General features: G+C 28.0%; 873 protein-coding genes, 2 tRNA genes, 8 pseudogenes, 8 riboswitches and 8 other annotated features (1 of these 899 running past the window's edge). Of the genes and pseudogenes, 534 read left to right on the forward strand and 349 right to left on the reverse strand.

The window, feature by feature from the left end:
* Positions 1-26: 26 nt before the first annotated feature.
* From E5347_RS02195 to E5347_RS02205, 3 genes are all read left to right on the forward strand, one after another.
* The gene (locus tag E5347_RS02195) at positions 27-389 is read left to right on the forward strand and encodes a YccF domain-containing protein (protein WP_136004161.1); all 363 of its coding nucleotides are present in this window, start codon (positions 27-29) and stop codon (positions 387-389) included.
* 121 nt (positions 390-510) lie between these two features.
* Positions 511-1,893: an MATE family efflux transporter gene (locus E5347_RS02200; protein ID WP_136004164.1), complete on the forward strand. Its 1,383-nt coding sequence runs from the start codon at positions 511-513 to the stop codon at positions 1,891-1,893.
* A 23-nt stretch (positions 1,894-1,916) separates the two neighbouring features.
* Positions 1,917-2,132, forward strand: coding sequence for a hypothetical protein (locus E5347_RS02205; protein ID WP_136004166.1), 216 nt, complete (start codon positions 1,917-1,919; stop codon positions 2,130-2,132).
* Between the two features lie 188 nt (positions 2,133-2,320).
* Here E5347_RS02205 and E5347_RS02210 read toward each other — a convergent pair whose 3' ends face one another.
* Positions 2,321-2,782 (reverse strand): GNAT family N-acetyltransferase, encoded by a 462-nt coding sequence (locus E5347_RS02210; RefSeq protein WP_136004168.1) that lies wholly within the window; start codon positions 2,780-2,782, stop codon positions 2,321-2,323.
* Positions 2,783-2,949: 167 nt separating this feature from the next.
* Here E5347_RS02210 and E5347_RS16760 point away from each other — a divergent pair, with 167 nt between their 5' ends.
* The gene (locus E5347_RS16760; RefSeq protein ID WP_168354883.1) at positions 2,950-3,117 is read left to right on the forward strand and encodes a hypothetical protein; all 168 of its coding nucleotides are present in this window, start codon (positions 2,950-2,952) and stop codon (positions 3,115-3,117) included.
* Between the two features lie 99 nt (positions 3,118-3,216).
* Here the strand turns inward: E5347_RS16760 and E5347_RS02215 are convergent, their stop codons facing one another.
* Genes E5347_RS02215 through E5347_RS02225 form a run of 3 tightly spaced genes read right to left on the reverse strand, consistent with a single transcriptional unit; the run spans position 3,217 to position 5,250 of the window.
* Positions 3,217-3,711 (reverse strand): hypothetical protein, encoded by a 495-nt coding sequence (locus E5347_RS02215; RefSeq protein ID WP_136004170.1) that lies wholly within the window; start codon positions 3,709-3,711, stop codon positions 3,217-3,219.
* 28 nt (positions 3,712-3,739) lie between these two features.
* Complete coding sequence (locus E5347_RS02220; protein WP_136004171.1) at positions 3,740-4,354, reverse strand: J domain-containing protein; 615 nt, start codon at positions 4,352-4,354, stop codon at positions 3,740-3,742.
* A 5-nt stretch (positions 4,355-4,359) separates the two neighbouring features.
* Positions 4,360-5,250: a DUF5685 family protein gene (locus tag E5347_RS02225; RefSeq protein ID WP_136004174.1), complete on the reverse strand. Its 891-nt coding sequence runs from the start codon at positions 5,248-5,250 to the stop codon at positions 4,360-4,362.
* Between the two features lie 166 nt (positions 5,251-5,416).
* On the opposite strand from E5347_RS02225, the gene E5347_RS02230 reads away from it, so the two are divergent.
* The 10 genes from E5347_RS02230 to rplT (E5347_RS02275) all read left to right on the forward strand — a co-directional run bounded on the left by E5347_RS02230 (position 5,417) and on the right by rplT (E5347_RS02275) (position 15,485).
* The gene (locus E5347_RS02230) at positions 5,417-6,292 is read left to right on the forward strand and encodes a polysaccharide deacetylase family protein (RefSeq protein WP_136004176.1); all 876 of its coding nucleotides are present in this window, start codon (positions 5,417-5,419) and stop codon (positions 6,290-6,292) included.
* A gap of 708 nt (positions 6,293-7,000) precedes the next feature.
* Positions 7,001-8,089 carry a BMP family lipoprotein gene (locus E5347_RS02235; RefSeq protein ID WP_136004179.1) on the forward strand — a complete coding sequence of 363 codons (1,089 nt, stop codon included), beginning with the start codon at positions 7,001-7,003 and terminating at the stop codon, positions 8,087-8,089.
* A 138-nt stretch (positions 8,090-8,227) separates the two neighbouring features.
* Entirely contained in the window at positions 8,228-9,748 is a 1,521-nt protein-coding gene (locus tag E5347_RS02240; protein WP_136004181.1) for an ABC transporter ATP-binding protein, read from the forward strand.
* Positions 9,748-10,836, forward strand: a complete 1,089-nt coding sequence (locus E5347_RS02245; protein ID WP_136004182.1) for an ABC transporter permease — start codon at positions 9,748-9,750, stop codon at positions 10,834-10,836. Before E5347_RS02240 ends, E5347_RS02245 begins: the two co-directional genes overlap by 1 nt.
* Positions 10,836-11,780 (forward strand): ABC transporter permease, encoded by a 945-nt coding sequence (locus E5347_RS02250; protein ID WP_136004186.1) that lies wholly within the window; start codon positions 10,836-10,838, stop codon positions 11,778-11,780. The genes E5347_RS02245 and E5347_RS02250 overlap by 1 nt, the downstream gene beginning before the upstream one ends.
* Before the next feature lie 326 nt (positions 11,781-12,106).
* Complete coding sequence (locus E5347_RS02255; protein ID WP_136004189.1) at positions 12,107-13,408, forward strand: homoserine dehydrogenase; 1,302 nt, start codon at positions 12,107-12,109, stop codon at positions 13,406-13,408.
* A 188-nt stretch (positions 13,409-13,596) separates the two neighbouring features.
* Positions 13,597-13,908, forward strand: a complete 312-nt coding sequence (locus E5347_RS02260) for a rhodanese-like domain-containing protein (protein ID WP_243109703.1) — start codon at positions 13,597-13,599, stop codon at positions 13,906-13,908.
* A gap of 475 nt (positions 13,909-14,383) precedes the next feature.
* Positions 14,384-14,896: a translation initiation factor IF-3 gene (infC, locus tag E5347_RS02265; RefSeq protein ID WP_136004195.1), complete on the forward strand. Its 513-nt coding sequence runs from the start codon at positions 14,384-14,386 to the stop codon at positions 14,894-14,896.
* 22 nt (positions 14,897-14,918) lie between these two features.
* Positions 14,919-15,116: a 50S ribosomal protein L35 gene (gene rpmI, locus E5347_RS02270; RefSeq protein WP_008679235.1), complete on the forward strand. Its 198-nt coding sequence runs from the start codon at positions 14,919-14,921 to the stop codon at positions 15,114-15,116.
* A gap of 12 nt (positions 15,117-15,128) precedes the next feature.
* The gene (gene rplT, locus E5347_RS02275) at positions 15,129-15,485 is read left to right on the forward strand and encodes a 50S ribosomal protein L20 (RefSeq protein WP_136004198.1); all 357 of its coding nucleotides are present in this window, start codon (positions 15,129-15,131) and stop codon (positions 15,483-15,485) included.
* A 311-nt stretch (positions 15,486-15,796) separates the two neighbouring features.
* Here rplT (E5347_RS02275) and E5347_RS02280 read toward each other — a convergent pair whose 3' ends face one another.
* Entirely contained in the window at positions 15,797-16,042 is a 246-nt protein-coding gene (locus tag E5347_RS02280) for a hypothetical protein (protein WP_136004200.1), read from the reverse strand.
* Positions 16,035-17,918, reverse strand: coding sequence for an LTA synthase family protein (locus E5347_RS02285; RefSeq protein ID WP_136004203.1), 1,884 nt, complete (start codon positions 17,916-17,918; stop codon positions 16,035-16,037). The genes E5347_RS02280 and E5347_RS02285 overlap by 8 nt, the downstream gene beginning before the upstream one ends.
* Before the next feature lie 247 nt (positions 17,919-18,165).
* Between E5347_RS02285 and E5347_RS02290 the strand changes: the two genes are divergently transcribed.
* Positions 18,166-19,068, forward strand: coding sequence for a patatin-like phospholipase family protein (locus E5347_RS02290; RefSeq protein ID WP_136004207.1), 903 nt, complete (start codon positions 18,166-18,168; stop codon positions 19,066-19,068).
* 225 nt (positions 19,069-19,293) lie between these two features.
* On the opposite strand, the gene E5347_RS02295 is transcribed toward E5347_RS02290, so the two are convergent.
* A complete protein-coding gene (locus E5347_RS02295; RefSeq protein WP_136004210.1) occupies positions 19,294-19,848 on the reverse strand; it encodes a hypothetical protein in 555 nt (184 codons plus the stop codon).
* A gap of 183 nt (positions 19,849-20,031) precedes the next feature.
* Between E5347_RS02295 and E5347_RS02300 the strand changes: the two genes are divergently transcribed.
* The 14 genes from E5347_RS02300 (at position 20,032) to E5347_RS02355 (ending at position 32,679) form a co-directional block, all read left to right on the forward strand.
* Positions 20,032-21,789 carry an SUV3 family DEAD/DEAH box RNA helicase gene (locus tag E5347_RS02300; RefSeq protein ID WP_136005827.1) on the forward strand — a complete coding sequence of 586 codons (1,758 nt, stop codon included), beginning with the start codon at positions 20,032-20,034 and terminating at the stop codon, positions 21,787-21,789.
* A gap of 131 nt (positions 21,790-21,920) precedes the next feature.
* Complete coding sequence (locus tag E5347_RS02305) at positions 21,921-22,337, forward strand: DUF3785 family protein (RefSeq protein ID WP_136004212.1); 417 nt, start codon at positions 21,921-21,923, stop codon at positions 22,335-22,337.
* A gap of 62 nt (positions 22,338-22,399) precedes the next feature.
* Complete coding sequence (locus E5347_RS17160; RefSeq protein ID WP_279230079.1) at positions 22,400-22,528, forward strand: clostri-philic family protein; 129 nt, start codon at positions 22,400-22,402, stop codon at positions 22,526-22,528.
* 135 nt (positions 22,529-22,663) lie between these two features.
* A complete protein-coding gene (locus tag E5347_RS16765; protein WP_168354884.1) occupies positions 22,664-22,822 on the forward strand; it encodes a hypothetical protein in 159 nt (52 codons plus the stop codon).
* 268 nt (positions 22,823-23,090) lie between these two features.
* Positions 23,091-23,471 (forward strand): hypothetical protein, encoded by a 381-nt coding sequence (locus E5347_RS02310; RefSeq protein WP_136004214.1) that lies wholly within the window; start codon positions 23,091-23,093, stop codon positions 23,469-23,471.
* A 470-nt stretch (positions 23,472-23,941) separates the two neighbouring features.
* Complete coding sequence (locus E5347_RS02315) at positions 23,942-24,190, forward strand: TM1266 family iron-only hydrogenase system putative regulator (protein ID WP_136004216.1); 249 nt, start codon at positions 23,942-23,944, stop codon at positions 24,188-24,190.
* 40 nt (positions 24,191-24,230) lie between these two features.
* On the forward strand, positions 24,231-25,340 hold the full coding sequence (gene hydE / locus E5347_RS02320) for a [FeFe] hydrogenase H-cluster radical SAM maturase HydE (protein ID WP_136004218.1): 1,110 nt from the start codon (positions 24,231-24,233) through the stop codon (positions 25,338-25,340).
* Between the two features lie 23 nt (positions 25,341-25,363).
* Positions 25,364-26,740 carry a [FeFe] hydrogenase H-cluster radical SAM maturase HydG gene (hydG, locus tag E5347_RS02325; protein WP_136004220.1) on the forward strand — a complete coding sequence of 459 codons (1,377 nt, stop codon included), beginning with the start codon at positions 25,364-25,366 and terminating at the stop codon, positions 26,738-26,740.
* Positions 26,741-26,751: 11 nt separating this feature from the next.
* The gene (gene hydF, locus E5347_RS02330) at positions 26,752-27,960 is read left to right on the forward strand and encodes a [FeFe] hydrogenase H-cluster maturation GTPase HydF (protein ID WP_136004223.1); all 1,209 of its coding nucleotides are present in this window, start codon (positions 26,752-26,754) and stop codon (positions 27,958-27,960) included.
* A gap of 32 nt (positions 27,961-27,992) precedes the next feature.
* The gene (locus tag E5347_RS02335; RefSeq protein ID WP_136004225.1) at positions 27,993-29,231 is read left to right on the forward strand and encodes an NAD(P)-dependent oxidoreductase; all 1,239 of its coding nucleotides are present in this window, start codon (positions 27,993-27,995) and stop codon (positions 29,229-29,231) included.
* A gap of 337 nt (positions 29,232-29,568) precedes the next feature.
* A complete protein-coding gene (locus E5347_RS02340; protein ID WP_136004227.1) occupies positions 29,569-30,279 on the forward strand; it encodes a hypothetical protein in 711 nt (236 codons plus the stop codon).
* Positions 30,280-30,294: 15 nt separating this feature from the next.
* Entirely contained in the window at positions 30,295-31,095 is an 801-nt protein-coding gene (locus E5347_RS02345; protein WP_136004229.1) for a hypothetical protein, read from the forward strand.
* Positions 31,080-31,691 (forward strand): DUF4004 family protein, encoded by a 612-nt coding sequence (locus E5347_RS02350; protein WP_136004231.1) that lies wholly within the window; start codon positions 31,080-31,082, stop codon positions 31,689-31,691. Before E5347_RS02345 ends, E5347_RS02350 begins: the two co-directional genes overlap by 16 nt.
* A gap of 79 nt (positions 31,692-31,770) precedes the next feature.
* Positions 31,771-32,679 (forward strand): PucR family transcriptional regulator, encoded by a 909-nt coding sequence (locus E5347_RS02355; protein WP_136004234.1) that lies wholly within the window; start codon positions 31,771-31,773, stop codon positions 32,677-32,679.
* A 73-nt stretch (positions 32,680-32,752) separates the two neighbouring features.
* Here the strand turns inward: E5347_RS02355 and E5347_RS02360 are convergent, their stop codons facing one another.
* Together E5347_RS02360 and E5347_RS02365 are read right to left on the reverse strand one after the other, a co-directional pair.
* Positions 32,753-33,313: a chromate transporter gene (locus tag E5347_RS02360; RefSeq protein WP_136004236.1), complete on the reverse strand. Its 561-nt coding sequence runs from the start codon at positions 33,311-33,313 to the stop codon at positions 32,753-32,755.
* Entirely contained in the window at positions 33,310-33,882 is a 573-nt protein-coding gene (locus E5347_RS02365; protein WP_136004238.1) for a chromate transporter, read from the reverse strand. Before E5347_RS02365 ends, E5347_RS02360 begins: the two co-directional genes overlap by 4 nt.
* A gap of 129 nt (positions 33,883-34,011) precedes the next feature.
* Here E5347_RS02365 and metA point away from each other — a divergent pair, with 129 nt between their 5' ends.
* Both metA and E5347_RS02375 read left to right on the forward strand, forming a co-directional pair.
* Positions 34,012-34,938: a homoserine O-acetyltransferase MetA gene (gene metA / locus E5347_RS02370; protein WP_136004240.1), complete on the forward strand. Its 927-nt coding sequence runs from the start codon at positions 34,012-34,014 to the stop codon at positions 34,936-34,938.
* 55 nt (positions 34,939-34,993) lie between these two features.
* Positions 34,994-35,257, forward strand: coding sequence for a hypothetical protein (locus E5347_RS02375; protein ID WP_136004242.1), 264 nt, complete (start codon positions 34,994-34,996; stop codon positions 35,255-35,257).
* Here E5347_RS02375 and E5347_RS02380 read toward each other — a convergent pair.
* From E5347_RS02380 to E5347_RS02390, 3 genes are all read right to left on the reverse strand, one after another.
* Positions 35,234-35,479 carry a hypothetical protein gene (locus tag E5347_RS02380; protein WP_136004244.1) on the reverse strand — a complete coding sequence of 82 codons (246 nt, stop codon included), beginning with the start codon at positions 35,477-35,479 and terminating at the stop codon, positions 35,234-35,236. The two genes, E5347_RS02375 and E5347_RS02380, sit on opposite strands and share 24 nt — an antisense overlap.
* A 341-nt stretch (positions 35,480-35,820) precedes the next feature.
* The gene (locus tag E5347_RS02385) at positions 35,821-36,024 is read right to left on the reverse strand and encodes a hypothetical protein (protein ID WP_136004246.1); all 204 of its coding nucleotides are present in this window, start codon (positions 36,022-36,024) and stop codon (positions 35,821-35,823) included.
* A gap of 104 nt (positions 36,025-36,128) precedes the next feature.
* Positions 36,129-36,851 (reverse strand): EcsC family protein, encoded by a 723-nt coding sequence (locus E5347_RS02390; RefSeq protein WP_136004248.1) that lies wholly within the window; start codon positions 36,849-36,851, stop codon positions 36,129-36,131.
* 376 nt (positions 36,852-37,227) lie between these two features.
* Between E5347_RS02390 and E5347_RS02395 the strand changes: the two genes are divergently transcribed.
* The 14 genes from E5347_RS02395 (at position 37,228) to E5347_RS02460 (ending at position 51,049) form a co-directional block, all read left to right on the forward strand.
* Positions 37,228-37,638: a DUF2871 domain-containing protein gene (locus E5347_RS02395; protein WP_136004250.1), complete on the forward strand. Its 411-nt coding sequence runs from the start codon at positions 37,228-37,230 to the stop codon at positions 37,636-37,638.
* 265 nt (positions 37,639-37,903) lie between these two features.
* The gene (locus E5347_RS02400) at positions 37,904-38,593 is read left to right on the forward strand and encodes a Crp/Fnr family transcriptional regulator (protein WP_136004252.1); all 690 of its coding nucleotides are present in this window, start codon (positions 37,904-37,906) and stop codon (positions 38,591-38,593) included.
* A 123-nt stretch (positions 38,594-38,716) separates the two neighbouring features.
* Positions 38,717-39,493: a formate/nitrite transporter family protein gene (locus E5347_RS02405; RefSeq protein ID WP_136004254.1), complete on the forward strand. Its 777-nt coding sequence runs from the start codon at positions 38,717-38,719 to the stop codon at positions 39,491-39,493.
* Between the two features lie 12 nt (positions 39,494-39,505).
* Positions 39,506-40,513 (forward strand): anaerobic sulfite reductase subunit AsrA, encoded by a 1,008-nt coding sequence (asrA, locus tag E5347_RS02410; RefSeq protein ID WP_136004256.1) that lies wholly within the window; start codon positions 39,506-39,508, stop codon positions 40,511-40,513.
* 1 nt (position 40,514) lies between these two features.
* Positions 40,515-41,309, forward strand: coding sequence for an anaerobic sulfite reductase subunit AsrB (gene asrB / locus E5347_RS02415; RefSeq protein ID WP_136004258.1), 795 nt, complete (start codon positions 40,515-40,517; stop codon positions 41,307-41,309).
* A gap of 12 nt (positions 41,310-41,321) precedes the next feature.
* The gene (asrC, locus tag E5347_RS02420; protein ID WP_136004261.1) at positions 41,322-42,284 is read left to right on the forward strand and encodes a sulfite reductase subunit C; all 963 of its coding nucleotides are present in this window, start codon (positions 41,322-41,324) and stop codon (positions 42,282-42,284) included.
* 420 nt (positions 42,285-42,704) lie between these two features.
* Positions 42,705-43,910 carry a glutamyl-tRNA reductase gene (gene hemA, locus E5347_RS02425; protein WP_136004264.1) on the forward strand — a complete coding sequence of 402 codons (1,206 nt, stop codon included), beginning with the start codon at positions 42,705-42,707 and terminating at the stop codon, positions 43,908-43,910.
* Positions 43,868-44,536, forward strand: coding sequence for an NAD(P)-dependent oxidoreductase (locus E5347_RS02430; RefSeq protein ID WP_136004266.1), 669 nt, complete (start codon positions 43,868-43,870; stop codon positions 44,534-44,536). The genes hemA and E5347_RS02430 overlap by 43 nt, the downstream gene beginning before the upstream one ends.
* A 10-nt stretch (positions 44,537-44,546) precedes the next feature.
* A complete protein-coding gene (gene hemC / locus E5347_RS02435) occupies positions 44,547-45,425 on the forward strand; it encodes a hydroxymethylbilane synthase (protein WP_136004268.1) in 879 nt (292 codons plus the stop codon).
* A 2-nt stretch (positions 45,426-45,427) separates the two neighbouring features.
* Positions 45,428-46,924, forward strand: coding sequence for a uroporphyrinogen-III C-methyltransferase (cobA, locus tag E5347_RS02440; RefSeq protein WP_136004270.1), 1,497 nt, complete (start codon positions 45,428-45,430; stop codon positions 46,922-46,924).
* Positions 46,917-47,885: a porphobilinogen synthase gene (gene hemB, locus E5347_RS02445; RefSeq protein WP_136004272.1), complete on the forward strand. Its 969-nt coding sequence runs from the start codon at positions 46,917-46,919 to the stop codon at positions 47,883-47,885. Before cobA ends, hemB begins: the two co-directional genes overlap by 8 nt.
* A 2-nt stretch (positions 47,886-47,887) precedes the next feature.
* A complete protein-coding gene (hemL, locus tag E5347_RS02450) occupies positions 47,888-49,165 on the forward strand; it encodes a glutamate-1-semialdehyde 2,1-aminomutase (RefSeq protein ID WP_136004274.1) in 1,278 nt (425 codons plus the stop codon).
* A gap of 201 nt (positions 49,166-49,366) precedes the next feature.
* Complete coding sequence (locus E5347_RS02455) at positions 49,367-50,152, forward strand: sirohydrochlorin cobaltochelatase (RefSeq protein WP_136004276.1); 786 nt, start codon at positions 49,367-49,369, stop codon at positions 50,150-50,152.
* A gap of 120 nt (positions 50,153-50,272) precedes the next feature.
* Positions 50,273-51,049: a formate/nitrite transporter family protein gene (locus E5347_RS02460; protein WP_136004278.1), complete on the forward strand. Its 777-nt coding sequence runs from the start codon at positions 50,273-50,275 to the stop codon at positions 51,047-51,049.
* 126 nt (positions 51,050-51,175) lie between these two features.
* Here the strand turns inward: E5347_RS02460 and E5347_RS02465 are convergent, their stop codons facing one another.
* Entirely contained in the window at positions 51,176-52,198 is a 1,023-nt protein-coding gene (locus E5347_RS02465) for a branched-chain amino acid aminotransferase (RefSeq protein WP_136004280.1), read from the reverse strand.
* Positions 52,199-52,363: 165 nt separating this feature from the next.
* On the opposite strand from E5347_RS02465, the gene E5347_RS02470 reads away from it, so the two are divergent.
* Positions 52,364-52,741, forward strand: a complete 378-nt coding sequence (locus tag E5347_RS02470; RefSeq protein ID WP_136004282.1) for a RidA family protein — start codon at positions 52,364-52,366, stop codon at positions 52,739-52,741.
* 565 nt (positions 52,742-53,306) lie between these two features.
* Here E5347_RS02470 and E5347_RS02475 read toward each other — a convergent pair.
* Together E5347_RS02475 and E5347_RS02480 are read right to left on the reverse strand one after the other, a co-directional pair.
* Positions 53,307-54,044, reverse strand: coding sequence for a TIGR03915 family putative DNA repair protein (locus E5347_RS02475; RefSeq protein WP_136004284.1), 738 nt, complete (start codon positions 54,042-54,044; stop codon positions 53,307-53,309).
* Between the two features lie 13 nt (positions 54,045-54,057).
* Positions 54,058-55,434 carry a putative DNA modification/repair radical SAM protein gene (locus tag E5347_RS02480; RefSeq protein WP_136004286.1) on the reverse strand — a complete coding sequence of 459 codons (1,377 nt, stop codon included), beginning with the start codon at positions 55,432-55,434 and terminating at the stop codon, positions 54,058-54,060.
* Between the two features lie 137 nt (positions 55,435-55,571).
* Here E5347_RS02480 and E5347_RS02485 point away from each other — a divergent pair, with 137 nt between their 5' ends.
* The 4 genes from E5347_RS02485 (at position 55,572) to E5347_RS02500 (ending at position 59,467) form a co-directional block, all read left to right on the forward strand.
* The gene (locus E5347_RS02485) at positions 55,572-55,820 is read left to right on the forward strand and encodes a hypothetical protein (RefSeq protein ID WP_136004288.1); all 249 of its coding nucleotides are present in this window, start codon (positions 55,572-55,574) and stop codon (positions 55,818-55,820) included.
* 226 nt (positions 55,821-56,046) lie between these two features.
* Positions 56,047-57,096 (forward strand): ABC transporter substrate-binding protein, encoded by a 1,050-nt coding sequence (locus E5347_RS02490; protein ID WP_136004290.1) that lies wholly within the window; start codon positions 56,047-56,049, stop codon positions 57,094-57,096.
* Between the two features lie 108 nt (positions 57,097-57,204).
* Positions 57,205-57,765 (forward strand): DUF3867 domain-containing protein, encoded by a 561-nt coding sequence (locus E5347_RS02495; RefSeq protein ID WP_136004292.1) that lies wholly within the window; start codon positions 57,205-57,207, stop codon positions 57,763-57,765.
* A gap of 145 nt (positions 57,766-57,910) precedes the next feature.
* Positions 57,911-59,467: an ABC-F family ATP-binding cassette domain-containing protein gene (locus E5347_RS02500; protein WP_136004294.1), complete on the forward strand. Its 1,557-nt coding sequence runs from the start codon at positions 57,911-57,913 to the stop codon at positions 59,465-59,467.
* 169 nt (positions 59,468-59,636) lie between these two features.
* Here the strand turns inward: E5347_RS02500 and E5347_RS02505 are convergent, their stop codons facing one another.
* The 4 genes from E5347_RS02505 to nhaA (E5347_RS02520) all read right to left on the reverse strand — a co-directional run bounded on the left by E5347_RS02505 (position 59,637) and on the right by nhaA (E5347_RS02520) (position 62,756).
* Positions 59,637-60,272, reverse strand: coding sequence for a hypothetical protein (locus E5347_RS02505; protein WP_136004296.1), 636 nt, complete (start codon positions 60,270-60,272; stop codon positions 59,637-59,639).
* A 174-nt stretch (positions 60,273-60,446) separates the two neighbouring features.
* Positions 60,447-60,522 (reverse strand) — tRNA-Met (locus tag E5347_RS02510).
* 291 nt (positions 60,523-60,813) lie between these two features.
* Entirely contained in the window at positions 60,814-61,344 is a 531-nt protein-coding gene (locus E5347_RS02515) for a hypothetical protein (RefSeq protein ID WP_136004298.1), read from the reverse strand.
* Positions 61,345-61,544: 200 nt separating this feature from the next.
* A complete protein-coding gene (nhaA, locus tag E5347_RS02520; protein WP_136004301.1) occupies positions 61,545-62,756 on the reverse strand; it encodes a Na+/H+ antiporter NhaA in 1,212 nt (403 codons plus the stop codon).
* A 183-nt stretch (positions 62,757-62,939) separates the two neighbouring features.
* Between nhaA (E5347_RS02520) and E5347_RS02525 the strand changes: the two genes are divergently transcribed.
* The 9 genes from E5347_RS02525 to E5347_RS02565 all read left to right on the forward strand — a co-directional run bounded on the left by E5347_RS02525 (position 62,940) and on the right by E5347_RS02565 (position 69,148).
* On the forward strand, positions 62,940-63,320 hold the full coding sequence (locus E5347_RS02525; protein ID WP_136004303.1) for a DUF2809 domain-containing protein: 381 nt from the start codon (positions 62,940-62,942) through the stop codon (positions 63,318-63,320).
* The gene (locus tag E5347_RS02530; RefSeq protein ID WP_136004305.1) at positions 63,317-63,691 is read left to right on the forward strand and encodes a VOC family protein; all 375 of its coding nucleotides are present in this window, start codon (positions 63,317-63,319) and stop codon (positions 63,689-63,691) included. The genes E5347_RS02525 and E5347_RS02530 overlap by 4 nt, the downstream gene beginning before the upstream one ends.
* A gap of 71 nt (positions 63,692-63,762) precedes the next feature.
* On the forward strand, positions 63,763-64,752 hold the full coding sequence (locus E5347_RS02535; protein WP_136004307.1) for a questin oxidase family protein: 990 nt from the start codon (positions 63,763-63,765) through the stop codon (positions 64,750-64,752).
* A 358-nt stretch (positions 64,753-65,110) separates the two neighbouring features.
* Positions 65,111-65,725 (forward strand): TraR/DksA C4-type zinc finger protein, encoded by a 615-nt coding sequence (locus tag E5347_RS02540; RefSeq protein ID WP_136004309.1) that lies wholly within the window; start codon positions 65,111-65,113, stop codon positions 65,723-65,725.
* A 407-nt stretch (positions 65,726-66,132) separates the two neighbouring features.
* Entirely contained in the window at positions 66,133-66,897 is a 765-nt protein-coding gene (locus tag E5347_RS02545) for a GNAT family N-acetyltransferase (protein WP_136004311.1), read from the forward strand.
* Positions 66,898-67,046: 149 nt separating this feature from the next.
* The gene (locus tag E5347_RS17040) at positions 67,047-67,241 is read left to right on the forward strand and encodes a hypothetical protein (protein ID WP_243109706.1); all 195 of its coding nucleotides are present in this window, start codon (positions 67,047-67,049) and stop codon (positions 67,239-67,241) included.
* Between the two features lie 66 nt (positions 67,242-67,307).
* A complete protein-coding gene (locus tag E5347_RS02555; RefSeq protein ID WP_136004313.1) occupies positions 67,308-67,700 on the forward strand; it encodes an ACT domain-containing protein in 393 nt (130 codons plus the stop codon).
* A gap of 187 nt (positions 67,701-67,887) precedes the next feature.
* Positions 67,888-68,877 carry a hypothetical protein gene (locus E5347_RS02560; RefSeq protein ID WP_136004315.1) on the forward strand — a complete coding sequence of 330 codons (990 nt, stop codon included), beginning with the start codon at positions 67,888-67,890 and terminating at the stop codon, positions 68,875-68,877.
* Positions 68,878-68,890: 13 nt separating this feature from the next.
* Entirely contained in the window at positions 68,891-69,148 is a 258-nt protein-coding gene (locus tag E5347_RS02565) for a MerR family transcriptional regulator (RefSeq protein ID WP_136004317.1), read from the forward strand.
* A 77-nt stretch (positions 69,149-69,225) separates the two neighbouring features.
* On the opposite strand, the gene E5347_RS02570 is transcribed toward E5347_RS02565, so the two are convergent.
* Entirely contained in the window at positions 69,226-69,714 is a 489-nt protein-coding gene (locus E5347_RS02570; protein WP_168354885.1) for a DUF6241 domain-containing protein, read from the reverse strand.
* 197 nt (positions 69,715-69,911) lie between these two features.
* Here E5347_RS02570 and E5347_RS02575 point away from each other — a divergent pair, with 197 nt between their 5' ends.
* The 6 genes from E5347_RS02575 (at position 69,912) to E5347_RS02595 (ending at position 74,736) form a co-directional block, all read left to right on the forward strand.
* Positions 69,912-70,859, forward strand: coding sequence for an FMN-binding protein (locus E5347_RS02575; RefSeq protein ID WP_207670445.1), 948 nt, complete (start codon positions 69,912-69,914; stop codon positions 70,857-70,859).
* 361 nt (positions 70,860-71,220) lie between these two features.
* Positions 71,221-72,111 carry an ABC transporter ATP-binding protein gene (locus tag E5347_RS02580; protein ID WP_136004321.1) on the forward strand — a complete coding sequence of 297 codons (891 nt, stop codon included), beginning with the start codon at positions 71,221-71,223 and terminating at the stop codon, positions 72,109-72,111.
* Complete coding sequence (locus E5347_RS02585; protein WP_136004324.1) at positions 72,104-72,904, forward strand: ABC transporter permease subunit; 801 nt, start codon at positions 72,104-72,106, stop codon at positions 72,902-72,904. Before E5347_RS02580 ends, E5347_RS02585 begins: the two co-directional genes overlap by 8 nt.
* A gap of 14 nt (positions 72,905-72,918) precedes the next feature.
* Entirely contained in the window at positions 72,919-74,205 is a 1,287-nt protein-coding gene (locus tag E5347_RS02590; protein WP_136004326.1) for a DUF2812 domain-containing protein, read from the forward strand.
* Positions 74,206-74,222: 17 nt separating this feature from the next.
* Positions 74,223-74,354, forward strand: coding sequence for a hypothetical protein (locus tag E5347_RS17165; RefSeq protein WP_279230081.1), 132 nt, complete (start codon positions 74,223-74,225; stop codon positions 74,352-74,354).
* A gap of 19 nt (positions 74,355-74,373) precedes the next feature.
* A complete protein-coding gene (locus tag E5347_RS02595) occupies positions 74,374-74,736 on the forward strand; it encodes a DUF2500 domain-containing protein (protein ID WP_136004328.1) in 363 nt (120 codons plus the stop codon).
* A 136-nt stretch (positions 74,737-74,872) separates the two neighbouring features.
* On the opposite strand, the gene E5347_RS02600 is transcribed toward E5347_RS02595, so the two are convergent.
* Positions 74,873-75,118 (reverse strand): spore coat protein, encoded by a 246-nt coding sequence (locus tag E5347_RS02600; RefSeq protein ID WP_136004330.1) that lies wholly within the window; start codon positions 75,116-75,118, stop codon positions 74,873-74,875.
* A 14-nt stretch (positions 75,119-75,132) separates the two neighbouring features.
* A complete protein-coding gene (locus E5347_RS16770; RefSeq protein ID WP_168354886.1) occupies positions 75,133-75,306 on the reverse strand; it encodes a hypothetical protein in 174 nt (57 codons plus the stop codon).
* 505 nt (positions 75,307-75,811) lie between these two features.
* Between E5347_RS16770 and E5347_RS02605 the strand changes: the two genes are divergently transcribed.
* Complete coding sequence (locus tag E5347_RS02605) at positions 75,812-81,592, forward strand: glycosyl hydrolase family 95 catalytic domain-containing protein (protein ID WP_136004332.1); 5,781 nt, start codon at positions 75,812-75,814, stop codon at positions 81,590-81,592.
* Between the two features lie 278 nt (positions 81,593-81,870).
* Here E5347_RS02605 and E5347_RS02610 read toward each other — a convergent pair whose 3' ends face one another.
* The 3 genes from E5347_RS02610 to E5347_RS02620 are packed head-to-tail and all read right to left on the reverse strand — an operon-like array spanning position 81,871 to position 82,980.
* On the reverse strand, positions 81,871-82,446 hold the full coding sequence (locus tag E5347_RS02610) for a manganese catalase family protein (protein ID WP_136004334.1): 576 nt from the start codon (positions 82,444-82,446) through the stop codon (positions 81,871-81,873).
* 5 nt (positions 82,447-82,451) lie between these two features.
* On the reverse strand, positions 82,452-82,706 hold the full coding sequence (locus E5347_RS02615) for a spore coat protein CotJB (protein WP_136004336.1): 255 nt from the start codon (positions 82,704-82,706) through the stop codon (positions 82,452-82,454).
* Positions 82,699-82,980, reverse strand: a complete 282-nt coding sequence (locus tag E5347_RS02620; protein WP_136004338.1) for a spore coat associated protein CotJA — start codon at positions 82,978-82,980, stop codon at positions 82,699-82,701. Before E5347_RS02620 ends, E5347_RS02615 begins: the two co-directional genes overlap by 8 nt.
* A 385-nt stretch (positions 82,981-83,365) precedes the next feature.
* Here E5347_RS02620 and E5347_RS02625 point away from each other — a divergent pair, with 385 nt between their 5' ends.
* From E5347_RS02625 to E5347_RS02650, 7 genes are all read left to right on the forward strand, one after another.
* Positions 83,366-84,730, forward strand: coding sequence for an FAD-binding oxidoreductase (locus E5347_RS02625; protein ID WP_136004340.1), 1,365 nt, complete (start codon positions 83,366-83,368; stop codon positions 84,728-84,730).
* Positions 84,731-84,792: 62 nt separating this feature from the next.
* Entirely contained in the window at positions 84,793-85,659 is an 867-nt protein-coding gene (locus tag E5347_RS02630; protein WP_136004342.1) for a tRNA 2-thiocytidine biosynthesis TtcA family protein, read from the forward strand.
* A 414-nt stretch (positions 85,660-86,073) separates the two neighbouring features.
* Positions 86,074-86,262, forward strand: a complete 189-nt coding sequence (locus E5347_RS02635) for a DUF4250 domain-containing protein (RefSeq protein WP_136004344.1) — start codon at positions 86,074-86,076, stop codon at positions 86,260-86,262.
* 17 nt (positions 86,263-86,279) lie between these two features.
* On the forward strand, positions 86,280-86,405 hold the full coding sequence (locus tag E5347_RS17170) for a hypothetical protein (RefSeq protein WP_279230082.1): 126 nt from the start codon (positions 86,280-86,282) through the stop codon (positions 86,403-86,405).
* 57 nt (positions 86,406-86,462) lie between these two features.
* Positions 86,463-88,181: a putative bifunctional diguanylate cyclase/phosphodiesterase gene (locus E5347_RS02640; RefSeq protein WP_136004347.1), complete on the forward strand. Its 1,719-nt coding sequence runs from the start codon at positions 86,463-86,465 to the stop codon at positions 88,179-88,181.
* 133 nt (positions 88,182-88,314) lie between these two features.
* Positions 88,315-89,697, forward strand: coding sequence for an MATE family efflux transporter (locus E5347_RS02645; protein ID WP_136004349.1), 1,383 nt, complete (start codon positions 88,315-88,317; stop codon positions 89,695-89,697).
* Between the two features lie 22 nt (positions 89,698-89,719).
* Positions 89,720-89,950 (forward strand) — a binding site (T-box leader).
* A 115-nt stretch (positions 89,951-90,065) separates the two neighbouring features.
* On the forward strand, positions 90,066-90,593 hold the full coding sequence (locus E5347_RS02650; protein ID WP_136004351.1) for a tryptophan transporter: 528 nt from the start codon (positions 90,066-90,068) through the stop codon (positions 90,591-90,593).
* Positions 90,594-90,773: 180 nt separating this feature from the next.
* Here the strand turns inward: E5347_RS02650 and E5347_RS02655 are convergent, their stop codons facing one another.
* Positions 90,774-91,526 carry a polysaccharide deacetylase family protein gene (locus E5347_RS02655; RefSeq protein ID WP_136004353.1) on the reverse strand — a complete coding sequence of 251 codons (753 nt, stop codon included), beginning with the start codon at positions 91,524-91,526 and terminating at the stop codon, positions 90,774-90,776.
* A 131-nt stretch (positions 91,527-91,657) separates the two neighbouring features.
* Here E5347_RS02655 and E5347_RS02660 point away from each other — a divergent pair, with 131 nt between their 5' ends.
* The 3 genes from E5347_RS02660 to E5347_RS02670 all read left to right on the forward strand — a co-directional run bounded on the left by E5347_RS02660 (position 91,658) and on the right by E5347_RS02670 (position 95,248).
* Positions 91,658-93,889: a sensor domain-containing protein gene (locus E5347_RS02660; RefSeq protein ID WP_136004355.1), complete on the forward strand. Its 2,232-nt coding sequence runs from the start codon at positions 91,658-91,660 to the stop codon at positions 93,887-93,889.
* An 87-nt stretch (positions 93,890-93,976) separates the two neighbouring features.
* A complete protein-coding gene (locus tag E5347_RS02665; RefSeq protein ID WP_136004357.1) occupies positions 93,977-94,702 on the forward strand; it encodes a calcium-binding protein in 726 nt (241 codons plus the stop codon).
* 93 nt (positions 94,703-94,795) lie between these two features.
* The gene (locus E5347_RS02670; protein ID WP_136004359.1) at positions 94,796-95,248 is read left to right on the forward strand and encodes a dUTP diphosphatase; all 453 of its coding nucleotides are present in this window, start codon (positions 94,796-94,798) and stop codon (positions 95,246-95,248) included.
* A gap of 138 nt (positions 95,249-95,386) precedes the next feature.
* Here E5347_RS02670 and abc-f read toward each other — a convergent pair whose 3' ends face one another.
* Positions 95,387-97,324 (reverse strand): ribosomal protection-like ABC-F family protein, encoded by a 1,938-nt coding sequence (gene abc-f, locus E5347_RS02675; RefSeq protein ID WP_136004361.1) that lies wholly within the window; start codon positions 97,322-97,324, stop codon positions 95,387-95,389.
* Positions 97,325-97,692: 368 nt separating this feature from the next.
* Positions 97,693-98,913 carry a 6-phosphofructokinase gene (locus E5347_RS02680; protein ID WP_136004363.1) on the reverse strand — a complete coding sequence of 407 codons (1,221 nt, stop codon included), beginning with the start codon at positions 98,911-98,913 and terminating at the stop codon, positions 97,693-97,695.
* Positions 98,914-99,102: 189 nt separating this feature from the next.
* On the opposite strand from E5347_RS02680, the gene E5347_RS02685 reads away from it, so the two are divergent.
* The gene (locus tag E5347_RS02685; protein WP_136004365.1) at positions 99,103-99,663 is read left to right on the forward strand and encodes a manganese efflux pump; all 561 of its coding nucleotides are present in this window, start codon (positions 99,103-99,105) and stop codon (positions 99,661-99,663) included.
* Between the two features lie 64 nt (positions 99,664-99,727).
* Positions 99,728-100,138, forward strand: a complete 411-nt coding sequence (locus tag E5347_RS02690; protein ID WP_136004367.1) for a Fur family transcriptional regulator — start codon at positions 99,728-99,730, stop codon at positions 100,136-100,138.
* Positions 100,139-100,216: 78 nt separating this feature from the next.
* On the opposite strand, the gene E5347_RS02695 is transcribed toward E5347_RS02690, so the two are convergent.
* Both E5347_RS02695 and E5347_RS02700 read right to left on the reverse strand, forming a co-directional pair.
* Entirely contained in the window at positions 100,217-101,011 is a 795-nt protein-coding gene (locus E5347_RS02695) for a metal ABC transporter permease (protein WP_136004370.1), read from the reverse strand.
* A gap of 28 nt (positions 101,012-101,039) precedes the next feature.
* A complete protein-coding gene (locus E5347_RS02700) occupies positions 101,040-101,681 on the reverse strand; it encodes a metal ABC transporter ATP-binding protein (protein WP_136004372.1) in 642 nt (213 codons plus the stop codon).
* Between the two features lie 390 nt (positions 101,682-102,071).
* On the opposite strand from E5347_RS02700, the gene E5347_RS02705 reads away from it, so the two are divergent.
* The 10 genes from E5347_RS02705 (at position 102,072) to recJ (ending at position 116,934) form a co-directional block, all read left to right on the forward strand.
* Entirely contained in the window at positions 102,072-102,470 is a 399-nt protein-coding gene (locus tag E5347_RS02705) for a DUF6762 family protein (protein ID WP_136004375.1), read from the forward strand.
* 29 nt (positions 102,471-102,499) lie between these two features.
* A complete protein-coding gene (gene pepF / locus E5347_RS02710; RefSeq protein WP_136004377.1) occupies positions 102,500-104,299 on the forward strand; it encodes an oligoendopeptidase F in 1,800 nt (599 codons plus the stop codon).
* 167 nt (positions 104,300-104,466) lie between these two features.
* Complete coding sequence (locus E5347_RS02715) at positions 104,467-105,444, forward strand: rhomboid family intramembrane serine protease (RefSeq protein WP_168354887.1); 978 nt, start codon at positions 104,467-104,469, stop codon at positions 105,442-105,444.
* A 21-nt stretch (positions 105,445-105,465) separates the two neighbouring features.
* The gene (locus tag E5347_RS02720) at positions 105,466-106,086 is read left to right on the forward strand and encodes a hypothetical protein (RefSeq protein WP_136004381.1); all 621 of its coding nucleotides are present in this window, start codon (positions 105,466-105,468) and stop codon (positions 106,084-106,086) included.
* Between the two features lie 220 nt (positions 106,087-106,306).
* A complete protein-coding gene (gdhA, locus tag E5347_RS02725) occupies positions 106,307-107,653 on the forward strand; it encodes an NADP-specific glutamate dehydrogenase (protein WP_136004383.1) in 1,347 nt (448 codons plus the stop codon).
* 337 nt (positions 107,654-107,990) lie between these two features.
* A complete protein-coding gene (locus tag E5347_RS02730; RefSeq protein ID WP_136004386.1) occupies positions 107,991-109,382 on the forward strand; it encodes a glycosyltransferase family 2 protein in 1,392 nt (463 codons plus the stop codon).
* A gap of 282 nt (positions 109,383-109,664) precedes the next feature.
* A complete protein-coding gene (locus E5347_RS02735; RefSeq protein ID WP_136004388.1) occupies positions 109,665-111,614 on the forward strand; it encodes a DNA gyrase/topoisomerase IV subunit B in 1,950 nt (649 codons plus the stop codon).
* Between the two features lie 21 nt (positions 111,615-111,635).
* Positions 111,636-114,545 (forward strand): DNA topoisomerase IV subunit A, encoded by a 2,910-nt coding sequence (locus E5347_RS02740; protein WP_136004390.1) that lies wholly within the window; start codon positions 111,636-111,638, stop codon positions 114,543-114,545.
* 45 nt (positions 114,546-114,590) lie between these two features.
* On the forward strand, positions 114,591-115,130 hold the full coding sequence (locus E5347_RS02745) for a DJ-1 family glyoxalase III (protein ID WP_136004392.1): 540 nt from the start codon (positions 114,591-114,593) through the stop codon (positions 115,128-115,130).
* A 16-nt stretch (positions 115,131-115,146) separates the two neighbouring features.
* Positions 115,147-116,934: a single-stranded-DNA-specific exonuclease RecJ gene (gene recJ / locus E5347_RS02750; protein WP_136004395.1), complete on the forward strand. Its 1,788-nt coding sequence runs from the start codon at positions 115,147-115,149 to the stop codon at positions 116,932-116,934.
* 295 nt (positions 116,935-117,229) lie between these two features.
* On the opposite strand, the gene E5347_RS02755 is transcribed toward recJ, so the two are convergent.
* Positions 117,230-117,412 carry an alpha/beta-type small acid-soluble spore protein gene (locus E5347_RS02755; RefSeq protein ID WP_136004397.1) on the reverse strand — a complete coding sequence of 61 codons (183 nt, stop codon included), beginning with the start codon at positions 117,410-117,412 and terminating at the stop codon, positions 117,230-117,232.
* 210 nt (positions 117,413-117,622) lie between these two features.
* Between E5347_RS02755 and E5347_RS02760 the strand changes: the two genes are divergently transcribed.
* From E5347_RS02760 to E5347_RS03060, 62 genes and pseudogenes are all read left to right on the forward strand, one after another.
* On the forward strand, positions 117,623-118,708 hold the full coding sequence (locus E5347_RS02760) for an undecaprenyldiphospho-muramoylpentapeptide beta-N-acetylglucosaminyltransferase (protein ID WP_136004399.1): 1,086 nt from the start codon (positions 117,623-117,625) through the stop codon (positions 118,706-118,708).
* A gap of 163 nt (positions 118,709-118,871) precedes the next feature.
* The gene (locus E5347_RS02765) at positions 118,872-119,297 is read left to right on the forward strand and encodes a flavodoxin (protein ID WP_136004401.1); all 426 of its coding nucleotides are present in this window, start codon (positions 118,872-118,874) and stop codon (positions 119,295-119,297) included.
* 174 nt (positions 119,298-119,471) lie between these two features.
* On the forward strand, positions 119,472-122,984 hold the full coding sequence (gene nifJ, locus E5347_RS02770) for a pyruvate:ferredoxin (flavodoxin) oxidoreductase (protein ID WP_136004404.1): 3,513 nt from the start codon (positions 119,472-119,474) through the stop codon (positions 122,982-122,984).
* Between the two features lie 258 nt (positions 122,985-123,242).
* A complete protein-coding gene (locus E5347_RS02775) occupies positions 123,243-123,578 on the forward strand; it encodes a DUF1292 domain-containing protein (protein ID WP_136004406.1) in 336 nt (111 codons plus the stop codon).
* 95 nt (positions 123,579-123,673) lie between these two features.
* Complete coding sequence (locus E5347_RS02780; RefSeq protein ID WP_136004408.1) at positions 123,674-124,495, forward strand: PHP domain-containing protein; 822 nt, start codon at positions 123,674-123,676, stop codon at positions 124,493-124,495.
* A gap of 14 nt (positions 124,496-124,509) precedes the next feature.
* Positions 124,510-125,703 (forward strand): pyridoxal phosphate-dependent aminotransferase, encoded by a 1,194-nt coding sequence (locus E5347_RS02785; RefSeq protein WP_136004410.1) that lies wholly within the window; start codon positions 124,510-124,512, stop codon positions 125,701-125,703.
* A 200-nt stretch (positions 125,704-125,903) separates the two neighbouring features.
* Positions 125,904-126,542, forward strand: coding sequence for an HAD-IB family hydrolase (locus tag E5347_RS02790; RefSeq protein WP_136004412.1), 639 nt, complete (start codon positions 125,904-125,906; stop codon positions 126,540-126,542).
* A gap of 14 nt (positions 126,543-126,556) precedes the next feature.
* Positions 126,557-127,372 carry an aminotransferase class IV gene (locus E5347_RS02795; protein ID WP_136004414.1) on the forward strand — a complete coding sequence of 272 codons (816 nt, stop codon included), beginning with the start codon at positions 126,557-126,559 and terminating at the stop codon, positions 127,370-127,372.
* A gap of 94 nt (positions 127,373-127,466) precedes the next feature.
* A complete protein-coding gene (locus E5347_RS02800; protein ID WP_136004416.1) occupies positions 127,467-129,236 on the forward strand; it encodes a DUF342 domain-containing protein in 1,770 nt (589 codons plus the stop codon).
* 13 nt (positions 129,237-129,249) lie between these two features.
* Positions 129,250-129,696, forward strand: coding sequence for a chemotaxis protein CheW (locus E5347_RS02805; protein ID WP_136004418.1), 447 nt, complete (start codon positions 129,250-129,252; stop codon positions 129,694-129,696).
* Between the two features lie 5 nt (positions 129,697-129,701).
* Positions 129,702-130,193 (forward strand): chemotaxis protein CheD, encoded by a 492-nt coding sequence (locus E5347_RS02810; protein ID WP_168354888.1) that lies wholly within the window; start codon positions 129,702-129,704, stop codon positions 130,191-130,193.
* Positions 130,194-130,208: 15 nt separating this feature from the next.
* A complete protein-coding gene (locus E5347_RS02815; protein ID WP_243109707.1) occupies positions 130,209-130,793 on the forward strand; it encodes a CheB methylesterase domain-containing protein in 585 nt (194 codons plus the stop codon).
* An 8-nt stretch (positions 130,794-130,801) separates the two neighbouring features.
* Positions 130,802-131,566, forward strand: a complete 765-nt coding sequence (locus tag E5347_RS02820; RefSeq protein ID WP_136004424.1) for a CheR family methyltransferase — start codon at positions 130,802-130,804, stop codon at positions 131,564-131,566.
* Positions 131,567-131,579: 13 nt separating this feature from the next.
* Positions 131,580-133,613: a chemotaxis protein CheA gene (locus E5347_RS02825; RefSeq protein WP_136004426.1), complete on the forward strand. Its 2,034-nt coding sequence runs from the start codon at positions 131,580-131,582 to the stop codon at positions 133,611-133,613.
* 15 nt (positions 133,614-133,628) lie between these two features.
* Positions 133,629-134,228, forward strand: a complete 600-nt coding sequence (locus E5347_RS02830; protein WP_136004428.1) for a chemotaxis protein CheC — start codon at positions 133,629-133,631, stop codon at positions 134,226-134,228.
* A gap of 14 nt (positions 134,229-134,242) precedes the next feature.
* On the forward strand, positions 134,243-134,602 hold the full coding sequence (locus tag E5347_RS02835; protein WP_136004430.1) for a response regulator: 360 nt from the start codon (positions 134,243-134,245) through the stop codon (positions 134,600-134,602).
* A 22-nt stretch (positions 134,603-134,624) separates the two neighbouring features.
* Complete coding sequence (locus E5347_RS02840) at positions 134,625-135,023, forward strand: chemotaxis protein CheW (protein WP_136004433.1); 399 nt, start codon at positions 134,625-134,627, stop codon at positions 135,021-135,023.
* A gap of 15 nt (positions 135,024-135,038) precedes the next feature.
* On the forward strand, positions 135,039-136,034 hold the full coding sequence (gene fliM, locus E5347_RS02845) for a flagellar motor switch protein FliM (RefSeq protein ID WP_136004435.1): 996 nt from the start codon (positions 135,039-135,041) through the stop codon (positions 136,032-136,034).
* The gene (fliY, locus tag E5347_RS02850) at positions 136,027-137,223 is read left to right on the forward strand and encodes a flagellar motor switch phosphatase FliY (protein ID WP_136004436.1); all 1,197 of its coding nucleotides are present in this window, start codon (positions 136,027-136,029) and stop codon (positions 137,221-137,223) included. The genes fliM and fliY overlap by 8 nt, the downstream gene beginning before the upstream one ends.
* A gap of 292 nt (positions 137,224-137,515) precedes the next feature.
* Entirely contained in the window at positions 137,516-137,788 is a 273-nt protein-coding gene (locus E5347_RS02855) for a flagellar biosynthesis anti-sigma factor FlgM (protein WP_136004438.1), read from the forward strand.
* 2 nt (positions 137,789-137,790) lie between these two features.
* Positions 137,791-138,198, forward strand: a complete 408-nt coding sequence (locus tag E5347_RS02860; protein WP_243109708.1) for a flagellar protein FlgN — start codon at positions 137,791-137,793, stop codon at positions 138,196-138,198.
* An 11-nt stretch (positions 138,199-138,209) separates the two neighbouring features.
* Positions 138,210-140,045: a flagellar hook-associated protein FlgK gene (flgK, locus tag E5347_RS02865; RefSeq protein WP_136004442.1), complete on the forward strand. Its 1,836-nt coding sequence runs from the start codon at positions 138,210-138,212 to the stop codon at positions 140,043-140,045.
* An 11-nt stretch (positions 140,046-140,056) separates the two neighbouring features.
* The gene (flgL, locus tag E5347_RS02870) at positions 140,057-141,052 is read left to right on the forward strand and encodes a flagellar hook-associated protein FlgL (protein ID WP_136004444.1); all 996 of its coding nucleotides are present in this window, start codon (positions 140,057-140,059) and stop codon (positions 141,050-141,052) included.
* Positions 141,053-141,062: 10 nt separating this feature from the next.
* Positions 141,063-141,491 carry a flagellar assembly protein FliW gene (fliW, locus tag E5347_RS02875; RefSeq protein ID WP_136004446.1) on the forward strand — a complete coding sequence of 143 codons (429 nt, stop codon included), beginning with the start codon at positions 141,063-141,065 and terminating at the stop codon, positions 141,489-141,491.
* 221 nt (positions 141,492-141,712) lie between these two features.
* The gene (csrA, locus tag E5347_RS02880; protein WP_136004448.1) at positions 141,713-141,937 is read left to right on the forward strand and encodes a carbon storage regulator CsrA; all 225 of its coding nucleotides are present in this window, start codon (positions 141,713-141,715) and stop codon (positions 141,935-141,937) included.
* A 221-nt stretch (positions 141,938-142,158) separates the two neighbouring features.
* Positions 142,159-142,521 carry a flagellar protein FlaG gene (locus tag E5347_RS02885; RefSeq protein ID WP_136004451.1) on the forward strand — a complete coding sequence of 121 codons (363 nt, stop codon included), beginning with the start codon at positions 142,159-142,161 and terminating at the stop codon, positions 142,519-142,521.
* A gap of 14 nt (positions 142,522-142,535) precedes the next feature.
* Positions 142,536-142,826, forward strand: coding sequence for a hypothetical protein (locus E5347_RS02890; RefSeq protein WP_136004453.1), 291 nt, complete (start codon positions 142,536-142,538; stop codon positions 142,824-142,826).
* A 13-nt stretch (positions 142,827-142,839) separates the two neighbouring features.
* Complete coding sequence (fliS, locus tag E5347_RS02895) at positions 142,840-143,223, forward strand: flagellar export chaperone FliS (protein ID WP_136004455.1); 384 nt, start codon at positions 142,840-142,842, stop codon at positions 143,221-143,223.
* A gap of 117 nt (positions 143,224-143,340) precedes the next feature.
* Positions 143,341-145,413 (forward strand): flagellar filament capping protein FliD, encoded by a 2,073-nt coding sequence (gene fliD, locus E5347_RS02900; protein WP_136004457.1) that lies wholly within the window; start codon positions 143,341-143,343, stop codon positions 145,411-145,413.
* Positions 145,414-145,416: 3 nt separating this feature from the next.
* Positions 145,417-145,743, forward strand: coding sequence for a flagellar protein FliT (locus E5347_RS02905; protein WP_136004459.1), 327 nt, complete (start codon positions 145,417-145,419; stop codon positions 145,741-145,743).
* A 189-nt stretch (positions 145,744-145,932) separates the two neighbouring features.
* On the forward strand, positions 145,933-147,027 hold the full coding sequence (locus E5347_RS02910; protein WP_136004461.1) for a flagellin: 1,095 nt from the start codon (positions 145,933-145,935) through the stop codon (positions 147,025-147,027).
* Between the two features lie 190 nt (positions 147,028-147,217).
* Positions 147,218-147,598, forward strand: a pseudogene (gene tnpA / locus E5347_RS02915) (IS200/IS605 family transposase).
* Between the two features lie 307 nt (positions 147,599-147,905).
* A complete protein-coding gene (locus E5347_RS02920; protein WP_136004463.1) occupies positions 147,906-148,763 on the forward strand; it encodes a flagellin in 858 nt (285 codons plus the stop codon).
* A gap of 321 nt (positions 148,764-149,084) precedes the next feature.
* Entirely contained in the window at positions 149,085-149,477 is a 393-nt protein-coding gene (gene flgB, locus E5347_RS02925; protein ID WP_136004465.1) for a flagellar basal body rod protein FlgB, read from the forward strand.
* A 5-nt stretch (positions 149,478-149,482) separates the two neighbouring features.
* Complete coding sequence (gene flgC, locus E5347_RS02930) at positions 149,483-149,887, forward strand: flagellar basal body rod protein FlgC (protein WP_136005830.1); 405 nt, start codon at positions 149,483-149,485, stop codon at positions 149,885-149,887.
* A 9-nt stretch (positions 149,888-149,896) separates the two neighbouring features.
* Positions 149,897-150,208: a flagellar hook-basal body complex protein FliE gene (fliE, locus tag E5347_RS02935; RefSeq protein WP_136004467.1), complete on the forward strand. Its 312-nt coding sequence runs from the start codon at positions 149,897-149,899 to the stop codon at positions 150,206-150,208.
* A 21-nt stretch (positions 150,209-150,229) separates the two neighbouring features.
* Complete coding sequence (gene fliF, locus E5347_RS02940; RefSeq protein WP_136004469.1) at positions 150,230-151,786, forward strand: flagellar basal-body MS-ring/collar protein FliF; 1,557 nt, start codon at positions 150,230-150,232, stop codon at positions 151,784-151,786.
* 4 nt (positions 151,787-151,790) lie between these two features.
* A complete protein-coding gene (gene fliG, locus E5347_RS02945; protein ID WP_136004471.1) occupies positions 151,791-152,807 on the forward strand; it encodes a flagellar motor switch protein FliG in 1,017 nt (338 codons plus the stop codon).
* On the forward strand, positions 152,791-153,555 hold the full coding sequence (locus tag E5347_RS02950; RefSeq protein ID WP_136004473.1) for a FliH/SctL family protein: 765 nt from the start codon (positions 152,791-152,793) through the stop codon (positions 153,553-153,555). Before fliG ends, E5347_RS02950 begins: the two co-directional genes overlap by 17 nt.
* A gap of 4 nt (positions 153,556-153,559) precedes the next feature.
* A complete protein-coding gene (fliI, locus tag E5347_RS02955; protein ID WP_136004475.1) occupies positions 153,560-154,870 on the forward strand; it encodes a flagellar protein export ATPase FliI in 1,311 nt (436 codons plus the stop codon).
* Between the two features lie 12 nt (positions 154,871-154,882).
* Entirely contained in the window at positions 154,883-155,314 is a 432-nt protein-coding gene (fliJ, locus tag E5347_RS02960; protein ID WP_136004478.1) for a flagellar export protein FliJ, read from the forward strand.
* Between the two features lie 32 nt (positions 155,315-155,346).
* Positions 155,347-156,900, forward strand: a complete 1,554-nt coding sequence (locus E5347_RS02965) for a flagellar hook-length control protein FliK (RefSeq protein WP_136004480.1) — start codon at positions 155,347-155,349, stop codon at positions 156,898-156,900.
* An 11-nt stretch (positions 156,901-156,911) separates the two neighbouring features.
* Positions 156,912-157,640 (forward strand): flagellar hook capping FlgD N-terminal domain-containing protein, encoded by a 729-nt coding sequence (locus E5347_RS02970; RefSeq protein WP_136004482.1) that lies wholly within the window; start codon positions 156,912-156,914, stop codon positions 157,638-157,640.
* A gap of 18 nt (positions 157,641-157,658) precedes the next feature.
* Positions 157,659-158,042, forward strand: a complete 384-nt coding sequence (locus E5347_RS02975; RefSeq protein ID WP_136004484.1) for a TIGR02530 family flagellar biosynthesis protein — start codon at positions 157,659-157,661, stop codon at positions 158,040-158,042.
* A gap of 77 nt (positions 158,043-158,119) precedes the next feature.
* Positions 158,120-160,765 (forward strand): flagellar hook-basal body complex protein, encoded by a 2,646-nt coding sequence (locus E5347_RS17220; RefSeq protein WP_136004486.1) that lies wholly within the window; start codon positions 158,120-158,122, stop codon positions 160,763-160,765.
* A gap of 317 nt (positions 160,766-161,082) precedes the next feature.
* Positions 161,083-161,274 (forward strand): flagellar FlbD family protein, encoded by a 192-nt coding sequence (locus E5347_RS02985; RefSeq protein ID WP_136004488.1) that lies wholly within the window; start codon positions 161,083-161,085, stop codon positions 161,272-161,274.
* Between the two features lie 14 nt (positions 161,275-161,288).
* The gene (locus E5347_RS02990; RefSeq protein WP_136004490.1) at positions 161,289-162,095 is read left to right on the forward strand and encodes a motility protein A; all 807 of its coding nucleotides are present in this window, start codon (positions 161,289-161,291) and stop codon (positions 162,093-162,095) included.
* Positions 162,095-162,835, forward strand: a complete 741-nt coding sequence (locus tag E5347_RS02995; RefSeq protein ID WP_136004492.1) for an OmpA family protein — start codon at positions 162,095-162,097, stop codon at positions 162,833-162,835. Before E5347_RS02990 ends, E5347_RS02995 begins: the two co-directional genes overlap by 1 nt.
* Positions 162,836-163,288 (forward strand): flagellar basal body-associated FliL family protein, encoded by a 453-nt coding sequence (locus E5347_RS03000; RefSeq protein WP_136004494.1) that lies wholly within the window; start codon positions 162,836-162,838, stop codon positions 163,286-163,288. It abuts the gene before it with no gap.
* 16 nt (positions 163,289-163,304) lie between these two features.
* A complete protein-coding gene (locus E5347_RS03005; RefSeq protein WP_136004496.1) occupies positions 163,305-163,673 on the forward strand; it encodes a flagellar biosynthetic protein FliO in 369 nt (122 codons plus the stop codon).
* 13 nt (positions 163,674-163,686) lie between these two features.
* Positions 163,687-164,457: a flagellar type III secretion system pore protein FliP gene (gene fliP, locus E5347_RS03010; RefSeq protein ID WP_136004498.1), complete on the forward strand. Its 771-nt coding sequence runs from the start codon at positions 163,687-163,689 to the stop codon at positions 164,455-164,457.
* Positions 164,458-164,467: 10 nt separating this feature from the next.
* Positions 164,468-164,737, forward strand: a complete 270-nt coding sequence (gene fliQ, locus E5347_RS03015; RefSeq protein ID WP_136004500.1) for a flagellar biosynthesis protein FliQ — start codon at positions 164,468-164,470, stop codon at positions 164,735-164,737.
* Between the two features lie 11 nt (positions 164,738-164,748).
* Entirely contained in the window at positions 164,749-166,590 is a 1,842-nt protein-coding gene (locus E5347_RS03020; protein WP_136004503.1) for a fused FliR family export protein/FlhB family type III secretion system protein, read from the forward strand.
* A gap of 21 nt (positions 166,591-166,611) precedes the next feature.
* The gene (flhA, locus tag E5347_RS03025) at positions 166,612-168,672 is read left to right on the forward strand and encodes a flagellar biosynthesis protein FlhA (RefSeq protein ID WP_207670446.1); all 2,061 of its coding nucleotides are present in this window, start codon (positions 166,612-166,614) and stop codon (positions 168,670-168,672) included.
* The gene (gene flhF, locus E5347_RS03030; protein ID WP_136004507.1) at positions 168,672-169,835 is read left to right on the forward strand and encodes a flagellar biosynthesis protein FlhF; all 1,164 of its coding nucleotides are present in this window, start codon (positions 168,672-168,674) and stop codon (positions 169,833-169,835) included. Before flhA ends, flhF begins: the two co-directional genes overlap by 1 nt.
* Complete coding sequence (locus E5347_RS03035) at positions 169,829-170,692, forward strand: MinD/ParA family protein (RefSeq protein ID WP_136004509.1); 864 nt, start codon at positions 169,829-169,831, stop codon at positions 170,690-170,692. The genes flhF and E5347_RS03035 overlap by 7 nt, the downstream gene beginning before the upstream one ends.
* A gap of 9 nt (positions 170,693-170,701) precedes the next feature.
* A complete protein-coding gene (locus E5347_RS03040; RefSeq protein WP_136004511.1) occupies positions 170,702-171,370 on the forward strand; it encodes a flagellar brake protein in 669 nt (222 codons plus the stop codon).
* Positions 171,371-171,394: 24 nt separating this feature from the next.
* A complete protein-coding gene (locus tag E5347_RS03045; RefSeq protein WP_136004513.1) occupies positions 171,395-172,120 on the forward strand; it encodes a FliA/WhiG family RNA polymerase sigma factor in 726 nt (241 codons plus the stop codon).
* Positions 172,121-172,127: 7 nt separating this feature from the next.
* A complete protein-coding gene (locus tag E5347_RS03050; protein WP_243109709.1) occupies positions 172,128-172,658 on the forward strand; it encodes a hypothetical protein in 531 nt (176 codons plus the stop codon).
* A gap of 38 nt (positions 172,659-172,696) precedes the next feature.
* Positions 172,697-172,861 (forward strand): hypothetical protein, encoded by a 165-nt coding sequence (locus tag E5347_RS16775; protein ID WP_168354875.1) that lies wholly within the window; start codon positions 172,697-172,699, stop codon positions 172,859-172,861.
* Complete coding sequence (locus E5347_RS03055; protein ID WP_136004517.1) at positions 172,854-173,636, forward strand: flagellar hook-basal body complex protein; 783 nt, start codon at positions 172,854-172,856, stop codon at positions 173,634-173,636. The genes E5347_RS16775 and E5347_RS03055 overlap by 8 nt, the downstream gene beginning before the upstream one ends.
* A 13-nt stretch (positions 173,637-173,649) precedes the next feature.
* Positions 173,650-174,420, forward strand: a complete 771-nt coding sequence (locus tag E5347_RS03060; RefSeq protein ID WP_136004519.1) for a flagellar hook-basal body complex protein — start codon at positions 173,650-173,652, stop codon at positions 174,418-174,420.
* A 365-nt stretch (positions 174,421-174,785) separates the two neighbouring features.
* Here E5347_RS03060 and E5347_RS03065 read toward each other — a convergent pair whose 3' ends face one another.
* Positions 174,786-176,423: a putative manganese-dependent inorganic diphosphatase gene (locus E5347_RS03065; RefSeq protein ID WP_136004521.1), complete on the reverse strand. Its 1,638-nt coding sequence runs from the start codon at positions 176,421-176,423 to the stop codon at positions 174,786-174,788.
* Positions 176,424-176,561: 138 nt separating this feature from the next.
* On the opposite strand from E5347_RS03065, the gene E5347_RS03070 reads away from it, so the two are divergent.
* From E5347_RS03070 to thiI, 6 genes are all read left to right on the forward strand, one after another.
* On the forward strand, positions 176,562-179,114 hold the full coding sequence (locus E5347_RS03070; RefSeq protein WP_136004523.1) for a calcium-translocating P-type ATPase, SERCA-type: 2,553 nt from the start codon (positions 176,562-176,564) through the stop codon (positions 179,112-179,114).
* Between the two features lie 371 nt (positions 179,115-179,485).
* The gene (thrC, locus tag E5347_RS03075; protein WP_136004525.1) at positions 179,486-180,955 is read left to right on the forward strand and encodes a threonine synthase; all 1,470 of its coding nucleotides are present in this window, start codon (positions 179,486-179,488) and stop codon (positions 180,953-180,955) included.
* A complete protein-coding gene (thrB, locus tag E5347_RS03080) occupies positions 180,948-181,856 on the forward strand; it encodes a homoserine kinase (RefSeq protein ID WP_136004527.1) in 909 nt (302 codons plus the stop codon). Before thrC ends, thrB begins: the two co-directional genes overlap by 8 nt.
* Entirely contained in the window at positions 181,846-182,283 is a 438-nt protein-coding gene (locus tag E5347_RS03085) for an ACT domain-containing protein (protein ID WP_136004529.1), read from the forward strand. The genes thrB and E5347_RS03085 overlap by 11 nt, the downstream gene beginning before the upstream one ends.
* A 312-nt stretch (positions 182,284-182,595) precedes the next feature.
* Positions 182,596-183,741 carry a cysteine desulfurase family protein gene (locus E5347_RS03090; protein WP_136004532.1) on the forward strand — a complete coding sequence of 382 codons (1,146 nt, stop codon included), beginning with the start codon at positions 182,596-182,598 and terminating at the stop codon, positions 183,739-183,741.
* Positions 183,738-184,892 (forward strand): tRNA uracil 4-sulfurtransferase ThiI, encoded by a 1,155-nt coding sequence (thiI, locus tag E5347_RS03095; protein ID WP_136004534.1) that lies wholly within the window; start codon positions 183,738-183,740, stop codon positions 184,890-184,892. The genes E5347_RS03090 and thiI overlap by 4 nt, the downstream gene beginning before the upstream one ends.
* A 240-nt stretch (positions 184,893-185,132) precedes the next feature.
* Here thiI and E5347_RS03100 read toward each other — a convergent pair whose 3' ends face one another.
* Positions 185,133-185,549 (reverse strand): hypothetical protein, encoded by a 417-nt coding sequence (locus E5347_RS03100; RefSeq protein ID WP_136004536.1) that lies wholly within the window; start codon positions 185,547-185,549, stop codon positions 185,133-185,135.
* A 285-nt stretch (positions 185,550-185,834) separates the two neighbouring features.
* Here E5347_RS03100 and E5347_RS03105 point away from each other — a divergent pair, with 285 nt between their 5' ends.
* From E5347_RS03105 to E5347_RS03125, 5 genes are all read left to right on the forward strand, one after another.
* Complete coding sequence (locus E5347_RS03105) at positions 185,835-186,530, forward strand: hypothetical protein (protein ID WP_136004542.1); 696 nt, start codon at positions 185,835-185,837, stop codon at positions 186,528-186,530.
* A 168-nt stretch (positions 186,531-186,698) separates the two neighbouring features.
* Positions 186,699-187,646: a DUF4003 family protein gene (locus E5347_RS03110; protein ID WP_136004544.1), complete on the forward strand. Its 948-nt coding sequence runs from the start codon at positions 186,699-186,701 to the stop codon at positions 187,644-187,646.
* Between the two features lie 11 nt (positions 187,647-187,657).
* A complete protein-coding gene (locus E5347_RS03115) occupies positions 187,658-188,704 on the forward strand; it encodes a DNA polymerase IV (RefSeq protein ID WP_136004546.1) in 1,047 nt (348 codons plus the stop codon).
* 79 nt (positions 188,705-188,783) lie between these two features.
* Entirely contained in the window at positions 188,784-189,458 is a 675-nt protein-coding gene (gene deoC, locus E5347_RS03120; protein WP_136004548.1) for a deoxyribose-phosphate aldolase, read from the forward strand.
* Between the two features lie 67 nt (positions 189,459-189,525).
* Positions 189,526-190,485 carry a calcium/sodium antiporter gene (locus E5347_RS03125; RefSeq protein WP_136004550.1) on the forward strand — a complete coding sequence of 320 codons (960 nt, stop codon included), beginning with the start codon at positions 189,526-189,528 and terminating at the stop codon, positions 190,483-190,485.
* Positions 190,486-190,943: 458 nt separating this feature from the next.
* Here E5347_RS03125 and E5347_RS03130 read toward each other — a convergent pair whose 3' ends face one another.
* Positions 190,944-191,555: a DUF975 family protein gene (locus E5347_RS03130; protein WP_136004551.1), complete on the reverse strand. Its 612-nt coding sequence runs from the start codon at positions 191,553-191,555 to the stop codon at positions 190,944-190,946.
* Positions 191,556-191,762: 207 nt separating this feature from the next.
* Here E5347_RS03130 and E5347_RS03135 point away from each other — a divergent pair, with 207 nt between their 5' ends.
* From E5347_RS03135 to E5347_RS03150, 4 genes are read left to right on the forward strand one after another with little or no spacing between them, the layout of a single operon-like run.
* Positions 191,763-192,701: a CobW family GTP-binding protein gene (locus E5347_RS03135; protein ID WP_136004554.1), complete on the forward strand. Its 939-nt coding sequence runs from the start codon at positions 191,763-191,765 to the stop codon at positions 192,699-192,701.
* A gap of 5 nt (positions 192,702-192,706) precedes the next feature.
* Positions 192,707-193,339, forward strand: a complete 633-nt coding sequence (locus tag E5347_RS03140) for a GTP-binding protein (protein WP_136004556.1) — start codon at positions 192,707-192,709, stop codon at positions 193,337-193,339.
* Positions 193,323-194,225: a permease gene (locus tag E5347_RS03145; protein WP_136004558.1), complete on the forward strand. Its 903-nt coding sequence runs from the start codon at positions 193,323-193,325 to the stop codon at positions 194,223-194,225. The genes E5347_RS03140 and E5347_RS03145 overlap by 17 nt, the downstream gene beginning before the upstream one ends.
* Positions 194,222-194,866: a membrane-spanning protein gene (locus tag E5347_RS03150; RefSeq protein ID WP_136004560.1), complete on the forward strand. Its 645-nt coding sequence runs from the start codon at positions 194,222-194,224 to the stop codon at positions 194,864-194,866. Before E5347_RS03145 ends, E5347_RS03150 begins: the two co-directional genes overlap by 4 nt.
* Positions 194,867-194,883: 17 nt before the next feature.
* Here E5347_RS03150 and E5347_RS03155 read toward each other — a convergent pair whose 3' ends face one another.
* Positions 194,884-195,783: a cation diffusion facilitator family transporter gene (locus E5347_RS03155; protein ID WP_341472508.1), complete on the reverse strand. Its 900-nt coding sequence runs from the start codon at positions 195,781-195,783 to the stop codon at positions 194,884-194,886.
* 128 nt (positions 195,784-195,911) lie between these two features.
* Between E5347_RS03155 and E5347_RS03160 the strand changes: the two genes are divergently transcribed.
* Together E5347_RS03160 and E5347_RS03165 are read left to right on the forward strand one after the other, a co-directional pair.
* A complete protein-coding gene (locus E5347_RS03160) occupies positions 195,912-196,442 on the forward strand; it encodes a putative ABC transporter permease (RefSeq protein ID WP_136004564.1) in 531 nt (176 codons plus the stop codon).
* A 52-nt stretch (positions 196,443-196,494) separates the two neighbouring features.
* Positions 196,495-196,923: a DUF3783 domain-containing protein gene (locus tag E5347_RS03165; protein WP_136004566.1), complete on the forward strand. Its 429-nt coding sequence runs from the start codon at positions 196,495-196,497 to the stop codon at positions 196,921-196,923.
* A 186-nt stretch (positions 196,924-197,109) separates the two neighbouring features.
* Here E5347_RS03165 and E5347_RS03170 read toward each other — a convergent pair whose 3' ends face one another.
* Entirely contained in the window at positions 197,110-197,955 is an 846-nt protein-coding gene (locus tag E5347_RS03170; RefSeq protein WP_136004568.1) for a DegV family protein, read from the reverse strand.
* A 170-nt stretch (positions 197,956-198,125) separates the two neighbouring features.
* Between E5347_RS03170 and E5347_RS03175 the strand changes: the two genes are divergently transcribed.
* The 5 genes from E5347_RS03175 to E5347_RS03195 all read left to right on the forward strand — a co-directional run bounded on the left by E5347_RS03175 (position 198,126) and on the right by E5347_RS03195 (position 202,681).
* Positions 198,126-198,677 carry a TlpA family protein disulfide reductase gene (locus E5347_RS03175; RefSeq protein ID WP_136004570.1) on the forward strand — a complete coding sequence of 184 codons (552 nt, stop codon included), beginning with the start codon at positions 198,126-198,128 and terminating at the stop codon, positions 198,675-198,677.
* Between the two features lie 158 nt (positions 198,678-198,835).
* The gene (locus tag E5347_RS03180; RefSeq protein WP_207670447.1) at positions 198,836-199,246 is read left to right on the forward strand and encodes a rhodanese-like domain-containing protein; all 411 of its coding nucleotides are present in this window, start codon (positions 198,836-198,838) and stop codon (positions 199,244-199,246) included.
* A 79-nt stretch (positions 199,247-199,325) separates the two neighbouring features.
* Complete coding sequence (locus E5347_RS03185) at positions 199,326-199,898, forward strand: hypothetical protein (protein WP_136004573.1); 573 nt, start codon at positions 199,326-199,328, stop codon at positions 199,896-199,898.
* 245 nt (positions 199,899-200,143) lie between these two features.
* The gene (locus tag E5347_RS03190) at positions 200,144-200,827 is read left to right on the forward strand and encodes a helix-turn-helix domain-containing protein (RefSeq protein WP_136004575.1); all 684 of its coding nucleotides are present in this window, start codon (positions 200,144-200,146) and stop codon (positions 200,825-200,827) included.
* A 75-nt stretch (positions 200,828-200,902) separates the two neighbouring features.
* Entirely contained in the window at positions 200,903-202,681 is a 1,779-nt protein-coding gene (locus E5347_RS03195) for a M3 family oligoendopeptidase (RefSeq protein WP_136004577.1), read from the forward strand.
* A gap of 171 nt (positions 202,682-202,852) precedes the next feature.
* Here the strand turns inward: E5347_RS03195 and E5347_RS03200 are convergent, their stop codons facing one another.
* Entirely contained in the window at positions 202,853-203,983 is a 1,131-nt protein-coding gene (locus E5347_RS03200) for a metallophosphoesterase (protein ID WP_136004579.1), read from the reverse strand.
* A 309-nt stretch (positions 203,984-204,292) separates the two neighbouring features.
* Between E5347_RS03200 and E5347_RS03205 the strand changes: the two genes are divergently transcribed.
* The 6 genes from E5347_RS03205 to E5347_RS03230 all read left to right on the forward strand — a co-directional run bounded on the left by E5347_RS03205 (position 204,293) and on the right by E5347_RS03230 (position 210,814).
* Positions 204,293-206,905, forward strand: a complete 2,613-nt coding sequence (locus E5347_RS03205; RefSeq protein ID WP_136004581.1) for a 3'-5' exonuclease — start codon at positions 204,293-204,295, stop codon at positions 206,903-206,905.
* 50 nt (positions 206,906-206,955) lie between these two features.
* Positions 206,956-207,369 carry a UDP-N-acetylglucosamine pyrophosphorylase gene (locus E5347_RS03210; protein WP_136004583.1) on the forward strand — a complete coding sequence of 138 codons (414 nt, stop codon included), beginning with the start codon at positions 206,956-206,958 and terminating at the stop codon, positions 207,367-207,369.
* Positions 207,370-207,377: 8 nt separating this feature from the next.
* Positions 207,378-208,142 carry a threonine/serine exporter family protein gene (locus tag E5347_RS03215; protein ID WP_136004585.1) on the forward strand — a complete coding sequence of 255 codons (765 nt, stop codon included), beginning with the start codon at positions 207,378-207,380 and terminating at the stop codon, positions 208,140-208,142.
* A gap of 1 nt (position 208,143) precedes the next feature.
* On the forward strand, positions 208,144-208,617 hold the full coding sequence (locus E5347_RS03220; protein WP_136004587.1) for a threonine/serine exporter family protein: 474 nt from the start codon (positions 208,144-208,146) through the stop codon (positions 208,615-208,617).
* Positions 208,618-208,816: 199 nt separating this feature from the next.
* Positions 208,817-209,701 carry a ComEC/Rec2 family competence protein gene (locus E5347_RS03225; protein WP_207670455.1) on the forward strand — a complete coding sequence of 295 codons (885 nt, stop codon included), beginning with the start codon at positions 208,817-208,819 and terminating at the stop codon, positions 209,699-209,701.
* A 210-nt stretch (positions 209,702-209,911) separates the two neighbouring features.
* The gene (locus E5347_RS03230) at positions 209,912-210,814 is read left to right on the forward strand and encodes an aldo/keto reductase (RefSeq protein ID WP_136004592.1); all 903 of its coding nucleotides are present in this window, start codon (positions 209,912-209,914) and stop codon (positions 210,812-210,814) included.
* A 160-nt stretch (positions 210,815-210,974) separates the two neighbouring features.
* Here E5347_RS03230 and E5347_RS03235 read toward each other — a convergent pair whose 3' ends face one another.
* Positions 210,975-211,397: a hypothetical protein gene (locus E5347_RS03235; protein WP_136004594.1), complete on the reverse strand. Its 423-nt coding sequence runs from the start codon at positions 211,395-211,397 to the stop codon at positions 210,975-210,977.
* Positions 211,398-211,508: 111 nt separating this feature from the next.
* On the opposite strand from E5347_RS03235, the gene E5347_RS03240 reads away from it, so the two are divergent.
* From E5347_RS03240 to E5347_RS03255, 4 genes are all read left to right on the forward strand, one after another.
* The gene (locus E5347_RS03240; protein ID WP_136004596.1) at positions 211,509-211,841 is read left to right on the forward strand and encodes a hypothetical protein; all 333 of its coding nucleotides are present in this window, start codon (positions 211,509-211,511) and stop codon (positions 211,839-211,841) included.
* A 53-nt stretch (positions 211,842-211,894) separates the two neighbouring features.
* Positions 211,895-212,569 (forward strand): putative ABC transporter permease, encoded by a 675-nt coding sequence (locus tag E5347_RS03245; RefSeq protein WP_136004598.1) that lies wholly within the window; start codon positions 211,895-211,897, stop codon positions 212,567-212,569.
* A 16-nt stretch (positions 212,570-212,585) separates the two neighbouring features.
* Positions 212,586-212,999, forward strand: coding sequence for a hypothetical protein (locus tag E5347_RS03250; RefSeq protein WP_136004600.1), 414 nt, complete (start codon positions 212,586-212,588; stop codon positions 212,997-212,999).
* Positions 213,000-213,300: 301 nt separating this feature from the next.
* Positions 213,301-215,292: a methyl-accepting chemotaxis protein gene (locus tag E5347_RS03255; protein ID WP_168354890.1), complete on the forward strand. Its 1,992-nt coding sequence runs from the start codon at positions 213,301-213,303 to the stop codon at positions 215,290-215,292.
* Positions 215,293-215,522: 230 nt separating this feature from the next.
* Here E5347_RS03255 and E5347_RS03260 read toward each other — a convergent pair whose 3' ends face one another.
* The gene (locus tag E5347_RS03260) at positions 215,523-216,050 is read right to left on the reverse strand and encodes a DnaJ domain-containing protein (protein ID WP_136004604.1); all 528 of its coding nucleotides are present in this window, start codon (positions 216,048-216,050) and stop codon (positions 215,523-215,525) included.
* Between the two features lie 257 nt (positions 216,051-216,307).
* Between E5347_RS03260 and E5347_RS03265 the strand changes: the two genes are divergently transcribed.
* The 5 genes from E5347_RS03265 (at position 216,308) to E5347_RS03285 (ending at position 221,969) form a co-directional block, all read left to right on the forward strand.
* On the forward strand, positions 216,308-217,183 hold the full coding sequence (locus E5347_RS03265; RefSeq protein WP_136004606.1) for a radical SAM/SPASM domain-containing protein: 876 nt from the start codon (positions 216,308-216,310) through the stop codon (positions 217,181-217,183).
* 14 nt (positions 217,184-217,197) lie between these two features.
* Positions 217,198-218,190, forward strand: a complete 993-nt coding sequence (locus tag E5347_RS03270) for an aromatic acid exporter family protein (RefSeq protein WP_136004608.1) — start codon at positions 217,198-217,200, stop codon at positions 218,188-218,190.
* 29 nt (positions 218,191-218,219) lie between these two features.
* A complete protein-coding gene (locus tag E5347_RS03275; RefSeq protein ID WP_136004610.1) occupies positions 218,220-219,002 on the forward strand; it encodes an ABC transporter ATP-binding protein in 783 nt (260 codons plus the stop codon).
* A 2-nt stretch (positions 219,003-219,004) separates the two neighbouring features.
* Positions 219,005-220,666, forward strand: coding sequence for a hypothetical protein (locus E5347_RS03280; RefSeq protein WP_136004613.1), 1,662 nt, complete (start codon positions 219,005-219,007; stop codon positions 220,664-220,666).
* A gap of 100 nt (positions 220,667-220,766) precedes the next feature.
* The gene (locus E5347_RS03285) at positions 220,767-221,969 is read left to right on the forward strand and encodes an NAD(P)/FAD-dependent oxidoreductase (RefSeq protein WP_136004615.1); all 1,203 of its coding nucleotides are present in this window, start codon (positions 220,767-220,769) and stop codon (positions 221,967-221,969) included.
* A 117-nt stretch (positions 221,970-222,086) separates the two neighbouring features.
* Here E5347_RS03285 and E5347_RS03290 read toward each other — a convergent pair whose 3' ends face one another.
* Complete coding sequence (locus E5347_RS03290) at positions 222,087-223,400, reverse strand: VanW family protein (protein WP_136004618.1); 1,314 nt, start codon at positions 223,398-223,400, stop codon at positions 222,087-222,089.
* 219 nt (positions 223,401-223,619) lie between these two features.
* Between E5347_RS03290 and E5347_RS03295 the strand changes: the two genes are divergently transcribed.
* The 10 genes from E5347_RS03295 to E5347_RS16780 all read left to right on the forward strand — a co-directional run bounded on the left by E5347_RS03295 (position 223,620) and on the right by E5347_RS16780 (position 235,451).
* Positions 223,620-225,338, forward strand: a complete 1,719-nt coding sequence (locus E5347_RS03295) for a methyl-accepting chemotaxis protein (RefSeq protein ID WP_243109712.1) — start codon at positions 223,620-223,622, stop codon at positions 225,336-225,338.
* A gap of 271 nt (positions 225,339-225,609) precedes the next feature.
* On the forward strand, positions 225,610-226,416 hold the full coding sequence (locus tag E5347_RS03300; protein WP_136004620.1) for a cation diffusion facilitator family transporter: 807 nt from the start codon (positions 225,610-225,612) through the stop codon (positions 226,414-226,416).
* Positions 226,417-226,533: 117 nt separating this feature from the next.
* A complete protein-coding gene (locus tag E5347_RS03305) occupies positions 226,534-227,709 on the forward strand; it encodes a sensor histidine kinase (protein ID WP_243109713.1) in 1,176 nt (391 codons plus the stop codon).
* Positions 227,693-228,370: a response regulator gene (locus tag E5347_RS03310; RefSeq protein ID WP_136004622.1), complete on the forward strand. Its 678-nt coding sequence runs from the start codon at positions 227,693-227,695 to the stop codon at positions 228,368-228,370. Before E5347_RS03305 ends, E5347_RS03310 begins: the two co-directional genes overlap by 17 nt.
* Before the next feature lie 198 nt (positions 228,371-228,568).
* Positions 228,569-231,295, forward strand: coding sequence for a sigma 54-interacting transcriptional regulator (locus tag E5347_RS03315; protein WP_136004624.1), 2,727 nt, complete (start codon positions 228,569-228,571; stop codon positions 231,293-231,295).
* Positions 231,296-231,494: 199 nt separating this feature from the next.
* The gene (locus tag E5347_RS03320; protein WP_136004626.1) at positions 231,495-231,800 is read left to right on the forward strand and encodes a PTS sugar transporter subunit IIB; all 306 of its coding nucleotides are present in this window, start codon (positions 231,495-231,497) and stop codon (positions 231,798-231,800) included.
* A gap of 39 nt (positions 231,801-231,839) precedes the next feature.
* Entirely contained in the window at positions 231,840-232,160 is a 321-nt protein-coding gene (locus E5347_RS03325; RefSeq protein WP_136004628.1) for a PTS lactose/cellobiose transporter subunit IIA, read from the forward strand.
* On the forward strand, positions 232,153-233,244 hold the full coding sequence (locus tag E5347_RS03330; protein ID WP_136004630.1) for a DUF871 domain-containing protein: 1,092 nt from the start codon (positions 232,153-232,155) through the stop codon (positions 233,242-233,244). Before E5347_RS03325 ends, E5347_RS03330 begins: the two co-directional genes overlap by 8 nt.
* A 631-nt stretch (positions 233,245-233,875) precedes the next feature.
* Positions 233,876-235,204 carry a PTS sugar transporter subunit IIC gene (locus E5347_RS03335; RefSeq protein WP_136004632.1) on the forward strand — a complete coding sequence of 443 codons (1,329 nt, stop codon included), beginning with the start codon at positions 233,876-233,878 and terminating at the stop codon, positions 235,202-235,204.
* Between the two features lie 88 nt (positions 235,205-235,292).
* Complete coding sequence (locus E5347_RS16780; protein WP_168354891.1) at positions 235,293-235,451, forward strand: hypothetical protein; 159 nt, start codon at positions 235,293-235,295, stop codon at positions 235,449-235,451.
* 43 nt (positions 235,452-235,494) lie between these two features.
* Here the strand turns inward: E5347_RS16780 and E5347_RS03340 are convergent, their stop codons facing one another.
* Positions 235,495-235,908 (reverse strand): hypothetical protein, encoded by a 414-nt coding sequence (locus E5347_RS03340; protein ID WP_425350410.1) that lies wholly within the window; start codon positions 235,906-235,908, stop codon positions 235,495-235,497.
* Positions 235,909-236,260: 352 nt separating this feature from the next.
* On the opposite strand from E5347_RS03340, the gene E5347_RS03345 reads away from it, so the two are divergent.
* From E5347_RS03345 to E5347_RS03390, 10 genes are all read left to right on the forward strand, one after another.
* Complete coding sequence (locus E5347_RS03345) at positions 236,261-236,560, forward strand: ATP-dependent Clp protease adaptor ClpS (protein WP_136004634.1); 300 nt, start codon at positions 236,261-236,263, stop codon at positions 236,558-236,560.
* Position 236,561: 1 nt separating this feature from the next.
* Positions 236,562-238,790, forward strand: a complete 2,229-nt coding sequence (locus E5347_RS03350) for an AAA family ATPase (RefSeq protein WP_136004637.1) — start codon at positions 236,562-236,564, stop codon at positions 238,788-238,790.
* 124 nt (positions 238,791-238,914) lie between these two features.
* Complete coding sequence (locus E5347_RS03355) at positions 238,915-239,256, forward strand: hypothetical protein (protein WP_136004639.1); 342 nt, start codon at positions 238,915-238,917, stop codon at positions 239,254-239,256.
* Positions 239,257-239,264: 8 nt separating this feature from the next.
* Positions 239,265-240,191 carry a tetratricopeptide repeat protein gene (locus E5347_RS03360; RefSeq protein ID WP_136004641.1) on the forward strand — a complete coding sequence of 309 codons (927 nt, stop codon included), beginning with the start codon at positions 239,265-239,267 and terminating at the stop codon, positions 240,189-240,191.
* A 286-nt stretch (positions 240,192-240,477) separates the two neighbouring features.
* Positions 240,478-241,410, forward strand: a complete 933-nt coding sequence (locus E5347_RS03365; RefSeq protein WP_136004644.1) for a 4Fe-4S dicluster domain-containing protein — start codon at positions 240,478-240,480, stop codon at positions 241,408-241,410.
* A gap of 30 nt (positions 241,411-241,440) precedes the next feature.
* Entirely contained in the window at positions 241,441-242,328 is an 888-nt protein-coding gene (locus E5347_RS03370; RefSeq protein ID WP_136004646.1) for an RnfABCDGE type electron transport complex subunit D, read from the forward strand.
* Positions 242,329-242,332: 4 nt separating this feature from the next.
* On the forward strand, positions 242,333-242,947 hold the full coding sequence (locus E5347_RS03375) for an RnfABCDGE type electron transport complex subunit G (RefSeq protein ID WP_136004648.1): 615 nt from the start codon (positions 242,333-242,335) through the stop codon (positions 242,945-242,947).
* A 21-nt stretch (positions 242,948-242,968) separates the two neighbouring features.
* Positions 242,969-243,682 carry an electron transport complex subunit RsxE gene (gene rsxE, locus E5347_RS03380; RefSeq protein WP_136004650.1) on the forward strand — a complete coding sequence of 238 codons (714 nt, stop codon included), beginning with the start codon at positions 242,969-242,971 and terminating at the stop codon, positions 243,680-243,682.
* A gap of 13 nt (positions 243,683-243,695) precedes the next feature.
* The gene (locus E5347_RS03385) at positions 243,696-244,274 is read left to right on the forward strand and encodes an electron transport complex protein RnfA (RefSeq protein WP_136004652.1); all 579 of its coding nucleotides are present in this window, start codon (positions 243,696-243,698) and stop codon (positions 244,272-244,274) included.
* 12 nt (positions 244,275-244,286) lie between these two features.
* Entirely contained in the window at positions 244,287-245,084 is a 798-nt protein-coding gene (locus E5347_RS03390) for an RnfABCDGE type electron transport complex subunit B (RefSeq protein ID WP_136004654.1), read from the forward strand.
* A gap of 108 nt (positions 245,085-245,192) precedes the next feature.
* On the opposite strand, the gene E5347_RS03395 is transcribed toward E5347_RS03390, so the two are convergent.
* Entirely contained in the window at positions 245,193-246,464 is a 1,272-nt protein-coding gene (locus E5347_RS03395; RefSeq protein WP_136004656.1) for an FAD-dependent oxidoreductase, read from the reverse strand.
* A gap of 270 nt (positions 246,465-246,734) precedes the next feature.
* Positions 246,735-247,055 carry a cytochrome C biogenesis protein gene (locus tag E5347_RS03400; RefSeq protein ID WP_136004658.1) on the reverse strand — a complete coding sequence of 107 codons (321 nt, stop codon included), beginning with the start codon at positions 247,053-247,055 and terminating at the stop codon, positions 246,735-246,737.
* A 258-nt stretch (positions 247,056-247,313) separates the two neighbouring features.
* Between E5347_RS03400 and E5347_RS03405 the strand changes: the two genes are divergently transcribed.
* From E5347_RS03405 to E5347_RS03720, 64 genes are all read left to right on the forward strand, one after another.
* Positions 247,314-247,766, forward strand: coding sequence for a MarR family winged helix-turn-helix transcriptional regulator (locus E5347_RS03405; protein WP_136004661.1), 453 nt, complete (start codon positions 247,314-247,316; stop codon positions 247,764-247,766).
* A gap of 226 nt (positions 247,767-247,992) precedes the next feature.
* On the forward strand, positions 247,993-248,412 hold the full coding sequence (locus E5347_RS03410) for a HutP family protein (RefSeq protein ID WP_136004663.1): 420 nt from the start codon (positions 247,993-247,995) through the stop codon (positions 248,410-248,412).
* A 424-nt stretch (positions 248,413-248,836) separates the two neighbouring features.
* The gene (locus E5347_RS03415; protein ID WP_136004665.1) at positions 248,837-249,841 is read left to right on the forward strand and encodes an ABC transporter substrate-binding protein; all 1,005 of its coding nucleotides are present in this window, start codon (positions 248,837-248,839) and stop codon (positions 249,839-249,841) included.
* Positions 249,841-250,758, forward strand: coding sequence for an ABC transporter permease (locus E5347_RS03420; RefSeq protein ID WP_136004668.1), 918 nt, complete (start codon positions 249,841-249,843; stop codon positions 250,756-250,758). Before E5347_RS03415 ends, E5347_RS03420 begins: the two co-directional genes overlap by 1 nt.
* A complete protein-coding gene (locus E5347_RS03425) occupies positions 250,724-251,518 on the forward strand; it encodes an ABC transporter ATP-binding protein (protein WP_136004670.1) in 795 nt (264 codons plus the stop codon). The genes E5347_RS03420 and E5347_RS03425 overlap by 35 nt, the downstream gene beginning before the upstream one ends.
* A gap of 489 nt (positions 251,519-252,007) precedes the next feature.
* Positions 252,008-254,632, forward strand: a complete 2,625-nt coding sequence (gene adhE, locus E5347_RS03430; protein ID WP_136004672.1) for a bifunctional acetaldehyde-CoA/alcohol dehydrogenase — start codon at positions 252,008-252,010, stop codon at positions 254,630-254,632.
* A gap of 148 nt (positions 254,633-254,780) precedes the next feature.
* On the forward strand, positions 254,781-255,284 hold the full coding sequence (locus E5347_RS03435) for a hypothetical protein (protein ID WP_136004674.1): 504 nt from the start codon (positions 254,781-254,783) through the stop codon (positions 255,282-255,284).
* A gap of 216 nt (positions 255,285-255,500) precedes the next feature.
* On the forward strand, positions 255,501-256,754 hold the full coding sequence (locus E5347_RS03440) for a replication-associated recombination protein A (protein ID WP_136005840.1): 1,254 nt from the start codon (positions 255,501-255,503) through the stop codon (positions 256,752-256,754).
* A 351-nt stretch (positions 256,755-257,105) separates the two neighbouring features.
* Complete coding sequence (locus E5347_RS03445; protein WP_136004675.1) at positions 257,106-257,558, forward strand: RrF2 family transcriptional regulator; 453 nt, start codon at positions 257,106-257,108, stop codon at positions 257,556-257,558.
* A gap of 2 nt (positions 257,559-257,560) precedes the next feature.
* On the forward strand, positions 257,561-258,760 hold the full coding sequence (nifS, locus tag E5347_RS03450; RefSeq protein WP_136004677.1) for a cysteine desulfurase NifS: 1,200 nt from the start codon (positions 257,561-257,563) through the stop codon (positions 258,758-258,760).
* Entirely contained in the window at positions 258,744-259,175 is a 432-nt protein-coding gene (gene nifU, locus E5347_RS03455; RefSeq protein WP_136004679.1) for a Fe-S cluster assembly scaffold protein NifU, read from the forward strand. Before nifS ends, nifU begins: the two co-directional genes overlap by 17 nt.
* 8 nt (positions 259,176-259,183) lie before the next feature.
* Positions 259,184-260,266, forward strand: a complete 1,083-nt coding sequence (mnmA, locus tag E5347_RS03460; RefSeq protein WP_136004682.1) for a tRNA 2-thiouridine(34) synthase MnmA — start codon at positions 259,184-259,186, stop codon at positions 260,264-260,266.
* An 86-nt stretch (positions 260,267-260,352) separates the two neighbouring features.
* On the forward strand, positions 260,353-260,835 hold the full coding sequence (locus E5347_RS03465; protein ID WP_136004684.1) for a PRC-barrel domain-containing protein: 483 nt from the start codon (positions 260,353-260,355) through the stop codon (positions 260,833-260,835).
* Positions 260,828-261,859, forward strand: a complete 1,032-nt coding sequence (locus tag E5347_RS03470) for an AI-2E family transporter (RefSeq protein WP_136004686.1) — start codon at positions 260,828-260,830, stop codon at positions 261,857-261,859. The genes E5347_RS03465 and E5347_RS03470 overlap by 8 nt, the downstream gene beginning before the upstream one ends.
* Positions 261,860-261,922: 63 nt before the next feature.
* Positions 261,923-262,100 (forward strand) — a binding site (T-box leader).
* A gap of 83 nt (positions 262,101-262,183) precedes the next feature.
* Positions 262,184-264,823, forward strand: coding sequence for an alanine--tRNA ligase (gene alaS / locus E5347_RS03475; RefSeq protein ID WP_136004688.1), 2,640 nt, complete (start codon positions 262,184-262,186; stop codon positions 264,821-264,823).
* Positions 264,824-265,161: 338 nt separating this feature from the next.
* On the forward strand, positions 265,162-265,419 hold the full coding sequence (locus E5347_RS03480; RefSeq protein ID WP_136004690.1) for an IreB family regulatory phosphoprotein: 258 nt from the start codon (positions 265,162-265,164) through the stop codon (positions 265,417-265,419).
* A 45-nt stretch (positions 265,420-265,464) separates the two neighbouring features.
* Positions 265,465-265,881, forward strand: coding sequence for a Holliday junction resolvase RuvX (ruvX, locus tag E5347_RS03485; protein WP_136004692.1), 417 nt, complete (start codon positions 265,465-265,467; stop codon positions 265,879-265,881).
* Positions 265,882-265,958: 77 nt separating this feature from the next.
* On the forward strand, positions 265,959-266,231 hold the full coding sequence (locus tag E5347_RS03490; protein WP_136004694.1) for a DUF1292 domain-containing protein: 273 nt from the start codon (positions 265,959-265,961) through the stop codon (positions 266,229-266,231).
* Between the two features lie 32 nt (positions 266,232-266,263).
* Positions 266,264-266,734, forward strand: coding sequence for a Fur family transcriptional regulator (locus E5347_RS03495; protein ID WP_136004695.1), 471 nt, complete (start codon positions 266,264-266,266; stop codon positions 266,732-266,734).
* 72 nt (positions 266,735-266,806) lie between these two features.
* Positions 266,807-268,474, forward strand: coding sequence for a ribonuclease J (locus tag E5347_RS03500; protein WP_136004697.1), 1,668 nt, complete (start codon positions 266,807-266,809; stop codon positions 268,472-268,474).
* Between the two features lie 152 nt (positions 268,475-268,626).
* Positions 268,627-270,453 carry a translational GTPase TypA gene (gene typA / locus E5347_RS03505; protein ID WP_136004700.1) on the forward strand — a complete coding sequence of 609 codons (1,827 nt, stop codon included), beginning with the start codon at positions 268,627-268,629 and terminating at the stop codon, positions 270,451-270,453.
* 87 nt (positions 270,454-270,540) lie between these two features.
* A complete protein-coding gene (gene mltG, locus E5347_RS03510; protein ID WP_136004702.1) occupies positions 270,541-271,548 on the forward strand; it encodes an endolytic transglycosylase MltG in 1,008 nt (335 codons plus the stop codon).
* A 30-nt stretch (positions 271,549-271,578) separates the two neighbouring features.
* The gene (locus tag E5347_RS03515) at positions 271,579-272,223 is read left to right on the forward strand and encodes an O-methyltransferase (RefSeq protein ID WP_136004705.1); all 645 of its coding nucleotides are present in this window, start codon (positions 271,579-271,581) and stop codon (positions 272,221-272,223) included.
* A gap of 5 nt (positions 272,224-272,228) precedes the next feature.
* A complete protein-coding gene (locus E5347_RS03520; protein ID WP_136004707.1) occupies positions 272,229-273,464 on the forward strand; it encodes a peptidase U32 family protein in 1,236 nt (411 codons plus the stop codon).
* Between the two features lie 21 nt (positions 273,465-273,485).
* A complete protein-coding gene (gene udk, locus E5347_RS03525; RefSeq protein WP_136004709.1) occupies positions 273,486-274,103 on the forward strand; it encodes a uridine kinase in 618 nt (205 codons plus the stop codon).
* Between the two features lie 114 nt (positions 274,104-274,217).
* Positions 274,218-275,771 carry a penicillin-binding transpeptidase domain-containing protein gene (locus tag E5347_RS03530; protein WP_136005842.1) on the forward strand — a complete coding sequence of 518 codons (1,554 nt, stop codon included), beginning with the start codon at positions 274,218-274,220 and terminating at the stop codon, positions 275,769-275,771.
* A 327-nt stretch (positions 275,772-276,098) separates the two neighbouring features.
* Complete coding sequence (gene sigK / locus E5347_RS03535; RefSeq protein WP_136004711.1) at positions 276,099-276,794, forward strand: RNA polymerase sporulation sigma factor SigK; 696 nt, start codon at positions 276,099-276,101, stop codon at positions 276,792-276,794.
* Positions 276,795-276,906: 112 nt separating this feature from the next.
* Positions 276,907-277,962, forward strand: coding sequence for a type IV pilus twitching motility protein PilT (locus tag E5347_RS03540; RefSeq protein WP_136004713.1), 1,056 nt, complete (start codon positions 276,907-276,909; stop codon positions 277,960-277,962).
* A gap of 468 nt (positions 277,963-278,430) precedes the next feature.
* Positions 278,431-279,552 carry a cell division protein FtsZ gene (gene ftsZ, locus E5347_RS03545; RefSeq protein ID WP_136004715.1) on the forward strand — a complete coding sequence of 374 codons (1,122 nt, stop codon included), beginning with the start codon at positions 278,431-278,433 and terminating at the stop codon, positions 279,550-279,552.
* A gap of 381 nt (positions 279,553-279,933) precedes the next feature.
* Positions 279,934-280,731 (forward strand): sigma-E processing peptidase SpoIIGA, encoded by a 798-nt coding sequence (locus E5347_RS03550; RefSeq protein WP_136004717.1) that lies wholly within the window; start codon positions 279,934-279,936, stop codon positions 280,729-280,731.
* Between the two features lie 4 nt (positions 280,732-280,735).
* Positions 280,736-281,443 (forward strand): RNA polymerase sporulation sigma factor SigE, encoded by a 708-nt coding sequence (gene sigE / locus E5347_RS03555; protein ID WP_136004719.1) that lies wholly within the window; start codon positions 280,736-280,738, stop codon positions 281,441-281,443.
* Between the two features lie 82 nt (positions 281,444-281,525).
* Entirely contained in the window at positions 281,526-282,302 is a 777-nt protein-coding gene (sigG, locus tag E5347_RS03560; RefSeq protein WP_136004721.1) for an RNA polymerase sporulation sigma factor SigG, read from the forward strand.
* Positions 282,303-282,368: 66 nt separating this feature from the next.
* On the forward strand, positions 282,369-282,680 hold the full coding sequence (locus E5347_RS03565; RefSeq protein WP_136004724.1) for a YlmC/YmxH family sporulation protein: 312 nt from the start codon (positions 282,369-282,371) through the stop codon (positions 282,678-282,680).
* A 75-nt stretch (positions 282,681-282,755) separates the two neighbouring features.
* Positions 282,756-283,211 (forward strand): transcriptional regulator NrdR, encoded by a 456-nt coding sequence (nrdR, locus tag E5347_RS03570; protein ID WP_136004726.1) that lies wholly within the window; start codon positions 282,756-282,758, stop codon positions 283,209-283,211.
* A 198-nt stretch (positions 283,212-283,409) separates the two neighbouring features.
* A complete protein-coding gene (gene pgeF / locus E5347_RS03575) occupies positions 283,410-284,147 on the forward strand; it encodes a peptidoglycan editing factor PgeF (RefSeq protein WP_136004728.1) in 738 nt (245 codons plus the stop codon).
* Positions 284,148-284,156: 9 nt separating this feature from the next.
* A complete protein-coding gene (locus E5347_RS03580; protein ID WP_136004730.1) occupies positions 284,157-284,858 on the forward strand; it encodes a winged helix-turn-helix domain-containing protein in 702 nt (233 codons plus the stop codon).
* A gap of 3 nt (positions 284,859-284,861) precedes the next feature.
* On the forward strand, positions 284,862-286,568 hold the full coding sequence (locus tag E5347_RS03585; protein ID WP_136004732.1) for a sensor histidine kinase: 1,707 nt from the start codon (positions 284,862-284,864) through the stop codon (positions 286,566-286,568).
* A 261-nt stretch (positions 286,569-286,829) separates the two neighbouring features.
* Entirely contained in the window at positions 286,830-287,678 is an 849-nt protein-coding gene (locus tag E5347_RS03590) for a phosphate ABC transporter substrate-binding protein (protein ID WP_136004734.1), read from the forward strand.
* Positions 287,679-287,742: 64 nt separating this feature from the next.
* A complete protein-coding gene (gene pstC / locus E5347_RS03595) occupies positions 287,743-288,630 on the forward strand; it encodes a phosphate ABC transporter permease subunit PstC (RefSeq protein WP_136004736.1) in 888 nt (295 codons plus the stop codon).
* Between the two features lie 2 nt (positions 288,631-288,632).
* Positions 288,633-289,457 carry a phosphate ABC transporter permease PstA gene (gene pstA / locus E5347_RS03600; RefSeq protein ID WP_136004739.1) on the forward strand — a complete coding sequence of 275 codons (825 nt, stop codon included), beginning with the start codon at positions 288,633-288,635 and terminating at the stop codon, positions 289,455-289,457.
* 23 nt (positions 289,458-289,480) lie between these two features.
* On the forward strand, positions 289,481-290,245 hold the full coding sequence (gene pstB / locus E5347_RS03605; RefSeq protein WP_136004741.1) for a phosphate ABC transporter ATP-binding protein PstB: 765 nt from the start codon (positions 289,481-289,483) through the stop codon (positions 290,243-290,245).
* A gap of 23 nt (positions 290,246-290,268) precedes the next feature.
* Positions 290,269-290,925, forward strand: a complete 657-nt coding sequence (gene phoU / locus E5347_RS03610) for a phosphate signaling complex protein PhoU (RefSeq protein ID WP_136004743.1) — start codon at positions 290,269-290,271, stop codon at positions 290,923-290,925.
* A 542-nt stretch (positions 290,926-291,467) separates the two neighbouring features.
* Complete coding sequence (der, locus tag E5347_RS03615; RefSeq protein WP_136004746.1) at positions 291,468-292,784, forward strand: ribosome biogenesis GTPase Der; 1,317 nt, start codon at positions 291,468-291,470, stop codon at positions 292,782-292,784.
* 2 nt (positions 292,785-292,786) lie between these two features.
* Positions 292,787-293,785, forward strand: coding sequence for an NAD(P)H-dependent glycerol-3-phosphate dehydrogenase (locus E5347_RS03620; protein WP_136004748.1), 999 nt, complete (start codon positions 292,787-292,789; stop codon positions 293,783-293,785).
* Between the two features lie 210 nt (positions 293,786-293,995).
* Positions 293,996-295,474 carry a stage IV sporulation protein A gene (gene spoIVA, locus E5347_RS03625; RefSeq protein ID WP_136004750.1) on the forward strand — a complete coding sequence of 493 codons (1,479 nt, stop codon included), beginning with the start codon at positions 293,996-293,998 and terminating at the stop codon, positions 295,472-295,474.
* Between the two features lie 123 nt (positions 295,475-295,597).
* Positions 295,598-295,996: a hypothetical protein gene (locus E5347_RS03630; protein ID WP_136004752.1), complete on the forward strand. Its 399-nt coding sequence runs from the start codon at positions 295,598-295,600 to the stop codon at positions 295,994-295,996.
* Positions 295,997-296,228: 232 nt separating this feature from the next.
* Positions 296,229-297,215 carry an asparaginase gene (locus E5347_RS03635; RefSeq protein WP_136004754.1) on the forward strand — a complete coding sequence of 329 codons (987 nt, stop codon included), beginning with the start codon at positions 296,229-296,231 and terminating at the stop codon, positions 297,213-297,215.
* A 56-nt stretch (positions 297,216-297,271) separates the two neighbouring features.
* Positions 297,272-297,373, forward strand: a riboswitch (purine riboswitch).
* Positions 297,374-297,453: 80 nt separating this feature from the next.
* Positions 297,454-298,821 carry an NCS2 family permease gene (locus E5347_RS03640; RefSeq protein ID WP_136004756.1) on the forward strand — a complete coding sequence of 456 codons (1,368 nt, stop codon included), beginning with the start codon at positions 297,454-297,456 and terminating at the stop codon, positions 298,819-298,821.
* A gap of 222 nt (positions 298,822-299,043) precedes the next feature.
* On the forward strand, positions 299,044-299,925 hold the full coding sequence (locus E5347_RS03645; RefSeq protein WP_136004758.1) for a YicC/YloC family endoribonuclease: 882 nt from the start codon (positions 299,044-299,046) through the stop codon (positions 299,923-299,925).
* Positions 299,926-299,939: 14 nt separating this feature from the next.
* Positions 299,940-300,209, forward strand: a complete 270-nt coding sequence (remA, locus tag E5347_RS03650) for an extracellular matrix/biofilm regulator RemA (protein ID WP_066893902.1) — start codon at positions 299,940-299,942, stop codon at positions 300,207-300,209.
* Entirely contained in the window at positions 300,209-300,847 is a 639-nt protein-coding gene (gmk, locus tag E5347_RS03655; RefSeq protein ID WP_136004760.1) for a guanylate kinase, read from the forward strand. The genes remA and gmk overlap by 1 nt, the downstream gene beginning before the upstream one ends.
* A complete protein-coding gene (rpoZ, locus tag E5347_RS03660; protein ID WP_136004762.1) occupies positions 300,828-301,052 on the forward strand; it encodes a DNA-directed RNA polymerase subunit omega in 225 nt (74 codons plus the stop codon). The genes gmk and rpoZ overlap by 20 nt, the downstream gene beginning before the upstream one ends.
* A gap of 1 nt (position 301,053) precedes the next feature.
* Positions 301,054-302,253 carry a bifunctional phosphopantothenoylcysteine decarboxylase/phosphopantothenate--cysteine ligase CoaBC gene (gene coaBC, locus E5347_RS03665; protein ID WP_136004764.1) on the forward strand — a complete coding sequence of 400 codons (1,200 nt, stop codon included), beginning with the start codon at positions 301,054-301,056 and terminating at the stop codon, positions 302,251-302,253.
* A 55-nt stretch (positions 302,254-302,308) separates the two neighbouring features.
* Positions 302,309-304,504 (forward strand): primosomal protein N', encoded by a 2,196-nt coding sequence (gene priA / locus E5347_RS03670; protein ID WP_136004766.1) that lies wholly within the window; start codon positions 302,309-302,311, stop codon positions 304,502-304,504.
* Positions 304,505-304,518: 14 nt separating this feature from the next.
* Positions 304,519-304,962, forward strand: coding sequence for a peptide deformylase (gene def / locus E5347_RS03675; RefSeq protein ID WP_136004768.1), 444 nt, complete (start codon positions 304,519-304,521; stop codon positions 304,960-304,962).
* Positions 304,963-304,978: 16 nt separating this feature from the next.
* Positions 304,979-305,905 carry a methionyl-tRNA formyltransferase gene (fmt, locus tag E5347_RS03680; protein ID WP_136004770.1) on the forward strand — a complete coding sequence of 309 codons (927 nt, stop codon included), beginning with the start codon at positions 304,979-304,981 and terminating at the stop codon, positions 305,903-305,905.
* A 29-nt stretch (positions 305,906-305,934) separates the two neighbouring features.
* A complete protein-coding gene (locus E5347_RS03685) occupies positions 305,935-306,633 on the forward strand; it encodes a zinc metallopeptidase (RefSeq protein WP_136004772.1) in 699 nt (232 codons plus the stop codon).
* 11 nt (positions 306,634-306,644) lie between these two features.
* A complete protein-coding gene (rsmB, locus tag E5347_RS03690; RefSeq protein WP_136004774.1) occupies positions 306,645-307,964 on the forward strand; it encodes a 16S rRNA (cytosine(967)-C(5))-methyltransferase RsmB in 1,320 nt (439 codons plus the stop codon).
* Between the two features lie 8 nt (positions 307,965-307,972).
* Positions 307,973-309,004 carry a 23S rRNA (adenine(2503)-C(2))-methyltransferase RlmN gene (gene rlmN, locus E5347_RS03695; protein ID WP_136004776.1) on the forward strand — a complete coding sequence of 344 codons (1,032 nt, stop codon included), beginning with the start codon at positions 307,973-307,975 and terminating at the stop codon, positions 309,002-309,004.
* Positions 309,005-309,020: 16 nt separating this feature from the next.
* A complete protein-coding gene (locus E5347_RS03700; protein WP_136004778.1) occupies positions 309,021-309,746 on the forward strand; it encodes a Stp1/IreP family PP2C-type Ser/Thr phosphatase in 726 nt (241 codons plus the stop codon).
* Entirely contained in the window at positions 309,743-311,710 is a 1,968-nt protein-coding gene (pknB, locus tag E5347_RS03705) for a Stk1 family PASTA domain-containing Ser/Thr kinase (protein ID WP_136004780.1), read from the forward strand. The genes E5347_RS03700 and pknB overlap by 4 nt, the downstream gene beginning before the upstream one ends.
* A gap of 103 nt (positions 311,711-311,813) precedes the next feature.
* A complete protein-coding gene (gene rsgA / locus E5347_RS03710; RefSeq protein WP_136005843.1) occupies positions 311,814-312,683 on the forward strand; it encodes a ribosome small subunit-dependent GTPase A in 870 nt (289 codons plus the stop codon).
* The gene (gene rpe, locus E5347_RS03715) at positions 312,677-313,321 is read left to right on the forward strand and encodes a ribulose-phosphate 3-epimerase (RefSeq protein WP_136004783.1); all 645 of its coding nucleotides are present in this window, start codon (positions 312,677-312,679) and stop codon (positions 313,319-313,321) included. The genes rsgA and rpe overlap by 7 nt, the downstream gene beginning before the upstream one ends.
* A gap of 4 nt (positions 313,322-313,325) precedes the next feature.
* A complete protein-coding gene (locus E5347_RS03720; RefSeq protein ID WP_136004785.1) occupies positions 313,326-313,961 on the forward strand; it encodes a thiamine diphosphokinase in 636 nt (211 codons plus the stop codon).
* Positions 313,962-314,170: 209 nt separating this feature from the next.
* Here the strand turns inward: E5347_RS03720 and rpmB are convergent, their stop codons facing one another.
* Positions 314,171-314,362, reverse strand: a complete 192-nt coding sequence (gene rpmB, locus E5347_RS03725) for a 50S ribosomal protein L28 (protein ID WP_008678335.1) — start codon at positions 314,360-314,362, stop codon at positions 314,171-314,173.
* 239 nt (positions 314,363-314,601) lie between these two features.
* On the opposite strand from rpmB, the gene E5347_RS03730 reads away from it, so the two are divergent.
* The 6 genes from E5347_RS03730 to E5347_RS03755 all read left to right on the forward strand — a co-directional run bounded on the left by E5347_RS03730 (position 314,602) and on the right by E5347_RS03755 (position 320,396).
* Positions 314,602-314,949 (forward strand): Asp23/Gls24 family envelope stress response protein, encoded by a 348-nt coding sequence (locus tag E5347_RS03730; RefSeq protein WP_136004787.1) that lies wholly within the window; start codon positions 314,602-314,604, stop codon positions 314,947-314,949.
* An 11-nt stretch (positions 314,950-314,960) separates the two neighbouring features.
* Entirely contained in the window at positions 314,961-316,607 is a 1,647-nt protein-coding gene (locus tag E5347_RS03735; protein ID WP_136004789.1) for a DAK2 domain-containing protein, read from the forward strand.
* Between the two features lie 89 nt (positions 316,608-316,696).
* Positions 316,697-318,727, forward strand: coding sequence for an ATP-dependent DNA helicase RecG (gene recG, locus E5347_RS03740; protein WP_136004792.1), 2,031 nt, complete (start codon positions 316,697-316,699; stop codon positions 318,725-318,727).
* Positions 318,728-318,791: 64 nt separating this feature from the next.
* On the forward strand, positions 318,792-319,346 hold the full coding sequence (gene rsmD, locus E5347_RS03745) for a 16S rRNA (guanine(966)-N(2))-methyltransferase RsmD (protein ID WP_136004794.1): 555 nt from the start codon (positions 318,792-318,794) through the stop codon (positions 319,344-319,346).
* Positions 319,347-319,361: 15 nt separating this feature from the next.
* Positions 319,362-319,838, forward strand: coding sequence for a pantetheine-phosphate adenylyltransferase (gene coaD / locus E5347_RS03750; RefSeq protein WP_136005845.1), 477 nt, complete (start codon positions 319,362-319,364; stop codon positions 319,836-319,838).
* Between the two features lie 21 nt (positions 319,839-319,859).
* Entirely contained in the window at positions 319,860-320,396 is a 537-nt protein-coding gene (locus E5347_RS03755) for an ATPase (protein ID WP_136004797.1), read from the forward strand.
* Here the strand turns inward: E5347_RS03755 and ylbJ are convergent.
* Both ylbJ and E5347_RS03765 read right to left on the reverse strand, forming a co-directional pair.
* Positions 320,382-321,566, reverse strand: a complete 1,185-nt coding sequence (gene ylbJ / locus E5347_RS03760; protein WP_136004802.1) for a sporulation integral membrane protein YlbJ — start codon at positions 321,564-321,566, stop codon at positions 320,382-320,384. The two genes, E5347_RS03755 and ylbJ, sit on opposite strands and share 15 nt — an antisense overlap.
* Positions 321,567-321,808: 242 nt before the next feature.
* Positions 321,809-323,011, reverse strand: coding sequence for a nucleotidyltransferase (locus E5347_RS03765; protein WP_136004805.1), 1,203 nt, complete (start codon positions 323,009-323,011; stop codon positions 321,809-321,811).
* Positions 323,012-323,232: 221 nt separating this feature from the next.
* Here E5347_RS03765 and pta point away from each other — a divergent pair, with 221 nt between their 5' ends.
* The 19 genes from pta (at position 323,233) to E5347_RS03860 (ending at position 340,432) form a co-directional block, all read left to right on the forward strand.
* The gene (pta, locus tag E5347_RS03770; protein ID WP_136004808.1) at positions 323,233-324,228 is read left to right on the forward strand and encodes a phosphate acetyltransferase; all 996 of its coding nucleotides are present in this window, start codon (positions 323,233-323,235) and stop codon (positions 324,226-324,228) included.
* Between the two features lie 26 nt (positions 324,229-324,254).
* Complete coding sequence (locus E5347_RS03775; protein WP_136004812.1) at positions 324,255-325,451, forward strand: acetate kinase; 1,197 nt, start codon at positions 324,255-324,257, stop codon at positions 325,449-325,451.
* 196 nt (positions 325,452-325,647) lie between these two features.
* Positions 325,648-326,157, forward strand: coding sequence for a YceD family protein (locus E5347_RS03780; protein WP_136004816.1), 510 nt, complete (start codon positions 325,648-325,650; stop codon positions 326,155-326,157).
* Between the two features lie 2 nt (positions 326,158-326,159).
* Positions 326,160-326,345, forward strand: a complete 186-nt coding sequence (gene rpmF / locus E5347_RS03785; RefSeq protein ID WP_136004818.1) for a 50S ribosomal protein L32 — start codon at positions 326,160-326,162, stop codon at positions 326,343-326,345.
* 54 nt (positions 326,346-326,399) lie between these two features.
* Positions 326,400-327,401, forward strand: a complete 1,002-nt coding sequence (plsX, locus tag E5347_RS03790; RefSeq protein WP_136004820.1) for a phosphate acyltransferase PlsX — start codon at positions 326,400-326,402, stop codon at positions 327,399-327,401.
* Positions 327,402-327,477: 76 nt separating this feature from the next.
* On the forward strand, positions 327,478-327,708 hold the full coding sequence (gene acpP / locus E5347_RS03795) for an acyl carrier protein (RefSeq protein ID WP_136004822.1): 231 nt from the start codon (positions 327,478-327,480) through the stop codon (positions 327,706-327,708).
* A 130-nt stretch (positions 327,709-327,838) separates the two neighbouring features.
* Positions 327,839-328,540: a ribonuclease III gene (gene rnc / locus E5347_RS03800; RefSeq protein ID WP_136004824.1), complete on the forward strand. Its 702-nt coding sequence runs from the start codon at positions 327,839-327,841 to the stop codon at positions 328,538-328,540.
* Entirely contained in the window at positions 328,530-329,564 is a 1,035-nt protein-coding gene (locus E5347_RS03805) for an elongator complex protein 3 (protein WP_136004826.1), read from the forward strand. The genes rnc and E5347_RS03805 overlap by 11 nt, the downstream gene beginning before the upstream one ends.
* A 187-nt stretch (positions 329,565-329,751) precedes the next feature.
* On the forward strand, positions 329,752-333,315 hold the full coding sequence (gene smc / locus E5347_RS03810) for a chromosome segregation protein SMC (protein ID WP_136004828.1): 3,564 nt from the start codon (positions 329,752-329,754) through the stop codon (positions 333,313-333,315).
* Between the two features lie 16 nt (positions 333,316-333,331).
* Positions 333,332-334,246, forward strand: coding sequence for a signal recognition particle-docking protein FtsY (gene ftsY, locus E5347_RS03815; protein ID WP_168354921.1), 915 nt, complete (start codon positions 333,332-333,334; stop codon positions 334,244-334,246).
* Positions 334,247-334,508: 262 nt separating this feature from the next.
* A complete protein-coding gene (locus E5347_RS03820) occupies positions 334,509-334,838 on the forward strand; it encodes a putative DNA-binding protein (protein ID WP_136004833.1) in 330 nt (109 codons plus the stop codon).
* Between the two features lie 19 nt (positions 334,839-334,857).
* Positions 334,858-336,210 (forward strand): signal recognition particle protein, encoded by a 1,353-nt coding sequence (ffh, locus tag E5347_RS03825; protein WP_136004836.1) that lies wholly within the window; start codon positions 334,858-334,860, stop codon positions 336,208-336,210.
* 34 nt (positions 336,211-336,244) lie between these two features.
* Positions 336,245-336,490 carry a 30S ribosomal protein S16 gene (gene rpsP / locus E5347_RS03830; protein WP_136004839.1) on the forward strand — a complete coding sequence of 82 codons (246 nt, stop codon included), beginning with the start codon at positions 336,245-336,247 and terminating at the stop codon, positions 336,488-336,490.
* Positions 336,491-336,536: 46 nt separating this feature from the next.
* Positions 336,537-336,776: a KH domain-containing protein gene (locus E5347_RS03835; RefSeq protein WP_136004842.1), complete on the forward strand. Its 240-nt coding sequence runs from the start codon at positions 336,537-336,539 to the stop codon at positions 336,774-336,776.
* Between the two features lie 179 nt (positions 336,777-336,955).
* A complete protein-coding gene (rimM, locus tag E5347_RS03840) occupies positions 336,956-337,453 on the forward strand; it encodes a ribosome maturation factor RimM (protein ID WP_136004844.1) in 498 nt (165 codons plus the stop codon).
* On the forward strand, positions 337,443-338,156 hold the full coding sequence (gene trmD, locus E5347_RS03845; RefSeq protein WP_136004846.1) for a tRNA (guanosine(37)-N1)-methyltransferase TrmD: 714 nt from the start codon (positions 337,443-337,445) through the stop codon (positions 338,154-338,156). Before rimM ends, trmD begins: the two co-directional genes overlap by 11 nt.
* Before the next feature lie 113 nt (positions 338,157-338,269).
* Positions 338,270-338,620, forward strand: coding sequence for a 50S ribosomal protein L19 (gene rplS, locus E5347_RS03850; RefSeq protein ID WP_136004848.1), 351 nt, complete (start codon positions 338,270-338,272; stop codon positions 338,618-338,620).
* 119 nt (positions 338,621-338,739) lie between these two features.
* On the forward strand, positions 338,740-339,618 hold the full coding sequence (gene ylqF / locus E5347_RS03855) for a ribosome biogenesis GTPase YlqF (RefSeq protein WP_136004850.1): 879 nt from the start codon (positions 338,740-338,742) through the stop codon (positions 339,616-339,618).
* 1 nt (position 339,619) lies between these two features.
* Complete coding sequence (locus E5347_RS03860; protein WP_136005847.1) at positions 339,620-340,432, forward strand: ribonuclease HII; 813 nt, start codon at positions 339,620-339,622, stop codon at positions 340,430-340,432.
* 6 nt (positions 340,433-340,438) lie between these two features.
* Here the strand turns inward: E5347_RS03860 and E5347_RS03865 are convergent, their stop codons facing one another.
* Entirely contained in the window at positions 340,439-340,810 is a 372-nt protein-coding gene (locus E5347_RS03865) for a YraN family protein (RefSeq protein WP_136004852.1), read from the reverse strand.
* A gap of 115 nt (positions 340,811-340,925) precedes the next feature.
* Between E5347_RS03865 and E5347_RS03870 the strand changes: the two genes are divergently transcribed.
* The 37 genes from E5347_RS03870 (at position 340,926) to E5347_RS04050 (ending at position 383,215) form a co-directional block, all read left to right on the forward strand.
* Entirely contained in the window at positions 340,926-342,449 is a 1,524-nt protein-coding gene (locus E5347_RS03870) for a YifB family Mg chelatase-like AAA ATPase (RefSeq protein WP_136004854.1), read from the forward strand.
* Positions 342,446-343,486, forward strand: a complete 1,041-nt coding sequence (gene dprA, locus E5347_RS03875; protein ID WP_136004856.1) for a DNA-processing protein DprA — start codon at positions 342,446-342,448, stop codon at positions 343,484-343,486. The genes E5347_RS03870 and dprA overlap by 4 nt, the downstream gene beginning before the upstream one ends.
* Positions 343,487-343,533: 47 nt before the next feature.
* Positions 343,534-345,624 (forward strand): type I DNA topoisomerase, encoded by a 2,091-nt coding sequence (topA, locus tag E5347_RS03880; RefSeq protein WP_136004858.1) that lies wholly within the window; start codon positions 343,534-343,536, stop codon positions 345,622-345,624.
* A 198-nt stretch (positions 345,625-345,822) separates the two neighbouring features.
* Entirely contained in the window at positions 345,823-346,599 is a 777-nt protein-coding gene (codY, locus tag E5347_RS03885; RefSeq protein ID WP_136004861.1) for a GTP-sensing pleiotropic transcriptional regulator CodY, read from the forward strand.
* Between the two features lie 221 nt (positions 346,600-346,820).
* Positions 346,821-347,522: a 30S ribosomal protein S2 gene (gene rpsB / locus E5347_RS03890; protein ID WP_136004863.1), complete on the forward strand. Its 702-nt coding sequence runs from the start codon at positions 346,821-346,823 to the stop codon at positions 347,520-347,522.
* A gap of 85 nt (positions 347,523-347,607) precedes the next feature.
* Complete coding sequence (gene tsf, locus E5347_RS03895) at positions 347,608-348,519, forward strand: translation elongation factor Ts (protein ID WP_136004865.1); 912 nt, start codon at positions 347,608-347,610, stop codon at positions 348,517-348,519.
* Between the two features lie 70 nt (positions 348,520-348,589).
* Positions 348,590-349,306: a UMP kinase gene (pyrH, locus tag E5347_RS03900; protein ID WP_136004867.1), complete on the forward strand. Its 717-nt coding sequence runs from the start codon at positions 348,590-348,592 to the stop codon at positions 349,304-349,306.
* Between the two features lie 9 nt (positions 349,307-349,315).
* Positions 349,316-349,873, forward strand: a complete 558-nt coding sequence (gene frr / locus E5347_RS03905; protein WP_136004869.1) for a ribosome recycling factor — start codon at positions 349,316-349,318, stop codon at positions 349,871-349,873.
* 53 nt (positions 349,874-349,926) lie between these two features.
* A complete protein-coding gene (locus E5347_RS03910) occupies positions 349,927-350,688 on the forward strand; it encodes an isoprenyl transferase (protein ID WP_136004871.1) in 762 nt (253 codons plus the stop codon).
* A gap of 13 nt (positions 350,689-350,701) precedes the next feature.
* Complete coding sequence (locus E5347_RS03915) at positions 350,702-351,496, forward strand: phosphatidate cytidylyltransferase (RefSeq protein WP_136004874.1); 795 nt, start codon at positions 350,702-350,704, stop codon at positions 351,494-351,496.
* Positions 351,497-351,614: 118 nt separating this feature from the next.
* Complete coding sequence (locus E5347_RS03920) at positions 351,615-352,571, forward strand: AI-2E family transporter (protein WP_136004876.1); 957 nt, start codon at positions 351,615-351,617, stop codon at positions 352,569-352,571.
* A gap of 14 nt (positions 352,572-352,585) precedes the next feature.
* Positions 352,586-353,746, forward strand: a complete 1,161-nt coding sequence (gene dxr, locus E5347_RS03925; RefSeq protein ID WP_136004877.1) for a 1-deoxy-D-xylulose-5-phosphate reductoisomerase — start codon at positions 352,586-352,588, stop codon at positions 353,744-353,746.
* Positions 353,747-353,758: 12 nt separating this feature from the next.
* Positions 353,759-354,778 (forward strand): RIP metalloprotease RseP, encoded by a 1,020-nt coding sequence (gene rseP, locus E5347_RS03930; RefSeq protein WP_136004879.1) that lies wholly within the window; start codon positions 353,759-353,761, stop codon positions 354,776-354,778.
* Between the two features lie 14 nt (positions 354,779-354,792).
* Positions 354,793-355,842: a flavodoxin-dependent (E)-4-hydroxy-3-methylbut-2-enyl-diphosphate synthase gene (ispG, locus tag E5347_RS03935; RefSeq protein ID WP_136004881.1), complete on the forward strand. Its 1,050-nt coding sequence runs from the start codon at positions 354,793-354,795 to the stop codon at positions 355,840-355,842.
* A gap of 121 nt (positions 355,843-355,963) precedes the next feature.
* Positions 355,964-360,307 (forward strand): PolC-type DNA polymerase III, encoded by a 4,344-nt coding sequence (locus E5347_RS03940; RefSeq protein WP_136004883.1) that lies wholly within the window; start codon positions 355,964-355,966, stop codon positions 360,305-360,307.
* A gap of 429 nt (positions 360,308-360,736) precedes the next feature.
* On the forward strand, positions 360,737-361,195 hold the full coding sequence (gene rimP, locus E5347_RS03945; RefSeq protein WP_136004885.1) for a ribosome maturation factor RimP: 459 nt from the start codon (positions 360,737-360,739) through the stop codon (positions 361,193-361,195).
* A 16-nt stretch (positions 361,196-361,211) separates the two neighbouring features.
* On the forward strand, positions 361,212-362,306 hold the full coding sequence (gene nusA, locus E5347_RS03950) for a transcription termination factor NusA (RefSeq protein WP_136004887.1): 1,095 nt from the start codon (positions 361,212-361,214) through the stop codon (positions 362,304-362,306).
* 12 nt (positions 362,307-362,318) lie between these two features.
* Positions 362,319-362,585 (forward strand): RNase P modulator RnpM, encoded by a 267-nt coding sequence (gene rnpM, locus E5347_RS03955; protein WP_136004888.1) that lies wholly within the window; start codon positions 362,319-362,321, stop codon positions 362,583-362,585.
* The gene (locus E5347_RS03960; RefSeq protein ID WP_136004891.1) at positions 362,578-362,883 is read left to right on the forward strand and encodes a ribosomal L7Ae/L30e/S12e/Gadd45 family protein; all 306 of its coding nucleotides are present in this window, start codon (positions 362,578-362,580) and stop codon (positions 362,881-362,883) included. The genes rnpM and E5347_RS03960 overlap by 8 nt, the downstream gene beginning before the upstream one ends.
* 23 nt (positions 362,884-362,906) lie before the next feature.
* A complete protein-coding gene (gene infB / locus E5347_RS03965) occupies positions 362,907-364,952 on the forward strand; it encodes a translation initiation factor IF-2 (protein ID WP_136004892.1) in 2,046 nt (681 codons plus the stop codon).
* Between the two features lie 16 nt (positions 364,953-364,968).
* Positions 364,969-365,319, forward strand: coding sequence for a 30S ribosome-binding factor RbfA (gene rbfA, locus E5347_RS03970; protein ID WP_136004894.1), 351 nt, complete (start codon positions 364,969-364,971; stop codon positions 365,317-365,319).
* Positions 365,319-366,296, forward strand: coding sequence for a DHH family phosphoesterase (locus E5347_RS03975; RefSeq protein ID WP_136004896.1), 978 nt, complete (start codon positions 365,319-365,321; stop codon positions 366,294-366,296). The genes rbfA and E5347_RS03975 overlap by 1 nt, the downstream gene beginning before the upstream one ends.
* Positions 366,296-367,174 (forward strand): tRNA pseudouridine(55) synthase TruB, encoded by an 879-nt coding sequence (truB, locus tag E5347_RS03980; protein WP_136004898.1) that lies wholly within the window; start codon positions 366,296-366,298, stop codon positions 367,172-367,174. Before E5347_RS03975 ends, truB begins: the two co-directional genes overlap by 1 nt.
* Positions 367,175-367,185: 11 nt before the next feature.
* A complete protein-coding gene (locus E5347_RS03985; protein WP_136004900.1) occupies positions 367,186-368,109 on the forward strand; it encodes a bifunctional riboflavin kinase/FAD synthetase in 924 nt (307 codons plus the stop codon).
* Positions 368,110-368,244: 135 nt separating this feature from the next.
* Positions 368,245-368,508, forward strand: a complete 264-nt coding sequence (gene rpsO, locus E5347_RS03990; protein ID WP_136004902.1) for a 30S ribosomal protein S15 — start codon at positions 368,245-368,247, stop codon at positions 368,506-368,508.
* An 82-nt stretch (positions 368,509-368,590) separates the two neighbouring features.
* Complete coding sequence (locus E5347_RS03995; protein WP_136004904.1) at positions 368,591-370,699, forward strand: polyribonucleotide nucleotidyltransferase; 2,109 nt, start codon at positions 368,591-368,593, stop codon at positions 370,697-370,699.
* 203 nt (positions 370,700-370,902) lie between these two features.
* Positions 370,903-372,210 carry a M16 family metallopeptidase gene (locus tag E5347_RS04000; protein ID WP_136004906.1) on the forward strand — a complete coding sequence of 436 codons (1,308 nt, stop codon included), beginning with the start codon at positions 370,903-370,905 and terminating at the stop codon, positions 372,208-372,210.
* A 72-nt stretch (positions 372,211-372,282) separates the two neighbouring features.
* Complete coding sequence (locus E5347_RS04005; RefSeq protein WP_136004907.1) at positions 372,283-372,609, forward strand: YlmC/YmxH family sporulation protein; 327 nt, start codon at positions 372,283-372,285, stop codon at positions 372,607-372,609.
* Positions 372,610-372,630: 21 nt separating this feature from the next.
* The gene (gene dapG, locus E5347_RS04010; RefSeq protein WP_136004909.1) at positions 372,631-373,833 is read left to right on the forward strand and encodes an aspartate kinase; all 1,203 of its coding nucleotides are present in this window, start codon (positions 372,631-372,633) and stop codon (positions 373,831-373,833) included.
* Between the two features lie 46 nt (positions 373,834-373,879).
* Positions 373,880-374,605, forward strand: a complete 726-nt coding sequence (locus E5347_RS04015; RefSeq protein WP_136004910.1) for a ClpP family protease — start codon at positions 373,880-373,882, stop codon at positions 374,603-374,605.
* A gap of 119 nt (positions 374,606-374,724) precedes the next feature.
* Positions 374,725-377,091 (forward strand): FtsK/SpoIIIE family DNA translocase, encoded by a 2,367-nt coding sequence (locus E5347_RS04020; protein ID WP_136004912.1) that lies wholly within the window; start codon positions 374,725-374,727, stop codon positions 377,089-377,091.
* 85 nt (positions 377,092-377,176) lie between these two features.
* On the forward strand, positions 377,177-378,514 hold the full coding sequence (gene rimO / locus E5347_RS04025) for a 30S ribosomal protein S12 methylthiotransferase RimO (protein WP_136004913.1): 1,338 nt from the start codon (positions 377,177-377,179) through the stop codon (positions 378,512-378,514).
* The gene (pgsA, locus tag E5347_RS04030) at positions 378,498-379,088 is read left to right on the forward strand and encodes a CDP-diacylglycerol--glycerol-3-phosphate 3-phosphatidyltransferase (RefSeq protein WP_136004914.1); all 591 of its coding nucleotides are present in this window, start codon (positions 378,498-378,500) and stop codon (positions 379,086-379,088) included. The genes rimO and pgsA overlap by 17 nt, the downstream gene beginning before the upstream one ends.
* Positions 379,089-379,260: 172 nt before the next feature.
* Entirely contained in the window at positions 379,261-380,307 is a 1,047-nt protein-coding gene (gene recA / locus E5347_RS04035) for a recombinase RecA (protein ID WP_136004916.1), read from the forward strand.
* 472 nt (positions 380,308-380,779) lie between these two features.
* Positions 380,780-382,324, forward strand: a complete 1,545-nt coding sequence (gene rny / locus E5347_RS04040) for a ribonuclease Y (RefSeq protein WP_136004917.1) — start codon at positions 380,780-380,782, stop codon at positions 382,322-382,324.
* Between the two features lie 191 nt (positions 382,325-382,515).
* Positions 382,516-382,776 carry a stage V sporulation protein S gene (locus tag E5347_RS04045; RefSeq protein WP_016206312.1) on the forward strand — a complete coding sequence of 87 codons (261 nt, stop codon included), beginning with the start codon at positions 382,516-382,518 and terminating at the stop codon, positions 382,774-382,776.
* A 178-nt stretch (positions 382,777-382,954) separates the two neighbouring features.
* A complete protein-coding gene (locus E5347_RS04050) occupies positions 382,955-383,215 on the forward strand; it encodes an HPr family phosphocarrier protein (protein ID WP_136004919.1) in 261 nt (86 codons plus the stop codon).
* Between the two features lie 54 nt (positions 383,216-383,269).
* On the opposite strand, the gene E5347_RS04055 is transcribed toward E5347_RS04050, so the two are convergent.
* A complete protein-coding gene (locus E5347_RS04055; RefSeq protein WP_136004920.1) occupies positions 383,270-383,482 on the reverse strand; it encodes a DUF378 domain-containing protein in 213 nt (70 codons plus the stop codon).
* A 152-nt stretch (positions 383,483-383,634) separates the two neighbouring features.
* Between E5347_RS04055 and purB the strand changes: the two genes are divergently transcribed.
* The 3 genes from purB (at position 383,635) to E5347_RS04065 (ending at position 386,788) form a co-directional block, all read left to right on the forward strand.
* Positions 383,635-385,065: an adenylosuccinate lyase gene (gene purB, locus E5347_RS04060; RefSeq protein ID WP_136004921.1), complete on the forward strand. Its 1,431-nt coding sequence runs from the start codon at positions 383,635-383,637 to the stop codon at positions 385,063-385,065.
* A 223-nt stretch (positions 385,066-385,288) separates the two neighbouring features.
* Positions 385,289-385,456 carry a hypothetical protein gene (locus E5347_RS16785; protein ID WP_168354892.1) on the forward strand — a complete coding sequence of 56 codons (168 nt, stop codon included), beginning with the start codon at positions 385,289-385,291 and terminating at the stop codon, positions 385,454-385,456.
* Between the two features lie 87 nt (positions 385,457-385,543).
* A complete protein-coding gene (locus tag E5347_RS04065; RefSeq protein WP_136004922.1) occupies positions 385,544-386,788 on the forward strand; it encodes a hypothetical protein in 1,245 nt (414 codons plus the stop codon).
* Between the two features lie 91 nt (positions 386,789-386,879).
* Here E5347_RS04065 and E5347_RS04070 read toward each other — a convergent pair whose 3' ends face one another.
* Both E5347_RS04070 and E5347_RS04075 read right to left on the reverse strand, forming a co-directional pair.
* Positions 386,880-387,059, reverse strand: coding sequence for a hypothetical protein (locus E5347_RS04070; RefSeq protein WP_136004924.1), 180 nt, complete (start codon positions 387,057-387,059; stop codon positions 386,880-386,882).
* Positions 387,060-387,071: 12 nt separating this feature from the next.
* Positions 387,072-387,686, reverse strand: coding sequence for a GerMN domain-containing protein (locus E5347_RS04075; RefSeq protein ID WP_136004925.1), 615 nt, complete (start codon positions 387,684-387,686; stop codon positions 387,072-387,074).
* A 197-nt stretch (positions 387,687-387,883) separates the two neighbouring features.
* Here E5347_RS04075 and E5347_RS04080 point away from each other — a divergent pair, with 197 nt between their 5' ends.
* Positions 387,884-389,134 (forward strand): DUF6398 domain-containing protein, encoded by a 1,251-nt coding sequence (locus E5347_RS04080; protein ID WP_136004927.1) that lies wholly within the window; start codon positions 387,884-387,886, stop codon positions 389,132-389,134.
* A gap of 175 nt (positions 389,135-389,309) precedes the next feature.
* Here E5347_RS04080 and E5347_RS04085 read toward each other — a convergent pair whose 3' ends face one another.
* The gene (locus E5347_RS04085; protein WP_136004928.1) at positions 389,310-390,308 is read right to left on the reverse strand and encodes a hypothetical protein; all 999 of its coding nucleotides are present in this window, start codon (positions 390,306-390,308) and stop codon (positions 389,310-389,312) included.
* Between the two features lie 104 nt (positions 390,309-390,412).
* Here E5347_RS04085 and E5347_RS04090 point away from each other — a divergent pair, with 104 nt between their 5' ends.
* Positions 390,413-390,817: a hypothetical protein gene (locus E5347_RS04090; protein WP_136004930.1), complete on the forward strand. Its 405-nt coding sequence runs from the start codon at positions 390,413-390,415 to the stop codon at positions 390,815-390,817.
* A gap of 464 nt (positions 390,818-391,281) precedes the next feature.
* On the forward strand, positions 391,282-392,289 hold the full coding sequence (locus E5347_RS04095) for a lysylphosphatidylglycerol synthase domain-containing protein (RefSeq protein WP_136004931.1): 1,008 nt from the start codon (positions 391,282-391,284) through the stop codon (positions 392,287-392,289).
* A 24-nt stretch (positions 392,290-392,313) separates the two neighbouring features.
* On the opposite strand, the gene E5347_RS04100 is transcribed toward E5347_RS04095, so the two are convergent.
* Positions 392,314-393,489 carry a cation:proton antiporter gene (locus E5347_RS04100; RefSeq protein ID WP_136004933.1) on the reverse strand — a complete coding sequence of 392 codons (1,176 nt, stop codon included), beginning with the start codon at positions 393,487-393,489 and terminating at the stop codon, positions 392,314-392,316.
* A gap of 43 nt (positions 393,490-393,532) precedes the next feature.
* Positions 393,533-393,606, reverse strand: a riboswitch (Fluoride riboswitch).
* 124 nt (positions 393,607-393,730) lie between these two features.
* On the opposite strand from E5347_RS04100, the gene pulA reads away from it, so the two are divergent.
* Entirely contained in the window at positions 393,731-396,571 is a 2,841-nt protein-coding gene (gene pulA / locus E5347_RS04105; RefSeq protein ID WP_136004934.1) for a type I pullulanase, read from the forward strand.
* A 51-nt stretch (positions 396,572-396,622) separates the two neighbouring features.
* Here pulA and thiT read toward each other — a convergent pair whose 3' ends face one another.
* Complete coding sequence (gene thiT, locus E5347_RS04110) at positions 396,623-397,267, reverse strand: energy-coupled thiamine transporter ThiT (RefSeq protein WP_136004936.1); 645 nt, start codon at positions 397,265-397,267, stop codon at positions 396,623-396,625.
* A gap of 59 nt (positions 397,268-397,326) precedes the next feature.
* A riboswitch (TPP riboswitch) is annotated at positions 397,327-397,426 on the reverse strand.
* Positions 397,427-397,606: 180 nt separating this feature from the next.
* Here thiT and E5347_RS04115 point away from each other — a divergent pair.
* The gene (locus E5347_RS04115; RefSeq protein ID WP_168354893.1) at positions 397,607-398,170 is read left to right on the forward strand and encodes a class I SAM-dependent methyltransferase; all 564 of its coding nucleotides are present in this window, start codon (positions 397,607-397,609) and stop codon (positions 398,168-398,170) included.
* 181 nt (positions 398,171-398,351) lie between these two features.
* On the opposite strand, the gene E5347_RS04120 is transcribed toward E5347_RS04115, so the two are convergent.
* Complete coding sequence (locus E5347_RS04120; protein ID WP_136004939.1) at positions 398,352-399,677, reverse strand: MATE family efflux transporter; 1,326 nt, start codon at positions 399,675-399,677, stop codon at positions 398,352-398,354.
* Positions 399,678-399,860: 183 nt separating this feature from the next.
* Between E5347_RS04120 and E5347_RS04125 the strand changes: the two genes are divergently transcribed.
* The 3 genes from E5347_RS04125 to E5347_RS04135 are packed head-to-tail and all read left to right on the forward strand — an operon-like array spanning position 399,861 to position 403,115.
* A complete protein-coding gene (locus E5347_RS04125; protein WP_136004940.1) occupies positions 399,861-401,054 on the forward strand; it encodes a hypothetical protein in 1,194 nt (397 codons plus the stop codon).
* An 11-nt stretch (positions 401,055-401,065) separates the two neighbouring features.
* A complete protein-coding gene (locus E5347_RS04130; protein ID WP_136004941.1) occupies positions 401,066-401,740 on the forward strand; it encodes a response regulator transcription factor in 675 nt (224 codons plus the stop codon).
* 4 nt (positions 401,741-401,744) lie between these two features.
* Positions 401,745-403,115 (forward strand): HAMP domain-containing sensor histidine kinase, encoded by a 1,371-nt coding sequence (locus E5347_RS04135; protein WP_136004943.1) that lies wholly within the window; start codon positions 401,745-401,747, stop codon positions 403,113-403,115.
* Positions 403,116-403,282: 167 nt separating this feature from the next.
* On the opposite strand, the gene E5347_RS04140 is transcribed toward E5347_RS04135, so the two are convergent.
* Both E5347_RS04140 and E5347_RS04145 read right to left on the reverse strand, forming a co-directional pair.
* Positions 403,283-405,016 carry an ABC transporter ATP-binding protein gene (locus tag E5347_RS04140; RefSeq protein ID WP_136004944.1) on the reverse strand — a complete coding sequence of 578 codons (1,734 nt, stop codon included), beginning with the start codon at positions 405,014-405,016 and terminating at the stop codon, positions 403,283-403,285.
* 11 nt (positions 405,017-405,027) lie between these two features.
* The gene (locus E5347_RS04145; protein ID WP_136004946.1) at positions 405,028-406,749 is read right to left on the reverse strand and encodes an ABC transporter ATP-binding protein; all 1,722 of its coding nucleotides are present in this window, start codon (positions 406,747-406,749) and stop codon (positions 405,028-405,030) included.
* 340 nt (positions 406,750-407,089) lie between these two features.
* On the opposite strand from E5347_RS04145, the gene E5347_RS04150 reads away from it, so the two are divergent.
* From E5347_RS04150 to E5347_RS04190, 9 genes are all read left to right on the forward strand, one after another.
* Positions 407,090-407,887, forward strand: a complete 798-nt coding sequence (locus E5347_RS04150) for a DUF368 domain-containing protein (protein WP_136004948.1) — start codon at positions 407,090-407,092, stop codon at positions 407,885-407,887.
* 683 nt (positions 407,888-408,570) lie between these two features.
* A complete protein-coding gene (locus tag E5347_RS04155) occupies positions 408,571-408,786 on the forward strand; it encodes a hypothetical protein (RefSeq protein WP_136004950.1) in 216 nt (71 codons plus the stop codon).
* 204 nt (positions 408,787-408,990) lie between these two features.
* Positions 408,991-409,422: a MarR family winged helix-turn-helix transcriptional regulator gene (locus E5347_RS04160; RefSeq protein ID WP_136004952.1), complete on the forward strand. Its 432-nt coding sequence runs from the start codon at positions 408,991-408,993 to the stop codon at positions 409,420-409,422.
* Positions 409,423-409,500: 78 nt separating this feature from the next.
* Complete coding sequence (locus E5347_RS04165; protein WP_136004953.1) at positions 409,501-411,237, forward strand: ABC transporter ATP-binding protein; 1,737 nt, start codon at positions 409,501-409,503, stop codon at positions 411,235-411,237.
* Positions 411,227-413,146: an ABC transporter ATP-binding protein gene (locus E5347_RS04170; RefSeq protein WP_168354894.1), complete on the forward strand. Its 1,920-nt coding sequence runs from the start codon at positions 411,227-411,229 to the stop codon at positions 413,144-413,146. The genes E5347_RS04165 and E5347_RS04170 overlap by 11 nt, the downstream gene beginning before the upstream one ends.
* Positions 413,147-413,349: 203 nt before the next feature.
* The gene (locus tag E5347_RS04175; RefSeq protein WP_136004955.1) at positions 413,350-413,946 is read left to right on the forward strand and encodes a GNAT family N-acetyltransferase; all 597 of its coding nucleotides are present in this window, start codon (positions 413,350-413,352) and stop codon (positions 413,944-413,946) included.
* 186 nt (positions 413,947-414,132) lie between these two features.
* Positions 414,133-414,657: a biotin transporter BioY gene (locus E5347_RS04180; RefSeq protein ID WP_136004956.1), complete on the forward strand. Its 525-nt coding sequence runs from the start codon at positions 414,133-414,135 to the stop codon at positions 414,655-414,657.
* A gap of 357 nt (positions 414,658-415,014) precedes the next feature.
* Positions 415,015-415,590 carry a hypothetical protein gene (locus E5347_RS04185; RefSeq protein ID WP_136004958.1) on the forward strand — a complete coding sequence of 192 codons (576 nt, stop codon included), beginning with the start codon at positions 415,015-415,017 and terminating at the stop codon, positions 415,588-415,590.
* A gap of 3 nt (positions 415,591-415,593) precedes the next feature.
* Positions 415,594-415,875: a hypothetical protein gene (locus tag E5347_RS04190; protein WP_136004959.1), complete on the forward strand. Its 282-nt coding sequence runs from the start codon at positions 415,594-415,596 to the stop codon at positions 415,873-415,875.
* A gap of 92 nt (positions 415,876-415,967) precedes the next feature.
* Here E5347_RS04190 and E5347_RS04195 read toward each other — a convergent pair whose 3' ends face one another.
* Genes E5347_RS04195 through E5347_RS04215 form a run of 5 tightly spaced genes read right to left on the reverse strand, consistent with a single transcriptional unit; the run spans position 415,968 to position 419,218 of the window.
* Positions 415,968-416,486 (reverse strand): hypothetical protein, encoded by a 519-nt coding sequence (locus E5347_RS04195; RefSeq protein WP_136004961.1) that lies wholly within the window; start codon positions 416,484-416,486, stop codon positions 415,968-415,970.
* Positions 416,487-416,498: 12 nt separating this feature from the next.
* Complete coding sequence (locus E5347_RS04200) at positions 416,499-417,218, reverse strand: ABC transporter ATP-binding protein (protein ID WP_136004962.1); 720 nt, start codon at positions 417,216-417,218, stop codon at positions 416,499-416,501.
* 5 nt (positions 417,219-417,223) lie between these two features.
* Complete coding sequence (locus E5347_RS04205; protein WP_136004964.1) at positions 417,224-417,598, reverse strand: GntR family transcriptional regulator; 375 nt, start codon at positions 417,596-417,598, stop codon at positions 417,224-417,226.
* On the reverse strand, positions 417,598-418,365 hold the full coding sequence (locus tag E5347_RS04210) for a hypothetical protein (protein ID WP_136004965.1): 768 nt from the start codon (positions 418,363-418,365) through the stop codon (positions 417,598-417,600). The genes E5347_RS04205 and E5347_RS04210 overlap by 1 nt, the downstream gene beginning before the upstream one ends.
* Positions 418,358-419,218, reverse strand: coding sequence for an ABC transporter ATP-binding protein (locus E5347_RS04215; protein ID WP_136004967.1), 861 nt, complete (start codon positions 419,216-419,218; stop codon positions 418,358-418,360). Before E5347_RS04215 ends, E5347_RS04210 begins: the two co-directional genes overlap by 8 nt.
* A 159-nt stretch (positions 419,219-419,377) precedes the next feature.
* Here E5347_RS04215 and E5347_RS04220 point away from each other — a divergent pair, with 159 nt between their 5' ends.
* From E5347_RS04220 to E5347_RS04245, 6 genes are all read left to right on the forward strand, one after another.
* Complete coding sequence (locus E5347_RS04220) at positions 419,378-420,274, forward strand: GNAT family N-acetyltransferase (RefSeq protein ID WP_136004968.1); 897 nt, start codon at positions 419,378-419,380, stop codon at positions 420,272-420,274.
* Between the two features lie 260 nt (positions 420,275-420,534).
* A complete protein-coding gene (locus E5347_RS04225; protein WP_136004970.1) occupies positions 420,535-421,455 on the forward strand; it encodes an ABC transporter ATP-binding protein in 921 nt (306 codons plus the stop codon).
* The gene (locus tag E5347_RS04230; protein WP_136004971.1) at positions 421,449-422,195 is read left to right on the forward strand and encodes an ABC transporter permease; all 747 of its coding nucleotides are present in this window, start codon (positions 421,449-421,451) and stop codon (positions 422,193-422,195) included. Before E5347_RS04225 ends, E5347_RS04230 begins: the two co-directional genes overlap by 7 nt.
* Before the next feature lie 12 nt (positions 422,196-422,207).
* Entirely contained in the window at positions 422,208-422,915 is a 708-nt protein-coding gene (locus E5347_RS04235; protein WP_136004973.1) for an ABC transporter permease, read from the forward strand.
* Positions 422,916-422,963: 48 nt separating this feature from the next.
* Entirely contained in the window at positions 422,964-423,668 is a 705-nt protein-coding gene (locus E5347_RS04240) for a response regulator transcription factor (protein ID WP_136004975.1), read from the forward strand.
* A 1-nt stretch (position 423,669) separates the two neighbouring features.
* Complete coding sequence (locus E5347_RS04245) at positions 423,670-425,064, forward strand: sensor histidine kinase (protein ID WP_136004976.1); 1,395 nt, start codon at positions 423,670-423,672, stop codon at positions 425,062-425,064.
* Between the two features lie 78 nt (positions 425,065-425,142).
* Here E5347_RS04245 and E5347_RS04250 read toward each other — a convergent pair whose 3' ends face one another.
* The 3 genes from E5347_RS04250 to E5347_RS04260 all read right to left on the reverse strand — a co-directional run bounded on the left by E5347_RS04250 (position 425,143) and on the right by E5347_RS04260 (position 427,821).
* On the reverse strand, positions 425,143-425,892 hold the full coding sequence (locus E5347_RS04250; RefSeq protein WP_136004978.1) for a hypothetical protein: 750 nt from the start codon (positions 425,890-425,892) through the stop codon (positions 425,143-425,145).
* A 96-nt stretch (positions 425,893-425,988) separates the two neighbouring features.
* A complete protein-coding gene (locus E5347_RS04255; protein WP_136004980.1) occupies positions 425,989-426,168 on the reverse strand; it encodes a hypothetical protein in 180 nt (59 codons plus the stop codon).
* 627 nt (positions 426,169-426,795) lie between these two features.
* Entirely contained in the window at positions 426,796-427,821 is a 1,026-nt protein-coding gene (locus E5347_RS04260; protein ID WP_136004981.1) for an IS1595 family transposase, read from the reverse strand.
* Between the two features lie 363 nt (positions 427,822-428,184).
* On the opposite strand from E5347_RS04260, the gene E5347_RS04265 reads away from it, so the two are divergent.
* Positions 428,185-428,784: a nuclease-related domain-containing protein gene (locus E5347_RS04265; protein ID WP_136004983.1), complete on the forward strand. Its 600-nt coding sequence runs from the start codon at positions 428,185-428,187 to the stop codon at positions 428,782-428,784.
* A 108-nt stretch (positions 428,785-428,892) separates the two neighbouring features.
* Here E5347_RS04265 and E5347_RS04270 read toward each other — a convergent pair whose 3' ends face one another.
* Positions 428,893-430,374: an aldehyde dehydrogenase family protein gene (locus tag E5347_RS04270; RefSeq protein ID WP_136004985.1), complete on the reverse strand. Its 1,482-nt coding sequence runs from the start codon at positions 430,372-430,374 to the stop codon at positions 428,893-428,895.
* 236 nt (positions 430,375-430,610) lie between these two features.
* On the opposite strand from E5347_RS04270, the gene E5347_RS04275 reads away from it, so the two are divergent.
* The 25 genes from E5347_RS04275 (at position 430,611) to E5347_RS04395 (ending at position 453,468) form a co-directional block, all read left to right on the forward strand.
* Positions 430,611-430,808: a CDGSH iron-sulfur domain-containing protein gene (locus E5347_RS04275; protein ID WP_136004986.1), complete on the forward strand. Its 198-nt coding sequence runs from the start codon at positions 430,611-430,613 to the stop codon at positions 430,806-430,808.
* A gap of 234 nt (positions 430,809-431,042) precedes the next feature.
* Positions 431,043-432,980, forward strand: coding sequence for a KUP/HAK/KT family potassium transporter (locus E5347_RS04280; RefSeq protein ID WP_136004987.1), 1,938 nt, complete (start codon positions 431,043-431,045; stop codon positions 432,978-432,980).
* Between the two features lie 468 nt (positions 432,981-433,448).
* Positions 433,449-434,912, forward strand: a complete 1,464-nt coding sequence (locus E5347_RS04285; protein ID WP_136004988.1) for a protein adenylyltransferase SelO — start codon at positions 433,449-433,451, stop codon at positions 434,910-434,912.
* A 308-nt stretch (positions 434,913-435,220) separates the two neighbouring features.
* The gene (locus E5347_RS04290; RefSeq protein ID WP_136004990.1) at positions 435,221-436,273 is read left to right on the forward strand and encodes a solute carrier family 23 protein; all 1,053 of its coding nucleotides are present in this window, start codon (positions 435,221-435,223) and stop codon (positions 436,271-436,273) included.
* A 13-nt stretch (positions 436,274-436,286) separates the two neighbouring features.
* Positions 436,287-436,853: a phosphoribosyltransferase family protein gene (locus E5347_RS04295; RefSeq protein ID WP_136004992.1), complete on the forward strand. Its 567-nt coding sequence runs from the start codon at positions 436,287-436,289 to the stop codon at positions 436,851-436,853.
* Positions 436,854-437,081: 228 nt separating this feature from the next.
* A complete protein-coding gene (locus tag E5347_RS04300; protein ID WP_136004993.1) occupies positions 437,082-437,228 on the forward strand; it encodes a zinc-ribbon domain-containing protein in 147 nt (48 codons plus the stop codon).
* Positions 437,229-437,393: 165 nt separating this feature from the next.
* Positions 437,394-437,639, forward strand: coding sequence for a hypothetical protein (locus E5347_RS04305; RefSeq protein ID WP_136004995.1), 246 nt, complete (start codon positions 437,394-437,396; stop codon positions 437,637-437,639).
* Between the two features lie 22 nt (positions 437,640-437,661).
* Entirely contained in the window at positions 437,662-437,973 is a 312-nt protein-coding gene (locus E5347_RS04310; RefSeq protein ID WP_243109715.1) for a hypothetical protein, read from the forward strand.
* A gap of 259 nt (positions 437,974-438,232) precedes the next feature.
* Positions 438,233-439,012, forward strand: a complete 780-nt coding sequence (locus E5347_RS04315) for a ZIP family metal transporter (protein ID WP_136004996.1) — start codon at positions 438,233-438,235, stop codon at positions 439,010-439,012.
* A gap of 253 nt (positions 439,013-439,265) precedes the next feature.
* Positions 439,266-439,868, forward strand: coding sequence for a glycerol-3-phosphate responsive antiterminator (locus E5347_RS04320; RefSeq protein WP_136004998.1), 603 nt, complete (start codon positions 439,266-439,268; stop codon positions 439,866-439,868).
* A gap of 231 nt (positions 439,869-440,099) precedes the next feature.
* A complete protein-coding gene (locus E5347_RS04325) occupies positions 440,100-440,930 on the forward strand; it encodes a metallophosphoesterase family protein (RefSeq protein ID WP_168354895.1) in 831 nt (276 codons plus the stop codon).
* Between the two features lie 16 nt (positions 440,931-440,946).
* Positions 440,947-442,029 (forward strand): ABC transporter ATP-binding protein, encoded by a 1,083-nt coding sequence (locus tag E5347_RS04330; RefSeq protein WP_136005000.1) that lies wholly within the window; start codon positions 440,947-440,949, stop codon positions 442,027-442,029.
* Positions 442,026-442,898, forward strand: coding sequence for a carbohydrate ABC transporter permease (locus tag E5347_RS04335; protein ID WP_243109716.1), 873 nt, complete (start codon positions 442,026-442,028; stop codon positions 442,896-442,898). Before E5347_RS04330 ends, E5347_RS04335 begins: the two co-directional genes overlap by 4 nt.
* A 13-nt stretch (positions 442,899-442,911) precedes the next feature.
* Complete coding sequence (locus E5347_RS04340; protein WP_136005002.1) at positions 442,912-443,739, forward strand: carbohydrate ABC transporter permease; 828 nt, start codon at positions 442,912-442,914, stop codon at positions 443,737-443,739.
* Between the two features lie 39 nt (positions 443,740-443,778).
* Positions 443,779-445,068: an ABC transporter substrate-binding protein gene (locus E5347_RS04345; protein WP_168354896.1), complete on the forward strand. Its 1,290-nt coding sequence runs from the start codon at positions 443,779-443,781 to the stop codon at positions 445,066-445,068.
* A gap of 171 nt (positions 445,069-445,239) precedes the next feature.
* Positions 445,240-446,037, forward strand: a complete 798-nt coding sequence (locus tag E5347_RS04350; protein WP_136005005.1) for an HAD family hydrolase — start codon at positions 445,240-445,242, stop codon at positions 446,035-446,037.
* Positions 446,038-446,050: 13 nt separating this feature from the next.
* Entirely contained in the window at positions 446,051-446,776 is a 726-nt protein-coding gene (locus E5347_RS04355; RefSeq protein WP_136005006.1) for a glycerophosphodiester phosphodiesterase, read from the forward strand.
* A gap of 492 nt (positions 446,777-447,268) precedes the next feature.
* The gene (locus tag E5347_RS04360; protein ID WP_136005008.1) at positions 447,269-447,748 is read left to right on the forward strand and encodes a helix-turn-helix domain-containing protein; all 480 of its coding nucleotides are present in this window, start codon (positions 447,269-447,271) and stop codon (positions 447,746-447,748) included.
* A 15-nt stretch (positions 447,749-447,763) separates the two neighbouring features.
* Positions 447,764-448,123 (forward strand): DUF4180 domain-containing protein, encoded by a 360-nt coding sequence (locus tag E5347_RS04365; protein ID WP_168354897.1) that lies wholly within the window; start codon positions 447,764-447,766, stop codon positions 448,121-448,123.
* A gap of 192 nt (positions 448,124-448,315) precedes the next feature.
* Positions 448,316-448,678: an ArsR/SmtB family transcription factor gene (locus tag E5347_RS04370; RefSeq protein ID WP_136005011.1), complete on the forward strand. Its 363-nt coding sequence runs from the start codon at positions 448,316-448,318 to the stop codon at positions 448,676-448,678.
* 45 nt (positions 448,679-448,723) lie between these two features.
* A complete protein-coding gene (locus E5347_RS04375) occupies positions 448,724-449,470 on the forward strand; it encodes an EFR1 family ferrodoxin (protein ID WP_136005012.1) in 747 nt (248 codons plus the stop codon).
* Between the two features lie 99 nt (positions 449,471-449,569).
* Positions 449,570-450,328 (forward strand): MurR/RpiR family transcriptional regulator, encoded by a 759-nt coding sequence (locus tag E5347_RS04380; RefSeq protein WP_168354898.1) that lies wholly within the window; start codon positions 449,570-449,572, stop codon positions 450,326-450,328.
* Positions 450,329-450,520: 192 nt separating this feature from the next.
* Positions 450,521-451,969: a glycoside hydrolase family 1 protein gene (locus E5347_RS04385; RefSeq protein ID WP_136005016.1), complete on the forward strand. Its 1,449-nt coding sequence runs from the start codon at positions 450,521-450,523 to the stop codon at positions 451,967-451,969.
* Positions 451,970-452,037: 68 nt separating this feature from the next.
* Positions 452,038-452,598, forward strand: a complete 561-nt coding sequence (locus E5347_RS04390) for a FlxA-like family protein (RefSeq protein ID WP_136005018.1) — start codon at positions 452,038-452,040, stop codon at positions 452,596-452,598.
* A 24-nt stretch (positions 452,599-452,622) separates the two neighbouring features.
* The gene (locus E5347_RS04395; protein ID WP_136005020.1) at positions 452,623-453,468 is read left to right on the forward strand and encodes a Cof-type HAD-IIB family hydrolase; all 846 of its coding nucleotides are present in this window, start codon (positions 452,623-452,625) and stop codon (positions 453,466-453,468) included.
* A gap of 236 nt (positions 453,469-453,704) precedes the next feature.
* Here the strand turns inward: E5347_RS04395 and E5347_RS04400 are convergent, their stop codons facing one another.
* Positions 453,705-454,556 (reverse strand): Cof-type HAD-IIB family hydrolase, encoded by an 852-nt coding sequence (locus tag E5347_RS04400; protein WP_136005021.1) that lies wholly within the window; start codon positions 454,554-454,556, stop codon positions 453,705-453,707.
* Positions 454,557-454,801: 245 nt separating this feature from the next.
* Between E5347_RS04400 and E5347_RS04405 the strand changes: the two genes are divergently transcribed.
* From E5347_RS04405 to E5347_RS16790, 43 genes and pseudogenes are all read left to right on the forward strand, one after another.
* A complete protein-coding gene (locus E5347_RS04405) occupies positions 454,802-455,536 on the forward strand; it encodes a M15 family metallopeptidase (RefSeq protein ID WP_136005022.1) in 735 nt (244 codons plus the stop codon).
* Positions 455,537-455,656: 120 nt separating this feature from the next.
* The gene (locus tag E5347_RS04410; protein WP_136005024.1) at positions 455,657-456,475 is read left to right on the forward strand and encodes an aldo/keto reductase; all 819 of its coding nucleotides are present in this window, start codon (positions 455,657-455,659) and stop codon (positions 456,473-456,475) included.
* Between the two features lie 126 nt (positions 456,476-456,601).
* Positions 456,602-456,701: riboswitch (purine riboswitch) on the forward strand.
* Positions 456,702-456,795: 94 nt separating this feature from the next.
* Entirely contained in the window at positions 456,796-457,791 is a 996-nt protein-coding gene (gene add / locus E5347_RS04415; RefSeq protein WP_136005025.1) for an adenosine deaminase, read from the forward strand.
* A gap of 73 nt (positions 457,792-457,864) precedes the next feature.
* Positions 457,865-458,422: a DUF6512 family protein gene (locus E5347_RS04420; protein ID WP_136005027.1), complete on the forward strand. Its 558-nt coding sequence runs from the start codon at positions 457,865-457,867 to the stop codon at positions 458,420-458,422.
* A 94-nt stretch (positions 458,423-458,516) separates the two neighbouring features.
* Positions 458,517-459,494: a UV DNA damage repair endonuclease UvsE gene (uvsE, locus tag E5347_RS04425; protein ID WP_136005028.1), complete on the forward strand. Its 978-nt coding sequence runs from the start codon at positions 458,517-458,519 to the stop codon at positions 459,492-459,494.
* A 231-nt stretch (positions 459,495-459,725) separates the two neighbouring features.
* On the forward strand, positions 459,726-461,264 hold the full coding sequence (locus E5347_RS04430) for a GHKL domain-containing protein (protein WP_136005030.1): 1,539 nt from the start codon (positions 459,726-459,728) through the stop codon (positions 461,262-461,264).
* A 2-nt stretch (positions 461,265-461,266) separates the two neighbouring features.
* A complete protein-coding gene (locus E5347_RS04435) occupies positions 461,267-461,965 on the forward strand; it encodes a response regulator (RefSeq protein ID WP_136005031.1) in 699 nt (232 codons plus the stop codon).
* Between the two features lie 105 nt (positions 461,966-462,070).
* Positions 462,071-463,492 (forward strand): flavocytochrome c, encoded by a 1,422-nt coding sequence (locus E5347_RS04440; RefSeq protein WP_243109717.1) that lies wholly within the window; start codon positions 462,071-462,073, stop codon positions 463,490-463,492.
* 25 nt (positions 463,493-463,517) lie between these two features.
* Positions 463,518-463,862: an FMN-binding protein gene (locus E5347_RS04445; protein WP_136005032.1), complete on the forward strand. Its 345-nt coding sequence runs from the start codon at positions 463,518-463,520 to the stop codon at positions 463,860-463,862.
* 200 nt (positions 463,863-464,062) lie between these two features.
* Complete coding sequence (locus E5347_RS04450) at positions 464,063-465,700, forward strand: SulP family inorganic anion transporter (protein ID WP_136005034.1); 1,638 nt, start codon at positions 464,063-464,065, stop codon at positions 465,698-465,700.
* Between the two features lie 235 nt (positions 465,701-465,935).
* Entirely contained in the window at positions 465,936-466,514 is a 579-nt protein-coding gene (locus E5347_RS04455) for a carbohydrate-binding protein (RefSeq protein ID WP_243109718.1), read from the forward strand.
* A 280-nt stretch (positions 466,515-466,794) separates the two neighbouring features.
* The gene (locus tag E5347_RS04460; RefSeq protein ID WP_136005035.1) at positions 466,795-467,052 is read left to right on the forward strand and encodes a hypothetical protein; all 258 of its coding nucleotides are present in this window, start codon (positions 466,795-466,797) and stop codon (positions 467,050-467,052) included.
* Between the two features lie 231 nt (positions 467,053-467,283).
* Positions 467,284-468,531 carry a DNA polymerase Y family protein gene (locus E5347_RS04465; protein WP_136005037.1) on the forward strand — a complete coding sequence of 416 codons (1,248 nt, stop codon included), beginning with the start codon at positions 467,284-467,286 and terminating at the stop codon, positions 468,529-468,531.
* 343 nt (positions 468,532-468,874) lie between these two features.
* Positions 468,875-470,182, forward strand: a complete 1,308-nt coding sequence (locus E5347_RS04470; protein ID WP_136005038.1) for an ABC transporter substrate-binding protein — start codon at positions 468,875-468,877, stop codon at positions 470,180-470,182.
* A gap of 73 nt (positions 470,183-470,255) precedes the next feature.
* Positions 470,256-471,152: a carbohydrate ABC transporter permease gene (locus tag E5347_RS04475; protein WP_136005040.1), complete on the forward strand. Its 897-nt coding sequence runs from the start codon at positions 470,256-470,258 to the stop codon at positions 471,150-471,152.
* Positions 471,145-471,990 carry a carbohydrate ABC transporter permease gene (locus E5347_RS04480; RefSeq protein WP_136005041.1) on the forward strand — a complete coding sequence of 282 codons (846 nt, stop codon included), beginning with the start codon at positions 471,145-471,147 and terminating at the stop codon, positions 471,988-471,990. Before E5347_RS04475 ends, E5347_RS04480 begins: the two co-directional genes overlap by 8 nt.
* A gap of 34 nt (positions 471,991-472,024) precedes the next feature.
* Positions 472,025-475,057: a glycoside hydrolase family 2 TIM barrel-domain containing protein gene (locus tag E5347_RS04485; RefSeq protein WP_136005043.1), complete on the forward strand. Its 3,033-nt coding sequence runs from the start codon at positions 472,025-472,027 to the stop codon at positions 475,055-475,057.
* Between the two features lie 95 nt (positions 475,058-475,152).
* Positions 475,153-476,694, forward strand: coding sequence for a response regulator transcription factor (locus tag E5347_RS04490; protein WP_136005044.1), 1,542 nt, complete (start codon positions 475,153-475,155; stop codon positions 476,692-476,694).
* Complete coding sequence (locus tag E5347_RS04495; RefSeq protein WP_136005046.1) at positions 476,684-478,450, forward strand: cache domain-containing sensor histidine kinase; 1,767 nt, start codon at positions 476,684-476,686, stop codon at positions 478,448-478,450. The genes E5347_RS04490 and E5347_RS04495 overlap by 11 nt, the downstream gene beginning before the upstream one ends.
* A 21-nt stretch (positions 478,451-478,471) precedes the next feature.
* Positions 478,472-480,544, forward strand: coding sequence for an alpha-galactosidase (locus E5347_RS04500; RefSeq protein WP_136005047.1), 2,073 nt, complete (start codon positions 478,472-478,474; stop codon positions 480,542-480,544).
* 71 nt (positions 480,545-480,615) lie between these two features.
* Positions 480,616-480,765, forward strand: a pseudogene (locus E5347_RS04505) (arsenical-resistance protein); the annotation flags it as partial.
* 249 nt (positions 480,766-481,014) lie between these two features.
* Positions 481,015-481,938 carry a DMT family transporter gene (locus E5347_RS04510; protein WP_136005049.1) on the forward strand — a complete coding sequence of 308 codons (924 nt, stop codon included), beginning with the start codon at positions 481,015-481,017 and terminating at the stop codon, positions 481,936-481,938.
* Positions 481,939-481,953: 15 nt separating this feature from the next.
* A complete protein-coding gene (locus E5347_RS04515) occupies positions 481,954-483,105 on the forward strand; it encodes a sensor histidine kinase (RefSeq protein ID WP_136005051.1) in 1,152 nt (383 codons plus the stop codon).
* Entirely contained in the window at positions 483,106-483,750 is a 645-nt protein-coding gene (locus tag E5347_RS04520; protein ID WP_136005053.1) for a response regulator transcription factor, read from the forward strand.
* Between the two features lie 89 nt (positions 483,751-483,839).
* Positions 483,840-484,775: an ABC transporter ATP-binding protein gene (locus tag E5347_RS04525; protein WP_136005055.1), complete on the forward strand. Its 936-nt coding sequence runs from the start codon at positions 483,840-483,842 to the stop codon at positions 484,773-484,775.
* Positions 484,776-484,786: 11 nt separating this feature from the next.
* Positions 484,787-485,899 carry an ABC transporter permease gene (locus E5347_RS04530; protein WP_136005056.1) on the forward strand — a complete coding sequence of 371 codons (1,113 nt, stop codon included), beginning with the start codon at positions 484,787-484,789 and terminating at the stop codon, positions 485,897-485,899.
* The gene (locus E5347_RS04535; RefSeq protein WP_136005057.1) at positions 485,890-486,960 is read left to right on the forward strand and encodes an ABC transporter permease; all 1,071 of its coding nucleotides are present in this window, start codon (positions 485,890-485,892) and stop codon (positions 486,958-486,960) included. The genes E5347_RS04530 and E5347_RS04535 overlap by 10 nt, the downstream gene beginning before the upstream one ends.
* Positions 486,961-487,203: 243 nt before the next feature.
* Positions 487,204-487,398: a DUF4177 domain-containing protein gene (locus tag E5347_RS04540; RefSeq protein ID WP_136005059.1), complete on the forward strand. Its 195-nt coding sequence runs from the start codon at positions 487,204-487,206 to the stop codon at positions 487,396-487,398.
* Positions 487,398-487,709 carry a hypothetical protein gene (locus E5347_RS04545; protein ID WP_136005060.1) on the forward strand — a complete coding sequence of 104 codons (312 nt, stop codon included), beginning with the start codon at positions 487,398-487,400 and terminating at the stop codon, positions 487,707-487,709. The genes E5347_RS04540 and E5347_RS04545 overlap by 1 nt, the downstream gene beginning before the upstream one ends.
* A 152-nt stretch (positions 487,710-487,861) precedes the next feature.
* Positions 487,862-488,056 (forward strand): hypothetical protein, encoded by a 195-nt coding sequence (locus tag E5347_RS04550; protein WP_136005062.1) that lies wholly within the window; start codon positions 487,862-487,864, stop codon positions 488,054-488,056.
* A 117-nt stretch (positions 488,057-488,173) separates the two neighbouring features.
* A complete protein-coding gene (locus tag E5347_RS04555; RefSeq protein ID WP_136005063.1) occupies positions 488,174-488,755 on the forward strand; it encodes a hypothetical protein in 582 nt (193 codons plus the stop codon).
* A gap of 342 nt (positions 488,756-489,097) precedes the next feature.
* The gene (locus E5347_RS04560) at positions 489,098-489,592 is read left to right on the forward strand and encodes a CarD family transcriptional regulator (RefSeq protein ID WP_136005065.1); all 495 of its coding nucleotides are present in this window, start codon (positions 489,098-489,100) and stop codon (positions 489,590-489,592) included.
* A 17-nt stretch (positions 489,593-489,609) separates the two neighbouring features.
* On the forward strand, positions 489,610-490,737 hold the full coding sequence (gene recA, locus E5347_RS04565; protein ID WP_136005854.1) for a recombinase RecA: 1,128 nt from the start codon (positions 489,610-489,612) through the stop codon (positions 490,735-490,737).
* Between the two features lie 967 nt (positions 490,738-491,704).
* Entirely contained in the window at positions 491,705-492,832 is a 1,128-nt protein-coding gene (locus tag E5347_RS04570) for a DEAD/DEAH box helicase (RefSeq protein WP_136005066.1), read from the forward strand.
* A 218-nt stretch (positions 492,833-493,050) separates the two neighbouring features.
* Positions 493,051-493,788 (forward strand): MurR/RpiR family transcriptional regulator, encoded by a 738-nt coding sequence (locus tag E5347_RS04575; RefSeq protein ID WP_136005067.1) that lies wholly within the window; start codon positions 493,051-493,053, stop codon positions 493,786-493,788.
* Positions 493,789-493,961: 173 nt separating this feature from the next.
* Positions 493,962-494,819: a tagatose bisphosphate family class II aldolase gene (locus E5347_RS04580; RefSeq protein ID WP_136005069.1), complete on the forward strand. Its 858-nt coding sequence runs from the start codon at positions 493,962-493,964 to the stop codon at positions 494,817-494,819.
* A 21-nt stretch (positions 494,820-494,840) separates the two neighbouring features.
* Entirely contained in the window at positions 494,841-495,761 is a 921-nt protein-coding gene (gene pfkB, locus E5347_RS04585; RefSeq protein ID WP_136005071.1) for a 1-phosphofructokinase, read from the forward strand.
* Entirely contained in the window at positions 495,762-497,171 is a 1,410-nt protein-coding gene (locus E5347_RS04590) for a PTS fructose transporter subunit IIC (RefSeq protein ID WP_136005072.1), read from the forward strand. It abuts the gene before it with no gap.
* Positions 497,172-497,198: 27 nt separating this feature from the next.
* The gene (locus E5347_RS04595; RefSeq protein ID WP_136005074.1) at positions 497,199-497,639 is read left to right on the forward strand and encodes a PTS sugar transporter subunit IIA; all 441 of its coding nucleotides are present in this window, start codon (positions 497,199-497,201) and stop codon (positions 497,637-497,639) included.
* Between the two features lie 176 nt (positions 497,640-497,815).
* Positions 497,816-498,016: a hypothetical protein gene (locus E5347_RS04600; RefSeq protein ID WP_136005075.1), complete on the forward strand. Its 201-nt coding sequence runs from the start codon at positions 497,816-497,818 to the stop codon at positions 498,014-498,016.
* Between the two features lie 152 nt (positions 498,017-498,168).
* A complete protein-coding gene (locus E5347_RS04605; protein WP_136005077.1) occupies positions 498,169-498,477 on the forward strand; it encodes a nucleoside triphosphate pyrophosphohydrolase in 309 nt (102 codons plus the stop codon).
* A gap of 35 nt (positions 498,478-498,512) precedes the next feature.
* Positions 498,513-499,166 carry an NAD(P)H-dependent oxidoreductase gene (locus E5347_RS04610; protein WP_136005079.1) on the forward strand — a complete coding sequence of 218 codons (654 nt, stop codon included), beginning with the start codon at positions 498,513-498,515 and terminating at the stop codon, positions 499,164-499,166.
* A gap of 594 nt (positions 499,167-499,760) precedes the next feature.
* Positions 499,761-499,922 carry a hypothetical protein gene (locus tag E5347_RS16790; RefSeq protein WP_168354900.1) on the forward strand — a complete coding sequence of 54 codons (162 nt, stop codon included), beginning with the start codon at positions 499,761-499,763 and terminating at the stop codon, positions 499,920-499,922.
* A gap of 228 nt (positions 499,923-500,150) precedes the next feature.
* Here E5347_RS16790 and E5347_RS04615 read toward each other — a convergent pair whose 3' ends face one another.
* Positions 500,151-502,448 carry a DGQHR domain-containing protein gene (locus tag E5347_RS04615; protein WP_136005080.1) on the reverse strand — a complete coding sequence of 766 codons (2,298 nt, stop codon included), beginning with the start codon at positions 502,446-502,448 and terminating at the stop codon, positions 500,151-500,153.
* Positions 502,445-503,275, reverse strand: coding sequence for a DNA adenine methylase (locus E5347_RS04620; protein WP_136005082.1), 831 nt, complete (start codon positions 503,273-503,275; stop codon positions 502,445-502,447). The genes E5347_RS04615 and E5347_RS04620 overlap by 4 nt, the downstream gene beginning before the upstream one ends.
* Before the next feature lie 171 nt (positions 503,276-503,446).
* Here E5347_RS04620 and E5347_RS16795 point away from each other — a divergent pair, with 171 nt between their 5' ends.
* The 14 genes and pseudogenes from E5347_RS16795 to E5347_RS04685 all read left to right on the forward strand — a co-directional run bounded on the left by E5347_RS16795 (position 503,447) and on the right by E5347_RS04685 (position 522,489).
* Positions 503,447-503,611 carry a hypothetical protein gene (locus tag E5347_RS16795; protein ID WP_168354901.1) on the forward strand — a complete coding sequence of 55 codons (165 nt, stop codon included), beginning with the start codon at positions 503,447-503,449 and terminating at the stop codon, positions 503,609-503,611.
* A gap of 35 nt (positions 503,612-503,646) precedes the next feature.
* A complete protein-coding gene (locus E5347_RS04625; RefSeq protein WP_136005084.1) occupies positions 503,647-504,843 on the forward strand; it encodes an HNH endonuclease domain-containing protein in 1,197 nt (398 codons plus the stop codon).
* A gap of 168 nt (positions 504,844-505,011) precedes the next feature.
* Entirely contained in the window at positions 505,012-505,521 is a 510-nt protein-coding gene (locus tag E5347_RS04630; RefSeq protein WP_136005086.1) for a ferritin, read from the forward strand.
* 248 nt (positions 505,522-505,769) lie between these two features.
* Entirely contained in the window at positions 505,770-506,201 is a 432-nt protein-coding gene (locus E5347_RS04635; RefSeq protein ID WP_243109719.1) for a hypothetical protein, read from the forward strand.
* Between the two features lie 229 nt (positions 506,202-506,430).
* Positions 506,431-507,213, forward strand: a complete 783-nt coding sequence (locus E5347_RS04640; protein ID WP_136005088.1) for an AzlC family ABC transporter permease — start codon at positions 506,431-506,433, stop codon at positions 507,211-507,213.
* Entirely contained in the window at positions 507,203-507,508 is a 306-nt protein-coding gene (locus E5347_RS04645) for an AzlD domain-containing protein (RefSeq protein WP_136005089.1), read from the forward strand. Before E5347_RS04640 ends, E5347_RS04645 begins: the two co-directional genes overlap by 11 nt.
* A 141-nt stretch (positions 507,509-507,649) precedes the next feature.
* Positions 507,650-508,369, forward strand: a pseudogene (locus E5347_RS04650) (DUF434 domain-containing protein).
* A gap of 191 nt (positions 508,370-508,560) precedes the next feature.
* On the forward strand, positions 508,561-509,676 hold the full coding sequence (locus E5347_RS04655) for a S41 family peptidase (protein WP_136005090.1): 1,116 nt from the start codon (positions 508,561-508,563) through the stop codon (positions 509,674-509,676).
* A gap of 78 nt (positions 509,677-509,754) precedes the next feature.
* Positions 509,755-511,044, forward strand: a complete 1,290-nt coding sequence (gene uraA, locus E5347_RS04660; RefSeq protein ID WP_136005092.1) for a uracil permease — start codon at positions 509,755-509,757, stop codon at positions 511,042-511,044.
* 252 nt (positions 511,045-511,296) lie between these two features.
* Positions 511,297-512,454 carry a flagellin lysine-N-methylase gene (gene fliB, locus E5347_RS04665; protein ID WP_136005094.1) on the forward strand — a complete coding sequence of 386 codons (1,158 nt, stop codon included), beginning with the start codon at positions 511,297-511,299 and terminating at the stop codon, positions 512,452-512,454.
* A 239-nt stretch (positions 512,455-512,693) separates the two neighbouring features.
* The gene (locus tag E5347_RS04670; RefSeq protein ID WP_168354902.1) at positions 512,694-518,726 is read left to right on the forward strand and encodes a beta-N-acetylglucosaminidase domain-containing protein; all 6,033 of its coding nucleotides are present in this window, start codon (positions 512,694-512,696) and stop codon (positions 518,724-518,726) included.
* A 717-nt stretch (positions 518,727-519,443) separates the two neighbouring features.
* Positions 519,444-520,640, forward strand: a complete 1,197-nt coding sequence (gene nhaA, locus E5347_RS04675) for a Na+/H+ antiporter NhaA (protein WP_136005097.1) — start codon at positions 519,444-519,446, stop codon at positions 520,638-520,640.
* A 214-nt stretch (positions 520,641-520,854) separates the two neighbouring features.
* Positions 520,855-521,229, forward strand: coding sequence for a hypothetical protein (locus E5347_RS04680; protein WP_136005098.1), 375 nt, complete (start codon positions 520,855-520,857; stop codon positions 521,227-521,229).
* A gap of 363 nt (positions 521,230-521,592) precedes the next feature.
* Complete coding sequence (locus tag E5347_RS04685) at positions 521,593-522,489, forward strand: DMT family transporter (RefSeq protein ID WP_136005100.1); 897 nt, start codon at positions 521,593-521,595, stop codon at positions 522,487-522,489.
* A gap of 89 nt (positions 522,490-522,578) precedes the next feature.
* On the opposite strand, the gene spoVAE is transcribed toward E5347_RS04685, so the two are convergent.
* From spoVAE to E5347_RS04710, 5 genes are read right to left on the reverse strand one after another with little or no spacing between them, the layout of a single operon-like run.
* Positions 522,579-522,932 carry a stage V sporulation protein AE gene (gene spoVAE / locus E5347_RS04690; RefSeq protein ID WP_136005101.1) on the reverse strand — a complete coding sequence of 118 codons (354 nt, stop codon included), beginning with the start codon at positions 522,930-522,932 and terminating at the stop codon, positions 522,579-522,581.
* A gap of 14 nt (positions 522,933-522,946) precedes the next feature.
* Positions 522,947-523,948, reverse strand: coding sequence for a stage V sporulation protein AD (gene spoVAD / locus E5347_RS04695; RefSeq protein ID WP_136005103.1), 1,002 nt, complete (start codon positions 523,946-523,948; stop codon positions 522,947-522,949).
* Entirely contained in the window at positions 523,949-524,428 is a 480-nt protein-coding gene (spoVAC, locus tag E5347_RS04700) for a stage V sporulation protein AC (RefSeq protein WP_136005104.1), read from the reverse strand.
* Between the two features lie 13 nt (positions 524,429-524,441).
* The gene (locus E5347_RS04705) at positions 524,442-525,302 is read right to left on the reverse strand and encodes a DUF421 domain-containing protein (protein WP_136005106.1); all 861 of its coding nucleotides are present in this window, start codon (positions 525,300-525,302) and stop codon (positions 524,442-524,444) included.
* A gap of 12 nt (positions 525,303-525,314) precedes the next feature.
* On the reverse strand, positions 525,315-525,521 hold the full coding sequence (locus E5347_RS04710) for a DUF1657 domain-containing protein (protein ID WP_136005107.1): 207 nt from the start codon (positions 525,519-525,521) through the stop codon (positions 525,315-525,317).
* A 235-nt stretch (positions 525,522-525,756) separates the two neighbouring features.
* Here E5347_RS04710 and E5347_RS04715 point away from each other — a divergent pair, with 235 nt between their 5' ends.
* Positions 525,757-525,960 carry a DUF1657 domain-containing protein gene (locus E5347_RS04715; protein WP_136005109.1) on the forward strand — a complete coding sequence of 68 codons (204 nt, stop codon included), beginning with the start codon at positions 525,757-525,759 and terminating at the stop codon, positions 525,958-525,960.
* Between the two features lie 108 nt (positions 525,961-526,068).
* Here the strand turns inward: E5347_RS04715 and hisS are convergent, their stop codons facing one another.
* The gene (hisS, locus tag E5347_RS04720) at positions 526,069-527,373 is read right to left on the reverse strand and encodes a histidine--tRNA ligase (protein WP_136005111.1); all 1,305 of its coding nucleotides are present in this window, start codon (positions 527,371-527,373) and stop codon (positions 526,069-526,071) included.
* A gap of 477 nt (positions 527,374-527,850) precedes the next feature.
* On the opposite strand from hisS, the gene E5347_RS04725 reads away from it, so the two are divergent.
* The 3 genes from E5347_RS04725 (at position 527,851) to E5347_RS04735 (ending at position 530,646) form a co-directional block, all read left to right on the forward strand.
* On the forward strand, positions 527,851-528,474 hold the full coding sequence (locus tag E5347_RS04725; protein WP_136005112.1) for a hypothetical protein: 624 nt from the start codon (positions 527,851-527,853) through the stop codon (positions 528,472-528,474).
* A gap of 170 nt (positions 528,475-528,644) precedes the next feature.
* On the forward strand, positions 528,645-530,150 hold the full coding sequence (locus E5347_RS04730; RefSeq protein ID WP_136005114.1) for a carboxypeptidase M32: 1,506 nt from the start codon (positions 528,645-528,647) through the stop codon (positions 530,148-530,150).
* A 148-nt stretch (positions 530,151-530,298) separates the two neighbouring features.
* On the forward strand, positions 530,299-530,646 hold the full coding sequence (locus E5347_RS04735) for a hypothetical protein (RefSeq protein WP_136005116.1): 348 nt from the start codon (positions 530,299-530,301) through the stop codon (positions 530,644-530,646).
* A 403-nt stretch (positions 530,647-531,049) separates the two neighbouring features.
* Here E5347_RS04735 and E5347_RS04740 read toward each other — a convergent pair whose 3' ends face one another.
* Complete coding sequence (locus tag E5347_RS04740) at positions 531,050-531,433, reverse strand: PTS sugar transporter subunit IIB (RefSeq protein ID WP_136005118.1); 384 nt, start codon at positions 531,431-531,433, stop codon at positions 531,050-531,052.
* 187 nt (positions 531,434-531,620) lie between these two features.
* Between E5347_RS04740 and E5347_RS04745 the strand changes: the two genes are divergently transcribed.
* Positions 531,621-532,346: a hypothetical protein gene (locus tag E5347_RS04745; RefSeq protein WP_136005119.1), complete on the forward strand. Its 726-nt coding sequence runs from the start codon at positions 531,621-531,623 to the stop codon at positions 532,344-532,346.
* A 169-nt stretch (positions 532,347-532,515) separates the two neighbouring features.
* Here the strand turns inward: E5347_RS04745 and E5347_RS04750 are convergent, their stop codons facing one another.
* Positions 532,516-534,336, reverse strand: coding sequence for an LTA synthase family protein (locus tag E5347_RS04750; protein WP_136005121.1), 1,821 nt, complete (start codon positions 534,334-534,336; stop codon positions 532,516-532,518).
* 160 nt (positions 534,337-534,496) lie between these two features.
* A riboswitch (SAM riboswitch) is annotated at positions 534,497-534,603 on the forward strand.
* 86 nt (positions 534,604-534,689) lie between these two features.
* Here E5347_RS04750 and E5347_RS04755 point away from each other — a divergent pair.
* The 19 genes and pseudogenes from E5347_RS04755 to pyrE all read left to right on the forward strand — a co-directional run bounded on the left by E5347_RS04755 (position 534,690) and on the right by pyrE (position 558,521).
* Positions 534,690-535,841 carry a trans-sulfuration enzyme family protein gene (locus E5347_RS04755; protein ID WP_136005122.1) on the forward strand — a complete coding sequence of 384 codons (1,152 nt, stop codon included), beginning with the start codon at positions 534,690-534,692 and terminating at the stop codon, positions 535,839-535,841.
* A 1-nt stretch (position 535,842) separates the two neighbouring features.
* Complete coding sequence (locus E5347_RS04760) at positions 535,843-536,979, forward strand: trans-sulfuration enzyme family protein (RefSeq protein WP_136005124.1); 1,137 nt, start codon at positions 535,843-535,845, stop codon at positions 536,977-536,979.
* Between the two features lie 103 nt (positions 536,980-537,082).
* Complete coding sequence (locus E5347_RS04765) at positions 537,083-537,517, forward strand: MarR family winged helix-turn-helix transcriptional regulator (RefSeq protein WP_136005125.1); 435 nt, start codon at positions 537,083-537,085, stop codon at positions 537,515-537,517.
* Positions 537,518-537,847: 330 nt separating this feature from the next.
* On the forward strand, positions 537,848-538,570 hold the full coding sequence (locus E5347_RS04770) for a pseudouridine synthase (protein ID WP_136005126.1): 723 nt from the start codon (positions 537,848-537,850) through the stop codon (positions 538,568-538,570).
* Between the two features lie 17 nt (positions 538,571-538,587).
* The gene (locus E5347_RS04775) at positions 538,588-539,130 is read left to right on the forward strand and encodes a tRNA (mnm(5)s(2)U34)-methyltransferase (protein WP_136005128.1); all 543 of its coding nucleotides are present in this window, start codon (positions 538,588-538,590) and stop codon (positions 539,128-539,130) included.
* Positions 539,131-539,265: 135 nt separating this feature from the next.
* Complete coding sequence (locus E5347_RS04780) at positions 539,266-540,162, forward strand: MurR/RpiR family transcriptional regulator (RefSeq protein WP_136005129.1); 897 nt, start codon at positions 539,266-539,268, stop codon at positions 540,160-540,162.
* Between the two features lie 182 nt (positions 540,163-540,344).
* Positions 540,345-541,568: an NAD(P)/FAD-dependent oxidoreductase gene (locus E5347_RS04785; RefSeq protein ID WP_136005130.1), complete on the forward strand. Its 1,224-nt coding sequence runs from the start codon at positions 540,345-540,347 to the stop codon at positions 541,566-541,568.
* Between the two features lie 270 nt (positions 541,569-541,838).
* The gene (gene cmk / locus E5347_RS04790; protein WP_136005132.1) at positions 541,839-542,501 is read left to right on the forward strand and encodes a (d)CMP kinase; all 663 of its coding nucleotides are present in this window, start codon (positions 541,839-541,841) and stop codon (positions 542,499-542,501) included.
* Between the two features lie 66 nt (positions 542,502-542,567).
* Positions 542,568-544,476, forward strand: a pseudogene (locus E5347_RS04795) (bifunctional 4-hydroxy-3-methylbut-2-enyl diphosphate reductase/30S ribosomal protein S1).
* Positions 544,477-544,595: 119 nt separating this feature from the next.
* The gene (locus E5347_RS04800; protein ID WP_136005133.1) at positions 544,596-545,486 is read left to right on the forward strand and encodes a GNAT family N-acetyltransferase; all 891 of its coding nucleotides are present in this window, start codon (positions 544,596-544,598) and stop codon (positions 545,484-545,486) included.
* Positions 545,487-545,560: 74 nt separating this feature from the next.
* On the forward strand, positions 545,561-546,895 hold the full coding sequence (gene miaB / locus E5347_RS04805) for a tRNA (N6-isopentenyl adenosine(37)-C2)-methylthiotransferase MiaB (protein ID WP_136005135.1): 1,335 nt from the start codon (positions 545,561-545,563) through the stop codon (positions 546,893-546,895).
* A gap of 272 nt (positions 546,896-547,167) precedes the next feature.
* Positions 547,168-547,415: a binding site (T-box leader), on the forward strand.
* 43 nt (positions 547,416-547,458) lie between these two features.
* A complete protein-coding gene (locus E5347_RS04810) occupies positions 547,459-547,941 on the forward strand; it encodes an Lrp/AsnC family transcriptional regulator (protein WP_136005136.1) in 483 nt (160 codons plus the stop codon).
* Positions 547,938-549,107: an aminotransferase class I/II-fold pyridoxal phosphate-dependent enzyme gene (locus E5347_RS04815; RefSeq protein ID WP_136005138.1), complete on the forward strand. Its 1,170-nt coding sequence runs from the start codon at positions 547,938-547,940 to the stop codon at positions 549,105-549,107. The genes E5347_RS04810 and E5347_RS04815 overlap by 4 nt, the downstream gene beginning before the upstream one ends.
* 159 nt (positions 549,108-549,266) lie before the next feature.
* Positions 549,267-550,598: a type I glutamate--ammonia ligase gene (gene glnA, locus E5347_RS04820; RefSeq protein WP_136005139.1), complete on the forward strand. Its 1,332-nt coding sequence runs from the start codon at positions 549,267-549,269 to the stop codon at positions 550,596-550,598.
* Positions 550,599-550,622: 24 nt separating this feature from the next.
* Positions 550,623-551,180, forward strand: a complete 558-nt coding sequence (locus E5347_RS04825; RefSeq protein ID WP_136005141.1) for an ANTAR domain-containing response regulator — start codon at positions 550,623-550,625, stop codon at positions 551,178-551,180.
* 14 nt (positions 551,181-551,194) lie between these two features.
* Positions 551,195-555,727, forward strand: coding sequence for a glutamate synthase large subunit (gltB, locus tag E5347_RS04830; RefSeq protein ID WP_243109721.1), 4,533 nt, complete (start codon positions 551,195-551,197; stop codon positions 555,725-555,727).
* Positions 555,727-557,199: a glutamate synthase subunit beta gene (locus E5347_RS04835; RefSeq protein WP_136005143.1), complete on the forward strand. Its 1,473-nt coding sequence runs from the start codon at positions 555,727-555,729 to the stop codon at positions 557,197-557,199. Before gltB ends, E5347_RS04835 begins: the two co-directional genes overlap by 1 nt.
* Before the next feature lie 75 nt (positions 557,200-557,274).
* The gene (locus tag E5347_RS04840; protein ID WP_136005144.1) at positions 557,275-557,700 is read left to right on the forward strand and encodes a hypothetical protein; all 426 of its coding nucleotides are present in this window, start codon (positions 557,275-557,277) and stop codon (positions 557,698-557,700) included.
* Positions 557,701-557,840: 140 nt separating this feature from the next.
* Positions 557,841-558,521 (forward strand): orotate phosphoribosyltransferase, encoded by a 681-nt coding sequence (gene pyrE / locus E5347_RS04845; RefSeq protein WP_136005146.1) that lies wholly within the window; start codon positions 557,841-557,843, stop codon positions 558,519-558,521.
* 228 nt (positions 558,522-558,749) lie between these two features.
* Here the strand turns inward: pyrE and E5347_RS04850 are convergent, their stop codons facing one another.
* Entirely contained in the window at positions 558,750-559,730 is a 981-nt protein-coding gene (locus E5347_RS04850) for an alpha/beta hydrolase (RefSeq protein WP_136005148.1), read from the reverse strand.
* 153 nt (positions 559,731-559,883) lie between these two features.
* Here E5347_RS04850 and E5347_RS04855 point away from each other — a divergent pair, with 153 nt between their 5' ends.
* The 9 genes from E5347_RS04855 to E5347_RS04895 all read left to right on the forward strand — a co-directional run bounded on the left by E5347_RS04855 (position 559,884) and on the right by E5347_RS04895 (position 571,814).
* Positions 559,884-561,875, forward strand: coding sequence for a hypothetical protein (locus E5347_RS04855; protein WP_136005150.1), 1,992 nt, complete (start codon positions 559,884-559,886; stop codon positions 561,873-561,875).
* A gap of 298 nt (positions 561,876-562,173) precedes the next feature.
* Positions 562,174-562,674, forward strand: coding sequence for a QueT transporter family protein (locus E5347_RS04860; RefSeq protein WP_136005152.1), 501 nt, complete (start codon positions 562,174-562,176; stop codon positions 562,672-562,674).
* A gap of 298 nt (positions 562,675-562,972) precedes the next feature.
* Positions 562,973-564,892 carry an ABC-F family ATP-binding cassette domain-containing protein gene (locus tag E5347_RS04865; RefSeq protein WP_136005153.1) on the forward strand — a complete coding sequence of 640 codons (1,920 nt, stop codon included), beginning with the start codon at positions 562,973-562,975 and terminating at the stop codon, positions 564,890-564,892.
* A 75-nt stretch (positions 564,893-564,967) separates the two neighbouring features.
* A complete protein-coding gene (locus tag E5347_RS04870) occupies positions 564,968-565,441 on the forward strand; it encodes a DUF4358 domain-containing protein (RefSeq protein WP_136005155.1) in 474 nt (157 codons plus the stop codon).
* A gap of 49 nt (positions 565,442-565,490) precedes the next feature.
* A complete protein-coding gene (locus E5347_RS04875; protein WP_136005156.1) occupies positions 565,491-566,861 on the forward strand; it encodes an MBOAT family O-acyltransferase in 1,371 nt (456 codons plus the stop codon).
* Between the two features lie 15 nt (positions 566,862-566,876).
* Entirely contained in the window at positions 566,877-567,989 is a 1,113-nt protein-coding gene (locus E5347_RS04880; RefSeq protein ID WP_136005158.1) for a DHHW family protein, read from the forward strand.
* An 81-nt stretch (positions 567,990-568,070) separates the two neighbouring features.
* Entirely contained in the window at positions 568,071-568,688 is a 618-nt protein-coding gene (locus E5347_RS04885) for an acetate uptake transporter (RefSeq protein WP_136005159.1), read from the forward strand.
* 277 nt (positions 568,689-568,965) lie between these two features.
* Positions 568,966-570,258 (forward strand): DUF2828 family protein, encoded by a 1,293-nt coding sequence (locus E5347_RS04890; RefSeq protein WP_136005161.1) that lies wholly within the window; start codon positions 568,966-568,968, stop codon positions 570,256-570,258.
* Between the two features lie 563 nt (positions 570,259-570,821).
* Positions 570,822-571,814 (forward strand): tyrosine recombinase XerC, encoded by a 993-nt coding sequence (locus E5347_RS04895; protein ID WP_243109747.1) that lies wholly within the window; start codon positions 570,822-570,824, stop codon positions 571,812-571,814.
* Positions 571,815-571,841: 27 nt separating this feature from the next.
* On the opposite strand, the gene E5347_RS04900 is transcribed toward E5347_RS04895, so the two are convergent.
* The gene (locus E5347_RS04900) at positions 571,842-572,225 is read right to left on the reverse strand and encodes a hypothetical protein (RefSeq protein WP_136005164.1); all 384 of its coding nucleotides are present in this window, start codon (positions 572,223-572,225) and stop codon (positions 571,842-571,844) included.
* Between the two features lie 147 nt (positions 572,226-572,372).
* On the opposite strand from E5347_RS04900, the gene lexA reads away from it, so the two are divergent.
* Both lexA and E5347_RS04910 read left to right on the forward strand, forming a co-directional pair.
* Complete coding sequence (gene lexA / locus E5347_RS04905; protein ID WP_136005165.1) at positions 572,373-572,978, forward strand: transcriptional repressor LexA; 606 nt, start codon at positions 572,373-572,375, stop codon at positions 572,976-572,978.
* A 62-nt stretch (positions 572,979-573,040) separates the two neighbouring features.
* Positions 573,041-573,637: a DUF3267 domain-containing protein gene (locus E5347_RS04910; RefSeq protein ID WP_168354903.1), complete on the forward strand. Its 597-nt coding sequence runs from the start codon at positions 573,041-573,043 to the stop codon at positions 573,635-573,637.
* A 30-nt stretch (positions 573,638-573,667) separates the two neighbouring features.
* Here E5347_RS04910 and E5347_RS04915 read toward each other — a convergent pair whose 3' ends face one another.
* The 17 genes from E5347_RS04915 to E5347_RS04995 all read right to left on the reverse strand — a co-directional run bounded on the left by E5347_RS04915 (position 573,668) and on the right by E5347_RS04995 (position 602,716).
* Positions 573,668-574,948, reverse strand: a complete 1,281-nt coding sequence (locus E5347_RS04915) for an aminotransferase class I/II-fold pyridoxal phosphate-dependent enzyme (RefSeq protein WP_136005168.1) — start codon at positions 574,946-574,948, stop codon at positions 573,668-573,670.
* Between the two features lie 201 nt (positions 574,949-575,149).
* Positions 575,150-575,383, reverse strand: coding sequence for an RNA chaperone Hfq (gene hfq, locus E5347_RS04920; protein WP_136005170.1), 234 nt, complete (start codon positions 575,381-575,383; stop codon positions 575,150-575,152).
* Positions 575,384-575,407: 24 nt separating this feature from the next.
* Entirely contained in the window at positions 575,408-576,334 is a 927-nt protein-coding gene (gene miaA / locus E5347_RS04925) for a tRNA (adenosine(37)-N6)-dimethylallyltransferase MiaA (RefSeq protein ID WP_136005171.1), read from the reverse strand.
* Between the two features lie 10 nt (positions 576,335-576,344).
* Positions 576,345-578,243, reverse strand: a complete 1,899-nt coding sequence (gene mutL / locus E5347_RS04930; protein ID WP_136005173.1) for a DNA mismatch repair endonuclease MutL — start codon at positions 578,241-578,243, stop codon at positions 576,345-576,347.
* A gap of 16 nt (positions 578,244-578,259) precedes the next feature.
* Positions 578,260-580,941, reverse strand: a complete 2,682-nt coding sequence (gene mutS / locus E5347_RS04935) for a DNA mismatch repair protein MutS (protein ID WP_136005174.1) — start codon at positions 580,939-580,941, stop codon at positions 578,260-578,262.
* A gap of 162 nt (positions 580,942-581,103) precedes the next feature.
* Entirely contained in the window at positions 581,104-584,370 is a 3,267-nt protein-coding gene (locus tag E5347_RS04940; protein ID WP_136005176.1) for a DEAD/DEAH box helicase, read from the reverse strand.
* A gap of 83 nt (positions 584,371-584,453) precedes the next feature.
* Complete coding sequence (locus E5347_RS04945) at positions 584,454-585,230, reverse strand: class I SAM-dependent methyltransferase (protein WP_136005177.1); 777 nt, start codon at positions 585,228-585,230, stop codon at positions 584,454-584,456.
* 238 nt (positions 585,231-585,468) lie between these two features.
* Positions 585,469-588,693, reverse strand: coding sequence for an FtsX-like permease family protein (locus E5347_RS04950; protein ID WP_136005179.1), 3,225 nt, complete (start codon positions 588,691-588,693; stop codon positions 585,469-585,471).
* Position 588,694: 1 nt separating this feature from the next.
* Positions 588,695-589,399, reverse strand: a complete 705-nt coding sequence (locus tag E5347_RS04955; protein WP_136005181.1) for an ABC transporter ATP-binding protein — start codon at positions 589,397-589,399, stop codon at positions 588,695-588,697.
* Between the two features lie 19 nt (positions 589,400-589,418).
* A complete protein-coding gene (locus tag E5347_RS04960; RefSeq protein WP_136005183.1) occupies positions 589,419-590,342 on the reverse strand; it encodes a diacylglycerol/lipid kinase family protein in 924 nt (307 codons plus the stop codon).
* 143 nt (positions 590,343-590,485) lie between these two features.
* A complete protein-coding gene (locus E5347_RS04965) occupies positions 590,486-591,727 on the reverse strand; it encodes a 2-hydroxyacyl-CoA dehydratase (protein ID WP_136005184.1) in 1,242 nt (413 codons plus the stop codon).
* A 1-nt stretch (position 591,728) separates the two neighbouring features.
* Positions 591,729-594,641, reverse strand: coding sequence for an acyl-CoA dehydratase activase (locus E5347_RS04970; RefSeq protein ID WP_136005185.1), 2,913 nt, complete (start codon positions 594,639-594,641; stop codon positions 591,729-591,731).
* Positions 594,642-594,697: 56 nt separating this feature from the next.
* Positions 594,698-595,708: a LacI family DNA-binding transcriptional regulator gene (locus E5347_RS04975; RefSeq protein WP_136005187.1), complete on the reverse strand. Its 1,011-nt coding sequence runs from the start codon at positions 595,706-595,708 to the stop codon at positions 594,698-594,700.
* A gap of 94 nt (positions 595,709-595,802) precedes the next feature.
* Positions 595,803-597,320, reverse strand: coding sequence for a UDP-glucose--hexose-1-phosphate uridylyltransferase (gene galT / locus E5347_RS04980; RefSeq protein WP_136005188.1), 1,518 nt, complete (start codon positions 597,318-597,320; stop codon positions 595,803-595,805).
* 8 nt (positions 597,321-597,328) lie between these two features.
* Positions 597,329-598,315 (reverse strand): UDP-glucose 4-epimerase GalE, encoded by a 987-nt coding sequence (gene galE / locus E5347_RS04985; RefSeq protein ID WP_136005189.1) that lies wholly within the window; start codon positions 598,313-598,315, stop codon positions 597,329-597,331.
* 295 nt (positions 598,316-598,610) lie between these two features.
* The gene (locus E5347_RS04990) at positions 598,611-600,467 is read right to left on the reverse strand and encodes an ABC transporter ATP-binding protein (protein WP_136005191.1); all 1,857 of its coding nucleotides are present in this window, start codon (positions 600,465-600,467) and stop codon (positions 598,611-598,613) included.
* Positions 600,464-602,716: an ABC transporter ATP-binding protein gene (locus E5347_RS04995; RefSeq protein WP_136005192.1), complete on the reverse strand. Its 2,253-nt coding sequence runs from the start codon at positions 602,714-602,716 to the stop codon at positions 600,464-600,466. The genes E5347_RS04990 and E5347_RS04995 overlap by 4 nt, the downstream gene beginning before the upstream one ends.
* 148 nt (positions 602,717-602,864) lie before the next feature.
* Between E5347_RS04995 and E5347_RS05000 the strand changes: the two genes are divergently transcribed.
* On the forward strand, positions 602,865-603,308 hold the full coding sequence (locus E5347_RS05000; RefSeq protein WP_136005193.1) for a MarR family winged helix-turn-helix transcriptional regulator: 444 nt from the start codon (positions 602,865-602,867) through the stop codon (positions 603,306-603,308).
* A 169-nt stretch (positions 603,309-603,477) separates the two neighbouring features.
* Here the strand turns inward: E5347_RS05000 and E5347_RS05005 are convergent, their stop codons facing one another.
* Complete coding sequence (locus E5347_RS05005) at positions 603,478-603,681, reverse strand: heavy-metal-associated domain-containing protein (RefSeq protein ID WP_136005195.1); 204 nt, start codon at positions 603,679-603,681, stop codon at positions 603,478-603,480.
* A 16-nt stretch (positions 603,682-603,697) separates the two neighbouring features.
* Positions 603,698-603,964, reverse strand: coding sequence for a metal-sensing transcriptional repressor (locus E5347_RS05010; protein WP_136005196.1), 267 nt, complete (start codon positions 603,962-603,964; stop codon positions 603,698-603,700).
* A 194-nt stretch (positions 603,965-604,158) separates the two neighbouring features.
* Between E5347_RS05010 and E5347_RS05015 the strand changes: the two genes are divergently transcribed.
* On the forward strand, positions 604,159-605,445 hold the full coding sequence (locus E5347_RS05015) for an NCS2 family permease (protein ID WP_136005198.1): 1,287 nt from the start codon (positions 604,159-604,161) through the stop codon (positions 605,443-605,445).
* 92 nt (positions 605,446-605,537) lie between these two features.
* Here E5347_RS05015 and E5347_RS05020 read toward each other — a convergent pair whose 3' ends face one another.
* The 8 genes from E5347_RS05020 to E5347_RS05055 form a co-directional block, all read right to left on the reverse strand.
* Positions 605,538-606,164, reverse strand: a complete 627-nt coding sequence (locus E5347_RS05020; protein ID WP_136005199.1) for an NUDIX hydrolase — start codon at positions 606,162-606,164, stop codon at positions 605,538-605,540.
* A 144-nt stretch (positions 606,165-606,308) separates the two neighbouring features.
* On the reverse strand, positions 606,309-606,536 hold the full coding sequence (locus tag E5347_RS05025) for a TIGR04540 family protein (RefSeq protein ID WP_136005201.1): 228 nt from the start codon (positions 606,534-606,536) through the stop codon (positions 606,309-606,311).
* Between the two features lie 71 nt (positions 606,537-606,607).
* Positions 606,608-608,383 carry an ABC transporter ATP-binding protein gene (locus E5347_RS05030; protein ID WP_136005202.1) on the reverse strand — a complete coding sequence of 592 codons (1,776 nt, stop codon included), beginning with the start codon at positions 608,381-608,383 and terminating at the stop codon, positions 606,608-606,610.
* Position 608,384: 1 nt separating this feature from the next.
* The gene (locus E5347_RS05035; protein ID WP_136005204.1) at positions 608,385-610,112 is read right to left on the reverse strand and encodes an ABC transporter ATP-binding protein; all 1,728 of its coding nucleotides are present in this window, start codon (positions 610,110-610,112) and stop codon (positions 608,385-608,387) included.
* A gap of 162 nt (positions 610,113-610,274) precedes the next feature.
* Positions 610,275-610,967, reverse strand: a complete 693-nt coding sequence (locus tag E5347_RS05040; RefSeq protein ID WP_136005206.1) for a M48 family metallopeptidase — start codon at positions 610,965-610,967, stop codon at positions 610,275-610,277.
* A gap of 3 nt (positions 610,968-610,970) precedes the next feature.
* Positions 610,971-612,122 (reverse strand): MFS transporter, encoded by a 1,152-nt coding sequence (locus E5347_RS05045; protein ID WP_136005207.1) that lies wholly within the window; start codon positions 612,120-612,122, stop codon positions 610,971-610,973.
* 90 nt (positions 612,123-612,212) lie between these two features.
* Positions 612,213-612,593: a desulfoferrodoxin gene (locus E5347_RS05050; RefSeq protein WP_136005209.1), complete on the reverse strand. Its 381-nt coding sequence runs from the start codon at positions 612,591-612,593 to the stop codon at positions 612,213-612,215.
* Positions 612,594-612,671: 78 nt separating this feature from the next.
* Positions 612,672-613,079: a reverse transcriptase-like protein gene (locus tag E5347_RS05055; RefSeq protein WP_136005212.1), complete on the reverse strand. Its 408-nt coding sequence runs from the start codon at positions 613,077-613,079 to the stop codon at positions 612,672-612,674.
* Between the two features lie 142 nt (positions 613,080-613,221).
* Between E5347_RS05055 and E5347_RS05060 the strand changes: the two genes are divergently transcribed.
* Complete coding sequence (locus E5347_RS05060; protein WP_136005214.1) at positions 613,222-614,088, forward strand: LD-carboxypeptidase; 867 nt, start codon at positions 613,222-613,224, stop codon at positions 614,086-614,088.
* A gap of 95 nt (positions 614,089-614,183) precedes the next feature.
* Positions 614,184-614,618 carry a GatB/YqeY domain-containing protein gene (locus E5347_RS05065; protein WP_136005216.1) on the forward strand — a complete coding sequence of 145 codons (435 nt, stop codon included), beginning with the start codon at positions 614,184-614,186 and terminating at the stop codon, positions 614,616-614,618.
* Between the two features lie 119 nt (positions 614,619-614,737).
* On the opposite strand, the gene E5347_RS05070 is transcribed toward E5347_RS05065, so the two are convergent.
* The 4 genes from E5347_RS05070 to metH all read right to left on the reverse strand — a co-directional run bounded on the left by E5347_RS05070 (position 614,738) and on the right by metH (position 621,305).
* A complete protein-coding gene (locus E5347_RS05070; protein WP_136005218.1) occupies positions 614,738-615,619 on the reverse strand; it encodes a DMT family transporter in 882 nt (293 codons plus the stop codon).
* 104 nt (positions 615,620-615,723) lie between these two features.
* On the reverse strand, positions 615,724-615,915 hold the full coding sequence (locus tag E5347_RS05075) for a DUF1450 domain-containing protein (RefSeq protein ID WP_136005220.1): 192 nt from the start codon (positions 615,913-615,915) through the stop codon (positions 615,724-615,726).
* 285 nt (positions 615,916-616,200) lie between these two features.
* On the reverse strand, positions 616,201-617,400 hold the full coding sequence (locus E5347_RS05080; RefSeq protein ID WP_136005222.1) for an acetate/propionate family kinase: 1,200 nt from the start codon (positions 617,398-617,400) through the stop codon (positions 616,201-616,203).
* 254 nt (positions 617,401-617,654) lie between these two features.
* The gene (gene metH / locus E5347_RS05085) at positions 617,655-621,305 is read right to left on the reverse strand and encodes a methionine synthase (protein ID WP_136005224.1); all 3,651 of its coding nucleotides are present in this window, start codon (positions 621,303-621,305) and stop codon (positions 617,655-617,657) included.
* A gap of 77 nt (positions 621,306-621,382) precedes the next feature.
* Positions 621,383-621,488: riboswitch (SAM riboswitch) on the reverse strand.
* A gap of 162 nt (positions 621,489-621,650) precedes the next feature.
* Between metH and E5347_RS05090 the strand changes: the two genes are divergently transcribed.
* Positions 621,651-622,541, forward strand: coding sequence for a DUF6385 domain-containing protein (locus E5347_RS05090; protein ID WP_136005226.1), 891 nt, complete (start codon positions 621,651-621,653; stop codon positions 622,539-622,541).
* An 80-nt stretch (positions 622,542-622,621) separates the two neighbouring features.
* Here E5347_RS05090 and E5347_RS17050 read toward each other — a convergent pair whose 3' ends face one another.
* Complete coding sequence (locus tag E5347_RS17050; protein WP_243109723.1) at positions 622,622-623,986, reverse strand: hypothetical protein; 1,365 nt, start codon at positions 623,984-623,986, stop codon at positions 622,622-622,624.
* 40 nt (positions 623,987-624,026) lie between these two features.
* On the opposite strand from E5347_RS17050, the gene E5347_RS17055 reads away from it, so the two are divergent.
* The 4 genes from E5347_RS17055 to E5347_RS05110 all read left to right on the forward strand — a co-directional run bounded on the left by E5347_RS17055 (position 624,027) and on the right by E5347_RS05110 (position 628,503).
* The gene (locus E5347_RS17055; protein ID WP_243109724.1) at positions 624,027-624,296 is read left to right on the forward strand and encodes a DUF6385 domain-containing protein; all 270 of its coding nucleotides are present in this window, start codon (positions 624,027-624,029) and stop codon (positions 624,294-624,296) included.
* A gap of 84 nt (positions 624,297-624,380) precedes the next feature.
* Positions 624,381-626,195, forward strand: coding sequence for a tetratricopeptide repeat-containing glycosyltransferase family 2 protein (locus E5347_RS05100; protein WP_136005230.1), 1,815 nt, complete (start codon positions 624,381-624,383; stop codon positions 626,193-626,195).
* A gap of 79 nt (positions 626,196-626,274) precedes the next feature.
* Positions 626,275-626,799 (forward strand): hypothetical protein, encoded by a 525-nt coding sequence (locus tag E5347_RS05105; RefSeq protein ID WP_136005232.1) that lies wholly within the window; start codon positions 626,275-626,277, stop codon positions 626,797-626,799.
* Positions 626,800-626,898: 99 nt separating this feature from the next.
* The gene (locus E5347_RS05110) at positions 626,899-628,503 is read left to right on the forward strand and encodes a DUF2207 domain-containing protein (protein WP_136005234.1); all 1,605 of its coding nucleotides are present in this window, start codon (positions 626,899-626,901) and stop codon (positions 628,501-628,503) included.
* 135 nt (positions 628,504-628,638) lie between these two features.
* Here the strand turns inward: E5347_RS05110 and ybaK are convergent, their stop codons facing one another.
* Positions 628,639-629,124 (reverse strand): Cys-tRNA(Pro) deacylase, encoded by a 486-nt coding sequence (ybaK, locus tag E5347_RS05115; protein WP_136005236.1) that lies wholly within the window; start codon positions 629,122-629,124, stop codon positions 628,639-628,641.
* Positions 629,125-629,809: 685 nt separating this feature from the next.
* On the opposite strand from ybaK, the gene E5347_RS05120 reads away from it, so the two are divergent.
* Positions 629,810-630,328, forward strand: a complete 519-nt coding sequence (locus tag E5347_RS05120) for a hypothetical protein (RefSeq protein ID WP_136005239.1) — start codon at positions 629,810-629,812, stop codon at positions 630,326-630,328.
* Between the two features lie 31 nt (positions 630,329-630,359).
* On the opposite strand, the gene E5347_RS05125 is transcribed toward E5347_RS05120, so the two are convergent.
* The 3 genes from E5347_RS05125 to E5347_RS05130 form a co-directional block, all read right to left on the reverse strand.
* Complete coding sequence (locus E5347_RS05125; protein ID WP_168354904.1) at positions 630,360-632,513, reverse strand: YhgE/Pip domain-containing protein; 2,154 nt, start codon at positions 632,511-632,513, stop codon at positions 630,360-630,362.
* Between the two features lie 133 nt (positions 632,514-632,646).
* Positions 632,647-632,778, reverse strand: coding sequence for a hypothetical protein (locus E5347_RS17175; protein WP_279230087.1), 132 nt, complete (start codon positions 632,776-632,778; stop codon positions 632,647-632,649).
* Complete coding sequence (locus E5347_RS05130) at positions 632,775-633,269, reverse strand: hypothetical protein (RefSeq protein ID WP_136005242.1); 495 nt, start codon at positions 633,267-633,269, stop codon at positions 632,775-632,777. Before E5347_RS05130 ends, E5347_RS17175 begins: the two co-directional genes overlap by 4 nt.
* A 263-nt stretch (positions 633,270-633,532) precedes the next feature.
* Between E5347_RS05130 and ilvA the strand changes: the two genes are divergently transcribed.
* The gene (gene ilvA / locus E5347_RS05135; protein ID WP_136005243.1) at positions 633,533-634,732 is read left to right on the forward strand and encodes a threonine ammonia-lyase; all 1,200 of its coding nucleotides are present in this window, start codon (positions 633,533-633,535) and stop codon (positions 634,730-634,732) included.
* 121 nt (positions 634,733-634,853) lie between these two features.
* Here the strand turns inward: ilvA and E5347_RS16800 are convergent, their stop codons facing one another.
* From E5347_RS16800 to E5347_RS16805, 8 genes are all read right to left on the reverse strand, one after another.
* Positions 634,854-634,997 carry a hypothetical protein gene (locus E5347_RS16800; protein ID WP_168354905.1) on the reverse strand — a complete coding sequence of 48 codons (144 nt, stop codon included), beginning with the start codon at positions 634,995-634,997 and terminating at the stop codon, positions 634,854-634,856.
* 62 nt (positions 634,998-635,059) lie between these two features.
* On the reverse strand, positions 635,060-635,569 hold the full coding sequence (locus tag E5347_RS05140; RefSeq protein ID WP_136005245.1) for a hypothetical protein: 510 nt from the start codon (positions 635,567-635,569) through the stop codon (positions 635,060-635,062).
* A 112-nt stretch (positions 635,570-635,681) separates the two neighbouring features.
* The gene (locus E5347_RS05145) at positions 635,682-636,410 is read right to left on the reverse strand and encodes an HAD family hydrolase (RefSeq protein ID WP_136005247.1); all 729 of its coding nucleotides are present in this window, start codon (positions 636,408-636,410) and stop codon (positions 635,682-635,684) included.
* Between the two features lie 133 nt (positions 636,411-636,543).
* Positions 636,544-638,205 carry a ribonuclease J gene (locus tag E5347_RS05150; protein WP_136005249.1) on the reverse strand — a complete coding sequence of 554 codons (1,662 nt, stop codon included), beginning with the start codon at positions 638,203-638,205 and terminating at the stop codon, positions 636,544-636,546.
* Positions 638,206-638,426: 221 nt separating this feature from the next.
* Positions 638,427-639,932, reverse strand: a complete 1,506-nt coding sequence (locus E5347_RS05155) for a DUF1846 domain-containing protein (protein ID WP_136005251.1) — start codon at positions 639,930-639,932, stop codon at positions 638,427-638,429.
* 115 nt (positions 639,933-640,047) lie between these two features.
* Positions 640,048-640,980, reverse strand: a complete 933-nt coding sequence (locus E5347_RS05160) for a DUF6414 family protein (RefSeq protein WP_136005254.1) — start codon at positions 640,978-640,980, stop codon at positions 640,048-640,050.
* 63 nt (positions 640,981-641,043) lie between these two features.
* On the reverse strand, positions 641,044-641,382 hold the full coding sequence (locus E5347_RS05165; RefSeq protein WP_136005255.1) for a hypothetical protein: 339 nt from the start codon (positions 641,380-641,382) through the stop codon (positions 641,044-641,046).
* A gap of 229 nt (positions 641,383-641,611) precedes the next feature.
* Entirely contained in the window at positions 641,612-641,764 is a 153-nt protein-coding gene (locus E5347_RS16805; protein WP_168354906.1) for a hypothetical protein, read from the reverse strand.
* Between the two features lie 146 nt (positions 641,765-641,910).
* On the opposite strand from E5347_RS16805, the gene E5347_RS05170 reads away from it, so the two are divergent.
* Both E5347_RS05170 and E5347_RS05175 read left to right on the forward strand, forming a co-directional pair.
* Positions 641,911-642,300, forward strand: coding sequence for a PadR family transcriptional regulator (locus tag E5347_RS05170; RefSeq protein ID WP_136005256.1), 390 nt, complete (start codon positions 641,911-641,913; stop codon positions 642,298-642,300).
* Between the two features lie 78 nt (positions 642,301-642,378).
* The gene (locus E5347_RS05175; protein ID WP_136005258.1) at positions 642,379-642,828 is read left to right on the forward strand and encodes a hypothetical protein; all 450 of its coding nucleotides are present in this window, start codon (positions 642,379-642,381) and stop codon (positions 642,826-642,828) included.
* 26 nt (positions 642,829-642,854) lie between these two features.
* On the opposite strand, the gene E5347_RS05180 is transcribed toward E5347_RS05175, so the two are convergent.
* From E5347_RS05180 to E5347_RS17060, 4 genes and pseudogenes are all read right to left on the reverse strand, one after another.
* Entirely contained in the window at positions 642,855-643,367 is a 513-nt protein-coding gene (locus E5347_RS05180) for a hypothetical protein (protein WP_136005259.1), read from the reverse strand.
* 12 nt (positions 643,368-643,379) lie between these two features.
* Positions 643,380-643,940: a hypothetical protein gene (locus E5347_RS05185; RefSeq protein WP_136005261.1), complete on the reverse strand. Its 561-nt coding sequence runs from the start codon at positions 643,938-643,940 to the stop codon at positions 643,380-643,382.
* Between the two features lie 305 nt (positions 643,941-644,245).
* Positions 644,246-645,523 carry an FAD-dependent oxidoreductase gene (locus E5347_RS05190; protein WP_136005860.1) on the reverse strand — a complete coding sequence of 426 codons (1,278 nt, stop codon included), beginning with the start codon at positions 645,521-645,523 and terminating at the stop codon, positions 644,246-644,248.
* Positions 645,523-645,624 (reverse strand): annotated as a pseudogene (locus E5347_RS17060) (sulfide/dihydroorotate dehydrogenase-like FAD/NAD-binding protein); the annotation flags it as partial. The gene E5347_RS05190 and the pseudogene E5347_RS17060, both read right to left, overlap by 1 nt.
* A 165-nt stretch (positions 645,625-645,789) precedes the next feature.
* On the opposite strand from E5347_RS17060, the gene E5347_RS16810 reads away from it, so the two are divergent.
* On the forward strand, positions 645,790-645,963 hold the full coding sequence (locus E5347_RS16810) for a hypothetical protein (protein WP_168354907.1): 174 nt from the start codon (positions 645,790-645,792) through the stop codon (positions 645,961-645,963).
* A 93-nt stretch (positions 645,964-646,056) separates the two neighbouring features.
* Here the strand turns inward: E5347_RS16810 and E5347_RS05200 are convergent, their stop codons facing one another.
* The 13 genes from E5347_RS05200 to E5347_RS05265 form a co-directional block, all read right to left on the reverse strand.
* Positions 646,057-647,397, reverse strand: coding sequence for an MATE family efflux transporter (locus tag E5347_RS05200; protein ID WP_136005262.1), 1,341 nt, complete (start codon positions 647,395-647,397; stop codon positions 646,057-646,059).
* A gap of 633 nt (positions 647,398-648,030) precedes the next feature.
* Complete coding sequence (locus tag E5347_RS05210; protein WP_136005263.1) at positions 648,031-650,268, reverse strand: ATP-binding cassette domain-containing protein; 2,238 nt, start codon at positions 650,266-650,268, stop codon at positions 648,031-648,033.
* A gap of 437 nt (positions 650,269-650,705) precedes the next feature.
* Positions 650,706-651,605: an NUDIX hydrolase gene (locus E5347_RS05215; RefSeq protein WP_136005265.1), complete on the reverse strand. Its 900-nt coding sequence runs from the start codon at positions 651,603-651,605 to the stop codon at positions 650,706-650,708.
* On the reverse strand, positions 651,586-652,350 hold the full coding sequence (gene nadE, locus E5347_RS05220) for an NAD(+) synthase (RefSeq protein ID WP_136005266.1): 765 nt from the start codon (positions 652,348-652,350) through the stop codon (positions 651,586-651,588). Before nadE ends, E5347_RS05215 begins: the two co-directional genes overlap by 20 nt.
* 11 nt (positions 652,351-652,361) lie before the next feature.
* A complete protein-coding gene (locus E5347_RS05225; protein WP_136005268.1) occupies positions 652,362-653,831 on the reverse strand; it encodes a nicotinate phosphoribosyltransferase in 1,470 nt (489 codons plus the stop codon).
* Between the two features lie 2 nt (positions 653,832-653,833).
* Positions 653,834-654,382 (reverse strand): cysteine hydrolase family protein, encoded by a 549-nt coding sequence (locus E5347_RS05230; RefSeq protein ID WP_136005269.1) that lies wholly within the window; start codon positions 654,380-654,382, stop codon positions 653,834-653,836.
* 12 nt (positions 654,383-654,394) lie between these two features.
* On the reverse strand, positions 654,395-655,189 hold the full coding sequence (locus E5347_RS05235; RefSeq protein ID WP_136005271.1) for a ribose-phosphate pyrophosphokinase: 795 nt from the start codon (positions 655,187-655,189) through the stop codon (positions 654,395-654,397).
* 316 nt (positions 655,190-655,505) lie between these two features.
* The gene (locus E5347_RS05240; protein WP_136005272.1) at positions 655,506-663,515 is read right to left on the reverse strand and encodes an NPCBM/NEW2 domain-containing protein; all 8,010 of its coding nucleotides are present in this window, start codon (positions 663,513-663,515) and stop codon (positions 655,506-655,508) included.
* A gap of 153 nt (positions 663,516-663,668) precedes the next feature.
* A riboswitch (cyclic di-GMP riboswitch) is annotated at positions 663,669-663,751 on the reverse strand.
* Positions 663,752-664,074: 323 nt separating this feature from the next.
* Positions 664,075-665,523, reverse strand: coding sequence for a TrkH family potassium uptake protein (locus E5347_RS05245; RefSeq protein ID WP_136005274.1), 1,449 nt, complete (start codon positions 665,521-665,523; stop codon positions 664,075-664,077).
* 5 nt (positions 665,524-665,528) lie between these two features.
* Positions 665,529-666,884, reverse strand: a complete 1,356-nt coding sequence (gene trkA / locus E5347_RS05250) for a Trk system potassium transporter TrkA (RefSeq protein WP_136005276.1) — start codon at positions 666,882-666,884, stop codon at positions 665,529-665,531.
* 210 nt (positions 666,885-667,094) lie between these two features.
* Positions 667,095-669,062: a class I tRNA ligase family protein gene (locus E5347_RS05255; RefSeq protein WP_136005862.1), complete on the reverse strand. Its 1,968-nt coding sequence runs from the start codon at positions 669,060-669,062 to the stop codon at positions 667,095-667,097.
* Positions 669,063-669,120: 58 nt separating this feature from the next.
* Positions 669,121-669,389, reverse strand: a binding site (T-box leader).
* A gap of 128 nt (positions 669,390-669,517) precedes the next feature.
* On the reverse strand, positions 669,518-670,654 hold the full coding sequence (locus E5347_RS05260; protein ID WP_136005277.1) for a deaminase domain-containing protein: 1,137 nt from the start codon (positions 670,652-670,654) through the stop codon (positions 669,518-669,520).
* A 64-nt stretch (positions 670,655-670,718) separates the two neighbouring features.
* The gene (locus E5347_RS05265; protein WP_136005279.1) at positions 670,719-671,597 is read right to left on the reverse strand and encodes a LysR substrate-binding domain-containing protein; all 879 of its coding nucleotides are present in this window, start codon (positions 671,595-671,597) and stop codon (positions 670,719-670,721) included.
* 194 nt (positions 671,598-671,791) lie between these two features.
* On the opposite strand from E5347_RS05265, the gene E5347_RS05270 reads away from it, so the two are divergent.
* The 3 genes and pseudogenes from E5347_RS05270 to E5347_RS05280 form a co-directional block, all read left to right on the forward strand.
* Positions 671,792-672,616: a nitroreductase family protein gene (locus tag E5347_RS05270; RefSeq protein WP_243109725.1), complete on the forward strand. Its 825-nt coding sequence runs from the start codon at positions 671,792-671,794 to the stop codon at positions 672,614-672,616.
* Between the two features lie 25 nt (positions 672,617-672,641).
* Positions 672,642-672,749, forward strand: a complete 108-nt coding sequence (locus E5347_RS05275; protein WP_136005280.1) for a 4Fe-4S binding protein — start codon at positions 672,642-672,644, stop codon at positions 672,747-672,749.
* 7 nt (positions 672,750-672,756) lie between these two features.
* Positions 672,757-673,065 (forward strand): annotated as a pseudogene (locus tag E5347_RS05280) (nitroreductase family protein); the annotation flags it as partial.
* A 56-nt stretch (positions 673,066-673,121) separates the two neighbouring features.
* Here the strand turns inward: E5347_RS05280 and E5347_RS05285 are convergent.
* The 10 genes from E5347_RS05285 to E5347_RS05330 all read right to left on the reverse strand — a co-directional run bounded on the left by E5347_RS05285 (position 673,122) and on the right by E5347_RS05330 (position 687,227).
* Positions 673,122-673,937, reverse strand: a complete 816-nt coding sequence (locus E5347_RS05285; protein WP_136005282.1) for a hypothetical protein — start codon at positions 673,935-673,937, stop codon at positions 673,122-673,124.
* A gap of 294 nt (positions 673,938-674,231) precedes the next feature.
* Entirely contained in the window at positions 674,232-675,659 is a 1,428-nt protein-coding gene (locus tag E5347_RS05290) for a 6-phospho-beta-glucosidase (RefSeq protein WP_136005283.1), read from the reverse strand.
* 22 nt (positions 675,660-675,681) lie between these two features.
* Positions 675,682-677,535, reverse strand: a complete 1,854-nt coding sequence (locus tag E5347_RS05295) for a beta-glucoside-specific PTS transporter subunit IIABC (protein WP_136005285.1) — start codon at positions 677,533-677,535, stop codon at positions 675,682-675,684.
* Positions 677,536-677,673: 138 nt separating this feature from the next.
* Entirely contained in the window at positions 677,674-678,546 is an 873-nt protein-coding gene (licT, locus tag E5347_RS05300; RefSeq protein WP_341472503.1) for a BglG family transcription antiterminator LicT, read from the reverse strand.
* A gap of 378 nt (positions 678,547-678,924) precedes the next feature.
* Positions 678,925-679,260 (reverse strand): rubredoxin-like domain-containing protein, encoded by a 336-nt coding sequence (locus tag E5347_RS05305; RefSeq protein WP_136005287.1) that lies wholly within the window; start codon positions 679,258-679,260, stop codon positions 678,925-678,927.
* A gap of 369 nt (positions 679,261-679,629) precedes the next feature.
* Complete coding sequence (gene thrS, locus E5347_RS05310; protein ID WP_136005289.1) at positions 679,630-681,537, reverse strand: threonine--tRNA ligase; 1,908 nt, start codon at positions 681,535-681,537, stop codon at positions 679,630-679,632.
* A gap of 57 nt (positions 681,538-681,594) precedes the next feature.
* Positions 681,595-681,821: a binding site (T-box leader), on the reverse strand.
* A 190-nt stretch (positions 681,822-682,011) separates the two neighbouring features.
* Positions 682,012-682,755, reverse strand: coding sequence for a DUF5694 domain-containing protein (locus E5347_RS05315; RefSeq protein ID WP_136005291.1), 744 nt, complete (start codon positions 682,753-682,755; stop codon positions 682,012-682,014).
* A gap of 110 nt (positions 682,756-682,865) precedes the next feature.
* A complete protein-coding gene (locus E5347_RS05320) occupies positions 682,866-683,294 on the reverse strand; it encodes an N-acetyltransferase (protein ID WP_136005293.1) in 429 nt (142 codons plus the stop codon).
* 364 nt (positions 683,295-683,658) lie between these two features.
* Positions 683,659-685,494: an ABC transporter ATP-binding protein gene (locus E5347_RS05325; protein ID WP_136005295.1), complete on the reverse strand. Its 1,836-nt coding sequence runs from the start codon at positions 685,492-685,494 to the stop codon at positions 683,659-683,661.
* A 5-nt stretch (positions 685,495-685,499) separates the two neighbouring features.
* A complete protein-coding gene (locus E5347_RS05330) occupies positions 685,500-687,227 on the reverse strand; it encodes an ABC transporter ATP-binding protein (RefSeq protein ID WP_136005297.1) in 1,728 nt (575 codons plus the stop codon).
* Positions 687,228-687,337: 110 nt separating this feature from the next.
* Here E5347_RS05330 and E5347_RS05335 point away from each other — a divergent pair, with 110 nt between their 5' ends.
* Positions 687,338-688,150, forward strand: coding sequence for a MerR family transcriptional regulator (locus E5347_RS05335; protein ID WP_136005298.1), 813 nt, complete (start codon positions 687,338-687,340; stop codon positions 688,148-688,150).
* 47 nt (positions 688,151-688,197) lie between these two features.
* Here the strand turns inward: E5347_RS05335 and E5347_RS05340 are convergent, their stop codons facing one another.
* From E5347_RS05340 to E5347_RS05360, 5 genes are all read right to left on the reverse strand, one after another.
* Entirely contained in the window at positions 688,198-689,010 is an 813-nt protein-coding gene (locus tag E5347_RS05340; protein WP_136005299.1) for an alpha/beta fold hydrolase, read from the reverse strand.
* Between the two features lie 243 nt (positions 689,011-689,253).
* Positions 689,254-689,628 carry a hypothetical protein gene (locus E5347_RS05345; protein WP_136005301.1) on the reverse strand — a complete coding sequence of 125 codons (375 nt, stop codon included), beginning with the start codon at positions 689,626-689,628 and terminating at the stop codon, positions 689,254-689,256.
* A gap of 322 nt (positions 689,629-689,950) precedes the next feature.
* The gene (locus tag E5347_RS05350) at positions 689,951-690,808 is read right to left on the reverse strand and encodes an AraC family transcriptional regulator (protein WP_136005302.1); all 858 of its coding nucleotides are present in this window, start codon (positions 690,806-690,808) and stop codon (positions 689,951-689,953) included.
* A gap of 202 nt (positions 690,809-691,010) precedes the next feature.
* On the reverse strand, positions 691,011-692,441 hold the full coding sequence (locus E5347_RS05355; protein WP_136005304.1) for a YfcC family protein: 1,431 nt from the start codon (positions 692,439-692,441) through the stop codon (positions 691,011-691,013).
* Positions 692,442-692,573: 132 nt separating this feature from the next.
* Positions 692,574-692,753, reverse strand: a riboswitch (Lysine riboswitch).
* A 280-nt stretch (positions 692,754-693,033) separates the two neighbouring features.
* The gene (locus E5347_RS05360) at positions 693,034-693,240 is read right to left on the reverse strand and encodes a hypothetical protein (protein ID WP_136005305.1); all 207 of its coding nucleotides are present in this window, start codon (positions 693,238-693,240) and stop codon (positions 693,034-693,036) included.
* 357 nt (positions 693,241-693,597) lie between these two features.
* Between E5347_RS05360 and E5347_RS05365 the strand changes: the two genes are divergently transcribed.
* On the forward strand, positions 693,598-694,035 hold the full coding sequence (locus tag E5347_RS05365; RefSeq protein ID WP_136005307.1) for a VOC family protein: 438 nt from the start codon (positions 693,598-693,600) through the stop codon (positions 694,033-694,035).
* A 77-nt stretch (positions 694,036-694,112) separates the two neighbouring features.
* Here the strand turns inward: E5347_RS05365 and E5347_RS05370 are convergent, their stop codons facing one another.
* The 6 genes from E5347_RS05370 to mnmH form a co-directional block, all read right to left on the reverse strand.
* Positions 694,113-695,000, reverse strand: a complete 888-nt coding sequence (locus E5347_RS05370) for a carbon-nitrogen hydrolase family protein (RefSeq protein ID WP_136005308.1) — start codon at positions 694,998-695,000, stop codon at positions 694,113-694,115.
* A 71-nt stretch (positions 695,001-695,071) separates the two neighbouring features.
* Positions 695,072-695,479, reverse strand: a complete 408-nt coding sequence (locus E5347_RS05375; RefSeq protein WP_136005309.1) for a VOC family protein — start codon at positions 695,477-695,479, stop codon at positions 695,072-695,074.
* A gap of 381 nt (positions 695,480-695,860) precedes the next feature.
* Positions 695,861-696,241: a VOC family protein gene (locus E5347_RS05385; RefSeq protein ID WP_136005311.1), complete on the reverse strand. Its 381-nt coding sequence runs from the start codon at positions 696,239-696,241 to the stop codon at positions 695,861-695,863.
* Positions 696,242-696,346: 105 nt separating this feature from the next.
* Positions 696,347-697,636, reverse strand: a complete 1,290-nt coding sequence (aspS, locus tag E5347_RS05390; RefSeq protein ID WP_136005312.1) for an aspartate--tRNA(Asn) ligase — start codon at positions 697,634-697,636, stop codon at positions 696,347-696,349.
* A 150-nt stretch (positions 697,637-697,786) separates the two neighbouring features.
* Positions 697,787-698,007: a binding site (T-box leader), on the reverse strand.
* Positions 698,008-698,164: 157 nt separating this feature from the next.
* A complete protein-coding gene (locus E5347_RS05395) occupies positions 698,165-700,306 on the reverse strand; it encodes a GGDEF domain-containing protein (RefSeq protein ID WP_136005313.1) in 2,142 nt (713 codons plus the stop codon).
* Between the two features lie 581 nt (positions 700,307-700,887).
* A complete protein-coding gene (mnmH, locus tag E5347_RS05400; protein WP_136005315.1) occupies positions 700,888-701,991 on the reverse strand; it encodes a tRNA 2-selenouridine(34) synthase MnmH in 1,104 nt (367 codons plus the stop codon).
* Positions 701,992-702,273: 282 nt separating this feature from the next.
* On the opposite strand from mnmH, the gene selD reads away from it, so the two are divergent.
* The 4 genes from selD (at position 702,274) to E5347_RS17070 (ending at position 704,540) form a co-directional block, all read left to right on the forward strand.
* Positions 702,274-703,314: a selenide, water dikinase SelD gene (gene selD / locus E5347_RS05405; protein ID WP_136005317.1), complete on the forward strand. Its 1,041-nt coding sequence runs from the start codon at positions 702,274-702,276 to the stop codon at positions 703,312-703,314.
* A gap of 145 nt (positions 703,315-703,459) precedes the next feature.
* Entirely contained in the window at positions 703,460-703,711 is a 252-nt protein-coding gene (locus tag E5347_RS05410; RefSeq protein WP_136005318.1) for a hypothetical protein, read from the forward strand.
* Positions 703,712-703,778: 67 nt separating this feature from the next.
* Positions 703,779-704,192 (forward strand): nucleotidyltransferase domain-containing protein, encoded by a 414-nt coding sequence (locus tag E5347_RS17065; RefSeq protein WP_243109726.1) that lies wholly within the window; start codon positions 703,779-703,781, stop codon positions 704,190-704,192.
* 30 nt (positions 704,193-704,222) lie between these two features.
* Positions 704,223-704,540 carry a DUF4111 domain-containing protein gene (locus E5347_RS17070; protein ID WP_243109727.1) on the forward strand — a complete coding sequence of 106 codons (318 nt, stop codon included), beginning with the start codon at positions 704,223-704,225 and terminating at the stop codon, positions 704,538-704,540.
* On the opposite strand, the gene E5347_RS05420 is transcribed toward E5347_RS17070, so the two are convergent.
* From E5347_RS05420 to E5347_RS16815, 8 genes and pseudogenes are all read right to left on the reverse strand, one after another.
* Positions 704,537-705,085: a GNAT family N-acetyltransferase gene (locus tag E5347_RS05420; RefSeq protein WP_136005320.1), complete on the reverse strand. Its 549-nt coding sequence runs from the start codon at positions 705,083-705,085 to the stop codon at positions 704,537-704,539. The genes E5347_RS17070 and E5347_RS05420 overlap by 4 nt on opposite strands.
* Before the next feature lie 237 nt (positions 705,086-705,322).
* Positions 705,323-705,919, reverse strand: a complete 597-nt coding sequence (gene yedF / locus E5347_RS05425; protein ID WP_136005321.1) for a sulfurtransferase-like selenium metabolism protein YedF — start codon at positions 705,917-705,919, stop codon at positions 705,323-705,325.
* A 317-nt stretch (positions 705,920-706,236) separates the two neighbouring features.
* The gene (locus E5347_RS05430; protein ID WP_207670449.1) at positions 706,237-706,815 is read right to left on the reverse strand and encodes a GNAT family N-acetyltransferase; all 579 of its coding nucleotides are present in this window, start codon (positions 706,813-706,815) and stop codon (positions 706,237-706,239) included.
* A gap of 170 nt (positions 706,816-706,985) precedes the next feature.
* A complete protein-coding gene (locus E5347_RS05435) occupies positions 706,986-707,729 on the reverse strand; it encodes a hypothetical protein (RefSeq protein ID WP_136005323.1) in 744 nt (247 codons plus the stop codon).
* 77 nt (positions 707,730-707,806) lie between these two features.
* Positions 707,807-708,318 (reverse strand): annotated as a pseudogene (locus E5347_RS05440) (LD-carboxypeptidase).
* An 85-nt stretch (positions 708,319-708,403) separates the two neighbouring features.
* A complete protein-coding gene (locus tag E5347_RS17075) occupies positions 708,404-708,640 on the reverse strand; it encodes a hypothetical protein (RefSeq protein WP_243109728.1) in 237 nt (78 codons plus the stop codon).
* Positions 708,641-708,697: 57 nt separating this feature from the next.
* A pseudogene (locus E5347_RS17225) lies at positions 708,698-708,910 on the reverse strand (HD domain-containing protein); the annotation flags it as partial.
* A 6-nt stretch (positions 708,911-708,916) separates the two neighbouring features.
* On the reverse strand, positions 708,917-709,084 hold the full coding sequence (locus E5347_RS16815; RefSeq protein WP_168354908.1) for a hypothetical protein: 168 nt from the start codon (positions 709,082-709,084) through the stop codon (positions 708,917-708,919).
* A 217-nt stretch (positions 709,085-709,301) separates the two neighbouring features.
* On the opposite strand from E5347_RS16815, the gene E5347_RS17230 reads away from it, so the two are divergent.
* On the forward strand, positions 709,302-709,469 hold the full coding sequence (locus E5347_RS17230; protein ID WP_136005324.1) for a DUF3955 domain-containing protein: 168 nt from the start codon (positions 709,302-709,304) through the stop codon (positions 709,467-709,469).
* Between the two features lie 58 nt (positions 709,470-709,527).
* Here E5347_RS17230 and E5347_RS05455 read toward each other — a convergent pair whose 3' ends face one another.
* From E5347_RS05455 to E5347_RS05465, 3 genes are all read right to left on the reverse strand, one after another.
* The gene (locus E5347_RS05455; protein WP_136005326.1) at positions 709,528-709,818 is read right to left on the reverse strand and encodes a CD3324 family protein; all 291 of its coding nucleotides are present in this window, start codon (positions 709,816-709,818) and stop codon (positions 709,528-709,530) included.
* A gap of 191 nt (positions 709,819-710,009) precedes the next feature.
* A complete protein-coding gene (locus tag E5347_RS05460) occupies positions 710,010-710,627 on the reverse strand; it encodes a DUF1062 domain-containing protein (protein ID WP_136005328.1) in 618 nt (205 codons plus the stop codon).
* Between the two features lie 274 nt (positions 710,628-710,901).
* On the reverse strand, positions 710,902-712,311 hold the full coding sequence (locus E5347_RS05465) for an amino acid permease (RefSeq protein WP_136005330.1): 1,410 nt from the start codon (positions 712,309-712,311) through the stop codon (positions 710,902-710,904).
* Between the two features lie 269 nt (positions 712,312-712,580).
* Between E5347_RS05465 and E5347_RS05470 the strand changes: the two genes are divergently transcribed.
* On the forward strand, positions 712,581-713,285 hold the full coding sequence (locus E5347_RS05470) for a DUF421 domain-containing protein (protein ID WP_136005332.1): 705 nt from the start codon (positions 712,581-712,583) through the stop codon (positions 713,283-713,285).
* A gap of 133 nt (positions 713,286-713,418) precedes the next feature.
* On the opposite strand, the gene E5347_RS05475 is transcribed toward E5347_RS05470, so the two are convergent.
* The 5 genes from E5347_RS05475 to E5347_RS05495 all read right to left on the reverse strand — a co-directional run bounded on the left by E5347_RS05475 (position 713,419) and on the right by E5347_RS05495 (position 720,114).
* Complete coding sequence (locus tag E5347_RS05475; RefSeq protein ID WP_136005334.1) at positions 713,419-713,895, reverse strand: pyridoxamine 5'-phosphate oxidase family protein; 477 nt, start codon at positions 713,893-713,895, stop codon at positions 713,419-713,421.
* Positions 713,896-714,627: 732 nt separating this feature from the next.
* Positions 714,628-715,515, reverse strand: coding sequence for an AraC family transcriptional regulator (locus E5347_RS05480; protein WP_136005335.1), 888 nt, complete (start codon positions 715,513-715,515; stop codon positions 714,628-714,630).
* A 370-nt stretch (positions 715,516-715,885) separates the two neighbouring features.
* A complete protein-coding gene (locus E5347_RS05485) occupies positions 715,886-717,796 on the reverse strand; it encodes a right-handed parallel beta-helix repeat-containing protein (protein WP_136005336.1) in 1,911 nt (636 codons plus the stop codon).
* Between the two features lie 27 nt (positions 717,797-717,823).
* Positions 717,824-719,164: a carbohydrate ABC transporter permease gene (locus tag E5347_RS05490; protein WP_136005337.1), complete on the reverse strand. Its 1,341-nt coding sequence runs from the start codon at positions 719,162-719,164 to the stop codon at positions 717,824-717,826.
* Between the two features lie 14 nt (positions 719,165-719,178).
* Entirely contained in the window at positions 719,179-720,114 is a 936-nt protein-coding gene (locus E5347_RS05495) for a sugar ABC transporter permease (protein WP_341472504.1), read from the reverse strand.
* A 325-nt stretch (positions 720,115-720,439) separates the two neighbouring features.
* Between E5347_RS05495 and E5347_RS05500 the strand changes: the two genes are divergently transcribed.
* The 3 genes from E5347_RS05500 to E5347_RS05510 all read left to right on the forward strand — a co-directional run bounded on the left by E5347_RS05500 (position 720,440) and on the right by E5347_RS05510 (position 725,368).
* On the forward strand, positions 720,440-721,780 hold the full coding sequence (locus tag E5347_RS05500; protein WP_136005339.1) for an extracellular solute-binding protein: 1,341 nt from the start codon (positions 720,440-720,442) through the stop codon (positions 721,778-721,780).
* Positions 721,781-721,887: 107 nt separating this feature from the next.
* Positions 721,888-723,822: a cache domain-containing sensor histidine kinase gene (locus tag E5347_RS05505; RefSeq protein ID WP_136005340.1), complete on the forward strand. Its 1,935-nt coding sequence runs from the start codon at positions 721,888-721,890 to the stop codon at positions 723,820-723,822.
* A complete protein-coding gene (locus E5347_RS05510; protein WP_136005342.1) occupies positions 723,815-725,368 on the forward strand; it encodes a response regulator transcription factor in 1,554 nt (517 codons plus the stop codon). Before E5347_RS05505 ends, E5347_RS05510 begins: the two co-directional genes overlap by 8 nt.
* A gap of 93 nt (positions 725,369-725,461) precedes the next feature.
* Here the strand turns inward: E5347_RS05510 and E5347_RS05515 are convergent, their stop codons facing one another.
* From E5347_RS05515 to E5347_RS05585, 15 genes are all read right to left on the reverse strand, one after another.
* On the reverse strand, positions 725,462-727,351 hold the full coding sequence (locus tag E5347_RS05515) for a beta-N-acetylhexosaminidase (protein WP_136005343.1): 1,890 nt from the start codon (positions 727,349-727,351) through the stop codon (positions 725,462-725,464).
* 42 nt (positions 727,352-727,393) lie between these two features.
* Complete coding sequence (locus E5347_RS05520) at positions 727,394-728,653, reverse strand: Gfo/Idh/MocA family protein (RefSeq protein ID WP_136005345.1); 1,260 nt, start codon at positions 728,651-728,653, stop codon at positions 727,394-727,396.
* 491 nt (positions 728,654-729,144) lie between these two features.
* Positions 729,145-730,779, reverse strand: coding sequence for an ABC transporter ATP-binding protein (locus E5347_RS05525; protein ID WP_136005347.1), 1,635 nt, complete (start codon positions 730,777-730,779; stop codon positions 729,145-729,147).
* A gap of 220 nt (positions 730,780-730,999) precedes the next feature.
* Positions 731,000-731,791 (reverse strand): CPBP family intramembrane glutamic endopeptidase, encoded by a 792-nt coding sequence (locus tag E5347_RS05530; protein WP_136005348.1) that lies wholly within the window; start codon positions 731,789-731,791, stop codon positions 731,000-731,002.
* Between the two features lie 165 nt (positions 731,792-731,956).
* Complete coding sequence (locus tag E5347_RS05535; RefSeq protein ID WP_136005349.1) at positions 731,957-732,862, reverse strand: hypothetical protein; 906 nt, start codon at positions 732,860-732,862, stop codon at positions 731,957-731,959.
* 170 nt (positions 732,863-733,032) lie between these two features.
* The gene (locus tag E5347_RS05540; RefSeq protein WP_136005351.1) at positions 733,033-733,479 is read right to left on the reverse strand and encodes a GNAT family N-acetyltransferase; all 447 of its coding nucleotides are present in this window, start codon (positions 733,477-733,479) and stop codon (positions 733,033-733,035) included.
* A gap of 113 nt (positions 733,480-733,592) precedes the next feature.
* Positions 733,593-733,994, reverse strand: coding sequence for a 2'-5' RNA ligase family protein (locus E5347_RS05545; protein WP_168354909.1), 402 nt, complete (start codon positions 733,992-733,994; stop codon positions 733,593-733,595).
* A gap of 160 nt (positions 733,995-734,154) precedes the next feature.
* On the reverse strand, positions 734,155-734,466 hold the full coding sequence (locus E5347_RS05550; protein WP_136005354.1) for a hypothetical protein: 312 nt from the start codon (positions 734,464-734,466) through the stop codon (positions 734,155-734,157).
* A 112-nt stretch (positions 734,467-734,578) separates the two neighbouring features.
* Complete coding sequence (locus tag E5347_RS05555; RefSeq protein WP_136005355.1) at positions 734,579-735,535, reverse strand: GNAT family N-acetyltransferase; 957 nt, start codon at positions 735,533-735,535, stop codon at positions 734,579-734,581.
* Between the two features lie 133 nt (positions 735,536-735,668).
* Entirely contained in the window at positions 735,669-736,277 is a 609-nt protein-coding gene (locus E5347_RS05560; protein WP_136005357.1) for a DUF6273 domain-containing protein, read from the reverse strand.
* A gap of 402 nt (positions 736,278-736,679) precedes the next feature.
* On the reverse strand, positions 736,680-737,141 hold the full coding sequence (locus E5347_RS05565; protein ID WP_136005358.1) for an RrF2 family transcriptional regulator: 462 nt from the start codon (positions 737,139-737,141) through the stop codon (positions 736,680-736,682).
* A 15-nt stretch (positions 737,142-737,156) separates the two neighbouring features.
* The gene (locus E5347_RS05570; RefSeq protein WP_136005360.1) at positions 737,157-737,726 is read right to left on the reverse strand and encodes an NAD-dependent epimerase/dehydratase family protein; all 570 of its coding nucleotides are present in this window, start codon (positions 737,724-737,726) and stop codon (positions 737,157-737,159) included.
* A gap of 254 nt (positions 737,727-737,980) precedes the next feature.
* Positions 737,981-739,294: a HAMP domain-containing sensor histidine kinase gene (locus tag E5347_RS05575; RefSeq protein WP_136005361.1), complete on the reverse strand. Its 1,314-nt coding sequence runs from the start codon at positions 739,292-739,294 to the stop codon at positions 737,981-737,983.
* Positions 739,287-739,964, reverse strand: coding sequence for a response regulator transcription factor (locus E5347_RS05580; RefSeq protein ID WP_136005363.1), 678 nt, complete (start codon positions 739,962-739,964; stop codon positions 739,287-739,289). Before E5347_RS05580 ends, E5347_RS05575 begins: the two co-directional genes overlap by 8 nt.
* Before the next feature lie 301 nt (positions 739,965-740,265).
* Positions 740,266-742,611, reverse strand: a complete 2,346-nt coding sequence (locus E5347_RS05585) for an ATP-binding cassette domain-containing protein (RefSeq protein ID WP_136005365.1) — start codon at positions 742,609-742,611, stop codon at positions 740,266-740,268.
* Between the two features lie 553 nt (positions 742,612-743,164).
* Here E5347_RS05585 and E5347_RS05590 point away from each other — a divergent pair.
* Positions 743,165-744,487, forward strand: coding sequence for a sodium-dependent transporter (locus tag E5347_RS05590; RefSeq protein ID WP_136005367.1), 1,323 nt, complete (start codon positions 743,165-743,167; stop codon positions 744,485-744,487).
* Positions 744,488-744,539: 52 nt separating this feature from the next.
* Here E5347_RS05590 and E5347_RS16820 read toward each other — a convergent pair whose 3' ends face one another.
* From E5347_RS16820 to E5347_RS05625, 9 genes are all read right to left on the reverse strand, one after another.
* Positions 744,540-744,704: a hypothetical protein gene (locus tag E5347_RS16820; RefSeq protein WP_168354910.1), complete on the reverse strand. Its 165-nt coding sequence runs from the start codon at positions 744,702-744,704 to the stop codon at positions 744,540-744,542.
* Complete coding sequence (locus E5347_RS05595) at positions 744,673-745,866, reverse strand: serine hydrolase domain-containing protein (protein ID WP_136005369.1); 1,194 nt, start codon at positions 745,864-745,866, stop codon at positions 744,673-744,675. Before E5347_RS05595 ends, E5347_RS16820 begins: the two co-directional genes overlap by 32 nt.
* A 204-nt stretch (positions 745,867-746,070) precedes the next feature.
* Entirely contained in the window at positions 746,071-747,183 is a 1,113-nt protein-coding gene (locus E5347_RS05600; protein ID WP_136005370.1) for a 5-methyltetrahydropteroyltriglutamate--homocysteine S-methyltransferase, read from the reverse strand.
* A 162-nt stretch (positions 747,184-747,345) separates the two neighbouring features.
* Complete coding sequence (locus E5347_RS05605; protein WP_136005371.1) at positions 747,346-748,257, reverse strand: LysR family transcriptional regulator; 912 nt, start codon at positions 748,255-748,257, stop codon at positions 747,346-747,348.
* A gap of 255 nt (positions 748,258-748,512) precedes the next feature.
* Positions 748,513-749,562: a helix-turn-helix domain-containing protein gene (locus E5347_RS05610; RefSeq protein ID WP_136005373.1), complete on the reverse strand. Its 1,050-nt coding sequence runs from the start codon at positions 749,560-749,562 to the stop codon at positions 748,513-748,515.
* Between the two features lie 147 nt (positions 749,563-749,709).
* Positions 749,710-749,865, reverse strand: coding sequence for a hypothetical protein (locus E5347_RS16825; protein ID WP_168354911.1), 156 nt, complete (start codon positions 749,863-749,865; stop codon positions 749,710-749,712).
* A 276-nt stretch (positions 749,866-750,141) separates the two neighbouring features.
* Positions 750,142-750,480, reverse strand: a complete 339-nt coding sequence (locus E5347_RS05615) for a DNA-binding protein (RefSeq protein WP_136005374.1) — start codon at positions 750,478-750,480, stop codon at positions 750,142-750,144.
* A gap of 209 nt (positions 750,481-750,689) precedes the next feature.
* Positions 750,690-751,019: a hypothetical protein gene (locus E5347_RS05620; RefSeq protein WP_136005375.1), complete on the reverse strand. Its 330-nt coding sequence runs from the start codon at positions 751,017-751,019 to the stop codon at positions 750,690-750,692.
* A 150-nt stretch (positions 751,020-751,169) separates the two neighbouring features.
* The gene (locus E5347_RS05625; RefSeq protein ID WP_136005377.1) at positions 751,170-751,511 is read right to left on the reverse strand and encodes a hypothetical protein; all 342 of its coding nucleotides are present in this window, start codon (positions 751,509-751,511) and stop codon (positions 751,170-751,172) included.
* A 428-nt stretch (positions 751,512-751,939) separates the two neighbouring features.
* Here E5347_RS05625 and E5347_RS05630 point away from each other — a divergent pair, with 428 nt between their 5' ends.
* Complete coding sequence (locus E5347_RS05630) at positions 751,940-753,517, forward strand: recombinase family protein (protein WP_136005379.1); 1,578 nt, start codon at positions 751,940-751,942, stop codon at positions 753,515-753,517.
* Between the two features lie 20 nt (positions 753,518-753,537).
* Here E5347_RS05630 and E5347_RS05635 read toward each other — a convergent pair whose 3' ends face one another.
* The 19 genes from E5347_RS05635 to E5347_RS05720 all read right to left on the reverse strand — a co-directional run bounded on the left by E5347_RS05635 (position 753,538) and on the right by E5347_RS05720 (position 771,973).
* Entirely contained in the window at positions 753,538-754,473 is a 936-nt protein-coding gene (locus tag E5347_RS05635; RefSeq protein ID WP_243109730.1) for a sulfide/dihydroorotate dehydrogenase-like FAD/NAD-binding protein, read from the reverse strand.
* Positions 754,474-754,726: 253 nt separating this feature from the next.
* A complete protein-coding gene (locus tag E5347_RS05640; protein ID WP_136005382.1) occupies positions 754,727-756,232 on the reverse strand; it encodes a glycoside hydrolase family 1 protein in 1,506 nt (501 codons plus the stop codon).
* 29 nt (positions 756,233-756,261) lie between these two features.
* Positions 756,262-757,551: a PTS sugar transporter subunit IIC gene (locus E5347_RS05645; RefSeq protein WP_136005383.1), complete on the reverse strand. Its 1,290-nt coding sequence runs from the start codon at positions 757,549-757,551 to the stop codon at positions 756,262-756,264.
* Positions 757,552-757,553: 2 nt separating this feature from the next.
* Entirely contained in the window at positions 757,554-757,859 is a 306-nt protein-coding gene (locus E5347_RS05650) for a PTS sugar transporter subunit IIB (RefSeq protein WP_136005385.1), read from the reverse strand.
* 4 nt (positions 757,860-757,863) lie between these two features.
* Positions 757,864-758,190: a PTS lactose/cellobiose transporter subunit IIA gene (locus tag E5347_RS05655; RefSeq protein ID WP_136005387.1), complete on the reverse strand. Its 327-nt coding sequence runs from the start codon at positions 758,188-758,190 to the stop codon at positions 757,864-757,866.
* Between the two features lie 245 nt (positions 758,191-758,435).
* Positions 758,436-758,756 (reverse strand): PTS sugar transporter subunit IIB, encoded by a 321-nt coding sequence (locus tag E5347_RS05660; protein ID WP_136005388.1) that lies wholly within the window; start codon positions 758,754-758,756, stop codon positions 758,436-758,438.
* A gap of 10 nt (positions 758,757-758,766) precedes the next feature.
* Positions 758,767-760,686, reverse strand: a complete 1,920-nt coding sequence (locus E5347_RS05665) for a BglG family transcription antiterminator (RefSeq protein WP_168354912.1) — start codon at positions 760,684-760,686, stop codon at positions 758,767-758,769.
* Positions 760,687-760,947: 261 nt separating this feature from the next.
* Entirely contained in the window at positions 760,948-761,388 is a 441-nt protein-coding gene (locus E5347_RS05670) for a GNAT family N-acetyltransferase (RefSeq protein WP_136005391.1), read from the reverse strand.
* A 483-nt stretch (positions 761,389-761,871) separates the two neighbouring features.
* Positions 761,872-762,033 (reverse strand): hypothetical protein, encoded by a 162-nt coding sequence (locus E5347_RS16830; protein ID WP_168354913.1) that lies wholly within the window; start codon positions 762,031-762,033, stop codon positions 761,872-761,874.
* Positions 762,034-762,047: 14 nt separating this feature from the next.
* Positions 762,048-762,632, reverse strand: coding sequence for a lysozyme inhibitor LprI family protein (locus tag E5347_RS05675; protein WP_136005393.1), 585 nt, complete (start codon positions 762,630-762,632; stop codon positions 762,048-762,050).
* A 508-nt stretch (positions 762,633-763,140) separates the two neighbouring features.
* Complete coding sequence (locus tag E5347_RS05680) at positions 763,141-763,329, reverse strand: hypothetical protein (RefSeq protein ID WP_136005394.1); 189 nt, start codon at positions 763,327-763,329, stop codon at positions 763,141-763,143.
* A gap of 112 nt (positions 763,330-763,441) precedes the next feature.
* Entirely contained in the window at positions 763,442-764,788 is a 1,347-nt protein-coding gene (locus tag E5347_RS05685; RefSeq protein WP_136005395.1) for a F390 synthetase-related protein, read from the reverse strand.
* A 6-nt stretch (positions 764,789-764,794) separates the two neighbouring features.
* On the reverse strand, positions 764,795-765,574 hold the full coding sequence (locus E5347_RS05690) for an SDR family NAD(P)-dependent oxidoreductase (RefSeq protein ID WP_136005398.1): 780 nt from the start codon (positions 765,572-765,574) through the stop codon (positions 764,795-764,797).
* A 27-nt stretch (positions 765,575-765,601) separates the two neighbouring features.
* Positions 765,602-766,363, reverse strand: a complete 762-nt coding sequence (locus E5347_RS05695) for an MBL fold metallo-hydrolase (protein WP_136005400.1) — start codon at positions 766,361-766,363, stop codon at positions 765,602-765,604.
* Positions 766,364-767,332 (reverse strand): NAD-dependent epimerase/dehydratase family protein, encoded by a 969-nt coding sequence (locus tag E5347_RS05700; RefSeq protein ID WP_136005402.1) that lies wholly within the window; start codon positions 767,330-767,332, stop codon positions 766,364-766,366.
* 9 nt (positions 767,333-767,341) lie between these two features.
* Complete coding sequence (locus E5347_RS05705; RefSeq protein WP_136005403.1) at positions 767,342-768,469, reverse strand: hypothetical protein; 1,128 nt, start codon at positions 768,467-768,469, stop codon at positions 767,342-767,344.
* Position 768,470: 1 nt separating this feature from the next.
* On the reverse strand, positions 768,471-769,568 hold the full coding sequence (locus E5347_RS05710) for an ATP-grasp domain-containing protein (protein ID WP_136005405.1): 1,098 nt from the start codon (positions 769,566-769,568) through the stop codon (positions 768,471-768,473).
* Positions 769,569-769,588: 20 nt separating this feature from the next.
* Positions 769,589-770,587, reverse strand: a complete 999-nt coding sequence (locus E5347_RS05715) for a beta-ketoacyl-ACP synthase III (RefSeq protein ID WP_136005406.1) — start codon at positions 770,585-770,587, stop codon at positions 769,589-769,591.
* A 345-nt stretch (positions 770,588-770,932) separates the two neighbouring features.
* Positions 770,933-771,973 carry a D-alanyl-D-alanine carboxypeptidase family protein gene (locus E5347_RS05720; RefSeq protein ID WP_425350432.1) on the reverse strand — a complete coding sequence of 347 codons (1,041 nt, stop codon included), beginning with the start codon at positions 771,971-771,973 and terminating at the stop codon, positions 770,933-770,935.
* 240 nt (positions 771,974-772,213) lie between these two features.
* On the opposite strand from E5347_RS05720, the gene E5347_RS05725 reads away from it, so the two are divergent.
* Positions 772,214-772,804 (forward strand): DUF2953 domain-containing protein, encoded by a 591-nt coding sequence (locus E5347_RS05725; protein ID WP_136005410.1) that lies wholly within the window; start codon positions 772,214-772,216, stop codon positions 772,802-772,804.
* Positions 772,805-772,819: 15 nt separating this feature from the next.
* Positions 772,820-773,281 carry a GerW family sporulation protein gene (ytfJ, locus tag E5347_RS05730; protein ID WP_136005411.1) on the forward strand — a complete coding sequence of 154 codons (462 nt, stop codon included), beginning with the start codon at positions 772,820-772,822 and terminating at the stop codon, positions 773,279-773,281.
* Positions 773,282-773,305: 24 nt separating this feature from the next.
* Here the strand turns inward: ytfJ and scpB are convergent, their stop codons facing one another.
* The 14 genes from scpB to E5347_RS05800 all read right to left on the reverse strand — a co-directional run bounded on the left by scpB (position 773,306) and on the right by E5347_RS05800 (position 784,915).
* On the reverse strand, positions 773,306-773,920 hold the full coding sequence (gene scpB / locus E5347_RS05735) for an SMC-Scp complex subunit ScpB (RefSeq protein ID WP_136005412.1): 615 nt from the start codon (positions 773,918-773,920) through the stop codon (positions 773,306-773,308).
* Positions 773,913-774,659, reverse strand: coding sequence for a segregation/condensation protein A (locus E5347_RS05740; protein ID WP_136005414.1), 747 nt, complete (start codon positions 774,657-774,659; stop codon positions 773,913-773,915). The genes scpB and E5347_RS05740 overlap by 8 nt, the downstream gene beginning before the upstream one ends.
* Before the next feature lie 261 nt (positions 774,660-774,920).
* Positions 774,921-775,325: an arsenate reductase ArsC gene (locus E5347_RS05745; protein ID WP_136005416.1), complete on the reverse strand. Its 405-nt coding sequence runs from the start codon at positions 775,323-775,325 to the stop codon at positions 774,921-774,923.
* A gap of 13 nt (positions 775,326-775,338) precedes the next feature.
* Complete coding sequence (locus E5347_RS05750) at positions 775,339-775,785, reverse strand: GNAT family N-acetyltransferase (RefSeq protein ID WP_136005418.1); 447 nt, start codon at positions 775,783-775,785, stop codon at positions 775,339-775,341.
* 166 nt (positions 775,786-775,951) lie between these two features.
* Positions 775,952-776,917: an arsenic resistance protein gene (locus E5347_RS05755; RefSeq protein ID WP_136005420.1), complete on the reverse strand. Its 966-nt coding sequence runs from the start codon at positions 776,915-776,917 to the stop codon at positions 775,952-775,954.
* A gap of 282 nt (positions 776,918-777,199) precedes the next feature.
* The gene (locus E5347_RS05760) at positions 777,200-777,736 is read right to left on the reverse strand and encodes a flavin reductase family protein (RefSeq protein ID WP_136005422.1); all 537 of its coding nucleotides are present in this window, start codon (positions 777,734-777,736) and stop codon (positions 777,200-777,202) included.
* A 280-nt stretch (positions 777,737-778,016) separates the two neighbouring features.
* Positions 778,017-778,232: a hypothetical protein gene (locus tag E5347_RS05765; protein ID WP_136005423.1), complete on the reverse strand. Its 216-nt coding sequence runs from the start codon at positions 778,230-778,232 to the stop codon at positions 778,017-778,019.
* 19 nt (positions 778,233-778,251) lie between these two features.
* Positions 778,252-778,407 (reverse strand): sporulation protein Cse60, encoded by a 156-nt coding sequence (locus E5347_RS05770; protein ID WP_168354914.1) that lies wholly within the window; start codon positions 778,405-778,407, stop codon positions 778,252-778,254.
* Positions 778,408-778,720: 313 nt separating this feature from the next.
* A complete protein-coding gene (locus tag E5347_RS05775) occupies positions 778,721-779,977 on the reverse strand; it encodes a D-alanyl-D-alanine carboxypeptidase family protein (protein ID WP_425350429.1) in 1,257 nt (418 codons plus the stop codon).
* Between the two features lie 84 nt (positions 779,978-780,061).
* Positions 780,062-781,366, reverse strand: a complete 1,305-nt coding sequence (locus tag E5347_RS05780) for a pyrimidine-nucleoside phosphorylase (protein WP_136005426.1) — start codon at positions 781,364-781,366, stop codon at positions 780,062-780,064.
* An 18-nt stretch (positions 781,367-781,384) separates the two neighbouring features.
* A complete protein-coding gene (locus E5347_RS05785) occupies positions 781,385-782,554 on the reverse strand; it encodes a phosphopentomutase (RefSeq protein ID WP_136005428.1) in 1,170 nt (389 codons plus the stop codon).
* A 48-nt stretch (positions 782,555-782,602) separates the two neighbouring features.
* The gene (locus E5347_RS05790) at positions 782,603-783,481 is read right to left on the reverse strand and encodes a tyrosine-type recombinase/integrase (protein ID WP_136005430.1); all 879 of its coding nucleotides are present in this window, start codon (positions 783,479-783,481) and stop codon (positions 782,603-782,605) included.
* A gap of 70 nt (positions 783,482-783,551) precedes the next feature.
* On the reverse strand, positions 783,552-784,187 hold the full coding sequence (gene spoIIM / locus E5347_RS05795) for a stage II sporulation protein M (protein WP_136005432.1): 636 nt from the start codon (positions 784,185-784,187) through the stop codon (positions 783,552-783,554).
* Positions 784,188-784,396: 209 nt separating this feature from the next.
* The gene (locus E5347_RS05800) at positions 784,397-784,915 is read right to left on the reverse strand and encodes an NUDIX hydrolase (RefSeq protein ID WP_136005434.1); all 519 of its coding nucleotides are present in this window, start codon (positions 784,913-784,915) and stop codon (positions 784,397-784,399) included.
* Positions 784,916-785,517: 602 nt separating this feature from the next.
* Here E5347_RS05800 and E5347_RS05805 point away from each other — a divergent pair.
* The 3 genes from E5347_RS05805 (at position 785,518) to E5347_RS05815 (ending at position 787,153) form a co-directional block, all read left to right on the forward strand.
* Positions 785,518-785,745: a hypothetical protein gene (locus E5347_RS05805; protein ID WP_136005435.1), complete on the forward strand. Its 228-nt coding sequence runs from the start codon at positions 785,518-785,520 to the stop codon at positions 785,743-785,745.
* A complete protein-coding gene (locus E5347_RS05810; protein WP_207670450.1) occupies positions 785,738-786,085 on the forward strand; it encodes a DUF2085 domain-containing protein in 348 nt (115 codons plus the stop codon). The genes E5347_RS05805 and E5347_RS05810 overlap by 8 nt, the downstream gene beginning before the upstream one ends.
* Before the next feature lie 312 nt (positions 786,086-786,397).
* The gene (locus tag E5347_RS05815) at positions 786,398-787,153 is read left to right on the forward strand and encodes a class I SAM-dependent methyltransferase (RefSeq protein ID WP_136005437.1); all 756 of its coding nucleotides are present in this window, start codon (positions 786,398-786,400) and stop codon (positions 787,151-787,153) included.
* Positions 787,154-787,469: 316 nt separating this feature from the next.
* Here the strand turns inward: E5347_RS05815 and E5347_RS05820 are convergent, their stop codons facing one another.
* The 37 genes from E5347_RS05820 to dapF all read right to left on the reverse strand — a co-directional run bounded on the left by E5347_RS05820 (position 787,470) and on the right by dapF (position 817,241).
* Positions 787,470-788,726 carry an HD domain-containing phosphohydrolase gene (locus E5347_RS05820; protein ID WP_136005438.1) on the reverse strand — a complete coding sequence of 419 codons (1,257 nt, stop codon included), beginning with the start codon at positions 788,724-788,726 and terminating at the stop codon, positions 787,470-787,472.
* Positions 788,727-789,146: 420 nt separating this feature from the next.
* Positions 789,147-790,010, reverse strand: coding sequence for an SDR family oxidoreductase (locus E5347_RS05825; protein WP_136005440.1), 864 nt, complete (start codon positions 790,008-790,010; stop codon positions 789,147-789,149).
* A complete protein-coding gene (locus tag E5347_RS16835) occupies positions 790,003-790,164 on the reverse strand; it encodes a hypothetical protein (RefSeq protein WP_168354915.1) in 162 nt (53 codons plus the stop codon). The genes E5347_RS05825 and E5347_RS16835 overlap by 8 nt, the downstream gene beginning before the upstream one ends.
* A 281-nt stretch (positions 790,165-790,445) precedes the next feature.
* Positions 790,446-791,255 (reverse strand): sporulation transcription factor Spo0A, encoded by an 810-nt coding sequence (gene spo0A / locus E5347_RS05830; RefSeq protein ID WP_136005441.1) that lies wholly within the window; start codon positions 791,253-791,255, stop codon positions 790,446-790,448.
* A 224-nt stretch (positions 791,256-791,479) separates the two neighbouring features.
* The gene (gene spoIVB / locus E5347_RS05835; RefSeq protein ID WP_136005443.1) at positions 791,480-792,670 is read right to left on the reverse strand and encodes a SpoIVB peptidase; all 1,191 of its coding nucleotides are present in this window, start codon (positions 792,668-792,670) and stop codon (positions 791,480-791,482) included.
* Positions 792,671-792,839: 169 nt separating this feature from the next.
* Positions 792,840-794,546 (reverse strand): DNA repair protein RecN, encoded by a 1,707-nt coding sequence (recN, locus tag E5347_RS05840; protein ID WP_136005444.1) that lies wholly within the window; start codon positions 794,544-794,546, stop codon positions 792,840-792,842.
* A gap of 15 nt (positions 794,547-794,561) precedes the next feature.
* Positions 794,562-795,011 carry an arginine repressor gene (locus E5347_RS05845; RefSeq protein ID WP_136005446.1) on the reverse strand — a complete coding sequence of 150 codons (450 nt, stop codon included), beginning with the start codon at positions 795,009-795,011 and terminating at the stop codon, positions 794,562-794,564.
* Between the two features lies 1 nt (position 795,012).
* Positions 795,013-795,864: an NAD(+)/NADH kinase gene (locus E5347_RS05850; RefSeq protein ID WP_136005448.1), complete on the reverse strand. Its 852-nt coding sequence runs from the start codon at positions 795,862-795,864 to the stop codon at positions 795,013-795,015.
* 156 nt (positions 795,865-796,020) lie between these two features.
* A complete protein-coding gene (locus E5347_RS05855) occupies positions 796,021-796,830 on the reverse strand; it encodes a TlyA family RNA methyltransferase (protein WP_136005449.1) in 810 nt (269 codons plus the stop codon).
* Positions 796,831-796,841: 11 nt separating this feature from the next.
* Positions 796,842-798,701, reverse strand: a complete 1,860-nt coding sequence (dxs, locus tag E5347_RS05860) for a 1-deoxy-D-xylulose-5-phosphate synthase (RefSeq protein ID WP_136005451.1) — start codon at positions 798,699-798,701, stop codon at positions 796,842-796,844.
* A gap of 19 nt (positions 798,702-798,720) precedes the next feature.
* Positions 798,721-799,596: a polyprenyl synthetase family protein gene (locus E5347_RS05865; RefSeq protein ID WP_136005452.1), complete on the reverse strand. Its 876-nt coding sequence runs from the start codon at positions 799,594-799,596 to the stop codon at positions 798,721-798,723.
* Positions 799,589-799,801: an exodeoxyribonuclease VII small subunit gene (gene xseB, locus E5347_RS05870; RefSeq protein WP_136005454.1), complete on the reverse strand. Its 213-nt coding sequence runs from the start codon at positions 799,799-799,801 to the stop codon at positions 799,589-799,591. The genes E5347_RS05865 and xseB overlap by 8 nt, the downstream gene beginning before the upstream one ends.
* A 23-nt stretch (positions 799,802-799,824) precedes the next feature.
* The gene (xseA, locus tag E5347_RS05875) at positions 799,825-801,024 is read right to left on the reverse strand and encodes an exodeoxyribonuclease VII large subunit (protein WP_136005456.1); all 1,200 of its coding nucleotides are present in this window, start codon (positions 801,022-801,024) and stop codon (positions 799,825-799,827) included.
* Entirely contained in the window at positions 801,014-801,862 is an 849-nt protein-coding gene (locus tag E5347_RS05880) for a tetrahydrofolate dehydrogenase/cyclohydrolase catalytic domain-containing protein (protein WP_136005457.1), read from the reverse strand. Before E5347_RS05880 ends, xseA begins: the two co-directional genes overlap by 11 nt.
* Positions 801,863-801,884: 22 nt before the next feature.
* On the reverse strand, positions 801,885-802,289 hold the full coding sequence (gene nusB / locus E5347_RS05885) for a transcription antitermination factor NusB (RefSeq protein ID WP_136005459.1): 405 nt from the start codon (positions 802,287-802,289) through the stop codon (positions 801,885-801,887).
* A 132-nt stretch (positions 802,290-802,421) separates the two neighbouring features.
* On the reverse strand, positions 802,422-802,808 hold the full coding sequence (locus E5347_RS05890; RefSeq protein WP_136005460.1) for an Asp23/Gls24 family envelope stress response protein: 387 nt from the start codon (positions 802,806-802,808) through the stop codon (positions 802,422-802,424).
* 81 nt (positions 802,809-802,889) lie between these two features.
* A complete protein-coding gene (locus E5347_RS05895) occupies positions 802,890-803,417 on the reverse strand; it encodes a SpoIIIAH-like family protein (RefSeq protein WP_136005462.1) in 528 nt (175 codons plus the stop codon).
* 37 nt (positions 803,418-803,454) lie between these two features.
* Positions 803,455-804,066 (reverse strand): stage III sporulation protein AG, encoded by a 612-nt coding sequence (gene spoIIIAG / locus E5347_RS05900; RefSeq protein ID WP_136005463.1) that lies wholly within the window; start codon positions 804,064-804,066, stop codon positions 803,455-803,457.
* 14 nt (positions 804,067-804,080) lie between these two features.
* Entirely contained in the window at positions 804,081-804,662 is a 582-nt protein-coding gene (gene spoIIIAF, locus E5347_RS05905) for a stage III sporulation protein AF (RefSeq protein ID WP_136005465.1), read from the reverse strand.
* 9 nt (positions 804,663-804,671) lie between these two features.
* Positions 804,672-805,895, reverse strand: a complete 1,224-nt coding sequence (gene spoIIIAE, locus E5347_RS05910) for a stage III sporulation protein AE (RefSeq protein ID WP_136005467.1) — start codon at positions 805,893-805,895, stop codon at positions 804,672-804,674.
* 8 nt (positions 805,896-805,903) lie between these two features.
* Complete coding sequence (spoIIIAD, locus tag E5347_RS05915; RefSeq protein WP_136005469.1) at positions 805,904-806,287, reverse strand: stage III sporulation protein AD; 384 nt, start codon at positions 806,285-806,287, stop codon at positions 805,904-805,906.
* 9 nt (positions 806,288-806,296) lie between these two features.
* Positions 806,297-806,494, reverse strand: a complete 198-nt coding sequence (gene spoIIIAC, locus E5347_RS05920) for a stage III sporulation protein AC (protein WP_136005471.1) — start codon at positions 806,492-806,494, stop codon at positions 806,297-806,299.
* A gap of 15 nt (positions 806,495-806,509) precedes the next feature.
* The gene (gene spoIIIAB / locus E5347_RS05925) at positions 806,510-807,028 is read right to left on the reverse strand and encodes a stage III sporulation protein SpoIIIAB (RefSeq protein WP_136005472.1); all 519 of its coding nucleotides are present in this window, start codon (positions 807,026-807,028) and stop codon (positions 806,510-806,512) included.
* Positions 807,016-807,942 (reverse strand): stage III sporulation protein AA, encoded by a 927-nt coding sequence (gene spoIIIAA, locus E5347_RS05930; RefSeq protein WP_136005473.1) that lies wholly within the window; start codon positions 807,940-807,942, stop codon positions 807,016-807,018. Before spoIIIAA ends, spoIIIAB begins: the two co-directional genes overlap by 13 nt.
* 272 nt (positions 807,943-808,214) lie before the next feature.
* The gene (locus E5347_RS05935; protein WP_136005475.1) at positions 808,215-808,583 is read right to left on the reverse strand and encodes a CD1247 N-terminal domain-containing protein; all 369 of its coding nucleotides are present in this window, start codon (positions 808,581-808,583) and stop codon (positions 808,215-808,217) included.
* Between the two features lie 308 nt (positions 808,584-808,891).
* A complete protein-coding gene (efp, locus tag E5347_RS05940) occupies positions 808,892-809,449 on the reverse strand; it encodes an elongation factor P (protein WP_136005476.1) in 558 nt (185 codons plus the stop codon).
* A 162-nt stretch (positions 809,450-809,611) separates the two neighbouring features.
* Complete coding sequence (locus E5347_RS05945) at positions 809,612-809,977, reverse strand: hypothetical protein (RefSeq protein ID WP_136005478.1); 366 nt, start codon at positions 809,975-809,977, stop codon at positions 809,612-809,614.
* A complete protein-coding gene (locus tag E5347_RS05950; RefSeq protein ID WP_136005479.1) occupies positions 809,970-810,380 on the reverse strand; it encodes a hypothetical protein in 411 nt (136 codons plus the stop codon). The genes E5347_RS05945 and E5347_RS05950 overlap by 8 nt, the downstream gene beginning before the upstream one ends.
* The gene (locus tag E5347_RS05955) at positions 810,358-810,999 is read right to left on the reverse strand and encodes a hypothetical protein (RefSeq protein WP_136005480.1); all 642 of its coding nucleotides are present in this window, start codon (positions 810,997-810,999) and stop codon (positions 810,358-810,360) included. The genes E5347_RS05950 and E5347_RS05955 overlap by 23 nt, the downstream gene beginning before the upstream one ends.
* A 3-nt stretch (positions 811,000-811,002) precedes the next feature.
* Positions 811,003-811,434, reverse strand: coding sequence for a hypothetical protein (locus E5347_RS05960; RefSeq protein WP_136005482.1), 432 nt, complete (start codon positions 811,432-811,434; stop codon positions 811,003-811,005).
* A complete protein-coding gene (locus tag E5347_RS05965; protein WP_243109732.1) occupies positions 811,425-811,865 on the reverse strand; it encodes a prepilin-type cleavage/methylation domain-containing protein in 441 nt (146 codons plus the stop codon). Before E5347_RS05965 ends, E5347_RS05960 begins: the two co-directional genes overlap by 10 nt.
* A gap of 7 nt (positions 811,866-811,872) precedes the next feature.
* The gene (locus tag E5347_RS05970; protein WP_136005485.1) at positions 811,873-812,283 is read right to left on the reverse strand and encodes a type II secretion system protein; all 411 of its coding nucleotides are present in this window, start codon (positions 812,281-812,283) and stop codon (positions 811,873-811,875) included.
* Positions 812,280-812,747 (reverse strand): pilus assembly FimT family protein, encoded by a 468-nt coding sequence (locus E5347_RS05975; RefSeq protein ID WP_136005486.1) that lies wholly within the window; start codon positions 812,745-812,747, stop codon positions 812,280-812,282. The genes E5347_RS05970 and E5347_RS05975 overlap by 4 nt, the downstream gene beginning before the upstream one ends.
* Positions 812,744-813,799 carry a type II secretion system F family protein gene (locus E5347_RS05980; protein ID WP_136005488.1) on the reverse strand — a complete coding sequence of 352 codons (1,056 nt, stop codon included), beginning with the start codon at positions 813,797-813,799 and terminating at the stop codon, positions 812,744-812,746. Before E5347_RS05980 ends, E5347_RS05975 begins: the two co-directional genes overlap by 4 nt.
* On the reverse strand, positions 813,774-815,159 hold the full coding sequence (locus E5347_RS05985; protein WP_136005490.1) for a GspE/PulE family protein: 1,386 nt from the start codon (positions 815,157-815,159) through the stop codon (positions 813,774-813,776). Before E5347_RS05985 ends, E5347_RS05980 begins: the two co-directional genes overlap by 26 nt.
* A gap of 259 nt (positions 815,160-815,418) precedes the next feature.
* On the reverse strand, positions 815,419-816,405 hold the full coding sequence (locus tag E5347_RS05990) for a hypothetical protein (RefSeq protein ID WP_136005491.1): 987 nt from the start codon (positions 816,403-816,405) through the stop codon (positions 815,419-815,421).
* Between the two features lie 11 nt (positions 816,406-816,416).
* Positions 816,417-817,241: a diaminopimelate epimerase gene (gene dapF, locus E5347_RS05995; protein ID WP_136005492.1), complete on the reverse strand. Its 825-nt coding sequence runs from the start codon at positions 817,239-817,241 to the stop codon at positions 816,417-816,419.
* 94 nt (positions 817,242-817,335) lie between these two features.
* Here dapF and E5347_RS06000 point away from each other — a divergent pair, with 94 nt between their 5' ends.
* Complete coding sequence (locus tag E5347_RS06000) at positions 817,336-819,060, forward strand: Rqc2 family fibronectin-binding protein (protein WP_136005494.1); 1,725 nt, start codon at positions 817,336-817,338, stop codon at positions 819,058-819,060.
* 206 nt (positions 819,061-819,266) lie between these two features.
* On the opposite strand, the gene E5347_RS06005 is transcribed toward E5347_RS06000, so the two are convergent.
* The 20 genes from E5347_RS06005 to ychF form a co-directional block, all read right to left on the reverse strand.
* Positions 819,267-820,424, reverse strand: coding sequence for a THUMP domain-containing class I SAM-dependent RNA methyltransferase (locus E5347_RS06005; protein ID WP_136005495.1), 1,158 nt, complete (start codon positions 820,422-820,424; stop codon positions 819,267-819,269).
* Between the two features lie 15 nt (positions 820,425-820,439).
* Positions 820,440-820,973, reverse strand: a complete 534-nt coding sequence (gene pyrR, locus E5347_RS06010; RefSeq protein WP_136005497.1) for a bifunctional pyr operon transcriptional regulator/uracil phosphoribosyltransferase PyrR — start codon at positions 820,971-820,973, stop codon at positions 820,440-820,442.
* Between the two features lie 11 nt (positions 820,974-820,984).
* Positions 820,985-821,896, reverse strand: coding sequence for an RluA family pseudouridine synthase (locus tag E5347_RS06015; RefSeq protein ID WP_136005498.1), 912 nt, complete (start codon positions 821,894-821,896; stop codon positions 820,985-820,987).
* Positions 821,897-822,263: 367 nt separating this feature from the next.
* On the reverse strand, positions 822,264-822,863 hold the full coding sequence (locus tag E5347_RS06020; protein WP_136005500.1) for a DivIVA domain-containing protein: 600 nt from the start codon (positions 822,861-822,863) through the stop codon (positions 822,264-822,266).
* Between the two features lie 17 nt (positions 822,864-822,880).
* On the reverse strand, positions 822,881-823,651 hold the full coding sequence (locus E5347_RS06025) for an RNA-binding protein (RefSeq protein ID WP_136005502.1): 771 nt from the start codon (positions 823,649-823,651) through the stop codon (positions 822,881-822,883).
* A gap of 26 nt (positions 823,652-823,677) precedes the next feature.
* The gene (locus E5347_RS06030) at positions 823,678-824,130 is read right to left on the reverse strand and encodes a cell division protein SepF (RefSeq protein WP_136005504.1); all 453 of its coding nucleotides are present in this window, start codon (positions 824,128-824,130) and stop codon (positions 823,678-823,680) included.
* Positions 824,123-824,800 (reverse strand): YggS family pyridoxal phosphate-dependent enzyme, encoded by a 678-nt coding sequence (locus E5347_RS06035; protein ID WP_136005506.1) that lies wholly within the window; start codon positions 824,798-824,800, stop codon positions 824,123-824,125. Before E5347_RS06035 ends, E5347_RS06030 begins: the two co-directional genes overlap by 8 nt.
* 100 nt (positions 824,801-824,900) lie before the next feature.
* Complete coding sequence (locus E5347_RS06040; protein WP_136005507.1) at positions 824,901-825,638, reverse strand: DUF881 domain-containing protein; 738 nt, start codon at positions 825,636-825,638, stop codon at positions 824,901-824,903.
* Positions 825,639-825,989, reverse strand: coding sequence for a small basic family protein (locus E5347_RS06045; RefSeq protein WP_136005508.1), 351 nt, complete (start codon positions 825,987-825,989; stop codon positions 825,639-825,641).
* A gap of 12 nt (positions 825,990-826,001) precedes the next feature.
* Positions 826,002-826,718: a DUF881 domain-containing protein gene (locus E5347_RS06050; protein WP_136005510.1), complete on the reverse strand. Its 717-nt coding sequence runs from the start codon at positions 826,716-826,718 to the stop codon at positions 826,002-826,004.
* 14 nt (positions 826,719-826,732) lie between these two features.
* On the reverse strand, positions 826,733-827,485 hold the full coding sequence (locus E5347_RS06055; protein WP_136005511.1) for a cell division protein FtsQ/DivIB: 753 nt from the start codon (positions 827,483-827,485) through the stop codon (positions 826,733-826,735).
* Between the two features lie 226 nt (positions 827,486-827,711).
* Positions 827,712-828,830, reverse strand: a complete 1,119-nt coding sequence (gene spoVE / locus E5347_RS06060) for a stage V sporulation protein E (protein WP_136005512.1) — start codon at positions 828,828-828,830, stop codon at positions 827,712-827,714.
* Between the two features lie 21 nt (positions 828,831-828,851).
* Positions 828,852-829,826 carry a phospho-N-acetylmuramoyl-pentapeptide-transferase gene (gene mraY / locus E5347_RS06065; protein WP_136005514.1) on the reverse strand — a complete coding sequence of 325 codons (975 nt, stop codon included), beginning with the start codon at positions 829,824-829,826 and terminating at the stop codon, positions 828,852-828,854.
* A 34-nt stretch (positions 829,827-829,860) separates the two neighbouring features.
* On the reverse strand, positions 829,861-831,222 hold the full coding sequence (locus tag E5347_RS06070; protein ID WP_136005515.1) for a UDP-N-acetylmuramoyl-tripeptide--D-alanyl-D-alanine ligase: 1,362 nt from the start codon (positions 831,220-831,222) through the stop codon (positions 829,861-829,863).
* Between the two features lie 14 nt (positions 831,223-831,236).
* On the reverse strand, positions 831,237-832,688 hold the full coding sequence (locus tag E5347_RS06075; protein WP_136005517.1) for a UDP-N-acetylmuramoyl-L-alanyl-D-glutamate--2,6-diaminopimelate ligase: 1,452 nt from the start codon (positions 832,686-832,688) through the stop codon (positions 831,237-831,239).
* A 98-nt stretch (positions 832,689-832,786) separates the two neighbouring features.
* Positions 832,787-834,982, reverse strand: a complete 2,196-nt coding sequence (locus E5347_RS06080) for a stage V sporulation protein D (RefSeq protein WP_136005518.1) — start codon at positions 834,980-834,982, stop codon at positions 832,787-832,789.
* Positions 834,983-835,066: 84 nt separating this feature from the next.
* Positions 835,067-835,504 (reverse strand): cell division protein FtsL, encoded by a 438-nt coding sequence (locus E5347_RS06085; RefSeq protein WP_136005520.1) that lies wholly within the window; start codon positions 835,502-835,504, stop codon positions 835,067-835,069.
* A gap of 39 nt (positions 835,505-835,543) precedes the next feature.
* Positions 835,544-836,476: a 16S rRNA (cytosine(1402)-N(4))-methyltransferase RsmH gene (gene rsmH, locus E5347_RS06090; protein WP_136005522.1), complete on the reverse strand. Its 933-nt coding sequence runs from the start codon at positions 836,474-836,476 to the stop codon at positions 835,544-835,546.
* Between the two features lie 11 nt (positions 836,477-836,487).
* On the reverse strand, positions 836,488-836,916 hold the full coding sequence (gene mraZ, locus E5347_RS06095) for a division/cell wall cluster transcriptional repressor MraZ (RefSeq protein WP_136005874.1): 429 nt from the start codon (positions 836,914-836,916) through the stop codon (positions 836,488-836,490).
* Positions 836,917-837,180: 264 nt separating this feature from the next.
* Positions 837,181-838,278: a redox-regulated ATPase YchF gene (ychF, locus tag E5347_RS06100; protein ID WP_136005523.1), complete on the reverse strand. Its 1,098-nt coding sequence runs from the start codon at positions 838,276-838,278 to the stop codon at positions 837,181-837,183.
* Between the two features lie 164 nt (positions 838,279-838,442).
* Between ychF and pdaA the strand changes: the two genes are divergently transcribed.
* Entirely contained in the window at positions 838,443-839,222 is a 780-nt protein-coding gene (gene pdaA, locus E5347_RS06105; protein ID WP_136005524.1) for a delta-lactam-biosynthetic de-N-acetylase, read from the forward strand.
* A 206-nt stretch (positions 839,223-839,428) separates the two neighbouring features.
* On the opposite strand, the gene E5347_RS06110 is transcribed toward pdaA, so the two are convergent.
* The 8 genes from E5347_RS06110 to E5347_RS06145 all read right to left on the reverse strand — a co-directional run bounded on the left by E5347_RS06110 (position 839,429) and on the right by E5347_RS06145 (position 848,624).
* The gene (locus tag E5347_RS06110) at positions 839,429-840,073 is read right to left on the reverse strand and encodes a cyclodeaminase/cyclohydrolase family protein (protein WP_136005526.1); all 645 of its coding nucleotides are present in this window, start codon (positions 840,071-840,073) and stop codon (positions 839,429-839,431) included.
* 2 nt (positions 840,074-840,075) lie between these two features.
* The gene (locus tag E5347_RS06115) at positions 840,076-841,224 is read right to left on the reverse strand and encodes a glycosyltransferase (protein WP_136005527.1); all 1,149 of its coding nucleotides are present in this window, start codon (positions 841,222-841,224) and stop codon (positions 840,076-840,078) included.
* 1 nt (position 841,225) lies between these two features.
* On the reverse strand, positions 841,226-842,506 hold the full coding sequence (locus E5347_RS06120) for a glycosyltransferase family 4 protein (protein ID WP_136005529.1): 1,281 nt from the start codon (positions 842,504-842,506) through the stop codon (positions 841,226-841,228).
* A 1-nt stretch (position 842,507) separates the two neighbouring features.
* Positions 842,508-844,043 carry a murein biosynthesis integral membrane protein MurJ gene (murJ, locus tag E5347_RS06125; RefSeq protein WP_136005530.1) on the reverse strand — a complete coding sequence of 512 codons (1,536 nt, stop codon included), beginning with the start codon at positions 844,041-844,043 and terminating at the stop codon, positions 842,508-842,510.
* Positions 844,036-844,770 carry a WecB/TagA/CpsF family glycosyltransferase gene (locus E5347_RS06130; protein ID WP_136005532.1) on the reverse strand — a complete coding sequence of 245 codons (735 nt, stop codon included), beginning with the start codon at positions 844,768-844,770 and terminating at the stop codon, positions 844,036-844,038. The genes murJ and E5347_RS06130 overlap by 8 nt, the downstream gene beginning before the upstream one ends.
* Before the next feature lie 103 nt (positions 844,771-844,873).
* The gene (locus E5347_RS06135; protein ID WP_136005533.1) at positions 844,874-845,962 is read right to left on the reverse strand and encodes a tetratricopeptide repeat protein; all 1,089 of its coding nucleotides are present in this window, start codon (positions 845,960-845,962) and stop codon (positions 844,874-844,876) included.
* A gap of 222 nt (positions 845,963-846,184) precedes the next feature.
* The gene (locus E5347_RS06140; protein WP_136005534.1) at positions 846,185-847,912 is read right to left on the reverse strand and encodes a phospho-sugar mutase; all 1,728 of its coding nucleotides are present in this window, start codon (positions 847,910-847,912) and stop codon (positions 846,185-846,187) included.
* 112 nt (positions 847,913-848,024) lie between these two features.
* Positions 848,025-848,624, reverse strand: a complete 600-nt coding sequence (locus tag E5347_RS06145) for a 50S ribosomal protein L25 (protein WP_136005536.1) — start codon at positions 848,622-848,624, stop codon at positions 848,025-848,027.
* Between the two features lie 506 nt (positions 848,625-849,130).
* Here E5347_RS06145 and E5347_RS06150 point away from each other — a divergent pair.
* Complete coding sequence (locus E5347_RS06150; RefSeq protein WP_136005537.1) at positions 849,131-850,594, forward strand: aminotransferase class I/II-fold pyridoxal phosphate-dependent enzyme; 1,464 nt, start codon at positions 849,131-849,133, stop codon at positions 850,592-850,594.
* Between the two features lie 217 nt (positions 850,595-850,811).
* Here E5347_RS06150 and E5347_RS06155 read toward each other — a convergent pair whose 3' ends face one another.
* The 14 genes from E5347_RS06155 to ytxC form a co-directional block, all read right to left on the reverse strand.
* Positions 850,812-851,945, reverse strand: a complete 1,134-nt coding sequence (locus tag E5347_RS06155; protein ID WP_425350430.1) for a D-alanyl-D-alanine carboxypeptidase family protein — start codon at positions 851,943-851,945, stop codon at positions 850,812-850,814.
* Between the two features lie 14 nt (positions 851,946-851,959).
* Positions 851,960-853,030: a hypothetical protein gene (locus E5347_RS06160; protein ID WP_136005541.1), complete on the reverse strand. Its 1,071-nt coding sequence runs from the start codon at positions 853,028-853,030 to the stop codon at positions 851,960-851,962.
* Entirely contained in the window at positions 853,017-853,487 is a 471-nt protein-coding gene (locus E5347_RS06165; protein ID WP_136005543.1) for a DUF523 domain-containing protein, read from the reverse strand. Before E5347_RS06165 ends, E5347_RS06160 begins: the two co-directional genes overlap by 14 nt.
* Positions 853,488-853,888: 401 nt before the next feature.
* On the reverse strand, positions 853,889-856,246 hold the full coding sequence (locus E5347_RS06170; RefSeq protein WP_136005545.1) for an endonuclease MutS2: 2,358 nt from the start codon (positions 856,244-856,246) through the stop codon (positions 853,889-853,891).
* Positions 856,247-856,256: 10 nt separating this feature from the next.
* Entirely contained in the window at positions 856,257-858,611 is a 2,355-nt protein-coding gene (locus E5347_RS06175) for a DUF3656 domain-containing U32 family peptidase (protein ID WP_136005547.1), read from the reverse strand.
* 58 nt (positions 858,612-858,669) lie between these two features.
* The gene (gene zapA, locus E5347_RS06180; protein ID WP_136005549.1) at positions 858,670-859,323 is read right to left on the reverse strand and encodes a cell division protein ZapA; all 654 of its coding nucleotides are present in this window, start codon (positions 859,321-859,323) and stop codon (positions 858,670-858,672) included.
* A gap of 490 nt (positions 859,324-859,813) precedes the next feature.
* Complete coding sequence (gene pheT / locus E5347_RS06185; RefSeq protein ID WP_136005550.1) at positions 859,814-862,192, reverse strand: phenylalanine--tRNA ligase subunit beta; 2,379 nt, start codon at positions 862,190-862,192, stop codon at positions 859,814-859,816.
* A gap of 19 nt (positions 862,193-862,211) precedes the next feature.
* Positions 862,212-863,231 (reverse strand): phenylalanine--tRNA ligase subunit alpha, encoded by a 1,020-nt coding sequence (gene pheS / locus E5347_RS06190; protein WP_136005551.1) that lies wholly within the window; start codon positions 863,229-863,231, stop codon positions 862,212-862,214.
* 373 nt (positions 863,232-863,604) lie between these two features.
* Positions 863,605-863,818: a binding site (T-box leader), on the reverse strand.
* Positions 863,819-864,087: 269 nt separating this feature from the next.
* Positions 864,088-864,879 (reverse strand): TrmH family RNA methyltransferase, encoded by a 792-nt coding sequence (locus E5347_RS06195; RefSeq protein ID WP_136005552.1) that lies wholly within the window; start codon positions 864,877-864,879, stop codon positions 864,088-864,090.
* 13 nt (positions 864,880-864,892) lie between these two features.
* On the reverse strand, positions 864,893-865,561 hold the full coding sequence (locus tag E5347_RS06200; protein ID WP_136005554.1) for a potassium channel family protein: 669 nt from the start codon (positions 865,559-865,561) through the stop codon (positions 864,893-864,895).
* Between the two features lie 12 nt (positions 865,562-865,573).
* On the reverse strand, positions 865,574-866,914 hold the full coding sequence (locus E5347_RS06205) for a TrkH family potassium uptake protein (RefSeq protein ID WP_136005555.1): 1,341 nt from the start codon (positions 866,912-866,914) through the stop codon (positions 865,574-865,576).
* Positions 866,915-867,027: 113 nt separating this feature from the next.
* Positions 867,028-867,387 carry a 50S ribosomal protein L20 gene (rplT, locus tag E5347_RS06210; protein ID WP_136005557.1) on the reverse strand — a complete coding sequence of 120 codons (360 nt, stop codon included), beginning with the start codon at positions 867,385-867,387 and terminating at the stop codon, positions 867,028-867,030.
* A 12-nt stretch (positions 867,388-867,399) separates the two neighbouring features.
* Complete coding sequence (gene rpmI / locus E5347_RS06215; RefSeq protein WP_008679235.1) at positions 867,400-867,597, reverse strand: 50S ribosomal protein L35; 198 nt, start codon at positions 867,595-867,597, stop codon at positions 867,400-867,402.
* 221 nt (positions 867,598-867,818) lie between these two features.
* Positions 867,819-868,709 carry a putative sporulation protein YtxC gene (ytxC, locus tag E5347_RS06220; RefSeq protein WP_136005558.1) on the reverse strand — a complete coding sequence of 297 codons (891 nt, stop codon included), beginning with the start codon at positions 868,707-868,709 and terminating at the stop codon, positions 867,819-867,821.
* A gap of 127 nt (positions 868,710-868,836) precedes the next feature.
* On the opposite strand from ytxC, the gene E5347_RS06225 reads away from it, so the two are divergent.
* A complete protein-coding gene (locus tag E5347_RS06225; RefSeq protein WP_136005560.1) occupies positions 868,837-869,538 on the forward strand; it encodes a DUF6873 family GME fold protein in 702 nt (233 codons plus the stop codon).
* Positions 869,539-869,698: 160 nt separating this feature from the next.
* On the opposite strand, the gene E5347_RS06230 is transcribed toward E5347_RS06225, so the two are convergent.
* Complete coding sequence (locus E5347_RS06230) at positions 869,699-870,379, reverse strand: HD domain-containing protein (protein ID WP_136005561.1); 681 nt, start codon at positions 870,377-870,379, stop codon at positions 869,699-869,701.
* A 179-nt stretch (positions 870,380-870,558) separates the two neighbouring features.
* Between E5347_RS06230 and E5347_RS06235 the strand changes: the two genes are divergently transcribed.
* A tRNA-Cys gene (locus tag E5347_RS06235) sits at positions 870,559-870,633 on the forward strand.
* 221 nt (positions 870,634-870,854) lie between these two features.
* Positions 870,855-871,496 carry an undecaprenyl diphosphate synthase family protein gene (locus tag E5347_RS06240; RefSeq protein WP_136005562.1) on the forward strand — a complete coding sequence of 214 codons (642 nt, stop codon included), beginning with the start codon at positions 870,855-870,857 and terminating at the stop codon, positions 871,494-871,496.
* A 141-nt stretch (positions 871,497-871,637) separates the two neighbouring features.
* Here the strand turns inward: E5347_RS06240 and E5347_RS06245 are convergent, their stop codons facing one another.
* From E5347_RS06245 to E5347_RS06260, 4 genes are all read right to left on the reverse strand, one after another.
* On the reverse strand, positions 871,638-872,081 hold the full coding sequence (locus tag E5347_RS06245; RefSeq protein WP_136005564.1) for a hypothetical protein: 444 nt from the start codon (positions 872,079-872,081) through the stop codon (positions 871,638-871,640).
* Positions 872,082-872,691: 610 nt separating this feature from the next.
* Positions 872,692-873,573, reverse strand: a complete 882-nt coding sequence (hslO, locus tag E5347_RS06250) for an Hsp33 family molecular chaperone HslO (protein ID WP_136005565.1) — start codon at positions 873,571-873,573, stop codon at positions 872,692-872,694.
* A gap of 1 nt (position 873,574) precedes the next feature.
* Positions 873,575-874,324 carry a class I SAM-dependent DNA methyltransferase gene (locus tag E5347_RS06255; RefSeq protein WP_136005566.1) on the reverse strand — a complete coding sequence of 250 codons (750 nt, stop codon included), beginning with the start codon at positions 874,322-874,324 and terminating at the stop codon, positions 873,575-873,577.
* Between the two features lie 96 nt (positions 874,325-874,420).
* Positions 874,421-874,672 carry a small, acid-soluble spore protein, alpha/beta type gene (locus E5347_RS06260; protein ID WP_136005568.1) on the reverse strand — a complete coding sequence of 84 codons (252 nt, stop codon included), beginning with the start codon at positions 874,670-874,672 and terminating at the stop codon, positions 874,421-874,423.
* Positions 874,673-874,861: 189 nt separating this feature from the next.
* Between E5347_RS06260 and E5347_RS06265 the strand changes: the two genes are divergently transcribed.
* The 4 genes from E5347_RS06265 (at position 874,862) to E5347_RS16840 (ending at position 877,956) form a co-directional block, all read left to right on the forward strand.
* On the forward strand, positions 874,862-875,854 hold the full coding sequence (locus E5347_RS06265; RefSeq protein WP_136005570.1) for an aspartate-semialdehyde dehydrogenase: 993 nt from the start codon (positions 874,862-874,864) through the stop codon (positions 875,852-875,854).
* Positions 875,854-876,732, forward strand: coding sequence for a 4-hydroxy-tetrahydrodipicolinate synthase (gene dapA, locus E5347_RS06270; protein WP_136005571.1), 879 nt, complete (start codon positions 875,854-875,856; stop codon positions 876,730-876,732). The genes E5347_RS06265 and dapA overlap by 1 nt, the downstream gene beginning before the upstream one ends.
* A 9-nt stretch (positions 876,733-876,741) precedes the next feature.
* A complete protein-coding gene (dapB, locus tag E5347_RS06275; RefSeq protein WP_136005573.1) occupies positions 876,742-877,497 on the forward strand; it encodes a 4-hydroxy-tetrahydrodipicolinate reductase in 756 nt (251 codons plus the stop codon).
* Between the two features lie 294 nt (positions 877,498-877,791).
* Complete coding sequence (locus E5347_RS16840; protein ID WP_168354916.1) at positions 877,792-877,956, forward strand: hypothetical protein; 165 nt, start codon at positions 877,792-877,794, stop codon at positions 877,954-877,956.
* A gap of 39 nt (positions 877,957-877,995) precedes the next feature.
* Here E5347_RS16840 and E5347_RS06280 read toward each other — a convergent pair whose 3' ends face one another.
* The 7 genes from E5347_RS06280 to E5347_RS06310 form a co-directional block, all read right to left on the reverse strand.
* Positions 877,996-879,624, reverse strand: coding sequence for a peptide ABC transporter substrate-binding protein (locus E5347_RS06280; protein WP_136005574.1), 1,629 nt, complete (start codon positions 879,622-879,624; stop codon positions 877,996-877,998).
* 55 nt (positions 879,625-879,679) lie between these two features.
* Positions 879,680-880,660 (reverse strand): ABC transporter ATP-binding protein, encoded by a 981-nt coding sequence (locus tag E5347_RS06285; RefSeq protein ID WP_136005575.1) that lies wholly within the window; start codon positions 880,658-880,660, stop codon positions 879,680-879,682.
* Positions 880,660-881,667, reverse strand: coding sequence for an ABC transporter ATP-binding protein (locus E5347_RS06290; protein ID WP_136005577.1), 1,008 nt, complete (start codon positions 881,665-881,667; stop codon positions 880,660-880,662). The genes E5347_RS06285 and E5347_RS06290 overlap by 1 nt, the downstream gene beginning before the upstream one ends.
* Positions 881,668-881,679: 12 nt before the next feature.
* The gene (locus tag E5347_RS06295) at positions 881,680-882,639 is read right to left on the reverse strand and encodes an ABC transporter permease (RefSeq protein ID WP_136005579.1); all 960 of its coding nucleotides are present in this window, start codon (positions 882,637-882,639) and stop codon (positions 881,680-881,682) included.
* Positions 882,640-882,653: 14 nt separating this feature from the next.
* A complete protein-coding gene (locus E5347_RS06300) occupies positions 882,654-883,574 on the reverse strand; it encodes an ABC transporter permease (RefSeq protein ID WP_136005580.1) in 921 nt (306 codons plus the stop codon).
* 602 nt (positions 883,575-884,176) lie between these two features.
* Positions 884,177-885,313: a pyridoxal phosphate-dependent aminotransferase gene (locus tag E5347_RS06305; RefSeq protein WP_136005582.1), complete on the reverse strand. Its 1,137-nt coding sequence runs from the start codon at positions 885,311-885,313 to the stop codon at positions 884,177-884,179.
* A 15-nt stretch (positions 885,314-885,328) separates the two neighbouring features.
* Entirely contained in the window at positions 885,329-885,865 is a 537-nt protein-coding gene (locus E5347_RS06310; RefSeq protein WP_136005584.1) for a cob(I)yrinic acid a,c-diamide adenosyltransferase, read from the reverse strand.
* A gap of 153 nt (positions 885,866-886,018) precedes the next feature.
* Between E5347_RS06310 and dapD the strand changes: the two genes are divergently transcribed.
* Positions 886,019-886,732, forward strand: a complete 714-nt coding sequence (dapD, locus tag E5347_RS06315; RefSeq protein WP_136005585.1) for a 2,3,4,5-tetrahydropyridine-2,6-dicarboxylate N-acetyltransferase — start codon at positions 886,019-886,021, stop codon at positions 886,730-886,732.
* Positions 886,733-886,785: 53 nt separating this feature from the next.
* Here the strand turns inward: dapD and E5347_RS06320 are convergent, their stop codons facing one another.
* Together E5347_RS06320 and E5347_RS06325 are read right to left on the reverse strand one after the other, a co-directional pair.
* Complete coding sequence (locus E5347_RS06320; RefSeq protein ID WP_136005586.1) at positions 886,786-887,475, reverse strand: single-stranded DNA-binding protein; 690 nt, start codon at positions 887,473-887,475, stop codon at positions 886,786-886,788.
* A 107-nt stretch (positions 887,476-887,582) separates the two neighbouring features.
* Positions 887,583-888,341: a polysaccharide deacetylase family protein gene (locus E5347_RS06325; protein WP_136005588.1), complete on the reverse strand. Its 759-nt coding sequence runs from the start codon at positions 888,339-888,341 to the stop codon at positions 887,583-887,585.
* A gap of 130 nt (positions 888,342-888,471) precedes the next feature.
* Between E5347_RS06325 and E5347_RS06330 the strand changes: the two genes are divergently transcribed.
* Positions 888,472-889,005 (forward strand): DUF4364 family protein, encoded by a 534-nt coding sequence (locus E5347_RS06330; RefSeq protein WP_136005589.1) that lies wholly within the window; start codon positions 888,472-888,474, stop codon positions 889,003-889,005.
* Here E5347_RS06330 and E5347_RS06335 read toward each other — a convergent pair.
* On the reverse strand, positions 889,002-889,898 hold the full coding sequence (locus E5347_RS06335) for a YncE family protein (protein ID WP_136005591.1): 897 nt from the start codon (positions 889,896-889,898) through the stop codon (positions 889,002-889,004). The genes E5347_RS06330 and E5347_RS06335 overlap by 4 nt on opposite strands.
* Positions 889,899-890,073: 175 nt before the next feature.
* On the opposite strand from E5347_RS06335, the gene E5347_RS06340 reads away from it, so the two are divergent.
* Positions 890,074-890,325, forward strand: coding sequence for a TIGR03905 family TSCPD domain-containing protein (locus E5347_RS06340; protein WP_136005593.1), 252 nt, complete (start codon positions 890,074-890,076; stop codon positions 890,323-890,325).
* 232 nt (positions 890,326-890,557) lie between these two features.
* Here the strand turns inward: E5347_RS06340 and E5347_RS06345 are convergent, their stop codons facing one another.
* Both E5347_RS06345 and E5347_RS06350 read right to left on the reverse strand, forming a co-directional pair.
* Positions 890,558-891,196, reverse strand: coding sequence for a peptidoglycan recognition protein family protein (locus E5347_RS06345; protein WP_136005595.1), 639 nt, complete (start codon positions 891,194-891,196; stop codon positions 890,558-890,560).
* A gap of 85 nt (positions 891,197-891,281) precedes the next feature.
* On the reverse strand, positions 891,282-891,656 hold the full coding sequence (locus tag E5347_RS06350; RefSeq protein ID WP_136005597.1) for a hypothetical protein: 375 nt from the start codon (positions 891,654-891,656) through the stop codon (positions 891,282-891,284).
* A 361-nt stretch (positions 891,657-892,017) separates the two neighbouring features.
* Between E5347_RS06350 and E5347_RS06355 the strand changes: the two genes are divergently transcribed.
* Positions 892,018-892,641 (forward strand): heme oxygenase (biliverdin-producing), encoded by a 624-nt coding sequence (locus E5347_RS06355; RefSeq protein ID WP_136005598.1) that lies wholly within the window; start codon positions 892,018-892,020, stop codon positions 892,639-892,641.
* Between the two features lie 203 nt (positions 892,642-892,844).
* On the opposite strand, the gene E5347_RS06360 is transcribed toward E5347_RS06355, so the two are convergent.
* The 5 genes from E5347_RS06360 to E5347_RS06380 all read right to left on the reverse strand — a co-directional run bounded on the left by E5347_RS06360 (position 892,845) and on the right by E5347_RS06380 (position 896,801).
* On the reverse strand, positions 892,845-893,276 hold the full coding sequence (locus E5347_RS06360; protein ID WP_136005599.1) for an RrF2 family transcriptional regulator: 432 nt from the start codon (positions 893,274-893,276) through the stop codon (positions 892,845-892,847).
* 77 nt (positions 893,277-893,353) lie between these two features.
* A complete protein-coding gene (cysK, locus tag E5347_RS06365; protein WP_136005601.1) occupies positions 893,354-894,280 on the reverse strand; it encodes a cysteine synthase A in 927 nt (308 codons plus the stop codon).
* Positions 894,281-894,486: 206 nt separating this feature from the next.
* Complete coding sequence (locus E5347_RS06370) at positions 894,487-895,089, reverse strand: ATP-binding cassette domain-containing protein (RefSeq protein WP_136005602.1); 603 nt, start codon at positions 895,087-895,089, stop codon at positions 894,487-894,489.
* Positions 895,082-895,834, reverse strand: a complete 753-nt coding sequence (locus tag E5347_RS06375; RefSeq protein WP_243109733.1) for an ABC transporter permease — start codon at positions 895,832-895,834, stop codon at positions 895,082-895,084. The genes E5347_RS06370 and E5347_RS06375 overlap by 8 nt, the downstream gene beginning before the upstream one ends.
* Positions 895,824-896,801, reverse strand: a complete 978-nt coding sequence (locus E5347_RS06380; RefSeq protein WP_136005605.1) for an MqnA/MqnD/SBP family protein — start codon at positions 896,799-896,801, stop codon at positions 895,824-895,826. Before E5347_RS06380 ends, E5347_RS06375 begins: the two co-directional genes overlap by 11 nt.
* A 360-nt stretch (positions 896,802-897,161) precedes the next feature.
* Here E5347_RS06380 and E5347_RS06385 point away from each other — a divergent pair, with 360 nt between their 5' ends.
* Positions 897,162-898,154 (forward strand): DUF4003 family protein, encoded by a 993-nt coding sequence (locus E5347_RS06385; RefSeq protein ID WP_136005607.1) that lies wholly within the window; start codon positions 897,162-897,164, stop codon positions 898,152-898,154.
* Positions 898,155-898,171: 17 nt separating this feature from the next.
* Here E5347_RS06385 and E5347_RS06390 read toward each other — a convergent pair whose 3' ends face one another.
* The 6 genes from E5347_RS06390 to E5347_RS06415 form a co-directional block, all read right to left on the reverse strand.
* Entirely contained in the window at positions 898,172-899,113 is a 942-nt protein-coding gene (locus E5347_RS06390; protein ID WP_136005610.1) for a ribonuclease Z, read from the reverse strand.
* Between the two features lie 186 nt (positions 899,114-899,299).
* Positions 899,300-900,010, reverse strand: coding sequence for a purine-nucleoside phosphorylase (gene deoD / locus E5347_RS06395; RefSeq protein WP_136005612.1), 711 nt, complete (start codon positions 900,008-900,010; stop codon positions 899,300-899,302).
* A gap of 241 nt (positions 900,011-900,251) precedes the next feature.
* Complete coding sequence (locus E5347_RS06400) at positions 900,252-901,322, reverse strand: N-acetylmuramoyl-L-alanine amidase (RefSeq protein WP_136005614.1); 1,071 nt, start codon at positions 901,320-901,322, stop codon at positions 900,252-900,254.
* Positions 901,323-901,370: 48 nt separating this feature from the next.
* Complete coding sequence (locus E5347_RS06405; RefSeq protein ID WP_136005616.1) at positions 901,371-902,663, reverse strand: bifunctional folylpolyglutamate synthase/dihydrofolate synthase; 1,293 nt, start codon at positions 902,661-902,663, stop codon at positions 901,371-901,373.
* A 2-nt stretch (positions 902,664-902,665) separates the two neighbouring features.
* A complete protein-coding gene (locus E5347_RS06410) occupies positions 902,666-903,454 on the reverse strand; it encodes an ATP-grasp domain-containing protein (RefSeq protein WP_136005618.1) in 789 nt (262 codons plus the stop codon).
* Positions 903,451-904,344: an ATP-grasp domain-containing protein gene (locus E5347_RS06415; protein WP_136005620.1), complete on the reverse strand. Its 894-nt coding sequence runs from the start codon at positions 904,342-904,344 to the stop codon at positions 903,451-903,453. The genes E5347_RS06410 and E5347_RS06415 overlap by 4 nt, the downstream gene beginning before the upstream one ends.
* A gap of 112 nt (positions 904,345-904,456) precedes the next feature.
* On the opposite strand from E5347_RS06415, the gene E5347_RS06420 reads away from it, so the two are divergent.
* Entirely contained in the window at positions 904,457-904,888 is a 432-nt protein-coding gene (locus tag E5347_RS06420; protein ID WP_136005622.1) for a hypothetical protein, read from the forward strand.
* A 246-nt stretch (positions 904,889-905,134) separates the two neighbouring features.
* On the opposite strand, the gene E5347_RS06425 is transcribed toward E5347_RS06420, so the two are convergent.
* From E5347_RS06425 to E5347_RS06430, 3 genes are all read right to left on the reverse strand, one after another.
* Positions 905,135-907,777, reverse strand: coding sequence for a valine--tRNA ligase (locus E5347_RS06425; protein WP_136005624.1), 2,643 nt, complete (start codon positions 907,775-907,777; stop codon positions 905,135-905,137).
* A gap of 75 nt (positions 907,778-907,852) precedes the next feature.
* Positions 907,853-908,072: a binding site (T-box leader), on the reverse strand.
* 252 nt (positions 908,073-908,324) lie between these two features.
* Positions 908,325-908,453 carry a CPC_1213 family protein gene (locus tag E5347_RS17185; RefSeq protein ID WP_279230089.1) on the reverse strand — a complete coding sequence of 43 codons (129 nt, stop codon included), beginning with the start codon at positions 908,451-908,453 and terminating at the stop codon, positions 908,325-908,327.
* A 53-nt stretch (positions 908,454-908,506) separates the two neighbouring features.
* Positions 908,507-909,451 carry a carbohydrate kinase family protein gene (locus tag E5347_RS06430; RefSeq protein WP_136005626.1) on the reverse strand — a complete coding sequence of 315 codons (945 nt, stop codon included), beginning with the start codon at positions 909,449-909,451 and terminating at the stop codon, positions 908,507-908,509.
* A gap of 214 nt (positions 909,452-909,665) precedes the next feature.
* Here E5347_RS06430 and E5347_RS06435 point away from each other — a divergent pair, with 214 nt between their 5' ends.
* Positions 909,666-910,031 carry a tetratricopeptide repeat protein gene (locus E5347_RS06435; RefSeq protein ID WP_136005628.1) on the forward strand — a complete coding sequence of 122 codons (366 nt, stop codon included), beginning with the start codon at positions 909,666-909,668 and terminating at the stop codon, positions 910,029-910,031.
* Positions 910,032-910,341: 310 nt separating this feature from the next.
* On the opposite strand, the gene E5347_RS06440 is transcribed toward E5347_RS06435, so the two are convergent.
* The 3 genes from E5347_RS06440 to E5347_RS06450 are packed head-to-tail and all read right to left on the reverse strand — an operon-like array spanning position 910,342 to position 913,320.
* A complete protein-coding gene (locus E5347_RS06440; protein ID WP_136005630.1) occupies positions 910,342-911,412 on the reverse strand; it encodes a transglutaminase-like domain-containing protein in 1,071 nt (356 codons plus the stop codon).
* A gap of 17 nt (positions 911,413-911,429) precedes the next feature.
* On the reverse strand, positions 911,430-912,065 hold the full coding sequence (gene recX, locus E5347_RS06445; protein ID WP_136005632.1) for a recombination regulator RecX: 636 nt from the start codon (positions 912,063-912,065) through the stop codon (positions 911,430-911,432).
* Positions 912,066-912,081: 16 nt separating this feature from the next.
* Complete coding sequence (locus E5347_RS06450) at positions 912,082-913,320, reverse strand: M16 family metallopeptidase (protein ID WP_136005633.1); 1,239 nt, start codon at positions 913,318-913,320, stop codon at positions 912,082-912,084.
* Between the two features lie 572 nt (positions 913,321-913,892).
* On the opposite strand from E5347_RS06450, the gene E5347_RS06455 reads away from it, so the two are divergent.
* Complete coding sequence (locus E5347_RS06455; protein ID WP_136005635.1) at positions 913,893-914,567, forward strand: response regulator transcription factor; 675 nt, start codon at positions 913,893-913,895, stop codon at positions 914,565-914,567.
* Positions 914,551-916,065 carry a sensor histidine kinase gene (locus E5347_RS06460; RefSeq protein ID WP_243109734.1) on the forward strand — a complete coding sequence of 505 codons (1,515 nt, stop codon included), beginning with the start codon at positions 914,551-914,553 and terminating at the stop codon, positions 916,063-916,065. The genes E5347_RS06455 and E5347_RS06460 overlap by 17 nt, the downstream gene beginning before the upstream one ends.
* A 263-nt stretch (positions 916,066-916,328) precedes the next feature.
* Here the strand turns inward: E5347_RS06460 and E5347_RS06465 are convergent, their stop codons facing one another.
* Together E5347_RS06465 and E5347_RS06470 are read right to left on the reverse strand one after the other, a co-directional pair.
* Positions 916,329-916,652 carry a hypothetical protein gene (locus E5347_RS06465; protein WP_136005637.1) on the reverse strand — a complete coding sequence of 108 codons (324 nt, stop codon included), beginning with the start codon at positions 916,650-916,652 and terminating at the stop codon, positions 916,329-916,331.
* Positions 916,645-917,259 (reverse strand): hypothetical protein, encoded by a 615-nt coding sequence (locus E5347_RS06470; RefSeq protein WP_136005639.1) that lies wholly within the window; start codon positions 917,257-917,259, stop codon positions 916,645-916,647. The genes E5347_RS06465 and E5347_RS06470 overlap by 8 nt, the downstream gene beginning before the upstream one ends.
* Before the next feature lie 269 nt (positions 917,260-917,528).
* Here E5347_RS06470 and E5347_RS06475 point away from each other — a divergent pair, with 269 nt between their 5' ends.
* Entirely contained in the window at positions 917,529-918,647 is a 1,119-nt protein-coding gene (locus E5347_RS06475) for a glycoside hydrolase family 113 (RefSeq protein ID WP_425350433.1), read from the forward strand.
* Between the two features lie 242 nt (positions 918,648-918,889).
* On the opposite strand, the gene E5347_RS06480 is transcribed toward E5347_RS06475, so the two are convergent.
* The gene (locus tag E5347_RS06480; RefSeq protein ID WP_136005641.1) at positions 918,890-921,088 is read right to left on the reverse strand and encodes a DNA topoisomerase III; all 2,199 of its coding nucleotides are present in this window, start codon (positions 921,086-921,088) and stop codon (positions 918,890-918,892) included.
* A 172-nt stretch (positions 921,089-921,260) separates the two neighbouring features.
* Here E5347_RS06480 and E5347_RS06485 point away from each other — a divergent pair, with 172 nt between their 5' ends.
* Positions 921,261-921,677, forward strand: a complete 417-nt coding sequence (locus E5347_RS06485) for a hypothetical protein (protein ID WP_136005643.1) — start codon at positions 921,261-921,263, stop codon at positions 921,675-921,677.
* Positions 921,678-922,460: 783 nt separating this feature from the next.
* Positions 922,461-922,746, forward strand: the 5' portion of a protein-coding gene (gene arr, locus E5347_RS17235; protein ID WP_425350434.1) for an NAD(+)--rifampin ADP-ribosyltransferase. The gene runs 140 nt beyond the window's last position; only the first 286 of its 426 coding nucleotides appear in the window; its start codon is at positions 922,461-922,463; its stop codon lies off the right edge, out of view.

The raw sequence follows: 922,746 nt of genomic DNA on the forward strand, positions 1-922,746 counted from the left end.
ATAATGATGTAATGGGGGGATTTTAGATGTCCTGTTTAGGAAACATAATATGGATAATATTTGGAGGCTTTTTTAATGCTTTAGGTTGGTTTTTTACTGGGTGTTTATGGAGTATTACTATAGTTGGTATCCCAATAGGATTGCAATGTTTTAAGATGGCGAGATTACAACTTGCTCCTTTTGGAAAAGAAGTGGTAACAAGAGATGATAGTAGTGTAAGTTTATTATTAAATATACTTTGGATAATATTTGGAGGCTTTGCCCTTTGTATCTCCAATCTAATTAGTGCATTCTTTTTATGTATTACAATAGTAGGAATACCCTTTGCAGCACAATCCTTAAAGCTTGCTAAACTATCACTAATGCCTTTTGGTAAGGAGATAATTTAAATTTAAACTTTTTGTATATAATTAATAAAAAAGTTTCATATTATCCTCTTTAGTAGTATCATAATAGTTATGTTATAATTTAATAATGTAAATATTATGAAATTAAAAAGGAGATAGAGGAATGACAAAAGCTAAAATTGACCTAGGTAAGGGGTCTGTTGGAAAGTTACTAGTAAGTTTAGCTCTTCCGGCTATAATTGCTCAACTAGTTAATGTTCTTTATAACATAGTTGATAGAATATTTATTGGAAGAATGGTCAATGGTGAAGTAGCAATGGCAGGTGTCGGTGTTGCTTTTCCACTAATTATGATTATTTCTGCATTTTCTGCCTTAATAGGTATGGGTGGAGCACCACTTGCAGCAATTAAGATGGGAAAGAAAGATAATGATGGTGCAGAAGAAATTTTAAGTAATAGCTTTTCTACATTAGTTATAATTGGAGTTTTATGCACAGTAGTATTTTTAATTTTTAATGAAAAATTACTATGGGCATTTGGAGCTAGTGATGCCACTATAGGCTATGCTAAAGACTATCTAATTATTTATTTATTAGGAACTGTTTTTGTACAAATAGCATTAGGTATGAATTCATTTATAAATACCCAAGGTTTTGCTAAGATTGGTATGACTACAGTAATTATTGGTGCAATTATAAATATAGCATTAGATCCGATTTTAATATTTGTTTTTGATATGGGAGTAAAGGGTGCTGCTTTAGCAACAATACTTTCTCAATTTGTTTCAGCAGTATGGGTCTTAAAGTTTTTATTTGGAAAACAAAGTATTCTTAAGATAAGAAAGAAATATATAATACCTAAAGCAAAAGTTTTACTACCAATTTTGGCTCTTGGAGTTTCACCTTTTATTATGCAAGCAACTGAAAGTGTAGTTTTAATTAGTTTAAATAATAAGCTTTCTATGTATGGTGGAGACTTGGCGGTTGGAGCAATGACTATAATGAGTAGTATAATGCAAATTATAACGCTTCCGTTAATTGGATTATCTCAAGGTGCTCAACCTATAATTAGTTATAACTTTGGTGCCAATAATCTGGAAAGAGTTAAGAAAACATTTAAATTGCTTTTGACTTGTTGTTTAGTGTATACAATAGCTATGTGGGGATCCTTAATGCTATTCCCAGAAGTTTTTGTTAGTATATTTAATAATAAGAAAGAGTTAGTAGAAATAACATCATGGAGTATTAAGATATTCTTTGGAGGAATATTTATGTTTGGAGCTCAAATAGCATGCCAACAAACATTCCTAGCATTAGGTCAAGCAAAGATATCTTTAGTGATGGCTCTTTTAAGAAAGATAGTCTTATTAGTACCATTAATATTTATACTACCTACCTTTGTTAATGAAGGTAATAAGCTTGCAGCGGTTTTAGCTGCAGAACCAGTATCAGATATACTTGCAGCTTTAACAACAATAACTGTATTTATTATTTTTTATAAGAAGACTTTTAATAATAAGTTAGAGGATACTATTAAAGAGTCTTAATAAAAATAAATGGAGGATATACCTTGGATAGTAAAGCAAATAAAATACCTTTTACAGAAATAAAAACTTATGAAGAAGCTTATTATTATAATTCAGATCCAAGTAGTAGAATGAATTATGAGAAGCAGGAGTTAAAACTAGAAAAGAAGAAAAACTTCAAGGTAAGTAAAGGCGGAGTGGAATTAGTAGGTGACATTGTAGAAGGCGTTTTAGAAATTTTATTCTCATTTTTAGATTAGGCTTTGTAATAAAATGCGAGGCATTTTAAAATGAAAAAATTAAGGTAATGAAAGAATGAAAAAATGAAGGAAGAGGTTTTGCTATGCAAAACCTCCTTTGTTTTAAAGATGACCTTAAAAAATCTTTACAGATTTTTTATATACATTTTTTTCATTTTTTCATTAATAAAATGCTTCGCATTTTAAAACTAATATAGTTGCTTGCTCATAGATATGTTAGTGGCTTTATATCCTAACTTTTCATATAGTTTTATAGCTTTATTATTATGACCAAATACATGTAATCCAATTGTTTCAGCACCTAAAGATTTTGCGAAATTTTCAACTTCTGTCATAGCCATTAATCCATAACCTTTTCCTTGGAATTTATCATTAATACATATGTCATATATAAAACATGAATTAGAATCCTTCTTATTAATCCAAATTATACCAATAACATCATTATTTTTGTCTATTATAGAAAATAAATAATTATTAATTGTATTAATTCCATCAGGAAGAAGCTTATTATATTCAGATTGGGATAATGATAGTGAATCATCCTTTTTCCAATTACCTGACTTGACTTTTTCTTCTGCATAAGTCTTTATTGACTTATCCAAATACTTGTTAAATTCAATATTTGACATCTCTCTTAATATACTCATATTATTCCCCTTTAAGCTATAAATCATAATTTATGACAACTACATAGATTTCCTTTATATTGATATTATACATAATTATGGTGTATTATACTATATAGATATTAGTTATAAAACAAAGATGCTTAAAAATTATGATATAGAGAGTATTCTATAGAAGGAGTGGAAGAGTGGATATTAATGTTTTAGTTATATTTAATTTGTTTATGCTTGTAATTCCTATAGCTGTTATAGTATTTATAGTAAAGAGTTTGGCTAATCAAAGAAAAATGAAAGAAGAGATAGAAAAGCTAAATTTAAAGGTAGAAAAGTTATCAGAAAAATTAAAATCAGAATAAATAGAAAAAAATTACAAATATAAAAATAGATACATATTATGTGTGAGTCACTTTAAAGGCAGTAGGTGACTAAGCATAATTATGTATCTATTAATTAAATTAAATTCTCTTATGAATTCTATCCAGATAGAATGATATTAATAAGCTTAAGGCATAATCGTATATTAAAAATACTGGCTGAGCAACTATAAATAATAAGTAGATTGGAAGTTTTGTTATTTCTATTGCTACAAAGGAATTAAATACGAAAATAGATAAAACGAGTATTATATTGAAAAATATAATTTTTAATATTATCTCTATCGGAAGCTTATTAATCTTTTCAATAAAGTATTTTATGATCCCATAAACTCCAAAGAATAATATATATAGTAATATAATATTAAGTGGAAGAATAAAGAACCCTATAATTGATGATGATATATAAACTAAGATTGAACTTTTTATAGAACCCCTTATTAATGCAACTGGTATTAAAGCAGATGCTAAGGTTAAAATACTAATTGTACTTATAGGTAATAGTAAATTTAAATATAAAATTACTATAGTAAGAGCTGTTAATACAGCACTTACAGTTAATTCTTTTGCTTTCATATTTTAATCACCACCAAAATTATTTTCTTTAGCAACAACCTATAAGGTCTCCACCCATACATTCACACATAGAGTCTAGGCACCATAAATTTATACAACAATCACATGCGTTTGCTGAGTTAGCCCCAGTAGTTCTATAATAGTTATTGCTGTATGCGGATGTTCTTTGGTGTAGTGAATTTAGAGTTTGTCTATATTCAAAGTTGTTAGGATCCATATTTACAGCAATTTGAATATGTTTAAGACCTCCATCAAACCATCCCTTATTAGTTAGTAAAACTCCATATAAAAAGTTCCATTCTGCATTTCGATTTTGAATAGAATTTAATCTTCTTTCAGCTTCTTGTAAATTTCTATTTTGAATTAACATTCTAATTTCTTGGAAAGAATAAGAATCATTAGAATTATTACTTGATGAATTGCTGTAAGAGCTATTGTATGAGTTACTATATGAAGCATCTCCATTTTTAGTTAACATATCATATGCCTTATTAATTTCTCTCATTTTTTCTTCAGCTAGATCTTTTAATGGGTTATCACCGTATTGATCTGGGTGATATTGCTTAATTAAGTTTCTATAAGCTTTCTTTATTTCTTCTTGACTTGCACCTGGTTTTAATCCAAGAACCTCATATGGATTCATTATGGTCACTCCTTCTTATCTTCGCTAGTTTTCTTTGTTATTCCAAGGTATTTATCCATCATACCTAATTCTAGAACGTTTCTTAATATATCTTCATTCCTTTTAATAGGTAATCTATCTAGAATTTGTTTACAATTAAATGAGCAATTTAAAATAGTAAATTCAAGTCTATCCTTAAATAATGGAAGCAATTCTTCATAAGGGAGATTATCCTTATTAAATAAAAAGTTAATAGGGTTAAATTTATTTTTATCCATATCTTCCTTTAAATCATCAAAGGCATCAACTAAGTATATCCATTTTCCTAAGGTGTATCCAAGGTTATATAAATCATCCCTTATTTCTACAGTATCTTCAACTAAGGTTTGAGGATAAGATTTTAATATACTTCCAACAATATGACTAAAAGGATGAGCTATTTCATCAATTGAAGAAAAATCTTTATTTCTCTCCAAAGAACTAAGATCCTTTAAATTTACCTCTATAATACTTCTTATGTCTTCAATATTTACATTTACTTTCTTTTCATAAGGTAATAATATTTTTTCTAGAATCTTTGATTTTAGATTATTATCATCTTCAACATCATCTTTAACTTTATAATAGTATAAAGTTAAGTTTATAGCAGCTGCATATTGAAGTGCATCATTATTCATAATGATAGGCTTTTTTTCAATAGGATGCACAATACAGCGTTTAATTTCTACTGTAGGCTCTTTAGTTGATAGAGAATCTAAAAGCACAGCTAAAAAGGTCATATCATAATTTAGTACCATTCTTGGAAGATTGCCTGCACTACTTTTAATATGCATACAAAGTCCGCAATAATAACTTCTAAATTTAGTAAAGTCCTTTACTTTAAGTTCAGCTTTTAGAGGAGTTACGTATCCAAACAATAAAAACACTCCTTAAAATTAGTTTAGATTAATTATACAAAAATAAGATATCATTAACAATGGTTTATATAAAATTTAGGAAATATTAAAAAATAGAAACAAATAGAAAAATATTGACAAAAAAACTAAGTAAAGTTATATTTTGACTATATGGAGGGGATATATATTGAAAAAATTAATTAGCATTGTAATTTCAGTAGTAATTATTGTATTAATAGTCTTTGGGGGATATAAATATATAAATAAGAAATCAGAAGTTACAAATTTAAATGATGCTCAAAATGAAGAAACTAATGCTGAAGAAGAAACAGTAATAGATGAAGTTGAAGAAAATGATAAAGATAAAATTAATGAAGATAACTATATTACATTAAATATTGAAGATGTAAAAGTTCCTATATTAATGTATCACTCAATTTCAGCAGCAGATCCTAACAATAGTTTATTAGTACCACCAGAGATGTTCAGGGAACAAGTTAAATATCTTAAAGAAGCAGGATTTACACCTATGCTTTTAGAAGATGTTGTTGAAGCTTTTTCAACAGGACATGTTCCAAAGAAGCCTGTAGCTATTACTTTTGATGATGGATATGCAGATAACTATTCAGAAGGATATAAAATCTTAAAAGAATTTGATATGAAAGCAACATTTTTTATAATAACTGATAATACTGATGCAGATGGTTATTATTTAAGTTCAGCTCAGCTTAAAGAAATGAAAAAAGGTGGTATGGGAATAGAAAGTCATACATCAAGACATATAGAGTTTCCTAATATATCTAGGGAAGATAAAAAAGCTATTATACAAGAAGCTATAGACACTTTAAAGGAGAAAGTTGGAGTCGATAGTAAGTTCCTTTGTTATCCAGTTGGAAGATATGATGAGGAAACTATGGAAGTAGCAGAAGAAATGGGAGTTAAGGCAGCAGTTACTACTGAAGGTGGAATTGCAACAGCTAGTGATGGGCTATATTCATTAAAAAGAGTAAGGATGTCACCCATGAATATAGAAACTTTTAAATCTATATTCTCAGATTTTTAAGATAATACAATATAAGAATGGAGAGACCTTTTTAGGTCTCATTATTAACCTTAAAATTAAAATATTATTTATACTACAATTAATAGGCTAGCCTTTGGAGTTATTTATAAACGTATATATGGCTTTTTAAAAGGTAATAATATTATGGTAATGGTATGTGCTTTTGTGGGACAGCACAAATATTATAAGGATTGATTACAATATATTATTTGATAATTCGGCAGTATAATGAAGTAAGTTTTGTTATTCTTCTATTTATATTAGCCAGATGTAAAGGATATCAATTTTAAGGTCTTAATTATAATCTTAATGAGTATTAATAAGTATTAATACTTTTAATTTTATTATTAAATGTAAAAACTATGAAGAGAAAATTGAATAAATAATAAAATGTTAATAAAATATTGATTCTTTGAAATTTTTGATAATAAATTTCATATAGTTTGGGGAAAATTACTTTTAAACTATTTATTTATAATATTAATTTATAAGATTAAAAGAGAGTTTAGACAAATTTTGTTATAAAAAAATTATTATTTACATATTTTTAATAATAATACGGTAGTAAAATATTAAATTCCAAATGATACCATTAATCAATAAAGAAAATCATTTTTATTTGTTGAAATAGCGAATTATATATTGTATAATCTTTTTGAAAGTTCGAAAGATAAAATGAGTATACACAAAAGATTAGGAGGATTTTTTATGAAGAAAAAGAGAATAGCTTTAGCGTTAGTAGCACTAATGGTTACAGGTTTAGTTGGTTGCGGAAATAGTTCAACTAGTGGAGCTGATCAATTAAAGGTAGGTATGGTAACCGATGCCGGTACTATTGATGATAAGTCATTTAATCAAGGTACTTGGGAAGGTATTTCAAGAGCTAAAGATGAATTAAATGTAGATGCTAACTATTTAAAGCCAGCAGGAACTACAGAAGCTGACTATATGAAGGAAATAGGAAACCTTTACGATACAGACTATAAGTTTATCGTAACTCCAGGGTTTAAGTTTGAAACTGCTATTTTCCAAGCACAAGATAGATATTCAGATTCAAAGTTTATAATTATTGATGGTTCTCCTAACAATGGTAAAACAGGTAGTGAAAGAGTAGAAAAAGTAGGTGAAAATACTGTTTCAGTATATTTTGCTGAAGAAGAAGCTGGATTCTTAGCAGGTGTTGCAGCAGCTGTTGAGCTAAAAACTGGTGATTTAGGATTCATAGGTGGTATGGAAATTCCATCAGTTCAAAAGTTTAACTGGGGATTCCAACAAGGTGTTAAGTATGCTAATGAAAATTTAGGAACTAGTATGAGCTTAAAAGCTGAAAATATAGTTTACCAAGGTACTTTTGATAATGTTGCAGCTGGACAACAACTTGCAGCAACAATGTATGATAATGGAGTAAGAGCAATATTCACAGCAGCCGGCGGAGTTGGAGTTGGATCTATAAATGAAGCAAAGACTAGAGCAGCAGCAGGAAAAGAAGCTTGGATAATAGGTGTTGACGTTGATCAATATGCTGATGGTCTTATGGAAAATGGTAAGTCAATAATACTTACTTCAGCTGTTAAGAAAATTGATAATGCAACATATGATATAATAAAAGATGAATTAAATGGAAGTTTCCCAGGTGGAAAAACTTTAACTTTTAATGCTAAAAATGATGGAATTGGTCTTCCTAAGGAAAATCCAAATTTAAGTGCTGAAACTATGTCTAAGGTTGATGAAGTTTATAATAAAATAAAGAATGATGAAATTAAAATAAGTACTGAACAAGGTGATTTAATTAAATAGTCATTCTCAGTATAGATACACTAAAGAAAAAAGGCGGAAGTACCGTCTTTTTCTTCTATCAGGAATGGACTAGTTTAATTTTACATAAAAAGATAATATATCCATAAATTTTAAAATAATAATATAGGGAGGATGCTCATGAGTTATGTAGTAGAAATGCTCAACATTCGTAAAGAGTTTCCAGGGATTGTAGCTAACGATAATGTTACATTGCAACTCAAAAAGGGGGAAATCCATGCACTCTTAGGAGAAAATGGAGCTGGGAAATCTACATTAATGGGAATGTTATTTGGAATGTATCAGCCTGAGGCTGGTGTAATTAAGGTTAAAGGAAAGGAAGTTAAAATTTCTAGTCCAAATGTAGCAAATGATTTAGGAATAGGAATGGTACATCAACACTTTAAGCTTGTAGAAAACTTTACTGTTACAGAAAATATAATACTTGGTTTAGAACCTAAAAAGTTTTTAACTGTAGATATAAAATCTGCAGCTAAGAAAATTGAAGAGTTATCTAAATCTTATGGATTAAACGTAGATCCTTATTCAAAAATTGAAGATATTTCAGTTGGAATGCAACAACGTGTCGAAATATTAAAAATGCTATATAGAAATGCTGATGTACTAATATTTGACGAGCCTACAGCAGTTTTAACTCCTCAAGAAATAGAGGACTTAATAAAAATAATGAAAAACCTTATAAAAGAAGGTAAGTCAATTATAATAATTACTCATAAATTAAAAGAAATAAAAGCAGCAGCAGATAGATGTAGTGTTATAAGAAGAGGAAAGTATATTGGTACGGTTAATGTTAAAGAAACATCAGAAGCTGAAATGGCTAAGATGATGGTTGGAAGACAAGTTTCCTTTAAAGTTGAAAAGAAGGAAGCAAAGCTTGGAGAAGAAGTATTAAAAATTGAGAATCTTTCTGTAAAAAATAATAAAAAAGTATTAGGATTAAAAGACTTCACATTAAATGTTAGAAGAGGAGAAATCGTTGGTATAGCAGGTGTTGAAGGGAATGGTCAAACAGAGTTAGTTGAAGCTTTAACAGGTATGAGACCTGTAGAAAGTGGAAATATCATTTATAATGGGAATGATATAACTAAATTATCTATTAGAAAGAGAATAGATGAAGGAATAGCACATATTCCAGAAGATAGACATAAAAGAGGACTTATTTTAGATTATAATATGGAAGATAATATGGTGTTAAAGGTATATAAAAATAAACCTTTCTCAAAAAATGGACTTATAAATAGAAAAGAAGTAGAAAACTACTCAAATAATATTATTGAAACTTTTGATGTAAGATCAGGTGAAGGTGGTAAATCTATAGCTAGATCTTTATCAGGTGGTAACCAACAAAAAGGAATAATAGGGCGTGAAATTCAATCTAACCCTGATTTATTAATTGCTGTTCAACCAACAAGAGGACTTGATGTAGGTTCAATTGAATATATTCATAAAAGATTAGTAGAACAAAGAGATAATGGTAAAGCAGTACTTTTAGTTTCACTTGAATTAGATGAAGTTTTAAATGTTTCAGACAGAATAGCTGTTGTAAATAATGGTGAATTAGTTGGAATAGTAAATGCAAATGAAACAGATGAAAATGAAGTTGGCTTAATGATGGCAGGAATAAAGAGAGGTGAAAGCTAATGGGAAAAAATCAAGGCTTAAAATCTATAATGGCAATAGTACTTGGCTTATTAGCAGGTGCACTACTAATGATGGTTATGGGCTTTAACCCTGTTGAAGGATATAAATATTTATTCCAAGGTGGATTAAAGAACCCAGAAAGAATAGGTAATACTATTGCAACTGCTACACCATTAATGCTTACTGGACTTTCAGTTGCCTTTGCCTTTAAAACAGGATTATTTAATATTGGAACTCCAGGTCAAATGTTATTTGGAGGATTTTGTTCAATAGCTGTTGGATTAACTTTAGATCTTCCTAAACTTATATTAGTACCAGTAGTAGTTCTTGCTGGGGTACTAGGTGGAGCTATTTGGGCTACAGTTCCAGGAGCATTAAAAGCTAAATTTAATGTTAATGAAGTTGTTTCTTCAATTATGATGAACTGGATAGCTTACTGGATAGTTTATTATGGAGTACCTAAGTACTTTAAAGGAGAATTCTTAGAAACAGAATCAAGAATGTTATCTGATAATGCTACTTTAAAAGCAGAGTGGTTATCTAACTTATTTAAAGGGTCGTATATAAACTTAGGTATTTTCTTAGCAATTATTGCTGTAATAATTATATGGTTTATATTAAATAAAACAGTACTTGGATATGAATTAAAAGCTGGTGGATATAATAGATTTGGTGCAGAATATGCAGGTATGCCAGTTAATAGAAATATAGTATTTTCTATGATGATTGCAGGTGCTTTGGCTGGTCTAGCTGGTGCAATTCAATATACAGGTAACTCAAATATAATGCAAATTGGTGTTATGCCAAGCCAAGGATTTGATGGTATAGCAGTTGCTTTACTTGGTGCAAACAATCCAATAGGAGTAGTGTTCTCATCATTATTCTTCGGAATATTATACGTAGGAAAAGGATTTATGAATGCTGCTGTTAAGGTACCACCTGAGTTAGCAGATACTATAATGGCTACAATTATCTACTTTGCTGCAACAAGCATGGTAATGGATAAGATAATTAGGAGATTTAAAAAGAAAAAAGATGATAAGTCAGGTAAGACTACAGATTCTTCTGAAAGGGTGGTGGAAAAATAATGTGGAGTATAATTGAACAGATTTTTCCATATGCTATTGCCTACACAGTACCTTTATTAATAACTGCTTTAGGAGCATTATATTGTGAAAGAAGTGGTATTATAAACATAGGGCTTGATGGACTTATGATAATAGGTTCCTTTGCAGGTGCCTTAACAGTTTCTAAGCTTCAAGCAAATGGAGTAGCAGGAGCTTTATGGATTGGACTTTTAGTAGCTGTATTAGTAGGGGTGTTATTCTCACTATTACATGCTTTTGCAAGTATAAACTTAAATGCAGATCAAGTAATAAGTGGTACAGCGATTAATATGATAGCTGGAGCTTTAACTGTATTTTTAGCAAGAAATATAACAGGTAGTGGTAATATAAGAGTTAACTCCTTTATACCAAAGGATGTTCCTTTCTTATCAGAAATACCAGTAATAGGACCGTTATTTTTCACTAAAGTGTATGCAACAACTTGGCTTGTTATAGTTATACTTATAGTTAGTATATTTATATTATATAAAACTAGTTTTGGATTAAGATTAAGAGCGTGTGGAGAACATCCTCAAGCAGCTGCAGCAGCAGGAGTTAGTGTGTTTAAGATGAGATATCTTGGAGTTATGATATCTGGAGGAATGTCTGCTTTAGGTGGAGCTATAATATTATTAACTTATGCTGGAGAATTTAATGGTAGTGTTGCTGGACTTGGATTCTTAGCTTTAGCAGCATTAATATTTGGACAATGGAGACCATTAGGTATTTTAGGTGCTGCTTTCTTCTTCGGATTTGCATCAACTATAGCTAATGTATCTCAAGCAATTCCATCATTAGCTACAATACCAGGGGTAGTATTAAAGGTATTCCCTTATGTAGTTACATTAATTGCATTAGTGTTATTCTCTAAATCTTCACAAGCACCAAAAGCTGCTGGTGAACCATTTGATACTAGTAAAAGATAGATAAGAGCTGCCGAAAGGCAGCTTTTTTCAATTAACAGTTAACAATTTTCAATTAGCAAATAAGGAAGTAATTCTTTCAGAATTACTAAAAGAAATTTTGTTAGAACTTTAAATGGTATTTAAATTTTTTCTAATGGTATTTTTATAAAATTAATAAGGATAATAAGAATATTAATTAGTTTAAAAATGATAAATTGATTAAAAAACTCAAATTTAATTACAAAAAAGCAAGTAATAATGGCAAATTATTTAATATATTAGTATAATAGATATATTAGCAATAAGTATTTAAATTAGTGCTAAATATATAATAAGGGGGAAGCAAAATGAAAAAGGTCAAAATTGCTTTGTTGGGGCTAGGCAATGTAGGACGAGGTGTTTGGATGATATTAAATTCAAACAAAGAAGAAATTATGAAAAGGTCAGGCTATGAAGTAGAAGTAGCCAAGATACTAGTAAGGGATATTAGCAAACCTAGAGGAGTTGAGGTTCCTTTAGGATTATTAACTACAGATTTTAATGATATTATAAATGATGACGAAATTAAAATTATAGTAGAGGTAATGGGAGGAATTGAACCTGCTAGAGAATATATGATTGCTGCTATGGATAAGAAAAAGCATATAGTAACAGCTAATAAAATGCTACTTGCAACTGGTGGAGATGAGCTTTTTGAAAAGGCTGATAAGGAAGGCGTAATGTTTAATTATGAAGCTAGTGTTGCTGGTGGAATTCCAATAATAAATGGTATAAATGAGAGTTTAACAGCTAATAAAGTCGAAAGATTATATGGTATAGTTAATGGTACAACTAATTATATTTTAACTAAGATGGCTTTTGATGGTTTAGATTTTAATGATGCCTTAAAGGAAGCTCAAGAAATGGGATATGCAGAAGCAGATCCAACTTCAGATATAGAAGGTTTTGATTCACAATATAAACTTGCAATATTATCATCTTTAGCCTTTGGAACAAAGATAAAGATTGAAGATGTTTATAGAGAAGGTATAACTAAAATAGAGTCTGTAGATATACAATATGCTAAAGAGTTTAAAAAGGTTATTAAGCTTTTAGCAATAGTTAAAGATAATGATGGTAGATTAGAACTAAGGGTTCATCCTACTATGATACCTGAAAATCATCCATTAGCTAATGTATATGACTCCTTTAATGCAGTATTAATTAAAGGGAATGCAGTGGGAGACTTAATGTTCTATGGTAGAGGGGCAGGTGATTTGCCTACTGGTAGTGCTGTAGTTTCAGATGTAGTATCGATTTTAAGAAGTAATATTGAAATAGAAAACTTAAATCCCGTAGTTAAAAATAATTTATGGGTAAAAGAAATTAGTGATATTAGTGAAATAGATAGCAAATACTATATGAGATTAACAGTTGCAGATAGACCAGGAGTTCTTGGAGAGATTTCTTCAGTAGTTGGAGAAAATAATGTTAGTTTAAGATCTGTAATACAAAAGGGACTAGATGTAGAAAATGAAAACAAAGTAACAATAGTGCTTGTAACTCATATGACTAAGGAAGGTAATATTAAATCTGCTATAGAAGAATTATATAAATTAGATGCTGTTTATAAGATAAATAATTTTATTAGAATGGAAGACTTTAATTAGGAATGGAACAATTAAAAAATTAAAGAATTAAAAAATGAGAAAATTAGAGAATTATTGAAAAACTCAGCTTTGCTGGGTTTTTTATTTGATTTATAAATTGGTTTAATGAAAATACATTATTTGCGTTGAAATATTGTATATAGAGATTTAAAGGAATATAATAATAGAAAAACTATAGGAGAATAAACATGATTAAATCAATAAATAGTATGCAAGCTGAAAGGCTTATAAAAGATAAAAAAGACTTAGTAATTTTAGACGTAAGAAGACTTAATGAATATAAGGAGGGGAGATTATTTAATTCAATTAATATTCCAGTTGAAGAACTAGAATGGGAAGTGTCTGAAATAGAAGATTACAAAGAAAAGCCTATTTTAGTTTACTGTAAGGTAGGAGTAAGAAGTAGTGTTGCATGTAACTTTTTAGAAGAGGAAGGTTTTAAAGAGTTATATAATCTTAGAGGTGGAATATTAGATTTTTCTGGAGAAATAGAAATTTAAAGTAGTTTTAATTAAAAAACATATATAAGTTGCAATAATATTTATATATTTTATTAAGCTATTTTATATGTGAAATATTTCAGTTAGGTAATTATACAAGCAACTTATATAAAAAATTAAAAGATCCATGATTTCAATTAATAAAATTTACTTTCAAAACTATTTTTTACTTAAAGTAATATTAATCCTGAAAGTGTAAATTAAATAATGAAACATATATATAATAATTGAATAAAAAGGTTTATTATTGTATAAAATAAATATTGTAAAATAATTGACACAAATAAAAAATAGTGATAAAATACATTGTATGTAAAGTAGAAACAGCCGTTTCTCACCTTACGGCTATGCTTAGTAGGGTAATTAGTTTTAATAATATCTAGTTTATGTAACTAGGTTTTTATAATGACTAGAGGGCGGCATTAGTCCTCTATTTTTGTTGTTTATTTATTTAAAATTTTGGAGGTGACTTGATATAAGTAAGGATTTTACTTGTAATGAAGCGATTAGAGTTAGAGAAGTTAGAGTAATTGGGGATGATGGTTCACAATTAGGAATACTTCAAACAAAGGAAGCTCAAAAAATGGCATATGAGAAGGAATTAGATTTAGTTATGATTTCTCCTAATGCAAATCCACCAGTATGTAAGATAATGGATTTAGGAAAATATATTTATGAGCAAACTAAAAAAGAAAAAGAAGCAAAGAAAAAGCAAAAAGTTACTACTTTAAAAGAAATTAGATGTAGTTTAACTATTGAAGAAAATGATATTGCTATTAAAGCAAAAAATGCTAGAAAGTTTTTATTAGACGGTGATAAAGTTAAAATCACTGTTAGATTTAAAGGTAGAGAAGCAACATTAGGACATATTGGACAAAAGATATTACAAAATTTTGTTTCAAAGTTAGAAGATGTTTGTGTAGTAGAAAAACCAGCAAAGCATGAAGGAAGAAACATGACAATGGTTGTAGGTCCTAAAAAAGCATAACTTTAGAGAGGAGATTAAAATCATGCCAAAAATGAAAACTCACAGAGGTGCAGCAAAGAGATTTAAAAAGACTGGAACTGGAAAATTAAAGAGAGCTAAAGCTTTTAAGAGTCATATATTAACTAAGAAAAGTTCAAAGAGAAAGAGAAACTTAAGAAAAACTGCTTACGTTTCAACTACTCAAGAAAAAGCAATGAAGAAATTATTACCATATTTATAGGAGGTTTGAAACATGGCAAGAGTTAAAAGAGCGGTAAATTCACGTAAAAATCATAAAAAAGTATTAAAGCTTGCAAAAGGTTACTACGGTGGAAAGAGCAGATTATTCAAAACTGCTAATGAATCAGTAATAAGAGCTTTAAGAAATGCGTATGTTGGAAGAAGATTAAAGAAGAGAGATTTCAGAAGACTTTGGATAGCAAGAATAAACGCTGCTACAAGAATGAATGGTCTTTCTTATTCTAAATTTATAAATGGAATCAAATTAGCTGGAATAGATATGAACAGAAAAATGTTATCTGAAATAGCTATAAATGATCCTAAGGCATTTGCTGATTTAGTAGAATTAGCAAAGAATTCTCTTAAGTAATTTAACAAAATTATATTAGAGATTTACTTATTGATAGATTTATAGAAAAGTAAATTGATTATATATTTATGAAGAAATAGATCTATTAAAAAGAGCTAATGTTAAGTAGAAAAATCTACCTAACATTAGCTCCTTTTTTATTATTTAGGAAATTATAATGAAGTCAAATCTCTAGACGACTTTAGAAGTGCAGTAAAACTCATACTCCAGAAAGTAGATACAAAAAAACTCCCGAAGGAGTTTTAAAAACTTTATTTAAATAATTCCGAAGGAATTATATCCTTAATTGTAAATTGTTAATTATTAATTGGTTAAAGCCATGCTTTAACCAATACGCTTTCTATATATCTTACAAAAATATTATATAGTAAAATAGATCCTCCACAGTAAACTGTGTTTAATATAATTGGCTTTAGTTCTTCTTTAACTTTAAATCCCTTTATACTTTTATGGATAAAGAATAAGGCAAGAGCCCAAGGAATAATATCTTCTATTGATATTATTGGCATTAAAAACATTATAACAATAAAAATTTTCAGTATTACTTTATTATTCATTAATACCAGCCTCATTTCTATAATAATTTCCTCTTATCATCTTATCGCTTATATCTAATAAGCTTTCTACCTTATTTTGATCTTCCTCACTTAACCCATTTTGAAGTAGTGTCCTAGTTGAAAGAATAACATAATCTTTATTAGTATTTAATAAGTTTCTTCCTAAGGTTAGTGGACTAGAATATTCTTCTTTTGCTGCGCCAAAAAGATAAGCTAAAGTTGGAAGTATATCAACTTGTCCACCGTGCATTGAAAAAGTTTTTCCTTCAATATCTTTATTATAGATTACAAAAGGAATTTTTCTATTATTTACTTCCATCCAAGGTTCTAAGTTTTTCATATTAGCTATCTCATCATCATAAAACTTATGAACCCCTTCGTGATCTCCGTAAATTGCTACAACTGTATTATCTAATATTCCACTTTCTGATAAGTCATCAAATAATTCACCTAAGTATTTATCTGTGTAGTGAATTGAATGGAAGTATCCACCTAGTTTAGTGCCTTCTAAGTTAGAAGGTAAAATAAGCTCTTTTTCATCTGAAGGCATTTCAAAAGGAGAGTGACTTGTTAAAGTAATTGTATATGCTAGGAATGGATCTTTTAACTCCTTTAACCTATCTCCAAATTGCTTTAAATAACTCTTATCAGAGACACCTAGATTTATTCGGTCACTTGTATCATAATCTGTAGAGTCTAGTGTGGTGTCATATCCTATTGATTTAAGGTTAATTAGCCAGTTCCAGTAGGATCCTTGATCTGGATGAGATGCTAATGTGGTATATCCCATATTTTCAAATATATTAGGCAGGGAATAATCATAAGTATTACTTGGGTATCTAAAGAAGGTTGCACCCTCTCTTACTGGGAAAGCTGATGTATTAATAATAAGTTCTGCATCAGAACTTGTCCCGTTATGGGTTTGTTCATAAAAGTTATCAAAATATAGAGAGTTATTAAGTAATTTATTTAAATTAGGTGTTATTTCTTGTCCATCTACTTTTTGATTTACTATAAAGGTTTCCAAGGATTCCCATTGAATTAATAATAAGTTTTTGTCTTTCATTATTCCGCTATACTCATTATCAGGATTATTTTCCTTTAAACTTGATAAGGTTTCTTTAACATTTTCAAGTTCTTCGCCTTCTAATATGTAAGGTTTAGATTGCTCATAGAAGTTATAAGCATCAAATAAATGATAACCAATAGGAGTTAAGTTTGACATTGTTTGATTAGGAGCCCAAGATTTCACAAAAACATATTGGTTTTCAAAGGATACCTTTTTAATATCTATTTTAACTCTGGCATATCCAAGATAAATTAAACTTACAATTAAAATAGCTAGTCCACCAATTACATTTCTTTTATATTTAGTATAGTTATTTCTAAATCTTATATTTCTAAAAGCAATTATTACTAAATCTATAAGAAATAAAATGTCTACCATTCTAAACATAGAAATTATTGAACTGCCTAAGTTATCTAAGTTACTAGTCATTTTAAACATATGATAATTTAAAAATACAGCATTACTTCTAAAGTACCACATATCACCAATAACAATAAGTGTAAATAATAAGTTTAAAGTCCAAAATGCCCATTTTTGAACCTTTTCATTAAAGAATAAACCTAGTGATAAAAAGGCTGAGTTAACAGTTATCCAAACTAAGAATGGTGGCATTGAGTAAAATACTTGTTTAAAATTAACTCCATTTGCCTTATCATCTGATATAAGCATAATAAATATAAGAGATTTAATTAATAAGATTCCTAATGTTATTAAAAAATCTTTATTCTTAACACCCTCTATAAACTTTTTCTTTATTCTTAAGGGTAGCTTTTCTTTTATAACTATTTCTTCCTTATAATTTAACATAATTATTTCCTTTCATTAATTTACTTAACTATATGTGCTAATTAATAATAACATATTCTTTATTGGTATTATATTATTTTTACCTTAATATTTCTTAAGGATTATATAGATTTAAAAAGTAATAATTAGCAAAAAGAATTTAATTATTATATAATGAAGAATAATTAGATAATTTATAATATGATAATTTATAATGAAGCAAATTATAAATTGAAAGGTATATAAATGTAAAAAAAGAGGGGATTTTATGAAAATAGGTTTAGTATTATCAGGTGGTGGAGGTAAGGGTGCTTATGAACTTGGAGTTTTTAAGGCTTTAAAGGAGCTTGGTATAGACAAGTACATAGAAGTCTTTTCTGGTACATCTATAGGAGCTTTTAACGCAGTTTTATTTGCACAAGATGATATGGTTGCAGCTGAAGCATTATGGGAAGAAGTAACTATAGATAAGCTTATTCCAGTTAGTAAGTTTGAACTAATAAAAAAGGGATTAGGCCTATTTATTGGTGCAAAAAATATAAATGTTGCTAAAAAGTATATGAATCAAAAAATAGATGAAGGTGCAGTATCTAAAGATGGTGCTAGAGAAATAATTAATAAATACCTTGATATTGAAAAGGTAAAAGAAAATAAAAAGGTTTGTTATGCAGCTTGTACAGAACTACCAGACTTTAAGGTGAAATATTTTAATGTTAGTGATCATGATGAAGAGACAGGTAAGGAAATAGTTATTGCATCAGCTTCTCTTCCTTTAATATATGAAGCTACAGAGTTATTTGGTGGCAGATATATAGATGGAGGGGTTGCGGATAATACCCCTATTCAACCAGTATATGGAGAAAATTGTGATATTATAATAGTAGTATTGTTATCTAGAGAAGTTAGGGTAGATAGATCATTATATCCGAATACTCATATAATAGAGATTTTTCCAAGGAGTTTAAATGAAAATGTTCTAAATGGAACCTTGAATTTAGATGGAGAGGCAAAAAGGTTAAGGATAAAAAGTGGATATGAAGATGCAATGTATATGTTAGAGCCTATTATGAAGATGACAGAATTAAAAATAAAGTTAGAAGAAGAGGCTGAAAATCCTAAACTTTATAAGATGTTTAACAAAGTTAAAAAAGTTATAAATAAAGATAAGTAAAATTATACTGTTGAATAGTAAAAAACTAAAAATAAGGACTGCTCTACAAAAGTGGTAATTATAAATGAAAAATTATATTTTTTAAAACTCACTTATGAGTTTTTCATTAATTTCTAATTCTTCATTTTTAATTATTAATTGTAAAGCAGTCCATTTGTTAATAGCTTGGATTATTAATATCTTGTCATAAACACAAAATAAATTTTATTTTAATAAATAGTCCTATTATGAAATTAATTCTTCAATATTATTTTTATAATTATTAATAAGTCCTTCATAAATAAATTCCTTATGATTTATTTCTAATAAATCACTTGGTTTAATAAGGCTTGGACATTTATCGGAATTGTAAATATTACTATTAATTAATAGCTGTGATACAAACTCTGAGCAAAAGTATCTATTACTTCTTTTAATAGGTCTTTGAAGAACTACCCCTAGAAGACCAATTAAATTATATCCATATTTTTTATCGCTATTTATAAATTTATTAAGTTCTTCTTTTAATAAATCATATTGATCATTGCTAACACTAACTTTATAAATTACGCATTTACTATTTTCAAATCTTTTATACACACCATCTTTTAAGTTCTCTTTTACAAAGCCACCTATAAAGGGGATGCTTGGATATATCCTTCCAAAGGAGTACATCTTTTCAAAAGAATCATCAAAGCTTATAGAGACATGAACATATTTATCTTTAGTATATAAATAAATGCATTTGGAAAGTATAGTTCCAGTGTTGGAAAATACTAAGTAAATATTTTTCTCATTCATTTTGTAAATATCCTCCAATTGATTTTCTATAATAATTATTATAATAGATAATCCTTAAAAAATCCTTAAGAAAACTTTAAAATAATAAAAATATTAATTATGAGTTCATAAAATTTTAAATAAATTACAAAAATAATGATATAATTTATAAATAAGAATTTTAAAAAAATAAGAGGTGAGATGTTGAAGAAAAATGCACTGCAAAGAGAATTTAAGAAATTAAAATCCCAAGTGAATCATATAAAGGAAATTGCATATAACTCCAAGGTTGGAGCCTTAATTGAGCAAGAAAGCTCACTAAGAAAGAAAATTAGATTGCTTAATGAGATGGAAAAAGAAGGTTTTAAAGATTTCGCATTAGTGAAGGAAGAATATGAAGAGCTTTTAGAGTATGTTTCTAAAAGATTATTAGATGATTATAATAAAAAGAATAATACAGATTTTGATTTTTATGAAGTAGTTAGAGGAAATTATAATAGTTTTATTAACTCTGGTTTTATGTCAGTATTGACTAAAATGCATATTCCTAAATTAATATCAAAGGAGTTTCAAGAGAATTTTCCAAAGAACCCAAAGGATGAATATAAATTAGCAAGAAATATTAAAAGAAGAGTTATAGTACATTTAGGTGAAACTAACACGGGAAAAACTTATAACGCAGTTGAAAGACTTAAATTAGCTAAAAATGGTGTATATCTATCTCCTCTTAGGATATTAGCTTTAGAAAATTATGAAAAGCTAAATAATGAAAATATAGTATGTAATTTGCTAACTGGAGAAGAGGAAATTATTAAAGAGGGAGCAACTCATACTTCTTGTACTATAGAAAAATTAAATATAAAAAAGGAATATGATATTGCAATTATAGATGAAATTCAAATGATAGATGACCCTCAAAGAGGAGATGCATGGACTAGAGCCTTACTTGGTCTTAGATGTGAAGAAATACATTTATGTGGTGCTTTAAATGCTAAAGAGGTAGTAGAAAAAATACTAAAAGATTGCAATGATGAATTTGAATTTAAGGAATATAAGAGAAGCATTCCTTTAGTGGTTGAGGATAAAAACTTTAGCCATAAGGAAGCAGAAGAAGGGGATGCAATTGTTGTATTCTCCAAAAAGAAGGTATTGCAAATAGCAGAGCAATATTCAAGTGAAGGCATTAAGGTTAGTATAATTTATGGAGATTTACCTCCAGAAGTAAGAAGAAAACAATATGATATGTTTATTAATAAAGAAAATAAAGTTCTTATTACTACTGATGCTATTGGAATGGGAGTAAACTTACCTATTAAAAGAATAATATTTTTAGATATTCAAAAGTTTGATGGTGAAGAGGTTAGGAATTTAACTTCTCAAGAGGTTAAGCAGGTAGCTGGAAGAGCTGGAAGAAAAGGAATATATGAAGTTGGATATGTAGCCACTGTTAGAGGTAATCAAAGATTTATTAAAGATAAGCTAAGTGAAAAGGATAGGATTATTAAAGAAGCTGTAATAGGACCTTCAGATGCAATATTAAATATAAAAAGCTTACCTTTAAATGAGAAACTTGCTTTATGGGCTACAAGGGAAGAAAGTCTTGATTATTATAGAAAAATGGATGTAAATGAATATTTAATTATATTAGAAAGCATAAAAAGATTTAAATTAAAAGAAGAGATACAATGGGAACTTTTAAAGATACCATTTGATATTAGTAAAGATGAACTTATGAATACCTTCCTTGGATATATAGATGAGTTATTTATCTTAAAGAGTAAAGTAATAAGTAAACCTCAATGCTTTACAGGTAATTTAGATGAACTTGAAATATATTATCAAAAAATAAATATGTATTATTCTTTTTGTAAAGTATTTAAATTAGAGTTTGATTTTAAATGGATTTATGAGGAAAGAATAAAAGTAAGTAATGAAATAAATGAAATACTAGTTAGGCTTTAAATGGCCTATTTATAATAAAAGACATACTCAATTAGCTATATATTAAATTTATAAAATTCATTAAGGATAGTATTTTAGCAAATTATGTAGTATGCTATAATAATGAAAAAAAGCTTATTAGGAGGCTTAATATGGAATATAAATTTATATTTAATGATAAAGAATATGTTTTAAATGAAAATAATTTAGACTATTTTGTAAACGATGAAGAAAATGAATTAGGAAATTTAGAAGTAAGTGATATTTTAAACTTATTAAAAAATAGTGAAGAAGTTGACTTTCAAAGTTCTTATTATGAAACATGCTGCAGTAATTGTAAGGCCGGCAAAGAAGAAAAGAAAAAGGTCTTTGATTTCTTAGAGTACTATTTTTATGCTTATGGTAAAAATGGCAAATTTGTTACAAGTAGTATAGATAATGATTATGATAAAAAATCATTTACTAGACTTAATATGGAAGGTATAGTTGATACTAGTTACTTAGTTACAATAATGGTATGTAGACATTGTGGTACTTATGCAATAGAAATAGAAGAGTTCGAAGTTTAAGGTAATACAATGTATTAAAAGCTTAATTCAGTATAAAATACATTTGAAAGGATGTGTTTTATATGAAAAAGAACTCCATTAACCCATTGCAAAAGGGTGAAAGAAGACAAAGGCTTCATAAGGATCAGGATAATGTAGGAAATGATAAAAATAAGCCTGAATATAAAGATTTTAATGGAAATCCAATATAAAAAGAGCTGTGAAAACAGCTCTTTTTTAGTTTTGTAGCTTATATTTTAAAAGGGATAGTTTTTTATAAGCTTAGCAAATTAGAGAGTTTTTTTGAGGGATGGCTATCTTGGATACCTGTAGGAAATAGCTATATAATGTTGAAGCTTATAGGGAAAAATTTAAACTATACTTGGTTATTTGGCGTATATTTTATTTTTAATATATTAGCAAATGTTATAGATTATAATGGTGTAGTTTGGTTTGTTTATGTAGTATTAGCTATATGGCAATATATTATAGCGGTACAATTTTAATTCTTACTTTGGGCTGTTTTGCCATAGCTATTTTCTTATATTATAGAAATTAATGATAATTTAAATATAGCCTTAAAATAGGTTGGTTTAGGATTATATCAGACTTTTTTAATACTGTATAGTCCTTATTTCTATTTTTATAGTCCTTTTATTGAAAAAAATGCGTTTAAATAAAGGTTATTTGATTTTTTTGTAGAATACTAATTATGTAAAGCTTACAAGTTTTACAATTAACAAAATTATTAGACGATTTTAAAGGGGGATAAAAATGAATAAAATTGCAGAGTGCTCTGTAATTATAAAAGATGACTTTAACAATATCTTTTTAGTTATGAAGAAGACGAAGAAAAATGAGCCTAAGCTTTGGTATAATATTGGAAGAAAGATAAAGGGTAAGGAGTCAGAAGAAAAATGCGTGACTCGTGCTATTAAAGATGACTTAAAATCTATTGTTTTTAATGTAGAGAGATTAGGTGAAGTTATTAATATATCCAATGAAGTATGTGCAGTTTTCAAGGGGGAACTAAAAGAAAAAGTAGTATTAGGGAAAGACGTTGTAGAAGGAAAATGGGTTAGCATATCAGATATAGATAAATTTGATTTAGCTCCTGATGAAAAAGAAAAGATAGATTTGTTTTTAAATATATAAAATGTAGGAGTTTTACAAATTTAATATAAATAAGTTTGGAGAACTCCTACATTTAATATTTTTCATTTAAATTATTTTGTCAAAAAATTAACTATTGACATATATATAACTAAACCTTATTATGAAAATATAGGATATTAAATACTCATTTAATTGGAGAAAATTATCTATCTTCATTTATTTGTATATTTACTATAGTTGTAAGTGTTAAAAAAATAATTATTCATCTAACAAAAAAGAGAGATCTGATTTGAAAGAAAGTAGAAATATTGTATTAATAATAAAGGTTATGTATAAGTCTATCCATAGCTGTTTTTGTGCTATGATTTGCTTTTGATAATTTTTATTATTAATATAAAGCCTGTTTTCTTTTAAGAAGACAGGCTTTTTTATTCTAGGGAATTTTATATTTCCACTTTTTTTAATGGAATTAATATTAATTTTGGATAATAAGCTTGGAGGAATGAAGTATGAAAATAGGTGTAATAAGTGCAATACTTGAAGAACCTAGTAAGTGTAATTCAGAGTTTAATAAAGTAGTTGCTGATTTTAGAGGAAGTATTAAGGGGAGAATGGGAATTCCTTTAGAAAATGAAACTTCTATTGTATCAATAGTAGTTGTTGGTAGTTTAAATGAGATTAATAGTTTAACAGGAAAGCTTGGTAATATAAATGGAGTTACTGTAAAGACTGCAATTAGTAAAAAAGAAATAGAATAAATAATCACTACATAAAAATCACTTATTTTGGAGGATTTCAATGAAGGTAAAAGAGATAATAGATAAATTGTATTTAGAAAATAATGCGAGTTTTGAAGAATTATTGTTTTTATTAGATAATCTAACACCTACAGATAAGGTTTACTTAGTAGAAAAGGCTCATGAAACTAGGATGAAAACTTATGGCAATACAGTTTATATGAGAGGGCTTATAGAATTCACTAATATATGCAAAAAGAATTGTATCTATTGCGGTATTAGAAGGGAAAATAAGCAGGCAGATAGATATAGATTAACACTAGAGGATATTTTAGAATGCGTTGAAATAGGTGACAGGCTTGGCTATAAAACCTATGTACTTCAAGGTGGAGAAGATGATTATTTCACAGATGAAAGAATGATTGAAATTATTAGAGCTATTAAGGACAAGTTTCCTAATAATGCTATTACCTTATCTTTAGGAGAAAGAAGTTATGAATCATATAAAAAAATGTATGAAGCAGGTGCTGATAGATATCTTTTAAGACATGAAACAGCAACTAAGGAACTTTATGAGTCTCTTCATCCAGGTGCAAGTTTTGAAGAAAGAAGAGAATGTCTAAGAAACTTAAAGGAAATTGGATACCAAGTTGGAGCAGGTTTTATGGTAGGTCTTCCTAATCAAAAAAATAGTGATTTAGTTAATGACTTACTATTTGTTAAGGAGTTTGAGCCTCATATGTGTGGTATAGGACCTTTTATTCCACACAAGGATACTCCATTAAAAGAAGAGAAAGGTGGAACTCTAGAAATGACTACAACAATGTTAGCTTTAATTAGATTATTATTGCCTAATGTTTTATTGCCATCTACCACGGCTCTTGGAAGTATAGATCCAGTAGGAAGAGAAAAGGGCCTAAAGGCTGGAGGAAATGTTGTAATGCCAAATCTTTCTCCAACTAGTGTAAGAGAGAAATACTCATTATATGATGGAAAGATATGTACTGGAGATGAGGCTGCTGAATGCAGAAAGTGTATTGAAGGAAGAATTAATAAAGCTGGTTTTAGAGTTGAAATTACTAGAGGTGACAATGTAGCTTGGGCTAAGGAGAATGGATATCATAAGGTTACTAAAGGTAATATTCAGCTTGAAAATATAAAGTTAATATAAAAATTATAATACGGGGGTGCGCTATGTTTATTGATCATGAGTATATAGAAAGAATTTTAGAAGAAGCTAAAGGTGCTAAGGGAGAAGATATTAAAGCTGTTTTAGAAAAAGCAAAAAGAAGAGATGGATTATCATATGAAGATATAGCAGTTTTATTACAAGCAGAGGATAAAGAAGATTTAAATGAAATATTTAAGTTAGCTGGAGAAATAAAAGATTCTATTTATGGTAAAAGAATAGTTATATTTGCTCCACTTTATGTTAGCGATTATTGTGTAAATAACTGTGTTTATTGTGGATATAAAAGAACAAATGAGTTCAATAGAAGAAGATTAACTATGGAAGAAGTAGCTGAAGAAGTTAAAATCTTAGAAAAAATGGGACATAAAAGACTTGCATTAGAGCTTGGAGAAGATCCAGTAAATGCTCCTATAGATTATGTTTTAGAATGTTTAAAAACTATTTATTCTACCCAAAGTGACAACGGAGAAATAAGAAGAGTTAATGTTAATATTGCTGCGACAACAGTAGAAAATTACAAATTACTTAAGGAAGCTAAAATTGGAACTTATATATTATTCCAAGAAACATATCATAAACCAACTTATGAATTAATGCATCCAAAATCATTAAAGGGAGATTATAATTATCATACAACTGCCTTTGATAGAGCTATGGAAGCAGGAATAGATGATGTTGGTGGAGGAGTTCTTTTTGGCCTTTCTGATCCTAAATTCGAAGTTTTAGGACTTATGATGCATAATAAACATTTAGAAGAGAAATACGGAGTAGGATTCCATACTATATCTATGCCTAGATTAAAGCCAGCTGCTGGAGTAACATTGCAAGAATTCCCTCATTTAGTAGACGATGAAATGTTTAAGAAGTTAGTTGCAATTATTAGAATAGCTGTACCATTTACAGGCATTATAATGTCTACTAGAGAAACATCAGAAATGAGAAGAGAGCTAATAAAATATGGTGTATCTCAGCTTAGTGCGGGTTCTAGTACAGGAGTTGGAGGATATAAGGAAAGAGAAGAGGGAAGAGAAACTCTTCAATTTAAGACTTCAGATGATAGAACTCCATTAGAAGTAATAAAATCAGTATTAGATGACGGATATATTCCAAGTTATTGTACAGCTTGTTATAGAAGAGGAAGAACTGGTGAAAGGTTTATGAAGCTTGCAAAGTCAGGAGAAATACAAAATGTATGTGAGCCTAATGCTATGACCACACTTTTAGAATTTGCTATAGACTATGGTGATAAGGAAATATTAGAAAAAGCTGAAGCTGTTGTTAAGACTGAAAGAGAAAGAATTAAGAGAAAAGATATTAGAGATATTTTAGATAAGAATATAGAAAGACTTAGAGCTGGAGAAAGAGATCTTTATCTATAGGAGGTGTATTTATGAACTTAACACCAAATGCAAACAGAAAGCATATTGCAATTTACGGTAAAACTAATGCTGGTAAATCTTCTTTAATTAATAAACTATTGGGACAAGAAGTATCCTTGGTTTCAGAAAAGGAAGGTACTACTACAGATCCAGTACAAAAAGCTATGGAGTTAATACCTGTAGGACCAGTATTGTTTATAGATACTGCTGGATTTAATGATGAAAGTGATTTAGGAGAAATAAGAACTAAGAGAACTTTGGATATTTTAAAAAGAACAGATATAGCAATATATGTTTTTGATATTTTAGATATAGATTTAGATGAATTCACTAAGGTTAAAAGAAGTTTTAAAAAATATAATATACCATTTATTACAGTTGTTAATCAAATTGATAAAATAAAAGAAGAAGAGTTAGAGATTATAAAGGAGAAATATAAGGACTATATATTCCTATCAGCAGTAACAGGGGAAGGTATTGAAAAGTTAAAAGAAAATCTAATAAGGATTTTAAAGGAAGAGGATGAAGATCTTCCTATAGTTGGAGACTTACTTCCTTATGATAGTAAAGTTATACTTGTTGTTCCAATAGACTCTGAGGCTCCAAAAGGAAGATTGATTTTACCTCAAGTCCAATGTATAAGAGATTGCTTAGATCATGGAATTAAAAGCTATGTAGTTAGAGATACAGAATTGAAATCAGCATTAGAAGATATAAATAATGTTGATTTAGTAATAACAGATTCTCAAGCTTTTAGAGAAGTAGATAAAATAGTACCAAAGGAAATAAAATTAACTAGCTTTTCTATGTTATTTGCAAGACAAAAGGGAGACTTTGAGGAATTCATTAGAGGAGCTTTTAAAATTAAAGATTTAAATAAAGACTCTAAAATCTTAATAGCTGAAAGTTGTACCCATAATGTGTCCCATGAGGATATTGGAAGAGTTAAGATTCCTAAATTAATTAATAAGTTTGTAGGTGCAGAATTAACTTATGATTATAGCATTTTTCATGACTTTCCTGAGGATATAGATAGGTATGACTTGATAATTCACTGTGGCGCATGTATGATAAATAGAAAAACAGTAATAAATAGAGTTAATACATGCAAGGAAAAAAATGTTCCAATAACTAATTATGGAATAGTATTGGCTTATTTAAATGGAATACTGGAAAGAAGTTTATCTTTGTTCAATATCAAAATTGATGATATAATGTAAAAAAACCAGAATGAAATTAAAGGAGTTTGTTAATGAAAGAATTAGTTATTGAAGCAGATAGGTGTTATATTTGTAAAAATCCAAAATGTAAACTTAATTGTCCTATTGGAACTCCGATTCCTGAAATAATAACTTTATTTAAAGAAGGACAAATTGCTAAGGCTGGAGAAATGTTATTTAAAAATAATCCTTTATCTTTAGTATGTTCAATAGTATGCCCTCATGAAGATCAGTGCAAGGGAAATTGCATAAGAGGAATTAAAGGAGAACCAGTAAGTTTTTGTAGCATTGAAAGACATATATCAAAATATTATTTAGAAAATGTAAAGCTTGAAAAAGAAAAAGAATTAGATGATAGAATAGCTATTATAGGTGGAGGCCCTGCTGGAATAACTATTGCCTTTATATTAGCTCAAAAAGGTTATAAAATAACGCTATTTGATTCCCATGACAAAATAGGTGGAGTAATGCGTTATGGAATACCAGAATTTAGACTTCCAAAGAGCATATTAGATCATTATGAAGAAAGATTAATTGAACTTGGAGTTAAAATTAGGCCTAATACTTTAATTGGACCAGTTCTAACATTAGATAAACTTTTCTATGATGGATATAAGGCTGTATTTATTGGTACAGGAGTTTGGAATCCTAAGACTTTAAATATTAAGGGAGAAAGCCTTGGAAATGTACATTATGCTATAGACTATTTAAAGTCTCCTGAAGTATATAACTTAGGAGAAAAGGTATGTGTAATTGGTGCTGGAGATGTAGCAATGGACTCAGCTAGAACTGCTATAAGAAATGGAGCAAAGGAAGTTTATATCCTATATAGGAAGGGTATAGAGAATGTTCCAGCTACTAAAGCAGAACTAGAAGGTGCTGTTAAAGATGGAGTAAAGTTTGAATTCTTTAAATCTCCTATGGAACTTACTGAAGAAGGCGTAAAATATATAGCTACTAAAAATGAAGTATCTGAAGATGGAACAGTAATAACTGTTAATATTGAAGGAGAAGAAGGACTATTTGAATGTGATTCTATTATAATTTCTGTTAGTCAGTCACCTAGAAATAACATTGTTTCAAACACAAAGGGATTAGAAACAAATAGATGGGGATTACTTTTAGCAGATGAATTTGGACATACTACTAGAGATGGTGTATTTGCATCAGGTGATGTTGTAACAGGAGCAAAAACTGTAGTGGAGGCAACAGCTCATGCTAAGATAGTTGCTGAAGAAATAGAAAAATACATTAATAGTAAAAGAGAATAATATAGAATTAACAACATATAATTAAGAATTGTTAATGTGTAATGAATAATTTAGGAAATAATTTGTTCCAAATTATAAAGATAAGTTGCAAAATAAGCTGCCATTTGGCGGCTTATTTTTTGTTTTTTCTTTATTATAGCAAATATAAAATATCAATAAAATTAAATATGCTTTTAAAGGGGAGATTAGATTCACTTAGACTATAAGTCTAAAGTAATAAATTTTTTATAAAAAAATCTTTACAATGTAACAATGTTACGATAATATAATAATATAAAAGTGAAAGAGATAATTTTTTATAATATTGAATGAAACAATGTTATGTTGGAGGTTGATTATGAATAATATAGACATTAATGGGCTAGGAAGTATAAATGGCGGTAATTATGACAATGTAGAAATTAATGGATTAGGAACAATAAATAGCGATTTAATTTGTGAAGAGTTTACTGTAAATGGTAAGGGGAAGACTTTAGGTAGAATTAATACAAAATCTATGGATGTAAATGGACTACTTACTTGTTATGAAGATATTGAAGTAAAGGATCCTTTTGAGATAAATGGAGTACTATCATCAAAGGGAGGTCTTAAAGGTGATAGAGTTATAGTAAATGGTAGAGCTTCTTTTGATAAAAGCGTAAATATTGATAGAGTTGAAGTAAATGGTGATTTTTATGTAGGAAAAGATTGTGAGTGCGGTAGCTTTTATTCAGATGGAAGGGTGAGAGTTAAGGGACTACTTTCAGGTGATAATATAGAATTAAATTTATCTTTGACTAATGAAATAGAGGAAATTGGTGGAGAAACATTAAATGTAAGGAAAGCAAGAAGATTAATTAGGGTTCTATTTTTCACAAAATCACGTAAAAGTAAACTTATATCTAATGTGATAGAAGCAGATGATATATATCTAGAGCATACAAAATGCAATGTGGTTAGAGGGAAGAATATTAAGATTGGAGATGGATGTGACATCGGCAAGATAGAATATTCAGGAGAACTAATTATTAATGGGAATTCTAAAATAAGAGAAAAGTTTAAAGTATAGAGGGAGATATATAATATGTATAATGATACAAAAATTTTTGGTGATGGTGTTATATCAGAAGGAAAGTATAACAGGATAAAGGTAATGGGTAATAGTACTACTAATGGCAATATAGAATGTGAAGAGATGGTAATTATGGGGGATGCAGAAATTAATGGCTCTATTACAGCTAAAAAAGTAAAAATTATGGGGGACTCAAGATTCCATAATAAGATAAATATAAATATTTTAACTACTTTAGGTGATTGCAGTTTAGATGAGGATTCAATAATTGGATTAACTAAGATTAAGGGTGATTTAAAAGCTAAAAAAGATTTAGAAGTTAGAGAAGATTTGAATATAACTGGTGAAGTAAGAGTGCAAGGAAGATTAAAGGGAAATAATATAAAAGTTTTAGGAGAACTAAGTGTAGTTAAAGCTTTAACCTTTGATAATATTAATATTTTAGGTGGACTAGAAACTGATGGAAATTGTGAAGGTAACAATTTTTATAGTAAGGGAGGCTTAAAAGTTAAGGGATTATTATCAGCTGATAAAATAGAAATAATTCCTAAAAGCAGATGTATTATAGAAGAGATTGGTGGAAGTGAAATTATTATAAGAAAGTCTAGATGGATTGACTTCGGATATGGTAGTTTAACTAGTAAAGTTATAGAAGGAGATAATATAACACTTCAAGATACAGAATGTGAAGTTGTAAGAGGTCATAATATAACTATTCTAGAAGGATGCTCAATTGGAAAAGTTGAATATACAGGAAAGATAACTATAGATAAAGATAGTAAGGTGGTTGAGGAAGTATGTCTGAAGAATTAATTTCAAAGAAAGAGCTTTTAGATTTAACAGGAATATCTTATGGACAATTATATAGGTGGAAGAGAAAGGATTTAATTCCAGAAGAATGGTTTATAAAAAAGAGTGTATCTACTGGGCAAGAAACCTTTTTTCCAAGAGAAAAAATAATTGAAAGAATAGATAGAATAATAGAGCTTAAGGATGAAGCCTCTTTAGATGAATTAGCGTATAGGTTTTCTAATACTATTAAAGATATTAAGATAACTAGAAGTTATTTAGTAAATGTAATAAGAGAAGATATAATAATTAAGTTTGAAGAAATTATAGATGTTCAAAATGTTTATGAAGAAAACAATATATTTGCATTATTTTTATATAACAAGTTAATTAATTTAGGAAGCTTAAGTCTTTTAGAAATAAAGGAAATAGTTCAAATAGCTAATAAAGATTACAAATTAATTGATAATAAAGAATATGAGCTAATTATAAAGAGAAAACTTGGAGTATGTTATTTTTATATAAATGTAGACAAAATTAATTTATTTAATGATGAAGACTCTATATTAATTGCAAAAATAAATATAAATGAATTAATCGAGGAAATAAAAAAAGTATGATAATTTAAATGAATATTTAACTTTGGTAAGTTTTGCTATATAATAATTATAAAATGGTATACAAAGGGTGAAACTTAATATGAAGGAAATAATAGAGTTATTAGAAGATATTAAAGAGGGAATAAATTTAAAGTTTAGATTATTAGATGAAAAAAATAATGTTATTTTAGATAACTTACCTTATTCAGAAACTAATATTTCTAAATGGATTAATATAGATGGAAATACTTTTAAAATAGTATTAGATAGAGAAAATAATAATTTATTTCCCCTAATTGAATTTACTATTGTGAAATTATCAAGTAAAGATAACTTAGTTGAAGATTTACTTGAAGGGAGAAAAAATATTGACTCTCTAAGAAGTCATTCCATAAATATAGGAAATAAGATACTTTTATTAGAAGTAAGAGATAAAAAAACTGTATTAGATATAGTAAAGAACACCTATAGTGATACTGATTTTTATGTTAGTGAAGTTTACGATAGAATTAGTATTATTGGAAATTTAGAAGATGAAATGGAGCATGCTCTATCTTTAAAGCATTTTATTGAAGAGGATTTAGGAGATCATGCAAAAGTAGCAATAAGTGAAATAAAGGATAATAGTAGTGAAGGTTTTAGAAATAGTTATGAAGAGGCAGTAATAGCACTAGAGATAGGAAGTTATTTTAAGATAAAACCAGAAATATATATTATTAACAATATGTTTTTAGAAAAAGCTATTTTTAATATTTCTAAAGAGTATTTAAATGAATTAAAGGTAAGATATAAAGATATTTTTATAAACTTTAATTATGAATTATTTCAGACTTTAGAAGAGGTTTTAGCTTGCAATCTATCTTTAAGTAAGGCTTCAAAAAATTTATTTATACATAGAAATACTTTAATGTATAGAATAGATAAAATAAAAAAAGAGACAGGCTTTGATATAAGAAATTTTAAAGAAGCAACTTTTCTTTATATATTATATATGAATAGCAAAGTATAAAGTTGTTAATAACATTAGACTATTACATAACTTTTTATTAAATGGGGCTGCCTAAGGGCAGCCTTTTTTATTTTTATGTATATAAAAATAAGCCTATTAGTCCTGAAAGCAAAATAATATTTAAGGTACTTATCTTAAATTTTCTTAATAAAAACATTGAAACAGCAAATATAGCTGCTGCCATTAAATTAATAGTTTTTAAATCGAAAATAATACTAGATTGACCAGTAAAGGATATAAGAATTATTGTGCAAGATGCGGCAATTATAAGTCCAATAGAAGTAGATCTTAATCCTTTTAATATATTTGATATTTCACTTATGTCACTATTTTTCTTAAAGAATTTAAAAAGTGTAATTGAAATAATAATACCTGTAATAACACAAGCAAAGGTAGCTACTATAGCGCCTAAGGTTCCACCTAACCTTATTCCAACGAAAGTTGAAGCATTTATTGATAGAGGACCTGGAGTCATTTGAGAAATAGTTAATATATCAGTGAATTCTTGAAGGCTTAGCCAGCTTTGATTATCAACAATTTCTTTTTGTATTAAAGGTACTATGGCATAACCGCCACCAATACTAAAGGAGCCTATCTTTAAAAATATTATAAATAAATCAAATAATATACTCATATCTGATTAGCCTCCCTTCTTTTTCTAAAGAATGCTTGTCCGAAGCTTAGTATAGCACCTAAAATTAGTATTAGTATTACATTAACATTAAAGAAAAAGCTAGCTATAAAAGATAAAGGCACTAATAAAGTAAGTAGCAAGTTTTTTTCTTTAAATACAGTAAGGCTCATATCTATTACTAAATCAACAATTGCAGCAGCTACTCCAGCTTCCATACCCTTAAGGATTGCTGAAATATAAATATTACTTCTAAATGCATCGTAGAAAATCGAAACAATAGATAAAATTATAAGGGGGGGTAACACTGTACCAATACAAGTAATTATAGCCCCTGGAATTCCGAGAAACCTATATCCAATTAAAGATGATAAGTTTACTGCAATAGCACCAGGAGATGATTGAGCAATAGCAGCCATATCAAGCAGCTCATTTTCAGTTAATATCCTCATATCTTCTACTAGATATTTTTTGAAAAAAGGGATAATTACATAACCACCACCAAAGCTAAAACAGCTTACATAAAAAGTGACCTTAAAAAGTTTAAAGTAAAATTTAAAGTTTTTTTCCAATTCTCAACCTCCTTTAAGAAAGACTCTATTAATAGTATATACTGAAATTAGGGTTTAAGGAAGAAAATAGCATAGACACTTTTAAAATAATGGGAATTATGCTTTAATATTCTATAAGGAGGGGGTTATATGCCAATTAAAATTCCTAAGGAATTACCAGCTTTTAAAGTGCTATCTAATGAAAATATATTTGTAATGAATATAGAAAGGGCACAAACACAAGATATAAGACCTTTAAAAATAGCAATATTAAATTTAATGCCAATTAAGATTCAGGCAGAAAATCAATTGCTTAGGTATTTATCGAACACTCCAATACAAGTTGAAATTACACTTTTGCAAACGAAAACCTATACTTCACAAAATACTCCTATAGAGCATTTAGAAAAGTTCTATAATTACTTTGATGAAGTTAAGAATGAAAAGTTTGATGGGTTAATAATAACTGGGGCACCTGTTGAGACTTTAAAGTTTGAAGATGTAGCGTATTGGAAGGAACTTGAGGAAATCTTTGAGTGGAGCAGGGAAAATGTATTTTCAACACTTCATATCTGTTGGGGAGCGCAAGCGGCTTTATATTATCATTATAATATAGAAAAATATCCATTAGATAAGAAGATATTTGGAGTATTTTCACATAAGGTAAATAAAATTAATGAAGACTTAACAAGAGGTCTTGATGATATTTTTTATGCACCTCACTCAAGACATACTACAACATTAAAAGAAGATATAGAAAAGGTTAAAGACCTTGATATCCTAGCAGAGTCAGAAGAAGCTGGAGCATTTATAATTGCAACTAGAGATAAAAGACAAGTGTTTATTACAGGACACCTAGAGTATGATAGAGATACTTTAATGGGGGAATATATAAGGGACTGTAGTAAGGGGATGGAAGTAGCTATTCCTAAAAACTATTTTCCTAATGATAATATTGATGAAACTCCACTAGTAAAATGGAGGGGAAGTGCCAATATAGTATTTGGTAATTGGCTAAATTATTGTATCTATCAAAATACTCCGTTTGAATTAGAGAAAATAAATAAACTATATTAAAAAGGTTGCCTTAGGGCAACCTATTTCAATTAATAATTAGCAATTAACAGTTTAAGTGAAAACTCAGCGAATTAATTTTTTAATTAGAAAAATAGTTGCTTGGGAGGTGTGGACTGAAGAGAATGTTGAACTTGCATCAGAATTAGTAGACAGAGTTATGCTATCAGAGAAAGTTAAGAGAAAAAATAATAAAAAACTATTAGTTCTACATTTAGATAAGGGTGCGCCTATGAAATCATATACTCTAAAAGCTAAATTAGAAGTTCCAGGAGTAATATCGTCATACTTTATTACTTCACTTTTTTTTATTCTTTTTTAAAATAATAGCTGAATGGTCTGTAAATTCTTTTCTTGGCTCATCATTAATTTCTATATCTATGTCATATTTATATTGTGCCCATGAATTTTCTGATATTAAGGCATAATCTATTCTGTTATTTTTATGTGTAGGAGTTGTATTTGGATTACCTTTCTCAATCCCAAAATCAATAAAACCAATTCGTAAAAAATCTTTTTCTTTGTGTATTAGGCTCAAACACATTCAAATCACCAATAATAATGATATCATTGATTTTTTCATTGTATCCTAGAATATTCATACAAGCATAAGGATGAATATGCTTTAACAAATCTATCAGAGATTTCCAAAACAACATTATATCAATCCCATGAGATGGGGCATGCAAACCCATTATTAAGTCATACTTGTTTGTATTAGTATGTTTTTTAAAAAAATAGTCCTATTTTTCTGAGATAAAATGAATGGCTGTAAATCTATGCTATCAATACCACTATCTTTTTTAACAATAGCTAGGGTTATAAAATTGGGTTTATTAAATTCACTAGGTTCTAAGAAAGTTATTTCTTTAGAATTTTCTTATGCTATTTTTTTATTAATTTGTTTTTTAAATTCTTAAACTTTTTTTGACTTTTATAAGGAAATTCATGCAAAATAACTATATCTTCAGCTGTATTTAAGTGGGTACACAAATAATTTGCAACAGCGTCAAGCAACTCTTCTACTCTAGAATATTTATTTACATATTTATCTATATTAAGCTGATTTATATTTGGTGAAGTAATCATTTTCATTTCACCTCAAATTCCAATTTTACGCTATTATATATTATACTTGTAATAATATATAATAGCGTAATCATATTGTAACGTTCTTAAATAAATTTTGAATTTCATTCTGAAACAACGTCTACATAATCATTTTCACAAATTTCAATATTATCTACTTCATTTTTCTCGTTTACAGAAAAATCATTTTTAAAAAACCACTTATATGAACGATTTGCAATTATCTTAGTTTCAACTAAATCTAATCCGCCACCGATGACTGCACCTACACCGGGAAGAAGTTTCCCTAAATTTATAACTCCTTTTGTTCCAAATTTGGTTATAAATCGGAAACCAACTTTTTGATTGATTTTAGTCAGTACCTTGCCCGGTATTTTCTTAATCAATCCATTTGCAAATTTAACACTGAACTTAATGCTTGCCTGTTTTATCACTTTATTGACCGCAACACCAGCAAGGCAAGCATATACAAAAGTTTGAGTTTGGTCACTGTCGAGGTCAAAGCCAGCCATATATGCAGTGCAAGCTATCATACGCATTTGTACATAGATTACGCTAGTAACATTTGCAGGAAGAGTTACAGGCATAGTAATAAATCCACCAAATCCAGTAATAAAACCTGACGTTGCACATTTAGCAACTTGATTTCGGAGCATTGCTTCGCAAGCAGCTTCCTTAGTTTTATACTTTTTCAAATAATTATTAGCCATTTCTTCAACATTAAGACTGACTTTAGGAATACCGTTTAAGCATTTCTCATAACAAGAATCTAAAATTTTCATTATATCTTCTTGTGATACTAATGCTTTCTTTTCTTCTTTACCCATATTAAAAAAATCCTTTCTAAAATTTTAATTTACCTATATAACACAAAGTCATTATAACATTTAAATGACATATACGTCATTTATTTCCTGCTTAGTGAAGAATGCTTTTTAGTCCATGATTTATCAATAGTGTAGGTATTACTATGCAACAAGCTCTTGACAAATCAGGTTCTAAAAATGGTGTACAATCTTTATTTTTCTTATTATTGCTTGTAAGACTGTGTTTATGCTGATAATCTTAATTTAGTATCTTTTAAAAAAAGAATAAGAAAAGTATTATTTACAAAAATTACATTGCAAAATCTATATAAAAATTATATTATTATATAATAATTATTAAATAATAAATTTTATTCAATTTTATAGGAGGACGAAAATGAAAAAGTATTTTAATTTATCTACTGTATATTTAGTATTAGGACTAGCTATGGGAGTTTTTTATAGAGAGTTTACAAAGATTAATGGATTTGAAGGGAAGACTACGTTATCTGTAGTCCATACGCATGCATTAACATTAGGATTTATTTTCTTTATAATAGTACTTCTTTTAGAAAAGAGTTTCACTTTATCTAATATTAAAGGATTTAATTGGTGGACAATCCTTTATAATATTTCATTAGTGTATACTTTAGTAACTTTAACAGCAAGAGGTGTAATGCAGGTATTAGGAACTGACTTTGCTGGTCTTAGTCATATTGCAGGACTTGGGCATGTATTATTAGGAATTGCACTTATATGGTTTGTAGTAATTGTAAATAAGGCTATAGGTAATATTGAATCTAAGTAATAAAATGCGAAGCATTTTATTACTGAAAGAATGAAAAAATTAAAAAATTAAAGAATGTATATAAAAAATATTTACAGATTTTTTTAGGTCATCTTTAAAATAAAGGAGGTTTTGCATTGCAAAACCTCTTCCTTCATTTTTTCATTCTTTCATTAATTTAATTTTTTCATTTTAAAATGCTTCGCATTTTACTACATCTCATGATATATTAGGTTATGAAGTAAGCTCTTAATTTTTCATTTATTATATGGGAGTGTGTGATTATATGAGAGAAGTTTATTTAGAAGCTATAAGTAATATGAAAATATTTAAAAATATAGCTAAATCCTCTATTGATGATTTAGCTGATATTTGTGAAATAAAATGCTACCAAAAGGGAAGGCATATTTTTAGGGATAAGGAAGTAATTAAGAAAATATTTATAGTTTCTAAGGGGAAGGTTTCCCTATATAAGCTTAATGAATCAGCGCAAAAGAAAATTATATTTATTTTAGGTGAAGAGGATATAATAAATGCTGTTGTTCTAGATGATTTACCTGCTTCAATTAACTGTGAAGCATTTGAGAATGTAGAAATACTTGCATTTGATAAGGAAAAATTTCAAGAGGTTATGGCAAAAGATTTTGAACTTACAAAAATTATAATGTCATCATTAACTATTAAAGTAAGAAGGCTATATAGACAATTAAAAAATTCAACTCCAATTAAAGTTGAAAAGAGAGTAGCAGCAAAGCTTTGGAAACTTTCTAAGGATTATGGAGTTAAAATTGAAGATGGTGTCTTGATAGATTTAAAAATTAGTATAACTTACTTAGCTGATATGTTTGGTGCATCTCGTGAAACAATTTCTCGAGCTTTAAAAATTCTTCAAGAAAATGAACTTATTATTATAGATAGGAAAAAAATAATTGTAAAAGATAGAGATAAGCTGTCTAATTACTTCAAAGGATTATAAATAATTAAATAAAATATATAAAACTTACGAAACTGTGATAATTATCACAGTTTTTATTTTTGTTTAAGCTTATAATCTATACATAACTTTGTTATTATAATAACAATCTTAGGAGGGAATTAAATGTTTAATGAGGAATTAAATAAGGTTTCTTTAGCAGCAAAATCAAAATTTCAATTATTAAAAGAAAATAAAATTGGTTATTTTATCAGCTCAATGCTAGCGGGTATCTATGTTGGATTAGGAATTATGCTTATTTTTACTATAGGAGGATTGTTAACTTCAGGAAATTCACCAGCAACTAAAATTGTTATGGGATTATCATTTGGAGTTGCACTTAGTTTAGTTGTTTTTGCAGGATCAGAATTATTTACAGGTAATAACTTTGTAATGGCAGTAGGCTCATTAAATAAGTCTGTTACCTGGGGTGAAGCTGGCAAGGTATGGATAGTAAGCTTTATTGGAAATCTAGTTGGTTCAATACTAGCAGCAACTTTATTTTATATGGCAGGACTTGCTACAGGACCAGTTGGGGAATTTATTGCAAAGACTTCAGAAGCTAAGATGTCGGTGCCAGCTACAGAGTTATTCTTTAGAGGGATATTATGTAATATGTTAGTTTGTTTAGCTATATGGTGTACTTTTAAATGTAAGGAAGAAAGTTCAAAATTAATAATGATATTTTGGTGCTTATTTGTATTTATAACAGCAGGATTTGAACATAGTGTGGCAAATATGACTTTACTTACTATAGGATTACTTTCTCCTTTAGGACATGCAGTTAGTATTTCAGGATATGCGTATAATATTTTAATAGTTTCTTTAGGGAATATGGTAGGAGGGATTCTATTTATAGCGGTACCATACTTTATAATTTCAAGGAAGAAAAAACTAAGTTAAGAGGTGTTTATAATGGGATATAAACTTAAGGTAGAAGAATTTAATAAAGGGTTACAAGAATTATCAAAGAAGTATAAGATATATGCACCAAAGGTATTTGAAGGACAAGGAAAGTTTTCGGATACAGATATAGTTAGATATGGTGAGGTATCAAAAATAGAAGAAATTGAATTTAATAAAAAATCAAATTTTTCTTATAAGGAAGTACTTCTTCCAATAACTCAAACATTATTTTTCTTTACAGAAGAGGAGATTAAAGAGCCTAATGTAGATGAAAAATCTATATTAATATTTTTAAGAAGCTGTGATATGCATTCATTAAGAAGAATTGATGATATTTACTTAAGAAACAAGTTTGAAGATTCATATTACAAAAAGCTTAGAGAAAAGGCTAAGTTTGTACTCATAGGCTGTGAAAAGAGTTTTGAAAATTGTTTTTGTGTAAGTATGGGAACTAATAAAACTGATGAATACAATGTATATGTTAAGCAAGAAGGAAATGAAGTTTACCTAGATATTAAAGATGAAGAATTTGAATCATTATTCAATAACTTAGATAGAGAGCCATTAGAAGTTATTCCTGACTTTGCTTTAGATAATAAAATTAAGGTAAACATACCAGATAATTTAGATTTAAATATAGTAAAGTCAAAGGTATGGGATGAGTACTCAGAAAGATGTATAGCTTGTGGAAGATGTAACTTTGTATGCCCTACTTGTACTTGCTTTACAATGCAGGATTTATTCTATAAGGATAATGGAAAAGTAGGAGAAAGAAGAAGAGTTTGGGCATCTTGCCAAGTTGATGGTTATACAGATATGGCTGGTGGTCATAGCTTTAGAAAAGAAAAAGGTCAAAGAATGAGATTTAAAGTTCTTCATAAGATTTATGATTATGAAAAGAGATGGGGATATCATATGTGTGTAGGATGTGGAAGATGTGATGATGCATGTCCGGAATATATTTCATTCTCTAATTGCGTAAAAAAACTAGAGAAAGCTATGGATGAGGTGAAGTAATATGACTAAAAATGAATATATACCTTTTATTTCAGAAATATTAGAAGTTATTAAGCATACTGAAATTGAATACACATTCAGAATGGAATTTAAAGGTGATGTAAAACCAGGACAATTTTTTGAAGTATCACTTCCTAAGTATGGGGAAGCACCTATATCTGTAAGTGGAATTGGTGAAAACTATGTGGATTTAACAATAAGAAGAGTTGGTAAGGTAACAGATGAAATCTTTAATAATTATGTGGGAGATAAACTTTTCTTAAGAGGACCTTATGGAAATGGCTTTGATATAGAAAATTATAAAAATAAAGAAGTAATAGTAGTTGCTGGAGGAACAGGACTTTCTCCAGTTAAGGGAATAGTAGATTACTTCTCACAAAACACTGGAAATTGTAAGAATTTTACTTTGATATCAGGATTTAAATCACCTGATGATATTCTTTTTAAAGATGATATTAAGGAATGGGAAAAAAATATAAATCTTATATTAACAGTTGATGGTGCAAAAGAAGATTATAAAGGCAAAGTAGGCCTTGTAACTAAATATGTACCAGAGCTTGAAATAGAAGATAAGAAAAATGTGCAAGTAGTAGTGGTAGGACCACCTATGATGATGAAATTTACAGTTTTAGAATTCTTAAAACTTGGAATTAAGGAAGAAAATATTTGGATATCACAAGAAAGAAAAATGTGTTGTGGAATAGGAAAATGTGGTCATTGTAAGATAGATGATACGTATATATGCCTAGAAGGACCAGTGTTTAATTATTCAAAGGGAAAAGAATTAATAGATTAGGAGGATACACTTATGGACATAAATACTAAAAAGCTGAAAAAAAATGCCTTTAGAGTTACTAAGAGAAGAGGGATGACAGCTTCAAGAATAAGAGTTCCAGGTGGATTCTTAAAGGCTGAATATTTAGGGATAATTCAAGAAATTGCAGATAAATATGGTGATGGAACAGTTCATATAACTACTAGGCAAGGATTTGAGATTCCAGGAATAGATATGGAAGATATAGATGAGGTTAATATTTTACTTCAACCTATAATAGAAGGACTAGAAATAAATCAAGAAGTTCCAGGAAAGGGATATACAGCAGCAGGGACAAGAAATGTATCAGCTTGTATAGGAAATAATGTTTGCCCATTTGCAAATTATAATACTACTAATTTTGCAAGGAAGATAGAAAAGGCTATCTTCCCTAATGACTTGCATTTTAAAATAGCATTAACAGGATGCCCAAATGACTGTATTAAAGCTAGAATGCATGACTTTGGAATTATAGGAATGACAGAGCCTCAATTTGATAGAGATAAATGTGTATCTTGTGGAGCTTGTGTTAAGGCTTGTAAGAAGAAATCAACAGGAGCTCTTCATCCAGAAAATTTTAGACCAGTTAGAGATCATAGTAAATGTATAGGATGTGGAGAATGTGTAATTAACTGTCCAACAGGAGCATGGACTAGAAGTAAAGAAAAATATTATAGACTAGCCATTATGGGTAGAACAGGGAAGAAGAATCCAAGACTAGCTGAAGATTTTATTATATGGGTTGATGAAGAAAGTATAATTAAAATAATTTTAAATACTTATAAATATGTTGAAGCATATATAGATAGAAATGCTCCAGGTGGAAAAGAGCATATTGGATATATAGTAGATAGAACTGGATTTATGGAGTTTAAGAAATGGGCTTTAGAAGGAGTAGAACTTTCAGATAAGGCTATCTTAAAAGATAATATTTACTGGAGTGGAATAAGATACTAATATAAGTAATTACTTATAAAACTAATAATAAATAAGTATTAGACAAATACATTGAATACTATGTAATATATAATATAGGTAAGTTCTATAAGATATAGATTATAAGCTTAATATGAGGCAAAATAACTATGTTTATAACTTATAAAGCCTATAAAGAGAGACAACACCTAAGTTAATGGTGATTTGCAAGGGTTATAATTATATAAGAGCATTTTAAAGTAAGTTATCTAAGAAGGGAGATGTATCAAGATTTATTATTTTAATAAATATGGTACATCTCCCTTTAAAATAGCTTTAATAAAAGTAAAATGAAATTAATTTTAAATAGGAGTATAATAAAAGGTATAACATTGCAGTATAAGATTAAAGGTTAATAAGATTAATTAAAATTATATTATAAATTTTATTTTAGGAGACATTATGATTGTACTTTTAGGGATTAAAAAGAATACTAGCGTAGAAATAAGAGAAAAGTTATCTTTAGCTCCTAAGAAGAGGAAAGAATATCTTGTGGAGTTAAATAAGTATTTTGAAGAAGTAGTTATTTTAAGTACTTGTAATAGAACAGAGATTTATATTAATAGTAAATTTGCTAGCTCAAAGGCTCAGGAAATGATTTTTAATATATTTAAATGGGATATAGATTTAATGGAAAATTGCTTCTCTTTAGAGGAAGATAAAGCTGTAAGACATCTAATGGAGGTTGTATGTGGATTTCATTCCAAGATACTTGGAGAAGATCAAATCCTAGGTCAAATAAAAGAAGCATATAACATGTCTATGGAATATGGAACTGTTACACATGAACTTCAAAGGTTATTTCAAGAAGCAATTACTTGTGGTAAGAAATTTAGAACAGAAGGAAAACTTTATGAAATTCCAGTGTCCTCAGCTTCTATAGCAGTAAATAAAGCTATTAAAAATAATGCAAAAGATATTATGATTATAGGCTATGGTGAAGTTGGTAGCTTAGCTTTAAAATATGCATTATCTAATAATGTAAATTTTATAGCATTAGTTGTTAGAAAACCTGAAAATATTAATGATATAAAAGATAGTAGGGTAAAGGTTATGACTTACGATGAAGGAAGAGATATAATAAATAATATGGATGCAGTTATATCCTGTACCTCAGCTCCTCATTTAATTATTGAAAAGAAACATATTAAAAATGAAGGGGAAAATCTTATAATTTTTGATTTAGCTTTGCCAAGAGATGTAGAGGAATCTATAGGTACTATAAGTAGAGTAAGGCTATATGATATAGATGAAATAAGCTCTATGGATGATGAAAATAAGGAACTTAGAAAAGAGAGAATGATTGAGAATAAAAAGATTATAGATGACTATGTTGAAGAGTATCTTACATGGAAGAGCTTAAGAGGAATCTCTGGGATAATAAAAGAATTTAAAAATGAAGAAAATAGGGTAATTAAAGAGAGAGAAATTACTTTAAATAATAAATTTAATGATGAAAGACAAATTGAAATTGCTAAAATGCTTATAAAAAGCACATCAGATTATTATGTTAATAGAGCAATAAAGGTTTTAAAAGAAGAAGAGTTAAAAGGACATGGAGAAGAATGTGCAAGAATATTAGAAAAGATATTTCTAGAGAAGATATAAACTATACATATTTAGCTATTAATTCTAAGAAGTTAAGAATTGGAATAGTTGGTGGAGGAAGAGCGGGACTTATTAAGGCTAAAAGTTTTATTAGTAAAGGGTGCTATGTTGAAGTTTTAGCCTTAAACTTTATAAATGAATTTTATTCTCTAGGCAATATTAATTTTATAAAAGAAGAATATAAAAGAGCTTTTATTAAAGATAAGCATTTAATAATTATTGCAACTAGTGATAAAGATTTAAACAGAAAGATAAAAGAAGAATGTGAAGAAGATTTTAAATTATATATATTTGCAGAGGATTATAGAAAAAGTATGGTAATAACCCCGATTCAAAGAAATTTAAATAATATTACATTTGCCTTAAATACAAAGAGTGGAAACCCGAAAGGTGCTTTAATGGTATGTGATAAAATTCTTCAAGTAGCTAAAGGATATGATGACTTTATTTTATACTCTTCTTTAATTAGGAAAAATGCAAAGGATTTAGAAGAAATTAAAAATGAATTAATTAACTTTGTATGTAATGAAGATTTTAAGTTTATATATGAAAAGGAAAAAGATAAATTAGTTTTAGAAATGTTTTATGGCAAAGAAGTATTAAAGAAAATATTTAAGGACTTATAGGAGATATTTAATGGAGATAATTATAGCAACTAGGAAAAGTAAATTAGCTCAAATTCAAGCAGATAAAGTAATAGATCTTATTAAAGAAAAAAGCAATATAAATTCAAAGAAACTATTAGTAGTAACAGAGGGAGATAAGAGATTAGATGTTTCTTTAGATAAAATTGGAGGAAAGGGCTTATTTGTAAAGGAAATAGAATATGCTCTTTTAAATAAGGAAGCCCATGCAGCAGTTCATAGTATGAAGGATGTACCATTTATACTACCAGAAGGCTTTGAAATAGTTGCAATACCTGAAAGAGAAGATATTAGGGATGCCTTTATATCTAAAGATAATATTCCTTTTGAAGAGTTAAAGTCAGGGGCAGTAATAGGAACTAGTAGTATTAGAAGAGCGGCAATGCTTAAAAGTATTAGAAGTGATTTAAATATAGTGCCTATAAGAGGAAATGTTCAGACTAGGCTTGAAAAGATGAAAAATGAAAATATGGATGGAATTATTTTAGCAGCAGCTGGTTTGAAAAGGCTAGGGCTTGAAAATATTATAAGTGATTACTTTGATCCTAAGATTTTTTTACCTGCAATAGGCCAAGGTGCCTTAGGTATAGAAGCTTTAAAAGATGGAGAATATAATTCCTATTTAAAAAAATTAGATAATAAAGAAGTAAGAATGGCAGTTGAGGCAGAAAGAAGTTTTATGAAAGAACTAAATGGAGGATGCCATAGTGTAATTGGAATATATTCAGAAATTAAAAATAATGATTTATATTTACTTGGAACCTTTGATGTAGGAAATGGAACTATAGTCAAGAAAGATATAGTTGGTGATATAAGTAATTATAGGGAGCTTGGAATTAGTCTAGCTGAAAAGATAATGAAAGGATATTAAAGATGAGCAAGGTATATATAATAGGAACTGGACCAGGTGATGAAGAATTACTAACTATAAAGGCTTGTGAAGTTTTAAAAAATTGTACAGCAGTACTTTATGATAGATTAGTATCAAATAATATTTTAAATTACTTAAATGATGATTGCAGAGTTTACTATTGTGGGAAGGAGCCAGGCTCCCATTATAAAACTCAAGAAGAAATAAATAATATGTTAGTAAAGCTAGCTAAGGAAGGACATATAGTTGGGAGAGTAAAAGGTGGAGATCCTTATGTATTTGGAAGAGGTGGAGAAGAGGTACTATCTTTAATAGAAGAAAATATTGATTTTGAAGTAATACCTGGAGTTACATCTCCAATTTCAGTATTGAATTATGCAGGAATACCTATAACTCAAAGAGATATATCGCAAAGCTTTCATATAGTGACAGGTATGACAGCTTCTGAAGAAAAGATAAATTGGGAAGCCTTAGCTAAAGAAAAGGGAACTTTAGTATTTATGATGGGCTTTAATAATTTATCTTTTATAGTTGAAAGGTTAATTAAAAATGGTAAATCTGAAGATTCTAAGGCTGCTATTATTATGAGGGGCACCTCTTCTAAACAAAGAAAAGTAGTAGGTACATTAAAGGATATTGAAGAAAAAGCTTTAAAAGCAAACTTATCTTCACCATGCATTATAGTAGTTGGAGAAGTGGTTTCTTTAAATGAAAAACTTAGTTGGTATGAGAAAAAACCTTTATTTGGAGTTAATATATGCGTAACTCGTTCAAGAGAACAATCTTCAAATTTGAAAAAGAAGTTAAGAAATTTAGGCGCAGAAGTTACTGAAATAAATTCTATTAAAATTAAAGATACTAAAGAAAATTTAAATAAGGTAAAAGAAAATCTAAGTGATTATGACCATATAATATTAACTTCTGTAAATGGAGTTAATAAGTTTTTTGATTTTTTAATAGAAAATAATATTGATATTAGAAATATTAAGGGTAAGTTTTCTGTTATAGGAAAAGCTACTAGGAAAGCCCTTGAAAGCAGAGGAATTCAATCCTTTATTATGGCTAGAGAATTTGTTGGTGAAGGCTTATTTAAAGCTTTATCTCCTTATTTAAATAAAGGAGAAAAGGTACTTATACCATGCTCTTCTCAAAGTAGAAATTATTTAAAAGATGAAATTGAAAACTTAGGTTTAGAGGTAGATAGGATACATACTTATGATACAATTTGTGGAGAAGTAAAAAATACTAGGGTCTTTGAAGAAGTAGATTTTGTATTATTTACAAGTCCAAGTACTGTAAATAATATGATAAGTATCTTTGGAGTGGATAAAATTAATGAAAAATACAATATTTCTATAGGACCTCAAACATTTAAAGCTTTAAAAGACAATAATATTAATAGTTATATTTGTAAAAAGCATTCAGAAGAAGGTTTCCTAGATGAAATTATAGATATATATAAAGTATATAAGGAAAGAAAAGGTGAAAGTAATGATTAATAGGGGAAGAAGATTAAGAGCTAATACTGCAATTAGAGATTTAGTTAGAGAAAATGCATTAACTTCAAAAGATTTGATTTTCCCAATATTCGTAGTAGAGGGAGAAAATATAAAAGAAGAAATATCTTCAATGAAGGGAAATTTCCATTGGTCAATAGATAGATTAGATGAAATTATAAAAGAAGTAGTGGACTTAGGTATTAGGGGAATAATACTTTTTGGCCTTCCTGAAGCTAAAGATGAATGTGGAACTGAAAGTTATAATGATGATGGAATAGTTCAAAAGGCAATAAGAAAAGTTAGGGAAATATCTAGTGACCTTTATATTATTGCTGATGTTTGTATGTGCCAATATACAAGTCATGGACATTGTGGAATATTAAAAGGTAATGAAGTAGATAATGATAGTACTTTAGAAGTTTTAGGTAAGATTTCAGTATCATATGCTAAAGCAGGAGCACATATGGTAGCACCTTCAGATATGATGGATGGCAGAATAGGATATATAAGGGAAACTTTAGATAAAAATAATTATAAAGATGTGGCTATAATGAGTTATGCTGCTAAATACTCATCAGCTTTTTATGGACCTTTTAGAGAAGCAGCTCATTCAGCTCCACAATTTGGAGACAGAAAAACTTATCAAATGGATGCTGGAAACTCTAATGAGGCTTTAAAAGAGATTAAGTGGGATATAGAAGAGGGAGCAGATATAATTATGGTAAAGCCTGCAATGTCTTATTTAGATATAATAGCCAGGGCTAAGGAAATAGTAGATGTACCTATTTGTGCATATAACGTAAGTGGAGAATTTGCTATGGTAAAATCAGCAGCCTCCCTAGGGTTAATTGATGAAAAAGCTGTAGCTTTAGAAATGTTACTTTCAATGAAAAGAGCTGGAGCAGATATTATAATAACTTACTTTGCTTTAGATGCAGTTAGATGGCTAAGGGAGGAATAGAAATGAAAAATGAAGTAGTATTTCATGAGTCAAAGAAATATATGCCAGGAGGAGTTAATTCTCCAGTAAGAGCTTTTAAAAATACAGCGATGACACCACCTATTATAAAAAGCGGAAAAGGTTCTGTAATAGTAGATGAAGAAGGTAAGGAATATATTGACTTCGTATTAGCTTGGGGACCAATGTTTCTTGGACATTGTGATGATGATGTAGTAAGAAGTATAACTGAAACATCAAGAAATGCCATTGCATTTGGAGCACCCACTGAAATTGAATTAAAAATGGCTAAGTTCTTATGTAAAAATTTGAATAATGTTGAAATGGTAAGAATGGTGAATTCAGGTACAGAAGCTACTATGAGTGCTATTAAACTTGCAAGAGGATATACTAAAAAGAATAAAATAGTTAAATTTGCTGGATGTTATCATGGACACTTTGATGGTTTTCTAGTAGAAGCGGGATCAGGGGTATTAACTAATGGAATACCTGGTTCTTTAGGAGTACCAGAAGATAGTATAAAAAATACATTAATTGCTAAGTATAATAACAAGGAAAGCATTAAAGAATTATTTAAAACATATGGTGAAGATATTGCAGCGGTAATAATTGAACCAGTAGCAGGGAATATGGGTGTTATTAAAGCAGAAGAAGACTTTATGGTTCTATTAAGAGAACTTTGTGATAAATATAATTCATTATTAATATTTGATGAAGTAATGACAGGTTTTAGAGTAGCTTTTGAAGGAGCACAAAAATTATTTTCTGTAAAACCTGATTTAGTTACATATGCAAAAATAATAGGGGGAGGATTACCTTGTGGTGCCTATGGTGGTAGAAAAGAAATAATGGAATGTCTATCTCCAGTTGGTGAAGTATATCAAGCTGGTACTATGTCAGGAAATCCAATAGTAATGGCTGCAGGTCTTAGTACTTTAAAAAAGATAAAGAAAAATAAAGAAGAATATTATAAAAAAATAGAAGACCTTGGAAGACAGTTAGAAGAAGGCGTTATAGAAATAGCTAAAGATAAAGGTATTCCTGTAACTGTAAATAGATATGGTGGAATGATGACAATATTCTTTACTGATTTAGATGTTGTAAAAACATATGAAGATGTAAAAACCTGTGATGAAGGTTTATTTAGAAATTATTTAAAACATATGATTAAAAGTGGAATTAATATACCACCTTCACAATATGAAGCATTATTTTTAAGCGTTGCGCACACAAAAGATGACATTAATAAATTCTTAAATGCCTTTAAAAATTTTAATAAATAAGTTGTAATAAAGTTTTACATTTTATTAAGTTAGTTCGCATTAAGAATAGTTAAGATATAAAGTGATATTAACAATTTATATAAAAACAAAAAACAATGTTTTCAATTGCTGTAGTTTGATTTAAAATGTTTTTGCTTAAATTTCTATAAAACTACAAGATGTAAATCATTTATTGAAACATATATAAGTAGAGGAGTATTTATGTCTAAAGTAATTATAATAGTTTCCTTTGGAACAGCAAATTTAGAGGGATTAAAAGTTATTGAAGATTTTGAATCAGAAGTATCAGCAAAGTTTTCTAAAGGCTATCATGTTGTTAAAGCCTTTACATCAAGTGTTATTTCTAATTTATTACTTAATAAGTATGGTAGGGTAGTACCAAGATTAGAAGAAGTATTATTTCGTTTAAATAATGAAAAATATAAAGAAGTATATATTCAGCCTCTCCATATTATTAATGGAAATGAATATAATTCTATAGAAAAAAACATAAAGGAATATGATTATTCCTTTAATAAAATAATTTTAGGTGAATTTCTAATTGGCAGTGGAAGTGATGAAGAAAACTATAGTTGTAACTTGATATGTGATGCAATAAAAGAAAATATTAATGAAAAAGATAATATATTGTTAATTGGACATGGTTCGAAAACTATAAATTATAATGTATATAATTGCCTTGAAAATAATCTAAAGGAAAAGGGATATAAAAATACGTATATAGGAACCTTAGAAGGGGAAGTTAAAAAGGAGGATATAGTAAAGTCTTTAGTTAAAAACAATGTTAAAGATGTAACTATAATCCCTATTTTAATGTTACCTGGTAATCATATAAAGAAAGATATATTTGGAAGTGAAAACTCTTGGAAATCCTTTCTTGAAAATGAAGGGATTACAGTGAAATCTGTTGAAAAGACTTTATTAGAATATAGAGAAATAAGAGAGTATTATATTCATAAGATTGAAAGAGATTTGTTTAAAAGATAACTATAAAATATAAAAGCAAAGTTTTAATTGCAAAACTTTGCTTTTCAGTGTAAAATAGCATAGGAAAAAGACAGTGACAAATAAAATTTTGTTAAAGAAATGACAAAATGGGGGTATATAATGTACAGTAAAGAAATTCATAATTTGGCCCATTCAGCTGAAGTAAAAAGTAAGTTGTTTGACAGAAGTATAAGTAGATATCTTGTAAGTGCAGCTTTGGGGAGTTTGTTTGTTAGCTTAGGTATTATGCTAATTTATACTATTGGTGGAATAATGCATCATAATGGTGTAGATACATACAAGATTTTAATGGGAGCATCCTTTGGTGTAGCATTAAGTTTAGTTCTTATGGCAGGAGGAGACCTGTTTACAAGTAATGCTATGATAATGACTATGGGAGCCCTTGAAAAGACAGTAACTTGGATAGACGCTTTAAAAATATGGTTTGCAAGTTGGATTGGAAATATTCTTGGGGGGATTATAGGTGCTGTACTGTTTGTACAGGCTGGATTAACATCAGGAAAAAGTGATTATATTGGAGAGTTTATTGTAAGTAATGCTTATAGCAAAATTAATACTCCTATTAATGAACTTATAATTAAAGGTATCCTTTGTAATATTTTAGTTTGTTTAGCTGTTTGGATGTGCTACAAATTAAAAGAAGAAACAGCAAAGATATTAATGATATTCTGGTGCTTATTTACCTTTATAACAGCAGGATTTGAGCATAGTGTAGCTAATATGAGTTTCTTAGCTATGGGATACTTAATAGATCCATCAACTATTACTTTAGGGGGATATGCATATAATATAGTTTTCGTATCTCTTGGTAACTTTATAGGTGGAGTACTATTTTTAGCTTTACCATATTACTTTATAACTATCGAAAAGAAATAATTAAGATTAGTTAAGAGCTAAGAGTGAAGAGTTGAAAATTTAGATTTAGAATTAAGAATGTAAAATCTAGAGTGTAGGTTTAGAGTTAAGAATGAAGTAAAAAAAGTTGCCATGAGGCAACTTTTTTTATACTTCGAAAATCCATCCTTCAGGAGCTTCAACGTCTCCAAATTGAATTCCACAAAGAATTCTATAAAGTTCTTTAATTACTGGGCCAACTTCTTTTTCACTATGGAAAACATGAAGTTCATTATTATATTCAATTCCGCCAATTGGTGTGATTACAGCAGCTGTACCACAAGCACCAGCTTCTTTAAATTCATCTAAATTATCTACATAAACATCTCTTTCATATACAGGCATCTTTAAATAATCTCTTGCTATATCCATAAGAGAATATTTAGTTATACTTGGAAGTATTGATGGTGATACTGGTGTTACAAATTCATTATTCTTAGTAATACCAAAGAAATTAGCAGCACCAACTTCTTCTATCTTAGTATGAGTTGCAGGATCTAAATAGATACAATCTGCAAATCCTCTTTCTGCTGCGATTAAGTGTGGATGCAATGAAGCTGCGTAGTTTCCACCAACTTTTTGTCCACCTGTTCCTTGAGGAGCTGCCCTATCATAGTCAGCTATCATAAAGTTACAAGGTGAAAGACCTTCTTTAAAATAAGGACCAACAGGTACTGCAAATACACTAAATATATATTCAGGTGCAGGTTTAACTCCTATGTTATTACCAACACCAATCATAAAAGGTCTTAAGTATAATGTTGCTCCTGAGCCATATGGTGGAACAAAATGTTCATTAGCTCTAACAACTTGCATGCAAGCATCTATAAACTTTTCTACAGGTACTTCTGGCATAAGAAGCTTTTTATTACTATCATTCATTCTTTTAGCGTTTCTATCAACCCTAAATAATTGAATTTTCCCATCTTTTCTTCTATATGCTTTTAGTCCTTCAAAACATTGTTGACCATAGTGAAGTGCAGTTGAGGCTTCGCTAATAGTTAACATATTATCTTCAGTAAGTTTACCTTCGTCCCATTTGCCGTCTTTCCAAACTGATATATACCTGTAATCAGTCTTAATATAATTAAAACCAAGGTTACTCCAATCAATATTAACATCTTTACTCATAATTATTACCTCCCTCATGGTTTTTATATTATTATATTTTATCACTTTTACTAAAAATAATAAACTTTTTATCAAAAAATTGTAGGGAAAATTATTAATTATTGAATTTTTAGCAAAAGAAATATATAGTTAAGTTATAAATTATTAATTAAAGGAAGTGGAGAAATGGATAAAGTAATAGTTTCAACTAAAAATGCACCTTCAGCAATAGGGCCGTATTCACAAGGTATTAAGGTAGGGGATATGATATTTACTTCTGGACAAATTCCAGTTAATCCTGAAACAGGAGAAATAGTTACAGAAATAAAGGCAGCAACTAAACAATCATTAGAAAATGTTAAGGCTATTTTAGAAGAAGCAGGAAGTAGCCTAGATAAAGTTGTGAAAGTAGTAGTATTTATTAAAGATATGAATGACTTTGCAGCAGTTAATGAAGTATATGGAGAATATTTTTCAGATAATAAACCAGCAAGAAGTTGCGTTGAAGTAGCAAGATTACCAAAAGATTGCCTAATAGAAATTGAAGCAATAGCTACTGTATAATTTTAAAATGCGAATAAAACATAATGATATGTATTAACTTTCCGATTTTTAAATAATTTCGAATACAATTCTAAATTTAAGTTATCTAAGCTGGCTAAATTTTTATAACTCGCTTTGCTCAAACAATAAAAATTCTTAACGCCATCTTAGATATCTTAAATAAGAATTGTAGTTTCTCATTATAATAAAATCTCCAATTTAATACATATCATTAATGTTAAAAACTTATTGAATAATTTAAACTTGGGGATGTAGGCCAACTAAAGGAAGAAATTCAGACGAGCTGAATTTCAATAAAAATTAGTGTAATCGCCTAAAATATTTTAAATGCTGAATTACTAGCAAAGATAAATTGACGGTGAAGTAAGCATATGGCGAAAAATTATAAGTTCTTGGTGAAGTAAAAGCTGCTAGGCCTTAGATTTGTTGGTTTGTCTGAGCGTATACGAGTTTTACCAAAACTCTTGGCTTAGTAGTTTTTACGAACCTTAGAACTTATTTTTGTAGCCATTTGTCTTATGAGCCGTCAATTTATCTTTGCAATTTTATTCGCATTTTAAAAGTATTATTGCATTTCTGTTAAGTTGTTCCAATATCGTTTTGGTATAGATTTTCTTTGGAGTTTTGGATTTAAACGTTCTTTAATAGTAGCTGATTTAAAATAGCTTCTCCATAAGTCTTCAAATTCATCATTATGATTTTTTAAGTAAGAATATATTTCATCATTCATTTCTGCTATTTCCCAGGAAACTTTATTGTATATAGATGCTATATTTCTTTTAATATCATGAATAATCCAATACTCATTATTAAATCTATCTGCGAAATGTGGTGAAAGTAATTCTAATATATTATGATCAGGCTCTATGGAAGAGTATAAAAACTTATCATTTATTATTGAAAATCGCACAAAGCCAGTAAATATATGAACTTCTCCAAGAACTTTCCTGTTTATTAAATCTACTTCTTTTACTTCATTTAAATATAGATGTTTATGTATATTAGATCCATATTTAAATCCTAATTTTAAGTATTTATAACAAATTAAGCCTTTATTAATATAGTTAGATAAAAACAAATGATAAATTTTATTTAGGGCAAGGGGATCTATTTTACATACTATGGCATCCTTGACCTTTGTATATTTAATTGGATCAGTTTTCACATGGATTTTCTTAGTAAGCATATCTACATCAAGATCATCTTCAAGACCTATATAAGCAACTTCTTCCTTAGAATAAAATGCATCATAAATAGCAGTTAAAAATCCTTCAAAAGTATCATCAAAAATTAATTTTATCATTATAATATCCCCCTTATATTTCACCTGTAATAGAAGTGAATTTATCATTAGGTAAAATAATGTTTTTGGCATTAGGAATAAGTAGATTACTATTACTTTCTGGCAAAAATATATTATTTTTACTAGCAGTATAGTTTGTATCAAAGAATGATAGTTGCATTGAGGTGTCATTATCTAATTTAGGTTTATCCATATAAAGTAGTCTGTTTTTAATTTTTTCATCATCAAAGGCTACATCACCAAAGTACTTTCCCTTACAAGTTAAAAAATATTTTGCTCTTTTTAAAACAACACCTATTTTCTTTAAATCTTCAAAGGAAAGAGAATGAACTCTTCTTGCCATCATTATTTTTCTTGCTGAACGAACTCCAATGCCAGGTATTCTAAGTAATTCTTCATAGGATGCTTTATTTACTTCCATAGGAAAGTTATTTATATTATTTAGCGCCCAAGAGGTTTTAGGATCAAAATCTAAGTCAAAGTTATCCTCTTCACTTTTTAATAATTCTTTAGCCTTAAAACCATAAAATCTTAAAAGCCAGTCAGCTTGATAAAGTCGATGTTCTCTAACTAAAGGGGGATGGGTAATATCAGGAAGAACTTTTTCATTTTTAACTACTGGTACATAAGCAGAGTAATATACTCTTTTTAAGTTATATTTATTATAAAGGTTCTCTGAAAGGTTTAAGATTTTAAAATCACTTTCAGGAGTAGCACCTACTATTAGTTGGGTACTTTGGCCACCAGGAACAAAAAGAGGGGCTGACTTTATATTTCTTTTTAAATCTTTATGTTCAATTATTGAGTTTTTTATAATTCCCATAGGGGCTAATATATTTTCTTTAGTTTTTTGAGGAGCTAGAAGTTTTAAACTTGAAGCTGATGGAAGTTCAATATTTACACTCATTCTATCTACATACTTACCAGCTTCCTTAATTAAACTTTCATCAGCACCTGGAATAGCCTTAAGATGTATATAACCATGAAAGTTTTCTTCTAGCCTTAACTTTTTAACCACCTTTAATAATAATTCCATAGTGTAATTTGGATTTTTAAATATAGCTGAGCTTAAAAATAAACCTTCAATATAATTTCTCCTATAAAAATTTATAGTTAATGAAACTACTTCCTCTGGAGTAAAGGCTGCTCTTTTTACATCTTTACTAGAAGCATTAACGCAATACTTACAATTATATATGCAATAATTAGTTAGAAGAATTTTCAAAAGAGAAATACACCTTCCATCTGCAGTAAAGCTATGGCAAATACCACTATTTGCTGCATTACCAAGGCCACCTTTTACAGCTTTTCTTTTAGAGGAAGAAGAAGAGCAGGAAACATCATATTTAGCAGCTGCTGAAAGAATATTAAGCTTTTCTTTTATATCCATATTATCACCTTCTTTATATATTAATCATATTATATAGAACAAATGTTCTTAATACAACAAAAATATAAAATATTGATTTAAAAATAAAAAAGATGTATATTATAATAAAGTATGAAAAGGGTTACGGAGGAATGTTTATGTTCACAATTATGATTATTAAATTAGAACCAAGGGTTTCAACAGCACCGACAGTACAAGAAATACTAACAAAATACGGATGTATAATACATACTAGATTAGGGTTACATGAAGCTACTAAAACTTCTTGTTCGAACTCAGGATTAATAGTACTAAATTTAATGAATGATGAAAAAGAAGAAATTAATAAGTTAAAAGAAGAATTAGAGAATTTAAAAGGGATAACTATTAAGTTAGTTGAGGTTTAAGAAGAGGCTGTTTATACAGTCTCTTTTTAATTGTTTAAAAAGAGAGTTTTTTATTATAATTGTTATTAAATTTGATTTTATAGACTATAAATAATTTAGGGGAATTATTTTGTATAAATCTGTATTTAAATATATAATGATATGGGGATATTTTACTTGCAATAAATTAAATACAATTTATAATTATTATTGCATAATAAGAATTACACATGAAAGGAAGATATAAATGAAAAAATCAACTAAGCTTTTTGCTATACTTGGATCTTTAGTTATAGCTGTTAGTTTATTTGCTGGCTGCAGCAAGTCAGATAAGAAGACTATAAATGTTTTAAACTATGGAGAAAATATTGCAGAGGGACTTATTAAAGAGTTTGAAGAAGAGTACGATGTAAAAGTTAATTATAAGACTTTTGATGAAATGGAAACTATGTATATGGAAGTAACTTCAGGAAAAACTGATTGGGATGCTGTATTAGTTGCTGATCATATGGCTGATAGAATGATTCAAGAGGGATTACTTCAAAAGATTAACAAAGATAATATACCTAATTTAAAAGAAATGAGTGAGAATGATATGGGTCAACCTTATGATCCAAATAATGAGTACACAGTTCCATATATGAATGGAACTATAGGTATAGTTTATAATAAAGATTTAGTAGATGAAGAAGTTGATAGCTGGGATATACTTTGGAATGAAAAGTATAAAAAACAAATATTTATTCTAGACTCAATGAGAGATTCAATTGGAGCAGCTGCTAAGTATTTAGGATATTCATTAAATACTACTGATGAAAAAGAATTAAAAGATATTGAAAGTGCATTATTAAAGCAAAAGGAATTAATATTAACTAAAGGTGCTGATAATGTTATGGACATTATGAGAAATGGAGAAGCAGCAGTTGCAATGATTTGGTCTGGAGAAGGCTTAAATTTAGCTGATGAATATGATAATCTAGAATACATTATACCTAAAGAGGGTGCTGATTATTGGCTAGATTCATGGGCTATTCCAGCTAATGCAAAGGATAAGGAAACTGCTGAAAAGTTTATAAACTTTGTAAGTGGAAAAGATAATGCCTATAAGATTGCTGAAGAAATAGGATATACTACTCCAAATAAACTTGCTATGGAAGAACAACCTGAAGAAGTAAGAAATAATGAAGGTGCTTATATGCCTAAGGAAATAATGGATAAATGTGAAGTTTACACATACTTACCACAAGATAAGCTAAAGTTATATGAAGAAGTATGGATGAATGTTTATGCAGATTAATAAATAATTCCATAAGAAAATATTAATATTACATTAAGTCAATAGATTATATAGAATAATAATAGTATAATATTAATAACAACTATTTAAAGATATGGAGTTGGTAGTATTATGGATAGAATTATTGATTTTAATGAATTAAAAAATAGAGTAAATGACAAAGATATAGATAAGTTTGAAGCGTATATGTATAACTTATATTACGACATGACTTCTGGGAAATTGAATATGGCAGATTTCACAAAAAAGGTAAATGAGTATATGGAAGAAAACAATATATCTCAAGATAAGTTTTTAAAAATGCAAACTAAGCTTATGGAAAGATATGGTTTTGACGCTTCGGCTATTGAAGAACAAATTAAGTCATTAGGTTTAAATAATGTAATTCCTGGTGCTGGAGATATTGAAAAAATAAGAAAGAATATGAGCTTTCAAGAAAAGTATAAAGATAGAATTAAGGTTTCAACTACAAATACTTATTTTATTAAGAATGAAAAAAATAATTTAAATATTTTAACAGATGAAAACAAAGTTATCTTAACTAGTGCAGGAAAAATAGATTTAACTGATGTTGAATTAAATGATTTCTTATGTTCATATAAAAAGCTTTTAGAAGATAACTCATTAAAAATTGTATTATGTGAAGATACTAAGGAATATGATTACTAAAATAGTTTAAAAAAGCTATTTATTTTCTAAGATTATCGTTTATAATAATTAAGGTATGATATTAATCATGCCTTATTTTTATGTAATAAAAGTTTTAACTAAGGAAATTATTATTTTAAATAGATAGTTACAGGAGGAGAAAAAGTTGAGCGTATTAACAGTTAAAGATATGAGCCATGGCTTTGGAGATAGAGCCATATTTGAAGATGTATCCTTTAGATTATTAAAGGGAGAACATGTTGGTTTAATTGGAGCTAATGGTGAAGGAAAATCAACATTTATGAATATAGTAACTAATAAGCTTATGCCAGATGAAGGTAAGGTTTTATGGTCTAACAATGTTAGAGTTGGCTACATGGATCAACATGCTGCTTTAGAAAAAGGACAAAGTATAAGAGATGCATTAAGAGATGCCTTTAAATATTTATTTGATTTAGAAGCTGAAATGAATTCTTTATATGAAAAAATGGGAGATTGTACTCCAGAAGAATTAGAAAAGATGCTTGAAAGAACTGCTGTAATTCAAGATCTTTTAGATCATAACGGTTTTTATATAATAGATGCAAAGGTTGAAGAAGTAGCTAAGGGTCTAGGTCTTTTAGACTTAGGACTAGATAGAGATGTAGATGATTTATCAGGTGGACAAAGAACTAAAATACTTTTAGGTAAGTTATTACTTCAAAATCCAGATATATTACTTTTAGATGAGCCTACTAACTATTTAGATGAAGAGCATATAGTATGGCTTAAGAGATATCTTCAAAACTACGAAAATGCATTTATATTAATATCTCACGATATACCATTTTTAAATTCAGTAGTTAATTTAATATATCATGTTGAAGAAAGAAAACTAACTAGATATGTTGGTGATTACTATGAATTTAAGAGATTATATGAAGAAAATAAAAAGAGATTAGAAGCAGCTTATGAAAAGCAACAGAAGGAAATAGCTAGATTAGAAGACTTCGTTGCAAGAAATAAGGCTAATGTAGCAACAGCAAATATGGCAAAGTCTAGACAAAAGAAGTTAGACAAGATGGAGATTATTGAGCTTTCTAAGGAAAAACCAAAACCAGAGTTTAACTTTAAACCAGCAAGAACTTCAGGAAAGACTATATTTGAAACTAAGGATTTAGTAATAGGATATGATTCACCACTTACAAAGCCCCTAAATCTTTATATGGAAAGAGGACAAAAAATAGCCTTAGTTGGAGCTAATGGACTTGGAAAAACTACATTATTAAAAAGCTTACTTGGAAAAATACAACCTTTAAGTGGAGAAGTATATTTAGGAGACTACCAACATATAGGTTACTTTGAACAAGAAGATAGAGATAAAAATACAAATACTTGTATTGAAGAAGTGTGGCAAGAGTTCCCAAGTAAAACTCAATATGAGATAAGAGCTGCTCTAGCTAAGTGCGGATTAACTACTAAGCAACTAGAATCAAAAATAATGGTTTTATCAGGTGGAGAAGCTGCAAAGGTTAGATTATGTAAGATATTAAATACAGAAACTAATATATTAATCCTAGACGAACCTACAAATCACTTAGATGTAGATGCTAAGGATGAATTAAAGAGAGCCTTAAAAGAATACAAGGGTTCTATATTACTAGTATCCCACGAACCAGAATTCTATAGAGATGTTGTAACAGAAATATGGAACTGTGAGGATTGGACAACTAAAATAGTATAATAGCTTGTTTTAGACTATTGGATTTAGGATTATAAAGATGAAGCAGACTTCAAACAAATGAGATTAATAGACTTAGTTACTTGGTTAAGAATGTTTTTTAAATAAAGCTAATATTAAATGATAAATAAGAAAAGCTTAGTGTTTCATCACTAGGCTTTCTTTAGTATATTTATACAATTACTTTGTTTTCGAGGTTGCTACGTCTACAATCCAGAGGATTTAAGTTTATATGATGTACAGTTTCAGATTCAGTAGGATTCATTATAAGTTTATCTAAATGAATTCTACCCTGTGGAGTATTTGCAATAACCATGATATCTCCATTCTTTTTATATTGAACCCAGCTAAATTCGTCAGTTATAACAGTATTTAAATCTTCAGAAGAAATTAATGCCTTAGCATGTGGAGTGCCGTATTTATTAGTTAGGATGATAGCAATGGTGTTATCATCAACTTTTTCATATTGATTTTTCTGAGCCCTTGGTACTATTTCTAAATTAGATTTTCTGTTATCTAGCATATTTCCATTAATATGTTTAATAGGAGCTTTTGGATTAGTATTTAAAATAACTGTTTGAAGACTTTGTTTTAATGGTTTAGTTCCTTTTGATTTGCTTATATTTTGAATTGTATAAGCATTCAAGTCTTTATTCCATTCAGCAAACCAAGTTCCCATAGATTTTATTCTTTCAACATCATCAGCATCTATTATGAAAACTAATTCACTTCCATCTTTCTTTAAAACAGTGGCATAAGCAATGTTTTCTTTAACATCAAATTTATTTTGAAAAGTTTTATAATTCATTAATATGTACCTTCTTTCATAATGATCTAAATGAAAGGATAACATAGGATAAGTAAATTAGCTCTATTATCTTTCATTTAATTAACATAATTTAAATAAAATTTTGAGATAGAGTTAGCAAATAATTCGGAAGCTTTTAAACAATAAAAAAACCTTACAGTAAGAGTAAGGTTTTGGTTGCGGGAGCAGGACTTGAACCTACGACCTTTGGGTTATGAGCCCAACGAGCTGCCAACTGCTCCATCCCGCGATATTATGTTTACATATTGGCTTAGCCAACTTGTATTATTAGTATATGTCTAATAAAGAGTGATGTCAAAGCGAGATATCATCATATTGTGCAATATTATGATAAGAGATGGCTTAGCATGTCATATGATATGAAATGCTACGAAATAAGAAAAAGTTAAATTAAGATTCAAATTAGTATATATATAATTTTGTAAGTCAAAAACTTTAAGATAAGTTATGGAATTTGCAGTTAGGATTGGACAACTAAAATCGGATAGAAGTTTTATAACAAAAAGAGTTAGCGTAAAATCTAACTCTTTTTACTTTTATATTCTTTAAAAAGGATAGGGATAAATAGTATTAATAAAACTAAAGTTACAATAGGAAGAAGTAAAATAAGAAAAGTAAGTGTTGAGGATTTTCCTATAAATGTATCGTCTCTAAATATTGGTTCAAGACGTGCATCAGAATACTTCACATTAAACAGTGGAATTTCACCTTCAGTAGGGTCATTATAGGTTCCAATAACATGTCCATATACATAGAAGTCTCCTAGTGAAACAGGATCATTTACAGCAAAGTTAGGGGTGTTACCTGTAAGTTTTATATATTTTGGATTAGCATCCGGGTAAGAATCTTTTATGGCGTTCCAAAGTTTATCTTTATCATACTTTAAATAATATAGAGGGCCTGTTGTCACCTGTAGATGAACTTTAATTTTTATATCATCTAGGGATAACTTTTGTTTAGGAGTAATTCTAGTAGGAATATAGAAATATAGTGTTGTTGCTATAGAGAGTAATAAAACTATAATAATAATAACCTTTTTTGGTTGCTTCATAAAAATAAATCCTCCTGGAATAATAAAGATATTATATATGAAGTTGAAATAAATGGCAATTTAATCAGGTAGAACTTTTGAGAATATGAAGTGATATTATTAAGAAGATTGATGTGCGGATTAGATAAAAAATAGTACAATTAATCCTAAAAAGAGTTAGTGTAATGCTAACTCTTTTTTAGATAATCTATCTAATTTATTTAAGAAACTTTTACTAATTTCTTTGCCTTGGTTAGGATGCTAAAAAAGCTAAGATCGTAGTTAATGGCTATTGCAGCTATTAAACATGTAATCATTGCAGAGAGTAAAATTGAGATTTTCGCTAAGTTCAACATTTGTAAATTCGATGCAAAGGCAATTTCAGAGACAAATATGGACATAGTGAAGCCAATACCAGCAAGCATTCCTACAGAATATAGGTTACCCCAAGAAATATCCTTTGGCTTTTCAATTAAGTTTAATTTTGTACCTATTGATGTGGATAACATAATCCCTAATGGTTTTCCAATAACTAAGCCAAGTATTATTCCTAGGGCTACAGCAAGGGAGCCTTTTGGAAATTCATTTACACTAAAGGTTATTGCTGTATTGGATAATGCAAATAAAGGTAATATTATTAAATTTGCATATGGTGAAAGTGCATACTCAGTTATTTCTAAGGCGCTTTTTTTCCTTGATATAGTGGAGCTATTAATTGGCAAAGCAATTGCTAATAATACACCACTAATTGTTGGATTTATTCCACTAATATATATGAAAAACCACAAAAATAATCCTAAAATAAAATATGGAACTAGATTATGAGTTTTATCAACCCTCTTTAATGTTAGTAATAGCACAAATATACCTGTAGCAATTAATAATGGTAAAAATGATATTCCATTAGAATAAAAAAGCCCTATTATAAGGATTGCAATTAAATCATCAACAATTGCTACAGTAAGTAAGAAGATTTTTGATGAATCATTTAATTTGCTCTTAAATATCATAAAAGCACCAAGTGCAAATGCAATATCAGTAGAAATAGGTATTCCTAAACCACTTAAAAATTCACTATTTCTATTTAATAAGAAATAGATTGTTGCAGGAACTACAATTCCTCCAAGAGCAGCTACAATAGGAAAGGCTGCTTTTTTTATTTGTGATAAGCTTCCACTAACAATTTCTTTTTTTATTTCACAACCAACAACTAAAAAAAATACAGCCATTAAGAAATCATTAATGAATGTATTTAGATTCATATTAAAAAATATATTAATATCATTAAATAAATAATTGTATAAATCTTTAAAGGGTGTGTTTGCTATAATTAAAGATAAGATTGTTGCCATTAACAACAATATACATGGTAGTATTTCTGATTTTATTATAGTATGCAATTTTGAAGATACCTTAGTATCCATAAAGTTCATTATAAATACCTCTTTTCGATGGCCAAGTATGTTTTTACGCGTAATATCTACCATAGCATATGTTTGAAATTAATACAAGGATAATATAATAAATTAGGGGTTATTAGCCAATTGCTTATTATATTTGATATAATTAGCTGTGTTATTATGGAAAATTATATTGAAATTTTATTAGGAGGGCTTATGAAAATAAATTATAAATACTTAATATCATTTATTATTTTGTTTATGATTGAAGTTATAATTGCACTTTTTATAGATGATAAAATTATTAGACCTTATATTGGAGATATATTAGTAATTATCTTAATGTACACTTTTATAAGAAGTTTTATTAAAAAGCCAATTAAGTTTCTATCTATATATTTATTTGTTTTTGCTACATTTGTTGAAATAATTCAATATTTTAAGATTCTAGAATTAATAGGGTTACAAAATAATAAAATACTTTCAATTATTCTTGGAAGTACATTTGATATAAAAGATGTTCTATGTTATTTAATTGGAAGTATAATATTATTAGTATTTGATAACAGGAACACTTTAAAGGAGAAGTTATTATGAAGTTAGAATCCATGAGTTGTATCTTTCCTTCAAATGACATAGTTAAAACAGCTAACTATTACGAAAGTAAGATAGGTTTTAGGCAAGTGCAATATCTTGGAGTGAAAGAGCCACATATTTGCTTATATCGAGATGCTACGGAGATAATCTTGACACAAAGTATATCTAAAGAAGTTAGGCCTAATCATAAGTTATATGGATATGGGTATGATGCATATTTTTATACGAAAAATCAAAAGGATTTAATGGAAGAGTTTGAGAGAAAAGGAGTGAAGATAATTCGTAGATTGGAAATAACAGATTATAAAAATAATGAATTTGTTATAGAAGATATCGATGGGCGGTGGATAGCCTTTGGTATTAAAGAGTAATTATAAATCTATTGATAAATATTACCAATATAGTAAAATATAATTGATAATATTTTTCAATAGGAGGGGTTATGTTTAAAGAGTTTTTTGATAAATATAAGGACTATTCTAGTGATTACAATGGTGGTTTATCAAGTCATATACCTATGGTGAGTTATTCACTATATGAGTTAGGTGTATCTTTTGATGAAATTGCAGAATATCTAGATAAAACAATTAAGAGAATAAATATAGCTAAAGAAGATTTTACTGAAGTATATAATATTGATGATGAAAATTTTGAAAAATATTTAGGAGCTGAAAATTCCTTTGGTTCATATTATAAATATTTTTCTAAGAAATTAAATGAAGGTAATTATAAAGAAATGCTTGAAGAGTTTTTACCTAAGTTAATTAAAGGAGTGGCTGGAAGAGCTTTTCATCCATTAATTAGATTATCATATGCAGTAAGAAGTGATAATGAAGAAGAGGTAGTAAAGTCCTTAAGTTATTTTGCTTCAAAATATTTGCCGCATAAATTTGATGATTTACCTTTAAACACAGAAAAACCACTACAGTCTCTTATAGAACTTGTAGAGTCAGTAAAGGGAGAAGAATACAATGGTGGTCTTATAGCTGATAGAATTGGGAAAGTATATAAATTAGAAGGATTTATGAAAAATGCTTTTACATTAAAGGGTAATAATGAAGAGTTATTATCTCAATTAGATAAAATAATAAATAAATTGTTTGTAGAAACTAAAGATTTTACAATGTTACATGCGGTTACTTCTAAGGAGTCTATTAAAGTCTTGTTACCTTTAGTTAAAGATAAAGAATATATATTACAGAATTATTGGTTAGCAGTTTTAGCTGCATATATTACAATAGATAGTCCTGAGGTTAAGGACTTAGATATTTATATTCCTAAGGATTTACCAGATTTTAAAGAAATCATAAGTGAAAGTATTGCTTCTGATAATGATCATACAATTAAGCTTGCTAATAGTTGTAGAATAGAATTTGAAAGATCTGGAGATGAAGTGTATAAATATATGGCTTATTTAAGAGCATTCAACTAAAATTATAGTATTCCAAATATGTTGGAAGGATATTTTTAATATTCAAAGGATAGAAAATATTTGAGTACTAGTGATATTAATTATAAATTTAATTATTTAAAAGTGAAGAAAGAAAAAGTGATAAAAAAGTAATAAAAAAGCAATATTATATCAACTAATAGTGCAAGAACTTTAAATATTGAAGATAAATATGGTATAGAAATAGGAAAGAAGAAAAGGAAATAACATTTAAGAAGTAAAATAGAAGGGTTAGCAAAGGCTAACCCTTTTTTATACATTAAATATATTAAATTAATGTACTAAAAAATCATCTTTTAGGAAGAATATAATTAAGTATTGTTTTGAAAGGATGATTTATATGAATAAAGAAGAATTAACATATTATAAAAATAAACTTAATCAGGAAAAAAAGAAAGTTACTAATCTTATTGAGCAACTAGATAATAATGGAGTTACTAAATTTAATTCGGAGGTTGCAAGTGAATTATCCTTTTATGATAATCATCCAGCTGATATAGCCAGTGAAACCTTTGAAGTAGAAAAAGGTATAGCACTTGAAGCTAATGAAGTAGCTTTATTAGATAAGATTGATGATGCATTAAAAGCCATAGATGAAGGAAGCTATGGCAAATGTCAGACTTGTGGAAAGCAAATAGATAAAGAAAGATTAGATTTTTTACCATATGCATTAAATTGCATTGACTGTCAGGATGTTGTTAGTTCAATAAAAACTTATAATTCTAATCAAAGAGTAGTGGAAGAAAGCGTAATTGGGAATCCATTTGGACATAAGTCAAGATATGGTGATAAAGATGAAATAGGCTTTGATGAAGAAGATAGTTATCAGTCTGTTGGAAGATTTAATGAAGTAAGAAACTCTCCAGAATACGAATATGATTATAATGATGATACATATGTTGAAGAGATTGAAAAAATAAGTAATGAGCAATATAAAAATCAATTGCCAGATTAAACTAGTATTAAAGGAGAAATGCACTAACTATTTTAGGAAATATCAATATGCTAATAAGGTTTGTAAAAACTAAGTTATAGGGAAATTTAAGGTTTATTGGGCTAGTTTTGAAATTAGCTCTTTTTTATTGTTTAGATTCTAAATAAGGGTTAATATAAATATATAGCTTTAAATATATAGCTTTAAATATATAAGTTGTAAGAAAAATTCTACATTTTATTAATTTACATTTAGTATTAAACATTAAAGTATAAAGTTATATTAACAACTTATATAAAAATTAAAAAATCTATGCTTTCAATTTAGATAATTAACTAAAGAATTATTTTAAAGTTATAATGATATAATTCTATAGATGCAGATTATTAATTGAAACATATATATTAATTTGGGGGATTAATTTTAATATGAAAGAAGATATAATTTATAAAGTAAAAGATCAATTAGCTAAAGACTATAATTGTAGTATTGAGGATTTTAATAATAAAGATAATTTAATTACAGATATAGCAGAAGTTAAAGGTTCAAGAAAATATACTGATGATAAAGAAATAATTAAAATACTAATATTTAATGGTAAATTAGTAATATCTGCAGATAAATCTATAAAGGAATGGTGCAAAGAAAATTTATTAAATATTCCAGGAGAATGGATGTTTTTATATTCTGTTTTAAGAAAAATAGATAAGAAAATAAATGAATTTGGATATGAAATAGATAATACACATCATTATTATTTACCTAAAGAAAATAACGAATTAGTAAATGAAAACTATAAGCTTAAGTGGTTTGAAGAGGATGAGATACTACAGTTTAAAGGTGATAATAGGTTTGATGAAGCCTTTGCATTTAATAAAAATTATCCAGATGTACTAGCTGTTGCTGCAGTTGATGATAATGATAATATATTAGGTATGGCTGGAGCTAGTAAAGATTCAGATATAATGTGGCAAATAGGGATTAATGTAATGAAAGAGGCAAATGGAAAAGGTATTGCAAGTACAATAGTAAGAGCAGTTAAAAATGAAATACTAAAAAGAGATAAAGTACCTTTTTATGGGACTGTTGAATCACATATAATTTCTCAAAAGGTTGCACTAAAATCAGGGTTTTATCCTGTATTTGCAGAGATAAAATTTAAAAAAATTAAGATATCTAAAGAGGATAAGTAATATGAGATTTAATAGTTTAATACCTGAATTATCAGTAAGGAACATAGAAAAATCTAAAAATTTTTATATAAATATACTAGGTTTCAAATTAGAGTACGAAAGAATTAAAGATAAATTTGCTTTTTTTATCATTAGGTGAGGTACAAATAATGATTGAAGAAGTTAATGGATATTGGAATACTGATAAATTAGAATATCCTTTTGGAAGAGGGATATATTTCCAAATAGAAGTTAGTAATATAGAAGAGATAAGGGATAGGTTAATTAGAAAAGAAGAAAAATTTAATTCTTTCATCAGTCATCCTCCAAATTTTTACATATTATTGACATTATATCATATCTAACTAATATACATATAGCTTATAATTGAATTATATTTTTATAAATATTAAATAATATAGGGGGATGGGATATTGGATAATAAATTAACTTTAAAGTTATTGAAAGATAAATATTCAGTTTGTAGATTAGATAAAAATAATGAAATACCGAAATGGATATTTGATGAAGAAATTTTTTCTATAACTAAAACTGAAGATGAACTATCTATAGTTTGTCTACAAGATAAAATTTCTAATGATATTATATGTGAAAAAGATTGGAAAATATTAAAGATAGAAGGACCTTTAGATTTTTCTTTAGTAGGTATATTATCTAAGATAAGTACATTAATGGCTAATAATAAAATAAGTATATTTGCGATTTCCACATATGATACTGACTATATTTTGATAAAGGAAGAATCCGTTGATAAAGCCATTAAAGTATTAGAAAGTAATAGTTACAGTATATTTTATCAATAAAATAGAAGCTACTTCATTGAGAAGTGGCTTTTATTTTTTATCTCTTAGTAAAAAACTAATTAGTTTAATTAATAAATAAGATGTTTTTTATAGCATATATTTACAAATTATAAAAATAGTTGTATAGTTAAGTAGTAAGTAGTAAGTAAAAGTAAAATATTTACTGGTGTTGAAGGAGTGTATATTTATGAAAGAATTAAAATTATCTCAAAATTTTGCTATGATAGCTTTAAATGCACAAGATAGTATTAATATGACGGTAGTAAAAAAGGTAGCTTTACATACAATAGCAGCAGCAGTTGTACTTGAAACTTATTTAGATGGAAAGTTTGCAGTAGTAGGTGATAATTTATCATTAAATAAATCATATTTAGATAATACTGATATCACTTTATATGAAGAAGCTGTTTTTAAGCCATTATTTAATAAAAAGGATGAAATTCAAGAAAGTTTAAGATGGTGGTTATCAAAGGTCTCAAATTTATCAAATAAAGATTTGAAAAAATTAGAAAATACTATTGCAGACTCTTTAAGAGGTCAGGATTATCTTGAAGAAATACCTAACCTTTTAGGCTGTGATATGTATTATAAGACAGCAGGATTATCACTAAAAGAATATAAAGCTAATATTGATGAGTACACTAGAATAATAGAAGGACTAAAAGCTGATGTTTTAGAGGAGGGCGTTATTAGTGATGAGAGCATAATTATGCTATGGCTTCTTAGAGAAAGTGGAAGTTTTCAAGAAGTATTTTCTAAGAGTGATTTAGAAATAATATTTGATAGAATTGCTAATTTGTTTATAAACAATAAGTTTTCAAAAGAACTTTTTAATATAAATATTAATCATGGTTTAGAATTGACTATAAAGGGATTTTTAAATATAAAGAAAAATGCTATTAAAACTCCTATGGGAACTGGTATTAATTTTGTCTTTCCTGCTATAGAAAGATCACAATCAATATTTATTGATACCGAAAAGTGGTTTCCTAATGCGGAACAAAGATTAGTGGATGTTAGAAAAAGATTAGAGGAGAATGGTCATAGTTATAATATACTTCGTATGGGAGCTGTACCTCTTATAAAAATAGATAATATAATTTATGAAGTAATACCTGAAGCTACTCAAGGAAGAGTTCCAATTCATGGGGTACGTCTAAGAAGATACTGTATTTAAAGGAGTAACTATAATGTCTAGACAAAGGTCATTAGAAAAAATATTAGAGTCTGAATATGTTACTATTGGAGAGCTTGTTAGAATTACTAACTCAAGGTATAGTACTTTAAAGTTCTATACAGAAGAAGGAATGTTAAATTTTATACAAGAAGACGAAAAACTTACAAGAAGGTTTAAAAGGGAAGAGGCTGTAAAGAGAATTGAAGAAATAAAAGAACTTAAAAGGTGTGGACATAGAATAGCTGAAATAAAGAATTTATTAAAAGAATAAATTTAAGAAGAGTTAAATAATAAATAAAAATTGAACCGAATAAATTAATATTATAAAAGAGTAGTTGCCTCATACAACTACTCTTTTAAACCTGTTGCTTTACCAATAGTTCCACCAAGCTTTTTCCAAAAATAATTATGCTCTTCCACTGCCTTAGAAAAATCATTATTTTCCCATCTAGTAAGAACTTCAAGCATGTACTCTTTATCTTCATAATCAACTCTTTCAATAAGGTTTTTTATTGAAGATATTGAATCGGGAGTTATTTCAATTTTTCCCCAGATTTGATTATCCTCTGCAATGATTTTAGTATTACTCATTCTATGAAGAATATCATAGATATTTTCAACAGGATAATAGTCATTATCTTTTATTTCTTCTGATTCTTCTTCAGACAATTCTTTATCTATTTTTTTTATTTCTGAGATATTTGATTTAGCTTTTAAATTACCTGAATCACTTTCCTTATAAAATATAAATCCTAAAATTCCGATAATTACCACTAGAATTATAATTAAAAATGTAACAAAGACTTTGCTTTTAAATAAATTTTTAATATTAATCACCTTCTTTATATAGGTATTATAATCCATAAATTGTATTTAATAAACAGTAATATAATTTATTTCAATTAATAATATTAACAAAATGTAAATATTATAACTAAAGTGTAAAATGCAAATGAAAACAATTGCAGTTTATCCATAATCATGCTAGGATATTGTTGAAAATTTAACAATATTATTTTAAAGGGGATTAACTAATGAAAAGTAAAAAACTAAAGACTATTGTATCTACTTTAGCTGTTATTATGTCAGTAGGAGTATTTACAGGATGTGCAAAAGAAGAAAAGCCAGAAGAAAAAGCAGATGCAACTACTCAAGCATCAGAAGGAGCAGGAAGTGCTATTGATTTAGAATGGGATGCACAACCAACTCTAGGATTAATAAAAGGTGATTACTACAAGATTGAAGAACGTTTTAGACAAGGTCATCTAGGAGTTTTAGAAGTAGTTCAAAATGATGGGAAAATAGTAGAAGTAGAATTTAATGAAATGACAAGACCAAACTACTATAAGAGATATTATCAAGATATTCCTAAGCGTAACTCTGAATATAACTTTGATATGGGAGCTGCTAAAGGTGCAGCATGGATTCAAAGTGTTGTTCAAGTAGAAAAACAAATGATAGATGAGCAAAGATTAACTGGAGACTTTGATGTGGTTTCAGGAGCTTCTAATAGTATAGAACAAGCTATGGCTCCATTAGCAGAAAAGCTTAATTCACAATTATCTAGTGCTTCAGGAATGAAGTATTATGCAATAGCTGAAGAATTAGGTGGGGGATTAACTGGTAAACTAAAAGTAATAGTTCAAGATGGTAAGATAATAGAATGTAGATATGATGAAGTATTTGCAAACTCACCAGATGATATAGAGGATCCAGAACTAAAAAAATATTATAGAGTATCTAAGTATGAAAGTATAGAATATCATGAGCCATCAAGAATAGGATTTAATGTTCAAATGGATGAATTAAACAAGAAGGTTGTTGAAACTCAAGATATGTTAGATTTAACTGGACTTCCTGCTATCGAAAGTACTGGAGATTATAAAGCAAGTGGATATACAGAAAGAAATACTGCTTGGGATAATTATTTAAAATTAGCTGAAAAATTATTAAATGAAATGAAAGCAGACAAAGTTTTATAGAATTAAAGTATTGTGGTCAGGATATCATAAAAGGTAGCCTAACTAATATAAAAATACTGTAGTTAATTATAAAACTATAGATTATTTAAATTACAAAACCTCAAATAGTACAAGTCCTCTATAGTGAATAAATATAGAAAACCCTTATAATTAGGTTTGATATTTATTTACTATAGGAGGATTTTTTTATTTAGTTAAAAAATATAAAAGAGATTTAAATCTTTAAGAATAATAATAGAAAAGATAATATAAAAAATTAACAAAAATTTCTAAAACCATTGTATGTCACAAGAGGATATAGTATAATATAACTTATTAAGTGGTGAATTAAATAATGTGTGTTAATTATGGGGGAATAGCTATGAAGGTAATAGAAATAAATAATATTACTAAAGACTATGGTCAAGGAAAAGGAATATTTAATGTATCTTTTTCAGTGGAAAAAGGAGAAGTTCTTGGATTCTTAGGACCAAATGGAGCTGGAAAAACAACTACTATCCGTCATCTAATGGGATTCTCAAAAGCTAATAAAGGAAGCTGTAATATTAATGGTTTAGATTGCTTTGAAAAGTCAGCAGAGATTCAAAGAAATCTTGGGTATTTACCAGGAGAAATTGCATTTTTAGATGATATGACAGGAATTAAGTTTATAAAGTTTGTAGCCGAAATGAAAGGAATTAAAGATTTAACTAGAGCAAAGGAACTTATAGGAAGATTTGAATTAAATCCAAACAGTAAGATTAAAAAGATGTCTAAAGGTATGAAACAGAAAATTGGTATAGTGTGTGCATTTATGCAAGAGCCTGACATTTTAATTTTAGATGAGCCTACAAGTGGTCTTGATCCTTTAATGCAAAATGAGTTTATAAAGTTAATATTAGAAGAAAAAGAAAGAGGAACTACCATATTAATGTCTTCACATAGCTTTGAGGAAATAGAAAGAACTTGTGATAGGGCAGCAATTATTAAAGATGGCAAGATAGTTTCAGTTGAAAATATATCTACATTAAAGGAGTCTAAACAAAAAATATATAATATTACTTTTGAAAATGAAGAAGTAGTAAAAGATTTTCTTAAAGAAGGATTTAAGATTAAAGATATTGATAAAAACAATGTAACTGTATTGGTAAAAGGAGATATCATGCCATTAATTAAATCTTTAGGAAAATACAAGGTAGTAAGTTTAGAGTCTAAAGCTCAAAGTTTAGAAGATTTGTTTATGCATTTTTATGGAGGTGAAAACAATGATTAGTATTCCACTATTAAAGAGAGAAATTAAATCTAATTATAAACTTTTTATAATTTTTGCAGCTGTACTTACTATGTATATTTCTGTAATTATTCCTATGTTTGATCCTGAAATTGGTAATGCCTTAGCAGAATTCGAAAAAGCTATGCCAGAAATGATGGCAGCCTTTGGAATGAATAATCCAGGTACTACTTTAATAGAATTTATGAATTCTTATTTATTTGGATTTTTATTTATAGTATTTCCAATGATTTTTGAAATAATAATTGCTAATAAGTTAATAGCTAGATATGTGGATAGAGGTTCTATGGCATATCTTTTAGCTACACCAAATAAAAGAAGTAAGATTGCAGTAACTCAAGGAGTATTTTTACTACTAGCTGTAGGAGCGTTAGTACTATTTATTACTGTAGCTTCTATTACATCTAGTCAAATTTACTTTCCTGGTGACTTAGATATTAATAAATTTTTATTAATGACTTTTGGACTTTATTGCCTTCATATTGCAATAAGTGGGCTAGGATTCTTTGCTTCTAGTATTAGTAATGATACTAAGCTTTCATATTCAATAAGTGCAGGAATACCAATTGGATTCTTTATAATTCAACTTTTAGGTAATATGGGTGGAAAGCTTGAGAATTTTAAATACTTTACTATATTTTCATTATATGATACTAATAAGTTAATAAATGGAGAAGTTTCAGGAACTTATATGATATTGATTTTATTAGGAATTGGGATATTATTATATATAATAGGAATACTTAGATTTAGTAAAAGGGATTTACCTTTATAAGGGGAGAAGGTTATATGGGGATAAATAATAAAAAAGTTGTGGTATTAGATTTTTATGCTTATGAAATTAGTTCATTAATATGCTATTTAGAAGAAATGGCTAAAAAGGGTTGGCTATTAGAAAGCATTTCAAGTATGTATGCTAAGTTTAAAAAGATTGAACCAAAGAACATTAAATATACTATAGATATAATAGGAAAAATTTCTACTTATGAAGTGCTAGATGAAGAAAGTCTTAAAGAATATAGGGATAAGAAGGAAAGTGAAGGCTGGAAGTTTTTATATGACTATAATAATATGCAGATTTTTTATAGTGAGTATAATAATGAAGAGTTTTTAGTAACTTCAAAAGATCAGTGGAAAGTTAAAGAAATATTTAAAAACTCTCTTTTTGAAGTATTTATAAGAATGCTACCTATATTGTTTTTAGCATTTAATCAATATATATCTATATTTCGAAGAGATGGTATTGATATATTTATAGATAATGATAGGATTCTAGGTTTATTATTTGTAATAGTATATTTACTAATTCATTTAGTTGATTTAGTGAGGGTGTTTAAATTTAAGGTATCTCCTTATAAAATAAGTACTTCTAGTATTTGGATTAAGTTTAAAAGTAGAGTTATGGCATTAATATTTTTAATGTTATTTATATATTTGATTGTATCTATTATTAAATTAAATTTCATAGATAATCGAGCTGGAATAGTAGTTCTTTTGGGGGTTATTGTTATAGGAGCAACAATGGCCTTTGTGTATTACTTAGCCAATATTAACAATAAGAATATAAAGAAAAATACTACTATAGCTTCATTATTAATAGTAATTGTTTCAATAGCTTTAATTATTAATAATTTTATAGTTGAAAATGATTCTAAAAATACTAATAATTCAGTAGATAGAAAGGAACACTCTTTAAGTTTAAATGACTTTAATGATGAATTAATTAGTGATAAAGATTTATTTATTGATGAAAGTAGTAGCTTCTTAGCTAGTAAAATCTTTTATAATGCTTATGGTAAGAATATGCAACTATCCTACGAGTTATTTGAAAGTGACTATGAATGGATAACTAAGTTAAACTTTAATAGAGTGATGAAGTGGTTTGAAAATCAAGGTATAAAGTATAACGAAATCAAAACTAATCTTCCAGAAGATATTAAAGTATTAGTTAATGAAAAGGGAAGTAATTATTTTTTAGTTTCATCAACAAAGATGATTGAATTAATAGGAGTAGAGGATATTAAGGATAAAGAAGATTTCTTTAATACTGTATATGAGAAAATTTTTACTTTATAAAATAGGAGTGAAGAAGTATGACTGAAAAGACTTGTCCAATATGTGGAGAAAAAATGAAAGAATATGAGTTTGCCTACGATAACAATCAGTATGGGAAGAAATATTATAAGTGTAGTGAATGTGGACATAAGGAAAATATAATGAAATAAAAAAATAGGAGAGATTAAAATGATGGGGTTTAATATGTTTTCTGGAATGTTTTCTATAGTATTTATTTTGATTATAGGAATGTTTATTTTTACTATTGTAAAAGGAATTAGTGAATGGTCTTCTAATAATAAACAACCAATTATACCTGTGGAATCAGTAATAACATCAAAAAGAACATCAGTTACACATCATCACCATAATACTGGGGATAATATGATGCATAACTCAACTTCAACTAGTTATTATGTAACATTTGAATTTGGAAATGGTGAAAGGTTAGAATTAAAAGTTTCTGGAAGAGATTATGGATTAATGGCTGAAGGAGATAGAGGAGTATTATCTTTTCAAGGCACTAGATTTATAAGCTTTAATAGAAAATAAAATAGTCTGTGTTTTCTTCATATTGATAGATTATATTATCTTCTGAAGTTTACACAGACTATTTTTATTAAGGTTTATATTTTACCAATAAATTATTTGAAAGGTGCATTTAAATAGTTGTTAATTTAAAATTAATTTACTGAGCTGAATTTTTTTGCTTAACTTGCTGAATTTTTTGTTCTTCAACTTGTTCAGCTGGATACCAACCCTTAGCTTCCATCTTTTTATAAATTTCATGTTGCATTTTTAAGGTTTCACATAAAATATCATGGAAGGTTGTATTAATATTTTCAGTTGAAGATTCAATAGTTCCATGTAAATATAAATCAGCAGAACCTTTTGTTAACTGAAGTAAGTTTTCAAAGATACACTTATCATCCATTATTGATCCTCCTTTTAAAGTAGTGAATATAACTTTCCAAATAGTTCCTTATGTTTAGCTTCATATTGAGTTGCTAAAGCTTTCAATTCTGCATCTTGAATTTTAGCAGCAGATTCTTTACATATAGTTTCAAGAAACTTTTGATGTCCTAAGGCATCTTCAATATATAATAGTTCTTTTGAAGTCATAGCATTCACCTCCAATGTTAGTATGGATTAATGAAGAAAAATATATTCTTATAATAAATGTTAGTTATGGTTATAACTTTTGCTGGAATATAAGAATTTTATGTATGTTTGCCTCAATATGAATATTTAGGATAATTAAGTAATCTTGGAGAAGTTTAATTAATATCCAGAAATAAAACTAAGATTACTTCATAAGTAATGGATAAAAAATACAATTTAAAAGAACGCAATATAATTACATTATTTACCAATTTTAATAGTTTTTTTAATGTTATTATATATTAAAATATAATAGAAGGTGTAAATGTATACAATGTGAAGAGGCATGGGATGAGGGGAAGATATAGGATTCAGATGGTTAATTAGAATAATAGTATCTCCAGTAGGTATTTTTATGCTAAAAACAATATAATTGAAAAATTAAATAAATATATTAAGTAGTTAGACGTCTTGAAATGTAAGCAAAAATTATATTTTAGGCGTCTTAAATTTTAGGAGGAGAAAAATGAAAAGGAAGAAAAGGATAATTTCAGCAATACTAACTTTATCAATGTTAGTATCAACAGGTAAAACCATATTTGCATTAGACAATAATGTAAATGACATTAAATCTATAAATGATAATGAATTGCGATTATGGTATGACTCTCCAGCAGAGGATAGTTATAATGGATGGGAAAAATGGTCACTACCTATAGGAAATGGTCATATGGGTGCAAGTATATTTGGTGGAGTAGAATATGAGAGAGTACAATTAAATGAGAAGACACTTTGGTCAGGCGGACCAAGTGAAAGCAGACCTGACTATAATGGTGGGAACATAGAGTCTAATGCAACAGTTAAAGTTAATGGAGTAGATGTTCCAATAATGAAGGCAATTCAAGATGCGTTTGCTAGAGGGGATATGGCTACAGCTAATAGCTTGTGTAATAAACTAACAGGAGTTAGCGATGATGCAGGAACAAAAGGATATGGTTACTTTTTAAGTTATGGAAATATGTATTTAGATTTTAAAGATAACGTAAAAGCTAGTAATATTAAGAATTATATACGTGACTTAGATTTATATACTGCAATTTCAAGTGTAAATTATGATTATAATAACATTAACTATAATAGAGAATATTTTATGAGTTATCCTGACAATGTGATGGTTACAAAACTTTCTGCTAGTGAAAAAGGAAAGTTATCTTTAGATATTAGACTGGAACCAGATAATACTAGAGGGGGAGGACCTAATATAAATAATGGGTATAGTCGTACATTTACTAAAACTGCAAAAGATGGATTAATAACTATTTCTGGTAAGTTAGATGATAATCAAATGAAGTTTAACTCTCAAACTAAAGTAATAAATAGTGGTGGTACAATTACTGATTTATCAGATGGAAATGTAAATGTAAAAGATGCTGACGAAGTTCTTATAATAACTTCAATAGGTACAGATTATAAAAATGATTATCCTGAATATAGAACAGGAGAAACTGATGAAGAATTAACGGCTAGAGTAAACAAATGTGTTATAGAGGCTAGCAAAAAGGGATATGAAGGTCTTCTAGAGTCACATTTATCAGATTATCAAGGCATATTTTCAAGAGTAGATTTAGATTTAGGTCAAACACCATCAAGTATGACTACTGATAAATTACTAAAAAAATATAATGATGGTACTGCACCAGAATCTGAACAAAGAGATCTTGAGGTTATGTTATTCCAATATGGAAGATATTTATCAATAGCTTCTTCACGTGATGGATCATTACCATCTAATTTACAAGGAGTATGGGCAGGGGGAAATAACTCTCCATGGCATTCAGATTATCATATGAATGTTAACCTTCAAATGAATTATTGGCCATCATACTCAACAAATATGGCAGAAACAGCGTTGCCATTAATTGATTATATAGAATCATTAAGAGAACCAGGCCGTGTTACAGCAGAAATTTACGCAAATATAAAGAGTGATGATAAAAATAAAGAAAATGGATTTATGGCTCATACGCAGAACACCCCATTTGGGTGGACAGCACCAGGGTGGAGTTTCGATTGGGGTTGGTCTCCAGCAGCAGTTCCTTGGATTTTACAAAATGTGTGGGAATATTATGAGTATACTGGTGATGTAGAATTTATGAAAACTAAAATCTACCCAATGTTAAAGGAAGAAGCTGTTTTATATGAGCAAATGTTAATTGAAGATCCTAAAACTGGTAAATTGGTTTGTTCACCAGCATATTCTCCAGAACATGGACCAAGAACTAATGGAAATACTTATGAGCAATCTTTAATTTGGCAGATGTATGAAGATGTTATAACAGCAGCTAAATTAGTAGGGGAAGATCCAGAGGTAATTTCAAAATGGGAAGATATACAAAGAAATTTAAAAGGGCCTATTGAAATTGGTGATAGTGGCCAAATTAAAGAATGGTATGAAGAAACTACTTTAGGAAGTATGGGAGATAAAGGACATAGACACATGTCTCATCTTTTAGGGTTATTCCCTGGAGATCTAATTTCTGTAGAAACTCCAGAGTTACTTGAAGCAGCTATTTTTTCACTTAATGATCGTGGTGATCAAAGTACTGGTTGGGCAATGGGGCAAAGAATTAATACTTGGGCAAGAGTAGGAGACGGAAATCGTGCTTATAGTTTAATTCGTACATTATTTAAGAGTGGTATTCTTACAAATCTTTGGGATACTCATGCACCATTCCAAATCGACGGAAACTTCGGTATGACTTCAGGAGTAGCTGAAATGCTTATGCAAAGTAATATGGGATATGTTAATTTTATGGCGGCTATGCCTGATAAGTGGGAAGATGGATCTGTATCTGGTTTAATTGCTAGAGGAAACTTTGAAATTGGTATGGAGTGGCAAGATAAGCAAGCTACGAAGTTTACTATTACTTCAAATAATGGTGGAGAATTTATTGGAAAATATGAAAATATAGGATTATCAATTGTTAAAGATTCTAAAGGAAATTTAATTAATTATAAAGCTTTAGAAAATGAAAAAATAGCTTTTGATACAGTTAAGGGTGAAACTTATACAATAATTAATATTCCAACTTCAAAATTAGATGCACCAACTAAATTAAGTGCATATAGAACAAGTGATGAGAGTATTGACTTAGAATGGGATGCTGTAGAAGGAGAAAATGTAAATTATAATGTGTATCGCCAAATAGATAAGGGAGATTTAGTACTAGTTGGTAAGAATATAGAGGCTACAACTTTAACTGATGAAAATGCTCAGGATATATTAGGAACATTCAGATATAGTATTTCAGCAGTTATTGATGGAAATGAAACTAAGCTATCAGATTCAGTAGGTGTTAAAGACTTAAGAAATATGGCAGGATATATTGATGACCAAGACCCTCGTATAACCTATGTAGGAAGCTGGGGAAACTGGTCTGAAGCAGTTAATCACGCAGGTACAGTAAAATATATAGAGACTCCAAATGGAAATGAAACAGCTGAATTAACTTTTGTGGGTACAGGAATAGAGGTTCTTGTAGTAACTAATGCAGATAGAGGTAAATATGAGGTATTTATTGATGGTGTTAGTAAAGGCGAAGTAGATACTTATAGTCCATCTACAGTAAGAAAAAAGGTTATATATACTATTAATGATTTAGAAAAGGGAAAGCATACAATTAAGTTAAGAGCAACTGCAACAAAAAATCCTAGTGCAAGTAAAGCAAAAGTAGAACTAGATGCATTTAAAGTTATAGATAATTCAAAGCCGGTAGTAACAGGCATTGATGTAGAATCAAAATCAGGTATATATACTTTAAGTAAAGCTAATAGTAAATTACAAATGGTGGCTAATATTACTCCTGTAGAGGGAACTAATAAAGAGGTATTATGGAAGGTTACAGATAGTTTAGGAAATGCAACTAACCTTGCGACTATTGATGAAAATGGACTTGTAACTATAAATTCAAGTAATGGAGTAGTTAAGGTTACAGCTATATCTAAGGAAAATGGAGAAATAACAAAGTCAGTAGATGTTAAAATTGCTATACCAACATCAACAATTGAGACTATTGTAGAAGATGCTGTAAACAACAATGGTTGGACAAAGAATCCTCAGTTTACATGGACAGGTACTTGGTCAACGTGGGCAGGAGAAGCAACTAAACATCATGGTGGTACTAAGACTGAAACAGGGTTAGGAGCTGAAACAATAGGCAGTAGCATAGAGTACACATTTAACGGAACTGGGATAGATGTTTATGTACACAAGCACACTAATTTTGCTAGTTTTGATATTTCTATTGATGGTGGAGAAAAAACTAATTATTCTTTAGAAGGAAATGATCAGGGACAATCACTACTTGCATCATTTAAAAATCTAGAAAATGGTGAGCATACTATTAAGTTAACTTCTAAAGAGCGTTCTGGTAAATATCAAGTAAATCTTGATTATTTCAAAGTATTTACTAATGAAGTAAATTCGCCATTAGATAAAAATGACTTACAAACAAGTATTGAAAATAATATGAACAAATTAGAGAAAGATTATACAGATGAAACATGGGAAGTATTTAAAGAAGCTTATAATAATGCAGTAAATATAATGAACGATAATAATGCAGAAGTTGAAGAAATTAAATCAGTAACAAAAGCATTAAATGATGCATCTACAGCTTTAGTTGAAAAGTCAGAAACAACACCTCCTGTAATAGGAAATGCAAAGGGAGAAGCTATAGGAATTGAATCAACTACATTGATGTTGAGATGGGATTTAGTTCAAGATTCAGTAAAATATAATGTTTATAAAGTTAATGGTTCAACTGGTGAGGAAACATTTTTAGGGAATACTACAAATTTACACTTTAGGGTAAATGAGTTGCTTCCGAAAACAGAATATGAATTTAAAATAAAGGCAGTAAACAAAAATAATATAGAGGCTGAGCTTCCAGTTATTAAAGCAACAACTAAGGCTGCTTTAGATATGGAAAGACCAAGTGATGTTAAAAACTTAAAAGTCAGCAAAAATCCAATACCAACAGCAAGGATTTCTTGGGATAATGCAACCGATAATTTATCAGTAAAAGGTTATAAGATATATGTAAATGGAATACTTTTAGGTACAACAGTAAATACAAATTATGAATTAACTGGATTAGAGTACGGAAAAAGCTATCTTATTAAGGTATTAGCCTTCGATGAGGCGGGAAATGTTTCACTTAACTCTGAAGTATTAGAAATTAATGAAAATGAAGATTTACCAGAAGTTGATAAAGATGAATTAATTAAATTAATAGCTAAAGCAGAGGAATTAAAAGAAGAAGATTATACAAGTGAAAGCTTTGCAAACTTTAAATATGAATTAGATAATGCAAAAGTAATATTAAGTAATGAAGGTGCAACACAAGGAGAAGTAAATGATGCATTTAATAAATTAAATGATGCAATAACAAAACTAATTAAGAAACCTGAAATACCTGAAGTAGATAAAATAATGCTAAAAGCTACAATAGAATATGCTGAAGAAGTAAAAGCAAATGGAGCTCTTGAAAATGTTATTCCAACAGTAGTTGAAGAATTTAATGAAGCACTTGAAAATGCTAAGGATATTTTAGCTGATAAAAATTCTACAGAAGCTGAAGTAGATGAAGCTGCAAAAAGATTAGTTAATATAATTCATATGCTAGATTTCAAGAAAGGTGATAAGGAAGAACTTAAGAAACTAGTTCAAATAATAGATGCTTTAGATGGAAGCAAATATAAAGAAGCTACTTGGACTGCACTTCAAGCAGAGCTTGAAAAAGCTAATAAAGTAATAGTAGATGAAAATGCAATGGAAGCAGAAGTAAAAGAAGCTTATAATAAATTAGTTAAAGCTTATCTTGATTTAAGATTAGTTCCAGATAAGTCTAAGCTTGAAGAATTAGTAAATAAAGCAGAAAAAATAGATACTTCTAGGTACACTAAAGAAAGTGTTAATGTCTTTAATGCAAAATTAAAAGAAGCTAAAGTAGTTTTAAGTAATGAAGATGCGACTCAAGAAGAAATTAATAAGGTATCAGAAGGATTAGAATTAGCCATAGGAAACTTGGAATTAGCACAAGGTAATGGAAATGGTAGCAATGGCAACGGAGATGGCAATGGAAATGCTGAAAACGGTGATGCTGGAAATAGTGATAATAATAGCGGCAATAATTCAAATAAATTACCAAGTACAGGAGGAAGTTCATCAGCAACAGTAGGTTTATTTGGAGTAATAGTATCATTGATAGGTGTATTTGTGCTAAAAAGAAGGAAACAATTATAATTAAAAATTAATTAGATGTCTTTGAATGTAAAGAGATAATTATCTTCAAAGACATCTTATAAATAATTGACTATAATAAAAAAACAAAAGTAGTTCTAGCAGATGATTTTATATTAAAAGGAAAATAATAAAATTTATTAAATAATAGATGTCTCAAAATATAGTTAGAAAAATATATTTTGAGACATTTAATCTTTAGTTTAATAATAATGAAACTAAAATATATATTGATTTAATATTAATGCTAGTAATAATATTAAAGAGAGTATTTTAAAGTTTTACTTACAAAAATCAGTTAGCTTAGTATTGTCTTGAATGTCAACTAATGCTTCACCAAATCTTTGGAAGTGGACAACTTCTCTTTCTCTTAAAAATCCTAATATTTTTTTTATTTCAGCATCATCTGTTAAGTTGATTAGCCATTCATAAGTAGCTCTAGCTTTTTGTTCAGCAGCCATATCTTCAGTTAAGTCAGCAATTACATCTCCTTTTGCTTGTATATATGTTGCAGTCCAAGGATTACTAGTTGCATCTGTATAAAATATAGCTTTTCCATGATCAGCATAATGACCATCTAAACCAGCAGCTTTTATATCTTCAATAGAAGAGTTTTCCATAATTTGATGTACCATTGTAGCCATAACTTCTACGTGAGCCAGTTCCTCAGTACCGATATCTGTAAGCAGTGCTTTAGATTTACCAGTTGGCATAGAATATCTTTGGTCTAAATATCTAAGGGCAGCACTTAATTCTCCATCTGGGCCACCATATTGAGTAACTAAAAGTTTAGCCATTCTTAAATCTGTTGATTTTAAGTTAACTGGATGCTGTAGGGTTTTAACATAATACCACATTTAATTTACCTCCTATCATTTTCCCAAGGCCATGGTGAATTAACCCAAGCTTCAGGATTTTGAAAATAAGCTCGCCCAAAGTTAGTTAATGGACCGTACTCTTTTTCATAATCCCAAATAACCTTATTAAGCTCACAAGAAATAGTTTCAAAGTCTTTTTTTGCTTTTTCACAATTAGGAAAATTATCTAGGTAAAGATTTAAATCAACAGCAAAAAATTGAAGCTTTTGAATTGTATCTAAGTATTCACTTTTATTCATGCTTTTTTACCCCCTTAATGGATTTAACAGCACAATATGGGCTATACAAGTCTTTAAATATAGTACCAGCAGCAAAAGCATCATCGATATTAAATAAATTATCATAAGGTTGAAGGTTAATAAATACTTTTCCATACATGTAAGGAGTGAATACCTTATAAGATTCATAACAGTTTTTACTTGGATCTTCGCAGAGGGTATTACAGTGGGTTTTTCCTGGATTGTTTACACATTCGTTGCATTTAGTACAATTATCATGATCACGAAATGACATAAATACTTCCTTTCACAAAATAGCTTTGTTATTATAATATGTATAAAATAATTAAATGTTAAGGAAAGATGAAAAATTAAGAAAAATATTAAAATAGAGGAGAAATTTATAATTTTTAATGATATTTTATTTTGATATTTTGTGTGATATTATTTATATATATGTTTCAATGAGTAATACACATCTTGAGAACTTATGTTATTTTAATTGAAGAATAGTTCGAAAAGTAAATTACATTAATTGAAAGCATCGATTTTTTTAATTTTTATATAAGTTGATTTTGTAATTAACTAACTGGAATATTTTACATATGAAAAATAGCTTAATAGCATGTGAAAAATTTATTTCAACTTATATATATGAATAAAATGCAGAAGGTGATTAAATGAGAAGTGTTAATTATAGAGGATTGACTGGTAAAGTAGTAACTAAAAATAGTGAAGAATATAATGCTTCTATAATATGCTGGAATAGAGCAATAGAAAAATATCCATTAGTTATAGTTTATTGTTTTAACGAAGATGATGTAATAAATACAATTAAGTGGGCTAGAGAAAATAATATAGAAATTAGAGTGAGATCAGGAGCTCATAGTTATGAGGGCTATTCTACAGGAAATGATGTAGCGATTATTGATGTGAGCAACTTAAATAAAATATATATAAATGAAGACAAGTTAATTGCTAAAATTGGCGGTGGAGTAAGAAATAGAGAAGCTTATGAAGTTTTTGGATCTATGGGGTATGCTTTTCCAGGTGGAGGATGTCCAACTGTAGGTGTTCCAGGATTAATATTAGGTGGAGGCTGGGGCTATTCATCAAGGTTTTTAGGACTAGCATCTGATAGTTTACTTGAAGCAGAAATTATAGATTATAAAGGTGATAAGTTAATTGTAAATAAAGAAGAAAATAGTGAACTTTTTTGGGCGTTAATGGGAAGTGGAGGATGTAATTTTGGAGTAATTACGTCTATGACTATTAAAATAAAAGAAAAAGCTAATATGGGAACTTTAATATATATTAATTATCCAAGTATTACAAAGGAAGATAATATAGAAATTGTCATAAGACTACAAGAGTTATATAAGGTTTTAGATAGAAAGATGAATTTAAAAACAGCGATATATAATTCAAGGGAAAAAGGCAGAGGAGTAAAAATTACTGGGTTATTTTATGGTAACTCTGAAGATGCTAAAGAAATACTAAAACCTCTTTTAGATATAACTAATAATATAGAAATTACCATAGAAGATAAGAGTATACTAGAATGTAATAGATGGATACAAGATAGTCATCCAGATTATGAAAAGTATAAATCAACAGGAAGATTTATAAATAGAGATTACATAAAAGAAGAAATTGAAGAACTTATAAATATAATCGATAATCCAGCAAAAGGATATGACTACACAGCCATTACTTTTTATGGTGCAGGTGGAGCTATTAGAGATGTTGATAAATTAGATAGTGCTTATTATTATAGAGATGCAAATTTTATTATGGGCATTCAATCTGTTTGGGAAATGGACAAGTATGCAGAGGAAAATAAGGAATGGGTTAAAGAGAATTTTAAAACTTTAAAATCTTTAACTAATGGATCCTTTGTAAACTTTCCTATAATTGGATTAGAAAATTATGAAGAAGAATATTATGGGGAAAATATTAAAAGGCTTAGAGAAATAAAAGCAAAATACGATCCTTATAATGTTTTTACTTACCCTCAAGTTATAAAGTCAAAGGATGAAATATAAGATAAAGACAATAGGATTAAAAAGTGATATAATTGATAAGGATTATTAAATGAGGTGATAAATTGATAAGTATAGCTGGAAAAGGTTGCGAGAGACTTGTTCCTACTGAAGAGAAAAAGCCTTTAGAGGAAATAGAGCGTAGCCTTGTTAAAAAATATAGAAAACATATATGGACTAAATTTGTTAAGGCAGTTAAAGACTACAATTTAGTTGAAGAAGGAGATAAAATTGCTGTAGCTATATCTGGAGGAAAAGATTCATTACTTATGGCTAAGTGTTTTCAAGAATTGAAAAAGCATGGTCAAATGAATTTTGAATTAGAATTTATAGCAATGGATCCTGGATACCATCCTCAAATAAAGGAACTTTTAATAGAAAACTGTGAGCACCTAGGTATTCCAGTTCAAATATATGAAGGTAAAGTTTTTGAGGTAGTGGATAAGATGGCTAGAGACTATCCATGCTATTTATGTGCTAGAATGAGAAGAGGTTCTTTATATAATAAAGCTAAGGAACTTGGATGTAATAAGCTAGCTCTTGGTCATCATTATAATGATGTTATAGAAACAACATTACTTAATGTTTTATATGCTGGTAATTTCAAGACTATGTTACCTAAGTTTAAATCTGCTAACTTTAAAAATATGGAGCTTATAAGACCTCTATATTATGTAGAAGAAGATTACATAAAGAGATTTACAAATAATGCTGGAATATGGCCACTTAATTGTGCATGTATGGTTGCAGCAGAAAAAATAGGTAATAAGAGGTATGAAATTAAGGAATTAATAAAAGAGCTTAAGAAAAATTTTGATGGTGTTGAAAAATCAATCTTTAAGTCAGCTGAAAATGTTAATTTAGACTCAATTCTCGGCTGGGAAAAAGATGGGATTAAAACAAAGTACTTAGAAGTTTATGATGAGGAATAATTAACGCTATATTATTTATAATAATAATGTAGCGGAGGTGATTTTATGGCGAAGAAAGGTCAAAAGGCAAGTTGGGAGAATAAGAGATACCAACCACCTAAGGCAAGTGAAGCTTCTAAAGTACCTGAAGTTAAATAAGAGTTAAGTCATTAAAAGGGGCTGTTGAACAAACAGCCCAAATTAAAAATTAAAAATGAAGAATTATTGATGTAATTCTTATAGAATTACTAAAATTAATTTCTTTTTAAAACTCCTTCGGGAGTTTTTTCATTAATTTTTCATTATGCGATAGCACCTTCTTATATTTTATTAAAATTTAAAAATTTCTACGCATATTTTGCTTTTTTTATTAAAAAATATATGGTATATTTTATTTAAGCTTTAATGCTGAAAAATGTGAATTGGAGAAATAATATGGATAAAGATAAGTTTATTGCTATGGACCCAAATATTTTATTAAGTATGGTTAATATGAAGCTTAGAGATTTCTATTCTAGCTTAGATGATTTATGTGATGATATGGGAATAATTAAAAGTGAATTAGAAGAAAAGTTAGAATCTATAGATTATAAATATGATAAAGAAAGAAATCAATTCAAATAAAGTAGGGGGGATAATTTATGAAATTAAAAAACTTTGGTAAATTAGCCGTTTTAGTAGCAGCTGGAACAGCTTTAGTAGCAACATTAATTAATGATAATAAGGAAAAATCAAAAAAAGAAGAAGTTCTAACAGATAGAGAATAAAAATCTTTTACTTAGATATAGTAAATTTTCATAAGGATAAAAGGTAGGAAGAGGTTTATGAGTAATGACAAGGAAGTTAAATACCTTAAATTTAAGAGCAGAAAATCCTTAGCTTTTGATGAGAGTGACGAGTTTTTATCTAGGTTCAAAGAATCTTTTATAAAATCAATAAATGGACTGTTTATATTTGCAGATAGAGAAAAAGACTTGGTAATATTCTATGGGAATAATAAGGGAATCATAGGGTTTCATGATGATTTTATAGTTATGTCTTTTAAGGAGTGTATGGAGTATATTCATCCAGATTTTATTGATATATTGATTAATGGGATTAAATGCAATTTAGAAGAAATCGAAATTAAAATAATCAATTTAAATGGGCAAGAAGTATGGATTAGTATTAAAGGACAAGGTGAAAAAGGGAGCCTTCAAAGATTTGAAGGCTATGTACATAACATAACTAAGGAAAAAGAAGCAAGTTTAAAATTAGAGTATATGAGTTATTATGATGAATTAACTGGCTTGATAAACAGAAAAAGATTTAAAGAAATCATAGATGAGGAACTTAGAGCGCATACATTAGTAGAAAGTAGAGGGGCTCTAATAATAATTGATATAGATAATTTTAAATTTGTTAACGATTCTTATGGGCATATTTATGGAGACTTGTTCCTAAAACGATTCTCTGAGGATTTAAAGAAAATACTTGAATCCAACTCTAATATTTGTAGATTTGGTGGAGATGAGTTTTTAGTTTTCCTTCCAGACATAGAAGATATTAAGGAAATTGAGGATATTGTTACAAAGATTGTAAACATATTAAAAGAACCCTATAGTATAAATGGTAAAAAAATATTTTCTACAGTAAGTATTGGTGTTTCTGTCTTCCCAGATGATGCTGAGGATTTTGAAGGTTTATTAAAGAATTCTGATGCATCTATGTATATGGCTAAAAGTAATGGTAAGAATCAGTGGCAAATGTTTAATAGTAATATATCAAGGGAAATAAATAGAATATATTCTATTCAAAAGGGACTTAGAACAACCTTAGAGAATAATGAAATGTATGTTGTGTTTCAACCTAAGGTTAGACTAACTGACGATGAAGTTGATGGCTTTGAAGCTTTACTAAGATGGAAAAACGAGGAAATGGGATTTGTGAGTCCAGCGGAGTTTATTCCAATTGCAGAAAGTACAAGACTTATTATTCCTATTGGAAAGTTTGTATTAAGAGAAGTATTTGCTAAAATTAAATATTTACTATCAGAAGGATATGATAATTTTAAAATAGCTGTGAATCTTTCAGAGATTCAATTAAGAGAAGGAGACTTGGTAACGTATTTTAATTCTCTAATAGAAGAGTTTCAAGTATCTCCTAAATATATTGAAATTGAAATAACTGAAAGTATGATTATGAAATCTGTGGATAGAAATATTCGGTATTTGTTAGAAATTAAAGAATTAGGAGCATCTATTGCTTTAGATGATTTTGGAACAGGCTATTCATCATTAAATCATTTAACTAAATTACCTATAGATGTTTTAAAAATTGATAGGAGTTTTGTAGTTGATATGACTCAAAATGATAAATCTAGGTTTATAGTAGAAAATATTATTCAACTATCCCATAAGCTGGGAATTACTGTAGTTGCAGAGGGCGTTGAAGAAAAAGAGCAGGTAGATTATTTAAAGAGTATTGAATGTGATACTGTTCAGGGATATTATTATAGCAGACCAGAACATTTTGAAAATGTAATAACTATGTTAAGTAAATAGGAATGGCTGTATAGTTGATAAGGAATAAGGGCTTATAAAGGATGATTAGTTAATTAAAATCTTTTATAAGCCCTAGATATGTTTAAAAGTTATGTTTAAAAATAGATTTTATAATACAACTTGGGGGGATAACATGAAAAAGACAGTCGATTTAGTATCAGGAAATATTTTATCAGCATTAATAAAATTATCATTACCTATATTAGGTACATCATTTATTCAAATGGCTTATAATATGATAGATATGATATGGGTTGGGAGAATGGGTAGTGATGCAGTTGCAGCGGTGGGAACGGCTGGATTTTTCACTTGGTTTGGAAGTGCGTTAGTTTTTATTTCTAAAATAGGAGCAGAAATAGGTGTATCTCAAGCTATAGGTAAAAAAGATAAAGTAGAAAGAAATAAATATATTTATAATAGTTTGCTTATAAATATTATAATTGCAATTACATATACAATTCTTTTAATACTTTTAAGAAATAATTTAGTTGGGTTTTTTAAATTAGGTAATGAAGAAATAATTAGAATGGCTATAGAATACTTAATTGTGGTTTCATTAGGAATGATATTTAGCTTTTTAAATCCTTTATTTACAGGGATATTTAATGCGTCTGGAAGTAGTAAGGTACCATTTTTAATTAATTCCATAGGACTAGTATTTAATATAGTTTTTGACCCAATACTGATCTTTGGACTTTTTGGCTTCCCAAGATTAGGCGTTATTGGAGCTGCCTTAGCTACTGTATTAGCACAAGTTATAGTTACTTTAATTTTTATAGTAGCATTTATTAAAAATGGATATAGTTTAAGTTTAAAGAATAAAAAATATATAGATAAAGCTATAATAATAAGAATATGTAAACTTGGTATCCCAATGGCTCTACAAAATTGTGGATTTTCATTTTTTGCTATGGTAATAGGAAGAGTTGTAGCTTCATTTGGACCAGTAGCAATTGCGGTACAGAAGGTCGGTTCACAAATTGAAGCTATATCATGGATGACTGCAGAAGGATTTGCAGCTGCATTAACAGCTTTTGTTGGACAAAATTATGGAGCAAATAAATGGGGAAGAATTTTAAAGGGATATAAGGCTACAATATTAGTGGCTAGTGTACTAGGAGTTCTTTCAAGCCTATTATTAATTTTTGCTGGAAGAGAATTATTTTCTGTATTTATTCCAGAGAAGGAAGCTATTGAGGTAGGTGCAGCTTACCTAACTATACTGGGATTTTCTCAACTATTTATGTGTATAGAAATAACTACTGCAGGTGCTTTTTCAGGTTTAGGAGATACAGTTACTCCTTTTTGGGTAAGTATAATACTTACAGGTCTTAGAATACCTATAGCTATATTTTTAAGCTCATATTTAGCATTAGGATTAAATGGAGTATGGTGGAGTATTAGTGGAACTAGTATTTTAAAAGGAATAATATTAGTTATTCTATTCTTTATAATGGTCATTATTCCAAATAAAAATAAATTTAAAAAAAGTATTGACAATTTAGAGTGTAGATAATATTATATATATAAATTAACAATTAATTCCTTTGAAGAGGGAGAGTAGCTATTATGTAAGGTTTAAGAGAGCTGAAGATGGTGAGATTTCAGTACTGTAACAGATAGTGAATGGGCCTCTGAGGAGTAAGGCGAAATTATTTAAAGTAGCTAAACCGTAAGTCCCACGTTATAGGGAATAGGGTATGAAGTACCTGATTAGAGAGGCTTTTTTAAGCAATTTAGGTGGCACCACGGATAATACCGTCCTATACATTTTGTATAGGGCGTTTTTTTATACTCAAAAATAGTAAGGAGCTGGTAATTATGGTATGAACTTTAGGTGATAGCAGAGATTAAATTAAATTTAATAAAAAAGGGGAATTTAAAATGGAAAGAAATTTAAATGTTAAAAAAATGATATTAAATGCAATATTAATAGCAATAGGAGCACTATTACATCAAATTACGCCAGCTTTAGGATTACCAATGCAACCAGATTTAGCTTTAGCAATGTTATTTATAATTATATTGATAAATAAAGATTATAAGACAACATTAATTTCAAGTATAATAATGGGTGTTATTACTGCTCTTACAACGAAGTTTCCAGGAGGACAACTTCCGAATATTATTGATAAGCTTGTAACAGCTCACTTAATATTCTTTACATTTAAGATAATGGGAGAAAGAATTTCAGATTTTGTTAAGATAGTAGTAGCTTTAAGCTTAGGAACTGTAATAAGTGGATTAGTATTTTTAGGATCAGCTAGCATAATAGTTGGACTTCCAGGACCTTTTATAGTATTAGTTAGTACAGTAGTAATACCAGCAGCAATTATGAATATATTTTTAGGAATAATTTTATATAAAGCAATTGGAGTGGCTTTAAAAGCAACGAGAACAGAAATAGTATAGGAATAGGCTGCGCTTAATGAATAATGTATAATTAAGGATGTGATTTGTTCCAAATCAGTAAAATAAAAGAAGATGTTGAATTAGGAATACCTAATCCAACATCTTTTAATCTTAAAAACTTCGAAGGGAGTTTTTAAAATTAATTGTGCTTTATACATTATGCATTATCAATTAGAAAAGCTATCGTGTTACTTTATAGATTTCAGGTGTATCTTCACTTATTGTTTTAAATTCATAGCCTTTATCTTTATAGTATTTAATTACAGAAGGAAGGGCTTTAGCTGAATTTTTATTTATAAATCCACAGTGCATTAATAGTACTATATTATTCTTAGAAGAATAAGACTTTTTAGCTATGGTGCTTGGGGCTGCATTATAATTCGCTCCATCTTCACTATCTAAAGTCCAATCGTATATTTTTAAATTATTATTATGTATCTCTTCAACTAAGGAATTCTTTAATTTATAGCTCCTATTATTACATCCAAAAGGAAATCTTAAAATATTGTATTTTTCACCTGTTACCTTATATATTTCATCTTGGCATTTTATCATCTCATTTATAAATCCACTATTATTACAATAGAGTTTATTTCTATCATGGGTATAGCTGTGCAATCCTATACTATGACCTTCATCTTTCATTCTTAGTAATATATCTTCTTGACCTTTAATTTCAGAACCAACTACAAAAAATGTAGCTTTAACATCTTCCTTTTTTAAGGTATCTAAAACAGCGTTAGTCACTTTTCCACCGGGTCCATCATCAAAAGTGAGATATATTGTCTTAGGGCCAATATTATCAGACTCATCATTTACTTTTTCATTATTGGAATCATTATAAGCGAAAGCTGTTAAGCTTGGGCATATCAAACTTATACTTAAAAATAACATTATAATAAATAAGGATATACTTCTATTTTCTTTTTTCATAATTCACCTCCAAAGAATAACAAGCATTTATAGTATTCCTAAAAAAATATATAATAAACTCTTTAAATATAAAAAATATATGATACAATTATTACTGTAATATATTGTAAAGAGGGCTTTTGGTGGTAGAAATGAAAAGAAGAAAAAAGAAGGGTTTAGTTTTTCTATTTGTATTAGCAATATCATTATATACGTTAACTAGGGTTGAAGCTAAAAATGCCTTAATAATTATAATGGCTATTATTATATTAATTTTAATATCTGACTCTCTTTATAATAGAAGAAAATATTATAAGTTACATAATTTAATAGATGTAAATAGAAGAAGATATAAATCAGCAGTGGAAGCTTTAGATGGAGCTATATGGGAATGGTCCAATAAAAATAATGAGCTTTTTATATCTGATAAGATAAAAGAAATATTAGGTATAAGCGAAAATATTAGTAGTTTTAATGAATGGTTTAGGTATATATCTGATGATGAAAGAGAAGATATAGTACTTTATATTGAAAATGTTATTGAAAATAGAAGTATAGATGATTTTATTTTAGAACCTATTTTTATAAGCGAAAGTGGGGAAAAGCTAAATATACAAATTAAAGGAAGCGGGAAAATAATTAATAACACTTTTTATTTAACTGGGTCTATTAAAAATATTACTGAAATAAAAAAGATAGAAAAGATAAATTCAAATAGAAAAGATAGAAATATATTAGCATTAGAAGTAGCAAATGACATAGTTTTCTGGTGGAATGTAAATGAAAATATTATTTCTATAGGTAATGCAATTAGAAAATATTTAGGTGTTCCTGGAGAGGGAGATTTGCTGATTCCATATAAGAAGTGGCAAGAATACATAAAAGAAGATGATTTAAAGGGCTATTTAGAGAAGATTAATTCTATTTTAGATTCGTCTAAAAATCAAGTTTATTCAATAGAATATAGAATAAAAGGTGCAAATAATAAATATTATTGGATACAAAGTAAGGGGAAAAAAGTAGTTGAAAATAGTGAAAGTATATTTGTATATGGGACACTATCTGATATTACTGCAAGAAAAGAAAAAGAATTGGAAATAAGTTATTTAAGTTTCAATGATGATGTTACTGGAATACCAAATAGAAGATTTTTTGTTAGAGAAATAAATAATAGGTTAAAAAATTATACTAATGAAAAAATGGCAATAATATTTATTGATTTAGACAACTTTAAATATGTTAATGATACTTTTGGTCATGATATAGGTGACTCTTTATTATTTGAATTTTGCAATTGTATTAAAAATATGAATATTGATGATTCATTATTTGCCAGATATGGTGGAGATGAGTTTGTTTTAGTAAAATACAATTTAAAATCAAAAGGTGAAATAAAAGAAATCTTAAATAATATAATAAAAAATTTAAGTAAGCCTATGATGATAAAAAACAAAGAAATATTTTGTTCTTTAAGTGTTGGAGTTAGTATATATCCTACTGATGGATTAGATATGGGAATACTTTTAAAAAGGGCAGATATGGCTATGTATTTAGCTAAAATTAATGGAAAGAATAGATATGAATTCTTTGACTCAAATATTTTAGAAATATTAAATCGTGAATTTAATATAGAAAAAGGGCTAAGGATTGCTATTGATAATAATGAAATTAAAATGTTATATCAGCCAAAGGTAAGTGTTTATAATGGAGAAGTAATTGGATTTGAATCTTTAGTTAGATGGCATAGTAATGAATTAGGTATGGTATCACCTAATGAATTTATTCCAATTGCAGAAAATTCAGGACTTATTATAACTATAGGCAAGCATATTATAGAAGAAAGTCTTAAGAAATGTAAGGAGTTGTCTTTAAAAACAGATAAAAAGTTTAAAATGGCAATAAACCTTTCTGAAGTTCAAATTAGAGATGAAGAAATTGTAAAATTTATAGATGGAACTATAAAAAAACTAGAACTAGATGCAAGTTATGTTGAATTTGAAATAACTGAAAGTATTATAATGAAGTATCCAGAAAAAAATATAAAAACATTAGAAAAGTTAAAAAATCTTGGTGTAACTTTGGCTTTAGATGATTTTGGAACAGGGTATTCGTCTCTTAGTTATTTAAGGACACTACCTATAGATGTATTAAAGATAGATAAGAGCTTTATAGATGGTATTCTTATTGAAGAAAAATGTGAGTATATTATAAATAGTATAATAGAATTATCCCATTACTTAAATTTGACTGTAGTTGCTGAAGGAGTAGAAACTAAGGAGCAGCTAGAGTACTTAAGTAATATTAGTTGCGATGTAATTCAAGGTTATTATTTCAGTAGACCAATTGAATTTGAGGATGCAGCTAAAATGATATTGGTTAGCTAATAAAATATTTAAATTTATCTTATATTTTAATCACAAAGTAAATGTAGAAATCGTATTATGTAACTATATTGGACTTTGGAGGTTAAAATGAAAATAGTAATTGATGATCAATATCAAAGTGATGAAAATGGAAATAGCCAATATACTATAGATGAAAATGGTAATGTTAATTTATTTATTAAAGTAGGTGAGGATATCAATGGTGGAAGCGGTATTAATACTGGGGGTACCATTAATGCAGGGAAAATAATTAATGATAAAAACATAATTAACATAGCAGAAGATGATAATATCGTTCAAAATGACTTTAAGGAAGAAGATTTTAGTGAAGAAGTAGAAGAAGAATATTATGAAGATGTAAATGATGTAGTAGAAGAGACGTCTAAAACTTATAATGAGGAAAAATTTTTAGAGGAAAGATATAAAGGGTATAATAGTGTTTATTCCGAAATAGAAAGTTCTTTAGAAGAAAAGTATGGTAAGAAGGAAGCTCCTGAGGCTAAAGGAGAAATTATAGTATTATCAAAACTAGGGTCTAAGGAAGGAGTAGAACTAAAAGGAGCTAGAATAAACCTTTATGTTTTAAATGGAGTTTCTCCGAGATTATTTGATTCAAAATTTACAGATGCTAGAGGAAGAGCAGAATTTAAAAATCTTCCGAATGGATCCTTTAGAGTTATTTCAATTGTAGATAGAAGATTTTTTGAAAAGCCAGTATATTATAATTGGAATGAAGTGACTATTGATAAGAATAATAAACTAACCAATATTTGTGTAGTTAATAAAATTAAGCAAGGATATTATAGAAGATAGTTTTTTTGGAGATTTTATAAAGTAAGAAATACTTATAAAATCTCCTTTTATGTTAAAATAGAATAGAAAACTAGTTAATAAGGAGAGATACATATGATAATTAGAATTAAATATTTTGAAAATGCAACTAGGTTAAATAAGATATCTAAAGGTGATTGGATAGATGTATATGCTAATAAGGATATGTTTATAAAAGAAGGGGAAAGGGCAATGATACCCTTAGGATTTGCACTTGAACTTCCAGAGGGATGGGAAGGACATCTTGCGCCAAGAAGTTCTACATTTAAAACTTGGGGAATAATACAAACTAATAGCATAGGGATAGTAGATTCAAGCTATATAGGTGATAATGATCAATGGCATATGCCTGTATTCTGCTTACAGGGAAAGAATGAAGAAAATGGAGTAAAAGGTACTTTTATTGAAAAAGGAGATAAAATTGCGCAATTTAGAATTATGGAAGTAATGCCTGCTATAGAATTTGAAGAAGTAGAGACCTTTGGTAATGCAGATAGAGGTGGCTTTGGATCTACAGGAAAGAAATAATTTATGTTGTTCTAGGGAAAGAAATAACTCAATATTTATATCTTAAAGAAATAATTTATACTTAATAATAAAAATAGAAACCCCCTTTTATATTAATAAAAGGGGATTTTAATATTAGAATTTGAACTAAATTATTAATTATTCATTTGCGCTGTCTAACGCGGCACAATCTTCCCATTCTTCATATAAAGAAGAGATTTTGTCTTCTAAGGTTTTAATTTCCTTGCTTATTTTTTCACTTTCCACAGGATTTGAATAAACTTCTTCTAAACAAAGTTTTTCTTGAAGGGCTAGTAAATTATTTTCTTCTTTAGCTATTTCATCTTCAAGCTTTTTAAATCTTAGTTTCATAGCTTTTTCTTCTTTTTCAAGCTCTTTTCTCTTTCTCTTTTCTTCTTTAATCTGAGTCTTAGTTTTACCTTTAGCTATTTCCTCCATAGCTTCAAATCTATTTGGATTATTTTTTTTCTCTTGATAGTAACTGTAATTACCAAGGTATTCATTAATTCCATTTTTATTAAGCTCAAGGATTCTATTAACTACTTTATTTAAAAAGTATCTATCGTGAGATATTACCATTAAGGTTCCATCATAAGTTAAAAGTGCATCTTCTAAAGCTTCTCTAGACATAATATCTAAATGGTTTGTAGGCTCATCTAGTAATAAGAAGTTTGATTTAGAAATCATAAGCTTTAGCAAATTTATTCTACATTTTTCTCCACCGCTTAAGGTATTTATCACTTTGAAAACATCGTCACCGGTAAATAAGAATGAAGCAAGATATCCTCTTAGTTTAGTAGTAGTTAAATTAGGGAACTCATCCCATATTTCATCAATTATTGTTTTATCTAAGTTTAAGTTAGATTGTTCTTGGTCATAATATCCAAGGTTAACGTTGGTACCTAAAAGAACTTTACCAGCATCAGACTTAATATTACCTAAGACAATATTAAATAAAGTAGTCTTACCACCACCGTTTTCACCTATTAATGCAACTTTTTCTCCTCTTTTTAAATCTAAAGAAAGACCATTAAAAAGTGTTTTATCATCATAGCTTTTTGATAACTCTTCAATATGAAGTACATCATGTCCGCTTTTTACTGAAGTTTCAAAATTAATTTTAGATGCATCCTTTTCTCTGTCTGGAGCATCTAGCTTTTCCATTTTATCTAAAGCCTTTTCTCTACTTTCAGCAGCTCTAATACTTTTTTCTCTATTAAAGCTTCTAAATTTTTCTATAATAGCTTCTTGTCTTTTAATTTCTGCTTGCTGAAGATTATATGCTTTTAATTGAGTTTCATAGTTTTTCTTTCTTTGTTCAATATACTTTGTGTATGGCACGTTATAACAATTTACATGTCCATTAATTACCTCAAAGGTATTGTTAGTTACTGCATCTAAGAAAAATCTATCATGGGAAATTATAAGAACTGTTCCCTTATAATTTTTTAGATAATCTTCAAGCCATTCAATGGCCTCTAAATCTAAGTGGTTTGTAGGCTCATCTAAAAGAATAATGTCAGGTTTCTTAAGTAATAGCTTACATAGGGCCACTCTTGTTTTTTGACCTCCACTTAAAGTGTTTATAATATTATTAAAGTCATCTTCCATAAATCCAAGACCTTTTAATACTCTGGAGATCTCGCCTTTATATGTATAACCACCTTTATGAGAATAAAGATCTTGAAGAGTAGTATAGTCCTTAATTGCTTTTTCATGTGAAGCAGCATTTTCCTCAGTATAAGGATCAGCCATTTTTCCTTCAAGAATATGTAGTTTTTCCTCTATATCTAATAAATCTTTAAAAACTAAGTTCATTTCATCATAAATAGTGTTTTCCATGTCTAAATCTACATGCTGAGTTAAATAGCCGATAGTTCTATTCTTATCTATAAAAATTTCACCACTATCTTGTGATAATTCCTTTATTATTATCTTAAAAAGGGTAGATTTTCCTTCTCCATTACTACCAATAATTCCAACTTTATCACCTTCATTTATTGAAAAAGTGATATCTTTTAATACTTCCTGAATTCCATAGCTTTTCGATATATCTCTGCAACTTAAAACTATCATAATGGTCCTCCAATTTATTTTAACTATATTTAAATTACGTAAATCACAAAATTAACAATATTATTATACTCTAAGGCACTTGCCTAAGCAAATAGGAGGAATGAAAAAATGAAATAATTAAAGAATGAAAGAATTAAAAAGAATGAAATAATTAAGGAATCAGGAATGGGAGAATTAGTGAAGAGTTAAGAGGGAAAAGTGAAGAAGCATGGCTAATTGAGAATTAAAAGTGAAGAGATAGAGTGAGAAGTGAAGAACTAAGGAAAAAAACTCAGCCGAAGCTGAGTTTTAAAAACTATATTTTAAATAATTCTGTAAGAATTATTACCGTAATTTTACATTCTACATTATAAATTTTACATTCTTTATTATGCATTATTAAAAGTTTTGAATTTTGGAAGATTATTATCAATGACTAAAGAAGGAGTACCAGAAATTAATGGTGCAAAATATTCATAAGCTTCTTCTTTAACATTGTTTCCTCTTTCATTTATTAATTCTTTAGGGAAATACTTTACGTTGTTTGCTATTTTGTTTGCTTCAACTAAAATATGAGAAGTTTTATATGGAGAGTTTGATTCTCTTTTAATAGCAACCATATATCCACTATTACCTTCTAAAGCAAATTTTAAAGCTGAATAACCAACTTCAAAGGCTTCTTTTAGGTCTATATCAGAAGCACAGTGGATAGCACATCTTTGTAGTACTCCAAGCTCTAAAGCCTTAACTCTATTAGTAATACCTGATGATATAATTAGGTTTTTTAAATAATTACCTACACCACCTAATTGAGCATGGCCAAATTTATCGTGTGCTTGTTTCTTTGTTTCTGAGATAAATTTACCTTCAGCATTTCTTATTCCTTCAGAAACTACTATAAACACTTTATTATTTTCTATAAATTTATTTTTAACATCTTCTAAAAAGTTATCTTCATCAAAAACAGTTTCAGGCAAGTAAATAAAGTCTGCTACTTGTTTATTATCAATTCTAGCAAGACAAGCTGATGCAGCTAGCCAACCAGTATCTCTTCCCATAGTTTCTAATATAAAAATCCCGTTATTTATGTAAACTGATGAATCTAAGTATGTTTCCAGAGTAGTTGTTGCAATGAACTTAGCAGCACTACCAAAGCCAGGAGTATGATCTGTATGCATTAAATCATTATCTATAGTTTTTGGGATTCCTATAAATTTTATATCTATTCCAGTTTTTTTAGTATAATCACCTAATTTTGAAATAGTATCCATTGAGTCATTTCCACCAACATAAAAGAAAGCTTTTATATCATTAGCCTTTAATATTTCCAATAGCATATCATATTCACTTGATGACTCTTCTAATTTCTTCATTTTATATCTACATGAACCTAAACCAGAAGATGGGGTATATCTAAAGGTATTTAGTTCAGCTTCAGAAAAAGCACTTAATTCTATAATATTTCCATTTAAAATTCCTTCTATTCCGTTTAAACCAGCATATACTTTATCGAAGGCTTTAATATCCTTATTAGCTTGTACTAAACCTACTACACTAGAATTTATTACAGAAGTTGGACCACCAGATTGAGCAATAATACAATTTGACATTAATTTACTCTCCTTTTATCTTAAAAATAATGATTAAAACATTATATGTGATATACTTTTTAAAATATCATATACTCTATTTAATAATATACAATATATTTTAGGTTAAATAAAGTACTTTATTGAAAATTAATATATAAAAGTTAAGTTTAAAACTAATTAATTTAATAATAAAAAAGGGGTTTTTATATGGAATTAAAAGATGTTTCGCTAATTGGTATAGCATTAGCAATGGATGCGCTAGGAATTACAATAAGTTTGGGGATAAATCCAAGTCTAGTAAAGAAAAATAAAATAAAATTTATATTATCTTTTGCTTTCTTTCAATTTTTCTTTCTATTCTTAGGTGGGTTAGCTGGGAATTTATTTGATACATATATAGTTTCTATTCCGAGTATTATAGGTGGAGTAATAATAACTATAATAGGAATTATAATGATGATTGCAGCCTTTAAAAATAATGAAAAAGAGGACTCCATTTTAATTAATAAGTCTATGTATATGTTACTTGGAATGTCAGTTAGTATTGATGCTTTAGTATTAGGATTTACAGCCTTTTATGAGGAGCATATTATTTTATTAACTTTAGATGGAGTTTTAGTAGGATTAATTACATTATTAATTTGTACAACAGGCTTTTTTTTATGTAGATATGTAAGAAAGATAAGCTTTATATATAAGTATGCTGACTTGCTTGGTGGATTAATATTATTAATATTAGGAATAGAAATGATATTTTTTAATATTTAATATCATTGAATCTAGTGGTATAATAATGTTAGTATATAGCTATATAGCACGTTAGGAGAAGAAAATGAGCTGGGAAATTTATTTTAGAGAAAATGGTATTAGAGTTACTGTAGGAAGAATTTCAATACTAAATATAATAGAAGCTTCTGAAAAGGGACTTTCAGCTGAAAATATATATGATGAATGTAAAAAGCAAAATAATAACTTAAATTTAAGTACTGTATATAGAACTTTAGAGTTATTAGAAGAAAAAGATGTTATTAAAAAAATAAGCATTGATGGACCGTCTTTATATATATTAAAAAGGGAGAATCATAAGCATATTTTAGAATGTGATGTATGCCATAAATGTGTTGAAATACCTTGTCCAATGGAAGAAATAGAAGAAGCAATTAAGGCAAAGGTTGGATTTAGTTTAACTCAGCATAAACTTGAGTTGAATGGAATATGCGACCAATGCAAAAAGAATAAATAATGAAAAATGTATAATGCATAATTATCAATTATGCATTACCAATTAAAAAACAGCTGCCAGAGAGCAGCTGTTTTTTTGTTATTTGCTAATAAATCTTTCAAATACGATTGTTAATATTAAAGTGAATACAGATGTTAATGCTATGGTACCACCAGGAGCACTGTTAATATAGTATGAAAGTACAAGTCCTACCATAATATCAAATATTCCAAAGCATATTGCTGCTAAAAGGGTAGTTTTAAATCCTTTCTTTAATTGCATTGCAGTTGCAACTGGAACTATCATTATAGAGGATATAACTAGAATACCCATAACCCTTATTGACATTGAGATAGTTGCACCAACTAATATGGTAAAAATATAATTTATAAGTTTTACTTTAATACCAGAAGTTTTTGCACCTTCTTCATCAAAGGTTATATAAACTAGTTTGTTATATAAAAATAGAAGTGCTAATAAGCAAATGATTCCAACTATAAGTATTAAAATAATATCTTCTCTTGATACTGTTAATATACTACCAAATAAAAATGAATTAACTTTAGCAGAAGCTTTTCCACTACTAATAAGGATAATAGCAATACCTAAGCTAAAAGTTAAAACAAGACTCATAACTAGTTCAGCATATTTTTTATAATAATCTCTTAAAAGCTCAATAATTATTGCGCATAAAGTAGTAAATAAAAATGCAGTTATTAAAGGATTTATACCGATTACTAATCCAATTGCAACTCCAGCAAAGGAGGAGTGAGATAAAGTATCTCCAATCATAGAGTATCTTCTAAGGACTAAGAAAAGTCCTATAAATGGACAAAGAATTGAAATAATAAATCCAGCCATAAAAGCATTTTGCATAAAATCTAATTGTAACATAAAATCTAACCTTCCTAATAAACCTTATTTATAAACTATTTTTATATTCTTCTGTAGTGTATAAATAAGCTTTTCCATCTTCAATCTTAAGAATATGAGTAGAGTTTTTTAAAGCTATATCAATATTATGTTCTATTGATATAATAGTTTTTTTCTCTTCTTTATTTAACTTACATAAAATATCATAAATTTCTTTTTGATTATTTGAATCTACACCTGTTGATGGTTCATCTAAGATAATTATATCTGGATTACCCATTAAAGCTCTAGCTATTAAAATTCTTTGCTGTTGGCCACCAGATAACATTCCAAGTAATCTATTTTCATATTCCTTCATATTTACAGTATTTAAAACAGAAGAAGTATCAATACTATTATTATTTAATGTTTTTTTATGACAACTTAAAACTTCTTTAACTGTAATAGGGAATTGTGAATTAAATGAATCTAATCTTTGAGGAACATAGCCAATGGATTTAGAATTTACAGTGATTTCACCACTAGTAGGTTTTAATAAGCCAAGTATTAGTTTTATTAATGTAGTTTTACAACTACCATTTTCACCTATAACAGATAAATAGCTACCTTCTTCAATTTTTAAATTTAAATTATCAAGATTGTATGGTTTTTTATTTGTATATGAAAAACATAAGTTTTTAATTTCTATCATTTAATCGACTCCTAAGCATATATGTTTCAATAAATAATCTACATCTTGAGTAATTACTTTATCTTTAGTGAAAAATAGTTTTGAAAGTAAATTACATCAATTGAAAGCATATAGTTTTTTATTTTTATATAAGTTTTTTGTGTAATTGCCAAACTAAAATATTTTGAGTATAAAATATAACTGAATATAATGCAAAAACTTTATTACAACTTATATAATCTAAAATTAATTATATATGATTTTGCAAATGATTTGCAAGAAATTTTTAATTACAATATTAAATTGCGTATAAATAATAGATTAAATACCTATATTGCTTTATAATAAGGATAAAACATATAATAAAGTAAATATTACTTTTAATACTTACGAAGAGGTGGAGGAATTAAAATGGATTTTTCTAGTTTAGTACTAATGGAAAAGGATAGAGAAACGGGATTTATATCAAAGGAACTTGGTAGCTTTCAAGTATCAGAAGGAGCTTTGTATGTAAAAAAACTTTTTGTTATAGATGAAATTGTTAATCTTTATTTTGATACAAATAAAGATGTAGAAGAATGGGAATACTCAGCTATATATGATGTTTTTAATTATGAAGCGTTTTCTAAGGAAGAATTTGATATTGAAGATATGTTAGATGAATATAATCCTACATTTTTAATAAAATTTAAATATGTAGATGATTATGGATTTATGAAGGAAAGATTAACTAGATGTGTTGAGTTAATTGAAGATACTTTAGAAGAAGCATTTAAGAATATAGAAGGAAAGAAGGAAGAATATATTTAGAAAGGAGTGCCTAAATTTAGGCGGAGATAATGAGTGAAGGAAAGGTATTAAAGAAAAGAGAAGAGATTAATGAAGAATATAAGTGGAAGGTAAACAAAATATTTTCTACTGATGAGGAATGGGAAAAAGTCTTTGAAAGTTTAAAAAAAGAAGCACCAACTTTGAAATCCTTTGAAGGAAAGCTTAATAATAAGGATTCTATTAAAGAGTTCTTAGATAAATATGTTGAACTAGGAAAGAAGGCAGAAACTATATATGTATATGCTCACTTAAGATCAGATGAAGATACTTCTAATGGTAAGTATCAAGGAATGATGAATAAGGTAGATGCATATATGGCTGAATTTTCATCTTTCACAGCATATTTTGTTCCAGAAATATTAGAACAAGATGAAAGTAAAATAAGAGATATAATTAATAATAATGAAGAATTAAAACTTTATAGTTTTATGTTTGAAGGTATCTTAAAGGAAAAGCCACATATATTAAGCAAATCAGAAGAGGAGCTTTTAGCATCTGCTTCAGACTGCTTGGATGCACCTTCTGCAATTCATAATATGTTAACTAATGCAGATTTGAAATTTGGAGACATAGTTGATGAGGATGGAGAGAAGGTTGAACTTACTGAAGGAAATTATTCTACATTTATAAAGAGTAAGGATAGAAATGTAAGAAAAACAGCCTTTGAAACTTTATTTAATAAATATAAAGAGTTTGAAAATACTTTAGCTACTACTTTAAGTAGTTCAATTAAGAGCTATAACTTTAGTTCTAAGATAAGAAAGTATAATTCAGCTTTAGAAGCTTCATTAAAGCCTAATGATATACCAGTTGAAGTATATAAAAATGCAGTTAAGACTATAAATGACAATATTAAATCACTTCATAGATATGTAGGAATGAAAAAGAAGCTTTTAGGATTAGATGAAATGCATATGTATGATCTTTATATTCCAGTAATCGAAATAGAAAAAGATCATATAGAGTTTAATAGAGGGGTAGATATGATTCTTGAAGGGTTAAAACCTTTAGGAGAAGAATACTTATCTGTATTTAAATCAGGAATAAATGATGGTTGGATAGATATTTACCAAAATAAGGGTAAGAGAGGCGGCGCTTACTCTTGGGGTGGATATGAAACTATGCCTTATGTATTATTAAACTATAATTATACATTAAATGATGTATCAACTTTAGCTCATGAAATGGGCCACTCTATCCATTCATATTACTCAAGAAAAGAGCAACCTTATATATATGCAGGTTATACGATTTTCTGTGCTGAAGTAGCATCTACTACTAATGAAGCATTATTGATTCATTATTTAATAGAAAAAGAAGAAGATAAGAAGAAAAAATTATTCTTAATTAATCAAGAATTAGAGCAAATAAGAACTACTGTATTTAGACAATTAATGTTTGCTGAGTTTGAATTATATACTCATGAATCTTTAGAAAAGGGAATTCCTTTAACAGCAGAAGATTATAATAAAGCTTGGCATGATTTAAATGTAAAATACTTTGGTCCAGAAATGATAGTAGATAATGAAATAGATATTGAATGGTCTAGAATTCCTCACTTCTATTCAGATTTCTATGTATATCAATATGCAACTGGATACGCTGCAGCTTCAGCCTTTGCAAAATCTATACTTGAGGGAAAAGAAGAGGCAGTACCTAAGTATCTTAAGTTCTTAAAGAGTGGTGGAAGTGACTACCCAATAGAGATTCTTAAGGCTTCAGGAGTAGATATGACTACATCAAAACCTTTAGAGGCAACTATTGAAAGATTTAATGAACTTTTAGATATGCTTGAGGAAGAAATATAGTGCTGCCGCACAATGAAGAAATTAAGAATGAATAATGAAGAATTAATGAAAAAACTCCAGAAGGAGTTTTGAAATTGTTAATTGGGCTGTCTTAAGACAGCCCAATTGTAATTAAGGATTAAAAGTTAATGAAGGTGCTGTAGCAGATGAAAAAAGGTGGGGTTTACTTGAAAAAATTTGAAAAGGTATTTTTCAATATTTTAACGAAAGAGCTTAAATTTTATATGAAAAATTACTATAGTAATTTTCATGGTGAAGATAAGTGGGTTGGTTTATTAAATTTAGAGGATACCTATGTAGCTGTAGCTGTAACTTTGGACAAAGACGAAGAAATAACTTATAAAGAAGTTAAAGATTATTTAGAAGGTTCCTTAGATAGGCCTTTTATTATTAATCTTATAGTATTAAATGAAGGTGATTATTTTGGAGATTACCACAATAGTAGTGGATATTATAATAAGCTTGTATTTTCACTAAGTGAAAGAAAAGCTATTTATTGTAGTGAAGGATCTAAAGTGTTTTTGCAAGTTTTAGAATATATGAATAAATTAGATAGTAAGAAAAAAATTAATTTTAAGGAATATAAAATAACCTACATTCTTATAATTATTAATATATTAGTTTTTTTAATAGAAGCATTTTTATCTAGAAATATTTTTGATATAGATTTTTATACTTTAGTCTATATGGGAGCAAAGGTTAATATACTTATAGATCATGGTGAGGTGTATAGATTATTAACAGCAGCATTTCTACATGGTGGCCTTATGCATATATTATTTAATATGGGGGCTTTAAATATTATAGGTAAAGAAGTAGAAACTATTTATGGATCTAAAAAATATTTAGCTATTTATTTTTTATCAGCCCTTGGAGGGAATATATTTAGCTATATAATGAGTCCTGATAGTATATCTGTAGGAGCTTCAGGAGCTGTTTTTGGTTTATTAGGAGCAATGCTGATTTTTGGTATTAAGGAAAGAAAAAGGATAGGAAAAAGATATGCTAAAAATATAATTGAAACTATAGCAATAAATGTAGTAATTGGACTAACTATACCGAATATAGATAATTTCGGACATTTAGGAGGTTTAGTTTTTGGAGGGATACTAGCATTTATATTAAGTATTAAAAAGCAAAAATAAAGGCAATTTAGGAGTGATAGCATGGATAAAAAGAAATTAAATAAAGAGTTAATTGTAGCAGGATTATTTACCTTATTATTAATTATTTCTGCTTTTTATGATTTTATCTATAAAGATGGAGAAAAGTTATTTAGAATTGTATTAAATTTTCTTACTGTAGCAGGGGTATATTTACTATATATTAAAAGTTTTTTAAAGGGCTGCAAAATAATCTATTACATAAATATGACCTTTGTATTTTTATCAATGTATTTAGCTAGTATAATTGGTTTTTATTCTATAGATAATTACGATAAGTTCTTACATCTTTTATCAGGTTCAGTAATTGCAATAATAGGATATATATTATTTTTATACTTAACTAATGAAAAGTCTAGATCTGAAATGCATCCATTAACTGCTGCTATATTTGTTGCATTATTTGCTACAGCAGTGGCTGGAGCTTGGGAGATTTGGGAGTTTACAACAGATTCACTATTTGGTTTATCAGCTCAAAATGGAAGTTTAACTGATACCATGTGGGATATAATATCTGGAACTGCTGTAGGTATAGTAACATCAATTCCTATATATTTACATAGTAAGGGTATAAATATAAAAATTATAGATAAGATAGTTGAAGACACCGAAAAAAATAAGTAATTAAATAGCAAATAATAACAAAATTAATAATATTAATTACCGATTGTTCTAAAAAATGAAAAATTAATAAAAAATGGCCCTATATAAATTTGCATATATCTATGAAAAGGTATATAATTTTAACGGATTAACAAAAAAATATAATGTTTTAAAAAAATATAGTAAAAAAACCATTGATATTGTATGATATATATTATTGTAGTTTAAGGAGTTGGGGTCAATGTTAGGAAAAGATTATGTAAATAAGGTTTTAGAAGAAGTTTCTAAAAGAAATAATGGGGAAAAAGAGTTTTTAGATGCTGTTACTGAAGTTCTAAATTCACTAGTGCCTGTATTTGATAAGCACCCAGAATATATTGAAGAAGGAATATTAGAAAGAATAGTAGAACCGGAGAGACAAATATTCTTTAGAGTTCCATGGGTTGATGATAATGGTAATGTACAAGTTAACAGAGGTTTTAGAGTGCAATTTAATAGTGCTATAGGACCATACAAGGGAGGACTTAGATTCCATCCTTCAGTTAACCAAAGTATTATTAAATTCTTAGGCTTTGAACAAATATTTAAAAACTCATTAACTGGTTTACCAATAGGTGGAGGTAAAGGTGGATCTGACTTTGATCCTAAAGGAAAATCTGATAGAGAAGTAATGAGATTTTGCCAAAGCTTTATGGCTGAACTATGTAAACACATTGGCTTAGACACTGACGTACCTGCTGGAGATATTGGGGTAGGTGGAAGAGAAATTGGTTATATGTATGGATATTATAAAAAAATAAGAAATGCAAATGATCAAGGGGTTTTAACTGGTAAGGGCTTAACTTACGGAGGAAGTTTAACTAGAACTGAAGCTACTGGATATGGACTAGTTTACTTCACTGAAGAGATGTTAAATGATAATAATTCAAGTTTTAAAGATAAGACTGTAGTTATTTCAGGATCAGGAAATGTTGCAATTTATGCATGTAAAAAAGCTACTGAACTTGGTGCTAAGGTAGTTGCCTTAAGTGATTCTAATGGATATGTTTATGATGAAAATGGAATTAACTTAGAGGTAGTTAAGGAAATTAAAGAAGTTAAAAGAGGAAGAATAAAGGAATATTTAGATAAAGTTCCAACTGCAAAATATGTAGAAGATTTTAGAAAAATCTGGGAAGTTAAGTGTGATATAGCACTACCTTGTGCAACTCAAGGTGAAATAGATATAGAATCAGCTAAAATTTTAATTGATAATGGAGTTAAGGTTGTTTCTGAAGGCGCTAATATGCCAACATCATTAGATGCTATTGAAGCATTACAAAAAGCAGGAGTATTATTTGGACCAGCTAAGGCAGCAAATGCAGGTGGAGTTGCTTGCTCTGCATTAGAAATGTCTCAAAACAGTATGAGATTATCTTGGACATTTGAGGAAGTAGATGCAAAGCTAAAAGAGATAATGGTTAACATCTATAAGAACTCTAAGAATGCTGCAGAAGAATATGGAGTTGCAGGAAACATACTAATGGGAGCTAATATAGCAGGTTTTGCTAAAGTGGCAGAAGCTATGATGTCACAAGGTATAGTATAATAGTATTAATCTCAATAATAGCAACCCCTATTTTGAGTTTATTTATAGGAATCTCTAGATTAAGTAAATTTTTTATTTTAATCTAGAGATTTCTTTTTTATGTTAAAAATATAAATAAAAGAGGAAATCATTACATTTATAAATTATTTATATCTTAATCTATGTAGGAAAGAATATTAAATGAAGAGTAAATTGTAATATGGCAATATTAATGAAATTTTAAGATTTCAACTCTTGATTTTTTACTCCTATTGGCATATATTTAATAAAGATGTCTAAGACAAAGTTTTATACTAGTAATATAAGGAAATATCCTTTATTTAAAGGAGTGAACGAAATGGGAGATATTATTTATTCTGTAACAGAAGCATTTCAATTAATTGTTTTTGCAATTATGATGTATTATTTTATATTAGCTTTCTTTGGACTTAAGAGAAAGCACGAAAAGAAAAACTACACTCCTACTAAGAAGTTTGCCATGATAGTGGCAGCTCATAATGAAGAAGTAGTAATAGGTAGATTAATTGAAAGTATGCTTCATCAAGACTATCCTAGAGAACTTTTTGATATCTTTGTAATTGCAGATAACTGTACTGATAACACTGCAAAAGAAGCAAGAAAACATGGTGTATATGTTTATGAAAGATTTAACAAGGATGATAAAGGAAAAGGATATGCACTTGAGTGGATGTTTGATAAAATATTCAAAATGCAAAAGAAATATGATGCAGTAGCAATTTTTGATGCTGATAATTTAGTTTCAAAAAATTGGTGTAAGGAAATTAACTCTAAGATGCTTGAAGGCTACAAAGTAGTACAAGGATACATAGATAGTAAGAATCCAAATGATTCTTGGATAGCTGCATCTTATTCAATAGCTTTCTGGACTCAAAATAGAATGTATCAATTAGCTAGAGCAAATGTTGGACTATCTAACCAAATTGGTGGTACTGGTTTTGCAATTGATATTGATATGTTAAAGGAATTGGGATGGGGAGCTACTTGTTTAACAGAGGATTTAGAATTTAGTTGTAAACTAATTTTAAATGGTGAAAAAGTAGGTTGGGCACATGATGCTATAATTTATGATGAAAAACCATTAACATTAAAGCAATCATGGGTTCAAAGAAGAAGATGGATGCAAGGTTTTACAGATGTTGCAACAAGATATTTCTTTAAGCTTATTAAGAAAGGAATAAAGGAAAGAAAGTGGTTTGTAATAGACTGTGCTCTATATTCAATACAGCCATTCTTTACATTAATGCTGGGTATTTCCATAGTTTTAAACTTTATTCAAAGTAATACTAGCGGAGTCCACATTTACTTAGTAAGTTACTCAATTGGTGATATATTCTTTAAGGTTATAGGTGTTATGCAATTCTTAATAACTCCTCTAATATTAAGATTAGATAAGAAGATTTCATCAGGACTTTTAGTTGCATTAACTTTCTATTCATCAAATGTATTTCTTATTCCTCTTTTTGCAGCAGAACTTGAAAATTATGGACAAATACTTTTAATGACTATTGGATTTAATCTATTCTTCTTACTAGCAGTAATGTTATTCCTTGGAAAGAAAAAGTTTATTATGTTCTTTAGATTCTTATTATATTCACTATATACATTAACTTGGATACCAATAACTATTCAAGGTATATTAAAGAAGAATAACAAGGAATGGAATCCTACTAAGCATGTAAGAAATGTAGAAATCTTTGATGTTCAGTAATTACAAAAGCCTAGCGTAAGCTAAGGCTTTTTTTATTCCTTATAACTAATGTAAAATATAATTAAAGAAAAACAAATTGCGAACATTAGTTTGACATTTTTATGATAAACATTTATATTTTTATTTGTAGTTTAATTATGATAAAATTATAAAGATTAAATTTTTAACATAGAATACACTGGTGATATTGCATAATGAATACTTAGGAATGGATAATTAAAATTTTTGATTATCATGTTTTTGCAATAACCATTTAATTTATAAATAAATTCGGAGGTTTGTATGAGTACTGAGATAATGAAGGGATATGACGTTACAGATTTAACTTCCTTAGAAAAGCTTGAACCAGTTAGAGTAAGACCAGGAATGTATATTGGTTCTACAGGAAGCAAGGGATTACATCACTGTATATGGGAAGTTCTAGATAATGCTATAGATGAAATATCAAACGGTTATGGAGATAAAGCTACAATAATTATTAATAGAGATAAAAGTATAACTGTAGTAGATAATGGGAGAGGTATTCCAACAGGTATTCATCCAACTAAGAAAAAATCAGGAGTTGAGATGGTCTTTACAGAACTTCATACTGGAGGAAAGTTTAATAATAAAAATTATAAAACTTCAGGAGGTCTTCATGGTGTTGGAGCTGCAGTAGTAAATGCATTATCTTCTTGGCTTGAAGTTGAAGTTCATCAAAATGGAAATATATATAAACAAAGATTTGAACATGCATATGATAAAGAGCTTAAAAGAATTATGCCGGGAACACCGGTAACTAAACTTGATATTGTTGGCAAAAGCAAGGAAACAGGAACTAAAGTTACTTTTATGCCAGATAAAGAAGTGTTTTCAAGTATAGATTTTAAAGTTGATATTATAGATGAGAGATTACAAGAGTTAGCCTTTCAAAATAAGGGAATTCATTTAGAACTTATAGATTTAAGGAAAGAAGAAGAATTTAGAAAGGAATATTACTCTGAAAGAGGGCTTTTAGATTTTATTGAATATTTAAATGAAAGTAAAACTGTATTACATCAAGTACCAATATATTTTGAAGGTGAAAAAACAGTGAATAATATACAAATGTTTGGTGAAGTATGTATTCAATTTACTGACTCTTCTACAGAGAATATAGCAAGCTATGTAAATAATATTCCTACTACAGAAGCTGGAACTCATGAAACAGGATTTAAAACAGGAATGACAAGAGCTTTTAAAGAAGGTGCGAAGAAACTTGGATTATTAAAAGAAAAAGATAAAGAATTTGAAGGTGATGATCTAAGAGAAGGTATGACTGCAATAGTAAGAATAAAAATTACTAATCCTATCTTTGAAGGACAAACAAAAACTAAGCTTGGATCAGCTGAAGCTTATACAATGATGAATGATTTAGCTTATACAAAGTTTAGTGAGTGGATAGAAGATAGCAAAGAAGTAGCTACTATGATAATAAATAATGCACTTCAAGCAGCTCAAAGAAGAGAAAAGATAAAGAAAATAAATGAAGCTGAAAAGAAAAAAGTAGGTAAGGGAACAGCACCTCTTGCAGGTAAGGTAGCAGTATGTACTTTAAAAGATAATACTGTAAATGAATTTATAGTAGTTGAGGGTGACTCAGCTGGTGGTTCTGCTAAGCAAGCAAGAGATAGAAGATTCCAAACTATTATGCCTTCTAAAGGTAAGATAATGAATACTGAAAAGCAAAAATTAGAAAATGTATTAGCTTCAGAAGAGCTTAAGATATTTAATACTGCTTTAGGTACAGGAACTTTAGATAATTACAGAGAAGAAGATTTAAAATATGATAAGATTATAATTATGAGTGATGCTGACGTAGATGGTTACCATATTAGAACATTATGGATGACTTATGTATATAGATATATGAAACCTTTAATTTCAAATGGACATCTTTACTTAGCTCAACCACCATTATATAAGGTTTATAAAAATGTTAAGGGTAAAGAAGTTCATAAGTATGCTTATAGCGATGATGAACTAGAAAGTGTAAAGAAAGAAATTGGTAAAGGTGCACTTATTCAAAGATATAAAGGGCTTGGAGAAATGAATCCAGATCAATTATGGGAAACTACATTAAACCCTGAAACAAGAACTTTACTTCAAGTAACTATAGAAGATGCTGCTAAGGCAGAAAAAATGGTTTCTTTACTTATGGGAGATATAGTTGAACCGAGAAAAGCTTATATGTATAAGTATGGAGAATTTTAATAAAGGAATTGGAGAAGAGATATGGCTAAGAAAATAAATGAAATACCAAAGGATAATAATATTATAACTGTTCCTTTAGAAGAGGCTATGCCTGATAATTACTTACCTTATGCTATTGAAGTTGCAAAAGATAGAGCACTTCCTGATGTGAGGGATGGATTAAAGCCTGTTCATAGAAGAATATTATATGGAGCTTATCAATTAAAGGCTTTTCCTGATAGACCTTATTATAAATCTGCAAGAATAGTTGGGGATATCTTAGGTAAATACCATCCTCATGGAGATACTTCAGTTTATGATGCTATGGTAATAATGGCTCAAAACTTCTCAACAAGAGAAACTTTAATAGATGGTCATGGTAACTGGGGATCAATGGATGGTGATGGAGCCGCTGCCATGAGATATACAGAAGCAAGACTTGCTCCTATAGCTATGGAAATGCTAAGAGATATTGATAAAGATACAGTAGATATGATTCCTAACTATTCTGATAGTGAAATGGAGCCCAAGGTATTACCAAGTAGATATCCAAATCTTTTGGTAAATGGAACTTTTGGTATAGCGGTAGGACTTGCAACTAATATACCTCCACATAATTTAGGAGAAGTAACTGAAGGTGTATTAGCCTATATAGATAATAATGAAATTACTACTAAGGAATTGATGAATTATATAAAGGGACCAGATTTACCTACAGGAGGAATTCTAATAGGTGAAAACTCAATTCTACAAGCTTATGAAACTGGTGAAGGTAAGGTTACTTTAAGAGCTAAAACTTCTATTGAAAAAATTGAAAATGGAAGACTTGGAATAGTAATTACAGAATTCCCTTATAGAAGAAATAAGGCGAAGTTACTTCAAACTATATCTGAAATGACAGGTGATAAAAAGCATGCCAAGGCTTTAGAAGCTATTACAGATATAAGAGATGAATCAGATAGAACAGGTGTAAGGGCAGTTATTGAACTTAGAAAATCTGCTGATTATGACGTAGCAGATAAGGTTCTTAAATATTTATTTAAAAGAACTGATCTCCAATGCAACTTAAGTTTTAATATGGTTGCTTTAGCTAATGGTAAACCACTAACTATGGGAATAAAGACTATAATTGGTCATTATGTTAATCATCAGAAGGAAATAGTAACTAGAAGAACTAGAAAGGAACTTGAAACTGCTGAAAAGAGATTCCATATAGTTGAAGGTTTTATTAAAGCAATAGATATTTTAGATGAAATAATAAAAACTATAAGAGAATCTAAATCTAAGAAAGATGCATCAGTAAATCTTGTTGAGAAATATGGGTTTACTGAATTACAAGCAGAAGCAATTCTTGAGTTAATGTTATATAGATTAACAGGACTTGAAATTAAGGTTTTCCAAAAAGAATATGCTGAGCTTGAAAAAACTATAAAAAGACTTAAGAAAATTTTATCAGAAGAAAAAGAACTTTTAAAAGTTGTAAAAAGTGAACTTAAGGAAGTTTCAGATAAATATGGTTCTGAGAGAAAAACAGAAATAATTAAAGATGATAGTGAAGCTAAGATAGATGTAGAAGAACTTATAATAGTAGAAGATGTTATGATGACCTTATCTAAGGATGGGTTTATTAAAAGAATTCCTTTAAAGACCTTTAATAGATTAAGTGCAAAGCCTGAGGATATAGAATATAGAGAAGGTGATGAGCTTAAATTATTATTTAAATCCAATACTACCGAAAGTATTATTATATTTACTAATAGAGGTAATATGTATCAAACTAAGGGAATAAATATTGTAGAAGCTAAGTGGAAGGACAAAGGGGAAAGACTAGACAAGGTTATTAAAACTTTAAACTTAGAAGATGAATCAATAGTTTATGCAACATCAGTAGATAACTTTATGCCAAGTAAATATATTCAGTTTGTTACTTCTAAGGGTGGAATTAAAAAGAGCTCCTTAGATAAGTTCCAAACTAACTATTCTAAGCTTCAAGCTATTAAGCTTAAGGATAATGATGAAGTTATAGATGTAACTATATTAGAAGGTGAAGAAAGAACGGAATTTGCTGCTTTTGAGACTAGTGAAGGTTTAAGCTTTAATATAAGTCTTCCTGAATTAGAGGATTTACCAAGAAATATTTTACCTATATCACTATTTAACTTAACTCCAAAAGATAAGGTTACAAAGGTAGAATACGTTGATAAAATAGAATATATTGACTTCTCAATTGGAGTAACAGCAAAAGGAAACTTTAAAGGATTTAATAGTGTTAGAAAGAATGATAGCTTAAAAGTTACAACAAATTCTTTAAGTGATATATTATTATTCACAAATATGGGAAAAGTATTTAAGGTACCGGCTTTCTTATTATCGAATATAAATAAAGAAGAAATACCTTTAAATAAGGTTATTGACAATCTTGATAAGGGTGAAAAGGTAATTAAGTTAATAAGCTGTAGTGATTATAATAATAAGTTTGTCTTCTTCTTTAGTAAAAAAGGAATGGTTAAGAAAACTAGTTTGAAGGAGTTTGAAGGAAGTTATATTGCTCAAAGCTCTTATAAGTTTAAGTATGATAATGATGAGTTAATTTCTGTAGAGTTATACAGTGAAGATGATGTTGAAATGATTATAATTACTAAAAAGGGTATGGCTATTAGGTTCTTATCTAATAATATTAATCCTATGGGTAAAATTGCTGCAGGAGTAACAGGCATTAGTTTAAGAGAAGATGATGAAGCTATACTTGGAAAGCTAATCTTTATATCATCAAATGGAAGTCCAAAAAATTCGGAAATAGCTTTAACTTCATTAGATAAATTAACTTTAGTAACTAAGAATAAAGAAAAGAAGGAAGTCTTTATTGAAGATATAAAGCTTCAAAATAGAGCAGGAAAAGGCGGTAGTGTAATGACTATGCTTCTTGAAGATGAAATTAAAGAAATAAATTAAGTGCCAGCGCAGGAATTGTTAACTGAAAAAAAGGAGGGTTTTGTAATGAGAGTTGCTATTTTACTAGCAAATGGATTTGAAACATTAGAGGGTTTAACAGTAGTAGATATTTTAAGAAGAGCTGAAGTTGAGTGTACTACCTTTGCTCTTGAAGGATTAGAAGTAAAAACTTCTCATAATATTGTTGTTAAAGCTGATAAAAATATTATGGATGAAGAAATAAAAAAATATGATTTTATAGTATTACCAGGTGGAATGCCAGGGGCTAAAAATTTAAGAGATAATGATAGAGTTATTGAGCTAATAAAAGAGTTTAATAATAAAAATAAATATATATGTGCAATATGTGCAGGTCCAATATCTTTAGCAAAGGCTGGGATTGTGGAAGGTAGAAATTTAACATGTTATCCAGGATTTGAAGATGAAATGGGAAATATTAATTATAAAAAAGATTTAGTTGTAGTTGATGGAAATATAATAACGGGAAGAGGTCCGGCAGCAGCAATACCTTTTGCCTTTGAAATTTTATCTAAAATAGATGCTGAAAAGGTAGAAAAGATAAAATCAGCAATGCTTTTAGACTAATATAATAGGTGTAATAATGAAAGAAAATTGGATACTAACAAATAAGAAAGAGAGCTTTTTAAAGCTCTCTAATTCCATAGAGGAAAATCCTTTGGTTTTAAGGTTACTAGCTAATAGAGGTATTGATGATATTAATTTAGCTAAGAGATTTTTATATGGAACAGTGAAAGATATGTATGATGGATACTTAATGAAAGATATGAAAAAAGGAGTATCCATTATAAAAAATGCTATAGAAAATAATAAAAAAATAATAATTTATGGCGATTATGATTGTGATGGAGTTAATAGCACTACAATTTTATATAAAGCTTTAAAAAAAGTTAATGCAAACTATAGCTACTATATCCCAAATAGGGAAGAAGAAGGCTATGGAATGCATAGTGGAAGAATAAGAAAGCTTAAAGAAGAAGGCTATGAAGTCATTTTAACTTGTGATAATGGAATTTCTGCTTTTGAACAAGTTGAAATAGCAAAAGAATTAAATATGGAAGTTGTAATAACTGACCATCATGATATTCCTATAAGGGAAAATGAAGATGGAGCATTAGTTAAAAGTATTCCTATAGCAGATGCTGTTATTAATCCAAAGAGAAGTGACTGTAACTATCCATTTAAGATGCTTTGTGGAGCAGGAATTGCATTGAAATTTTCAAAATGTCTTTTTGATGAGTTTAATATTGAAGAAGAGGCAATAATGGATTTATTTCAGTTTGCAGCTATTGCAACAGTTTGTGATGTAGTAGATTTAGTTGATGAAAATAGAATAATAGTAAAAAAAGGATTAGAGCTTCTAAATAATACGAAGAATTTAGGAATACTAGAACTTAAGAAATCTACAGGATTATTTGATAAGAAATTAGAAGAATATCATTTAGGATTTGTAATAGGACCTTGTATTAATGCTACAGGAAGATTAGAAACAGCTGACCTTTCAGTAGAACTACTTATTACAGAAGATGAAAATAGAGCAAAGGCTTTAGCTAACCAATTAAGTGAACTTAATTCTATAAGACAAGATCTTACTAAGGAAAGTACGGAGAGAGTGCTAAGAAGCTTAGATAATGAACTTAAAAAAGATGATAAGGTTATTGTAGTATATGATAAAGATATTCATGAAAGTATAGCAGGAATAGTAGCTGGTAGAATAAAAGAAAAGTATAACCTGCCTTGTATAGTATTAACTGGTGCTAAAGAAATGCCTAAAGGATCAGCAAGATCCATTGAAGGATATAATATTACAGAAGAGCTAAGTAAGTGCAAAGAGCTTATAGAGAAGTTTGGTGGGCATCCAATGGCAGCTGGATTATCTTTAAAAGAAGAAAATATAGATACTCTTAGAAGAAGATTAAATGAAAATTGTCATTTAACTGATGAAGATGTTGTTCCTATAGTAAAAATTGATTTACCATTAAGTTTAAATTATTTAAATGAGGAATTAATAGCAGTAGTTGAAGATTTAAGGCCTTTTGGTAAAGGAAATCCAAGTCCACTTTTTGCAGTTAAGGATTTAAATATAGAAAGAATGTGGCTTTTAGGTAAAGAAAAAAACTTCTTGAAACTTAGGTTTAGTTTTTATAAAAATGAAAGAAAGCTTTATATAGATGGAGTAACTTTTGATAAATTAGAGGATTTCAGAGAAAGTTTTATTGGAATTTATGGAGAAGATAAATATATAGAAGCAGCTGAAACTAGTTTTTTAAATATTAAGGCTGATGTTATATATTATCCTAGTATAAATGAGTTTAAGGGAAGTAGAACGGTCCAAATGAATATTAAGAATATAAGATTAAAAACTATATAGAGTTAATATAGAGAGTATATACTAAAGATTTAGGATATAATTTATAACAGATAAAAGTTATAAAGTACATTGAAAAAGACAATAAAAATTATAAAGGAGCCTTCACACAAAAGTAATAATCAGAAATTTTAAAATTAAAAATTTATAATGAATGAAGCAATTTGCAAAAAATTACTTAGAAAATATTTTTCAAAACTCATTTAAGAGTTTTTTCATTAATTTTTAATTCTTCATTTTTCATTATTATTTGTGTTAGGGCTCCTCTTTTTTAGTTAAATTGAATAACAATTAAAAACTACTTTATAGAGTTTTCATATTGTTCTACCATTCTCTTAACCATTTCTCCACCAACGCTTCCGCATTGTTTTGAAGAAAGGTCTCCATTATAGTCTGAGAAAGGTACTCCAATTTCATTAGCTACTTCATTTTTGAATTTAGCTAATCCATTTTTTGCTTCTGGTACTAACTTTGTTGCCATTATTGTCACCTCCTTTTATCTTTGTAGAAATAGCTTGTGTATTTTTTAAGAAAATATTATATGTAAGTTAAGGAAAATGGACATAATAGTGGAAGGTAAGAATAAATTAAAATTAGAAAATAACATTTAAAAAGAAAAAGATAATATGTTATAGTGAAATAGTGTTTAAGTTGTAATTTAAAATTGATGGTTTTATTAAGGAGTGGTTTTATGAATAAATACAAAATTATTATGACTGGAGGGGGAACTGCTGGTCATGTAACTCCAAATTTGGCTTTAGTTCCTAAATTAAAGGAAAAGGGATTTGAAATTAAATATATTGGAAGTAAAGATGGTATAGAAAAAGAGATAATAAATGATGCGAAAATTCCTTACTTTGAAATATCATCAGGAAAACTTAGAAGATATTTTGATATGAAAAACTTTACTGATCCTTTTAAGGTTATGAAGGGTGTAATAGAGGCTAATAAAATACTAAAAAGGGAAAAACCAAATGTGATTTTTTCAAAGGGTGGATTTGTTGCTGTACCAGTTGTAATAGCGGCTTCAATGAGGAAAATTCCTGTTGTATCACATGAGTCAGATTTAACACCGGGACTTGCAAATAAAATATCCTCTCCTTTTTGTGATAAGCTTTGTGTGACTTTTAGAGAAAGTTTAAAATATGTAAAAGATAATAAAGGTGTTCTAACTGGAACTCCAATAAGAGAAGAAATATTAAGAGGCAATTCTCTTAAAGGAAAAGAACTATGTGGATTTAAGGATAATAAAGAAATACTATTAGTAATAGGTGGGAGTCTAGGAGCAAAGAGTATTAACGATGCAGTTAGAAAAAATTTAAAGGAACTTTTAAAAAACTTTAACATAATTCATATTTGCGGTAAGGGCAATTTATATGAAGGTTTATTAAATATTAATGGGTATAAGCAATTTGATTATGTAAAAGAAGAGCTTCCTAATCTTTTAAAGGCTTCTGATTTAATTATATCGAGAGCAGGAGCAAATGTGATTTTTGAACTTCTTGCTTTAAAGAAACCAACCTTACTTATTCCATTATCAAAGAAAATAAGTAGGGGAGACCAAATATTAAACGCTAATTCTTTTGAAAAAGAAGGCTTCTCACTAGTTTTAGATGAAGATGAAATGATGGAAGATAACAAAAAATTAATTAACAAATTAGATGAATTAAGAGAGAAGAAAGCAGTACTAGTGCAAAATATGAATAATAGCGGCATTAGTAACGGTGTTGATGCAATTTTAGGAGTAATAACAAAAAGCATTGAGTTAAACAAATAAAATGGGACCTTATTTAATTAAGAGGACAATATTGTTCTGATATAGGACCTTAAAAACTTGCAAAAAAAAAATAGTGTTATATAATAAAATAGTAAGTGTAAAAATAGGTAATATATATCCGAAATATTTGACTATTTTGGTCGAAGGATGAGGTGGGGTATTTATGAAAAAAGTTTCTATTATCTATTGGAGTAATGGAGGAAATGTAGAAGTTTTAGCAAATTCAATTTTAGAAGGTGCAAAAGCACAGGGGGCAGAAGTTAATATTAAATATGTTCGCGATGCTAAAATTGAAGATGTTACAGAAGCTGATGCTATTGCTTTCGGAAGTCCATCAATGGATAACAATAGGATTGAACAACTAGAAATGGAACCCTTTATAAGCCAATTCAAATTGTTACCTAACAAACAAAAGAAGATAGTATTATTTGGATCATATGGATGGGATGATGGGAAATTCATGGTTGACTGGGTTCAACGTATGAAGGACTACGACTTTGATGTTGTAGATTACATCGCAGTTAAAGAATCACCAAGTGAAGATGAAATATTAAAGTCTAAACAAATGGGTGGAGTTTTAGCTAAATAAATTCTTTGAGTACAGTAATGCTAAGGGGAAGGATTTTAAGGTACTTATTATAGGGGGTAAGTATTTTAAAAAAGTAAAAATAAACTTTTAACAATTTATTTAATCGAAATACAGAAATTTCTGTATTAAGCCTATTATAAAATTTTTATATATAAGGAAGAGAGGTCAAACACGATGAGAAAAATGAAAACTATGGATGGAAATACGGCTGCTGCTCACATTTCATATGCATTCACTGATGTAGCTGCAATATTCCCAATCACACCATCTTCACCAATGGCTGAACACGTTGATGAATGGTCAGCTCAAGGAAAAAAGAACATATTTGGTCAACCTGTTAAGGTTATGGAAATGCAATCAGAAGCTGGAGCAGCTGGTGCAGTTCACGGATCATTACAAGCTGGTGCATTAACAACAACATATACAGCTTCTCAAGGTTTATTATTAATGATACCAAACATGTATAAAATTGCAGGTGAATTATTACCTACAGTATTCCATGTATCAGCAAGAGCTCTTGCTACATCATCATTAAGTATATTTGGTGACCATCAAGACGTTATGGCTGCAAGACAAACTGGTTTTGCTATGCTTGCTGAAGGTTCAGTTCAAGAAGTTATGGATTTAGCTGCAGTAGCTCACTTAGCTTCTATTAAGACTAGAATACCATTTATGAACTTCTTTGATGGATTCAGAACATCACACGAAATCCAAAAGATAGAAGTTTTAGAATATGATGAATTAGCTAAATTAGTAGATTATGAAGCTTTAGATGAGTTCAAGAAGAGAGCATTAAACCCTAATAACCCTGTTACTAGAGGTACAGCTCAAAACCCAGATATCTACTTCCAAACAAGAGAATCAGTAAACAGATTCTATGAAGATGTTCCAGAAGTAGTTGAAAGCTACATGGCTGAAATTACTAAACTTACTGGAAGAGAATATCACTGCTTCGATTACTATGGAGCACCAGATGCTGATAGAGTTATCGTAACAATGGGTTCATCAACAGATGTTACTGAAGAAACTATTGATTACTTAACTTCTAAGGGTGAAAAAGTTGGTATGGTTAAAGTTAGACTTTACAGACCATTCTCTAAGGAAAGATTATTAAAGGTTATACCAGCTACAGTTAAAGCTATAGCTGTTTTAGATAGAACTAAGGAACCAGGTTCAATCGGAGAACCATTATACTTAGATATTAAGAGTGCATTCTATGGAAGAGAAAATGCTCCTATAATAGTTGGAGGAAGATATGGATTAGGTTCTAAGGATCCAAACCCAGCTGATATTGCAGCAGTTTATGCAAACTTAGCTAAGGAAGAGCCAAAAGATGGATTCACTATTTCAATAGTTGATGACGTTACAAACACTTCATTAGAAACAGTTGCAGATATCGATGCTACTCCAGAAGGAACTAAGGCTTGTAAGTTCTGGGGACTTGGATCAGATGGTACTGTTGGTGCTAATAAGAGCGCTATCAAGATCATTGGAGACCATACAGACATGTATGCTCAAGGATACTTCGCATACGACTCAAAGAAATCTGGTGGTATAACAGTTTCTCACTTAAGATTTGGTAAGAAACCAATTAAGTCACCATATTTAGTTGATAAAGCAGATTTCATTGCTTGTCACAACCAAGCATATGTTTATAAATATGATGTATTAGAAGGATTAAAGAAGAATGGTAAATTCTTATTAAATACTATCTGGACTCCAGAAGAAGTTAATGAAAAATTACCAGCTGAAATGAAGAAATATATAGCAGAAAACAACATTGAATTCTACACTTTAAATGCTGTTAAGATAGCTCAAGAAATCGGTCTTGGCGGAAGAATCAACATGATAATGCAAGCTGCATTCTTCAAGATTGCTAACATTATCCCAGTTGAAGATGCTGTTAAGTACTTAAAAGATGCTGTTGTTAAGTCATACGGTAAAAAAGGTGAAAAAGTTGTTAACATGAACCATGCTGCTATAGATAAGGGTGTTGAATCTATTGTTAAGATAGAAGTACCTGCAGATTGGAAGGATGCTAAGACAGAAGCTAAGACAGATAGAAGCGATGTTCCAGCATTCATCAAGAATATAGTAGAACCAATAAATGCTCAAAAAGGATTTGACCTTCCAGTTTCAGCATTTAACGGTATGGAAGATGGTACATTTATGGCTGGTACAGCTGCTTACGAAAAGAGAGGTATTGCTATAAACGTTCCAGAATGGCAACAAGATAAGTGTATCCAATGTAACCAATGTGCTTACGTTTGTCCACACGCAGTAATAAGACCATTCTTATTAAATGAAAATGAAAAAGACAATGCACCAGATGCATTAAAGTTAGTACCTGCAAAGGCATTAAAAACAGAAGAACCAACATTCTACTCAATCAGTGTAACTCCATTAGATTGTACTGGATGTGGAAACTGTGCTCAAGTATGTCCAGCACCAGGTAAGGCTTTAGTTATGAAACCAATAGAAACTCAAGAAGAACAAATTGAAGCTTGGGATTATGCAATTAAAGAAGTTGCACCTAAGAAGAACCCAATGAACAAGAATACACTTAAGGGTAGCCAATTTGAACAACCATTATTTGAGTTCTCAGGAGCTTGTGCTGGTTGTGGAGAAACTCCATATGCTAAGCTTGTAACTCAATTATTTGGAGATAGAATGATGATAGCTAACGCTACTGGATGTTCATCAATCTGGGGTGGTTCAGTTCCATCAACTCCATATACAGTTAACCATGAAGGACATGGTCCAGCTTGGGCTAACTCATTATTCGAAGATAACGCTGAATTCGGACTTGGTATGTTCTTAGGAGTTAAGGCTATCAGAGAAAGAATTGCTGACAACATGAAGAAGGGCTTAGAAGTTGAAACTTCAGAAGATGTTAAAGCAGTACTTCAAGACTGGTTAGATCATATGAACAGTGGAGAAGGTACTAGAGATAGAGCTAATAGAGTAATGGCAGTACTTGCAAATGTAGATGCTGATTATGCAAGAGAAATCTTAAAGGATAAAGAATTCCTAGTTAAGAGATCTCAATGGATCTTCGGAGGAGACGGATGGGCTTATGACATCGGATACGGTGGATTAGATCACGTTCTTGCTTCAGGAGAAGACGTAAATGTTCTTGTATTTGATACAGAAATCTACTCAAACACTGGTGGTCAATCATCTAAGTCAACTCCAACTGCTGCAATAGCTAAGTTTGCTGCATCAGGTAAGAGAACTAAGAAGAAAGACCTTGGAATGATGGCTATGACTTACGGTTACGTATATGTAGCACAAATTTCTATGGGTGCTGATAAGAACCAAACTCTTAAAGCAATAGCTGAAGCTGAAGCTTACAATGGACCATCATTAATCATAGCTTATGCTCCATGTATAAGCCATGGTATTAAGAGTGGTATGGCTAACAGCCAAGAAGAAGCTAAGCAAGCTGTTCTATGCGGATACTGGGGATTATACAGATACAATCCTACTTTAATTGGAACTAAGAACCCATTCTCATTAGATTCTAAGGAGCCAAAAGCAAGCTTCAGAGATTTCTTAATGGGTGAAGTAAGATATGCATCACTTGCTAAGGCATTCCCAGAACAAGCAGAAGCATTATTCGAAAAGACAGAAAAAGATGCTATGGATAGATTAGCAGGATATAAGAGATTAGCTGAACAAGAATAATAATAAAGGGCTGCCTTAAAGGCAGCCTTTGTTAGTTAGCAATAAATAATTGATAATTAACAATTAAGGATGTAATTTCTTTGAAATTACTGAAAAATGAAGTGTTTTTAATTTTATTTTTATGAATTATTGATTTTTTTAATTTATTTTTCGCTATAAATATTAATAATTAAAAAAAATAAATCTTTTGCTTTTAATTTATCTAAAATAAGGTTAAAATTAATGGGAGACATAATCTCATAAAGGAGGATTATATTTATGGATAATGAAAAGAAATGCGGATGCAATGAAGAAGAAAAAGCTTGTGGATGTGGTCACGAACATCACGATCACGAACATCATGATGGATGTGGATGTGGTGAAGATCATCACGAACACTATGTAGTAGACTTAGAAGATGACAATGGAAATGTAATCTCTTGTCCAATAATAGATGCTTTTGAGTTTGAAGATAATGAATATATCTTAGCTCAAGATCCAAATGAAGATTCAGTTTACTTATTTAAAACTTTAGAAGATGGTGAATTAGTAATTCCTGAAGAAGAGGAATTTGATAGAGTATCAAAATTCTATAGTGAAGAATTAGAAGACTAGTATAAAAAAGTGCCAAATTCGGCACTTTTTTTATTTGTAAATTTATATTAATAATGATATATTCATAATATAAACTTAAGAAATAAGGTGTTAATATGAAATATGCAGATTTACATATTCATTCTAATTATTCAGATGGCAGTATGACACCAGAAGATATTATTGAGACGGCTCTTGAGATAGGAGTGAAGAACATTTCTATAACAGATCATGATTCAATTTCATCACAATATATAGTGGATAAAGAATATTGTGGTATAAATATAATACCTGGTATAGAGTTAAGTACTGAGTATGATGATATAGAGCTTCATATACTAGGATATTTTTTTGATGTAGATAATTCAGAGCTAAGGCAAACGGTAGAAAGATTAAATAAAGCTAGGATAGATAGAGTTGAAAGAATATTATTTAATTTACGGAAAGATAATATTAATTTAAGCCTTGATGATTTAAAAGATGATTTTAAATCTACAGTGGGCAGAAGTCATGTTGCAAAGGCTATGGTTAGAAAAGGATATTTTAAGAATTACAAAAGTGCATTTACAAGTTATTTAGTAAAAGGAAAGCCAGCCTATGTGAAAGGTGAAAAATTAACTTATAAGGAAGCAATCCAAGTAATAAATAATGCAGGTGGTATCTCTATACTTGCACATCCGGGGCAAATATATAAAACTTTAGCAGTAGAAAAAATAGTGAAAGATTTAAAGTTTTATGGATTAAAAGGTGTGGAAGTATATCATCCAAGTCACTCTACTCAGCAAACAAACAGTTTTCATAATCTATGTAAAAAACATAGGCTTATTATAACTGGAGGCAGTGACTTTCATGATAAAGAAGCATCAAAAGATAATTTAATAGGCAGTTATGGAATAAATGAAGATTTATTTAATAAATTAATTAATTCAATAAAATAAATGGGGGAATAATAATGGATTTATCTAGTAAAGCAAAGCAAATCAATCCATCAATTACTTTAGAAATTACAGCAAAAGCAAAAGCATTAAAAGAAGATGGTATAAATGTAGTAAGTTTTGGGGCAGGAGAACCTGATTTTAATACTCCAGATAATATTATTAAAGCTGCTATAAAGGCTATGAATGAAGGTAAGACTAAATATACTCCAGCTAGTGGAATTTTAGATCTTAGAAAAGCTATATGTAAAAAGTTTAAAAATGATAATAATTTAGAATATAAGCCTAGTCAAATAGTTGTTTCTACTGGTGCTAAACAAAGTCTAGCAAATGCTTTTATGGCTATATTAAATAAAGGTGATGAAGTAATAATACCAGTACCATATTGGGTAAGTTATCCTGAACTAGTTAAGCTTGCAGATGGTGTTCCAGTCCTTGTGAATACTAAAAAAGAAAATGATTATAAATATTCAATAGAGGAACTAAGAAAAGTAGTTAATAGTAAAACAAAAGCTATTTTAATTAATAGTCCTAATAATCCAACAGGAAGTATTTATTCTAAAGAAGATTTATTAGAAATTGCAAGCTTTGCAAAAGAAAATGACTTAATAATAATTTCAGATGAAATATATGAAAAGTTAATTTATGATAATGAAAAGCATATTAGCATAGCATCCCTATCTCAAGATGCTTATGAGAGAACAATAGTAATTAATGGATTATCTAAATCTTATGCAATGACTGGTTGGAGAGTTGGTTATTCTGCATGTAGTGAAGAAATTGCAAAGTTAATGGGAAGTATTCAAAGTCATGTAACTTCAAATATAAATTCAATATCACAATATGCAGCAATAGAAGCATTGGAAGGTCCACAAGATAGTATTAAATCTATGATAGTTGAATTTGAAAAAAGAAGAAATTATATGATAGATAGAATAGAAAAAATTAATGGATTATCACTTATTAAAGCTAAAGGTGCTTTTTATATTATGGTTGATGTATCTAAATTCTATGGAAAATCTATAAATGGAAATATTATAAAAACTTCATTAGATTTTTCTAAAAGTATATTAAAGGAAGAGAACTTAGCAGTAATTCCAGGTATAGCTTTTGGTCTAGATAATTATATTAGATTATCATATGCTACTTCTATGGATGTAATAGAAGAAGGATTAAATAGATTAGAAGCTTATTTAAAAAACTTAGTATAAATTTTAATTAAAACAGAAGTTCAATTTTTAAAGTTGAAATTCTGTTTTAATTTTTTATAAAGATTTAATTTATATAGTATATAGGGACTATCTAAAATATAATATATCTAATCATAATATGTAGTATTACTATAGTAATTTGTTTTAAAATAGCAGATTATAGTATATAATAAATTGTGAAAAAGAGTGGAGGAAGAAAAGTGGAAAAGTTAGCAATATTTGATGTGGATTTTACTTTAACAAAAAAGGAAACTTTAATGGAGTTATATAAATTTGTAGTATTTAAGAATTTTAAAAATATAAGATTTCTTCCAAGAGCTTTATTCAGTGGATTAATGTATTCAATTAAGGTCTACGATGAAAAAAGAGTAAAGGAATCTTTCTTAAAATTTATAGATAAAATTCATGAAGAAGATTTAGACAATCTTGCTAAAGAGTACTATAGCAAGGTGCTTAAAAAAATATTATATAAAGATGCTATAGATATGATTAAGAAACTTAAAGATGAAGGTTGTAAAATTTATTTAATTTCAGCATCACCTGAATTTTATTTAAAAGAGTTATATGATATTAAAGAAGTTGATGTGATAATTGGAACTAAATTTAGAGTGGAAAATGGATTTTTTGCAAGACAAATGGATGGCTTAAATTGTAAAGGTGAAGAGAAGGTAAGAAGACTTAAGGAATATTTAAAGGAAAATAACATAGAAGTAGATTATAAAAATTCCTATATGTTTTCAGATTCTTTATCAGACAAACCCCTTTTAGATTTAGTGGGTAATCCATATCTTATTAATTATAAAAAGAAAAATGATTTTAAAGTATTGAATTGGAAGTAATAGGAGGAATTAAAGTGGAGGCAATTAATAAATATTATTTAGAAGATGGTCATATAGAACCTGTGGAAAATTACACAATAGACACTGATGAAAAAGGCAGAATTATTTATGAAGTTATAAGGGTTATAGATGGTGTGCCATTATTTTTCGAAGATCATATAAAAAGAATGGAAGATAGTTTTAGATTAATGAATAAAACATTTTCTTATAAATTTGAAAAGATAAAAGAATATTTATCTAAGTTAATTAAAGCAAATGAAATTATTAATGGAAATATTAAATTAACCTTCGATATAAAAACAGATACTATGAAGGTTTTTAATATTAAGCATAGTTATCCAAGTGAAGAACTATATAAAACAGGAATTAAAACGATTTTTTATCATGGAGAACGAACTAATCCAAATGCTAAAGTAGTTGATTCCAGCTTTAGATCTAAGGTAATAGAGGAAATAAAAAAATCAAATGCTTTTGAAGCAATTTTAGTTGATAATAATGGCTATATTACTGAGGGAAGTAAATCAAATGTCTTTTTAATAAAAGATAATACTTTATTTACACCACCTATTGAAGCAGTTTTACCAGGGATTACAAGAGGAAAGATCATTTCTGTAGCAAACTCTATTGGTATTAATGTTGATGAATCTAACGTAAGATTTGAAGAACTTAAAGATTTTGATGCAGCATTTATATCAGGAACATCACCTAAGATTTTACCTATATCTTATGTAAATGATATAAAGTTAAATGTAGAAAATGAACTTATGAGAAAGCTAATAAAAGAATTCGATAGAGAAATAGAGTTATATGTAAAAAAGAATAAGGAATAGTTAGCAACTTTTATAATAAATTGAATATTATTCAAAAAGAGATTTAAGTATGATATTATATAGTAAAGGTATAATATTTTAGGAGTGAATGAGAATGGGTGAGGGGAAGATAGACATTGAAAGCAAAGATGGCAGTATCTCTGTTGAAAAAGGTGAAATAATTGTAAAGAATCCTATTAATAAAGGTGAATATGCAATTATAAGCCCAGCTTCAAAGGGAAGTCTGTTTATAAACGGAAAAAAGGTTAATAGCCCTACTACTGTAAAAGAAGAAGATAAAATAGAATTCAAAGAGGAAAATATTTTAGCTAAAAGAGAAATTTCATTTACTTATAATGAGGATAAAACTGAAGGATATATTTCAATAAATTATTTAAAAGGTATAAATTATACTCTTAAGGATTTAAAAGAATCTAAGAACTTAACCTTAGATATAGATGAGAAGGAGGGGGAATATCCTCCTATAGTTACTAAAAGAGAAATTCAGGAAGAGCTTTTAAAAGCTGGAATAACCTTTGGTATAGATGAAGAAGCTTTAGAATTAATAACAAAGAATAGGAAGACTGAAAAAGTTTTAATAGCTAAAGGTATAAAAGTAAAACCTCCAATAGATGATAAAATAAGGCTTTTTTTTGAAAATGAAAAAAAATCTTATGATAGTGAAAGCCAGGAACAAATTGACTATAGAAACTTTAATCCTATTACTAGTGTTAAAGCTAATGAATTAATAGCCGAAATTATAAAAGGAGAAAATGGTGTTGATGGGAAAAATATTTTTTCTAAAACCATTTTTGGAAAGGCTAAGAAAAATATAGCTTTTTCTACAGGGTATGGGGCAAGGTTAAAAGATAACTTAATTTATTCTACCATAGATGGAAAACCTAAATTTGATAAAAACACATTCTTAGTTGAGCCTATTTACATATTGAATAAAGATGTTACCATAGCAACAGGAAATATTAAATTTCCAAGTAATGTAGAGATTAATGGAAAAGTTAATGAAGGAATGAAGGTGATTTCTGGTGGTAGCGTCCTTGTTAAAGGTGGGGCCTTTAGTGCAGAAATAGAGGCAAAATCAAGCAGTAAAATTTTAGGCAATATTGTTGATTCTACAATTAAGGTTGGTGGAACTAATTTAGTTAAAGCTAATAGAATAAAATATTTAAAAATTTTAGAAGAGGATCTTAAGGTTTTAAGTACTAATACTAAATACATCAAAGCAAATAACTTAGTTAAAAAGGGTATTACTGATGGAATTATAATTAAATCTTTAATTGAAACTAAACTAAAAAGTATAAATAAAACTTTGATTAAGATAATATCAGTGTCAATGCAAGATAATTGTTGTAATTCAGAAGTAGTAATATTAATAAAAGAAAAGCTACTAGGACTTGGACCAAGTAGAATAAAAGATGTTAGTGAGTTAGATGATATAGCATATAAAATTAAAGAGGAATTAGAGGAATTAGAAAAAGATGTTATAGTCTTATCTGATTTAACTATAGAATATGCGCAGGAATCAACTATTAATGTCTTAGGGAATATACATATTACTGGTAAGGGGTTATTTACTACTAACTTAGATGCTTCTGAAAGTATAGTATTTGATTACGAAAACTCAGTATGTAGAGGTGGGTATTTAAAGGCTGGTAAGTTAATAAAAGCTTCTACTATTGGTAGTGAGTCTGGTGTTATCACCAGTTTAGAGGTAGAGAAATCAGGAGAAATATATGCAAATATTGCATATCACAATACTACCTTTATAATAGGGAATAAAAAGTATATTTTAGACAAGCCTTCTAAGGATATACATGTTTATATTGAGAAAGATGGTAGCTTGGCAGTAGATAAATTACTTCTATAGGAGGGTGTAAGGAATGAATGAAATTAAAATATTAGTTTTTAAGCTTGGAAATGAATTTTATGCTACTAATATTATGGAAGTGGAAAGAATTCTTGGATTTGAAGAACCAACAAAACTTCCAGATTCCCCTACTTTTTTAGATGGGGTTATAGATTACGAAAGTAGTGTTTTACCTATTATAAATCTTGTTGATAAATTTAGCTTAAAAGATATAAATAGTTTTGAAAAAAAGATTATAGTTGTTAAAAGAGAAAGTGGAAAGTTTGGAATATTAGTAGATAGTGTAAGCGAAGTTATGAGTATTTATGAAGAAGATATAAAGAATCCTAATAGCCTTTCAACATTAATATCTAAAAAATATATACAGGGATTAGTTAAGAAGAATGACAATATAATTATTATGATAAACTTAGACAAAATATTAACTGTCCAAGAGGAAGAGATTGTTTTTCAGGGGTGAAAGGTTTGAATGAAAAAAAAGAAGTTAGGGTTGGAATAGCCGATGGAGCAGTAGTATCATCTCCTGATAAATTAATTACCTTAGGACTTGGTTCTTGTGTTGGGATAGCCATATATGATAATAAAAAGAAGGTAGCTGGATTAGCACATATAATGTTACCTGATAGTACTCAATTTAAAAATATAGTTAATCCTTTTAAGTATGCCGATTTGGGAGTTGATGCAATAGTTAAGAAGATGATTTCTTTAGGCTGCAAGAAAGAAAATATGACTGCTAAAATAGCAGGAGGAGCATCTATGTTTAACTTCCCAGATAAAAAAATTATAAGTGACGTAGGCAAAAGAAATAGTAAAGCTGTTATTGATGCAATAAGGGAGATAGCAATTCCTTTAGTTGGTGAAGATGTTGGTGGAAATAAGGGTAGAACTATGGTTTTTGAAAGTGAAGATGGCTCTGTGTTAATAAAAAGTATAGGAAGCAATATTAAAGAACTCTAGGGGAGGGGAATATTATTGTTTGAATATGTAAGAAACAAAGATATAGTATTAATTGGAGCATCAACCGGAGGACCTAATGCCATTGAGACTGTAGTAACTAATTTATCTAAGAATTTAAATGTTGCTGTTTTAGTGGTACAACATATGCCGAGTGGTTTCACAAAGAGTTTTGCTGAGAGATTAGATAGAAAATCTGAGCTAGTAGTAGTTGAAGCTACGGATGGTATGAAGATAGAAAAAAATACTGTTTACATAGCTCCTGGAGGAAGTCATATGGAAGTTACCTCTAATGGAGCAATAATTTTAACTAATGAGCCTTTATTATGGGGTGTAAGGCCAGCTGTAGATAAACTCTTTAAGACAGCAGCTGCTGTTTATGGAAGCAGAATAATATCTGTTATTCTTACAGGTATGGGAAAAGATGGAGCAGAAGGAACAGCTATAGTTAAGGAAAAGAATGGTGTTACCATTGCTCAGAATAAGGAAAGTTCTATAATATATGGAATGCCAAAAGTAGCCTATGAAACAGGGTGCGTTGATTACGTACTTCCTTTAAAAGATATAGCATCAAAAATAACTAGTATAGTTAATGGCAATTAGGAGGGTATATGGATTTTTCGGAATTTCATAACTGGGTATATAAGGAATATAGGATTGATTTAAATGCCTACAAACCAGAACAGTTAAATAGAAGAATTGGTAGTTTAATGTCTAGGGTAGGGATTTCCTCTTTAGCAGATTATAAGAAGTTATTAATGTCTAATAAAGAAGAAAGAGATAAATTCATAGACTTTATAACTATAAATGTTACTGAGTTTTTTAGAAATACAGAATTATTTATGGAACTAGAAAAAATACTAAAAGAATACTTCAGGTTAAATTCACGTATTAAAATTTGGAGTGCAGCATGTTCCATAGGTTGTGAGCCATATAGTTTAGCTATGATACTTAATGAAATAAATCCTAGAATCAATGCAAAAATTTTAGCTACTGATATAGATATGAATATACTAAGAAGAGCTAAAGAAGGTGAGTATTTACCTTCAGAAATGAAAAATGTTACTGAGAATTTTAAGAAAAAATATTTTAAAGATATAAATGGCAAATTTTTAATAGATACTAAATTGAAATCAATGATTAATTTTAAAAAACATGATTTAATATTAGATATATACGAAAAAGATTTTGATTTAATAGTTTGTAGAAATGTTGTAATATATTTCAAGAAAGAGATTAAAGATGAAATCTTTCAGAAGTTTTCTGATTCATTAAAAAAAGGTGGTATGCTTTTTGTAGGAGCAACTGAGAGTATTTATAATTACAAGGATTTTGGATTAGAAAAGGTATCTACTTTTATTTATAAAAAGATATAAAGGGGTGAAAAAAATGGATACATCTCAATATATGGGAATGTTCTTAGAAGAATCAATGGATAATTTACAAACATTGAATGAGGCGTTGCTAGATCTAGAACAAGAACCAGATAACATAGAAAAGTTAAATCAAATTTTTAGAGTTGCTCATACCATTAAAGGTATGTCAGCTACTATGGGATTCAATAATATCTCAGAGTTAACACATAAAATGGAAGATGTATTATCTGAATTTAGAGATGGGAGTTTAAAGGTTACTAGTGAGGTTGTTACTGTTCTTTTTGATTGCTTAGATACATTAGAAAAGATGGTTAGTAATATTGAGTCAGGTAATGGTGAAGAGGTAGAGTATAAAGTAATAATTGAGAGCCTTGAAAAAATCTCAAATTTAGCTGAAACTTCTATTAAAGAAGAAATAAAGCCTAAAGAAAATGTTGAGAATTACGTTAATTTAAATAGTGAGCAAAATAAAATAAATTTATTATTAAATGAATATGATAATTCTGTAATTAAGCAAGCTATTGAAAATGGATATAACTGTATTAATGTAGAAATAATTTTAAGAAAAGATACTTTATTAAAATCAGCAAGAGCCTTCCTTATAGTTCAAGAACTTGAGGCACAAGGTGAAATAATAAAATCATTACCTTCAACTGAAGATATTGAAAATGAGCAGTTTGATAATGAGTTAGATTTCTTATTATTAACTAAAAAGTCAAAGGAAGAAATTCAAGAATTAACAAGCAATATTTCTGAAGTTGACAAAGTAAATGTATCTTATGTTGAAGCAAATAATCATGCTGAAGAAGCTGCAGTAGAAGCTATTCCTGATAATAAGGAAATAGTAAATCATATAGAAGCTAAGCCTAAAAAGGTTGAAACTAATGAAAAGAAAAAAGAGTTAAATAATAATAAAAGAGCTCATCAATCAGTAAGAGTTGATCTTCATAGGATAGATAAGCTTATGAATATGGTTTCAGAATTAGTTATTTATAGAACTAGACTTGAACAAATTGTTATAAATGATAAATCACAAGAACTAGCTGAAACATTAGAACAAGTTGAAAGAACTACTTCGGATCTTCAAGACTTAGTTATGAAGATAAGAATGTTACCTTTAGATGTAGTCTTTAATAGATTCCCAAGAATGATTAGGGATTTATCTGTAGACTTAAATAAAGAAATTAACTTTGTAATTGAAGGTGCTGAAACTGAATTAGATAGAACAGTAATAGATGAAATAGGGGAACCTTTAATTCATTTACTTAGAAATGCAGCAGACCATGGTATTGAAAGTAAAGAAGAAAGAATAGCTAGTGGGAAAAATCCAGTTGGAACAATTAAATTAATTGCTTACCAAGAAGGAACTAAAGCTCTTATTAAAGTTGTTGATGATGGGGCTGGAATAAATGTTGAAAAGGTAAAAGAAAAAGCCGAAAGTGTTGGAATAGTTACAGAAGGATTAAGTGATAATGATATTAAAAACTTAATTTTTGCTCAGGGATTTAGTACTAATAAAGTAGTTACAGATATTTCAGGTAGAGGAGTTGGGATGGATGTTGTTAAAACTAAAATTTCATCACTTGGTGGAACTGTAGACGTAGTTAGTGAAGAAGGAAAAGGCTCAAGCTTTATTATAAAATTACCGTTAACATTACAAATAATACAAGCTTTACTAGTTAAAGTAGGAGAAGAAACTTTAGCCATTTCTTTAGGATTTATAGATAGAGTTATAGACTATAAAGAAGAAAATCTTAAAAAGACAAATGGAGAAGAGGTAATAATCTATAGAGAAAATATAATCCCTTTAATTAGGTTAAATGAAAGACTTGGAATAGAAAATAAGGATAGTAAAAAGAAATACGTTATAATAGTTAAAATAGGTGAAAAAGCAGTTGGATTATTAGTTGATTCATTATTTGGACAACAAGAAATAGTAATTAAACCTTTAGGAAAAACTTTAAAATCATTAAAAGAATATATTGGAGCAACAATTTTAGGAAATGGTTTAGTAACCTTAATTCTTGATGTGGCTGCTTTAATATAAAGGGGGAGGCTAATTATGGAGTATAAGGACTTAACTTCATTACAATTAGATGCACTTAAAGAGGTATCTAATATAGGTGCAGGAAATTCGGCCACTTCTTTATCAGTGTTATTAGGAACAAAAATAGATATGACAGTACCTAACTTAAACTTGATAGCTTTTGATGAATTATTTAATAGCTATAAAGAAAATGCAGTAGTAGCAGTATTAGTTAAGGTGCTTGATGATATAGAAGGAAGTATTCTATATGTATTTGAAGAGGAAACAGCATTTAATATAATATCTAAAATGACTTTAAGTGATGAAAATTCACTATCTGAAATAGGTATATCAGTTATTGGAGAAATTGGGAATATTATTTCTTCATCCTTTATGAATGCAATTTCAGGTTTCACTGGTCTAAAAGCAACAGCTTCAGTACCAGCTGTTACTAATGACATGTTAAGTGCAATATTAATTTCCGCTTTTATAGAAACAGGGCAATATCAGGATTATGTTTTAGATATAGAAATTCTTTTTATGGGAGAAGCAGAAGATAAGTTAGAAGGACATTTCTACTTTGTACCTTCTCCGGAGTCCTTAGGAAAAATATTAGAATCGTTAGGAATAAAATAATTGGAGGGTTTAAAATGACAAAAGTATTAATAGTTGATGATGCAGCTTTTATGAGAATGATGATTAAGGATATATTACAAAAAAATGGTTTCGAGGTTATAGGCGAAGCAAGTAATGGTATAGAAGCAGTAAATCTTTATAAAAAAGAAAGACCAGATGTAGTAACTATGGATATAACTATGCCTGATATGGATGGAATAGAGGCTGTTAAAGAAATAAGAGCATTTGATCCATCAGCTAAGGTAATTATGTGTTCAGCAATGGGACAACAATCAATGGTTATGGATGCAATTAAATCTGGTGCAAAGGACTTTATAGTTAAGCCTTTCCAAGCAGATAGAGTACTTGAGGCTATAAGGAAAGTTGTTGGCTAATAAAAAATGGGAGGCTAAGTAAATGCAATTTGTAATATTTAAACTAGGAGAAGAGCATTTCGCAGTTGAGACAGATAAGATATTGAGTATTAATGATATGATGGTAATAACTAAGGTTCCAAATGCTCCTTATTATATTAAGGGGTTAATAAATTTAAGAGGAAGCATAAAGTCTTTAGTAGATATTAACCTATTACTTAATAGGGAATCTAATAAGGAACAAAATAATATTATAATACTTAAGGTTGATGACGAAGAAATAGGTATTACTGTAGATGAAGTAGAAGAAGTAATAGATATTGAAGAAAATAGACTGCAAAAATTAGAAACTCATAATACAGCGGGCTATATTAAAGGAATAATTGATTTAGAAGGTAAACTTTTAACAATAATTGAAATAGAAAAGCTACTTAATCAATAGAAATGAGGGATATTAATGGCAGAGGTTTTAAGTCAAAGTGAGATAGATGCTCTCCTTTCTGCCTTATCTACAGGTGATGTTGAACCAGAGCAATTAAAAGAAAAGGAAGAAAAGCATAAGATAAAGAAGTATGATTTTAGAAGCCCTCAAAAGTTTTCGAAAGAGCATATTAGAACTTTGGAAATGGTTCATGATTCCTTTGCAAGAATAGTAAGTAACTATCTTTCTGGGCAGCTTAGAAAACATGTTAAAATAGAAATTCAAAGTGTTGAGCAAATAACTTATGAGGAATTTGTTCACTCAATTCCAAACCCTACAATACTAACTTTATTTAGGATGCCACCTCTTCAAGGGAATATTATGCTTGAGATGAATCCAGACTTTTCATTTCAAATATTAGATATACTTTTAGGAGGAGCAGGGGAAAAAGCAGAAGCTAGTAAGGATTTTTCTGAAATAGATAAAAACATATTATCAAACATTACATCTGATATGATTAAATCAATGATATTAGCTTGGGATGGAATATTAGAGGTAAAACCGGAGTTTGAAGGACTTGAAACCAATCCTTCTGTAAACCAAACGCTAGCACCAAATGAACCAGTGGCATTACTTAGCTTCTTAGTTGAATTAGGTAAGAATACTACATATATGAATCTTTGTATTCCTTATTTAAGTGTAGAAAAAATTCTGGATAAACTTGTAGTTCAATATTGGTTTAAAACTAATGATTCAGAGCTTCAAGAAGAAGCAAGAGAAAAGCTTAAAAAAGGAATAGAGCCTGTTGAAGTTAAAATGCACGTAGAGCTTGGGAATACTGAAATTACCATTGATAATTTTTTAAAGCTAGTTAAAGGCGATGTTTTAATATTAAATTCTCAATACAGCGATCCTGTAAAAGTATTTGTTGAAGGAGAAGAATGCTTTGTAGCTAAGCCAGGGATTATTGGAAGAAACATGGGAGTAGAACTTTTAGATATATTAGATAAGGATGTGATTGAGAATGAGTAATGGTTTTTTATCTCAAGAGGAAATAGATTCTTTATTAAATGGTAGTCCAGAACCATCTAATGATACAAGTCAGTTTAATGGGGAAGGAATTATATCAGAGCTTGAAAGAGATTTATTAGGCGAAATAGGGAATATTTCAATGGGATCTGCTTCTACAGCTTTATATCAATTAATAAATAAACCAGTTAATATAACGACACCAAAGGTTACTGTTACAACATTAAAGGCTATTAAAGAAGCCTTTAAATATCCAAATATTATTTTAGATGTTAAGTATGTATCTGGAATAACTGGTAGAAATATATTAATTATGCAAACTACTGATGCGGCAGTAATTGCCAACCTTATGATGGGTGGGGATGGAAAGATATCGAATGCTGAATTATCTGAGCTTGAAGTAAGTGCTGTTCAAGAAGCAATGAATCAAATGATAGGTTCAGCAGCAACTTCAATGGCAACTATGTTTGCAAGGGAAGTAAATATATCACCTCCTAAATCAAAGATATGGAAAGATATTGGAGAAGAGATAAGTGATTCTATACCAGAAGATGAGCCAATTGTAGAAATATGCTTTGACTTAATGATTGAAGGGTTACTTCAATCTAATATGATGCAAATTCTACCTATAGATACTGCTAAAAAGATAGTATCTATAATGATGGGTGAAGAAGAACAATCAGATAATGGAGTAGTAAGTAGTGCTATAGATGAAGCGGCATTAGATATTACTTATAAGGAACCTACATATGGGGAACCAAATCATTACTCTGAAGGGGGTACGCATGTGAATAGCCATGAAGTTTATCAAGAGCCAAGACCACTACAAGAGCCAATAATTCAACAACCTGTACCAGTGCAACCAGAAAGACCGGTTGAAGTTCATGGAGCAAGTTTTGAAGCCTTAGGTCAAGGGCCTGTTGGTGAATCTCATAGAAATATAGATTTAATATTAGATGTACCACTAGAGGTATCTGTTGTACTTGGAAGAACTAAGAAAAGTATTAAAGATATTCTAAACTTAAGTACAGGATCGTTAATAGAACTTGAAAAATTAGCTGAAGAGCCTGTTGAAGTTTTAGTAAATGGTAAAAAGATTGCTTATGGTGAGGTAGTTGTTGTAGATGAAAACTTCGGTGTAAGAATTACTAGCATTGTAAGTGGAGCAGAGAGAATTAAATCACTTAAGTAAAATATTGCCCTTCAAAAGGGCAATATTTTAATGGAAAATGAAAAATGTATAATGAAGAATGAATGTTAAAACTCCTTAGGGAGTTTTTTTATTTTTAGGGATTTATTTTAAGAATTTATCTATATTTAGTGGCTTTCTAAATTAATTATTAAAACTTATATAATTTGCATTAACTTATTATTCACCTTTTATTAATACCAATTAACTATATTAATTATTTATTAATCTTTAAATTACTAAACCTTTAAAAAACTATTTCGATATATAAAATATAAGATGTTTGGAGGTTACTATGAATATTAAAGGTATAAATTATTCAAATGGAATTGATTATTATAAGAATAAAACAATTAATAATACAAATAAAGTTAAGACTGAAAGAACTTACGACAGAATAGAGTTATCAGATGCTTCAAAAGCATTAAGGGATTATGGAATAGATAGAAATTTTGACAATAGGAAAAGAGTTGCAGAGGTTAAAAATGAAATAAGTAGCGGAACTTATTCATATGATGCAAGACTTATTGCAAAAGGAATTTTAGACTCAATGAGAGGAACTGATTAATAATGAGTAGTTTAAAGGAAATATTAATAGTAGAAGGTAAAAGACTCGAAGAATTATTAGTACTTCTTGATAAGCAGTATAAGCTTATATTAAATAAGGATGTATTTAATATGGAGGCTATAACAGAAGAAATACAGTTAAAGAATAAAGAAGTTGCAGAAGCAGAAGTTCAAAGAAGAAAATTCTTAGGTGATACATCTATTAGAGAATATGTTAATAATTCAAAGGATAGTGAATTAGATGAAGTATATAGAGCAATGCAAAGACTATTAAATGAACTTATACTTCAAAAAGATACTAACGAATTATTGATAAAGCAACAATTAGCTTTTACTAATAAACTACTAAACATAATGAATCCTAAAAAAGACGCAGCAACGTATAATTCTTATGGAAATATAAAAAGATAGGTGGATGGATTATGTCAGGATTATTTTCAACATTTAATATTGCAAAAAGGGGTATGAATGTACAACAAAAAAGTATAGATGTAACTTCTCATAATATAGCTAATTCAAATACTGTAGGGTACTCTAGACAAAGAGCTAAAATAGAGACTTCAAGACCTTTTGGGGGGACTTCTAGAGGCTCTTCTGTTGGGGCAGGACAGATAGGGACAGGATCTCAAATACAAGCTATAGAAAGAGTAAGGGACAGCTTCTTAGATTATCAAGTTAGAGGAGAAAATGCAGTACTAGGAAAGTACGATATGAGAAATAATTACTTATATGAAGTAGAAAGTGTTTTTAATGAACCATCAGAAACAGGGTTATCTACTTTAATGGGGAAATTCTTTGATTCTTTCCAAGAACTATCTAAGCAACCTAATAGCTCAAATGCTAGAACAGTAGTAGCTCAACAGTCAGCAGCACTTGCAGATGCATTAAATGCAACTTACACAAAGCTTGAAGGGCTTCAAACTAATGCTCAAGATATGCTAAAGAGCAGTGTTACTGAAGTTAATAGTATGTTAGAACAACTAGATAGAGTTAACCAAGAAATAATTAGTGTTACAGTATCAGGGAATACACCAAATGACTTAATGGATAAAAGAGACTTATTATTAGACCAATTAAGTTATAAGTTTGGCATTCAAGTAGATAAAAAAGAGTTTAATGGAGTAGATGTTAAGCCTACTAGTTCAGGAACTATGAAGGCTGATACATTAGTAAACTCTAGCCCTAATGGAGATGTATCAAGATTTTCATATGTTACTGATGTTAAGCTTGATGAAAGTGATTTATCTGGAAGAACTTATATAGTTACATATTATAAGAATGGTAATATGGATAGCGAATCTAATAAGCAAACTTTAAAAGTTTCAGGAATTACTCCAGAACAAGCAAAGGAAATTAAAGATAGCAGAGTTATATGGGCAGATAGTAATGGGCAAGCAGTAAGAGGAGATGGATATCCTATAAGGGATGGAGATACAATTGGATACTCTGAACTTATGATGTTTAAGCCTGAAACTGGTAGTGTTAGTGGTATAGTTTCAGTTCAAAAAGATATTGAAGACTATATGAATCAATTAAATAAGCTTGCTAAGGCTTTAGCATTTTCAGTAAATGCAGTTCATAGTGGTATAGAAGATCCACTTAATAATACTGGAGATGTAGATAAGGATTATTTACCTTTCTTTGTTAATAAAGATGTAGCAAGCTATAGAAGTAATGGTACTTTAAGTAATTTAGATTTTACATTAAGGGCTGAAGAAGAAATAACAGCTAAAAATATTTCTATAAATAAGGAAATATTAGAAGATGTTATGAAGATTAAGACTAAGACTCATGATGATTTATATAAATACACTAACGAAAATATTATGGATGGAGATAGTGATGGTGCAAGAGCCTTAGCTATAGCTAAACTTAGAGATTCATTAATTAGAATACAAGATATTAATGAATCCGTTAAGTCAAGAAGTGATATGTTCGATAAAAACAAGGGTGGAAATTCATTAACTAGTAATGGCTTAAATGTAGAGAGTAGTACTTCTGGAATGAAAATAGATTCTTACTTTAAAGATACTATTGATAGACTTGGGGTACAAGCTCAAGAAGCTCAAAGAATGGTAACTAATCAAGAAGATTTATTATATAGCATTGAAGAAAGTAGAGCTTCAGTTTCTGGAGTTTCACTTGATGAAGAAATGGCTAATTTAGTGCAGTTCCAACATGCATATAATGCAAATGCTAAGATAATAGCAACAGTAGATGAACTATTAGAAGTAATAATAAATGGACTTAAGAGATAGGAGGTAGGAAGATGAGAATTACAAACCAGATGATGAGTAAAAGTTTTTTAAGGGATCTTGGAAGAAATCAAAATAGTATGAAGAAACTTAATGATCAATTAACTTCAGGTAAGGAAATAAGAAGACCTTCTGATAATCCTTTTAAAGTTGCAAGAACTATGCAGTTAAGTAGAGATATATCAACCAATGTTCAATATAATGAAAATATAAAAGATACTACTAACTGGTTAGATACAACAGATACAGCACTTGAGCAGCTAGGTAATAGTCTTCAAAGATTTAGAGAACTTATGGTTTCAGCAGGAAATGCAGGTTATGGAACTGATGAAAAAAAGGCTATTAAAGACGAAATGAATGAAAAAGTAAATGAAATTACTCAAATATTAAATTCGAATTTCGATGGTAAATATATATTTGGAGGAACTAAAGGTAATTCAAAGCCAGTAGGTTCAACTAAAGATATTACTACAGGAAATAATTATATCTACTTAAGTGGTAAAGATGGAGAAGTTCTTAACTTAAATGATACTGATGAAATGGTACAAAATCAAATTAGTATGATTGGAAGAAAGTTAACAGTAGAAGTTTCACAAGGTGTAACTATGGACTACAATGTATCAGCTACAGATTTACTATTATTTAAAGATAAAAATGGTAAAGAAATTAATACCATGGACTTACTTAAAGATATAACTAATAATGTAGCATCAGAGGATCCTACTGAAAGTAGTAAGATAACTAATGAAAATTTAAAAGATATAGATGAAGTAATAACAAATTTATTAAAGGTAAGAGCAGAAGTGGGAGCTAAGCAAAATAGAATGGACTCTGCAGCCTCACAAAACGAAGAGCAAAACTTTAATTTAAAAGATATATTATCTCAAACTGAAGATATAGATTTTGCGGAAAAAACTATAGAAGCTACAGTAGCACAAAGTGTTTATATGGCATCACTTCAAGTAAGTGCTAAGGTAATACAGCCATCACTATTAGACTTCTTAAGATAGGAGAATTAAAATGGAAATAATATCACCTATACATGGGAAAATAACATATAAAGAAAATGAAATAATAACCTTTGAAAAAGGGATACCAGGCTTCCCTAATTTAAAAAAATACATAATAAGAGAAGCCTTAGAAGATAGCCCCTTTAGCATAATTCAATCGATTGAAGACAAAGATATTGGATTTATATTAATATCACCATTTACAGTAAAAGAAAATTATGAAATAAAGCTAAATGAAGAAATAATAAAAAATCTAAATATCCAAAAAGAAGAAGATGTAATTTTATATTCATTAGTAACCCTAAGTGAAAAGGTAGAAAATATAACAGCAAATTTAAAAGCACCTCTAGTAATAAATATAAATGACAAAAAAGGGGAACAATATATATTAGATAAAGAAGATTATGAGATAAAAACTAAAGTTTTTATTAATGAATAATGGATAATGTATAATTAAGGATGAAACTCTTACAGAGTTTCTTAAATAAGAGTTGATAATGAAAGAATGAAGAAATGAACGAATTAAAAAATTATGATTAAACTCCTTATGAGTTTTTAATAATTAAATACTTTAATTTTTAATTCAGCTTTGATGAATTATTTCCTAAATTGTTAATTGTCAACTGTTAACTGTTAATTGCAAAAAAGAGAGGTGTTAATTTGTTAGTTATAACTAGAAAAAAGGGTGAGTCTATTTTAATAGGTGATGATATAGAAATAACAGTATCCAAGATTGAAGATGGAAGTGTTAAACTAGCAATCAAGGCACCTAAGGAAAAGACTATCTTAAGAAAAGAATTATTTGAAGAGGTTCAAGAAGAAAATAAAGAAGCAGCGAGGATCAATATTGACCTATTAAAGGGATTGAAAATTAGAGATAAATAGTACATTTAATAATTAATGATTATTAATGAAAGAATGAAAAATTAAAGAATGAAAAAATGAAGGAAGTAATTTGTTCCAAATTACCAATATAGATATTTATAAAACTACTTAAGGAGTTTTATAAGAAAAATTAGATTAAAGAAAGTCAACTTGTTGACTTTCAACCAAAACTGTTAATTATTAATTGTCAATTGTTAATTGAAAGAAAGGGGGTATTTAAAGTGGATTTTAAGGTTACAAGTCAAGGAGGACAAGCTAACCTAGGGAATACTTCATATATTGATACAAATATTGAAGTTAAGCAGGTTCCAGCAGGCAAGGATGCAGTAAAAGCTGTAACAGCAAAAGATAAAGGATATAGAGAAGAAGATATAGCTAAGGCTGTAGATAAATTAAATAAATTCCTTAAGGATGAGAATACTTATGCAGAGTATTCAGTTCATGAAAAGTTTGGTGATATTATGATAAAAATAATTAACCAAGATACTAAGGAAGTTATTATGGAGTGTCCACCTAAGAAAATTCTAGATCTAGTAGCTAGAATGGTTGAGCTAGTTGGTGTAGCTATAGATAAAAAGGCTTAGTAGGGGGAAGAACTATGAATTTCTTACTTAATAAAATCGATACAGATATTAGAAGAAAGCTTTATGAAAAAACTAAAGATGGTAAGGTTCATAGAAAGTCAACTATAAGTATAAATAAGGATAGTGAAAAGCAAAAGAAAAAATTCTTCAAGGAATATGTAAAAGAAGAGTCAATGAAAAAGGGCAAAGGAAAAATTACTATTGATGTAAGCAAAGTTCAAGAACCAACTATAAGCCTAAGAGCAGAAAAAGAAGAAGATATAAATTTACTAGGTAGAGGCACTTTTTTAGATGTTAAAAAGTAGGAGGAAATAATAAATGTATAGTAATAATGCCTTAAATGCATATAAAAATAATAGCGTTAACTACGCATCAAAGGAACAATTATTATTAATGTTAGTAGATGGAGCAGTTAGATTTTCAAAGGTAGCAAAAGAAGCCTTGGAGAAAAAAGACACAAAGAAAAGTCATGAAAGCTTAGTAAGGGTTCAAGATATTTTCACGGAACTAATGGTAACTTTAGATAGAAATGCAGGAGATTGGGCGGCACAATTATACGAAGTTTATGACTTTATAAAAACTAGACTATTTGAAATTAACTTAAAAAAAGATGCGAAAATGATGGAGGAGCTAATGCCAGTAATAGAAAGTGTAAGAGACACTTGGCATGAAGCATACGAAATTTCAAAGAAAATGAAGTAACATATTAGATAAATAAAAATCAAAATATTAATTAAGGAATTCAGTTCACTGAATTCCAACATTAATTGTTAATTATTAATTGTTAACTGTTAATTGAAGAAAAACGGGGGTGTTTAAATGAGAATCACAGGATTAGCAACTGGCTTAGATATGGATGAAATAATTAAAAATTCCATGAAGCCATATAGAATTAAGATAGATAAAAAAGGTCAAGATAAAGAAATACTAGAAATAAAGCAAAAGCTTTATAGAGAAGTAATTAAGGACTCAAGAGAGTTTTACAATAAGTATTTTGATGTAGCTAGCAGTAATAGTTTATTATTAAGTAAAAATTGGTCATCTGTACAATTTACTTCATCTAATGACAGTTTGGTAAGTGTTACAGGATCAGGGGATGCAAGGGTTGATAATTATAAAGTATCAGGAACTGTAGCAAAAGCAAATAAGGTGGAATATTCAGGCAGCATTGAAAATGGAGAAAAAATATTAATAAATGGAGTAGAATTCACTCTAACAGGAGAAACAGAAAGAGAAAGAGCTACTAATTTAAATAATGCACTTAAAGAAGCAGGAATAAATGTAAGTGTAAAATATACAGACTTTATAGAAAGTAATACAGGTAAAGATAATAAAAGTGGTTTTGTATTTGAGTCTAAAGTTTTAGGAAAAGATAGTGGTTTTACTGTAGGTGGAAAATTTAGCCATATAGGAATAAAGAATAACTGGGAAAAGGCTACTGCAGCAACTATAACTGGCTTTAAATCTAATGATTTTAAGATTGATGGGGATAATGTTATAAGTCTAATGATAGGTGAAGAAAAAAAAGAAATTACTATTAATGGTGAAAAGATAAAGAATGAAGATGGTACAGTAGATAATGAAAAACTTATAAAAGAACTTAATAATGAATTAAAGAGTCATAAATTATCAGCAGAGATTAACGATGATGGTGATATTACATTTACCAGTACAGTATTAGGTAAAGATAATATTGTAAATCCAGAGCTTAGTATTAATGATAATTTAGGAACTTTTACAGAGGGAAAGAATGAAGTTAAGGCTAGTACTACTGTAGAATTAAGTAATATGTCTAATAAAAAATTAGTTTTAGATAATGTACTTATTGATTTAAGTAAGGCAGAAGGAAATATTGATGACTATATTAATAAGGTTTTAAAAGAACAGGGCAAAAATGTAGTAGCATCTTTAAGTAATGATGGAAAGAATCTTATATTAACTTCAAAATTGTCAGGTGAAGATACTAAGGTTGATGTTTCAATTTTAGAAGTTGAGGGAGCTATTGCAAAGGGTGGTGTAGATGCTAACTTAACTATTACTAATAGTAATGGTGGAAAGTATGTTCACACAGGAATTAGCAATAATGTTACTTTGGATGGGGTAAACTTTAAATTTAACGGTGATATTACAGGGGATGCTATTTCTATAACTGGAAAACAAGATGTTACAGAAATAAAAGATAATTTAGTTAAATTTTTTAATGATTATAATATATTAGTTGAAAAAATAAATAAACTTACAACTGAAAAGAGAAATAGAGATTTTACACCTTTAACTGAAGATCAAAAGAAGGAAATGTCTGAAGATGAAATAAAGCTTTGGAATGAAAAAGTAGAAAAAGGTCAACTTTCAAGAGATATGGACTTAACGAGAATTAATAATAGTTTAAAACAAGCTATGAGAACTTTTGTTGATGGAACTGGCGGGTTAAATCTTGAAAAGATAGGAATTAGTCCAGTAGCTGATTATGCAGGTACTAAAAATGGAACATTTACTATAGATGAAAATAAACTAACTAAAGCTCTTGAAGAAAACTCTGAAGAGATAATGAATATGTTTATTAAAAATACACCTAAGAATGATGAGTTAACATATAGCAAGAAGTATTCTCAAACTGGTATAATGCAAAGACTTAAAACTACTCTTTATGATGAGTTTATGACTGTAACAGCTTCTTTAATGAAAAAAGCGGGTTTCGAGGGAACTTCAATGTCTTATAATAATGACATAACAAGATCAATTGAAAAATATGAGCAAAAGATGTCTGATATGGAAAAAGATTTTTCAAGAAGAGAACAAGCTTTATATACTAAATATGCGAACTTAGAAACTATGATGAATAAGTATAATTCTCAACAAAGTTATTTAATGCAACAATTAGGACTTGGTTAAGATATGATATTAGAAAAGCTTAAGGAATATAAAGAGATAACTTTATCTATTATTAATGGAATAGAGAATGAAGAAGAGGCTTTAAGACTTATTGATAAGAGAAAAAAAATATTAGATAACTTATTTTCTAATGAAGATAATATAGAAGAAATTAAAAAAGCATATTTGGAATTGGATTTGATAGATTTAGATAAAAAATTAAAGGAAGCTATAGAAAAAGAAATAATATTAGTTAAAGGAGAAATAAGGAATTTGCATAATATAAAGAATGCAAATAATGCTTATGAAAAAAATAGAAGAGTTAATAATTTTTTTACTGCAAAGATATAATATTTAATTTAAAATAATAAAAATATTGTAAGATTATTTAGAAAAAAGTATAAAGTTCTATTTTATTAAACGATATATATAATATAAAGCTTAAGCAAAGTCTCTATATAGAGAACTTATCTACATAGGTAGGTTTAAATAAATAAAAGACAAGGATGTCGAATTTAAAAATCAAGGAGGAATTTTATTATGATTATTAATCACAATATGAACGCGTTAAACGCACACAGAAATATGACTTCAAACACAACAGCTGCAGGTAAGTCAATGGAGAAATTATCTTCAGGGCTTAGAATTAACAGAGCTGGAGATGACGCTGCAGGACTAGCTATATCTGAAAAAATGAGAGGTCAAATCAGAGGCTTAGATCAAGCTTCTAGAAATGCTCAAGATGGTATTTCATTAATTCAAACTGCTGAAGGTGCTTTAAATGAAACTCACTCAATTCTTCAAAGAATGAGAGAGTTATCAGTTCAAGGTGCTAATGACACAAATGTTGAACAAGATAGAGGAGCGATTAAAGCTGAATTAGATCAATTAAGTGCTGAAATCGATAGAATTGCTAATACAACTCAATTTAATAAGCAAAATCTATTAGATGGTAGTTTTGGAGTTGAAATAGATGCTTCAACTTCTTTAAAAGAAGGTGCAGATGGGGTTACTAAAATTAATGCTTCAGGAATGAAAGCTAGTACTACTATAACTTTAACTGTTGCAGGAAATAAAGTGAAAGCTTCTGATGGTAATGGATTGGAGCAGGAAATAGATTTTGGAGCTGCTACTGGTAGTGGAACATTAAATTTTGATAAGTTAGGATTATCAATAGAGTTAAATGGTTCTACATTAGCAGATTTAAATAGTAAAACTGTAGTTACAACTGCACAACAAGATAAAAACTTACAAATTGGAGCTAATGAAAATCAAAAATTAGCTTTTAATATTGGCGATATGTCTGCAAAAGGTTTAACTTTAACTACTTCAGATTTATTAGTAGATACACATGAAAATTCTAATTCTACATTAACTAAAGTAGAAAATGCTATTAAGACTGTTTCAAATGAAAGATCTAAGCTTGGAGCAATGCAAAATAGATTAGAGCATACAATCAATAACTTAGGAACTTCTTCAGAAAATTTAACAGCTGCTGAAAGTAGAGTTAGAGATGTTGATATGGCTAAGGAAATGATGACATTCTCTAAGAACAACATATTACAACAAGCTGCACAAGCTATGCTGGCTCAAGCAAACCAACAACCTCAAGGAGTTCTTCAATTATTAAGATAATTGATAAGCTTACAATATTTATATTAAGAAGTCAGAGTAATACTCTGGCTTTTTTATGTTAAATAAAACCCTTTGGATAATCCGAGGGTTTCAATAAGCTTTAGCAAAGTGATAATAGGAGGCTTTCATTATATAATTATATTGTGGTCTACGAACTGCAAATAAAAATGCAAGAGAGGAATTGTTATGAATGACATACATAGTTTATCACATAAGAAATGGTGTTTTTGCTTCAAAGTATAGAAGAAAGGCTTTTTATGGTGCAAGAACACTTGAAATATGTGTAATATTAAGGAAATTATGTGAATAGAAAGGGATAAATATATTAGGAGCGGAGGTAAGCATAGACCATGTACATATGCTAATAGAAATACCACTGATATTCTCTGTATCATGATTAATGGAATTTTTAAAAGGGAAAAGTAGTCAGATGATATATGAAAAGTAGAGAAATGTGAGATTTAAGTATAGGAATAGAAGATTTTGATCTAGAGGTTATTATGTTAATATAGTTGGAAAGAATAGAAAAATAATAAAAGAATATATAGCAAATCAGTTAAAAGAAGATTAAGTAAGCGATCAATTATCATTTTATATAGAGGATCCTTTTAAGGGTAACTAATAGCATAGTGCACAGGGAAGACTGTTTTATGTCTTGAGGACATTGATTTGGAGTAAGGCTATGCCAATAAAGTTAAAATCAATAGTTTGACTAGTGAATTTTTATTAATGAAAGAATTAAGAAATGAAAAATGAACAATTTTGCAAACCGAAATATATTCAATTTTTTAACTTCTAACTTTCTATGTGAGATATATTAAGGAATTACTTTATTTACCGATAATTTAGATAATAGATTAAAGTTTAGGAGAGATATTATGAGATTAAATCAAAATATGCAATCTTTAAATGTATATAGAAATTACAAGAAAAGTTTAACATTAAATGCATCAGCCTTAAACAAGATAACTACTGGATCGAAGATTAATTCTGCAAAGGATAATCCGAATAAGCTTGGGGTTAGCGAAGGTCTTAGAATTCAAATAAGAAGTCTTCAAATGGCTGAAAGAAACATACAAGATGGAGTTTCTATGATGCAAGCTACAGATGGCTCGATAAATAGTATAGGCGAATCTTTACTTAGAATTAAAGAGTTAACTGTACAAGCGAATGGAGTAGCTGTTGATGATGATTTAAAAGTTATTCAGACTGAAATAGATCATATTAAGGCACAAATTAATCAAACAGCAGAGACATCAGAGTTTAATGGGGTTAAACTTCTTAATTCTGAGAGGGTTACTAACAATAATTATCCAAAAGTTTTAAAGCATACAGTAGGGGCTAATACAAATGAAGATATGAATATTCCAATATTTAATTTAACTACAGATGTATTAAGTGATAAAGAAGGTAATACTCTTGAAGGGCTAGATGTTACTGACAAATCTAATGATGAAGTAAATATGCAAATTATAGATGCTGCAATGGCTACAGTTAACTCTGTAAGAAGCAGATATGGTGCTATTCAAAATAGAATGGAGACATCAGCTACTAATTTAACTGGAACATCTTCTAATTTAGAAAAAGCTGAAAGCAGAATTAGGGATACTGACATTGCATTAGAGATGGCGGAATATGCAAGAACTTCAATATTGCAAGAAACTTCCATAGCTTTAATGCAACAAACTAATAATTTCCCTAAGGATATATTAAGAGTTTTAGAAAATATGAAATAAATCATTCGACAGAGAAGTGGATAAAACTTCTCTTTTTTTTATACAAAATTTAGTTTTAAAATATTATTATGGTAAAAAAGGCAAAAGTATTGTAGAATGGTGTAGAAAGGTGTGTAAAATATCTGTTTCAATAATAAATTTTTTGTAAATACCTATTGGGAAAATATTCCTTGGTAAATTTATAATAGAAATATAGTAATAATTTATTTATAATAGGATTGTATGGCAAATTTAATGGAGAATTATATACTATTAAGTCATACTATGTTTTATTGAAAATAATAATATGTAGAAAAATGTGATTGTTTAGGAGATGTGGATGTGAACATAAATAATGATTCGACAATGCAGCTATTAAAAGCAGGGTTAGATGCCTCAGCTCTAAGAGGAAAAGTAATAGCAAATAATATGTCAAATATAAATACTGAAGATTTTAAAAGGTCATATGTTTCCTTTGAAGAAAATTTAAAAAGTGAAATCGATAAATTTTCTTTAAAGAAAACTGATGATAAACATTTAAGTGGTACTTTAAGTGATTCTTTAGTAGATATTAAAGTTGACAATAGTACAAGTATGAGAAGTGATGGGAATAATGTGGATTTAGATTTAGAAAAAGTAGATCAAGCAGCAAATAGTTTAATGTATAATGCATTAATTACTCAAGCTAATTCTAAATTAAATATGACTAAAAGTGTAATTTCAGGAGGGAACTAATGGGTATGGGATTATTTAATACTATGAGGATAAGTGCCAGTGGGCTATCAGCTGAAAGGCTTAGAATGGATACAATAACTTCTAATATGACTAACGCTACTACTACAAGAGGCGAGGATGGCAAACCTTATGTTAGAAAAATTGCAGTATTTCAAGAAAATCTAGATAATGAAAAAGGATTAAATGGAATTAAGGCTGTTGGAATAGTGGATGATCCATCACCCCTAAAAAATGTATATGATCCAACTCATCCAGATTCAGATGAAAATGGATATGTTACTATGCCAAATGTAAATATTTTAAATGAAATGGCGGATATGATAACTGCCTCCAGATCTTATGAAGCAAATATAGATACGTTAAATGCTACAAAAAGTATGTTTACTAAAACATTAGAGCTAGGAAGGTAGGTATAGCAGATGATAATAAATAACTTTGTACCATCTGAAAAAATATTTGGGAATGATAATTTTAATATAAATAATAATGCAAATAATAAGACTTCCTCTATTGGTAGTTTTCAAAATGTACTAAAGGATAGCTTAGATAAATTAAATGAAAAACAAGTACAGGCAGATGAAATAACAAATGACTTTGTTGCTGGTAACGATGTTGAGGTTCATGAAATGCTTTTAAGTATGGAAGAAGCTAAAATGAGTATGCAACTAGCTATTCAAGTAAGAAATAAAGTAGTTGAAGCAGTACAAGAATTAACAAGAATGCAATTGTAGATAGTGAGGAGTGCTTATTTAATGGAAAAGCTAAAGGAGAGCCTTAGTAAGCTGTGGAAAAGGTTTAAATCTTTAGGCAAGGGTGTTAGGATAGCAATAATAGTAGCAATTATTACATTTTTTATAGCTATTTTATCTTTGTTCTTTTATAACTCAGCAACTAAGTATAAGGTTTTATTTTCAAATCTAGAAGCAAGTGATGCACAGCTTGTTACAAGTAAATTAAATGAAAAGAAAGTTGATATGAAAATTGAAGGAAATTCAATTTTAGTTCCTAAATCTCAAGTTGATGAATTAAGATTAGAAATTGCGCCAGAGCTTACAGATGGAAGTAATGGATATGAACTTATGGATTCTGGTGGTTCCTTTGGAATGACAGATGAAGAGTTTAAATTAAAAAAATTAAGAATGCAACAAGGAGAATTAGAGAAGACTATTAAAAGTTTCCCTCAAATAGATTCAGCTAGAGTACATATTACTCCTTCTAAGGATTCAGTTTTTGTTGAGGATAAAGAGCCTGGTAAAGCTGCAGTATATGTAAAGATTGTACCAGGAAATAAATTAACTAAGGAACAAGTTAAATCAATAGTAGCTCTAGTAGCAGGAAGTACGGAAAATGTGCCTAAGGAAAATATAGAAGTAATTGATGATAACATGAATCTACTTAGTGAAGGTTTAAATTCTGAAAATGGAAATACAGTAAGTTCAGAAACTATTAATCAACAATATGATTTAGAAAAGAGATATGAGGAAGATATAGAGAAGTCTATAATTTCATTACTTGAACCTGTAGTTGGTAAAGGTAAGATTAAGAGTTCTGTTAATGTTGATTTAGATTTTGACTCTAAGCAAAAGACAGAAACTATAGTAGATCCTAATAAGGTTATTGTTAGCCAACAAGTTATTAAAGAAAACAATGGTGGTAATACAGGTAATACTAGTGGTAGTGCTGTTGATAATAATATGGGTAATACTATAGAAGAAAATATTACAAATGGTGGAAGTTCTAAAGAAGAAACTAATACTAATTATGAAAGTGGTAAAACTGAAGTTAAGACTATAAGTGCACCAGGAGAGGTTAAAAGATTAACAGCTTCAGTGTTTGTAGATGGAAATATAGCAGGAAATGTTCAAGAAGCCTTAGAGAAATCTGTTGCTAATGCTATAGGATTAAATACTGAAAGAGGAGATAGCGTTTCCGTTGTAGGTATGACATTTGACCCTGTTACAAAGGAAGAAGCTCAAAAGGAATTTGATGCAATTAATGATGCCTTAGCTAAAGAAGGTAGAAATAAGATAATATTATATTCAGTATTAGGACTAATAGGGTTAATTATAATAATTGTAGTAATTGTATTACTTAGAAGAAAGAATAAAAAGGCTAATGAAGAAAAGACTAATCTTTTAGATGTAGTAATAGATGATAGATCAGAAGAAGTAGAAGAAATGCCGAGCATTAATTTTGAAACAATAAATCCTAAAGCACATATAGAAAATGAAATAAAGAAATATGCCAGCGATAAACCAGATCAAGTAGCAGATATAGTTAAATCTTGGTTAGCTGATAATGAGAGGTGATAATATGGCTAGAGATTCATCAAAGCTTAACGGAGTTCAAAAGGCAGCTATATTATTTATTACACTTGGACCTGAGGCTTCGTCAGCAATATTAAAGAAATTACCAGAACCAGAAATTCAAAAAATAACATATGAAATAGCTAATATTTCCACAGTTTCTGTAGATCAGAGACAAGCTATCTTAGATGAGTTCCTAGAAATGAATAAGGCTAGGGACTATATTCTTGAGGGGGGAATTGAGTATGCAAGAACCTTATTATCTAAGGCTCTTGGTACTCAAAGAGCTAATGATATATTAAGTAAGGTAACAGAGGCAACTCAGCAATATAGGCCTTTCTCTATTGCAAGAAAGGCAGATGCTCATCAATTACTAAATGTAATAACTTATGAACATCCTCAAACCATTGCACTTATATTATGTTACCTTCAACCAGATAAAGCAGCTCAAGTATTAGCTGAATTACCAGAAGATACACAAAGTGATGTTGCATTTAGAATAGCAACTATGAACAATACATCTCCTATGGTAATTAAGGAAATAGAAAAAGTTCTTGAAAGTAAATTAAGTAATGTAGTAAGAAGTGAAATGACATCCCTTGGTGGAGTTGAAACATTAGTTGATATTCTTAACCAAGTTGATAGAACTACTGAAAAGAATATTACTGAAAGCTTGGAAAGAGAAGATGCAGAACTTGCAGATATTGTTAAGAGTTCTATGTTTGTATTTGAAGATATTATTACCCTTGATGATGTATCTATTCAAAGAATTCTTAGAGAAGTTGATGGAAAAGAACTTGCACTTGCCCTTAAGGGATGTTCAGATGAAGTTGCAAATAGTATCTATAGAAACCAATCTAAGAGAGCAGCTGCATCCTTAAAGGAAGATATGGAGTTCCTTGGACCTGTAAGACTTATGGATGTTGAAAAGGCTCAACAAAAAATTGTTGCTATTATTAGAAGACTAGATGATGCACAAGAAATTATTATTTCTAGAGGTGGAGAAGATGCAATCATCGTATAACCTAATTAAAAACACTTCAGCCTTAAAAGGAAGTGAAAAGAAGATAGCAACAAACTATGTAAGCAAGCAAGAGATTTTAGAAAATGAAAAAGTACAAGAACAAGATTCAAAAGAAGTAGATATAAAGAGAAGCTATGAAATCATTGGAGCTAATATTATAAAAAAGTCTAAAGAAGAAGCAGATGAAATAATAGAAAAGGCTAATGAAATCAAAGGTGAAATAGAAAAGAGAGCTTATGAAGAAGGCTATAGTCAAGGAAAGCAAAATGGCTATGAAGATGGTTATGCCGAAGGATTAAATAAAGTTCAAATAGATACAGAGGATAAAGTTAAAGAAAGAATTGAAAAAGCAGAAGAAATTTTAAGTAAAGCTAATAATGAATATATTGAGTATTTAAAAGAAAAGGAAAAAGAAATAATATCTTTAGCTTTTGAAATGGCAAGTATTATTGCAAAGAAAGAAGTTTCATCTTCTGAGGGAATTTTACCATTATTAGAGGATATTCTAAGTGAGGCTAAGGGAGAAGAAAATATAATTATTAAATGCAATACAGTTCATATTAAGGCTATTGAAGAAAAACTTAAGTACTATGAAAAAGCTTATGCTATTAAAGGAGAAATCTTTGTATTAGAAGATCCTTTAATGGAAGAGGGTAATGCTATTATAGAAAAAAATACAGGAAAAGTAGTGATAGGGCTTGATATAGCCCTTAAGAATTTAGAACAAGCATTACAAATTAATAGGTGAAAAAATGTTAGATATTAATTTTGATTTATTAAATAAAACTGTTAGAGAAGTAAATACTCATTATATAGAAGGAACAGTTAAAGAGGTAATAGGGTTAACAATTGAAGTTAAAGGAATAAGAGCCTTTGTTGGTGAACTATGTACAATTTACAACCAAGAGGGAAAAGCAGTAAAGTGTGAAGTTGTTGGCTTTAGAGAAGATGCAGTTTTATTAATGCCCCTTGGAGAATTAATAGGTATTTCTGCAGGATGCAGGGTTGTTCCAGAGAGAAGACCTTTAGAAGTTAATTGTTCAGATGCTTTGCTTGGGAAAGTTCTTGATGGACTTGGGAATCCATTAACTGATGAAGAGTTACTTCTTGGGGAACCTTATCCTTTAGAAAATGAACCCCCAGATCCATTAAAGAGAAAAAGAATAACTGATGTTTTACCTACTGGAGTTAGAGCTATAGATGGATTTTTAACTGTAGGAGAAGGCCAAAGAATTGGGATCTTTGCAGGGTCAGGGGTTGGTAAAAGTACAACTCTTGGTATGATTGCAAGAGAGGCAGAAGCAGATATTAATGTAATTTCCTTAATTGGAGAAAGAGGAAGAGAAGTACTGGAGTTTATAGAAAAAGACTTAGGACCAGAAGGTATGAAAAAGTCTATTGTAGTATGTGCAACTTCAGATAAGCCAGCACTTATTAGAATTAAGGGAGCTTTGACTGGTACTGCCATTGCAGAATACTTTAGAGATAAGGGTAAAAAAGTTATATTGATGATGGATTCAGTAACTAGATTTGCAATGGCGCAAAGAGAAGTAGGCTTAGCTATTGGAGAGCCCCCAGCACAAAAGGGGTATACTCCTTCAGTATTTGCTAAATTACCTAAGCTTATGGAAAGACCAGGTACTTCTGATAAGGGGTCAATAACAGCTTTTTATACAGTATTAGTTGATGGTGATGACTTTAATGAGCCTATAGCAGATGCTGTAAGAGGGATATTAGATGGACATATTGTATTATCTAGAAAATTAGCTCATAAGAATCACTATCCCGCTATAGATGTGTTAAATAGTATAAGTAGACTTATGTCTAATATAGCTGAAAATGACCATAAGGAAGCTGCATCAATAGGAAGAGATTTACTTGCTACATATAAAGATGCTGAGGACTTAATTAATTTAGGTGCTTATGTTAAAGGCAGCAATAAAAAAATAGATTTAGCAATTAAATATAACGATGGTATAAATAGTTTCCTTAAGCAAGGAATAGAAGAGAAGTCTGATTTTAATACTTCTTTAAATAGGCTAATTTCAATATTTAGAAGTTAAAGGGATGATTAAATGTCTGAAAATTTTAAATTTAGTTTGGAAAAGCTTTTAGAAATTAGAGTTGAAAAGGAAGAAGAAAGTAAAAGGAATTTTACTAAAACTCAAAGAGAAAAGCAAAAAACTGAAGAAAAGCTTAATGAACTTAAAGGAAATTATGATAAATATAACGGAATAAAGAAGGGTGAGACCCTGATTTATCAAAAAATTAAGAAGAATTATTTATTTGCCCTAGATAAGGGAATTAATGAAACTGAAAAAGAGTTAATAACTAAAGCAAAAGAGCTTGAAATTAGAAGAAGTGACCTGGTTAAAAAGCAAATAGATAGAAAAACCGTTGATATATTAAAGGAAAGGCAGCTTATCGAGTTTAACAAGGAAGAAGATAGAAAAGAACAATTGTTTATTGATGAGTTAGCCTTATATGCATATATGAGAAAACATTAAGAGTTTATTATCCTTGAAAGGAGGTGAAATAGGTGGTAGATATTAATGGATTAAAAGTTTTTACCAATAATATGGATGATTTTAAGTCTTCAGATAATAGCTTTAAATCAGATAAAAAAAATATTAAAAATAAGAGCTTTAGTAATTATTTAAAAAGTAATTTAACTTCAAAGGATATTAAAGAGAAATCAATATATCAGGAAGCAAAATATACTGATAAAAAAATAGTAACTAATGATGAAAGTAATTTAACTGAGGTAGCAGATAAAACAATAAAGGAAGCAAGTTCAGTATCTAAAGATGAATTAGCATCGAAGATAGTAGATGAAATAGATAGTTTATCAAATAATACTGAAATAGATTCTACAGAGACTACTAAGATAATGGTTTTATTATTAGCTTTACTTAATAAGCTAAATGATGGAAATAATAATGAGGCTACTAAAGTTAATGAAAGTAATATAGTTGAGTCAATAGATTTATTTAAAAGTGAAAATCCTCTAGATTTACTTAATAGTACTTCTGACAAAATTTTAAGTAATGATTTACTTTCTTTAGTTAATGATGATGAAGAAAATAAAAGTTTTAAGGATAATCTTTTAGAAATAAAGGATATACTTCAAAAATTAATAAAAACTGAAGAAGATCTAAAGTTAAGTGGTATTAATTTAGAGTTACTAGATAATAAGTCATTAGATTTAATTAAAGAAGATTTAGCTAAAGAAGTTAAAAGCTTAATTGATTCAATTCCAGAAGACACTAAAGCTAATATTATAACTTCCATTGAAAAGTCATTAGGTTCTAATGTTACAGACAGTAACATTAAGGAGATATTTAATTCTTTAGTACATAAAGCTGTTGAAAAAGATAATTCATTAGAAAATGTTAGTGAAGTTGATACTAAGATAAATAATATGGATAGTACTAAAGAAGTTAATACTGTAGATAAACTAGGCGCAGAAAATAGTGATGAGTTAAATAAAGAAACATTTAGTAATAATACAAATACAACTAATAAAGAAGATATATCTAAGAAGGAAGAAGAAGTTTTAATGAAGTTCTTAGATGATGATTCTAGTATTACATCTACTAAAAACCTTAATTATTATAACAAATTAAATGGATTACCAACATCTACTGATGAAGTCAAAATGCCAGTTACAGTTAATAAAGAAACCTTAGGAATGGATATCATTAAAAACGTAAAGTTTATGATGAAAGATGCTATTTCTGAGCTGAAAGTAAAGGTTTATCCAAAAGAACTTGGTGAAATGACTATTAAAATTCTCTCAGAAGAAGGAATTATGAAGGCTGAAATTAAAGCAACTTCTAAGGAAACTTATAACTTACTTAATTCTAATTTAAATGAAATAAAGAAGTTACTTGAAAATCAAAATATTAAGATTCAAGAAGTAAATATAGGTCTTTATAATGAGGATACAACTTTCTTTAGTGGAGAAGATACAAGTCAAAATCAAGATTTTAAAAGTAAAACAACACAAAAAGTAAGTGGGATTTCCACTGGTGATGAAGAAGAAATCATTGAAGAATTAATCTTGGATAATAATTTAAATATTTTAGCATAGGAGGAAGAGAAGTGTCTAACACAATTAATAGTTATTCTGGAGCTAGAGCAACAGATAGAGGAACTCAAATTATGAAACCTGGTCAAGATATGGATAAGAATGCATTCTTAACTATACTTGCAGCGGAGTTATCTAATATGGATCCTATGGGAAATAATGATTCAACTCAATATGTAACTCAAATGTCTCAATTTGCAACTATGGAGCAAATGACTAACTTAAACACTACAATGACTAGCTATGCTAATAACTCATTAGTAGGAAAAGGAGTTACTATGAAAAGTGTTGATAGTAATGGAGTTAACTACACAGGTATAGTAAAATCTGTTACTAGCAATAGCAGCAAAACAACAGTCTCTATAGAAGTAAATGAAAATGGTACTAATACTTATAAGGATTTCGATGTAACAGATATCTTAACAGTATTAGATGTTCCTGATTATTCATTACCTGCAATAAATAATATGAACGGTAATATGTCATTCTTAGTTGCATCATCATTTATAGGAAAGCATGTTGAACTAAGTGAAAAAAATGATGATGAAAAAAATATTACTGGTGAAGTATTAGGTGTAGTGAAGGATCAAGGTGTTGTTAAGGTTAGAATTAAGAGACATGATAATGATGAAATACAAGAATTTACTTACGATAAGATTATTAAGGCAGCTAATAATAAAGATGAATTAATAGATGCTGAAGATGGTGAAGAGGAAGTAGAAAGAGAAGTGGAAAATTCTTAATAAAAAGAAGGTGTTACTTTGGGCTTTAGGGTAATTAATGGTGTAGCTTATCCAGTTGGTAACTTCCAATTACCAAAGGGGACAAGCACCGAAAAGACTAATGATAATAAAGCTAGTTTTAAAGATATTTTAAAAAATGAAATTAGTAAACAAGAAGAATATACCTTATCTAAACATGCAGCTAATAGATTAAAAGAAATAAATTTTACTGAAGATGATATGAAGGAAATAGGAAAAGGTTTTAAGATAGCAGAAAACAAGGGTTCTAAGAACTCAGTAATGCTTTATAAGGATGTAGCTTTAATAGCTAGTATTGAAAATAAAACTGTAATTACAGCTGTAGATAGGGAAAGAACAAAGGAAAATATTTTTACGAATATTGATAGTGTTGTAATTTTATAAGCTGGACCTTTTATAAGGAGGCTTAACTCTTGCTGAATGACAGATGCAAGAAAAAAATAAAGGCTTGGAGGTCAATTATGTTAAGATCAATGTATTCCGGTATAAGCGGGATGAAAGTAAATCAAACAAAATTAGATGTTATAGGTAACAATATATCAAATGTAGGTACAACCTCATTTAAATCATCAAGAGCAAGATTTAGTGATATGTTAAGTCAGAATGTTTCAGATGCTATGGCACCATCTAATAACCAAGGGGGGGTTAATGCTAGCCAAGTAGGACTAGGTGTACAACTTGCAAGTATAGACTCAGTTATGACTCAAGGTATGATGCAACCAACAGGAAGACAATTAGACGTTGCAATAGATGGTGATGGATTCTTTATGGTAAGTAAAGGACCTTCTATTTATGGAAATGCTTTAGAAGTTAATCATAGAGCAGGAGCTCATAATATTACAGAGCAATCATTAAGTGGTTCTGGATCAGAAATAATGTATTCAAGAGATGGTTCATTTATATTAGATGAACAAGGAAACCTTTTAACAGGAGATGGGTTTAGAGTATTAGGATATTCATTAACTAATGATGATAGTGCTCAACAAGCTACAGGATTAACTCCAAATGCAGTAAATACTGGTGGATTAGATTTTAGATTTGGACCAGGATCTCAGTTAAATGGATTTAAGGTTGTTTTAGGTAATATAGGACCAGGAACTGTTACATCAGCAGATGTAAATAAGGATGAAAAGACAATTATAGTTAATGGAGATTTCTCAGATACTGGTGCCTTAACACCAGCACAAGTTGAATCAGCAATTAATAAAGGATTATCTTCATCAGGGATATCTCAACAAGTATTTGTATCTGGTAAGCCTTTAAAATTTGAAGGATTAGGATCTGATTCAGTCCTTGGTGGTACTGACGCACTGGCTCCTAAGGCTACTTCAATAGCAGGATTTAATGTTCAATTTAATGAAGGTAATGAATTAAATGGTTATAGCTTCGAAATAGAAAATATAAGTAAGGAACCACTAAAAGTAACTGTTGAAAAAGGTAGAAAGAAAATTGTTATAAACGGAAACTTCATAGATAAATCCTTTAATGCATCTGATTTACAAGATGAAATAAATAGTGTGCTTAAAAAAGATGGCTTTAGACAAGAAGCTAAAGTAACAGGAAGTCCAGCTACGTTGGCGAATATTAAAGGTGCTTCAGACGATTCAGGTAAGGTAGACAAGAAACCAGAGATAGTAAATGTAAAAGATGGAAGTAAAAATGACCTTTTAGTAGGTGGATTTACTTTTAGTCAGCCAGAAAATGGAGAGTTAAATGATTATACTATTTCAATAGGAGAAAGCGTTGCAGGAACTGCTTTATCAGTAGTAGTTGAAAATGGAAATATAATTATTAATGGAGACTTTTATTCTACTCCAGATAAATTTACTAGTGAAGAATTAAGAACTAAGGTTAACAGTGCTTTAAAGGCAGAAGGACTTAAGACTCAATTTACTAGTGTAGGTGGGCAAATAGATAAGGATAAGATAGATAATAAGATTAAGTTTACTGGAGGAGAAACTGCAGCTTCACCAAAGGCTTTAAATATAGCAGGACTAAATGTTGAATTACCAAAAGGAGAATTATTTAATAATATTGAGTTTGTAATTGAAGATATTAACTCTACATCACTTGGCGTAAAGTACACTCCAGGAACAACAGGGAGTAATCCGAAATTTGTGATTACAGGAGACTTTACTAAGAAGGTTTCAGCTAGAGATTTAGAAGATAAGATTAATGAAGCTTTAGCAGCTGCTCACCAAACTGAAAAACCACAAGTTAAGGTTTCTGGAACATCTAAGCCTTATACAGGACTGACTTCTGATGCAATAGAAGGTGGAGAAGTAGATAAATCACCTACTAAGGTAATTGTTGGTGGAGTGGAATTAACTTTTGATGCTGGAGCAGCTCTTAACGGTTATAAGTTCCAAGTTGGAACTATTACCCCAGGAACAAAGACATCGGCTAATATTGATGAAAAATCAAAAACTATTACAATTAATGGAGATTTTGTAACTGCTAATGCAGTAACTGCAAAAAACATTCAAGATGCTTTAACTAGAGCCTTAGAAGGTAAAGGAATTGATCAAGGTATTACTGCTTCAGGAAAACCAATGGAAATTGGAGGAGTAGTTTCTGAAGAAACTTATGGTGGTACTCCAGTAGAAAGTATGAATGCTGATGGAAGCATAAACTTTGTAGATGGAACAAAGGATTTAAAATCTTATGATGGACAACTTAAGACTTTAAAGATTCCAGATAAGGTTAGAGTTCCAGGAACAGATACTGAGCTAGCAGTTAAAACTTATACTATAGATAAAAATGGTATTATAAATGGAGTTTTAGAAGATGGTAGGGTTGCAGCTCTTGGACAAATAGCTATGTCTACTTTTAAGAATCCAGAAGGCTTAACTAAACTTGGAGGGAATCTATATAGTTCATCAGTTAACTCAGGTGATGCCATCATTAAAAGTGGTATTGGAACATTAAATGATGATAACTCAAAGGGGTATGGAGATAACTTACAAGGTATGCTTGAGATGTCAAACGTAGATTTATCAGAACAATTTACCGATATGATAGTTTCAAGTAGAGCTTTCCAAGCTTCAGGTAAGATGATAACTACTGGAGATGAAATCCTTCAGGACATCATTAACTTAAAAAGATAGAATTACAATTAATAATTAACAATGAATAATTAATAATTGAGGATAAAACTCCTTAGGGAGTTTTTGAAGTTAAGTTTTTAATAACCTGCTTGCAAGTATATTAAAGATTAATAAGAGAAATTAATAATTAACAATAAATAATTGGTAATTGAGGAGAAAGTTCGTTATGGAGCTTTTGAAATTAAGTTTTTAGTGATTTGCTTTAAATTAGACTATTAATAAATAACTACTAAAATTATTTATTAATAGTAATTTGGAACAAATTACTTCCTCAATTGTTAATTATTAACTGCTAATTGAAAAAAAGGGGTAATAATATGATAGATGTTACAGCAATGAACAACAAAGAATTTATATTAAATGCAGATCATATAGAGAAGATTGAAGAGGTCCCTGAAACGTTAATTACACTAACTAATGGTAAAAAGTATATTGTACTAGAGAGTGTAGATGAAGTTGTAGATAAGGTACTTAAGTATAAAAATAAAATTGTTACTTATAGGTTGTAATAGGAGGCAATATTATGAAAAAATCAGACATTTTAACCTCAGTGGGTTTATTATTAGGAATAGTGTTAATGATATATGGGATGTTAATTGGAAGTAGTCTTATGATTTTCTGGGATTTATCATCAGTAATTATAACTGTTGGTGGATCTGTATCAGCACTTCTAATCACTTATACATTAGAAGAAATGAAAAACATGGGGAAATTATTTGTACAAGCTTTTAAGGAAAATAAATCTTCAGGAAAAGATATTATAGTAAAATTTACTAGTATTTCTAAAAAGGCAAGAAGAGAAGGTTTATTATCTTTAGAAGATGATCTTTCTGAAATGGATGATCCTTTTATGAAAAAAGGTCTTCAAATGGTAGTAGATGGTATTGAGCCTGAGACTATTAGAGAGATATTAGAACTTGAAATAGGAGAAATGGAAAATAGACATGAAAAAGGAGCGGGTATATTCCTAGCTTGGGGGGCTTACGCGCCTGCCTTTGGTATGCTTGGTACTTTAATAGGACTAATTCAAATGCTTGCAAATTTAACTGACGTTGCAAATATTGCATCAGGTATGGGTAAAGCCCTAATTACAACCTTCTACGGTTCATTATTAGCAAATATTTTCTGTAATCCTATCGCATCAAACTTAAAACAAAAGAGTGCAAAAGAAGTTGGGGAAAGAGAAATGATATTAGAAGGTATTCTTGCTATTCAATCAGGAGTTAATCCTAGAATTGTAGAAGAAAAACTAATTACATACTTACCTCCTAAGGATAAATTAGAGTACTTAAATAACAGCATTGAAAATGGAGAAGGAGTTGTTATTTAATGGCTAGAAAGAAGAAAAACAGTGGTGGAGGATTAAGAGGCGATGAGTGGATGGCTACCTATGCCGACACAGTAACATTATTGCTTACATTTTTCGTTTTACTTTATTCAATGTCATCTGTTGATGCTGAAAAAACTAAAGGTATTGCTAATGCCTTTGTTTCTATGATGAGTGGGCAAAGTGGAGATTCCTTAATGCAGTTTAACTTATATAATGGGGAGGTTCCATTAATAGGTGGAGAAACTGAAGATAGATTTGAGGGAGGAGAGGAATTAACTGATCAGCAAAAAATGTTTAATACTATTAAAGAGTTTGTACATAATAATAATCTTCAAGATGTTGTAGAAATAGTTGACGACGAAAGAGGAGTAGCTATGCAGCTTAGAGACAATATATTATTTGAAACATCAAGCTCAGATTTAAGAGAAGACAGCAAAGCTATTTTAAATCAATTAAATACAATTATAGCGTCAGTTAGTAATCCTATTTTAATAGAAGGTCATACAGATAATCGTGATATAAATACATCAAGATTCCCTTCCAATTGGGAGTTATCTGCAGATAGAGCAGTTAATGTAGTTAGATATTTTGTAGAAGTATTAGGACAAGATCCTAAGAGGTTTTCAGCAACAGGTTATGGAGAGTTTCAACCTGTAGCACCAAATAATACTTATGAAGATATGGCTAAAAATAGAAGAGTAGATATTTTAATAGTTACATCTAAGGGGGAGGAAAGCTAAATGGCTGAGGAGAAAAAAGAAAAGAAATCGGGTAAAAAATTTGCATTAATAATTGTACTACTTTTAATATTTGTAGGTGGAGGAACCTTTGGAGGCGTTTATTACTTTATGAGTAGAAATGCTGCATCAAATCCAGTAATAATAGAAGAAGCTTTTGTTCCAGTTGGAGAAGAGATATTTGTAAATTTAAGTGATGAAAATTCAAAAAGATATGTAAAGCTAAATTTATCTTTAAGCTATGATAAAAGAAATAAAGATTTAGCTGCAGAAATTGAACAAAAACAAGTAGTTATAAGAGATGTAGCTATATTTTATATTAAATCTTGCAAAGCTAAAGACTTTGAACCTGCAAATGAAGCTAGACTAAAGGGTGATTTAATATCTAGAATTAATGCAAAGCTAACTACAGGTGTATTAAAGGATGTTTATATTAGTGATATTATAGTTCAATAGAGAAAGTAGGTTAATAATGGATTTTATATTTTTACTGTTTAAACTAATTTTTGCATTAGCAGTAGTACTTGGACTTATGTATTTATCTTTTAAATTAAGTAATAATAAGATAAGCCAGTTTAATGAAGGAAAATATATAAAAGTTCTTGAAAGAAACCAAATTTCAAAAGATACTGCTATAGTAGTAGTTAAAATAGGTAAAAAGGGATATGTTCTAAGTACTTCAATTAACTCTACTAATAAAATAGATGAGCTATCTGAGGAGGAAACTTTTCTTTTAGAAGAAGAAAAGAGGATGGAAAAAGAAAAGGTAAGTAAGCAATATGAGATAGCTATTACTAATCTTAAATCTAAGATAAGTAGGTTTAAGGATAAAAAGAATTAGAAGGAAGATAATTATGAAGAAAAAGAAATACTTATTTATGGTGCTATTAGTATTCACTTTAATATTTGCCTTTAATAAAAGTGTTAGCGCAGAGCCTATTAATATACCAGATATAAACTTACAAGTTGGTGGAGAAAGTACATCACCACAAAGTTATGTTGATAATATTAAATTGTTAATAATACTTACAATTTTAACATTATTACCATCAATAATAATAATGATGACCTCCTTTACTAGAATAATAGTAGTATTTTCTTTTTTAAAGAATGCATTAGGAGCTCAACAATCTATTCCAAACCAAATTTTAATTGGACTAGCATTATTTTTAACTATATTTATAATGCAGCCAGTTTATTCTGAAATAAATGAAAATGCCTTTAAACCATTTATGGATAATACAATTACTCAAGAACAGGCAATGGAGGCAGGAAGCAAACCTCTTAGAGAATTTATGCTTAAACAAACTAGACAAAAAGACTTAGAGCTTTTTATAGAAACTTCTAAACTTAACAAAGAAGAAATAACAAAAGATAATATACCACTAACTGTTGTAATTCCAGCTTTTGCAATAAGTGAACTTAAAACAGCTTTCCAAATAGGATTCTTATTATTCTTACCATTCTTAATTATAGATATGGTAGTGGCAAGTGTTTTAATGTCAATGGGTATGTTTATGGTACCTCCTGTTATGGTATCACTACCATTTAAGTTGTTATTATTCGTTATGGTAGACGGTTGGTATCTAATGGTTAGATCATTGATAATGAGCTTTGGAGGGTAGGTGAGAAAAAATGAGTGAGAGTTTAATAATAGGTATTACAAAAGATGCATTGATGACATCTTTAAAAGTGGCAGGACCTATTCTTTTAGTTTCTATTTTAATTGGATTAATAATAAGTATTTTTCAAGCAACTACTCAAATTCAAGAACAAACCTTAACCTTTGTTCCTAAGCTTATTGGAATTGCATTTACTGGTTTATTTTTAGCTAGTTTTATGCTTCAAACCCTAGTAGGTTTTACTGAAAGAATTTTCGAACTTATTATTAAAGTATCTACTTAGGGGGTAGATGAATGATAAATACAATGTATTTTTTAGCTTTATTCTTAATTTTTTTAAGAGTAACAGCATTTTTTGCAATAACTAATGTGTTCTTTCCTAATGGAACACCTAAAACTTTTAAAGCCATGTTTTCATTAATCTTTTCCTTTGCATTATTAAGTGGTGTAGATTATGGAAGCGTAAATGAAATTACAAGCAATTATTATTTAATTATTTATATATTTTATGAAATAGTAAATGGATTAATATTAGGATTAATATCTAATATTGCTTTTGAAGTAGTACTTATGGCTGGTAGTTTGCTAGACGTACATATAGGATTAAGTATGGTTAATACAATGGATCCTAATAGTAAAGCCAATACTACAATAACAGGAAACTTGCTTCACTATGTGGCCTTAATTATATTCTTTATTGTAGATGGACATCATATGTTAATTAAGTCATTATTGGAAAGTTTTATTACCCTGCCAATGGGAAATGGACTTTTACATGCTGAAACCATGAGTACTCTTATTGAGATAATAGCAAATTATTTTGCTATAGGTTTGAAAATAGCAATACCAATAGTATTGATTATGATAATGACAGATATAGCTATGGGACTTGTATCAAGGGCTGTTCCTCAAATAAATGTTATGATTCTTGGAATGCCTGTAAAGATGCTTGTAGGAATATTAGCTATATGTGTATCACTACCAATAATTATTAAATTATTTATTAGTAGTATAAGTTACCTGCCAGATATTTTTAGAAAGATAATTACTACTGTTCCTTTAATTATGTTTATAGGAGCAGATGAAAGAACAGAAGAAGCAACTCCTAAAAAGAAAAGTGATTCTAGAAAAAAAGGACAGATTCCAAGAAGTAAGGATGTTGGACTAGCTATAACTTTAGTTGCTACAACTTTAGTAATAGTAGCATTAAGTGGATTTATAGTTTCAGCTTTAAAGAATAATGTAATATATTTCTTAGGTGATTTAGGAACTATGGAAGTAACTGAAAATAGCTTAAATAGTATTAATTTATTGGTTATAAGTAAGGGGCTAATTACTATAATGCCAGTTGTTCTTCCTATAATGATAGCAGGTGTCTTTGCTAGTTTAATCCAATCTGGATTTTTAGTAGTTAAAGATGCAATTAAGCCTTCTTTTGGAAAGTTAAATCCAATTAATGGTTTTAAGAATATGTTTTCTAAAAAAGCTTTAGTAGAACTTGTTAAGAACTTAATAATGATAAGCGTAGTAATTTATATTGCATATTCATACATAAGTACAAACTTTGATAAAATCATGCAAGTTGGGAATTTATATCTTCCAACATTAGGAGTGGAAGTTAAATCATTAATAGTTGGACTCTTCGTAAAAATTTGTATATTACTAGTAGTAATTGCAATTATAGATTACGTAGTACAATTTCTTCTTTTTCAAAAGGAAATTAGAATGACTAAGCAAGAAGTGAAAGAAGAGTATAAGCAAATGGAAGGGGATCCACAAATAAAATCTAAGATAAAACAAAGACAAAGAGAAATGTCGCAAAGAAGAATGATGCAATCTGTTGGTGATGCAACAGTTGTAATAACAAACCCAACTCATTTAGCAATAGCTATAAAGTATGAGGAAGGAAAAATGGAAGCTCCTAAAGTTATAGCTAAGGGAGCAGATAATATTGCATTAAGGATAAAAGAAAAGGCATTGGAGTATAAAGTGCCGATAATTGAGAACAAACCTTTAGCAAGGCTGATATATGATTCTGTAGAAATAGATAGCGATATACCTCAAGATATGTATCAAGCAGTAGCAGAAGTCTTAGCTATGGTATTTAAACTAGAAAAAAATAAGAAGAAGAACTAGACAATAAAGGATGGGATAGGTTTGCTTGAAAACAATAAATTTAACTTAAAAAAGAATACGGATATAATAGTAGCCTTCGCAGTACTTGGTATTGTACTTATGATAATAGTACCTCTTCCATCAGCCTTATTAGACATATTGCTAGCATTTAATATTACATTATCTGCTGTAGTATTAATGATAACTATGTTTACTACAAATGTATTACAATTGTCAGTATTCCCAACTTTACTACTTGTTACAACATTACTTAGGCTAGGATTAAATATATCCTCAACAAGACTTATCTTAAGTGAAGGAAATGCAGGAAAAATTATTGAAGCCTTTGGTGAATTTGTTATAGGTGGAAATTATGTAGTTGGAATAATTATATTCTTAATTATAGTTATTATACAATTCGTAGTTATTACTAGTGGGGCAGGTAGGGTATCAGAAGTATCAGCTAGATTTACTTTAGATGCTATGCCAGGAAAACAAATGAGTATAGATGCAGATTTAAATGCAGGTTTAATAGATGAAGCTATGGCAAGAAAAAGAAGAGAAGATCTTCAATCAGAAGCTGACTTTTATGGATCTATGGATGGTGCATCTAAATTCGTAAAAGGAGATGCTATAGCAGGTATAATTATAACTATTATAAATATAATAGCAGGCATAATTATTGGTGTTATGGGCGGTATGGACTTTCTTCAAGCTGGAGAATTATATACTAGATTAACTATAGGTGATGGACTTGTAAGCCAAGTTCCAGCACTATTAATATCAACAGCATCAGGTATATTAGTAACTAGATCTGGAAGCTCTGATAACTTTGGTAAGACTTTCAGTAGACAACTTACTGCTTTCCCAGTAGCACTTGGAATAGTATCAGCAGTAATGTTCTTCCTAGCTTTAATACCTGGAATGCCAATGTTTCCGTTTTTACTAGCTGCAGTGGCTGGAGGAGTTGCTACATATTTATTAATTAAGGAAGAACAAAAAACTAAGGAGCAAGAGCTTCAAAGAGTAGAAGAAGAATATACAGAACTTGAAAAAAAAGAGCCGGAAAATGTTATGAGTTTAATTTCTGTTGAACCTATGGAGGTAGAAATAGGTTATGGTTTAATACCTCTTGCTGATGAATCAACAGGTGGAGATTTACTTCAAAGAATTGCATCTGTTAGAAGACAATGTGCAATTGAAATGGGAATAGTAGTTCAACCAATTAGAATAAGAGATAATCTTCAATTAAAGACAAATGAATATGTAATTAAGATAAGAGGAACTGTAATAGCTTCAGCTGAACTTATGGCAAGTATGTTACTATGCATGGATCCATCAGGAGAAAATACTCAAATAGCAGGTATTAGAACTGTTGAACCTACATTTAATTTGCCAGCAGTATGGATAAATAAAGATCAAAGGGAAGAAGCAGAAATTAAAGGATTAACAGTAGTTGATCCAACAACAGTTATGGTTACTCACTTAACTGAAACTATTAAAGCACATTCATATGAATTACTTGGAAGACAAGAAGTTCAATTAATAGTTGAAAATACTAAGGAAAAATATAGTGCTGTAGTAGATGAACTTATACCAGATTTAATGACAATAGGTGAGCTTCAAAAAATTCTACAAAACCTTTTAAGAGAAAAAGTTCCTATAAAAGATATGGTTACTATAATGGAATCATTAGCTGATAATTCAAGATTAACTAAGGATTTAGAATTATTAACAGAGTACGTTAGATTCTCTCTAGCTAGAACTATTTGTAATACAATTATTGATGAAGATAAGAGTATCACAGTTGTAACATTATCAGCTCAAATTGAAGAAATAGTTTCGGCCAATACACAAAAATCTATACAAGGATCCTTCCCAGCAGTAGATCCTGATACAACAACTAAGATTTTAAATAGTGTAAGAGATACTATAGATAGGGTTTATTTCTATAATAATCAACCAGTTATATTAGTATCACCAAATATAAGACCTGTTTTTAGAAAGTTAATAGAAATGGTATTTCCACATGTAATGGTAATTTCATTAAATGAAATACCAAATGATGTTGAAATAAAAACTGAAGGAGTTGTATCACTATAATGCTTATTAAGAAATACTTAGTAAAAAATATGAATGAAGCTATGACGAGAATTAGATATGAATTAGGTAAGGATGCTATTATTATAAGTCAAAGAAAAGTAAGGGAGTCAGGTGTAAAAGGATATTTTAAACCTAAGCTCATAGAAGTCACAGCTGCTTTAGAAAATAGCAAAGTAGATAAGAAAAAAAGTAAGAAAGTTTCAGAGGTAGATAATTTTAAGGACTCATTAAATAGCATAAAGAGTATTTTTGAAAAAGAGGAAGTTAAAGCTCATATAGATAGAAGTGTTGAAATAGAAAAGCCTAGTATTTCAGAAAAAGCGGATACTAAAAAAGATGAGGCTTTAAAGGATGAAGTAAAGGAAATCAAGGAATTATTAAATAAAGTTATTAAAAATACCAATAAAGAAAAAGAAGCTTTAGTAGCTGTTGATTTTTTAAGGGATATGGATATAGAAGAAAATCTATTAGAAGATATAAACTTAGAGAATTATGAAGATATCGAGAGCTTTAAAGATGAATTAAAAGAAGTATTAAAAAGAGATATAGAAGTAGTAAATAAGGATTTAAAAGGCAATGTAGTTCTAATTGGACCTACAGGAGTAGGAAAGACCACAACTATTGCAAAGCTAGCTGGTAGACTTGCTCTTATTGAAAAGAAGAAGGTTGGCTTAATTACAATAGATACTTATAGAATAGGTGCTGTAGAGCAATTAAAAACTTATGCAGAAATTATGAATATACCATTTAAAGTAGTAATTACATTAAAGGAAATGGAAGAAGCAATTAATTCTTTATCGGGTTGTGATGTTGTTTTAGTTGATACAACAGGCAGAAGCAGCAAAAATACTATGCAAATATCAGAACTTAGAGCTTTTATCCAAAAGGTTAATTCAAGCAATATTTCCTTGGTAATAAGTGGAACAACTAAGAATAAAGATATTGATGCTATATTAAGTGGATATGGAGAAATAAACTACGAAGATACAATAGTTACTAAGCTTGATGAAACTACTTCTTACGGATGCCTTTATAATATAGCGAAGAAATCTAGCAAGCCTATATCTTATATTACTGTTGGACAAAACGTTCCTGATGATATTAAGGTACCTAGTAAAGATGAAATTATAAAACTTATTCTTGGGGAGGAATCGGTATGCTAGACCAAGCTGAAAGCTTAAGAAGACTTGCAAATGGTAGTACTAGTAATATAGAAAGAAAAAAATCAAAGATTATTACTATTACTTCAGGTAAAGGTGGAGTAGGTAAAAGCAATTTTGTAGTAAATTTAGCTATAAGCCTAGTAAGAAAAGGGAAAAAGGTTTTAGTATTTGATGCTGATATAGGTATGGGAAATGATGATGTGTTAATGGGAATTTATCCAAAGCATAATGTTTTAGATTTGATAAATGGAAACTTATCAATAGAAGATGTTATAGTAGAGGGGCCAGAAGGGGTTAACCTTTTGCCAGGAGGAAGTGGTCTTAATAATATAGAAGATTTACAACAAAATCAAAGAGATTTATTTTTAAAGAAAATAGAAATGTTAGAAGGTTTTGATTACATATTCATTGACACTGGAGCTGGAATAAGTAGAAGTGTTTTAGCATTTATTGCTTGCTCAGATGAGGTTGTACTTGTTACTACTCCAGAGCCAACATCATTAACAGATGGATATAGCTTATTAAAGGCAGTAAATCATTTTAAGATTAAAAGTAAGGCAAGTATAGTTGTAAATAAAGTTTTTGATAAAAAAGAAGGAGAAGTAACATTCTCTAAGTTTAAAACAGCAGTAAATAGATTTTTAACTTTAGATATAGACTATTTAGGATATATTTATGAAGATAAAAAATTGACTATGTCTGTAAGAAATCAATTGCCTTTTGTTATAGGATATCCAAACTGTGATGCTTCAAGATGTATAGAAGCAATAACATCAAAAATAGTTGGAAAAGAAAAACAAGAAGTAGGAATTGGTGTACAAGGGTTATTTAAAAAATTATTTAGTATTTTTTCATAGGGGGTAAATATGTCAAATATAAAGCTAGAGATAAATTGTGTTATAGATATATTATTTGAAAATAATGTATATAAATCAACTATTCAAGATGTTAAAGAAGGGGAATTTTTAATTGCAGTGCCTGTAAATGATGGGATTTACTTAACTCTAAATGAAGGAGATGAGCTTCAACAGATAATTTATGATGGTAATGGTAATGTATTTGGTTATAAATCAAAAGTTTTAGGAAGATATGTTGAAGAAGAAAAGCCTTATTATAGATTAAGTTTTCCTTATTCTATTACTAAAATACAAAGAAGAGATTATGTTAGAGTTGATATAGTACAAATAATTAATTATGTTAATGAAAAAGAAATAGAAGACGACCTTAAAGAAAATTCAAAGAAAGCTGAAGTAATAAAAAAAGAAAAATATAAAAATGCTATGATATTAGACTTAAGTGGTGGTGGAATGAGAGTTAAGATAAATGATTCTATTAAGCTTAATGATACTATAATAGCTAGTTTGAAATATGAAGATGATGAGATAGAAGTAAAGGGAGAGGTTATTAGAATAGCAAAAGCTGAAGATAAAGGCTTTGTTTGTGGAGTGACCTTTGTAGATATTAGTAATTCTACAAGAGAAAAAATTATTAGAACTGTATTTAAGATTATGAGAAAGCAAAGAGAACTTATATAAGGAGTTTTTTAGGAGGTAAAAATCATGGAATGTCAAAGCCCTCTAATTCATAAGGAAGAGATTGTTGAAAAGTATATACCATTAGTTAAGTATTTGGCATCAAGAATTATGCTTGGAAAAACAAAATACATTGAATATGAAGACTTAGTTAGCTATGGAATTGTTGGGCTTATGGATGCAATAAATAGGTATAACCCAACTAAGGGAATGAAATTCTCATCTTATGCTACTTTGAGAATAAAAGGGGCTATGATTGATGAAATAAGAAAAAATAGACCTATATCAAAGGGGGCAATGGATAAGCTTGCAAGGTATAATGAAGCCATTGAAAAATTACAAAATAAGCTTATGAGAGAGCCTTCTTTAAAAGAAATAGCATTATACCTTGGAGTTTCAGAAGAAGAGGTTTCTCAAGTTGAGAATTATATAAACTATATGTCAATAATATCCCTAGAGTCAGTAATTTATTCAGATGATGATGATGTTACTGTAATGGAAACCTTAGAAGATAAAGAATCCATATCTCCAGAAGAATCCTTAGAATATAAGGAGAAAACTGTGATATTAGCAGAAGCTATTGAAAAGCTAAAGGATAAGGATAAATTAGTATTAAAGCTTTATTATTATGAAAGATTTACTTTAAAGGAAATAGGACAAGTACTAGAAGTATCAGAATCAAGAGTTTGTCAGCTTCATAGCAGGGCTATTAGAAACTTAAGAACTGTAATGAAGGAAATTAATTATATTTAATTAAGGAGTGATAATATTGATTCCAGTTTTAATTTTAATATTAGGTATTATTTTAATTGTTTTAAATTTTAAAGCTATTAAGAAAGAAGATAATTCCTTTGAGAAAATTCTACAAAGGGAAGAAGTTAGAGAAAAAGATTACGATTTAGATATAATAGAAATAAGAAAATCTTTTGCAGAAACTGTTTTAGAACTTCAAAAGGAAATAGAAGATTTAAAAATATCTATTAATACTATTAAGAATTCAAATAAAAGAGACGATATTACATATAATGAGGAAAAATTAGAGAGTAATACTTTTATTGAAGATTATAAAGATAAGTTAGAAGGAGAAAAAACTAACTTAAGTAATAATTTAGATATTGAAATTAATGATAATTTTTCTGAAAAATCAAAGGATAATGAAGTAGATGAAAATAGCAAGTTAAATAAAGTGAAAGAGCTATTAGATAATGGGTTAAATGATGATGAAATATGTGAAGAGTTATCCATAGGTAAGGGGGAGGTACTATTAATAAGAAGCTTATTAAAAAGGTAGTTGATATATTTAATTTTCTTTCCGATAGAAAAATACTTATGGGTATAGGAATAGGTATGATTATTACAGTTATTTTAATGCTAGGTGTAAATTATAGTAGGGAAATATCTGATGCTAATATAGAAGAAAAGGCTAGAGGCCTTGGCATGCATTATAACGATGAATGCAAAGTTTTATTTGAAGGGGATGAGACAAGTGATTAGAAGTCTTTATACAGCAGTATCTGGTTTAGTAACTTTAGAGAATAGACAAGCTACCATAACTAATAATATGACTAATGCTAACACTACAGGTTTTAAAGGAGATAATTTATCTATTAAAAGTTTTGATGAGGTTATGATTCAAAATAAGGATAAGGTTGTAGGTGGAAAAAACCTGACTCAAAGATTAGGAACAATAAGTCTTGGAGCTGAAATTGATTCAGTAGATACAGCTTTTACTCAAGGGGTATTAAAAAATACTGATAAGAGAACAGATTTTGCAATAGAAGGTAGAGGTTTTTTTGCTGTGGAAAAACAAACTACTGCAGGAAATGAAGTAGTATACACTAGAGATGGAAGCTTTAGAATTGGTAACAACGGATATCTTATGACAAGCACAGGAGATAGGGTTTTGGGTATTAATAAAGGAACTGGTGCCTTAGAACCTATTTTTGTTGGAAGTGACAATATCCTTTTAGGTAAAGATAACACTTTACACATAGGTAATACAGATAATTATTCTTTAGCTGTAGCAGATTTTACTGATTATAATAACTTAGAAAAGATCGGTGATAATTATTATAGAGGAGAAAATCCTATATATAATGCCGAAACCTTTGTAGCTCAAGGAGCATTAGAAAGTTCAAATGTAAATATTACAAATGAAATGGTTAATATGATGACAACTATGAGAAGTTTTGAAACTAATCAAAAAATAGTTCAAACTATAGATGATACTTTAAATAAAGCTGCAAATGAAATAGGATCTATTAGATAATAGGAGGTAAGTTATGTTAAGAACTTTATGGACTGCAAAAACTGGAATGAATGCTAATCAAGATAAGTTAGATGCAATATCTAATAATTTAGCTAATTCAAGTACATTAGGTTATAAAAAATTAGAAGTCGGGTTTAAAGATTTACTTTCAGAATCATTAGATGCATTAGGTAATCCTTTAAATAATAAAGATTCTATTATAGGAACAGGAACTAAGACATCTGAATGGTATAGAGATAATAGTCAAGGAATGCTTCAAGAAACATTACTTAGCACTGATTTATCAATAGATGGAGTAGGATATTTTAAGATTATTACTGAAGATGGCAATGAGTTATACACTAGAGATGGGGCTTTTGCTATAGATGCTAATGGAAGATTAGTAGATAATAGAGGATATAAGGTAGAAATTAATTATCTAAATGGATTCTCAGAAAATAATGTTACATTTAATAAGAATAACTTTATGGTAGATAAAAAAGGACAAATATTCTTAAAAAATGGTGATACTTTTAATCATGTAGGAGAAATACCACTATATACTGCAGTAGGAGATAGAGCTTTTGTATCAGTAGGAGAAAACTTATACTCTCCAGCACCTGGTGTACAAGTAAATAGAAGTACTGATTTTGAAATGCTTCAAGGTATGCTTGAAGGATCAAATGTAGATATGGCCACTGAATTTGCAGATATGATATTAACTCAAAGAGCATTTCAATTAAGCTCAAGAGGAATAACAACTGCAGATGAAATGTGGGGAATGATTAATAATATGAGAAGATAGGTTTAAATTGCTTTGCAATTTAAATGAAAAATGAAGAATTAAGAATGAAAAATTATGGTGAAAACTCCTGCGGGAGTTTTTTTGATATGAGGAATTAGTTAGTAAATGAAATAATGAAAAAATGAAAGAATGAATAAATAGTTAAAATAAAAGAATGAAGAAATGAAAAAATGAAGAACGTAAGGTAAAAACTCCTTCAGAAGTTTTTTACTTTTATTGCAGTAATTTGGAACAAATTACATCCATAATTCTTTAATTTTTTTCATTCTTTAATTCCTTCATTAAAAGAAAAAAAGGCTTTTTTTAAAGCCTTTTTTTATCGTGATTTTGTAAAAATCACTTCCTAAATTATTAATTGCTAAATGTTAACTGTTAATTGCACTAGTGATTGGTGGTACTACTTGTTTCTTTCTTGATAGTACACCATCTAAGAATGCAGTACTTTCATTAAGTGTTACATTAAATGCTTTTTCTGCAATTTCTGGTTGATTACCAGCAACTAATATTTGAGATCCTTCATTTAATATATCAGTTAAAAGTAATAATGTCATATCTAAACCAGCTTCATTTGCCTTAGTATCCATATATTTTAACATGTCATTTTTAAGTGGCATAAAGCCTTCTATATCCATAGTGTTAACTTGGGCAATACCTACCTTAGTTTCTCCTATAGTAAATGGCTTAAAGTCTTGGTTAAAGATTTCCTCAACAGTTTTACCCTTAAGTGAAGTACCTGCTTTAAACATTTCTTTTGCAAATTCTTCAACATTGATTCCAGCAATTTCAGCAAGTCTTAAGCAAATTTGCTTATCTTCTGGAGTACAAGTTGGGCTTCTAAATAATAATGTATCAGAAATTATTGCACCACATAAAAGTCCAGCAGCTTGTTTTGAAGGTCTTATTCCACGTTCAAAGAAGCATTTACCAACTATAGTAGAAGTACTTCCAATAGGTTCACTTCTAAAGTATAGAGGACCGCTTGTTTGAATATCAGCTACTCTATGGTGATCTATAATTTCTAATATATCAGCATCTTCAAGTCCATCAACTGATTGACCTCTTTCGTTATGGTCCATTTGAATAATTTTCTTTCTATAGTTAGAAATTAAGTGATATCTAGACATAGTTCCTATAACTTTTCCATCTGAATCTATAACAGGATAGCTTCTAAATCTAGTTTCAACCATAACTGGTTTAACATCATCAACTAAATCTTCTGTTGAGAAAGTAACTAACTTATCCTTTATCATTACATATCCAACAGGGATACTTTGAATTATAAGTCTAGATGTAGTAAATGAATCATGAGGTGTAGATATTACACTTATATTAGCTTCTTTAGCTTTTTCAATTATTTCAGCAGTAGGAGTATGTGATCCTGTAACTATCATAAGAGAAATATTTAAGTCTAATAAAGCACTTTGGACTTCTTCTCTGTCTCCAACTATTGCAATATCTCCTTCTTCAATATGATCCTTCATGCTTTCTGGTTTCATAGCAGAAACTACTATTTTACCTGGGAAAGATTTAGTTCCTTCATTAACATATATTTCTTTTGCAGATAAAGTATCTACTATGTTTTCAAAAGAAGTATTACTCTTTGCTAAAATTCTATTATCCCAAATATCCATATAGCAAGAAGTTAAGTTTGAAATAGCTAGAACTCCTAATAGATGATCATTTTCATCTGCAACAGGAAGAGTTTTTATGTTCTTGTTGCTCATTATGTTCCAAGCCATTTTTAATGATATTTCTGGTGAAACAGGTGTTATTTTATCAAATTCTAAATCTTCCACCTTAAGTTTCACAGTTTTTAATAATTTTGGAGCTTCTACTCCAAAATAATCAAGTATATATTGAGTTTCTCTATTTACATTTCCAAGTCTAACTGGAACAGCAGGCAGGTTGCCTGTCTTATTTTTTAATTCAGCATATGCATAAGCTGAACAAATTGAGTCTGAATCTGGGTTTTTATGCCCAGTTACGTATATTATATCTTTCAAGTTATTGCCTCCTTAGTATATTAATCATCTATTCATATTCTATATTTATATTGAAAATTTGTAAAGGTATCTAATTAAAATTCATATCTTGGAATTAACCAAATATAATATATAGAAACTAATTTAAGGAGGAATCTGGTGATACAGGAGAGAGAAATATCGAGAGGATTATCTACAAAAGAAGCTGAAGCAAGACAAAAATCTTATGGATTAAATGAAATATCCCATAAGAAAAAATCATCACCAATAGTAATATTTTTATCACAATTTAATGACTTTATAGTTTGGGTATTAATAGCTGCAACAATAATATCAGGGCTTATGGGAGATTTAGCTGATGCAGTTACTATACTAATTATAGTAGTTGTTAATGCTATTATGGGATTTGTTCAAGAATATAGAACAGAAAAGTCCCTTGAGGCCCTTAAGGAATTAGCAGCACCTAGTTGTAAGGTTCTTAGAGATGGAGCACTGAAAGTAATTAACTCTATTTATATAACTATTGGAGATATGGTTATTTTAGAGGCTGGAGATAGGATTCCTGCTGATGGAACCTTTATTGAAGCTTCTAGTTTAATGGTAGATGAGTCCCTATTAACTGGAGAATCAGTTGGGGTATCGAAGGACTATAGAAAAGGAAAAAATCAAGGATTTATGGGAACAACTATATTAAAAGGAAGAGGAATTTTGTTTGTAGATAGCATTGGTATGCAGACAGAAATGGGTAAGATAGCAAATCTTTTAGATAATATAGAAGAAGAAAAATCACCTTTAAGAGAAAGATTAGATTCATTAGGTAAGATTTTAGTAATTTTATGCTTAGGAATTTGTGCAGTAGTTACTATTCTTGGAATATTAAGAGGGAATGAAGTCTCAGAAATGTTTCTTCTTGGAGTTTCATTAGCAGTTGCAGCTATTCCAGAAGGACTTGCAGCAATTGTAACTGTTGCCTTAGCTTTAGGTGTATCAAGGATGCTAAAGAAAAATGCACTAGTTAGAAAACTTCCAGCTGTTGAAACTTTAGGGTGCACATCTGTAATATGTTCTGATAAGACAGGTACCCTTACTCAAAATAAGATGACTGTTAAGGAAATATATATTAATGGTAGGATTTATGATTTAGATAAGGAAAATGTAGATAGTAGTACAAGTTTAGCTAAAGCATTAGTTTATTGCAATGATTGCAATTATGATTTTAAAATTAAAAACATAGATAAGGCTCTTCATGGGGATCCTACAGAAACTGCATTAGTAAAAGCATTCTTTAAGGATGTTAATTTACTTAAAGGATATGTTTCTAGGGTACAAAGAGTTTTTGACATTCCTTTTGATTCAAATAGAAAGATGATGAGTGTAATAGTAAGAGATGGATCAAAGGAATTTTGCTACATGAAAGGAGCTCCTGAGAGAGTAATTGATAAATGTAGCTATATTTTAGAAAATGGAAGTATTAAGCCTTTAACATCTCAAAAGAGAAGACAAGTAGCTTCATATATAGAAGTGATGTCTAATAGGGCCTTAAGATGTATTGCTGCAGCTTATAAGGAAGAAGGATTAGTTAGAAATGATTCCTTAGAAAAAGATCTTATTTTCTTAGGAGTTGCTGGAAGTATAGATCCTCCTAGAGTTGAAGTTAGAGATGCGGTGTTAAAGTGTAAACTTGCCGGAATTAAGCCAGTTATGATTACTGGTGATCATAAAAATACAGCTTTAGCCATTGCTAAGTCTATTAATATTTGTAACACTGATGATCAAGGTATTACTGGCGAAGAAATTGAAAGGCTTAGTGATGCAGAATTAGAAAAGAAAGTAATGAATGTTAGAGTTTTTGCAAGAGTTTCACCACATCATAAGCTAAGAATTGTAAAGGCATTTAAAAAGCAAAATAATATAGTTGCTATGACTGGTGATGGAGTTAATGATGCTCCAGCTATTAAGGAAGCTGACATTGGTGTGGCAATGGGGATATCAGGAACTGATGTTACTAAAGAAGCTGCATCTATGGTACTTATGGATGATAACTTTAAGACTATAGTTTCTGCAGTAGAAGAGGGAAGAATTATTTACGATAATATAAGAAAGTTTATTAGGTATTTATTATCTTGTAACCTAGGAGAAGTTTTAACTATGTTCCTTGCATCAATTTTCTATTTACCTAATCCATTAACACCTATTCAAATATTATTTGTAAATTTAGCTACAGACGGCCTTCCAGCTATAGCCTTAGGGGTTGATCCAGCAGATAAAGATATAATGATGCAACAGCCAAGGGAAAAGGGAGAAAGCATATTTGCTCGTGGTTTATGGTCTAAGATACTTGTAAGGGGATGTTTAATTGGTATTTGTACATTAATGGCTTTTATGACAGGAAGATTATATGGAATGGATTTAGCTACTTGTAGAACATTAGCACTTACTACATTAGTAATGTCACAACTCTTACATGTATTTGAATGTAGATCTGAAAGACATTCAATCTTCGAAATAAAATTATTTACAAACCCATATTTAGTAGGAGCAGTTTTAGTTTCGATAACTATGGTTTGTGGAATACTTTATATACCATTTTTAGCTGATGTATTTAATACAGTAGCTTTAGGGATAGGCCAATGGGGAATTGTATTATTTTATTCAGGTGTAATATTCTTAATTAATAGTGTTTACTTATTTATTAAGAGCAAAGGAAAATAGTGCTGCTCACAATGAAGAATTACATCGATAAGTATTTGTTTTGAATTTTAAGTTTTAAGGAAGCTATTTGTATAAAATAGCTTCTTTTTATTATTTAGTAGCAATTACTATAAATTAGGGCGGGATGCTGAATAATTAGGAATGTAGAGAAAAAGGGAAGTTTCAAAAGAGAAAGTCCCTTTTTTAGTGTTTACCTTTAAATAACTATAAGTAAATTTTGTATGAAAGAAAAGATAATAAATAGAATATTAGAAATGTTAAATGTTTACATTTAAAATAGAAAGTGTATCTATAATAAAAACACTTGTATTTAGTGAACAAACATGGTAATATATTTTCAAGGGAACTAAACCAAGATTTGGGGTGATTTTATGAGGTTTACAAGTACCAGAGGAGGAGAAAAGGCTATCACTTCCTCAGAAGCAATTATAAATGGGATATCTAAAGATGGCGGGCTATATGTACCTTTAAGTTTTCCTAACCTTTTTGATAAGGTAAAAGATAAGTATAATATGACTTATGAGGAAATTTCCTTTGAGGTAATTAAGGAGTTCTTTACGGATTTTACTGATGAAGAAATTCAATCTGCAATAAATAAGGCCTATACTTATAGGTTTAAAGTTATAGAAGAGAAAAATTTCTTAGAGCTTTATCATGGACCAACCTCTGCATTTAAAGATGCTGCATTATTATTCTTACCACAAATAATGAGTTTATCTAAAAAGAAACTTAAGGTTAAGGAAGAAATAGTAATACTTGCTGCTACTTCAGGGGATACAGGTAAGGCAGCTTTAGAAGGTTTTAGGGATGTAGATGGTTTTAGGGTAATGGTTTATTACCCAAATGATGGGGTTAGTGCAGTTCAAGAAAAGCAAATGGTTACTCAAGAAGGAGCAAATGTTAGAGTTGTTGGGATTAATGGAAACTTTGATGATGCTCAAAGAGGAGTAAAAGAAATATTTGGGGATATTGAATTTAAAGAAGATTTATTACAAATGGGCTTTAGATTATCTTCTGCAAATTCAATAAATATTGGTAGATTAGTACCACAAATTATTTATTATTTTTATGGATACTTCCAATTAGTCAATAAGCAAAAAATAAAATTAGGGGATAAAATAAATGTAGTAGTACCTACTGGCAACTTTGGTAACATACTTGCTTCATATTATGCAAAGGAAATGGGGCTTCCTATTGCTAAATTTATATGTGCATCTAATGAAAACAAAGTACTAGCTGATTTCTTTAATGAAGGTGTATATGATAAGAGGAGAGAACTTATCTTAACTGAATCACCTTCAATGGATATTTTAGTTTCATCTAATTTAGAAAGATTATTATTTGAAGCTAGTGGTAGGGATGAAAATATAATTAAATCCTTAATGAAGGATTTAAATGAAAAGGGCGTATATGAAGTTAGTAAGAGTATAAAAGATTTCTTAAAGGACTTTTATGGCGACAGTGCTAGCACTGATGAAGTTTATAAGGCAATAAGAGATTTATATGAAAAAGAGGGCTATTTAATTGATACACATACGGCAGTGGGGCAGGTTGTATTAGAAAAGTATCAAAGGGCAACTAATGATACTACAGAATATTTAATTGCATCAACAGCAAGTCCATATAAGTTCCCTAGAAGCATAACTAAGGCTTTAGGAATTGATGTTGAAGGAGTAGATGATTTTGAAGTTATTAAGAAGTTAAATGAATTTTGTAAGATTTCAATACCAGATAACTTAAAGGATTTAGACAAAAAGGCAGTGCTTCATAACTTTAAGTCAGAAAAAAATGCACTTAAAGACGCACTTTTAAAGTATTTAAAGGAAGAGCCTAATGTTTAGAGTAAAAGTACCTGCAACATCTGCAAATATAGGACCAGGATTTGATTCCTTAGGTATAGCTTTTAATTTATATAATGAATTTGAATTTTCTGAAGTAAATGGGGGCATAAACTTTTATGGATTTAAAGAGGAATTTTCTAATACAGACAATATAGTTTATAAAGCAATGGAAATATGCTTTGAAAAGTGTAAATACAAGCCTAAGGGATTAAAAATTGGGTTAGTTAATGAAAATATACCTATATCAAGGGGGCTTGGTTCAAGCTCTACTTGTATAGTTGCAGGACTATTAGGTGCAAATGCCATAATGAATAATCCTTTAAGTATAGAAGAACTTTTTAAACTTGGGGTAGAAATTGAAGGTCATCCAGATAATATTGCACCAGCATTCTTTGGGGATATGATAGTGTCAGTAGTTGAAGATGGGGAAGTATATTATAATAAAATTAATATTGAAGAAGGCTTAAGCTTTATTGCTTTAATTCCTAAATTTGAACTATCTACATCTTTATCTAGAGAGGTACTACCAGCTCAGGTAAACTTTAAAGATGCTGTTTATAATGTTAGTAGGGTATCATTGATGATTTCTAGTTTTATTAGTGGTAAATTCGATCTTTTGAAGTATTGTTGTAAAGATGCATTACATGAAAAGTATAGAAGTCCATTAATAAAAAATTATAATTTAGTATATAATAAATGTATGGATTTAGATGCTTTATGTTGTTTTTTAAGTGGGGCAGGGCCAACTATAATGGCAATTATTAAAAATGACAATAAAGAATTTTTAGAAAAGCTTAATACTTTTATCAAGGATGAGAATATTCCTTGGAGCATTAAGGAACTATCTATAGATAATTTGGGGGCAACAACAGTATTTAAAGGTGGTACTAATGAAAGGTAATTTTCTAATTGTAGATAAAAGATCTCTTCCTGATGTTTATGAAAAAGTAGTTGATGCTAAAAGATTACTTAAGGAAGGTAAAGTAAAGGATGTTACTGAAGCAGCTAAAACGGTAAATATAAGTAGAAGTGTTTACTATAAGTATAAAGAAACTGTTTTTGAACTTGCTGAAACAGAAGTAGGACAAAAAGTAACATTAAATATGATGATAAATGATAATAAGGGAGTACTTTCTTGTATTTTAAATTATATTTATGAAGTAGGTGGAAGTATAATTACTATAAATCAAGGAATCCCTATGAATAAAAAAGCTAATGTGAGTTTAACTATTAACATTTCATCTATTAATGGTGATTTAACTACATTAATGGATGGCTTATTAAAGCTAAAAGATGTTGAAAGTGTTGAATTCGTAGCTATGGAGTAATCTCCTTATAAAGTTTTAGATCTTGCAAATTAGAGGCTGTCATAAGACAGCCTCTAATTATTCTTAGAAAAAACTTTATTTATTTATTGAAATTTGATATAGTATTTTTAAAATCAATTGTATATATGTTTCAATTAATTAAATAATTAATTTTCATTTATTTAAATTTGAAAGCATCTATATTTTAATTTTTATATAAGCTGATTGCGTAAGTGCATAATTAAAATATTTTACATATAAATTAATTGGATAAAATGTAAAAATTTTATTACAACTTATATACTATTTAAATTAATAGTAGGAGGACTAATTTTGGATATTTATTTAGACAATAGTGCAACTACAAAACCTTATAAAGAAGTAATAGATGAAATTGCTAGAGGAATGGAAGAATATTATGGTAATCCATCTTCACTTCATGGTCTTGGAATAAAATCTGAAAAGAAGATAAATGAGGCTAGGGATTTTATAGGGAAATGTATAAATGCATCTAAGGAAGAAATATACTTTACTTCAGGTGGAAGTGAAAGTAATAATCTAATAATAAAGGGACTAGCTAAACCAGGGCATCATATAATTACAACTGTTTTTGAGCATCATTCTGTTTTAATGACATATAAAGACCTTGAAAAGAATGGAGTAAAAGTTACATATTTAAATGTAGATAGCAATGGTAAAGTTTCTATAGATGATATAAAAAATTCTATAACAAAGGAAACAGTTTTAGTTTCAATTATGCATGTTAATAATGAAATGGGTTCAGTACAAGATCTAGTGGAAATCGGTAAGGTAATTAAAGAAAAATCAAGTAGAGCAAAATTTCATGTAGATGCTGTACAATCCTTTGGTAAGTTAAATATAGATGTGAAAAAGATGAATATAGATATGCTTACAGCCTCTTCACATAAGATTCATGGACCAAAGGGTGTTGGATTTATTTATATTAAAAAAGGTTTAGTATTAAATCCATTAATACATGGAGGAAGTCAAGAAGGTGGAGTAAGAGGTGGAACTCAAAACGTTCCTGGTATTATAGGCTTTAATAAAGCAGCAGAAATAACTATGGAAAATATTAATGATAGTTATAAAAAAGTTAATGAATTAAAAGAATACATGATAAATAGACTTAGTGAAATTGATAATATTAGGATAAATAGTCCATTAAGTGATGATTTTACACCATATATATTGAATGTATCTTTTACTGGAGTTCGTGCTGAAGTATTACTTCATTTACTTGAAGAAAATAATATATTTGTAGCTACTGGTTCTGCATGTACTTCAAAAACTAGTTCTGTACAAGGTAGTTATGTTATTAAAGCTTTAGGGTTAAGCAAAGGTGAAGTTGAAAGTGCTATAAGATTCTCATTCTCAAAGTTTAATACTAAAGAAGAAATAGATAAAACTGTAGAAGTTTTAAAAAACTCATTAAGATTTTTAAGGAGAGTAAAAAAATGAATCAACTAATATTAGTTAAGTACGCATCTGAAATATTTTTAAAGGGATTAAACAGAAATAAGTTTGAAAAGAAATTAAGAGAGAATATTAAAAAGAAGCTAAAGGGAATAGAATATTCTTTAATTTCAGATCAAGGTAGATATTTTATTAAAGCTGATGATATTGAAGAAGCTACTGAAAGAGTAAGAAAAGTTTTTGGCGTAGCTGAAGTATGCATAGTTACAGAAGTAGAGAGAGATATGCAAGCAATTAAGGAAGAAGCTTTAAATAAGGTTAGAGAAGCTAATCCAAAGAACTTTAAGATTGAAACTAATAGAGCTAATAAGGCATTCCCTAAGAATTCTTTAGAAACTTCTAAAGAAGTTGGAGCTTTTGTAGTTTATAATATGAATGGACTTGAAGTTAAGGTTAAAAATCCAGAATGTCTAGTAAATATAGAAATAAGAGATAAAGCATATATTTATACGACAAAGGATAAGGTTAAAGGGGTTGGAGGACTTCCTTATGGAATTAATGGAAGTACAATGCTTATGCTATCTGGTGGTATAGATTCTCCTGTAGCAGGCTATTTAATGGCTAGAAGAGGAGTAGAATTACACTGTGTTTATTACCATAGCCATCCTTACACTTCAGAAAGAGCAAAGGATAAGGTTAAGGATTTAGCTAAGATATTATCAAATTACACTGAAAGAGTTAACCTTCATATTGTGCCTTTTACTGAAATACAAATGGCGATTATTAATGGATGTAGAGAAGATGAGCTAACTATTATAATGAGAAGATTTATGATGAGAGTAGCATGTGCTTTAGCAGATAAGTATAATATACATTCAGTTGCAACTGGAGAAAGCGTAGGTCAAGTTGCTAGCCAAACTATGGAAGGTTTAGTTGTAAGTAATGATTGTGCAGATAGACCAGTATTTAGACCATTAATTGCAATGGATAAAACAGATATAATGGATATAGCTAGAGAAATAGATACTTATGAAACATCAATACTTCCATATGAAGATTGTTGTACTATATTTGTTCCAAAACATCCAAAGACTAAACCAAGATTAGAATTAATAAGAAAATCTGAAGAAGTATTAAATATAGATGAATTAGTTAATAAAGCTTTAGAAGAAACAGAAGTAGTTGTTTTCAATTAGCAATTAACAATTATTAATTAACAGTTGAGGTTGCAATTTGTTCCAAATTGCTGAGAAATGAAGAACTAATGGAATAATGAGAAAAATTAAGAAATGAAATAATGAAAGAATTGTTGAAGTGATTTTTTTCAAAATCACAATAAAATAATAAATAAAGAGGTTGCCCCATGGCAACCTCTTTATTTTAAAACTCCGTAGGAGTTTTCACCTTCATTTTTTAATTTTTTCATTATTTCATTCTTATCTTGTTCTCATTTTAGTTGCTTGTTGTCTAGCTTTTTTTATTTGGCTATGATCAAATGGGTGTAGGTCTTTTTTTGTAGTTAAATTTAAAATGTTTGAAATAGTGATTGTGTCAGAATCTGCCTTACCTTTTTCACCTTCAATTCCCATAATAATTACTTTATGACCTTGCTTTACATCTATAAAAGTCGGCTTTTTAAACCACTTTCTTACTTTATATTGAGTTTTAACTACACCCTTACCTGCATCTGGCTTAAGTAATATCATGGCATCTAATTTTCTGAAAATGCCTAATATGTTCTTTTCTTCAATTTTAACAGATAAAACAGTACCAGCAGTACTAGTCATTCTATCTCCATACTTTTGCATATATGCATCAGTAAAATACTTACTTACTTTATCTTTGAAACCCATAATTAAAACTCCTTTATATTAAGAAATATTTATATAACAATTATAATATCAAGGTTATTATAACATAAGTAAAATATTTATAAAACAAAAATTTAAAATATTGTGATTAAGGAGATCTCACTATGACTTAGTGGTGCTTTATTAGTCTAAACTTACTAATTAGAAGAGATTAAATAAGAAAGAATTAATATTTTTTATTCAAAATTACTTTTTTAAGAGAATATATTTATACTTGCTCATAGGATATAGTAAATACACTTTAGATAAAAAGAGGAGGATTTACTAATGAAGGTTTGCTTACAAAGAGTTAACAGTATGTGTAATGAATATAATCTAGTAATTTGTGCAGATAGATGTATAGGTATTGAAATAAGAAGAAATTTACCTAAATGTATCTGTGGTGATGGGATTAAGATAAATATTATAGTTACAGGATGCGAAGGAGTACTATGTGCACCAGCTTTACCATGTAACAATGTAGTAGCATTATCTAGTCCTATTAGAATTATAAGAAGAAATCCATGTAGAGATTTTAATAATTCAGCTTTTAATAACGATGATTTTGACAATTTTAGTGAAGGCTTTGATAATTTCAGTTTTAATGATGAAGGTAGTAAGTTTAATGATTCACGTTGCTGCAATAGCGTTTCTCCAATGTCTAGGGAACAAGAATTTGCTATCATAGTTAGATCCTTTAGCCCTGCATTATCACAATTTTTATGTGAATTTCCACAAATCTTTTTAGAAGATAATGATAGAACTGTAAGGTTAATATTTATCTTTGATAAAAATGGTAGTTGCTTTGCGCCAGCATGCAACTCAGGATGTGGTTTTGGAGGAGGCTGTGGCTTTGGAGGCTGTGGCGGTGGCTTTGGTGGAGGCGGCTTCGGCGGAGGTTGTGGCTTCGGTGGAGGCTGTGGCTTTGGTGGAGGCGGTTTCTTTGGATTAGCTGCTTTAGCATTATTATTCTGTTGCTGCTAACCTTTGAAAAAAACAAAGGATAAGTAAAATAGGCCAAGATAAGTAAAGCTTACCTTGGCTAATTTATTTAAAAAAATTGTTATTAATTTGTTATAATACTGACACATAAAATATAGTATAATAGACTTAGGATTTAATATTCATAAAGTAAAGTGAGGGAGTATTAATATGGATAAACTTCTCAAAGACAGAATAGATCTGACAATTGAAAACTACAGAAGTGCAAAGGTAAAATTAAGAAATGATGGCGACTTAATAAACCATCTTGCTTCATTAGTCTTTGCACATAATAACAAAGACATACCTTTTGAGAAGGTAAAGGAAATCAGAAGATATATTAAAGACACATCATCAAGAGTATCACCTTTTAGGGGAGAAACATTATATATTTTATCTTTATTAATAGCTTTAGAAAATGAAGAAGAGAATATTATTAATGATATATACGAAATTATGGAGTTACTTACAGAAGAAGGCTTTAATGAGTGTGATTATTTAGTATTAACATCCTTTGTAATAGCTAAGTATGGAAAAGGCATAGACAAGCATAAAATTTCAAGAAAAATGAAAGATGTATTTATATTATTAAAAGAAAAATATTACAACATCACTGGAGAAGATGATTATCTTGTATGTGCATTATGGGCTTTAAATGATATAGATATTACAACAATTGATGAATTTATAGAAACGATATATAATAATATAACTAATTTAAATATTAAATCAAAAAATGGAATACAAAGCTTAACTAATGCTATTATGTTAAATGGATCTTCAGGTCATATGTATAAGACCATGGAGTTTATATTACAAATGGAAAAAAGAGAGATAAAGATAGCTCAGCAGTTTTTACCTCTATTAGGTGTATTATCTAATAGGGATATGAGAAAGAGTATAGATTTAATAGAAGATGTAGTTGAAACTCTTTGCGAAGAGGAAAGTGAATATGAATACTATATGGATAAGGGATTTAGAACAATTATAGCTATTTCAATTATATCATTTAACACAATAGGAGATAATAGAAGTTATATAGATGAGTTATTGGCTCAAGGTGTATATAGTTTTATTAAATCTAAAAATAAAGGAATGTTTGCAGAAGCTTTGGCCTAAAGGGAGAAGTGATGGAAAGGATAATTTTACATGTAGATATGGATGCTTTTTTTGCATCTGTAGAACAACTTGATAATAAGGCACTAAGAGGAAAGCCAGTTATAGTTGGTGGAGTTAGTGAAAGAGGAGTAGTTTCTACATGCTCTTATGAGGCTAGAAAGTATGGAGTACATTCTGCTATGCCTGTATTTATTGCGAGAAAATTATGCCCTCATGGTATCTTTGTTAGAACTAGGTTTTATAGATATAAGGAAATTTCTAATAAAGTATTTAATATTTTAAGAGATGTTACATCGATTATAGAACCTTTATCTATAGATGAGGCCTATTTAGATATTACTAATAGCAAGTTTAAAAGTGGACTTGAAGCAGCAAAATATATAAAGTATAGAGTTCTTAAAGAAGTGGGATTAACTATTTCTGTTGGAATCTCATATAATAAATTTTTGGCAAAACTTGCTTCTGATTGGAATAAACCTAATGGAATAATGATAATAGATAAGGAAATGATGCCCGATTTACTTATGCCTTTTCCAATTTCAAAAATTTATGGATTAGGAAAGAAATCAGTTGAAAAACTAAACAATATGGGTATTTTTATAGTAAAAGACTTATATGAAATGCCTAAAGAGTTTTATATAGAATATCTAGGTAAATACGGACTTGAAATTTACGATAGAATTCGAGGTATAGATAATAGAGAAGTAGTACCAGTTCGTGATAGGAAATCCTTTGGAAAAGAAACTACCTTAAAGGCAGATACAAATGATAAAGAGGAATTATTATCTTACTTAAAGGAATTTTCAAAAGAAATAAGCAATTACTTAATAAATAAAAATATTTATGGAAAAACTATAACTGTTAAATATAAGACTGAAAGTTTTGTAAATCATACTAGAAGTAAAACTTTAAATTATTACACTAATGATTTTAATGAAATATATAGTACTTGTGAAGAAATAATTGAAAATGAGAATATAAAAGAAAACATTAGATTAATAGGAGTTACAATATCATCCTTTAAAGAAAATACTATAGAACAGTTAACTTTATTTTGAAATTACTTTAATTATGTGTAATTTTCTTATATAATTAATATTTGGAATTATAAATAAAGTTTTGAGAGGAGATTCTTAAATGAATAAAAATGAATTAGCAAAAATGATAGATCATACTATCTTAAAGCCAGAGGCTACAGAAAAGGAAGTAGAAAAACTTTGCAAGGAAGCTTTAGAATATAACTTTGCATCAGTTTGTATTAATCCTTCTATGGTAGAAAAAGCAGCTGAAATGTTAGAAGGTAGTGATGTAAAGGTTTGTACAGTAATAGGATTTCCTTTAGGAGCAACTACTACAGAAGTAAAAGCTTTCGAAACAGAAGATGTAATTAAAAAAGGCGCTACTGAAGTAGATATGGTTATTAATGTAGGAAAGCTAAAAGAAGGAAACTTAGATTATGTTAAAAAAGATATAGAAGCAGTTGTAAAAGCTGCAAAAGGTAAAGCGTTAACAAAGGTTATTATAGAAACTTGTCTTTTAACTGATGAAGAAAAAGTAACTGCATGTAAATTATCAAAAGAAGCTGGTGCAGATTTTGTAAAAACTTCTACAGGATTTAGTATTGGTGGAGCTACTGCAAAAGACATTAAGCTTATGAGAGAAACAGTAGGGGAAGAATTAGGAGTTAAGGCTTCAGGTGGAGTAAGAAGCTTAGAAGATGCAGAGCTTATGATAGAAAATGGAGCTAGTAGAATAGGTGCTTCAGCTTCTATTGCAATATGCGAAGGAACAAAAAGTAATTCAACATACTAATAATAAACTTTAATGGGGCTGTTTGCACGACAGCCCTTTACTTTGGGGAAAAACAAAGGAGAAGAAAATGGATTATATTATTTTGATACTAGGATTTGTACTACTTATAAAAGGAGCAGATATTTTTGTAGATGCTGCTTCAAATATTGCAAAAAAATTTAAAATACCATCAATAATTGTGGGTCTTACAATAGTATCCCTTGGTACTAGTGCACCAGAACTTGCAGTAAGTTTAATATCATCAATGGAAGGAAGCAATGGAATTGCCATTGGAAATGTTCTTGGCTCTAATATTTTTAATACATTAATGGTTTTAGGTATAACAGCTATTATAATGCCAATACTTATTAAAAAATCAACAATGTTTAAGGATTATTTAGTTAATATAGTAGTATCATTAGGATTACTAATATTAACTTTTGGAAGAACTCTTTTTAATAAAGAAGCAGAATTATCAAGACTTTCAGGAATTATTTTATTAATAGGTTGTATAATATATACTTTTTACTTAATAAAAACTGCTAAAAATAGTGATGCAGAAGAGGAAGAAGAGGATAGCAATGACTATAAAATAGGAGCATCCATTGTAAAAATAATAATTGGAATAATAGGAATAGTAGTTGGGGGAAACTTAGTAGTTAATTCTTCTAGTAGCATAGCTTATTCCTTTGGATTAAGTGATAAGCTTGTTGGTTTAACTATAGTTGCTATGGGTACATCATTACCTGAACTTGTTACCTCAATAATTGCAGCTATAAAAGGAGAAAATGACATAGCTATAGGAAATGTTTTAGGATCTAATATTTTTAATATATTATTAATTTTAGGTGTTTCTTCAACTATAAATCCAATATTAGTTAGCAGCTCTCTTATAGTAGATATGATTTTCTTAATATTTATATCTATAGTTTTAGGAATATTTATGTTTACAGGAAAAAAAGAGAAGCTTTCTTTAGGTAAGATAGAAGGTTTAGTATTAGTTTTACTTTATATTTGTTATATGGTATTTATAATATATAGAAACTAGCTAAAAATAAATTGAGGTTATAAAAAGATTATCATATAAAGTTATTCTTAGATTAAGATGGAGTTTTCTTCAAAGGAATATCTTACTCCATATGAAGCTTAAAAAAACTAATCCAGGCGCGTAGCAGTGCTTATCTCCCACTTTGAGAAGATGGGAGTATTAGCAATGGTAGCGATCGGATAAATAAATCTTTTGTAAATTTGATTAAGTGGATATAGAACTACTTTTTTACAGAATTATATTTTTATAAAAGGACAAAATATAAATGTACTGTAGGAGGTGGTAAATATGGCTAAGAATAAGAATAATGCTGATTGTAAAGATAAGAAGCATAAATCTCATGGAGCTGAAAAAACAGCTACTAATAACCAATGGGGAAAATAGAAAAGTGATTTTTTAAGAATTGCTTAATATAAGTTGAATAAGAAGTCTTTTAAAGATTTCTTATTCAACTTTTTTTATATATTTTCTTTTAGTTTAAGGTAATAATTAGCATTTGTTATTTTAACATAAGGATTAACCCAAAAACCAGCAATACCTAAAGTGATTCCAGCCAATAGATACCATCCAATAAAGGATAGTTGAAGTACAAAATATTCTGCTTTATGACCGGACATCATTTTTTGACTTTCCAACATACAATCTTTTATTGATTTAGAAGGATCCTCTACTAATATAAAGAAGGATTGTGAAAACATAATTAATGCTATAATTCCAGGTACTATAAAAAGTAAGGTTCCAATAAAGCCAATTACAGAAATAGCAAGATATAAGCCTAGGGTTTTTAAGTAATAGTTAAAACATGAAAATATATCTTTTACTTCTGGAGTTCCTAAATTTTTCACTATTTTTAACAAGAAACTATTAAGACCTGCAGTAAATACTCCAGCAAAAAGTATTGTTAATAGGTCTAAGGATATATAAGATCCTTCCCCATAAAAGAATTTTACACCATTTTTTAAATTAGAAGCATCAATAAAAATACTAGCTATAAAAACTGCAATTATTGAAACTACTAAATTATCTTTTAATTGCTGTTTGGATTTTGATTTTAAATAAGTTCTATCCATAGTTCACCTCTTTAAATTATTATTACAATTATATTATACAGTATTTTACATAAATATATAATATATATTTAAAAGAAAAGTAGGATTAAAGTTTAGTGTTAAAGTTTTATTTAGGGTATTAATAAGTTTGGAATTGATTTAGTTGAAGTAATAAAAGGGAGCAAGTTTTCATAAAATGTTTAGAGTAATTATATTTTGAGGTGTAGTATGAAAGTAAAGATAGATATATTTTCAGGATTTCTAGGTGCTGGGAAGACTCTTCTTATAAAAAAATTAATATCTACTGGGGCATATAAAGAAAATATTGCAATTATAGAAAATGAGTTTGGAGAAGTTAGTATAGATTCATTAATTCTAAGAGATACAAATATAAAAATAAGAGAGATAAATTCAGGTTGTATTTGTTGTGAAGTTACAGGGGATTTTAAAGAAGCTTGCATTGAAGTTATTGAAAAATATAAACCTGATAGGATAATTATTGAGCCATCAGGAGTTGCTAAGCTTACTGATATAATCAAGGTTTTTAAAGAGGTAGATTTAAGAGATAAGGTAGTTATAGAAAATTTAATTACAGTTATTAATCCTGAAAAGTATGATTCATATATAACTAATTTTAAAGATTTTTATATAGACCAAATTAAAAATGCAAAAAAAATAGTAATAAGTAGGGTTGAAAAAGTAGATAATCTTAAGATAGATAAAATTATAAAAAGCATTAGAAGTATTAATTCTAAATCAGAAATTATAAAGAAGCCTTATAATGAACTAAATAGTAATGAAATATTAAGTTCATTAAATTATGAAAAGTTAAAGATAGAAAATTCATCTTTTAAGGCAAGTTTAAAAGGCATTGCTAGGGAAAAATCTACAGCAAAAGATATTTTTGAGAGTTATGCTATATATCCTAAAAATATTTTTTCTAAAGCAGAGTTAAATGCAAAATTTAATTTTATAGCATCTTCTAAAGCTTATGGGGACATTATTAGGGCTAAGGGTGTAATTAATTTAAGAGAAGGTACTTATGGACAATTTGATTATGCAGGAGAAGAATTTGAACTAAGGGAAATGAAAAATAAGATAGAAAGTGTAATTTCATTTATTGGAGTAAATTTAAATAAGGAGGAGCTGAAAAAGTTTTTTAGTTAAAGAAGATGAAGACTAAGCTTGAGTTTGTATTTGGATTTTTAGGTAGTGGAAAAAGTAGATTTATTAACTCTTATTTAGATAGTGAGATATGCAAGGATGAAAAAGTATTAATTATTTCTTTAGAGGAAGGAAATACATTAATAAATAAAGGAAGTAATGTAAAGATTGTTTTTATTGAAGAAATAGAATATTTAAAGGAGATAATAATAAGAGAAGTAAAGACTTATACCTTTGATAGGATTGTTGTAGAATACAATGGGACTATATCAGTTAATAGTGTAGAAGATATATGTAATGATAAAAAATTAAGAAAGTATATCGATTTTTATGGTGGATATTTTATAGGAAATGCAGAAGAAATTCTAGTATATATAAAAAATTTAGGAGAGCTTATATTACCTTTTATTCAAGGAAGTAAGCTTATAATACTTAATAATATATCATTAATAAGCAAGGAAAAAAGGGATGAAACTATAAAGCTTATTAAGGATATCAATATTAATTCACCGATAGTTACAATAGATTCAATTAGTGATATTAACAGAGAAATAAAGAGTAATAAGTATTTTAAAAGAAATTTATTTATAAAGAGTCTTAAATCTCTTATTAAAGAAAAAATAAATGATAAGATGGGCTAATATTTTTATAAGTATGGTATTAGAAGCTCTTCCATTTATATTAATAGGGGCTTTAATATCATCATTAATTCAAGTGTATATTTCAGAAGATATAGTAAAGAGATTTTTACCTAAAAGCAGCTTTTTTTCAATAATTATAGCTGCTTTACTAGGGCTTGTAATACCAATTTGCGAATGTGCCATAGTCCCAATTGCTAGAAGTTTAATGAAAAAGGGAGTGCCTATTGCTGTAGCCTTAGTATTTATGTTATCTGTACCACTGGTAAATCCTATAGTTATTGCATCTACTTTTTATGCATTTAAATCTATAAATGTAGTTTTAATTAGAGTTATTGGTGGAATGGTACTTTCAATGATTATAGGTATAGTTATGTCTTTAATTATAAGAAAGAATAAAAATATATTTAAAGAGAGTAGTATATATGAAAATAATTGCGATTGTGGTTGTGAGGTAGTTGATTATTTTAATAGAAAATCTAATATTAGATTATGTTTAGAGCATGGAAGTAAAGAATTCTTAAGTATTTTAAGGTACTACATATTTGGATCATTTTTATCTAGTATATTTATTGTCTTAGTAAAAGAAGAAACTCTTATAAATTTTTCAAATAAAGGAGTTTTGCCTATATTTATAATGATGTTATTGGCATTTTTACTATCTCTTTGCTCAGAAGCTGATGCTTTTATAGCAAGAGGATTCTTAGATTATTTTGGGGTACCTGCTGTATCAGCTTTTTTAATATTAGGGCCTATGATGGATCTTAAAAATGCTATAATTTTAAATTCATACTTTAAAAAGTCTTTTACTGTTACTTTAATTGGAGTAATAGGTATAGTAGTTTTTATTGCCTCATTAATACTTAGCTTATGGGGAGTAGGAATATGAGAAGATTTAATATAAATGAATTTATATCATTATTAGTATTAATTTTAGTATTGGCTTTAGTTTCTTTTTTAATTATTACAGGAGATATACAGAATTTCTTAAGTGAGAAAAGTGCTGCAAACTTAAGAATAGTTTTAATTATACTGCCAGTGTTGATTATAGTACAAGCTACTAAAGTTTTCACTTTCAATTCTAGGGAGGATAATTCATTAAAAATTTTACCTATAGTTTTTACTTTAGGTATAGCTGTATTTTTAATATTTAGAAGTCATATTATAAATGAAGAAGTTAGTAATTATAATTTTAATAATGTTCTTTCTCATAAGGCTATAGAAATTAATCATGAAACTCATTATATTATAGAAGAGCTAGATGAAAAAGGTGAAGAGTACTTAGGTAAGGATATAATATTTACAGGATTTGTATATAAATATGAAGGTGATAAGTTTATATTGGCTAGGGAAGAAATGAATTGCTGTGCAGCTGATTCTTTTATAATTGGAGTTAAATCAATGGCAGATGAGAAGTTTAATGAAGGACAATGGGTAAAAGCTTTAGGAAAGATAGAATACAATGGTGAATACTACTTAAATATATATGAGTATATAAAGATAAATGAACCTAAAAATATATACTTTTAAAATGAAAGTGACTACCTTTATAAGTAGTCACTTTTGCTATTATGATTATGACTATTAGGTTCAACGTGAATTATTAAATCAACTTTTTTGTTTAATTTATCATTTAATGTATCTTCAATTTTATGAACTAGTGTATGAGCCTCATCTACATTTAATTTTGAATCTACCTTTATATGCATATCTAGAAAAATATAATCTTTATAACCTCTTGATCTAATATTATGAACATCCGTAATATCAGTAAAATCTTTTAATATATCAATTACAATTTCTTCTTCAATCATAATTTTGTCAGTTAATGATGAGATATTTTCTTTAATAATTTCATAAGATGCATGTAAAATAAATAAGGCAACAATAAATGATACAAAAGTATCTAAAATAGGAGGAAGTCCTAATTTAACACCTAAGAGAGTAATTAATACTCCAATAGAAACAAATATATCACTTTTAGTATGAATAGAATCTGCAATTAAAATTTTACTATTTAACTTTTGACCTTGCTTATTTTCGTATAAGGCTACAAAGATATTTATAATTAAAGTTATTAATATAATTACTAAACTTACAGTAGTAATAGACAATGTATAAGGAGTGAATAGTTTAGAAATTGATGTTTTTATAACATTAAATCCTAAAAGTAATAACATAAGTCCAATAAAAATACTTGATATAGTTTCAAATTTTTTATGACCATATGGGTGTTCGGTATCCCTAGGCTTAGAAGCCATTGTAATACCAATAATTCCTACAACGTTAGACGCACTATCAGATATAGAGTGAAATCCATCAGCCATTACACTAGTACTATTAACTATTAATCCAATTAGTATTTTAGATATTGCAACAAATAAATTAGCTAATAAAAGAATAAGTAAAATGTTTTTAACTTTTTTATAAGTAGACTCTATTTTAATCTCCCCTTTTAAGCATTATATACTATTCTATTCTTATAAATTGAAAAGTTTCATTGTATAAAATTAGGTATTTAATTTATTTCCTTGGTTAAACTAAAAGTATAATTTGCTAAAGGTTGGTGCTTTTGATGACAATATTAAGTTTAACTATATTTAACCTAATTTTTTACTCTATAGTTGGATGGATAATTGAAGAGGTTTATAGTTTCATAATTACTGGGAGATTTAAAAAAGAAGGTTTTTTAAAAGGCCCATATAAACCTATGTACGGGATAGCCTTTACATTATTAATATTATTTAATGAATATTTTAATTTAAATATTATTACAACTATAATGCTTTATATATTAGTACCTACAATAGTAGAATTTATAAGTGGATATTTACTATTAAAGGTTTTTAATGAAATGTATTGGGATTATAGCAAGCTTAGATATAATTATAAAGGATTAATTACTTTAAAGTTTTCATTATATTGGGGAGTTTTATCATACATAGGAATAACTTATGTTAATCCTATTGTTAGAAATTTTTATTTAAGTTTAGAAGTATTTATAAGGCCAATTAATGTTATTTTGGCAATAATAATTTTAGTAGATATAATATTAACTATTATGTCAAAATTAAACTTAAAAAAATCAAGGTTGCTTAATTCTTAAGTATTTTATATGATATAAATAAGAAATGTTTATGTAAGAAAAGGAGAAATTTATGTCATTTGAATTATTAGATACTAAAGAAACTACAACAGAAGAAGGTAGAAGTTGTTTAATATTATGTAACTTTAATGGTAAGGAAGCCAAAACTGTAAGCAATTTAGCAGGTATGCTTGGTATAAGAGATAAGGTACTTATAAATTATAAAAATGGTAATACTTTAGTTAAAGATGTTATAAATAATAACTTACTAACTGATGCTGAAGATGGAGTAAAAAATAAAGCAATAATATTTAATAATATACCAGGAAATAAGATAGGATTATTTATAGAAAATCTAAAGAAGTTTAGATTAAATAATGTTTTAAAGGCAACAGTTACTGAAACTTCAAGAGAATGGACAGTAGACGTATTGTTAAAGAACTTAGTAGCTGAAAAAGTAGCTATGCAAACAGGAAAAGACTTCGATCATGAAGAACAATAAAAGGAATGCGAATAAAAGGGATGCGAACGCATCCCTTTTATAATTAACAGTTAACAATTAAGGATAAACTCAGCTTAGGCTGAGTTTTTTATTTTAATAAAATCTTTTTTTAAAACTCCTAAGGGGGTTTTTTATTCATTATTAAATTTTTCATAAATAAATTCAGCTATTTTAATATGCTAAATTTTATTGTTCTAGCATTACTGCTACAGCTAGTAGTCTTGGGCCTGAATGAATTCCAACTGCAGGTGTGATAGTACCTTTATACATAAATGTAGTATTTATATGTTTTTCTAAAGTTTCTTTTAATTTATTAGCCTCTTCATGCATAGTCCCAGTCATAACTATTACTTTTCCCTTTCCTTTATCTAAAATGCTTGTTGCTAGGGAAGATAGTTTATTAAAGGCTTGTTTTGATCCTCTTACCTTTGAATGGTTAGTATAAGAACCATTTTCATCCATAGTTATAATAGGTTTTAAATTAAGTAATTGCCCAATACCACCTGTTACTTTGCCGATTCTTCCACCTTTAATTAGATATTCTAATGTATCAACTGTGAAATACATCCATAAGTTTTCTCTGATTTTAGGTATTCTATTACAGATATAGTCAAAATCATTATTTTCTTCTATCATTTTACCGACTTCTAAAACAATTAGACCTACAGCCATAGAAAGTATTTTAGTATCAAAAATAAAAGTATTAATATTACTAAAATCTTCACTAGCTAATCTAAAGCTATTTATAGTACCTGATAACCCGGAAGAGACAGGCAATACTATAGCATGAGTATATCCTTCAGCTTCTAATTCACTATATAAAGATTTAACATCCTGAACTGAAGGCATAGAAGTAGTGGGTAGCTCTTCTTCAAGTCTAGAATATACTTCTTCAGGAGTGATAGTAACACCATCAATATATTCCTTATCTTTATACAATACCTTTAAAGACGCAACTTTTACATTATATTTATCTACATATTCTTTAGGTAAGCCGCAAGTACTATCAGTTATTAAAGCAATTTTATTCATTATAACATTCCTTCCACATTTCATTATATTAATAAGATAACACAAAACTTAGCATAGTGCAATATATAGTTTTGAAAACTACATAATAAAAATATTGAGTATAATAATCATTGTCTTTATACATCATACCAATTATGTTATAGTATAGTAAAAAAGAAAAGGAGTTAAAATTGAAGAATATTTGGAAGGTTATACTACTTACATTAGTATTAGTAGTTTTAATTTTAGTTGTTAAGTTTGGATATGGATATTTAACGGGTCAATATTTAGGTGTAGAAAATAGTAATATAAAGCAAGAGTTAAAAGAAGCAAATGACTTTGAAGTTTATGATGAAGAAGGAAGTAGAGTGAAACTATCAGATTATAAAGGTAGTAAGCCTGTAGTAATTAATATATGGGCAAGTTGGTGTGGACCATGTAAAGCAGAAATGCCATATTTTGAGGATGCTATAAATAAATATAGTGATAAGGTAGAATTTCTAATGATTAATTTAACTGATGGTCAAAGAGAAACGAAAGAAAAGGCTTTAAAGTTTTTAAAAGATAATAATTTAGAAATGGATATATTATTTGACTTAGATTATAGTGCAGCAAATGCTTATAATATTAGAGGAATTCCAAGGACTATATTTATAGATAAAGTTGGAAATATAATATACGATAGAGAAGGTGCTCTAAACGATGAAATTTTAGAGACTAATATTAAAAAACTTATTAAATAGTGGAGCTTAGTTTAATTAATGATAAATTATAAAGTTATAATTATTTTAAAGTTGCTATTTTAGGGATAAGTTTATAGAAAAGTATTGAGAATTAAGTTTGTGACTTTATTACAAACTTAATTCTTTTTATAGATTATAATAGTTTTGAGGTGAGTATTATGAGAAAAAACATAATAGCTTTATTCTTAATATTAAGTACGTTAGTGATTTCAGGATGTACAACTTTAAATAAAGAAATTAGCACTAAGGGTCAAGAAGTAGTTACGGTATCTAGGATTACATCAGAGGAAGCAAAAGAAGAAATGAATAATAATGATGTAATAATATTAGATGTAAGAACAGAAGAGGAATATAACAGTGGGCATATAGAAAATAGTGTGTTAATTCCAATAGATGATTTAGAATACAAAGCAGAAGAGGTATTGACAAATAAAGAACAAAAAATATTAGTTTATTGTAGAAGCGGAAATAGAAGTAAAAAAGCTGCTGATTTATTAGTTGAAATGGGGTATACTAATGTGTATAATTTTGGTGGAATAAAAGATTGGCCTTATGAGATAGTTAAGTAATAATAGGTTGGAAAGTTTATTTCATTATGTTATAATAATCATTATTAATTGATAATATACATAAGTGAGGTAGTTTAATATGAATAGTAAAGTGGAATTAATATTTGAAAATAATGAGTATAGAGTAGAAGTTAACGGATCTTTAGTAAATAAAGATAAAGATTTAGAAAAGGCCTTTGAACAATTTAAAAGTGTAATTAGCAATAACAAAAGTGCTGAAGCTAAAGCTTGGGATGATATAGTAGAAAAATTTGAAAATTTAAATAATAAAGAATTAGAAATAAATAATGAATATAGAACTATGTCTTATGGAAATATGAAGTATTTTTATAATATGGGAAAAGTATTTTATATGGGAAATGGTCAGATGATACCATTAATAGGTGGATATGGTTTATTTAAATTTGCATTAAATGTAGTGTCTAATGGAGAATTAGATAAAGTAAATGATTTTGTAGAATTCTGTAAGGAAGTAATGCTTTGTAATGTAAATTATAGAGTAACTGATTCAAGTATAATAATATCAAGTGCAAGCTTTAATTATGGAGCATGTGAATATAATTTCAGTAGCAATAAAATTAATAAAGGAGCTTCTATATCAAATGGTAGCTTTGAAGAGTTTAAAACTTATGTTTTAAATATAATTAAATAAGATAAGAAAAATAATTGGTGATATAGATTGTTTATATCACCAATTTTTAGTATTAGGATAATGAAAACTAATAAAACTTGTAAAAAAATATAAAATTATCATTATTATTAGACATAACTTCTAAATTTGCAAAAAAGATATACTTTTTTTAGATTATTGTAAAATTTTAACAAGATCATTGAAGAAGATAGAAAAAATATCTATAATGTGTATATAATTACTATTTTATAAAAGGAGAAGAGAATATGAAGGATGCATTTGAAGGATATAATGATGATTTTAATATTTTGAATAACAAGGTTACTTTATTAATTGAAGGCAGAAATAAGGATGAATTAATAAAATTAATTAAGAATAAACAGATTTCAGAAATAGAATATGAGAAAGATAAAAATAGTAAAGTTGATGATTTAATAATATGGAATGCAGTTTATGCAAGAGAAATATCAAGAAATGGAATTCCAAAGAAATATTTATATAGTATTTATGATAAATATTATAAGAGGATTAAAGAATACATTACATTAAAAGAGTTACAAGAAATGGAATTGAATATGCTTGATGAGTATATGAATCTACTTAATAATAACAATGAAATTACTGAAAGTTTTACAGTAAACAAACTAATACAAGCCCTTCATTTAAATGTTGAAAATCATACATCCTTAGAGGAAATATGTAAAAAACTCAATATATCCATAGGGTATGCATCTTCATCTTTTAAAAAATATAAAGGTAAATCTATTATGAGATATTTAAGGGAAATTAAAATTGAAAGAGCGAAAACCTTACTTTTAACTACTGAAAAAAGTATATTAGAAATAAGTATATTGTTAGGATTTCACGATCAAAGTCACTTTACGAATACCTTTAAGAAGTTCGTTGGGGTATCACCATTAAAGTTTAGAAATAAAAATTATATAATGTAGAGTGGTAAATAATTGAAAAATGAATAAATTAATACTATAATTTTAGTATTGATTAATGAAAGGAGACTGATTATTATGACATATAATTGGAGTTTAAAAGAAATATATCCTTCCTTTACGTCAAAGGAATTCTTAGGTGATTTAGAAAATTTAGATAATAAAATTAATGAACTAAATACCTTTTCTAGAGAAGTGAAAGAGGGAAAAGGAGATGTAAATGAACTAGAAGTATTTATAGGTAAGTTTGAAGAGATTAATTTACTTTTAAATAGAATTAGTTCATTAGCTAACTTGATAATTAGTGCTGATTCAAAAGATAAAACGGCAAGAAAATATTTAGATATTATAAATTCTAAATTTAGTCTTTTAGCAGAGCCACTAACTAAACTTTATAAGTGGATTGCTTCTATAGATAATATAGATACTTTAATTGAATCATCAAGTATATTAAAAGAACATAAATTTATAATAAAAGAAATTATAGAAAAGAATAAATATATCTTAAGTGATAAAGAAGAATCAATAATTGCTAGAATGAGAAATACAGGATCTGATGCATGGCTTAATTATAAAGATTACTTAATTTCTACTCATAAGGTAGATATAACTGTTGATGAAAAAGAAGAATCTTTACCTTTAACTATGGTTTTAAATATGGCATACAGCACAGATGCTGAGGTTAGAAAGCAAGCTTATGATGCAGAAATAAAATCTTATGAGAAAATTGAAGAAGGTGTTGCAGCAGCTTTAAATGGAATTAAGGGTGAAGTATTAACTACTGCATCATTAAAGGGATATAAATCACCACTTCATATGACTCTAGAAGAATCAAGAATGGATGAAGATATTCTAAATTCAATGTTAACTGCAATTAAGGAAAGTTTACCTGTCTTTAGAAAGTATTTAAAGAGAAAAGCTGAATTACTTGGACATAAAGATGGACTACCATTTTATGATTTATATGCACCTGTAATAGAAAAAGAAATGAACTTTAGCTTTGAAGAGGGAAGAGACTTTGTATTAAAGAATTTTAGAAGCTTTAGTGATAACTTAGCTGACTTTGCTAAAAAGGCCTTTGATAACAACTGGATAGATGTTTATCCAAAGGAAGGAAAAGTTGGTGGGGCCTTCTGTGAAAGTATAAAAAAAATAGGAGAAAGCAGAATACTTTTAAATTATGGAAATAGCTTTAGTGATGTTGTTACTATGGCTCACGAACTTGGACATGGATTCCATGGAGAATGTTTAAATAGTGAAACTGCACTAAATTCAGAATATCCTATGACTTTAGCAGAAACAGCCTCAAACTTCTGTGAAATAATAATTAAGAAAAGTGCTGTTAAAGATGCGCCAAAGGAAGACGCTTTTGCTATATTAGAAGCAGAAATTTCAGACTGCACACAAGTAATAGTAGATATTTATTCAAGATATCTTTTTGAAAGTGAAGTTTTTGAAAAGAGAAAAGAAAGTTCTCTATCAGTAGAAGAAATTAATGAGGCAATGCTTAAGGCTCAAAAAGAAGCTTATGGTGACGGACTTGATAATAATTATCTTCATAAATATATGTGGACATGGAAACCTCATTATTACTATGCAACTGCAAACTTCTACAACTTCCCATATGCCTTTGGAAATCTTTTTGCAAAAGGTTTATATGCTGAATATTTAAATAGAGGAGATTCTTTCTGTAGTGAATATGAAGAATTACTTAAGGTAACAGGAAAGAATAAAGTTGCTGATGTAACTAAAATAATGAATATAGATGTTCATGATGTTAATTTCTGGAGAAATTCTTTAAAGCTTATTGAAGAAGATATAGATAGATTTATTAAACTAAGCTACGAGATAAGATAATTAAGAATGAAAAATTGATGAAAAAACTCCTAAGGGAGTTTTGAAAATTAAGTTGTTTTTATTGGAGCTACCTTTATGGTAGCTCCTTTTAATTATAAAAGTATTAGGTTTACTATTAATTACTTAATTTAGAATAGTAAGTTTATGTTGCATTTGTAGTTTTGAGAATTATTAGTTTAATGTTATTTTAACTATTTCACTTCTACTTCCTATTCTTACAGGAGGTCCCCAAGTTCCATAACCAGATGATACTATAACATTTAAAGAATTCTTTTTTAAGTATCCATAATCTATTTCAAATAGACTATTAGTAACAAGGTTTCCTGGAACTATTTGACCTTTATGAGTGTGACCAGAAACTTGAAGATCAATTTCAGCATCTAAGCTTTCATTTATATCTTTAGGATTATGATCTATAACTATTAATGGCTTTGATTTATCTATATCCTCTGTTATTTCACCAAGGGATTTTCTTTTTGTATCTGAAAGCCTATCTACACTAGAGTCATCCCTACCTATAATATAGAAATTATCATTAACAAGAACTTTATCATCTCTTAATACAGTTACTGAGTTATCTTTTAGAAGTTCAACTATTTTATCTTCAGATTTAGTTAAAAAATCATGATTTCCTAAGGCTGCAAAGGTTCCATATTTAGACTTTATTTTAGAGAATTCTTTAGCCATGTTGTTATCAATAAATGGATTAATATCGCTATCTATTATGTCACCTGCTAATAGAACTATATCAGGATTTAAGTCATTTATTTCATTTACTAATTCTTCTAGTCTAGAATTTTTAATTAAATTACCTAGGTGAATATCTGATACCATAATAATATTTAAATGAGAATTTAAAGTTTTATCTTCTAGACTTATATCATAAGATGTTACTTTAGAACTCCTAGCATTAAAACTACCTATTAGGGTAATAATTGTAAATAAAGTCACTATTAATATAGTCTCAAATATAAAAATCTTATCATTATTATAATTAGCTTTTTTAAGGATATAATTTATTAAACCTATTATAGGGAAAGTTAGTAAGCTATACATAAGAATACTAAGCCAATAAGATCCAATTAAATATAAAAAGTCATTTATGGATGATGGTAAATATTTATTTAATGTCATAGATATTATATAAGCTAAGGATAAAAACCAGAATATAACCCAGAAAAATATAGGAGTTATTTTGAAAATATAGTTAAAGCCATTAAAAATTCTTCTACCAACATAGTAATTAAGTGAAAAATATAATGAAAAAAATATGATGAAAATCAATATATATTTAAATTTCAATGTAATCAACTCCAGTACATTAATTTTTTAATAATTATAGCATATCATTTTATTTAAATTAATAATAGTACGACAAAGTAAAGGTATGGAGCTATCGCACAATAAAAATTAATAATGAAGAATGAATAATTGATGAAAAAACTCCTTTTGGAGTTTTAGAAAGTAATTAATTTTTAGTAATTATGTAGGAATTACATCAATAATTCTCCATTTTTAATTTTTGATTCTTAATTTTGGCTGTTTGTGCGACAGCTCTGTGAAATTTATAATGTTATAATAGTTATAAATATAAATTTAGGAGGTAAAGCTATGGCCTTTAATAAGGAACAAAAATTAGTTATAGATGAATTAGAAAAGAATATATTATTACTAGCATCAGCAGGAACTGGAAAAACTAACACATTAGCAGCTAGAATTTCAAATATAATAAACTCTAATAAAGCAAAAGCTGAGGAAGTATTATGTATAACATTTACTAATAAGGCTTGTGCTGAAATGAGGGAAAGGATAGAGAAAATAGTAGGGGAAAGTGCAAAGGATATAACCATTAGAACTTTCCATAGCTTTTGTTTTGATTTAATAAAAAGTGAAGCTAAGAAAAAAACAGATATATTTTCAAATTCCATAGTTTTTGATGAAGAAGATTGTAAGGAAATAATTAAGGAATGTAATTTTTATAATTACCCAGTTAATAAGCTCCAAAATTTTATAGATATAGTTAAAGTCGAAAAAGCAAAACTTAATTTATTTGGTGATGATTTATTAAAATCCTATAACGATGCACTAAATCATATATTTAAGTTTAACCATGAAAGGATAAGACAGCTATGTACTTATAAGGGGAATTTTGACTTTCAAATGGAAGAAAATCTAAAGAAATATGGTGGGAGATTAGTAGTTCTTTATAATTCTTTACTTTATAGTAATCATGGTTTAGATTTTGCAGATTTAACAACTAAGGCTAAAGAGTTATTATTAGATGAAGAATTAGTTTTAAGATTAAAAACAAAGTTTAAATATATTAATATAGATGAAGTTCAAGATACTAGCACTTTAGAGTATTCAGTAATAGAAAAGATATTTGGAGATAATAATATTTTACTATGTGGAGATATGTTCCAAACTATTTATGGTTGGAGAGGATCAGAGCCAGAAAAAATATTTGAATTTTTTAAAGAAAGTTACAATCCTAAAAGTATAATATTCTCTAAAAACTATAGATCAACTAAATATATAACAGAGGGTGCTTTAAGTTTCTTAGAAAATGCTTTTAATGAAAGGTATAACTCTATATATAAGGATAAAATAACTTCAGAAGCTGATAAGAGAGGTGAAAAAATTAATCTAGTTAAAAGAAATACATTAAGAGAAGAGGCTAGGTTTATTTTTGATGAAATTAAAAAATTGAAAAGTAATGGTGAGGATATTGCTAAAACTTGTATTTTAAGTAGGGATAATAATTATAATATTAACTTAAGTAGAGAGCTATCTAAGATAATAGGATATGAAGGTGCAGATTTTGAGTTTATTTTAGTTGATCAATTTAAATTTTTTAGAAGACAGGAAATAAAGGATATAATTGCATTTTTAAAACTTATAGCAAATAAATATGATAGTGTAAGTTTAAAAAGAATAGTTAAAAGACTACCTACAGGTATAGGAGATACTACATTAGGAGTTATTGAAAGTAAGGAATATAAGGAAGTTGGAATATCTATAACAGATTTTATAGATAATAATAGTTTATTATATGGGGAAAAGTTTGGCCTTTTAATTAATGAGTTTAAAAATAATAATATTATAGTTTTTGACGTTGAAAGTACTGGAACAGACGTAACGGAAGATGAAATTATTCAAATTGCAGCTATTAAAATTAATAGTGAAGGAAATGTAATAGAAAGCTTTGAAAAATTCTTAAAAAACAAGAAATCAGTTAATGATTCATTTAAGGTTCATGGATTTAGTGATAAGTTTTTAAGTGAAAAAGGTGAAGATAAAGAAAAGGTATTAAGAGAATTTATTGAGTTTTCTAAGGAATCTATAATAGTAGGGCATAATGTTCAATATGATATAAATATTTTAACTAGTGAGCTTTCTAGAAATAATATTGAAGGGCCTAAGTTTAAAGGTTTTTATGATACATTAGATATCTATAGAAGATTCCATAGGAATTTATTTAATTATAAATTAGAAACTTTAAGTAAAGTCTTTGATACAGAAAATAAACCAAGCCATGATGCTATGGATGATATTTTAGCTACAAAAGACTTATTAGTAATGGCTATAAATAATGATATTATCCCTACATCTATGAAAAGAATTAGCTTAGTACAAAAACATGTAAAGGCTTTTTCAAAAATTAGTAATGTCTTAAATGAGCTATTTATTAGGGCAGAGAAGAAAAGACCACAGGATATAATAGTTGACATTATTAATACTTTTAATATTAAATCTTTATATAGTGGAAGAAGTAAAGAGCTTGAAAAGGAAGCTTATGAAAAAATAGAAAGACTTAGGGATTTTTATGTTCTTGTAAAAGAATTAGATGATAAATCAAAAAGCAATAGGGATTCACTATTAGATATTATGAAAATAGTAGGATTATCAAATGGTGAGCTTGAAGCCTTAATAATTAATAGAACTAATAAAAAGAGGATTCCAATTATAACTGTGCATCAAGCTAAGGGATTGGAGTTCGATACAGTATTTATTTCAGGTCTTAAAGAAGGGGTACTCCCTTCATATATAGCTATTAAAAATAATAACATTGAAGAGGAAATGAGAACATTTTATGTTGCTTTAACTAGAGCTAAGAAAAATTTATATTTAACATATAATATTGAAGGTGGGTATGGAAGGCAGGATGAGGTAAGTAGTTTTATTCAATATATTAATAAAGAATATATAGATAATGATTATTAATTGTAGTATAATGAGAAAAAAATTTAATTTATACAGCGAGGGAATAAGTTATGAAATATGATTTAAGTATTTATGAGCTTGGACAGCTACTAACTAAACTAACTAAGGATTATAAAGTTGAACTACTATCTAAGGCGAAGTTAAGCGGTGGCTGGATGACAATTGTAGGAGAAGTAGATATTATATCTGTCCCTGAAGATAAGGTTGTTATTAAGGGGAATAATATAATTACTATGAATATAAAGGACCAGGATTGCGGGGGAAGCTATATTAAAATAACAGGAGCTAAAAATGGTGTATTTAATATAGATATTGCTAATACTAAGTACAAAGAATTAGGTGGAACTGGCATTAGTTTAAATAAGACTAAAATAAATGAAGATGAGTGTAAGCTTAGAATAGATGAAGATATGATTTTTACTATAAGAAATGCAAAGCTTAAAGATATTGAAGCTTTAATCTAAGGTGAATTATGGAGTTTAATGAAATATTAGAAGTTGCATCTTACGCAGGACAAATTATGCTTGAAAGCGGAGCTGAAGCCTACAGAGTTGAAGAAACTATAAATAGAATTTGCCTATCATTAGGAGTAGAAGTAGCAAGTAGTTATGCTACCCCAACAGTAATAGTTACATCTGTTACTTATAAAGGTAAAATTAAGTCTTTAGTAGTAAGGATAACTAATAGATCCGTTGATCTTCAAAAGATACATAAGGTTAATGATTTATCTAGAAATATAAAAAAAGAAAACCTTGATATTTATGAAATAAAGAAAAGATTGAAAAAAATACGAGAAGAAAAAAGATATGATAATAAGACTACTATTATTTTTTCTGCTTTAGGAGCCTTTGGATTTGTATTTTTATTTGGTGGTTCTATTATGGATGCTATTGCAGCTTTTTTAATAGGACTAGCTGTTAAGGCAGTTTCTATAAAAGGTGAAGAAATAGGATTAAACTCATTCTTTAATACTAGCATTGCAGCAGGAGTATTAGCATTTTTAGCTATTATATCAATTAAAGTGAACTTGGCTAATGATATTGACAAGGTTATAATTGGTTCAATTATGTTATTAGTGCCTGGACTTTCAATTACAAATGCTATTAGGGATACTGTAGCTGGTGATTTAGTATCAGGTCTAGCAAGAGGTGCTGAGGCTTTTTTAACAGCTATTGCAGTAGCAGTAGGAACTGGGGTTGTTTTAAGTTTTTGGATTAGAGTCTTTGGAGGAATATAGTATGATAATTGAAGTTATATCTGCATTTATAGCATCCTTTGCCTTTGGTATAGTATTTAATATAAAGGATAAAAATCTTATATTTTCAGCTCTTTGTGGAGCTCTAGGATGGTTTGCATATAAAGTAGCATTACTTTTTGGACTTTCTGATATTACATCATTATTTATAGCTGCAGTTTCATTAAGTATTTATTCAGAGGTATTTGCAAGAATACTAAAAACTCCAGTTACTACCTTTGTAATTGCTGCATTAATACCTTTAGTGCCAGGAGGCGGAATGTATTACACAATGGTTGAAGCTATTACTGGAAATGTTATGAAATCTTTAGAAACAGGTATTAAAACAATTGCTTCAGCCGGAGCACTTGCTTTAGGAATAATATTAGTTTCAACAATTACAAAAACAATGATAAATATAAAAAATAAAAATTCAACTATTAAAGTGAATAATAATAATAATACAATTTTCAAATAATAAAGGTGTAGTTAGAAGGTGCTATCCCACAATGAAAAATGAAGTGAGACAGCCCTATGACTATGGGGCACTGCAGGACAAAATGTAGTGCCTTTTGACATTTAAAGCTATTATGAATATAATGTTTAATAGCTTAATATCATAAGGAGGAAGTGTTTTGACAAGAGAGAATGACTTAAAGAAATCCTTTAAAAGGAATATGAAAAAACATAAGGGAAATAAAAAGGCCCAATTTATAGTAGTAATAGTTTTTGCAATTTTAGCAGTTGTATCATTTTACTTTAATAAAGATAAAGTAGAGCCTAGTGTATTACAAGCTAATGGAAATATTGAAATTTCTTATTTAGATGTTGGACAAGGTGATTCAGCCTATATTAGGGTAAATGATTTTGATATATTAATAGATGCTGGTCCAAGAAGTGATTCAGATAAATTAATGAAGCAATTAGAAGAAAAAAATATTGATGATTTTGAAATAGTTATAGCTACCCATCCACATGAAGATCATATAGGTGGGATGACTAAAGTCTTTGAAAAATACGAAGTAGAAAACTTCTATATGCCAAAAACTACTCATAATACTAAGACATTTGAAAATATGATAAAAGCAGTAACTAATGAAGGATTAAAGCCTAAGGTAATAAAAGAAGGAACAACTATTGAACTTGGTGAAGGTGCTAGAATAGATGTATATTCACCAATGCATGAATCATATGATAATTTAAATGATTATTCACCTATAATGAAGTTAACATTTGGTAACAATAAATTTATTTTTACAGGTGATGCTGAAGCTGAGTCAGAAAAAGAAGTTTTAGATAAATATGCTGATAAGCTAAAAGGTGATGTTATAAAGTTTGGTCACCATGGGTCTTCAACATCTTCAAGTACAGAATTTATTAAGGCTATTTCACCAAAGTATGGAGTAATAAGCTGCGCAGCAGATAATTCATATGGACACCCTCATAGGGAAACTATAAACTTAATAAAAGAACAAAATATTGAAGCGTATAGAACAGATACTCAAGGGCAAATTACATTAACATCAGATGGAAATAATATAAGTATTAAAACTGAAAAATAGTTTTTAAATAGAACTTTATACATATTAATGTTAGTTTATTCAGAAGGTTTTTAGTAAACTTAATTTTATGTATAGAGTTCTTTATTATATAGAAAGTATTTTATATATAATAAAGTATAATAAGCGATGTAACTTTTGGATTTTTATATATAATTAGCTATGTTATAATATTAATGTAAATTATTTAAGTATAATGGGAGGAGATTATATATGGAAAGAGTTAAGTTAAATGATAATTTGGAATTTTCCAGGTTAGTTCATGGTCATTGGAGATTAATGGATTGGAATCTTAGTAATGAGGAATTAGTTAAGTTAATTGAAGATGTCTATGACTTAGGAATAACTACTGTAGATCACGCTGATATATATGGGAATTTTTCTTGTGAAGAAAAATTTGGAGAAGCTTTAAAGATTAAAAAAGGCCTTAGAGAGAAACTAGAGATAGTTACTAAGTGTGGAATAAAATTTAAGTCTGATAAAAGACCAGAAAATAAATCTCATTGTTATGATACTAGCAAGGAGCATATTATTAAATCTGTAGAAAGATCTTTAAATAATTTTAATACTGATTATATTGATTTATTATTAATTCATAGAGTAGATGCCTTATTAAACCCATATGAAGTTTCTGAAGCTTTTAGTAAATTAAAAAAGGATGGTAAGGTATTAAATTTTGGAGTATCTAATTTTTTACCATCACAATTTAATATGCTAAATTCATATTTAGATGATAAGCTTGTAACTAATCAAGTAGAAATTTCACCTTTATGTTTAAATGCTTTCGAAGATGGAACACTTGATTTAATGTTAGAAAAAAGAGTGAAACCAATGGCATGGTCACCTCTTGCTGGAGGAGAAATATTTAAAGGTGAAGGTGAAAGAGCTGTAAGGGTAAGAAAGGCTCTAGAAAAAGTAAAGTATGAAGTGTCTGCTAATGATATAGATGAAGTAATATATGCTTGGCTTTTAATGCATCCAAGTAAGATTATGCCTATAGTAGGATCAGGAAAGCTAGAAAGAATAAAGTCTGCAGTTAATGGAAGTAAGCTAAAATTAACTAGAGATCAGTGGTTTGAAATTTATGTAGCTTCAAGAGGAGTAGACATACCTTAATAGTTAAGAGATAAGAGATAAGAGTTAATGAAGAGTTAATGGATAATGGATAATTAAGGAAGTAATTCTTTCGGAATTACTAAAAAGAAGTTTTTTTAAAACTCCCTAAGGAGTTTTATCCTTAATTATACATTATGCATTATTCATTATCCATTATTAGTTATGTTCTTAAATCAAATTTGTTATTACATCTTCTGCAGGTAACAACAATCTTACCTTTTCTTCTAGGTAGTCTTAACTTTTGACCACAGCTTGGACATTTAGTTATTTTATATTGTGACCAGTTTTTAATCTTATTTCCAAGGAGTGAAAAGCCATATATAAAATCATTCATAGTAATAGGGTTACTATTGTAAGGTAAGGCCATTCCCAGCTTTCCTAATGGCTTATTTACTATTCTAACAAAGGATTGATTTTCACTTCTTCTTTTATAATGATTTTTAGAAAGCATTCTAAAGAATGATAGAATAAGGCAGATAAAGCCTAAAGGAAGTGTAATTGTCCAGATATTGAATAAAGAACTTAAAATAAGTAAGAATAAAGTTAAATAGTCGATTCCGTAAATTCCATTTAAGAATTTCATTTTATCACCTCGTAATTATATATTAGACTAATTATAGTATAAAGATTATAGTCTATCAATTAACTTATATATTAAATTAATATGAACATAAAAATAAATAGGAGTATACATATGAATAATAATGAGAAAGAATATCTTAAGAAAGCATCGAAAGCTTTAACTTACTTCACTTTTAATAATGGTCCTATAAAGACTTTAAAAGAAGAAGGTAAGGTAAAAGAGGAGGAAGTAAAAGAAATACAAAAATACATAGAGGGACATTTAGGATATATTCTTAAGGTTTTACTTCAGGAAGGAAATATAGAAAAATTCAATTTAATAGTTTCTACCTTAGATAAATTTTATGTAAATGATAATGAAGATGTAGAAATAAAGGATGATGGCTTTGACAATATATATAAAAATTTGTTTAGTATGAATACTGGAATAAAGTTGAACAAATAGATAGATAGATAGATAGATAAATAGATAGAAATGAATTGCTGGGGGGCGTTTACATGTGGTTTCTATATTTTATTATTTATAGTTTTTTAGGATGGATTTGTGAAGTAATCTATTGCTCAATTCCAGCTAAAAGGTTTATTAATAGAGGGTTTTTAAAAGGACCGATATGTCCAGTATATGGATTTGGAGCAGTATTTGTGATATATATAATGACAAGTCTAAATATTAAATCGCCTATTTTAATATTTATATTTGGTGGAATAATAGCTTCTATAATAGAATTTATAGCAGATTTAATGTTAGAATATATTTTTCATACAAGGCTTTGGGATTACTCTAATAGAAAATTTAATATTAAAGGGAGAGTTTGCTTGCTTAACTCTACTTTATTTTCAATTTTATCTCTTGTATTAATGAGTTTTATACATCCTATAATTATGAGTTATATAAGGGTGCTTTCAAATAGGGCCATTATAATAACAGTGATTATATGTATGTTATTATTAATAATAGATATTTCACTTACAGTTTCAGAAGTAATTAATTTAAATACTACTCTTAAGAATATGAATCTTTTCAAAGAGTTTAAAAAGGAGTTTAGCAAGAAAGAATTTAAATTTATAAGACTTATTAATGCTTTCCCTCAATTAGAACATAAAAGATATAAAGAAGAGCTTAATAACCTTAAGATAGCAATTAAGGAAGCAATAAAAAACAACATTAAATAATAAACTGGAGGTAAAAATGTATATAGCATTTGTTAATAGAGTACTAGATACTGAGGAATTAAAAGAAAAAATAGAAAAGAATAGTGAGTTTAAAGTTTTAAAAGATATGAGTAAGGGTACTAAAAGAGAAGATACTTTTGCTTATAATTTAAGTATAAAAATAGATGTATTAAATGAAATAATAAAAGATGATTATGATTTGAATGAGATAAATGAAGATGAGTTATTTGATGAGTATATAAGCTTAGCAGAAGAGCTTGCAACAGATCTTGAAGATATACTTCCAGAAGATGCAATTATTGATATGAAGGCTTATAAGTGGGATTTATCAGATAATGATATTAGACTTGTATTAGCTGGGATACATGAAGATATGAAGGAAGGAAAATTAAAAGATGTAATGAAGAGATTACTTACTCAATTAGAGTAATATAAAATGATTTAGTATATAAGGATTTATAATTAAGTCGTGTTTAAGAATTATAATTAAAAATGAATAATTATTGAAGTAAATTTTAGATAATTACGAAAAAAGAATCTTTTTTAAAACTCCGTAAGGAGTTTTTTTCTTAATTGTAAATTACTTTTCATGCATTAAAAATGTGGGGTATTACAAAAAAAAGTTTCCCAATAATAAAGTTTTATGTAATATATTAACTTTTTTATTACAACTTTATCTAGATTATGATATAATTATACTTGTAAAAAGTCTGGTGGGGGGGGGAATGAATGTGAGACAAAAAAAATTTACTAACAAAATAATTGGATATTTTATATCGATAGTGATTATAGGTCTTGTAATAATGTCTTCTATATCTTTTTATTTTGCAGACGAATCACTTGCCAAAAGCAGCACTGAATCTATTCAAAATTTTACTAAATTATCTTCGACAATGATTAATAATGAAATAAATGATAACTTATTATTATTAGAAGATATTATAAAAGATGAAAAAATAGTATCTAATAGTACTAATCTAGAAGATAAATATAAATTAATAAGTAATTATTTAAATAGCAGAGGATTTGAATATTACGGAATAGCTTCAAAGGATGGCAGTATAATTTATAATAATGGCAAAAAAGAAGATCTAACTGAAAAGGGTTTCTTTAAGGATGCGTTTAACGGTAAAATTGTATCAAATCCTTTTACTGTAGATGACAAATTATTTATGTATTATTCAATTCCCTATAATGATGGAGGAGAAGAAAAGTTATTAGTAGCAGTAAAAAATGCTGAGGTAATCTCTTCTGTTCTAAACAATATAAGCGAGTTTGACAATTCAAAAATATTTATTTTAGATAAGGATGCTAATATTATTTTTGATAAAAATTACTTAGTAGGTGATGGGATAGAAAACTATATTGCAGATAAGAGTACAGACAATAGTTACTCTGAAATTATTAATATTCATAATAATATGATTAAGGGTGATAGCAATGTAGAAGCTTATAAGATGGGAAACGAAAAAGGGTACATAGCTTACTCTGGAATAAGTAGTGCTAATTGGTCTATAGGAGTTTCAATAACTAAAGCATCCTTATTAGGAGAGTTAAAAGGATTAGCAGCCTGGCTTATTGTTTCATCTATAATTATAATTATTATAAGTATGATATTAGTTAAATCAATTATTAATGGATTAGATAAAATACTTGATTTAATTAAAAATACTATGGATGAATTCTCAAATGGAAATTTACAAGTTGATTTTCATAAAAAATATTTAGATAGGAATGATGAAGTTGGTAACATATGTAGGGCAGTAGAATCTACAAGGTCTACTGTTGCAGATATTATAATTGGAATGCAAAATCATTCAAATGATACTTTAGAAGATTCAGCTAACTTAGCATATATTTCTGATGTACTAAATGGCTCTACAGAAAATATTTACTTAGCTATGAATGAAGTAGCAAGTGGAACTGAAAAGCAATCTAATGAACTTTTAAATATAGTTAATATTGTAGAAGTATTAGGTGATAGTATTAAGGAAGCTCAAATTAATATAAATAGAATTAAAACGGTATCTGAAACTATTGATAGTGACTCAGAAAAAAGTAATGATGATATGCGTCATTTAATAGAATCTATAAATAACTTCGACAATAAATTTGCTATATTTACTGAAGGAATTAAAGCTATGAATAATGATATAGACACCGTGAAGAACATATTTGTATTAATAGATGATATTGCAGATCAAACTAATCTATTAGCGTTAAATGCTGCCATTGAGGCTGCAAGAGTTGGTGAAGCTGGTAAGGGATTTGCCGTAGTTGCTGATGAAATTAGATCCCTTGCAGAAACATCAAAGGAGGCATCTAATAATATATATAATATATTAAATCAAATTGTTGGAAGTATGAAACAAATTTCTAGTGAAACTGAGGAAATGGGTGATGAAGTAGTTAATCAAAGAGAAGTAGTTGAAGAAACTATAGAGTCATTTAATAATATCTCAAACTCTATTAAGAGTGTAAATCCTAGAATAAAAGATATTAATGAATCTTTTGAAAAGGTTGAATCAAATAAGTCTGTAGTACTTGAAAGAGTACAAGAGGTATCTGCATTATCTGAAGAAATTGCTGCATCTGCAGAGGAAGTTCTTGCATCTTCAGAAGAACTTAAAAATAATGCAAATAATTTATCTACTAGTTCACAAAGTCTTGCTGTTAAAACTGCTAGTATGAATGAACTTTTAGATGTATTTAATATTTACTAAACTTTAGATGTGCTTACGCACAATTTAAAGTGAAGAGTTATGAGGTAAGAATTAAGAGTGAAAAAACTCCATTAGGAGTTTAGCAGATTATAGAAAAACCCCTATTTAAAAAATAGAGGTTTTTTTCTATATTAAGTTGAGAAATATTTTTTAAAACCTTTGCATGAGTTTTTCATTAATTTTTAATTCTTCATTTTTAACTTTTAACTATTGAATATGCCACAGCATCATTAGCACATTCCGCCACTTCCACCGCCAGAATTTCCACTGCCTCCACCGCAAAGGTTCATACCACCTTGTGGCTTAGTATTTTGATTAGTTTTTTGATAATAATTAACTATTTCATTAGAACGCTTTCTAAGAGTATCTAAAGTATCTAAGTATTCTTCATTGCTCGGATCAATTTCTGTAGATTTTAAAATATGTTGAATACCTTGATCGAACCAACCTTTCTTAAAATATACAAATCCCATTAAATAATTCCATTCAGCAGAATTTTGCAAATCCAATAAATTTAATTTACTTTCAGCAATAGAAATATTATTATTGTCTATATAAGATCTAATTTCTTTATAAAGTCCACCGTTTATTAATAAATCATATGCCATATTTGCATCATTTAAGATATTTTCAGCAAGGGGTCTAGAACTAAATGGTTTTCCGTCTCTTGAATATTCGTTAAGGATATTTTTATAAGCTCTTTTAATCTCTTCATTTGAAGCATCTTCAGATACACCTAATACTTTATATGGATCCAATATCTTCACATCCTTTATTATTAATTAAAAAATATTTGTTCATAATATATATGTTTCAATAAGTAATCTACATTTTTAGTACTTATGTTATTTTAAGTAAAAAATACTTTTAAAGTAAACTATATTAATTAATAAAATGTAAAAACCTTATTGCAACTTATATACTTAATATATTGGAAGTTTGGGAATAATATGATAAATTTATTTTATATATAGATTATTAATTGAAAGAATTATAAGAAAAAAAGGAGATAGAAATGCCAAGATTTAAAAAAATATATATAGAGACAACAAATATTTGTAATTTAAGTTGTAATTTTTGTCCTAAAACTAGTAGAGAACTAGGTTTTATGGAAGCTTACGAATTTAATAATATTATAGAAAAAATAAAGGGTTACACAAATTATATTTATTTGCATCTAATGGGTGAACCTTTTTTAAATAAGAATCTAGAAAGTTTTCTAAGAATTGCAAAAGAAGCTGATATAAAAGTTAATATTACTACTAATGGAACTTTAATAAATAATGTTAGAGATATATTAATTGAATCTGGAGCAGTAAGGCAAATAAATATTTCGCTACATAGCTTTGAAGCAAATGAAAGTAAAATAGACTTTAATGAATATTTAAATAATGTGTTAAACTTTATAAAAGAAGCTAATGAAAAAAGTGAAATTATCTGTGCTTTAAGACTTTGGAATATGGATACTGAAGAGCTTAAAGCTAATAATGGCTTAAATAGTGAAATAATAAAAAGAATTGAAAATACATTAGAATTAGACTTTTCTCTTACACTGGCCTTAAGTGAGAAAAAAGGTATAAAACTTAAGGATAGAATATATTTAAATATGGCAGAAAAGTTTAGTTGGCCAGATGCTAATCTTTCTTTAATAAGTGAGGAAGTATTTTGTCATGGTCTTAGAGATCAAATAGGGATATTAGTAGATGGTACTGTAGTACCTTGCTGCTTGGACAGTGAGGGTAAAATAGCTCTTGGAAATATATTTGAACAAAGTCTTGAAGATATAATAACTTCGGAGAGAGCTATTAATATATATGATGGATTTTCTAGAAGAGTTGCAGTAGAAGATTTATGTAAGAGGTGTGGATATGCAAAAAGACGATTTAAATAAGGGATGGTGGTAATTTGAAATATATTTATAATTTAGCCTTTAAAATGTCTATAAGTGCGACTATAGCATTAGTTATTGCAAATTTATTTAATGTACAATACGCTACAGTGGCAGCGGTTATTGCGATATTAAGTATTCAAGATACAAAGAAAAAAGCACTAATAGTAGGAAGAAATAGAGTAGTTGCTTGTATAATAGCTATATTTTTATCTATAGGAATATTTAAGATATTAGGACAAAATCCTATTACTTTTGCAATATTTCTTTTAATATTTATACCCTTAACATCAAAATTTAATATTGCTGAGGGCATGGTTCCTGCTGTAGTTTTATCTACACATTTATTAATTGCAGGTGAACTTAATTCGTATTGGATAATAAATGAGCTTTTAATTACCTTTATTGGGGTAGGAATAGCTTCTATAGCTAATTTATTTATGCCATCTCTAAGATCTGAGTTTAATGAGGATAAGGAGTATATTGAAAAAAGCTATAAAATTATTTTATATAAGATGGCAAACTCTTTAGTGAGTTATACAGTGGATATTGATGAAGAAATAATAATGAATGAGTTAGAGAATAGATTAACAGAAGCAGTAAATAGGGCATATAAAATAGCTAGCAATAACTTATTAAATACTGATTCTTATTATATTGATTATATGAATATGAGAAAGATTCAATTTGATATTATTAAAAAATTAAGATCACATTTTGAAAAGTTTTATATGTCTTTTGAACAAACCTTTATGATTTCAAAATTTACGAAAAGTGTTGCATCTCAAATAAAAGATACTAATGATTGTTTAGACTTATTAGAGGAACTTGAAGTTTTAAAGGAAGACTTTAAGCAAATGGCTTTGCCTAAAACTAGAGAAGAATTCGAGAATAGGGCACAATTACTACAATTTTTAAACGATATGGAAGATTTATTAAGAATAAAGAGAAACTTTATTTTAAATTATTCTAGTGAAAATAAAAGGGATAAATTTACAATAAAATCATAAAGGGGTATAATATTATAGGGGGAGATTTTATGGAAGAAAATACAATTTTAGAATTAAAAGACTTAAAAATGAATTTTGGAGAAAAAGAAGTATTAAAAGGCATTAATTTGAAGGTTAAAAGTGGTAGCATTATTGGCTATATAGGACCTAATGGTGCTGGTAAAAGTACTACAGTTAAATTAATATTAGGACTTGTTACAGGATATTCTGGAGAAATAAGGGTAATGGGAACTGATATTGCTACAGGAGATGAAAGTTATAAGAAGAAAATAGGTTATGTTCCTGAAGTCCCAGAGATATATGATAGTTTAACTGGTAAGGAGTATTTAACATTTGTTGGACAACTATATGGTATAAATTATAATGCAGTAGATAACAAAGCAAGAAAGCTTATGGATATTTTAGGGATATTAGATTCTTATGAAAAAAGAATCTCATCATATTCTAAAGGTATGAAGCAAAAGCTTATACTTATTTCTAGTTTAATTCATAATCCAGAAATTTTATTTTTAGACGAGCCATTAAGTGGTTTAGATGCTAATAGTGTTATGATAATAAAAGAAATACTATCTCATCTTGCAAAGGAAGGAAAGACTATATTTTATTCTTCTCATATTATGGAAGTAGTTGAGAAAATAAGTGATAGAATAGTATTAATAAATAATGGTGAAATTGTAGCTGATGGAAATTTCGATGAGTTAAAAAATAGCTTTAAGGAAAGTAGTCTTGAAAGTATATTTAATGAGGTTACTGGATTTCATGAATACAAGGAACTTGCAGATAACTTTATTTCAGTAGTTAAAGAGGTATAGCTATGAAGGAATTTAAAGTATTAAAGGTTCTAGATAAAATATCAGGACTTTATAAAAAGTTTGGTGTAGATTATGAAGTACTTAGATTAATATTAAATGTAAAATTAACTATGGATGGAAGAAGAAAAGCTACAGTTTTTAATAACGATAATAGTAAAAAAAAGAAAAAGGATGAAGATTCTAATCAGTTTTATAAGGCTTTAATTTTATATGCCTTTATGGGACTGTTTTTAGGCATTATGCTTATATTTGATATTAATAAGATGTATATGATGGCAGTATATTTTTCTGCAATAATGTTTATGGTTTTGACTATTTTTATATCTGATTTTTCTTATGTTATTTTAGATATTAGAGATAAAAATATCATATCTACTAAAGGAGTAGATAGTAAAACTATAAATGCAGCTAAAATAACTCACGTTTTTCTTTATATGCTTTATTTGACTATAGCTTTAGCAGGAGTATCTTTATTAGTATCTTTTAAATATGGGATAGGATATTTCTTAATATTTTTAATTGAAATAATTTTAATAGATATACTTATGATAATTATAACAGCTTTGGCATATCTTTTAGTTTTAAAGTTTTTTGATGGCGAAAAATTAAAAGACTTAATAAATTTTGTTCAAATAGGCCTAAGTATTTTTATTATAGTAATGTATCAAGTAATACCTAGATTATTTGAGTTTGTTAATTTAGCAGATATAAATTATCAAGAAAAGTTATGGCATTTGCTAATACCGCCTATGTGGTTTGCAGCTCCACTTTCAATAGTTTCTGGAGAAGGTGTAACTTATCTTAAGGTAATAATGTGTATTTTAGCTTTTATTATCCCAGTTATTTCAATATTTATATACTTAAAATTAACTCCAGCCTTTGAGAGAAATCTTCAAAAGTTAAATAATAATGATGACAAAGTTAAAGAAAAAGTTAGTTTCCTAATAAAGATAAACAATTTCTTTTGCAAGGATAATACAGAAAGAGCCTTTTTTAATTTTTCAATTGGAATTATGAATTCTGAAAGGGAGTTTAAACTTAAAATTTATCCTAATTTAGCACTAGGTATAGTTTTACCTATAATTTTTCTTATAACAGGTATTGATAGGAATAATCCAGCAGGAGTTTTTGAAGGATTAAGAAACTCAAAATTATATCTTTCAATATATGCTTTTTCATTTATTATTCCTAATATTATTATTATGCTAAGATACTCAGAGAGGTATTTAGGAGCTTGGATTTATGAAGTTGCACCTATAAAAAATACGTCAGCCATTTTTAGAGGAGTATTAAAAGGTGCTATTTATAAATTTATTTTAATGCCTTATTTAGTTATTTCTGCAATATATATATTTGTATTCGGACCAAAGGTTATAATACATTTAGTCATAGCCTTTCTAGTATTTATTTTACTAATGATTTTAAACTTTATGAAATTAAGTAAGGTACTACCATTTTCTAAGAAGTTTGAAGCTACTAATAGTGGAGAAAGTGTTGCAGCTATGTTTCTTTATCTTTTTAGTATAATAGTTGCGGTAGGTATTCACTTTATAATTAGTAAATTTATTATAGCGCAGTTTATTTTTGTTGTAATTTTATTATTAATAGATCTATATTTATGGAAGTTTTCCTTAGTTGTTCCTAAAGAAAAACTAAAAAATTAGTATATAAATAAAATCACTTAGCTTTATTTAAGAAGTACTAAGTGATTTTATTTTATTTTTAGTATATAATAGTTAAAAAAAGATTAACAAGGAGAAAAATATGTCAAAGGTAATAGTAGTTGGAGCAGGCCCCTCAGGAATAATGGCGGCGCTTTCAGCTTCAAAAAATAACGAGGTTATTTTAATAGAAAGAAATAATGAAATAGGTAAGAAACTTAAGCTTACTGGTGGTGGAAGATGTAATATTACTAATAATAGAGATATAGAAGAGTTTTTTGAAAAGATAGTTACAAATAAAAAGTTTTTATATAGTGCATTATATACTTTCTCTAATTATAATTTATTGGAGTATTTTAAGGAAAAAGGACTTGAGTATAAGGTTGAATATGATCAAAAGGTATTTACTAAAAGCGATAAAGCAGATGAGGTTATAGAAATATTTAAAAGAGACCTTATGAAACATGAGGTTAGAACTTATTATAATACAAAGGTAAGTGATTTATTAGTTGAAAATAACACCATTAAAGGAGTAGTAACAGGAGAAGGTAATGAAATTTATGCTGATAAGGTTATCGTTACTACAGGTGGTAAGAGTTATCCTACTACAGGTTCAGATGGAAGTATGTTTGAAATATTGAAAAATCATGGTCATACTATAAATAACTTTTATCCTGCCCTTATTCCTCTTGTAATAAAAGAGGGCTTTGTGAAGAATCTACAAGGTATAGCAATAAAAGAAGCAGTAATAAGTACTACTATAAAGAAAAAGAAAATTCAAAGGCAAGGTGATATGCTATTTACTCACTTTGGAATATCTGGTCCAGGAGTTCTTAAGTTTTCTTCTTATATAAATAAAATATTAAAAGAAAGAGAAGTAGAAATAAATATTGACCTTTTACCTGAAATATCTAAAGAAGAGCTTTCACAAATAATAAGATGTAGTAATAAGAGTATTTTAAATAGTCTAAGGGAATACTTACCTCAAAATTTTATAAAAGAAATTTTGAATATTTTAGAATTAACTGAAGTAAAAGTATCTGAGCTTAAAAAAGAAGATGAATTAAAATTAATTAGTTACATAAAAGAAATGAAACTAACAGTAGAAGATACTATTACAATTAAAGCTGCTATGGTTACTAGTGGTGGAGTAAGCGTAAAAGAAATAAACGCTTCTACTATGGAAAGTAAAATTATTAATGGTTTATTCTTTGCTGGGGAAGTAATAGATATAGATGCTGAAACAGGTGGATATAATCTTCAAATGGCATTTTCAACAGGATACCTTGCAGGGGAAGACAATTAGCAATTAATAATTAACAATGAATAATTAATGAAGTACTTCCTGAGGAATTACTTCATTAATTGTCAATTGCCAACTGTTCATTGTTAATTGAAAAAAGGGCTGTTTAAAACAGCCCTTTTAGTTTGGAAGTGGTTGATAGGTACTTCTATCTAAATATTGTTTATTTACAAGTTCTCCATTTGCGTTATAGCTATTTAAATATACATCTGCACTTAATGGACCTAAAGGTACAGAAACTGGTTCATATGTCATTCCATTCTTTATAGAAATATCTGACCAGAACTCAATTGTTAAACTTCCATTTCCTGCATAAGTATTAATAACTATAGGATAATCAGTAGTATTTGTAAACTTTAAGTCTATTAAGTTATCAGCTAAAGTTGCATCTAAGCCTATTGGAACATATGAAACTGGCATCATATGATTTAACCTTTCAATAGGAATAATACCTGCTCTAAGCATAGCATTATATAAAGTAGAGGATACTTGACATACGCCTCCTCCAACTCCAGGTACAACTTCACCACCTACATAAGTATTAGCTTCAACGAAACCATTTTCTAGAGTAGTTGGGCCTATTGCTTTTTCAGTTGAAAAAGTTTCACCAGGCATAACAATTTGGTTGTCTATATTTCTTGCAGCAAGTTGAAGGTTTGTTCCGCTTGGACCACTTGGATACTTAGTAGTAAATGAAGAAAGTTTATTTTGCACAGTTCCTAAAGCTGATGCTTTAATATCTGCATCCACTACTTCAACATTTCCCACTACCTCAACTAAGTTTGGAGCTTTCATATCTTTAATTTTATCTTTAATATTTTTAATAAGTTCATCAGTGTTTAATTTAAGTCCAGTAGAATCGTTTGATATACTAATTGCGTTTCCAGAAATATTAATAGAAGCATTAGTTGGAGCAACATTTACTGAACTTGAAATATCAGATACAAAAGCGTTTAATTTTTCATCATTAAATAGAACTTCAAATTCATACTCTCTATTTTCAGGTTTCTTTATTAAATTAAGCTTTTTAAAGAAACTTTCATTTTTACCAAAGTTTAAAATTTCATTTACTAAATCTTCAGAGTTTAAAGAAGCGTCTAGGTCCTTGTAAGAAATTTTAAATTCAGAACTATTTGCATTAACAGCTAGTTCTTTATTACTTATATCTTGTAGTAAGCTTGATATAGAATTTTTTAACTCTTCTTCATTAAGGCCAGATAAATCTTTACTTAATATATAAGCACCAGGATAAGCCTTATTTTCGTAACTATTAATTAGCTTAACATTCTTTACAGTGAAAAATCCACCTAAAGCAAGTATTAAGGCTAATACAACAAGAGATATTTTTAAAAACTTTGGTGTGAAAATTGTACTTTTCTTAGAACTTGCTACCACTTCCTTTTGTCCTTCAGTGTTAAGATTATTATTATCCATAAGTACCAACTTTCTTTATTTTATTCAAGGTTAACCTTGCATATATAGTTTACAACCAAAGCACATTAAATTCAATACAAAAATCAATAATTTATACTAATAATTACCAAAAGAATTTAGGGAGTTTAATTTTTATAAATTATCATATAAATATTTACAATAAATCCATATATGGTTAAAATTAAAGTTGGCAATAAATAGAATTAACAGGGGGATAAAATGAAGAAGGAAAGAAAAACTATAAGTAAAAAATGGAAAACTATTGGGGGTAAAATATTCAAAATAAATTTTTTAGTAACTGTAATATCTATGATAATATTATTAGCTATTAATATTTTTATTTTTAATAGAATATTAGCTTCAATAACAGATGATGTTTTAACGAAGGGAAAAAATATTAAAGGTTCAATATCAACAGTAGATCTAGAAGTAGTATTAGAAAACAAATCAACAGTTGGCTACGATTATAAAAAGCTTAAGAGTGATTTAACCAATGCTAAAAGTAATGAAGCAGTTAACTATGCGGCTATACTAGCTGAAAATAGTCAAGGAAAAATAGAAATTTTATTAGATAGCCAAGCTAATTTACTTAACCTAGGAAAAGAAGAAGCTATAAATAGTACATTAAAAATAGCAATGGAAGGCGAAGTTTCACATGTTAGAGAAAAATTAGAAGGTAAAGATATTATAAAAGTTTATTATCCTATTAAAGACACAAGTGGCAATGTATCTGCAGTATTAGAGATATATAGTGATGTCACTAATATAATAAATATAAGAAACATAGTAATGATTCAATTATTAATTTTAGCAGTGTCTTTAATACTAGTATATATATTAATGTCATTTTTATTATCTAGAAGTATTAATAAAGGTGTTAAAGGTATAATTAATGGATTAGTAACTATGTCAAAGGGTGACTTAACAGAAGAAGTTAATATTAAAAATCAAGACGAGTTAGGCTTAATAGCAAAATACATAAATGAACTTCAAAAGAATATATCAGAAATGATATGCAAAATTTTAAATTTATCTAAGAAGGAATTTGAAGAAATAGATCAGTTATCTAAATCAAGTGGGGACATGGCAGTATCTTCTGAGGAGGTTACTGCAACAATACAAGAAATTGATAGTAATATTATAATTCAAAACGAAGATTCTAAGAAAATAAATAATTTTTTAGAAAAGTTTGGGGAGTTAATACAAGATGTTAAAAATTCAATTAATAATATTAATAGTAATCTATCAATAATTAAAAATAAGCTTAGTTTAAATAATAAGGATTTAATTACTTTAAATGATTCAAAAAATGATATTGAAAACTCTTCAAAAACTATGAATGAAAAAATTAATGATTTATACAATTCAATTGAAAAAATAAAAGAAATAACTAACTTTATTGATTCCATGGCAGATCAAACAAATCTTTTAGCATTAAATGCTGCAATAGAAGCAGCTAGAGTAGGGGAAGAAGGTAAAGGATTTGCTGTAGTTGCAAATGAAATTAGAAAACTTGCTGAAGATGTTAAAAAGTCTTCGTATAGTATTGATGGAGTCTTAAGTAATATTTCTATTGAAGGTCAAGAGGTAATAAATATAACAGAAGTGTTAAATACAAAGTTATCTAAGCAGTTTTCAGTCATAGATGACTCAGTTATATCATTTAATGGAATTGTAGGGGAAATATTAGATTTAACACAAAAAATATCTAATGTTAATGGAAAAATGGATAAGGTTCTTGAAGAAAGAAATTATATATTTGCATCTGTTTCTAAATCAAGTGAATTATTAGATGATATTTCAAAATCCTCTGAAGAAATAAAGAATTTATCACTTGGTTTAAGTATAATGGCACAGGGAATTGCAGAAATTGCAGAAATATTAAATAACAATACTAATAATAAAAACACTGTATTAAGTGTATTTAAAACTAAATAGTTATGGTTTTAGGGATAAGTAAGAATGATATAAGGTACTTTTATGCTTTTTATACAAAATTGATTTTTGACAAATAACCATATAAATAGATTTTATACAACAGATTAGTTAATTGATAAATTTAGCAATTAAGTTTAAAATATCACTAAGAATAGTACGTTTAAGGAGTGATATTATGAAAGCGGAAAACAAAATTCTTAAATTTTCTGCCCTTGGTGGATTGTTCTTCGCAGTTTTAGGTATTGCCTGGGGATGAGCTATAAACTCCAAAATGATAAGTTTTGATGGTTTTTACTCATTTATTAGTTTAGGGCTTGCCATTTTTGCAATTGTTATTACTAATTTTATTAATAAGAAGGACTTTAAAAACTATCCATTTGGAAAATCAACATTAGAACCTATATTAGTTATTATTAAATCTTTAGTTTTACTTATAATGTGTTCGATAACGATGCTTTCAGCAATAAGACAAGTATTTAACGGTGGTAATAGTGTAGATGAAGGATTTGCACTTTGGTATTCTATAATATCATCAGTTGGATGTACTTGGGTTTATTTATATATGAAAAAATCATCTAAAAGCCTTAACTCCGAGATAGTTAAAGTAGAAAGTAATCAATGGCTTATGGATGCTATGATTAGTGTTGGTGTTTTAGTTGGTTTTGTATTTAGTATTATATTAAAAAAGTTAGAGTTATATGAGATTTCAAAATATGTTGACCCTGGTATGGTTATTCTTACATCTAGTACTTTTTTAAGGATGCCAATTAGATCAATTATTGAAGCCTTTAAAGAACTTATTAACACAAGTGCAGATGAAGAGATAAATTATGATATTAATAATTTAGTTAAGACTATACAAGATGAATATAATATTGATGATTCTGTTGCTAGAGTAGCTAAAATTGGAAGAGAACTTAGAATTGAAATAGATTTTATAGTATCCAATGAATCTAAAATTAAATCCATAGAAGATATGGACAAGGTTAGAGAGTATATTGATAATAATACAAATCATTTTGATTTAAAAAAATGGTTAAATATTTCTTTTACTAAAAATAAAAAATGGGCTGTGTAAAAACAGGTTAAAATTGTACTTTATTTGATAAGCTTTAGTTTATCCTATAAGGTACATTTGTTTTTTTACGAAAAGAATAATATAGGAATAAATATTATAAACGCTGGAGGGGTAATAGTGGCATTAAAGTACTCAAGTGACAACATAAAAGAAATATTAGGTGATGTAATTGAAGAAATAAATGATGGGAAAAGTAAAATATTTAATATTTCAGATAAGATGAGAGATGATTTAGAAGTAAGTAAGCAAGAACTGAAAATTATAAAGGCTAAGTTAAGTGAAGTTATAGACGAAGTAGATAAATTAGAAAAAGTAGATAAAGTTATGAGAATAAAGTTAGTTGAAGAGTCAAAAAAAACAACAAATGCGGATCAATATCATTTTAAACTAGTATATGAAGAAGCTTTAGAAACACGAGTTAGATTTATCACTAAGCAAAATGAGGAGAAGGAGCTTATTTTAAAAAGGGATGCACTTGAAAGGACATTAAGAGATTATATTAAAAGTATTGAAGAGGCAGAAAGCGCAGTTAATCAAATTAATATTGCTCTTGGATACTTACAAGGTAATTTTCTTGATATTTTAAAAGATGAAGATGAAAATTCAAATATGATAAATGAAATAAAAATATTAGAAGCTCAAGAAGTTGAGAGAAAAAGAATTGCTAGAGAAATACATGATGGACCAGCTCAGTATTTAGCAAATGCCATGATGAGAATTGACTTTTGCAAGGTAGTAGTACAAAAGGATTTAAATAAAGGAATAAAAGAACTTGATGACTTAAAAATGAATGTAAAGATGGCTTTAAAAGAAGTAAGAGGAATAATATATGATTTAAGGCCATTATCATTAGAAGAAAGAGGGCTTACTGATGCTATAAATGAGCTTATTAACAGAATAATTCAAGAAAATAATATAGAAATACATTCGTTTATAGAAGAATATCCAAGAGAAATAGATAAGGTAATTCAAATAGCGGCATATAGAATAGTTCAAGAAATTTTAAATAATATGAAAAAACATTCAAAAGCAAAAATAGTAGATTTAAAAGTAAATTATATTGATAATTATATGTGTATATTTGTAAAAGATGATGGTGTTGGATTTAACATAAGGGAAACACTTGCTAGAACTAAGGAAAAAGGAAATTGTTATGGGCTTTTAGGAATATATGAAAGGGTTAAATCTCTTGGAGGAAGAGTTGATATAAAATCCCTTGAGGGAGATGGAGTAACTTTTAAGATTAAATTACCAATATGTAGGAAGGTATGGATAAATGGAAAATATAATTAAGGTAATAGTAGTAGATGATCATTCTTTAATTAGAGAGGGACTAAATAGAATAATTAGCTTTGAAGAAGACTTGATGATAACTGGTGAATTCTCAAATGGAGAGGAACTTTTAAAAAATATAGATATTAAGGAATGTAATGTAGTGCTTTTAGACATAAATATGCCTATTAAAAGTGGAATAGAAACGCTAAAGGAGCTAAAAGCTGTATCTAATGAGATAAAAGTAGTTATGTTAACTGTTGAAAATGATAGAAAAACAATAATGCAAGCTATAGAACTTGGAGCAGATGCGTATATATTAAAAGAATCTGCCGGAGCAGAAGTTGTTAATGCAATAAGAAATGTTTATGAAGGAGAAAAATACATAGATAAGTCTTTGATAAAGGTTATGTTTTCAGATTTCAAAAAAGATGCAAGCATAAAAAATAATGAAAAAGATAATTTGAACTTTTTAACTAATAGAGAGTTAAATATATTATTTGAAATTTCTAGAGGTTTGAAAAATAAGGAAATTGCAGAAAAATTATTTTTATCTGAAAAGACTATTAAAAATTATATAACTAGTATTTTTAAAAAAATTGAGGTTGAGGATAGGGTGCAAGCAACAATTTTCGCCATTAGGAATAATATTGAAGAATACTATAAGGAAAGATTTAAATAAATTGAAGCTATATTAGCAATTTAATAATATGTACCTGCAAGATACTATCAAAATAGGAGAAAACTATTGTGATAGTATCTATTTTTATATATAAGTAGTATATTTTTGTAAATCTATTTAATTGAATATTAATGTAATTAATACAATTCTATGTTAGAATATAGATGTAGAAGTTTACATTAGAATCGGGGGTAAAATATGAGTAAAATTAGTGAGGTTTTAGATGCATTAAAAAAGTTAGATACTAAGAGTAGTAATGGTGTGACAGCCAGTGATGTAAGTGCTTTTATGAACTTAGATAGGGCTAATGTAAGCAGATATTTAAATCAGCTTTATAAGGAAGGGGCTGTTAGTAAGAGTGAAGGACATCCAGTTAAGTATAGTTGTATAATTAAAGTTTCTAGTAAAGATAAAACTAAAAGTATTAAAGTTGATTTAAAGAAGAATACCTTGGATACATTAGTTGGAGCAAAGCAGAGTTTAGAAGTAGCAATTCAACAAGCAAAGGCAGCAATTTTATATCCACCGAGAGGGCTTCATACATTAATTCTTGGAGAAACGGGTGTAGGTAAATCTATGTTTGCAGAAGCTATGTATAACTTTGCAAAGGAATCTGAAGTAATAGAGGAAAATGGACCATTTATAAGATTTAACTGTGCTGATTATGCTGATAACCCTCAATTGGTAATGGCTCAAATATTTGGAGTTAAAAAGGGTGCATATACTGGTGCAGATTCAGATAAAGATGGACTATTAAAAAAGGCTAATGGAGGAATACTATTTTTAGATGAAATTCATAGATTATCTCCTCAAGGTCAAGAAATGTTATTTACCTATATAGATAAAGGTTTTTTTAGGGTTCTAGGAGATACTGAAAATTTAGTACATGTTGAGGTTCAAATAATTTGTGCTACAACAGAAGATCCACAATCTTTTCTCTTAAAGACTTTTACTAGAAGAATTCCTATGGCAATTACTTTACCATCTTTAAAAGAAAAGACTATAAAGGAAAGGTATTACTTACTTAGAGAATTTATAGAAAATGAATCTCATAGGGTATCTAAAAGTATATACTTTAACAAAAGTGCTTTAATATCTTTTTTACTATATGATTGTCCCAATAATATAGGACAGTTAAAGAGTGATATACAATTATCTTGTGCTAGGGCATTTTTAAAGTTTAAAGCTAAAAGCAAGGATTATATACTTGTAGAACAAGAAGATTTGCATCAAAGAGTAAAATTAGGACTTATGAAGCTCCAAGATTATAGAGATGAAATAGATGAAATTTTAAGTAATATGGGGGATGTTCTAAAGTTTTGTTATGATGACAAGATAAGTATTATAGAAGATGAAAGCAAGCTTGAAGAAATAAAAGAAGGTACCATGTTCTATGATAGAATAGAAAAGAAAATAGAAGAGCTAAAAAAAGAGGGAATTGAAGAAAAAGAAATAGATGAAATTTTAAATATAGATTTAGAAAAGTATTTTAGAAAATATATTAGGGATTTGCCAGATAAGTTCAAAAAGGAAGAATTATCAAAGGCTGTAAATAGTGAAATCATAGATTTAGTTGAAGAAATACTATTATATGCTTCAGAGAAGCTTAATAGGCAATTTGATATTAGAGTATATTATGGACTTGCTCTTCATATTCAAGGGAGTATAGAAAGAATAAGAAAAGGAATTAAAATATTTCATCCGAAACTTAATTTTATTAGAGGTGAGTATGCTAAAGAATTTATAGTTTCTATGGAAATTGCAACTATGATTGATAAAAAATTCGGAATAGAGATACCTTTAGATGAAATAGGGTATATAACTATGTTCTTAGCTACAAATCCTTATGAAAAAGATAGGGAAAATGATGATAGAGTAGCTGTTTTAGTAATTATGCATGGGCATAGTACAGCATCTTCTATGGTTGAAGTGGCTAACTCACTTATTGGTGAAGAATATGTAAGAGCCTTAGATATGCCTTTAAGTATGAAGGCAGAAGATATGTATAGAATAGCAAAAGAAAAGGTTAAAGAGATAGACAATAATAAAGGTGTATTTATATTAGTAGATATGGGCTCATTAACTAATTTTGCTGATATGATTAAAGAAGAGCTGGATATTAAAGTTAAAACCCTAGATATGGTTACAACACTTTTAGTAATTGAAGCAGGTAGAAAAGCTATTAATGGAAGAAGCTTAAATGAAATATATGAAGCTTGTTTTGAAATAAAAAGATATGGTATTCAAGGGTTGGCATCAAAAATTGATAGAAAAGAAAATATAATAGTAACATCTTGTTTTACAGGAGATGGTTCAGCTCAAAGGCTTAAGGAAATTATTGAAAATAATATGAATAGCAATTCAAATATTAAAATTTATGCTTTAAATATTATTGATAAGGATGATTTTTATAGTAATTTAGACTCCTTAAGTAAAAAGTATAATATATTAGCTATAGTAGGGGTGATGAATACTTATTATCCTAATATTCCATTTATATCTGCTGCTGATATTTTATCAGGATATGGGATAGAAGCCTTAGAAAAATTAATAATTGAAGAAGATGAATATTTCAAAATAGTTGAAAGTATGGAAAAACAAATAGAAAATATTGATTCCTATAAGCTTGTTTCAGATATAAGGAGAACATTAGAAAAAATTGAAGAACATTTAAGTATAAGATTAATTCATGAAGTTAAAGTAGGAATTTTAATTCATACTTGTTTCTTAATAGATAAGCTTTCCAAGGGTGGGAAGGAAACACCATTTGTAATGCTAAATGAATTTAGAAATGCTAATAATAAGGAGTTTATTCTAATAAAACAATGTTTAAAGTTATTAGAAGAGAGATATAATATAAACATAGGTGAAAATGAGCTTGCTCATATAGTTAAAATGGTTATAAATAATAAGGTATCTGTGTAATTTGAAAAATTAAAATAAAATAAAAGAATAAGTGTGTAATTTATCATTACACACTGATTTTTTTAATATATTAAACTAAAAGGCAGTAATACTGCGCTTTGTATAGAATTTTATTAAAAATAATATTAAATTTAAATTGGCATTAAAATTGCTATATATAATAGTGTAATTAGTTACATAAATTAAGGAGGTTTTTAATATGAAAAGAATATTATTAGTTTGTTCAGCTGGGATGTCAACATCTCTATTAGTTACTAAAATGCAAGCAGCAGCAAAAGATCAAGGTGTTGAATGTACAATAAATGCTGTAGGTGAAGCAGAATTAACAAAACATGAAAATGAAATAGATGTATTATTATTAGGACCACAAGTAAGATTCCTATTAAATAAAATGAAAACTAAATTTGATCCAAAGGGCATTCCAGTTGCGGTAATTAACACTGTTGATTATGGAACAATGAATGGAGCAAAAGTATTAAAACAAGCATTAGATTTAATGAAATAGTAAACAATTAGTAGCATTGATCATAAAGGGAGTGTAACAATGGAAGAAATAATTATGAATTTAATAGTTTTTAGTGGCGAAGCTAGAAGTTACGCGATGGAAGCTATGGAAATAGCAAAAGAAGGAAAAATTGAAGATGCTAAGAAACTAATAGAAAAATCAAAAGAAACCTTAGGAAGTGCTCATGCAACTCAAACTAAATTAATACAAGGTGAGGCCGCAGGCAATAAAACTGAAGTATCTTTATTATTAGTTCATGCTCAAGATCACTTAATGACTTCTATAGTTGTTAAGGACTTGGCTGAAGAAATAATAGCTCTTCATGAAAGATTAAATAAGGTGGAAGGTAAAAATGCATAAATTAGGTATTTCTATATATCCTAATAATTCAACGATTGAAGAAATTAAGGATTATATTAAGCTTGCTGCTAAATATGGATTTAAAAGAATTTTTACTTGTTTAATATCTGCAGGGGATAAAGATTTAGATTTAGTAATAAATGAGTTTAAAGACATATTAAAAGTAGCAAATGAAAATGATATGGAAGTAATAGCAGATATAGATCCAACTGTTTTTAATAATTTAAAAGCATCTATATTTGATTTAAAAGTATTTAAAGATATGGGACTTTCAGGTATAAGGCTAGACATGGGGTTTAGTGGATATGAAGAGTCAGTAATGACTTTTAATGAGTATGGGTTAAAAATTGAGCTAAACATTAGTAATGGAACAAAGTATGTTGATAATATTATTTCCTATAAAGCAAATTTAAACAATTTATATGGATGTCATAACTTCTATCCTCATATTTATACTGGATTATGTTATGATAACTTTATATCAGCTAGTAAGCAATTTAAAGAGCTTGGAATAAGAACAGCTGCTTTTGTTAATTCACCATCTGCAAAATTTGGTCCATGGCCAGTTTCAGAGGGGCTATGCACATTAGAGATGCATAGGGATTTACCAATTGATGTTCAAGCAAAGCATTTATTTGCAACGGGGTTAATAGATGATGTAATTATTGCAAATGCATTTGCATCAGAGGAAGAGCTTGAAGCTTTAAGCAATATTAATAAGGATATGTTAGAATTTAATGTTGAATTAATTGATGACATTAGAGAGCTTGATAAGACTATAGTTTTAGATGAATTCCACTTTAATAGAGGAGATGCATCTGAATATATGGCAAGAAGTACACAAAGCAGGGTTAAATATAAGGGTGAAAGTTTTCCACCATATAATGTGGTAGATATAAAAAGAGGGGACATTTTAATAGATTCGGATTTATACACTAGATATGCAGGAGAATTACAAGTTGCATTAAAAGATATGAAAAACACAGGTAAAACTAATGTAGTTGCAAGAATAGTTAAAGAGGAAGTATTCTTATTAGACTATATTAAACCATGGAGTAAGTTTTCATTTAAGCTTAAAAAGTAAAATGATTTAGTGTGAAAAGAGGTCTGGCATTAGCTAGATCTTTTTTATTTAAATATTTTTAGTAATAATCTTAATAATAATATAATAAAACTTTAATAAAACAATAAATTACAAGGATAAACAAAATTAAGTAATAAATGCTTTAAAAAGAGATGGTTTTTTATATTAGCACAAAATATGAGTAAGGTAGAGATTTGATTTAAAAACAACGGTCATGATATGATAATATTAATATAGAAAATATTGCTAATCACCTAAAGGGAAAATGAAGGTTAATACAAGAATTGGCAGTTATATAACATAATTACACAAATAAATTGAATTGTAAATCTGTGTAAATCAATTACACAGATAGGCACAAAAGAGTGTGTAAAGGATTAAAGTCCTAGGAGTTAGTAAAATAGAGGGTTTAGAGGGAAAAACGGCATTTGAAAAAGTTGGCATGCAAATTGCTTTATATATAGACAAGAAATCAAAATACATTAAATATTAGAAAATGGACAAGTTAATGTAAAGGGTTTTAAATTTAATAAAGTTATTCACTGATGGACTCTATATAATGAAATTATTAGTACAAATATTTAAGGGGAAATCAGTTAATATAAAACACAATTTTAAGGGGGAATTTTTCATGCAAAAATTTATGGACTGGATGGAACGTTATATTGTTCCTGTAGCATCTAAGATTGGTGCTCAAAGACACTTAGTTGCTATCCGTGATGGTTTCGCAACTATAATGCCACTTATGATAGTAGGTTCTTTTGGATTATTAATCCATAACTTCCCAATTGATTCAGTTAAAGCAATGTTTGGAGAAGGCGGAGCTTTACACTGGCTAGATGTTATAGCTCTTAACGTTTATGCGGGATCAATGTTCTTAATGGGATTATTTGCTGCAATATCTATAGGATATGCATTAGGTAAATCTTATGATGTTGATGGTTTTTCAACTGGATTAGTTACTATGGCTTCAAGCTTAATATTAACTAATATGATGGCATACAAAGCTCCTGTTACTTGGGGTGGATTTGACCTAGGTACAGTAGGTTGGGAACCTGGTATTTTCGCTAAATGGTTAGGTTCTGCTGGACTTGTAACTATTCTTATTACTACTTTAATTACTGGTACATTATTTGCAAAAATAGTTAAGAGTGGTAAGCTAAACATTACTTTACCTGATGGAGTACCTCCAGCAGTTGCTAGATCATTCTCAGCATTATTACCAACAGCAGTTGTTTTAGTGTTAGTAGGTATAGTATTTGCTATATGTGAAGCATTTGGATATGCTGATGTTTACTTACACGTTTATAATGGAATAGCTAAACCATTAATGGTATTCTCTAACTCATTACCAGTATTACTATTCATAATATTATTACAACAAGTATTATGGTTCTTTGGATTACACGGTTCAAATATTTTAGCACCAGTTATTAATGGTATATTCTTAGCATTAACTGCTGAAAATATGGCAGCTATAGCAGCTGGTAACACTGAGGGAATCAATATTATCAACAGCCAATTCTTAGATTCATATGTTAACCTTGGTGGATCTGGATTAACTGCAGCATTAGTTATTGTTATGATGTTTAAATCTAAATCACAAGTTAACAAACAAATTAGAAATGTTGCTGGTGGTCCTGCATTCTTCAACATTAACGAACCATTAATATTCGGTTTACCAATAGTGTTAAATCCAATATACATTATTCCATTCATAGCTGCTCCATTAGTTTCTGCATGTATTGCTTATGCAGCAAGTGTAGCTGGATTCGTAGCTCCAGCATCAGCAGTAGTTCCATGGACTTGTCCTCCAATCATCTCTGCATGGTTAGCAACTGGACAATGGCAAGGTGCAGCAGTAGCTTTAGTTAATATATTAGTTGGTGTATTAATTTACTTACCATTCGTAATGTATGCTGATAAGAAGAACTTAGAATTAGAAGTAGCTGAAGCATAATAATTAAGCCCTATAAATAATATTAAAATAAATGTAAGAAGGATAGTTTATAACTATCCTTTTTGCGCAAAGTTTAGGAGTTGGTAAAATGAAGGAACTTTTATATAAATTTACACATCTATTTAGTTATTCAACAGAAGATAAATCAGATGAGGCTGTTAAAAAAAGAAAGTCACAAGCTATTACTAATATCTGTGCCATAATTAGCATATTATTATTATTATATTTAATTTCAGGTGTTAAGTAATAAATAAGGCTATTGCAATATTAATATTGCAATAGCCTTAAAATTATATTTTCCAATGCTCTTTAAATTTCAGAACTTCATTAAAGTTCTTAGTTGTGATTTGTTGAGTTAATACAATTTCATCTTCAATATCACTAATTCTTCTTGCTAAGGCTTGATCTAAAGTCTTTAAATCATCTTCAAGTTGATCTATGTTACTAAATTTACTAGAAATTATATTAAGTGCTCTTGTCACATCTTTTCTAAATTTTTCTTGCTCATCTTTCATTGATTTAACTTCACTTTGTAATATACTTAAATTATGTGTATTATTTAAAATTATATTTTTCATTTGGCTTAATATTTTAGGTAATTGTTTTAATACTTCATTAGTTTCATAAAGAGTTAAATAAGTACTATCTTCACTAGATTTTACATTATTATATGAATTAAATCTTCCATCTTCCAAGATAATCACCTCTATATAATATATGAATTATAATATATTGGTGTCTAAAAAAGATAAAATATAATATATGTTTCAATAAATAATCTACATCTTAAGTACTTATGCTATTTTAAGTTAAAAATATTCTTGAAAGAAAATTAGATTGATTGGAAGTATATATAGTCTAATTTTTATATAAGTTAATTGTGTAATTACATAACTGAATGTTTATATATAGACTAATTGAATAAAATGTAGAAATTTTGTTGTAACTTGTATATAATCTTATTTTAACCATAGTATTTTTTTAACATAAATAATATAATATATAAAAAGATATTCTTTCCTTTAATAAAGAAGCTAATTATGGAGGAGCTAAGTTTTGGAAACAAATTCAAGAGTAATAGATAAGATAAACTATAAGATAAAGAAACCGAAAAAATATAAGGTAATAATGCATAATGATGATTTTACAACTATGGAATTTGTAATTGCAGTGTTGAATATAATTTTTAATAAAAATATAGAGGAAGCGAATAATATAATGATGGAAGTTCATAAGAAGGGTACAGGAGTAGCAGGTATTTACCCTTATGACATAGCAGTATCAAAAGCTAATAAAGCTATGATGATGGCAAAAGAAGAGGGATTTCCATTTAAACTTACAGTAGAGGGGGATTAACATGGATATAAGTAAAATAGTAAGAGATGTATTACTTAGGGCTTATAGTATTGCTAAGGAAAATAATAGTGAATACGTAACTCCAGAGCATTTGCTTTTAAGTGCTTTAGAGGAAAACAGCTTTAAAAATGTAATATTAAGATTAAATGCTGATATAGATGAGTTAAAAGGCGATTTAAATAAATATATTGATGAGTATATAGATAAACAGGAAGATGGAGAGCCAGAAGAAAGTTATGGTATAAAAAATATATTAATAGTATCAACTCAGCAAGCAGCATTTAGTGAAAGGAACTTTGTAGCATTAGAGCATATAATTTCTGCTTTATATGCATTAAAGGATAGTCATGCAGTTTATTATTTAGAGAAGCAAGGAATAGATAAGCAACAGTTACTATTTGAGCTGTCTCATAATAAGTCAGAAGAAGAAAATCTTGCAAAGGATGCAATAAAAATTATAAAAGTAAATAAAGAAGAGTCTTCAAAAGAAAAAAGTATAGTCAATACTTATTGTAGAGAGCTAACAGAGTCCATTGAAGATGATGAATATCCTTTAATAGGTAGGAAGGATATTATTGATAGAACTATCCAAATTTTATGTAGAAGAACTAAGAATAACCCGGTTCATATTGGAGAGCCGGGAGTAGGCAAAACTGCTATTACTATGGGCCTTGCAAAATTAATAAGAGAAGGTAAAGTGCCAGATAAGCTTAAAAATGCTAAGGTATTCTCATTAGATGTAGGTGGATTATTAGCAGGAACTAAGTATAGAGGTGACTTTGAGGAAAGAATAAAGCAAGTACTTGATGAAATAAAAACTTATGATAATCCAATAATTTATATTGATGAAATTCATAATATAGTTGGAGCAGGAGCTCTAAATGGTAGTTCTTTAGATGGTGGAAATCTTATTAAAGGTTATTTGCTAGAAGGTAAAATTAGATTTATAGGGGCTACTACTTATGATGATTACAAGAAGTATTTTGAAAAAGATAAGGCTTTAGTTAGAAGGTTTCAAGTTATAGAAGTTAAGGAAACTTCAATTAAAGAAAGTATTGATATACTACAAGGACTTAAGGAAGGCTTTGAAGCTTATCATAATGTTAAATATACGGAAGAAGCTTTAAGTGCAGCTGTTAATTTAAGTTCAAAATATATGAATGATAAATTTTTACCTGATAAAGCCATAGATATTATAGATGAAGCAGGTGCTTTTCTAGATATTAATAGAAAGAAATATAAGAATGGAATAGTTGATGAAGCAGTAATAGAAGAAATAATATCTAAAACTTGTCATATACCTAAGCAAGTAGTAGAAAATTCAGAAGTTAAATCTCTAAAGATATTAGAAAAAGAACTTAAGAAAAATATTTTTGGACAGAACTTAGCAGTAGAAGAAGTTACAAAGTGTGTAAAAATGTCTAGGGCTGGATTAAATGACGAAAATAAGCCAATAGCTTCAATGTTATTTGTAGGTCCAACTGGAGTAGGTAAAACTGAAATAGCTAAGGTTCTTTCAAAAACTCTTGGAATTGATTTAGTAAGATTTGATATGAGTGAATATGGAGAAAAGCATGCAGCTGCAAAATTAATAGGATCTCCTCCAGGGTATGTAGGATATGAAGAAGGTGGGCTTTTAACTGATACTATTAGAAAGAAGCCTAACTGTGTATTACTTTTAGATGAAATTGAAAAGGCACATCCAGATATCCTAGGAGTATTACTTCAAGTAATGGATTATGCCACATTAACAGATAATAAAGGTAGAAAAGCTGACTTTAGAAATACAATTATCATTATGACATCTAATGCTGGTGCAAGGGATATAGGAAAAAATCTTGTAGGATTTGGTAGAGAAAGTTTAAATTTAAATGCTATGGATGAAGAAGTAAAAAGAAGTTTTACACCAGAGTTTAGAAATAGACTTGATAAGATTATAGTGTTTAATCAAATTACTAAGGAAATGGCTTTAGATATTACTAAGAATGAAATAAGTAAGTTTAAAGAAAAATTAAAGGAAAAGAATATCGAAATATCAATTAGTAATAAAGTTTTAAGCTATATTAGTAATAAGGGTTTATCTAAGGAGTTTGGTGGACGAGAAATAAAGAGAGTAATAAACTCTGAACTTAAGACCTTACTTATAGATGAAATTTTATTTGGTAAGTTATCTAAGGGAGGAAAATGCTCCATAGGATTAAAGGATAATAAATTAGTAATTAAATATTAGAATATATAGAGGAGCTATCTATTAGGTAGCTCCTTCATTTTTCATTTTTCATTTTTCATTGTGCAACAGCACCTTTATATTATACAATATAGTAGTATCTATGTACTGATGGGAGGAGATTAGATTGGTTTTAAAATATTTTATTTTAATCTGGGGTATAATAGAGGTTTTAATGGGAGGATATGTAGCTATAAGAAAGAAACTTTCATTTTTAGAAGGAGTTATGGAGAGCATTTACTATATAGATAATAAATTTGACATTTCAAAGGTTAAGGATATTAAGAATTTTTCCAGGTGGATTGGAGAAACTGTATTAATAGAAGGTGGTTTATATATTTTCTTAGCATCTGCTTCTATATATTTTGAGTTAAGTAACTTTATAGTATTAATATTTATAGCTATAATTGAAGTGTTTTTCTTTAAGACTATTATAAGAGGAGCTTTAAATTTTATAGAGGAAGCATAGAGGATAATATGGAGAATAAGAACTATATATATGAAAATTATTTAAATATGGCAAGAAGTTTTGTAAGTAGCAAAGATTATATTAAAGCTTTAAAGTTTTATCAAAAGGCCTATAAATTCCATGAAGGGCAAAAAGATATTGATTTGATTTTAGATATGGCTTTATTATATGATAAATTAGGATTTAAAGAATTAGCTGAAGAAAAGTATAGAAGAGTTATAGAAATTGATTCTAGTGATCCAAGAGCATATTATGGAATTGGTGTAATATATGATGAGCTAGAAAATTATAAAGAAGCAATAAAATATTATAAGGTGGCTACAGAAATTGATAAAACTTATGATAGGGCATATTTTTATTTAGCTAATGCATATGATGAATTAGGGAATAAAGAAGAGGCTATAAAAAATTATAAGCTTACTTTAGATTTAGTTCCAAAAGATTTATGGGCAAATGCAAACTTAGGAAGTATATACGAAGAAATTGGAGATTATAATAAAGCGCTATATTATATGGGAAAAGCATTAGAAACTAATCCTAAGCATTATAAAATACTATACAATATGGGAGTAATATATAAAGCTTTAGGAAATTATGAAAAAGCAGAGTTTTATTATAGAGAATCTATAAAAGAATATAAGGAATATTCTTTTAGTTATTTGAACTTATCTATAATCTATAAAGAAGCTGGAAAATATAGTGAAGCAATAGAGATAATTTCTGAAGGAATTGAAAATAATTATGATGAAGCTTTTTTATATTATAATAGATGTTGTTTTTATATAAATGCAGGAGATTATAATAAGGCCATAAAAGATTTATATAAAAGCATTGAATTAAATAATTTTTTCCTTGATTATATGATAAAGGATAAGGAAATTGATGAATTAAGAAGGTTTGATGAATATAATGATTTAATAAGAAGTAAGTTTTAATATGAAACTTACTTTATTTTATTAAACTGTTGATAATGTATGAGTTTAATATGGATTTGTTAGAAAAGAGTATATAATATTAGTGAAAAAGATTTGAACAAATTGTTAATTCCGTTATAATTACAATTACTTCAAGTTGTCCATATGAGACTTTTATGTTAATATTAGAACGTTGTTAAATTGAGATTTAAAATAAATACCAGTTTAACTATGAAATTATTAGTAATTTTTAAATGTTAATTTATAATAAGCTGTCTTTAAGACAGTCATTATAGGAGGGTTTATAGTGTTATGTAATCTGTTTAATAATGTAAATGTTTCTAATAAAATGTTTATATTAAAAGATGCTAAATTATGTGAAGTCTTAAACGAAGAAAATACTGATTTGGAAAGCTTTACTAAAGATTTACAAGAAAAAACAAAAGAAACTTTAAAGAATTTTAAAGGAAAAAAAGTTATTGTTAAAGCATTTAGCTTTCAACCTAATTTAAATGGGTATAAAGTTATTGCTAATGAAAGAAAAGACGACTTAAAAATTGGTTTTGAAAAACTAAAGGAGCTATGTGACTTAAAAGTAGTAGTATCAAAGGAAGATAAAGAACTAATTACTTCTCTTAAAGAGTTTAGTGATGTTACTACTGTAAAAAGAATAGAAGAGTTAAATAGTGACAAATTAGCAAGTAAGATTTTCTCAAGTACTGATAATGTTCTAATCATTGATATTGTGGATGTTATAAGAATAGGACAAGTATCTAAAGGTAAAATAGCTGAAAGTTTTATAACTGTATATGGAAGTGCTGTAGAAGGTAATAAAGTTTTAGCATTAAAGAAAGAAGCTACATATAGAGAAATAATTGAAGCAGTTAATGGAAGTGTAGATAAAATAGCTAAGGTTGTTGATGGGGGATCTCTTAACGGAAAACAAGTATATAATTTAGATAATAAAATAACATCTGAATCAAGAAGTATCTTATTCTTATCTAATGAAGATTTACCTTCAAATGAAGCTTATAGCTGTATAAACTGTAGCAAATGCTTAAGAGCTTGTCCTGAAGGATTAAATCCAATTAAACTTTATGACTTATATAAAAGAAATGAAAAAGAAGAGTTTATAAAGTTTGGTGGCGACAAGTGTATAGATTGTGGCTTATGTAGTTATGTATGCCCATCTAATATTGAAATTGCTCAAGCAATTAAAACAGCAAAAACTTTTAAATAAATTAAGAAAATCTGAATAGGAGTGAAGACTGTGGAAAAGAATAATCTTAAAATATCTCCAGCACCTTATATTAAAAAAGGTCTAGAGATTAATAAGATAATGATAGATTTTATTATTGCTTTAATTCCAGCAATTTTTGCGGGGATTTATTTTTACAAAATAGATGCAGTTAAAATAATTGTAGCAACTATTTTAACTTCTCTAATTGCAGAAGGAATTTGGAATAAATATGTTAAGAAGACAAGATTTATTACTGATTTAAGTCCTATTGTTTTAGGTATATTAGTGGCTCTTGTTATGCCTACTCATGTGCCTTTATGGATACCTATAATAGGATCAGTATTTGCTAGTATAGTAGTTAAGCAATTCTTTGGTGGACTTGCTCAAAACTTTATGAACCCAGCTGCAGCAACTAAGGCATTCTTAATTGCCTCTTGGGCAGGGGTTATGGCAAAGCCTGCAAGTGATGCAACAACATCAGCAAGTGCAACAGAAGTAGTGGTACCTTTAATGGATAAGATTATAGGGCAAGCAACTGGAAACATAGGTGAAGTATCAATTTTAGCTTTATGCATAGGTGGATTATACTTAGCATTAAGAGGTAGAATTAGTTTAAGAGGTCCAATAGCATTTATAGTATCATCTATGATTATGTACAGTGTATTAGATAAAGATTTATTATTACCTGGAGCATTTTTCTTAGCTGCAATATTTATGACTACAGATTATGGAACTACTCCAATGACAAAGTTTGGACAATATATATTTGGAGCTATTGCAGGGATATGTGCATCAGTAATTGCAGTTAAAGGATTTAATCCAGAAGGTCCTTATTATGCAATAATAATTATGAATTTATGTACACCTCTTATAGATTATTTAACAACTAAAAAATATAAGGTTAAGAAGGAGGCTTAATGTTATGAAGGAAAATTTTAAGCTAGGAGGAATCCTTCTTGTTATAACTATGATTGCTGGATTATTATTAGGATTTGCTAATGATTTAACTAAGGAAGCAATTATAGAGAATTCTAAAATCAGCAAAGAAGATTTAAATTATATAATGCCAACAGCTGAAAAAATTCAAGATATGGATGTTGAATTAGCAGAAGAAGGAAGCATTAAAGAAATATATGAAGCTGTTAATGGAAGTGATGTTGTAGGTTATGTTTTAAAAGTTACTAGTAAGGGCTTCCATGGACCAGTAGATTTTGTAGTTGCAATTTCAAATGATGATAAAGTTTCAGGTGTTAAAGTATTAGCTCATAGTGAAACACCAGGTCTTGGAGCAAAAATTTCTGAGGATAAGTTTATATCAAGATTTAAGGATAAACCAGCTACAGGACTTTTAGAGGTTGTAAAAGTTACTCCTAATAAAGATATTGAAGTAGAAGCTATTTCAGGAGCAACAACTTCAAGTAAGGCATCTGTTACAGCAGTAAATGAAGCCATCACTTTTTATTTAGAAAATATAAAAGGTGAAGAGGTAGAGCAAAAGGAAGAAACTGATGCTGACACAAGTGCAAGTGCCAATTAGTAATTAATTAGGAGGAAAGTAATGAATAAATTAATTGAAAGATTAAAAAATGGAATAATAACAGAAAATCCAATTTTTGTTCAAGTTTTAGCTATGTGTCCAACTCTAGCAGTTACAACTAGTGCTAAAAATGCATTAGGTATGGGACTAGCTTCAACAGTAGTATTAATATTTTCTAATATGATGATTTCAGCAATTAGAAAACTTGTTCCTGATAAGATTAGAATACCTGCTTACATAGTAGTTATTGCATCTTTTGTTACTATTGTAGATATGTTAATGCAAGGATATATTCCAAGTCTTTACTCATCACTTGGTATATTTATTCCACTAATAGTTGTTAACTGTATTATTTTAGGTAGAGCAGAAGCATATGCTTCAAAAAATGAAATTTTACCTTCAATATTTGATGCTATAGGTATGGGATTAGGTTTCACTATTGCACTGTTTTTAATAGGTACTTTTAGAGAAATTTTAGGTGCAGGTCAATTACTAGGATTACAAGTAATCCCTGAAGCTATTAAGCCAGCTTCTATAATGATATTAGCTCCAGGAGCTTTCTTTACATTAGGAGGGCTTATGGTAGTATTAAATGCTTACAATATAAATAAAGCTAAGAAAACTGGTGAAGAAGTTAAGACTTTAGAACATAGTTGTGGAAGTTGTTCAGGATGTGGTACTGGCGGATGTGGTACTTCAGATAAATTAGAAATAAAAGATATTAAGAAAAACTAGAGGGGTGTAACTTATGGAATTGTTTATGATTTTTATAGCAGCAATGCTAGTAAATAACTTTGTACTATCTAAATTCCTAGGGATATGTTCATTCCTTGGAGTTTCTAAGAAAAAAGATGCAGCAATAGGAATGGGACTTGCTGTAATGTTTGTAATGATATTAGCATCTATTATGTCATGGCTTGTTTATAATGGCATACTAGTAACATTTGAACTTGAATATTTAAAAACTATTGCTAATGTACTAGTAATAGCTGCTTTAGTTCAATTTGTTGAAATGGCTATGAAGAAGCTTTCACCAGCACTTCATAAGGCATTAGGTATATATCTACCACTTATTACTACTAACTGTGCAGTTCTAGGTATGGCTACTCTTAATATACAAGAGGGATATACATTTATAGAATCTGTAGTTAACGGATTAGGAGCATCATCAGGATATATGCTATCTATAGTTCTTTTAGCATTTATTAGAGAAAGAATAGATAATAATGAAAACATACCTGTTGTTCTAAGAGGGTTACCAATTACATTATTTACAGCAGCATTAATGTCAATTGCCTTTTTAGGATTCCAAGGATTAATACACTAAGGGAGGGTTAATATGAATATTTTATATGCAACTTTAAGCTTAGGAGTATTAGGATTAGTTTTTGGAGTGCTTTTAGGTTTTGCATCAAAGGCTTTTGAAGTAAAGGTTGATCCTAAAATACCTAAATTAAGAGAATGTTTACCAGGTGCTAACTGTGGTGGTTGTGGATTTGCTGGTTGTGATGCTTATGCAGAAGCAGTAGTAATGGAAGGGGCTAAGCCTAACCTTTGTTCAGTAGGTGGAGCTAAAACAGCATCTGATATTGGAGAAGTATTAGGAATATCAGTAGATGCAGCTGAAAAAATGACTGCTTATGTTAAGTGTAACGGAGATTGCGACTCAGCTAAGAATAGATATGAATTAGAAGGGGTTACAGATTGTCTTACTGCTTCATTAATGATAGATGGTGGAGCTAAATCATGTTCTTATGGATGTTTAGGACTTGGAACATGTGTAAGCGTATGTGAATTTGGAGCATTAGATATAGTTAATGGTGTTGCAAAAGTAAATGTAGACAAATGTACAAACTGTGGAGCATGTATTAATATATGTCCAAAAGGACTAATTGAATCTGTGCCTGTATCTAAGAAGGTAAGAGTTGAGTGTAATAACATTGAAATAGGAAGACATGTTAAGGAAAATTGTTCATCTGCTTGTATAGGATGTAAGTTATGTGAAAGAAACTGTCCAAAGGATGCAGTTCATGTAACTAATAACCTTGCTAAAGTAGATTATGATAAGTGTGTTAACTGTCAAATTTGTACTAAGAAGTGTCCAACAGGGGCAATAAAACTTGCAATTAACGGTTAATAATTAGAGATATTAAAAGAAACTCCAGAATTTCACTGGAGTTTCTTTTTTAATGTAAGAAATTAATTTCTTATAAATTAGTACATTTTTTTATAGTAATTATTGATTCTATCTAGGGTTGAATATTCCAATTAATGATAGAGATTTAACCCTAGCCTTAATTTCTTCTTTATCTATAGTATATAAATTTAATTCCTTCATCCTGTCAAAGTATTCACCACCTGAGAAGGTATGTCTTATGCTTTTACCATTTTCTATTTCTAAGGTTTCATTTGCGTAAGCAATAATATCCCCTATTGAGGTTTCTCTAGGTAATGTTAACAAATCTTCACCTAAAATAAGTTTTACAGCATTATATCCAGCTAAAGCTCCAGTTGCTATTGCTTCAGTATGGCCTACGAAAAATCCTGATTTTTCTCCAGCACAAAACATATTATTTAAGCCAAGTACCTTCATTGTATTATCCCTAGGACTTGATGCTAGATATCTGATGGAATTAGAAGTACCTCCTGATAATGGATCAATATATCTTGCATTTTCAAGACCTTTTATCTTTCTTAGTTTTTCTATAGGGTAATAAGATGTCATTAGCTTAATATGTCCAGTGTCTAAGAGAATAACATTCTCTGCAAATTCTTTAAGAGCATATTGCTGACATACCTTTTGGCTTAATTTATCTAAATTTATATCTTCTTTAGGTATAGGTAGAGTAGCTACTCCTTTAATACATAACTCCTCTAAAAGTTCATCTGATAAAGATTCTCTAGGCATTTCACAAGAACCACTCATAGCTCCTGGAGTGCCATTAGATCTTTCACCTATAATATCTTTAATTCCTGCCTTTAAGCTTAAACTTTCTCTACTACCAAAAGTAGGGCATCTTAATATACACATGGAACATCCATTACCATATTTATTACAATTACTCATAGAGCCGGTAGATCCTGTAGTTTCTACAAATACATCTCCATGAATAAAAGTACCATCAGCTAACTTAATGCTTTTAATAGAATTATCTTCTAATAAAACATTTACTGCTCTTGCTTTAAAATGAATGTTTATTCCAAGAGATTCTATATATCTTCTTATTATAGGTTCAGCCTTTCCTATATCAGTTAAGCTAGCATGCTTATGACCTGAAAAATCAACATTAGTATGAAGAGCTAAAGCATCCATAATATCAATAATTTCACCAGCACCAACATTTATTAATTCTTCAGCGGCAGTAAATCTTCCGTTATTTCTCATTATGCCACCTACATTACCTACACCTAGTAGCATATCTGATCTTTCAATAATATGAACATCAGCTTTCATTTTTCTTGCTTGAATAGCAGCTTGACATCCTGCAAAGCCTCCGCCAATTACAACAACTTTCATTATTTTTACCTCTAAAATTACTGTTTATATTAAAATATTCTATAATTTTTAAAAAGGTTCATTATAATGAAAGTAATTTTAAAATGCAAAGCATTTTAAATGAAAAAATTAAGGAATGAAAGAATTAAAAAATGAAGGAAGAGGTTTTGCAATGCAAAACCTCTTTTGTTTCAAAGATTTCCTAAAAATCTGTAAGGATTTTTTTAGATATTCTTTTATTTTTTAATTTTTTCATTCTTTCAGTAATAAAATGCTTCGCATTTTATTACATTAGTTTATTACTGGGATTATGTTATAGACTGGTTCTTCATAAGGATGCATTTCTTTAATTACGTTTATTACTTCTAAAGCTAAATCTTTTTGACATCTAAATTCCATCTTAGCTTCTTTTTCAATAGATAAAGAATTAACTTTTCCTAAATAAGGCTTAGAGTCTTTTAAAGGTCTATAATACCCAGTTACTTCTGTAATAGAAAAACAATTATCATAATTTCCAATAGTAAGGGCTCCAGTTCTGTTAATTCCTTCTCTAAGTTTTTCAATAAAATCAATAGGAATATATATTTCAAATTTAACCTTTGTATAATTCATAATATTAACCTCCCAATTATGACTATAATTAAATAATAGACTATTTCCATTAAATAGTAAATGATTAAAGGAAATTTAAAACTACAAGTAAAATAAAGGTAGTTTTAGTACTGAACTCTATATTTTCAGGGTTTAATAACACAAAATGTTTGATTATCAAAATATTTTATTAAAAAGTGTATATTCAATTGAAATTTATTAAAAATTAGATTATTATTTAATTAAGTAACGATAGAAAAAAGGATGGGATAATTAATTATGCAAAAAGAAACTAGTGTAGTTAATGAGTTATTAGTAAAAATATTTAATGAAATTCTTCAAATAGAAGAAAAGACTTTAAAGAGTGGTTATTTTTCTGATCTTTCAGTTAGAGAAATGCACACTATTGAAGCAATAGGTAGTAAGTCAAAAAGAATGATGAGTGAAGTAGCTCAAGATTTAGGTATAACAGTTGGAACTTTAACTACATCTATTAATAGATTAATAAAAAAAGGATATGTTGAAAGAAGCAGGATAGAAGAAGATAGAAGAGTAGTTTTGGTTGAATTAACTAAAAAAGGTAAGGTTGCCAATAGACTTCACGAAAGATTTCATAATGAAATGGTAAAGGAAATGATGGATGGCTTATTAGATGATGAAAAAGAAGTTCTTATTACTTCTCTTAATAAGCTAAATAAGTATTTTATTGAAAAGTGTGAATCAATAAAGTAATATATAAGTTGTAATATAGTATTTACATTTTAATAAGTAATATCTAATGAATAAAATATGATAGTTACGAAGTATGGACAACTTATAGAAGAATATAAAAATCCATGCTTTCAATTTATATAATTTACTATTAAATTATGTTTTTACTTAAAATTCTATAGGACTACAAGATTGAAATTATTTATTGAAACATAGATAATTAAAAGAAGGATGGGAGGATAATTTGATGAATGCAAGCTTAGAGGTTGCAAAGTATGCAACAAGGATGGCAATATCATCTAGGGAGGAAGAAGAAGAACTAAAAGTTGAGCTAAAGAAAAAGGGGATATTAGCAACAGCTGTTAATATAGGTGGGAATATTAATGAGTCTACTTCAAAGATTTTAGAAAGAGCCTTAGTTGCATCTAAGAGAAATGGATTAATTAGAGAAGAGCACTTGCATGAAGGTGGAGTAATAGGAGCTACTAGGGATGCCTTAATGCAAGTATGGAATAGAGCTAGTGGACAAAATGTTGGTGGAAAGATTGGAATAGCTAGAAGGGATGAACACTTAAGTGTTTGTATATTTTTAAGTGTAGGATTATTACATCTTGATGAAGTTGTTATCGGAATTGGACATAGAGCTGTTCCTAAAATGGATGCATAATATAAAGAATTACTTAACTAGAAGAAATATAGGTAGTTAATATTTTTCTTTGCTGAGGTTTTATCTTTGTATTTTAAGAAGAATTTTATAGAAGTAATAAAATATAAGGTATAAAGTTATTTATAATTAATTACATAAAATTTAAATTCAATTTGGCTGTCATTTGACAGTCATTTTTTGTTGATTTAGTAAGATAATAAAAGTATTTAACAGAAAAGTTAATTTGATATTTACAATAAAAAGTAATTATGATATTATATGATAAATATCAAAGTGATAATAAAATCTTCATAATAATATAAAAATAATATTAATTATTTGCAAGGATGAATAAATTAATATTATTAAGAGGTTAAAAATGAAGAATTGTAGGATTGAGGGTTTTATAGTCATTTGTAATGTTATATTTAGGAGGATGGTTAACATGGTAGGAAAGAGAAAAATAGCATTAGGTATAGCATGTATGCTTGCTACAAGCATTTTTGTTGGATGTAAAAGAACTGAATCTAAGACATCTAATGAAGATAAAGTTTATAAGATTGGAATTAGTCAATTAGTCCAACACCCTGCTTTAGATTCAGCAAGGGAAGGATTTATTGAAGGGCTTAAAGAAAAGGGATATGAAGAAGGAAAAAATATTGAGATTGATTACCAAAATGCTCAAGGGGACAACCCTACAGCTCAAACTATAGCTCAAAAATTTACTTCTGATAAAAAGGATTTAATACTTGCTATAGCAACTACTTCAGCTCAAGCTGTATATAATGCAACTAAGGAAATTCCAACAGTATTTACAGCAGTTACAGACCCTGTGGAAGCAGAAATAGCAAAGGACTGGAAGAATTCAGGTACTAATTTAACAGGAGTATCAGATATGGTACCTGTAGATAAGCAATTAGATTTATTGCTTAAGTTAAAGCCTGATACTAAAACCTTAGGAGTAATATACAATACTTCGGAAGCTAATTCTTTAGTTCAAGTAAATGCTTTAAAGGCTGAAGCAAGTAAATTAAATATAACTGTTAAAGAAATAGGTATTACTAATGTAAATGAAATAAATCAAAATTTATCAGCAGTAATTAAAGATATAGATGCCTTATATACACCTACTGATAATACAGTAGCTTCTGCTTATGATTTAGTTGGACAAATAGCTGTTAAAAATAATATCCCTATTTTAGGGGCTGAAGAAGCAGTAGTTTCAAAAGGTGGATTATGTTCAATAGGCATTGATTACTTTAGTTTAGGAAAAGAAACTGCTTATAAAGCTGTAGAAATTTTTGAAGGAAAGAAGCCAGAGGAAATAGAAATTACAACTTTAAGTGATATGAGTATTACTATAAATACTGATGTAGCTAAAAAATTAAACATTACAGTGCCAAGTGATATAGAAGAAAGTGCTACTAAGGTAACTGGAGGGGTTAACTAGTGGATTTAATTATAAACGTATTAGAACAAGGCTTTTTATTTGGAATTGTTGCAGTAGGAGTCTATATAACTTATAAGATATTAGATTTTCCTGATTTATCTGTTGATGGTACTTACCCTTTAGGAGCAGCTATTTGTGCCGCACTTTTAGTTAAGGATGTAAATCCCTGGCTTGCAGTAGTAATAGCAACTATGGGTGGGGCTTTAGCGGGACTTACAACAGCTTTTTTAAATGTTAAGCTTAAAATAACAAATTTAATGTCCGGAATATTAGTGATGATTGGATTATATTCAATTAATTTAATGATTATGGGAAAATCTAATATACCTTTATTTAGTACAAAAAGTGTATTTGGAATTAATTCTAAGATATTAATAATAATAGGAATAGTTATTGTAATTAAGGTGGTTTTTGACTTATTCTTAAAAACAAAGCTCGGAAGTTTATTAATTGCAGTAGGAGATAATGAACAACTTGTTACATCCTTAGGAGTAAATAAGAACTCAATTAAAATATTAGGTCTTATGATAAGCAATGGACTTGTTTCTTTAAGTGGAGCATTGACTGCCCAATATCAAGGTTTTGCTGATGCTGGTATGGGAACTGGAGTAGTAGTAATGGGGCTTGCCGCAGTTATAATTGGTACTTCTATATTTAAGAAGCTTACATTTGTAAAAGCTACTACTTTATCTATAGCAGGTGCTATTATTTATAAATTAGCAATAGCTATAGTATTAAAGCTGGGTTTAGATCCTAATTATCTAAAGTTAATGACTGCTATTATTGTTATTGTTGCATTAAGCTTTAACTCTAATGTATTTAAATTTAAGAGTAAAAAGAAATATACTAGTAGTATTGTAGAAAAAGAAGGAGGTGATTTAGATGCTAAAGATTCAGGGTTTGCACAAGGTCTTTAATGAAAATACAATAAATGAAAATAAAGTTTTTTCAAATTTTAATCTTGAAGTAGCTGAAGGAGATTTTATATCAATTATTGGTTCTAATGGAGCAGGTAAGTCAACACTTTTAAACATTATTTCTGGTAATATTCAAAGTGATTCAGGATATATAGAATTAGATGGTATTGATATGTCTAAAGCAGATGAGTTTAAGAGGTCTAAATTAATAGGTAGAGTTTTTCAAAATCCTTCTTTAGGAGTTGCTCCTAATATGACGATTTTAGAAAATATAGCATTAGCTGATAATAAAGGAAAAAGATATGGATTAACTTTAGGAATTAATAAAAAAAGAATTTCATATTATAAGGAGTTATTAAAGGAACTTGACCTTGGATTAGAAGATAAGCTATATAATAAGGTTAACCTTTTATCAGGAGGACAGAGACAAGCTTTAACTATGTTAATGGCTGTAATGTCAAAACCTAAACTATTATTATTAGATGAGCATACAGCAGCTTTAGATCCTAAAACTTCTATGAAGATTATGGAGATAACTGAAAAGATATTAAAGGAAACTAATATTACTACTATGATGGTTACTCATAATTTAAAGCAAGCTATAAAGACTGGAAATAGATTAATAATGATGCATAGAGGAGAAATATTAATAGATGTTAAGGGAGATGAAAAATCTCAATTAACTACAGAGAAGTTAATGAATTTATTTAAGGATGCTAATATAAATGATGATCTAAGTGATAGAAGTTTATTAGCTTAACTTTTGGTAGAGTATTTGTAGTAATGACAAATACTCTGCTTTTTTATTTTTTATGTATATCTTATAAAACAAAATGGAAAAGTATTAATAAGTTAAAATATAGAGGAAAGGAGATTGTTATTTATATAACGAATTTTATTTTTAAATAAAGTAGAATTTAGTAGTTTATGCATAAAGTATATTATTTTTAATAATCTATTTATTCGGAATATAATGATTAGTCAGAAAAAAATGAAAATCTGTAAAGAATTTTAGGAAGAAAAGTTAATTATACTTAAATATATACAAAAATATATATGCTTTATAGAAAAAAAGTAAGCCTTTTAAGTGTAAAGAAAAAAATAGAAAAAATATGATAAAAATTTAACAAAAAAGATTGACAAAAATTAAACAATGAAATACAATGATATTGTAATCAAGTTAAGAAAATTTTAGCAAGGTAATAAATTAATTTGAAAATATAAATCTTATTATTTAGGAGGATTTAAAATGGTTGTAACAAATGCACAAGAATTAACTCAAAGAATTAAGGAATTAAGAGAGGCTCAAAGAAAATTTGCAAGCTACACTCAAGAACAAGTAGATGAGATTTTCAGACAAGCAGCGATAGCAGCAAATGACAACAGAATTAAATTAGCTAAAATGGCAGTTGCTGAAACTGGAATGGGGATAGTTGAAGATAAGGTTATTAAAAACCACTTTGCAGCTGAATATATATATAATCAATATAAGGATATGAAAACTTGTGGTGTTTTAGAAGAAGATAAAACTTTTGGAATTACTAAAGTAGCTGAACCAATAGGAGTTATAGCTGCAATAGTTCCAACAACAAACCCAACTTCAACAGCAATATTTAAGACATTAATTGCTTTAAAAACTAGAAATGCAATTATAATCTCACCTCACCCAAGAGCTAAGAAAGCTACTATTGAAGCTGCTAGAATAGTTTTAGAAGCTGCAGTTAAAGCAGGAGCACCAGAAGGAATAATCGGATGGATAGATGAACCATCAGTTGAATTATCTCAAAATGTAATGAGAGAATCAGATATAATTCTTGCTACAGGTGGTCCAGCAATGGTTAAAGCTGCTTACTCTTCAGGAAGACCAGCTTTAGGAGTTGGAGCAGGAAATACACCAGCAATAATAGATGAAACAGCTCATATAAAAATGGCTGTAAACTCAATACTTCTTTCTAAGACTTTTGATAATGGAGTTATCTGTGCATCAGAACAATCATTAGTAGTATTAGAACAAGTTTATGATGAAGTTAAGAAGGAATTAGGTAATAGAGGAGCTTATATCTTAAAAGGTGAAGAAGTAGATAAGGTAAGAAAAGTTATCTTAAATGAAAAGGGTGGATTAAATGCTAATATAGTTGGTCAATCTGCTTATAAGATTGCTGAAATGGCAGGAATTAATGTTCCAGAATCAGCTAAGGTATTAATAGGGGAAGTAGAATCAGTAGAGTTAGAAGAACCATTTTCACATGAAAAATTATCACCAATCCTAGCTATGTACAAAGTTAAATCTTATGAAGAAGCTTTAGAAAAGGCAGGTAGATTAATAGAGTTAGGTGGTATGGGGCATACTTCAATCCTATATACTGATCAATTAAAATCTAGAGATAGAATATTACAATTTGGCGAAAAAATGAAAACAGCTAGAACATTAATCAATATGCCAGCATCACAAGGAGCGATAGGTGATTTATTTAACTTTAAACTAGCACCATCATTAACTCTTGGATGTGGATCATGGGGAGGAAACTCTGTTTCAGAAAATGTTGGTCCAAAGCACTTAATTAACGTTAAGAGCATAGCTGAAAGGAGAGAAAATATGCTTTGGTTTAGAGTTCCAGAAAAAGTTTACTTCAAATATGGTTGTTTACCAGTTGCTCTTGAAGAGTTAAGAGATATGGGTAAAAAGAAAGCATTTATAGTAACTGATAAAGTATTATTTGATATGGGATACACTAACAAGGTTACTGAAGTATTAGAAAGAAACGGAATACAATTTAAAATATTCTCAGACGTAGAACCAGATCCAACACTTAGATGTGCAAGAGCTGGAGCTAAAGAAATGTTAGACTTCAATCCAGATGTAGTTATTGCACTTGGTGGTGGATCTGCAATGGATGCTGCTAAGATTATGTGGGTAATGTATGAACATCCAGAAGTTAATTTCCATGACTTAGCTATGACATTTATGGATATTAGAAAGAGAATATACAAGTTCCCAACAATGGGTGAAAAAGCTATGATGGTTTCAATTGCTACTTCAGCAGGAACAGGTTCAGAAGTAACACCATTTGCTGTTATTACTGATGAAACTACAGGAGTTAAATATCCACTTGCTGATTATGAACTAACTCCAGATATGGCAATAGTTGATGCTGAACTTATGATGACTTCTCCAAAGGGATTAACTGCTTGTGCAGGTATTGACGTATTAGTTCACTCAATAGAAGCATATGTTTCAATAATGGCTTCTGAATACACTAATGGTTTAGCTTTAGAAGCTATAAGATTAGTATTTAAGTATTTACCAGATGCATTTAATGAAGGAACAACTAATGTAAAAGCTAGAGAAAAAATGGCTCATGCATCATGTATGGCTGGTATGGCATTCTCAAATGCTTTCCTAGGAATTAATCACTCAATGGCTCATAAACTAGGTGCATTCCATCACTTACCACATGGTATGGCTAACTCATTATTAATGAATGAAGTTATAAGATTTAATGCAGCTGATGCTCCAACTAAGCAAGCAGCATTTGCTCAATACAAATATCCAAATGCAGCATGGAGATATGCTAGAATTGCAGATCATCTTGGATTAGGTGGAAAGACTGAAGAAGAAAAAGTTGAACTATTAATTAAAGCAGTAGAAGAACTACAAGCTAAGGTTAATATGCCAAAAACTATAAAAGAAGCTGGAGTTTCAGAAACTAAATTCTATGAAACTTTAGACGAAATGGTAGAGCAAGCATTTGATGACCAATGTACAGGTGCTAATCCAAGATACCCATTAATGAGTGAATTAAAAGAAATGTATATAAAAGCTTTTGAAGGTCCAAAGACTAAAGAAGCAAAAAAAGAAAATAAGAAAAAATAATATTTAAACTATATAAAAATGATATCTCAAGTTAAATTGAGATATCATTTTTTCATTTTATAATAAAATTATACATAGTTTTATTATGTTTATGATATTATTTAAATAGATGAAATAATGTATAAATTTATTAAATGTGGAGGCGTATATGAAAAAAAGATATTTCTCGTTTATTATATTGGTAATTATTCAAATTATAGTTTTAGTTGGTTGTAGTAATTCTACAAGTATTACTTCTAAAACAGAAAAGGAAATTAAAGAAGCTATAGATTTAGTTTTATCTTATGAAAATGGATATGATGAAACTATGAAGAAGCATATTAGTGAGAAGAATTTTTATGTTTGCAATTATAAGGAGTATTATTCATTATATATAGGTGATTCAACTATAGAAGAATATGAAAGTAAGGTTGTTAATACTTCTAAAGATGGTGAAAAGTATAAAGTCTATATGCTATTAAATATAAAAGCTAGGGGATTAGAAGTTCATAAAAATGAAGATGGTAGTGAAGAAGGTAGTGATGAGGCTATAGGAGAAGATATACCTTTAGAGGTTATAGTTAAAGAAAAAGATGGTGAATTTTATATTGAAGGATTAACTGAGTATGAAAATTTAGAAAAAGCAAAGGAATTAAATGAAGGCTTTAAATAAAGTGATTTTTATCTTTAGATGGAGTTTTCTTAAAAAGTAGAGAACAAAAATCTTGTATTTTGTGTGAATCACTTTCACAGAGTACAGGATGCTTACTCTACCTGAAGGTTAGAAGAACTAATATATGTGCGTAGCAGTGCTTAGCTCCCACTTGTAGAAGGGGGAGTGTTAGCAATGGTAGCGATGGGATAAACTATTAAGAAGAGGGTGAATATTATGAAACCACTTGCAGAGATTATGAGACCTGAAAAATTAGAAGATTTTATAGGTCAAAAAAATATAATAGCTAAGGGGAAACCCTTATATAATTTAATAATTAGTAAAAGAATACCTAATTGTATTTTGTATGGACCACCAGGAACAGGAAAAACCACACTTGCTAATATTATGGCAAATTATAGTGATAAAAAATTCTATAAATTAAATGCAACTACAGCATCAGTTAAAGATATTCAAGAAATAACTAATAGTTTAGATAGTTTACTAAATTATAATGGAGTGGTTATCTATATAGATGAGCTTCAACATTTTAGTAAAAAGCAACAACAAGCACTTTTAGAGTTTATTGAAAATGGAAGAGTAACTTTAATTGCTAGTACTACTGAAAATCCTTATTTTGCTATACATAAAGCTATATTAAGTAGGTGTAATATTTTTCAGTTTCAGTCATTAAAGTTAGAAGAAATATTAGAAGGACTTGAAAAAGCAATAAAAAAACTAGTAAATGAAGATATTGAAGTTAATTATACTATAGAAGCTTTAAAGTATATTGCAGATATTTCACAAGGTGATTATAGAAAAGCTTATAATGTATTAGAATTATGTATTAATTCCCAATTAAATAAGATTAAAAATATAACTGTTGAATACATTGAGGAGTTAAATCAATCTCATATTAGAGCTGATGCTAGTGGAGATGAGTATTATAATTTCTTAAGTGCACTTCAAAAGAGTATAAGAGGAAGTGATCCAGATGCAGCTATTCACTATTTAGCAAGGCTTATTAAATCAGGTAATTTACAAGCGATAATAAGAAGAATTAGTATTATTGCAGCAGAAGATATAGGACTTGCACATCCAAATGCTTTATCTGTTGTGAACTCTGGTATTGAACTTGCCTTAAAAGTTGGATTTCCAGAAGCATCATTAATACTATCAGAGCTTGTAATATATTTAGCAACACTACCAAAGTCAAATAGTGCATATAAAGCTATATCTAGGGCATTATCTGATTTGGATAATAAAAATGTAGGAGATGTACCAAATCATTTAAAAGATGCTCATTATTCTGGAGCTAAAAGTTTAGGAGTAGGTGGTTACAAATACCCACATGATTATGAAAATCATTATATTAAACAGCAGTATTTGCCTGACAATTTAGAAGGAAGTAAATATTATGAGCCTCAAAGTAACAAGTATGAAGATAGCTTAAAACAATATTGGAATACTATAATAAATAATTCTAAATAATCATAATTTAACTATATAAGTTGTAATAAAATTTCTACAATATATTAAGTTAGTTCATATGTAAGGTGCTGTTGCACAATGAAAAATTAAGAATGAACAATGAAAAATTGATGAAAAAACTACCTAAAGAGTTTTGAAAAGAAATTGATTTTAGTAATTCTACAAGAATTACATCAATAATTCTTCATTTTTAATTTTCAATTCTTAATTTAGGCTGTTTCCGCGACAGCTTCATATATTAGATTAAAAGGGTAAAGACTAGGATTTATGATTATTGACAATATCAGAGCATTTTGATAAGATATTTGAGTAAATACTAGTAAAATAGTAAACTTTAAAGGGGGAAGAAAAATGAAGCTTTCTACTAAGGGTAGATATGGGGTCAAGGCTATGGTAGACCTTGCAATGCACTATGGAGATGCCCCCGTTTCTATAAAAACTATATCTCAAAGACAAAATATATCTGAATATTATTTAGAGCAGTTATTTTCACCTCTTAGAAAAGCAAAAATTATAAAAAGTATAAGAGGAGCTCAAGGTGGATATGTACTAAATAGTGCTCCAAAAGATATTACAGTAGCAGATGTAATGTATGTATTAGAAGGTCCGGTTGAAATTGCTGAATGCATTGAAGGAGCTGACTGTGATAATATAGATTTTTGTGCTACTAGATTGTTATGGGAAAAAATAAAAAACAGTATAGATGAAGTAATGGAAAGCATAACCCTTCAAGATATTGTAGATGATTATAATAGGATGAAGTTTGAAAGTGAATCCATTAAGTTTGTTAAGAGGAGCGAGTAAAGATGAAAAATGTTTATATGGACTATGCAGCAACAACATATGTTAAGCCAGAAGTTTTAGATGAAATGATGCCTTTCTTTACTGAAAAGTATGGTAATCCATCATCTTTTTATGGGATTTCAAGAGAAACTAAAATGGCTATAGATAAGGCTAGAAATAGAGTTTCTAAGGCTTTAAACTGTGATGTAAGTGAAGTTTACTTTACTGGAGGTGGTTCAGAAGCAGATAACTGGGCTATTAAGGGAGTTGCTTCAGCTCATAGAAAAAAAGGAAATCATATAATTACAACTAAGGTTGAACATCATGCAGTGCTTCACACTTGTGAATATTTAGAAAAACAAGGTTTTGAAGTTACTTATTTAAATGTAGATAAAGAAGGCTTTATAGACTTAGAAGAACTAAAAAATGCTATAACTGACAAGACTATATTAGTTTCTATTATGTTTGCAAATAATGAAATAGGAACTATTCAGCCTGTAAAAGAAATAGGAGCAATCTGTAGGGAAAGAAAAGTATTATTCCATACAGATGCAGTTCAAGCAGTTGGAAATATAGCAATCGATGTTAAAGAAATGAACATTGACCTTTTATCTCTTGCTGGACATAAAATTTATGGACCAAAGGGAACAGGTGCTTTATATATTAGAAAAGGTGTAAGAATAGATAATTTAATTCATGGAGGCGGACAAGAAAGAGCTAGAAGAGCAGGAACAGAAAATACTGCTTCAATAGTTGGACTTGGAAAAGCTATAGAACTTGCTACTGAGAACTTAGAAGAGCATAATAAGAAAATGACTTTTCTTAGAGATAAATTAATAGATGGACTTTTAAAGGTACCTCATACTAGATTAAATGGACCTAGAGGGGATATGAGATTACCAGGAAATGCAAATATAACTTTTGAATTTATAGAAGGTGAATCAATATTACTTTCTTTAGATTTTGAAGGGATATGTGCTTCAAGTGGAAGTGCTTGTACATCAGGATCTTTAGATCCATCACATGTATTATTAGCAATAGGACTACCACATGAATTAGCACATGGATCATTAAGATTAACTTTAGGTGATGGATCAACTGAAGAAGATGTAGATTATGTTTTAGAAGTTGTTCCACCAATTATCAAAAGATTAAGAGATATGTCTCCATTATGGGAAGACTTTTTAAAGAAGGGAGAAAAATATTATGATGTACAGCGATAAGGTTATGGATCATTTCAGAAATCCAAGAAATGTAGGGGAAATTGAAAATGCAAGTGGTGTTGGAGAAGTTGGTAACGCCAAATGCGGTGATATAATGAAGGTTTATTTAAAAATCGAAGATAATATAATTAAGGATGCAAAGTTTAAGACTTTTGGATGCGGATCTGCCATTGCATCATCATCAATGGCAACAGAATTAATAATAGGAAAGACTGTGGAAGAAGCTTGGGAATTATCTAACAAAGCAGTTGCAGAAGCGTTAGATGGACTTCCACCTGTAAAAATGCATTGTTCAGTACTTGCTGAAGAAGCTATACATAAAGCAATTAACGACTATAGAAACAATGCAGGTTTAGAGCTTTGGGATTTTGAAGAACATGATGATATTCATGATCATATCCACGGTGAAGAATAGGAAATAAAATGAAGAAAAAAGTAGTAGTAGGTATGAGTGGCGGAGTTGATAGCTCTGTTGCTGCATATCTTTTAAAAGAACAAGGTTACGATGTTATTGGTGTAACTATGAAGCACTTTGATGACGAATCAGAAGATTACGTTGAAAGGGAAGGTGGATGTTGTTCACTTTCTTCTGTAGAAGATGCTAGAAGAGTTGCTGATAAACTAGGAATACCTTTTTACGTACTTAATTTTAAAGAATCCTTTAAGGAAAAAGTAATTGATTATTTTGTTCAAGAATATATGGAAGGAAAGACTCCAAATCCATGTATTGCTTGTAATAAGCATATTAAGTTTGATGAATTTTTAAGAAGAGCTAAAGGGATTGGTGCTGATTTCGTAGCAACAGGTCATTATGCTAAAATAGAAAAAAATGAAGATGGAAGACATCTTTTAATTAAGGCAGATGATGATAAAAAAGATCAAACTTATGCTTTATATAACTTTACTCAAGAACAATTAAGTCAAACTTTGATGCCTTGTGGAAATTACACTAAGGATAAAATTAGGGAAATTGCAAAGGAAATAGGTTTAGCTGTTCATAATAAAAAGGATAGTGAAGAAATATGCTTTATACCAGATAATAATCATGGAAAGTTTATTACTTTAGTTAGACCTAATGAAGTAAAGCAAGGGAATTTTGTTGATAAGAATGGTAATGTTTTAGGTAAGCATAAAGGTATAGTATATTATACTATAGGTCAAAGAAAAGGACTTGGTTTAGCTTTAGGTTATCCTGTTTTTGTTACAGATATCAATCCTAATACTAATGAAGTTATAGTAGGCCCTGAAGAGGATGTATTTAAAACTGATTTAGTAGCTAAGGATGTTAACTTTATTCCTTTTGACAAATTAGATAAAGAAATAACTGTCTATGCTAAGGTTAGATATCTAGCAAGACCTGCAGAGGCTATTTTAACACCATTAGAAGATGGAAAAGTTAAAGTTTCTTTTAAAGATAAACAAAGAGCAATTACTAAGGGGCAATCAGTTGTATTTTATGATGGCAATTTAGTAATTGGTGGTGGAGTAATAGAAAATATAATATAAATAAAAAATTCCTATATTTTAAAATATGGGAATTTTTTTTTGCCTTTAGGAAATAATATATTTAGGGTTTATAGGAGGGTGATACTATGTTAAAGACTAAGGATTTTTATTTGCTAAAGGTTTATGATTTAAGGGGGAAGTACTTAGGGGTAATTGATGATGTATTTATAGATTTTAGTAATGGGTTAATAAAAGGATTTTCAATTTCTAACTATAAGTTTTTTAGTAAGAAAAATTTTATTGAAGCTTCAAATATATTGACAATTGAAGATGTAATGATAATAAAGGAATTAAGTATAAAAAAAGGGATATCTTTTAAAGAAATAAAAGATATTGACGTTAGAGATAGGAATAATAGCATACTAGGAATTTTAGAAGATTTAATTATAGAGAAAAGAGACTATTCAATTAAAGGACTAATTATTAGTTCAGGAATTTTTGATAGAATTTTTAAAGGGAAAGATATTTTACTGCATAAGGAGTGTATTTTAGGAGAAGATTTTATTTTGTACTATGGAAATAATGAGGTGAAACTAAAGACCCTTCCAAGAAAGAAAAGATATGTTTAGTTATAAGAAAAATAAAAAAATAATAAATTTCATAATATTAATCCTGTCAGTATTTCTAATATTTATACTTTATTTTAAGATCAAAACCATAAATAGTGTAGTAAATATTATTTTGATAAGCTTAATTTTTTCTTACTCATTAAAGCCAATACGAAATATTTTAACTGAAAGGATTAAACTAAATAAAAGAGCAGCATCTATATTTATTATTTTAGGGATATTTATAATTGTTGGAATATTTCTATATATATTAATTCCAAGCATATTAAAAGAGAGTAACAATATTGGTGATATTATTGGTAATATAGATGACTATATTGATAGCTTATACTCTAAGCTTAAGATAAATGATATAGAATTCTTAAAAAATATATATGTGATTATAAATGAAAAATTAAATACTTTCTTGGTTACTTTTTCTGAGAGTTTTTTAACTAATATTTTAGAGGGAATCGAGAATATTATATCCTTAGCGATAATACCTATAGTTACTTATTATTTTTTAGTTGATGGGGAATTATTATTTCATAAACTATTGCTTATACTGCCTACAGAAAAAAGAATAGTAATAAAAAAGGTTTTAACTCATATTGATAAAGTTTTAAGTAGATATATAGTAAGTCAGTTATTTTTATCTTTAATTATAGGCGTAATAACTAGTATAGCACTCCTTATTTTAGGAGTTAATTTTGCTATACCACTTGGGATATTCAATGGTATTCTTAATATAATACCTTATTTTGGTCCTATAATTGGTGGATTACCAGCTGTATTTGTAGCATTTATTTCTTCACCGAAGAAGGCTTTATTAACAGCCTTAGTTGTGTTTTTAATACAGCAGATAGAAGGAAATATATTATCTCCTAAAATAACAGGTGATAGTACTAATATGCATCCTATAATTATAATCATATTGCTTTTAATAGGTGAAAAACTAGGAGGATTTGTAGGTATGATAATTGCAGTTCCTATTGGTGTAATAATAAAGGTTATTTATGAGGATATTAACGATTATTTATTTTAAAACAAAGTAATTGACATATATTAAGAAATAAACTATAATTTCATTGAAAATAAGAAAATTTAATATATAGCTGTGAAGAGAATGAGTAAATATAATCTATATATTCAGAGAGGAAGTGGATGGTGAGAACTTCTTATATAATATATTGAAGCTATCTTGGAGCTATTTAAACTAAGTGATGCAAATTTTTTATTTTGCATAATTAGGGTGGTACCGCGGAATTTATGTTTTCGTCCCTTTTTTGGAGGGGCGGAAACTTTTTTTATTCTCTAGGAATTAAACTCACCTTTTATATATTAAAAAAGATAAAATGGAGGTAAGAATATGAAGTTTATAGGAACTAATGAGCTTAGAGAAGCTTATTTAAAATTTTTTGAAAGTAAAGATCATTTAAGATTAGAGAGTTTTCCTCTAGTTCCGAAAAATGATAAATCATTATTATTAATAAATGCAGGTATGGCTCCACTTAAGCCGTATTTTACTGGTCTTCAAGAACCACCAAGAAAGAGAATTACTACATGTCAAAAGTGTATTAGAACTGGAGATATTGAAAATGTAGGTAAAACATCAAGACATGGTACTTTCTTTGAAATGCTTGGTAACTTTTCTTTTGGAGATTATTTTAAAGAAGAAATTATTCCTTGGTCTTGGGAGTTTATTACTGAAACACTACAAATACCTAAGGATAAATTATATGTTACTATTTATTTAGAAGATGATGAAGCATTTGATATTTGGTGTAAAAAAACAGATGTAGATCCAAATAGAATATTTAGATTAGGAAAAGAAGATAACTTCTGGGAAATAGGGGTTGGACCTTGTGGGCCGTGTACTGAAATTCACTTTGATAGAGGTGAAGGAGTTATTACTAATGTTGATGACTTTGTAAAGGCTAGTGATGAAGATAGAGTAGTGGAATTCTGGAACTTAGTATTTACACAATTTGATAAGGATGAAGAAGGTAACTACAATAGATTAGCAAATCCTAATATAGATACAGGAATGGGTCTTGAAAGAATAGCTACTATAATGCAAGGTGTAGATAATATATTTGAAATAGATACAGTTAAAAATATATTAAATAAAGTAGCAGAACTTTCTAATGTTAAGTATGGAGAAAACCCTTCAAAGGATGTTTCCCTTAGAATAATTACAGACCACGTTAAATCAGTAACTATGCTTATTTCAGATGGGGTTCAACCAAGTAATGAAGGAAGAGGATATGTATTAAGAAGACTTCTAAGAAGAGCTGCTAGACATGGAAGATTACTTGGAATTAAGGGATTATTCTTAACTGAAATAGTTGAATCCGTTGTTGCAAACTATGGCGATGCATACCCAGCATTAAAAGAAAATAAAGAGTATATTGAAAAAATAGTTTCTTTAGAAGAAGAAAGATTTAATGAAACTATAGATTCAGGAATGGTTATTTTAAATGACTATATTGAAGAAATGAAAGCTTCGAATGAAGATGTATTAAAGGGAGAAAAAGCCTTTAAATTATATGATACTTATGGATTCCCTATTGAATTAACTGAAGAAATCTTAGAAGAAAAGGGACTTAAAGTAGACCATGAAGCTTTTAAAAAAGAAATGGAAGAACAAAGACAAAGAGCTAGAAGTGCTAGAGGAGAATCATCTTATATGGGAAGTGATGAAAGTCCAATTAATAAGATAGATGCTTCTATAAATACAGAATTTGTTGGATATACAAATGTTGAAGTTAATTCAAATATAGTAATTTTAGCAAATGATAATGACTTTGTTTCAGAATTATCAAAAGGTGAAAAAGGTTATATAGTTACTGAAAAAACTCCTTTCTATGCTGAAATGGGTGGTCAAGTTGGAGATAAGGGAACTATAAAAACTTCAACTGGTGAAGCTTACGTTTACGATACTAAGAAAAATGTTGGAGGAAAAACTATTCACTATGTTAAGGTTAATGAAGGAACTATTAAAGTAAATGATGAAGCTACGCTTAAGATAGATTTAATAAGAAGAAGTTATATAGCTAAGAATCATACTGCAACACATATGTTACATGAAGCTTTAAAGCAAGTTGTAGGAAAGCATGTTAATCAAGCAGGTTCTTATGTTGATGATGAAAGACTAAGATTTGACTTTGCTCACTTTAAGGCATTAACAGAAGAGGAAATTCAAAAGTTAGAAGACTTAGTTAACGTGAAAATTATGGAAGTCTTTAATGTGGATACTGATTTAATGACTTTAGATGAAGCTAAGGAATCAGGTGCTATGGCATTATTTGATGATAAGTATGGCGATAAAGTTAGAGTTGTAAGTGTTGGAGAATTCTCTAAGGAATTATGTGGTGGTACTCATGTTAACAATGCTGGTGAAATTGGTTTATTTAAAATAATTTCAGAAGCAGGGGTTGCAGCAGGGATTAGAAGAATAGAAGCTGTTACTGGAATAAATGCTATAAAATATCTTGAAGATAAGCAAAGATTGCTAAAAGAAGCTTGCACAGCATTAAAATGTGGTGAAAAAGATGTAGTTAAAAAGATTGTAGCTCAAGGTGCTGAAATTAAGGAAAAGGAAAAAGAAATTACAGAACTTAAAAGTAAGTTAGCTTCTGGAGTAGAAGATGAAATATTGACTTCAGTAAGAGAAATAAAGGGCGTTAAAGTAGCTTCTTATGGAGTTGAAGGTATAGATGGAAATGCTTTAAGAGATCTTGGAGATAAGGTTAGAAATAAATTATCAAGTGGTGTTGTAATACTATTTAGTAATGTAGGTGGTAAGGTTAACTTAATAGCTATGTCTACTAAGGATGTGCTAGATAAGGGTGTTCATTGCGGTAAGATAATTAAAGAAGTAGCTTCTATTGTTGGAGGCGGTGGTGGAGGAAGACCAGATATGGCGCAAGCTGGTGGTAAGAATCCAGAAAATATCAAAACAGCAGTAGAAAAAGCATATGAAGTAGTAGATTCTTTAGTAAAGTAGTATTTATTGTTTAATTAGTTATCTATATTATGTAGTTTTATATAATTAAAAGTAAAGATAATTATTAAGTAAAGTAATGTGGCTTAAAGCATAGATTATTTAACATTTATAGTTAGTTAAAGCACGAATTTTATTACTTAAAGTGGTTAGACATAAAATATATATAAATATTAAATAATAATATTTATTACAACTTATATACTTTTAAAGTTTTATGAGTTATAATATAATTAATTTAAGAAACCTTGTATAGAATTAAAAGTATATGAAATACTATAACTAGGAAACTATTAACTAAATATAAGTAAGGAGGTGGAGCTGCGATTTGCAGTGATTGTATGAATAATAACTTAGATCAAACAATGCAGTTTAATTTAAGCATCAACAAAGGAGATTTGACTAAATCAATACTAACAGATGTTTATAATGCGTTACAAGAAAAAGGTTATAATCCAGTAAACCAACTAGTTGGATATCTTATTTCAGGTGATCCTTCTTACATTACAAGCTACAACGGAGCAAGAGCTTTACTAAGAAAACTTGAAAGAGACGAAATTCTTGAGGAAGTTATAAAATCTTATTTAGAAATAAAATAAAGAGTGCCCGTTAATTCGGGCACTCTTTGTGTTTAAGGAGATAAAATGAGGATATTAGGTTTAGATATCGGCTCAAAAACAATAGGAGTTGCTATAAGTGATCCATTAGGATGGACTGCGCAAGGGATTACTACTATAAGAAGGAGTAAGAAAGAAAAAGATCTTGAGGATATAAAAAAGATTTGTACTGAATATTCTGTAGAAACAATAGTAATTGGTCTTCCTAAAAATATGAATGGAACTATAGGAGAATCTGGCGAAAAGGTTCAAGAGTTTTCAGAGCTTATAAAGGAATACACTGGAGTTAAGGTTGAAATGTGGGATGAGAGACTTACTACAGTAGCTGCTCATAAAGCTATGTTAGAGGCTGATTTATCAAGAGGAAAGAGAAAGAAAATAGTAGATAAAATTGCAGCAATTTACATACTTCAAGGTTATTTAGATAGACTAAGTAATAAATGATTTTTGAATTTCAATTGAAAATTATTATTGACAAGTTTAAAGGTAAAAATTACAATTATAAAAAAGGAGTTTATTTTATGGATAAAGATTTAAAGCAATTAGAATTATATGATGAAGATGGAAACTTAGTAAAATTAAATGTAGTAGCATTTTTTGATATAGTTAACCCAGAGACAGAAGAAAAGAGTGAGTATGTTATAGTTTATGACAATGATTATACTGAAGAAGATGTCTTTGCGTTAAAGGTAGGAGTAGATGAAGATGGAGATGATTTACTTATACCTATAGATGATGAAGTAGAACTTGCAGCAGTGCAAGAAGCATATGATACTATTTTTTCAGAAGAATAGTAAATAAAAAAGTAAAGAAAGGGGTGTTGAGTGTGGAACATTCAAATAGTGTAGATTTTAATGTCTTAAAGGAAGACTTAAAACAAAAAGGATATAAATTGACGCCTCAAAGAAGAGCCATAGTAGACACTATTATTGAAAAGGAAGGCGAGCATTTAACTGCAGAAGAAATATATGATGAGGTAAAGAAAAACTGCCCAGAGATAGGTTTAGCAACTGTATATAGAACTATAATCTTATTAGAAGAGTTAGGAGTTATATGCAAGCTTGATTTAAATGATGGTTGTAGTAGATATGAACTAGTTCGTAAAGATGAAGGGCATAGGCACCATCACTTAGTTTGTAATGAGTGCAAATGTGTAATAGAAGTGCAAGATGACCTTTTAGATGAATTAGAGGAAGAGGTTGAAAGATCTCATGGATTTAAGATCTTAGATCATAGCGTTAAATTCTTTGGTATTTGTAGAAAATGTCAAAGTAAAATGGATTTAAAAGAAAATTAATAGGATGAAAGAGGGTGCTTTGTTTGAAAGCAACCCCTTGAATTACATATTTTAGAAGAAGGAGGGGGCATATTGAAAAACGAGAAGGCAAAGGTTAGAATTATTCCTTTAGGTGGGATTAATGAAATAGGTAAGAATATAACTGCGATAGAATATAAGGAAGATATAATAGTTATTGATTGCGGACTTAAATTCCCAGATGAAGATATGTTCGGTATAGATTTAGTTATACCAGATATAAGTTATTTATTAAAAAATAAAGAAAAGATTAGAGGAATATTTTTAACTCACGGGCATGAGGACCATATAGGGGCATTACCTTATGTATTAAGACAATTAAATGTACCTGTATATGGAACAAAGCTTACTCTTGGAATAGTTGAGACAAAGCTTAAAGAGCATGGACTTTTAGGTTCAACGGAGCTTATTAGAGTAAAACCAAGAGATGTAATAAAATTAAATTCAGTATCTGTAGAGTTTATAAAAACAAACCATTCAATAGCAGATTCTGTTGCAATTGCAATTCACACTCCACTTGGAGTAGTACTACACACAGGGGACTTTAAAATAGATTATACACCTATTGACGGGGAACCAATGGATTTTGCAAGATTTGCAGAAATAGGAAAGAAGGGTGTATTAGCTATGATGGCTGACTCAACAAATGTTGAAAAGCCTGGATATACTTTATCTGAAAGAGTTGTAGGTGAAAGCTTTGCAAGACTTTTTGCAAAGGCAAAAGGAAGAGTTATTGTTGCAACATTTGCATCTAATGTTCATAGAATACAGCAAATTATAGATGCGGCAAGTATGCATGGAAGAAAAGTTGCTGTATCAGGAAGAAGTATGGAAAATATAGTTGCTGTAGCTGCTGAACTTGGATATTTAGAATTTGAAAAAGATATACTAGTAGGTATAGATCAAATTAATAAATATAATAATGATAAAGTTGTTATAATAACTACAGGTAGTCAAGGTGAGCCTATGTCAGCACTTGCTAGAATGGCAAACTCTGAACATAGGAAGGTAAATATTGTAGAGGGAGATACAGTAATTATTTCTGCTACACCTATTCCTGGAAATGAAAAATTAGTTTCTAAAGTAATTAATAGATTATTCCAAAAGGGTGCAGAAGTAATTTATAAATCATTATCTGAAATTCACGTTTCTGGGCATGCTTGTCAAGAAGAATTAAAGCTTATGCAATGTTTAGTAAAACCAAAGTTCTTTATTCCAGTTCACGGGGAATATAGACATTTAAAACAACATGGTGAACTTGCTATATCTTTAGGAATGCCAGAAGGAAATGTAGTAATACCTGAAAATGGTGGAGTTATTGACGTTAATAGAAATAGTATCAGAAAAAATGGAACAGTGACTTCTGGACAGGTATTCGTTGATGGCTTAGGAGTTGGAGATGTTGGTAATATAGTATTAAGAGATAGAAAACACTTATCTCAAGATGGTATATTAACAGTAGTTGTAACACTATCTAAGGAAAATAATTCAATTATTGCAGGGCCAGATATTATTTCTAGAGGATTTGTATATGTTAGAGAATCAGAAAGATTAATGGACGAGGCTAAAGAAATAGTTAAGGAAACATTAAGAGAATGTGAAGAAAACAATATTACAGATTGGGCTAGCTTAAAGTCTAAAGTAAGAGATGATCTTAGATCATATTTATATGAAAAGACAAAGAGAAAACCAATGATTCTACCGATTATAATGGAAATATAATCTTTTAGGTTGACATTTCTTTATAATAATCTTAGAATAAATATAGTTTTAATAAATCATTAGAAAATTGGATGCCTAGGTATCCAATTTTATTTTGGAAAAAATAATTTATAGGTTTACATTGATGAAGAAACCTTATTGGAGGAAATTTAATGAATTTAAGTAGTAGAGAAGATATTAGAAATATTGCTATAATAGCGCACGTTGACCACGGAAAAACTACATTAGTTGATGCTTTATTAAGAGGTAGTCATATTTTTAGAACAAATGAAAAAGTTGAAGAAAGAGTAATGGACTCTAACGATTTAGAAAAAGAAAGAGGAATAACTATTCTTTCTAAGAATACAGCACTTATGTATAACGATGTTAAAATTAACGTTGTTGATACTCCAGGACATGCTGATTTCGGTGGAGAAGTTGAACGTGTTCTTAAGATGGTTGACTCTGTATTATTAGTAGTTGACTCATATGAAGGACCAATGCCACAAACAAAGTTCGTTTTAAAGAAAGCTTTAGAATTAGGTCTTAAACCTATAGTTGTTATTAATAAAATAGACAAACCAAATGCTAGACCAGAAGTAGTTATAGATGAAGTATTTGAACTGTTTATAGAGCTTGGTGCAGATGATGATCAATTAGATTTCCCAATAATCTATGCATCAGCTAGAGAAGGTTTTGCAAGATATAATGTAGAAGATACAAATAATGATATGGTGCCATTATTTGACACTATAATAGATAATGTTGAACCTCCAAAGGGAGAATTAGATGGACCATTCCAAATGCTTGTTACTACTTTAGATACTAATGAGTATGTAGGAAGAATAGCAATTGGAAAGATTCATAGAGGTAGAGTTAAAAAGAATCAACAAGTTGCATTAGTTAGACAAGATGGAAGCACTTCAAACTACAAAGTTTCAAGTATATTTACATATAATGGTTTAAATAGAGAAGACGCACAAGAAGCTGCACTAGGAGATATTATTGCATTAAGTGGTATTCCTGATTGTAATATAGGGGAAACTATAGCAGATGCTTTAAATCCAGAAGCTCTACCATTTGTTGAAATTGATGAGCCAACATTAAGCATGAACTTTATGGTTAATGACTCTCCATTTGCTGGAAAAGAAGGTGATTTTGTTACTTCAAGACATTTAAGAGATAGATTATTAAAAGAACTTGAAACTAACGTAAGTTTAAGAGTTAATGAAATATCACCAGATTGTTTTGAAGTTTCAGGAAGAGGAGAACTTCACTTATCAATTTTAATAGAAACTATGAGAAGAGAAGGATATGAATTCCAAGTTTCAAAGGCAAGCGTTATTTTAAAAGAGGAAAATGGTAAAAAATTAGAGCCGATGGAATACTTAACAATTGATGTTCCAGAAGAATTTATGGGACCTGTTATGGAAAAACTTGGGCCAAGAAAAGCCGAAATGGTTAATATGACTTCAGCGGTTAATGGATATACAAGATTAGAATTCGTTATACCTGCAAGAGGATTAATTGGATTTAGAAATGAGTTTATGACTGATACTAAAGGTAATGGTATAATGAACCACGTATTCCATAGTTATGATAGCTATAAAGGAGAACTTCCAGGAAGAAGTAGAGGATCTATTTGTTCATTCGAAGAAGGAGAAGCTATAGCTTATGGATTATTCAATGCACAAGAAAGAGGAACATTATTTATAGGGTCAGGAGTGCCTGTTTACCAAGGTATGATAGTTGGAGAATGTTCTAGAGCGGAAGATATAGATATAAATATATGTAAGGGTAAAAAGCTTACAAATACTAGAGCATCAGGTTCTGATGATGCAGTAAAGCTTACACCACCAAGACAAATGTCATTAGAACAATGTCTTGAATTTATAAATGCAGATGAATTAGTAGAAGTAACTCCAGAAAACATAAGAATGAGAAAGAGAATTTTAGATTCAGCAGAAAGAAGAAGAATAGTAAGTAGAAATAAAAAATAATAAAAATCTTTATTACTAAAAGGAAAAGTATTATAATAGGGTAAATAGTCTAAATTAGGCTATTTACTTTCTATGTAGGGGGTTTTTATGAAAACTTTAAGCAAAAAAACTATAACTATTATTATAATATTATTACTTTTACTTATATCATCAGTGTACTTTGTTTCTGCAATAAATAATCCTTTAAAAGGAAATGAAGATATAGTAGTAAGAGTTGAAGATGGGGATAATTTTTACAGTATTATAAATAAGCTAGAAGAAGATAAGAAGCTTAAGAGTGTATCTATGATAAAGTTATATGTTAAGGTTTTAGATAAAAGCGTGGATGTTAAACCAGGTGAATATTTATTATCTAAAGATTCATCTGTAAAGGATATTATTAATGCATTGAATACTGATTCTTCATTAAATAAAGTTAAATTTACTGTGCCTGAAGGATATTCTATAGAGGATATAGCTATTAAGCTTGAGGACGAGGGAATTTGCAGTAAAAGTGATTTTATTTTAGCAGTTAAAGAATATCCATTGCCTTCTTATGTTAAACCTAATGAAGAAAAGAGATATAATTTAGAAGGATATTTATTTCCAGATACATATATAATAGAAATTGGTGAAACACCTAAAGAAATAATCTATAAGATGATTAAAAGATTTGAAGAAATGTTAGATGAAGCTAGTAAAGCTACAAATGTAACTGTTAAAGATAAAGATATAGAAACAGTAGTTACAATTGCATCAATGATAGAAAAGGAAGCTAGATTAGATAATGAAAGACCTACTATAGCTTCAGTGATAGTTAATAGATTAAATGTTGATATGAAGCTTCAAATCGATGCTACTGTTATTTATGCTCTAGGAGAACATGTAAATATAGTTACGTATGATGACTTAGAAATAGACTCACCTTATAATACTTATAAAAATTATGGGTTACCAGTTGGACCAATTTCTAACCCGGGTATAGAGTCAATTAAGGCTACATTAAAACCTGAGAGTACAGATTATCTATTTTACGTGTTAAAGGATGATAATAGTCATTATTTCACAAATGATGACGAAGATTTTTTAAGAAAACAAGAGGAACTTGGATACTAATATAATTACTTACTATTTTGGAGGAAGACCATGAGTGGAATTACCCATGATTATATGGAAGATTATATAAGGAGCTTAATACCAGAATCTACTGATAAATTTAAAGAGTTAGAAGATTTTGCAAAGGAGCATAAGGTTCCTATAGCTCAAAAAGAAACAGCTAAATTTTTAGAATTTATGGTTAGTATGAAGAAACCCTTAAGAATATTAGAACTTGGTACTGCAATAGGCTATTCTGCAATATTAATGTATGAAGCTTCAGGATATAAGGCAAGTATTACTACTATAGAACGTGATGAAAATATGATAAAATATGCTAGTGAAAACTTTAAAAAATATAATTTAGAGGATAAAATAGAAATTAAAGCAGGAGATTGTCTTGAGGTTTTAGAAAGCTTAGAGGAACCTTATGATTTAATTTTTATGGATGCAGGTAAAGGTCATTACAATCACTTTCTACCACATTGCTTAAGACTTCTAAAAGAAGATGGAATTATAGTTGCCGATAATGTATTATTTAGGGGAATGGTAGCATCTAATGATTTAGTTAAAAGAAGAAAAATAACTATAGTAAAAAGAATGAGAAAATACTTAGACATAGTTTCTAAGGATGAAAATTTAATAACTTCTGTAATACCAATGGGGGATGGAATTGCAGTGACTAAAAGGAGGTAAGAATAATGAAAAAGCCAGAGATTTTAGCACCAGCAGGGAGCCTAGAAAAATTAAAAATAGCCATCGATTTTGGAGCGGATGCCGTTTATATAGGTGGAGGAAGATTAAATTTAAGAGCCTTTTCTGATAACTTTACTAATGAAGAAATGGCTGAAGGAATTAAATACTGTCATGATAGAGGGAAAAAATTATATGTAACTATGAATGTATTCCCAAGAAATCATGATTTAACAGGAGTAGAAGATTATATAAAAGGTCTTTATAATTTAGGAGTAGATGCAATAATAGTTGCTGACCCTTCAATAATTATGGCAGCAAGAACTGCAGCTCCAGATTTAGAAATACATTTAAGCACTCAAGCTAACGTTACTAACTGGATGGCAACTAAGTTCTGGTATGAACAAGGTGTTAAAAGAGTAGTTTTAGCAAGGGAATTAACTTTTAATGAAATAAATGTTATTAAGGAAAATATACCTGAAGAATGTGAACTTGAAGTGTTTATACATGGATCAATGTGTGTTGCATATTCAGGAAGATGTTTAATTTCTAACTATATGTTAGGAAGAGATGCTAATAAGGGTATATGTTCTAATGCTTGTAGATATAAGTATTATTTAGTAGAAGAAACAAGACCAAATGAATATTATCCAGTAATTGAAGATGATAATGGAACTTATATTATGAATTCTAAAGACTTATGTATGATAAATCATATTCCAGAACTTATTAAAAGTGGAGTACATTCATTTAAAATAGAAGGTAGAATGAAGAGCGAGTTTTATGTTGCTTCAGTAGTTAAAGCTTATAGAGAAGCAATAGATACTTACTTTGAAAATCCAGAAGGATATAAGTTTAAGGAAGAATGGCTTGAAACACTTCTTAAAATTAGTCATAGACAATACCACACAGGATTCTTCTTTGGAAAAACTGGTGAACAAAACTACGAAGGCTCTTCATATGTAAGAGATTATGATATTGTTGGAGTAGTTAAGGGGTATGATGAAGAAACTAAAGAAGCTACAATTCTTCAAAAGAATAGGGTTTTTGAAGGTGATGAGGTAGAAATTCTAAGAGCGCATACACCATACTTTAATGTTAAATTAAACAAAATGTTTGATATTGAAAAGAACAAAGCAACAAATGTAGCTAATAGAGCACATATGATGTTCAAGGTTAAAGTAGATACTGAGCTTAAGGAAAATGATATGCTAGTTAAAGGCAAAAGAGTTTTAGAGCTTTAAACATAAGAAGGAGGAACTATAATGGAAAAGCCAATACTAATTGGAATAACTGGTGGAACAGGATCAGGTAAAAGTAGTATTGCAGATGCAATATATTCAAGCTTCTCAACAGAATGTATTGCTATGATTCAGCAAGATATGTACTATAAAGATCAAAGTCATTTATCTATGGAAGAAAGAGTTAAAACTAACTATGATCATCCAAGAGCATTTGATAATGATTTATTAATAAGTCATCTAGAGACATTAATGAAGGGTGAGTCAATAGATAAACCGATTTATGATTTTTCTTGTCATAATAGAGCTAAAGAAACTATTAAGGTACACCCAAGACGTATAATAATAGTAGAAGGAATTTTAGTTCTAGAAGATGAAAGATTAAGAGATCTTTTAGATATTAAAGTATATGTTGATACAGATGCTGATATTAGAATCTTAAGAAGATTAGTTAGAGATATAAACGAAAGAGGAAGAACTGTAGATTCAGTTGTTACTCAATATTTAGAAGTAGTAAGACCTATGCACTTACAGTTTACAGAACCAACTAAAAGATATGCAGATATTATAGTTCCAGAAGGCGGACAAAATAAGGTTGCAATAGATATACTTGTAACTAAAATAAAAGATATTTTAAAATAGTGAATAAACAATACCTTCCAAGGCTAGAATTAAGCCTAGGGAGGTGTTTTTTTGTTTAAAAAAATTAATAAAATTAATAGTAAAAGGATATTAATAGTAAGTGGTTTATTCTCGATGATAAGTTTATTTTTAGTAGTAAGACTATATTTTCTTTTAATACATCCTTCTAAAATAGTTTCTGGAGATATTGAAAACTATCAATATGAAACTATAGCACAAAATAAATATAAAGTTTTAGATACAAATGGAATGGATTTAACAAAATATAATAAAAAATATATATTAGTTTTAGATACTAAGCCTTTTATGCTAAATAACTATGAAGAAACACTAGAGGATTTAATGGCTCTTAATTTTATTATGAAGTCAGAGGATGCGGAATTTAATTATTCGGATATTATGAAGGAAAATGGAAAGATATATTATGCTATAAGTGAAGAAACTTATGAGAAAGTTAATAAGCTTAAAAATATAAAAGGAATTTATACTTATACTTTTGATGAAGTAGATGCAAAAGAAGCTTGGAAAACTAATATTTTTTTATCTAATATAAATGATGATAATATTATAGAAAATTCCTTAGAAAGTGACTTAAATAATTATTTAAAAGATAACTCCTATCCAGCTTCAAAATTTTATTTAAATGATAAGGCTGTTTACAGTAAAGGTGAAGAGGTTTCAGAAAATAATAATAATATTAAGTTAACAATAGATTCAAATATAGAAGATAAGATAAGAGATATTTTAAATAAGAGTGATTATGAATTTTTAAAAAATGTTGGAGTTGTGTTATCGGAGGCTAGTACAGGGAAAATTAGAGCTATGGTTCAAAAAGATGAAAGTCAAGCTAATGTTAATTTAGGAATAGGCCAATTAGGATATGAACCAGGATCTATTTTCAAGGTTATAACTGAGGCTATAGCCTTAGATAAAGGGCTTATAAGTCCAACAGATACCTTTGTTTGCTCAGGAGAAATATGTATGAAGGATGGAAAGCCATATAGCCATGGAACCCTTTCTGTGGAAGATGCCCTTAAAGTATCTTGTAATGATGTTTTTGCTAAAGTAGGTAATAAGATAGGGTATAGTGATATGATTGATTATTTAAATAATATGGGCCTATTTGAACCTGTATTAAATCTAAAGGGAGATAATAGAAATGAAGCTTCAGGTGTTAAACCTACTTTAGAAAATAGTATGAATAATATAGCCATTGGCCAAACAATAATGGTTACACCAATTCAAATGGTAGGACTATATAATACTGTTATCAATAATGGAATTTATAATAAGCCTACAATAGTCGAGGCTATTGTAGACGATAATAATAATGTTATAGAAGAATTTAATAGTAAGGAAACTAGAATATTTAGTGAAACGGCATCGAAGTTAACTAAAGAAACTATGTCAAAGGTAATATGGGAAGGATCTGGCTTTGAAGCAAAGGTTGAAGGCGTAACTATAGGGGGAAAGACAGGAACATCAACAGGAAGTGGAGGAACTAATCACGGATGGTTTGCTGGATATTTTGAGATGAACGGTAAGTATTACTCATTAGTAGTTATAGCACCTAATATAGGTGAAAAACATCCAGATGGAAGAGAACTTGGAGGCGGAAATACGGGTGCACCAATATTTAGAGATATAGTAACAGAACTACTACAATGAAAAATTAATAATGAAGAATGAAAAATTGATGAAAAAACTCCTTTAGGAGTTTTAAAAGTAATTAATTTTAGTAATGACCTAGGAATTACATCAATAATTCTTCATTTTTAATTCTTAATTTGGCTATTTGTGCCACAGCCCCTTGAAAATATAATATTAAAATTCATTTATGAGTTTTTTTCTTAATCTTACTTCTTAACTTTTAGTTCTTACTTTTTACTTCTTCGAAAAGCGCTAGTGGTTTCATATAATAAGAAATTTAAAATCTAAAGCAATATTTTTGAATTTCATCATATTATATAATAAGCACTACTAGGAGGAAGTTCTGTGTTTTTTTTAGCTAATATTTTAGAATTGCTTTGTAATTCAGTATTTTTAACTGGGTATATTACGGGCAACAATACATTTCCAAAGCCCCTTGATGAAGAAGAAGAGGAGCGTTATTTAAGACTATTTAAAGAAGGTGACAAAGAAGCTAAAAGCATATTAATTGAAAGAAATTTAAGGTTAGTTGCCCATATTGTAAAAAAATATAATTTCCCAAACAAAGATATAGATGAATTAATATCTATAGGCACAGTTGGGCTAATTAAAGCAATAGATTCTTTTGATTCCGGAAAAGGAACAAGACTTGCAACATATGCTTCAAGGTGTATTGAAAATGAAATTTTAATGCTTTTTAGAAATAATAAAAAGCAAAAAAATGAAGTTTATCTTCAAGATCCAATAGGAGTCGATAAAGAAGGAAATGAAATTTGTTTAATAGATGTATTAAGTAGTGAGAGAGATTCTGTACTCGAAAAGGTTGAAAGCAACTTACAAATCAGACAGCTTTATAAAAAAATAGGTGCATCTCTTACTGAGAGAGAAGGGGCTATTTTAAAAATGAGGTATGGACTTATAGATGGATTGTGTCGTACTCAAAGAGAAATAGCAGTACTTTTAGGAATATCAAGATCATATGTTTCTAGAATTGAAAAAAAAGCTTTAAAAAAGCTTAAAAAGGAAATGTCAAATAAGTAGAAAACTACAAAAGATGATAATAATTTAAATAATATAATGGATTAAGGAGGAAACTAGGCTATTTTATCGAATTAATTATATTGATAGAGAAATGACCTAGGGGGTAAGAGGAATGTATTTGTTAAATGAATTATTAAAAGAAACTATAGATAGGGGCGCTTCAGACTTACATTTAACAGTTGGATTACCTCCAACTATAAGATTAAATGGTAAATTAATTAAACTTGGTGAAGATAGATTAACTCCAAATAAATTAACTGAGTATGCAAAGGAAATATTACAAGATAGCTTTGAAGAGTATAATAAAATAGGAGAAATTGATACGTCATATTCTATACCTGGAACTGGTAGATTTAGAGTAAATGTATTTAAACAAAGAAATAGTGATGCAATAGCTATAAGGGTAATTGCATTAAAGATACCAACTTTAGATGAATTAAAGCATCCTAAAGTAATAAAAGATATAGTGCAAAAGCAAAGAGGACTAGTTTTAGTTACAGGACCTACAGGAAGTGGTAAAAGCACAACTTTAGCTGCAATGATAAATGAAATTAACAACACTAGGGAAGCTCATATTATTACATTAGAAGATCCTATAGAGTATTTGCATAAGCATAATAAATGCATTATTAACCAAAGGGAAATAGGAAAAGATAGTTCAAGTTATCAAAGTGCTTTAAAGGCAATATTAAGAGAAGATCCAGATGTTATACTTGTAGGGGAGATGAGAGACTTAGAAACTATTTCAATTGCAATTACAGCAGCTGAAACAGGTCATTTGGTATTCTCCACACTACATACCATAGGCGCGGCCAAAACCATAGATAGAATAATAGATGTATTTCCACCTCACCAGCAACAACAAATTAGAGTACAGCTAGCAGCTGTTCTTCAAGGGGTTATATCACAACAGTTAGTACCAATTGCTTATAAGGCAGGTAGAGTTGCAGCCCTTGAAGTTATGACTACAACTCCAGGAATACAGAATTTAGTTAGAGAAGGTAAAACCCATCAAATTGAATCTGCAATTCAAACAGGTGGTAAGCATGGAATGAAGACTATGGATATGGCTTTAGCAGAATTATATAAAAAAGGTATTATAGATGAAGAAACTGCTTTAACATATTCAGTAGATAAGGAAACTATTAAAAGGATAATGATTTTATAAAAAACAGGGATTTCTCTGTTTTTTATAAAATTAGAATAGTTAAAAGGAAATTTTTAATTTACGTTGAATAACTTATATGACATAATTGGTATTTCGTTAAAAAAAATCTATAAGATTTTATTAAAATGAAGATTATGCCTAGGAAAAGGTTGAGTTATTTTAATTTAAATGATAAAATTATAATTGAATTTTATTAAACTTAATAAAAGAAATTTAGGAATTATTATCTAATTTGTATTTATTAGTTTTTTTATTAAAGTAATAATAAAATTGTTCTTATAATTTTAAATGATAAAAATCTACACATATTCTCTTTATATTACAAAAACATTGTTTTAAAATCTAAAATTATTGTTAATTAGAGATAATATGTTGTAAAATTAAATTATAACAGTATTAAAGAATTATGTTATTGAGAGAAACAAAGTAGAAAATTACTAGTAGATATTTTCTAAAGGAGGAGTTATTTTGTTAGATTTCGAAGTAGATATGCAAGAGTTAACCAATATTAAAGTTGTTGGTTGTGGAGGCGGCGGTGGAAATGCCGTAAATAGAATGATTGCAGAAGGGTTAAAGAATGTAGAATTTATAGCTGTTAATACAGATAAACAAGCTTTAATGTTATCACATGCTAATGTGAAAATTCAAATTGGAGAAAAATTAACAAAGGGTCTAGGAGCTGGTGCTAACCCTGAAATAGGAAAAAAAGCAGCAGAAGAAAGCAGAGAAGAAATAGAAGAAGCTATAAAAGGTGCCAATATGGTATTTATTACTGCTGGTATGGGTGGCGGAACTGGTACTGGTGCAGCACCTATAGTTGCAGAAATTGCTAAGACTATGAACATATTAACTGTTGGAGTAGTGACAAAACCATTCCCGTTTGAAGGGAAAAGAAGAATGAGACATGCGGAAATGGGTATTGAGAACCTAATGAAAGCAGTAGATACATTAGTTATAATTCCTAATGAAAGACTATTAAGTATGGCTGATAAGAAAACAACTCTTTTAGATTCATTTAAATTAGCTGATGATGTTTTAAGACAAGGGGTACAAGCTATTTCTGACCTTATTACTATACCTGGGGTTGTTAACGCCGACTTTGCTGACATAGAAACTGTTATGTTAAATAAAGGACTAGCTCATATGGGAGTTGGACATGGTACTGGGGATAATAAAGCTCATGATGCAGTTAAGCAAGCTATATCATCACCACTTTTAGAAACAGGTGTAGATGGAGCAACAGGAGTTATTATTAACTTTACAGGTGGAGTAGACTTAGGAGCTATCGAAGTATATGAAGCAGCTGATATAGTTAGAGAATCAGTAGATCCTGATGCTAATATTATATTTGGTGCTGTTATAGATGAAACGTTAACAGATGAAATAAGAATTACTGTAATAGCTACTGGGTTTGAGGGCGATAATGAAAAACTTATAAATCGTGAACCTGTATTCGAGAAAAAAGTAGTAAAAGAGACTAGGGAAGAAGTTATAGAAAGTCCTAGGGAGAATACTAAAAAAGTTGATCCACTTTTAGACTTTGAAACTGATAGTGTAAATATTCCAAGTTTTTTAAGATCAAGAAAATAGAAATTAGTTAAAGATCAAGAATTTATTTCTTGGTCTTTTTTATTATTAATTATAATAAATTAGAATCCATAGAATATTTATTATTTATTTTATTTACTAATAGTCAATAATTTATAAATTCTTTTATTAGTATTAAAGTAGACATATATAATTTGCAATGAGCTAGAATTAAGCAATGAAATAAGCAAATTTATATAGGTCTACTTTTTTATTCTATAACATATTAATAATTATAATCTATATTGTTATATTTTATTATTTTAATTAAATAACTGTAACTATATGTAATAAATGATAGATGAAAATAAAAAATACGTTGATTGATTATGACAAAATTCTAAAACCAAGCAGTTTATAATTTATAGTAAAGGAGGGGGAGAGATGATTGTTTATGTAGATATGATTTTAATTGAAAACTTTATAGTAAATTTATTTTTACTATTAATAACCTTTAAAGTACTTAGATATCGGTATTATAAGAGTATTTACTTGTCAGCTATTATAGGTTCTTTATATACCTTAGTATTATTTTATGATAATAAAGTACTTGTTTCTATACCTTTTAAAATTATGGTAGCTATTTTAATGATAATAATTAGTTTAAAAAGTATCAATGTATTAAAGACTATAAAATCAGTATTATCCTTTATAATATCATCTTTTATATTATGTGGATTAACTTTTTCTTTTTCCTTCTTAGAAAACTACTATAGTATTTTTAATTCCTATAGTATAAATAATTACTCAATAAAATATCTAATAATTGCCTTGATGTGTTTTTATATAGTTTCACTTAGAGTAGCAGACTATATTAAAGATAGAGCAAAGGTTAGTAATTTTATTTATGATATTGAAGTGAGTAATGAAAAGAAAACTATATTTATAAAAGGCTTATTAGATACAGGAAATGCATTAACAGAACCAGTTACTAATTTACCTTGTATAATTGTGGAAAAGGATTTTTTAGAAGAGTTTAGTACTAAAAATAGCGAAGAATTTACAATTCCATTTAAAACTATTGGAGAGGAAGGAAATCTTAAGGGATTTAAGATTAAAGATGTAAAGATAAGAGGAGCTGATATGGAGTGGAAGATTGTAGATGTTGTTATTTGTAAATGTAAGAATAAGTTGAGTAAAGAAAATGAGTTTAATGCATTATTATCAAGAGGAGTAATTTAAGGGTATGATGAGTTTAAGAGTATTACTAAATAAGATACTAGTAAAGCTAGGTATATTTAATAAAGAAGTATTTTATGTGGGAGGAAGTGAAGCGCTACCACCACCGCTAAAAAAGGAAGAAGAAGAGGAATTAGTAGAAAAGTTAATACATGGAGATGAATCTATAAGAGATATTCTAATAGAGAGAAATTTAAGACTGGTTGTATATATAGCAAGAAAGTTTGAAAACACAGGTGTTGGTGTAGAGGATTTAATTTCTGTTGGTACTATAGGTCTTATTAAGGCAGTAAACACTTTTAATCCTGAGAAAAAAATAAAACTTGCAACATATGCATCTAGGTGTATAGAAAATGAAATATTAATGTATTTAAGAAGAAATAGTAAGGTAAAGGCTGAAATATCTTTTTATGAGCCTTTAAATATAGATTGGGATGGGAATGAATTATTATTATCAGATATTTTAGGAACTGAAAATGATACTGTATATAATTTAATTGAAGATGAAGTAGATAGAGAATTATTATTTTTAGCTCTTAAAAATTTAAATGATAGAGAAAAAGAAATAGTTAGATTAAGGTTTGGGTTAAATGGAACTAGGGAAAAGACTCAAAAAGAAGTGGCAGATATGCTAGGTATATCACAATCTTATATTTCTAGACTGGAAAAGAAAATAATTAATAGATTAAAAAAAGAAATCAATAAAATGATTTAAGGTTGTCTTGGGTATAAAAAATATTACTATCGGGGATACTTTTTAATGCAGTATGTTATTACTTCATAAGGAGTTGATAAGCTTGATTATTAATAAGGTAGAAATATGTGGAGTTAATACATCCAAGTTACCTGTATTAAAGGAAAAAGAAAAAAGAGAGCTACTTTTAAAGATGAGGGATGATGGAGATAAAAGTGCTAGGGAATCATTTATAAAAGGAAATTTAAGATTAGTTTTAAGTGTAATTCAAAGATTTAATAATAGAGGTGAAAATGTTGATGATTTATTTCAAGTTGGATGTATTGGCTTAATGAAAGCTATTGATAATTTCGATTTAGGTCAAAATGTAAAATTTTCTACCTATGCAGTTCCTATGATTATAGGAGAAATAAGACGATATTTAAGAGATAATAACTCTATTAGAGTAAGTAGATCCTTAAGGGATATTGCATATAAGGCATTGCTGGTAAGAGATAAGCTGATTAAAGAGAATGATAAGGAACCTACTGTATCACAAATTGCAAAAGAACTAAACTTACCTAGAGAAGAAGTGGTTTTTGCATTAGATGCTATTCAAGATCCGGTTTCTTTATTTGAACCAATTTATCACGATGGAGGAGATGCAATATATGTAATGGATCAAATAAGTGATTCTAAAAATACTGATGAAAGTTGGCTTGAGAATATTTCAATAAAAGAAGCTATGAAAAAGCTTAATGATAGAGAAAAACTTATACTAACATTAAGATTTTTCAATGGAAGAACTCAAATGGAAGTGGCTGATGAAATTGGAATTTCACAAGCTCAAGTATCAAGATTGGAAAAAACTGCATTAAAGCATATGAGAAAATATGTTTAGAGCTCTTTTATAGAGCTCTAAAAAATGAAATATTAAGTACAAGCTTTTATGAAATGGGGGATTATTATGGGTTTTTTTGATAATAATGAATTTGAAAATGAAGAAGTAGTTGAAGAAAGTGGAATAACATTACATTCCTTAAATGCTTTAAGAACAATGGAAGTAATAGATATAAAAACTGGTTCTAAGATTGGATTTATAAAAGACTTTGTTATAGATATAAAGGAAAGCAGGATAGTATCTATTTTATTGCCAGGAATGGCAAAAGGATGGTTTGGAAAAGAAGAAGATATAGAAATACCCTGGGATAAAGTGAAAAAAGCAGGAATGGAAGTAGTATTAGTAGATAGCAGTGAAGTGGATGGTCTTAAAAAGTAAAAAATCCTAGCAAATAATAAGGAAAAAATGTATAATTTATATTGTACTAGATAAGTTAGGAAAGGCGTGAATTAAATGAGGTGTCCATTTTGTTCCTTTGAGGAAAGCAAGGTAGTAGACTCAAGATCAACTGATGATAATACTACAATTAGAAGACGTAGAGAATGCTTAAGTTGTAGTAAAAGATATACTACATATGAAAAAGTAGAGGATATTCCTATTCTTGTTGTTAAAAGGGATTCTACAAGGGAAAATTTTAATAGAGAAAAGATAATTAATGGGTTAATTAGAGCATGTCAAAAAAGACCTATTTCTAGAATGCAAATTGAAGCAATGGCTGAGGATATAGAAAAAACAATTAGTAATAAAATGATTACTGAAGTAAACTCAAAACATATTGGTGAAATGGTAATGGATAGACTTAAAGATATTGACGAGATATCTTATGTAAGATTTGCATCTGTATATAGAGAATTTAAAGACATTAACACATTTTTAGAAGAAATAAAAAACTTAGTTCATAAAAAATAGGACTGTTTACAATGATTTAAGGATCGTTTTAGCAGTCCTTTTTCATTTGTATTTTATATTTTAGATAGGTACTTATATTTAACTAAATTTAAAGTTAAGTTAAAAATAAGTTAAAATATGATGAGACAAGCTAAAATAAATAGAAAAAAGTCCATATTAATGGTAAAATTAATAAAAATATAATAATGAGGTGAATTAATGAAAATCTTGTATGCTAAAGATTTTAATAGGGTGTTAGACTTCCTAACAATAAACTTAGATGGAGTTACGTTGGCCTTTTCAACTGCTGAAAATGACAGAAGCTTTAATAGGCATAAGGATTACGGAATAAACAATCTAAATAGCATTGTTAAAGATTTTAATATAAATAATATAAAATACCTAAATCAAATTCATAGTGATGAAGTGCTTGTTTATAGAAATGATTTTGAAAATATTACTGATAAAGAAGGGGATGCATTAATTACTAGTGAAAAAGAATGTGCTATTGGAGTATTTACAGCTGATTGTGTTCCAATTATTATAGTTGATGATAAAAATAAGGTTATAGCTGCTATTCATAGTGGGTGGAAAGGAACTTATAATTCAATAGTTACAAGAACCTTAGAAAAAATGATTGATGAATTTAATATAGATATAGTTAATACTAAAATTTTTATTGGACCACATATTAGGCAGTGTTGCTACGAAGTATCAGAAGACCTTAAGGAAAAGTTTATAGATAAGACAAATATAGATAGGGATATTTTATTTAAGGGAAGAAATCTTAGTTTAGAAGAGTGTATTTTAAAGGATGTTAGAGAGTTTGGTATAAAAGAAGATAATATATATTCTTTAGATCTTTGTACTCATTGTGAAGAGGATATAAAACTATTTTCATATAGAAAATCTGTAGGAACATATGGAAGATTATTTTCATTTGCTTTTATTAAATAGGGAGGTTTAATTATGCAAGAAAAAATATTGGTAGTAGATGATGAAGATCATATTGTAGAGCTTATAAGTTATAACTTAATTAATTCAGGATATACAGTTTTAACTGCAAACAATGGTTTAGATGCTGTGAGTATAATTAAGAAGGAAAGGCCTAATTTAGTATTACTAGATTTAATGCTTCCTGGTTTAGATGGGTTTGATGTATGTAAATCTGTTAGAAGTGATGCTGAAACAAAGGATATTTCAATAATTATGTTAACAGCAAAAGGTGAAGAGCTTGATAAGATATTAGGACTTGAACTTGGAGCAGATGATTATATAACAAAGCCTTTTTCAATTAGGGAGCTTTTAGCAAGAATAAAAGCTATTTTAAGAAGGACAAAATCCTCATCTGCAAATGAAGAAATATTTAAGACTAATGAAATATATATTAATTTTGAAAGAAGAGAAGTATCAATTTTAGATAATAAAATTGATTTAACTTTAAAAGAATTTGAGCTTTTAGAAATCCTTGTAAAAAATAGAGGTAAGATATTAACTAGAGAAACTTTATTAGATAAAATATGGGGATATGAATATGTAGGTGAAACTAGAACTGTTGATGTTCATATAAGATATTTAAGAAAGAAAATTGAAGTAGACGATAAGAATCCAAAATTTATAGAAACTATAAGGGGAGTAGGATATAGATTTAATCCTAATTATAATTAAATTATGAAAAAAAGAATACTTTTTTCATCTTTAATTACAGTAATATTTGCATTAATAATAGTAACATGTTCATTTATTGCCTTAGTAAATATAAAAGGAATAGAAGTTACTAAAGAAACCTTAAAGACATATAACGAAATCTTAATAAGGACTGATAGTCTTAATGGCGACTTTATAGAGGAGTTTCATATAAATAACTCAGATGTTAGATTTACTTTTATAGATAAAAATGGCAATGTAATTAAGGATACAGAAAATAAAAGCTTAGAAAATCACTTAAATAGAGAAGAAGTATTAGGTGCTTTTGAAGTAGGAGAAGCCTCTGCAACTAGACTTAGTGATACTCAAGGAGTTAATGTAGTATATTTTGCAACTAAGGTAAATGATGATTTAGTTTTACGCTCTTCAGTACCATTGAATACTATCGAATTTTTTACTGCAGATTATATAAAATATTATTTAATAATAATCTTGCTTGTATTATTCTTATCTATAGGTCTTTCATTAAAATTAATTAGAGCTATTATATATCCATTAAAGGAGCTTAAATCAGTAACTAATAAAATTGCAAATGGAGACTATAGTAGAAGAGTTAATATATTTACTAATGATGAAATAGGTTCTTTAGCAAATACATTTAACAATATGGCAGATCAATTGCAATCTAAAATAAGTGATTCATTAGATAAACAAAACAAACTAGAAGCTATACTTGAGAGTATGGAAAGTGGAGTAATAGCAGTAGATAATAATAAAAAAGTTATTTTAATTAATCCATATGCAAAAAACCTTTTTGGGATTGAAGGAGATATCATAGGAGAAAATATATCAGAACATATTATTGACTATGATTTGATTAGTTTTATTAAAAGTATACATGAAATTGAAACTAAAGAAATTAAGCTTATGCACCCTATAGAAAGGGAGCTTAGGATAAAAAAAGCTCCAATAATTAATTATAGAAAAATGCCTATGGGTGTAGTAGTAACTGTATTAGATATTACAGATATAAAAAGGTTAGAAAATATAAGAAGTCAATTTGTTGCAAATGTATCTCACGAATTAAAAACTCCATTAACATCTATAAAAGGATTTGCAGAAACATTAAAATATGTTGAAGATACATCTACAAGAGAAAAATTCCTAGATATAATAGATAAAGAAGCAGAAAGATTGACTAGTTTAATTAATGATATTTTAATTTTATCTAATATAGAAAATAGCAATAAGATGATAGAAGATGAATTCAGCCCAAGTGAAGTTATAGAAGATGTCATCAATATGTTTACAACTAATGTTAATAAAAAGGAAGTAATAATTAATTATGAAGGCAATAAAAGTGTAGTGCTTATTGGAGATAAAGATAAGTTCTTTCAAATGATGCTTAATCTAGTTGAAAATGCTATTAAGTATTCTGCTTCAAAAACAATTATTAAAATTAACTCATATGAAAGAGGAGGTTACTATTTTATTATAGTAGAGGATAATGGTATAGGAATACCTAAAGAAGATTTGCCGAGAATCTTTGAGAGATTTTATAGAGTTGATAAATCTAGGGCAAAAGGGGGAACTGGTTTAGGCCTAGCTATAGTTAAACATATAGTAAAGATATTTAATGGAGAAATATATGTTAAATCAGTTTTAAATGAAGGAACTAAGTTTACTATAAAACTTAGGAAGTCAAAAAGGTTAAAAGATATTAATTATTAAGTTAAGGAGCTGCTAATAGGCAGCTTCTTTGTTTTTATAGGATATATTTTTGTAGAACTGCAAGTTTTATATAAAACATAGTTAGAGGAGTGATAAAGATTATACATCTATGTAATTATATGGATAGTTTTGTTAAATTCATTTAACAATTTCATAACTTTTCTTAACATTTAACCAATATTACCTTAACTTTTAGATATTATGATAAGTATGTAAAGTAAATAAATAAAACGGCGAAACGTCAATTTGGAGGAGAATTTTATGAAAAGAAAAAGTTTAAAACTTTTATGTACTGCATTATTAATTTCTATGGTAGGAGGAGTAGTTGCAGGCTGTGGAAATTCAGGAGACAAGCCAGAAGCTAATAGTTCAGAACCAGTAACTATATCTATATCAGGATCTACATCTGTAGGACCTTTAATGGAAAAGGTTGCTGAAAAATATGAAGGTGCTAATAGCAATGTTTCTATTGAAATAAATCAAGTTGGATCATCAGCAGGAATTAAGGATGCAATAAATGGAGTTTCTGAAATAGGAATGTCTTCAAGAGAACTTAAGGCAGAAGAAGAAAGCCAAGTTAAATCTAATGTTATTGCATATGATGGAATAGCAATTATAACAAATAAAAACAATCAAATTAAAAACATAACTTTAGATCAAATTAAAGGAATATATACAGGACAAATAACTAACTGGAATCAAATAGATGGCGGAAAGGATGCACCAATAGTAGTAGTATCAAGAGAAGAAGGATCAGGAACTAGAGATGCATTCCAAGAAATAGTTGGTTATAAATCAGAAGAGTTAAAAGCAGATGCTATGATATCTAATGGTAATGGTGGAGTTAAAGAATCTGTAGCTTCAAATGAAAATGCAGTTGGATTCGTTTCATTTGAATACTTAGATGATAAAGTAAATATAGCAAATGTAGAAAATGTAGAACCTAAAGCTGATTTAGTTAAATCAGGAGAATATAAAATTTCAAGACCATTCTTATTAGTAAATAAGGATGGAGAATTAAGCGAAGATGGACAAAAACTTATAGATTTTATATTAAGTGATGAAGGTCAAACAATAGTTAAGGAAAACAAGTTAATTCCAATTAAGTAGTAGCTTGATATATTAAGAATGCCCTAAATCTCGGGCATTCTTACTTTCATAGGAGAGTGTATTAATGTTGAATGTTAAAAGAAATAACAATAATAAATATGTAATAGAAAATGTATCTAAGGCAATATTTTTAGTAAGTGCTCTTATTGCAGTAGTAAGCTTGTTATTAATTATAGGCTTTGTATTTTATAAAGGACTTACACCTTTTGTAAGTAAGGGGTATTCTTTTAGTGAGTTCTTCTTTGGTACTAAATGGATACCAAGCTCAGATAAATTTGGAATATTACCTATGGTATTAGCTTCAATTTTTGGAACATTAGGTTCTTTAGTACTAGGAGTGCCAATAGGAATATTAACAGCTGTATTTATAGCTGAAATCGCACCTAAAAGAATAGGGAAAATTATATCTGGAGCAGTAGAACTTTTAGCAGGAATTCCATCAGTATTATATGGGGTTTTTGGTTTGGCAGTTATAGTTCCTTGGATTATGAATACATTTAATTTACCAAAGGGACAAAGTTTATTAGCAATAATTATAGTATTATCAATTATGATGCTGCCAACAATAGTTACAGTTTCAGAAACTGCAATAAGAGCAGTTCCTAAATCATATAAAGAGGGTTCTTTAGCTTTAGGTGCTTCTCATATAGAAACTACCTTTAAGGTTGTAGTTCCAGCTGCAAAATCTGGTATATTGGCAGCTGTAGTTTTAGGTATAGGTAGAGCAATTGGTGAAACTATGGCAATTATATTAGTTGCAGGTAATTCACCAGTAATTCCTACTTCAATAATGGATTCGGTAAGACCATTGACTACTAATATAGCACTGGAAATGGGATATGCCTTTGGCACTCATCAAGAAATGCTATTTGCAACAGGAGTTATATTATTCTTATTTATACTATTATTAAACTTAGTTTTAAGTAAACTTTCTAATAAGGAAGGTAAATAATTATGAGAAAATTTAAAGAGAATTTATTGAAATTAATGCTTTGGCTATCGGCTATAGTTACAGTAGCAGTTTTAGTATGTATTTTAGGATTTATATTTATTAAAGGTTATAAATTAATTAACATAGATTTTGTTACTAAGAATTACTCACCATCAGGTGGGGGTGGAATACTACCAATGATAATTTCTACTTTATATACAGTATTTATTTCTATTATAGTAGCAACGCCAATTGGAGTGTTAGCAGCAATATATTTAACTGAATATGCAAAGCAAGGGGCAGTAGTAAAGCTTATTAGATTTGCTACAGAAAGCTTATCTGGAATACCGTCTATAGTTTATGGTTTATTTGGTTCTATATTCTTTGTAATTACATTAAAGTTCGGTTATTCACTACTTGCAGGATCTTTAACTGTTGCAATTATTATATTACCTGTAATAATAAGAACTACAGAAGAAGCTTTAAAAGCAGTGCCAACATCATATAAAGAAGCATCTTTAGGTCTTGGTGCAACTAGGTTTCAAACTTTATACAAAGTGGTAGTTCCAAGTGCTCTTCCAGGAATACTTGTAGGTGTTATTCTTTCAATTGGACGTGTGGTTGGAGAATCTGCAGCTATATTATTAACTGCTGGTACAGTAGCTAAGATGCCTAAAGGAATAATGTCTAGTGCAAGAACTTTAACAGTTCAATCTTATTTAGTTACTCAAGAAGCTGGAGATATAGAACAAGCAGCTGCTGTTGGAATAGTGTTAATAGCAATTATATTAGTTTTAAATATATTAGCTAAACTTATTACTAAAAAGTTTAGTAAGGCAAATTATTAAAAAAGTGCTATGAGGTGTAAAGTATGTCAAATGAACAAGTAAAAAAGATTAAAGTTCGTGATTTGAATTTATATTATGGAGATAATCAAGCGTTAAAAAACATAAACATAGATTTAGAAGCAAATAAAGTAACTGCATTTATAGGACCATCTGGATGTGGAAAGTCCACATTTTTAAGAACATTAAATAGAATGAATGATTTAATAGATGGAGTAAAAATAGATGGAGAAATTTTAGTAGACGGAGAAGATATATATAAGAGTAAAGATGTAATAGCTCTTAGAACTAAGGTAGGCATGGTATTCCAAAAGCCAAATCCTTTTCCAATGTCTATATATGATAATATAGCTTATGGTCCTAGATTACATGGCATAAAAGATAAAAAAACACTTGATGAAATAGTTGAGAAAAGCTTAAAAGGTGCAGCTCTTTATGATGAAGTGAAAGATAGACTTAAAAAGAGTGCCCTAGGATTATCAGGTGGTCAACAACAAAGGTTATGTATAGCTAGAACTATTGCTGTTTCTCCAGAAATCATTTTAATGGATGAACCAACTTCAGCTTTAGATCCAATTTCTACAAATAAAATGGAAGAATTAATGGAAGAATTAAAGAAAAAGTATACAGTAATTATAGTTACTCATAATATGCAACAAGCAGGAAGAATAGCAGATAAAACAGCATTTTTCTTAAATGGAGAAATTATCGAGTATGCTGATACAGAAGAAATATTCTATAGACCAAAGGATAAGAGAACAGAGGATTATATTACTGGAAGATTCGGTTAAAAATTATAAGAGGTGATTTAGAAATGATGAGAGAATTGCTAAGCAATAAGATTAAGATGCTTAACTCTGAATTAATTGAGATGGCTAGTTTAGTAGAAAAGCAAATTATAGACAGTATGAAAGCTTTAAAAGAGCAAGATGTAAAACTTGCAAAAACTGTAATAAAAAATGATGATAAAGTAGATAATCTTCAACAGGTTATTGAAGAAAAGTGTATTAAGTTTATGGCTACTGAATCTCCAGTTGCAGGAGATTTAAGAAGTATTTATACAACTACTAAAGTAGTTACGGATTTAGAAAGAATGGCTGACTATGCAGTAGATATTTGTAAAATAGTACCTATGGTTAAAGGTGTTGACTTCTCAGAAGATATATCTCCAGTGTGGGAACTTGTAGATATAGTTACAAATATGATTAAGCTTGCTATTGAGGCCTATGTAAAAGGTGATGAAAAAGCAGCTTATGAAATTTGTGATATGGATGATAAAGTAGACCAAATTTATAGAGGAATGTTTGGTATAGTTTTAAAGAAGATGGTAAAAGACGAATCAATGATAAATCAAGGAACACAAATATTATTTGCTTCTAAGTATTTAGAAAGAATAGGAGACCATGTAACTAATCTTTGTGAATGGATTATATTCTCTAAAAAAGGAGATTACGTTGATTTAAATGAATAATAACTATAAATTTATTTAGTTATATTTTATAAAGCTGAAAAATAGAATTTCTATCTTTCAGCTTTATTTATTGGCTTTATATTTGATATTTGAATGGGTAAGTTACATTAATAAGGAAACTTTTTATATTGACTAGAAAGTATTATTAATGTAAGATAACATCAAGCGATTATTACAATAAGGATAATTATGCTTAAGTCAATAAATATTGTAAAAATAAATATTTGCATTATTTAAAGTGTTCTATAATAGATAGATTTTAATTTTAGAAATATTAAAATAATAGTAAGATATAAAATTAGTACTATTAAAATTTCTGTACATATTACGAATTAGGATATTAGGCAAAGGGAGCTAAAGAAAGAGTGCCCCTTATATAAGATTTAATAGAAATCTATTGAAATTAAGTATTATACTAATATGAGTATAGTTTAAGTAAGGTTACAAGAAGCCTTTTTGGAGATACTATTCTATTAGTAGGGAGTATTAATAGGAACTGATATAATTGACTTAATAAATACAAATTTCAAGGAGGATTAAAAATGGGTAAACCGATAGTTGCCATAGTTGGAAGACCTAATGTAGGTAAATCAACATTATTTAATAAATTAGCAGGACACAGAATATCTATAGTACAAGATACTCCTGGCGTAACGAGAGATAGAGTTTATGCTCAGGCGGAATGGTTAAATTACAACTTTACTATGATAGATACAGGTGGTATTGAGCCTGAAAGAGAAGATATAATTGTAAAGCAAATGAGAAGGCAAGCTAATATTGCTATAGAAACTGCTGATGTTATTGTTTTTGTGGTTGATGGTAAGGAAGGATTAACTCCAGCAGACCATGAAGTAGCTGTAATGCTTAGAAAAAGCAAGAAAGAAGTAGTTTTAGTAGTAAATAAGGTAGATTCTCTAAAAGAAGAAGATAATGCTTGGGAGTTCTACAATTTAGGTATAGGTGATCCTATTACTATATCAGCATCTCAAGGATTAGGACTTGGAGATATGCTTGATAGAGTAGTGGAAAACTTTGATAAGTATAATGAAGAAGATGAAGATGATGAATATATTAGAATAGCAATGATAGGAAAACCAAATGTAGGTAAGTCTTCATTAATTAATAGGCTTTTAGGAGAAGAGAGATTAATAGTTTCTAATATTCCTGGAACTACTAGAGATTCTATAGATAGTACGTTAGAAACAGACATTGGAAAGTTTGTTTTAGTAGATACAGCTGGTCTTAGAAGAAAAAGTAAAGTTAAAGAAGAAATTGAAAGATACTCAGTTATTAGAACATATACGGCTATAGAAAGAGCAGATGTATGTATTTTAATGATTGATGCTACAGAGGGTGTAACAGAACAAGATGAAAAGATAATAGGTTATGCTCATGAGATGAACAAAGCTATTATGGTTATAGTTAATAAATGGGATCTTATTGAAAAAGATGATAAGACAATGCAAAGATATAAAGAAGATTTACAAATGAAATTAAAATTCTTAAAATATGCTAAATACTTATTTATATCAGCAAAAACTGGTCAAAGAACTCATAAGGTTCTAGAAATAGCAAAAGAATGCTATGAAAATTATTCAAAGAGAATAGCTACTGGTATATTAAATGAAGTAATTAATAAGGCAGTTCTTATGAAAGAACCACCTATAGTTGGACTTAAGAGAATGAAGATTTATTATGCAACACAAGTTGCTACTAAACCACCGAAGTTTGTATTCTTTGTTAATGATTCTGGTGCAAGACATTTCTCATATGAAAGATATCTTGAGAATCAACTAAGAGATAGTTTTGATTTTAGTGGTACAGGTATTCAAATGGAATTTAAGGAGAGGAAGGAATAAGAATGAGTAAGGTGGCTTTTTTAGGCGGAGGAAGCTTTGGAACAGCATTAGGAATATTATTAGCTGATAAAGGTGTAGAAGTTAGTATTTATGATAGGGATAAGTCTGTTGTTGATGATATAAATCTAAATAAGAAAAATGATAAATATATAAAAGATTTAGTTATACCTAAAAATGTCACTGCTTTTAATGACTTAGATGAAGCGTTAAAAGATATAAAGTTCTTAGTTCTAGCAGTACCTTCACATGTTGTAAGGGCTGCTTCTAGGTCTATTAAAGGTAAGATTAGTAGTGATATTATAATTGTTAGTATAGCAAAGGGAATAGAGGAAGGAACAAATCTTAGATTATCTGAAGTAATAGAAGAGGAGCTTCCTAATAATAAAGTTGTTATACTATCAGGACCTAGCCATGCTGAAGAAGTAGCTTTTGATATTCCAACTACAGTTGTTGTTTCGTCTAAAGATGAAGAATCAGCTAATATAGTCCAAGATTTATTTATGACAAATAATTTTAGGGTTTATATTAATGAAGATTTAGTTGGTGTTGAAATTGGAGGAGCTGTTAAAAATATTATAGCTCTTGCAGCAGGAGTTTGTGATGGTATAGGTTATGGTGATAATACTAAAGCAGCATTAATGACTAGAGGTATGGCTGAAATAGTTAGAGTTGGTATGAAGCTTGGTGGAAAGCCAGAAACATTTTTAGGTCTTACTGGAATGGGAGATCTTATAGTTACTTGTACTAGTTTGCATTCTAGAAATAGAAGAGCGGGATATTTAATAGGTAGTGGTAAAAGTGCAGAAGAAGCAACTAAAGAAGTTGGAATGGTAGTTGAGGGTATAAAAGCTTGTAGAGCTTTTTACGAACTTAAAGAAAAACTTCAAGTAGAAATGCCAATTACTGATATACTATATAGAGTGCTATTTGAAAATAAGGATCCAAAGGATGCTGTTGTATTTTTAATGGGTAGAGAAAAGAAAAGTGAAATATACTATTAAATTAATGGATTATTAATTTAATTTCTAAGAATCCTCTGTTTAAAGGCAGAGGATTTTTTGTTTTGGAATTAATTTTACTTAACTGAATAACTATATATTAAAGGGTTCCTTATATAGGAATTATAATTATTTTTTATATTTTAAAAAGTTGTATATTTTTTTAGATTGTAGAATATATATATAGTGTTAAAAATAAGTAGGAGGTACACCGTGGACAGCTTTAATATATATAAGGATATAGCTGAAAGAACACAAGGTGACATTTACGTAGGTGTTGTAGGCCCTGTTAGAACTGGTAAATCAACATTTATTAAAAAGTTTATGGACCTTATGGTAATACCAAAGATTGATAATAATTATAAGAAGGAAAGAGCAAAGGATGAGTTACCTCAAAGTGGATCAGGAAAGAGCATTCATACAACAGAACCTAAATTTGTACCAAATGAGGCAGTAGAAATTACTATTGATGAAGAAATAAAGTTTAAAGTAAGAATGGTCGATTGTGTTGGTTATATAGTAAAAGGGGCAATAGGATATATGGATGGAGAAGATACAAAGATGGTAAATACTCCATGGTATGAATATGAAATTCCTTTTGAAGATGCTGCAGAAATAGGAACTAGAAAAGTTATAACTGATCATTCAACTATAGGTCTTGTAGTAACAACTGATGGTAGTATTACAGGCATTGAAAGAAATGAGTACTTAGAAGCTGAGGAGAGAGTAATAGAAGAATTAAAAGCTATCAAGAAGCCTTTTATAGTTGTACTTAATACTAAACATATAAACTCTCCAGAAACAAGAACATTAAAAAAAGAACTAGAAGATAAATATGATGTTTCAGTCCAAGTAATGGATGTAGCAAATATGAATGAAAATGATGTAGAAGATGTATTTAAACATGTACTTAAAGAATTCCCAGTTAGAGAAATTAACATAGATATGCCAACTTGGATAGAAAGATTAGAATGTGATAATTGGCTTAAAAAAGATTTCTTTAATATAGTAAAAAAAATGTGTGAAAGTATAAGTAGAGTTAGAGATGTAAAAGCTATAACTGAAATGTTTAAAGATGAGGAGAATATAGCTCCAATTGAAATAAGTCAAGTAAATTTAGGTGAAGGAAAAGCAACTTTAAAAATGAAACCTAAGGATGGAATATTCTATAATATTTTAAGTGATATTTGTGATTTAGATGTAAAATCTGAAAGTGACTTATTATCAATAATTAAGGATTTAAATTTTGCCAAGAAGGAATATGATAAGGTTAAGGATGCTTTAATTGATGTAAGAGAAAGTGGTTATGGTTTAGTTCCACCTCAATTAGCTGAAATGAAGTTTGAAGAACCTGAAATGGTTAAGCAAGGCAATAGGTTTGGTGTTAAATTAAAAGCTTCTGCTCCATCATTACACTTTATTAAGGCAAATATTAAGACAGAAATCAGTCCTATTATGGGATCTGAGAAAGAAAGTGAAGAGCTTGTAAAATCACTTATGGAACAATTTGATAGTGACCCTCAATCATTATGGCAAAGTAATATGTTTGGTAAGCCTTTAGAAGTATTGATTAAGGAAGGATTACAAAATAAGTTATACAAAATGCCTGAAGACGTACAAGTTAAGATACAAAAAACTTTACAAAAGATAATTAATGAAGGTAGTGGCGGATTGATTTGTATTATATTATAATATTTGAGGTTGGTGTGTAACCAACCTTAATTTTTTTATATAATATAACTATAATACTAATTAATGTTGTATTTTAAGTAGATTATAAAGACTAATATACACTATATGGAATTGAGGGGTATTATGGAAGACAGATTTTGTACCTATAAGAGAGTTGGATACTTTAATAATAAATTAGCTGAAGACTTAGGAGTGAAATTTACAGGTACCATATATGCGTCCCCAGGGGTATTAAAGCATATTAGAAAGAAGCACGGCAAACATTTAAGTAAAAAAGTATTAGGAAATATTATTGAATATATGAAGTGTGTAATAGAAGTCCCAGACTATGTAGGGGTATATTGTATAACTGATGATGGAGCTCATATTGAGTTTATTAAAGAAGGGAACGTAAATATACTAATAGGTATTGAAATTGATTATAGGAAAGACTATATTAATGTATCTACCATGTATCCTATAACAGATAGCAAGATTGATAGCAGAATCTTTAGTGGTAAATTAATAAAATATACTAATTAATTAATAGTTGAAAGTAAAGAATTAAGGTTATATAATAATATAGTAGTTTTAATAATTAATTGTTGAGGTGAGAAAAGGCTCCTCATACGCTGGTTCAGTAAAAAGAGATGTAGGATACGCCGCCCTACCAACAATCTATTATATTTATTTGTTTTAAAATTTGTTATTGTTAATTTGGGGTTGTTTTAAGCAGCCCTTTTTGATTTTCTTATTAAACTTTAGGAGGAGAGCCATGAAAAAGGTAGCAGTAGTATTTAATGGTGGAACTATATCTATGAAGGTAGATGAAAGGATAAAAGCAGCAGTACCTAGTCTTACAGGAGAAGAAATAATGTCTATGGTTACTGGAATTGAAAATTATGCAGAAGTAGAGTCATATAGTTTTTCTAGTAAACCTTCACCTCATATGACATTAGAAGATATGGTTGAATTAAGTAAATTAATAAAAAAATTAGTTGAAAGAGATGATATAGAAGGTGTTGTTTTAACTCATGGAACTGATACTTTAGAAGAAACAGCATACTTTTTAGATTTAACTATTGATACAGAAAAAGTAATAGTAGTAACAGGAGCCATGAGAAGTAGTTCGGAACTTGGATATGATGGACCATTTAATTTAGCTACTTCAATTTGTACTGCAATTTCTGAAGATGCAAAGGGAAGAGGAGTGCTAGTGTGTTTTAATGGAGAATTAAATTCTGCATCAGAAGTAACTAAAGCTAATTCAATGGCATTGAATGCTTTTAAGACACCTAATTTTGGACCTATAGGAATAGTAGATAATAATAAAGTTTTATTTTATAGAAAAACTATTAAACATAGAGTATATAATATATCTGAAGTAGTAGAAAAGGTTGCTTTAATTAAATGTGCAGCTGATATGGATTCAGAGTATTTAAATTTCTTAGTTGACAATAATTATAAAGGTATAGTTATTGAAGCACTAGGAAGAGGGAATGTACCACCTAAAATGGTTGAAGGAATAAAAAGAGCTTTAAATAACAATATTCCTGTAGTTATTGTTTCTAGATGTTTTGAAGGAAGAGTCTTTGAATCCTATGGATATGATGGTGGAGGAAAAATGCTTAAGGACTTAGGAGTATTTTTCGAAGAAAGTATGCCAGGTCAAAAGGCGAGAATAAAGCTTATGGTAGCATTATCAAGTGACAAAGCTATTGATATAAAAGAATCTTTTAAGAGAAATACGAATCATAATTAAAAAATAATGCGATTTATACGTATTTATTGACAAAAAAACGCGAAGAATATATAATAATATTCGTAAGAAAGATAACTCATATAGTATTGACGATAAGGGTCAAAAGTTTCTACCGAGATGCCGTAAATATCTTGACTATGAGTATGGTGCTTTTTTGGCATTTACGAATCCTAAGGGTTATCTTATATAAGATGATTCTTAGGATTTTTTTATGAATAAAAACGTAGGGGGATAACAAATGGAAAACTCACAACAAAAACAAGGTTTACTACCTATTTTACAAAACAAGAATGTAAATATGAAAAGAGAAATAATGGCAGGGCTTACTACCTTTTTAACTATGGCATATATAGTTGCAGTAAATCCTAATATATTATCTGAAGCAGGAATGCCAGCAGGAGCATTAGTTACAGCTACATGTTTAGCAGCAGCAGTTGGATGTATATTAATGGGGTTATTTGCTAATTTACCTTTTGCTTTAGCTTCTGGAATGGGTCTTAACGCTTTCTTTGCTTTTTCTGTAGTAATTGGTATGGGAATATCATGGGAAATGGCATTAACTGCAGTATTTATTGAAGGTATTATATTTATACTTTTATCATTATTTAAAGTTCGTGAGGCAGTAGTTAATTCAATACCTATGACTATGAAACATGCAGTTACAGCAGGTATAGGTATATTTATAGCATTTATTGGAATGGTTGGCTCAGGACTAGTTATAAATGATGATTCTACATTAGTAAAAATGGGAGAATTCTCACCTACAGTAATGATTGCTTTAATAGGATTAATAATTATTGCGGTATTAGATAAGAAAAAGGTTAAGGGATCTATATTATTTGGTATTTTAACTAGTACTTTATTAGCTTGGGGATATGCTTTAATAAATCCTGAGGTAGCAGCAAACCTTGGTATATATTTACCTGAAGGTATATTTAAATTTGAAAGTATAGCGCCTATAGCAGGAAAAATTGATTTTTCACATTTCTTTACTGCAGAATCTGCTGGTAAATTAATCGTTGTAATTTGCACTTTTTTATTTGTTGATTTCTTTGATACTGTTGGAACACTAGTAGGTGTTGCTTCTAGAGCAAATATGCTAGATGAAAAAGGAAATGTTCCAAATGCAGGTAGAGCTTTATTAGTAGATGCTATTGCTACAACTGTTGGAGCGGTTTTAGGAGTTTCCACAGTTACTACATATGTTGAAAGTTCAACAGGAGTTGCAGCAGGTGGAAGAACTGGATATACAGCAATAACTACAGGAATTTTATTCTTAATTGCTATGTTCTTTTCTCCAATATTTATAGCTATCCCATCATGTGCAACTGCACCAGCTCTAATTTATGTTGGTTACTTAATGCTTGGAGCTGTTAAAAATATAGACTTCGATAATATTACTGAAGGTGTACCAGCCTTTATTACTATTGCAGGAATGGCTTTAACATATAGCATTGGTGATGGATTAACTTTAGGAATATTATCATATGTTATTATTAATTTAATTTACAATGCAATAAGCAAGGATAAAGAAAGCAGAATGAAAGTATCTCCCGTAATGATTGTACTTGCTATAGTGTTTATGATTAAGCTATTATTCTTATAAAATAGAAAATTATATTTTATATAAATTAATTAAGAAGAGAACTCTTTTTAATTCGTAAATCCCGAAAAAGAGAAGTGATGAAAAATTCACTTCTCTTTTTTATATTTAATTGTTAACAATTTATGAACAAACCATTGACTTTATCTTAGCCATAAATTATATTAAAGATGTTCTAAAAAAAGAAATAATTTATATTATGTATAAATAGCTTTGGAGGCATATATGGTTAAGAGTATGACTAGCTTTGGGCGAGCTAGTAATGACGAAGGAAATAAATATTTATTTTCTGTAGAAATGAAAAGTGTTAATAGCAGATATTTAGATGTTAATGTTAGGATACCCAAAAGTTATATTGCTTTAGAGGAAGAAATAAGAAAACTAATTAATTCTAAACTATCTAGAGGTAAGGTAGATGTTTTTATCAACCAAAAGAATTATTCACAAGGTGATGGAGTATGTAAGCTAAATGTAAAGCTTGCAGAAAGTTATTATAATGCCTTAAAAGAAATAGAAGAAACCTTAAATGTTAAAAATGATATTACTGTTACTCAAATAGCAAAATTTCCTGAAGTGATTAGTATAGTAGAAGAAGAGGAGTCCATTGAAGAAATATGGAGTTTAATTAAACCTCTTATAATTTCATCTTTAGAAATGATGGAAAGTATGCGAATAATTGAAGGTGAAAAGCTTAAGGAAGATATCTTAAATAAATTAAATGAAATAGAAGATATAGTAGTAGAAATTGAAAAGATATCTGATTTAGTTCCTAAGGCATATAAGAAAAAGCTTGAGAACAGAATAAAAGAGTTGCTTGAAGGTATAGACATTGATGAAGGAAGAATGGCTCAAGAAATAGCTATAATTTCTGATAAGTCTGCAGTAGATGAAGAAATTACAAGACTTAGAAGTCATTTAAATCAAATGAGACTAACTTTAAAAGATGGAGAACAAATAGGAAGAAAGTTAGACTTTATAATTCAAGAAATGAATAGGGAAGCAAATACTATTGCTTCAAAATCAAGTGATATGGATATGACAAACTATGTCATTAACATAAAAAATCTAATAGAAAAAATAAGAGAACAAGTGCAAAATATAGAATAATTAGGAGGAAAATAATGGGAATCAAATTAATTAACATTGGATTTGGAAACATAGTATCTGCAAATAGACTAGTTGCTATTGTAAGTCCTGAATCTGCACCTATTAAAAGAATAATTCAAGAGGCAAGAGATAGAGGGATGCTTATTGATGCAACCTATGGTAGAAGAACTAGAGCGGTTATTATAACAGATAGCGATCATGTAATTTTATCAGCTGTACAACCTGAGACTGTTGCACATAGATTAGTAGTTAAAGATGAAACAGTAGATGAGGTAGATGAATAATGCAAAATAATAGGGGAGTATTAATAGTTATTTCAGGTCCATCTGGAGCTGGAAAAGGTACTATTTGTAAGGCTTTATTAGAAAAGCATAAAAATATTTATCTTTCAGTTTCAGCTACTACTAGACAACCTAGAGAAGGTGAAGTTGAAGGAGTAAACTATTATTTTTTAACTAAGGATGATTTTGAAGAAAAGGTAAGAAATAATGGATTTTTAGAATATGCTAATGTACATGGTAATTTTTATGGTACACCTAAAGTTAATGTAGAAAAAATGCTAGAAGATGGGAAGGATGTTATTTTAGAAATAGACATTCAAGGAGCACTTCAAGTAAAAGAAAACTTTAAAGAAGGCGTATTTATATTTATTCTTCCACCATCTATGGAAGAATTAAAGCAAAGAATAATTAAAAGAGGAAGCGAAACAGAAGAATCCTTAATGACTAGATTTAAAAATGCATATAAGGAAATCAATTATGTTTCAAAATATAATTATGCAGTGGTTAATGATACTTTAGAAGTAGCTGTAGCTAAAGTAGAAGGAATTATTACTGCTGAAAAATGTAGAGTAGATAGAATAAAGGAAAATACAATATTAGATTCTAAGGAGGGCTTAATTCATGAACAACTCTATGATTAATCCATCAATAATGGATTTATTACAAAAGGTAGATGATAGATATTCATTAGTAATGGTAACATCAAAAAGGGCAAGACAATTAATTAATGGGAGTGAACCATTAGTTGCAACAAAGTCAAAGAAACCACTTACTATTGCTATTAACGAAGTAAATGAAGGCGAAGTTGGATTTGAACCATCACCTGTAAAAGAAGGTTCTAAATAATATGGAAAATAAAAGGTGTGTTTGTATAGGAGTAAGTGGAGGAATAGCTGCTTATAAAGCATTAGATATTGTAAGTGCTTTAAGGAAAAAGGATATAGATGTTAGAGTTATAATGACTGAGTCTGCAACTAAGTTTGTTGCACCTCTTACATTTCAATCATTGAGTCAAAATATGGTTACAACAGATATGTTTGCAGAACCTAAAGCTTTTGAAATACAGCATATATCTTTAGCAAAAAGAGCTGATGTTTTCCTAGTAGCACCAGCAACAGCAAATATTATTGGGAAGGTAGCAAATGGTATTGCTGATGATATGTTATCAACTACTATTATGGCTACAAAGGCAAAGGTAATATTTGCACCAGCAATGAATACAAATATGTATGAAAATAAAATAGTTCAATCTAATATAGAAAAACTTAAAGGCTTAGGATATGAGTTTATTGAACCTGCCTCTGGAAGGCTTGCTTGTGGAGACGAAGGCAGAGGTAAACTAGCAGATGTAAATACTATTGTAGAGAAAGTCTTAGATGCACTAGAAAGCAAAGATATTCCTAAAGATTTATTAGGAAAGAAGGTTTTGATTAGTGCAGGACCTACATATTCAAATATTGATCCAGTGAGATTTATAACTAATAAATCTACAGGAAAAATGGGGTATTATATAGCTGAAGAAGCAAGAGATAGAGGGGCTGATGTTACTTTAGTTTCAGGTCCTACAAATTTAAAACCTCCTTCTGGGGTTAAGGTTATAAATATAACTACAAATGAAGAAATGAAGGAAGCCATCTTTGAAAACTATGATGATAGTGATATTGTTATAAAGTCTGCAGCAGTTGCAGATTATAAAATTAAGAATTATAGTAATGATAAGATAAAAAAAGGTGATGGAGACTTAGTTTTAACATTTGTAAGAGATAATGATATATTAAAGCTTCTTGGAGAAAAGAAGACTAATCAAATACTTGTTGGTTTTGCTGCAGAGAGCACTAATATAAGTGAAAATGCAAGGAGAAAACTAGAGAACAAGAATTTAGATTATATAGTGGCTAATGATATTACAAGTTCAGATACTGGATTTGGTAGTGATGATAATAAAGTAGTTATCTTTACAAAAGATGGAGAAGAAATTAATTTAGATAAGATGAGCAAAAGAAAAGTTGCTTCAAAAATCTTTGATACTATTTTAAGAAAGCGCTAAAATGCGCTTTCTTTTATATCATTATAATTAGTACCTAATAAAAGGGTGAGTAAATTTGAAAAAATACGCAGAAATTGTTATTAATAATGATGCCTTAGATATAGATAAACCTTTTACTTATAAGATACCTGAAGAATTAGGAGATAAAATAAAAGAAGGCCAATGGGTAAAGGTTCCTTTTGGAATTAAAAACTCACTTGTTGATGGATTTATAATGGCCTTAAAGGATGATGAAGTTGAAGGAATTAGAATTAAGAGTATAAAGCTTATTGTAAAGGAAGAACCACTTTTAGATAGTGATGATTTAAAATTAATAGAGTTTCTTAAAGAAAATTATTTATGTAGATATATTGATGGTATAAGGCTCTTAATTCCGCAAGGGGTGTTAAAAGGAGCTAAAAATAAATTTAAGTTAGTTGTTTCTACAGGCATTTTTCCTCCTGCTGAAATAGAAGAAAAATACAAGGATATTTTTGATTTTATTAGAGACAATGAAGGTAAATACAATAAAAGTGAACTTATAAAAGAAAAAGGATTTTCAAGCTATAAAATTAATAAGCTTATTAAAGAAGAGTATTTAAAAGTTTCAGAGGAAATAGTATATAGATATAACATTAAAGAATATATTGATTATAAAGAAAAGGAATTAACTGTAGATCAAAAATCAGCATTAGATGAAATTAGAAATTCTAATAAGAACATTGTACTTCTAAAGGGTGTAACAGGTTCAGGTAAAACTGAAGTTTATATGCAATTAGTAAAGGAAGCAATTAGTCAAAATAAATCTTGTGTAGTTTTAGTTCCAGAAATATCCTTAACGCCTCAAATGATAGAAAGATTTAAGGGGAGATTTGGAAGAGAGGTAGCAGTATTTCATAGTAAGCTTTCAGATGGTGAAAAATATGATGAGTGGTATAGGGTTAAGAGTGGAAAGGCTAAGCTTGTAATTGGAGCTAGAAGTGCTTTATTTCTACCTTTTGTAAATCTTGGATTAATAATTATAGATGAAGAACATGAAAATACCTATAAATCAGAACAAAGTCCAAGATATGTAACTAGAGAGGTTGCTGAATATATTAGTACTTTAAAAGGTGCTAAGGTTATATTAGGATCTGCTACTCCATCAATAGAAACATACTATAGGGCTTTAAGTTCAGAAATTCAGTTAGTTGAATTAAATAATAGGGTTGATAATAAACCAATGCCTAATATGGATATTGTGGATATGAGGGAAGAACTTAAAGAAGGTAATATATCTATGTTTAGCAGAAAGCTTTACCACGAAATGAAAGAAGCTTTAAGTAGGAAAGAGCAAATTATATTATTCTTAAATAGAAGAGGCTTTTCAACCTTTGTTTCTTGTAGAGCCTGCGGCTATGTATTTAAGTGCCCTAAATGTGACATTTCTATGACTTTTCACAAAAATGGATATCTAGCATGTCATTATTGTGGTTATGGAGAGCCACAGTCTAAGATATGTCCAAAATGTAAAAGCAAATATGTAAAACATTTTGGAGCAGGAACTGAAAGAGTAGAGGAAGAAGTAAAGAAATATTTTAAAGATGCTAAAGTGTTAAGAATGGATATGGATACTACAAGAAATAAGAATTCACATGAAAGTATCTATAACTCATTTAAAAATGGTGATGGGGATATTTTAATAGGAACTCAAATGATATCAAAAGGACTAGATTTTGAAAATGTTACTTTAGTAGGCATATTAGCAGCAGATATGTCCTTGAATATTCCAGATTATAGATCTGCGGAAAGAACATTTCAAATAGTAACCCAAGTTGCAGGAAGAGCAGGTAGGGGTGAAAAAAAAGGGAAGGTAATTATTCAAAGTTATAGCCCAGATCATTATAGTTTGAATTATGCAAAGAATTATGATTATGATGGCTTTTATAATGATGAATTTACAACTAGAGGTTTGATGTATTACCCTCCTTTTGGTAAAATACTATTAGTGAATGCATCTTCTAAAAATGAAGTTTCTTTAAAGAATTTTATGAATAATTTAAGGGATGAACTTGGATTTATTGCAAAGGATGAAGATAATATTGAAATCTTAGGTCCAGTTCCATGTATTATTTCTAAGATTAAAGATAATTTTAGATGGCAAATAATATTTAAAGGGGATTTATCATTAGATTTTTGTAAAAAAATTAAAGATAAACTTTATCAATTAAACAAGAATGTATATAATGAAATAAAAGTATATATTGATATTAACCCAAATAACTTGACTTAAAGGAGGTAAAACAAATGGCAATTAGAAATATAAGAATAAATGGTGATGAGGTTTTAAGAAAACAATGTAAAAACGTTAAAGAAATAACTCCTAGAACCATTAAGTTAATTAAAGATATGGCTGAAACAATGTATGAAGCTGATGGAGTAGGCTTAGCTGCACCTCAAGTAGGAATATTGCAAAGAATTTTTGTTATAGATGTATATGACGATGAAGGACTTAGAGTATTTATAAATCCAGAAATACTAGAAGTTTCAGGTAGCCAAATAGGAGAGGAAGGCTGTTTAAGTATTCCAGGAGAATCTTTTGAAGTTGAAAGAGCTAATTATGTAAAAGTGAAAGCTTTTAACGAAAAAGGGGAAGAATTTATTTTAGAGGCTACAGAACTATTAGCAAGAGCTATATTACACGAAAATGATCACTTAAATGGAAAATTATTTATTGACTATGTAAAATAACAAAGGAGGGATTGACATGAAGATAGTATTTATGGGAACTCCAGAATTTGCAGTACCATCTTTAGAAAAAATAATTGAAACCTATGGTGTTGAGTGCGTATTTACTCAACCAGATAAGCCAAAGGGTAGAGGAAAGAAAGTAGCTATATCTGCCGTTAAGGAAGTAGCATTAAAGCATAATATAAGGGTAATGCAACCTATTAAGTTAAAAGATGATAAAGAAGCAATTGATTATTTAAAACAATTAGAACCAGATTTTATTATAGTAGTTGCTTTTGGTCAAATCTTAACTAAAGAGGTATTAGATATTCCAAAGTATGGCTGCATAAATCTTCATGCCTCCCTACTTCCAATGTATAGAGGAGCAGCTCCTTTAAATTGGGCAATAATAAAGGGAGAGAAAAAGTCTGGAAACACTACTATGTTAATGGATGTTGGATTAGATACTGGAGATATGCTTCTTAAGGATGAAGTAGATATTCCTATAGATATGACAGCAGGAGAACTTCACGATATATTAATGGAAAGAGGAGCAGAACTTTTAATTAATACTATTGAAAAGTTAAAAAATAATGAAGTTACTAGAGTTAAACAAACTGATGAAACATTTTATGCTAAAATGTTAAATAAGGAAATTGCAAAAATCAATTGGAATAATAAAGCAATAGATATTCATAACTTAATAAGGGGTCTTAATCCATGGCCGATTGCTCATACAAGTTATGAAGATACTCCGATGAAAATATATAAATCTAAAGTTCTAAAGGAAGATTCAAACAAGGAACCTGGGACTATTTTAAGTGTAAGCAAGGAAGGAATTAAAGTTTCTACTTTAGAAGATGTACTTTTAATAGAAAAAATTCAGTTCCCAAATGGAAAGCCTTTAACTGTAGAACAATATATTAATGGAAATGAGATAAAGGTAAATAATAAGCTAAGTTAACTAAATAAAAATTAAAAGGAGATGGCTATATGTTTTATCCGGGATTTTATTTTGATACAACTTATTTAATTTTAATTCCAGCTGTAATTATAGCTTTTTGGGCACAAAATAAAATAGATAGTGCTTATAAGAAATATAGCACTGTTAGAACTATGAGTGGTGTTACTGGAAGTGAAGTTGCTAGAAGTATTTTAGATGGAGCTGGACTGTTTGATGTTAGGGTTGAAAGATATGGTAAGCATTTAGGAGATCATTATGACCCAAGTAAAAGGGTAATAAGATTATCTCCAGAGGTTTATGATGGTGCAACAGTTGCCTCAGCAGGTATTGCAGCTCATGAATGCGGTCATGCAATTCAGCATCAAAACCATTATGCACCTTTAGTTTTAAGAACTAGAATTGCCCCTATAGTCAATATAGGAAGCAATGTATCTATATGGTTATTTATGATTGGCATATTTTTAGGTAATCCTCTGTTTGCAAATATAGGTATAATATTTTTTAGTGGAGCAGTTATATACCAACTAGTTACATTACCAGTTGAATTTAATGCTTCAACAAGAGCACTTAGCATATTAAAAACTAGAACGTTTTTATATGGTGATGAGTTAAAAGGAGCACAAAAAGTTCTCGATGCAGCAGCTATGACTTATGTTGCAGCAACATTAATGGCTATTTCTCAATTAATTAGATTAATAGCTTTAAACAATAGATATAACGATAATTAAGAGGTAGAAGGATGAATAGTAGAAAACTTTCAAGACAAATAGTACAAAGAGTTTTAGAAGAAGGGGCTTATTCTAATTTAGTTTTATCAAAGGAATTAAATAGAGATGATATAGATGAAAAGGATAAGGGGCTTATAACTGAAATAGTTTATGGTACTTTAAGAAGAAAAAGAACTTTAGATGTGCTTATAGGTAATTTTGTAAAAGATATTAAGCTTTTAGATTCTACAGTATTAAATATACTTAGAGTTGCAATTTATCAAATGTATTTCTTAGATAAGATACCAGAGTATGCTGCATGTAATGAAGCAGTTGAAGAAGCTAAAGAAATATCTGTAGAAGCTTCAAAGCTAGTAAATGGTATTTTAAGAAATTTCATTAGAGATGAAAAAGAAATAGTAGTACCAGGAAATAGAATAGATGAACTTGGATATAAGTTTTCTTTTGAACCATGGATGATAAGGCTTTTTATTAAACAATACGGTGAAGAAAGAACTATGAAAATAATGGCTGGCTTAAATGAAACACCAAAAGTTACTGTAAGAGTTAATGAATCTAAAGGTGAGTATGATGAAGTTTTTGAAAACCTTGAAGAAATGGGATATAAGATTGAAGAAGGATATGCTTGTCCAGAAGCCATCAAAATAGAAGGTGGAAAAGGTGTTGAAAGTAATGAGTTATTTAAAGAAGGACTTATTACAGTTCAAGATGAAAGTGCAATGCTTGTTGCACCTTTACTAGAAATTAATAAGGGAGAAAAAATCTTAGATTTATGTGCTGCACCAGGAGGAAAAACAACTCATATTGCAGAGTTATTAGATAATACAGGGGAAGTATTAGCTTTTGATTTACATGAAAATAAGTTATCTTTAATTGAGGAAAATGCTAAGAGATTAGGTTTAACTAATATAGTTTGCAAGACTATGGATGCAACTAAACTTAATCCAGATTATATTAGCTATGGAGATAAGGTATTAATTGACGTACCTTGTTCAGGACTTGGAATAATAAGAAAGAAACCTGAAATAAAGTGGAACAAAACAAGACAACAATTAAGAGATTTAGTTGAAATTCAAAGAGATATAATGGAAAATGCATGGCAATATTTGAAACCAGGCGGAATACTATTATATTCTACTTGTACATTAAATAAAGAAGAAAATGAAGAAAATTTAAAATGGTTCTTATCTAAACATAGTGATGCAGAAATTGAAAAACTATATATAGGTAATAATAATAATTTTATATACAACGTAGATGGAAGTTTAACTATATTACCAAATGATTCTATGGACGGTTTCTTTATGGGTAAAATAAAGAAGAAAAAATAGGTGATATAATGAATAATATATTAGATTATAGTTTAGAAGAAATTTCTTTATGGATGAAAGAAAATGGAGAAAGTTCTTTTAGAGCTAAACAAGTTTTTACTTGGATTTATAAAAATACTTGGAATTTTGAAGATATGAAAAATTTACCTAAGTCTTTAGTTGAAAAGCTTAAGAATAATTTTTACATAGGTATTCCAGAAGTAATAGAGACATTTGAATCAACACTAGATGGTACTAGTAAGCTGCTTTTAGCTTTTAAAGATGGAAATATAATTGAAAGTGTAATTATGAAATATAATTACGGAAATACAATTTGTATATCTACTCAAGTAGGATGTAGAATGGGATGCAAGTTCTGTGCTTCAACATTAGAAGGTAGAGTTAGAAATTTAACTGCTGGTGAAATTTTAGCAGAAGTTATGGTTGCTCAAAAGGTTTTAGGCGAAAGAATTTCTAATATTGTACTTATGGGAAGTGGAGAGCCTTTAGATAACTATGATAATGTAACTAAGTTCATAGATTTAGTAAATGCAGAATATGGATTAAATATAGGGCAAAGACATATAACACTTTCTACTTGTGGGTTAGTACCTAAAATTTATGAGTTAGCAGATAAAGGATATAGTATTACTCTTGCAATTTCATTACATGCTTTTAATGATGAGACAAGAAGAGAAATTATGCCTATAGCGAAAAAATATTCAATTAAAGAAATACTAGAATCTTGTGATTATTATTTTAATAAGACGGGAAGACGTATTAGTTTTGAATATTCATTAGTTTCAGGAATAAATGACAGTAAGGAACATGCAAAATCCCTTGCAAAACTTTTAAAGGGAAGACAATGTCATGTTAATCTTATACCTGTTAATGAAATAAAAGAAAATACTTTAAAAAGACCATCAAAGAAAACAATTGACGATTTTGAAAAGATAGTAAATGATCATGGAATAGATGTTACAGTTAGAAAAGAAATGGGAAATGATATAAATGCTGCTTGTGGTCAATTGAGGAGGAATTTTTTAAAGCTTGAAAAATAAAGGGGAGTGGGTACTTGTGATTGGTATTAAAAGTGATCAAGGTAATGTTAGAACCTTAAATGAGGATTATGCTGAATTTTATCAAGATGAAAATTATACAATATGTGTTGTAGCTGATGGTATGGGAGGTCATAATGCTGGCGAAATAGCCAGCAAAACGGCCTCTAAAGCCTTAATAAAATACATAAGAGAAAATATGGATTTTAATTTATCTAAAGAGGTTTTAATAAAATCAATTAAACATGCTAATTTAAAAGTATATAATCTTTCTCACTGTTCTGAAAACTATGGAGGAATGGGAACTACTTTAGTAGCTTCTTTAGTAACTAGAGACAAGACTTTAGTTGCCAATATAGGTGATAGTGCTTGTTATGCTATTAAGGGAAAAGAAATAAAGAAAATAACTAAAGATCATTCTTTAGTTCAGGAATTATTAGATTCGGGAAGTATATCTCCTGAGCAAGCTAGTAATCATCCTAAGAAAAATGTAATAACTAGAGCTGTTGGAACAGAAGAAGAAGTTGCAATAGATGTTTTTGAAGTAAATAATAAAGAATATGATTACTTACTTTTATGTAGCGATGGATTAACTAATGAAGTGAATTTAAAAGAAGTTCTATCCATTAATATTGAAGAAAATCAATTACAGATTATTTGCGAGAAGTTAGTAGAAGAAGCAAAGGCTAATGGTGGAAGAGACAATATAACTGTAATGTTATTTGGAGGAGGGGTGCAAATATGAATGGAATAGTTTTAGGCGGAAGATATGAGCTATTAGAAAAAATAGGTGAAGGCGGAATGTCAGAAGTTTATAAAGCTAAATGTAATAAACTTAATAGATTTGTAGCTGTAAAGATATTAAAAAAGCAATTTGCAGATAATAAAGATATTGCTCAAAAATTTAAAAGAGAAGCTACTGCAATAGCCAATTTATCTGATGCTAATATAGTTAATATTTTAGATGTAGGGACTCAAGATGATATTGATTATATAGTTATGGAGCTAGTAACTGGAAAAACTCTTAAAGAATTAATAAATTATAGTGGAAAATTAACATATAATACTGCAATAAAAATAGCGCTTCAAATTGCAAAAGCTTTAGATTGTGCACATAGGAATAATATAATTCATAGAGATATTAAACCACAAAATATATTAGTTACTGAAAATGGAGAAGTTAAAGTAACAGACTTTGGAATTGCCAAATCAACTGATTCTCAAACTATAACAAATACTACAAGTATTATTGGTTCCGCACATTATCTTTCACCAGAACAAGCAAAAGGAACATATATTGATTTTAGATCAGATATTTATTCTTTTGGTATAGTATTATATGAAATGGTAACAGGAAGACTACCTTTTGAGGGAGATTCACCTGTAACAGTAGCATTAAAGCATCTTCAAGAAGAGCCTGTACCTCCTAAAAATATAAATTCTGCTATTCCAGATAGCTTAAATAAATTAATACTTAAGGCTGTTGAAAAAGAGCCTATAAAGAGATATCAAAATGCAAAGGAAATTATTCAAGATCTTCAAAAGATTCAGGAAAATCCTGATGTTGTAATTGGAAGTGCTATAAATACAAATAATGATAGCACTATCATAATGGCGCCTATATCTAATGTTAAAGCTAATAAAAGCTCTACTATTGAAGATGATTATTATGACGATGATGAATATGATGAAGAATATGATGATGAAGATTATGATGACTTTGATGAAGATGAGAAGCCTAAAAATAAAAAGAAGAATACTAAGAAAAAAATACTTATATCTATTGGAATTATAGTTGGGTTATTACTTTTAGCTTCTATAGGATTCTTTTTAGCTGGTGGGGCTGGTAGTACTGATATAGTTGTTCCTAAGCTTCAAGATAAGTTATTTAATGATGCAGAGAAAGAAGTTGAAGAGTTAGGATTAAAACTTGAAATTAGTAAAGCAGATAAAAGTGATAAACCAGAAAATACAATTCTTGATAGTGATCCAAAAGCTGGAATGAAGGTTAAAAAAGGAACTGTAATTAAGGTTGTAGTATCTGCTGGTGAAGAGCTAATACCAATGCCTGATCTTAGAGATTATACTTTAGATGATGTTAAAAATATTTTGAAAAATAAAGGGTTAAAATCTCCAGAAGAATCTTATGAATATAGTAATGATGTTGAAGAAAATAAGGTTATTAAGCAGAGCCCAGCAGCTGGAGAAGAAGTAGGAAAGAATACAGAAATTAAGGTTGTTATTAGTAAAGGACCTGAAACTAGAATGGTAGATATACCTGATGTTGTGGGAAAATCATTAGCAGATGCAAAGGCTATTTTAGAAGAAGCAAAGTTAAAAGCAAATGATGACATAAAATACGAAGTTACTGATGATAAATCTAAAGATGGGGTAGTATTATATCAAAATGTTTCAGGAACTAAGATTCAAGAAGGAACTCCTATTTCTTTAACAGTAGGAAAATATGAGGAACCATCTATAGATATTCGATCTTATGGTATAAAAGAAGAAATGAAGATTAGTGATGCTATAGATATACTTGAGAAAAATAAGATTAAATATAAGGTTATTGGCAGTGGAGATATAGTTGAAAGTTTCACTGAAGAAATTAAGGCTAGTGGAACAGTAGAAATTAAGGCTAAAAAATCTGAGCCACAAAAGCCAGTAGAAAATAATAATGGTAATAACAATGGAAACAATAATCAATAAATGGGAATCAGCCTAGGGCTGATTCTTTTTTATAAAATTTATTTGCATTTTTTAGGGAAATCTGTTTATTATAATTATGAAGATAAAATTATATGGAGGAATTATGGAAGGAAAAATAATTAAAGGAATCGGTGGGTTTTACTATGTTAAAACTAAGGAAGAAGTAATTGAATGTAAAGCTAGAGGCAAGTTTAGGCATAAAGATATGAAACCAATGGTTGGTGATAATGTAATAATAAATGTCTCTAATGGAAAGGGAGTAATAGAAGATATATTAGAAAGATCTTCTGAACTTATAAGACCTACTGTTGCAAATGTTACGCAAGCTTTTGTAGTTTTTGCAATTAAAAATCCAGATATTAATTTTGACCTTTTAAATAGATTCTTAATTTTATGTGAACATAATAATATTAAGTCCATAGTATGCTTAAATAAAGAAGATTTAGCAACTAATGAAGAAAAGGAAGAAGTTAAAAAGAAAATAAATGATATAGGATATGACGTATTATTTATTAATGCAAAGAAGGCTATAGGAATAGAACTATTAAAAGAAAGATTAGAATCAGAGGTAACTGTTTTATGTGGACCTTCAGGTGCAGGTAAGTCAACTTTAATTAATACTCTTATTGATAGAAGTCATATGGAAACAGGAGCTGTATCTGACAAAATAGGAAGAGGTAAGCATACAACTAGACATAGTGAGCTTATTGAAATCGAAAATGGATATTTAGTAGATAGTCCAGGTTTCTCAAATATAGATATTAGTTTTATTGATAAAGATGAACTAAGATATTGTTTTCCGGAGTTTGAGGAATATAATCATAATTGCAAATTTAGAGGTTGCATTCACAACAAAGAACCACAGTGTGCAGTAAAAGCTGCTGTTGAAGAAGGTAAAATAAATGAATATAGATATAGTTTCTATATTAGAATATTAGAAGAGCTATTAGACGGGAGGAAGAACAAATGGTAAAAATATCACCATCAATATTATCAGCTGATTTTTCAAAGTTAGGTGAAGAAATAAAAAATGTAGATAAGGCAGGTGCAGATTTCATACATATAGATGTAATGGATGGGAATTTTGTTCCTAATATATCTATAGGACTACCAGTAATTAAATCTATTAGAAATAAAACTGATAAGGTTTTTGATGTTCATTTAATGATAGAAAATCCATCAAGATATATAGATGAATTTGTAGAAGCTGGTGCTGATATAATAACTATTCATTATGAAGCAGAAAAGCATATAGATAGAGCTATAGATTATATAAAATCTAAAGGCGTAAAAGCTGGAGTTTCACTAAATCCAGGTACGCCAAGCATAGTATTAAAAGATATAATAGAAAAGTTAGACTTAGTACTTATTATGTCTGTAAATCCAGGCTTTGGAGGACAAAAGTTTATTCCATATTCAATAAATAAGATAAAAGAAGTTAAAGAAATGAGTTTAAATGTAAATAAAGATTTACTTATTGAAGTAGATGGTGGAGTAGATAAAAATAATTCTAAGGCAATAGTTGAAGCTGGAGCTAATGTTTTAGTCGCAGGTTCTGCAATATTTGGAGATGGAAAACTTAAAGAAAATATAGAAGCTATTAGAGGTTAGAGCAATGAAGATAGTAATTGTCTCTGGAGGAAAAGCTCCTTCTAAAGAAATTTTATTAAAAGAAGTAAAAAATGCTGATTTTATAATTGGAGCAGATAAAGGCTGTGAAGTCTTATATAAATATGAAATAATACCTGATGTTATTTTAGGCGATTTTGATTCAGCGGATATGAAAATTATAAATGCCATAGAAAAGAAGGCTAAAAAGAAAATAAAGTTTAAAAAAGAGAAAGACTACACAGATACTGAAATAGCTTTAAATTTAGCTTTAGAAAATAATCCTGATGAAATAGTGCTTTTAGGCGCTACTGGGACAAGATATGATCATTCTTTAAGTAATATTGGTCTTTTAAAGAAGGCTTTAAGTAAAGGCGTTAAAGCAAGAATTATTGATGATAATAATTTGATGTTTTTAACAGATAAGAATATTTCATTAAAAGGAAATCCGGGAGATACTATATCATTTCATGCATATAGCGAGGAAGTAAAGAATTTTAGCATTAAAAATTCAAAATATGATTTAAATAATCATTTATTAAGATTAGGTGATGGATTAACTACTTCAAATGAATTTTTAGGAGAATATATAGATATATCTTTTGATAGTGGACTAATATTAGTACTTTATACAAAAGATTAAAAATATTAATCACTGATTTTATATCTCTGCATACTATGTATATAGAAAGAAGACATTAGTGAGGGATGTAAATGAAAATTATAGCAATTAAATTACCGAGATTTTTATCTAATCTTATAAAGTTTTTTAGAAGAAAAAGATAATACATAGGAAAAAATAAATAAAATAAAAAATGCAATTGAATTAACAATTGCATTTTTTATTTGAACTTATATTGCTCTTTGAACCTTGCCAGATCTAAGGCATCTTGTACATACATGAACTGTCTTTGGTGTTCCATTAACTAAAGCCTTTACTCTCTTTATGTTAGGAGCCCAAGTTCTCTTTGATTGACGATGTGAGTGGGAGTATTGAGTTCCAGATACAACCCCTTTGTTACAAACTTCGCATCTTCTTGCCACTTGAAAACACCTCCTTATTTTTGAAGATAAATTTCTCTTCAATAGGACAGATTAAATTTTAACATAGGATATACTAGAAAAGCAAGGAAAAATAATAAAAAAGCAAAAAAACTTTTAAAATAGACATTTTCATATATTTTTAGTAATCTTCATATAATAAGCTATGTAATATTTACTTGAATAATAAATGAAGGTAATATAAAATATATTGTATAGATATATATTAAGGAGGATTCTGTATGGTAGGATATTCAAATGAGCTTGGAAATATACATTACTCTGAAGAGGTACTTGCTAAGATAGTAGGTTTATCTACTATGGAGTGCTATGGCGTAGTAGGAATGGTTTCCAAGAACGCAACAGAAGGACTATGGGAATTAATGAGAATAGAGAATTTAAGCAAAGGTGTAAAGCTAAAAGTTAATGAAGATAAATTAGTTGTAGAATTATTTGTTATGGTTGAATATGGCACAAAAATTTCAGAAATAGCAAATAACATTATACAAAAGGTGCGCTATAGTGTGGAAAACTTTACTGGATTAAAAGTTTCATCTGTTACAGTAAATGTTCAAGCAGTTAGAGTCTAGGAGGTAAAAAGATGAAATATCAGACTATAAATGGCCATGATTTTTATAACATGGTTGTTAATGCTAGCAATAGATTATTAGAAGAAAGTGAATATGTTAATGCATTAAATGTATTCCCTGTTCCAGATGGAGATACAGGTACTAACATGTCAGCTACTTTTAAGTCAGCAGTTAAGGAAATAGAAGGCTTAAATTCTAGTTCTATTGGAGAAACTTCAAAGAAGCTTGCTAAAGGAGCTTTAATGGGAGCGAGAGGTAACTCAGGAGTTATCTTATCTCAAATCTTAAGAGGTATTTCAAAGGGGTTAGAAGGAAAAGAAGCAGTAGATGCTGTTGAACTTGCTATTGCATTTAAAGAAGGAAGTACAGCTGCTTACAAAGCGGTTATGAGACCTACTGAAGGAACAATATTATCTGTTATAAGAGCTGCAGCAGAAGCTGCTATTGAAACAGATAAAAAAGATATAGTAGAGTTAATGGATGTTATAGTAACAGAAGCAAAGGTTATGCTTGATAAAACACCAGAATTATTACCAGCTTTAAAGAAAGCTAAGGTTGTAGATTCAGGTGGAATGGGATTATACATTATATTAAATGGAATGTATGATGCATTAAAGAATGATATAAAGGCAGAAATTAAAGATATCAAACCATCAGAAGCTAAGATGCAAGGTGCTCAAGGTACTGAAGATATAGATATTAAATTTGGATACTGTACTGAATTTATCATTTTAGCTGATGCAAGTAAGGCAGAAAAGTTTAGAGATGATATAATACCTATGGGAGATTCTCAAGTAGTTGTTGGATATGAAGATGTAATAAAGGTTCATATTCATACAAATGATCCTGGAGCAGTTTTAGCAAAAGCTGTACAATTAGGTGAATTATCTAAGATAAAAATAGATAATATGAGAGAAGAACATAGAGAAGTTCTTTTAAGCAAAGAAGAATATAAGCTTAAGGATCAAAATGTTGAAGCTGCTGTAGAAGTAGAAGAAGCTAAAAAGTATGCTTTTGTTGCTGTTGCAATGGGAGATGGTATTACAAATATATTTAAAGATTTAGGTGTAGATTACGTAATTGAAGGTGGTCAAACTATGAACCCTTCTACTCAAGATATTATGGAGTGTATAGCGAATCTAAATGCTGAGAATATTTTTGTTCTTCCAAATAATAAAAACATTATAATGTCAGCAAATCAAGCTGCTGAAATTTCTGATAAGAATGTTATTGTTATACCAACTACTTCAATACCTCAAGGGATAACTTGTGTAACTATGTTTAATCCTGAAAATGAAGTAGCTGAAAATGAAGAAGCTTTAAAAGAAGCTATGGAAATGGTTAAGACAGGTTCTGTAACATATGCTGTAAGAGATACAGAAATGGATGGAATTGAGATTAAAGAAGGCAATATGCTAGGTTTAGTAGAAGGTAAAATTAAGAAGGTAGGAGAAAGCCACTGCAAGGTAGCTGAAGAAGTATTAGAAGAAATGATAGATGAAGATAGTGAACTTATTACTATTTTCTACGGAAGTGATATTTCTGAAGAAGAAGCGGAAAGCTTTACTGAAAAGCTTGAAGAAAAGTATCCTGACTTAGATGTTCAATGCTATGAAGGTGCGCAACCTCTTTACTACTTCTTATTATCTGTAGAATAATAAATAAGCACAAGTTACTACTTTTATTTACATAAGTGGGAACTTGTGCTTTAATATTTAACGTATATATAAAAAATTGAGGTGAAAATATGGATATAAAAATGGAAGTATCCACCTTAAAAGGAGTAGGTCCAAAATTAACAGAAAAACTGAATAAGTGTGGTATTTTTACTATTTATGATTTGCTTTTATATTTTCCAAGAGATTATGAGTTTATTAAAAGTGATGTAGATTTTGATGAAATAGATGGAGAAGAAAAACAAATTTTATCTTGTAGAGTTATAGGATATGATAGAGATATTAAAACTAAAAATGGTAAGGTTTTAAGTACTATTAAATTTGATTATAATGGTCATATTGTTCTTGGAAAATGGTTTAATCAAAAATACATAAAAAATACCTTTAAAATGAATAATACATATGATTTAGTGGGGAAATTTAAAAAGATAGGTAAAATGTTAGAGGTTGTTAATCCTATGGTTGGGTGTAACGATGCTAAGAAAAGTGAGATTATCCCGAAATATCCCCTAAAAGGTGATTTAAATGATAGGGTTATAGCAAAACTCATTAATGAGGCCTTAGATAAGGTTATTATAACCGATAATTTACCTAAATATATTTTAGAAAAGTATAATTTATTAGACTTAGATACAGCAATTAGGGAAATTCACTTTCCAAAAGGAAAGATTGAATTAACTAGTGCAGTTAATAGATTAAAGTTTCAAGAGTTATTCACTTATTCTATGAAGCTTCTATTATTAAAAAATAACTTAAGAAGTAGTGATGGAATATCATTTCAGTGGCATGATGAATTAGTAAAATTAAAAGAATCCCTTCCTTTTAAGTTAACGGATGCCCAAACTAATGTAGTAAGAGATATTTTAAGAGATCAAAAAAGCAAATATTCTATGAATAGATTAGTTCAAGGAGATGTAGGAAGCGGAAAAACTATTGTTGCATTAATTGCAATATTTAATGTTATAAAAAATGGATATCAAGCAACTTTAATGGCACCAACAGAAATACTTGCTAATCAGCATTATAAAGAAGCTTTAAAAATATATAAGGATTTTGATATTAAAGTTGAGCTTTTAACAGGTAGTACTAGTGCAAAGGAAAAGAAGAGGATTAAGGAATTAATTTTAGGGGGCACACCTTTATTAGTAGTAGGAACTCATGCTCTAATACAAGAGGATGTAGATTTTACGAATCTTGGATTGGCTATTACTGATGAACAACATAGGTTTGGAGTTGAGCAAAGGAATAAGCTAATAAATAAAGGTAGAAGACCTGATGTTTTAGTAATGACAGCAACTCCAATACCAAGAACCTTAGCACTTTATATGTATTCGGACTTAGATGTTTCTATTATAGATCAGTTGCCACCAGGAAGAAAGAAAATAGATACTAGGTTTTATACTGATAAAAATAGAATGGAAGCTTATGATTTAGCTTTAAGAGAAATAAGTTCTGGAAGGCAAGTTTATATAGTCTGTCCTTTAATTGAAGAAAATGAAAAAATGGAATTAAATTCTGTTGAAACTCTATATGAAGAATTAAAAAGTGATGTTTTTAAGAATGTTACTGTAGAAATACTTCATGGTAAGATGAAGCCAAAAGAAAAGGATGATATAATAAATTCATTTAAGGAAGGTAATACAAAGGTAATAATATCAACTACTGTTATTGAAGTAGGGGTGAATGTACCAAATGCTTCAGTTATGATTATTGAGAATTCAGAAAGGTTTGGCTTAGCACAGCTTCATCAATTAAGGGGAAGGGTTGGAAGAGGAGAATATGCTTCTTATTGCATTCTAATAGGTAAGGCAAATAACAATAAGACTAAGAAGAGGATGGAAATAATGACATCATCAACAGACGGTTTCTTTATATCTGAACAAGACTTAAAGTTAAGGGGAGCTGGAGAGATGTTTGGTCTTAGACAAAGTGGGGATATAGGATTAGTACTTGCAGACATATATGAAGATATAGATATATTAAAATGCTCAAGATATGAAGCGAGTAAATTAATATCTTCAAATGAAAGAGAAAATGTAAAATTATGCATAGAAATATCTAAATCTATTGAAAGATATAGTCGATATATTTGTTTTAATTAAAAAAATTGTATATAAATTAATATTATGATAAAATTGAAATAATGATAGCTAAGGAGGAAATTACATGAGGATAATAGCAGGAAAAGCTAGAGGTAGAAAGCTTATTCCGCCTGAAACTATAGAAACTAGACCAACTCTAGATAGAGTAAAAGAAGCTATGTTTAGCATAATTCAAAATTACATACAAGATGCAGTAGTTTTAGATGTATTTGCAGGAACTGGGAGTCTTGGTTTAGAAGCAGCAAGTAGAGGTGCTAAGGAAGTATATTTAGTAGATAAGAGCAATACAACTTATCCGCTATTAGAAAAAAATATAGAAAACTTAAAATTTAAGGATTTTTGTTTTCCTTTAAATACGGATTCTTACGATGCTTTAAAAACTTTAAGTAAAAAAGGGAAAGTCTTTGATATAATTTTTATTGATCCGCCATATTGCAAAGAAATGATACCAAAAGCAATAGAAATAATTAAAGAAAATAATATGTTAGATAAAGATGGAATAATAGTAACGAAAATTGATTCAATTGAAGAAATATATGAGGGATATAAAGATATACAAAATGTAAAAAGTAAAAAGTATGGGAATACTACAGTATGCTTATATAAATATGAGGAGTAATTAAAAGTGAGAGATATGAATATTGCGATATATCCAGGAAGCTTTGATCCAATTACTAAAGGGCATTTGGATATAATAGATAGAGGTTCTAAAATTTATGATAAGCTTATAGTAGCTGTTTTAGTTAATGTTGATAAGAAGTGTTTATTTAGCATTGATGAAAGAGTTGAACTTATAAAAAGAGTAACAAAAGATTTAGATAATGTGGAAGTTTTAAGCTTCGAAGGTCTTCTAGTAGATTTTGCTAGGTTACATAATTCTAAAGTTATTTTAAAGGGTCTTAGAACAATGTCAGATTTTGAATATGAGTTTCAGATGGCACTTATGAATTCAAAATTAAACCCAGATATAGAAACGGTATTTATGATGACATCTTCAGCATATTCTTATGTAAGTTCATCTTCTGTAAAGCAAGTTGCGAAATTCGGAGGATCAATTAATGGATTAGTTCCAGAAGAGTTAATAGAAGAAGTTATGGATAAGTTTAATTAATAATATAGAGGGGGAATAGGGATGGATAAAGTTGAAGTAAACATTATTGAACTTTTAGATTACTTAGAAGAAATATTAGACAATGCACCCAAGGTACCTATAACAGGTAAAAGTGTAGTAGATAAAAAAGATATTTTAGAGGTTATTGACCAAATACATAGCTATTTACCAGATTCAATAAGAAAAGCAGAGTGGATAGTTAATGAGAAAGACAAAATTATTAGTAGCGCTCAAAAGGAATATGAAACTACAAAAGCTGAAATAATGGAAATGATGAAGCAAAATGTTGAAAATCATGATGTAGTTAAAGAAGCTAAGGCTAGAGCAAATGAAATAATTGCCCTAGCACAAAGGGATGCTAAGGCAATTAGATTAGGTTCAAGAGAGTATTCCATCGAGATTCTATCTGAATTAGACAGACAAATTGAAGCTAAAAAGGTTGAACTAATTCAAAATATGCAAAAATCTTTTGAGTCAGTAGCTAAAGAAATAGATGAAAATTTAAGCAGTAATGGAGCTATGATAAAAGAAAATATTTCTGAATTAAGAGGAATGTAACTTTAACTTTAATTTTTTTATTGTAATAGTGAAGATTAATGTTGCTATTAAAATGGTTAATATTAAAACAAAAGTCTTAAGAGTTACAATATTAGAATTATAGCTATAATTACTATTAAATGTTTCTATGGATTTTAAAATAATATTACTAGATATAAATGTTATTATAAAACCAATTATTCCTTGAATAAACTTAAGGAAAATATATTTTTTGAAATTTGGATTATCTTTACTAATAAACGAAGCTACTTGAGCAATAATAGAAAGGCTTGAAAAGCAAAGTATAAAGCTTATTAAACTTAGCTTTAAACTTATAGCTATATTGATAGATGCAATTAATTTTGCTCCATTAGTAAATTCAATGCTTCCAAGTAGTAAATTATATATAATTTCACTAGTAGAATTAAAATATTGAGATAAGTTTATAAAAGCAGCGCTAATTAGGGTGTTGCTTTTTATTATACTTATTATTACAGAAAATAATATTACAAAAGCACTAATATTTAAGGTGGTATTTAAAGCTCCTTCAATAGCAAATTTTAGGTTTGTGCCAAAGGGCTTATTTTCAAAGTTAACTTTTTTACTTGGAATGTTTTTAATATCTTCTTTCTTTCTAGTAATTATACCAATTATTATTGTAGATAAATAATTTGCAATTAAAAGTATATATCCATAACGTATATCATTAAGCATAGAAACAGAAATAGCGCCAAGAATAAATATAGGACCAGCATTAGAAGCAATATTTAATAATCTTTCATATTCCTTTTTATGTATAAATCCAAGATTATATATATCAGATGCATATTTTGCACCTAGGGGATATCCGCAAATAAAGCTTGCTACTATTGGGAAGGAGCAGTTATTGGATAATCCTAAAGGTCTGCATATTAAAGGACCTAATATTTTAGAATATAGGGTAATGCCATCATAACATATTAGTAAGTTACAAATTACAGTGAAAGGAAAGATTGTAGGTAAAATTGCTGTAAAAGCTAATTTAGCACCTGATATTGCAGCACCTATACTACTTTCTAAATTAATTACAAATAAAATGATAAGGAAAGTAATTAGAAAGCAAATAATGTAATTTTTTTTGATATCAAGAAGTTTTAGTAGTAGAGCAATTAGCAAAAATATAAAAAGCCATAAAATATAAATACTAAACATAGAAATTACCTCCTATAATCTATGTTTCAATAAATGAGTTACCTTTAATGTTTTATATTATTTTAAGTGAAAAACATATTGTAAAGTAAGTGACATTAATGAAAGCATAGATTTATTTAATTCTTATATAAGTTTATTAAGTAATTACCTTACTTAATAACTAATACTAGAAAAAATAATTTAATTAAATGTAGGATTTTCTAAAGCTTATATATGTATATTCATATGGCTTCTTAATATTATTATTTTATAATAGGTGAATTTAAAAAATCACTTAAAGGATTATATTTATTATTTAAAATAGAATAAGCCTTACTACTTTGTATATCTAAAGATAAAAGTGGGTTGTTATGATTTTTTTGCACCTTTGTTATTATTGGAATAGTAGATTTCTTCTTCATTTCTTTTAATATAAGTTTCCCTTTATCATTAAAAGCCAGTACTCTAGCATAAAGATTATTTTCGTCAATTAATGAATTGAAATCATAATTATCTAGTGAAATAAATATTTGAGCTAATATTCTGGAGATTTTTGTATAAGTATATCTCTTACTTTTTATATTTAAAATGAATTCTTCTAAACTTTGACTATTATAAATTTCCTTAATTAGTTTATTATCTAAACCTTCTTTAACTTCTAAAATATTGTTAAAGTTTATACAATTAGTTAATAATTTATATTTAATAAATGAATACATATCTTCTGAAAATACAAAAGGATATTTATTATTTTTAAGATTGGTTAAGATATCTATAGAAGGCTTTGGCATATAATTCTCTAAGTTTTTTATTGAATTACAATCTTTTAAATTTTTTCTAATGCTAGTTGCTGATGAAAAAATTGAATTTAATTCATTATCGTTATAGTTGGAACCTTCTCTTTTTAAGGTCATTGGTTTTATATGACTATTTAATTTTAGTATTGCTTTAATATATTCAATTCCTAAAATATTATTTGATGAAGATAAGATAGTATTTAAGGATTCATCTTTTAAAGTTTCTATTAAAGCAATTTCTCTAGCTTTTGCATAAGTTACACCTTTTCCTAAATTTTTCTTAATAATTTCTTTAAATTCCTCGCTTTCAAAAGTTAAAATTTTAGCAATCCTATAAAGAGAATTTACATCACCACATTCACTACCGAAAAAAAGATTATCTACTACACCTATACTATTTAATATTGAAACAGAACCTTTAGCGAAAAACTCTGCTGAAGATAAAGCATAAAAGGTTGGAAGTTCTAATACTAAGTCAACTCCATTTAATAATGCCATTTCAGCTCTTTTCCATTTATCAATTATTGCAGGTTCTCCTCGTTGAACAAAATTTCCGCTCATAATGCATACTATACCATGTGCTTCTGTATTTTTCTTTGCAGAGTTTAAATGATATAAATGACCATTATGAAAGGGATTATATTCTGTTATTATACCTGTTATATTCATAAATACACTCCTTAATGGGAAATATAAAATTATTATAACATAATAAAAAAATAAGAAAACTTTGTATTAGTATGTTATAATAATAAAGAATTATTATTCTGAATATTTCCAATATAAAGAATTAATTCTTTTGGATTTTTTATATTGAAAAATATAGGTACTTAGGAGTATATTAGTATATGAAGAAAAGAGCGTATCTTTTTTGAAAGGAGAAAAACGTTATGGAACTTATGAATAAATTATGGAATGCAGCGAAAGCTGATAGAAAGAGAATAGTTCTTCCAGAAGGTGATGAGGAAAGAACTTTAGTAGCAGCTGAAAAAATTCATGAGCTAGGTTTAGCTGATGTTATTTTAGTAGGAGACAAGGATATCATAAATAATAAGGCGAAAGAGTTAGGCGTTAAGTTAGAAGGTATTGAAATAGCTGACCCTAAAACTTCAGACAGATTAGAAGCTTATGTAAATGAGTTTTATGAATTAAGAAAAAATAAAGGAATGACTGTTGAAAAGGCAGAAAAAATCGTTAGAGATCCATTATATTTTGGAACTATGATGGTTAAACTAGATGATGCAGATGGTATGGTATCTGGAGCAGTTCATACAACAGGAGATCTTTTAAGACCAGGTCTTCAAATAATTAAAACAGCACCAGGAGTATCAGTAGTATCGAGCTTCTTTATTATGATGGTACCAGGTTCTAAGTATGGGGAAGAAGGAATGCTTCTATTCTCAGACTGTGCAGTTAACCCAAATCCAACATATGAACAATTAGCTGCAATTGCAATTGCAACAGCAGATACTGCTAAAAATCTTTGTAAGATTGAACCAAGAGTTGCAATGCTTTCTTTCTCAACTATGGGAAGCGCAGATCATGAAATGGTAGATAAGGTTAGAAAAGCAACTGAACTTGCTAAAGAATTAAGACCTGATCTATTAATAGACGGAGAATTACAATTAGATGCTGCTATAGTAGAAAAAGTTGCTAATCAAAAAGCACCTAATAGTAATGTAGCTGGTAAAGCCAATGTATTAATTTTCCCTGATTTACAAAGTGGAAATATTGGATATAAATTAGTTCAAAGATTTGCTAATGCAGAAGCTATTGGACCTATGTGTCAAGGTTTTGCTAAGCCAATCAATGACTTATCAAGAGGCTGTAGTTCAGATGATATAGTTAATGTTGTAGCACTGACAGCAGTTCAAGCACAAAAATAAATACCCCCTAAGGAGGACGTAAACAAATGAAAGTATTAGTAATTAATTGCGGTAGTTCATCGCTAAAATACCAATTAATTGATATGTCTACAGAGGAGTCATTAGCTCAAGGACTAGTTGAAAGAATAGGAATTGAGGGCTCTGTATTAACACAAAAGGTAGAAGGAAGAGAAAAGTATATTGTTAAGCAACCAATGAAGGATCATAAGATTGCTATAAAGCTTGTTTTAGATGCCTTAGTAGATAAAGAAAATGGTGTAATTTCTTCAATGGATGAAATTAATGCCGTAGGACACAGAGTAGTACACGGTGGAGAAAAATATAACTCTTCAGTAATTATAACTGATGAAGTGAAGAAGTATATAGAAGAATGCTTTAAGTTAGCGCCGCTACATAACCCTGCAAATATGATTGGGATATTAGCTTGTGAAGAATTAATGCCTAATACTAAGATGGTAGCTGTATTTGATACTGCATTCCATGGAACAATGCCAGAAGAAGCATATCTTTATGCACTTCCATACGACTTATATAAGAAGCATGGAATAAGAAAATATGGATTCCACGGAACATCTCATAAATATGTATCACAAAAAGTTGCTGAAGTTATGGGAAAAGATATCAAAGATTTAAAAATTATTACTTGCCACTTAGGTAATGGTGCAAGTTTAGCAGCAATTAAGAATGGTGTATCTATAGATACTTCTATGGGCTTTACACCACTTGAAGGAGTTGCGATGGGTACAAGATCAGGAGCTATTGACCCTGCAATTGTTACTTTCTTAATGAAAGAAGAAAATCTAACTATAGAAGAAGTGAATGATTTACTTAATAAACAGTCTGGAGTTCTTGGAATATCAGGAATAAGCTCTGACTTTAGAGATATTGAAGATGCCGCTTTCAAAGAAGGTGTTCATAGAGCAAAATTAGCTTTATCAATTTTTGAATATAAGGTAAGAGCTACAATTGGATCATATGCTGCTATTATGGGTGGAGTAGATGCAATTGTATTTACAGCTGGTGTAGGAGAAAATGGACCTGAAACTAGAGAATCTATACTTAAGGGATTAGAATTCCTTGGAGTTGAAGTAGATACAGAGAAAAACAATGTTAGAGGTAAAGTTAGAGAAATCTCTAAAGATGGATGTAAGGTTAAAGCTTTTGTGATACCAACTAATGAAGAATTAGTTATTGCAAGAGACACTTTAGAATTAACTAAGTAATTAATTATAAAGTGCATAATTAAAAGGGCAGTTTTTCGTTAAAATGCTTGACTTTTAATCATGCACTTTATATAATAAATTGTGTTTATTCGGCAAATATTTATCTAAGGAGTGAAATAAAGCTTGGCTCGAGCTATGTACTTTTGTACATAATGTATCTTGTAAGATGCGAAGATAATATCTAGAGCAATTACATATGATTATACAACTTTCAGATTTTAACTCATCTAGAAACAGAAAAAAAGAAATAAATGTAACATATGACTTAAAACCACTCTATTTTGATGGAGAAAAAATAGAAGCTGTAGAAGCTTTAACTGTAGTTGGAAATATAACCTCTATTGGAGATGTTTTAACTCTAAGAGCTTCAATAAAAACAAAGTTAGATTTAAAATGTTCAAGATGCCTAGAGGCCTTTATCTATCCAATAGATATTGAAATAGAAGAAAGGTTTACAAATAATAATGAACTTCAAAATGATGAAGAAATTATTTTTGTAGATGGTAATATCTTAGATATTACTGAAATTGTTGAAAATGTTATTATTTCAACCTTACCTATTAAGAGACTTTGCACAGACAACTGCAGAGGGCTTTGCTACCAATGTGGTAAAAATCTTAACGAAGGTTCTTGTAATTGTAATACAAATGATGTAGACTTAAGACTGGCAAAGTTACAAGAGTTGTTTGGAAATAAGGAGGTGTAGTAATGGGAAATCCAGCGAGAAAAACATATAGAGCAAAGAGAGATTCAAGAAGAGCTCAAACTTTTAAAGCGAGCTTACCTGGAATAGTTGAATGTCCACAATGTCATGAAATGAAATTAGCTCACAGAGTTTGTAAAAATTGTGGCTTCTATAAAGGTAAAGAAGTTGTTGCTTCAGTAGAAGAATAAAGAAAGTCAAATGACTTTCTTTTCTTTATATATAGGAAAAAGAGGTGAAAATTTATGAAAATAGCTATAGATGGTATGGGCGGAGATAATGCTCCTAAAGCTGTAATAGAAGGAGTAATTAAAGCCCTAGAAGAATACAAAGGAATAGAGTATTATATTACCGGTCCAAAGGAACAAATAGAAGAAGAACTAAAGAATTATAATTATGATAAAACTTTAGTTAATATAATTGATGCTAGGGAAATAATTTCACCAAATGAACACCCTGTAATGGCTTTAAAGAAGAAAAAAGATTCTAGTATTTATAAGGCTTTAAAGCTTGTTAAAGATAAAGAATGTGATGCTGTAATATCTGGAGGAAGTACTGGAGCCTTTTTAGCAGGCTGTACACTTGTAGTAGGGAGAATAAAGGGAATAGAAAGACCAGCCCTTGCACCAATAATGCCAGGCAAAAATGGTAGCTTTATGATAGTTGATGCTGGTGCTAATGTTGACTCTAAACCTAATTATTTAGTTCAATTTGCGAAGATGGGAAAAGTTTATTATCAAGGTGTTATAGGTAAAGAAAATCCATCAGTAGGTCTTGTAAATATAGGTGCTGAAGAGGAAAAGGGAAATGAACTAACAAAGGCTACTTATAAGCTTTTAAAAGAAGAAAACAATTTAAATTTTGTTGGGAATGTAGAACCAAGAGATACATCAAAAGGGGACGTAAATGTTTTAGTCTGTGATGGGTTTGTTGGAAATACATTGCTTAAGATGTATGAAGGTGTAGCATCTACTCTTTTAAGTATGATAAAAGACGAAATTTTATCAGGTAGCATAATAAGTAAATTAGGAGCAGGGTTATTAAGTCCTGTATTTAAATCTTTAAAAGTTAAGTTTGATTATAAGGAATATGGTGGAGCTCCGTTTTTAGGTGTAGATGGTATATGTATTAAGGCCCATGGAAGCTCTGATGGAAAAGCCTTTAAGAATGCTATTAGACAAACGAAAATATTTTACGACAATGGTGTATTAGAAAAAATTAAAGCAGAACTTAAAAATAATATATAATTATATCATTCAGTATATTGACTATAGAAATAATATATACTATTATCTAAATGAAGTTATTTAGGAGGTGATGCAGATGTTTGATAAGGTTAAGGAAATTATAGCTGAAAAATTAAGTGTTAATGAAGACGATATAACAATGGATTCTTCTTTTGTAGATGATTTAAATGCAGATTCATTAGATTTAGTTGAACTAATGATGGCTTTAGAGGATGAATTAGATACTGAAATCCCTGATGAAGAAGCTGAGAATTTTAAAGTAGTTGGAGATGTAGTTAAGTATTTAAAAAATCACGTAGAAGAATAATTTAATCCCGCAATAATGCGGGATTTTATATTTAAAATTTCAAATATAGTTTATTCTTGAATTTGTTCGCTTTAGTAGAAGTTATAATATAAAAAGCAAATTGAAGAATGAACTTCGAGGAGATGGAAATATGGCGAAGTTTAATATTAAAGAAATAGAAGAGTATATTGGTTTAACTTTTAATGAAGAAAAGCTGCTAAAAACAGCATTAACCCATAGTTCTTATGCAAATCAACATAGGGATGAAGAATATAATGAAAGATTTGAATTTCTAGGAGATTCAATACTGCAACTATGTATTACAGAATATTTATTTTTAAATTATAAAAATAAAAGTGAAGGGGAACTTACTAAGATAAGAAGTTTGATAGTATGTGAAAATTCACTATATGAAATTGGTAAAAAGCTTAACTTAGGATACTTTATTAGAATAAGTAAAGGTGAAGAACTTACTGGTGGTAGAGAAAGAGTTTCTATTATAGCAGATGCTGTAGAAGCTTTACTTGCAGCAATATATTTAGATAAGGGATTGGAGTTTGCAAAGGATTATATTCTTGGACACTTTAAAGAAATAATAGACAAGGCAATAAATAATGATATTATTTTAGACTATAAGACAAAACTTCAAGAAGAAATGCAAAAATCAGGTGAAGTATCAATAGTTTATGAATTATTAAAGTATGAAGGACCTCCACATAGAAGAAAGTTCTTTACATCTGTAATAATTGAGGATAAAGAACTTGGATGTGGTGAAGGATATAGTAAAAAGGAATCAGAACAAAATGCAGCAAGATCAGCACTTAAAGCTTTGGAGGGATTAAATGAGCAATAAGCATTATATTATTCCAATATTTATTTCTCATATAGGATGTCCCCATCAATGTGTATTTTGCAATCAAGATAAGATTGCAAAAGAAGTTGAAGAGGAGGTTAAGGCAGAGGATGTAAGAAATACTATAGATGAATACTTAAAGACAATAGAGAGTAAAAATTCAACAGTAGAGGTATCATTTTTTGGAGGTACCTTTACAGCAATAGATGTTAATAAGCAAAAAGAATTACTTGCAGTTGCTAAGGAATATAAAGAAAAGGAGTTAATACATAAAATAAGAATGTCTACAAGACCAGATGCTATTAACAGATATATTTTAGATTACTTAAAGGACTTTACTGTAGATATTATAGAGCTTGGAGTTCAATCTTTAGATGATGAAGTATTAAGATTATCAGGAAGAGGGCACTCAGCAGAAGATGTAAGGGTTGCTTCTAAGTTAATTAAAGAATATGGAATTACTTTAGGTCATCAAATTATGCCAGGGCTTCCTGGAGATGATTTTAATAAGGATATAGAAACTGCTAAAAAGTCTATTGAAATGAAGCCGGATATATGTAGGATATATCCTTCATTAGTAATTAAAGAAACTCCAATGGCTAAAATGCATAAAAGAGGAGAATATATACCTTATACATTAGAAGAAGCTGTAGAAGTATCTAAGGAGATATATAAGCTATATAATAATGCTTCTGTAAATATAATAAGGGTTGGGCTTCAACCAACAGAAAATATAACCTTAGGTAAAGATGTAATAGATGGACCTTTCCATCCAGCTTTTAGAGAGTTAGTTGAAGGAAGCTTGCTATGTGATAATATAAAAAAATCTATAGCAGATAACAAAGATATAATAATAGAAATTAATCCAAAGGATATAAGTAAGCTTTATGCTAATAAGAAATATTATTATAGAAAACTAATAGATGGACATAATGGGAAAATAATTGTAAGGCAAATGGAAAAGCAAAAAAGAGGTAAAGTTAAGGTTATAGTTACTGAGAAAATAATAGATGTTAAGTTATAAGGTAGGCTAGATTTTGTCTACCTTATATTGATATTTTACCTTTAATGCTATAAACTAAAATAAGACAGGAGTGGTAATTGTGAAGAAGAAAACAAGGCAAAAAATGATATATATTATTACTATAGCTTTAGCTATTATGTTTTCACTTAGTTTATTAGTATCATTTATATAGATAAGGAGAAAGTCTATGTTTTTAAAGTCCCTAGAAATTAGAGGGTTTAAGTCTTTTGCAGATAAGACCCAGTTAAAGTTTAAAAAAGGAGTTACTGCTGTAGTTGGGCCAAATGGTAGTGGTAAAAGTAATATATCTGACTCTGTAAGATGGGTTCTTGGAGAACAAAGTGTTAAAACTCTAAGAGGAGGAAAGATGGAAGATGTAATTTTTGCTGGTACACAATTTAGAAAACAAGTAGGACTAGCTCAAGTTTCACTTACATTAGATAACTCAGATAATTCTTTAGATACAGACTACTCAGAAGTAACTATAACTAGAAGAATATTTAGATCAGGAGAAACTGAGTATTTAATAAACAACCAAAAATGCAGATTAAAAGATATTCATAGTCTTTTCATGGATACTGGTATAGGTAAAGAAGGATATTCTCTTATTGGGCAAGGTAAGATAGAAGCTATATTAAGTGGTAAGCCTGAAGAAAGAAGAGCTTTACTAGAAGAAGCAGCAGGAATAGTTAAATTTAAGACTAGAAAAGAAGAAGCTGAGAAAAAACTTAATAATACAGAATCTAACTTAGTAAGAATAAGAGACATAATTTCTACTTATGAAGAGAGAATAGAGCCCTTAAGAGAAGAAAGAGAAAAGGCATTATTATATAATGATTATGCATCAGAACTTAAAGTAAAAGAAGTATCTTTATTAGTTAATAATATTAAAAATATTGATAATGATATAGAAGAAGTAAATAAAGCTATAAGCGCAAAAAAATCTGATATAGAAGTTAATAGGAAAAAACTAAGTAGTGAGAGACAGGTCTTAATAGATATAGAAAAAGAAATAGAGGCCTTAGAAAGTAAAAATAAAGAAGAAAAAACAGAATACTATAGTAAAAAGGAAGAAGTAAATAAAGGCTTAAAAGATATAGAAATCTTTAAAGAAAGAATAAAGAATTATGAAGAAATAATAGAGAAGGATTTATTACAAGTAAAAATATTAGAAAAAGAAGTAATTAAATCAAGGGAAGAAAAATTAATTATTGAAAAAGATCTTGAAGAGAAGATAAAGAAACAAATAGAAGAAGAAAATTCAATTAAATCTTTAGAAGAAAAGAGTAGCAGTTTAAATTCAGAAATACAATCTTTAGAAAAAGAAATCCAAAGAATAAAGGAAGAAGAATTTGAAATTTTAAGAAAGACTTCTGAAATTAATAACAATATTTCTTTAATGAATAAAGAAATTAGCAGTAAAGAAGAATTAAGTGTTAATGGTGAAAGTAGCCTTAAAGCAATAGAAGGAAATATAAGCATTAACTTAGCTACAATCTTAAGTATTAATGAAAACATTAAAGCTTTAAAGAGAGAAAAAGAAAATTTAGAAGAAGAAATAGTAAATAGAAGAAGAAATATTGGTGTTTTAAATTCTAAGGTAAATAAGAAGGAATCATTAATAAGAGAGTATTCTAAGAGAATAAATAATTTAGAAGGTAAGCTGGGTACTTTAAAGGATTTAGAAAAAAGTTATGAAGGTTATCAGCTATCAATAAAAAGGTTAATGGAAAGAATAGATTCTGGAAGTTTACCTTATGGAAAAGGTACTAAGGTCTTAGGAGAAATATTTACAGTAGATAGAAATTTAGAGACAGCTATAGAAGTTGCTTTAGGTGGAGCAATATCTAATGTTATTACTGAAAATGAAAAGAATGCAAAGCTTTTAATAGAGTATTTAAAGAAGAACTCTTTAGGTAGGGCAACCTTCTTACCTCTTAATATAATTAAGGGAAATAGACTTAATATTACTAAAGATATATTAAGTATAGATGGGTATTTAGGAATTGCATCTGATTTAATAAGCTATGATAGTATATATAAAAATATTATGGATTATAGCTTAGGAAAAACAATAATAGCAAAAGATATGGATGCAGCTTTAAATATTTCAAAAGCTTGTGGTTATAAGTTTAGGATAGTAACTCTTCATGGGGAAGTTATTAGTCCGGGTGGAGCTTTAACTGGAGGTAGTATATATAAGAAAAATAGCTCAAGTATCTTAAGTAGAAAAAGAGAACTGCATGAACTTGAAGATTCATTAAAAGAAAATAAAGAAAAGTATTCTTTAGAAGTTAATGAACTTAATAAAATTAGAGAAGAAGTTAAGTTAATTGATGAAGATATATTAAATAAAAGTGATGAAGTTCATGAAAAAGTTATTGATATTACAAGGTTAGATGGTGAAGTGAAAGCACTTGAAAGTGAGAGCCTAAAACTTAAAAATTCCCTTGAGGTTTCTAAAAGAGAACTTTCTTTAAATAAGGAAACCTTAAATAGATTAATGTTAGATGTTAAGAGTAAAGAAGAAGCTCTTTCTAATTTAAAAATAGAAAATGAAAATAATAAAGAAAAGGTTATGATTATGCAAAATAACCTTTTAGAAAAGAAAAATTCATATAATGATTCTAAGGATGAAAGTATAAAGATTAAAATTAGTAAGGCAAAATTAGATGAAATAGTTTATGGAAGACAAGTAGATATTAAGAGAAAAGAAAAAGAAGAAAAAGAAAAAGAAGAAAAAATTTCTTCTCTTAAAAATGACAATAAAGAAAAGCATAATAACATAAACTACTTAAAAGACGAAATTGAAAAGAATATTGAGGTTATAAACAATATAAACTCTAGATTGAAAGATCTTGAAGAGATATTTAAATATGATGAAGCTAAGAGAATAACATTAAAAGATAAGTTAAAAATAAAAGATGTAGAAGCTAATAATTTAATAGAGGAAATAAGAAGTTTAGAAAATGAGTTAAATAAAAAAGAAATTTCCTATGCTAAATTAGAGGGTGAAAGAGAAGGTTATTATTTTAGATTAAATGATGAATTAAACTTAACCTTAGCAGAAGCTATGGAAATTGCAATAGAGGTATTTAATATTGCTAAGATTAAGGATGATATATTTAAATTAAAAGCTAAGATTTCAGCTTTAGGAACAGTGAATTTAGCTGCGATAGCAGAGTATGAGGAAGTAGTTGAAAAGTATAATTTTATGTCTACTCAAGAAGAGGACTTAAATAAAGCAAAAGAAGAGCTTTTAAAAGTAATTAATGAAATGACAGTTAATATGCAAGAACTATTTAAAGAAAACTTTAAAATTTTAAATGAAAACTTTGGAGAAACATTTAAGGATTTATTTAAAGGTGGAACAGCTGAATTAATATTAGGAGAAGGAGATGAACTTACTGCAAACATTGAAATAAATGTTCAGCCACCAGGAAAAAAACTTCAAAATATTAATTTGATGTCTGGGGGAGAAAAAGTTCTTTCTGCTATTGCATTATTATTTGCAATTTTAAAAATGAAACCTACTCCTTTCTGTATCTTAGATGAAATAGAGGCCGCTTTAGATGATGCCAATGTTTATAGATACGCTGAATTCCTAAAAGAATTCTCAGAAAATATACAGTTTATTGTTATTACTCACAGAAAAGGAACTATGGAAGCTAGTGATGTTATGTATGGTGTCACTATGGAAGAAAAAGGTATATCCAAGGTAGTTTCTGTAGATTTAAGTAAAAGTAATTAGGAGGCTTATTATGGCTATATTTGGGAAAATATTTGATAATTTAAAATCTGGTTTATCAAAGACAAAGGATGCATTAACAGATAAAATAAATGAAACTTTAAAGCTTGCAATAACTATAGATGAAGATCTATATGAAGAACTTGAAGAAATATTAGTTATGTCTGATATAGGTATGGATACTACTTTAGAAATAATAGATAGACTAAAGGCTAAAATTAGAAAAGAAAAAATTAATGATCCAAGTCTAGTATATCCTGCTTTAAAAGAAGTAATAAGAGATATGTTACTTGAAGGGGCTGAAGAAGTAGTAGAAGAAGAGAATGGCAAAAAAGTATTATTAGTTATAGGTGTAAATGGTGTTGGTAAAACTACTTCAATAGGAAAGCTTGCTGCTAAAAATAAAGCAGAAGGAAAGAGAGTTTTACTAGCAGCAGCAGATACATTTAGGGCAGCTGCAATAGATCAGCTTGAAGTATGGAGTCAAAGAGCTGGTGTGGATTTAATTAAGCATAGTGAAGGGTCAGATCCTGCTGCAGTAGTTTTTGATGCTGTAAATGCTGCTAAATCAAGAAATACAGATTTATTAATTTGTGATACTGCAGGAAGACTTCATAATAAGAAAAATCTTATGGATGAATTATCTAAGATTGGAAGAATAATAGATAGAGAATTTAATGGAGTAGCAAAGGAAACATTATTAGTTTTAGATGCAACTACAGGCCAAAATGCTGTAATTCAAGCAAAGCAATTTATGGAGGCATGTCCTATAGATGGAATTATATTAACTAAGCTAGATGGTACAGCTAAAGGTGGAGTAGTTATATCTATAAAGAATTCTTTAAATATTCCTGTAAGATACATAGGAGTAGGGGAAGGGATAGAAGACCTTCAGGAATTTGATGCAGAAAGCTTTGCAGAAGCACTATTCTAGGATGAAAAAATGAAAGAATGAAGAAATGAAAAAATAAGAAATTAAGAATGGAAAATGAAAAATGAAAAATTAATGATGAAATTTAGCCATTAGCTAAATTTCTGAATAAAAGTAAAGTTTTTTAAATAAGCTTTAGCTTATTTATTTCATCAATTCTTCATTCTTAATTCTTCATTTTAAATTTTTTATAGGGTGTTAAGTAAAAGTACTTGACAGCAAGAATTTGTTTTGTTAAAATCTCTTTTGTGGGTAAGGTGATGAAATGGAAGATAGGGTTGAGATTTCATTATTAATGGATTTATACGGGCCATTATTAACGGAAAAACAGTATAGAATTATGGAGCTTTATTATAATGAGGATTTATCCTTAGCTGAAATTGCTGAATTGAATAACACAAGTCGTCAAGCTATCCATGATTTAATTAAGAGATGTTATAAACAATTTCTATCCTATGAAGAGAAGCTTAGCTTGCTTAAGAAAAGTTTTGAGCAAGAAAAAACAATAAATAATCTTCTAAAAGAATTTGAAGAAAAATATTCAATAACTAAAGAAGATTATAATAGATACAAAAATATATTGGAAGAGTTATAGAATCATAGGAGGGTTTAATATGGCTTTTGAAGGTTTATCCGACAAATTGCAGGAAGCTTTTAAAAAACTTAGAGGTAAAGGAAAGCTTACTGAAAAAGATATTAAAGAAGCTATGAGGGAAGTAAAGTTAGCTTTATTAGAAGCAGATGTTAACTTTAAAGTTGTTAAACAGTTTATTTCAAAAGTAAGCGAAAAATGTGTTGGAAATGATGTGTTAGAAAGTCTAACTCCAGCGCAACAAGTTATTAAAATAGTTAACGATGAACTTACTGAACTTATGGGTGGTAGTGAAAGTAAATTAAACTTTAACTCTGTAGGTCCAACAGTTATAATGATGGTTGGTCTGCAAGGGGCTGGTAAAACTACCATGAGTGGAAAGCTTGCACTACAGCTTAGAAAGCAAAATAAAAAGCCTTTACTTGTAGCCTGCGATATATATAGACCAGCAGCTATAAAGCAATTAGAGGTAGTTGGAAAGCAAATTGATATTCCAGTTTTCCAAATGGGTGATAAAGTTAATCCAGTTGATATAGCAAAAGCTGGGATAGCTCACGCAAGAGAAAATGGAAATAATGTAATAATTATAGATACAGCTGGTAGACTTCATATTGATGAAAGTCTTATGGATGAATTAAAATCCATAAAAGCTGAAGTAAAACCTCAAGAAATCTTACTTGTTGTAGACTCTATGACAGGTCAAGATGCAGTAAATGTAGCTGAAAGCTTTAATAGCACATTAGATGTATCTGGTGTGATATTAACTAAGCTAGATGGAGACACTAGGGGTGGAGCTGCTTTATCAATTAGACATATTACTGAAAAACCTATTAAATATATTGGTGTAGGTGAAAAAATGAGTGATTTTGAAGTATTCTATCCTGATAGAATGGCTTCAAGAATATTAGGGATGGGAGATGTTCTATCTTTAATAGAAAAAGCTCAGCAAGCCTTTGATGATAAAGAAGCTCAAGAATTAAGTGCAAAAATGCTAGAAAATGATTTTACTTATGAAGATTATTTGACAGCGATGGAACAAATGAAAAAATTAGGATCATTAAGTAAGATTATGGAGATGATACCTGGAATTCCAAAGGAAATGAAGGATTTCGATTTTGATGCTGGTGAAAAACAGTTATCAAGAGTTAAGTCAATAATCTTTTCAATGACACCTAAAGAAAGAAGAAATCCAAAGCTTATTGCAGGTTCTTCTTCAAGAAAAAAGAGAATAGCAAAAGGCTCAGGAACATCACTACAAGAAGTTAATAAACTCATTAAGGGATTTGATGTAATGAGAAAACAAATGAAACAAATGAAATCTCTACAAAAGAAATCTAAAAAAGGATTCTTTGGTAAAATGCCATTTATGAGTTAATATATTATTATTTTTTAAAGGAGGTGAAAAAGACATGGCAGTAAAAATCAGATTAAGAAGAATGGGTGCTAAGAAAGCTCCTTTCTATAGAATAGTTGTTGCTGATTCAAGAGCACCAAGAGATGGAAGATTCATCGAAGAAATTGGATACTACAATCCTTTAACTGAACCAGCTGAAATCAAAATCAACGAAGAAAAAGCTACTAAATGGGTTCAAAATGGAGCTAAACCTACAGATGTAGTTAAGAGACTATTTACTCAAGCAGGATTAAATAAGTAATTTTTAGGAGGTGAACTCTGTAATTATTATATAATTACAGGTGTTTATGAAGGAATTAATTGAAAACATAGCTAAATCCTTAGTGGATAATCCAAATGAAGTTTGTGTAACTGAAATACATGGAGAGCAATCAATTATTCTGGAACTAAAGGTTGCTCCTGCAGATATGGGAAAAGTAATTGGTAAACAAGGTAGAATAGCGAAAGCTATTAGAACCGTTGTTAAAGCAGCAGCAATTAAAGAAGATAAAAAAGTAGTAGTTGAAATTATTGATAAAAAGAGTTAGGATATTCCTAACTCTTTTTAAACATAATTTAATAAAAAATTGTAATACTTCTAATATATCTATATAATATATAAGTTGAAAATTATATATTGAAACATAGATTTATGGAAATATTAGAAATATTATTATAGGAAACAAATTATAAAAATTAAGAAACTTAAAATTTTATGAGGTGCAAAATGAAGGATATACTAAGAGTTGGTAAAATAGTTAATACTCATGGATTAAAGGGAGAAGTTAAGGTAATTCCTCTAACAGATGATCCAAAAAGATATAACGATTTAGAATTCGTTCTTATAGATGGAGTAGAAAGAAAAATACAAGGCGTTAAATATCAAAAAGATAGAGTTATAGTTAAGGTTGAAGGAATTAATTCTATTGAGGAAGCTGAAAAATATAAAAATAAGTATATGGAAATTCCAAGAGAATATGCAGTTCCTTTAGAAGAAGATAGTTATTATATTGCTGATATAATAGGATGTACTGTTTATGATACAAATGGAAAAGATTTAGGAAAGATTTTTGATGTTATACAAACTAAAAATAATGATGTATATTGGATTAAAAAACCTAAGGAGCTTTTAATACCTGTACTATTAGAAATAGTTACAGATATCGATGTAGAAAATAAAAAAATTACAATTAAGCCTGTGGGAGAATGGCAAGATGAAGATTAATATTCTTACTTTATTCCCAGAAATGTTTGATATATTTAATCATAGTATTATAGGTAAAGCTCAGGAAAAAGATTTAGTAAAAATACAAGCTATAAATATAAGAGATTTTACTAAAAATAAACATAAAAAAGTAGATGATTATCCTTATGGTGGTGGTGCTGGAATGGTTATGGCACCACAGCCTTTAGTAGATGCTATAAGAAGTGTTAAAGAAGAAAATAAGGGGAAAGTAATATTTTTAGGACCAAGAGGTAAAACTTTTAATCAAGATTTAGCTTTTAAACTTTCTAAAGAAGAGGAGCTTATATTTGTATGTGGTCACTATGAAGGAATAGATGAAAGAGTTTATAAGTACATAGATGAAGAGGTATCCTTAGGTGATTTTATATTAACTGGAGGAGAGATGGCAGCAATACCAGTTATAGATTCTATACTAAGACTTAAAAGTGGAGTTTTAGGAAAAGATGAAAGTTTTGAAGATGAATCTTTTTCAGAGGGGCTTCTTGAATATCCCCAATATACAAGACCTGAGGAGTTTGAAGGTGATAAGGTTCCAGAAATACTACTTTCAGGACATCATGAAAATATAAGAAAGTGGAGAAGGTTTAAATCTCTAAATATTACTAAAGAAAAAAGGCCAGATTTATATAGTAAAATTACATTAAGTAAAGAAGATAAAAAAATATTAGAAAAATACAAATAAATCTTGAACAATAAAAATAATTATGTTAAAATAACCTTTGTGTTAGTACGGGCGGTCCTCTGTCAAGGTTTTGTTATGAACGTCTAATAAATAATCAAGGAGGGACTTACACAATGAACGAATTAATAAAAGCTATTGAAGCTGAACAATTAAGAAATGATCTACCTAAATTTAACGTTGGAGACACTGTTAAAGTATATGTTAAGATCAAAGAAGGAACTAGAGAAAGAGTTCAAATGTTCGAAGGAACAGTTATTAAGAAGCAAAACGGTGGATTAAGAGAAACTTTCACTGTAAGAAGAGTTGCTTACGGAACTGGAGTAGAAAGAACTTTCCCAATTAACTCCCCAATTATCGATAAGATGGAAGTTACTAGAAAAGGTAAAGTTAGAAGAGCTAAATTATTCTACTTAAGAGATAGAGTAGGTAAGGCTGCTAAAGTTAAAGAATTAAACGTTAGATAATTCTAATGATTAAGTAAGGGACTTTTATAAGTCCCTTTTTCTTTGTTTAAAATAAAAAAGATTTATATATATTAATTTTGATATAATAATAATAAAAGACTTAAAGGAGGAAATAGAAAATGGGTAAAATAAATTGGTTTCCTGGTCATATGAAAAAAACTCAAAGAGAAATAAAGGAAAACTTAAAACTTGTTGATGCTGTTATTGAAATAAGAGATGCAAGAATAGCAAGAAGCTCAGCAAATCCAGATATAGATAAGCTTTGTGAGGGAAAACCTAGAATAATACTTTTAAATAAAAGTGATTTATCTGAAAATAAAGTTACAAAAATGTGGATGAATCATTTATCTTCAGAAAATGTTAAAGTATTAGAGGTTAACTGTTTAACTGGAAAAGGATTAAATCAAATTAAGCCTACTTTAGAATTACTATTAAAAGAAAAACATGATAGATTAAAAGCTAAAGGTTTAGTTAAAATACAAATGAGAGTTATGGTAGTAGGAATCCCTAATGTAGGTAAATCTACATTTATAAATAAGATGGCTAAAAATAATATAGCTAAAACAGGGGATAGACCAGGAGTTACCAAGAGTAAACAATGGATTAAAACTAAAATGGATATAGAAATGCTAGATACACCTGGAGTATTATGGCCAAAGTTTGAAGATGATACAACAGCTCTTAACCTAGCATTTACTGGAGCTATTAAAGATGAAATAATGGATATAGAAGAGCTTTCATTTAACTTAGTAAAAAGACTACAAACTCGTTATAAAGATAATCTTATTGAAAGATATAAAATTCAAGAAGTTAATGAAGATCCACTTGAAACATTAAATAGCATTGCTAGAAAAAGAGGATGCTTAGTTAAGGGTGGAGAAATAGATTATAATCGAATAGCAGTAATACTATTAGATGAATTTAGAGGCGGTAAGATGGGTAATATTTCATTAGAATATCCAAATGAAGATATTTCAAATGAAGAAGTTGAGGGTTAGTATGGAACTATTAAATATGAATATTGAAGAATTAAGCTATAAAGATATTAAAGCTTTTGTTGATTCAATAAACATTAATGAAGAAAGAAATAATGCTGAGCTAGTTTATTTAATTGATAAATTAGCCTTAGATACAAGAAAAAATGTTAAAGCTTTAAGTGTAAGACTTAATAAGGAAAAAGAAAAAATAAAAAAAGAATATAATAGAGTTAGGAATATGTATAGTTTTGATAAGGGCTTTGGAGATTATAAATATGTAGCAGGTGTTGATGAAGTAGGGAGAGGCCCTCTTGCCGGCCCTATTGTAGCTTGTGCTGTAATTTTAGATTTAAATGTAATAGATGACGAATTAATTCTTTGGTTAAATGATTCAAAAAAGCTTTCAGAAAAGAAAAGAGAAGAATTAGCTAAAGAAATTAAAGAAAAGGCATTAGCTTATTATATATCAGAAAAATCTAATAAGGAAATAGATAATGAAGGTATTGCTTACTGTAATAATAGTATATTTTTAGAAGCATGTACTTCTATGAAAATTAAGCCTGACTTAGTATTATCAGATGGGTATTTAGTAAAAGGTATAAATATAGAAAATAAATCAGTTATTAAAGGTGATTCAAAATCTGCTTCAATAGCTGCAGCTTCTATATTAGCTAAAGTTTATAGAGATAATTTAATGAAGGAATATTCAAAGGAATATCCTTACTACTATTTTGAAGAAAATGCTGGCTACGGAACTTCAAAACATATTGAAGGATTAAAAGAATACGGACCTTCTAATATACATAGAATGTCATTTTTAAAAAATATTTTGTAGATATTTTTAATAACCTCTAAAGGCATCTATAATATGATTTATTGAATATAAGTCATGATTTATATTAAAATAAATTTCTATAACATCAAATCTACAATTTAAATTATATAATTTATTTTTCATAATATATAACTTACATAATTTTAATATTTGTTTTTGTTTAAAGTAGGTTACAGCTTCTTGTGGACTTCCATATAGAGAGCTGAACCTACTTTTTACTTCTATAAAAATCAATAAATCTTTGAATTTGCATATTAAATCAATTTCCCCATATTTATTTCTAAAATTTCTAGAGATAATCTTATATCCCTTATCTTCTAAGTAGGTTAATGCTAATTCTTCACCGTAATTTCCAATATCTTTATTAAAACTATTCATTTTATCACCCTAAATTTAAGTTTATTTATAATATTGACTAAAGATAATATAAAAAATCAAATTTATGGTTAATTATTAAAATTTGTTGGCAATAATCCATATAGAGGTGATGAATATGTCAATAGAGATAATAAGCGCTACTCATAATGGGCTAGATGGAATGCTTGTAAATGTAGAGGTGGATATTAACAAAGGAATGCCTAGCTTTAGTATAGTTGGATTACCAGATGCATCAGTAAAAGAATCTAAGGAAAGAGTAAGATCGGCTATAGTAAATAGTGGATTTGAATTTCCTTTAGGTAGAATAACCATTAATTTAGCTCCGGCTGATATAAGAAAAATAGGTTCATTACTAGATTTGCCCATTGCAATTGGGATACTAATGAAATCAAATCAAATATCAAATAAGGATTTAAAAGACTTTATAATTTTTGGAGAATTATCCCTAGCTGGAGACTTAAAAGAAATAAAGGGTATATTACCTATTATATTTGAAGGAAAAGACAATGAGAAAAATAATTTTATTTTTCCTGTAAATAATCTAAAAGAAATTAGAGCTTTTAATATAGGTAACTTTTATCCTTTTAGGAACCTAGTAGAAGTAATTTCTTTTATTAACAATGAAGACTTATTACCATATGATTTTAATGAAGAGGAAAGTAAAAACATTGACTTTTATTTAGATTATGGAGATATAATTGGGCAAAAAACTGCAAAAAGAGCCATGGAAATATCAGCTGCAGGAAATCATAACGTATTGTTGTTTGGTTCGCCAGGGGCAGGCAAAACTATGCTAGCAAAGGCCATGCCTTCCATTATGCCACCCCTTAATTATAATGAAGAAATAGAAATAGCTAAAATTTATAGTGCTTCTGGATTATTTAAAGGTGAAGAAAGAATAATAAGACCCTTTAGGAGCCCTCACCATACTATAACTAGAACGGCCTTGCTAGGTGGAGGGCGAGAAGTTAAAGCAGGAGAAATTACTTTAGCTCATAATGGGGTGCTTTTTTTAGATGAAATACTAGAGTTTAAAAGAGAAGTAATAGAGGTGTTAAGAGAACCTCTTGAAGAAAAAGTAATAAATATAAATAGATTAAGTGGAAGTTACACACTTCCTTCAAGGTTTTTACTTATAGCAGCTTGTAATCCTTGTCCTTGTGGTAACTATTTAGATGGCGGATATGAAAATAAATGTAGCTGTAGTGAATATGAAAGAAAGAAGTATATTAATAGATTATCTAGAGCTTTTTTAGATAGAATAGATTTATTAAATTATGTTCCAAAACTAAGCTATGAAGATATAAATAAGAAAAAAGATAGTTTAAGCTCAAAGATAATTAAAGAAAATGTTTTAAGAGCTAGAGAAACTCAAATCAATAGATATAAAGATACAGTATATAATTATAATTCTGAAGTAAAGGGAAAAGATATAGATAAACTTTTTAAAGTTTCTTCTTCGGCTAAAGATATACTTGGTATGTTTTATGTAAGATATGATTTAACTAAAAGAGGATACGATAAGATACTAAAAGTATCTAGAACTATTGCTGATTTAGATAATTCTATAGAAATAAAGGATCATCATATATTTGAGGCTTTAGGTTATAGAAAGAATATTGAAGGAGAAATAATATGAGTAATAAAGATGTGTTATGGTTTATACTATTAAAGATTTCTAATGATAAAAAAATAAAACTTCTTGAATATTATAAAAATGAAAAGAACATAAGATTAAATAAAAATAATATAAAGGACTTAATTGGCAAAAACGATGAAGTCACTGAAGTTATTATAGAGAAGTTAGGCTGTTACTTAATTAATAATGGAATAGGTTATATTACTATAAATCATAAGGATTATCCTAAAAATTTATTGGATATAAACGATCCTCCTTATTGTCTATTTTATAAAGGAAATATAAAATTATTAAAGGAAAATTTAGTTGCTGTAATAGGAGCTAGAAAATGTAGTAGTTATGGCGCTGAAGTAGCTAAAAGAATATCAAAAGAAATAAGCAGAAATAATATAACAGTAGTAAGCGGCTTAGCAGCTGGAATTGATTCAATTGCCCAGAAGAATGCAATAGATTATAAAGGGAAGACTATAGGGGTTTTAGGCTGTGGTATAGATGTTATTTATCCTAAATCTAATAAAAATTTATATTTAGAGATAATAAATAAGGGTGGATTAATAATTTCGGAGTATTTACCTAAGACACCACCTTTGGCTTTTAATTTCCCAAGGAGAAATAGAATTATAAGTGGAGTTAGTGAAAAATTAATAGTAGTAGAAGCTAGTGATAAAAGTGGGAGTCTTATTACTGTAGGCTTTGCTCTTGAATCTGGTAAAGATATAATGGCCATACCTGGGCCTGTTATTAATGGTAATAGCTCTGGGTGTAATAAATTAATAAGAGATGGTGCAAAACCTTTTACAGAAATAGAGGATTTATACGACTTCTTAAATATAGATATAAAAATAAAAGAAAAATTAGCAAAAAATAGTTACAAAGAGCTCTTAATAAGGGAAATAAATAGTGAACCAAAGCATTTAGATGATATTATAAAATCTGTAAATGTTGACAGAAGGGTACTATTTGAGTTATTATTTGAAATGCAAAATAGAAATGAGATTATTTGCCTGCCGGGCAATTATTATGCTAAATCAATATAAAAATTAAAGGGGGTGTAAACTCCAAAAAAATGAATGGAGTTTGACATATGGGACAAAATCTTGTAATTGTAGAATCACCTGCAAAGGCTAAGACTATCGGAAAGTATCTTGGTAAAAATTATACAGTAGAGGCTTCTATGGGTCATGTTAGAGATTTGCCAAAAAGTAAATTGGGTGTTGATATTGAGGGGAATTTCGATCCTAAATATATAACTATTAGAGGAAAGGGAGAACTTTTAGCTAAATTAAAAAAAGCTGCTAAAAAATCTGATAAGGTTTATCTTGCAACTGACCCCGACCGTGAAGGAGAGGCTATCTCTTGGCATTTAGCTAAAATTTTAAATATTCCTGAGGATAAAAAATGTAGAATAGTATTTAATGAAATAACAAAAAATGCTGTTAAAGGTGCTATTAAAGAAGCTAGGGAGATAAATAACAATTTAGTAGATGCTCAGCAAGCAAGAAGAATATTAGATAGATTAGTTGGATATGAAATAAGTCCTATTTTATGGAAGAATGTAAAATGGGGATTAAGTGCTGGAAGAGTTCAATCTGCTGCACTTAAATTAATTTGTGATAAGGAAGAGGAAATAAAGAGCTTTATTCCAAAGGAATACTGGTCCGTAGATTGTATTGCAACTAAGGAAAGAAAAAAGTTTCCTATTAAATTAACACAATATAAAGGTAAGAAAATTGAAATTAATACTGAAAATGAAAGTGAAAAAATTATAAAAGAGCTAGAGGAAAATAAATTTGTTGTAAGTAAAGTTAAAAATGGAAGTAGGGTAAAGAACCCACTACCACCTTTTACAACTAGTACTTTGCAACAAGAAGCTTCAAAAAAATTAAACTTTATGACTAAAAGAACTATGTCAATAGCACAAGTTTTATATGAAGGTGTAGAAGTAAAAGGATATGGAACAGTAGGTCTTATTACTTATATGAGAACAGACTCTGTTAGAATATCAAGTGAAGCACAAAATAAAGCTTTGGAATTTATAAATGAAACTTTCGGAAAAGAATACGCACCGGAAAAGCCAAGGGTATATAAAGGAAAGAAAAATATTCAAGATGCCCATGAAGCTATAAGACCTTCAATAATTGAAATAACTCCAGAAATTGCAAAGAAAAATTTAACTCCAGAACAATTTAAGTTATATTCATTAATTTGGAATAGGTTTATGGCAAGTCAAATGGCTTCTTGCGAATTAAATACAATAAGTGTTGAAGTTAAGAATGGTGATTATAAATTAAAAGCAAGTGGATCTAATATGAAGTTTGATGGATTTATGAAGCTTTATGATTATGCAACAGAAGAAGATAGTCAAGATGTTACTTTACCAAAGCTTAAAGAAGATGAAATATTAGAAAATGTTTCGATACAAGGAAACCAACATTTTACCCAACCTCCGGCTAGATATACTGAAGCATCTTTTGTAAAGTTACTAGAAGAGAAGGGTATAGGTAGACCAAGTACCTATGTTCCTACAATAAGTACTATATTAAGTAGAGATTATATAAGAAGAGAAAAGAAAAACTTAGTTCCTACAGAATTGGGTTTTATAGTAAATAATATAGTTAGTGAATATTTTAAGCAAATAGTAGATGTAGATTTTACAGCTGAAATGGAAAAGAACCTAGACCATGTAGAAGAAGGTCAAGAAGAGTGGAAAAAAGTTGTAGGAGAATTTTTTGAACCATTAAAGGTGGCAATAGAGAAAGCAGAAAAAGAAATATCTAAAGTAGTAATTGAAGATGAAGTTAGTGATGTGCCTTGTGACAAGTGTGGGAAGATGATGGTTATAAAAAGAGGAAGATATGGCAAGTTCCTTGCTTGTCCAGGATATCCAGAGTGTAAAAATGCTAAGCCTATAGTGGAGGAAATAGAAGCACCATGTCCAAAATGCGGAAGCAAGCTTTTAGCTAAGAAGAGCAAAAAAGGAAAGAAATTCTTTGGATGTAGTAGCTATCCAAACTGTGACTTTGTAAGTTGGAATGAACCTCTAAAAGATAAATGTCCAGATTGTAATTCTTATATGGTTTTAAAATACAGCAAAACTAAAGGGTCTTATGCACAATGTTCAAATGCGGAATGTAATAAAATTGTTAATATTAAAAATGAAAAAAGTGAAGAATAAGTTAAAGAAAAGCATTACAGTTTAATAATATGATAAAATATAGATTTTTTCTAAGGTAATGTCGAAAATACTAAGAAATTTGTTGAAAATAAAAAGGTCCTATGATAGTATAGATTAGTAATAAGAATGTTTTTGGAAAATTTATATAATTTTAAATTTTCAAAAAATTCAACGGCTTATTTTATAGGAGGAAGATTAATGTCATCATTATTAAATAAAACTAGAATGCTAAACAAAATATTGCAGAAATCAGGTACTGATCCAGTAGCCTTTGAAGATATATGTTTACTATTAAGTGATGTTTTAGCTTGTAATGTATATGTAACAAGCAGAAAAGGAAAAGTACTTGGTTATGCATTTTCTAAAAATTTTGAATGTGATATAATGAAGAAACAAGTGGCTGATGAAAAGAGATTTCCAAAGGATTATAATGAAAGATTATTAAAGATTCATGAAAGTATGGCTAACCTTTCTAATGAAGGCTTATGTGTTTTTGAAGGAGAAGAAAAATGCATAATGGAAGACAAGATAACAACTATAGTACCTATAATAGGTAATAGAGAAAGATTAGGAACTTTAATACTTGCAAGATTTAGAGAAGATTTCACAGATGAGGATTTAGTTCTTGCTGAATATAGTGCAACTATAGTTGGACTTGAAATATTAAGATCTAAACAAGTAGAAATAGAAGAAGAGGCTAGAAAGAAAGCAGTAGTACAACTAGCTATTGGTACTCTATCTTATTCTGAATTAGAAGCAGTAGAGCACATCTTTGGAGAGTTAGATGGTAATGAAGGTTTATTAGTAGCATCTAAGATTGCAGATAAAGTAGGAATTACTAGAAGTGTAATAGTAAATGCCCTAAGAAAATTCGAAAGTGCAGGAGTAATTGAATCAAGATCACTTGGAATGAAGGGAACACATATTAAAATCTTAAACGAAAAGTTATTAGATGAATTAAAAAAAATAAATTAACATAATAAAGAGACATCAGGGTTTAAAAGCTTTGATGTCTTTTTATATAGATAAAATAATTATTGCTTATTTAAAAGAAAAAAATGTTGCCACTATAATAAGCTTATGTTATACTAACCTAGGTAAGAAAATACACACACTATTAGATTTGTAAAGATGGTGACCTTTAATAGAGGTACTTTATAAGAAGATAGTGGAGGAAATAACCAGGAGGTAAGAAAATGGCAGTTATATCAATGAAACAATTATTAGAAGCAGGTGTTCATTTCGGACATCAAACTAGAAGATGGAACCCTAAGATGGCTCCTTATATATTCACAGAAAGAAATGGAATATATATAATCGATCTTCAAAAAACAGTTAAGAAAGTAGACGAAGCTTATGACTTCATCAAATCAGTTGCTTTAGAAGGAAAAGACATATTATTTGTTGGAACTAAAAAGCAAGCTCAAGAAGCTATCCAAGAAGAAGCTATAAGATCAAACATGCACTTCGTTAATAATAGATGGTTAGGTGGAATGTTAACTAACTTCAATACTATTAAAACTAGAATTGCAAGATTAGATGCTATAAAAGCTATGGAAGAAGACGGAACTTTCGATGTTTTACCTAAGAAAGAAGTTACTAAGTTAAAAGGCGAAATGGAAAAGCTAGAAAAGAACTTAGGCGGAATCAAGAACTTAGATGCTGAAAATATTGGAGCAATGTTCGTAGTTGACCCAAGAAAAGAAAGAAATGCAATTGCAGAAGCTAAAATCTTAGGAATACCAGTTGTAGGTATAGTAGATACTAACTGTGATCCGGAAGAATTAGATTATGTAATTCCAGGAAATGATGATGCTATAAGAGCGGTTAAATTAATAACAGCTAAGATGGCTGATGGTATCATTGAAGGAAGACAAGGCGAACAATTAGCTGAATAATAAAATAAGTAAAGGTAGGTGAGGAATCTCATTTACCTTTTGACCTAAATAATAAGGTTTACATTAAGTTAGGAGGAATAATAGAATGATTACTGCTCAATCAGTTAAAGAATTAAGAGAAAAAACTGGCGCAGGTATGATGGACTGCAAGAAGGCCTTAACAGAAGCTCAAGGAGATATGGAAAAGGCTATTGAAATATTAAGAGAAAAGGGATTAGCTGCTGCGGCTAAAAAAGCTGGAAGAATTGCTGCTGAAGGTATCGTAAAAACTTACATATCTGAAGATTGCAAATCAGCTGGAATAGTTGAATTAAACTGTGAAACTGACTTCGTTGCTGCTAATGAAGAGTTCGTAAGCTTTGCTACAAGATTAGCAGAAATGGCTTCAACTACAACTTCAACTACTGTTGAAGAATTCGTAGCTGAAAAATTTGATGCTGAAAGCACTGTTCAAGAAGCTTTAACAGCTTTAATAGCTAAGCTTGGAGAAAACATGACAGTAAGAAGATTTGAAAAATTCAATGTTGCTGAAGGTGTAGTAGAAAGCTATATCCACGGTGGCGGAAGAATAGGTGTTGTTGTAGAACTAGGATGTGCTTCAGACAACAAAGAAGTTTTAAAGGCTGTTGCTAAGGATGTATGTATGCAAGTTGCTGCTGCAAATCCAAGCTTCTTAAGCAGAGATTTTGTTGATCAAGAATCATTAGAAAAAGAAAAAGAAATCTATAGAGTTCAAGCTTTAAATGAAGGAAAACCAGAAAACATAGTTGAAAAAATGGTAATGGGAAGAATTCAAAAGTACTACAAAGAAGTATGTCTTTTAGATCAAGCTTGGGTTAAAGATGGAGATAAGAGCATAAGCAAATACCTTCAAGAAAAATCAAAGGAAGTTGGTTCTCCAATAACTGTTAATAAGTATGTAAGATTCGAAAGAGGAGAAGGTATCGAAAAGGCTGAAGATAACTTCGCTGAAGAAGTAGCTAAGATGAGTAAGTAATACAAAGGAGAACACAACTGTGTTCTCTTTTTTTAGAAATCTACTTTATAAAAGTATGGAGGTACTAAGAATGGAAAATAGTAAATATAAAAGAGTTATTCTTAAAGTTTCAGGAGAAGCTTTAGCAGGGGAAAAAGGTATTGGTTTTGATTTTGATTTTATAAAAAGAATTACACTTGAAGTTAAAGATTTAGTGAATATGGGAATAGAAGTTGGCCTAGTAGTTGGTGGAGGAAATATTTGGAGAGGTAGAAGCGGAGAAGGTATGGATAGATCTCAAGCTGACCATATGGGAATGCTTGCAACATGTATTAACGCTTTAGCACTTCAAGATTCTCTTGAACAAAATGGAGTAATGACAAGAGTTCAAACTGCTATTGAAATGAAAGAAATAGCAGAACCATTTATTAGAAGAAGAGCTGTTAGACATCTTGAAAAAGGAAGAGTAGTAATATTTGCTGCTGGAACAGGAAACCCATACTTCTCAACTGATACAACTGCTGCTTTAAGAGCTGCCGAAATAGAAGCAGACGTAATTTTACTAGCTAAAAAAGTAGATGGTGTTTATGATAAAGATCCTCATAAGTATGATGATGCAAAGAAATATGATATACTTACTTATATACAAGTATTAGAGCAAGGATTACAAGTAATGGATTCTACTGCAACATCTTTATGTATGGATAATAATATTCCAATCTTAGTATTTGGTTTAGAAGAAGAAGGAAATATCAAAAGAGCTATTTCTGGTGAAAAAATTGGTACATTAGTTACTTCAAAAAAATAGGAGGTTATTATGATAAAGGATATTATTCAAAAAGCTGACGAAAAAATGAACAAAACTATTTCTGTATTAAAATCAGATTTATCTACATTAAGAGCAGGTAGAGCTAACCCTACTATGCTTGATAGAATTAAAGTAGACTACTATGGAAGTCCATGTCCATTAAGTCAAGTAGCTAATATTTCAGCTCCAGAACCAAGAGTATTAGTTATAGCTCCTTGGGAAAAGAGCTTAATGAAAGAAATAGAAAAGGCTATTTTAACTTCAGATTTAGGAATTAACCCTTCAAATGATGGAAGTGTAATTAGATTAGTAGTTCCAGAATTAACTGAAGAAACTAGAAAGAACTTAGTTAAGGTAGTTAAGAAAACTGGAGAAGAAGCTAAAGTTGCATTAAGATCTATTAGAAGAGACGCAAATGATAAGGTTAAGGCTCTAAAGAAAGATGGAGAAATAACTGAAGACGAACAAAAAAATGCTGAGGACAAAGTTCAAAAAATAATAGATAGTGCTTCTAAGGAAGTTGATACTATAGTTGCGGCAAAAGAAAAAGAGATTATGTCAATTTAAAACCTGCAATATGCAGGTTTTTTCCATACAAAATTGTGGAGGGAACATAGAATATGTTAGATATTTTTAAAACTAACAAAGATAAAAAGAAAAGAGAAGAATTAGTTTTAGATAAAGATAATATGCCAAGACACATAGCTATTATTATGGATGGTAATGGAAGATGGGCTAAGCAAAGAAAATTACCCAGAACTATGGGGCATAAGGCTGGAGTTGAAACTATTAGAAGAGTAATTAAGGAAACTCATATTTTAGGTATAAAGTATTTAACTCTTTATGCTTTTTCAACTGAAAATTGGAAAAGACCTAAAGATGAAGTGTCAGCTTTAATGAGATTATTAGTAGAATATTTAAGAAGTGAGCTTCAAGAATTAAATAAAAATGGTGTAGTTATTAAAATCTTAGGTGATATTAATATGTTACCTAAAGATGCACAAAATGAAGTTAAAGAGGCTATAGAATTAACTAAAAACAATACTGGAGTTGTCTTAAATATTGCTTTTAATTATGGTGGTAGAGATGAAATAATTAGAGCAGTAAAGCTTGTATCAAATGATGTGAAAAGTGGAAAGCTAAATATTGAAGATATTGATGAAAAAGCTTTAGAAAAATACTTATATACTAATGGGACACCAGATCCAGATTTAATTATAAGACCTTCTGGAGAACAAAGGATAAGTAATTTTCTTTTATGGCAATGTGCATATTCAGAATTCTGGTATTCTAATGTATGCTGGCCTGATTTTAAGGAAGAACACTTACATGAAGCCATATATGACTATCAGCATAGAGATAGAAGATATGGTGGAGTTTAGTTGAGGTGAAGAAATGAAATTAAATAATAGATATATTGGAGCAGCAATTATAGCACCTTTTATTCTCTTTATATTTTTAGGAGGAATATGGCTAAAAGGTTTTGCTATTGTTCTATCAGTTTTAGGTTTATATGAATTTTATAATGCCTTAAGAGAAAAGAAATTTAATCCAATACCTATAGTTGGGTATATACTTATTGCAGCTTTTTATGCTACAAATAATAACTTTGAATATTTAATGTATATAGTTGTTTTAGCAGCTATAGCATTATTAATGATTCCAATAATAAACTTAAAATATACATTTATTGATGCCGCTATTACTCTTTTAGGATTTTTATATGTAGGGATATTATTTGGATTTATGCCTCTTATAAGTAATAAAGAAGGCGGACAATATTTAATATGGTTAATATTCTTAGGGTCTTGGATATGTGATACAACAGCATATTATTCTGGAAAATACCTTGGCAAAAAGAAACTTTGTCCAAAAGTTAGTCCTAAGAAAACTATAGCAGGAGCTGTAGGAGGATTTTTAGGTAGTACTATAGGATGTGGAATATATGGAATAATAGTTTCATCCTATGTACCACATGTAGAGGTAATTCATTTCTTTTTAATAGGAGCTCTTTGCGGAATAATGGGCCAATTTGGAGATTTAGTAGCTTCTTCTATAAAAAGATATGTTGGTATTAAAGATTATAGTAACTTAATACCTGGACATGGTGGAATTTTAGATAGATTTGATTCTATATTATTTAATTCTGCAGTTGTATTTTATTATTTAACATTTATAGTAAGAATTTAATATATGTAAACTAATTAAAGTAGGGATAAGCCCTGCTTTTTTTATTTTCACTCCTTATCAGGTATTTAATAATAAAAAAGATAATATAATCTAACATAAAACAATAAGGAGTAGGAAAATGAAATTATATAATACATATAGTAAGGTAATAAATTTAGTGATTTTATTTATTATTGTTTCAGCAATTGCTATACTTATTAATAAATATTTTAAACCATTTTTTATTATAATTATTTTTACATTACTAACTCAACCTATATGTAGAGTTTTTAATAAGATGAATATTTCTAGAAGAATATCAGCAGTATTAAGTATATTTATATTTAACGGTATATTATTTATAATAATCTTTTATTTTGGTAATAGAATTATAAATTTTATTTATATGATTTACAACCATAATATCCAAGATTTTTTAGAGATATTTAATAGTATAAAATCATTTCTAAATTTAGATATAGATAAAATAATAAGAAGCTTAAGTGGTTTTTTTGATAGTAAATTTATAATGCAAGGAGCAATATTAACAGGAGATGGAATAGTATCATACTTTTTAGCGAATATTATTAGTTATTTTATACTAGTAGATAAAAATGAAATAATTAATTTTTTTATGAAGCTATTTCCAAAAGAATTTACTAAGGGATTTTTTAAGAAATTATTAAATTTAAAAGAAGTATTTAAGATAGAAGTTAGGTTAATATTACTAAGTGGAATCATTGTAACCCTAGGATTTAGAGTGCTTCAAATAGATAATAGTCTATTTCTTGGTTCTATTAGTGCAATTTTAGATATACTTCCTTTTGTAGGAACAACAATTGTTTTTATACCGATAATAATATACAATATTGTAATGAAGAGATATTTATTAGTATTTGGATTAGTTTTATTATACTGTTTAGAAAAGATTATAAGAGAAATACTAGAAGCAAAATTTTTAAGTAGTAGACTTGAAATTCATCCTTTAGTAGTAATATTATCTATCTATATAGGGGTTAATATGTTTGGATTAATTGGAATAATTGCAGGTCCAATTTATAGTATAATAGCAAAAGATGTAATTTATAGCAGTTAAGCTAGGAGGTAAAGATGAAGAATATTTCAATTTTAGGAGCAACAGGATCAATAGGTACACAAACCTTAGATGTAATTAGAAAGTCAAATGGGGAAATAAATTTAATAGGTATTAGTGCTAATTCATCTGTAAACAAAATAATAGAGATAATCAAAGAATTTAAACCTAAATATGTTGCTATGATGGATGAAGAAAGTGCTAAGTCTGTAGAAAGATTTTGTATAGAAAATAGTATAGATATAGTTGTATATAAAGGGATAGAAGGACTAGAAGCTATAGCATCATTAGAAGAAATAGACATGGTTGTAACTTCTGTTGTAGGTATGATAGGCCTAAGACCAACTATTAAAGCTATAGAAGCAGGGAAGGATATTGCTTTAGCTAATAAAGAAACATTAGTAGTAGCTGGTGAGCTTGTAATGAAAAAAGCTAAGGAAATGGGTGTAGATATTTTACCTGTTGATTCAGAACATAGTGCAATATTTCAAGCTTTAAATGGGTATAATGAAAAAGATGTTAAGAAAATTATACTAACTGCATCAGGTGGACCATTTAGGGGGAAGGATATAGACTTCTTAAAAAAGGTTACAGTTGAGGATGCCTTAAAACATCCTAAATGGAATATGGGCCAAAAAATTTCTATAGATTCAGCTACCTTAATGAATAAAGGATTAGAAGTAATAGAGGCACATTTCTTATTTAATTGTCCTTATGATAATATTCAAGTAGTAGTTCATCCTCAAAGTATAATACACTCAATGGTTGAGTATAATGATGCAAGTGTAATAGCACAACTAGGTACTACTGATATGAAATTACCTATACAATATGCAATTAACAAAAAGGTAAGAAAAGATGCTGTGTGTGATAGTTTAAACTTTTATGAACTTGGAAGTTTAACTTTTGAGAAACCTGATTTAGACACCTTTAAATGTTTAAAACTTGCTTATAAGGTTGGAAAAGAAGGTATGCTTTCACCTTGTATTTTAAATGCAGCTAATGAAGAAGCTGTTGCCTTACTTTTAGAGAAAAAAATAAAGTTCTTAGATATAGCTGAATTAATTGAAGAAGCTTTAGAAGTATTTAAAGAAGAAAAAACCAAGGAAGTAACTATTGAAAATGTAATAAGATTAGATTCAGAGGTTAGAAAATATATAAGGCAAAAGTTGAATTAGGAGGAAGGTATATTGTATATAATTTATGCGCTATTAGGATTTAGTTTACTTATTATAGTTCATGAGCTTGGTCACTTTATAATGGCAAAAGTTAATGGGATAAGGGTTGAGGAGTTTGCTATAGGGATGGGTCCTAAGATTGTCTCTATAAATGGAAAAGAAACTAAATATTCAATAGGTTTGTTTCCTATTGGAGGATATGTTAAAATGTTAGGGGAGGAAGAGGAAAGTAGTGATGATAAAAGTTTTTCATCTAAGTCTCCATTAAGACGTATTAGCGTTATTATTGCTGGTGCAACAATGAACTTTTTATTTGCTATTTTAATCTTTACAGTAATTTTAAATAAATTTGGATATAGTTTGCCTAAGGTAGCTAGTTTAATAGATAATATGCCAGCAGCTGCTGCTGGACTTCAAGAAGGAGATAAATTCTTAAAAGTTAATGGTAGCAGAGTTTTTTCATCAGATGATTTATCTATAGGTATTAACTTAGCTAAGGACGAACCTATTAATTTCTTAATAGAAAGAAATGGGGAGAAAAAAGAAGTTGTAATAACTTCTAAGTTAGTTGAAGAAAATGGGGTAGAACAATATATGATTGGCTTTGGATTTGAAAGGGTAAAAAATCCTGGAATACTTCAAAGTTTTAAACAAAGTTTTAATCAGACAGCTTCAGCTGTAAGTCAAACTTACAAAGGACTTAAAATGATGATTACAGGTAAGGTTAATTTTAAAACTGATGTAGGGGGACCTGTATCTATTATAAGAATGTCAAGTGAAGCTGCCAAAAATGGTGTATGGAATCTTATGAACTTTATTGCATTTATAAGCATAAATTTAGCTGTATTTAATATGTTACCATTCCCAGCCTTAGATGGTGGTTGGACAGTTATATTATTAATAGAGTTAATTACAAGAAGAAAGGTACCAGAAAAAGTAGTTGGTGCAATGAATTATGTTGGACTTATGCTTTTATTTGGACTTATGATTTTAGTAACTATAAAGGATATATTATTCCCAATACAGTTTTAGGAGAGGAAAATAATATGGAAAGAAGAAAAACAAGAAAAGTCAAGGTTGGAACTTGCTATGTTGGTGGAGATGCACCAGTTTCAATTCAATCAATGACTAATACTGATACTAGAGATGTTGAAGCTACACTAGCTCAAATTAATACATTATATAATGCAGGATGCGAAATAATAAGATGTGCTGTTCCTGATATGAAGGCAGCAGAAGCTTTAAAGGGAATATGTGAAAAATCACCAATTCCTGTAGTTGCAGATATACATTTTGATTATAAATTAGCATTAGCTGCTATTGAAAATGGAGTTTCTGCTTTAAGAATTAATCCAGGAAACATTGGTAAAGTTGATAAGGTAAGAATAGTAGCAGAAGCAGCTAAGGCTAAAAATTTACCAATAAGAATTGGAGTAAACTCTGGTTCTTTAGAAAAAGATATATTAGAAAGAGATGGTAAGCCAACTGCTAAGGGCTTAGTTGAATCAGCGTTAAGACACGTAAAAATATTAGAAGAATTAGAGTTTTATGATATAGTAGTATCTATTAAATCTTCTGATGTTGCTATGATGATAGATGCATATAGATTAATGAGTAAAAGCTGTGATTATCCACTTCATTTAGGTGTTACTGAATCTGGAACTCCTTTTAGAGGAACTATAAAGTCAAGTATAGGTCTTGGGACTCTTTTAGCAGAAGGTATAGGTGATACTGTAAGAGTATCATTAACTAGTGATCCTATTGAAGAAATTAAAGTTGCAAAAGAAATTTTAAAGGCTTTAAAACTTAGAAAAAGTGGATTGCAATTTATATCATGTCCTACTTGTGGTAGAACACAAATAAATTTAATTAAAATAGCTGAAGAAGTTGAAAAAAGGCTTGAAAGCATAAATAAGAACCTAAAAGTTGCTGTAATGGGCTGTGCAGTAAATGGCCCTGGAGAAGCAAGAGAAGCCGATATTGGGATAGCTGGAGGAAACGGTGAAGGTCTAATATTTAAAAAAGGTGTTATATATAAAAAGGTTAAAGAAGCAGAATTAGTTGAAGAACTAATGAAAGAAATAGAAAATATGTAATTTTAATAATTGGCAATGGATAATTAAACTTAAGGTATTCCTTAAGAAAGTTTTACATTGTCAATTCTTTCGTTTAATATAATTTTGTCCACTAAATATCCAGTTAAAGGTGGTGTTTTTGTTGAGTGAAGCTGTTTTAAAACTTATTAAGAAGGAAATTAATAAGGATGAAGAGTTAGAAGATAAAGAAATAAATATTATAAAATTTCAATTTTTAAAGAAAAGTAATATTCTTAAAGTAGTTTTAAGAGGTAAGGATAGTCTTAATGAAGTTGAAGAAGAAAAGGTTAAAAAGGCTATTAAAAAAATAATTAATGTAGATATTGATATAGAAATACTCTTTTTTAGGGATATATCTACTCTTTCTTTAAAAGAAGCTGTTGAAAATCATTGGCTTGAAATAGTAGGAGATATTATTAAAACTGTGCCTTTATCTAAGCCTATCTTAGTAAATGGAGTAAAAAGGGTAGAGGGTAGTAATATAGTCATTTCAAGTGGATATGAAAAATTGAATGAACATCTAAGAACTAAAGATGTTCCAAGTATAATATCTTCCAATATAAGAAATATTTTTGATATTAAAAGTAATGTTATCTTTAAATATGATGAAAGTTTAGAAAAGGGAGATAGTAATGAAGAAAAGCTTCAAAAGGAAAAAGAAGTATTAAAAGAAATATTTAGTGGTAGAAATATTAAAAGTGAAGTTATGTCTTCAAATGAAAAATCTGAAGAGAAAAAATCAGATAAACAATCTAAACAAAATAAACCTTATGAAAAGCGTGAATTTAAAAGAGAAGCTAAAAGTGAAAATAGCATCTTAGGTAGAAATATTAGTATAGAAGCAACTCCTATTAAGGAAATTGATGAAACTACAGGCGTAGTTGCAATATTAGGGGAAGTATTTAAGAAGGAAATTGTAGAAACTAAGACTGGAAAAATTATATTAACATTCTTTATTACTGATTATACTAGCTCAATAACAGTAAAATGTTTCTTAAAACCTCAAGAAACAGAGGAAGTATTAGAAGCTGTAAAGCCAGGTTTATACTGTAAGGTAAAAGGCGAGGCTGTTTATGATACTTATGCTAGAGAAGTAGTAATTATGGGTAGAGATATCTTAAGGATGAAAAAGATAGAAAGAATGGATGGGGCAGAAGAAAAGAGAGTTGAGCTTCATTGTCATACTACAATGAGTGCTATGGATGGTGTTACTTCAGTAACTAAGCTTGTAGAAAGAGCTGCTAAATGGGGCCATAAAGCTATTGCAGTAACAGATCATGGTGTAGTTCAAGCCTTTCCAGATGCGCAGATTGCTGCAAAAAAGAATAAGATCAAAGTTCTTTATGGAGTTGAAGGGTATTTAGTTAATGATGGTATCCCTATAGCATTAAATGATAAAAATGAAACCTTTGATGATGAATTTATAATCTTCGATATAGAAACTACCGGTTTTTCTGCTATTAATGATAAAATTATTGAAATTGGAGCAGTTAAAATTAAAAATAGAGAAATAATAGATACTTTTAGTGAATTTGTTTATCCTAAATGTAGGATTCCTTATAAAATAACTGAACTTACTGGAATTACAGATGAGATGGTTAGAGATGCAGATCCTATTGAGGATGTATTACCTAAGTTTATGGAATTTATAAATGGTTCTGCAGTAGTAGCTCATAATGCTGCTTTTGATACAGGATTTATTAAGAAAAATTGTAGAGATCTAGGCCTTGAATTTAATTCTACTATAATAGATACTGTTCCTTTAGCTAGATTCTTATATCCTGAGCTTAAAAGAGTAAAATTAAATCTTGTTGCTAAGCATTTAGGTGTTTCCCTTGAAAATCACCATAGAGCTGTTGATGATGCAAAGGCTACAGTAGATATATTTTTAATTTTTATAAAGAAGATGGTTGAAGAATTAAATATTAATAATATAAGAGAGTTAAATGCAGAATATCTAGAAAAAATGGATATAAAGAAAGAAAAGACCTTCCATATTATTATATTTGCAAAAAATCAGGAAGGGATGAAAACTTTATATAAGCTAGTATCTGAAGCTCACTTAGATAACTTCTTTAAGAACCCGAGAATTAGAAAAAGTAAGCTTATGGAAGTTAGGGAAAATCTAATAATTGGATCTGCTTGCGAAGCAGGAGAAGTTTATAGAGCTGTATTAGATGGAAGAAATGATGAAGAGCTTAAAGAAATAATGAAGTTCTATGATTATTTAGAAATTCAACCAATAGAAAATAATGAATATTTAATAGATAAAGGTAATGTACGTGGCATTGAAGAGTTACAATCTTTAAATAAGAAAATATATAAACTTGGAAAAGAGCTAAATAAGCTTGTTGTTGCAACTGGTGATGTTCACTTCTTAGAACCACAAGATGAGGCTTTTAGAAGAATAATAATGGCGGGAAAAGGATTTTCAGATTCTGATAAACAACCACCTCTTTATTTGAAGACTACAGAAGAAATGCTTAAGGATTTTGCATACCTAGGTAATGAGGTTTCAAGGGAAGTAGTAATTCAAAATCCAAACTTAATAGCAGATGCCATAGAAGTTTTAAAGCCTATTCCAGATGAGACATATCCTCCTAAGATTGAAGGAGCTGACGATGAAATAAGAGAAATGACTATGAATAAGGTTCACTCAATATATGGTGATCCATTACCTGAAGTAGTTCAAAAAAGACTTGATAAGGAATTAAACTCTATTATTAATAATGGTTATGCAGTTCTTTATCTAATTGCTCAAAAGTTAGTTGCAAAATCTATAGCAGATGGATATCTAGTTGGATCTAGAGGATCTGTTGGTTCCTCTTTTGTAGCAACAATGTCAAATATCACTGAGGTTAATGGACTTCCACCTCATTATGTATGTCCAAATTGCAAAAAGTCTGAGTTTTTCTTAGATGGTTCTGTAAGTTCAGGAGCTGACTTAGAAGATAAAAAATGCCCAGATTGTGGTGCTGAATATATTAAAGATGGTCATGATATACCTTTTGAAACCTTCCTAGGATTTGAAGGGGATAAAGAGCCTGATATAGACCTTAACTTCTCTGGGGATAACCAGGGGGAAATTCATAAATATACTGAAGTATTATTTGGTAAAGGCTATGTATTTAAGGCCGGTACAATAGGTACTGTTGCGGAAAAAACTGCTTATGGATATGTTAGAAAATACTTAGATGAAAGAGGTATTAGGGCATCTAATGCTGAAATAGAAAGATTAACTATTGGTTGTACTGGAATAAAAAGAACTACTGGTCAGCATCCAGGAGGTATAATGGTTGTACCTAGTGATAATGAAATATATAACTTTACTCCAATACAAAGACCAGCAGATGATGCAACTTCAGATGTAACTACTACCCATTTTGATTATCACTCTATTTCAGGTAGATTATTAAAATTAGATATACTGGGACACGACGATCCTACCATGATTAGAATGCTTCAAGATTTAACAGGTGTAGATCCAAAGACAATTCCTTTAAATGATAAAAAGGTTATATCTTTATTTACATCTCCTGAAGCTTTAGGAGTTACTAAGGAAGAACTTGGATGTGAAGTAGGTAGTTATGGATTACCAGAGTTTGGTACAAAGTTTGTTAGAGGTATGCTTGTTGATACACAGCCAGAAAGCTTTGCTGATTTAGTAAGAATATCTGGTCTATCCCATGGTACTGATGTATGGCTTAATAATGCTCAGTACTTTATAAAAGAAGGATATACTACCCTAAGAGAATGTATTGCAACTAGAGATGATATTATGGTTTATTTAATGTATGCAGGAGTTCCACCTAAAATGGCATTTACTATAATGGAAAGCGTAAGAAAGGGTAAGGGGCTTACAGAAGAGTTTGAAAAAACTATGAGGGAAAACAATGTTCCTGACTGGTATATAGAGTCTTGTAAGAGAATTAAATACATGTTCCCTAAAGGTCATGCTGTTGCTTATGTAATGATGGCAGTTAGAATTGCATACTTTAAGGTATATTATCCTGAAGCATACTATGCTACATACTTTTCAGTAAGAGCAGATGACTTTGATGCTGATCTTATATGTAAAGGTCAAGGTGCAATTAATGCAAAGTTAAATGAATTATATGAACTTGGTAATAAGGCTACAGCAAAAGATAAAGGGTTAATTACAGTTCTTGAATTAGCTTATGAACTATATGCTAGAGGTCTTAAGTTTAAAAGAGTTGATTTATATATTTCAGAGGCAACGAAATTTACTATTGAAGAGGATGGAATTAGACCTCCAATTAGTGCCCTTCAAGGAGTAGGTGATAATGCTGCGAAAAGTATAGTTGAAGCTAGAAAACAAGGAGAGTTTATTTCAAAGGAAGATTTAAGAATTAGGTCTAAGGTATCTAAAACAGTTATTGAAACTTTAAGTAATCATGGATGCCTTGAAGGTATGTCTGAAACTAATCAATTATCTTTATTTTAGTGGAATAAAATTCATAAGAAAGGGGAGAGTAATAATAGAATGTAAGAATTTACTCCTCCCCTCTTGTTTTAATTACGAAATTATGTTAGGATAATAAAGAAGTGATTTACTAATAGCTAAGAAATGGAGTGGGAGATTATATTGCCCGCTCTTTCTATTTAATTGCAACTACAAATTAGTTGCTTTTTTTATAGAGATATAAGTTTTATTAAATATTAAACAATTAATTATCTATAAAATACATAGAATTTAAGTAATGTTATTATTTATAAAGCTTATAGAAATACACTTTATATGCTTTTAAAGTTGTTATTAAACTTAAATGAACTTATTAACTTTAGTTAACAACTAAAGATTATGTAGAGAGTTTATTTAAATGGTATAGCTAAGTCTAATCACAAAAAATTGAATATGAAAAAGGAGGTTAATATGAAAGTTGATTCATTAATAGAAAAAATTTATCAATTAGTAAGACCTGTAGCTGAGGAACTTCAATATGAGTTATACCATATTGAATATGTAAAAGAAAATGGAGAATATTATTTAAGAATATATATTGATAAAGATGGTGGTATAAGCTTAACTGATTGCGAAAAGGTATCAAGAAGAGTAAGTGATATAATGGATGAAGAAGATCCAATTCCAGTTGCTTATTATCTTGAGGTATCATCACCAGGTCTAAATAGGGGCTTATATACTGAAGCTCACTATGTAATGCAAATTGGAAAAGAAGTACTTATAAGATTTACAAAATCTTTTGAAGGAAAAAAGAATGTAAAAGGTATATTAAGGGAAGTTAAGGAAGATTCAATAGTTGTTGAAGCAGAAAGTTTAATTACTATCCCTAAAGATAAAATAAAATCAGCCAATTTAGAAGGGGAAATTTAATAAGGAGGATATAATAATGAACCAAGAGTTTATAGGTGCTCTTAAAGAAATTGTTAAAGATAAGGGGATTAGCGAAGATTTAATTTTTACTACAATTGAGGATGCATTAGTTGCAGCATATAAGAAAAATTATGCTAGTCCAACTACATCAGCACAAAATGTAAAAGTTAGTATCAATAGAGAATCAGGTGAAATACATGTATATGCTCAAAAGGTAGTTGTAGAAGATGTGTATGATAATGTTACAGAAATCTCTATAGAAGAAGCTAAGGAAATTAGCCCAAGATATGATTTAGATGATATAGTAGATTTAGAGGTGACTCCAAAGAATTTTGGTAGAGTTGCAGCTCAACTTGCAAAGGGTGTTGTTACTCAAAGAATAAGAGAAGCAGAAAGAAATATAGTTTATTCAGAATATAAAGAATTAGAATATGATATTATTACTGGAACTGTATTAAGAAAAGACAAGGGAAATGTCTTTGTTAACTTAGGAAGAATAGAAACATCTATTGGACCAAATGAGCAAATTCCAGGAGAAGACTATAAATTTAATGAAAGAATTAAATTATATGTAGTTGAAGTTAAGAATGGTTCAAAAGGAGCACAAATCTTAGTATCTAGAACACATCCTGGTTTAGTTAAGAGACTTTTTGAGTTGGAAGTGCCTGAAATATATGAAGGTGTTGTTGAAATTAAGAGCATTTCAAGAGAAGCTGGTTCAAGAAGTAAGATTGCAGTTCATTCTAATGATGAAAATGTTGATCCAATGGGTGCATGTGTTGGACCAAAGGGAGCTAGAGTTCAAAATATCGTAAATGAATTAAAAGGTGAAAAAATCGATATTATTAAATGGAGCAAAAATCCAGAAGAATTTATAGCTGCATCATTAAGTCCAGCTAAGGTATTAGAAGTTGAGGTGTGTGAAGAAAGTAAATCTGCTAAAGTAGTTGTTGAAGATAATCAATTATCTTTAGCAATAGGAAAAGAAGGTCAAAATGTTAGACTTGCAGCTAAGCTTACTAACTGGAAAATTGACATTAAGAGTAAATCTCAAGCAGATGCATTAAAGACAGAAGAAAAAGAAATCGAAGAAGATATAGTTATTGAATAAGGAGGCTTTTTTATGAAAGTAAAGAAAATTCCTTTAAGAATGTGTACAGGATGTATGGAAATGAAACCCAAAAAGGAACTTATACGTGTAGTTAAGAGTCCTGATGGAGAGGTTTCAGTAGATCTAACTGGCAAAAAGTCAGGAAGAGGCGCTTATGTTTGTAAAAATGAAGAGTGTCTAGAAAAAGCTTTTAAAGCTAAAAGATTATCTAGAAATTTAGATACTCAAATTAGTGAAGAAGTATATAACAAATTAAGGGAAGAAATAAACAATGGATAAGTTTTTTAATTTTTTAGGTTTAGCTAAAAGATCAGGTAATATAATTGAAGGTTATAGCAAATGTGATGAAGCCAGAAATAAAAAATCAATATTTTTATTTATAATATCTAATGATGCGTCAGAAAGTACAAAAAAGAAGTTTAAAAAGCATTGTTTAGCAAAGAATATAAAAGTAATAGAAGATTTTTCAAAAGAAGAACTAGGAAATTCCATTGGAAGAGAAGAAGTGAAAATATTAGCTATATTAGATAGCAATATGGCAAAGAAGCTTTCTACCCTTTATGATGAGATAAGATAAAAATTTAACCGGGGGTGATTTTATTGTCAAAAATCAGAGTATATGAATTGGCAAAAGAACTTAATATTAGCTCAAAGGAGCTTATAGAACTATTAATGAATGAATTTAGCGTGGATGTTAAAAATCATATGAGCGTTATAGAAGATGAAGATGCAGAATTAATTAAGGAATTACTTAGTGAACAAGAAGCTTCAGAAGATAAGACTATAGTAGATGAATATGAAGAACAACTACAAGAAGAAGTGAATAATCAAGCTAAAAAGAAAAAGAAGAGAAAAAATCAAGAAGAGACAGATGTAGTTGGTGAAGGTGGTTCTGGAGTTGTTGAAATAGGTGAAACTATAACAGTTAAAGAATTAGCTGAAAAAATAGGTAAGCCTACAGCAGACGTAATTAAAACTCTTATTTTCACAGGAGTTATGGCAGCTATAAATCAAGAAATAGATTTTGCAACTGCAGAAAAAGTATGTGAAAAATATGAATGCTTAGTAGTTAAAAAAGAAGAAAAAGAAGAACTAGAAATAGTAGAAGAAGAAGAAGTAATTGAAGAAAACTTAGTAAAGAGACCACCTATAGTTACAGTAATGGGTCACGTTGACCATGGTAAGACTTCTCTTTTAGATGCTATAAGAAAAGCTAATGTAACATCTAGAGAAGCTGGTGGTATAACTCAACATATTGGTGCTTATACAGTAAATTTAAATGGAGAAAAGCTTACATTTTTAGATACTCCAGGTCACGAAGCATTTACTGCTATGAGAGCTAGAGGAGCACAAATTACTGACGTAGTAATTTTAGTTGTTGCAGCTGATGATGGTATTATGCCTCAAACTAAGGAAGCAATAAACCACTGTAAGGCAGCAGGAGTTCCTATGATTGTTGCTATAAACAAGATAGATAGACCAGGAGCTAATATTGATAGAGTTAAGCAAGAACTTACTGAACATGAGTTAGTTGCAGAAGATTGGGGTGGAGATACTATTTGTGTTCCAGTTTCAGCAAAAACAGGTGAAAACCTAGAGCAATTATTAGAAATGGTATTATTAACTTCTGAAATGTCTGAACTTCAAGCTGATCCTAAGAGAAAAGCTAAAGGTACAGTTATAGAAGCTAAATTAGATAAAGGTAGAGGTGCAGTTGCTACTTTACTTATTCAAAATGGAACATTACATGTTGGAGATTCAATTTTAGTTGGATCAACATATGGTAGAATAAGAGCTATGTTTGATGATAAGGGTAAATCTATTAAGTCAGCAGGTCCTTCAATTCCAGTTGAGATATTAGGACTTTCAGAAGTTCCATCTGCTGGAGATAGATTTGCAGTAGTTAAAGATGAAAAGACAGCAAGAAACATGGCAGAAACTAGAAAGCAAAAGATTAAGGATGAAAGTTTCCATTCACAAAACAGAGTATCTCTTGAAGATTTATATAGCCAAATTCAAGAGGGAACAGTTAAGGAACTTGGAATAATAGTTAAGGCTGATGTTCAAGGTTCAGTTCAAGCAATTAAGCAATCATTAGAAAAGCTTTCTACTGAAGATGTTAAGGTAAGAGTTATTCATGGTGGAGTTGGAGCTATAACTGAAACAGATGTAACTTTAGCAACAGCATCAAATGCATTACTAATAGGATTTAATGTAAGACCAGATTCTAATGCTAGTGTTATAGCAGATAAAGATGGCGTTGAAATTAAGACTTATAGAATTATTTATGATGCTATAGAAGATGTAAAATCAGCAATGATTGGTATGCTAGATCCAGAGTATAAAGAAGTTATAAATGGTAAGGCAGAAGTAAGAATGGTATATAAGATTTCAAGCATTGGTACAATTGCTGGAAGCTATGTATTAGAAGGTAAGATTTTAAGAAACTCTGAAGTTAGAGTTATAAGAGATGGAGTAGTAATATTCGAATCTACATTAGCTTCACTTAAGAGATTTAAAGATGATGCTAAGGAAGTTAGTAAAGGATATGAATGTGGATTAAGCGTAGAAAAGTTTAATGACATTAAAGAAGGCGATATTATAGAATCCTTTAGCATGCAAGCAGTTGAAAGAAAACAGCTTTAATTAAAGAGGTGAGTTTATGGCTAATTATAGAGGCGGAAGAATAAACGAAGAAGTTAGAAGAGAAATAAGCGTTATTATTAGAGATGAAATTAAAGACCCTAGAATGAAAGCTATGGTTTCAGTTACATCTGTTAAAGTAAGTAAGGATTTAAGATATGCAAAGGTCTTTGTAAGTATTTTTGGTAAAGATGAAGAAGAGAAAAATGAAACTTTTGCAGCCTTAAAGAGTGCAAGCGGATATATCAGAAGAGAAATAGGTCAAAGAATCAATCTTAGAAATACACCTCAAATTTTATTTGAGTTAGATGATTCTATAACTTATAGCATGAAGATAGAAGAGCTAATAGATAAGGTTAAAGATAAATAATGAATACCTTAGAAAATATAGCAAGTTTAATATATAAGGCAAGTAAAATAGGCATTACCTATCATGTATCACCTGACGGTGATGCAGTAGGTAGTGCACTTGCACTATTAAATGCTTTAAAGCTAATAAAAAAAGACGCTTATTTAATATCAAAGGACATAATCTCTGAAAACCTTCAATTTTTAAAAGGATCAAATGAAGCTACTGGAAATTTAATTTCTCCTATTGACTGTACTGATATAGTTATAGTATTAGACTGTGGCAATTATGATAGAATATCAGCAGATTTATCAGGATATAAGGGTACTATTATAAATATAGATCACCATATTTCAAATGATAAATATGGACACTTAAATTATGTAGATATAAATGCAGCTGCTACTGCAGAAATAGTCTATGAGCTATTAGAGTGTTTAGGATTAGATCTTAATGAGAAATCTACTGAAAAGCTAGAAATTGGAACATGTCTTTACACTTCATTAGTAACAGACACAGGTGGTTTTAGACATTCAAATGTAACTTCAAGAACACATAAGATAGCTTCAAAATTAAAAGATATTGGAGTAAACAATACTTTTATATATCAAAGTTTATTTGATAATAATACATTTGAAAAAATAAGACTAACAGGTAGAGCCATAAATGATATGGAATTACTGTTTGATAGGAAAGTATCTTTAATTAAAATACCTAAATCTTATGCAGAAGATCTTGGTATAGAAATTGGTGATACTTCAGATATAATCTCTTTTGGACTTCAAATAAAGGGAGTAGAAATTGCAGTATTAATTAAAGAAACTGATATTGGAGTTAAGGCTAGTTTAAGATCTAAAAATGATTTTGATGTAAGAAAAATAGCTGGAGCTTTAGGTGGCGGAGGTCATGTTAAGGCTGCTGGAGTTGCATTAAAAGGATTAACTTTAAATGAAGCAAAGGATAAAATTTTAGATGAAATAGAGAAAGAGTTACTATAATGGATGGAGTAATTAATGTTTTTAAAAATACTGGAATGACATCTTTTGATGTTGTAAGAGTAATAAAGAAGACTTTAGGTGAGAAAAAAGTTGGACATACTGGTACTTTAGATCCCGAAGCTTCAGGGGTTTTACCTATATGTGTAGGAAAAGCAACTAAAATTATAGATTATATTATGGATTCAGATAAAGTTTATGAGGTGGAATTTAAACTAGGTATAAAGACTACTACATATGACTTAGAAGGTGAAATAATCGAAGAAAAAGATCCATCAAGTTTAATTAATAGTGAAATTTCAAAGGCTATATTTTCTTTTGAAAGAGAATATAGTCAAGTACCACCAATGTATTCTGCTTTAAAACAAAATGGTGTAAGGCTATATGAACTTGCAAGACAAGGAATTGAAGTAGAAAGGCAAGGCCGATTAATAAGCATTTATAAAATTGAGGATGTTGAAATTAATAATCCTTATATAAAAATGAAGGTTACTTGCTCTAAAGGTACTTACATAAGAAGTCTCTGCTTTGATATTGGTGAAATTCTTGGAGTTGGTGCTGCAATGACTAAACTTAAAAGAAGTAAAACATCAAAATTTACTGAAGAAGAGGCAATTAATATAAGTGATATTACATTAGATAATATAAAGGATTATATTATTAGTATAGATGATGCTTTAGATAATTATGAAAAACTAGTAGTTTCAAATAATTTTTCAAAATTATTGATAAATGGAGTTAAAGTCTTTGACAAAAGACTTACAAAGGATAAAATAGAAATAGGAAGACTATATAGAGTCTATGACGAAAATTCTAAGTTTATAGGGCTTGGAAAAGGTGATCAAAAAGGCTTTAAGATAGAAAAATTGCTAATTAATTAGGGGTGTAGGATATGCTAGTAATAGATGATAATATTATAGAAAATAAAGAAAATAAAAATTATGTTGCATTAGGAAGTTTTGATGGACTTCATTATGGACACCTATCCCTAGTAAGAAAGACTGTCCAAGTGGCTAAAGAAGAAAATGGCAAAAGTATGGTTTTTACTTATAAAAATCATCCGAAAACCCTTGTAAGTCCAGAAAAGGCACCTAAACTAATTATGGATTTAGATACAAAGCTTCAATATTTAGAGGAAGAAAATGTTGATATTGTTGTTTTAAGAACTTTTACCAAAGAGTTTATGTCAATTACAGCTGAAGATTTTATTAAGCTTCTTTGTGAAGATTATAATGTAAAAGGAATAGTTGTAGGATTTAATTTTAGATTTGGACATAAAAACTTAGGTGATGTTGAGTTACTTAAAAAGCTTCAAGATAAATATGGATATAAATTATATATAATAGACCAATATAATTATGAAAGCGAAGCAATAAGCAGTACTAGAATAAGAAAAGTCCTTTTAGAAGGAAATGTTAGTAAGGCTATAGAAATGCTATCAAAGCCTTACTTAATTAAAGGTAAAGTAATTCATGGTAAACAGCTTGGAAGAACTATAGGAGTTCCAACAGCTAATTTAGAATTTAGTGATAAGATGGTTATTCCTAAAAAAGGTGTTTACTATACTAATGTAATATATGGTGATGAGAAGTTTAAAGGCTTAACTTCAGTTGGGAATAATCCAACAGTAAATGGGACAGAATTAACTATAGAAACCTTCATTTTAAATTTTGATAAAATGATTTATGGAGAAGAAATTAAAGTTTATTTTATAGAGAGAATAAGAGACGAAGTGAAATTTGATTCTTTAGATGAAATGGTTGATCAAATAAAAAAGGATGAAGAAATTATAAAAAATAGAGATATAATAATTTAATTATGTAAATTTATAATTTACAATTTACAATAAGATTATGATTTGTTATAATAGCTAGGAAGAACCTAATTCTATGATTTGAGGATGCCATCTCATTTCTTGGATATAGGGGATAATATTACGGAGGTGCGATTAATGGACGCAATAAGAAAGCAAGAAATAATTAAAGAACACGGAAGACACGAAGGAGATACTGGTTCTCCAGAAGTGCAAATAGCATTATTAACAGAAAGAATCAATTCTTTAACTGACCACTTAAAAATGCATAAGAAAGATCACCACTCAAGAAGAGGTCTTTTAATGATGGTTGGTAGAAGAAGAGGTCTTTTAAACTACTTAGCTGAACAAGATATCGAAAGATACAGAGCTATAATCAAAAAATTAGGCTTAAGAAGATAGTCCTTAGAGCGGTTTTTTAAGCCGCTCTATTATTTTAACAAATTTAAATGATAAGAAAGTAGCCTTGAAAGGAGGTAACAAAATGAACAATGTAATGAAAACTACCATAGCAGGAAGAGAATTAAAACTTGAATTTGGCAAGGTTGGAATGTTATCTAATGTAGCATCTTTTATTAGTTATGGAGACACAGTTATTTTAACAAATGTTAATGCTTCAGAAAAACCAAGAGAGGGGATTGATTTCTTTCCTTTAAGCGTTGAATATGAAGAAAGACTTTATTCAGTAGGAAAAATCCCAGGTGGATTTATTAAAAGAGAGGGTAGACCTTCAGAAAATGCTATTCTATTTGGAAGAGCAGTTGATAGACCTCTTAGACCTTTATTCCCAAAAGGATATAGAAATGATGTGCAAGTAGTATGTACAGTAGTATCGGTAGAAAAAGACAATTTACCAGAAATCTTAGCAATTAATGCAGCCTCATTATCATTATGCTTATCAAGCATTCCTTTTACAACACCTGTTGCAGCTGTGCAAGTAGGTCTAATCGATGGAAATTTCGTTTTAAATCCAACATCCAAAGAAAGAGAAGAAAGTATCCTTCAATTAACAGTTTGTGCAACTAGCGAAAGAGTAATGATGATTGAAGCTGGTGGCTTAGAAATAGCAGAAGATGTTATGCTTGATGCAATAAAATTTGGTTTTGATAGCTGTCAAGATATAATAAAATTCCAAGAAGAAGCTATGGAAAAATTCGGTAAGGAAAAGATTGTACCAGAATTATATAAACCTAGCGAAGATCTTGAAGAAGAAATAAAAGCTTTTGCTGGTGAAATGGTAAAAGAAGCTATGTGGATTTCTGATAAAGATGAAAGAAATGCTGCAATGGACGTAGTTACTGAAAAGGTTTATGCAGAATTTGAAGAAAAATATCCTGAAAATGTAGCAGATATTAAAGAAATATTATACAACCTACAAAAAGAAGTAGTAAGGGATATGCTTTTAAATCACCATAGAAGACCAGATGAAAGAGCATTTGATGAAGTTAGACCTATATCATGTGAGGTGGGAATACTTCCAAGAACTCATGGAACAGGTTTATTTACTAGAGGATTAACTCAAGTTATGACTGTAGCAACTTTAGGTGCAGTTGGTGATATTCAAATTATAGACGGCATAGGTGAAGCAGAATCTAAGAGATATATGCATCACTATAACTTCCCTGCTTATTCAGTTGGTGAAGTAAGACCTTTAAGAGGACCAGGTAGAAGAGAAATAGGTCATGGTGCTTTAGCAGAAAGAGCTCTTGAGCCACTAATACCTTCTGAAGAAGAATTCCCATACACTATAAGATTAGTATCTGAAGTATTAAGTTCAAATGGATCAACTTCTCAAGCATCTGTTTGTGGAAGTACATTAGCATTATTAGATGCAGGGGTTCCTCTAAAGAGACCAGCAGCTGGTATAGCAATGGGTCTTATAACTTCTGAAGACTTATCTAGAGAAGAAGTTTTAACAGATATTCAAGGAATTGAAGATTTCTTTGCAGACATGGACTTTAAAGTAGCAGGTACTGTTGAAGGTATTACTTCTATTCAAGTTGATACTAAAATTAAAGGACTTAGCTTTAAGGTAATTGAAGATGCTATAAGAGGAGCTAGAAAAGCAAGACTTCATATATTAGATAAGATTAGCGAATGTATTCCAGAGGCAAGAAAAGAAGTATCTGAATTTGCTCCAAAAACTTCTATCATTTCTATAGATCCTGAAAAAATTAGAGATGTAATAGGAGCTGGTGGTAAGGTAATTAATAAGATTATCGAAGAAACTGGAGTTAAGATTGATATTAAGGAAGACGGTACAGTATTTGTATCATCACCTGATCATGAAGGTGTTAAAAAAGCACTTTCAATAATTGATGGCTTAACTAAAGAAGTTAAAGCTGGAGAAGTTTACTTAGGAAAAGTAACTAAAATAGCTACTTTTGGTGCTTTTGTTGAGATATTACCTAATAAAGAAGGATTATGTCATATTTCTAAGCTTGATAAAGCAAGAGTAAATAAAGTTGAAGATGTTGTATCAGTTGGAGATGAAATATTAGTTAAAGTAACTGAAATAGATAATCAAGGTAGAATTAATTTATCTAGAAAAGATGCTTTAGTAGATACTTCTGAAGAAGAAAAGACTGAATAAAAAAATGTAAGCAAAGGGCAATTTATTGCCTTTTTTTCTTTATACGATAAAATTTTAAATATATTTACATAAGTTGAGTTATAATAGAATAATATAACTATAGTTCGATTGATTTTTCGCATTATTGGAAATTGTAAAATATTTTATTTTAAAGTGAATATTAACACAAGTTATAAATAGAAATAATAATTTAAGGAGGAAAGATGTTTAACACATATAAACTAAAAAATGGATTAAGAGTAGTAACAGAATATATAGAACATGTAAATTCAATAAGCATTGGTGTTATGGTTCAAAATGGTTCTAGAAATGAAGAGTTAAACGTAAATGGAATTTCTCATTTTATAGAGCATATGTTTTTTAAAGGAACAGAAAAAAGAACTTCGAAAGAGATAGTTCAAGAAATAGAAAATGTAGGTGGGCAAATAAATGCCTATACAAGTAAGGAAGCTACTTGTTATTATATAAAGTCATTAAATACCCATATAGATTTAGCTATTGATATATTATCAGATATGATAATAAACTCTAAATTTGATGATGAAGAAATAAAGAAAGAGCAAGGGGTAGTTATTGAAGAAATAAATATGAGTGAAGATTCCCCAGAGGATGTATTAGACAATAATCAAGCTAAAGCAATATTTGGAGAAAACTCATTAGCTTACCCTATTTTAGGGAGTATTGAAAATATAAAGTCATTTAATAGTAAAAAAATAAAAGATTTTATTAATTCTAAATATACTCCATATAATTCTGTAATTTCTATTTGCGGAAAGTTTGATGAAAAAGAATTAATAAAGAAGTTAGAAGATGCTTTTGGACCTTGGAGTGGAGCAGAGGATTATGTTCCTACTTATAATACTCCAATATTATTAAGTGATAGTGTTTATACAAATAAACAAATTGAACAACTTCATATTAATTTGGCTCTAAAAGGACTTCCATATGGTCATGATAGCGCATATGCACTAATAATGCTGAATAATATTTTAGGCGGAGGTGCATCATCAATATTATTCCAAAATGTAAGAGAAGAACTAGGGCTTTGTTATACTATTTACTCATATAGTCATCCATATCTTGGAGTTGGATTAAATAATATCTATACTGGAGTTAGTAAGCAATCAGCTAAAAAGGCTATAGAAGTAATTAACAAAGAATTAAAAAACTTTGCGAGTAAAGGTATATCAGAAGAGATATTAGCAATAAATAAAGAAAAGATTAAAGCTAATTATATATTAGGACTAGAAAGTACTTCTTCAAGAATGTTTGCAAATGCAAAAAATATGTTACTGCAAAATAAAATAAAAACTCAAGAAGAAGTTATAAATAAAATTAACAATATAAATGGCGATGACATAAATTATGTATTAGATACTTGCTTTAAACCAGGCATAATCAGTACAGCTTATGTAGGTCAAGATATTGATTATAAGGAATTAAATAACATTATAGAACCTAATATTAGAGCCTATGATAATTCAGCTAATGAAAGTATTTCTAGAGTATAGACTTAAATGTAGAGTAATAATCTCTTTAAAACTAGCATAAGATTTACATAAGATAATATGGAGGTGAATCTTATGCTAAGAGGAGATAAGAAAAAAGAGGCTTATTATGATGAAGAGTCTAAAAAGGAGTCAAGATACAGACTTCTTAGTGATTTAGAAAGATATGAAATATTTAATACTGAAGAGGCAGAAAAATATGATACACAACAAGCTTTAGATTTTATTATTGATGAAAATGGTAATTTACAATTTATAGTTGCTGCTGTTGCTGGAAGTAAACTTGGGTTATTCGGCGGAAGAGAATATGTTGAGATTCCTTGGAACTACATTACTAAAGTAGGTACTAATGTAATAGTAGTGTCAGCTGAAAAAGACAAGATTAAAAGAGCAAGGGCGTAATTTAAGGAGGTAGCTAGCTGCTTGAAGGTTATTATACAAAAGTTCGGTGGAACATCAGTATCCACAGTTGAAAGAAGAACTCAAGTAGTAGCAAAGGTAAAGGCTGCAATAGAAAAAGGCTATTCACCAGTTTTAGTAGTTTCAGCTATGGGAAGACTAGGAGAACCTTATGCTACAGATACTTTATTATCTTTAATAGATAATAAGTTTAAGAAAAATAACCTACAAGCTGTAGATATGATTATGTGCTGTGGTGAAATAATCAGTTCAGTAATAATAAGTAATATATTAGAAAATGAAGGGGTTAAATCAATACCACTTACAGGTGGGCAAGCAGGTATAATTACAGATGATGATTTTTCTTGTGCAGAATTAATTTGTACAAGTTCAGATAAAATACTAAAGCTAATAGAACAAGGGATTACTCCTGTGGTATGTGGTTTTCAAGGGATGAGTGAATCAGGATTTTTCACTACTCTTGGAAGAGGGGGAAGTGATACTTCAGCATGCATATTAGGTGAAGCTTTAAATGCTGAAGAAATAGAAATATACACTGATGTTGATGGTATGATGACTGCGGATCCAAGAATAGTTAGAAATGCTGCATTAATTCCTACAATAACTTATAATGAGAGTTTTCAACTTGCAGAAAGGGGTGCTAAAGTAATTCACCCTAAAGCAGTTGAATGTGCTAGAAAAGCAAATATACCATTAGTTATTAAGAATACTATGAGTGATTCTAAAGGCACATTAATTAATAGTGTAGGAGATAAAAATTATAATAAAATTATATCCGGGATTACTCACTTAAATAATAGAACACAAATAACTTTAAATCATAAAGATAATAAAGAAAATAAAAACTATAGATATTTACTTGAAATATTAGCAGAAAATAATATTAGTTTAGATTTAATTAATATTTTCCCTAGTGAACAGATATTTACTATAGATTCTAATAAAAAAGAAAAGGCGGAAGGAATTCTTAAAAGCTGTAACTTAAAATATAAAATACTAGATGAATGTAGTAATATTGCAATAGTTGGAGCTAATATGAGAGGCGTACCAGGTATTATGTCTAAAATAATTAAGGTTTTAGATGAAAATTCAATTGAAATACTTCAAACTGCAGATTCCAATATGACAATATGGTGCTTAATTAAAAGTGAAAATGTAGAAAAAGCATTAAATTTATTACATGCCTCTTTTCAATTAGGTGAATAAATAAAATCCTCTTGTATAAACTAAAATTATACAGGAGGATTTTATTATGCAAAAAAACTTATATTCATCAAATATAGAAAATAATACTGAAGAACAAGAAGAGGAAAATAGAATTAAAGAGGCAAAAGAAAAAAGAGAAGAAATAGTAGAGTTTGGCAACGAAAATGCTGTAAATAAAGATGAGAGCATTCAAATATTACCTATTATAGGACAAATAGAGGGACATCAAGTATTACCGGCTCAAACTAAATCTACAAAGTATGAACACGTAATTCCTCAAATAATTTCTATGGAAAGAAATGAAAAGGTAAAAGGAATACTTATTATATTAAATACTGTAGGTGGAGATGTTGAAGCGGGCCTTGCTATTTCAGAAATGATTAATTCATTATCAAAGCCGACAGTTTCAATAGTAATAGGAGGTGGACATTCAATAGGAGTTCCTTTAGCTACATCTTCAAGTTATTCATTTATTACACCTTCAGCAACTATGATAGTTCATCCAATAAGAATGAATGGTTTTGTTATTGGTGTGGCACAAACCTTTAATTATTTCCAAAAGATGCAAGAAAGAATAGATAACTTTATAGTTAGGACTTCAAAAATTAATAAAGAAGATTTAAAAGAAATGATGCTAAGATCAGATGAATTGCTTAATGATATGGGTACTATTTTAATTGGAGAGCAGGCTGTTGATTGTGGACTCATTGATGAAGTTGGCGGAATTAAAGATGCGTTAGATAAATTAAAAGAATTAATAAGTAAAAGTTAATTTAGATAGCAATTTAAATAGATGATATTTTATTTAAATTGCTTTTTTTTTATTTGAGTTTATAATTATATTATGTAAATAGTTTGTTTACAAGAAGTGGAAAATGGCGAGGTGATATTGTGTCTAGGAAAAATACGAGAAAAACTAGCAATAAAAAGGACACAGCTAAGAAAGGAAATAAGGAAAATGGAGATATTAAAGGTATAATATATATAGCTTTAGGTGTATTATTATCTATAGCTATATATACTACTTGGGCTGGAGCATTATCAAAAATATCAAGAGATGTTATATATAACTTAATAGGTGTTAGTGCCTTTGTACTTCCTTTATATTTAATTTATTTTGGCTATCATATTATAGTTTCCAAAGGGAGTATTAAATTTACAAGAAGGCTATTTGGATTTTCTATGATTATAATATCTATAACATTATTTTGTGCAACAGCAAGTATAAATATACTAGGTGAAAGTATAGGATTTTCTGAAGATTGGAAAGCTGTATTTGATCAAAATGGTCTAAATGGAGGACTTCTTGGACATTTGATAAGTTATCCTCTAAGTAGATTAATTGGTTTTATTGGTTCATATATTTTATATGCAACTATAGTGATTATAGGTGTTATTCTTTCTGCTAATATTACTTTATATGATATAGCTAGTGCCTTTAAAGGAAAGTTTAATAAACCAAATAAAAAGGTTAAGAAAAATGCAGAAAAAGAAATTAAGGATAAGGAATCCTTAGTAGAAGTGGTTCCTAAAGTAGAAGATAAGGAAAGAGAAGACTTTATAAGTGGAATAAATAATAAGATAAAAATATTAGATTTTATGAAAAATTCATCCCTTGAAGATAGTTCTATGGAAATATTTAAAGAAACAGATGAAAACAAGGGAAGTGAAGAAAATCCATTTAATATTGAAGTATTTAATGAAGAGAAGAAAGAAAGAGAAGAAGTTAAGGTAAAGAAAGAAAAGTTAGATAATAACGTAAAAGAAGTAGTTAGTAAAGAAATAGAAGAGAGCTTAACTGAAGAGAAAAAGGAAGAGAAGCCATATATTAATCCTTCAATTGATTTATTAAATATAAACAATAAGACAAAATTTAAGAAGGAAGATAAAAGAGGCTTACTAGAAAATGCTGGTAAACTAGTGGGTATATTAAATGACTTTGGAGTAGATGCAAATGTTAAGCAAGTGACAAAAGGACCCTCTGTTACTAGATATGAGATACAACCAAGTCCAGGGGTTAAGGTTTCAAAGATAGTAAATCTTCAAGATGACATAGCTTTAGGACTTGCAGCTAGTGGAGTTAGAATGGAGGCTCCTATACCAGGAAAAGCAGCTATAGGTATAGAAGTTCCTAATAGTGAGCAAACTCCAGTGTTTTTAAGAGAAGTAATAGATAATAAAGAATTTAAAACATCAAATAATAAATTAGCTTTTGCATTAGGTAAAGATATAGCAGGTAAATCAGTAATTGGAGATTTAGCAACTATGCCACATACTTTAATTGCAGGGGCAACAGGGTCTGGTAAATCAGTATGTATAAACACATTAATAGTGAGCTTACTTTATAAGTATAGTCCAAAGGAAGTTAGACTTCTGATGGTTGACCCTAAGGTTGTTGAGCTTAGTATTTATAATGGAATACCTCATTTGTTAATACCAGTAGTAACAGATCCTAAGAAGGCTGCAGCAGCTTTAAACTGGGCAGTTAATGAAATGAATAAAAGATACAACTTATTCTCAGAATCATCTGTTAGAAATATTGAAGGTTATAATGCATTATTTGATAAAGGTATCATAGAAGAAAAATTACCTTATATGGTTATTATAGTAGATGAGCTTGCAGACTTAATGATGACATGTCCAAATGATGTAGAAGATTATATATGTAGATTAGCACAAAAGGCAAGAGCAGCTGGTATACATTTAATAATTGCAACGCAAAGACCATCAGTAGATGTTATTACAGGGGTAATAAAAGCTAATATACCATCAAGAATATCTTTTGCTGTATCATCAGGAATTGACTCTAGAACTATACTTGATCAAACAGGTGCTGAAAAACTACTGGGAAGAGGAGATATGTTATATTGTCCTATGGGTGAAAATAAGCCTATAAGAGTGCAAGGAGCATTTATTTCAGAAGAAGAAGTAGAAAGAGTAGTAAACTTTATAAAAGATGAAGGTGTAAGTATAGACTATGAAGAATCTATAATTGAACATATAGAAAATGAAAGTAAGGGAACTGATAAAGGAACAGAGTCAAGTGATGTAGATGAGCTTTTAAATGAAGCAATAAAAATTGTAGTGGAATATAATCAAGCTTCAACTTCATTCCTTCAAAGGAAACTAAGAATAGGATTTAATAGAGCTTCCAGAATAATGGATGATCTTGAGGAAAGAGGTATAATATCCGAAAAAGACGGAAGCAGACCAAGAGAGGTATTAATTTCTAAGGAAGAATTAGAACTAGAAGATTAAAAAAACTTGTAAATCCTAATTAACTAATTTAAAATAATATTTAGGTTGAAAACAATCACTTTTTACAACACAGGAGGAAGTATCTTTGAAAAAATATAAGGTTGGAATGGTAAGCTTAGGTTGCGATAAGAATAGAGTAGACTCAGAACTTATCTTAGGAAGTATAAATAAGTTTTATGAAATAACTAATGATCCGAAAGAAGCTGAAATTATAATAGTAAATACATGTGGGTTTATCGAGAGTGCAAAACAAGAATCTATTGATACTATACTTGAAATGGCAGAGTATAAAAATAAGTATAAATGCAAAATGTTAATTGCTACAGGTTGCTTAACTCAAAGATATGGTGAAGAACTTTTAGAATTAATGCCAGAAATAGATATATTAATGGGTGTTAATGACTATATGAAGATTCATAAAATGATTTTAGACTTCATAAATGGTGAAAGAAAGTTATTTGCCGCAAATTATAGTGATGAAAATATTAATGAAGGAATAAGACTTTTAACTACAGATAAACATACTGCTTATGTAAGAATAGCAGAAGGTTGCGATAATTATTGCACATACTGTATTATTCCCAAAATTAGAGGAAAGTTTAGAAGTAGAAGTAAGGAAGCTATATTAGAAGAAGTAAATACTTTAGCTAATAATGGAGTTAAAGAAATAATATTAATAGCACAAGACTTAACTTACTATGGAATGGATATTTACAATAAAAAAGAATTACACAGTTTAATTAAAGAAATTTCTAATATAGAGAAGGTAGAATGGATTAGACTTTTATATTGTTACCCAGAGGAAATAACTGAAGAATTAATAGAAGAAATAGCTAATAATAAAAAAGTCGTTAAGTATTTAGATGTACCAATTCAACATATAAGCAATAATGTTTTAAAGAAAATGGCTAGAAGAACTAATAAAGAAACAATAACTGGAATGATAAAAAAACTTAGAGAAAAAGTTCCTGCTATAACTTTAAGAACATCTTTAATAGTTGGATTCCCAGGGGAAACAGAAGAAGATTTTAATGAGTTATGTGAGTTCTTAGAAGAATATAAACTAGATAATGTTGGAGTATTTAAGTACTCTAAAGAAGAGGGGACTCCTGCTAGTACTATGGAGAATCAAATAGAGGAAGAAGTAAAAGAAGAAAGACAAAATAAATTAATGCTTATTCAAAAAGATGTTGCTTCTAATTTAAACAAATTGAAAATGAATAAAGTTTATGATACTATTATAGATAGACGTAGAGGAAAATATTTCATTGGAAGAAGCTCAGAAATGGCTCCTGAAATAGATGGCACAATATTAATAGAATATAATGATAATATTAATATAGGTGACATTGTAAAGGTGAAAATTAAGGAATCTCTAGAGTATGATTTAGTAGGAGAGGTATGTGATGAATTTAGCAAATAAGCTAACAATGCTAAGAATATTTTTAGTTCCATTATTTTTAATATTTATTGCAGTACAAGACATCCCGTATGGAACCTTTATAGCTACTTTTATATTTATAATTGCATCTTTAACAGATCAATTAGATGGATACATAGCTAGGTCTAGAAACCAAGTAACAAACTTCGGTAAATTTATGGACCCTCTTGCAGATAAACTTTTGGTAACAGCTGCATTAATTTCTTTAGTTGAGCTTCAAGTTGTACCAGCTTGGGCTACAGTAATAATAATATCTAGGGAATTTGCTGTATCTGGACTAAGAACTATAGCTGCTTCAGAAGGTAAAGTAATTGCTGCTAGTATGTGGGGGAAAGTAAAAACTGTAACACAAATAGCTGCAATAATTTCTTTATTGTTACAAGTAAATGTTGGAACATCAAAATATTTAATTTCTCTAGTTAATAGTAGTGAAATTATTAAGAAACTTATAATGAATGGACCAAGGGTGCTTTTACTTATTGCAGTTATTATGACTATAGTATCAGGATATGATTACTTTAAGAAAAACATAAAAATAATAAATACTAAAAAATAGTGTATATTTTATAAAAATGGATATAATTACAAAGGGAGTTCCAACTCTTAAGGTTGGAACTTTTAATTTAATCAAGATTATAAATATGAATTATATTAATGTTGACTAAAGTCAATAAATGTTTTATAATTCATATATAGAACAAACGTTCTTTTAGAGAGGAAGGTGCTATATGGGAAACGTAGATATGGAAAAGCTAAAAGCTATTGAAAATGCGATGAGTCAAATAGAAAAGCAATTTGGTAAAGGGTCAATTATGAAACTTGGAGAAAATAGTTCTCTGAATGTAGAAGCTATTTCAACAGGATGTCTTGACTTGGATATAGCTTTAGGAATAGGGGGAGTCCCTAGAGGTAGGATAATAGAAATATACGGACCTGAAAGTTCAGGTAAAACTACAGTTGCGCTTCATATTATTGCAGAAGCACAAAAGAAGGGTGGAGCTGTTGGCTTTATAGATGCTGAACATGCTTTGGATCCAAGTTATGCAAGAAACTTAGGTGTAGATACTGAAAATTTAATAGTATCACAACCAGATACAGGAGAACAAGGACTTGAAATTGCTGAAGCATTAGTACGTTCAGGAGCAATTGATGTTATTGTTGTTGACTCTGTTGCTGCATTAGTTCCAAGAGCTGAAATAGATGGAGAAATGGGAGACTCACACGTAGGTCTTCAAGCAAGACTTATGTCTCAAGCATTAAGAAAACTAACAGGTACTATCCAAAAAACTGGATGTGTTGCTATATTTATAAATCAGTTAAGAGAAAAAGTTGGAGTTATGTTTGGTAACCCTGAAACTACTACTGGTGGTAGAGCACTTAAATTCTATGCATCTGTAAGATTAGATGTAAGAAGAATAGACTCTATTAAACAAGGTGAAAGCATTGTTGGTAACAGAACAAGAGTTAAGGTTATGAAAAACAAGGTAGCACCTCCATTTAAACAAGCTGAGTTCGATATTATGTATAATGAAGGAATATCAAGAACAGGTAATATAGTAGATGTAGGTGTTAAAGAAAATATAGTTCAAAAGAGTGGAGCTTGGTTCTCATACGGCGATATAAGATTAGGCCAAGGAAGAGAAAATGCTAAGCAATACTTAAAAGAAAACCCAGAAGTAGCTCTTGAGATAGAAAATAAAATTAGAGAAAAATATGAGCTTCCAATTATGAATGAAGTAGCAGTTACATCTACTGAAGAAAAAGCTAAGAAGTAATATATTTTAATAATACTGAATATAATTATATAAATATGATAATAATAAAATCGATAGTATAATAAAGTTATACTATCGATTTTTATTATTAAAATTTAATATTTTTACATCTAACTATATTTTTTTTAATATGTAATCTACAAATTTAGGACATTATAAAATTAAAAGTTATTAATACTATTTATAAAGCTAAGATATTTTATCTTTATATAGGCTGATTTAAGGCTGATTAAACTTAAATAATCTAATTTTAATATATAATAAAGTATAGAAGAATTATTGACACTTATATATAAAATATTTGTAGTTAGTTGTCTTTTAGTAGTATATATGTAACTTGACATAATTTAAATTTTAATATAAAATAATAACAAATACTGGTTTTATCATTTTTCAAATATCAGTTAGATTAAGTATGATTCCTCTACACGTTCATTAAACAATTGTTTATATGAATGGAGGAGGTGTTGTTATGGATTATATTCTTATTGCAATAGTAGTAAGTGTTGTAATATTAGGCATAGGCGGAGTATTACTTAATAAAACTATAAAAAGTGCTTCTAAAAAGAAGATAGAAGGCTTAGAAAAAGAAGCAGAAACTCTTTTAGAAAATGCTAAAAGAGAAGCAGAAGCAACTAAGAAAGAGTCAATTTTAGAAGCAAAAGAAGAGGTTCATAGACTTAGAAATGATTTAGAAAGAGATTCAAGAGAAAGAAGAAATGAAATTCAGAGGCTTGAAAGAAGATTAATTCAAAGAGAAGAATCTTTGGATAAAAAAGCAGAACTTTTTGAAAAGAAAGAAGAAGCTTTAAGTAAAAGATTACAAGAAATCGATGAAATGGAAGCAAGTGTACAAGAACTGCATTCTAAGAGAAGAGAGGAACTTGAAAGAGTTGCATCTCTATCTACTGATGAAGCTAGAGAGATTCTTTTAGAAGAAGTTAAGAGAGAAATAACTCATGAAACTGCTATAATGATCAAGGAAATAGAATCTAGAGCCAAAGAAGAAGCAGATAAAAAGGCTAGAGAGATTATTACAACTGCTATTCAAAGATGTGCAGCTGATCATGTATCAGAATCAACAGTACATGTTGTTGCCCTTCCAAATGACGAAATGAAGGGTAGAATCATAGGTAGGGAAGGTAGAAATATCAGAACTCTTGAAACATTAACAGGAGTAGATTTAATTATAGATGATACTCCAGAAGCTGTTATTTTATCAAGTTTTGATCCTGTTAGAAGAGAAATTGCTAAAATAGCATTAGAAAAGTTAATTGTAGATGGTAGAATTCATCCAGCTAGAATCGAGGAAATGGTAGAAAGAGCTACTAAGGATGTTGAAAATGACATTAAGGAAGAAGGAGAACAAGCAACTCTTGAAACTGGTGTTCATGGTGTTCATCCAGAAATTATTAAGCTTCTTGGTAGACTCAAATATAGAACTAGTTATGGACAAAATGTGTTAAAGCATTCAATTGAAGTTTCATATTTAGCTGGTGTTATGGCTGCTGAACTAGGATTAGATGTAAGCCTTGCTAAAAGGGCTGGTTTACTACATGATATAGGTAAGGTAGCAACACAAGAAGAAGAAGGTCGTCATGCTGTAATAGGTGGAGATCTTGCTAAGAAATATGGAGAATCACCAGTTGTGGCAAATGCTATAGCAGCTCATCATGGTGATGTTGAAATGTTAACTCTTGAAGCTGTATTAGTTCAAGCAGCTGATGCAATATCAGCAGCTAGACCAGGAGCAAGAAGAGAAACTTTAGAAGCCTATATTAAGAGGTTAGAAAAGTTAGAAGAAATTGCAAATTCTTATGAAGGTGTAGAAAAGTCATATGCGATTCAGGCTGGCAGAGAGATTAGAATTATGGTTAAACCAGATCAATTAGATGACGCTGGATCTGTGGACTTAGCTAGAAGTTTAGCTAAGAATATAGAAGAACAATTGGAATATCCAGGTCAAATTAAAATTAATGTAATTAGAGAAACAAGAGCAGTAGATTATGCTAAGTAATATAAGGTACATTTTGCAAATGCAAAATGTACCTTATTTTTAATTTAATAAAGAAAATATTAAAAAAATAGAAATAAAAATGAAAAAGTTTTCTAAAAAGAAGGATTTTTATTTAAAAGATAGAATATATATAAAGACAAGATTATTTCTTGAATAATTGTAAACGATTTTTATCTAGGAGGTAAAGACAAGTGGAAGTATTAAAAGTTTCAACTAAATCAAACCCTAATTCGGTAGCAGGTGCATTAGCTGCCATTATTAAAGAAAAGAACATAGTAGAGATCCAAGCAGTAGGAGCAGGTGCTATAAATCAAGCAGTAAAGGCAATTGCTATAGCAAGAGGCTTCGTTGCTCCTAGTGGAAAGGATATTGTTTGCGTGCCAGCATTTACAGATATAGAAATTGATGGCGAAGAAAGAACAGCAATTAAATTGATTGTTCAACCAAGATAATAAATTAAATATTATTAGTAAATTTCAATAGTAAAAGAAAAGGACTACATATTAGTAGTTCTTTTTCGATAACAGGAAAATTAGAGGGCTATAGACCTTGAAATTTTCTGCGTTTACATATATAATGTAATAGTTAAATAGGTAACTATTTTAAATTTATAGTAAAGAGGTGTGTGTAATGGTATCTAAAGAAGTTGTAGTAAACAATGGAACTGGTTTACATGCTAGACCAGCAACTTTATTAGTTAAAAAGGCTTCATCTTTCAAATCAGATGTTAGCATTGAATTTAACGGTAAAAAAGCAAACGTTAAGAGTTTAATTGGAGTTCTTTCTTTAGGCGTAACTAAAGGAGCTGCTATAACAGTTTTAGCTAGTGGAGATGACGAAGCTTTAGCTGTAGAAGAAATAGCTAACTTAATTGCTAATTTAGAAGATTAATTAAAAAGTGCCCATAAGGCACTTTTTTACTTTTAATAAATGTTATGTAGTGACTTAGAGTTTTAATGGATTACATTTAAAAACTAATACAATTAAATCTATAGCTGCTACAAAAATTAAAATATATATTAATCTTTGAAGAATTACTGAGCCCATAACTGCATAAGTTATTAAATTAATACCAAATAGTCCAATAAGACCCCAATTTAAAGAGCCTATCAATACTAGAAAGAAAGAAATTTTATCTAATAAGTTTATTTTACACATAATTTACCCCCTATCTATAGTTTAGTATATTATATTAAAATAATAAAAAAATATTACTAAATAATATAAAAATGCTGAAATAACAAAAATAATATGTTATAATACGAATATTAATAAGAAATTTAAATGATTTATTCGGAGGTTTTCTAAGGATGAGAGATTTATATAATTCACCATTAAATTCAAGATATGCTTCAAAAGAAATGAGCTACATATTTTCTGATGATATGAAGTTTTCTACATGGAGAAAGCTTTGGGTTGCTTTAGCTGAAGGAGAAAAAGAGCTAGGATTAAATATTACTGAAGAACAAATAGATGAACTTAAAGAAAATATTTATAATATTAATTATGATGAGGCTATAAAGAGGGAAAAAGAAGTAAGACATGATGTTATGAGCCATGTTTATGCTTATGGATTACAATGTCCAAATGCAAAAGGAATAATACATTTAGGAGCAACAAGCTGCTATGTAGGAGATAATACAGATATTATAATAATGAGAGATGCTTTATTATTAGTAAAGAAGAAAATAGTAACTGTATTAAACCACCTTTCAAACTTTGCATTAAAGTATAAAGATATGCCGAGCTTAGGATTTACTCATTTCCAACCAGCTCAATTAACTACAGTGGGTAAAAGAGCTACCTTATGGATGCAAGATTTAATACTAGATATAGAAAATATAGATTTCCTACTATCTACATTAAAACTTAGAGGAGTAAAAGGTACTACTGGAACACAAGCTAGTTTTATGACTTTATTTAATAATGATGAAGATAAGGTAAAAGCATTAGATAAGATAGTTGCAGAAAAAATGGGCTTTGAAAAAAGTTATGGTGTAACAGGTCAAACTTATCCAAGAAAAATAGACTCGATAGTTTTAAATAGATTATCAGAAGTTGCACAAAGTGCATATAAGTTTAGTAATGATTTAAGATTATTACAAAGTATGAAGGAAATTGAGGAACCATTTGAAAAGAATCAAATTGGATCATCTGCAATGGCATATAAGAGAAATCCAATGAGAAGTGAAAGAATGGGTGCATTAGCTAGATATATTATTGTTAACTCATTAAACCCAGCAATAACAGCTGCAACTCAATGGTTTGAAAGAACATTAGATGATTCAGCCAATAAGAGAATCTCTATTGCAGAAGCTTTCTTAGCATTAGATGGAGTATTAAACTTATATATAAATATAGCTGAAAACATGGTTGTATATGAAAAAGTTATAAGTGCCCATGTTAATAACGAATTACCTTTTATGGCTACAGAAAACATAATGATGGAAGCTGTAAAAAGAGGTGGAGATAGACAAGAGCTTCATGAAAAGATTAGAATTCATTCCATGGCAGCAGCACAAAGAGTTAAGGGCGAAGGCTTAGATAATGATTTAATTAGTAGAATAATTAATGATGATAGCTTTATGCTTAGTAAAGAAGAAATATTAATGATAATAGATCCAAATAAATTTGTAGGAAGAGCGCCAAGCCAAGTAGTTGAATTTATAAATGAATATGTAAAACCTGTTATTGATAATAATAAAGATGCATTAGAAATAAAATCTGAAATTAATGTATAGTTTAAAAGGAGTTGTCTTTTAAGGCAGCTCCTTTTAAATTATAAAAAACTAAAAATAATATGGATTATAATAGTTTAATATTTTATAAGATAAACTATTAAGTATTTTATAAGTTAAATTATTTATAAATCTTAATAAAGTTCTTTATTAAGATGCTATATTTTATGAATAAATTTATATAATATGTAAATAATTCTAATAAGTAAAGTCAGAGGAGGTTGTTATGGAAAAAAACGATGTATATTCATTTAGCCAGTGTTTAGGTTGTGGTGGTACAGGAAGAATAAAATGTGATTGCAGTACCCTTGAAGAGCCAAATAAGCACTGTGTAACATGTAGGGGTGATGGGGATTTTATCTGCCCTATTTGTGAAGGAGAAGGAAAATTTTAAGTGATTAGTTAAAGATAATCTATAATATTCTTAACAAATAGTATAAGTTATAATAATATATAGTGTATTAATTAATAAGGAGCCTTTATGTTAAATGGTGATTTAAATAAAATGAAGGAAATTATAATTACCAAAGCAGAGGATGTTAAAGGTACCAAGGAAGATGAAATTATTTATTTAATAGGGAATAAAGAAGGCGAAGGTAAAAATACACTATATAAGAATATGGAGATATTAGTTGCAGATGGAAGTACAGGTAAGATTACTTCAATTCCATTAAGTAATAATGAAGGGTATAACCCTAAGCTTAGTATTGGAAGTTATAAAATAAAAGAAAATAAAGAGATATTATTTATTGCTGAAAGTTCAGTGGGTAATGGAAATTTATCAGCTGAAATTTTTGACTTTGATGGAGAAAAAGTAGTTAAAATATTTAGCGTAGATTATTTTAACAATTCTAATGTATTTGAAGTTAATTATATTGATGATTATACTGTTAATCTAATAGATAATAGAAGAAATTTACTATATAAAATAAATTTAGAATTTAAAGGTAAGAAGTATTTAGATGAAATATATAATGAAAAGGGTAAATTGAAAAAAACAATTAAGGGAAGAGTCCTTCCTATAGAAAACATATCATTAGTAAAGGATATCTTAACAGATATTATAGATATTATATTAATACAAAAGATAGTAGGCAAAAATAATTCAGATATAATAGGAAAAATAAATACTTTAATAAAATTTAATGGTAGCACCTTTGGTGAAAAAGATACAGAGATATCTATAATGGGAGAAAGAGTTAGTGGGGATATAGATAGAGAAAGGGATTATTACAACTATGATTTTACAAAATTAGATTTTATAGAATCAGAATGCGTATCTAATTTAAGAATTGAAAGGGCAATAGAAAAAGAATTTTCATTAAATCCTAATAAGGATAAGGTTAAGTATTTATATAATAAAATTAGTTTGTCTAAGAATAAGGATAATATATTAGTTTATTTAGAAGGACCAAGATTTTGCAGCAATAATGGTTGCACTTTAGTTATTTTACAAGCTAAAGGTAATGAGTATAATATTATTTCTAAGATAGAAAATATTATAAATCCAATAATAATTTCTGATAATAAGTCAAATGGGTATAAAGATATAATAGTACGAGTATTGAATAATAGCAAAGAAGAATTAAGAGTTTTAAAATATAATGGTAATTCTTATCCTAAGGATCCATTTAAGGAAGAAAAGCTTAAAAAAGGCAGTAGGGTTAGTGGAATTGCAGTTATATCAGATGATTTGTTTTATAGAAAAGGAATAGAATATAAGTAATACAGAGGATTTTTACTTAAGAGGATACTTATATATTAAATAAAGCTATAGGGGCTTTTAGAAGCCCTATAGCTTTATTTAATACTATGATTTACTTTATATCATATAGTCTTTCTGCAGATAAATCACCACAGTGAGGACAAGTAGTGTCTAAGGGACCAGCACCTGCGCATTCTTCACAATAGATATCATAGCAGTGAGTACATTTATAAACTATGTCTCCTTTTGTGGTATTACCACAGTTTGGACATTTACTTTCGTCGTACATCATTTACTCTCCTTACTAAAGCTTACTAGTATCTTCTAGATTAACTTTAAAAGCTTCTCCATCGTTCATTAAGATATGTCCAGATGAATAAGTATTACCTTCAATTGTTATTATTACATTATTTACATCATAATAATCTCCAAAAGTATTGCAAATTGCTGTTAAAGTTTTAGATTCAGCTCCAGAACCTAAATTTTGGGCACTTATAAAGTTAGCAGAAAAATCTAAGCTAATAGTATCATTTTCTTTATCTAACTTAGCAGATTTTAAAGTTATTTCATCTGCAATAGAAGGTGATATATCACTATTAGGAGACTCTTTAAGAGCATTAACTAAAGCAGTTCCAACAGCCTTTCCTTCAATAGTTATAGTTTTATTTATGTAAACTATCTTGTCCGTAATAACGTCATAATAATAAAGATTTACATCTTCTTCCTTAGCTTCATCTTTATTATCTGCATTATCTATATCCTCATTATTTTTTTCATCATTGGTAGTAGTATTATTATTAGACTCTTCTTCGATAGTAGGCTTATTTGATAAATTTTCTTCTTTATTACTATCAGTACAAGCCATTAATAAGAAAGGTAAAGATAATGAAAGGATTGTTGCTAATACCTTTTTCTTCATAGTTAAGACCTCCATTTCAATATAAAAAATATGTTCACTTATAAATTATATCATAATTAGAAAACTGATACAATTTATTAGCCTTTATATATTAAACTAGTATTTGAAAAAATAATGTAAATAGCATATAATATAAAACATCGGCTTAAAGGAGAACAATAAGCTAGGACATATAGTAAAAGGAGTTTATAGGAGTTATGCAACAAACAATTGAACTAGCGAGTAATGAAAGATATCTAGAGATAGTAAGTATTATAAAAGAAGTGTGTGAAGATAATTTAAATAAAGATTATTTGTTTCTTGCAGAAAACTTATGTAAAGAATTATTTAAAGCACAAATTGATGCTTTAAATAAGGGAAAAGCAAATTCATGGGCTTGTGGTATTGTACATGCTATTGGATTACAAAATAATTTATTTAGTAATAAATCTAATGTGAGAATAAAGGCTCAAGATTTTTATAAATTATTTAATGTAAGTAGCAGTACAGGGTTATCAAAGTCAAAGGAAGTAAGAAGCCATGTAGATATGGAAGAGGACAAATGGTTAATAGGCAATATTAATGAAGATATTGATAAAAGCACTAGTGAAGAAGTTATGGACAATAATGAAGCTATAGATGATGAAGTAGCTGTTGAAACAATAGAAACTATAGATGATAAAGTAGTTAATGAAGTAAAAGAAGAAAATAATTTAGTTATTGAAGTAGATGAAGATCTAAAAGAAGCTAATAAAATTGTTAAAAGAGCTCTAAAAGAAAAGAACTATAATAAAAAGGTTAAAATAGCAAAAGAAGCTTTAAGAAAAAGCAATAAGTGTGCAGAAGCTTATATAATATTATCTAATGATAAGGCATTAAAAAATGAAGATAAAATTGAATTATTAAATAAGGCTGCAAGCTTTACTGAAGAGGTAATAGGTAAAGAGAATATCACTAAATTAAAAAGCAAAGATTTAAATTTAGATATAGTTAAGGCTTATATTAAGGTAAAATATGAAGTTGCTAAATTATTATGGAGTAACAATGAAAGAGATAAAGCAATTAGCGAACTAAAATTAATATTAAAAATAGATGAAAAAGATGAGTTAGTAGTAAGAGGTACTCTTTTAACATGGTTAATTATTGAAGATAGAGATGAAGAGGCCTTAGAACTAATTTCAAAATATTCTTCTGATAATTTAATAGATATTAGATTTTCAAAAGTACTACTTTTATTTAAATCTAATAATTTACAAGATGCTGAAAGAGCATTAAGAATAGCAAATGCTTATAATGAAAATGTTATTAATTATATAATAAAGTTAAATAGATTACCTAAAGATATAAATGAAATTAAGGGCAATAGCAAAGAGGAAGTTGCAATTAGATATTATGAAAAGTCAAAAGAAGCCTGGGATAATATAAATGGAGTAGTAGGCTTTATTAAAGATTCTAGAAGTAGACTATAATAAGAATTTTAATATATAACTATTTTTTAATTGGGGCTGTCCAAAGGACAGCTCAATTAAAAATTAATAATCATTGATATAATTATTAAGAAATTATTAGGGTAAATTAGATTTAAAAACTCCACAAGGAGTTTTTTTTATTAATTATTCATTTATTCGTTGTGTGATAGCATCTTCAATTAACATAATAGGTTAATAAATTTTTTAATAATTTATTGTATCCATGGCAATATGAAGCATAGGATGGTAAATTATTATTATTCTTTAGAAACTCTAAATTATTACTATTGGTGAAGAATAAATTATATAATTCCTTATAATAAGGGTTGAAAAATTTCAGCTTTGGAATATTAAAGTTTACTATATCGAATGTATTATCAGATATTTTTTTGTAAATTAAAAAATAAAGAATAGCAATTGAAGTTTTTTCTTCTTGCCTATAATCATATAGCTTTATTTTATCAAAATCTATTATAAGCCTATTGAAAAATTCAAAAGATTTATTATGGATTTTAAAAATATCTCCATTTAAATAGCTTAATAAGGAATTAGTAAAGAAGCTAATATTATTTAAAAAATTCCAAAGATCATTAACATCGAATTCTTCAATTTCAATGTTTTCTGAGATTTCCATATGAATATCAGTTAAAATTCGTTTACTAACCTCAGGGACAACTCCATTTCCACAAATAGTGAAGTTTCGTACTAAATCAAAAGCACATCTAGTGTCTTCTTTTGATCCAATAGCGAATTTTCCATCACTATTAAAGAAATTAATTGAAGAAATAGTTAGATGAATTAAAGCTAATAAGGCTAAATATGAATATTGTATATTTACTAAACCAAAGGGTAAAAGAATAATAAAGATAATAAAGTCAAACAATGGTCCTATATAATTATAAAATCTTAATTTTTTAAGTAATATAGTGTAATTAAGCTTTGATGAAATAGTTACAGCTTTAAAATGAGTTCTACTAGTTACTGGGTCTTCTTTTAAAGGCTTAAATTTAATATTAAATTTAGAGTTATCAAAGTAAATTACAAAAGGAATAATGTAAATATAAGTAGGTTTTAGTTTCATTAATAAAGCAGTGATAACATGAATTAATTCATGAGCTATAATTATTAGGTATTCTAAGATAATTATTTTTAATATTATAATAAAATAATCCAAAGCAAACCATCCATAAAAGTATTCTTAATAAATAATATATATATTAAGGGGAAAAAGTGAATGTTTTTTCTTAAAGAAATAAAGTTCTATAAAAGGTGAAACAAATGATTAAAATTAAAATAGATAAAGATAAAAAGAATAATCCAATATTTAAATTAAATATTAAAGAAGATGATGAAAAAAAATATCCTTTTATTAAAAGAGCATTAATAGATGGAAAGAGAATCTCTGGAAGGTATAATTATGAAATTCCATTAAGATATTTAATTCCTATTATAAATAATATAGAACCTGGCAGTATAGTCATAGATAATAAAAGTAAAATAGAATTTCTTGAATTCTATGATTTTTTTGAAGAAAAGTATTATTCAAGTTTCGAAGCAACTTCAAAGTTTATGAAGATATGGAGAAAAGAAAGGTGTCCTAATATATTTAAAATTAAGATTGATATAGAAACCTCAAGAGTTAGTAAGGAAGTTGCATTTAAGAAAATAGAAATTAGCATATAAGTTGAAATAAAGTTTTGACATTTTAATATGTTATATTTCAATATGTAAAATATTTTAGTTAGGTAATTACTTAATCGACTTATAAAAAATTAAAATATATATGCTTTAAATTAATGTAATTTACTCTAAAAATTATTTTTCACTTAAAATAAATTAAGTACTCAAAATGTAGATTATCTATTGAAACATAGATAAAAAACAAGGGTGGGCAATTTGCCCACCTATAATTAATGAAGGAGATGAATTTATATGGATTAGCATTAAAGCTAATAGATATTAATAATTATATGGAGATAGTTAGTAAGTGTTACTAAAAACAAAGTAAATATTTACAAGTATAATAAAATATGATATCTTTAGCCTAATAAGGGAGAAAAAAATATTTTTTTGAATTTATTCTATAATTGATATATACTTATTAAGTTGAGTGATTATTGGGAGTATAAATTAGTGGGGAGAATGTAATGTTAATTAAAGTAGAGGAAAAACATAAATCAATACTAAAGATATTGTTTATTTTTATAGTGAGCTTAATTTTAGTACTTCAGTTTAGAAAGCTATTTCATGATTTTGACTTAAAAATATTCTATGGATATAGAGAAAAATTAACAATATTAACCTTAAGTTATATTACTATACTAGGTATATTTGCATATTTACCTCTTTCTCTATATGATTTTGTTATTAAGGAAACTTGTGAAATAAAATTAGATAATAAAAAACTATATAAGTCGTCTTGGATAGCTAGTTCTATATCAAGCATTATTGGATTTGGTGGAACAGCAGCCATTGCACTTAAGAGTTATTTATATTCACCATATATTAAGGATAAGACAACTTTAGTAAAAGAAGTATCTAAAGTAGTATTACTAAATTTTACTGGATTCTCAACTCTTTGTTTATTATATTCAATATTTTATAGTAGAAATATAAATTTTTATAATCCTGTAAATATAGGAATATTATTGGCTGGATTATATACACCTATTTTGCTAATTTATAATTTAATTAAGTTAAAGAAAAATAGAGAAAAGAACTATTTTAAAACAATAAAAATTATGCTTCTTTCAATAATAGAATGGACAACCATGGCATTTTTATTATTTAGTATTTTAAGAGTTCTAGGTGCTGAGATTACCTTAACTAAGGTATTTCCTATTTATGTAGTGTCAACGGCTATAGGGATTGTAAGTATGATGCCTGGTGGCTTAGGCGGGTTTGACTTATCCTTTATTATAGGGCTAACGAACTTAGGTATTAATAAAGAAGAAGTTTTACTAGCTTTACTTTTATATAGAATTAGTTACTACATAGTACCATTAACTGTAGGTATATTTTTAATAATTAATGAAGTAAAGATAAAAGTTAATAAAGGATATATTGAAGCAATTGCTTTTTGCTTTAAAAAGGCAGGAAGTAGAATAAATTTAATAATAAAAGGTATTATAAGCAAAAAAGAAAGACAAAATTAATTGTCTTTCTTTTTTTATAAATTATTATTTAAGCAATTTTTTATAAGTATTATCTATTAAGATAGCACCTAAAGGGGCTGTAACTAGTATAGAAACTACTGCTACTGTAAGGATTGTCTCCCCCGAGGATAATCCCATAGAAAGAGGTAGGGCGCCAATGGCAGCTTGAACTGTTGCCTTAGGCAAATAAGATAAAGATGTAAAAAATCTTTCTTTTTTATTTAAGTTGGTTTTAATTAAAGATAAATAAACTCCAAGGATTCTAAATAATAATGCGAAAATAATTATAATAACAGAAACTAATCCTAATCTTAAAGCATAGTTAATATTAACTGTGGCACCGACTAAAACAAATAAGAATATTTCTGCACCTGCCCATAGTTTAGAATATTTAGAAGATAATCTAATAGATAAATCATTATTTGACTTATATATAGTTGCTCCTAAACTCATAACTGCAAGAAGGCCTGATATAGGAATATATTCTTTTAAGGAATTCTCTAAAGTTATAAATAAAAAGCTAATGCTTAAAATAATTAATAGTTTATTAGAGTCTCTTGTATGAATAACTTTAAAAAGTTTAATTAAAATTAATCCAATTACTATTCCTATTAAGACACCAAGAATAATAGAAATAGGTATCTGAAGTAATACATTTAAAGAAAAACTTGATTCTGATTTTGCAAGACTAGTTAATGATGTAAAAAGTACAATTACAAAAATATCATCAACAGATGCACCAGCTAATATTAATTGGGGAATAGACTTTTTTGTTCCATAACCTTCATCCATAAGTTTTATCATTCTCGGAACTATAATTGCTGGAGATACAGCAGCTATAACTGTTCCTAAAATTGCTGAATCTAAAAAGCTTAAATTTAATAATTTTGGGCCTAAGATAATAAATCCAAGGATTTCAAAAACAGCTGGAACAAAGCACATTAAAATTGCTGGTCGACCAACTTTTTTTAAATCTTTTATATCTAAGGCTAAACCAGCTCTAGTTAGAATTATTACTAGAGCTATTTGCCTTAGTTCTGAAGAAATATTTAATATTGTAGGATCTAAAACATTTAACATATAGGGACCTAGAATTATTCCAGTTAAAATCATACCAATTAGTCTTGGAAGCTTTAATTTATCAAAAATAAAGGCTAGGGATAGTCCCATTAAAATAATAAGTGCAATACTGGTTAACATAATTACCTCCTAAAATTTGTATTAAAAAAAGCTAATGATTCTGCAAAATGCAGAAGTCATTAGCTTAATAAGCGGTTTAGACAAAAGTCAAGGGAGTACTTCATTCCCTAATAAATTAAATGATATCACATCAAAATCAATAAATCAATAAAATATTACAATATAGGTTAGGGTTTTATAAAAGGGTCAATAATAAAATTTAAACATATAATATAATGATAAACTTTTGGATGGTTTTTATATGAAAGAATTAGAATATAGTAATTTGGAAATAAGAGCAAGTACAAATGAAATATATTTAGAACAGTATATTGAGTTAATTGCAGTGAGAAAAAAGGAATTTGATATTTTAGAATTAGTAGATGTGGTTTGGGATATAAATTATAAAGGAAAAGAGATATCTTTAGAAGGTAATATATTAAAGGTTAGTAATAAGATTAAAGATATTAAGACCTTAAAAGTTTTATGTGCTGAATTAAAGACTGGTGCAAGAAAGGAGAGAGAGTTCCCTGTAATAAATAAAGAAGTAAAGAATCCATTAATACATTTTATTAAAAGTGATAATAAATATTTTGGAGATAATTATTTATGGGATTTTTGGGTCTTTTCTCAAAATAAACTTTCATACAGCTTGGAACTAAAAAACAAAGGCGACATAAGTTATTATTCAGAAGTTAAAGAAGAAAATGTTATTGCAAGGCTAAGGAATTTTTATAATGGTATAGAAAACAATTGGGTAGAACAAACACCTACCTTTATAGTACCTAATAAAGCTAAAAGCTATTATATAATTTACGGAGAAGATAAGCTTATAGATAATTTAAGTGAAGTTATTCCACATATTAATCCAAGAATAGAAAAAGCAATTATGGATAGTAACAATGAAATAAGAGCCTATTTATCTAAAGAGCCACTAGATGATATTAAATTTAGTTTATATAAAAACAATAAAGAGATTAAGAATATAAACTGTTTAATAAATAAAAAAGATAAAGAAGTTAGATTCTATAACTTAGATTTTGAGCTATCTTCCTATGATTTATTAGAAGTTAGAGCAGATAAATATTATAGCAGAGCTAAAGTCTTACTTAGGAATATTCTAAATAAATATAATATATCTGAATTAAAGCTTGGTATTAGTTTATTAGAAGAAGTAATAAATTTAAGGATATGGGCTCCTACAGCATTTAAAGTTGAGCTTTGCTTATATCATAATTGGTATGATAAGGAAGCCTTTATGATAGTTAATATGAATAGAGAAGAGGAATATGGTAGCTATTCTATTTATATAAGCAAAAGTGATTCTTATAAAAAATATTATTTATATAGACTTTATTTTAAAGATTTAAACTTAAAAGGTGAAGAATTTATAAAAGTTACTTATGCAGTAGATCCATATGCAACTGCTGTTTCTATAAATGGTGATAAGGGATACTTAATTGATATAAATTCATGTGAAACAAAGCCATATGGATGGGATAATTATAAAAGACCCAAATTAGAAAGTTTAGAAGATATAATAATTTATGAAATGCACTTAAGAGATTTCACGATAAGTATGGAATCAGGAGTAACAGATGAAGTTAAAGGTAAGTATTTAGGATTAGTAGAAGAGGGAACTTTTTATAAAGAAAATAATATTTCGGTAAAGACTGGTATAGATCATATAAAAGAACTTGGAGTAACTCATCTACATATATTGCCTATATTTGATTTTGCATCTGTAGATGAAGAAAGTAGAAATGATGAATCTAATAGAAATTGGGGATATGATCCAAGAAATTATAATGTACCTGAAGGAAGCTATTCAACTAATCCATATAATCCTACAAATAGAATTATAGAGCTTAGATATATGATTAAATCACTCCATAAAAATAATATTAGAATTATAATGGATGTAGTATATAACCATATGCATGATACTAAAAACTTAGATAACATTGTGCCAGGATATTATTTTAGAAGTGATAATAAAGGTAAATTAACTAATGGATCAGGGTGTGGGAATGAGCTAGCATCAGAGAGGCCAATTGTAAGGAAATTAATTTTAGATTCAATAAAATTTTGGACTGAAAATTATAATATGGATGGATTTAGATTTGATTTAATGGGATTAATAGATATAGATACAATAAAAAAAGTTGTAAGATATACTAATTCTTTAAATGAAAATATAATAATTTATGGTGAACCTTGGGCTGGAGGATATACTTACCTAAGTAATGGAATAAAAAGGGGAGATCAAAGAAATGAAGGCTTTTCTATATTTAATGATAATTTTAGAGACAATATAAGAGGAAATAATTATCCTTCAATTGGGTTTGTAACTGGAAGTGCTCATAATCCCAAAATAGCTTGGAGTATTATTGAAGGAATGAAAGGATCAATTTATACCTTTACTAATAAGTCTACAGAAAGTATAAATTATATAGATTCACATGATAATTTTACATTATGGGATCAAATAGAAAAAAGCCTTAATGTAAATATAGAAGATTATCAGTATAGAAATATAGAAGAAAATAATATCTTTAATAATTTAAATGTTAGAAGGAATATTCTTGCATTAGCAATAATTTTATTTTCTAAAGGGATTCCATTTATTCATGGAGGAGCCGAAATATTAAGGACTAAAAAAGGAGACAGTAATAGTTACAAGAGTTCAGATGAAATAAATGAGATAAAGTGGCAAGATAAAATTAGATTTAAAGAAGTCTTTAATTATATAAAAGGATTAATTTCTATTAGAAAAGGGATATCAGAAATTAGAAGGGCAAATACTAAAGAATTAAATAATGTAGAGATAAGCTTTCTAAATAGTGATGAAAGAGTAGGAGTATTAAAATACAAAATAAGTAAGATTAAAATAAATAATAGAAATGTAAATAATTTTTATATTATATTTAATGCTACGTCTATAGATAATTATGATATTAATAATTATATTGAACCTCCTATAGAAGGAAGCTTTTATATAATAGGAAATCATAAAGTAGCAGGATTGGAAGTATTAGAAACTGTAAGAGGTAATAGTTTGCCTAGATTAAAGTCGTATTCTATATTGATTTTCTATTGCTAATTGAGCTGCCTTTTCGGCAGCTCATATTAACAATATAGTAATAATATTAGACTATTGTGAAACAGCAAATACCTTTTTAAATACTGTTTCAATAGGTAGTATTAGAAGCAATACAATAACTATTATTAAATTACTTCCTACATAAGAAGCATTAGCTACAAATGAGTAAAGGGCAGGTGACCAACCATCTGGAGCAAACTGTCCAAAGAATAAAAATCCAGAAATAAAGTGAAAAATAAATTTAAAGAACATTCCAACAGAAGCACCGATTAGCTTTCTATTCTTAAAATATCCAGCAAGTCCAACAGCCATATATGGAAGTGGGTAATCAAATAGTACTTGAAGGGGATGAACAATATAAGGACTAATAATAAGGTTTATTAGACCAAATAATAATCCAGTAAGCATTCCAATTTCGGCACCATAAAATAAAGCAATAACTATTATAGGAACTACACTTCCTAAGTTAATGCTACCAATACCATTAGGTAGGTCTATTATCTTAACAAAATCAAGTATAGTAGCTAAGGCTAAAGCTAGTCCAATTCTCGCCATAGTTTTAGAGTCAAGCTTTATTTTCTTAAAGCTAATTAAGGCTAAAATCACTATCATTAATCCAAGTAATGCAGCAATAGATAAAGGATTATTGAATATTTCTATAAATCCTTCTTTTATAGTATTAAAAATATTAGTCATAAAAAAATACCTCCTAAAATTTGCTAGGAGGTACATTATAGCCAATATAAATATCGTTAACAACATACAAGTGACTTTCCTACGCTGGTATTATCCAGATCAGGTAAAGAGGGTTAATGATTATCATCTCTCAGCCATAAGGCACCCCTAGCACGTAATATTAATTTACATTAATTTTACAATAATTCTCAGATGAAGTCAATAATTATTATTAATGGAATATTATTCAATAGGTTGTTTGAAACCATAGTATTTATAAATTTGAATATTTAGATAGACTAATATAAATATATAAGTATAATGATAGTAAGAGTAATTTATAGGAAAGAAGGATTATATATGAATATATTTGTTGAAAAAATGAAATCAAAATTAGAAAGTGAAGATAGAATAAATGAACTTAGCCCAAAAGAAACATTAGAAAAGCTAGGGTTTAAAGATGGAATGATATTATGTGATATTGGAGCTGGGACAGGCCTATTTTCAAATATAGCTGCAAAAATTAGTAGTAATAGCATTTATGCATTAGATATATCAGATGATATGTTAGAATACTTAGAAGAGAAAAAGAAAGAATTATCCCTTTCAAATTTAATTCCAACCAAGGTTGTTGGAGATACTTTACCATTAGAATCTGAAAAAGCAGATTTAGCAATTATGGTAACCGTTTTACATGAAGTAAATAATCAAAAAGAAATGCTTAAAGAAATCAAAAGAGTAATTAAGGAAGATGGAAGAGCATTTATTGTTGAGTTTCATAATAGTGAGACACCTTTTGGGCCACCACTTTCACGTAGAATAGATAGTAAAGATTTAATTAGTTTAAGTAAAGAAGCTGGATTTACTAAAGTAGAAGAAATAAACCTTGGTGTAAATATGTATGGAATAATACTAGAAAAGTAAGTCTATAATGTATAATTTGAAATTTATAATGTAAAATGAAGGATAAAACTCCTGACGGAGTTTTATAGATTATTGAAAACCCCCTATTTAAAAAATAGAGGGTTTTTGTATAAAGCCATTTAGCTTTTCAGTAACTCCTAAGGGAGTTACATCCTTAATTATTCATTATCAATTATCCATTCTACATTATTCTATCTATTTTTTTATGATAAGTTATCATAAGAGGTACACAAGCAGCTATCCAAGCAGCTGGATCTGCTAGGGCAATTCCTGTGAATCCTATAATTAAAGGCAATGTAAATGCAGCAATAGTTCTAGCAACCATTTCTGCAACTCCTGCCATCATAGGCACAAAGCTTTCTCCAATACCTTGAAGGGTATTTCTATAAATAAAGATTAGTCCAAGTGGTATGTAAAATATAGATACAGTATTTAAATAATGTTTTGAGTAAGCAATAACTTCTAAATCATTGCCACTCATAAATAATTTTGTAAAAGCTCCACCAAATAAAAACACCACAATAGTTGATACAATACTAACTATAATACTAATAGTAGTACATTTTTTAACTCCTTCTTTTATACGATCTATTCTTCCAGCTCCTAAGTTTTGACCAGAATAAGTGGCCATTGTAACACCAAAAGTAATAGCAGGTTGCATTACTAATTGCTGAACTTTAGATGCAGCTGTATAAGAAGCTATAATCTTAGATCCAAAGTTGTTTAAAGCTCCTTGAAGGACCATTGCACCTGCAGCAGTAATTGAAAACTGAAGGGCCATAGGTATCCCTATTCTCAATTGCTTGGACATATAATTTTTGTTGATTTTCCAGTGCTTTTTCTTAAGTCTTAATATAGGAAATTTCTTTACTATATAGAAAGCACAAAGAATTGCTGAAACTGATTGAGAAATTATAGTAGCATAAGCTGCACCAGCTACACCCATATTAAAGTTAAGTATAAATACAATATCTAAAATGATATTTAGTACGGAGGCAATAATTAAGAAGTATAATGGTGTTTTACTATCACCAAGGGCTCTTAAAATACTAGATAGCATATTGTAAAAAATAATTGCTATATTTCCAGCATAAATTACAATTATGTAAGATAAAGCATCACTCATAATATTATCAGGAGTGTTCATAAGTTCTAGTAAAGGTCTGGCAGACCACATACTAACTGCAGTAACTATAATAGTCATAATAGCAGATAAAATTAATGAGCTTGCAAAGGACTTCTTTACACCTTCTTCATCATTTGCACCAAATCTTTGAGAAACTAAAACTGCAAATCCACTAGTAATACCAATAACAAAGCCATTAACTAAGAAAGCCATAGCACCAGTAGAACCAACTGCAGCTAATGCATCAACACCAAGAATCCTTCCAACGATAACGGTATCAGCCATACTATAAAATTGTTGAAAGATATTTCCTATAAGTAAAGGAATAGAAAAGGTAATAATTAATTTAACGGGACTTCCCGTAGTCATATCTTTAGTCAAGTTATATCCCCCTCTTTATTAACTATTTTTTAAGATTTTCCTTATAAATGATACCACTGGAAAATTTAATTAGCAACTTTATTTCAAAATTAGAATAGTAGTTAATAATTATGTAACAACTTACAATAGTTTTTAAAAACTTCCATTTATTATATAATTAAAAGTATAAAGGGAGGTTTTTCAGTGAAAAAACATATTTCATTAATTGGAGGATTATTAATATCTACAATTTTAATCGGTTGTAGCGAAACAAAGGTTCTAGATGAGAGCACAAAGGATAATATTTCAGAGAAATACACAATTACAGAAAGAAATATAGAAAATACTGATAAGGAGCATTTATTTACACCCTTATTTTATGATGTAGATACAGTATATGGTACAATGTCTCCGAATAAAGAAGCAGACTCTGATAAGTTTGCAATCCCATATTATATAGACATTGAAGGAAATATAAAAAAAGTTGAAAATGACAAATTTACAGATAACGAAATAGACTTTATAAAGGAAAATAATGGTTTTCGAAAGCAAGGAATATATATGATAGATTCAAATAAATTAAATGATAGGAAATACTATTATATGGATGTAATAGATAAAACAAAATTTGAACTTAAAGATTTTGAAATTAATCAAAATAAAATAGAAAATAAATTGAAGAGTATTGCTATAGGTGGTAGTAAAATTAATGATAATTATTATATTTATCAATATATATCTATGGATGATGGTAATATTAGCGACACTAGAGATTTTATTATAATAGATTTAAAGAATGAAAAATATTATGTGAATAATAATGAGAAAAAAATAAAAAAATTTTACTATGATGATAACTTGAATTCAATTATAGCTATAGATGAAATTGGTAAAATGTATAAGCTTAAGTTTGATGAAAACAGTATAATCTTCGAAGAATATAAAACTATAGATATTGAAAAAGTAAATTCATACAATAGAGAGACTTTTCTAGTAAGTAAATTATCTAATAATAAATTGCTTATTAGAGTTCAAAGTACTGAATCTAAAGAATATATGGATTACTTTAATGCCGTATATGATATTGAAACTAAGGAAGTTATTTATTTTGATAAAGAAAAAACAATATTAGATAGTTTAGAAAATACTAAATTTTATTGTATATATTATAAAGATGAGAAATATTTAGGGGAAGTATCTGAAGATGGTAATATTAATTTAATATATAAATTAGATAATGATGATGGATACAAGTATTTTTATTCAGAAGCTAATGAAGAAGGCAATAAAGTTTTCTTAACTAGGATTAAAATATCAGAAGAAAGCATAAAGAATCCTGAAAAACCTTTAATAAAAGAAGATATAAAATACTCTATATTAGAAATACAAGAAAGGTAAGAATTTATTTTATGGAAAAGAAAAAAATACTAGTAGTTGAAGATGAATATTCAATAAATGATGCAATAACCTTTGCCCTTAGAAAGGAAGCCTATGATGTTAGAAGTGTTTATAATGGTAAAAATGCTTTAGAGAGATTTAATGAATTTAAGCCAGATTTAGTATTGTTAGATTTAATGCTTCCTGATATGGATGGATTTGATATATGCAAAGAAATTTATAATAAGGCTTACGTTATAATACTAACTGCTAGAGGAGAAATTATAGATAAGATCTTAGGGCTAGAGCTTGGAGCTGATGATTATATAGTTAAGCCCTTTGAAATTAAAGAAGTATTAGCTAGAATAAAGGCTGTATTTAGAAGAATAGAGAAGGGATTAGATAGAGATTTTATAGAGGAGAAGGAGGAAATAATTAAAATTTATCCAAGAGATAGAAGAGTAATTAAAGGAGGAAATGAAGTTGCTTTAAGAAGAAAAGAATTTGACTTATTAAATTTCTTAAATAGTAATAGGGGAACAGTCTTTTCTAGGGATGATTTATTAGAAAAGATATGGGGTTACGATTATGAAGGTGATACTAGAACTGTTGATGTCCATATAAGAAGGCTTAGAGAAAAGCTTAATGAAGATAAGGATAATTCGGTTATTGAAACAGTGTTTGGTGTCGGATACGTAATGAGGTGAGGCTTTGAATAAAACCTTAAAAGGTAAATTATTAATAGGGACAGTAGTTTCTGTTATATCAATTAATATAGCATTTACTATCTTTATATCAATATTTTTTAATAACTCCTTTAAAGATAGTATTATTGAAGATATGGAGAATATAAAAATAACTTCTATTAATATAATTAGGCAAAAGGAAGTAGCAGAAGAGCCTCTTTGGAAAAGTTTATCACCTATAAATGATGTTGTTCAAGGATATGTTAGCTTTTCTAATGAGGAAGGCAAGATTAATCAATCTGTGGGGAAAGCAGTTAATAGTGAAGAAATTAATAGTATTATATTAGAAAGTAATAATATTAAATCCTTAATTAAGTTTAAGAATTTAAATAAATCTTATTATATAACCTACAATTATCCAGTATATTTAGATGAGAATTTTATTAGTAATTTAATAATACAGAAAGATTATACAAATAAGTTCTATGAAATGATAAAAACAATAATAATTATTCTTTTAGGACAAGTACTTGTAGTAATAACTTTAATATTAACTATAGCATCCATAATAAAAAAATCTATAATGCCTCTAAATAAATTAAATGAATCTATGAAGAATTTTAAGCTCGGAAAATATACTGAAGATATTGAAGTATCTAGTGAGGATGAAATTTCAGATTTAGCTAAAACTTATAATTTAATGAAAAATCAATTAATAAATCAAGATAAATCCTTAAGAGAATTCTTTAATAATGCCACTCATGAGCTTAAGACTCCAGTTACATCTATTTCTCTTTATTCGCAGATATTAAGAGATAATGATATTAAAGAAATGGATGAAGAGTTTATAAATAGAGCTAGTAGTAGGATAGTATTAGAATGTGAAAAAATGAAAACTTTAGTAGAAAACATTTTAGAAACTTCTAGAGGGAGTATAAATAGAGATAAAGTGAAAACAAAATTTTCTTTAAAAGATTTAATAATGCAAATAGAAGAAGATTTTGAAGTAAGAATTAATAAGAGAAATCTAAAAATAATTAATGAAATTCAAGAACTTGAATACTTAGGTGTACTTGAAGACTTTGAGCTGATTTTTGTTAATTTATTTGATAATAGTATTAAATATACTTCTTCAAAGGAAATTGAAGTTAAATTATCTAAAGAAGAGGAAACTACAAGTCTTATTATTAAAAATAAGATAAATAAAATACCTGAAGATATAAAAAATAGATTATTGGAACCATTTATTAAACATAATAATATAAATGATATAAGTAAAGAAATAAGTAGTTCAGGATTAGGACTATATCTATGTGGTGAAATAGCTAAGGAAAACAATTGGAAGTTATCCTATGATATAATTGAAGAATTTATTACATTTAAATTAGAATTATAGTCTTAATAAAGGTAAGAGTATATTCTAAAAAATTATTAAAAATTTAAAGCTTCTGAAAAAATCTAAAGAGAATTTTTCAGAAGCTTATTTTTTATAATTTGAAAAAGATTATTTCTCTAACTATTTATTTTTAATTATTAATTTCAATTGGATTCCTTATGCAACCTTTATATCTTAGCAAATTGACTATTATATAAATTTGAATAAAAACCATTTTGTTTTAATAAGTCCTTATGATTACCTTTTTCTATTATCTTTCCATCCTTCATTACTAGGATTAAATCAGCTTCTTTAATAGTTGAAAGTCTATGTGCAACTATAAAGGAAGTCCTACCTTCCATTAATTTATTAAAAGCTCTTTGAATATAGATTTCAGTACGAGTATCTATACTACTAGTAGCCTCATCTAAAATTAGCATTGGTGGCTTTGAGAGCATAACTCTAGCAATACATAGTAATTGCTTTTGACCTTGTGATAGGGAACTATCTTCTGAAAGAATAGTATCATATCCCTTAGGTAATCTCATAATAAATTTATGAGCATGGGCTGATTTTGCAGCTTCTATAACTTCTTCTAAAGTAGCATCTTCTTTTCCATAGGCTATATTGTCCCTAACTGATCCAGAAAATAACCATGTATCTTGAAGTACCATTCCATAAAGTCCTCTAGTACTTTTTCTAGTTATTTCTTCTACATTAATGCTATCTATTTTAATTTCACCTGAATCTATATTATAAAACCTCATAAGTAAATTTATTAATGTTGTTTTACCGCAGCCAGTAGGACCTACTATTGCTATTCTTTCACCTGGGTTTACCTTTAAATTAAAATCTTCAATAAAAGGTTTATTTTCATTATAAGAAAAGTATAGTTTATTTATATCAACATTACCTTCAGCAGTTTCCAAATTAATAGCATTAGCCTTATCAGGAACTTCAGGTTTTTCATCTAAAATTTTAAAGACTCTACTAGCAGAGGTAAAGGCTGCTTGTAATTCAGTAATAACCCCTGAAATTTCATTAAAAGGCTTAGTATATTGGTTAGCATAACTTAAAAAGGCTGAAAGATTACCTATAGATAGGTTACCATTAATGGCAGTTATTGCACCAACTATACCAACAGCTGCATATACAATTCCATTTACAAATCTAGTAAGTGGATTTGTAACTGCTGAGTAAAATTGAGCTTTTTGACCATATGTATAAAGCTTCTTATTTATTTCCTCAAAATTTTCTTCAGCTCTATCTTCATAAGAAAAAGACTTTACAACTTTTTGATTACCTATCATTTCTTCTACATAACCAGTTAGTTCTCCACGAACCTCAGATTGCTTTCTAAACATAGAATTACAAGCTTTAGCTATAGTGGAAGCAGTAAATAATGAAAGTGGAGTTATTATAACTACTAGTAAAGCTATTTTATAATTTATAGTTAACATAAAAATTAATGTTCCAACTATAGTTATTATTCCAGTGAAAAGCTGAGAGAAGCCTTGTAATAATCCATCTGAAATAATTTCTATATCATTAATGACTCCATTTATAATATATCCATGAGAATTACTATCTATATATTTAAGTGGTAATTCATTTAATTTGTTAAATACATCTCTTCTTAAATCTTTAATAGTCTTATAACTTACTATATTATTACATCTAGTCATAATAAGCTGAAAAATTGAAGAAAAAATTATAGTCAATAAAAGTAAAATTAGTATATTAATAAGTTTATTAAAGTTAACATTATTAGGTCCTATAATAAAATCTACACCTCTTCCTATAATTATAGGTGCTAATAAAGTTAAAGTTATATTTATAATTGCTGTAATAAAGGATAAAACTATATATTTACTATAAGGCTTAGTATATTTTAAAATTCTTTTAAGTATTGCAGTATTCAAAATGTCACCTCCTAATTATTTAATTGAGAAGAATATATTTCACTATAAACTTCGCAATTTTTAAGAAGATAATCATGAGTTCCAATTCCAGCTATTTCACCATTATCTAAGACTATTATTTTATCTGAATTCATTATACTACTTGCCCTTTGTGATACTATAAGTACTGTCATATCTTTAGTATTTTCTTTTAAATTTTTTCTTAATGCTGCATCTGTTGCAAAGTCTAAAGCACTAGAACTATCGTCTAAAATAAGTATTTCAGGATTTCTTACTAAAGCTCTTGCAATAGTAAGTCTTTGTTTTTGACCACCAGAAAAGTTTTTACCACCTTGCATAACTTTAGCATTATATTTATCAGGTAAGGAGTTAATAAATGAAGAAGACTGAGATATATTTAATGCATCTTCTATTTCGTTAATAGTTGCATTTTCATTTCCCCATTTTAAATTATCTAAAATACTTCCTTTAAATAAAACTGCTTTTTGAGGAACTATACCAATAAGTTTTCTTAGGCTATTTAGCTTATAATCTTTAACATTAATACCTTTAACTAATATTTCACCTTTTGATACATCATAAAATCTAGGTATTAGGTTTATTAATGTTGATTTACCAGATCCAGTTCCACCAATTATGCCTATAGTTTCATTTTTATTAATTTTAAAATTAATATCTTTTAAGGAGTATTCATTTGATTCTTCATAAGAAAATGAAACATTTTTAAATTCAATTAGGGAATCATTATTTTTCACTTTATTAGTTAAAGTTTCTTTATTATCCATAATAGAAGTATTAATATTTAATATTTCTAAAACTCTATTAGCAGATGTTGCGCCCTTAGTTAAAATTACAATAAGCTGAGAAAAAACTATTAATGATAATAAGATCTGAGTTATATAATTAATAAAGGCAATAACCTCACCTTGAGTTAATGAGCCTATATTTACATTAATTCCACCAAACCATAAGATAGCTATTATTGCTAAATTCATAATCATATAAGTAATAGGATTAAGGATAGCAGATATTTTACCTACATTAATAGAGGTATTAGCTAAGTCAATAGCTGATTTTTCAAATCTTGATTTTTCTGATTCTTCTTTTGAAAAAGCTTTAATTACCCTAGCTCCTTCAAGATTTTCCCTTGTTATTAAAGATAAACTATCTAATTTTTCTTGTATTACCTTATATAAAGGAAGGGATTTACTCATTACTAAGTAAATAACTAAAGCAATAAGTGGAGTAGCTATTAAAAATATTATAGATAGTTTTAAATCTATTAATAATGCCATAATAATTGAACCAATAATTATAAAGGGACTTCTTGTTCCTAGCCTTATTAACATAGCTATACCAGTTTGGATTTGATTAATATCATTTACTAGTCTTGTAATAAGAGTTGGAGTACCTATTTTATCTATTTCACTATAAGATAGTCCATTTATATGTTTATATAATTTGCTTCTAATAGAAGTCCCTGCTCCTTGGGAAGCAATAGAAGCATAGTATTGGCAAATAATGGCAAATATAAGGCCGATAGCTCCTAAAAGGATAAGTACACCACCCATTTTAAATACATAATTAATATCTTTATTATATACACCAATATCAATAATTTTGGCCATAACTATTGGAATAAATAATTCTAATATAGCCTCAATTAATTTAAATATTGGGCCAAGTATTGATTCCTTTTTATAATCTTTCATAAAATAAATAAGTTTTAACAATAACATCAATCCTTTTCTTAAAATACATATGTTAGATTTTGCGAAGCAAAACAATGAAGGAATTTAAAAATGAAGAAATGAAAGAACTAATGGGTTTAGGAGGTTCGGTAGAGTAAAACTTCCTAAACTATATAAGAATTTATCATTATTTAATTTTTTCATTCATAAAATGCTTCGCATTTTAAATATTATTATAGCATTTTTAAACATAAATAATAATTGTATTTATGAAAATAATACAGGTAGTATTATTATGTTAAATGTAAGTTAAAACTATAACATATAAATATATTTATGTTAATATTTATATTATTATAATCTGATAGTGGGAGTGTAGTAGATGGATTTTATCAAGAATTTTTTTAAAGGCGTTGCAATTAGTATATCTCAGCTAGTACCAGGAGTTAGTGGTGGAACAATTGCAATGATATTAGGAATATACGATAAGCTTTTACATGCAGTAAATAATATTTTGAAGGATTTTAAAAATCAATACAAGATATTATTACAAGTAGGAATTGGAGCAATAGTAGGAATATTTTTATTTAGCAATATTGTTAAAACTTTATTTGATAATTTCCCTATTCCAATAGGCTATTTATTTATAGGTGTTATTTTAGGTGGTGCGCCACTTATGTTTAAAAAAGCTACAGTGAAGGGCTTTAATAAGAAGAATATTTTATTCTTAGTTTTGGGTATTATAATAGTTCTTATGATGGGGACTCCTAATAATGATGCTTCATCAATTATAACTAGCTTAAGTATTTTAAATTTTATTTGGCTTTTTGTAGGTGGAATAGTAGTAGCAGCTGCACTTATACTACCAGGAATAAGTGGATCTTTTATGCTATTTGTATTAGGTTTATATAATACAGTTATAACTGCAGTTTCACAATTTAATATTCCAATATTAATACCTATTGCCTTAGGAGGTATTTTTGGTACTTTATTAAGTGCAAGAATAATTGAGAGCTTATTAATTAAATATCCAGAGCAAACCTATATATTAATCTTTGGATTTATTTTAGGATCTGTATTTTCTGTTTTTCCAGGGATTGATGGATTAAATAGTGTGATAGGAGTATTTTTAGGTTTAGTAGGATTTATATTTACATATTATATAAGTAGAAATGAATAGAAGATTCAAAAATATAAACTAGATTAATCAGTGTTTTTATTTAAATTGAAATAGAATGCAAAGATGCTATAGCAGAAAGGAAAATTAAAGCTACAGTATCTTTGTATTTTTTTGAATTTATTAACTAGATGCATATAAAATTATATTATAAGTTGTTATTAATATGCAGTCTTTATCAATATAACAAAAATTATAAATTTTCAGAAGAAATGTTTACAAAAACTGGATTGGGGTATATACTAATAAAGTAATATAAGTTGTAAGAAAGATTTTTCAGTATATTAAGCGATATTTAAAATTTAATATATTTAATAAGAGAAATTATCTAAACAACATAAAATAAATTAAAATTAAGGAGGTAGAGATATGTTTATTAATGCAATAACAAATAAAAACAAAACTAAATATACAGGATATTTTATTAGTAGCTCTACCAGTAGGATTAGTTTATAATTTTTTTAGAAAAAGTTTAAATTATTAAGTATACTACCATGAGTTATTATGCTCATGGTTTTTTTATGCACTTATTTAGTATAAGAGTGATATTTTAAAGATCCTGGGTAACTGGGGTCTTTTTTATATAAAAATAAATTAAAGGAGGAATTGTGAAATGAGTATTTTAAGAAAATCAACAAAAAATCAAAGTGAAATAAGGGAAGGTAATAGAAAGGGAGGGTTTCTACGTGTACGCTTACGGAAAATTTAATAATAATATATTTAATAGCAAAAAAGAAACTATAGAATTTAGAAGATATTGCAAAGATGAAGGGGTATGCCCAATTCAACTAAGAAAAGAAGCTTATAAATTATATAGTGATAAAAATAAGGAATCATTTAAAGGTATATTGGTATTTATAAAAAAGATAATAAAGTATAGAAGAAATAGAATATTAAACTAATAAAACAAAACACTTTCAGTAGTATAAGTAAGTATCCTTGTTACTTTGGTACAAGTCGAAAACTTATATTACTTGAAAGTTTTTTTGTTAATATAAAGTCCGTAATTAAAACTTTATTCGATGAAAACGAATATCATTTAGTTGACAATTGAAAGATATAAGAATATAATTAGTTAGAAGTCTAACAAAGTGAGGATGAAATTAATGAGTGAAATAAGACATGTTGGAAGACAAATCAATATACTATCTCATAAAATTAAAAGAAGAATAGGAAAAGTAGGATTAGAACATGGAATAAGTGGCATGCAAGTAAAAATTTTAGGTTTTATATATACAAATTCTTCAAAGAGAGATATATTTCAAAAAAATATTGAAGAAGAATTTGATATTAGAAGGTCTTCTGTAACAAGTGTACTTAACTTAATGGAAAAAAATGAACTTATTAAAAGATGTAGCGTTTCAGAAGATGCAAGACTTAAAAAAATTATAATTACAGATAAGGGAATTGAGGTAAATAAATTAGTTTATAAAGAAATAGTTAAAATAGAAGAAATTATTTCTGCTACACTTTCAAAAGAAGAGTTAGATATTTTTATAGGTAATTTGGTAAAGTTAAACAATAGCATAAGCGAATAATTTTATTTAATTATTTAGTTAGAAATCTAACAAAGATTTTGAATTTCAATAATTATATCAAACAAAAGGAGGAATAGTATGATTAAAAAATTATCTAGCTATATAGCAGAGTATACAAAAGATTCAATTTTGACACCTGTTTTTATAGCTTTTGAAGTAGTACTAGAAGTTATTATTCCAGTTTTAATGGCCATGATAGTGGATAATGGAATAGAAAAGGGCAACATGAAATATGTAACTATAGTTGGAATAATAATGCTGATTATGGCATTCTTTTCATTAACCTTAGGAGCGGCAGCTGGAAGAACTGGAGCAAAAGCTTCAACAGGTTTTGGTAAAAATTTAAGAAAAGCAATGTTTTACAATATTCAAGACTTTTCTTTTGCTAATATAGATAAATATTCTACTTCAGGACTAATAACAAGACTAACAACTGACGTTACAAATGTTCAAAATGCTTACCTTATGATAATAAGGACATTGGTAAGAGCACCATTTATGCTTATTTCAGCTATGGTTATGAGCTTTTACATTAATTTTAGAATGGCCTTAATATTCTTAGGAGCAATAATATTCTTATCAATAGCTCTATATATAATTATATCTAATGCACATCCAATATTTAGAAGTGTATTTAGAAAATATGATGATTTAAATGCTAGTGTTCAAGAAAACTTAACTGGAATAAGGGTAGTTAAAGCTTATGTAAGAGAGGAACATGAAATTAACAAATTTCATAAGGCTTCTAAGAACTTATATGATAAATTTATAAAAGCTGAAAAATTAATAATATTAAATGCGCCTGTTATGCAATTTAGCATGTACACAATACTTCTTTTATTCTCATGGTTTGGAGCAAAATTTATAATTTCAAACACTATGACAACTGGAGAACTTATGAGTTTATTTGCTTATGCAGGTAATATACTAATGAGTCTTATGATGCTATCAATGGTTTTAGTTATGGTAACGATGGCTAAATCATCAGCAGAAAGAATAGTTGAAGTTTTAGAAGAAGAAAGCACATTAAAAAATGGAGAAAATCCTATATTTGAAGTAAAAGATGGTTCAATAGAATTTAATAATGTAAACTTTAGTTATAGTGATGATAAGGAAAATCTAAGTTTAGATAATATAAATTTAAAAATAAAATCAGGTGAAACTATAGGAATTATAGGTGGAACAGGAAGTGCTAAATCTTCTTTAGTTCAATTAATACCAAGACTTTATGATGTTACGACTGGTAGTGTTAAAGTTGGAGGAATAGACGTTAGAGAGTATGATATAGAAACATTAAGAAATGCTGTATCAATGGTACTTCAAAAAAATGTATTATTCTCAGGAACTATTAAAGAAAACTTAAGATGGGGTAATAAAGAAGCTTCTGATGAAGATTTAATTAAAGCCTGTAATGCAGCACAAGCTAGTGAATTTATTGAAACTCTACCAGATAAATATGACACTTATATAGAACAAGGTGGAACTAACGTATCTGGAGGACAAAAACAAAGGCTTACTATAGCAAGAGCGCTTCTTAAGAATCCTAAGATATTAATCTTAGATGATTCAACAAGTGCAGTAGACACTAAAACAGATGCTTTAATAAGAAAAGCCTTTAAAGAATCTATACCTAATGTAACTAAGATTATAATAGCACAAAGAATTTCTTCGGTAGAAGAAGCAGATAAGATAATAGTATTAGATGATGGAAAAATTAATGGTTTTGGAACACATTCAGAATTATTAGAATCAAATGAAATATATAAAGATGTTTACAACGGACAAATGAAGGGAGCTGGTAGTGATGAAGTCTAATATTAAGAGAAACAACTTTGGACAAAAGGGACCAGGTCCTATTAGAAAAAGCAAAAACCCAATGAAGACATTAAGAAGACTTATAGATTATGTATTTAAAGAAAATAAATTTACATTTGTATTAGTCATTGCCCTTATATTGATAAGTTCCCTAGCAACAGTTTCAAGTACTTTATTTTTAAAGAAATTAATAGATGACTATATAACTCCATTTTTAGGGCAATCAAATCCTAATTTCACACCATTGTTAAAAGCTATAGGTATAATGGCTATTATATATTATACTGGAACATTAACGACATATATTTATAATAGATTGATGGTATTTGTAGCTCAAGGTAGTCTTAAAAAGATAAGAGATGATATGTTCGAGCATATGGAAAAGCTACCTATAGGATATTTTGATACCCATCAACATGGTGAAATAATGAGTCTTTATACTAATGATACTGATACTTTAAGACAAATGATTAGTCAAAGCTTGCCTCAACTTATTTCATCAGTTATTACAGTAGTTAGTGTATTTGTATCTATGATAATTTTAAGTATTCCTTTAACTTTTGTTGCTTTATTTATGTTGTTTGTAATGTTTAAAACAATAAAGGGTATAGGCGGAAAAAGTGCTGTGTACTTTGGTAAGCAACAACAGGATTTAGGGGCAATTAATGGATATATAGAAGAAATGATGGAAGGACAAAAAGTAGTAAAAGTCTTTTGTCATGAAGAAGAAACTAAAATAAAGTTTGATGAACTAAATGAAAAGCTTAGGGATAGTGCAGATAAAGCAAATACCTTTGCTAATATCCTAATGCCTATAATGGGTAATCTAAGTTATATAAATTATGTTTTAACTGCAATGGTTGGTGGAGTTTTAGCAATAGGAGGAATTGGTGGATTTACAATTGGATCATTAGCATCTTTCCTTCAACTTACAAGAAACTTAAATCAACCTATAGGTCAAATGTCACAACAATTTAATGCAGTTATTATGGCTCTTGCAGGAGCAGAGAGAATATTCGAAATGCTAGACCAAAAGCAAGAAGTTGATGATGGATATGTAACATTAGTTAATGCAAAAATAGACAATGAAGGAAATATAGAAGAAGTAAATGAACGAACTGGTTTATGGGCATGGAAGCATCCTCATAGTGACGGTACTATAAGTTATACTAGAATGAATGGAGATATGGTTTTTGATGATGTTGACTTTGGATACAATGAAAAGAAAACTATACTTCATAATATAACTTTATTTGCAAAGCCAGGTCAAAAAGTTGCTTTTGTTGGTGCAACTGGTGCAGGTAAGACTACTATAACTAATTTAATTAATAGATTCTATGATATTCAAGATGGTAAAATTAGATATGATGGAATAAATATTAATAAAATAAAGAAGGATGACTTAAGAAGATCCTTAGGAATAGTACTTCAAGATACACATTTATTCACAGGGACTGTAGCAGATAATATAAGATATGGTAAATTAGATGCAACTGATGAAGAAGTAAAAGCTGCTGCAAAACTTGCTAATGCAGATACATTTATTAAGCATTTGCCTAATGGATATAATACAAAAATAACTGGAGACGGAGCAAATCTTTCTCAAGGACAAAGACAGTTACTTGCAATAGCTAGAGCAGCAATTGCAAATCCACCAGTATTAATATTAGATGAAGCTACTTCAAGTATTGATACAAGAACTGAAGCTTTAGTTCAAGAAGGTATGGATAAGTTAATGGAAGGTAGAACTGTTTTTGTAATAGCTCATAGACTTTCAACAATTAAAAATTCTGATGTTATTATGGTTATGGAACAAGGAAGAATAATAGAACGTGGAAGTCACGATGATTTAATTGAAAAGAAGGGTAAGTATTATCAATTATATACTGGTGCCTTTGAATTACAATAAATTAATAGAAAAGGAGCTGTTGCATAAACAGCTCAAATTAAAAATTAAAAATGAAGAATTATTGATGTAATTCTTACAGAATTACTAAAGTTAAATTCTTTTAAAAACTCCTTAGGGAGTTTTTTTATTAATTTTTTATTGTGCGACAGCAGCTTTTTTTCTATAATAAAATATGTATATACAGTAATTGGGGGATAGTACTTATGAATGCGAAAATTAGAATGGCTGAGGGAAAAGATATAGAAGAAATACTAGGAATTTATGTTCCATATATTAAAGATAGTACAATAACTTTTGAATATGAAGTACCAACTATGGAGGAATTTAAAAAGAGGTTTTATAATGTTAAGGAAAGTTATCCATATTTAGTTTGTACTATAGATAATAAAGTAGTTGGATATGCATATTCCAGTAGGCATGCAGAAAGAGCTGCATATATGTGGGATGTAGATTTTTCAATATATATTAATGACTCATATTTGCGTTATGGTATAGGTAAGGCCTTTTATACTGCCTTAATTGAAATATCAAAGCTTCAAAATATTAAGAACGTATATGGAGGCGTTACAGAAAATAATATTAAATCAGAAAAGTTACATGAGTATTTTGGTTTTAAAAAGGCTGGAGTATTCCATAAAACAGGATATAAATTTGGAAAATGGCTAGATGTTATCTGGTATGAAAAAGATATTAATGAATCTGATGAAGCCCCAAAACCAATAATCTCAATAAAAGATATAAATAGTAGAGATCTTAAAAATATATTAACTAACGCAGAAAAGTTAATTAGGACAATTTAATAATAGTGATAAGTGGTTTTCTTATTTTTAAGAAGCCATTTTTTATTATTCATAATTAATTGTCACCTAAAAATAAAATATGGTTGACTATATACTGAATAGAAAGTATTATATTAAATATGAAAGAAAAAGTAAGATATTGGCTAGCATTAATTTTTTTTAATATAAAGGAAAGAGGTAATAAAAATGAAAATAAATGAATTGACTAAGATGTCAATATGTATAGCAATACTATGTATATCTGCATATATTTCTTTTCCACTACCATTTTCACCAGTAATGATCACGGCTCAAACAATAGCTATTAATTTAGTAGCATTAATACTTACCCCTAAGCAATCATTTATAGTTACATTATTATATATAATATTAGGAGTTTTTGGCTTGCCAGTATTCTCAGGAGGAACAAGCGGTTTTGGAAGAATATTTGGACCAACAGGGGGATTTATATTAGGGTTTTTAATTATAACCCCGCTAATGAGCTATTTTAAAGGTAAGGATTATAATTTTAAAAGATACTTATCTGTAACTATAATTATTGGAATGATAGTTTTATATGCCTTTGGTTCAGTATTTATGAGTGTAGTTCAAAGTATAAGTATAGTACAAGCACTATCGCTAGCAGTATTTCCTTTTGTAGTAGGAGATGTTTTTAAATGTTTCTTAAGTTCATTTATAGCTGTTAAGCTAAATAAAGTAATTAACAAGTAAATTAATTCTTAGAAGATTAAGTAGCTGTAGTATATATTGCTTACATTAAATCTATATTTTAATTAACTATTTATATAGTAAATTGAAGCGGTATGGTAAAATATAGATAAAGTATAAAATTAAGGGGATGATTTTATGAGTAAGGATAAATTATTACCTGCTTCAATATTTAGTAGAAAAGCTTTAAATTAGTGGGTAGAATCTTCTAATGAGATTAGATAAAAAGTTATATTATCACTATATGATAATAATTTATTGAATAACAATAAATTATTATTGACTTTATTTATTGGCTCTTTTATTCTTATTATATAAGGTAATTATTTGAATTGCTTACAGTAATATAAGGAGAATAATATGAAAAGAGATAATGAGAAGTTTATAATAATAATGAAAAGAGTATGGTTAGCAATTTTATTAGTATTTATAGTAATAAGATTTATTCTTAATCCTCAAGGTATAAAAGTTTTATTGTTTAATATAAGTCCAAATTTTATTAACTTAGTATTGTTTTTAGGAATTATAATATGTCCAATTATATTTTGGATTCCTAAAAAGCGAGAAGTTAAGTGGCTGAAGATTGCTTATAATATTATAACTTCCATAATTTTAGTATTTAGCTTAATAATATATCTATTTTTCTATAGTGAAATTAAGTATTTCAATTTTAAATCATCTTATGGAAATAGAACTTTGATAGTAGAAGAGGATTCTTTTTTACTATCAGGAAGAAGTCATTTTTATAAAAAGAGCTTTGGTATTTTTATTAAGTCTCTAAATCAAGAAATATCAACAGATGATGGCTTTAGACCATTTTCTACTAATAGCTATCAGTTAATATGGGAAGATAAGGATACTGTAAGAATTGATTACGATTTTGGAAGTACAGGTATATGGAAGAGCGAAACTATAAATTTTAAGAGGAGTTATTAATTTATGAAAGAAAAAAATATGTTTTCAGGAATTTTATTAAGCATCTTCTCTATAGCAGCTTTAGTTATAAGTATTTTATGGATAAGAAATTCATTTCTAATATATATAAGTTACTTCTATATATTATGGTTAGCATTTATTATCTTAGGATTATATTGTTATAGAAGAATGAAAGTCAAAAACAATAAGGTCTTTGCTAGTGTATTCTTTGGGTTAACTACTTATCTAATTATTTTACTAGTTTTAACAATAGTTATAATCTCAATTACAAATTCAATGCCGTAATAAATACTATAAATCTATGATAAAAAATACAGATAAAACTTATATAAGTTTTATCTGTATTTATATTTTATATTGGTTAAATACAAATTTGATTATATTTCTTTTTTAGTCTTTTTATCCTGAAGAATATTTATAAATAAAACTATAGCTAAAACTATTAATGCTAATAAAGAAACTTCAATTATTTCAATAGAGTTTTTTAATAGGTTTATTTCTTTATAACTATTGAATACTAGGGCTAATATATAAGTGAAAATAGAATATATTATATATTTTATTACATATTCTATGATAATTTTAAATTTTGCAGTATAGATTTCTTTTCTATCTATAGGAATGATATCATATTTTCTTAATATGAATACTTTTTTTCCTTGTTCTTTTATCCAGAAAAGATGAGAATTTAAATACATAATTAGAATTACTATACCTAGGATTAGGGGATAGGTAATAAAGGAAAGAGGTTCAGCTTCAATACCACTACCAAAGATTACTTTATGTCTAGTGATATCCGATTGCACTGTAATAAAGTAAAAGAATAAAAAGCCGAACAATATTAAACCTTGATAATTGTATTTTATTCTTTCTTTTTCTTTATCTATAAAACTCATATTTATGCCTCCTTAAAGTAAATCACTAATAGTAAATTTCTTATTTAAAGATCTTTCAATTTTACTTCTCTTAAACTCATCTTCAAGAGCTTCCTTAGTATCATTAATCATAATTTCTCCATTATCAAGAATTATTATATAATCAGCAATTTTATCAAGATCGCTTGTTATATGAGTAGACATAAGAATTCCCACATCTTGATTTAATATATATTGTAAAATATTTAAAAAGTCTTTTCTAAATACAGGATCAAATCCTGCAGTAGGTTCATCTAATAGAAGAAATTTTGGACTATGCCCCATAGCAAAGCATATTTGGAACTTCATTTTCATACCTTTAGAAAATTGATATAGGGGCTGACCTTTAGGTAAATTCATCTTATCTAGCCAAAGATAGAAGTTATTCATATTCCAATTTTTAAAATACTCACCAAGCAATATTCCATTTTCATAAGCTGTTTTATCAAGAAAGAAGTTAAGTTTTTCAGATACTAAACCTATGTCTTCTTTTGCCTTAGATGGATTTTTCTTAATATCTATATCATTTATAAGAATTTTTCCTGTAAAGTCATCATCAATTCCTGCTAAGATATTAATAAGAGTAGTTTTACCTGCACCATTAACACCTATAAGCCCTGTTAGATATCCTGATTCAATATTAAAAGAAATAGATTTTAATGAGAAATCTTTATAATTTTTATTAATATCTTCACATTTAATTATATAAGGCATTTTAATTATCTCCCTTCATATAAAGTCTTTAAAATATCTTGCATATCTGATAATTCAAGACCTAGTTTTTTACCTTCATGAATCAAATTATCAAATTGATCTTCGAATTCTTTAAATTGGGCTTCTTTAAGTTTTTCACGATTTGGTTCTTTTATATAAAATCCTTTACCAGGTACTGAGTATATTAATCCTTCTTTTTCTAATTCATCATAAGCACGCTTTGTTGTAATAACACTAATTTGTAAATCTCTTGCTAAAGCTCTAATAGAAGGTAGCATATCACCTGGAATAATTTCTTCCTTGATTATTGAGTTTTTTATTGATTTAATTATTTGTTCATAAATTGAAAGATTACTTTCAGTATCTAAAATAATATTCATTAATAACCTTCTTCCTTATCTGGTACTTGCCTATATACATCTTCAAAAGAAAGAGATTTCTTTATAAGTGGAGATGTACATTTATAAATTACATAACTATTTATTATAAATATAATTATCCATCCAATTATAATAAATATATTAGAATTAATTTTAATAGCATTTAAACTATAAAACAGTATAGTTTCTATAAGTAGTATAGAAAAGAAATAGTAATTAATAATTTCTTCTTCTTTAGTATAGATAATATAACCTTTTTTATCTTTTTTCTTTAAACCTTCCTCACCTATACCAACTTTTAAATTAAAAGTTATTATTAAAAATAATAATAGACCAAGTTCAATTATATTTTGAATTAGCCCTTTATTAATGAAAAACACACCAACCATTAAGTATGTAGAGAGAAATATGAATACAAAACCAAGTATTACCTTTAGTAATAATTGAAGATACATATATTTCATTTTATCTTTATCTGAAGCAGGGCACACAAACATAGCTTTGCTTAGTCTAAGGGGAATTTTTTTTGTTATTAAAAATAAAGTAAGAATATATATTATATTAGTAACTGAAATAATTATATTTTGAGTTTGTTCAGATGCAAAAACCTGATAGACTGATTCTCTTGTCATTTCTTGATTCGTCAGAACAATAAAAAGTGAAATTGTATAATTAGCTATATAGAACATAAAAATCGTATAAAGCAATATACTAATCCATGATTTCTTAAAGCTGATAAATAAATCGTTTAATACAATTTTAAGCATATGAATAACCTCCTTTTTCTAAGTAGTACATAATATCTTCTATATTGGGAACCTTTGTTTTAAAAGTTTTATAATTTTCACCTTTAACTTTTTCTATAAAGGCAGCATTATGATACTCTCCATATTCTCTATAGATTATTTTAGAATAGGTAAGACTTTCTATTTCTTCTTTACTTCCATTGATTATTAAATATTTATCTTTAAGATCTTCTTTATTTAAGTTGAAAAATAATTTGCCATCATGTATAAGTGCAATATAATCTCCAACTTGATCAAGGTCTTCAGTAATATGTGTTGAAAATATAACACTTCTAGTACCATCTTCAACTAATTCTTGCATATATCTTATAAGGTCTTTTCTAAAGGTAGGATTTAATCCAGCAGAAGGTTCATCCATTATAAAAAGCTTTGCATCATGTGATAGAGCAAAGGCTAATTGAAATTTAATCTTTAAACCAGTTGATAACTTACCAAGCTTTTTATTAAGAGGAATATCGAAACGCTCACAAAATTTTAATAATAATTCTTTATTAAATTTGCTATAAAGACTTCCAAAAGTTTTGGCATTGTGAATTACTGTCATAGTATTTTCAAACATGTTTTCATCAAGTATAAATCCTATTTGATCCTTAACTTCTTTTTCATTACTATCCATTGATAATCCGTTTACCTTTACTATGCCAGAATCCTTGTTATATATATTTAGAATAGTATTAATTAAAGTTGTTTTACCACAGCCATTTACACCTATTAGGCCCATTATATATCCAGGTTCTAAATTAAGATTAATGCTTTTTAGATGTAAATTGCCAAGTTTTTTTTCTAGATTATTGATTTCTAATAAATATGACATAAGCATTACCTCCTTGACAGTATATATACTGTTTATATTTATATATACAGTATATGTGTAGATAATTTCAATGTCAAGTAAATATTGGTAAAATATTAACAGTTTGATATAATAGAGAAATAGTAAAGGGTGTTAAATTATAATTAGGGAGGGGTATCCATGGGTAATAAAGAGATTATAGTTAAATCTCAAAAAATAATATTAAAGAAGTATTTAGATGAAAATGATATAAAGTTAATTAGAAATTTAGAAGATATTTGTATAAAAGAAGATAATATAAACTTAAAGCTAGAACTAGAGTATAGAATAGAAATAAAAAAAGATTATAATAAGTCTTTAAATGACGTAAATGAGATTTTATATTACTTAAATGATGAGCTAATTGGATATGCAGGAATTTCTGCCTTTAGTAGAAATATAGCAGAAATTAATGGAATGGTACATCCAAGCTTTCGAAGAAAAGGTATATTTACAAAAATAATTGAAATAGCACTTGATGAATGTAGAAAAAGAAATTTTAAGGAAATCTTATTACTTGGTGATGATAAATCTGTTTCAGCTATGAAATTTATTGAAAAAACAAAGGGTATATACTCATTTTCAGAATGTAGAATGACATGCTTAGAGTGGGAAGTAAAAGAAATAAATAATGAAAGTATAGTAGTAAAAGCTACTAATAAGAATGCTGAGGATATAGATAGATTAAATACTATATTCTTTGGGGATGTTAGTAGTGAAATGATATTACCTGAAGATGAAGAAAAAAATAATAACATAACTTATTTTATAAAAATAGATGATAAGATAATTGGAAAGATAAAAACTAGTAAAGAAGAAGAAAATTCTATTTATATAAGTGGTTTTGGTATTATTCCGGAATATAGAAGAAAAGGATACGGCAGAGCTTCATTAGTTAAAGTTTTAAATAAGTTAAAGGGCGAAAATATAAGTAAGATTGAATTAGATGTAGAGATTAAGAATAAGAATGCTTTAAACTTATATAAGTCTTGTGGCCTTAAGGAAGGATCAATTATGAATTATTATAGAATGATTTAAAATGCGAAGCATTTTATGAATGAAAGAATGAAAAAATTAAAAAATTAAAAAATGATTATAAAAAATCTTTACAGATTTTTTATAAGGATATCTTTAAAACAAAGGAGGTTTTGCTATGCAAAACCTCTTCTTTCATTCTTTCATTTTTTCATTACCTTAATTTTTTCATTTTAAAATTAAGGTAGAATTAAGGTTAACTGAAATTAGCATTAAGGTAAGGATATTAAAATTTACTTATAAAATATACGAGGTGATTGATTATGGGTAAATTTGTAGTTGAAACTAAAGGCTTAGTTAAGGATTTTAGTGATGTAAAGTCAGTTGATAATCTTGATTTAAGAGTAAGAGAAGGAGAAATATATGGATTTTTAGGACCTAATGGAGCTGGAAAGTCAACAACTATAAAAATAATTTTAGGATTATTAAAACCAAGTTCTGGAGAAGTTAAGGTCTTTGGTAAATCAATAGAAAAAGATAGGGAAGAAATATTAAGTGATATAGGAGCTTTAGTTGAGAGTCCATCATACTATGGGCATTTAACTGCTTATGAAAATCTAGAGATATTAAGACGAGTTCTTAATTTAAATAGAGAAGAAATAGAAGATAAATTAAGATTAGTAGGTCTTTGGAATGTAAGAGATAAAAAGGTTAAAGAATTTTCATTAGGAATGAAGCAAAGATTAGGAATTGCAGAGGCCCTTATGGGAGATCCCAAACTTTTGATATTAGATGAGCCTACTAATGGATTAGATCCAGCAGGAATAATAGAAATCAGATATTTAATTAAAAAATTAGTTAAAGAAAAGAATATAACAATTATAATATCAAGTCATATATTAAGCGAAATAGAATTAATAGCTACAGAAGTAGCAGTAATAAATAAAGGGAAATTATTATATCAAGGGTCTTTAGAAAATCTAAAGAAGAATTCAAGTAATGAGGTAATCATAGGTTTAGAAAATTATAAAGTTAAAAATGAAGTAATTAAATTGCTTTCTGCAAGAGGATATAAAGCATTAGAAGAAGGAGAAAATCTAAAAGTTAAGGGAAGTAATTTGACTCCTTCGAAGATTTGCAAGGAATTAGTTATGTCAGGTTATGATTTAAATTACTTATCTCAAGAAAAAAGTTCTTTAGAGGAGATATTCTTAGGATTAACTAAGGAGGAAGACCTATGTTAATGAATTTAATAAAAAATGAGTTTACTAAAGGAAAAAGAAACTTAGTTATTTTATTTGTTTTAGCTGTACCTATTGGAGTAGCAATTCTTTTATGTGTAGATTTTTTTATAAGGTATGAAAGTTGGCTATTACCTCAATCTATTGAAAAGGGATTAACCTCTTGGCAAGTATTAATTAAAGAACAACGAATTTTATATTTTAATGATTATATGCCTATGTTCTCAGCATTAATATTAAGTACTTTATTTGAAAGTGAATATAGAAATAATTCATGGACATTCTTATTAACTAAGCCTATAAAAAGAAGCGACGTTTTACTTTCAAAATATATTGTTGCAAGCTTTTATTCAGTAGTGATGCTAATTATAAATGTTATTTCATTAATAGTAGTTGGAGTGATATTTAAGTTTAAGGAACCTATCCCATATGAGTTTTTTGCTATTATGTTTTTTGTTCAATTAATATCCTCCTTAGTAATAATGTTAATACATTTATTTTTGAATATAAAGAATAAAAATTTATTAATATCAATTGGAATTGCTGCAGTATTAAGTATTGTTTCTACCAATATTTATCATAATGATTATTTTATAAAATATCTTAATCCATATGGATTCTCATTATTTTCAATAACTCAAGGTAGAAAAGAACTTTTAATACTGCTTACTATTTCAGTATTAATATTATTTATAGTACCTAAATTAATAACAAGATATTTTAATAATAAAGAAATTTATTAAGGAGTGATATATATGGAGTTATTTAAAGTAGAATTATTAAAATTAAAAAGAAGTTCCTTATTAAGTTTAGGTATAATCTTCCCAATAATAATAGTTATTTTTACATTTAGTAAGGTATTGGGAATGGAGAAGATTGCTGAGTTAGGTCTTAGTGAAGGTATATATATGTTTTCTTCAATGGCATTTATAACTTTATTTTTACCACTTTATATTATATATGTTGCTTGCATGGTAACTAAAGTAGAAAATGATAATAATGGTTGGAGAGGATTAATGTTATTTCCTATTAAGAAAACTAGTATTTATCTATCTAAATATAAGGTTATGTTATATTTATTAATTATTACTACTTTATCTTATATAGTTTCAGTAAATATTTTAGTATTCATATTAGGAAATAATTTTATATTAGACTCAATAAAATATTCACTACAAATTATAATAACAACACTACCAATAATAACTTTACTTTTCATAACTGGAAGAAGATTTATAAGTATAATACCAGTAATAACTACAGGGGTTATAATGCTTATAACTAATATTTTTATAGCTCAAAGTAAGTTTTGGATTTATGCACCATGGACATATTCTATGATGATTTCTGGAGGAGCTATAACTAATAAAGAAAGATATATTATTTTAATGGTTTCTATTATTTTATCATTAATAATGTTTACTATTGATTTCATTGATTTTATTAAATCAGATATTAAGTAAAATATGATTATGTTAAAATATAACTAAGAGTTTGGAGGGATTGCAACAATGGATAATAACGAAATATTAGATAAAAAAATATTGGTTATAGATGACGAAAGAGAACTTTTAGTTTTATTAAAAGAGGTTTTTAAAAAAGATGGTTTTAATAATATTTATGAAGCTGATAATGGAATAGATGGTATTTTAAGTGCTAAAGAAAATAATCCAGATATTATAATACTAGACGTTAATATGCCAGATATAGATGGATATAAAGCCTGTGATAGAATTAGAAAGTTTTCTTTATGCCCAATAATTTTTTTAACAGCAAAATCTGAGGATGAAGAGAAGATTATGGGATTAGAAGCTGGCGGAGATGACTATGTTACTAAACCTTTTAATATTAAGGAAGTTGTTCTTAGAGTTAAATCCCAACTTAAAAGAGGGATGATAAATACTGAGCCTAAAAGAAATATATATAGTTTTGGGAATATTTATATAAATGAAGATACAGGTGAAGTCATTAAAAATGGGGTGAATTTATCACTAACAGCAAAGGAATATTCGTTAATTCTATTTTTAGTGAAAAATAAAAATAAGGTATTTAGTAAAACATCACTTTGTGAAAATATATGGGGATATGAGTATGATGGCTATGATAATACAATAATGGTCCATATTAGACATTTAAGAGAAAAGCTAGAGGATAATCCAAGTGAACCAAGGCATATAAAAACTTTAAAGGGGATTGGCTATAAGCTAGTTGATTAATATGAAAATTAAATTGACATTAAGATATGTTTTATCAATGATTATGGTTTTTTATATTACTATGATTGTTTATACTATTTTAAACATAGTGATATATAAGGGGAATTTCTCCTTTGGTGAGGAGGTATTTAACTTATCCTTTAGTACTAGGGATTTTGCACTAGAATATGTAAAAGATTTAGAAGAAGATAATGATTTAAGATTAAGTAATGAAAATATTGATAAATTAATAGATAATAATATTTGGATACAGGTTTTAAATAAAGAAAATAAAGAAGTTTATCAGGCTAATAAACCTGATAAAATACCTGTAAGTTATAGTACTTATGAATTAGTAGATTTTATAACAGATCCTTGGGGCAGTAGTGCTCCTACAACTATTACTACTAATAAAGTAGTTAATGAAGGTGAAGAATATATGCTTTTAGTAGGTTTTCCTATAGACAAAGTTTATAGATATAAAATGACATTTACTGATGAAAGTATGTTATATCATTTAAGCATTATAGTTTTTGCTTTAATATTAATGACTATTGTAGCTTATATTTTAAGTAAATATCTAGTTAAGCCAATGGTTTCAGTGGTGGATGATATTAATGATTTAAAAAATGGGCTATATAAAAATAAGCCAATTAAAAATGGTGTTTTTGAAGAAGTAAGTAAAAATATAAATGAGTTATCTAATGTATTGAAGGAAAATGAAATAAAGCGTACTGAAGTAGATAAGGTAAAAGAAGAGTGGATAGCTAATATCACACATGATCTAAAGACCCCTTTAAGTTCAATTAAAGGTTATGCTGAGCTTATTCAAGGAAATGATTACGTAGTAGACATTGAGGAAGCTAAAAAATATAGTAGTCGTATTTTAGATAATAGCAATTATATTCAAGAATTAGTAAGTGATTTATCCTTAGTTTATAAATTAAAAAATAAGGTTATACCTATAAATTTGAAGAATGAAAATATTATTATATTATTACAAGAAAATATAATAGACTTATTAAATAATAGTAAATATACAGATAGAGAAATAAATTTCAATTATGAAAATGAAAAAGTAATAAGTCTATGTGATAAAAAGTATTTAAAAAGAGCAATTAATAATATAATAATAAATTCTTTAGAGCATAATTCTAAAGGTACTGTTGTTAATGTAAGTCTTTTAGAAGAGGAAGGTAGGATAAAAATTATAATAGAAGACAACGGACAAGGAGTAAAGGAAGAGGATTTAATATATATATTTGATAGATATTATAAAGGTGTGAACTCTAACTCTTCTTATAAAGGATCAGGGCTTGGCATGGCAATAGCTAAAGAAATTATTATATATCATAATGGTAGTATTAATATTGAAAGTAAAGTAGGGGTAGGAACTAAAATAACTATAGTTTTATAAATAAAAAGCTTCCAGTTAAATTTATTATGTAAGAAAAAACATAATTAGTTAACCTGGAAGCTTTTTTAAGTTTAATAATCAAAATTTAGGATCGTATACAAGTCTATAATAGCAGTTACCATCTTTTATAGTTATAACTTCATAGCTATTATCATCAATTTTATTAAAGAAAATCATGTTGTCTTCTATATTTTTGGATAACATATCTTTGATATAGCTATTTACTTTTTCATAGTCTAAATCATTAACATCTACAAAGGTATTTCTAAATTCGTTAAGTTTAGAAGTCTTAAAATCAAAAGTAGTATCTATATTTTCAATTGAAGCCTTGTACAATATGTCAGAATAAGTTATTACTTCTTTTCCAGATGTATTTATGCTTAAATCAACATTTAGACCATCTTCCTCTGTATAATATTGAGTAGTTTCAGCTCCAGATGACTTTAAATCTTCTAAGAGTACAACCTCTGGCATATCTCTAAATCGTCCTATTTTATCCTTAAGTGGTTCTATGTATTTTAAGTATAATGAGTTGTTATCAGAAAAAGTTTTAACTAAGGAGACTCCTTCTATATACTTACTTAACATTGAGCTGTTTCTTAAGTCTAAATTGGATACATCTAAACTGTTATCTTGTATTTCGATTTTATCCTTATCTTCTATGATATTTTTAAGAGTATCTTTATTTTCATTATCATCATTATTATCATTTGTTATTTTATTTATTGAAGTATCGTTTTCTATAGGTTTATCCTTAATAACGTATTTACTGCAGCCAATTAAAAATACACTTAAAGTGGCCACTAAAATTAATTTTAATAATTTCAAAAAAATCACCCCTTACAATAAATACCATAAAAGTCTTGTAAAGTAAATATCTAAAAGGCAATTAAGATTTTTTCAATGAAATATCTAGACATTATTCTAATAAACAAGCCAATAGTAAATAACATATATCCAACTTAATAATCCGTGAAAAATAGCCCAAGGGATCGACTTCCAAGCTGTATAAGAAATGACTATAGCTAAACATGATCCAAAGGTAATTCCTTTATTAATTGTTTTATTAATTACAGTTTTGTTTGAAGAATTATTATCACTCATTTAATTTGCCTCCTTATATTAAAGAAAATTTTCATAGAATTTATTCTTTATATTATTAATTTTATAATAAATATTCGTATTTAAGAAGTAAATTTATTTTTAGGCTTTGTTTTAAAATAATGTTGATAATATATACGAAATTTAAAAGACCAGTGATTTCTAACTCACCGGTCTTTAGTTCGTAATAATTTAAATTTTATTTTTTCTTTTTTGATAGAAATAAAGATATAGCCTATAGAAACATAAATAAGTAATATTCGAAATGAAAATTAAAAATGAATTCCATATAAACAAAATTGTAAGTAATTGAAGTTCAGCTTTATTTGAATTATAAATAAAATATATAATTGTAATATAAACTATGCTTATAGAAAGAGGTATTATTAATGAATAAATTGTTTTTTTTCGTAAAGTAAGTTTTTTAATAACAAAACCAGTAACTATTCCTAAAACTATAGGAATAATAAAATATAAAATAGGAACTAAATTTAAAATTACTTCTTTTTGCAAAACTTCTTTTTGCACTATTTCACCTCCTGACTCAACTCGTAACTAAATACTGTTGAGTAATAATTTATATTTTTATTATACATTATATTCGCATTAAAATTCCATATTTTTGAAGTATTACATGAAAATTGGTTGACTATTTTTAAATTCCTTTATTTTAGTATAATTATGAGATATATTACTATGAACAATAAAGTTTTTAACTCTAATAGATTCTTTTTCTGAACTAAATGTATTTATCCATTTATGCCATTTCATATAATTATTAAGATATTTTGTTGCAACACCATTAAACCTACTCATCCATCTTTTTAAATTAGAATGAAGGCTATTTATATGTTGAATATGGTATATATCTTCTTTGTGCTTACCCCTTTTAATTCTCTTATGTTCTAACTCCATATCTTCTGCAAATTGCATATAACTTTTATGAGAATCAGTACAAAGAATAGAGTCTTCTCCTATACGATTGATATAAAGTCTTTTTAATTCTTCGGATGTCATTCTTCCTGTACATAATAACTCTATAATCAAATTGCCTTGTCTATCAAGAGCAGTGCCAACACATACTTGTTCTTTAGAGATACCTCTTTTCTTAACTTGTTTACCTCTTTTACGAGAAGGTCTTGGCATATTTATAGGTTTAGTTCCTTTGTATGAATAAGCAAAGAAAACTTCATCTGCCTCAACCACTCCATCAACAGAGCCTACACCAAGAAATTCACTTATACAGTTAAGAAGTTTATGTCTCCAAAAGAAACTTGTTGCTATATTTATTTCAACTATTTCAGCACATTTCCTTATTGAATATCCATTTAACATGCATTTAGCATATTTAATCCACTTATCCAATGTTTTTTTACTGTTATATGTTGCAGAGTTGGTAAAATCAGAAAATGTCTTCTTACAGTTTTTGCAAATGTATCTTTGTTTATTGTTATATTTACCATTTCTTAATATATTCTCTCCTTTACAATGAGGACACACTTTCCCTCTGGAAAATCTCATTTCTTTAACATCTTTAGTGATTTGAGTAACTTGAGAACCTGAAATAAGACGTTCTTCTAAAAGGGCTAAAATTTGTGTTTGCTGATATAAAGATAAATTTTCAATTTCTGCTAATACAGATGATACATTTGTCATAACTAAACCTCCACAACTCTTCATATTAATATTATACCCTTATCTGAAAATTATAATCAATAATCAACACTTAATTAAAACAGAGCCTATTTTTAAAAAATATATCAATATTACTTTGAGATATCTTTTAATTTTATAAAAATTTAAAAAAGTTATGGAAGTACATATTTAATTAAAAGAACCAATAATAATTATAAAAAGACAGAATATACTTTTAAGTAAAATACTCGTAAATGAGTATAAATGTAAATAAAAAAATGAAAGTATTAAACTGAAATAAAGAGTATTTACAAAGAATAATTTCACTACTAAAATATAATAGACAGATTTAAGAATAACGAAAGTTATAGACAGGAGAGAAAAATGAATATAATAATTATAGCAATAGTTGTAGTATTAATTATAGTATTATTAAAAAAAAGAAAAGTTAAAGATATTAACTTAGGAGAAGAAGAAGTTAAAAAAGTTCTTAGTAAAATATCAGGATATAAATTATTAAACGATATAATGATTAGAAAAGAAAATGGGACAAGCCAAATTGATCATATCTTAGTTGGTAAAAAGGGTGTTTTTGTAATTGAAACTAAAGATTATAGTGGAACAATAAGGGGAGAAGAGTATTCTAAATATTGGACTCAAAGTATAAATAAAAGAAAAAATCATTTTTATAATCCTATAAGGCAAAATTATGGACATGTAAAGTCTGTAGAAAAGCTTATAAAAGAAAAAGATATTTATATATCTTTAATAGTATTTACTAATAAATCTAAGCTAAAAGGCTTAAAGACTGAAACACCAGTTATTCAAGTAAAAAAGTTAAAGAAATTTATAAGAAAATATAAATCTAATATAAAGCTTTCAAATGATCAAATAGAAGATATATATAAGAGTTTAAAAAGAGGGAATGTACAAAGTTCTAGAGCAAGGCGAAAGCATGTAAAAAGAATAATTAAGAATATATAATAAAAAATGGAGACATGTAAGTTTATTAAATAGCTTGCTCCTAAGCTATTGTAACTTATATATCTCCACTATAAAATTGAATGAATAAAATTATCAATCTATCGTAGCCTATTTAATATACATTCCACCAGGTTTTTCAGATAAATTAACGATAATGTTTTTCTTTTGAGTGTAAGCATCTAAAATAGATTTATGAGTTTCTCTACCTATTCCTGATTCCTTATATCCACCGAATGTTGCACCAGCAGGGAAAGAGTTATAAGTATTAACCCATACACGCCCAGTTCTTATAGATTTAGCAACTCTTATAGCACGATTTATATCACGTGTGAAGACACCACCACCTAATCCATAATTACTGTCGTTTGCCATTGCAATAACTTCATCTTCAGTCTTAAATTTAATAACTACACCAACAGGTCCGAAAATTTCTTCTCTAGCAACTCTCATGTTATTATTTACATCTACTAATAAAGTAGGTTTCATAAAGTAACCATTCCTTGCATCACCTTCAACAAATCTTTCCCCACCTGTTATTACTTTAGCACCTTCATTTTTACCTATTTCTATATATTTAAGGATTTTATTTAGTTGTGCTTCACTAACTTGGGCACCCATTTGAGTAGTAGAATCTAATGGATTTCCTACTTTAACTTTTTCAAAAGCATTAACAGCTTTTTCTATAAATTCATCATAGAAATCCTCTTGAACAAATATTCTTGATCCTGCGGAACAAACTTGACCTTGATTAAATAATATACCTAATTGAATTCCTTCTAAAGCCATATTCATGTCTGCATCACTAAAGAATATATTAGCTGATTTACCACCAAGCTCTAAGGTAGCAGGTATTATACGTTTTGCAGCAGATAGTCCAATTTCTCTACCAACTTCTGTAGAACCTGTAAATGCTAATTTATCAATTCCTTCATTATGTTGTAGATATTCACCACTCTTTGAACCTTTACCAGTTATTATATTTATTACACCTTTTGGAACTATATCTTGAATTAGTTTCATAAACTCTAATACACTTAGTGATGTTGTACTAGATGGTTTAAATACACTTGTATCACCAGCAGCAAGTACTGGAGCTAGTTTCCAAGCAGCCATTAAAAATGGGAAGTTCCAAGGAACAATTTGACCAACGACTCCAATTGGTTCCCTTAAGATTAAATTTAATGTATTTTCATCTATATTACTTGCAACACCTTCATCAGCACGAATAACTCCAGCAAAATATCTAAAGTGATCAGCTGCTAAAGGAATATCAGCACCTGTAGTTTCTCTAATAGGCTTTCCATTGTCCATAGTTTCAATTGTTGCTAAATATTCAGCATTATTATCTATAATGTCTGCAATTTTATTTAATATAATAGCTCTTTCAGCAGGGGTTGTCTTACCCCAAGTTTCAAAAGCTTTTCTTGCTGCTTTAACAGCATCATCTACATCTTTTTCAGTAGCATCAGCAATTTCTGATAGTAATTCTCCATTTGCTGGATTATATGTCTTTATTGTTGTACCATCTGAAGAGTCTTTCCATTCACCACCAATATATAATTGGTATTTTTCTTGAATTTTAATATTCATATATTCTCCTCCTTAAATGATTATTATCTTTATACATATAATTGTATTATTGTTGGTAATTATATGCAAATAAGATAATGATTTAACAATAACTCTAAAATAACAAATAATAATTATTATTGACTAATTAATACTAGAAGTAGTAAAATAAGTATTGATATGATAATTATAACTTTAATTGAATTTAATTTTATTAAAGTTTATAGGTTTTAAATAATAAAAGGAAGTGTGGAAACATGTCAAAGACAATAGTACAAGTGTTAGACGATGCACCCCTTATTTTAAAGGGTGACTTAGAATTAGTAGATGGAGAAGGAAAAGTTATTGAAACTACTTCAGAACTTCATTTATGTAGATGCGGCTTATCAAAGAACAAGCCTTATTGTGATGGATCACATAGAGGAAACCTTGAAAGCAAAGTTCGCGCAAAGTAAAATTATAAAAAGGGTTAAGATTTTCTTAGCCCTTTTTTTATTTAAAGATTATTTAATTTGTTTAGAAAAAAGCAATAAATATAAGATAATAAGACTTATTTTAGAATTTGTATAAAATTAAGGCGAATATAGTATCTTTTTTAAGAATAACTAATGTCGACATTAAAGATAGCTAGGATTATAATGAGAAAATTAAAGTTATTTTATGGTAAGTAAATAAAGGAGATAATTAAAATGAACAAAAAAATTACTGTAGCATCGTTACTTGTAGCATTAGGTATTGTATATGGAGATATTGGTACTTCGCCACTCTATGTTATGAAATCTATGTTAGGAGTAAATAATGGTTATGTGTCAAAAGAACTAATTTTAGGAGGCGTATCTTTAGTTTTTTGGACATTAACACTACAAACTACTATAAAATATGTAATGATAACTTTAGAGGCAGATAATAAAGGTGAAGGTGGAATATTTTCTTTATACACACTTGTTAGAAAAAATGCAAAATGGTTAATTGTACCAGCTGTAATTGGTGGATCAACATTATTAGCAGATGGGATGATTACACCTCCAGTAACTGTAACATCTGCTATAGAAGGTTTAACTCTTGTTTTTCCAATAGAAACTAAGGGAATAATTATAATTGTAATTAGCATATTAACTGTCCTATTTATGCTTCAAAGATTTGGTACAGATGTAATTGGAAAAGTCTTTGGACCAATGATGGTAATTTGGTTTTTAATGTTATTAATACTTGGCTTCAGTCAATTGATGCAATATCCAAGCATACTAAAAGCTTTAAATCCCTATTATGGGCTACATCTATTATTTACTAGTCCAAGAAGTGTTTATATTTTAGGGGCTGTATTCTTATGTACAACTGGAGCAGAAGCTCTCTATTCAGATTTAGGACACTGTGGAAAGAAGAATATACACTATACATGGGTATTTGTAAAAGTATGTTTAGTAGTGAATTATCTAGGACAAGGAGCATATCTTCTATTAAGAGAAGGAAAGGTAATAGATTCAAATCCATTTTTTTTAATCATGCCAAGCTGGTTTGTAGTTACAGGAACAATGATCGCAACAATTGCGGCAATTATTGCAAGTCAAGCTTTAATTACAGGATCATTTACTCTTGTTTCTGAAGCAATAAAATTAAATATGTTCCCGAAACTTCAAGTTAGATATCCAAATGATGATAAAGGTAAAATTTATATACCAGCAGTTAATTATTTACTTTATATCGGATGTGTACTATTAGTTTTGAAATTTCAAAAATCAGAAAATATGGAAGCTGCATATGGTTTAGCTATTACAATCACAATGTTAATGACAACTATATTATTGAGTCAGTATTTAAGTCATAATAAAAATAAAAAAATTATGTCAAAAATAGTATTTATAATATTTATGATTATTGAAGTGAGTTTCTTATATGCAAATTTATTTAAATTCATACATGGTGGATATGTTACTATTATAATTTCTGGCGCACTTATTTTCTTGATGTATATTTGGATATATGGAACAAAAATAAGGAAGAGATTTAATGAGTATGCTACTATATTAGATTTCAAAAATCATTTAAAATCTTTAAAAGAAGATGAAGAACTTCCTTTATATGCAACAAACCTTGTATATTTAACTGAATCACAAAATTATAAAGAAATAGAAAGAAAAATTATATATTCTATTTTCAATAAACAACCTAAAAGAGCAAAGTTCTATTGGTTTATTAATGTTAAAGTAACAGATGAGCCATATACAACTTCATATAGTGTACAAACTATTGTGCCTAATGAGGCTTTTAGTATACAGTTTATTCTTGGATTTAGGGTAGATCAAAAAATAAATCTATTCTTACATCAAATAATACAAGATTTAGTTAAATCTGGAGAAGTAAAATATACTCCTAAAGACTATATGGTAGGATATAATGGGAAATGTGTAGTTGGAGATTTTAAATTTGTATTGTTAGAAGAAACTCTTTCTAATGAGAGTGAACTATCAAGGTGGGATAATTTTATAACTAGTAGCAAATTACTAATTAAGAAAATTACTGTTTCACCAGCTAAATGGTTTGGAATAGATACTAGTGTTGTTAAAATAGAAAAAGTTCCAATAATAATAGGAAATAAAGAGACAATAACTTTAAGAAGGATAGATTAGTTTTAATGGGTCTTCACATTAAGAAATTTAAGTAGGATATATAGTACAAGCTATGTAGGTTAAATTGCTGTATATCGTGTTTAAATCTTTAAATGTGATAGACCCATTTCAATTATACGAAAAATAGTATATTATAGACATAAGATATTTAATAATAACTTTTATTATATAAAATCTAATATCTGCTGAAGTCTTAATTATATAGAGCTTGGTATAATAAAAGATTCTAAGTTAAAAATAACTATATGTTTAGATAAATAATTTACGCCTTGTAGTCTTATAGAATTTTAAGTGAAAAATAATTTAAAAGTAAATTACATCAATTGAAAGCATCGTTTTTAATTTCTATATAAGCTGACTATATGCTTAATTAACTAAAGCATTTTACTTATTAAATACAATTTAATATGATGTGAGAAATTTTTATAACTTATATAGAATATACTTCAATAAAGAAAGGAAGAGAAAATGGAAGAGAAAAATATAAATTTTAATTTTGATAATAGCTACGTAAAACTTTCAGATATTTTTTATAGTATTCAAAATCCTAATAAAGTGCCAGATCCTAAATTAGCTGTATTAAATAATGATTTAGCAGAGAATTTAGGCCTGAATGCAAAAGCATTAGAATCTGATATTGGTATAGATATACTATCAGGTAATAAAATTTACGAAGGTTCTAACCCAATTGCTCAGGCTTATGCAGGACATCAATTTGGATATTTTACAATGCTTGGAGATGGAAGAGCAATTTTACTAGGAGAGCATATAACTCCTAAAGGAGAAAGGGTAGATATTCAACTTAAGGGTTCAGGATTAACACCCTATTCAAGAGGTGGGGATGGAAAGGCAGCTCTTGGACCAATGATAAGAGAGTATATAATAAGCGAAGCAATGTTTGGATTAGGAATCCCGACTACAAGAGGCTTAGCTGTTGTAAAAACTGGAGATTCAATAGTTAGAGAGAAAATAGAACCAGGTGCAATACTTACAAGAATAGCTTCAAGTCATATAAGAGTTGGAACATTTCAATATGCAGCTCAATACACAAGTTTAAATAATTTAAAAGAGCTTGCAGATTACACTATAAATAGGCATTATAAAGAAGCTCTTGATACAGAAAATAAATATCTCTACTTACTTGAAGAAGTAATAAGGAAGCAAAGTGATTTAATAGCTAAATGGCTACATGTTGGATTTATTCATGGAGTGATGAATACAGATAATATGAGTATAAGTGGAGAAACCATTGATTATGGTCCATGCGCATTTATAGATAAATATGATCCAAATACGGTCTTTAGTTCTATAGATAGTCAAGGAAGATATGCATATGGAAATCAGCCTTATATTGCTGCATGGAATCTTGCTAGATTTGCAGAAACTCTTATACCTTTATTAGATGATGATAAGGAAAAGGCTGTAAAGTTAGCTCAAGATGCTATTTTGAAATTTAATTATATTTATAAAGAAAAGTATATTTCCGGAATGAGATTAAAACTTGGTTTATTTACTGAAGAAAAAGAAGATGAAAATTTAATATACGAATTATTAGGATTGATGCAAAAATATAAATTAGATTATACTAATACCTTTAGAAGTTTAACTTTAAATAAACTTTCAGAAGAAGAAATATTTGAAAAAGATGATTTTAAAGTTTGGAATAAAAAATGGAGTGAAAGATTAGATAAAGAAGGAAAATCACAAGAAGAAGTTACTAATCTTATGAAAAGTGTAAATCCTTCAGTGATACCAAGAAATCATAGGGTGGAAGAAGCGATAGAAGCAGCTGTAAAGAAAGATGATTATAGCATTATGAAAAAGCTCTTAGAAGTTTTAGAAAATCCTTATGATTATAGCGATAAGCAAGAAGAATATACTAAATTACCTAAAGAAACTAAAATTCCTTATAGAACTTTTTGTGGTACTTAAAATATTAAACTGAATAATAAAGCTATATAAAAATCACAGTAATTTTAATTTACTGTGATTTTTAATTTTTAGAATTTGAGTAGTTTAAAAGAGGCTTTATTAAAAGTAAATCAATAAAATACGAACATTTTATACAATTAACTTGAAAATATTCGATTGTAGTGCTATGATGTTATTGGAAGAAAATACTGTTACAGTATATTTCATGTAATGAGAAATGGAAAATATGATTAAAAATATTTTCAATTTATTTACACTTATTTTCTTAGCATGAAGTGAATGGGCAGAATAAAAGGGGGAAAACAACTATGTCAGACTTTATTACTGACTTTCTAGCAATCATAGGAGTTGTTCTAAATGGACTACCACAGGGATTATTAGCGTTAACATTTGGATTTGCATCAATACCAACAGCATTCGCTTTTTTAGTAGGTGCTATAGGTAATCTGGTAACAGGTTCTGTTGCACCAATATCTTTTCAAGCTGAGACTATAACATATGCAGGTACAGCTGGTAAGGATATGAAAGAAAGGCTGTCAATGATATTTATTGGGGCAGTTATAATGACTTTAATAGGAATGTTCGGATTTTTAGGTAAAATTGTAGATTTTATAGGTCCAACAATAACTTCAGGTATGATGGCTGGAGTAGGAATTATGCTTGCTAAAGTATCTATGGACATGCTTAGAGATGATAAAAAAGTAGGAGCTGCTTCATTAATAAGTGCAGTAGTTATGTACTTTGCTACAAATGACTTAGTATTAACTATTACTGTTTCAGTTGTTATTTCAAGTATTGTTGGAAATATTTTAAATAAGGAAATGAGAAATGTAGAAATTCCAAAAGAAAAAGTAGAGAAGAAAAAGCTTACTTTTAATGCCAGAATTTTAAGAGGAGCACTAGGAATGGTGTGTTTAAATATTGGATCAAATATAGCTTTTGGACAAATTACAGGAGATATGGCTAAAACTAATGTAAATATAGATCACCTTTCAGTAATAAGTAGTGTAGCTGATATGGGTTCAGCACTATTTGGTGGTGCGCCAGTTGAATCAATAATATCTGCAACAGGTAGTGCTCCACATCCATTAGCATCTGGAGTAATAATGATGTTAATTATGGCAGCAATCTTATTCTTTGGATTATTGCCTAAGATAGGTAAATATGTGCCAGCACAATCAATTAGCGGTTTCTTATTTGTATTAGGAATATTAGTAACTGTACCAGGGAATGCAGCAAGTGCTTTAGCTGGAGCTGATAGTCTAGTTGGAGGAGTTACTATGGGCGTAACTGCGATTTCAGATCCATTTTTCGGAATGCTAGCAGGTGTTATAACTAGATTTGCACAAGGATTATTTTAGGGGGTAAATAATAATGAGTACATATAATTTGGAATTACTTTCATTAAAAAGAGAATTACCTTTAATGAAAATTAAAGAAGATTTAGCTATAGCAAGTTTTGTAATATTAGGTGATACAGAATTAGTAGAAGTAGTTTCACCTACAATAGCAGAAAGGTTAAAAGATATAGATGTAATAGTTACAGCAGAAGCAAAAGGAATTCCTTTAGCATATGAGATTTCTAAACTTTTAGGAATGAAAGAATTTATAGTTGCTAGAAAGAGTATAAAATCTTATATGGATTCACCAATAACTGAAGAAGTTAATTCAATAACTACACAAAACAAACAATTTTTATGCTTAGATAAAATTGATGCAGAAAAAATTAAGGGAAAGAAAGTTGCAATAATAGATGATGTTATTTCAACAGGAGAATCATTAAGAAGTGTAGAAAGCTTAGTTGAAAAAGTAGGTGGAATAGTAAAGGCAAAGGCAGCAATATTAGCTGAAGGAGATGCAGCTAATAGAGATGATATTATATTTATTAAGAGACTTCCATTGTTTAGTGTAAGCAAGGAAGGTAAATTTACAGAGATTTAGGTGAAAAAGGGATGTTTATACATCCCTTTTTAATTTATAAATGGAATATAAATTAGTTTCTATTCAATTTAATATAGATACACTATTTTATAAGTATAATCTTAGTATTGTAAATCCTGATTGAATTTGAAATGTATTGGTATTTTATGAAGATATTTATTGTGATATAATTTATTAATAAAAAAACACATTAAATACATAAATATAAACATAATAGGAGTGATAAAAATGACATACTACTGTCCAGAGTGTGGAAATGAAGTTGAATGTATTCAAGGTTGTGGATCTACAGGCTATTTTTGCAATAAGTGCAACAAACTAATATCAAGCAAGGCTATATTAACGGAAGCTCCAACTAAAAAAGATAAAGAATAGAAAGTTTAGATTGCATAGGAGTCTTTAAATTTAGAATTACTGGCAAAGATAAATAGACGATTAAATAAACATAGTCTATTTATTTTTGCTTTTTATTCGTATTTTAAATGGGAAATATAGTATAATTAACATGTTAGTTATTATTTCATTAAAGGGGTGGGTAATATGACTAAAGTTTCTTTGTTTTTTGGTGCAGGGGCTGAGGCCTCATATGGATTACCTTCAGGTGGAAAGTTTGCACTTGATATTTTTAGGATGAATACTAGTGATGATAAATCAATATTAAAGGAACAATTAAATAATATTGATAAACAATCGACTTATTCAAGGTGGCTACCAGAAGGATTTGATAATAGAAATAGTACCCTTTTTATTTACTCAAAGTGGCATAAAACCTCTAACCTCAGTTAAGATGTCTAAAAGGTATGTAGATATGTCTAATAAGTTTAAAGAGTCAGATATTATTTGTGTATGTGGCTTTGGATTTAATAGTGATGATGGACATATTAATGGTTTATTTAGGGAATTAATTGAAGATTATAATAAGATTATATGCATATTGTATTATGTTGATGGAAGCCATTTTAATTTAAAAAGAGTACTGAATGAATATAAAGAAAAGTTAAGATTAGATAATATATCGAACTTAAGAATAATAGAAGTAGATAGGAATAGAAATCAAACGGGAAGTCAGGATAAATGGTTCGAAGTAATAATAAATGAATATAAAGCATTACAGAAATAACTAAACTTAATTTTTAAAGAAAGAACAGTTGAAATTATAGCTACTGTTCTTTTTTCTTAGGAGATAAATTGGAAAGATTATAAGCAAAAAGTACATATTTAGTATAAAATATGTAAAATACTTGATAATTATAGTAAAAACATGTAAAATACTATTATAAAATAATATTTAAAATAATATTTAAAATAATTAATATACCAAATTAGCATTTCTATATGTAATAAATAGAAATGCATTATGTAGAAAAGGGGGGATGGTAATGAATATTTTAATAGGAATTCTAATACCATTTATAGGTACATCATTAGGAGCAGCATGTGTTTATCTAATGAAAAAGGAAATGAATAAAAAGTTAAATAAAATTCTTCTAGGATTTGCTTCAGGAGTAATGATTGCAGCATCAGTATGGTCTTTAATAATTCCATCAATAGATATGTCTGAGCATATGGGGAAATTATCTTTTATTCCATCAGCAGTTGGAGTGATATTAGGAATTATGTTTTTATTTTCTTTGGACAAGGTAATTCCACATATACATGTTGATAGTCCTACAGAAGAGGGACCAAAGAAATATAATTTAAAGAAGAGTACAAAGCTAGTATTTTCAGTAGTTTTACATAATATTCCTGAGGGAATGGCTGTAGGGATAGCATATGCAGCAGTTATGAATGAGGGAAATGCAATAACTTTTGCAGCAGCATTAGCTCTTTCAATAGGTATAGCTATTCAAAACTTCCCAGAGGGTGCAATAATATCAATGCCACTTAAAAGTGAAGGGTTAAGTAAAAATAAGGCATTTATTTATGGAGCATTATCTGGAATAGTAGAGCCAATAGGGGCAGCACTAACTATAATGTTTTCTAGCTTTTTCACACCAATAATGCCATATTTACTTTCTTTTGCAGCTGGTGCAATGATTTTCGTTGTTGTTGAGGAATTAATCCCAGAGGCAGCAGGAGATAACAGTTCAGATATTAGTGCTATAGCATTTGGTATAGGTTTTATAATAATGATGATTTTAGATGTAGCATTATCATAAAATCAAAGATAATTATTAATGAACTATAATTAATAAAAAGGGTATTTTCATTTTTGAAAATATCCTTTTTCTTTATAATATTACTTCTACAATGATGTAGGAGTTTTTTATTTATACAAAGTACATTATTTACCATATAAATGTTAAAATATTTAATTTTAGAATTAACCTAATTTTAAATAGCTCTTAATTATAAGTTAACATAGTAAATTTACAATTAAATCATAACATTAAAGCAAAAGGTGGAGTGAATTTGAACATTGCAGAAATATTGACGCAAAATCCTTTAATTGCAGCAGCGAAACATGAAACACTACAAAATGCTATTGATTCTAAAGCTTCTGTCATAATATTAATGAATGGAAAAATAAATGAATTAATGAAAGAAGAATTTCAAATATGCAATAAAAAAAAGCCTATATTATTACATACTGATTTAATAAAGGGGCTATCTAATGACAAGGAATCTATAAACTTCATTAAAGAATTTATTAATCCATTAGGAATTGTGTCAACCAAAAGTAATATGATAAGAGCTGCTAAGAAAAAAGGATTAGTCACAATACAGAGAATATTTTGTATTGACTCTGGTTCTTTAAGAACATCAATAGAAAGTGTAAGAGAAAATAATCCAGATTTAGTTGAAATAATGCCAGCTTTTGTATATCCAATGGTTAAAACTATTAAAAATGAAATAGATAAACCTATAATACTAGGTGGATTAATAAGTACAAAAGAGCAAGTAGTTGATATGTTAAACTCAGGATCTGATGCTATATCATGTGGTAATAGTAAGTTATGGAATATAGAAATAAAAAGAGATTATAAGAAAAAAGAAAATTTAATATTTAAGTGATTAGTGGTGGAGATTTGAGAAAACCATTAATCATCTTCTAAGGGAAAGATGGTTTGTATAGTTTTTTGTTATGCACATACTTAAGGAAGATGATTATAGTTTTTTTAGTCTCCATTTTTGTTTTAATTACTTCAATATATAACTTTTTTCTATATTAACCTTACCTACTACATTTTAAATATCGAAATTTAAGGATTATATTACAAAATAAAAATGAAAAGGAGATTAGTTATGAGATTAGTTTTATTAGGAGACTTTCATTATTCAGCTTTAGAGGAAAAGGATAAGAGCAAGGATATAGAGATATTTAATACTCGAGATAACTACTATGAAAAAGTAATTTCAGAATTTTTAACTACTGAAGGGGACTATCATATATCTTTAGGTGATATTACAAACTTTGGCGAGAAAGAGGAACTTAAATATGTATTTAAATCTATGAAAAAAGATAATGTTAATTTTATTTATGTAATAGGAAATCACGATAGTTATAATTCATCAAAAAAAGAAATTTTAAGAGAAGTTAATCAAAAAAGGTACTTTTCAATTTTAGAAGAGGGAATAAAATTGATTTTTATAGATTCTACATTAGAAAGTAATCGTGAGTGTTGGGCTGGATCAATAGATGAAGATCAACTTAAATGGTTGGAAAATGAAATTATATCTTCAAAGGAAGAAACAATTTTAATTTTCTCACATCATCCAGCTTACAATACTACAGCTTTATCAACTAAGGAAAATTTATATATTAAGGAAATAGATGAACTAAATAGAATTTTAGAATTGCATAAAGGCAGAGGAGTTTTTTTCTGTGGGCATAATCATCTTAACTCAATAATTAAGAGAGAAAATTGGCTTTTTGTTCAAACAGGAGCCATATTAGATATCAATGCTTTTAGAGTTGTTGATATTAATGAAGATAATATAGATATTCATTATAAAGAAATTGAAGATGTAAATAATATTTCAAAGTTTATTGGTGAAAATATGAATTATTTTATGATTAAAGAAGATGCAAGAGGAAGAGAAGAAGATAGAGTTTTATTAGTTTCTAATTTATAGTTGGAGGTAAAATAGCATGGGAAAAATTGTTCTGAAAAATATTAGTAAAAGTTATGACAAAGGAAATAATGTAATAGAAAATTTGAATTTAGAAATAGAAGATGGAAGTTTTACAGTGCTAGTAGGGGCTTCAGGTTGTGGAAAGTCTACAACACTAAGAATGATTGCTGGAATCGAAAAAGAAACCTCAGGCGAAATTTACATTGATGACAAGATGATAAATGGTGTAGAACCTGGAAAAAGAAATATTGCTATGGTTTTTCAAAACTATGCTCTTTATCCAACAATGACTGTAAGAGGGAATATAGAATTTGGGCTTAAAAATAAAAAAGTTCCCAAAGATGAAATTAAGAAAATTGTTGAAGAGATAGCTGATACAGTAGGACTTTCACCTTATTTAGATAAGAAACCACAGCAATTGTCAGGTGGACAAAGGCAAAGAGTAGCACTAGCTAGAGCAATGGTTAAGAAGCCAGCAGTATTTTTAATGGATGAACCATTATCCAACTTAGATGCTAAACTAAGGAATCAAATGAGGGCAGAATTAATAGAGTTGCATAAAAAACTGAAGACAACCTTTGTATATGTTACTCATGATCAAGTAGAAGCAATGTCTATGGCAGATAAAATAGTTTTACTAGATAAAGGTGAAATAATGCAAGTTGCATCGCCTAAAGAAATTTATAATAACCCTAGAAATAAGTTCACAGCACAGTTTATAGGGACACCACCTATGAATGTTATAGAGTGTGAAAAAATAGATGGATTCAATTTTAATAGCAATGCTAAATTCTTTGGGTTTAGACCTGAAAAAGCAAAGATATACAAAGATATGCCTAAATTTTCTGAAAATATTTTGGAGCTATCAGGTGAAATAAAAACTAAAGAAATGTTAGGTGCAGAGACTTTATATAAGATAAAAACTAATGCAGGAGATATAGTAATTAAAACTTATGAAAATAATGATATAGAATCTGATGAAGTTAATATTTGTGTAGGATGTAATGATATAGTTTATTTCGATAAGGATGAAAATAGAATTGAAGATAAAGTAGATGTATTACAAGAAGATATTGAAGTATATGAGGAAGTAATATGATGGAAATAAAAAAGATAAGACCTTATGGGATGGTTGCTCCTGCCTTAATTATATTTTTAGTATTTTCAATTTATCCAATAGGATACATGATATATTTAAGCTTTCATAATTGGGATTTAATTAATCCTGTAAAGCAGTTTGTTGGAATGAATAATTTTAAAGATTTAATTAATGATGCATTGTTTTTGCAAGTAATAAGAAATTCAATAGTTTATATGATTGTAACAGTATTAGGTTCAATTATACTAGGTACATTACTTGCAGTTTTCTTAAATAAAGATACAAGGATTAGCAGAATACTTCAAAGTGTGACATTTGCTCCGTATGTAATTTCAATGGTATCTGTAGCTTTTATATGGCAATGGATAATGGATGCAGATTATGGATTACTAAATTACTTTTTAAACTTTTTTGGAATTAGTAATATTGATTGGCTTAATAATACAAGTATAGCTATATTTTCTTTAGCAGTAATATCAATATGGAAGAGTCTTGGATATAACGCATTAATTATTTTAGCTGCTTTAAAGAGCGTGCCTAAATATATCTATGAGGCAGCGCAAATAGATGATACTAAACCTATGAAAGTGTTTTTTAAGATTACACTTCCTATGATATCCCCGTCTTTATTCTTTCTTACAATTATGAATATAATATCATCCTTTAAGGTGTTTGAAACAATTAGTCTTATTACTGCAGGGGGGCCTATAAACTCCACTAATACCTTGGTTTATTATATTTACGAATATGGTTTTAAATACAATAAGATAGGATATGCATCAGCAGCAGGAGTTATTCTATTTTTAATATTAGGTATAATGACAATTTTTTATTTTAAAGTATTAAGTAGAAAAGTTCATTATAGGTAGAGTAGGAGGATATATGGATATAAAAAAGATCATATCAAAAATAGGCAGAACAATTATAAGCTTAATCGTATTTCTAGTGTTCTTTATTCCTTTTTATTGGATGGTAATAACCTCTATAAAAAGTTTATCTGAAACACTAACATTTCCTCCAAGTTTTTGGGCAGAGAAGATACAGTTTGAAAATTTCACTAAAGCATTAAGTACTGGACCATTTTTACAATATACAAAAAATAGCTTTATAGTTACATTTGCTACTTTAATTCTTCAATTTATTACTGTAATCCCAGCAGCTTATGCCTTTGCAAGATATAAGTTTAAGGGAAGTAAATTAATGTTTGGATTAATAATGGCTACTATGATGATTCCTGCTCAGCTAATTTTCTTACCAGTATTTATTATGTTTAGTAAATGGAAGATGGTAAATAGTTATTTTTCATTAGTTATACCTTTTGCATCTAGTGCCTTTGGAATTTTTATGCTTAGGCAATCCTTTATGCAAGTTCCACAAGAACTACTAGAAGCTGCAAGGTTAGATAATTCAGGTGAGTTTAAGATAATGTATAAAATAATGTTACCGATGGCAAGACCTACGTTAATCACATTAGGGCTATTAACTTTTATTAGTACCTGGAATGACTATTTTTGGCCTCTTGTATTAACAACAAAGGATGTTATGAGAACTTTGCCAGTAGGAGTTGCAGGGATTGCTCAGGTAGATGGGGGAATATCTTATAATATTTTAATGGCAGGAAGCATGATACTAATAATACCAGTATTAATTATTTATTTCTTTGCTCAAAAGCATATTATAAAAGCTTTTACTTATATAGGAGATAAATAAATATATTTATAAATTAAAGAAATTATGGAGGGGAAATTTATGAAAAAGAGAATATTATCGATTTTATCAGCAGTTGTATTATCCACATCACTTGTTTTAGGAGGGTGTAGTGCCAATGATGAGGCTCAAACTGAAGCCGGAGGAAAGGTTGAATTGAATTTCTGGTATGCATTTAAAGATAAAATTGAAGCTAATAACCAAGAGTTAGTTAAAGAATTTAATGAATCTCAAGATAAAATACATGTAACAGCAGAATACCAAGGAAATTATGCTGATTTGCACGCGAAAACTAAAACTGCATATACTGCAGGAGAAGCACCAGAAGTTACTATAGTAGAAATAGCTTCTATTCAAGAATTTGCTGAATCAGGATTACTTGAAGATTTAACACCATTTGTAGAAAAAGATAAGGTAGATATTGAAGATTATCAGCCAGGATTAATGGAAAACTCATATGTTAATGATAAACTTGTAGCTATTCCTTATTTAAGAAGTACACCAATTTTATATATGAATGCAACCTTACTTAAAGAAGCTGGATTAGACCCTTCAGGTCCAAAGAATTGGGAAGAGTTTGAAGAATATTGTAGAAAGCTAAGTAAGGATGGAGTAGTAGGTTTAACATATCCAGTATATATATGGGTAGCAGAAGGTTTCTTAGCTCAAGCTGGTGGAGGATCAATGATAAGTGATGATAAAACTATGTCTAACGTAAATACTCCTGAAATGGTTAAGAGTTTAGAATTTGTTAAAAAGATGAGTGATGAAGGAATAATAAAAATATTACCAGCTGGTACTGAAGGAAATGATAAATTAAAGATAGACTTTAAAAACCAAAAGACAGCAATGTTCTTCTCATCAACAGCAGATTTAACATATAACCTGCAAGTAGCCAGTGAAAGTGGTTTTGAATTAAATACTGCATTTATGCCATCAGATGTAAAAGCAGCAGTTCCTACAGGTGGATCTAATATAGTAATGACTAGTGGATTATCTAAGGAAAAGCAAGAAGCAGCTTGGGAATTTATAAAGTTCATGACAGATAAAGAAAGAACTGAACAGGCATCAAAGAATACTGGATATTTACCAACAAGAATTTCAGCAGTTAATTCAGATACAATGCAAGCATTATATCAAGAAAAACCTCAATTTAAGGTAGCTGTTGATCAATTACAAAATGCTAAGGGGCGACCTATGGTTAAAAGTTATTCAGAAATAGAAAAACTTATTAAGGAATCACATGAAAGAATATTATTACAAGGTGCAGATATAAATACTGAACTTACTAAATTAGATTCAGATATAAATAAATTATTAAGTGAAAAGTAAGAATAGTACAAATAGATTTTAATTAAAATATACCACTTCATATTTTAGTATATTTCAAATGATTAAAGTATTTAAAAGCATATAAATGTATGTGAAAGTATTTAAAACTATTAAGAAATATTAATTTGAGGTGGTATATCCAATAAGACAAATAAAAGAGAGGACATATACATGAATATAAAGATGATTGTATCTGATTTAGATGGGACACTATTTAATAGTGATGAAGAAGGATATGATATTTCTACAGAACTTATAGAAAGAATAGATGATTTTAAGAAAAGCGGTAAAATATTTACAATAGCAACAGGAAGACCAGAAGAATCGAGTTTAGAAGTTATAAAAAAATTAAATGTTGATGTACCTTACATAGCATGTAATGGAGCAAAGATACTTGATAGATATGGGAAAATTCTTTATTCTAATACCTTTCCGTTAAAGCTTTGGGTAGATTTTTTAGAAAGAATTCAGGAAGTTGATCCAACTACTATCTTTTATAATGATGGACAAGTCTTCTGTATGAAATATACAGAGAGAATTGTTATATTCGAGAAAAAGGAACTTGTTAAAAGCAGAGTTGTAGATAAAGAGTTTCTTAAATCAGATTTAAATGTAAATAAGTTACTGATAATTGGGAATGTAGAAAAAATAAAAGGATACTGGAACAAGTTAGATGAGTCTTTTAAGAGCCAATATAGATATATAATATCAGAAGATGATTATTTTGAGATAGTTAAAAAAGATATTTCGAAAGGGAATGCTTTAAAAAAGTTAAAGAAATATTTAGGCATTAGAGATGATGAGGTTGTATCAATTGGTAATCATATGAATGATAAAGAATTAATAGAAGAATCATTTGTTGGTGTAGCTGTTGCAAATGCTGTTGAAGGATTAAAAGAAGTAGCTGACTTTGTAACAGAAGGTGAGTATGAACAAGGTGTTATTGAGGTAATTAAGAAATTTTCCTAGAGGGGGTATAGTAATGAAGAAAAGTTTAAATATAGCTCATAGGGGATTTTCAGGAGAATATCCGGAAAATACTATGAGGGCTTTTATTGAAGGAGTTAAAGCAGGCTGTGATGGGATTGAAACGGATGTGCATTTGACAAAAGACGGGATATTAGTAATTTGTCATGATGAGACTATAGATAGAACTACAAATGGAAATGGATATATTAATAATTATACTTATGATGAGTTAAGTAATTTTGATGCAGGAATAAGGTATGGTGAAGATTTTATTGGAGAAAAGATTCCAACTTTAGATAATTTATTTGAATTTGTTAAAGATAAAGGTTTACTTATAAATATAGAACTTAAGAATAATATAATTAACTATAAGGGAATGGAAGAGAAAGTAATTGAAAAGATTTATGAATATGATTTAAGCAATAATGTCATATTATCTTCATTTAATCATCAGTCAATGGTTAGAGTTAAGGAAATTGATAGTAATATAAAGACAGGACTACTTTATATGTCTGGAATTTACAAAGTTCATGAGTATGCTAAAAAGTGTAAGGCAGATGCAATACATCCAATTTATTTATCTGTGCTTGATGAAGAAGTTGTTAATGAAATCCATAATGAGGGTATTTCTATAAATGCTTGGACAGTAGATAACGATAATGATATGAAGAAATTAATAAACTTAGGTATAGACGGAATAATTACAAATTACCCTAATATAATGAACAACATGTTATAAAATACGAGGTATTTTAAAATGAAAAAACTAAGGTAATGAAAGAATGAAGGAATGTAGGAAGGGGTTTTGCTATGCAAAGCCTCTTTTGTTTTAAAGATGTCCTTATAATTAGTAAGGATTTTTTATAGGCATTCTTCATTTTTTAATTTTTCATTCTTTAATTAATGAAATACTTCGCATTTTAAAGCTATACTGAATTAAATTATAGATACACATAGCTAGTAATTTTTTGTCTTATCCATAATATAAAAGTGATTAAGGATATGTAAGATTTAAAATGATACTTGTTTCTGAATATAATAACATTTTTTCTAAGATTTTATTGAATTTTATATTGTTAATTAATGAATTAGAAAAATGAATTTTATTAGCAATAAAGTACAATAAAATATAATAAAGTATAATAAAGTATAACAAAGTTTATTGAAATTATTGACAAGTTAAATTGCTTCATATAGTATTAATGTGTAAATTAGAAAAGAGGTTCGGTAAATGGAAGATAAATTTTATAACATAGAACAAGTTGCAGAAATTTTAGATGTACATCATAAAACTGTTAGAAAGTTTATAAAAGATGGAAAGCTTAGAGCTAATAAGCTTGGAAAGCAATGGAGAATATCTAAAAATGATTTGGATTTATTTACCAATAATAAAGATTCAGCTGTAGATATAGGAAGTTCTAAGAATGATGAAGAGATAGAATTTGAAAATAACTATTACAAAAGTGAAGAAGATAATGTAATAAAAGTATCAAGTGTTGTTAATATAGAGCATATTAATGAAGAAGAGTATATACGAACTTCAAATATGCTGTTATCAGTAATGAATTGTAATGATGAAAAATTAATAGGTAATAGAATTAATATGAAATATAGCAAAAATGAAAAAAGGCTAAGAATTATGCTATGGGGAAGTATTGATGTAGTAAAAGATTTATTAGATGTAATATCAGTATTTAGTAAAGTAAAATAAATGGAGATGATAGTAATGAAATATAATGTTGTTAATAAAAATAATGAAAGCTATATAATTTTAAATAATAATGGAACAAAAATATCCTCAGAACAGGATATGCTAGATATAATAGGGTTTTGCTTTGAAAGTGGAGTAAATTCAGTAGCTATTGATGGAAATATTCTTTCAGATGAATTTTATGATTTAAAAACAAAGATACTTGGAATGTCCTTGCAAAAGTTTATAAATTATAATATAAGATTAGCTATAATTATTAATGAAGAAAAATTACTTAGTGATAGATTTAAAGAACTAAAATTAGAACTTAATAAGGGTGGAAATATTAGAGTTTGCCATAGCATTGAAGAAGCAGAAATATGGTTAGTTAAGTAATAAACTTTTGTAAAAGGAGAAGAAATTGTAATATGCAGTTTCTTTTCCTTTATTTTTTCTTATATATAGGCGTATTTCATATAGTGATATTTTAATGGTCTTGATTTTCTTTACCAATGAAATTTTATAAAAATCATATGATATAATGGTTTAGTATTTCAAACCATTACTTGAAAGAAGGTGTAGATTTATATGAAAGATTGCAATGTAGATATGCTTAAGTTAACAAAAGAGTTTAAGGAGTGTCAAAAGATATTTACATCTATTGGAGATGAAACTAGACAACTTATTATTATAGCCTTACTTGAAAGTGATTGTAATGGCATTCGTGTAGGTGAGATAACTAAAAAGACGCATCTTTCAAGACCAGCAGTATCTCATCATTTGCAGATTTTAAAAGAAAATAAGATTATTAGTATGAGAAGAGAAGGAACGAAGAATTATTATTTTATTGATCCAAAAGGAGTAGAATTTAAAAAGCTATTTAATCTTTTGAGTCATATTACAAATATAATTGATGATATTTCAGATTGTGAATATGATGAGTTTAATTAAGAATATTATTTTAAATACATACTATTAAATATAGGAGGAGATTGTATGATTTTATATTTTAGTGGAACAGGAAATAGCAGTTATACAGCAAAGACAATTCAATCAGTTATTGGAGATGAGATTGTATCTATAAATGAACTTATGAAAAAAGAAAGCAAGGAAACTCTCAAATCAAACAAACCATTTGTTTTTGTTTGCCCAACTTATGCATGGAGAATACCAAGAGTAGTAGAGGCGTTTATAAAAGAAACTAAATTTCTAGGGGAGAAGGATGTTTATTTTATAATGACTTGTGGTGGAGATACAGGTAATGCTATTAATTATATAAAAGATCTCTGTGTACAAAAAGGATTTAATTTAAAAGGTTTTGCATCATTAAAGATGCCTGATAATTATATTACTATGTACAATACTCCTAAAAGAGAAGATGTTAATGAAATGATTGAAGCTTCTACTAAGATAGTAACTTCCTTATCAGAAGATATTAAGGTAGGAAATAGCTTTAAAGAAAAAGAAATAAATCTTGGAGATAAATTAAAAAGTGGTATTGTAAATTCTTTATTTTATTCTGCTTTTGTAAGTGCCAAGGGGTTTAAGTATACAGAAGAGTGCATTAGCTGTGGTAAATGTGTTAAATTATGCCCTTTAAATAATATTGAATTAGTTAAAGGAAAGCCAAAGTGGGGAGAAAAATGTACTCATTGTATGGCCTGTATTTCTAGGTGTCCTAAAGAAGCAATAGAATATAAAAATAAAACAAAGGGAAGAAATAGATACTATCTTGAGAATTAACTATAGTAAGTGATTATATTATAAAATAATCTTGTTTTTATGGTATAATTTTATAAAAGAAATATATGAAATTATAATAAAAATAGGAGAATATTAATATTGATAATTATAGATAAGCTAAATAATTATATAAATAATCATAATAGTGAGGATATAAACTACAATATAGCTTCTTTTATAGTAAATAACATAGAAATCATACCAGATTATAATATAACTGAAGTATCTAAAAAATGTTTTGTATCACAAGCAACAGTTAGTAGATTTATAAAGAAGCTAGGCTATATTGATTATAATACATTTAAAGAGGAATGTAGCCATTATATAGAAAATATAAAGGCTAGTAAAGATGATAATTATACTGATATAAATTTATTAGGTGAAGATCTAAAATTACTATATAAGAAGATCAATTTAAATAACATAAAAAAAGTAGCTTCACTTATTAGTAGTTATAATAAGATTTATATTTCTGGACTTAATTATTGTTATTTAATGGCCCAATATTTTCAAATGGAATGTTATCCTTTTGGGAAATTTATTAAAGTAATTGAGGATAATGAAGAAATTAAAAATATAGAAGAAGATAGCTTGTTATTAATATTAACTACATCAGGAACTTTTTTTAATGTTAATAGAGTTATTAAAGAACATTTAAGAGAGTGTAAATCTAAAAAAGTACTTATTTCTATACAAGATTTAGATTTGAAAGTTAAAAAGTTATTTGATAGTAGCCTTACTCTAGATGCTAATCTCGGAGTGAAAAATAGCCGTTATGTTATGATGGCTTTGTTAGATAAGATAATAGAAGAGTTAAATGAAACAAGGTTCTGTTATACTATGGATAATGAAGAATAAATAATGAATAATTACTTAGAAAACTCCTTTTGGAGTTTTTTTATTTAGATTATTTTAAATTAATAAACTTATATTGGGCTGTATGTGACAGATATTTATTATTTATATTCAAAAATTGAATAAAAAATTTTTTGGAAGAATTTAAGTATATAATTTAATCATAAATAAATTATTTTTTAAGGAGGAAGATTTATGAGTTTACCAAAGAATTTTTTATGGGGAGGAGCAACGGCTGCTAACCAATTTGAAGGCGGATATAGAGAAGGTGGAAAAGGTCTAAGTACTGCAGATGTTATGACTGGGGGAACACATACAACTCCAAGAAGAATAACTCCTAAATTAGAAGAAGGAACATATTATCCAAGCCATGAGGCAATAGATTTTTATCATAATTATAAAGAAGATATTAGATTATTTGCCGAAATGGGATTTAATGTTTTTAGGATGTCAATAAACTGGACTAGAATATTTCCTAATGGTGATGAGTTAGAGCCAAATGAAGAAGGATTAAAATTTTATGATGATGTTTTTGCTGAGCTAAAAAAGTATAATATAGAACCTTTAGTTACAATTTCTCATTATGAAATGCCATTTGGATTAGTTGAAAAGTATAATGGATGGGCTAGTAGAGAAGTAATTGACTGCTATGTTAGATACTGTGATACTATATTTAATAGATATAAAGATGTAGTAAAATATTGGCTAACATTCAATGAAATAAATTGTTTAACTAATAAGTTTGGATCTTTTATGGCTGGAGGAATATTATTAGAAGATGGTGGAGAACTTGTACTTAATGCTAATGATGATAATGATAGTAGTAAACAAATCAGATTCCAAGCACTTCATCATCAATTTATAGCAAGTGCAAAGGCTGTTAAGTTAGGACATGAAATCAATAGTGATTTTAAAATAGGATGTATGATTGCATATATGTGTACTTATCCTTATACATGTAATCCAGAGGATGTATTCTTAGCTCAACAAAGAGATAATTTAAACAATTTCTTATGTTCAGACGTTCAAGTAAGAGGAGCATATCCAGGATTTGCAAAGAGATATTTTAAAGAAAACAATATAGAAATTAAGATGGAAGAAAATGATGAAGAAATTTTAAAAGAAGGTTGTGTTGATTTCTATACATTTAGCTACTATATGTCAAACTGTACAACTGCAGATAAAGAAGTAGAAAAGACAGCTGGAAATATCATGGGTGGAGCAAAAAATCCATATCTTAAAGCTAGTGATTGGGGATGGCAAATTGACCCTAAGGGATTAAGATGGACATTAAATAATATATATAATAGATATCAAATTCCAATGATGGTAGTAGAAAATGGACTAGGTGCAGTTGATAAAGTAGAAGATGGTTCAATTAAAGATGATTACAGAATTAGCTATTTAAGAGATCATATAATTGAAATGAAGGAAGCTGTTGAAGACGGAGTAGAATTAATAGGATATACTCCTTGGGGATGTATAGATTTAGTAAGTGCATCAACAGGTGAAATGAAAAAGAGATATGGATTTATTTATGTAGATAAAGATAATGATGGTAATGGAGATTTAAGTAGAAGTAAAAAGGATAGTTTTTATTGGTATAAAAAAGTTATAGAAAGTAATGGGGAAATTTTAGAATAATTAATAATTTAAGGTTAATTTAAGCTTCAAGTTATATTATAAAAGAAATAGGATTTGGAGGTTTAAATATGAGTGCAATAAGCATAAATAATAATTATAATGGAGACTCTACATACACAGCTAGGAAAAATAATGCAGCACAGATAAGTAGTTTGATGAAGGAAAGAGAATCTTTGCAAGAAGAACTTAAAAGCCTACAGAAAGAAATAACTTCTACTAATAGCGATGAAAGTGAAACAGTGGAAGAGGAAATGGAGTCTTTACAATCACAAATTACTAATATCGATAGTCAAATAGCTAGATTACAAGCAGAAGAAGAGGAAAAGACAAGTAGTAATTCTTCAAATAATTATAGTAAAGTAGAGTATCCATCTCAAAAATTAGATAATCCTGAAGCTTTAAATACAACTCTAAGTAAATTAGATGAGAATACTAAATTATTAGAAAATGAGATTATTTTAGATAAGGCTAGAGGGTTCAATACTGAAGATAAGGATAAGATTCTATCAAATATAAAAAATAATATAGAAAATATTAACTCTAAGCTTCAAGATGGTAGTGGAGATGAAAGTAAAAAAATAAGTGAAGATATTGAATTAGTAGGAAATTTCGTCGACTCTGAAGCTTAGAATTAATAAGTAATAGGAGTATATATGGATAAAAAGTTGATTTTTATGGATGTTGATGGAACATTATGTGATATGAGTGGACAAGTTCCAAAGTCAGCTAAAGAGGCTATTGAGTTAGCTAGAAATAATGGACATCTAGTGTTTATTTGCACAGGTAGATCAAAGCCAGAAATTACTGAGGATATAGAGTCAATAGGCTTTGATGGAATGATTTGTGCAGGCGGCGGCTATATTGAAATTGATAGTGAAATATTAATGCATAAGAAAATGCCTAAAGAAGATGTTTTGAAATTAATAGAGTACTTTGAAAGTCATAACATTGCTTACTATATAGAATCAAACGATGGATTATTTGGTAGCAAAAACTGTAAAGATACTATTTTAAGACAGGTTACTAAGGGTCTCGTAAGAAATAGCAAGGAATATGAAGAAGCTAAAGAAGAAATTAAATGGTTTAATGAAGTTCTAGATGAGTATAAGGATAAAGAAGTTGATTATAGTAATGTAAATAAGATTTCATTTATTTCTAATGGACATCCTTATGAAAAAGTTTATGAAAGATTTAGTAAAGAACTAGAAATATATCATAATACAGTTCCTCAATTTGGACATAATAGTGGTGAAATTGGAATTAAAGGTATAAATAAATATACAGCTATTGAATTTGTTATAAATCATTTAGCTATAGATAAAGAAAATACACTAGCATATGGTGATGGTGAAAATGATATAGAGATGTTTAGAGCGGTTAATTATGGAGTAGCAATGGAAAATGCAAAACCTGCATTAATTAAAGTTGCAAATGAAATTACTTATGATGCTAGCAATGAGGGTATATACTTTAGTTTTAAAAAGAATAATTTAATATAAGCAATAGGGCTATATAATGTGAATTTTTTTATTAAATTAATCCCATATAGCTCTTTTTACTTTGTTGTGAATAGGAGAAAAAGTAGTTAATTTTGTGTGAAAAGAAGAGGAACTACTGTACCTTATAAGAATTTAATAGTATATAATAATGAATTTTAAATAAGTCATAATAAAAAATGCCCATGAAGAAACTTCATGGGCATTAATAAGATATCATTAAACTTTATATTTAAAAATTACATATCTATGCCTTTTATATATTTACTTAGAGTATACGCTATACCATCTTCTTCATTAGATAAAGTAACTTCATTAGCAATAGCCTTTAAATCATCTACGGCATTTTCCATAGCAACTCCAATACCTGCATATTTAACCATTGAAGCATCATTGTGCCCATCTCCAAAAGCAATCATTTCTTCTTTTTTATAACCCATTGGAATTAATACGCTATCTAAAGCCTTAGCCTTATCTATTCCCTTAGCTGTGAATTCAAAGTAGAATGGAGCAGTAAACATACAACTTAATTTATCTTTAAAGGGTTCCATCATTTCTTTATAATGTTCTTCTAAATATTCTGGGTCACCTGCAGTTAAAATTTTATTTAAGGGGTAATCAGCAAAAGCTGCTAAATCTTCTTGTTCACATAATTTAAATTTTCCACCACGAGATTCATATTGAATTATATTAAAAGGTTCTCCATTGTGAATTACTTCATTATCAAATACATCATTGACATACATATAATCACCTTTATCAATCATAGGCTTAACTTTGAAGTTTTTCATATGTTCAAGAACAGCTTGTCCTTCTTCTACAGACATAGTTTCATTAAATAAAACTTTATTAGTTTCACAGTCAATAACTTTAGATCCATTAAAAGAAACTAATAGTCCATTATGTTCATTCATTTTAAGTTCTTTAGCTAAATCAAGTAATCCAGAGGTAGGTCTTCCAGATGCTAAAACTAGTATTGATCCAAGCTTTTGTGCCTTTATTAAAGCTTTTTTTGTCTTTTCTGTAACCACTTTTCTACTGTTAGTTAATGTTCCATCAACATCCATGATTATTACTTTTATATCACTCATATTTTTCCCTCCACTTATTATTTTATTTAATTATACTAATATTAGGAATATAAGTGAAGGCGTATTCAATTTATGAATATTAAATTAATGATATAAGATAAGCATTAAAAAATTCTCATAAAATATTTCTCTTAAAACTACATAAGTTTAATAATTTTGATACAATTACTATAAGGATTTATTAAATTGTATGTATAAAGTTGAATTAATGAGTTGAGTATTATATGTAAGGAGTTGATAATTATATGGTAAAAAGAAAGATTAGAAGGAAGAGAAAAAGAAGAGCTATTATAGTATTTTCCTTTATAGCAGTAGTATTAACAACTTATTTTTTTATAAATTTAAATAATAGAATGATTGAGTCAATTAATAATAGAATAGAATCAATAGGTAATTTTAGAGATAATACAAATCAAAGTAATAGTTCACAAAATTTAATTTTAGTAAACAAAAGTAATTCTTTAAGCAGAAATTATCAGCCAGATGACTTAGTAATTCCTAATATCAGATTTGATAATATTGCAGATGATATGGTTCAATATGTAAGATATGATGCAGCTATTGCGTTAGAAGAGTTATTTCAATCAGCAGAAAGGCAAGGAATTAACTTGATTGCAGTATCAGGGTATAGATCTTATTCATATCAAGATAATGTATATAGAAATGAAGTTAATACTGTAGGTAGAATTGAAGCTGATAAGTATGTTGCAAAAGCAGGAGAAAGTGAACATCAAACAGGTTTATCTATGGATATATTATCAGATGAGTATCTATCATTAGATGATGGCTTTGAGAATACCATTGCATTTAGTTGGCTTGAAGATAATATGAGTAAATTTGGATTTATTCTAAGATTTCCTAAAGGGAAAGAAGATATTACAGGATATTCTTACGAACCTTGGCACATAAGATATGTTGGTATATCTGCAGCAACTGAAATAATGGAAGAGGGTTTAACTCTTGAAGAGTATCTTAATTAACAACATATATTTATAATAGACAAATATATGTTGTTAAATTCTCCTATCTACTTTGATTTTGATTATTAACAAAATTAGGATATAATATTCATATAAATACTTATATTTGGAGGTAGTAAAATGAATATAGAGAGTACTATAAAAATGAATACTGGTAATGCGATTTACCAATTTGGCTTAGGGGTTTGGAGAAGCGGAGAAGCTACTAAGGATGCAGTTCTTACTGCATTAAAGCTTGGCTATAGACATATAGATGCAGCTGCAATATATGGTAATGAAGAAGCTGTAGGTGAAGCTATTAGAGAAAGTGGAATTCCTAGAGAAGAGCTATTTATAACTACAAAGTTATGGAATCAAGATATGAGAGATGAAAGAGTAATGGAAGCTTTTGAAACTAGCTTAAAAAAGCTTGGATTAGACTATGTTGATTTATACTTAATTCACTGGCCAGTTAAGGATAAATATATTAAGTCCTATAAGGTTATGGAAGAAATCTATAAGAGTGGTAGGGCAAAAGCTATTGGAGTTTCAAACTTTAAAATTCATCATTTAGAGGATTTATTATCAAATACAGAAATAGTTCCAGCAGTTAATCAAATGGAATTTAATCCTCAAATGCAGGATAATGCTCTTGTAGAATTCTGTAATGATAAGGGAATAGTCTTTGAAGCTTGGTCACCTCTTGGCTCAGGTGCCTGCTTAGAAAATGAGGAAATAAAGAAAATAGGCGAGAAGTACAATAAGTCTGTAGCACAAGTAATTATTAGATGGATATTACAAAAGGGGATAGTAGTATTCCCTAAGTCTGTTCATAAAGAGAGAATAAAAGAAAATGCTGATGTATTTGATTTTGAATTAACTAATGAAGAAATTGAGTTGATTAATGGAATGAATAAGAATATAAGAACTGGAGCAGACCCAGATACCTTTACTTTCTAAGAATCATTAATTATTTTAATAATTAATATATTGACTATTTTAATTATTGTGCTAGAATAATTATTAATTTAAATATAGAGAAATAAAAAAGGAAATATAATTATAAATTTTTATATATTATTGTAATTATCAATAATTACAAAGCTTCGTATAACCCTAATAATATGGTTTAGGGGTCTCTACCAAGGACCGATAATTCTTGATTACGAAGAAGTCACTTTGCGTGATTTCTTCGTAATCAAGTTTTTTTTATACAAAATTACAACTTTTCTGGTTCCCTAGGTATAAATTAATAATTATATTTAGTAAGGAGGAATGTTATGGATATAAAAAAATTACCAAAGATAGAATTACATTGTCATTTAGACGGTAGTCTAAGAATAGAAACAGCTGTAGAACTGGCAAAGAAAGAAAAAATAGAAATTGAGAGTTATAGATATGAGTATGTTAAAGATCTTTTATCCATTGGAGAAGAATGCACTTCATTAGATGATTATTTAACTAAATTCTATTTACCTAATTCTCTTATGCAAAGCTCTGAAAATTTAAAGAGAATTGCCTATGAATTACTAGAAGATGCATCAAAAGAAAATGTTAAATATATGGAGGTCAGATTTGCTCCAATATTACATACACAAAATGGACTTACATTAAAAGAAGTAATAAAAGCTGTAGTAGATGGAATTAAGAAGGCTGAACTAGACTTTGATATTAAGGGTAATGCTATAATTTCATGTATGAGAAGTATGAGTTTAGATCACGTATATGACTCTATAGAAGCTGGTAAAGAATTTATAGGACAAGGTGTTAGTGCTATTGATTTAGCAGCTGTTGAAAATAAAGGCTTTGCAGTAGATTATATTGATGCTATTAATTTAGCTAAAGGATATGGATATAAAGTTACTATTCATGCTGGTGAAACAGGCTTTGCAGAAAATGTTATTGATGCAATAAACTTATTAGGAGCTGAAAGAATAGGACATGGATTTTATATTTATAAAAGTAAAGAAGTCTATGATTTAGTAAAAGAAAAGGGCGTTACTTTAGAGGTTTGCCCTAAAAGTAATATTGATACTAAAGCTGTAGATTCATATAAGAATCATCCATTTTATAAATATTATAAAGATGGTATAAATATTTCTATAAGTACGGATAATAGAACAGTTTCTAATATAACATTATCTGAAGAATTAGAAAGTATATTTAATACTTTTGACTTAACTTTAGATGAGTATAATGATATTTATTACAGAAGTATAAAATCAGCTTTTTGTGATGAAGAAACTAAGAAGTGGTTATTAACATTTGTTAATTAGAATATTTATTTTGCATAGTTTGTAGTTAATCTAACATAAAATATAATGTAAATATTATATTGGAGGAATTAAATTGAACTGCAAAAAACTGTTGAAATACGAGATAGCTGGTATATTTATAATATTTTTCTTAGGACTGCTTTGGCATCAATTATATGATATCTTAGGTCAAAATTTTATAGTTGGATTAATAGCACCTGTAAATGAAAGCATGTGGGAGCATTGGAAAATAGGATTTTTTCCAATAATAATTTATTCAATTATAGAGTACTTTTTTGTTAAAGATGAAACAAGAAACTTTTTATTTAGTAAGTTTATTTCAATTATTATATTTGAAATAGTTTGTTTTTCATTAACTGCACTTTGGCATTATTTCTTCAAGGAAGCACCTGAAACTTTAAACTTAATAGTTGATATAGGTTCATATTTTATAGGCATAGTATTTGGACAAATATCAGGGTATTATACAGCTTGCAAAACTAATTATAAAAAAACACTTTTTTATGTTGCAATCCTTGGAATACTTATTCATATAATAGTATTTATTATATTCACTATTAATCCACCAAAATATGATTATTTTAAAGATAGTACTACAGGAAAATATGGAATTTTTAATACTACATCTTAATAGTGTATATTATATTTTAACGTTATAAATTATTGTTTATATTTGAAATAGTAGGATAAACTAATTTTAATGAATTTTAGAATGGAGAAGATTTATGAGAATTAGACTTGGGTATGTTGCTATTTCAAATGTACTAGGAAAGAAGGTTACTAGCTCTAGCACAGTGACCTATTCAAATTATTTAAAAATTAATACTGAAGAAAAAAGATTAGAAAAGTTGAAAACTGTGGCCTTATCTAATCTTATAGCTCTTGAAGAATTATTAAAATATAATATAAAGAATAATATTCACTTTTATAGAATAACTTCAGCTTTAGTTCCTTTAGTAACACATCCTGATGTTGGATACTGGGGACATAGAGAAATTTATAAAAAAGATTTTCAGTACATAGGAAAACTTATAAAGGATTCTAACATGAGAGTAGATACTCACCCAGATGAATTCAATGTAGTAAACAGTAATAATCCTCAAGTAGTTGAAAATACAATAATTAATTTAAGTAGACAAGTCGAATGGTTTGAAGATATGGACTATAAGGATGGGAAAATGGTTATTCATGTTGGTGGAGCTACAGGGGGTAAAGAAAAAGCAATAACAAGATTTATTGATAATTTTTCAAAAATGCCAAGATCAATAAAAGAAAGACTTATGATAGAGAATGACGATAAGACTTATACTGCCAATGAAACTTTAAATTTATGTAAAAGCATAAATGTACCTATGGTTTTAGATATTCATCATCATAATTGTAATAATAACGGTGATGAAATAACAAATATATTAGAAGACATATTTAATACTTGGAATAATGAGAATTTACCACCTAAGATGCATTTTTCATCTCCTAAAGATATAAGCTTAGTAGATAAAGTAGATAAAAAACACTCTGACTTTATAAATCCTGTAGATTTTATAGAATTTATAGAAAAGCTAAGACCTTATAAACGTGATATTGATATAATGCTAGAATGTAAAGAAAAAGATGTAGCTTTATTTAAGTTAGTTAGTGACCTTAAAGAAATAATTCCAAGTTTAAAATGGGAAGATGAAACAACACTAATATTAAACTGAAAAATTTATGGATTATTATAAATAACTTTTTATAGAAAAATAAAAAATATTGAGGTGAAATATATAGAATTTGTTTTAATCAGCATATAGTTTTAGAAATTATATGCTGATTTTTTTATTCATTAATTATCGATTCTTTTTAGTTTTATTGGTTTCTTATTTGTTACATTTTATATATTAATGTATAATAATTGTGTTAAAAAAGAATGATAACGGTTTAGAGGTATAAATATGACTTTAGAAAAGAAAATCACAAGACTTACAATTGGTATTTTTATTACAATAATATTGATTATAAGCATTTTTTCTATAGCTATTATAAATAGTAAAGTATCTGAAGCAATAGGAAAAAGTCTTACGGATACAGCTTTTGTAGTAGCTGCTAATCCCATGATTCAAAAGGAATTAGCTGATAAAGGAGATCCTACACATTTAAAAGTACAAAACTTTGCTGAAAGAGTAAGGCTAAAAACAGGATTATTATTTATAACAGTAATGGATCAAGAAGGAATAAGATATTCTCATCCAATTCCTGAAAACCTTGGGAGAAGATTTTTAGGAGGAGATGAAAAACGTGTTTTAACTGAAGGTGAGACATATGTATCAGAAGGTGAAGGGCATTTGGGAAGATCTGTAAGAGCCTTTGTTCCAGTAAATAAGGATGGTGTACAAGTTGGTGCTGTAGCTGTAGGAATGCTAAAAAGGGATTTAAGAGGTGAGGTTAAGGAATATATAATAGGATTAATACCAGTATTTATAGGTGTCTTAATAGTTATAATTTTTTTAGCAAAGAAATTAGCTACTAATATAAAAGGAGATATTTATGGACTAGAGCCAGAAGAAATAGCTGTTCAACTAAGAGAGAAAGAATCTATTATTAATAATATAGAAGAAGGATTAATAGCAATTAATAGCTCAGGATATATTACGGTGATAAATGATAAAGCTCTTGAAATACTTAACATTAATTCAAATGATAAAATAGATGGTAAAATAACTAATTTATTATTTGAAGTTATGTATAGAAGGAGCAGGATATTTAATAAGGAAATAAGATTAGATAACAATATAATAATTATGGGGAATTTCTATAGTATAGTTGGTGAGTATGGTAAGGTAGCTGGAGCAATTGCTAGCTTTCAAGACTTTACAACAGTTCATAATATGGCTGAGGAATTAACAGGAGTAAAGGAATTAACTTGGAATTTAAGGGCTCAAAATCATGAGTTTATGAATAAATTACATACAATAGCAGGATTATTGCAATTAAATGAAACAGAGGAAGCTTTAGAGTATATATTTAATACTACAGAAAGTAGAGGTATAATTACTGATAATTTAAGTAAAATAAAGGAACTTTCAATACAGGGACTAATATTTTCTAAATATAATAGAGCTGATGAGATGAAAATTAAATTTGAGATTGATGAAAATTCAAATTTAAGATATCTTCCTGATCATATAAGAGTACAAGATTTATTAACTATTATAGGAAACTTTCTAGAAAATTCAATTGAAGAACTTAGGACAAGAGAAAATGGATATATATATATTGGAATATTCCAAGAAGAAAATATAAAAATAATAGTTAAAAATAATGGAAGAAAAATTGATGATATTACTAAAGAAAAAATGTTTAATAGAGGTTTTAGTACAAAAGGTGATTTCAGAGGACTTGGCTTATATAATGTAAAGAATATTATAGAATCATTAAATGGAAACTTAAAATTAACTTCAGATAAGATTACAACATGGGAGGTAGAAATATAACAATGAGTAATATTAAGGTCTTTATTGTTGAAGATGATCCGATGGTAAAGGAAATAAATACAAGGTTTTTAGAAAAACTTGAAGGATTTACAGTTGTAGGGGATGCAAGTAGCATAGAAGAAGCAAAAGATAAAATTATTAAAGCTAAGGCTGATTTAATTTTATTAGACATATTTTTGCCTGATGGAAAAGGTATAGATTTATTAAAGTGGATTAGAATTAAGGAAATCAATATAGATACTATTTTAATTACTGCAGATAAATGTAAGGCTTCAGTTGATGAGGCTTTTAAATATGGTGCTATTGATTACTTAATAAAGCCATTTAAATTCGAGAGATTTAAAGAAGCTCTATATAATTATAAAAGCAGATTTATCGAATTAAGAAAAGTAGATAATATGAATCAGGATTATATAGATCAATACATATTAAAGATTAATGCAAATCCTATAGAGGAAGAGGTACAAGAAAAAGAATTATGCAAGGGACTAAGTTTAAAAACATATAACAAAATAATAGACTATATGACTCAAAAATATGAAGAATATTTGACTGCAGAGGAGATAGCACAAGGAAGTGGCCTTGCTAGAGTAACTGCAAGAAGATATTTAGAAAAGATGTCTGAAGAAGGTAAAGTGGAAATAAATCAGGAGTATGGGAAGATTGGTAGACCAACAAATTATTATATACTTAAAAAATAAGACCAAAAAGACCAAAATAAACAATAAGACCACAATATTGATTGTTTGTTAATTAACAAATATACTAAGGCTGTAAATAACTTAAGATTAAGGGGAGATAGTTAAATGAAAAAGAAGGCTTTAGCATTAGTAATGTCAGCTTTAATTTTAGTTCCAACAGCTTTAGTTGGTTGTAGTGGAAAGAAAGAAACTGCTGATATAGTTGTAATAGGTGCAGGTGGTGCAGGATTATCTGCAGCTGTACAAGCTAAACAAGATGGAATAGAAAATGTTGTTGTTTTAGAAAAAATGCCAATGGTTGGTGGAAACACAAACAGAGCTACTGGTGGCTTAAATGCAGCTGAAACAGAGCAACAAAAAGCAAAAGGAATAGAAGACTCTATTCAAACTATGTATGATGATACTATGAAGGGTGGATATGATAAAAACAACCCAGAATTAGTAGAAAAGCTATCTAACGAAGCAAAGGATTCAGTTGCATGGTTAACTGATTTAGGAGCAGATTTATCAGATGTTGGTAGAATGGCAGGAGCTACAAATTATAGAACTCACAGACCAACAGGGGGAGCAGCTGTAGGAGCTCATTTAGTTGATACACTAAAGACAGCAGCTGAAAAAGAAGAAGTTGATTTAAGATTATGGAATGAAGCAAAGGAAATAGTTTTAGATAAAGATGGTAATGTTTCAGGGGTGAAAGTTACAGATAAAGAAGGAAAAGAATATACAATAAATACTAAAGCTGTAGTTATCGCAGCAGGTGGATTCTCAGCAAACCAAGAAATGGTAGTTAGCTACAAAGAAGATTTAAAAGGTTTTGCAACAACTAACCATAACGGAGCTACTGGAGATGGTATAGTTCTTGGAGAAAAAGCTGGTGCTGATTTAGTAGATATGAATGAAATTCAAACTCATCCAACAGTTGTTCCAGAGAAAGCTGTAATGGTTACAGAAGCTGTAAGAGGAAATGGTGCAATTCTTATTAATAAAGATGGTAAGAGATTTACAAATGAATTATTTACTAGAGATGTAGTTTCTAAGGCTATATTAGAGCAAAAAGATGGAGTAGCTTACCTTTTCTTTGATGAAGGATTAAGAAATAGCTTAAAAGCAACTGAAGAGTATTTCAATATGGGATTAGTTACAGAAGCTGATTCAGTAGAAGAACTAGCAGAAAAATTATCAATAGATAAAGATACTATGGTTGAAAGTATTAATAAGTATAACGAAGCTGTAGTAGCAAAAACGGATGTAGAATTTAATAGAGAAGACCTTCCAAGACAATTAAATGAAGGAAAAGTATATGCGATTCCTGTAACTCCAGCTGTACACCACACAATGGGTGGATTAAAAATTAATACAAATGCTGAAGTTTTAAATAAAGATGGTAATGTAATTCCAGGATTATTTGCAGCGGGAGAAGTAACTGGAGGAGTTCATGGTGGAAATAGATTAGGTGGAAATGCATTAGCTGATATAGTTACTTTTGGTAGAACTGCAGGAAAGAATGCAGCAACATTTATCAAATAAGATTTAATTGTAGGAGGAGTAAGAAATGAAGAAAATAACTGCGATATTAAGTACAATAGTATTATCTGCTACTGTTCTAGTTGGCTGTGGTGGTGGAAAATTCACTGATGGAACATATACTGGTGAAGGACAAGGGGCTTCTGGTACAATAAAAGTAGAAGTTAAAGTAGAAAAAGGAAAGATATCAGAAGTAAATTTAGTTGAACATAATGAAACTAAGACTTTAGTTGATGGAGTTAAGGATAATTTAGTTCCGGAAATAATTGAAAAACAAAGCACTGAAGGCATTGAAGCTATATCAGGAGCAACTAATTCATCAAATGGTGTAATAGAAGCTGTTAATAAAGCTTTAGAGTCAGCAGCTAAATAGAAGTTATCTCTCAAACTTTAAAAATATAAAATATATTAAAATTTGTTGATAAACCCCCTAGTATTTAATAGGGGGTTTTATGCATAAATTTTATAAATATTATTATTGAAAACTAAACATAATTTGCATTAATTTGTAACAGGAGTTAAAATATCTATGGGGAAATCCACGAAAGAATTATGAAAAGGGGAATGTATTAAATGCTAAAAAGCTATATCAATGACATAAAAAATGAATTCAAAGGCTATAATTTGTTAAATTTTAAACAAGATTTAATGGCAGGTATAACTGTTACAGCAGTAGCATTACCATTAGCATTAGCTTTCGGAGTTAGCTCTGGAGCAACTGCAGCAGCAGGATTAATAACAGCTATATTAGCAGGGTTAGTAATAGGAGCATTATCAGGAGGATCTTTTCAGATATCTGGGCCGACAGGTGCTATGAGTGCAATCTTAGTTGCATTATTTCAGAAGTACGGTCTAGAAGGTGTATGGATAGCGGGAGCCTTAGCAGGTATAATACTTATGCTAGCTGGAATATTTAAGCTTGGTAAAGTAGTTTCTTATATACCGACACCAGTAATTACAGGATTTACATCTGGTATTGCATTAATAATTGCTATAGGTCAATTAGATAATTTTTTTGGGGTATCAACTAAGTCGTCAGAATCAGCTGCGATTAAGGTATTGAATTTCTTTAGTGGTCCATTAAATCCAAACTGGTATGCTCTTTCAATTGGAGTTTTAGTTGTTGCTATAATGATTTTATGGCCTAAGAAGTTTAACAAAGTAATACCATCATCTTTAATAGGATTAATAGTTGCTTTGATAATAAATATGATTTTCAAATTACCTTTAGATGTAATTGGTGATATACCACAAAAGTTAATTCTAGATGATAGACTTAGCATAACTTCAATAAATCTTGATATTATAAAAAATGTATTAATACCAGCAATTAGTATAGCAGCATTAGCAATGATAGAAAGCTTACTATGTGGAGAAGTTGGAAAGAAAATGAAAGGGGATCCTTTTGATACTAATAAAGAGCTAATTGCACAAGGTATAGGTAACTTTATAATACCTTTCTTTGGAGGAGTGCCAGCAACTGCAGCTATTGCTAGAACTAGTGTTGCTATTAAATCTGGAGGTAAAACTAGATTAGTAAGTATTCTTCATTCAGTATTCTTAATGTTATCTATGTTTTTACTTGCACCTATAATGTCTAATATCCCATTATCAGCTCTTGCAGGTGTATTAATGGTTACAGCCTGGAGGATGAATGAATGGGAAAATATAAAATACATATTTTCTAAAAGATTTAAAGGGGCAATATCTAAGTTTTTAATAACAATGATTGCAACAATTGCCTTTGATTTAACTCAAGCTATACTAATTGGAGTTATTTTTTCAAGTCTTCTATTTATAGTCAAGATATCAAATATGGATATATCAATAAGTGAAGTAGATGAAAAGAGATTAGATAATATAAATATCAAGGGAGAGAATTTAAATAATATAAAAGTTGTATATTTTACAGGACCTTTATTCTTTGCAACAGCAGACAAGTTTAAAAGGGAAGTCCTTTCAATTAAAGATTCTAAAGTTATAATATTATCTATGAGGGGAGTTCCGTTGATTGATACTTCTGGACTTCAAGCATTGTCAGAAATAATTGAAGAAGCCGCAGGAAAGGAATGTAAGATAATGCTATGTGGACTTCAGCAACAAGTTAAAGATATAATTGATAAAGCAGAATTTGAAGATAAATTAGGAGATAATATGATCTATTGGAGTGCAGATGAAGCTATAAAAAGTGCAGAAAAGTTAATAGCATAATTAGGGGAATGAGTGAATATAAAAATATAGGTTATATAATTATTGAGCTGTATTAAATTTTAATACAGCTTTTTGATTTTCACCTTTCGTACCTCTTGAAGTAGCAGAATTATCTTATGTACAAGGTGGAAACACTGGTTATGCAACTAACTGGGGTGAATATCTTCCACTTATAGATGCAGTTAGAGATGAACTAGATTACCTGCAAGTTCAACATTATAACTGTGGTGGGAATATGGCTCTTGATGGAGTTACTTATAATCAAGGAACAGCTGATTTCCAAGTTGCTATGGTAGATATGCTATTACAAGGCTTCCAAACTAAAGCATCAAAAAATTCTTTCTTTGCTCCATTAAAGCAAGAACAAGTAGTTATTGGTGTTCCAGCTTCACAAAAGGGAACACTAAATCCTAACTCAGGATATATTCCACCAACAGAAATGCTTAAAGCTTCAAACTACTTAGTAAAAGGACAATCTTATGAAAATGGAAAATCTATAGCTACTGGATCATTAACTTCAGGAGCAACAATAGTTCAATCAATTAGAAAAGATTTTTCAAATAGAGACTATGGAACTTATACTTACTCAGTAGTACTTAAGGATGCATCTGGGGCGTCGGTTACATCAAATAGTACAATAGTAGAAGTTAAAGAAATTGAAGTATCTACAGTACAAGAATGGCAATCTGGTGTTAGCTATAAATTAGGATATAAAGTAACTTATGAAGGAAAAGCTTATGAATGCATTTATGTTAATACATCTAATATAGCTTGGACACCTAATGTTGTGCCTACATTATGGAAACTAATCTAATTAATATATAAAATGGTTTGGGATAGTAGTATGTAATTGCATTAGAAAAAGAAATAAGCATAATTAGTATTCGATCTATAAAGTATGAAATATTAAAAAAGAATATAGTACGGCATGAGTAAAAAATTCTATTATACTCATGCCTATTTTGTTTTTTATAATTCCTTAGTCATATTTTAATAATTAGAGGAGTATTTCTTATATTAATAGGCAAACTATATTTACAAAAGAACATATGTTTGCTATACTTAAAAAAAGAATTTCCATGGGAGGGATATCCTTGAAAGTTGTAGCTAAACCAATTAAAATGATAGCTTGGTTTAATGAAGATGGTTCCATTAATCCAATTAAATTTAAAATAGAAGAGGATGAGGCTAAGGTAATTAAAATAAATAAGATACTAAAGAGAGATAAGGAAAAACTAGCAGGGAACATTATGGAAAAGTTTGTTTGTAGTTCCTCTATAAATGGCATAGAAAGAATATTTGAAATTAAATATGATGCTAAGAGTTATAAATGGATACTATTTAAAATGTAAGTTTAGGTCTATAGTTTATAGCAAGTTTAATTTGGAATATATAAATTATATTTAGGATATTATTAGTAAGTCATAAAACTATAATTTTATAACTTGCTTTGATGCCATTTAATTACCTTCAATGTGTTATAAAACTACAATTTTATAGTAGATAAAATAAGACAATGACGTATTTGATTATGAACTTTAAAAATAAGTATTATAAAGTGAAATAATGGGAAGTGAATGAATTTGAGTGATAGGATTATTTTTCATATAGATGTAAATTCAGCCTACCTATCTTGGACTGCTATAAGAATGCTTCAACTTGGAGAAATAGAAGAAGATATTAGAGAAATTCCATCGATAGTTGGTGGAAGTACTGATGATAGGCATGGAATAGTACTTGCTAAATCTATTCCAGCTAAGAAATTTAATATTAAAACTGGAGAACCTATTGTAGATGCCTTAAAGAAATGTCCGAGTTTAAGGATTTTTAGACCTAATTATAGGCTTTATATGGACTGCAGTAATGCTATGTATAACTTGCTTTATGAGTATTCTCCTAAGATACAAAGATATTCTGTAGATGAAGTATTTATGGATATGAGTCATTTTAAAGAAAATTATATGGAAAAAGCTGAAGAAATAAAGCTTAGAATAAAAAAAGAACTAGGTTTTAATGTCAATATTGGTATAAGTACAAATAAGCTTTTAGCTAAAATGGCAAGTGACTTTGAGCCAAAGAATTCTATTCAAACATTATTTAAAGAAGAAATAGAAGATAAGATGTGGCCTTTACCTGTAGAAGATTTATTTATGGTAGGTAGGGCTACTAAAAGAAAGTTAGATAAACTTAATATAAATACAATAGGAGAACTTGCAAACTTTGACTTAAAACTCTTATGCAGTGTATTTAAAAGTCATGGAACTACCATATATAATTATGCAAATGGAAATGAAGACTCACAGGTTAGAAAATACAACTATATAGAAGTAAAGGGAATAGGAAATTCAACAACTATAGCTTGGGATGTAACTACTAGAGAAGAAGCTTTGAAAATTATATTATCATTAACAGAATCAGTTGCTAATAGATTAAGAAATAATAATAGCTTATGTAAGTTAGTTGCTATTTCTATAAAGGGCTTTAATTTCGAAAGATATACTCATCAAATATCCTTAGAAAACTATACTGACTTAACAGAAGAAATATTTAAAGAACTTACTATTGCTTTTGATGAAGTTTGGGGAGGAGATCCTATAAGGCAATTAGGAGTTAGAGTAAGTAAATTATGTAGTAATGAATTTTTTCAATGCTCCCTATTCGATAATAAAAGGGTAGAGAAACAAAGGGCATTAGATAAAGCTATAGATTCTATAAGAGATAGATATGGTAATAACTCAATAATTAGATCTACATTCCTTCATTCAGGTATAAAAGCAATTAATGGTGGTAATGGGGAAGATGATTATCCTATGATGGGAAGTTTATTATAAAAGTGCTTTCTTAAAATTATAACTTTAATTTTAAGATATAGCACTTTTTTTATAAGTTTTAGTGTGTAATTATTTTTGTTTTGGCAGTATTTTTTATATAAAGATAGTATTATAAGCTATTAATCATTTGAAATTATATGATAAGAAGACAAAAAAATTATAAACTCTATTTTATAAAAATAGTACAAGTTTATAAAAAAAGTGCTAATTACATAATTATATTTAGTGAAAAATACAAAAAAATTAATATAATTAACAAAATAAAGTGCTAAAGATGGCATGGATATATATGTTAAAATATTAATTGTAAAGCATTACAAAGTAAGTAAAGGGGAGAATGAAAATGAGATTTAAAAAGTTATTATCAATTTTAATGGCATCTACTTTAACTTTAGGATTAGCTGCTTGTGGGAATAAAGATAATGGAGCTTCTTCAGGTGATACAACTACAGGAGGCAATGACAAAATAACAATATGGGCTTGGGATGAGTCATTTAATATAGTAGCAGCAAATCAAGCTAAGGAGATATATTCAAAGGATAATCCAGATGTTGAAGTTGAGGTTGTAACAATGTCACAAGATGATATTGTAGCAAAACTTAATACAAGTCTTTCTTCAGGATCATATGAAGGTCTTCCTAATGTAGTTTTAATAGAAGATTATAAAATACAAGGATATCTTCAAGCATATCAAGATGAGTTTGCAGATTTATCATCTGTAGCAAAAGCAAGTGATTTTGCTGATTATAAAACAGGAGTAAATGTTGTAGACGGTAAATTATATGGTATTCCTTTTGATAGTGGAGTTGCAGCAACTTTCTATAGAGTTGATTTAATAGAGCAAGCTGGATACACAAAAGAGGACATGCAAGATTTAACTTGGGAAAAGTATATTGAAATAGGTAAAGCTGTTAAAGAAAAGACTGGAGTTGCAATGTGTACTTTAGATCCAAGTGATATAGGCCAAATTAGAATGATGTTACAAAGTTCAGGTGCATGGTATACAGGAAAAGATGGTGAGGTTACTATAGCTGATAATCAAGCTTTAAAAGATGCTATAAAAATATATAAAGATTTAACTGAAGCAGGAATTACAAAGCAAGTTGCTGAATGGGATCAATTCGTAGGTGCTTTCAATAACGGTGAGGTTGCTAGTGTTGTAACTGGATGTTGGATTGCTCCTTCAATTAAGAAAGCTGAAGATCAAAGTGGTAAATGGGCAATAGCTTCATTCCCAAGGATGGAAAGCAACTCAAGTTCTGTAAATGCATCTTCAATTGGTGGTGCTGGTTGGTATGTACTTAAAAATGTTGGAAATACAGAAGCAGCTGTAGACTTTGTTGGTAAAACTTTTGCTTCAAATACAGATTTAATGAATAAATTAGTAGAGTCAATAAACTTAGTAAGTACATTAAATGAAGCTGCAGGTGCTTCAAACTATAATAAAGGTGATGAATATTTTGGTGGACAAGAAGTCTTTAAGGATTTAGCAGAATGGACATCAGAAGTACCTTCAGTAAACTATGGATTACACACTTATGCAATTGAAGATATTATGACAGAAGCTTTGCAAGCAATTCTTCAAGGTGCTGATGTAGATGAGACATTAAAAAGTTTCCAAGGACAAATTGAGGCCGCTGTAGCACAATAATAAGCTGTTTTAACTAAGAAACCATTTACTAAGGTCTAGAGTAGTAAATGGTTCTTTATATAAGGAGGAATATATGAAGAGTAATGGAAAAAGTACTAAATTAAATTATAAATTAAATAGAACAGCGTGGCTATTTGTTATACCGAGTATATTTTTAATAGTTACATTTGTATTTTATCCTATGGTGCAAGCCTTTATAACTTCATTACAAGGTGGAATGGGGAATAATTTAAGTTTCGTAGGATTAGATAATTATAAGAGATTATTAACTGATTCAACATTTAGAAAAGCTTTATTCAATACGGTATTATACTTAATTATTCAAGTTCCTATAATGATTATACTTGCACTTGCAATATCTGCAGTGTTAAATGATAAAAGATTAAAGGCTAGAGGATTTTTTAGGACAGCAATTTTCTTACCTTGTGTTACATCATTAGTAGCTTATTCAATAGTATTTAAAAGTTTATTTGCGACAGATGGTTTTATAAATGCATTTTTAATGAATATAAACTTAATTTCTGAACCAATTTCTTGGATAACACATCCTGTTTGGGCAAAAGTATTAATTATAATTGCAATAACTTGGAGATGGACAGGGTATAATATGGTGTTCTATTTAGCTGGTATGCAATCTATAGATGATTCTATATACGAAGCAGCTGATATAGATGGAGCTAGTGCTTTTGTAAAGTTTAAAACTATTACTCTTCCACTTTTAAAACCAATAATATTATTTACAACTATAAATTCTACTATAGGAACATTACAGTTATTTGATGAAGTTACAAATATAACAGGGGGAGGGCCTGCTAACGCAACTGTTACTATATCTCAATATATCTATAACTTATTGTTTAAATACTCACCTAATTTTGGATATGCAGCAGCTGTTTCTTACGTAATACTTTTCCTTATAGTAATATTATCGTTTATTCAATTAAAGGCAGGAGGAGATAATAATGAATAATAAAATGAAAATGGTAAGTGCTTTTAAATATATAATATTAAGTGTAATATCATTTATATCAATATTCCCGTTTATTTGGATGATTATAGCAATTACTAATAAATCAGTAGATATCACTAATGGAACATTGATACCTGGAGGATATTTTTTTGAAAATTTGAAAAAACTTTTAGCTTCTGATTTGAAGTATGCTACAGCATTTAAGAATTCATTAGTTATATCTGTTGCCACTACAACTTTTGCTATGATTGTTTCATCAGCTGCTGGATATGCATTTGAAGTTTATAAGACAAAAACTAGAGATAGAATATTTAATTTTATTCTTTTATCAATGATGATTCCTTTTGCAGCATTAATAGTACCTTTATTTAGAATGTTTAGTAAGTTTAGTACGGTAGGTGCTTTGAAAGGTATATCATTAAACACTCATGGAGCAGTAATTGTGATTTCAGTAGCAACAGCATTTTTAATATTTTTCTTTAGGCAAAATACTAAAACCTTTCCAAAGGATTTAATTGAAGCTGCTCGTATTGATGGATTAGGTGAGGTTAGTATATTCTTTAGAATATTTATGCCAACAATGAAGTCTACTTACGCCGCAGCTATAATAGTAACCTTTATGTCAAGTTGGAACAGTTATATGTGGCCGTTAATATCCTTACAGTCAACTGATAAGAGAACATTACCTTTAGTAATTTCAGCCTTAGGTTCATCATATACTCCAGATTACGGTATGATTATGATGGCAGTTGTAATTGCAACATTACCAACAGCATTAATATTCTTCTTAATGCAAAAGCACTTTGTAGCAGGGATGACTGGATCAGTAAAAGGTTAAAGTGGAGAGATTATTAAAAAAGGAGGGAATAGAAATGATAAAGACAGCAAGTATAGAATGGTTAGATAACCCAGAAGTATTTAAAGTAAATAGAATAGATGCACATTCAGATCATTTATATTATGAAAATAAAGAGGATATTAAATTAGGATATGATATGCCTTTAAGACAATCTTTAAATGGAAAATGGAGATTTTCATATGCAGTAAATCAAGATACTAGAATTAAAGATTTTTATAAAGAAGATTATGACTGTAGTAGTTTTGATTATATAGAGGTACCTGGACATATTCAGTTACAGGGATATGATAAATGTCAGTATATAAATACAATGTATCCTTGGGATGGTCACGACGAACTTAGACCACCTCACATATCAAAGAATTATAATCCTGTAGGAAGCTATGTTAAGTACTTTGCGATAAAAGAAGAACTAAAAAATAAGAAGACATTTATTTCTTTCCAAGGAGTAGAAACTGCTTTTTATGTATGGTTAAATGGAGAGTTTGTAGGATACAGTGAAGATTCATTTACACCATCAGAGTTTGATATTACTGAGTATCTAAAGGAGGAAGAAAATAAGCTAGCTGTAGAAGTATATAAAAGAAGTAGTGCTAGCTGGTTAGAGGACCAAGATTTTTGGAGATTCTCAGGTATATTTAGAGATGTCTATCTTTATTCAGTACCAGAGTGTCACGTTGATAATATGTTTGCAAAGGCTGTATTAGATGATTCTTATACTAAAGGAATCTTAAACTTAGATTTAAATATTAAATTTAATAAAGAGTGCTTTGTAAATATATATTTAGAAGATAAAGAGGAAAACTCAATATGCTCTTTAGATAAAGTAAAGGCAGAAGAGAGTTTAAGTAAAGAGATTATTTTAGATAAAGTAAATCCATGGAGCGCAGAATTACCTTATTTATATAATTTATATATTGAATTAGTTGATTCCAATAATAATTTACTAGAAATAGTTAAGCAGAAGGTTGGATTTAAAAGATTTGAACTGAAAAATAATATAATGCACTTAAATGGTAAGAGAATAGTATTTAAAGGTGTAAATAGACATGAATTTAATTGTCAAAAAGGACGTGTTATAACAAAGGAAGACATGTTATGGGATATTAAATTCATGAAACAAAATAACATTAACGCAGTAAGAACATCACACTATCCTAATAATTCAATGTGGTATGATTTATGTGATGAGTACGGTATATATTTAATAGATGAGGCTAATCTAGAAAGTCATGGTTCATGGCAGAAGATGGGAGATTGTGAACCTTCATGGAATGTACCAGGTTCTATACCAGAATGGAAAGAGGCTGTTTTAGATAGAGCTGAATCGATGTTTGAAAGAGATAAAAACCATACATCAATATTAATCTGGTCTTGTGGTAATGAATCTTATGCAGAGACAAATATTTTGGAGATGACCAAGTATTTCCATAAGAAAGATGATAGTCGTTTAGTTCATTATGAAGGAGTGTTCTGGAATAGGGACTTTGATGAGATAAGTGATATGGAAAGTAGGATGTATGCAAAGCCATCAGATATAGAGGAATATTTAAATAATAATCCTAAAAAGCCATATATTAGCTGTGAGTATATGCATGCTATGGGTAACTCTTGTGGGGGATTAAATTTATATACTGAATTAGAAGATAAGTATGATATGTATCAAGGTGGATTTATATGGGATTATATAGATCAGGCAATAGAAATTACTGATGAAAATGGAGTAAAGAAATTAGTTTATGGTGGAGACTTTGATGATAGAGCAACTGACTATTGTTTCTGCACAGATGGAATAATTTATGCAGATAGAACTATATCACCTAAAGTTCAAGAGGTAAAGCATTTATTTTCAAATGTAAAATTAACACCAGACAATAAAGGATTTAATATAAGGAATACTAACTTATTTACTGGAACTTCTGAATATGAGTTTGTATTCTATATAAAGCATGAAGGTAATAGAATTTTTGAAAAAACAATCTTAGAAAGTGTTGAAGCAGGGGATGAAAAGTTTGTAACAGTAGAATGCCCAGAACTTGAAAAAAATGGAGAATTTACTTATAATGTATCTATGAAATTAAGAGAAGATACTTTATGGGCAGAAAGAGGGCATGAAGTAGCATTTGGACAAACTATAATTAATAAGTTAGAAGAATTAGATAGTAAGAATTGTGAAGATAAATTTGAAGTAGTACATGGTGATGTTAATATTGGAGTTAAGGGGAAAGACTTTAGTGTAATGTTTTCTAAGCAAGAGGCAGGACTAATATCGCTTCGTTACCATGATAAAGAGTATATTACAAGAGCACCTAGGACATCTTTCTTTAGGGCAACTACAGATAATGATAGGGGTAATGGACATAACTTTAGATGTGCACAATGGCAAATTGCTGGATTACATCAAAGAGCAGTTGATTTTAAGTTAGATGAGAAAAAAGATAAAGTAACATTGGAGTATACTTTTGTAATGCCAACAACAGTTCAAACAACAAATAAAGTTATATATACTGTTAAATCTGATGGTTCAATAAATATAAGATTAAAATATACTGGTGTTGAAGGTATGGCTGAAATTCCTTTATATGGTATGGAATTTAAGCTAAAGAAGGAGCTAAATATATTTAAGTATTATGGATTAGGCCCAGAGGAAAATTATATAGATCGTAATGAAGGTGCTAGACTTGATGTATTTGATAGTACAGCAAGTGATAATATGTCAAAATATCTAATTCCTCAAGAGTGTGGAAATAGAACAGGAGTTAGATGGGCTGAGGTAACTGATAGTAATGGGGAAGGTTTATGTTTTAGTTATAATGATAAACCATTTGAATTAAGTGTATTACCATATAGTGCATATGAAATTGAAAATGCAATGCATATTGATGAATTACCTAATGTTAATTATACATGGGTACGTATAATAGCAAAACAGATGGGCATAGGTGGAGATGATAGCTGGGGAGCTCCAGTTCATGATCAATATTTAATACCATCTAATAAAGATATTGATTTAAGTTTTACTATAACTAAGACCAAAAGTATCTGATTTGGCTTATGGGAGTTACACCGACAAATATATGTGGCAGTGAGTTTCATTAAAAAAGCATAGATTATAATAACAATCTGTAAAGGGTGGATAGTATGGGAAAGTACTGTAAGGTATTAATTGTAGAAGATGAATTTATTATGCGTCAAGGAATTAAGCACATGATAAATTGGGAGAGTGAAGGCTTTACAATAGTTGGAGAATCAACAAATGGGAAAGAAGCATTAGATATAATTGAGGAAGTTAAACCCAATATTATTATATCTGATATAGTAATGCCTATATTGGACGGAGTTGATTTTTCGAAAATAGTACAGAAAAAGTATCCAGAAATACAGATTGTTATTCTTAGTAGCTATGATAAATTTGAGTACGTAAAAAACACTTTATTGAGCGGAGCAGTGGACTATGTTTTAAAGCCTACACTGACTCCCTCTAATTTGATTTTAACTTTAAAAAAAGCTGTAAATAGAATTCCAGGGATGAAGCTGATGAAAAATGATGAGGAATATTATCATAGCTTAATCGAAAAATATATTCTAGGTTATGAAAACGTATTAAATGAGAAAAGGTTTGTAAATCTTTTTCATCATAGCTGCTTTAGAATATTAGGAATAGATATAAAAAGCTTACATGGGAAAAATGAAGAGTGGATTCAAGACACTATAGGAAAATTAGATGAGTTTTTCCAATGTAACAAAGAGTATATAAATATAAAGTCATTAATAAATGATAGAATTTTGTTTTATACAATAAATTACAAATTAAGTGATGATAAGGATATAGTTAATAGAATAGAAAAGTTCATAAATAATGATATATGGAATAATGACAATATATTTTTTGTGATTACTGAAAAATTTAATAATATATCAGACATAAAAAATATATATAATGATAGATTTATTCCATTTGTAGGACAAAAATTTTATTACAAAAATGTACCTTTATTATGTACAGAAAATTCTATTAAAGAGAAAAGTAAAAAATTTGATTTTGATAAATTTTATAATGAAATAAAAATAAAAGATTTTGAATTAGCAATTACTAAGATTGAGAATTATATAGAATATGCAATATTAACTAAAATGAATGAGCAAAAGCTAAAAAGTTTAATAAAGAATTTAATTTATATTATTCTTGTTAGTATTGAAGAGTATCGTAATAATACAGATGAATTAAGGGATAAGTACTTTAACATTATAGAAGAAGTTTTATATAGTACAGATTTTACTAAAGCGACTGAAGATATTTTTAAAGAGCTAAAAATGATTCTATCAGATAATTTCAATGAAGAAGATAGTATAAAAAATATAATAGAATATATAAATAGCAACTATGCAACTTACTTAGACTTAGGAGCTATTTCACAGAAGTTTAATTTTAATTACAGCTATTTATCTTCATATTTTAGTAACCATTGTAAGGAAGGTTTTTCAGAATATCTAAATAAAATACGAGTTGAAAAGGCTTGTGAATTACTTAAGGATAATAAACATTATGTATCTGAAATTAGTAGTATGGTAGGGTATTCAGACCATAGTTATTTCTGTAGGGTATTTAAGAAGATTACGGGATACACTCCAAGCAGTTACCGTAGATTGAAGATACTTATGGAGGATAAAAGTGATAAGTAATATATTAAGAAAAAATAGTTTGTTCTTTAAAATAATGTGTGCAGTTGTAGTTGGAGTAATTTGTATATCTATTGCCATCAGTGGTGTAATAATAAACATATCTAGAGATATATTTGAAAAGTCTTATATAGATTCTCAACAGAAAATAATAGAGAGAGTTTATGAAAAGTTATATGATTTTCATAGAAAGTCAGTTGAAACTATTAATTCAATAAACTCTAATAGATCAGTAAGACTTTATTTTACTGAGGACAATCTAAGCTATAATGAGTCCTTTAATAATATATATAATATGAATACACATATAGATTCTTTGTTTAAAGAAAATAATTATAGCTATGAGTTACTTATTGCAGGTCTAAATGGTAAGACATATCTTAAAGATGGTTTATTATATAAAGAACCTATAGATTTGCTCGAAATGGAGATATCTAAGAAGTCATTGAAAGAAAAGGATACTATTTTATATCAATATTTAAACAAAGGATTTACTTCAACTACACAATATGAGCCTGTAGTAATAATAACAAAAGCACTTACTTCTGATGATGGAGAGCCTTATGGAATTTTATATTTAATAATAAAGGAAAAGGAATTTGAAAAAAACTATGATTACTTTTCTCCAGATTTAAATAGTGTTTATATCTTAAATAAAAGTAATATAGTTATATCATCTAACAATAACGTTAACTTAGGTACTTATATTGAAGAGTTTGAAGAGGATATAGAGAATCTAGTTATAAATAATGAGCTAAGCACAATTTATAAGAATAATGGGAATATAAATTTCACACAAAGATTACCAGATAGTAACTTGGCACTAAGTGGAGTTATTGCTATAAATAAAGCAATAAAAGAAATATATGATATGAAAAAAATAATATTTATATGCTTTATTATAACCTTAATAACATTAATAATAATATTCCTTATAGTTAAGCAAGTTACAAGACCTTTATATATGCTTATAGAAAAGATGTCTACTCTTAGATCTAATAAGTTTGATGAAAATATTCAGATAAGTGAGGTAAGTGGAATAAGTGAAATAGAGGAATTAGTAACTACTTATAATTTAATGATTAATGATATAAATAGTTATATCAAGGAATTAGTAAAAATTCAAAAAGAAAAAAGAAAGGCAGAGATATATGCCCTGCAGATGCAAATAAACCCTCACTATGTATTTAATACTTTATCAAGTATAAAGCTTTTAATCTGGCAAGGTGATAAAGATAGAAGCATTGAGGTTCTTGACTCATTTATATTATTACTTAGAAACACAATTAGTAAAACAGATGAATTTATAACTATTAAAGAAGAGATAGATAATCTTAAACATTATGTATTAATTAATAACACTAGGTATGGAGATAGAATAGATGTGCAGTATTTTATAATGCCAAATTGTTATGATTACTTAGTTCCTAAATTGCTTCTTCAACCATTTATTGAAAACTCTTTCTTCCATGGGTTCCCTTCCAGAGAGGATGGTAGAATAGAGATATTAATAAGAGAAGAGAAGGATAATATTAATGTAAGAATCGTAGATAATGGAGTAGGAATTGAAAGCCAGAAGCTAGAAGCCCTAAAGATTGTTAAAAAGGCCAGTAGCAAGGGATTAAGCGGAATAGGTATAAAAAATGTAAATGATAGAATAAAGTTGATTTATGGAAATGATTATGGGATAGAGATAAAGAGCGAATTAGGAAAAGGAACAGAAATAATTATTTTGTTACCTAAACAATTAAAGAAATAAGATTTTAGGGAGAGAGAACTTATGAGCATTTTAATAAATAAAGAGAAGAATATCTTTTCTATAAATACGTTAAATGTATCTTATGTTTTAGGAATAGATGATGAAGGCCTTATAAGAAATTTATACTGGGGAAAAAATATAAGTGATATAGAGGATTTTAATATTATTAAATTAGAAGAAGTTTCATCTAATGATCCTGTTTATGAAATAACTCCTGAGGAATATCCTGTCTATGGAGGATTAAGATATAAAGAGCATTGTTTAAAGATTAATTTTAGTGATGGCACTAGAGACTTAAAATATAAGTACCTTAAGTATACTTCTACTGATAATTCTCTTTTAATTAAATTAAGAGATGAATACTATGATTTAGAAATAAATCTACATTATAAAATTCATGAAAAGTATGATTTGATAGAGAGATATGTAACTTTAAAAAATAATACAAGTGACATCATAGAAGTTGAAAAAATATATAGTGGACAATTCCATATACCTTATGAAAATTTAAACTTTAGAAATGTTCATGGTCATTGGGGAGCAGAGCAACAAATGTTTACTCAAAAAGTTGGTTATGGAAAGATATATATAGAAAATAGAAGAGGTATATCTACTCATAATCATAATCCTTATTTTATATTGGACAAGGATGCAAAGGAAACTTGTGGAGAAGTATTTTTCGGAGCATTAAAACTAAGTGGTAACTTTAGTGGAATAGTTGAGCAAACTCCATATGGAGAAACCTTAGTTCAGTTAGGAATAAACCCCCATGACTTTACTTTAGAGCTTAAACCAGGAGAAGAATTTAAGACTCCAGCTATAATAGCAGGATATACAAATGAAGGCTTTGAAAAAATGTCTCATAATCTTCATAATTACGGAAAAAATGAATTGATGAGAGATGGATTAAGGGATATTTTATATAATTCATGGGAAGCTACAGAGTTTAAAGTTAATGCAGAAGAGCAAATTAAATTAGCTAAAAAAGCTAAAGAGTTAGGAGCAGAACTTTTTGTAGTTGATGATGGATGGTTTGGAGAAAGAGATGGAATAGATAATGGGTTAGGAGATTGGTATGTAAATGAGAATAAGTTTCCTAAAGGTCTAAATCAGTTAATAGATGAAGTTAAGTCTATGGGAATGAAGTTTGGAATATGGTTTGAACCAGAGATGGTTAATCCAAGGTCAAAACTTTATAAGGACAATCCAGATTGGATATATAATTTTAAAACAAGAGAATCTGACACATCAAGAGGTCAATATGTTCTTAATTTAAGTAAAGATGAAGTTAAAGACTTTGTATATAATACATTAGATAAGATGCTATCAACTTATGATATTGATTATATAAAATGGGATGCAAATAGGCCAATAGCTCAAAGTGATGTAAAAAAGGATATATGGTTTAGACATATTAAAAATCTTTATGATATAGTTAGAAAACTAAAAGATAAGTATAAGAAAGTATACTTTGAAGCTTGTGCATCAGGTGGAGGAAGAATAGATTATGGAAGCTTAGAAGTATTTGATGATTTCTGGACTAGTGATAATACTGATGCCTATGATAGATTAAAAATACAAGATAGTTATTCATATATTTACCCTATTAAAGCAATGAGAGCTTGGGTTACAGATTGCCCAAACTTTTTATCAAAAAGAGAAATACCATTAAGGTTTAGATTTCACTCCGCAATGATGGGGACTTTAGGTATAGGTAGTAATATATTAAAGTACACAAAAGAAGAAGCTGAAATAGCTAAGGATTTAATAAGTGAATATAAATCAATTCGTCATATAATTCAAGATGGTGATTTTTATAGAATTGAAAATACTTCATCAAATGACTACTATATATATCAATACTTAAAAGACAATGAAGGTGTAGTATTTATATTCTTACCACAAAGCAAAATAGGGCATATAGGTGCTAGATTTAAACTAAGAGGCTTAGAAGAAAATAAGAAATACAAAGTAGAATATTTAGACGAAGCAATAGAAAAGACAGGCGGATATCTAATGAAGTATGGATTAGATATTAGGCTGCAAGGAGATTATAATAGCTGTATTTTGAAATTAAATAGTACTTTAAATTAGAAAAAAATTATTGGCAAGCCTATGCTTGCTATTTCTGCATTAAGAGTATAGATATCATCTATCTTCATTAATTCAGGTATAAAGTTGCAGTAGCTATTTCTCTTTTTGGATTACAATCTGGAGCAGCACTTGCAACAGTTGTAGGAGTTTTAGTTGAGGTACCAATAATGCTTAGTTTGGTGAAAACTGCAAATAAAACAAAGAAGTGCTTTCCTAATTAGGAACATAAAAGCAGAGTGAAAAATAGTAATAGAATATGAAGCAAAAAAAGTCTGTTATCTTTTATAAACAGGCTTTTTTATTTTATAGTTAAACAGATTCTTATTAGAATTTTAATAGGATAAATGAAATAAGTAAATTTAATTAAAAATATAGCACTTTTTTTACTAAATTTCAGTGTATAATTAATTTTGTGAAAATAATTAAAATAAGCTTTATATAAATAATATTAACTGAAAGGATGAAGAAATTTGGATAAAACAAAATTTTTTACTAATAGAATAAATATAATAGTAATTGCAATAATATGTACATTTTTATGGGGAAGCGCATTCCCAGCAATTAAGGTTGGATATGAATTATTTGATATAGCAAGCAATGATGTTGGTACAAAGCTTATTTTTGCAGGATATAGGTTTTTCCTAGCTGGAGTTTTTATATTAATTATAAAACTAGCTATGAAGGAAAGTATTTTCAATTTAAAATTAAAAGATATAAAGGAAATAACAATATTAGGTCTTGGACAAACTACCTTACAATATATATTCTTTTATTTAGGAATGACTTATACTACTGGAGTAAGAGGATCTATTATAAATGGAACAGGAACATTTTTTAGCATTATTCTAGCTCACTTTATTTATAAAAATGACAGACTTAATTTTAATAAAGTTATAGGTTGTGTAGTTGGTTTTTTAGGAGTTATAATTGTGAATCTTGGAACCTCTTCAGTTTTAGAAGGAGGAATAAGTTTTAGGGGAGAAGGCTTTATAATGCTTGCTGCCTTTATGCTTTCCATTTCATCAATTTACAGTAAGAAAATCAGTCAAAATAAAGATGCCTATCTTTTAACAGCATATCAACTATCAATTGGTGGCTTAGTTCTAACGATAATAGGATATGTATTAGAAGGAAGCCTTAGAAATTTCACTTTTACATCTACTTCCTTATTAATTTATATGGCTTTATTATCTTCAGTGGCATTTGCTTTATGGTCACAATTACTTAAGTATAATAAGGTTGGAGTAATTTCAGTATTTAACTTCTTAATTCCTGTTTTTGGGACAATACTATCTGCAATAGTACTAAAGGAGAATATTTTTGATATAAAAATACTAATTGCTTTATTATTAGTTTGTCTTGGTATATATTTAGTATATAAAAAGAAGAATTAGAGTCTGGAGAAAATTATGAGAAAAAGTAATGAACTTTTATTAATAAGGTATTTATCAATTATAATATTAATAGCTGATGTTTTAATTAAAGGTAAAAGCACAAATATAGCTAGTATTGTATTTTTATTAGCCTTCATAATAAATAATAACCTTAGGATATTTTTCTTTAAAAAAGAAAAGTCTATTGTTTTATCAATGGTGATAGAATTAGTTTCAATAGTCTTTGCTTATTTAAATTTTGGTGGAAATATTCTCTTTTATTTGATAGGCGTTACTATAGATGTATTTTCAATAAAAGATATAAAGATAAAGATCATCTTAGCTGTAGTTATACTAATTATTTCAACTTCATCATATTTAAATGGGAGTATAGAAAGTGGAATTATAAATTTAATAGTAATTATAATTTTTTCAATTCTTTTAAGTTATATTTCAAGACTTTATGATACTAAAAAAGAAGCTCAAAGATTATACGATAAGCTTAGAATATCAGAAGAAAACCTAAGAGAGGCTAATAATAATTTAGAGGAATGTTTATCTTCAATAGAAGAGCTAACAGTTTTAAAAGAAAGAAATAGGATATCAAGGGAAATACATGATAGTGTTGGACATGCTTTATCTACAGCGATGATTCAGCTATCTGCAATGGAAGCCTTAGCCGATAAAGAAGGAAGTATCCTAAAGGATATGTTAAAGAATTTAAGAAACTTCATAAATGAAAGCTTCCAAGATGTTAAGAAGGCAGTAAAAGAGCTTAAATCAGAAGAGTACAATACATATAGAGGGGTTATTAGAATTCAAGAAGTATGTAAGAATTTTAAAAAAATGTCTGGAATAGATGTAGATGTAATTATATCTAAGGGGACCTGGGCTTTATCTCCAAAGCAAGATACCCATCTACATAGAATAACTCAAGAAATTTTATCTAATTCATTAAAACACGGAAAAGCTACTAAGGTAAAAGTAATTATGAACTTTACAGAAGAAGATTTTGTAATTTCTTTTAAGGATAATGGTATTGGAACTGATTCCTTGTCAGAAAGTGGTTTTGGACTTAAGAATATTAAAGAAAGAGCCTATGAAATAGGTGGTACAGTAGATATAAAATCAGCCTTAGGGGAAGGCTTTTTTATTAAATTAGTAGTTCCTAGAGAAAGGGAGATATAAGTGGAGAAAATTAAAATATTAATTGTAGATGATGAAAATTTAATAAGAGAAGGTTTAAAACTTATGTTATCTACCTTTGATGATATTGAGGTTGTGGGAATTGCAGAAAATGGATATAAGGCACTTGAGGTATGCAAAAATCAAGATATAGATATAGTTCTTATGGATATAAGAATGAAGGATTGTGATGGGGTAATGGGCACAAGACTTATAAAAGAACAGTTCACTAAAATTAAGGTAATAATTCTAACTACCTTTAATGATAAAGAATATATAAAGTCAGCATTAAATTATGGGGCTTTTGGATATATGCTAAAAGACAGCTCTCATCATGTAATATATGAAGGGATAAAAGCAGCTTATATGGGTAATATGGTAGTTCATCCAGAAGTTGCAGATAAGATGTTAAGTAGTGAAAAAGAAGGATTAAATACTAAGGAATTAGAAAAGTATAATTTTTCGAAAAAGGAGCTTAATATTATTAAGCTTATAGCTGAAGGATTAACTAATAAAGAGATTTCTGAAAAGATATACTTATCAGAAGGAACTATCAAGAATAATATAACTAATATATTAGCAAAATCAAACTTACGAGATAGAACACAAATTGCAATTTTTGCATTTAAAAATGGAATAGTGACTTAAGTCATTTATGAAGTGACTTCAAGTAGTGGTATCCCCCTAGGGCTTATCTTATTATAGAATTAAGAGATATGCTTAGGGGGAATTTTATTATGAGTATAATAGAAATTAAAAATGTAACAAAAAGATTTAATGATAAGTTAGTACTAGACAATGTTAGCTATGAAGTTGAAAAAGGAGAAATATTTGGCTTTATAGGACCTAATGGTGCTGGGAAATCAACTTTAATAAATATAATGACAAGTTTATTAGAGCCAGATAGTGGGACAGTAAAAATTTGTGGTTATGATATTTTAAAAGAATCAATTAAAGCAAAAGAATGTATAGGATATGTTCCACAAGATATTTCATTATTAGAAGAGCTTACAGCCTATGATAATTTAGAATTCTTTGGAGCTTTTTATGGATTAAAAGGAAAAGAGTTAAAAGAAAGAATTAAGGAAGCGTTAGAAGTTACAGGCCTTGTAGATAAGAAGAAGGAAAAAGTTAAAAAGTTTTCAGGTGGTATGAAAAGAAGATTAAATATAGCTGCAGCAATTATGCATCATCCAAAAGTATTAATTATGGATGAACCAACAGTTGGTGTAGATCCCCAATCAAGAAATCATATATTTAACTTTACTAAAAATATTTGCAAAGAATGGGGAACAACAGTTATTTATACATCTCACTACATGGAAGAAGTTGAAGAGCTATGTAAAAGAGTATTTATTGTTGATTTAGGAAGAGAAATAGCTTATGGAAGTAAAGAAGAAATTAAATCATCTGTTTTCCCAAATAACAAGGTTATTATAGAAGCTAGTGGAATAACTGCTGAATTAATCTTAAATATAAGTAAGATAAGTGGAATACTAAATGTTAAGGAAAATCAAGATAGTATTATATTAACTATAGATTCTAACTTTAAGCTAAATAGTGTTTTATTAATTTTAGAAGAAAATAAGATAAATATTAAAAAAATAAGTTATGAAGAAGCAAAGCTTGAAGATGTATTCTTGGCATTAACAGGAAAGACATTAAGGGATTAGGGGTGAATTTTATGAAGCTACTGTATTTTACAAAGACTACTTTAAAAGGAATGGTTTCAACGGGAGTAGTAACAATATTGTATTTTGTATTATTTCCAGTACTATTAGCTGGATTTATGGGGTTTTTCCAAAACACCTTACATGATAATCCTTTAAAACTAAATGATGTAAAAGTAAAAATTATTGATAATGATAATAGTAATATGTCTAAAGCTTTAGTTGATTTATTAAAAAGTGAAGATATGAAGGAATTAGTAGAGATAAATGATGAAAAGCCTGTATTAGAAATAATTATTCCCAAAGGTTATGAGGAAAGTCTAATATCTTTACAAAAAAATGAAATAAAAATAAATAAATTAGAAGATGGCTTTAATAATTCAACAAATACTTTAAAGATAATATTAGATAAGTATCATAAAAATCTTTATGTAAGTATAGCAGGAGGATCTAATGAAGCTTTAGAAGAAATATCAAATAATACTATTGTTGAAACTACAAATATAAATACAAGTAAAACATCAAGTAGTTATGAAGTAATGGCTGCTTCAATGATTGGATTTGTAATTAGCATGCTTATATTTTCTCAAATACAAGCTAGTTATACAGATATTAGTATGAAGGTAGATAGGAGAATTATTTCAACACCAATTAGTAAGCTTGAGTTTTTCTATTATGATACATTTGTATCGTTTATTTACTCACTTATAATTATAGGAGCGTATATTTTCTTCTTTAGAATTGCAGGAATTAGTTTTACAGGACCTTTAATACCACTAATAGTATTATTACTAGCATCAGCACTAATGATAGTAGGCATTAGCAAATCTGTATTGACCTTCTTTGGAGCGAAATATGGAAAGTTAATAGGAGCATTAATATTTACCTTACCTATAATAGGAATGGAAGCTTTCACAGGTGAAGGAAATGCATTAAAGGTACTTGCACCAACTCACTATATATCAAAGCTTCTTAATATATATAATTTAGAAGGAAGTATAAGTAGTAATATTAGTGATTTATCTTTAGTTCTATTAATTCCAATAGTATTATTAATACTTGCAACTATAAAAATAGTTATATCAAGAAAAATAGCTTTATCAAAGGGGGGTAAAAAATGCGCTTAATAAGGCTTACAATAATAAATATAAAAAGGACAATAAAAAATCCAGCAATGCTATTAATGACATTTCTTTTCCCTATGGTTGTGTTATTTGGAGTTGTTGGAACTGGATCAGGAGGCTCATCCTTAGGAAAAATAGGAATAATAGATAATACATCTGGAAAATATTCTAAAGATTTAATACAAGAATTAGAAGAAAAGTATGATATAGAAAATCTTGAAGGAACTGTAGAAGATAGTTATAACGAGTTAAGAGATAAAAAATTAGCTATGGTATATGTATTAAATGAAGATTTTGATAAAAATATAGATTTAGGTAAAACACCTAAAATTGAGAACTATGTAGTAGAAACAGGAATGGGTTCAATAATAGCTGAAGATATAATAAATAATTATGTTAATAACCTATTAGAAGAAAGTATAAACTCAGGTTTAAGTACAAATTCTATAGACTCAGTAATAGTAGAAAATTATGAAAAAGATAGTAATGACTACTATATGGCAGTAATAATGATATGCTATTTTATGATGATAGGTGCAACTATAATAACAGAAGATATACTAAAGCTTAAAGCACAAAAAGTATTAAAAAGGGTAATATCAACAGGAAATAAAGATAGGCAAATACTAGGTTCATTATATATATCAAGCTTTATAATACAAGCTATAATAAGCTCAATAAGTTTAATTGTAGCTATTATGATATTTAATATAGAGAGATTTAATTTAGGTTTGGGCATTCTTGCTATAACTTTATGTAGTTTAATAACTACGGCTATTATAATGACGGTAACAAGATGGGTTAAGAACCAAACTCTAGCAAGCTTAGCAGTTGTAATATTTGGTTTATTAGCCTTTGCAGTTGGAATTCTTGGAACTAATTTAGATGAGTTCTCTAATGTACCAAAGGCAATAGGATATTTAAGCGTAATATCACCATTTTCATGGCTTGGCAAAATAATAAATGGTGAATCTATAGTAGCTTCGATAATAGTAATTGTATTAATGTCCTTAGCCTTCTTTACCTTAGGAAGCTTTAAGTTAAGAGATTACGTAAAAGAATAAGTTAATGAACTATAGTAGATAGTCTATAATAAATAATTAATAATAAAAAATTAATAAGAGAAAAGTGATTTTTTAGAATTACAGAATTAACTGATAAAGCTCATTTAAGGGTTTTATCAGTTTTTTTATTTTATATGTCTATATTGGAGAGTATAGCTATTTTTTATGATGTAGAAGTAATATATTTAAATAAATTTAATATAATTAATAGACAAATTATTCAAGTATATGTGGAGGGATAAGATGAAGAGATATAAGGTTCTTAGTCAAAAAGATAAGTGGTTTTCAGGAAAGTTTGATCCTCAGAAATTAGAAGATGCATTAAATGCATATGCAGATCAGGGATGGGAGTTAAAGGCTGCAGCTACTGCAGATATTGCTTCATTTGCTGGAAGTAGACAGGAGTTTATTGCAATTATGGAAAGGGAAGAAGATTAATGGCTTATACTACTGTATATAATGACATAGTATTTATAGAAGGAAATAACTCCAATGCAAATATTGTAGGAGAAGTTAGTTCAGACTTAAGTTTTAAGATTGGAGCTCAATTAAAGAACTTAAATGATGTAAAAAGTGATATGACAAATAAAGCAAAGTTACTAGGTGCAAATTGCATTTTGAATTTTAAATATGGACAAAAAAGTAGGTGGCTTGCTATAGATGATGTTGCTTTTTATGGAAATGGTAAGGCGGGAATATTGCCATCTACTGTTTATGAGGAGTTAGTTAATAAAGTTAAGAATAGATAGGTATTATGATATGCTCTCTGTTAAGTAGACAGGGGGCAGTTCATTCTATCTATTTTAGTTTTAGGAAAGAATTTATATAGAATAAGAGATAAATAGACATAATCTGAAGTTTTTGCTAAAATAAATTGAATAGACTTAAGGAGGAAAATTAGATGATTTCTAAGAAGCAACTTAAAGAAGATATAATAACTTATGATATAATAACTTACAAAGATGAAGATGGAAAGCAAGTTGAGTATGTTGAGGTTACTCTTGTAGATAGAATTATAGATGTTTATATGGATGTTAGAGAAGTTAATATAGGTATTCTTGCAAATAAAATAATTGAAGATAATTTATATGAATAGAAAGTGGTGAGATGTAGATTTCACCACTTTTAACTTTTTATAACTTATAGTATTTGAAGAATTTTTACTAATGGTATATTATTGTAAATATAATCGTAAAAAGTGGGGGATTTTTTTATGTCTAATATCAAAAGAGAAGATTATATTAATGAAATAAAGAAAAATATTGAAGAGAAAATGAAAAGGCTTTTTGAAAAGGCTCATAAATATACAGAGAACTTAAGCCATGAGGATATAGTAAAATTACATGAAAATCATGTTAAAGATGTATTTTATCCTTATATGAATAATCTGCCAGCTTTAAAAAAGATGGTAGAAATAAGTGGGGAGGAAAAAGTACTAGAAGATATTAAGGATAAGTTTATGGGAACTTTTCATTTCCATGAGAAGATGTTAAAGTGTGAGAAAGTTAGAGAAGATAGGAAAACTAAATATACAGAGGAAGAACTTTTAGAGCATAGAGAGAAAATATCAAAATATATTCAAAAGTTAACAACATCAATAATTGAAGAATGTAAGTATTTAAATAGTGAGGAATTAAAAGAAATACATATGTTTATATTTAAACTTATATTTAATTCTGATATAGAACATATACCATGTTTTAAAAAGGCATCAGATACTATGAATATGGATGTTATAAATAGAATACATAATAGAAAAGTTTCAGATACTATAAATAAGTATAGTGACTTATAAAGAAAGTTAAAAGATAGAAGCTTTTAATTAATGAAATTTACTTTAAAAACTATTTTTTGCTTAAAGTAAAATAAATCCTTTGAATGTAGATTATTTATAGAAATAAATATTAATATATGTAAGAAAATTTAATTTAGAAGATTTCTTACATATATTATTTGTTTTGTGGTACAATAGTATTATAGATAAAAACAAAAATATTGTTTATTTGCATGAGATTTTTTTATAAGTGCCTAAGTAAACGTTTACTTAGGTAATTTTATATATACTAAAGATTTCAGAATTATCTAAAATAAAAAATATATTGTTGATATTATTAATAATATTTAGGAGGTAAATTTAATGTTTAAAAAAGGGGATTTAATTTTATATTCATCACATGGAATATGTAAGATAGACGATATATGTGAAAAGACTTTTTCATATGTGAAAAAAGACTATTATATATTGCACCCTATGGGGGATAAAAAACTAAGTATAAGTATTCCTGTAGAGAATGGTAATGCATCAATGCTTGAACTTTTATCACAAGAAGAAGCTGGTGAAATATTAGAATCATTTAAATATGATGGATGCGATTGGATAGATGTAGATAAAGAAAGAGGAGAAGTATATAGCGATATTGTAAAAAAAGGAAATAGAAAAGAAATCGCTAAAATAGCTAATACTCTTATTAAAGAAAGAAGTAAACTAGAAGCAAGTGGTAAGAAGTTCCACGAAAAAGATAAAAGACTTTTATCAAATATTGAAAATAGTCTATTTGCAGAACTTGCTTTTCTATTAAATGTTTCTTTAGAAGATATAGAAGAAAAAGTAAATATATATATAAATAATTAGAGGTGAAATTTTTGGGTATTGATAAAGAAAAGCTAATTGCAATAGATTCAGTAATGATGCAAATAGAGAAGCAATATGGAAAAGGCTCAGTTATGAAACTTGGAGCAAATACCACAATGGATATTGAAGCTATATCTACGGGATGTTTATCACTAGATATAGCTTTAGGTTTGGGAGGAGTTCCAAGAGGTAGAATAATAGAAATATATGGACCAGAAAGTTCAGGTAAAACAACTATTGCACTACATATAATAGCTGAGGCTCAAAAGTTAGGTGGGTCAGCAGCCTTTATAGATGCAGAACATGCCTTAGATCCTAACTATGCAAAAAACTTAGGAGTAAAGGTAGATGAGTTAATAGTCAGCCAACCTGATAATGGAGAACAGGCACTAGAAATAACAGAGGCATTAGTAAGATCTAATGCGTTAGATGTTCTAGTAGTAGACTCTGTAGCAGCATTAGTACCAAGGGCTGAAATAGAAGGAGATATGGGAGATTCTCATATAGGTCTTCAAGCAAGATTAATGTCACAAGCTCTAAGAAAACTTACAGCTTCTATAAGTAGATCTAAATGTGTTGTAATATTTATAAACCAATTAAGAGAAAAAATAGGAGTAATGTTTGGAAGTCCAGAAACAACAACTGGTGGACGAGCTCTAAAATTCTATTCTTCAGTGAGATTAGACATAAGAAGGATAGATAGAATAAAGGTAGGAGAAGAGATTTTAGGAAGCAGGGCAAGAATAAAAGTAACTAAAAATAAGGTAGCTCCACCATTTAAAATAGCAGAATTTGATATTATGTATAATGAAGGAATATCAAGAACAGGTAATATAGTAGATATAGCTGTTAATGAAGATATAATCGCAAAAAGTGGTTCATGGTTTTCTTATAATGATATAAGATTAGGGCAAGGAAGAGAAAATGCAAAAATATACTTAAAAGAAAATCAAGAAATTGCTATTGAAATAGAAAACAAAATTAGAGCAAAATATAATCTTCCATTAATGAAAGAAGAAAAAAGCGAGAAGCCTAAAGTAAAAGATAAAGCTAAAGTAGCGAAATCAAAATTAGGCCAAGCTGAAGACATGGATTTAGTAAAATCTGATGAAGTGGAATCTAAAGTTGGACAGGCTAAAAAGTAGTTTGGTAAAAGATGACAAGTAAAAACTATAAAGTAGAATAAAAAATAGAATAAGCTTTAGAAGTAAATTTAACAAAATATTATGAAGTGAAATCTAGGGTAGGACAGGCTAAGAGGTAGAGTTAGTAAAAGATCATGAAGTAAAATTAAAGGCGTATAAGCTTTAGAAGTGAATTTAGTTAAAAGTGATGAAGTAGAATGCAAAGTAGGACAAGTGAAGAAGTGTATTTAATAAAAGATAACGAAGCAAAATCAATAGTGTGCAAGTCTAAGAAGTTAATTTAACAGGATATAATTAAGCAAAACTAAAAGCAGGTCAATATAAATAGATATAACAAATCAAATAAGTATAGCAATCCTTATATATCAATTCTTAGTAGTAAGGTTTTCAAGTGATGATATCAGTATTAATAGTTAATGTAATACAATACTAATACTTAGAAATAAATTGCGTAGCAAGGTTACAAAAGTACAATATGGTAAGTTGAAGAATACTTATATAAGTTGTATAAAGTTTTTATGTTTTATTAAATTAGTTCAGATAAAACGTTCAGTTAAGTAAATACAGAATCAACTTATATAAAAATAACAAAATATATATGCTTTCAATTAATGTAATTTATACTTTAAAACTATTTTTCACTCAAAATAATACAGGCACTTAAAATATAGATTATTTATTGAAACATATATATGATAATTCATAAATTGAATTATTTAAATATTATGTAAAATATTAAATTTTACAGATAGTATTGAATATACAGAAATCTAATTTTTAAAATAAGTCTAATAATAATTAATATAACTATAAATATAGTTTTTAATGGGATGCATTGGATTTAATAATCTAATGCATCTATTTTTATAAATAGAAGACATAATATTAATAAGATATATTTTGACAATTATCTAAAGTGCTGTTAAAGTTTAATAGTTACTAGTTGAAGGAAAGAGGTAAATAACAAATGAATTTTGAAAATCTTAATATAAATGAAAAGACTATAAATGGATTGAAAACCATGGGAATAAACGAGCCTACTGAAATACAAAAGGTAGTTATTCCTGCAGCTCTTAATGGAGAAAATATAATTGGTCAATCTGAAACAGGTACTGGGAAAACTTTAGCTTACCTTTTACCAACAATAGAAAAAATAGACGTAAGTAAAAAAGAAATGCAATGCATAATATTAGCTCCAACTCATGAGTTAGCTATTCAAATAAATAATACAATTAATGAATTAAAAAAAGCATCAGCTTTAGATATTACATCTACATCTTTAATAGGTAGTGCTAATATTAAAAGACAAATAGATAGCTTAAAAGCAAAACCTCATATTATAGTTGGTTCTGCTGGAAGAATATTAGAATTAATACGTAAAAAGAAGGTAACAGCCCATACTATAAAAACTATTATAATTGATGAAGTTGATAAGCTTTTAGATAAAAACAATCTACCTGCTGTAAAGGACATAATAAAATGTACTCAAAAGCAAACTCAAGTTATGATGTTTTCAGCTACATTAACAGGTAAAACTTTAGATATTGCTAAGACATTAAAAGAAGATGTAAAAGTTATATCAGTTAAAAATAATAAAGTTAATGAAAATATAAGCCATAATTATATAAAAACTGATGCTAGAAAGAAAATTGAAACTTTAAGAAAGCTTATAAATGCAACAAAGGCGGAAAAAATCTTAGTATTTAATAATGATAGTTATACTACAAATACAGCAATTGAAAACTTATCAGCAAGTAAGATAAAAATAGCTACTATTGCTGGTAATAATAAAATGGAAGAAAGAAAAAAGGCTCTAGAAGACTTTAGAAAAGGAAAAATCCAAGTTTTAATTGCTTCAGATGTTGCTGCTAGAGGATTAGATATAAAGGGCGTAACTCATGTTATTAACCTAGATATACCTGAAGATCCTAAAGACTATTTACATAGAGCAGGAAGAGTTGGAAGAGCAGGAGAAACAGGAGATGTATTTTCAATAGTTTCAGATAGAGAAGAAAGCATAATAAAGATGCATGAAAAGAACTTTAAGATTAGTATTGTAGAAAAGCATCTTTATAAGGGGAATATAGAAGAATAAAATTAAAAATGAAAGCTTATGTTATTACTATAATGAAGTGACATAAGCTTTCATTTTTAATTCTAATTCAACAACCTAATGTATGGTTCGAAAATGATTCATCACAAAATATTAATTTTAAAAATTACTTTTCAAATAGATAATTATAGTGGGGATACTTTAGTTAACAGCTAATAAAATGTATAATTAAATTAAATAGATTTTGTGAGGGTGGTATAATGATAATAGAAGTTAATGATAATATTATTAAAAAGTTAACTCCTACAGAAAGGGATGTAGTTAACTATATTAATTCTAATTTAAATAAATTATCTAATATGTCTATTGTAGATGTGGCAGAAGAATCCTTTACGTCTCCTGCAACTGTATCAAGAACAATTAAAAAATGTGGATTCGAGGGATTTTCAGAGTTAAGATATAAAATTTCTGCAAAAGAAGAATATAATCATGATTCTAAAAAAGTTAATGAAATTTTAGGAAAATCATTAATAGAAGTAACAAAAACTATTGAAAATATATCAATAACAAATGTTTTAAATATAGTTAAGACTATTAAAGAATCTAAACGTATTTATATATTAGCAAGGGGGCTAACTGAATTAGTTGCACAAGAGTTTAACTTAAAGATGCAGCTGTTAGGATATAATACATTTTTAATTGTTGATCCCAATATAATGATGAATATATGTAAAACAATAGAGAAAGAAGATTTAGTAATAGCTTTTTCTTTAAGAGCTGAAACAAAAGAAATAATAGAATCTGTTAAAAGTGCTAAGAAATCTGGTGCAAAGGTAGTTACCTGTTGTTGCGTAAGAAAAAGCATTTTAGAAGAATATTCAGATATAACTATTATTGGATATAAACAGTCTAGAACATCCATTAAAGAGTTTGAAGTTACATCGAGATTGCCATTATTTATTATTTCAAGAGCAATAATAGATTATTTAATAATATAAGAAATGTATTCTGAAAATTATTTAAATTTAATTTTCAGAATACATTTTTATTTATAAGCTAAGTAAAATAGCCGTAGCAGCACTTAATTGTTAACAAAGTGTACAAATCCCTTTGAAAACATTTTCTTACCGATTATGATAAAATTTAATTATAGTAAGAGATTAGGAGGGATATTATGAAGATTTTATCAACAAGAGAAATGTTAAAAAAAGCTCAAAGAGAAGGGTATGCAGTACCAGCATTCAATATCCATAACTTAGAGACATTAGAAGTAGTTGTAGAAACAGCAGCAGAATTAAAGTCGCCAGTAATATTAGCTGGAACTCCATCAACTATTGCATATGCAGGAGGAGAATTTATAGTAGCTATGGCAGAAGCTGCAGCTGAAAAATATAATATTCCAATTGCAATACATTTAGATCACTATGAAGTTGTAGATGAAATAAAGCATTTTGTAGATTTAGGATTTAAATCAACTATGATAGATGCTTCTCATGAAACTTTTGAAAAAAATATAGAAATAGTTAAAGAAGTAGTAGAATATGCTCATAAGTATGATGCAACAGTAGAAGCAGAACTTGGAAGACTTGGTGGACAAGAAGATGATTTAATAGTAGATGAAAAAGATACTAAATACACTAATCCAAAGCAAGCAAAGGAATATGTAGAAAAAACAGGAATAGATTCATTAGCTGTAGCAATTGGAACAGCACATGGATTATATATGGGAGAAGCAAAGTTAGATTTAGATAGATTAAAAGAAATAAGAGATATGGTAGATGTACCATTAGTATTACACGGAGCATCAGATGTACCAGATGAATTAGTTAAAAAAGCAATCTCTCTTGGAATATGTAAAGTAAATGTAGCAACTGATCTAAAGATTCCATTTTCAGATGCTGTAAAGAAATACTTTACAGAAAATCCAGATGCTAATGACCCAAGAAAGTATATGGCACCAGGAAAAGAAGCTATGAAGAAAGTAGTAGCACATAAAATAATAATTTGTGGAAGTAATGGTAAGGCATAATTAAAAATGGGGGAGAGATAAATGATATATACACTAACGACTAATCCAGCAATTGATATGAATTATACAGCAGAAAGTTATGAACCATTCAAAGTTAATAGAACAACTAATATAGAATACTCTCCAAATGGTAAAGGAGTAAATGTATCCCTTGTATTAAATCATTATGGAGTAGAAAGTAAGGTATTAGGCTTTTTTGGGGGATTTACAGGTAAATTTATTGTAGATGAACTTCAAAAAATGGACATACAAGTTAAGTCTTTTTGGATTGATGAACCAACAAGGATAAATGTTTTTATAGATACCAAAGATAAAAAGGAATTTAAATATGTAAACAAGGGCCCCTTTGTTCCTATAGAAACACAAGAGAATTTATTAAATTATATAGAAAAGTCTGAGGATTGTAGTTATTTAATTATAAGTGGAAGCTTGCCTCAAAGTATGGATGAACAGTATTATGATGAATTATTAGAAATATGTAATAAAAGAAGCATAAATATAATTTTAGATATAAGTTCTAAAAAATTAAAGGATTTATTAAAATATAAACCTTTATTAATTAAACCAAATGATGAGGAAATTAAAGATATTTTTGGACTAAATATAAATAATGAAAAAGATGTTGTGAATATATTAAAGTATTTAAAAAAGGAGGGAGCACAAAATATTCTTTTAACTTTAGGGGAGAAAGGTATGTACTTTTACAATGGAAATAAGATATATTATTGCACCGCACCTGATGTAAACCTTTTAAGTTCTGCTTGTTCAGGTGATTCTGCTTTGGCAGCATTTTTAAGTGAATGGCTAAAAGAAAATGACATTGAATATGCCTTAAAAAAATCATCAGCTACAGGTGGAAATGTAGCTGAGTCAAGAGGTATTGGAACTTTAAATAAAGTTGATAATTATATAAAAAAATTGGATGTTAGGGAGGTAATTTAAATGAAAAAAATTATTGCTGTTACAGGTTGTCCGACAGGTATTGCACATACTTTTATGGCAGAAGAATCATTAAAAAAAGCTGCTAAAGAAATGGGGATTGAAATTAAAGTTGAAACTAATGGAGCTATTGGTGTAGAAAATGAATTAACAGAAAAAGATATAAAAGAAGCAGATGGAGTTATAATAGCATCAGATAAAGATGCTAGGGTAGATAGATTTATAGGAAAACCAATTATAGAAACTTCTGTTCAAGATGGTATACGTAAACCAAAAGAACTTATTCAAGCAATATTAGATGGAAAAGCTCAAATAAAAAAATCAAAAGCACAAAGAAATGAAAATACTAATGAAAAAACAGAAAAGAAAAATGAAGTTATAGGAAAAGAGTCATTTGGTAGAAGTATATATAAGCACTTAATGAATGGTGTTTCACATATGTTACCATTTGTTGTTGCAGGTGGTGTATTAATAGCAGTATCTTTTTTATGGGGAATATATTCAGCAGATCCAGCATCAGATCAATATAATAAAATTGCTGCTATGCTTAAGGGTATAGGTGGAACAGCATTTTCAATGATAGTACCAATATTTACAGCTTTCATTGCGTCATCAATTGCAGGCAGATCAGGAATGGTTGCAGGGTTTGTTGGTGGATTAATAGCAGATGCAACAGGAGCAGGCTTTATAGGAGGAATAATAGCAGGATTCTTTGCAGGATATTTAATGCTAGGATTAATTAAAATGTTATCAGGACTACCAAGACAATTTGAAGGACTAAAATCAATCTTTTTATTACCTATACTTGGAATACTTGCAACAGGAATATTAATGACATTACTAGGAGAGCCTGTATCATATATAAATAATTCAGTAATGGATTGGCTTGCATCATTAGAATCAGCAAATCCATTACTATTAGGATTAGTAATAGGATGTATGTCAGCATTTGATTTTGGAGGACCAGTTAATAAAGCAGCATATATTACAGGAACAATGCTTTTATCACAAGGGAATTACTATTTCATGGCTGGAGTATCAGCAGCATGTATAACACCTCCTTTAGTAATAGCCTTAGCAACAACAATATTTAAAAAGCAATTTAACGAAGAAGATAGAGCAGCAGGATTAGTTAATTATATTTTAGGATTTACCCATATAACAGAAGGAGCAATACCATTTGCTGCTAAAGATCCACTAAGAGTAATTCCTATATTAATGGTAGGATCATCTATATCATCTATATTGACTTATTTAATGAAAGTTCAAGTTCCTGCACCTCATGGAGGATTCTTAATACTTCCAATCGTTGAAAAACCATTCATTTGGGTAGGATGTATATTAATTGGATCATTAGTGGGAGCTATTTTATACGGATTATATAAAACAAACTTAAATAGAAAAGCAGCTTAATGAAATACAATTTAAAAGGAGACAAGCATGGAAATAAAAGAGTTAATTAAGGAGAGTACAATAAAATTAGAACTAGATGCAAAGGATAAAAATTCAGTATTAGATGAAATGATTAAACTATTAGTAGATGATAATATAGTTACTGATAAAAATAAGTTTAAAGAAGATATTTTAGAAAGAGAATCATTAAGCAATACAGGAATTGGTTTTGGAATAGCAATTCCCCATGCAAAATCAAAGGCAGTAAAAGAACCAAGGATAGCTATTGGTATAGCTAGAAATGGAATAGATTATGGATCAATAGATGGACAAGATATAAGGATGGTATTTATGATAGCCGTTAATGAAGATCAAAATGATTTGCATTTAAGAGCTTTAGCTAATATATCAAGGAAATTAATGCATGAAGAATTTAGAGAAAGTATTTTAAATGTTAAATCTAAGAAGGAAATAATAGATATATTATAAAGAAAAAAATAAAATATGAATTTTAGATGCTAAAGTAATAAGAAAGTGTAGTGTATAATCTATGCTTTCTTTTTAATATAATCTGGAAAGTATATTTATAATGCAAATTCATATGAAAAATATGTAATAAATATTATAATATACTTGTGATTTAAAACTATATTGGGGGCAGTAATATGTCTAAAGATGATTATATTTATAGTTATGTCGAAAGAAAATTAGTTGACTCAAGGGTGAAACATACCTTTGATAAAGAAAGATATAAATATGAAGAAGTTAGAAAAAGAAATAAAAGTAATCTGCAAGGTATTTTAATAGGGGCTATTTTAGGACTTATAGTAGTTGGAATAATGATAATTATAGATTTATCAAAATAAAATATTGATAATATAGGAATAAATAGTATCATTAATTTAAGTTACTAAAGAATAGTAAGGGTGAATATATAAAGTTAAAAAAATAATATAAGCATGGTTACGAAAAGTAAGTGAAATAATAAATTCAACTATTAGAAGGGATTTAAAAGTAAATGAAAATTTATAATAAATTAGTTAGAGATAGAATACCAGAAATAATAAAAGAAGATGGTAAAGAGTGTGAAACAGAGATAGTAAGAGGAATAGAAAAACAGGAACTTTTAGAAAAGAAATTATTAGAAGAAGTTCAGGAATATATAGAAGATAAAAACCTAGAAGAGCTAGCAGATATAATGGAAGTTCTATTTGGATTAGCAAATGAACTAGGTTATAATGAAGAGGAATTACTAAAGAAGAGGGCTGATAAACTAGTAGATCGTGGTGGCTTTAAAGAGGGAATAGTTTTAAAGCAAGTAAAATAGACTTAATTAAAATACATATAGAAAGAGGTTTTAATATGAATAGAAATGAAGTAATGAATGTTTTAAACTTTAGACATGCGTGTAAAGAATTTGATAAAGAAAAGAAGATAGCTACAGAAGATGTAGAAGTAATACTAGAAGCAGGAAGACTTTCACCTAGTTCATTAGGAATAGAACCATGGAAGTTCTTAGTAATAGAAAATGAAGAATTAAAAGATGAATTAGGAGCAGTATGTTGGGGTGGAAAAACTCAAATGCCAACATGTAGCCATTTAATAGTAGTGTTAAGTAGGAAGGCTAAAGAATTAAGATATGATTCAAGCTATACAAATCATATATTAAAAGATGTTAAAAAGCTTCCAGAAGAAGCAGCATTAAAGTTTAAAAGCCTTATGAAAACATTAGAAGAAGAACGTTATAAAGATGATAAGGATATAGAAGCATATGCTTCAAATCAAGTATATATAGCAGTAGGAAATATGATGACTGCAGCTGCAATGCTAGGAATAGATTCCTGTGCTATTGGCGGAATAGACAAAGCAACAGTAGAAAAGATGCTAATTGATAAAGGGGTATTAGATACAGAAAAATTCAACATATCCTTATGTCTTGCTTTTGGATATAGAGTGAAGGAAGCTGGAGAGAAGCTAAGACAGGAAATGAGTGAGATTGTTACTTGGATGAAATAAAACATTAATTTGTAAAGAAAGCTTTTGCTATTTTGGATAATAAAGGCTTTCTTTTTTATGATAATGCGCAAAAAATGATATTAAATAGAATATTATTAGGAAAAGTTGTTTTTACTATGTTTAAGCTTTAGAATTAAATTACTAGAGAAAATACATAAAATTAAAAGGGGTAGAAAATGGATAAATTAACAGTAGAAGCGTTTGAGGGGATAGGAAAATTAAAGCCTATAAAGTTTTACCAATACATATTATGAGGTAAAGATAAAATAGATAATGTATATCAAGTTATAAATAAGGCTAAATATGCATTGCATTCAGCAAACTATTTTAAACCAGTATTTATAAAAGACTGCTATTTGTATACTTTAGAAGAACTTAAAAATATACCAGAGTTAGCTGAAGTAGAAATTAAGCTAAATAAAAGTGAAATATTGAATATAGAAGATAATACTAATATATACGCAAATGTTATTACATTTTATATTAATTCTAATCTTCGAGGTATAAAGATTTTAGGGAAATATAATAAGTATATAGTCAAAAACACGGATAAAATAATTAGTAATATGATAAAAAACATATGGAGATATAGATATGTTAACTGTGTTAAATCAGATATACGCATTAACACAGATCCATGTGGGTTCTACAAAGAGTTTAAGATTACCTATAACTACAGGATATGCTGATAAGATATGTAAGTCTATTGATTTTATTCCACAAGGAATATTAGATAATAAATTATTTTTCTTATAATTATAAACTAGATATTTAATATAATATAATGTATTGGCTTAAAGATAATATTATATAAAAATACTTTTAGTTTGCAGTTAGAAAACATAAAAATCAGAAGTCACAAATAAACAAAATTATAAATCAAAATAAAAAATATATATTTATAAGCATATATACTCTAGTATTGTCTGTAAAAGTTTTATAGTCATAGACCACCAAATATAGGGGATGGTCTATGACTAATAACTAAATATTTATATTTTTTAGCCATTCATGAGTATCTTTTATGAAGTTATATTCATCTTGTGAAACACTATAAGTTGATTTTTTTATATTGTTTTGTAACGTACCTAGACGTTTCATCCACTCTATTTTAGTAGTCTTTCCACCTGATAGGTTGATATCTTTAGGCCTAACGAAAATTTTTTCGAAAATTTCTGACCAATTTTTACCGTAGTTGCATACTATTATTGAACAATCATTAATATTAATACAATCCCAAATTGAAACCTCTTGTCCATAATCTCCATTTTTTTGATATTCATAATTTTGATCATCAGCTTCAGTTTTAGCTTTTTTATATATATTTTTAGGAACACCATTAATAAGCCAGTTATTTCCGTAATAGTTGTTTAATTGGGTTCTTATTATATCTTTAATATATAAAGTAGATTCTTTTAAAATAACTATTGCTTCAGAGTTAAAGATCTTAGCCTTATCTCTCCAGTATTCCTCTAATCCTTCTGGATTAAAATCTTTACGAGTATCTGAAATTGCTTTTTGAAAGGTTCTCCAATATTTATTATCTGCACCTCCACCTAGAAAGCCTTTTAATTCATTTCTTTCGTCATCTGATATTTCATCAATGAATTGAATTAGTGGATCTAAGTAATAAATTACTTTATTGAGAAGATCTTCTTTATTACATTGTTTTAAATTGATATTTTGATTTTTTAAATGATTAACTATATCATTTATTACTCTTATAATTCCTTGTATTCCCCTATTAATCGTTAAGATACCATCCTCGCCTTTATCCCATTCCGTTTCAAGGTTGTCTTTAATATATGCGAAACATGCTTCAATAAAAGGATAGAAAATATCACATGTAGTTTGATTTTCTCCAAGATCAAAAGTACCATCAGAGATAATCATATTTTTATTATTAAACAAAGTGAAAAAAGAACATTTTTTTAAAGCAGCTTGAACTGCTTCAATAGTAATACACTTAATATTAGATTTTTCATTTTCACCAATTTGAATTCTTCCTAGTAAAGGAGAAGTATCTTCTTCACCTAACATTTGAGCGATTTTAGAACGCAAAGCTTGTCTTCGTTCATTATAATTATCTGATACCCAAAGCATATCAGCATTTAATGTGACTCTAAGAGATTTAGGAACAGATTTTTGATTTTCATTAATATCCATGAACAATTTTATTTGTTCTTCTCTTTTTAGATCAACAAAAGCTACTACTGGAATAGAGTTTTTATTTGCATAATCTGAATCAGAATATCCATATAATCTATGTTGCCCGTCTATTATATAAGCAGAACGATATTTCTTTGGTAAATGTAATGTTCCTAATCTGGATATTGTAGATTCAATTTTATATTGTTTTGGAATAGAGTCGAATTGAATTCCTTTACCTTTTGTATCAATACTAATAATAAGTGAATTAGGGAAGTATCCACCATTATTTATAAAGCCTTGAACATCTTGTAACCTTTTCTTTTTAATCAAGCGTTGATATGTAGGCATCATATTTTTATTCGCTTCATTTCTATGTAGCACATATCCTATTTTTAATAGTTTTTCTGGCTCAATTGAAAATGAATAATACTTATGTCCACCCATTTTTCCCTCTATAGCAGGTATTAAATTATCCATATTACGAATCTCTTGATTTGCAAATAAATTACCAAGTAATTGAAATCTCGCACAAGTGCCTAGATGCTTTACTAATTCTATATAGTAATTGATAATTGAATCATTAAAATGAATTATATCCCACTCTTGTAACTTATTCAGATCTGCTTTACTCATAATATAGTTATTAGTAGCCCATATAAACTTGACTTTTCTTCCAGGAAATTTTTTTAATGCCTCCTTTCTTAGTCCATTGATTTGGGCATAAAAGGCTTCAATTGGCTTCTTAAAATTACCATCTTTTAATTCATAAGAAGCTTTACATTCAACAATAAGTACTGTTTCATCATCAGCAGCAAAAATATCAATTTGTTGTGTTATATCTGAATTTTGGTAGTCATACTGCATTTTGAAATGACGATCCTTGTTCATATGAGTAAATCCCATATTTGCAAAAAGTAACCAAATTTTATCTTCAAATACTTCATCATAAGGTTTATCTTTACGAACAGATATAAATCTAGTATCTTTATATTCCTTTAAAAAATGCCATCCTTCCTGCACTAGTTCAGGAAGAGCACTTTTTCTTTGTTTACTAGTTATGTAGGTTTTTTTTCTCATATTTTTTGTTGATTCCAAATCTTTTCCGGTAACAATTTTATCCCAAGAAGTCATTTACTCACCTCATTCGTAATATTTGTAAAAACATACTCTTTAATAATACCTCTTTTCGAGTTCTTCCCACCTATTAAACTATTTCGTTCTAGTTCATATATCACATCATCTTTTGCAAATATCTCTTTTATAGTATCATGAGCAGCATTTGTTAATATATAATAGGCTCCTTTAAGTTTAATTTTATCTATAAAATCACTTAATCTATACTGGTCTTCAATAGAAAATAAGTTTTTATTATATTCAATAAACCCATTATTATTATGAGATACAGTATAAGGTGGATCAAGGAAAACAAGATCACCTTCTTTAATATAGTCGATAGTTTCAGTAAAATCACCTTGAATTAATTTAGCATTTTTCAAAGTAGTACTAGCATTTATCAGTTTTTCTCTGCTAAAGTTAACATTTTTTCTATTTCCGTATGGAACATTATATTCACCAGACCTATTTACTCTATACAGGCCATTAAAAGAGGTTTGATTTAGATATATAAATCTAGCAGCTTTCTCAATTTCAGAATTTGGAGAGGAATTTCTTATATTGTAATAGAACTCTTTAGTATTCTCATAACTTAAAAGTAATGTTAGCAATTCATTAGGATTACTCTTTACAATTTTATAAGCAGTAATGAGATCTTCATTTATATCTGAAAGTATAGAGTTATGGTTACCATTTAAAGAAAAAAAGATAGCTCCACCTCCTAAAAAGGGTTCAATATAATCATTAATTTTTTTATCTTTTATAAGATCTTCAACAAAGCCTATCAACCATTTTTTACCACCTGCCCATCTAAGAAATGGAGAGGATATTAAATTTTTTTTCATCAGTATATCTCCTAAAATCAATTATATTTGATAAATATTTACATAATTTTATAAATATTATATAAAACTTTTAGCATTTTTACAAGTATATGGTCGAATTAATTCTTGGATTATACAAAATGATATATAATAGTAATATACTAAAAAATTAAAGTAGATAGGAGAAAATATATGAATAAATGTAAATATTGCAATAAAGAACTAAAAGAAAAATACTTTGAAAATAAAATAGGTATATTCTGTTCAGAAGATCACTTCAATAAATATTTAGATAGTTTAAGTGATAAAGAGTACTCAGAACTTCAAAATAACTTTTGTGTTTGTAGTGATGATTAAGTAAGAAGATAAGAGAAAATATGGGGATAAGGTATATGGATATTAAAAATAAAATTATTGAAGATACTCATTTAAAAGAAAAGGATATAATAATTCCTAATAGTAATTTAGTTTCTTATGATTTACCTACTTCAGCTTATGTTGATACAAGAATTTTTTCAAGATTACTCGAAGATAGCAGAGTAGTTGCTAGTTATAAGATGTATTGGTTATTAGGGTTATTAGAAGAAGTAAGTTTAGGCAATAGGGAAATAACTTTTAGGAAGTTAATTTCAAGAATGATAGTGGGGGCATGGTATCCTATAATGCAGTATAAATTATATTTTGGTCAGTTTGATAATTTATCCAAAACAGTTGAATATATATCAAGTGCATATAATAAACACTCTAATATTAATAGCAAGGAATTATTAGATTTTATTTATAATAGCAATGATGCAATTTTAAATAAGCAAATTAAAGAATTAAGCTATCAAGTTCCTTATATGCTCTTATCTCCATTTTTTGAGGAGAAGATAAAAGGGCTAAAAAGCTCAAAAAGAGTTAAAAGAATAATAGAGCTATCTTTAAGTGAACCAAATGTGTTATATAAGATTATTATTGATAAGGAAAATAAAGTAGTCATCAATGATGAATGGGCAAGATATATGGTAGCTAATTATCGAATAATTAAATCATGGATATATTATAAGTTATCTTGCTTTTTACAAAAGAGAAATCCTAACGTTCCATCAATTATATTTAAGTTAGATCCACCAAAATCAAGGGATTTAAGTCATGCAACTAAACTTTGGACTGACATCATCAATAGTAGACATGTAAAAGATATTTATACAGGGAATGATTTTTCAGCTGAAAACTATAAAGAACTTGGAACATTAAGTATTGATCATTTTATACCATGGAGCTTTGTGCTTCATGATGAAATATGGAACTTAGTTCCCACATTTAAAAATATAAATAGTAGTAAAAGTGACAGACTATTAAGATATCAAAATTACATAGATGATTTTTGCAATATTCAATTTGAAGCCTTTTCTTTTATATGTGATAAAAAAAGGAAGAAGGATTTAGAATCATATGTAGATTTACTTAGATTAGAAAACCCTCTAGATTTCTATAAATATAAAGGTAGAGAAGGCTTTAATGAAAGATTAAGGAAAAGCATTGCTCCAATATATCAAATAGCAGTTAATCAAGGTTTTTCAGTAATTGATAGTATTGATAAGTAAAACTCATAAACTGAAGTATAAATCATTAGAATAGCAAGATAACTTAACTTAATAAGTAAATATTAAAGGATAATAAACTAATTTTATTTATTATGTTATTGGAAAAAATATAAAATAAGTATACAATGTAAGTGGGAGATAATTTATATAGAGGAGTGTACATATTTTATGTTAAGTAAAAAATTATTACAAGGTTTAAACGATCAAATTAATTTTGAGTTCTATTCTTCATATACATATCTTGCTATGGCAGGATACTGTGAATCTATTGACCTAAGTGGTTTTGCTAATTTCTTTAGAGTTCAAGCAAAAGAAGAATTAGATCATGCAATGAAATTATATGATTATGTATATCAAAAGAATGGTTCAGTAGTATTAGAGCAAGTAAACAAACCTCAAGGAGATTATGATGGAATAATTGATGTTTTTGAAAAAGGTTATGAGCACGAGCAATTAGTTACTAGAAAAATATATGAACTAACAGATATTGCATATGAAGAAAGAGAACATTCTACTATAAGCTTATTAAAATGGTTTATAGATGAACAAGTTGAAGAAGAAAATAACTTTAATTCATTAGTAAAGAGAGTAAGAAGAATTGAAGATAATCCAGCAGGACTTTATTTAATGGATGATGAATTAGCTACAAGAGTTTATACAACAAATACAAATAATTAGTTTTATTAAGAGAGAAGTCAATTATTGACTTCTTTTTATATGTTCAGAGAAGATCACTTCAATAAATATTTGGATAGCTTAAGTGATAACGAGTACTCAGAACTTCAAAACACTTTTTGTGTTTGCAGTGATGATTAAACTAAATCTGAATGTTAACAACTATAATGAGCACTATTATTTGATTGATATTCCATTATATAGTAGACTTAAATTATTATAATATTAATTCAAATTTAGGGGATAGATATATGGACTGGATTAACATCCACGGATTAGTAATCATGATAATAATTATGATTCCAAACATAGTATTTGCAATGAGAGAAAAAAACTTCGAAAGTAAATATAATAATAAGCTCATTGAGGTCATAGAACAAATTGGTCGCTTGGGTTCCATGTTCTTAATGATCTTTAATATATCATTTTTAAATTATGGATATTGGTTTTCTAATGCCAAAAAAGTTTATATGATTTTAGTAGGTGTACTAGCTCTAGCTTATTGTTTAACTTGGGTTTTATACTTTAAAAAAGCTACAATTTCTAAAGCTATGGCATTAGCAATTATTCCAACATTAATATTTCTATTTAGTGGACTAATATCTTTAAATATTTTATTAATTATTACATCTGTACTATTTGGGATTGGTCATTTAACTATAACTTACTATAATAATGTATAAATGCTGATTTAAACTATGAATTATTAAAATATAAATTATAAAAATATCAAGCTATACAGGGTTTAATTATCAATCTTGTATAGCTTATTTTATACATAAGAATACTATTTTACATTTTTAAATTTGTAAATTCCATTATTAATTTGCTAAAGATAACTTTACTTACTGGAAAATTATATTAATTTATAGTAGAATTGGTATTGATTTGGGGAAGGAACGTGATGTTTACATGGAAAGAAAAAGTGGCTATTTAAATGATAGTTTTGAAGAATTTACTTTAGAGAAAAGTTTAGATTTTGAAAGTAGAACTACTTACTTTAAAAAAGGTGTAAAAGATGGGATTCCAATTGCTCTTGGGTATATAGCTGTATCCTTTACCTTTGGTATTGCAGCTAAGAAGGCAGGCCTTACTGTATTTCAAGCAGTTTTAATGTCTATTACTAACCTTACATCAGCTGGACAATTTGCAGGGGTTGGTCTTATTGCAGCTTCTGCTAGTTATTTAGAATTAATAATAACTCAGCTAGTTATAAATATGAGATATTGTCTTATGTCTTGTACTTTATCTCAAAAATTAGATAAAGATGCATCTTTAATTCATAGATTTTTAATTGCAACGGGTATAACAGATGAGGTATTTGGTGTTTCAGCTTGTACTGAAGGAAAGCTGAGCCCTTATTATGTATATGGTCTTTTTAGTGTTGCTATGCCAGGTTGGGCTCTTGGAACATTACTTGGTGGCATATCAGGAAGTATTTTTCCGCCAAGGGTTATAAGTGCCTTAGGAGTTGCTCTTTATGGTATGTTTATAGCAATTATAGTTCCACCAGCAAAGGAAAATAGGAATATAGCAATTGTAATTGTTGTTTCAATGATTTCTAGTTTAGTATTTACAAAACTTCCTGCTTTAAAAGAAATATCATCAGGCTTTAGGATTATTATCTTAACTATATTAATTTCAGGAGCAGCAGCTATTCTGTTTCCAATAAAGGGGGATAATGATGAAGAGTAATGTATATATTTATATTTTAGTAATGGCAGTTGTAACATATTTAATTAGATTATTACCAATTACATTAATACAAAAGGAAATTAAAAATAAAACTATACTTTCCTTTTTATATTATGTACCTTTCGTTACTTTAGCTGTAATGACTTTTCCAGGAATCCTAACTTCAACTAGTAGTATGTGGTCAGGCCTTGCAGCTCTTATTACTGCAATTGTTGTTTCATATAAGGGAGGAAGTTTAATTAAGGTTTCTTTATCAGCTTGCTTAGTAGTTTTTGTAATAGAGCTTTTTATTTAAATAAATACATAATTAGAAAGTAGAAATTATTAAGTTTTACAATATAAAAGCTAGATAGTATTTAATATATTATCTAGCTTTGTATTATTTATTAGAGCTATTGAAATAATAATATTAAGTAAATAATTATAAGGTGGTTTTATGGGTAAATCAGTTAGACGAGGTTATGTACCTACAGATGAAAAAGAGTTTAAAGGTGAAAGTTTAAATAAGTTATATAAAGCATCAGAGGATTTATTATATCTTTTAAATAGAGGTTATAAACTTAAGGGGGCTTCAACATTTATAGGTAATCATTATATTTTATCTGAAAGACAAAGATTAGCCTTAGCAAGGGGGATTTCTAAAGATAATGACCTAATAATAAGGAAATCAAAGGAAGTTACTAATCTTAATAATATAAATGCAGTTTATATAGATGGATTTAACACTATAATAACTTTAGAAGTAGCTTTATCTAATTCGATAATTATAAAGTCTTTAGATGGTACTATTAGAGATTTAGCTGGATTAAGGGGAAGTTATTCAATTATAGATAAAACAGAAATTGCATTAAATTTAATAAAAGGATTTCTATAAGAAAATAGAATCGAAAAAGCTATATTTTACTTAGATAAGCCAGTTTCAAATTCAGGTAGATTAAAAATGAAGATCTTGGATATATTTAAGGATTCAAAAGTAGAAATTGAAGTTGAAACTATAAATAATGTAGATAGTGTTTTAGAAGCTAAGGAAAATGTAGTATCTAGTGATGCTATAATTTTAGATAATTGTATTAGTTGGATTAATTTAAATAGATATATTATTGAAGAGAATATATTAGATGCTAATTGTATAGATTTTAGTAAATTAAATAAATAATAAGTATAGGATAGAAGATGGAAATTATTTTTCATAAAGATTTATAAGAGGATAATATTATACTGCTACCCATCGGACTGTGTTCGTGAGTAAGGAATATGATATTATTTTCTGTTTATTTATATATACTAGAGAAGTATAAGGAGATATAGTAAAATTAATATGATTTGATAAATGAAAAGGATGTTAATATGAAAAGTATATGGAATAAAAAGTGGGTAGATGACATTGATTATTTAAAAGAAGAACTTATAAAAAATCATGTTAATTTATTTGCTTATATAGAAGAAGATGAGTTTAATAAAAAAATAGAAGAGTTAAAGAAAATAATAGATAAGTTGGACTATGAAGAAATGAAGGTAGAAATATCAAGGATTACTGCTTCTATTAGGGATGCACATACAAGTCTTATATTTCCAGCAAGAAAATTTATTCCCCTTAAGTTTTACAACTTTAATGATGGGGTATATATAATAAATTCTACAAAAGATTATGAAAATCTACTTTTTAAAAAAGTTATAGCTATTGAGGATACAAAGATAGAAGATATTTTAGAGGAGCTTTCAAATATTATTTCTTACGAGAATCAGTACTTTTTTAAGGCTCAAAGCATGAAATACCTTCAAATAGTCGAAGTTCTATATGGACTTTTAATAGTTGATAATATGAATAAAATTAAAATAACATTAGAAGATGGCGAACATGAAATAATACCAGTTTCTATAGACAATATGACTTATACAAATGACAAGCTACCACTTTATGCTAAGAAATCATCTGAAAACCTTTGGTTTAAATATTTAGATAAGGAAGAGCTTTATATAAAATATAATAGCTGTAGAGAAAGTGAAAGTGAAAGTATAAAGGATAAAATAGAAAAGATAATACTATTTATAGAGAAAAACAATATAAAAAAAGTAACTGTTGATTTAAGAAATAACTTAGGTGGAGATTCAACTTTATTTGAGCCTTTTATTGAATATATAAAAGAAAACAAAGAGATAAATAATAAAGAAAATTTAAAAGTTATAATAGGAAGAGAAACATTTTCTTCAGCTCTTTTAAACGCTTATAATTTTAAAAATAACACTAATGCAAAGATTGTTGGAGAACCAAGTGGAGGAAAACCAAATTGTTATGGAGAGATATTAAAAATTACACTTCCCAATAGTAAATTAGTAGTAACCTATTCTACAAAATTTTATAAGCTTATTGAAGATGATTCAATTGATTCTCTTTATCCAGATGAAATTGCTTTAGAGACAATAGAAGATTATAAACTAACAAAAAATATTGTTTTTTGTTGAAAAAGGTGTTATATTAAAAACGATATATTCAAAAAACTTTTAATTTAGTCCAGAGAGACTAAGAATGGAGATAATATTATGAAAAAAGAATTAGAAAATGAAGTATTAATGGTTGATGTTAACGAGAAGGTTCCAATGAAAAGAGCCATTCCATTAAGTATTCAACATCTATTTGCAATGTTTGGAGCATCTATTTTAGTTCCTATCTTATTTAACATTGATCCAACAACAGTATTATTCTTTAATGGAATAGGTACATTGCTTTATGCCTTTATCACTAAAAAAGGTATACCAGCTTATTTAGGATCAAGTTTTGCTTTTCTAGCACCAACATTCCTATTGCTTGGTGAAGGATATAGTTTTCAAAGTATACAAGGTGGCTTTGTAATTTCAGGTTTTGTTTTTTCAATAGTAGCAATTATTGTAGGTTTTACAGGTACAGGCTGGATTAACAAGTTATTCCCACCAGCAGCTATGGGAGCAATAGTAACTATTATAGGCTTAGAACTTGCTTCAAACGCAGCTGATATGGCTGGATTCCCAGTTGGAGGCACAAATTCACCAGAATTAAATCCAACATGGGTAGTAGTATCAATGGTTACACTTGGAACAGTTATACTATGTAATGTATTACTTAGAGGATTCTTAAAGGTAATTCCTATCTTAATAGGAGTTGTTGTAGGTTACATAACAGCTTACTTTATGGGACTAGTAGATTTTAGTGCTATAAATAATGCAGCATTCTTTACAGTTCCACAAATTAAATTAGCTAAATTTGAAATGACACCAATTTTAACTATACTTCCAGCTACTTTTGTAGTTGTAGCTGAACATATAGGACATTTAAAGGTTACTAGTAGTATAGTAGGTAGAGATTTAACTAAAGACCCAGGGTTACATAGATCTCTTTTAGGAGATGGATTATCAACTATGGTTTCAGGTATGTTTGGATCAGTTCCAACTACTACTTATGGTGAAAATATAGGGGTTATGGCATTAACAAAGGTATATAGTGTTTATGTAATTTGTGGTGCTGGTTTAATTTCTATAGTACTTGGATTCTCAGGTAAGCTTTCAGCATTAATAAGCACAATACCAACTCCAGTAGTAGGAGGGGTTAGCTTATTACTATTTGGTACTATAGCAACATCAGGACTTAGAACTTTTATAGAAGAAAAGGTTGATTATTCTAAGTCAAGAAACTTAATTCTTACATCAGTAATATTTATGGTTGGATTAAGTGGAATTACTCTAAGTATAGGTGTTGTAGAATTAAAAGGTATGGGGCTAGCAGCCGTTGTTGGAATAGCTTTAAACTTAGCATTCCTTATCTTTGATAAGCTAGGAATAATGAACGAAGAAGCGTAATAATTTACACTTAATATTATTAGCTATAATAAATTGTAAGCTATATAGGATATTTTAATCTTATATAGCTTATTTTTTTATATTCTATAACTTTTTCTTGAAGACTTATAAATTCAGTATTAAAATTAAGTTTGTTATATAAAATATAGTATTTATTATATCTTATTAACTCTTTTTAATTAATAGTGTTAAATTAAGATAACTATTTAAGAAACATATAAATAAAACAAATTTAGTTGATGTGAGGATAAAATGAAGATAAAAAAACCAGATTATTTCGATGAATTTAAATGTATAGCAGATAAATGTGAAGATACTTGCTGCGCTGGATGGGGAATAGTAGTTGATGATATTTCTTATGATAAATATCAAAAAGTAGAAGGGGACTTTGGAGATTATCTTAGAGATAATATTATTGAGGATGAAGGAGATAATGTCTTTACATTAAAGGGAGATAGATGTTCCTTCTTAAATGATGATAATTTATGTGATATATATAAGAACATTGGAGAAGGTGGGCTATGCTATACTTGTAGACAATATCCACGTTACCTTGAGGAATTTGGAGCTTTAAGGGAAATAGGCCTTTCCTTATCTTGTCCTGAAGCTTGCAGAATAATTCTTAGGTCTTCCAAGAAAAGTAGCTTTGTTTTAGAGGAAAAAGATGAAGAGGTAACGGATTATAATGATATTAATCCTAATATATATATTAATCTTATGCAATGTAGAAAAGTTGTCTTTGATATAATTCAGGATAGAAGTATAGATATGAATGTTAGATGTGCTATAATATTAAAATTTATTGATGAGGTACAAGATAAAATTCATGGATTTGAGATTAATTCAATTAAGGACGTCAAGGATAAGTATATTGATAAAGAGTTAGTAAGTAGTCTGATTAATGATTTAAAAGACTTCAATGGAAGAAATGATGAGAAATACAATAATGTAAAAGAGTTTTTTGATATATTTATTAACTTAGAGCATATTAAGCCTAATGATATTTTAGGTCTTGAAAATGCAAAAAGATATTTTTGGCAAAGTGAAAATGATAAAGATCTTTATATAGAAATTAACAATAAATTTAATGAGTATTATAAAGAAAAAACTTATGAATTTGAGCAAATATTAGTTTACTATATCTATAGATACTTTATGAAATCTGTTTTTGATTATGATGTGTTATCTAAGGTAAAGTTTGCTATAGTAAGTTATTTAATGATAAAAGAATTAGCTGTAGTTAGATATTTAGAAAATAAGGAATTTACCTTTGAGGATATGGTAGATATAGCACATACATATTCTAAGGATATTGAACATTTAGAGGAAAATGTAGATATCTTAGAAGAACTTTTTGAAACTAATGAAATATTTAACCTTTCAAATATAATAATTACTTTATTAAGTTAGTTATTTTGTAATATAAAAACTAGTAATCTTAAAAAATAAAGGTTGGATAGAAGATAAACTATCCAACCTTTAATAAAATTAAAGTCTATTCAAGTTTCTGTGAAGTATTATATCCTAATAGAGATGTTGTGTATTATTAGCAATAATTTTACATAATATGGAATTTTGGGCGGCGTTATGTTATGCTTAAAAATGATAGTTTCATTTATCAATGTATTAAGAGAGGAGAATTTGAATTTATGGGGAAGAGGCTATATGATTGCAAAAATAGGCTAATATCATTGACTTTAAGTATAACCATCGTATTAGGAATTTGTCTTCAACCAACGGTTTTAAAAGCACATGCTACAGAAAATGAAAACGTTAGTAATGGAACGTCTGATAAATCTGACGAGTATTTAATTTATCCAATACCTCAAAGTATTGAGTATGATGAAGATAAAACTTCATTTGATTTGAATAATGGGATAAATTTAGTTTTGGAAGATGGGGTTGATGAGGCTACTAAACTATATATTGAAGAAGTGTTAACAGAATTTGAGATTAACTATACTATAAATAATAAGTTGAGTGAGAACATAACAAACTTATGTTTAGGTGTAAATAATTCGAAGGATATAGTTGACGAGTATGTAAAAAGCAATATAACAATAAGTAATGAAACTCTATTTGAGAATCCAGATTCTTATCTAATGGATGTTAGGGAAGAAGCAATTGTTATATTGGGTAAAGATACTGATAGTACATTTTATGGAGTAGCAACATTAAAGATGTTATTATCATCATTTAATAATATGAAACTATTAAATGCTAAAATTGAAGATTATGCTAGTGTACCAGTTCGTGGATTTATTGAGGGTTTTTATGGAGGATGGAACTATGAAGAACGTGAAAGCTTGATGAATTTTGCGAAAGATTACAAAATGAACTCATTTATATATGCTTCTAAGACAGATCCTTATCATACTAGTAAATGGGATGTGTTATATCCAGAAGATGAATTGTCTAAAATTGAGGAGCTTGTGAATTTAGGTGAAAAAACAAAGGTTCGTTATGGATGGTCAGTTCATATTTCAGGATTTTTTAGTGGATTAGATACTTCTAATAAAGTTGAATATGAAAAAAGATATGAAAAACTAATATCAAAATTCCAACAGTTATATGATGTTGGAGTACGTAAATTCGATATTTTAAATGATGATTTTGGTAGTGGATCTAATGGAGATGTAGTTGCATTACTAAATCGTTTAGATAATGAATTTATACAAAAGAATGGTTGTTATAGGATGGCTTATTGTCCACAAGGATATAATAAAGCATGGTCAGGAAATGGTGAAGAGCTTAGGGCATTAAAGGGATTAAATCAAACAATTGATTTATATTGGACAGGGGATGATGTGAATTCTCCAATTACTCAAGAAACAGTTGATTTCCTACAAGAAAAGACAAATCACAAACCAATGTTTTGGCTAAACTATCCAGTAAATGAGCATTCTAAAGCAGGTATTTATTTAGGAGATATTTCTTATTATGCAAGAGATAATGTAAATGGAATGGCTGGATTTGTATCTAATCCTTCTAGATTTGCAGAGTCTAATAAAGTTGCTTTATTTCAACTTGCTGCTTTAAATTGGAATAATAATTATTATTTAAGTAATTCACAGAAAGTTTGGGAGGATTCCTTTAAATATTTAGAACCAGAAGTAAAGGAAGCCTATTTAACAATAGCAAGAAATATTGCAAATGCTCCAAGATCATCACGTGTTCCAGGATTTAATGAATCTGAGTATTTAAAAACTAAACTAGATAATGTAGCTAATAAGATTCAAAAAGGAACATTAACTGCAGAGGATACGGAAGTTCTAGAACTAATTGAAGAGTTTGAAAACATGTTATTTTCTATAGAAGAAATGAGAAATAATTGCACTAATGATGGATTGATAAAAGAATTAGATCCATGGCTTAAATCCTTAAAGGATGTGGCAACAGCAGGTAAAGAAATCTTAACAAGTAAGATTGCCATATTAAATAACAATAAAACTGAAGCTTGGGACTCATTTAGGATGGCAACTAAATCTTTTGAAAGTAAGTATACTTATCTAACAACAGAAAGTTTACCTGATGTATATGCAGAAGCAGGAAGTAAACGCTTAACTCCATTTATTTCTAAAGTAGTTAAGTCTGTAAAAAATGATATAGTATCTGTATTTGATATAGAAGATGATAGTTTTACTCCAAGTATATATGCAGTTATGGGTGGAGTAGAACAAGTTGATAATGCTAATACAGCAAAGATATTTGATGGTGACGAAGGGACTAGTGCATCATTTATTGTAAATCAAGCAGAAGAGGACTACATTGGTGTTGATATGGGAAAAACTATATCAGTAAAGAATATTCATATTTTACAAGCGATGAATGATACTCATCATGATTATTTTCATGAGGCTGTTTTAGAATATTCAACTGATGGAGCTAATTGGACAGAAATTAATACTTATAACAATGAAGTAAGAATTGATTTAGAAGATTTAAACTTTGAAGCTAGATATGTAAGATTACGTTTAATTAAAGATAAAACAAAGCCTTATTGGACTTATATTCGTGAATTCACTATTAATAAGGAAGAGCCAAAGCAACCACGTATATATACAAATGTTGAACTTTTGAAAGAAACTCCAATAACTATTAATGGAAGTAGAAATAGTATTTATAATTTAAATAATATAATTTTAAAGCCTAATGAATATGTAGGAATAAAATTAACTGATATTAGTAAGGTTTCTAATTTAGTTAATAAAGTTTCTAAAGAAGGATTAACTGTTGAGTATTCAATTAACGGAAGTACTTGGAATCAGTTTAAAGATGATACTGTAAATTTAAAATATATTAGGTTAATTAATAAATCTAATTCTATTATTACTTTAAATATAAATGAATTTGGTATGTCTATTACTAACTTAAAAGTAAATCCTAATATGATGGAAACAAACTTAACTAATGGATTGCAAGAAGGAAGTTATAATAATCTATTTGATAATGATTATTCTACATTTGTATGGACTAATGAAAGTCAAGCTATTGGTGATTATATTACTTTTGATTTAGGAAATACGAGTAATATTTATGATGTAAAAGTTACTACATCTGATGGAAATCCTAGATTATATAATGCTGAAATTCAAATTTCAAAAGATAATAAAGAATGGACAAGTATTGGCAAAGTTATAAATGATAATAGTGTTTTTGAAGTGCCATATCGTTATGTAACAGCAAATGGGGAAGGTAAAGAAGCAAGATATTTAAGGATTTATATAACAGGAAATTCAGGATATTATTTAAAATTACATGAGATAGAAATTAATAAATCTGTTGAAAATGAAATATTAAGTGATTTAAATAGCAGTTTAAAAGGAACTGTTAGTAAAGTAATTGATAGAGATATTTCAACGGTATTTACTCAAAAAGATCCTGTAAGTAAAACTGATTATATAGAGTATATATTTAGTGAAAATACAAATGTTGATAGAATTTTACTTTTACAAGAACCATCAAATGGAGTTATGAAAATAAATACAAAGAATGGTTATGTAAATGTATCAAATTTAAATAGTACTATTATAGATGCAGATACTTCAAAATATGAAGATATTCTATCAGTTCGATTAGAGTGGGAAGCTGGTGAAACTCCTTCAATATATGAATTAATGTTTAAATATGGAGAAAATACAAGCGATGATATTGGAGTAAATGTAGATAATATAATTGGAGAAGGTCCACAGGACGAAATAACTAATATTGCTTTAAGAAAGCCAGTAACAGTATCAGGAACCAGTGATGGAAATAAAGATTTTGTAAATGATGGAGACGACAAAACAAAATGGGATAGTAATTTTATTAAAGGAAATGATGCTTCTAAAAATGCATGGGTAACAATTGATTTAGGTGAAGATAAAAATGAAATTACGCAATTAATTGTTAAGTATTTTAATAAAATTTATCCAACTGATTGTGATATTCAAATTTCTCAAGATAATGAAAGCTGGGAAACTGTTAAACAAGTACAAAAACCTCATAATGGTCCAACGTATCCAATTGATTCAATTGACTTTGAAACTCCAATAAGTGCTAGATATTTAAGGCTATTCTTTAAAGAACTTAATACTGGAGCAGCTGGTAATGGGGTAGGTATAACTGAGTTAATGATTATGGGTAGATATATAGAGGAAATAGCAGTTGATTATAGTATTTTAAATTCTTTAATTAATGAAGTAAAAGAGAAAGATTTAAGTAACTATACTAATACTAGTGTAAATAATCTAAATAATGCTCTTAAAGAAGCAGAGCTTCTATTAGATAATAAGGAAGTTACACAAGATCAAATCAACCAAGGAATAGAAAATCTAAAAAAATCAGTTAATGCTTTAGAGGTAAAGATAACAGAGGATTTTAATATTGCACTTAATAAAAATGTAGAGGTATCAGGAACATCTAATGGTTTAAAGGATTATATAAATGATGGAGATAAATTAACAAAATGGGACTCTAATTTTATAAAGGGTGAAAATGCAGATAAAGATGCATGGATAATAGTAGATTTAGGTGAGAAGCCAGCTATTATAAAAGAATTTATTATCTCATATTTTAATTTAGTATTTCCAACAAAATACAAGGTTCAAATATCTTCAGATATGGAAGAGTGGGTAACAGTTGCAGAGAAAAGCAAGGAACATGGAAGTGAAGCTCATCCAATTGATACTATAATACTAGAAAGTGAAGTTTCAGCAAGATACGTACGTTTTGTATTTGAAGAATTGAATTCAGTTGCAGTTGGTAAGGGAGTTGGAATAAACGAACTTGAAATTGTAGGTAAAATTATAAATGAAGAATCTGAAATAATAGCGGTACAGGATCATGAAGTAAAAGAAGCTATAGTCCCAGCAAATATAGATTCACTAGATTTAGATAAAATGAGTAATGTAAGTATAAAAGTTGGAGATTTATTATTAGAATTATTAGTTCCAGTTATATGGGACATAAATGATTTTGATGGAAACACAACTGGAGTCTATAATTTATTTGGAGAATTGAAGTTAAATGATAATATCAATAATCCAAAAGCTATAAAAGCAAGACAGACTGTTATTTTAAAAGAAGATAATCAAGGACCAGGTGAAACAGTTGATAAAACAAATCTTAATGTTAAAATTAAAGAGCTTGAAATTATAGTAAATAATATTGATAAGTATATTCCTGAAACTGTAGAAGGCATAAGAGAGCTTTTAGAAAAAGCACAAGGAATATATAACTCAGAAGATGCAATTCAAGAAAATGTAGATGATATATGTGAAGAGATATCGAAAGCTATTGATAATGCCAAGTTAAAAGAAGATAATCCAGATCCAGGTGAAACAGTGGACAAGGCAGATCTAGAAGCTAAAATTAAAGATCTTGAAAATTTAGTAAAAAATATTGATAAGTATATTCCTGAAACTGTAGAAGGCATAAGAAAGCTTTTAGAAAAAGCACAAGTAGTATATAACTCAGAAGATGCAACTCAAGAAAATGTAGATTATATCTGTGAAGAGATATCAAAAGCTATTGATAATGCCAAGTTAAAAGAAGATAATCCAGATCCAGGTGAAACAGTGGACAAATCAAATCTTGAGGATAAAATTAAAGATCTAGAAAATATACTAACTAATATCGATAAATATATTCCAGAAAGTGTGGAAGGTATTAGAAAGCTTTTAGAAGAAGCAAATGAAATATATAACTCTGAAGATGTAGTTCAAGAGATTGTAGATGATATCTGTGAAAAAATATCAAAAGCTATTGAAAATACCGAGTTAAAAGAAGATAATCCAGACCAAGGTGAACCTGTAGATAAAACAAATCTCGAAGCTAAAATTAAAGAACTAGAAAATATAGTAACTAATATAGATAAATATATTCCAGAAAGTGTGGAAGGTATTAAAGAGCTTTTAGAAAAAGCACAAGGAATATATAACTCTGAGGATGTAACTCAAGAAATAGTAGATGATATTTGTGAAAAGATATCAAAAGCTATTGAAAATGCTAAGTTAAAAGAAACCAATAACAATTCTAATACTGATGATGATAACTCTAATAATAATAATAAAACTGATGATTCATCTAATATAAAGGAATCTGAAGAGTTACCGAAGACTGGTTCTGAATTTAATGCGTCAGTATTATTTGGTTTATTATTTAGCGTTGCTGGAATAGGCCTTCTTTTAAAGAGAAAATAAAATTATTTTTTCTAATTAAGTAAATTTGTGAAGATTTTTTAATTAAACAAATGAGAGGACTAGTATCAATATAATTTATGATAATAGTATATAAGAAAATAAGGATTCAAATTTGAATCCTTATTTTTATATATAATTTTATTATTTATAAGAATATATAAGTAATAATAAAGATGAATACTATTTTAATTTAAAAGTGGTTTTTTAAAAAAGAAATTATGAAATAATAAGAGCTTATTTTTAAGATAGATTTAATAAACACTATTTAACTATTGTTAACTAAATCTCTTTAAATAATTATTATTAACTTATTAAATAGAAGTGTATTTTATTTATAATAATAAAGTTAACATAATAGTAGTTTAATAATAATCTATTTAAAGGTAACTATACTAATGAAATAAACTTAACAATAGATAAAATGATATAGCCATTTTATTACCAAAATTATTACTTTAAAATACAATTATACTATTAAAAGTAATATTTCAGGGTGTTTAAAAGGGATAATTTCTTTTTATTCGTGATTTTTTTTTAATATAAATAAAAAATAGTTAAAAAAATAACTTTTATTGTAAAGTAATATATAGTTGTTATAATAGAACTTGCGCAAGGATATACCTTTTGGAAGTATACATTAATGTATTTTTCCAAAAGGTATAATTATGTGTTTTTAAATATAGAAAATTTAATATTTTTTGACAGATGGAGGACAGAATGGATTTTACTAACGAAAAAAGAACTAATTTTATTGATTTAAAAAAACTTTCAAAATCAGAGGCTTTACCAGGTTTATTATTATTAATAGCAACTGTTTTAGCATTAATAATTGCAAATAGTCCATTAAAGAGTTTATATGAGAACATATTTCATCATATAGAGATATTACCAGGATTTAATTTGCATAAGTTTATAAATGACTTTTTAATGGCAATTTTCTTCTTAGTTGTTGGTTGTGAAATTAAAATGGAAGTTATAAGAGGACATTTATCAGATGTTAAAAGAGCTTCTTTTCCTGTTATTGCAGCTATTGGTGGAGTAACTATCCCTGCTATTATATTTTTTATTCTTAATAGAAATACACCATATGCTGGTGGAGTAGGTGTACCAATATCAACAGATATAGCATTTGCTATTGGAGCATTTATGATATTTAAGAACAAGCTTAGTAAATCATTAAAGGTATTTTTATTAACGTTAGCTGTTGTAGATGATTTAATTTCTATTGCAGTTATAGGAATATTTTATTCATCAGGAGTAAAATTAATCCCATTAGCTTTAGGAGCTATAACCTTTATACTATTACTATCATTAAGAAAGATTGATAAAAAAGAAAGACTTACTCCTTATTTTATATTAGGATTTATTTTATGGCTTTGCATCTATGCAAGTGGAATACATGCAACTATAAGTGGTGTTTTACTAGCTATTACATTACCAATTAGTAAGTGTGATAAGGATACTCTTCAATGTACATTGATTAGAATTGAACATGTATTAGCACCTTATGCTAATTTAATTATTCTTCCTTTATTTGCATTTTCTAATACTGCAATAAATATGAACATTTCATCAATTCCAGAAGGAGCATTAAAAGTTTCTTTAGGTATAATAATTGGACTAGTAGTAGGAAAGCCTTTAGGTATATTATTATTTACATCTGTTTTATCTAAATTTAAGGTTATAGAAAAACCTAGGGATGTTAAATGGTACGATATAATGTGTGTTGGAATGCTTGCAGGAATAGGTTTTACTATGTCAATATTTGTATCAGAAATAGCATTCGCAGGTAATGATGATGTATTAAATATAGTGAAAATGTCTATATTACTAGCAGCTATACTTACTTGTTTAGTTGCATCTATTGCAATTAACGTAGGTAAAAAAGTAAATAAAAAAGAAGTTATAGCATAGTACTAACTTAAAATTATCATAAACCATTAACAATACAGTAATGTGTTGTTGATGGTTTATTTATATTTAGTTTAAATAAAAGTTAAATAATCTTAATTAATAAATGGGAAATATAAGATAATAAAAGACTATACTATTGTATAAATATTATTTGGTTGAAAATAAATATCAATAGTATTAAAATTAAGGTATTAAGTATTATGTGGAGGGTATATTGGATAGAAAATTAATAGAAAAAATAATAGGTAAGAAAAATTACGTTGATTTAAATGATGAAATATATAATCTAAGAGATATCACAACAATAATGAGGGAAAAGATAGTATTTAAAATGGAGTTTAGTGAGAATTTTCTTGATGATATAAATAGTAAAACTTTAAAAGCCAAATCAATAGTAGATACAATTATAGATGGATTAGAAAATGATAAATTTGCTTTAGGATATACTAATAGTAAGATTTATCTTCTTAAGTATATAAAGGATATTCAGTTTAATTTAGATGGAATAATTAAAACAACTAAACCTTTAATTTATGATGATCTGATTATTTATACTAATAGCTTAATAGATCTTATATTATTATTTTAATGATAATTTAGATATGTTTGTTTTAAATAAGTATAAATTATATTTGAAGTGACTGTATAGGATTGTGTATCTAATTTTATAGAAGGATAAGCCTGGTATAAGACCTTTGTAATACTATCTTAGAGTTCTATTGAGTTCAATTATACTTCATGGTATAAGTATAACTTTATGAAAATAACAATTAATTATATTGTGATATCTTATGAATTTTATAAAGTGTGATATATTTGTATTTTAAAACTAGACTTAGTCTAGTTTTTTTATTAAAGGTTATTAAATTAATCTAAATTTATGTTAAAATATTATTTGCTACATTTTATACATATTTAATAAAAAATACATTTTATGATTGAAGGCGATAATATGAAGATTAAAGGTGTTTTATTTACTATTCTTTCTGCAGTGATTTTTGGATTCACACCAGCTTTAGCTAATATTACATATGACTTGGGAAACAATGCATTGTCTATGACTTTTTTTAGAAGTTTATTTGCAATACCATTTTTATTTTTAATATTAAAGATTAAAAAGATTCCTTTGAAAATAGAAAAGAGAGAGGCAAGTAATATATTTATTTTAAGTTTAATAGGAGTTGCTTTAACAATAGGATTGTTGTATAGTTCATATTCTTATATAGGTATAGGAGCTGCAACTACATTACATTTTATGTATCCAATGTTTATTGCATTAGCATGTAAATTTATTTTTAAAGAAACGTTAGGAATTGGAAAGGTATTATCCTTAGTAATAGCATTCTTTGGAGTAATGTTTTTTATGGATACAAACAGTAGTGGAAATATTGTAGGAGCATTAATGGCCTTAATATCAGGGGTAACTTATGCATTTTATGTATTATGGATTGATAAAAAAGGGTTAGTTAAGATTAATCACTACAAGTTAACTTTTTACATAGTTACATTTGCTTCATTACAAATGTTTATTGGTAATTTCTTTGGAGGATATATAAAATTCAACTTACCACTTAAAGCTTATATAATAATTATAATATGTTCACTATTAGCATCTATAGTAGGAATAGTTTCCTTCCAAATAGGGGTTTCGATTATAGGGTCTACATCAGCTGCTATATTTTCTTTATTTGAACCTGTTACTAGTGTTATAAGTGGAGTAGTTATTTTTAAAGAAGTTTTAAATCTAAATAAGATTCTAGGATGTATAATTATCTTGATTTCTATTACATATTTAGCATTAGAATCAAAATTAAAAGGAAAATACATAGAAGATAAAATAGAAATATAAAAATGTAGTAGTTTATAAGAAGTAGGTAATACGAGTTTCTTATTTATATATTCTTTAGCAATTTGGAGCTGTCAAAGACAGCTCCATTTTTAACCTTTAGGCTTAAAGATAATTGCAGCAAAGAATCCAAATACTACAGCAGCTGAAACACCACCACTTACAGTCTTTAGTATCCCCGAAAATATTCCTATAAATCCAGTTTGCTCAGCTTCTGTAATAGCAGCAGTTACTAGTGTATTCCCAAAACTACTAATAGGCACAAAAGCACCTGCACCTGCTAGCTTTACTAAAGGATCATATAATCCAAATCCACCTAAAATTGCTCCAATTACAACTAAAGTACAAGTAGTATGAGCTGGAGTTACTTTTAAGATATCCATTATAAGTTGACCAATAACGCAAATAATACCGCCTACAATAAAGGCAAAAATAAACTTTTCCATAATATCACACCCTTTTACATTTCTATAGAAACAGCATGAGCTACGCAAGGGATACTTTCTTTTTGCTGGAAGGAGATAGGAGACATTAGAGCACCAGTTGCTACAACTAATATCTTTTTAAGTTCTCCTTTTCTCATACGATTAAGTAAGTGTCCATATGTAACTGTAGCAGAGCAAGCACAACCACTTCCTCCACAAAAGCTTGGTTGATCCTTACTATATATTAATAAACCGCAATCTGTAAAAATGTCTTCAGGCATATTAATTTTATGTTTTTTAAATAATGCATTAGCAATTTCATGACCAACCTTTGCTAAGTCTCCAGTAGCAATTAAGTCATAGTGTGTGGCATCTATACCTAAATCTCTAAAATGAGCTTCAATAGTATCTACAGCAGCTGGTGCCATAGCAGCACCTACATTATAGGGATCAGATATTCCCATATCTACAACTCTACCTATAGTTGCAGATGTTACTTTTGGTCCATTACCACTTTCTGCTAGGACTGCGGCACCTGCACCTGTAACAGTCCATTGAGCTGTAGGTGGTCTTTGAACTCCATAATCTGTAGGATATCTAAATTGTTTTTCTGCTGCAGCATTATGACTACTGGCTGAAGTTAATACATATTTTGCAGCCTTGCTTTCTATAAGTTGTGCAGCTAAAGCTAAACCCTCCATAGAGCTTGAACATGCACCAAATATTCCGAGATAGGGAATGGCTAAAGTTCTTGCAGCAAAGCTACTAGTTATAATTTGATTCATTAAGTCTCCACTAAAGAAGAAATTTATATCTTCTTTTTGTAAATTAGCTTTTTCTATAGCTCTATTACAAGCATGTTCTAACATAACTTTTTCAGCTTTTTCATAGCTATCCTGACCAAGCCATAAATCTTCAGTGATTATATCAAAGTCATTAGATAAAGCACCATTTCCCTCGAAGGGGCCACCAACAGCAGCAGAAGATATTATTGTTGGTTTTGATTCAAAAATCCATGATTGATGTCCTTTTAGCATTTACATACCCCCTAACCAGACTATAGTCATTTTTATTGTAGCCACAACAAAGGCCGCAACTATACCATATACAACTATGGCTCCAGCTAAACCAAACATATTGCCCGCTACACCTAGAACAAAGCCTTCACTTTTATGTTCTATTGATTTTGAAGCTATTGAATTTGCAAAACCTGTAATTGGTACAGCAGTTCCACAGCCAGCCCACTGACTTAAGTGATCATAAACTCCAAGTCCTGTAAATAACACTGAAAAGAATATTAGTGTTATTAAAGTAGGGGTCATAGCTGTCTTTTCATCAAAGTTTAAATAATTTATATAAAGCCAATTAAATATTTGGCCTATAGTGCAAATTCCTCCGCCGACTAAGAAGGCTCTTATACAGTTTTTTAAAATTGGTCTTTTAGGCTCAATAGCTTTAACTAAATCATCATATTGTTGCTGAGCAGAAGTCATTTTTTTCTTTTTCATATTTGACATATAATTTCACCTTCTAACGTAATAAATAGGGTTCTAATTTATTTATTAATTCCTCTAATTTTTTAGCATTTTTAGAATACATATTTTTAGCTTCTTCGTTATCTGTATCTAAGGAGTAGGACATTAAATCAGACTGACACTTTAAAAGACTTGCATACAGCATATCCTTAACTTGAGCTTTTGGAACTTGAATCATATCATCAAAGAGATCTAAGTATAAATCTCCTGAAGAATCTACTTGACCTAGGAAAACACTTTCTAAAGGAACTCCTTGAGTCTCGAGTTGTGTATTAAGCCAACCTATGTTTAATCCTGCATTAGTAAGACCTTCATTCAATATGTTTCCATCTAAAATTACAGCTTGTGGTTCAGATTTCTGAGGAACCTTCTTACCTAAATCATATGAGGTTACAGGTTTCTTATCAGCTTTTAAACTAACATTTATATCACCATTAGTTTCTAATAGAGAAAATTCTACATCTGCTAAATTAAAAGCATTTTTAGAGCGCATTATTTGTAAAAACTCTTGCCCTGTAATTCTTTCTTTAGATAAGTTATCTTCCATGATTTTACCATTTTTAATTAAAACTCTTTCTTTACCATGTAGTAAATTATAAATAGTCTTACTTTTCATAGATGCAAAATCTAGCACAAGGGGCATTATTGCCCAAATTAATAATGTAATGATTCCAAAATAGAAATTACTTATAATACCTAAAGAAATTAATGGAATTAAAACTGCAACTACACTATAAGAAATAAAATCAAATGGTGTAGCTCTAACTAATGTTTTTCTCTTCATATATCTTGTTATTATAATTGCTATAAAAAATAGAATCATTGATTTAAATAAAACTATTAACCAAGTATCCATATTTCACCTCACTTAGTTGCCCTTATATTGTGGTTCTTCAAACTCCATAAATCCAATTCTTTGTTCTAAGTCTACTTTTATTTTATCTAGCTCCATAGAAGCTTCCTTGTATATATTTTTAGATTCTTTATTTTGTTCTTGTAGGTAATACATATCTAATGTAGCTTCAGCACCTTTTAAGGTAGCTAATGTTTGCTTTACCTTTGAAATAGCTGTCATATAAATTTCTCCTTTTTTATTAATAAAATTCCTTACTATATTACTTTAACCTTTATGTCTAATTTTAATTCATTACTTAATAGAAATAATTATTAATGAGTATAAGGAGCTAATACAATAACTTTGATGACTATAAATTAATAAAGGGATATTTTTCTTTTAAATTTTAAGAATATTTATATATGGATTGTACAAAAATATAGTTGCAAAAGAAATTTGTAGAGGAGGTTTTATTATGCCAACAGGAACTAAAATAGAAACAGCATTAGCTAGTGCAAAAGGTTTAGCTGCTGATATGAAGACATTTTCTTTAGATACAGATAATCAAGAAGCAAAGCAAATGTTTAATCAACTTGCAAATACAATGTCTGGTGTTGAGCAATCACTACAGTCAAGACTTGATTTTGTAAAACAACAAGAACCACAATATAATAAATAAGGGTTCATAAATAAAAAAGGAAGTATATAGATTACATTTACAATCTATAGACTTCCTTTTAAATGACTCATCAACATAGATTAAATTCTGCCAATTCATCAGTATATTCTATATATTCATATCATCTAATTTTAAAATTCTTTGAAGACCAGTGTTCATATCCTTTAAATTTATTGTTCTGTTAATTTCTTCCTCTTCTCCGATAATAATAGTATTAGGTATAGAGAATTTATTTGCATAATTCATCTTCTTTTTTAATTTATCTTCTTCAAAGTATATTTCTACAGTTTTTCCTAAAGATATAAGTTTATTATATACTTCATAGATATAACTATTAATTTCAGATACAGGTATAATTAAATATTCTATCTTTGAAGGTAGTTGATAGTTATCTACAAATCCTATTTCCTTTAGAACAAAGAATAGTCTAGTTAATCCAATAGAAATTCCAACTCCAGGCAAAATATTATTAGTATAGTTTTCAGCTAAATTATCATATCTTCCACCTGAACAAATAGAGCCATAACCTTCATTATTAACTAGTAAGGTTTCAAAAACTGTTCCAGTATAGTAGTCTAATCCTCGTATGATTTTAAGGTTAACTAAGAATTCATTTTCTTGTACTCCTAGTAATTCTAAAGTCTTTGAGACATTTTTTAATTCTTTAATTCCTAAATTAAATTTATCATTTTTTATATTTAATAACTCTAATGATTTAATTACCTCTTCTTTAGATCCACTAATATTAATAACTTTACTTATTAAGTCGGATTTTTCTTTATCTAGGATTTTATCTAACTCTTCTTTAAAGATTTCTTCTCCAATTTTATCAAACTTATCTATTAATATCATTACTTCATTAGCAGCAGAGTCTACCTTAAGATATTCTAGTAACCCAGAAAGTATTTTTCTATTACTAATTTGAAATTTATAATTCGTTAATCCTATAGATTTAAAAGCTTTTGAAGCTAAACTTATTACCAAAGCATCATTGCTAATACTTAACTTATCTTTCCCTATGATATCTACATCAAATTGATAAAACTCTCTATATCTTCCTTTTTGATTTCTTTCGCCTCTATATACTTTCCCAATTTGATATCTTTTGAAAGGAAAGGTTAACTCATTAAAATATTGAGCTGTATATCTTGAAAAGGGAACTGTTAAATCAAATCTTAAGGATAGATTTTTTGAACCCTTATTAAAAGAATATACTTGTTTCTCAGTTTCTCCTGCAGTTTTTGCAAGTAAAACCTCTGACTTTTCTATTATAGGTGTATCAATTGGTAAACAACCATTATCTTCATATACTTTGGTTACTTTATTTACAATATCATTAAAAATTCTTTGTTCCTTAGGTAATAACTCCATAAATCCTGGTAAAATAGTTGGTTTAATTATTGTTTTTTTCATTTTTATCTCTCCCTTATAATTTTATATAAAATAGTTGCTATATTTTAATTTGTTTATTAAACTTAATTGCTTTAAAGCACCATAAACTTATATTTGAAACCTTAAATTAAGAATAACAAAAAGCCCTGTAGGCAGATTCTACAGGGCTTAGCAAATATGATTGCACTAATCACAGCCTAGAGAAGCAAGCCTACTTAAAATAGACTTGCATCTAAATAGATGAAGTCTCTCTAGCTATGATGATGTATATTAATTAAAAATAATAGTGCTTTCATAATAATTCCTCCAAAATGTAATACATAAATTATAAACTATTTATATTTTTAATACAACATTATCAGCATAAAAGAATAATTTAATAGATTATAGAAATAAAAAAGTAACTAATCTTATAGAATTCAAAAAAGTAATATTCTCTTTGACTTAAATTTACAATTATAGTAAAATGTTGTTGATTAGACTGTGGGGGTAATTAAAATGAAATTATTAAAGAAAGTATCACTTTGCTTAATGCTTGCTTTATCTATTGGAGTATTATATGGATGTAGTAATAATGCTTCACCATCTGATTTTGTAAAAAGCGAAATTGATGAAATTAAGGATGCTGATGACAAATTAGTTTCTATAATGCTAAAAGCTATGTCAGCAGGAGAAGGTGAAGGCGAAGTAGAATTTACTAATGAATTATTAAAGCAAGCACAAAGGCTAGAATATGAAATAACTTCTGAAGATATAAATGGTGATGAGGCAGTTGTAACTTTAGATATTCATGGATTTGATCTTGAAACAACTTTAGTAACATCTATGACTGAAATAGCTCGTGTTGGAGTGGAACAGGTTCTAGCAGGGGTTAATACTACTGATGAGGAAAATGAAGAACTTGTCATGAAGATAATGACAGATACTGTTAAAAATAGTGACCTTAGTGATAGAACAATAAAAGTAAATCTTATTAAAGAAAAAAGTAGCTGGAAATTTGCTAATGAAAATGATCTATATCTAATTCTATTTAATTTTGACCCTGCTTCATTTGATTATAATAATATAGATAAATATATTGATGAAGACGCATTATATGATTCAATAAATGAAGCAAATTAGATAAAGATTTCGCTAAAATAGAAATTTTAAATTAAAAATACATTTATAAAGGAATATGGCTTAAGTCATATTCCTTTTTATAAATATAATTAAGTGATTAAAATAAACTTATTTTTATTTCTATTTTGTAGTATATTATAATTAGAAAAACTTATATTAGGAGGATAGTTATGGAATTAAATAAAAAGTTAAAAGAATTAAAAGATTACTTAAATGATTATGAAAAATTGATACAAGCATTAAGTTTAGTTTATTGGGATATGAGAACTAATATGCCAAGTAAAGCTGGTGAATCTAGGTCTAAGGTTGTAGAGTACTTATCTGGAGAAAGTTTTAAGATGATTACTAGTGATAAGGTAGGAGAATTTATAACTGATCTAAAGCCTTTAGTAAATGAGATGAGTCTAGTAGATAAAAGAATGGTTGAAGAGCTTGAAAGAAGCTATAACGAAACTAAAAAGATACCTCATGATAAATATGTAGCTTATGTAGGACTATGCAGTAATTCTGAATTAGCTTGGGAAAAAGCTAAGGATGCAAATGATTTTGAAATATTTAAGCCTTATCTAGAACAAGTAGTTGAATATCAAAAGGAATTTATTAATTACTGGGGATATAAAAATGACAAGTATGATACTTTATTAGATAAGTATGAATTAGGTCTTACTACAGAAAAGCTAGATAAGATATTTTCTGAATTAAGAGATGGAATAATCGAAGTATTAGATAAGGTTAAGGGAAGTAAAAAGAAGTTAAATCGTGATTTCTTATATGGTCATTTTGATGCGAATAAACAAAAGGATCTTTCTCTATTTATTTTAGATAAAATAGGATTTGATAAGGAAGCTGGAAGATTAGATGTAAGTGTTCATCCATTTACAACTAACTTTGGTAATAAGGATGTAAGATTAACAACTAATTACCATGAAGATGAATTTACTTCAGCTTTATTTAGCACAATCCATGAAGGTGGTCATGGTATATATGAACAAAATATTAGTGATGATTTAGAATCTACAGGACTACAACAAGGAGCATCAATGGCTATTCATGAATCACAATCAAGATTCTATGAAAATATACTAGGAAGAAGTAAGGAGTTTTGCTCATATCTTTTACCTGTAGCAAAGGAATACTTTGAAGATTTTAAAGATGTTACTTTAGAAGAATTCTATGAAGCTATGAATTATGTTGAAACATCACTAATAAGAACAGAAGCTGATGAATTAACTTATGGGCTTCATATTATAATTAGATATGAAATAGAGAAGGAATTAATTAATGGTAGAATATCTGTAAATGAATTAAAAGATTTATGGAATAAAAAGTATAAGGAATATCTAGGTGTAGAACCTAAGAATGATGCAGAAGGTATTCTTCAGGATATGCATTGGTCAGATGGTTCCTTTGGATACTTCCCAAGCTACGCTCTAGGAAACCTATATGGAGCTCAAATGCTTAATACTTTATTAAAAGAAAAATCAACAGTTATGGAAGGCGTAAAGAATGGAGATCTTACTGAAATAACTAAGTGGTTAAATGAAAAAGTCCATGTTCATGGAGCAATTTATACTCCAGAAGAACTTATAAAAAACATAACTGGAGAAGAACTTAATCCTAAGTACTTTATAGATTACTTAAAGAATAAGTACTATAAAATTTATGATGTAGAATAGATTTTTAAGGAGTTGTCACATAAAGACAGCTCCTTAAAATTACATATTATATTTTTTTATCTATAGATACTATTTTGATCACTTATATAAAAATTTTTATATTAAAATGGTATAATGCTTATAAAGATTATATTAATGGAGTATCTAAATGGGAAGATTTAAAGAAATATATATTAATTATTTAAATTTAGATAAAGAAGAAAGAGAACATATAAAGACATATTCAACAGAATATATTTATGATAATGAAAATAGAAAATTATTATTGTCTCAATACATTCTAATTGCTAATAAATATATATATGAAATTAAAGCAATAGAAGGTACAGCTCATCTATGGACTTGGAGTGATTTTAAAGATGAAGCTAAAGGAAAAATATTAAGTTATAAGACTGAAGGAAACATAATATTAAGTCAGTTATTAGAATTTGAAGAGGAACTTGATGTAGAATTGCTGTGTAAGTATGGTTTAGAGATAGTTATAAGATTAAATTAAATTTTTTGGAGAAATTTCAATGAATGAAACAATAAATACAATTTTAAAAAGAGGATCACTTAGAAAGTATGATTAAAGAGATAAATTATTTGTTTCTGAAAATGAATATAAGGAAAAGAATTATGCTCAGTATCATTATAATATGAAGATGAAATCAGATTTTTCAAAGGAAATGACAAGATCGGTGAAATTAGCTTTAGATGAATGGAGTGGAGATATAATTTAGTGCTAAAATATTAGTTAAGTGTAATATAATATTAAACTTCTTTAAGGTTATTCTCTTATAAGCTAAAATAAATAATATTATAGATAATTAATAGTTCATAAAAATATGAAAGATTACAATAATATAAGATTATTAGTTAAGATTAATACTTTCTGCTAACTTATATTATTGTAATTTTTACTTTGATGCAAATTCTATTATATCTTTTAGGGCTTTTTCACCATTCATTGTTCCGAAAGTCTTCATATCTAAGGAATCACAAGAAATATTATAAGGTTCTGTAACTTTCTTTATTGATGGAACTAAGTACCTTACTTGTGGACATACTAAAATTAAATCAATTATTTTATCTAAAGCATAGTCTCTTATAGCTGAGTCTCTTATAAATCCAGCAGGACCATAAGCAAGAATATACTCATATTTGTTTTTTATTTCTTTAAAATCAGTTAGGATTGTCATAAGATCATCTACTAAAACATTATCTTTATTAGATGCTTTTTTTATTTTAGAACAAAATAGGCTAGAAGTTGCCCCTCCAGCGCAACATATGTATACTAACAACTTACATCACTCCTTATCTTATATTAATAATACTCCATATATTGGCAATAGTACATATAAAAAATATAGATATAATTATTTTCTGGGAAATAATGTAAATAAATTATTTTATTCTCCAATGGAAATTTAGTTATAATGATTATTTTTTGCTAAAATGGGAATACTCTGTATATAAAGGGGTGACTCAATGAAAAATAGTAAAAAGATTTTAATAGTAGTCTTTATAATTGCTGTTATACTAATTGGAGATAAAATACGTGCCTCTGCAAGTTCATTTACAAATCTTTTAGAGAATAATCTTAGTATAGATAATTTAATTGAGTATATTAATACTTTAGATATAAGTAGGGAAGAAATTGATGAGGTTGTAGATAAGGGTAAAGAAATTTCTGATGATGTTAAAGGTAAAGAAAGCATTAAAGATTATAAGATAACAGAGCTACTAAGGATATATAAGAATGTTACTGCTATGGCTGAAGGCTTGAGATTAGATATAGACTTCAGCTTTAAAAATGGAGATTTTACATTAAAAGAAAAAGCTACTAAAGACCCTATATTTAAAGGAAATATTAGTGGGATTAAATCTTACTATGAGGCTATAAAAAATAATAGTGATGTATTATCTCTTGATGTATTTTCAAATATAGATAACACTGAAGTAGTAGATTATTTCAAAAATTCTATAGAAGATAAACTAGCTGATAATGAAAATATAGATAATGAAATAAATGATAATATCAAAAGTAACATAGAATCTAAGGTGAATAATAATAGTACAATATTGGAAAATAATAAAGAAAATGAATATTTGCTAATGAATAATGATAATAGTAATTCGAATATTTTACCAATTTCTATATACATAGGGTGCATAATAACTATTATAATTTCTTACATAAAATTTAAAAGGTAATACATAAAAAAGGGGCTATCTCACTAAGATAGCCCCTTTAACAATTAATAATTTAAATGAATAATTGTTAATTTAATTAAAGAACTTAACTTTAGAAAATTCAAAAGTTAAGTTCTTTAATTCCTCATTTTTTAATTTTTTAATTCTTAATAACTATAGTGATTTTACTTTATTTATTAAGAAACTTAAAGTAATTCCCTTGAATTATATAATCAGCAATCTTAAATGTATCTTTAAGATGTTGCTCTTCATTTGCATCTTTTAGGGTACCTTTTATTTCTCCATCATTTAAGATAACAGCATCTCTATTAGTATTTACTAAAACTCGTCCCATAGAAGTATTTTCAAAATCTTTTCTATCTACTCCTAGTAAATATGAAATAGTAGGTAAGAAGTCAGTTTGACCACCAACCTTTGATATAGTTTCTGCCTTAATATCCTTATTATAAATTATAAATGGTATTTCCTTAGTATTTTCCTGCCACCAGTTTTCATTTAATGGGGCATCTTTAATTTCATCTTCATAGAACTTATGAACTCCACCATGATCACCATATATCATAATTACTGTGTTATCTAATTGACCATTTTTATCTAATTCTTCTAAGAATAATTTTATTGCTTCATCTGCATATCTTACACTTTGGAAGTAGCCACCTAACATATTTTCATCTAACTCCTTAGGTAAGTCTAAAAGCTTTTTATCATCAGGTATTTCAAATGGACCATGACTAGTTAATGTTGCAATAAAAGTGTAATAAGGCTCTGATTCAGTTTTTAATTTTTCAGATATTTGTCTTAAATATGATTCATCTGATAATCCAGGTCCTATAATCTCATCTTCCTCGAACTCATATATATCCCATAACTTATCTGCTTCAAATGCTTTATGTGGTTCTGCCCAGTTCCAGCTACCAGGTAGTTCAGCATGGGTAGATATAGTATTGTATCCTTTATTATTAAGAAGCATTTGCAAGCTATTATAAGAAGTCCATGGGTAAGTAGGGAAGGTACTTGTACTTCTTATAGGAAAAATAGATGTATTAACCATCAAATCTGCATCAGAACTGGTTCCTGAATTATTTTGCTCATATATATTATCAAAGTACAAACTATTCTTTAATAGCTTATTTAATGTTGGCGTTATTTCTTGTCCATTAACTTTTTGATTAATAACAAAGTTTTCTAAAGATTCAACTTGAATAGCTATTAAGTTTTTATCCTTTAAAAGTCCAAAGTACTCATTATCAGGTAAATCTTCTTTATTATTGTTAAGCCAAGTTTCAACCTCATTAATATTTTCTTCAGTTAAATCTATATTTTTATTTGAAAAATAAAATAAATCATAACCATGATATCCAAGAGGGCTCATATCACTAAAGCTTTGAAATGGTGCCCAAGATAATCTTAAAAAGGATTGCCCAGGAATTAGTCCTTTAATATCTATTACATAATGAGAAAGTAAAACAATTCCTAAGGTTAATCCTGCAATTACTATAGTTTTAATAGCTCTTAAGCTTAATTTGGATTCATCTTTAAAATCTCTAATTCTATCAAATTTAAATAGTATAAAGAACACTAGGAAATCAATAAAGAATAATAAATCTACTACTCTAAAATTAAACAAACTCTTTCCAATTGGATTGAAAATCTCAGGATGTAGTAGGTGTCTTAGGGATAAAAACGTCCCATTTACTCTGTAGTACCATATATCTGCAACAAATAGTAAAGTAATTATAAGATTTAAAATCATTGCAGATTTAATTTTACCCTTATATTTAAATAAGAACATTATGCTAAAGATAAATGCAATTACAAGCAAATGAGCACCTATAGCAGGAACTCCAAAATACATTGTTGCAAAATTTATGCTAGAAGAATTCTCCGTTCTAAGCATAGATAATAATAGCATAGATTTTCCTTGTATTATTAAAACCATTACTACATATAACCAGTTATTAAATAAAAACTTTTTTATAAAATCCTTCATAAATGAAACCTCCAAAAAATAATCCTAAGGTTTATTGTATATTAATTTTTTTAATAGTTCTACATAAATAATCATTATGTAAGAAAATTCATAAATTAATTATTTGAAAAAACTTGAAATTAAATAGTTTATATAATATAATTGTTTTAAAATCTAATAGTTCTTATTAAGAGTGGTGGAGGGACTGGCCCTATGAAACCCGGCAACCTACAATTATGTATTTATTTGTGTGGTGCTAAATCCTACAGTTAATCTGAAAAATAAGAAAACTAGTATGCAATTATATAGTTGTATTTAAGAATTCTTTCTATTTTGGAAGAGTTCTTTTTTTATTTATAAAAGGGGGAATCACAATGAACGAAAAGAAATTACAATTTGAAACTATCTCTGTAAGAGGGGCAAGCGGAGGAGATAGTGTCACTGGTGCAATAAGCTATCCTATTTATCAAAGTACAACTTTTAAGCACCCAGAATTAAATAAAAGCACTGGATATGATTATTCTAGAACTAATAATCCAACTAGAGAAGAAGTTGAAAGGACAATTTGCCTTTTAGAAGAAGGAAAAGAAGCCTTAGCTTTTTCTACTGGAGTTGCTGCAATAACAGCATGTTTTCATTTATTTAAACCTGGTGATCACATTATAGTTTCAGAGGATCTTTATGGTGGAACTTTTAGATTATTTAATGATATTTATAGTGTATTTGGTATAAAATCTACCTTTGTAGATACTACTAGCTTAGATGGAATTAAAGAAGATATTACAAATGAGACTAAGGCTATATTTATAGAAACTCCTTCTAATCCATTAATGAGAGTAAGTGACATTTCTGATATAAGCTATTTATGTAAGAAGAACAAGTTAACTTTAATAGTTGATAATACATTCTTAACTCCTTATTTTCAAAAGCCTTTATTATTAGGTGCAGATATTGTAATTCACAGTGGTACAAAGTTTCTAGGTGGCCATAATGATGTTTTATCTGGATTTTTAATAGCAAATGATAAGGATATTATAAGTAAGCTTAGAGTAGTTCAAAACTCAACAGGTGCAACTTTATCAGCTTTTGATTCTTGGTTACTATTAAGAGGGTTAAAGACATTATCTATAAGACTTGATAAATCTCAAGAAAATGCTATTCTAATTGCTAATTATTTAAAACGAAACGAAAATATAGAAAAAGTATATTATGTAGGTCTTGAAGATCATGAAGGTTATGATGTGAATATTATACAATCTACTGGTTATGGTTCAATGATTTCATTTAAGGTTAAGAAAGTTTCATTAGTTGCAAAGTTACTAAAAAAACTTGAAGTGATTTCATTTGCTGAAAGCTTAGGTGGCGTTGAAACTTTAATTACCTATCCATATACACAAACTCATGTAGATATGCCAAATGATCTTAAGCAAAGACTTGGAGTAGATGAAAGATTATTAAGATTGTCTGTTGGAATAGAAAATATAAATGATTTATTAGATGATTTGAAATCAGTATTGGGGGAGTAATATGAAATTTGGAACAAAGTTATTACACAGTGAAAAAACTATAGAGAAAAATACAGGAGCAGTTACATTACCTATATATCAAAGCTCTACTTTTCATCAATTTGATATAGATAATTTTGGAGAATATGACTACGCTAGATCTGGAAATCCAACTAGAAATGCTTTAGAGGAAGAGTTTGCAAGATTAGAAAGTGGTAAATATGCTTATGCATTTTCTTCTGGGATAGCAGCTATATCTTCTGTTATTAGCACATTTTCAGCAGGAGATCATTTAATTGTAGCAGAAGATGTATATGGAGGAACTTATAGGGCTGTAACTAAGCTTTTTAATAGATTTAATATTGAGTTTACATTTGTAGATACTAGTAAAATAGAAAATATAGAAAAAGAAATTAAAGAAAATACTAAGGCAATTTATTTAGAAACTCCATCGAATCCTTTGTTAAAGATAACTGATTTAAAGGAAGCAGTAAATTTAGGTAAGAAACATAACTTACTTACAATAGTTGATAATACTTTTATGTCACCATATCTTCAAAGACCTTTAGAGTTAGGTGTTGATATAGTAGTTCATAGTGCAACTAAGTTTATTGGTGGCCATAGTGATGTAATAGCAGGATTTGCAGTTACAAATGATAAGTTATTATCAGCTGAAATATATAGAGTTCAAAATGGATTTGGTGCTATCTTATCACCACAAGATTGTTATTTAGTATCTAGAGGATTAAAAACTTTAAAAATTAGAATGGATCAATCTCAAAAAAATGCTTTAGAACTTTCAAAATGGCTTTTAGAGCAAGAAATTGTAGAAGCAGTATATTATCCTGGTATTGAATCTCATAAGGACTATGAAGTTCATAAAAATCAATCATTTGGTCCAGGTGCTGTACTATCTTTTAAATTTAAAAATATAGAACAAACTAAGCACTTCTTAAATAATGTTGAAAATGTAGTTGTGGCAGTAAGTCTAGGAGCTGTAGAAACTATAGTTTCTTATCCAGTAAAAATGAGCCATGCTGCTATTCCTAGGGAAGAAAGAGAAAAATTAGGTATTACTGACACTCTAATTAGAGTTTCTTTAGGTATAGAAGATATAGAAGATATTATAGAAGGATTTAAAAAAGGACTTTTAAATTAGTAAATTAAAGTTATTGACAAGAAAAGTTAAAAGAGATAACATAAAGGTTAATAAATTAATTGTATAAAATTATATTTAGCAAATACGTTATGTAGGTGATGAAGTGTCAAAATATGATAATTTAAAGTTAGATAACCAAATTTGTTTTTCTCTTTATGCTGTATCTAGGGAAATAATTAAATTATATAAACCCATTTTAGATGAGTTGAAATTAACATATACTCAATACTTAGTAATGCTTGTCTTATGGGAAGAAAATAAAGCTACAGTTAAGCATCTTGGTAATAGATTACATTTGGATTCTGGAACATTAACACCTCTTCTAAAGAAACTTGAGTTTATGGAACTAATAGAAAAGTATAGATCAAAAGAAGATGATAGAGTAGTTTTTGCAGAACTTACATCTAAAGGTAGAGAATTGCAAGAGAAATCAAAAGATGTTCCTAATAAAGTCTTATGTAATATGAACTTTAGTGAAGATAAGATAAAACAATTAAAAGAAGGAATAGATGAATTGTTATTTAGTTTGAAAAAGTAATTAATTGGAGCTGTAATTTTGCAGCTCCATATTATTTTGCTTAAAAATATAAAATATCATTAATATCTAAAATCATATTGCAGAAAAATATATACTAGAGTAGTATATATATGGTTAAATTAATAATCTAAATTAATTAGTTTAATAAAGTAAAATATAAAGGAACTACTTAAGTTAAATATCAAAATTGAAAATAGATATTTGATTTTTATATAAGATGTAAAAGCAATATAATTCTTTATGGATAATTAGTGAAAGGTATAGATTAATAGAATAAAGGATATTAAAACTTATATATTAATTGCTTATTAAAGGTACGGAGTGAGATATATGGAAGAAAGATTACAAAAATATATGGCTAGATGTGGTGTTGCATCTAGAAGAAAATGCGAAGAAATAATATTAAGTGGGGAAGTTAAGATAAATGATAATATTGTTTCTGAACTTGGTGTCAAAATAGATCCTGAAAAAGATACAGTTACATATAAAGGTAACATAATAAAGCCTGAAGAAAATAAACTTTATATTATGCTTAATAAACCAGAAGGTTATATAACTTCAGTTAAGGATGAAAAGGGACGAAAAACAATTTTAGATTTAGTTAAAGTTGAAGAAAGAATTTATCCTATAGGAAGATTAGACTACGATAGTTCAGGTTTGATATTACTTACTAACGATGGAGATATTTATAATAAAATAATTCATCCAAGAGTTAATATAGGAAAGAAGTATATTGCTACTTGCAGAGGCGAGTTTAGCAAAGAAGAAATTAAAAGATTTGAAAGTGGAATTGATATTGGCGGATATATAACAGCTGATGCAAAGATGACACTTTTAGATATAGAAAAGAAAAATAATTCAGTTAATTCAGTTGTAGAGATTATAATCCATGAAGGTAAGAATAGACAAATAAGAAGAATGTGTGAAGCTTTAGGACACGAGGTATTATCATTAAAAAGAGTTGAAGTTGGTAATATAAAACTTGGTTATCTTAAAAAAGGCCAATGGAGAGATTTAACTGAAGAGGAACTTAAATATATAAATTCATTATAAAAAATTTTGAGGTAATTATGTATAGATATGTTGGAAATATAAGTGATTTATCACATGATATTATAAAAAACTATGTATTAAATAAAGATGTGGCTATTGATGCTACTTTAGGTAATGGATATGACACAGATTTTCTATCAGAATTTTTTTCTAAAGTATATTCTTTTGATATTCAAGAGGAGCCTTGTATTAAATATAAAGAAAAAAATATAGAAAATGTTGAAGTTATCAATGATTCTCATCATTTATTTAATACTTATATTAATACGAAAGTAGATTGTATAATATATAACCTAGGATTTTTACCTGGTGGCGATAAAAATATAACTACTAATCATATAACTTCACTTGAAAGTATTAAATTAGGTCTTGAATTACTTAATAGTGGAGGGATGATGGTTATTTGCATATATAGAGGTCATAATGAAGGTAAGATAGAAGAAACTTGCATTTTACAGTATTTAAAAGAATTGCCTAAAAATAAGTATGGAGTTATGGTGCAATCCTATCTAAACAGGCAAGATATCTCACCTATGATGGTGATTGTAGAGAAAAAATAAAATTGACAACCTATAAAAACACTACAAGTTTTTATTCGCTTTTAGAGAAAAATGAAATAATTATTGCTGGATTATTCAATAAATGATAGTATAATAGTATAAGTTGTTAAGTTTAAATGAAAAGAAGGGATATGAATGGATAATAATCTTAATGATAACTCAAAAGATTTAATGAAAATAATACAATCAAAATTCCCAAGATTGAGCAAAGGACAAAAATTAATTGCAGAGTATATTTTAAAAAGCTATGATAAGGCTGCTTTTATGACTGCAGCTAAGCTTGGAGTATCAGTTGGAGTTTCAGAATCTACAGTAGTAAGATTTGCAAATGAACTTGGCTTTTCAGGTTATCCAAAACTTCAAAAAGCACTTCAAGAATTAATTAAAAACAAACTAACAACAGTTCAAAGATTAGAATTATCAAATGATTACGTAAGTGAAGGTTATGCACTTAAAGGTGTTCTTAAAGCAGATATTGAAAATATAAGAGCTACCCTAGAAAAGATAAATTATAATACTTTTGAAGATGTTGTTAATAAAATATTTGAAGCTAAAAGAATATATATAATTGGACTTAGAAGCTCGACAGCCTTGGCAGAATTTTTAGGGTTCTATTTAAATATTATTTTGCAAAATGTTAAGACTGTTGGATATGGAATATCTGATATATTTGAGCAAATGATTAATCTTGAAGAAGGGGATCTTGTTATAGGTATTGGTTTCCCAAGATATGCTTCTAGAACTATTGATGCTTTAGCTTTTGCACAAGGTAGAGGTGCTGATGTAGTTGCAATTACTGATAGTCTTTTATCACCTCTTGCATCAAAGGCTGATTATTCATTAATTGCTCATAGCAATATGGCTTCCTTTGTTGACTCTTTAGTTGCACCTTTATCAGTTATTAATGCATTAATAATTGCAGTTGGAATGAGAGAGAAGCAAAGTATAGCAAATACTTTTAATAGTCTTGAATCAATTTGGAAAGAATACAATGTATATTCTTATAATAATAGAAATGTAGGTGAAGATTAAAATACTCTATATTTTAGTCTCACTTACTACAGTTTAATTAAAAATTACATAAGGATTTAACTAAATAGATGTATCAATTATTTTATAAGATTGATACATCTATTTTTATACAATAAAAGTTGTAATTAAAGTTATTAAATGATATATTATCTTAAGAAAAAATAATGCATTGGAGGATGAATATGAAAAAAGTAATAGTAATTGGAGCAGGTCCTGCAGGAATGATGGCAGCTATTACAGCAGCTAAAGATGGTAATGAAGTTATACTTCTTGAAAGCAATGAAAAGGTTGGAAAGAAGCTATTTATTACAGGCAAAGGAAGATGTAACGTAACCAATAGTAAGGATATTTCAGAGTTCTTTGATTTTATTCCTGGCAATCCTCATTTTTTATATAGTGCATTATACTCTTATACAAATGAAGATACTATAAACTTTTTTGAATCACAGGGAATAAGACTTAAATCTGAAAGGGGAGGTAGAGTTTTTCCAAGCTCAGATAAGTCTTCAGATATTATTAAAGGACTTTTAAGGGAATTAAATAATAATAAAGTAGATATTAGACTTAATTCAAAGGTTACAGATATAATTTACAAAAACCCACTTATTGATGGTGTTAAAGTTAATGATAATTATATTTTAACTGCAGATAATTATATTATAGCTACTGGAGGGATATCATATCCTTTAACAGGTTCGACTGGAGATGGATTAAAATTTTCTAAAAAAGTTGGACATAAGATTACTAATCTTAAAGGATCATTAGTTCCTATTGAGCTTAATAATAGTTGGATACGTGAAATTGTGGGATTAACTCTTAGAAATATTGGAATTTCATTATATGAAATAGATAAGAAAAAACCTCTTTATAAAGATCAGGGTGAAGTATTATTTACAAGCTATGGAATTTCAGGTCCTTTAGCTTTAAAAGCCTCTAGATATATTAATGACGACTTAAAGTATTATATTTATTTAGATTTGAAGCCTGCTTTAACTTTAGAAGAACTAGACTTAAGAGTACAGAAGGATTTTAAGAAATATATAAATAAAGAATTTAAAAATTCTTTAGATGACTTATTTCCTAAAAAACTTATTCCAATAATAATAAGTTTATCTAATATTAATGAAAATAAAAAAGTTAACGAAATTACAAAGGAAGAAAGAAAATCTTTAGTTAGCTTAATAAAGGGTATTAAATTGACTATAAGAAAATTAAGACCAATAGAAGAAGCAATAGTAACTTCAGGTGGGGTAGATACATTGGAAATAGATCCTTCTACAATGAAGTCTAAATTAATCAATAACCTTTCTTTTGCAGGAGAAGTTATTGATATTGATGCCTATACAGGTGGATACAATGTGCAAATTGCATTATCAACAGGTTATTTAGCAGGAAGTAATATATAAGTTGCTATAAAGTTTATACATTTTATTAATTTAGTTAATATGTAAAAATTATTAGTTAGATAATTACAAAATCAACTTATATAAAAATTAACTATATATGTTTTCAGTTAATTTACTTTACTTTTAAAACTATTTTTAACTTAAAACAGCACAAATACTTAAAATGTAGATTATTTATTGAAACATATATTGAAATAACTTGTTTATAATTAATAATAATATTATAATTTATATGAAATGTTTTTCATATACGAAAGGTGGAGTACTATTTTGAGATTATCAGTTGCTATAGATGGACCAGCGGGGGCAGGTAAAAGTACAATTGCTAAGTTAGTTGCAAAGGAATTTGATTTAATGTATATCAATACTGGAGCGATGTATAGAGCAGTAGCTTTAAAAGCTGAAGAGAACAATATAGGGGATAAAGATATTGATGCTTTATGCAGTTTAATTAGTACTTTTGAAATGAAGTTCGAAAATGATGATTTAATTTTAAATGGGGAAAATATACAAGATAGAATTACTATGCCTGAAATTAGTAAAATAGTATCTAAATATGCTTCTATTAAAGAAGTAAGGGAGATACTTGTTAAATTACAAAGAGAAATGTCAAATAAATTTGATGTTATAATGGATGGTAGAGATATTGGAACAGTGGTATTAAAGGATTCTAAGTTTAAGTTTTTCTTAACAGCAACTCCAGAGGCAAGGGCTGAAAGAAGATATAAGGAATTAACAAATAGGGGATTAGACGTAGATTATTCTACAATACTTGAAGATATTATAAAAAGAGACTATTTAGATAGTAATAGAGAAGTAGATCCTCTAAAAAAAGCTGATGATGCAATTGAGGTAGACACAACTAAGCTTTCTATCAATGAAGTAGTTAAAGAAATATCTTTAAGTATCAAAAAGAATCTAAGTGTACTATAGTCTATTATTTAGATCTTATAATATACTTAAAGTATAATATGTAATTAAAAGCTTAGGAGAATTGATATGAGTAAAGTTTTATTAGCAGAAAATGCAGGTTTTTGCTTTGGTGTTCAAAGAGCAGTTGAAGAAGCAATAAAGGTTAAGAAACAATATGATAAGAAAATATATACACTAGGGCCATTAATACATAATAACGATGTAGTTATGTACCTAGAGGAAAATAATATTTACGCTATAGATTATAGTGAAATAGATAAATTAAATGAAGGTGATGTTATTGTAATTAGATCTCATGGAGTATCTAAGGCAGTAACAGATAGCCTTGAAAGTAGAGGACTAATTGTAGTTAATGCTACATGTCCATATGTAACTAATATTCATAAAAAAGTCAATAAATACTCCGATTTAGGATATAATATTGTTATACTTGGGGATGATAAGCATCCAGAAGTAGTTGGAATTAATGGATGGTGTAATAATAGTGCCATAATTACTAAAGATGGAGACTTTGATAAAAAACTACCTAAAAAGATATGTGTTGTATCTCAAACTACAGAAAAAGAAGAGACTTGGAAAAAAACAGTAAGCAATTTATCTTCTAAATCCAAAGAACTATTAGCTTTTAACACTATTTGTTCAGCTACAGAAGTTAGACAAAAAAGCGCTAATGAATTATCAAGAGAAGTTGAAACAATGATAGTTATTGGCGGTAGAAATAGTTCTAATACAACTAAGTTGTATCAAATATCAAAGGATAATTGTCCGAATACAATCCATATTGAAAATGCTAAGGAACTTAGCAAAGAATTTATTGAATCTAATAAAGATAAGACTGTTGGGATTACTGCAGGTGCATCTACTCCTGACTGGATTATAAAAGAAGTAATTGATATTATGGAGGGGAAAAATTAACATGGAAGATCAATTAAAGCTAATGGAAGAAATGGATAGAAGATTTAGAATTGGTGATGAAATCAATGGTGAAGTTCTATCTATAGGAAGAGATGAAGTTATAGTATCATTATCAGGATATAAACTTGACGGAGTAATACCTTTTAAAGAGTTAACTTCTGAAGAAAATTTATCTTCATATTTAGAATCAATTAAAGTTGGAGATGAAATTACAGCAAAGGTTATTAAACTTAGAAATGAAGATGGAAATGTAGTTCTTTCTAGACTTGAATATGAAAAGAAAGCTACTTTAAATGATTTAGAAGCAAAGTTTAATAATAAAGAAACCTTTACTATTAGAATTAAAGATGTAATAGAAAAAGGTTTAATAGGATACTACAAGGGAGTTAGAATTTTTGTTCCTTCTTCTCAAGTAGATATAAGATATGCAAAGGATAGAAGCAACCTTAAAGGTACAGAACTTGAAGTAAGATTAATAGATTTTTCTATTGAAAACCCTTCAAAGGTTGTTGCATCCAAGAGAGTAATTTTAGAAGAAGCTAAAAAAGTAGTTGAAGATGCAGCTTGGGAAAATATCAAAGTTGGAGAAGTAGTAAAGGCTGAAGTTAAGAGATTTACAGACTTTGGTGCTTTTGCAGACATAAATGGAGTAGATGGATTAATTCATTTATCTCAAATTTCATGGAGTCATGTAAAAAATGCTGAAAGTGTTTTAAAGAAAGGCGATATAATTGATGTTAAGATTATTGAAGCTGATAGAGAAAAAAATAGAATTTCTTTAAGTATTAAAGCATTAACTCCAGAACCATGGAGCAACATAGAAGAAAAATACCCAGAAGGTTCAGCTGTATTAGGTAAGGTTGTTAGAATAAGTGACTTTGGTGCCTTTGTTGAATTAGAACCAGGTGTTGATGGGTTAGTTCATATTTCTAAAATAACTAATGAAAGAATTAATAACCCTGCTGATGTATTAAATATTGGTGATGAAGTTAAGGCTATAATTCTTTCTGTAGATGCAGAAAATAAGAAAATTGCTTTAAGCATAAGAGACGCTGAGTAATATATTTTTAAAGACGCACATAAATTGTTATGTGTGTCTTATTTATTTAGGCCTATAATATTGACCTTTATATTGTATGAGAATTATACTTATTATATAGACAAAAAGGGGTATTTGGTATGCTTGAGAAGTTAACTTTGCACAATATGGATATTTTTAAAGAGATATATAGTAAAAATTTTGAAGAAACTAATTATAATAAAGACTTTTTTAAATCTTATGATAGTCAAAACTTTTTAATAAAGTTCTTATATAGAAAGTCTATAAGATTAATTAAAGTTAATGAAATATATATAGGTTATATTTGGTATGAAAGTACTTCAAGTAAATATACAAAGGTATGGGCTTTATATATAGATTTTAAGTATATGGGTTTACTTAATAAAAATATTTTAAGTATTTTTAATAATAACCTACTTTCTTACGAAGCATTAGATACACTTCAAAATTCTATTGTATTAGAATCTCTTGGTTTTACTAAAAAGAAATATACTTTATTATTAAAGTTAAATCTTAAAACTTATGAAGATAAAAAAGACGAATATATAAAAGAAGTAAAGTTTAAATTGAGATTAAATAATACAATAAACTTTTATACTAGAATTTTTGAACCTGGAAAAGATGAAATTTTAAGATGTGATATCCAAAATGATATTTTTGAACAATGGAATAGACTCCCTTTAAATACTGAGGATATCTATGCAGATATGGCTCAAGATTATTATATTAATGAATTATGTATCTTTGCTATATTAAATAACGAATATGTTGGATATGGGCAAATTATTTATAATAGGTCTATGTTTACTATAGTTAATTTTGGGATAGTAAGTAAATATAGAGGGCTTGGATTTGGAAATCTATTTCTTAATGAGATGATTGAGTATGCTAAAAATTATGGAATAGATAATTTATATATAAGGGTTGATTCAGATAATATAAAAGCAATAAACTTATATAGAAAAATAGGTTTTCTAGATGAAAATAAGGTATTAGTATGGGAAAGATAAAAATAGGGTAGTTTTTCTACCCCTTTTTTATTATAATATTATTGGAGAAATAGTTCTATAAAAGGAGATTACTGATGAAGGAAGAAATGAAAGATTTAAAATACTTTATTGAAACTTGGGGCTGCCAAATGAATGAAGAAGATTCAGAAAAGCTTTCAGGAATGCTTAAAAGTATTGGTTATAGTAAAAGTACTGATATAAAGGATGCAGATATTATTATATTTAACACTTGCTGCGTTAGAGAAAATGCAGAAAATAAGGTTTTTGGTAATTTAGGAGAGCTTAAACATCTAAAGAAGAAGAAGCCAGAATTAATAGTTGCTGTATGTGGTTGTATGATGCAACAAGAAGGTATGGCTGATAAAATATTAAGTAAGTTCCCTCATGTCAACATAATCTTTGGAACTCATAATGCCTATAAGTTCCCAGAGTACTTAAATAGAGTTAAAACTGAGGGAGTACAAGTAAAGGAAATCTTTAATAAAGAAACAGAAATAATTGAAGGTGTTCCAATAGATAGAGAAAGTTCAGTTAAAGCTTTTGTTACAATAATGTATGGATGTAATAATTTCTGTACTTATTGTGTGGTTCCTTATGTTAGAGGAAGAGAAAGAAGTAGAAAATCAGAAGATATAATAAAGGAAATTGAAGATTTAGTTGCTAAGGGTTATAAAGAAGTAACATTACTTGGTCAAAATGTTAACTCATATGGTAAAGGCTTAGAAGAAGATATTGATTTTGCTAAACTTTTAAGAAAAATTAATGAAGTTCAAGGTCTTGAAAGAGTTAGATTTATGACTTCTCATCCAAAGGATTTAAATAAGGATGTTATTTATGCTATTAAAGAATGTGATAAGCTTTGTGAGCAAATTCATTTACCTGTACAAAGTGGATCAAATAGAATACTTAAAAAGATGAATAGACATTACACAAAAGAATCTTATCTTGAGTTAGTTGAATTAATTAAAAAAGAAATACCTGGAGTTTCTTTAACTACAGATATTATAGTTGGTTTCCCAGGAGAAACGGAAGAAGACTTCTTAGATACATTAGATTTAGTTCAAAAAGTTCAATATGATTCAGCATTTACATTTATCTATTCAAGAAGAAATAACACTCCAGCTGATATGATGTTAAATCAAGTTCCTGATGCAGATAAGCATCATAGATTTGATAGACTTGTTAAGGCAGTTAACGAAAGTGTTATTATGAAAAATAAAGAATTTGAAGGCAAAGTAACAGAAGTTCTAGTTGAAGGATTTAGCAAAAATGATGAAACTAAATTTACTGGAAGAACTAGAAATGGTAAATTAGTTAACTTCACTGGAGAAAATATAAAAGCTGGTGACTTAGTTAATGTAAAAATAGTTAGAGCTCAACCTTTCTCATTAGTAGGGGAAGCGTTATAAAATTGATAATGAATAATTAAAAATGAATAATTAAGGATGTAATTTGTTCCAAATTACTAAAATAAATTTTTTAGTCCCTTTATTTTAGATAGGGGGACTTTTTTGTTTTAATTTAATAGTAAATTTAAATATATATTATTAAACTTAAAAGATATACAAGTAAAAGGTTGATTTTTATTATAGTAAAATATATTATTTAGAAAATTATGCATAATTTTAGAAAAACTATTGAAGTTTATTGATTTTATTATTATAATTATAAAAAATGATACTTAAAGATAGTGATAAGGAAGAGTAAATTAACTATGCATCAAAGAGAGCTAAAGTATGGTGGGAATTTAGTATGATATGTTTTTTGAAGCAGCCTTTGAATTGCTTATTGAAAAATAAGAATTAATTTCTTAATTAGATAATGACGGTTGTCTCCCGTTATAGAGATTGAATAAATATATTCAGCTGAGTGAGTAATTAATAATTACTTATTAGGGTGGTACCGCGGAAGTTATCCTTCGTCCCTTATTTTAGGGATGGAGGATTTATTTTTTTATATGGAGGTAATGAAAGTGGATGAAATTTTAGAAGTCTTAGAAAAAAATAGTAGGTATAGTGATGCAGAAATTGCCTTAATGACTGGCAAAACTGTAGAGGAAGTTAGAGAAGCCATAACTGACTATGAAGAGAAAAATATAATAGCCGGGTACACTACTTTAATAAATTGGGAGAATACAGGTAAGGAAACAGTAACAGCCTTAATTGAAGTAAAAATTACGCCACAAAGAGGAGTAGGCTTTGATAAGGTTGCAGAAAGAATATATAAGTTTAAAGAAGTTAAAGCTTGCTATTTGATGTCATCTGGTGGCTTTGATTTAACAGTGATAGTAGAAGGTAAAACTATGAAGGAAGTAGCATTATTCGTGTCTGAAAAGCTTGCAGTTCAGGAATATGTAACAGGTACTGCTACCCACTTTGTATTAAAGAAGTATAAAGATCATGGAACAATATTCAAGGAAAGAAAGATTGAAGGCAGGGAGGCTATATTTATATGATAATGGAGAATATGATACTAGATAATGTTAGAAATATGCCACCATCTGGTATTAGAAAGTATTTTGATTTAATAAATGAAATGGAAGATGTAATTTCTTTAGGGGTAGGAGAACCTGACTTTATTACGCCATGGAATGTAGTAGAAGCTGGTATATACTCTTTAGAAAAAGGACATACACATTATTCTTCAAATGCTGGATATATGGAATTAAGAGAAGAGATATCTAAATACCTAGACAGAAGATTTAATCTTAAATTTAATCCTAGCAATGAAATCTTAGTTACTGTAGGTGGAAGTGAAGGCATAGATTTAGCTCTAAGGGCTCTTGTAGGCCCTGGAGATGAAGTTATAATACCGGAACCTAGTTTCGTCGCATATAAAGGCTGTACAACCTTCTGTGGAGGAACACCGGTAACTATTAACTTAAGACAGGAAGATGAGTTTAAACTTACTCCTGAGCTCCTTGAAGCAGCAATTACACCTAAGACTAAGGTTGTAATAATTCCTTTCCCTAATAACCCTACAGGTGCTATTATGACTAAGGAAGAATTAAAAGGAATTGTTGAAGTTTTAAAAGATAGGGATATAATAATAATTTCTGATGAAATATATGCTGAGCTTTCTTACGATAAGGATCATTATTCAATTGCATCTTTTGAAGAAGTTAAGGATAAAACTCTAGTTATTAATGGTTTTTCTAAAGCTTATGCTATGACAGGCTGGAGATTAGGTTATGTTTGTGGACATCCTGTACTTATAGACGCATTAAAAAAGATACACCAATATGCTATAATGTGTTCTCCAACAACTGCACAATTTGCAGCTATTGAAGCCTTAAAAAATGGAGATGATAGCGTAAGTGAAATGGCTCGTGAATATAATAGAAGAAGGAGAATACTAGTTAATGGCTTTAGAGAAATGGGGCTAGAATGTTTTGAACCATTAGGTGCATTATATGTATTCCCATGTATTAAGTCTACAGGAATGAGTTCAGATGACTTTTGTGAAAAGTTACTTATAGAAGAAAAAGTACTAGCTGTTCCAGGTAATGCTTTTGGAGAATGTGGAGAAGGCTTTATTAGAGCTTGTTATGCTTCTTCAACAGAGGACTTAATTGAAGCAATAAAGAGAATAACTAGATTCGTAAATAAATACAGAAAATAATAATAGATTTATAAATATTTTGAATTTTTTTAGATTTCCTATTGCAAAACAGCGATAATAATAATATAATGGTAAAAAATAGTTAAGAACAAAGGCGTTCAATAGATTGGTTTTCTATTGTGCGCCCTTTTTTTATAAAAATTTAAGGGGGCAGGTATTATGTCAAAATATTCAAGAGAAGATATTATAAAATTAGTACAAGAAAATGGAGTTAAGTTTATTAGGTTGCAATTTACTGATATACTTGGGGCGTTAAAAAATGTTGCTATAACAGATAAGCAACTGGAAAAGGCTTTAAATAATCAAATGATGTTTGACGGCTCATCAATTTCTGGATTTGTAAGAATAGAAGAATCAGATATGTATTTAAGACCAAATTTAGATAGCTTTGTTATTTTCCCATGGAGACCTCAACAAGGAAAAGTTGCAAGATTAATCTGTGATATATATACACCAGAAGGAGATCCTTTCGAAGGAGATCCAAGAAATATTTTAAGAAAAGTTCTTAAGGAAGCTAGAGATTTAGGGTATACGACGAATGTTGGACCTGAATGTGAATTTTTCTTATTAGATACTAATGAATATGGAGAGCCAATATTAAAGACTCAAGACAAGGCTGGTTATTTTGACTTAAGTCCTTTAGATGCTGGTGAAAATGTAAGAAGAGATATATCCTTAATATTAGAGGATATGGGATTTGAAATAGAAGCATCTCATCATGAAGTTGCTCATGGACAAAATGAAATTGATTTTAAATATGAAGATGCTTTAACAACAGCAGATAATATAATGACCTTTAAGTTAGTAGTTAAATCAATATCTCAAAGACATGGAGTTTATGCTACATTTATGCCAAAACCATTCTTTGGTATAAACGGTTCAGGAATGCATATTAATATGTCATTAAACAAGGATGGAAAAAATGCATTTGTTGATGAAAATGATAAATTAGGATTAAGTAGTACTGCATATAGTTTTATAGCAGGATTAATTAAGCATGTTAAGGGTATTTCAGCTATTACTAATCCATTAGTAAACTCATATAAGAGATTAGTACCAGGATATGAAGCACCAGTTTATATAGCATGGTCAGCTAAGAATAGAAGTCCATTAATAAGAGTACCTGCTACCAGAGGGAATGGGACAAGGGTTGAATTAAGATGTCCAGATCCAAGTGCAAATCCGTATTTAGTACTAGCTTGTCTTCTAGCTGCTGGTTTAGATGGAATTAAGAATAATTTACAACCACCTGCAAGTATAGAAAAAAATATATTTAAGATGACATTAGAAGAAAGAGCAGAAGAAGGAATAGATAGTTTACCAGGAACCTTAGAAGAAGCTATTAGATATATGGAAGAAAGTGAATTAGTAAGAAGAACCTTAGGAGAGCATACATTTAATAATTATATTAAAGCTAAGACAGCAGAGTGGGACGATTATAGAACTAAAGTTCATCAATGGGAAATAGATAACTATTTAAGTCAATATTAATTTACTAGTAAGGGAGCAATGTAAATGACAATAGATGTTATAGTTGCACTAAGCAAAGAAGAAATAGGAGAGAAAATTAAAGCTATATTAATTAGTAATGGCTATAATGTGTTAGCTATATGTACTTATGGAAATGAACTAATTAGAGCTATAAAACAATTTTCACCATCTATAGTCATTAGTGGATACAAGTTTAAAGATATGAATTTAATTAGTATTTATGAAACTATAGGCGATGAATGTAGCTTCCTTGCTATCGTAAATGAACCTTATAAGTCCATTGTTCAGGAGGAAACAGATATTTTTTGTATATCAAGTCCAATAAATAATACCTTGCTCGTAAATTCATTAGATATGATTTATCAAAGTGAAAGAAGGGTAAGGAAACTTAAGGATAAAGTTCATAATTTAGAAGAAAAGATAAGTGAAAGAAAGATAATAGAAAAAGCTAAAGGGATAGTAATGAGAGAACTTCATATGGATGAAGAAGAAGCCTTTAGACATATACAAAAAAATAGTATGGACTTAGGGATGAAAATGGTAGCTTACTCTAAAGATATTTTAGATAATTACAGACTTTGAAGGGAGGAATAACATTGCATAAAGATATAGGATTATATAGGAGCTCCTTTGAACATGATGCATGTGGAATTGGAGCTATAGTAAATATAGATGGTAAAAAAAATCATAAAGCTATTAAAAATGCCCTAGATATATTAGTGAATTTAGAGCATAGAGGCGGTATAGATGCTGATGGACAAACAGGTGATGGATCAGGTTTATTAATACAAATTCCTCATAACTTTTTTAAGGAAGAATTAAAAAATCTAGGCATAGAACTTTCTGAGGAAGGAGATTATGCTATAGGAATGTTCTTCCTTCCTCCTTCTTCAAAAAAACTAGAAGAATCAATAAGTGAATTTACTTCATTGTCCAAAGAAGAAGGTCTTAATATATTAGGCTGGAGAGATGTTCCTATTAATAAAGAAGTCATTGGTGAAAAGGCGTTGAAATCTATGCCCATAATTAAGCAAGTAATAATTGAAAAGCCCAATAATATAAGTGACAATAAAGATTTTGAAAGAAAGCTATATATTTTAAGAAGAAGATTTGAAAAGAAAACACAAAATTTAGATGTGTATATTTCATCTCTTTCTTCTAAGACTTTAGTATATAAAGGTCTACTGTTAGCAAGTCAGTTAAGGGACTTCTACTTAGATTTATCTAATGTTAAAGTAGTTTCAGCTATTGCTATGGTTCACTCTAGATATAGTACAAATACAGTTCCAAGCTGGAAGAGATCTCACCCTAATAGATATATAATTCATAATGGTGAAATTAATACTTTAAGAGGTAATATTAATAGTTTATATGCAAGGGAAGGTAGTTTAAAATCAAAGGTTTTAGAAGATGAATTAAGCAATGTTTTACCCATAATTAACAGTGAAGGTTCAGACTCAGCTATTTTAGATAATACACTAGAATTTTTGATTATGAATGGTGTAAGTATAGAAGAAGCAATAATGATGCTGGTACCTGAGCCGTGGGAAAAAAATGAGCTTATTAAAGAAGATGAAAAGGCATATTTTGAGTATAATGCAACTTTAATGGAACCATGGGATGGACCTATGTCCATAGTTTTCACTGATGGGGATGTTATGGGTGCAACTTTAGATAGAAATGGATTAAGACCAGCAAGATACTATATAACTAAGGATAATAATCTTATTTTATCTTCTGAAGTTGGTGCATTAAATATTGATCCCTTAGATATAGTGGAAAAAGGAAGATTAACTCCAGGTAATATTTTATTAGTAGATACTATAAATAGAAAGTTTATAAGAAATTCTGAATTAAAAGAAAAGTATTATAATAAACATCCTTACCAGCAGTGGATTAATGATAATGTAATTAAAATAGAAGATTTAAATTTAGATGCTAGCGCTAATATTGAACAGTATTCAAATAAGAAAATAGATGAATTGTTTAAAATATTCGATTATTCATTTGAAAATTTAAAAAATACTATATTACCTATGAGTGAAAATGGAGAAGAATCATTAAGTGCTATGGGAATAGATACACCTCTTCCTGTATTATCTAATAAATCTGTATTGTTATTTAATTACTTTAAACAATTATTTGCCCAAGTTACAAACCCACCTATAGATGCTATTAGAGAAGATATAGTAGTTTCTACAACTGTATATTTAGGTGGGTATGGAAATATACTAGGTGAATTTAAGGATAACTTACCTCATTTAAAATTTTCTTCACCTATTATTAGCAATGAGGATTTAGCAAAGATTAAATATTTAAATAAAATAAATCTTAAAACTAAGGTTGTAAGTATTCTTTATAACAATAGTAATTTAGAAGAAGCTTTAAATAAATTAATGAGTAATATAGAACAAGCTTACAATAGTGGATTTAACATTATTATATTAAGCGACAGAGGAGCAGACAAAGAAACCTTTGCTATTCCATCTTTATTAGCATTAGCAGGAGTTCATCATTATTTAATAAGAAAAGGAATTAGAAGTAATATTGATTTAGTAATTGAAAGTGCGGAACCTAGAGAAATTCATCATTTTGCAACATTGATTGGTTATGGAGCTATATTAGTTAATCCATATTTAGCCTATGAAGGTATAAATAGATTAAGGGAATATAAGTTACTTAACAAGGATTATGATACTGCAGTTGAAAAGTATAATAAGGCAATTGTGAAAGGCTTAGTTAAGATTATATCTAAGATGGGTATTTCTACAATTCAATCTTATAGAGGTGCTCAAATATTTGAAGCTGTTGGTCTTAGTAAAGCTGTTATAGATAAATACTTTACAAATACAGTTAGCAGAATCGAAGGATTAACTATAGCTGAAATAGAGGAAGAATACTTATTAAGGCATAAAAGTGCATTTGAACCTAGTAAAGTAAACTTTGAATTTTCATTAGATTCAAGTGGATATGATAAATATAGACAAGATAAAGAAGAGCATCTTTATAATCCTTTAACTATTTATAAATTGCAACAAGCTACAAGAACTGGAGATTACAATTTATTTAAGGAGTATTCAAAGCTTATAGATGGTGAAGAAAATTATATTACTATTAGAAGTTTATTAGATTTTAATTATATTAATAGTCCAGTTCCTTTAGAAGAGGTAGAAAGTGCATTATCAATAGTTAAGAGATTCAAAACAGGTGCTATGTCTTATGGATCTATATCAAAAGAAGCCCATGAAGCTTTAGCTATTGCAATGAATAGACTTGGTGGAAAGTCTAATACTGGTGAAGGTGGAGAAGATAGTGATAGGTTTAAGGTAGATAAAAATGGCGATCTTAGAAGATCTTCTATTAAGCAAATAGCATCAGGCAGATTTGGAGTGACTTCAGAATATTTAGTTAATGCTGATGAACTTCAAATTAAAATGGCTCAAGGTGCAAAACCTGGTGAAGGTGGACAACTTCCTGGTAATAAAGTATATCCATGGATAGCTAAAACTAGAGGCTCAACTACAGGAGTTGGATTAATTTCTCCGCCACCTCATCATGATATATATTCAATAGAAGATTTAGCTCAGTTAATATATGATTTAAAACAGTCAAATGAAAAGGCTAAGATTTCTGTAAAACTTGTTTCAGAGGCAGGTGTTGGGACTATTGCAAGTGGGGTTGCTAAGGCAGGTGCTAATACTATTTTAATATCTGGACATGATGGAGGTACTGGAGCATCTCCGAAGACTTCCATCCAAAATGCAGGCTTACCATGGGAGCTTGGACTTGCAGAAGCTCATCAAACATTAATATTAAATGGTTTAAGAGATAGAGTTAAGATTGAAACTGATGGTAAGCTTATGACAGGTAGAGATGTTGCTATAGCTGCTTTACTAGGAGCAGAGGAGTTTGGCTTTGCAACTGCACCTTTAGTTTCTTTAGGTTGCGTAATGATGAGAGTATGTAACTTGGATACTTGTCCAGTAGGAATAGCAACTCAAAACAAAGAACTTAGAAAGAGGTTTAGTGGAAAGCCTGAATATGTAGTAAACTTTATGCTATTTATAGCAGAGGAGTTAAGAGAATATATGGCTAAGCTTGGATTCAGAACTATTGATGAAATGGTTGGAAAATTTAATTTATTAAAGCAAAAAGAGTATATTAAAGGTTATAAGAGAAATAAAATAGACTTATCTTCTATATTAGTAAATGAACCTATTTTCTTTAAAGAAGATAATAAATTCAATCAATTATATAAAGAAGAATTAGATAATACTTTAGATAGAAAGGTACTAATTCCTTATATAAAAGAAAAAATTGAAACTAGTGAACAAATTAACTTAAGCTTAGTTATTAGTAATACAGACAGAACTTTTGGAACTTTATTAGGCTCATATATTACTTCTAATTATTCAGATAGATTGTTTAAAGATGATTTTATTAAGATTAAATGTACTGGCTTTGGAGGTCAAAGCTTAGGAGCCTTTATCCCTAAAGGAATTACAATAAAGGTAACTGGAGACTGTAATGACTATTTAGGAAAGGGTCTATCTGGTGGGAAAATTGTAGTTAAAAATAATACTCCTAATCTACAAAAGGGTAAAGATAACGTAATAATAGGTAATGTTGCCTTATATGGGGCTACATCTGGTAAGGCATTTATTGCAGGTGGAGCAGGTGAAAGATTCTGTGTTAGAAATTCTGGAGCAACTGCTGTAGTTGAAAGCGTAGGAGATCATGCTCTTGAATATATGACTGGTGGAAAAGTTGTAATCTTAGGTCATTGCGGAGTAAATATAGCTGCTGGAATGAGTGGTGGAGTAGCTTATATTTATAACAAAGAAAATAAATTAAATAATAAAATTAATAAAGAATTAATTGAGATTGAAGAACTAAATTCAAAAGACTTAAAAGAATTGAAAACTCTAATTTATGAGCATGTACTAGAAACTGACTCTAAAACTGGTAAAGAAATTTTAGAAAATTTTAATATAGAGCAAAGGAATTTTATAAAAATAATACCATCTGAGTATAAGGCTATTTTAGGGTTAATTGAAGAAAAAGAAGCTGAAGGTTTAAATTATGAAGATGCTTTACTAAAAGCCTTTTATGAAAGGAGTGAAATGTAATGGGAAAGCCAACAGGATTTTTAGAATTCGAAAGAAAAGTAGGAAATAACGAATTAGTTAAAAAGAGAATTGAACATTACAATGAATTTCATTCATTGCTCTCTAAGGAAGAACAAAAAATTCAAGGATCAAGATGTATGGATTGTGGAATTCCATTTTGCCAATCAGGTTTACTATTAAAAGGAATGGTATCTGGATGTCCATTAAATAATCTAATACCGGAATTTAATGATTTAATATATAGGGATAATCTAGAATTAGCATTACAAAGACTCCTTAAGACAAATCCTTTTCCTGAGTTCACAGGAAGGGTTTGTCCAGCTCCCTGTGAATCTTCTTGTACTTTAGCATTAAATGCACCAGCTGTAAGCATAAAGGAAAATGAAAGGTATATTATTGATAAGGCAATGGAGGAAGGAAAAGTGAAAGCCAATCCTCCTCAGTATAGAAATAATAAAAAGGTATCTATTATTGGATCAGGTCCATCAGGTTTATCTGCAGCATTCTATTTAAATAGATATGGATATATTGTAGATGTATATGAAAGAGAAGATGCTGCTGGCGGCCTATTAATGTATGGAATACCTAATATGAAATTAGATAAAAAAGTTGTTCAAAATAGAATTAATTTATTAAAAGAAGAAGGGATCACTTTCTATACTAATAGTGATGTTTCTAAGGATGATAAACTTAAAGTAAAAGTTTTAAATGAATATGACTCTATAGTATTAGCAACTGGTGCTACTAAACCAAGAGACTTACTAGTTCCAGGTAGAAGCTCTAATGGTGTTTATTTTGCAGTGGATTATCTTAAAAGTAGCACTAAAAATGTATATAACAATATTAGTAATGAAGAGTTTATAGATGCAAAAAATAAAAATGTTTTAGTAATTGGAGGCGGTGATACAGGTACAGACTGTGTTGCTACTGCAATAAGACAAGGATGTAATAATATCATTCAGCTTGAAATAACAGATTCACTTCCATTAAAGAGACAAGTAACTAATCCTTGGCCTGAATGGAAAAGAATCTTAAAAGTAGACTACGGTCAAGAAGAAGCTATTGAAATCTTTGGTGAGGATCCTAGAAGATATTGTTCAAGTGTTAAAGAATTTATAAGTGACTCTCAAGGCAATCTAAAAGAAGCTAAGATAGTTAAGATTCAATGTATAAAAGACGAAAATGGAAAAGTTATTTTTAAAGAAGTTGAAGGTAGTGAAGAAATAATAAAGGTAGATATAGTTTTACTTGCAATGGGCTTCCTTGGAACAGAAGAAACAATTAAGAATACCTTTGATGTATCTATTAATTCTAGAGGAAATATAAGTGCTGAATATGGTGATTTTAAAACTAATGTTCAAAATATCTTTACTTGTGGAGATGCAAGAAGAGGTCAATCATTAGTAGTGTGGGCAATTAGGGAAGGATTAGAAGTTGCTAAAGCTATTAATGAGTATTTAATTAATAAATAAGAAATTTTTCCCTCCTTTAAATTTTTAATAAATTCATATACTAATAATGTGAATATCTAAAAAGGAGGGACAAGTATGGTTATTAATTTAGCTACAATTATTTTATCTGCAACGATACTAACTTCTAGTTTTACTTTTATTAATAATGATGAAGTTAAACATAAAAGTAATGCCTTTAGGGTGTATAATGAAGTAGAGTACAGTATTAATAATAAAGATAAATTTGATGACTTTTGGACTCCGAAAAATGAAGGTTATCTAGATGCCTCACAAAAGGAAGAGTTAAATAATTTTAGAACAAAAGTTGAAAATGGTGACTTATTAACTGGTATAGAAAAAAATAAGTTAAGAGAAATGAAAACTTATGTAATCAAAACTAAATTAGGTGAAGAAAAATTTAAAGAGTTAGAAAAGCTTATAAATAGGCGTGAAGGTTCTTTAGAGCTAACTTTACCTGAAAGACAAAGATTATATCAATTAGATAAAGAAGCTAGAGACTAAAAGTATAATGATATTCATTAAGGGGCTGTTTTTAATATCAGCCCCAATTTTTCATCTAGTTTTTTCCTTAATTTAATGATAAAATTATACAGACAAGTAACTAGGCTTGTTAAATACTTATACTGGAAGGAATGCTTAGTATGGAAAGATATAAAGAAGAGTTTATTGAATTTATGGTAGAAAGTAATGTATTAAAATTTGGTGATTTTGTAACAAAAAGTGGAAGGAATACACCGTTTTTTATTAATACAGGCAATTATACAACAGGGGAACAATTAAAGAAACTAGGAGAATTTTATGCTCAAGCTATACATAAACATTTTGGAATGGATATAGATGTTCTATTTGGACCTGCATATAAAGGAATACCTTTAACTGTAACTACAGCAATTTCATTAAAGGATTTATACGACTTAAATGTTGAATATTGCTCAAATAGAAAAGAAATTAAGGATCATGGTGAAGGTGGGATACTTTTAGGTGGTTCCTTAAAAGATGATACTAAGGTAGTAATAGTTGAAGATGTTATGACAGCAGGTACTTCAATATACGAAACAGCTCCTATTCTAAAGGCACAAGGAAATGTAGATATAAAAGGTCTTATAATATCAGTTGATAGAATGGAAAAAGGAAAGTCAGATAAGTCTGCTCAAGTTGAAATTAAAGAACACTTTGGAATAACTACATATGCTATTGTTACTATGGCTGAAGTAGTTGAATACTTATATAATAGAGAAGTAAATGGTAAGGTTTATATAGATGATAATATGAAAAATGCTATAAAGGCTTACTATGAAAAATACGGATGCAATAACAATTAGGAATTAAAATTAAAATGAATAATTAAGGTGGTAATTCCTTCGAAATTACTTAAAATTAGATAAATAAACATCCTTCTGCTAATAGCAACAGAGGGATGTTTATTTTTGCATTATAATATAAACCTTCTATATATTATTGATTAAAAGTAAATCTATTTCTAGATTTATTATAAATACTTTTTAGTTATAACTACTTAATACTGAAACTGTGCTTTATTACCTTATAAACTATAGAGAAGTATTAGAGGTTAAGAAGTTTAATACTTTTATAATTGCCATAAAAACTTCATTTTTATTAAAGTCTGAAAAGAAATGGCTTCCTTTGCTAAATGTAATTAACTTCGTATTTATACTATTTGATAGAAGATTATTATATAATTCCTCACTATTCTTATATGGAACTAGCTCATCTTCAATACTATGTACTATTAATGTATCAGGAGCCTTATTAGTTATATAGTTAATAGGGCTATATTTATCTAATTCTTCATTTGAGTTTATTAGTTTCTTTATTTTTCTATTGTTTAAATTTAAATACGAAAAGTCTAATGTACTTAAGTTAGTAGGACCAAATATATCTATAACATACTTAACTTTAGAGGAGTAACTTGAAAGGTTATTATCACCCTTAAAAGCTTCATCATCAGTATAAGCAGCCATTAATGATAGATGTGCTCCTGAAGATATTCCAAGAAGGCCTATATCCTTTGTATCAAAATTGTATTCATCCTTATTTTTGTATACCCATCTTATAGCATCTTTAACATCTGTAATAGGATCTTTCAAATCTATATTACTATCATCTAATAATTCATAAGACAAGCTAATAATAGTAAATCCTCTATTATTAAAGGCATTAATTATTGGCTCTAGTCCTATTGGTATAGTATTATCACCATAGATCCAACTACCACCATGTACATATATTAATACAGGTGATGCTTTTTCAGTATTACTAGAGAGGTATAAATCCAAGTAAACATCCTTTGATTTTGATTTTTTATATTTTAAATGTTTTACTTCCATAGAATTGCTAGCCTCATATCCTGTTAAAACCCCTAATGTTTCTATACTTTTATTTGAGTCTTTAAGATCTCTATAAATATCTAATATCAATAAAATTGACCCTTTATAATAAATGAGAAAAGAAATAATTACTAATAAAAATAAAGCTATAAAAGCTTTAATACCTTTAACTAGCTTCTTCAAATTAATACCTCCTTAATTGAAACACATATATATCTATTATTGACAAAAAAATAAAAAGCTAACTATTTATTATAATTTTTTATCCTATGAATATATTTGTATTAATAACTAAAATTTAAGGAGGAGTCTTAAGAAAACTTAAGCAAATTACTTATGGAGAATAAAGAATCATATAAGGAGTATTATATTAATTTTGTTATAAATGGCTATATTAATGAGAAGCATCATAACACCATTAATATGATATATAAAAATTTAAATGAAAAAGAATTTTTATTAAATAATTTTATATCTAATTATCTATATAATAAGAAGAATATCCTTATTATTTCTAGTGAAGATATTGATAAGTTGTATGATGTTAAAAGCATTGAAATTGTTAAAGATAAAATTATAAATTTGAATGAAATAAATATACCCATTGATATAGTAGAAAAGCTTAATAAAGAATTTAAGAATTTAGGACAGCGTACTGGAAGCACTTTAATAAGTAAGGTTGGTTTAATCAATAGAGAAATAAGTAAAAAAATAGACTTATTAAAGGAGTTTAATAAAATACTATATAGTGAAGATAAAAATGGCATTAATCTTATATATAAGTATAAGATTACTAAAAGAAAAATTAATAAAATAGATGATTTATATGAAAACTATAGAATTTTTAGAATAAAAAGTCCTCTTAAAAATTATAGCTATAATGAAGTAAAGGAAACAGCTAACAAGCTAATTGAATCTGATATGGTTACAAAATATATTAGATATAGGAGAATAAAGGATAATAAATATATAAAGCTTATAAAACCTTCTATGGAATATGAGGATATATTAGAATCATTTAAGAGTATTAACCTATTAGCTCAGAACAAAAATGGTTCTTATAGTTTAGCTATATCTAAATATACAGAAGACTTTATAGATGAGTTCAATTCAAATACTAATATGAAGATAGAAGATATTGAGAATTTATCTAAAAAGGTTAATATTAAATTTAATTATTCAAAAGCAACCAATTTAAAAGCTAATAAGTTTTTTAATTTCTTTAAGAAATCAAAAAGTAAAGAAGAATATAATTTATTACAAAATGAAATATATAATGAATATATAAATAACTATGAAAAACTTAGTTTTATCTTAAATAAAACTGCTAAAATAAAAGAAGTCCTAGTAGAAGATGAGTATTTAAACCTTATAAATAATATATTAAGGGGAGAGAGCATAGTTCAATCAATTGATTTGTATAATAAGATACTTGATTTACTAAGTAAATTTAAAGAGCTCTCTTTAGAAGTTGATGAATTATCAAATATAGAGATAAGTATGTTGTCATATTGCTATAATAATTCTTTAGATAAAAATAACACTCAAAATCTACTAAACAACTTAGCTATAATGAAGATATATTATGAAATAGAAGAGGAAGAAATAAAGAATAGGGGAATTTTAGATAAAATTAATAATTATGATAGTATTCTTAGTGAACTTAAATCAAAGATAGAAATGAAAAAAAGCCTAACTATAAGTTCTTTAAACTTTATTTGGGAGAATTATTTAAGAGAAAACTTCTATCTTTTTACTAAGGATGTTTCAGATGAATATAAAGCATTAAATCTTATACCTCTATATTACTTAAATTATGATATAGATAATATAAAAATTATAAATAAATTGCCTATGAAGTATGACCTCCTAATAATAAGTGAAATAAATTATGAAGAGATAAAAAAACATATACATTATTTAAAGTCTATAACAGATAATTTAATTATCCTTTCTAAGGATAAGATTGCAGAAATTGAATCAATTAATTTATTTGATACTTTCACATATATCGATAATATTAAAATAAGCGAAAATGAAGATACACTATATACTACAAAGGCTTATCTTGAAAGTAAGGGCTATTCTGTAACTAAATATACTACTTTGCCAATGGATTCATTATTAGTCAACCATAATAATAGGGAATCTTTTATATTATTTAACTCACTTAATATAAATGACTCTATTGAGAAGGAATCCACACTATATGAGTTTAGTAATTATTTACTAGAAAATGATAAAAGATTCTATAGGGTATGGCAAAGAAGTTTATGGCTTAATAGAGAAGAGGAGCTGAAGAATATATTAAAGTTTATTGAAGAATAATTATACTTCATTATTAATTTTTCATTGTGCTACAGCACCTTAAATATAGTCATTGACAAGCATATACAAATAAAATATAATATATTAGTAAACTTAATAAGACAGTTCGGAAACCTCCTGTCTATAAACAAAACTACGGTAATTAATTGCAATTTATATTAAATGTGATTTTTATTGTAGAGGGTTATATATCCTCTACTTTATTTTTTATATTTATTGCTTTTATTAATTTCGTTTAATTTGAGGTGTCTATATTTTAGGCACCTTTTTTATATTTAATTATTTGGAGGAAGATTATATGAGAGATAATATTACAAAAAAATTAGTTAAAACTGCAGTGATAGCAGCTATTTATACTATTTTAACAGTTATTTTAGCCCCAATTAGCTATGGGCCTGTACAATTTAGAATATCAGAAATCTTAGTTCTTTTAGCAGTTATAGATCCATTTTATATAGTTGGATTAACTGTTGGATGTTTAATTGCAAATATTTTTGGTGGCTATGGATTAATGGATATAGTATTTGGAACAGCAGCAACATTCTTAAGTGTAACTGGTGTTTATTTAACTGGAAAGTACATAAGAAATAAGAAGATTAGCTTAGTATTAGCATCCCTTTGGCCAACAATATTCAATGGATTAATTATAGGATGGATGCTTAATATTGTAGCTGACTTACCAATGGTGTTAAGTATGATTCAAGTAGGAGCAGGGGAATTTGTAGTAGTTACTTTAGTAGGAGTACCTGTATTTAGACTGATTGAAAATAAATATAAAGATAGATTAGCATTAGAATAAAACTATATAAGTTGTAATAAAGTTTTACATTTTATTAATTTATATTTCGTATGAAAAATATTTAAGAAATTGAATTAGCTTGACAACTTATATAAAATTTTAAAAATCGATGCTTTCAATTGATGTAGTTTACTTTAAAAGTATTTTTCACTTAAAATTCTATAAGACTGCATATGTAGATTGTTTGTTGAAACATATATATAATTTATAATATTAAGTAAGCTTAGATATTTATTGTTGTCTAAGCTTACTTTTTTATTTACAATATATATGAGTAGACAAAATTAAGGAGATAAAAATGAATTTAATAACATTAGAAAAAATTAATAAGTCATATAGTGAAAAAATATTGCTTAAAGATGTAAATTTAAATATAAATGATGGAGATAAGATAGGCCTTATAGGGCTAAATGGTGCTGGTAAATCAACATTATTAAAAATATTAACAGGAAAAGATGAATTTTTCGATGGAAAGGTCATTAAGAGTAAGAATCTAAGAATAGAATACTTATCACAAGACACTCCTTACGAAGGTTCATCAACTGTATTAGAACAAATCTTTAAAGGAGATACTCCAGAAATGAAATTATTAATGGAGTATGAAGACATTTTAGAAAAAGTTCAAAAGGATGATAGTTTAAGTAATAAACTTATAGAATTACAAAGTAAAATAGATACTCTAAATTTATGGGATTTAGAAAGTGATGCAAAAACAATATTAACTAAGCTTGGAATATATGATTTTAATAAAAAAATGAGTGAATTATCAGGTGGACAAAAAAAGAGAGTCTTTTTAGCTTCTGCCTTAATTACGCCTTGTGAATTATTAGTCCTAGATGAGCCTACAAACCATTTAGATTCTGAATCGATAGAATGGCTTGAAGAGTACTTAAACTCAAGGAAAGGTGCTTTAATAATGATTACCCATGATAGATACTTCTTAGATAGAGTAACTAATAGGATACTAGAACTAGATAGAGGTACATTATATGAATATGAAGGTAATTATAGTGATTTCTTAGAGAAAAAAGCTGATAGAATGAAGCTTGAATCAACATTAGAAGATAAGAGACAAAAACTAATAATTAAAGAGTTGAAATGGGTTAAAAGAGGGGCAAAGGCTAGAACTACAAAACAAAAAGCTAGATTACAAAGATTTGATGAATTAGTTAGCAAGGAATATACTCCAGCAAATTCAGAGATAGAAATTCCTTTTGTAGGTAAAAGGCTTGGCAAAAAAATATTAGAAATAAATAATTTATCTAAAAGTTATGATGATAAGATATTAATTAAAGACTTTAACTATATTTTTACTAAAAGTGATAGAGTAGGGATTATAGGTAAGAATGGTGCTGGTAAGACTACTTTAATTAATATGATTACAAATAATATTAAACCTGACACTGGGACCATCGATATAGGTGAAACTGTTGTATTAGGATCTTTTTCACAAGATAATAGTCATATGGATTTAAATCAAAGAGCTATAGATTATATTAAAGAAGGTGGAGAAAATATTCCAACTGAAAATGGATATATGATTACTGCAACTCAATTAGCTGAAAGGTTCCTATTTGATGGGTCAACATTATATACTCCTATTGAAAAGTTATCTGGTGGAGAAAGAAGAAGACTTCATTTATTAAGAATACTAATGGAATCACCTAATTTATTAATTTTAGATGAGCCTACTAATGATTTAGATATAGAAACATTAAAAATACTTGAAGATTTCTTAGATGAATACTTAGGAGTAGTTATTATAGTATCCCATGATAGATACTTTTTAGATAGATTATGTAATAAAATATTCTCCTATGAGGGCAATGGAGTAATTAAAGAATTTATAGGTAATTATAGTGATTATTTAATTTATAAAGAATATGAGGCTGTTAAAAATTCCAATGAAGTAACTGCTACTAAAGACAACAATAAGATTAATAAGTCATATAAAAATAAGGATACAAGGCCTAAATTTACATTTAAAGAACAAAAAGAATTTGAAGAAATATATGATATAATTGAGGACCTAGAATCCAAAATATCTAGTTTAGAGTTGAGTATAGAAGAAAACGCAACTAATTATGGTGCTTTAAATGAAATATTAAAGGAAAAAGAAGAAGTAGAAGAAGAACTTTTATTTAAATATGAAAGACTTGAGTATTTAGAAGATTTAAATGATAAAATTATTAATTACAAAAAAGATGAAAATGTTTAATTAAGTTCTTTTATGATAATAATAAATATAGTATAATCTTAGTGTAAAACGTAATATCTTAAAAGGAGATTAACTATGAAGAAACTTTTAAAAAGCCTAGGCCTAATCCTAGTTTGTGCATCTTTTGTTGCTTGTGGAACTAAAGCATCAAACACATCTGAATTAAAAGATGGACTTACTGCTAAAGATGTAGTTCAAAAAGTAGAGGAAAAAGCACCTATGCAAATGCCTATGGAATTTGACGAAGAATTAGCTAAGGACATAGCTAAGCTAGACCTTGATAATGTTGAAGATTATGCTATTACTAAAGCTGCAATTATTAATTCTGCAGATATTGCTGCTGTTGTAAAAGCTAAGGATGGTAAGGTAGAAGCAGTAAAAGCTACTTTACAAGAAATGCTTGATACAGAAAAGAATAATGCATATTTACCAGACCAAAAAGAAAAGGTTGAAAATGCAGTTTTAAAAGAAAAAGGAAATTATGTAATATTATTAATTAATGAAGATGTTAAAACAGCTGAAGCAGCTGTTGATGAATGTTTTAAATAATTAATTTAAGCTGTCTTTTGACAGCTTATTTTTTTAGAAAGGATCCTTTATGATTTTTAGTAGTTTAATTTTTATATTCAGATTTTTACCTATTTTTTTAATTACGTATTTTTTTGTACCTAATAAATATAAGAACTTATCTCTGCTTATTTTCAGCTTAATATTCTATACTTTCGGTGAACCAAAGTACTTCCCTTTAATGATAGCTTCTATTATGGTTGATTATATTATTTCAATAAAAATAGAAAATAATTTTGAGAATAGAAGGAAATGCAAGTTCTTATTAATATTATCAATTATTTTTAATATTGGAATGTTATTCTTTTTTAAATATTGTAACTTTTTTATAGAAAATATTAACTTACTCTTTAATACATCTATAAATACTATTAAGGTTGCACTTCCATTAGGAATAAGCTTTTATACCTTCCAAACCTTATCATATACTATAGATGTTTATAGGGGGAAGTTTAAGGCAGAAAGAAATATAATAGACTTTGGAGCATTTGTTTCATTGTTTCCTCAACTTATAGCAGGTCCTATAGTTAAATATAGCGATATTAATAAAGAGATAAAAGTTAGAAGTGTATCTTTTAGTAATTTTGAACAAGGCCTTGAAGAATTTATAATTGGGCTTTCAAAAAAAGTATTAATTGCAAATAATATAGGTATGCTATGGAATGAAATTAGTAATAAAAATATAGAAAGCATCTCAATGCCCCTAGCTTGGTTATCTATATTAGCATTTGCATTTCAAATTTATTTTGATTTTAGTGGATATTCATCTATGGCAATAGGTCTTGGTAAAATCCTTGGATTTAATTTTCCAACTAATTTTAATTTCCCTTATATATCTAGAAGTATAAGCGAGTTTTGGAGAAGATGGCATATTACCTTAGGCTCATGGCTAAAGGAGTATATTTACATTCCTTTAGGAGGAAATAGAGTATCTAAAAAAAGACTGTTTTTTAACTTACTATTATTATGGTTTTTAACTGGATTTTGGCATGGAGCTGAGTATAATTTTATATTATGGGGTATATACTTTTTTATATTTATATACCTAGAAAAGCTATTCTTATCAAAGGTTTTAAATAGATACACTATGTTTTCTCATATATACACAGTGTTTATCTTATTAGTAGGATGGTGTATTTTTGCTATTACTGATTTAAATACATTAAGATTATATATAGGTAAGTTATTTACTTTAGATTTAACTTTAGATTATATTTTTTATTTAAGAAATTACCTAATTATATTTATAATCTGTACCGTTTCTTCAACGCCATTAATTGAGAAGCTTTATAATAAAATAAATAAGAATATAAGAAAGGTAATAATTTTTATATTATTCTTATTATCAATAGCTTACTTAGTAGATAGTAGTTATAACCCATTTTTATACTTTAGGTTTTAAGAGGAGATTTAATATATGAAAAAACTAAAAAAATATCCACTAACCTTTATCATTTTAGCCTTTATTTTTATAGTTTTCCTTATTGATATATTTAATAGTGATATATATTTTTCCAATTACGAAAATAGAACATTAGCCCAAAAACCTAATATTAACTATAGTGATTTTCTAAGCGGAAGATTTTCTAAAAATTATGAAAGGTATATTAATGATCAATTTATACTTAGGGATAACTGGATTAATTTGAAGTCAAGATGTGAATTATTATTAGGTAAATTAGAAAATAACAATATTATTTATGGTAAGGAGAATTTTCTTTTTGATAAGGTAGAAAGCATAGATAATAAGTCGTTAGAAAAGAACTTATTAACGATAAAAGATTTTACAGATAGAAATCCTGAGAGTAATATATCATTTATGATTATTCCGAGTTCTTTTACTATATATAAAGATTTACTTCCGAAAGGAATAAATTTAATAGATGAAAAGAGTTATATTGAAAATATATATTCAAACTTTAATAATACTAAAAATATAGAGTTAGTTGCTTTACTAGAAGGAAAGAAAGATGAATATATATATTATAAAACTGATCACCATTGGACTTCTTATGGGGCATATTTAGCCTATAAAGAGTTTTCAAAAATGAATAATATTTCACCAGTAGAAATAGAGTCATTAAAGCCTAATTATGTATATGACTTTTACGGCACATATTTTTCAAAGAGTAAGAAATTTAATGCAAAATCTGATACTATAACTTTTTATGATATTAATAATATTGAAATAACTATTGATGGGGTAGAAGTAGATAGTCTTAATGATGATAAAAAGTGGAGCAGCAGTGATAAATATTCAGCTTTTTTAAGAGGGAACAACGGTCTAACAGTTATAAATAATAAGGAGATTCAGGGTAATTCGAAAATACTTGTTATTAAGGATTCTTATGCCAATTCTTATATTCAATTTTTAGCCAATAATTACAAGGAAGTTTATATTGTAGATTTAAGGAGTTTTCCTTATAACTTTAATGAATTTTATGAAAATTATAATTTTGATAATGTATTAATAATGTATAGCTTTATAAATTTAGTTAATGATGTTCATATTTCAAAATTAAAATATTGATATTAATTAAATATTTTATTGACATGCTATATAAATTTTGTTAATCTTTTAAAGGCTATTTATTGTACATAGGAGGAAATTATGAAAGAAACAAAAGAAGTAAAAATATTAGTTGCAGATCCTTCTGCATTAGGTCTATTTGGTTTAGCAGTAATTACACTTGTTGCTTCATCACAAAAATTAGGTATAACTTCAGGTGTATCATTAGTATTACCTTGGGCTATATTCCTAGGAGCTACAGCTCAATTAGTTGCATGTTTAAATGATTTTAAACATAACAATACTTTTGGTGCTACAGCATTCGGTGCTTATGCGTTTTTCTGGTATTCAATGGGTATGACTTGGCTTATTCAAAATGGAATATTTGGTGAAAAGCTAGCTGCAGCAGCTGATACAAAGCAATTAGGATTTGCTTTCTTAGCTTATTTAATATTTACATTATTTATGACTATAGGATCAATGGAAACTCATAAAGTTTTATTTTCAATCTTTGTATTAATAGACTTTTTATTTATAGGATTAGCATTAAATTCATTTAATATTATGCCAGAGTTTACACATAATTTAGCTGCATACTCAGAATTGGGTATTGCTATATTATCATTCTATGGTTGTGGTGCATCAGTATTAAATACTCACTTCGGAAAGGTATTTTTACCAGTAGGAAAGCCATTTAATATTTTTAAGAATAATAAGTAGAAAATATCAAAAGAAGATATATAAAACATAGTAATGTTTTATATATCTTCTTTTTTAATAAACATATTAAAATAAAAAAATTAACTTTTTCTTACATTCCGTAAATTACTATTATTATGTTCTAAATTATAAATGTTTACAATAGAATATTACTAAATAAAGATACTTCAGCTAAGTCGAATAGACAGTATCTTGTATGAGATCTAAGGCACTTACATCTTGTTAATATAACAATTATTAATTAAAAGTGCCTTGTTTTTTATATTTAGGAGGATTTATGAAGTTATTAAATCAAATAAGAGAGTATTTAATTCAAATTACAAATATAGAAAATGATTATGGTGTAGATGAAGTAGGAGAGATTGAAGAATTTATAAATAATTTAATGTATTATAGGAAATGTAATGAAGATGAAATAATCCAAGATTTCTTAGATATATTCTATATAAACACTACTACAAGTATAAAACTTTTATTCTTTATTAGGGATAAAAAGGATGGGGTAGGGGAAAGGCGTGTATTTAAAGTAATCATTAGGTACTTAGCTAATGAACATCCATATATTATAGATAAGATTATAAACTATATATATAAGTATGGTAGGTGGGATGATTATTTTGCTTTATTTGACACAAAGTTTGAAGATAAGGTTATTAGCATTTTTAAAGAACAAATTCAAATTGATTTAGGGTCAAATAATCCATCAACTTTAGGTAAGTGGCTAAAATCGGAAAATGCTTCATCAAAAGAAACAATAATGCTTGCTAAAAAAACCAGGATTTTACTAGGTTATTCATCTAAGGATTATAGAAAGATTTTAACAATATTAAGGCGTCGAATACGAAACAATCAAATTATCTATAAAGATATAAATGAGGTAGATAAATATAAATGCAACATAAAAGATGAACATGCATTTATAAACTTTGATAATAATGCTAATAAAATAGTTAATGATATTCTAAGTTCTTATTACTACAAAGAAAATACATTAGTTGTAAATGCAATAAAAGAATATGAAAAAGATCTTAATAATACTTATATTAATTTATTAACATTTACGTTGCTTTTATTTAAAAAATTGAATTTCAACTTTTTTAAAAACTACTATATGTCCTTTAAAAATAATCCTAAATTCAATAAAATATTACAGGAGGATTATAAGAATATTTATAATAATATAAAATTAAACTTATCAGAAGTTAATATTAGTTTAGATGAAAGTCTTGATTTACTTTTATTTACATTAATAAAAAAAGATATTAAGAGAATAGAATCTCCAAAATCTATATTATTTATATATAATGATGATAAAGACTTAGATATTAATAATTATAATGATATTGAAGAAAAATGGATATTAGCTGGTTATGATATGCCTAAGATTAAGTTGTGGAATCTAAATTCGCTTAAGAATGAATTTGAAATTTACGAAGATGATAAAATAACATATATAAAAGGATTTGAAAAAGATTTTTGGTATTACTTATTAGAAGGAAAAGAAATAAATAAAACTAAAATATATATAAATAAGTTTAATAAATTAGAATATAATGAAATCAACATATAAATAATGGCAATGTTTAACATTGCTAATGAAATTACTTTACATAATATTTAATACGTACACTATGAAATACTATAAAATAATTTCGCTAAATATACATTTAGCGTATTTCGCTATATTGAATTGTTAGATAAGCTGTGATATAATGAAATCAAGGCTTTAGAAGCATTTTGGAGGTATAAAAAATGTCTGAAATACGAAATACAACTAATAAATATAAAGATTTCGCTTATAGTGATGATATTACTAAACTGTTAACTGTAGAATTATCTAATAAAGATAAGAAAAAACTACATATTACTTACTCAAATTATTACAATTTAGGAGTTTCTCGTGGATATGAGTATATTATAGAAGATATATTTAAATTATCTGAAATTCATAAACTAACTACTTCGCAATTATCTCTAATATACGATACTGGTGTTAGAAATATTCAAATTTGGCTAAAAGAACTGGGTTTAAATAGATCTATAAAAAAGGCAAAGAAAATAAATAAAAAGAATTTTCATACTGATATTGAATTCAATTCTGATAAAAATTCAAATTCTAATAATTTAACATTAATAAATAAGTTCGGAATAGAAATTCTTGAATCGAAAAATTTACCACAGAGCCTTTCGAGTTTTTTAGATTATTTAGAGACTATAAAGGGTAAATCCCCTAATACTATAAAAGCTTATGAAATTGATTTATCATTATTCTTTAAATTCTTAAAAGTCTATAAAGGATTAGTTACAGATACCGATTTAGAATTTGAAGAAATTGATATTAAAGATATAAATAATGATTTTATTAGAAATATAAAATTGACAGATATTTATGCATTCTTAAGTTTTTCAGAAAAACAACGTGGAAATGGAACTTATGCTAGAGCTCGTAAAGTTGCTGCTTTAAAATCTTATTTTAAATACTTGCAAGGAAAAGCTAAAATCATAGATGAAAATCCTACTTTCGATTTGGAATCTCCTAAAATAAGTAAAAGGCATCCTATATATTTGACTTTAGATGAAAGCATTAATTTACTGAGCTCTTTAGATAAGAAAAGTAAAAATTATCATAGGGATTATTGTATACTAACATTATTTTTGAATTGTGGTATGCGATTATCTGAATTATGTGGGATAAGATTAGATAAAATAAAGGGTGATACTTTAACCATCATAGGAAAAGGTAATAAAGAAAGAACCGTATATTTGAATGATGCTTGCTTGAAAGCTATAGAAAATTATTTAAAGTTCAGAGATGATTCTAAAGCATTACCTGAGGATAAAGAGTATCTACTACTCTCCTCCCGCTTTAAACCTATCAATAAAAGAACTGTTGAATTATTAGTAAAGAAACATATTACTAATTCAGGATTAGAAAATGAAAAGTATACTCCTCATAAACTTCGTCATACTGCTGCCACCTTACTTTACAAACATGGTAATGTAGATATAAGAAGTTTACAAAGTATATTAGGACACGAAAATATTTCTACTACACAAATTTATACTCACGTAGACGAAGAAATATTAAGAGAAGCTGCAAACTCTAATCCATTATCTAAACTATAAAAGAGCTGCCTAAGCAGCTCTTTTATCTTAATATTTTGTTTTTAACTTTCTTACACCTGGGAATATCTCTTCAGTTGCTTCGTCAAAATTCTCTTCATCTAATAACTCTAAGTCATCTATATACTCGATATGATCAAAAGCATCAATGTATTCTTGACTTTCTTCTCCTTTTAACTCATCAAAAGTATCATTTTCTAACTTATCTAAAGAACCTTCTTCCTTAAGTAAAGCTAACATTTTTTTATACTCTTCTTCTAAAAATGCATTTTCTTCAACATTCTTAGCTATATCTTCTATTTTAATAGCTCTTACATCTATTCCTTCTTCTTTTAAGCAATCACCACAGTTATCACAAATTCTATTTGGATATATATCACATATATCATCTTCATTAAAATTTCTAATATTCACTAAAACACCACCTATTAGACATTATTTCATAAAGCTTATTATATCAAAATTATTTTAAATACGCAAACATATTATCTATTTAAAGAACATAAGTTTGATATTTTACTAATACTATGTTATAATTAATTAAATAAAGCGAGGTGTTTGATGATGGAATTGAGAGATAAGCAACGAGAAATATATGACTTCTTAAAGGTGTATACAGAAAATAAAGGATACCCACCATCAGTAAGAGAAATTTGTGAGGCAGTTAATTTAAGATCTACTTCTACTGTCCATGGTCATTTAAAAAGATTAGAAAAAAAAGGATTAATTAAAAGAGATCCTACTAAGCCAAGAGCTTTAGAAATAATGGAAATGTCCGGTTCAAAAAAAGAGATGTTAAATATACCTATAATAGGGAAAGTTACAGCTGGGGAACCAATATTAGCAACTGAAAATATTGAAGACACTTTCCCACTTCCAATAGAATACATAAGTCATAACGAAGAATTATTTATGCTTAAGGTAAGCGGTAATAGTATGATAAATGTAGGGATAAACGATGGCGACTACGCCATAATCGAGAAAGCTCAAACTGCAAAAAATGGAGATATTGTTGTTGCTTTAATTGAAAATGAAGCCACCATTAAAACATTTTATAAGGAAAAAGATCATATAAGATTACAGCCAGAAAATGATAGCCTATCTCCTATTATTGTTGAAAATTGCATAATACTTGGTAAATTAGTTGGTTTATTTAGAGCATATTAATTTATAAGAGTCATACACTAATTATGTATGGCTCTTATTTTTTTATGAGGAGGGTTTATAAATTGAAAATTTCTATTATAAATAAAAGAAATCAATTTACTAATGAATCTAATAAACCTAATGTTACTGATAATGAGGAGTTTGCAGTTATTAATAAAGATAAATCTTCAAGAAATATACTGATCTTTAAAGTGATTATAGCAGTAATATATGCTTTTGGATTAGGATATAGCTTATTTTTCTTTGGAGATGACTTTATTAAAGTTGGTGTTAAGTTTGTGCTATTCTTAATACCATTGTACTATATTATAGATTTGCCATACTCTATCATAAAATCTCTATTATTACCTAAAGTATTTTCTAATGACGAAATTATAATTACCTTAAATCCATTAACACTTGACTCAACTATTATTACAAAAAGTGTAGTTTCTAAATCAAGATATATTCTTTCAATATTAATACCATTTATTTTTTTAATTGTAGTACCAACTGTATTAAGCTACTTTTTAGAATTTAATTTTTATTTATACCTTATTGCTTCAGCTACTGCTATAATTTCAATGAAAGATTTAATATATCTTTTAAATATTTTAAAACATAACTTTAAAGGTAGTAATATAAAATTAAATTTGAATAATATTATCATTGAAAAATAATAGGACTACCATTAGGTAGTCCTATTTTAATTAACTCAAAATATTGTTTAAAGAAATTAATATCCCTATCTTAGCGTGATCAAATGTAAGCCCACCTTGTAGATATGCTATATAAGGTTCTCTTATTGGAGCATCTGCTGAAAGCTCAATAGATGACCCTTGAATAAAGGCACCAGCAGCCATAATAACTTCATCATTATATCCTGGCATAGCCCAAGGTTCACATTCTACAAAAGAATCTATAGGTGATCCTTTTTGAATACCCTTACAGAATTTTATTAAATTCTCTTTATTACCAAATTTAATTGCTTGTATTATATCACTTCTTTTTTCATTATATTTTGGAAGAACTTCAAATCCAGCAAGCTCCATTATTCTAGAACAGAAAACAGCTCCTTTTACCGCTTCCATAGCTACGTGTGGAGCTAAGAATAAACCTTGGTAGAACTGTCTCATAACCCCAAAGGTAGAGCCACACTCTCCTCCTATTCCAGGAGTTGTTAATCTATATGAGCTTTGAGTCACATACTCTTCTTTTCCGGCTATATAGCCACCAGTTGGAGCTATTCCACCACCTATATTCTTTATTAAGGATCCAGCTATTAGGTCTGCTCCCACTTCAGTAGGCTCCATAGTATCTATAAATTCCCCATAGCAGTTATCTACAAAAACTATAATGTCCTTCCTAATACCTTTAACAAAAGATATTACCTTTTCTAAATCAGAAACTAAGAATGAATTTCTCCATCCATATCCTGTACTTCTTTGAATATGTACTAGTTTTATAGTGCTATCTTCCCTTAAGACTTCTTCTATTTTATCAAAATCAAAATATCCATCCTTTAAATCTACTTGCTTATAATTTACACCATATTCTTTAAGTGATCCTATATTTTCTTTACCACTTATACCAATTATATTATGTAATGTATCGTATGGTGCTCCAGATATACAAGCCATTGTATCTCCTGTTCTTAAGTTCCCCATTAAAGCACAACCAATAGCATGTGTCCCATTTACAAAGTGAGGTCTTACTAAAGCACTTTCAGTTTTAAATATTCTTGCATATACTTTATCAAGAGTATCTCTTCCAATATCATCGTATCCATAACCTGATGAATTAGTAAAATGTGATTCACTAATCCTTTCTTCTTGAAATGCTTTTAATACTTTTAATTGATTATACTCTCTAATTTCATCATATGTATTAAAAACCTCTTCTACATCTTTTAAAGCTTTATTGTATAGCTCAAAAGTCTTTTCTGTAAATTTAAATTCTTTAATCATTAATTCTTCAGTTAGATTTAACATAATTTAAGCCGCATATATAAAATATGCTTTCTCCCTTCTTATTTAAAAAGTATTCAAAATAGGAATGAACTACTTTTTATGTATTATGGCGTTATGGCGTTGTAACACTATAACTACACCCTTATAAAAACTATAATAACATATTTACTTATGATTTAAAATATTAGCTTATTATTTTACAAAAAAAGTAGGCTTAATAGCCTACTCTTCTTCATTAGCAAATAATATTGGTTTAGCTGGAGTTATTGTAGTAATAGCATGCTTGTAAACTAACATTTGTTTTCCATCACTGTCTAAAACTACAGTAAAATTATCAAAGCCTTTTACATAACCTTTTAGTTGAAATCCGTTAGTTAAATAAATAATTACTGAAATCCTACTTTTTCTTGCACCATTTAAGAAAATGTCTTGTAAGTTATTTGGTTGTTTATTCATAGCTACCTCCATAAATTATAATACCTATTTTTTATAATCCAATAGTATTTTATTAAAAATTTCCTCTTCATTTAAGTTATCTTTATTAATAAATATAGCTCTTGGATCTCTTCTAAACCAAGTCAATTGTCTTTTAGCATAGTTTCTAGAACCTTTTTTTATCATCTCGACAGCTTCATCTAAAGTAATTTTATTATCTAAATAATAAAACATTTCTTTATAACCTATACCTTGCATTGACTGCATAGAAGAATTATACCCCATTTCTCTTAGTTTTATGCATTCTTCTAATAACCCATTTTTCATCATTATATCAACTCGTAAGTTAATCCTATCATATAGAGCTTCCCTATTCATATCTAAAACATAATACTTAACTTCATAAGGTCCATTATAGATCTCCTCACCAAGATTAAAGGAGCTAAAAGGCTTATTAGTTAATTTATAGACTTCTAATGCTCTAATCACCCTTTTTCTATTGTTATAATGTATTTCATTATAACTTACTGGATCAACATCTTTTAGCATATTATGAATAAATTCATTTCCTTTTTCTTCAGCTAAACTTTCAAGTTCATTTCTGTAATTTTCATCTTTATCCGCTTCAGTAAAATTCATTTTACAAGTTAAAGCATTTATATATAGGCCAGTTCCACCTACTAAAATAGGCAGTTTATTTCTACTTAAAATATCTTCTATAGCCTTATCTGCTTTTTCCTTATAGTCAGCAACTGAAAATGGGTCTCTAGGATCTACAACATCTATCATATGATGCATAACTCCATCCATTTCATCTTTGCCTATCTTAGCAGAACCTATATCCATATACTTATATATCTGCATTGAGTCAGTAGAGATAATCTCTCCATTTAATGCTTTTGCCAGCTTAATGGATAAGCTTGTTTTTCCTACAGCAGTTGGTCCTGCAATAATTAGTAATTTATTATTCATTATTTCTCCTTTAAACAATTCTTCTGAATTTCTTATCTAGCTCGTAATTAGTAAATTTAATTATTACAGGTCTTCCATGTGGACAATGGAAAGGATCATCTATATATCTTAAATCATTTATTAATCTTTCCATTTCTATTTCATTTAAATAATCATTAGCCTTAACTGCAGCTTTACAAGCTAAAGTTGCTATCCTATTATATTTAACTTCTGTTGTTTTTCCGCTTCCTAAGGATTTTATATTATCTAATATATTTATAAATAGATTCCTAGCATCTAATTTTCCAAGAAAATATGGCACTTCCTTAATTGCAATAGTATTTCCACCAAACTTTTCTATTATAAATCCTGCCTTAATAAATATATCTATATTTTCTTCAAAGTAACAATAATCATCAGTAGTTAAATCTATTAAAGTAGGAACTAATAATGTTTGCACTACTATATCACCATCTTCGATATTCTTTAAATATTTTTCAAATAGTATTTTTTCATGGGCCGCATGCTGATCTATTATATATAGCACTTCATCATATTCAGCCAGTATATAAGTTTTATTAAATTGCCCTATTACTTTTAGGCCAGGAAACTTAGCAATTTTATTAATTTCATTATTTAACGGCTTTCTATCTTCGTTTATTTGGTTTCTTTCCTCAAAAACTACAGATGGTACTGATTTATTAATATTATTGTTATTATAAACTAAATTACTATTTTTAAGAGCCTTATATAATTCCTCTTCCTTCTTTATATCATCATAAGAAAGATTATCTAAGTCTTTATTTATGATTGGCTCTTTATATATTTCTTCTTCTCTTGTTACTACTTCCATATTAAAAGAGATATTCTCAACTTCATCTCTTTTAATAATTTCTTCACTTTCTTCCTTTTCTTCTTCTGGAATATAAAAATCATTAAAAACTTCTAGTTTGAATGCCTTATGAACTAAATCAAATATTTTTTTAAAAATTATCCTATCTTCTTTAAATTTAATTTCTGCCTTTGTTGGATGAATATTAACATCAACAAACTCAGGATATACTTCTAAAAATAAGACGAAGAAAGGAAATTTATTCACTGTAGCAAAGGATTTAAAGGCATTCTCCACAGCAGCAACAATAGTTTTATTTTTAATATATCTACCATTAACAAAAATACTTTGATTATTTCTAGATCCCCTTGATATTTCTTCTTTACCTATATATCCATATAGTGATATATCTTCCTCTTTACTTTCAAAGTAAATTATATTTTCACTAATAGTCTTTCCATATACAGTTCTAATTACATCCTTTAGATTTCCCGTTCCATAAGTATGTAAAACCTTTTTATCATTATTATAAAACTTTATTGATATATCTGGGTTAGACAATGCAATTCTATTAATTATATCACCTATTAAAGAACCTTCTCTTGATATTGACTTTAAGAACTTCTTTCTTGCAGGTACATTATAAAATAAATCTCTTACCTCCATAATAGTACCTTTATTACATCCTATATCTTTTGTAGATTGAATTGCTCCACCTTCAATAATTATTTCAGTTCCAAATTCATCTGCTTTAGTTTTACTTTTTAAATTCACCTTAGATATTGCTGCAATAGATGCTAAGGCTTCACCTCTAAAGCCTAATGTCAAAATAGAATATATATCCTCTACATCTTTTATTTTTGAAGTAGCATGAGGCATAAATGCCTTTTTAATATCATCTTTATGAATTCCATTACCATCATCAATAATTCTAATTAAAGAACATCCGCCTTCTTCTATTTCTATAGTGATATTCTTAGCTTCTGCATCTATTGAGTTCTCAACTAACTCCTTAACAACTGAAGAAGGTCTTTCAACTACTTCTCCAGCTGCAATCTTATTAGAAGTATGTTCATCTAATATATTAATTCTCTTCATATACTCACCCTTTAAATTACTTTAACTTCTTAGCCTCTATAGTTAGTTTATATAAGGCATTCATAGCATCTAATGGTGTTAATGCCATAACATCTATATTAGCTATAGAGTTCAGTAAGTTTTCTTTTTCTATCATAGTAAAATCTAATTGGAAGTTATCTTCTTTAACTTTTTTAGACTTTTCATTACCCTTAGTCTCCAATTTATAATTATCATTAAAGTTACTATTAGCATCCTTGCTATTAGTATTCTTTAATTCAACACTTTCAATAGCAATCTCCTTATTATTAACATTAGTATTTGTATCTTCTAATGTTGATAGGATTTCCTTAGCACGGTTTATTACTTCATTTGGAAGGCCTGCAAGCTTAGCTACCTCTATACCATAAGATTGATCAGCTCCACCTTCTACTATCTTTCTTAAGAAGATAATATTATCATCTATTTCACTTACTGCTACAGAGTAATTCTTAACTCCTTCTAAAGTGCCTTCAAGTTTTGTTAATTCGTGATAATGTGTTGCAAATAGAGTCTTACATTTTAAATTATTATTAGTTGAAATATACTCTATTACTGACCAGGCTATACTTAATCCATCATAAGTTGAAGTACCTCTTCCTACTTCATCTAATAAAACTAAACTCTTATTAGTAGCATTTTTCAGGATATTTGAAACTTCCCACATCTCTACCATAAATGTGGATTTTCCACCTGCTAAATCATCAGATGCTCCTATTCTAGTGAATATTTTATCACATATTGAAATATTAGCAGCTGTAGCTGGAACAAAGGATCCTATTTGAGCCATAAGAGTTATTAATGCTACTTGCCTCATATAAGTAGATTTACCTGCCATATTTGGACCTGTAATTAATAATAATCTATTTTCATCTTGATTTACTAATGTATCATTAGAAACAAATTCACCGTTACCAATAACCTTTTCTACTACAGGATGTCTTCCATCTTTTATTTCAACAATCCCATCTTCATTAATAACTGGCTTAATATAATTGTTTTCTAATGCTACTATAGCAAGAGTAGATAAAGCATCTAAATCTCCAATTATCCTAGCACTTTTCTTAAGTCTTGGTATTTCTTTTTCAATAGCATCTCTAATTTCTATAAATAGATTATATTCTAGTGAAATTAGCTTTTCTTCAGCTCCTAAAATCTTATCTTCCATTTCCTTAAGCTCTTGAGTAATAAATCTTTCAGCGTTAGCTAAAGTTTGTTTTCTTATATACCTACCTTCAGGAATAGAAGAATAATTGGCTTTAGATATTTCTATATAATATCCAAAAACTTTGTTATATCCAACCTTTAGAGATCTAATTCCAGTAAAATCTCTTTCTCTATTTTCTAGAGCAGCTATCCATTCTTTACCGTGTAATTTTGCAGTTCTTAAGCTATCAACTTCATCATTATATCCATCTCTAATAACATTTCCCTCTTTAATTGAAAGAGATGGATCATCTAGTATGGATTTATCTAGTAATTCTTTAACGTCTTCTAATTCATCTATTGCATTAAACCATTCCTTTAATAGGTCTGAATTAGCTTCAGATAAATGATTTTTTATTCCTGGTATCTTAGATATAGAATGCCTTAATGAAACTAAATCTTTTGCATTGGCATTTTTATTAGATATCTTCCCTACTATTCTTTCTATATCATATATTTCCTTAAGTAAAAGTCTTAAATCTTCATTAAAGTAGTTTTTCTCAAATAACTCTTCTACACCATTTAAACGCTTTTCTATTTCATTTTTAATAATAAGAGGTTCTTCAATCCATTTTCTTATGGCTCTTCCTCCCATAGATGTAGCAGTTTTATCTAATACCCAAATTAAACTACCCTTTTTAGACTTTTCCTTTAAGCTTTCAGTAAGCTCTAAATTTCTTCTTGAGTTACCATCTATAGTCATATAGTTTATTATGTCATAATGTTCAAGTAAGTTGATATTAGTTAGATTCATTTTTTGGGTATCAAAGATATACTTTAATAAAGCCATAGATGCTTTTTTAGAAGAATTATCTAAACTAGCTACACATACTTCAGAGAATTGATTTATTAAATCATCTTCACTACATATTTCCTTATTTAAGTTCCTCTTAGTTATTAAAGCTTGTGATATGGATTTTATTTCTTTTAAAAGCTCTTCACTAATATTTTCATCAACTATTATTTCTTTTGGTGCAACCTTAGTTATCTCATCAAATAGAGTTGCCATGCTGTTATTAAATGATGTTGTCTTAAATTCGCCTGTAGATATATCAGAAATAGCTAAAGCGTAATTTATATCATCTTCAATTACGCACATTAAATATGTATTTTTATATTCACTATCTTCAGAAGCTTCAACAAAAGTACCTGGTGTAATAACTTTTATTACATCTCTTTTAACTATACCTTTAGCTACAGAAGGATCTTCTACCTGCTCACCTATTGCAACTTTATATCCTTTATTAACTAGCCTAGCTATATAAGAAGAGGCAGCATGAAATGGTATACCACACATAGGGGCTCTCTCCTCAAGGCCACAATCTCTTCCTGTTAAAACTAGCTCTAATTCTCTAGATGCTATTTTTGCATCATCAAAGAACATTTCATAAAAGTCCCCTAGTCTAAAGAATAATATACAATCCTTATAATTCTCTTTTATTTCAAAATATTGTCTCATCATTGGAGTTAACATATAAATACCTCACAAATTTAAATTTTAACTACTGAGATAGAATTAAAATATAAAAATAGCAAAGGGCTGCCTAATTGACAGCCTTAATTTTACAAAATAACTTAATTAACTCTATCATTTCTTATTATACTATAAAAAACTTTAACCTTTAAAGATTAAATTCTATTTAGAAAATAAGTTTATTATATCCTCATCAGTTAATGAATTTATATTAATAGCCTCACCTTCATTATCTAATATATTGGCAATTAGTTTTCTTTTTTCTTCTTGTAATTCAACTATCTTTTCTTCTATTGTATCTTTTGATATCAATTTAATAACTTCAACTACATTTTTTTGACCAAATCTATGAGCCCTATCTGTTGCTTGATCTTCTACAGCAGGATTCCACCATGGATCAAAATGTATTACTATATCAGCAGATGTTAAATTTAATCCTGTTCCACCAGCCTTAAGACTTATTAAAAATACTGATTTATTGTTATTATTAAAATCATCAATTAATGCTATCCTATCTTTTGAAGGAACACTTCCATCTAAATAATTAAAAGATATTTCTTCACCTTTTATTTTATTAGCTATATTTTTAAGTACTGATGTAAATTGAGAGAATACTAATATTTTATGTCCTTCATCTATACCTTGTTTTAATATTTCGATAAGTGCATCTATCTTACCACTATCACCAGAATAATCATTTAAAACAACAGAGGGATCTAAAGAAAGTTGTCTTAGCTTTGTAATATATGAAAGTATCTCTATTTTACTATTTTTCAAGTCATCTTCCATTACTTTCTTCTCAATTAGCTTCTTAACATAATCTGAATATATGCCATAAGCCTTTTCTTGTTCTTTTGACATCGATACTACTAATTTCTTTTCTATCTTTAATGGTAATTCTTTGATTACATCCTTTTTATATCTTCTTAATATAAAGGGTGATATTAGTTTATTAAGCTCTTCTAATACCTCTTTTGATTCCTTTAACTTTTTATGATATCTAACACTAAAGTCCTTTTCTTCAAATAGATAACCTGGCATAATAAAATCAAAAATAGACCAAAGCTCCATTAGTGAATTTTCAATAGGAGTACCTGTTAAAGCAAATTTTCTATTAGCATTAATATCCTTTACTGAAATCGAGTTTTGAGAATTACTATTTTTTATATTTTGTGCTTCATCTATAAAACAATAATCAAAGTTTATTTTCTTATAAAGGTCTAAATCTCTTTTTAGCAAATTATAAGTTGTAATTATAACATCAAAATCATTATACTCATTTAAGATTTTAATTCTATCTTCCTTTGAAGCATTAACGACAACATATTTTAGGGTTGGAGCAAATTTCTTAATTTCATTACCCCAGTTATATATCAATGAAGTTGGAGCTACAATTAATGTTTTTGACGGCAGGGAAGATAAAATAAATGTTATTGCTTGAATAGTTTTTCCAAGCCCCATTTCGTCCCCTAAGATACCTCCAAAACATAAGTAATCTAAAGTCTTAAGCCAGTTATAACCTTCTTTTTGGTAGGGTCTTAGCTCTGCCACTAAAGATAACGGCTCCTTAAATGCTAACTTTTTTATTTCCTTAAACTTTTTACTTATTTTAGATAATTCATTCTTACCTTTTATATATCTAAGCTTATTATCTTTAATTATACTTTCTAAATAAATAGCCTTATTTTTATTAACTAGTAAAGTATCCTTGTCTAAGTCATTTCCTACAGATATAGCATCTAATAGCTTTAAGAAACTTTTAAGTTCTATTTCATCTAAGTCTAAGTATTCTCCATCCTTTAGCTTATAATATTTCAAATTATCCTTAAAGGCAGTTAGTATTTCAAAAACTTCACTTTTGGATATATTATCAATATTAAATTTAAAGTCAAAATAATCATATTTTCCAGCACTAATTTCAGCAGAAATACTTTTAGTTCCAATATTTCTAATGCCCTTAAAGTTCTCTGAATAATAAACATCACCTAATTCTTGAAGCTTAGCTATATCATTTTTAAAGAAATTAAATATATAGTCATCTCCCAATATTAAATAGAACTTATCACCTGATGCTTCAAACCCATAACCCCTTAATAAAGATAATATTTCAGATTCATTATTTAAATCCCTATAGACAATTTTATCTTTATAGTCATGGAATATGTTAAACTCATGAGTACCATATTTGACTTTTACAGTTAAGACAGTGGTACTATTTACCTTATCAAAATAAAAACTAAATTTAACATCTTCTCGCACAATTTTTTCTTTAATAGAATTACTAATCTTTACTTCTTGTGATAAAGTGTATAGTTTAGGTAAAAGACTAGATAATATTTTCACTTCATCTTTTCTATCTAAAGTTAATTGTTCCTTCCCGTTAAAAGCATTAATAAACTTTGAAATTTCATAACAATACTTTGATTCAGGTAAGTATATACTACTGCCATAAATATAAACAGTTTTTTCTTTATTTAATGCAACAGGAAATCCCTCTTCTATAGACAATAAGTATCTACTGTTAAGTTCCTTTAGATAAAAAGAAGTATTAGGTTTATCAAATATAATTTCAGCTTCTACTGCTCTATAAAAGAATCCCTCATTCAGATATACCCTATTTTGGGAAATAGTTTCAAAGAACTCTCTAATTAGGAACTCTGGAATTATAATAGTCTTACCATCAATAAATGAATCCTGCCTTTTTATAAACCTAGAAGATAGGTTTTCTATTTCTTTTACCTTTTGAATAAACTTAATTATCTTATCTTCTTTAACTCCAAGCCTTTGTGTACGTAAATTAAATGTGAAGTCTTTACCGTATCTTATAGGTAATTTATTTGTATAAGATATTAAAAGCTGATTTATATCTTTAATTACATAAAGCTTATTAGAAGCAAGACCTTTAAGTCCAATTTTAAATTCTGCACATAAATAATTCTTATATCCTTTTTTATTTATATACACTTCCATTTTTATTTCTTCTTTATTTTCTTCTTCTAGCAATAAACTTAAAATGCTATTATTACTATTTGCTTTAAATATAGAATCATTACTTTTTTCATAATAATAAGTTTCTTCAAGACTTTTATATATATCGTCGTAATTTTCAAGATTAGTTAAAAAATTATAAAATATTGCGTGTAAGTGCTTGCAACAATAATTCTTTCTTTTAAGCTCATAATTAGCATAATCTTGGCAAGTACAATGAGTTGAAATAATATCTTTGCTAGTAATATCTATTTTTAATTTAGTACTATATTCACTGAAATAATTTTCAGAAATAACACTACTATTTATAATTATTTCATTATTATCTTTTTCAACGTTAAAAGAACTAATTAAACCTTCATTTATAATCCTTTTACCTGCAACTTCTTTATTTCCAGAAGTACTTTTTCTAAATTTATTAATTAAATCATTTTTCAACATAGTCTCCACCTTAAAAGTAATTATCCTTTAATTATAACAAAAAGAAGTGATTTTATCCACTTCTTATGTTTTTAGTCACTATCCTATTTCTCTCCATAAAAGACTAATTTTAAGATCATAATAGATGAATTCTTTAAATCAAAAAAGTCATTATAACTTTTCATCATGCCATATAAGCTTTTATCTTTAACTTTTTCAATATCAAAATTATGCCTGAAATTATCTTTTCCAAGTATTTCACTATGATTTATTAAAGCATCAATATCTAAGTTTTTAAACTTTAATAATTTAAGCATAGTTAAAATTACTCTTCCTATTTCTCTATTACCATTTTTATTTGATTGAAAAGCAGATAATTGATTATTAAGATTATTTATAAGCTGATTATTTGGGTATGTTAATCCCCATAATCCACTATCAACGTCAATTATTATTACTTTACCACCAGGCTTTAAAACTCTATATATTTCTTTTAAAGCTCTTTCTGGATAGGATAAATGTTGAAATACAAATCTTGCAATAACAACATCAAAATAATTACTAGGTAGAGATGATCTCATTATATCGTCATTAATAAAACTAACTCTATCTTTATAATCTTCATGTAATATTTCATAAGAATGCTTTAACATCTCTGTATTATTATCTAAGCATACTATTTCTGAGTTTTTAAACTTATCTAATAAAATTTTAGTATATATACCTGGTCCACTTCCTACCTCAAGTATTAAAGAATTCTCTTGTATCCCTAAAGATTTTAAAGTCTTAAGTTCTTTATTTACTCCCAGTAGAGCTTGTTTTTCTAATCTTTCAACTTCCTTATCAAAGCTAAAGCCTTTTAAAATTTCATTATAGGACATTAGTATCTCCTTTTTTTGTATATCGCTTTTATATATTATATACAATAAAAATATATATGTTAAAAAATAGTGAACTAGTTATACACCTTATTTTGATATTAAGAACTTAATGAATAATTTTAAAATATAAAAAGTCCCTCTGTTTTATAACAGAGGGACTTAAAATAATCTAATGAAAGTAATTCTTCCAAGCTAATTTACTTTATTATAGATTCCCACTACAAAGGTAAGTATTATCTTAGTCTACAGATTTTAATGATTCTATCATCTTAACCTTTTTAAGTTTATAATACATTGAAATATTAACTAGTACAGCAAATAATATAGTTAGTATTGCTGAAAATATAAAACTTGTTAAATCTATATTTCTACCAAACATCATATAATCTATTTCAACAGTAAAAATTATAAATCTATGAAGTAAAACACCTAAAACTGAACCAAATAATATACCGAATATAGTTAGTATAATATTTTCTCTATAAATATAGGCTGATACTTCATTATCATAGAAGCCTAATACTTTAATAGTTGCAATTTCTCTAATTCTTTCACTTATATTTACATTAGTTAAGTTATAAAGCACTACAAAAGCTAAGGCCCCTGCAGATACTATCATTACTAATACAACATAATTTAAGCTTTTAATAATATTATCAAAGTTTTCTTTTATATTAGTATTAAAAGAGACTCCTTTAACTATTTGGTCTTCCATTATTTCTTTAGAAAAGTCTTCTTCATTATCAATGTTATTTATACTTACTATAAATGAATTATAATTAGGTTCTGCATCAAATATATCTTTATAATATTTAGGAGAGATGTAAGCATAGTTAAATGTATAGTTTTCAGTTATACCTGAAACCTTTAAACTATATTCTTTACCATCTACTTTAATCTTTAATTCATCTCCTACCTTTACTTTAGTTGCATCTGCTGCTTTTTCTGATAATATAATACCATTATCACTTAAGGTAAGCTCTTCTTTAGATTTCCTATTCTTAAAGTTAATAAAATCAGAAACTGTTCTTAAGTTTTCCGGAACTATAATATTTAAATCCTTATCTCCCTTATCAGTAGATATCTTAGCATTTTCCGATAATAACATAAGAGCATCTTTTATTTCTTCTTTATCTTGTAATTCTTTACTAAAGTTAATCTTTTCAGCTTTACTATAGTCTTTATCAATATTTATTGTTAAATTATACTTAAAGATCTCACCAAATTGTTTATCAATAATAGTTTCAATAGAGTCTTTAATACCAAATCCAGTTATTAATAATGCTGTACAACCAGCAATACCAAATACAGTCATAAAGAATCTCTTTTTATATCTAAATATATTTCTTACTGTTACCTTACCTATAAAGCTTAATCTTTTCCAAATGAAGGTCATTCTTTCTATTAATATTCTCTTTCCTTCCTTCGGAGCCTTTGGTCTCATTAGATTAGCAGGAGATTCTTTAAGCTCAGCATAACATGCAAATAATGCTGAAAGAGTAGTTACTGCTATGGAAACTAATGTTATTAATATAGCTATAGGAATATTAAATTCTAATTGAACTTTAGGAAGATTATACATTATTCCATAAGCATCAAAAATTACTATAGGGAATAGAGTAAATCCTGTAGCTAGCCCTGCAATACTACCTAAAAATGATGCTGATAATGAATAAATTAAGTATTTTGAAGCTATTTTATTTTTAGAATAGCCTAGTGCTTTTAAAGTACCAATATTTATTCTTTGCTCATCCACCATTCTTGTCATTGTAGTTAAGCATACAAGTGCTGCTACTAAGAAAAAGAATACAGGGAAGACTTTCGCAATTTTATCTATGCTATCAGCATTATTTTTATAGTCAACATATGAATAATGACTATTTCTATCTAGAACAATCCAACTAGGCTCTTCAATATTTTTAATTTCACTTTCAGCTTTGTTTAACTTTGCTTCTGCAGCTGCTATTTCTTTTTCAAAGGTTTCTTTTCCTACTTCATAATCTTTTTTACCTTTTGCTAATTCTTCTTTTCCTTTAGCAAGTTCATCTTTAGCTGCTACAAACTTCGCTTCAGCTATTTTTTTACCTTCTTCAAGTTTTTTCTTACTTTCAATTAAGGTATTCTCAGCATCTTTTAATTCTTGTTCTTTCTCTTTTAATTCCTTTTCAGCACTTCTTAACTTTTCTTCACCAGAGGTTATTTCATTATTTATATATGTTATACCGTTATTTACTTCATCTCTAGTTTTAACTAAAGCATTTATCTCTTGAGTTATAGTATTTTTCTCTGCTTCAGTTAAATTAGGATTTTTTAAATCATTTTCTTTTTCTTTTATTCTAGTATTTAAATTGTTTCTAGTATCTTCTAGAGACATTAAAGTAGATTTTGCAGTATTAATCTGCTCTTCAGCTTTAACCTTTTCTGCTTCAAAAGTTTTTTTGCCATTTTCTAAGGCTACTTTACCATCATTAATCTTATATTCACCTAAAGAAATTTCATTTTCAGCTTGAATAATACTAAGTTTATAATCAGTTTCATTTTGGGTAAGTTCAGATTCACCATTTTTTAATGCTTCTTCTGAATCTTCTATGGTCTTTTTAGCACTATCAAGATCTTCCTCGCCTTTTAACTTTTGCTTTTCAAATTCTTCTCTACTACTGCTTAGTTTTTTATTAGCTTCATCAAGGATTTCTTCAAATCTTAAAGCTGCTCTTTCATTACCAAGCATTTCTACAGATGGTTTTACCTTATCTATTTCTTTAAAATAATTCTTTGAATACGAATTTAGCTCTTTAACATTATCTATAGTTAAATATACTTCTGTATAAACTGGTAACTTAAAGTTTTCATTTGGAATTACTATAAAACTAGAAATTTTACCACTTCCAATATTTGAAGTACCTTTTTCAAAAGATAAGTAATTTGGTGTTTGAACCTTACCTACAATTTCATATTCAGTTACATCTAAGCTTTCACTAAGATCGTCACTAGTGCCTGATTTAAGTTTAATTTTACTTCCTACTGAAAAATTTAAATCATCAATTGTTCCTGCTTCAACAACACATTCATTTTTATTTTCTGGTAATCTACCCTCAATTAATCTATATTGATTAACGTAATTTTCATCATTTAAAGGCATTCCCATAACTTTTAGAACAGAATCTGCTGTATCTATCATAGTAATTGCATCTAAAGAATAGGTGGGATAAACATCCTTAACTCCATCTAACCTTTCTAGTTCTTCAATATCCTCATCATTAAAACCTAATGTTGAGTATAAGGTTAAATCCATAAAGTTATAATCATCATAATATTTATCTGCAGTATTTTTCATATCTATTGGAGAAACTTTTATTCCAGAGAAGAAAGCAACTCCTAAAGCTATAATTGCAAATATAGAAAGGAATCTTCCTTTTGATTTTTTTATGTCCTTAAGAACATCTTTCATAAAAGCATTTTTCATATTACCATTCAATCCTTTCTACTGGAAGAGGATTATCATTTAATGTTACGCTTTCAATCATACCATTTTTCACCTTTATTACTTTATCACCCATAGGTGTTAAGGCTAAATTATGTGTAATTATTACTACTGTCATATTATACTTTTTACATGTATCCTGAAGGAGCTTAAGTATAGCCTTACCTGTATTGTAATCTAGGGCTCCTGTGGGCTCATCACATAATAATAACTTGGGGTTTTTAGCTAAGGCTCTGGCAATAGCTACACGTTGCTGTTCTCCACCTGATAGTTGTGCTGGGAAATTATCTTTTCTACCATCTAAGCCTACTGCTTTTAAAATTTCAGCTGGATTTAATGGATCCTTACAGATTTGAGTAGCTAACTCAACATTTTCTAAAGCAGTTAGGTTTTGAACTAAATTATAAAATTGAAATACAAATCCAATATCAAATCGTCTATATGATATTAATTCTTTTTCTGAATAGTTACTTATTAAATTATTATCTACTATAATTTCACCACTTGATAATGTATCCATTCCACCTAAAATATTTAAAATAGTACTTTTACCTGCACCACTAGCTCCTGCTACTATAACAAATTCCCCTTTTTCTATTGAAAAAGATACTCCAGCTAAAGCAGTTATATCAACTTCCCCCATTTTATAAATCTTTTTAACATCTTTAAATTCAATAAAGCTACTCAAATTATATACCTCTCTCTTTTTAAAGTTTAGTTGGTGATAAAAATTCTACTGCATTTTCAACTACAGAAATATTAATATTAGTCTCTTCAAATATTTCACCATCAATACAAGTACTAAATTTATCATTTGATTTTATATTTATTGTTTTACATCTTTTGTATATAAAGTAATCCTTTAGCTCTTCATTATTTAAGTGCTCTCCAGCTTTATATACTCCAATTAATTTAATAAGCTTAAGTCTTGAGACTTTTTTTATGATACATAAATCTATAAATCCATCATTTATTTCTGCTAAAGGAGCTCCTTTGTAGCCCCCTCCATATGTAAGACCATTAGCTGCAACACATAATAAAAATTCACCTTTAATTATTTCTCTATTATCTATTATTATTTCTAAATTGCTAGTCATTTTATGAAATAATGAATAGAAAATTGATAATGTATAGGCACCTTGTCCATTTATTAGTGGTAGCTTTTTGAATTTATTCATATTTTCTGCAACCATAGCATCAAAACCAATGTTACATAAATTAACTGCATAAGTATCATTAATTTTTATTAAATCTATACTTTTAGGCTCAAAAGAAATCTGCTTCTTTATATCATAAAATCCTATAGATTCTTCAAAATTATTTACGAAATCATTACCTGTTCCATGGGGTATAACAGAAACACTTGCATTATCAAACCCTACTAGTCCATTAATAACTTCATTTAATGTCCCATCTCCACCACAAGCATAAAATCTTATATTTTCATTTTTTTCTTTATTACAAATAAATTTAGTATATTCTTCTGCATCATTTCTTTCTTTAGTAATATAAATACTATACTCATCTCCAGAACCTCTAAAGGCCTTTTCAATCTCATATGCCACTTCTCTAGAAACGTCAGATTTTCCTGCCTTTGGATTTATAATAAAATAATGTTTTGTTTTTGACATAAATGCTACCTTTCTTAACTTCTTCTATTTAAAATAAGTATACTATAATAGTAATAATTTAGCATTAATAATATTATTAAGAAAAAATAGCTATATCTATATGATATCTTATAGATATAGCTTATTTGTAAATAGTATTTGAATTATAAGTAAATATTTAGATTTGCATTAGATAACATTAATTTTATTCTATTTTCTTGATTAATTTTAGACTGTGAAGGGTCATAGTCTATTACTACTATATTGGCATTAGGATGCTTGTCCATTATTTTTCTTATAGCACCTCTTCCAACTATATGATTAGGTAAACATCCAAAAGGTTCTGCACAAATTATATTGTTAGCTCCTTGATGAATAAGTTCAATCATATTACTAACAAGTAACCATCCTTCTCCCATCTTTACTCCATAACCTATATATTCATCAGCCATTTTTCTAACATTTTCAAAACTTTCAGGTGCATCAAAGCTAGAATATCTTTTTATAGTATTATTTATTTTATTTTGTTGTCTTAAAATAAATTTATAAGCAAACTTAGATAATATTGCTTTTACTTTGCTTTTATTATAAAGCTTATTATCAACAATTGCATTTATTAAACAATAATTTATAAAATCTAATAAACCAGATTGAACTACTTCAGCATTTTCTTTAATTAGAAATTCTTCAAGATGATTGTTACCCATTCTTGAATATTTCATATATATTTCACCAACAATACCAACCTTAATTTTATCAGTTTTATTAATAGAAATATTGTTAAAAGATTTTACTATATGTTTTGATATCTTATTTACTTTAAAGCAATTAAAAATACTTAAGCTATTATTTAAATATTTAATTTCCTTTTCTAATACCATATCAGTTTCATTTTTATTCACTTCATAAGGTTTAATCTTGTTATATAAACACATAATTAAATCACTGTATAACACTCCATAGAAAGCTTTTACAATTAATGTTGGACTTAACTTTAGACCAGGATGCTTTTCAATACCAGATACACTTAACCCGATTGCTGGAACATCCTGAAATCCGCTATTTTCTAAGGCTTTTCTAATTAGATGAATATAATTAGAAGCTCTACATCCTCCACCAGTTTGAGTCATTAATACTGCAGTCTTATCTAAATCATATTTACCACTTTTTAAAGCCGATATAAATTGACCTATTACAATCATTGCAGGATAGCAAATATCATTATTAGCATTTCTTAACCCTTCATCTATTATTTCATTAACATCATCTTCTAAAAATTCAATATTAAATCCATTATCTTTTAGCACTTTATCAAGAACCTTAAAATGTATTGGTAACATATTAGGTACAAGTATTGTATAATCTTTTTTCATTTCTTTAGTAAAAACTTTATAATTATAACTCATCTTAGTTCTCCTTCTTAATAGCCTCTACCATACTTCTTATTCTGATTTTAGCTGCCCCTAAATTATTAGTTTCATCAATTTTTAGTTGAGTATATATTTTACCTTTTTCCTCTAATATTCTTTTAACTTCATCAGCAGTTATTGCGTCAGTGCCACAACCGAAGGAAACTAATTGAACTAATTGCATATTATCATTATTCCCAACATATTCAGCAGCATTAAATAATCTTGCTTGATATGTCCATTGATTTAAGACTTTAATTTCTGATGTTTTATATTTATATGGAATACAATCTTCAGTAATTATTACTAAATTTAAAGAGTTCATCATCTTATTTATTCCATGATTAATCTCTTTATCTATATGATATGGTCTTCCGCTCAAAACTATTGTCAATAGATCATTATCCCTAGCATATTCTATAGCTTTCTTACCTTTTATTATTATGTCTTCTTTAAATCTCCTATACTCATCTAGCCCCTTTAAAAGCGCGCTTTTTACATCCTTCTTACTTATCCAAGGAAAAGATAATTTAAGACTATTATATAAATTAGCACTTGAACTTTTAATTGAATTTAAATCTATATAAGGATATATATAATTAGTATTTTTTAATAAGGAAATATTGTTCTTTAATACTTCTGGGTAGTAAGCTACAACAGGGCAATTAAAGTTACTATTAGAAATTCCTTCATCAAAATTAAATGTCATACATGGATAAAATATATCCTTAACACCTTTTTCAATTAAGTTTTCAATATGTCCATGAGAAAGTTTTGCTGGGTAACAAGCAGTATCTGAAGGAATAGTATGTTGTCCCTTTAAATACATATTTTTAGAGGAGTGATCTGATAAGATAACTTTAATTCCTAGCTCATTAAAGAATTTAACAAATACAGGCAAATTCTCATACATATTAAGGACCATTGGAATACCTACTACGCCTTTATCTCCATAATTATCTTCATATTCCATTAACTTATTATATTTATACTCATATAAATCCGGGTTTGAATTTTTTTCATTTCTACCTAAAGGCCTTGAACATCTATTACCTGAAATATATTTCTTTTCGCCACTGAAGCTATTAATAGTTAAGTTACAGTTATTTGTGCATAAACCACATTTAGCTGCCTTGGAACTATGATTGAAAGAATGAAGTTCATTAATTTTAATAATTCCTGACTCTTTCTTAAAATTTTTCTTAGAATAAATAGCTGCACCATAAGCACCCATTAACCCAGAAATATTTGATCTTATTACATTTTGATTTAACTCTTTTTCTAAACTTCTTAAAATTGCATCATTACATAAAGTACCACCTTGAACTATTATGTTCTTACCTATATTGTTAGTTCTAATAACCTTATATAATGCATTTTTTACAACACTTATTGATAATCCTGCTGAAACATCATTAATAGATGCTCCATCTCTTTGTGCCTGTTTTACAGAAGAATTCATAAATACAGTACATCTTGATCCTAAATCAGCAGGATGACTTGCAAATAAACCAAGCTTTGAGAAACTTTCTACATCATAACCCATAGCCTTAGCAAAAGTTTCAATAAATGAACCACAACCTGAAGAGCATGCTTCATTTAGAATAATACTTTTTATAGAATCATTTTCTATTTCAAAGCATTTTATATCTTGTCCACCAATATCTAAAATGAAATCCACCTTAGGATTAAATTCTTTAGCAGCAATAAAATGAGCTAAGGTTTCAACTATTCCAAAATCTATACCAAAAGCTTTTTTTAATAACTCTTCTCCATAGCCTGTAACAGCGCTGGATTTAATATTTATCTGCTCACCATATTTACTATAAATATTTAATAGCTCTCTTTTTACTACCTCAACAGGATTGCCCTCATTGTGTCCATAATATTGATATAAAATTTCTAAATTATCATCTATAAGAACTAGTTTTGTAGTTGTGCTTCCAGCATCAATACCTAAATAAACATCACCTTTATAATCTTTTATATCTCTTACAGCAACTTTTGCCCTATTATGTCTATCTAAGAAATTTTTATATTCTTCTTCACTTTCAAAAAGAGGTGAAACTTCTTTTTGAAGATTAATATTCTTTTTGTTATTTTTAGAAATATTATTTAATAAATCTTCATATGTATATATTTTTTCTTCATTACTTGAAAATATTGCTGCTCCTTTGGCAACAAATACTTCAGCATCTACAGCCTCTATGTTTTCCTTCAAATTAAGTTTTTCAGTAAACATTTTTCTTAATCCATTATAAAAATGTAATGGACCACCTAAAAATAAGACTTTACCTTCAATCATTCTCCCTTGAGCTAGTCCCCCTATAGTCTGATTAATAACAGCTTCATATATACTTGCTGCTATATCAGCTTTACTAGCTCCTTGGTTTAATAACGGTTGAATATCTGATTTTGCAAATACACCGCATCTAGATGCTATAGGATATATATTTTTATGTTCAAAGCTTAAATTATCTAACTCTTCAACTGAAATGCCCATAAGGCTAGCCATTTGATCTATAAAAGCTCCTGTACCTCCAGCACAGCTAGAATTCATTCTTTCTTCTAATCCATTAGTTAAATATATAATTTTAGCATCTTCTCCACCTAATTCTATAACTACATCAATATCATTGTATATTTTTTTTACACCTATAGTTGTTGCAAAGACTTCTTGAACAAATGAAATTCCCGAATCAATTGCTACTCCATATCCCGCTGAACCAGTTATAGCAACCTTAATTTCATTATCATTAAGTATATTCTTTATGTTTTTTACTTCTTCTATAATTGTTTCTTTTACTTTTGTTAAATGTCTTTTATAACTTTTATATATGACATTATTGTGATTATCTAATATTACAAATTTTACTGTAGTTGAACCTGCATCTATACCAAGTTTATACATAAATCAAATTCCCTCCAAGCCCCATTTTTTTAATAACTATCTACTAATTTTATATTTTATATCTCTTTACAACTATCTCTTATTATAAGTTTTACTGGTAATAGAATTTTTTTACTTAATGTTCTTTCACCCTTAATTTTCTCCATTAAAACACTAAGAGCCGTTTCTCCCATAAAGTCTGTAAACACTTTTACAGTTGTTAATGATGGTGTTAAAAATTGTGCAGTAGCAATATCATCAAAACCTATGATACTTATATCTTCAGGTATCTTATATCCTTTTTCTTGAATTGCCTTATATGCACCTATAGCCATTGGATCACTAGCTATAAAAAAAGCAGTTGGAATTTTCCTAAGTTCTAATGCTTCTTGCATTAATTTATATCCATCCTCAGGGGTAAAACTTCCTTTAAATATAATACTTTCATCCAAATTGTTATTGTTGGTCATAAAATCTCTATAAGTTACTTCTCTGTAATTAATTAATTCATTATGATCCTTATTGCTATGAGGTATTACCTTAGCACCTATATATCCAATATTTCTGTGTCCTAGATTATATAAATATTCTAATGCTTTAGTTACTCCATACTTTAAATCTACTACTACTGAATCAAATTCCCATTCATCCGGTGATGAATCTATAAATACTATATTTTTTGTTATCTTGCTTAGTTTTTCTATTTCATCTCCTTGGAAAATACCTATGGCAATTAATCCATCAAGATTACAGTGCTTTACTGAATTATCAATAATTTTATCTAAATATAGTGTTTTATAATCAATATTATCTTTAGAACAAAGCTTTTCTATAGTCATTCTAATGGAAATAAAATATGGATCATTTAATTCCTTTTCTTCATCAAAGGAACACACTATTCCGATAGTATAATTTTTAATCTTACTCTTTCTTTCCTTAATAGTGATATAATTCATTTCCTCAGCTATAGATAATACTCTTTTTCTAGTATCTTCAGAAACATTTAATGATTTATCTAAATTTAAAATTCTAGAAACTGTTGAAATTGAAACATTTGCTTCACTAGCAATATCTTTTATAGTTGCCAATACCATTGCCTCCTTTCTATTAAAGCCTAAATACAATTAAGATGAGACAATATAATGCTATTGCCTCATCTAACTTATTTTTTATCTCGTCTTATTATTTTATTTCTTTTTGAAGTTCTTTTATAAATTTATCAAGTGCCTCTTTTCCAGAATCATCAAATTTAAAAATGCCACAATGTTCTAAAACTTTTTCGAAAACCTTACCTACTTCATCTTCAATTATTTTATCAATATTGTTAATATTTATATTGTTATAATTACTTTTAATTTCATTATACCAAGTGTAATGGCTTTCCATTTCTTCATATTCATATAAATTTTCTTTATTATCTAATAAAGAAGACTTTATTACTTCAAGCTCATCCTTTAATCTTGAAGGTAATACAGCTAGTCCAAGAACCTCGATTAACCCTATATTTTCTTTTTTAATATTATGAAGTTCCTTATGAGGGTGGAAAATACCATCAGGATGTTCACTGGAAGTTCTATTATTTCTTAATACTAAATCTAAAACATATAACTCTTCTTCTCTTCTTGCAATTGGAGTTATGGTATTGTGAGGTGTATCATCACTATAAGCCTTTAAATCAATACTTTCATCACTGTAGTTCTTCCAATACTCTAAGATTTTAAAAGCAACCTTAGATAATTCATTTCTATTTTTACTTTTTAGTCTTACACAAGATAAAGGCCATTCTACTATTGACAAATCTATATCATCATAGTTTATAAGCTTAAAATTAACAACATCCTTAGCTTTATCCATTGGGAAGGTATAATTGCCACCTTGATAATGATCATGGGTTAGAATTGATCCACCTACTATAGGTAAATCTGCATTTGAACCTATAAAATAATGAGGTAAAAAAGCAACAAATTCTAATAGTCTGTCAAAAGTTTTTTCAGTAATCTTCATTGGTACATGTTCTCCAGCAAATGCAATACAATGCTCATTATAATAAGCATATGGTGAATACTGCATATACCATTGTTCATTAGTTAAATTCATTGGTATTATTCTAAGATTTTGCCTAGCTGGATGATTAACTCTTCCTCTATACCCTTGATTTTCTTTGCAAAGTAAACATTTTGGATACTTTGCAGGAGGTAAGCTTTTAGCCATAGCAATTGCTTTTGGATCTTTCTCTGGCTTTGATAAATTAATAGTAATATCTAAATCTCCGTATTTACTTTTATATTTCCACACTAAATTTTGTGCTATTCTACTAGTTCTTACATAATCACATGCAGTAGAAATTTTATGAAAATAATCTGTAGCAGACTTCTTAGAATCTACATATTTTTTATTAAATTCCCTTATAACTTCAGAAGGTCTAGGCATTAACGCATCCATAATTTTTGTATCTAATAAATCCCTAAATATTGGAGTGTTAGATTCTAATACTCCAACTTCAAAAGCATAGTCAAGAATATTATTTAAAATTTCTGTAGGGGAATTTAATACTTCCTCTTCTAAAATAACATCATCATATTCATCTAAATTTAGTATATCTAGTATTTTATTTCTAACATATATCTCATCTTCTTTATTAAAAAGATTGTTTTTTAACCCAAAATTAATTAATCTTTTGATTTCCCTATAAATCCTCATAATTACACCTACTTATTAAAACCCTTTGGGTTATTTTTATGCCAATTCCAAGCTGAAGCAATAATATCTTCAACATTAGTAAATTCAGGTTCCCATTTTAATATTTCTCTAGCCTTTTCAGCTGATGCTATTAATCTAGCTGGATCTCCTGCTCTTCTTTCACAAATCTTAGCTGGTATTTCATGACCTGTAACTTTTCTTGCAGCTACTATCATTTCTTTAACTGAGAAGCCATTACCATTACCTAAGTTAAATATATTACTATTATCTTCTTTTCTTAAATATTCTATAGCTTTAATATGAGCATTAGCTAAATCTACAACATGAATGTAATCTCTAATGCATGTACCGTCTTCAGTGTCGTAATCTTCACCAAATATTGATATAAATTCTCTTTTTCCTAGTGGAACTTGAAGTATTAAAGGAATCAAATGAGTTTCTGGACTATGATCTTCCCCTATAGTTCCACTAACATGTGCTCCTGCTACATTGAAGTATCTAAGAGAAACATATTTCATATTATGAGCTATATCTGCCCACTTCATCATTTTTTCCATTGCAAGTTTAGTTTCGCCATAAGCATTTGTTGGTTCTGTTTTATCTGTCTCTACTATTGGCATCTTTGTTGCTTCACCATAAGTTGCTGCTGTTGAAGAGAATACTATTCTCTTAACATCATTATCTATCATAACTTTTAATAAAACTTCTGTTCCATGAACATTATTATTATAATACTTTAACGGATTTGTCATACTTTCTCCAACTAAAGAGTTAGCTGCAAAATGAATAACTTCAGTGATATTATTTTCCTTAAACACCTTATCTAATTCTTCTTCATTTCTAATATCAACCTTATAAAACTTTGCTTTAGGATGAACCGCCTCAATATGTCCTGTTTCAAGGTTGTCTACAACCACAACATCTTCACCCTTATTAATCAATTGATAAACTGCATGACTACCTATATAGCCAGCTCCACCACATACTAATACCATTTCTTAATACCTCCAAATTTTATAGTAATTTTATTAAACTAATTTAAAATACATTTGTAGTTTACATAATTAATATTTACTTATATTGTAACCTTATTTATTAATTACATCAAATAATGGTTTATATAAATACTTAGAAATAAATTTCTAAGATTTGTTAATATTATATTACTACAAATTGATAAAGTTTACAATAATTTTTAGTTAATTTTACTAATTATTTTACTATAATTTTACTAGGGATATTATTAAAATAAAGAAGCCATAAATTAATATAGCTTCTTTATAATTTAAATTAAGAATTACTTGCTTGTTCAAATTGGCTATTATAAAGATTAGCATAGAATCCATCTTTATTTAATAGTTCATTATGATTTCCTTGTTCTACTATATCTCCATCTTTCATTACTAAGATTAAATCTGCATCTTTAATAGTAGATAATCTATGAGCTATTATAAAGCTAGTTCTTCCCTTCATTAAGTTATCCATTGCTTTTTGAATTAGTACTTCAGTTCTAGTATCAACTGAGCTTGTAGCTTCATCTAGTATTAGAATTTTAGGATCTGCTAGTATTGCTCTAGCTATAGTTAATAATTGTTTTTGACCTTGAGATACATTACTTGCATCTTCATTAAGTTCCATATTATATCCATCAGGTAATGTCTTAACAAAGTGATGTACGTGAGCTGCTTTTGCTGCATTAATTACTTCTTCATCACTAGCATTTAAATTACCATAACGGATATTTTCCATTATTGATCCATTAAATAACCATGTATCTTGAAGAACCATTCCAAATGCTTTTCTTAAATCACTTCTCTTAAATTCATTTATATTGTAGTTATCTACTAGTATTTCTCCAGAGTTTAACTCGTAAAATCTCATTAATAATTTTACTATTGTAGTTTTACCAGCTCCAGTAGGTCCAACAATAGCAATTCTTTGGCCTGGCTTAACCTTACTAGAGAAATCATTAATTATAATCTTATCTTCATTATATCCAAAGTGGACATTCTTAAATGTTACTTCACCTTTTAACTCTTCTACATCAATAGGATTTGTATCTAAATCAGCTTCTTCTTCCTCTTCTAGGAATTCAAATACCCTCTCAGCTGCAGCTGCTGTTGATTGTAATACGTTAGCTATTTGTGCTGCTTGAGCTATAGGTTGATTAAATGATCTTATATATTGAATAAATGACTGAATATCTCCAACCTTTATTGAGTTTTTAACAACTAAATATCCACCTAATATAGTAACAATAACATAACCTATATTACCTATAAAAGTCATTATTGGCATCATCATACCTGATAAAAACTGAGACTTCCAAGCTGAACTATATAATGTATCGTTTAATTCATTAAATTCTTCTACTGATTTTTCTTCACCATTAAATGCTTTTACTATAGTATGACCACTATATATTTCTTCAACGTGTCCATTTACATGACCTAAATAAGATTGTTGTTCTTTAAAATATTTTTGCGATTTCTTAACTACAAATGATATAAGAACCCCAGATAAAGGTACAACAATTATAGCTGCTAATGTCATAGTTCCACTTATAGATAGCATCATAATAAGTACACCAATTAAAGTTGTTATAGATGTAAATATTTGAGATAAACTTTGATTTAGCGTATTACTTACAGTATCAACATCATTTGTTACTCTAGATAAAACCTCACCATGTGACATCTTATCGAAATATTTTAATGGCATTTTATTTATTTTTAGAGAAATTTCTTTTCTAAGGTTATAAGAAACTTTTTGTGCAACTCCTGACATTACGAAGTTTTGTATAAATGAAAATGCTGCACTAATTACATATAATACTATAAGTATTACAATTAATTTACCGATATAAGAAAAGTCTATTCCGGCGCCACTTCCTGAAATCTTACTTACTAATCCCTCAAAAATAGAAGTAGTTACATGTCCTAAAACTTTTGGACCAATAATTGAAAAGGCTGCACTACCAACAGCAAATATTAAAACAATAATTATTGACAATCTAAATGGCTTTAAATAATCTAATAGTTTCTTTGTAGTTCCTTTGAAATCCTTAGCCTTAGCACCACCTAAATGCATTCCACCCATAGGGCCACCGAAACCACCATGTCTTTTATTATCTATTTTCTTACTCATGACATTAGTTCCTCCTTTGAAAGTTGTGATGAGGCTATTTGATTATAAACTTCACAGTTTTCTAATAACTCTTTATGTGTTCCAATTCCAACAACATTTCCTTCATCTAAAACTATGATTTGATTAGCATCTTTTATAGTACTTATTCTTTGTGCTACTATTATCATAGTTGCATCTTTAATGTTATCTTTAATTGCCTTTCTTAAAGCTGAATCTGTTTTAAAGTCTAAAGCTGAGAAGCTATCATCAAATATATAAACTTCTGGCTTTTTAACTAAAGCTCTAGCAATAGATAATCTTTGTTTTTGACCTCCAGATACATTTGTACCACCTTGGGATATTTCTGTTGCATATTTATCAGGCTTAGTTTCAATAAACTCTAATGCTTGTGCTATCTTTGAAGCTTCCTCTATATCCTCTAATGTAGCATTAGCTTCTCCATATTTTAAGTTACTTTCAATAGTTCCTGAGAATAAAACTCCTTTTTGAGGAATATATCCAATCTTATCTCTTAACTCTTTTTGGTCTACATCTCTTATATCGACTCCATCAACTAAAATACTACCTTTAGTTACATCATAAAATCTTGGAATTAGATTTATAAGAGTAGATTTTCCACTACCTGTGCTACCAATAATAGCTGTTGTTTCACCAGGTCTTGCAGTGAAGCTAATATCATTAAGAATATAATCTTCAGCACCTGGATATTTGAAACTTACGTTTCTATACTCAACAATACCTTTTTCTTCTTTTCTAAATTTCTTCTTTTCTTTCTTATCTTTAATAGATAAATCTGTATCTAAAACTTCGCTTATACGTTGAGCAGATACTGAAGCACGTGGTAACATTATAGAAACCATTGATATCATAAGGAATGACATTATAATTTGCATAGCATATTGCATAAATGCCATCATATCACCAACTTGCATATTACCCATATCAACTTGATGAGATCCTACCCATACTATAAGTAAAGTTAATCCATTCATTATTAACATCATAGCAGGCATCATTGAAGCCATTAATCTATTTACAAATAAATTAGTTTTAGTTAAATCATTATTTGCTTTATCAAACCTTTCTTCTTCATGCTTTTCAGTACTAAAAGCTCTGATAACGAGCATTCCTGTTAAACTTTCTCTTGTAACTAAGTTTAGTTTATCAATAAGTTTTTGTACTGATTTAAATTTAGGCATTGCAAAAGTAAATAATACTGCAACTAATATTGATATTAATACTACACCTAGTGCGATAGTCCAAGTCATATTAGTATTAGTTTTTAGAACTTTAAGAATACCACCAACACCTAATATTGGAGCATAAAATACTATTCTAAATAACATAACCATAAGCATTTGAATTTGTTGGATATCGTTAGTACTACGAGTAATTAATGATGCAGTAGAGAATTTATCAAATTCAGCATTTGAAAAACTTGTAACCTTCTCAAATACATCTTTTCTTAAAGATCTACTTACTCCAGCAGCTATTTTAGCTGATAGTAAACCAACTATTATAGCAGCTATCATACTAACTAGCGCTACACTTAGCATTTTAAGACCCGCTAATATTATATACTTAGTTTGAAGTGAATCTACATTAACTCCGACAGCTTTATATTCACTTTTTACATATGAAATAGCACCTTGTTCAATTACGCTACTTTCCATTCCAGCAAATTTTTCATTAATACCTTCTACTATTTCATTTAAATTTTCTTTAGGTAAATTTTTAAACAGCATAAATGGATCTTTAATATCTTGCATACCAGGTATTTGTGGCATGCTTCCATTCATAATACTACCTTTCAATTCTTCATCGAAGGTTCCAGTATTAATTCCATAAACTATAACTTCAGGCTTAGCAAAGATTTCTTTCATTTTTTCTATATCATCTTTATTCTTTGTATTAAGCTTATATAATTCCTCATTTTCTAATACAGGATATTTTGATAAATAATCATTTTTTTCTTTAGTATCTAGATTATTTATATTTAATAAACTATAGTTTTCTTTAATATAATTTGAATCTTCTTCCTTCATAAATAAAAACAGATTTTCCATTTCTGATTTTCTGATTATTTCAGGAACTGAATTTTTAATCCCACCTTGCTGAATACCAACATTAACTATGTTAGACATATAATCTGGTAAAGATAATTCACTAATTGCTTGAACAAAAAGTAAAGCAATTACAGCAAAGATAGAGACTAAAAATGGTTTTAAATATCTTGTTAACTTTATCATATAATTTTCGTCTCCTCTCATTTATGCATTTAAATTACTATGACTATATTAATTATATTTTTATAACTATTATATGTCAATAACAATTATAGTTGTATAACTAAAAAAAATGGTTTATAATAAAACTATACTTATTAAGGAGGATAAAATGGATAAAACTAAGATGGAAAACGTAACTAACAACTTACTTAATTTAATATTCCACGTTAACAATAAATTATTTAATCATAGTGAAATCGTTAAGAATAATGCTATACCACCCTCTCATATGAAGGTACTTTTTCATTTGCTTAATATAAAATCAACTTCTGTTTCAAATGTTGCTAAATGCTTAGATATATCAAAACCAAATATGACACCTATTATAGATAAGTTAATTAGTGAAGGTTTTGTTCATAGATATACAGATTCACAAGACAGAAGAAAATTAAAAATAGAACTTACAGATAAAGCTTATAAATTTCTAGAAGAAAAGAAAATAGAGATGAAAAATAACCTATCAGAAAGAATCTCATCATTGGAAGAGGATGATTTAATAAATCTTGACTACCATATTACTGAAATGAGTAAGATAATCAAAAAAATCAAATAAATTACTCAGCAACTCCTTACTCATCTACCTAATTTATTTTACAAAAATACAAAGGGTTATCATATAGATAACCCTTCTTAGTTCCAAATCTTTATTCTCATAGCTGACACATATAAATATCCCATTTATAAGAATGAAGCAATTTCATATTTTTCTTTATATATGTCTACTATTTTATTGATGTAACTTCATATCCTGCTTCATCGATTGCAGATATTATTTCATTATCAGAAATATCTGTATCTACAACAGCATGTTTATTTTCTAAACTTACTTCAATAACTTTAGTATCCTTTAATTCACTTAAAGCTTCCTTAACGTGAGCCACACAGTGACCACAACTCATTCCTTCTATATTAATTGTCTTTTTCATAATAATACCTCCTAATTTATCTACTTATAACTTTATCTAATATCTTCATTATCTCTGTTATTTTTTCATCCCCATCACCGTTTATACACGCATCTTTAACACAGTGAGATAAATGATTTTCTAAAATAATTAAATTTGATTTCTTTAATAAAGATTGAGCTGCAAAAATTTGATTAGATATATCAATACAATATCTATCATCTTCAATCATCTTTATTATCCCCTCAATTTGCCCCCTAGCTGTCTTTAAAGATTGTAATGCTTTTTTTCTTTCATCGTTCATTTTTACCTCCCCCACCCACTAGGGGTGTATATATATAATTATAATATCATTAATATTATTGTCAATATCTATAGATATATTATATAATTATTTGTTATGAATAATATAGCTTCTTATGAAAACAATATTAAAGAAATAGCTATATTTGATAATATAATTATAACTTACCACTTTAAGAAATGAGGTTAATAAAAATGAATAACTTTTTTAAATTAAAAGAGCATAATACAACTTTTAAAACAGAAGCTATTGCTGCCTTTACATCTTTTTTTGCAGCAGTTTATATAATTATAGTTAATGCAAGTATATTAAGTGATTCTGGAATAAATGAAGAACCACTCATTATTGCAACAATATTTGCTTCCTTTGTAGGTTGTTTTTTAATTGCATTCCTAAGTAATACCCCATTAATTATAATGCCTGGCATGGGAATTAATGCATTATTTACTTATACAATAGTTTTGACTATGAATTTAAATTATAATGAAGCTTTAGCCAGTGTAGTTATATCTGGTTTATTATTTTTACTTATTTCAGTAACTCCTTTAGCTAAAATTTTAGATAAATCTATCCCAAATTCTTTAAAAGAGTCAATTACGATTGGTATAGGTTTATTTATTACATTTTTGGGCTTACAAAAAGGTGGAATTATTACATCAGATGCTGCAACAATGGTAAAAATATCTGATTTATCTAATCCAAGAGTTGTGTTTTTTATATTTATGTTATTCTTAACAATTATTTTATTTTCAAAAAATATAAAAGGAAGTTTTCTAATAAGTATTATTGTTGGAACAATTTTAGCAATTATCTTTAACTTTGTAGATTTGTCTACTGTAAACTTTACACTTCCAAATTTTAATGCTTATAATGAAATATTCTTTAATATAGATTTTGGTAAATTTTCCACAGTTGAATTTTGGATTGCTACATTTTCACTAACTCTGGTTATTGTTTTTGAAAACATAGGATTGCTACATGGACAAGTTTCAAAGTTATTACAAGCACCTGAGAAACAAAACAAAGCATTAAGAGCTATTGCTTTATCTAATATAGCCTGTGGATTGCTTGGAACAAGTCCTTCTGTATCAACTGTCGAAGGTACTGCTGGTATAGCTGAAGGTGGGAAAACAGGTTTAACTTCTTTTATTTGTTCATTACTTATATTATTATCTTTACTATTTATACCTTTTATAAGTTTAATTCCTAACGAAGTAATTGCTCCTATTTTAGTTATTATAGGTAGCCTTATGATTAAAGGAATAACCAATATAAATTTTTCTGATGTATCTGAAGCTATTCCTTGCTTTTTAACTATAATTTTAATACCTTTTACCTTTAGTATTATAGATGGTATAGCCTTTGGTTTTATATCTTATACTATCATTAAGTTCTTTACTAATAAAAGGAAAGAAATATCTCCAGCCGTTTATTTGACTTCTTTAGTTTTCCTTTTATATTTAATATTAAATTCAATATAATAATCATAGAAGAAAGCCTCTGCATATACAGAGGCTTTTATATATTTTATTTAGTAATTTGTAATAAATAATAAACTATAATTAATTTTTTTCTAGAATACAACTTTTTTATCCTTTAAATCATTTATAAAATCATTTAACATAATAGCTGTGATTCCCCAAATATTATAATCATTATATTTATAAAATAGCGATTTATATAATCCATTTTTAAACTTATAATTTTTCCCACCATTTATTCTTTCATAAGGGAAGTCTTCATTTCTTTTCACTACCATTTCACTATTAATTATTAATGGTTCGTTATCTATAAAATATTCTAATGGTACAAAAAAGATATGATCTACTTCATCCCTACTAATTTTTATCTTAGTAATATCCTTTATGTATCCTAAATAAGGATGTATTAACAAATTATAATGAGTTGTTAATATATTTAGTGGTGAAATAATTTCAAAATCACATTTATTTAACCCAATTTCTTCACAAGTTTCCCTAATAGCTGCTTCCTTTGGATCTTCACCCTCTTCTATTTTCCCTCCTGGAAATGAAATATCACCAGGTTGGCTCCTCATCTTTTTCGATCTCATTTGAAATAGAACATTAATCTCACTATCAATCTCTGCAAGAAAAATAATTACAGAAGCTCTTTTCATCTCTTTCCATCCATTAATATAAGCTGAATTATTACTGTACTTATTTATTATATTCTTTAGCATATACACCTCATATAATAAAGCATAGTTATATCTAAAAATTAATATTATAAATTACTATTAATGTAATACTTAGTAATTCTTAAATAATAACTTTATAATTAATTGCATTATAGAAGGGGTGCTTTAATCACCCCTATATTTGCTTTATTCTTTTACTATTTTATCTATTATTTCTACCCTCTCATCGCCTAAATAAGGATATAGCTTTAAAGAAATATTTCCATCTTTATAAACTCTTTCCCCATTAGCCTCAACTATCTTTTTGATCCTTGCTTCCATTTCTTCATAGCTAATTAAAAATTCTAAATAATTATCTACTATGTCCTTTAAACAAGTTGCAAGTTCCTTAGGGTTTCTATATACTGCTCTCATCTCTTTCTCCTTATGTTTTAAAATAATTACAAGATTATTATAATTGGAAAATGAAGTTTTGACTAGTATATTTAAGCACCTTTATTTAAAAAACTATATTGTGCTTTATATAGTTCATAATAATAACCTTTTAAGTTTAAAAGATCTTCATGAGTACCTGTCTCTGTGATTTCTCCATTATCAATTACTATTATTTTATCACAGTCTCTAATAGTAGATAATCTATGCGCTATTACAAAGGATGTTCTATTAGATAATAGCTTTTCAATACCTTTTTGTACTATAATTTCAGTTTGAGTATCAATATTTGAGGTAGCTTCATCTAGTATAAGAATTCTAGGGTTTGCTAGTAATGCTCTTGCAAAAGATAATAATTGTCTTTGCCCTAATGAAAGTCTTGTACCTCTTTCATTTACCATAGTATCATATCCATTTTCTAAAGACATAATAAAGTCATGTGCATTAACTGCTTTTGCCGCATCAATTATTTCCTCATCTGTAGCATCTAGCTTTCCATATCTTATATTTTCTTTAATACTTGTTGAGAATAAGAAGGTATCTTGTAGCATTATCCCCATTTGACTTCTTATAGATTCCAAGTTATAGTCCAATACATTTTTATTATCAATTAATATTTCACCACTTGTAGGATTATAGAATCTGCTAATTAAAGAAACTATAGTAGTTTTTCCTGCTCCAGTTTCTCCTACTAATGCTATCTTTTCGCCCTTTTCTATTTTAAAGCTTACACCTTTTAGAACTAAATCTTTTTCTTCTTCACTATATGAAAAAGATACATTTTTAAATTCTACTTCACCGTTAATTGCACCAATATCCTCTTTATCTAAGTCATCCTTAATAAATGGCTCTATATCTAAGATTTCAAAAATTCTATCTGCTGCAGAAAGATTTGTAATAAGAGTATTATAGAAGTTAGATAAGTTCATAATAGGTCTCCAAAACATTCCTATATACATTGAAAATGCTAATAATGTACCTATTTCTAAATCTCCACTTCTTATTAGAGTATAACCTAAATAAAAGACTATAATAGTTCCTAGTCCCCAAGACAACTCAACTATCGGCCAAATAAAATCATTAACTTTAACTGCATTTATAAAGCTCTTTAAATGATCCCACACAAGCATCTTAAATTTATCATCAGTATCATTTTCTTTTGCATAAGATTGAACTACCTTTATTCCAGATATATCTTCGTGGGTATAACCATTTAAAATAGATCTTTTACTTCTATATTCAGCCCATCTCTTTCTTGAATTTACTTCTATTACAAACATACCAACACCAAGTACTGGTAATAAAAGTATACAAGCAATGGCAAGTTTAAAATTTAATATTAGCATAAAAATAATTACAGAAATTAAACTTATTATTTCTGGAATTAATGATTGAATACTTTGGTCAAAAAGGTTTTTTAATGAATTTACATCCCCCATAACTCTAGCTAATATTTTTCCTACAGGCCTTCTATCAAAAAAATTGAAAGGTAACTTTTGAATATGTGTATAGAGCTCCATTCTTATATTAACTAAAATACTATTTGTTACATAGCTTATTACCTTCCACTTAATTTTTGAAAATAGTAATGTTAGTAGGTTTATAACTACTAAAAAAAGCCCTATATATACTAATCCTTTTATATCATTGTTCTTTATATTATTGTCTATAGCTATTTTCATTAAATATGGATTTAAATTATTAGAAATAGTTATCAGCCCCATAAGTATTATTGATAATGCTGATTCTTTTTTATAATCCTTTAAATAAGAAAATAGCCTAAATACTATTTCTTTTTTACTTCTAATCTCTTCCTTTTCTCTAGGCATATTATATAACCTCCAAATTATTAAAATCCTTAAATTGCTCCTTATATACATTATAGTAATACTTTTTCTTATCAATTAACTCATTATGAGTACCTTTTTCAACTATTTCTCCATTTTTCATAAATACTATTAAGTCAGCATTTTTCACTGCTGAAATTCTATGAGCTACTAAAATAGTAGTTTTACCCTTCTTTATTTCATTTAAGTTCTTTAATAGTTGATGTTCTGTTTCCATATCTAATGCGGAAGTTGAATCATCTAAAATAAGTATAGGTGCATTTCTTATTATTGCTCTAGCTATTGAAATTCTTTGTTTTTGTCCACCAGAAAGCCCAACACCTCTCTCACCTATTTCAGTGTTAAATCCATCTTGAAGCTCCTCAATAAATTCTAAAGCACAAGATTTATTAGCTCCACTAATAATATCATCTACAGTAGCATCTACTTTCCCAAATTTGAGATTGTTCACTACTGAATCAGAGAATAAGAAAGTGTCTTGTTGAACAACTGACATATTTTTTCTCAGTGTATTTAAGTTTATATCTTTAACATCTACTCCATTAATTTTTATATCTCCAGCAGTAGCATCATAATATCTTCCTATTAATGAAAGAAGTGTACTTTTTCCTGAACCTGTTTGTCCCATTATAGCTACTGTAGAACCTGCTCTTATATTTAAGTTAATATTTCTTAAAACTAATTCATCATCATATTTAAAGCTTACATTACTAAATTCAATATCTCCTTCTATAGTATTAATTTCTTTACCACTATTAGAGTTAATTTTAGTAAATCTATCAAAAATATTATTTATCTTCATAGTAGATGCTTTATTCTTAGAAAGAACGTCCATTAGCCACCCTATTTGTCTCATTGGCCATATTAAATTTCCTATATAACCTGAAAAGGCTACAAGAGTACCAATAGTAATTTCATCAATCAAAACAAAATATCCTCCTACTATTATCATAGCAATAAGAGTAATATTAGCTAAAAATTCAATTACAGGAAAACTTTTTGATATAGTTTTAGCTTGTTCTAAATTTAACTTGTAATATTGCTTATTTAAAGAGAAAAACCTTTCTATTTCATATTTTTCTCTACTAAAGGCCTTAACTAATCTAACACCAGAAATATTTTCTTGAGCACGGGTATTAATTTCTGCTGTCTTATCGCTTATCTCCTCATATCCATCATTTAACTTATTCTCTAATTTGTAAGCTAAAATTCCTATTGGAGATAAAATAAGCAAGCATATTACTGTTAGCTTCCAATTTAAATAAAATAATATAACTGTACTAAATGAAAAATATAGTATATTTTCTACAAACATTCTAAGACCAAAGGATATTGTTTGCCATATATTTTCTATATCTTCTCCTATTCTAGACATTAATTCACCAGTATTAGTCTTGTCAAAGTAATCAAATTCAAAGCTTTGTATATGAGAAAATAATTCTGTTCTTATATTATAGTGAACCTTTGCACTAATATAATCATATAAAAATTCCTTTCCGTATCCAAAAATTGCTTTTAACAAAGTCACTATTAAAAATCCTAATAAAATTGATGGTATAATTGCATATTCCTGATTTATTATTCCTCTATCAACTATAATTTTTTGTAGCATTGGCGTTACTTGGTCAATTAGTATAATAAAAACCATAGCCATTGTCCCTATTATAAGTAGCCATTTTTCCTTTAATAAGTATTTTAGTATTCTTCTCACTATTTCTCCCACCTTTCTCTAGTAATACCATTTATTGCTATTATAATATTATACAATTATATCTATATATATAAAAGAACAATTTTAATAAAAAAAATGAATTATATATTACTAACTACCTTAAAGTAGTTAATAATACATAATTCATTTATATATTTTCTACTAATTTACTTGTAAAATAGACAATCCATTTTCTTTTAACCATTCTTTTGACACTTGAAAATCTGGAGCTAGCTTATATACTAATGACCAAAAGCTATTTGAGTGATTCATATGCTTTAAATGACATAGTTCATGGATAATAATATAATCCATAACATAATCAGGCATCAATACTAGTCGCCAGTTAAGCCTTATTTCTTTTCTACTATTACAGCTTCCCCATCTAGATTTTTGATTTCTTATTAAAACTTTAGATGGTAGCAAATTATACTTACTAGAAAGTGTATTTACCCGATTTAAAATAACATTGTTTGCATTTTCTAAATACCACTTCTTTATTAAATAATCAACATAGTGCAAATCAGTATTTTTTGTTCTTATAATTATTAAATCATCCTTTACAACTATTTTATCTATAATTGATTCTTCAACTATCTTTAAAAACTTCTTACCTCTATAAATAATATAAGTTTCATCATTTAAATTATTCTCATGTATCTTATTTATATTTTTAATTATCCAATTTTCTTTACTCTTAATTAATTCTTCAATATAATCATAACTTATTCCTATTGGAGCATAAACATATAATTCTTTGTTACCATTTATTTTTATTGAAATATTTTTTTTATTTTTATAAATGACGATATAATTAATTTTCACGTCCTTTAAAGTTATACTCTTTGTTACCATAAGTTAATTTAATACCTTTTTCTTGCTAGGTAAGAACAATATAAATATTATTGTAGAAATTACTATTGATATGAAAACAAAAATGTACATTCCAAAATACCCATAATCTCCTTGAATATAACTATAAATTGAAGGGTATATAAAGTTTGCACCTCCACTACTTAATACAGATAAAACGGAAAATGATGTAGCTACTAATTCACTACTTATTATCTCTCTTAAGTATTTAAATAGGAAACTTAAATAGAGTCCATACATTATACCATGTAATTGGTCCCCTAAAACTACTAAAGCTATATTGCCAGTTGACAATAATAATACCTTAATTGCAGCAACTACTAATGCTATAGTTAAACATTTTTTACTATTAGCATTAATTAAGTACTTAGAAACTATCAGAAATGAAAAGAATTCTACAACAACTCTTAAGCTGATTGAAAAACTATATATTTGATTTGCCTTTTCAACATCGTTAACTAAATCAACTAAATACGATGAATAAGCGAAATCTAAACCCATATAGCTACCTATTCCTAAAAATATAACAATAATTAATAAAACTATATTTTTGTTTTTGAATAAGTCTATGAACTTTGGATGGTCTTTTTCTTCCTTAATTTCAATATCATCTTTAAATTTATTTATAATTATAAATATCATTGTACAAATAATGACTATAGCTATAATATGTAAGATTCTAAATCCAAATTTATTTAATATAAGCCCTGATAAAAATACTACACAGGCGTACCCTATGGAACCCCATTTTCTAACATCTGAGAATTCAAGTTTACTTTTTATTGATAATTCTTCTATATAAATCTCAAAAATCCCAGCAACAGATGCTAGCATAGCACCATAAATTGGTGCATAAATAATTGCTAAATCTTTATTTATAAACATTAATCCTACTATTGAGATTAAGACTCCAAATAAATATACGATTATAAATTTATTTTTGTTTTTAACCTTTGAGAATATATTAGATAAAATAGGCTGAGCTATTATAGTAAATAAAGCACCCACTGATACAACTCTTCCGACTTCGCTTAAACTAAGACCTACTTCTTGATTTAGGTATGGAAAATAAAATGTAGTTAAAATACTAAAAACTCCAAATATCAAAAAAGTAGATATATTATAATACTTTTTCATTTACTACCTCCAATACTATATTTACTATAGTACAACACTTTTAAAAAAAATAAAAGGCTATCCTTTTACAGATAGCCTTAATTATTCTTATTATTTAGTGCTCCATAAGCCATGTAGATTACAGTATTCTCTAACTCTATCTACTTCTCCATCAACTTTAAATACTGCAACTGGTTTTTCACCAGCATTTAAGTTTTGTCTTAAAACTTGTCCATTTTTTGTTATTACTTCTACCCATTGAATAAAGTGTTCAGCTAACATTGGATGTTCAACTTCTCCAACTTTAACATGTACTTCTCCATCTTTTACTTCTGCAACTGGAATATGCTTTTCAACTGCAGCATCAACTGTATTTTCTTCTAATAAATTCATTGGCTTACCGCAACAAACTAGTTGTCCACCACCAACATTTAAAATTTCTACGATGTTACCACAAACACCACATTTGTAAACTTGTAAATTTTTTACCATAAAAAATCACTCCTTAATTATATTGTTTTTAATTATAATTATATAATACTACTTTTCTCATAACTTTACAAATATTTCTTATGGCATTAAAGCTTCCTCTGCTAGATTCCTTACATAATTATACTCATTTACTTCCAAATACTCGAAGTTTATGTCTAATCTTAATGTTCTTATTAAATTCTTAAGATTACTTAATAATATTTCTGTCCTACTATTTATTTCAATCTCTTTTCCTTTAAAGTAATTAACTATATTCATATTAGATACATAAACATCAATATTTTCTGCATCACTATACTTTAGTATTTCTGATATTCCATGAACTAATCCATATATATGGGCTTCAATACAGGTTCCCCTTCCTACTTTTTTTGAGAAGGATATCTCATTCCCATTATTATTTAATATAACACCACCTATACCTATATTACTTTGAAAGCTTCTAGTATCATTACATTTACCAGTAACATAAAGACTATACTTCATAAATCCTCCAAATTTATATATTGTCAATATAATGGTATTCCTTTACAGCTTATTTTATTCTAAAATCATTTAATACTATATTTGATTTTTTCTTATTTAAATATATACTTAATTCATAATAAGAAAATATTGGAGGTTAAGTATGAGTTTATTAAATAAAAATGATTCTATAGCTTTAGTTTCTAATTCTAATGGTCTAGATTTAAGTATGATTGATAAAATCACTGAGTTGGAATATATATTAAAACAATTGAATTTACAAACTATCACATCAAAATCACTATTTAAAGATGATAATAATAAAACTTTTAGTGCTGAAATTAGAGCTAAAGAGTTAATGAAGTTTTATAATGACAATGATATAAAGGCTATTTTCGATTTATCTGGAGGAGATTTATGTAATGAAGTTTTAAGGTATTTAGATTTTTCTAAAATAAAGAATTCTAATAAACCTTTCTTTGGATATAGCGATTTAACTGTAATTTTAAATTCATTATATTCTAAAACTAATAAAGTTAATTATAACTATCAATTAAGAAATTTAATTAGAGAAGATGGTGAAAATCAAATTAAAAACTTCACTAATACCATTTTATTAAATAAAGATAATAGTTTATTTGATTTTGATTATAAATGGATTCAAGGTAGATCTATGGAAGGTATTGTAGTTGGTGGGAATATTCGTTGTATGCTAAAATTAGCTGGAACTAAATATCTTCCTAACTTTGAAAATAAAATTCTTTTCTTAGAAGCTTTGAGTGGTGATGAAAATAAAATTTCAACATTTATTGAACAATATATTCAAATAGGTGCATTTAATAATTTAAAAGGACTTATATTAGGTCACTTTACTGAATATGAAGGTTCAAATTCTAATCCTCCTATAGAAGAACTAATCTTAGGAAAATTAAATAATGATAAACTTCCAGTTATTAAAACTAATGAATTAGGGCATTCTCCAAATTCTAAAGCTATAGCTATAGGAAGTAATATACAATTATTTAGTTAATAAATGGTTTTATTGAAATAATTTTAGTTAAAGTATATAATTTAATTTATAATAAACGGCTGTTTATTGTAAACTAATTAGTAGAGGTGACGATTATGTTAAAAGAAGAATTAAAAAAGAACGAAATAGCTGCTATGAAAGCTAGAGATAAACAAACTGTAAATGTATTAAGATTAGTTAATGCCGAAATTAAATCTTATGAAGTTAACGAAAGACAAGATATTACAGATGACGGTGTAATAAAAATAATTGAGAAGCAAATTAAGCAATTAAAAGAAGCTCTTGAATATGCTGAAAAGCTTAATGATGAAGCAAAAATTGAGGAAGGTAACTTTGCAATAAAATTACTTACTCCTTATCTTCCTAAACAATTATCAGAAGAGGAAGTAACTGCCATGCTTAAAGAAATAATTGCTAATGGAAATTATACTGCAAAGGATATGGGTAATATTATGAAAGAAATAATGCCTAAAGTAGCAGGAAAATTTGATAGATCAAAAATTAACCCAATGGTAAAAAGTTTACTATAAAAAAAGCTGCTCTAAGGCAGCTTTTTTAATGGAATAATTAAAGAATAATATGTAAAGCCTATATAAAATAATAATAATTTTCTTCTTAACAATATTATTCTTTAAATATTTGTTATAATCTACTTTGTTGTAGATTCTTTTTTATCTAGATTTCTATTATAAAGGAACATATATAAAGAAGCTCCAAATATAATTATATATCCTATGAAACTTAATGTATCTGGTAAAACTCCAAAGACTATAAAACTTATTATAGCTGAAAATATTATATTTGAATAATCGAATATTGATATTTCTTTTGCTGGAGCATATTTATATGCTATAGTTATACCAAATTGCCCTATACTTGCAAAAGCACCTGCCATTAATAAATAAAATAATTGTATTGGCTCCATAGGTTTATATACCGCCATCATAAATGGGAATATAGTTATTAATGAAAATAATGAAAAATAAAATACTATTGTATAATGATTTTCTTTACCTCCAAGAGATCTTAAACAAGTATATGCCCCTGCTGCAAAAACTGCTCCCAGAATTCCTAGAATAAATGGTATCATTGATAAATCAAAACTAGGTTTTATAATAAACAACGCTCCTACGAAAGCTACTACTATTGAAATAAATTGCTTTAAATTAATTTTTTCTCCTAAATATAATGCTGAAAAAATTATAACGAAGAATGGGCTAAGCTTATTTAACATATTCGCATCTGATAACACCAACATATCTATTGAATAGAAATTCAATACTATTCCTATAGTCCCTAAAGTTGATCTTAGAATAAGTAATTTTTGATTCTCTTTCTTTCCAAAAAATCTTTCTTTATTTTTAATAATGAAAAATAATGCTATTATACAAGAAACTAAATTTCTATAAAATGTTTTTTGAAATGAAGGTAAATCTCCAGATAGCTTAACAAATGCTGACATAGCTGCAAATCCAAAAGCAGAAAATGTTATAAATATTATTCCTTTTACTCTATCACTTAAATTGTTCATATCATCACTCCTAACTTCTTACTATAATATATTATACATAAAATAAAAAGCCTTAAAATAGTATTTAAAATAATTGGAGCTGTCAAAGTGACAGCTCCATATTACTATTCTTCAATTTGGCTTATAAATTCTTCTTCTGTTTCAGTTTCAATGTACTTTCCATTAGCATAACCAATTACAAGTCCATCTCTTCCTCCACATTCACCTATGCATCCAACTTCTACATTATCTGCACCAAATTTTAACTCTAGCTTTTCTATATCTATTCCTGAACAAACTGGACAAACTGATATCATAATTAATTCTCCTTTAAAATACTTTCTTTATGAGTTAATTATATAAACTATACTATTTAAATACAAATTCTAATATTTTAAATTAGGTCTTATTTTCTTATGATATCTCTTATTAACTAATTATTTTTATCACTTTTACAATATTCAATTTTATAAAATTAAATTTTTATCAACTATATTTACTAAGTAGTTCTAAACTAATTAGTAAAGACTATGATTCCTATTTAATCGTTAAAAACATATAAAAAGACAGACCTTATTAGATCTGCCTATAATAAATTTAAATTAATTATTTTTTACTAATTTTACTGTATCTCTAGCTATCATTAATTCTTCATTAGTAGGAATTAGATAAACCTTAACCTTAGAATCTTCAGTTGAGATTTCTTGTATTTTTCCTCTTACATCATTCTTTTCATCATCAATTCTAAATCCTAAGAATTCAAGTCCTCTTAAAGATTCTTTTCTTGTAACTATTGAGTTTTCTCCTATTCCTGCTGTAAATACTATTACATCTACTCCACCCATAATTCCAGCATAAGCTGCAATTTGTGCTCTAACTTTGTAGTGGAATATATCTAAAGCTAGTTTAGCTCTTTCATTACCCTTTTCAGACTCACTTAAAACATCTCTAAAATCAGATGATACTCCAGAAATTCCAAGAATCCCTGATTTTTTATTTAATAGCTCATCAATATCTGACATTGTATAACCTTGTTCTTCAACTAAGAAACTTATTACCGATGGGTCAATGCTTCCTGCTCTTGTTCCCATCATTACACCTGCAAGTGGAGTGAATCCCATTGAAGTGTCAATTGATTTTCCACCTTTAACAGCTGCTAAAGAGCAACCATTTCCTAGGTGGCATGTTACAATTTTTAAGTCTTTTATATCTTTTCCCATAACTTTTGCAACCTTCTGAGAAACATACATATGAGAAGTACCATGGAAACCATACTTTCTTATTCCATAGTTCTCATATAATTCATATGGTAGTGGACAAATATATGCTTCCTTAGGCATTGTTTGATGGAATGCTGTATCAAATACTGCTACCATTGGTGTATTTGGCATTAACTCTTTACATGCTTCAATCCCAATTATATTTGGTGGATTATGTAAAGGTGCTAAAGAGATACAATCTCTAATAGATTCTATTACTTCTTCATCAATTATTACTGAATGAGAGTATTTTTCTCCACCATGAACAACTCTATGTCCTACTGCACTTATTTCTTCCATTGATTTTATTACACCATGCTCTTTATTAACCAATGCTTCTAATACAAGCTTAATAGCATCTTTATGGTTATGCATATTTACTTCAATTACATATTTATCTTTTCCTTCAACTTTTTGAGTTAAAATAGATCCTTCTATTCCTATTCTTTCAACTAAACCTTGAACTAATGAATTCTCTGTATTCATATCTATTAATTGATATTTTAATGACGAGCTTCCACAGTTAATCACTAATGTTTTCATCCTGATTCTCCTTCTTCTCTCTTTATTCTATATTATATATAATACACTAAAAATCTATATATTCAAATTGATAGATTATTCGATTTCTACGAAATACCTTCTTTATTGTTAAATGTTGCATTTTTTTATCTACTTTCTCCATTTCTTTCAACATTATAGTTTACCTTACTAATTCTAAGTATAGTTATCTTCAATATAATCCAATGGACTACTAAATTTAAATAGTCCATTGAGTTTGTATATTTATAACTTTATCACAGAAGAATATGCGGCATTCTATATTTTAAATCTTTTATATCTGAATTATTTCTTTCGGCATAATCTTCTAATTGGTCGTTATCTACTTTATAAACATCAAAATATTTAGCTTTTTCATTTGCAAAGTATAAACCGCAAACTGATGATGGTGGATCCATCATATAACTTTCTGTAACAATTGCCCCAGTATTGTTCTCTCCATCTAAGACCTTAAAAATCTTTGTTATCTCTTTTTGATCCTTAATAGATGGATATCCTACAGCAGGCCTTATACCTCTATATCTTCCAATTAAAAGTTCATCATAAGATAAATCCTCATCCTTTGAATAACCCCAATAATCTTTTCTCATATCAAGATGAAGCTTTTCTGCAAAACCTTCAGCTAACCTATCGCATACAAAGGTTAAAAGCATTGAATTATAATCATCACCAGCTTCTTTAAGTTCCCTTATATATTCCTTTGCTTCCATTCCACTAGTAGTTATAAAAGCACCTATATAATCTTCTTTTTCACTTTCAATTGGTGCTATAAAATCACTTAGTGATAGGTACACTTCTTCTTTTCCCTTCTTTTGCTGTCTGAAAAAGTTAAAAGTCTCAATTTCATTACTATTCTTATCAAATATTTTAATATCATCCCCTACAGAATTAGCCTTAAACAATCCAATTGCGCCTTTTAACTTAACTCTTCCATTAGCTTCTAATTCATCTAACATCTTATTTGCATCTTTAAATAGCCTTCTTGCTTCTTCTCCGTACTTTTCATCTTCTAGCACTTGAGGATACTTCATTCTCATTCCCCAAGCTGTAAAGAAAAAGCTCCAATCAATATATGGTCTAATTTCTTTAATAGAATAATTATTTACCTCTTTAACTCCAAGGAAGTTAGGTTTCTCAATAGTAGTATTCTTCCAATCAATTTTAAACTTATTTTTTCTTGCTTCATCGATAGAAACAAAATCTTGTTTAATTTTACTATAATTATCCCTTTGATTTTTATATTCCTCTTTAGTATTTTTAACAAACTCATCTTTATCTTTTGACATAAGTGTTTTACAGATTTCTACTGTTTTTGATGCATCAAAGCCATAAATAACTGGTCCATTATAGCTTGGATCAATCTTAAGAGCTGTATGAACTTTAGATGTAGTTGCTCCACCTATTATCAGCGGCTTTTTAAAACCTTGTTTTTCCATTTCGCTTGCTACATTAATCATTTCATTCAATGAAGGTGTAATTAAACCACTTAATCCAATAATATCTACATCTTCTTCTATTGCAGTGCTTAATATTTTTTCACAGGGAACCATTACCCCAAGGTCAATTACATCGAAATTATTACATGATAACACTACTCCAACTATATTCTTACCTATATCATGAACATCACCTTTTACAGTTGCAAGTAGTATCTTGCCATCCTTTTTATAAGTTCCTTGATTTTGTGAATCTATATATGGAGTTAAAAATGCAACTCCCTTTTTCATAACTCGTGCAGATTTAACTACTTGTGGTAAGAACATTTTACCGTCACCAAATAATGATCCAACCTTCTTCATACCATCCATAAGAGGTCCTTCTATAATATCTAAAGCTTTATCATATAAGGCTAAAGCTTCATTTAAGTCTTCTTCTATATAATCACTTATACCTTTAACTAAGGAATATTTAAGTCTTTCTGAGCAATCAAGTTCTCTCCATTTATCTTTACTTTCATCTTCTTTTTTCCCATCTGATTTATACCTATCTGCTGCTTCTAGTAATTTTTCACCTGCATCACTACTTTTATTAAATATTACATCTTCAACAAGCTTTAATAAGTCTTTTGGAATTTCATCGTATATTTGAATCATCCCTGGATTTACAATCCCCATATCCATGCCATTTTTTATAGCATAATATAAGAATGCTGAGTGCATAGCTTCTCTTATTTTATTGCTACCTCTAAATGAAAAAGATAAATTACTTACTCCACCAGATACCTTTGCATAAGGTAAGTTTTCTTTAATCCATTTAGTGGCATTTAAGAAATCTACAGCATAGTTATTATGCTCTTCGATACCAGTAGCAATTGCTAAAATATTAGGATCGAAAATTATATCTTCAGGTGGAAATTTAACTTTATCAACTAATATATCATAAGCTCTTTTACAAATTTTAATTTTCTTTTCATAATTGTCAGCTTGACCACTTTCATCAAAGGCCATTACTACCACTGCCGCACCAAAATCTTTAATTATATTAGCTTTTTCTATAAAGTCTTCTTCTCCATTTTTTAAAGATATAGAGTTAACTATATGCTTCCCTTGGATTACTTTTAATCCTTTTTCTATAACTTCAAATCTAGAGGAATCTATCATTATAGGTTTTGCAGAAATATCTGGATCAGAAGCTAATAATTTTAAAAAATGTTCCATTTCCATTTCACTGTCTAGCAATCCATCATCTACATTTATATCAATAATTTGTGCTCCATTTTCAACTTGGTCCTTAGCTATAACTAATGCTTCCTCATATTTCTTTTCTCTTATAAGTCTTGCAAACTTAGCTGAACCAGATACATTAGTTCTTTCACCTATATTTACAAAGTTAGTATCTTCATTTGCCCTAGTTACTTCTAAGCCACAATATATACTTTCTACTTTTCTTTCTTTAATAATTCTTGGTGGATATTTCTTAACTAGATCTGCTATTTTTTCTATATGCCTATAAGCAGTACCACAACAACCACCAACTAAATTTATATACCCCTCTTTTAGCATTACTTCAACATACTTAGCAGTAATTTCTGGTGATTCATCATATAAACCTAATTCGTTGGGTAATCCTGCATTTGGATATACAGATATAAACAAATCTTGAGTATCAGCTAATTCCTTTATAAATGGAATTAGATCCTTTCCTCCAAAAGAACAGTTAAGACCTATTGATATTACATTTTCAGCTCTCATTGATGAAGCAAAGGCTTCTAATGTTTGTCCTGATAAAATTCTTCCTGACTTATCAGTTATTGTTCCAGAAATCATTATTGGTAAAAACTCATTTCTCTCCCGATACACTTCATTAGCTGCAATTATTGAAGCTCTTGCATTTAATGAATCAAAGATAGTTTCAACAAGAACAATATCTATTCCCCCATCCATTAATGCCCCAATTTGTTCCTTATATGCTTCTTTTAATTCATCAAAGGTAACACTTCTAAAGGATGGATCTTCTACATCTGGAGATAAAGAAGCCATTTTATTAGTAGGTCCTATAGACCCTGCTACATATCTTCTTTTACCATCTATTTTATAAAAATCATCACAGGCTTCCTTTGCTATCCTTGCACTTTCAAAGTTCATTTTATAAACTAAATGTTCTAATTCAAAATCACTTTGTGATATTTTATTAGAGTTCAGTGTATTAGTTTCAATAATATCTGCTCCAGCTCCTAAAAAGCCTCTATGTATTGCATTAATTATTTCTGGCTTAGTTACACTTAAAAGATCATTATTTCCTTTCTGATCAACATGAAAATCCTTTAGCAAGTCTCCTCTAAAATCTTCTTCTTTTAGTAAATAATTTTGAATATTAGTCCCCATAGCTCCATCAATAACTAATATTCTCTTCTTTAATTCATTAACTATTTCAAAATTTGAATTCATTACTTTGCCCCCTTTTTAACAAAAATAAAATCTCTCCTAATAAAGAAGAGATTTCTACATCCATATATTACTTTTCTCTCTTATCTTTCAGAATAACTGCCGGATTTAGCACCACATTTAATTAAATCATAAATAGGTTGCTGGGTTTCATAGGGCCAGTCCCTCCACCACTCTTAATAAGATATTTTTGTTTATATCATTATATATTTTTTATTTCCATATGTCAATTTTAGTAATTCTTTTAGTTATTTTTTTATCTAATAATTTCTTTATTTTACTTAATAAATTTAACCAATATAAATCACCTACATATAATAAAATATACTAATGTTTTAAGGGGGTCTTATGTTATACTCAAAGCTTTACCCAAAATCATCTTATATTTCAAGCTATAGAAAAGATGGTAGCTTTTACTACAAAAACACTTTATTAGTTGGGAACTATTTATATGGTGATATTCACTACATTTCTTTATTAAAATTTTCTGATTTAAAAGATTTAAATAAAGACATTGAAATTGTTAATGCTTCACTTAACTTATATCTTACAGATGAATGTAACTCATCTATTGAAGAATTAATAAGATTATTTGTTCTATTTAAAATTGATGAAAACTTTAATCTTGAGGATACAACATGGAACAATTCCCCCAGGTTATCTTCATTAAATTTAGATAAAAAAGATTTTAGTTACGATTCAAGATCTAATATAATTTCTTTTAGTATTACTCCCTTAATAGAAGAACTTTCAGAAAATAATAATTATGCATATGGTCTAGCTCTTATGTGTAGACCAGGTATCAATTCAACATTGTATAAGTTTTATTCATCTAATAGCAATAATCAACCTTTTATATTGGTTAATTATGAAAAATGTAATAACAAAAATAAGGAAACAGCGGAAATAATTTTTAAAGAAAGAGAATTCAATGTAAACAGCTTAGAAAATGAATTCTATTCACCAAATATAGATATTTCTAATTTTAATACTGGAACTTATTTTGTTAAGAATAAAAGTTCAAGTAATATAAAAGCTTATTTGCAAATAAGTCCAAATAGCATTGATTTTACAGATGATGTTGTTGAAGTGGAAATTAACGCTAATAATACAGCTGCTTTAGCACTAGCAAAGTTTTTAAAATACTCAAGAATAAGATTTGTAAATTCATCACCTAATCCAAATTCAAATATTTGTGTTTGGTTCCAAGGCCAAACTTTTGACTACCATATTAGATAAACTTTCGAAAAAGAGGTGCACAATATGAATAATTTGGTGTTTAACACTGTAGCTTCAGAATTGAAAACCAGTATTTATGCTCAGGCTCCAGATAGTAGTTTACAGGTTCTGCAAACTGACTCCACTGGGGCCCTTAAAACTTCAATTTCAAATGCAAGCCTAACAGTTTCAATCACTGATCCTATAACAATAGCAAACGCAAGTCTAACAGTTAATGTCAATAATCCAGTTACAATTGCAAATGCAATAACTATTGCCAATACTAGCTTAACTGTTAATGTAAATAATTCTATTACTATAGCAAATGCAAGTATCACAGCTTCAATTACTGGACCTGTTACTATTGCCAACGACAGTTTAACAGTTGTAGTTAATAATCCAGTAACAGTTGCTAACGCTATTACCATTGCAAATACAAGTTTAACTGTAGCTGTTAGTAATCCAATTACTATCGCTAACGCTAGTTTGACCGTTAATGTTAACAACCCAATTACAGTAGCTAATGCAATAACAATAGCAAATGCTAGTCTTACTGTTAATGTTAATAATGCTATCACTGTAGCTAACGCTATTACGATTGCCAATACAAGTTTGACTGTTGCTGTAAGTAATCCTATAACTATAGCTAATGCTAGTTTGACCGTTAATGTTAACAACCCAATTACAGTAGCTAATGCAATAACAATAGCAAATGCTAGTCTTAATGTTAATGTTAATAATGCTATCACTGTAGCTAACGCTATTACCATTGCTAATACAAGTTTGACTGTTGCTGTAAGTAATCCTATAACTATAGCTAATGCTAGTTTGACCGTCAATGTTAACAGCCCAATTACAGTATCTAATGCAATAACAATAGCAAATACTAGTCTTACTGTTAATGTAAATAATGCTATTACTATAGCGAATGCAAGTATCACGGCTTCAATTACTGGACCTGTTACTATAGCAAATTCTACTCTTACCGTTACTGTTAATAATCCTGTTACAGTAGCGAATGCAGTTACAATTTCTAACGCTATTACCGTTGCTAACTCAATTACCATAGCTAACTCTAGCTTAACAGTTATAGTTAATAATCCTATTACTATCGCTAATCCATTAACGATTGCTAATGCCATAACCGTATCTAATGCAATAACAATAGCTAATACTAGCTTAACAGTTGCCGTTAGTAATCCTATTACTATCGCTAATGAAACTCTAACTGTATCTGTAAGAAATCCAATAACTGTAGCTAATGCAATTACTATTGCTAATACAAGTATTACAGTAGCTGTTAGTAATTCTATAACTATTGCCAACTCTAGGCTCACAGTTATAGTTAATAATCCAGTAACTATTGGTAATTCAGTTACCATAGCTAATGCAATTACAGTTGCTAACTCTATTACAATAGCTAATTCTAGTTTAACTGTTCTTATAGGTGCAAATGCATTTACCACAAGTAACACACTAAATGTAACTGCTACAGGTACAGGAAATGTGTTTAATAATACTGATATTTCTCCATTAAGAACTGTTTCTTTCTTTGTTTATAATACAGGTACTAATACTTTAACTATTTCTTTACAAATGAGTCCAACTACAAATAATGCCGACTATATTACTGATCCTAGCTACAATAATTATGCAATAGTTGGGGGCGATAGGAAGATTATTACAGTAAGTAGATTTGGTAATTATACTAGGCTCCTATACACATTAGGTGCTACAACAGCAACATTTTCAGCTTACTTCAACGGACAAAGCTAATTATTAAAATTTATTTTTCCTTATATAAGTTTATTCTTATATAAGGATTCTACATAAGCTCTAATAATTGTAAGGAGGATAATCATGAATAAAACAACATTAAGTTTATGTATGATAGTAAAAAATGAAGAAAAATATATAGCAAAATCTATAGACTCTGTAAAAGATATAGTAAATGAAATAGTAATCGTTGATACTGGATCTACTGATTCAACTTTAGATATTCTTAAAAATTATAATGTTAAACTATACAATTATAAATGGGAAAATGACTTTGCTTCAGCAAGAAATTTTGCAATAAATAAAATTAAAAGTGATTGGATATTATTCCTAGATGCTGATGAAATATTAGATGAAGCTTCAAAGGATAATTTAATAAATTATGTTAATACAACAAAATTAGATGGTTGCCATTTTATTGTTTATAATTATAGATCAGAAAATCAAAATGATTTTACAATTCACTATGCATTTAGATTGTTTAGAAATAATAAAGGGTATTACTATAAAGGTAAAATACATGAGCAAATTTTTAATGATAAATATAGAAATATAACTAGTAGATTTTCTAACGAAGAAATAATTTTACACCATTACGGATATAGTGTTGAAGTATTAGAAAAGAAAGATAAACGTTCAAGAAACATCCCTATACTATTAGAAGCCTTAAAAGAAAATCCAAAGGATTCCTTTAATTTATTTAATTTAGGTAATGAGTATTTAGCTCAAAACGATGTAAATACAGCATTAAATCACTATGAATTATCTTATTCCAATTTAGATTTAACTAAACATTACTCTGTACATCTTCTTTATAGAATGGCAGTTTGTTATCAGTATATAAAAAAATATGATTATGCCATAAGATTTGTTGAGGAAGGATTACAACGCTTTTCACCTAACGTTGATTTCGAATATTTAAAAGGTTGTCTATTCCTTGACACTAAAAGATATACTTTAGCAATAGATTCCTTTAACAACTGCCTTACTTTAGGTGATTCAGGTAGTACTGTAAAGTTTGTAAGTAATTGTGGATCTATTAACCCATTAATGTCTCTTGGTAACTTATATTATACTTTATCAGATTATAATAAGGCATTAGATTGCTATAACAAAATTCTTAATATAAGTAGTAGTGATTTATCAATACTATATAAAATAGGTTCTATCTTAAATAAGAAGCATGATAATAAAAATGAAGTTACGAATAACCTTTTAAAATATTTTGCTTCCAAAGATTATATACCTAATGTAATCTTAACTTCTCATATTTTATTAAAAGAAAACTTAATACATGAGGTAAAAGCTCTTATTGAATCAAATGAAGATTTTAATGAATACAAAATAGATGAATATTTCTTAAGAGGAGTTATATCATTATATGAAAATAAATATAATGAATCTCTAGAGTATTTCAATAAGGCATTTATTGAAATTGATATATCAACTAATCCCACTATTATTATAGGAACTTTAAAATCTGATATATCAAAGTATATTTTTATACTATCTTTACTAACCAATAATAATTCTATAGATAAAGCTCTAAGTATTATAAATAATAATTGCTCAAATCTCGAGTACCAAGTGTACTTAGAGCTAAAAGATATCTATTTAAATAATAAATGTACTATGATTACTGAAAATACACAGATATCCTTAAATATACTAGAAGAATTTTTAAATAATATTTTAGGAATAAAAGAGTATAATTTATTTCAAAAGTTAGTTGAAATATTAAACTATGTTGATGATGAAAGTGTTTTAATTACACTTTCTAAAGTTTATGAGGCGAATGGATTTAAAGATTTAGCAATTAAAGAAATCTTTAATTCAATTAAAAAATTTGACTTCGTAGACTCTTGGAGTACAGAAATATTATATAAAGAAATATTATAAAAATCTAATTAATATCATATGTAACTCCCAATTCATATATTATGTATAATAGAGAAAATAACTATAAAGGAATGATATTATGAACAGTCAAGTTTATAATTTTTATCCAGATCCACTATATGTAATTGGTACTAACTCTAATGCTTATCAAAGTGGTAATGGCAACTTTTATAGTATTACTGCAAGCGGATTATCCATCTTAGGGATTGGAACTAATTATCTAATACAATTAAGTAATCCATCAGGAACAAATAAGACATTATATCTATACAAATTCTCTATGTCAATTACTGGTACAAGTATTGGAGTAACTATGACATTTATAAGGAATGGGTCTTTTACAACTGCTGGAACCTCTGTGACTCCAGTAAATACGAATTTTGCTTTAACTGCACCTAGTAGTATAGCTATAGTAAAACATGGTTCAAGTACTCCTATTGGCAGTACTATAGTATTAACTACAGTACAAACAACACAAATTTATACTGAAAATATTGATTCAATAATTGCTATGCCACCTAACACTACTTTATTAATCCAAATTACTAGTTCAGTTGCATTACTACAAACCATAGCAATTAATTTATTTTCGTATGAATTTTAAATTTACTCTGGATGTATCAAAGTATGATACATCCTTTTTTTAATTGTGTTAATTTAATAACTATTTTATAATTAGAATATAAAATAAAGGGGTGATAAATTGAAAAAGCTATTAACTATTTTATTTTCTTTACTATTATTATTTCCAAAGCAAGTTTTAGCAGATAGTAAATCCTATACAATACAAGATTTATTAATTAATGCTGAAATTCAAGAAAATGGCGATATTTTAGTAGAGGAAACCTTCACTTACAATTTTAAAGGTAGTTTTAATGGTATTTATATTGATTTAAATATGAATAAGATTGATGACTATGAAATATTAGAAGTTACAACTGAAGAGAAGTATAATGAAATAACTATTCCAAAAAGTGAGAACAATGATAACAATACTTATGAGACAAATCTAGATAATGAGAAATTACAAATTAAAATTTACTCAAAAAGTGCTGATGAAATAAAAAAATTTAGATTAAAGTATAAAGCAATAGGTGCAGCAAAGAAATATTCTGATTCCAGTCTACTAAATTGGAGCTTCTATACTGCTTCTTCAGATAATCCAGTAAATAATATAAACTTAAATATTACTTTAAAGGACTATCCTTTTGATTTAAATATTTTGAATTATACTGTCTTTGGAGACGGATCCTTTAAAACTAATACCTCTGAAGACTTAATTAGTATTTCTGGAAATGATTTAACTTCTGATATTGGAGTGCAATTAAATTTTCAAAAAGACTTTTTAAATATGCAAGAAATAAATAGGACTTCTACAGAAGCTATAGAAGATGATGATTTTAAATTAGAATATCTTGTTATTCCAATTTCTATTTTAATTTTAGTAGGTGTAATATTATTCATACTAAAAAAGATCAAGGATAAAAAATTCAATGAGGAACTATCTAAGTATAGATCTTTAGCTACCTACCCAGAAGATAAGTATCTCCCTTATATACCATCAAATTTAAGTCCGGCTTTAGTAGCTTACATGACTAATAAAAAAGATTTACAGTGGTCACTTGTACCATGCACCCTACTCTATTTAGTGAAACTTGGTGTATATGAAGTAGATACTAACGTAACTACTGAAAAAGAATTTAATAATATTACTTTTAAGAGAGTTTCAGATATTGATGATAAATACTTCTCTCATTTAGAAGTATTTATAAATTGGTTTAAAAAATATGAAAATCATTATAATGAGTTTTCCTTCCAAGGTATAAAAAATAAGATAGAAAATAACTTAAAAGAATCTGAAAAATTCAAAAATTCATTTTATGATTTTATCAATGAAGTAAGATTAAATGGAAGTTCCTTAAATTTTTATATTACTATTAAAGGTCGTGAAGTCTTAAATAATGAAACTTATATAGAATATTGTCAGTGGCAATCATATAAAAATTATATTTTATATGATACTAATAAAGAAAATATTGATGTAAGGGATTTATTAATTTACTCTTCTGCACTAGGTCTTAAAAATTCACAAATTACAGACTTAATAAGTGAAAATAATCTTGATAGAGGTTATGATCCTTTCTTTAGCTATTATTTTGCTTATAATATGATTTTCTTTAATGATATAAGAACTTCAGCAGAAAGTCTTATAGATCAAAATAATGCTAGTAATAACGATAGCTATAGTAGCTTTTCTTCAGGTGGAGGCTTTAGTGGTGGTGGAGGTGGAGGCTCAGGAGCCTTTTAAAATCACTTTATTACGACATAGTTTATATTTATAAGTTAACTATTATAAATAATTTTGAAGATATTAATTAATAAAAAATCCTCTGTGTTACACAGAGGATTTTTTTAGTAAGGTATAATATAAAAATATAAATATCTATTTTATTACATCTACATATGTAAAATTTAATACTTTTTCTAATTCCAACATTTTTATATTTATTTGATATCCTATCTTTCCTGCACTAAAAACTATTTCATTTAATTCTTTTGCAGATTCATTTATAATTGTTTTATATTCCTTCTTCATACCAATAGGTGAACATCCCCCATGTATATAACCTGTTAAAGGTAATAAATCTTTTGATTTAAGCATTTCAATCGATTTCTCCCCTACTGCCTTAGCTGACTTCTTTAAATCTAGTTCCTCAGCTACTGGAATTAAAAAAACATAAAGGTTCTTTGAATTGGAAGTTGTAACTAAAGTTTTAAATACTTCTTCTTTATTTCTATTTACTTTTTCAGCAACTGATACTCCATCAATTTTACCATCACTAGTATCGTAAGTAGTTACTGAATACTGTACATTCTTTTTATCTAATATTCTCATTGCATTAGTTTTAATTGATTTTTCTTTTGACATATCCTACACCCCTAAAATTTACTACTTATATTATATATTAAAAAATAAAACAAATAAACCTTTAGTAATTGTATATGAATAAGCATTAGATAATCATATATTTATAAATATATTTTGTTATTATTTTTAGGATTTATTAAAATAAAATGTCTATAACCCAAATTAATGGGCATAATTCTAGATAGAAGTTATTCTTGGTAAACTTCTGTTAGTATCGATCTAGCTATGTAGCTAGCTTTTGTTTATTATAATCATAGTTCCTTTTTTCATCGTTATTTTGAAAGTTCTTAGAGAAGTCTAGGAACTTTCTATTTTTCACTAAAAATAACTTTTTATAATATTGGAATTGTCATAAAATGAGTATAAAACCACAAATATAAATATTTAATGTATTCATAACGCAAAGCTATATTTTGACTTAACATAAGCCCTTAGCAATAATTATTGAAATTCAGCTCGTCTGAATTTCTTCCTTTAGTAGGCCTGCATCCCCAAGCTTAAATTATTCAAGTAGTTTTTAACATATTGTGCGTAAGCCAACTTGGAGTGTACAAGGTCGGTCGAGCATAATATGTTAAAAACTCATGCTAAATTTAAAAAAATAGTTTAATGTACTAATAAAATATTCTTATGATATAATTATTTAATAAATAAACTAAATACCAAAGAAAAGGAGTAACTATTAATGAAATGTATAACAATTTCTGGTCCTGCTGGACATGGTAAGGATACACTTGCCCATAAATTAAAGTTAAAACTTAAGGCTAAAGGACAAAAAGTATTTATTATTCATTATGCTGACTATTTAAAAATGGTAGCAACTCAGGTTTATAATTGGAACGGTATTAAAGATGAAGTTGGTAGAGATATTCTTCAAAAATTAGGAGATAAGATGAGAGCTCAAGATGAAATGTATTTAATAAATGAGCTTATTAAAATTATTAATTTAGTTAAAAATGATTTTGATATCGTACTTATTCCTGATGCAAGATTTCCTAAAGAAATAGAATCTTTAAAAAGTATCGGTAAAACAGTATCAATTCATATAACTAGAGTTGATTATGAAAGCATTTTAACCACTGAGCAAAATAACCATAAGACAGAGAGATCTCTTGATAATTATTCGTATGATTATAGTATATTAACTTATACGGATAAAGAAATTAAAGAAATAGATATGATAATAGAAGATATTTTAAATTAATAAGAGGCTGCACTAAAGCAACCTCTTATTTTTAATGACCTATAAGTCCACTTTCATTTAATTTATCTATAAACTTTCTACTTATTCTATTTATTGGCCCCTTTAAGAATAATCCTATTAATATAAATATTACTCCATAACTTATAATCATAGTTAAATCTCTTAATAGATTTTCTTTAACCACTCCAGCTACTGCCTCTCTCATAGCTGATATTGAATAAGTAAATGGTAAAAATGGATTTACTTTTTTAAAGAAGCTAGGCATTACTTCTACAGGGAAGGTTCCACCTGCACCTGCCACTTGAATTACTAGTAATACCACAGCTATAGCCTTTCCAACATTACCAAATATTGAGACTAAAGTGTAGACTATTAATATAAATATTATGCTACTTAAAAGACTTATCCCTATAAATAAGCCCTTGTTTAACACATAACACTTAAGTAAATATATATCACCTAAAGTTAATATTAATGCCTGACATATTCCAATAAATCCAAAGGTCAGAAATTTTCCAAAGTACTTTTCGTAAGTCTTAAATTTAATATCTTTCTTAAATCCATGTGGCTCTGTAGTTAATAAAGAAACTAGAATTAATGATCCTACCCATAAAGCAAGGGTTGAATAAAATGGTGACATAGCTGATCCATAATTAGGTATAGGGAACAACGTCTCCTCTTTAATTTCAACAGGACTCCCTAAAAATTTACTAACAGCCTCCCAATCATTCTTCAGTAAAGATAAAAACTTATCTATATCTTCTTCGTTATTTAAAGATACTAGTTTTGAAGCAATACTATTCAATCTAGCTTTAATTATTGGCATTTCATTATTTAACTTTTCTATATCACCTTTACCAATATTTAATGCATTATTTAATGTATCAAGCAATTTATCTATATCTGGTATTGCTAATGTTGCTTCCTCTAATAGCTTAATTGAATTATTAGATATTTTAGTTAACTCATCTATAGCATTATTAATGGCTGGAATATACTTTGAATCGTAGTTGTTTAAAATATTTAAAATTATACTTCTATTATTGGCTATTAATGCTTTTATCTCCTGAAGTTTAGTCTTATCTATAGGCTTTGCATTATTAACTACTTTGCTTATTTGATTTATAATATCTGTTACAGAATTTAACTTAGAACTTGCTAGGGATAAATCATTTACTATTTCTTTTAAATTATCATTAAACTTTGATAATGGTTCTAAAGCTTTAATAATTCCATTAATCTTACTATTTATCTCATTACATTTTACACTAATATTATCTAATCCATTAATAATAGCATTTTTATCAACATTGATATTAATTACTGTATTTATTATTCCTTCTAGATTATTAAGTTCCCTATTTATTAATTCTAAGTCTGACTTAACCACTGGTGCTACTTCAGCTAATGCTCCTTTTGATTTTTCCAATGCATTTTTAGTATCAACTAATAACTTATCACTTGAAATTAAAGTATCTTTTACTAACGGTAAATTTTCTTTAGTCTTGGAGATTAAATCTTCAATTTTAGAACTCCCAGTATCCAAATCATTAATAACATTTTCTATTTCAGGAACCTTATTATTTATTTCAACAATTCCATTTATTAGCTTTAAAATTTTATCTTTTGAACCTTCAATACTTACCCCTGCTTCATTTAATATCATAAATATTATTCCATCTACAGTTTCGATAATATTAGTATCTACTTGAGACTTTATTGTTGTAACTCCCTTTTCTGTAATTTTAGGAGCAATTGCATTACTTTTTGCATTTACTTTATATATTAATGTTGGTCTTGTAATTGACTTTTCCATTATAGATAGTGTTTCACTAGTAAACTCTTCAGGAATTATTATTGTTGCATAGTATTTTCCTTTTTCAACCCCAGAATTCCCCTCTTCTTCAGATACAAACTCCCAGCCTAAGTTAGTATTTTTTTTAAGCTTTTCTACAATTTCATCTCCAATATTAATGAATTTTTCTTGAAGATTATCTCCCTTATCCTTATTAACTATAGCAACCTTTATTCCGCCTGTACTTCCATAAGGATCCCAACTAGCTCTAATATTAAACCATGCATATAATGAAGGTAAGATCATAAGTCCTAAAATAATAATTATTGCAACATAATTTCTTAAAATGCTATTTAAATCCCTTAGAAATATTTTAAATATATTTTTCATTAGTGCCCTCCATATTAACCTTATCATTAGTATGGTTTTATCTTTTACTTAAATCATTAAAATTATTAACTTTCTATACTTATTATAAAAATAGTGAAAATCTTGCAAAAGGAAATATAATTATCTTTTTAAATTATCTACCTTTAAAATTCATCATTATACTTTTTACTTGTTCTAAACTTTCTGATTTTATTAATTCAATCATTCTAGGAATAAAAGCTATTAGATATTCTTTATTAAAAGTACCATCTTTTTGCTTAATCAAATAAATTTCTTTCCTAATGTATATATAGTTTTAATAATAGTATTATTAGGATATTTCTCAGATAGCTTTGAAATTATATTAATAATGATATTTGTAGGAAATATATGCTGATTAAATAATATTATTATAGATATGATTGATTGTATTAATCCTATTATCAAGAAAATTACATGTAGACTTACTATAGTTCTTAACATTATACATTGGACTATTATCCATATTACTAATGCAAAGCTAAAAACACTACTTATATAACCTTGATATTTTGACTTTAAAAACATCATTATAGCACTAAATATATTTCCTATCCCTAAGACAACAAATAATATAATTCCTGGTATAAGAAAATTATTAAAAGGTGAATATTTTAAAGTATCTACTGTCATACCCATTGGTAATTTAGGAGAGATAATAGCCGCACTTCCTCCAGCCATTGCCCCTATACCAACAAATAAATGTAAAAATAACATTATTTTATATAATTTTTTCATATAAATCCCCCCAAGTATTTAAATGTTCAATACTACTATATCACTATATCTAAGAACATTTTACTATTTATACCATAAATTAATTATTTAATTTTAGATTTTAAAGATTAACTAATTAATTATAATTCCTAAGAAATTTAATTATAAATTAATCTTAATACAGTTTTGTTATTAATTATTTAATAAAAATTTATATTTTTTATTTTTAGAATATTCATAAATCCATTAACCAATGATATAATTATTACTAGAGGTGGAAACTTATGCATTTAAATGAAATAAAGAGAACTAGAGAAAATATAAAAGATGTAATCAATAAGACTCCTTTGCTTTATAGCAATATCTTTTCTTCATTAAATAATTGTTCAGTTTATATGAAATGTGAAAATTTACAGATCACTGGAGCTTATAAAATAAGAGGTGCATTAAATAAAATAAGATCTTTAAGCGAAGAAGAAAAAAGTAAGGGTGTAGTTTGTTCTTCAGCTGGAAATCATGCTCAAGGTGTAGCTTATGCTGCAAATCTTTTAGGTGTAGACTCTACAATAGTAATGCCTAAAAACACACCTTATTTAAAGGTTCACTCAACTCAAGAGTTTGGTGGAAATGTAGTTTTACATGGTAGTTGTTATGATGATGCTTTTCTAAAAGCAAAATCTTTAGAAAGAGATAATAACTCTATATTCATACATCCTTTTAATGATATGGAAGTTATTTATGGACAAGGAACAATAGCTTTAGAAATATTTGAAGATTTAGAAAACATCGATATTATTATTTGTCCTATTGGTGGTGGAGGATTAATAAGTGGTGTATCTTTAGCTGCTAAAGAAATTAACCCTAACATTAAAATTATAGGTGTACAAGCTGAAGGTGCTAATGCTATGGAGAAAAGTTTTAAAGATGGTAAGCTTCACTCTCTTGAATCGGTAAATACTATTGCTGATGGTATAGCTGTAAAGTCACCAGGTGAATTAACATATAGCATTATTAGAGAATATGTAGATGAAGTTATTACTGTATCTGATAAAGAAATAGCTGAAGCTTTCTTGATTTTATGTGAAAAGCATAAATTATTAGCTGAAGCTTCTGGTGCTGCTTCTCTTGCTGCATTAAAGAAACTTAACTTAGAAAACAAAAAAGTAGTTTCAATAATTAGTGGTGGTAATATAGATATGTTAACTATCTCTTCACTTATTAGTGATGGTTTAGTAGAAAGAGGAAGGTTATTCTGTTTCTCTGTAGAACTTCCAGATGTACCAGGACAGCTTCAAGAAATATCTAGAATTTTATCAGAACTTAATGCCAATGTTGTCCAACTAGAGCATAATCAATTTAAGGCAGTTAATAGGCTGAAAAATGTTTTACTTGAAGTAACTGTGGAGACTAATGGTCATCTTCATATAGAGATGATTAGAGAAGCCTTAACTCAAAAAGGATTTAAAATTAAACAAATGTACTAAAATTAGTTATTAAGCTATTTATTTAAAATTAGTAACTAGTAATATAAGCTATGAATATTGTTTACTTGAAGTACTTATAAAACTAAGAAGCTGTATCTAATAAGATACAGCTTCTTAAAATTTATTTTCTTTTTTTCATTTTTTTATATGTTTTGGCATTTTGAATTATGTCCATAAAATCATCAGCTATTTCAAATAATACTTTGCTTTTAGCCTTAGATTTTTTAAAGGTTCTTTTCATTTTCCTCATTAGTTTATTTCTCATAACTGCACCTCCTGAAGAATATCTTCTATTCTATTTTCCCCCGAGATGCAAAATTTATGATTTTATATTAAACTACTTATAATAGAATTTATAAAGTCTTCTTTTTTTGAGTTTAGATACTCACCATAATAGGACTCTATCATGTCTTTATTAATTTCAATTTCAGATAATATAAAACTATTTATATCCATAGAATATCTTTCTTCTATTTCTTCCTTTATAGCTCTATACTCCTCAATGCCACCAGTTTTCTTATACTTTCTTATTAAAGAATCTAAATAAGTATTATATTTATTTATCTTATATGTTATTTTTTGAAGAAAAATTTTCTTAGTTTTAATATAGTTTTTCTCATAATTAATTTTTGTTTTTAAAAGATTATTTAAAGCATAATTCTTTCCTTGAATCTCTATATCTTCACTTAAGTCAGAAAGAGCATTATTAATTATAAAGATTGCTAACTCTTCTTCACTTCCTAATTTGCTTAATAAAGAGTTTCCTCCTACTATTTCAATTGCCTTTCTTAACTGTTTTAACTTTTCTTCTAAAGCTTTATCTCTTATAGTTAACATTATAAATCTCCTTAATTACATAATATCTAATCTAGAATGTATATTATAAATTATCTTTAAAATATTTCATACTTAAATATTATATATTCTTAATATACAGCTGTCTATCCTATTATACAGTTTCTATACAATTTACATTTAAACTATAAGTAACATCTTTTCTCTCAACTATTACTTTTATCTTTTCTCTTATATCTTTATCAGCCTTAACCTTATCTAATAATTCCTTAGTAGGATTAATTGCATAAGGAATTCCTACTGATTTGAACATGGATATATCTCCAGAAGTATCTCCATAAGCATAACTCTTACTTAAGTCTATATTGTATTTTTCCTTAAATTCATTTATAGACTTTAGTTTACTTTCATGATCCCACATAGGTACAACTTCACCACTATATTTGTTATCTCCATCTAACTTATATATAGTTCCCTTAAAGTCATCCATATTATATTTTTTAGACATTTCTCTTACAAGCTCATATGGTGAACCTGAAATTGCAATTACTATATGTCCTTGATCTTGATGCCACTTTATTCTTTCTCTACTAAAGGTATATACTCTATCTCCCTTTTGTTCAATTACTTTCTTTGCAATATAGTCAATATGATATTTATCTATTCCCTTAATAGCATCTACGTAAATATCTACCATTTTTAAAAGATAAGTGTCATAATCCCCTTGTCTCTTATCCCACTTTAGATATGAAGGTCTTACATCGTTATACCACTTATTTTCACTAACTAGTTCATATTTTATTATTTTCTTAAAAACCTCAGTAATTAAACCTTCTCTATATATTGTTCCATCTATATCAAAAAATGCTGCTATATTTTTCATAAAATCCCTCCATTTATTTTTTATATCTATTATATATATCTTTCAAAAAATAGTCTAGATTATTTTTATATAAATAGTCAAAAAGCGACATAATTCCTTATATAAACTATAAAAATTGAAAATAATATAGCATTTAAATCTCCATAATTATTGGTATAATAGTTGGTCTTCTTTTAGTTTTATCATATATATATCTTTCAACTGCCTTTTTAATATTAGTTTTTATTAAATACCATTCTATAATTCTATTATCAAGACAACTTTGCAATTCATTAGTAGCTATATCTTTTAACTCCTTAATAAGTTCTTCAGCTTCCTTAACATAAACAAAACCTCTTGTAATAATATCAGGACCTGCAATTATACTAAAACTTTCCCTTTCTATAGTTACTACTATATTAACTAACCCATCTTGAGCTAAATGTTTTCTATCTCTAAGTACTAAAGTTCCTACATCTCCAACACCAAGTCCATCTACTAAAACTGTACCAGTTTTAACCTTCCCCTCCTTCTTAGCCTCATCTTTATTTATTAATAAAACATCTCCTCTTTCTAATATAAAGGTATCACTTGGATCCATTCCAAGGCTAATTGCTAAATCTTTATGATGCTTTAAATGTCTATATTCACCATGAACAGGCATAAAGTATTTTGGCTTAATTAATCTATGCATAAGTTTTAATTCTTCCCTATAAGCATGACCTGACACATGGACTTCTTCTAAGTCTTCATAAATTACATCTGCTCCTTTTTTAAATAGTTCATTTATTACTTTAGAAATTAACTTATCATTACCTGGTATAGGAGCTGCTGAAATTATAAATAAATCGTCACTTTCAATCTTAATTTTCTTGTGATTCCCATAAGCTATTCTTGCTAAGGCTGCCATTGGTTCCCCTTGGCTTCCTGTAGTTATAATAGTTATATTTTCGTTATTGTAATTTTTTATATCATCTATCTCTATTAACATATCTTCAGGCATATGTAAATATTCAAGATCAACAGCCATTCTTGAGATACTCTCCATGCTCCTCCCTGCAAAAGCTACTTTTCTTTTCCTATCTAATGATGCATTAACTATTTGCTGCATTCTATGTATATTAGAAGCAAAGGTTGCAATTATAACTCTACCTTTAGCTGTTGCAAATATTCTATTAAAAGTATTACCAATAGATCTTTCAGACATAGTGTAGCCAGATCTTTCAACATTAGTACTATCTGCCATTAGTAGTAAAACTCCCTCTTTTCCTATCGTTGAAATCCTATCTATATCTATAACCTTATCATCTATTGGAGTTAACTCTATTTTAAAATCTCCAGTGTGGAAGATAGTACCTAGCTTAGTCTTTATAGCAAAGCAACAAGACTCTGCAATACTATGAGTGCTTTGTATAAACTCTATAGATAAATTATTAAATGATACCATTTCACCTGGATTGACTAAAATAAGATTACTAGTTTCTACTAAGTTATGCTCTCTTAATTTATTTTCAATAATAGCCAAGGTTAATTTTGTTCCGTAAACATCCATGTTTAATTGCTTAAGAATATATGGTATTGCACCTATATGATCCTCATGACCATGGGTTATAAATAATCCTTTAACCTTATCCTTATTATCTATTAAATAAGATATATCAGGAATAATTAAATCAACCCCATACATCTCTTCGTCAGGAAATGCTATTCCACAATCTATTACTATTATTTCATCATTAACTTCTAATGCGGTAATATTCTTTCCTATCTCACCAACTCCACCGAGAGGAATTACCTTTATAAAATCTCCATCCATTAAAAAACCTCCTTTAATATACTAATAGTATTTCCCAAATATAGAATAATTAAATTAACTATTTAAAATATAATATCTTCCATAACATAAAAATTGATATGACAGGTATTAGATTAAACTTTTTTAGGTATTATATTAAAATAAAAAAGATGTACCGAATTAACCATGTTCTAAATTCGGTACATCTTTATATACTTATATTAAATAAATCTATTTATTTGTTAATTATTATAGTATAAATTATCACTTTGATATTCTGGATCACAAGTTATATCTATTCCTAGTCTTCTAAAGGTTTGTTCATCGCCATTTGAAGTCATAGTAGTTGAATGTGCTTGACATCCCTTTAATTCTGTTAACTTATTTAATGCAACTTGTGCAGTTGGATTTGTTGCAGCACATATACTTAAAGCAATTAATATTTCTTCGCAATTTAAAACTGTATTTTTAATTCCTAAAGTTTTAAACTTTAAGTTTTGAATTGGTTCTAAAATAACTGGAGATATTAAATGTATATCATCAGAAATATTAGCTAAATGCTTTATTGAATTTAAAATTACAGCTGCTGGTGCATCCATTATTTCTGAACCTCTACCAGTAAGAATAGTTCCATCATTTAATTCTAAAGCTACTACTGGGTACGATTCTTTACAATTAAGCTTCTTTAATTTTTCTGAGTATTCTCTAGCTGGATTAACTACTTTTCTATCAGATTCTTTTAAGTTTAACTCTTCCATAATAAGCTTAGCACTATCTGCAACATCTTTATCTACGTAACCTTTTTTAAATTCACAAATAGTCTTATAATATCTTCTTATTATTTCTTGATTAGAAGCTTCTTTAACTACATCATCATTAATTATTCCAAATCCTACTCTATTAACTCCCATATCAGTTGGTGATTTATAAACCGATTCTTTACCAGTGATTTTTTCTATTATTCTCTTAAGAACTGGGAAGCTTTCAATATCTCTATTATAGTTTACTGCAACTTCATTATAAGCATCAAAATGGAAAGAATCTATCATATTAACATCTTTCAAGTCAACTGTAGCTGCTTCATAAGCTATATTTAAAGGATGCTTAAGTGGAACATTCCATACTGGGAAAGTTTCAAACTTAGAGTATCCTGCAACATTTCCTCTTTTATTTTCATGATATAATTGGCTTAAACAAGTAGCAAGCTTTCCACTTCCTGGACCTGGAGCAGTAACTACTACTATTGGTTTAGTTGTTTCGATATATGGATTTTTACCATATCCTTCATCACTTACAATAGTATCTACATCTGTTGGATATCCAAGGGTAGCCCTATGCTTATAAACTTTTATTCCTCTTCTTTCAAGCTTGTTTATAAACACAGTAGTAGCTGGTTGCCCGTCAAATCTAGTTATTATTACACTATTTACATCTAGACCATATCCTCTTAAATCATCTATAAGTCTTAATACTTCAAGGTCATATGTAATACCAAAGTCTCCTCTGATCTTGTTTCTTTCAATATCTCCTGCATAAACGCATATTACTACTTCAACTTTTTCTTTAAGCTTTTGAAGCAATTTAATTTTAGCATTTTCATCAAATCCAGGTAAAACCCTCTTAGCATGCAAATCATTCATTAGCTTTCCGCCAAATTCTAAATATAATTTATCATAATCATTAACTCTTTCTAAAATATATTTAGATTGTTCATCTAGATATTTTTTATGATCAAAACCTATTTTCATCTTTTTGCCTCTTTCCTGTAATCAAATATTAAATTTACTTTTCATCATTAAGTAACTATTATACATTAATTTTTTATTACTTTCTATAACAACTTAAAAATGCATATAAAAATTTTTATATGCATATACTCATTGGTAATATCATTATCATCTTCCCCTTTATGTTGCATTCTGGCTTTTCAGGTAAGATAATATTATTCTTTCTTAATATATCTAAGTAGGGTTCTATACTATTAAGTATTTTTTCATAATAATTTTCTTGAGAAGATTTTCTTAGTAAACTAATGCACTTATCTTTATCTTCCTTTATCATCATTACTTTACCATATATTTTACAAGAACATTGAACAAAGTCAAACATACTATATCCATTATTTATAAAATTATTTTGATTTATAGTAAGCAATATTGAAACATCTTGATTTTTAACTATTAAGTCCCTGCTTCCATTTTGTGTTATACTATTTTTTATTCCACTAAGTAAATTATAAATAATATTAAAATTTAAGCTGTCAAGCTTATTTTTATCTAAAATAGAATTAAAAAAGTCTATACCATAACAATTAATACTATTTAAAACCGTATCTATATATTCAGGTAATGATACTTCTTGAATACATCCTGTAACTTCTACATAGTCACCAACCTTAACATTACCATTTTTAATAGATTTATAACTAATCTTCTTCATATGATTATTTGAATACATTCTATTTATTAAATCATTATGAAGAGTAAAAACTGTACTTATCTTTTTAATTTCTTGTTCTACCCTGTCAAAATCTCTGCCTTCAAAACCTAAACTTCTTTCTTTACCATCTTGCTGGCTCTCTTCACAAGAATTATGTTTACTTTTATATCCTTCTATTTTATCTCTTTGATCTTTAAAGTCTAGTTCCTTAGAGTTTCTTTCACCAACTCTTACATTACCACCAACTGTTCTATCTTTAATTCTCCTAAAGGTTCTTATATCTATATATCCATTCACAACTACTGAATTTAAATTCTTAATTAATAATTCATCTAGATATACAAGTAAATCTAGCATTGTTTCCTCCTTAGGAATTAATCAATTTATAAATATATATTAATACTCAATTTTATAAATAACTTACTCTTTGTCTTTATTTTTATTTGTAATAGCTTCTTTGATATAATCAAGTATTTTAGTGTTTTTTATACCAATTTCATCTTTATCTACTTTTATATTATCAATTATCCTTTTTAAAGTTATTTCTTCTTCAAGCTCTTTTATTTTATTAATTATTTCTATATTGTTTTTTTTATATAAATCAACAGAATATACTTCTTCATTACAAACTTCACAAGTTCCATATAATTTGTTGTACTTAATTTTCCCTATATTTAAATTCTTCGAATCTATATAGCTATTTATCTTCATTCTTTGTATTTTCTTGCATTTTTCACAATAGCATTTATTATAAAGCATAACTTCACCTCTATATTAATTTTATCACTAAATATTTCTTTAAAAAAGTCTCATGTGTTAAATAAAGCCTTCAATAATATAATCTAAGGAACAATATCCTTTCTTATACTATTGAAAGCAATTATTTTATACAAAATATTTTTAAAATCATTATATTATTAAGTAATATAAATAACTATTAATTCTAATTCTTAATAGGGACTGTAAATACAGCCCCTTTACTATAATTCTACCAACAACCGCCTAATAATAATAACCATATAAGTGGGAATCCACAACCAAAGCCACCGCCGAATCCACCGCCACAGCCGCCGCCCCAGTTATTACAGCCACAACAACAATTATTTCTACAGCAGTTATTATTGCAACATCTTCTTGACATGTTTATCAACTCCTATTCCTTTGTATGCTATATATTATTCAATGTACTCTCATTTTGTTCTGTAAATTTATAATCATTTACGAGTATATTATTTAAGTGTACATTTAGTTTATCTTATGCTAAACTATAAAAAAGGAGTGATTTTTATGGAAAAAAGAAATCGTTTAGTAGCACCTAGAAATGTTGTAAATACTAAGATGCTTTACAGCTTTTATATATTAAAAGAATTAGCAAAAGGTAATACTATTTTTGGTAACAAAGTGTTAGATGAATTTAAAAGTAGATTTGAATCTACAGCATTACCTTTTCCAGTATCTTCAAGTACAGTTTATGAAACTTTATATGATCTTGAGACAAAAGGATATGTAACTAGCACTTGGTCTGGAGATGAGTTCTTAAATAAAAGAAGTAAAAAAATATATTCTATAACTGATGCTGGGATAGAATATTATAAATATCATATTGCTGATTATATAAGTAACCTAAATAAAACCAAGGCCACTTTAGATATTATGATAGAAATGTTAAAAAAATAAATTTCTATAAGAAAAATGACATTTTTTTATAACCTTTTTAATACTATATATTTATAGCAGATTATAAGGAGAAAGGTTATGGAAAAATACAATGAACTAAACACTTTAAATATACCTTACTTATCTTCAAGTGAAAAAGAAGTAAGCAATTTTAGATTAAAAGATGAGTCATTAATCTTATCTTTTAAAGATTTTAATTTAAAAACAGTAAAAAATGTTTCTGTTTATCTTAAAAATATAAAAACAAGAGAATTACTATTTGCTCCATCTAAAGCCTCTAATAATTCTCTTGTTATTAATTTAAAAGATTTAAATAAATTATGTACAGATTACGAATATAGTATAGTAATTTCATTAGAAAATGAATTAAATAAAATATTATACTTCCCTGTTAATAAATCTATTAATTTAAGTCAGGAGTTATTCACTAATTCATCTTCTGATAATTTAAAATGGTATTTAAGACTAACAAATAACGGTAAATTAAGACTTTCTACAATTGTAGTATTTCCAAATAAAAATAGCTAAGCAATCTTATTATAAGATAGAATATCTTATAGCAAGCTACATTGCTTTGCTATTTTTTTTATTTCCTCTAAATTTTCCTTTTTACCAGAAAATAAGGGGAATTTGTAATTATAGTTACCCCATAAAGTAAAATTAGCTTTATCAAAGTAAAATGTAACGAAAAATAATTCCTTCAAATTAAGTTTTGTTAATAATGGAATATAAGAAATATCAGTAATTTCAAAAAAAATATCCTCATTATCCCCACAACTCATTAATCTATGAAGTAATAGCTTTTCTTCATCTTTTAATCTATCTTCAATATACTTAATTGAATTATTATCTAATCTATTCTTATAAAAATCAATCACTAGCTTTTTGTTATTTATATTAAATAATTTTTCTATAAATTTAATATAGGATTTCTCTACCTCTTCATATATAGATGTCATTGGAGATAATTGAATATATTCATATTTATCAAATCCATCTAAAATATTTGAAAAATATATAAAACCACTACTCTTAAATTCATTTTTACTTAGAGCCCTAATCTTCAATTTTACTCCTCCTTAATCCATATAATCTGCATATAAAATGTCTTCTCGATTTCCTTTTATCCTAACTATATATTTATCCTTAATTCCATTACTATTAAATAAGTAACAATAATGATAACATTCTGCCTTCAATATATCTCTTATTATATATACTACTAATAAATCATTACTTAAATTATTAGTAAAATCCAATAAAATTTTATTTAAATAATCAATTCTATTTTCCGAAAAAGTCTCTAAAAATTGAATTATTGACGAATCATTAACTTTTATTTCATCTACTAATTTTTGAATTGCATCAAGATCGTTAGACATATCATTTTCTCTTATAACTTCAATGTCCTTATTATCTTTATCATATTTAAAGTCATATTTAAATCTTATTCTTTTATTCTTATCAACATTTCTTGAACCTTTATATTCTAATTCATATCCTAAAAATTTGCCTAGTGTGATAAAAAACTTACTCTCTTTATTAGAAATTTCATCGTATTGAGAGCTTTTATTTAAAGATAAATTTTCATAATTTTTTACAAGCCCATTATATAAATCCATTAAATTCAAGTTTAACATCTGCTCTCCTCCTGTTCATTTTCTTCTATTTTAACATTTAAACTGTAATCTTCCAATGGTATTTTATTATCATTTACGAGTAAATTATTTTAGAGTCTATTTTCTCTATAGGTACTCCTATATTTAGTAAATTATATAGAATAGGATTTAATAATAACCATTTGAGTTTAATCAATGATATTATTAAAAATAAAAAACATCTAATATTAGTTGAAATATCAAATGCTTTTAATTCCCTATATATTTAATTATAGAATTACTAATAAAGGGATATATCAGAGTAAATTTGATACATCCCCTTTAATTTATATTAGCTTATTATTAAAAACATTATCTAAGTTTAACTTTTTGATTTTATTTCTTATTTCTTCTTTACTAGTAGTATAAAGCCCCTCTTCTTTCATTCTTGCAAAATATTCAGAACCCGCAAAAGTGAATCTTGCCTTTCTTCCTTCTCTTGTTTTTGATTTTTCATTAGCATAAGAAATTATATCCCCTATTGCTATTGAGGAAGGTAATATTAAAAGAGGAATTCCCATAGCAAGTCTTACTGAATTATGTCCTGCTAAGCTTCCAGTAGCTATAGCTTCTGTATGGCCTACAAATAATCCAGATTTTTCTCCAGCACAGAATAAATTATCTACTCCATTTACCTTTAAGTCATTAGTTCTTGGTGCAACAGACATATATCTTATAGAGTTTCCCTTACTACCTGCATATGGATCTACATACTTTGCATTTTCAAGGCCTTTTATTTTTCTTAGTTTTTTTAATGGATAATAAGTTGTCATAAGTTTTGCGTGGCCAGTGTCTAAAAGTATTATATTTTCTGCAAATTCCTTTAAAGCATATTGCTGACATACCTTTGTACTTAGCTTATCATAGTTAACATCTTCTTTAGGTAATTCTAAGATAACACATCCTTTTGTATCTAGTTCTTCTCTTAATTCCTTTGATAATGTATCTTTAGATAATTTACAAGAACCAGAAAAAGCCCCTAATATATCTTCGCCTCTTTCACCTTGTATATCTGAAACACCACATCGTTCACTTATACTTATTCTAGGTCCAAATGCCGGACATCTTAAAATGCACATTGAGCATCCATTACCATATCTTAAGCAATTTCCCATAGGCCCTGTTGTACCAGTTGTTTCTATGAAAACATCTCCCTCTTCATAGATACCATCACTTAAATATATTCCCTTTATCTTGCTACCTTCAATCTTTATATCATTTACTCTACTTTCCATATGAATAATGATACCTAAATCCTCTAAATATTTACTAACCTTACCCTCTATGATATTTACATCATAAAGGGTAGCATGTTTATGTCCAGGAAATTCAATATCCTTATGCCTTGCTGTATCGTCCACAATATTTATTAGATCCTCTGCCCCTAGTTCAATAAGTTCCTCGGAAGCTGTCCATCTTCCGTTATTCCTCATTATTCCACCAACATTTCCAAGGCCTAATAAAAGATCAGTTTTTTCATATAAATGAACTTCTGCTCCTGCTTTTTTTGCAGTTATGGCTGCTGCACATCCAGACCATCCTCCACCAATAATAATAACCTTTATCATATAAATCTTCTCCCCTCAAATACCTTTCTTGGATCTAATTGCGTCTTACAGAATCTTTTAACTCTATGACCTGAAAATCTTACTGTACAGCTTCCACATGCTACTTGTACAAAGGTGCAATAATTATAATCTATGTTTTTTAGTTTAATTACCTTATAAATTTCATGCTTCTTGATACATAAAATTTTCTATAATATTCCAACATATTCTTTTCCGTATTTGCAGATACTATTTTAAAATCATTTATTTAGGAGGTTCTATATATGCCAAAGGCTGTAGATTATGTTAATCAAAGTCTATCATCTTTACAAAATACTATTTCATCATTACAACAAGCACTTGGTGATGCAGAAAAATCAGATAATAAGGCTAAAATTCAATCAGCTATAGATTCTATTAATTCTGCTTCTCAAGAGTTATCTAAATACAAAGATTAATAATAAAAAAATCCTATTTTAAAATTAAAATAGGATTTTTTTATTATATTATGAACTCTGTAGAATTTTTCATTTCATTATTTACAGTTCTTTTTACTTTGCATTTTTTATATACGGATTTCTATAGAAAGAATATGCTAGCTGAAGGCACATTAAGCACCAAATTACTGGTTCACAAATAATTACTCCAAAGTATTCAAGGCTAGGTATAAGCACTATTACAAAGACTATTTTACCTATTAATTCAATTATACTAGATATTAAAGGCAATAATTTTTCTCCTATACCTTGTAATGAGTTTCTTAAATTTAATAAAATTCCAAGTACAGCATAAAAAGGTGAGTTAAGCAATAAATATTTTACACCATTATCAATTACTGTTGGCTCACTAGATCCTGATAGCAATCTCATTAGCATTGGCGAAAATAATAGTAAAATCAAAGTAACTATTACTCCCCATGCGATGGATATAATATTGGAGTATCGTACTGCTTCTCTTATTCTTTTCCCTTGATTTGCTCCTTTATTTTGAGAAACGAATGTTGCAAGACTCATAGATAGAGCTGATACAGGTATCATAGCAAAACTATTAAGTTTACGAGCTGCTGTATGGCCTGCAATAATTAAATATCCTAAATTATTAATTGCAGTTTGTAAAATAACTGTTCCTGCAGACACTATCATAAGCATAATTCCCATAGATAGACCTTGTCCTAATAGTTCTTTATATAATTTCTTATCAAATTTAAAATGTTCTTTATTCGGGATAAGGATTGGACACTTTTTATAAGTATATATAATACATAATAAACCAGAAATCCCCTGAGATATTACTGTTGCAACTGCAGCTCCCCTAATTCCCATATTAAATTCAGTTATAAAAACTATGTCTAAAACTATGTTTATTACTGACGAAAGTATTAGAAATATTAATGGCATCATGCTATTTCCTATTGCTCTTAAAATTCCAGCACAAAGGTTATATAAAAACATTACTCCAACGAACATAGTTACTACAGAAATATATGAATATGATTCCTCTATGATATTCGCCGGTGTCTTAAGTAATTGAAGTAGTGGAAAGAGAAATAATTTTGAAATAATCATTATTATTAATGTTATCAAAGCTCCTATAACTAGTGATCCTGCTACTGATTTTTTAATTAAATTTTCATCCTTAGCACCATAACTTCTTGCAGTTACAATACTTAGTCCATTTCCTACACCTAAGGCAAAGCCAACCAATAATTCAAATATAGCTGCACTTGCACCTATTGCTGCTAAAGAAGTATCTCCTAAGTAATTTCCTACAACCATAATGTCTACTGTATTGTATAATTGCTGAAATAAACTTGCTATAAAAAGTGGTATAGCAAAGATTATTAGCGATCTTAAAATCTTCCCTTTTAGTAAATCTACATTGGTATTAAGCATATTATCCCCTCTTTATTTTATATTTTCACTTAATTTCTATTATAAATCTCTGATAACTCACTAAATAATTACTTTATTTATTATATAATTTTATATTATCCCCTTGGCTAGATATCCATAAATTTAATAGTTCATTTAAATCTTCCATTAATTCTTTCTCTGTAGCACCCTCTCTTTTCTTAAGTTTTTCTACAAATTCAAATGCACTTTCACCTTAGCGATTCCAATCCTCTTGAAAATCTTTAATTCTAATTTTACCTAAGTTTAATTTAAATTTAATTGATTCAAAAGGCTTATATAGATTGTCCGATATCTCTACATATGAATATCCATTAATTGTATTATATATTCGAACTACTCCCATCTCAACTTATTTTTATTTATAATCTCTTTTTCTATATAATTCATATTACTTTTCACCTTAAGCTTATAGTATTTACTTATACCTATTTCTCTTTTTTAATATTTTAATCTATAACGATGACTTCATATAAGCGCATCATTATAGATTTTTAAATATTTTTTCATTGCATCTTATGTATTAGCCTAGTTGACTGAGGTATGCTAAAAATTTAAGTCTATAAGCTCTATTTATGCTTCTCTAAATAATTATAATACTTTTACTACAAATAATTAAAGATATTTAGCTGTTAATGATTCTTTACTATATTTTAAATCTTTAGGCGTTCCTTCAAAAATTACTTCTCCACCATGATTTCCTCCATCTGGTCCAAGATCAATAATCCAATCTGCTCTTTTAATAACATCAATATTATGTTCAATTATAATTACTGTATTTCCGTTATCTACAATATTTTCAACAATATTTACGAACTTTTCAATATCAGCCATATGCAGACCTGTTGTAGGTTCATCCATAATATACACTGAACTTTCTTTATGAAGTTCACTAGCTAATTTTAATCTTTGACATTCACCGCCAGATAAGGTATCTAAAGTTTGACCTAATGTTAAGTAACCTATTCCCATATCATTAATTGATTGTAATTTAGTTTTAATGGACTTAAGCTTAAAAAAGTCTATTGCTTCAACTACTGTCATGTCTAATACTTCAATTATATTTTTACTATGTAATTTATAATCTAATACATCAAGTCTATACTTTTTCCCATCACAAACATCACAAGTACTCTTTATATTATCCATAAAAGCAAGGTTAGTTTCTACTATTCCACTTCCCTTACAATTTTCACAAGCCCCTTCTGAGTTTGAACTAAAAAGTGATGGATTAACATCATTTTCTTTTGCAAAGGCTTTTCTAATATTGTCCATAATCCCACTATAAGTTGCTAGGCTAGACCTCGAATTTGCTCCTACTGGACTTTGATCAATTAAAACTGCTTCTTTATTTTGTTTTAAGAATTCTTCCTTAATTAATGTACTTTTTCCTGACCCTGCAACACCTGTAACAACAGTTAAAACACCCTTAGGTATTTCAACAGTAATATTTTTCAAATTGTTCTTCTTACAATTACTAGCCTTTAAATATCCATTATGTTCTCTTACATCTTCTTTTATAGTAAGTGACTTATTTAAGGCATCCCCAGTAAGTGTTCCGGATTTCAGTAAATCTCCATAGCTTCCTTCATATACTATTTCCCCACCATTTCTACCAGCTAGTGGTCCTACATCAATAATATGATCGGCTATCTTAATAACATCTGGATCATGTTCAACAACTATTACAGTATTACCTTTATCACGTAGCTTCTTTAAAAGATTATTTAACTTATGAACATCTCTTGGATGAAGCCCTATACTTGGCTCATCAAATATATACATTAAATCAACTAAATTACTATTTAAGTGTTTAACCATCTTTATACGCTGTGACTCTCCACCTGATAATGTTGATGTTTCCCTATCTAATGTTAAATATCCAAGTCCAATATCTATAATGTTATTTAACTTTTCAAGGATACCATTAATTAAAGGCTTAGCTTCTGGCTCTTTTATTTCTTTAATAACTTTAACTAATTCATCTATTTGCATACTTGTTAAATCAGAAATATTATATCCATTAATTAAGCAATTATAAACTCTTTCATGAAGTCTTCTCCCCTTACAAACAGAACATTCACCTTCTATTAGTAATTTACTAAGCTTCTTTTTAGCAGCTTCAGAAATTTCCCCTTCTCTCTTTAAGTAAAGTCTATTAAACTTAACTAATAATCCCTCATAAGTTAAATTCATTGTCCCTACTTCATCTATCTTTATCTTTTCAGGCTCTCCATATAAAAACTTATGTAATTCATCTTCTGAATAATCACTTATCTTTTTATCGTTATCAAAGAAGCCTGACTCTGTGAATATCTTCCAATGCCATGAACCTACGCCAAAACCTGAAAGTAATATTGCTCCTTCATTTAAAGATTTACTCATATCAACAATCTCTTCCATATTCGGAACAAGCTTTTTGCCAAGCCCTTCACACTCACCGCACATCCCGTTTATATCATTAAAAGAAAACATATTTGCTTTACCTATATAAGTGCTTCCAAATCTTGAATATAAAGCTCTTAAAAAAGAATTAATATCTGTAATAGTTCCTAAAGTAGACCTAGAATTACCACCAATTCTACTTTGATCTATAATAATTGGTGTTGATAGATTTTCGATATGATCAGCTTTAACCTCACCATACTTTGGTAAAAAGTTTCTTATAAAAGCACTAAAAGTCTCATTTAATTGACGTTGCGCTTCCTTTGCAACAGTTTCAAAAACAATAGAGGATTTACCTGAACCAGAAACCCCTGTAAATATAGTTATTTTTCTTTTAGGTATTTCTAATGATATGTTTTTTAAATTATTTTCTTTGCATCCTTTTAAATAAATGAATTCATCCTTCACTTTATCCGCCTCCTTTTTTATTTCCTTAATATATATTTCCATCAAAATATTGCTCCCACTTTAAACTTAGATTAATTCATACCTATATAATATAAAATCAAATTATTGGGGGACTTACAAACTAAGTTTTATTATATTAGTAATTATTATCATAAATCTTCAATTTCAATATTATTTATATTAGAAGTAAATTTACCAAAATTATTTTCTATGCTTTAATATTATTTTCTGGGAAATAATGTAAAATATATTCATTGTAAAGTTCACCCCAACTCGAGATTACATTTATGAGTTTTAATAATAAATCTATTTAAATATATATTACATTAATATAACAAATTAAAAATAATCTATAAAAAAATATTATAACATAATAAAAATATACCCCATAGGATAGACTTTTATATTATCTATCTTTATGAGGTACATTTCAACCTTTACTTAATTCTTTTCCATCTAGGGTTATATCTAAATAGTTTTGAAGGCCTATGCCCTACATCCTTAGTAAACTCATTTGTCTCAACAACCATATTAGATATTTTTCTTCTAAATGCTGCTGCTAAAAGCTCTTTTCCTTGAATTATTTCATAAACCTTTTGGAGTTCTGTTAATGTAAATAATTCAGGCATAAGATTAAATGCCAAACTTGTATATTCAACCTTATTTCTAAGTCTACTTATAGCATATTCTATAAACTTACCATGATCAAAGGCAAGTCCTACTGATTCTATTATTTCTCTTCTTATTCTACCATCAATATTTTCTATAACTCTTATCTTCGCAGAAATTTCTTCACTATTATTCCAAAGTTTTATTTCTACTATTTCCTCGAAACTCTCTCCACTTTCTATGTCCAATGAATTTTCACTAAGGAGATTATATTCTATATTAAACCACCTTGCATCTTCTTCATTATTTCCAGCCTTAATACTTAAGGAACTACTATCTACTAATGCCATATAAGATGAACTTATTACTCTAGTTCTAGGATCTCTATTAACCTCTCCCCAAGTATATAGCTGTTCCATATAAATATTTTCTATATTAGTTTCCTTTCTTAGTACCCTCAGCGCTGCATCATCTAAGCTTTCATCAGTTAAAACAAATCCTCCTGGAAGAGCCCATTTACCCATATCAGGGTGATTTCCCCTTTTAACTAATAAAATTTTTAATGATTTTTCAGCAAGTTTTCTATAATTTTCTTTTTCCTCTTCCATTACTGTAAAAATCAACATATCAACAGTTAAAGAAGGCTTTTCATAAATAGCCGAATCATACTGTTTTAAAAATTCTTCTTCAGTTAAGCCTTGTTTATTCTTAATAAATTTCTCCTTCATAATCATCACCTTCTGTTAGCTCATACTTTGGTGGCAAACTTCTCTTATGCTCATTATATTCATATTTCAACCTAATTTTATCATCTATATCTTTATTATAACAAGTGCCCATTTCTATATATTCATTTATTTGATTATAAGAAATACCAAGTTTCTCCTCATCTGATTTACCTGATAGACCATCACTTGGAATTTTATGAACTAATTCATAAGGTAATCCTAAATAATCCCCTAGAGCTATAACTTCATCTGTAGTTAAATTTCCTATGGGATTAAAATCATAAGCATTATCTCCCCATTTTGTAGTATAACCTACAAAAGCTTCTGATTTGTTTCCTGTACCACAAACTCTATAATTCATGCTTGAACCAACTGCATATAAAGTAGTCATCCTAAGCCTTGGAGGAATATTAATTTTCGCATCAATAGATAATTCACTTTCATTAATTTCTTCTATTAGACCCTTATATGCATTTTCAATATTAACAATTTTATAATTAATCCCTAGAATATCTACTACCTTTAAGCTATCAGAAATATCCTTTTGCTCACCATTAGGCATTAAAACTCCAAAGACCCTTTCTTTCCCTAATGCCTCAACTAATAGTTTTACTGTAATTGTACTATCTTTTCCACCACTTATACCAATTATTGCTCCCTTGGCATTTGGTTGATTATCAAAGTATTCTTTAATCCAATTTATTATATTTTCACTTACTCTATTTACATTAAATTTCTTTCTCATATTACACCCCATTAAAAACTTTTATGAAGTCTATTTCTTATCTCTGATAATGAATAATCCTTTAAAAGTTTACCATCCTTAAATACAAGTTCTAACAAGTTATCTTTCTTATTTTCTTGTTCTTTTATAGTTAATTCATCCTTATATAAAATATCTTCTCCATCTTTATATACATAACACATTCCCTTTTGTGATTTTTTAAAATTACCAGTATCAGTTTTAGGGTCCTTAAATATAAATTTTTCTTCATTATTAATTACTGCATGTGTTGCTTTTAGTGCAAATCCAAAGGTATCTCTAGTATTATATTGATATGTGTAAGATCCAATACCAAATACACAATTGTTAACTGCAAATCCCTTTTCCTCTAATCCCTTGCATATTTCTACACATCTCTCTATGGTTATACTATCACCATAAATTGTTCCTATTTTATTATTTAAAACCTTATATCCTTTTGAATTGATTTCACCGCCAAATATCTCCCATAAAAGTTCTACAGTTCCTTTATATTCTTCACTACCCTTAGTAGCATTTTTATCTCCACATATTATTTTTACTGGATCCCCGCTATCCCCTCTAATAACTATTTTACCTTCTCTACTTAAAATATCTTCTTTTAATCTTGGAAGTATTTTGATTATAACATTCCAATAATCATAAGTGTCAGATACTATACTTAATGTTCCACTTGGAAATACTTCTGTAATTAATCTTTTATATGCTAAATACTCATCTTGTCCATAACTACACATTACACTATGCTCTGTTGAAGGAGTTCCAAGGCCTACTATTTCATTTTCTATATTGCAATTATAATATTTCTCTAAAAAGTCTATTGCTGGTATTGTTGCCGTTCCAATAAATGAAAGCAAGTGGGCTGCTCCACTAAACTCAGCACTTTCTAAAGAACTAAAGCCCCTCATGCTGAAATCTCCACAAGCTCTTTTAACATCACCATTATCAACAGTTAGATTAAAATACTTCTCTACTATTTCCCTATATCTATAACCAATACTTGCACTTGTCATTAATTGCCATATATTGCAACTCATGAAAGTTTCTAGGTAATTTACAAGCCAAGCAAAATCTTTATGAGTATTTGTTATTTCAATCATCGGAGTCTTAATATTTACCCTTAAACCTTCTGCTACTGCTTTAATTTGTATTGGTAAATATCCTAAATCGTATAATGTTTCAATATGCTTTGTATCTGATGCTATATCACCCATAGTATTTGAAATAACTCTTTTATATTCTGAAATTACTTCTTTTTTATCTCTATTAAAGAAGTTTTCATTAAAATATTGAATTAAATACTTTTTTATGAATGGTTGTAATCCAAACATAACAACCTTATTAATATCTTCTTTTCTTGACATTCTTGGAGTCCAATAACTTACAAGCTTAGTTAACCCTTCTGCATAACACATATGATGAATTGTTTTATAAAAATCTGTTAATAGTAATGGATTTGACATAATTATTCCTCCCTATTTATCACCTTTGCTTGTAAACCTTCTGCTACGTCTAAAGTCTTTTCGTGCAAGCTCTCATCAAAGCTAGCACAAAGTTTTGCATCTATTATAATTTCTGAATTTCTATATTGAGATTGGAATAATACCAAATTAGATATTACACATATATTTGTAACTACTCCAATTATCTCAATTTCATTAATATCATCACCAAAATCCTCTGATATTTTAATCATATCCTTTGGAGATATTCCAAAGCCTTCCTTTTCATAATGGAAGGTATTTTTTGCATTTATAAAGTTATTCAATCTTCCATATAAGTTGTGTCCATTAGTGCCTTTAATACAGTGAGTTACAGGTAAGTTCTTTCCTTCTCTAGTATTAAGGTAATCTTTATGATGAGTATCATATGTGAATAATACTTTTTCTCCATTTTCAATATACTTATTAATTTTCTTATAAATTAAAGGTTCCAAAGTTTTAGCTTTTTCAAATCCCAAAGCTCCATCTACAAAATCATTTTGATAATCAATAACTACTAATAATTTTTTCATAATTAATCCTCCCTAAATTTCATATACCTTAATTTTTTTATGGCTTATATTTAAAATACTATTTGTTGTATATATTCCCGTTATTAAATCACTATTTAATAAATTACCTTCAAAGATTGTATTTTCACAATGAGTTACTACTAAATATATTTCACTTGCACCCATTTCTTTTAATTTTGATGCTGTAAGTTCAAAAGTTCCTCCTTTAGAACAAAGATCATCTACTATAATTGCCCTAAAACTTTTCTTATCTATTTCTCCATTAATATCTAACTTTTTAATATATCCAGTCTTGAAATCACGCTCTTTGCTTGCAGTTAGTATCTTGTCATAATTGATTTCCTTACCATATCTTTTAGCTGCACCAGCATCTGGATAAACTAAATATACATCATCCTCTTTACTGTTCTTCGCCTTTAGCAATTCTTCTGTTAAAATCTTAGACATATTTACTACCTTTACTCTATCTAATAATGCAGTAGAAACATCTGAATGTGGTTCATAAATAGTTACACTTTCAAAATCTAAACTATTTATAAGCTTACATAGATACTTTAATGTGAATACTCTTATCCCTTCTGTTCTATCCATTCTGCTATATGGTAAATAAGGTATTAATAAATTACACTTTGATTTTAATTCATCTAAATGTCCTTTTAAAAATATTAAATGTGTTATATCCTCATCACTTTCAAAGTTAAGCTTTATTTCATTAGTATCCTTTAACCTTAAATTTTTACTATTAATTAAAACCTCTCCATTTGGGAATTTATTAACCTCTAACTTCTCATCATTAACATAAATCATTTTATACCCTCCTAATACTTCAAAACATGAAAAACACTGCCTAAAAACTTATTATCTATTTGTTATTATCAAATTGTTAATATGTTATTATAATATTCCTAATACTACCAAATGTCAATGTAAATTCCAAATATTTTTGTATTTCTTTACTTTATTTAACAAGAAAAAAAGTATGTATTGATTTTAAATCAATACATACTTTTATAATTTCTATTATATTTTTATTTAAATTATTTTACTTACAAAGGAAAGGACTAAATAATTAAAATGGCTGTACCAAATTTTTATCATTTTGGTACAACCTTCTTTTATAATACTACTTTACATCAAACATATAAAGTGATTGAGTTAAGAAATTATCTTTTTCATCTTCATATACTAGATATATACTATGAAGATATTTATCAAAGTTTGAAATATCAAAAGAAACAATTCCATTTTCATCTACTAACTCATCTAAGGTTAAACTAATAGCTTCAATACTTCTATTATTTCTTATAATTATTTCTTTTGGTGCTAATCTCTCACCATTTCTGTTTAATACTTTATAATCTAAAGTTATTCTATTTTCTTTTGCATATAGCATACCTTCTGTTATTATTTGAAATTCTGCATTTAAATTAGTTAATTTTTCAAGATTTTTAAGCGGTGATAAATCTTTGATTTCGTTATATGATACATCTAATGATTCTAAGTTTTTAGCATATTCTAAGCCTTCTAAACTCGAAATCCACTTGCTTGAAGCATTTAACTTTGTTAGTTTATACATATCACCTATAGTTATATTATCACTTGATAAGTTAAGTTCTTCCTTAACGCTCTTTTTAAGAGCTTCATCTTTAATAGTTATACCTTCATTTAGGTCTACATATTCCTCTAACTTAGATATTGACTCTTTTAATTCTGAAATAATAGAGTTTATCTCATCCTGAGTGCTTATTTTATCTGCTAAAATACCCTCAGCTTTTTTTAAGGCTTCTTCTAATACTTTAAATGATTCTTCAGTATAATTTTCTTTAACATACTTCTTAGCTTCATTCACCAATGATTCTAATTCTTCATAATTACCTTGTACATCTTTTGCAAAATGAAGTTTAGTATCTCCCCATGTAGCATGGTCTGAGCCATTTCCGTTCTTACCATCAGTTACTACAAGCTTTAATTCCTTAGCTCCATTTATATCAACTTCTACATATTTCATAGGCTCTTTTGCTGTCATTAATCCACTATCGAATTTCTTTTCTCCATCCACATATACTTCAAATGTAACTGATCCTACTGTATTAAACATTTGTCTATCAACACCAACATATGAACTGAAGTATGAATAGTCTTTATCACTTAAATCATATATTATTGTTGAAGTTGAATGAGATCCAATTCCTCTTTCAAAGGATGCTATAGTACCGTCACCATTAGTTAATCTTAAAGTATTATTACTTATTGATATATCCTTTTTAGGAGAAGTATAGCTATATTTAATAGAATTCCAATTATAATCTGTTAAATAGCTATAATCATTCATATCAACAACTGCTATAGTTCTAGTTTTAACTACTTCATTGCCATCACTATCAACTACAGTATAAGTCATTTGATATTTTCCTGTTTTATTAAAGTTTACTTTACCAGTTACTTTAACATTTTCAGTTATATCACCATCTTCAGCATCTATTGCACTAAATTCTTCATTTAAGTCTATTTCTTGCCCAATCTTTGTTGATACTGATGATGGTATAGTTAATTTTGGTTTTGCATTTGTAGTATATACTTTAGTGTCTCCCCATGAAGCAAAGTCTCCAAGACCATTTCCATCTGCATCATTTGCTACTAATTTAAGTTCTTTTACTCCAGTAACATCTAGGTTTACAAGTTCTGCTTCACTATCTCTTCTTATTACATCTGAAGTATAAACTTCTTCACCATCTGCAAATATTTTAAATATTATAGTAGTTCTATTGTCATCGTAGTTTTTATCAGTACCTACATATGTTGCGAAATTAGTATAATTTCCATTTAATTTATATACTATCTCAGCATTTGTTGCCGCTCCTATACCTTTATCGAACTCTTTAACTTCACCATTAATATTAAGCTTTATTTTATCCTTTAAGTTAACTGCTGAATCCTTATTTACATTCTTCCATCCTGATACTGCTGATTCCCATTCTATATCAGATAAATACACACTTTCACTGTAAACTACAACTTTTCTCTCTTTAGTTGTAACATTATTATCACTATCAGTTACAGTGTAAGTTATAATATATTCTCCAGATTTACCTATATTAAAGTTGTTACTATTAACTTCAATATTTTCAGTTATATCACCATCTTCTTGATCATTTGCAGTAACACCAGAAGTTAAATCAAAATTACTATTTAATTTAACATAAGTTATATCTTCAACCTCTATTGTTGGGAACTTAGCTCTTATTATTTCTTCAGCTTTGACTAAATCTTCTTCAAATAAGTTAGCTGCTAGGTGATCTTTGACCTCTTCTCTTAAAGCTTGTACCTTTTCTAATGTATTATAGCTATTAGAAACTTCGGTTTTAGTATTATCAGTAAATAAATTATCAATCTTATTAGCTAATTCATCTGTTTTATAGAAAGACATTTCTCCTATGCTCGCCCAATTTTGATTAGCCTCTATAAACTTAAATTTAACTCTTCTTGCGTTTGTCTTAGCTATTTTAAATTCAACAACATCATTAACATTTCCATTATATTCACCTTTACCAGCTAATATAAAATCATTACCTTCTGCTTCGTTTGAAACATATATTTCAAACTTTTTAGCAAATCCTTTACCACCATTTCTTGCTTTATAGGCTATTCTATTGATTTCTTTGCTTTCACCTAAATCAAATATAACTTCATTTTTAAATGTATCACTGTTTTGGTTATAAGTTTCCCAGTGTGTATTTATATTACCATCAACCGCATTTCCAATAACTGTTCCTGGGTAACTTCCACCATTGTTAGTTATTGATACTACTGGAATCTTAAATTGTTCATTATATTCACTTAATTGATCAAATTGTCCATATTTTGATTTAGCTACTATATAGTCTTCATAAACTGTAATATAAGATTTCTTTTCTGTAGTATTATTATTACTATCTGTTACCCTATAAACAACTTCAAATCTTCCAATTTTACCTTCTTCATAGGAATTTGATACTATTTCTATATTTGAAGTTAAATCTCCATCTTCTGCATCCTTTGCAGTAACTCCTTCATTAATATTTACAGTTTCTCCTATTTTGTAAATTTTATCATTTGCTGTTATTTTAGGTTTTCCATTATTTGTAGTTAATTTAGGGTTAGCTATTACTGAGTGATCTGAAGTTCTTCCATTTCCAGCATCATTAATTTTTATTACTAATTGGTTTATACCTTTAACTGGAACATTTATATATTCCATATTATCAGCATGTTTTAAAACTTCAGTAGTAGCTAGAACTTTACCATCAGCTATTACTTCAAATTTTATACTAGAGTCATTTTGTGCTGCTATTCCTGCATCAACTCCAAGTAAAGCTTCGAAATTATCATAGTCTTTACCTGATAAGTCATAAGTTATTGTACCATTTGCATGTATTCCAAAACCTTTCTCAAAGTCTTTTACATCTCCATTTACTCTACCTTTTATATTAGTATTTCTTCTTGGAGTTCCCCATTGAGTTTCTACTGATGTCCACTCTTCGTCTGATAAATAATCATAATCACTTACTACTTCAACATTTACAGTTTTCTCTACGTCTATATCTTTATTACTTACTTTATACTTAACTTTATACTTACCTATTTTGCTAGTGTCTACATTTTGCTCTACTTCAACATTAGAAGTTATATCATTTCCTTCATAGCTTAATACTTTTATATATTCTATAGGATTAAACTCTTCTCCTAATCTTAAAACTATCTTATTTTTTTGAAGGTTTATACTTGGTCCAAATGAATTTACAACAAAAGATTCACCTGTTCCTAAATTAATGTCATAAGGTATCACTTCATACTTAGAATTCTTAGTTGTATCTGCATTAGTATCTACAAAGGAATTAGTTGAAGTAAATCCTATTAACTCACCATCTTTTAAGATTTCATATCCTAGTAAATCTGATTTAACATTATTATCTATATTAAATGTTAACTTAACTCCATCTTCTACTCTATTTAATGTAACATCTAAATTAGTATCTTGAGTAAATCCATTTCCTTCATAATTAACCTTGCTATCATTTAGATACCATATCTTCTTATCTGGTTTTTGATATTTACTAGTTTCCTTTTTAGTTTCTTCATTAACCTCGAATCCATGTCTAGCAAAATATTCACTTAAATCTTCTCCTACTACTTCTGATGAGAATTTAACTAAATATTGCATTTTAACGTTATTAGGATTTTCATTTCCTAAACTAACATTTCTTTCCCTATATAATTTATTTAATTTTGCCCAGTAACCAGGTTTATACATTTCTAATTGCCAGTATACTGCTAAATTCTCAAATGCTCCACCTTCAATATATTTATTAGAATCTTCACTTATAACATTTTTATAAATATCAGATTCATATGGTATTCTTTTATCTATTTTATCGTAAAATACAGACATATGCATAGGTAGCATATTATTTGTAACTTCACCATATAATCTTGCATTTACATCCATCTTATGACCTATTTCATGAGTTAAGCCCCATGATGGACCTCTCTCCTCAAATGGAATTAAGTGATTTGCCATTACATCCCCTTGTACTCCTATGTGATTTGTATATGCATACATATATCCAAATGGCTGCGCTAATCTAACATTTTCTCTTATATACTTAGGATCATTTTGTTCACTACTTCCATCTAAACCATAGTATCTAAAGATTTCTTCCATATGAGTATTGTATGATTTTATTGTGTCTAAAGGATTTACACCTTGTTCTATATAAGCCTGATATGCTCCAGTTGCAGTGCCTGTCCAAACTATATGATCACTTACAAACTCAAATACATCTAGAACCTCTCTATCTAAAACATTAGGATTTTTTGCTATATCTTCATCTATCGCCTTTTTATACTCCATTAAAAATTCTCTAAATTCTTGTACATTAGTATCTTTTGTAAAGAATGGGAACTTATCTCCTGAAACGAACCTTAAAACTGGAGCTTTAGATTGCTCTTCACTAGTATAAGGATTTACTATATATATTGCTCCTCCCCTAGTTACATCATGGTTATACCAATTATCTTTTGACACTTCCGGAACAGTTATTACATTCTTACCTGGTACTAACTTCACAGTTCTTATCCAGTTAGCAAAGCTTCCTTCTTGTTGAGAAAATGCTAAACTTGGTAGTGGCTGTGTTGGATCTGCATCTACATAAACAGTTATTAAATCCCCTGGTTTTGCAGATATTCCTGTTGGTTGATTATTATTACCAAATCCAAACTTCAAATTATTATTAGCATGTTTTACCATATCTCCATGTTGCTCTGCAGTAATAATTTTTACAGTTTCTAACTCACCATTAAGTATTTTATGTGCTAACTCAAATGATTCCGCAAATGAGCTTTCTAAAGGATGTCCCTTCACTTCATTTTCTAATTCCTGTAACTTATCAATAGTATTAAATTCTTCTGATAATTCATTCATTAATGCATTTGTAAATAAACTATCAACTTTATCACTTACTTTATCTTGTTTATAGAATGCTATCTCTGATAATGTAGCCCAGTTTTGATCTGAATTTTTAAACTTAAATTTTATTCTTTTAAATTTAGTTGGATTAAACTTTGCTTCAACTAATCCAGATACTTTATTATAACCACCAGTTGTTATAAGTTGATATGTATCTCCCTTAGATGTTGTAGATCCATATATTTCAAATTCTTTAGCAAATCCCTTATTATCGGATTTTCTTGCTCCGTATACTACTCTATTTAATTCTACAGTTTCTTTAAATTCTATCTCTACTTCATTTGTAAAATCATTTGTATTATATTTATTAGTTTCCCAATAAGTATCTAAATTACCATCTATAGCATTTGTTATTACTTGAGATAAATATCGACCTCCATTATTCTTAATATTCTTTATATTATTATTATCCATTTTAAATAAATTTGAATATTCTTCATTAGAGTAATGTTCAAATTGCTTTGTAGTTGCAATTATAGCTTCTACTTTTTCTTGATTTACTAACTCCTTAGCATTTTCTAAGTTTTCTTTAAAGCTCTCATAAAGAGGATGCTTTTTTGCTTCTTCTTCTAAAGCACTAATTTTTTCTAAGCTATTAAATTCTTCACTAACTATGCTCATTGTAGCATCAGTAAATAACTTATCAATCTTATCATTTATAGAATCTTTTTTATAGAATGCTATTTCTGATAATGAAGCCCAATTTTGATCTGAGTTTTTAAATTTGAATTTAACTCTTTTGAATTTAGTTGGATTAAACTTCGCCTCAACTAAACCAGATACTTTATCATGACTACCTGTTGCTACAAGTTGATATGTATCTCCTTTTGATGTTGTAGAAGCATATATCTCAAACTCCTTGGCAAATCCTTTTCTATCAGATTTTCTTGCTCCATATACTATTCTATTTAATTCTATAGCTTCTTTAAATTCTACTTCTACCTCATTAGTAAACTCACTTGTATTTGCTGTATTAGTTTCCCAATAGGTATCTAAATTTTCATCAATAGCATTTGTTATAACTGCATTACCATAATGTTTACCATTATTTGTAATACTTTTTATGTTGCTATTATCCATTTTAAATGAATTTGAATACTCTTCATTAGAATAATGCTCAAACTGTTTTGTAGTTGCTGTTGTAGCTTCTACTTTTTGATTGTTTAATAATTCTCTAGCATTTTCTATATCTTCTTTAAAATTGCTATAAAGAGGATGATTCTTAGCTTCTTCTTCTAATTCATTTATTTTTTCTGCAGTATTAAACTCTTCACTAACGTTGCTCATTGTGTTATCTGTAAATAACCTATCAAACTTATCACTTATAGCATCTTCTTTATAAAATCTAAACTCAGCCACAAATGGTCTATTTATATTCGCCTTTACAAACTTAAACTTTATTCTTTTAAACTTTGTTGGAGCAAATTTAAACTCTAAAAAGTCATTTGTACTTTGTGCAGCTCCTGAGGATACTAGTTGGAATGTATCTCCATTTGTTGTTTCTGAAGCATATATTTCAAATTCTTCTGGAAAACCTTTTCTATTTTCCCTTGCTAAAAATGCAATTCTATTTAAAACTTCTGGCTTATCTAGTGTAAATATTACTTCATTAGTAAAATCATCTGTATTATTTCTATTTGTTTCCCAATGTGTCTCTGTCTTGTCATCTATCATATATTCTAATTTAGAATTTGGATAAATTCCACCATTAGCACTTATATTGGCTATATTAGAATTAGGCATTCTATATACTTCACTATACTCAATATCTTTTCCAGTATGATATGCTTCTAATCTTGAAACCTTTGCTGTTGTAGACTCTATTTTATTTTCTTCTAATATGATCTTTGCATCCTCTAAGGATTCTTTAAAATCTTCATAAAATGGTTGATTCTTTACTTCTCTTTCTAAAGCCTCTAGCTTTTCTATTGTGTTAAAATCTTCACTAACTTTACTCATTGTATTATCAGTAAATAATCTATCCATTTTATCACTTACTTCATCTTTTTTATAGAACATAAATTCTGATGCTGAAGCCCAATCTAAATTAGCTTTTTTAAACACAAACTTTATTCTTTTAAACTTTGTTTCATTAAATTTAATTTCTACTACATCACTAGTAGATCCTGTATATTCACCAGTGCTTACTAAAGTGAAGTCATCTTCTTCATCAGTTAAAGATCCATATATTTCTAGCTCCTGAGCAAAACCTTTTCCTTTAGCTGATGATTGCCTAGCTGCATATACTATTCTGTTTAAAGCAGTCTCTTCCTTTAATTTAAATACTATTTCATTTGTAAATTCAGAGCTATTTCTGTTATGTGTTTCCCAATGTGTATTAAAATTTCCATCTATAGCTTTGTCAATAGTAGATGAAGAATTATAATCACCACCATTATTAGTTATAGATTCAATGTTTGAATTATTCATTTTGAAAACTTTATCATAATCGCCTATATTACTGCTATTTAATAGTTCAAACTTACCTATAGTTGCTTTAGTAGATTTAGCTTCCACTGTTGATGTTATATTCCTTGATATTTCATCAGCTAAAACCTTTAGTGATGGTGATGAAAAATTAGTAATTACCGCTGCTAAAATCAATGCAGCAATTTTTCTTTTATTCATTGTTTCTCCTCCTGATTATTATTACCCTCAGAAGCACATTAAAAAAAAGCTACTCCAAGGAGTAGCTTGTATTATACCTATTAATTAATATTTTACATGACAAATAAACCATAAATACTAATTAATTTTTAAAACAAAAAGTATAATGTACTCTTTGGCAACTGGCTGACTTAGTTAAAACCTTAGTCCCTATAGCTTTGCGTCTCAAGATTTCCCTTGATTTGCCTATTAATTTATTACATTAGGATAATACCATCTTTTTACTTATATTTCAACATTTTTTTAATAATTATTATAATTTTTATTAATATTTTAAAATAAATGTTAACTTAATACTCTAGCTCTACATTAAACTTTAGTTAATCTTTAAATTTATTTGCAAAAAACAAATAAATTTATACTATTCTAAATGATAAAGTCCCTCACATCCATTTCCTTGTAGTACTACAATTACACTGACTATTCAATTAATGATTACTAAAAAAAGAAGGAAGTCTAATGAGTTTTATACTAATTAGACCTCCTTAATATACATCTATATATTAATTCATCAAATATTTTAATAAGTTTTCTTCCAAATAGATTTGCTAAACATAATAAGCATTGGGTAAATTTCTAACCTACCAGCAAGCATACAAAATGATAATACTATCTTACTTATAGGTGAAAATGCTGAAAAGTTCCCTGTAGGTCCAACCATCTCAAAACCTGGTCCTACATTACTTATTGAAGTTAACACAGCAGTTGATGTAGTAATTAAATCAAATCCATCTAAAGAAACTATTACAATTCCTATAAGGGTTATTACAAAATATGCACCTAAGAATAAGAACACACCTGAAATTATCTCTTCATCTACTACCTTACCATCCATCTTCACACTTTGTATTCTCTTTGGATGAAGTATCCTATCTATTCCACGTCTTATAGCTTTTAACATTACTACTATTCTAGTAGTCTTTATTCCTCCACCAGTAGATCCAGCCATAGCTCCTGATATCATAAGAATTAATATTATAACTTTACTTAAGGTTGGCCATAGATTAAAGTCTACTGTTGCATACCCTGTAGTAGTTATTATTGATACAACTTGGAAGGAAGACTGCCTAATTGACTCCTCTATTCTTCCACCATTAATGCTTAATATATTTATAGTAATAAATACTATAGATACACCTATCATCAATAAATAATACCTTAATTCCTCACTCTTAAAGAAACTCTTAATACTTCCTCTAATTATTTGGAAGAATAAAGCAAAATTAACTCCAAAAAGCATCATAAATATTGTAATAATCCACTCACTTGCCGGATTATTAAAAGCAGCAACACTTGAATTCATATTAGAGAACCCACCTGTTCCTGCAGTTCCTAGTGCATGTATTATTGCATCATAAAATGAAAGTCCTGCAAACATTAATAAAACAGTTTCTACTATAGTTAATAAAAAGTATATTATATATAGTATCTTTGCCGTTTGACTTAACTTTGGAACAATTTTACCTGGGTTAGGTCCTGGACTTTCTGCTCTTAATAAGTATATTGTATTAGCTCCTAAAGAGGGTGCTAATGCTAATATAAATATTAAGAATCCCATTCCTCCTATCCAGTGAGTGAAACTTCTCCAAAATAATATTCCTCTAGGTAGGGATTCTATTTCAGAAAGTATTGTGGCACCTGTTGTTGTAAATCCTGATACAGTTTCAAAAAATGAATCTATAAAAGATGGTATTGCTCCACTTATTACAAAAGGAAGTGCTCCAAAAACTGCTATTACAATCCAAGATAATCCTACAGTAAAGAATCCTTCTTTTGCATACATTTCATTATCTTTTACTTTAATGCTACGTAATCCCAATGCTAGAGGTAACATTAAAATTATAGTGTATAGAAAAGAATTAGCATCTCCATCACCATAAAATAAAGCTACACCAAATGGGATTATCATAAGTAATAATTCATATAATAATACATTTCCAATAAATCTTAACACCATTTTATAATTCATTTTTTCTACCACCTACGAAATATGTCATCAATTTGTACTATCTTCATATCTTTAGATACAATAATTACTCTATCATTTACCTTTAAGTAGTCATCACCTGTTGGAATAATAATCTTATTATTTCTAACAATTGTAGCTACTAATGCATTTTCATTAAATTCTATATTCTTAAACTTCTCATTTATATTAGTAGTATCACTACCTACTATAAATTCTACTGCTTCAGCTTTATCATTACAAATTCTATATATATTTTCTATAAAGCTCTTTTTCTTATTCTTTAAAGATCTTACATATTTCAATATTTTATAGGCAGTAACAAGCTTTGGATTTACCATGGTATTTATACCAACAGCTTTTCCTATATCTCTATAATTATCTCTTGTAATTTTAGTAATTACATTACTTACAGATTTATTATATGCTAAGATAGAAGCTATTATATTATCTTCATCTCTTCCTGTTAATGTAATAAAACTATCAACTTCTAATAAACTTTCAGATAATAAAAGTTCCTCATCCATACCATCCCCATTTATTACTATTGAGTTTGGTAAAAGTTCATTAAGTTCCTCACATACAGTTAAATCTTTCTCTATTATTTTACAGCTAACTCCTACTTCATTGATTATTTTAGCAAGATAATATGCAATCTTACCTCCACCAACTATCATAGCTCTCTTAACTTTTTTCTTATACTTTCCAAGCTTGTTAAATAGATTTTGAATATCTTTATGTTCACCTATTACATATACTCTATCTTCACTATTAAAAACATAGTCTCCCTTCGGCAAGATAAACTCGTCGTTTCTTTCTACACCACAAAAAAGTACATTACCCCTAATAAATGCAATATCACTTATTCTCTTTCCTTCAAGTGCTGTATCTTTAACCTTAAATCCAACTAAATTTACCTTTCCATCAGAAAAATTATCTATATTACATACTGATGGGTACTTAATTAATTTAGCTATCTCTATTGCTGCAGCCTTTTCTGGATTTATAACTAAATCTATACCAACGGCTTCAGTTAAAAGAGTTATTTCTTCGTCATAACTTGGATTTCTTACTCTTGCCACTGTATATTTTGCACCTAATTTTTTGGCTGCAAGAGAGCAAAGCATATTTAATTCATCACTATCTGTAACAGATATTAATAAGTCTGCCTCCCTTACACCAGCTTCTTCAAGAACTTTTAAACTTGTGGCATTACCTTTAACACACATTACATCCAGATTGTTATTTACATGTTCTAAGGCCAAGTCTTTCTTATCAATCATGGTAATATTATCTCCATCGATGGACAGGTACTGAGCTAAAGTATATCCGACCTTTCCTGCACCAACTATAACTATGTTCATCTCATATCTCCTTATGTTTAAATACTAATTAGTTATATAACAAATCAATTATACAACACAATAATTATTTATTCTATCTATAAAATAATTTTTTAAATAGATCCTCTTAAATTATCTTTTTCCTAAAGTAGTAATAGAGTAATATAAAAAAGCTATATAACATATGGTTATACAGCTTTACTTTACTTATTCTATTATATCTTGACTATATTAATATTGATGGTCCATCTTCTTAAAGAAATCTACCTTTGGTTCAAGAAATTTAAATCTATGATTATCTCCATCTTCAAAATAAGAATGAATAGGATCAAAAATTTTATTCCAATCCCAAAGCTTATCATCAATATTTAAATACTCCTTAAACATCTCACAGCCTTCAGGGGCTATCGGATGTATTAACACTGCTATAACTTTACATGCATAGAAGCAATCTGCAAGAACTTTACTTTTAAGCTCTTCCTTTTTAATGTTATTTGACCAATGCTTATTGATTTCTCTAATATACTCATCTAAAACATAGGCTATTCTATGGAAATCTTGATTATACATATGCTTTTCATATTCGAGCACTGCTTTTTCTGTTAAAGTCTTAATCTTTTCACTAACCTCTTCTTTTGGAATATCCTCATTTAAGCTTTGTAACGTATAAAAACATGATCGAATAAGTCTATTAAATACGTTAGTTAATAGGTTTCCTTCCTTTAAAACAGGATCTACTCCTACTTTTTCCTCTTCTTTCATATAAACTTGTGGTTTAAATCCAACACTTTTTGATGATAGTCCTAAACTCATAAAATGCATACGTAATTGATCACAAGTATAAAAACTTAATAATTCGTCTGCCATTGGAGGCTTTACATCAGAGCTACTACTTGCTTTTTTATCCATAAATAAAATGTGCTTATTAGGAACTATATGAGGAAGTTTTATATCATTAATATTTATTTCTTCTCCCTTAGCCTTCTTAAGACCGATAAAGATAGCCATTTCTGCAATTGAATAAAAATAAATATTATCCTCTCCTATAAATTGATACACCATGGAATCATCATTTTCCCAGTAACATTTATATTTATCAGGATTTTCTCCTATTGATTCTAAGTATGCCTTTGTAAAAGAAATTGGAGCCCATAAAGATTCTGGCCATACCCAAAAAGTTAAATCCTTCAAATCTTCTTTATCTGGTACTTTTACTCCCCATGTGATATTTCCTGATAGTCTAAAGGGAACTAATGTCTTGCCACTAGTATAGTAGATATTTAAGTTATCTAAAGCTTCTTTTGCCTTATCTCTATCTTCTAATTTATCAAAAATGAATGTAATTGAAGCTTTATTTTCTTCATTAATAGTTTCATGCTTTGGAAGTTTAGCTTCTAATTCCTTTAAATCATTAATATATTTTCTTGGTACATATATTAATGGCTTCTTTAAAAATTCATCTATAGCTTTAATTTCATATTTTCTTCTGTTAGTATTTTTCTTTAAAAACTCATTAAGTTCCTTCATAATATCCATTGATTCATCTAAAGTAAAATACCAATTTTCTATACTTTTTAACACAGGTTTCTTACCTGATAAAGTACTAATAGGATTAATTAATTCTGATGCCATATATTGATGCCCTAATGCACATTCTTCTCCATATGCCTTATCTGAGTTACAGCCTGAAATTGGACACCTTCCAACTACTTGCCTTCCATTTAAAAATGTCTTCTTATCCTCATCATAAAATTGCAAAGCTGACATCTTTTTTATATATCCATTTTCATATAAAGCGTTAAATATTTCTTTTGAAACTTCATTATGGACTTCTCCTGTCCTACCAAAAGCTGAAGCTCCAAAAATATCTAAACTAATCTTATAATCTTCTAAAGTTTTCTTTTGGGCTAAATGATTATCCTTAACATAATCTTCTATAGTTTTATTATAACCTTCATTCTTAAGCTTCCTATAACTCTCAAGTATAGGTGAACCATAACAATCTGTTCCCGATACGAATATTACATTTTCTTTTCCTATTCTATCCCTTAAAAATCTTGCAAATATATCGGCATGAATAAACATTCCTCCAATATGTCCAAAGTGAAGATTTTTATTCCCATAAGGCATTCCAGCTGTAATTACAGCTTTCTTTGGAAATATTGGTCTTTCATTTTTTTCTAATCTCTTGCTTATCATCATTACTACTCCTTTATAATAATTTTAAAAACAAAAAAGCCCCTGTAGAAATCTATTCTACAGGGGCGAAATTACATTTCACGATACCACCCTTTTTCCCTAAAATGTCACCATTCTAGGCTCTTCAAGTACACCATCACCATAAATTAGGCAAATCATACTCTAGTTCTGTAACGTGAACTAACGTCATATCATCACTTATAATATTATTATAAGATCCGTATGAAGCTCCGAGGCTTGTTTCATTATGACTTCATAATTTCCTTTCACCAAACGGAAACTCTCTGTATACTCATTCATAATTACTCTTCTCTTCATAGCTTTTAATTTGTTTAATTATATATCTTATGATTCTATGTGTCAATTGGTTTATTTAATAATCTTATTTTACCACTTTTTTAAAATAGTAAAAACTCATCTTATTCTACCATTTATATATTATAAGTAGCTCCCTTCTATTTCTCCCCATATTTTTTTATGTAATTTATCTGTACCTTTATATTAGGGTGCATATTACAAAATTGACTAATTACATAATAGCAGCTTGGACACGGTTCCCATTTACTATATAAAATAAGATCTCCCTTGTCTTTCAAAGCTTTTTCTTCTATTTGCTTATGAATTTCTTCAAATATCTTTTTCTCACTATCATAAACTCTATTATAGCCTATCCCTAATTTACCTAATTTATTAACTTTAATGCTCTTAAATACTGTTTTTTCTAGAGTTGGAGCAATACAATAATTTTCTATATCATTACTTCCGCTTATTGCTTTAAACTCCTTATTATCAAATATTGCTACTGCTATATTTATGGAATCTTGTAATGCATTGCTTTGATTTATTTTAAATGTTCCCTCTTCTTTTTCAGAAACTTTCATATATTTACTTAAATTCTTTATTAACCGCTGCATTCTTGGTATATTATTAGTTAAATATTCATGGTACTCTACAGAACCCTTCTTAGCTTTTATATATTGGCAATCAATTTTTTCTGGTATTTCAATAGATATTGATTTCACTTTAGTATCTACATTATATTTCTCCATTAGTGCATCTTTTTTATAAAGAAGCATTTTTTTTAATAATTCAATATCTTTACCATAAATATAATCCTTATCTATTTCTTTTTCTAAATTCTCTATTTTTTCTTTCTCATCTTTATAAATCTTTCTAGATATACGTCTCTTTATTTCTTCAATATCCTTTAATATATCTTCAATATTATCTTGTATACTTGTCTCTCTTTCATATTCAATTCTATCTATACTTAATTTCTTTACTTCCCCTATTATTCTGCAAAGTTTCTTATGCTCATTTTCAAATAATATAATCTTTTCTATATAATCAATAAAATCATTTATATCATTTACTTTATATCTAACTTCATTATCTTTAATTGAAGTATATAACCTTTCAGCTACAGTATTATTTAGTCTGAAAATTTTTTTTAATTCTTCCTTAAAGTCTTCTTCTCTAAAATCATTTATTATATATCCCTCACATCTAAGAGCATTCTTAAAATCATCTAAATTGCTGATTTTTATTCTATCCTTTTTTCTATTTTTTAATGTAGCACCTATTTGCGTCATATTTACCTCTTTTTTAATTCATGTTTTAAAAATTAATATGCCTTTATATAAATTTTCACTTTAATTATTTATTTGAATTTTTAACATAATCTTTAAATTTCTTTTTAATTTCAGAAGTATATTCACTCTTATTCCATCCCATATAAATATTCTTAAATCCTATGTTATCTTTAATCTTAAGTATAGAAATCTTATTAGTATTAATTGTAGGTATATTTAAAACTATCGAAATTCCCGCTCCAGCTTCAACTAACTTCGAAAGTAAAATTCCCTCATTAGGTTCAGCAATTACCTTAGGTGTATAACCCATTAACTTTGAGTATGATGCCTTTTGATCACAAGAATTATCTTTATATGTTATAAAGTACTCATCCTTTAAATCCTTTAGGTAAATTTCTTCTTCATTTGCTAAAGGATGATTTTTAGGCACTATTAATACATACTCTATTTGCTTTATTAGAGTAAACTCTATTTTAGGATAATCTTCAAGAATATTTATATTATCAAAAAATCCAAAATCAATTCTCCCATGTTTTAAATCCTTTAATATTTCTTCTGTAGTTTGATTGTTAATATTAAATCTTGCTTGCAAATTATCATTAAAGAAACTACTTAGTATAAAAGGGATAAATGTTGTTCCTATACAATTAGTGGATGCAATAGAAATAACATTATCATTATTTTCCTTCATATTTTGAATTTTTTCTTTTCCTCTTTTTATTTCAATTAATGCTGAATCAGCATATTTTAAAAATACTTCTCCAAATTTAGTTATTTTTATATTTCTTCCTTCTCTTTCAAAAAGTGAAACTTCCAATTCTTCCTCTAATTTTGAAATAGCTTTGCTTAAAGCTGGTTGAGTTACAGATAATATATTTGAAGCTGTTGTAAAATTTTTAGTTTCAGCTATTACTTTAAAATATTCTAAATGTTGTAAGTTCATTTTATCTCCTTTTTATAATTCTTCTATCTAAAATACGATATAATCAATAACTTTTAGTTATATATTTATAATTAATTTGAATTAGACATATTCTTTAATATAGTGATATACTATCATAGTTACATTTAATAATAAAACTTATATTTAGAAATTATAAATTTTATTTATATAAATGTAAAGCAAAACCATTGGAGGTGTTAGTTCTGAATAATGTATTAAATCTATCAATAAAAGAATCTATAAAAGCTAGGCACTCAGTTAGAAATTATACTGATACTCCTTTATCTGAAGATATAATAAAAAAAATAGAAAATTATATTAAAAACTTATCAAATCCTTTTAATAAGGAAATAAAGATAAAATTAATAAAAAAGAATTCAGTTAATAAAGATATAAAACTTGGAACCTACGGAGTTATTAAAGGTGCAAATTATTTTTTAGTATCAGCTTGTGATAATGACGATTTATCTTTAATTGCATTAGGCTATTCTTTAGAAAAAGTCATTTTATATTGTACTTCTTTAGGTTTAGGCACTGTATGGCTTGGTGGAACTTTCAATAAAGGTGAGTTTGCAAAAGCTATTAACCTAAAAGAAAATGAAATCTTACCTATAGTCTCCCCTATTGGTTATGAGGGCGGTAAAAAATCTGTTATAGCAACTTTATTCGGTAGTCATACTAATAAACGTAAATCATATTCTGAGTTGTTCTTTAATGGGAACTTTGATACTTCTCTTAATCCAAATGATTCGGATGAGTACTTAGAGCCACTTGAAATGCTACGATTAGCTCCATCAGCAATGAATAAGCAACCATGGAGAGTATTAAAAGAAGATAATAACTTACACTTTTATATTACTTCTACTAAAGGTTTAACTAAAATTGATATTGGAATAGCCCTTTGTCATTTTCATTTAGTAGCAATTGAAAATAAAATTAATGGTGAATTTAAATCACTTGACTCTCAAAAACAGAAACCCAATAAAGATCTTACTTATATTATTTCTTGGAATAAATAACTATATTATTAAGGAGTGACTCTAAATGTTTAAAGTAGATAAGATTAAATGTATAGCTTGTGAGCAATGTATTAAAGATTGTCCTACTAAAGTGATTTCTTTACAAGAAAGAAAAGCTGAAATTAATAATTAAGAGTTGGTATAAAAAAGACCCATCAAAGAATGATAGGTTATTTTTTAATGCTCCATTAGCTATATTTGTTACTTCTCAAACTCCAATAAATGGTGGGTTAGCTTCTTCAAATATGGAACTTATAATTGATTCCTTAAGGCTTGGTACTTTCTTCAGTGGATTTTTATTAATTGCAGCTCAGGATAATAAAGAAATCTTAGATTTACTTCAAATAAAAGATAGCAAACAAATAATCTCTTGCTTAGTTGTTGGTTATCCTGATGTTAAGTACCAAAGAACTGCTCCTAGAAAAGAAGCTAATATTAATTGGATATAATTATCTACTTAAAATTAACCCGTATTACAAATAATTAATATGGGTTAATTTTTATTTTAAAAATCATTCTTTGAAATTTCTCTAGGCCATGAAAGTAAATTTTTTCTTGATATTTTTAACTGCTTTTCTTTTGGAAAATATACATCACAGAAATAATTATGGTAGTTAGCTATCCATACATACTTGTCCCATACCCTTGTATTTTCCTTATTTATAACTAACATCTCTTCGACTTTATCTTTATGTCTAAAAAGTAAATCAATTTGTATTTTTTCAAACTCATATTCATTATTACATTTCGTATAATATTTAAATATCGTATTTAAATAGTTTAAAAACCATTGACCGTCATTATCAATAAGTATTTTCTTGTGTTGTGGGGCAATATCATAATTATTTATATACTTTTGTAATCTACTTACTGTCTTATTATCTAATACAATTCTTGGATAGCAAGCTAAATTACTCTCAGTATCATGAGCATCCAAAAGAGCTGGTCCAAAAACAATATCTTCATTTATATAAAATTCCCCTACACTTACTCCACCTCTAACAAAGAGTCCCTCTAGGGCTAGGTTAAATTGATATTCTGATACATTATCCAATATTTCATTCAATTCTTCTTCACCATCATCTTTTATAGGGTATCCAACAATCATATTATCAGTATATATCTTTATCTTCCCTTGACTATATTTATTGGGTATAATACACTGCTTATTCTTATTTATAAGATAACTAATCTCATTAAGTAGCTTGTTGCCATATCCCTCTTTACAAGAGTCTACTATCATTTGTGAAAATCCTAATATATCTATAGTACATACCATAGAATTAATAAGTTTCGGATTATCCTGATCATATTTTTGCATCTTCTTTCAACACATCCTTACTTAAATTACTTCTATCTCAACTATTTTAACATTTTATATAGGATTTTGTGAATATACTGTTCTAATGAAAATTCCCATAGTTTATTACCAGTCCGTAATTATTTAAATGTTTATGTTATTATTAAAGTGTAAATTATATATATTAAAACTTCCTAGTAAAATAATAAAGGACAACTATCTTAATTGTAGCTGTCCTTCATTTATTAAAAAGATTTAAATTATTCAAATAATCTGCTTACTTAAATATCTCTTTCTTAATTCATTTAGTCACTATTATAGTATTTCACCGTTAGATTCAATAACTTTTTTATACCAATAGAATGATTTTTTTCTCTTTCTTTCAAGAGTTCCTTTACCTTCATTATCTTTATCTACATAGATAAAACCATAACGTTTTTTCATTTCTCCTGTACTTGCACTAATTAAATCTATGCATCCCCAAGGCGTATATCCAATCATTTCAACTCCATCAATTGTTATAGCCTTTTTCATTTCAACTATATGCTGTCTTAAATAATCTATTCTATAGTCATCATTAATTGAACCATCTTCTTCTATAGTGTCAACTGCTCCAAGACCATTTTCTACACAGAATAAAGGAATTTCATATCTATTATATAAATCATTTAATGATATTCTAAATCCTACTGGATCTATTTGCCATCCCCAATCTGATGACTTTAAATACGGATTCTTTATCCCTTTAGTCATATTACCACCAGTTAGTGTTTTTCCATCATTATTTGAGCTTACAACTAAAGTCATGTAATAACTAAATCCTATAAAGTCAACTTTTCCAGCCTTTAGAATTTCTTCATCGCCATCCTCAAATTTAACTTCAATGTTTTCTCTTTTAAAATAAGTTTTCATAAAATTAGGATAAGCACCTTTAGCTTGTACATCACTAAAGAAATAGTGTCTGTTCATAAACTCATTTTGAAGTAAAACATCTTCTGGGTTACAGCTTTCTGCATATGCCAGCGGATATACTATCATACAGCCAATCTTAAAATCAGGATTTATCTCATGACCTAATTTAACTGCTTTTGCACTTGCTATTAATTGATGATGAGCTGATTGATATATTATTTGCTCTCTATTTTCACCTTCATTAATTCTAAGTCCTGCTGGTATAAAAGGATGCATAGTAATTACATTTATCTCATTAAAAGTCATCCAATACTTTACTTTATCTTTATATCTGTTAAATATGACATTGCAGTAATTCACATAAAAATCAACTAATCTTCTATCTCTCCATGCACCATACTTTTCAACTAATGCATATGGCATTTCATAATGAGATATAGTTACTACTGGCTCAATTCCATATTTTAAGCACTCATCAAATACATTATCATAATACTCTAAACCTTTTTCATTTGGCTCTGCATCATCACCATTCGGAAATATTCTTGTCCATGCTATAGATAAACGGAAACACTTAAATCCCATTTCTGCAAGCATTTTTATATCTTCCTTATATCTATGATAAAAATCTATTGCCTCATGAGATGGATAATACTTTCCTTCTTCTACTCCATATGTATATTCTCTCTTAACTCCAAAAGATCCAGCTGTAGCAACATCTGCTGTGCTAACTCCTTTTCCATCTACATTCCATGCACCTTCACATTGGTTAGCAGCAACAGCTCCTCCCCATAAAAAGTTATCCGGAAATTTATCTATATTAATATTCATAACTAATTCCTCCACCTTATAATTATAATACTGTTATTATTTCATCACCTTGTTTTACTGAATCTACCTCGCTGGCTATTACTTCTAAGTAATCCATAGTATTTGTAATAACTATTGGTGTTACAATGTCATAACCTTTATCCTTTATAGCCTCTTTATCAAATTCTACTAACTTATCTCCTATATTGACTCTATCTCCACTTTTAACAAAGACATTAAAATGCTCTCCTTCAAGCTTTACTGTATCTAAACCTATATGAATTAATATTTCTACTCCATCATCTGATTTTAGTCCTATGGCATGTTTAGTATTAAATATCATAGAAACTGTTCCATTTATAGGAGATACAACTTCATTGCTTGTTGGTATTATAGCGATACCCTTACCCATTATTTCTTCTGCAAATGTCATATCATCAACTTTTGATAATGGTACTGCTTCACCTTTTATTGGGCTTTTTATAGATATTTTATTATTTAAAGGCTTTATTTCTTTAACTTCATTTTCTTGACTATCCTCATTAGCTTCATCAACTTCATCTTCAAAACCAATCATCCAAGTAATAATAAAAGTTGCTACAAAACCTATTGCACAAGCAATTAATATATTAATTACATTTGATATTTCAGGTCCTATATAAGCAGCAATTCCTATAAGTCCAGTTCCACTTGGTGTAAAGCCCTTAACAGCTGTTATACCTGCATATAATCCACCCATTGCTCCACCAGCAAGAACTGCATAAAAAGGTTTTTTAAGCTTAAGGTTTACACCATACATAGCTGGTTCTGTAATTCCTAAAAGTGCAGTTGCCCCTGTTGAAGATGATAATTGTTTTAAGTCTGTATTTTTTGTTTTGAAGCTTACAGCTAAAGCTGCTGCTCCTTGGCAAACATTTGATACTAACATACCTGGCATTAATGTTTGATATCCTAATGTTGCTAATTGTGTAAATACTGCTGGGAAAAGGCTATAGTGCATACCTGTCATAATTATTACTGGGCTTAATCCTCCCATAATTAGTGGTAATGCCCATGTTGCTTTACTATCAATAGCCATTATAACACTTGCCAATCCCCCACCAAGTAAATCACCTAGTGGTCCAATTACTATCAATCCTATAGGCGCTGTTATAACTATAACAAAAAGAGGTACAAATACTAATTTAAGTGCTTTTGGTATTATCTTATTAACTAATTTTTCAACATACGACATTAACCAAACAATTAAAATTATAGGTATTACAGAGGAACCATATTTTACTAATGCGACTGGTAATCCAAAAAACTTTACTGATTCTCCTGCACTAACTAAAGCTGAAAAGTTTGGATGTAATAATACTCCTCCGATTACCACTGCTAAATATTGTGATGTTTTAAACTTTATAGCTGCTGTATATGCTAATAAAATTGGTAAAAAATAAAATGCTGCATCACTTATAAAATTCAATATGTAATATGTTTGAGTGTCTTTAGATATCCACCCTAATGCTGCAAATAATCCTAAAAATCCTTTTAACATACCACAGCCAGCTATAGCTGGAATAATAGGAGTAAAGACACCTGCTATTGTATCAAATATATTAGTTAAGATACCTTTCTTTTCAGTTTTCTCTTCTCCCTTTGACATATTAAAATTTCCTAGTTTAATAAGTTCTTGGTAAACATCGGATACAGTATTTCCAATGATAACTTGGAATTGACCACCCTTATTTACGCATCCCATTACTCCCTTAACTTTTTTTAATTTATCAATGGATACTTTTGAATCATCCTTTAAATTGAATCTTAGTCTTGTTACACAATGTGTAACATGTGCCACATTTTTTTCTCCACCAATGTGTTCTAATATCTGATTTGCTATTTCCTTAAAGTTCATTTTTTATTCCTCCAATATCTTTTTATAGATCGAAGGTTTTGCCTGCATTACCAGTAACAATCCTGAGCTTTGTATCAGATAATAGTCTGATACCTTATATCACCACCTTAAAATAATCTATATATTTTAATAACAATCCTAATTCTTACTTATTAACTTTTGAATATGGATTATTAGATATAACATTTCTTCTTTAGACAAATCATATTTATACCTTTCCAATATAAACTTTTGAATTTTCATTACACATTTATATGATTCATTATACTTTTCTTTAATAATATAAAATAAATCATTTTCTTCATCTTTTTCATTAATCTTATTATTAAAAAGTCTTTGAGCAAAAAACTTTAAATGTGTAATAAATCTATAGTAGCTTAAAGATTCTAAATCAAATTCTATATTGAAATTGTATTTAACTATATTTAATATTTCCTGTATTAATTTGGTAATCTCCATTAATATTGGCATTTCTTCATTGAGATTAGCATTTACAAAGTGTAATGCTATAAAAGCAGCTTCATCTTCACTTAAAGTAATATCAAATTCCTTTTTTATAATTTCTAAAGCTTCTATACCTACTTCATATTCTTCCGAATATAATCTTTTAGTTTCCCAGCTCAGACCGTTAGTAACTCTAATACCTTGCTTATGTCTATCAATAGCGTTGTATATATGATCTGTTAAAGATATATATATACTTTCATTAAACTTTTTACCTGTCTTTTCTTTTGCATATCTTATTATTTCTTCAGAAATTACAGTATATTCTAGTGGTATGCTACTTATCAGCTCTATAAATTTATTATTCATGTTAGGATTAGATAGAGTGAATATCTTCTCTATATTTTTTTCTACAATTATATCTTTCACTTTCTTTCTGAAGGCAATTCCTCTTCCCATAACAATGATTTCTTCATCATTATCATTTATAGATGTAACGACATTATTATTTAAGATTTTTTCTATTCTAATTTTAATGACCTCCTTTACAAAAAAATAAGCAAACAAAACAATAACTAATATTAGTATATATATACATTTAAAGTCTATATACTAAAAGTTAAAGTTTTGCCTGCTTAACCAGTAACAATCTAACGATATTCTATATGTTTATGTTTACATAATATCATATGATATCTATTCTGACAATATATTTTTTAAATTTAATTAATTTATACATAAAAATTTATTTTAATTATCTTTCTAAGAGAAAATAAGAGATTTCTATATAAACAGATAAGACGTTCAACTACTAAGGTAGGTGTATAAGCTATAAAAGTTCTTTCCTCCAAATTATATTTATCTCAGCATGGCATATGAACTATTACTTTCTATACAAAAAAGGCTATATATTGTGGTTTGACAATATATAGCCTTATATTTATTTTACCACTTACCGTTAGCAATGTGTCCAGCTAATTCAGCTTTACATCTTTGTTTGATAACCCAAGCTTCGTTCTTAGCCTTTTCAAATCCATTTACACACTTAGGATCTAGGTTGATTTCAATACCTTCTTTTGCAAGCTTAGCAATCTTATCTGCTAATATAATCATTTCAGCATGAATGCTATTAGTTCTATCAGAAGCATAAATCTTTTCTGCATCTTCACTACTTAATTCAACAAATTTTTCTTTTCCTAAGTTACACTTAGGACAAACTTCTGGAGCTTCAACTCCTTCATGTACATATCCACATATTGTGCATTTAAATAATTTTTTCATAATTAATCTCTCCTATATCTTATATATATTCAAATTTCTTTTAAGTTTCTTTGTTATATTTATATATTAACTTAAATAGCATCTTTTGTCAACTAATAATCTTTATTATTTAATAATCACTTCCTAATGCTTTCTTTCTTTTGAAATTAAATAAAAGTTAGTTTAAAGCCATTTACTAATATATCTCTCTTAACTCATTTATATTTATATTTATATTTATATTTATATTTTATATTTATCTTCTATATTGATATTAAAAGAAAGGGTCGTAAAATCTCTACTACCCTTCTCTTCATTATAAAAAATATTATTCTATTAATAGTTAAAACTATATAGTTAACTTACTAATTATATAATTATATAATTAATCTATATATTTTTATTTTTTATCTCTTCATTTATTTTATTAATAAAGCTCTCTAAAGAAACATTTCCTTCATCACCATTTACTCTACTTCTTAAAGAAATGATTTGATCCTTTTCTTCCTTTTCACCTATAACAATTATATAAGGAACTCTTTCATTTCTAGCTTCCCTTATTTTATATCCTATTTTTTCACCTCTTAAATCCATTTCAACCCTTATTCCATTAGATAATAACTTCTTCTTAACTTCATTTGAGTAGTCTATAAACTTATCAGAAATAGGTAATACTTTAACTTGTACTGGAGCAAGCCATGTTGGGAACTTCCCTGCAAAGTGTTCAATTAATATACCAATAAATCTTTCAATACTTCCAAAAATAACTCTATGAATAACTATTGGTCTATGCTTTTCCCCGTCACTGCCAATATAGTCTAATTCAAACCTTTGTGGTAATTGGAAATCCAATTGAATAGTTCCACACTGCCATGTTCTACCTAGACTATCTTCAAGGTGAAAATCGATCTTAGGTCCATAAAACGCTCCATCCCCTTCATTTATTTTATAAGGTAGGTTCATTTCATTTAGTGCATCTTTTAAAGACTCCTCTGCCATATTCCAATCTTCATCACTTCCCATTGAGTCTTCAGGCCTTGTAGATAATTCAACTCCATATTTAAATCCAAACTTTGAATATACTTCATTAATTAAAGATACAACACCTTTTATCTCTGATTTAATTTGTTCTGGTAACATAAATATATGTGCATCATCTTGAGTGAATGCTCTTACCCTCATAAGACCATGTAAAGCCCCTGATAATTCATGTCTATGAACTCTTCCAAGTTCCCCAACTCTCATTGGAAAATCTCTATAGGAATGAGACTCAGATTTATATACAAGCATTCCTCCTGGACAATTCATTGGCTTTAATGCAAATTCTTCATCATCTATCATTGAAGTATACATATTTTCTTTATAATGATACCAATGACCTGAAGTTTCCCATAACTTTTTATTTAACATTATAGGTGTTTCTACTTCAACATATCCAGCCTTGTCATGAAGTTCTCTCCAATAATTTATTAGGTTATTTTTAAGAACTACACCCTTAGGTAAAAAGAACGGGAAACCTGGCCCTTCTTCTGCAAAAGTAAATAGCTTCAATTCTTTTCCTAACTTTCTATGATCCCTTTTCTTCGCTTCTTCTATATTGTTTAAATAAGTTTTTAAAAGCTCTTTATTAGAAAATGCTACGCCATAAATTCTTTGTAACATCTTATTTTTTTCATTACCCTTCCAATAAGCACCTGCAACACTTGTCAATTTAAAAGCCTTAATTGATTTAGTTGAATATAAATGAGGTCCTCTACAAAGATCAATAAATTCACCTTGTTTATAAAGAGATATTGTTACTCTCTCTGGAAGTTCTTTTATTATCTGAACTTTATATGGTTCATCTCTATCTTCCATTAGCTTTATAGCTTCTTCTCTAGATAACTCTATTCTTTCTATATTTAAATCTTCTTTAATTATATTGTTCATTTCTTCTTCAATTTTAGCTAAATCTTCATTATTTAATGGATTTTCTATATCAAAGTCATAGTAAAATCCATTTTCTATTGATGGACCAATAGTTACTTTTGCATCTTTGTAAATTCTTTTAACTGCTTGTGCCATCACATGTGAGGTAGTATGTCTCATAACCTCAATTCCTACTTCATCGTCGCAAGTTAGTATATTTACCTCATCTTCATCTTTAAGCTTATAGCTTAAATCAACTAAGGTTCCATTTACTTCACCTGCTACAGCAACTTTTGCTAACTTCTTGCTTATTAAACTAGCTAATTCTAAAATATTTGATTCTTCTTTGACTTCTCTTATTGATCCATCTTTTAATTTTACGTTAATCATTACATTCTACCTCCTTTTATAGATTTAATTGAAAATAAAAAAACACCCATCCCATAATCTTGGGACGAATGTTATATACGTGGTTCCACCCAAATTGAATTAATAATTCAATTCATCTCTATAAGTATTATCGATCTTCACCGATGGCATTTCTCATTTTATTGATACTAAGCCATAACTCCAGGGTAGTTTTCTTATAGTCATATTTAAAAGTGCTTACAGCCGATGACACTTTCTCTCTTAAAACTGTACTCTATAATACTCGTCCCTATCACTGTTTAATAATATTATACTATCAATATTATGTTTATTTACTATAATATTGAAGCTTATTTGTATTAATTTTATCACTTTTAGATTTATTTGTAAATAATTAATATAATATTTCCAATTTATCAGTTTGTTTTATATATTTATCTAAATAAAATATTATTACTCATATCTATTTATTCATTAAATTTAATTATTATATTATTAATTTGATAAATAAGGTATAGCATCAACAACTTGACAATCACTATTTTCACTAAAAAATTGTGTTATTAGATGGACATGTGCTCCACCAATTATTAATAATATTCGCTCTTCATCATATTCTAATATCTCCATAATATTTTTATAAATAATCATATTTCTATAATACCAATATTTAGCTACCCATTGAGCACCTATTGGATTATCTCCGTTACTGATTAAAGCAAGTTTATTATAAAATTGATGATCTTTTAAAGTGCTCTTCTTTTCATTTAATTTAATAATAAATTCTTTTATGGTATGTGTATTCAAGTATTCTTGGCGTTCTAAAATTTCTTTTTCCATTTCAGCTTTTAACTTATCCCAACTTGGGCAATAATGTTCACTTACCCATTGTGAGATATTTGGAACATCATTTTGAGCTTTATTCCAATTAACACAATGTAATTTTTCTAATCCAAGCTCCCTTGCTAACTTAAAACCTATTTGATGTTTCTCATTGTTTCCAAGCTTAAATGATCCATTTAGAAAATTAACATAATCATTCTTAATATCTTCATCTAATTCTTTTTCAATCTCTATGGCTATTTTGGTAGGATTAAATTTTTTCAAAGCCTCTATTAGTTCATTAATTTCTCCTTGGATTTTTTCAGATGACACATCCTCATTTTTATAAGAAAATAAGTCCCCATTATTGGGATTATCTATATGGTGGACGCCTATAATCATTATTGACTTTTCCAATCCTCTCACCCCTTTATATAATTGTACCATTAAAATAATGAAATTAAATTATTTTAATAATATCAACTAACACAAATCATAAATACAATATAATAAGGGATAAGATCACTCTACTTTTCCATTATATATTCATATAATCCTGAGTCTTCATTCTTTTGTTCTTCAATTATTTTAAAACCTTTCTTCTTATAAAACTTAACAGCACTTTCATTCTCTTTATATACTGCTAATTCTAGTTTGTTATATTTATTATCTACATAATCAATTAATTTACTTCCGATTCCTAATCCTTGGTAGTCAATATCTATAAATAAAGCCCCTATAAACTCTTTATTTATAATGCTTATAAATCCTCTTATTTCTTCTCCATCATCATATACAAAGGTTTCTGACATAGGTATATAAATATTTTTTACAACCTCATAATTATTTTCCCAATATTCCTTTTCAATAAAGCTATGTGCTTTAATTGTACTTGTCTTCCATAACTCCATTACTTTTTCTATTTCTTCACTCTTTATTTTTCTAATCGTATACATAAAAACTCCCCATCTTACGTTTTTTATTTTATCTACTCTTAAGTGTAATCAGTGTTAACACATTTTTCAATACATTTGAGCTTAATATTTTATATAATAATTTATATCCCATTTTTCAATTTATATATTCATAAATATTGCAGGGCTAATAATCTATTTCTATTGAGTTTAATGAGTAAATAATATAATTCCCCTTCTTCCTGTTAATAATAAAAATAAAAACAAGTAAGAGTTACTTAATATTATAGATTCTAAGCATATTAAATAAAAAAGAAGCTATATCAGAATTAATATATAAAATCAATCTGATATAGCAACTTTTAAAATATAGGAATTATTTCCTTAATCCTAATATAGTTATTTTTTAATTAGCAACTTCAAACTGGCTATAATAAAGTGATGCATAGAAGCCATTTTGTTCTAAAAGACTTTCATGATTCCCTCTCTCTACTATATCTCCATCTTTTACGACTAGTATCATATCTGCATTTTGAATAGTTGAAAGTCTGTGAGCTATGACGAAGCTAGTCTTGTCCTTCATAAGCCTTGATAAAGCTTTTTGAATTTCTACTTCTGTTCTAGTATCTACACTTGATGTAGCTTCATCTAATATCATAATACTAGGATTAGTTAGCATAGCACGAGCTATAGTTAATAACTGCATTTGACCTTGAGATACATTTGCTGTTTCACTTGATATTACAGTATCATAACCATGCTCAAGTGTACGAATAAAATGATCACAGCAAGCAGCTTTTGCAGCAGCTATAATTTCTTCGCGGGTAGCATCCATCTTACCATAGGCAATATTTTCAGCTATTGTACCTTCAAATAACCATGTATCTTGAAGTACCATACCTATTTGCCTACGTAATATATTTCTTGGTATTTCAGTTATATTAATACCATCAATTGATATGGAACCTCCATTTAATTCATAGAAGCGCATAATTAAATTAATTAAAGTTGTTTTTCCTCCACCTGTTGGTCCAACAATTGCTACCATTTCATTTGGTTTAACTTCAAGATTCAAGTCTTTTATTAAAGTTTTCTCTTTAGTATAACCAAATTTTACATTTTCAAAATTAACTCTACCTTCAGTTATAGGGTTTTCTTTAAAAGAAATCTCATTAAATTTACTATCTGCAATTTCTTCCTCTTCATCTAATAATTCAAAAACTCTTTCTGCACCAGCAATTGCAGATTGCAGAGCCATTATAACATAAGAAGCTTGAGTAATAGGTTCAGAAACTTGATTTACATATTGTAAAAACGCTTGAATAGCACCTAGAGAAATTTGTCCACCAATTGCCATCATCCCACCTACAATAGCAGTAGCTATAAATCCTAATTGATTTAAAAGCCTTATAGTTGGATATATCGCAAAGTCAACAAACTGTGCTCTTCTATTTGCTTCAAACTGCTTTTTATTAAGCTCTGAAACTTCCTCAATTGTTTTATCTTGTTGATTAAAGACCTTAATAATTCTGTTACCTGAATATACTTCTTCAATTTTTCCACTTAATTCTCCCATAGCAGCAAAATTTTCACCATAGTAACGTTGACTTAAACTTGATACATAGTTGGTTGCTACAGCACTAATTCCAATAAATACAAAGATTAATAATGATAACTTTGGATTTAATATAAGCATCGCAATAATTGTAAGTACAATTGTAAAGCAAGAAGATATAAACTGCATAAAGCCAACTTGCATTACTTGTGATACTTTTTCAAGATCAGTTGTTACCCTACTCATTACATCACCTGTTTTATGTGAGTCAAAATATTTAAGTGGTAATCTATTAATTTTCTCACTTATTTCTGTACGTAGTGATAGAGTCAAGTTTTCACCAATGCTAGCTATTATATATTGCTGAATGTAAGATACTAAACTGCTAATAATAGAAACTCCTATTAACATTAAAACTGGTATAAAAAGTGCATCTGTTACTACCTTAATAACACTTAAAGATCCATTAAAACTACGAATTGCAGTTACTAAATTATCTATAGCACTACCAACTAATAATGGCATAACTGCATAGGATGCACTTCCAAGTAAAGTAGATAAGCCTACTATTATTAACTTTTTCTTTTGATCTGATAATCTTATCATTAACCTTTTAATAGTCTTTTTTGTATTTCTAGGAATATCCTCATGAAATTCCATTATATCTATTTCTTTATCTTTTTCCATTAAAATCAAGCCTCCTTAATATTCATCTGACTTTTAGCAATTGCTTGATATACTGAACAATTTTTCATTAGTTCTTCATGTTTTCCAACACCAACTAGTTTTCCCTCATCTAGCACAAGGATTTGATCTGCATCCATTATAGTACTTACTCTCTGAGCAATTATTATATTAGCAGTATCTTTCATGTTTTCTTTAAGAGATTTACGTAATGCTGAATCTGTTTTTACATCTAAAGCAGAAAAACTATCATCAAAAATATAAACTGGAACCTTCCTTACAAGAGCTCTAGCAATGGAAAGACGTTGCTTCTGTCCACCTGAAAAATTAGATCCTCCTTGAGAAACTTCTGATTTTATTCCCTTTGGTAATTTATCTACGAAAGCTTCTGCTTGAGCAATAGTTAGTGCTTTTTTCATTTCTTCATTTGTCGCATCTTCATATCCCATTCTTAAGTTGTCTTCAATTGTTCCACTAAATAATAAAGCTTTCTGAGGAACATACCCTACCTTATTTCTAAGTTCTTTTTGAGAAAAGCTTCTTATATCAGCTCCATTTATACGAATTTCTCCTCTATTAATATCATGTAATCTTAATATAAGATTAGCAATAGTACTCTTACCGGAACCTGTACTCCCTATAATTGCTGTTGTCTCACCTATTTTGCATGAAAATGATAAATCCTTTATAACTTCTTCCTCTGCACCATGATATATAAAAGATACATTATCAAATTCAACAACTGTATTATTAGCTTGTACCTCTTTCTTTTCTAGCTTTAAATCCTTAATCTCTGGATTAATTTCTAGAACTTCCTCTATACGATCAAGACATGATTTCATTTTAGGAAGAGTAACACTTGTTGTTGTAGCGAGAATTAAATAACTAAGTGTAATAATTGAGTATTCAGTAACCGCTGTTATTTCTCCTATTTCCATTGAAGCATTCATAGAAAGTACTCCGCCAAGCCATACTATAATAGCCATAGACAATCCCATTATAAGCCATACTATAGGATTTAATACGGCAAATAACTTGTTTAGCTTTACCATATCTGTTGCATAACCTTCAAAAGCACTTCTTGCTCTTCCTTCTTCGTATTTCTCATTTCCAAAAGCACGAATAACACGTATTCCAGTTATAGCTTCTCTTATCACCTGATTAATGTGATCTAATTTGCTCTGAACCCTTTTAGAAATAATTGTCGACTTCTTAAGTATTATCCATGCAAAAATAATAAATATTATTATAGATGCAATTAGTATTAAGGCTAGAGTTTCATTAGTATAAGCAGTCATAATAATAGATGATCCAATAACAAGTGGTGCTGGGACTATTAACTGCAGTGCTAAACCAAAAGTCTGTTGCATATTAGAGATATCAGAGGTGGTACGTGTAATCATTGATGATACTCCAATATTATCAAATTCATGAATAGATAACTCCTGACTCTTTCTAAATATCTTATCTCTCATATAAAATCCTAAAGCTGCAGCAATATCAGCAGAAAAATAACTACCTAGTACTGCTGCAACTGTTGTTACTAAAAGAACTAGCAGCATTTGTATTCCTATTCTTGTAATTTCATTTATATCGCCTTTTAAAATTCCATTGTCTACAATACCTGCTATTAAAAATGGAATCAGCAATGTTCCAATTGATTGTCCTAAAAGCATAATTAATGTCATTAAAACTTTGCCTTTTTTCTCTTTTAGAAACAATTTTAAATACTTCATAGTCTACCTCCATTATGTAAAAAATTTTTGCAAATAATTATTTCAAGTGGTATTATAAAGCTTAAAGTAACTTTAATGTCAATACTTTATTTTAAACTTTGGAGGATGTTATGAAAAATAAATCTCAAATGACAATCAAAGAATTTTCATTTTTAACTGGAATAAAACGTGAAAACTTAAGGTATTATGACCAAATTGGACTTCTATCTCCAGAATTTCGTGGTAAAAATGGTTATCGATATTATTCACAAAATCAATTATCTACAGCATATTTAATTATTTCTTTAAGGGAAATCGGAATTGGAATTAATGAAATTAAAAGGTATATTGATATTCGTACTCCTGAAGAGATGTTTTCTTTATTTAGTTCTCAAAAAGAACATATATTAACCGAAATAAAAAAGCTTAAACGTATATTAGAGGTTATGCAGCTTTATGTTGATATGGCTGAGGAAGCTATTAAATATGAAGAAAATACTATAAGTATTGAATATAAAAAGAAAGAACCTATTTTCTTAGGTCCATTAATTCCTACAAGACATTCTGATGATACTCTAGAAGATTTCGTTATATCATTTTATAATTATGCCTATGAAAATGGAATTGAAATAGGTTATCCCCTGGGTGCTATTATTAGTAAAGATGATATTCAAACTGAAAATCCCTTATATGCCAAGCAATACTATTTTAAAATATTAAATGGCCATAATACTTATAAACCTGAAGGTAAGTATGTAGTTTTCTATGGTAGATGTGCTTATGGAGAATCAGATGATCTTTATATTAAGTTATATGAATATATAAAAGAAAATAATTTTAAAATTTGTAGTGATGCCTATGAAGAATATCCTTTAAATGAGCTTTCCACTAAAGATGAAACCCAATATTGTGTGAAGATAGAAATAATGGTAGAAAATAAATAGTAGCTAACTATTAATTAGAAAGCTACTATTTTTATATCTTTAATTTTCTACTCTTCTATAAATTTCATTAATTCATCATTAAATTTATCTTTTTGATCATAAAATGATGCATGTCCACTATATTTAAAAGGTACAAGTTTAGAATTTTTAATTTTTTGATTTTGGATTTGCCCTAATTCAAATGGCACAACTTTATCATGGATACCGTGGATGATTAAAGTTGGAACATCTATTTTTTCTAAATCAGAAAATAAGACTTCATTAATCCATGTATTTGCTATTGCTGCAGTTGCCCATCCTGCTGCCTTTAAGCCTAATTGAAAGAACCAATCTGAAAAGGCTTGTGTTGTATGCTGAAAGAAAAATATATCGCCAAAATCTCTTAGCATTTTAGGACGATCTGTATATGTTCCTTGAATAATGTTAGTTACTACTTCCTTGTCTACTCCATATGGAAAGTTATCACGTTTTATAAGGCTAGGTGCTGCAGCCGCAAAAAGAGCTAATTTAGATACTCCATGACCTTTATGACGGCTCATATATCTTACTGCTATTGCACCTCCAGTTGAATGTCCTGCAAGGGTAAAATTATTTAATTTTAATGCATCTACTACAGCTTTCACATCATCTGCCAAACGATTATAGTCATAGCCTTCAAAAGGTTTACTTGAATCACCAAATCCTCTTGTATCTATCCCTATACATCTATAACCCTTTTTAGGAAGCTGATCAAATTGATATTCAAATAAATCATGACTACCAGGCCACCCATGTATAAATAAAATTGTTTTATCTGCATGTGGATTAAGATCTTCTACAAAAATTGTTACATTAGTTTCCACTCTAACATAGTATCCCACTAGATACCTCCATTAACGAAAATTCTTCATTAATAGATTATTCTCATACATATAAATATGTGAATTACTAATTCTTGCTTTTATAGTCTAAGATTTAATACTAATAGATTTTTAATTTCTACAAACATTATTTATAATAGAGTCTTTACCAACATAATTATACTGAAGTAATCATATTGTCCAGTTATAAAATAAATTTATATAATAATAAATTTATTTTATAATTCTTATTTATACTCCACTTTAATTACTAAATACAGTTATCCAAAAACATATTGCAGTAATAAATGATAGAGGCGTCATAATATTTCTCTCTTTTTTACTCCTAGACATTAAGTTCATAATAGTATTTAACAATAGATACCCAGCAAAGAAGGCACAGATATATTTAGTTACCTTAAGAGAAAACCATAATGGAATGAATCCATCTGTCTGTAACACTATAATAATAGCAAAAATTTGAATAAATACTGAAATTCCAGCCATTACTCTATATCTATTAGGTAATATTTTATGTTGTCCTCCCATGGTAAACTCACCTAATGGTAAACCTATTGCTACTAGAATAGTCAAAATAGCTACTATTGAAAATAAAATTGCTCCTATTATCGAAAACATAAGAATTTCCTTTCTATTTATTTTTAATACATATATTTCCATAACCCTTTGTAAATTACAATTTCCTATTTATTTTATTCATACTACAAATTTGTATTATTATACTCAGTATATGTACTTTAATTCCATTTAAAATAAAAATTGACTACTATCTTTTAAAAATGAGGATGCTGAAATCTCATTTTCAGCATCCTCATAATTTCATATACTACTTTTAGGTAATTTCAATTTCTAGGTTAAATAAATTATATTAAAATATTAAATCCTTATGGATTAATTTTATCTAAAAATAGATTCTATATATTAATATCTTAGTTAAACACTATTTTTTCTTTACTGGAATCCAAACTTCACTATAGTAATTCTTATCTAAAACTCCATTTTCATACTTACTTGGGTCATTATACATTTCTATATTATAACCTGCAGCAATTTCATAATCTCTACAGTTAGGTAACCACTCTGAAAATATTTTCTTATTAGTTTCTTGAATTGATTCTGGACCTGGCCCATAACAAGGGAAAACAGCCCAAGTAAACTTAGGAATTATTTTAACTATATATCCTTCCATATCTTCCTTCTCTTTTGAATAATCCTCTGCAATAAGATACTCAAATTCATTACCACCCATTTCTTCATCAATGTTAACCCCATACATTCCACATATATCATTTAGCTTCCCTTGTGAAATATGCTCATTCCAAAATGACGGCACCTCTACAAATGCTGAATCATATTTGAATTTCTTTGATGCTCCTATAACTTTAAATTCTTCCTTATCAATTATCTTGTAGTCCATAATATATCCACCTTCCAACGAAAATTTTATTTTAAGGGCAACAAAGGACTTTATCATTGCACCCTCTTTTCGAACTGCTGATGGTGTAACTCCATGAAATCTTGTAAAAGCTTTGGTAAAACTATCTGGAGAATCGTATCCATACTTTATTGCAATATCTATAATCTTTTCATCAGTAGATAAAACCTCACTGCCAGCAAGTGCAAGTCTTCTTCCCTTAATATACTCACTTAGGGAATATCCACATAACATTCCAAATCCTTTTTGAAAATGAAAAGGAGAAATATTTACCTTATCTGCAATTTCCTTTATGGATATATCCTTTGTAATATTATCTTCAATATAGGAAATAGCTTCTCTAATACTTTCAATCCATTCCATATTTTTTACCTCTCTTGCAATTCGTTAATCTAATCTTATCATCATAAAAGGTTTATATCCCGACTTTTTAAGCTTTCTTTTGTCCTATATCTATTATACCAAAAGCTATTCTTTTCTTATAAATAATATAAGCCAATGATAACTTTAATATCATTGGCTTATAGTTTATTTCTCTTATATTTTTATAAAATCTAATAACTTATTAGCTCCATCCAATTACTTGAGCTATTGTTATAAATACTATTCCAAGTGTAAATAGTATAGCTTGTAGTGGTAATATCCATTTTAACCATTTAGAATAAGGAATTCCTCCAAGTCCTATACAAGCAATTAGTATTCCTGATGTTGGGAACATTGCATTTGAGAAACCATCTCCTAATTGGAATATTAATACTGTTAACTGACGAGAAATACCTACTAAATCTCCAAGCGGTGCAAGTATCGGCATTGTTAATGCCGCTTGTCCTGAGCCTGAACTTATAAAGAAATTAATAATCATTTGTACTGGTAGCATTATGTATGATGCTAGTATTCCAGGTATAGTACCTATGACCCTTGCTAATTGGAATAATATAGTATCTATTATATTAGAATTTTCTGCTATGATTAATATAGCTCTTGCAAATCCTAGCATTATTGCTGCACCTATCATATCTTTTGCACCCTGTATAAATGCATCTGCCATTTCATCAGCAGATAATCTTCCAATTATACCTGATAAAACTCCTATTGCTAAGAATACTGATCCTATTTCTGTTATCCAAAATCCCTTTGCTAATACTCCCCATATTATTATACCTATACATGCTACAAGTAATAATAATATAATCTTGTGAGGTAATGAAATTTTATCATCTATATTTTCAACACTAGATAAACTTTGGCGCTTTTTCTCATCACTTTCATAAACAGGACTTAACTTAGGATTTTTCTTTATTTTATTAGCATAAAACATAATAAATATTATTGATGCTATTGTAGATACTATCCATACTATTGTTCTATACTCTATTCCTGAGTACATTGGTAATTCAGCTATTGATTGAGCTATTCCAACATTAAATGGATTAAGCATTGCTGCTGCAAACCCAGTATTACATGCTAAATATGTAATTGCTACTGCAACTATACTATCGTATCCTAATACTAATACTAGTGGTACCATCATTGTAATAAACGGAATTGCTTCTTCAGTCATTCCAAATACTGCTCCACCTAGAGAGAATATAGTAAATAGTATTGGTATTATTAGTATTTCTTTTCCTTTGAAAACATTAACTATACGAACGATTCCAAAATCTATTGCTTTTGTTCTTGTAATTATATTAAATGATCCACCTACTACAAATAAAAATGCTATTATTTCAGCACCAGCTATAATTCCTTGAATAGGTGCTTGTAATAAAGCAAATATTCCTTGTGGATTACTTTCTATATACTTAAATGATCCATCTACAACTACTGTCTTACCAGCTTCATTCACTATTTTTTCATATGAGCCTCCAGGAACTATATATGTTGCTATTGCAACAATTACTAGTATTATGCTTATTATAACTAGGGTATGTGGTACTTTAAACCCTTCCCCTGATTTCTTTTTAGCTAAGCCTTTCTTTAAACTTGCTAAATTCATTACTATCACTCCTCATTTTGTAATACATAAAAAAGCCTTGAGTGAAGCAAATCACTCAAGACTATATTTTCCACTGTATTATTTATAAATTGAGAAATGTATATAATCAATTTTTAAATAATAAAATATACCCATCATGATAGCTCACCATAAATAAATTTATGACAGTGTTATGTATATTCTACATAACCCCAACTATATAGTCTTAAAGCTTTCAACCATATGTTTCGGCAGTTTTTCCTTTTGGCTTGCTTCTCTGTTTGCTTAAACTCCACAAACTTACTTTTAAATACTGCATCCTCTATCTTATTTATTCTATTTTCAACGAAATTTATTATACAATAATATTTCATACTTGTAAATCTATTATTTCAATAATCGACAAATAACCACTTTTATATACCTATAAACATGCATTTATCTAATATAAAATGGTATTAAATTTAATTATTTCAGCTATTATATTAATTATATTTTAATTTATATCTAAAATATTTTAACATACACTGTTTCTAGATATAGTTTTTATGTAACTACAACTTTTATTATAACCTAAAATTTAAAATGATAATTAAAAATCAAATCTATCTCATCACTTTTGTAACTGCCTATTTAATAGAAATATATTCTCTACTTCATTTCCTTGTTCATCATAATATTTTATACCTATTCCTGCTACATATCCTAACGTATCTCTATCAAGAACAGTTCCTTGAATCCTTAATAACTCCTCTTCATTCATAGGCAAATCTACTTCTTTTGTTTCATTATCTCTTTGACATACTAACTTTACTTTCATATCTATGATTCTCCTTTTAGAATTAGTATTCTTCAAAAAAGATAAAAATATTTCTCCTATATAAATCAAATAATCACTTAATAAGATACACCTTAAACTTATCCCTTCTAATAATATAAATTCTTGTTATAAGTTTTTATACATATTGTAAATCTAATATATATCATTATAACTTATTGATTTTGAATATAATTATGATATACCGATTTAAAATACTTATTATACCAACATTTTCCTGATAGTTATCTATATAGTTCTGTAACGTATCTTTTGATTATAATTACATCCTTATATATTAAAACTTTCATTAATTGTTGCTTGGTGTAATAAATTTATTTACAAAAGGAGTGACTTAACATGGTTGGAGTAGAAATAGATATGGTTGTTTCAGACAGCTTAAAAGCCTTAGAATTATATAAAAAGATATTTGAAATAGAGGTTGTGGAAGCCACTGAGCTTCCTAAAGGTGAAAATGAAGTTGTATTTACCCTTTACGGAGTTCGTTTTCATATGTTAGATGAAAGTCCGCAATTTGGATTAATTGCACCAACTCAGGATGATCCTAAACCTATTTGGTTTAATATCATTGTACCAGATATTAAGGAAACCTATTCGAAAGCATTAAATGAAGGTTGTAAAGAAATACAGCCATTAACAGAGCTTCCTGACTATGGTGTAGCAAATGCCATATTCAGTGATGAATTTTCTTATATATGGATGCTACATCAAGTATATAAAGAAGTTAGCTTTGAAGAACGCGTGCAACTTTGGGAAGATAAAAAGGAATCTAAATAATTTTATTCAAAACTCCTTCGGGAGTTTTTTCATTAATTTTTCATTGTGCGACAACATCTCTTTTGAATAATATTATTTTATCGTATAAAAGGTTCTTCAACCTTAGGATCCAATAAATCTTCATATGCCTTAACCTTTCTATATGCATTTCCCCAGGTTTCACTTTTTCTATAGTTTCTAATACTCTCTAAATCAAATTCAGCAATTATTATATCTTCCTTAATATCATTGGCTGAAATAATTTTATTATCAATATATTTTCCATTATCATCAAAAACTATAGGACTATATGCACAAGAATTCCCCCAGTTATCACCGGGATAATTAGCCATTGCTATACCCGTCATATTTTCAAAAGCTCTAGTAGATAACTGATTTATTCTAGCTGGATTCATATCACAAGCATTAGGTACAAGTATTATTTCTGCTCCTTTTAACATTAAAATCCTAGCACTTTCAGGAAATTCCCTATCATAGCAAATCATTATTCCAAGTTTAACACCACAGAAGTCACACACTTTAAACTCATCGCCACTTTCTAGTAATCCTTCTAAGGAGAAGTCACAAGTATGTACCTTGGAATATTTCATTAAAATTCCCCCAGTTTTATCAATAACTAAGGCTGTATTTTGAGGTCTATTTTTTCCTTTAGAAAGATATGTTATTACAATTCCTATTTCTAACTCTCTAGCAATCCTTTTAAATGACTTAATATACTCACTTTCTTCATCAACTGCCTCAGCAAGCCATTTTTTTCGTTCATTTTCATAGTTTTCATCTAGTGGATTATCAAAAGCCTCTTCATAAGGAGGATTATATCCATTTGACCACATCTCGGGAAAAAGAACTATATCTATACCTAACTTTTTAGCTTCAGTTACATATCTTAATCCTAACTCTAAATTATTATTTATATTATTTGCTATTGCTTTATGTTGAATCAATCCAACCTTTAAACTTTTCATTATTTAAATCCCCTTATATTTACTTAAAAATAATATTTAGAAAATATGATAAGTACTTTTGCCGATAAAGTTTATGTAATATCAGTATCTCTCATCTCTATTTCAGTTCCTTCTGGAGCCTTTATTTTTAATAAATTTTGTCCAAGTACTTTATAAACTACTTCACCGTTTTTTAATTTAAAATTCTTATATCCTAAAGACTTAATTCTTTCATATTCCTCTTCTACATTATCAACCATAAAGGCTAAATGAACTGGTCCAGAGTTTAATGAACTCCAATCATTAAATATATCACCTTTTTTAGGTGTTTGAAGCTCAATCATAAAACTGCCTAGTTTAATCCATGTATTAAAATCTCTTCCATGAAAATTAGGAGTTTCACTTATTATCTCAAAACCTAGTATTTTTGTGTAAAAATCTAGTGATTCTTTATACTTTCCTGTTTGAATGCATACATGATGTATCATTTTTATACTCATATGTCTTTCTCCTCAATATCTGGTGTAATACGCCCTACACCGTCTTTTTTAATATCTTTATACATAGGCTACTCATAATCATGGTAGACTATATTTTAATTGATAAATCTTTTTAAGTTATAGTATTTCTAGTCATTATCTTTTATTTTATATTAGCTTCATAATGCTCTTCATAAAGTCTTACTATTTCAATTTCTTTATTATTCTCTTTCAATTTTAATGCTAAGCTTTGAATTCCAAAGAATTCTGTGAAAGTATGACTCCTAATAATAAGATTTATCTCTTTTTACTTAGCATACTGAATTGTATACAAAAATTATCGACATATATAAATAGAGTATGTGAAATAAGCATACTCTATTTATATATAGAATTATATTCTTATTTTCTTTCAATTACAGCAAAATAATTTTCTTCACTATCTGCAAAATTAAAAGTTTTACCTGTAGGCATATTAATTATTTCTCCTACAGTTACATTATTATTAGTTAACTTATTATATAATTTTTCTATGTCTTCAGTGAAAAATAATAAGGATGGAGTTCCTAAATTAATTCCTGAATTCATTTTTTCAATTACTTCTTTATTGTGTAGTACAATAGTTGTTTGAGAATCCTTTTGAGGTGCTATTTCAATCCACCTCATCCCTTCACCATTATCTTCTTCTGATATAACAGTAAAACCTACTTTCTCAGTCCAAAACTTTACTGCTTCATCCTGGTTATATACATAAACCATAACTTGACCTAATATATTAATCATAAAAACACTTCCTATTTTTTATTAATAAAATTTATTATTAACAATATTATATATCATATTCAAATTTGCTGTAATGATTTATGCAACAATTATTATCAATTAATATTATGGTATAAGTCTTTTCCTATCCCTAGTTATCAATGTTGCTTCTCTTACATTTTCTAAACCTAGAAGTTTAGCGGTTATCCTCTCTAGTCCAATTGCTAACCCTCCATGTCTTGGCATCCCATATTTAAATATTTCTAAATAACTTTCATAATTATTGGCATCTAGTCCTTTATACTTCATATTTTCTAATAACCTTTTATAATCATGTATTCTTTGACCACCAGTAGTTATCTCTATTCCTTTAAATAATAAATCAAAACTATGTGTTCCTTCTTCTCCGAGAGGCATTGTATACATAGGTCTCTTTTTTCTTGGATAATTAGTTAAAAATACAAAATCACTATTTAAATTTTCCTTTACATATTTACATAAAAGCTTCTCTGCCTCTGGATCTAGATCTCCCTTTAAATCATTTTTATTATAATTTTCCTTTAATATATTAATTGATTCTTCAAATTTAATCCTAGGTATTTTATTATGAATTGTCGGTAATTCAACTTGTAATAATTCTAAATACTCTTTACCACTAATTTCTAATGATTCTATAATATATTTTAATAGATTTTCTTCTAAATCCATAATATCAGATTCATCTTCAATAAATCCCATTTCTAAATCCATACTTATATATTCATTAAGGTGTCTATTAGTATTATGCTCTTCTGCCCTATAAGCATGACCTATTTCAAATACTCTTTCAAAGCCTGAAGCAACCATCATTTGTTTATAAAATTGAGGACTTTGTGCTAAATAAGCTTTTTCTTCAAAGTACTTCACCTCAAAAACTTCTGTGCCACCTTCTGCCCCTTCTTTAACAATTTTAGGTGTATTAATTTCAGTAAATCCTTCTTTATTTAGAAATTCTCTAAATGAACTTACTATTAAATTTTGCACTTTAAAAATAGCATTTATTTTCGGATGTCTTAAACTTAATATCCTATTATTAAGCATTGTATCTAAATTCACTTCCAAATTTTCTTTATTTACTTCTATTGGAAGCTCATCTTTTACCTTGCAAATAACTTCTATGCCTTCCAACTCTAATTCAAAGGGGTTTAATTTATTATTACTTTCTTTAACCTTTCCAATAATAGATACTACAGATTCTATACCAATTTCAGATATATCAAATTTATTATTATCTACTATACATTGAACTAAGCCTGATCTATCCCTAATAATTACAAAGGTAATAAACTTTAATCGTCTAAATTTATAAACCCATCCTTGTACACATACTTTTTCATCTATTAATCCATTTAATTCACTTATTAATCTTCTCTTCATTTTTTACCTCCAAAAAAATAATCCCCTTGAGTAAAAAACTCAAGGGGCAAATTGCTTGCGGTACCACCCTTTTTTAATAATGTTTACTTAAATTAAGACAATACTCTATATATAATGAGCTCTTTTATATATAAAAAAGCATCCACTCCCAATAGGAGTGAATGCATATTCACGGTACCATCCTAATTCAACAATGTATTAATACATTATCATCTCAAGTCCCTATAACGGAGGATACCCGTCTTATCCTACTTTATATTTCAAATAAGCCTCTCCAGAATGTCCTTCAATATTGCCTTTCTCATAGGCTCTCACCAACCCTACTCGCTTTGGATACTAACAATATCTACTTTTTCCTTCAAAGAATTTACTTTTCTATATTCTATTCAAATTAATTATTATTGTCAATACTTTATTTGATAAAGTAATTTCTTAATTTCAAATATTCACCATTACTTATAATTAAAATTTTATTCATAAAAATAGGCTTAAATATATTAATAGAACTCTTGTTAAAAATACATTAAGTTAATTAAGCTTTTTTATCTTATACCCATTCTTACCATTACGCTTTACTTCATAGAGTGTTTCATCCGCAATGGTATATAGTTTATTAAAGTTCATTTTAAATTTTGTCATAACGCAACCTAAACTAAGAGATATCCTTTGATTAATATCATTATACTCTATTTCCTTATCCATTAATTTACACACTTTCTTTAGTGTTTCTTCAATACTCCTTATATTATTTTCCTCAATATCTTTTATAAAAACAATAAATTCATCTCCTCCTAAACGAGAAATAATATCCTTATTTGAAAAAGACTCTTTTAATATTTTGCTAAAATCTACTAATAAATCATCTCCTACCTTATGTCCTAAGCGATCATTTATCTGTTTAAAATAGTCTATATCTATGATAATAAACGCACAATATAATGAGACATCTTTTTCATTTAAATATTCCATAACTAATTTCTCACAGGCTTCTCTATTGTAAACTCCTGTTAATGAATCTATCTGTGTTTTTTCAAATAATCTTTGCTTATCTTCCTTTATTTTATTAAATCTCATTTTAAATATTATGTAAATTAATGCAAAAATTATAATTAAGACTATACTAATTATACTTAAACATAAAACTAAATTAGTATAGAAAAAATCTTTTATACTAATAGAATGCTTAATATTTAAGGTATTCTTCTGAGCAATATTTTCTATATCTTTATCAGATAAACTATACACAGCTTTATTAAGAATATCTCTTGCATAACTATCTATTTTATTAGATATTCCTACTGCTATTTCGCTTTCATCTCCAGTATAAATAACTTTTATATTATTATAGTATCCCACTGCACTATAATTAGAGATAGAGTAACTGTTACCATAAGTTGATGTTGCTATGCCTTCATCAACAGCCCTTAAACATTCTTCCATATTATTATAATATTTAATTTCATATTCACCAGTTAAATTAAGCGGATCATGCCCTATTGGCAAAGCAATAATCTCTTTAACTTCATTGTTGTTTCTTTCGTTATTTACTACTTTTAATACCTCATAATCTAAATATACTTTTGTTAGCATAAAATCATATTTATCTGCAATTGAATAATCATTCACAGCCCCTATAATTATATCAATTTGACCATCTCTCATCATTTCATAGGCTTCATTATAGGTTTTAGCTCTAACATAATCAAATTTAATACCAGCTCTTTCAGATATTAAATTCATAGCATCAACAAAAATCCCCTTTGGTTGATTAGTATCTTCATCATAATATTGAATCGGCATTAAACCATCAACATATGCTGCCCTTATTGAATTCATATGTTTTATATAATTTACCTCATCTTTAGTCATTACTAAATTATTATTGTAATTATTCACAAAGTATTTACTATAAAGGGTTTGGTCAAAATAGGGATTATCGTCTTTAATTTTATAAATAGCTCTATTTAGTCCCTCTATAACTTCTGAATTTCCCTTGGTGGTAGCAAAGTAATGTGGTTTTCCTCCAAATTTAGCAATAACATTTTCGTTACTATCTACAGTTAAGTCTCCTCCTATAATAGCATCTACTTCTCCATCCTTCATTTTTTCTAACAGAAAAGGTCTTCCATTACCACTTGAATATGAAATGAGGTCAATATCCTTAATCTTATTTTCTTCACAGAATTCTTTAAAAACATTTGGGCCATTCACATTTTTTTCAAGATAACCTACTTTCATTCCATCTAATATAATGTATTTTGATTCATCAAAGCTATTATTGTCTAAAACTGCCAAAGTTGTATATGTCATGCCTGAATCATATTTAGGAAAGTCATAAATTTGCATAGTCGCTTCATTTTTAAGCATTCCTGCTAAAATATCAATCTCACCATTACGTAAGTCTTCCAAAAGTTCTTCAAGGTTCTTTTCTACAAATTCATATTGCCAACCTGTATATATGGATATCTCTCTTAAATATTCATAGGCATATCCTGTGTAACCTCCATCTTTTTTTTCGGTGAAACCACTTACACTTGGAAATCCGACTCTAATTATTTTACTTTCCTCAGCTCTTACACTCTTTGGATAAATAATAGTACACATAATTACTATTAACATTACAATAAAAGTTTTACTTTTTCTTAGTGTTATCAATGTTCCATGTCTCATCTCTTATTCTCCCTTCCTTTATATAATAAAACACTAAGAGACTGCTTATAAATCTCACTCTAAAATTGTATAAAATTGTTTAGTTTTAACTTATATATACTTTTTTCACAGATTTATATTAATATACTGATTTTTTTATTGCAATAATTTTTTAATATAGAAAATTTACTTTTTAGAATTATTTTTTATTCAAATTTTAACTATATTTTTATTAATAATAAGACAGATTTGACTGAATTGATTCCTAATATACTTGCCAAAGAATAATGCAAAAGTCTATCTCTAAATAAAAACTTTGTACAAAAACAGGATAGATTTTCATCTATCCTAATAAATATAATATCTTAATGATTTAATTATTAACCTGCATTTGCTTTATTAATACATTAATTAAAATTTTCTTTAATAAAACTTGATATTGATTTCTATTTACTTATACTAAAAATATGTTCTACAAAACATACTTAGCTTTAAAAATCAAATATTAATTCTTAATGTTCTTTCTAGTAATTTGGATTCTCCAGAGGTAAGCTTCCCCATAAATAATTCTACCCACATTTATATCTCTATAATTAAACAAACTATCTCTCCATCTTCTCAATATACTCCTTCACTTCATTTCTATTCCCCTTGAAGATAATATTTCTATTAGATTTTAATAAAGAATGCTTATACATAGGATCGTAGTACTGAGTTAAAAATAACTCTATCCAATTTCTATGTTTATCTATCTTATTAGTTGTTAACTGTTCATTGTATGATAGTTTAAGTTCCTTAACTATTGTATGTATTCTGTCACCAAGCTTTCCCTTAACTCTTTCCATACTTGATATCATATCATTTAGCCAGGCTTCTAAGGCAAGTTCTTCACTTTTAAATACTTCTCTATGCTCTTCTTGTCCATTTATCACATATTCTTCTAATATATTTTCTATTCTCTCATTTAGAGAAGCATCTAGAAATATCACATCTCCACTTTGCATATATTCAAAAAATGCCTTTGGAATAAAGCTCTTACCTATATTTTTCCCCTCATCTTCTAGAACCATATATTTATAATCATTATTTTCATGTTTAATCAATCTATAAGCTAAATTATTTTCAAAGTTTATTTGTGTTGGCTGAGGTGTAATATGATGACCAAAGGTAGATCCTCTATGGTGAGCTAGGCCTTCTAAATCTACTGAATTATTTATTTTATGTAATAATATTGTTTTTCCTGAACCTGTATATCCAGATAATATTAGTGGTTTTGATTTTATATTTTGGGGATCTAATGAATTTATAAGGTAATTCCTAAAAGCCTTATATCCTCCATCTAATTTTACTATATCTTTTCCTGTTTCTTCATATATCCATTGTTGTGCTATAGTTGAACGCGAGCCTCCTCTAAAGCAATAAATCATAGAATTTTGATTCTCATTTATGAAATCTGCCCATGCCTTTACTCTAGATTCTTTAACTTTTCCTGATACTATTTCATAACCAAGCTTTGTAGCTTCTTCATTGCCTTTTTCCTTATAACATATCCCAATAATATGTCTTTCCTCATTATTTAAAATTGGCATGTTTACTGAATTTATCATTGCTCCTTTTTCAAATTCAATTGGAGCTCTAACATCTAAAAGCTTTGTGTCATTTAATACTATACTTTCAAAATCATTTGTCACTGATAATTTCTTCATTATTCTACTTCCATTTCATTTTTTCTTTACTTCTAATAATATAAATTATATATTTCTTAATTGTAAAAATAAACTAAAATTATGTAATCTTATCTAAAAATTTATATTTTTACTATTGTTATTCCTTCTTTAGATTTATAATAATTATTGAAAAGTGTTTTTGAATTAAATACTATACAAATTAAATTTTGATATTTTACTTAAAAAATTAATGTTTAATTATAATTTTTAATGTCTTTTGATATAAATTATTAATTTAAACATTGATAGGAGGAATTACTAATGAAAGAAAATATAAAATTAACTTCCCTAACTAAAACTTCTGGCTGTGCGGCAAAGATTGGTCCTGGTGTTTTAGATTCTGTACTTCAAAACTTACCTAAATTTGAAGACTCTAACTTAATTGTTGGTTTTGATAAAAAAGATGATGCTCTTGTTTACAAAGTATCTGATGATAAAGTAATAATACAAACAGTTGACTTCTTTCCACCTATGGTAGATGATCCGTATACTTTTGGACAAGTAGCTGCAAGTAATGCTTTAAGTGATATATATGCCATGGGAGGAAACCCATCTATTGCAATGAATCTACTTTGCTTCCCTTCTTGCTTAGACCCTGAAATAATGCATGATATTTTAGCTGGTGGATATAGTAAGGTACAAGAAGCTGGAGCAATTATTGCAGGTGGACATACAATTGCAGACCCAACGCCTAAATACGGTCTTTGCGTTACAGGCTTTGCTCACCCAAATGAAATCTTAACAAATAGTAATGCTAAAACTGGAGATGTTCTAGTATTAACTAAACCTATTGGTGTTGGTATTTTAAATACAGCTAATAAGGCTGAACTTTTATCTGAAAATGAAGTAAAAGAAGTAACTAAGGTAATGACTGAATTAAATAAATATGCTAAAGAAGCCTTTAATGGATTGAAGGTTAACTCTTGTACCGATATTACAGGCTTTAGTTTAATTGGACATAGCTTTGAAATGGCAAGCGGAAGCAATAAGACTATAGAAATATTCAGTGAAAGTGTTCCAATACTTCCCAAGGCATTAGAATATGCAAAAATGGGTATTCTTCCTGAAGGAATGTACAATAATCGTGATTACCTAAAAAACTCTTTTAAATCCTTAGCTAATGTTTCAACTGAAATGGTAGATGCATTACTTGATCCTCAAACATCTGGTGGTCTACTTCTATCAATGCCTGACAAAGATGCAAAGGAATATTTATCTAGGATGGAATCTTATACACCTTGGGCTCGAATCATTGGACAAGTTAAAGATAGAGAAAATATTGATATAATCATTAATAAGTAGCAGTTATGATTTAAGCCTATACTGACGTTATTAACCCAATAATTTAAAAATCGAATAGTAAACTATTTACAAAATATGCTATAATTAATTTATAATTATGGCATATTTTTCTAATGTTTATGTTTTAAAAAAGGGGACGGCTTTTATGTGGATTAGAACTCAATCAAAAAAGGAATTGGTTAATGTATTTAAAGTAGAGATTTCTTCTATTATTGGTGATGAAAGAAATAAAGTCCTTGTATGGGGTAGATTTGCACCAAATAGTATATTTTCATCCAATAGAACTTTATTAGGTATGTATCCTACAATGGACGATGCTATTGCTGAAATAGATGAAATTGAAAAGTGCATTTTAAATAATCCTAATGGTGTTTACAATATGAAAATCAATGAATAGTAAACTAATATGAGGCATTTTATTACTTATAGGCAACTAAAAATAAAGTGTGGAGTAAATATTAATTATGATGGAACCTAATGAGATCTTAAATACAATTTCTAATAAATATAAGGTGATTTTAGGAAATGAGTTAACTGGAATATATGTGCACGGTTCTCTTGCCTTTGGATGCTTTAATTATAAAAAAAGTGATATAGATTTTATAGTAGTAGTGAATGAAACCCCTACTATACAAGAAAAAGAAGAATTAATAAAGGCTCTCCTTTCTTTATCTGATAGCTCTCTTATTAAAAAATATGAAATGAGCGTAGTCTTAGAAACTTTTTGTAAAAACTTTGTTTATCCAACACCATTTGAACTACACTATTCAATTACTCATTTACAAAGTTGCAAAAATAACTTAAGAGAATATTGTAAGTCAATGAATGGAAGTGATAAGGATTTAGCTGCACATTTTACTGTTATCAAAAGTGTATGATATACTATTAATGGAAAAGCCATCTCTGAAGTGTTTGGAACTATACCTAAAAATGAATATTTTGATAGTATTAAAGCTGATATAGAAAATGCATCAGAACTTATTCAAGATAATCCTGTATATGTTATTTTAAATTTATGTCGTGTATTAGCATATAAAAATAAAGGGTTAATTTTATCAAAAGAACAAGGAGGAGAATGGGGAATTAAAAATCTTCCAAAGCAATATATTTCATTAATAAATACAGCTTTGAAAGATTATAAGTCAGAAATAGATGGAACTTTTGATTTAGAGCATTCTTTAAACTTCTGTAACTATATGCTTAAAACTATATTTGCAAATAATTAAATATATAAATCCATTATAATTTCATCATAGTACTTTCCATTAATATTAAAGTAATTTTTATGAACTCCAACATTCTTAAATCCAAACTTCTCATATAATTTAATAGCTTTATCATTAGTAGCATTAACACCAAGAATAATATTTTTAGTAACTCCACTATCCTTAGCAAATTTAATTAATTGACCCATAACAACACTTCCAACGCCAATACTCCAATATTTTTTCTTTACTGATATAGCAATTTCACTATTATGAGCAATTCTCTTTCTACTTGGACTACTTATTTGTGCTACAGCTACTATTTTATTATTAATTAATCCAATTATCATAAGTGAATTTTTATCTTTATTTATACTTTCAATAAATGAAATTTCTTCTTCAACTGAAAATGTAACTTCTCCAGCTCCAAATAATAGATTGTCACTTTCGCCACCAACTATATTAAGATATTCAATAATATTCTTTGCATCCTCTTTTATTGGCTTACGTAAGATTAGTTCTTCTCCATTTTTAATTTTGACTTTAGATATACAGTCTATACTCATAAATACCCCTCCCCTTTTAGTAACCTATTTTAAATAATAAATTTATTTTCATAATATAATCTCATACTTCTTATCAGGTATTAATATTGTAATCAGTTCTTATTAACTACTATAAGTTTGAAGTCTATATCTTTGCTTATCAAGAATTAATATAATAGATTCCCTAATAAGAAATTAAAGTTAAAAAGTAAAGCCATTCTAATTTTCTAGAATGACCTTTAGTATGTTCCATAAAAATTAAATTGTTATAACTTTAGAAACTACCTTCATTTCTTCAACTATTTCATACATATTGCTTACTCTTCCTACTGAAAGCTTATCTTCTAATCCATAGAAATTAAGACATGCACCACAAACAAGTAAATCAACTCCATGGTTTTCTAACTCTTTTAAGTGTTCAGCAGCTTGTTTATTAAGCGTAGGAACCTTTACTCCATCGTTCATAAATAAAATTGATTTTGGATAATCCTCTGATTCTGAAATTGTATATAAGAACATCTTTATTAAAGTTTGTCCTAATTCTTCATTACCAACACCAATTGTGCTTTTATTTACAAATATACTCCAATCACCAAGGGGCTTTTTATTTTCAACCTTAGCTAATATTTCTTCGCACTCTTCACATCCATTAGAAAACCTAACATCAAAATTACCATTAACTTCAGTTACTTTAACTTCAAATCCTTGACTACTAGCCAATTTACTTAGATTTTCTACTGCTATTTTGTTATCAACTTGAACTGTAAAGAATTTTACTCCTCCATCAATTTCTTTCTTCGCCATAATAACAGGCATAGGACAATTCTTCCCTCTTGCATCTATAATTTTACTCATATTAATCACCTTCCAACAAAACTATTCTAAAAATATTATACATCATTATTTAATTAGTTTGTACTAAATTCATTTTTTGCTATAAACTAGAAACGATTATCGGAATTTAAATACATAATTATATATATTTAATATCTAATTATTAACACAAGTATATAACTGCCTCTCCTATTTCAAAATATATATTATCTAACTCAATAGAAAAGTTATTCAATTTAAATGCATAATATATTTTAGCAATTAATAAATTTGAGTAATTGTAGATTTTTTTGCATTTCTCATAATCTCTACTATTAATATCTTTTTCGAAGATAATATTATTTATGGTACTTCATAAATATAAATTCAGAATAGCCTCTCATTTTTGCATATCTTACTTTTTCTCGTTTATATTCTTTAAATCCAAACTTTTTATAGCAATTAATGGCTGCTATATTTATATTTGTTACTGATATAGTAAAATTACTATAATCATTGTTTTTAGTACAAAATTCTATAAGGCTACTTGCAATTCCTCGTCTAAAAAACTCTTTCTTAACTCCAATAATATCTATATAGATGGTTTTATCATTTAGATTCTTTGACTTTTCTAAGTCATTCTTAATAGCAATTGCACCCATATAACCTCTAAAGTAACCAAATTCCTTTTGAAAATCCTTTAAATTAGCATAAAAGGCTCTATTATCTCCTGTAACATAAGCCAAAAACCCAACAATCTCATTATTTATTATTGCAACAAGGTAATTATCCAAGGTAAGTCCTCTTCTTAACCCCCTAGATATTTTATTTACATCACTTGATAGACTTTTCCACTCTTCAAAAAAAGTTTCTGCGAAAACTTCCGAAATCTTTATCCTATCCTCTTTCATTGAATTTCTAATTATAATATTCTCCATTATCAATACTCCTTCTATTATTAACTTTAGCTTTAACTTATAATTAAAATCTCATATCACGCCTTTAAAATTGCTTGTAATATCAGTGTTAATCTAAGCTTTATATAAATAAAAAAGAAAGCACACCAAAATAACATTGTGCTTTAATCTTAAGTATTTCTAAAATTAATTTATAGAGTAATACAATTAAACATATAATCACTATTAAAGTAATTCTGTCCACCTATTTCTTTATAATTCTTATAGTTATCTATTCTAATATGAAAATTACTATACTCTAAAACATTATCAACATCATATTCCTTAATAGCTTTATAACAATACTTTCTTATTTCATTAAGATAATCTTTATCTAAAACTGTCTTTTCAAAATCATCATCATTTATAAATACATAAAAAGTGTTCCAATAACTAACAGCCACCACTTCTGAAAAAACAGATTTTATAGTTTTATGAATATTATGCCATGCCTTATTACTGCTATGAGAAATCATTGTTTTTAGTATATCTTTAACTAAAAATTGTATCTCTGTTGTTTCTGTAATTCCAAGTAACTTTGTGCTCTTTAGAATTTCATAGAAGCTCTCTATATACTTATTTTTTTTATCCTCTATTCTATAATGAATATCTGGGTCAGCCTGCCATAAATAAATATAAAAATTTATGAACTTACTATCACTATCTGGTTTTTCAAATTTGCAATTAAAAATATTTACACCATATTTTTCCTTAATATATTCAATATACTTCTTTACAAATTCATACCTAAAATCATCTTCTTTATATCTAGAAATTGCAAAATCATAGTCACTACTTTCTATTACTGAAGACTTAGGATCATTTTCTTTACTATTATAAATCTCTAACTCTTCTATAGAATTTTCATTTATTTTATCTTTCTCTAACAAAATCATATTTCCCTCTCAAAATAACATAATAAAAAATACTTTATATATTAAAGCAAAATTTAAAACTAATAAAAATATCCCTTTTATATAACACCTGATTCTAATATAGAGAAGGTATTATTATCACAATCTATCTCAGCTAAAGCACCATATGGTAATGTAATCATTGGAGCTGTATGCCCAAAATTCATATTATACAATATCGGTAAATCCTTTAACCTTAGTTCATCTCTAATTACTTTATAAATTACCTTCTTATACTCTTCGTAATACTGATTATCATATGGCTTTCCAAAGATTATTCCCTTTGACTTTTCTACCCACCTATACATGAAAAAATCCCTTTAATGGACTTATCTTTAAAAGCATTCATAAAGTCCTCTGCCCTTTTTTCAGGATGATTATATAAAAACTCACTTCCCTTTAAAGTGTTCTCCATCTCAATAACTTCAAGTCCAAATTCTTCTTCAAGCCTCTTCTTACCTTGATAATATCTCCATAGTATTTCTTTATCTCCAGCTCCACCCCAAGATAAGCTTACTGTAGCTATTTTATCTCCTCTTTTAAGACGAGATGGTTTAGTTAAATTCAGCATCTCTAAGCCCCCATCTTTTTCAATATTATACCATAAATTAACATAGCACATATTCTTTATAATATTTCTTTTATGCTTTCCTTATCTAATCTTTATTCTCTATTATATTATTAAACATCTTCCATTCATCATTATTAAAAAACAATTTAGGATTTAAATTCATTTTACTTGAAAATGTATGTATTGACTTAAAAACCTTAGTTATAAAATAAAACTCTTCTAGTTCTTTCTTGTTTATTTCTTCATCACATATAAATTTAATTTCTATATTACTACTATTTATATCAACTAAAATATCTTTAATGTGAAGTAGCTCCCTCATACCCTTAAGATCATATCCAGCTTTAGCAACTCTAGTATATTTTATATCTAACTTATCGCTTATAATTAATGTTAATGCAATAATATTATTACTATTAAATCCATCACTATGAATCTTTATTGCTTCTAAAACTAAATCCTTATATTTTAATTCAATATTATTTTCTTCAAAGTAAGCCTTTGCAAAATCATAACTTCTTAATGCATGATTTTTCTTTCCTTCTATTGCTCCAGTATCATGTAGTATAGCTGCTATCTTAGCCTCTTCTATAAATTTTTAATCATAATTTAACTTTCTTAATAAAACCTCAACTAAATTAGCAACATTCTTAACATGCTCTAAATTATGATGTGCACAGCCTTTATCTAAATCTTCAAATTCTGATATTTTATTATAAATCTCGATTATTCTCGTATCTTTTACTATTTTCTCAAAGTTCTTCATTTACTGTCCTTTCTTAGTTAGCATTTCAAATCTAATTTTATTTAACATAATCCCTATTATAGTATAATTACCTGCTATATCAAGCAGTTTTTTCCAGCACATCACCTTATTGATAACATTTTATTCAACCAAGAATTTTATCATATGAACCCTTATCTTTTATTGATATTATTATACTGTACTATTATTATTTCATAAAATTGAAAGGAGTAATTATATGAAAATATTAATTTACATTCTCCCATTTATTATAGGTGCTTCTTGTTTTATAGGATTAAGTATTATGGGATCTACTATAAATTCCGATGGAATCCTTGTTGAACCATTTTTCTTCTTAATCCCAGTTGGATATATATTTCTTATAATTGGAGCATTTATGCTTTGATTTAAAGGATTAAGTAATTTATATAAAAAATAAGAGAGCCTAGTTTTAAGCTCTCTTGTTATGATCTTTCTTCAATAGTATTATTTTTCTCTTTTAAAATTATTCTGTCTATACTCTTTTTTGATAAAAAGTATTTAGCTGCCAGGTCTTTTCTACATATTCCACTTTTGTATTCAGAATAAATCCTATCATCTCTTAATTTAATCTCTTTTTTAGTAGTTGTGGTAGATCCCCAAAGCCTCTTATTTTCTTCTCTCTTAGGAATATAAATATACTCACCTTCTACATAATTTTGAATCAATTCTAATATTTCTATAGGTAATACTTCCTTTGCTGCAATATAGCACATAATGCTCCTCCTAAATATATAATTTAAATTTAGGTGTAGCAAAGGCTATTTAATTATTATTTTATATGCAATAGCCTTTGCTATGCATTTATAGAAGGTGTTGTCATATAAATCTCTCCTTTTATTCCAATATATTTACTATTTTACTTAATATCACTTTACAAATCAAGGAAACCTAAAGTTTTATAGGATTAGACAATCTCCTTTAGAAACTTAACTTCCTCTTTTATCTTAACAAAACTTATCTCCATACCATTTTTTATTTTTGTGTTTAATGAATTCTTATTATCCTTAATAATAAATTCTCCATTCTGATGCATACTTTTTATTTTACTTCTTGAAACCTCAAGCTTATCACTTAAGAATTTATCTACCCTAATATCCATTTTATAATTACAAAGAACCTCAACTGAAAGCTCATTTTCATTAATATAATACAAGTCTAGTTCACTTTCTATTATCTTATAGTTTAGACCTTCTAAAATAATTTCTGCCTTATTCTTACTATATATACTTAAATCAAAAGCATATTCTCTAGCTAAATGTTTATCGTTAGCTAGAAACTTCTTATATTCATCTTTATTAATATCCCTAGGATTTATTCTTTCATATATTGTCATATTCCAAGTAGATTTACAATTCTCACATTGATAAATTAACCATACATCAATATTGCTTTTATTTGCATTAACTCTAAATTTCTCACTATTTATATAGTATGTCTTTTCATTGCACTTTGGGCAATTTCTTTTTACTTTAGGTAAATTTTCAGGAACTACTTCCCATATATATTTTTTATTATAGCTCATATTGCGCCTCCTATTTATTAAACTCTTAGGATTTGCAAAGGCTACCTCACTATTTTATAATGCTATAGCCTCTGCTACGCATTGAAAAAATCTCTTTTCATAAATAACTCCTCCATTTCTTTGACATAAGTATATTTTAACAACGCTACTTACTTCTTTAAACCTAATACTTGTTTACTAAATAAGAATGAGCCACTAATCCTACAAAGATCAGAAAATAAAAAAACTGTCTAGTATATAATTTATTAATCATATACTAGACAGTAGTACTCTATTATTTAGATATATTTGTTCTCTTAGCTATATAAGGTAATATTAATCCTAAAGCTATTAATATAAATGGAGTTATAATATTTAATGATAGCTGGAATATATCTTTTGAATACATACCACCTATACAAGCAAAGGCTGTAAAGGCAAAGCACCAAGCTCCTAATACTATTCCTAAACTTCTATTCTTCACAAAATAATATTCTCTTTGGAATTTGTCGTCTACTCTCTTTAATGCTATATAAGCAACAAATACCCATAAATATCTTAGAGGCATACAAACTGCATTTAGTTTTACAAGCCATCTAACTAACTCATCAACACTTCCAATTCCTATTGCTGGAACTATAATTAATATTGAAACTATAACAAATATTAATTTATGTCCATTAGTGTATGCACCGTTTTTATTTTGTATAAATAACTTTTCTGGAATATATCTTCTATCCCCACTATCAAGTAACATACGTAATGGAGCATCAATTGAAATTATAAGTACAGCAAACTGTCCAATCATATTAGTAATTGCATAAGCTATAACGAATAAGTTTCCTAAGTTATAGTATTCACCTAGCTTTTGGAATGCATAATATGCTCCATTTGTCATTAAGTCACTTGGAATATTATTTGAATCAAACATCATTCCTAATGAAATTGTTCCAAGTATTGCTGTAACTGCAACCATAATAGCTAGTGCAATCATTCCCTTTGAAAAGCCCTTAGCAGGATCCTTCATTTGATTTACATAAGGTGATATCTTTTCACAACCACCAACTGAAAATACTAATATAGAAATACTTGTGAAAAATGAAACATCAAACTTTGGAATAAAGGTACTTAATGACCAGTTTATTTCATTTAATTGAGCATCTGTAATAGCTGGAGCTGCTATCATTAATAATATAAATAACATAGACATTACAAACATAGACGTCCCTGCTAAAGAAGATAATTTCTTTAATGGATTTAACCCCTTAGATGCAATATACATAGCAACAACAAAAACGATTAAACAACTTATTTGTAACAATACAGTATTCATATTACTAATTCTACTGTCTTGAAAGATAGCCCAACTTGATGCAATCATAAAACTATTAGGTTTTTGTGAAAGATATGGCATATGTACAATCCAATATGTCCAACCTGCATAGTATGCTATCTTAGGTCCTATAGTTTCTCCAACCCAAGAACTTACACCGCCACCATGACTTTTAAATGCAGATCCTAATTCTCCTACCATTAATGCATATGGTATAAAATAAATTGCAAAAATTATAAGCCAAGCTACAATTGCTTGTAATCCATTATATTCAGAAAATCCATTGATTACATTTCCAAATCCCCAGACTCCTGAAAAAGCCATTAATGCAAGGCTATACCACATAATCTTTTTACTATTGTTCTCCGGCATATTTATAACCTCATTTCAATTAAAATAATAAAAACTACAATTACGACATTGTCATAACTTGTAGTTTTTTATCATTTTAACATCTTTTTAAACTAATTTAAACAATAAAATTAATTTAATATAAATAAACTTTTATTAAATTTAATTTTTTTAAAAAATCTTATATTAAGTCATATTAAAATACCTTAAATACTTCTATTAATTTTTTTATAAATTAATGGTTAAAATAATATAAGTATTAATTTGATTACATAAAGGAGCTATTTTATATGAACTTTTTATATGGTCAAGAAACACTTACAACTTTTGACTGGGTACTTCGTGCTATTATTGCTTTTTCCTTTTTACTAATTATCGCAAAACTTTTAGGGCAGCGTTCAATTTCTCAATTAAGACTTCTTGATTTTGTTATTACTTTAGTAATTGGAAATATTATTGCTCATCCCTTATCTGATGAGAAACTTGGATTAAAAGGCTCCATTATTACAACTCTTGTTCTAACCATACTATATTTGGGTTGCATCCTCAGTATGCTTAAATCCCCTCTTCTTAGGAGCTTTTTTAATAATTCACCAACTACACTTGTTCAAAATGGTGAAATCATATATAAAGGATTAAAAAAAGCAAGAATATCAATTGATATATTGTTAGAAGAATTACGTAAAGAAAAAGTAGATGATATAAAAAAAGTAGCTTTAGCAACTTGGGAGCCTGATGGTAAAATTTCTGTTTTTCTTCAACCAAAATACGATCCCATTACCCCTTCATCTTTAGATATAGAAATAGAACCCTTTAATTTTTCAAAAACAGTTATTAAAGATGGTAAAATTAATTTCAATGAACTAAAAGAGCTTAATAAGGATGAAGACTGGCTTGTGTCTAAATTAGAAAGTTTATATAAAACTAGTATAATAAATGTTTTGCTGGCTACTCTTGATAATAAGGATAATCTAAAAGTTTTTTTATATAAGTAATGTAAAGAGACCTAATAAAACCCAACAATAAACTATTTAATGTTGGGTTTCAGAAAACTAAGTTGGAAAATATTGATAATTAAGTAGTGATGCTTTTTGCTTTTAAGTTACAAACCACTTATTATTTTAAGATTTATTTCGCCGTTTTATTGATAAAATCAATTTCATACTGCCATTCACCGTATTTTTCTTCATTGTCAGTAATCGTCCCCTCTGTCAGGGAGATACGTAAAACGATTGAATTCGGGTTGTCCTCGTCGCCATCTTCATCGAACCAATCGAAAATTTTCTTAAATTTCTCTCTAATTCTCGCGTTTTTCTCGTCCTTTACCCAGCCGAGATTTTCAGCCCTTCCTTGCAGAGAGTACCAACCAAACCCACTTACGGAAACCTCGTTGTTCTTTTCAATTTGTAGCATTTTATTTTTTCTTGCGTCCGTAGAAACATAAAATACACCGTCTTCATAATAAGCACATACCATACGGACAGCAGGACGAGGATTACCGGCAGCCGTGGAGGATAATGCTATTGTCGCAAGAGCAATAACTTCCTCTTTGTCATTTCCACAACGTTCCTCCAATAGTCTCATTGCATTTTCAAATTTGCTCATTTTAATTCTCCTTTAAATTTATTTATTTTATGCTGTAATTATAGTCAAATAACTTTTAAAGTTAACTGCGATGTATAATTCCAGCTTTAAACACAAATCAGGACTAAGGCTGCCGATTCTAAATAATGCAAAACTCTTGTTTAAATACCGTAATTTTTGATACCTAACTTACTATTCAAAATTTCATTGTATAACATCATTTAATTTCCTTGAACTTAATTATAAAACTCGACATTTTGTCAGTATCAACAAATATCTATATACACTATTATAACATATTTAGAAATAAATACCTATTATTTCTCTTATTTTTACTAATATATTTTAATATATAAAGTGAACTAACCAAGTATTATCAATAGTAAACTATTAACCTTATTTATATTACGATTCTCCATAACGGTTGAATGTGCATTTTTTACATTTTATTATTCTACATGTATTCTATGTAATTATGGTATAACTCAAAAGTATAATTTTATATATTAATATAGGCTACTTGTATTACTTAATCTCTCTTAATATGAAATTTACTACTTAATAAATAATAATAATTTAATGTTACTATTTACAGTAGTCATATTATTAAAAGCACTATTAATATTTATAATGTTACAGGATGACTAAACAACTAGAACTATATAGTAGGGTATCAAAACATATTTTCACTATGTTTTGACACCCTACATTATAGCTTCTAAATTTTTTATCTTATATTATAAATACAGTAATTTATCTTTTCTGTATTGGTACATAAATTTCCATTACAGTATCTTTTCGTCCATGACATCTCTCATCATAAAATTCGAGATCAAATTTACTTTCATCAAAAACATATTCACTATCTTTAAACCACTCTTCAAATATATATTTCCAAGTATTCTTTATTGCCTCTGGAAAGTCATTGTTATCCAAATTCTTAGATGTGTCTACTGGCGGTGTTGTAAAAACAGCATAAGTTGCTTCTGGAACTTCAACTGTTATCATATCATTAGTAACATTATCAAAATTATCAATTATAACACCAAGTAAATATACTGCATCTCCACTTTCTCCACTTTCTGGAACACATATCCCCACTTCACCATGCTTTGGAGGATTTAATATTTTATACATTTTACTTTCTAAATTTTCACCATCATAATTACTCCAAAATGAAGCTATATCTTTAGTATAATTACTATTAGTAATATTAGTTTTAATACCATACCCAGCAACCTTAAATGCAGTTTTTTTCATAATAACAGGATTCATAATATAACCTCCAAGTTCTAATTTTGATTCTTTATTAAAATAATTTCCCATACATTTCACATATTGTTTAGGGCTAAAACCAAATTCCTTTTTAAATGCTTTTGAAAAACCATTATGTGTTTTAAAACCATAATCAAGTGCAATATCTATTATTCTCTCGCCTTTAAATAAATCAATAGCAGCTAATGAAAGTCTTCTCTTTTTTACATACTCCATTAAAGTCATTCCTTTATTAATATTAAATACTCGTAAAAAATGAAAAACAGAATATCCACTGCTACTTGCTATTACTTCTGGAGTTAAATCACTTTTTATATTTTCCTCAATAAACTTAATACATTGTGATATGGCATCACTATAATTCAAATTATCACCATCCTTTTCCCACGTGGTAATTCTAATATATCACTTAACTTTTGATAATGCTGTTCCAAAATTGCTAAAGTATTCTTTAAATAAAAAAACAACTTAAGCTCTATAACTCATTAGCTTAAGTTGTTATTTAATAACCTCATTTACTTGTGATACGATTCACCTTACCCTAAGTAAATTAGTATGCACTTACACATATACAATATAGTTAACATTATTTGAATTTCAAGTTTTAATAATTTTACTAGTTATCTTTTCAATATATAATTTGCCTAATTAGGTGTTTTTTATCTTTTTATGATCAAATTCTAGTTTCATAATAATGAAATTATTTTTTTAATTATCCATTCTTTTATAGGATTCTTTAGATAAATCCATAGTTATTTTTTACTATTATATTAGAAGTGTTACCTTTCTCAAAATAAATACCATTGGAATAAGTATCTACATATTCAATTCTTTCATTATTTTCTACTACTACGTCTTTAGCCTTAACTATTTCTATAGTTCCTTGATAATACTCATCATAAATTGGCAATTCATTTTGACTTGAGCCGTAAACCCTTCCATTAAAGGTTCCTGTATTAGGATTGATTATAGTATTGTTTAAAATAAATATATCTGAGCATGAAGATAAATAAAAGGCTAGTCTTGGACAATCTACTATAGTGTTATTTTCAAAAATTATATTATTAAATATTGGATAATTACATCTTCCATCTGGAAGGTACACTCCCATATATATGACAGCCATAATCCACCTATTTAAATCACAGCTTTCTATAAAGTTATTTCTAAATATTACATTGTTTACTCCAGTGCCTTCTGCCCAACGACTTTCTGCACCAGCTTCAATTTGAATAGCAGTTCCTTGTATTTTATAAAAGCTATTCCCCTCTATTAATCCATTAGAGCCATGAATTAAAATCCCTCTTGCTCTATTTGAATGAAACTTATTGTTTCTTATAATATAATTTTCAGTACAATATCTTCTGTTAAAAATAATAGTTTTTTCATTTAAACTTTCTGGAACCTTGTCCTCAAGCTCAATAGTACAGGTTACTTCTTCTTCATTATATTTTACATACTTAACTTTCGAAGAATATCCAGTTTCACTAAAATCACCATTTCTAAATTCTAACATGTCCCCTTCACAAATAGCATTTCTTTCTTTGTCTACTCTTTTTGCTATTATGCTTTTATCTCCTATTACTTTAACTCCCATAGACGTATTGTCATGTATATTTATACAATCATCACCTGCATAACTAAATTCACAATCTTCAATAATAAAATTACCTTGTGAATTCCCTATATGGATACAGTCAGCAGAGGTAGTTATAGACCTGCTTGTTCCAGGCTTTCTTACAACCTTACATTTATTAATTATAAAATTATGCAATTTTCCTCTACCAACAATTCCACTTCCAGGGCAAGAGTATATTGTTATACTTTCTAAATTTATATTATTGCTATCTGTTAAATAAATGGCTGTTGATTCATATTCAAAATGTCTAAAGTTATATAATTGATCTTTTTTTATTCTATCTAAAGTCCAAATAAAATCAGTAGTATAAAATCTCATTACATTATTTTTGATTTTTTCCATACCTGTAATAATATTTGACAATTCTCTTACAAGCTTTTCCATATCCTTATTAGACTCTTCATCATCTGATTCAATTACATGATTATTTTTATATGGTCTAAATTCTAATCCACCTTTATTTCCTGGCTTAACTTCCTTTGGATTAAAAGGACCAACAATCCTTATCTCAAAGGAATCTTTAATATTCTTAAAGGAAGGAAATTCACAATCAAAATAGCTACCATCCTTTGCTACCTTTATTATTCTTCCAAGACTAGCTAATGGCTCTTTATCCCAATTCCAATCTAAAATCAAATTTTTAATTTCTAATCTTGTACTATTATGAATAGATATAAATTTATTATCACTAGAAAAAATAAATTCAGAACCATTACCATTAATAGTAATATCAGATAAATCATCTAATTTTATTTGTGCTTCTCCCCTATCTAAAGAAGCATTAAAATAGTATTTTCCTTTAGGTATTTCAAGGTTACTAGCTTTAATCTCCCTACAATAGTCTATTGCTTTTTTGAATGCTTCATAATTACATTTATATTTTTCTTGTGTAGCTTCAAAATCTAGAACATTTACGACAATACCATTTGTATTTTTAGGTTTTTCTACTTTTATGTTTTCTAAATCATTTATTTTTACTCTTATGCTCTCTTGTTTATTTTTCGCCATATCTTTACCCACCTTCATTATAATCTTCTATTTAAGTCCAGTTGAAGCTATACTTTCTTTTATTTGATTTGATAAAAGAATAGTTAATAAGATAACTGGTAAAATTGTTATAAGTGATAAACCTAATATAAAGTTTTGCTTTATAGATCCATTATTAGATAAATTATATAATGCAACATTTAATGTCCATAATTCTTGTTTTTCTGTAACCATCCATGCCCAGAAAAAATCATTCCAGTTTGATAGGAAGGTTTGAAGAGCTATTATTGAAATAATAGGCTTCGATAAAGGCATACAAATTTTAAAATAGCAATATAAATTTGAAGCTCCATCAACCCTTGCCGCTTCGAAAAGTTCATTAGGTAATCTATCAAAAAATCCTTTATATAGATAAATAAAGAATCCATACGGTAATAAGAATGGAAATAGCAATGCTCCGTAATTATCATATAATCCCATATCTTTAAACATTGTAAATTGTGGTATCATTATTGATGCAAAAGGAATCATCATAGTTGCTAAAAAGAAAAACAACAATGGATTTGAAATTTTCTTTGGTAACAATCTAGATAAAGAAAATGCCGTTAATGAACATAGTACTGTTTGTGTTAAAATAGCCCATAATATTACTATTACTGTATTCAAAACAAAAACTAAGAAGCTATATTGACTAATAGCTTTATTTTGTGAATAAGCATAAGCTGGTAATTTATGATAATGTGCAAAGCTTTCTAGTAAAAGAAAATTATTTTTCTTTTCAGTTAATCCCATAAAATCACCAGAGGTTTTGAAATCACCATTTAATAAGTTATCCATTCTAGGTTCAAAGTCACTAGTTCCAAATTTTGAATTATCGTAGCTTTCCTTTACCCCATTTATATTAAAATCATATTTTATATTGTTCATTGCCTTGTTGTATCTATCGTTTGTTAAAACAACATCCTTATTTATAACCGAATTAGCATAAACTCCAAAATCTCTTTCAAGTTCTAACTCCATTTTGTGAGCTCTTGAGTAATAAACAGTCTTATTATCCTTTACTCCATAAAATTTTACTTCATAAATAGAATCTCTTTTAAAATCATTAATTGTTGAAAACATGGATAAAACTGTGTCTTTCTTTATTGTCTCTAAAAACTCATCTTCATCCTTTCCAGTATAATTATCGTAATTTAAAACAATAGAAATACTTTTTGCACTATCTGGTAATATACTTGGAGGCATATCATAAATCTTAACATTATCCTTTAATGAATTACTTGCAATATAAAATAAAGGATATAATATTGCAATGGCAAACAAAATTGTAAAGATATATGCAACTACTTTTAATCCTTTATTATTATTTAATTTCTTTTTACTTTTCATCTCTATCCCTCCTCCTAATTTCTTTCTGATTTATCTAGCTTCATTTGGAATATTGTCATTACTGCTATTACTGCAAATAATATCATTGAAGCAGCAGCACCTTTACCATAATCTAAATCTTGTTTAAAAGCATTGTAAATGAAAATACCCATAGAGGTTGATGAACCACTTGGACCACCTGATGCAAATTGATAAGGAGCATCTAATATTTGCATAGCTCCAATAACAGCTAATACTAATTGAATTATTATTATAAACACAATATTAGGTAATATTATATATCTTATCTTTTTAAAACCAGTACATCCATCAAGTTCAGCTGCTTCAAAAACTTCAGCTGGTATACCTTGAATAGCAGCTGTATACATAAGTACTGCAATTCCTCCACCTATTACTCCTGGGAAAATTATTGCAAATTTCGTTAAATCAGGATTACTAAGCCATAGCTGTGGTTCTGCTCCAAAGAATTTTAATATTTGATTTGCTAGACCATAATCAGGACTCCAAATCCATTTCCATATAATAACATTAACAGACATAGGAATTACTGCTGTAACTAAATAAACAGTTGTAAACAATTTCTTTCCTTTTAATATTTCATTCAAAAACAAAGCTTGAATTATTGGCACAAAGAAAACTAATGTTAAAGTTAATATTAAAAAAACAAATGTATTTTTCCAAGCATCCCAATAGAAATGTGTTTGAAATAAATTAGCATAATTTTCGAGTCCTACAAATTCTCCTGGTGGATTTATTGCATCATATCTAAATAACGACATATAAAACGATTTAAATATAGGTATATACCTAAGCCAAAGAGTAAATATTATTCCTGGAATTAAAAATAAGAAAGGTGAAATTTTTCTCATAACATTCTTATATTTAACCTTTTTATTTTTATTAGGATTTTTTTTATTAATTAAACTCTTTTCTAAACTTTTATTCAACATATTTGTCCTCCCCTATTTGCTTATTTAAATTATCTGATATTATAAGTGTAAGCGATTACTAATTTTTATTAAATGTTGTAAATTTAAGAAAAAAGGTGCTATCTTTCAAGAAATATCTGTATATATTGACCTCACTTATACTAAAGGTTAAATTTATGTACTATATATCAATTTTCAATACCTTTAGAAGAAATATTAATAGTTAATTTTAGATACCATTTGTTAATTTTAAATCGTTTACATTACGTGCTGTTTTTTTGTATACTTATCTCATCAAGCAAGATAACAGTGCATTGATAATTTAAAAGGTATAGGGGGATTTCATATGTTAAGTAAAAAACTAACTAAATTACTTGCTACATTTTTAGTTGTAGGTATTAGTATTGGCGCATTAGCTGGTTGTTCAGGTAAAACTGCTAAGGAACCAGAAAACTCTGATAAAGAGGTAGAATTAACACTTTGGGTCACAAGTAGGGAGCAAGATGACTTTACCGCTAGTGTAGAAAAAGAATTTTTAGAAAAATATCCAAATATCAAACTTAACAAGGTTGTTAAGGAGGGAGATCCAGGTAATGAATTTTACCAAGGTGTTGCAGCTGGAAATGCTCCAGATTTAATAGACGTATCCTTTACAATGATGGACAAATATATGAAGGCTGGTATTCTTGAACCACTTGATGACTATATAAGCAAGTGGGATGAAGGAAAAGGATTATCAAAAAAATATCTAGACATGCTTTCCTTAGATGGAAAAGTATATGGTATTCCATCACAAGTAAATCCAATGTTCTTTGGTTACAATAAGAAGCTCTTTGCTGATTCAAGTATTACATCTGTTCCAAATACTTGGGATGAAGCTTTAGCTGATGCAAAAAAATTGACTATCCCTGAAAAACAACAAGCAGGTTACGGAATACTTTCTGCAGAATGGACAGAATGGTTCTTCCAATATTATGTTTGGCAAGCAGGTGGAGATTTAACTAAACAAAATTCTGATGACACTTTATCTTTAACTTTTACAGACCCAGCAGTTATAAAAGCTGCAGAATTTTATCAAACTTTAGTAAAAGAAAAGGTAATTCAATCAGATTTAACTTTGAAATTTAATGATTTAATTCCTCAATTTGCAACAGATAAGATTGCTATGATGCCTTTTGCCGGTGACTGGGTAAGTTGGGCAACAAGCCTTGGTATGAACCCTAATGATATTGGTCTTGCTTTATTCCCTGCTGGTCCTTCTGGAAAACATACAACAGCTATTGGTGGAAATGCAAGAGTTATAAATGCTAAAACAACTCCTGAAAAGAAAGATGCTGCATTCAAATATATAAGTTTTTATGAAAGTAAAGAAGAAAAAACAAAGTTCTATAAAAATATTGAAAGCAAGGGTGTTGTAAATCCTGTAATTATTCCAAGAGATGATTTATCTTTAGATGATATAGTTAAAATGCCAGAAGAATATTCAAAGGTATTAAATGATATTCAAGATGAAGGAAGACTTGAATTCTATGGAAAGGCTACTGTTGCTTCTTATATAGATAAGGCAGTACAAAAAGTAATTTCAGATCCTACTGCTGATCCTACTAAGGAATTTAAAAGTGCTCAAGATTTAGCTGAAAAAGAAGTATTAGAAAAGTTTAATAAAGACATTAAAGCTAATAAATAATTATAAATAAAAAAGCCCTAGATTATAAGTAATCCATTATCAGTCTAGGGTTTTATTTGTTTTTATGTTATAATTTTACTACATTATTTTTTTATTGGAGATTAAAGATGTTTAAGATATTTCAACATAAATCTAATCTATTAAATAAAATTATCATATACTTTAGAAAAGTACATATTTTAAAAAGACTTCTTATTTCTTTTTTAATTGTTATTTTAGTACCTACTATTATAATTGCAACATTTAACTACAGAACTTATTCTAAAGAAATGGAAAGCACTATTACATATTATTTAGAACTTTTAACTGAAAATATATACGAAATACTATTAAAGGAAATGGAATATTATGAGAACTTATCCTATAAGGTTTATAAAGATGAGTATATCTCCTCTCTCCTTATAGAAAATGAAAAAATAGCTTTAAATAAAGAATCTACTACAGAAGATAAATCCAAATATGAACAAAACAAAAAAATAATAAATGATATGCTTTTTACTTTAACCTCAGATCATGAATATGTAAGTAATGTTCAAATTATAACGCCCTATGACCAATATACTCAAATTAGCCGAGATGAAAGAAAAAAAGGTGCAATAATTTCAAATTTAAATATCTTTAGAAATTCACCTGAATATACCGATGCTATAAATAATAATGGTTATCCACTTTGGTTTGATCAACCTCAAGGGCAAACTATCTTCTTAAATCAAAATAATAATAATCAAACTATCTTTAATCATATTAGTATGTCTAGGTCCTTAATAGATTTCCACACAGGTAAAACCTTAGGTGTTATACATATGAATATAGATTTAAGATTTTTAATAAACATAAAAGGAATTAAATTTGATAACAAAGGTAATATTTTATTTATGTCAAAGGCTGGATCATTAATGTCTCTTAATGAAAACGTTAAAATCCCTGCAATTTCGCAAGACTCTGAAATTGTAGAAAAAATATACTCAACTTCTTCTGGCTCTTTAACGGAATATATAAGTGGTAAGCCTTATTTAATCTATTTTAAACAGTTACCTAATTCCCCCTATTATCTTATTTATATAATAGATAAATTATCTATTTTTAGTAGCAGTAAAACTATATTTAAGTTAAACTTTAACGTTTTACTTATATGTACTTTTCTGGCTCTTATACTAGCTTATATGGTTACTTTAAGTATTATTATTCCTTTAAATAAGCTAAAGAAAAACATGGATAAGGCTGCTAGAAAAAACTTAAATGTCTTTTATGAGGACAATTCAAATGATGAAATAAGTAATTTAGGTAATGATTTCAATAATATGATAGGTGATATTGAATCCTTAATTGATAATTTATATAAAGCTGAAATTAATGAAAAAACCTTAAATTTTAGAAAGAAAAATGCTGAATTAAATGCCTTACAAATGCAAATTAATCCTCATTTTTTATATAACACCTTAGATTTAATTAGATGGGAATCTATGTATGAAGTAAATGGTGAGAGTAAAGTAAGTACGATGATAGAAGACTTTTCTAAACTACTTAGATTAAGTGTAAAAAAGGGCAATGATCTTGTCACTATAGCTGAAGAAATTAATCATATCCAAGCCTATTTAAAGGTTATAAATTATAAATATACTAATAAAATCCTATTAAAAACTAACTTGAATTTTGATATTTCACAATATAAAATTTCAAAATTAACCTTTCAACCTTTAGTAGAAAATTCAATTATACATGGTTTTGTAAACAATCCATTAGATAAAACTATAGAAATTAGCGGTTCAGTAGTTAATGAAAAAATAGTAATCACTATTAAAGATAATGGTATAGGTATGGAGGAAGATAAAATAAAGGAAGTTAAAAATAGTTTAAGTAATAAAACTATCATTACTAATAAAATAGGTATTTGTAATGTTAACGAAAGAATTAAGCTTTATTCAAGTGATAAGTTTGGTTTAAGTATCTATAGTAAATATGGTGAAGGGACAATTATAACCATTACCTTTCCTACTACTATTGATACTAACTCAGTATCTAAGGAGGGTCTATATGTATAAAATGTTAATTGTAGATGATGAAGAAATTGTAGTAAATGGTTTAAAACGGTTTGTTAATTGGGAAGCTCTTGGTTATGAAGTTGTAACTAGCTGTACTTCCGTTGATGAAGCTGAAATAATATTAAAGGAAAATAATATAGATGTTGTACTAACTGATATAAATATGCCTATTAAATCTGGTTTTGATTTACTTCAAATTTTATGTACAAGCTTTCCTTCTGTAAAATCTATAATATTAAGTGGCTATGAAGATTTTGCTTATGCTAAAAAGGCTCTTAAATTTGGTTGCTTTGATTATCTAACAAAGCCTGTTAATTTTAGTGAATTAACTGAAATGTTTGAGAAATTAAAAAAAGTTCTTGATTCGAAAAAAAATAGTGAAACTACAAATATGGATTATATTAATATAAAACAAAATATATTGTTAAATAACATATTATGCGGTTCTATAAAGCCTACTGCTTTAGAAAATTTTAATAATATAAAGCTAATAAATGAACCTTATTTTATTATAAGATTAAATATTAACTACAATATTAACCAATATAATGATTTTGTTAGTATCCAAAACATTATTTATTGTAATTTGAATGAAATATTAAAGAGATTTAGTAACTTTTATTATATTGTTGAAAATATAAAAGATTTATCAGTAATAGTTTATCCAAAAAGTAAGCATTTAAATTTATCTAATGAATTATTTGAGTTATGCAAAAATGTTTTAGATTCAACCTTTACTAAAGTAAATATAGGGATAAGTAATATAGATAACGATATTAATAATATTTCCTGTCTATATGAAAATAGCGGTATTGCACTTCTACAAAGCATTAATAAAAATGAAATTTCAGTTTTAAACTTTAATGATTTAAAGGGTTTAAAGGATGAATTTCTTCCATTAAGCTCTTATGAAAAGCAAGAATTTACTAAGTATTTATCTTCTCTTAATACAGATGGTTTTATTGCTTATTCAAAATATTTATTAAATAAAACTTCTACTAATTTAATTTTAGGAAATAATGAACTTTATTCTCTTGCTATCGAACTGACTGTAATTACTTGTAATTATATTTCTAACTTTAGTTTTGAGAAAAAATTTGAATTTCAAATAGAAGATTTCACAAAAAATCTACTAAAAAATAGAACTAAAAATAGTATAATAGATTTTTCTTTAAATACCCTTTATAGATTATCCAATAAACTAAATGATATTATTGCTTCTTGTAGTAATAATATTATAGATAGTGCTATTTTATTTATAAATCAAAATTATTGGAAGGATATTAGTTTAAATAGCCTATCAGATGTACTATATATTCATCCTATTTACTTAAGTAGACTCTTTAAAGAAAAAACTGGTCAAAATTATATTAAATATTTAACTGATGTTAGAATAGAAAAAGCTAAGGCTTTATTAAAGGATAGAAATTTAAAGATTTATTCCATTACAGAGCTAGTTGGATATGAAAGCCCTAAATATTTTAGTAAGGTTTTTAAAGAAACCGTAGGACTAACTCCTAAGGAATATAGAGATAGCTTAAATTAAATGAAAGTGGCAGGCTACCTAAATTTCTTTAATTAGAAATAGTCATAGTCTACCACTCTATTTTAAAGGGGAAATTACTTTATTAAATTTAAATTACCAAGTTAAAGTATTTTGTGTAACTATATCTTTATATCTTATATAAGAAATTAATTTGCATTCTTCTGAAAAATTATTAAGGAAATATAATATTTCTTCTTCAAGCTCTTCAATAAAATCAATATTTCCAGTTAAATATTCTTCTAATCTATAGCTTGCTGAATCTAATCTAGCTTTAATTCCTCCAAGCCTTATATCAATCACTTCAAAGCCTTGACCCTTACATTCTTTATACCATAGCTTTCTATAGCTATTATGAAAATCATCTAATCTTCTTATTAATTCCTTCAAAATGTAAGTTTGTATATTTTCAAGCTCTATCTTGTCTTTATTTAAGTAAGCTTTTCTTAAGTTAATTCCTATTTCCGCTTTTAACTCTAAGAAGCTACTTAATTTTGAAAAGGTTAAATACATTTCTTTATATTCTTCTGTTTTTTCAGATATCTTTTCATATTCTTTTGCTAATTTATTATAATGTGAATTTAACTCTAATCCTTCAATATGTTTATCAAAGGCTCCTAGTAATATATCTTGATAAGTTAAGTATTTTGATGGATTTGCTTCCTTTAAATTAGGATATTTAACTGTTGGAACTAAATCTAGCTTCTCTAATGCAAAGAAATCCTCCATTGATAAACCTGTTAAAAACTCACATCTTCTATTTAACCAATCATCGTCTACTTCTTCATAGTAGCTATGCTCTGCAAAAAGCATTAACCCTAATAAAGATACATTTAATGGGGCCTCTGATCCATCATCTCCCCATAATGTTACAAGTACTTCATTTATATTTTTAGCCTTACATAACTTTAAAGCAGCATTAGTTGTTGCAAATGTTTTTGAATAAGTAGGAGCATATCCAAGCCATCTCCAAGATCCACCTGCAAATACTATATTATTATTAAATCCTTCTCTAATTTTTAATAACTTTTCATAAACCTCTTCATCGGAATTATAGTAATCCCAGTAAACTAAGCTTACTTCCTTAGGAATATTACTTGAAATTTCCTCTGTTATAACCGTATCTAAATCATAATAATTTCCATTTGGTGCACCAGCTCTAAAAAACATGTCATCCCACATCATTGGTTTAAAATTATATTTTTTACAAATTTCATTTACAATATTTAAATGTTCAATCATTAACTCATGATGTGATTTGTATCCATTTTTACTAATAGACTCACCTCTTCCTAAATCAAAGGCTTCATCCATACCAATATGAATATTATTACTTCTAAATACTCCTCTAAGAGTTGAAATCATTGCTTCAATAAATTTATATGTCTTTTCTTCACCTACTAAAAGAACATCTGCTGTATCTCTAAAATCCTTTGCATACTCATATTTTAAAGTTTGCTTTAAATGTGCAAGGGTTTGAATACAAGGAATTACTTCAATACCTAGTGAATAAGCATAATCATCAATCTCTTTCAATTCAGCCTTAGTATATTTCCCCCTTAAATATCCAAAATATTCATATCCATCAATTTCATAGGTATCTTCAGTATATAACATAAATCTTGAATGCCCCATTAAAGCAACTTTTACTAATAATTTTTTGATTTCTTCTACTTTATATACTGCATTTCTTGAAACATCAATCATCGTTCCAACTGATTGTATTAATGCTTTTTCATTAAGCTCAAAGTTTTCTTTTCCTTCCTTTATAAACTGAGCATACAAGCTTAAAGCTCTAAATAAATTATTTCTATTTTTATATTTTATATAATTTTCACTACCATACTTTATTTCTATATCATTAACAGAATTTTCCAAAACATCAAATTCTATTGATTCATTTTCATATAGAATGTCTATATTGATTATTTTACTTACATCCTTTAGGACACTTTTTATTTCTTCACTTAATCCATTATAATTCATTTATTTCCTCCTTAAAAAGCAAAAAATTATTTATTTGAATTGTTACTTTTCTAATCTTTCTTTTATAAATTCATCAATGTTAACAATTACATTATTAAGCCTAGAATGTTCAGCAGCAAAAGCCATTACATGACTTTCTACACTTTTACTTGCTGTAGTTTTTATATCAAAATCATTATCTAAAATACTTTTGAAAAATGCCTCTATTAATTTAGTATCACCACCATTATGCCCACCTTCTACCTTAATAGGATGTATGGTTGTTTTTTCTCTTTTACCAAATCTTTTTACCTTTATAGTATTTTTTTCATCATTTCCTCCAACCTCACCTTTTGTAAACATAAGCTTTATTGTTCTATTACAATCTAAAGTAAAGGCTGATAAATTGAAAGTTGCTGTTACACCGTTTTCATATTCTAGTATAGTTGTCATATGATCTACTACATTATTGTCACATTTATAAACGCACTTTCCGTAATCACCATTCCTCAAGGCATTAACAATATTTTCCCTAGTGGGATTTGGATCTAAGTAATTTAGCATAATTGGAGCTTCTCCTAAATATAGTTTAACTGCTGAGTAAGGGCAAGACTCTTCAATACTACAATCTAAACAACGCTCACTCATTGTATTCTTATCATAATGCTTACTACATAACTTACTTAAGCTTCCAAAAGCAGCTATTTTCTTGCATTTAGAAGAAGCTAACCATGTTAATATATCCATATCATGACAGCTTTTAGATAAAATTAATGGTGAAGTTTCATCTGAATTTTTCCAGTTCCCTCTTGTAAAGCTATGTGCATAATGCCAGTACCCTATATTTTCATTATGTTGAATGCTCACTAACTCACCAAGTTCTTTACTTTCAATAATTCTTTTTATTTCTTCAAAAAAAGGTGTATACCTTAATACGTGTGCTATCATTAACAATTGATTAGGATGTTTTTTTGCTAGTTCCCCAAGCTGAATACATTCATCTAAATTATTAGTCATTGGCTTTTCTAAAAGTACATGATATCCTTTATCTAAAGCTAATTTACAAGGCGAATAATGATCTTCGTCATTATTTGCAATTATCATAACCTCTCCAAGTCTTTCTTCATCTTTAACTTCCTTCCAGCTACAAAATGTTTTTTCTTTTGGAATATCAAAAGCCTCTGCAATCATTTTTCTTTTTTCTTCATTGGGCTCTGCCACTGCTACTACCTTTGCAATTTCTGGATTATTAAGTATATATTTTGAATATACATCCTTTCCTCGAGCTCCAGCACCTACTAATACCACATTGATTTTACTCATAAAATATCCCCTTTTTTAATACTTAAATTATATATTTTCATTATATAACTTTAAAAATTAATATATTAGTATCATTTTTAACTTTTTACCCTAATTTATTAAGATGTTAAAAAACCTATAATTGTAGTAATTTCAATAAAATATTATACTCTTTGTAATTTGGGGGATCATTTTATATGAATAAACTCTATAGTGTTATAAGTGTTGAGAAATATCAATTTTAATATTTTCGATGATAAGATCATCCTTATCCATATAATACTGACATAGTATCACTACAATAATTTTCATGTCTAAATGAGTTATTAATGATTCCCCCCTCCTTCTCTATAAAAATCACAATATTTAGCTTCATTCTCGATACCTCTATATTTCTTCCTACATAAATTAAGAAGTCTTGCATAATCTTTCATTTTGCTACCTTAAGTAATTCTATTTCTTTGTACATTGCTTTAATTTTGTATTTAATTTCCCTTTGTATAATACTTCTATCAAATTATATATTTTTCATTTACATTATATAAATTATAAAAATATAATTTATTATCTATTAATTCTTCTAAACTTCCTTCTTCAATTATTCTTCCATTCTTCATAACATATATATAATCACACTTACTCAGTAAATTATAAGATAATTGATGGGTGATAACTATAGTTGAAGTATCTTGCAAACTAAGCACGCTATTATTAATTTCATTAGCTGTAATATTATCTAGGCTAGAAGTAGCTTCATCTAGAATTAGAAACTTAGCTTTACATATTAATGCCCTTGCAATACCTATCCTTTGCCTCTCTCCCCCTGAGAATATACTCCCATTCTCACCTACATTGGTATTTAATCCTTTAGGAAGTCTTTTTATAAATTCTGATAGCCCTGAAGCTTCAATTACATCCATAATTTCTTTATCACTATATTTGTTATATAAAGTTATATTGTTTTTTAAAGTCTCATCAAATAGAAATATATTCTGATGAATATATCCTATTGTCTTGTACAAATAACTTGAATCTATTTTAGAGATTTCTATATCATTAATTTTAATTTCTCCATTATTATATTTGTAAAAATTTAAAAGTAACTTGGCAATAGTACTTTTACCACTTCCGCTTTCTCCTACAATTGCATACTGTTTACCTTCTTTAAATTTCATATTTATATTGTTTAAAGCCATAACTTCTGAATTTTTGTAATTAAATGATATATTCTTTATTAATACTTCTAAAGGTAAATCTCTAAGATCTTGTCCTTTTTCCTCATGAACCTTTTTATTTATAATTTGTTCTAACTTATTTCGTATTTTTAAAGTAGAATTTATTTCAGCTAAAATAGCTGGCACTTGTTCTAAAGGTGCTACTACTCCTCCAATAAGTTGAGATAAAGATATTACTAATCCAACAGATATTGCTCCTATAATAGCAAAATATCCACCAATAACATATGTAATTACATACATTGCTGAGCTAAATAACATAGATATCCACCCTGCTAAATATACAGTTTTTCTAGCTTCACATCCACTTTTCTCTCTTATTTTATTCAATTTCGCATTACTTCTTATTATCTTATCTTGAATGTTAAAACTTTTTATTACTTGAAATCCATCAAAAAAATCTTTAATTTGAGAGGTATATCTTTTCATGTTTTCTGAATACTTCTCCTGTAAATTTGCTAACTTTATATCAAAAAATTTTGGAATTATAATAGAAGATACGGCAACCATAATTAAAATTATAGTTATCGTATAATTTAAGAAAAATACAGTTATAAAGGAAAAGATAAAACTTACAATTACGTTGTATAAAGATAAAATATTATTATAATAACTATCTCCTAATAGTTTAACATCATTATCTAATATGGAGATATAGGTTCCTGTATTAAATTCATTAAATGCTTCAGTATTAAATTTCAATATCTTCGTAAATAAATGATTTTTTAAGTTTACAAAGGTTTCCTTCAGTATATTTTCTTTAATATATTTTACTATTAAAAGAAAAAAACAATCTAAAATTGCATATATACCACACCACATTGCAGATATTTTTAGCATATTCAAATTTTTATTAATAGCCGAATTTATAACTGGTTCAAACGATAGTGCAAACTTAATTGAAAAAAGCATGAAAGTGGAACTAATAATATAAAAAATGCCATCATTATTTTATTTTTAAATAAATATTTTCTTAAGTTATTTTCCATATAACCTCCCCAATTGATTATCTTTATTTTTGTTATACTTTAATTTCTTTTATAATTTAGAATCTTTACTAAGTTATTACTTATCAATGCTTTTAATCTATTTACTAAATAGGATTTAACTAACATAACTTATACTTGTACTATTAACTACTCTTTTTCTTATACATCACAACAGTTATAATTGAAACAATAATAATCATAGAATTTGCCACAACAGTTCCTATCCAAGTCATAGTCATAGTGCCGAAGATGGGTGATACTGCATTAAACATAGTATGAAATAATACACACATGAACACACAGCCTTTTCCTGATATTTTGTAAATTGCTCCATTAAAAAACCGAAAAGCCATGAGTTGAACTGCAAACATCCAAAAGTTAATGAGTCCATCTCCATGATTAGTTCCCGAAATAAAAAAGAGAGGGATATGCCAAAAAATCCAAATAATTCCTGTGAAAATAGAAGATAAAACAAAGCCATATTCTTTATCAAGCTCAGGCTGCAATATGTACATCCAACCTGCTTCTTCCAAACCACCGATAATAAGGCTCCCAGGTAGAGAAAGGAAAAACGTATAAAATGGAAGTACCATTTCCATACGACCTGAAACTACAATATGTATAAAAAAATACAGTGAAAGGCCTCCAACAACGAATAAATAAAGTAAAATGTTATTTTTTAAATAAAAAACTGTTTTCAACCATTCCTTAAAATCTACTATTTTATTATTATTCTTCAGAACTATATATGAAGCAATAGCTGGTGATAAAATATAGATTGCAAAAGGAATGTTCATCCCGAATTGTTTTAACGAGTAAACCCAATTATAAACTGAATAACCGAACTGCCCAAGAAAAATTAAAGTTCCTGATACAAGATAGGCTATGCAAAAAGTCAGTATCGTAAATTGTACGATAATTTTTTTATCTGCCATGATTTCTTCACCTCACATTTTGAAGTATTCATTAAGTTTTAATGGATGGAATATTTTACTTTTATCACTTAATGTTATCTTTCTGCTAATTCAAAATTAAGCTCCTCAAAAAATTCAACTAATCTCCATTACAAATTCTTATTTGTCTAACCTACATATTAGAATTTAGCTACGGATTGCTTTAATATATCTCATATTTTTTATAATCAAATCTGATTTCCACCAATTTTTGCTACTGTTCCATTGTTCAGGATAATCTGTCCATGACCATGTGATCCTCCATGTACCATCTGATTCTTGAGTATTTAAGATAAACTCACATTCATAATCGCATATTTCTTTATTCTGCATATAGAAATCACTTGTTTTAGTTCCTATGAATAAGGATGGTTTACATACATAATCAACTGCCCACCTTGATGTATCATATGTTATAACATGTTTTATCTGTTTATGTAGCAATGTATTAAATTCCTCTATATCCAAAAGTTCATTAATTGAGCTTTCTTTTATATACTCATACAATTCAACAAAGCAAGAAACAGTGTGCATAGATTCCATAGGAAAATTTATCTTAAAATAACTGTATGCTTCTTTAGCAAGAACACAAGCCAACTCAAAGATTTTGCTATTTTCATCTGCAAACTTCAATATAAAACCAATAAAGCATGCTGTAGGATTATATGATATTTCCTGAGAAGTTTCAAAATGCCACCATGGTGCATGTGGATAATCATTGTTAGTAGTCACTGTATTTAACCATGTATGTCCATCAAAACCCTTTCCTGAGGATAAATAATTCAATATTCCTTGTATAATAGGATGATTTTTATCATTGAAATTTATCTCTTTAATTATCTCCGTAGCAACCCAAGTTTGAACTGGTGATGAATTAGGATTCCAATAATCTGGCTCAAGTGCATTTCCAAATCCTCCATCCTCATTTTGGTACGCAGATAATGCTATCAAAACCTCTTCTTTACTTCCGTTTTCAAATAGATATTTCCATCTTGCTATATCAAGGGGCCTAGCATTCCTATAAATAAAATTCCTAGCTTGTTCATAATACATAATCAAACCTCCATTTAGTTTCTATGATAATTTCATAGTTATCAATCAACTTTATACTAATTAATTTATTACTTCTCCCTTAGCGAAATGAGTTAATTAAACATTAGCTAAATTAAAATTTGATTTGATAGTAAACTCATGCTTAATAAGCATCCTTAACTTATTAAAACTTAGTTAATAACTAATGCCATAACTGGATCATTTCCATCTAAAATGCCTGTAAAACTGAATCCTAATTCCTTATATAGTTTAATTGCAATCTCATTTTTTTCACTTACACTTAGGCAAATATATTTAGACACTGAATAATAATCTTTTAAATATTTAATTAATAGATTTAATGTTTTCCTTCCATATCCCTTGTCTTGATAACGATAATCTATTAAAAATCTATCAATCCATAGATAGTTCTCAGAATTTAATCCATACATTGTAAATCCTATCATCAAATTATTATAGTAAATCCCTACAGGAGTCCACTTAATACCATATGCATTATTTTTTGCATCATCCAATGCCTTTTCCATACTTTCAATATAATCCTTTTGAGAGTTATTAACTTTTAAACTTAGAACTTCACTGATATTTTCATTATTTATTTCTTTGAATATAATCATTTTTTCACCTTTAACATCATTAATAACAGATATTCTTGCTTCATAGAATGTTTATCTCTAAACAAGCTTTTAACACTTGTAAAATACTGCTTCCTATAATATTTTTAAGTCTATTAACTGAGTTCCTGCTCTAACAAAATAATCGATTCTTCATTTTCACCAATCATTTCAACATATATCTTATTTACCAAGGTACTAAATCTATCCTTATATTTACTAACATCATCAAATGCTTTATTTAGTAGCTCCATAGAAGATAGCTTTCCAACTGTCATATGTGGGACATAATCATAACCTAAATTAAATTCCTTAAGTTTATCTTTATATAAAATATCATGAATACTTTTAATTACATCCATACCTTGTACTACATTTAAAAATAAGTAATTTCCATATCTATCTTCCTGTTTACTAAAACCTTCTAACTCAATTTTGAAAGGATGTATATCCTTTAAACTCTCTCTCATATATAAATTCAGCTCTTCATTAGTTAGCTCACCCTCAAATGGAAACACTAAAGTAATATGTCGTAATACTAAATCTTACAGCGGATCGTATTTCTTACGAATATCATTTATAATATTAATATTTTTAAAATCAGGAAAAATCATAATAACTCTTGTATCCATACTAAAGTCTCCTCTACAAATTACTAATTATTAAGCTGATAAAATTTTAATATTTAATTTCTTTTCCCCTCAAAATAATATCTGATAAAATATGTGCATTTTTATAATAATAATTAAACATTTCATCTCTTTCTCTAGAGTTATCATTCAATTCACTTTCTATAAATTCAATGCATTCATTTAAACATGAAAGTGTTACATCCCATATAAATTGCTTATAATCAGGTTTATATAGCAACTTATTATATACTTCCTTTAAGAAAATCTGCCTATATTCATCCGTCATATAAAAAGGAAATGGGAAAAAGTCTTCTGAGCCATGTACTATTAGTCGTGCAATATCTAATGAATATGGCATAATACCTGCAAATCCCCAGTCTATTAAAGTAATTCCGATACCATTTTTTATTGCATTACACTGAAGGAAATCTCCATTACATAAAGTACGTGGGCATGTTAATTGTCTCTCATTAAATTTCTATAATTCTTTCATCAATTCGTCTAACAAAGCTATAAGTATAAGCTTCAAAGTATTTTGTCCAAAATCTAAGTGCCGTTGGATTCAAGGTTTCACAATCAACACCTAAGTATTTTAAACCTTCATCTGATAACTTTTTAATAGTGAATAATAATAATTCTTGTGCAACTGTGCTATTTCTATATTGCTCCTCAACATAAGTGCCACAGATATTTAGTACCTCTTCATCCTCTGAAATGAATGTTTCAGCTTTTTCACATACTTCAATATAACCTACAGGTCTGTTATCATTATATGCAGCAAAAAATCTATTTTTTCTCTCTTCACATTTTACTGCAAACTCATCAGCTGTTAAGTATGATGCTGGCATATATATAGGACTTCCATTCATATGCTTAGAAAGACCATTTATTAAGTTTAATAACTCACTAGATTTTTCATAGCTAATTTCTTCATATCTACATCCACTATTTATCTTTGCTTCATCTAAATTGGTCAATTTTTTTATTGCATCACTACAACGAATTCCAAAGCCATTCAATATGAATGATTCTATAATTTCTTTATCATGTGCATATTTACAAATTGCAAAACTAAATATTCCATCTTTAATCATTAGTTTAGATACATATTCAAATAGTAAGGATGCTGTTTTTTTTCTATTTCTTCCTCCAAATGCACTTCCAAACAATGGGGAAAATGAACCTTTTACATTTCCAAATTGACCTTGAAATCCACCCCAAAACACTAGATATCCTACCAGTTCTTCATCTTGAATTGCTAATAATCCATATTTACTGCTAAAAATATCAACTATCAATTCTCTCAGTTTTGCTCTATAATTTTTTACCAATAGTTGCTTATTATTGATACATTCATTTTTATATTCTTTCATTGCTAACTCAACAGCATCATCTATATATTTTAATTCTAGTTTTCTAAATCCCATTAAATCCTCCTTTTATACCCTAATATCATAATTTCAGATTTTAGCTCAAAAATCTTATCCCAACACATTAATTTCACTCTTTTAACTCTTGCATCTAGTCCAACCCACGTCTAACATTTTAGCAATAATTTAATTATAGTTTTAACCACAAAGCAGGACGAACCCCACCTTTATTATCCCCTAAATAGTGAAAAAGACTGATGTTACATCTGAAGATATTATTCCCTTGGATACCTATATTACCATCACCGTGGACGTAGACAGCTCTTACATTATGGCGACCAGGAGCCCGAAGCCACCACCACCATAACCCATCCTTGAAGGTAGCACTTCTCTTAATATTATTTTTGTCTTTTCTTTGAAACCAATATTTTTGATTCTTACCACGATTATGCAGATTTGCACTACTATCTCCAAAATATCTGCATACCATATCTTCAATATCTAATAAAAAAATTCTATCCTCTGTATCTTCACCACCATTGGTACCATACCATGGGTTATTTGAATTCTTATTTATTACCGGAATTATTCTTGATCTGTTTGTCACGGTGAACTTATCATAAAATTCCCCATTAAGATATTTTCTTAACTCACAGTCAGCCCATGTAGTATCTTTATAAACATCATGATAAGCACGTTGTTCTATTATATCTTCTGTTATAATCAAAGCAGCATTATTTTTTATGTCAAGTATGCGCCATTGGTATCTGTCAAATACTATTTTATCTCCTACTTGCATTTTTCCTCCCTGTAATTTTATATTTTAAATCTCTAAGACTTAATACATCTTGCTTCATTATTACTATTTGATTAAAACTACTACTTTCCCATCTTAACTTTGACGATATTATTAAAGTTTATGACTGAACACCTAACTTCCCTAGATTATTATTTATTAATCTTTTTCAATTATTACTTAATTATAACATATTATGTAAATTTATATTATACACTTACTCAAATATTTACTTCATAATATATTGATATTCTATCTCTGAATAATAAAGAAAAAAATACCGCATATCATTCTGATAATACGGTATCTACTTCAATTAAATATCAACTTCTATTTTCTTAACAATTTAAATTATTTTCAGGCATTCAATCTACCATTATATATAAAATAATTAGGAATAATCTATTATACCCTTTCATTCCAATCAATCTTCAAATTAGAATTATTTTCGTCAACAAGTAATTCTGATAAATTTACTGCTTCTAGCTGAGTATTAAATGCATTAATTCCTAAAGAAATAGTATCAAGCACTTTTTTCTTGCTTTGTTTAGTATGTTCATCATCACTAAAAACATGTTCAGCTAAATCTGATACATTAAAGGTAATTCCTTCTGTTTCAATTGCATTATATACATCATATAAAGTTGTTTCCTTTAATGATTTTTTTAATTGAAATCCTCCATCTTTACTAGCATTAGATGTAATTAAATCTGCTAACACTAGTTTTCTTAGAATTTTTTTTAAATAAGAATCTGATACTTGTAAAATATTACTCATAACATTACTTTTTACTGTTTGATTATCCTTTTGTAATCCTAGCATCAAAAGAACATATATTCCTTGTTCAAAACTTTTGTTTATTTTCACAATAAAACTCCATTCTTATTTTGTTAATTTAGTAATTAATTCATTAGCTACATCTTCTACATGAACTGGTTTTAATTTCTTTGAAAATACTCCTAATACTTTAAAGACAGGAACCATTTTAGCTAATGCATCTTTTCTATCTCTACCATATACAACCGTAGGTTCTACATATTCGACTCTTTTATTACTTAATTTAAGCATATTTATTATATCACATTTTATATCTGTAAAACTTTTAGGTCCTAAAATACCACCAATAAAGCCTATTTTATCAATATTATTTTTTTCAGCTATCTCTAACATCACTTCAGCAGGCTGTTTATTAATTTTTACAAGTTCTGCACTATCCTTTTCTGGATGGCCTACAAAATCTATAATACAATCAATTTCTTTAGGCAATACCTTTTCTACAGAATTATAATCAGTTACATCTGCTGATAAATTATGTATTCTTTTATCTACTAATTTATTATTTCCTGATCTTGAAATAACATAGAATTCTACGTTTTTATCTTTTTTTAACCATTGTCTAGTTACCTCTCTACCAATATATCCGTTTCCACCAAGTAATACAATTCTTTTCATAATGCACTCTCCTAATCCATAGATTTAATATCTATGGATATTATACATCTATAGATATTAAATATCAACAGATTATTGATAAAAAAATGTTTCTTGATTATTTATATAGCACAAAAAATAGTATCTCCTAACTGTAAGATACTATTTCTTATATTTATAAAACACCGTACTTTCTCTTTCTCCCTCTTAAACTTTCATTTATGTGAACCATATTATTCCTTGTAACTGTAATGAAAATATCCTTAGTTATATTATTAATATGGGAGACTTATTAATATCTCAGTATATTTTCCAGGTTCACTTTCTACATGTATTTCTCCTTTAGATAAATCAATTATTCTTTTACAAATAGATAATCCTAGTCCATATCCTTCACCTTTTCTAGAACTATCTCCTTGATAGAACTTATGAAATACTCTCTTTTTAGTATCTTCATCCATTCCACATCCATAATCTCTTATTTTAACAAAGGCATACTCTGGATTTTTGTAGCAACATATATCAATTTCACTATTTTCTTCCGAAAACTTTATAGCATTATTGATTATATTTATCCATACTTGCATTAAGTACTCTTCTTTTCCGTAATAAGACATATTGGTTAGATCAAAATTAAATGATATATTTTTATTAGTCCATTCTTTTTCAAGTAGTATAACAGTCTTCCTAATTTGCTCATCTAAGAAAAACTTCTTATTCCCTTTAAAATTATCTATATTATCAAGTTTTGAAAGTGTTAAAATATTAGATGATAACTCTGATAACCTACTAGCTTCATCAGTTATAATATTTAAATATTCTAGTCTTTCTTCTTCTGATAGCTTGGTATTTTTAAGTATAGTTGCAAATCCATCTATAGCTGCTATTGGCGTTTTAAATTCATGAGATACATTATTAATAAAGTCAGTTTGCATATATTCAATATTCTTTAAATCTCTAGCCATAGAATTAAATTTTTCTACAAGCATACCTACTTCATCATTACTTTTTATATCAATATTTATATCAAAATTACCTGCAGATATTTCATTTGTAGCATCAGCTAACTTTTCTATTGGTCTTGTAAGCTTTCTTATTACAAAACTTATTATAAATGAACAAATTAATATATTAATAAATAGTACTACTTTGTTTATACCCGATATAATACGTCCTATATCTGAATAATGCTTTAATTCCAATGAAATATAAGTATTATTTATTTTTCCTACTACCTTAGCTGTAGGTCTATGAGCTACTAAGTATATTAATTTCTCTCCTTCAATAATCTTCTTTTCTTGAGATTTTCTTAGATTTAATTCATCTATATCTTTATGTACTGCTAAGCTATACCCTAATCCATCATACAGATTTATTAAGGTATCTAATTTTTCTTCATAGTTTTTAGAGCTTTGTAATTCAGATATTATTGTTTCATATCTATTAAATAATACTTCTTCTATTTTACTGTCTATATAAGGACTTACTATTAAAAATGATAGTAAATTTCCTATTATAATAGATACAATAAAGGCTACTACAAATTTAAATTTTATAGTGTGTCTTAATTTTCTAGAACACCTAATCATCTTCTCTTACCGCCTTATATCCAAGTCCTCTGACTGTTATGATTTCAAATTCCTTGTAATGTGAAAACTTTTCTCTTAGTCTTCTTATATGTACATTTACTGTTTGCTCATCACTTTTCACGTCCATTCCCCATATGTCATCCATCAATTGCATGCGTGTAAATATTTTATTAGGGTAGCTCAAAAGCTTGTACAACAGATAGAATTCTTTTTGTGGCAGTTCTATTTCTTCATCACCTTTTGTAACAGTTAGCTTATCATAGTCAAGTACCACATCTTTTATAGCTAATTTATGTTCATTATTTATATTAGCTCTTCTAAGTAATGCTTTAACTCTCATTAATAATTCTTCTAAATCTATAGGCTTTACCATATAGTCATCAATTCCTAGTTTAAATCCTAATATTTTATCTTCTTTAGATTCCTTTGCTGTAACTATGAGTATTGGTAAATTAGAGTATATTTCTCTTAATTCTTCTATAAGCTCAAATCCATCCATATTGGGCATCATAATATCGCATATTACTAAATCTATCATATTATTATTTATTATCTCCAGTGCCACAAGTCCATCTGTAGCACTATAAGTTTTATATCCATTGTGCGTTAAATAAACATCAATTAACTTTCTTAATTTATTATTATCTTCTACTATTAATACTTTAACCACACTATCCCTCCTAAATTAATATCTATAAGTTAAAATAATATTTTTATATTTTATTAAGTTAGTTCATATGTAAAACATTTCAGTTAGGTAATTACAAGATAAACTTATTTAAAAATCAAAATATATATATGCTTTCAATTAATATAATTTATTTTCGAAACTATTTTTCACTTAAAATAACATAAGTCCTCAAAATTTAATTACTTATTGAAACATATATAATAGGATTTTACTATATTTTCTGCTTAATATTAATAGGCTATCTTAATTTATATCATAAGATAGCCTTTATATTTATTTCTTATTCACTTCTAAGTGCTTCTACTGGATTTTTTCTTGCTGCCATTTTTGATGGTATCCATCCACCTAACATAGTAAGTGTAACACTTATTATTAATAATGATATTGCATGTACTGGATTTAATTTTGCTACTGACTCTAACTCTGTCATTTTATATAGAATACTGTTTATTGGTATTGTAAGTATCCATGCAATTGATATACCTAATACACCTGAACCAGTTCCTATTATGAATGTTTCAGCATTAAATACTCTAGTGATATCTTTTTTTCTAGCTCCAAGTGCTCTTAATACCCCTATTTCTTTAGTTCTCTCAAGAACTGATATATAAGTTATAATACCTACCATTATTAAAGATACAACTAATGATGTAGCTGCAAATGCAACTAAAACTATAGTTATTCCATCCATAATTCCACCAGTCATGTCTGATAGCACCTTTGATAAATCAGTATATACTATTTTATCATCAGATGACTTATTTTCATTATAGTCATCTAAGTAAGATATAACTTGATCTTTATTTTCAAAGCTCTTTGGATATAACATAATCGCATATGGAGTCTCATCTCCACCAAAATATGCTATTAAATTTTTCTTAGTCTCTTCATCAACAGCTTCTCTTGACATAACATTATAGTCTGCATCTTTTTGAGCTTGTACTACATCAGAGTCCTTAGCTCTCTCTATAACTAATTCAGTTAAGTCATCACTATAAGCGATCCCTTCACCTATTAAGGAAATACCAGCCTCTTCTTTGATACGTACTACACCACTTAATGTTAATGTAACTGAATTATCTGAGTTATACATTTTTTCATAATCACTTGAAGGCATAAATGTATTAAATTGTGTTTTTTCATAATAATCATTATTTGAAATAAGCTTAAACTCCATACCTACTAGATCTTTGAATTTGATACTATTTAAATCAGTTGTATCTATTCCAAGATTCTTCATAGCATTTACATCTACTCTATTTTTAGAATCTACTATAAGTACTAAATCTGTCTTTGACTTAGGATATTCCCCTTCTAATAAATCATAGTTTTTTTCTATAAATGATATACTATCATCCTTTGTAGAACTAGGATAAGAAGCTAATCCGGCACCCATTTGACTACTTTGTGATGAATTACTTTTATCACTACTGCTAAAAGCTATAGGCTCTATTTTATCATCAAATTTTCTTAAAAGATTCATAGATGCTATTCTTGTATAACCTATAGTATCTACAAGTTCTGGGTCTATTCCTTTAATATAATCTACATACTCTTCTGATATATTATTTGTATGTATTAATGTATTTTCACTTGGGTCATGTAAATAAACCTCATCTGAGTCTACATATTCAGATGTTCCTGTAGCCTTTTCTTTCATTTCTTCTCTTCTAGATTCCATGGCTTCTTTAGAAATTTCTTGAGTTTGCTTTGAAATAGTAATTGGATATTCTGCTAGTGCATCTTCTTGCATTTCTGCTATTTTAGCATCAAATCCATTTGATAAACTAAGTATAACAGCAATTCCTATAATACCAATACTTGATGCAAGAGCTGTTAAAAATGTTCTTCCTTTTTTAGTTTTTATATTCATTGCTGATAATTTTAAAGCTGTAAAAAAGCTCATGCTTGTTTTCTTTAATGAATATTCTTCTTTTTTACTTTCAACATTTAGTGGGTTTGAATCTGATACTATATTTCCATCTCTAAATTCTACGATTCTATCAGCATAATCCTGAGCTAATTCTGGATTATGAGTAACCATTATAACTAATTTATCCTTTGATATTTCTTTTATTAACTCCATTATTTGCACACTAGTTTTTGTATCCAGTGCTCCAGTAGGCTCGTCCGCAAGAATTATATCTGGATCATTTGCTAAAGCTCTTGCAATTGCAACTCTTTGCATTTGTCCTCCTGATAGTTGATTAGGCTTTTTATGCACATGGTCTTTTAGCCCTACTCTTCCAAGAGCTTCAAGCGCCTTTTCCCTTTTTACCTTAGCTGAAATCCCACTTAAAGTCATACCCATTTCAACATTTGATACTATATCTAAATGTCCTATTAAGTTATAACTTTGGAATATAAACCCTATACTATTATTTCTGTAAGAATCCCATTCAGAATCTGAAAATTCCTTTGTTGATTTCCCATTAATAATTAAATCCCCTGAATCATACTTATCAAGTCCACCAATAACATTTAAACATGTTGTTTTTCCTGATCCACTGGGACCTAATATCGCTACGAATTCATTTTCCCTAAAATTTAAAGATACACCATCTAGTGCTACCTGGATAAACTCACCTGTGGTATAACTTTTCTTTATATTTTTTAATGTAAGCATAATTGTACCTCCTTGATGCTAATAAACATAATATACACATGCTACATTAACTTAACATTAACTTTTTCCAATTATATTTAGTTTATTTAATTCTTTCTTATAAAAATCCCATTTATTTATGATAAAATCCACTTAAAATATACAAATAAATTCATTTACTTTATTCTTATTTTTCTATGCATAGTATTTTACAAAATAAATTTAATATTGACATATATATAATTTACTGGTATTATTTTGTTAATATTTTAATACATTAGGAGATAAATTATGAAAATTAAAGCAGACCTATTAATTTTAAAATTAAATAATAGCTTTTTCTTTAGCTTTTTTAGATAGGTTTGTATCTATATAACGTCTTTCATAGATACAAACCGCACGTATTTAGTGTTTTGTATCTATGATGGCTGAAGTTTTTAAGTTGCAATAAAACAAAGTCTCATAGGTAATGCTATGAGACTTTTTATTATCCTAGGCAAAGGGTCTCATAGCATATAAGCTATGAGACTTTTTTTATATAAATTTTTCTATTATACATTAGGGGGTAAAAAGATTGGAAAACAAAGAAAATAGAGAAAAATTCACAAGTAAATTTGGCTTCATTCTATCATGTGTTGGAGCTGCTGTAGGCCTAGGGAATATATGGATGTTCCCTTATAAATTAGGTGAAAATGGAGGGGCTGCTTTCTTAATACCTTATTTCATTTTTGTTATACTTCTTGGTACTGTTGGTTTAATAGCAGAATTTGCTTTTGGTAGACAATTTAGAGTAGGATCAATGGGTGCTATTCAAAAGATTTTTAGAGAAAAGAATCTAAAGTATGGCAAATTATTATCTGCAATTCCCACTATAGGTTTAACTGGAATTTTTATGTTTTACACAGTTGTTATTGGATGGGTATTAAAATACTTTAAAATTAGCTTAACTGGTGAGATTTCAAAAATAGATATAGAAACTTACTTCACTACTTTTACAAATAGCAATAGCGCAGTGTTTTGGCATGGATTAGCTGTGCTAATAACTTTAATTATAGTTAGTTTTGGGATTTCTAAAGGAATAGAAAAAATAAATAAAATCATAATTCCTTTACTTTTTATTATATTTATTCTTTTAATAGCAAAGTCCATAAGCTTACCTGGTTCTATAGAAGGTGTAAAATATCTTATTTCACCTGATTGGTCCTATTTATTAAAAGCAAATACTTGGGTTATGGCGCTAGGGCAAGCCTTTTTTACAGTATCTTTAACTGGATGTTGTATGGTTATGTGTGGAAGCTACACTGATGAAAAATTTGATATTCCAAATTGTGCTATAAATACTGTAGTCTTTGATACTCTTGCCGCTATGTTAGCTGCTTTTATGATTATGCCAGCAGTATTTGCCTTAGGTCTTAATCCTACCGCTGGACCAGCTTTATTATTTGTAACTGTTCCTGGTATATTCCAGACTATGCCATTTGGACAAGTACTAAGTGCTCTATTCTTTTTAAGTATAATTTTTGCTTCTATTTCATCTTCTATAGCAATGCTTGAAGGACCTGTAGAAGCAGTTATGCATTTAACTAAATGGACTAGAAAAAAGAGTGTATATATTACTGCATCTATAGCATTTATACTATCTATTCCACTAAGTTTAAGTGATTTAGCATTTAATAAATTCACAGATTTTATAACTATAGTATTTTCTCCAATCGGTGCATTAATAACTGCAATAATATTCTTCTACATTCTTGATCCAAAAGAAACTTTAGATAAGTTAAATTTAGGTACTAAACATAAAATGGGAATGTGGTTTATGAATTTTGGTAAGTATATTTTTGTACCAACTACAGTTCTTGTAATAATCTTAGGATTAATATATGGAGGTATTGGTTAATATACAAGAATGCTAATAGGCTATAGTTCTACAAACTATAGCCTATACTATATTAATAAAATGATGGTTTATTCCAATCAGTGTCAGGCTCGCTAACTCCTAGACTAGCTTTAATATACTCACTACTTTTTTCTTCAATAATATCCATAATTAATTGAGTTACTGCATGACGAGTAACTTGTTCATCAATTAATGGCTCCTTCTTCAACTTGTCCATCTAAATATTCTCTTATTAGATTTGTATGATATTGAGCATCCAAATTATCTATTTCTGGATCTATATTTTCTAATACTATTATTGTACGGTCTTTATTTATATCATATTCCGTATTTGAAGTAAAACCATCTATTACCCCGCTATGGCCGATTATATTATCTTTTACAAAAAGTCCATACCCATAGTCATCAACTGGAGTTATCATTTCTTCATAAGATTTTCTTGTTATAATATCACCTTTATGTAACATCCTACTCCAACGAAACATATCAAAAATATTAGAATAAATTGCTCCAGCAGCATAAGTAAATTCATGATTAGCTACTATTACTCCTGATTTATCACTTCCATGTCCCTTAGCATCAGAATTTAATGGTATTACACTACTGCTTCCCATTTTAGATGGTTTAAATATATATTCTTCTAAATAGTCTTCAAAAGACATACCACTTACTTCTTCAATTATTAATCCAAGTAAATAATAATTTGTATTACAATAATCATATTCTTCATTTGGCTCAAAGAGTAACTCTGTTAGATATAGATTTTTCAATATTATTTCTGATGACCACCTATAATCTTCAACATATTTATCATAATAAGCATTACTTTCATACTCTTTAAGAATTTTTTTAGTATCTTCGTCTCTCATAAATAAATCTAATTCATTGAGATAATCAGGAATACCAGATCTCATTTGCAATAAATTCTTCATTGTAATTTTATTGCCATACTTATAATCTGGAAAATACTTATCTATAGTTTCATCAAGACTAATTATATTTTGTTCAACTAATTGCATTATAGCTGTTGCAGTAAACTGTTTTGTATTTGAAGCAATAGCAAATCGTGTTGTCAATTTATTTTCTATTTTCTCTTGAGCATCAGCGTATCCATATGCTTTTGCAAATACAATATCATCTCCATCAGCTACTAATACTGTACCTTGAAATTTCTTATTGGATTCTTCATCATCTAGTAGTTCTTCTAATTTTTCATATCCTGGTTTCACAATTTTCTCAGCATTTCCATCAATTTTTCTTGTTTCCTCATTTACAATAACGTTATTGCTGCTATCTACAGTTGTTTTATTACATGAAGTTAAAGTTAACATGCAACTATAAATAAATAATATTACTAATAGTAAATATCTTTTTTTCATAATTCCTCCACTGCATTTTTCTTACATATTTATCTTAACATCTATTCTTAATAATTTATAGTTAACCTTTAATGAATTTCGTTATATATTAAAAAAATTTGATATTATTATTATCTTTTATAATAAAATTAACTTTAAATCGAACTTAACTAAAAAAGCTTATTAACACATTATTTTGAGTATTAATAAGCTTTTTTTAATAAATTAATTCCAAACTTCACTTGCTATTTCTTTAACTAATTTTAACTTTGCCCATTGTTCTTCTTCTGTAATCTTATTTCCCTCTTCTGTTGATGCAAAACCACATTGTGGACTTAAGCATAATCTTTCTAATGGGATATATTTTGTAGCTTCTCTTATACGATTTATTATACTTTCTTTACTTTCAAGTCTAGGTAATTTTGTAGTTATAAGTCCTAATACTACTTTTTTATTATCACTTACATATTCTAATGATTCAAAACCACCTGATCGCTCATCATCAAATTCTAAATAAAAAGCATTTACATTTTCATTTGCAAAAAGATCTTTTGCTACTCTATCATATGCCCCTTGACAAGCCCATGTTGAATGGAAATTTCCACGGCATATATGTGTATTAATTACCATATCCTTAGGTTTACCTTCAATAGCAAGATTATTTATCTTAATTAATTTTTCAATAACTTTTTGTAGTCCAACTTCATTTGTTCCAAGAATAAAGCAAGCATTAGGATCAACACATACTCCCCATGTACAATCATCAAATTGAAGATTTTTACATCCAGCTTGGTATAAATCATAAATTACTTTTTTATACCCTTCTGCAATATCATTAATTAGCTCTTCTTCATTAGGATAAATTTCTCTAGTCTTTTTTATATTATCTGTAGTAATCATTTGAAATAAAAACTGTGCTGGTGCAGGTATTGTTTGACGTGCAACTGTATTTTCATCTTCAAATTGTTTTACAAATTTAAAATGTTCTACAAATGGATGCTTATCAACAGAAACTTTTCCTATAAGGAATGTGTCATCAATTAGTGCTGGCTCTCCGTGGAATGGGATGCCACTTTCTGTTTTTTTATGTCCCACTCCATTAAATGCCCACATAAAATCAAGATGCCATGAACTTCTTCTAAATTCTCCATCTGTAATAACAGGTAGTCCTACATTTTTTTGTTTTTCAATTAACTCTGTAATAGCTTTATCTTCTATATTTTTTAATTTCTCATTATTTATCTTTCCTTCTGAATAATCTTTTCTAGCTTTCTTTAAATAATCGGGTCTTAAAAAACTTCCAACAATATCAAATTTAAAAGGTGAATCTTTACTCATATTATTTCTCTCCTGTCCCTATTTATATTATAAATCTAGTATAGATTAATTTTTTATTATTTAAAAATACAAAAAAATATGTGTTTGATATAGCTTTAAACTATATCAAACACATATTTAATTCTTACTGCTATATTAATTTATAAGCTTCAAAATAGGTTTTCACTCCATATAATCACTAACATGATTCTTTAAGAATTCCATATATGCCTTCCCGTATCTACTTAGAGACATATTCTTTTGTACAATAGTTCCAATACACATATGTTCATCTACCTTAAGTGGCCTTGCGATTATATTTTCACCATTAAGCTCTTTACTTATTACACCAGAGCTTACAGTATATCCATTTAAGCCAATAGCAAGATTAAATAAAGTTGCCCTATCCCTTACCTTAATATTTTTATTGCGATCAAGAGTGCTTAAAATTTCCTCTGAAAAATAAAAAGAATTATAATCCCCCTGTTCAAATGAAAGATATGGATACTCTTCTAAATCTTCTAATGTAATTATATCAAGTTTAGCAAGTGGATGTTTTGAACTAATAAATACATGAGGTTTTGCAATAAATAGTTTCTCAAACACCAAACCATTTTGTTTAATAATTTTCATAATTACTTCCTCATTTTTAGATGAGGTATATAAAATTCCTATTTCACTTTTTAATCTACTTACATCATCAATAATCTCATAAGTTTGAGTTTCTCTAATAGTAAAATCATAGTTATTTCCACCAAACTCTCTAATAACATCTACAAATGCATTTACAGCAAAAGAATAATGTTGAGTAGATACTGAGAATCTTAGACTTTGTTTCTTTACATTTAAAAACTTTTCCTCTAAAAGATTAAACTGTTCAAGAACTTGCCTAGCATAGGCAAGAAACTCATTTCCTTCATTTGATACAATAATTCCCTTATTAGTTCTATTAAATATAGTAATTTGCATTTCTTCTTCTAACTCTTTAATGGCATTAGTTAAGCTTGGTTGAGAAATAAATAATTCCTTTGCAGCACTACTAATTGTTCCCTTATCTGCAACGGTGACTATATATTTTAATTGCTGTAATGTCATACTTCTAATCTCCTTTTACTTATTTATTATATAAGATTTTATGGTTAATTTGAAGTTTTGGGCTATTTATATTTATTATTAAACATCATTTACGAGTATATTATTTACGAATAATAGACTAATAAATAACTCAATAAGAGATAAATTCATCAGTAAAGAACTTTATTTTCGTTTATCACTTTAAACCCTTAGGTCAATGCAAAAAAACACAGAACCTTTAGAGTCTGTGCTTGTTTAATAGTATCTATACACTTTTTATTTATTATACTTATCTATAAGTTCTAAAAACTCCTTATTATCTCTTAAAAATTCTAATTCATTATCCTTATCATTTTTAAGTGCATTTAAAAAGCTCGATAAAAAGATCTCACTACTATCAACTTTATTTTCTTTAGGTTTTATATGTTTATATAATTTAGAATTTGATATATCCCACGTCTTCCTCATTGAAGTTAACATCTTATCTAAAATAGGAATTAAATTATCAACATCTTTTTGTACTGAATACAAGTGGAAATATGCAGCATATGAATTATAATCCCAAAAATCAAATAATTCTATTGCTTTTTCTATAACTTCTGCAAAATACTTCGCGTCCTCGTTACGATTTTCCTTTAAAGCAATTTCCATCATAAATCTTAAAATAGTGAATATCTCATTTCCTTTAGATATTAATTTATTTTCAAAAAGCTCTGAGGCCTTATCAAATTCTGAAGCTTTAATGTAAAGATTACCTTGTAGTTGAGTCTTATCAAAAGTAATATTAGGAAGCTTATCTATACAAGCTTGTGCCTTTTCATATTCTTCCCTTCCTAAATATTTATTAATTAACATAGAAGTTGCTTGATTAGCAATTTCTATATCACTACTATTTGACGCTTTTACATATAATTTTTCAATGTCTTTCTCATAATCTTCTATATTTTCAATTGCAAACATAAATAAACTACCTTCAAGTATAGTTGCTATATTTAAAATTAACTTATCACAGTTTGGATACTCATGAATCTTATCAATTGCCTTTTCATAACCTATATCAAAACCTTCACTTCTGATTATTTCCACTAATTTATTTAAAAAATGTCCTATTTCAATATCAGTTAAATCCTCTTTAAAAGAAAGTAAAGTATTTAAATCTACTCTTAAAAGCCTAGCTAAAGATGGTAATATAGTTATATCAGGATAGCTAATCCCCTTCTCCCATTTGTTAACAGCAGGAGTTGATACTCCAAGAGATTCAGCAACCTGTTCTTGAGTTAATCCTTGAGCTATTCTTTTCTCTTTTATAATTTCATTTATCTTCATAAAAACTAATACTCCTCAATAAATAGTAATATCAAAAGCTTTTGTTACTACTATTTTATCAAGTAAGCCAAATTACTACAATTGAACTATTGTTAATTTATAAGTAAATAATTTAACTGTTGGTTAATTTATCTACTTACAAATCTTTTATTCCTCATCCTTTTCTTCCTTAATTAATTCAAGTAGTTTCCTAGAGTTATCAATTCCTAATTTTCTAACTAAACTCTTTGCTAATATCTGATGAAATTCCTCTAAAAACTCTTTATCTGGATTATTTACATTAACAGCCTTTATTGGCTTCATTATCTTCACATCCAAAAATTCTTTAGTATATACTATTCACTAGTTTAATTTTTGTTAAAGCATTGATAATTCTATATAATAGATAATTCATCCTTCTTGTAGTTTATTGAATATTTTCCCAATTCATTCTATAATCATCTTAGAAGTAAAGGAGGTCTTTATGAAAATTTGTCATTTCTGTAATAAAAAAATAAGTAAGGGATGCTCATTTGAACATCCCCTGAACATACTTTAATAATTCTATGAATATTTAAATATTATTCTACTCATTACAAGCTAAGCATTTTTTCCATTCAATATATCAACATAATCTCTAGAATCCTTTAAACTTGCTCCAGTAAGAATCCTATAAGTTTTTATAGCCTCTATTTCCCTACCTTCATCTATTAATTTAATAAGTTCACTATCTAATCTTTCTGGGTCAATTTTTGCTAATAAATCATCTTTAGCCTTCTTATATTTCTTAAAACTAGAAATACTAAAATATAAATATAAGACTCCTAGGATAATAAAAGGAGTTCCTGATAAATATTTTCCTTTAAATAAATCCATTATTCCAATAATAGAAAAGCTAATACAAGAAACTAGATATAGTTTCCATACATTTTTACTCAAAATACATACCCCCAATATATCAAATAATATTAAGAGTTTCTTTAGAATAATACCCTTAATACTTTAATATCTCATCCAATATTTCTAACTTTAAATCTATTATACATAATAATTGGAAAATAATCATCTTTCTAAATATATAAATAAGTTAAGCAAACCTACTATAATTCAACTTAAATCTTTCTATGATATTTCTACTTTTTTGAAGACTAAAAATTAAATTTCTTTTTTTTATCTTCTTTTTCAGTTCCATACAATAAGTTAGCTCCGCAAAAAGGGCATATAACTTCATCAACATTATTTTTGATATCAAACCTTATTGGAAGTCTCTTTTTACAAAACGGACATCTCCATATTAATAAAGATATAGTAATAAATATTAATAGTAAAACAATTCCTAAAGTAATGCCAATTGTACTTATGATATTGTCACCAGTATACCCAAGAGTAGTACTTGTAATATTTATAACTATTGATAACAAAAGACATACTATTGAAAATTTTCTAAACTTAAGTACATTTTCTTTTCTTCTTAACATACTTCTATTCTCCCTAATGATTAACTACTATAAAGAATTTACAATATCCTTTGCCTTTGAAAAGAATACATTTGTTCTAACTTATCTCTTTATAATTAGAGTGAACTTCAATCACGCTATGAAATATAACTTAACTAACTAATAATACAATTATTCATTAATATAGTCACTTAATCTTTCTTCGAAGCTACATCCATCTAATGTATTCCAAATAATTTTATTGAAAATCTCAGATAAACTTTTCCCGTTAAATACTTTAGCCTGTATAAGATCATCTAATGTATCATACTCATATCCTTGTGATCCATCTTCCACTAATCCAAACCAGTATACTTCTTTTCCAAATTTATTATCATCAGGCATTTTCCCAATCCAACAATTCCTATATTCTGTATCATCTTTAATACTAAAATTCATTTCGATACAGGAATTATTTTTTAAAACATCACTTTTTAAAATTGCTATTAAATCATTAAGTTCAATTTTTGCCAATATTCCTTCCCCTCACTTTTATTAATAATCACCTTTATTACACAAGAATTTCTTATTCTCATTTTATCTTTGAACTAAAAAAATTCTTTCCACTATTTAAACCCTTTTCAAATCTATATATAAAAATATTAACTAGTATTACTACAATATATTTAACCCTTATTTAAATATATTAATCATTATCAAGATTAATTATTACTTTCATACAATTTTCATAATAGTGAGCTTTTAAAGAACCATCAAAAACACCACCTTATATACAAATTATACCATAACTTAAGATATAAATATATGATTATTACTTATCTATATCTTTACTCCTATATATAAACTAAAACTTAAGTCACAAATTTTCACATAAAACTTTTAAAGATATTCATATACTTAAAAGAGATTATATTTATTTTTAATTTTAAAGTGGTGATATTATGAATATAGCAATTTATTCAAGAAAATCAGTTTATACATCTAGTGGGGATAGTATAGAAAACCAAATTGATTTATGCAAAGACTATTATTTACGTATGGCGAATTCAGATAAAATAAACTTTATTATTTATGAAGATGAAGGCTTTTCTGGAAAAAACATTAAAAGACCACAGTTTCAAAATTTACTTAATGATATTAAGGCTAAGAAGATACAAGTTTTGCTTTGCTATAGGTTAGATAGAATTTCTCGTAATGTGGCAGACTTCTCCTCTACCTTAGAGCTTCTTCAAAAGTACAATGTTGATTTTGTATCTATTAAAGAACAATTTGATACTTCAACCCCTATGGGAAGAGCTATGATTCACATTGCCTCTGTTTTTGCACAGCTAGAAAGAGAAACTATTGCTGAAAGAATAAGAGATAATATGATAGAATTATCTAAAACTGGACGCTGGCTTGGTGGTATACCTCCCCTTGGCTTTGATGCTATAAGAGAGACCTACTTAGATGAAGAACTGAAAGAAAAATCCTTTAGTAAGCTTATAATAAATGAAGAAGAATTAAAATATATAGAAGTAATTTATGACAAATACTTAGAATTAAAATCCTTAAATAAAGTATCACTATTCTGTATGAAAAATAATATTTCTGGCAAACTAGGTGGATCTTTAGAGCGTTCTGGTCTTGGAGTTATCTTACAAAATCCTGTATATGTAAAGTCTACTTATGAAGTACTAACCTATCTAAAAAATACTGGTTTTTCAGTTTTTGGTGAAGCTAATGGAAATGGCATATTTAGATATTCTCAAGGCACATCTGAAAAAATTGCAACTGTTTCAAATCACAAAGGTGTAGTAGATGCTGATAAATGGCTAAAGGTTCAAGGACTAATAAAAAATAACTTAAATCCGAAGTTAAACTCATCTATTTCAAATGTAGCCTTACTTACTAGACTTTTAAAATGTAATAAATGTGGTTCCAATATGATAGTTAAATATGGGAATAAATATAAGAGTAATAAAAGAGCCTTCTACTATGTTTGCAGTAATAAAAGTAAGTCAAGTGGTTTAAAATGTGATTGCAAGAATATTAAAGGTGATGTAACTGAAGAATTAGTATTAAATTCTATAAATGTTTATAATAAAGAGCAACTACTAAAAGAATTGTCTAAAATAACAAAAAGCCCTAAAGAAAATACCTCTAATGATAATAAAGATCTTCTTAAAAATATAGATACATTAGAAGTAAAAATTAAAAGGCTAGTACAAAAATTATCTTTAGTGGATGACTTGGAAATCTCAAAAATAATACTTTCTCAAATACAAGATTATAAAGATGAAGTTAAAAGCCTTAAATCTAAATTAAATAATATAAGTATTAAAGAAGATAATAATTCACTCTCCTCTTCTCATCTAAAAAATACTCTTTTTATCCTAGAGAATTTTCATGAAATAATAAAAGAAGCAACTATAGAAGAAAAACGCGATGTACTATTTTCAATTATAGAAAAGATAGTATGGGATGAAGAATGGCAAAAGTTAAATATAATTTATAAGAAAATAAAGGACAATAGGTAGCTTATTTAAAGTAAGTCTATCTACTGTCCTTTTATATTAAATTGTGGCACCTCTGTCCATAGGGCACAAATGCCTTCTCCACAACACATTTTTGTATTATTGCAGCAAGATAAATCAATTTTATTTTTATCTATTTCATTTAAGTAATCTATTGTTGTAACTGTTAATATATCTGCTCCAGCAATATGGATATAACTGATATTCTTATCATCTATTAATTTTTTAACAATCACCTTTGCTTCATCACTTAACTTTCCTTTATCTAATAGAGACACTTCTATTAATTCAACATTATAGTTCTCTAAATAATCTTTTATATAAATATCTTTATAAGGCTCCTTATCCATTAATAATGTTATTTTATTATTATTTAAAGCAAGCTTTCTAATAACTGGCATCATAGGTGCCATGCCAATACCCCTAGCAAGTACTAAAACATTTTTATCTTTCTGCTTATTTACATTACTAATTCCAAATACTCCATTCCAATAAGGACCTCTTATAGTGATTTCTTCACCTTCACCTATAGTAAGTAACTGTTTAGTTTTAATTCCCCTAATTTCAATCATTATTGAAACTATATTACTATTTATATCTGATTCTAATATAGAAATAGGTACATCATAATAAATATTTTCACTAGTTCTAATAAAAATAAAGCTGCCTGGCTTTACTAAGTCAATAGCTAATTTATGAGGGACCTCAAACTTTATAACTACAACATCCTCTTCTAAAACTTCCTTTTTAACAACTAAGCAATTATAAGTCTTTCTACCTTCCTTAGCCTTTGATCCATTGCTAATAAATTCATGGTAAATACATACTCCCTTCCAATTTAAACAATCACAAAGACAATCTCCCTGAAGTTGAGAGCAAATAATACACTCTCCACTCTCTGCTAATTTGCATGGACAATACTCAGTCCCTACATCGATACATTCAACAATTTCTTTCATCAATTAGTCTCCCCCAAGATTTCTTATACAATATTAGCTTATTTTCTATTTTTCTTTTTGTTACAACATTTTTAGAGGAATGTAAACTATCACATAGTGTAAATTAGTACTTAGATTATAAATATCCGCTTATATATCTCTATAATAAAAATATATAAAATTACACCTGAAACTTATGTAATCAAATCATTAATATTAGTTAAAAGAAGTAAAAAAAGAGCCTTATATAAATTAAGGCTCTCTATAATATTTCTTATTCTAGTATTTCACCATTACTTTCGATAACTTTTTTATACCAATAGAATGACTTCTTTCTAGTACGTTTTAACGTTCCATTACCTTTATCATCCATATCCACATGAACTAATCCATAACGCTTTTTCATTTCACCTGTACCCGCTGAAACAACATCTATACATCCCCATGGGGTATATCCTAATAAGTCTACATGATCAATTTCAACAGCTTTTTTCATTTCTTCTACGTGTCTTTTTAAATAATCAATCCTGTAGTCATCATTTATCGAGCCATCCTCTTCAACTACATCTATGTTTCCCATACCATTTTCTACTATAAATAATGGTTTTTGATATCTATCATATAATTCATTTAAAACAAATCTTAATCCTTCTGGATCTACTGGCCATCCCCATGGTGTATTTTCTAAATAAGGATTAGACGATCCTTGTTGACCACCCGTAGTTGTAGTATTTGGTGAGTTTCTATCAAATACTGTAGTACGATAATATGAAAAAGCTAAGAAATCAGTTGGATGTTCTTTTAATATCTCTTCATCTCCATCTTCCATCTTCAATTTAAAATCATATTCATTAAAAATAGCTTCAGCATAATTAGGATATGAACCTCTACAAACTACATCAGAAAACATAAGTGCACGACGTCTAAAATCATAAGCACCAAATACATCTTTAGGATGACATGTCGCAGGATATATACCAGATAAAGCTAGCATACAACCTAATTTGAAGTTAGGGTTAATATTACGTGCAATTTTATTTGCATATGCGGAAGCAACTAAAAGATGATGGATTGCTTGAATTTTAGCACCTGCATCTTTAAAAGATGTTTCCCCTTGATTTGAATGTCCACCTTCAAGCCTATTGTTTGAAGCCAATCCTAATGTCCAGTATCCACCTAAAACGTTAATTTCATTTACCGTAACCCAATATTTAACTTTATCCTTCCATCTTTTAAATAAAACTTCAGCATATTTAAGATAAAAATCTATAAGCTTTCTACTTTCCCAACCATTATATTTATTTGCAAGATGTAATGGCATATCGAAATGTAAAATTGTTACTAATGGTTCAATTCCATACTTTAATAACTCATCAATTACAGCATCATAAAATTTTAGTCCTTCTTCATTTGGAATTTCTTCATCTCCATTTGGAAAAATCCTTGTCCAAGATAAAGAAAATCTATATACCTTAAATCCCATCTCAGCCATTAATGCAATATCTTCCTTATAATTATGGTAAAAGTCTGTTGCCTTATGGCTAGGATAATAATAACCTTCTTTCAATATACCTTTAGCTCCTATTGGAATACATTCACCTTGACGTATGCTTCCTTCTCTCCCATCATCAAATCTATAAAATATTTTTCTGGGTGATTCTTGATTGCCATCTGTTATTAAGTCTGAAACAGCAATTCCTCTCCCACCCTCTTTAAATCCTCCTTCAAATTGGTTAGCTGAAGTTGCACCACCCCATAAAAATCCTTCAGGAAATCCCATTGTTATTCTCCTCTCTCAAATTGCATATATTATGCGATTTCTTTTTCTTTAGCCTTATTTGACATCAATACAAAAGGAATCCAAATGATAGTACATAATACTAAAATAATTATCTGTACAATAATTCCTTTCCAACCGTATGATAACATTGCATTAATAAATATAGGTAATCCAAAAGGTGCATCCACAGTATTACAGGTTAAAAACCCAAACTTTATTGCACTTAATGCAATACCTGCAGCAATACCTGAATTAAGAATAAATGGGATTGCAAATACTGGATTTAGAACTAGTGGTAATCCAAAAACTATTGGCTCACCTATACCACATATTCCAGGTAACAATGCCATTTTAGCAATCATTCTATGATCCTCTCTTTTAGAGAATTTTAAAATTGCAAAGATTAATGATAAAGTTATCCCTGCTCCACCACAAACAACAAATATAGTCCAAAACCCTCTTGTAACTGGCATTGAAGGTACTCCACCAGCATTTAATGATGAAATATTTGCAGCTATTGCTGAAGCTGATAGCGGACTACGTATTGGTTCAATAACTAATCCTCCATGAATACCTAAGAACCAAAACATTTGACTAAGAATAGCCATAAATATAACACCAAATGTGCTTTGAAAAATAAGCTCTAGTGGTGCTTGAGCCACAGAATATATCCATTCATTTAAATAATATCCAGTCCAAAGTTTAAATAGATTTCCAAGTACAGATGATATTACAAGTATTATAAAAATAGGAATTAAAGTATTAAATGATATTGCAATTCCTTTTGGTACTGATGGTGGCATTTTTATCTTTATTTTTTCTATCTTTAATAGTTTATTAAATAATTCAGTAATTAACACTGCCATTAGCATACCAACAAATAATCCTTGAGCACCTAAAGAAGAAGTTCCAAGCCCAGCTGAAGCTCCTTGTAAATTTTCAACCATAACAGTAACTGTTGATGGTACAACCGTTATATAAGCAGCAACACTTAATACTCCAGCAGTATATTGTGGTATTTTATTTGCCTTTGCTAAATGCATAGCTATTAAGAAAACAATTGGTATAGTCATACATGATATAGTTGCAAAGTTTAAAACATCAAAAGCTGGCTTTAAATTTTCCAACCATGGAATCCACTGAGCTAGTCCAGTCTTTGGATTCGCTATTAAAGAATTTAGTAATGTTCCAAAAGATCCCACTACTATAAAAGGAACAAAATCTGTAAATGCATTTTTTATACTTCCTAAATATTTATTCCCGTCAATCTTTTCAGCTAGTAATAATAAACCATCTTCTATTTTAGAAAAAGCTTTCATATTTATCCCTCCATATGTAATTTTTCTGCTTGTGCAAGTACTGCTGCTCCATCACATTTCCCATATGCTGGTGCATCAATAACAGCCACTTTTGCTTCATCCCCTACTAACTTTGTTACTCTTCTTAATATATGACGAACTTGAGGCCCTAAAAGTAATACATCAAAATTTCCTAACTCTTCTTCTATTTCGCCTTCTTCCACAGCCCAAATTTTATATTCTTTTCCTTGTTTACTTGCTGCTTCTTGCATTCTACTTACAACAAGGCTAGTAGACATTCCTGCATTACATGCTAACATAATTCTCATAATACTACATCCTCTCTTTTATTTCTTTTATAATTTTATATACATTTATAAATTCCTTAGCTTGTTCAAGCATAATCATTGCTGTTGTTAAGTGATCTTGAGCATGAATAAGTATAACATTGATTTCTTGACTTTCTCCTCTCGCTTCACCTTGTATCATATCTGTTTGAGACTTATGAGCTGCCTTTAAGTCAACTGCTGCCTCATTGACAAGTTTTTCTGCTTCTTGAAAGTCAAACTCTCTAGCACATTCAATTGCCATTAATGATTTTGATTTAGAATTTCCTGCATTTAAAATTAGTTCAAATGAAACTTCATATTTATTCTCCATAACTTCCTCCTCTTATATAATTAGTGCACTAATCTTTATACTTTAAATATAAACTTTTTATCTTTTTTATCCACCAGTTTTATTTCCACTATAAATATGGAAATAATTTTTTATTTGCAAATTTTAAAAGTATATAAAATATAATAGGCATGAATTTAATATAATTTTAAACTCATGCCATATAATTTCTCTTATTTAATTATCTTCTTAAAATCCAAAATTCAATAATAAAAAGACTAAAAGCTTTATATACTTTTATCTTTATGATTTTCTATTAATTCTTCAGCATGCCTTAAAACTGCTACTGCATCTAAATTACCATAGTCTTCTAACTTAATAATTCCTATTGGAATTTTTCCATTAGCCATTTTCTCTACTCTTTTAATTATGTGACGAACTTGTGGCCCCAATAAAATTACATCCACCCCCTGAAGCTCATCTTCTATTATACCTTGATCTACAGTTTTTATGTTATACTTCTTCCCTTGTTTTTCACACTCTTGCAACATACATTCTACAAGAATACTAGTAGACATCCCTGCACAACAGGTTAATAATATATTCATTTAAAACCTCCTAAATACTTCTTTCTATTTCTTTTATATATGAACAAAACATATTGTAATCCTTATTTTGTATTAAATCTTTAATATACTTTTTGTTTGTAAATAACTTACTAGTAACCTTATAAAGATATTGTAAATCTCGTCCTTCTTTATTAGTAATAGACATAAGATAAACCATTTGAACCTTCTTTTTATCCCATATAATCGGCTTATTTAATATTATCAAAGATATAAATGTATCTTCAGTGATTACTTTATATGGATGTGGTAATGCTACCATGTTTCCAAATTCAGTTGGTGAAAGCCTTTCTCTTTCCATGATTGCATCATAGAAATTCTCTGGAATATTGGGTTTAATCATCTTTATTTTATTAACCATATAATTAAGAACCTCTTCTTTTGTATTAAAATCAACATTAATAATATATAGATTAGGATCTAAGTAATTCAGCAATGAATCATTATTATTTTGTTTAAAAAATCCTTCTATTTTTTCTAGTTCTGAGTCTTCTAAAAAACATGTTATCTCTAAAATAGGTACTGGAATTGGAAAACTAATAGGCACTGTAGTCATTACATAATCAATATCTTTAAAATCCATATTCTTCAAATTTATAATATCTGTAGTATTAACCTTATTTAAAAACTTATCAAATTCTTCTTTAAAACGATAACTTAATAGCTTTGCAGTTCCTTTACCTGAACTACAAACTATTATGATATTTTTCTTCCTAACTTTTTTATTTTTTCTCTCTAATGCAAGATTGAAATGCATTGCAAAATAACCAATTTCACTATCAGATACTGTCTTTTTATATATTTTTTCTAATACATTACATGCACTAACTGATATATTATAAGCTAATGTTGCTCTTGTTTTAATATCTTTAATAATTGGATTATGTGCAATCATGCTATATTCCATCCTTACCTGAAAAGGAATAAGATGAAGTGCTAACGACATCCTTAATTCTAAATCATCAAAGAAATCGACTTTATATGTTTCTTTTACTTCCTTAAACATCTCTGTAACTATGTTATTTATATCATCTTTAATAACTATATTTTCATTATCTTTATTTTGATATATTGTTTCTTTAGCAGCTAAATGAATTGCTATATAAAAAATCTCATTATTAGGAATATCTATATGAAAAGCCATTTCTAACTTCTTAATTATTTCTTCTGCTAGATTAAGATCTTTTTCTTTTATAAAGGATACTAAATATTCATTCATAGGTACGTAATTATTATCTTGTACCCTTCTTAATGCTGTATATATATGAATAATCAAATTCTGAAATGCTGTATCAGATATAGAATAATTATTCGTATTAAATGCAGAGGTTAATATATTTGCAATTTCTTTTAAACATTCTACTCTATTACATTTTAATTGATCTGACTGTAAAACCTCTTCATTATCAATTGCATAATTAGCCATGCATAATCTTAAATTAAATTCACTACCTTCTACCTTTATTCCATAATTAGGTTTACTAGTTAATGTTAAATTATATTCATCTAATTGTTCTCTAACTTGTCTTAAATCTTGTGAAAGACTTGTTTTACTTATATACAACATATCACATAAATCTTCAATTTTTACATATGAATGTAATTGTAATAAATACCCCATAAGAAAGTCTACTCGTTCCTTAGATGTCCTAGGAATATTATTATGCTTAACTTTTTTGATATTTGACATATATTCATTATATAATAGTCTGTCTTCCACTATTATGCTATACCCAAACTTAGGTTTAGATATAATTTTTGCACCTTGAGTCTCTAATATTTTATTAAGTTCTTTCAACTCATTTCTAACAGTTCTTCCGCTAATATCTAGTCTTAATGCGATATCTTCTGAAGCAATATATTCATCTTCGGCTAACATTTCTAAATATTTCTTTTCTCTATAATCCTTCATTATACCACCCTCCATACTTTCATTATAAGATGAAGAACTTAAGATTCCATTCAGATAATTTCCACATAGATTATGGAAACTTATTATTTTATTAAAATTGTAAATTAACATAAATTATTAATAATTATCTTCATACAACCTTTATCCTTAATTCTATTAACTACCCCTTAATCATTTAATAATCATCTTTAAAAGAATATCATCTGCTTGATTAGAATCAAACTTGAACTTTTATTTTCATTGTTATACTATAAGCACAATTTATTTTCCCATAACAACCAAGTCTCCCAAAATCTTAAATCCATTCTTTTTATAGAAGCTGCAAGAAGGACATTCTCTTTCAGTATTTAGTATCATCCCATCTACACCTTCATTAGATAATAGTTCTTCTATATTCTTTAAAAATAAGCTTCCTATTCCTTTCCCCTGAAAGTCATATCCTATGCAAAATTCATTTATATAATATTCCATTCCGTTAATCCAAGGTTTTTTCATACCTAGGCTTAATGCTATAACTTTATTATCTATTAATCCTATATATCCTAAAAAATAATTATTCCTCATATGATTAGTAAATAAATCTCTTACTTGTTCCCTTGAATCATATTTATCATTCCAAGGCGCCCTAGAAAATGTATCGATAAATAAATCAACACACTCCTCTAAATGTTCTTTTGATAACTTTATTACTTTTAATCCCATTTTATCCCCCACAACTCTTTGAAATTAATATAAAACTGTACATATTATTGAAATTCTTGCGAATTAATTAATAATAAATCCCTCCTAATTATAACGTATTGTCCTATTATAACATAACAAATTACAACTTCTTCCTCTTTATACTACACTACAATAATATCTTCTCTCTTTGTTTTGTATCAATAAAAATGAAACTGAATTATATAAATCCATAATATAAACAATATACTATATATTAAGCATAAAAATATAAAAATAGCACCCAGATAATTCCAGATGCCATTTTTATGATTGTTTTAGGGTATATTAATAAATAAAAATTAGTTATTAATAGTTGAATTATATTTTTAGAGCTTTGTGTCTAGAAAAATTACACATAACCCTATTAATAAGCTTTTATATATAAATAATAAATATTGATATGAGTTAAATCAATATTTATTCAACAAGTTTCACTGTGACACTTTTCCTTATAACATAAAACTACTTAAATTTAATTTTTTTACCCTGAAATAATAAACCAATAGCCACACCAAGAGCTAATCCTAATGCTAATTTGTCAAATACTATACCAAATGTAAGACCTAATCCCATAAATATTGCCAAGTTATAATTACTTTCTTTTTTATTTTCATTTTCAATCATAAGTGATACATAAATTACTTCATATAATTATTAACTAATTCATAGCATCTTTCTTTAGTACTTTTAGCTAAACTATCAATCCTTAAAAATGGAGCTATTGATCCACCCTCAAATTTATCGTCAGCGGCCTCACTTTTTTCATCTCTAGTCTTAATCCAATTAAGTTCATCTTCAGTTAAGTTATTCATTTCAGTTTCTGATAATTGCTCTGCTAATTTTAAGTAAACTTTATTTAACATTTTGTCCCACTTCTCATATTCTTCAGAAGCTGCCTCTATCATTTCTAATGTTATACCACTGTCATATTTTTCTTTTAATGATGTATTTAAATTAGCTTCTAATTCATTTAATTTATCTAAATAACTTTCTTTAGCAGTTTTTTTTTCATTATCATTTGTTGAATCATTTTCCTGTGATTCAATTGCATCTTCCCCTTTATTTGTATCAGTTTCATTCTCACCTCTGTTTTCTAAAGATGTAATTGTCTTATCGTCATTATTACTTTGTTCTTTGATATCATTGAAAACATTGCTACATCCAACTAAAAATAATGAACTTACACTAACAATACAAATAATACTTTTTGCAATCTTACTCATACCTTATTTCCTCAATTCCACTTATTCATATCTTATATTATAATAATTAAACATTAAATATTACTACAATTATAGTATACACTTTAACTATTTTATTGTTTCCCAAACATGACTTCTTTATAAATTATACCATAATCCATACAAATTTATAAATACTTGTAAATATAAATATTATTAAGATTTAATTTCAAAATTAGCTATATACTATATAATAAGACTAGATATTAATGGGATGCCTTTATAAGACATCCCATTAATATTTAATTATTTATTTATTATCTTTATAAGAAATACGCAAGAATTTTTATTAATATAAATTTTTAAAACCTTAATTAAAAGGATTAAAACATAAATACCTAAACCAAAAAAAGAAAGAAATATGACAATATTTACAAATCCCCATATAGCAATTTTCATAATATTTCCCTCTTTGCTACTATTAGTGTTATTTCTTTTGTATCATTTACTCAAAAATATAATTGTTCAACTATATTTGATCTTATATTTTCTATAAGAAATTAATAACTATATTAACTAGAAAGTCTCGTATTTTTTTATTAATGAAAATTCCAAAGAATATTAGTAATACCCCTAAAGTTGTTATTAAATATCCTAACAAATCATCAAAAAGATATGTATATTCAATTCCAAATAAAAATAGTCCCATAATCATACTTAAATAAGATAGAGTTTTCAAATCGATACCTCCAAAATCATATAAATTATACTTCTCATAGTTCTATTTTATATTATACCATATTTTCCATATTTTTATAGTTCATTTTGTTTCATCCTACTTAAAACTTCCTCTATTGAAACACATTCTGCATATCTAGCTTTTCCTCTATATATAGTACCTTACTACTTATTCTTCTAAGTTTATTACCTTGAAGAAAAACTAAAGTATCTCTAAAAGTAATATTTATCTTTTCAATATGGTATTTTTCAAATAATAAATCTAAACTAAGTCTTATATTTTCCTGAATTAATTCCATATCTACTTTTTCATCTATTTCAATGTAAATTTCAACATCTGTTAAGCTTTCTTGTAGAGCTTGATAACTTATAATTTCTTCACTACTACTAATTATAGCTCGTCTTATAAAATCAGGAAAAATAGTAACTTCCTCTTCCTTCTTATTTATAAATTTAAAGATATCATCACTTCTACCTTCAACTTTTTCAATACAAGTATTAACAGATCCACAAGGACATTTTTCCTTTTTCTCTATTAAAATATCATTAAGCTTGTACCTGATGATCGGTTGAGTCTTTCTTTCAAAATCTGTAATTATAGGATAAAACCTCTTTTCATCTATATATTCTCTTTCAAATATTACAAAATCTTCATTTAAATGAAGGTTTCCATACTCACAAGTAATTCCTAAGAAACCTTCTGTTGCTTGGTATATTTGATGAATCTTTTTATTAAATACCTTCTCTAAGTATTCCTTGTCCTTGTCTTCTAATATTTCAGCTACAGAATATATGATTTTAGGTGAAATCTTTAATTTATATCCTTCAATTTCTTTTGCTAATAATATTAGCATTGATGGTGGAGCTACTAAGAACGTTGGCTTATATTCATTTAACCTCTTTACATGTTCCTGAAGTGGTAATAATAAATCAAAGAATTCAAACTTAATATGATTGCTTTTTACTGATTCATATAAATTACTGTTAGCTCTTAAAAAGAAGGCTACTTTTTGTTTTCTTAATATACTTTCCTTTAGGGCTTTAGCTAAAATAGTTCCTGTCCACTTACTTTTATCTTCTTCTGAAATTATAAATAACCCTCTATTACCACTTGTTCCTGATGATAAACCAATAATGTTACCATTTATCATAGGTGAAAAATCACGACTATTCTCTGCTTTAAATGCTACCTCAAAGCATTCATCCTTATTTAATCCTACTGTATTTAATGAATCAAAGTTTTCCATCATAATCTTTTTATCTATACAAGGTAAACTACTTAAATTGTTTATATTATATCCTTTATAATATTCTCTATAAAATACAGACTTCTCTATTACATATTTAATATGTTCATTAAACTTATCTTTTTGGAACTTCTCTAGTGCATCTCTACTTTTAAATTTATAGTTATATTTTCTATCTAAATAATATCTAAATAATTTTAATTTTTCTTTCATATAACACTATTTTAAATACTCCCAATTTTTATTTGCTATTTTATAATAAAGCTTTTTAGGCATCCTAGTTAACAATACATATAAAAATTTATTAAGGATCCCTGGTATTAAAATCACTTTATTCTTATTAATATTCTTAATAGTATAGCCAACTACTTCATCTGGAGTCATCCATCTTAAAACGCCTTTATTTTTAAGTAAACTTTTATCTATATCTATACCGTCATAAAAACTACTACTTACAAAGCCTGGACAAAGACACTTTATATTAATATTACTACCTAGATTTTCTAAATAAATAGTTTCCATAAATATATTTAAAAAAGCTTTTGTAGCACAATAAATTCCTAGGTTTGGAAAAGCTCCAAAGCCAACTATTGAACTTACAGTAAGTACTATTCCCTTATTTTTCATCTTAAATTTATTCAATATATTATGAGTTAACATAATTACACTTGTATTATGAGTAACTTCCATATCCCTATTAAAAGGTAAATCATGGTCAGCAAAAGCTTTATATCCACCAAAGCCAGCATTATTTATAAGCATATCTATTTCATAATCATCTAATTCTTTAATTAAACTATTAACTTCATCTAACTTACTTAAATCTATTCTAAAAATTACAATATCAACATTAAACTTAAGTTCTAAACTTTCCTTTAGTTCTTTTAATAAATCCTCACTTCTAGCAACTAAAATCAAGTTTTTATTTTCTGATGCTAGTTTTTTAGCAAAGGCCTTACCTATCCCTTTTGTAGCACCTGTAATCAATGCATATTCCATTCAATCACCTCATCTCATGGGTTGCTACTACTTTAAATTCATTATTTGTTTCCTTTGAAAATTTTCGGATTTTTTTAATGTATTAATGAACTCTTTATAATCATCCATAACAAGTCTAGTTATTTTACTTGGATAATCTCCATATAAGTAATTCTCCTTAACCCAAGCTGCATCTGAAATTAGGAAGTATTTCTTTTCATCATTAATAATTAGACCTAATGTATTTTTACTATGTCCTGGTAATTCAACTATAAGTAACTTGCCGTCCTCAAAGAAATCATATACCTTATTAAAGACAGAGTTCTTAATTGGATTTTCTATTAAATTTAAATCTTCAATATACTTTGCCCTATTATCAAAATCATCGGGTAAAAGCTTTGGTATAAATCCTTCCTTTAATGCATTAAAGTTCTTTTTATCTTTTAAGTGAAAATACTCTTTTTTAGAACAAATAATAGGCACACTTGGAAAATCCCTAAGGCCTGAAATATGATCAGCATGAAAGTGAGATAGTATAATAAAATCTATCTTTTTATCCTTTAAGACATTTACAGCATACTCTTCCTCTTTAACTGTACAAGGAGTTAATAACCCATATATATTATATGGAAACTTTTTAACACATTCATAAAAATGATTAGAGTAACCTGTATCAAATAAAATATTCCCCTTTGGGTGTTCTATATAGACAGTTAATGCAGGAAATCTGATTTGTTTAATTTTACCCTTTTTTCTAACTAACCTTTCAATATTGCTACAATATCCACAATTAATAAATCTAATCTTCAATCATTTCTCCTCCTTTAAATACCATGCAGCATATTTATTTAATCCCTCTTTAATTGTGAATAGTGGCTTATAATTTAACTGTTCCTTTATTTTACTTATATCTAAAGTTTGACTTTTAGATAGTACTGTAACTGTATATCTATTTATTGTAGAATCCACATTTAACTTTTCTGAAACCCATTCTATTACTCTTCCAGCTTCAAACATAATCCTATATGGTAATTTAATATATTTAGGACTAATCTTTAAAACTTCAAATAACATTTTTAAAACTTCTCTTAACTCTAAAGCTTCATCATTATTGACATTGTAACATTCACCAATATACTCATCCTTAGAATTTACAGCTAAATGAATAGATTGTACTACATTTTCTACATAAGTTACATCAACTAAGCATCTTCCATTGTTTATCATAGGTAAAAAACCTTTTTTAGCTGCATTAACTAAACTAGGTACAATAGATGTATCATATTCACCAAAAATGGCCCTTGGACGAAGTATTATATAAGGCAAGCTGCTTAATTCAACTTCCTTTTCTCCTAAATACTTAGTTTTTGCATAATGATTTAAAAACTTCTTTGTTATAGGAGTGCTTTCACTAATATTTATTCTTTCCTGAGAACCTGTGTAAATACTTGGTGTTGATATATGAATAAATCTTTTTAAATTTCTATTTTCTTTAGCAAAATCTATAATGTTTTTAGTTCCAGTTACATTAGCCTTATAAAAATCTTCATATCTTCCACTTGGTTTAGATAAGGCTGCAGAATGAATAATAACATCATAATCCTTATCTAGTTCCTCTAAAGATTCTGTAATATCTATCCTTTTAAATTCAGCACCTAGTCCATTTAACTTCTCTTCATTTTTTCGTCCTATAGCAGTTACAATATAACCTTCCTTTAAAAATCGTTTAACTACATGGTATCCTAAAAAACCAGTAGCTCCAGTTACTAAAACCTTCATATTCTCTCCTTAGAAATCCCTCTCCATAATGAATTTTATTATCCTTTTACTATTTAAAATAGATAATAATTTATATGGCATCTTCCTATAAAAAGCAAGATGCTCATTATAATAATAAATATATTCTATATCCTTTTTGCTTCTTCTAAGCTTTTTAAATTTTCCAACTCCTGAGCTTCTATGGATATTACAACTTAACTCTTCTCCCAGTTTATTAATCATAGAAGTTAACATTCTATACAGGTCTATTTCTTTAGATGTATCATATCCTAGAATTGGAGTAGTTAAAGTGTTATTCACAACAAAGCACCCTATAACACCCATGAGCTCCATATCTTTATTAATTAAACCTTTAAAAATAAACTTATCATTATTTATTAGAACTTCTACAAAAGTCTTATTAATCATTGGATTTGATTTTGAATATTTATCAATATAAAGCATATTGTATAGTTTCACAATTTCAGCTGAGTAAATAGTTTCTTTTATATCTATAATATCCAAATTATTTTTCGAGATTAATTTGTAATCTTGATTTATCTTTTTTCTAGCACTTTTATTTAAAGTATCACTTTTTTTCAATAAATATATTTGTCTACTAGGCAGTTTCTTAAAATCTAATTTTTCTAAAGAAGCAGAGATATTAGAATAAAAATAATTATTTAAACTTCTAAATACTATGGTACTTTTAGGGTAGTTTTTAATTAAATATTCTTTTATTTCCTTTAACTCCTTAAAAGATAAATTGTTAATTAAATTTGTTGATAGCATTAAGCTATTTACAATAGCTATATTATTAATTTCACCTGTCTTAAAAAGTAGTCCAATCAGATATATTATAGGCCTTAATACAAACTCCAAAATCTTATTATTTAAACAATATAATTCATCATAACAATAAGTTATAAAATGACTAAAAGGTGATACTGTATAAGTATTGGAATATTCCTTTTTGTTTATAGTTATAATTACTTCTCTTCCATTTGATAATTGCAATACCTTAACATTAGTTTTAAGATTCGATATCAAATTTTCACTACCATATGAGAGAAATGGGTATGCATATTCATAAACAAATTTATCTTTATGATTCTCTCTATATTCATCTAGATTACTTTCATCAAAAATCTTTACCACTCTAAACCTCATCTCCGTTATACTCAATATCAAATGTTGTTATACCTGTAATACTTCTTCTATAAACTAGACTTAATGTAAAGAAATATATTACTAACCAAAACTGATTTAAAAAGGGCCTTTTATCTTTATTTTCATAGACAATGTCCCTAGATTTTTTATAATCATTTCTGTATTCTTTATTTAAAAACTTTCCCTTAAACATTCCAATTAAAAACATATTCACTTTCATTGAAGTTATAGTAAAACTATCAATTTCAATTTTTTCTCCATTTATAAAAGCTTCTACAATATCAGTATCATAAGGTGTTAATGTAAGTCCACTAGTAGATCTAGGATTACATTCTATAAGATAAAAGTTATCACCTAACTTTATAAAATCAAATGCAATTTGCCCTGAAAAATTTAGTTCTTTTACTATTTTAGAGACTATTTCTTTTAGCCCACTACTCTCAAAATATTCATAATAGATACTTGTTCCCATTCCAATAGCATGCTTTGTTTTATAATTTACATGTAGCAATATTTCTCCATCTTTAACTAAGGAGTAAGTGCAATATTGCTGACCTTTAATAAATTCCTGAATTATATATTTGTTATCTTCATTAATAACTACTTCATTAATATTATTGATTACTTTTACAAAGGTTCCAAACCTTGAAAATACAGGTTTAATAATACTTTTATTATTAATTTCTATACTAGAATCTTTTCTATAAAGTTCTGTTTTTGGTGTTTTAAGCCCTAACTCTTCACATAGATTAATAAATTCAAACTTATTATGAAGAGTTAGTATCTTTTTAAAGTCATCTACTAAAACATTACATTCTAATCTATTCCTTATCATTGAAATATAAATTGTTTCTTCACATGTGGGTATTACTAAATCAATTTTATTTTTTCTAATAATATTGTTAATTTCCTTTAAATAAGCTTCTATATCCTTATTAGGCTTACTTACTATTTTAAAGCTTTCTTTTATAGCTCTACTATTTTTTGCTAAAATAACACTATCTGCTATAAAAACATTATGCATAGATAAAATTCTAGCTAGATGTAAAGCTACAGGAGCCCTTCCCCCGAGAATTAAAATATTCATATTATACCTCAATTAATTAGTTAGTATTCTAAAATTACACCACCAATTGAAAGTCCAGCTGATGTACCCATAAGTAATACTTTATTTCCTCTTTTAACTTTTCCCTCTTTAACAGCTATATAAAAAGCCATAGGGATAGATGCCGCAATCATATTACCCATTTTTTCAATAATAACCATAAACTTTTCCTCAGGAATATTTAATTTCTTTCTAATTAACCTCATAGCACTAGTTGATGCTTGGTGTGGACATACCATGTCAATATCTTTTAGGGTTAAATTAGATTTTTCTAATAGATCTTCTAAAAATTTAGGTATTTTTTGAAAAGATAGCTTTAATAGTTTTTTACCATTCATATGGAATTTAAACTGATCTTCACTCTCTCTTGTTACAGAACTAACATTAGGTGGGATTTTACTTCCCCCTGCAGGGATTGAACAAAGGTCTGCTCCATCACCATATGTTCTATGCATTGCATTAATAATTCTTGCCCCCTCATTTTCAGAGGCTTTCCCTATAATCATTGCAACTGCTCCATCACCAAAAAGTGCAAATGATTCTGGCTCCTTAGTATTAATTGCTGCTGATGCCTTTTCACTAGTAACAATAACAACATTTTTATACCGACCAGACTCAATAACATAGCTTAAATTATCAAGTGCTGAAAGAAAACTTAAACATGTTGAGTTAATATCAAAGCAAGATATACCACTATCACCTAATCCAAGATGTCTTTGAATTAAACAAGCTGTTGATGGTATAATTTGTTCAACAGAAGCTCCTGCATAACAAATTACATCTATATCTTCTAATGACATAGAGGCATCCTTTAAGGCTTCTAAAATAGCATTCTTTCCCATTATTGATACAGTTTCTTCATTATTTGCATATCTTCTCTCCTTTACACCAACATAGTTGCTTGTCCAACCTATTTTTTTACCAATGATTTTATCTATTTCTTCGCCTGTTACTACCTGCTTAGGCAAATATATTCCCATTCCTTTTATTTTAATTTTCATTGTATTTCCTCCTTATATAAACTATCTATTTAAAACTCTCGCTCTTTCAAGGTCCTTATTTTTTATAATTTTAACATAAAAGTAATTTAATTCCTACAGATTTGCTTTATATATGGTAATTCATATCTTCAAAATAAAGTACCTTTCTAAATAATATGCATCTGTATATAAATAGTATGTTTTTCTCTTCCTTTAATATATAATAATATGCATTTATTATACATTTATATATCCCATTTAAATTATAGCTCAACTATTTCTGAAAATAACATTAAAACTTCCTATAAAGCTGATAACTTCAACTTTATAGGAAGTTTTTAAATCAATTATTACTTTCATATTGTTCTAGTTTCCCATTATAATTTTATCTAACTCTTCTTTGCTTAAATTTATATTACTTATTAATGGAGATTTAAATTTTTCATACTTCTTATCATATATAGATATCTTCCCTAAGATATCCCCTTGGTTTATATAATTGTTGTTAAATACTTCAACCTTTGCTACATCCGTCTCTTTGTATCCATAGGTCACATCTTCTTCCTCTATTATATCTCCAAGGCCTGCTAATTTTTCTTCTTTTAGAATTTCTTTATTGCTTTTTGTAATAAATTCATTATTTGAAGTTACATACTTATATATATTTTCTGTTACATTCCATCTATCAACAGAATTTAAAACTACAATAATAATATTTCTACCATTATGATTTACTGATGACACTAAACACTTTCCTGCTCCACCAGTATATCCTGTTTTAACTCCATTAGCATCAGGTATCCTATGTAAAATCTTATTTATATTACTATAATCTCTTGTAAAATTATATTTATCCTTGCTTATAGTTTTTTCACCAACACATTCTCTAAACTCAGGATACTCCATAGCTTTTGATGTTAATATAGCTAAATCATAGGCTGAAGAATAATGTTTTGCACTATCAAGTCCATGAGGTGATTCAAAGTGTGAATCTAATATTCCAAGGGATTTAGCAAAATCATTCATTATATTAGAAAAACCTTCAATAGATCCTCCTATATCCTCAGCAATTGCTATGGCTGCATCATTACCTGATCTAAACATTAATCCAAATAATAGCTCCCTCATTGTAACTTCTTCTCCTGGTCTAAATCCTACTGTTGAACCCCTAATAGATGCTGCATTTTTACTGATGGTTACTTTTCTCTCTAAGTTTCCGTAATTTATTGCTATTAAGCAAGTTAATATCTTTGTTGTACTTGCCATAGGAACTATTTCATATCCATTTTGATCCCATAAGACTTCTTTAGTTTTTGCATCTAATGCTATAGCATTTCTCGCAGATACCCTTAAAGGTTTGTTAGGATTTATATCTTCTAATGAAATATCACTTACATCTTCCACTATATCTAATGTTTCAAAATCAGAATCTATATCATCTTCAATAAATGCATTAGCTGTATTAACATTTAAATTTATTGTCAATAATACTACTAAAAAGACTATTGATAATTTTTTGTTTATTTTCATAATATCACCCTCTAATATAACCATCTATGAGTAGTTTGTTCCAAAAAAAATTTTTTAAACATTTTTTTTGCTTTTAAAACTAAAAGCTTACTTTATGATTTAAAGAAAGGATTTTATATGATATTTCTATTTATTTTATCACTTATAATATTGTTAATTATTTTTCCAATACCAATAAAAATAGAAGTTAAATTTATTGATAATATCTTTTTCTTTAAATTTTTCAATAAACTTATTTACACTTCAAAGGATGGAATTCAAATTAAGTTTCTAAAAAAAATAATTGAAAATAAAAGTAATAGGAAGGATAAAAAATACTCTTACAAAGAAGAACATCCTCCTAAAAAAAAGAAAGTAAATTTAAAGAAAAAGAAAAAAAAAATAGCTATTATAAGACTCTATAAGTATCTAAGAAATAATAAATTCAAACCTTTAATTAAAATTAAGGGTTACTTAGATTATGGAATCGAAGATGCTGCACTCTGCGCTCTTCTATACGGAATTTTAAATATTGTTCCTGGATTCCTATATTATATTTTATCCATAGTTTTTGAAGTAAATAGTTTGAGATTAAATATAACTCCAGAATTTAATAAGAAACTTTTATCTTTTGGTATAACTGGTATATTTTATTTTAATATTGCTAATATTATATATATATTATTCTTATTTTATAAATCTTTAGAATATAAGGAGGTGACTCCCTAAGCTAGGGAGAAAACTATGACAAACCAACATCCTATTGAAAATTTAATGAAAAGTACTATGGAAAATCTAAAGGATATGATAGATGTTAATACTGTAATTGGAGATCCAGTAGAAACTAAAGATGGCAGCTATATAATTCCAATTTCAAAATTAACTTTTGGATTTGTTTCTGGTGGAAGCGAATTTGGTCACGAATGTAAGGCTCCACTTGAAGAAGTAACTAAACATCCTTTTGGTGGTGGATCAGGAGCTGGAATTACAGTAAAGCCAGTTGCTTTTTTAGTTCTTAGGAACGATGCTGTAAGATTACTTCCTGTAGATCAGAATAATACATATGATAGAATTGTAGATTCTGTTCCTCAAGTTATTGATATGATAAAGGGATTTTTTAATGATGATAAGAAAAAAGGAAGCACCTCATCTTCAAATACTGATTTAGATGACTGTGATTCCTCTTCTAGTAACATACATCAATAGTTTATACTATTTTTCACACTCTATTTACTTATCGTCCTTTCTTTCAACGATACTACTCATTTCTTCAATTATTGAATTGTCTTCATTATAAATATCTAATGAAGGCAATTCATTTAATTCTCTTAATCCAAATTGTCTTAAGAATTCTTCTGTAGTACCAAATAATATTGGTCTTCCTGGAACTTCTAATCGTCCAACTTCTTTAATTAAGTCTTTTTCTATAAGTCTTTGCATAGCACTTTCAGACTTAACTCCTCTTATTTCATCTATATCAACTCTTGTTATAGGTTGCTTATAAGCAATTATTGCTAAGCTTTCTAAAGAAGCTTGTGATAATGATTGTCTTTTGTTCTTCTTTAGTAATTTTTGAATATAATCTCCATTTTCAGCCTTAGTAACTAATTGATATTCACCATTTATAGAAATAAGCTTTATGCCTCTTTTTTCATTATTATATTCTAAAACCATCTCATCTAATACTTCTTTTACTATCTTAATATTAGATTCTAAAGCATTAGTTATATCTTTTATTGAAAGAGGTTCTCCACTTACAAAAAGTAAGGATTCAATTACAGACTTTATCCTTGGTTTCTCAGATAACTCTTCAAACTCATATTGTCCAAATTCTAATTTACTCATTTCCCCTTCTCCTTTCAATTAAAATATCATCAAAGTTTTCATCCTGATATACTTTTACAATTCTTATCTTTATAAGCTCTAAAAGTGCTAAGAAAGTTACAACTGCTTCTAGCTTACATTCACTATTATCAATTATTTCTTTAAACTTTATTATTGATTCATTCTCTACTCTCTCAGCTAGCTCATTCATCTTATCTTCTATCTTATATTTATCAACATATATCTTTCTTTGAATTACATTAGCTTTATTTTGCTTCATAAGAAAATTTTCTATTAAGCTATTATAAAGATTATATAAGTCTAATAGAGTTGTATTCTTAAGAATATCTTCATCTTTATTGTCACTTCTTGTATCTTCAATTATCTCAGGTTTCTTTGTATAAATGTCACCTGATTTTATAAACCTATCTCTTAAAAATATTGCAGCACCCTTTATTTTTCTATACTCAATAAGTCTTTCCATAAGACGCTTTTCTATATCTTCTTCATTTTCTTCATCTACTTTAACTACAGGTAAAAGCTTCTTAGACTTTATTTCAATTAAAGTTGCAGCAACTACTATAAATTCTGAAGTTATTTCAAGGTCCATAACCTTCATATCATCTAGATGTTTTAAATATTGATTGGTTATTTTATATATTTCTACATTATAAATATCCATTTCATTCTTTTTAATTAAATGTAGTAATAAATCAAAGGGCCCTTCAAAATTATTTAGTTTTACTTGTGGCATTTCCATTATCATCATCCACCTCTATTTTATAAAGTGATTCTTATCTTCAGGTGTAGTTTTCTTAACAGGAATACCCCGTGCTCCAACTGAAGGTTAGAAGAACTAATCCAGGCGCGTAGCAGTGCTTAACTCTCACTTATAGAAGGTGGGAGTGTTAGCAATGGTAGCGATCGGATAAACTTTCTTCCCAATATATAATAACAAGATTGAGATTAAAGGACAACCTTTTTAAATAAAATGACTGTCCTAAAGACAGCCATTTTATTTTTAAAATTCTCTATTATTAATTCTATATACTAAATCTTTAATTTTTTCTTCTATAGTATTAATTACCTTAATAAACTCCTCATCACTTTTCCCGGTGGGATCTTCTAATCCCCAATCCTCTATATGTTCTGCAAATACTGTAGGACATATAACATTACATCCCATTTTTATAGCAATATCTACCTCTGGTACATCTGTCAATAATTTAGATTTTTGAGTTTTATTCATATCAATCTTGTATATATCCTTAACGATTCTAACTGCATCCTGATTTATTTCTGGCTTAGTTTCTGTTCCTGCTGAATAACTTTCAAAAACTTCACTTCCATATAATTTCCCTAATGCCTCTGCTATTTGTGATCTGCAAGAATTGTGAACACATATAAATGCTACTTTCTTTTTCATTTTTAATTACTCCTTATTTCAACTTCATATTAAGTATTGGGAAAGCATTCCCTTGCTCATCAAGCTCTGATCTTTTAAAAACCTGGAACCCCATATGTTTGTAAAATCCTACTGCTTGAATATTTTGCTCATTTACATCTACATAATTTACATTTAAAATCTTTATCCCATATTCTATTAGCTTTTTACCGATACCCATCCCCCTGCAATCATCACTTACAAATAACATCTCAATTTTATTATTATGTACTCCCATAAAAGCTTTAATAATTCCTTTATCATCTCTTACACATAAAAGGTCATTAACATAATTAGCACCTTCTACAACATTGGGTATAAGTGATAATATATCTTCTTCACTTAAAAAGTCGTGGGTTGCTCTAACTGATGACTCCCATACTTTCAATATATTTCTTATATCATCTTCATTTATATTATTTAACTTGTCTACTTTAATCATATAAAATTCCTCCTAGGTAGTTCATATTAAAATAATTCTATCTATTATTTAACTCTTCTTGAATTTATAAAGATGAAAATTATTCTACCAAGGCCCATACAAAGAATAACTTCAAATTAACCTCCAAAATAGCCTTTCTATTTTCCATTTATTGTATTATACATATTTATTGTGTTATCTGTCTATACCTTATTTTCAATAAGACTTTTGATATTATAAACAGCACAGGTAACTCTATTAATGGTCCAATTATTAGTGCTAAAGCAATTAGAGGTTTATCTGGAAAAGTAGCAACAGCTATAGCTAATGCAATAGGAGAGTTTCTAGCTAATGTAGTTAAATTTAAAGATACACTATCTTCATAACTTAAATTTAACTTCCTTCCTATAAACCTACCCACTACAAAATTAATAAAGAAAAATAGTAATATAGGAATTAATAGTATAAGTAATGTATTTAAATTGCTTAAAAGTACCTTCCCCTGTGAGGCAAACATAGCTATTATTGCTATATTTAAAAAATACCCTTGATAATCACAAGTCTTACTCATTAGTTTATCACTAAGTTCATTACTTTTTACCTTTCTCATAATAATAAATCTACATATTATCGCAGATAATAGTGGTATTATTAAACTATAAATAACTCCTTTACCTAAGCTAATAGCATCTATTTCAATACTTGTCCCGCCAAATATAAATATATATACTGGTAATAATATTAATTGAAGTATTAAATTAAGTGGTAATATAGAGGAACTTAATGCAACATTCCCCTTAGCTATTCCAGTAAAAATTAAATACCAATCAGTACACGGTGTTACCATTAGCATTACAAACCCAATTAATAACTCAGGTTCATTCTTTAAAAACAGTCTTCCTAATATAAATATTACTATTGGAGTCCATATAAAATTAATAGTAATTGAAGTTATAGTAAACTTTAAATTCTTAAAAGACTTACCTATTTCTTTTATAGGTATTTGTATAAATACTAAAAATAACATTATCATAAGTGCTGGCATTATTAAGTATTCAGAATATATACTAATAACATCTATTTGACCTATTAATATTCCTAAGCTCACCATACCAAGTATTATAAAACTTTGTAACTTATTTATATTTTCCATTAAATTCATCCTTTTCATTTATGTAGTGATAATAATTTTCAATCAATAGTATATCACAATAAACATCTCATTTATAATGAATTTAACATTTAAGAGTATAATTATTCTATATTTTGTACTAATAATGTAATTGTCTCTCTAATATAAGGATTAATTCTATTTTAAATAACAGTATAATATTTATAGAACTAATTATTCTTAATTTTAATATAAGGTAAAAATAAGTAAGAAAAAAGTGCCTAATTAAATATATAGTAGCACTTTTCTATATTCAATATTATATTATTCAACTATATATGCACTTACAATTTCACCATAATAAGCTATATGATAATCTCTATTTGCACCATGGAATGATCCATCTACATCTTGAGGATAATAGTTAGTTTTATTTTCTTCTAAAATTTCATCCTTATCTTGCATTTGTTTATATATAACTTTACATTCAAGGGTAAGTGGAAGCTCCTTAATAGCTGGTACTGAAATTTTATTAGGTGATTCAAGAGTTAAATTTAATTCTTTTATTTTATCAACTAAATGACCAGACTTTGTCCCACAAATCCCCAGTATCTTCTTGTTAAAGTCCCCTACTGGTATATTAATAGTAAACTCTGGATTCTTTTCTAACTGATGTTTTGTAAATCTATTTTCTCGCACAAAGACTGTAAAAATAGGCTTTCCCCACTCTATTCCTAATGTCCCCCAAGATATAGTCATAGAATTAACTTTATCATCTGCTTTCGTAGTTAATAAAACTCCATTCTTTAGAGTCTTGATTATAACATTTGCATAATCAAATACTTCTATTTCTTTTTTCATTATATCTCCTCCTCGATTATTTCTTACTCTATGATAAATTAAAATATATTTACTCGCAAGTACGCACTTTTTGTTAGATACTATCTAACAAAAAAGTAAAGTTGAATAATGAAATAGTAAGGTTCAATAATTCAAAATTAATTTTTATTCATTCTAATTTTTTTATATACTAAACTTATACTTAATAAAATAGATGCAAATATTATAATCCACCATAAGGCTATAGCAAATGAATTCTTTGCCATTTATGTCCTATTTCATCTGCATATAAAATCTTATATCAATAGTCATCATACCAATTATATAATACATCTTCTTTGTCAATTTTATGTGTATTACTTATCCATTGAATATTTTTAGTTTTAACTATAGAAATAGTAGGATCATTTGTAAAGCTTATTTGTGCAGTATAGAGTTTTACATATGAAAGTAAGCAAAACACTACAATAATACATACAATATTTATTCTTTTACTTTTCTTAATTGAACTTATCATCTAATCCCTCATAATATAATTATTTAAATTCAATAACAATCATTACAGAGTATATTCCTCTACTAACACCATATTGAATATCTACAATATTATGTTCTGTGCTCCGCAAAAAATTATTAACTTCTGTTGCTAATGAAAATTCATTTGCATTAGAAAAAACTCTTATTTCTTTCACTATTATCACCCCACTATATAAAAATCATTCTTATAACACAGCTTCGTCTATAGACTTATTAATTTCATATGAATTTATCTATAGTATTATTATACATAATGCAAAGTCAAATTCCAATATTATACAATACAATCATATTTAAGTTTATATAATCAAAATAATATTTAAATCCATACAACTATAAATATCATTAAATGTATTTCATATAAATATAAAAAACTAGGCTAAGCCTAGTTTTCTCCTTAATTCTTAATTATTCATTCTTAATTTATAATTATAAGTATAAAAAGCTGCCTTTAAGCAGCTCTTTATACTATACGCCTTTTCTAAACATATTCTTCATATTGAACTTAAAGTTTTCGAATATACCACCTAGTTTAATATCTCTATCTGAATATAATAGAACTTCTCCTATTTTATCTTCTCCAGAGTAAACTTCACATTTACCTACGATATCTCCTGCCTTATATTCCTTCTTTAATTCATCAATAACAATCTTCTTTTCTATTTCTTTATTTTCTCCCTTAGGCACTACAGCTACTAAGTCATCTTTAGCTTTAGCTACTAAGAATTTATCTGTATTCTTACTTAAGTATACATTTTCTACATCTTCATCTTTAGTTAAAACTTTCTTACCTTCATATTTAGAGAAACCAAAGTTTAAAAGCATACCAGCATCTCTATTTCTAACCTTATATGTAGGAGCACCCATAATTACTGAAAGCATTCTTACACCATTTCTAGTTGCTGTTGCAGAAATACAGTATTTAGCTTCTTGAGTAAAGCCAGTTTTTAAACCATCGCAGCCTTCAAAGAATCTAACTAATTTATTATGGTTAACTAATTCTATTGGTGATTTTCTTCCTTCAGATATAGTTTCCATATAAATTCCTGAGTATTTCAATATAGTTGGATGCTTTAACAATTCAAGGGACATAGTTGCTATATCTCTCGCTGTTGATAAATGACCATCTTTAGGTAATCCATTACTATTCTTAAAAGTAGTATTAGTCATACCTAATTCTTGAGCTCTTTTATTCATAAGTTCAACAAAAGCCTCTTCTGTTCCTGCTAAGTACTCTGCTAGTGCTACAGCAGCATCATTTCCTGAAGCTATTGCTAACCCCTTTAAAAGTTCTTCTACAGTTCTAATTTCTCCTGTATCTAGAAGCATAGTACTTCCGCCCATTTTCTTTGCATTTTCACTACATGTTACCTTATCTTGAAGAGAAATTTTATTACTATCTATTGCCTCCATTACAAGAAGCATAGTCATTATTTTGGTTACTGAAGCTGGAGCAAACTTTTCATCAGGATTTTTTTCATATAAAACCTTACCACTTATAGGTTCAATTAACAATGCAGATTTAGCATCTACAACTATCCCCTCTTCACTAAAGGTTTCCTGTGACCACTCCTCATATTCTTCATATGTTTCTAATTCTTCATACTCCTCATATGTTTCTACTTCTTCATTTTCAACTAAAGTATTAGCTTTCGTAGGTATAGATATCATAAATAATAAACTTAAAGTAAGTGCAATTGATCTGAGCATTAATTTTTTATTCATAACCGCTCCTCCTTTCAAGCTTATTATTTCCATAAAAAATAAAAATATGATAAAAAGAAATAAATTCTTCTTATCATATTTAAATTATTGTACTACATCATATATTAGAGGAAGCTTTTCTATAGGTTCTTTAACAATTTCTATATTCTTTAGGATTTTTTCTCTAGCTCTTTCAATGTTGTTTCTATCATTACTATGAATATAAGCTAGTACATCCCCCTCCTGAACCTTTTCATCCCTCTTTTTATTTAATACTATTCCTACAGCAAGGTCTATATTACTTTCCTTAGTTTCTCTTCCTGCACCAAGCTCCATAGCTATAAGTCCAAAGGCTTCTGCGTGAATTTTCTTTATATATCCACTTTCCTTAGCTCTAACTTCTTCTATAAACTTAGCTTTAGGTAATTTATTAGTATCATCAATAAAGGAGGTATCTCCCCCTTGAGCCTTTACAAAGTCTTTAAGCTTTTCTAGACCTTTTCCATTTTCTATATTTTTCATTAGAAGTTCTTTACCTTCTTCAAAAGTTTTAGCTGTATTACTACAAACAAGCATATAGCTTCCTAATGTTAAAGTAAGTTCTAATAAATCCTTTGGACCATTTCCTTTTAATAACTCAATAGCTTCCTTTACTTCTAAAGAATTACCTATTGCATATCCTAAAGGTTGATCCATATCTGAGATCACACCTATAGTTTTTCTTCCTACAGATGTTCCTATATCAACCATTTCCTTTGCAAGTAACTTTGCATCTTCAGGAGTTTTCATAAAAGCTCCATCTCCAACTTTTACATCTAGAACTATGGCATCTGCTCCCGAAGCAATTTTCTTACTCATTATACTTGATGCTATAAGAGACATATTATCTACAGTACCTGTAACATCTCTTAAAGCATAAAGCTTTTTATCTGCAGGTGCTATGTTCCCAGTTTGACCTGTTAATGCAATACCTATATTATTTGCATTATTTATAAAATCTTCTTCAGACAACTCTACAGAAAAGCCTTCAAAAGCTTCTAATTTATCAATAGTTCCTCCAGTATGGCCTAATCCTCTTCCTGACATTTTAGCAACTGGAACACCTAATGATGCAACTAGTGGAGTCAAACATATACTAGTCTTATCTCCAACTCCTCCTGTAGAATGCTTATCTACCTTTATACCATTAATTGATGATAAATTAATTCTATCACCTGAATCTACCATAGCCATAGTTAAATCAGCAGTTTCTCTCTTATTCATTTTATTAAAAAATATTGCCATAAGTAATGCTGAAGCTTGATAGTCAGGAATTTCCCCTTTTGTAAAGCCCTTTACAAAGAATTCAATTTCTTCTTTGGTTAATTCAATACCTTTTCTCTTTTTTAGAATAATGTCATACATCCTCATTGGATTATAGACCTCCTATTAACCTAGTATATTTTTTAAGAAACTTTCTCCATCAATAGTATTATCAATATTAAAATACTCTAAAATAGTTTTACTTATATCAGTAAAGCTCTTTCTAGTTCCTATATTTATAGGCTTAATATTTTCTCCATAAACTAATATAGGAATATACTCTCTTGAGTGATCTGTACTTTCTGTAGTTGGATCACAACCATGGTCAGCTGTTAACATAAGAATGTCATCTTTGCCTAATTTACTATAGATTTCTTGCAATCTATTATCAAAATCTTCTATAGCTTTTCCGTAACCCTTAGGATCATTTCTATGGCCATAAAGCATATCAAAATCTACTAAGTTAGTAAATATTAATCCTTCCTTTACTTCATCCATATATTTAAGAGTAGCATCAACACCATCCATATTATCCTTAGTATGAACAGCCTTAGTTACACCTTTTTTATTGTATATATCTTCAATTTTACCAACGGCAGCTACTTCCTTGCCATTTTCATATAGATACTCTAACATAGTTTTAGAGAATGGATCTAAAGCATAATCTCTTCTATTTGAAGTTCTCTTATACTCTCCATTTTTACCAGTGAAAGGTCTTGCAATAACTCTTCCAACAACATTTTCATCAACTAGCATTTCTCTTGCAATACTACACATATTGTATAACTCATCAAGTGGTATTACATCTTCATGAGCAGCAATTTGGAATACGCTATCTGCTGAAGTATAAACTATTGGATATCCTGTCTTTACATGTTCATCTCCAAGTCTTTCAATTATTTCAGTACCTGAGGCAACACAGTTACCTAAAACTCCCTTTTTGTTTACTCTTTTTAGGAATTCGTCAATAATTTCTTTAGAAAAACCATTAGGATAAGTGTTTAATGGAGTATCTAGAATAACTCCCCCAATTTCCCAGTGTCCAGTTACTGTATCTTTCCCCTTAGATCTTTCCATAAGTTTTCCATATGCACCGATATGATCATTTACTTTATTTAAATATTTAACCCCTTCAATATTACCAAATCCTAATTTTTCAAGATTGTCAATCTTTAATCCCCCACAGGCTTTATAGGTATTGTCTAGTGTATGACTACCAACATCACCATAAAGATTGGCATCAGGTAATTCACCTACGCCTAGACTATCCATTACTACTAATATAACTCTTTTCATTTAATCTTCTCCTTTCGTATTATAAAGCCTAGAATTACTTCTATTTTATTATGCTCTAGGATGGGAGTTTTTATATACAATATTTATTTTATCGTTGTTTATAATTTCATAATATGTGTCCATATAAGTTAAAACTTGATTCCCTAATAGCTTTTGGACAGCTCGTACATTTGCTCCATTTTGTAAAAGATGAACTGCAAAAGAATGTCTAAAGGTATTTAAATTTACATCTTTTTTGATTCCAGCTCTATGTGAATACTCTTTAACTATTCTCCATACACCTTGTCTAGTTAGTTGATTTCCATTTAAATTTACAAACAAATTATCAACTCCAGCAGATGCAACTCTATCTCTAATTAAGAAATATTCCTTAATTGCTTCTACAGCGCTTCTTCCAATTGGAATTAATCTTTCAAGATTTTTATTATCTAGACATCTTACGAAATCCAGCTCTAAATTAACATCATATACTTTTATATTAATTATTTCAGAAACTTTCATTCCAGTTGCATACATAAGCTCTAATAAAGCATTATCTCTAATTCCTTTATTACAGTCCTTATCTACAATTTTAATTATTCTGTCTACCTCTTCTATAGTTAATATCTCAGGTAACTTCTTAGTAGTTATAGTATTTTTATAATAAATCTTAGGTATTTCTCTTACTACCTCTTGGTCTTTTAAGTAATTATAAAAACTTCTTAAGCTAATTACTATTCTATTTATAGACCTTTCAGACTTTCCTTCACTTAATAGGTGTTGGATATACCCTAGTACTGAAACATTATCAGTTTCATCAATGTTTATATTCTTATTATTCAAATACTTAACATAAAGGTTTACGTCAGTTACATAAGCATAAACAGTATTTTCACTTTTATGGCTTTCTAGTAAAGCTTCCTTATAATTATTAACAATTTCTTTCATATTTCTCCCCTATCCTAATATAATATTTATTCGACAAATAACTTATTATTCCTTCTTTCTTTTCATTGGATTAGGTTAATTTATAAGCTTTTGTTACTACTAACCTAATTAATCCTGGACTTACATAAGATTCAATAATTACTCCGATTACAAAAATAATTAAAAAAATTCCAAATTTAACTATATTCCTTTTAAGCATTGCTTTATTCATCCTAGATCCATTAAAAAACTTCTCCTTCATTTTCAAAAGTGACATATCTAATGAAATAATACTTATACCCACAAAAAATGGTATATATAATAGATTTTGTGGAATTGTAGTTACTAGAGCTACCCATATTCCTTCTCCTTCAAATGTAGTTAATAGAAAGCTAAAGGTATATCCTAAGGTAAATCCTTTTATTAAATCTATTAAAAGAATTATTGGTGCTCCAAAGGTTGTAAATCCTAAGGCAATAATTAATAAGATAAAAAATATATTCTTCGTAAGCACATTTAACAGTAAATCTTTAGTTGCAACTTCTTTTGTACTAATTGTTTGTAAGAATCCTGTAAAATAATCTGATAAATCCTTCGCATCTACTCCATCCATATATTTTATGGTGTATGCACCCAGTAGTATACCTACAAAGAAAAATGTTAATACCAGTAAATAGAATAATTTATTCTCCTTAAAATTTGAGTTTAGCTTTTCCATTAAATTCATAATATTCCTCCCCATACATTTGCTATAAAACATAATATGTTCAAAATCTCTTTAATATTCATAATTGAATATATGTAAATTTTATTTTTCTTAAAAAATAAAAGAAGCTATATCTAAATGATAAGCTCCTTAAATTTATAGTATTCTTAAATATTCATTTTATTTTCTATATTAAGTAATAATGTTACTAACCTTTATAAATAATTAATTTATAAGAAAGCAAAAGCACTTAAAGTTTTACAATCTATAATTTCACCCTTCTTTATCATTTCCTTCACTTTATTTATATTCACTATTTTAACATTAGTAAACTCATCTTCGTCTTCATGCTTCTCACCTAAAGTTAAATTCTTAGCCTTATAAATATAAATTATTTCATCACAAAATCCTGGTGCTGTAGAAATCTTTCCTAGGTACTCTATATCCCCTGCTTTGTAGCCTGTTTCTTCTTCTAGTTCTCTTACTGCACATATCTTAGGATCTTCATTTTTATCTAATTTACCTGCTGGTATTTCAATCATAACTTGTTTTACGGGCAATCTATATTGCTCAACTAATATAATATTTTCATCATCTAAAAAAGCTAAAACAGCTGCTGCACCTGGATGCTTTACAACATCTCTATTAGCTTTTTCTTTGTTAGGAAGTTCTACATCAACATTAAAAAACTCTAAAAAATTACCTTTATGAATTAATTTTTCTTCTAATATCTTTTCCTCTAAATTCATACTTACACCTTCTAATTCTTATATATTTTAAGTTAAATATATCACTTATTAAAATCTAGTACAATATAGCATAGTATAGGTTTCTATAAATGATCTGCATTTTCAGATTTTATATTATTTCAATATTAAAATTTTGAAAAAAATCTCTTGATAAATGGATTACCTATGCTAAGTGCATAATTGCAGGTTATACTTTACAAGGATGTGCTAAAGAAATATGAATTTCTTTAGCATATCTTTTTATTGGCGACATAAAAACCACAGCAGATTGAAGAATTGGATAACTAGGTTTAATGGTGTTGCGACCAAATATTTATCTGACTATTTGGCATGATTTCGTTAGTTATAATACTTCAGATCAGATATAGATATTATTAATGTTAGAAACCTATTAGTTCATGCTCTTACGTCTCACGTAACATACCACAACAATGATTTTGTATTAACAACCATTGGCTTTTAACATAAATTAAACATCCATATAGCAACTTAAAACATAATAATTAACATAATAATTATGTTACTCCAATTAAAGGATTTTATGGGAAATTATAGCGCTTTATGATATAATTAAAAGTAGTTAAACTGCTGGGAGGTATTATATGAGTGAATTAAATGAAACTGAAAATATTAGTTGTCCGTCATGTGATAGCCACAATATAAAGATTATTATAGAAAAAGAGAATGAAAACTATGACCTTACAAGTGGAATATTAGGTACAATTTGTCTTGGTCAGATAGGAATGTTATGTGGGTTATGCTGTGCTGACGGCGAAAAGAAAAAAACCACTTGTATATGCAATGAATGTGGGACAAAATTCAATGGATAAAAGACTAGATAAAATATGGCTTTTTTTCATGAATATCTTTGCAAACACTTGTCATCAAAAGGCTGAAAGAAGTTTCTTTATAAGTAAATATCAGTTTCCAATCTGCGCAAGGTGCACTGGGTTAATGTTAGGATATATTTTAGGAGTATCATTGGCTTTTTCAGGAAAACAAGTTAACTTATTAACCAATTTAGTATTTATACTTATTATGTTTATTGATTGGTTTCTACAATATAAAAAAATTAAGAAATCTAACAATTATAGAAGATTATTTACTGGATTTTTATGTGGATTAGGTATTATAGGTGTTTGCTATACTGTACTTATACATGTACTATAAACTATGATTATCAGTAAAGTTATGATTAAAAATATAAATAAAAAGAGTAGATTTCTGCTCTTTTTATTATGCCTTTAATTCATCAGACTTTCATATGTTTAACTATATAATCAACATTATTCAACAAAAAAGACTTAAATATTAAATAAACACTAATAGATGTAAAACTTTATTCAACTTATATATACAATCAAAGTTAATATATTATATCTCCTCTTTTATAATCTATATGATAAAATTATCTTATATGGATTTTACATAATTCATATTTCTTAATAATATATTATTTTGTATAAATGGAGATGTAATAAAATGGACAATACTGAGAAATTCACAGGTAAAGCTTCTGTTTACTCTGAAGCACGACCAAGTTATCCAAAAGCTCTTTTTGATTATTTAGTGAATATAGAAAAAATTAATAAGGATAGTTTTATTGCAGATATAGGCTCTGGTACAGGGAAATTTTCAGAGTCATTATTGAATTTTGGCTTTAAAGTATTTGCAGTAGAGCCTAATAAAGATATGAGAACTGAAGCTGAAAAGTTATTATCATTAAGCTTAAATTTTATATCAATAAATGGAACTGATTCAAATACTACCCTTAAAGATAACTCTATAGACTATATAACTGTTGCTCAAGCTTTTCATTGGTTTAATCCAGTAGCTTTTAAAGAAGAATGCCAAAGAATACTTAAAGAAAATGGTAAAGTAATATTAGTTTGGAACAACCGAGTTCCAGAATCAGAAATAGTTATAAAAAATGCTGAAATATGCAAAAAATATTGCAAAAATTTTAAAGGATTTAGTGGAGGATTAGATATTACTTCTAATACAATAAGTAAATTCTTTAATAATAAATATGATTTTATAAAATTTGCAAACAACTTAAAATATGATGAAGATAAATTTATAAAAAGAATGTTATCATCATCTTATTCTTTAACTTCAGATGATGTAAACTATTTAGAATATATAAATGCTTTAAAAGACCTTTTCAAGAACTATTCTATTAATGGAATTTTAACAATACCTAATGAAACAAATATGTATATTGGAAATGTATTTTAATTACCATTTAAAAGCAATAAATCTAGTAATTTATTGTAATTCACTTCTATATATTGAATAGCATTAATTTTTTTGATATTATCTTTTTACGGGTTAAATATCTCCAAGAGGGATTGATACTTAAAAAGCAATAGTTGTTGCAAATGGAGCTACTGGCATAGCTCCTTTTTTATTTTCATATTCTATCCTAATAGAAAAAGTCTCCTATTTATCTAAATATTGACAATAGGAGATCATCTTATAATAATTAATTTACATATCTTATTTTTTCAATTAACCACATTCAACTTTTATCTTTATTAAAACCCATATATAATTAAGCCGCTCTCTTAAAGTACTTTAAAAGCAGTTCATATTCTTCAATTAAATTATTATATACACTTAGCATTTTCTTTGTATTTTCCCTTACTTTATCAATTATATAATCATAATTATTTATAACTAAATTACAAATTCTATTATCAATTTTATTAGAAGATGCCATATTAGATAAAATTGAGATTACTTTTTCTTTCGGGAATTCCCCCTTATAACTTCTTATATTAACAAGAGCACTAACTACATCTGCTATTGCAACTATTCTTACTTCAAGAGAAATTTCATCTCCCTTTAATCCAAAAGGATATCCTGTACCATCTAATTTTTCATGATGTAACGTGGCAATATCTCTTATATCATCTATTCCTAATCCACTTAATATTTTATATCCTATAATAGCATGATTCTGTATCTGTTTATACTCATCCTCAGTTAGCTTACCTGGCTTTTCTAATATCTCTATAGGTACCACTATCTTACCTATATCGTGTAACATAGAAGCAATTTTAATTTTTCTTGTCATCTTTTCATCTATATTAAGCATATTAGCTATTTGTGCACTTATTTCTTCTACTGCTATTGAATGTATAACTGTTGATTCACTTCTAAAATCAATAGCATAAGTTAACATTCTTGTATAACTTATCACTTCTTCTCTAGATAGAATGATCTTATCAAAGATTTCATATAGTTCTTCTAAATAATTCTTATCTAAAATGTTTTCTAATAAATTATACTCAGTACAAGCTATTTCAAAAAGTTTCTTATGTTCCGGAAGTACCTTATCTCCAAATGTCTTCATTATCGAATCTTTATCCATTTTATCACCGTTCATTTTTCGAATAGAAATATAATCAGCTAAATGTAATAATAAGGCCTCTTTAGGAATAATTTTTTTCTTTTCATTATCTAAATCATTTGGAAACAAATGATGTCCTAAAACAACTTGAGATAAATCAGCTAATGGTGAAAAATGTTTAATAAATAATGATCCGTACACAGAATGCTCAATTGGCTCCTCTGAATCAATATCTAAAATTTTATCTCTTTTTTCAACCTTATATACACCTATATCATGAAACATTGCAAGTTCCATAAGTCTTAATATTTCATTTTCACTATAATCATTAGAAGCTTTCAATAATTTGTACATTATATAAGCTACTTCTTCTCCATGTCCTACCATTCTCTCATCCATGGAATCTAAAGTCCTCTGTATTACTATCAATATTTTTTTCAAACTTACTTTTTGCATTTTACACCTCTGAAGGATATTTATATTAAAAGAAATATACTTTGATTTAAATAGTATTCTATACATCATAATATTTTAAATTATAATTTCTTATTGTTCAATATTTAGATAAAATTTTCAATATAAAAAACTCCTATTTACTAATTTTCTAACTAATAAATAGGATTTTTTCTCATCATATTATCTTATTATTTATATTCATTTCATAAAAACTCATAACTATTTTATACATAAATTTAAATTATGATTTAGTGATTTGATATGAGTAATAAAGGATTAAAAGGCATAACTAACTACTAAAATAATTCATTTTATATTATGTTTACCGCATAGGATTTCAAAGAGTATATTATTTATATTTAAAATGCTATTTCTAGTTCTACTTGTATTTTAAAAATACTATGGGTAATAGGCTATTACCTATGAATTTACTAGCTCTCCTCCATTAATATGAATGGTTTCTCCAGTAATAAAACTAGCTCCTTCACTAGCTAAAAAAACATAAGCATCTGCTATTTCTACTGGTTGAGCTGCTCTTTTCATAGGATTATCTTGCCCAAACATAGAAACTTGAAATTCATCAAAAGATGCTGGTATAAGCGGAGTCCAAACTGGTCCTGGTGCTACTGCATTTACTCTAATTCCTTTATTAATTAAGTTCAATGCTAATGAACGAGTAAAGGATGTTAGTGCTCCTTTAGTCATAGAATAATCTATCAGTTTCTCATTTCCTTTATATGCTGTTATAGAAGTTGTGTTAATTATACAATCTCCATAAGATAAATGTTTAAGTCCTTCCTTTGTAATATAAAAAGCACCAAAAACATTAGTTTTAAAAGTTTTTTGAAATTGTTCAGTAGTTATATCGATTAAATCATTACATACATGTTGCTCTGCTGAATTGTTAACTATAATATTAATTTTATTAAATTTACTCTTAACAGTATTAATTGCAGATATGCAAAATTGTTCATCACCAATATCTCCATTTATCAAAATACACTCTGATCCAAAAAATTCAACTTCTTTTTTGGTTATCTCAGCATCATTATGTTCATTTAAATAAATAACAGCTATTTTTGCCCCCTCTTTCGCATAGGCAATTGCAACAGCCCTTCCTATACCACTATCTCCTCCAGTAATTATAGCAACCTTATCTTTAAGTTTACCTTGATTTAATGAAGTATTATTTTTATAAATAGGTTTAGGATTCATATCTTCTTCAATTCCAGGTTGTACATTTTGCTTTTGAGGTGGAAACTTATTAGGAAAATAATTATTCATCTTTATCCCCCTTAAAGTTATATTCATCACTTAATCTATTTTCTTTTATACTTTCTAAGTAATTTGTTTTATTTACTATATTACTTTCAAACTTTTCAACTGCTAACTTAGTAAAATTTCCAATATTGTTACTCTCATTTAATGATTTATCCATGTTTATCTCTCCTTTCTATCTCCTGTACTTTCTGTCTACATTCTTATTGTTGTATTATTATAAAAAAATATACTTTATTAACTATTTATAATTTTTCTTTTAATAATTTAGGCAATAAAAAACACCTCCTAAACAATTGGAATAACCCAACTGATAGAAAGTGTTCTACTTACTTAACTTAATATTTATTTATTGGTATCAATTACACTATGTTGCAATAAAGAACATTGAATTGACTTTTCAAATTACTTAACAGTCATTTTATCGATTTTTAACTTTAATTAGCTTACTTTATTCTTAAGTCTTAGCTTATCTGCAATGATTGCTATAAATTCACTATTTGTAGGCTTACCTTTTTCATTATGAATGGTATATCCAAATAATCTATTTATTGCATCAACTTGTCCTCTACCCCAAGCTACTTCAATCGCATGTCTTATTGCTCTTTCTACTCTTGAAGCTGTTGTATTATACTTTTTAGCAATTGATGGATATAATTCTTTTGTAACTGCTGATAGTAATTCCATATCTTTAACTACCATAGTTATTGCTTCCCTTAAATACATATAGCCTTTAATATGCGCCGGAACACCTATTTCATGTATTATATTAGTTATTTCTGTTTCTAAGTCTATAGGTCCTTTCGATTGATGTTTAACTTCTGTTTCAGCTGATACTGTTGGTTGTTTTCTAATAGATTCTGAAGTTGATCCATTAAACATTTCTCTGATTCTTTTTGTAAATACATCCATATCAAATGGCTTAACTACATAGTAATCAGCTCCTAATGTAATAGCTCTTTGTGTAATTTTATCTTGACCTACAGCCGATAATACTATTATTCTTGGCATTTTTTCTATTTCCATTGAATTTAACTTTTCTAAAACTCCTAAACCATCTAAGTGTGGCATAATAATATCTAAAACAACTAAATCTGGTTGTTTTTCCTCTATTAACTGTAAAGCTTCCCTTCCATCCTTAGCCACTGCAGTGACGATAATATCACGTTGATTTAATAAGTAATCATTTAATATGCTGCAAAACTCTTTATTATCATCAGCAATTAAAACAGAAATTTTTGAATCATTCATACTTTTCTCCCCCATCTTCCCATAATACATCATTTAATATTTTGTGTCTTGAAATTTTATCCTTACAAATCATCTATATATATTATTTATAGACATTGCATTTATTACCTTTGACCTTATAATCAATTTAATATCATTATATCACAAATTATTTGAAAGAAAATAGCTTTTTTACATTTTTTTGAAAATTTTATTATTATATATTTCCACTTTTTCATTTTCCTTTAATTAATTATACCAGCATCTTTCAGCATCCACTCTATATATATTCCATATCCTACATCTGGCTTATTAATTAAAACGTGTGTTACTGCACCAATTAGCATATCATCCTGAATTATTGGACTTCCACTCATTCCTTGAACTATACCTCCAGTCTTTTCCAATAATTCTTCATCAGTAACCTTTATTACCATACTCTTCGGTCCTGGTTTATCTTGAGGCAATAACTTAATTATTTCTATATCATAAAGTTTGGGTCCATCTTCATCAATAGTAGTTATTATTTTAGCTGGCCCTTCTTTTATCTCATTTCTAAAAGCTACCTTCAGTGGTTTGTTGAAAATTGTATTGATAAGTTTATCATTTCCTTCACCAAATATCCCAGTCTCAGTATTCTTTTCTATTTTACCTAAGCTATCTTTCTCATTAACAAACAATCCCTTTAATTCTCCTGGAGAACCTTTTTCACCCTTTCTTACACTAATTACTGATGAGTTTAAAAGATTTCCTTCACTAATAGTAAAAGGTTTATCTGTATCTCCATCAGTAATCGGATGTCCTAAGGCTCCAAATCTCTTTGTATTTTTATCAAAGAAAGTTAAAGTCCCAATTCCAGCAGTGGAGTCTCTTACCCAAAGTCCTAATTTATATTCATCATCTTCCTTTAACAAATTAATATCTTTGCTTTGTGTTATACCATTTCTTATATATTCTACTTCTATTTTATCATTATCTACTTTCTTGATCTTACTTGATAAATCTTTAGAATTCTCTATCTCCTTACCATTTATTTTTATTAATATATCGCCAAGCTCTATTCCAGAAGTCTTAGCTGGACTTTCTACTCTTGTATCATCCTTTTCTATATCTGAATGTCCAACTACTAAAACACCTTTAGTATTTATTTTTATACCAATGTTTAAACCTCCTGGATAAACTTCTAAATCCTTAACTTTGGACACAGCAATAGATTTAATTGGTATTAACCCTAATAGTTTTAATTCTAGCTCATCTTTATTAGAACTGCTATCTTTTATAAAAAAGCTATTAGATACTTTAATTGTAGAGTCATAATTACCTTCATTTATGTAAATTTTCTCTGGCAACTTAAATATATTTACATAGGTTATTAAACTCAGAATCAACATTGGAGCTAATATAGTCACAATAAATATTGATTTTTTATTTTTCATTTGTCTCTCCTCCTTTGCTTCTGTATTTAACTTTCCCACATCAAAAAACTTATATGCTGTTATAACAATGTTAAAGTTTTAAATTTTTAATATATATAACTCTAAAAATATAAAAGACTAAAATCATGGTAATAAACCATGATTTTAGTCTGTTCATATTCTTATTATCTTATGTATTAATCATAAGCATTTTTTTAATTTCTTCTTTTTTTAAATCAGCAAAGGCTACCATTTCAGAAGCATTTTCTAGTGTTACATCACTTACATCATCTCCACTAGTCATCTTCGCAATTTCCTTTATTTTTTCATACTTATTTAGCGTTCTAATTTTAGTATATGTTTTTCCATTTTCTACATCTTTTGATACAAAATAATGACAATCAGATAGAGCAGAAATTTGTGGTAAGTGAGTTATACATAACACTTGATGATTAACTGAAACTTCATACATTTTTTCGCCTACACGTTTAGCTATAGTTCCACTTATACCAGTATCAATTTCATCAAATATTAATGTTGGTATCCTATCTTTGTCCACAAAAACGCATTTAATTGCTAGCATAATTCTTGAAAGTTCTCCACCAGAAACTACTTTTTCTAATACCTTTAATGGTTCACCTGGATTAGTTGAAATCATAAATATTACATCATCAAAACCTCTTTGATTAAAGGAATTTGATTTTTCTATTAAAATTTTTATTTCAGCTTTTTCCATACCAACGTAGTTTAATTCTGATTTTATCTTTTCCTCTAAGAGTGATGCTTTTTCAACTCTAATATTATGCATTACTTCAGAAACGCTCTTCATTTTTTCTTCTATTTTAATCTTTTTATTGTTTAACTCATTAATTATTTCTTCAGAGTTTACAAGTTCATCATATTGCTTCTTTAACTTATCTAAATAGTTAAGTATTTCTTCAATAGACTCACCATATTTTTTCTTATATAAACTAATTTCATATATTCTTGAATTTATTTTCTCTAATTCAAATTCATCATAATAAATTTCTGAAGACATATCTCTAAGTTCTCTAGATATTTCTTCTAAATTATATAATGATTCCTCTACCTTTTCTCTTTTTTCCTTTATCTTATCTAAGTGAGCTTCTACTCTTGATAGCTCATTTACCACCTTAGATATACCTTCAACAACAGAAATACCTTCCATAGGGCTTTCTAATATCCCATAAGATTTACTTAAGGCTAAAGATATTTTTTCTGCATTAGAGAGTAAATTAAACTCTTCCTTTAAATTTTCTTCTTCATCAATTCTTAAATTTGCCTTTTCAATATCATCTATTTGAAATTTAACGTAATCTATTAATTTTTCTCTATCAGTGTTACCGTTTAACTCCTTTATCTTTTCATTTATTGAGTTATACTCACTTTGATACTCTTGAAAAGTCTTTAAATTATCCGTTAGTTCATTACCTATAAAATCATCTAAATATAAGATATGATAAGCTTTATTTAATAAATTTTGATTTTGATGTTGCCCATGTATATCTAATAACTTTTCCCTTATTCTCTTTAAATAAGAAAGTACTATAGATTTACCATTTATCTTAATTATGCTTTTACCTGAAATAGTTGTTTCTCTAGAAATTATTAATATTTCATCAGTTATATCAAGTTCATTTAGAACCTCATAAATATCTTCATTTTCAATAGAAAAAACCGCTTCAACAAAAGTTTTATCTTCACCATATCTTATTAAGTCTTTAGAAAACTTACCTCCTAAAACATAATCGATAGTATCTATTAATATAGATTTACCTGCACCAGTTTCACCAGATAATATATTAAACCCTTTTTTAAAATCAATGGATAATTCTCTTATTAATGCGAAATTCTTTATATTTAATTGTAATAACATAAAATCTCACCTTATTTATAAAATCATTTTTCTTACTTTATCAACAAGCTCCTCAGCCCTATCTAAGCTTCTAGCTAAAATGAATATTGTATTGTCACCAGCTATAGTACCAGCAACTTCAGTATCAAACAAAGTATCAATTGCTTCCGCAGCTGCAGATGCAGAACCTGTTAAAGTTTTTACTACTACGAAGTTATCTACATTTTCAACAGATACAGCAGCATTAGCTAATATACTAGATAATTTATCATTTATATCCTTAGATTCCTTAGATGAAGCAACATATTTATAGTTACCTGATGCCCCTTGCATCTTAATTAATTTTAAAATTTTTATATCTCTAGAAACAGTTGCTTGGGTTACATCAAAACCAGCTCTTTTTAACTCATCAGCTAACTCTTCTTGAGTTTCTATATCTTTTTCGCTTATAATTTCTAGTATTTTTGTATGTCTTTTTGATTTCAAATTAATCACCTTCACAATCTTTCCAATTATTTATAATTTTTGCCCTCAAAACCTTAAAATAATCATAGTCATCAAATAAAATAATACTTGCATGCTCTTTTGATTTTCTTATACATATTGTTGCTTCATCTATATATCTTATTGCTTTCTGGCCATCAAAAATTATATTAAATTCTTCATTATTGTTCTCTATTTTAACTTCTATATTTGAGTTACTATTTAATACTATTGGTTGTACCCCAGTAGTATGAGCACATATAGGTGTTAAGGTTATTGCGTCTACAGTAGGATAAACAAAAGGACCTCCAGCTGAAAAAGAATATGCAGTTGATCCTGTAGGTGTAGCTACTATTAAGCCATCACCCTTAAAAGTATAGTATCTCTTACCATCAATGAAAATTTGAAATCTTATCATCCTTGATAAGCTTCCTCTGGATATTACAATATCATTTAGTGCTAAAGATTGCCCTTTATTAATGTCTTCTGGAATATTAGATTTTAAAAGTATTCTCTCTTCAACTCTATATTCTAAATCTCTTAATTTTTTAAAAGCTAAATCAATATCTGATATTTCTACACTAGATAAAAAGCCTAGATTTCCTATATTAATGCCTAGGATAGGAACATCTATCTTTCCATTAATTCCTCTAGCTACACTTAATATAGTTCCGTCCCCACCTAGAACTATAATAAGATCTAATGAGTCCTGAAACTCATAATTAATGATATTATAACTATCTACCATTACTATTTCTATATTTCCGAAATACTCTATAAGTTTTTCTTTTACTTTTATAGCGCTTTCATTACTTTTATCCTTATCTAAGTTAATTGCAATGGCAACTCTTCTCATAATCATGCCCCCTGTATTTTCAGTTAACAATTAATAATTAACACTGGACGATTATAGATATAATTTTATCCAAATTAATCAAAAAATTATTTTCATTTTACACTAAATGTTTAACAATTATAGGTACAATTTATCATAGTTCATTTATAATCTTCTCTATAATAAGTTATGAGACTGTTCTACTATTGTATCTACATTACTAATATCAAAATTTGATTCTTTATTTTTATCCTTACTAAAGTAAACTAAGTATTCGATATTTCCTTCTGGTCCCTTAATTGGTGAGTAGCTTACGGAAAGTATATTTAAATCTTCTTTTTGAAGAGCATTTACTATATCCATTACTACTTCTTTATGAACAGCAATATCTCTTACTACCCCTTTTTTGCCTACTTTTTCTCTTCCTGCTTCAAACTGAGGTTTAATTAAAGCAACTACTTCTCCGTCATCCTTTAAAAGATTTAATGTTGCCGGCATTATCTTCTTTAAAGAGATAAAAGATACATCAATAGATGCAAAGTCAACTTTTTCTCCAATGTCTTCAGTAGTAACATATCTTATATTCGTTCTTTCCATACATACTACTCTCTCATCAGTTCTTAGTTTCCAAGCAAATTGTCCATATCCTACATCTATTGAGAATACCTTACTTGCACCATTTTGCAGCATACAATCTGTAAAGCCTCCTGTAGATGCTCCTATATCCATACATACCTTATTATCTAATACTAATCCAAATTCCTTTATTGCCTTTTCAAGTTTTAATCCACCTCTACTTACATAAGGAATTTCTTGTCCCTTGAAAACTATATCTGCATCTACAGAAACTTTTTCTCCTGCCTTATCAACTCTTTGCCCATCAACAAATATCTTTCCTGCCATTATACTTGTCTTAGCTCTTTCTCTTGATGTAAATATTCCTTTTTCAACTAACAGTATATCAAGTCTTTCTTTTTTTCCAGACATCTTTATCTCCTTTATTTACTCAGTTCTATAACAGCTTTTGCTATTCCTTCTGGATCTAAATTATTTTCTTTATATAATAAGTTAACATCACCTTGATGAACAAACTTGTTCTCATATCCCATAGCTTTAAATTTATTCTTAAATCCATTTTCATAAAGCTTCATAAGAACATAGCTTCCAAAGCCCCCACTTGTAACGTTATCTTCTATGGTAATTACAGTATTATCACTAGCTGCAACTTCTTTTAGCATTTCAACATCTAATGGTTTTATAAATGTAGCATTTATAATAGTTGGATTTATTCCTTCTTTTAGAAGAAGTTCTTTCGCTAATAAAGTATGTTGTAACATCTTACCAGAAGTGATTATAGTAATCTTTTCACCTGAATTTATCTTTTCCCATTTGCCATAATTTATTTCCTTTATAGATGTAATATCAATATTGCTATCTCCACCTCTAGGATACCTAATAGCAACTGGTCCATTTTGTTTTAATGCAAACTCTAACATAGGTTTTACTTCATCTGTATGTTTTGGTGCCAGTATAGTCATATTTGGAATTTGTGATAGGTAAGAAATATCAAATATTCCTTGATGTGTTTCACCATCTTCTCCTACTAATCCAGCCCTATCTATAGCAAATACAACTGGCATATTTTGAATACAAACATCATGTATAACTTGGTCAAAGGCCCTTTGTAAAAATGTTGAATACACAGCAAATACAGGCTTCATATTGGAAGCTGCAAGTCCTGCTGCAAATGTAGTTGCATGTTGCTCAGCTATTCCAACATCAAAGAATCTATCCTTATAAATATTTGAAAACTCTTTAAGTCCTGTTCCATCTGGCATTGCAGCTGTTATTGCTACAACTCTTTCATCCTCTTTTGCAATTTCTATCATTGCATTTCCAAAAGCTTTTGAATAGTTCATCTTGCTTGATGTATTAGATTCTCCACTTTCTAAGTCAAAAGGGCTTACTCCATGGTATTTATTAGGATTCTTTTCCGCAAGTTCATATCCTTTTCCTTTGCTTGTAACTACGTGTATTATAACAGGTTCTTCTATTTCTTTTGCCATTTCTAATACTTCATTCATAGTTTCTATATCATGTCCATCAATAGGACCTATATATTTCAATCCCATATCTTCAAATAACATTGAAGGCACTACAAATTGTTTTACACTATCTTTAAATCTTGAAATAACCTTAGCAAGCTTCACTCCTGCCTTTGAAGTCTTTAAAGTTTCATTTATATTAGATTTTAACCTATTATATTTAGGTTCCATTCTTAATTTATTTAAATGTGTTGATAATCCACCAACATTATCAGCTATGGACATTTGATTATCATTTAAAATAACTATTACTTTTGTCTTATTGAATCCTGCATCATTTAATGCTTCTAAAGCCATACCACCAGTTAAAGCTCCATCTCCAATTACAGCAATTACTTCATTTTTTTCTTTTTTAATATCTCTAGCTCTAGCCATACCTAAAGCTGCTGATATAGAAGTACTACTATGACCAGTATCGAAAGTATCATATTTACTTTCACACCTTTTTGGGAATCCACTTAACCCATTATATTTTCTTAAGTCTACAAATCTATCTTTTCTTCCAGTTAAAATCTTATGAATATAACATTGATGTCCAACGTCCCATACTATTTTGTCTTTTTCTAAATCAAAACTTTTAAATAAGCTTATAGTAAGCTCTACAACACCTAAATTAGAAGCTAAATGACCACCAGTTTTGGATACACTCTCTATTAAAAAGTCCCTAACTTCTGATGCCAATACTTCTAATTCTGCATTTGATAAATCTTTTACTCCTGAAGGAGAGGTAATATTATCTAATATTCTACCCATACTTAAACCTTTCTTTCTGTTAAAATTCCCTATTTAATAAATCTATAGTTAATTCTTTTAATTCTGAAGCTTCAACAGAAAGGCTATCTAACAATTTTATACATTCATTAGTCAAATTGATACATTCCCTTTCACAGTACTCTAACCCAAATAGAGTTATAAAATTTGACTTATTCTTATTCTCATCACAATTTATATTTTTACCTAATTTTTCTACATCACCAACAATATCTAAAATATCATCTTTTATTTGAAAAGCTAATCCAAGCTTTAAGCCAAAATTATTTAAAATTTCAATATCTTCTTTTGAAGCGTTAGCAAATATAGCTGCTGCTACTACTGAAACCCTAATTAATTCTCCTGTTTTCTTATTATGCATATATAATAGCTCTTCTTTAGAAATTGCTTTATCTTCATTTAATATATCAACAATTTGGCCACCAATCATACCTTCTGGTCCTGCTGCTTCTGCAATTTCCCTTGAAGCAAGCAAAGCATTTCCTCCATTATCTAAAGAAAATTTCATAAGTAAACTCATAGCCTCATTTAGTAATGTATCTCCAGATAAAACAGCTATATTTTCTCCAAACTTTTTATGATTAGTTGGCATACCTCTTCTTAAATCATCATCATCCATACATGGTAAATCATCATGAATAAGAGAATAAGTGTGAATCATTTCAATTGCTGCTGCCATTTCTATTACATCTTTATAATTCTTATTATATAACTCTGAAGTTAATAAAAAAAGTAGAGGTCTAACTCTCTTTCCACCAATTAACAAACTATAACTAGCAGAATCATATATAATCTTATTATAACTTCCTTTATCCTTAAAATACAAATTTAAATATTCATTAATATAATCTCTATATAAATTAACCTTACTACTCATTTTTAAGCTCCATTTCCATATTTTCTTTTATTACAGTTATCTTGCCTTCTAAAGCATTAAGGGTTTTATATAATTTATTAATTAATTTTATTCCGCCTTCATATTCCTTCATTAACTCTTCAAGAGGTAATTCGTTTTTTTCCATTTTATCTAAAATCCCCTGAAGATTAACTAGCATATCTTCATAACTTTCTTTTTTAGCCATAAATAATCTACTCCCTTTTACATTTACATATTATTAGTAATTTTAGCCTTTACTTTGCCATCTTTAAACATTATTTGAATTTCATCATTTTCTTTTATATCTTCTTTTGATGAAATAACCTTTCCTTCATTATCCTCCACAATTGTATATCCTTTTTTAAGAACATTTAAAGGATTATGAGCTTCTAATAAATCATTTAATGATTTTATTCTAAGTTTTTCTCTATCTATTCTATTACTAATTATTTCTTTCATTTTCTCATGCGTTCTATCAATTTCTAAAAAAGAATTAGATATTAACACTTCAGGACTATTTAAATTTAAAATTCTTTTAATATTTGATAGTTTTTCCTTTTGATACCCTATTTCACTAAGAGTTATATTATTAATCTTATCAAGACTATCTTCAATAAAATTTCTAATATCACTTTCAAGTGGTACAGCCACTTCTGCTGCTTGAGAAGGTGTAGCTGCTCTAAAATCACTTACAAAGTCAGAAATAGTATAATCTACTTCATGACCAACTGCTGAAATTATAGGTAGTTTTGATTTAAATATTTCTTTTGCTAATAATTCTTCATTGAAGTTCCAAAGCTCCTCTAAAGAACCTCCTCCTCTACCTATAATTATTGTATCAACATTCTTTTCCTTATTAAAATACTTTATGCCTTCTATTATAGTTTTATAAGCTCCTTCGCCTTGAACTACTGCCGGATATAAAACTATATCTACTAATGAATTCCTTCTTTGTGTTACATTAATTATATCTCTAATAACAGCACCATTTTCTGATGTTACTACCCCTATCCTATTTGGAAATCTAGGTATAGGTTTTTTATTTAAAGAATCAAAGTATCCTTCATTTTCAAGTTTCTTTTTAAGTGCTTCAAATTTAATATGAAGCTCACCTAAACCTTCTTTTTGCATACTATCTATATATAATTGAAGAGATCCAGTCCCTTGATAAATTGAGCATCTTGCCTTTGCAACAATCTGCATGCCATCTTCTAATTTAAAATCTAAAGAGTAGGCATTTCCTTTAAACATTACACAGTTAATTTTACTTACTGAGTCCTTTAGGGAAAAATAAATATGTCCACTGCTATGATATTTTAAATTAGATATTTCACCCTTTATAACAAGGTTACTTAAAATGAAGTCATTATCCAATATCTTTTTTATATAATTATTAACTTCACTAACAGTTAAAGCTTTAATTTTCATTGTTTTCTAACGCCTCACAAGCATTCTTAATAAGTAATGTAGTAGTTAATGCTCCTACTCCACCTGGTACTGGTGTTATCATATCAACCTTATTACAAACTCTTTCAAAATCTACATCTCCAGTTATTTTTCCATCTAAAGATGAAGTTCCTACATCAATTACTATAGACTTTTCATTAACAAAATCTTCATTTAGATACTTAGGTCTTCCAATAGCTACAACTATTATATCTGCATTCCTACATATATCTTGTAAGTTCTTAGTCCTAGAATGACATATAGTTACTGTAGCATTTTTATTTAATAATAATTGTGCCACTGGCTTACCTACTATGTTACTTCTTCCAATTACAACTACATTCTTTCCTTCTAATTCAATTTCATACTTTTCTAATAAAGTTATAACTGAATTTGGAGTACATGGTAAAAATACCTTTTCACCACAATATAGCTTACCTTGGTTTTCATATGTTAAACAATCAATGTCTTTATCTGATGATATGGCATTAATGACTTTCTTTTCATTTATTCCCTTTGGTAGAGGTAATTGAAGTATTATCCCATGTACATTATTATCATTATTTAATTTTTCTATTTCATCAATTAAATGTTCTTCTGAAATAGTTTCATCTAATAATAGCTTTTCAAAGTCTACTCCAAGTGAAGTAGCTACCTTTTCCTGATTATTAATGTAAAATACTGACCCACCATCATTACCTACTAAAATTGAAACTACTTTTGGAACCTTTAGTCCTTTTTCTTTTCTATTATTTACAAAACTTCTTATTTCTTCTTTTACCTCTAAGGATACTTTTCTTCCATCTATAATAATTCCCATAAAATCGCCCCCATTACCTTTCTTATAAGCTCTTTAACGCCTTATCTAATACTGCATTAATAAATGAAACACTCTTTTCATCTGAATATTTTTTTGTAATCTCAACTGCTTCATTAATTGCAACGCTTCCTGGTACATCATCTTGATATAATATTTCTGCTATTGCAAGTCTTAAAATTGAAAGATTAACCTTTGATATTCTTTCAAACTTCCAATTAGTTAGTGCTCCTTCAATCTTTTTGTCTATTGCTTCTTTATTTTCTTCTACCTTAGATAATATTTTCTCTATGTATTCTAAATCTATAGTACTTAGCTTCATTTCAAAGTCTTCTTTAAATGTAGAAATAGTTTCTTCTAAGCTGTTTTTACTTAATGTCATCCCAAATAATAATTCCATTGCTATTTCTCTCGATTTTTTTCTATTCATTATATCCTCCTAAGTGTTGTTAATAATAGTATTATTAATTATTAACCGTTTCAAACTTTCTAATCATAAATATACTACAACAAATTTATTTAAAGCACAAGAAAATACCCTCTGAAAAATCAGAGGGTTAAATTAATTTTCTTTTCTGTCTTCTTTCTCAGTTTTTGGTACGAAAATGCTTTGAACATTTATATTAACTGAGGAAACTTTTAATCCTGTCATAGTTTCAACCGTCCTCTTAACATTTTCTTGAACTGCACCAACAACTTCAGGTATCTTAACACCATATTCAACTGATAAGTTTAAATCAATTATAGCATAGTCTTCATTTAATGTTACTCTTACATTTTTTCCAAGGTTTTTCTTACCTTTTAACAATTGTGATATGTTGCTACCAACTAGGTGTTGTAAATCTTCTACACCATTTATTTCTTCTGCCGCAATTCCAGCTATAACACTAACAACCTCATCAGAAATTTTAACAATTCCTAAGTTTTCTTCTTGGTTCATATTACTCATACTAATACCTCCTAAGTGTTTCGAAAACAAAACTCTTTCATATGTTAATTATAACAAAGCATAGTTTATATTACAATGTATTTATTTTTTAGGTTCTATTATAACATCACTAATTCCTGATATATTTTCCGCTATTTCTTGTATTGAAGCTGTTTCTACATCTGTTAGTTCATCAGAGCTAACTAGTATTCTTACTTTATTGCCACCGTCTATAGAACATAACACATCTTCAAATCCCTTATTTTTTATACCTACTTCTATTCTTGACTCTTTATCCATTAACATTGTTTTTTCTAATCTGTTGTTAGTTGCAAGATCCTTAGCCTCTTGTGAAGTATTTGCATCTGCAATTAAAGCATCTAAGTTTTGCAGAGTTATTGCATCTTCTTTTTCTTTTTCACTTCTTAAAGTAAAGAAGTAATCTTGGCTACCTAAGGTTTCTTTATCTTTGTCCTTATCTTTATCCTCTTCTGTATCTTGTCCTGCAATTACTTGACTGAAATCTGTTGGATCATTTAAACCAGTCTTGTTTATTTTTGCTGCTATAACTCCTACACATACTATAAGAGCCATAAGTGTAAAAATAATTCCAAATTGTTTTTTTGTCATAAATCTTCCCTCCATCTATTTTACATTTTATTATATGCTAGCTTTTCATAGGATATACATTGACTTTGTCTATAGATATTCCATAAAGGCTCGATACAGCAACTTGTATATCATATTTAACCTTTGCACTACTAGCGCCATCTGCAACTATTAACACTCCAGTAATTTCAGGTTTATTAACTTGAAGAATATATGGTTCATTTTTAGAACCATCTCCTGCCATTACTACTTTGCTTCCTCCATTTTGTGTTTCATTAGTCCTTTTTCCTCCTTGACTATCTGTTTCTTCTGTAACAGTTTCTTGTGTAGTTTCTTCTGTAGCAGGTACTTTTACTTCTCCACTTTTGAAATAAATCATTACATCTACTTCACCAACATTATCTATGCTAGAAAGGAGTTTCTTAAGTTGAGCTTTTTCGTTTTCTTCATAGTTATTAATTGTTGTCTCTGCATTTTTTTCTAGTTCACTACTAGCATTACTGCTAACCTTTGTACTTTTGTCTTCTGCTGACTCTTTCTTCCTACTATTAGTTATAAAGCTAATAGCTAGTAATACAAATGCCAAAATTAATACAACAACTACTACATTTAAAAATTTTTTATCATTTACTATTTTAGCTATATCTTTTTTTATATCACCCTTACCCATTTTCTCAACTCCCATTAATTTAATCTATATACTGATATTTTATCTTCAGAAATTTTAAGAGTATCTTTTAAAAATCCAATTATTTCATGCTTGTTTTTTACATTTTCACTATTTGTAGATACTTCTGTGCTTTCTTCTTCATTAATTACAATTTTTTCGATATTTAAAATCCCCTTATCTTTTACACCAACTTCTATTTTTTTAATTGAATACTCTATATTATCCATATCTATATCCCCTTGGATCTTCACCTTAAAATCAGAGTCACTATACTGTTCCTTTAAAAGCCTATTTAAATTATATTCTATATTATTAAGTACAACTTCACTCCTAGTATCCTTACTTTCTTCAAAAGAACTTGATACCTCTGTTTCTTCTTTTGGCATAGATAAAAAGCTATCAATTTTACTTACTAATAGTTCTTCTCCATCACCTAAAAAATTAATAAGAGGAGATATCATTACAGCAATTAAAATACAGCCTAATACAAATCTAATATATTTTTTCATACTATTTTCAGGAGATATTAATTCAATTGCAGAAATTAATATAAGCATAGTAACTAGAGTTATAACAAATCCCTTTATTTCTTCCACTCCTAGTAATCACCCCCCTATTACAAACTTTCCTGCTGATGCCATAATAGCAAGTAATACAAAAAACATTAAACTTACAGAAAGTACACATGACATAATAAGTATCAATGAATCTCCTGCTGATGCTATGGAACTAGTTATTCTTTTATCACTTATTGGCTCAATAAGAGCTGCTGTTAACTTATATACAAAAGATATTAACAAAAGCTTTATAACTGGATATAACATCATTAATACAATTACTACTAGTCCAATTGTGCTAACTGCATTTTTTATAATTAAGGAATACCCTGCTACAGAAGCAATTGCATCTGAAAATGCCTTTCCTACAATAGGAATAAAGTTATCTATAGCAAACTTAGCTGTCTTTAAAGTTACCGCGTCAATTGTAGATGCAGTAATCCCTCTAACAGTAAGTAATCCAATAAATAAGGTTAATATAATTCCTTGCATCCAAACTGTGATTTGTTTAGTTAATTTGCATAAGTTACTAATTTTATATTCCGTTGAAATATTATTTGTAAATTCTAATACAAAAGTAATTAATATCAATGGAATAATCACACTAGTATAAATTCTAGGTACAAATATCGTTGCAGCCATAATTATAGGATCCATTGTTGCTGCTTGACTAAAACCTCCTATAGTGCCTAGCATCATAACTAACACTGGCATTACAGCTCCCATAAAGTCTGATAAACTCTTTATTATATCCACTGCAATAGTAATAGACAAAATAAAGCTTCTTGACAAAATTATTATAAGTATTGAGTAGCATGCAAAAAATGCAACATTAGATATACTCTCATTTGAAAATGCTGATTGTAAATTCTTCAAAAGTGAACATATAAGTGCAAGTACTATTATGCTTATAGATAATGAAATTACTGTTTTAACTTCTTTAAATGCAAAACTTAGTAATGCATTACTTACTTCTTTTATAGATAAACTACTTTCACCATTTTTTATATATTCCTTTATATATTGAACTGGATCTAAATCATTCATTATTTCTACATCTGATTTAATATTATTTATATAATTATATAAATTATTTAACTTATTATTTGTTTCTTCATCTTGAATCATATTTTCTTCATTTATACTTGTAGTATTAAAACTATTGTTTTCATTATCAACAGCTAAAACATCTTTAAATCCTATATTAATGAAAATAATACAGCAAAAAATGAAGCTACAGATTAACTTAATACCTTTCCCCCTCTTTAACATATGTCCTCCTATAATATTTGTAATATAGATTCAAGAACTGCTATTAAGATAGGTATTGCTAAGGTTAATATCAATATTTTAGCTGAAAATTCAACTTTACTTGCTATACTAGAAGCTCCAGCATCCTTGCATATTTCACTACAAAAAGTAGCTAAATATGATATTGCAAGTATTTTTAGTACTAATCCTATATAAACTACATCTACCTTAGCTTTATTTGATATATCTTTTATAAAGTTTAAAACATCATTAATACTTGAAATAATAAATAAAAATAAAAGAATACCAGCTACTAAGGAAACAAGAATTGCTACATCACTTTTTTTATCCTTTAGCATAAGAAATATAAATAATGCAACTAAGGCAAAAGCTACAATTTTAACTATCTCCATACCTTCACCCTAAAACATAAACATAGTTCTTACAGAATTAAATAAATCAGTTATTAGTCCAATTACTGTAATTAGTATAATTACAATCCCTGCTATATTAGTTATTACTGCTACATCATCTTTACCACTTGCCTTTAATACCTTGTCAATTACAATAAGTAGAACTCCCATAGCCCCAATCTTAAATAATATACTTATGTCTAGCATTTCTTCCCCTCCTAATTAAATGAAAAAAATTGATATCATTGCTCCTAAACACATCCCTAAAATCCTGTACATTTTTGAATTCTTTTTTGCTAGCTCTTCTGCAGTACTACAATTTATCTTTAAATTTTCTATAGTTAAATTAAAAATTTTATCTTGTCCATATACTCCTGTTTCTCCAAGTCCCTTAAAGAAGTCCTTTATTATGACCTCATCTTCACTTTTTAAAAAGTAATCCTGACTACTATTTTTATATTCCTTTTTAAATGCTGAATATACGCTTTCTACTTCATTATTACTAAGTCTAGATGAAACACCACTTAATGATGACTTTATTGGATCTTCCACTTTATGAGAAATATAATTTAAAGCTTCAGGTAATGGAGTATTGGCATATATAACCTCATTATTTAAAAATAAAATTGCTTTTAAAATTTCCTTAAGCTGTTTACTTCTCTTATTAAATGTTTCACCATAGTAGTAACCAATAAAACTACTAGATAAAAAAATAATTAAAACAGCTATTATTTTAAGCATTTAACATCACCACTTTCTTCTATTGAATAAATATTCTCAATAGTACCAGGCCCTTTTCTACTACTTAAGACTATTATTCTATCTAAAATAGAATTTTCCAGTAGCTCCTTAAATACAGTTCTTTTATAAACATCATCAATACTATATCCGTGAATTGTAACTATAATATTTACTCCAGAATTAAAAGCCATATTTAATGCTTCTATTTCACCATATGTTCCGATTTCATCACATATTATTATTTCAGGTGATAAACTTCTTATAGCCATTATCATTCCATCTTTTTTGAAGCAATTATCTAATATATCTGTTCTTATTCCTATATCAAGTTGAGGTATTCCATTAAAACACGAAGCAATTTCGCTCCTTTCATCTATAACAGAAACCTTCTTACCTTTTAAGTTATATAAAGGCATTCCATTTGAAATATTCCTAGCCATATCTCTTAATATTGTGGTTTTCCCACACTTAGGAGGTGAAACTATTAAAGTATTAAGAATACTATCATTTTTATTAATATACTTCATAACTTCATTTGAGCATCCCTTAACTTCATGACATATTCTTATATTTAATGAAGATATATTTCTAATAGTCTTTATTTCCCCTTTATTTAAAACACATTCACCAGCAATACCTATCCTATGTCCACCTTTTATAGTTATATATCCCTGTCTTATTTCTTCTTCATAAGCATATAGTGAATAATTAGATATTCTTACTAATATTTGTTTTAAATCATCAATGCTAGGTACAAATCCTAGTATTATCTCTTTATAAGATAAATTTACTATAACTGGTTTATTGGCTTTAATCCTTATTTCTTGAACTGCTAAGTTATTTATAAATATTTCCCTTAGTTCTTCTGCTAAATTTAAAGGTAGTAACTTTAATACCTCCTCTTGGCTTTTCAAATTTTATCACTTCCTATTCCATAGTTATATTTAAGATTATTTCTTTCTATCAAATAATATTCATACATTTATTTAAATATGTAAAATATTTGATTTTAATTTAAATAAAAAAGCTATCGCTAAAAATCATTAAGATTAAAGCAATAGCTTACTATCAATATTTATAAAATAAAAAAGGGCCATCACTTACAAAATCTTCTTAAAAGTGACAGCTCTAAAAGTATTTTAGTAACTTATAACAAATTACTCTCTAAATTGTTAATTATTAATTGTTATTTTTCTATGGCATTTTTATTACAGAAAGGACAAGGTATAATACTACTATTATTAATAGTATCCCCTTCTATAAATAAAGGTTTTTGACAGTTATTACATTTTATTTCTACATACTCTTCTTCCATTTCCATTAAATCTTCAATGGATACCTCTTCAAAAAGCTCATCTTGTAATCCTATAATATCTTCATCAATGTATTCTAAATTTTCTTCTAGTGATTCTTGTCTATCAGATAAAGCTCTTACTTCTTCTGATAATATGTCTATTAAAGATAGGATACCATCGAAAACCTCTTTGTTCTTGTCATATTCAATACTAGATACTTCCTTTTTTAATAATTCAATTTTACTTTTTAAATCATTCATTTTTTCACATCCTTAAAATAGAACTATTCTATCTAATTATAACCTAAAGGGCTGTCTAACAAACAGCCCAAAATAAAAATTAAGATTAAAAATGAAGAATTATTGATGTAATTTTTACAGAATTAATAAAATTAATTTCTTTTCAATACTCTTTCCAGAGTTTTTTCATTAACTTTTCATTGTTCATTCTTAATTTTTTCATTGTGTGACAGCACCATCTATGTTAAAACTATGTTTTTAATATAAAATAGGTGGAAGTATTCTACTTCCACCCTTTAAATATTAAGAATTTATCTTATTATGTAAGATTAAACTCTTTCCATGTACTCTCCAGTTCTAGTATCTACTCTTATTACATCTCCTTCATTAACGAACATAGGAACATTAACAACTGCTCCTGTTTCTAATGTAGCAGGTTTCATAGCATTTGTAGCTGTATTTCCTTTTATTCCTGGATCAGCTTGAGTAATTAATAATTCAACGAAGTTCGGAGCTTCAACTGAGAAAGCATCACCTTTGTAGAATTTAATTACAGCAAACATATTTTCCTTAATAAACTTAATTGCATCTTCAACTTTCTCATAGTTAAGTGGAATTTGTTCAAAAGTTTCTTGATCCATGAAGTAGTATAATTCCCCATCTGAATAAAGGTATTGCATTTCTTTTCTTTCAATTACAGCTTCTTGTAATTTTGTAGTTGGGTTAAAAGTTGTATCTGTAACACCACCAGAAATTACGTTTCTTAATTTAGTTCTTACGAATGCTGCACCTTTACCTGGCTTAACATGTAAGAAGTCTATTACTGTAAAAACTTGTCCTTCATACTCGAATGTAGTACCTTTTCTTAAATCTCCTGCTGATATCATTAAATATCCCTCCAAAAACTTTATTCCATATTTAGTTATTTCTTATCAACCTAAATATTCATAACAATAACTTTGTTTACGACATAACAAAAATATTTTATCAAAATTCACTAATAAATGCAATTCTTTATATAAACTTATCCTAATTTATATTAATTATATTTAATTGCTTACTAAATCTAATTCTAGAGAAATATTATTATCAATATATTTCAAGCTATAATTTTCAATATCATACACATATAATTGCTTTAATGCATTTTGAACTTCTTCTTTACTCCCTTTGATTTCAGCTTTAATTCTCCATTCATTATTTGAATTATTATAACTAATTACCTCTAGATTTTTTATGCTTCTAAAATCATTTTCTATTTCCTTTATATATTTTGCATTTTTCTCTTCTGTTATACTAGTTTCTAAAGTGTCATTTTTATGTATTTCATCTAAATTATTATTAACTAACATAAAAATACATTGTACTCCAGTAAGCAATACTATTATTAGATATATAATTATTTTTTTATTCATAAACAACCTCAACTAAATAAGTCTTATCATTAACTTTCCTTATAGTGTTAATTTTAAAATCCGTTTCCTCTTCTATATAAAAAATAGTGTTTTTATCTTCAGTTTCTATAGTTCCAGAATTATTGCTATAATTAAAAGTATTAATATCTTCATTTATATAATCTAAAACATTACTAATTTCCTCTTGCTTACTATTTTTCATCTCAACATCATAACTGATAACTTCTACTGAATCATTCTTACTAAGATAATTTTTAATTTTATTAATTGATTTTGGTAATAGTAAAAAATTAAGTATCAGTAATAATAAAATTAAGATCTTACTATCTTTCCTTTCTTTACTTTTCTTTTGAGTAACATATTCTCTTGGAATAAAGTTTTTATTTTCTATATATCTTTTCATATATACCCTCAACTAAATCAATATTTTTTATCTTGAATCCTCTTACTTGATCTATTAGAGATTCTGTATTTACACTTTTATCTATAACTAATAATTTGTTATCTTCTATTAAACTAATAGTTTTAAAAACTTCATCTTCACTATTCACAATAACGGAGTTAATTACATATCCCTTTTCTAAAGATAAAATGTGGAATATATTGTTTATTTTAAATAGCACATTAGAATCCTTTGAATTCTTAATCTCTTTTATTACTTTGTTCTTTATATAAAACTGTATAGGTTCTACAGTTAGCTCTGAAGCGTCATTAGTTAATGAAATCAAATTATTATTTCTAATTGAATATAGGTAGGCAATATTCTCCTTCTTATTGTATTCATAACTAAATAAAAAGTTATCTTTATCAGAAAAATCTTCATTTATCTTTTTTTTAATAAAATCACCTATTCCTGTATTACTAGAATTAAACCCATATTTCTTAATTAAAAGTATTTGTGATAAAAATATAATTCTCCTTTTTCTTGATATATTATCTAGAAGTTCACTATAATTATTTCTATTATATTCATTACCTTTATAAATATAGCTATCTTCATATATTCCAATATTACTAATCATTATCTAACCTCCGTAAATATATTGAGTTTTATATGTTGATGGCTTAAATTTATATCCTTTATCATTGACTTCATCTAAGCCTATATACATTTTAGATCTATCTGTCACCTTAGTAATATAGTAATTATTATTTATTTTTTCTAAAGCATAACTTTTAAATTTTGCATTACTATTAGATATTTCTTTGCTTAAAGTAACTATATTATTTAAGGAATCAGAATTACTCTTTATTTTTATATTAAGAGTTTCTAAATACTCTTCCTCTTCAATACTTAAAGATTTTTTATCAGAAAAAGTACGATATTCATTAGTTCTTAAATGTATGTTTAAGATAAACTTTAATGATATGTTTGATATTATAATTATTATCATAAAAATAATTATTGTTTCTACTAAGGAAAAACCTTTTTTCTTTTTAGTAACTTTTAAATGCATATTATTCTTTCTTCACCTTTTTTACTTATAATTTTTAAATAGTTTATATTTTCTTTTTTATACACCTCAAAATTTGATACATTTCTCATAAGTATATTAGTTCCATTACCTAAGTATCCATTTGTAATTATAACTATCTTATCATTACTTAACATAATCTTTTTTTCAACAATACCTTCTTTAAAATGATCGATCTTATATTTAATTATTATTTCATCACCTATAGGTTTATCTACCACATCAATAGAAGTTATCATATCAGTTTTTAATAATCTATCTAGATTTAAAAGAGCATCATCAAAATCGTTATAGTATTTCATACCTTCTATTAATTTATTGTAATTAGTATAAGCTGCCTTTATAGTACTAAAAGCTATAGTCAAAATTATTAAATGAATAAATAAAGATATCATTACTTCAATAAGTGTCATAGCTTTTTTACTTTTTTTCCATCCAATAAGATTTAATAAATTCCCTTTCAGCTAAAACACCCCCATTATTATCTTTAATAGTAATAGAATATAAATAAATTTTATCTTTAAGCTTGATTTCCTTTCTTTTTAAACTAATATCATTACCTCTTTCTAGAGACATAAGAGGTTGAGTAATTAGCTTATCTAAAATATCATTAGTGTATTTAAATGATATTTCCTCATCTAAATCACTAAATTTATAATTATATTTAGCTTCATTTTCTATAGCATAAGCTACTCTTTCAGCTTCCTCTCTTAACTTTCTATTATTTACCGCCTTAGCACTTATTATAATAATTTGACTTACGATAGTAAAAGCCATTAGAATAATTGCAAGAGAAATAATTACTTCAACTAAAGTATTACCTTTTTTCAATCTATAATATCCCCCTCATTTTTATCATTAACCCTTATAATATCATTTCCTACGGAAACCTTTAACTCCAATGATTTATTTAAGTAACCACTTGTAATTTTAATAGTGCCTGCTTTTGTAATAAAACCCTCTTCGCTTACTTTGTTATCTCCCTTAAAATTACTTCCTATTTCAAGATCATTTTCAAGATTAATTATCTTTTTAATTGGAGCTTTTCTATTCTCTACTGTAAAAGTAATACTTTTTCTATCTGATGCAACTAAAATATTTCCAGTAATCTCATTTTTCCTACAATAAGCCTTGCTAAAGCTCAATAAATCCCTTACCTCTAAGGTTGTACTTTCTAATTTTATTTTTTCTACAGAATTTTTGTAAAAATTATATCCCAGTGATGCTAAACTAGAGAAAATCAACATTATTGATAATACTATTATTACTTCAATAAGTGTATAACCTTTCTTCATTGAAATCCTCCATCTAATATTGCTCCAAATAAAGGTAGTATGAATATAAATAAAAAAATTACTACAAGACCTCCCATAATAACAACTGAAGCTGGTTGTAATATAGCCATATATCTATTAATCTTCGATATAAGTCTTTTTTCTAAGTATAGACTTAAAGATTCAAGCCTTTCATCCATGGATCCACCTTCTTCACCAAGCTTAATGATAGATTTTGTATAATTAGAATAATTACCCATTTCCCTAATAGCATCTGATATACTTTCACCCTTTAATATACTAGAGTTTAAAAAAGTAAATCTATGGACTAAATCTCTATTCTTAAAACTTGTAGATGAATAAACTAATCCATTAGATAAGTTAATTCCACTTTTGATAATTATTGATAAAATTGAAATAAATACAAACTCATTAAATTCTTTATAAATTCCAATTTTATTTAACAACCTAGGTAATTTCTCTTTAAAAAAAGTTTTATAAAGTAAATAAGGGATTACTAATCCCCAACATACAAGATATACTAGAAATATAAAAGGATTATCTTTTATAAAAATTGATAGCTTATAACATAGACTAGAGATTACAGGTTCATTTATGTTTAAACTGATGTAAAAATCATGAAAACTTGGTATAACATATAAAATCATAAAAATAGCTAATAATAGACATGATACTAATATAAAAATTGGATAAGACAAAGCATTCTTTATAGTATTTTTTATAAAGTTTATTTTATCACAATATTTTTCTACTCCAATTAGGGCTTCATAGTGATTTCCACTTTTTTCTCCCATGGAAATCATCCCTATAAAAAACTCTGGATATAAATCATCATAATTTTTAAATGCATCACTTAGGGAATTCCCCTCCAAAACTGAAAGCTTTATATTATCTATACTCTTTAAGTAATTTTTATTTAGAGGTAACTCCTTAAGTAAGTCAAAAATTAATATTAAAGAGATACCTTCTTTATGCAAAATAGCCATATTACTAGAAATCAAGCTTAAACTGCTATAATTAAACTTATTAAATGATAATTTTATTTTCTTCATAGTTTAATCCCTCTTCTAATAAAAAATTATTATAATCAAAATAAGTAATGTCTCCTCTTATAATTAAGTCATCTAAATTATTAATCATTTCATAGTTACTAAGCTCAATTATTTCCTGGAAAATATTTGAAATTAATTTTCTAATCTTTTCATCTATATAAACTACAGAGCTTATAACAGTTCTTCCTTTATAGCCAGTATAGTTGCATAGACTACAACCTTTTTCTTTATAAGTCTTTATTTTTTTGTTATTTAATAAAACTTCCTTATTAACTTCTTTGCATTCACTACATAGTACTCTTATTAACCTTTGTGACACTATACCAACTATCGAATCCTTTATTAAATATTGTTTAACTCCCATATCTTCTAACCTATAATAGACTTCTCTAGGTGTTTTAGTATGAATAGTTGAATATACCTTATGACCTGTTAAAGAAGCTGTAACTACTAAGCTCGCCGTTTCCTCATCTCTTATTTCCCCTATCATTAATATATCTGGGTCTTGCCTTAAAATGCTTCTAAGTCCATTTGCAAAGGTTATATTTGCTTTTCTATTTAAACTAACTTGATTAATTCCCTTTATTAAAACTTCTACAGGATCTTCTATAGTTGTAATATTCACTTCACTTTTATTTATTTCTTTCAGAATAGAGTAAAGAGTTGTAGACTTTCCACTTCCTGTTGGCCCATTTATTAGAACTAACCCATTTTTTAAGGCTATTATTTTCCTAAGTTTTTCTCTTTGATTATTAGTCATATTCAAGCTTTTTAAATCATGACTAAATATTTCTCCGTATAAAATTCTTACTACTAGCTTTTCTCCATAAGTAATGGGTATAGTCGATATCCTTAAATCATAATTTTTTTCCTTCACAGTAACAGTTGACTTACCATCTTGTGGTCTACGCTTCTCAGTGATATCCATATTAGCTAAGATTTTAATTCTAGATAAAAGTCTTTGATATTCTATATCAGTGATTTTACAGTATGAAATTAAAATACCATCTACCCTTATTCTAATTAAAATATCATTCTTTTGAGGCTCAAAGTGGATATCTGAAGCATAACTACCTATAGCTTCCTCCATAATTTTATCAATTAAGTTTTCTTCCTCACCTAAAAATACTTTATCAATAAGATTTTTAATGTAATTTTCATCAGTGTTAATAAATTCAATGCCTTTATTATATAGAAACTCCAGTTCGGTTTTATCGTAAGCTATATCTTCATTTCTAGCTAAAACTATAACTTTCTTATCTTTTACAGAAACCGGAACCATACAGTTTTCCATAGCCTTAAATTTATTAATTTTTCTTGCAATTTTTAAGTCAATTTGACTAATATCAATCTTCTTCATTTAATCACCATTAGAATTATGGTCCATACTCTATGTTTTTAAACACAATTTAGAAATTTTTAACAATTAAAATCACTATTTAATATTAACTACTATAAATTTTATAGATTTAGAAATTCTAAAATCTATAATACAAAAAAACTGCTATAAATTTAATTAGCAGTTTTTATTTTCTTAATATATATCATATATCAATATTTTAAATTCAAATCCACATTAGTATAATTGTATTAATTAAGGGACACCCCCTAGACATCCCTTAATTAATATCTATAAAATGATATTTACCTTCACTAGCTTCAAGTTGTGATATAGCTCCATCTACAGAAATATATAATTTTTCTGTATTTTTATCATCTCCGCCTACAAATATTATATTTCCATCTTTATCTTTAGATAATCCTCTTTCAAGATTAATTAATTTAGGAAAATCATAAACTAATCTTTTCATTGAACCTTCACTATATTTGTACAAAGAGTAATTATTGTTTTCAAGTCTACCTAGTATATATATTCCATCTTTAGTAACTTCAACATCACTTACTTCAACTATCTTATCTATTGTTTCTACTATTTCACCTTTATTATTTATTACTTTTAAGAATCTTTCCTTGTTGTCTTTCTCTTGAACAATAATTAAATTTTCCTCAATAACTTCTAAATATTCTACATAGCCTATATCTAATTTAAATAATAAGTTCTCTTTCTTTTCTGGAATATTATAAGTAAAAACTCCATTATTCTTATTATTATCTATTCCGTAATATACAAGAGTATCTTCATTTATCCAATCTATTAAGTCACCAGATATTATTACATCGCTATTAAAATCAACATAAGTATTACTCTCAATATCCTTAATTTTTAAATCTAAATATCCATCCTTTACAAAATAAGAAAGGTATTTACCTTTTAAGGATACCTTAGGTGATACAATTACTTCATCTACTTCAACACTGTATTCCTTAGATGAACTATTAAGTTTAATTTCTCCCTTATCATTAAGAACAAAAGTTCCAGACTCTTCATCATAAGAGGTTATAATATAATCTGTATCCACAAGTTCATACTTATTATCTTTTAAATTATATATCTTATACTCTCCAGAATTTTCAATAGCAATTGCGCCTTTTGACAGCTCAATTTTAGGTTCTTCTGGCTCAGTATTATTACAACCTATAAAAGCTATATTTATTAAAATAATAAACCCACTAAGGAAAACTTTTTTTCTCCCTTTTCTATTCATTTTATCCCTCTTTAATTTAATACTACACCGCTGCAAATAAATGTTGCTTCTCCAGTCATAAAAACATCATCATTTACTATTTCTACTATTAGATTACCACCTAATGTAGTTATTTTAGCTTTTGATTCACAAAGCCCTAATTTATTTAAAGCTACTAAAGATGCACAGCAACCTGTTCCACAAGCCAAGGTTGCCCCAGCCCCTCTCTCCCAAGTTCTAACTTCTATGCTTTCTTTGTTATATATCTTTACTAAATTTACATTAGTATTTTCTTTAAATAAATCATACTTCTCTATTATCTTTCCATCTTCCATAGAATATTCATTATTATTATTAATTAAAATAGTATGAGGAACTCCCATTAATAATGATGTTAACTTATATCTTTTATTATTAATTTCTACAACTTCATCAATTAATTTATCCTTGTTATTAAGCTTTATATCCACACCTTTAAAACTAGGCTTCCCCATATTAACTCTTACTAAATCTACTTTATCATCTTTATTTATAAATAGCTCTGAAATTTTAACTCCATCACCAGTTTCAATAGTTATATTTTTCTTTTTAACTATTCCTTCTTCATATAAATATTTTGCAAAACATCTAATAGCATTTCCACACATATTTGCTTTAGAACCATCGCTATTTATTATTATCATCTTAGCATCAGCTATATCAGAGTTTCTAATTATAACTAACCCATCTGCACCTATTCCAAATCTTCTGTTACAAACCTTTTTAGCAATTTCTATTTCGTCTTTTAAATAATTTTCTTCTTTATCTATTATAAAAATAAAATCATTTCCTAAGCCTTGCATCTTTATAAAATTCATAAAACCCCTCCCTTTAGCTTTATATGCCATTGAAAAATGTAATTACTAAATGTTATACTATCATTATGTTATTACCAAAGAAAGGATGATACTTATGGCATTGGATGGAATCTACTTATATAGTTTAGTATCTGATTTAAAAAAATCAATATTAAATTCTAAAATAGATAAAATAAATCAACCAGAAAAAGATGAAATAGTTTTAACTTTAAGGAAAGGAAGAGAAAATATTAGACTTCTAATATCTGCTTCTTCAAGATTTCCTAGAATTCATATTACTAGTATAAGTAAACCAAACCCACTTCAAGCACCTATGTTTACCATGGTAATGAGAAAATATTTAATTGGTGGAAGAATAACTAATATTCTTCAATTAAATGGTGATAGAATTATAGAACTTCATATAGAATCTACTGATGAACTTGGATTCAATAGTAAGTATATATTAGTTGTAGAAATTATGGGAAGGCATAGTAATATAACACTTGTAAGGGATAGAGATAAAAAGGTTATGGAATGTATTAAACACTTATCTCTAGATAAAAATACTTACAGAGTATTATATCCAGGAGTAGAATATGTATATCCTCCAACATCAAATAAGCTAAATCCTTTTGATTTTTCTTATGAAAGTTATAATTCTTATATTTTAACTAATGATATTTCTCTAGATGAAAACATTTTTTCTAATATTTTTACTGGTATTAGCAAATCATTATCTAAGAATTTATATAAAAAATTCTCCTATGATAATAATACCATAAATAAGCAATATTTTTATAATTCATTTAAAATTTTCATAGAAAATATTGATAATATTTTTTCTTACAAGATTTATAAAGATGAAAAATCCTTTAAAGACTTTCACTGTGTAAGCTTATTTAATTTAGATAAAGAATATCAGGAAGTTGAATTTAATAATCCTAATATATTACTTGATAGCTACTTTGCTACAAAAGATAAGCAAGATAGACTTAACAGTAGAAGTATAGATATGCAAAGACTTATTACAACTAACATAGAAAGATGCACTAATAAAGAAAAGAAATTAAAGGATATTTTAAAGGAATGCTCTAAAAAAGACTCTTATAAGATAAAGGGTGATTTATTAACTTCTTATATCTATATGATAAAAAAAGGTGAAAAAAATATAGAGGTGTTAAATTTCTATAATGAAGAAAAGGAAGAGTATATTAAAATAGATTTAGATGAAAATAAAAGTCCATCTGAAAATGTACAATACTATTATAAAAAATATAATAAACTAAAAAAATCAGAAGAATCTGCTATAGAGCAATTAGAAAAAAATACTGGAGAATTAGAATATCTTACCTCAGTTTTAACAAATATTATTAATTGTGAAAATTACGATGAAATAGATGAAATAAAAAAAGAACTTGTTGAAACAGGATACTTAAGATTTAAGGGAAATAATAAAAATAAAAAGTCAAAACCATCAAAGCCTATTCATCTAAAGTCTTCTGATGGAATAGATATTTATGTTGGTAAAAATAATATTCAAAATGATAACTTAACTTTAAAATTCGCAAATAAAAATCACTACTGGCTTCATACTAAGAATATTCCAGGATCTCATGTTATATTATGTAGTGATAATCCTTCTGAGATAGCTCTAGAAGAAGCTGCTAGCCTAGCTGCTTATTATAGCAAAGCTAAAAATTCTAGTAAGGTACCAGTTGACTATACTAAAGTTAAGAATATTAAAAAGCCAAATGGTGCAAAACCAGGAATGGTAATTTACCATACAAACAATACAATATACGTAGAACCTAAGTGCTGTGGCACAATGGAAAATTAAAAATTAAGAATGAAAAATTAATGAAAAAACTCCTCGCGGAGTTTCAAAATAATTAAAAGGGCTACTTTAAAGTAGCCCTTTTAATTAAAAACTATAAAATAAATTTTTTAGAATTTTTTCTAATTAATTTCACATAATTTGGAACAAATTACTTCCTAAATTTTTAATTATTAATTGTTAATTGTTAACTGTTAAATGTTAATTGCCTAAATGTGGTTTATAACCATATCTCCATTATTTTTAATTAATTCATTATCAAAGTATTGATAATAGTAACATTTTAATTTACCATTATATAATTTTCTATTTTTACTTGATTTAATATTGAAAGGACTTTCAAAATTTTCATAAGAAGTTAAGATATTAAAATCCCAGTTATTTAATTTTTTCTTATAACCACCAAATATCTTATATAATTCTTCTACTTCTCTCTTTTCTCCAAGTCTTTCACCATAAGGAGGGTTTGAAATTATAAAGCCATATTTTTCTGCACTAGAGAATTCTTTAAAATCTCTTCTATGGAATTCAATATACTTTGATACACCTGCTTTTTCTGCATTGCTTCTAGCTACTTTAAGAATTCTTCCATCAATATCATATCCTAATAGCTTTATATCTTTATGCTTTATTGCTCTTTCAGCACCTTCTCTTACTTGTTCAAATACATCTGCCTCCATAGTAGGCCAAGTTTCACAAGTAAAGGATCTACACATTCCTGGAGCAATATTTTGCATTATCATAGCAGCTTCAATTAATATAGTTCCTGAACCACAAAATGGGTCTACTAAAGCAAAGTCTTCCTTCCATCTAGATATTAATACCATAGCAGCTGCTAATGTTTCCTTTAGTGGTGCCGCTCCAGCTTCTTCTCTATATCCTCTTTTGTGTAAACCAGGTCCTGATGTATCTATTGTTAATGTTACAACATCTTTAAGAATTGCAACTTCTATCTTATATAAAGGTCCATCTTCTGAAAAATGTGATACTCCATAAGCTTCACTCATACTATCTACTATGGCCTTTTTCACTATAGATTGACAATCAGGCACACTATGTAAAGTTGATTTTACTGACTTACCATTAACATGCATTATTCCATCTACAGGTATAAGCTCATTCCATTTTACTTTTTTAGTTCCTTGGAATAATTCTTCAAAGCTTCTTGCTTCAAATTCTGCCATCTTTATTAAAACTCTATCTGCTGTTCTTAAATGAATATTTGCAATTGCTATATCCATTTCATCACCAGTAAAATAAACCTTACCATTTTCAGTTCTTAAATCCTCATAACCTAATGCCTTTAATTCTTTTGCAGTTATCCCTTCAAGTCCAAAGGTAGTGGTTGCAATTAAATCATATTCCATATTTGTCTCCTTACATCATTCGTATATTTTTACTGAGTCACTATTATCTATTTCTTCTATTTCCACAGCTATAATTTCACTTTTGGAGGTAGGGATATTTTTACCTACAAAGTCAGCTCTTATTGGTAATTCCTTATGACCTCTATCGATTAAAACTGCTAATTGAATTTGAGCAGGTCTTCCTCTATCAATTATTGCATCTATTGCTGCTCTTACAGTTCTACAAGTATATAATACATCATCAACTAATATTACTTTTTTACCTGAAACTTCTACACCAAGATTTAAACTATTTACTTCTGGTGAATCTTGAATTTCTGTAATATCGTCTCTATATAGAGTTATATCTACATATCCAACTGGTATTTTTACTCCTTCAATATTCTCAATATTTTTAGCTATTCTTTCTGCAATAGGATATCCTCTTCTTTTAATTCCAATTAAAACAATATCCTCTATACCTTTATTTTTTTCAATTATTTCATGAGAGATTCTTATTAAACTTCTTTTAATAGCTTTTTCATCTAATAGATTTGCTTTTAATTTCAATTATTACACCTCTACTTCCTTAATGATTCTAATATCTTTTTAAAATAATCAGGTAACTCTGAATCAAACTCTATATATTCCTTAGTTCTTGGATGAATAAATCCTAGAGATTTAGCATGTAAAACCTGACCACTTAGTTTAAACTTCTGTTTCTTAAGTCCATATAAAGGATCACCAACTAGTGGATGCCCAATTGACGCCATATGTACTCTAATTTGATGGGTTCTTCCAGTTTCTAGATTACATTTCACTAAAGAAGTTCCATTATTATATGTTTCTAATACCTTATAATGAGTAACTGCTCTTTTTCCATCTTCAACTATAGCCATCTTAAGTCTATCTTTTTTATTTCGTCCTAATGGTTTATCAACCATTCCCTCATCTTTAGAGAATTTTCCTTCCACTAAAGCATAGTACTCTCTTTTTATACTATGTTCTTTAAATTGTTCAGATAAAAAGTTATGTGCGTCATCATTTTTAGCAATTACTAGTACTCCTGAAGTATCTTTATCAATTCTATGTACTATTCCTGGTCTAATTACTCCATTTATTCCTGATAAATCTTTGCAATGATATAATAACCCATTAACTAAAGTGCCTGAATAATTGCCTGGCGCTGGATGAACAACCATTCCTTGAGGCTTATTTACTACTACTAAATCTTCATCCTCATATACTATATTTAATTCTATTTCCTCAGGAGTTACATTTAATTCAATTGGTTCTTTCATTAAAACAGTTACATTATCATTGTTTCTCAGCTTATAATTACTTTTTACATTTTTACTATTGACAAAAACATTGTTTTCATCTATTAAACCTTGAATAAATGATCTAGATTTACCTTCAATCTGATTTGATAAATATTTATCTATTCTTTCTCCAACATTTTCTTCCGTTATTATAAAATTTATATTTTCCATATATTAACTCCACTTATCTATCTTTCAATTAATTGTTTACATTAATAGGATTTTATAAAATTAAAATCTATAAAATTCTTTCTGTAAATATAAAAATTGAAAGCTTCCTTGATTTGTTTTTATACAAATTACTAAGATTAATCTTTCTTAAAGATTATTGTACTTAAATATTTTAAAAATACTATTTAAATTAAAGATTCCACATTTAAATACGTATAATTTATTGTAACCTTTATGTAATTATATGCACATTATAATATATTGCAACTTTACACTCAATAGATAGAATAGATATTTTTATAATATATAAATTTAATGAAAAGAAAAAACTCCCTAGGGAGCTTTAAAAATCAAATTAAATAATATCTTATTCTTCAGAATTTGCAAAGAAACTCTTTATTTCATCAATATCATCGTTATAACTATCTTCTATTTCCTCAATATTTTTACTTGATAAATTTATACCTTTTGCTTCTATCATTTTGTCTAATGGCTCAGAAATATTGTAATTCTTAGTTAAATCTTTTTCAAGTTCATCAAAAGTTTCTGTTTGAGCATTCATAAAGTTTCTAAACTTAGCTCTAAACTTAATAAACTCTTGCTTAACCTTCTCATATTCATCATTAATTAATATAACATCATTATGAGCCTTATCTAATACCTTCTGAGCTGATTCATTCGCCTTAGAAAGAATCATTTCAGCTTCTTTTTGTGAAGTTTCTCTAGCTTGTTCTGCTGCATTTTGTGCAAGTAGCAATGTATTTTGAATAGTATTTTCTATTTTAACATAATGCTCAAGCTTTTCATTGACTCTAGATAAATTTTCCTTTAATCTTGAATTTTCCTTATATAGCTCTTCATAGTTATCTATAATTTCATTTATAAATTCATCTACTTCTTCACTATCATAGCCCCTAAATCCTTTTTTAAACTCTTTGTTACTTATATCCATTGGAGTAAGCTTCATAATATCACCTCTAAATTTTAAATATATTTTTTAATTCTCACCTTTTGCTTCCCACTTCTAGTTTCACCTATAATATCTCCTACTAAAAACTTACCACTACCTCTAACTGTAATCCTTGTGCCTTTAATTATTTCTTGGCTTTTGTCTTTTGCTTTAACATAATCTATTAAAACTTTACCTGAATCAATTATTTCAATAGCCTTTGATCTAGAGAAATTACAAAGTTTTGCTACTATACTATCAATTCTTAAAGAAGCAACATTTATTACAAACTCTTCAAAATCTACTTCAGGCATATCTTCCATATCAGTTAATAAAGTAACTTCAACTGGAGATTTTCCAATATAAGATAAATTACTTAAAATATAATTGCTTATTTCATTAATTACTGGTAAATAAGCAGCATTTTCCTTCACTACTATATCACCAATTTTATTTCTTTCTATTCCTAATGACAAAATGCCACCAAGAAAGTCTTTATGCTTCAATTTTGAAAAGTTAGATTTATTCATAATTTTAATTATGTCAATAGGAAACTCTATTTTATAATTATTATTAAATGAAATCACTCTTCTTTCAGCTTCTGGAAAAAGTCCATTACTTTCTACTAAAAAACTATTACTATTTAAATTTTTTTCAAAATAACTCCATATATTTGGTGGATAAAAAGCATTACTAAAAACAGGAATATCTTTTTCATAAGCTAATTTATATTTTTCATAAATCTTAGTTGCATCTATAATGTCTTCATCCGTAAAAATATTAAGGAGTTTTTCCTTAGATAACATTAAAACAACTCCTTAAACTTATATTTTTATTTATTAAAATTAAATAATGCTCTAGAACTTAATTCATTTTTTAACTCATTTGTTACTTCTACATTTGAAGGTGAAAGTAAGTAAACTCTTTGTTCTATTTCTTGAAGTGTTGCTCCTAATACAAAGCAAGAACCACTAATAAAATCAACTAATCTTTGAGCTACCTTAGTTTCTAATGTAGTTGCATTAACCAAAACTATTTTTCTTGCCTTAATAGCATCTGCTATATCTCTAGCATCATCATAGTTCATTGGTTTTGTAACCATAACTTTTGCTGTTGATGAAGTATGTATATTTACTACCTTATTAGCTTTTTGTCTATTTCCAATAGTAACTATATCCTCTACTACTTCCTCTTCTTCCATTTCTTCATCATTTATATCATCGTATTCATCTTCATATTCTCCAAGTCCAATTATTTCTTTTAATTTTCCAAACATATTACTCATTTAAATCTCCTCCTAAATATTTTCTTTTACCAAATATCCCTTCCCCTACTCTAATTAAATTAGATCCTTCCTCAATAGCAATTTTATAATCATGAGTCATTCCCATAGATAATATTTCCATAGATATATTTTTATAATTTTCTTTGCTTACTTTATCAAAAATAGCTTTCATCTTATTAAAATAATATCTATTTTCTTCATCATTACCCTTTGGGATAACTGTCATTAACCCTTTTACCTTACAATATTCGCATTTTTCTACTTCTTCTATCATTGTAGGAAGTTCTTCTTCGAATATGCCCCCCTTACTTTCTTCTTTTCCTATGTTAATTTGAATTAAGAGATTTGCATAAATCTTATCTTTTGAAAATTCCTTTTCAATTTTTCGAAGTAATTTTATGCTAGATAAAGAATGTATTAAATGTACTTTACCAACTAAATATTTAACTTTATTAGTTTGTAAATTCCCTATAAAATGCCATCTAATATCTTTCGGAAGAATTTCTTCTTTATATATTAGCTCTTGAACCTTATTTTCTCCAAAATCTCTTTGATTTTTTTTGTAAGCTAGCTCAAGATCTTCAATTGGCTTAGTCTTTGATACGGCTACTAAAGTCACATTGTTTGGTATATTTTCTATTATTTCTGCTATATTTTCCCCTATATTCAAGACACTACCTCCTAATAAAGTATTTAGTTAGCAATTTACATAATGTACTTATTCTACACGAAGTCTTAAAATCCTTCATTTTTTATTTTTTTATTTTAAGTTATTTAACTTCATATCTCTCCATGTAATTAGCTTCCACGAATTGCTTAGTTGAAGGAATTATTAATTCTTCTTTTTCCTCTATTTCAACTTTAATTCCTCTTATTAATAAATTTTGAATAAAACTATTATCTGATAATAAATACGCCTTCATTTCTTCTGGATTACCTATTGCATATATATGAAAGGGAGCACCAGCAGTAGAATCATCATCAAACACTATAGAAGCCCAATTACACTTTATCGCTGTTTTTGGTAAAACTCTATGCTCATTTATTGATATTGCTTGAGCCCCAGCATGTCTAATTTCATTAATAGTTCTTGCTAAATCATCTTCATGGAATAATTTCATATTTATTTGAAAGTTGGTATCTAGAAGTTTATCTATATCAGCATCTTGAATTTTAATAATTAATCCCGGTCCCTTAACATCAGATATACCACTTAATCCACCATAGTCAATAAGCTGACTTTTCATATTTTCAATTAATTTTTTCTTTTTTTCAGGATCAGTTCCTTTATACTCATTTATCTTGTGTTCATATTCAATATTTTGATTTTGAATATCTTCAATTTCTTTATAAAGCTTATTTCTTGCTTCAACTGCCTTTTTATAATCAACAGCATTTAATGAAGCAATATTCTCACTAGTATTATTCATATCCATAGTATTAATAATTAAAAAACCAGTAAAAACAGATGCAATTAAAATGAAAAACTTTCCTTTTAACTTTTTCATTTATTCACCTCTTTTATAGTTCTTTAAATTCTCAATTATCAACCTTCTTATTACAGCAAAGTTATCAAATATTCTGCCTCCAAATACTATTACAGCTGCTATATATACAGGAATACCAAGTTTATCTCCTAAATATGCAAGACCTGCTGCTAATAATGCATTACCAAAGAATCCTGATATAAATATATCTGCTTTAAAATTCTTAGATAACGAAGCTCTTACAGCCCCAAAGACTGAGTCTAAACATGCTAGTATTGCAACAGACATATAGGGAGATAATGTAGCTGGTATATTTACTTCTAATATTAACCCTAATACAATTCCAAGTAGTAGTCCTATAAATGCTATCATTTCCTCTCCCCCTTAATTTACTGGAATAACATACTCATTTTTTAATGTTTGAGTAGTTTTATTTATTATAACTTCATCAACTAATTCTACTTTATGATCATAGTTCATAAGAGCACCATAATCTAACCCTCCTGGAAAGTTAACTGCAAAGTTAAAAGCTTGCTTATCTCCGATTGCTTTTATTACAACTTTTTCTGTATAGTCTATTTGTTTTGTACCAACCCATATCCAGCTTCCAGAGTTTTTAATTCCACTTTGAGGTGTAACTCTAACATCGTTAACCGATATAGCTTCTGCTTTTTGAAACCTTAAAAAGTTAACTATATGAACTATCTCATCTTCAGTAATAATCCTATTTGTTGTATCGTTATTAGATCCAAATATATTAGTTTTTGGTGTTAAAGTTATTATAACTCCTGGACCCTTTACATCTAATAATCCTAAATTCATTCTAGCATTATCTAATTGCTTCTTAATTTCAGCTTCAACTTCACCTTCCGCTGCTGCAGTTTCTTCTAATTTCTTTAATTCTTCTGATAGTGAATTATTAGCATTTACTAATTCTTCTTTTTCCCTTTTTAGAGATTCAACTTCTGCTGCAATATCTAAATTTTGACTAGATAAATTAGCCTTGTTCTTTTCATTTAATAATTTAAACTGATGTGCAAGCAAAAAGCCTAATAATGCACATACAACTGCTACAAATATTTGTGATGTAATTTTTTTCATTCAGCTTCCTCCCCTCACTCACTAACTTTCATTACCGGTGGTACTCCATCCACGCTCATATCTATGTATCCCTTAGCTATTGTTCCTTGATTAATTAAGTTTAATGCTAAGTTTATTTTATCTAAAAGATTTTCCCTGTCTCCGACTCTTATTTCAACATTACCTATGTAACATATAATGTTGTTAGTATTATTTAAATTAATTTCAGAAAAATTCTGCCCCTCAGGCATATTTTCAATAAGGGTATAAAATTCATCCAAAGCCTTAGGTAGTTCCATATTGTCGGATATAGATTCACCTAACTTTTTATTAGCTACATCAACACCTGAAATTTTTGTTAATGTTCTATCAGATATATCAATTACCTCTTCAACTATTATCCCTTCATTATTAATTATTTTAAAGTTTCCATTGTTTTCGATATAATAAGCAACTTTATTTTCAATAATATTTATATTTATCTTATTAAGACCTTTTTTACTTATTTTAACTTCCTTAATATAAGGATTTTCCTTTAATTTATTTACAATTTCATTGTAATCTAAGGTAAAAATATTGCCCCCTATATTATACTTTAGTTTTTCTTGTAAACTTTCATTACTAATTGTTACTAATCCATTAATTTTTATTTCTTTTAAGTTAAAAAAAGGCGCTTTATATATAAATATGATAATTCCAATTATGAAAACAAATAAACCTAAAATAATTCTTTTTATTAACTTCTTCTTTTTTTTCTTCCTAACAAATTGATTTACCTTTTTATTCATAGCCAACCTACTTTTACATAATTTCTATCTAGTATAATAATATCACTTTTTGGGTATTTTTTCATTACTATTTTTACTAAATTTAAATTTTTTATAATAATTTAATAAATCTTCCTATAAATCTATAATATTTAACTTACTTACCTAAAATTTTTATATGCCATCATAAAGCTTTTTTTCAGCAAAATAAAAGAGTGAAATTTAAAGTAACCTCACTCTTTTATACCTATATTTCTTTTCCTTGTGTCTGCCTCGATATGTTTAAAAGTATTCCCATAGCAAGCATATTAATAACTAAGGATGTACCTCCATAACTTATAAATGGCATTGGTACCCCTGTTACTGGCATTGATCCAGTAACAACTGCTATATTAATAATGGCTTGAACTGCTATTATTGAAGTTATTCCAATTGCTAAAAGAGTTCCGTAAGTATCTTTAGCCTTTAATGCAACTTTTATACCCCTCCAAATAAAGAATACGAATATACTAACTATAATTAAACATCCTATTAATCCAAGCTCCTCACCTATAATTGAAAAAATAAAATCATTATGAGGTTCAGGCATATATAGAGTCTTTTGCCTAGATTGACCTAGTCCAAGCCCCGTTACACCACCTGCTCCTAAGGCATAAAAAGATTGAATTAATTGATATCCATCTCCTGCTGGATCTTGCCATGGATTTAAAAAGTTTAACATCCTTGCTCTTCTATAATCTTCACCAAATATAAAGAACATTACTGCTACTAAGAGTATAGGCGCAACTTTTCCAAAAAGATCTTGTATTCTTCCCCCTGCAACAAATAGCATAATAAAAGTAACTATCATTATAATGGCTGCAATACTTAAGTTTTTTTCTGCTAATATCATAGCTGCAAAAAAACCTGAAACACCTAAATATGGAACAACACCAGTCCAAAACTTTTTAACACCATCTCCTTTAATATCTAAACTCATTGCTAAAAACATTACAACAACGTATTTAGTTAATTCAGATGGTTGAAAGGATAATGGTCCAAGTTGAATCCATCTTTTTGCACCGTTAACTGCCGGGAAAAAGAATACTGCGATTAATAATGGTATAGTTACAATAAGTAAGTGTGGTGTAATTTTTCTAAGTTTATGATAATCAAATCTAGAAATTAGCCCCATTCCTATTATTCCAGTAACAGCCCAAATTAATTGCTTTTTTAAATATACCATGCTATCGCCTTCTTTAAACATAGCATAATAAGAACTAGCTGAGTAAATCATTATTACTCCAATAGCTAGTAAAAATATAACAGCATAGAATATACCATAGTCAAATTCATTAGCCTTAACCCTCGGCTTTGCTGTCCTCATAAAAACTCCTCCAATCAACGATTAAAGGGCTATAAATCCTATAAAGCATAATAAAACAGTAATTACAGAAAATACAGTTACTATTTTAGTTTCGCTCCATCCTTCTTGCTCAAAATGATGATGAATTGGTGCCATCTTAAATAATCTCTTACCTCTTAACTTATAAGATGAAACTTGTAATATAACAGATATAGTTTCAAATACATAAATTCCACCAACTATAACTAAAATAAGTGGTAATTCTAATATTAATGCAATAGTAGCAATTGCTCCCCCTATTGCTAATGATCCAGTATCACCCATAAATACTTTAGCTGGATATGCATTGAATTTAAGGAATCCAAGAAGCCCTCCGGCTAAAATAAAGGAAAATACTGATAAGGACTCATGTCCCATTGTAAATGAAACTACACCAAAGAAAGTTAATACTAAAATACTAACAGTAGATGCTAATCCATCAAGTCCATCTGTTAAGTTTACTGCATTAGTCGCACCAGCATAATAAACTATAACAAAAGGTATATAAAGTATTCCAAGTGGAATTTTAGTTCCTATAAAAGGTATCATTAAAGCCGTGCCTAAATTTACACTTCCATAAACTGCAATCGCAGTAGAAAAAATAATTAATAATAGCATCTTTTGCCAAGCTTTTAAACCTTCATTTTGTTTTTTGACAATTTTTAAGAAATCATCTAAAAATCCAATAAATCCAAAAGCAAGTAATGAATAAAGCGCAATCATCGCTTCATCTGTTGGATTATATCTCATTACCACCATTACTATTAATGTTGATATAATAAATATCAATCCACCAATAGTTGGCGTTCCAGCCTTTTTAAGATGGCTTTGAGGCCCTTCTTTTCTAATATTTTGCCCAAATTTAAGTCTTTGTAGCATTGGAATTATAATCGGTCCTAATATAATTGAAATTATAAAGGATACAACAAGTCCAATTGCTATTTTTGATGTTAATATATCTACTAATTTATCCCCCATTGTTACTGCCTAAATCGGCAGTTCACCTCCTTTGTTATACATCTGCCTCTTCTAACGAATTTACTATTTCTTCAAACTTCATTCCTCTTGAAGCTTTAACTAAAATTACATCATTTTCTTTAATTATAGTTTTTAAATCATCTATGAAATCTTTTTTATCCTCAAATGTAAGTATACTATCTAAAGAATATCCTTTTCTAAAACATTCTTTATAGCTTCCTATTGCTATTAATAAATCAACTTTATCTTTAGCATAATTCCCTACCTCAGTATGTGCATTTATAGCTTCATCACCAAGTTCGTTCATAGTTCCAAGTATAGCAACCTTTCTTCCTTTTTTATAAGTAGTAAGTACATCCATAGAAGATTTCATTGAATCAGGACTTGCATTGTAACAATCATTTATTATTGTTATCTTATCTTTTTTTATTACTTCTAGTCTCATAGAAGTGGCTTCTAAATTTTTAATCCCGAGCTTCATTTCTTCAAATGATAAATTTAACTTCTTAGCTACTGCTATTGCAAGCATAGAATTTAAAATATTATGTTTTCCTGCCATAGGTATGTTAAATATTATCTCTTGATTATTATCTTGTATAGAAAAGGTAGTATTATCTTCCATTAGTATAATATTAAAAGCATAAACATCATATTCATGATTATAGCCAATTCTTAAAATTTCAAAACATTTATCTTTGATTTTTAATAAGTTTTTATCCTCACCATTAATTATTAAAGTATTGCTTTCATCAAAGTAATTAAATATTTCAGATTTAGCCTTTAAAATATTATCTTGAGTTTTTAAGTTTTCTATATGAGATAAACCTATATTAGTAATTACAGCTATATCTGGCCTTGCGCATCGAGCAAGTATATCTATTTCACCAAGGTCACTCATTCCCATTTCTAATACAGCAACATCATAAGTACTATCTAATTCTAATATCATAAGTGGTAAACCTATTTGATTATTAAAATTACCCTTAGTCTTAAAAACCTTGTACTTTTCACTTAAAAAAGCTGCAATTAAATCCTTAGTAGAAGTCTTACCACAAGATCCAGTTACTCCAACAACTTTTAAACCTAGTTTCTTTCTATAAAAGCTAGCTAAATCTAATAATGCTTTTTCTGTATCATCAACTAAAATTACAGTTTCAACTTCATCTTCATTTTCAATATCAAATAATATTTCACTTACTATTGCAATAGATGCACCTTTTTTAAAGGCATCTATTACAAACTTATTACCATCAAATCTTTCTCCCTTAATAGCAATATAAATATTATCTTTTTGAATTTTTCTAGTATCTATACAAACATTGTTAAAATCCTCTCGTCCTCTAACAACAACCTTACCATTAATTGCTTCAACTATTTCTTTAAAAGATAATTCCACTTTATACACCTCTATTATTTTCTTCTATCTGCTAAAATCTCATCAACAACTTCTCTTTCATCAAAGTGTATTACACCTTCATTAGTTATTTGATAATTTTCATGTCCTTTACCTGCTAAAACAACTACGTCTCCTTCTTCAGCCATATTAAGTGCAAGCTTTATAGCTTCTGTTCTATTTTCAATAGCTAAATAATTTGACTTTGTTATTCCTGCAATTATTTCCTTGATTATATACATAGGATCTTCGTCTCTTGGATTATCAGAAGTTATTACTGCTAAATCTGCAATTTCTGTTCCAATGCGTCCAAGTTCAGCTCTCTTTACTTTATCTCTATCTCCACCACAACCATAAACTGCTATTAATCTATTCTTAGTATAGCCTTTTAAGGTTTCTAGTATATTCTTAAGTCCATCTGGTGTATGTGCAAAGTCTATTATAATATCATAATTAATATCATACTTATATCCAACTCTTTCACATCTTCCTGGTACTACAACATCTAATAATCCTTTTTTAATAGCATCTACGCTAATACCTAATATGTTAACAGCTGCAATTACTCCTAGCGCATTATAAACATTGTATTCTCCAGGTAAAACTGAGTTATAGCTTTCACCATTTATATCAAAATGTATATCACCTTCTTTTAAAGCTATATTTCTTGCTTTAAAATCACTTTCTTCTCTAATAGAATAAGTTCTTACCATTTTATTATCTAACTTTTCTACATCCTTTAATACTCTATAGCCATAATCATCATCTACATTTATAACACTAGCCTTACTTCTTTCAAAAAGCTTAAACTTAGCATTATAGTAATTTTCAAAGGTCTTATGGAAATCTAGATGATCTCTAGTTAAGTTAGTAAATATACCTACTTCAAATTCACAACCATATACTCTATCAAGTTGTAGTGAATGTGACGATACTTCCATTACACAATATTCACAACCTTCATCTACCATATCTTTAAATAACTTTTGAAGTTCTAAAGATTCCGGTGTAGTTCTTTCAGATTTAATCTTTTTATCTCCAATGTAGTTTGCTATTGTTCCTACAAGTCCAACTTTCTTTCCTTCTTTTTCAAGTATTGATTTTAATAAGTAAACAGTAGTTGTCTTACCATTTGTACCTGTAACTCCAATTAACTTTAACTTTTTAGTTGGATGATCATAATAGTTAGCTGACATTGTAGCTAACGCTTTTCTGCCTTCCTTAACTAATAATACAGTTACATCTTTATCTTCTACAGTTATTTCTTTTTCACACAGAATAACCTTAGCTCCATTTTTTATTGCACTATTTGCATAATTATGTCCGTCAACTTCAAAACCTGTAAGGCAAACAAAGATATCTCCTTCTTTAATTTTCCTACTATCATATTGAATATGATTTATTTCCCTATCAATACTTCCATTTTTAAGTTCATAATTTACCCCTTGTAATAAATCTACTAACTTCATTTAATCATCTCCTTAATTATTTAAATGAACTCCCCGTCTTTTGAATATAAATTTAGCATGTGAGTGTCCCACATGCTAATGTTAAGGGATATTCTATCTTAATCTCCATATTCCTCATGTAATACTAATTTTACATTTGTCCCCTTTGTTATGACTTCCCCTTTAGGTATACTTTGCTTTACTACAGCGCCTTCACCTTCATAAGTATAAGTTATTCCTAAACTGTCTAAAAGCTTTAAGGCAGATTCTAAAGAATAACCTCCTAAATCAGGCATAACAACATTTTTATTATAAGACTCTGAGTCTCCAATGTCTATATTAATCTTAGAATTTTCTTTAACTGTATATCCTGGATATGGTTTTACATCTGTTATTATAGACCCATTTCCATTAATATTATACTCTAAATTATATTCTTTTAATATTTTCTTAGCCTCATTTACATCTAATCCTCTTATTTCAGGTATAACTACCTCTTTAACTATACTGTCTATATCATCCTTAGGCATATCTTCGCTCATATAGTTAAATATATCAGTAAATAATATATTGGCTAATGGCGCAACTATTTGGCCTGCATAGTAAGTTCCTGTTCCTGGTTCATCAATTGATATAAATACAGTAACTTGTGGATTATCTACTGGCGCAAATCCTGCTAAAGATGAAATATACTTACCAGACTCATAGCCTCCCCCTCTTGGATTAACCTTTTGAGCTGTACCAGTTTTTGCTCCAACATGATACCCTTCTATATATGCTTTACTTGATCCTCCATAAGAAACTGTTCTTTCTAAGTAATCTCTAAGGATTGCAGTTTTTTCTTCACTTAATACATCTGTTACCTTTGGTTCAAAAGATTCTAGTGCTACTGAATTCCCTTCAGAATCCTTTTCTGTGATTTCCTTCATAATATGAGGTTGAATTAACTTTCCACCATTAATAATACTATTATAAGCTGTCATATATTGAACTGCATTTACAGTATTAGTTTGACCAAAAGAAATTGTTGCAAGGTCAGCTTCATTTATATCTTCAGTTTTCTTTATTATTCCTTTTGCTTCACCTGGTAAATCTACCCCACTCACTTGTCCAAATCCTAATTTTTTAATATATTCATTTAACTTTTCTTTTCCTATTTTCTTTCCTATTTCCATAAATCCAACGTTACATGAATTTTGTAGTATTTCTGGTAATGTTAAAGTTCCATGACCTGAAGTCTTCCAACACTTAATTGTATGTGGCCCCACCCTTAAACTACCACCACAATTAAAAGTATCTGATTCATTAACCAAGTTTTCTTCCAAATTTCCAACCATAGTAACAACCTTAAAAATTGACCCTGGCTCAAAGGTATCATTAACTAAGTGATTTCTCCACATCTTTTGAACCTTTTCTGCTAAATTAGCTCCTTCATAATCTTCTGCTCCTTGGTAAGGGTAGTTAGGATCAAAATCTGGTTTATTAACCATTGCTAATATTTCACCATTATTAGGATTCATAATAATTATAGAAACTTGTTTAGCTAAATTATCCTTATATCCTTGTTCAGCAACCTTTTCTGCAAAGGCTTGTAAATTTGCATCTATAGTTAATACTACATCATTACCATCAATAGGAGGGGTAAACTTAGAAATTGTATATGGAAGCTCATCATTGTACTTACTTAGTTCAGATATTCTAAGTCCTGGTGTTCCTGATAAAAACTCATTATATTCAAGTTCAACACCAGTTAATCCTTGACCATCTATGTTGGTACTTCCTAAAACATGAGCTAAAAAGTTCCCATTTGGATAATATCTTTTTGTGTCTGGAGATACTATTACTCCAGGTATGTTTAAATTCTTAACCTTATCAGCAGGCTCCTTTTCTATTCTTCGTACTAATGTAGCTGCACCAGCATCAGCTCCACTTGGAAGTTTAGTATTAAGCTTATCTAATACCTTCTTTTCATCCATTTCTAATTCTTCTGATACCATTTTTGCTATTTCTTCGTTAGTAGTGTTTTCTTTTCTTAAGTGCGCTCTTATAGAATTTAAGTCAAAATCTATTCTATAAACATTAGCAGAAACTGCAAGCTCTACACCATTTCTATCTAATATCCTTCCTCTTCTAGCGTCTATCTTAACTTCACTAGTCCATTGTTCTTCAGCCTTAGCTGAATACTCTTCCCTTTTAACTATCATTATGTAAGACAGCCTAACTATTAAAAGAGCAAATATACATAATAATGCGGTAAGCGCTAATGACATTCTTTTTTTCATTAGCGCTTTATCCCTATAACTTTTTTTATTCACATCAATGCCTCCATGCAATTAATTACTAACATGCAAAGTATAATTATACTTTTTATCTGGCAAGTGTATTATTTTTTTAATATGTTATTTTCTTATATTTGCAAAATAGTCAGTTGTAATATCTACAGTAATTATATCATTCTTACTTGGTAACTTCATTCCAGAATCACTAGCCACATTTCTAACTTCATCAATAGAAGCTTTACCTAATATTGAAGCTTTTAAAGCATTTCCCTCTTCAGTAGCTATGCTAATTTCTTTTCTTACTTTAGATAAATCATTTTGAAGACCATAAACCTTTCCATTTCTAGCAATGGTTAATACTCCTAATACTAGTGCAACTGAAGCTACATTTAAAATATTTTTGACTACTTGCTTTTTTTGGGCCTTTTCTCTTCTAAGTCTTTCTCTTCTTTCTCTTTCTTGATTTTCTTTTTGAATCTTTCTATCAATTTCGTCATATTTTCTTTTAGGATTTAAAGCTGCATTTCCTCTAATATAATCATATTCCTTATTAACCATTTTATTACTTCCCCCGTATTTATTTTCACATAATTTCTTCTAGAGCTTCTCAATAACTCTTAATTTTGCACTTCTACTTCTTGGGTTTTCTAATATTTCTTCTTCTGAAGGTTCAATTGCCTTTCTAGAAATCACTTTTACCTTTGCTTCTCCCCCGCAAACGCAAATTGGGAATTCCTTTGGACATGTACAAGAAGTTGCTAACTCCTTAAATTTAAGCTTTACTATTCTATCTTCTAAAGAGTGGAAGGTAATAATAGCCATCCTACCACCTTTATTTAATCTATTCACTCCATCTTCAATAGCCTTATTTAAAATAGATAATTCACTATTTACTTCTATCCTTATAGCTTGAAATGTTCTTTTAGCTGGATGAGGCCCTTCCCTTCTAGCTCTTGCTGGTATAGCAGCTTTTATAATTTCAACAAGTTCTAAGGTAGTTTTAATTGGCTCCTCTTCTCTTCTTTCAACGATAAATCTGGCTATTCTCTTTGCAAACTTTTCTTCACCATAATCTCTTATTATTCTATAAATTTCTTCTTCAGAGTAATCATTTACTACTTCATAAGCAGATAAGTCATTTTCTCTGTTCATCCTCATATCTAGTTCTGCATCTTGCATATAGCTAAAGCCTCTATCACCGGTATCTAACTGATAAGATGATACTCCAAGATCCATTAGCATTCCATCTATCTTTTCTACTTCTAAATCTGATAAAACTTTATCTATATTATAAAAATTACTATGAACATATTTTACATTACTAAAATCTTGTAACCTTATACCAGCTGCCTTTAAAGCATCTGTATCTTGATCTATTCCAATTAATAATCCTTCACTAGATAAATTCTTTAGTATTTCTAGAGAATGTCCTCCTCCGCCTAAAGTGCCATCTACATATATACCATTCTCTTTTATATTTAATCCCTCTATACACTCATTTAATAAAACTGACACATGTTTAAATTCCATAATAATTCTCCTTATATTCCTAAATCACTCATTTTTTCTGCTATAGAGTCAAAATCAATATCTGCTTCATTATATTCTTGCCATTTTTCCTTACTCCAAATTTCAACCCTAGTGAGTACACCTATACTTACTATTTCCTTTTCTATACATGCATATTCCTTTAAATTTTGAGGAATCAATCCTCTTCCTTGCTTGTCTACTTCAACTTCACAAGCACCAGAAAAAAAGAATCTTACAAATGCTCTGGCATCTTTATTAGTAAGTGGTAATGATTTTAACTTCATTTCTAAAGCCTTCCATTCTTCCATAGGATAGGTATAGAGACATCCATCTAAACCCTTAGTGATAACGAATTTACTTCCTAATCCTTCTCTAAGTTTAGCAGGTACTATCATTCTATTTTTAGCATCTAATGCATGTTGATACTCTCCAATAAACATCCTTATCCCTACCTTTAAGAGTTTCCCTCCACTTTTAACCACTTTCAACCACTTTATAATATTATTTTAGTATTTTTCTCCCAATACTTCAAGGCTTATTTGTATTTAATTTGCCATTTTTTAAAAAAGTTTAATTATGGAAGCAATTTTTCAGATAAAAGTTTAATTATAGAAGCAATTTTTTAGATAATTTATAAACTTTTACAAAACAAAAAGCTGCCCTAAGGCAGCTATAAATATTAGTATTAAATCTAAAAGTTAATTTTAAACATTGAATCTAAAGTTAACTACATCTCCATCTTTCATTACATACTCTTTACCTTCTAATCTATAAAGACCCTTTTCCTTAGCAGCAGCTTCAGAACCACATTGTAATAAATCATCATAAGAAACTATTTCTGCTCTAATAAATCCTCTTTCAATATCAGAGTGAATTTTACCAGCAGCTTGTGGTGCTTTAGTTCCTTCTTTAATTGTCCAAGCTCTTACTTCTTGAACTCCCGCAGTTAAATAACTTATTAAACCTAGTAATTTATAACTAGATCTAATTAATTTATCTAATCCAGATTCCTCTAATCCATATTCACTTAACATTTCTATTTTTTCTTCTTCATCTAAACCTGATAATTCTTCTTCAAGTTTAGCACATACTACAACTACTTCAGAATTTTCTCCTTCAGCATGAGCTTTAACTTTTTGAACATATTGATTATTAGTGTTTCCTTCCATCATATCATCTTCTGATATATTACAAGCATAAAGTACTGGTTTTGAAGTTATTAAGAATAATCCATTAATTAATTCTGCCTCTTCTTCAGTTACTTCTAGAGTTCTTATTGGAAGATTTTGTTCTAAGTGAGCTTTAACTTTTTCCATTACAGCATATTCTTCTTTAGCTTTCTTATCTCCAGATCTAACTTGCTTAATTCCTCTTTCCATTCTTCTTTCAAGAACTTCTAAATCAGCAAAAATTAGTTCTAAATTTATAGTTTCTATATCTCTAATAGGATCTACAGAGCCTTCTACGTGAACTACATTTCCATCATCAAAACATCTTACTACGTGAACTATAGCTGAAACTTCTCTTATATGTGATAAGAACTTATTACCAAGTCCTTCACCTTTTGAAGCTCCCTTAACAAGACCTGCTATATCATAAAATTCTACTGCTGTGTAAACTTTCTTTTTTGTATTATACATTTTTTCTAAAACATCTAATCTCTTATCTGGTACACTTACAACTCCAATATTTGGTTCAATTGTACAAAAAGGATAGTTTGCTGATTCAGCTCCAGCCTTTGTAATTGCGTTAAATAAAGTACTCTTACCTACATTAGGTAAACCAACTATTCCTAAATTCATCTATGTACATTCCTTTCTAATCTTAATCACATCTTTAAAATTATACTCTACTTATTGAATTATTTCAACATTTTAAGACTTACCGTGAATTTATAACTATTACACTTTTAATTTCCAGTGTAAAAGAAATAAAATAGATAAAAATAACTTAAGGAGGTGGATTAATGAAAAGTTTTAAAAAAATACTTTCTTTATCTTTAATTATCTTAAATATATTTATTTCCGTTCCTTTTGCATTAACAAATGATAACTTAGAGTTAAATTGGTACTTTGTAAAAAGAGAGCAAGGAAAGACACCAGAAGCTCCTAAAGAGTCTATTTCCTTTCTTAAAGATTGTGATGGGTTTTATGTTGGAGACACTAACTCAAAGGTAGTATATTTAACCTTTGATCAAGGTTACGAAAATGGAAATACTAATATTATATTAGATACTTTAAAAGAAGAAGATATTAAAGCAGCATTTTTCGTTGTAAAACCCTATATTAAGCAAGAAGGTGAAATTGTTAAAAGAATGGTTGATGAAGGACATCTAGTATGTAACCATTCATCACATCATCCTTCTATGGCAAGTATTAGAGATAAGGATAAGTTCAAATTAGAATTTACTGAAGTTGAAGAAGAGTTCAAAAATTTAACTGGTAAAGATATGCCTAAATACTTTAGACCACCAATGGGTAAGTATTCTAAATTCTCTTTAAACGAAACTAAAAATTTAGGTTATAAGACTATATTTTGGAGTTTTGCATATAAGGACTGGTTAAGAGATGATCAACCTTCTGAAAGCTATGCAACTGAAAAAATACTAAATGGAGTACATCCTGGAGCAATTATATTGCTACACTCAGTGTCCTCAACAAATACTAAGATATTGAAAAATATAATTAAAGAGTTAAAAAATCAAGGATATGAATTTAAAACCTTAGATGAACTACCAACAGCTTAATAAATTAACAATTAACAATTAACAATTGGCAATTAATAATTATAGAAAAAACTCCTTTTGGAGTTTTCAAAAATAAATTAAATAGCTGTCTTTACGACAGCTATTTTTATATATTAAGATTTCTTAATAATTTAATTCAAAGAAATTTAGAACAAATTTCAACCTTCATTCTAAATTATTCATTATGCATTTTTCATTAGAAAATTTTATTTATATATAATATTATTTACCTTATCTAATATTTCATTTTTTAAAATATTAGACTTACTTAAAATATCCTCAAGAGTTTCTTCTACTTTTTTATAATCATATTCATTCTTAATAAAATTCAAGTTAACTTTAACATTAATTGCAGCACTTTCTATAGCTGAATGTAATAAAGAAGCTGCTACTCCTGCATCTGAAACTAAATTTCTATTTCCAAATTCAACTGCAAAGTCAATGTTACTATAAAAATCTATGCATGCTTTGGCTAATTTTAATGGAGTTTCCATTGCTTTTATTGTGCAATTTTTTATATTTTCTTTTCTTAAATCTATTTCTTCTTCTGTGATCTTTGGAAGCTTGTAACAATCCATTAAAGCTAAAAAGTCTTTTCTGTCCTCTTCCATAAATTCTTGTGATGCAACAATGAATTTTACTGTTTCTTCCTTTAATTTAAGCATCTTATCTTGGTTTTCTTTATTTAAATTTTCAAAAGCTTTCTTACCAACAGTTAAAGAATAAACCATAGAATTTAAAGCCCCTGATAAAGCTGCAACTAAAGCTGCAGTACTTCCACCTCCAGGAGAAGGTGCATCAGATGATAACTCATTTAAAAAATACTCAATATTATAATCTTTAAATAGCATAATTATTCCCCCCTTTTTAATATATTACTATATACATTTATAACTTCATTTATAATTTTATCTTTAGAAAATCTCTCTACACATTCATTTCTTATATTTTCTTTATCATAGGAACTAATATTTTCAGATAAATATACCATAGCATCTCCTAAAGCCTTAATATCATTTTTATTAACTAATAAACCATTCTTATCACTAATAATATCTTCTGCCCCACCATTATAAGTTCCTATCACAGGCTTTCCTGACGCTAAAGCTTCTATATATACAACTCCAAAAGTTTCATGCAATGACGCAAGGACGAAAGCATTGCATATACTCATATACTTTGCTACTTCTTCTCTTGAAATTGCTCCTAAAAATTCAACTTGATTAGAAATACCAAGATTATTCGATAAGTTTATAAGCCCTTCTTTTTGACTTCCTTCGCCTCCAATAATAAGCTTATAATTTTTGTCCTTAAACTTTTCACTAAAGGCTTTAATTAATATATCCATTCCTTTCTCTCCTTCTAAAAAAGCTAAAGAAAAGAAAGTAAATTTTTCATTAGTATTTTCACTTATATAAAAATTATCAACAGGAATAAGATTATGTATTACTTCTATATCTTCTCTTCCTGAAAATCTTGTAATTTCGTCTTTTAATCCATTTCCAACTGCGATAAGTTTATCACATTCAATGTAAGACTTTTTAACTAAAGGTTTATAACTTTCTTTAATATAAACAGCCTTTTCTATAGATGAATGTTCAGTAATAACTAATGGAATATTATATTTTTTTGATATATAATTAGCACTAATTCCTGCCCAAAAGGAAGAATGACAGTGAATAATATCAACCTTGCCTTCTTTTTTTACTATTTCTAAATAAAGCTTTTCTAACCTTTTGTTAAAACTATCAAACATTTTAGGATTCTTAGGCTTATAATTAAAATCCTTATATCTATATGTCCTTAATCCATCTTCAATATTAAAAGATAAGCCTCTTTTTTCTTTAACCTTAAACATAAGGGTTAATGGCCATATCTCATTATAAGCTACTGTGACTTTAACACCAGCATCTTTAAGAGCCATAGCTTGTTCTTTAAAGAAACTTCCATGAACTAAATTTCTTTTATTATGGTACCAAGAGGGTATAAACATCACATGCATATTACTCCCCCCTTAATATAGAATCTAATTTCTTAGATATATTTTTCCATTCATATTCCTTAACTAAATAAGATTTTTGTCCACTTTCAATTAACCTTGATAAATCCTTTATAGAATTAGTAATATCACTTTCTCTATTTAAAGATATCTTACACTTATCAATATCTTTTATTACATCAATAATAGGGTCTTCTTCATCACCTAAAACAACTAAAATATACCCATAACATCCGAAGTAATCATATATTTTAGCAGGTATTTGCTTAGAATTTTTATTACCAAAAAGTAATAAAACATCTGCATTTACCATATATCCTAAAGCTTCCTTATAAGGTATTCTATTAGATACTCTCACATTTTTTATGCTTATTAAGTCTTTCTTAATTTCATCATTATCGATATTCCCAAAGAATAAAATATTTAATTTATTAAATAATTCCTCATTTTCTTCTTTTATTTTATTTAATGATGAAATAAATGGTCTTATATCTCTTAATTTAGAAAAAATTTCACCTGCATAAACTAAATTAATTTTACTCTTATCAATTAATTTAGGTGTATCTTCTTTTAATATTTCATCATAAACATTACTATCATAACCTCTAGTTATAATAAAAGTATCTTCTTCTTTTAAGTTGTAAGTTTTAATATAATCATTTCTATTAGCTTTAGTTACAAATATATGTTTATCAGCAAGCTTTACAATTTTCTCTTCATATCTTCCTTCAAAAGTTCTTCTAATATAACTAGAACCCTCCCTAGTAGAGTCCTTAAGCCATGGATCACTCCAATAAGCTATCCATCTTAAGTCTTTGTATTCCTTTTTAATGTTATATGCACATATATGACTTGAAGGTGGCTCATGCATGGAAAACATTACATCAAAGTTTTCTTTATCCATAAGCTCCTTTCCATATTTACTTGCTTTATAAGACCAATATAAATACATATCTGGAATAGCAATTATTTTTTTAGCTTTCTTAAGTAAAGGCTTTATTTTGCTAGTTTTAGTCTTATCAGAAACTTTAACTGCTTTATTACTTTTCTTAGGCATTAATGATTCAAAGAATCTCCCTCCAGAAATAATATGAAGCTTTATATTTTTATCTAACATACTAAATATATATTCATCATAATAAATAGAATTTGGAGGAAAATTAACTGTTAATAAATGAATTTCATTTCCATCTATTTTTGCTAAATTATTTAAATATTGAAGAGTTTCAATAGATGCCGAATTATTAATAAGCGGCGAATAACAGGCTATAAATAGAATCTTCATTTTATTTCTTTCCTCCTTTAAATTTTACTGCAAGTAACTGAGTAGCTTCATCTAATTCTTCTATATTAAGTAACTTGCATATTACAAAGTAAATGATTATACCTATAACTCCATCTATTACTAATATTAAAAATGAATTATGTATATCTAAAAACATATTTATATAGTAAAGAGATATAACCATTATACAAGAACTAATCATAATTTTAGATATCTTAATCATTAACTCTGCTACATCTAATTTACCTACAATTTTTCTTGTAGAATTTAATAATAATAACGCTATCACTAGTGATGAGACAGAAGTTGCTACTGCAATTCCCAACACCCCTATATATTTTGATAGTATTATACTTAAAACAATATTAACTACCACACCTATTATTCCATTAATTGTAGTTACCTTAGTTTTTTTCATTGAAAATAAAGATGAATTTAAAATATCTCGAATTCCTGCAAAAGGTAATTGAATAGCATATCCAAATAAAGCCATAGATGTTAACATAACGGCTGTTTCGTCAAATTTCCCTCTCTCATATATAAAGCTAACTATATCCTTACTTAAAAATACAATTCCAAAAGCTAAGGGAATTAAAACTAAACAAATAGTAGTTATTGACTTAGTTAAGTACTTTAAGAATCCTTGTCTATCACCAGCGTTTAGTTTATTTGCCATAAGTGGGTACACAACAGATACTATTGATGTCGTTATAGCCGTATTAGCAAATTGAACTATCTTCTGTGAGTATTCTAATGCTGCCATAGATCCAGATGTTAATCCAGATGCAACACTTTTATCTACCAACATATTTATCGAATTAGCTCCTGCTCCTATAACTACTGGACCTAATAAAATCATCATGTTTTTTATTTTTTCATCTTTAAAATTTATATAAAGTTTAAATCTAAAACCTTGTTTATATAAAGAAGGGATTTGTATTATTATCCTAAAAAAATTACCTAATACATTAGCTACAGTTAAACCTAATATACTTACATCTTTAAACAGTATTAAATATAAAATTATTGGCAAATTAAAAAATAATCCTAATATTGATGGAATAATAAAATCTTCACATACCTGTAATATAGATAAAAAACAAACATTAACACAAAGAAATATTACATTTATAAGAGTAATTCTTGTTAGAAAAATAGTTAGTTCCAATTGTTCAGGACTAAAATTAGGAACAAATAAATTTACTATCTCCTTAGTAAATATTAATCCTAAAATAATAATTACTATTGATAGTACACTTAATATATTAATAACATTATTAGAAAACCTAAACATTTCTTCTTTACTCTTTGAATACTTAATTTCACTAAGCATTGGGATAAATGTTGTAGAAATAGCAAGACCTATTATCATAAATACTGACTCTGGTATAGCTACAGAAGCTACATATACATCATAAGAGGAATTTGCTCCAAAGTGATATGCAGCTAATATATCTCTCCCAAAACCAATAATTCTACTTAGTATGGTCATAGCCATTACAATAATTGTGGCTTTAAAGACTTTGTTTCTATTCATAATTCACCTTTTTATTTTTAAATACTAATAGTAAAAATTTAGGTATACTTCCTAGTCTCTTAATTCTAAATGGTTCCTTTAAAACTCTATAAAGCCATTCAAGCCCTAGGCTTATCATCCATTTAGGGGCTCTTTTTACTTTCTCAGCTATAACATCAAAACTTCCCCCAACCCCCATAAATATTGTACAAGGTAACTCATCCATATACTTAACTATAAAGCCTTCTTGCCTTGGACATCCCATTGCAACAAAAACTGCATATGGCTTTTTATTTTTAATATCCTCTAATATTTCCTTAGGATTATCTAAATCAAAATATCCATTTTTATACCCAGCAATATTAATATTAGGATAAGCTACTAAAAGATTTGCAACACAAGACTTTAAATTTTCATCTGTAGTTCCTATAAGATAAATAGATTTATTCTCTTTTGTTGCCTTACTTATTATATTTTTCATAAGATCTATTCCAGCTATTTTTTCTTTAACAGGAGTTTTTAAATATTTTGCTGCAATTTGAATCCCAACACCATCAGGGATAATAAAAGCTTCTTTAGAAGTAAAATTATCATATAACTCTTTATTATGTAATCCTGTATATAAAACTTCTGGATTTCCAGATACTATATGGACCTTTTCATACTTTTTAATATGTTCCATAGCATCAGATAACCCTTCCTTAAATATCTTATACCCTAATATATTTATAAATCTATTATCACTCATATTTTCTCCTAAACTTCCATTGTAAACTATATTAATAATACCATATTTACTTATGTTACTAAAGTCTTTTAATACAATGATATTCCCACTAAATTAACAAGTATTATTTATTTAAAATACTTTCAAGTTCTCTTACTATTTCATCCTCTGGATTTAACTTTTTAGCAATATCTAAGTGAAGCTTTGCATCTTCTGTTTTTCCTAAGTTCATATAGCACATTACTATATTAGTACAAACTTCAACTTCTCTATTTGCCTCAAAGGCTTTTTTAAAGTATTTTAAAGCTGATTCAAAGTCATTTATACATGCATAATTTATTCCAAGTTCAACTACTACTTCATAAATACCGCTTTCTCTTGAAACACTTTCATTTAAATAATAAATTGCTTTTTCATAATTTTCTAATTTTCTATAAGCAACTCCTAAATAATAATAAATTAATGGATTTAAATCAAAATCTTCTACTAATTTTAATAATATTTTTATAGTTTTAGTTGGATCTTCATTAATGCTTTCAACAGCAACTTCATAATTTGAAATATTATTAATATCTTTAATTAAAATATTAATTTCATCATCAACTTTTCCACCTAGATTTAAATATTCATTTATAGCTACCTTTGCACTCTTAAAATCTCCATCGTCTTTTAAAATTAAAGCCTTATATAAGTATGCTTCTGGAACTTTCAATAAATTATCTATAGAGTATTCAATATCCTTTAATAATATTTCTTTAAAAGCCTTATCTTTTTCTCTTAAGCTTTCTCCAACAAGAAGTAATTTTTTCATAATATCTCTATCTTTTGAAAACTTATAATATCCCTTTAAAAGTAAATAAGCATCTACTAACTTGTCATCCTTTATCTTCTTAGAAATCAATCCCTTTATACAATTTTCTGTATCTTTATAATAACTTAATATAATTTCATAATCATCGTTAAATCTTAAAGTTTCATCTGCTCCCATAGCAAGAAACATACCTTCAACGAAATAAAAAATCGGTAAATTCTTTATTTTAATTTCATTATTAATATTGCTTGTTATATATTCTGGAGAAATAGGCAAATATAAATCCTTATTATTAAATTCAACAGCCCCAGGGATATTTATAATTTTCTTAAACCCCTCTTTATCTATTTCTAAAAATAATAGTTTTCCTAACTTTTCTTTAAATATTGAATTGTAATCCAATTTTATTCCTCCTTTTATTAGCTTATTATAAATAATACTACATATTTCTATAGCTTTCAAATAAATTAAATAAAGCTATTTTGCAATGTAAAATTAAAAATTAGTAATGGATAATTAATGAAAAAAAACTCCTAAAGGAGTTTAAAAAAGCAATTCATTTTAATAATAATTACTCCAAAAATTTTAATGGGGCTGAGATTTTAACACAGCCCCATAATTTTATTAACTTAATTTTGAGTTAATTATTTTAACTATTTCTTCCTTAAATCTTAGAAGCTTTTCTTCTGAGTCTTTAAGTCCATTTCCTTCAACTGCAACGTAAGCTTTCATCTTAGGTTCAGTACCTGAAGGTCTTACAACAAACCAGAAATCATTGCCACATACAAATTTTAATACATTTGATTTTGGTAAGTTAATTTCCTTTTTCTCTCCAGTTACAACATCTTCTTCAATACTTAATTTATAATCATACTTTTTAACTATCTTATAGCCATTAACTTCTGTTAACGCTTCATTTCTTAAAGAATCAATACAGTTAGATATCTTTTCTGCACCTTCTTTACCCTTTAATTCAAAGGATACTAGTGTTTCCTTAAAATATCCATATTTTTCGTATAAATCAATTAATCCATCATAAAGGCTTTTACCTTGTTCCTTATAGAATAATGTCATTTCTGCAATTAACATAGCTGAAATTACTGCATCCTTATCTCTAACAAAGTCTCCTGCTAAATATCCATAGCTTTCTTCAAATCCAAATATATATGATTTATCATTATTAGCCTTAAAGCCTTGAATTTTCTCACCAATATATTTAAATCCAGTTAAAACTTCAATAAGCTCAACATTGTAATCTTCAGCTATTTTTTTAGCTCCATCTGTAGTAACTATAGTCTTAATTACAACTCCATTTTCTTTAAGCTTATTTTCTTCTTTTAATGAATCTAAAATATATTTAGTAAGTAATAATCCTGTTTGGTTTCCAGTTAATACTCTGTATTCACCTTCGCTATCCTTAACAACTACACCTATTCTATCTGCATCTGGATCTGTTGCAAATATAACATCAGGATTTTCTTCCTTAGCCATTTCTAATGCTAATTTAAATACAGCTGGTTCTTCAGGGTTAGGATAAGATGCAGTAGGAAAGTTTCCATCTGGCATTTCTTGTTCCTTAACTACTGAAACACCTGTGTATCCAAGTTCACTTAATACTCTTCTAACAGGCATATTTCCTGAACCATGTATAGGTGTATAAATAATTTTTAAATCTTTTGCCTTATCTTTAACTAATTCTTTTCTAACAGTTAAATCTTTTACTAAGTCAATATAAGCTTTATCTACTTCTTCACCAATATACACAAGTAAACCATTTTTAATAGCTACTTCTTCATCCATATTTTTAATCTTATCAAAACTTGAAATATTATTTACTTTATTAATAATTATGTTAGCTTTTTCATCAGTTACTTGACCACCAAACTCATCATAAACCTTATATCCATTGTACTCTTTCGGATTATGTGATGCAGTTACTACTATACCACCTTTACAATCTAAATGTCTTACTGCAAAAGATAACATTGGAGTAGGTCTTAATCCTTCATATAAATATACCTTTATATTGTTAGCACATAAAGTTAAGGCAGCTGCCTTTGAAAATTCCTTAGACATATTTCTTGAATCATAAGCTATAGCAACTGAAGGTTCTTTAAAGTTTTCATTTAAATAATCAGCAAAACCTTGAGTAGCTTTTGATACAGTATATATGTTCATTCTGTTGCTTCCAGCACCAATAACTCCTCTTAGTCCACCAGTTCCAAACTCAAGATCCTTATAAAATCTATCTTCAATTTCCTTTTCATCAGTAATGCTTCTTAACTCATTTTTCATTTCCTCATTTATAACTGAAGAACTTAACCAATCATTATATTTATCCTTATATTGCATACTATCCCTCCTACACTTTACAATCAGGTAATATTATACACTAATGTAACAACTTTTGGAATAAAAAAATGTAAAGAGGCAAACTGAACCTCTCTACATACATTCTAAAAATCTACTTTTTTTCTTCATTTTCCTGTTCTATTATTTCCATTTCATCACTTACAGTTTTTCTTTCATATATTACTGATGCTATTACTGTATTTAAATCATCTATAATTGAAAGTTCAGAAGCAATTTCTAAATCACTTACCCTATATACATATCCATTATCACTACTATTAATATTCATTTTAATAGCTCTTGGAAGATTATCAGCAGTACATTCCACTTTAATACTATCCTTTTCTTTTTGAAGTACCATTCCTCTATTGCTAAGATATCCTTCTCCTTCAAAGGAAATTGGAACGCTAGATACTATTTTGCCATTTTCATTAAGTTCCTCAAGATCTAAATGAATAATCTTTTGTGTAACTGGATCTCTTTGAACACCCTTTATTAAAACTTCATGACTTTCACCATCACAGTCTAAACTTAATATTCCATGTTCACCATTTCTAGATATTTCTCGACATAATTCAAGTTCTCCAACTTCAAACATCAGTGATTTAACTTTCTTGCCATAAAGTATTCCAGGAACCTTTCCTTGCCTTCTTAACTTCTTAGCATTATTAGGGATTGTATTGTCTCTCTTATTTACACTTAAACTATTCAAAGTTATTCCTCCTAAATTTCTTTTTCTTTTGATATTCTTAGCATTATTTCTAATATTTATTCAAAAATAATTTATATAGGTTGTAATAAAGTTTTTGCATTTTGTTAAGCTATATTTACTAAGTAGAATATATTTATTAGCAAGGTATAAACTTAACTTATATAAAAGTTTAAAAAATATCGTTTCATCTTAAATAATTAACTTTAAAGTTCTTTTTTACTTAAAATTCTTTAAAACTACAAGTTGTAAAGAATTTATTGAAAGGTAATTCAAGTATTTTAAAAATTATTTAATTATTTTATTGCATACTTTATATAGATAAAATATAATAAATTAGTTATATAAGTTGTAATAAAGTTTTTGCATTTTATTCAATTATATTTTATACTCCAAATGTTTTAGTTAGGCAATTACACAAACAACTTATATAAAAAGGATTCTAAATTTTATTTAGAAATATTGCATAAGATAACCAATAGTTATTTATAAGAAAGAGGGTGTTTTTATTGTATAAAATGAATCAAAATGAAACTCCACTGTTTAATGCTTTAATGGAATATGTAAATAGGGATACCTTGCCATTCCATGTGCCTGGACATAAGAAAGGAATTGGAATTGATTCGGAATTTAAAGAGTTTATTGGAGATAATCCGTTTAAAATAGATGTTACAGTATTTAAATTAGTAGATAGTTTACATCATCCTAATGGTCCAATTAAAAAGGCTCAAGAATTAGCTGCTGATGCTTATGGCGCAAAAGCTTCATTTTTCTCTATACACGGAACCTCAGGAGCTATACAAGCAATGATTTTATCTGTAGTTAAAGATGGTGATAAAATAATAGTTCCTAGAAATGTTCATAAATCCGTTACATCAGGCATTATATTAAGTGGCGCTATACCAATATTTGTAGAACCTGAAATTGATAAGAAACTTGGGATAGCTCATGGAGTAACACCTGAAACTATTGAAAGAACTTTAAAAGAAAATCCTGATGCTAAGGCTGTGCTTATTATTAATCCTACTTATTATGGTGTAGCTACAGATATTAAGAAAATTGCAGATATTGTCCATAGTTATGATATACCTTTAATAGTAGACGAAGCTCACGGTCCACATCTAGCTTTTTCAAATAAATTACCAATGTCAGCTATAGAAGCTGGAGCTGATATTTGTGCCCAAAGTACCCATAAAATTATAGGCTCTTTAACTCAAGGTTCTTTATTACATATTAATAGTAAATATGTTAATCCTAAAAAACTACAGCAAATCTTAAATTTATTACAAACTACTTCGCCTTCATATATTTTAATGGCGTCATTAGATTGTGCAAGAAGGCAAATTGCTCTAGAAGGTAAAGAATTACTTGATAAAGCTATAGAACTATGTAAATATACAAGAAATGAAATTAATAAAATCCCTGGTTTTTACTGCTTTGGTGAAGAAATATTAGGTAAACCTGGATCATATGCCTTTGACCCTACAAAATTAACTATTTCCTCTAGAGACTTAGGTATTACAGGATTTGAATTAGATACAATATTAGCAGATAAATATCATATTCAAATGGAACTTTCGGACTTCTATAATGTTTTAGCAGTAGGTTCCTTTGGAGATACTAAGGAAGGAATGGATAAGCTTATTAATGCTTTAAAAGAAATATCTAATGAGTATTATGGTAATAGAGAACCTATCCAAGATTTCTTAGATATACCTACTATTCCTAAGAAGATTTTAAATCCAAGAGAGGCTTTTTATAGCAATAAGATTTCAGTTCCTCTTAAAGAAAGTATAGGTAAAATCTCAGGTGAGTTTTTACTAGCTTACCCACCAGGAATACCAGTTTTATGCCCTGGTGAAGAAATTACGAGAGAAGTTATAGAATATGTTAATGATTTAAAAAGAGCAAATTTATATGTTCAGGGAACAGAAGACACTACTGTTGAAAACATTAAAATTGTATCAAAATAAAAATCATGCTAAAGCACATTTTTAAATGAAGAATATATAATTTATAATGATGGATAAAACTCTTGCAGAGTTTTTAGAAAATAAATAATGTAAGAAAGCCCTCTGATTTTATCAGAGGGCTTTTATTAAAATTTAAGTAATTCTGAAAGAATTACCTCCTTCATTTTACATTCTTCATTATAAATTATCCATTAAAAAAGCTGCATTCAGCAGCTTTTTATAGTCCTAAGTATTCTTCTAGTGTTAAGTCACTATCTTTAAAATTCTCACTATGCTCTACTCCAACATATCTAAAATGCCATGATTCATGCATATACCCAGTTTTCCATTCTTTTCCTTCAGGGTATCTTAGTATAAATCCATATTTGTAAGCATTTTCTTTAAGCCATTTAGCTTCATCAGTATACTTGAAATCCTCCATTGCCCATAAGGATCTATCTGCTCCACCAATATCAAAGGCAAGTCCTGTTTGATGTTCACTAAAGCCTGCTCTTGCTGAGAATGTATCAGTTGGATCTTGTCCATAGTTAGCTACGTAATTATTATATAGCCTATTTTGAGCCCAGTAATTTCTATAAGTAGAAAAAGCATTTAAGTAAATTCCTTCTTTAGATGCATCTACCTTCATATTTTCAAAAGCTTGTCTAGCTTCCTCACTTTCACCAGGTGCATAAGTATCAGGAAGACCATATTCTTTATTTACAATTAATATGCCTTTTACAACCTTAGGTTCTCTTGTACTTGGATCTTCATTTGAAGCTTCGTCATATACTTCTTTTATTCTTCTTGTATTAGCTTCTTTTTTAATATCCTGAACATAGGATTCTAACTCCTTAAGTTTTTCTCTAGCATCTATATAGTTCTTTTCCTTAAATAAGTCAGTATAACTATTAGTTATTTCATTTACTTTTCCTATTTCTTCATCATTAAATCCTTTTAAATCCTCGGAATTAATTTTATTGGAATATGCTTCTAAATCTCGTTCGTTTTCTGCGCTTATTTCATTTATTTTTGCATATAAGTCAGATATCTCATTTTTTAATTCTTCAGTTATGTTATCATTAAGTTTACTTTGTATATTAGCTATAGATTTTTTTATAGAATTAATCTTATCTTCATCACCATATAAATTATCAATACTTTTTTTAATTTCTTTAAATTCCTGAATACTTTCTAATTCAGAGCTAAATCTTTCACTAGCAACGGCCTGACTTTTATTAAGTTTAATATGTTTAAATTTAATTGGTCCGTAAATAACTACTCCAAGTATTACAATAAATAATACTAACCTTTTCGTTCTATTCTTTAGTGCTTGCTTCTTGCTTATATGTCTCTTATTCAAAATAATCACCTTTTAAATTTATTTTATCTTTCTTCTAACAATATTTTTAAATCTTCTCTTAACTTTCTATTTAAAGAATACTCACTTAAATAATATAATTTACTATTTATATCATCATCATTATTATCAAGAGTATAATAAGTTATTGCCATATTAATGGCTAAGTCATCACTAACCTTTCTTATTTCTATTATACTTTCCTCATCTTCATCTATTGTCATTATCTCACTTAAATCAATTGAAGTTTTACCCATAGCAATTAATTTTAAGAACTTTAAATGACCTTGAGTAAATCTTTCTGCTGCATTAATTAAATGAATTAACGTTCTATAAGCGTACTCAATTTCTCCTGACTTAACAAAGCTTCTATAAAAATGTTGTATTATCCCTATAACTTGATTATTATTTTTTATTTGAGCCATAAATCCTAAAATGATTATTTTATTTTCATCGTTAAAAGTAATTAAATTATTAGTAATCCAATTTACTATTTCTTCTGTTTTAACTCCCTCACTAGCTAGCTTACATAAAAGGTTTGTAGCCTTTAAATTAAGCTTTGCATTCTTTTGAGAGACTCTTTCTAATATGGAAACAGCATTACCTTTAAAACTATAAATTATCATAAGAACACTGTTTTCTACAGCTACTTTCCACTCTTCTTTATCAGAATATTTATTTTCAAACTCCTCTGGCATATGTATATTATTATTTAAAAACTTAGGTAATTCACTTAGATTATTTTTACCAATTCTTATTGCTGAATCTCTTGCAACAGTCTTTACTTTATCAAAATCATCATAAATATCTATAACTTTTAAGATTTCATTTACAATTAAACTATCTATCTCTTCCTTGCTAGGTTCATCACTTTCCTCTTTATAAGCTTCTCCTATTTTTTCTATTTCTAATTCTTCAATTTCTTTTCCTTCTATTTTCTTATCAATATCTTCTGATTCTTCTATATCAGAAACTATTTCTTCATTTTCTATATCTTCAATATAATTTTCCCTTTTATCATCTTCGAAAAAATTATAATCATCTTCATTTTCATACATTCCATTTTTAAATCTTTTAAAAAAACTAAAAATCCCCATTGCTAATTCCTCCTAGGTCCGTATCTCCTATTACTTCAATTCCATTTTCCTCTAAAATTCTTGCAGTTAAACCCATGGCTGAAACTTTCTTAGAAGAAAAGGTTCCATCATAAACATATTTTACTCCACAGGAAGGACTCCCCTCTTTTAAAATTGCTTTTTTTATATTATATAAATTGGCAATTTTTAAAGTTTCTTCTGCTCCCTTTAGAAATTCATATGTTACATCTTTATTATCCTTTGTTATAATTTTACTTTTATTATCTTTCTTTAATATTCCTTCTGATGTACCCATTATCTCAGCTGGTACCCTAGGGGTAGTTAATCCACCTAGTTGCTCAGGACATATAAGAATGGCTTTACCTTCTTTAACTAACTCTAAACATTTAGTATTTAAATTATTCCCACCATTATATTTGCAATTAACTCCACATAAGCAACTACTTATAAGATACATAAGAACACCTCTTTTCTATAACAATTATATCACAAAAAAAAATCCAAGGCGACTTTACATATATTAAAATTTTCTTTCATTTTTGCTTATGTTCAACAATACAATGAAGATTAAAACTATCCCCTAAAGGTGCTATCGCACAATGAAAAATTAAAAATGAATAATTAAAAATTAATGAAAAAACTCCCTAAGGAGTTTTAAAAGAAATTAATTTTAGTAATTCTGTAAGAATTACATCAATAATTCTTCATTTTTAATTTTCAATTCTTAATTTGGGCTGTTTTTACAACAGCCCTTTTAAAAATTTAAGATTAAAAGTAAATATTCTTTCATTTTATATACTTATACAGTTCCTTTTATGGGTATCTAAGGCAACCCTAAAAGAATCTGTATAATCAATATTACTTTAATATAGCTATAGTAACTCCATCTCCACCTTCACCATACTCTCCAAGTCTATAACTCTTTACATGAGGGTGTTTTTTTAGCATATTTGTAATAGCCTTTCTTAAAATCCCTGTACCTTTTCCATGAACTATAGTAACTTCTCCAAGGTTAGCAAGATAAGCTTCATCTAAATATTTATCAGTTTTAAAACAAGCTTCTTCTGCATCCATACCTCTTAAGTCAACCCTACTTTCAACTGCTTTTAAATTAAGCTTAAGTTCTCTTTTCTTCTTTTCTTTTTTATTGCTAGAACCTTTAACTAATCTTAAGTCCTTAAGTTTAACATTAATCTTCATTATTCCAGCTTCTACTTGTACTTCACCCTTATTATCAGGCATTGTTATTATTATTACATTTTGATTTAAAGACGGAAGATAAGCATCCATCCCTAAAGTTACTTTAGTTATAGCTTCCCCTTGATTTTCCTTTTCCTTATATAAATCTGATTCTTTCTTTTCTAAACTATCCTTAAGTTTCTTTCTTTCTTCCTCAAGTCTTGCTCTACCTCCTTGAGCTATACCAAGCTTTTCAAGCTCTCTCATAGCCTTAAGGATTTCATCTGCTTCATCCTTAGCCTTAGAAATTATTTCCTTAGCTTCTCTTCTAGCTTCACTGTAAGCTTTATCTCTTACTTCATCTAGCTTCTTTAATTTTTCTTCATATTTCTTTTTAACTTCTTCAGCATCAATTTTTAACTTCTTAGCTTCTCTAGCGTCCCTATTAGCTAATATACTTTTTTCTTGTAAATCTCTAATTAAATCTTCAAACTTTAGATTTTCAGAAGAAATATTATTTTTTGCTTTATTTATTACCTCTTCTTTAAGTCCTAATCTTTTAGAAATTTCAAAGGCATTAGATTTACCAGGAACTCCAATTAGTAATCTATAAGTAGGTCTTAATGTCTCAACATCAAATTCTACTGAAGCATTTTCTATTCCTTCAGTTCTTAATGCATAACCTTTTAATTCACTATAGTGAGTAGTTGCTATTAACTTAGCTTTTCTTTCTCTTAATGAATCAAGTATTGCAATTGCTAAAGCTGCACCTTCTACTGGATCTGTTCCTGAACCTATTTCATCAAATAATACTAATGATGAATCTGAGGCATTTTCCATTATTCGAACTATATTAGTCATATGAGATGAAAAAGTTGAAAGTGATTGCTCAATACTTTGTTCATCACCTATATCTGCAAAAATTTCTTTAAAGAATCCTATACTTGAAGCATCTTTTGCTGGTATAAGTATCCCACTTAAAGCCATTAAATGTATTAATCCTACAGTCTTTAAAGTAACTGTTTTACCACCTGTATTAGGTCCTGTAATCATAAGTGTATTAAATTCCTTGCCTAAATAAACATCAGAAGGAACTACAACCTTTGGATCAATAAGTGGATGTCTTCCTTGGATAATATCAAAACTTCTATCATCACTAACAGTAGGACATATTCCATTTATACTTGAACTATACTTAGCTTTAGCAAATATAAAATCTAGTTCTGTTAGTATCTTATAGTTACTTTCAATAGTATCTATTTCCTCATATACCTTATTGGATAATTCCATTAATATTCTTTCAATTTCAGCTTTTTCCTTAAGCTTTAATTCTTTAATTTCATTATTTAAGTTAACAAGGCTCATAGGTTCTATAAATAAGGTTGCTCCTGTTGAACTTTGATCATGAACAAGACCAGGAACTTGCCCCTTATATTCTGCTTTTACAGGCAATACATATCTATCACCTCTCATTGTATATAATGAGTCTTGAAGATATTTTGCATTTGACCTAACAATAGAATTAATCTTATCCCTTACAGAAGAGTTCTTTTCTTTTAAATTTCTTCTAATTGAACTTAAAGTAGAGCTAGCTCTATCACTTATTTCTTCTTCAGATACTATTGATATTTCAATAGTATCTTCAAGTTTCTTTAAAGGCGTAAGAATATCTATTAAGTCCTCTAATAATTCATGCGGCTTTTCATCATCTCTTCTATTTATATAATCTTTAAACCTTCTTGAAGCCTTAAGCATTCCACCCACTCTAAGTATTTGACTTATTGAAAGCATACCACCTTTTTTAGCTCTTTCAATACCTTCCTTTACATCAAAGAACCCCTCAAAAGGTGGATTGCTTTTAGTAATTAATAAATCTAAGGCTTCTTCAGTTTCTTTTAACTTCTTTTCTACTTCAAAAATAGTATCATATGGTGTTAAAGCAAATACAAGTTCCTTAGCACTACTGGTAATTGCATATTCACTAACTTTTTCTATTATTTTATTAAACTCTAATACTTTAAGACTTCTATCTTCCATCTTGTCTCCTTTACTCTATCCCTCTTCTATAATGCCCTTTAGTATATTCACTATTATTTATCTCTATTTCTTTATTAATCATTTTTATTACTTTTTTAACTTCTAAATAGCTTTCATCTCTAAATTCTACTCTAAATGAATTTATCCCAAGGCTTTTTAAATCATCCAATTCATCTATAAGATTTAATGGATATGGATTTATAATATAACTTCTACAGAAAATATCAGTCATAACTCTGAATTTTTCCTTCATTCTATCTACTAAAGTAAAACTATCCCTAGTACAAGCTAAATTACAATCCTTATTAGAGGATTTTTCTCCAAAAGTGCTACCTATTGGACAATATTCACTTATCATTAATTCTGTTTTTCCATAAATTAATCCTTGGACATTGCTTTTATTTCCCTTAAGTAAAGCCTTAATTTCCTTTCTATTAAGCTCCAAACTTAAAGTTGGAATATCAATTTCATTTTGATAAAACTTAAGAGCTTCTGAATTAATAATATTTAATTTATAATCACCAATAATAAATAATTCTTTTTGATATCTTCTTATAATACCTGCATTAACAGTAATTAATCCTTTAATACTACCTTTTAATTTTTCAATAATATTGATAACTTTATCAAATTCACTTTTTATTATATTAGGCAGTTTTAAATAAAAGTTTATATTATTATTTTTATTTGCTTCATCTATTAAATCTTGCATTTTAACAGCATTTCTATCTCTATTAAAAATATCAACTGCTATATTATTTATACCTTCCTCTATTAATGCTTTTAATTGTTCTTTAGTAATACATTGATATAACATATCTATATTATCTTTACTTTTAATATCTTGTGATTCTATTTTATTTTTATTAGGTCTTTTTCTTCTATAAGATTTTGTTATAGATTTTTGCAGACCTTCTAAAGCTTCTCTTCTTAAGTTATTTAGATCACTAATTCTAATAAATCCATCTTCAAAATCAATAAATTCAACCTCATTAATTTTAAAAGCTAAATCTTGTGATTTTAAAAGCCCTTCTATTACTCTTTCCTTTGTAAGTGGTTTCTTTTCAGCCTTTTCAACTATTTCACCTTTAAATACATAATCATTATCATTATAATTTATATGTAATTCTAAAGCTTCTCCCACCTTAAATTTAACTTTGGCATTAACTAATATTTTTTTATTATAAGGTTTTAAAGAATCCTCAAGAGATGAAAATAGCTTCTTATCTAATGACTTAAATATCTCATCTGATACTTTGTAATTAATAGGAAATATTTTTACCTTATTTCCTCTTTTTGCTTCCTTAACTTCTTTTCCTTTTAATAAAATCTTATTAATTGTAAAGCCAGTATCCTTAACTCTATATCCATCACCTAAAGCAATATCTTCTTTTAAGATTATCTCTCCATCTTTTAAAATATTCCCTAAAGGTACTCCTGTATTTCTTGGATGGTTGAAACTCATCATATCCTTACCTAAATTCTTTTTTAGATAAGCTGTTGAAAATCCACCTCTATTAAATAATTGTAATAATTCTCTTTTACCAGAGCTTACATTATAATCAGTTTTATAAATTTCCTTTTCCACTGCTTTTTTATAATTATCTACTACACCAGCTACATATTCAGGTCTTTTCATTCTACCTTCTATTTTTAATGAATAAGTACCAGAGTCTATAATATCTTTTATATTTTCAATAGTACAAGTATCCTTAGGACTTAAAAGATATGCCTTTTTCTCACCTGAATTATTTCCTTTTAATGTATATTCCATTCTACAAGGTTGAGCACATCTACCTCTATTTCCACTTCTACCACCTATCATAGAACTCATAAGACATTGACCTGAATAAGAAATACATAAAGCTCCATGAACAAATATTTCTGTTTCTATGCCTAATTCTTTTGATATATACTTTATTTCTTCAAGTGAAAGCTCTCTAGATAATACTATTCTATGGAATCCTTTTTCCTTAAAGAATAATGCTCCTTCTCCATTATGAATAGTCATTTGAGTTGATGCATGAATTTCAAAATCAGGATAATCTTCTCTTACTCTTTTAAATAGCCCTAAATCTTGAAGAATTATAGCATCTGCTCCTACCTCATATAAAAACCCTACATATCTAACTGCTTCTTCTATTTCATTTTCCTTTAATATAGTATTTAATGTTACATAAACCTTAACACCATAGCTATGGGCATAATCAATAGCCTTAATCATATTATCATTATCAAAGTTTGATGCATATGCTCTAGCAGAAAACTTACTTCCTCCTAGATAAACTGCATCTGCTCCTTTATTAATTGAAGCTATAAGACTTTCCATGCTCCCAGCTGGAGCTAAAATTTCTATTTTTTCCATAAATACTTCTCCTAAACTTTTGTTTATTACTCTATAATTAATGTATTTCTTCTAATCTCTATTTTAGTAAGGCATTACCCTTTCTTCTTTCACTTGCTAAATCTACTTGAGAATCTATTAGCTTCTTTTCTAAATCTAGAACCTTATATCTATAGTTTTGAAGTTGGAATTTAGTTTCTTTATTCCTTACCTTTAAAGCCTCATTTTCATCTTTGCACTTCTTGTATGATTCTTCAAGTAATCTACATTCCTCATTTAACTTATTAAACTTATTGCTATAATCTTCATCTTTCTTTCCTAAGATTTCATTAGACTTCTTTAAATTTTCTACTTCATTAAAGTAATTTTCAAGTTCTTCCCTAAGAGTTAAGTTTTCTGATTTTAATACTTCTACCATCTTAGATAACTCATTATTACTTTCATATTCTTCCCTAACTTCATTTATTCTTTCCTTTAAAGTTGCATTTCTCTCTTCTAAAGATGAATTTTTCTTTATTAAGTTTTCTATTTCAATATCCGCTTTATATAGCTCGTCTGCTATATTAATAGCTACTAAAGTTGCACCTGCAGTTGAACTAAGCTTTCTATTTTTACTCATAATATCCTTTACTTTTTCATCTACATACCTTGCAACCTCTAATAAATACTCCTCTGATTCTCTACCCCTTAAATTATAATCCATACCATTTATATTAATAGTTACTACACTCATAACACACCTCATTAACATAATATTATCCTAACTTAATTTTAACATAAAAACACTTCAGAATGTATATAAATTGCTATCTCTATAAAAGAAAAAGATGGGATTTATAAATAATTATCTTAAAAAATAAATATTTATAAGTCTCCATCTTTAAATTAACTATATTTCATTTTTCCCTATAGCATAAGTACTCCAAAACCTACTAAGCAACATAAAATCGATTTATTCCCATAAGACCAATTGTGATTCTAGGAATATAACATTAAGGTGCTGTCGCACAATGAAAAATTAAGAATGAATAATGAAAATTTAATGAAAAAACTCCCGAAGGAGTTTTGAAAAGAAGTTAATTTTAGTAATTCTGTAAGAATTACATCAATAATTCTTCATTTTTAATTTTTAACTCTTAATTTGGGCTGTTTGTGCGACAGCCCCTTTAATTTTTAGTAATTCCGAAGGAATTACCTCCTTAATTTTTCATTGTTAATTTTAATTATCTTAATGTTGCTCCTAGTTTGTGTTCAAGACTTCTTAAAATCTTATCATGAACTTTATTTACATCATTATCTGTAAGAGTTTTCTTATCATCTCTATATGCTATTGCATAAGCAATACTCTTCTTACCTTCTGGTATTTGAGCTCCCTTATAAATATCAAATAATTGAACTTTCTCAACTAAAGCGCTACCTGCTCTTTTAATAGTTTCTTCTATTTCTTGAACTAATACTTCATCATCAACAAGTAATGCAATATCTCTAGTTACTGCTGGGAACTTAGGTAATGCTTTATACTTCTTATTAGTCTTAGAATATTCAAATAAAATATCTAAGTTAAGTTCTGCTAAATAACATCCTGTTTCCACACCATAGTTTTCAGAAACATCAGGGTGTACCTCTCCTAAAACTCCAGCCTTTTTATTACCTATCATAATAGCTGCAGTTTTTCCTGGATGGTATGATGGATTATCACTTTCACGGGCAAACATAACTCTACTTAAACCTAATGCTTCTAGAGCATTTTCTACTACTCCCTTTAAATCTAGATAATCACAATTACCATACATACCTATAGTTAAGATATTATTCTCAGTAGGAATAGCTGTTTCATCTTCTTTAGGAATATATACCTTTCCTATTTCAAATAATCTAGCATACTCATTGTTTCTTGAGTAGTTTCTTCCTAAACATTCCATCATTGAATGAATAGTAGTAGTTCTCATAACTGAATAGTCTTCACCTAAAGGATTTTTTATTTTAATAACATTTCTTAATTCACTATCTTCAGGAACATTGATTTTATCAAATACCTTTGGTGATACAAATGAATAACTTATTGATTGATTTAATCCACTAGATACCATAGTGCTAACCATTAAATCTCTTAAAACTTCATTTTTATACTTAGGCTCTCTACCTGTAGAAGCACTATATATTGTTGTTGGTATTTTATCATATCCATAAATTCTTGCAACTTCTTCAGCTATATCTTCCTTAATTGCGATATCTACTCTGAATGTAGGTATTTTAATATCTAAATTATCGCCATTAATTTCAGTTTTTAACTCTAAAGAATCAAGATATTTTTTCATATCTTCTTTAGCTATATCAGTTCCTAAGAATTTATTAATCCAATTAGAATCTACAGTTATATTTCCTTCTTCCTTTTTAGAATTATATATATCTATAGTTCCTTCCATAACTTCGCCACAGCCAAGCTCACATATTAAAGCACAAGCTCTATTTATAGCTAATTCTGCAAGATTTGGATCTATATCTTTTTCAAATCTTGATGAACTTTCACTTCTTAAGTTAAGCTTCTTAGAATTTATTCTAATATTAGTTCCATCAAAATTTGCAGCTTCAAATATAACTTCTGTAGTATCATCTTGAATTTCTGAGTTTAATCCTCCCATAATTCCAGCTAAGCCTATAGATGTTTCATTATCTTTTATACATAAGAAGTTTGAATCTAAAGTTCTTTCTATGCCATCTAATGTAACGAATTTTTCTTCATCCTTAGCTCTATCTACTACTATTTTACCACTCTTTATTTCTCTTGCATCAAAGGCATGCATTGGTTCACCTATTTCAAGCATTACAAAGTTAGTTATATCTACGATATTATTAATAGGTCTAACCCCTGCTTCTAATAGTCTTTCTTGCATCCAGCTTGGTGAAGGCATAACTTTAACATTTTTAACTCCTCTTGCCATATATCTTCTACATAAAGAGTCATTAATTTCAACTTTTAATACATCATTAATATTTTCATTGCACTTTACTTCATAATTAAAGTTTGGCATTTTATAAGTAGTTCCAAGTGTTGCTGCTGTTTCTCTAGCCATACCTACCATACTTAAGCAATCAGGTCTATTAGATGTAATATCAAAGTCTAAAATTGATTTATTTAAGTTTAAATATTCCTTAATATCCATTCCTAAAGGTGCGTCTGTAGGAAGTATCATTAACCCATGAACTGGCTCATCACCAGCAATTCCAAGTTCTTCTTCAGAACAGAACATACCGTTAGAAACTACTCCTCTAAGTTTACCTTTCTTTATTTCACTTCCATCAGCTAATATTGATTTATGAAGAGCTACAGGTACTACATCTTGCTCTTTCATATTAGTTGCTGCAGTTACTATTTGAATATTTTCTTCTGATCCAATATTCACTTGACAAACCTTAAGTTTATCAGCATCAGGATGAGCTGTTATTTCAACGATCTTTCCTGTTACTACATTTTTAATTACATCACCTTGAGTAATAACTTCTTCTAATGCAGAACCAGATAAAGTTAATCTATCTCCAAGGTCTTTTGCATCTATATTTATATCAACATAATCTTTAAGCCAATTAAATGGTACTTTCATATCTTTTTCCTCCTCTTAATTAAAATTGATTTAGGAATCTCATATCACTTTCATATAATAATCTGATATCATCTATTCCATATTTAAGCATAACCATTCTGTCTACACCGAAACCAAAAGCAAATCCACTATATACTTCTGGATCGATACCACAATTTCTTAAAACTTGAGGATGAACCATACCACAACCTAAAAGTTCAATCCAACCGCTTCCCTTACATACTTTACATCCTTTACCTTCACAAACGAAGCAAGTTGCATCCATTTCAGCTGAAGGTTCAGTAAATGGGAAGTGATGTGGTCTAAACTTAGTTTTAACCTTATCTCCAAACATTTTCTTTGCAAATAATTCTAAAGTTCCCTTAAGATCTGCAAAAGTAACTCCTTTATCTATAACTAACCCTTCCATTTGATAGAATATAGGTGAGTGAGTTGCATCTACTGCATCTGATCTATAAACCTTTCCAGGTCCTATCATCTTAATTGGAGGAGCTTGATTTTCCATAACTCTAATTTGTACTGGAGAAGTTTGAGTTCTTAATACTAAATTATCATTTATATAAAAAGTATCTTGCTCACTTCTTGCAGGATGGTTTTTAGGTATATTTAAGGCTTCAAAGTTATAATAATCTAATTCTACTTCTGGTCCCTCTTCTATAGTGAATCCCATAGATATAAATATATCCTTCATACTTTCTAAAGTTAAATCTAAAGGATGTCTCTTACCTACTATATTCTTTTTACCTGGCATAGAAATATCTATAACTTCTGAAGCTAGCTTTTCATTTTTTTCCTTTTCCTTAATTGATAAAGCAATTTCTTCAATTCTTGCTTCTACTTCGCTTTTAACTTCATTAACAAGTTTACCTACTATAGGTCTTTCTTCCTTAGATAGACCTCCCATACTTCTTAGGATAGTAGTTAATTCACCTTTTTTCCCCAAATACTTTACTCTAATTTCTTCTAACTTTGCACTATTATTAGCATTTGTTAATTCATTAAATGCATTTTCTTTAATAGAATTTAGCTTTTCTTGCATATTTCTTCCTCCTTTTTAATAATATATATGTTTCAATAATTAATCTACATTTTAAGTGTCTATATTTTTTGACGCGAAAAATAATTAAAAGTGTAAATTACATTAATTGAAAGCTTATATATATTTTAATTTTTATATAAGTTGATTCTGTATTTACTTAACTGAAGGTTTTTATATGAACTAATTTAATAAAATGTAAAAACTTTATTACAACTTATATACAAATTCATGGGCTGTTTGTGCGTCAGCACCATTTCTTGTGATACTTATTTTATTCCATAGGTTAAATCTTTAACTTTATAAAAAATATAAGCTATCTATAAGTGATTTAATACTATATTTTCCTATAAAATAAAAAAACTCCGTCCCCCAACAAAGGGACGAAGTACCGCGTTACCACCCTAATTGATTATATACATAATCCAATCTTAATTTAAATAACGGTAATACCGCTAGAAACTACTATAATTTCACTTCTAGGACTCCTGAGGGAACTTCAATATAAATTTCTATAAAATAGCTTTCAGTCTATGGCTATTTCTCCCTGAAAAGTCCTTTATATCTACTTTCTCATTCACAGTCTTTAGTTATTCAATTTACAATTAATTATACAAATAAACTTAATTAATTTCAATATATAAGTTGTAATAAAGTTTACTTTTAATTAAATTATACATATTATTAATTAATATTCAAGTAATAATCCAATTTTAAAGTGACTATTACACAAACAGAGTAATTTAAAGGTAAAAGTTAAGAGTGAAAAATTAAAAACTAAGGAAAAAAACTCATAAATTAGTTTTAAAAACTTATTTTTCAAAAACTCCAGAGGAGTTTTATCATTAATTCTTCATTCTTAATTATTCATTTCTCCACAGCTTCCTTGTCTAACCTTTTCAAATAAGATTATAGAAGCTGCTATAGCCACATTTAAAGATTCTGCATCACCTGGCATTGGAATTTTAACTTTTTTATCAGCTAAATCAAATAATTCATCGCTAATTCCATTTCCCTCATTACCTACAGCTAAAATAACTTTTCCCCTAAGATTTTCTTCGAAGAAATTCTTAGACTCTTGAAGAGAAGTTGTAATTAATGAAAATCCTTCTGATTTTAGCTTCTTAATAAAAGTAAAATCATTATCTTCATATATAATAGGTATATAGAAAATTGATCCCATAGTTGATCTTATAGTTTTGTCATTATAAATATCAACTGTACCTTTAGTAAGTATTATTCCGTTAACCCCTGCTGCATGAGCAGTTCTTATAATTGTGCCGAGATTTCCTGGATCTTGAACTTTATCACATATTAAATAGAAATCTCCAATTTCATCTTTATTATTATTTATCTTATTTACAACAGCAATAACACCTTGAGGATTTTCTGTTGAAGCTAATTGTGAAAATAAATTATCATTTAAAATAATAGTATTATCTAAAAGGGTACTATTAAATTCTGATACTAATTTATCTTCATAGCTCTTAGAAATAAAAATATTTTTTATTTCCATATTTGCTTTTATAGCTTCCTTAACTAATCTTAATCCTTCTAGGATAAATAATCCTTCTTTATCTCTAAATCTTCTTTCTTTAAGTTTTTTTACATACTTAAATAAATTATTATCCTTACTTTCAATATAAATCAAAATTTCCACCTCATTAATTTGATTTAACTATCATTCCTTCTAATCTACTTAAGTCCTCCGCTGAACCAATGGCAACTATAACATCATTATTTTCTATTATATCATCAGCTGATGGCGATAAATTAACTTCATCTCCTCTTTTAATTGCCATAACATTTATTCCGTACTTACTTCTAAGTCTAAGCTCACTTAATGTCTTTCCAGACCATTCCTCTAATGCTTGTATTTCCATTACACTATAGTCTTCAGATAACTCTATATAATCTAATATATTTGATGAAACTAAGTTATGTGCTACTCTAACCCCCATATCTTTTTCTGGAAGTATAACTCTATCTGCACCAATCTTATTTAATACCTTAGCATGTAAGTCACTATGACCTTTAGCAATTATATATTTAACACCTAATTCTTTTACTAATAATGTAGCCATAATACTTGATTGAATATTATCACCTATAGTAACTACTGCTACATCAAAGTTTCTAATACCTAGTGATCTTAATGCATTTTCATCTGTTGCATCTAATTGAACTGCATGAGTAACACTATCAGCTATTTCTTGTACAATATCCTCATCTCTATCTATAGCCAATACATCATTACCTAGTGAATATAAAGTTTTTGCTATTGAAGAGCCAAATCTTCCAAGCCCTATAATTACAAACTGTTTACTAGCCATATTATAATCCTCCTACCCTATTAATATTTTTCCTTCTGGATATCTATATCCTGATTTCTTTTTCTTTCTAGTTAAAGCTAACATTACTGTTAGAGGGCCAACTCTTCCTAAGTACATCATTATCATAATCAAAACCTTACCTATTGCGCTCAATTTAGGGGTAAGCCCTAATGTTAGCCCAACTGTTCCTAGTGCTGAAGTTGCCTCATAAAGTAAGTCTATAAAACTCGCTCCTACTTCTGTATAAGATAAAACCATAGTAACTCCAATAACAAGTGCTAAGGCAATAAATACTATTGTAAAAGATTTATATACAACTTCTTTAGTAAACCTTCTACCAAAAACTTCTGTATCTTCTCTTCCTCTTATTACAGATAAAACAGTTAAAAATAAGATTCCACAAGTAACTGTCTTTAATCCACCAGCTGTTGATCCTGGTGAACCACCTATAATCATAAGTATTATGGTTAAAAATTTACTAGCCATAGTCATATCAGTAGTAACAACACTATTAAATCCTGCTGTTCTTGGACTTACTGAAGCAAAAAATGAATTTAATAACTTATCTTGCATATTCATATTCCCAAAGGTAGCTTTATTATTTAATTCAAATAAGAACATTAATACAGTACCACCTACAATAAGAATTAATGAAGTAATAATTACAAGCTTTGAATGAAGAGATAATTTCTTAATTCCTTTAAATTCATATATCTCTAATAATACTGTAAACCCAAGTCCACCAATAATTATTAACGCACTTATAACTAGTATTACAACAGCATTGCTTGAATATCCCATAAGGCTTGTTCCAAATAAATCAAATCCCGCATTACAAAATGATGAAATCGAGTGAAAAAAACTGTAAAAAATACCCTTACCTATTCCATATTCGGGAATAAATTGAGTAGACAGTAATAATGCTCCAAAAAACTGAACTGATACAGTAAATATTAGTACATATCTAACCATCTTAACCAAACCTTGAATAGAATATGTATTCATAGCTTCTTGCATTACTAATCTCTCTCTTAATGTAATTTTCTTTCCTAAAATAAGAGAAATTAATACTGCAAAAGACATAAATCCTAATCCACCAATTTCTATTAATGTCATAATCACAGTTTGACCAAAAGTACTCCAATGGCTACTTGTATCTAAAGTTACTAATCCAGTTACACATACAGCTGACGTAGACGTAAATAATGAATCTAATAAATTCGTAGATTCACCACTACTTGATGAAATAGGAAGGGATAGCAATATAGCACCTATAAATATCGCTATTAAAAATCCTAGTGCTAATATTTGAACTCCATTTAACTTAAATTTATTTTTAAACCCATACTGCATATTTTCACCTCTAGATAGAGAAAACTCTTTACTCTTTCTAATTATTATACACCATTATATCTTTATTTATTTACATTAAACTACAAAAAATGCGACCAAAAGGTCGCTGTAGATTACTTGTTTAATTGAGTTTTTGCAACTTCTACTAAATCAGCAAATGCCTTAGGATCATTTATAGCTATTTCAGATAACATTTTTCTGTTCATATCTATTCCAGCTAATTTGATTCCATTTATAAATTTAGAATAAGAAAGACCATTCATTCTTGTAGCAGCGTTTATTCTCGCTATCCAAAGTCTTCTAAAATCTCTCTTCTTTAATCTTCTTCCAACATAAGCATTTCTTAAAGCTCTTATTACTGATTCGTTAGCAGTTTTGAATAATCTGCTCTTTCCACCATAGTAACCTTTTGCAAGCTTTAATACTTTTTTATGATTTTTACGTGAATTTACCGCTCTTTTAACTCTTGCCATGTTTCAAACCTCCTATAAATATGGTAATAATTTCTTCATTGCTTTTTCTTGAGTAGTTGAAACATAAGCAGTCTTTCTTAAGTTTCTCTTTCTCTTAGAACTTTTCTTAGTTAATATATGGCTCTTAAAAGCTTTAGCTCTCTTTAACTTTCCAGTTCCTGTTTTCTTAAATCTTTTAGCTGCACCTCTGTGGGTTTTCATTTTTGGCATAATAAAATCCTCCTCTCAAATTATGCTTTTCACTTAACTTTAAAAAAGTTAATAAAAACAAAAAAGACAGCATTATGCCGTCTCAAATATCCATTTTTAATTTAATAAATTAAAATAAGAATATATTACCTTACTAAGCTGTGCCGTAAGGTGAGAAACGGCTATGTTTCTTCTTAACAATAGTAATTATATTATTTGACAAAATACTTGTCAATATAAATTTATAATTTAACTTGTTTTTCAATACATAATATACATCCATTACAAAAAACAACCTTATTTTCAAAGACGCTTTCTATAGTTTCCATAAATTCTTTGTTAGTACAATTTTTTTTACCATGAATTATAAGTTTTTTAGGAGCATTAGTTATAAGTCCGCTAATAATTATATCTTCAATTTTTGCTTCAGTGTCAATTTTATATTCAATTAATTCCTTCATAAATTCTTTAAATATATTTTTTTCATCTTTATCAAAAATAAAATACTGCCCTTCATTATCAATAACTATGTTTATTAAGTCAATTTTACTTTCCTGTATATCAACAAAATACTTTAATAGCTTAATAAATTCCTTATATTCTTTTTCTACCATGTAACCTTCTATTACCTTATCTATTATTTCCTCTATATCAGACCTTAGTTCTTTCATTCTAAATCTTATAAATCCATTAACATTGATTTCATCATTTTCTTCTAAGCAAGCTTTAATCTTTTCAGTTATGTTATTAATTCTATTCATACAATAAATAACATAATCTACTTTTAATATATCATCTCCTAACAGTACTTTCATAATTTCTTCTTCTACTTCTATTATTTCTTCTTGCTTTAAGAAAAAATAATTTTCAGTAAGATAAACTAACATCTCTTTTAATCTATATTGTTCTAATACAACCTTATATAAAACATTACTCATATATAAATTAATAATCTCTTTTACTCTTTGATTATAACTATTATCATCACATAATATCTTCACTATATGATTATCTAATTCCACACTTTCTACTATTCCTATATGAATATCCTTCTTTTTTAGAATAGTTTTTAACTCTTGAATTTCTCCAACAAAGTCCAAATTACTACTGTATACAAGCTTTAATACAAGCATGGATTCCACTCCCTTCATAATAATAGTATGTATAAAAAAGAAAACTATATTCAAAATTTATATTTCACTAATCGACAAAGCAAAGCCTTTATTTTATAATTATAAATAAACTATTTTAGGAGGTAATATGATCTGTTTTGTAGACTATAGAATTTCTATAATAGAAGAAAAATCTCTAAAAAACTTAGGAGTAAAAATAATAAAAGTTCCTCCTTGCAACAATTTATATAATGCAATAAAAGGACATGTGGATATTCAATTAAATATACTAAGTAAAATAGACAAAAAAGTAATAGTACAAAAAGATATTAGTGATTCTTTTAAAAAGGAACTAATAAAAAATAATATAAACTTTATTGAAAGTAAAAACTCCTTAGGTGAAAAGTATCCTAGCAACATAGCTTTAAATTCATTAATTTTAGATAATTATTTTATTCATAATCTAAATTTTAGTGATGAAAATTTATTAGAAAGTCAAAAAAATAAAACTCTTGTTAATGTTAAACAAGGATATACTAAGTGCTCATCTCTAGTAGTAAATGATAATTCAATAATAACTAGCGATAAAGGAATATATAATTCTTTATTAAAACATAACTTTGATATTTTACTACTCCCACCTGGAGATATAGTTTTAGATGGCTTAGAGTATGGGTTTATTGGTGGTACTGGTGGTTTAATTAATCCATCTACTATGGTATTCTTTGGCTCCTTAGAAAAATATGCCTATGGTGAAGAAGTTAAAAAATTTCTTAAAAAGCATAATGTTACCCCAATATATTTAAGCAATAGTAAGTTGTATGATAGGGGTAGTTTGTTTACCCTTTAGTCTATATATAATACGTTTCCCCCAATAAAAAGTTGCAATATGATTTTATATAAAAAATAGGGCTATATTATAATGAATAAAATATTCAATATGACACAGCCCTTAATTTTATTTAATTCTATAATAAATAATTTATTTTTTTTAACTTCTTATATTAACATTATACTACAGAATCTTTTAATATAATTCCTTTAGCATCACTAATGATTTTTCTTATATCATTAAGTTCAATTTCCTTAAACCTTTCTAACTTCTTTAATATCTCATTAATATCCTTAAAGGTTTCTTCTTTTTCCTTTAAAGTATAAAATCCTCTTCCTAGCTTATCACATATAAATAATAAAAATATATCATTAAGTTTATCACTCTTTAATAATCCTTCAATATCTGAAAAAGGTAAATCTTTTAAGATGTATATATGATGCATATGATATCTGACTATTAAAGCTATATCCTTAGCATTATCTTCACTCATAAAGTTTTTTAAAATATTATAAGTAATTTTTTCACCCTCATTATCATGGTTATATGATCTATATCTTCCTTTTATAAACTTTGTAGTAGAAATTTTCCCAATATCATGAAAAAGAGCTGCCCACATAAGGTTTTCTCTATTAATAGCCATATCTTTAAGTATTGCTGCATAGTCCACTACCATTTTAGTGTGATTAAAAACATTCCCTTCAGGATGGAATTTCTTATCTTGAGGTATTCTTTTTAAATCCTCTATAATATTAAAATTACTTTCTTTAAAGTCTTTATTTCCAAATAATTCTTCAATATCTTCTGATGGAATCCTACTATTTAATAATATATTTCTTATTTCTTTAAAAATACTCATATTATGCCCTCCTAAGAATATTGTATATTTTTTCAATTAATATAATTTACTTTTAAAATTATCTTTCCCCTATAATAGCATAAGTACTTAAAATGTATATTATTTATTGAACTAGATCTTCAAAAATAAAATTCTATTATAAGGTATCATTTTAATGAACTTAGAATATATTACATTATGGCACTATAGCCAAGCGGTAAGGCAAAGGTCTGCAAAACCTCTATGCCCCAGTTCGAATCTGGGTGGTGCCTCCATATAAACCTAGTAATCTATAAATTCCTTAGATTTACTAGGTTTTTTATTTTTCTACTCTAAAAAACATAATTTTACGTTTATTTTATATTCTTCCGGATAAAATACTATATATGCTTTCAATTTTATAGTTTTACTAAATAATATTTAAACTTATTCTATTATAGGTGTAAATTATTAATTGAAACATATATATTATATAATTTAACTTTATGGAGGAAATATGAGGATACCAGAACATGTTGGGATAATCCCTGACGGTAATAGACGTTGGGCTTTATCAAATAATCTAACAAAAGATAAAGGATATGAATATGGGATAAACCCCGGCTTAGAATTATTTAAACTTTGCCAGAAGGAAAATGTAAAGGAAATAACCTTCTATGGTTTTACTGTAGATAATACAAAGCGTCCTTCCGAGCAAAAATTTGCATTTATTAAAGCTTGCATTGACTCTGTCATGCTATTAACAAAAGAAGATTGCGAAATATTAGTAATTGGTAATACTGAATCTAAAAATTTCCCACAAGAGCTGCTTTTATTTACTACTAGGCAAAAGTTTGGAGCAGGTGGTATTAAAGTAAACTTTTTAATACACTATGGTTGGGAATGGGACTTAAATTTATTAAAAAAATCTAATTCATCTAAAAAGCATATTTTACCTTATATACATTCAGAAGATATTTCTAGGATTGATCTTATAATAAGATGGGGAGGTAGAAGAAGACTTAGTGGCTTTTTGCCAGTTCAGTCTGTTTACTCTGATTTCTATGTAATAGATTCCTATTGGCCAGATTTCACTTCTAAAGATTTCTATACTGCCTTAGAGTGGTATAATGATCAAGATGTGACTCTTGGTGGCTAAATAAACTAATTTTATTAAAATATAATTATTTAATCACTTTTCGATGCGTAAAATAACCCTTGTACGCTTCAAATGATTCTATAATAAATTTAATAATAAAAGAGTAATACTCTATTTTACATACTCAATAGAATATTACTCTTAACCAATTCTGTAATATTTTTCCACAACTTCTCTCGTAAAACCATAATCAATTATTGTTGGCCTTCCATTGATTATACCCCAACTACTCATTCTACTTAAATCACTGAATAATAAATTATATTTATATTGGATATTCTGAAATTCTCTCAATCTAAATAGCTCTTCATAGCTTCCAACTTTAAAATAATCAAGTATATACCTGAAATCTCTTATCTTATCTGCTTTTCTCATTATTAATGTATTAAAATATTCTGATACTTCAATAACCTCTGCAAATAAATCAGAAGAATCAAATGATGATATTCTATATTCACTCATATTTTGTGCAATTCCAGCTATATTTTTTGCAACTTTTATAACATATCCATTTCCTAAATCAAATACATTCCGTGATGAACCAGAACCAATGTACCTATAGTTCCATTGTCTCATATTGAACATAATTAATCACTCATTTCTATCTTTTGTTTACAATAATCTAAATATAAATGTAAAAGAATATTGCATATATATGTTTCAATAAATAATCTATATATTTAGTAATTTCTTTATCTTTAATTAAAAATAGTTTTAAAAGTAAATTACATTAATTGAAAGCATATAGTTTTTAATTTTTATATAAGTTGTTTGCCTAATTGCCTAATTAAAATATTTTGAGTATAAAATATAACTGAATAAAATGAAAAAACTTTATTACAACTTATATATTATTTTATTCTCTCTATAATAAATTAGTTCATAATTCTTCAAGATTTTCTTCATTGTCCTCATGTACTTTCTAAAACTTCCTCTTTATCATCTCAAAAAAGTAACAGCATAGTCCACATAATATACATTTAGCTTTTCTCCACTTTTAATTGTTATTGTCATTTTTCCTATCTCTCCTCTTTTGTAATTGCAAGTTTAAGCTTATTAAAATCAGTATAGATCTTATTCATGATAGGCAAATAATCAGATGCAAAGTTTCCTTCTTGGAAATTTCCTGCCATCTTCAGACTTTTTATAAGGAAAAAAACTCAAGACAAGCTTGAGTTTTAAAAATTTCACCTTTTTATTTTCTAGCATTTTCTAGTAATTGTCCTATTTCTTCATTAGTGAAGTTATAAGCTGCATTACAGAAATTACATTTTATTTCTTCTTCTTTTCCATCTTTGTAGATTTCCTCAAGTTCTTTTTCTCCAATTGAAATTAGAACTGATTCTACTTTTTCCCTTGTACAGTTACATCTGAATTCTGGAGTTATTTCTTCTAATATGTTTAAGTCCATTCCTTCAAATATATATTCTAAAACCTTATCTATACTTCCATGCTCTAATAGCATTTCTGTAATTGATGGTATTTCTTCAAGTCTATATGTAAGTAAATCAGAAAGTAACTCATCAGCATCTGGTAACATTTGAATTATAAATCCACCTGAAGCTTTTATACTATAATCTGTATCTACTAATACTCCTAATGCTACAGCTGATGGAGTTTGTTCAGAAACTGTATAGTAGTATGCTAAATCTTCTGCAATTTCTCCTGAATATATAGGTACTTGACCTACATATGGATCTTTCATACCTAAGTCTTTAATTACTGTAAATTCTCCATTTCTACCTACATAACCACCAACATCTAACTTATTTCTACTATTTAAAGGTAGGTTTCCATGTGGGTTTCCTATAAATCCTTTTACTATTCCACCTTCATAAGCTGTAACAGTAACACCTTTTGCTTCTCCACCGCCGTTAATTTTTAATGTAACTACTTCTTTTTCAGATTTTAAAGTACTTCCTATTAATGAACCAGCAGTAAGCATTCTACCTAATGTAGCTGCTGCTAAAGGTGTACATTCATGTACACTAATTCCTGTATTAACTAAATTTGTAGTTTCTCCTGCTATTATTCTGATCATTCCATCTTTTGCAGTTGCTTTTATAATCTTATCCATCTTAATCCTCCACTTTATTACTTTTAACTATATATACTATTCTCTCAGTTTTATCATTAACTTTATTAGTTGAATATCCATCATACTTACCTATTATTTTAAAGCCAGTATCATTTAAAGTCTTTTCAATAAATTCTTCAGTATAGGCTCTTTCTAAATGTTCTTCTTCAAACCTTTCATATAACTCTCCTTTTTTCACAAAAAAGGTTAAATACATAGATAAAAGATCATCCTCAAAAACATTTTCCCAAGAATAGAATACTTCATCTTCGTTGTATGTATAAATATTGTTACCTAATATATTAGATAATTTATAATATGAATTAACATCAAAAATAAAAACTCCATCTTCTTTTAAATGTTTTTTTACATTTTTTAAATAACTAATAAAATCTTCTTCTTCAATTATATAGTTTGAAGAATCTAAAACTGATGTAATTAGATCAAACTTTCTATTTAAACAAAGCTCACTCATATCTTGACATATAATCTTACATCTAATTTTTTCTTTCTTGAATTTCTCAAAAGCTTCTTGAAGCATATCTTCTGATAAATCCACTGCAAAAACTTCCTTGAAATTTTTTGCAAGCCTTATAGTTACATTACCTGTACCGCATGCTATATCTAAATAATTTTCAAAGCTTATTCCTTCACTATTGCATATATCTAATATCCTTGAGCACATTTCTTCATAATTAATATCTTCATATATTAGTTCATCGTATATCTTAGCAAAATCTCCATAAGCCAAAGGTATTCCCCCCCATCATTTTAGAGTTTTCTAAAACTATATTAATGGTAAATTTTATTTTAGTCAATTAAATACAAGAAAAACTATCAATATTCTCTACTTTCTCCCTAAAATTTCATCATTTGTAGGAATTTTAAGCATTCTTTTTCTCTTAGTCATTATACCACCAATTCTTCCTGTTTCTTCTGCTGTTAATCCTCCCCATCCATATTCATCTACCTTTTCCTTTAAACCTAATTCATCTGCAATTTCATACTTAATTTTTTCTCTTAGCACTTCTGCTTCTGATAATTCTTTATTAGACTTTATCTTTGACTTTATTATTTTTTTTAATGGTGTTTTACTCATATAAATACCCCCTGAGGATTTAGTATTAATATTTTCCCCAAAAATTCTCTTAATATTCAGTAGTAATTCCCTATCACTTTATAGTGCAAAATTTTATATATTGTAATAAAGTATTGAATTTTTAGAATTATTTAACTATAGTATTAGTAAGTATATTTTTTACTAACAAAATAAAAGGGGGACAAAATTATGTACAATGTTGCTATAGTTGGGGCTACAGGTAACGTAGGTAAAAAGTTTTTAGAAATATTAGAGGAAAGGAATTTTCCATTAGAAAATTTATATCTATTTGCATCAAAAAGATCTGCAGGTTCAAAAGTAACTTTTAAAGGAAAAGAGATAGTTATTGAAGATACTATTGAAGAAAATATCAAAGATAAAAAAATAGATTTTGCTTTATTTTCAGCTGGTGGAGACGTAAGCTTAAAATTCGCACCAGTATTTGCATCTTACGGTGCCACAGTAATTGATAATTCAAGTGCTTTTAGAATGGATAAGGATGTTCCTTTAATTGTTCCTGAAGTAAATCCTGAAGATATTAAATGGCATAAAGGAATAATTGCTAATCCAAATTGTTCTACAATTCAAGCAATGGTACCTTTAAAAGCTTTATTAAGTAAGTATGGAATAAAGAGAATAGTATTTTCCACTTATCAAGCTGTTTCCGGAGCCGGTAAGCAAGGAATCGATGATTTAATTGAAGGCAATAAAGGTGCTGAACCTAAAAAATTCCCTTATCCTATTGCTGGTAACTGTTTACCTCATATAGATGTATTCTTAGACAATGGATACACTAAAGAAGAAATTAAAATGATTGAGGAAACAAAGAAAATCCTTCATAATAATAATTTAAAAATAACAGCAACTGCAGTTAGAGTACCTGTTTTAAATAGTCATAGTGAAAGTATTAATGTAGAGCTTGAAAATCCATATGAAATAGAAGATATATTCAAATTATTTAATGAAACTAAAGGAATCACAGTTTATGATGACTTAAAAGAATTAAAATACCCTACTGCTTTAATGGCAAGTGGCAAAGACGATGTTTTTGTAGGTCGTATTAGAAGAGATTTCAGTATCGCTAACGGCTTAAACTTATGGGTAGTATCTGATAATATAAGAAAAGGAGCTGCTTTAAACGCAATTCAAATAGCTGAACTATTAACAGGGAGTGATGATTAATGTCAATTTTCAAAGGCTCGGCAGTAGCAATAATTACACCATTTAAGGATAATAAGGTAAACTTCGAAAAACTCGAAGAATTATTAGAATGGCAAATTAAAGAAAATACAGACGCCATAGTTATCTGTGGAACTACTGGAGAAGCAAGTACTATGTCAAAAGAAGAAAAAGAAGAAACTATTAAATTTACCGTAGATAAAGTTAATAAAAGAATTCCTGTAATTGCTGGTACTGGCTCAAATAATACTGAAGAATCTATTGAAATGAGTAAGTACGCTGAATCTGTTGGAGCTGATGGATTATTAGTCATTACACCTTATTATAATAAGACTAATAATAAAGGACTAATAAAACACTTTGAAGCTATTAATAATGAAGTAAATATACCTATAATTTTATATAATGTTCCTGGAAGAACTGGTGTTAATATAACTCCATCTTTATTAAATGAATTATCTTCTTTAAATAATGTTATTGCAATAAAAGAAGCTAGCGGAAATATATCACAAATAGCTGAAATGCAATCTTTATGCGGAGACAGAATAGATATTTATTCAGGAAATGATGATCAAATAATTCCTATAATGTCACTTGGTGGCATAGGAGTAATTTCTGTACTTTCAAATATATCTCCAAATGCTGTGCATGATATGGCTTATAATTATTTATCAGGTAATATCAAAGAAGCTCAAAATCTACAAATAGAATATATAGATTTAATAAAGAAATTATTTGTTGAAACTAATCCTATCCCTGTAAAAACTGCTTTGAACCTTATGGGCAAAGAAGTTGGTGAACTTAGATTACCATTGTATGACATGGATGATAAAAACCTTGAAGCATTAAAAGCTTCATTATTTAAATATAATTTAATTTAGGAGTAACTTATGGTTAAAGTATTATTAAATGGTTGTTGCGGAAAGATGGGACGAGTTATAGTTGAATCCGCAAAAGATTTTCCTAATATCACTATAGTAGGTGGTATAGATAAATTTAAATGTGATGATCTTAAATTTGAAATTTTTGAAAATGCCTCTCTTGTTAATATAGATTATGATGTATTAATAGATTTTTCTAGACCAGAAGCCTTAAATGACTTACTAGATCTATCAATAGAGAGTAAGAAACCAATTATTATATGCTCTACTGGTTTTACAGAAGAGCAACTAGACTTAATTAAAGAACAAAGTAAAGTCATTCCAATATTTAAATCTGCAAATATGTCCTTAGGAATTAATTTAATTAATTCACTATTAAAGAAAATAGTTCCAGTATTATATGGTAATTATGATATTGAAATTATAGAAAAACACCATAATCAAAAAGTGGATTCCCCAAGTGGTACTGCTCTTTTACTCGCAGACACTATAAAGGATAGTATTAAGGAAGAAACTAAATATACTTACGGAAGAAGCGGAGAATCAAAAAGAGAAAAGAATGAAATCGGAATACATGCTGTAAGAGGTGGAACAATTGTTGGTGAACATGATGTAATCTTTGCAGGAGCATCTGAAGTAATCGAATTATCCCACTCAGCAGCTTCTAGAGAAGTATTTGCTGTTGGAGCATTAAAAGCTGCTGAGTATATGAATAATGTAACTGAAGCAGGAATCTATGATATGGAAGACGTGCTTGGAATATAGTAGTTGTATAAAGCAACTACTATATTAATGAAAAATGAAGAATTAAGAATGAAAAATTTAGGATCTAATTCCTTAGGAATTACTAAAAAGATTTATTTAAAAAACTCCGAAAGGAGTTTTTTTCTTTAATTCTTTATTAACTAAAAGTAACTATATAAGATTAAGTTTTTAAATCATCCATATACAGTCTCTTTTGTATTTGTAATTTTATCTTCATTCTATATTAAAACAACTAATATTTTTTCTTTATCTGCTTAAACTATATTGAGAGCATTTTATAAGGAGGAATATTTTATGGCAAAGGATAGTCAAATAGATAATAAAAAAGCTAGAATGGAGAAATGCAATTATCAAACTCCATTAACAGAAGAAGGTCACAATCATAATCCTAATGCAAAACATAAATCAGTTAAAAGAGAAGGCTTTTCAAGTCAACATATAAATAAAGCTGGAAATTAAAAAAAGAAGAGTCGAAAGACTCTTCTAATTTTTTATATATTATTTTTCAATATAAGCTTTATCAAAGAATACATGTCCTAAAGTAGAAACTCTAACACCCTTAACTTCTGGCTTAGCTGCTTTAACTTTAGTGTAGTAGTATAATGGAATTATTGGCATATCTTCCATTAATATATCTTCTGCTTGTCTCATTAATTCCCATCTCTTAGCTTGATCACCTTCAGCTTTAGCTTGGTTAACTAATGCATCATATTCAGCATTTGAATATCCAGCATCATTATTTCCACCGCCAGTTAACCATAAATCTAAGAATGTCATAGGATCAACATAGTCTCCAGACCAACCATGTCTAGCAATTTCATATTGTCCTTCTTGTCTAGTATTTAAGAATACCTTCCATTCTTGGTTAGTTAATTCTACATTAACACCAATTTTAGCCCAGTCTTGTTGTATAGCTTGAGCTACTAACTTATGATCTCCTTCAGTATTATACATGAATTCTAATGTAGGAAGTCCTTCTCCGTTTGGATATCCAGCTTCAGCTAATAACTTCTTAGCTTCTTCTACATTAGCTTGATTTGCATCATAGTATTCCTTATCTGCAAAATCCTTACCTTCTTCATTTAAAATTCCCTTTGGTACATAACTATATGCTGGTACTTGTCCAGATTTAGTAACATTTTCAACTATAGCTTTTCTATCTATTGAAATAGCTAATGCTTTTCTAACCTTAGGATTATTTAATGCCTTCTTAACATCTTCAGGTAAAGTAGATTGCTTACCTACATTAAGTACTAACATATAAGTAGCAAGGTTTGGATAAATAGTAACTAAACCTTCTTCTTGTCCAGCAGCTATTTCAGCTGGTGGTACAGTATCAACCATATCAAAATCTCCAGCCTTTAATGAAGCATAAGCTGTATTTTGATCAGTAACTAATTTGAAAACAACACCTGGTAATTTAATTTCCTTAGCATTCCAGTATTCTTCGTTCTTTTCGAATACTAATTGATCTTTAATATCCCATTGAACTAACTTGAATGGTCCATTAGAAACATAAGTTGCTGGATCAAGAGCCCATCCTTCTGGATCAGCAGAAACTATATCTTCTCTTAATGGCATATAAGTTGTAAATGCAGTAAGTTCCTTAAAGTAAGCTGTAGGAGCTTCTAAAGTAACTTCTAAAGTATAGTCATCAATAACTTTTATTCCAAGTTCATCTCTAGTAGCTTTACCTTCATTGAACTTTTGACCATTTTTAATATAGAATAATTGATAAGCATATTCTGCTGCAGTTTCTTTATCTAATGCTCTTACCCAAGAGTATTCAAAGTCTTTTGCAGTAACGCCTTGTCCGTCTGACCACTTAGCATCTTCTCTTAAGTGGAAAGTATATACTAATCCATCTTCAGATTCATCAACGCTTGTAGCAACACCTGGTATTGCCTTTTCGTTTTCATCTAATCTCATTAATCCTTCAAAAGCATTATCAATAATTGAACCAGCTCCTGAAGAAGTATTTAATGTAGGATCGATTGTTTCTGGGTCTTCTCCTAAGTTGTAGATTAAAGCATCAGAATTACTACTTCCGCATCCAGCGAAAACAGACATTCCAAGTGCAAGTGTTAGTGCAACTGCACAAATTTTTCTAAGCTTATTGCTTTTCATTGTTTTTCCCCCTTAAATTTATTATTTATAAAAATTGCTTATGCAATAATTACCATTATTTAAATAAATGACATGATACAAAGTGTCCAGGTTCTACTTCTTTAAGTTCTGGATCTACTTCCCCACAAATAGGCATAGCATGTTTACATCTCCCTTTAAATCTACATCCAACTGGTGGATCTATAGGAGAAGGAATATCTCCTTCTAATACTATTCTCTTATTTGATTTAGCTATTTCAGGATCTGGTATTGGTACAGATGATAATAAAGCTTGAGTATATGGATGCTTTGGTTTTAAATAAACATCATCTGCTGGTCCTTTTTCTACCATTTTTCCTAAATACATAACTCCAATATGAGTTGAAATATGCTTAACCATTGATAAATCGTGGGCTATAAAAAGATAAGTTAACCCAAACTCTTCTTGTAACTCTTCAAGCATATTAATAACTTGTGCTTGAATAGATACATCTAATGCTGATATAGGTTCATCACATACTATGAAATCAGGTTGTACTGCAAGAGCTCTTGCAATACCTATTCTTTGTCTTTGTCCACCTGAGAACTCATGTGCATATCTATTAATATGACTTCCATTTAATCCAACTCTATCTAAAAGATATCTAATTCTTTCATTTCTTTCTTCACCCTTATATAAACCGTGGATATCGATAGCTTCACCTATAATATCACCAACAGTCATTCTAGGATTTAAAGATGCATATGGATCTTGGAATATCATTTGCATATTCTTTCTTAAAGAAACCATCTTCTTTTCACTAAACTTAGTTATATTTTCACCATTAAAAATAATTTCACCTGAAGTTGGTTCATATAACTTTAAAATAGTTCTACCAGTAGTAGTTTTACCACAGCCTGATTCTCCAACTAATCCTAAAGTTTCCCCTCTTCTAATAGTAAAAGATACATCATCAACTGCTTTTACAAAGCTTTTTTTAGCAAACATACCTTTATTTACAGGGAAGTACTTACAAAGATTTTTCACTTCTAATATTATATCTTTTTCTTTTTCCATTACTCTTCCCTCCTAATTGGTGATTCTACCTTTGGTGCATTTTCATGACATAACCAACATGCAGCTCTATGCCCTTCTGAAATTTCAAATAAAGGTGGTTGTTTTTGTAAACAAACCTTCATTGCATATTTACATCTTGCTGCAAATGGACATCCAACTGGTGGTTTTAATAAATCTGGTGGTTGTCCTTCAATTGGTGTTAATTTTTCTTTTACTTCACTCATTGGATTTGGAACACTATTTAATAATCCCCATGTGTATGGATGCTTTCCATTATAGAATATATCCTTATCTGAACCCTCTTCTACAATTATACCTCCATACATAACATTAATTCTTGTACAAAGGTCAGCAACTACTCCTAAATCGTGAGTAATTAATATAATAGATGTATTAATCTTATCTTTTAAATCTTTCATTAAATCTAAAATTTGTGCTTGAATTGTAACATCTAATGCTGTTGTAGGCTCATCTGCAATAATAAGCTTTGGTTCACATATTAAACTCATTGCTATCATAACTCTTTGTCTCATACCACCTGAAAATTCATGTGGAAATTGCTTAAGTCTACTTTCAGGACTAGGAATCCCTACCATATCTAGCATTTTTATTGCTAATTCATTAGCTTCTTTTTTAGATATTTTTTTATGTTTAATTAAATGTTCAGTTAATTGATCTCCAACTGTAAATAAAGGATTTAAAGAAGTCATAGGATCTTGGAAAATCATTGCCATTTCATTTCCTCTAATTTCTTGCATTTCCTTTTCTGTTGGATTACTAATATCTTGTCCATTAAATATAATTGCATCAGAATCTATCATTGCATTGTCTGCTAATAATCTCATAATTGACATCATAGTTACAGACTTACCACATCCTGATTCTCCAACTATACCTAAAGCCTCTCCTTTATCAAGATGAAAAGATACACCTCTTACAGCTTGTACATCACCTATATGTGTTCTAAAGGAGGTTTTTAAGTTCTTAACTTCTAATAATTTACTCATTTGTCCTTCCTCCTATCTCTTATTCTTAGGATCTAAAGCTTCAGTTAAACCATCCCCAAATAGGTTAAATGCTAATATAATTAAACAAATCGCTCCTGCTGGGAATAGTAATTGATAAGCTGCTGTACTTAATAATCCGCTAGCATCATTTGCTAAAGTACCTAATGAAGCAAGTGGTGCATTAATACCTAAACCTATGAAACTTAAGAAAGCTTCTGTAAATATAGCTTGAGGTACAAATAAAGTTAAAGTAACTAATATTGAACCCATACAGTTTGGTATTAAGTGTCTAAATAAAATTCTAGTCTTAGATGCTCCAAGAGTCTTAGCTGCAAGAACGAATTCTTGTTGCTTTAATTGAAGGATGTCCCCTCTTACTATTCTAGCCATACCAACCCAATAAGAAATTGCCATTGCCAAAATAATTGTTGTAAGACCTGTTGATCCTTCTTTCTTAAATGTAGCCATTAAAATAATTACATATATTTGAGTTGGAATAGAGTAAAGTACATCTACTATTCTCATCATAATATTATCTACTTTTCCACCAAAGAATCCTGCAATTCCTCCATATAAAACTCCAATTACTAAGTTAATTGCTGCTGCAGAAATTGCTATTATTAGAGAATATCTTGCACCATACATAGTTCTTACAAATAAATCTCTACCTAAGTTATCAGTACCAAACCAATGCTGTGCATTAGGTCTTATATCAGTACCTTGCAGATTTGTATCATAATATGTATATCCCATTATTTTTTCCATTAAAATTGGTCCTAAAAACGCAAAGATAACTATAATGATAATCATAATTAAAGAAACCAGTGCTACTTTATTTCCTTTAAGTCTTCTCCACGCATCAGCCCAATAACCAACACTAGGTCTAACTATTTGATCAAATTTCTTTTCCTCATCACTTAAAGGAGTAAATAATTCTTTATCTAAATCTAAATCAACTTTCAAGTTTTCCATTTCTTTACCCCCCATTAACCTTCTAGCTTAATTCTTGGGTCAATTAGTACATATACTATATCAACTAATAAGTTACATACTACTATTAATGTACAGTAGAATGCAGTAACCCCTAATAATGATGTGTAATCTCTATTAGTAATAGATAAAGTAAATTCATTTCCAAGTCCAGGAATTGCGAATATCTTTTCTACTACAAACGAACCTGTTAATACTCCTGCTACTAAAGGTCCTAAATATGTTACTACTGGAATAAGTGAATTTCTTAAAGCATGTTTAAATACTACTGTTCTTCCACTTAACCCCTTAGCTTTTGCTGTTCTAATATAATCTGACTTTAATACGTCAATTAATTTACTTCTTGTAAGTCTTGTTATAAATGCCATTGAACTTCCTGAAAGAGCAATAACTGGCATTATATAATTAGTAGGCTTACTAAGCCCTGTTGCTGGTAGGAATCCTTTCATCTGATATGTAAATATAAATATCAGGAAGGTACCCATAACGAAACTAGGAATGGTTATTCCTATGGTTGAAAGTATCATACAAACTCGATCCGGCCATTTATCGGCTTTTAATGCTGCTATAATACCTAAAGCAACACCAACTACAACTGAGAAAATTATTGATACAACTCCTACTTTAGCTGAGTTCGGGAAACTTTTTTCAATCGTTGTTAATACATCTCTACCTTTATATTTCATTGATTTACCAAAATCACCTTTTAATAAATTGCTCATATAAATTGTATATTGTTCACCAACAGGCTTGTCCAACCCATATTTTTCATTTAATTGTGCTTTCATCTCAGGTGTGATTTTTTCTCCATCAAATGGACCACCTGGCATCATTCTAACTAGAAAGAAAACTATTGTAACTACTGCCCAAATAGTGATTAAACTAGTTAAAAGTCTCTTTCCTACATACTTTACCATTTGTTTTCAACCCCCATTCATAATTCTACAGCATTCAACTTTGTAGATATTAATAATTATATTATATAATATAAATTTGTCAATTAACATTTTAATTTTATATTGATTATATTATCAATATATCAAAATAAATAAGCTTTTTTTCAAAATCTATAAATACAATATTTATATTTTGGTAAACGCTTACAATCGCATTTTTACTTAATTTATGCAAGTATAATTATTAATCCTTCATTTTTCTAATTATTATTAAATTGTTAATTTTTTAATTCTTTTCATTTGCTTGCATCGGCATTTCCTCGTACATTTTATATAATTTGTCCATTTCTAACGTACATATTTCTTTAACATTTTCATTAAAATATTAAATTAACTAGAATAAATATAAAAAAAGTATAATTAATATAAACTATATATACATTACTTTTTTATTAGATTTAATCTAATTACATTTGTTGACCTTTTATATATAATATTTAAATTTTACTAAATTATACAACATAATTAAAATAGGCCGCTTATCAACGCAGCCTATTTTATTCATCTTTAAACTACTCGTAAACTATCTAAAATCTAATATATCTTATTTAAAGTATTTAAAGTTAATGTAATTCTTTTATAAATAACTCAATGGAATCTAAAGCTTCTTTAAGTTCTTCTTTTGAATAGCAATAAGATATCCTTATATATCCTTCTCCACCATATCCAAAAGCATCTCCAGGAACGCAAGCCACCTTCTTTTCTTTTAGAAGTCTTAGACAAAATTCTTCAGATGTTAGATTAAATTTTTTTATAGAAGGGAATATATAAAAGGCTCCTTTTGGTGAAATAAAATCTAAATTCATAGCTTTAAGCCTTTTCTCTACATACTCTTTCCTTAAGATAAATTCCTTTTTCATTATATCTATATTGTAAAGTCCACTTTTAAGACCTTCTGTAACTCCAAATTGAGCTATAGAATTAGCGCAGGACACACAGTATTGATGAACTTTAGTTATCTCATCTATAATCTTATAATTAGTAGCTATAAATCCTAATCTAATTCCAGTTGCAGAAAACATTTTAGAAAAACTTCCTACATATATAATATTGTCTTTCACATCTTCATTCATTGCAATACTATAATACCCTTCATATGAAAATGCTTCATATACCTCATCTGTTATTACTAGTAAATTATATTTTTTAATAAGATCAACTAACTTACAGTAATCCTTATAATTTAGAATAGCACCAGTAGGATTAGATGGATATGATAAAATCATATATTTAATATCATCTTTAACAATTAGACTCTCTAATTCTTCTATGTTAATAGTGAAATCTTCATTTAGTTTATAATATACTACTACTCCACCTAAGATTTTAACTATATTTTCATATGCAGGATATCCTGGCGTAGGTATTAGTAACTTATCTCCTTTGTTAATAACTGAAGCAATTGCTGAAAATAATCCTTCACTCCCACCTACAGTTATACATATTTCCTCTTTACTATAATTGATATTTTTAGATTTTAAATAAATACTTACTTCTTCTCGTAACTCTGGAACTCCTAAGTTATCAGTATATATTGTTTTATCTTCTTCTATAGCCTTTATCATTCCTAACTTTATTTCTTTTGGCATTGCAAAATCCGGCTGTCCTAAGGTAAGTGATATTGCTCCTGGAACTTCCTTTACCTTATTAAAAAACCTTCTTATGCCAGATATTTGAACATCATCTAAATTATAATTCATATATTAGCCCCTAACTTAATACTCAATACCCTTTCTTGCATCTATTCCCTCTTCAAAATAATGCTTTATAGGTTTCATTTCTGTTACTAAATTCGCCTTCTCTATTATTTCCTTTGGAACATTTCTTCCAGTCATAATAAGCTCCATATTTTTAGGTTTATTATCTATAATATATAAAACCTCATCTACAGTTAAAAATTTATTAGAAAGTACTGCCATAACCTCATCAATAATTAAAACATCACATTTATTATTTTTAATTACATCTAAAATAAAGTTATATCCATCTCTTATTTCTAACTTTAACTCTTCAAGCTCTTTTTCATTTAAATTCCAAGTAAAATCCTTTGGTTTTTCAAATCTAAATATTTTGAAGTTTTCTCCTAGCTCCATAACAGTTTTAAGTTCTCCTGTTTCTCCTCCCTTTAAAAATTGTAGCATAAAAACTTTTAAGCCATTACCATAGGATCTTATTCCTTGCCCAATAGCAGCTGTAGTCTTGCCCTTTCCATTTCCAGTATATATTTGAACTAAACCTTGTTCTAACTTCATATTTCATTCTCCTTTTTTGAGTAAATTTACCATTTAATATAATACTTATTAAATTTTCTTATTTTTAATACTTTTTCTTCCAATCGTATTGATATCATTTTAATATATTGATATAATCTTTTCAACTTAAGTTTATAGTGGGGAGGAAAGCAAATGAATTATAACGACTTAACTGATCCATACGAAATAGCAAAATTTATAAAAGATTCAAAAAAGACTACACCTGTTAGGGCATATATTAACGGAGATTTAAGTAATTTAAGGTTTGATGACTTAGAATGGTATGGTAGTAATAATTTTTATGTTATTTTTGGAGAAGCACCATTAGTAAGAAGCTTTATAGAAAAAAATTCAGCTTTAATAAATCATTATAGAATTGAAAATGATAGAAGAAATTCTGCTATTCCAATGCTTAATTTAGTAAACATTGATGCAAGAATAGAGCCTGGTGCTATAATTAGAGATAGAGTTAAAATCGATAAGAACGCCGTTATTATGATGGGAGCTGTTATTAATATAGGATCTGAAATAGGTGAAGGTACTATGGTAGATATGAATGCTGTTATTGGTGCTAGGGCTATTATTGGTAAAAGATCACATATTGGAGCTGGTGCAGTTGTAGCTGGTGTTTTAGAACCACCTAGCAAGTCTCCATGTGAAATAGGAGATGATGTCTTAATAGGAGCTAATGCAGTTATATTAGAAGGAATCAAGATTGGCAATGGATCTGTAATAGCTGCTGGATCTGTAGTAGTAAAAGATGTTCCATCTGGTGTAGTAGTTGCAGGAAGTCCAGCTAAAATAGTAAAATCCGTTGATGAACAAACTAAGGATAAAACTAAAATATTAGATGATTTAAGAAAATAAGCTACATAGCAGTTAAAGTAAAAGGTGAAAAGCAATTAGCTTTTCACCTTTTATTACATAACTTCTTGTTCATTTATTTCATTTACTTCACTTACTTCATTTCCATCACTAATTTCTTCTGCTTCTTCTTGAACCCTTTCCATCTTAGAAACAGAAACTTCATAAGCTATTTTTTTAACTACGTCACTATCATTGACCTTTTTTTGATACTCTCTACTTTGCAGTCTTCCCCATACCCTAATATTATCTCCTACTTCTAAGCTTTGGCAGAATCTTGAATTTCTACCCCATGCAATTGTAGGAATATAATCTGATTTATTATATGCTCTATTAACTGCAAGTAAAACATCAGCTATTTCTCTTCCAAATGGTGTTGTTCTATAAACGGGTTCCTTACAAATAAATCCATCTAGGAATATTTCATTAGGATTTTTGCTTCTTTCTATACAAGGTTCAATATTTCTAGCAAATACAGTTAATATAAGTTTATTTGAACCATCCACAAACTTATTATAAGATCTTAATTGTCCATCAACTATTATTTCCTTATCAATTGATAGATCCATATTAGCAATTAATCTTTCTGATACAGTTATGTTTAAAATATCAACTGAATCGCTTAGTCTCATCACTTCCATAGAAAACGTATAAAACCCTTCCCCATACATTTCATGGCTGAATTCTAGACCTGAAATTACCTTTCCTTCTAAATAAATTTTGTTATTTAACATCATGTTGTCCATCACTAACCCCTCTCTCCCTTAGTAATATTTTATTTCTTTTGATTAACAACCCCATAGGGATATTTCCATTATAATACATTATATCATCATTTTTCAATATTTTTTAATTATTTTTTTATTTGTTCACCATTATCATTAATATAATAATTTTCTTGATACATCATTTCGCCTACTGGTAAGAACTCATATCCTTCTTCTTTTAGTGTTTTTATAATTTTATCTAGGTTTCCAGGAGTATATTTTGCATTGTTATGAAATAGCACTATAGAGCCTTCTTTAACCTTTTTCATAACTCTATTATACTCTTCATCAGCTCCTTTTTCTTTCCAATCCACAGAGTCTATATCCCATTGTATTGGCACAAATCCTTGACTTTTTACATAGTCTAATGATTGTTTATTATAATCTCCACTTGGGAAACGAAATAATTTAGGTGTTACTCCAATAGCCTCTTCAATAGTTTTATTTGTCTTATCTAGTTCTTCCTTCATCCTACCTTCATTAATATTACTAAACATAGGGTGAATATAACTGTGGTTTCCTATTTCATGTCCTCCCTCCTTAATCATAATTAATTTATTTTTATTATCTTCGCTATAATTTACCCAACCTCCCATAATAAAAAAGGTTGCCTTTACATTATATTTATCTAGTACCTCTAATATTCTAGGAAGTTCATCATTTTCTGCCCAGTTAATATCAAAAGTTAAAGAAACTTCTTTTGCATCTTTATTTACCCTGTATATAGGTAATTTATCTTGAACCTCATTAAAAATTGAAATAGCTCTTCCATCTAAAACAAAAGAAATGGTTATTACAAAAACTAATAAAAGCACCCTAATTCCAACTCTATATCTTCTTTTCACATATAACTCCTATCTATTACTTTAATTAATTTATATTCTTATTTTTTCATAATAATGACTCTCTTTATATTATCCTTTCCTCAATAATATGATATAATAGTTATATACTTTCTAAAGAGGGAGGTTTAGTATGTACGAAAACTCAGCAGAACTTGCAGAAAATAAACTTTTAGTTTTATATGTAATGGATTCTTTAAAGCAACCTATTACTAATACACAATTAACAGAAATAATTTTAGAAAACAATTTTATAAATTACTTTACACTTCAACAATATATAAGTGAACTAATATCTTCTGATTTTTTAAGATATGAAATAGTAAATGATAAAAACTTAATTAATATTACAGATAAAGGAGCAAGTACACTATCCTTTTTCACAGATAGAATTTCTACAATAAAAAAGAAGATAATCGATGACTATCTTCACTCAATTATTGATTCTATTAAAAAGGAACTTACTATTCACAGTGATTATACTATAAGTAAAGATAATTCCTTCCTTGTAGATTTACAAGCATTAGAAAATGATAATTTATTAATGTCATTAAAAGTATCTGTTCCTACTAAAAAGCAAGCATTATCTTTATGCAATAGATGGAAAGCAAACCCATCAGATATATACATAAAGATTATGGACTCATTATTTGGCGATGAAAGTTAATATAAAGTCATAGCATTAGGCTCTTTTCCTACTGTTATGACTTTAGTTTTATTATTTTGTAAATCCACACATATGAGTCTTCCCTTTAAATAATCTATTACGTAAATAGTATTATCTAACTTAATAACACCTCTAGGCATACTTCCAATATTAATCTCTTTTATTAACTTAAAAGTACCTATATCTATACAAAAAATACTTCCATCTAATAAATTACTAATATAAATTATATTTTCATCTTCAAAAATATCTATAGGAACTTTTCCAACTTCAATTTTACCTAAGGATTTTAAAGTAATTAAACTAAAGATTTCAATATATCCATTGCTCCTATCTCCCATATAACTTTCACAAACATATAAGAATTTACCATCCTTAGACACTTTTATTTTAGTTGGATACTCTAATGTAACTAATTCTCCAACTACTTTATTTGTATTTATATCGATTATTGAAATATTATGACTTTGAAAGTTAGTAATAAATAAAATCTTATATGTTTCACTTATTTCAATATTATATGGCCAACTATTAACCTTAATATCTAAAATTATTCTCTTTTCTTCTATATCGTACAAAACAACAGTATTTGATTCTGAACAAACAATATAAATTTTGTTCTCATATCTAACTAAATCATTAGGATTAGCACCTACATAAACTACTTCTTCTTCAACCATCCCCTCAATATCAATAACAGATAATGAATTACTATAGCTGTTAGCAACGTATCCTTTATTATCCTTAATACATATACTAGTAGGTCCCAAAGGCTTCTCACCCTTATTTAAAACTAGTTCCTTTACCTCATAACTAATGTTTAATTTATCTTTTAATAAAGGTATCTTAATTATTGAGTCATTTCCAGTATTACATATAATTAAAGATTTCATACAAAAGCTCCTTATCTTATAACCTTAATTATCCTTCTACATATATAAATATAATATGTCTAATTCCTTTAAGATGAGACAACTTTTGATATTTAATTCTATTATTCTGCATTTTAGCTTTATTTTTTACAGATTTGAATATATAATTAATGTACATAATATTGGAGGTGACATAATGTTCGTTTATAAAACACAAGGGGTTTGCTCTACAGAAATACATTTAGATATTCAAGATAATATTATTAAAGATGTACAGTTTATTAGAGGTTGCCAAGGAAATCTAATGGGAATTTCAGCTTTAGTAAAAAATATGAATATCAATGATGTTATAGAAAAATTAAAAGGAATAGAATGTGGCAAAAAAAGCAGTTCATGTCCTGATCAATTATCTAAAGCATTAGAGGAATACTTAAAAAAGGCTGTATAAACAGCCTTTTTTCAATTAACAATTAACAGTTATCAATTAGCAATTATTGATGTAATTCTTTCAGAATTACTAAAAATAAGTGTTTTCAAAACTATAATAAAAATTTTAAATTATTTTTCATTATTCACTTTAAATTTTATAATATAAATTTTAAAAATTAATTCTTACTAACTATTTTTAATTTTATATAATTTGGTAAATTAAATTTTTATACTAAAAATCTATTTATATCTTAAGATATAGATTTTATATTAATTAACACCTTTTCTTTTATATACTCTAACGGAAAATTTTCTCCTGGACAAAGGGTTTCGTACACATCTCTGTGACCCATTATCTTATATATATCATATTTCAATATTAAATAATGAGTAAGTTTTTCTATACTTTCAAATTGTTCTTTTGTTATTTCTTCTTCTTCAAAGTTTCCTTCTAAACAAATCCCAAGAGAACTACTATTTTCTCCTTTAGTATGAGCTCCTTCAGCATATTCATCTCTTCCCAAATAAATACTTCCATCTTTCCTAATATAATAATTATAACCTATGCCCTTCCACCCCTTACTTTTATGGAATTCATTAATTCCTTCTGGATCCCATATACTTCTTGCAGCATGGTGAAATATTATTTTTCTAGGTTTATTATTAAAGATAAGATCTTCTGTCCAATTATAATCAATTCTATTAATATTTAAATCTTTTTCTAAATTTATTATTTCTTCATATGAAGGATTTGCAAAATAAAACTTTTTATAACTTATTTTAAGATATTCCCTAAGAGCCTCCCTAAAAATCACTGTACCTATAACCACTAGTACTATAATAATTATAAGTAATACTAGCTTCTTTTTTATTTTTATTGCAATAAACATTAATCACCTATTAAATACACATATTAATCTATATTATACTTATTTAATACAATGATTATTTATAACAAAAGTTAAAAGAATTATTTTAAAAAGTAAAGCTAAAAATTACTGAAATCAAAGCCGCTACTATAACACCAAGACTACTTATATCTAGTTGAATATTTAATGTTGAGTTTCTATTTATTTTCTTTCTAGCATTTTCATTTGATTCTAAAATCATATTAACAAGATATTGAGGATTTATTCGCCCGAACTCTTGCATAGACGGTAAGGTAGTATTCCCTTCTATTAAAGAAAAGACAGATAACATTAGTACTACAATTCCTTCAATAAACATTACATCTTTAATTGGAGTACCACTAACATTAGAAATAATACTTCCTAAAACAAATAAAGTTAATGAACTAATAATAAAAATAAAACTGAACTTTAAAAAGCTATTAGATTTAGTTTTTATCATAATAATCAACCTCCATATTCTCTTTTACAATTAAATATTAACACTTACGCCTATTAATCTCAACATCTTAAGTGGCTATTTAAACATTTTCAATTGTTAATATAACAAAATCTACCTTCTCTTTTTAGTATAGTAATATTATTATAAAGTTTTTCATAATTAATTTTATTAATTTGCTAATCTCATTAAATAACTGCTAAATTTTTCATTTAAAAACATTTATGAACACAGTTCAAAATGAAAGGATAATATAGCTAATCTCTTATATTTACTTATTTTGCCTTTATTCAAGATTTGATAATTATTTTCAATAATAGTATATTGAAATAAATGATAATTATTATCGATTGGAGAGATAAATATGAACAATTTTATGATTGATATTAGAAACAAGACTAATGTATTGCATAAGGCAGCTGAAAGCTCAGGCTTTACAAAAAAATTATTAAACAAGGAAGCTTCAAAAGAAAGCTATATAGAATATATATATAATTTATATTTTGTATATGAAGCAATCGAACATAACCTAGATAAACTAGAAAATAATGAATCTGTTAAACCATTTGTAACTAAAGAAATCTATAGAGCTGCTGAAATAAAAAAAGATATTGAGGCTCTTAATAAAGATAATAGTATAGAAAAATTAGCTTCAACTATTGCATATGTAGATAGAATTAATTCTATAGTAGAAAAAAATCCAAAGTATATAATAGCTCATGCTTATACTAGATTCTTAGCTGATTTATTTGGTGGTAGAATATTTTACTCAATACTTCAAGAACATTATAACTTAGAAGATACCTCATTAAACTATTATGTTTATAAAGATTTAAAAGATATGAAGGCTTATGTAATGAATTATCATAATATGTTAAATACTTTAGAATTAACTGATGCCGAAAAGGAAGAATTCTTAATTGAAATCTCAAACTCATATATATATAATATGGCTATGTCTAATGAACTTGATGCAAAAAATAATTAATCCATAATTTTTCTAGACATTTTTACTTAGTATATTTTACAAATGGGGCTTTTTAAGAAACAGCCCCATTTGGAATTAAAATTAAGAATTATTGATATAATTCTTACAGAATTACTAAAATTAATTTCTTTTCAAAATTCCTCCTGGAGTTTTTTCATTAATTTTTCATTCTTAATTTTTCATTGTACGACAGTACCTTTTTATTATATATAATAAATAATATTATCTTTAGATTTTTTATAATTATCTACCAAGTCTTCCAAGGTAATGGACGTAAAATAATCCCTAATTATTAAATTAATATCCTTCCATAAATTTTTATTAATAAAGGCTTCCAAATCGTTTTCTTCCTTATCATTAATATCAATAAATATACTGTCTCCTTCTAGCACCTTCAATATATCTATTATAGTCAAATCTTTAGGTTCTTTTCCTAATATATATCCACCTTGGGCTCCTTTTCTTCCAAGAATAATTCCAGCCTTTCTAAGCAAAGAAAATATTTGTTCTAAATATCTTTCTGAAATACTTTGTCTTTCTGAAATTGCTTTTATGCTTACATTTTCTGATTCCATATTAATTGCTAAGTCAATTAAAGCTCTTAATCCATATCTTCCCTTAGTTGAAATCTTCACTTTATCACCTTTCTCTTCATTATTCTATATCTTAATAATAAAAGTCACTACTATAAATAGCAATGACTTTGTTTAAATTATTTATATAAATCAGTAGATAAATATCTTTCTCCAGTGTCTGGTAAGATTACAACGATATTTTTTTCTTTATTTTCTTCTCTTTGTGCTAATTTTGTTGCTGCAACTATTGCTGCACCAGAAGATATTCCTACTAATAGTCCTTCTGTTCTAGCTAAGTCCTTTGATGCCTTAAAAGCTTCCTCGTTGTCTACTGCTATAATTTCGTCAATAATTGAAACATTTAAATTCTTAGGAATAAATCCAGCCCCAATTCCTTGAATCTTATGAGGACCTGGCTTTCCTCCAGCTATAACTGGTGAATTTGTTGGTTCTACTGCTATTATCTTAACATTTGGATTCTTTTCTTTTAAAACTTCACCTACTCCAGTAAGTGTACCACCAGTTCCTACTCCTGATATAAAGAAATCAACTTTTCCATCTGTATCTGACCAAATTTCTTCTGCAGTAGTTACTCTGTGAATTTGTGGATTAGCTGGGTTTTCAAATTGTTGTAGTATAATTGAATTTTCAGTTGAATCCTTTATTTCATTTGCCTTAGCTATTGCACCCTTCATACCTTCTGATCCAGGTGTTAAAACTAATTCAGCTCCAAGAGCTTTTAAAAGATTTCTTCTTTCTAAACTCATTGTTTCTGGCATTGTTAAAATTAACTTGTACCCTTTTGCTGCAGCTATATAAGCTAATGCAATACCTGTATTACCACTAGTTGGTTCTATAATTACTGAATCCTTCTTTAGTAATCCCTTCTTTTCTGCATCATCTATCATACCAAATCCAATTCTATCTTTAACACTACCACCTGGATTAAAGTATTCAAGTTTTGCTATTACTGTACCTACCACTCCGTTTTCTTTATTATAGTTTGATAATTCTAATAGTGGTGTTTTTCCTATTAAATCCACTAAACTTTTTGCTATTGCCATATTAATCTCTCCTCTTTTTCCTACTATTCCGATATGTTTTTCTTTTAATTATATATTACTCTATTTTACTTAATTTGTGAATACCTTTTTTGAATATTTTAGAAAAAAAAGTTTGTATCAAATTTTGATACAAACCCCTATAGTCATTTAAAATTATCTTATGTGAAAAAACAAATATTCAATTCTTCTATTAAACTATTAATATTTTAGGTTAAATTTATAATTTCTGAAGCCACTGGTTCGCCTTTTAAATATATACAATTAGTTTTCACTCTAGTTATCTCACTAACATCATGGCTAATTATAATAGTGGTTTTTTCTTTTTCCTTTAAATATGAATAAATAAAATCAATAATTTTATTTTTATTTTCTTTATCCAATCCTTTAAAAGGCTCATCCATAATAAATATATTCCCATCATATAATAATGCTCTAGCAATACTTACACGTTGCCTCATACCTCCACTTAATTCATGTGGATATAAATTTTCACAGTTATTTAAGTTCAATTCTTTTAATATATATCTAATTTTTATTTCTTTTTCCTTATTAGTACACTTCTTGTTTAGTACTAATTCTAAATTTTCATAAACATTCTTCCAAGGTAAAAGCCTCGGTTCTTGGAATACAACACTAATATCTTCATCTTTCATTAAAAGGTTATCCATAATATATTTTATAAGTGTTGTTTTTCCAACTCCAGACTCTCCCATAATAAAGTTTATATCTTTTTCTTTAATATCAATAGAGAAGTCTTTATATAGTATTCTATCTCCAAAAGAAATATTAATATTCTCATACTTAATCAATTAAATATCTCCCACCTTTTAAAGACTTTTTAATTATAAAAAGAATTACCTTATCTAAAATATAAGATAGCAAAGCAACAATAATTATCCAAGCAAAAATTCCTGGAGTATTAAAGTTAATCTTTGCTCCTTGTATTGCTGTTCCTATACCATACTTTGGTTGCCCAAATACTTCTCCTGCAACAACAACCTTAAAAGCTAATGAAAAAGTAGAGGTAGCAATTTGAGATATATTAATAAAAACAGATTGCATATAAAAGTTTTTAAGTTTCTCTTTAAATGTGATCTTATAAATATCTAACATCTCTACTAACTGCTCATTGCTATTTAAGATGGAATTTATAGTTGTTTCATATAAAATAGGAAATGATATAACTATACCTATTAAGTAAGGTGAAGAGTTTTTATTTAGCCATATTAATGCAATTAAAATAAAAGCAATATTGGGAATTGATTTAATAATTGAATTAATAGGATAAAAAAAGTTGTAAATATATTTATTAAAGCTTGATAACACACCCAATAATATTGCAATTATAGATGCTACTAAAAAACTAATTATTGCCCTAAACAACGAATATCCAATGTCTAACAAAAAACTCTTGTCTCTAAATATTGTTATAATTTCATTTACCACTTCATTAGCCTTTGGTAAATAAATTGAATTATCAATAATATTAGAAATAATTATCCAAATAATACTTAATAGTGTAATAGAAATAAATATAAGTCTTTTATCCTTCATAGAAGAACTCTTCATCTGGCACTTTTTCTCCTATTGATTTAGCATTTGCAGCTTCTAGGATCTTAAAATAATTAATATAATCTTCTTTATTATCCTCTGCTGGTACAAAAGTAATATTACTATTTTCAATTGATTTTTCAAGGATATTTACATCTACCTGTGATCCATTATCTACAGAGAAAGTTGCAGCATCCTTTTTATTTTCATTAACCCAATTTATTGAACTTTCTACTTCTTTTAATAGCTCTTTTACAAATTTATTATTATTACTAATTAAATCTTCTTTAATAATTAAACTTGCTTGTGGAAATCCATTTTCACTATTAAATTTTTCCTTCCAAATATCATTTAGGCTTCCAATAACTTTAATATCTTGATTTTTACTTAGTATAGTAGTTAATGCAGGTTCAGGAACCACTGCATATTTAGCTTTTCCACCTAATATAGCCGGTGCAAGTTCTGTTGCCCCACCTACATAACTATATGTAACATCATTAATATTAAGTTCTTTTAATAAAGCTTTAAAAACAATATCTGGAGTTAGTCCATTACCAATGTTATATACTTCCTTACCACTTAAGTTCTCAATATCTATTTCACCTTCAGTTGAAATTAAATATAAAGCTCCAAAACCAGTAGTTCCTACAAGTTTATAACCTAAACCCTTATTATAAGCTTGTGCTGCTAGATTAGATGGAACTATTGCTATGTCTGGTTCCCCCTTCATAACTGATGCAGCTAAAGTATCTGCTGTATTTTCAATGGAATAATTAATATTATATTTCTTATCAACTTGAATATTTTCTTTTATCATCTTCGATATTGCCGTTGAAGGTACTCCATTAGGTGCTACAAAAGATATATCTGTTTTTACCACATCTTCTTCCGTCTTAGCACATCCTGCAAATGACAATGCCATAATAAATAATGCTATTAAACTAATTACAATTCTACTTCTTTTCTTCATATCTATTCCCCCTTATAAATCCATTATATATTTCTTTCAATAAATAATCTACTTTTTAAGTATTTATGATATTTTAAGTTAAGAATAATTTAAAATATAAATTACATTAATTGAAATAATCAATTGATTAATTTTTTATAAGTTGAGCACATAACTTATAAACTAATATATTTTAGCTATAATTACAACTTAGTAAAATATAAAACTTTATTGCAACTTATATATCATTTTATATATTAATAAAGAATTTAGTAGACATTTTATTTATAAGGTATCATTAAACCCATAATGAAGTAAACTATTTGACTTTTACAAAATTTGTAATTATAATATTCCTATAATAATTGAAGGGGTGAAATTATGATAGAAGATAAAGTTAATCTTTTAGTTAAGAATAGTAACAATTTAGAAAATGTTAAATCCAGTTTTTTAGCTGGTGTTTTTAAAAAATGTAATGCCCTAACATTAACACTAAAGGGTCTTGAAGCAGACGTTTATCAAATTAATAATTGCATAGATATAATAAAGACTAACTCTGGTGTATTATCTAACTTTAGAGGAAATAATTTATTAACTACAGCAGTTAATTTATCAATTTTAGATAATCCTGAAGAAAGCTTTAATGAATTTATTATTATATATGAAAAATTGAAAAAACATTTTTATACTAATGAATTCTTAGTGTTAGCTTCCCAAATTATATATAATTATAAAAACGAAAGAAGCGTAGATGAAATAGTAGTAGATACTAGAAAAGTCTATGATTTAATGAAGGAAAATCACCTATTCTTAACTGGACAAGAAGATATTTGTTCTGCTGCATTAATTGCTACTACTTGTGATGATTTAAATAGTACTTTTACTGATATGGAAAGATGTTATAGCATATTAAGAAAAAATGGATTTTGGAGTGGAAATAATCTTCAAGCATTAACTCATATACTTTCCTTATTTGGGGGTACTGCAGAAGAAAAGTGTAATAAGATGATTTTACTAAATAATGTACTAAAAAGAAGCAATACACATATAGATGGCTATTCACTACCTATTTTAGGTGTTGTTGCACTTACAACTTCTGATTATGATAAATTTTCTAAAGATCTTGAATCAGTAAATAAAGTATTAAAAAAACAACATGGATTTGGAAACTTTTCTTTAGGTTCATCCTTAAGAAATATTATATCAGCTTCTTTAATTTGTGTAGATTCCCTTGAGAGTGACAAGGATTCCTTAAGTTATAAGATTATTGAAACTACTAAGAATATATCTTTAAATATTGTAATGATTATGCAAATAGCTGCTTCTAGTGCAGCCACTACTGCATCTATAGCTGTATCAACTTCAAATAGCTAAAATTAAAGCCTTAAAGTTTAATCTTCAAACTTTAAGGCTTTCTTCATACCATCTTCACCTATAATAGTATTATTAAAAACTGATTTAGCATTATCTATAAAATCTATAGGTTCATTCATTGCTGGGCTAAAATGCGTAAGTAATAATTCTTCTGCATTACTATCCTTAGCTAAAATCCCAGCTTCTCTAAAAGTCATATGCTTATTCTTAATAGCCTTCTCTATATCTTCATCACTTCCATATGTTCCTTCACATATAAATAAATCACTATTTTCTATCAAATCTATAATTTTATCAGTTGGTCTCGTATCTGTTATATAACTTAACTTAATTCCCCTTCTTTCATCTCCAAGAACCATAGAACTGTTATAGATTAGTCCATTATGTTCTATCTTCTCTTCTCTTTGTAGCTTACTCCATAATACTTTAGGAACATTTCCTTCTACAGCTTTTTCTAAATTAAATTTTCTTTTTCTTTTAAGGTATAAACTATACCCAATACAAGGTGCTGAATGATTAAGTTCTTCTGTATTAATTATAAGATCAGACCTATCTTTTTCTGATATCTCTATAAAATTCTTCTTAATAGCTAAAGATAACTCCCTTGGATTTTCTATTATCTCTAACTTATATGGTAAGTATGGAAATAATACACTTAGCCCTTTTATTACGTTAGTAATTCCTTCTGGTCCAACTATTATTAACTTTTCTTCTCTTCCACTATTTCCAATGGTAGAAAGAAGTCCTGGTAATCCAACAATATGATCTCCATGAACATGAGTTATTAAAATTATATCTATTGCCTTAAAGCCTAAATTATTTTTCCTAATGGCAACTTGAGTTCCTTCACCTACATCTATTAATATTTTTCTTCCATTTATATTTATAAAAAGAGATGATAAATGTCTATTAGGCATAGGCATTCCTCCACCACAACCAAGCAAAGTTAAATCTATCATAATAACACCCCTTGTGTGCAGTATGCACCATTTACAATTAACAATTAACAATTAATAATTAAGGAAAAAACTCCATTAGGAGTTTTTAAAAGGAATTACTTATATAATTCTAGACGAATTATATAAGTAATTGTTCATTTTTTATTTTAAATTAAGTATTGTGCGATATCCCTAATTATATAAACTTTATTTAGCAAGTTCTAAAGCAATTTCCATCATATCAGTAAAACTTTCTTGTCTTTCTTCTGGTGATGTTTCAATACCTTTAAATACATGATCAGAAATTGTAAGTATTGATAAGGCTTCTACTCCATACTTAGCAGCAAGAGTATATAATTCTGCTGACTCCATTTCTACAGCTAAACAACCATATTCAGCCCAAAGATTAAGTCCTCCAACATTTGTATCATCATAAAATAAATCTGAAGATAAAATATTACCTACCTTCATATTTAACCCTTTTTCTTTTCCCTTATTATATGCATCTAATAAAAGATCAAAGTTTGCTGTTGGTGCATAATCCATGCCAAGGAATCTTCTATTATTAATTCCTGAATTAGTTGATGCACTTTGTGCTAAAACTATATCTCTTACATTGACATTATCGTTTATTGAACCAGCAGATCCAATTCTAATAAGTCTTTTTGCTCCATAAAATCTTATAAGCTCGTTTACATAAATAGAATGTGATGGTAATCCCATTCCTGTTCCTTGCACAGATATTCTTTTTCCTTTGTATGTTCCTGTATATCCATACATCCCTCTTACAGTATTATAACAAACAGGATTTTCTAAATAAGTTTCAGCTATAAACTTAGCTCTTAATGGATCTCCTGGTAATAGTACTGTTTCAGCTATAGCTCCTTCATCAGCCATTATGTGTAAATGCTTTGCCATATAAAATTCTCCTTATTAATAAATTTTTCTCTATAATAATGGAGCTTAACAAATAAATTTAATATAATAACTAAAAATGATTTAACTTTAAAACTTACTAAAGGAGTTTTTCTATTAATTCTTCATTCTTAATTATTAATTTTTAATTGTACTAAAGCGCCATCTATATTAATTATATACTCTTATATAAAAATTAAAAAGTGTAACTAGTAATATTATTTACTAATTACACTTAAAAATACTAATAAATTGGGCTTGAAGTTATACTACTATCATTATCTCTTGGTGCATAGATATTTACTTTACCAAAACTTGTAGTGTTAATAGTATAAACATCAGTTTGTGGATTACCTAATATTTCATAGGATAATCCTCCATATCTAGATGGGGCTAAAGAACCTACTTCATTTCCTATAACAGGCGCTTTAGATAATGGATATACTCTCCAACTAGGAACAACATTTTTTAAATTTAAATATTTTTTATTGCTACTATTTGATGATGAACTTCCACCATATAAAGGACTTGTTGTTATAGTGCTATCATTATCTCTTGGTGCATAGATATTTACTGTTCCATAGCTTTCAGTATATATTGTATATACATCAGTTTGTGGATTAGCACTTATCTTATAAGATAGTCCTCCAAAATTAGAAGGTAGGACAAATCCTACTTCATTACCTACTACTGGTGCCTTAGTTAATGGATATACTCTCCATCTACTTACATGACTTAATAAATTTAAATATTTGTTTGCATTGTTACCAGGATTACTTGGAACTTGTGGAGTGCTAGGGTTTGTTACCACTAATCCTGTTAATCCCTTTACAATAGCTGTAGATATTTTATCTGGATTATAAATAGACATATCACTAGAGTCAATAAAACATGTTTCAATAAGCATGGATTTTGCTACTATACTTCCAACTAAAGCAAGAGCTGAACCATCCTTTACTCCTCTATTAACATATCCTATATTATTCATTTCTTTTAAAATTGACACTGCTTCACTTAATTGAGTTCCATTTTTAGTATATATTTCAGTTCCTCTACCTCCACCAGCATTTAAGTGGATAGATACTGAAATGTTAGGATTTGCAGCATTAGCAGCGCTTATTCTTCTACTTAAACTATCTGAAACACTAGTTGCATAATCTGGAGAAACTACAATAACAGTATGACCTAACTTTTCAAGTTTAGCCTTTACAGCTTTTCCTATTTCCCTAGTTAGGTTTTCCTCCCTATATCCATTCCCTGCTGCTCCTGTATCCGGACCTGACAAGCAATGTCCGTAATCTAGGGCTATTCTCATACTAATCACCTCTATACATAATATGCAAGCTTCATAGTATTGCCATTATTAATTTTTCATAATGTTCCTAAGTGTACCTATCATATATAAAGAACCAGAGGCTAAAATTAAGTCATCCTCTTTCGCTTTAGATTTAGCATAATTAATTGCATCTGAATAATCATCAAAGGCAATACAATTAGTATTATATTTTTTAACTATATTCTTTAATTCTTCTGCCCCTTCAGCTCTAACTGAATTTGCAGTTAATGTATATACTTCAGTTGCTAATGGTGCCAAAATCTTAACCATCTTTTCTACTTCTTTATCTGCTAGTATACCTAGAACCAAATAAAGCTTGCTATATATAAAGTATTCACTTAAATTACTTTTTAAAAATTCCACCCCAGAAGTATTATGTGCTCCATCTAAAACAATATAAGGATTCCTACTTAAAACTTCTAGTCTTCCCTTCCATTTTACTTTTTCAACTGCAGATTTAACTTTATCTATATCTAATTTAATATACTTAAGATTATCTAACTCTTTCACACCTTCTATAGCTAAAGATAAATTTATAATTTGGTGTTTTCCTAATAATGATAAGTTCAATTCTTCATCTTTATTTTTCAAATTAACTAAAATTCTTTGAGAAATTTTATTATTATTTACACCTATAAATTTATAGTTATTTAAATTAGCAATTATTAATTCAGACTTTGTATTTATAGCCTTATTTACAATTACTTTTAGAGCTTCTTCTTTTTGATTACAAGTTATTACGGGTATATTTTCTTTTATAATACCTGCTTTTTCATTAGTTATTTCTTCAATTGTATTACCTAGAATATTTGTATGATCTAAACTAATTGATGTTATTATTGAAAGAATTGGTGTTAATACATTAGTTGAATCAAGCCTTCCTCCAAGGCCTACTTCAACAACTCCAAAATCAACATTATTTCTATATAAATAAAGAAACATTATACAAGTTAATACTTCAAATTCTGTAGGATGATTAAAGCCCTCTTCAACTACCTTTTCCACATAAGGCTTTATTTCATTAATTAAACTTATAAAATCCTCTTCCTTTATATTCTCTTCATTAATACGAATAGTTTCTTCTATATCTTCTAGATGTGGAGAGTTAAAATATCCGACCTTATATCCATGTTCAATTAATATTCTTCCTAGTATAGCTGATGTTGATCCCTTACCATTCGTACCTGCAATATGAATTAATTTTATTTTCTTATGTGGGTTACCTATTAACTCTAATAATCTTTCTGTTCTTTCAAGACCATAATTTGATCCAAGTACCCTTAGGCTTTCCAAGTATTTTAATGTATCTATATCCTTCATTTTTACTCCATCCCTTTGACTTCATTTAATATATGATTTAGAAATTTTTCCATTGTATCATTAATTCCCAAATGACTTAACATTCTACTTCCTACAGCGTCTTCAAATTCATTAAATAAAACTTCACCATTTTTTAAAAGAAGAAAATCTATTCCACCATAATCAATATTTAAGTTGTTTAAAATTTTATTTATAATCTCCTCTTCTTTATATGAATAATTAAATATTTCTATACTTCCACCTTTAGTAAAATTAGAAACTATAGATTTCTCCTTAGGAATTCTTATTACTGCATGTTCAATTTTATTATTAATTATGTAAAACCTTATATCTCCAATGTAATCTTCAATATATTCTTGATAAATATTCTTACTAAAATCTAAGTTGTCTAGATTATCTAATATTCTAATGTTAATTCCACCATGCCCATTTTTAGGCTTTTCAATTATTTTTTTATTATTATCCATTTCTTTTAAATTACTATATACTTTTGCATAATTAAGTCCTAAGGTTTCTATGTAATCATAAGCAATTAATTTATCATTACCTAGAATACAAAACTTATAATCATTAAAAACCCTTACTCCCTCTTCTTCTAATTTAAATGTAATATTAAAATTCCTAGATCTATTTATTGCAAATAAAAAATCAATACAAACTTCATTAATTTCATCTTCTAAAAAAAGTCTTATATTTAAACCCCTTTTCTTTCCCTCTTCAATTAACCAATCTATATATGATAAATTTTTATTTAAGTCTTCTCTACTGTAAATAACAATACCTTCTATCATAAAACTTCCCCTAATACATACTCTAGTATTTTTCTCCCGAAACTCTTTCCCCAAAGCTCTTCAAAGCTTAAGAAATTTAAATTAGAATTTACCTCACAAAGAATCGGCTTATTATTTTCACCAAATAATAAATCAACACCTGAAAAGTCTAATCCAAGGGCTTTATGTGCTTTTAATGCTAACAATTCCTGTTCCACTGTTAAATCTATTAATCTCCCTTTTCCACCTTGACTAATATTAGCTCTAAAGTCTTTCTCAGACTCCCTAAGCATAGCCCCTATCACTTTATCACCTATAATATTTACTCTAATGTCCCTACCAAAGCTACTTTTTATATTTTCTTGAATAATAAAATCTATATTTCTCTTATTTAATTCAGTAACCTTATTAATAAATTCTTCCCTATTATTTATTAGATAAACTTGCATACCAAAAGAACCCATAGATTCTTTTATTATTACACTTTCACCTAAAGCCTCATAACATTTAACTAGATAATCTTCACTATTAAGTGAATAATCAAATATCATAGGTGATAAAATAGTTCTAGGCATGCTTATATTATTATTTGAAAGCACTAAATGCATTAATCCTTTATGATCGCAATTCTTAATTGACTCACTTGAATTAAAGACTTTAAAGCCCATTTTTTCAAGGTGCTTAGCAAGTAATACATCCTTATCCCAAAAAATTATAAATTTAGGCTCTTCTAATTTTTTTAAATATATTAATTCTGCCTCTCCATTTTTTAAGTACATAGGAATTATTTCTGCATTTTTAACTGCTTCCAATTTAATATTTAGCTTCTTTCCCTCTTCAACTAAGGAATCTACTAGCTTTAATATTTTAGGAACATTTAAAGTTCCATTATAAATTATCCATCCTGTCATACTAAACCAACTCTCTTATTATGTAGTATTTATTAACCTACTTTTATCACTTTAAAAATTCTTTGTCAACCTTTATACTATTATTATCTTAACATATACGAAGGAGACAATTATGAATGATTTAAATGAAGTATTAAAATTAGATTTAAATAAAATATCTATTTATGAAATCAATGAAGAAAAACTAATAGAATTAAAAAATTGTGACTATTATATAAAAAATAATTTTTACTTCTGGCTTGCAAATAAAATTAATATATTCGAAGATAAAAATAACTTTAATGAAGTAGCATATGCACACTATTTAATGTCCTATTATATTTTTATAGTTCTTACACCTTTATGCTATGAAGAACTTGCCTTCAATCACATTAAGAAAGCCTTAAAGTATCATAGCTCTATAAAATATAAAGAATGGATTCTTATCTTTTCTACATTGCCTAATAATTATTTAAAACAATATGATGCTATAAAAATAGCTGAAGAAGTAATTAATGAAGATCCTACAAGTACGTTAGCCAATACTATTTTACAGATGTTTTAATATTAAACAATAGTCTATTAAAGTTTATTACTAATGTTTCAACTATAAAACAAAATAAACTTCAATAAAAAAATCTGCTTTGCAGACTATGTTTTTCTGTCAATTAGTAAAGTTATCTACAGATTTATAAAAATATAATTTCCCAATGAATGAAAAAAACTCCCTAAAAAGGGAGTTTTCTTGTAAATTTAATTGAAAGCAATTTGGTACAAATTACATCCTAAATTCTTCATTCTTAATTTTTCATTAATTTAATGCTTTTATTCTAACTAAAACAGCATCTAACATTTCTTGATACTTTTCTCTCTTTTCTTTTTCACCATCAATTACTGCTTGAGGTGCTTTAGCTACGAATCCTTGATTAGAAAGCTTCTTATCTATTCTTTCTACTTCACCTTCTAATTTCTTCTTTTCTTTATTTAATCTTTCAAGTTCCTTTTCCTTATCTACTAAATCAAGTAAAGGCATAAATAATTCTCCACCTTTAACAACTAGTGATACTGCATTTTCAGGAACCTCATCTTTATTATCAATAAATGCTACTTCTGATGCAGATGCTAATTTTTCTATATAGTTAACTCCTGCAGTAAAGGCTTCTTTAGCTTCAGTTGTAGTATGAGCTATAACCTTAGCCTTTCTTGAAGGTGGAACATTCATTTCTGCTCTAACATTTCTTAATCCCTTAATTGCTTCAATTATAAAGTCCATATCTTTTTCAGCTTTTTCATCTTTTAAAGCTTCATTAGCTTCTGGCCAGTTAGAAACAACTATTGATTCTCCATCTGTTAAAGTAGTATAGATTTCTTCAGTTATAAATGGCATTACTGGATGTAGAAGCTTAAGTCCAGTTTGTAATACTGTATTTAAAACATTATAAACTATTCCCTTAGCCTTTTCATCTTCTCCGTATAATACACCTTTAACTAATTCTATATACCAGTCACAGAATTCAGTCCACATAAAGTCATATACTTTTTGAAGAGCAATTCCTAGTTCATATTTTTCCATGTTTTCAGTTACTTCACTAACTAAAGTATTCATTCTTGAAAGAATCCATTTATCAGCTAAACTATATTCCTTACAATCAGCATATTTATCCATTACTTCTTTATCAAGGTTCATCATAACAAATCTTGATGCATTCCACATCTTATTAGCAAAATTTCTAGCAGACTCAACTCTTTCAGGTATATATCTTATATCATTTCCTGGAGAGTTTCCTGTAACTAACATAAATCTTAAGGCATCTGCACCATACTCTTCAATTACTTCTAATGGATCTACACCATTACCTAGTGACTTACTCATCTTTCTTCCTTCTGAGTCTCTAATAATTCCATGAATTAATACAGTATCAAAAGGAGTTTCATCCATATTGTATAATCCTGAGAATATCATTCTAGCAACCCAGAAGAAGATAATATCATATCCAGTTACTAAAACGTTAGTTGGATAGAAATATTCTAAGTCTTCTGTTTTTTCAGGCCAACCTAAAGTTGAGAAAGGCCATAATGCTGATGAGAACCAAGTATCTAATACATCTTCATCTTGATGAAGGTGCTTAGAGCCACACTTTGGACAAACATCTGGAGCATCTACTTCAACTATCATTTCTCTACAGTCATTACAATACCAAACTGGAATTCTATGTCCCCACCATAATTGTCTTGAAATACACCAATCTTGAATATTCTCCATCCAGTTGAAGTATATTTTATCAAATCTCTCAGGAACAAACTTTGTTTGCTTATTCTTAACTACATCTATTGCTGGTTTTGCTAATGATTCCATCTTAACATACCATTGCTTAGATATAATAGGCTCAACAACAGTGTTACATCTATCATGAGTTCCTACATTATGAGTATGAGGCTTAACTTTAACTAATAGTCCTAAATCTTCAAGATCCTTAACCATTTGCTTTCTTGCTTCATATCTATCTAAGCCTTGATACTTTCCACCTAATTCATTAATAATTCCATGGTCATCCATAACTCTAATTTGAGGTAAGTTATGTCTAAGACCTACTTGGAAGTCATTAGGATCGTGGGCTGGAGTAATTTTAACAGCACCTGTTCCAAATTCAATATCAACATAGTCATCTGCAACTATTGGAATTTCTCTATCTGTTAGAGGTAACTTTATCATTTTACCTACTAAATCTTTAAATCTATCATCATTAGGATTAACAGCTACTGCCGTATCTCCAAGTAAAGTTTCTGGTCTTGTAGTTGCTATTTCTAAATTTCCACTACCATCTGCTAATGGATAATTAATATGCCAGAAGAATCCATCTTGTTCTTCATATTCAATTTCAGCATCTGAAAGTGCAGTTGAACACTTTGGACACCAGTTTGTTATTCTATTTCCTTGATAAATTAAACCTTCATTATATAACTTAACAAAAACTGTTCTAACAGCCTTATTTAAATTTTCATCCATAGTAAAGGCTTCTCTAGAGAAATCACAAGAAACACCCATCTTTTTAAGTTGATTTCTTATAGTACCTCTATATTCATCTGACCATTCCCAAACTTTTTCAAGGAATGCTTCTCTACCCATTTCCTTTTTAACTAAACCTTCTTTTAAAAGTTCATTTTCTACCTTAACTTCTGTTGCAATTGAAGCGTGATCTTGTCCTGGAAGCCATAAAGTAGAATATCCTTGCATTCTCTTAAATCTTATAAGCATATCTTGAAGTGTATTATCAAGAGCATGACCTAAGTGAAGCTTACCAGTTATATTTGGTGGTGGCATAACAATTGAAAAAGGCTTTTTATTTTTATCAATTACTGGTGTAAAATATTTTTTTTCTTCCCAAGTCTTATAAATTCTTTCTTCAAAGTCTTTTGGGCTATAAGTTGTCGCTAAGTTTTTCTTTTCTGACATATCTCTTCCTCCTATTAAACATACTAATTATAGTTAGATTTAACTTTTTAAACAATAAAAAAAGAGCCTTCATCACAAAAGGACGAAGTCTCGCGGTACCACCTTTTTTCTTAATATATAAATATATTAAGCTCTTTATATAATAACGACTAAGTCAGCCGCCTTTACTTACTTAGTTTCAGTAAAGATGCTCAAAAGCTACCTTCAGGATACTTTAATATAGAAGGCTTTCAGCCCATGACCTTCATTCTCTTAATATACAGTACTCCCTACTCCTCTTTATCAACGCTTTTAAAATATGATTTTTAAGGCTATATTATACCATATTATTATTTTTGTCAATAATATTGATAGACTTATTATAATTTAATTTTCATTCATTGTAGAATTAGATACTTTAATTAATTTAGGCATTTACTAAAACTTATATATCAATAATAAATAAACCTTTTTATTTTTTTTGTAATCCCCTATAAATTCTTGCTTCAATCATTCATTAATAATTGATAAAACCTTCAGTAAAAAAGGAGCTGTGGTAGCCCCTTTTTTAACTGAAGGTTTTTGGAGTAAATTCATTGCCCTTAGCTTTTGGTTCTCCAAAAGCTGCTTTTACACTTTCTACTTGAGGATTATGATTTACATGTTTCTTATTACTATTTTTAGGTTTATTACTCATTTCTTTCACCTCCAAGATAATCTTATCTTATGTAAAAGAAATTTTATTATGTATTAACTTTCTATCCAATTAATATCCTTCATAAATTCATGAACATACTCTTCACTCATATTAGGATTTATTGTTTCTTCATGCATTATAGTAATTACTGACATTGCTATTGCATACTTAACAGTATCAATTAATGATAATTTTTTTAAATATCCATAACCAATACCTGCTACAAATGAATCTCCAGCTCCTGTTACATTTTTTACTGAAACTCCTGTAGTTTTAATTTTTCCTTCTTCAGAATTATTTTTATAATATATTCCATCTGCATCTAAGCTTATAAAGACATTAGTTACTCCTTGCTCTAAGAAGTAATCACAAGCTCTCTTTATATCCTCATCATTATTTATCTTAAATCCACATAAAACCTCTGCTTCTAATCTGTTAGGCTTTATTGTATGAAAATACTTAACTAAATGTTTTATTTTGCTTGCTTTACTTGCTGATACAGGATCTAAAATAAACTTTGTATCTTTAGAGTATTTTTTTAAAATATGCTCTAATAATTCTGGATGATCTGAGTCTACAACCATATATTCGGCATTTCTTATTATTTCAGACTTGCTATCAATAAAATTAGAATCAATTTTATTTAAGCATTCCATATCTACTATAGCAGATTCCATTTCACCTTTTTCATTTAAAACAGCCATATAAGTAGGAGTATACTCATCTTCTAAGATAAGTGAGTGTTCCATATTATATCCTACTTCTTTAGAGTTATTTAAAATATTCTTTCCTTGGTCATCTCCCCCTAATACAGATATAAAACTAGTATTAACATTAACTCTTGCTAAATTTTCTGCTATATTTCTGCATACCCCACCTAGGGAAATCTTAATATTACCAGGTATAGAATCTCTACTATTATATTTTCTTCTGCTAAAACCTATAATATCGACGATTGATGCCCCTAATACTAATATATATGGATCATTTTTATACATACCATCTCTCCCACTCTTAAAATCCGTTAAAAAACATAAATCCATTATATTAAATAACCTAAAAAAAATAAAGTTATTTTTAAAAATTTTGTCGAATTTTAAAAATTGATAATAATATATAAAATTACCATTTTATAATCACTTACATATATTGAATATTACAAAGACTTTCTGTCAATAATTTAATTAAAATATTCTTAAGATGGAGGATTTTATGAATTATTTTAATGAAGGAAATATGTACTATAATTTAAAAGATTATTCAAAAGCAATAGATTATTATAAACTATCCATTGAAAATGAAGATAATGTTGCTTGCTCATATTATAATTCTGGAGTTTGTTATATAAAGCTAAGAAACTTCGATAAAGCTATAGAACTTATAAAAAAAGCAATACTTATTCAACAAGAAAGTAAATACTATTTTAATCTTGCCTATTGTTATGCAATGAAAGAAAACGTAAAAAAAGCATTAATTTATTTCAATATGGCCTGGTCACTAGACTCAACTGATGTTGACTGTGAAAAAGCAATAAATCTAATTATGGCAAAAAATAAAAAGTGGGATGTATCAAATTAAAAATTCCAATAATATAAGTTTTCTCGGCACTAAATGAAAGTCGACTAACTCATATTATTGGAATTTTTTATATTAATCATCTAATATATTGAACTTTTTCTAATTTAAATATTAGCAGGTAAAACATATCTAATTATGTCCTTACCTATTAAACTTATATTATTTCTGATTATATTTAAACATAAAATTTTATCTACAATTTAATATAAAAAAACCCTCTATTTCTAAAATAGGGGGTTTTCATAAAATATAGTAATTCTGAAAGAATTACATCCTTAATTGTTCATTATCCATTGTTAATTTTTAATTGTTAATTCCATTCTCCTGCTATTTCAGCATTTATATGATCCTTATCAAAGTCATTATTATCAAAGTAATCTCCTGATAAATAGAAAGTTGGATCTACATTTATCCATATTCCCTCATCTTCTAAATATGCTTGATTCCAAGCATGAGGTCCATAATTTCGACCATCAAAAGCATCTCCAGTAACTATTCTACTTCCTAGTCCTACAGCCCTTGACATTGCAACATAAAGGCAGGCATAATCAAAGCAAATACCACTTCTAGTGTTATAAGCTTCTAAAGCTCCACTATTAGTTACACCTTCTCTTCCTAATGCTTTTTCTGCTTTATCAAAATCATATTTAACATTTGATCCCACCCATGCATAAATTCTTTTTGCTTTTTCCCTATCAGATTTAGCCCCTGCTGTAATCTCTCTTGCTTTATCATCTATTTCCTTGGAGGATTTAATTCCATCCTCTAATGTAACTCCATTGTAGTATATTATTACATTAGAGTTAGCAGGAATATAATCTTTAAAATCATTATATGATAAAACTGGTTTATTAACAGATACCATTTCGTTAAGTTTACTATATCCGCTAATATTATTGAAAATATCTATATCTGAATTTTTACCAAATGTATAATTGTAAGTTATAATTCCCATAAACATAATTAGTATTACTACTAATCCTTTTAGGAAACCAAACAAAGTAGAAAATAAGACTATTCTAACTTTCCCCCTACTTAGTAATATCTTATATGCCTTACTAAGAGGATTACTTAATAATGATAATATAAAATAAAAAACTGCTTGAATTATAGCAAATATAACTCCCAGTGCTAATGCTTTTACTATATTATTATTAAGTATTGAAAACTCTGGGTTATTACTTGCAAACTTTAATATAGCTAAATAAATATTCTCTAAATTTAGTAACATTATTAGAAATGTTACAAATATAGAAAAATAATATATTAATCTTTTTAAAGAGTATACTGCACTTTCTTCTTCTAGTGAACCTTGGATACTATCTTTTATAGAAAAAAGTAATAGTAAACCACATATTATATATGGCAAATACTCTAGCATAGTACTATCTCCTTTATTTATATATCTTCTTGATTAGTTATTTTTCTTACAACATAGGAAACTGTATCGTAGCTATATCCCTTAGATAATAAAAACCTAAATAATTTCTGTGATAATTTATACTTATCATCTTCTCTTTTAGCTATTACATTATACTTTTTAATAGCAATATTGTAAGCATTATCTCTTTCAGCTTCTTCATCTATATTAGATATACTACTCTCTATAATATCTTCGCTTATACCCTTCTTAATTAAGTCATACTTAATCTTGCTTTTTCCTTGAGTTCTATTTTTATCTTTTATATAAAGTTTTGCAAAGTTATTATCATTAATGAATCCATACTCTTTTAAAAATTCAATTGATTTTTCTATTGAATTTATATCATAGCCTTTAAGTAAAAGTTTATCTTTTAATTCTTTTTCGCTTTTATATGTCTTTTCAACAATCCTTAAAGCTGCACTTTTACATTTTAGATAATTATCTTTTTTTGCAATTTCCTCTATTCTTTCAATATTAATAGATTCATTAGTCTTAAGTCCCTCTTTATAAACTAATTCACTATCTAAAGAAAAAGCATATTCATGATCAACATATACATTTACTCTATTTTTATTTCTCTTTTGTACTTCAATCTTTGTTATTGTATTCATAATTATCTCCAATTTATTAAGATCTTAGTATATGAACTGTAGGATTTTCTAATACCTTTTTAGACACTTCATTAATTTTATTAATATCTAAAGTGTGAAGCTTATTCATATCTTCTACAAATTCATAAAAATTCTCTCCATCTAATCCTTGATGAAGAATATAGTTACATAATTCAGCTGGATCTTCTAAAGTTGATATTACTGCTGTTTTATGAACCTTTTTCATAAGCTCTAGATGTCTTTCTCCAATTTCTAATTTTCCACTTTTAACATCATCAATAGTTTCATCTATAGCTTCAATAGCAGAACTTAAATCTTCCTCTGCTACTGCAGTGTAGATATATAAAGTCTTAACGTAATTAGTCATATCTATACTAGTATAAATATCATAAGCTAGTCCTCTTTTTTCTCTAATTTCTCTAAATAGTAAAGAGTTTGAACTTTCACCAAGCCTATGATTTAAAATCCTAAGTGGCAATTCTAACTCCTTGTCTAAATTATGAAAAGTATATAAGTAAACTATTGTATTTTGCTCTATATTACTTTTTTTAGAAGTAACTATAGTATGTTTATTATCCTCTATAATAATATCTTTCTTTTTAATTTCCCCTTTTTCCCATTTACTAAAAATCTTTTTAACTTCTTCTAAAGCATCCTTATGATCATAAGATGATACTATAGTAACTATTGAGTTATTAGGAAGATAATATTTATTATAAAAACTTAAAAGATCTTCTCTAGAATACTTTTTAACATTTACTTCAAGTCCAGCCACATCATATTTTAATGGACTCTTATTAAAGGCAATTTCATTAGTTCTTTTAAAGCTTAAATCTTCTATATCATCTTTGCTAGTTCTCATTTCAGCTAAGATAACGCCTCTTTCCTTCTCTAATTCCTCGCTATTAAACTCAGGATTTATAATCATATCTCCTAGTATTTCTATTGCTTTATTTAATTCCTCTTCTAAACAACTAACAGTGTATACAGTTGAAGTATAATCAGTATATGCATTATACTCCCCCCCTAGAAACTCTAGCTCATCATTTAATTCCTCGTAGCTTCTTGTTGTAGTTCCTTTAAAAAGCATATGCTCTATAAAGTGGCTAATACCTCTTTCATTACTGCCTTCATTTAATGAACCTACTTTAACTCCAATATTGATTGAAGATATTTTAGTATCCTTTTTTATAGTAATAACTTCTAAACCATTATCTAAAAAATGTTTCTTAACATCAAAATTCAATTTAAACATCCATCCACCTATCATCCTTCATATTACCTTGTTTAAATATAATATGAACCCTTTATAAATATAACAATAATATTATATCTATCTTTCATATAATTATCTACCTTAATAATATCTTAATATAAAATAATGCTATTTTTACTTTACCATATAATTTATCACACTTATAATTATATATATGTTTAAATTAATTATATTAATGTAGTTTTATAATATATATGTTTCAATAAACAGCTTACATCTTGCAGTCTTATATAGTTTTAAGTAAAGAATACTTTTAAAGTAAACTACATCAATTGAAATCATCGATGTTTTAATTTTTATATAAGTTGTCAAGTTAATTCAATTTCTTATATAGTTTTAAGTAAATAACTTTATAAGATATAAAAACTTTATTACAACTTATATATAAACTAAAAAACTTACTACTTTAGTAAAATATCAAAATTTGAAACATAGCTTCAAATTTGTCATAAAATACGTTGAATTTAAAAACTTAAGTTTTGCTCTGCAAAACGTCCTTAATTATGCATTATCAATTATAAATTTTAAATATTATTATAGGGAGGGCTCTTATGAAAAAGAATATCTTAGTAATTGAAGATGAAACTAGAATTAGATTTCTACTTAGAGACTACTTTTTTAAAGAAGGCTTTAATATTATTGAGGCAAGTGATGGTGATGAGGGAATAAACTACTTTATGAATAGCAAAGTGGATTTAGTAATATTGGATATTATGATGCCTCGAGTTGATGGAATTACTGTCCTTGAAATGATAAGAAAAGTTTCTAAAGTACCAGTAATACTTTTAACTGCAAAGGGCCAAGAAGAAGATAAATTATTTGGATATGAAATGGGTGCCGATGATTATATGACTAAACCATTTTCTCCTAAAGTATTAGTTGCAAAAGTAAAAGCTTTACTTAAGAGAACTTCTGAAGAGAGCTTTTCTAGTGAAAATGATTATAACGGTTTAACAATAAATAAATTATCTCATGAAGTTAAGATAAATAATGAAATTATTAATTTATCTCCTAAGGAATTTGAATTACTATCTTATCTAGCAGATAATGAAGGAATAGCTTTATCTAGAGATAACATACTCGATAATGTTTGGGGGCTTGACTATTATGGAGATTTAAGAACTGTTGATACAAATATAAAAAGGCTTAGAGAAAAGCTTGGTGAAAAATCTACTTATATAATAACAGTAAGAGGAAGTGGATATAGATTTGAAGCAAAAAAATAAATTTACTATTTCAAAAAAAATATTTATTATAACTTTCGGCCTTATATTTGTTGTTTTAATTTTTAGTATGTTATTTCAAAATATATTTTTTGAAGACTTTTATTTAAGTAAAAGAACTAAAGATTTAGCTAATGATTCAGTTGAATTTACAAAACTTTATGCATATCAAAATAATGACATAATATTAAATAAAGAATTATTTAGATTTGAACAAGAAACTAACTCCAAGATAGCTATCTTCACTTTTGATGGAAAACTTAAAGTATTAAATAACTATAATACTTCTTCTGAAGATATTAAAAATTTAGCTGCATTTTGTGAAGAATTAATTAATGATGATAAATTAGTAAATGAAGTTTTAGCTTCTGGCAAGCCAAAGGCTAAAATTTTTAATAATGAATATAGTAATACTACTAAAATTGGAGTATTAACTCCAATGTCACTAAATAGCAAAAATGACTCTATATTTGTTACAGTATCATCTATGCAACCAATTAGTGAAGCATCAGCTGTAATTAGAGAGTTTTACTTATATTTATTTTTAGGATTTACTATTATTGGAATATTCTTATCTTCTATATATGCTAATTTAATCTCAAAGCCTTTAGTTAATATAAATAAGGTTGCAAAAAGGATGTCTGCAATGGATTTTAGCGTAAAGTGCGATGAAGAATCTGATGATGAAATTGGTGATTTAGCTACTACATTAAACTTCTTATCTTCTACTCTAAAAAGCACATTAGAAGATTTAAAATATAAAAATAGAAAACTAGAAGAGGATATAGAAAAAGAAAGAAAACTAGAAGCTATGAGAAAAGACTTTGTTGATAGCGTTTCTCACGACTTAAAGACTCCAATAGGAATAATAGAGGGATATGCTGAAGGATTAAAAGATGGAATTGCAACTGGTGAGTCTGCTTCCCTTTATTTAGATACAATAATCGATGAAGCTAAAAAAATGAATAAATTAGTTTCAAATATGCTTGAACTTTCTAAATTAGAGGCTGGAATTTCTAACCTACTTATAGAACGTTTTAATATCTTGAGACTTATTCAAAAACTAATTAAAAGTTTCACCTTAGAGTTTGAAGCTAATAATATAACCTTAGATTTAATATCAGATTTTGAATATTGCTATATTATTGGAGATACACTTCAATTAGAACAGGTTATGACTAATTTAATTAGTAATGCCTTAAAATACACTCCAAAAGGAGAAAAAGTTATAATTGAAGTTCTAGACAGAGGTGAATTTGTTAATATTTCTGTTGAAAATAAAGGTGCCAATATACCTGATGAAGAACTTTCTAAGTTATATAATAAATTCTATAAACTTGATAAAGCAAGAAACTCATCTCAAAGTAGTAACGGACTAGGCCTAGCTATAGTAAAAAGGATTTTAACCCTACATGAAAGCAATTATAAACTATATAATACTGAGGATGGTGTTAAATTTGAATTTACTTTAAAAAAGGCTAATGAAGATGAAATAGAGTAATCAATTTATAATGTATAATGAATGACAAAACTCCACAGGAGTTTTTATGATTAAAGTATTTTTAATGGAGCTGCTTTTAGCAGCTCTGTTTTTCTTTTTTCTTGCTGTCTTAAATCTATTATTTTAAATTCGTTATTTAAAATTACCAGTTCTTTTATACTTGTTAGAGGCTTATTATAAATATATTAGACTAATTAAAAGTTAACTATTATATTAAAAATCTTTAAATCTTTAATAGTTAAATAATTTTTATATTACTACTCTTATATAAAAAAGCTAATTATTAATAAAACTATTAGAAATATATTGGAAAATAATAGAACTTTATTATATACTAAAACTGAATTTATCTTCTGCTCATCTTTATTTTCAATCATATCTGTTAATATTAGTAGTTGATCTAGTTTACTTAAAATTTCCTTATTATTTTTCTTACTTTCGTAACCTTTATTTAAACTTTGGAGTATCTCGCTCTTATTTTTTGAAAGTTCTAATTTAATATCTTCAATTACTACTTCACTATAAATTTGCTTTAGTTTATTCTTTATATTTTCACTTATTAAATCTTCCTTTATATAACTATCCATCTAATAACTCCTCCTCAACTAATAATATTTTTTTAGTAATTATTGAAATGTACTCAAACCCTAACATTAAGTCAAATTCATTTAAATCTTCACTATCTAACATACTTAAAATAAACTTTCTTTCTCTGAAAAATTCTCTTCTTATATAATTAAATAATAAATAAACTAACCTTTCATCTTCCATAGATAAATCATTAAAAGTATCTAATTTATTTTTAAGTTCTTTGTATTTTCCCTTTTCAACTCCTATTATTCTTAAACTTTCTTCCATGGCACTTTCTATATCTTCAATTCCTTTGTGTTCTTCTAAAACAAAATTCTTGTTATTTTTCACAATGGTAATTCTTTCATTCTTCTCCATATCTAAAGCTATATAAGTATTTTCTAAAGAATTAATACTTCTTTCAACGGCTATCATCTTTCCCTTATACTCTTTTCTTTTCTTCCTAATATAACTAAGCGTCTTTGATTTTTCCTCAATTATTTTCCTCCAGGAAAAACCCTCCATATTATTATTTTTGTAATAAGTATTAACGTAAGCCTTAGTAGCTTTTTCTATAAATCTATTGCTTTCTATACTAATATTCTTCTCAATATTCTTAAGCAATTCTACCTACCTCTTTCATATTTGAATATACTCTTCAATACTTATGTCATGATTTTATATAATAATATGCTTTACAAAAACATAATATACCGATTTTAAAAAACCTCTCTTTTAATAAGTAATTTGACTTTTAAAACAATACTTTTGGTTATTTTACAATATATAGCATTATATTGCATTTTATAGTATGATATTTTTATTACTATAATTATTAAGATTTTAGGAGAAATTTAATGAGTAAAAAAAGAAATATTGATAAAGAAGATTTAATGTGGCGTATTGCAGCTGGCTCCATATTTTTAATTGTCTTTTTATCTTACTACTTTATTAAAATTAATTATACAGGTATAGGAATGATAAATAATTATTTAAATAAGAGAGAGGGGAAAACACTTACTGAAAAACTAGATAAAAAAATTAAATCTGGTAATTTATCAACGGATTATGAAGTAGATAAGACATTAGAAGATATAGAGCTTTTAGAATTAAATACTATTAATTTACCTATAGTAATAAATATTAGTGATTTAAACTCTAGTGATGTAAGAATAGATAATAATAGTCTTCAAAGAGCTAAGTGGCTATTAGATAAACTTAAAGGCAAAGGAATTAATGTTATTTTAGAACCCTATCCTTGGATAGCTAATGGTAGTAAATATGAAACAGAATATAATCCAACTGATACCAATGCTTTCTTTAATAATTGGAAAAACAATGTATTAAAGCCATTAATAGATGACATAGCAATTCCATATAGAGTTGATGCCTTAAATATTGCTACTGGATTTAATAATTTAGAAAAATATGAGGCTGAATTCTCAGATATGATTGACTTCACTAGAAAATACTATAAAGGTCTTATTACTTATAGGACTAGTTACTGGACAACTGCTAATTGGGATGATGAAGCTACTAAAGAACAAGTAGCTAAATTAGATGAAATCTATGATAAGAAACTAAATAACTCTATTTTTTCAAAAGTAGATTTTATATCTATAGCTGCTTATTTTGAATTAACTGATAATGATATTAATTCAGTAGATAATTTAGAGAATGCCCTTATTTCTTCAATAAGGTATAATAGAAATCAAGAAATAAAAGAGCAAATTCAAAACTTTAATGATAAATGGCAAAAACCAATTTTCTTTGGTGAATTAGGCTTCCCTAGAACAACAAAAGCCTCTGTAGAACCATGGAATCCATACTTATCAAATTCAATAAATAATCAAGAACAAGCTAATGGATTTGAAGCTTATAAAAATGTATTTGAAGATGAACCTTGGTTCTTAGGATTTTCATACTTTGCTATAGGAAAAGAAGATGATGAAAAGATGTATTATCCAAGTGATGAAACAGTTGATGTAATAAAACAATGGTTTAATGACTAGGAAAATATATATAATTCTATGATATATTAAAAATGGAGCTATCACTGACAGCTCCATTTTTATACTTAAATTTATTATGTTTTACATTATATAACTTAATTAAGATTTTATTCTAATCTTAAAGATACTATTCGCAGACCTTCTTAAGTATAAGTTAGTCTAACCAGTAATAAAATTCAAAGGCTTAATTACATATATTCCTGGATGGTTTCTCTACCTGAAAATCAAACTTAAAGACTCAATTATTTATCCTCTATTTTTATATTTCCAAGAAGAGCTGCAAAAGGATTGTTATTGAAATCTTCTGCTTCTTTTTTCATTTTCTTCATTATATTATTTACTTCTCTTTTATCTACTTTGCCCTTTTTATCAAATCTCTTTTCAAATTGTGCTGCCTTTTCCCTAAAGTTACAGTTAGCTCCGGTACACACATATATCTTTCCATCGCCTTGTCCCCTAACTTCTAACTTTTTCTTACATTCTGGGCATCTAGCATTAGTAGTTCTACTAACATTTTCCTTATATCCACATTCTCTATCTTGGCATACATTCATAACTCCATTTTTACCTTTTACTTCTAAAAGATATTTTCCACAGTTAGGACACTTTTTACCTGTTTTATTATCATGAATAAATTTGCTATTATCTCCCTTTATAGATTCTATTAAGGCAATAGAATAGTTTTTCATTTCCTTTATGAAACTAGTATCACTTTCTTTTCCTTTACTAATAGCATCTAATCTGCTTTCCCATTTTGCTGTTAATAAAGGTGATTTAAGTTCATTTGGAACTAATTCTATTAACTGCTTTCCTTTTGAAGTTGGAACTATTTCTTTTCCTTTTTTCTCTATGACAAAGGAGTTAAATAATTTTTCTATTATATCGGCTCTTGTAGCAACAGTTCCAAGTCCTCCAGTTTCATTTAATGTTTTAGCAGCTTCTTTATTAACATTTACATACTTTTGAGGATTTTCCATAGCTGATAATAAAGTTCCTTCATTAAATCTAGCTGGCGGCTTAGTTTGACCCTTATTTAAGTTAATAGAGTTTATTTTTATCTTATCTCCCTTATTTAACTTAGGTAATACTTGCTCTTTAATATCATCATCCTTAGGTGAATCTTCTATATCTTCCTTACTATAAACGACTTTCCATCCCTTAGATTTTATTACTTGCCCTTTAGCAATAAATCTTTCTCCATTTATATCTGCTGCAATATTTGTTTGTATATATTCAAAAGGAGGTAGCATTACACTTAAGAATCTCTTAACTACTAAATCATAAATATTTCTTTCTTCACTGCTAAAGTTTACTGTATTAGGTTTTTGCTCTGTTGGAATTATAGCATGGTGATCACTTACCTTACTATCATCTACAAATCCCTTATGTGCATTTATTTTTCCTCTTAGTATTTCACTTGCAATACTTCTATATTGACCTACTGAAATTGCCTTTAATCTTTCTTCTAAAGTTCCTACAATATCTCTAGAAATATATCTTGAATCAGTTCTAGGATATGTTAATACCTTATGATTTTCATAAAGTCTTTGCATTATTGAAAGAGTTTGCTTTGCTGAATATCCCCATATTCTATTTGCATCTCTTTGAAGTTCAGTTAAATCATAAAGAGCTGGAGCAAATTTCTTTTTAGGTGTTTCTGTAATTGAAACAACTTCTCCGTCCTTACCCCTTGTTTTATTTACTATGCTATTTGCAGCATCTTCATTAAATATTCTTCCATTATTATCTTTATTAACATAAGTTAAAGAAAAGCTATTTGCCTTAGCTAATACCGTATAGTAATCCTTTGGAATGAAGTTTTTAATTTCCTCTTCTCTATTTACTATCATAGCTAAAGTAGGTGATTGAACTCTACCTGCTGATAATTGAGCATTATGCTTACAAGTTAAGGCTCTAGTTGCATTAAGTCCAACTATCCAGTCTGCCTCTGCTCTACATACAGCTGCTTTATATAAATTTTCATATTGACTTCCAGGTTTTAAATTCTTAAATCCATCTAAAATTGCCTTATCTGTTTGTGAAGATATCCAAAGTCTTTTTATAGGCTTTTTAACTCCAGCCTTTTCTATTATCCATCTTGCAACTAGCTCCCCTTCTCTTCCTGCATCAGTTGCAATAACTATTTCATCTATATCATTTCTATTTAAAAGTTTCTTAACTTCATAAAATTGCTTTGATGTCTTTTTTAAGACTGTTAATTTCATATACTTAGGTAACATTGGAAGTGTTTCCATACTCCAAGTTTTGTATTTTTCATCATATCCTTCTGGATCTTGCAGACCAACTAAATGTCCAAGCGCCCAAGTTACTACATATTTATTTCCTTCAATATAAGCTCCCTTATTATTGTTAGCTTTTAAAACTTTCGCTAAGTCTCTACCAACAGAAGGTTTTTCTGCTAGTACTAATATTTTTCCCATATAAAATGTCCTTTCTTTCTTTAATGTATGTGTCCCACAAACAACCCAAAATAATTTTTCATTGTGCGACAGCACCATTACATTATCCTATAAGTCTATATTATATCATAAATTAGCAATAATAATGATTTAATGATATAATAACTCATAAATAATTGTGGGGTGGTTTATTATGGTAGAATTATTAAAATTAATAGCTAGTTTTATAAATGATTTACATGACAAAGTATTGGACATAGTAGGAATTGCTGGGTACCCACTTAATGACAAGCAACTGCATTTTATATTTATGGCTGTAATAGGAATATTAATTTTTGCATTTACACAAATAGTCTTTAAGAAACTTGCAAAATATAGCATAACTGCAATTTCATTTATTTACACATTTACAGTAATGGTAGTAATAGTATTTGCAATAGAAATTCAGCAAAAGCTAACTAACAGAGGGAATATGGAATTTGCTGATATAGTTTATGGATTATATGGATTTATTTATGTTTTCTTAATATATTTATTAATTAAATTAATAATATTAGCTATAAAGAAAGCTTATAAAAAGTATTCAAATAATAATAGTATATCAAGATAAAACTATAGTTAATATATGAAGTAATCATATATTATTTTTATTAAAGTAAAATAAAAAAGTCTTTTAGAAACAAATATCATTCTAAAAGACTTTTCCTATATAAATAACTTTATTTTCTAATATACCACCCTGTAGATATTGCGAAGTAATTAATTAAATTTGATCTTTGAAAATTGAATAGTACTGTATTTACAAAATATGTTATGATTAAATCGAATTGTATTATAATACGACTCAAATAGGCGTTAGATTAGTGTACACGCCTAGAAAAATTGTAGTCATTACCTCATGCGTTAATTTGTTCAAAGTAACCATAAAAAAGATAGAGTACTCTTATTTAGTAAAATTCCCTTCCCTACTTTAATTATAGCATGTATAAAATGAAAATATAAGGATATATTTGCTATTATATATATGTTAAGATAATGTAACTATAAAATTAATAGGAGTTGACATTAAATGAGCACTAAATTTGATCCAAAAAACAAAATTATAAGACTATGCGTGTTAGGAATTGGTATGGAAGAGCAAGGTAACTCTGAAGAAGCAAGTGAATTATTTCTTCAAGCTTGGAATGAATCAGCAAATGACTTTGAAAGATTTATTGCAGCTTATCAAGTAGCTAAACACGAAAAATATATTTCAAATAGATTAAAATGGATGGAAACATCTTTAGAGTATGCCATAAAATCAAATGATGATAGTGTTAAGAGTGCTTTTCCTGCAATATATTTAAGTATCTCAAAATGCTATGAAGAATTAGGTAATTATAATAAGGCAAAAATAAACTATGAATTATCAAATTCATATAATACTGAACCTTATGATAAAGGACCTTTTTATCATGGAACTAGAGCAGATTTACAGGTTGGTGATTTACTAGTATCAGGTCGAGATTCAAATTATAATTCTGAAGTTAAGATGAATCACATTTATTTTACATCCAATCTTAATGGAGCAGGACTTGCAGCTGGATTAGCAAAGGGAGAAGGCAGAGAACGAGTTTATGTTGTAAAGCCAACAGGGCCCTTTGAAAATGATCCAAATGTAACTGATAAGAAATTTCCAG

It is taken from the genome of Clostridium sartagoforme, from assembly GCF_004794105.1.
GTDB classification, from domain to species: domain Bacteria; phylum Bacillota; class Clostridia; order Clostridiales; family Clostridiaceae; genus Clostridium; species Clostridium sartagoforme_B.

What these genes read in the sequence shown, in the direction of transcription:
- rsgA (WP_136005843.1), top strand. Translation starts at nt 311,814, where the DNA reads ATGGAAGGAAAAATAATTAAAGGAATCGGTGGGTTTTACTATGTTAAA.
- recJ (WP_136004395.1), top strand. Translation starts at nt 115,147, where the DNA reads ATGAAAGAAAATTGGATACTAACAAATAAGAAAGAGAGCTTTTTAAAG.
- E5347_RS05575 (WP_136005361.1), bottom strand. Translation starts at nt 739,294, where the DNA reads ATGATTAGGTGTTCTAGAAAATTAAGACACACTATAAAATTTAAATTT.
- rsmB (WP_136004774.1), top strand. Translation starts at nt 306,645, where the DNA reads ATGAATAGTAGAAAACTTTCAAGACAAATAGTACAAAGAGTTTTAGAA.
- E5347_RS02485 (WP_136004288.1), top strand. Translation starts at nt 55,572, where the DNA reads ATGTTCACAATTATGATTATTAAATTAGAACCAAGGGTTTCAACAGCA.
- E5347_RS16770 (WP_168354886.1), bottom strand. Translation starts at nt 75,306, where the DNA reads ATGACTTCAAAAGAACTATTATATATTGAAGATGCCTTAGGACATCAA.
- E5347_RS04065 (WP_136004922.1), top strand. Translation starts at nt 385,544, where the DNA reads ATGTTAAATGGTGATTTAAATAAAATGAAGGAAATTATAATTACCAAA.
- E5347_RS06290 (WP_136005577.1), bottom strand. Translation starts at nt 881,667, where the DNA reads ATGAGTAAATTATTAGAAGTTAAGAACTTAAAAACCTCCTTTAGAACA.
- E5347_RS03590 (WP_136004734.1), top strand. Translation starts at nt 286,830, where the DNA reads ATGAAAAGAAAAAGTTTAAAACTTTTATGTACTGCATTATTAATTTCT.
- recG (WP_136004792.1), top strand. Translation starts at nt 316,697, where the DNA reads ATGGATATAAAAATGGAAGTATCCACCTTAAAAGGAGTAGGTCCAAAA.
- hydG (WP_136004220.1), top strand. Translation starts at nt 25,364, where the DNA reads ATGTTTATTGATCATGAGTATATAGAAAGAATTTTAGAAGAAGCTAAA.
- E5347_RS06005 (WP_136005495.1), bottom strand. Translation starts at nt 820,424, where the DNA reads ATGGAATATGATTTAATTGCAACCACTACCTTTGGACTTGAAGGGATA.
- mnmH (WP_136005315.1), bottom strand. Translation starts at nt 701,991, where the DNA reads ATGAAGAAATTATCAGTGACAAATGATTTTGAAAGTATAGTATTAAAT.
- spoVE (WP_136005512.1), bottom strand. Translation starts at nt 828,830, where the DNA reads ATGAGGACAGCAAAGCCGAGGGTTAAGGCTAATGAATTTGACTATGGT.
- E5347_RS04775 (WP_136005128.1), top strand. Translation starts at nt 538,588, where the DNA reads ATGTATAGATATGTTGGAAATATAAGTGATTTATCACATGATATTATA.
- E5347_RS16775 (WP_168354875.1), top strand. Translation starts at nt 172,697, where the DNA reads ATGGGTATAGGAATAGGTATGATTATTACAGTTATTTTAATGCTAGGT.
- E5347_RS03685 (WP_136004772.1), top strand. Translation starts at nt 305,935, where the DNA reads ATGTTTTATCCGGGATTTTATTTTGATACAACTTATTTAATTTTAATT.
- dapD (WP_136005585.1), top strand. Translation starts at nt 886,019, where the DNA reads ATGAATTATAACGACTTAACTGATCCATACGAAATAGCAAAATTTATA.
- ytxC (WP_136005558.1), bottom strand. Translation starts at nt 868,709, where the DNA reads ATGCTTGTATTAAAGCTTGTATACAGTAGTAATTTGGACTTTGTTGGA.
- E5347_RS04705 (WP_136005106.1), bottom strand. Translation starts at nt 525,302, where the DNA reads ATGGATACTTGGTTAATAGTTTTATTTAAATCAATGATTCTATTTTTT.
- E5347_RS02470 (WP_136004282.1), top strand. Translation starts at nt 52,364, where the DNA reads ATGGATAAAGTAATAGTTTCAACTAAAAATGCACCTTCAGCAATAGGG.
- rsmH (WP_136005522.1), bottom strand. Translation starts at nt 836,476, where the DNA reads ATGGAATTTAAACATGTGTCAGTTTTATTAAATGAGTGTATAGAGGGA.
- E5347_RS16780 (WP_168354891.1), top strand. Translation starts at nt 235,293, where the DNA reads ATGAAGGAACTTTTATATAAATTTACACATCTATTTAGTTATTCAACA.
- E5347_RS03820 (WP_136004833.1), top strand. Translation starts at nt 334,509, where the DNA reads ATGGAAGATAGGGTTGAGATTTCATTATTAATGGATTTATACGGGCCA.
- E5347_RS04245 (WP_136004976.1), top strand. Translation starts at nt 423,670, where the DNA reads ATGAAAATTAAATTGACATTAAGATATGTTTTATCAATGATTATGGTT.
- E5347_RS04500 (WP_136005047.1), top strand. Translation starts at nt 478,472, where the DNA reads ATGAGCATTTTAATAAATAAAGAGAAGAATATCTTTTCTATAAATACG.
- trkA (WP_136005276.1), bottom strand. Translation starts at nt 666,884, where the DNA reads ATGAACATAGTTATAGTTGGTGCAGGAAAGGTCGGATATACTTTAGCT.
- E5347_RS05385 (WP_136005311.1), bottom strand. Translation starts at nt 696,241, where the DNA reads ATGATTAATATATTAGGTCAAGTTATGGTTTATGTATATAACCAGGAT.
- E5347_RS04595 (WP_136005074.1), top strand. Translation starts at nt 497,199, where the DNA reads ATGGAAATAAAAGAGTTAATTAAGGAGAGTACAATAAAATTAGAACTA.
- E5347_RS04290 (WP_136004990.1), top strand. Translation starts at nt 435,221, where the DNA reads ATGTCAGACTTTATTACTGACTTTCTAGCAATCATAGGAGTTGTTCTA.
- E5347_RS02600 (WP_136004330.1), bottom strand. Translation starts at nt 75,118, where the DNA reads ATGGATGATAAGTGTATCTTTGAAAACTTACTTCAGTTAACAAAAGGT.
- E5347_RS04375 (WP_136005012.1), top strand. Translation starts at nt 448,724, where the DNA reads ATGATTTTATATTTTAGTGGAACAGGAAATAGCAGTTATACAGCAAAG.
- E5347_RS04825 (WP_136005141.1), top strand. Translation starts at nt 550,623, where the DNA reads ATGACAATAGATGTTATAGTTGCACTAAGCAAAGAAGAAATAGGAGAG.
- E5347_RS04755 (WP_136005122.1), top strand. Translation starts at nt 534,690, where the DNA reads ATGAACGAAAAGAAATTACAATTTGAAACTATCTCTGTAAGAGGGGCA.
- E5347_RS02670 (WP_136004359.1), top strand. Translation starts at nt 94,796, where the DNA reads ATGATAATTAGAATTAAATATTTTGAAAATGCAACTAGGTTAAATAAG.
- E5347_RS02200 (WP_136004164.1), top strand. Translation starts at nt 511, where the DNA reads ATGACAAAAGCTAAAATTGACCTAGGTAAGGGGTCTGTTGGAAAGTTA.
- E5347_RS06200 (WP_136005554.1), bottom strand. Translation starts at nt 865,561, where the DNA reads ATGGCTAGTAAACAGTTTGTAATTATAGGGCTTGGAAGATTTGGCTCT.
- E5347_RS04345 (WP_168354896.1), top strand. Translation starts at nt 443,779, where the DNA reads ATGAAAAAGAGAATATTATCGATTTTATCAGCAGTTGTATTATCCACA.
- E5347_RS16820 (WP_168354910.1), bottom strand. Translation starts at nt 744,704, where the DNA reads ATGGACAAGTTGAAGAAGGAGCCATTAATTGATGAACAAGTTACTCGT.
- E5347_RS06205 (WP_136005555.1), bottom strand. Translation starts at nt 866,914, where the DNA reads ATGCAGTATGGGTTTAAAAATAAATTTAAGTTAAATGGAGTTCAAATA.
- E5347_RS02680 (WP_136004363.1), bottom strand. Translation starts at nt 98,913, where the DNA reads ATGTCAAATTGTATTATTGCTCAATCTGGTGGTCCAACTTCTGTAATA.
- E5347_RS03000 (WP_136004494.1), top strand. Translation starts at nt 162,836, where the DNA reads ATGGCTGAGGAGAAAAAAGAAAAGAAATCGGGTAAAAAATTTGCATTA.
- add (WP_136005025.1), top strand. Translation starts at nt 456,796, where the DNA reads ATGGATATAAAAAAATTACCAAAGATAGAATTACATTGTCATTTAGAC.
- E5347_RS04725 (WP_136005112.1), top strand. Translation starts at nt 527,851, where the DNA reads ATGAAATTATTAAAGAAAGTATCACTTTGCTTAATGCTTGCTTTATCT.
- E5347_RS04655 (WP_136005090.1), top strand. Translation starts at nt 508,561, where the DNA reads ATGAAAAGTATATGGAATAAAAAGTGGGTAGATGACATTGATTATTTA.
- E5347_RS05185 (WP_136005261.1), bottom strand. Translation starts at nt 643,940, where the DNA reads ATGTTAAACTTGAATTTAATGGATTTATATAATGGGCTTGTAAAAAAT.
- E5347_RS03085 (WP_136004529.1), top strand. Translation starts at nt 181,846, where the DNA reads ATGAAAGGTAATTTTCTAATTGTAGATAAAAGATCTCTTCCTGATGTT.
- E5347_RS04990 (WP_136005191.1), bottom strand. Translation starts at nt 600,467, where the DNA reads ATGAGTAAGAAAATAGATAATAAAAGACATGGTGGTTTCGGTGGCCCT.
- E5347_RS02640 (WP_136004347.1), top strand. Translation starts at nt 86,463, where the DNA reads ATGAGTAATGACAAGGAAGTTAAATACCTTAAATTTAAGAGCAGAAAA.
- E5347_RS03250 (WP_136004600.1), top strand. Translation starts at nt 212,586, where the DNA reads ATGTATATAGCATTTGTTAATAGAGTACTAGATACTGAGGAATTAAAA.
- deoD (WP_136005612.1), bottom strand. Translation starts at nt 900,010, where the DNA reads ATGGCAAAGCATTTACACATAATGGCTGATGAAGGAGCTATAGCTGAA.
- E5347_RS04050 (WP_136004919.1), top strand. Translation starts at nt 382,955, where the DNA reads ATGGTATCTAAAGAAGTTGTAGTAAACAATGGAACTGGTTTACATGCT.
- nifJ (WP_136004404.1), top strand. Translation starts at nt 119,472, where the DNA reads ATGAGAAAAATGAAAACTATGGATGGAAATACGGCTGCTGCTCACATT.
- E5347_RS04225 (WP_136004970.1), top strand. Translation starts at nt 420,535, where the DNA reads ATGGGTAAATTTGTAGTTGAAACTAAAGGCTTAGTTAAGGATTTTAGT.
- E5347_RS03290 (WP_136004618.1), bottom strand. Translation starts at nt 223,400, where the DNA reads ATGGATAATAATAATCTTAACACTGAAGGACAAAAGGAAGTGGTAGCA.
- thrC (WP_136004525.1), top strand. Translation starts at nt 179,486, where the DNA reads ATGAGGTTTACAAGTACCAGAGGAGGAGAAAAGGCTATCACTTCCTCA.
- nusA (WP_136004887.1), top strand. Translation starts at nt 361,212, where the DNA reads ATGAACCAAGAGTTTATAGGTGCTCTTAAAGAAATTGTTAAAGATAAG.
- E5347_RS05410 (WP_136005318.1), top strand. Translation starts at nt 703,460, where the DNA reads ATGTGGATTAGAACTCAATCAAAAAAGGAATTGGTTAATGTATTTAAA.
- E5347_RS05030 (WP_136005202.1), bottom strand. Translation starts at nt 608,383, where the DNA reads ATGCCTAGAGAAAAGGAAGAGATTAGAAGTAAAAAAGAAATAGTATTT.
- E5347_RS02755 (WP_136004397.1), bottom strand. Translation starts at nt 117,412, where the DNA reads ATGGCAACAAAGTTAGTACCAGAAGCAAAAAATGGATTAGCTAAATTC.
- E5347_RS04195 (WP_136004961.1), bottom strand. Translation starts at nt 416,486, where the DNA reads ATGAGTTTTATAGATAAAGAAAAAGAAAGAATAAAATACAATTATCAA.
- E5347_RS06140 (WP_136005534.1), bottom strand. Translation starts at nt 847,912, where the DNA reads ATGCAATATAAGGATAAATATAATGATTGGTTAAGTTCTTCAGTTATA.
- E5347_RS04770 (WP_136005126.1), top strand. Translation starts at nt 537,848, where the DNA reads ATGGAAGAAAGATTACAAAAATATATGGCTAGATGTGGTGTTGCATCT.
- E5347_RS06265 (WP_136005570.1), top strand. Translation starts at nt 874,862, where the DNA reads ATGTACAATGTTGCTATAGTTGGGGCTACAGGTAACGTAGGTAAAAAG.
- E5347_RS16765 (WP_168354884.1), top strand. Translation starts at nt 22,664, where the DNA reads ATGTTGAAGCTTATAGGGAAAAATTTAAACTATACTTGGTTATTTGGC.
- E5347_RS05040 (WP_136005206.1), bottom strand. Translation starts at nt 610,967, where the DNA reads ATGGTAACAAAGAGTATAACTTTAAAGGACGTGAAAATTAATTATATC.
- E5347_RS04630 (WP_136005086.1), top strand. Translation starts at nt 505,012, where the DNA reads ATGTTAAGTAAAAAATTATTACAAGGTTTAAACGATCAAATTAATTTT.
- E5347_RS03215 (WP_136004585.1), top strand. Translation starts at nt 207,378, where the DNA reads ATGGAGTTTAATGAAATATTAGAAGTTGCATCTTACGCAGGACAAATT.
- miaA (WP_136005171.1), bottom strand. Translation starts at nt 576,334, where the DNA reads ATGAATAATAAATTACTAATTATTGCAGGACCAACTGCTGTAGGAAAA.
- E5347_RS03530 (WP_136005842.1), top strand. Translation starts at nt 274,218, where the DNA reads ATGATAAGTTTATTTTTAGTAGTAAGACTATATTTTCTTTTAATACAT.
- E5347_RS05170 (WP_136005256.1), top strand. Translation starts at nt 641,911, where the DNA reads ATGGAAAAAAGAAATCGTTTAGTAGCACCTAGAAATGTTGTAAATACT.
- pfkB (WP_136005071.1), top strand. Translation starts at nt 494,841, where the DNA reads ATGATATATACACTAACGACTAATCCAGCAATTGATATGAATTATACA.
- nifS (WP_136004677.1), top strand. Translation starts at nt 257,561, where the DNA reads ATGAAAAATGTTTATATGGACTATGCAGCAACAACATATGTTAAGCCA.
- E5347_RS02530 (WP_136004305.1), top strand. Translation starts at nt 63,317, where the DNA reads ATGAAGTTAGAATCCATGAGTTGTATCTTTCCTTCAAATGACATAGTT.
- E5347_RS02950 (WP_136004473.1), top strand. Translation starts at nt 152,791, where the DNA reads ATGCAATCATCGTATAACCTAATTAAAAACACTTCAGCCTTAAAAGGA.
- E5347_RS05755 (WP_136005420.1), bottom strand. Translation starts at nt 776,917, where the DNA reads ATGGAAAATATAAATAAGTTACAAAGTTTTATAATACTTGGTATGGTG.
- E5347_RS05815 (WP_136005437.1), top strand. Translation starts at nt 786,398, where the DNA reads ATGGACAATACTGAGAAATTCACAGGTAAAGCTTCTGTTTACTCTGAA.
- ffh (WP_136004836.1), top strand. Translation starts at nt 334,858, where the DNA reads ATGGCTTTTGAAGGTTTATCCGACAAATTGCAGGAAGCTTTTAAAAAA.
- E5347_RS05775 (WP_425350429.1), bottom strand. Translation starts at nt 779,977, where the DNA reads ATGAATAAAAAATTAATGCTCAGATCAATTGCACTTACTTTAAGTTTA.
- E5347_RS16805 (WP_168354906.1), bottom strand. Translation starts at nt 641,764, where the DNA reads ATGTCAAGAAGATGTTGCAATAATAACTGCTGTAGAAATAATTGTTGT.
- E5347_RS02620 (WP_136004338.1), bottom strand. Translation starts at nt 82,980, where the DNA reads ATGTCATTTCGTGATCATGATAATTGTACTAAATGCAACGAATGTGTA.
- E5347_RS05305 (WP_136005287.1), bottom strand. Translation starts at nt 679,260, where the DNA reads ATGAAAAAATTATTTAAATGCACAATATGTGGATATGTACATGAAGGA.
- E5347_RS05715 (WP_136005406.1), bottom strand. Translation starts at nt 770,587, where the DNA reads ATGAAAATTAAAATAAAAGGAATGGGAATATATTTGCCTAAGCAGGTA.
- E5347_RS05365 (WP_136005307.1), top strand. Translation starts at nt 693,598, where the DNA reads ATGGTTGGAGTAGAAATAGATATGGTTGTTTCAGACAGCTTAAAAGCC.
- E5347_RS03280 (WP_136004613.1), top strand. Translation starts at nt 219,005, where the DNA reads ATGAAGGAATTTAAAGTATTAAAGGTTCTAGATAAAATATCAGGACTT.
- E5347_RS02695 (WP_136004370.1), bottom strand. Translation starts at nt 101,011, where the DNA reads ATGTTACAATTAGATTTTATGCAAAATGCTTTTATGGCTGGATTTATT.
- E5347_RS02250 (WP_136004186.1), top strand. Translation starts at nt 10,836, where the DNA reads ATGTGGAGTATAATTGAACAGATTTTTCCATATGCTATTGCCTACACA.
- rplS (WP_136004848.1), top strand. Translation starts at nt 338,270, where the DNA reads ATGAACGAATTAATAAAAGCTATTGAAGCTGAACAATTAAGAAATGAT.
- E5347_RS05350 (WP_136005302.1), bottom strand. Translation starts at nt 690,808, where the DNA reads ATGGAATGGATTGAAAGTATTAGAGAAGCTATTTCCTATATTGAAGAT.
- E5347_RS03100 (WP_136004536.1), bottom strand. Translation starts at nt 185,549, where the DNA reads ATGGGTTTCAAAGATAAAGTAAGTAAGTATTTTACTGATGCATATATG.
- def (WP_136004768.1), top strand. Translation starts at nt 304,519, where the DNA reads ATGGCAATTAGAAATATAAGAATAAATGGTGATGAGGTTTTAAGAAAA.
- E5347_RS05550 (WP_136005354.1), bottom strand. Translation starts at nt 734,466, where the DNA reads ATGCCATATTCATTAGATATTGCACGACTAATAGTACATGGCTCAGAA.
- E5347_RS05810 (WP_207670450.1), top strand. Translation starts at nt 785,738, where the DNA reads ATGGATAAAAGACTAGATAAAATATGGCTTTTTTTCATGAATATCTTT.
- E5347_RS05265 (WP_136005279.1), bottom strand. Translation starts at nt 671,597, where the DNA reads ATGAACTTACAACATTTAGAATATTTTAAAGTAATAGCTGAAACTAAA.
- E5347_RS04350 (WP_136005005.1), top strand. Translation starts at nt 445,240, where the DNA reads ATGAATATAAAGATGATTGTATCTGATTTAGATGGGACACTATTTAAT.
- E5347_RS06455 (WP_136005635.1), top strand. Translation starts at nt 913,893, where the DNA reads ATGAAAAAGAATATCTTAGTAATTGAAGATGAAACTAGAATTAGATTT.
- fliD (WP_136004457.1), top strand. Translation starts at nt 143,341, where the DNA reads ATGAGAATCACAGGATTAGCAACTGGCTTAGATATGGATGAAATAATT.
- E5347_RS02610 (WP_136004334.1), bottom strand. Translation starts at nt 82,446, where the DNA reads ATGTGGTATTATGTTAAAACCCTACAGCATCCAGTTAACTTAAAATCA.
- E5347_RS05865 (WP_136005452.1), bottom strand. Translation starts at nt 799,596, where the DNA reads ATGAGTAGTAAGGTTAATTTATATAGAGATTATATTAATGAATATTTA.
- E5347_RS05100 (WP_136005230.1), top strand. Translation starts at nt 624,381, where the DNA reads ATGAATAAAACAACATTAAGTTTATGTATGATAGTAAAAAATGAAGAA.
- topA (WP_136004858.1), top strand. Translation starts at nt 343,534, where the DNA reads ATGGGACAAAATCTTGTAATTGTAGAATCACCTGCAAAGGCTAAGACT.
- fliY (WP_136004436.1), top strand. Translation starts at nt 136,027, where the DNA reads ATGAGTAATGGTTTTTTATCTCAAGAGGAAATAGATTCTTTATTAAAT.
- E5347_RS04530 (WP_136005056.1), top strand. Translation starts at nt 484,787, where the DNA reads ATGAAGCTACTGTATTTTACAAAGACTACTTTAAAAGGAATGGTTTCA.
- hydE (WP_136004218.1), top strand. Translation starts at nt 24,231, where the DNA reads ATGAAGGTAAAAGAGATAATAGATAAATTGTATTTAGAAAATAATGCG.
- E5347_RS06350 (WP_136005597.1), bottom strand. Translation starts at nt 891,656, where the DNA reads ATGATAAAAACTAAATCTAATAGCTTTTTAAAGTTCAGTTTTATTTTT.
- rpoZ (WP_136004762.1), top strand. Translation starts at nt 300,828, where the DNA reads ATGAACAACTCTATGATTAATCCATCAATAATGGATTTATTACAAAAG.
- E5347_RS05015 (WP_136005198.1), top strand. Translation starts at nt 604,159, where the DNA reads ATGAATAACTTTTTTAAATTAAAAGAGCATAATACAACTTTTAAAACA.
- hemA (WP_136004264.1), top strand. Translation starts at nt 42,705, where the DNA reads ATGATTGTACTTTTAGGGATTAAAAAGAATACTAGCGTAGAAATAAGA.
- E5347_RS03920 (WP_136004876.1), top strand. Translation starts at nt 351,615, where the DNA reads ATGAAATTATATAATACATATAGTAAGGTAATAAATTTAGTGATTTTA.
- ispG (WP_136004881.1), top strand. Translation starts at nt 354,793, where the DNA reads ATGGAAAGAAGAAAAACAAGAAAAGTCAAGGTTGGAACTTGCTATGTT.
- E5347_RS06165 (WP_136005543.1), bottom strand. Translation starts at nt 853,487, where the DNA reads ATGTATCTTATAAGTAGTTGCTTATGTGGAGTTAATTGCAAATATAAT.
- pdaA (WP_136005524.1), top strand. Translation starts at nt 838,443, where the DNA reads ATGAAAAGTTTTAAAAAAATACTTTCTTTATCTTTAATTATCTTAAAT.
- spoIVB (WP_136005443.1), bottom strand. Translation starts at nt 792,670, where the DNA reads ATGAAAAATAAAAAATCAATATTTATTGTGACTATATTAGCTCCAATG.
- E5347_RS02890 (WP_136004453.1), top strand. Translation starts at nt 142,536, where the DNA reads ATGAATTTCTTACTTAATAAAATCGATACAGATATTAGAAGAAAGCTT.
- E5347_RS05710 (WP_136005405.1), bottom strand. Translation starts at nt 769,568, where the DNA reads ATGAATATTTTAATTCTCGGGGGAAGGGCTCCTGTAGCTTTACATCTA.
- efp (WP_136005476.1), bottom strand. Translation starts at nt 809,449, where the DNA reads ATGATATCAGCAGGAGATTTAAGAAAAGGTACTACATTCGAGTATGAA.
- E5347_RS03140 (WP_136004556.1), top strand. Translation starts at nt 192,707, where the DNA reads ATGAAGACTAAGCTTGAGTTTGTATTTGGATTTTTAGGTAGTGGAAAA.
- E5347_RS02360 (WP_136004236.1), bottom strand. Translation starts at nt 33,313, where the DNA reads ATGAGTATATTATTTGATTTATTTATAATATTTTTAAAGATAGGCTCC.
- E5347_RS05670 (WP_136005391.1), bottom strand. Translation starts at nt 761,388, where the DNA reads ATGGGATTAAAAGTAATAAAGTTATCAAAAGAACATTTAGAGGAGTGT.
- E5347_RS05750 (WP_136005418.1), bottom strand. Translation starts at nt 775,785, where the DNA reads ATGATTAAAGTAGACAAGTTAAATAATATAAATGAAGATGATATAAGA.
- E5347_RS03480 (WP_136004690.1), top strand. Translation starts at nt 265,162, where the DNA reads ATGAATAATAACTTAGATCAAACAATGCAGTTTAATTTAAGCATCAAC.
- E5347_RS04190 (WP_136004959.1), top strand. Translation starts at nt 415,594, where the DNA reads ATGAAAGAAAAAAATATGTTTTCAGGAATTTTATTAAGCATCTTCTCT.
- ilvA (WP_136005243.1), top strand. Translation starts at nt 633,533, where the DNA reads ATGCATTTAAATGAAATAAAGAGAACTAGAGAAAATATAAAAGATGTA.
- E5347_RS05165 (WP_136005255.1), bottom strand. Translation starts at nt 641,382, where the DNA reads ATGCTTTATAATAAATGCTATTGTGAAAAATGCAAGAAAATACAAAGA.
- asrC (WP_136004261.1), top strand. Translation starts at nt 41,322, where the DNA reads ATGGACATAAATACTAAAAAGCTGAAAAAAAATGCCTTTAGAGTTACT.
- E5347_RS04575 (WP_136005067.1), top strand. Translation starts at nt 493,051, where the DNA reads ATGATAATAGAAGTTAATGATAATATTATTAAAAAGTTAACTCCTACA.
- E5347_RS06285 (WP_136005575.1), bottom strand. Translation starts at nt 880,660, where the DNA reads ATGGAAAAAGAAAAAGATATAATATTAGAAGTGAAAAATCTTTGTAAG.
- E5347_RS05485 (WP_136005336.1), bottom strand. Translation starts at nt 717,796, where the DNA reads ATGGCGAAAAATAAACAAGAGAGCATAAGAGTAAAAATAAATGATTTA.
- E5347_RS05225 (WP_136005268.1), bottom strand. Translation starts at nt 653,831, where the DNA reads ATGTCAAATCCATTACTATTAACAGATTTTTATAAAACAATTCATCAT.
- E5347_RS03565 (WP_136004724.1), top strand. Translation starts at nt 282,369, where the DNA reads ATGGGTTTTTTTGATAATAATGAATTTGAAAATGAAGAAGTAGTTGAA.
- E5347_RS04360 (WP_136005008.1), top strand. Translation starts at nt 447,269, where the DNA reads ATGGAAGATAAATTTTATAACATAGAACAAGTTGCAGAAATTTTAGAT.
- E5347_RS05880 (WP_136005457.1), bottom strand. Translation starts at nt 801,862, where the DNA reads ATGGGAATTATTATAGATGGAAGAAAAGTATCCTTAGAGGTAAAAGAA.
- E5347_RS02255 (WP_136004189.1), top strand. Translation starts at nt 12,107, where the DNA reads ATGAAAAAGGTCAAAATTGCTTTGTTGGGGCTAGGCAATGTAGGACGA.
- phoU (WP_136004743.1), top strand. Translation starts at nt 290,269, where the DNA reads ATGATGAGAGAATTGCTAAGCAATAAGATTAAGATGCTTAACTCTGAA.
- E5347_RS05635 (WP_243109730.1), bottom strand. Translation starts at nt 754,473, where the DNA reads ATGAAAGAAATTGTTGAATGTATCGATGTAGGGACTGAGTATTGTCCA.
- E5347_RS05555 (WP_136005355.1), bottom strand. Translation starts at nt 735,535, where the DNA reads ATGGGATTTAGAAAACTAGAATTAAAATATATAGATGATGCTGTTGAG.
- E5347_RS04620 (WP_136005082.1), bottom strand. Translation starts at nt 503,275, where the DNA reads ATGAAAAAAAATTTAATATCCTCTCCATTTCTTAGATGGGCAGGTGGT.
- E5347_RS05530 (WP_136005348.1), bottom strand. Translation starts at nt 731,791, where the DNA reads ATGGCAGATAAAAAAATTATCGTACAATTTACGATACTGACTTTTTGC.
- E5347_RS05260 (WP_136005277.1), bottom strand. Translation starts at nt 670,654, where the DNA reads ATGACGCAAATAGGTGCTACATTAAAAAATAGAAAAAAGGATAGAATA.
- E5347_RS03995 (WP_136004904.1), top strand. Translation starts at nt 368,591, where the DNA reads ATGAACAATGTAATGAAAACTACCATAGCAGGAAGAGAATTAAAACTT.
- hemC (WP_136004268.1), top strand. Translation starts at nt 44,547, where the DNA reads ATGGAGATAATTATAGCAACTAGGAAAAGTAAATTAGCTCAAATTCAA.
- E5347_RS04640 (WP_136005088.1), top strand. Translation starts at nt 506,431, where the DNA reads ATGGAAAGAAAAAGTGGCTATTTAAATGATAGTTTTGAAGAATTTACT.
- E5347_RS05660 (WP_136005388.1), bottom strand. Translation starts at nt 758,756, where the DNA reads ATGAATATATTATTAACCTGTTGTGCAGGGATGTCTACTAGTATTCTT.
- E5347_RS03320 (WP_136004626.1), top strand. Translation starts at nt 231,495, where the DNA reads ATGAAAAGAATATTATTAGTTTGTTCAGCTGGGATGTCAACATCTCTA.
- E5347_RS05005 (WP_136005195.1), bottom strand. Translation starts at nt 603,681, where the DNA reads ATGAAAAAGACAATTAATATAGAAGGAATGAGTTGTGGTCACTGTGTG.
- spoIIIAC (WP_136005471.1), bottom strand. Translation starts at nt 806,494, where the DNA reads ATGCTAGACATAAGTATATTATTTAAGATTGGGGCTATGGGAGTTCTA.
- E5347_RS05505 (WP_136005340.1), top strand. Translation starts at nt 721,888, where the DNA reads ATGTTTAAGATATTTCAACATAAATCTAATCTATTAAATAAAATTATC.
- E5347_RS02455 (WP_136004276.1), top strand. Translation starts at nt 49,367, where the DNA reads ATGTCTAAAGTAATTATAATAGTTTCCTTTGGAACAGCAAATTTAGAG.
- pknB (WP_136004780.1), top strand. Translation starts at nt 309,743, where the DNA reads ATGAATGGAATAGTTTTAGGCGGAAGATATGAGCTATTAGAAAAAATA.
- E5347_RS02590 (WP_136004326.1), top strand. Translation starts at nt 72,919, where the DNA reads ATGGGGATAAATAATAAAAAAGTTGTGGTATTAGATTTTTATGCTTAT.
- spoIIIAG (WP_136005463.1), bottom strand. Translation starts at nt 804,066, where the DNA reads ATGGGTAAGGGTGATATAAAAAAAGATATAGCTAAAATAGTAAATGAT.
- flgC (WP_136005830.1), top strand. Translation starts at nt 149,483, where the DNA reads ATGGGATTATTTAATACTATGAGGATAAGTGCCAGTGGGCTATCAGCT.
- E5347_RS06320 (WP_136005586.1), bottom strand. Translation starts at nt 887,475, where the DNA reads ATGGACAACATGATGTTAAATAACAAAATTTATTTAGAAGGAAAGGTA.
- E5347_RS04525 (WP_136005055.1), top strand. Translation starts at nt 483,840, where the DNA reads ATGAGTATAATAGAAATTAAAAATGTAACAAAAAGATTTAATGATAAG.
- E5347_RS02685 (WP_136004365.1), top strand. Translation starts at nt 99,103, where the DNA reads ATGGAATTAAAAGATGTTTCGCTAATTGGTATAGCATTAGCAATGGAT.
- gmk (WP_136004760.1), top strand. Translation starts at nt 300,209, where the DNA reads ATGCAAAATAATAGGGGAGTATTAATAGTTATTTCAGGTCCATCTGGA.
- E5347_RS03235 (WP_136004594.1), bottom strand. Translation starts at nt 211,397, where the DNA reads ATGAAATTCTTAAATGGAATTTACGGAATCGACTATTTAACTTTATTC.
- E5347_RS05360 (WP_136005305.1), bottom strand. Translation starts at nt 693,240, where the DNA reads ATGAAAGTAAAGTTAGTATGTCAAAGAGATAATGAAACAAAAGAAGTA.
- E5347_RS06050 (WP_136005510.1), bottom strand. Translation starts at nt 826,718, where the DNA reads ATGAAAAAAATTACATCACAAATATTTGTAGCAGTTGTATGTGCATTA.
- E5347_RS02240 (WP_136004181.1), top strand. Translation starts at nt 8,228, where the DNA reads ATGAGTTATGTAGTAGAAATGCTCAACATTCGTAAAGAGTTTCCAGGG.
- E5347_RS04170 (WP_168354894.1), top strand. Translation starts at nt 411,227, where the DNA reads ATGAAGTCTAATATTAAGAGAAACAACTTTGGACAAAAGGGACCAGGT.
- mltG (WP_136004702.1), top strand. Translation starts at nt 270,541, where the DNA reads ATGAAAACTTTAAGCAAAAAAACTATAACTATTATTATAATATTATTA.
- ruvX (WP_136004692.1), top strand. Translation starts at nt 265,465, where the DNA reads ATGAGGATATTAGGTTTAGATATCGGCTCAAAAACAATAGGAGTTGCT.
- E5347_RS04295 (WP_136004992.1), top strand. Translation starts at nt 436,287, where the DNA reads ATGAGTACATATAATTTGGAATTACTTTCATTAAAAAGAGAATTACCT.
- plsX (WP_136004820.1), top strand. Translation starts at nt 326,400, where the DNA reads ATGAAAATAGCTATAGATGGTATGGGCGGAGATAATGCTCCTAAAGCT.
- E5347_RS05500 (WP_136005339.1), top strand. Translation starts at nt 720,440, where the DNA reads ATGTTAAGTAAAAAACTAACTAAATTACTTGCTACATTTTTAGTTGTA.
- frr (WP_136004869.1), top strand. Translation starts at nt 349,316, where the DNA reads ATGATAAAGGATATTATTCAAAAAGCTGACGAAAAAATGAACAAAACT.
- E5347_RS05655 (WP_136005387.1), bottom strand. Translation starts at nt 758,190, where the DNA reads ATGGAGAATAAATATGAAGTTTCATTTGAACTAATTTTAAATGCAGGA.
- E5347_RS05785 (WP_136005428.1), bottom strand. Translation starts at nt 782,554, where the DNA reads ATGAAAAGAGTTATATTAGTAGTAATGGATAGTCTAGGCGTAGGTGAA.
- fliP (WP_136004498.1), top strand. Translation starts at nt 163,687, where the DNA reads ATGAAGAAAAAGAAATACTTATTTATGGTGCTATTAGTATTCACTTTA.
- E5347_RS06425 (WP_136005624.1), bottom strand. Translation starts at nt 907,777, where the DNA reads ATGTCAGAAAAGAAAAACTTAGCGACAACTTATAGCCCAAAAGACTTT.
- pheS (WP_136005551.1), bottom strand. Translation starts at nt 863,231, where the DNA reads ATGCAAGAAAAGCTAAATTCTATTAAAGAAAATGCATTTAATGAATTA.
- E5347_RS05355 (WP_136005304.1), bottom strand. Translation starts at nt 692,441, where the DNA reads ATGAATTTAGCAAGTTTAAAGAAAGGCTTAGCTAAAAAGAAATCAGGG.
- E5347_RS03470 (WP_136004686.1), top strand. Translation starts at nt 260,828, where the DNA reads ATGTTTAGTTATAAGAAAAATAAAAAAATAATAAATTTCATAATATTA.
- E5347_RS02835 (WP_136004430.1), top strand. Translation starts at nt 134,243, where the DNA reads ATGACAAAAGTATTAATAGTTGATGATGCAGCTTTTATGAGAATGATG.
- E5347_RS04715 (WP_136005109.1), top strand. Translation starts at nt 525,757, where the DNA reads ATGCCAACAGGAACTAAAATAGAAACAGCATTAGCTAGTGCAAAAGGT.
- hfq (WP_136005170.1), bottom strand. Translation starts at nt 575,383, where the DNA reads ATGAATAAACAACCAAATAACTTACAAGACATTTTCTTAAATGGTGCA.
- E5347_RS03230 (WP_136004592.1), top strand. Translation starts at nt 209,912, where the DNA reads ATGGAAAGAGTTAAGTTAAATGATAATTTGGAATTTTCCAGGTTAGTT.
- E5347_RS05560 (WP_136005357.1), bottom strand. Translation starts at nt 736,277, where the DNA reads ATGCAAGTAGGAGATAAAATAGTATTTGACAGATACCAATGGCGCATA.
- E5347_RS04860 (WP_136005152.1), top strand. Translation starts at nt 562,174, where the DNA reads ATGAGAGATAATATTACAAAAAAATTAGTTAAAACTGCAGTGATAGCA.
- E5347_RS04515 (WP_136005051.1), top strand. Translation starts at nt 481,954, where the DNA reads ATGAGAAAAAGTAATGAACTTTTATTAATAAGGTATTTATCAATTATA.
- E5347_RS06440 (WP_136005630.1), bottom strand. Translation starts at nt 911,412, where the DNA reads ATGCTAGAGTATTTGCCATATATAATATGTGGTTTACTATTACTTTTT.
- E5347_RS05255 (WP_136005862.1), bottom strand. Translation starts at nt 669,062, where the DNA reads ATGATAAGCAAGAGATTAGAAAAAAATGAAAGACCAATATTTCCAAAG.
- spoIIIAB (WP_136005472.1), bottom strand. Translation starts at nt 807,028, where the DNA reads ATGCTTAAAATAATAGCTGTTTTAATTATTTTTTTATCTAGTAGTTTT.
- spoIIIAE (WP_136005467.1), bottom strand. Translation starts at nt 805,895, where the DNA reads ATGTTAAAGAGGGGGAAAGGTATTAAGTTAATCTGTAGCTTCATTTTT.
- E5347_RS03180 (WP_207670447.1), top strand. Translation starts at nt 198,836, where the DNA reads ATGAGAAAAAACATAATAGCTTTATTCTTAATATTAAGTACGTTAGTG.
- flgK (WP_136004442.1), top strand. Translation starts at nt 138,210, where the DNA reads ATGTCAGGATTATTTTCAACATTTAATATTGCAAAAAGGGGTATGAAT.
- E5347_RS03865 (WP_136004852.1), bottom strand. Translation starts at nt 340,810, where the DNA reads ATGAATAGTTTTAATAAAGATATTGGAAATTACGGTGAAGAATTAGCA.
- rpe (WP_136004783.1), top strand. Translation starts at nt 312,677, where the DNA reads ATGGTAAAAATATCACCATCAATATTATCAGCTGATTTTTCAAAGTTA.
- E5347_RS03465 (WP_136004684.1), top strand. Translation starts at nt 260,353, where the DNA reads ATGTTAAAGACTAAGGATTTTTATTTGCTAAAGGTTTATGATTTAAGG.
- E5347_RS06045 (WP_136005508.1), bottom strand. Translation starts at nt 825,989, where the DNA reads ATGATAGCATTTATAGGACTACTACTTGGAATTGTATTAGGGTTAATA.
- pyrE (WP_136005146.1), top strand. Translation starts at nt 557,841, where the DNA reads ATGGAAAGATATAAAGAAGAGTTTATTGAATTTATGGTAGAAAGTAAT.
- E5347_RS02315 (WP_136004216.1), top strand. Translation starts at nt 23,942, where the DNA reads ATGAAAATAGGTGTAATAAGTGCAATACTTGAAGAACCTAGTAAGTGT.
- E5347_RS04230 (WP_136004971.1), top strand. Translation starts at nt 421,449, where the DNA reads ATGTTAATGAATTTAATAAAAAATGAGTTTACTAAAGGAAAAAGAAAC.
- E5347_RS05320 (WP_136005293.1), bottom strand. Translation starts at nt 683,294, where the DNA reads ATGTATACGATTAGAAAAATAAAGAGTGAAGAAATAGAAAAAGTAATG.
- E5347_RS03045 (WP_136004513.1), top strand. Translation starts at nt 171,395, where the DNA reads ATGGAATGTCAAAGCCCTCTAATTCATAAGGAAGAGATTGTTGAAAAG.
- E5347_RS04685 (WP_136005100.1), top strand. Translation starts at nt 521,593, where the DNA reads ATGAAGATTAAAGGTGTTTTATTTACTATTCTTTCTGCAGTGATTTTT.
- E5347_RS04285 (WP_136004988.1), top strand. Translation starts at nt 433,449, where the DNA reads ATGGAAGAGAAAAATATAAATTTTAATTTTGATAATAGCTACGTAAAA.
- E5347_RS04000 (WP_136004906.1), top strand. Translation starts at nt 370,903, where the DNA reads ATGTTTAACACATATAAACTAAAAAATGGATTAAGAGTAGTAACAGAA.
- E5347_RS05520 (WP_136005345.1), bottom strand. Translation starts at nt 728,653, where the DNA reads ATGAGTAAAATCAATGTGGTATTAGTAGGTGCTGGAGCTCGAGGAAAG.
- E5347_RS02690 (WP_136004367.1), top strand. Translation starts at nt 99,728, where the DNA reads ATGAGCTGGGAAATTTATTTTAGAGAAAATGGTATTAGAGTTACTGTA.
- E5347_RS04325 (WP_168354895.1), top strand. Translation starts at nt 440,100, where the DNA reads ATGAGATTAGTTTTATTAGGAGACTTTCATTATTCAGCTTTAGAGGAA.
- E5347_RS05950 (WP_136005479.1), bottom strand. Translation starts at nt 810,380, where the DNA reads ATGAAAAGATATATAGAAAATAAAAACTTTATTCCAAGAGAATATGTT.
- flgL (WP_136004444.1), top strand. Translation starts at nt 140,057, where the DNA reads ATGAGAATTACAAACCAGATGATGAGTAAAAGTTTTTTAAGGGATCTT.
- E5347_RS04205 (WP_136004964.1), bottom strand. Translation starts at nt 417,598, where the DNA reads ATGAATATTATTTTAGATACTGAAAGTAATCTTTCAATTTATGAACAA.
- E5347_RS03220 (WP_136004587.1), top strand. Translation starts at nt 208,144, where the DNA reads ATGATAATTGAAGTTATATCTGCATTTATAGCATCCTTTGCCTTTGGT.
- E5347_RS03780 (WP_136004816.1), top strand. Translation starts at nt 325,648, where the DNA reads ATGATTATACAACTTTCAGATTTTAACTCATCTAGAAACAGAAAAAAA.
- E5347_RS06280 (WP_136005574.1), bottom strand. Translation starts at nt 879,624, where the DNA reads ATGAAAAGCAATAAGCTTAGAAAAATTTGTGCAGTTGCACTAACACTT.
- purB (WP_136004921.1), top strand. Translation starts at nt 383,635, where the DNA reads ATGAGAGATTTATATAATTCACCATTAAATTCAAGATATGCTTCAAAA.
- E5347_RS06000 (WP_136005494.1), top strand. Translation starts at nt 817,336, where the DNA reads ATGGCATTGGATGGAATCTACTTATATAGTTTAGTATCTGATTTAAAA.
- E5347_RS05435 (WP_136005323.1), bottom strand. Translation starts at nt 707,729, where the DNA reads ATGATTTTGTTAGAGAAAGATAAAATAAATGAAAATTCTATAGAAGAG.
- E5347_RS06240 (WP_136005562.1), top strand. Translation starts at nt 870,855, where the DNA reads ATGAGGATACCAGAACATGTTGGGATAATCCCTGACGGTAATAGACGT.
- E5347_RS16800 (WP_168354905.1), bottom strand. Translation starts at nt 634,997, where the DNA reads ATGAGAAATAAACTAATGAGGAAAATGAAAAGAACCTTTAAAAAATCT.
- ylqF (WP_136004850.1), top strand. Translation starts at nt 338,740, where the DNA reads ATGGGTAAAATAAATTGGTTTCCTGGTCATATGAAAAAAACTCAAAGA.
- E5347_RS05000 (WP_136005193.1), top strand. Translation starts at nt 602,865, where the DNA reads ATGGATAAAACTAAGATGGAAAACGTAACTAACAACTTACTTAATTTA.
- spoVAE (WP_136005101.1), bottom strand. Translation starts at nt 522,932, where the DNA reads ATGGAAAAGTTTATTTTTGCCTTTATTGTAGGCGGTATTATTTGCGTT.
- E5347_RS02210 (WP_136004168.1), bottom strand. Translation starts at nt 2,782, where the DNA reads ATGAGTATATTAAGAGAGATGTCAAATATTGAATTTAACAAGTATTTG.
- E5347_RS02525 (WP_136004303.1), top strand. Translation starts at nt 62,940, where the DNA reads ATGAAAATAAATTATAAATACTTAATATCATTTATTATTTTGTTTATG.
- E5347_RS05690 (WP_136005398.1), bottom strand. Translation starts at nt 765,574, where the DNA reads ATGGAATATGCATTGATTACAGGTGCTACAAAAGGGATAGGTAAGGCC.
- E5347_RS16785 (WP_168354892.1), top strand. Translation starts at nt 385,289, where the DNA reads ATGGAAAAAAACGATGTATATTCATTTAGCCAGTGTTTAGGTTGTGGT.
- glnA (WP_136005139.1), top strand. Translation starts at nt 549,267, where the DNA reads ATGTCAAAATATTCAAGAGAAGATATTATAAAATTAGTACAAGAAAAT.
- E5347_RS06405 (WP_136005616.1), bottom strand. Translation starts at nt 902,663, where the DNA reads ATGAAGGATATAGATACATTAAAATACTTGGAAAGCCTAAGGGTACTT.
- fliE (WP_136004467.1), top strand. Translation starts at nt 149,897, where the DNA reads ATGATAATAAATAACTTTGTACCATCTGAAAAAATATTTGGGAATGAT.
- E5347_RS04410 (WP_136005024.1), top strand. Translation starts at nt 455,657, where the DNA reads ATGAATATAGAGAGTACTATAAAAATGAATACTGGTAATGCGATTTAC.
- E5347_RS03870 (WP_136004854.1), top strand. Translation starts at nt 340,926, where the DNA reads ATGTCAATAGAGATAATAAGCGCTACTCATAATGGGCTAGATGGAATG.
- E5347_RS05125 (WP_168354904.1), bottom strand. Translation starts at nt 632,513, where the DNA reads ATGAAAAATATATTTAAAATATTTCTAAGGGATTTAAATAGCATTTTA.
- E5347_RS05245 (WP_136005274.1), bottom strand. Translation starts at nt 665,523, where the DNA reads ATGAATTATAAAATGGTGTTAAGATTTATTGGAAATGTATTATTATAT.
- E5347_RS03170 (WP_136004568.1), bottom strand. Translation starts at nt 197,955, where the DNA reads ATGAATAAAATTGCTTTAATAACTGATAGTACTTGCGGCTTACCTAAA.
- E5347_RS04600 (WP_136005075.1), top strand. Translation starts at nt 497,816, where the DNA reads ATGTCTAAAGATGATTATATTTATAGTTATGTCGAAAGAAAATTAGTT.
- E5347_RS04960 (WP_136005183.1), bottom strand. Translation starts at nt 590,342, where the DNA reads ATGTCAAAAACAAAACATTATTTTATTATAAATCCAAAGGCAGGAAAA.
- E5347_RS02705 (WP_136004375.1), top strand. Translation starts at nt 102,072, where the DNA reads ATGGATTTTTCTAGTTTAGTACTAATGGAAAAGGATAGAGAAACGGGA.
- E5347_RS02605 (WP_136004332.1), top strand. Translation starts at nt 75,812, where the DNA reads ATGAAAAGGAAGAAAAGGATAATTTCAGCAATACTAACTTTATCAATG.
- E5347_RS05420 (WP_136005320.1), bottom strand. Translation starts at nt 705,085, where the DNA reads ATGAGTATAGACTGTATATCTAAAGTCAAAATTAAAAATGGAGAAGAA.
- E5347_RS17185 (WP_279230089.1), bottom strand. Translation starts at nt 908,453, where the DNA reads ATGAGTAATAAACCTAAAAATAGTAATAAGAAACATGTAAATCATAAT.
- ybaK (WP_136005236.1), bottom strand. Translation starts at nt 629,124, where the DNA reads ATGTCAAAAGAAAAATCAATTAAAACTAATGCAATGAGAATATTAGAT.
- E5347_RS04590 (WP_136005072.1), top strand. Translation starts at nt 495,762, where the DNA reads ATGAAAAAAATTATTGCTGTTACAGGTTGTCCGACAGGTATTGCACAT.
- E5347_RS06130 (WP_136005532.1), bottom strand. Translation starts at nt 844,770, where the DNA reads ATGAGTGATAATAGATTTATAAATATATTAGGGTATAAGATATTTAAG.
- E5347_RS06225 (WP_136005560.1), top strand. Translation starts at nt 868,837, where the DNA reads ATGATCTGTTTTGTAGACTATAGAATTTCTATAATAGAAGAAAAATCT.
- E5347_RS16795 (WP_168354901.1), top strand. Translation starts at nt 503,447, where the DNA reads ATGAATAAATGTAAATATTGCAATAAAGAACTAAAAGAAAAATACTTT.
- E5347_RS03110 (WP_136004544.1), top strand. Translation starts at nt 186,699, where the DNA reads ATGGATAAACTTCTCAAAGACAGAATAGATCTGACAATTGAAAACTAC.
- E5347_RS05120 (WP_136005239.1), top strand. Translation starts at nt 629,810, where the DNA reads ATGAAATGTATAACAATTTCTGGTCCTGCTGGACATGGTAAGGATACA.
- rpsO (WP_136004902.1), top strand. Translation starts at nt 368,245, where the DNA reads ATGGACGCAATAAGAAAGCAAGAAATAATTAAAGAACACGGAAGACAC.
- dxs (WP_136005451.1), bottom strand. Translation starts at nt 798,701, where the DNA reads ATGGGTAGAATATTAGATAATATTACCTCTCCTTCAGGAGTAAAAGAT.
- E5347_RS02905 (WP_136004459.1), top strand. Translation starts at nt 145,417, where the DNA reads ATGATATTAGAAAAGCTTAAGGAATATAAAGAGATAACTTTATCTATT.
- E5347_RS02700 (WP_136004372.1), bottom strand. Translation starts at nt 101,681, where the DNA reads ATGATAGAAATTAAAAACTTATGTTTTTCATATACAAATAAAAAACCA.
- E5347_RS03115 (WP_136004546.1), top strand. Translation starts at nt 187,658, where the DNA reads ATGGAAAGGATAATTTTACATGTAGATATGGATGCTTTTTTTGCATCT.
- E5347_RS05465 (WP_136005330.1), bottom strand. Translation starts at nt 712,311, where the DNA reads ATGCCGGAGAACAATAGTAAAAAGATTATGTGGTATAGCCTTGCATTA.
- E5347_RS05740 (WP_136005414.1), bottom strand. Translation starts at nt 774,659, where the DNA reads ATGGAAATGCCACAAGTAAAACTAAATAATTTTGAAGGGCCCTTTGAT.
- E5347_RS05605 (WP_136005371.1), bottom strand. Translation starts at nt 748,257, where the DNA reads ATGACATTACAGCAATTAAAATATATAGTCACCGTTGCAGATAAGGGA.
- remA (WP_066893902.1), top strand. Translation starts at nt 299,940, where the DNA reads ATGGGAATCAAATTAATTAACATTGGATTTGGAAACATAGTATCTGCA.
- E5347_RS05475 (WP_136005334.1), bottom strand. Translation starts at nt 713,895, where the DNA reads ATGAGCAAATTTGAAAATGCAATGAGACTATTGGAGGAACGTTGTGGA.
- coaBC (WP_136004764.1), top strand. Translation starts at nt 301,054, where the DNA reads ATGGAAAATAAAAGGTGTGTTTGTATAGGAGTAAGTGGAGGAATAGCT.
- E5347_RS02335 (WP_136004225.1), top strand. Translation starts at nt 27,993, where the DNA reads ATGAAAGAATTAGTTATTGAAGCAGATAGGTGTTATATTTGTAAAAAT.
- E5347_RS06260 (WP_136005568.1), bottom strand. Translation starts at nt 874,672, where the DNA reads ATGAGTAAAACACCATTAAAAAAAATAATAAAGTCAAAGATAAAGTCT.
- E5347_RS16815 (WP_168354908.1), bottom strand. Translation starts at nt 709,084, where the DNA reads ATGAAGAACTTTGAGAAAATAGTAAAAGATACGAGAATAATCGAGATT.
- E5347_RS05020 (WP_136005199.1), bottom strand. Translation starts at nt 606,164, where the DNA reads ATGCTAAAGAATATAATAAATAAGTACAGTAATAATTCAGCTTATATT.
- rbfA (WP_136004894.1), top strand. Translation starts at nt 364,969, where the DNA reads ATGGCTAATTATAGAGGCGGAAGAATAAACGAAGAAGTTAGAAGAGAA.
- E5347_RS04385 (WP_136005016.1), top strand. Translation starts at nt 450,521, where the DNA reads ATGAGTTTACCAAAGAATTTTTTATGGGGAGGAGCAACGGCTGCTAAC.
- E5347_RS05060 (WP_136005214.1), top strand. Translation starts at nt 613,222, where the DNA reads ATGAGTTTATTAAATAAAAATGATTCTATAGCTTTAGTTTCTAATTCT.
- E5347_RS04305 (WP_136004995.1), top strand. Translation starts at nt 437,394, where the DNA reads ATGACTAAAGTTTCTTTGTTTTTTGGTGCAGGGGCTGAGGCCTCATAT.
- E5347_RS02560 (WP_136004315.1), top strand. Translation starts at nt 67,888, where the DNA reads ATGAAAGAATTAAAATTATCTCAAAATTTTGCTATGATAGCTTTAAAT.
- E5347_RS05330 (WP_136005297.1), bottom strand. Translation starts at nt 687,227, where the DNA reads ATGAAGTATTTAAAATTGTTTCTAAAAGAGAAAAAAGGCAAAGTTTTA.
- E5347_RS05725 (WP_136005410.1), top strand. Translation starts at nt 772,214, where the DNA reads ATGATATTTCTATTTATTTTATCACTTATAATATTGTTAATTATTTTT.
- E5347_RS02280 (WP_136004200.1), bottom strand. Translation starts at nt 16,042, where the DNA reads ATGAATAATAAAGTAATACTGAAAATTTTTATTGTTATAATGTTTTTA.
- E5347_RS03415 (WP_136004665.1), top strand. Translation starts at nt 248,837, where the DNA reads ATGGTAGGAAAGAGAAAAATAGCATTAGGTATAGCATGTATGCTTGCT.
- E5347_RS05240 (WP_136005272.1), bottom strand. Translation starts at nt 663,515, where the DNA reads ATGAATAAAAGAAAAATTGCTGCATTGATTTTAGCAGCGGTAATTACT.
- rplT (WP_136005557.1), bottom strand. Translation starts at nt 867,387, where the DNA reads ATGGCAAGAGTTAAAAGAGCGGTAAATTCACGTAAAAATCATAAAAAA.
- E5347_RS03540 (WP_136004713.1), top strand. Translation starts at nt 276,907, where the DNA reads ATGTATTTGTTAAATGAATTATTAAAAGAAACTATAGATAGGGGCGCT.
- cysK (WP_136005601.1), bottom strand. Translation starts at nt 894,280, where the DNA reads ATGGCAATAGCAAAAAGTTTAGTGGATTTAATAGGAAAAACACCACTA.
- E5347_RS05345 (WP_136005301.1), bottom strand. Translation starts at nt 689,628, where the DNA reads ATGTTTTCGATAATAGGAGCAATTTTATTTTCAATAGTAGCTATTTTG.
- E5347_RS02585 (WP_136004324.1), top strand. Translation starts at nt 72,104, where the DNA reads ATGATTAGTATTCCACTATTAAAGAGAGAAATTAAATCTAATTATAAA.
- E5347_RS06450 (WP_136005633.1), bottom strand. Translation starts at nt 913,320, where the DNA reads ATGTTTAAATTGAATTTTGATGTTAAGAAACATTTTTTAGATAATGGT.
- E5347_RS05430 (WP_207670449.1), bottom strand. Translation starts at nt 706,815, where the DNA reads ATGGAGAATATTATAATTAGAAATTCAATGAAAGAGGATAGGATAAAG.
- E5347_RS05290 (WP_136005283.1), bottom strand. Translation starts at nt 675,659, where the DNA reads ATGAATATTAATATAGATAAATTTCCGGATAACTTTTTATGGGGAGGA.
- fliQ (WP_136004500.1), top strand. Translation starts at nt 164,468, where the DNA reads ATGAGTGAGAGTTTAATAATAGGTATTACAAAAGATGCATTGATGACA.
- fliS (WP_136004455.1), top strand. Translation starts at nt 142,840, where the DNA reads ATGTATAGTAATAATGCCTTAAATGCATATAAAAATAATAGCGTTAAC.
- E5347_RS04180 (WP_136004956.1), top strand. Translation starts at nt 414,133, where the DNA reads ATGAAAATAAATGAATTGACTAAGATGTCAATATGTATAGCAATACTA.
- E5347_RS02825 (WP_136004426.1), top strand. Translation starts at nt 131,580, where the DNA reads ATGGATACATCTCAATATATGGGAATGTTCTTAGAAGAATCAATGGAT.
- E5347_RS17230 (WP_136005324.1), top strand. Translation starts at nt 709,302, where the DNA reads ATGAAAATATTAATTTACATTCTCCCATTTATTATAGGTGCTTCTTGT.
- E5347_RS04455 (WP_243109718.1), top strand. Translation starts at nt 465,936, where the DNA reads ATGGCTCTTGATGGAGTTACTTATAATCAAGGAACAGCTGATTTCCAA.
- E5347_RS04780 (WP_136005129.1), top strand. Translation starts at nt 539,266, where the DNA reads ATGGATAATAATCTTAATGATAACTCAAAAGATTTAATGAAAATAATA.
- E5347_RS05490 (WP_136005337.1), bottom strand. Translation starts at nt 719,164, where the DNA reads ATGAAAAGTAAAAAGAAATTAAATAATAATAAAGGATTAAAAGTAGTT.
- E5347_RS06375 (WP_243109733.1), bottom strand. Translation starts at nt 895,834, where the DNA reads ATGAAGGATAAAAGACTTATATTTATTTCTATTACACTATTAAGTATT.
- E5347_RS04535 (WP_136005057.1), top strand. Translation starts at nt 485,890, where the DNA reads ATGCGCTTAATAAGGCTTACAATAATAAATATAAAAAGGACAATAAAA.
- E5347_RS03245 (WP_136004598.1), top strand. Translation starts at nt 211,895, where the DNA reads ATGTGGTTTCTATATTTTATTATTTATAGTTTTTTAGGATGGATTTGT.
- E5347_RS03295 (WP_243109712.1), top strand. Translation starts at nt 223,620, where the DNA reads ATGAAGAAGGAAAGAAAAACTATAAGTAAAAAATGGAAAACTATTGGG.
- E5347_RS05965 (WP_243109732.1), bottom strand. Translation starts at nt 811,865, where the DNA reads ATGACACTTATTGAAGTAATGATATCTTTATTTATTCATTTAATAATT.
- E5347_RS04870 (WP_136005155.1), top strand. Translation starts at nt 564,968, where the DNA reads ATGAAGAAACTTTTAAAAAGCCTAGGCCTAATCCTAGTTTGTGCATCT.
- E5347_RS16810 (WP_168354907.1), top strand. Translation starts at nt 645,790, where the DNA reads ATGCCAAAGGCTGTAGATTATGTTAATCAAAGTCTATCATCTTTACAA.
- E5347_RS05460 (WP_136005328.1), bottom strand. Translation starts at nt 710,627, where the DNA reads ATGAGCTATAATAAAAAATATATATGGGAAGTAGTTCCTGAAAATTTA.
- E5347_RS06330 (WP_136005589.1), top strand. Translation starts at nt 888,472, where the DNA reads ATGTACGAAAACTCAGCAGAACTTGCAGAAAATAAACTTTTAGTTTTA.
- E5347_RS05535 (WP_136005349.1), bottom strand. Translation starts at nt 732,862, where the DNA reads ATGTATTATGAACAAGCTAGGAATTTTATTTATAGGAATGCTAGGCCC.
- E5347_RS05455 (WP_136005326.1), bottom strand. Translation starts at nt 709,818, where the DNA reads ATGTGCTATATTGCAGCAAAGGAAGTATTACCTATAGAAATATTAGAA.
- E5347_RS02830 (WP_136004428.1), top strand. Translation starts at nt 133,629, where the DNA reads ATGGAGTATAAGGACTTAACTTCATTACAATTAGATGCACTTAAAGAG.
- E5347_RS06025 (WP_136005502.1), bottom strand. Translation starts at nt 823,651, where the DNA reads ATGTTATCTAAGGAAAAACTCCTTAATATTTTTACGGATGAAGACATT.
- E5347_RS03350 (WP_136004637.1), top strand. Translation starts at nt 236,562, where the DNA reads ATGGATATAAGTAAAATAGTAAGAGATGTATTACTTAGGGCTTATAGT.
- E5347_RS02480 (WP_136004286.1), bottom strand. Translation starts at nt 55,434, where the DNA reads ATGGATATAAAAGAAAAGCTTAATATTCTTTCAGCAGCTGCTAAATAT.
- fliI (WP_136004475.1), top strand. Translation starts at nt 153,560, where the DNA reads ATGTTAGATATTAATTTTGATTTATTAAATAAAACTGTTAGAGAAGTA.
- fliG (WP_136004471.1), top strand. Translation starts at nt 151,791, where the DNA reads ATGGCTAGAGATTCATCAAAGCTTAACGGAGTTCAAAAGGCAGCTATA.
- E5347_RS05215 (WP_136005265.1), bottom strand. Translation starts at nt 651,605, where the DNA reads ATGAAGGAGAAATTTATTAAGAATAAACAAGGCTTAACTGAAGAAGAA.
- E5347_RS04315 (WP_136004996.1), top strand. Translation starts at nt 438,233, where the DNA reads ATGAATATTTTAATAGGAATTCTAATACCATTTATAGGTACATCATTA.
- E5347_RS05895 (WP_136005462.1), bottom strand. Translation starts at nt 803,417, where the DNA reads ATGACAAAAAAACAATTTGGAATTATTTTTACACTTATGGCTCTTATA.
- E5347_RS02290 (WP_136004207.1), top strand. Translation starts at nt 18,166, where the DNA reads ATGAAAATAGGTTTAGTATTATCAGGTGGTGGAGGTAAGGGTGCTTAT.
- E5347_RS06085 (WP_136005520.1), bottom strand. Translation starts at nt 835,504, where the DNA reads ATGGTTAATAAGGAATATGATTATATTAGAGGAAATGCAGCTTTAAAT.
- thrS (WP_136005289.1), bottom strand. Translation starts at nt 681,537, where the DNA reads ATGATTAACGTAAAATTAAAAGATGGATCAATAAGAGAAGTCAAAGAA.
- E5347_RS17040 (WP_243109706.1), top strand. Translation starts at nt 67,047, where the DNA reads ATGATTGAAGAAGTTAATGGATATTGGAATACTGATAAATTAGAATAT.
- E5347_RS04560 (WP_136005065.1), top strand. Translation starts at nt 489,098, where the DNA reads ATGTTTAAAAAAGGGGATTTAATTTTATATTCATCACATGGAATATGT.
- E5347_RS06230 (WP_136005561.1), bottom strand. Translation starts at nt 870,379, where the DNA reads ATGAGTATTTTTAAAGAAATAAGAAATATATTATTAAATAGTAGGATT.
- E5347_RS02235 (WP_136004179.1), top strand. Translation starts at nt 7,001, where the DNA reads ATGAAGAAAAAGAGAATAGCTTTAGCGTTAGTAGCACTAATGGTTACA.
- ychF (WP_136005523.1), bottom strand. Translation starts at nt 838,278, where the DNA reads ATGAATTTAGGAATAGTTGGTTTACCTAATGTAGGTAAGAGTACTTTA.
- E5347_RS04570 (WP_136005066.1), top strand. Translation starts at nt 491,705, where the DNA reads ATGAATTTTGAAAATCTTAATATAAATGAAAAGACTATAAATGGATTG.
- E5347_RS03225 (WP_207670455.1), top strand. Translation starts at nt 208,817, where the DNA reads ATGAAAAAACATAAGGGAAATAAAAAGGCCCAATTTATAGTAGTAATA.
- E5347_RS03205 (WP_136004581.1), top strand. Translation starts at nt 204,293, where the DNA reads ATGGCCTTTAATAAGGAACAAAAATTAGTTATAGATGAATTAGAAAAG.
- pstA (WP_136004739.1), top strand. Translation starts at nt 288,633, where the DNA reads ATGAGAAAATTTAAAGAGAATTTATTGAAATTAATGCTTTGGCTATCG.
- E5347_RS02545 (WP_136004311.1), top strand. Translation starts at nt 66,133, where the DNA reads ATGAAAGAAGATATAATTTATAAAGTAAAAGATCAATTAGCTAAAGAC.
- E5347_RS06420 (WP_136005622.1), top strand. Translation starts at nt 904,457, where the DNA reads ATGAATGATTTAAATGAAGTATTAAAATTAGATTTAAATAAAATATCT.
- E5347_RS05985 (WP_136005490.1), bottom strand. Translation starts at nt 815,159, where the DNA reads ATGAAGAAGATTGATATTAGTCAAATTGACTTAAAAATTGCAAGAAAA.
- E5347_RS02215 (WP_136004170.1), bottom strand. Translation starts at nt 3,711, where the DNA reads ATGAAAGCAAAAGAATTAACTGTAAGTGCTGTATTAACAGCTCTTACT.
- fliM (WP_136004435.1), top strand. Translation starts at nt 135,039, where the DNA reads ATGGCAGAGGTTTTAAGTCAAAGTGAGATAGATGCTCTCCTTTCTGCC.
- E5347_RS04270 (WP_136004985.1), bottom strand. Translation starts at nt 430,374, where the DNA reads ATGAATATTAAAATTCAAGAAAAATACCAATTATATATTGGTGGTGAA.
- E5347_RS04450 (WP_136005034.1), top strand. Translation starts at nt 464,063, where the DNA reads ATGCTAAAAAGCTATATCAATGACATAAAAAATGAATTCAAAGGCTAT.
- E5347_RS03410 (WP_136004663.1), top strand. Translation starts at nt 247,993, where the DNA reads ATGAATGCAAGCTTAGAGGTTGCAAAGTATGCAACAAGGATGGCAATA.
- E5347_RS02765 (WP_136004401.1), top strand. Translation starts at nt 118,872, where the DNA reads ATGAAAAAAGTTTCTATTATCTATTGGAGTAATGGAGGAAATGTAGAA.
- rsmD (WP_136004794.1), top strand. Translation starts at nt 318,792, where the DNA reads ATGAGGATAATAGCAGGAAAAGCTAGAGGTAGAAAGCTTATTCCGCCT.
- E5347_RS05645 (WP_136005383.1), bottom strand. Translation starts at nt 757,551, where the DNA reads ATGAAAGCTTTTTCTAAAATAGAAGATGGTTTATTATTACTAGCTGAA.
- flhF (WP_136004507.1), top strand. Translation starts at nt 168,672, where the DNA reads ATGCTTATTAAGAAATACTTAGTAAAAAATATGAATGAAGCTATGACG.
- E5347_RS06480 (WP_136005641.1), bottom strand. Translation starts at nt 921,088, where the DNA reads ATGGGAAAAATATTAGTACTAGCAGAAAAACCTTCTGTTGGTAGAGAC.
- E5347_RS06015 (WP_136005498.1), bottom strand. Translation starts at nt 821,896, where the DNA reads ATGGAAAATATAAATTTTATAATAACGGAAGAAAATGTTGGAGAAAGA.
- E5347_RS16840 (WP_168354916.1), top strand. Translation starts at nt 877,792, where the DNA reads ATGGCAAAGGATAGTCAAATAGATAATAAAAAAGCTAGAATGGAGAAA.
- E5347_RS06170 (WP_136005545.1), bottom strand. Translation starts at nt 856,246, where the DNA reads ATGGAAGATAGAAGTCTTAAAGTATTAGAGTTTAATAAAATAATAGAA.
- rpmI (WP_008679235.1), bottom strand. Translation starts at nt 867,597, where the DNA reads ATGCCAAAAATGAAAACCCACAGAGGTGCAGCTAAAAGATTTAAGAAA.
- E5347_RS06245 (WP_136005564.1), bottom strand. Translation starts at nt 872,081, where the DNA reads ATGTTCAATATGAGACAATGGAACTATAGGTACATTGGTTCTGGTTCA.
- E5347_RS05955 (WP_136005480.1), bottom strand. Translation starts at nt 810,999, where the DNA reads ATGATTAGTAATATTGGAATATATGAAGATAGCTATATTTATAAAGGT.
- E5347_RS16790 (WP_168354900.1), top strand. Translation starts at nt 499,761, where the DNA reads ATGTTAACTGTGTTAAATCAGATATACGCATTAACACAGATCCATGTG.
- E5347_RS04645 (WP_136005089.1), top strand. Translation starts at nt 507,203, where the DNA reads ATGAAGAGTAATGTATATATTTATATTTTAGTAATGGCAGTTGTAACA.
- E5347_RS05230 (WP_136005269.1), bottom strand. Translation starts at nt 654,382, where the DNA reads ATGAAAAAATTATTAGTAGTTATTGATTATCAAAATGATTTTGTAGAT.
- adhE (WP_136004672.1), top strand. Translation starts at nt 252,008, where the DNA reads ATGGTTGTAACAAATGCACAAGAATTAACTCAAAGAATTAAGGAATTA.
- E5347_RS03640 (WP_136004756.1), top strand. Translation starts at nt 297,454, where the DNA reads ATGGAAAACTCACAACAAAAACAAGGTTTACTACCTATTTTACAAAAC.
- E5347_RS02745 (WP_136004392.1), top strand. Translation starts at nt 114,591, where the DNA reads ATGAGAGTTGCTATTTTACTAGCAAATGGATTTGAAACATTAGAGGGT.
- E5347_RS04875 (WP_136005156.1), top strand. Translation starts at nt 565,491, where the DNA reads ATGATTTTTAGTAGTTTAATTTTTATATTCAGATTTTTACCTATTTTT.
- E5347_RS05285 (WP_136005282.1), bottom strand. Translation starts at nt 673,937, where the DNA reads ATGCAAAAATATGATCAGGATAATCCGAAACTTATTAATTCTATGGTA.
- E5347_RS03160 (WP_136004564.1), top strand. Translation starts at nt 195,912, where the DNA reads ATGACAATATTAAGTTTAACTATATTTAACCTAATTTTTTACTCTATA.
- metA (WP_136004240.1), top strand. Translation starts at nt 34,012, where the DNA reads ATGCCAATTAAAATTCCTAAGGAATTACCAGCTTTTAAAGTGCTATCT.
- E5347_RS02580 (WP_136004321.1), top strand. Translation starts at nt 71,221, where the DNA reads ATGAAGGTAATAGAAATAAATAATATTACTAAAGACTATGGTCAAGGA.
- E5347_RS02515 (WP_136004298.1), bottom strand. Translation starts at nt 61,344, where the DNA reads ATGAAGCAACCAAAAAAGGTTATTATTATTATAGTTTTATTACTCTCT.
- E5347_RS02535 (WP_136004307.1), top strand. Translation starts at nt 63,763, where the DNA reads ATGTTTAAAGAGTTTTTTGATAAATATAAGGACTATTCTAGTGATTAC.
- E5347_RS04915 (WP_136005168.1), bottom strand. Translation starts at nt 574,948, where the DNA reads ATGTTAAATCTAACTGAAGAATTAATGATTAAAGAATTTAAATTTACA.
- E5347_RS04950 (WP_136005179.1), bottom strand. Translation starts at nt 588,693, where the DNA reads ATGAAAAATGCTTTTATGAAAGATGTTCTTAAGGACATAAAAAAATCA.
- E5347_RS05790 (WP_136005430.1), bottom strand. Translation starts at nt 783,481, where the DNA reads ATGAAAGAAATTGTTAATAATTATAAGGAAGCTTTACTAGAAAGCCAT.
- E5347_RS03275 (WP_136004610.1), top strand. Translation starts at nt 218,220, where the DNA reads ATGGAAGAAAATACAATTTTAGAATTAAAAGACTTAAAAATGAATTTT.
- E5347_RS06355 (WP_136005598.1), top strand. Translation starts at nt 892,018, where the DNA reads ATGAACAATTTTATGATTGATATTAGAAACAAGACTAATGTATTGCAT.
- E5347_RS05675 (WP_136005393.1), bottom strand. Translation starts at nt 762,632, where the DNA reads ATGAGTAAGATTGCAAAAAGTATTATTTGTATTGTTAGTGTAAGTTCA.
- E5347_RS03285 (WP_136004615.1), top strand. Translation starts at nt 220,767, where the DNA reads ATGTCAAAGGTAATAGTAGTTGGAGCAGGCCCCTCAGGAATAATGGCG.
- typA (WP_136004700.1), top strand. Translation starts at nt 268,627, where the DNA reads ATGAATTTAAGTAGTAGAGAAGATATTAGAAATATTGCTATAATAGCG.
- E5347_RS04435 (WP_136005031.1), top strand. Translation starts at nt 461,267, where the DNA reads ATGAGTAATATTAAGGTCTTTATTGTTGAAGATGATCCGATGGTAAAG.
- E5347_RS02655 (WP_136004353.1), bottom strand. Translation starts at nt 91,526, where the DNA reads ATGAAAAAAGAAAATAGAAGTATATCCTTATTTATTATAATGTTATTT.
- fliW (WP_136004446.1), top strand. Translation starts at nt 141,063, where the DNA reads ATGGAAATAATATCACCTATACATGGGAAAATAACATATAAAGAAAAT.
- E5347_RS06055 (WP_136005511.1), bottom strand. Translation starts at nt 827,485, where the DNA reads ATGAATAAAAAGGTAAATCAATTTGTTAGGAAGAAAAAAAAGAAGAAG.
- E5347_RS05585 (WP_136005365.1), bottom strand. Translation starts at nt 742,611, where the DNA reads ATGCTTACATTAAAAAATATAAAGAAAAGTTATACCACAGGTGAGTTT.
- E5347_RS02860 (WP_243109708.1), top strand. Translation starts at nt 137,791, where the DNA reads ATGAGTAGTTTAAAGGAAATATTAATAGTAGAAGGTAAAAGACTCGAA.
- E5347_RS06430 (WP_136005626.1), bottom strand. Translation starts at nt 909,451, where the DNA reads ATGTATAAAAATGATCCATATATATTAGTATTAGGGGCATCAATCGTC.
- E5347_RS04445 (WP_136005032.1), top strand. Translation starts at nt 463,518, where the DNA reads ATGAAGAAAATAACTGCGATATTAAGTACAATAGTATTATCTGCTACT.
- E5347_RS04610 (WP_136005079.1), top strand. Translation starts at nt 498,513, where the DNA reads ATGAATAGAAATGAAGTAATGAATGTTTTAAACTTTAGACATGCGTGT.
- mraY (WP_136005514.1), bottom strand. Translation starts at nt 829,826, where the DNA reads ATGGGGGATAAATTAGTAGATATATTAACATCAAAAATAGCAATTGGA.
- E5347_RS05055 (WP_136005212.1), bottom strand. Translation starts at nt 613,079, where the DNA reads ATGAAGTATAGTCTTTATGTTACTGGTAAATGTAATGATACTAGAAGC.
- thiT (WP_136004936.1), bottom strand. Translation starts at nt 397,267, where the DNA reads ATGACTAATATTTTTAATACTATAAAAGAAGGATTTATAGAAATATTC.
- E5347_RS02785 (WP_136004410.1), top strand. Translation starts at nt 124,510, where the DNA reads ATGGATTTATCTAGTAAAGCAAAGCAAATCAATCCATCAATTACTTTA.
- E5347_RS02735 (WP_136004388.1), top strand. Translation starts at nt 109,665, where the DNA reads ATGAGTACTGAGATAATGAAGGGATATGACGTTACAGATTTAACTTCC.
- E5347_RS02730 (WP_136004386.1), top strand. Translation starts at nt 107,991, where the DNA reads ATGGGAGATATTATTTATTCTGTAACAGAAGCATTTCAATTAATTGTT.
- E5347_RS02340 (WP_136004227.1), top strand. Translation starts at nt 29,569, where the DNA reads ATGAATAATATAGACATTAATGGGCTAGGAAGTATAAATGGCGGTAAT.
- E5347_RS06295 (WP_136005579.1), bottom strand. Translation starts at nt 882,639, where the DNA reads ATGGAAAACTTGAAAGTTGATTTAGATTTAGATAAAGAATTATTTACT.
- E5347_RS02595 (WP_136004328.1), top strand. Translation starts at nt 74,374, where the DNA reads ATGATGGGGTTTAATATGTTTTCTGGAATGTTTTCTATAGTATTTATT.
- E5347_RS04160 (WP_136004952.1), top strand. Translation starts at nt 408,991, where the DNA reads ATGAGTGAAATAAGACATGTTGGAAGACAAATCAATATACTATCTCAT.
- E5347_RS17165 (WP_279230081.1), top strand. Translation starts at nt 74,223, where the DNA reads ATGACTGAAAAGACTTGTCCAATATGTGGAGAAAAAATGAAAGAATAT.
- E5347_RS03185 (WP_136004573.1), top strand. Translation starts at nt 199,326, where the DNA reads ATGAATAGTAAAGTGGAATTAATATTTGAAAATAATGAGTATAGAGTA.
- E5347_RS05595 (WP_136005369.1), bottom strand. Translation starts at nt 745,866, where the DNA reads ATGAAAAAAAGATATTTACTATTAGTAATATTATTTATTTATAGTTGC.
- pta (WP_136004808.1), top strand. Translation starts at nt 323,233, where the DNA reads ATGGAACTTATGAATAAATTATGGAATGCAGCGAAAGCTGATAGAAAG.
- E5347_RS04945 (WP_136005177.1), bottom strand. Translation starts at nt 585,230, where the DNA reads ATGTCCTATAATGAAATTTTAAAAGGCTTTAGCTTTGATAAGGAAGTT.
- E5347_RS04330 (WP_136005000.1), top strand. Translation starts at nt 440,947, where the DNA reads ATGGGAAAAATTGTTCTGAAAAATATTAGTAAAAGTTATGACAAAGGA.
- E5347_RS04840 (WP_136005144.1), top strand. Translation starts at nt 557,275, where the DNA reads ATGGTTATTAATTTAGCTACAATTATTTTATCTGCAACGATACTAACT.
- ytfJ (WP_136005411.1), top strand. Translation starts at nt 772,820, where the DNA reads ATGACAAACCAACATCCTATTGAAAATTTAATGAAAAGTACTATGGAA.
- E5347_RS03130 (WP_136004551.1), bottom strand. Translation starts at nt 191,555, where the DNA reads ATGGATAGAACTTATTTAAAATCAAAATCCAAACAGCAATTAAAAGAT.
- E5347_RS05980 (WP_136005488.1), bottom strand. Translation starts at nt 813,799, where the DNA reads ATGAAGAAAATAAAATTATCATTTAATAAGTTTAATTATAGCAGTTTA.
- spoVAD (WP_136005103.1), bottom strand. Translation starts at nt 523,948, where the DNA reads ATGCTAAAAGGACATCAATCATGGATTTTTGAATCAAAACCAACAATA.
- E5347_RS03915 (WP_136004874.1), top strand. Translation starts at nt 350,702, where the DNA reads ATGAAATTAAATAATAGATATATTGGAGCAGCAATTATAGCACCTTTT.
- E5347_RS05010 (WP_136005196.1), bottom strand. Translation starts at nt 603,964, where the DNA reads ATGAACGATGAAAGAAAAAAAGCATTACAATCTTTAAAGACAGCTAGG.
- E5347_RS02820 (WP_136004424.1), top strand. Translation starts at nt 130,802, where the DNA reads ATGGATTTTTCGGAATTTCATAACTGGGTATATAAGGAATATAGGATT.
- rnpM (WP_136004888.1), top strand. Translation starts at nt 362,319, where the DNA reads ATGAAAGTAAAGAAAATTCCTTTAAGAATGTGTACAGGATGTATGGAA.
- E5347_RS04235 (WP_136004973.1), top strand. Translation starts at nt 422,208, where the DNA reads ATGGAGTTATTTAAAGTAGAATTATTAAAATTAAAAAGAAGTTCCTTA.
- E5347_RS05825 (WP_136005440.1), bottom strand. Translation starts at nt 790,010, where the DNA reads ATGAATAATTATTTTCCTAATAAGTTTCCACCTCAAAAGCAAAATGTA.
- E5347_RS05175 (WP_136005258.1), top strand. Translation starts at nt 642,379, where the DNA reads ATGGAAAAATACAATGAACTAAACACTTTAAATATACCTTACTTATCT.
- E5347_RS03125 (WP_136004550.1), top strand. Translation starts at nt 189,526, where the DNA reads ATGGATTATATTATTTTGATACTAGGATTTGTACTACTTATAAAAGGA.
- E5347_RS03335 (WP_136004632.1), top strand. Translation starts at nt 233,876, where the DNA reads ATGCAAAAATTTATGGACTGGATGGAACGTTATATTGTTCCTGTAGCA.
- pgsA (WP_136004914.1), top strand. Translation starts at nt 378,498, where the DNA reads ATGAATTTAGCAAATAAGCTAACAATGCTAAGAATATTTTTAGTTCCA.
- E5347_RS04430 (WP_136005030.1), top strand. Translation starts at nt 459,726, where the DNA reads ATGACTTTAGAAAAGAAAATCACAAGACTTACAATTGGTATTTTTATT.
- E5347_RS06160 (WP_136005541.1), bottom strand. Translation starts at nt 853,030, where the DNA reads ATGGGGATTTTTAGTTTTTTTAAAAGATTTAAAAATGGAATGTATGAA.
- galE (WP_136005189.1), bottom strand. Translation starts at nt 598,315, where the DNA reads ATGGTATTAGTATGTGGTGGAGCTGGCTATATAGGTAGTCATGCAGTT.
- E5347_RS03755 (WP_136004797.1), top strand. Translation starts at nt 319,860, where the DNA reads ATGGATAAAGTTGAAGTAAACATTATTGAACTTTTAGATTACTTAGAA.
- pepF (WP_136004377.1), top strand. Translation starts at nt 102,500, where the DNA reads ATGAGTGAAGGAAAGGTATTAAAGAAAAGAGAAGAGATTAATGAAGAA.
- xseB (WP_136005454.1), bottom strand. Translation starts at nt 799,801, where the DNA reads ATGGCTAAAAAAGAAAGTTATGAAGATATGCTAGTTAATCTTCAGGGG.
- E5347_RS04300 (WP_136004993.1), top strand. Translation starts at nt 437,082, where the DNA reads ATGACATACTACTGTCCAGAGTGTGGAAATGAAGTTGAATGTATTCAA.
- E5347_RS03720 (WP_136004785.1), top strand. Translation starts at nt 313,326, where the DNA reads ATGAAGATAGTAATTGTCTCTGGAGGAAAAGCTCCTTCTAAAGAAATT.
- E5347_RS06410 (WP_136005618.1), bottom strand. Translation starts at nt 903,454, where the DNA reads ATGATAGAAGGTATTGTTATTTACAGTAGAGAAGACTTAAATAAAAAT.
- E5347_RS06335 (WP_136005591.1), bottom strand. Translation starts at nt 889,898, where the DNA reads ATGAAATCTTTAATTATATGTAATACTGGAAATGACTCAATAATTAAG.
- E5347_RS05990 (WP_136005491.1), bottom strand. Translation starts at nt 816,405, where the DNA reads ATGAATAGAAAAGGGAGAAAAAAAGTTTTCCTTAGTGGGTTTATTATT.
- E5347_RS04470 (WP_136005038.1), top strand. Translation starts at nt 468,875, where the DNA reads ATGAGATTTAAAAAGTTATTATCAATTTTAATGGCATCTACTTTAACT.
- E5347_RS02245 (WP_136004182.1), top strand. Translation starts at nt 9,748, where the DNA reads ATGGGAAAAAATCAAGGCTTAAAATCTATAATGGCAATAGTACTTGGC.
- E5347_RS02995 (WP_136004492.1), top strand. Translation starts at nt 162,095, where the DNA reads ATGGCTAGAAAGAAGAAAAACAGTGGTGGAGGATTAAGAGGCGATGAG.
- E5347_RS02395 (WP_136004250.1), top strand. Translation starts at nt 37,228, where the DNA reads ATGAAAAAGTATTTTAATTTATCTACTGTATATTTAGTATTAGGACTA.
- E5347_RS03210 (WP_136004583.1), top strand. Translation starts at nt 206,956, where the DNA reads ATGAAATATGATTTAAGTATTTATGAGCTTGGACAGCTACTAACTAAA.
- E5347_RS03620 (WP_136004748.1), top strand. Translation starts at nt 292,787, where the DNA reads ATGAGTAAGGTGGCTTTTTTAGGCGGAGGAAGCTTTGGAACAGCATTA.
- E5347_RS06030 (WP_136005504.1), bottom strand. Translation starts at nt 824,130, where the DNA reads ATGAGTAATATGTTTGGAAAATTAAAAGAAATAATTGGACTTGGAGAA.
- nusB (WP_136005459.1), bottom strand. Translation starts at nt 802,289, where the DNA reads ATGAATAGAAAAAAATCGAGAGAAATAGCAATGGAATTATTATTTGGG.
- E5347_RS05375 (WP_136005309.1), bottom strand. Translation starts at nt 695,479, where the DNA reads ATGAGTATAAAAATGATACATCATGTATGCATTCAAACAGGAAAGTAT.
- dapB (WP_136005573.1), top strand. Translation starts at nt 876,742, where the DNA reads ATGGTTAAAGTATTATTAAATGGTTGTTGCGGAAAGATGGGACGAGTT.
- E5347_RS03135 (WP_136004554.1), top strand. Translation starts at nt 191,763, where the DNA reads ATGAAAGTAAAGATAGATATATTTTCAGGATTTCTAGGTGCTGGGAAG.
- E5347_RS03805 (WP_136004826.1), top strand. Translation starts at nt 328,530, where the DNA reads ATGAGCAATAAGCATTATATTATTCCAATATTTATTTCTCATATAGGA.
- pstC (WP_136004736.1), top strand. Translation starts at nt 287,743, where the DNA reads ATGTTGAATGTTAAAAGAAATAACAATAATAAATATGTAATAGAAAAT.
- E5347_RS04070 (WP_136004924.1), bottom strand. Translation starts at nt 387,059, where the DNA reads ATGATGTACGACGAAAGTAAATGTCCAAACTGTGGTAATACCACAAAA.
- E5347_RS05700 (WP_136005402.1), bottom strand. Translation starts at nt 767,332, where the DNA reads ATGAAGGTTTTAGTAACTGGAGCTACTGGTTTTTTAGGATACCATGTA.
- E5347_RS02295 (WP_136004210.1), bottom strand. Translation starts at nt 19,848, where the DNA reads ATGAATGAGAAAAATATTTACTTAGTATTTTCCAACACTGGAACTATA.
- E5347_RS06485 (WP_136005643.1), top strand. Translation starts at nt 921,261, where the DNA reads ATGGTAGAATTATTAAAATTAATAGCTAGTTTTATAAATGATTTACAT.
- nadE (WP_136005266.1), bottom strand. Translation starts at nt 652,350, where the DNA reads ATGAGAAAGAAATTTAATGTAAATAGAGTAAGTGAAAATATAATAAAT.
- der (WP_136004746.1), top strand. Translation starts at nt 291,468, where the DNA reads ATGGGTAAACCGATAGTTGCCATAGTTGGAAGACCTAATGTAGGTAAA.
- E5347_RS04355 (WP_136005006.1), top strand. Translation starts at nt 446,051, where the DNA reads ATGAAGAAAAGTTTAAATATAGCTCATAGGGGATTTTCAGGAGAATAT.
- E5347_RS04760 (WP_136005124.1), top strand. Translation starts at nt 535,843, where the DNA reads ATGAAATTTGGAACAAAGTTATTACACAGTGAAAAAACTATAGAGAAA.
- E5347_RS03975 (WP_136004896.1), top strand. Translation starts at nt 365,319, where the DNA reads ATGAATACCTTAGAAAATATAGCAAGTTTAATATATAAGGCAAGTAAA.
- nrdR (WP_136004726.1), top strand. Translation starts at nt 282,756, where the DNA reads ATGAGGTGTCCATTTTGTTCCTTTGAGGAAAGCAAGGTAGTAGACTCA.
- recN (WP_136005444.1), bottom strand. Translation starts at nt 794,546, where the DNA reads ATGTTATTACAATTAAATATAAAGAATTTCGCATTAATAAGAGAATTA.
- E5347_RS04255 (WP_136004980.1), bottom strand. Translation starts at nt 426,168, where the DNA reads ATGAGTGATAATAATTCTTCAAACAAAACTGTAATTAATAAAACAATT.
- E5347_RS04440 (WP_243109717.1), top strand. Translation starts at nt 462,071, where the DNA reads ATGAAAAAGAAGGCTTTAGCATTAGTAATGTCAGCTTTAATTTTAGTT.
- E5347_RS05650 (WP_136005385.1), bottom strand. Translation starts at nt 757,859, where the DNA reads ATGAGAATTATGTTAGCATGTAATGCAGGAATGTCTACTAGCCTTGTT.
- E5347_RS04970 (WP_136005185.1), bottom strand. Translation starts at nt 594,641, where the DNA reads ATGTATAAACTTGGTATAGATGCAGGTTCAACTACAGTAAAATTTGTA.
- dapF (WP_136005492.1), bottom strand. Translation starts at nt 817,241, where the DNA reads ATGAATTTTATAAAGATGCAAGGCTTAGGAAATGATTTTATTTTTATA.
- asrB (WP_136004258.1), top strand. Translation starts at nt 40,515, where the DNA reads ATGACTAAAAATGAATATATACCTTTTATTTCAGAAATATTAGAAGTT.
- pgeF (WP_136004728.1), top strand. Translation starts at nt 283,410, where the DNA reads ATGAAAATCTTGTATGCTAAAGATTTTAATAGGGTGTTAGACTTCCTA.
- E5347_RS02855 (WP_136004438.1), top strand. Translation starts at nt 137,516, where the DNA reads ATGAATATTAAAGGTATAAATTATTCAAATGGAATTGATTATTATAAG.
- hydF (WP_136004223.1), top strand. Translation starts at nt 26,752, where the DNA reads ATGAACTTAACACCAAATGCAAACAGAAAGCATATTGCAATTTACGGT.
- E5347_RS05570 (WP_136005360.1), bottom strand. Translation starts at nt 737,726, where the DNA reads ATGAAAAGAATTGTATTACTTGGTGGAAACGGATATATTGGTAGAGAG.
- rimP (WP_136004885.1), top strand. Translation starts at nt 360,737, where the DNA reads ATGAAAGTTGATTCATTAATAGAAAAAATTTATCAATTAGTAAGACCT.
- E5347_RS02310 (WP_136004214.1), top strand. Translation starts at nt 23,091, where the DNA reads ATGAATAAAATTGCAGAGTGCTCTGTAATTATAAAAGATGACTTTAAC.
- E5347_RS02910 (WP_136004461.1), top strand. Translation starts at nt 145,933, where the DNA reads ATGATTATTAATCACAATATGAACGCGTTAAACGCACACAGAAATATG.
- E5347_RS04365 (WP_168354897.1), top strand. Translation starts at nt 447,764, where the DNA reads ATGAAATATAATGTTGTTAATAAAAATAATGAAAGCTATATAATTTTA.
- E5347_RS04215 (WP_136004967.1), bottom strand. Translation starts at nt 419,218, where the DNA reads ATGTCATATTTATTAGAAATCAATAATCTAGAAAAAAAACTTGGCAAT.
- E5347_RS04370 (WP_136005011.1), top strand. Translation starts at nt 448,316, where the DNA reads ATGAAAGATTGCAATGTAGATATGCTTAAGTTAACAAAAGAGTTTAAG.
- E5347_RS04800 (WP_136005133.1), top strand. Translation starts at nt 544,596, where the DNA reads ATGCTTGAGAAGTTAACTTTGCACAATATGGATATTTTTAAAGAGATA.
- E5347_RS05145 (WP_136005247.1), bottom strand. Translation starts at nt 636,410, where the DNA reads ATGAAAAATATAGCAGCATTTTTTGATATAGATGGAACAATATATAGA.
- E5347_RS05470 (WP_136005332.1), top strand. Translation starts at nt 712,581, where the DNA reads ATGAACTTTTTATATGGTCAAGAAACACTTACAACTTTTGACTGGGTA.
- E5347_RS03060 (WP_136004519.1), top strand. Translation starts at nt 173,650, where the DNA reads ATGTTAAGAACTTTATGGACTGCAAAAACTGGAATGAATGCTAATCAA.
- nhaA (WP_136004301.1), bottom strand. Translation starts at nt 62,756, where the DNA reads ATGAACTTTATGGATACTAAGGTATCTTCAAAATTGCATACTATAATA.
- E5347_RS03360 (WP_136004641.1), top strand. Translation starts at nt 239,265, where the DNA reads ATGGAGAATAAGAACTATATATATGAAAATTATTTAAATATGGCAAGA.
- E5347_RS03145 (WP_136004558.1), top strand. Translation starts at nt 193,323, where the DNA reads ATGATAAGATGGGCTAATATTTTTATAAGTATGGTATTAGAAGCTCTT.
- E5347_RS02920 (WP_136004463.1), top strand. Translation starts at nt 147,906, where the DNA reads ATGAGATTAAATCAAAATATGCAATCTTTAAATGTATATAGAAATTAC.
- E5347_RS04885 (WP_136005159.1), top strand. Translation starts at nt 568,071, where the DNA reads ATGAAAGAAACAAAAGAAGTAAAAATATTAGTTGCAGATCCTTCTGCA.
- E5347_RS03190 (WP_136004575.1), top strand. Translation starts at nt 200,144, where the DNA reads ATGAAGGATGCATTTGAAGGATATAATGATGATTTTAATATTTTGAAT.
- E5347_RS04210 (WP_136004965.1), bottom strand. Translation starts at nt 418,365, where the DNA reads ATGCTTAAAATTGTATTAAACGATTTATTTATCAGCTTTAAGAAATCA.
- spoIIM (WP_136005432.1), bottom strand. Translation starts at nt 784,187, where the DNA reads ATGAATTTAATGGAAAAGCTAAACTCAAATTTTAAGGAGAATAAATTA.
- E5347_RS03630 (WP_136004752.1), top strand. Translation starts at nt 295,598, where the DNA reads ATGGAAGACAGATTTTGTACCTATAAGAGAGTTGGATACTTTAATAAT.
- metH (WP_136005224.1), bottom strand. Translation starts at nt 621,305, where the DNA reads ATGAATTCAAATTTTGAAATAGTTAATGAATTAAAGAAGAGAATATTA.
- E5347_RS03400 (WP_136004658.1), bottom strand. Translation starts at nt 247,055, where the DNA reads ATGAATTATACAAAGGTTAAATTTGAAATATATATTCCTATTGATTTT.
- E5347_RS05515 (WP_136005343.1), bottom strand. Translation starts at nt 727,351, where the DNA reads ATGAATTATAATGGATTAAGTGAAGAAATAAAAAGTGTCCTAAAGGAT.
- mutL (WP_136005173.1), bottom strand. Translation starts at nt 578,243, where the DNA reads ATGAAGAGAATTAATATATTAGATGAACATACTTCTAATAAGATTGCA.
- E5347_RS06120 (WP_136005529.1), bottom strand. Translation starts at nt 842,506, where the DNA reads ATGAAGATTCTATTTATAGCCTGTTATTCGCCGCTTATTAATAATTCG.
- fliB (WP_136005094.1), top strand. Translation starts at nt 511,297, where the DNA reads ATGAAGATAAAAAAACCAGATTATTTCGATGAATTTAAATGTATAGCA.
- E5347_RS03315 (WP_136004624.1), top strand. Translation starts at nt 228,569, where the DNA reads ATGAGTAAAATTAGTGAGGTTTTAGATGCATTAAAAAAGTTAGATACT.
- sigE (WP_136004719.1), top strand. Translation starts at nt 280,736, where the DNA reads ATGATGAGTTTAAGAGTATTACTAAATAAGATACTAGTAAAGCTAGGT.
- pstB (WP_136004741.1), top strand. Translation starts at nt 289,481, where the DNA reads ATGTCAAATGAACAAGTAAAAAAGATTAAAGTTCGTGATTTGAATTTA.
- E5347_RS02465 (WP_136004280.1), bottom strand. Translation starts at nt 52,198, where the DNA reads ATGAGTAAAGATGTTAATATTGATTGGAGTAACCTTGGTTTTAATTAT.
- E5347_RS02565 (WP_136004317.1), top strand. Translation starts at nt 68,891, where the DNA reads ATGTCTAGACAAAGGTCATTAGAAAAAATATTAGAGTCTGAATATGTT.
- E5347_RS03635 (WP_136004754.1), top strand. Translation starts at nt 296,229, where the DNA reads ATGAAAAAGGTAGCAGTAGTATTTAATGGTGGAACTATATCTATGAAG.
- E5347_RS04165 (WP_136004953.1), top strand. Translation starts at nt 409,501, where the DNA reads ATGATTAAAAAATTATCTAGCTATATAGCAGAGTATACAAAAGATTCA.
- recX (WP_136005632.1), bottom strand. Translation starts at nt 912,065, where the DNA reads ATGAATACAATAACAAAGATTGAAGTACAAAAGAGAAATAAAAATAGA.
- E5347_RS04735 (WP_136005116.1), top strand. Translation starts at nt 530,299, where the DNA reads ATGGGAAGATTTAAAGAAATATATATTAATTATTTAAATTTAGATAAA.
- E5347_RS05075 (WP_136005220.1), bottom strand. Translation starts at nt 615,915, where the DNA reads ATGATATCAGTTTGTCCAGTTTGTTCAGGAATAGATATAGAAAAGCTA.
- E5347_RS05600 (WP_136005370.1), bottom strand. Translation starts at nt 747,183, where the DNA reads ATGAGTAAAGATTCACCTTTTAAATTTGATATTGTTGGAAGTTTTTTA.
- xseA (WP_136005456.1), bottom strand. Translation starts at nt 801,024, where the DNA reads ATGAAAATTAAAGCTTTAACTGTTAGTGAAGTTAATAATTATATAAAA.
- E5347_RS02305 (WP_136004212.1), top strand. Translation starts at nt 21,921, where the DNA reads ATGGAATATAAATTTATATTTAATGATAAAGAATATGTTTTAAATGAA.
- E5347_RS03325 (WP_136004628.1), top strand. Translation starts at nt 231,840, where the DNA reads ATGGAAGAAATAATTATGAATTTAATAGTTTTTAGTGGCGAAGCTAGA.
- E5347_RS02760 (WP_136004399.1), top strand. Translation starts at nt 117,623, where the DNA reads ATGAATAAATACAAAATTATTATGACTGGAGGGGGAACTGCTGGTCAT.
- E5347_RS05630 (WP_136005379.1), top strand. Translation starts at nt 751,940, where the DNA reads ATGAATATAGCAATTTATTCAAGAAAATCAGTTTATACATCTAGTGGG.
- E5347_RS05130 (WP_136005242.1), bottom strand. Translation starts at nt 633,269, where the DNA reads ATGAAAAAATTATATAAAATAATGTTATTTTTACATTTATTTGTTGGT.
- E5347_RS03860 (WP_136005847.1), top strand. Translation starts at nt 339,620, where the DNA reads ATGGAACTATTAAATATGAATATTGAAGAATTAAGCTATAAAGATATT.
- mutS (WP_136005174.1), bottom strand. Translation starts at nt 580,941, where the DNA reads ATGTTAACTCCAATGATGAGACAATATTTTGAAATAAAAGAGAATTAT.
- E5347_RS02720 (WP_136004381.1), top strand. Translation starts at nt 105,466, where the DNA reads ATGGATAAAAAGAAATTAAATAAAGAGTTAATTGTAGCAGGATTATTT.
- E5347_RS04175 (WP_136004955.1), top strand. Translation starts at nt 413,350, where the DNA reads ATGAATGCGAAAATTAGAATGGCTGAGGGAAAAGATATAGAAGAAATA.
- E5347_RS03020 (WP_136004503.1), top strand. Translation starts at nt 164,749, where the DNA reads ATGATAAATACAATGTATTTTTTAGCTTTATTCTTAATTTTTTTAAGA.
- E5347_RS04185 (WP_136004958.1), top strand. Translation starts at nt 415,015, where the DNA reads ATGAAAAGAGATAATGAGAAGTTTATAATAATAATGAAAAGAGTATGG.
- dprA (WP_136004856.1), top strand. Translation starts at nt 342,446, where the DNA reads ATGAGTAATAAAGATGTGTTATGGTTTATACTATTAAAGATTTCTAAT.
- E5347_RS04965 (WP_136005184.1), bottom strand. Translation starts at nt 591,727, where the DNA reads ATGAGTTATAATTATAAAGTTTTTACTAAAGAAATGAAAAAAGATTAT.
- E5347_RS06110 (WP_136005526.1), bottom strand. Translation starts at nt 840,073, where the DNA reads ATGCTATTTAAAGATTATAATATTGAGTATTTTTTAAATGAGTTATCA.
- mnmA (WP_136004682.1), top strand. Translation starts at nt 259,184, where the DNA reads ATGAAGAAAAAAGTAGTAGTAGGTATGAGTGGCGGAGTTGATAGCTCT.
- E5347_RS02345 (WP_136004229.1), top strand. Translation starts at nt 30,295, where the DNA reads ATGTATAATGATACAAAAATTTTTGGTGATGGTGTTATATCAGAAGGA.
- ylbJ (WP_136004802.1), bottom strand. Translation starts at nt 321,566, where the DNA reads ATGTTTAGTATTTATATTTTATGGCTTTTTATATTTTTGCTAATTGCT.
- E5347_RS05335 (WP_136005298.1), top strand. Translation starts at nt 687,338, where the DNA reads ATGAAAAATAAATCTCAAATGACAATCAAAGAATTTTCATTTTTAACT.
- E5347_RS17160 (WP_279230079.1), top strand. Translation starts at nt 22,400, where the DNA reads ATGAAAAAGAACTCCATTAACCCATTGCAAAAGGGTGAAAGAAGACAA.
- E5347_RS06380 (WP_136005605.1), bottom strand. Translation starts at nt 896,801, where the DNA reads ATGAAGAAAAGAAGTAGAATTGTAATTAGTTTAATAGCATTATTTATT.
- E5347_RS04150 (WP_136004948.1), top strand. Translation starts at nt 407,090, where the DNA reads ATGGATTTTATCAAGAATTTTTTTAAAGGCGTTGCAATTAGTATATCT.
- fliF (WP_136004469.1), top strand. Translation starts at nt 150,230, where the DNA reads ATGGAAAAGCTAAAGGAGAGCCTTAGTAAGCTGTGGAAAAGGTTTAAA.
- E5347_RS06040 (WP_136005507.1), bottom strand. Translation starts at nt 825,638, where the DNA reads ATGAAAAAGTTAAAAGGAAAGTTTTTCATTTTAATTGCATCTGTTTTT.
- deoC (WP_136004548.1), top strand. Translation starts at nt 188,784, where the DNA reads ATGAATAAAAATGAATTAGCAAAAATGATAGATCATACTATCTTAAAG.
- E5347_RS03730 (WP_136004787.1), top strand. Translation starts at nt 314,602, where the DNA reads ATGGTAGGATATTCAAATGAGCTTGGAAATATACATTACTCTGAAGAG.
- hslO (WP_136005565.1), bottom strand. Translation starts at nt 873,573, where the DNA reads ATGGATAAGATTATAAAAGCAACTGCAAAAGATGGAATGATCAGAATA.
- E5347_RS02380 (WP_136004244.1), bottom strand. Translation starts at nt 35,479, where the DNA reads ATGTGTTTGAGCCTAATACACAAAGAAAAAGATTTTTTACGAATTGGT.
- selD (WP_136005317.1), top strand. Translation starts at nt 702,274, where the DNA reads ATGAAAGAAAATATAAAATTAACTTCCCTAACTAAAACTTCTGGCTGT.
- E5347_RS05805 (WP_136005435.1), top strand. Translation starts at nt 785,518, where the DNA reads ATGAGTGAATTAAATGAAACTGAAAATATTAGTTGTCCGTCATGTGAT.
- E5347_RS03240 (WP_136004596.1), top strand. Translation starts at nt 211,509, where the DNA reads ATGAATAATAATGAGAAAGAATATCTTAAGAAAGCATCGAAAGCTTTA.
- E5347_RS04310 (WP_243109715.1), top strand. Translation starts at nt 437,662, where the DNA reads ATGTCTAATAAGTTTAAAGAGTCAGATATTATTTGTGTATGTGGCTTT.
- E5347_RS04995 (WP_136005192.1), bottom strand. Translation starts at nt 602,716, where the DNA reads ATGATAAAGTTAACAAGATATTTAAAACCATTTTTAGTCTCTATCTTT.
- E5347_RS04055 (WP_136004920.1), bottom strand. Translation starts at nt 383,482, where the DNA reads ATGTGTAAAATAAACTTATTAGATAAAATTTCTTTCTTTCTAGTATTG.
- E5347_RS02390 (WP_136004248.1), bottom strand. Translation starts at nt 36,851, where the DNA reads ATGGGTAAAGAAGAAAAGAAAGCATTAGTATCACAAGAAGATATAATG.
- E5347_RS03330 (WP_136004630.1), top strand. Translation starts at nt 232,153, where the DNA reads ATGCATAAATTAGGTATTTCTATATATCCTAATAATTCAACGATTGAA.
- E5347_RS03375 (WP_136004648.1), top strand. Translation starts at nt 242,333, where the DNA reads ATGAAGGAAAATTTTAAGCTAGGAGGAATCCTTCTTGTTATAACTATG.
- E5347_RS02650 (WP_136004351.1), top strand. Translation starts at nt 90,066, where the DNA reads ATGGAAAGAAATTTAAATGTTAAAAAAATGATATTAAATGCAATATTA.
- E5347_RS03440 (WP_136005840.1), top strand. Translation starts at nt 255,501, where the DNA reads ATGAAACCACTTGCAGAGATTATGAGACCTGAAAAATTAGAAGATTTT.
- E5347_RS02780 (WP_136004408.1), top strand. Translation starts at nt 123,674, where the DNA reads ATGAAATATGCAGATTTACATATTCATTCTAATTATTCAGATGGCAGT.
- E5347_RS05275 (WP_136005280.1), top strand. Translation starts at nt 672,642, where the DNA reads ATGTTTAAAGTAGATAAGATTAAATGTATAGCTTGTGAGCAATGTATT.
- rpmI (WP_008679235.1), top strand. Translation starts at nt 14,919, where the DNA reads ATGCCAAAAATGAAAACTCACAGAGGTGCAGCAAAGAGATTTAAAAAG.
- E5347_RS05890 (WP_136005460.1), bottom strand. Translation starts at nt 802,808, where the DNA reads ATGAGTAATATGAACCAAGAAGAAAACTTAGGAATTGTTAAAATTTCT.
- mraZ (WP_136005874.1), bottom strand. Translation starts at nt 836,916, where the DNA reads ATGTTTATTGGAGAGTATCAACATGCATTAGATGCTAAAAATAGAATG.
- pulA (WP_136004934.1), top strand. Translation starts at nt 393,731, where the DNA reads ATGAAAGAATTAGAATATAGTAATTTGGAAATAAGAGCAAGTACAAAT.
- yedF (WP_136005321.1), bottom strand. Translation starts at nt 705,919, where the DNA reads ATGAGTAAAATTATAGATGCAAGAGGGAAGAATTGTCCTATGCCTGTT.
- E5347_RS04075 (WP_136004925.1), bottom strand. Translation starts at nt 387,686, where the DNA reads ATGAAGAAAAAGGTATTAGCAACAATCCTTTCATTATCTTTACCTTTC.
- E5347_RS04095 (WP_136004931.1), top strand. Translation starts at nt 391,282, where the DNA reads ATGTTAATTAAAGTAGAGGAAAAACATAAATCAATACTAAAGATATTG.
- E5347_RS03150 (WP_136004560.1), top strand. Translation starts at nt 194,222, where the DNA reads ATGAGAAGATTTAATATAAATGAATTTATATCATTATTAGTATTAATT.
- E5347_RS04340 (WP_136005002.1), top strand. Translation starts at nt 442,912, where the DNA reads ATGGATATAAAAAAGATCATATCAAAAATAGGCAGAACAATTATAAGC.
- E5347_RS04100 (WP_136004933.1), bottom strand. Translation starts at nt 393,489, where the DNA reads ATGTTAACCAGTATTGCACTTATTATTTTAATGGGACTATCCCTAGCC.
- E5347_RS05620 (WP_136005375.1), bottom strand. Translation starts at nt 751,019, where the DNA reads ATGTTAAGAAGAAAAGAAAATGTACTTAAGTTTAGAAAATTTTCAATA.
- E5347_RS03395 (WP_136004656.1), bottom strand. Translation starts at nt 246,464, where the DNA reads ATGAAAGTTGTTGTAATTGGCGGAGGCTTTGCAGGATGTCAAGCTGCT.
- hisS (WP_136005111.1), bottom strand. Translation starts at nt 527,373, where the DNA reads ATGAAAAAAACAATAATTAAACCAACTATTTTACCAGGATTTATGGAG.
- tsf (WP_136004865.1), top strand. Translation starts at nt 347,608, where the DNA reads ATGATTACTGCTCAATCAGTTAAAGAATTAAGAGAAAAAACTGGCGCA.
- E5347_RS02635 (WP_136004344.1), top strand. Translation starts at nt 86,074, where the DNA reads ATGGATAAAGATAAGTTTATTGCTATGGACCCAAATATTTTATTAAGT.
- E5347_RS04130 (WP_136004941.1), top strand. Translation starts at nt 401,066, where the DNA reads ATGGAAAAGAAAAAAATACTAGTAGTTGAAGATGAATATTCAATAAAT.
- E5347_RS02575 (WP_207670445.1), top strand. Translation starts at nt 69,912, where the DNA reads ATGAAAAGTAAAAAACTAAAGACTATTGTATCTACTTTAGCTGTTATT.
- E5347_RS02220 (WP_136004171.1), bottom strand. Translation starts at nt 4,354, where the DNA reads ATGAATCCATATGAGGTTCTTGGATTAAAACCAGGTGCAAGTCAAGAA.
- E5347_RS04280 (WP_136004987.1), top strand. Translation starts at nt 431,043, where the DNA reads ATGAACAAAAAAATTACTGTAGCATCGTTACTTGTAGCATTAGGTATT.
- E5347_RS05780 (WP_136005426.1), bottom strand. Translation starts at nt 781,366, where the DNA reads ATGAGGATGTATGACATTATTCTAAAAAAGAGAAAAGGTATTGAATTA.
- alaS (WP_136004688.1), top strand. Translation starts at nt 262,184, where the DNA reads ATGAAGTTTATAGGAACTAATGAGCTTAGAGAAGCTTATTTAAAATTT.
- E5347_RS04015 (WP_136004910.1), top strand. Translation starts at nt 373,880, where the DNA reads ATGCAAAAAAACTTATATTCATCAAATATAGAAAATAATACTGAAGAA.
- spoVAC (WP_136005104.1), bottom strand. Translation starts at nt 524,428, where the DNA reads ATGTCAAATATGAAAAAGAAAAAAATGACTTCTGCTCAGCAACAATAT.
- E5347_RS04730 (WP_136005114.1), top strand. Translation starts at nt 528,645, where the DNA reads ATGGAATTAAATAAAAAGTTAAAAGAATTAAAAGATTACTTAAATGAT.
- E5347_RS02400 (WP_136004252.1), top strand. Translation starts at nt 37,904, where the DNA reads ATGAGAGAAGTTTATTTAGAAGCTATAAGTAATATGAAAATATTTAAA.
- E5347_RS03765 (WP_136004805.1), bottom strand. Translation starts at nt 323,011, where the DNA reads ATGAATATAACAGGTATAATAACAGAATATAATCCCTTTCATAATGGT.
- E5347_RS05850 (WP_136005448.1), bottom strand. Translation starts at nt 795,864, where the DNA reads ATGAGAAGAGTTGCCATTGCAATTAACTTAGATAAGGATAAAAGTAAT.
- cobA (WP_136004270.1), top strand. Translation starts at nt 45,428, where the DNA reads ATGAGCAAGGTATATATAATAGGAACTGGACCAGGTGATGAAGAATTA.
- E5347_RS06310 (WP_136005584.1), bottom strand. Translation starts at nt 885,865, where the DNA reads ATGAAGTTAGAACAAGGTTTAGTTCAAATATATACTGGAAATGGAAAG.
- lexA (WP_136005165.1), top strand. Translation starts at nt 572,373, where the DNA reads ATGATGGAATTGAGAGATAAGCAACGAGAAATATATGACTTCTTAAAG.
- E5347_RS06340 (WP_136005593.1), top strand. Translation starts at nt 890,074, where the DNA reads ATGTTCGTTTATAAAACACAAGGGGTTTGCTCTACAGAAATACATTTA.
- E5347_RS03445 (WP_136004675.1), top strand. Translation starts at nt 257,106, where the DNA reads ATGAAGCTTTCTACTAAGGGTAGATATGGGGTCAAGGCTATGGTAGAC.
- E5347_RS02505 (WP_136004296.1), bottom strand. Translation starts at nt 60,272, where the DNA reads ATGAATTATAAAACTTTTCAAAATAAATTTGATGTTAAAGAAAACATT.
- E5347_RS04390 (WP_136005018.1), top strand. Translation starts at nt 452,038, where the DNA reads ATGAGTGCAATAAGCATAAATAATAATTATAATGGAGACTCTACATAC.
- E5347_RS06475 (WP_425350433.1), top strand. Translation starts at nt 917,529, where the DNA reads ATGTGGCGTATTGCAGCTGGCTCCATATTTTTAATTGTCTTTTTATCT.
- E5347_RS06345 (WP_136005595.1), bottom strand. Translation starts at nt 891,196, where the DNA reads ATGTTTATTGCAATAAAAATAAAAAAGAAGCTAGTATTACTTATAATT.
- E5347_RS05495 (WP_341472504.1), bottom strand. Translation starts at nt 720,114, where the DNA reads ATGTTGAATAAAAGTTTAGAAAAGAGTTTAATTAATAAAAAAAATCCT.
- rpsB (WP_136004863.1), top strand. Translation starts at nt 346,821, where the DNA reads ATGGCAGTTATATCAATGAAACAATTATTAGAAGCAGGTGTTCATTTC.
- murJ (WP_136005530.1), bottom strand. Translation starts at nt 844,043, where the DNA reads ATGAATAGAAACAAAGTCTTTAAAGCCACAATTATTGTAATGGCTATG.
- E5347_RS05070 (WP_136005218.1), bottom strand. Translation starts at nt 615,619, where the DNA reads ATGAACAATTTAAGTGATAGAGTAAAAGGAATAATATTTATAACATTT.
- E5347_RS04880 (WP_136005158.1), top strand. Translation starts at nt 566,877, where the DNA reads ATGAAAAAACTAAAAAAATATCCACTAACCTTTATCATTTTAGCCTTT.
- trmD (WP_136004846.1), top strand. Translation starts at nt 337,443, where the DNA reads ATGAAGATTAATATTCTTACTTTATTCCCAGAAATGTTTGATATATTT.
- E5347_RS04555 (WP_136005063.1), top strand. Translation starts at nt 488,174, where the DNA reads ATGTCTAATATCAAAAGAGAAGATTATATTAATGAAATAAAGAAAAAT.
- E5347_RS02195 (WP_136004161.1), top strand. Translation starts at nt 27, where the DNA reads ATGTCCTGTTTAGGAAACATAATATGGATAATATTTGGAGGCTTTTTT.
- acpP (WP_136004822.1), top strand. Translation starts at nt 327,478, where the DNA reads ATGTTTGATAAGGTTAAGGAAATTATAGCTGAAAAATTAAGTGTTAAT.
- fmt (WP_136004770.1), top strand. Translation starts at nt 304,979, where the DNA reads ATGAAGATAGTATTTATGGGAACTCCAGAATTTGCAGTACCATCTTTA.
- E5347_RS02405 (WP_136004254.1), top strand. Translation starts at nt 38,717, where the DNA reads ATGTTTAATGAGGAATTAAATAAGGTTTCTTTAGCAGCAAAATCAAAA.
- E5347_RS03390 (WP_136004654.1), top strand. Translation starts at nt 244,287, where the DNA reads ATGAATATTTTATATGCAACTTTAAGCTTAGGAGTATTAGGATTAGTT.
- E5347_RS04395 (WP_136005020.1), top strand. Translation starts at nt 452,623, where the DNA reads ATGGATAAAAAGTTGATTTTTATGGATGTTGATGGAACATTATGTGAT.
- E5347_RS02385 (WP_136004246.1), bottom strand. Translation starts at nt 36,024, where the DNA reads ATGATTACTTCACCAAATATAAATCAGCTTAATATAGATAAATATGTA.
- E5347_RS02350 (WP_136004231.1), top strand. Translation starts at nt 31,080, where the DNA reads ATGTCTGAAGAATTAATTTCAAAGAAAGAGCTTTTAGATTTAACAGGA.
- E5347_RS03985 (WP_136004900.1), top strand. Translation starts at nt 367,186, where the DNA reads ATGCTAGTAATAGATGATAATATTATAGAAAATAAAGAAAATAAAAAT.
- E5347_RS02540 (WP_136004309.1), top strand. Translation starts at nt 65,111, where the DNA reads ATGAATAAAGAAGAATTAACATATTATAAAAATAAACTTAATCAGGAA.
- E5347_RS04545 (WP_136005060.1), top strand. Translation starts at nt 487,398, where the DNA reads ATGGCTTATACTACTGTATATAATGACATAGTATTTATAGAAGGAAAT.
- E5347_RS17075 (WP_243109728.1), bottom strand. Translation starts at nt 708,640, where the DNA reads ATGAGGGAGCTACTTCACATTAAAGATATTTTAGTTGATATAAATAGT.
- E5347_RS05685 (WP_136005395.1), bottom strand. Translation starts at nt 764,788, where the DNA reads ATGAAAGAAAAATTAAAATTATTTAGATATTATTTAGATAGAAAATAT.
- E5347_RS03265 (WP_136004606.1), top strand. Translation starts at nt 216,308, where the DNA reads ATGCCAAGATTTAAAAAAATATATATAGAGACAACAAATATTTGTAAT.
- E5347_RS02775 (WP_136004406.1), top strand. Translation starts at nt 123,243, where the DNA reads ATGGATAATGAAAAGAAATGCGGATGCAATGAAGAAGAAAAAGCTTGT.
- E5347_RS04550 (WP_136005062.1), top strand. Translation starts at nt 487,862, where the DNA reads ATGATTTCTAAGAAGCAACTTAAAGAAGATATAATAACTTATGATATA.
- E5347_RS04005 (WP_136004907.1), top strand. Translation starts at nt 372,283, where the DNA reads ATGCTAAGAGGAGATAAGAAAAAAGAGGCTTATTATGATGAAGAGTCT.
- E5347_RS05395 (WP_136005313.1), bottom strand. Translation starts at nt 700,306, where the DNA reads ATGAGACATGGAACATTGATAACACTAAGAAAAAGTAAAACTTTTATT.
- aspS (WP_136005312.1), bottom strand. Translation starts at nt 697,636, where the DNA reads ATGAAGAGAAGATTAATAAGTGAATTAAATGGATTAATAGATGAAAAA.
- E5347_RS02460 (WP_136004278.1), top strand. Translation starts at nt 50,273, where the DNA reads ATGTACAGTAAAGAAATTCATAATTTGGCCCATTCAGCTGAAGTAAAA.
- rpsP (WP_136004839.1), top strand. Translation starts at nt 336,245, where the DNA reads ATGGCAGTAAAAATCAGATTAAGAAGAATGGGTGCTAAGAAAGCTCCT.
- E5347_RS05370 (WP_136005308.1), bottom strand. Translation starts at nt 695,000, where the DNA reads ATGAAAAGTTTAAAGGTTGGATTGATTCAACATAAAGCAATAGCAAAT.
- E5347_RS03960 (WP_136004891.1), top strand. Translation starts at nt 362,578, where the DNA reads ATGGATAAGTTTTTTAATTTTTTAGGTTTAGCTAAAAGATCAGGTAAT.
- E5347_RS04220 (WP_136004968.1), top strand. Translation starts at nt 419,378, where the DNA reads ATGGGTAATAAAGAGATTATAGTTAAATCTCAAAAAATAATATTAAAG.
- uraA (WP_136005092.1), top strand. Translation starts at nt 509,755, where the DNA reads ATGAAAAAAGAATTAGAAAATGAAGTATTAATGGTTGATGTTAACGAG.
- E5347_RS03585 (WP_136004732.1), top strand. Translation starts at nt 284,862, where the DNA reads ATGAAAAAAAGAATACTTTTTTCATCTTTAATTACAGTAATATTTGCA.
- E5347_RS06300 (WP_136005580.1), bottom strand. Translation starts at nt 883,574, where the DNA reads ATGGTAAAGTATGTAGGAAAGAGACTTTTAACTAGTTTAATCACTATT.
- E5347_RS04670 (WP_168354902.1), top strand. Translation starts at nt 512,694, where the DNA reads ATGGGGAAGAGGCTATATGATTGCAAAAATAGGCTAATATCATTGACT.
- rpmF (WP_136004818.1), top strand. Translation starts at nt 326,160, where the DNA reads ATGGGAAATCCAGCGAGAAAAACATATAGAGCAAAGAGAGATTCAAGA.
- E5347_RS05150 (WP_136005249.1), bottom strand. Translation starts at nt 638,205, where the DNA reads ATGGATGGAGATTTTATAAAGGTAATTCCTCTCGGTGGAGTTGGTGAG.
- E5347_RS05065 (WP_136005216.1), top strand. Translation starts at nt 614,184, where the DNA reads ATGTTAAAAGAAGAATTAAAAAAGAACGAAATAGCTGCTATGAAAGCT.
- E5347_RS06075 (WP_136005517.1), bottom strand. Translation starts at nt 832,688, where the DNA reads ATGAAGTTAGTAGATTTATTACAAGGGGTAAATTATGAACTTAAAAAT.
- E5347_RS17065 (WP_243109726.1), top strand. Translation starts at nt 703,779, where the DNA reads ATGATGGAACCTAATGAGATCTTAAATACAATTTCTAATAAATATAAG.
- E5347_RS03775 (WP_136004812.1), top strand. Translation starts at nt 324,255, where the DNA reads ATGAAAGTATTAGTAATTAATTGCGGTAGTTCATCGCTAAAATACCAA.
- udk (WP_136004709.1), top strand. Translation starts at nt 273,486, where the DNA reads ATGGAAAAGCCAATACTAATTGGAATAACTGGTGGAACAGGATCAGGT.
- scpB (WP_136005412.1), bottom strand. Translation starts at nt 773,920, where the DNA reads ATGAGTAAATTAGAATTTGGACAATATGAGTTTGAAGAGTTATCTGAG.
- E5347_RS02840 (WP_136004433.1), top strand. Translation starts at nt 134,625, where the DNA reads ATGCAATTTGTAATATTTAAACTAGGAGAAGAGCATTTCGCAGTTGAG.
- E5347_RS02615 (WP_136004336.1), bottom strand. Translation starts at nt 82,706, where the DNA reads ATGAATAAAAGTGAATACTTAGATACAATTCAAAAGCTTCAATTTTTT.
- E5347_RS06390 (WP_136005610.1), bottom strand. Translation starts at nt 899,113, where the DNA reads ATGATAGATTTAACTTTGCTTGGTTGTGGTGGAGGAATGCCTATGCCT.
- E5347_RS06435 (WP_136005628.1), top strand. Translation starts at nt 909,666, where the DNA reads ATGAATTATTTTAATGAAGGAAATATGTACTATAATTTAAAAGATTAT.
- E5347_RS05025 (WP_136005201.1), bottom strand. Translation starts at nt 606,536, where the DNA reads ATGAGAGCAGTATATAGAAACCCTAAGGAACTTGCAACTTGTTTAAAG.
- E5347_RS05090 (WP_136005226.1), top strand. Translation starts at nt 621,651, where the DNA reads ATGTTATACTCAAAGCTTTACCCAAAATCATCTTATATTTCAAGCTAT.
- E5347_RS17220 (WP_136004486.1), top strand. Translation starts at nt 158,120, where the DNA reads ATGTTAAGATCAATGTATTCCGGTATAAGCGGGATGAAAGTAAATCAA.
- E5347_RS04080 (WP_136004927.1), top strand. Translation starts at nt 387,884, where the DNA reads ATGCAACAAACAATTGAACTAGCGAGTAATGAAAGATATCTAGAGATA.
- E5347_RS04090 (WP_136004930.1), top strand. Translation starts at nt 390,413, where the DNA reads ATGATTAAAATTAAAATAGATAAAGATAAAAAGAATAATCCAATATTT.
- hemB (WP_136004272.1), top strand. Translation starts at nt 46,917, where the DNA reads ATGATTAATAGGGGAAGAAGATTAAGAGCTAATACTGCAATTAGAGAT.
- E5347_RS16825 (WP_168354911.1), bottom strand. Translation starts at nt 749,865, where the DNA reads ATGAAGCCAATAAAGGCTGTTAATGTAAATAATCCAGATAAAGAGTTT.
- E5347_RS05820 (WP_136005438.1), bottom strand. Translation starts at nt 788,726, where the DNA reads ATGCAAAAAGTAAGTTTGAAAAAAATATTGATAGTAATACAGAGGACT.
- E5347_RS04540 (WP_136005059.1), top strand. Translation starts at nt 487,204, where the DNA reads ATGAAGAGATATAAGGTTCTTAGTCAAAAAGATAAGTGGTTTTCAGGA.
- E5347_RS04260 (WP_136004981.1), bottom strand. Translation starts at nt 427,821, where the DNA reads ATGACAAATGTATCATCTGTATTAGCAGAAATTGAAAATTTATCTTTA.
- nifU (WP_136004679.1), top strand. Translation starts at nt 258,744, where the DNA reads ATGATGTACAGCGATAAGGTTATGGATCATTTCAGAAATCCAAGAAAT.
- E5347_RS03735 (WP_136004789.1), top strand. Translation starts at nt 314,961, where the DNA reads ATGAAATATCAGACTATAAATGGCCATGATTTTTATAACATGGTTGTT.
- dxr (WP_136004877.1), top strand. Translation starts at nt 352,586, where the DNA reads ATGAAGAATATTTCAATTTTAGGAGCAACAGGATCAATAGGTACACAA.
- E5347_RS02430 (WP_136004266.1), top strand. Translation starts at nt 43,868, where the DNA reads ATGTGCAAGAATATTAGAAAAGATATTTCTAGAGAAGATATAAACTAT.
- truB (WP_136004898.1), top strand. Translation starts at nt 366,296, where the DNA reads ATGGATGGAGTAATTAATGTTTTTAAAAATACTGGAATGACATCTTTT.
- E5347_RS05800 (WP_136005434.1), bottom strand. Translation starts at nt 784,915, where the DNA reads ATGAATTTAGAGGAAAAGATATTAGAAGAAAAATTAATTCATAAAGGT.
- pheT (WP_136005550.1), bottom strand. Translation starts at nt 862,192, where the DNA reads ATGAAAGTACCATTTAATTGGCTTAAAGATTATGTTGATATAAATATA.
- E5347_RS03035 (WP_136004509.1), top strand. Translation starts at nt 169,829, where the DNA reads ATGCTAGACCAAGCTGAAAGCTTAAGAAGACTTGCAAATGGTAGTACT.
- E5347_RS16835 (WP_168354915.1), bottom strand. Translation starts at nt 790,164, where the DNA reads ATGGATAAATCATTAAATGAGAGTAACAATATTGGAAATTTTACTAAG.
- E5347_RS16830 (WP_168354913.1), bottom strand. Translation starts at nt 762,033, where the DNA reads ATGATTGAAAATGAAAATAAAAAAGAAAGTAATTATAACTTGGCAATA.
- rsxE (WP_136004650.1), top strand. Translation starts at nt 242,969, where the DNA reads ATGAATAAATTAATTGAAAGATTAAAAAATGGAATAATAACAGAAAAT.
- E5347_RS05050 (WP_136005209.1), bottom strand. Translation starts at nt 612,593, where the DNA reads ATGGTAAAAAATTTACAAGTTTACAAATGTGGTGTTTGTGGTAACATC.
- E5347_RS06020 (WP_136005500.1), bottom strand. Translation starts at nt 822,863, where the DNA reads ATGAAGCTTACTCCAATGGATATAAGTAACAAAGAGTTTAAAAAAGGA.
- E5347_RS03645 (WP_136004758.1), top strand. Translation starts at nt 299,044, where the DNA reads ATGGTTAAGAGTATGACTAGCTTTGGGCGAGCTAGTAATGACGAAGGA.
- E5347_RS05610 (WP_136005373.1), bottom strand. Translation starts at nt 749,562, where the DNA reads ATGAAGATAAATGAAATTATAAAAGAGAAAAGAATAGCTCAAGGATTA.
- rny (WP_136004917.1), top strand. Translation starts at nt 380,780, where the DNA reads ATGGATTATATTCTTATTGCAATAGTAGTAAGTGTTGTAATATTAGGC.
- rimM (WP_136004844.1), top strand. Translation starts at nt 336,956, where the DNA reads ATGAAGGATATACTAAGAGTTGGTAAAATAGTTAATACTCATGGATTA.
- asrA (WP_136004256.1), top strand. Translation starts at nt 39,506, where the DNA reads ATGGGATATAAACTTAAGGTAGAAGAATTTAATAAAGGGTTACAAGAA.
- E5347_RS05200 (WP_136005262.1), bottom strand. Translation starts at nt 647,397, where the DNA reads ATGCTTAATACCAATGTAGATTTACTAAAAGGGAAGATTTTAAGATCG.
- E5347_RS03310 (WP_136004622.1), top strand. Translation starts at nt 227,693, where the DNA reads ATGGAAAATATAATTAAGGTAATAGTAGTAGATGATCATTCTTTAATT.
- E5347_RS05935 (WP_136005475.1), bottom strand. Translation starts at nt 808,583, where the DNA reads ATGAATGATTTAAAAAGTAAAATTGAATTATTAAAAAAGGAAGTATCT.
- rplT (WP_136004198.1), top strand. Translation starts at nt 15,129, where the DNA reads ATGGCAAGAGTTAAAAGAGCGGTAAATTCACGTAAAAATCATAAAAAA.
- E5347_RS02490 (WP_136004290.1), top strand. Translation starts at nt 56,047, where the DNA reads ATGAAAAAATCAACTAAGCTTTTTGCTATACTTGGATCTTTAGTTATA.
- E5347_RS06115 (WP_136005527.1), bottom strand. Translation starts at nt 841,224, where the DNA reads ATGCATGTGATGTTTATACCCTCTTGGTACCATAATAAAAGAAATTTA.
- E5347_RS03405 (WP_136004661.1), top strand. Translation starts at nt 247,314, where the DNA reads ATGCAAAAAGAAACTAGTGTAGTTAATGAGTTATTAGTAAAAATATTT.
- thrB (WP_136004527.1), top strand. Translation starts at nt 180,948, where the DNA reads ATGTTTAGAGTAAAAGTACCTGCAACATCTGCAAATATAGGACCAGGA.
- E5347_RS02475 (WP_136004284.1), bottom strand. Translation starts at nt 54,044, where the DNA reads ATGATAAAATTAATTTTTGATGATACTTTTGAAGGATTTTTAACTGCT.
- E5347_RS04865 (WP_136005153.1), top strand. Translation starts at nt 562,973, where the DNA reads ATGAATTTAATAACATTAGAAAAAATTAATAAGTCATATAGTGAAAAA.
- E5347_RS05765 (WP_136005423.1), bottom strand. Translation starts at nt 778,232, where the DNA reads ATGATAAGTTCAATTAAGAAAAGTAAAAGAATAAATATTGTATGTATT.
- coaD (WP_136005845.1), top strand. Translation starts at nt 319,362, where the DNA reads ATGAATATTGCGATATATCCAGGAAGCTTTGATCCAATTACTAAAGGG.
- E5347_RS04785 (WP_136005130.1), top strand. Translation starts at nt 540,345, where the DNA reads ATGAAAAAAGTAATAGTAATTGGAGCAGGTCCTGCAGGAATGATGGCA.
- E5347_RS03520 (WP_136004707.1), top strand. Translation starts at nt 272,229, where the DNA reads ATGAAAAAGCCAGAGATTTTAGCACCAGCAGGGAGCCTAGAAAAATTA.
- abc-f (WP_136004361.1), bottom strand. Translation starts at nt 97,324, where the DNA reads ATGATAGTTTTAAGTTGCAGAGATATATCGAAAAGCTATGGAATTCAG.
- E5347_RS02985 (WP_136004488.1), top strand. Translation starts at nt 161,083, where the DNA reads ATGATAGATGTTACAGCAATGAACAACAAAGAATTTATATTAAATGCA.
- E5347_RS04475 (WP_136005040.1), top strand. Translation starts at nt 470,256, where the DNA reads ATGAAGAGTAATGGAAAAAGTACTAAATTAAATTATAAATTAAATAGA.
- pyrH (WP_136004867.1), top strand. Translation starts at nt 348,590, where the DNA reads ATGGAAAATAGTAAATATAAAAGAGTTATTCTTAAAGTTTCAGGAGAA.
- E5347_RS04605 (WP_136005077.1), top strand. Translation starts at nt 498,169, where the DNA reads ATGAAAATTTATAATAAATTAGTTAGAGATAGAATACCAGAAATAATA.
- rlmN (WP_136004776.1), top strand. Translation starts at nt 307,973, where the DNA reads ATGAATAATATATTAGATTATAGTTTAGAAGAAATTTCTTTATGGATG.
- zapA (WP_136005549.1), bottom strand. Translation starts at nt 859,323, where the DNA reads ATGAGTGTAGTAACTATTAATATAAATGGTATGGATTATAATTTAAGG.
- E5347_RS05160 (WP_136005254.1), bottom strand. Translation starts at nt 640,980, where the DNA reads ATGCTAGATTTACTTGTATATCTAGATGAATTATTAATTAAGAATTTA.
- E5347_RS04615 (WP_136005080.1), bottom strand. Translation starts at nt 502,448, where the DNA reads ATGACTTCTTGGGATAAAATTGTTACCGGAAAAGATTTGGAATCAACA.
- gdhA (WP_136004383.1), top strand. Translation starts at nt 106,307, where the DNA reads ATGTTAGGAAAAGATTATGTAAATAAGGTTTTAGAAGAAGTTTCTAAA.
- E5347_RS05665 (WP_168354912.1), bottom strand. Translation starts at nt 760,686, where the DNA reads ATGAAGGATTATAGAGAAAAGAAATATTTAGAAATGTTAGCCGAAGAT.
- E5347_RS04485 (WP_136005043.1), top strand. Translation starts at nt 472,025, where the DNA reads ATGATAAAGACAGCAAGTATAGAATGGTTAGATAACCCAGAAGTATTT.
- spoIIIAD (WP_136005469.1), bottom strand. Translation starts at nt 806,287, where the DNA reads ATGGAGATAGTTAAAATTGTAGCTTTTGCCTTAGTTGCATTATTTATA.
- E5347_RS03835 (WP_136004842.1), top strand. Translation starts at nt 336,537, where the DNA reads ATGAAGGAATTAATTGAAAACATAGCTAAATCCTTAGTGGATAATCCA.
- E5347_RS06415 (WP_136005620.1), bottom strand. Translation starts at nt 904,344, where the DNA reads ATGACAGGATGGATAATTTATAATGGAACTTTAAATGTTCCTAAAATA.
- E5347_RS03005 (WP_136004496.1), top strand. Translation starts at nt 163,305, where the DNA reads ATGGATTTTATATTTTTACTGTTTAAACTAATTTTTGCATTAGCAGTA.
- nhaA (WP_136005097.1), top strand. Translation starts at nt 519,444, where the DNA reads ATGGATTTTACTAACGAAAAAAGAACTAATTTTATTGATTTAAAAAAA.
- E5347_RS03490 (WP_136004694.1), top strand. Translation starts at nt 265,959, where the DNA reads ATGGATAAAGATTTAAAGCAATTAGAATTATATGATGAAGATGGAAAC.
- E5347_RS05540 (WP_136005351.1), bottom strand. Translation starts at nt 733,479, where the DNA reads ATGATTATATTCAAAGAAATAAATAATGAAAATATCAGTGAAGTTCTA.
- E5347_RS05745 (WP_136005416.1), bottom strand. Translation starts at nt 775,325, where the DNA reads ATGAAAAAGAAAGTAGCATTTATATGTGTTCACAATTCTTGCAGATCA.
- E5347_RS05140 (WP_136005245.1), bottom strand. Translation starts at nt 635,569, where the DNA reads ATGTTAACTATAAGAGATAAAGCTTTAGAAGAAAAGTTAAAACAGTTA.
- E5347_RS05080 (WP_136005222.1), bottom strand. Translation starts at nt 617,400, where the DNA reads ATGAAAACATTAGTGATTAACTGTGGAAGCTCGTCATTAAAATATCAA.
- E5347_RS03550 (WP_136004717.1), top strand. Translation starts at nt 279,934, where the DNA reads ATGATTGTTTATGTAGATATGATTTTAATTGAAAACTTTATAGTAAAT.
- recA (WP_136004916.1), top strand. Translation starts at nt 379,261, where the DNA reads ATGGGAAACGTAGATATGGAAAAGCTAAAAGCTATTGAAAATGCGATG.
- E5347_RS04490 (WP_136005044.1), top strand. Translation starts at nt 475,153, where the DNA reads ATGGGAAAGTACTGTAAGGTATTAATTGTAGAAGATGAATTTATTATG.
- E5347_RS02990 (WP_136004490.1), top strand. Translation starts at nt 161,289, where the DNA reads ATGAAAAAATCAGACATTTTAACCTCAGTGGGTTTATTATTAGGAATA.
- E5347_RS02355 (WP_136004234.1), top strand. Translation starts at nt 31,771, where the DNA reads ATGAAGGAAATAATAGAGTTATTAGAAGATATTAAAGAGGGAATAAAT.
- E5347_RS02285 (WP_136004203.1), bottom strand. Translation starts at nt 17,918, where the DNA reads ATGTTAAATTATAAGGAAGAAATAGTTATAAAAGAAAAGCTACCCTTA.
- E5347_RS04115 (WP_168354893.1), top strand. Translation starts at nt 397,607, where the DNA reads ATGAATATATTTGTTGAAAAAATGAAATCAAAATTAGAAAGTGAAGAT.
- thiI (WP_136004534.1), top strand. Translation starts at nt 183,738, where the DNA reads ATGAATCAACTAATATTAGTTAAGTACGCATCTGAAATATTTTTAAAG.
- E5347_RS04240 (WP_136004975.1), top strand. Translation starts at nt 422,964, where the DNA reads ATGGATAATAACGAAATATTAGATAAAAAAATATTGGTTATAGATGAC.
- E5347_RS06175 (WP_136005547.1), bottom strand. Translation starts at nt 858,611, where the DNA reads ATGGAAAAAATAGAAATTTTAGCTCCAGCTGGGAGCATGGAAAGTCTT.
- E5347_RS03165 (WP_136004566.1), top strand. Translation starts at nt 196,495, where the DNA reads ATGTCATTTGAATTATTAGATACTAAAGAAACTACAACAGAAGAAGGT.
- rnc (WP_136004824.1), top strand. Translation starts at nt 327,839, where the DNA reads ATGGCGAAGTTTAATATTAAAGAAATAGAAGAGTATATTGGTTTAACT.
- E5347_RS04335 (WP_243109716.1), top strand. Translation starts at nt 442,026, where the DNA reads ATGATGGAAATAAAAAAGATAAGACCTTATGGGATGGTTGCTCCTGCC.
- E5347_RS03300 (WP_136004620.1), top strand. Translation starts at nt 225,610, where the DNA reads ATGATAAGTTTTGATGGTTTTTACTCATTTATTAGTTTAGGGCTTGCC.
- E5347_RS04750 (WP_136005121.1), bottom strand. Translation starts at nt 534,336, where the DNA reads ATGAAGGATTTTATAAAAAAGTTTTTATTTAATAACTGGTTATATGTA.
- E5347_RS06465 (WP_136005637.1), bottom strand. Translation starts at nt 916,652, where the DNA reads ATGGATAGTTATATAAAGGAAGATTTAATAAGTGAAAATATAAAGAAT.
- E5347_RS06400 (WP_136005614.1), bottom strand. Translation starts at nt 901,322, where the DNA reads ATGAGAATAGCCCTAGATTACGGACATTGCTTGTCAGGTCCGGATACA.
- E5347_RS05525 (WP_136005347.1), bottom strand. Translation starts at nt 730,779, where the DNA reads ATGCTTTTTTCAATTAAGTTTGCACTATCGTTTGAACCAGTTATAAAT.
- E5347_RS05045 (WP_136005207.1), bottom strand. Translation starts at nt 612,122, where the DNA reads ATGAAAAAGTATTATAATATATCTACTTTTTTGATATTTGGAGTTTTT.
- E5347_RS05510 (WP_136005342.1), top strand. Translation starts at nt 723,815, where the DNA reads ATGTATAAAATGTTAATTGTAGATGATGAAGAAATTGTAGTAAATGGT.
- E5347_RS04625 (WP_136005084.1), top strand. Translation starts at nt 503,647, where the DNA reads ATGGATATTAAAAATAAAATTATTGAAGATACTCATTTAAAAGAAAAG.
- E5347_RS05960 (WP_136005482.1), bottom strand. Translation starts at nt 811,434, where the DNA reads ATGCATTTAAAAGTTACTAAAAAGAAAAAAGGTTTTTCCTTAGTAGAA.
- E5347_RS04480 (WP_136005041.1), top strand. Translation starts at nt 471,145, where the DNA reads ATGAATAATAAAATGAAAATGGTAAGTGCTTTTAAATATATAATATTA.
- E5347_RS06385 (WP_136005607.1), top strand. Translation starts at nt 897,162, where the DNA reads ATGATAGAAGATAAAGTTAATCTTTTAGTTAAGAATAGTAACAATTTA.
- E5347_RS02625 (WP_136004340.1), top strand. Translation starts at nt 83,366, where the DNA reads ATGAGAAGTGTTAATTATAGAGGATTGACTGGTAAAGTAGTAACTAAA.
- E5347_RS04200 (WP_136004962.1), bottom strand. Translation starts at nt 417,218, where the DNA reads ATGCCTTATATAATTAAATGTGAAGATATTAATAAAAATTATAAAGAT.
- E5347_RS05760 (WP_136005422.1), bottom strand. Translation starts at nt 777,736, where the DNA reads ATGAAAAAAGAAATAGAAGTATTTGATTATGCAAATGTTATAATCAAG.
- E5347_RS04710 (WP_136005107.1), bottom strand. Translation starts at nt 525,521, where the DNA reads ATGACAGCTATTTCAAAGGTAAAGCAAACATTAGCTACCTTAAAAGGT.
- E5347_RS05855 (WP_136005449.1), bottom strand. Translation starts at nt 796,830, where the DNA reads ATGTCTGGAAAAAAAGAAAGACTTGATATACTGTTAGTTGAAAAAGGA.
- dapA (WP_136005571.1), top strand. Translation starts at nt 875,854, where the DNA reads ATGTCAATTTTCAAAGGCTCGGCAGTAGCAATAATTACACCATTTAAG.
- E5347_RS02665 (WP_136004357.1), top strand. Translation starts at nt 93,977, where the DNA reads ATGAAAATAGTAATTGATGATCAATATCAAAGTGATGAAAATGGAAAT.
- E5347_RS04940 (WP_136005176.1), bottom strand. Translation starts at nt 584,370, where the DNA reads ATGTTGAAAAATGATTTAATTAATAAATTTAGAAAAAGTACTTCTGGA.
- E5347_RS04745 (WP_136005119.1), top strand. Translation starts at nt 531,621, where the DNA reads ATGAAAAATAGTAAAAAGATTTTAATAGTAGTCTTTATAATTGCTGTT.
- E5347_RS05235 (WP_136005271.1), bottom strand. Translation starts at nt 655,189, where the DNA reads ATGATTTATGTTAATGATGAGAAGTTAGAGGTTAATAAATTCCCAAAT.
- E5347_RS05325 (WP_136005295.1), bottom strand. Translation starts at nt 685,494, where the DNA reads ATGGAAAAAGATAAAGAAATAGATATAATGGAATTTCATGAGGATATT.
- E5347_RS03105 (WP_136004542.1), top strand. Translation starts at nt 185,835, where the DNA reads ATGAAGGTTTGCTTACAAAGAGTTAACAGTATGTGTAATGAATATAAT.
- E5347_RS02660 (WP_136004355.1), top strand. Translation starts at nt 91,658, where the DNA reads ATGAAAAGAAGAAAAAAGAAGGGTTTAGTTTTTCTATTTGTATTAGCA.
- E5347_RS02645 (WP_136004349.1), top strand. Translation starts at nt 88,315, where the DNA reads ATGAAAAAGACAGTCGATTTAGTATCAGGAAATATTTTATCAGCATTA.
- E5347_RS03385 (WP_136004652.1), top strand. Translation starts at nt 243,696, where the DNA reads ATGGAATTGTTTATGATTTTTATAGCAGCAATGCTAGTAAATAACTTT.
- E5347_RS02805 (WP_136004418.1), top strand. Translation starts at nt 129,250, where the DNA reads ATGAATGAAATTAAAATATTAGTTTTTAAGCTTGGAAATGAATTTTAT.
- E5347_RS04265 (WP_136004983.1), top strand. Translation starts at nt 428,185, where the DNA reads ATGAATATAATAATTATAGCAATAGTTGTAGTATTAATTATAGTATTA.
- miaB (WP_136005135.1), top strand. Translation starts at nt 545,561, where the DNA reads ATGAAGGAAGAAATGAAAGATTTAAAATACTTTATTGAAACTTGGGGC.
- codY (WP_136004861.1), top strand. Translation starts at nt 345,823, where the DNA reads ATGTCATCATTATTAAATAAAACTAGAATGCTAAACAAAATATTGCAG.
- E5347_RS02260 (WP_243109703.1), top strand. Translation starts at nt 13,597, where the DNA reads ATGATTAAATCAATAAATAGTATGCAAGCTGAAAGGCTTATAAAAGAT.
- E5347_RS04405 (WP_136005022.1), top strand. Translation starts at nt 454,802, where the DNA reads ATGGTAAAAAGAAAGATTAGAAGGAAGAGAAAAAGAAGAGCTATTATA.
- E5347_RS05155 (WP_136005251.1), bottom strand. Translation starts at nt 639,932, where the DNA reads ATGAAAATAGGTTTTGATCATAAAAAATATCTAGATGAACAATCTAAA.
- E5347_RS17170 (WP_279230082.1), top strand. Translation starts at nt 86,280, where the DNA reads ATGAAATTAAAAAACTTTGGTAAATTAGCCGTTTTAGTAGCAGCTGGA.
- E5347_RS04815 (WP_136005138.1), top strand. Translation starts at nt 547,938, where the DNA reads ATGATAATGGAGAATATGATACTAGATAATGTTAGAAATATGCCACCA.
- E5347_RS05295 (WP_136005285.1), bottom strand. Translation starts at nt 677,535, where the DNA reads ATGAACTTTAAGGAAATAGCAAATCAGATATTAGAACACATTGGTGGA.
- E5347_RS04635 (WP_243109719.1), top strand. Translation starts at nt 505,770, where the DNA reads ATGGACTGGATTAACATCCACGGATTAGTAATCATGATAATAATTATG.
- E5347_RS03195 (WP_136004577.1), top strand. Translation starts at nt 200,903, where the DNA reads ATGACATATAATTGGAGTTTAAAAGAAATATATCCTTCCTTTACGTCA.
- E5347_RS03435 (WP_136004674.1), top strand. Translation starts at nt 254,781, where the DNA reads ATGAAAAAAAGATATTTCTCGTTTATTATATTGGTAATTATTCAAATT.
- fliJ (WP_136004478.1), top strand. Translation starts at nt 154,883, where the DNA reads ATGTCTGAAAATTTTAAATTTAGTTTGGAAAAGCTTTTAGAAATTAGA.
- E5347_RS02740 (WP_136004390.1), top strand. Translation starts at nt 111,636, where the DNA reads ATGGCTAAGAAAATAAATGAAATACCAAAGGATAATAATATTATAACT.
- E5347_RS05975 (WP_136005486.1), bottom strand. Translation starts at nt 812,747, where the DNA reads ATGAAGAAAGGTTATACACTTATTGAAGTAATAATAGTATTATCAATA.
- E5347_RS06305 (WP_136005582.1), bottom strand. Translation starts at nt 885,313, where the DNA reads ATGAATTATAATTTAGATGATGTTCAAATATCTGGCATAAGAAGGTTT.
- E5347_RS03910 (WP_136004871.1), top strand. Translation starts at nt 349,927, where the DNA reads ATGTTAGATATTTTTAAAACTAACAAAGATAAAAAGAAAAGAGAAGAA.
- galT (WP_136005188.1), bottom strand. Translation starts at nt 597,320, where the DNA reads ATGAGGATTTATAGGGAAATCAAAAGATTAATTAATTTTGGGTTAAAA.
- E5347_RS04890 (WP_136005161.1), top strand. Translation starts at nt 568,966, where the DNA reads ATGAAGTTATTAAATCAAATAAGAGAGTATTTAATTCAAATTACAAAT.
- E5347_RS04835 (WP_136005143.1), top strand. Translation starts at nt 555,727, where the DNA reads ATGGGAAAGCCAACAGGATTTTTAGAATTCGAAAGAAAAGTAGGAAAT.
- uvsE (WP_136005028.1), top strand. Translation starts at nt 458,517, where the DNA reads ATGAGAATTAGACTTGGGTATGTTGCTATTTCAAATGTACTAGGAAAG.
- E5347_RS04400 (WP_136005021.1), bottom strand. Translation starts at nt 454,556, where the DNA reads ATGAGTGATATAAAAGTAATAATCATGGATGTTGATGGAACATTAACT.
- E5347_RS03515 (WP_136004705.1), top strand. Translation starts at nt 271,579, where the DNA reads ATGAGTGGAATTACCCATGATTATATGGAAGATTATATAAGGAGCTTA.
- E5347_RS04275 (WP_136004986.1), top strand. Translation starts at nt 430,611, where the DNA reads ATGTCAAAGACAATAGTACAAGTGTTAGACGATGCACCCCTTATTTTA.
- smc (WP_136004828.1), top strand. Translation starts at nt 329,752, where the DNA reads ATGTTTTTAAAGTCCCTAGAAATTAGAGGGTTTAAGTCTTTTGCAGAT.
- hemL (WP_136004274.1), top strand. Translation starts at nt 47,888, where the DNA reads ATGAAAAATGAAGTAGTATTTCATGAGTCAAAGAAATATATGCCAGGA.
- E5347_RS03040 (WP_136004511.1), top strand. Translation starts at nt 170,702, where the DNA reads ATGTCAAATATAAAGCTAGAGATAAATTGTGTTATAGATATATTATTT.
- E5347_RS05640 (WP_136005382.1), bottom strand. Translation starts at nt 756,232, where the DNA reads ATGGGATTTCCTGAAGGATTTTTATGGGGTGGTGCAACTTCAGCTAAC.
- E5347_RS04855 (WP_136005150.1), top strand. Translation starts at nt 559,884, where the DNA reads ATGGAGAATAAAGAATCATATAAGGAGTATTATATTAATTTTGTTATA.
- spo0A (WP_136005441.1), bottom strand. Translation starts at nt 791,255, where the DNA reads ATGAATGATTCAAAAATTTCTGTTTTAATTGCTGATGATAATAAAGAG.
- E5347_RS05105 (WP_136005232.1), top strand. Translation starts at nt 626,275, where the DNA reads ATGAACAGTCAAGTTTATAATTTTTATCCAGATCCACTATATGTAATT.
- E5347_RS03425 (WP_136004670.1), top strand. Translation starts at nt 250,724, where the DNA reads ATGCTAAAGATTCAGGGTTTGCACAAGGTCTTTAATGAAAATACAATA.
- E5347_RS05945 (WP_136005478.1), bottom strand. Translation starts at nt 809,977, where the DNA reads ATGAATAAAAAAATAATTATATATCTAATAATAGTATTGCTTACTGGA.
- E5347_RS02800 (WP_136004416.1), top strand. Translation starts at nt 127,467, where the DNA reads ATGGGTGAGGGGAAGATAGACATTGAAAGCAAAGATGGCAGTATCTCT.